This window comes from Symbiobacterium turbinis (genome assembly GCF_055383075.1).
On sequence record NZ_AP042433.1, the window covers coordinates 1,652,599 to 2,575,344 of the forward strand.

835 protein-coding genes, 23 tRNA genes, 3 rRNA genes, 1 other RNA gene, 9 pseudogenes and 6 riboswitches (2 of these 877 cut by a window edge) are annotated in these 922,746 nt (G+C 67.1%); of the genes and pseudogenes, 211 read left to right on the forward strand and 660 right to left on the reverse strand.

From position 1 onward, the window contains the following. The 6 genes in view from ACZ45O_RS07955 to ACZ45O_RS07980 are tightly spaced (at most 46 nt apart) and all read right to left on the reverse strand, a layout consistent with a single transcriptional unit that may run on beyond the window. A protein-coding gene (locus tag ACZ45O_RS07955; protein WP_464857233.1) for an ABC transporter ATP-binding protein crosses the window boundary here: on the reverse strand, positions 1-378 show its start. The gene continues 621 nt to the left of window position 1, outside the view; only the first 378 of its 999 coding nucleotides appear in the window; it begins with the start codon at positions 376-378; its stop codon lies off the left edge, out of view. Further along, positions 375-1,388 carry an ABC transporter ATP-binding protein gene (locus tag ACZ45O_RS07960; protein WP_464857235.1) on the reverse strand — a complete coding sequence of 338 codons (1,014 nt, stop codon included), beginning with the start codon at positions 1,386-1,388 and terminating at the stop codon, positions 375-377. The genes ACZ45O_RS07955 and ACZ45O_RS07960 overlap by 4 nt, the downstream gene beginning before the upstream one ends. Positions 1,389-1,391: 3 nt before the next feature. After that, complete coding sequence (locus tag ACZ45O_RS07965) at positions 1,392-2,246, reverse strand: ABC transporter permease (protein WP_464857237.1); 855 nt, start codon at positions 2,244-2,246, stop codon at positions 1,392-1,394. Between the two features lie 11 nt (positions 2,247-2,257). After that, complete coding sequence (locus ACZ45O_RS07970) at positions 2,258-3,232, reverse strand: ABC transporter permease (protein WP_464857239.1); 975 nt, start codon at positions 3,230-3,232, stop codon at positions 2,258-2,260. A 6-nt stretch (positions 3,233-3,238) separates the two neighbouring features. Beyond that, a complete protein-coding gene (locus tag ACZ45O_RS07975; RefSeq protein WP_464857241.1) occupies positions 3,239-4,915 on the reverse strand; it encodes an ABC transporter substrate-binding protein in 1,677 nt (558 codons plus the stop codon). A gap of 46 nt (positions 4,916-4,961) precedes the next feature. Beyond that, complete coding sequence (locus ACZ45O_RS07980) at positions 4,962-6,185, reverse strand: M20 family metallopeptidase (RefSeq protein ID WP_464857243.1); 1,224 nt, start codon at positions 6,183-6,185, stop codon at positions 4,962-4,964. Positions 6,186-6,348: 163 nt separating this feature from the next. On the opposite strand from ACZ45O_RS07980, the gene ACZ45O_RS07985 reads away from it, so the two are divergent. Both ACZ45O_RS07985 and ACZ45O_RS07990 read left to right on the forward strand, forming a co-directional pair. Beyond that, positions 6,349-7,278, forward strand: a complete 930-nt coding sequence (locus tag ACZ45O_RS07985; protein WP_464857245.1) for a LysR substrate-binding domain-containing protein — start codon at positions 6,349-6,351, stop codon at positions 7,276-7,278. Positions 7,279-7,479: 201 nt separating this feature from the next. Then, positions 7,480-7,830 carry a DUF5694 domain-containing protein gene (locus ACZ45O_RS07990; RefSeq protein ID WP_464857246.1) on the forward strand — a complete coding sequence of 117 codons (351 nt, stop codon included), beginning with the start codon at positions 7,480-7,482 and terminating at the stop codon, positions 7,828-7,830. 102 nt (positions 7,831-7,932) lie between these two features. On the opposite strand, the gene ACZ45O_RS07995 is transcribed toward ACZ45O_RS07990, so the two are convergent. The 3 genes from ACZ45O_RS07995 to ACZ45O_RS08005 all read right to left on the reverse strand — a co-directional run bounded on the left by ACZ45O_RS07995 (position 7,933) and on the right by ACZ45O_RS08005 (position 13,149). Beyond that, positions 7,933-9,315 (reverse strand): hypothetical protein, encoded by a 1,383-nt coding sequence (locus ACZ45O_RS07995; RefSeq protein ID WP_464857248.1) that lies wholly within the window; start codon positions 9,313-9,315, stop codon positions 7,933-7,935. A gap of 108 nt (positions 9,316-9,423) precedes the next feature. Then, positions 9,424-11,943 (reverse strand): hypothetical protein, encoded by a 2,520-nt coding sequence (locus tag ACZ45O_RS08000; RefSeq protein ID WP_464857250.1) that lies wholly within the window; start codon positions 11,941-11,943, stop codon positions 9,424-9,426. A gap of 15 nt (positions 11,944-11,958) precedes the next feature. Further along, entirely contained in the window at positions 11,959-13,149 is a 1,191-nt protein-coding gene (locus ACZ45O_RS08005; protein ID WP_464857252.1) for a copper amine oxidase N-terminal domain-containing protein, read from the reverse strand. A 143-nt stretch (positions 13,150-13,292) separates the two neighbouring features. Here ACZ45O_RS08005 and ACZ45O_RS08010 point away from each other — a divergent pair, with 143 nt between their 5' ends. Next, the gene (locus tag ACZ45O_RS08010; protein ID WP_464857253.1) at positions 13,293-13,529 is read left to right on the forward strand and encodes a hypothetical protein; all 237 of its coding nucleotides are present in this window, start codon (positions 13,293-13,295) and stop codon (positions 13,527-13,529) included. Between the two features lie 76 nt (positions 13,530-13,605). On the opposite strand, the gene ACZ45O_RS08015 is transcribed toward ACZ45O_RS08010, so the two are convergent. The 12 genes from ACZ45O_RS08015 to ACZ45O_RS08070 all read right to left on the reverse strand — a co-directional run bounded on the left by ACZ45O_RS08015 (position 13,606) and on the right by ACZ45O_RS08070 (position 27,953). Next, positions 13,606-14,343, reverse strand: coding sequence for an ABC transporter ATP-binding protein (locus ACZ45O_RS08015; RefSeq protein WP_464857255.1), 738 nt, complete (start codon positions 14,341-14,343; stop codon positions 13,606-13,608). Continuing rightward, entirely contained in the window at positions 14,340-15,236 is an 897-nt protein-coding gene (locus tag ACZ45O_RS08020; RefSeq protein ID WP_464857257.1) for an ABC transporter ATP-binding protein, read from the reverse strand. Before ACZ45O_RS08020 ends, ACZ45O_RS08015 begins: the two co-directional genes overlap by 4 nt. A gap of 12 nt (positions 15,237-15,248) precedes the next feature. Further along, a complete protein-coding gene (locus tag ACZ45O_RS08025; RefSeq protein WP_464857259.1) occupies positions 15,249-16,508 on the reverse strand; it encodes an ABC transporter permease in 1,260 nt (419 codons plus the stop codon). 14 nt (positions 16,509-16,522) lie between these two features. Continuing rightward, positions 16,523-17,152: a TetR/AcrR family transcriptional regulator gene (locus ACZ45O_RS08030; RefSeq protein WP_464857261.1), complete on the reverse strand. Its 630-nt coding sequence runs from the start codon at positions 17,150-17,152 to the stop codon at positions 16,523-16,525. A gap of 93 nt (positions 17,153-17,245) precedes the next feature. Continuing rightward, entirely contained in the window at positions 17,246-18,643 is a 1,398-nt protein-coding gene (locus tag ACZ45O_RS08035) for a hypothetical protein (RefSeq protein ID WP_464857263.1), read from the reverse strand. Beyond that, entirely contained in the window at positions 18,627-19,259 is a 633-nt protein-coding gene (locus tag ACZ45O_RS08040; protein ID WP_464857265.1) for a hypothetical protein, read from the reverse strand. The genes ACZ45O_RS08035 and ACZ45O_RS08040 overlap by 17 nt, the downstream gene beginning before the upstream one ends. 12 nt (positions 19,260-19,271) lie before the next feature. Then, entirely contained in the window at positions 19,272-19,694 is a 423-nt protein-coding gene (locus ACZ45O_RS08045) for a hypothetical protein (RefSeq protein ID WP_464857267.1), read from the reverse strand. Between the two features lie 169 nt (positions 19,695-19,863). Next, a complete protein-coding gene (locus ACZ45O_RS08050) occupies positions 19,864-20,919 on the reverse strand; it encodes a copper amine oxidase N-terminal domain-containing protein (RefSeq protein WP_464857269.1) in 1,056 nt (351 codons plus the stop codon). A gap of 254 nt (positions 20,920-21,173) precedes the next feature. Continuing rightward, a complete protein-coding gene (locus tag ACZ45O_RS08055) occupies positions 21,174-22,913 on the reverse strand; it encodes a DEAD/DEAH box helicase (RefSeq protein WP_464857271.1) in 1,740 nt (579 codons plus the stop codon). Between the two features lie 802 nt (positions 22,914-23,715). Then, positions 23,716-24,471 (reverse strand): IS21-like element helper ATPase IstB, encoded by a 756-nt coding sequence (istB, locus tag ACZ45O_RS08060; RefSeq protein ID WP_273381641.1) that lies wholly within the window; start codon positions 24,469-24,471, stop codon positions 23,716-23,718. Between the two features lie 3 nt (positions 24,472-24,474). Further along, the gene (gene istA / locus ACZ45O_RS08065) at positions 24,475-26,001 is read right to left on the reverse strand and encodes an IS21 family transposase (RefSeq protein ID WP_464857697.1); all 1,527 of its coding nucleotides are present in this window, start codon (positions 25,999-26,001) and stop codon (positions 24,475-24,477) included. 299 nt (positions 26,002-26,300) lie between these two features. Next, a complete protein-coding gene (locus ACZ45O_RS08070) occupies positions 26,301-27,953 on the reverse strand; it encodes an ISL3 family transposase (RefSeq protein WP_464857698.1) in 1,653 nt (550 codons plus the stop codon). 398 nt (positions 27,954-28,351) lie between these two features. On the opposite strand from ACZ45O_RS08070, the gene ACZ45O_RS08075 reads away from it, so the two are divergent. After that, positions 28,352-28,579, forward strand: a complete 228-nt coding sequence (locus ACZ45O_RS08075) for a hypothetical protein (RefSeq protein ID WP_464857273.1) — start codon at positions 28,352-28,354, stop codon at positions 28,577-28,579. A gap of 641 nt (positions 28,580-29,220) precedes the next feature. On the opposite strand, the gene istB (ACZ45O_RS08080) is transcribed toward ACZ45O_RS08075, so the two are convergent. Both istB (ACZ45O_RS08080) and ACZ45O_RS08085 read right to left on the reverse strand, forming a co-directional pair. Next, positions 29,221-29,994 (reverse strand): IS21-like element helper ATPase IstB, encoded by a 774-nt coding sequence (istB, locus tag ACZ45O_RS08080; RefSeq protein ID WP_464857275.1) that lies wholly within the window; start codon positions 29,992-29,994, stop codon positions 29,221-29,223. Between the two features lie 2 nt (positions 29,995-29,996). After that, positions 29,997-30,536 (reverse strand): Mu transposase domain-containing protein, encoded by a 540-nt coding sequence (locus ACZ45O_RS08085; protein WP_464857277.1) that lies wholly within the window; start codon positions 30,534-30,536, stop codon positions 29,997-29,999. A gap of 326 nt (positions 30,537-30,862) precedes the next feature. On the opposite strand from ACZ45O_RS08085, the gene ACZ45O_RS08090 reads away from it, so the two are divergent. From ACZ45O_RS08090 to ACZ45O_RS08115, 6 genes are all read left to right on the forward strand, one after another. After that, positions 30,863-31,477, forward strand: a complete 615-nt coding sequence (locus ACZ45O_RS08090) for a DUF6431 domain-containing protein (protein ID WP_464857279.1) — start codon at positions 30,863-30,865, stop codon at positions 31,475-31,477. Between the two features lie 80 nt (positions 31,478-31,557). Further along, positions 31,558-32,946 (forward strand): transposase, encoded by a 1,389-nt coding sequence (locus ACZ45O_RS08095; protein WP_464857280.1) that lies wholly within the window; start codon positions 31,558-31,560, stop codon positions 32,944-32,946. Next, complete coding sequence (locus ACZ45O_RS08100) at positions 32,947-33,783, forward strand: ExeA family protein (RefSeq protein ID WP_464857282.1); 837 nt, start codon at positions 32,947-32,949, stop codon at positions 33,781-33,783. An 835-nt stretch (positions 33,784-34,618) separates the two neighbouring features. Next, entirely contained in the window at positions 34,619-36,208 is a 1,590-nt protein-coding gene (locus tag ACZ45O_RS08105; protein ID WP_464857284.1) for a DUF6119 family protein, read from the forward strand. 179 nt (positions 36,209-36,387) lie between these two features. Beyond that, entirely contained in the window at positions 36,388-36,951 is a 564-nt protein-coding gene (locus ACZ45O_RS08110) for a hypothetical protein (RefSeq protein ID WP_464857286.1), read from the forward strand. Between the two features lie 38 nt (positions 36,952-36,989). Further along, positions 36,990-39,500, forward strand: a complete 2,511-nt coding sequence (locus ACZ45O_RS08115; RefSeq protein WP_464857288.1) for a tetratricopeptide repeat protein — start codon at positions 36,990-36,992, stop codon at positions 39,498-39,500. Positions 39,501-39,538: 38 nt separating this feature from the next. Here ACZ45O_RS08115 and ACZ45O_RS08120 read toward each other — a convergent pair whose 3' ends face one another. The 8 genes from ACZ45O_RS08120 to ACZ45O_RS08155 form a co-directional block, all read right to left on the reverse strand. Next, the gene (locus tag ACZ45O_RS08120; RefSeq protein ID WP_464857290.1) at positions 39,539-40,759 is read right to left on the reverse strand and encodes a hypothetical protein; all 1,221 of its coding nucleotides are present in this window, start codon (positions 40,757-40,759) and stop codon (positions 39,539-39,541) included. Positions 40,760-40,871: 112 nt separating this feature from the next. Then, positions 40,872-43,391, reverse strand: coding sequence for a hypothetical protein (locus tag ACZ45O_RS08125; protein ID WP_464857292.1), 2,520 nt, complete (start codon positions 43,389-43,391; stop codon positions 40,872-40,874). 15 nt (positions 43,392-43,406) lie between these two features. Continuing rightward, on the reverse strand, positions 43,407-44,552 hold the full coding sequence (locus ACZ45O_RS08130) for a copper amine oxidase N-terminal domain-containing protein (protein ID WP_464857294.1): 1,146 nt from the start codon (positions 44,550-44,552) through the stop codon (positions 43,407-43,409). A gap of 575 nt (positions 44,553-45,127) precedes the next feature. After that, positions 45,128-47,644 (reverse strand): hypothetical protein, encoded by a 2,517-nt coding sequence (locus tag ACZ45O_RS08135; RefSeq protein WP_464857296.1) that lies wholly within the window; start codon positions 47,642-47,644, stop codon positions 45,128-45,130. Between the two features lie 17 nt (positions 47,645-47,661). Beyond that, positions 47,662-48,807 carry a copper amine oxidase N-terminal domain-containing protein gene (locus tag ACZ45O_RS08140; RefSeq protein ID WP_464857298.1) on the reverse strand — a complete coding sequence of 382 codons (1,146 nt, stop codon included), beginning with the start codon at positions 48,805-48,807 and terminating at the stop codon, positions 47,662-47,664. A gap of 575 nt (positions 48,808-49,382) precedes the next feature. Next, complete coding sequence (locus tag ACZ45O_RS08145) at positions 49,383-51,905, reverse strand: hypothetical protein (RefSeq protein ID WP_464857300.1); 2,523 nt, start codon at positions 51,903-51,905, stop codon at positions 49,383-49,385. A gap of 14 nt (positions 51,906-51,919) precedes the next feature. Next, the gene (locus tag ACZ45O_RS08150; protein ID WP_464857302.1) at positions 51,920-53,065 is read right to left on the reverse strand and encodes a copper amine oxidase N-terminal domain-containing protein; all 1,146 of its coding nucleotides are present in this window, start codon (positions 53,063-53,065) and stop codon (positions 51,920-51,922) included. Positions 53,066-53,478: 413 nt separating this feature from the next. Next, entirely contained in the window at positions 53,479-54,096 is a 618-nt protein-coding gene (locus tag ACZ45O_RS08155; protein ID WP_464857304.1) for a 50S ribosomal protein L25, read from the reverse strand. A 508-nt stretch (positions 54,097-54,604) separates the two neighbouring features. On the opposite strand from ACZ45O_RS08155, the gene ACZ45O_RS08160 reads away from it, so the two are divergent. Beyond that, a complete protein-coding gene (locus tag ACZ45O_RS08160; protein WP_464857306.1) occupies positions 54,605-54,880 on the forward strand; it encodes a hypothetical protein in 276 nt (91 codons plus the stop codon). Further along, on the forward strand, positions 54,877-56,745 hold the full coding sequence (locus ACZ45O_RS08165) for a tetratricopeptide repeat protein (protein ID WP_464857308.1): 1,869 nt from the start codon (positions 54,877-54,879) through the stop codon (positions 56,743-56,745). The genes ACZ45O_RS08160 and ACZ45O_RS08165 overlap by 4 nt, the downstream gene beginning before the upstream one ends. A 317-nt stretch (positions 56,746-57,062) precedes the next feature. Here the strand turns inward: ACZ45O_RS08165 and ACZ45O_RS08170 are convergent, their stop codons facing one another. The 11 genes and pseudogenes from ACZ45O_RS08170 to ACZ45O_RS08220 all read right to left on the reverse strand — a co-directional run. Beyond that, complete coding sequence (locus ACZ45O_RS08170) at positions 57,063-59,585, reverse strand: hypothetical protein (RefSeq protein ID WP_464857310.1); 2,523 nt, start codon at positions 59,583-59,585, stop codon at positions 57,063-57,065. Between the two features lie 15 nt (positions 59,586-59,600). After that, a complete protein-coding gene (locus ACZ45O_RS08175) occupies positions 59,601-60,785 on the reverse strand; it encodes a copper amine oxidase N-terminal domain-containing protein (protein WP_464857311.1) in 1,185 nt (394 codons plus the stop codon). Between the two features lie 88 nt (positions 60,786-60,873). Next, positions 60,874-61,413, reverse strand: a complete 540-nt coding sequence (locus ACZ45O_RS08180) for an ABC transporter permease (protein ID WP_464857313.1) — start codon at positions 61,411-61,413, stop codon at positions 60,874-60,876. Between the two features lie 17 nt (positions 61,414-61,430). After that, on the reverse strand, positions 61,431-62,054 hold the full coding sequence (locus ACZ45O_RS08185) for a TetR/AcrR family transcriptional regulator (protein ID WP_464857315.1): 624 nt from the start codon (positions 62,052-62,054) through the stop codon (positions 61,431-61,433). An 83-nt stretch (positions 62,055-62,137) separates the two neighbouring features. After that, a complete protein-coding gene (gene ltrA / locus ACZ45O_RS08190; protein WP_464857317.1) occupies positions 62,138-63,427 on the reverse strand; it encodes a group II intron reverse transcriptase/maturase in 1,290 nt (429 codons plus the stop codon). Between the two features lie 585 nt (positions 63,428-64,012). Then, positions 64,013-65,308, reverse strand: a complete 1,296-nt coding sequence (locus tag ACZ45O_RS08195; protein WP_464857319.1) for an IS110 family RNA-guided transposase — start codon at positions 65,306-65,308, stop codon at positions 64,013-64,015. A gap of 411 nt (positions 65,309-65,719) precedes the next feature. Then, complete coding sequence (locus ACZ45O_RS08200) at positions 65,720-66,208, reverse strand: hypothetical protein (RefSeq protein ID WP_464857321.1); 489 nt, start codon at positions 66,206-66,208, stop codon at positions 65,720-65,722. A 199-nt stretch (positions 66,209-66,407) separates the two neighbouring features. Continuing rightward, positions 66,408-66,644, reverse strand: a complete 237-nt coding sequence (locus ACZ45O_RS08205) for a hypothetical protein (protein WP_464857323.1) — start codon at positions 66,642-66,644, stop codon at positions 66,408-66,410. 178 nt (positions 66,645-66,822) lie between these two features. After that, the gene (locus tag ACZ45O_RS08210) at positions 66,823-67,077 is read right to left on the reverse strand and encodes a hypothetical protein (RefSeq protein ID WP_464857325.1); all 255 of its coding nucleotides are present in this window, start codon (positions 67,075-67,077) and stop codon (positions 66,823-66,825) included. Positions 67,078-67,085: 8 nt separating this feature from the next. Further along, entirely contained in the window at positions 67,086-67,400 is a 315-nt protein-coding gene (locus ACZ45O_RS08215) for a hypothetical protein (RefSeq protein ID WP_464857327.1), read from the reverse strand. Between the two features lie 11 nt (positions 67,401-67,411). After that, positions 67,412-67,537 (reverse strand): annotated as a pseudogene (locus ACZ45O_RS08220) (IS256 family transposase); the annotation flags it as partial. Between the two features lie 184 nt (positions 67,538-67,721). Here ACZ45O_RS08220 and ACZ45O_RS08225 point away from each other — a divergent pair. After that, complete coding sequence (locus tag ACZ45O_RS08225) at positions 67,722-68,573, forward strand: GIY-YIG nuclease family protein (protein ID WP_464857329.1); 852 nt, start codon at positions 67,722-67,724, stop codon at positions 68,571-68,573. A gap of 259 nt (positions 68,574-68,832) precedes the next feature. Here the strand turns inward: ACZ45O_RS08225 and ACZ45O_RS08230 are convergent, their stop codons facing one another. Next, positions 68,833-69,951 (reverse strand): DNA cytosine methyltransferase, encoded by a 1,119-nt coding sequence (locus ACZ45O_RS08230; protein ID WP_464857331.1) that lies wholly within the window; start codon positions 69,949-69,951, stop codon positions 68,833-68,835. Between the two features lie 269 nt (positions 69,952-70,220). Between ACZ45O_RS08230 and ACZ45O_RS08235 the strand changes: the two genes are divergently transcribed. Beyond that, the gene (locus tag ACZ45O_RS08235) at positions 70,221-70,655 is read left to right on the forward strand and encodes a very short patch repair endonuclease (RefSeq protein ID WP_464857333.1); all 435 of its coding nucleotides are present in this window, start codon (positions 70,221-70,223) and stop codon (positions 70,653-70,655) included. 186 nt (positions 70,656-70,841) lie between these two features. Here ACZ45O_RS08235 and ACZ45O_RS08240 read toward each other — a convergent pair whose 3' ends face one another. Then, positions 70,842-72,686 carry a DNA glycosylase family protein gene (locus ACZ45O_RS08240; RefSeq protein ID WP_464857335.1) on the reverse strand — a complete coding sequence of 615 codons (1,845 nt, stop codon included), beginning with the start codon at positions 72,684-72,686 and terminating at the stop codon, positions 70,842-70,844. Between the two features lie 207 nt (positions 72,687-72,893). Here ACZ45O_RS08240 and ACZ45O_RS08245 point away from each other — a divergent pair, with 207 nt between their 5' ends. Together ACZ45O_RS08245 and ACZ45O_RS08250 are read left to right on the forward strand one after the other, a co-directional pair. After that, the gene (locus ACZ45O_RS08245) at positions 72,894-74,576 is read left to right on the forward strand and encodes a DUF2357 domain-containing protein (protein WP_464857337.1); all 1,683 of its coding nucleotides are present in this window, start codon (positions 72,894-72,896) and stop codon (positions 74,574-74,576) included. Further along, positions 74,573-77,035, forward strand: coding sequence for a hypothetical protein (locus ACZ45O_RS08250; RefSeq protein WP_464857339.1), 2,463 nt, complete (start codon positions 74,573-74,575; stop codon positions 77,033-77,035). The genes ACZ45O_RS08245 and ACZ45O_RS08250 overlap by 4 nt, the downstream gene beginning before the upstream one ends. Before the next feature lie 133 nt (positions 77,036-77,168). Here the strand turns inward: ACZ45O_RS08250 and ACZ45O_RS08255 are convergent, their stop codons facing one another. Next, a complete protein-coding gene (locus ACZ45O_RS08255) occupies positions 77,169-77,786 on the reverse strand; it encodes a 50S ribosomal protein L25 (protein ID WP_464857341.1) in 618 nt (205 codons plus the stop codon). 517 nt (positions 77,787-78,303) lie between these two features. Here ACZ45O_RS08255 and ACZ45O_RS08260 point away from each other — a divergent pair. From ACZ45O_RS08260 to ACZ45O_RS08270, 3 genes are all read left to right on the forward strand, one after another. Continuing rightward, entirely contained in the window at positions 78,304-78,570 is a 267-nt protein-coding gene (locus ACZ45O_RS08260; protein WP_464857343.1) for a hypothetical protein, read from the forward strand. Further along, positions 78,567-80,435, forward strand: a complete 1,869-nt coding sequence (locus ACZ45O_RS08265) for a tetratricopeptide repeat protein (RefSeq protein ID WP_464857345.1) — start codon at positions 78,567-78,569, stop codon at positions 80,433-80,435. Before ACZ45O_RS08260 ends, ACZ45O_RS08265 begins: the two co-directional genes overlap by 4 nt. A gap of 298 nt (positions 80,436-80,733) precedes the next feature. Further along, positions 80,734-80,916, forward strand: coding sequence for a hypothetical protein (locus ACZ45O_RS08270; RefSeq protein ID WP_464857347.1), 183 nt, complete (start codon positions 80,734-80,736; stop codon positions 80,914-80,916). A 246-nt stretch (positions 80,917-81,162) separates the two neighbouring features. Here the strand turns inward: ACZ45O_RS08270 and ACZ45O_RS08275 are convergent, their stop codons facing one another. From ACZ45O_RS08275 to ACZ45O_RS08310, 8 genes are all read right to left on the reverse strand, one after another. Next, positions 81,163-82,029, reverse strand: coding sequence for a hypothetical protein (locus ACZ45O_RS08275; protein ID WP_464857349.1), 867 nt, complete (start codon positions 82,027-82,029; stop codon positions 81,163-81,165). 15 nt (positions 82,030-82,044) lie between these two features. Next, positions 82,045-83,229, reverse strand: coding sequence for a copper amine oxidase N-terminal domain-containing protein (locus tag ACZ45O_RS08280; protein WP_464857351.1), 1,185 nt, complete (start codon positions 83,227-83,229; stop codon positions 82,045-82,047). Positions 83,230-83,317: 88 nt separating this feature from the next. After that, positions 83,318-83,857, reverse strand: coding sequence for an ABC transporter permease (locus tag ACZ45O_RS08285; RefSeq protein WP_464857353.1), 540 nt, complete (start codon positions 83,855-83,857; stop codon positions 83,318-83,320). Positions 83,858-83,874: 17 nt separating this feature from the next. Further along, the gene (locus tag ACZ45O_RS08290; protein ID WP_464857315.1) at positions 83,875-84,498 is read right to left on the reverse strand and encodes a TetR/AcrR family transcriptional regulator; all 624 of its coding nucleotides are present in this window, start codon (positions 84,496-84,498) and stop codon (positions 83,875-83,877) included. A gap of 130 nt (positions 84,499-84,628) precedes the next feature. Beyond that, on the reverse strand, positions 84,629-85,777 hold the full coding sequence (locus tag ACZ45O_RS08295; RefSeq protein WP_464857355.1) for a stalk domain-containing protein: 1,149 nt from the start codon (positions 85,775-85,777) through the stop codon (positions 84,629-84,631). Between the two features lie 855 nt (positions 85,778-86,632). Continuing rightward, entirely contained in the window at positions 86,633-86,956 is a 324-nt protein-coding gene (locus ACZ45O_RS08300; protein ID WP_273380841.1) for a hypothetical protein, read from the reverse strand. 180 nt (positions 86,957-87,136) lie between these two features. Further along, complete coding sequence (locus ACZ45O_RS08305) at positions 87,137-89,098, reverse strand: GmrSD restriction endonuclease domain-containing protein (protein ID WP_464857357.1); 1,962 nt, start codon at positions 89,096-89,098, stop codon at positions 87,137-87,139. Between the two features lie 144 nt (positions 89,099-89,242). Continuing rightward, positions 89,243-90,952, reverse strand: coding sequence for an RNaseH domain-containing protein (locus ACZ45O_RS08310; protein ID WP_464857359.1), 1,710 nt, complete (start codon positions 90,950-90,952; stop codon positions 89,243-89,245). Between the two features lie 28 nt (positions 90,953-90,980). Between ACZ45O_RS08310 and ACZ45O_RS08315 the strand changes: the two genes are divergently transcribed. From ACZ45O_RS08315 to ACZ45O_RS08325, 3 genes are all read left to right on the forward strand, one after another. Then, complete coding sequence (locus ACZ45O_RS08315) at positions 90,981-91,379, forward strand: hypothetical protein (RefSeq protein WP_464857361.1); 399 nt, start codon at positions 90,981-90,983, stop codon at positions 91,377-91,379. Between the two features lie 80 nt (positions 91,380-91,459). Continuing rightward, entirely contained in the window at positions 91,460-92,848 is a 1,389-nt protein-coding gene (locus ACZ45O_RS08320) for a DDE-type integrase/transposase/recombinase (protein ID WP_464857363.1), read from the forward strand. After that, positions 92,849-93,685, forward strand: coding sequence for an ExeA family protein (locus ACZ45O_RS08325; protein WP_464857365.1), 837 nt, complete (start codon positions 92,849-92,851; stop codon positions 93,683-93,685). Positions 93,686-93,724: 39 nt separating this feature from the next. Here ACZ45O_RS08325 and ACZ45O_RS08330 read toward each other — a convergent pair whose 3' ends face one another. From ACZ45O_RS08330 to ACZ45O_RS08370, 9 genes are all read right to left on the reverse strand, one after another. Beyond that, positions 93,725-94,312, reverse strand: a complete 588-nt coding sequence (locus tag ACZ45O_RS08330; RefSeq protein ID WP_464857367.1) for a hypothetical protein — start codon at positions 94,310-94,312, stop codon at positions 93,725-93,727. Positions 94,313-94,891: 579 nt separating this feature from the next. Continuing rightward, positions 94,892-97,411 carry a hypothetical protein gene (locus tag ACZ45O_RS08335; RefSeq protein WP_464857369.1) on the reverse strand — a complete coding sequence of 840 codons (2,520 nt, stop codon included), beginning with the start codon at positions 97,409-97,411 and terminating at the stop codon, positions 94,892-94,894. Positions 97,412-97,426: 15 nt separating this feature from the next. Beyond that, positions 97,427-98,623, reverse strand: coding sequence for a copper amine oxidase N-terminal domain-containing protein (locus ACZ45O_RS08340; protein WP_464857371.1), 1,197 nt, complete (start codon positions 98,621-98,623; stop codon positions 97,427-97,429). 239 nt (positions 98,624-98,862) lie between these two features. After that, complete coding sequence (locus tag ACZ45O_RS08345) at positions 98,863-100,548, reverse strand: ImmA/IrrE family metallo-endopeptidase (protein ID WP_464857372.1); 1,686 nt, start codon at positions 100,546-100,548, stop codon at positions 98,863-98,865. Between the two features lie 1,004 nt (positions 100,549-101,552). Then, positions 101,553-102,776, reverse strand: coding sequence for an IS256 family transposase (locus ACZ45O_RS08350; protein WP_043713963.1), 1,224 nt, complete (start codon positions 102,774-102,776; stop codon positions 101,553-101,555). Between the two features lie 589 nt (positions 102,777-103,365). Further along, the gene (locus tag ACZ45O_RS08355; protein ID WP_464857374.1) at positions 103,366-103,710 is read right to left on the reverse strand and encodes a DUF3024 domain-containing protein; all 345 of its coding nucleotides are present in this window, start codon (positions 103,708-103,710) and stop codon (positions 103,366-103,368) included. A 27-nt stretch (positions 103,711-103,737) separates the two neighbouring features. After that, positions 103,738-105,354: an ISL3 family transposase gene (locus ACZ45O_RS08360; protein WP_464857376.1), complete on the reverse strand. Its 1,617-nt coding sequence runs from the start codon at positions 105,352-105,354 to the stop codon at positions 103,738-103,740. A gap of 154 nt (positions 105,355-105,508) precedes the next feature. Then, positions 105,509-106,630 (reverse strand): hypothetical protein, encoded by a 1,122-nt coding sequence (locus ACZ45O_RS08365; RefSeq protein ID WP_148205508.1) that lies wholly within the window; start codon positions 106,628-106,630, stop codon positions 105,509-105,511. Positions 106,631-106,962: 332 nt separating this feature from the next. After that, positions 106,963-107,115, reverse strand: coding sequence for a hypothetical protein (locus ACZ45O_RS08370; RefSeq protein WP_464857378.1), 153 nt, complete (start codon positions 107,113-107,115; stop codon positions 106,963-106,965). A 274-nt stretch (positions 107,116-107,389) separates the two neighbouring features. Between ACZ45O_RS08370 and istA (ACZ45O_RS08375) the strand changes: the two genes are divergently transcribed. Continuing rightward, the gene (gene istA, locus ACZ45O_RS08375) at positions 107,390-108,916 is read left to right on the forward strand and encodes an IS21 family transposase (RefSeq protein ID WP_011194407.1); all 1,527 of its coding nucleotides are present in this window, start codon (positions 107,390-107,392) and stop codon (positions 108,914-108,916) included. Between the two features lie 3 nt (positions 108,917-108,919). Further along, entirely contained in the window at positions 108,920-109,675 is a 756-nt protein-coding gene (gene istB / locus ACZ45O_RS08380) for an IS21-like element helper ATPase IstB (RefSeq protein WP_464857380.1), read from the forward strand. A 237-nt stretch (positions 109,676-109,912) separates the two neighbouring features. Here the strand turns inward: istB (ACZ45O_RS08380) and ACZ45O_RS08385 are convergent, their stop codons facing one another. From ACZ45O_RS08385 to ACZ45O_RS08400, 4 genes are all read right to left on the reverse strand, one after another. Next, positions 109,913-114,553 (reverse strand): FtsK/SpoIIIE domain-containing protein, encoded by a 4,641-nt coding sequence (locus ACZ45O_RS08385; protein ID WP_464857382.1) that lies wholly within the window; start codon positions 114,551-114,553, stop codon positions 109,913-109,915. Beyond that, positions 114,543-115,994, reverse strand: a complete 1,452-nt coding sequence (locus tag ACZ45O_RS08390) for a hypothetical protein (RefSeq protein ID WP_464857384.1) — start codon at positions 115,992-115,994, stop codon at positions 114,543-114,545. Before ACZ45O_RS08390 ends, ACZ45O_RS08385 begins: the two co-directional genes overlap by 11 nt. 6 nt (positions 115,995-116,000) lie before the next feature. Next, entirely contained in the window at positions 116,001-119,498 is a 3,498-nt protein-coding gene (locus tag ACZ45O_RS08395; protein ID WP_464857386.1) for a Druantia anti-phage system protein DruA, read from the reverse strand. Between the two features lie 528 nt (positions 119,499-120,026). Continuing rightward, a complete protein-coding gene (locus tag ACZ45O_RS08400; protein WP_464857388.1) occupies positions 120,027-121,250 on the reverse strand; it encodes an IS256 family transposase in 1,224 nt (407 codons plus the stop codon). A gap of 250 nt (positions 121,251-121,500) precedes the next feature. On the opposite strand from ACZ45O_RS08400, the pseudogene ACZ45O_RS08405 reads away from it, so the two are divergent. From ACZ45O_RS08405 to ACZ45O_RS08425, 5 genes and pseudogenes are all read left to right on the forward strand, one after another. Beyond that, positions 121,501-122,274, forward strand: a pseudogene (locus tag ACZ45O_RS08405) (transposase); the annotation flags it as partial. Between the two features lie 298 nt (positions 122,275-122,572). Then, complete coding sequence (locus tag ACZ45O_RS08410; RefSeq protein WP_083765873.1) at positions 122,573-123,187, forward strand: DUF6431 domain-containing protein; 615 nt, start codon at positions 122,573-122,575, stop codon at positions 123,185-123,187. Between the two features lie 80 nt (positions 123,188-123,267). Beyond that, entirely contained in the window at positions 123,268-124,656 is a 1,389-nt protein-coding gene (locus ACZ45O_RS08415; RefSeq protein ID WP_464857390.1) for a transposase, read from the forward strand. After that, a complete protein-coding gene (locus tag ACZ45O_RS08420) occupies positions 124,657-125,493 on the forward strand; it encodes an ExeA family protein (RefSeq protein WP_464855543.1) in 837 nt (278 codons plus the stop codon). A gap of 870 nt (positions 125,494-126,363) precedes the next feature. Next, positions 126,364-126,873, forward strand: a complete 510-nt coding sequence (locus ACZ45O_RS08425; protein WP_209468312.1) for a hypothetical protein — start codon at positions 126,364-126,366, stop codon at positions 126,871-126,873. Between the two features lie 187 nt (positions 126,874-127,060). On the opposite strand, the gene ACZ45O_RS08430 is transcribed toward ACZ45O_RS08425, so the two are convergent. The 3 genes and pseudogenes from ACZ45O_RS08430 to istA (ACZ45O_RS08440) all read right to left on the reverse strand — a co-directional run bounded on the left by ACZ45O_RS08430 (position 127,061) and on the right by istA (ACZ45O_RS08440) (position 129,733). After that, on the reverse strand, positions 127,061-127,429 hold the full coding sequence (locus ACZ45O_RS08430; RefSeq protein ID WP_464857700.1) for a DUF3024 domain-containing protein: 369 nt from the start codon (positions 127,427-127,429) through the stop codon (positions 127,061-127,063). Between the two features lie 10 nt (positions 127,430-127,439). Further along, complete coding sequence (locus ACZ45O_RS08435; protein WP_464857391.1) at positions 127,440-127,961, reverse strand: ISL3 family transposase; 522 nt, start codon at positions 127,959-127,961, stop codon at positions 127,440-127,442. A gap of 244 nt (positions 127,962-128,205) precedes the next feature. After that, positions 128,206-129,733: pseudogene (gene istA / locus ACZ45O_RS08440) on the reverse strand (IS21 family transposase). Positions 129,734-129,902: 169 nt separating this feature from the next. Between istA (ACZ45O_RS08440) and ACZ45O_RS08445 the strand changes: the two are divergent. Then, the gene (locus ACZ45O_RS08445) at positions 129,903-130,298 is read left to right on the forward strand and encodes a hypothetical protein (protein ID WP_464857393.1); all 396 of its coding nucleotides are present in this window, start codon (positions 129,903-129,905) and stop codon (positions 130,296-130,298) included. Here ACZ45O_RS08445 and ACZ45O_RS08450 read toward each other — a convergent pair. Continuing rightward, positions 130,237-131,061: a 50S ribosomal protein L25 gene (locus ACZ45O_RS08450; RefSeq protein ID WP_464857395.1), complete on the reverse strand. Its 825-nt coding sequence runs from the start codon at positions 131,059-131,061 to the stop codon at positions 130,237-130,239. The two genes, ACZ45O_RS08445 and ACZ45O_RS08450, sit on opposite strands and share 62 nt — an antisense overlap. Before the next feature lie 517 nt (positions 131,062-131,578). On the opposite strand from ACZ45O_RS08450, the gene ACZ45O_RS08455 reads away from it, so the two are divergent. Further along, complete coding sequence (locus ACZ45O_RS08455) at positions 131,579-131,845, forward strand: hypothetical protein (protein ID WP_464857397.1); 267 nt, start codon at positions 131,579-131,581, stop codon at positions 131,843-131,845. Then, a complete protein-coding gene (locus ACZ45O_RS08460; RefSeq protein WP_464857399.1) occupies positions 131,842-133,710 on the forward strand; it encodes a tetratricopeptide repeat protein in 1,869 nt (622 codons plus the stop codon). The genes ACZ45O_RS08455 and ACZ45O_RS08460 overlap by 4 nt, the downstream gene beginning before the upstream one ends. A gap of 317 nt (positions 133,711-134,027) precedes the next feature. Here the strand turns inward: ACZ45O_RS08460 and ACZ45O_RS08465 are convergent, their stop codons facing one another. Both ACZ45O_RS08465 and ACZ45O_RS08470 read right to left on the reverse strand, forming a co-directional pair. Beyond that, positions 134,028-135,812 (reverse strand): hypothetical protein, encoded by a 1,785-nt coding sequence (locus ACZ45O_RS08465; RefSeq protein ID WP_464857401.1) that lies wholly within the window; start codon positions 135,810-135,812, stop codon positions 134,028-134,030. Between the two features lie 753 nt (positions 135,813-136,565). Next, positions 136,566-137,705 carry a copper amine oxidase N-terminal domain-containing protein gene (locus ACZ45O_RS08470; RefSeq protein ID WP_464857403.1) on the reverse strand — a complete coding sequence of 380 codons (1,140 nt, stop codon included), beginning with the start codon at positions 137,703-137,705 and terminating at the stop codon, positions 136,566-136,568. Positions 137,706-137,928: 223 nt separating this feature from the next. Here ACZ45O_RS08470 and ACZ45O_RS08475 point away from each other — a divergent pair, with 223 nt between their 5' ends. The 6 genes from ACZ45O_RS08475 to ACZ45O_RS08500 all read left to right on the forward strand — a co-directional run bounded on the left by ACZ45O_RS08475 (position 137,929) and on the right by ACZ45O_RS08500 (position 143,939). Further along, positions 137,929-138,417, forward strand: a complete 489-nt coding sequence (locus ACZ45O_RS08475) for a YeeE/YedE thiosulfate transporter family protein (RefSeq protein WP_464857405.1) — start codon at positions 137,929-137,931, stop codon at positions 138,415-138,417. Next, complete coding sequence (locus ACZ45O_RS08480) at positions 138,418-138,987, forward strand: YeeE/YedE thiosulfate transporter family protein (RefSeq protein ID WP_464857407.1); 570 nt, start codon at positions 138,418-138,420, stop codon at positions 138,985-138,987. Positions 138,988-139,300: 313 nt separating this feature from the next. Further along, a complete protein-coding gene (locus ACZ45O_RS08485; protein WP_464857409.1) occupies positions 139,301-140,062 on the forward strand; it encodes a DeoR/GlpR family DNA-binding transcription regulator in 762 nt (253 codons plus the stop codon). After that, on the forward strand, positions 140,049-141,302 hold the full coding sequence (locus ACZ45O_RS08490) for a four-carbon acid sugar kinase family protein (RefSeq protein WP_464857411.1): 1,254 nt from the start codon (positions 140,049-140,051) through the stop codon (positions 141,300-141,302). Before ACZ45O_RS08485 ends, ACZ45O_RS08490 begins: the two co-directional genes overlap by 14 nt. Before the next feature lie 195 nt (positions 141,303-141,497). Then, a complete protein-coding gene (pdxA, locus tag ACZ45O_RS08495; RefSeq protein ID WP_464857413.1) occupies positions 141,498-142,505 on the forward strand; it encodes a 4-hydroxythreonine-4-phosphate dehydrogenase PdxA in 1,008 nt (335 codons plus the stop codon). A gap of 63 nt (positions 142,506-142,568) precedes the next feature. Next, positions 142,569-143,939, forward strand: coding sequence for a GntP family permease (locus ACZ45O_RS08500; RefSeq protein ID WP_464857415.1), 1,371 nt, complete (start codon positions 142,569-142,571; stop codon positions 143,937-143,939). Between the two features lie 99 nt (positions 143,940-144,038). Here the strand turns inward: ACZ45O_RS08500 and ACZ45O_RS08505 are convergent, their stop codons facing one another. From ACZ45O_RS08505 to ACZ45O_RS08550, 10 genes are all read right to left on the reverse strand, one after another. Beyond that, the gene (locus tag ACZ45O_RS08505; RefSeq protein ID WP_464857417.1) at positions 144,039-144,569 is read right to left on the reverse strand and encodes an N-acetyltransferase family protein; all 531 of its coding nucleotides are present in this window, start codon (positions 144,567-144,569) and stop codon (positions 144,039-144,041) included. A 164-nt stretch (positions 144,570-144,733) separates the two neighbouring features. Next, positions 144,734-145,588, reverse strand: a complete 855-nt coding sequence (locus ACZ45O_RS08510) for an alpha/beta fold hydrolase (protein ID WP_464857419.1) — start codon at positions 145,586-145,588, stop codon at positions 144,734-144,736. Between the two features lie 67 nt (positions 145,589-145,655). Continuing rightward, positions 145,656-146,414 carry an SDR family NAD(P)-dependent oxidoreductase gene (locus ACZ45O_RS08515; RefSeq protein ID WP_464857702.1) on the reverse strand — a complete coding sequence of 253 codons (759 nt, stop codon included), beginning with the start codon at positions 146,412-146,414 and terminating at the stop codon, positions 145,656-145,658. Positions 146,415-146,911: 497 nt separating this feature from the next. Continuing rightward, complete coding sequence (locus ACZ45O_RS08520) at positions 146,912-150,571, reverse strand: AAA family ATPase (protein WP_464857421.1); 3,660 nt, start codon at positions 150,569-150,571, stop codon at positions 146,912-146,914. A gap of 6 nt (positions 150,572-150,577) precedes the next feature. Next, positions 150,578-151,753 carry a metallophosphoesterase family protein gene (locus ACZ45O_RS08525; RefSeq protein ID WP_464857423.1) on the reverse strand — a complete coding sequence of 392 codons (1,176 nt, stop codon included), beginning with the start codon at positions 151,751-151,753 and terminating at the stop codon, positions 150,578-150,580. 230 nt (positions 151,754-151,983) lie between these two features. Continuing rightward, positions 151,984-152,916, reverse strand: a complete 933-nt coding sequence (gene nikC, locus ACZ45O_RS08530; RefSeq protein ID WP_464857425.1) for a nickel transporter permease — start codon at positions 152,914-152,916, stop codon at positions 151,984-151,986. A 14-nt stretch (positions 152,917-152,930) separates the two neighbouring features. Continuing rightward, positions 152,931-153,935, reverse strand: a complete 1,005-nt coding sequence (locus ACZ45O_RS08535) for an ABC transporter permease (RefSeq protein ID WP_464857704.1) — start codon at positions 153,933-153,935, stop codon at positions 152,931-152,933. A 75-nt stretch (positions 153,936-154,010) separates the two neighbouring features. Beyond that, complete coding sequence (locus tag ACZ45O_RS08540) at positions 154,011-155,717, reverse strand: ABC transporter substrate-binding protein (RefSeq protein ID WP_464857427.1); 1,707 nt, start codon at positions 155,715-155,717, stop codon at positions 154,011-154,013. Positions 155,718-156,065: 348 nt separating this feature from the next. Further along, positions 156,066-157,406, reverse strand: a complete 1,341-nt coding sequence (locus tag ACZ45O_RS08545) for a trypsin-like peptidase domain-containing protein (protein WP_464857429.1) — start codon at positions 157,404-157,406, stop codon at positions 156,066-156,068. Positions 157,407-157,440: 34 nt separating this feature from the next. Continuing rightward, positions 157,441-158,409 carry a helix-turn-helix transcriptional regulator gene (locus ACZ45O_RS08550; RefSeq protein ID WP_464857431.1) on the reverse strand — a complete coding sequence of 323 codons (969 nt, stop codon included), beginning with the start codon at positions 158,407-158,409 and terminating at the stop codon, positions 157,441-157,443. A 148-nt stretch (positions 158,410-158,557) separates the two neighbouring features. Between ACZ45O_RS08550 and ACZ45O_RS08555 the strand changes: the two genes are divergently transcribed. After that, positions 158,558-158,755 carry a hypothetical protein gene (locus ACZ45O_RS08555; RefSeq protein ID WP_464857433.1) on the forward strand — a complete coding sequence of 66 codons (198 nt, stop codon included), beginning with the start codon at positions 158,558-158,560 and terminating at the stop codon, positions 158,753-158,755. Positions 158,756-159,085: 330 nt separating this feature from the next. Here the strand turns inward: ACZ45O_RS08555 and ACZ45O_RS08560 are convergent, their stop codons facing one another. Both ACZ45O_RS08560 and ACZ45O_RS08565 read right to left on the reverse strand, forming a co-directional pair. Continuing rightward, complete coding sequence (locus tag ACZ45O_RS08560) at positions 159,086-160,330, reverse strand: vWA domain-containing protein (RefSeq protein WP_464857435.1); 1,245 nt, start codon at positions 160,328-160,330, stop codon at positions 159,086-159,088. 136 nt (positions 160,331-160,466) lie between these two features. Further along, positions 160,467-162,035, reverse strand: coding sequence for a DNA glycosylase AlkZ-like family protein (locus tag ACZ45O_RS08565; RefSeq protein ID WP_464857437.1), 1,569 nt, complete (start codon positions 162,033-162,035; stop codon positions 160,467-160,469). Positions 162,036-162,200: 165 nt separating this feature from the next. Here ACZ45O_RS08565 and ACZ45O_RS08570 point away from each other — a divergent pair, with 165 nt between their 5' ends. Continuing rightward, complete coding sequence (locus tag ACZ45O_RS08570) at positions 162,201-163,346, forward strand: DUF2087 domain-containing protein (RefSeq protein ID WP_464857439.1); 1,146 nt, start codon at positions 162,201-162,203, stop codon at positions 163,344-163,346. Between the two features lie 1,596 nt (positions 163,347-164,942). Here ACZ45O_RS08570 and ACZ45O_RS08575 read toward each other — a convergent pair. The 26 genes from ACZ45O_RS08575 to ACZ45O_RS08700 form a co-directional block, all read right to left on the reverse strand. Continuing rightward, positions 164,943-165,947, reverse strand: coding sequence for an electron transfer flavoprotein subunit alpha/FixB family protein (locus tag ACZ45O_RS08575; RefSeq protein ID WP_464857440.1), 1,005 nt, complete (start codon positions 165,945-165,947; stop codon positions 164,943-164,945). A gap of 14 nt (positions 165,948-165,961) precedes the next feature. Then, positions 165,962-166,765 (reverse strand): electron transfer flavoprotein subunit beta/FixA family protein, encoded by an 804-nt coding sequence (locus ACZ45O_RS08580; protein WP_464857442.1) that lies wholly within the window; start codon positions 166,763-166,765, stop codon positions 165,962-165,964. Next, a complete protein-coding gene (locus ACZ45O_RS08585) occupies positions 166,762-167,172 on the reverse strand; it encodes a MaoC family dehydratase (protein WP_464857444.1) in 411 nt (136 codons plus the stop codon). Before ACZ45O_RS08585 ends, ACZ45O_RS08580 begins: the two co-directional genes overlap by 4 nt. A gap of 32 nt (positions 167,173-167,204) precedes the next feature. Further along, the gene (locus ACZ45O_RS08590) at positions 167,205-168,341 is read right to left on the reverse strand and encodes an acyl-CoA dehydrogenase (RefSeq protein ID WP_464857446.1); all 1,137 of its coding nucleotides are present in this window, start codon (positions 168,339-168,341) and stop codon (positions 167,205-167,207) included. A 235-nt stretch (positions 168,342-168,576) separates the two neighbouring features. Continuing rightward, positions 168,577-169,755, reverse strand: coding sequence for an acetyl-CoA C-acetyltransferase (locus ACZ45O_RS08595; protein ID WP_464857448.1), 1,179 nt, complete (start codon positions 169,753-169,755; stop codon positions 168,577-168,579). Between the two features lie 31 nt (positions 169,756-169,786). Then, a complete protein-coding gene (locus ACZ45O_RS08600) occupies positions 169,787-170,527 on the reverse strand; it encodes a 3-oxoacyl-ACP reductase family protein (RefSeq protein ID WP_464857450.1) in 741 nt (246 codons plus the stop codon). A gap of 276 nt (positions 170,528-170,803) precedes the next feature. Beyond that, on the reverse strand, positions 170,804-171,607 hold the full coding sequence (locus tag ACZ45O_RS08605) for an alpha/beta fold hydrolase (protein WP_464857452.1): 804 nt from the start codon (positions 171,605-171,607) through the stop codon (positions 170,804-170,806). Between the two features lie 24 nt (positions 171,608-171,631). Continuing rightward, positions 171,632-172,336 carry an ABC transporter ATP-binding protein gene (locus ACZ45O_RS08610; protein ID WP_464857454.1) on the reverse strand — a complete coding sequence of 235 codons (705 nt, stop codon included), beginning with the start codon at positions 172,334-172,336 and terminating at the stop codon, positions 171,632-171,634. Continuing rightward, positions 172,329-173,117, reverse strand: a complete 789-nt coding sequence (locus ACZ45O_RS08615) for an ABC transporter ATP-binding protein (protein ID WP_464857456.1) — start codon at positions 173,115-173,117, stop codon at positions 172,329-172,331. The genes ACZ45O_RS08610 and ACZ45O_RS08615 overlap by 8 nt, the downstream gene beginning before the upstream one ends. Continuing rightward, the gene (locus ACZ45O_RS08620) at positions 173,118-174,161 is read right to left on the reverse strand and encodes a branched-chain amino acid ABC transporter permease (RefSeq protein WP_464857458.1); all 1,044 of its coding nucleotides are present in this window, start codon (positions 174,159-174,161) and stop codon (positions 173,118-173,120) included. A 3-nt stretch (positions 174,162-174,164) separates the two neighbouring features. Further along, positions 174,165-175,034 carry a branched-chain amino acid ABC transporter permease gene (locus ACZ45O_RS08625; protein WP_464857460.1) on the reverse strand — a complete coding sequence of 290 codons (870 nt, stop codon included), beginning with the start codon at positions 175,032-175,034 and terminating at the stop codon, positions 174,165-174,167. Between the two features lie 79 nt (positions 175,035-175,113). Then, entirely contained in the window at positions 175,114-176,436 is a 1,323-nt protein-coding gene (locus ACZ45O_RS08630) for an ABC transporter substrate-binding protein (RefSeq protein ID WP_464857462.1), read from the reverse strand. Positions 176,437-176,485: 49 nt separating this feature from the next. Further along, entirely contained in the window at positions 176,486-176,650 is a 165-nt protein-coding gene (locus ACZ45O_RS08635) for a hypothetical protein (RefSeq protein WP_464857464.1), read from the reverse strand. A 39-nt stretch (positions 176,651-176,689) separates the two neighbouring features. Further along, entirely contained in the window at positions 176,690-178,015 is a 1,326-nt protein-coding gene (locus tag ACZ45O_RS08640) for an acetyl-CoA hydrolase/transferase family protein (RefSeq protein WP_464857466.1), read from the reverse strand. Between the two features lie 32 nt (positions 178,016-178,047). Beyond that, positions 178,048-179,070 (reverse strand): 3-oxoacyl-ACP synthase, encoded by a 1,023-nt coding sequence (locus ACZ45O_RS08645; RefSeq protein WP_464857468.1) that lies wholly within the window; start codon positions 179,068-179,070, stop codon positions 178,048-178,050. A gap of 281 nt (positions 179,071-179,351) precedes the next feature. Then, a complete protein-coding gene (locus tag ACZ45O_RS08650) occupies positions 179,352-180,125 on the reverse strand; it encodes an alpha/beta fold hydrolase (RefSeq protein WP_464857470.1) in 774 nt (257 codons plus the stop codon). Positions 180,126-180,295: 170 nt separating this feature from the next. After that, complete coding sequence (locus ACZ45O_RS08655) at positions 180,296-180,601, reverse strand: 2Fe-2S iron-sulfur cluster-binding protein (RefSeq protein ID WP_464857471.1); 306 nt, start codon at positions 180,599-180,601, stop codon at positions 180,296-180,298. 5 nt (positions 180,602-180,606) lie between these two features. Beyond that, positions 180,607-181,518 carry a catechol 2,3-dioxygenase gene (locus tag ACZ45O_RS08660; protein ID WP_464857473.1) on the reverse strand — a complete coding sequence of 304 codons (912 nt, stop codon included), beginning with the start codon at positions 181,516-181,518 and terminating at the stop codon, positions 180,607-180,609. Between the two features lie 45 nt (positions 181,519-181,563). Further along, positions 181,564-181,758: a 4-oxalocrotonate tautomerase gene (locus tag ACZ45O_RS08665; protein WP_464857475.1), complete on the reverse strand. Its 195-nt coding sequence runs from the start codon at positions 181,756-181,758 to the stop codon at positions 181,564-181,566. Positions 181,759-181,835: 77 nt separating this feature from the next. Continuing rightward, positions 181,836-182,621 carry a 2-keto-4-pentenoate hydratase gene (locus tag ACZ45O_RS08670; protein ID WP_464857477.1) on the reverse strand — a complete coding sequence of 262 codons (786 nt, stop codon included), beginning with the start codon at positions 182,619-182,621 and terminating at the stop codon, positions 181,836-181,838. A gap of 93 nt (positions 182,622-182,714) precedes the next feature. After that, positions 182,715-184,217 (reverse strand): aldehyde dehydrogenase, encoded by a 1,503-nt coding sequence (locus ACZ45O_RS08675; protein ID WP_464857479.1) that lies wholly within the window; start codon positions 184,215-184,217, stop codon positions 182,715-182,717. After that, a complete protein-coding gene (gene dmpG, locus ACZ45O_RS08680; RefSeq protein ID WP_464857481.1) occupies positions 184,218-185,234 on the reverse strand; it encodes a 4-hydroxy-2-oxovalerate aldolase in 1,017 nt (338 codons plus the stop codon). A gap of 6 nt (positions 185,235-185,240) precedes the next feature. After that, positions 185,241-186,128, reverse strand: a complete 888-nt coding sequence (locus ACZ45O_RS08685) for an acetaldehyde dehydrogenase (acetylating) (protein ID WP_464857483.1) — start codon at positions 186,126-186,128, stop codon at positions 185,241-185,243. Positions 186,129-186,142: 14 nt separating this feature from the next. Next, positions 186,143-186,931, reverse strand: a complete 789-nt coding sequence (locus tag ACZ45O_RS08690) for a 2-keto-4-pentenoate hydratase (protein WP_464857485.1) — start codon at positions 186,929-186,931, stop codon at positions 186,143-186,145. 465 nt (positions 186,932-187,396) lie between these two features. Beyond that, the gene (locus tag ACZ45O_RS08695) at positions 187,397-187,753 is read right to left on the reverse strand and encodes a DUF3870 domain-containing protein (protein ID WP_464857487.1); all 357 of its coding nucleotides are present in this window, start codon (positions 187,751-187,753) and stop codon (positions 187,397-187,399) included. A 35-nt stretch (positions 187,754-187,788) separates the two neighbouring features. Continuing rightward, on the reverse strand, positions 187,789-189,774 hold the full coding sequence (locus tag ACZ45O_RS08700; protein WP_464857489.1) for a helix-turn-helix domain-containing protein: 1,986 nt from the start codon (positions 189,772-189,774) through the stop codon (positions 187,789-187,791). A gap of 959 nt (positions 189,775-190,733) precedes the next feature. Here ACZ45O_RS08700 and ACZ45O_RS08705 point away from each other — a divergent pair. Then, positions 190,734-191,468 carry an MBL fold metallo-hydrolase gene (locus ACZ45O_RS08705; protein ID WP_464857491.1) on the forward strand — a complete coding sequence of 245 codons (735 nt, stop codon included), beginning with the start codon at positions 190,734-190,736 and terminating at the stop codon, positions 191,466-191,468. 109 nt (positions 191,469-191,577) lie between these two features. Here ACZ45O_RS08705 and acs read toward each other — a convergent pair whose 3' ends face one another. From acs to ACZ45O_RS08720, 3 genes are read right to left on the reverse strand one after another with little or no spacing between them, the layout of a single operon-like run. Next, a complete protein-coding gene (acs, locus tag ACZ45O_RS08710) occupies positions 191,578-193,470 on the reverse strand; it encodes an acetate--CoA ligase (protein ID WP_464857493.1) in 1,893 nt (630 codons plus the stop codon). 12 nt (positions 193,471-193,482) lie between these two features. Next, on the reverse strand, positions 193,483-195,234 hold the full coding sequence (locus tag ACZ45O_RS08715; protein WP_464857495.1) for a sodium:solute symporter family protein: 1,752 nt from the start codon (positions 195,232-195,234) through the stop codon (positions 193,483-193,485). 13 nt (positions 195,235-195,247) lie between these two features. Next, a complete protein-coding gene (locus ACZ45O_RS08720) occupies positions 195,248-195,511 on the reverse strand; it encodes a DUF4212 domain-containing protein (protein WP_464857496.1) in 264 nt (87 codons plus the stop codon). 243 nt (positions 195,512-195,754) lie between these two features. On the opposite strand from ACZ45O_RS08720, the gene ACZ45O_RS08725 reads away from it, so the two are divergent. From ACZ45O_RS08725 to ACZ45O_RS08745, 5 genes and pseudogenes are all read left to right on the forward strand, one after another. After that, positions 195,755-196,576, forward strand: a complete 822-nt coding sequence (locus tag ACZ45O_RS08725; RefSeq protein ID WP_464857498.1) for a gamma-glutamyl-gamma-aminobutyrate hydrolase family protein — start codon at positions 195,755-195,757, stop codon at positions 196,574-196,576. Between the two features lie 178 nt (positions 196,577-196,754). Beyond that, on the forward strand, positions 196,755-197,090 hold the full coding sequence (locus ACZ45O_RS08730) for a NifB/NifX family molybdenum-iron cluster-binding protein (protein ID WP_464857500.1): 336 nt from the start codon (positions 196,755-196,757) through the stop codon (positions 197,088-197,090). A 161-nt stretch (positions 197,091-197,251) separates the two neighbouring features. Continuing rightward, positions 197,252-197,488 (forward strand): annotated as a pseudogene (locus ACZ45O_RS08735) (NifB/NifX family molybdenum-iron cluster-binding protein); the annotation flags it as partial. A gap of 112 nt (positions 197,489-197,600) precedes the next feature. Then, positions 197,601-197,771, forward strand: coding sequence for a hypothetical protein (locus ACZ45O_RS08740; protein WP_464857841.1), 171 nt, complete (start codon positions 197,601-197,603; stop codon positions 197,769-197,771). Positions 197,772-197,835: 64 nt separating this feature from the next. Then, on the forward strand, positions 197,836-198,159 hold the full coding sequence (locus ACZ45O_RS08745) for a PadR family transcriptional regulator (protein WP_464857502.1): 324 nt from the start codon (positions 197,836-197,838) through the stop codon (positions 198,157-198,159). A 64-nt stretch (positions 198,160-198,223) separates the two neighbouring features. Here the strand turns inward: ACZ45O_RS08745 and rbr are convergent, their stop codons facing one another. The 9 genes and pseudogenes from rbr to ACZ45O_RS08790 all read right to left on the reverse strand — a co-directional run bounded on the left by rbr (position 198,224) and on the right by ACZ45O_RS08790 (position 208,227). Beyond that, entirely contained in the window at positions 198,224-198,814 is a 591-nt protein-coding gene (gene rbr / locus ACZ45O_RS08750) for a rubrerythrin (protein WP_464857504.1), read from the reverse strand. Between the two features lie 141 nt (positions 198,815-198,955). Then, complete coding sequence (locus ACZ45O_RS08755; RefSeq protein WP_464857506.1) at positions 198,956-200,068, reverse strand: coiled-coil domain-containing protein; 1,113 nt, start codon at positions 200,066-200,068, stop codon at positions 198,956-198,958. 143 nt (positions 200,069-200,211) lie between these two features. Then, positions 200,212-201,594, reverse strand: a complete 1,383-nt coding sequence (locus tag ACZ45O_RS08760; protein WP_464857508.1) for a radical SAM/SPASM domain-containing protein — start codon at positions 201,592-201,594, stop codon at positions 200,212-200,214. Between the two features lie 46 nt (positions 201,595-201,640). Further along, positions 201,641-202,387, reverse strand: coding sequence for a TetR/AcrR family transcriptional regulator (locus ACZ45O_RS08765; RefSeq protein ID WP_464857510.1), 747 nt, complete (start codon positions 202,385-202,387; stop codon positions 201,641-201,643). 213 nt (positions 202,388-202,600) lie between these two features. Then, a complete protein-coding gene (locus tag ACZ45O_RS08770; RefSeq protein WP_464857512.1) occupies positions 202,601-203,455 on the reverse strand; it encodes a dimethyl sulfoxide reductase anchor subunit family protein in 855 nt (284 codons plus the stop codon). Next, positions 203,452-204,048: a DMSO/selenate family reductase complex B subunit gene (locus ACZ45O_RS08775; RefSeq protein WP_464857514.1), complete on the reverse strand. Its 597-nt coding sequence runs from the start codon at positions 204,046-204,048 to the stop codon at positions 203,452-203,454. The genes ACZ45O_RS08770 and ACZ45O_RS08775 overlap by 4 nt, the downstream gene beginning before the upstream one ends. Positions 204,049-204,062: 14 nt before the next feature. Then, a pseudogene (locus ACZ45O_RS08780) lies at positions 204,063-206,426 on the reverse strand (DMSO/selenate family reductase complex A subunit); the annotation flags it as partial. A gap of 98 nt (positions 206,427-206,524) precedes the next feature. Continuing rightward, entirely contained in the window at positions 206,525-207,178 is a 654-nt protein-coding gene (locus tag ACZ45O_RS08785; protein WP_464857516.1) for a TorD/DmsD family molecular chaperone, read from the reverse strand. A 278-nt stretch (positions 207,179-207,456) separates the two neighbouring features. Next, the gene (locus ACZ45O_RS08790) at positions 207,457-208,227 is read right to left on the reverse strand and encodes a thermonuclease family protein (protein ID WP_464857517.1); all 771 of its coding nucleotides are present in this window, start codon (positions 208,225-208,227) and stop codon (positions 207,457-207,459) included. A 164-nt stretch (positions 208,228-208,391) separates the two neighbouring features. On the opposite strand from ACZ45O_RS08790, the gene ACZ45O_RS08795 reads away from it, so the two are divergent. From ACZ45O_RS08795 to ACZ45O_RS08815, 5 genes are all read left to right on the forward strand, one after another. Further along, positions 208,392-209,747: an acyclic terpene utilization AtuA family protein gene (locus ACZ45O_RS08795; RefSeq protein WP_464857519.1), complete on the forward strand. Its 1,356-nt coding sequence runs from the start codon at positions 208,392-208,394 to the stop codon at positions 209,745-209,747. A gap of 11 nt (positions 209,748-209,758) precedes the next feature. Further along, entirely contained in the window at positions 209,759-210,073 is a 315-nt protein-coding gene (locus ACZ45O_RS08800; RefSeq protein WP_464857521.1) for a DUF4387 domain-containing protein, read from the forward strand. Between the two features lie 2 nt (positions 210,074-210,075). Further along, complete coding sequence (locus ACZ45O_RS08805) at positions 210,076-210,846, forward strand: GntR family transcriptional regulator (RefSeq protein ID WP_464857523.1); 771 nt, start codon at positions 210,076-210,078, stop codon at positions 210,844-210,846. A gap of 139 nt (positions 210,847-210,985) precedes the next feature. After that, a complete protein-coding gene (aroF, locus tag ACZ45O_RS08810) occupies positions 210,986-211,807 on the forward strand; it encodes a 3-deoxy-7-phosphoheptulonate synthase (RefSeq protein WP_464857525.1) in 822 nt (273 codons plus the stop codon). Between the two features lie 313 nt (positions 211,808-212,120). Next, the gene (locus ACZ45O_RS08815; protein ID WP_464857527.1) at positions 212,121-212,531 is read left to right on the forward strand and encodes a hypothetical protein; all 411 of its coding nucleotides are present in this window, start codon (positions 212,121-212,123) and stop codon (positions 212,529-212,531) included. Between the two features lie 156 nt (positions 212,532-212,687). On the opposite strand, the gene ACZ45O_RS08820 is transcribed toward ACZ45O_RS08815, so the two are convergent. Further along, positions 212,688-213,098: a GlcG/HbpS family heme-binding protein gene (locus ACZ45O_RS08820; protein WP_464857529.1), complete on the reverse strand. Its 411-nt coding sequence runs from the start codon at positions 213,096-213,098 to the stop codon at positions 212,688-212,690. Positions 213,099-213,330: 232 nt separating this feature from the next. Here ACZ45O_RS08820 and ACZ45O_RS08825 point away from each other — a divergent pair, with 232 nt between their 5' ends. Both ACZ45O_RS08825 and ACZ45O_RS08830 read left to right on the forward strand, forming a co-directional pair. After that, positions 213,331-213,834 (forward strand): hypothetical protein, encoded by a 504-nt coding sequence (locus ACZ45O_RS08825; RefSeq protein WP_464857530.1) that lies wholly within the window; start codon positions 213,331-213,333, stop codon positions 213,832-213,834. A 675-nt stretch (positions 213,835-214,509) separates the two neighbouring features. Continuing rightward, positions 214,510-215,208 carry a polysaccharide deacetylase family protein gene (locus ACZ45O_RS08830; protein ID WP_464857531.1) on the forward strand — a complete coding sequence of 233 codons (699 nt, stop codon included), beginning with the start codon at positions 214,510-214,512 and terminating at the stop codon, positions 215,206-215,208. Positions 215,209-215,249: 41 nt separating this feature from the next. Here ACZ45O_RS08830 and ACZ45O_RS08835 read toward each other — a convergent pair whose 3' ends face one another. The 8 genes from ACZ45O_RS08835 to ACZ45O_RS08870 form a co-directional block, all read right to left on the reverse strand. Further along, entirely contained in the window at positions 215,250-216,869 is a 1,620-nt protein-coding gene (locus tag ACZ45O_RS08835; RefSeq protein WP_464857533.1) for a flagellar assembly protein A, read from the reverse strand. 106 nt (positions 216,870-216,975) lie between these two features. Beyond that, complete coding sequence (locus tag ACZ45O_RS08840; protein ID WP_464857535.1) at positions 216,976-217,590, reverse strand: HD-GYP domain-containing protein; 615 nt, start codon at positions 217,588-217,590, stop codon at positions 216,976-216,978. Between the two features lie 189 nt (positions 217,591-217,779). Continuing rightward, on the reverse strand, positions 217,780-219,552 hold the full coding sequence (locus ACZ45O_RS08845; protein ID WP_464857537.1) for a LuxR C-terminal-related transcriptional regulator: 1,773 nt from the start codon (positions 219,550-219,552) through the stop codon (positions 217,780-217,782). 6 nt (positions 219,553-219,558) lie between these two features. Further along, positions 219,559-219,795 carry a hypothetical protein gene (locus ACZ45O_RS08850; RefSeq protein WP_464857539.1) on the reverse strand — a complete coding sequence of 79 codons (237 nt, stop codon included), beginning with the start codon at positions 219,793-219,795 and terminating at the stop codon, positions 219,559-219,561. Continuing rightward, a complete protein-coding gene (locus tag ACZ45O_RS08855) occupies positions 219,792-221,222 on the reverse strand; it encodes a DUF7125 family protein (protein WP_464857541.1) in 1,431 nt (476 codons plus the stop codon). The genes ACZ45O_RS08850 and ACZ45O_RS08855 overlap by 4 nt, the downstream gene beginning before the upstream one ends. 247 nt (positions 221,223-221,469) lie before the next feature. After that, positions 221,470-221,754, reverse strand: coding sequence for a MoaD/ThiS family protein (locus ACZ45O_RS08860; protein WP_464857543.1), 285 nt, complete (start codon positions 221,752-221,754; stop codon positions 221,470-221,472). Then, positions 221,751-223,613 (reverse strand): aldehyde ferredoxin oxidoreductase family protein, encoded by a 1,863-nt coding sequence (locus ACZ45O_RS08865; protein WP_464857545.1) that lies wholly within the window; start codon positions 223,611-223,613, stop codon positions 221,751-221,753. The genes ACZ45O_RS08860 and ACZ45O_RS08865 overlap by 4 nt, the downstream gene beginning before the upstream one ends. A gap of 598 nt (positions 223,614-224,211) precedes the next feature. Further along, the gene (locus ACZ45O_RS08870) at positions 224,212-225,324 is read right to left on the reverse strand and encodes a winged helix DNA-binding domain-containing protein (protein WP_464857547.1); all 1,113 of its coding nucleotides are present in this window, start codon (positions 225,322-225,324) and stop codon (positions 224,212-224,214) included. Positions 225,325-225,590: 266 nt separating this feature from the next. On the opposite strand from ACZ45O_RS08870, the gene ACZ45O_RS08875 reads away from it, so the two are divergent. Both ACZ45O_RS08875 and ACZ45O_RS08880 read left to right on the forward strand, forming a co-directional pair. Then, positions 225,591-226,826: an MFS transporter gene (locus ACZ45O_RS08875; protein WP_464857549.1), complete on the forward strand. Its 1,236-nt coding sequence runs from the start codon at positions 225,591-225,593 to the stop codon at positions 226,824-226,826. 247 nt (positions 226,827-227,073) lie between these two features. Further along, entirely contained in the window at positions 227,074-227,715 is a 642-nt protein-coding gene (locus ACZ45O_RS08880; RefSeq protein ID WP_464857551.1) for a hypothetical protein, read from the forward strand. A 564-nt stretch (positions 227,716-228,279) separates the two neighbouring features. Here the strand turns inward: ACZ45O_RS08880 and ACZ45O_RS08885 are convergent. The 4 genes from ACZ45O_RS08885 to ACZ45O_RS08900 all read right to left on the reverse strand — a co-directional run bounded on the left by ACZ45O_RS08885 (position 228,280) and on the right by ACZ45O_RS08900 (position 230,289). Then, the gene (locus ACZ45O_RS08885; protein WP_464857553.1) at positions 228,280-228,492 is read right to left on the reverse strand and encodes a YgaP family membrane protein; all 213 of its coding nucleotides are present in this window, start codon (positions 228,490-228,492) and stop codon (positions 228,280-228,282) included. 233 nt (positions 228,493-228,725) lie between these two features. Continuing rightward, positions 228,726-229,016, reverse strand: a complete 291-nt coding sequence (locus ACZ45O_RS08890; protein ID WP_464857706.1) for an ATP-binding protein — start codon at positions 229,014-229,016, stop codon at positions 228,726-228,728. A 201-nt stretch (positions 229,017-229,217) separates the two neighbouring features. Next, on the reverse strand, positions 229,218-229,649 hold the full coding sequence (locus ACZ45O_RS08895) for a DUF340 domain-containing protein (protein WP_464857555.1): 432 nt from the start codon (positions 229,647-229,649) through the stop codon (positions 229,218-229,220). Positions 229,650-229,671: 22 nt separating this feature from the next. Next, positions 229,672-230,289 (reverse strand): DUF3100 domain-containing protein, encoded by a 618-nt coding sequence (locus ACZ45O_RS08900; protein WP_464857557.1) that lies wholly within the window; start codon positions 230,287-230,289, stop codon positions 229,672-229,674. Between the two features lie 11 nt (positions 230,290-230,300). Here ACZ45O_RS08900 and ACZ45O_RS08905 point away from each other — a divergent pair, with 11 nt between their 5' ends. Then, positions 230,301-230,582, forward strand: a complete 282-nt coding sequence (locus tag ACZ45O_RS08905) for a cupin domain-containing protein (RefSeq protein WP_464857559.1) — start codon at positions 230,301-230,303, stop codon at positions 230,580-230,582. A gap of 1,152 nt (positions 230,583-231,734) precedes the next feature. Here ACZ45O_RS08905 and ACZ45O_RS08910 read toward each other — a convergent pair. The 4 genes from ACZ45O_RS08910 to ACZ45O_RS08925 all read right to left on the reverse strand — a co-directional run bounded on the left by ACZ45O_RS08910 (position 231,735) and on the right by ACZ45O_RS08925 (position 232,344). Next, positions 231,735-231,811 (reverse strand) — tRNA-Ile (locus tag ACZ45O_RS08910). A 39-nt stretch (positions 231,812-231,850) separates the two neighbouring features. Next, a tRNA-Thr gene (locus tag ACZ45O_RS08915) sits at positions 231,851-231,926 on the reverse strand. 7 nt (positions 231,927-231,933) lie between these two features. Continuing rightward, a tRNA-Lys gene (locus ACZ45O_RS08920) sits at positions 231,934-232,009 on the reverse strand. Between the two features lie 47 nt (positions 232,010-232,056). Then, the gene (locus ACZ45O_RS08925) at positions 232,057-232,344 is read right to left on the reverse strand and encodes a hypothetical protein (protein ID WP_464857561.1); all 288 of its coding nucleotides are present in this window, start codon (positions 232,342-232,344) and stop codon (positions 232,057-232,059) included. Positions 232,345-232,533: 189 nt separating this feature from the next. Between ACZ45O_RS08925 and ACZ45O_RS08930 the strand changes: the two genes are divergently transcribed. Continuing rightward, on the forward strand, positions 232,534-232,797 hold the full coding sequence (locus ACZ45O_RS08930) for a hypothetical protein (RefSeq protein ID WP_464857563.1): 264 nt from the start codon (positions 232,534-232,536) through the stop codon (positions 232,795-232,797). 10 nt (positions 232,798-232,807) lie between these two features. Here the strand turns inward: ACZ45O_RS08930 and ACZ45O_RS08935 are convergent, their stop codons facing one another. The 9 genes from ACZ45O_RS08935 to ACZ45O_RS08975 all read right to left on the reverse strand — a co-directional run bounded on the left by ACZ45O_RS08935 (position 232,808) and on the right by ACZ45O_RS08975 (position 241,076). Next, positions 232,808-233,953, reverse strand: a complete 1,146-nt coding sequence (locus ACZ45O_RS08935) for an AI-2E family transporter (RefSeq protein WP_464857565.1) — start codon at positions 233,951-233,953, stop codon at positions 232,808-232,810. Positions 233,954-233,956: 3 nt separating this feature from the next. Then, entirely contained in the window at positions 233,957-234,151 is a 195-nt protein-coding gene (locus ACZ45O_RS08940) for a hypothetical protein (protein WP_464857567.1), read from the reverse strand. Positions 234,152-234,176: 25 nt separating this feature from the next. Further along, positions 234,177-234,383 (reverse strand): hypothetical protein, encoded by a 207-nt coding sequence (locus tag ACZ45O_RS08945; protein WP_464857569.1) that lies wholly within the window; start codon positions 234,381-234,383, stop codon positions 234,177-234,179. Continuing rightward, complete coding sequence (locus tag ACZ45O_RS08950) at positions 234,380-234,862, reverse strand: PRC-barrel domain-containing protein (protein ID WP_464857571.1); 483 nt, start codon at positions 234,860-234,862, stop codon at positions 234,380-234,382. The genes ACZ45O_RS08945 and ACZ45O_RS08950 overlap by 4 nt, the downstream gene beginning before the upstream one ends. A 430-nt stretch (positions 234,863-235,292) precedes the next feature. Next, positions 235,293-236,390: a tRNA 2-thiouridine(34) synthase MnmA gene (gene mnmA, locus ACZ45O_RS08955; protein WP_464857573.1), complete on the reverse strand. Its 1,098-nt coding sequence runs from the start codon at positions 236,388-236,390 to the stop codon at positions 235,293-235,295. 90 nt (positions 236,391-236,480) lie between these two features. Next, on the reverse strand, positions 236,481-237,659 hold the full coding sequence (locus ACZ45O_RS08960) for a cysteine desulfurase family protein (RefSeq protein WP_464857575.1): 1,179 nt from the start codon (positions 237,657-237,659) through the stop codon (positions 236,481-236,483). Positions 237,660-237,736: 77 nt separating this feature from the next. Continuing rightward, positions 237,737-238,177: an RrF2 family transcriptional regulator gene (locus ACZ45O_RS08965; protein WP_464857577.1), complete on the reverse strand. Its 441-nt coding sequence runs from the start codon at positions 238,175-238,177 to the stop codon at positions 237,737-237,739. A gap of 94 nt (positions 238,178-238,271) precedes the next feature. After that, the gene (locus ACZ45O_RS08970; RefSeq protein WP_464857579.1) at positions 238,272-240,431 is read right to left on the reverse strand and encodes a penicillin-binding transpeptidase domain-containing protein; all 2,160 of its coding nucleotides are present in this window, start codon (positions 240,429-240,431) and stop codon (positions 238,272-238,274) included. A gap of 15 nt (positions 240,432-240,446) precedes the next feature. Beyond that, a complete protein-coding gene (locus ACZ45O_RS08975) occupies positions 240,447-241,076 on the reverse strand; it encodes a hypothetical protein (protein WP_464857581.1) in 630 nt (209 codons plus the stop codon). Positions 241,077-241,230: 154 nt separating this feature from the next. Between ACZ45O_RS08975 and ACZ45O_RS08980 the strand changes: the two genes are divergently transcribed. Then, entirely contained in the window at positions 241,231-241,668 is a 438-nt protein-coding gene (locus ACZ45O_RS08980; protein WP_464857583.1) for a universal stress protein, read from the forward strand. Positions 241,669-241,674: 6 nt separating this feature from the next. Here the strand turns inward: ACZ45O_RS08980 and ACZ45O_RS08985 are convergent, their stop codons facing one another. The 3 genes from ACZ45O_RS08985 to ACZ45O_RS08995 form a co-directional block, all read right to left on the reverse strand. Continuing rightward, positions 241,675-241,866, reverse strand: coding sequence for a pentapeptide repeat-containing protein (locus ACZ45O_RS08985; protein ID WP_464857585.1), 192 nt, complete (start codon positions 241,864-241,866; stop codon positions 241,675-241,677). Further along, positions 241,833-242,291, reverse strand: coding sequence for a pentapeptide repeat-containing protein (locus tag ACZ45O_RS08990; protein WP_464857586.1), 459 nt, complete (start codon positions 242,289-242,291; stop codon positions 241,833-241,835). The genes ACZ45O_RS08985 and ACZ45O_RS08990 overlap by 34 nt, the downstream gene beginning before the upstream one ends. 167 nt (positions 242,292-242,458) lie before the next feature. Continuing rightward, positions 242,459-242,881, reverse strand: a complete 423-nt coding sequence (locus tag ACZ45O_RS08995; RefSeq protein WP_464857588.1) for a BrxA/BrxB family bacilliredoxin — start codon at positions 242,879-242,881, stop codon at positions 242,459-242,461. A gap of 343 nt (positions 242,882-243,224) precedes the next feature. Between ACZ45O_RS08995 and ACZ45O_RS09000 the strand changes: the two genes are divergently transcribed. Next, a complete protein-coding gene (locus ACZ45O_RS09000) occupies positions 243,225-244,217 on the forward strand; it encodes an IS1/IS1595 family N-terminal zinc-binding domain-containing protein (protein WP_464857590.1) in 993 nt (330 codons plus the stop codon). Positions 244,218-244,778: 561 nt separating this feature from the next. Here ACZ45O_RS09000 and ACZ45O_RS09005 read toward each other — a convergent pair. Further along, positions 244,779-245,579 (reverse strand): YwiC-like family protein, encoded by an 801-nt coding sequence (locus ACZ45O_RS09005; RefSeq protein WP_464857592.1) that lies wholly within the window; start codon positions 245,577-245,579, stop codon positions 244,779-244,781. Between the two features lie 94 nt (positions 245,580-245,673). Between ACZ45O_RS09005 and ACZ45O_RS09010 the strand changes: the two genes are divergently transcribed. Next, the gene (locus tag ACZ45O_RS09010; protein ID WP_464852358.1) at positions 245,674-245,988 is read left to right on the forward strand and encodes an Hpt domain-containing protein; all 315 of its coding nucleotides are present in this window, start codon (positions 245,674-245,676) and stop codon (positions 245,986-245,988) included. A gap of 68 nt (positions 245,989-246,056) precedes the next feature. On the opposite strand, the gene ACZ45O_RS09015 is transcribed toward ACZ45O_RS09010, so the two are convergent. Further along, a complete protein-coding gene (locus tag ACZ45O_RS09015; RefSeq protein WP_464852359.1) occupies positions 246,057-248,324 on the reverse strand; it encodes a response regulator in 2,268 nt (755 codons plus the stop codon). 36 nt (positions 248,325-248,360) lie between these two features. Then, positions 248,361-248,732, reverse strand: a complete 372-nt coding sequence (locus ACZ45O_RS09020) for a response regulator (protein ID WP_464852361.1) — start codon at positions 248,730-248,732, stop codon at positions 248,361-248,363. 286 nt (positions 248,733-249,018) lie between these two features. Between ACZ45O_RS09020 and ACZ45O_RS09025 the strand changes: the two genes are divergently transcribed. Continuing rightward, a complete protein-coding gene (locus ACZ45O_RS09025) occupies positions 249,019-250,449 on the forward strand; it encodes an acetate--CoA ligase family protein (protein WP_464852363.1) in 1,431 nt (476 codons plus the stop codon). A gap of 702 nt (positions 250,450-251,151) precedes the next feature. Here the strand turns inward: ACZ45O_RS09025 and ACZ45O_RS09030 are convergent. The 8 genes from ACZ45O_RS09030 to ACZ45O_RS09065 form a co-directional block, all read right to left on the reverse strand. Then, positions 251,152-252,189 (reverse strand): LexA family transcriptional regulator, encoded by a 1,038-nt coding sequence (locus tag ACZ45O_RS09030; protein WP_464852365.1) that lies wholly within the window; start codon positions 252,187-252,189, stop codon positions 251,152-251,154. A gap of 100 nt (positions 252,190-252,289) precedes the next feature. Beyond that, entirely contained in the window at positions 252,290-252,631 is a 342-nt protein-coding gene (locus ACZ45O_RS09035) for a nuclear transport factor 2 family protein (protein ID WP_464852366.1), read from the reverse strand. 354 nt (positions 252,632-252,985) lie between these two features. Next, the gene (locus ACZ45O_RS09040; RefSeq protein ID WP_464852367.1) at positions 252,986-254,302 is read right to left on the reverse strand and encodes a replication-associated recombination protein A; all 1,317 of its coding nucleotides are present in this window, start codon (positions 254,300-254,302) and stop codon (positions 252,986-252,988) included. Between the two features lie 23 nt (positions 254,303-254,325). Next, entirely contained in the window at positions 254,326-255,525 is a 1,200-nt protein-coding gene (locus ACZ45O_RS09045; protein WP_464852369.1) for a THUMP domain-containing class I SAM-dependent RNA methyltransferase, read from the reverse strand. 122 nt (positions 255,526-255,647) lie between these two features. Further along, positions 255,648-256,688: a low-specificity L-threonine aldolase gene (gene ltaE, locus ACZ45O_RS09050; RefSeq protein WP_464857708.1), complete on the reverse strand. Its 1,041-nt coding sequence runs from the start codon at positions 256,686-256,688 to the stop codon at positions 255,648-255,650. A gap of 68 nt (positions 256,689-256,756) precedes the next feature. Then, positions 256,757-257,089 carry a thioredoxin gene (gene trxA / locus ACZ45O_RS09055; RefSeq protein ID WP_464852371.1) on the reverse strand — a complete coding sequence of 111 codons (333 nt, stop codon included), beginning with the start codon at positions 257,087-257,089 and terminating at the stop codon, positions 256,757-256,759. A 160-nt stretch (positions 257,090-257,249) separates the two neighbouring features. Further along, a non-coding RNA gene (ssrS, locus tag ACZ45O_RS09060) (6S RNA) lies at positions 257,250-257,445 on the reverse strand. A gap of 95 nt (positions 257,446-257,540) precedes the next feature. Further along, the gene (locus tag ACZ45O_RS09065; RefSeq protein WP_464852372.1) at positions 257,541-257,891 is read right to left on the reverse strand and encodes an Hsp20/alpha crystallin family protein; all 351 of its coding nucleotides are present in this window, start codon (positions 257,889-257,891) and stop codon (positions 257,541-257,543) included. A 141-nt stretch (positions 257,892-258,032) separates the two neighbouring features. On the opposite strand from ACZ45O_RS09065, the gene ACZ45O_RS09070 reads away from it, so the two are divergent. After that, positions 258,033-258,629 carry a DoxX family membrane protein gene (locus tag ACZ45O_RS09070; protein WP_464852374.1) on the forward strand — a complete coding sequence of 199 codons (597 nt, stop codon included), beginning with the start codon at positions 258,033-258,035 and terminating at the stop codon, positions 258,627-258,629. Between the two features lie 27 nt (positions 258,630-258,656). Here the strand turns inward: ACZ45O_RS09070 and ACZ45O_RS09075 are convergent, their stop codons facing one another. The 4 genes from ACZ45O_RS09075 to katG all read right to left on the reverse strand — a co-directional run bounded on the left by ACZ45O_RS09075 (position 258,657) and on the right by katG (position 262,907). Beyond that, positions 258,657-259,115, reverse strand: coding sequence for a VOC family protein (locus tag ACZ45O_RS09075; protein WP_464852376.1), 459 nt, complete (start codon positions 259,113-259,115; stop codon positions 258,657-258,659). A 15-nt stretch (positions 259,116-259,130) separates the two neighbouring features. After that, positions 259,131-260,105: a hypothetical protein gene (locus ACZ45O_RS09080; RefSeq protein ID WP_464852378.1), complete on the reverse strand. Its 975-nt coding sequence runs from the start codon at positions 260,103-260,105 to the stop codon at positions 259,131-259,133. A 32-nt stretch (positions 260,106-260,137) separates the two neighbouring features. Next, positions 260,138-260,491 carry a glycosyltransferase gene (locus tag ACZ45O_RS09085; RefSeq protein ID WP_464852380.1) on the reverse strand — a complete coding sequence of 118 codons (354 nt, stop codon included), beginning with the start codon at positions 260,489-260,491 and terminating at the stop codon, positions 260,138-260,140. A gap of 244 nt (positions 260,492-260,735) precedes the next feature. Beyond that, a complete protein-coding gene (gene katG, locus ACZ45O_RS09090) occupies positions 260,736-262,907 on the reverse strand; it encodes a catalase/peroxidase HPI (RefSeq protein WP_464852382.1) in 2,172 nt (723 codons plus the stop codon). A gap of 323 nt (positions 262,908-263,230) precedes the next feature. On the opposite strand from katG, the gene ACZ45O_RS09095 reads away from it, so the two are divergent. Further along, positions 263,231-263,890, forward strand: a complete 660-nt coding sequence (locus ACZ45O_RS09095) for a GNAT family N-acetyltransferase (RefSeq protein WP_464852384.1) — start codon at positions 263,231-263,233, stop codon at positions 263,888-263,890. Between the two features lie 63 nt (positions 263,891-263,953). Here ACZ45O_RS09095 and ACZ45O_RS09100 read toward each other — a convergent pair whose 3' ends face one another. The 11 genes from ACZ45O_RS09100 to dtd all read right to left on the reverse strand — a co-directional run bounded on the left by ACZ45O_RS09100 (position 263,954) and on the right by dtd (position 274,158). Further along, positions 263,954-264,451, reverse strand: coding sequence for a GNAT family N-acetyltransferase (locus ACZ45O_RS09100; protein ID WP_464852386.1), 498 nt, complete (start codon positions 264,449-264,451; stop codon positions 263,954-263,956). 358 nt (positions 264,452-264,809) lie between these two features. Then, positions 264,810-266,612 (reverse strand): aspartate--tRNA ligase, encoded by a 1,803-nt coding sequence (aspS, locus tag ACZ45O_RS09105; protein WP_464852387.1) that lies wholly within the window; start codon positions 266,610-266,612, stop codon positions 264,810-264,812. Beyond that, the gene (hisS, locus tag ACZ45O_RS09110) at positions 266,609-267,907 is read right to left on the reverse strand and encodes a histidine--tRNA ligase (protein ID WP_464852389.1); all 1,299 of its coding nucleotides are present in this window, start codon (positions 267,905-267,907) and stop codon (positions 266,609-266,611) included. The genes aspS and hisS overlap by 4 nt, the downstream gene beginning before the upstream one ends. Then, the gene (locus ACZ45O_RS09115; protein ID WP_464852391.1) at positions 267,904-268,644 is read right to left on the reverse strand and encodes a Type 1 glutamine amidotransferase-like domain-containing protein; all 741 of its coding nucleotides are present in this window, start codon (positions 268,642-268,644) and stop codon (positions 267,904-267,906) included. Before ACZ45O_RS09115 ends, hisS begins: the two co-directional genes overlap by 4 nt. A gap of 391 nt (positions 268,645-269,035) precedes the next feature. Beyond that, positions 269,036-269,920 (reverse strand): diacylglycerol/lipid kinase family protein, encoded by an 885-nt coding sequence (locus ACZ45O_RS09120; protein WP_464852392.1) that lies wholly within the window; start codon positions 269,918-269,920, stop codon positions 269,036-269,038. 12 nt (positions 269,921-269,932) lie between these two features. Next, a complete protein-coding gene (gene hemZ, locus ACZ45O_RS09125; RefSeq protein ID WP_464852394.1) occupies positions 269,933-271,486 on the reverse strand; it encodes a coproporphyrinogen dehydrogenase HemZ in 1,554 nt (517 codons plus the stop codon). Between the two features lie 63 nt (positions 271,487-271,549). After that, on the reverse strand, positions 271,550-271,921 hold the full coding sequence (locus tag ACZ45O_RS09130) for a hypothetical protein (protein WP_464852396.1): 372 nt from the start codon (positions 271,919-271,921) through the stop codon (positions 271,550-271,552). A 71-nt stretch (positions 271,922-271,992) separates the two neighbouring features. Next, on the reverse strand, positions 271,993-272,427 hold the full coding sequence (locus ACZ45O_RS09135) for a MarR family winged helix-turn-helix transcriptional regulator (protein ID WP_464852397.1): 435 nt from the start codon (positions 272,425-272,427) through the stop codon (positions 271,993-271,995). A gap of 98 nt (positions 272,428-272,525) precedes the next feature. Then, on the reverse strand, positions 272,526-273,146 hold the full coding sequence (locus ACZ45O_RS09140; protein WP_464852399.1) for an MBL fold metallo-hydrolase: 621 nt from the start codon (positions 273,144-273,146) through the stop codon (positions 272,526-272,528). A 106-nt stretch (positions 273,147-273,252) separates the two neighbouring features. Further along, positions 273,253-273,576, reverse strand: a complete 324-nt coding sequence (locus ACZ45O_RS09145) for a hypothetical protein (RefSeq protein ID WP_464852401.1) — start codon at positions 273,574-273,576, stop codon at positions 273,253-273,255. Positions 273,577-273,708: 132 nt separating this feature from the next. Then, a complete protein-coding gene (dtd, locus tag ACZ45O_RS09150) occupies positions 273,709-274,158 on the reverse strand; it encodes a D-aminoacyl-tRNA deacylase (RefSeq protein ID WP_464852403.1) in 450 nt (149 codons plus the stop codon). 264 nt (positions 274,159-274,422) lie between these two features. Here dtd and ACZ45O_RS09155 point away from each other — a divergent pair, with 264 nt between their 5' ends. Continuing rightward, positions 274,423-274,947 carry a DoxX family membrane protein gene (locus ACZ45O_RS09155; protein ID WP_464852405.1) on the forward strand — a complete coding sequence of 175 codons (525 nt, stop codon included), beginning with the start codon at positions 274,423-274,425 and terminating at the stop codon, positions 274,945-274,947. A gap of 315 nt (positions 274,948-275,262) precedes the next feature. Here ACZ45O_RS09155 and ACZ45O_RS09160 read toward each other — a convergent pair whose 3' ends face one another. The 4 genes and pseudogenes from ACZ45O_RS09160 to pepF form a co-directional block, all read right to left on the reverse strand. Further along, positions 275,263-276,135, reverse strand: a complete 873-nt coding sequence (locus tag ACZ45O_RS09160; protein WP_464852406.1) for a serine hydrolase — start codon at positions 276,133-276,135, stop codon at positions 275,263-275,265. 84 nt (positions 276,136-276,219) lie between these two features. Beyond that, entirely contained in the window at positions 276,220-277,635 is a 1,416-nt protein-coding gene (scfB, locus tag ACZ45O_RS09165) for a thioether cross-link-forming SCIFF peptide maturase (protein ID WP_464852408.1), read from the reverse strand. 117 nt (positions 277,636-277,752) lie between these two features. Beyond that, a pseudogene (gene scfA / locus ACZ45O_RS09170) lies at positions 277,753-277,884 on the reverse strand (six-cysteine ranthipeptide SCIFF); the annotation flags it as partial. Positions 277,885-278,037: 153 nt separating this feature from the next. Beyond that, the gene (gene pepF / locus ACZ45O_RS09175; RefSeq protein ID WP_464852410.1) at positions 278,038-279,831 is read right to left on the reverse strand and encodes an oligoendopeptidase F; all 1,794 of its coding nucleotides are present in this window, start codon (positions 279,829-279,831) and stop codon (positions 278,038-278,040) included. Between the two features lie 52 nt (positions 279,832-279,883). Here pepF and ACZ45O_RS09180 point away from each other — a divergent pair, with 52 nt between their 5' ends. Then, complete coding sequence (locus ACZ45O_RS09180) at positions 279,884-281,080, forward strand: DoxX family membrane protein (RefSeq protein WP_464852412.1); 1,197 nt, start codon at positions 279,884-279,886, stop codon at positions 281,078-281,080. 447 nt (positions 281,081-281,527) lie between these two features. Next, positions 281,528-281,938, forward strand: coding sequence for a diadenylate cyclase (locus ACZ45O_RS09185; protein ID WP_464852414.1), 411 nt, complete (start codon positions 281,528-281,530; stop codon positions 281,936-281,938). 56 nt (positions 281,939-281,994) lie between these two features. Here the strand turns inward: ACZ45O_RS09185 and wrbA are convergent, their stop codons facing one another. The 17 genes from wrbA to ACZ45O_RS09270 all read right to left on the reverse strand — a co-directional run bounded on the left by wrbA (position 281,995) and on the right by ACZ45O_RS09270 (position 302,437). Then, positions 281,995-282,612 carry an NAD(P)H:quinone oxidoreductase gene (gene wrbA, locus ACZ45O_RS09190; RefSeq protein ID WP_464852416.1) on the reverse strand — a complete coding sequence of 206 codons (618 nt, stop codon included), beginning with the start codon at positions 282,610-282,612 and terminating at the stop codon, positions 281,995-281,997. Between the two features lie 326 nt (positions 282,613-282,938). Further along, positions 282,939-285,146, reverse strand: a complete 2,208-nt coding sequence (locus tag ACZ45O_RS09195; protein ID WP_464852417.1) for a RelA/SpoT family protein — start codon at positions 285,144-285,146, stop codon at positions 282,939-282,941. A 35-nt stretch (positions 285,147-285,181) separates the two neighbouring features. Next, positions 285,182-285,694, reverse strand: a complete 513-nt coding sequence (locus ACZ45O_RS09200; protein WP_464852418.1) for an adenine phosphoribosyltransferase — start codon at positions 285,692-285,694, stop codon at positions 285,182-285,184. Between the two features lie 62 nt (positions 285,695-285,756). Next, complete coding sequence (recJ, locus tag ACZ45O_RS09205; RefSeq protein WP_464852419.1) at positions 285,757-288,336, reverse strand: single-stranded-DNA-specific exonuclease RecJ; 2,580 nt, start codon at positions 288,334-288,336, stop codon at positions 285,757-285,759. Positions 288,337-288,508: 172 nt separating this feature from the next. Further along, the gene (locus ACZ45O_RS09210) at positions 288,509-290,722 is read right to left on the reverse strand and encodes a VWA domain-containing protein (RefSeq protein ID WP_464852420.1); all 2,214 of its coding nucleotides are present in this window, start codon (positions 290,720-290,722) and stop codon (positions 288,509-288,511) included. Then, positions 290,719-292,443: an ATP-binding protein gene (locus tag ACZ45O_RS09215; RefSeq protein WP_464852421.1), complete on the reverse strand. Its 1,725-nt coding sequence runs from the start codon at positions 292,441-292,443 to the stop codon at positions 290,719-290,721. Before ACZ45O_RS09215 ends, ACZ45O_RS09210 begins: the two co-directional genes overlap by 4 nt. Positions 292,444-292,653: 210 nt before the next feature. Then, positions 292,654-293,163 carry an NUDIX hydrolase gene (locus tag ACZ45O_RS09220; RefSeq protein ID WP_464852423.1) on the reverse strand — a complete coding sequence of 170 codons (510 nt, stop codon included), beginning with the start codon at positions 293,161-293,163 and terminating at the stop codon, positions 292,654-292,656. A gap of 411 nt (positions 293,164-293,574) precedes the next feature. Further along, positions 293,575-294,501: a protein translocase subunit SecF gene (gene secF, locus ACZ45O_RS09225; protein ID WP_464852424.1), complete on the reverse strand. Its 927-nt coding sequence runs from the start codon at positions 294,499-294,501 to the stop codon at positions 293,575-293,577. Beyond that, positions 294,502-295,752 carry a protein translocase subunit SecD gene (gene secD / locus ACZ45O_RS09230; protein ID WP_464852425.1) on the reverse strand — a complete coding sequence of 417 codons (1,251 nt, stop codon included), beginning with the start codon at positions 295,750-295,752 and terminating at the stop codon, positions 294,502-294,504. It lies immediately after the preceding gene. Positions 295,753-295,880: 128 nt separating this feature from the next. Beyond that, positions 295,881-296,546, reverse strand: a complete 666-nt coding sequence (locus ACZ45O_RS09235) for an HD domain-containing protein (protein ID WP_464852426.1) — start codon at positions 296,544-296,546, stop codon at positions 295,881-295,883. Between the two features lie 61 nt (positions 296,547-296,607). Then, positions 296,608-297,180, reverse strand: a complete 573-nt coding sequence (gene lepB / locus ACZ45O_RS09240) for a signal peptidase I (protein ID WP_464852427.1) — start codon at positions 297,178-297,180, stop codon at positions 296,608-296,610. Next, on the reverse strand, positions 297,180-297,551 hold the full coding sequence (locus tag ACZ45O_RS09245; protein WP_464852428.1) for a hypothetical protein: 372 nt from the start codon (positions 297,549-297,551) through the stop codon (positions 297,180-297,182). Before ACZ45O_RS09245 ends, lepB (ACZ45O_RS09240) begins: the two co-directional genes overlap by 1 nt. 22 nt (positions 297,552-297,573) lie before the next feature. After that, entirely contained in the window at positions 297,574-298,278 is a 705-nt protein-coding gene (locus ACZ45O_RS09250) for a PP2C family protein-serine/threonine phosphatase (RefSeq protein ID WP_464852429.1), read from the reverse strand. 12 nt (positions 298,279-298,290) lie between these two features. Further along, positions 298,291-299,820: a PTS transporter subunit EIIC gene (locus tag ACZ45O_RS09255; RefSeq protein ID WP_464852431.1), complete on the reverse strand. Its 1,530-nt coding sequence runs from the start codon at positions 299,818-299,820 to the stop codon at positions 298,291-298,293. A 24-nt stretch (positions 299,821-299,844) separates the two neighbouring features. Beyond that, positions 299,845-300,657: a carbohydrate deacetylase gene (locus tag ACZ45O_RS09260; protein ID WP_464852433.1), complete on the reverse strand. Its 813-nt coding sequence runs from the start codon at positions 300,655-300,657 to the stop codon at positions 299,845-299,847. A 7-nt stretch (positions 300,658-300,664) separates the two neighbouring features. Next, positions 300,665-301,951 (reverse strand): 6-phospho-beta-glucosidase, encoded by a 1,287-nt coding sequence (locus ACZ45O_RS09265; RefSeq protein WP_464852435.1) that lies wholly within the window; start codon positions 301,949-301,951, stop codon positions 300,665-300,667. A gap of 174 nt (positions 301,952-302,125) precedes the next feature. Then, entirely contained in the window at positions 302,126-302,437 is a 312-nt protein-coding gene (locus ACZ45O_RS09270) for a hypothetical protein (RefSeq protein ID WP_464852437.1), read from the reverse strand. A 141-nt stretch (positions 302,438-302,578) separates the two neighbouring features. On the opposite strand from ACZ45O_RS09270, the gene ACZ45O_RS09275 reads away from it, so the two are divergent. The 4 genes from ACZ45O_RS09275 to ACZ45O_RS09290 are packed head-to-tail and all read left to right on the forward strand — an operon-like array spanning position 302,579 to position 306,826. Next, positions 302,579-304,330, forward strand: a complete 1,752-nt coding sequence (locus ACZ45O_RS09275; protein ID WP_464852439.1) for a spore germination protein — start codon at positions 302,579-302,581, stop codon at positions 304,328-304,330. Between the two features lie 3 nt (positions 304,331-304,333). After that, positions 304,334-305,434 carry a GerAB/ArcD/ProY family transporter gene (locus ACZ45O_RS09280; RefSeq protein WP_464852440.1) on the forward strand — a complete coding sequence of 367 codons (1,101 nt, stop codon included), beginning with the start codon at positions 304,334-304,336 and terminating at the stop codon, positions 305,432-305,434. Further along, a complete protein-coding gene (locus tag ACZ45O_RS09285; protein ID WP_464852441.1) occupies positions 305,424-306,662 on the forward strand; it encodes a Ger(x)C family spore germination protein in 1,239 nt (412 codons plus the stop codon). The genes ACZ45O_RS09280 and ACZ45O_RS09285 overlap by 11 nt, the downstream gene beginning before the upstream one ends. After that, a complete protein-coding gene (locus ACZ45O_RS09290; RefSeq protein ID WP_464852442.1) occupies positions 306,659-306,826 on the forward strand; it encodes a hypothetical protein in 168 nt (55 codons plus the stop codon). Before ACZ45O_RS09285 ends, ACZ45O_RS09290 begins: the two co-directional genes overlap by 4 nt. A 34-nt stretch (positions 306,827-306,860) precedes the next feature. Here ACZ45O_RS09290 and ACZ45O_RS09295 read toward each other — a convergent pair whose 3' ends face one another. The 3 genes from ACZ45O_RS09295 to ACZ45O_RS09305 all read right to left on the reverse strand — a co-directional run bounded on the left by ACZ45O_RS09295 (position 306,861) and on the right by ACZ45O_RS09305 (position 308,893). Next, positions 306,861-307,694 (reverse strand): YitT family protein, encoded by an 834-nt coding sequence (locus ACZ45O_RS09295; protein WP_464852444.1) that lies wholly within the window; start codon positions 307,692-307,694, stop codon positions 306,861-306,863. A gap of 203 nt (positions 307,695-307,897) precedes the next feature. After that, a complete protein-coding gene (gene tatA / locus ACZ45O_RS09300) occupies positions 307,898-308,101 on the reverse strand; it encodes a twin-arginine translocase TatA/TatE family subunit (protein ID WP_464852446.1) in 204 nt (67 codons plus the stop codon). A gap of 81 nt (positions 308,102-308,182) precedes the next feature. Beyond that, the gene (locus ACZ45O_RS09305; RefSeq protein ID WP_464852448.1) at positions 308,183-308,893 is read right to left on the reverse strand and encodes a glycerophosphodiester phosphodiesterase; all 711 of its coding nucleotides are present in this window, start codon (positions 308,891-308,893) and stop codon (positions 308,183-308,185) included. Between the two features lie 96 nt (positions 308,894-308,989). On the opposite strand from ACZ45O_RS09305, the gene ACZ45O_RS09310 reads away from it, so the two are divergent. Next, entirely contained in the window at positions 308,990-309,889 is a 900-nt protein-coding gene (locus tag ACZ45O_RS09310; RefSeq protein WP_464852450.1) for a LysR family transcriptional regulator, read from the forward strand. Positions 309,890-311,037: 1,148 nt separating this feature from the next. Here ACZ45O_RS09310 and ACZ45O_RS09315 read toward each other — a convergent pair. From ACZ45O_RS09315 to ACZ45O_RS09355, 9 genes are all read right to left on the reverse strand, one after another. Continuing rightward, positions 311,038-311,517, reverse strand: coding sequence for a hypothetical protein (locus tag ACZ45O_RS09315; protein WP_464852452.1), 480 nt, complete (start codon positions 311,515-311,517; stop codon positions 311,038-311,040). Positions 311,518-311,639: 122 nt separating this feature from the next. Continuing rightward, complete coding sequence (locus tag ACZ45O_RS09320; RefSeq protein ID WP_464852454.1) at positions 311,640-312,785, reverse strand: acyl-CoA dehydrogenase; 1,146 nt, start codon at positions 312,783-312,785, stop codon at positions 311,640-311,642. A 25-nt stretch (positions 312,786-312,810) separates the two neighbouring features. Then, positions 312,811-313,992, reverse strand: coding sequence for a methylmalonyl Co-A mutase-associated GTPase MeaB (meaB, locus tag ACZ45O_RS09325; RefSeq protein WP_464852456.1), 1,182 nt, complete (start codon positions 313,990-313,992; stop codon positions 312,811-312,813). Then, positions 313,989-314,366 carry a cobalamin B12-binding domain-containing protein gene (locus tag ACZ45O_RS09330; RefSeq protein ID WP_464852458.1) on the reverse strand — a complete coding sequence of 126 codons (378 nt, stop codon included), beginning with the start codon at positions 314,364-314,366 and terminating at the stop codon, positions 313,989-313,991. The genes meaB and ACZ45O_RS09330 overlap by 4 nt, the downstream gene beginning before the upstream one ends. A 57-nt stretch (positions 314,367-314,423) precedes the next feature. After that, positions 314,424-316,028: an acyl-CoA mutase large subunit family protein gene (locus ACZ45O_RS09335; RefSeq protein WP_464852460.1), complete on the reverse strand. Its 1,605-nt coding sequence runs from the start codon at positions 316,026-316,028 to the stop codon at positions 314,424-314,426. A 74-nt stretch (positions 316,029-316,102) separates the two neighbouring features. Beyond that, positions 316,103-316,672, reverse strand: coding sequence for a hypothetical protein (locus tag ACZ45O_RS09340; RefSeq protein WP_464852461.1), 570 nt, complete (start codon positions 316,670-316,672; stop codon positions 316,103-316,105). 94 nt (positions 316,673-316,766) lie between these two features. Next, on the reverse strand, positions 316,767-317,072 hold the full coding sequence (locus ACZ45O_RS09345; RefSeq protein ID WP_464852462.1) for a hypothetical protein: 306 nt from the start codon (positions 317,070-317,072) through the stop codon (positions 316,767-316,769). A 66-nt stretch (positions 317,073-317,138) separates the two neighbouring features. After that, positions 317,139-317,561 carry a hypothetical protein gene (locus ACZ45O_RS09350; protein WP_464852463.1) on the reverse strand — a complete coding sequence of 141 codons (423 nt, stop codon included), beginning with the start codon at positions 317,559-317,561 and terminating at the stop codon, positions 317,139-317,141. A 92-nt stretch (positions 317,562-317,653) separates the two neighbouring features. Further along, entirely contained in the window at positions 317,654-318,118 is a 465-nt protein-coding gene (locus tag ACZ45O_RS09355; RefSeq protein ID WP_464852464.1) for a GNAT family N-acetyltransferase, read from the reverse strand. Positions 318,119-318,268: 150 nt separating this feature from the next. Here ACZ45O_RS09355 and ACZ45O_RS09360 point away from each other — a divergent pair, with 150 nt between their 5' ends. After that, positions 318,269-318,739 (forward strand): N-acetyltransferase family protein, encoded by a 471-nt coding sequence (locus ACZ45O_RS09360; protein WP_464852466.1) that lies wholly within the window; start codon positions 318,269-318,271, stop codon positions 318,737-318,739. Between the two features lie 58 nt (positions 318,740-318,797). After that, positions 318,798-319,562 carry a DUF5995 family protein gene (locus ACZ45O_RS09365; RefSeq protein WP_464852468.1) on the forward strand — a complete coding sequence of 255 codons (765 nt, stop codon included), beginning with the start codon at positions 318,798-318,800 and terminating at the stop codon, positions 319,560-319,562. 67 nt (positions 319,563-319,629) lie between these two features. Here ACZ45O_RS09365 and ACZ45O_RS09370 read toward each other — a convergent pair whose 3' ends face one another. Both ACZ45O_RS09370 and ACZ45O_RS09375 read right to left on the reverse strand, forming a co-directional pair. Continuing rightward, the gene (locus ACZ45O_RS09370; protein ID WP_464852470.1) at positions 319,630-320,985 is read right to left on the reverse strand and encodes a hypothetical protein; all 1,356 of its coding nucleotides are present in this window, start codon (positions 320,983-320,985) and stop codon (positions 319,630-319,632) included. Positions 320,986-321,201: 216 nt separating this feature from the next. Then, positions 321,202-321,924 carry a CPBP family intramembrane glutamic endopeptidase gene (locus ACZ45O_RS09375; RefSeq protein ID WP_464852472.1) on the reverse strand — a complete coding sequence of 241 codons (723 nt, stop codon included), beginning with the start codon at positions 321,922-321,924 and terminating at the stop codon, positions 321,202-321,204. A 319-nt stretch (positions 321,925-322,243) separates the two neighbouring features. On the opposite strand from ACZ45O_RS09375, the gene ACZ45O_RS09380 reads away from it, so the two are divergent. Together ACZ45O_RS09380 and ACZ45O_RS09385 are read left to right on the forward strand one after the other, a co-directional pair. Further along, a complete protein-coding gene (locus ACZ45O_RS09380; RefSeq protein WP_464852474.1) occupies positions 322,244-322,819 on the forward strand; it encodes an NUDIX domain-containing protein in 576 nt (191 codons plus the stop codon). A gap of 225 nt (positions 322,820-323,044) precedes the next feature. Beyond that, entirely contained in the window at positions 323,045-323,902 is an 858-nt protein-coding gene (locus ACZ45O_RS09385) for an MBL fold metallo-hydrolase (RefSeq protein ID WP_464852476.1), read from the forward strand. Positions 323,903-324,502: 600 nt separating this feature from the next. On the opposite strand, the gene ACZ45O_RS09390 is transcribed toward ACZ45O_RS09385, so the two are convergent. The 3 genes from ACZ45O_RS09390 to ACZ45O_RS09400 all read right to left on the reverse strand — a co-directional run bounded on the left by ACZ45O_RS09390 (position 324,503) and on the right by ACZ45O_RS09400 (position 324,809). Next, positions 324,503-324,586 (reverse strand) — tRNA-Leu (locus ACZ45O_RS09390). A gap of 57 nt (positions 324,587-324,643) precedes the next feature. After that, positions 324,644-324,718: transfer RNA gene (locus ACZ45O_RS09395), tRNA-Val, on the reverse strand. Positions 324,719-324,724: 6 nt separating this feature from the next. Next, a tRNA-Tyr gene (locus ACZ45O_RS09400) sits at positions 324,725-324,809 on the reverse strand. A 130-nt stretch (positions 324,810-324,939) separates the two neighbouring features. Here ACZ45O_RS09400 and ACZ45O_RS09405 point away from each other — a divergent pair. Further along, the gene (locus tag ACZ45O_RS09405) at positions 324,940-326,178 is read left to right on the forward strand and encodes an acyl-CoA dehydrogenase family protein (RefSeq protein ID WP_464852478.1); all 1,239 of its coding nucleotides are present in this window, start codon (positions 324,940-324,942) and stop codon (positions 326,176-326,178) included. A 65-nt stretch (positions 326,179-326,243) separates the two neighbouring features. Here ACZ45O_RS09405 and phoU read toward each other — a convergent pair whose 3' ends face one another. From phoU to ACZ45O_RS09455, 10 genes are all read right to left on the reverse strand, one after another. Next, positions 326,244-326,897 carry a phosphate signaling complex protein PhoU gene (gene phoU, locus ACZ45O_RS09410; protein ID WP_464852480.1) on the reverse strand — a complete coding sequence of 218 codons (654 nt, stop codon included), beginning with the start codon at positions 326,895-326,897 and terminating at the stop codon, positions 326,244-326,246. Positions 326,898-326,930: 33 nt separating this feature from the next. Then, entirely contained in the window at positions 326,931-327,062 is a 132-nt protein-coding gene (locus tag ACZ45O_RS09415; protein ID WP_464852482.1) for a hypothetical protein, read from the reverse strand. 203 nt (positions 327,063-327,265) lie between these two features. Next, a complete protein-coding gene (locus tag ACZ45O_RS09420; RefSeq protein ID WP_464852484.1) occupies positions 327,266-327,391 on the reverse strand; it encodes a hypothetical protein in 126 nt (41 codons plus the stop codon). Between the two features lie 77 nt (positions 327,392-327,468). After that, on the reverse strand, positions 327,469-328,116 hold the full coding sequence (locus ACZ45O_RS09425; RefSeq protein ID WP_464852485.1) for a hypothetical protein: 648 nt from the start codon (positions 328,114-328,116) through the stop codon (positions 327,469-327,471). Positions 328,117-328,357: 241 nt separating this feature from the next. After that, entirely contained in the window at positions 328,358-330,160 is a 1,803-nt protein-coding gene (locus ACZ45O_RS09430) for a hypothetical protein (RefSeq protein ID WP_464852487.1), read from the reverse strand. A 48-nt stretch (positions 330,161-330,208) separates the two neighbouring features. Next, positions 330,209-330,706, reverse strand: coding sequence for a 1,2-phenylacetyl-CoA epoxidase subunit PaaD (gene paaD / locus ACZ45O_RS09435; RefSeq protein WP_464852489.1), 498 nt, complete (start codon positions 330,704-330,706; stop codon positions 330,209-330,211). Then, entirely contained in the window at positions 330,700-331,482 is a 783-nt protein-coding gene (gene paaC, locus ACZ45O_RS09440) for a 1,2-phenylacetyl-CoA epoxidase subunit PaaC (RefSeq protein ID WP_464852491.1), read from the reverse strand. Before paaC ends, paaD begins: the two co-directional genes overlap by 7 nt. 26 nt (positions 331,483-331,508) lie before the next feature. Next, positions 331,509-331,850, reverse strand: a complete 342-nt coding sequence (locus ACZ45O_RS09445; protein WP_464852493.1) for a phenylacetic acid degradation protein — start codon at positions 331,848-331,850, stop codon at positions 331,509-331,511. Between the two features lie 16 nt (positions 331,851-331,866). Then, on the reverse strand, positions 331,867-332,805 hold the full coding sequence (gene paaA / locus ACZ45O_RS09450; RefSeq protein WP_464852495.1) for a 1,2-phenylacetyl-CoA epoxidase subunit PaaA: 939 nt from the start codon (positions 332,803-332,805) through the stop codon (positions 331,867-331,869). Between the two features lie 160 nt (positions 332,806-332,965). Then, positions 332,966-333,547, reverse strand: a complete 582-nt coding sequence (locus tag ACZ45O_RS09455; RefSeq protein WP_464852497.1) for a TetR/AcrR family transcriptional regulator — start codon at positions 333,545-333,547, stop codon at positions 332,966-332,968. A 206-nt stretch (positions 333,548-333,753) separates the two neighbouring features. On the opposite strand from ACZ45O_RS09455, the gene ACZ45O_RS09460 reads away from it, so the two are divergent. From ACZ45O_RS09460 to garR, 12 genes are all read left to right on the forward strand, one after another. Continuing rightward, on the forward strand, positions 333,754-334,191 hold the full coding sequence (locus ACZ45O_RS09460) for a hypothetical protein (RefSeq protein ID WP_464852499.1): 438 nt from the start codon (positions 333,754-333,756) through the stop codon (positions 334,189-334,191). Positions 334,192-334,439: 248 nt separating this feature from the next. Further along, positions 334,440-335,159: a FadR/GntR family transcriptional regulator gene (locus ACZ45O_RS09465; RefSeq protein WP_464852500.1), complete on the forward strand. Its 720-nt coding sequence runs from the start codon at positions 334,440-334,442 to the stop codon at positions 335,157-335,159. A gap of 61 nt (positions 335,160-335,220) precedes the next feature. Further along, the gene (locus tag ACZ45O_RS09470) at positions 335,221-336,282 is read left to right on the forward strand and encodes an Ldh family oxidoreductase (RefSeq protein ID WP_464852501.1); all 1,062 of its coding nucleotides are present in this window, start codon (positions 335,221-335,223) and stop codon (positions 336,280-336,282) included. A 24-nt stretch (positions 336,283-336,306) separates the two neighbouring features. Further along, positions 336,307-337,074: an HpcH/HpaI aldolase family protein gene (locus ACZ45O_RS09475; protein WP_464852502.1), complete on the forward strand. Its 768-nt coding sequence runs from the start codon at positions 336,307-336,309 to the stop codon at positions 337,072-337,074. A 25-nt stretch (positions 337,075-337,099) separates the two neighbouring features. After that, positions 337,100-338,248, forward strand: coding sequence for a glycerate kinase (locus ACZ45O_RS09480; protein ID WP_464852504.1), 1,149 nt, complete (start codon positions 337,100-337,102; stop codon positions 338,246-338,248). A 23-nt stretch (positions 338,249-338,271) separates the two neighbouring features. Then, the gene (locus ACZ45O_RS09485) at positions 338,272-339,054 is read left to right on the forward strand and encodes an HpcH/HpaI aldolase family protein (RefSeq protein WP_464852506.1); all 783 of its coding nucleotides are present in this window, start codon (positions 338,272-338,274) and stop codon (positions 339,052-339,054) included. Positions 339,055-339,067: 13 nt separating this feature from the next. Further along, complete coding sequence (locus ACZ45O_RS09490; protein ID WP_464852508.1) at positions 339,068-340,060, forward strand: hydroxyacid dehydrogenase; 993 nt, start codon at positions 339,068-339,070, stop codon at positions 340,058-340,060. 4 nt (positions 340,061-340,064) lie between these two features. Further along, complete coding sequence (locus tag ACZ45O_RS09495) at positions 340,065-340,517, forward strand: tripartite tricarboxylate transporter TctB family protein (RefSeq protein ID WP_464852510.1); 453 nt, start codon at positions 340,065-340,067, stop codon at positions 340,515-340,517. Positions 340,518-340,533: 16 nt separating this feature from the next. Beyond that, positions 340,534-342,039 (forward strand): tripartite tricarboxylate transporter permease, encoded by a 1,506-nt coding sequence (locus ACZ45O_RS09500; RefSeq protein WP_464852512.1) that lies wholly within the window; start codon positions 340,534-340,536, stop codon positions 342,037-342,039. Between the two features lie 93 nt (positions 342,040-342,132). After that, positions 342,133-343,224 (forward strand): tripartite tricarboxylate transporter substrate binding protein, encoded by a 1,092-nt coding sequence (locus tag ACZ45O_RS09505; RefSeq protein ID WP_464852514.1) that lies wholly within the window; start codon positions 342,133-342,135, stop codon positions 343,222-343,224. Positions 343,225-343,247: 23 nt separating this feature from the next. Next, positions 343,248-344,042: a hydroxypyruvate isomerase gene (gene hyi / locus ACZ45O_RS09510; RefSeq protein ID WP_464852516.1), complete on the forward strand. Its 795-nt coding sequence runs from the start codon at positions 343,248-343,250 to the stop codon at positions 344,040-344,042. Between the two features lie 18 nt (positions 344,043-344,060). Continuing rightward, positions 344,061-344,951, forward strand: a complete 891-nt coding sequence (gene garR / locus ACZ45O_RS09515) for a 2-hydroxy-3-oxopropionate reductase (RefSeq protein WP_464852517.1) — start codon at positions 344,061-344,063, stop codon at positions 344,949-344,951. Between the two features lie 205 nt (positions 344,952-345,156). Here garR and ACZ45O_RS09520 read toward each other — a convergent pair whose 3' ends face one another. The 12 genes from ACZ45O_RS09520 to ACZ45O_RS09575 all read right to left on the reverse strand — a co-directional run bounded on the left by ACZ45O_RS09520 (position 345,157) and on the right by ACZ45O_RS09575 (position 361,549). Next, the gene (locus ACZ45O_RS09520) at positions 345,157-346,356 is read right to left on the reverse strand and encodes an S-layer homology domain-containing protein (RefSeq protein ID WP_464852519.1); all 1,200 of its coding nucleotides are present in this window, start codon (positions 346,354-346,356) and stop codon (positions 345,157-345,159) included. A 113-nt stretch (positions 346,357-346,469) separates the two neighbouring features. Further along, a complete protein-coding gene (locus ACZ45O_RS09525; RefSeq protein ID WP_464852521.1) occupies positions 346,470-347,012 on the reverse strand; it encodes a histidine phosphatase family protein in 543 nt (180 codons plus the stop codon). Further along, a complete protein-coding gene (locus ACZ45O_RS09530) occupies positions 346,987-347,883 on the reverse strand; it encodes an amidoligase family protein (RefSeq protein WP_464852522.1) in 897 nt (298 codons plus the stop codon). The genes ACZ45O_RS09525 and ACZ45O_RS09530 overlap by 26 nt, the downstream gene beginning before the upstream one ends. Before the next feature lie 487 nt (positions 347,884-348,370). Then, positions 348,371-349,168 carry an undecaprenyl-diphosphate phosphatase gene (locus tag ACZ45O_RS09535; protein WP_464852523.1) on the reverse strand — a complete coding sequence of 266 codons (798 nt, stop codon included), beginning with the start codon at positions 349,166-349,168 and terminating at the stop codon, positions 348,371-348,373. Between the two features lie 111 nt (positions 349,169-349,279). Continuing rightward, entirely contained in the window at positions 349,280-351,295 is a 2,016-nt protein-coding gene (locus tag ACZ45O_RS09540; RefSeq protein ID WP_464852525.1) for an ATP-dependent helicase, read from the reverse strand. A gap of 73 nt (positions 351,296-351,368) precedes the next feature. Further along, complete coding sequence (locus ACZ45O_RS09545) at positions 351,369-351,725, reverse strand: ribonuclease E inhibitor RraB (protein WP_464852527.1); 357 nt, start codon at positions 351,723-351,725, stop codon at positions 351,369-351,371. 80 nt (positions 351,726-351,805) lie between these two features. Beyond that, the gene (nagZ, locus tag ACZ45O_RS09550; RefSeq protein WP_464852528.1) at positions 351,806-353,737 is read right to left on the reverse strand and encodes a beta-N-acetylhexosaminidase; all 1,932 of its coding nucleotides are present in this window, start codon (positions 353,735-353,737) and stop codon (positions 351,806-351,808) included. 78 nt (positions 353,738-353,815) lie between these two features. Further along, positions 353,816-355,525 carry an ASKHA domain-containing protein gene (locus tag ACZ45O_RS09555; RefSeq protein ID WP_464852530.1) on the reverse strand — a complete coding sequence of 570 codons (1,710 nt, stop codon included), beginning with the start codon at positions 355,523-355,525 and terminating at the stop codon, positions 353,816-353,818. 43 nt (positions 355,526-355,568) lie between these two features. Then, on the reverse strand, positions 355,569-358,235 hold the full coding sequence (locus tag ACZ45O_RS09560) for a homocysteine S-methyltransferase family protein (protein WP_464852532.1): 2,667 nt from the start codon (positions 358,233-358,235) through the stop codon (positions 355,569-355,571). Positions 358,236-359,124: 889 nt separating this feature from the next. Then, positions 359,125-359,817, reverse strand: a complete 693-nt coding sequence (locus tag ACZ45O_RS09565; protein WP_464852534.1) for a hypothetical protein — start codon at positions 359,815-359,817, stop codon at positions 359,125-359,127. 32 nt (positions 359,818-359,849) lie between these two features. Beyond that, positions 359,850-360,752, reverse strand: coding sequence for a methylenetetrahydrofolate reductase (locus tag ACZ45O_RS09570; protein ID WP_464852536.1), 903 nt, complete (start codon positions 360,750-360,752; stop codon positions 359,850-359,852). Positions 360,753-360,830: 78 nt separating this feature from the next. Further along, positions 360,831-360,936: riboswitch (SAM riboswitch) on the reverse strand. Positions 360,937-360,982: 46 nt separating this feature from the next. Next, positions 360,983-361,549: a M23 family metallopeptidase gene (locus tag ACZ45O_RS09575; RefSeq protein WP_464852538.1), complete on the reverse strand. Its 567-nt coding sequence runs from the start codon at positions 361,547-361,549 to the stop codon at positions 360,983-360,985. A 260-nt stretch (positions 361,550-361,809) separates the two neighbouring features. Between ACZ45O_RS09575 and ACZ45O_RS09580 the strand changes: the two genes are divergently transcribed. Beyond that, positions 361,810-362,445: a CPBP family glutamic-type intramembrane protease gene (locus ACZ45O_RS09580; RefSeq protein ID WP_464852539.1), complete on the forward strand. Its 636-nt coding sequence runs from the start codon at positions 361,810-361,812 to the stop codon at positions 362,443-362,445. Here the strand turns inward: ACZ45O_RS09580 and ACZ45O_RS09585 are convergent. The 4 genes from ACZ45O_RS09585 to ACZ45O_RS09600 form a co-directional block, all read right to left on the reverse strand. Beyond that, positions 362,442-363,563, reverse strand: a complete 1,122-nt coding sequence (locus ACZ45O_RS09585; RefSeq protein ID WP_464852541.1) for a HAMP domain-containing sensor histidine kinase — start codon at positions 363,561-363,563, stop codon at positions 362,442-362,444. The genes ACZ45O_RS09580 and ACZ45O_RS09585 overlap by 4 nt on opposite strands. Continuing rightward, positions 363,553-364,254 carry a response regulator gene (locus ACZ45O_RS09590; protein WP_464852543.1) on the reverse strand — a complete coding sequence of 234 codons (702 nt, stop codon included), beginning with the start codon at positions 364,252-364,254 and terminating at the stop codon, positions 363,553-363,555. Before ACZ45O_RS09590 ends, ACZ45O_RS09585 begins: the two co-directional genes overlap by 11 nt. A 64-nt stretch (positions 364,255-364,318) precedes the next feature. Further along, positions 364,319-365,536, reverse strand: coding sequence for a GTPase family protein (locus ACZ45O_RS09595; RefSeq protein ID WP_464852544.1), 1,218 nt, complete (start codon positions 365,534-365,536; stop codon positions 364,319-364,321). 239 nt (positions 365,537-365,775) lie between these two features. Further along, entirely contained in the window at positions 365,776-366,744 is a 969-nt protein-coding gene (locus tag ACZ45O_RS09600) for an aldo/keto reductase family protein (protein ID WP_464852545.1), read from the reverse strand. Between the two features lie 206 nt (positions 366,745-366,950). Here ACZ45O_RS09600 and ACZ45O_RS09605 point away from each other — a divergent pair, with 206 nt between their 5' ends. Further along, complete coding sequence (locus ACZ45O_RS09605; protein WP_464852546.1) at positions 366,951-367,643, forward strand: helix-turn-helix domain-containing protein; 693 nt, start codon at positions 366,951-366,953, stop codon at positions 367,641-367,643. A 144-nt stretch (positions 367,644-367,787) separates the two neighbouring features. On the opposite strand, the gene ACZ45O_RS09610 is transcribed toward ACZ45O_RS09605, so the two are convergent. Then, a complete protein-coding gene (locus tag ACZ45O_RS09610; RefSeq protein ID WP_464852548.1) occupies positions 367,788-369,719 on the reverse strand; it encodes a hypothetical protein in 1,932 nt (643 codons plus the stop codon). Between the two features lie 89 nt (positions 369,720-369,808). Between ACZ45O_RS09610 and ACZ45O_RS09615 the strand changes: the two genes are divergently transcribed. The 3 genes from ACZ45O_RS09615 to ACZ45O_RS09625 all read left to right on the forward strand — a co-directional run bounded on the left by ACZ45O_RS09615 (position 369,809) and on the right by ACZ45O_RS09625 (position 372,418). After that, the gene (locus ACZ45O_RS09615; protein WP_464852550.1) at positions 369,809-370,699 is read left to right on the forward strand and encodes a hypothetical protein; all 891 of its coding nucleotides are present in this window, start codon (positions 369,809-369,811) and stop codon (positions 370,697-370,699) included. 222 nt (positions 370,700-370,921) lie between these two features. Then, positions 370,922-371,188: a hypothetical protein gene (locus ACZ45O_RS09620; RefSeq protein ID WP_464852552.1), complete on the forward strand. Its 267-nt coding sequence runs from the start codon at positions 370,922-370,924 to the stop codon at positions 371,186-371,188. Between the two features lie 33 nt (positions 371,189-371,221). Beyond that, complete coding sequence (locus ACZ45O_RS09625) at positions 371,222-372,418, forward strand: MFS transporter (RefSeq protein ID WP_464852553.1); 1,197 nt, start codon at positions 371,222-371,224, stop codon at positions 372,416-372,418. Positions 372,419-372,479: 61 nt separating this feature from the next. Here ACZ45O_RS09625 and ACZ45O_RS09630 read toward each other — a convergent pair whose 3' ends face one another. The 21 genes from ACZ45O_RS09630 to ACZ45O_RS09730 all read right to left on the reverse strand — a co-directional run bounded on the left by ACZ45O_RS09630 (position 372,480) and on the right by ACZ45O_RS09730 (position 390,564). Continuing rightward, positions 372,480-373,052 carry an NAD(P)/FAD-dependent oxidoreductase gene (locus ACZ45O_RS09630; protein ID WP_464852554.1) on the reverse strand — a complete coding sequence of 191 codons (573 nt, stop codon included), beginning with the start codon at positions 373,050-373,052 and terminating at the stop codon, positions 372,480-372,482. A 115-nt stretch (positions 373,053-373,167) separates the two neighbouring features. After that, positions 373,168-373,674 (reverse strand): N-acetyltransferase family protein, encoded by a 507-nt coding sequence (locus ACZ45O_RS09635; RefSeq protein WP_464852556.1) that lies wholly within the window; start codon positions 373,672-373,674, stop codon positions 373,168-373,170. After that, positions 373,646-374,401, reverse strand: a complete 756-nt coding sequence (gene ubiE / locus ACZ45O_RS09640; protein ID WP_464852558.1) for a bifunctional demethylmenaquinone methyltransferase/2-methoxy-6-polyprenyl-1,4-benzoquinol methylase UbiE — start codon at positions 374,399-374,401, stop codon at positions 373,646-373,648. Before ubiE ends, ACZ45O_RS09635 begins: the two co-directional genes overlap by 29 nt. Positions 374,402-374,599: 198 nt before the next feature. Then, on the reverse strand, positions 374,600-375,349 hold the full coding sequence (locus ACZ45O_RS09645) for an ABC transporter permease (protein ID WP_464852559.1): 750 nt from the start codon (positions 375,347-375,349) through the stop codon (positions 374,600-374,602). Next, a complete protein-coding gene (locus ACZ45O_RS09650; RefSeq protein WP_464852561.1) occupies positions 375,342-376,067 on the reverse strand; it encodes an ABC transporter ATP-binding protein in 726 nt (241 codons plus the stop codon). Before ACZ45O_RS09650 ends, ACZ45O_RS09645 begins: the two co-directional genes overlap by 8 nt. 175 nt (positions 376,068-376,242) lie before the next feature. Continuing rightward, a complete protein-coding gene (locus ACZ45O_RS09655; protein ID WP_464852563.1) occupies positions 376,243-377,247 on the reverse strand; it encodes a MetQ/NlpA family ABC transporter substrate-binding protein in 1,005 nt (334 codons plus the stop codon). 229 nt (positions 377,248-377,476) lie between these two features. Continuing rightward, a complete protein-coding gene (locus ACZ45O_RS09660; RefSeq protein WP_464852565.1) occupies positions 377,477-378,493 on the reverse strand; it encodes a hypothetical protein in 1,017 nt (338 codons plus the stop codon). Positions 378,494-379,509: 1,016 nt separating this feature from the next. Beyond that, the gene (locus ACZ45O_RS09665) at positions 379,510-379,902 is read right to left on the reverse strand and encodes a hypothetical protein (protein ID WP_464852567.1); all 393 of its coding nucleotides are present in this window, start codon (positions 379,900-379,902) and stop codon (positions 379,510-379,512) included. Positions 379,903-379,990: 88 nt separating this feature from the next. Then, on the reverse strand, positions 379,991-380,341 hold the full coding sequence (locus ACZ45O_RS09670) for a NifB/NifX family molybdenum-iron cluster-binding protein (protein WP_464852568.1): 351 nt from the start codon (positions 380,339-380,341) through the stop codon (positions 379,991-379,993). Between the two features lie 130 nt (positions 380,342-380,471). Beyond that, positions 380,472-381,257 (reverse strand): LamB/YcsF family protein, encoded by a 786-nt coding sequence (locus tag ACZ45O_RS09675; RefSeq protein ID WP_464852570.1) that lies wholly within the window; start codon positions 381,255-381,257, stop codon positions 380,472-380,474. A 164-nt stretch (positions 381,258-381,421) separates the two neighbouring features. Continuing rightward, positions 381,422-381,808 carry a DUF2500 domain-containing protein gene (locus tag ACZ45O_RS09680; protein ID WP_464852571.1) on the reverse strand — a complete coding sequence of 129 codons (387 nt, stop codon included), beginning with the start codon at positions 381,806-381,808 and terminating at the stop codon, positions 381,422-381,424. Between the two features lie 102 nt (positions 381,809-381,910). Further along, positions 381,911-383,065 carry an NAD(P)/FAD-dependent oxidoreductase gene (locus tag ACZ45O_RS09685; RefSeq protein ID WP_464852573.1) on the reverse strand — a complete coding sequence of 385 codons (1,155 nt, stop codon included), beginning with the start codon at positions 383,063-383,065 and terminating at the stop codon, positions 381,911-381,913. Continuing rightward, a complete protein-coding gene (locus ACZ45O_RS09690) occupies positions 383,058-383,195 on the reverse strand; it encodes a hypothetical protein (RefSeq protein ID WP_464852575.1) in 138 nt (45 codons plus the stop codon). Before ACZ45O_RS09690 ends, ACZ45O_RS09685 begins: the two co-directional genes overlap by 8 nt. A gap of 58 nt (positions 383,196-383,253) precedes the next feature. After that, complete coding sequence (locus ACZ45O_RS09695) at positions 383,254-384,348, reverse strand: phospholipase D-like domain-containing protein (RefSeq protein ID WP_464852577.1); 1,095 nt, start codon at positions 384,346-384,348, stop codon at positions 383,254-383,256. A gap of 21 nt (positions 384,349-384,369) precedes the next feature. After that, complete coding sequence (locus ACZ45O_RS09700) at positions 384,370-384,645, reverse strand: DNA methyltransferase (RefSeq protein WP_464852579.1); 276 nt, start codon at positions 384,643-384,645, stop codon at positions 384,370-384,372. A 61-nt stretch (positions 384,646-384,706) separates the two neighbouring features. Next, the gene (locus ACZ45O_RS09705) at positions 384,707-386,104 is read right to left on the reverse strand and encodes an ISLre2-like element ISSyth3 family transposase (protein ID WP_464852581.1); all 1,398 of its coding nucleotides are present in this window, start codon (positions 386,102-386,104) and stop codon (positions 384,707-384,709) included. 111 nt (positions 386,105-386,215) lie between these two features. Further along, on the reverse strand, positions 386,216-386,776 hold the full coding sequence (locus ACZ45O_RS09710; RefSeq protein ID WP_464852583.1) for a DNA-methyltransferase: 561 nt from the start codon (positions 386,774-386,776) through the stop codon (positions 386,216-386,218). A gap of 234 nt (positions 386,777-387,010) precedes the next feature. After that, complete coding sequence (gene pduL, locus ACZ45O_RS09715) at positions 387,011-387,589, reverse strand: phosphate propanoyltransferase (RefSeq protein ID WP_464852585.1); 579 nt, start codon at positions 387,587-387,589, stop codon at positions 387,011-387,013. Between the two features lie 207 nt (positions 387,590-387,796). Further along, a complete protein-coding gene (locus ACZ45O_RS09720) occupies positions 387,797-388,924 on the reverse strand; it encodes a hypothetical protein (protein ID WP_464852587.1) in 1,128 nt (375 codons plus the stop codon). Next, positions 388,921-389,472 (reverse strand): sigma-70 family RNA polymerase sigma factor, encoded by a 552-nt coding sequence (locus ACZ45O_RS09725; RefSeq protein WP_464852589.1) that lies wholly within the window; start codon positions 389,470-389,472, stop codon positions 388,921-388,923. Before ACZ45O_RS09725 ends, ACZ45O_RS09720 begins: the two co-directional genes overlap by 4 nt. A gap of 132 nt (positions 389,473-389,604) precedes the next feature. Continuing rightward, entirely contained in the window at positions 389,605-390,564 is a 960-nt protein-coding gene (locus ACZ45O_RS09730) for an SIR2 family protein (protein ID WP_464852591.1), read from the reverse strand. A gap of 51 nt (positions 390,565-390,615) precedes the next feature. Between ACZ45O_RS09730 and ACZ45O_RS09735 the strand changes: the two genes are divergently transcribed. Next, the gene (locus tag ACZ45O_RS09735) at positions 390,616-391,086 is read left to right on the forward strand and encodes a hypothetical protein (RefSeq protein ID WP_464852592.1); all 471 of its coding nucleotides are present in this window, start codon (positions 390,616-390,618) and stop codon (positions 391,084-391,086) included. On the opposite strand, the gene ACZ45O_RS09740 is transcribed toward ACZ45O_RS09735, so the two are convergent. From ACZ45O_RS09740 to ACZ45O_RS09810, 15 genes are all read right to left on the reverse strand, one after another. Further along, positions 391,030-391,245: a hypothetical protein gene (locus ACZ45O_RS09740; RefSeq protein WP_464852594.1), complete on the reverse strand. Its 216-nt coding sequence runs from the start codon at positions 391,243-391,245 to the stop codon at positions 391,030-391,032. The genes ACZ45O_RS09735 and ACZ45O_RS09740 overlap by 57 nt on opposite strands. A 170-nt stretch (positions 391,246-391,415) precedes the next feature. Then, positions 391,416-392,288 (reverse strand): succinate--CoA ligase subunit alpha, encoded by an 873-nt coding sequence (gene sucD / locus ACZ45O_RS09745; protein ID WP_464852595.1) that lies wholly within the window; start codon positions 392,286-392,288, stop codon positions 391,416-391,418. A 7-nt stretch (positions 392,289-392,295) separates the two neighbouring features. Beyond that, positions 392,296-393,417, reverse strand: coding sequence for an ADP-forming succinate--CoA ligase subunit beta (gene sucC, locus ACZ45O_RS09750; protein ID WP_464852597.1), 1,122 nt, complete (start codon positions 393,415-393,417; stop codon positions 392,296-392,298). A 111-nt stretch (positions 393,418-393,528) separates the two neighbouring features. Then, entirely contained in the window at positions 393,529-394,761 is a 1,233-nt protein-coding gene (locus ACZ45O_RS09755; protein ID WP_464852599.1) for an NAD(P)-dependent malic enzyme, read from the reverse strand. A gap of 267 nt (positions 394,762-395,028) precedes the next feature. Continuing rightward, the gene (locus tag ACZ45O_RS09760; RefSeq protein ID WP_464852601.1) at positions 395,029-395,622 is read right to left on the reverse strand and encodes a Fe-S-containing hydro-lyase; all 594 of its coding nucleotides are present in this window, start codon (positions 395,620-395,622) and stop codon (positions 395,029-395,031) included. Further along, a complete protein-coding gene (locus ACZ45O_RS09765) occupies positions 395,622-396,464 on the reverse strand; it encodes a fumarate hydratase (RefSeq protein WP_464852602.1) in 843 nt (280 codons plus the stop codon). Before ACZ45O_RS09765 ends, ACZ45O_RS09760 begins: the two co-directional genes overlap by 1 nt. Before the next feature lie 150 nt (positions 396,465-396,614). Further along, complete coding sequence (locus ACZ45O_RS09770) at positions 396,615-397,088, reverse strand: MaoC/PaaZ C-terminal domain-containing protein (RefSeq protein ID WP_464852604.1); 474 nt, start codon at positions 397,086-397,088, stop codon at positions 396,615-396,617. Positions 397,089-397,247: 159 nt separating this feature from the next. Beyond that, the gene (locus ACZ45O_RS09775; protein WP_464852606.1) at positions 397,248-398,030 is read right to left on the reverse strand and encodes an IclR family transcriptional regulator; all 783 of its coding nucleotides are present in this window, start codon (positions 398,028-398,030) and stop codon (positions 397,248-397,250) included. 195 nt (positions 398,031-398,225) lie between these two features. Further along, positions 398,226-399,560, reverse strand: coding sequence for a glutamate-5-semialdehyde dehydrogenase (locus ACZ45O_RS09780; RefSeq protein ID WP_464857710.1), 1,335 nt, complete (start codon positions 399,558-399,560; stop codon positions 398,226-398,228). A 10-nt stretch (positions 399,561-399,570) separates the two neighbouring features. Continuing rightward, positions 399,571-400,359, reverse strand: a complete 789-nt coding sequence (gene proB / locus ACZ45O_RS09785) for a glutamate 5-kinase (RefSeq protein ID WP_464852607.1) — start codon at positions 400,357-400,359, stop codon at positions 399,571-399,573. A gap of 269 nt (positions 400,360-400,628) precedes the next feature. After that, entirely contained in the window at positions 400,629-402,425 is a 1,797-nt protein-coding gene (gene ftsH, locus ACZ45O_RS09790) for an ATP-dependent zinc metalloprotease FtsH (RefSeq protein WP_464852608.1), read from the reverse strand. A 194-nt stretch (positions 402,426-402,619) separates the two neighbouring features. Beyond that, the gene (locus ACZ45O_RS09795; protein WP_464852609.1) at positions 402,620-403,939 is read right to left on the reverse strand and encodes a citrate (Si)-synthase; all 1,320 of its coding nucleotides are present in this window, start codon (positions 403,937-403,939) and stop codon (positions 402,620-402,622) included. A gap of 37 nt (positions 403,940-403,976) precedes the next feature. Further along, positions 403,977-404,924 (reverse strand): malate dehydrogenase, encoded by a 948-nt coding sequence (gene mdh, locus ACZ45O_RS09800; protein WP_464852611.1) that lies wholly within the window; start codon positions 404,922-404,924, stop codon positions 403,977-403,979. A 34-nt stretch (positions 404,925-404,958) separates the two neighbouring features. Then, positions 404,959-406,224, reverse strand: a complete 1,266-nt coding sequence (gene icd, locus ACZ45O_RS09805) for an isocitrate dehydrogenase (NADP(+)) (protein ID WP_464852613.1) — start codon at positions 406,222-406,224, stop codon at positions 404,959-404,961. A 379-nt stretch (positions 406,225-406,603) separates the two neighbouring features. Further along, entirely contained in the window at positions 406,604-407,059 is a 456-nt protein-coding gene (locus ACZ45O_RS09810; protein ID WP_464852615.1) for a hypothetical protein, read from the reverse strand. Positions 407,060-407,672: 613 nt separating this feature from the next. Between ACZ45O_RS09810 and ACZ45O_RS09815 the strand changes: the two genes are divergently transcribed. The 3 genes from ACZ45O_RS09815 to ACZ45O_RS09825 all read left to right on the forward strand — a co-directional run bounded on the left by ACZ45O_RS09815 (position 407,673) and on the right by ACZ45O_RS09825 (position 409,470). Continuing rightward, positions 407,673-408,479, forward strand: a complete 807-nt coding sequence (locus ACZ45O_RS09815) for a class I SAM-dependent methyltransferase (protein WP_464852617.1) — start codon at positions 407,673-407,675, stop codon at positions 408,477-408,479. An 83-nt stretch (positions 408,480-408,562) separates the two neighbouring features. After that, a complete protein-coding gene (locus tag ACZ45O_RS09820) occupies positions 408,563-409,132 on the forward strand; it encodes an ArsR/SmtB family transcription factor (protein ID WP_464852619.1) in 570 nt (189 codons plus the stop codon). Positions 409,133-409,227: 95 nt separating this feature from the next. Then, a complete protein-coding gene (locus tag ACZ45O_RS09825) occupies positions 409,228-409,470 on the forward strand; it encodes a hypothetical protein (protein ID WP_464852621.1) in 243 nt (80 codons plus the stop codon). 119 nt (positions 409,471-409,589) lie between these two features. Here ACZ45O_RS09825 and ACZ45O_RS09830 read toward each other — a convergent pair whose 3' ends face one another. The 4 genes from ACZ45O_RS09830 to ACZ45O_RS09845 are packed head-to-tail and all read right to left on the reverse strand — an operon-like array spanning position 409,590 to position 411,646. Next, positions 409,590-409,982: a hypothetical protein gene (locus tag ACZ45O_RS09830; protein WP_464852623.1), complete on the reverse strand. Its 393-nt coding sequence runs from the start codon at positions 409,980-409,982 to the stop codon at positions 409,590-409,592. Then, positions 409,979-410,275, reverse strand: a complete 297-nt coding sequence (locus tag ACZ45O_RS09835) for a metal-sensitive transcriptional regulator (RefSeq protein WP_464852625.1) — start codon at positions 410,273-410,275, stop codon at positions 409,979-409,981. Before ACZ45O_RS09835 ends, ACZ45O_RS09830 begins: the two co-directional genes overlap by 4 nt. Before the next feature lie 23 nt (positions 410,276-410,298). Next, positions 410,299-410,910, reverse strand: coding sequence for a DUF1405 domain-containing protein (locus ACZ45O_RS09840; RefSeq protein WP_464852626.1), 612 nt, complete (start codon positions 410,908-410,910; stop codon positions 410,299-410,301). A gap of 28 nt (positions 410,911-410,938) precedes the next feature. Then, positions 410,939-411,646 carry a TlpA disulfide reductase family protein gene (locus ACZ45O_RS09845; protein ID WP_464852627.1) on the reverse strand — a complete coding sequence of 236 codons (708 nt, stop codon included), beginning with the start codon at positions 411,644-411,646 and terminating at the stop codon, positions 410,939-410,941. 235 nt (positions 411,647-411,881) lie between these two features. On the opposite strand from ACZ45O_RS09845, the gene ACZ45O_RS09850 reads away from it, so the two are divergent. From ACZ45O_RS09850 to ACZ45O_RS09860, 3 genes are read left to right on the forward strand one after another with little or no spacing between them, the layout of a single operon-like run. Next, positions 411,882-412,841 (forward strand): AAA family ATPase, encoded by a 960-nt coding sequence (locus ACZ45O_RS09850; RefSeq protein WP_464852628.1) that lies wholly within the window; start codon positions 411,882-411,884, stop codon positions 412,839-412,841. Next, positions 412,822-414,117, forward strand: a complete 1,296-nt coding sequence (locus ACZ45O_RS09855) for a DUF58 domain-containing protein (protein ID WP_464852629.1) — start codon at positions 412,822-412,824, stop codon at positions 414,115-414,117. Before ACZ45O_RS09850 ends, ACZ45O_RS09855 begins: the two co-directional genes overlap by 20 nt. Then, the gene (locus ACZ45O_RS09860) at positions 414,081-416,393 is read left to right on the forward strand and encodes a transglutaminase TgpA family protein (protein ID WP_464852631.1); all 2,313 of its coding nucleotides are present in this window, start codon (positions 414,081-414,083) and stop codon (positions 416,391-416,393) included. The genes ACZ45O_RS09855 and ACZ45O_RS09860 overlap by 37 nt, the downstream gene beginning before the upstream one ends. A gap of 168 nt (positions 416,394-416,561) precedes the next feature. On the opposite strand, the gene thrB is transcribed toward ACZ45O_RS09860, so the two are convergent. From thrB to ACZ45O_RS09915, 11 genes are all read right to left on the reverse strand, one after another. Then, positions 416,562-417,536, reverse strand: coding sequence for a homoserine kinase (thrB, locus tag ACZ45O_RS09865; protein ID WP_464852633.1), 975 nt, complete (start codon positions 417,534-417,536; stop codon positions 416,562-416,564). Positions 417,537-417,543: 7 nt separating this feature from the next. Next, positions 417,544-418,713 carry a threonine synthase gene (gene thrC / locus ACZ45O_RS09870; RefSeq protein WP_464852635.1) on the reverse strand — a complete coding sequence of 390 codons (1,170 nt, stop codon included), beginning with the start codon at positions 418,711-418,713 and terminating at the stop codon, positions 417,544-417,546. A 167-nt stretch (positions 418,714-418,880) separates the two neighbouring features. Beyond that, the gene (thrS, locus tag ACZ45O_RS09875; RefSeq protein ID WP_464852637.1) at positions 418,881-420,836 is read right to left on the reverse strand and encodes a threonine--tRNA ligase; all 1,956 of its coding nucleotides are present in this window, start codon (positions 420,834-420,836) and stop codon (positions 418,881-418,883) included. 386 nt (positions 420,837-421,222) lie between these two features. Continuing rightward, on the reverse strand, positions 421,223-421,678 hold the full coding sequence (locus ACZ45O_RS09880) for a PaaI family thioesterase (protein WP_464852639.1): 456 nt from the start codon (positions 421,676-421,678) through the stop codon (positions 421,223-421,225). 42 nt (positions 421,679-421,720) lie between these two features. After that, the gene (locus ACZ45O_RS09885) at positions 421,721-421,960 is read right to left on the reverse strand and encodes a thioredoxin domain-containing protein (RefSeq protein ID WP_464852641.1); all 240 of its coding nucleotides are present in this window, start codon (positions 421,958-421,960) and stop codon (positions 421,721-421,723) included. An 18-nt stretch (positions 421,961-421,978) separates the two neighbouring features. After that, on the reverse strand, positions 421,979-422,347 hold the full coding sequence (locus ACZ45O_RS09890) for a hypothetical protein (protein ID WP_464852643.1): 369 nt from the start codon (positions 422,345-422,347) through the stop codon (positions 421,979-421,981). A 161-nt stretch (positions 422,348-422,508) separates the two neighbouring features. Further along, positions 422,509-424,524, reverse strand: coding sequence for a sodium-translocating pyrophosphatase (locus ACZ45O_RS09895; RefSeq protein WP_464857712.1), 2,016 nt, complete (start codon positions 424,522-424,524; stop codon positions 422,509-422,511). Positions 424,525-424,726: 202 nt separating this feature from the next. Next, positions 424,727-425,650: a putative sporulation protein YtxC gene (gene ytxC, locus ACZ45O_RS09900; protein ID WP_464852645.1), complete on the reverse strand. Its 924-nt coding sequence runs from the start codon at positions 425,648-425,650 to the stop codon at positions 424,727-424,729. A gap of 105 nt (positions 425,651-425,755) precedes the next feature. Then, the gene (locus ACZ45O_RS09905; RefSeq protein WP_464852647.1) at positions 425,756-426,190 is read right to left on the reverse strand and encodes a vitamin K epoxide reductase family protein; all 435 of its coding nucleotides are present in this window, start codon (positions 426,188-426,190) and stop codon (positions 425,756-425,758) included. Beyond that, complete coding sequence (locus ACZ45O_RS09910; protein ID WP_464852649.1) at positions 426,187-426,831, reverse strand: DsbA family protein; 645 nt, start codon at positions 426,829-426,831, stop codon at positions 426,187-426,189. The genes ACZ45O_RS09905 and ACZ45O_RS09910 overlap by 4 nt, the downstream gene beginning before the upstream one ends. Before the next feature lie 406 nt (positions 426,832-427,237). Further along, positions 427,238-427,312: transfer RNA gene (locus tag ACZ45O_RS09915), tRNA-Cys, on the reverse strand. A 183-nt stretch (positions 427,313-427,495) separates the two neighbouring features. Between ACZ45O_RS09915 and ACZ45O_RS09920 the strand changes: the two genes are divergently transcribed. From ACZ45O_RS09920 to ACZ45O_RS09930, 3 genes are all read left to right on the forward strand, one after another. Next, positions 427,496-427,717, forward strand: a complete 222-nt coding sequence (locus ACZ45O_RS09920; RefSeq protein WP_464852651.1) for a hypothetical protein — start codon at positions 427,496-427,498, stop codon at positions 427,715-427,717. Positions 427,718-427,808: 91 nt separating this feature from the next. Then, the gene (locus tag ACZ45O_RS09925) at positions 427,809-428,276 is read left to right on the forward strand and encodes a DUF2103 domain-containing protein (RefSeq protein WP_464852653.1); all 468 of its coding nucleotides are present in this window, start codon (positions 427,809-427,811) and stop codon (positions 428,274-428,276) included. A gap of 98 nt (positions 428,277-428,374) precedes the next feature. Further along, entirely contained in the window at positions 428,375-428,653 is a 279-nt protein-coding gene (locus ACZ45O_RS09930; RefSeq protein ID WP_464852655.1) for a DUF3243 family protein, read from the forward strand. 98 nt (positions 428,654-428,751) lie between these two features. On the opposite strand, the gene ACZ45O_RS09935 is transcribed toward ACZ45O_RS09930, so the two are convergent. Beyond that, the gene (locus tag ACZ45O_RS09935; RefSeq protein ID WP_464852657.1) at positions 428,752-429,714 is read right to left on the reverse strand and encodes an NAD(P)H-dependent flavin oxidoreductase; all 963 of its coding nucleotides are present in this window, start codon (positions 429,712-429,714) and stop codon (positions 428,752-428,754) included. Positions 429,715-429,807: 93 nt separating this feature from the next. Here ACZ45O_RS09935 and ACZ45O_RS09940 point away from each other — a divergent pair, with 93 nt between their 5' ends. The 3 genes from ACZ45O_RS09940 to ACZ45O_RS09950 all read left to right on the forward strand — a co-directional run bounded on the left by ACZ45O_RS09940 (position 429,808) and on the right by ACZ45O_RS09950 (position 430,573). Further along, positions 429,808-430,002: a hypothetical protein gene (locus ACZ45O_RS09940; protein WP_464852658.1), complete on the forward strand. Its 195-nt coding sequence runs from the start codon at positions 429,808-429,810 to the stop codon at positions 430,000-430,002. A gap of 72 nt (positions 430,003-430,074) precedes the next feature. Then, positions 430,075-430,254, forward strand: coding sequence for a hypothetical protein (locus tag ACZ45O_RS09945; protein WP_464852659.1), 180 nt, complete (start codon positions 430,075-430,077; stop codon positions 430,252-430,254). Positions 430,255-430,327: 73 nt separating this feature from the next. Next, the gene (locus ACZ45O_RS09950) at positions 430,328-430,573 is read left to right on the forward strand and encodes a hypothetical protein (RefSeq protein WP_011196695.1); all 246 of its coding nucleotides are present in this window, start codon (positions 430,328-430,330) and stop codon (positions 430,571-430,573) included. A gap of 106 nt (positions 430,574-430,679) precedes the next feature. Here the strand turns inward: ACZ45O_RS09950 and ACZ45O_RS09955 are convergent, their stop codons facing one another. After that, a complete protein-coding gene (locus ACZ45O_RS09955) occupies positions 430,680-431,495 on the reverse strand; it encodes a histidinol-phosphatase HisJ family protein (RefSeq protein WP_464852661.1) in 816 nt (271 codons plus the stop codon). A 144-nt stretch (positions 431,496-431,639) separates the two neighbouring features. On the opposite strand from ACZ45O_RS09955, the gene map reads away from it, so the two are divergent. After that, positions 431,640-432,386, forward strand: coding sequence for a type I methionyl aminopeptidase (map, locus tag ACZ45O_RS09960; protein WP_464852663.1), 747 nt, complete (start codon positions 431,640-431,642; stop codon positions 432,384-432,386). Positions 432,387-432,503: 117 nt separating this feature from the next. Here map and ACZ45O_RS09965 read toward each other — a convergent pair whose 3' ends face one another. Then, the gene (locus ACZ45O_RS09965) at positions 432,504-432,710 is read right to left on the reverse strand and encodes a hypothetical protein (RefSeq protein ID WP_464852665.1); all 207 of its coding nucleotides are present in this window, start codon (positions 432,708-432,710) and stop codon (positions 432,504-432,506) included. Continuing rightward, positions 432,694-433,482 carry a GAF domain-containing protein gene (locus ACZ45O_RS09970; RefSeq protein ID WP_464852667.1) on the reverse strand — a complete coding sequence of 263 codons (789 nt, stop codon included), beginning with the start codon at positions 433,480-433,482 and terminating at the stop codon, positions 432,694-432,696. Before ACZ45O_RS09970 ends, ACZ45O_RS09965 begins: the two co-directional genes overlap by 17 nt. 2,149 nt (positions 433,483-435,631) lie before the next feature. Here ACZ45O_RS09970 and ACZ45O_RS09975 point away from each other — a divergent pair. Together ACZ45O_RS09975 and ACZ45O_RS09980 are read left to right on the forward strand one after the other, a co-directional pair. Further along, positions 435,632-435,901: a hypothetical protein gene (locus tag ACZ45O_RS09975; protein WP_464852669.1), complete on the forward strand. Its 270-nt coding sequence runs from the start codon at positions 435,632-435,634 to the stop codon at positions 435,899-435,901. Positions 435,902-436,048: 147 nt separating this feature from the next. Next, positions 436,049-436,330, forward strand: a complete 282-nt coding sequence (locus tag ACZ45O_RS09980) for a tyrosine-type recombinase/integrase (protein WP_464852670.1) — start codon at positions 436,049-436,051, stop codon at positions 436,328-436,330. A 128-nt stretch (positions 436,331-436,458) separates the two neighbouring features. Here ACZ45O_RS09980 and ACZ45O_RS09985 read toward each other — a convergent pair. Next, a tRNA-Val gene (locus ACZ45O_RS09985) sits at positions 436,459-436,534 on the reverse strand. Positions 436,535-436,652: 118 nt separating this feature from the next. Next, positions 436,653-438,275: a DUF3794 domain-containing protein gene (locus tag ACZ45O_RS09990; protein WP_464852671.1), complete on the reverse strand. Its 1,623-nt coding sequence runs from the start codon at positions 438,273-438,275 to the stop codon at positions 436,653-436,655. A gap of 207 nt (positions 438,276-438,482) precedes the next feature. On the opposite strand from ACZ45O_RS09990, the gene ACZ45O_RS09995 reads away from it, so the two are divergent. After that, on the forward strand, positions 438,483-439,097 hold the full coding sequence (locus tag ACZ45O_RS09995; protein ID WP_464852673.1) for a hypothetical protein: 615 nt from the start codon (positions 438,483-438,485) through the stop codon (positions 439,095-439,097). Between the two features lie 111 nt (positions 439,098-439,208). On the opposite strand, the gene ACZ45O_RS10000 is transcribed toward ACZ45O_RS09995, so the two are convergent. After that, positions 439,209-440,552: a DUF3794 domain-containing protein gene (locus ACZ45O_RS10000; RefSeq protein ID WP_464852675.1), complete on the reverse strand. Its 1,344-nt coding sequence runs from the start codon at positions 440,550-440,552 to the stop codon at positions 439,209-439,211. A gap of 338 nt (positions 440,553-440,890) precedes the next feature. Here ACZ45O_RS10000 and ACZ45O_RS10005 point away from each other — a divergent pair, with 338 nt between their 5' ends. Further along, the gene (locus ACZ45O_RS10005; protein ID WP_464852677.1) at positions 440,891-441,781 is read left to right on the forward strand and encodes a 3-hydroxyacyl-CoA dehydrogenase family protein; all 891 of its coding nucleotides are present in this window, start codon (positions 440,891-440,893) and stop codon (positions 441,779-441,781) included. Beyond that, positions 441,778-442,977 carry an acetate/propionate family kinase gene (locus tag ACZ45O_RS10010; protein WP_464852679.1) on the forward strand — a complete coding sequence of 400 codons (1,200 nt, stop codon included), beginning with the start codon at positions 441,778-441,780 and terminating at the stop codon, positions 442,975-442,977. The genes ACZ45O_RS10005 and ACZ45O_RS10010 overlap by 4 nt, the downstream gene beginning before the upstream one ends. Before the next feature lie 193 nt (positions 442,978-443,170). On the opposite strand, the gene ACZ45O_RS10015 is transcribed toward ACZ45O_RS10010, so the two are convergent. From ACZ45O_RS10015 to selA, 5 genes are all read right to left on the reverse strand, one after another. Next, entirely contained in the window at positions 443,171-444,424 is a 1,254-nt protein-coding gene (locus ACZ45O_RS10015) for a D-alanyl-D-alanine carboxypeptidase family protein (RefSeq protein ID WP_464852681.1), read from the reverse strand. Positions 444,425-444,438: 14 nt separating this feature from the next. Next, entirely contained in the window at positions 444,439-445,137 is a 699-nt protein-coding gene (locus tag ACZ45O_RS10020) for a pyrroline-5-carboxylate reductase family protein (protein ID WP_464852683.1), read from the reverse strand. A 269-nt stretch (positions 445,138-445,406) separates the two neighbouring features. Next, entirely contained in the window at positions 445,407-447,077 is a 1,671-nt protein-coding gene (gene bshC, locus ACZ45O_RS10025; protein ID WP_464852684.1) for a bacillithiol biosynthesis cysteine-adding enzyme BshC, read from the reverse strand. Continuing rightward, positions 447,077-448,144: a selenide, water dikinase SelD gene (selD, locus tag ACZ45O_RS10030; protein ID WP_464852685.1), complete on the reverse strand. Its 1,068-nt coding sequence runs from the start codon at positions 448,142-448,144 to the stop codon at positions 447,077-447,079. Before selD ends, bshC begins: the two co-directional genes overlap by 1 nt. Before the next feature lie 21 nt (positions 448,145-448,165). After that, on the reverse strand, positions 448,166-449,566 hold the full coding sequence (selA, locus tag ACZ45O_RS10035) for an L-seryl-tRNA(Sec) selenium transferase (RefSeq protein WP_464852687.1): 1,401 nt from the start codon (positions 449,564-449,566) through the stop codon (positions 448,166-448,168). Positions 449,567-449,719: 153 nt separating this feature from the next. Here selA and ACZ45O_RS10040 point away from each other — a divergent pair, with 153 nt between their 5' ends. Next, positions 449,720-452,743: a hypothetical protein gene (locus ACZ45O_RS10040; protein WP_464852689.1), complete on the forward strand. Its 3,024-nt coding sequence runs from the start codon at positions 449,720-449,722 to the stop codon at positions 452,741-452,743. Between the two features lie 233 nt (positions 452,744-452,976). On the opposite strand, the gene ACZ45O_RS10045 is transcribed toward ACZ45O_RS10040, so the two are convergent. The 4 genes from ACZ45O_RS10045 to lepB (ACZ45O_RS10060) form a co-directional block, all read right to left on the reverse strand. Beyond that, positions 452,977-453,654: a peptidoglycan recognition protein family protein gene (locus ACZ45O_RS10045; RefSeq protein WP_464852691.1), complete on the reverse strand. Its 678-nt coding sequence runs from the start codon at positions 453,652-453,654 to the stop codon at positions 452,977-452,979. Positions 453,655-454,732: 1,078 nt separating this feature from the next. Further along, positions 454,733-455,560 (reverse strand): hypothetical protein, encoded by an 828-nt coding sequence (locus ACZ45O_RS10050; RefSeq protein ID WP_464852692.1) that lies wholly within the window; start codon positions 455,558-455,560, stop codon positions 454,733-454,735. Between the two features lie 137 nt (positions 455,561-455,697). Further along, positions 455,698-456,009 carry a phosphoribosyl-ATP pyrophosphohydrolase gene (locus tag ACZ45O_RS10055; RefSeq protein WP_464852694.1) on the reverse strand — a complete coding sequence of 104 codons (312 nt, stop codon included), beginning with the start codon at positions 456,007-456,009 and terminating at the stop codon, positions 455,698-455,700. A 16-nt stretch (positions 456,010-456,025) separates the two neighbouring features. Beyond that, a complete protein-coding gene (lepB, locus tag ACZ45O_RS10060; RefSeq protein WP_464852695.1) occupies positions 456,026-456,586 on the reverse strand; it encodes a signal peptidase I in 561 nt (186 codons plus the stop codon). 182 nt (positions 456,587-456,768) lie between these two features. Here lepB (ACZ45O_RS10060) and ACZ45O_RS10065 point away from each other — a divergent pair, with 182 nt between their 5' ends. Continuing rightward, positions 456,769-457,362 (forward strand): hypothetical protein, encoded by a 594-nt coding sequence (locus ACZ45O_RS10065; protein ID WP_464852697.1) that lies wholly within the window; start codon positions 456,769-456,771, stop codon positions 457,360-457,362. Between the two features lie 98 nt (positions 457,363-457,460). Here the strand turns inward: ACZ45O_RS10065 and ACZ45O_RS10070 are convergent, their stop codons facing one another. The 3 genes from ACZ45O_RS10070 to ACZ45O_RS10080 form a co-directional block, all read right to left on the reverse strand. Next, on the reverse strand, positions 457,461-458,198 hold the full coding sequence (locus ACZ45O_RS10070; protein ID WP_464852699.1) for a copper amine oxidase N-terminal domain-containing protein: 738 nt from the start codon (positions 458,196-458,198) through the stop codon (positions 457,461-457,463). 169 nt (positions 458,199-458,367) lie between these two features. Further along, positions 458,368-458,466: transfer RNA gene (locus ACZ45O_RS10075), tRNA-Sec, on the reverse strand. Between the two features lie 49 nt (positions 458,467-458,515). After that, positions 458,516-459,697, reverse strand: coding sequence for an MFS transporter (locus ACZ45O_RS10080; protein ID WP_464852700.1), 1,182 nt, complete (start codon positions 459,695-459,697; stop codon positions 458,516-458,518). A 176-nt stretch (positions 459,698-459,873) separates the two neighbouring features. Between ACZ45O_RS10080 and ACZ45O_RS10085 the strand changes: the two genes are divergently transcribed. Then, positions 459,874-460,563, forward strand: coding sequence for a DUF881 domain-containing protein (locus ACZ45O_RS10085; protein ID WP_464852702.1), 690 nt, complete (start codon positions 459,874-459,876; stop codon positions 460,561-460,563). A gap of 9 nt (positions 460,564-460,572) precedes the next feature. On the opposite strand, the gene fdhD is transcribed toward ACZ45O_RS10085, so the two are convergent. The 5 genes and pseudogenes from fdhD to fdnG all read right to left on the reverse strand — a co-directional run bounded on the left by fdhD (position 460,573) and on the right by fdnG (position 467,430). Beyond that, positions 460,573-461,319, reverse strand: a complete 747-nt coding sequence (fdhD, locus tag ACZ45O_RS10090; RefSeq protein WP_464852704.1) for a formate dehydrogenase accessory sulfurtransferase FdhD — start codon at positions 461,317-461,319, stop codon at positions 460,573-460,575. 16 nt (positions 461,320-461,335) lie between these two features. Next, positions 461,336-462,349: an aldehyde ferredoxin oxidoreductase N-terminal domain-containing protein gene (locus tag ACZ45O_RS10095; protein ID WP_464852706.1), complete on the reverse strand. Its 1,014-nt coding sequence runs from the start codon at positions 462,347-462,349 to the stop codon at positions 461,336-461,338. A gap of 30 nt (positions 462,350-462,379) precedes the next feature. Next, positions 462,380-463,588 (reverse strand): polysulfide reductase NrfD family protein, encoded by a 1,209-nt coding sequence (locus tag ACZ45O_RS10100; RefSeq protein ID WP_464852708.1) that lies wholly within the window; start codon positions 463,586-463,588, stop codon positions 462,380-462,382. After that, positions 463,585-464,376, reverse strand: a complete 792-nt coding sequence (locus ACZ45O_RS10105; RefSeq protein ID WP_464852710.1) for a 4Fe-4S dicluster domain-containing protein — start codon at positions 464,374-464,376, stop codon at positions 463,585-463,587. The genes ACZ45O_RS10100 and ACZ45O_RS10105 overlap by 4 nt, the downstream gene beginning before the upstream one ends. A 4-nt stretch (positions 464,377-464,380) precedes the next feature. Beyond that, a pseudogene (gene fdnG / locus ACZ45O_RS10110) lies at positions 464,381-467,430 on the reverse strand (formate dehydrogenase-N subunit alpha). Positions 467,431-468,114: 684 nt separating this feature from the next. On the opposite strand from fdnG, the gene ACZ45O_RS10115 reads away from it, so the two are divergent. From ACZ45O_RS10115 to ACZ45O_RS10130, 4 genes are all read left to right on the forward strand, one after another. Then, positions 468,115-469,509 carry a hypothetical protein gene (locus ACZ45O_RS10115; RefSeq protein WP_464852712.1) on the forward strand — a complete coding sequence of 465 codons (1,395 nt, stop codon included), beginning with the start codon at positions 468,115-468,117 and terminating at the stop codon, positions 469,507-469,509. A 134-nt stretch (positions 469,510-469,643) separates the two neighbouring features. Then, a complete protein-coding gene (locus ACZ45O_RS10120; RefSeq protein WP_464852714.1) occupies positions 469,644-470,519 on the forward strand; it encodes a LysR family transcriptional regulator in 876 nt (291 codons plus the stop codon). 103 nt (positions 470,520-470,622) lie between these two features. After that, positions 470,623-472,083, forward strand: coding sequence for a nicotinate phosphoribosyltransferase (locus tag ACZ45O_RS10125; protein ID WP_464852716.1), 1,461 nt, complete (start codon positions 470,623-470,625; stop codon positions 472,081-472,083). A 63-nt stretch (positions 472,084-472,146) separates the two neighbouring features. Further along, positions 472,147-473,187: a GNAT family N-acetyltransferase gene (locus ACZ45O_RS10130; RefSeq protein WP_464852718.1), complete on the forward strand. Its 1,041-nt coding sequence runs from the start codon at positions 472,147-472,149 to the stop codon at positions 473,185-473,187. Positions 473,188-473,300: 113 nt separating this feature from the next. Here the strand turns inward: ACZ45O_RS10130 and ACZ45O_RS10135 are convergent, their stop codons facing one another. The 3 genes from ACZ45O_RS10135 to ACZ45O_RS10145 form a co-directional block, all read right to left on the reverse strand. Next, positions 473,301-473,981, reverse strand: a complete 681-nt coding sequence (locus tag ACZ45O_RS10135) for an SIMPL domain-containing protein (RefSeq protein ID WP_464852720.1) — start codon at positions 473,979-473,981, stop codon at positions 473,301-473,303. A gap of 463 nt (positions 473,982-474,444) precedes the next feature. Beyond that, a complete protein-coding gene (locus ACZ45O_RS10140; RefSeq protein ID WP_464852722.1) occupies positions 474,445-475,668 on the reverse strand; it encodes an ABC transporter permease in 1,224 nt (407 codons plus the stop codon). Beyond that, positions 475,661-476,548 carry an ABC transporter ATP-binding protein gene (locus ACZ45O_RS10145; protein WP_464852724.1) on the reverse strand — a complete coding sequence of 296 codons (888 nt, stop codon included), beginning with the start codon at positions 476,546-476,548 and terminating at the stop codon, positions 475,661-475,663. Before ACZ45O_RS10145 ends, ACZ45O_RS10140 begins: the two co-directional genes overlap by 8 nt. 201 nt (positions 476,549-476,749) lie before the next feature. Between ACZ45O_RS10145 and ACZ45O_RS10150 the strand changes: the two genes are divergently transcribed. The 6 genes from ACZ45O_RS10150 (at position 476,750) to ACZ45O_RS10175 (ending at position 484,763) form a co-directional block, all read left to right on the forward strand. After that, a complete protein-coding gene (locus tag ACZ45O_RS10150; protein WP_464852726.1) occupies positions 476,750-477,706 on the forward strand; it encodes an ArsR/SmtB family transcription factor in 957 nt (318 codons plus the stop codon). Next, a complete protein-coding gene (locus ACZ45O_RS10155; protein WP_464852727.1) occupies positions 477,648-478,199 on the forward strand; it encodes a hypothetical protein in 552 nt (183 codons plus the stop codon). Before ACZ45O_RS10150 ends, ACZ45O_RS10155 begins: the two co-directional genes overlap by 59 nt. A 16-nt stretch (positions 478,200-478,215) precedes the next feature. Beyond that, positions 478,216-479,730, forward strand: a complete 1,515-nt coding sequence (locus tag ACZ45O_RS10160; protein WP_464852729.1) for a DUF4153 domain-containing protein — start codon at positions 478,216-478,218, stop codon at positions 479,728-479,730. 159 nt (positions 479,731-479,889) lie between these two features. Continuing rightward, positions 479,890-482,544 (forward strand): cation-translocating P-type ATPase, encoded by a 2,655-nt coding sequence (locus ACZ45O_RS10165; RefSeq protein WP_464852731.1) that lies wholly within the window; start codon positions 479,890-479,892, stop codon positions 482,542-482,544. 151 nt (positions 482,545-482,695) lie between these two features. Beyond that, positions 482,696-483,307 (forward strand): RNA polymerase sigma factor, encoded by a 612-nt coding sequence (locus ACZ45O_RS10170; protein ID WP_464852733.1) that lies wholly within the window; start codon positions 482,696-482,698, stop codon positions 483,305-483,307. Continuing rightward, positions 483,297-484,763, forward strand: a complete 1,467-nt coding sequence (locus tag ACZ45O_RS10175) for a hypothetical protein (protein WP_464852734.1) — start codon at positions 483,297-483,299, stop codon at positions 484,761-484,763. Before ACZ45O_RS10170 ends, ACZ45O_RS10175 begins: the two co-directional genes overlap by 11 nt. Positions 484,764-484,837: 74 nt before the next feature. Here the strand turns inward: ACZ45O_RS10175 and ACZ45O_RS10180 are convergent, their stop codons facing one another. Continuing rightward, positions 484,838-487,708, reverse strand: coding sequence for a heavy metal translocating P-type ATPase (locus ACZ45O_RS10180; RefSeq protein ID WP_464852735.1), 2,871 nt, complete (start codon positions 487,706-487,708; stop codon positions 484,838-484,840). 115 nt (positions 487,709-487,823) lie between these two features. Beyond that, complete coding sequence (locus ACZ45O_RS10185; RefSeq protein ID WP_464852736.1) at positions 487,824-488,405, reverse strand: GNAT family N-acetyltransferase; 582 nt, start codon at positions 488,403-488,405, stop codon at positions 487,824-487,826. A 110-nt stretch (positions 488,406-488,515) separates the two neighbouring features. On the opposite strand from ACZ45O_RS10185, the gene ACZ45O_RS10190 reads away from it, so the two are divergent. Next, complete coding sequence (locus ACZ45O_RS10190; RefSeq protein WP_464852737.1) at positions 488,516-489,469, forward strand: COX15/CtaA family protein; 954 nt, start codon at positions 488,516-488,518, stop codon at positions 489,467-489,469. Between the two features lie 407 nt (positions 489,470-489,876). Here the strand turns inward: ACZ45O_RS10190 and ACZ45O_RS10195 are convergent, their stop codons facing one another. The 14 genes from ACZ45O_RS10195 to ACZ45O_RS10260 all read right to left on the reverse strand — a co-directional run bounded on the left by ACZ45O_RS10195 (position 489,877) and on the right by ACZ45O_RS10260 (position 504,655). Continuing rightward, complete coding sequence (locus ACZ45O_RS10195; RefSeq protein ID WP_464852738.1) at positions 489,877-490,842, reverse strand: NAD(P)/FAD-dependent oxidoreductase; 966 nt, start codon at positions 490,840-490,842, stop codon at positions 489,877-489,879. 163 nt (positions 490,843-491,005) lie between these two features. Continuing rightward, positions 491,006-491,728 carry an amino acid ABC transporter ATP-binding protein gene (locus tag ACZ45O_RS10200; protein ID WP_464852739.1) on the reverse strand — a complete coding sequence of 241 codons (723 nt, stop codon included), beginning with the start codon at positions 491,726-491,728 and terminating at the stop codon, positions 491,006-491,008. Further along, on the reverse strand, positions 491,715-492,389 hold the full coding sequence (locus ACZ45O_RS10205; RefSeq protein ID WP_464852740.1) for an amino acid ABC transporter permease: 675 nt from the start codon (positions 492,387-492,389) through the stop codon (positions 491,715-491,717). The genes ACZ45O_RS10200 and ACZ45O_RS10205 overlap by 14 nt, the downstream gene beginning before the upstream one ends. An 80-nt stretch (positions 492,390-492,469) precedes the next feature. Then, positions 492,470-493,321 (reverse strand): basic amino acid ABC transporter substrate-binding protein, encoded by an 852-nt coding sequence (locus ACZ45O_RS10210; protein WP_464852741.1) that lies wholly within the window; start codon positions 493,319-493,321, stop codon positions 492,470-492,472. 752 nt (positions 493,322-494,073) lie between these two features. Next, positions 494,074-494,580 (reverse strand): peptidylprolyl isomerase, encoded by a 507-nt coding sequence (locus tag ACZ45O_RS10215; RefSeq protein ID WP_464852742.1) that lies wholly within the window; start codon positions 494,578-494,580, stop codon positions 494,074-494,076. Continuing rightward, positions 494,525-495,712, reverse strand: coding sequence for a mechanosensitive ion channel family protein (locus ACZ45O_RS10220; protein WP_464852743.1), 1,188 nt, complete (start codon positions 495,710-495,712; stop codon positions 494,525-494,527). Before ACZ45O_RS10220 ends, ACZ45O_RS10215 begins: the two co-directional genes overlap by 56 nt. A gap of 150 nt (positions 495,713-495,862) precedes the next feature. Next, the gene (locus ACZ45O_RS10225; RefSeq protein WP_464852744.1) at positions 495,863-496,783 is read right to left on the reverse strand and encodes a glycine betaine ABC transporter substrate-binding protein; all 921 of its coding nucleotides are present in this window, start codon (positions 496,781-496,783) and stop codon (positions 495,863-495,865) included. Between the two features lie 50 nt (positions 496,784-496,833). Continuing rightward, on the reverse strand, positions 496,834-497,487 hold the full coding sequence (locus tag ACZ45O_RS10230; protein WP_464852745.1) for an ABC transporter permease: 654 nt from the start codon (positions 497,485-497,487) through the stop codon (positions 496,834-496,836). Between the two features lie 18 nt (positions 497,488-497,505). After that, positions 497,506-498,120: an ABC transporter permease gene (locus tag ACZ45O_RS10235; protein ID WP_464852746.1), complete on the reverse strand. Its 615-nt coding sequence runs from the start codon at positions 498,118-498,120 to the stop codon at positions 497,506-497,508. After that, the gene (locus ACZ45O_RS10240) at positions 498,117-499,247 is read right to left on the reverse strand and encodes an ABC transporter ATP-binding protein (RefSeq protein ID WP_464852747.1); all 1,131 of its coding nucleotides are present in this window, start codon (positions 499,245-499,247) and stop codon (positions 498,117-498,119) included. The genes ACZ45O_RS10235 and ACZ45O_RS10240 overlap by 4 nt, the downstream gene beginning before the upstream one ends. Positions 499,248-499,455: 208 nt before the next feature. Next, the gene (locus ACZ45O_RS10245) at positions 499,456-500,097 is read right to left on the reverse strand and encodes a GntR family transcriptional regulator (protein ID WP_464852748.1); all 642 of its coding nucleotides are present in this window, start codon (positions 500,095-500,097) and stop codon (positions 499,456-499,458) included. A gap of 76 nt (positions 500,098-500,173) precedes the next feature. Then, the gene (locus ACZ45O_RS10250; RefSeq protein ID WP_464852749.1) at positions 500,174-502,261 is read right to left on the reverse strand and encodes an FtsX-like permease family protein; all 2,088 of its coding nucleotides are present in this window, start codon (positions 502,259-502,261) and stop codon (positions 500,174-500,176) included. Next, complete coding sequence (locus ACZ45O_RS10255) at positions 502,251-503,027, reverse strand: ABC transporter ATP-binding protein (protein ID WP_464852750.1); 777 nt, start codon at positions 503,025-503,027, stop codon at positions 502,251-502,253. Before ACZ45O_RS10255 ends, ACZ45O_RS10250 begins: the two co-directional genes overlap by 11 nt. 209 nt (positions 503,028-503,236) lie before the next feature. Beyond that, the gene (locus ACZ45O_RS10260) at positions 503,237-504,655 is read right to left on the reverse strand and encodes an anion permease (protein ID WP_464852751.1); all 1,419 of its coding nucleotides are present in this window, start codon (positions 504,653-504,655) and stop codon (positions 503,237-503,239) included. A 365-nt stretch (positions 504,656-505,020) separates the two neighbouring features. Here ACZ45O_RS10260 and sdhC point away from each other — a divergent pair, with 365 nt between their 5' ends. From sdhC to ACZ45O_RS10280, 4 genes are read left to right on the forward strand one after another with little or no spacing between them, the layout of a single operon-like run. Continuing rightward, on the forward strand, positions 505,021-505,443 hold the full coding sequence (gene sdhC, locus ACZ45O_RS10265) for a succinate dehydrogenase, cytochrome b556 subunit (protein WP_464852753.1): 423 nt from the start codon (positions 505,021-505,023) through the stop codon (positions 505,441-505,443). A gap of 26 nt (positions 505,444-505,469) precedes the next feature. Beyond that, positions 505,470-505,805, forward strand: a complete 336-nt coding sequence (locus ACZ45O_RS10270) for a succinate dehydrogenase hydrophobic membrane anchor subunit (protein WP_464852754.1) — start codon at positions 505,470-505,472, stop codon at positions 505,803-505,805. A gap of 25 nt (positions 505,806-505,830) precedes the next feature. Continuing rightward, a complete protein-coding gene (locus ACZ45O_RS10275; RefSeq protein ID WP_464852756.1) occupies positions 505,831-507,552 on the forward strand; it encodes an FAD-binding protein in 1,722 nt (573 codons plus the stop codon). A 20-nt stretch (positions 507,553-507,572) separates the two neighbouring features. Then, on the forward strand, positions 507,573-508,292 hold the full coding sequence (locus ACZ45O_RS10280) for a succinate dehydrogenase/fumarate reductase iron-sulfur subunit (RefSeq protein ID WP_464852758.1): 720 nt from the start codon (positions 507,573-507,575) through the stop codon (positions 508,290-508,292). Positions 508,293-508,585: 293 nt separating this feature from the next. Here the strand turns inward: ACZ45O_RS10280 and ACZ45O_RS10285 are convergent, their stop codons facing one another. The 6 genes from ACZ45O_RS10285 to ACZ45O_RS10310 all read right to left on the reverse strand — a co-directional run bounded on the left by ACZ45O_RS10285 (position 508,586) and on the right by ACZ45O_RS10310 (position 513,789). Further along, entirely contained in the window at positions 508,586-508,987 is a 402-nt protein-coding gene (locus ACZ45O_RS10285) for a hypothetical protein (protein ID WP_464852760.1), read from the reverse strand. 102 nt (positions 508,988-509,089) lie between these two features. Next, the gene (gene comA / locus ACZ45O_RS10290) at positions 509,090-509,923 is read right to left on the reverse strand and encodes a phosphosulfolactate synthase (protein WP_464852761.1); all 834 of its coding nucleotides are present in this window, start codon (positions 509,921-509,923) and stop codon (positions 509,090-509,092) included. A 157-nt stretch (positions 509,924-510,080) separates the two neighbouring features. Beyond that, complete coding sequence (locus ACZ45O_RS10295) at positions 510,081-510,569, reverse strand: DinB family protein (RefSeq protein WP_464852763.1); 489 nt, start codon at positions 510,567-510,569, stop codon at positions 510,081-510,083. Between the two features lie 42 nt (positions 510,570-510,611). Beyond that, positions 510,612-511,493, reverse strand: coding sequence for a PH domain-containing protein (locus ACZ45O_RS10300; RefSeq protein ID WP_464852765.1), 882 nt, complete (start codon positions 511,491-511,493; stop codon positions 510,612-510,614). After that, a complete protein-coding gene (locus ACZ45O_RS10305; RefSeq protein ID WP_464852766.1) occupies positions 511,493-512,320 on the reverse strand; it encodes a GNAT family N-acetyltransferase in 828 nt (275 codons plus the stop codon). The genes ACZ45O_RS10300 and ACZ45O_RS10305 overlap by 1 nt, the downstream gene beginning before the upstream one ends. 83 nt (positions 512,321-512,403) lie before the next feature. Further along, on the reverse strand, positions 512,404-513,789 hold the full coding sequence (locus tag ACZ45O_RS10310) for an MFS transporter (protein ID WP_464852767.1): 1,386 nt from the start codon (positions 513,787-513,789) through the stop codon (positions 512,404-512,406). Between the two features lie 115 nt (positions 513,790-513,904). Between ACZ45O_RS10310 and ACZ45O_RS10315 the strand changes: the two genes are divergently transcribed. From ACZ45O_RS10315 to ACZ45O_RS10325, 3 genes are all read left to right on the forward strand, one after another. After that, positions 513,905-514,357 carry a DUF441 domain-containing protein gene (locus tag ACZ45O_RS10315; protein ID WP_464852768.1) on the forward strand — a complete coding sequence of 151 codons (453 nt, stop codon included), beginning with the start codon at positions 513,905-513,907 and terminating at the stop codon, positions 514,355-514,357. A gap of 12 nt (positions 514,358-514,369) precedes the next feature. Further along, positions 514,370-514,630 (forward strand): YqhV family protein, encoded by a 261-nt coding sequence (locus ACZ45O_RS10320; RefSeq protein WP_464852770.1) that lies wholly within the window; start codon positions 514,370-514,372, stop codon positions 514,628-514,630. Between the two features lie 86 nt (positions 514,631-514,716). Next, on the forward strand, positions 514,717-515,892 hold the full coding sequence (locus tag ACZ45O_RS10325) for a DUF4097 family beta strand repeat-containing protein (RefSeq protein WP_464852772.1): 1,176 nt from the start codon (positions 514,717-514,719) through the stop codon (positions 515,890-515,892). A 23-nt stretch (positions 515,893-515,915) separates the two neighbouring features. On the opposite strand, the gene ACZ45O_RS10330 is transcribed toward ACZ45O_RS10325, so the two are convergent. Then, complete coding sequence (locus tag ACZ45O_RS10330; RefSeq protein WP_464852773.1) at positions 515,916-517,244, reverse strand: NAD(P)/FAD-dependent oxidoreductase; 1,329 nt, start codon at positions 517,242-517,244, stop codon at positions 515,916-515,918. A gap of 327 nt (positions 517,245-517,571) precedes the next feature. On the opposite strand from ACZ45O_RS10330, the gene ACZ45O_RS10335 reads away from it, so the two are divergent. The 5 genes from ACZ45O_RS10335 to ACZ45O_RS10355 all read left to right on the forward strand — a co-directional run bounded on the left by ACZ45O_RS10335 (position 517,572) and on the right by ACZ45O_RS10355 (position 522,638). Further along, positions 517,572-519,125 (forward strand): glutathione ABC transporter substrate-binding protein, encoded by a 1,554-nt coding sequence (locus ACZ45O_RS10335; RefSeq protein ID WP_464852774.1) that lies wholly within the window; start codon positions 517,572-517,574, stop codon positions 519,123-519,125. 5 nt (positions 519,126-519,130) lie between these two features. Then, positions 519,131-520,060 (forward strand): nickel ABC transporter permease, encoded by a 930-nt coding sequence (gene nikB / locus ACZ45O_RS10340; protein WP_464852776.1) that lies wholly within the window; start codon positions 519,131-519,133, stop codon positions 520,058-520,060. Continuing rightward, complete coding sequence (gene nikC, locus ACZ45O_RS10345) at positions 520,053-520,886, forward strand: nickel transporter permease (protein WP_464852778.1); 834 nt, start codon at positions 520,053-520,055, stop codon at positions 520,884-520,886. The genes nikB and nikC (ACZ45O_RS10345) overlap by 8 nt, the downstream gene beginning before the upstream one ends. Positions 520,887-521,114: 228 nt before the next feature. Next, positions 521,115-521,816 carry an SDR family oxidoreductase gene (locus ACZ45O_RS10350; protein ID WP_464852780.1) on the forward strand — a complete coding sequence of 234 codons (702 nt, stop codon included), beginning with the start codon at positions 521,115-521,117 and terminating at the stop codon, positions 521,814-521,816. 228 nt (positions 521,817-522,044) lie between these two features. Beyond that, positions 522,045-522,638 (forward strand): DNA-3-methyladenine glycosylase I, encoded by a 594-nt coding sequence (locus ACZ45O_RS10355; RefSeq protein WP_464852782.1) that lies wholly within the window; start codon positions 522,045-522,047, stop codon positions 522,636-522,638. 165 nt (positions 522,639-522,803) lie between these two features. On the opposite strand, the gene ACZ45O_RS10360 is transcribed toward ACZ45O_RS10355, so the two are convergent. Then, complete coding sequence (locus ACZ45O_RS10360; protein ID WP_464852784.1) at positions 522,804-523,055, reverse strand: small, acid-soluble spore protein, alpha/beta type; 252 nt, start codon at positions 523,053-523,055, stop codon at positions 522,804-522,806. 144 nt (positions 523,056-523,199) lie between these two features. On the opposite strand from ACZ45O_RS10360, the gene ACZ45O_RS10365 reads away from it, so the two are divergent. Further along, entirely contained in the window at positions 523,200-524,141 is a 942-nt protein-coding gene (locus ACZ45O_RS10365) for an arginase (RefSeq protein ID WP_464852786.1), read from the forward strand. Here ACZ45O_RS10365 and ACZ45O_RS10370 read toward each other — a convergent pair. Together ACZ45O_RS10370 and ACZ45O_RS10375 are read right to left on the reverse strand one after the other, a co-directional pair. After that, complete coding sequence (locus ACZ45O_RS10370) at positions 524,039-524,287, reverse strand: hypothetical protein (protein ID WP_464852788.1); 249 nt, start codon at positions 524,285-524,287, stop codon at positions 524,039-524,041. The genes ACZ45O_RS10365 and ACZ45O_RS10370 overlap by 103 nt on opposite strands. 102 nt (positions 524,288-524,389) lie before the next feature. Further along, the gene (locus ACZ45O_RS10375) at positions 524,390-525,550 is read right to left on the reverse strand and encodes a CapA family protein (RefSeq protein WP_464852790.1); all 1,161 of its coding nucleotides are present in this window, start codon (positions 525,548-525,550) and stop codon (positions 524,390-524,392) included. A gap of 590 nt (positions 525,551-526,140) precedes the next feature. On the opposite strand from ACZ45O_RS10375, the gene ACZ45O_RS10380 reads away from it, so the two are divergent. After that, positions 526,141-526,542 carry a GIY-YIG nuclease family protein gene (locus ACZ45O_RS10380; protein ID WP_464852792.1) on the forward strand — a complete coding sequence of 134 codons (402 nt, stop codon included), beginning with the start codon at positions 526,141-526,143 and terminating at the stop codon, positions 526,540-526,542. Positions 526,543-526,599: 57 nt separating this feature from the next. Here the strand turns inward: ACZ45O_RS10380 and ACZ45O_RS10385 are convergent, their stop codons facing one another. The 5 genes from ACZ45O_RS10385 to ACZ45O_RS10405 form a co-directional block, all read right to left on the reverse strand. Continuing rightward, the gene (locus ACZ45O_RS10385; RefSeq protein ID WP_464852793.1) at positions 526,600-527,589 is read right to left on the reverse strand and encodes an ABC transporter ATP-binding protein; all 990 of its coding nucleotides are present in this window, start codon (positions 527,587-527,589) and stop codon (positions 526,600-526,602) included. A gap of 25 nt (positions 527,590-527,614) precedes the next feature. Then, positions 527,615-528,184: a M48 metallopeptidase family protein gene (locus tag ACZ45O_RS10390; protein WP_464852795.1), complete on the reverse strand. Its 570-nt coding sequence runs from the start codon at positions 528,182-528,184 to the stop codon at positions 527,615-527,617. 28 nt (positions 528,185-528,212) lie between these two features. Continuing rightward, positions 528,213-528,980 carry an endonuclease III domain-containing protein gene (locus tag ACZ45O_RS10395; RefSeq protein ID WP_464852797.1) on the reverse strand — a complete coding sequence of 256 codons (768 nt, stop codon included), beginning with the start codon at positions 528,978-528,980 and terminating at the stop codon, positions 528,213-528,215. Then, a complete protein-coding gene (locus ACZ45O_RS10400; RefSeq protein ID WP_464852799.1) occupies positions 528,967-529,686 on the reverse strand; it encodes a peptidylprolyl isomerase in 720 nt (239 codons plus the stop codon). The genes ACZ45O_RS10395 and ACZ45O_RS10400 overlap by 14 nt, the downstream gene beginning before the upstream one ends. A 100-nt stretch (positions 529,687-529,786) precedes the next feature. After that, positions 529,787-530,026, reverse strand: a complete 240-nt coding sequence (locus ACZ45O_RS10405) for a hypothetical protein (protein ID WP_464852801.1) — start codon at positions 530,024-530,026, stop codon at positions 529,787-529,789. 114 nt (positions 530,027-530,140) lie between these two features. On the opposite strand from ACZ45O_RS10405, the gene ACZ45O_RS10410 reads away from it, so the two are divergent. After that, complete coding sequence (locus tag ACZ45O_RS10410; protein ID WP_464852803.1) at positions 530,141-531,655, forward strand: DEAD/DEAH box helicase; 1,515 nt, start codon at positions 530,141-530,143, stop codon at positions 531,653-531,655. A gap of 44 nt (positions 531,656-531,699) precedes the next feature. Here the strand turns inward: ACZ45O_RS10410 and ACZ45O_RS10415 are convergent, their stop codons facing one another. Together ACZ45O_RS10415 and ACZ45O_RS10420 are read right to left on the reverse strand one after the other, a co-directional pair. Next, complete coding sequence (locus ACZ45O_RS10415; RefSeq protein ID WP_464852805.1) at positions 531,700-531,948, reverse strand: hypothetical protein; 249 nt, start codon at positions 531,946-531,948, stop codon at positions 531,700-531,702. 124 nt (positions 531,949-532,072) lie between these two features. After that, positions 532,073-532,354, reverse strand: coding sequence for a hypothetical protein (locus ACZ45O_RS10420; protein WP_464852807.1), 282 nt, complete (start codon positions 532,352-532,354; stop codon positions 532,073-532,075). 151 nt (positions 532,355-532,505) lie between these two features. Here ACZ45O_RS10420 and ACZ45O_RS10425 point away from each other — a divergent pair, with 151 nt between their 5' ends. Continuing rightward, positions 532,506-533,459, forward strand: a complete 954-nt coding sequence (locus tag ACZ45O_RS10425) for a GntR family transcriptional regulator (protein WP_464852809.1) — start codon at positions 532,506-532,508, stop codon at positions 533,457-533,459. A gap of 156 nt (positions 533,460-533,615) precedes the next feature. After that, positions 533,616-533,831, forward strand: coding sequence for a hypothetical protein (locus tag ACZ45O_RS10430; RefSeq protein ID WP_464852811.1), 216 nt, complete (start codon positions 533,616-533,618; stop codon positions 533,829-533,831). A 76-nt stretch (positions 533,832-533,907) separates the two neighbouring features. Here ACZ45O_RS10430 and ACZ45O_RS10435 read toward each other — a convergent pair whose 3' ends face one another. After that, positions 533,908-534,987 (reverse strand): M42 family metallopeptidase, encoded by a 1,080-nt coding sequence (locus ACZ45O_RS10435; protein WP_464852813.1) that lies wholly within the window; start codon positions 534,985-534,987, stop codon positions 533,908-533,910. Between the two features lie 195 nt (positions 534,988-535,182). Between ACZ45O_RS10435 and ACZ45O_RS10440 the strand changes: the two genes are divergently transcribed. Further along, positions 535,183-536,079 carry a LysR family transcriptional regulator gene (locus ACZ45O_RS10440; RefSeq protein ID WP_464852814.1) on the forward strand — a complete coding sequence of 299 codons (897 nt, stop codon included), beginning with the start codon at positions 535,183-535,185 and terminating at the stop codon, positions 536,077-536,079. A gap of 285 nt (positions 536,080-536,364) precedes the next feature. Next, on the forward strand, positions 536,365-536,961 hold the full coding sequence (locus ACZ45O_RS10445; protein ID WP_464852815.1) for a sigma-70 family RNA polymerase sigma factor: 597 nt from the start codon (positions 536,365-536,367) through the stop codon (positions 536,959-536,961). Positions 536,962-537,426: 465 nt separating this feature from the next. Here ACZ45O_RS10445 and ACZ45O_RS10450 read toward each other — a convergent pair whose 3' ends face one another. Then, positions 537,427-537,822: a hypothetical protein gene (locus tag ACZ45O_RS10450; protein ID WP_464852816.1), complete on the reverse strand. Its 396-nt coding sequence runs from the start codon at positions 537,820-537,822 to the stop codon at positions 537,427-537,429. Between the two features lie 80 nt (positions 537,823-537,902). Here ACZ45O_RS10450 and ACZ45O_RS10455 point away from each other — a divergent pair, with 80 nt between their 5' ends. Next, positions 537,903-538,754 carry a 5'-3' exonuclease gene (locus tag ACZ45O_RS10455; protein ID WP_464852817.1) on the forward strand — a complete coding sequence of 284 codons (852 nt, stop codon included), beginning with the start codon at positions 537,903-537,905 and terminating at the stop codon, positions 538,752-538,754. Between the two features lie 491 nt (positions 538,755-539,245). On the opposite strand, the gene ACZ45O_RS10460 is transcribed toward ACZ45O_RS10455, so the two are convergent. The 14 genes from ACZ45O_RS10460 to pheA all read right to left on the reverse strand — a co-directional run bounded on the left by ACZ45O_RS10460 (position 539,246) and on the right by pheA (position 555,527). Beyond that, positions 539,246-540,103, reverse strand: a complete 858-nt coding sequence (locus tag ACZ45O_RS10460) for a hypothetical protein (RefSeq protein WP_464852818.1) — start codon at positions 540,101-540,103, stop codon at positions 539,246-539,248. 622 nt (positions 540,104-540,725) lie between these two features. Next, positions 540,726-541,142 (reverse strand): CoA-binding protein, encoded by a 417-nt coding sequence (locus ACZ45O_RS10465; RefSeq protein WP_464852819.1) that lies wholly within the window; start codon positions 541,140-541,142, stop codon positions 540,726-540,728. Between the two features lie 84 nt (positions 541,143-541,226). Beyond that, positions 541,227-542,519 carry an O-acetylhomoserine aminocarboxypropyltransferase/cysteine synthase family protein gene (locus ACZ45O_RS10470; protein WP_464852821.1) on the reverse strand — a complete coding sequence of 431 codons (1,293 nt, stop codon included), beginning with the start codon at positions 542,517-542,519 and terminating at the stop codon, positions 541,227-541,229. Next, positions 542,512-543,534 (reverse strand): carbohydrate kinase family protein, encoded by a 1,023-nt coding sequence (locus ACZ45O_RS10475; protein WP_464852823.1) that lies wholly within the window; start codon positions 543,532-543,534, stop codon positions 542,512-542,514. The genes ACZ45O_RS10470 and ACZ45O_RS10475 overlap by 8 nt, the downstream gene beginning before the upstream one ends. A 113-nt stretch (positions 543,535-543,647) precedes the next feature. Further along, positions 543,648-544,502: a class II fructose-1,6-bisphosphate aldolase gene (locus ACZ45O_RS10480; RefSeq protein WP_464852825.1), complete on the reverse strand. Its 855-nt coding sequence runs from the start codon at positions 544,500-544,502 to the stop codon at positions 543,648-543,650. Positions 544,503-544,651: 149 nt separating this feature from the next. Further along, positions 544,652-546,367 carry a biosynthetic-type acetolactate synthase large subunit gene (gene ilvB, locus ACZ45O_RS10485; protein WP_464852827.1) on the reverse strand — a complete coding sequence of 572 codons (1,716 nt, stop codon included), beginning with the start codon at positions 546,365-546,367 and terminating at the stop codon, positions 544,652-544,654. Positions 546,368-546,385: 18 nt separating this feature from the next. Beyond that, positions 546,386-548,068, reverse strand: coding sequence for a dihydroxy-acid dehydratase (ilvD, locus tag ACZ45O_RS10490; protein ID WP_464852829.1), 1,683 nt, complete (start codon positions 548,066-548,068; stop codon positions 546,386-546,388). Positions 548,069-548,142: 74 nt separating this feature from the next. Further along, positions 548,143-549,018, reverse strand: coding sequence for a branched-chain-amino-acid transaminase (ilvE, locus tag ACZ45O_RS10495; RefSeq protein WP_464852830.1), 876 nt, complete (start codon positions 549,016-549,018; stop codon positions 548,143-548,145). 123 nt (positions 549,019-549,141) lie between these two features. Continuing rightward, complete coding sequence (locus ACZ45O_RS10500) at positions 549,142-550,713, reverse strand: 2-isopropylmalate synthase (protein ID WP_464852832.1); 1,572 nt, start codon at positions 550,711-550,713, stop codon at positions 549,142-549,144. A gap of 675 nt (positions 550,714-551,388) precedes the next feature. Further along, positions 551,389-552,405: a ketol-acid reductoisomerase gene (gene ilvC / locus ACZ45O_RS10505; RefSeq protein WP_464852834.1), complete on the reverse strand. Its 1,017-nt coding sequence runs from the start codon at positions 552,403-552,405 to the stop codon at positions 551,389-551,391. Then, positions 552,380-552,913 (reverse strand): acetolactate synthase small subunit, encoded by a 534-nt coding sequence (gene ilvN / locus ACZ45O_RS10510; RefSeq protein WP_464852836.1) that lies wholly within the window; start codon positions 552,911-552,913, stop codon positions 552,380-552,382. Before ilvN ends, ilvC begins: the two co-directional genes overlap by 26 nt. Before the next feature lie 516 nt (positions 552,914-553,429). After that, positions 553,430-554,260, reverse strand: a complete 831-nt coding sequence (locus ACZ45O_RS10515) for an HD-GYP domain-containing protein (protein WP_464852838.1) — start codon at positions 554,258-554,260, stop codon at positions 553,430-553,432. Between the two features lie 4 nt (positions 554,261-554,264). Beyond that, positions 554,265-554,633: a response regulator gene (locus tag ACZ45O_RS10520; protein WP_464852840.1), complete on the reverse strand. Its 369-nt coding sequence runs from the start codon at positions 554,631-554,633 to the stop codon at positions 554,265-554,267. A gap of 72 nt (positions 554,634-554,705) precedes the next feature. Then, a complete protein-coding gene (gene pheA / locus ACZ45O_RS10525; protein ID WP_464852842.1) occupies positions 554,706-555,527 on the reverse strand; it encodes a prephenate dehydratase in 822 nt (273 codons plus the stop codon). 400 nt (positions 555,528-555,927) lie between these two features. On the opposite strand from pheA, the gene ACZ45O_RS10530 reads away from it, so the two are divergent. Continuing rightward, a complete protein-coding gene (locus tag ACZ45O_RS10530) occupies positions 555,928-556,344 on the forward strand; it encodes a MarR family winged helix-turn-helix transcriptional regulator (protein ID WP_464852844.1) in 417 nt (138 codons plus the stop codon). 39 nt (positions 556,345-556,383) lie between these two features. On the opposite strand, the gene ACZ45O_RS10535 is transcribed toward ACZ45O_RS10530, so the two are convergent. Further along, positions 556,384-557,976 carry a putative polysaccharide biosynthesis protein gene (locus tag ACZ45O_RS10535; RefSeq protein ID WP_464852846.1) on the reverse strand — a complete coding sequence of 531 codons (1,593 nt, stop codon included), beginning with the start codon at positions 557,974-557,976 and terminating at the stop codon, positions 556,384-556,386. Between the two features lie 147 nt (positions 557,977-558,123). On the opposite strand from ACZ45O_RS10535, the gene ACZ45O_RS10540 reads away from it, so the two are divergent. Then, positions 558,124-559,371, forward strand: coding sequence for an MFS transporter (locus ACZ45O_RS10540; RefSeq protein ID WP_464852848.1), 1,248 nt, complete (start codon positions 558,124-558,126; stop codon positions 559,369-559,371). Between the two features lie 6 nt (positions 559,372-559,377). Further along, complete coding sequence (locus tag ACZ45O_RS10545; RefSeq protein ID WP_464852850.1) at positions 559,378-559,947, forward strand: TIGR00725 family protein; 570 nt, start codon at positions 559,378-559,380, stop codon at positions 559,945-559,947. 395 nt (positions 559,948-560,342) lie between these two features. On the opposite strand, the gene ACZ45O_RS10550 is transcribed toward ACZ45O_RS10545, so the two are convergent. The 3 genes from ACZ45O_RS10550 to ACZ45O_RS10560 all read right to left on the reverse strand — a co-directional run bounded on the left by ACZ45O_RS10550 (position 560,343) and on the right by ACZ45O_RS10560 (position 563,546). Continuing rightward, entirely contained in the window at positions 560,343-561,428 is a 1,086-nt protein-coding gene (locus ACZ45O_RS10550) for a Gfo/Idh/MocA family protein (protein ID WP_464852852.1), read from the reverse strand. A 230-nt stretch (positions 561,429-561,658) separates the two neighbouring features. Further along, positions 561,659-562,102, reverse strand: a complete 444-nt coding sequence (locus tag ACZ45O_RS10555; RefSeq protein WP_464852854.1) for a hypothetical protein — start codon at positions 562,100-562,102, stop codon at positions 561,659-561,661. A 154-nt stretch (positions 562,103-562,256) separates the two neighbouring features. After that, positions 562,257-563,546 (reverse strand): GumC family protein, encoded by a 1,290-nt coding sequence (locus ACZ45O_RS10560; protein WP_464852856.1) that lies wholly within the window; start codon positions 563,544-563,546, stop codon positions 562,257-562,259. 203 nt (positions 563,547-563,749) lie between these two features. On the opposite strand from ACZ45O_RS10560, the gene ACZ45O_RS10565 reads away from it, so the two are divergent. Continuing rightward, a complete protein-coding gene (locus ACZ45O_RS10565) occupies positions 563,750-565,948 on the forward strand; it encodes an O-antigen ligase family protein (protein WP_464852857.1) in 2,199 nt (732 codons plus the stop codon). A gap of 326 nt (positions 565,949-566,274) precedes the next feature. Here the strand turns inward: ACZ45O_RS10565 and ACZ45O_RS10570 are convergent, their stop codons facing one another. From ACZ45O_RS10570 to ACZ45O_RS10625, 12 genes are all read right to left on the reverse strand, one after another. Beyond that, complete coding sequence (locus ACZ45O_RS10570) at positions 566,275-566,952, reverse strand: acetyltransferase (protein ID WP_464852858.1); 678 nt, start codon at positions 566,950-566,952, stop codon at positions 566,275-566,277. Beyond that, a complete protein-coding gene (locus ACZ45O_RS10575; protein ID WP_464852859.1) occupies positions 566,949-567,584 on the reverse strand; it encodes a sugar transferase in 636 nt (211 codons plus the stop codon). The genes ACZ45O_RS10570 and ACZ45O_RS10575 overlap by 4 nt, the downstream gene beginning before the upstream one ends. Before the next feature lie 3 nt (positions 567,585-567,587). After that, positions 567,588-568,685 carry a DegT/DnrJ/EryC1/StrS family aminotransferase gene (locus ACZ45O_RS10580; protein WP_464857714.1) on the reverse strand — a complete coding sequence of 366 codons (1,098 nt, stop codon included), beginning with the start codon at positions 568,683-568,685 and terminating at the stop codon, positions 567,588-567,590. Positions 568,686-568,785: 100 nt separating this feature from the next. Further along, a complete protein-coding gene (locus ACZ45O_RS10585) occupies positions 568,786-570,006 on the reverse strand; it encodes a glycosyltransferase family 4 protein (protein ID WP_464852860.1) in 1,221 nt (406 codons plus the stop codon). After that, the gene (locus ACZ45O_RS10590; protein ID WP_464852862.1) at positions 569,999-571,312 is read right to left on the reverse strand and encodes a nucleotide sugar dehydrogenase; all 1,314 of its coding nucleotides are present in this window, start codon (positions 571,310-571,312) and stop codon (positions 569,999-570,001) included. The genes ACZ45O_RS10585 and ACZ45O_RS10590 overlap by 8 nt, the downstream gene beginning before the upstream one ends. 1 nt (position 571,313) lies before the next feature. Then, a complete protein-coding gene (locus ACZ45O_RS10595; protein ID WP_464857716.1) occupies positions 571,314-573,269 on the reverse strand; it encodes an alginate lyase family protein in 1,956 nt (651 codons plus the stop codon). 143 nt (positions 573,270-573,412) lie between these two features. Further along, complete coding sequence (locus ACZ45O_RS10600) at positions 573,413-575,563, reverse strand: bi-domain-containing oxidoreductase (protein ID WP_464852864.1); 2,151 nt, start codon at positions 575,561-575,563, stop codon at positions 573,413-573,415. Between the two features lie 131 nt (positions 575,564-575,694). Beyond that, complete coding sequence (locus tag ACZ45O_RS10605; RefSeq protein WP_464852866.1) at positions 575,695-576,927, reverse strand: O-antigen ligase family protein; 1,233 nt, start codon at positions 576,925-576,927, stop codon at positions 575,695-575,697. After that, complete coding sequence (locus ACZ45O_RS10610) at positions 576,924-577,985, reverse strand: hypothetical protein (RefSeq protein ID WP_464852867.1); 1,062 nt, start codon at positions 577,983-577,985, stop codon at positions 576,924-576,926. The genes ACZ45O_RS10605 and ACZ45O_RS10610 overlap by 4 nt, the downstream gene beginning before the upstream one ends. 215 nt (positions 577,986-578,200) lie before the next feature. Next, complete coding sequence (locus tag ACZ45O_RS10615; protein ID WP_464852869.1) at positions 578,201-580,087, reverse strand: polysaccharide biosynthesis protein; 1,887 nt, start codon at positions 580,085-580,087, stop codon at positions 578,201-578,203. Between the two features lie 486 nt (positions 580,088-580,573). Continuing rightward, positions 580,574-582,370 carry an ABC transporter ATP-binding protein gene (locus ACZ45O_RS10620; protein WP_464857718.1) on the reverse strand — a complete coding sequence of 599 codons (1,797 nt, stop codon included), beginning with the start codon at positions 582,368-582,370 and terminating at the stop codon, positions 580,574-580,576. Between the two features lie 6 nt (positions 582,371-582,376). Then, positions 582,377-584,176, reverse strand: a complete 1,800-nt coding sequence (locus ACZ45O_RS10625) for an ABC transporter ATP-binding protein (protein ID WP_464852871.1) — start codon at positions 584,174-584,176, stop codon at positions 582,377-582,379. A gap of 341 nt (positions 584,177-584,517) precedes the next feature. Next, positions 584,518-584,693: riboswitch (FMN riboswitch) on the forward strand. 145 nt (positions 584,694-584,838) lie between these two features. On the opposite strand from ACZ45O_RS10625, the gene ACZ45O_RS10630 reads away from it, so the two are divergent. Continuing rightward, the gene (locus tag ACZ45O_RS10630; protein WP_464852873.1) at positions 584,839-585,414 is read left to right on the forward strand and encodes an ECF transporter S component; all 576 of its coding nucleotides are present in this window, start codon (positions 584,839-584,841) and stop codon (positions 585,412-585,414) included. A gap of 1,014 nt (positions 585,415-586,428) precedes the next feature. Beyond that, complete coding sequence (locus ACZ45O_RS10635; RefSeq protein WP_464852875.1) at positions 586,429-587,430, forward strand: ArsR family transcriptional regulator; 1,002 nt, start codon at positions 586,429-586,431, stop codon at positions 587,428-587,430. An 18-nt stretch (positions 587,431-587,448) separates the two neighbouring features. Here the strand turns inward: ACZ45O_RS10635 and ACZ45O_RS10640 are convergent, their stop codons facing one another. From ACZ45O_RS10640 to ACZ45O_RS10675, 8 genes are all read right to left on the reverse strand, one after another. After that, positions 587,449-588,081, reverse strand: a complete 633-nt coding sequence (locus tag ACZ45O_RS10640; RefSeq protein ID WP_464852876.1) for a response regulator — start codon at positions 588,079-588,081, stop codon at positions 587,449-587,451. Then, positions 588,056-589,276 (reverse strand): sensor histidine kinase, encoded by a 1,221-nt coding sequence (locus ACZ45O_RS10645; RefSeq protein ID WP_464852878.1) that lies wholly within the window; start codon positions 589,274-589,276, stop codon positions 588,056-588,058. The genes ACZ45O_RS10640 and ACZ45O_RS10645 overlap by 26 nt, the downstream gene beginning before the upstream one ends. A 25-nt stretch (positions 589,277-589,301) precedes the next feature. Further along, entirely contained in the window at positions 589,302-590,042 is a 741-nt protein-coding gene (locus ACZ45O_RS10650; RefSeq protein ID WP_464852880.1) for a LiaF domain-containing protein, read from the reverse strand. Between the two features lie 301 nt (positions 590,043-590,343). After that, positions 590,344-591,849 carry a UDP-N-acetylmuramoyl-L-alanyl-D-glutamate--2,6-diaminopimelate ligase gene (locus ACZ45O_RS10655; protein ID WP_464852882.1) on the reverse strand — a complete coding sequence of 502 codons (1,506 nt, stop codon included), beginning with the start codon at positions 591,847-591,849 and terminating at the stop codon, positions 590,344-590,346. A 192-nt stretch (positions 591,850-592,041) separates the two neighbouring features. Further along, the gene (locus ACZ45O_RS10660) at positions 592,042-592,488 is read right to left on the reverse strand and encodes a DUF4870 domain-containing protein (protein WP_464852884.1); all 447 of its coding nucleotides are present in this window, start codon (positions 592,486-592,488) and stop codon (positions 592,042-592,044) included. Positions 592,489-592,588: 100 nt separating this feature from the next. Beyond that, positions 592,589-594,337 (reverse strand): phospho-sugar mutase, encoded by a 1,749-nt coding sequence (locus ACZ45O_RS10665; RefSeq protein ID WP_464852886.1) that lies wholly within the window; start codon positions 594,335-594,337, stop codon positions 592,589-592,591. Between the two features lie 80 nt (positions 594,338-594,417). After that, positions 594,418-597,570 carry a BTAD domain-containing putative transcriptional regulator gene (locus ACZ45O_RS10670; RefSeq protein WP_464852888.1) on the reverse strand — a complete coding sequence of 1,051 codons (3,153 nt, stop codon included), beginning with the start codon at positions 597,568-597,570 and terminating at the stop codon, positions 594,418-594,420. 159 nt (positions 597,571-597,729) lie between these two features. Then, positions 597,730-598,218 (reverse strand): hypothetical protein, encoded by a 489-nt coding sequence (locus ACZ45O_RS10675; RefSeq protein ID WP_464852890.1) that lies wholly within the window; start codon positions 598,216-598,218, stop codon positions 597,730-597,732. A 191-nt stretch (positions 598,219-598,409) separates the two neighbouring features. On the opposite strand from ACZ45O_RS10675, the gene ACZ45O_RS10680 reads away from it, so the two are divergent. Further along, on the forward strand, positions 598,410-600,443 hold the full coding sequence (locus ACZ45O_RS10680; RefSeq protein ID WP_464852892.1) for a stalk domain-containing protein: 2,034 nt from the start codon (positions 598,410-598,412) through the stop codon (positions 600,441-600,443). A gap of 70 nt (positions 600,444-600,513) precedes the next feature. Here the strand turns inward: ACZ45O_RS10680 and ACZ45O_RS10685 are convergent, their stop codons facing one another. From ACZ45O_RS10685 to ACZ45O_RS10705, 5 genes and pseudogenes are all read right to left on the reverse strand, one after another. Then, positions 600,514-600,936: a hypothetical protein gene (locus ACZ45O_RS10685; RefSeq protein ID WP_464852894.1), complete on the reverse strand. Its 423-nt coding sequence runs from the start codon at positions 600,934-600,936 to the stop codon at positions 600,514-600,516. 137 nt (positions 600,937-601,073) lie between these two features. Then, positions 601,074-602,015, reverse strand: coding sequence for a glycerophosphodiester phosphodiesterase (locus tag ACZ45O_RS10690; RefSeq protein ID WP_464852895.1), 942 nt, complete (start codon positions 602,013-602,015; stop codon positions 601,074-601,076). Between the two features lie 18 nt (positions 602,016-602,033). After that, positions 602,034-602,189: a hypothetical protein gene (locus tag ACZ45O_RS10695; protein WP_464852897.1), complete on the reverse strand. Its 156-nt coding sequence runs from the start codon at positions 602,187-602,189 to the stop codon at positions 602,034-602,036. Between the two features lie 232 nt (positions 602,190-602,421). Further along, positions 602,422-602,637, reverse strand: a pseudogene (locus ACZ45O_RS10700) (LysE family transporter); the annotation flags it as partial. A gap of 27 nt (positions 602,638-602,664) precedes the next feature. Continuing rightward, positions 602,665-603,975 carry a homoserine dehydrogenase gene (locus ACZ45O_RS10705; RefSeq protein WP_464852898.1) on the reverse strand — a complete coding sequence of 437 codons (1,311 nt, stop codon included), beginning with the start codon at positions 603,973-603,975 and terminating at the stop codon, positions 602,665-602,667. A gap of 252 nt (positions 603,976-604,227) precedes the next feature. On the opposite strand from ACZ45O_RS10705, the gene ACZ45O_RS10710 reads away from it, so the two are divergent. Then, positions 604,228-604,875, forward strand: coding sequence for a hypothetical protein (locus tag ACZ45O_RS10710; RefSeq protein WP_464852900.1), 648 nt, complete (start codon positions 604,228-604,230; stop codon positions 604,873-604,875). A 1-nt stretch (position 604,876) separates the two neighbouring features. Here ACZ45O_RS10710 and ACZ45O_RS10715 read toward each other — a convergent pair whose 3' ends face one another. From ACZ45O_RS10715 to ACZ45O_RS10845, 27 genes are all read right to left on the reverse strand, one after another. Next, the gene (locus ACZ45O_RS10715; protein ID WP_464852902.1) at positions 604,877-606,823 is read right to left on the reverse strand and encodes an ATP-dependent DNA helicase; all 1,947 of its coding nucleotides are present in this window, start codon (positions 606,821-606,823) and stop codon (positions 604,877-604,879) included. A 527-nt stretch (positions 606,824-607,350) separates the two neighbouring features. Beyond that, on the reverse strand, positions 607,351-608,559 hold the full coding sequence (locus tag ACZ45O_RS10720) for an IS1/IS1595 family N-terminal zinc-binding domain-containing protein (protein ID WP_464852904.1): 1,209 nt from the start codon (positions 608,557-608,559) through the stop codon (positions 607,351-607,353). A gap of 205 nt (positions 608,560-608,764) precedes the next feature. Beyond that, on the reverse strand, positions 608,765-610,327 hold the full coding sequence (pruA, locus tag ACZ45O_RS10725) for an L-glutamate gamma-semialdehyde dehydrogenase (protein ID WP_464852906.1): 1,563 nt from the start codon (positions 610,325-610,327) through the stop codon (positions 608,765-608,767). Between the two features lie 108 nt (positions 610,328-610,435). Then, positions 610,436-611,656, reverse strand: coding sequence for an MFS transporter (locus tag ACZ45O_RS10730; protein ID WP_464852907.1), 1,221 nt, complete (start codon positions 611,654-611,656; stop codon positions 610,436-610,438). Positions 611,657-611,740: 84 nt separating this feature from the next. Next, entirely contained in the window at positions 611,741-613,543 is a 1,803-nt protein-coding gene (locus ACZ45O_RS10735; RefSeq protein WP_464852909.1) for an iron-containing alcohol dehydrogenase, read from the reverse strand. Further along, the gene (locus tag ACZ45O_RS10740) at positions 613,456-613,995 is read right to left on the reverse strand and encodes an aldehyde dehydrogenase family protein (protein WP_464852911.1); all 540 of its coding nucleotides are present in this window, start codon (positions 613,993-613,995) and stop codon (positions 613,456-613,458) included. Before ACZ45O_RS10740 ends, ACZ45O_RS10735 begins: the two co-directional genes overlap by 88 nt. Positions 613,996-614,323: 328 nt before the next feature. After that, positions 614,324-614,400: transfer RNA gene (locus tag ACZ45O_RS10745), tRNA-Pro, on the reverse strand. Positions 614,401-614,506: 106 nt separating this feature from the next. Further along, positions 614,507-614,583, reverse strand: a tRNA-Pro gene (locus ACZ45O_RS10750). 7 nt (positions 614,584-614,590) lie between these two features. Further along, positions 614,591-614,666 (reverse strand) — tRNA-Ala (locus ACZ45O_RS10755). 6 nt (positions 614,667-614,672) lie between these two features. Further along, positions 614,673-614,749 (reverse strand) — tRNA-His (locus tag ACZ45O_RS10760). Between the two features lie 8 nt (positions 614,750-614,757). After that, positions 614,758-614,833 (reverse strand) — tRNA-Trp (locus ACZ45O_RS10765). 7 nt (positions 614,834-614,840) lie between these two features. Continuing rightward, a tRNA-Arg gene (locus tag ACZ45O_RS10770) sits at positions 614,841-614,916 on the reverse strand. A gap of 5 nt (positions 614,917-614,921) precedes the next feature. Continuing rightward, positions 614,922-614,998 (reverse strand) — tRNA-Arg (locus tag ACZ45O_RS10775). Between the two features lie 34 nt (positions 614,999-615,032). Next, a tRNA-Thr gene (locus ACZ45O_RS10780) sits at positions 615,033-615,108 on the reverse strand. A gap of 12 nt (positions 615,109-615,120) precedes the next feature. Then, positions 615,121-615,211, reverse strand: a tRNA-Leu gene (locus ACZ45O_RS10785). 40 nt (positions 615,212-615,251) lie between these two features. Next, positions 615,252-615,335: transfer RNA gene (locus tag ACZ45O_RS10790), tRNA-Leu, on the reverse strand. A gap of 10 nt (positions 615,336-615,345) precedes the next feature. Further along, positions 615,346-615,421: transfer RNA gene (locus ACZ45O_RS10795), tRNA-Glu, on the reverse strand. Positions 615,422-615,425: 4 nt separating this feature from the next. Next, positions 615,426-615,499 (reverse strand) — tRNA-Gln (locus ACZ45O_RS10800). Positions 615,500-615,620: 121 nt separating this feature from the next. Then, positions 615,621-615,728, reverse strand: a 5S ribosomal RNA gene (rrf, locus tag ACZ45O_RS10805). Between the two features lie 124 nt (positions 615,729-615,852). Continuing rightward, positions 615,853-619,206: ribosomal RNA gene (locus ACZ45O_RS10810) — 23S ribosomal RNA — on the reverse strand. Positions 619,207-619,649: 443 nt separating this feature from the next. Then, positions 619,650-621,213, reverse strand: a 16S ribosomal RNA gene (locus ACZ45O_RS10815). Together the 16S, 23S and 5S rRNA genes with 12 tRNA genes alongside form the textbook arrangement of a ribosomal RNA operon. Positions 621,214-621,622: 409 nt before the next feature. Beyond that, a complete protein-coding gene (opp4C, locus tag ACZ45O_RS10820; protein ID WP_464852913.1) occupies positions 621,623-622,543 on the reverse strand; it encodes an oligopeptide ABC transporter permease in 921 nt (306 codons plus the stop codon). Continuing rightward, positions 622,500-623,465 carry an ABC transporter permease gene (locus tag ACZ45O_RS10825; protein ID WP_464852915.1) on the reverse strand — a complete coding sequence of 322 codons (966 nt, stop codon included), beginning with the start codon at positions 623,463-623,465 and terminating at the stop codon, positions 622,500-622,502. The genes opp4C and ACZ45O_RS10825 overlap by 44 nt, the downstream gene beginning before the upstream one ends. 31 nt (positions 623,466-623,496) lie before the next feature. After that, positions 623,497-625,215 carry a peptide-binding protein gene (locus tag ACZ45O_RS10830; RefSeq protein ID WP_464852916.1) on the reverse strand — a complete coding sequence of 573 codons (1,719 nt, stop codon included), beginning with the start codon at positions 625,213-625,215 and terminating at the stop codon, positions 623,497-623,499. 269 nt (positions 625,216-625,484) lie between these two features. Then, positions 625,485-626,954 carry a MocR-like pyridoxine biosynthesis transcription factor PdxR gene (pdxR, locus tag ACZ45O_RS10835; RefSeq protein WP_464852917.1) on the reverse strand — a complete coding sequence of 490 codons (1,470 nt, stop codon included), beginning with the start codon at positions 626,952-626,954 and terminating at the stop codon, positions 625,485-625,487. Between the two features lie 102 nt (positions 626,955-627,056). Beyond that, positions 627,057-627,758, reverse strand: coding sequence for a 2Fe-2S iron-sulfur cluster-binding protein (locus tag ACZ45O_RS10840; RefSeq protein ID WP_464852918.1), 702 nt, complete (start codon positions 627,756-627,758; stop codon positions 627,057-627,059). 212 nt (positions 627,759-627,970) lie between these two features. Beyond that, the gene (locus ACZ45O_RS10845) at positions 627,971-628,774 is read right to left on the reverse strand and encodes a DUF2797 domain-containing protein (protein WP_464852919.1); all 804 of its coding nucleotides are present in this window, start codon (positions 628,772-628,774) and stop codon (positions 627,971-627,973) included. Positions 628,775-628,940: 166 nt separating this feature from the next. Between ACZ45O_RS10845 and ACZ45O_RS10850 the strand changes: the two genes are divergently transcribed. From ACZ45O_RS10850 to ACZ45O_RS10865, 4 genes are all read left to right on the forward strand, one after another. Further along, the gene (locus ACZ45O_RS10850; protein ID WP_464852920.1) at positions 628,941-630,062 is read left to right on the forward strand and encodes an ABC transporter ATP-binding protein; all 1,122 of its coding nucleotides are present in this window, start codon (positions 628,941-628,943) and stop codon (positions 630,060-630,062) included. Beyond that, the gene (locus ACZ45O_RS10855; protein ID WP_464846490.1) at positions 630,059-630,700 is read left to right on the forward strand and encodes an ABC transporter permease; all 642 of its coding nucleotides are present in this window, start codon (positions 630,059-630,061) and stop codon (positions 630,698-630,700) included. The genes ACZ45O_RS10850 and ACZ45O_RS10855 overlap by 4 nt, the downstream gene beginning before the upstream one ends. Before the next feature lie 131 nt (positions 630,701-630,831). Continuing rightward, positions 630,832-632,409, forward strand: a complete 1,578-nt coding sequence (locus tag ACZ45O_RS10860) for a glycine betaine ABC transporter substrate-binding protein (RefSeq protein ID WP_464852921.1) — start codon at positions 630,832-630,834, stop codon at positions 632,407-632,409. 915 nt (positions 632,410-633,324) lie between these two features. Continuing rightward, positions 633,325-633,555: a hypothetical protein gene (locus ACZ45O_RS10865; protein ID WP_464852922.1), complete on the forward strand. Its 231-nt coding sequence runs from the start codon at positions 633,325-633,327 to the stop codon at positions 633,553-633,555. 313 nt (positions 633,556-633,868) lie between these two features. Here ACZ45O_RS10865 and ACZ45O_RS10870 read toward each other — a convergent pair whose 3' ends face one another. Together ACZ45O_RS10870 and ACZ45O_RS10875 are read right to left on the reverse strand one after the other, a co-directional pair. Further along, positions 633,869-634,312, reverse strand: a complete 444-nt coding sequence (locus ACZ45O_RS10870; protein ID WP_464846496.1) for a hypothetical protein — start codon at positions 634,310-634,312, stop codon at positions 633,869-633,871. Positions 634,313-634,473: 161 nt separating this feature from the next. Beyond that, a complete protein-coding gene (locus ACZ45O_RS10875) occupies positions 634,474-635,583 on the reverse strand; it encodes a hypothetical protein (protein ID WP_464852923.1) in 1,110 nt (369 codons plus the stop codon). Positions 635,584-635,893: 310 nt separating this feature from the next. Between ACZ45O_RS10875 and ACZ45O_RS10880 the strand changes: the two genes are divergently transcribed. From ACZ45O_RS10880 to ACZ45O_RS10910, 7 genes are read left to right on the forward strand one after another with little or no spacing between them, the layout of a single operon-like run. After that, entirely contained in the window at positions 635,894-636,895 is a 1,002-nt protein-coding gene (locus ACZ45O_RS10880; protein WP_464846500.1) for a FecCD family ABC transporter permease, read from the forward strand. Then, a complete protein-coding gene (locus ACZ45O_RS10885) occupies positions 636,892-637,704 on the forward strand; it encodes an ABC transporter ATP-binding protein (RefSeq protein WP_464852924.1) in 813 nt (270 codons plus the stop codon). The genes ACZ45O_RS10880 and ACZ45O_RS10885 overlap by 4 nt, the downstream gene beginning before the upstream one ends. Continuing rightward, the gene (locus ACZ45O_RS10890) at positions 637,701-638,780 is read left to right on the forward strand and encodes an ABC transporter substrate-binding protein (protein WP_464852926.1); all 1,080 of its coding nucleotides are present in this window, start codon (positions 637,701-637,703) and stop codon (positions 638,778-638,780) included. Before ACZ45O_RS10885 ends, ACZ45O_RS10890 begins: the two co-directional genes overlap by 4 nt. 14 nt (positions 638,781-638,794) lie before the next feature. Then, complete coding sequence (locus tag ACZ45O_RS10895) at positions 638,795-639,532, forward strand: hypothetical protein (RefSeq protein WP_464852927.1); 738 nt, start codon at positions 638,795-638,797, stop codon at positions 639,530-639,532. An 11-nt stretch (positions 639,533-639,543) separates the two neighbouring features. After that, the gene (locus tag ACZ45O_RS10900) at positions 639,544-639,750 is read left to right on the forward strand and encodes a hypothetical protein (RefSeq protein ID WP_464852929.1); all 207 of its coding nucleotides are present in this window, start codon (positions 639,544-639,546) and stop codon (positions 639,748-639,750) included. Positions 639,751-639,752: 2 nt separating this feature from the next. After that, on the forward strand, positions 639,753-640,604 hold the full coding sequence (locus ACZ45O_RS10905; RefSeq protein ID WP_464852931.1) for a hypothetical protein: 852 nt from the start codon (positions 639,753-639,755) through the stop codon (positions 640,602-640,604). A gap of 54 nt (positions 640,605-640,658) precedes the next feature. Then, entirely contained in the window at positions 640,659-641,753 is a 1,095-nt protein-coding gene (locus ACZ45O_RS10910) for an Ig-like domain-containing protein (protein WP_464852933.1), read from the forward strand. A 122-nt stretch (positions 641,754-641,875) separates the two neighbouring features. On the opposite strand, the gene ACZ45O_RS10915 is transcribed toward ACZ45O_RS10910, so the two are convergent. The 5 genes from ACZ45O_RS10915 to ACZ45O_RS10935 form a co-directional block, all read right to left on the reverse strand. After that, a complete protein-coding gene (locus ACZ45O_RS10915; protein ID WP_464846516.1) occupies positions 641,876-642,346 on the reverse strand; it encodes a hypothetical protein in 471 nt (156 codons plus the stop codon). Between the two features lie 326 nt (positions 642,347-642,672). Further along, complete coding sequence (locus tag ACZ45O_RS10920; protein ID WP_464852935.1) at positions 642,673-645,006, reverse strand: vitamin B12-dependent ribonucleotide reductase; 2,334 nt, start codon at positions 645,004-645,006, stop codon at positions 642,673-642,675. Positions 645,007-645,073: 67 nt separating this feature from the next. Next, positions 645,074-645,526 carry a transcriptional regulator NrdR gene (gene nrdR / locus ACZ45O_RS10925; RefSeq protein ID WP_464852937.1) on the reverse strand — a complete coding sequence of 151 codons (453 nt, stop codon included), beginning with the start codon at positions 645,524-645,526 and terminating at the stop codon, positions 645,074-645,076. A gap of 138 nt (positions 645,527-645,664) precedes the next feature. Continuing rightward, entirely contained in the window at positions 645,665-646,420 is a 756-nt protein-coding gene (locus tag ACZ45O_RS10930) for an SIR2 family NAD-dependent protein deacylase (RefSeq protein ID WP_464852938.1), read from the reverse strand. Positions 646,421-646,508: 88 nt separating this feature from the next. Beyond that, positions 646,509-646,961, reverse strand: a complete 453-nt coding sequence (locus ACZ45O_RS10935; RefSeq protein WP_464852939.1) for a hypothetical protein — start codon at positions 646,959-646,961, stop codon at positions 646,509-646,511. A gap of 203 nt (positions 646,962-647,164) precedes the next feature. Here ACZ45O_RS10935 and ACZ45O_RS10940 point away from each other — a divergent pair, with 203 nt between their 5' ends. Then, a complete protein-coding gene (locus ACZ45O_RS10940; protein ID WP_464852941.1) occupies positions 647,165-647,509 on the forward strand; it encodes a hypothetical protein in 345 nt (114 codons plus the stop codon). Between the two features lie 8 nt (positions 647,510-647,517). Here the strand turns inward: ACZ45O_RS10940 and ACZ45O_RS10945 are convergent, their stop codons facing one another. Together ACZ45O_RS10945 and ACZ45O_RS10950 are read right to left on the reverse strand one after the other, a co-directional pair. Next, entirely contained in the window at positions 647,518-647,832 is a 315-nt protein-coding gene (locus ACZ45O_RS10945; RefSeq protein WP_464852943.1) for a hypothetical protein, read from the reverse strand. Positions 647,833-647,846: 14 nt separating this feature from the next. Continuing rightward, positions 647,847-649,061, reverse strand: a complete 1,215-nt coding sequence (locus tag ACZ45O_RS10950; RefSeq protein ID WP_464852945.1) for a methyl-accepting chemotaxis protein — start codon at positions 649,059-649,061, stop codon at positions 647,847-647,849. Positions 649,062-649,211: 150 nt separating this feature from the next. On the opposite strand from ACZ45O_RS10950, the gene ACZ45O_RS10955 reads away from it, so the two are divergent. Beyond that, a complete protein-coding gene (locus ACZ45O_RS10955) occupies positions 649,212-650,414 on the forward strand; it encodes an alanyl-tRNA editing protein (protein ID WP_464852947.1) in 1,203 nt (400 codons plus the stop codon). A gap of 142 nt (positions 650,415-650,556) precedes the next feature. Here the strand turns inward: ACZ45O_RS10955 and ACZ45O_RS10960 are convergent, their stop codons facing one another. From ACZ45O_RS10960 to ACZ45O_RS11015, 12 genes are all read right to left on the reverse strand, one after another. Beyond that, entirely contained in the window at positions 650,557-652,083 is a 1,527-nt protein-coding gene (locus tag ACZ45O_RS10960) for an NADH-quinone oxidoreductase subunit N (protein ID WP_464852948.1), read from the reverse strand. Between the two features lies 1 nt (position 652,084). Beyond that, on the reverse strand, positions 652,085-653,608 hold the full coding sequence (locus ACZ45O_RS10965) for a complex I subunit 4 family protein (protein WP_464852949.1): 1,524 nt from the start codon (positions 653,606-653,608) through the stop codon (positions 652,085-652,087). A 13-nt stretch (positions 653,609-653,621) separates the two neighbouring features. Continuing rightward, a complete protein-coding gene (nuoL, locus tag ACZ45O_RS10970) occupies positions 653,622-655,673 on the reverse strand; it encodes an NADH-quinone oxidoreductase subunit L (RefSeq protein WP_464852950.1) in 2,052 nt (683 codons plus the stop codon). Between the two features lie 13 nt (positions 655,674-655,686). Then, entirely contained in the window at positions 655,687-656,010 is a 324-nt protein-coding gene (gene nuoK / locus ACZ45O_RS10975) for an NADH-quinone oxidoreductase subunit NuoK (protein ID WP_464852951.1), read from the reverse strand. Next, positions 656,010-656,540, reverse strand: a complete 531-nt coding sequence (locus tag ACZ45O_RS10980) for an NADH-quinone oxidoreductase subunit J (RefSeq protein WP_464852952.1) — start codon at positions 656,538-656,540, stop codon at positions 656,010-656,012. The genes nuoK and ACZ45O_RS10980 overlap by 1 nt, the downstream gene beginning before the upstream one ends. Beyond that, complete coding sequence (locus ACZ45O_RS10985; protein ID WP_464852953.1) at positions 656,537-657,295, reverse strand: NuoI/complex I 23 kDa subunit family protein; 759 nt, start codon at positions 657,293-657,295, stop codon at positions 656,537-656,539. The genes ACZ45O_RS10980 and ACZ45O_RS10985 overlap by 4 nt, the downstream gene beginning before the upstream one ends. An 18-nt stretch (positions 657,296-657,313) precedes the next feature. Then, positions 657,314-658,495: an NADH-quinone oxidoreductase subunit NuoH gene (gene nuoH, locus ACZ45O_RS10990; RefSeq protein ID WP_464857720.1), complete on the reverse strand. Its 1,182-nt coding sequence runs from the start codon at positions 658,493-658,495 to the stop codon at positions 657,314-657,316. A gap of 2 nt (positions 658,496-658,497) precedes the next feature. Then, entirely contained in the window at positions 658,498-659,649 is a 1,152-nt protein-coding gene (locus ACZ45O_RS10995; protein ID WP_464852954.1) for an NADH-quinone oxidoreductase subunit D, read from the reverse strand. 14 nt (positions 659,650-659,663) lie between these two features. Continuing rightward, complete coding sequence (locus ACZ45O_RS11000) at positions 659,664-660,134, reverse strand: NADH-quinone oxidoreductase subunit C (protein ID WP_464852955.1); 471 nt, start codon at positions 660,132-660,134, stop codon at positions 659,664-659,666. Positions 660,135-660,199: 65 nt separating this feature from the next. After that, positions 660,200-660,559, reverse strand: coding sequence for an NADH-quinone oxidoreductase subunit A (locus ACZ45O_RS11005; RefSeq protein WP_464852956.1), 360 nt, complete (start codon positions 660,557-660,559; stop codon positions 660,200-660,202). A 104-nt stretch (positions 660,560-660,663) separates the two neighbouring features. Then, the gene (locus ACZ45O_RS11010) at positions 660,664-661,167 is read right to left on the reverse strand and encodes an NADH-quinone oxidoreductase subunit B (RefSeq protein ID WP_464857722.1); all 504 of its coding nucleotides are present in this window, start codon (positions 661,165-661,167) and stop codon (positions 660,664-660,666) included. Positions 661,168-661,426: 259 nt separating this feature from the next. Then, complete coding sequence (locus ACZ45O_RS11015) at positions 661,427-662,137, reverse strand: HAD family hydrolase (RefSeq protein WP_464852957.1); 711 nt, start codon at positions 662,135-662,137, stop codon at positions 661,427-661,429. Positions 662,138-662,358: 221 nt separating this feature from the next. On the opposite strand from ACZ45O_RS11015, the gene ACZ45O_RS11020 reads away from it, so the two are divergent. Beyond that, the gene (locus ACZ45O_RS11020; RefSeq protein WP_464852960.1) at positions 662,359-663,246 is read left to right on the forward strand and encodes a tetratricopeptide repeat protein; all 888 of its coding nucleotides are present in this window, start codon (positions 662,359-662,361) and stop codon (positions 663,244-663,246) included. A 273-nt stretch (positions 663,247-663,519) separates the two neighbouring features. Here the strand turns inward: ACZ45O_RS11020 and ACZ45O_RS11025 are convergent, their stop codons facing one another. From ACZ45O_RS11025 to nth, 6 genes are all read right to left on the reverse strand, one after another. Further along, positions 663,520-664,200: a helix-turn-helix domain-containing protein gene (locus tag ACZ45O_RS11025; RefSeq protein WP_464852962.1), complete on the reverse strand. Its 681-nt coding sequence runs from the start codon at positions 664,198-664,200 to the stop codon at positions 663,520-663,522. Positions 664,201-664,378: 178 nt separating this feature from the next. Then, the gene (locus ACZ45O_RS11030) at positions 664,379-665,659 is read right to left on the reverse strand and encodes a homocysteine synthase (protein ID WP_464852964.1); all 1,281 of its coding nucleotides are present in this window, start codon (positions 665,657-665,659) and stop codon (positions 664,379-664,381) included. A 146-nt stretch (positions 665,660-665,805) separates the two neighbouring features. After that, positions 665,806-666,255, reverse strand: a complete 450-nt coding sequence (locus ACZ45O_RS11035; protein ID WP_464852966.1) for a YaaR family protein — start codon at positions 666,253-666,255, stop codon at positions 665,806-665,808. Positions 666,256-666,268: 13 nt separating this feature from the next. Further along, positions 666,269-666,712 carry a peroxiredoxin family protein gene (locus ACZ45O_RS11040; RefSeq protein WP_464852968.1) on the reverse strand — a complete coding sequence of 148 codons (444 nt, stop codon included), beginning with the start codon at positions 666,710-666,712 and terminating at the stop codon, positions 666,269-666,271. 71 nt (positions 666,713-666,783) lie between these two features. Beyond that, the gene (locus ACZ45O_RS11045; protein ID WP_464852969.1) at positions 666,784-667,863 is read right to left on the reverse strand and encodes a homoserine O-acetyltransferase family protein; all 1,080 of its coding nucleotides are present in this window, start codon (positions 667,861-667,863) and stop codon (positions 666,784-666,786) included. 134 nt (positions 667,864-667,997) lie between these two features. Beyond that, positions 667,998-668,714 carry an endonuclease III gene (gene nth / locus ACZ45O_RS11050; protein WP_464852971.1) on the reverse strand — a complete coding sequence of 239 codons (717 nt, stop codon included), beginning with the start codon at positions 668,712-668,714 and terminating at the stop codon, positions 667,998-668,000. Positions 668,715-668,825: 111 nt separating this feature from the next. Here nth and ACZ45O_RS11055 point away from each other — a divergent pair, with 111 nt between their 5' ends. After that, positions 668,826-669,584 carry a HEAT repeat domain-containing protein gene (locus ACZ45O_RS11055; protein WP_464852973.1) on the forward strand — a complete coding sequence of 253 codons (759 nt, stop codon included), beginning with the start codon at positions 668,826-668,828 and terminating at the stop codon, positions 669,582-669,584. Here ACZ45O_RS11055 and ACZ45O_RS11060 read toward each other — a convergent pair. Next, positions 669,532-669,897: a hypothetical protein gene (locus ACZ45O_RS11060; RefSeq protein WP_464852975.1), complete on the reverse strand. Its 366-nt coding sequence runs from the start codon at positions 669,895-669,897 to the stop codon at positions 669,532-669,534. The genes ACZ45O_RS11055 and ACZ45O_RS11060 overlap by 53 nt on opposite strands. 97 nt (positions 669,898-669,994) lie before the next feature. Between ACZ45O_RS11060 and ACZ45O_RS11065 the strand changes: the two genes are divergently transcribed. Then, positions 669,995-671,287, forward strand: coding sequence for a glutamate-1-semialdehyde 2,1-aminomutase (locus tag ACZ45O_RS11065; RefSeq protein WP_464852976.1), 1,293 nt, complete (start codon positions 669,995-669,997; stop codon positions 671,285-671,287). A 66-nt stretch (positions 671,288-671,353) separates the two neighbouring features. On the opposite strand, the gene ACZ45O_RS11070 is transcribed toward ACZ45O_RS11065, so the two are convergent. The 7 genes from ACZ45O_RS11070 to ACZ45O_RS11100 form a co-directional block, all read right to left on the reverse strand. Next, a complete protein-coding gene (locus tag ACZ45O_RS11070) occupies positions 671,354-672,046 on the reverse strand; it encodes a Yip1 family protein (protein WP_464852978.1) in 693 nt (230 codons plus the stop codon). A 20-nt stretch (positions 672,047-672,066) separates the two neighbouring features. Beyond that, positions 672,067-672,993, reverse strand: coding sequence for a signal peptide peptidase SppA (gene sppA / locus ACZ45O_RS11075; protein ID WP_464852980.1), 927 nt, complete (start codon positions 672,991-672,993; stop codon positions 672,067-672,069). 41 nt (positions 672,994-673,034) lie between these two features. Next, positions 673,035-674,213 (reverse strand): bactofilin family protein, encoded by a 1,179-nt coding sequence (locus tag ACZ45O_RS11080; protein WP_464852982.1) that lies wholly within the window; start codon positions 674,211-674,213, stop codon positions 673,035-673,037. Between the two features lie 15 nt (positions 674,214-674,228). Further along, positions 674,229-674,771, reverse strand: coding sequence for an anti-sigma factor family protein (locus ACZ45O_RS11085; protein WP_464852984.1), 543 nt, complete (start codon positions 674,769-674,771; stop codon positions 674,229-674,231). Further along, the gene (locus ACZ45O_RS11090) at positions 674,768-675,316 is read right to left on the reverse strand and encodes an RNA polymerase sigma factor (RefSeq protein ID WP_464852986.1); all 549 of its coding nucleotides are present in this window, start codon (positions 675,314-675,316) and stop codon (positions 674,768-674,770) included. The genes ACZ45O_RS11085 and ACZ45O_RS11090 overlap by 4 nt, the downstream gene beginning before the upstream one ends. Positions 675,317-675,437: 121 nt before the next feature. After that, complete coding sequence (locus ACZ45O_RS11095) at positions 675,438-675,812, reverse strand: MazG nucleotide pyrophosphohydrolase domain-containing protein (protein WP_464852987.1); 375 nt, start codon at positions 675,810-675,812, stop codon at positions 675,438-675,440. Positions 675,813-675,879: 67 nt separating this feature from the next. Then, entirely contained in the window at positions 675,880-676,725 is an 846-nt protein-coding gene (locus ACZ45O_RS11100) for an alpha/beta hydrolase (protein WP_464852988.1), read from the reverse strand. A gap of 128 nt (positions 676,726-676,853) precedes the next feature. Here ACZ45O_RS11100 and ACZ45O_RS11105 point away from each other — a divergent pair, with 128 nt between their 5' ends. Continuing rightward, a complete protein-coding gene (locus ACZ45O_RS11105; RefSeq protein WP_464852989.1) occupies positions 676,854-678,068 on the forward strand; it encodes an MFS transporter in 1,215 nt (404 codons plus the stop codon). On the opposite strand, the gene ACZ45O_RS11110 is transcribed toward ACZ45O_RS11105, so the two are convergent. The 11 genes from ACZ45O_RS11110 to ACZ45O_RS11160 all read right to left on the reverse strand — a co-directional run bounded on the left by ACZ45O_RS11110 (position 678,065) and on the right by ACZ45O_RS11160 (position 685,689). Then, positions 678,065-678,985, reverse strand: coding sequence for a Gfo/Idh/MocA family protein (locus tag ACZ45O_RS11110; RefSeq protein WP_464852990.1), 921 nt, complete (start codon positions 678,983-678,985; stop codon positions 678,065-678,067). The two genes, ACZ45O_RS11105 and ACZ45O_RS11110, sit on opposite strands and share 4 nt — an antisense overlap. Before the next feature lie 61 nt (positions 678,986-679,046). Beyond that, the gene (locus ACZ45O_RS11115; protein WP_464852992.1) at positions 679,047-679,472 is read right to left on the reverse strand and encodes a spore coat protein; all 426 of its coding nucleotides are present in this window, start codon (positions 679,470-679,472) and stop codon (positions 679,047-679,049) included. Between the two features lie 12 nt (positions 679,473-679,484). Beyond that, entirely contained in the window at positions 679,485-679,754 is a 270-nt protein-coding gene (locus ACZ45O_RS11120) for a hypothetical protein (protein WP_464852993.1), read from the reverse strand. 97 nt (positions 679,755-679,851) lie between these two features. Beyond that, positions 679,852-680,127 carry a hypothetical protein gene (locus ACZ45O_RS11125; protein ID WP_464852994.1) on the reverse strand — a complete coding sequence of 92 codons (276 nt, stop codon included), beginning with the start codon at positions 680,125-680,127 and terminating at the stop codon, positions 679,852-679,854. Positions 680,128-680,129: 2 nt separating this feature from the next. Then, positions 680,130-680,486, reverse strand: a complete 357-nt coding sequence (locus ACZ45O_RS11130; protein WP_464852995.1) for a hypothetical protein — start codon at positions 680,484-680,486, stop codon at positions 680,130-680,132. Positions 680,487-680,539: 53 nt separating this feature from the next. Then, positions 680,540-681,415: an SPFH domain-containing protein gene (locus ACZ45O_RS11135; protein ID WP_464857724.1), complete on the reverse strand. Its 876-nt coding sequence runs from the start codon at positions 681,413-681,415 to the stop codon at positions 680,540-680,542. A gap of 56 nt (positions 681,416-681,471) precedes the next feature. Next, the gene (locus ACZ45O_RS11140) at positions 681,472-682,152 is read right to left on the reverse strand and encodes a Crp/Fnr family transcriptional regulator (RefSeq protein ID WP_464852997.1); all 681 of its coding nucleotides are present in this window, start codon (positions 682,150-682,152) and stop codon (positions 681,472-681,474) included. Positions 682,153-682,305: 153 nt separating this feature from the next. Continuing rightward, entirely contained in the window at positions 682,306-683,592 is a 1,287-nt protein-coding gene (locus tag ACZ45O_RS11145; RefSeq protein ID WP_464852999.1) for a Glu/Leu/Phe/Val family dehydrogenase, read from the reverse strand. 161 nt (positions 683,593-683,753) lie between these two features. Then, on the reverse strand, positions 683,754-683,966 hold the full coding sequence (locus ACZ45O_RS11150) for a hypothetical protein (protein WP_464853001.1): 213 nt from the start codon (positions 683,964-683,966) through the stop codon (positions 683,754-683,756). Positions 683,967-684,454: 488 nt separating this feature from the next. Continuing rightward, positions 684,455-685,273 (reverse strand): nucleotidyltransferase domain-containing protein, encoded by an 819-nt coding sequence (locus tag ACZ45O_RS11155; protein WP_464853002.1) that lies wholly within the window; start codon positions 685,271-685,273, stop codon positions 684,455-684,457. Positions 685,274-685,509: 236 nt separating this feature from the next. Then, on the reverse strand, positions 685,510-685,689 hold the full coding sequence (locus ACZ45O_RS11160; RefSeq protein ID WP_464853003.1) for a hypothetical protein: 180 nt from the start codon (positions 685,687-685,689) through the stop codon (positions 685,510-685,512). A 269-nt stretch (positions 685,690-685,958) separates the two neighbouring features. Between ACZ45O_RS11160 and ACZ45O_RS11165 the strand changes: the two genes are divergently transcribed. The 3 genes from ACZ45O_RS11165 to ACZ45O_RS11175 are packed head-to-tail and all read left to right on the forward strand — an operon-like array spanning position 685,959 to position 689,748. Further along, positions 685,959-686,471 (forward strand): PadR family transcriptional regulator, encoded by a 513-nt coding sequence (locus ACZ45O_RS11165; protein WP_464848255.1) that lies wholly within the window; start codon positions 685,959-685,961, stop codon positions 686,469-686,471. Beyond that, complete coding sequence (locus tag ACZ45O_RS11170) at positions 686,468-687,169, forward strand: ABC transporter ATP-binding protein (protein ID WP_464846616.1); 702 nt, start codon at positions 686,468-686,470, stop codon at positions 687,167-687,169. The genes ACZ45O_RS11165 and ACZ45O_RS11170 overlap by 4 nt, the downstream gene beginning before the upstream one ends. Then, positions 687,169-689,748: an ABC transporter permease gene (locus ACZ45O_RS11175; protein WP_464853005.1), complete on the forward strand. Its 2,580-nt coding sequence runs from the start codon at positions 687,169-687,171 to the stop codon at positions 689,746-689,748. Before ACZ45O_RS11170 ends, ACZ45O_RS11175 begins: the two co-directional genes overlap by 1 nt. Positions 689,749-689,761: 13 nt before the next feature. On the opposite strand, the gene ACZ45O_RS11180 is transcribed toward ACZ45O_RS11175, so the two are convergent. The 4 genes from ACZ45O_RS11180 to ACZ45O_RS11195 all read right to left on the reverse strand — a co-directional run bounded on the left by ACZ45O_RS11180 (position 689,762) and on the right by ACZ45O_RS11195 (position 692,906). Beyond that, entirely contained in the window at positions 689,762-690,901 is a 1,140-nt protein-coding gene (locus ACZ45O_RS11180; RefSeq protein ID WP_464853007.1) for an S-layer homology domain-containing protein, read from the reverse strand. 185 nt (positions 690,902-691,086) lie between these two features. After that, complete coding sequence (locus ACZ45O_RS11185) at positions 691,087-691,626, reverse strand: cupin domain-containing protein (protein ID WP_464853008.1); 540 nt, start codon at positions 691,624-691,626, stop codon at positions 691,087-691,089. Between the two features lie 78 nt (positions 691,627-691,704). Beyond that, a complete protein-coding gene (locus tag ACZ45O_RS11190) occupies positions 691,705-692,352 on the reverse strand; it encodes a S66 peptidase family protein (RefSeq protein ID WP_464853010.1) in 648 nt (215 codons plus the stop codon). A 35-nt stretch (positions 692,353-692,387) separates the two neighbouring features. Then, positions 692,388-692,906 carry a hypothetical protein gene (locus ACZ45O_RS11195; RefSeq protein ID WP_464853012.1) on the reverse strand — a complete coding sequence of 173 codons (519 nt, stop codon included), beginning with the start codon at positions 692,904-692,906 and terminating at the stop codon, positions 692,388-692,390. A gap of 270 nt (positions 692,907-693,176) precedes the next feature. On the opposite strand from ACZ45O_RS11195, the gene ACZ45O_RS11200 reads away from it, so the two are divergent. Next, entirely contained in the window at positions 693,177-693,800 is a 624-nt protein-coding gene (locus ACZ45O_RS11200) for a class I SAM-dependent methyltransferase (RefSeq protein ID WP_464853013.1), read from the forward strand. Here ACZ45O_RS11200 and ACZ45O_RS11205 read toward each other — a convergent pair. Together ACZ45O_RS11205 and ACZ45O_RS11210 are read right to left on the reverse strand one after the other, a co-directional pair. Further along, positions 693,776-694,603, reverse strand: coding sequence for a VOC family protein (locus tag ACZ45O_RS11205; protein ID WP_464853015.1), 828 nt, complete (start codon positions 694,601-694,603; stop codon positions 693,776-693,778). The two genes, ACZ45O_RS11200 and ACZ45O_RS11205, sit on opposite strands and share 25 nt — an antisense overlap. Positions 694,604-694,723: 120 nt before the next feature. Next, positions 694,724-695,011: a hypothetical protein gene (locus tag ACZ45O_RS11210; RefSeq protein ID WP_464853016.1), complete on the reverse strand. Its 288-nt coding sequence runs from the start codon at positions 695,009-695,011 to the stop codon at positions 694,724-694,726. Positions 695,012-695,436: 425 nt separating this feature from the next. Here ACZ45O_RS11210 and ACZ45O_RS11215 point away from each other — a divergent pair, with 425 nt between their 5' ends. After that, positions 695,437-696,177 (forward strand): 5-formyltetrahydrofolate cyclo-ligase, encoded by a 741-nt coding sequence (locus ACZ45O_RS11215; protein ID WP_464853017.1) that lies wholly within the window; start codon positions 695,437-695,439, stop codon positions 696,175-696,177. Between the two features lie 19 nt (positions 696,178-696,196). Next, positions 696,197-696,475, forward strand: a pseudogene (locus tag ACZ45O_RS11220) (glycosyltransferase family 2 protein); the annotation flags it as partial. Positions 696,476-696,492: 17 nt separating this feature from the next. On the opposite strand, the gene rlmD reads toward ACZ45O_RS11220, so the two are convergent. The 5 genes from rlmD to gatC form a co-directional block, all read right to left on the reverse strand. After that, complete coding sequence (rlmD, locus tag ACZ45O_RS11225) at positions 696,493-697,878, reverse strand: 23S rRNA (uracil(1939)-C(5))-methyltransferase RlmD (protein ID WP_464853018.1); 1,386 nt, start codon at positions 697,876-697,878, stop codon at positions 696,493-696,495. Between the two features lie 105 nt (positions 697,879-697,983). Then, entirely contained in the window at positions 697,984-699,015 is a 1,032-nt protein-coding gene (locus tag ACZ45O_RS11230; RefSeq protein ID WP_464853019.1) for an SDR family oxidoreductase, read from the reverse strand. Positions 699,016-699,091: 76 nt separating this feature from the next. Further along, positions 699,092-700,561: an Asp-tRNA(Asn)/Glu-tRNA(Gln) amidotransferase subunit GatB gene (gatB, locus tag ACZ45O_RS11235; RefSeq protein ID WP_464853020.1), complete on the reverse strand. Its 1,470-nt coding sequence runs from the start codon at positions 700,559-700,561 to the stop codon at positions 699,092-699,094. A 2-nt stretch (positions 700,562-700,563) separates the two neighbouring features. Further along, positions 700,564-702,039: an Asp-tRNA(Asn)/Glu-tRNA(Gln) amidotransferase subunit GatA gene (gene gatA, locus ACZ45O_RS11240; protein ID WP_464857726.1), complete on the reverse strand. Its 1,476-nt coding sequence runs from the start codon at positions 702,037-702,039 to the stop codon at positions 700,564-700,566. Between the two features lie 12 nt (positions 702,040-702,051). Continuing rightward, positions 702,052-702,342 carry an Asp-tRNA(Asn)/Glu-tRNA(Gln) amidotransferase subunit GatC gene (gatC, locus tag ACZ45O_RS11245; protein ID WP_464853022.1) on the reverse strand — a complete coding sequence of 97 codons (291 nt, stop codon included), beginning with the start codon at positions 702,340-702,342 and terminating at the stop codon, positions 702,052-702,054. 163 nt (positions 702,343-702,505) lie between these two features. Between gatC and ACZ45O_RS11250 the strand changes: the two genes are divergently transcribed. Then, entirely contained in the window at positions 702,506-702,838 is a 333-nt protein-coding gene (locus tag ACZ45O_RS11250; RefSeq protein WP_464853023.1) for a hypothetical protein, read from the forward strand. A 48-nt stretch (positions 702,839-702,886) separates the two neighbouring features. Here the strand turns inward: ACZ45O_RS11250 and ACZ45O_RS11255 are convergent, their stop codons facing one another. The 4 genes from ACZ45O_RS11255 to ACZ45O_RS11270 form a co-directional block, all read right to left on the reverse strand. Further along, positions 702,887-703,900 carry an ABC transporter ATP-binding protein gene (locus ACZ45O_RS11255; RefSeq protein WP_464853025.1) on the reverse strand — a complete coding sequence of 338 codons (1,014 nt, stop codon included), beginning with the start codon at positions 703,898-703,900 and terminating at the stop codon, positions 702,887-702,889. Continuing rightward, a complete protein-coding gene (locus ACZ45O_RS11260; RefSeq protein ID WP_464853027.1) occupies positions 703,900-704,919 on the reverse strand; it encodes an ABC transporter ATP-binding protein in 1,020 nt (339 codons plus the stop codon). Before ACZ45O_RS11260 ends, ACZ45O_RS11255 begins: the two co-directional genes overlap by 1 nt. A 296-nt stretch (positions 704,920-705,215) precedes the next feature. Continuing rightward, positions 705,216-707,237 (reverse strand): NAD-dependent DNA ligase LigA, encoded by a 2,022-nt coding sequence (ligA, locus tag ACZ45O_RS11265; RefSeq protein WP_464853029.1) that lies wholly within the window; start codon positions 707,235-707,237, stop codon positions 705,216-705,218. Positions 707,238-707,255: 18 nt separating this feature from the next. Next, positions 707,256-709,847 carry an ATP-dependent helicase gene (locus tag ACZ45O_RS11270; RefSeq protein WP_464853030.1) on the reverse strand — a complete coding sequence of 864 codons (2,592 nt, stop codon included), beginning with the start codon at positions 709,845-709,847 and terminating at the stop codon, positions 707,256-707,258. Positions 709,848-710,082: 235 nt separating this feature from the next. On the opposite strand from ACZ45O_RS11270, the gene ACZ45O_RS11275 reads away from it, so the two are divergent. Then, positions 710,083-710,721 carry a lytic transglycosylase domain-containing protein gene (locus ACZ45O_RS11275; RefSeq protein ID WP_464853031.1) on the forward strand — a complete coding sequence of 213 codons (639 nt, stop codon included), beginning with the start codon at positions 710,083-710,085 and terminating at the stop codon, positions 710,719-710,721. An 84-nt stretch (positions 710,722-710,805) separates the two neighbouring features. Here ACZ45O_RS11275 and ACZ45O_RS11280 read toward each other — a convergent pair whose 3' ends face one another. Continuing rightward, the gene (locus ACZ45O_RS11280; protein WP_464853032.1) at positions 710,806-711,294 is read right to left on the reverse strand and encodes a hypothetical protein; all 489 of its coding nucleotides are present in this window, start codon (positions 711,292-711,294) and stop codon (positions 710,806-710,808) included. Positions 711,295-711,546: 252 nt separating this feature from the next. Between ACZ45O_RS11280 and ACZ45O_RS11285 the strand changes: the two genes are divergently transcribed. Beyond that, positions 711,547-712,956, forward strand: coding sequence for an amidohydrolase family protein (locus ACZ45O_RS11285; RefSeq protein ID WP_464853034.1), 1,410 nt, complete (start codon positions 711,547-711,549; stop codon positions 712,954-712,956). 231 nt (positions 712,957-713,187) lie between these two features. Here ACZ45O_RS11285 and cuyB read toward each other — a convergent pair whose 3' ends face one another. From cuyB to ACZ45O_RS11300, 3 genes are all read right to left on the reverse strand, one after another. Next, positions 713,188-713,892 carry a cysteate racemase gene (gene cuyB / locus ACZ45O_RS11290; protein WP_464853035.1) on the reverse strand — a complete coding sequence of 235 codons (705 nt, stop codon included), beginning with the start codon at positions 713,890-713,892 and terminating at the stop codon, positions 713,188-713,190. 214 nt (positions 713,893-714,106) lie between these two features. After that, a tRNA-Ser gene (locus tag ACZ45O_RS11295) sits at positions 714,107-714,197 on the reverse strand. 155 nt (positions 714,198-714,352) lie between these two features. Then, positions 714,353-714,443, reverse strand: a tRNA-Ser gene (locus ACZ45O_RS11300). A gap of 397 nt (positions 714,444-714,840) precedes the next feature. Between ACZ45O_RS11300 and ACZ45O_RS11305 the strand changes: the two genes are divergently transcribed. Beyond that, positions 714,841-716,034 carry a transposase gene (locus ACZ45O_RS11305; protein WP_464857728.1) on the forward strand — a complete coding sequence of 398 codons (1,194 nt, stop codon included), beginning with the start codon at positions 714,841-714,843 and terminating at the stop codon, positions 716,032-716,034. 452 nt (positions 716,035-716,486) lie between these two features. On the opposite strand, the gene amrB is transcribed toward ACZ45O_RS11305, so the two are convergent. From amrB to ACZ45O_RS11360, 11 genes are all read right to left on the reverse strand, one after another. Beyond that, positions 716,487-717,497 carry an AmmeMemoRadiSam system protein B gene (gene amrB, locus ACZ45O_RS11310; RefSeq protein WP_464853036.1) on the reverse strand — a complete coding sequence of 337 codons (1,011 nt, stop codon included), beginning with the start codon at positions 717,495-717,497 and terminating at the stop codon, positions 716,487-716,489. Further along, positions 717,491-722,338 carry an Ig-like domain-containing protein gene (locus ACZ45O_RS11315; RefSeq protein WP_464853037.1) on the reverse strand — a complete coding sequence of 1,616 codons (4,848 nt, stop codon included), beginning with the start codon at positions 722,336-722,338 and terminating at the stop codon, positions 717,491-717,493. Before ACZ45O_RS11315 ends, amrB begins: the two co-directional genes overlap by 7 nt. A gap of 178 nt (positions 722,339-722,516) precedes the next feature. After that, the gene (gene hisC, locus ACZ45O_RS11320) at positions 722,517-723,605 is read right to left on the reverse strand and encodes a histidinol-phosphate transaminase (protein WP_464853038.1); all 1,089 of its coding nucleotides are present in this window, start codon (positions 723,603-723,605) and stop codon (positions 722,517-722,519) included. A gap of 3 nt (positions 723,606-723,608) precedes the next feature. After that, complete coding sequence (hisIE, locus tag ACZ45O_RS11325) at positions 723,609-724,304, reverse strand: bifunctional phosphoribosyl-AMP cyclohydrolase/phosphoribosyl-ATP diphosphatase HisIE (protein ID WP_464853040.1); 696 nt, start codon at positions 724,302-724,304, stop codon at positions 723,609-723,611. Then, a complete protein-coding gene (hisF, locus tag ACZ45O_RS11330) occupies positions 724,301-725,065 on the reverse strand; it encodes an imidazole glycerol phosphate synthase subunit HisF (protein ID WP_464853042.1) in 765 nt (254 codons plus the stop codon). Before hisF ends, hisIE begins: the two co-directional genes overlap by 4 nt. Continuing rightward, positions 725,053-725,784 carry a 1-(5-phosphoribosyl)-5-[(5-phosphoribosylamino)methylideneamino]imidazole-4-carboxamide isomerase gene (gene hisA, locus ACZ45O_RS11335; protein ID WP_464853044.1) on the reverse strand — a complete coding sequence of 244 codons (732 nt, stop codon included), beginning with the start codon at positions 725,782-725,784 and terminating at the stop codon, positions 725,053-725,055. Before hisA ends, hisF begins: the two co-directional genes overlap by 13 nt. Beyond that, the gene (hisB, locus tag ACZ45O_RS11340) at positions 725,784-726,377 is read right to left on the reverse strand and encodes an imidazoleglycerol-phosphate dehydratase HisB (protein WP_464853045.1); all 594 of its coding nucleotides are present in this window, start codon (positions 726,375-726,377) and stop codon (positions 725,784-725,786) included. The genes hisA and hisB overlap by 1 nt, the downstream gene beginning before the upstream one ends. A 5-nt stretch (positions 726,378-726,382) precedes the next feature. After that, complete coding sequence (gene hisD / locus ACZ45O_RS11345) at positions 726,383-727,717, reverse strand: histidinol dehydrogenase (RefSeq protein WP_464853047.1); 1,335 nt, start codon at positions 727,715-727,717, stop codon at positions 726,383-726,385. A gap of 13 nt (positions 727,718-727,730) precedes the next feature. Continuing rightward, complete coding sequence (gene hisG, locus ACZ45O_RS11350; protein WP_464853049.1) at positions 727,731-728,417, reverse strand: ATP phosphoribosyltransferase; 687 nt, start codon at positions 728,415-728,417, stop codon at positions 727,731-727,733. Positions 728,418-728,460: 43 nt separating this feature from the next. After that, positions 728,461-729,660 (reverse strand): ATP phosphoribosyltransferase regulatory subunit, encoded by a 1,200-nt coding sequence (gene hisZ, locus ACZ45O_RS11355; protein WP_464853051.1) that lies wholly within the window; start codon positions 729,658-729,660, stop codon positions 728,461-728,463. Between the two features lie 128 nt (positions 729,661-729,788). Further along, complete coding sequence (locus ACZ45O_RS11360) at positions 729,789-730,049, reverse strand: RNA recognition motif domain-containing protein (protein WP_464853053.1); 261 nt, start codon at positions 730,047-730,049, stop codon at positions 729,789-729,791. A gap of 254 nt (positions 730,050-730,303) precedes the next feature. Here ACZ45O_RS11360 and ACZ45O_RS11365 point away from each other — a divergent pair, with 254 nt between their 5' ends. From ACZ45O_RS11365 to ACZ45O_RS11385, 5 genes are all read left to right on the forward strand, one after another. Then, positions 730,304-732,172, forward strand: a complete 1,869-nt coding sequence (locus tag ACZ45O_RS11365) for a monovalent cation:proton antiporter family protein (RefSeq protein WP_464853055.1) — start codon at positions 730,304-730,306, stop codon at positions 732,170-732,172. A 99-nt stretch (positions 732,173-732,271) separates the two neighbouring features. Next, positions 732,272-732,964: a response regulator transcription factor gene (locus ACZ45O_RS11370; RefSeq protein WP_464853057.1), complete on the forward strand. Its 693-nt coding sequence runs from the start codon at positions 732,272-732,274 to the stop codon at positions 732,962-732,964. Continuing rightward, the gene (locus ACZ45O_RS11375) at positions 732,961-734,754 is read left to right on the forward strand and encodes an ATP-binding protein (protein WP_464853059.1); all 1,794 of its coding nucleotides are present in this window, start codon (positions 732,961-732,963) and stop codon (positions 734,752-734,754) included. The genes ACZ45O_RS11370 and ACZ45O_RS11375 overlap by 4 nt, the downstream gene beginning before the upstream one ends. 359 nt (positions 734,755-735,113) lie before the next feature. After that, positions 735,114-736,490: a tyrosine phenol-lyase gene (locus tag ACZ45O_RS11380; RefSeq protein ID WP_464853061.1), complete on the forward strand. Its 1,377-nt coding sequence runs from the start codon at positions 735,114-735,116 to the stop codon at positions 736,488-736,490. Positions 736,491-736,636: 146 nt separating this feature from the next. After that, the gene (locus tag ACZ45O_RS11385) at positions 736,637-737,245 is read left to right on the forward strand and encodes a hypothetical protein (protein ID WP_464853063.1); all 609 of its coding nucleotides are present in this window, start codon (positions 736,637-736,639) and stop codon (positions 737,243-737,245) included. A gap of 57 nt (positions 737,246-737,302) precedes the next feature. Here the strand turns inward: ACZ45O_RS11385 and ACZ45O_RS11390 are convergent, their stop codons facing one another. The 32 genes from ACZ45O_RS11390 to ACZ45O_RS11545 all read right to left on the reverse strand — a co-directional run bounded on the left by ACZ45O_RS11390 (position 737,303) and on the right by ACZ45O_RS11545 (position 768,450). Next, positions 737,303-737,608, reverse strand: coding sequence for a YerC/YecD family TrpR-related protein (locus ACZ45O_RS11390; protein WP_464853065.1), 306 nt, complete (start codon positions 737,606-737,608; stop codon positions 737,303-737,305). 102 nt (positions 737,609-737,710) lie between these two features. Next, positions 737,711-738,076: a cupredoxin domain-containing protein gene (locus ACZ45O_RS11395; protein WP_464853067.1), complete on the reverse strand. Its 366-nt coding sequence runs from the start codon at positions 738,074-738,076 to the stop codon at positions 737,711-737,713. A gap of 21 nt (positions 738,077-738,097) precedes the next feature. Then, a complete protein-coding gene (locus tag ACZ45O_RS11400) occupies positions 738,098-739,573 on the reverse strand; it encodes a 4Fe-4S binding protein (protein ID WP_464853069.1) in 1,476 nt (491 codons plus the stop codon). Beyond that, positions 739,570-740,055, reverse strand: a complete 486-nt coding sequence (locus tag ACZ45O_RS11405) for a cupredoxin domain-containing protein (RefSeq protein WP_464857729.1) — start codon at positions 740,053-740,055, stop codon at positions 739,570-739,572. The genes ACZ45O_RS11400 and ACZ45O_RS11405 overlap by 4 nt, the downstream gene beginning before the upstream one ends. Before the next feature lie 55 nt (positions 740,056-740,110). Next, positions 740,111-740,611, reverse strand: coding sequence for a copper chaperone PCu(A)C (locus ACZ45O_RS11410; protein WP_464853071.1), 501 nt, complete (start codon positions 740,609-740,611; stop codon positions 740,111-740,113). A 19-nt stretch (positions 740,612-740,630) separates the two neighbouring features. Continuing rightward, positions 740,631-741,248, reverse strand: coding sequence for an SCO family protein (locus ACZ45O_RS11415; protein ID WP_464853073.1), 618 nt, complete (start codon positions 741,246-741,248; stop codon positions 740,631-740,633). A 46-nt stretch (positions 741,249-741,294) separates the two neighbouring features. Continuing rightward, a complete protein-coding gene (locus ACZ45O_RS11420; RefSeq protein WP_464853075.1) occupies positions 741,295-741,753 on the reverse strand; it encodes a c-type cytochrome in 459 nt (152 codons plus the stop codon). 44 nt (positions 741,754-741,797) lie between these two features. Next, positions 741,798-742,283, reverse strand: coding sequence for a nitrous oxide reductase accessory protein NosL (locus ACZ45O_RS11425; protein ID WP_464853077.1), 486 nt, complete (start codon positions 742,281-742,283; stop codon positions 741,798-741,800). Continuing rightward, positions 742,280-743,134, reverse strand: coding sequence for an ABC transporter permease (locus ACZ45O_RS11430; protein WP_464853079.1), 855 nt, complete (start codon positions 743,132-743,134; stop codon positions 742,280-742,282). Before ACZ45O_RS11430 ends, ACZ45O_RS11425 begins: the two co-directional genes overlap by 4 nt. 1 nt (position 743,135) lies before the next feature. Continuing rightward, a complete protein-coding gene (locus ACZ45O_RS11435; RefSeq protein WP_464853080.1) occupies positions 743,136-743,828 on the reverse strand; it encodes an ABC transporter ATP-binding protein in 693 nt (230 codons plus the stop codon). Further along, positions 743,825-745,261: a nitrous oxide reductase family maturation protein NosD gene (nosD, locus tag ACZ45O_RS11440; protein WP_464853082.1), complete on the reverse strand. Its 1,437-nt coding sequence runs from the start codon at positions 745,259-745,261 to the stop codon at positions 743,825-743,827. The genes ACZ45O_RS11435 and nosD overlap by 4 nt, the downstream gene beginning before the upstream one ends. Next, on the reverse strand, positions 745,258-745,800 hold the full coding sequence (locus ACZ45O_RS11445; RefSeq protein WP_464853083.1) for a hypothetical protein: 543 nt from the start codon (positions 745,798-745,800) through the stop codon (positions 745,258-745,260). Before ACZ45O_RS11445 ends, nosD begins: the two co-directional genes overlap by 4 nt. Before the next feature lie 187 nt (positions 745,801-745,987). Further along, on the reverse strand, positions 745,988-747,982 hold the full coding sequence (gene nosZ, locus ACZ45O_RS11450; protein ID WP_464853085.1) for a Sec-dependent nitrous-oxide reductase: 1,995 nt from the start codon (positions 747,980-747,982) through the stop codon (positions 745,988-745,990). Positions 747,983-748,094: 112 nt separating this feature from the next. Further along, complete coding sequence (locus ACZ45O_RS11455; RefSeq protein WP_464853087.1) at positions 748,095-749,009, reverse strand: ABC transporter permease; 915 nt, start codon at positions 749,007-749,009, stop codon at positions 748,095-748,097. Further along, complete coding sequence (locus tag ACZ45O_RS11460) at positions 748,999-749,667, reverse strand: ABC transporter ATP-binding protein (protein ID WP_464853089.1); 669 nt, start codon at positions 749,665-749,667, stop codon at positions 748,999-749,001. Before ACZ45O_RS11460 ends, ACZ45O_RS11455 begins: the two co-directional genes overlap by 11 nt. Beyond that, complete coding sequence (locus ACZ45O_RS11465; protein WP_464853091.1) at positions 749,664-750,881, reverse strand: ABC transporter permease; 1,218 nt, start codon at positions 750,879-750,881, stop codon at positions 749,664-749,666. Before ACZ45O_RS11465 ends, ACZ45O_RS11460 begins: the two co-directional genes overlap by 4 nt. Further along, entirely contained in the window at positions 750,878-751,312 is a 435-nt protein-coding gene (locus ACZ45O_RS11470) for a DUF4418 family protein (RefSeq protein WP_464853093.1), read from the reverse strand. Before ACZ45O_RS11470 ends, ACZ45O_RS11465 begins: the two co-directional genes overlap by 4 nt. Positions 751,313-751,579: 267 nt before the next feature. Next, on the reverse strand, positions 751,580-751,768 hold the full coding sequence (locus ACZ45O_RS11475) for a hypothetical protein (RefSeq protein WP_464853094.1): 189 nt from the start codon (positions 751,766-751,768) through the stop codon (positions 751,580-751,582). A gap of 196 nt (positions 751,769-751,964) precedes the next feature. Continuing rightward, on the reverse strand, positions 751,965-752,711 hold the full coding sequence (locus tag ACZ45O_RS11480) for an SIMPL domain-containing protein (protein ID WP_464853095.1): 747 nt from the start codon (positions 752,709-752,711) through the stop codon (positions 751,965-751,967). A gap of 148 nt (positions 752,712-752,859) precedes the next feature. Next, entirely contained in the window at positions 752,860-754,968 is a 2,109-nt protein-coding gene (locus ACZ45O_RS11485; protein ID WP_464853096.1) for a putative bifunctional diguanylate cyclase/phosphodiesterase, read from the reverse strand. 74 nt (positions 754,969-755,042) lie between these two features. Beyond that, positions 755,043-756,311 (reverse strand): phosphoribosylamine--glycine ligase, encoded by a 1,269-nt coding sequence (gene purD / locus ACZ45O_RS11490; protein WP_464853097.1) that lies wholly within the window; start codon positions 756,309-756,311, stop codon positions 755,043-755,045. Positions 756,312-756,415: 104 nt separating this feature from the next. Next, complete coding sequence (gene purH, locus ACZ45O_RS11495) at positions 756,416-758,008, reverse strand: bifunctional phosphoribosylaminoimidazolecarboxamide formyltransferase/IMP cyclohydrolase (RefSeq protein ID WP_464853098.1); 1,593 nt, start codon at positions 758,006-758,008, stop codon at positions 756,416-756,418. Between the two features lie 2 nt (positions 758,009-758,010). Continuing rightward, positions 758,011-758,493, reverse strand: coding sequence for an NUDIX domain-containing protein (locus tag ACZ45O_RS11500; RefSeq protein ID WP_464853100.1), 483 nt, complete (start codon positions 758,491-758,493; stop codon positions 758,011-758,013). Then, the gene (purN, locus tag ACZ45O_RS11505; RefSeq protein ID WP_464853102.1) at positions 758,494-759,117 is read right to left on the reverse strand and encodes a phosphoribosylglycinamide formyltransferase; all 624 of its coding nucleotides are present in this window, start codon (positions 759,115-759,117) and stop codon (positions 758,494-758,496) included. Continuing rightward, entirely contained in the window at positions 759,114-760,175 is a 1,062-nt protein-coding gene (purM, locus tag ACZ45O_RS11510) for a phosphoribosylformylglycinamidine cyclo-ligase (RefSeq protein ID WP_464853104.1), read from the reverse strand. The genes purN and purM overlap by 4 nt, the downstream gene beginning before the upstream one ends. Beyond that, entirely contained in the window at positions 760,172-761,674 is a 1,503-nt protein-coding gene (gene purF / locus ACZ45O_RS11515; RefSeq protein WP_464853106.1) for an amidophosphoribosyltransferase, read from the reverse strand. Before purF ends, purM begins: the two co-directional genes overlap by 4 nt. After that, the gene (gene purL, locus ACZ45O_RS11520) at positions 761,659-763,917 is read right to left on the reverse strand and encodes a phosphoribosylformylglycinamidine synthase subunit PurL (protein WP_464853108.1); all 2,259 of its coding nucleotides are present in this window, start codon (positions 763,915-763,917) and stop codon (positions 761,659-761,661) included. Before purL ends, purF begins: the two co-directional genes overlap by 16 nt. Before the next feature lie 117 nt (positions 763,918-764,034). Next, complete coding sequence (locus tag ACZ45O_RS11525) at positions 764,035-764,925, reverse strand: phosphoribosylaminoimidazolesuccinocarboxamide synthase (protein WP_464853110.1); 891 nt, start codon at positions 764,923-764,925, stop codon at positions 764,035-764,037. Between the two features lie 2 nt (positions 764,926-764,927). Then, positions 764,928-765,467, reverse strand: a complete 540-nt coding sequence (locus ACZ45O_RS11530; RefSeq protein WP_464853112.1) for a hypothetical protein — start codon at positions 765,465-765,467, stop codon at positions 764,928-764,930. 16 nt (positions 765,468-765,483) lie between these two features. Continuing rightward, positions 765,484-765,648 carry a hypothetical protein gene (locus tag ACZ45O_RS11535; RefSeq protein WP_464853114.1) on the reverse strand — a complete coding sequence of 55 codons (165 nt, stop codon included), beginning with the start codon at positions 765,646-765,648 and terminating at the stop codon, positions 765,484-765,486. Then, positions 765,648-766,961, reverse strand: coding sequence for an adenylosuccinate lyase (purB, locus tag ACZ45O_RS11540; protein WP_464853116.1), 1,314 nt, complete (start codon positions 766,959-766,961; stop codon positions 765,648-765,650). The genes ACZ45O_RS11535 and purB overlap by 1 nt, the downstream gene beginning before the upstream one ends. A gap of 136 nt (positions 766,962-767,097) precedes the next feature. Beyond that, the gene (locus ACZ45O_RS11545) at positions 767,098-768,450 is read right to left on the reverse strand and encodes an NCS2 family permease (protein WP_464853118.1); all 1,353 of its coding nucleotides are present in this window, start codon (positions 768,448-768,450) and stop codon (positions 767,098-767,100) included. A gap of 521 nt (positions 768,451-768,971) precedes the next feature. On the opposite strand from ACZ45O_RS11545, the gene pdxK reads away from it, so the two are divergent. Then, positions 768,972-769,781, forward strand: coding sequence for a pyridoxine/pyridoxal/pyridoxamine kinase (gene pdxK / locus ACZ45O_RS11550; RefSeq protein ID WP_464853120.1), 810 nt, complete (start codon positions 768,972-768,974; stop codon positions 769,779-769,781). 213 nt (positions 769,782-769,994) lie between these two features. On the opposite strand, the gene ACZ45O_RS11555 is transcribed toward pdxK, so the two are convergent. From ACZ45O_RS11555 to ACZ45O_RS11580, 6 genes are all read right to left on the reverse strand, one after another. Continuing rightward, a complete protein-coding gene (locus tag ACZ45O_RS11555; RefSeq protein ID WP_464853122.1) occupies positions 769,995-770,447 on the reverse strand; it encodes a DMT family transporter in 453 nt (150 codons plus the stop codon). A 76-nt stretch (positions 770,448-770,523) separates the two neighbouring features. Continuing rightward, positions 770,524-771,756 (reverse strand): FAD-dependent oxidoreductase, encoded by a 1,233-nt coding sequence (locus ACZ45O_RS11560; protein WP_464853124.1) that lies wholly within the window; start codon positions 771,754-771,756, stop codon positions 770,524-770,526. A gap of 283 nt (positions 771,757-772,039) precedes the next feature. Further along, positions 772,040-772,612: a hypothetical protein gene (locus ACZ45O_RS11565; RefSeq protein ID WP_464853126.1), complete on the reverse strand. Its 573-nt coding sequence runs from the start codon at positions 772,610-772,612 to the stop codon at positions 772,040-772,042. 138 nt (positions 772,613-772,750) lie between these two features. Then, positions 772,751-773,953 (reverse strand): argininosuccinate synthase, encoded by a 1,203-nt coding sequence (locus ACZ45O_RS11570; RefSeq protein ID WP_464853127.1) that lies wholly within the window; start codon positions 773,951-773,953, stop codon positions 772,751-772,753. 162 nt (positions 773,954-774,115) lie between these two features. Continuing rightward, on the reverse strand, positions 774,116-776,074 hold the full coding sequence (locus ACZ45O_RS11575; protein ID WP_464853128.1) for a heavy metal translocating P-type ATPase: 1,959 nt from the start codon (positions 776,072-776,074) through the stop codon (positions 774,116-774,118). 991 nt (positions 776,075-777,065) lie between these two features. Then, positions 777,066-777,536 carry a Fur family transcriptional regulator gene (locus ACZ45O_RS11580; RefSeq protein WP_464857731.1) on the reverse strand — a complete coding sequence of 157 codons (471 nt, stop codon included), beginning with the start codon at positions 777,534-777,536 and terminating at the stop codon, positions 777,066-777,068. A gap of 171 nt (positions 777,537-777,707) precedes the next feature. Between ACZ45O_RS11580 and ACZ45O_RS11585 the strand changes: the two genes are divergently transcribed. The 3 genes from ACZ45O_RS11585 to ACZ45O_RS11595 all read left to right on the forward strand — a co-directional run bounded on the left by ACZ45O_RS11585 (position 777,708) and on the right by ACZ45O_RS11595 (position 780,862). Continuing rightward, positions 777,708-778,556, forward strand: a complete 849-nt coding sequence (locus ACZ45O_RS11585) for a DinB family protein (protein ID WP_464853129.1) — start codon at positions 777,708-777,710, stop codon at positions 778,554-778,556. A gap of 94 nt (positions 778,557-778,650) precedes the next feature. Then, a complete protein-coding gene (locus tag ACZ45O_RS11590; protein WP_464853131.1) occupies positions 778,651-779,313 on the forward strand; it encodes an NfeD family protein in 663 nt (220 codons plus the stop codon). Between the two features lie 7 nt (positions 779,314-779,320). Next, positions 779,321-780,862, forward strand: coding sequence for a flotillin family protein (locus ACZ45O_RS11595; protein ID WP_464853133.1), 1,542 nt, complete (start codon positions 779,321-779,323; stop codon positions 780,860-780,862). Positions 780,863-781,229: 367 nt separating this feature from the next. On the opposite strand, the gene ACZ45O_RS11600 is transcribed toward ACZ45O_RS11595, so the two are convergent. The 4 genes from ACZ45O_RS11600 to ACZ45O_RS11615 all read right to left on the reverse strand — a co-directional run bounded on the left by ACZ45O_RS11600 (position 781,230) and on the right by ACZ45O_RS11615 (position 784,940). Then, positions 781,230-782,453 (reverse strand): acetylornithine transaminase, encoded by a 1,224-nt coding sequence (locus ACZ45O_RS11600; RefSeq protein WP_464853134.1) that lies wholly within the window; start codon positions 782,451-782,453, stop codon positions 781,230-781,232. Positions 782,454-782,467: 14 nt separating this feature from the next. After that, positions 782,468-783,349 (reverse strand): acetylglutamate kinase, encoded by an 882-nt coding sequence (gene argB / locus ACZ45O_RS11605; RefSeq protein WP_464853135.1) that lies wholly within the window; start codon positions 783,347-783,349, stop codon positions 782,468-782,470. Between the two features lie 127 nt (positions 783,350-783,476). After that, complete coding sequence (locus tag ACZ45O_RS11610; protein WP_464853136.1) at positions 783,477-784,445, reverse strand: hypothetical protein; 969 nt, start codon at positions 784,443-784,445, stop codon at positions 783,477-783,479. 33 nt (positions 784,446-784,478) lie between these two features. Beyond that, positions 784,479-784,940 (reverse strand): NUDIX domain-containing protein, encoded by a 462-nt coding sequence (locus ACZ45O_RS11615; protein ID WP_464853137.1) that lies wholly within the window; start codon positions 784,938-784,940, stop codon positions 784,479-784,481. 300 nt (positions 784,941-785,240) lie between these two features. Between ACZ45O_RS11615 and ACZ45O_RS11620 the strand changes: the two genes are divergently transcribed. The 4 genes from ACZ45O_RS11620 to ACZ45O_RS11635 all read left to right on the forward strand — a co-directional run bounded on the left by ACZ45O_RS11620 (position 785,241) and on the right by ACZ45O_RS11635 (position 788,690). Next, positions 785,241-786,206 carry a sigma-54 interaction domain-containing protein gene (locus ACZ45O_RS11620; protein ID WP_464853138.1) on the forward strand — a complete coding sequence of 322 codons (966 nt, stop codon included), beginning with the start codon at positions 785,241-785,243 and terminating at the stop codon, positions 786,204-786,206. Between the two features lie 143 nt (positions 786,207-786,349). Continuing rightward, on the forward strand, positions 786,350-788,161 hold the full coding sequence (locus tag ACZ45O_RS11625; RefSeq protein ID WP_464853139.1) for an aldehyde ferredoxin oxidoreductase family protein: 1,812 nt from the start codon (positions 786,350-786,352) through the stop codon (positions 788,159-788,161). Further along, positions 788,162-788,440, forward strand: coding sequence for a ubiquitin-like small modifier protein 1 (locus ACZ45O_RS11630; RefSeq protein ID WP_464853140.1), 279 nt, complete (start codon positions 788,162-788,164; stop codon positions 788,438-788,440). 4 nt (positions 788,441-788,444) lie between these two features. Then, positions 788,445-788,690: a MoaD-like domain-containing protein gene (locus ACZ45O_RS11635; protein ID WP_464853141.1), complete on the forward strand. Its 246-nt coding sequence runs from the start codon at positions 788,445-788,447 to the stop codon at positions 788,688-788,690. A gap of 110 nt (positions 788,691-788,800) precedes the next feature. Here ACZ45O_RS11635 and ACZ45O_RS11640 read toward each other — a convergent pair whose 3' ends face one another. Both ACZ45O_RS11640 and ACZ45O_RS11645 read right to left on the reverse strand, forming a co-directional pair. Then, positions 788,801-789,802, reverse strand: a complete 1,002-nt coding sequence (locus tag ACZ45O_RS11640; RefSeq protein ID WP_464853142.1) for a C45 family autoproteolytic acyltransferase/hydolase — start codon at positions 789,800-789,802, stop codon at positions 788,801-788,803. Between the two features lie 5 nt (positions 789,803-789,807). Next, positions 789,808-790,572, reverse strand: a complete 765-nt coding sequence (locus tag ACZ45O_RS11645) for a MerR family DNA-binding transcriptional regulator (protein ID WP_464853143.1) — start codon at positions 790,570-790,572, stop codon at positions 789,808-789,810. A 325-nt stretch (positions 790,573-790,897) separates the two neighbouring features. Here ACZ45O_RS11645 and ACZ45O_RS11650 point away from each other — a divergent pair, with 325 nt between their 5' ends. Further along, positions 790,898-791,092: a ribbon-helix-helix domain-containing protein gene (locus ACZ45O_RS11650; RefSeq protein WP_464853144.1), complete on the forward strand. Its 195-nt coding sequence runs from the start codon at positions 790,898-790,900 to the stop codon at positions 791,090-791,092. Between the two features lie 131 nt (positions 791,093-791,223). Here the strand turns inward: ACZ45O_RS11650 and argJ are convergent, their stop codons facing one another. The 4 genes from argJ to ACZ45O_RS11670 all read right to left on the reverse strand — a co-directional run bounded on the left by argJ (position 791,224) and on the right by ACZ45O_RS11670 (position 795,512). Beyond that, positions 791,224-792,432: a bifunctional glutamate N-acetyltransferase/amino-acid acetyltransferase ArgJ gene (gene argJ / locus ACZ45O_RS11655; protein WP_464853146.1), complete on the reverse strand. Its 1,209-nt coding sequence runs from the start codon at positions 792,430-792,432 to the stop codon at positions 791,224-791,226. A gap of 8 nt (positions 792,433-792,440) precedes the next feature. Next, positions 792,441-792,968: an N-acetyltransferase gene (locus ACZ45O_RS11660; protein ID WP_464853148.1), complete on the reverse strand. Its 528-nt coding sequence runs from the start codon at positions 792,966-792,968 to the stop codon at positions 792,441-792,443. A gap of 41 nt (positions 792,969-793,009) precedes the next feature. Then, positions 793,010-794,056: an N-acetyl-gamma-glutamyl-phosphate reductase gene (gene argC / locus ACZ45O_RS11665; protein ID WP_464853150.1), complete on the reverse strand. Its 1,047-nt coding sequence runs from the start codon at positions 794,054-794,056 to the stop codon at positions 793,010-793,012. Between the two features lie 166 nt (positions 794,057-794,222). Then, positions 794,223-795,512, reverse strand: coding sequence for a hypothetical protein (locus tag ACZ45O_RS11670; RefSeq protein WP_464853151.1), 1,290 nt, complete (start codon positions 795,510-795,512; stop codon positions 794,223-794,225). Between the two features lie 242 nt (positions 795,513-795,754). On the opposite strand from ACZ45O_RS11670, the gene ACZ45O_RS11675 reads away from it, so the two are divergent. Further along, positions 795,755-796,924, forward strand: coding sequence for a hypothetical protein (locus ACZ45O_RS11675; RefSeq protein ID WP_464853152.1), 1,170 nt, complete (start codon positions 795,755-795,757; stop codon positions 796,922-796,924). Between the two features lie 7 nt (positions 796,925-796,931). On the opposite strand, the gene ACZ45O_RS11680 is transcribed toward ACZ45O_RS11675, so the two are convergent. The 3 genes from ACZ45O_RS11680 to groES all read right to left on the reverse strand — a co-directional run bounded on the left by ACZ45O_RS11680 (position 796,932) and on the right by groES (position 799,750). Further along, the gene (locus ACZ45O_RS11680) at positions 796,932-797,714 is read right to left on the reverse strand and encodes an HAD family hydrolase (protein ID WP_464853154.1); all 783 of its coding nucleotides are present in this window, start codon (positions 797,712-797,714) and stop codon (positions 796,932-796,934) included. Positions 797,715-797,812: 98 nt separating this feature from the next. Next, a complete protein-coding gene (groL, locus tag ACZ45O_RS11685; RefSeq protein ID WP_464853155.1) occupies positions 797,813-799,438 on the reverse strand; it encodes a chaperonin GroEL in 1,626 nt (541 codons plus the stop codon). Between the two features lie 18 nt (positions 799,439-799,456). Then, positions 799,457-799,750 carry a co-chaperone GroES gene (gene groES / locus ACZ45O_RS11690; protein ID WP_464853156.1) on the reverse strand — a complete coding sequence of 98 codons (294 nt, stop codon included), beginning with the start codon at positions 799,748-799,750 and terminating at the stop codon, positions 799,457-799,459. Positions 799,751-799,997: 247 nt separating this feature from the next. Here groES and ACZ45O_RS11695 point away from each other — a divergent pair, with 247 nt between their 5' ends. After that, on the forward strand, positions 799,998-801,695 hold the full coding sequence (locus tag ACZ45O_RS11695; protein ID WP_464853158.1) for a PHP domain-containing protein: 1,698 nt from the start codon (positions 799,998-800,000) through the stop codon (positions 801,693-801,695). Positions 801,696-801,698: 3 nt separating this feature from the next. On the opposite strand, the gene ACZ45O_RS11700 is transcribed toward ACZ45O_RS11695, so the two are convergent. The 8 genes from ACZ45O_RS11700 to ACZ45O_RS11735 form a co-directional block, all read right to left on the reverse strand. Continuing rightward, the gene (locus ACZ45O_RS11700) at positions 801,699-802,385 is read right to left on the reverse strand and encodes a hypothetical protein (protein ID WP_464853160.1); all 687 of its coding nucleotides are present in this window, start codon (positions 802,383-802,385) and stop codon (positions 801,699-801,701) included. Between the two features lie 178 nt (positions 802,386-802,563). Further along, positions 802,564-803,088 (reverse strand): hypothetical protein, encoded by a 525-nt coding sequence (locus tag ACZ45O_RS11705; protein ID WP_464853162.1) that lies wholly within the window; start codon positions 803,086-803,088, stop codon positions 802,564-802,566. A gap of 172 nt (positions 803,089-803,260) precedes the next feature. Then, positions 803,261-804,643 (reverse strand): DUF4179 domain-containing protein, encoded by a 1,383-nt coding sequence (locus ACZ45O_RS11710; protein ID WP_464853163.1) that lies wholly within the window; start codon positions 804,641-804,643, stop codon positions 803,261-803,263. Then, positions 804,640-805,122: an RNA polymerase sigma factor gene (locus tag ACZ45O_RS11715; RefSeq protein WP_464846750.1), complete on the reverse strand. Its 483-nt coding sequence runs from the start codon at positions 805,120-805,122 to the stop codon at positions 804,640-804,642. Before ACZ45O_RS11715 ends, ACZ45O_RS11710 begins: the two co-directional genes overlap by 4 nt. 128 nt (positions 805,123-805,250) lie before the next feature. Continuing rightward, positions 805,251-805,742 (reverse strand): cyclic pyranopterin monophosphate synthase MoaC, encoded by a 492-nt coding sequence (gene moaC / locus ACZ45O_RS11720; RefSeq protein WP_464853165.1) that lies wholly within the window; start codon positions 805,740-805,742, stop codon positions 805,251-805,253. Positions 805,743-805,768: 26 nt separating this feature from the next. Next, positions 805,769-806,758 carry a GTP 3',8-cyclase MoaA gene (moaA, locus tag ACZ45O_RS11725; protein WP_464853167.1) on the reverse strand — a complete coding sequence of 330 codons (990 nt, stop codon included), beginning with the start codon at positions 806,756-806,758 and terminating at the stop codon, positions 805,769-805,771. Between the two features lie 54 nt (positions 806,759-806,812). Next, a complete protein-coding gene (locus ACZ45O_RS11730; protein WP_464853169.1) occupies positions 806,813-808,738 on the reverse strand; it encodes a molybdopterin biosynthesis protein in 1,926 nt (641 codons plus the stop codon). Continuing rightward, complete coding sequence (locus tag ACZ45O_RS11735) at positions 808,735-809,967, reverse strand: molybdopterin molybdotransferase MoeA (protein WP_464853170.1); 1,233 nt, start codon at positions 809,965-809,967, stop codon at positions 808,735-808,737. Before ACZ45O_RS11735 ends, ACZ45O_RS11730 begins: the two co-directional genes overlap by 4 nt. A 78-nt stretch (positions 809,968-810,045) precedes the next feature. Next, a riboswitch (molybdenum cofactor riboswitch) is annotated at positions 810,046-810,175 on the reverse strand. Between the two features lie 215 nt (positions 810,176-810,390). Between ACZ45O_RS11735 and ACZ45O_RS11740 the strand changes: the two genes are divergently transcribed. Then, positions 810,391-811,446, forward strand: coding sequence for a YkvI family membrane protein (locus ACZ45O_RS11740; RefSeq protein WP_464853171.1), 1,056 nt, complete (start codon positions 810,391-810,393; stop codon positions 811,444-811,446). Between the two features lie 949 nt (positions 811,447-812,395). Then, on the forward strand, positions 812,396-813,475 hold the full coding sequence (locus ACZ45O_RS11745; RefSeq protein WP_464853172.1) for a PDDEXK family nuclease: 1,080 nt from the start codon (positions 812,396-812,398) through the stop codon (positions 813,473-813,475). 151 nt (positions 813,476-813,626) lie between these two features. Here ACZ45O_RS11745 and ACZ45O_RS11750 read toward each other — a convergent pair whose 3' ends face one another. Next, positions 813,627-814,181 carry a hypothetical protein gene (locus ACZ45O_RS11750; protein WP_464853173.1) on the reverse strand — a complete coding sequence of 185 codons (555 nt, stop codon included), beginning with the start codon at positions 814,179-814,181 and terminating at the stop codon, positions 813,627-813,629. A gap of 93 nt (positions 814,182-814,274) precedes the next feature. Between ACZ45O_RS11750 and ACZ45O_RS11755 the strand changes: the two genes are divergently transcribed. Further along, on the forward strand, positions 814,275-814,868 hold the full coding sequence (locus ACZ45O_RS11755) for a TetR/AcrR family transcriptional regulator (protein WP_464853175.1): 594 nt from the start codon (positions 814,275-814,277) through the stop codon (positions 814,866-814,868). Positions 814,869-814,973: 105 nt separating this feature from the next. On the opposite strand, the gene ACZ45O_RS11760 is transcribed toward ACZ45O_RS11755, so the two are convergent. From ACZ45O_RS11760 to guaB, 5 genes are all read right to left on the reverse strand, one after another. Continuing rightward, the gene (locus ACZ45O_RS11760; protein ID WP_464853176.1) at positions 814,974-815,852 is read right to left on the reverse strand and encodes a 3-hydroxybutyryl-CoA dehydrogenase; all 879 of its coding nucleotides are present in this window, start codon (positions 815,850-815,852) and stop codon (positions 814,974-814,976) included. 34 nt (positions 815,853-815,886) lie between these two features. Beyond that, positions 815,887-817,074, reverse strand: coding sequence for an acetyl-CoA C-acetyltransferase (locus ACZ45O_RS11765; protein WP_464853177.1), 1,188 nt, complete (start codon positions 817,072-817,074; stop codon positions 815,887-815,889). A 116-nt stretch (positions 817,075-817,190) separates the two neighbouring features. Continuing rightward, positions 817,191-818,423 (reverse strand): FtsW/RodA/SpoVE family cell cycle protein, encoded by a 1,233-nt coding sequence (locus ACZ45O_RS11770; protein WP_464853179.1) that lies wholly within the window; start codon positions 818,421-818,423, stop codon positions 817,191-817,193. Between the two features lie 175 nt (positions 818,424-818,598). Continuing rightward, on the reverse strand, positions 818,599-819,870 hold the full coding sequence (gene murA, locus ACZ45O_RS11775) for a UDP-N-acetylglucosamine 1-carboxyvinyltransferase (RefSeq protein ID WP_464853180.1): 1,272 nt from the start codon (positions 819,868-819,870) through the stop codon (positions 818,599-818,601). A gap of 199 nt (positions 819,871-820,069) precedes the next feature. Continuing rightward, positions 820,070-821,530 (reverse strand): IMP dehydrogenase, encoded by a 1,461-nt coding sequence (guaB, locus tag ACZ45O_RS11780; protein ID WP_464853182.1) that lies wholly within the window; start codon positions 821,528-821,530, stop codon positions 820,070-820,072. A gap of 153 nt (positions 821,531-821,683) precedes the next feature. Here guaB and ACZ45O_RS11785 point away from each other — a divergent pair, with 153 nt between their 5' ends. Next, positions 821,684-822,304, forward strand: a complete 621-nt coding sequence (locus tag ACZ45O_RS11785; RefSeq protein ID WP_464853184.1) for a uracil-DNA glycosylase — start codon at positions 821,684-821,686, stop codon at positions 822,302-822,304. On the opposite strand, the gene murC is transcribed toward ACZ45O_RS11785, so the two are convergent. The 12 genes from murC to ACZ45O_RS11845 all read right to left on the reverse strand — a co-directional run bounded on the left by murC (position 822,249) and on the right by ACZ45O_RS11845 (position 833,804). Further along, on the reverse strand, positions 822,249-823,697 hold the full coding sequence (gene murC / locus ACZ45O_RS11790; RefSeq protein WP_464853186.1) for a UDP-N-acetylmuramate--L-alanine ligase: 1,449 nt from the start codon (positions 823,695-823,697) through the stop codon (positions 822,249-822,251). The genes ACZ45O_RS11785 and murC overlap by 56 nt on opposite strands. 30 nt (positions 823,698-823,727) lie before the next feature. Beyond that, the gene (locus tag ACZ45O_RS11795; protein WP_464857733.1) at positions 823,728-824,627 is read right to left on the reverse strand and encodes a phosphatase PAP2 family protein; all 900 of its coding nucleotides are present in this window, start codon (positions 824,625-824,627) and stop codon (positions 823,728-823,730) included. A gap of 53 nt (positions 824,628-824,680) precedes the next feature. Continuing rightward, a complete protein-coding gene (locus tag ACZ45O_RS11800; RefSeq protein WP_464853187.1) occupies positions 824,681-825,169 on the reverse strand; it encodes an acyltransferase in 489 nt (162 codons plus the stop codon). Between the two features lie 7 nt (positions 825,170-825,176). Continuing rightward, entirely contained in the window at positions 825,177-826,202 is a 1,026-nt protein-coding gene (gene tsaD, locus ACZ45O_RS11805; protein WP_464853189.1) for a tRNA (adenosine(37)-N6)-threonylcarbamoyltransferase complex transferase subunit TsaD, read from the reverse strand. After that, positions 826,199-826,678, reverse strand: a complete 480-nt coding sequence (gene rnhA, locus ACZ45O_RS11810; RefSeq protein WP_464853190.1) for a ribonuclease HI — start codon at positions 826,676-826,678, stop codon at positions 826,199-826,201. The genes tsaD and rnhA overlap by 4 nt, the downstream gene beginning before the upstream one ends. Positions 826,679-826,680: 2 nt before the next feature. After that, positions 826,681-827,124, reverse strand: coding sequence for a ribosomal protein S18-alanine N-acetyltransferase (gene rimI / locus ACZ45O_RS11815; RefSeq protein ID WP_464853192.1), 444 nt, complete (start codon positions 827,122-827,124; stop codon positions 826,681-826,683). Continuing rightward, positions 827,121-827,897, reverse strand: a complete 777-nt coding sequence (tsaB, locus tag ACZ45O_RS11820; RefSeq protein ID WP_464853194.1) for a tRNA (adenosine(37)-N6)-threonylcarbamoyltransferase complex dimerization subunit type 1 TsaB — start codon at positions 827,895-827,897, stop codon at positions 827,121-827,123. Before tsaB ends, rimI begins: the two co-directional genes overlap by 4 nt. Then, positions 827,878-828,351 carry a tRNA (adenosine(37)-N6)-threonylcarbamoyltransferase complex ATPase subunit type 1 TsaE gene (gene tsaE, locus ACZ45O_RS11825; protein ID WP_464853195.1) on the reverse strand — a complete coding sequence of 158 codons (474 nt, stop codon included), beginning with the start codon at positions 828,349-828,351 and terminating at the stop codon, positions 827,878-827,880. The genes tsaB and tsaE overlap by 20 nt, the downstream gene beginning before the upstream one ends. A 115-nt stretch (positions 828,352-828,466) precedes the next feature. Then, positions 828,467-829,240 (reverse strand): enoyl-ACP reductase FabI, encoded by a 774-nt coding sequence (locus tag ACZ45O_RS11830; RefSeq protein WP_464857735.1) that lies wholly within the window; start codon positions 829,238-829,240, stop codon positions 828,467-828,469. A gap of 1,379 nt (positions 829,241-830,619) precedes the next feature. After that, a complete protein-coding gene (locus ACZ45O_RS11835; protein WP_464853196.1) occupies positions 830,620-832,938 on the reverse strand; it encodes a Tex family protein in 2,319 nt (772 codons plus the stop codon). Position 832,939: 1 nt separating this feature from the next. Then, on the reverse strand, positions 832,940-833,245 hold the full coding sequence (locus ACZ45O_RS11840) for a hypothetical protein (protein ID WP_464853197.1): 306 nt from the start codon (positions 833,243-833,245) through the stop codon (positions 832,940-832,942). Continuing rightward, complete coding sequence (locus tag ACZ45O_RS11845) at positions 833,232-833,804, reverse strand: DUF1444 family protein (RefSeq protein WP_464853198.1); 573 nt, start codon at positions 833,802-833,804, stop codon at positions 833,232-833,234. Before ACZ45O_RS11845 ends, ACZ45O_RS11840 begins: the two co-directional genes overlap by 14 nt. A gap of 101 nt (positions 833,805-833,905) precedes the next feature. Here ACZ45O_RS11845 and ACZ45O_RS11850 point away from each other — a divergent pair, with 101 nt between their 5' ends. Then, the gene (locus ACZ45O_RS11850) at positions 833,906-834,100 is read left to right on the forward strand and encodes a hypothetical protein (RefSeq protein ID WP_464853200.1); all 195 of its coding nucleotides are present in this window, start codon (positions 833,906-833,908) and stop codon (positions 834,098-834,100) included. 117 nt (positions 834,101-834,217) lie between these two features. Here ACZ45O_RS11850 and ACZ45O_RS11855 read toward each other — a convergent pair whose 3' ends face one another. The 17 genes from ACZ45O_RS11855 to ACZ45O_RS11935 form a co-directional block, all read right to left on the reverse strand. After that, positions 834,218-835,615 carry an ISLre2-like element ISSyth3 family transposase gene (locus tag ACZ45O_RS11855; protein WP_464852581.1) on the reverse strand — a complete coding sequence of 466 codons (1,398 nt, stop codon included), beginning with the start codon at positions 835,613-835,615 and terminating at the stop codon, positions 834,218-834,220. 184 nt (positions 835,616-835,799) lie between these two features. Next, positions 835,800-836,021: a small, acid-soluble spore protein, alpha/beta type gene (locus ACZ45O_RS11860; RefSeq protein WP_464853201.1), complete on the reverse strand. Its 222-nt coding sequence runs from the start codon at positions 836,019-836,021 to the stop codon at positions 835,800-835,802. A gap of 73 nt (positions 836,022-836,094) precedes the next feature. Continuing rightward, on the reverse strand, positions 836,095-836,829 hold the full coding sequence (locus ACZ45O_RS11865) for a gamma-glutamyl-gamma-aminobutyrate hydrolase family protein (protein WP_464853203.1): 735 nt from the start codon (positions 836,827-836,829) through the stop codon (positions 836,095-836,097). Between the two features lie 88 nt (positions 836,830-836,917). Continuing rightward, positions 836,918-837,280 (reverse strand): type II toxin-antitoxin system PemK/MazF family toxin, encoded by a 363-nt coding sequence (locus ACZ45O_RS11870; RefSeq protein WP_464853205.1) that lies wholly within the window; start codon positions 837,278-837,280, stop codon positions 836,918-836,920. A gap of 14 nt (positions 837,281-837,294) precedes the next feature. Further along, on the reverse strand, positions 837,295-837,543 hold the full coding sequence (locus ACZ45O_RS11875; protein ID WP_464853206.1) for a CopG family ribbon-helix-helix protein: 249 nt from the start codon (positions 837,541-837,543) through the stop codon (positions 837,295-837,297). 51 nt (positions 837,544-837,594) lie between these two features. Continuing rightward, positions 837,595-838,728, reverse strand: a complete 1,134-nt coding sequence (gene alr / locus ACZ45O_RS11880; protein WP_464853207.1) for an alanine racemase — start codon at positions 838,726-838,728, stop codon at positions 837,595-837,597. Positions 838,729-838,755: 27 nt separating this feature from the next. Next, positions 838,756-840,318, reverse strand: a complete 1,563-nt coding sequence (locus ACZ45O_RS11885) for an NAD(P)H-hydrate dehydratase (protein ID WP_464853209.1) — start codon at positions 840,316-840,318, stop codon at positions 838,756-838,758. Beyond that, on the reverse strand, positions 840,315-840,701 hold the full coding sequence (locus ACZ45O_RS11890; RefSeq protein WP_464853211.1) for a holo-[acyl-carrier-protein] synthase: 387 nt from the start codon (positions 840,699-840,701) through the stop codon (positions 840,315-840,317). The genes ACZ45O_RS11885 and ACZ45O_RS11890 overlap by 4 nt, the downstream gene beginning before the upstream one ends. A 45-nt stretch (positions 840,702-840,746) precedes the next feature. Next, entirely contained in the window at positions 840,747-840,974 is a 228-nt protein-coding gene (locus ACZ45O_RS11895) for a hypothetical protein (RefSeq protein WP_464853212.1), read from the reverse strand. A 78-nt stretch (positions 840,975-841,052) separates the two neighbouring features. Then, complete coding sequence (locus ACZ45O_RS11900) at positions 841,053-841,604, reverse strand: hypothetical protein (RefSeq protein WP_464853213.1); 552 nt, start codon at positions 841,602-841,604, stop codon at positions 841,053-841,055. A gap of 92 nt (positions 841,605-841,696) precedes the next feature. After that, the gene (locus ACZ45O_RS11905; protein WP_464853214.1) at positions 841,697-842,680 is read right to left on the reverse strand and encodes a hypothetical protein; all 984 of its coding nucleotides are present in this window, start codon (positions 842,678-842,680) and stop codon (positions 841,697-841,699) included. Between the two features lie 222 nt (positions 842,681-842,902). Beyond that, positions 842,903-844,741 (reverse strand): P1 family peptidase, encoded by a 1,839-nt coding sequence (locus ACZ45O_RS11910; RefSeq protein WP_464853216.1) that lies wholly within the window; start codon positions 844,739-844,741, stop codon positions 842,903-842,905. Positions 844,742-844,805: 64 nt separating this feature from the next. Beyond that, a complete protein-coding gene (locus tag ACZ45O_RS11915) occupies positions 844,806-845,690 on the reverse strand; it encodes a peptidylprolyl isomerase (RefSeq protein WP_464853218.1) in 885 nt (294 codons plus the stop codon). An 89-nt stretch (positions 845,691-845,779) separates the two neighbouring features. Continuing rightward, positions 845,780-846,109, reverse strand: coding sequence for a metal-sulfur cluster assembly factor (locus ACZ45O_RS11920; protein ID WP_464853220.1), 330 nt, complete (start codon positions 846,107-846,109; stop codon positions 845,780-845,782). A 15-nt stretch (positions 846,110-846,124) separates the two neighbouring features. Continuing rightward, positions 846,125-847,459: a hypothetical protein gene (locus ACZ45O_RS11925; RefSeq protein WP_464853222.1), complete on the reverse strand. Its 1,335-nt coding sequence runs from the start codon at positions 847,457-847,459 to the stop codon at positions 846,125-846,127. Then, positions 847,456-847,764 (reverse strand): cupin domain-containing protein, encoded by a 309-nt coding sequence (locus ACZ45O_RS11930; protein WP_464853223.1) that lies wholly within the window; start codon positions 847,762-847,764, stop codon positions 847,456-847,458. Before ACZ45O_RS11930 ends, ACZ45O_RS11925 begins: the two co-directional genes overlap by 4 nt. 272 nt (positions 847,765-848,036) lie before the next feature. Beyond that, the gene (locus tag ACZ45O_RS11935; protein ID WP_464853225.1) at positions 848,037-848,708 is read right to left on the reverse strand and encodes a Crp/Fnr family transcriptional regulator; all 672 of its coding nucleotides are present in this window, start codon (positions 848,706-848,708) and stop codon (positions 848,037-848,039) included. 136 nt (positions 848,709-848,844) lie between these two features. On the opposite strand from ACZ45O_RS11935, the gene ychF reads away from it, so the two are divergent. Then, positions 848,845-849,948 (forward strand): redox-regulated ATPase YchF, encoded by a 1,104-nt coding sequence (gene ychF, locus ACZ45O_RS11940; RefSeq protein ID WP_464853227.1) that lies wholly within the window; start codon positions 848,845-848,847, stop codon positions 849,946-849,948. A gap of 166 nt (positions 849,949-850,114) precedes the next feature. Here ychF and ACZ45O_RS11945 read toward each other — a convergent pair whose 3' ends face one another. Further along, on the reverse strand, positions 850,115-850,645 hold the full coding sequence (locus ACZ45O_RS11945; protein ID WP_464853229.1) for a YceI family protein: 531 nt from the start codon (positions 850,643-850,645) through the stop codon (positions 850,115-850,117). 191 nt (positions 850,646-850,836) lie between these two features. Between ACZ45O_RS11945 and ACZ45O_RS11950 the strand changes: the two genes are divergently transcribed. Beyond that, a complete protein-coding gene (locus ACZ45O_RS11950; RefSeq protein ID WP_464853231.1) occupies positions 850,837-851,601 on the forward strand; it encodes a fumarylacetoacetate hydrolase family protein in 765 nt (254 codons plus the stop codon). A gap of 347 nt (positions 851,602-851,948) precedes the next feature. Beyond that, a complete protein-coding gene (locus ACZ45O_RS11955) occupies positions 851,949-852,254 on the forward strand; it encodes a hypothetical protein (RefSeq protein ID WP_464853232.1) in 306 nt (101 codons plus the stop codon). A gap of 432 nt (positions 852,255-852,686) precedes the next feature. On the opposite strand, the gene ACZ45O_RS11960 is transcribed toward ACZ45O_RS11955, so the two are convergent. The 5 genes from ACZ45O_RS11960 to thiT all read right to left on the reverse strand — a co-directional run bounded on the left by ACZ45O_RS11960 (position 852,687) and on the right by thiT (position 856,534). Next, complete coding sequence (locus tag ACZ45O_RS11960) at positions 852,687-853,988, reverse strand: IS1/IS1595 family N-terminal zinc-binding domain-containing protein (protein WP_464853234.1); 1,302 nt, start codon at positions 853,986-853,988, stop codon at positions 852,687-852,689. A 326-nt stretch (positions 853,989-854,314) separates the two neighbouring features. Beyond that, positions 854,315-855,241, reverse strand: a complete 927-nt coding sequence (locus tag ACZ45O_RS11965) for an aminopeptidase (protein WP_464853235.1) — start codon at positions 855,239-855,241, stop codon at positions 854,315-854,317. Position 855,242: 1 nt separating this feature from the next. Further along, positions 855,243-855,668 carry a hypothetical protein gene (locus ACZ45O_RS11970; protein ID WP_464853237.1) on the reverse strand — a complete coding sequence of 142 codons (426 nt, stop codon included), beginning with the start codon at positions 855,666-855,668 and terminating at the stop codon, positions 855,243-855,245. Between the two features lie 38 nt (positions 855,669-855,706). Continuing rightward, the gene (locus tag ACZ45O_RS11975; protein WP_464853239.1) at positions 855,707-855,832 is read right to left on the reverse strand and encodes a hypothetical protein; all 126 of its coding nucleotides are present in this window, start codon (positions 855,830-855,832) and stop codon (positions 855,707-855,709) included. A gap of 153 nt (positions 855,833-855,985) precedes the next feature. Beyond that, positions 855,986-856,534, reverse strand: a complete 549-nt coding sequence (gene thiT / locus ACZ45O_RS11980; RefSeq protein ID WP_464853241.1) for an energy-coupled thiamine transporter ThiT — start codon at positions 856,532-856,534, stop codon at positions 855,986-855,988. Positions 856,535-856,613: 79 nt separating this feature from the next. Beyond that, a riboswitch (TPP riboswitch) is annotated at positions 856,614-856,720 on the reverse strand. A gap of 125 nt (positions 856,721-856,845) precedes the next feature. On the opposite strand from thiT, the gene sleB reads away from it, so the two are divergent. Then, positions 856,846-857,535 (forward strand): spore cortex-lytic enzyme, encoded by a 690-nt coding sequence (gene sleB / locus ACZ45O_RS11985; RefSeq protein ID WP_464853242.1) that lies wholly within the window; start codon positions 856,846-856,848, stop codon positions 857,533-857,535. 13 nt (positions 857,536-857,548) lie between these two features. Beyond that, entirely contained in the window at positions 857,549-858,958 is a 1,410-nt protein-coding gene (ypeB, locus tag ACZ45O_RS11990; RefSeq protein WP_464853243.1) for a germination protein YpeB, read from the forward strand. Positions 858,959-859,085: 127 nt separating this feature from the next. Here the strand turns inward: ypeB and ACZ45O_RS11995 are convergent, their stop codons facing one another. After that, positions 859,086-859,298, reverse strand: coding sequence for a hypothetical protein (locus ACZ45O_RS11995; protein ID WP_464853245.1), 213 nt, complete (start codon positions 859,296-859,298; stop codon positions 859,086-859,088). 67 nt (positions 859,299-859,365) lie between these two features. Beyond that, complete coding sequence (locus tag ACZ45O_RS12000) at positions 859,366-859,521, reverse strand: hypothetical protein (protein ID WP_464853247.1); 156 nt, start codon at positions 859,519-859,521, stop codon at positions 859,366-859,368. 222 nt (positions 859,522-859,743) lie between these two features. On the opposite strand from ACZ45O_RS12000, the gene ACZ45O_RS12005 reads away from it, so the two are divergent. The 3 genes from ACZ45O_RS12005 to ACZ45O_RS12015 all read left to right on the forward strand — a co-directional run bounded on the left by ACZ45O_RS12005 (position 859,744) and on the right by ACZ45O_RS12015 (position 862,122). Next, positions 859,744-860,430, forward strand: a complete 687-nt coding sequence (locus tag ACZ45O_RS12005; RefSeq protein ID WP_464853249.1) for an RNA polymerase sigma factor — start codon at positions 859,744-859,746, stop codon at positions 860,428-860,430. A 20-nt stretch (positions 860,431-860,450) separates the two neighbouring features. Further along, a complete protein-coding gene (locus ACZ45O_RS12010) occupies positions 860,451-861,020 on the forward strand; it encodes a cupin domain-containing protein (RefSeq protein ID WP_464853250.1) in 570 nt (189 codons plus the stop codon). A 214-nt stretch (positions 861,021-861,234) separates the two neighbouring features. Further along, positions 861,235-862,122, forward strand: coding sequence for a cation diffusion facilitator family transporter (locus ACZ45O_RS12015; RefSeq protein ID WP_464853252.1), 888 nt, complete (start codon positions 861,235-861,237; stop codon positions 862,120-862,122). A gap of 70 nt (positions 862,123-862,192) precedes the next feature. On the opposite strand, the gene tpx is transcribed toward ACZ45O_RS12015, so the two are convergent. After that, positions 862,193-862,702, reverse strand: coding sequence for a thiol peroxidase (gene tpx / locus ACZ45O_RS12020; protein WP_464853254.1), 510 nt, complete (start codon positions 862,700-862,702; stop codon positions 862,193-862,195). A 230-nt stretch (positions 862,703-862,932) separates the two neighbouring features. Between tpx and ACZ45O_RS12025 the strand changes: the two genes are divergently transcribed. Beyond that, on the forward strand, positions 862,933-864,921 hold the full coding sequence (locus ACZ45O_RS12025; protein WP_464853256.1) for a methyl-accepting chemotaxis protein: 1,989 nt from the start codon (positions 862,933-862,935) through the stop codon (positions 864,919-864,921). Positions 864,922-865,056: 135 nt separating this feature from the next. On the opposite strand, the gene ACZ45O_RS12030 is transcribed toward ACZ45O_RS12025, so the two are convergent. From ACZ45O_RS12030 to ACZ45O_RS12305, 56 genes are all read right to left on the reverse strand, one after another. After that, on the reverse strand, positions 865,057-867,951 hold the full coding sequence (locus ACZ45O_RS12030; RefSeq protein ID WP_464853258.1) for a glycosyltransferase: 2,895 nt from the start codon (positions 867,949-867,951) through the stop codon (positions 865,057-865,059). 505 nt (positions 867,952-868,456) lie between these two features. Next, positions 868,457-869,350: a PD-(D/E)XK nuclease family protein gene (locus ACZ45O_RS12035; RefSeq protein WP_464853260.1), complete on the reverse strand. Its 894-nt coding sequence runs from the start codon at positions 869,348-869,350 to the stop codon at positions 868,457-868,459. A 7-nt stretch (positions 869,351-869,357) separates the two neighbouring features. Beyond that, on the reverse strand, positions 869,358-871,379 hold the full coding sequence (locus ACZ45O_RS12040) for an ATP-dependent helicase (protein ID WP_464853261.1): 2,022 nt from the start codon (positions 871,377-871,379) through the stop codon (positions 869,358-869,360). After that, the gene (locus ACZ45O_RS12045) at positions 871,376-873,298 is read right to left on the reverse strand and encodes a UvrD-helicase domain-containing protein (protein ID WP_464853263.1); all 1,923 of its coding nucleotides are present in this window, start codon (positions 873,296-873,298) and stop codon (positions 871,376-871,378) included. The genes ACZ45O_RS12040 and ACZ45O_RS12045 overlap by 4 nt, the downstream gene beginning before the upstream one ends. 1 nt (position 873,299) lies before the next feature. After that, entirely contained in the window at positions 873,300-873,449 is a 150-nt protein-coding gene (locus ACZ45O_RS12050) for a YjfB family protein (protein WP_464853265.1), read from the reverse strand. A gap of 11 nt (positions 873,450-873,460) precedes the next feature. Continuing rightward, positions 873,461-873,754, reverse strand: coding sequence for a hypothetical protein (locus ACZ45O_RS12055; RefSeq protein WP_464853267.1), 294 nt, complete (start codon positions 873,752-873,754; stop codon positions 873,461-873,463). Between the two features lie 117 nt (positions 873,755-873,871). Beyond that, positions 873,872-874,987 carry a glycosyltransferase gene (locus ACZ45O_RS12060; RefSeq protein WP_464857737.1) on the reverse strand — a complete coding sequence of 372 codons (1,116 nt, stop codon included), beginning with the start codon at positions 874,985-874,987 and terminating at the stop codon, positions 873,872-873,874. Positions 874,988-875,027: 40 nt separating this feature from the next. Continuing rightward, a complete protein-coding gene (locus tag ACZ45O_RS12065) occupies positions 875,028-876,014 on the reverse strand; it encodes a glycosyltransferase family 4 protein (RefSeq protein WP_464853269.1) in 987 nt (328 codons plus the stop codon). A 263-nt stretch (positions 876,015-876,277) separates the two neighbouring features. Next, positions 876,278-878,092, reverse strand: a complete 1,815-nt coding sequence (locus ACZ45O_RS12070) for a glycosyltransferase (RefSeq protein ID WP_464853270.1) — start codon at positions 878,090-878,092, stop codon at positions 876,278-876,280. A 153-nt stretch (positions 878,093-878,245) separates the two neighbouring features. Continuing rightward, on the reverse strand, positions 878,246-881,929 hold the full coding sequence (locus ACZ45O_RS12075; protein WP_464853272.1) for an IPT/TIG domain-containing protein: 3,684 nt from the start codon (positions 881,927-881,929) through the stop codon (positions 878,246-878,248). 58 nt (positions 881,930-881,987) lie between these two features. Continuing rightward, positions 881,988-882,076, reverse strand: a riboswitch (cyclic di-GMP riboswitch). A 95-nt stretch (positions 882,077-882,171) separates the two neighbouring features. Next, on the reverse strand, positions 882,172-882,447 hold the full coding sequence (locus ACZ45O_RS12080) for a TMEM165/GDT1 family protein (RefSeq protein WP_464853273.1): 276 nt from the start codon (positions 882,445-882,447) through the stop codon (positions 882,172-882,174). Between the two features lie 96 nt (positions 882,448-882,543). Continuing rightward, positions 882,544-883,431 carry a flagellar motor protein MotB gene (locus ACZ45O_RS12085; RefSeq protein WP_464853274.1) on the reverse strand — a complete coding sequence of 296 codons (888 nt, stop codon included), beginning with the start codon at positions 883,429-883,431 and terminating at the stop codon, positions 882,544-882,546. 4 nt (positions 883,432-883,435) lie between these two features. Beyond that, on the reverse strand, positions 883,436-884,254 hold the full coding sequence (locus tag ACZ45O_RS12090; protein ID WP_464853276.1) for a flagellar motor protein: 819 nt from the start codon (positions 884,252-884,254) through the stop codon (positions 883,436-883,438). A gap of 131 nt (positions 884,255-884,385) precedes the next feature. Further along, entirely contained in the window at positions 884,386-885,219 is an 834-nt protein-coding gene (locus ACZ45O_RS12095; RefSeq protein WP_464853278.1) for a flagellin N-terminal helical domain-containing protein, read from the reverse strand. 228 nt (positions 885,220-885,447) lie between these two features. Continuing rightward, positions 885,448-885,810 (reverse strand): hypothetical protein, encoded by a 363-nt coding sequence (locus ACZ45O_RS12100; protein ID WP_464853280.1) that lies wholly within the window; start codon positions 885,808-885,810, stop codon positions 885,448-885,450. Further along, on the reverse strand, positions 885,803-886,192 hold the full coding sequence (gene fliS, locus ACZ45O_RS12105; protein WP_464853282.1) for a flagellar export chaperone FliS: 390 nt from the start codon (positions 886,190-886,192) through the stop codon (positions 885,803-885,805). The genes ACZ45O_RS12100 and fliS overlap by 8 nt, the downstream gene beginning before the upstream one ends. A gap of 25 nt (positions 886,193-886,217) precedes the next feature. Continuing rightward, positions 886,218-888,050 (reverse strand): flagellar filament capping protein FliD, encoded by a 1,833-nt coding sequence (fliD, locus tag ACZ45O_RS12110; protein WP_464853283.1) that lies wholly within the window; start codon positions 888,048-888,050, stop codon positions 886,218-886,220. Between the two features lie 13 nt (positions 888,051-888,063). After that, entirely contained in the window at positions 888,064-888,423 is a 360-nt protein-coding gene (locus ACZ45O_RS12115) for a flagellar protein FlaG (protein ID WP_464853284.1), read from the reverse strand. Between the two features lie 27 nt (positions 888,424-888,450). Next, positions 888,451-889,338, reverse strand: coding sequence for a flagellin (locus ACZ45O_RS12120; protein ID WP_464853285.1), 888 nt, complete (start codon positions 889,336-889,338; stop codon positions 888,451-888,453). 16 nt (positions 889,339-889,354) lie between these two features. After that, complete coding sequence (gene flgK, locus ACZ45O_RS12125) at positions 889,355-890,701, reverse strand: flagellar hook-associated protein FlgK (RefSeq protein ID WP_464853286.1); 1,347 nt, start codon at positions 890,699-890,701, stop codon at positions 889,355-889,357. 13 nt (positions 890,702-890,714) lie between these two features. Beyond that, positions 890,715-891,056, reverse strand: a complete 342-nt coding sequence (locus ACZ45O_RS12130) for a hypothetical protein (RefSeq protein ID WP_464853287.1) — start codon at positions 891,054-891,056, stop codon at positions 890,715-890,717. Then, entirely contained in the window at positions 891,053-891,352 is a 300-nt protein-coding gene (gene flgM / locus ACZ45O_RS12135; protein ID WP_464853289.1) for a flagellar biosynthesis anti-sigma factor FlgM, read from the reverse strand. The genes ACZ45O_RS12130 and flgM overlap by 4 nt, the downstream gene beginning before the upstream one ends. Before the next feature lie 133 nt (positions 891,353-891,485). Further along, positions 891,486-892,139 (reverse strand): hypothetical protein, encoded by a 654-nt coding sequence (locus ACZ45O_RS12140; RefSeq protein ID WP_464853290.1) that lies wholly within the window; start codon positions 892,137-892,139, stop codon positions 891,486-891,488. 205 nt (positions 892,140-892,344) lie between these two features. Continuing rightward, positions 892,345-893,112, reverse strand: coding sequence for a FliA/WhiG family RNA polymerase sigma factor (locus ACZ45O_RS12145; protein WP_464853291.1), 768 nt, complete (start codon positions 893,110-893,112; stop codon positions 892,345-892,347). Between the two features lie 13 nt (positions 893,113-893,125). Continuing rightward, entirely contained in the window at positions 893,126-894,016 is an 891-nt protein-coding gene (locus ACZ45O_RS12150) for a MinD/ParA family protein (protein ID WP_464853292.1), read from the reverse strand. 4 nt (positions 894,017-894,020) lie between these two features. Next, the gene (flhF, locus tag ACZ45O_RS12155) at positions 894,021-895,283 is read right to left on the reverse strand and encodes a flagellar biosynthesis protein FlhF (RefSeq protein WP_464853293.1); all 1,263 of its coding nucleotides are present in this window, start codon (positions 895,281-895,283) and stop codon (positions 894,021-894,023) included. Continuing rightward, complete coding sequence (gene flhA / locus ACZ45O_RS12160; protein ID WP_464853294.1) at positions 895,280-897,331, reverse strand: flagellar biosynthesis protein FlhA; 2,052 nt, start codon at positions 897,329-897,331, stop codon at positions 895,280-895,282. The genes flhF and flhA overlap by 4 nt, the downstream gene beginning before the upstream one ends. Before the next feature lie 27 nt (positions 897,332-897,358). Then, positions 897,359-898,444 (reverse strand): flagellar biosynthesis protein FlhB, encoded by a 1,086-nt coding sequence (flhB, locus tag ACZ45O_RS12165; RefSeq protein ID WP_464853295.1) that lies wholly within the window; start codon positions 898,442-898,444, stop codon positions 897,359-897,361. Positions 898,445-898,447: 3 nt separating this feature from the next. Continuing rightward, on the reverse strand, positions 898,448-899,227 hold the full coding sequence (locus ACZ45O_RS12170) for a flagellar biosynthetic protein FliR (protein WP_464853296.1): 780 nt from the start codon (positions 899,225-899,227) through the stop codon (positions 898,448-898,450). Positions 899,228-899,233: 6 nt separating this feature from the next. Next, entirely contained in the window at positions 899,234-899,503 is a 270-nt protein-coding gene (gene fliQ / locus ACZ45O_RS12175) for a flagellar biosynthesis protein FliQ (RefSeq protein ID WP_464853298.1), read from the reverse strand. Positions 899,504-899,518: 15 nt separating this feature from the next. Continuing rightward, positions 899,519-900,280 (reverse strand): flagellar type III secretion system pore protein FliP, encoded by a 762-nt coding sequence (fliP, locus tag ACZ45O_RS12180; protein WP_464853300.1) that lies wholly within the window; start codon positions 900,278-900,280, stop codon positions 899,519-899,521. After that, positions 900,273-900,704, reverse strand: a complete 432-nt coding sequence (gene fliO, locus ACZ45O_RS12185) for a flagellar biosynthetic protein FliO (RefSeq protein ID WP_464853301.1) — start codon at positions 900,702-900,704, stop codon at positions 900,273-900,275. The genes fliP and fliO overlap by 8 nt, the downstream gene beginning before the upstream one ends. Continuing rightward, positions 900,701-901,081, reverse strand: a complete 381-nt coding sequence (gene fliN / locus ACZ45O_RS12190) for a flagellar motor switch protein FliN (RefSeq protein WP_464853303.1) — start codon at positions 901,079-901,081, stop codon at positions 900,701-900,703. The genes fliO and fliN overlap by 4 nt, the downstream gene beginning before the upstream one ends. A gap of 13 nt (positions 901,082-901,094) precedes the next feature. Next, positions 901,095-901,559 (reverse strand): flagellar basal body-associated FliL family protein, encoded by a 465-nt coding sequence (locus ACZ45O_RS12195; protein WP_464853304.1) that lies wholly within the window; start codon positions 901,557-901,559, stop codon positions 901,095-901,097. A 40-nt stretch (positions 901,560-901,599) separates the two neighbouring features. Continuing rightward, the gene (locus tag ACZ45O_RS12200; RefSeq protein ID WP_464853305.1) at positions 901,600-902,901 is read right to left on the reverse strand and encodes a flagellar hook protein FlgE; all 1,302 of its coding nucleotides are present in this window, start codon (positions 902,899-902,901) and stop codon (positions 901,600-901,602) included. Positions 902,902-902,917: 16 nt separating this feature from the next. Continuing rightward, a complete protein-coding gene (locus ACZ45O_RS12205; protein WP_464853306.1) occupies positions 902,918-903,334 on the reverse strand; it encodes a flagellar hook capping FlgD N-terminal domain-containing protein in 417 nt (138 codons plus the stop codon). Positions 903,335-903,347: 13 nt separating this feature from the next. After that, positions 903,348-904,640: a flagellar hook-length control protein FliK gene (locus ACZ45O_RS12210; protein ID WP_464853308.1), complete on the reverse strand. Its 1,293-nt coding sequence runs from the start codon at positions 904,638-904,640 to the stop codon at positions 903,348-903,350. After that, on the reverse strand, positions 904,637-905,317 hold the full coding sequence (locus ACZ45O_RS12215) for a magnesium transporter MgtE N-terminal domain-containing protein (RefSeq protein WP_464853310.1): 681 nt from the start codon (positions 905,315-905,317) through the stop codon (positions 904,637-904,639). The genes ACZ45O_RS12210 and ACZ45O_RS12215 overlap by 4 nt, the downstream gene beginning before the upstream one ends. Continuing rightward, on the reverse strand, positions 905,314-905,766 hold the full coding sequence (fliJ, locus tag ACZ45O_RS12220) for a flagellar export protein FliJ (RefSeq protein ID WP_464853312.1): 453 nt from the start codon (positions 905,764-905,766) through the stop codon (positions 905,314-905,316). Before fliJ ends, ACZ45O_RS12215 begins: the two co-directional genes overlap by 4 nt. A gap of 3 nt (positions 905,767-905,769) precedes the next feature. Beyond that, complete coding sequence (locus ACZ45O_RS12225) at positions 905,770-907,092, reverse strand: FliI/YscN family ATPase (protein WP_464853314.1); 1,323 nt, start codon at positions 907,090-907,092, stop codon at positions 905,770-905,772. Further along, on the reverse strand, positions 907,089-907,979 hold the full coding sequence (locus tag ACZ45O_RS12230; protein WP_464853316.1) for a FliH/SctL family protein: 891 nt from the start codon (positions 907,977-907,979) through the stop codon (positions 907,089-907,091). The genes ACZ45O_RS12225 and ACZ45O_RS12230 overlap by 4 nt, the downstream gene beginning before the upstream one ends. Next, positions 907,966-908,979 carry a flagellar motor switch protein FliG gene (gene fliG / locus ACZ45O_RS12235; protein ID WP_464853318.1) on the reverse strand — a complete coding sequence of 338 codons (1,014 nt, stop codon included), beginning with the start codon at positions 908,977-908,979 and terminating at the stop codon, positions 907,966-907,968. The genes ACZ45O_RS12230 and fliG overlap by 14 nt, the downstream gene beginning before the upstream one ends. Positions 908,980-908,982: 3 nt before the next feature. Continuing rightward, complete coding sequence (fliF, locus tag ACZ45O_RS12240; protein WP_464853320.1) at positions 908,983-910,668, reverse strand: flagellar basal-body MS-ring/collar protein FliF; 1,686 nt, start codon at positions 910,666-910,668, stop codon at positions 908,983-908,985. Between the two features lie 71 nt (positions 910,669-910,739). After that, a complete protein-coding gene (gene fliE, locus ACZ45O_RS12245; RefSeq protein ID WP_464853322.1) occupies positions 910,740-911,039 on the reverse strand; it encodes a flagellar hook-basal body complex protein FliE in 300 nt (99 codons plus the stop codon). Between the two features lie 22 nt (positions 911,040-911,061). Further along, a complete protein-coding gene (flgC, locus tag ACZ45O_RS12250; protein WP_464853323.1) occupies positions 911,062-911,505 on the reverse strand; it encodes a flagellar basal body rod protein FlgC in 444 nt (147 codons plus the stop codon). A 4-nt stretch (positions 911,506-911,509) separates the two neighbouring features. Continuing rightward, positions 911,510-911,869: a flagellar basal body rod protein FlgB gene (locus tag ACZ45O_RS12255; protein ID WP_464853324.1), complete on the reverse strand. Its 360-nt coding sequence runs from the start codon at positions 911,867-911,869 to the stop codon at positions 911,510-911,512. A 25-nt stretch (positions 911,870-911,894) separates the two neighbouring features. Beyond that, positions 911,895-912,590, reverse strand: coding sequence for a flagellar hook-basal body protein (locus ACZ45O_RS12260; RefSeq protein WP_464853326.1), 696 nt, complete (start codon positions 912,588-912,590; stop codon positions 911,895-911,897). Then, on the reverse strand, positions 912,587-913,108 hold the full coding sequence (locus ACZ45O_RS12265; protein ID WP_464853327.1) for a chemotaxis protein CheX: 522 nt from the start codon (positions 913,106-913,108) through the stop codon (positions 912,587-912,589). Before ACZ45O_RS12265 ends, ACZ45O_RS12260 begins: the two co-directional genes overlap by 4 nt. Positions 913,109-913,130: 22 nt before the next feature. Next, on the reverse strand, positions 913,131-914,057 hold the full coding sequence (gene fliM, locus ACZ45O_RS12270) for a flagellar motor switch protein FliM (protein WP_464853329.1): 927 nt from the start codon (positions 914,055-914,057) through the stop codon (positions 913,131-913,133). Positions 914,058-914,315: 258 nt separating this feature from the next. Further along, positions 914,316-914,406: riboswitch (cyclic di-GMP riboswitch) on the reverse strand. Between the two features lie 232 nt (positions 914,407-914,638). Beyond that, a complete protein-coding gene (locus ACZ45O_RS12275) occupies positions 914,639-916,408 on the reverse strand; it encodes an acyl-CoA dehydrogenase family protein (RefSeq protein ID WP_464853331.1) in 1,770 nt (589 codons plus the stop codon). 56 nt (positions 916,409-916,464) lie between these two features. After that, complete coding sequence (locus ACZ45O_RS12280) at positions 916,465-917,643, reverse strand: acetyl-CoA C-acyltransferase (protein WP_464853333.1); 1,179 nt, start codon at positions 917,641-917,643, stop codon at positions 916,465-916,467. A 15-nt stretch (positions 917,644-917,658) separates the two neighbouring features. After that, a complete protein-coding gene (locus ACZ45O_RS12285; protein WP_464853334.1) occupies positions 917,659-920,043 on the reverse strand; it encodes a 3-hydroxyacyl-CoA dehydrogenase/enoyl-CoA hydratase family protein in 2,385 nt (794 codons plus the stop codon). 64 nt (positions 920,044-920,107) lie between these two features. Continuing rightward, the gene (locus ACZ45O_RS12290) at positions 920,108-921,076 is read right to left on the reverse strand and encodes an electron transfer flavoprotein subunit alpha/FixB family protein (protein ID WP_464853335.1); all 969 of its coding nucleotides are present in this window, start codon (positions 921,074-921,076) and stop codon (positions 920,108-920,110) included. A 17-nt stretch (positions 921,077-921,093) separates the two neighbouring features. Further along, a complete protein-coding gene (locus ACZ45O_RS12295) occupies positions 921,094-921,849 on the reverse strand; it encodes an electron transfer flavoprotein subunit beta/FixA family protein (RefSeq protein WP_464853336.1) in 756 nt (251 codons plus the stop codon). Continuing rightward, complete coding sequence (locus tag ACZ45O_RS12300) at positions 921,815-922,453, reverse strand: TetR/AcrR family transcriptional regulator (protein WP_464853337.1); 639 nt, start codon at positions 922,451-922,453, stop codon at positions 921,815-921,817. Before ACZ45O_RS12300 ends, ACZ45O_RS12295 begins: the two co-directional genes overlap by 35 nt. Further along, a protein-coding gene (locus tag ACZ45O_RS12305) for a long-chain-fatty-acid--CoA ligase (protein WP_464853339.1) crosses the window boundary here: on the reverse strand, positions 922,453-922,746 show its end. Its footprint extends 1,374 nt past the window's final position; only the last 294 of its 1,668 coding nucleotides appear in the window; its start codon lies off the right edge, out of view; it ends in the stop codon at positions 922,453-922,455. Before ACZ45O_RS12305 ends, ACZ45O_RS12300 begins: the two co-directional genes overlap by 1 nt.

Sequence of the window (922,746 nt, forward strand, 5' to 3'; positions counted from 1 at the left end):
CAGCAAGGGCTCGGCGACCGTCGCGCCCACCGTGTAGCGCGGGTTGAGCGTGCCGAAAGGATCCTGGAAAATCATCTGCACCTGGCGCCGGAACTGGCGCAGCGCCCCGCCCCGCAGGCGGGCGATGTCGACGCCGTCCAGGCGGAGGCTGCCCCCGGTGGGCGTCTGCAGGCGCACGATCAGCTCTCCGGTGGTGGACTTGCCCGAGCCCGACTCCCCGGCCAGCCCCAGGATCTCCCCCCGGTGCACGGTGAGGTCGATGCCGTCCACGGCGCGCACCACGCGCCGGCCCGATCGGCTCAGCCCCCGCCCCACGGGAAAGTGCTTGGTCAGGTTCGCGATCTCCAGCACCGGCGGCGCAGACGAACGGTGGCTCACGGCTCTCCCCCCTCCCAGGTGGCCCGTCGGGCAGACAGCTCCCGCATGTGCTCAACCGGTACCGGGTAGTGGCAGGCCGCCAGGTGGCCCGGCTCGAGCTCGCGCACCGGCGGATCGGCCCGGCGGCACTGCTCATCCGCAAAGGGACAGCGGGCCGCGAAGCGGCAGCCGGCGGGCGGGTTCCTCAGGTCGGGCGGGTAGCCGGGGATCGCGATCAGCTGCGCCGCCCGCTCCAGCACCGTGGGGGAGGCGGCCAGCAGCCCCATGGTGTAGGGGTGCGCCGGGCTCTTGAAGATCTGCCGGGTGGTCCCGATCTCCGCCAGCTTGCCGGCGTACATCACCATCGCGCGCTGGCAGAGGCCGGCGACCACCGCGATGTCGTGGGTGACGAACAGCATCGCCATCTTCCGCTGCGTCTGCAGCTCGGCCAGCTGCTGCAGGATCCGGTCCTGCACGACGACATCCAGCGCCGTGGTCGGCTCGTCGGCGATGACCAGGGACGGTTCCAGCGCCAGCGCCATGGCGATCATGCTCCGCTGGCGCATGCCGCCCGAGAGCTGGTGCGGGTAGTCGTGGAGCCGCTTCGCCTCCAGACCGACCATGCGGTACAGCTCCGCCGCCCGCTCCCAGGCCTCCCGGCGGCCCATGCCGCCCTTCACGGTCAGCACCTCAACGATCTGGTCCCCCACCCGGTACACCGGGTTCAGGGCGTTCATCGACGACTGGGTGATCACAGCGATCTCATTCCAGCGCAGCCGGGCCAGGGCTGCCGGCTCCATGCTGCCCACGTCCTGCCCCCGGTAGCGGATCGTACCCCCGCTGATCCGCCCGTTGTCCGGCAGCAGCCGGATCAGCGCCTTCATCAGGGTCGACTTGCCGCAACCGCTCTCCCCGATCACCCCGAGGGCCTCCCCCTCCCGCAGGTCGAAGGTGATCCCGTCCAGGGCCTGCATCTTCCCGTCCGGCAGGCGGTACTCCACCTGCAGCCCATCCACCGCCAGCAGGGGCATGCCTCACTCGCCTCCCTTCAGACGGGGGTTGATCACCGTCTCCAGACTGCGGGTGATGAAGAAGACGGCCAACACCAGCAGCACGATGGCGCAGCCGGGGAAGGCCACCCACCACGGGGCGAAGCGCACCGCGCCGGCCACGAAGGCGCCGTTGAGCAGCTTCCCCCAGGAAGGCACGGTGGGGTCGCCGAAGCCGATGAAGCTGACGCTGGCCTCGGAGACGATCGCCCAGGAGATCACGAACGACATCTCCAGGAGGGCGATGGGCAGCACGTTGGGCAGGATGTGCCGGTAGATGATGCGCAGGTCGGAGGCGCCGGCCACCCGGGCGGCCTTGACGAAGGGCCGCTGAGCCAGGCTGAGCACCTGCGAGCGCACGATGCGGGCCACCGAGCGCCAGGTGAGCACCGAGACCGCGATGATGATGTTGGTGACCGAGGGCTTCATGAGCGAGACGAGCACGATGACGAAAGGGATGAAGGGAATCCCGTAAAGTAGGTCCACCAACCGCATGAGCACCGTGTCGACGATGCCCCCGTAGTAGCCCGCGATCAGCCCGACGTTGGTGCCGATGAAGGTGACCAGCAGGGCGGCCAGAAGACCCACCTTCAGGGCGATCCGGCTGCCCAGGACCACGCCCGAGAAGATGTCGCGCCCCATGTTGGTGGTGCCGAACCAGAACTCCCGCGACGGCGGGTGCAGGCGGGCGATCTCGCCGTCCAGCCGCAGGATCGCCTCCGGATCGTACGGCGCGATGAGCGGCGCGAACAGGGCCAGCAGGATGAAGAAGCTGAGCAGGATCACGCCGGTCATGCCGAGGGGATCGCGCCGGAGATGTCTCCAGATCTGCTGTGGCACGGTCGCACCCCCTACTTGTACACGATCCGCGGGTCCAGGTAGCCGTAGAGCACGTCGGCCAGAATGTTCATCGCCATGATGAGCGCGGCGATCATCAGGAAGGCCGCCTGCGCCACCGGAAAGTCGTACCGGGTGGCGGCCAGCACGATCTCGCGCCCCAGGCCCGGCCACGAGAAGACGTACTCCACCAGCACCATGCCCCCCACCGAGCGCCCGATCGCCGTGGCCAGCGAGGTGACCACCGGCAGCAGGGCGTTTCGGGCCGCATGCCGGAAGATGATGCGGCGAAGCGGCAGCCCTTTGGCGTAGGCCAGCTCCACGAACTCCTCCTTCCGCACCTCCAGCATGGCGTTGCGCAAGAGGAGCATCGGCGTCGAGAGCATGTGCAGCGCGGCCACCGTCGCCGGCAGCACCAGGTGGCGCAGGAAGTCGAGGCTCAGGTACTTGGCGGCCAGGGTGTCCGCGACGTAGCCCGCCTCCCGCATGCCCGAGTGGGGCAGCCACCCCAGGCCGTAGGCGAAGATCATCACGAAGACCATGCCCACCCAGAACTCGGGCGCCGCCCGGAAGACCAGCCCGCCCACGATCCCCACCGCCTCGCCGAGGCTGCCCCTGTACCACGCCATCAGGGCGCCCAGCAGCGACCCGACGGTGTAGGCGATCAGGATCGCCGCGAGCGAGAGGATCACGGTATTGAGGATCTTGTCACCCAGGATCTTCAGCGCAGGCTGCTTGTAGAAGAAGGACGTGCCGAAGTCGCCCTTCAGCAGGATGTTCTTCAGGTAGAGTCCGTACTGCACCGCCAGGGGCTTGTCGAGGCCGAACTCCGCCTTCAGCGCGGCGATCTGCTCCGGTGAGAGGGCCGCGTCCACCATCGCCGCGGTGGGGTCGGCCGGCAGCAGACGGAACATGAAGAAGACGATGGCGCTCAGGAGGAGCAGGGTGAGCAGCGCCTGCCCACAGCGACGAAGTACGAAGCGCAGCATGGCCCATCACTGCTTCGGGAAGTAGAGCCGCCCGTTCTCATCCCACTCGTAGCCCGCCTCCTGCAGGATCTGCCGGGCCTTAGCGGGATCGTACGTGTAGATCAGGGCGTTTTCGTTGTAGTAGTACTTGTTGGTGGGGGAAATGACCATCCCGGGAGCGGCCGCCCGGGCCGTGCCCTGCTTGACCACCTCGGCCAGTTCGGACCAGTTGATCGCGTAGGCCATCGCCCGCCGGAAGTTCACGTCGCTCCACGGCGCGCGGCGCATGTTGACCGCCACGTACCCGTACCCGATGCCGACGGTCCGCACGATCTCCATGTCCGGGTTCTTCTCCAGGGCCGCGCGCTGCTCCGGGCTGATGCCGGGGTTGATCATGTCCGCCTGGCCCAGCTCCATGGCGCCCAGCAGGGCGTCGGGGTTGGCGTAGACGATCTGGATCAGGGCGTCGATCTTCGGCTGCAGGTAGTGGTCCTTCACCGCGTCCAGGCGGATCTCCTCACCCCGGCGCCAGTAGGCCAGCTTGAAGGGGCCCGACCCGATGGGCTGCTCGTTGGTGATGCTGCGCGGATCCTCGATGTTCTCCCAGATGTGCTTGGGCAGGATCGGCACGGCGGTGAAGCCGGAGGAGGCGATGGAGCTGTCCGGCTGGATCAGCTTGAAGCGCACGGTCAGCTCATCCAGCACTTCCACCTGCTCGACGCCCTGCACATACGGGTCCTCGGTGCCGAACCCCACCTGCTTGCCCCAGTTCCACGTGAAGGCCACGTCCTCAGCTGTGAGCGGGTGGCCGTCGTGGAACTTCTGGCCCGGCCGCAGCCTGAACTCCACCGTCGTGTCGTCGATGATCGTCCAGCTCTCGGCGGCTCCCGGAATCAGCTGGTTGTTCTCGTCCCACTTCAGGAGCGAGTCGTAGATGAACCGGAGGATCTGCCGGTCGGTGGCCTGCACGGTGGCCAGCGGGTTCAGGTGGTCCAGGTCCTGACGGTGGGCCACGCGCAGGATGTTCTCGCCGGTCTTCACCTGCACCCGGGTCATGGTGAGCCAGTTGATGAGCCCCACGCCGCCCTGCGACACCACGCCCTCCAGGCGCCGCTTGTTGTAGACCTGGTCCAGGTCGTTGTACCAGAGCGGGAACATGGCCGCGTCGCGGGCCAGAATCTCCTGGGCCTGGAACACCAGCGCCCGCCGCTCCTCCTGGTCCATCGCGCGCTTCTGCGCATCGGCGATGCGGTCATACTCGGGGTTGTTGTACCCCACCCGGTTGTTCCCCTGGTCCTTGATGTTGCTGGAGTGGAACTGGTCCCAGATGTAGAAGCCGGGATCCACCCGATCGGCGTTGTTGCCCCACGAGAAGGCGGCGATGTCCCAGTCCCACGGGGCGGTGCGCGAGGTGTCGGTCACCACCTTCTGGTCGGTGGGCCGCACGTCCAGGTCGACGCCCAGCTCGGCCATGGCCCGCTTGATGTACAGCGCCGCCTCATAGCGCGGCGGATCGTACTCGGGCGTTGTGGTGAGGAATGTGAGTGTGGGAATCATCCGGGCCGGATCCGGCGGTTCGGCGGAAACGGGCAGCGGTTCCGGAACCCGCTGCTCTGGCTGATCCTGGGTCACGCGGCCCGGGCTGGCACAGCCCGAGGCGAACACAGCTGCCAACAAGGCCCAGGCGAACAGACGCTTCACCATTCCCCATAACCCCCTCAGTTCGCACTCTTGTCCTGAATGACCGCACTCAGCACTGCTCCTGCGGTGCCCTTCCCGGCGGGGCGGTCTGCCCCGCCTTGAAGGCCCGGAACTCGCTGCGCACCCGGCGCAGCCGCTCCGGATCGTAGCAGAGGTCCACGGCCGTCATGGCCAGGGCGCTGGCGGCGAGGCGCATCCCGCGCAGTCCGGTCTCAGACCCCGCCGCGTCCCGGAACTCGGGCGAATGGCTTCCCACCTCCTCGTCCGCGATCTTGATATAGGGGTGAATGGTTGCCGTCTTGTGCGTGACCACGGCGATGTCGGAGGAGCCGATGCCGGTCGTGATGGGTGGCTGGATCTCAACCCCCAGGGACTCCAGGTTGGCGCCGAAGAGGGCGGCCAGCGCCAGGTTGTTCACGCGCTCCGGGTAGGTGAAGCCCTCTTCGATCTCGACGCGCGCGCCCACCGACTCGGCCGCGCCCCGCACGGCGCGGTAGACCTTCTCCTTCAGCGCCTGCACGCCCGCCGTGGTCTCGGCGCGAATGGAAAAGCGCGCCTCGGCGTAGGCCGGAATGACGTTGACCGCCTCGCCGCCGTGGGTGATGATGCCGTGGATCCGCGCGCCGTCCGGCATCATCTGGCGCAGCGCGTTGATGGCGTTGAACGCCTGAATGCACGCATCGAGCGCGCTGACCCCCTTCTCCGGGGAGACGGCCGCGTGGGTGGGCTGTCCGTAGAACTTGAACGTGACCGGCACCGCCGAGAGCGCGCCCCGCACCACCATGGTCCGGCGGCCGGGATGGCAGAGCATGGCCACATCCAGGTGGTCGAAGACGCCGTGCCGGTCCAGGTGGACCTTGCCCTGGCCTTTCTCCTCCATCGGGCAGCCGATGACCTCGATGCGCCCGGGCAGATCCGGCAGCGCGGTCCGCAGGGCCAGCGCCGCCCCCACCGCCGCCGTGCCGATCAGGTTGTGGCCGCAGGCGTGCCCCACGCCCGGCAGCGCGTCGTACTCCGCCAGGAGCCCGATGACGGGCCCGTCGGCCGTCCCCCTCCATACGGCCCGAAAGGCGGTCGGCAGGCTGCCGATCCCCAGCTCCACCTCGAACCCCGCCTCGATCAGGGGCTCCGTGAGCCAGCGCTGCGCCTGGAACTCCTGGCCGCTCACCTCCGGGTGCGCGTGGATGCGCAGGGCCAGGGCGCGCAGGTCGGCATCCAGTCGGTCCACCGCTTCCAGAACCCGGGCCTTGGCCGCCTCCACTTGACTGGCCATCCTGGTTCCTCCCCTCGCCATTCGGTCTGGAATCGGATGCAGGATTCCACTCGGGTTGGCTCGAAGTATAACACGTACTTTGGGTTAAATCAAACATTTCTTTTGACACCGACTCCACTGACTTGAGCGACTGGTGGAGGGCGGTGGCGACAGGGGGATTCACGTGCGCTTTGAGGACATCGAGCTGTTCATCGCGGTCGTCGAAGAGGGCAACTTCTCCTCGGCGGCCCGGCGGCTCCATCTGACCCAGCCCGCGGTCAGTGCGCGCATCAACCACCTCGAAAAGGAGCTGGGCGTGGAACTGGTGGTGCGGGAACCCCGGCGGATGCTGCCCACGCCGGCCGGTCACGTGCTGTACCGCCAGGGTCTGGAGATGCTCCGGGAGCTGGAGTCGCTCCATCAGCGCATCCAGCGCGAGGCCCGCCACCCGGTCGGCCCGCTGGCGCTGGCCGCGGGCGAGGCCTCCGGGGTGTACATGGCACCGGTGCTGCTGGGCGCCTTCCGCCAGCGGTACCCCTCGGTGCAGCCCGTGCTTCACATCAACCGGATCGCCCGGACGACCGCCGACCTGCTGGAGCAACGGGTGCGGCTGGGCATCATGCCGGCGGCCGAGGTGGAATCGCGCCTCGAGGGCGTGCCGCTCTGCCAGGACGACGTGATCCTCATCGTGCCCCCCGGCCACAGGCTGGCCGACCGGGGCGAGGTGGAGGCCCACGAGATTGCGGCCGAGCCGTTTCTCACCCGGGAAGGCGAATCCCGCATGAACGCGCACCTGAGCCGGGTGCTGGAACCGCTGGGGGTGCGGTTTCAGGATCTGAACGTGGTGATGCAGCTCGGGAACAACGAGGCCATCAAGGTGGCGGTGGCGGCCGGCCTGGGCGTCGCGTTCGTCTCCACGTTCTGCCTGCGCTCGGGAGCCAACGGCCTCCGGCGCGTGCGGGTGCGGGGGCTGAAGGGCCGGCGCACCTTCCACCTGGTGCGCAAGGCCGGTCACCCCATGACCTTCGCGGAGCAGCTTTTCTGGGAGTTCTGCCAGTCGGAAGCCGTGCAGGCCATGCTGAAGCGTGAGTTCGGGGCGGAGAGCCCGGAGTGAGATCCGATCGCCGCACGCGCCCTTGAAGAAAAAAAGTCCGGCCTGCTTCGGGCAGGCCGCATGCCGGAACCGCCGGGAGCTGATGAGCCGGGTCCCGGAGCGGATGGCGCGTCTGTAGGGAGGGAAGCCAGCGATGGCCCAGGAGCGCCCACTGGTCATGGTTCCGGGGACCTATCACATGGCGAACCCCAACTCGACTACGTGAAGACCAACCATCGCGATGTGCTGGAAGAACCGTACCATCGGCAGATGGAAGAGGTGGTGGCGCGGCTCCTGCGCTACCGGCCCACGCACGTGGCCGTGGAGGTCGAGCCCGGCCAGGTGCAGGTCTGGCAGGAGCGCTACGCGCAGTACCGGGACGGCCGGCTGGAACTGGGACGAAACGAGATCTACCAGCTGGGCTTTCGCGTGGCCGGCGGGATGGGCCATTCCCGCATCTACGGCATCGACTGCCGGATGGACCTGGAGGTGGAGGGTGTCCTCTCGGCCGCCCGGAACCTGGGCATGACCGGATCCTGGTGCTGGTCGGGGCCGGCCACCGCCCCCTGCTGAGGCAGTTCATCATGGACTCGCCCGACCTGTTCCACGTGGACCCCCTCCCCTATCTGGACTAGGAACGCAGGAGGCAGGAGGCAGGAGGCAGGAGGCGGGCGGTCAGGGCGTGGAGCCCGACCGCCGGGGGCCTGCGCCGTAGGGGTTCGGCCGGGTGCCATCCTGGTACAGCACCTCCCAGGCGTCCCGAAGGTCCCCGAGCAGCTCGTCCGTCTGCTCGACCGGGTAGACCCTGCCGTCCACGTAGCGGTAGAGGGGCACGGCCCCCTCGCAGACCGGGAAGGCCTCCCCGGCCCCGATGAAGCCTCCCAGCTCCCGGAAGCAGGCGAGGAGCGGGTCCCGCTGCGTCCGGCCGCCGGTGCGCTCCCGGAACGTGGGAGTCAGGATGAGGGACGCCCCTTCCGCACACCCGCCTGTCACGGCTCCCGGGGCGAGCCACAGGGTGAAGGGGCCCTGCCGGATGAGCTTGCTGCGGTCCCGGGCCAGCCGCTCCAGGGCCGCCACGACCTCCGGCCTCACCCCGCCGTCCGCCAGCAGGGCCCCGGGCTCGAAGCGGTAGGCAGTGCCCCCGCAGAAGACCTCGTCCACCGGGACCTCCCCGGGCGGCGGCGCCTCCAGGGGCAGCCCGAGCGCCCTCCGGCAGTGGTTGCGGAAGGTCCGCCTGGCGCCCTCGGAGTGGGTCACACGGCGGCAGCGGGCGACGGTGGTCCCGCCGGCCTCCGCCGCGATGGCGAACACCCGCAGCTCCCGCTGCTCGCAGAAGGCGGCGGCCTCGTAGCGACCCCGGGCGGTGGCCATGTCGAAGAAGTAAGTGTAGAAACGCGGGTGACCTGGCCGCACGTGGACGGCCAGGTCCACCTCGAACACGCCCTCCTCCTGCTGGGGTCCGCAGGCGAAGTCCCACTTCACGTCCCGGATCCGCTCCGGCGAGTCGGTGAGGAAGTAGATCTCCAGTTCCCCGCGGTTGTTGAGCGCCTTGAAGGCGACCCCGCCCCGGGCGATGGCGTGCTCCAGCAGGTCCCCCAGGGGGAAACGGCGCAAGGGGGCCGGCCACCCCTCGGGCGCGGGGTCGGGCAGGTCGCTGATCGCCACCGCCACGGCCCGAAACTCCGGGAAGGTCTCCGGGCGGCCCCAGCGGCTGCCGTCCTCGGCCGTCTTGCCCGGCGTCTGGCCCGCGAGCCGCCGGGCCTCGGCGAGGATGGCCTGCTTCGCCGCGCCCAGGGCCGCCAGGCTCTCGAAGCGGGCGGACGCGAACCACTGAATGAGCGCCCTGAGGTCGGACTGCGTCACGCCTGGACCGCCGGCCTCTTCGCTGCGCCGGCTCAGATCAGAGAGGACCTCGGCCCAGACAGCGCCGAGGGCTTCCAGCCTGGCGGACCGCAGCCGGCGCACCTGCGCCGCAGCGTCCGGGTCAGGGGTGGTCATGGCCCAGGCGATCACCCGGGCCGCCTGCAGTGCGTACGGGGGCAGGATCATGCCGATCACTCCTTTCATCTGGCCTCCTGCCTAATGATGTACACCAGCCACCAGAACCTGTGACATGGCGATCCGGCGGTGTGACGCCGCATGCTGCCCCCGGCGGCAGGGCCACCTTCAATCCGTGATCGCGCCGCCCTCCGCCCCGCCTTCCCCGCCCGACCGGATGTCCAGCACCTCCACCCGGCGCATCACCCGGTTGTTCTCCGGCCGGGTGTCGGCCGGGTAATCAATCTCGGCGATGATCTCCCAGATCCCGGCGGTCAGTCCGGGTATCGTGCCCGCACGGAAGCTGCAGCAGGGCATCTGGTCGATGGTCATCGTCTGCCATCCCGCAGCCGGCGCCGGACCGCCCGCCTCGGGCCGCGCCCAGAGCCGGAGCGGGACCCGGATCTCGCTGCGGCCCAGGTTATTCTGGTAGCCCAGGTAGATGCCCACTTCAAACGGCCGGCCTGCCTCGGCGAACTCGGGCACGGCCAACTCCACCACCGAGGGGTCGTCGATGACCTCTTCCTCGTGCGCGCCCTCTTCCGTATCCTCTGGCTCGCGGGCCGGCTGCGGGCTGCTGTACGGCACGATGAGCACGTTGTTGGCCATGCCGCCCTCCGGTCCGGGCTCCCCCTCCCGCTCCACCACCTCGGCCACCGACCCGGCGCAGCTCTTCTCCGCCGGAAGCCCCAGGGCCGCCGCGATGGAGCGGGCCACGGCCAGCCTGGGGTTCGCCGTGTGCGGTGCGCTGAGCGCGTAGACGGAGGGCAGGTCGATCACGCCGACGATCTGCCCCTCAGCCGGGTCGCCCTCGGTGAGGGTCACCGCCAGCGGGACGGGGTAGGGCTGCTCCGGGGCCAGATCGCCGGGCAGCGGCGCCTCACCGAGCGATCGGATGAGCTGGCCGCCTGCGTCCGTGAGGAACCACCGCACGGACAGGGGGCTCGGGCAGAGCGTGGCAAGGGTCCGGGATGTCAGCTCGAGCTGGAGCCGCGGCTGCAGGTCCGCCGGTTGCTCGTGAGTAAGTACCAGGGGCTCCGGCGCGTCGAGCCACCGTAGGTCATAGGTCTCACCGGTCCGATAGGCGACGAGCCGCCCGGAGGGCTCGCCGTTCACCTCGTAGTTGACGCCGACGAGCAGAAGCCCGTGGGCAAAGGCCGGGTCGACGCCGACGCCCGACACCTGGGAGAAGTTGTAGGGGCCGGTGTTGGGGTTCTCGTCGTTCTTCAGCAGGAACAGGCGGTCCGTGGGCGCCCGTCCCTCCGGTGCGATCAGGGCGGGCCGGCCATCGCCGCCCGCCGGGTTGCCGGTGTCCAGCGCGAGGCTGTAGAAGAAGCCGTTCACGTCGCCGAACAGGAGCGCCCCCCGGCTGACCAGGGCCAGCGGTGCGGTGTTGAGGGAGGCCATCCGCTGGCTCAGCCGCTCCTCGGGGCCCAATTTGCGGAACCACTTCAGCTCGCCGCCGGGGCCGATGGCCACCACGGCGCCGTCGCTGCCGGTGGGGCCGTCACGGAGACCCGCGCCGGTGTCGGTGTAGTTTCGGAGGGTGATGTAGAGGTGGGTCTCGGGGCCGTCGGGGGTCTGGTGGACCACGACGGCGGGTTCGGTGTTGGTGAAGGCGTTCTTGGCGCCGATGAGGGCGGGGAGGTTGATGGAGTAGCTGGACCAGCCTTCGGGTTCCCGGCCCTGCTCTAGATTGGCCGCCCACAGACGGCCGCCGGTGTCCAGCCAATACGCGTTGGTGCCGTCTGATGTAAAGTTGCCGGCAAACCCTGCGGAGCCGTCAACGGTCCACACCCGATAAGGCCGGTAATCGTTGTTGCGATCCAGGGCCAGCCGTATCGCCCGCCCGCCCTCGAAGCCATCGGTCCCGATTACGAAGCTGGGGTTCACACCATGGGGTAACGCCACCACCGCGGAGGGCGTGATGAACCCACCGAATCCCTCCTCGTCCTGCTTGGTGGTTGCAGCCTCATAGTGCTGCACATGAGGAGTACGGTTAGGATCGTCAAGGTTCCGTACGACCCAGACTTTCCCATGGACACGAGGGCAGAGCGGCCGCCCTTCAGGACGGTTCTCCTCACCGGGATAGTTTGGCCGGTCTGCAACCACCACGACGTCTCGCCCCTGGTCGTGGATGACGAGGGGCGAGCCTACGATGGGACAGCCGATTTCCAACTCAGCCGGACGGAACCATTTTTCCGTTGTGTGATACGCCCAAAGCCAACCGTAGCCAGTGCCGAAATAGATTATGCCGGTCTCCGGACTGTAGCTGGGGCTGGACTGCGGGGGGATTACTGGTCCGTCGGGCGCGCGGTTGAATTCAACCTCGTGTTCCTTTATCGGATCGGGTATGGCGGTCGGTACTCCAATCGGTCGATGAAGTTCATCCAATTCTAACTGCCACAGGTAGGCACCCGCCACATGGTAGATGATCCCGTCAATCACCACCGGCTGCGCCGCACTCTCGCCCAACGAGTTTGTCTCCCAATACGGTGTTAACTCGATCAACCCCCGGGGGTCGAGTATAGTCGATGTGCGGTGCGGCGTACCCCCCTTGGTAATCCAGTCCCCTGCTACAACCGTAGGTCGGTATGCCAGGGCCAGCAGTACCGCAGCCGCACCCGCAACCCATCGTCGCCACCTCATCAGCCGGTCACCCCCTCAATACCGCACTGCACGGTTCTCCAGGTACCAGCTCGGGTACTCATACAGGGGGAAGAACGGTGTGAAGATGTGGACCTGGTAGGTGCCAGACATGCTTCCATCGTCGCGGCGGAAGATCGGCTCAGCTCCTACCCAATAGACCTTGGCCCCCATCTGTTCGGCAATGAACCTCACCGGCACCATCGTGCGGTCGTTCCGGATCACCGGTGGCGCATCCAGCGGCACCTCCCGACCGTCCACCACCGCCACCGGGTGATCGATCGTCAGCACGATCGTCCGTTCCGGCGTGCTGACGGTCTGCTTTTCAAGGAGGAAGCGGTGGCCGTTGGGAAGGTATGCTTCAGGATCAAACAGGTCGGGGTAATCGTATCCGGGAGCCGGAACCGCCTTCATCACCTCACGGGTCACGGCCGGGAAGTAGATCGTCACGCGCCGGTTGGCCTCGTCCCACGAGACCTCGGCGCCCATCATCTCGCTGACAAAGCGGATTGGCACCCGCACTCTGTTGACTGTCGTGTCGAGGTAAGCCGGCGTGTCAAAACGCTTCGCCGCATCACCTTGGTTGAGATAGACGTAAATGTAGTCTGGACTTCCGTTGCTCTCCCTGCCATCGTCTCGCCCAAGTCCAGGGTGCGACTTGTCCATCCAGTACTCGTATTCGATACCCCGACCCTCAGCTAACTTCTCCTCTTCACTCAGCTCCCGCACCTCGACGATATACTGCATAGGCTCGTACCTACACGGCTTCAAGTGCAGTCGGCCCACAACGTATGAGCGGCCAAAGACCTGACTGATCAGTTGGGTGTCCGGCTTCGGATAGGCGTAAACGTGCATCGTCGTGCCGCAGACCATCCAGTCCTCTTCCCAGAAATATGGATACTCCTGGGTCCAGGCGGGCAGCGGATCCCAGACCCACCAATCGTACCCGTCATACCTCTCCGGACGCTCTCGGAGCACCCGCTCCACCTCGGCCCGCATCCGTTCTGACATCTCCGCAGGAGCGGGCGGCGGCGTCCAGCCATCAGGCCACCCTGGGCCAGGCTCGTAAAATTCCGGCGGGTACTCCGATATCTCGATTTCAGCCTTCTCGTCCGCCGCCGCCCCTACCCCAACAGGGGCCTGCAGCAACAAGAATGCGAGCATCAGCCAAGCCAGTCGACCTGCTCGCCGAGTGTGCTCCCTCTTCATCCCGTGCCCTCCCCCACCAAGAGTAGTTCTCACATAACCAATACGAAAACCCCTGGGCCCAGGTTCTCCCAGGGGTCAACTGGAGGGAGAGCATACTGAGGGCACGAATACCGTAACCCGAGAACGGCAGGGGAGGGAGCGCCATGACCGGCGACCAGGGCTGGGGCATCCTGCTCACCGTTGTCGGCCTGCTCGTCATCAGCTTTCGGCATCTCTTCCGCCTCACCAGCGAGGAGCACATGCACCGGGGCGTGAGCAAGCGGATAACTGCCAGCCGGGACTCAACCCCGGCCGAGGGGCAGCGGCTCGTCCTGGTGGCCGGCGTCATTATCGTGATCATCGGCGTCCTGGCCATGCTGAGGCTGCCGCCGTTTTCCTGAGCGCCGCTGACCACCCGGCAAATCCCATAGGAAAACCCCTGGGCGCACCTGAGCCCAGGGGTTACATTCTGTCGTCTCACGCCTCCGCGCTCATTCGGGCGAGCTTCACAAACACCTGCTCCAGCCCGCCCCCGTCCCCGTGGGCGGCCTGCAGCTCCCGCGGGGTCCCCACCGCCACCAGCCGCCCGGCGTTCATCATCGCCAGCCGGTCGCAGTGGGCCGCCTCGTCCATGTAGTGCGTGGTCACCAGCACCGTGGTGCCGCCGTCCGCCAGCCCGTAGATCAGGTCCCAGAACCGGCGGCGCGACATGGGATCCACGCCGGAGGTCGCCTCATCCAGCAGCAGGAGCGAGGGGCGGTGCAGGATGGCGCAGGCGAAGGCCAGCCGCTGACGCATGCCGCCGCCCAGGTCCCCGGCGATGGTCCGGCGCTGGTCCAGAAGGCCGGCCCAGGCGAGCAGCTCCTCCTGCCGCCGGGCAAGCTCGTCGCCCCGCAGCCCGTAGACCCGGCCGAAGAAGGCCAGGTTCTCCGCCACCGTGAGGTCGCGGTAGAGGCTGAACCGCTGCGACATGTAGCCCACCCGCTGTCGGATCGCCTCCGCGCCGGTGCGCAGGTCGTGGCCCAGCACCCGCCCCGTCCCTGCCGTGGGGGCCAGCGCTCCCAGCAACATCCGGATCAGCGTGGTCTTGCCGGCGCCGTTGGGGCCCAGGAGCCCCATCACCGTCCCTTCCGGAACGGTCAGTGAGACCGAATCCACGGCCGTGAAACGGCCAAACCGCCGGGTCAGTCCCTGCGTCTCGATGGCGTAGGTCATCGGGCCGGCACCTCCTCCGCCCCGGCGCCCGTCAGCCAGAGGAAGACGTCTTCCAGGGCAGCAGGCACCTCACGCAGTTCGCACCCCGCGGGCGGATCCAGGGGAGCGGAGCGCTCCAGCGCGATCCGCACCCCCTCGCCCAGGGGGACGGTCCACCTGCACCCGGGCAGACCCGCCGCGACCTCGGCCAGGGCCGTCCGGCTCGGGCGCTGCCCCCCGGCGGGCGTAAGCTCGGCCATCCGGTAGGGCAGCCGCTGCTTCAGCTCCGACACCCTGCCCCCGGCCACCGCGCGCCCCTCGTGCAGAAGCACCACCCGGTCGCAGTGCTCGGCCTCATCCATGTACGGGGTGGTGACCAGCACGGCGCAGCCCTGCCGGGCCTTCTCCTTCAGGAGCCGCCAGAACTCGACCCGGGCCACCGGGTCCACTGCGGTGGTCGGCTCGTCGAGGATGAGCAGGGGCGGGCGGTGGATGACGGCGCAGACGAGGGCCAGCTTCTGCCGCATCCCGCCGGACAGGGCCCCGGCCCGCCGCCCGGTGAAGGGGAGCAGCCCCACCCAGCCCAGCAGCCGCTCGGCCTCTCTCTCGATCTCGGCACCCTTCATCCCGTGGAGGCGGGCGAAGAACCGCAGGTTCTCCAGCACCGTCAGCTCCGGGTAGAGGCTGAACCGGCCTGTCAGGTAGCCCGCCCGGCCGCGGGACTCGGGCTCCACCGTCCCGGAGGTCGGGGCGATCACCCCGGCCGCCAGCCGGGCGAGGGTGGTCTTGCCGGACCCGTCGGGTCCCACCAGCCCCACCAGTTCGCCGGGGGCGACCGTGAGGCTGATCCCCTCCACCCCAACCCGGCTGCCGAACCGCCGGGTCACGTCACTCAGCCTGAGGGCGAACTCCACCGGTTCCACCTCCTAGGCGATCCGCTTGCGGAACCGCGCCGTCGCCAGGCCGACGACGACCACGGCGTAGGCGGCCAGCACCGTGACCTGCGGCCAGAGCAGGTCGAGCCCCTGCCCCTTGATGAACATGCCCTGGGCGATGGGAACGAAGTGCGTAAACGGCAGGAGATAGGCGATGGCCTTGATGGCCCTGGGCATGGCGTCCAGCGGGAAGATGAAGCCCGACAGCAGGATCTGCGGCACCATGGCGAACAACGCCAGCTGCATGGCCTGCTGCTGGTTCTGCGACACGGTGGAGATGAGCAGGCCGAGGCCCAGGGTGGTGAGCACCAGCAGGAGGCTGAGCAGGAGAAAGAGCGGCAGGTTGCCCGCGAAGGTCAGGTCGAACAGATAGAGCCCCGCCGCGAAGACCAGCGCGAAGTCCACGGCGCCCACCAGCAGGTAGGGGAGGATCTTGCCCAGCATCAGCTCCAGCGGCCGGAGGGGGGTCACCACCAGTTGCTCCATGGTGCCCAGCTCCCGCTCCCGCACCACGCCCAGGGCGGTCATGAGGGTGGTCATGAACATCACCACGAGCCCGAGCAGGCCCGGAATCATGACGTTGGCGGTCCTCAGGTCCGGGTTGTAGAGCGTGGTGATGGCGGGGATGAAGGAGGGCGGGTCCGGTGCGGCGATCGTCACCTCATCCGGGGAGGGGCCGTGGGCCTGGGCGAGCATCTCCTCCACCTGCGCCCGCATGATGGGCGGCACCTGGGCCAGCAGCTCCGCCCTGCGGGCCTCGGCCAGCTCCTGGATGCGCGCCTCCACCTCCACCCGGGTCCGGGCCTCCAGGTCGGCCCGCAGCTCGGCCTGCGCCGGCTCCAGGGCGCCGGGCAGCAGGCGGGCCGCCGTCTGGGCCTCGAACAGGCTCGTCCCGTCGAGCAGCACCTGCAGCTGCGTGTCCGGCTGCTCGCCGTAGCCGGGCGGGATCACGATGCCCATGGTGACCTCGCCCCGGAAGATGGCCTCCCGGATGGCGGTTTCGGACGGGGCGGCCAGATCGACCAGGGTGAACCGCTCGTAGCTGCGGACCGCCCGCGCCAAGGCGGCGCCTGCAGCCGTGCCGCTCTCGTCGACGAGGGCGACCGCCACCTCCTGCACGTCGAAGCTGAAGGCGTAGCCGAAGAGGATGAGCCAGAGGATGGGCAGGGCCACCATCATCGCGAGGGTCCGCCTGTCCCGCCGGATCTGGATGAACTCCTTCTGCGCCAGGGCCAGAATGCGCTGAACCACAGCAGTCCCCTCCTCTACCGTCCGTCTGTCAGCAAACCGGGAAGCGTGACCTCCAATACCGCATCCACGAGGGCCTCGTCGGTGAGCTCCTGCAGGGCCGGGACCTGCAGCAGGTCCCGCAGGACGATGGACAACATGAGCGGTCCCTGGAGCAGGACGAAGACCAGCCGGGGGTCGACGGGCCGGATGCGCCCGTCCGCGATGGCGCCGGCCAGGTACGGCATGAGCGACGCGAAGGCGGCGGCCGTCTGCTCGTTCCAGATCTGCCGGATCTCCGGCCGCCGGGGGCCCTCGGCCAGGATGATCTTCAGCACCAGCTGCGACTTCTCCCCGGTGAAGAAGGCCAGGGCACGCTGGAGGAGCGACCGGAAGGGCTCCTGGCTCCCGCCGTCCGGCGGGCCCCCCTGCCTGGTCAGGTTCGTGAGGGTGGGCAGGAACTGCGCGAGGTGCTCGCTCACCGCGGCCCGGAACAGCTCTTCCTTGCTGGGGAAGTAGTAGTAGAGCGCCGCTGCGGTGATCCCCGCCGCCCGGGCGATCTCGGCGTTGGTGGCGGCGTCATACCCCTTCTCGGCGAACAGCCGGAGGGCGGCGTCCAGGATGTCGCCGCGGCGGTCCGGCGGCGGGTTCTTCGGGCGGGCGGCCATGGGCGTCGCCTCCTTACTTACTGATCGGTCAATTAATATATACACCGGGCAGGAGGGCGGTGTCAACCGGGTATGGGCCGCCCCCCGCTGCGGTCAGATCTCGATTGGCCCGGGCCTGCGCATCGTCCGGTCGAAGTCGCCGAAGGCGCCGTACTCCAGCTCGCGCCCGAACAGCAGGGCCAGGTCGGCCAGCGCATCGGTGGTCTCGTCGAACCGGTTGCCCCGCATGCCCCGGTCGATGGCGGCGAAGCAGCGCGCAAATGCCCGCCTGCGCTCCGCCATCCGCTCGTCAAAGAGGCGCTCGAACTCCGCCTGCTGCTCCTTCAGGGCGCGCTCGGCCGCGGCGCAGAGCGCCTCGACCCGGTCGGCCTCCGCCTTCGCCAGCTCGGCCTCCTGCTGAATCGCGCGGCAGGCCTGGTAGATGGAGGATGCCAGCCAGTACCCGGCGACGGAGGCCGCCGCGGCCGCCGGGTTGGAGGCGACGAGGAGCCGGGCCAGGTAGCCGCTGTACATGCCGCCCATGGTGGCGACGCCGGTGGTGACCATGCGGTCGCGGGCCACCTCCCCGGAGATCTCGCCCCGCACGTACGCCATGGTGGTCACGCCGATGTCGATCACCCCGGCCGCCATGGCGGTGGCAACGTTGGACTTGGCCAGTCCGGTGAGCCCCGCTTTCGCCGCCCCGTACCGGATCACGGCGCCGCCCGCGCCGGCGCCCGCACCCTTCACGGCGGCCCGGGCCGAGTCCTTCGCCGTTGTGGCCGCCCACTGCCGGCCGTCGATCTCGCCGCGGGCGTAGGCGATCCAGTTGCGGACCCCGGAGACGGCGCCCCCCACAATGGCGCCGCCGGCCGCTCCGTAGGCCGCTGCGGTGCCCGCCTCCTGCGCCACGGCCCTGAGCTCAGTCGCCATCCGGAAGGCCGTGGGGTGCCGGTCGGCACGGTGGACATCGATCAGGGTGGTGTCGTGGTCCTTGATGTGCGCCAGCGCATCCCGGTACTCGGCGGCCCGCTGCGGGTCGGTGGCCGACTCGGCCAGCCGGCGCAGCTCCTCCCGGACGGCATCGGCCCTGTCGGCCGGGACGTAGCGGTCCATGCCGTGATACTTGGGATCCGAGACCATCTCGGCCAGCCTCTTCGGGCCCAGGGCGCTGAACTTCGCCTGTGCGGCGCCCACCTGCTCGCCGCCGACGCGGCGGACCAGGTCCGCCTCCGCGGTGTGGTCGCCCTCCAGGTGGGTGACGTGGAGCCGCTCCGCGCTGCCGGCGGCAGCGGCGGCGGCGTTCTCCCGCGCGGCCACGATCGCCTCGAACAGATGACCCCGGCGGGTGGCCGGCAGCTTGGCCTGCACCCGCTGCCACATCTCGGCAAACCCGCGCATCCCCTCCAGGATGGCGTCCGTGGCCTCCGCCTGAGGCGCCGCCCCCAGGGCGCCCGCCTGTCCGGCGGCCACGTCCACGGTCTGGTCAGTCCGCCTATCCCTCCGGCGCATGCTCCACCTCCTCCGGCAGGGCAGACCCCGCCAGCTCCTCCAGCAGCGCCTCGCTCCGCTCATCCACCGCGCCCTCCGGGGTGAGCAGGGGCGTCTCCAGCAACCGCTTCAGGGTCTGGGCGAACAGCATCGCGACGTGCACCGTCCGCTGCTCACCGGGGGTGAAGCGGCGGTAATCCAGCACTCGCCAGTTGCCGAGCTTCTTCCGCCACCACGGGGCGGTCCGCAGCCCGTGGTCGATGAGCGCCTCCAGGTCGTCGAGGGCCCCGGTCATGCGCTGCTCCACCTCGGTGATCACCTGGGTGTAGGCCGCCGCGACCTCACCGATGCGGCTGACGACCGCGGTGGCGGCGTCCATCTCGGCCGCGGCCCGCCTGGCCTCGGCCATGCTCCGGCGCGCCTCGGCCAGGTTCTTCTCGGCCTTCTTGGACAGCATGAAGCCGCCCACCGCCAGGACCGGCGCGGCCACCAGGCCGCCCAGCACCGCCGCGCCGCCGGCCATCCCGAGCCCGCCGGCCGCCAGCGAGCCCCCGCCGAACCAGGCCAGGGTGGCATTCTTGGCCGCCGCGCCCGTCAGCGCGCTGATGGCCGTGCCGGTGGACGCATGCGCGACCATCACCGCGCCGCCCTACGACGCCACGCCCACCAGGGCGCCCGTCCCCAGGGCCGCTGCGCCGCCGGTCAGGACCTCCTTCGCGCTCAGGGAGATCTGCTTCATCTCCGCCAGCTCTGCGGGGGTGATCTCCTTCAGCTCGAACTCGGCCGCCGCGGCGCCGGTCACGTTCACCTCCTTGATCTGCTGAAAGAGCGCGGCAAACCGGCCCAGCTGGCGCTCCCACGCCTCCAGCTTGACGCGACCCAGCTCCTCCAGGAGGCCCGCCGTCCGCTCCCGCGCGGCTTCCAGTTCGGCCCGGGCTGCGTCGTAGAGGTCCTCGGCCCGGTCGTACAGCTCCCGCGCACGCCGGTTGTCGCGAATCGCTCCGGCTCCCTTTGAGGCGCCCCATAGTCCAGCAACCGCTGCGGCTCCTAGTAAGATGAAGGGTACCGGCACGTGCATCCTCCTTTCCGGTGTCCGTGCAAGGAATGGCTCTGGAAGACTTCTCCATGATCATGCCGGGGGTCCTGCCGCTGCCTGGCAAACGGATGCAGCAGGGCGGCGGGAATAGCGCTCCCGCAGCCCTGCTGCCTGGCAACTCGGTTCTTCATATGGAAGGCGGCCGCTATTCGGCTGCGCCGGTGATCTCGGGCGGGAACTCGACGGGCCCCTCCAGCGGCTCCCAGAACATGCTGCCCGTCATGGTCACGCGGACCGGTTCCGGGCCGGCAACGGCGACCTCCAAGAGGAGATCCGCATGGTGCAGGGTCTCGTCGGCGGTGAACCAGTACACCAGCTCCATCCTGCCCTCGCCGATCACCATTCCCTCATCGCCCAGCAGCTCGGCAAACCCGGCCTCGTCCACGATCATGGTGACGACCTGCATCTCGGTCCCCTCATAGGTCTGCTGCGACAGGGTGACGCTGGCCCACGACACATCCGCGGGGTTCAGGCTGGCGAGGCTCGTCGGGTCGCTGATGGGATCGACAGGGACGACATCCTCCAGGGACATGGCGACCCATGTCCCGGTCTCGTCCTTCATCCACATCTTCTCCCCGTAAACGGCAACCGCGCTGGAGAACTCCTCGCCCAGCATCCGCACCGTGAAGTAGGTGATCGACTCGTCGGGGCTGGCCTGGTAGATATCCATGCTCATCTCGGACGTCAGGACGATCATCCCGGCATCCATGGTCATGGTGAAGCCGCCGGTGCCCCGCACGTTCTCGGCCTCCTGCGCCCGCTGGACCAGGGCGAGCGCGGCCGGGTCAACCGTGGGAGCAGCGGGCGCCGCCGACCCGATCAACACCGTCAGGGTCGCCTGATCCCAGCCGACCTCCAGGCCGATCTGCTCGGCAACGAAGCGGACCGGGACCATCATGCGGTCGGACCGGATGGCTGGGGCCACATCCAGCGTGACCGGCTCACCGTTGACCAGCACTTCCGGGTTGTCAGCCGTCAGCACGATCGTCGTTTCGCCCCTGGTCAGGGTCGCGGTCCTGGTGTCGGGATCCCACGCGACCTCGAACCCCAGCGCCTCCGTCACCGCACGGATGGGAACCAGGGTCCGATTCTCCTCCAGGACGGGGGCCACATCGGTCTCGATCTCCACCCCGTCCACGACCAGGCGGACCGCAGTCTCCGCCTGGGCGAGGGCGGGCATCAGGAGCAGGGACAGTACCATCATCCAAGCCAACAGACGACGCACGGGCTCTGCAACTCCCTTCGAAAGATGCTGAATGAGTGTTCCATTCGCACTGGCGAAGGGAAATTCCTCTGTGCGGGGGGTTGTTCTGGGGAAGAAGGAAGGCCAGGTGGGAACGAAACCCACGCTGGCCTTGAGTGACGAATCAGCGTCGGCCTGCAACGTAGCGTCGATCACGAAATGGGCGAGTCTTCGGTAGGTCAACATCGGGTGGATGCGAGGGCAGGAGCAGACTACGATACAACCTCCGAGAAACTCTCATCCTGCCAGAACTGCTCAAACCGCACGTAGGCCAGAGGTGCACCCAATCGCTTGATGTTGTCGGCGAAATCGATAATCGTGCATGTCTCGGTTCCGCCAAACCGAGGACCCCGAAGGCCTCGACCGATAATCTGCTCATACAACACCGGGCTCTGAGTGGGCCTGCAGAGCACGATACACTCAGTCTTGGGAGCGTCGAAACCCGTGGTGAGGACACCATAATTGACGAGGAACTGAATCTTGCCGTCCTTGAACTGTTCAATAAAGCCTCGGCGGAGCGTCATGGGAGTGTCGCCCGAGATTGCCGCCGCTGTGCGTCCCAACTTCCGCAACATCATCGCGAGCAGGTAGGCGTGTTCTACAGTACAAGCGTAAACCAGTGTGGGTATGTTTGGCTCAATATCCAACAGGCAATCGATGATCAGCCGGTTGCGGTCCGTATCATCAGCCAGCCGCTTCCGGAAAGCTGCCGGAAAGTCGCCTTCCGAATCAAGGTCCTCAATCTCATCCGGCGTCAGCTCATACTCCCTGCCTTGCAGCGGTTTGTGCACCGGCGTAGCCAAATAGCCCTGCTCTCGGAAATACCGCAAGGGATCAGCGGCGTATTCCGGTCCCAGGTCAGGGGTTAAGAGGTGCGCTTCAAATCGACCTACCAGCCGCAGCGTCTCAGAGACCGGATCCGCGCCCGAGCGCCCCGGGGTGGCCGTCAGCCCGCATATGGGAAAGAGTTCGGGACCAACCAGTTCTTCGGCACGGTCCAGGAGCACGTCGTACATCTCCGTGACTGCCCGGTGTGCCTCGTCAATCACCATGACGCCAGTGTTCGCCAAGATCCGGTCCAGCGCGGGATCCTCGCTATTTATGCGATTGTACAACTGGTTGATGCTGGCCACCACAGCACCGCCCTGCAAGACCTCGACGGGTACGTCCCGGCCACCGAAGTAGCGGTAGACCCGGAGGGGAAACCGGTACTCGCGAGAACCCCACATCTGCTCCAGGGTAGCGATAGCCTGTTCGCACAACTCCTCACTCTGGGCAATCCAGATGAGATACTGACCGTTTGCGAAGCGCGGCTGCATCCAGTCGATGAAGGCTTCGACCGCAACGCGAGTTTTTCCCCCACCTGTCGGCAACGAAAGGACGCAGCGAGTGCGTTCCTGTTCTCTCTCCATTACGGCCAGAAGCTTGGCTTTCAAATCTTTCTGGAACTCCTGTAACGGAGGAACCGGCGTCAAGGGAGGAATCTCCTGTACGGTCGGGCGATGAACCCGCTCGCGCACACCGGCAAAAATCTCCGGGAAACCTGCCGCAGTCACGAAAGCCCGCGGCCATGGTCCGTCCGCAAACCACTTTTTCTCTGACAGTGGCCTATACATCCGGGCTACCTGAGTGATCTCGGAATCCTTGTCCTTAAACTCATCGAACAGCTGTCGAATCTTATGGTCGGGTAGCTGGGATAGAATTCGCAGTCGAAGGGTACGTACTTCTCTTGATGAACCGCCAAACAGGTTAGCGCCCCTGTGCATGACCACCAAACGGGCCACATCTTCCTTAGTCAGCCGGCCCATGCCCACCGCCTGCAGCAGCCGATTTGCACGATCCCGCTGTGTGCGTCCCAAGAGTTCGCCGAGCAATTGTGGCGAGATGTTGTAACGAGAAACCAACAACTCTGCGGCCAGTTCAATCTCACTGTCGGAAGGATAAATCCGCAAGTATGATCACCTCTAACTCTCAGGAGATTCATCGATCACGCTGCCCTTTTACACCACTGCGTGGTGGTACCAGCAGACAACGGGGAGGTATGTATAGTGCGACAATTCGGCTGATGCAACTGAAATACCTGCCAACTTGAAAATCCCGCCGGAGGCGGGGAAGTCTCGATATCCGGAGTTCCGGCGCGCTTTACTCATCCGTCCGGTTGCGAACGTAAGCCCAGGTGACGTTGCGTCGGCCGTCCCGTGTGAGCCGCTTTTCGGTGTCCCAGTTCCCCTCCCCGAACGTTTCATTAGAGAAAGGGCCGGACGCTCTGGTACGCCCAGTCTTCCAGGTCGTGCCACTCAACGGGCAGTTGGTCCTTGATCTTCGCCACGATGACTCCCTAGGGCACCCCGGTCATTCAAAGACACGAGACAGGGGCACCAGGAACGGTCGGGATGTCCTTTGAAAAGGGACGACTTGCCTTCGCGAAAGGGTCAACGGAGTGACAGAAGGCTGTCACCGCGTTGTGTTAGGTTGATTATTGACGGGGTGACCGAGCTAACGCAGGCGGGTACGACCCAAGCTACCACGGGGCAAGCTCGCTGTTGCGGAACCTCCAATACGTGGTGTAATCCACCGAGAAGTGTAATGGTATGGTCCGAGGAAAGGGCTGCTGCGTATTCCGGTCAAATCGACCAGTGATTCCGGTTCAAGCCGACCACCGGTTCTGATCCAAGTCGACCGCCGTTTCCGATTTCATCCGGCCAGCGCGGTGGCACTGAGGGGATGGAGCGAAGTGGCGATGGCTGGGCAGCGCTAGCCCATGGTTAACTCGGATGTCTGGAGGTTCGCTATCTTCCGCATGGATTCCCCCTTCAGGTTCAGTTTGTGCGCACCATGTACCAGGCGGTCCAGGATCGCATCGGCTACGGTAGCGTCGCCGATCACACTGTGCCACGTTTCGATCGGCAACTGCGAGGCAATCACTGTCGACCGTGCCTGTGTACGATCATCGATGACTTCGAGAAGGTCTCGGGATTCCGCCACAGAGATGGGAGCGAGACCCCAGTCGTCCAGAATTAACACATCCGTCCGGGACAGGGTGTTGAGGATGCGGCGAAGGGAGCCGTCAACCCGCGCGGTAGCCAGCTCGGCAAGGAGTCGCGGCACCCGGTAGTAGCGAACGGTGTAGCCGTGCCGGCAGGCGGCGTTGCCCAGAGCGCACGCGAGAAACGTTTTCCCCACACCGGTGGGTCCAGCAATCAGGATGTGCTGGCCGTACTCGACCCACTGGCATGCGGCGAGGCTCCGCATGACGGTTCGGTCCAGGCCGCGCGGATGCTGGTAGTCAACATCTTCCATGCATGCGGCCACGCGGAATTTCGCCTCTTTGAGAAGCCGAGCCAGGCGCCGGTTTTGCCGGTCGAGCCATTCCTGATCCACGAGGAGTTCCAGACGTTCCTCGAACGACAGGGACTGGAGTTCAGGTTGCTGCTGTTGGCGCACCAGGGCGTCAGCCATGCCGCGAAGCCGCATTTCCCGAAGCCTTTCAATCGTCGTCTGCAAGGGCATTCGTTACGGCCCTCCCCCTGCGTAATAGTCGGGGCCCCGCAGATTGGGATGCACCGGAGTGGCTTGGTTGTCCGGCGGGCCAGGCAGCGGCGCTTGATCGAGGTTATGGGCCAGGATGGACTTCACACTGCTGTAGCTGAACGTCCGGGCCGCACATGCCCGAGCGGCGGCCGCTTCGAGACGGTCGGAGCCATACTTCCTGGCCAGGTGGATGATGCCAAGGCACGACCGGAAGCCCTGCTCCGGATGCGGCTTCTCCTCCAGGATCGTCACCACCAACTGCGCCGTGTGGGGTCCGACCGATTCCGCCCAACGCCGCAACTTGGACGGGGTCCATTCCCGATGCCGGCGGTGGGAGGCTGGCATGTGCTGAATCTGGGTGACGGACCGTCCACGGCCGGTCGCCCGTGGATGGCAGGCTACTCGTTTTCCCCGGTGCAAGATTTCCACCAGGCCGTCCGTGAGGCGGATATCCACCGTCTCCCCAACCAACGGGTACGGGACACTGTAGTAGTTGCGGTCGACCTCGACATGGTAGTCGAGATTGACCTTGGCTTTCCGCCACTCAGCAAACTCATAACGCTGCGGCGGTAAAGGGCGCAACGCCGGCTTGTCCAGCGTTTCGTACAGGCTCCGGCGCGTTCCTTCGAGTTTTTGGAACGGTCGGTCGTTGAGTCTGGCCACGGCCTCTCGAATTGCCCGGTTCGCGTCGTGAAGACTGAAAAAGGTGTGGTTCCGCAGGGCGGCAAGAATCCAGCGCTCCACCACCAGGACCGCGTTTTCGACTTTCGCCTTATCCCTGGGGCTGCGGGGTCTTGCCGGAATGACCGCAGCGCCGTAATGGGCCGCCATTTCCTGATAAGCCGGGTTGAGATCCGGTTCGTAGCGGCAAGCGCGGGTGACGCCGGCCTTCGGATTGTCCGGCACGATGATCTCTGGAACGCCACCGAAGAACTCCAGGGCGTCGCAGTGGGCTTTGATCCAGGAACGCAGGTCCTGAGCCGGATAGGCCTTGGCAAAGGTGTAATTGCTGGCCGGCAGAACGGCAACAAAGATCGGAGCCTGCCAAACCTCTCCCGTCTCGCGGTCATGAATGGGCACGGTATCGCCGGCGAAATCCACCTGCATCTGCTCACCTGCCCGATGCGGTTGCCGGAGAACGACATCGAGCTTGGAACGCCACTGCCGGTATCGCTGGCAGAACTGGCTGTACTGCAGCCCATCTGGATGATTCTGCTTATATTCCCACCACAGGAACTGCAGGGTAACCCCTTTTCGGGCCAGTTCCCGGTGGATGTAGGCCATGTCTGGCAAGGGCCGCTCTACTAGCCCTTGGGGGTTTCCTGGGTAAAGCTTGGCCTCAAGTTCTGCGTCGTCGATGTTCGGCAGCGGCCAGGAAAGGCCGGAGCATTCAAACCGCCGAAGCATGTCCAGCACGGTGCTGTGCGAGATCGAGAGGCTCCGGGCAATCTGCCGGGCGGAGAGCCCGACCTCCCACTTCAAGCGAAGGATCTCTCTGATCTTGCGCATCGACAACCTCCGATTTGCCAAGGCTTGCCCACGTCCTCTCGTGTGGAGATGTTATCCACAATTCGGGAGGAGCCGGCAAAACCCTGTAATGGTCGACCATGCCGCTTCGCTCTAGGATTCGAGCCGGTCGATTTGGGCCGGAATGGGCGGTCGACTATCCCCGCAAACGGTGGTCGATTTCATCCGTAATAAGTGGACGGATTCGACCGGAATGAGTGGTCGAATCCGTCCGGAATACGCACTCCGCGCGGAGAATCTCGTCAGGCACTGACATGTGGCCTCCCACCATGCTCGACCAGTTACCGGACACCGAGAACTCTGGCCCGGAGAAGCGCAAGGCTTGCGCGACCGTAGCCGAGCCGCTTCATGAACTTGATTCGCGTGATGATCCCTTCTACAGGGCCGGTACTCCAAGGCAATTCGATCGACGCAAGAATCGCGTCTTTATCGGCCGTAAACGTCCTGGCGAGGCGCGCAAATGGGGATAAGCCGCTACCCGCTGCGTCCGCCAGCCACTGATCGAGTTCATCAGCCTGGTGCTCCCGGAGCATATGGCGAAAGCGTTGCAACAGCGAGTGAGCGAGGTCGAGTTCAGGATTCAGTGTCAGCACCTGTTCGACAATTTGTTGCTGCTTGTTGGTCCGGTGCTCGGGTGGGCAAAGGAGAGCCCACCGTACGTCTTTCCACGCGTAAGGCTGCCCGGCGGAACCCGTTTCGGGACCAGAAGCGGGCCCGCCATGGGCGCGCCAGCGAGTAAGTTCGTGGCGAACCATTGAGTATGATCCGCTGTATCCCTGTTCGCGGATCTCTTCGTAGAGCTTCCGGGAATTCCGGCAACCCGATTGCCAGCGTTCAGCCAAATGAGAAAGATAGGGATCGATTTTTCTACGAACTTTGGGCCGCGGCGCTCGCTGGGGAATATCAGAGGACCTCACGTATTTCGCAACGGTCTTCCGGTCCAGCCCCGTGGCCCGGCTAATCGCCCGGATCGACTCCCCATTCGCATACCGCCGGTGAACTTCTTCGTACCGCCTTCGCAGTCGCTCGGCCGCTGCTTGTCGTGCCTGCTGAGCCTTCGTAGGCGGCTTGGATTTGCGTGCAGTCTCCTGCGCTGGCGGATGAGCCGGATGCTTTGCCGCAACCGCCCTTTCTGGGAGAACCCATACCCTGCGGTCCACGACTTCCTGGAACGCCTCGCTGACGTTTCGTACTAGGTGAAAACGGTCTGCCACCTGGACGGCGTTCGGAGCGGCTCGTCGCACGGCTTCCGCATAAGCAGTCGCCCGGTCCCGGGCGACAATCTCCACGCCCGGATGTTTCTTGAGCCAATCGTACACTGTTTCCGCGTTTCGTCCAAACAGAATATCGACGGGTTGTCCGGATTCAAGATCGCACAGTACGGTACCATATGTCCGGCCCCGCCGTAGAGCGAAATCGTCAATTCCAAGGACTCGAGGGGCACTTACCGACCGTTCCTTGCGATTAACCGTTCGCAGGAGGGTACGAGGACTAGTTTGAATGCCCATCTGCTCCGCCAGGCGAGCAGCGGTCCTGCTGCTTGTCGTGAGGACCAGCGACAGCAATGGCATTGTTAAACGCTCCGTGCGTTGGGCATGCGGTCGAGCAAAGAGCCCAAGCGACTCAGCAAATGTCTTCCGGGGGCAACGCGGATTCTTACACCGAAACCTCCGCACCTGGACCAACACGACTACAGGTCGACCAAGGATTGGCAAGTCGCGAAGCTTGCGCTCATAGGTGCTGTGAACGCTCCGGCTCTCGAACGCGCAATCAGGGCAAGAGCCTCCGCCACTTTCTAACCTGATTGTTATTTGGGTACCCGTTTCAGTCGCAACAACACGGAACACGTCAAAGCCGGGGAAATAAGCTGCCAACACTTCGCAGGCAATCCCTTCCATTGCAGGGCTTGCCCTAAGTATAGCAATGACTGCCATTGTCTTCAATGGAACCGTCGAGTGTTGCACGAAACCTGGCGAAGACCCACTTTTGGATGATCAAAGTGGCTCCCAATCTCTTGATCAAACACAGCTTCAGGTAGTCCTCCACAACAGATATCACCCCAGGCGCCAGCGGACCATATGTCCGGCCTTCGTCCGCCTGGCGAATTGCCAGCCTCCTGTTCCTAGCCCTTGTGTCTCCGATATGTACAGACCTTGTAAGCAGGACAGGCTTGACAGTCAGGGTCGCGGGCAAAGCAGTATCCCTTCCCGATCCAGTACAGGGGAGCGTCAAGCAGCCACGGATTTTCCGGAAGGATCATACGAGTGAGATCAGTCGCTTCCTGAGGGGAAAGGACTTCTCCCCGGATGATTCTGCCCAGAACCCTTCTGACATGGATGTCAGCCTTGACATCACCCACGCCGGCTATCTGTTCGGTGTCGATCAGCGCACCGACGATCATGCGGGAGATCTGCTCACCTACTCGAAGGCTATCCAGACGTTGAAGGACGGTTGCGGGAGACTGACCTTCCCAGATCTTACGAGCATCACCCTCGAAGTGGTCAACGACGCCGTTGGCTATCCGCCAGATACGATTATGGGCCTGGGGGAAGCGGTGTAGACGGTATTCGGGAAACCGTTTTTCCCACTCCTTCTGTGGTACGGCAGCAATGACATTCCAAAGGTCGGGGGGATCGCCCAAAATGTCCTCGGCTAGCCTACGAGCGTTCTCCCAAGCTAACTCGGCTGGAATCTGGTAGTCCAATATGCAGGCCAGAAGGAATTTGTTAGCGCTTCGCTTGTCTGGACGACGGCCCTTGTAATCGCTGAGCCACCACCAGTCAGCCTCGCCTTCCTCTTCCCGATACTCTAAGAGTACTCGGCGTACTTGAACTAGCTGCTTGGACGGGGTTCCGCTATCCATGCCGCGGGACACCGCTGTCCTGTATGACATGAAACCGAGTCTCTCTAAGAATCGCACTCCGGACCGGCCTCCCTCACGTCAACGTCAAGAAATCAATGGCTCAACACCAAGTACGGGTGGGGGGATTATGTATGTCGCTCAAGCATACGATTCTCCGTAATGGCTGAACATTCCTCGGTTGGCGGATTGCCTTTCGCTCTTCTGGATCAACACGCCAAGTCTCCTAGCTATGGCCGACCGTAAGACCCCGATATGGAAATCTGGGGTGTCAATGGCCATCTACGTTTCCGCAGTTTTGGCCAACAAAATCCCGCAGTTGGACTGGAAATGCTTCGCCTTCACTCCCTCGTGCTGGTCTCAGGAAGCTCTGTAACCAGGTGCCCTTTAAGCCGATAGCTATCGCCCTGAAGATTGAGGACGTGTGCATGGTGCAGTAAGCGATCAAGTGTCGCCGTGGCAATCGTGGCGGAGGCAAATACGCTGCCCCACTCTTGAAACGGCCGGTTCGAAGTCACGATCAGCGATCGCCGTTCGTAGGCCTGCGCCACAACTTGAAAGAGGTGGTTGGACGCTGTGCTGTCCATCGGAAGAAAGCCCAACTCATCCAGGATGATCAGGTCGTTGGTCAGCAGGCTGCGCATGCGACTGCGGAAACTGTTGTCGGCGAGGGTGGCATAAAGGTCATCAATCAGATCCTGTACTGACGTGAAGTAAACCCGGAAGCCGGCCTCAATCGCTTTCATGCCCAGAGCAATCGCAAGATGCGTCTTGCCCACACCAGGAGGTCCGACCAGGATACAGTTCTCGTGCTCCGCGATGAACCGGAGCCTAGCCAGTTCCAGCACTTCCTGGCGGCTGACAGACGTCTGGAACCCAAAGTCAAAGTCCTCGATGATCTTGTGTGCAGGCAGCCTGGCCGCTTTCAGCCGCTTGCTGTACTGCGACTCGTTCCGGGCCTGAATCTCTTCCTGGACAAGCCCAGCCAGGAAGTCCAGATACGATAGCTGCTTCGTGACCGCCAATCGGTTGTAGTCCTCCAGGACCTCCCGGATTCGGCGGAGCTTTAAGCGCCGCAGACCCTGGTTCAGTTCTTCAATCCGGCCCGCATCCATGTTCACGGCCTCCCCACCCGTTCATAGTAGCTGAGCGATCGTTGCTGCACCGTTACCGTGGGAACGGGGACAGTCACGGGCAGTGGCTCCGCAGGGGGGTGGGGAAGGGCCTGGGGGTTCCGTTCCTGCTGCTCCAGGATGCGCTTAATCGCCTTATAGCTGTAGTTGTGGTACTGGTTGGCCCGCTCCATGGCGGCGTAGACGGCGTCAGCACCATGGGTGTCGCAAAGGGCCAGAATGGACTCGACTTGATCACGTAATCTGCCTGAACCCTTCTGGGCAAGACCCTGCAGGTATTCGCGGGCGGCAGGTCCGAGGGCTTCGAACCGCTGCTGTAGGGTAACCCGTTTCCTGCCGCTGCCCCTGTGCCGACCGACATAGTGCTCGTCCTGGATGATCCGCTGGCCTTTCCCCCAACACCGGGCCAGGGTGGCCGCCAACTCGCCGCCGGCATACACCTCGATTTGATCCTCAAACAGCCTCAACGTCACGGTCTGTCGGGCAAGCCGGTGGGGAATCGAATACTGATCAAGTCCCGTCAAGTGGTGTAAATCGGGTTCCAGCATTGTAGTTGCTCTAGTCGGCACTCAGCGGCAAAAGTTCAGGACGGCCGAGGCTCGGGTCATGGGCGTACAGTTTCGCCATGGACGCCTGGCTGAAGTATCTGTTGTTGCCCGGATTATTTGTCAACATGTGCTGAGCATCGTGCGCTTGTGTAGGACAGAGAATATTGAAGATAGAATTATCAGGAGAGGGGCTGTCCTCTCCGTTTTCGTACGACAGGGGACAAATATGAGAGCCTGCCCAGGCCTGTGACTTGGCGGTCCACCTGGGCAGGCTCTCCCCACAGGGCGGAGTGCACCTGTGTATGTGTATCTTACTTCCCCTGGGTCAGAACGTCCAGACCTATCTTCGCAAATATGGCACTTGCGGGCCGGACCTGCCCCTGCACTGCCCAGGTTGCGGTGGTCGAATGCGGCGGCATGGGCGGTACTGGCGCTGGGTCTTTACTGCGCACCAGAAGGCGTACATCCCGATCTACCGCTGGTGGTGTCCAGGGTGCCGTAAGACGTGCGCCATCTTGCCTGACTTTCTGAAACCGTACGCCCGATTCATCACGCTGGTGCGAGAAGCCGTGGTTCGCGGGCGGGTGCGGCGGGGGCTGCCCTGGAGCACCCTGGCCCGGCGACTGAGCAGCCCGACGGTCAGCTGGCTCTCGGAGAAGACGCTCAGACGCTGGCTTGTCAGGGCGAGAGCGCTGGCCGGAGAGTGGAGCCAGTACCTTGCCGAACGGGTTCTGCGCTTCTGGCCGGACACAGACCTCGATGCCCTCCCCCCCCGGCGGGAAGGTCCGGACGCCACGCTCCACTTCCTGCTGGATGTGGGGGACTGGTACCGCCGTCAGATGGGGCGGCGGCCGGAGGAACACGGCGGAGTGTTTGCTGCGCTGAACCGGCTGGGTGAAGGCACGGCTTCCCTCTAGCACACCACAGAGTCTGTCCGTCGCCTTCCCGCAGGCTGGCGTGCCACAATGGCGCCAACTTGGCAAGGGAGGGACTCACCATGGACGAACAGCAGCGCGACGAGATTGCCGCTTTTCGGTGGCAGCTCATCGCACCGGTAGTGGCGGAGGATGTGACCCGGCTCGAACGGCGGCGGATTCTGCAGCAAATCGCCCGCCAGCACCACCAGATTCCGCACAGCGACAAGACCCGGGTCAGCGTTCGCACCTTGGAGCGTTGGATCGCCGCCTACCGGCAGGCCGGCTTCGACGGGCTGAAACCCAAGGTGCGGGACGACGCCCGCAAGGGCCGTGTCATCACACCGGAGATTCTGGAGCACGCCATCGCTGCCAGGCGGGAAGTGCCGGAGCGCAGCGTGCAGCAGATCATTGACACCCTGGAGAAGGCCGGCGTAGTTCCACCGGGGCTGCTCCGGCGATCCACCCTGTCGCAGCATCTGGTGCGGGCGGGCTACAGCCGCAAGGCTATGCTCAGCCGCAAGCGCAGGGCGACCTTCCGGCGCTTTGAAGCGGCCCACCGCAACGACTGCTGGCAGGGCGACGTGTGTCATCTCCTGAACCTGCCGCATCCGGACAGGCCCGACAAGACCCGCAAGGTCTACCTCATCGCCTTCATCGACGACTACAGCCGCATCGTCTACGGGCAGATGTACTGGGAGGAGAAACTGCCCCGCCTGGAGGACTGCCTGAAACGCACCATCCTGCGCTACGGTCTCCCCCGTCGTATCTACGTGGACAACGGGGCGATCTATTCCGCCCGGCACTTGGCGCGCATCTGCGGCCGGCTGGGCATCCGCCTCACCCATTCCCGGCCCTATCGACCGCAGGGGCGAGGGAAGATCGAGCGTTTCTTCCTTACCGTACAGAAGAGCTTTCTGCCGGAGGCACAGCAACTCATCGCCGCCGGCCAGCTTGCGACCCTGGAGCAGCTCAACGAGCTGTTCTGGGCCTGGCTGGAGGTGGCGTACCACAACCGGGTGCACGGCGTGACCAAGCAGACGCCGCGGCAGCGGTTTGAGAGCGACACGGAGCCGCTGCGGCGAATTGACCCCAGTGCACTCCGTGAGGTCTTCCTCTGGGAGGAGGAGCGCGTGGTGGACCAGACGGGCTGCTTTTCGCTCTACCGCAACCAATACGAGGTCGATTCGGCCCTGGCCCGCCGGAAGGTCACGCTTCGCTACGACCCGTACGACCTCAGCCAGATCCAGGTCTGGCACGAGGGGAAGCGCTTTGCCGACGCGGTCCCGCTAAAGCTGCACCGTACCCGGCACCGGTCGGTATCCCCCGCACCCGAACCAGCTGCGGCAGCACCCAAGACCGGCCTGAACTTCCTCACGCTGGCCAAGAAGCAGCATGACACCGAAAGGCGGAGGCGGCTGGGTGAGACCGCTTACACCCGGCTGACGCAGCCGAAGGGGGGCCAGAACTGAGTGCTGGCCGCGTTCTTTGGCTTTCGCGTCCTGCCCTTCAGCAAGGAGATCCCGACCGCCGACCTGTTTCCGTGTGCACAGCACCAGGAGCTGCTGGCCAGGCTCCAGTACTGCGTGCGCCACCGGGCGTTCGGCCTCATCACCGGTGAGGTGGGATCCGGCAAGACCACTGCGATCCGTACCCTCTACGACCTGCTGGATCGCAGCCGGAATCCGTTTGCCTACATTGCCGACTCCAAGCTCACGCCCACGGCCTTTTACCGCGACGTGCTCACCCAGCTCGGTGTCGCCGCACCCCACCACTTCCTGAGCCGAGAGGCCCGCCGGCTGTTTGAGCAGACCATCCTGGACGGCTACCGGCTGCACGGGCTGCAGCCCGTCATCGTCTTGGACGAGGCCCATCTGCTGCCGCAGGCCATGCTGCAGGAAGTGCGGTTCCTGCTCAACTTCCACCTGGATTCGGCCTGTCCCATGACCTTTCTGCTGGTGGGCCAGTCCGAACTGCGCGGCATGCTCCGCCTGCGCACCTTCGAAGCCATCGCCCAGCGCGTTCAGGTGCGGTACCATCTGGGGCCGCTGAGCGAGGAAGAAAGCGTCGCGTACATCCGGCACCATCTGCGCCGGACGGGCGTCGACCACGACATCTTCTCGGAACAGGCGCTGCAGAAGATCGCCGCCGAGTCCCGCGGGCTTCCCCGGGTCATTAACACACTCTGCACCAACTGCCTGCTGGACGCCTGCTCCCGTGAACAGCGCTTTGTGGACGAGGCCAATGTCGACCGGGTTCTGTTTGAGCTGCAGGATCTGCAGACCGCCAAGGGCAGCAGCCCGTGGTAATGGGGGGATGACTCGTGCTGGCCTCACTGCGAGTGACCGTGCTGCCTCAGTTTACGGTTGAGGTCTACTTCGATTGTGAGCCGGACTGCCGGACGCACCCACGTTACGTACTCGTGCTCCGGGATGGAACGACTGGTGCCGTCGAGCTGGAGTTCCCCAGCGCCCGAGATCTTCGTGCATTCCTCGCCAGGAGCCGCCAGGCACTCACGGAGTGCCGGAGGACGGCACGGATTCACCGCAGCCCAAGCAAACGGGTCGCATCCGGAACTGCACAAGCTACACTGTTCTAAGCTCAGCAGGGGCGGCCGGCTGGCCGGCCGCCCCCGACCCTGGCGACAAACCAACGCGTCAGTTGACGAACGACACTGTCGCCCGTCAAGTCACTGCCAAATAGCGCGGGCAACAACCCCAGCGACAACAAGGTGTAACTGGGGTATGACAATCTCGAAGACCCGTACTCCCTCACGGACTGATCCATTCCCGGCGAAAGGACTCGGTCAGCTTGTCTTCCTCAACAGACCCGCGTTGTGGTTAACCAACTGTACCCCGAGCACGAATCTTGGGTACTGCTCAGGATGGGCATGAGTTAGACTCGGGCATCTACTCCCTTAACGGATCAGTCCCCTCGCCTTGGTGGGCAACATCTCACAACCTGGTGCATCGCTGAATCCCCAGCGATGGCACGCCAGTACCGAGAAAGAGCATGTATGAACCTTGCAAACAGAAATGTTCTGGCGTATGCTGAATATTAAGCTGAATACACAATATTACGTGATACAACGCCCAAGCAATAACCGTCGCGAGCTTTGTGTGCCTCGGTGGAGGTGACGCCCAGGTGAGAGTTGAGAAGCTCTCGATACGATTGCTCAGGGAAGGCGTCAAGCCGGAAGACGCAGTGCGAGAGAACGTGACGTTACAAGATTGGGACACGATCGACGGAGCCAAGATAGCCACTGGCACGGTGGGAGGGCGGCCACCAAAGTGGGTCGATTTCCTAGAACTAGAGCCAGAGAGAGCGCAAGCCCTGGAAAACATTAGCCCATATGGTGTGGTTTTCGTGCATACCAGTAACCGCTGGTTTGCCGTTTCTTTCGGCATGGGCCACGCAAAACTTGATCCGGCCAAGTGCGAACAAGACTTTGGCCTACGAGTGGTCCTGAACTCGGTCGACCCCAAGCAACTTCGGAGCGCAGACATCCGAACGCCGGATGAGAACACGTTGTCTCGCCGCGCTCAGACCAGTAGGGGGTCAGATCCAACCGCCTTCTCGATCGATGTAGAGAGGGACATCGTGCGGGGCCTCGCTGGGACGCCAAGGGACACCGGATTCGCATCGAGGGTTTCCGGTGCTGATGCTCTGTGCATACACCGGCGACTTGCAGTACGGGAGTTAACCCAGGTATGCGACCAGGCATACGCTCTGTTCCAACGGACGGACTATCGACAGGACTTCTCATGGATTGACGACATTCGTCACATCCGTGATAGCAGTCTCATCGGCAGACTAGATAATGCTCTAGTCGAAGCAATGAACCAGGCACTGGCGGGCAACGTTGACGACCGACTGCATCTGGCGTATCCGTATGTGTTCGACCCAGACCAACTTAACAACATCAAGTACCGGGGATTCGGGGCTCAGGACATTTTTCCTGATCTTGAATTAGCCGACTACCTCCACGCAATGCGCTCCAGGGGGATCATCTCATTCACACTCGAAAACCTGAGCAAGCATACAGTGCAGGAAGTGGATGACGAAGGCAAACCGCGCGGCCAAAGGCTGCGTATTCGTGACTTTATCTGCTTCGAAACGGTCGTCGAAGATGAGACGTATGTCCTGTCCGGAGGGCGTTGGTATCGGATATCCCAGGAACTTGCTGCTGAGGTAACCCAGTTCTTTGACCGTATCCCTAGGTACCCCATGCCAGACGCCAATCCGGGCGAGACCGAGGAGGACTATTATGCGAGGATCTCGCAGCAACCAAGCCTTCTTGGCATGGACAGTAAGCTTGTTCGCCCGAGTCGGGCCCATTCAAGCGTTGAGTTCTGCGACCTTCTTTCGACCGAACGACACTTGATTCATGTTAAGGATAAGAACTCCTCATCGCGACTGAGCCACTTGTTCAACCAAGGTACTGTATCGGCTCGATTGCTTGTGACAGACGCCCAGTTCCGAGACCGCGTGCGTGCAGCAATCCGCGAGGCCGAGAACCACACCGGCAAGCAAGGGTACCAGGAGCTAATACCAGCATCCGACGAACAGATGAAACCTGGGCAGTTCACAGTGGTCTATGCTGTCCTGACCACCAGTCAGCGGTTGAGGTTGCCGTTCTTTAGCTTGATTACCTTCCGTCAAGCAGTACGTGAGCTTCGAGCAATGGGGTTTGAAACAGCTTTCGCCTGGATTCGCAAGCCGGCTCACGCATGAGATGCACCACAGGCAGGTCCAATACTGGCCCGAAGCGAAAACGGTTCCATGAGCGCAACGACCTTGCTGAACTGCGAAGCCGCAACGGCTTCGCTTTCCTTGTAATATGCCATCCAGTCCTCCTTGCCGGTAGGAATAGGCCACACACCTGAGAATACACACAAGGGGAGGTGACCCCCGTGACCGGCTGGCAGTACCGCCCAGGTGCCGTCGTCTATTCCTCCCCCCACATCACCATCACCATCGACCAGCACGCCGGTCCCGCGGCCGCGAGGCCGGCACACCGGCCCAACCTGGCAGAAGCCCTGCCCGGCCTCTCTCCCTTCATCCTCTGGGAGTGGGCCCCGTACCGGATTACGGTGGAGCCGCCCCTTCCCGACATCGCCCTCTCCATCGGCGACCAGCCCGTCCCGGACGTGGCGCCCGGGGTCTACCTCTTCCGCTACGAGAACGCCGTCGGCGCCTCCCGCATCCGGCTATGCGGCACCCTGGTGCCCGACCTGCCGGTCGAGGTCCTCAGCTCCAGGCGCTCCTCCCCCACCACCTGGGCTTCGGCTACCGGGTGGTGGACGAGACCCTATGCAGCCCCCGCTCGAGGCGGTGATGGAATGGGCCGGCGACCGGTTCGAGCCCACGCACGGGAAGGCAGCGCAGGTGCTGGAGCGGGCCAGGCTGGTGGGGCATACGAGGTCTGCATGAGAGGCGAAATTGAGGTGAAACAATGCCTGAGGCCCGCATTGTAACGCTTCGCGGCTGGAAGGGTCATCGTTCCCTCCGCGGGGTGTACAGCCAGAGTGACGTACTGCGGTTCGAGCGGTTTGACGCCCAGCTGTTCCGGGTCGCGGGCATCGTCTGGCCGCCGGCCCCGATTGTGCAGAAGCTCATCAAGAGCAATCACACCCCGCATGAGCACGACTCCCTGCTCACTCACCAACTCGGCTACTACTGCGACCTACAATCCATCAACAGCGAGGATGCGCTGACCTGGAACTATTTTGGCCCCCTCATGTATGCCCAACCGCACGAGCGCGTGCAGTTTGCCTGGTGGCTCATGCAGCTCCTCGACCCTGAAGCTGAGCCTGATGAAGTCTGTGAAATCGATCTCTGGCGGCGTATACCCCACCCCCAAAAGCCCGGCTCCACAAACGGCCCCGAACTCGACTTTCTACTAATCGGGAACCGCACGGTTGTGTTGGGCGAGGCGAAGTGGAAGTCGGACGAGCCGCAACATCAAGGAGAAGGTCAGGACATGTCGCAGACTCAGCTCCGGGCTCTCTTCGTCGAGCAGTTCGGGAATAAGGTCTTCGGCGAAACCCGCCGACTCCTGGTCCTGATGGTCACGCTCGACCCCTCCTCCCCAATCGAAGGGCAGGAATGTTATAGTAATCAACAACAGCATATCCGCCACAATCTGCCCCCCGGGAGGGAAACGCCAGTGACGAACTCGCCCCGCGAACAGAAGGCCATGGAGCTCGATGACCAGGGTCGCCGGCTCCTGCAGGAGGGTCGCCTCGAGGAGGCCATCGCCTGTTTCAGGCAGGCCTGGGAGGAAGCAGGTCTAACGGCCGCCCGCAACAACTGGGCGACCGCGCTCTACTTCCACGGCAAGCCCGACGAGGCACTGCACGTGCTGGAACCGCTCCTTGACGCCGCCCTCATCCACCCGTTCTCGCATGCGCTGGCCAGCCGCTGTCACTCCGCCCTGGGTGACACGAAGAAGGCCAGAGAACACCTGCGCAAGGCGATCCGCGACTTCGACGCCGGCCGCTTCCGCCTCCACACCCAACCCGACGGGGGACAGGCCTGGATCGAATACACCATGATCATCAAAGACGCGGCGGCCGACCTGGGGGAGTACAGACTCATCCTGGAACTCCACAACCGCTGGCCGGGGAGAGACCTGGCACATGGCGCCTTCGTCGCAGGGGTGGCGGCGTTCAACCTGGGCAAGTACACCCAGGCCATCCGTATCTGGCAGCGGGTCCGCGATCCGCAGTGGGTGCGCCCTCTGCAGGGGTACACCATCGTGGCCGGGTGGGCCGAACGGGGCGTGATCCCGCCGTTCCGGCTGGAGGCCCGCATGCCCGACACGGATCGCCTCCGCAAGCTGACCCCCGACGAGCTGGCCGAACTGCCCATGGATGCATCCCTGCGCCTACTCATGCTGGTCGCGGCTTTTGACGCGGCTGCGGAGCATCCCGATGAAGACGTCCCGGTGCTGGCGGAGCTCATCCGCCACACCGGCGACTGGGGCATCGACCTGGGCCGCAGGATCCTGGAGGCCGCAACCGTGCCCAGGGGCCTGAAGCTCAGCGCAGCCCGTGCCCTGACGGAGGCGGGCGTGTTCCAACCGGGCGAGCCCATCCCCATGGTGATTGACGGGCGCCGCACTGAGGTCGTCGTTCAGATGAAGCGGCTGGCCGACGGGCCGATTCCGGAGCTGGACGAGGTTCTGGCGGAGGCCCGCAGCCTGTGGCAGAAAGGAAAGCGCAAGGCCGCCATGAAGCTTTTGACCGATCTGCACGACAACCCCGTCGTCTACCCCCCGGCTGTGATGCAGGAAGCGGACTTCCTCCGGCAGCAGGGGAAGCTGGATGAGGCCCTGATCCTGCTGGAAATGATGGATAACCTCATGCCCAACCACCCCTACGTGCTGTTCAACATGGCCGCGGTCTACCTGGAGAAGGGCGACGCCGACACCGTGCGGCAGCTCCTCGACGCGATCGATCCGGAGGACTTGCCGCCCGTTTTCCAGGAGGATCTGGCGTCCATGAAAGACGCGATCGGCGAGGAGGACGATTTCATCGAGGACGTCGATGCTTACATCGCTTCCTTCCTGGATTCCATGCGGGAAGAGGAAGACGAGCGGCCCATCCGACCGGATGTCAAGCTGACCACGGCGCTCCGGCGCATCCCGGTCCAGTGGCTGAACGCCGCGGCCCAGCGGCTGGCGATCGAGCCCCAGCGCCGCCGGCCCGAACGGGAGAAGGCCGTGGCCGCCGCGCTGCTCGATTCCGGCCGCGTGCGGGCGGCGCTGGCCGAGGAGCCGCCGGCGGTGCGGGAGGCCCTCGACTTCGTGCTGGCGGAGGGCGGCTGGGTCAAGCTGCACCGGCTCACCCACCGCTTCGGCGACCAGACCGGCGACGGCTTCCACTGGGATGAGCAGCCGCCGGCCTCCACCATCGGGCGCCTGCGGATGCTGGGCATCCTGCACGTGGGCCGGGCGCCGATCAATGGGCGGAACCATAAGGTTGCCGTGGTGCCGGTGGAGCTGCGGGAACTGCTTGGTTGACAACGCGGACGGGCGGGATTCCCGTGGAATCCCGCCCGTCACTCGTTCAGATACCGGAGCATATCGCGCAGGACCGCGTGAAGGAGCAGCTTGTCCTCGGGCGACATCTTCGCCACATCCATCCCGCCATACAGTGCGGGGGAACCGAGCGCGCCGATGCAGTGCACCTCCCAGAGGATCCGCACATCCCTGGCCAGCAGGTCCACGTAGCGGAGGTCGAACGGCTCCAGCCCGAGCGCCTTTACGATCTGCCGGCTGCGATTCCCCACGGTGGCTGGCGAAACGCAGCACTGCTCCGCCACTTCGGCCTGCGTCACGGTGGGGTCGCCCAGCACGTAGCGCCGGAAGGCATAGACGACCGCCGCCGTCCAGGATGCCGCCGTGCGCTCCTGCTTCGGCCTGAGGGTCAGGGCGGCATCCCACCAGAGCCGCTCGATCCCATCGCCCGGCTCTTCGTGGACAGGCACACTCGTTTCAGCCAACCCGCGCGCCCACTCGGCGGTCCGCTCCCACCATGGCGGGGCGTCCGGCACAGGCCGGCCATCCCACAGCACGGACGGACCCGGCGGCGCGTGGATGCGGAACACATCCGCATCGTTGGCCAGCACACCGACAGCCCACACGATCCGCGGCCAGGAGGTGCGGTAGAGGTCATCCCAGGTGGCACGGGGCTGCTGCCGCCGGAGCAACTCCATCTCCACCTGAAGGATGTGGCGCAGGCCATCTGTCAGCTCCCCGTCCACGAACGCCGTTTCGATGCCGAGGTAGTAAGCCGGTCCCGTGGGCAGCAGCCAGGTCACGAGCAGGTCTCCCGGCGTCAGCACCCCGCCCCGCACCCCTCTCACCGCGAAGGGCGCATCATCGGGGAGGCGGACCAGCCTGGCCTGCCGGCCGGAGACCGACTCCACGCGGAAGAAGCCCGGCGCCGCCCTGTCGGCCCAGGCGTTCAGGGTCGCGCGCTCCTCCTGCGACAGCGACGCATCATCCTCCGCCAACTGCCGGGCCAGGGGAATCCTCCATTCCCCCGGGAACACGAAGGCCAGCCAGTCCACCGCCAGGCTCCGTGCCTCAGGTTCCACCTCGTCAAACAGCTCCGGGGGGAAGAAGCGTACCATCCCCCAGCCCACCGAGATCTCCGTCTCGTCGTCGCGGAGATAAGCCATCAGCTTCGACCGCAACCGGCGGACGAGGTGGTCCGTTCGGGCCGCCTCCAGCGAGCGGACCTGCCCCCGGCGCGGATCGGGCGGGTCTGTGTTCATCGACCTCAACTCCCTGGTCAGGTGTGTGTCCTGTTAAGACTTTAACACGGGGACTGGAGATACCTTCAGCGTCGGTCTGATGGCAGCGCCTCAGTCGCCGATGGCACCGCCGTCAGTCCGTGATGGCGCCGCCCTCCGCACCGCCTTTCCCGCCCGATTGCAGATCGATCACCTCCACCCGGCGGATCGCCCGGTTGTTCTCCAGCCGGGTATCTGCCGGGTAATCAATCTCGGCGATGATCTCCCAAATCCCGGCGGTCAGCCCCGGTATCGTGCCCGCACGGAAGCTGCAGCAGGGCATCTGGTCGATGGTCACCGTCTGCCATCCCCCGGCCGGCGCCCGACCGCCCGCCTCAGGCCGCGCCCAGAGCCGGAGCGGGACCCGGATCTCGCTGCGGCCCAGGTTGTTCTGATACCCCAGATAGATGCCCACCTCGAACGGCCGACCTGCCTCGGCCACCTGCGGCACGGCCAGATCCATCACCGACGGGTCGTCGATGATCTCGTTCCCGTTCCCGTCGTCCCCGCCAGGATGGCCAGGCTCGGTGGGCGGCTGCGGGCTGCTGTACGGCACGATGAGCACGTTGTTGGCGAGGCCGCCCTCCGGACCGGGCTCCCCCTCCCGTTCCACCACCTCGGCCACCGACCCGGCACAGCTCTTCTCCGCCGGAAGCCCCAGCGCGGACGCGATGGACCGGGCCACCGCCAGCTTCGGGTTCGCCGTGTGCGGCGCGCTGAGCGCGTAGACCGAGGGCAGGTCGATCACGCCGACGATCTGGCCCTCAGCCGGATCGCCCTCGGCGAGGGTGACCGTCAGCGGCACCGGATAGGGCTGCTCCGGCGCCAGATTGCCGGGCAGCGGCGCCTCTCCCAGGGCGCGGATTAGCTGCCCGCCTTCATCTGTGAGAAACCACCGTACAGCCAGCGGGCTCGGGCAGAGCGTGGCCAGGACCCGGGACGTCAGCTCTAACTGAAGCCGCGGATGCAGATCCGCCGACTCATCCCGGGCGAGCACCAGGGGCTCCGGCGCATCCAGCCAGCGCAGGTCGTAGGTCTCGCCGGTCCGATAGGCCACCAGCCGGCCGGAAGCCTCACCGTTCACCTCGTAGTTGACGCCCACCAGCATGAGCCCGTGGGCGAAGGCGGGATCGACGCCCACGCCCGAGACCTGGGAGAAGCTGTACGGTCCCACGTTGGGCGCCTCGCCTGGCTTCAGCAGAAACAGCCGGTCCGTGGGCGCCCGCTCCTCCGGTGGAATCAGCGCAGGCCTGGCGTCGCCCCCGGCCGGGTTCCCGGTGTCCAGCGCGAGGCTGTAGAAGAAGCCGTTCACGTCGCCGAACAGGAGCGCCCCACGGCTGACCAGCGCCAGCGGTGCGGTGTTCATGGAGGCCATCCGCTCACCCAGCCGCTCCTCCGGGCCGAACTTGCGGAACCACTTCAACTCGCCGCCGGGGCCGATGGCGACCACGGCGCCATCGCTGCCGGTGGGGCCGTCACGAAGGCCCACGCCGGTGTCGGTGTAGTTGCGCAGGGTGACGTAGAGGTGGGTCTCGGGGCCGTCGGGGGTCTGCTGGACCACGACGGCGGGTTCGGTGTTGGTGAACGCGTTCTTGGCGCCGATGAGGGCGGGGAGGTTGATGGAGTAGCTGGACCAGGCTTCGGGTTCGCGGCCCTCCTCTAAGCTTGTAGCCCACAGGCGGCCACTGGTGTCCATCCAGTAAGCGTTGGTGCCATCTGACGTGAAGTTCCCGGCGAAGCCCGCTGATCCGTCGACAGTCCACACCCGGTAAGGTTGGTAGTCGTTGTTGCGATCCAGGGCGAGTCGTATTGCCCGCCCTCCCTCGAAGCCGTCTGTGCCGATGACGAAGCTGGGGTTCTCGCCATGAGGCGGTGCCATCACTGCAGAAGGAGTGATGAAGCCGCCGAAACCTCCCTCATCCTGCTTGCTAGTTATAGCCTCGTAGACCTGCCGGCGGACGGATCCATCGAGCCGGTCCAGTCCCTGGACCACCCAGACCTTACCGTGATGGCGGGAACAGAGCGGTCGCCCTTCGGGCCGGCTCTCCTCCCCCGGGTAGTTGGGCCGGTCTGCTACCACCACGATGTCCCGACGTTGATCATGGATGACCACTGGTGAACCCACGATGGGACAACCGAAACCCAACTCTGCCGGCTGAGCCCAGCCCTCTTTGGTGTGATAGGCCCATAGCCAGCCGTAGCCCGTACCGAAATACAGTACACCGGTCTCGGGACTATAAGTGGGACTGGACTGTGGAGCGATGAAGGCGCCTCCCGCTGCGACGTTGAACTCGATTGCCTTGCCCTTTATTGGATCGTGAACCTCCGCAGGGTCTCCGACCAGCCGCTTGAGTCCATCCAACTCCAACTGCCACAGGTAAGCACCCGCCAAGTGGTAAATGACCCTGTCGATCACCACGGGCTGTGCCGCGCTCTCACCTAATGGTCTGGTCTGCCAGTATTCCGTCATCTCGATCAGGCCGTGGGATCCGTACACGGCTGACGTACGGTGCGGCGAGCCTCCCTTGGTTATCCAGTCTTCAGCCTCCGCCACCGATTGCGGCGTCAGGGCCAACAGCGTCGCCATCGCCGCAACCCACCGTCGCCACCTCATGTTTCGACCACCCCCTTAGTACCGCACAGCCCGGTTCTCCAGGTACCAGCTGGGGTACTCGTACAGGGGGAAGAAAGGCGTGAAGATGTGGACCTGATAGGTACCCGACAGGCTCCCATCGTCACGACGGAAGATCGGCTCCGCTCCCACCCAGTAGACCTTGGCCCCCATCTGCTCGGCAATGAACCGGACGGGCACCATCGTCCGGTCATTCCGGATCACCGGCGGTGCATCCAATGGGAACTCGCGGCCATCCACTACGGCCACGGGGTGATCAATAGTCAGCACGATGATCCGTTCCGGAGTACTGACAGTCTGCTCCTCCAACACAAAGCGATGACCGTTGGGAAGATACGCTTCAGGATCGAAAAGGTCAGGGTAGTCGTATCCAGGCGCTGGGACAGCTTTCATCACCTGACGAGAGATGGCAGGAAAGTAAATGGTTACCCGCCGATTGGCCTCGTCCCACGAAACCTCGGCGCCCATCATCTCGCTGACGAAACGAATCGGCACTCGTACTCGGTTGACGGTCGTATCCAGGTAGGCAGGAGTGTCGAACCGCTTGGCCGCGTCGCCTTGATTCAAATAGACGTAAATATAGTCGGGGCTGCCGTTGCTTTGCCTGCCGTCATCGCGACCCAACCCTGGGTGAGACTTGTCCATCCAGTACTCATACTCGATGCCCCTGCCCTCAGCCAGCTTCTCTTCCTCACTGAGTTCGATGGTCTCCGTAATCGACTTGATGGGCTCATACCGACACGGCTTCAGGAGCAGCCGTGACCACCCATAATCTCGGCCGAAGACCTGCCAGATCAACTGCGTATCTGGCTTTGGATAGGCGAAGACGTGAATCGTCGTCCCGCAGCGCATCCAGTCCTCTTCCCAGTACCAGGGATACTCCTGCGTCCAGGCAGGCAACGGCTCCCAGACCCACCATTCGTACCCATCGTACCTGTCCGGATGCTCCCTGAGTTCCTGCTCCACCACAGCACGCATCCGATCAGACATCTCCTCCGGAGCCGGCGGCGGTGACCAGCCCTCCGGCCAGCCAGGGCCCGGGTCGTAATTCTCAGCCGGGTACTCCGCTATCTCGATTTCCAGTTCCGCTTCCTCCGAAGCCCCCGCCCCCACGGGAGCCTGAATCAGCAGAACGACGAGCACCAGCCCGGCCAGCCACAAGGACCGGCGCGTAAGTCCCCACTGCATCTTCGTTGACTCTCCCCCACGAAGTGGTTCTCACATATCCAATACGAAAACCCCTGGGTTCGGGTTCTCCCAGGGGCACAGGCTCCCACACAGCGACTCAGGGGGAGGCGGGCAGCGCCTATACCGTGATAAGACTGGACCACCTCACCCAAACTAACAACGGACGCTCACGAATGTGAGCGCCCGGGAGCCTGCAGACGCCGCCCCAAGATCGGAACGACGGCTGCCGCATCTCAAACGTCAGCAACCGCTAGTACTTAGCGGCAAGTGCTAGACGGAGAAGGATGATGGCCCAGAGCACCACTGCTGGATCGAGCTCAACATACATCTTCATCCGTTAGCACCCCCTTTCGAGGGCACCGGCCGATCAGGCTCCTCTTCCAGTATATCCCACCCCGGATCCACTTCCAACCCCTGGGAGTCGGTCCGGGATTCTTACTGTCGCATCACATTCTCTGCCAGCTTACAGCCGCTCCCGACACGCCGTTACCCCATCGGCTGTAAAGGCACCGGACGGCATGGCACCGCCGTCAGTCCGTGATGGCGCCGCCCTCCGCACCGCCCTTCCCGCCCGACTGCAGATCGAGCACCTCCACCCGGCGGACCGCCCGGTTGTTCTCCAGCCGGGTATCTGCCGGGTAATCAATCTCGGCGATGATCTCCCAGATCCCGGCGGTCAGCCCGGGTATCGTGCCCGCACGGAAGCTGCAGCAGGGCATCTGGTCGATGGTCACCGTCTGCCATCCCCCGGCCGGCGCCGGACCGCCCGCCTCAGGCCGCGCCCAGAGCCGGAGCGGGACCCGGATCTCGCTGCGGCCCAGGTTGTTCTGATACCCCAGGTAGATGCCCACCTCGAACGGCCGACCCGCCTCGGCCACCTGCGGCACGGCCAGATCCACCACCGACGGGTCGTCGATGATCGCTTGCTCGTCGTCCTCGCCAGGATGGTCGGGCTCGCCGGGCGGCTGCGGGCTGCTGTACGGCACGATGAGCACGTTGTTGGCGAGGCCGCCCTCCGGACCCGGCTCCCCCTCCCGTTCCACCACCTCGGCCACCGACCCGGCACAGCTCTTCTCCGCCGGAAGCCCCAGCGCGGACGCGATGGACCGGGCCACCGCCAGCTTCGGGTTCGCCGTGTGCGGCGCGCTGAGCGCGTAGACCGAGGGCAGGTCGATCACGCCGACGATCTGGCCCTCAGCCGGATCGCCCTCGGCGAGGGTGACCGTCAGCGGCACCGGGTGGGGCTGCTGCGGCGCCAGATTGCCGGGTAGCGGCGCCTCTCCCAGGGCGCGGATTAGCTGCCCGCCTTCATCTGTGAGAAACCACCGTACAGCCAGCGGGCTCGGGCAGAGCGTGGCCAGGGTCCGGGACGTCAGCTCTAACTGAAGCCGCGGATGCAGATCCGCCGACTCATCCCGGGCGAGCACCAGGGGCTCCGGCGCATCCAGCCAGCGCAGGTCGTAGGTCTCGCCGGTCCGATAGGCCACCAGCCGGCCGGAAGCCTCACCGTTCACCTCGTAGTTGACGCCCACCAGCATGAGCCCGTGGGCGAAGGCGGGATCGACGCCCACGCCCGAGACCTGGGAGAAGCTGTACGGTCCCACGTTGGGCGCCTCGCCTGGCTTCAGCAGAAACAGCCGGTCCGTGGGCGCCCGCTCCTCCGGTGGAATCAGCGCAGGCCTGGCGTCGCCCCCGGCCGGGTTCCCAGTGTCCAGCGCGAGGCTGTAGAAGAAGCCGTTCACGTCGCCGAACAGGAGCGCCCCACGGCTGACCAGCGCCAGCGGTGCGGTGTTCATGGAGGCCATCCGCTCGCCCAGCCGCTCCTCCGGGCCGAACTTGCGGAACCACTTCAGCTCGCCGCCGGGACCGATGGCGACCACGGCGCCATCGCTGCCGGTGGGGCCGTCACGAAGGCCCACGCCGGTGTCGGTGTAGTTGCGCAGGGTGATGTAGAGGTGGGTCTCGGGGCCGTCGGGGGTCTGCTGGACCACGACGGCGGGTTCGGTGTTGGTGAACGCGTTCTTGGCGCCGATGAGGGCGGGGAGGTTGATGGAGTAGCTGGACCAGGCTTCGGGTTCGCGGCCCTTGGCCAGTGAGGCTCCCCAAAGATGCCCCCTAGTGTCAAGCCAATACGCGTTGGTTCCGTCTGACGTGAAGTTCCCGGCGAAGCCCGCTGATCCGTTGACCGTCCAAACTAGGTATGGCTGGTAGTCGTTGTTGCGATCCAGGGCGAGCCGTATCGCCCGCCCGCCCTCGAAGCCATCGGTACCGATGACGAAGCTAGGGTTCTCGCCGTGTGGAGGTGCCACCACAGCGGAGGGAGTCACAAAACCTCCGAAACCGCTTTCGTCACTCTTAGTGGTACTGGCCTCATACCACCTTGCAGTCGGATTGCCGCCCGGATTATCCAGACCCTGTACCACCCAGACCTTACCGTGGCTCCGCGGGCAGAGCGGCCGCCCTTCTGGTCTGCTCTCCTCTCCCGGGTAGTTGGGTCGATCCGCCACCACCACGATGTCCCGCCCCCGGTCATGAATGACCAGCGGAGAACCCACGATAGGGCATCCGAAGTCCAATCGGGCCGGCTGATACCATTTTTCCTTCGTATGGTATGCCCATAACCAACCGTACCCGGTGCCGAAATACAGAAGGCCGCTTTCAGGACTGTAGGTCGGGCTGGATTGCGGGGCGATGAACGGCCCATCTGGGCCGCGATTGAAGGCAACTGGCAGTCCGGAAACAGACTCCAGGATCGGCGTTGGCTCCGCGCCAGGGGGGTGAATTTCGTCCAAGTTCAACGTCCAGAGGTAGTCGCCCGCTAGATGGTAGACCACCCCGTCAACCACGGCGGGCTGGGCAGCACTTTCTCCGAGCGGCTCAGTCTCCCAGTACGGCGTTAACTCGATGAGACCTTGAGGTTCAGATACGACCGACATACGCTGTGGTGAACCGCCCTTGGTAATCCAGTCTCGGGCAAGGGCTGCAGGCCCGGGAACCAAAGCCAGCTGGACGGCGATCGCAACCGCAACCCACTGTCGCCATCTCATGACCCGCGCACCCTCCCTCAGTACCGCACCGCCCGGTTCTCTAGATACCAACTCGGGTACTCGTACAGGGGGAAGAAGGGCGTAAAGATGTGGACCTGGTAGGTGCCCGAAGCACTCCCATCGTCAAGACGGAAGATAGGCTCAGCCCCAACCCAGTAGACCTTGGCCCCCATCTGCTCGGCGATGAACCGAACTGGCACCATGGTCCGATCGTTGCGGATCACGGGCGGCGCATCCAGAGACACCTCCCGCCCATCCACCACCGCCACGGGGTGATCGATGGTCAGTACGATGGTCCGTTCCGGCGTGCTCACCGTCTGTTCCTCCAGCAGGAAGCGATGGCCGTTCGGAAGGTACTCTTCGGGGTCGAATAGGTCGGTGTACTCGTAGCCTGGAGTCGGAACGACCTTAACCACGTCCCGGGTGACGGCAGGGAAATGAATCGTCACCCGCCGGCTAGCTTCGTCCCATGAGACCTCAGCTCCCATCATCTCGCTGACAAACCGGATGGGCACCCGCACCCGATTCACTGTCGTATCCAGATAGGCTGGCGTGTCAAAGCGCTTCGCCGCGTCACCCTGGTTCAGGTAGACGTAAATATAGTCGGGACTGCCGTTGCTTTCGCTTCCGTCGTCCCGCCCCAGGCCTGGGTGCGACTTATCCACCCAGTATAGGTATTCAGCGCGGCGCCCTTCGGCCAGTTTCTCTTCCTCACTGAGTTCGATGGTCTCTGTAATCGACTTGATGGGCTCATACCGACACGGTTCCAGGTACAGTCGACTCACAACAAATGAACGGCCAAAAACCCGATAAATAAGCTGCGTATCAGGAGCCGGATATGCATAGACGTGCAGCGTTGTGCCGCAACCCATCCAGCCCTCCTCCCAGTAATAGGGATACTCTTGCGTCCACGCCGGCAACGGCTCCCAGACCCACCAGTCGTATCGCTCGTACATTTCCGGATGCTCTTCGAGCACCTTTTCCACCCTAGCCCGCATCCGATCAGACATCTCCTCCGGCGCCGGCGGCGGCGACCAGCCCTCCGGCCAGCCAGGACCCGGGTCGTAATTCTCAGCCGGGTACTCCGCTATCTCGATGTCCAGTTCCGCTTCCTCCGAAGCCCCCACACCCACGGAAGCCTGAAGCAGCAGAACGGCGACCACCAGCCAAGCCAGCCAGATAGACCGGTGCCTAAGTCCCCACTGCATCTTCGTTGACTCTCCCCCACGAAGTGGTTCTCACATATCCAATACGAAAACCCCTGGGTTCGGGTTCTCCCAGGGGCACAGGCTCCCACACAGCGACTCAGGGGGAGGCGGGCAGCGCCTATACCGTGATAAGACTGGACCGCCTCACCCAAACTAACAACGGGCACTCACGAATGTGAGCGCCCGGGAGCCTGCAGACGCCGCCCCAAGATCGGAACGACGGCTGCCACATCTCAAACGTCAGCAACCGCTAGTACTTAGCGGCAAGTGCTAGACGGAGAAGGATGATGGCCCAGAGCACCACTGCTGGATCGAGCTCAACATACATCTTCATCCGTTAGCACCCCCTTTCGAGGGCACCGGCCGATCAGGCTCCTCTTCCAGTATATCCCACCCCGGATCCACTTCCAACCCCTGGGAGTCGGTCCGGGATTCTTACTGTCGCATCACATTCTCTGCCAGCTTACAGCCGCTCCCGACACGCCGTTACCCCATCGGCTGTAAAGGCACCGGACGGCATGGCACCGCCGTCAGTCCGTGATGGCGCCACCCTCCGCACCGCCCTTCCCGCCCGACTGCAGATCGAGCACCTCCACCCGGCGGATCGCCCGGTTGTTCTCCAGCCGGGTATCTGCCGGGTAATCAATCTCGGCGATGATCTCCCAGATCCCGGCGGTCAGCCCCGGTATCGTGCCCGCCTTGAAGCTGCAGCAGGGCATCTGGTCGATGGTCACCTTCTGCCATCCTCCGGCCGGCGCCCGACCGCCCGCCTCAGGCCGCGCCCAGAGCCGGAGCGGGACCCGGATCTCGCTGCGGCCCAAGTTGTTCTGATACCCCAGGTAGATGCCCACCTCGAACGGCCGACCCGCCTCGGCCACCTGCGGCACGGCCAGATCCACCACCGACGGGTCGTCGATGATCTCGTTCCCGTTCCCGTCGTCCCCGCCAGGATGGTCGGGCTCACCAGGCGGCTGCGGGCTGCTGTACGGCACGATGAGCACGTTGTTGGCGAGGCCGCCCTCCGGACCGGGCTCCCCCTCCCGCTCCACCACCTCGGCCACCGACCCGGCACAGCTCTTCTCCGCCGGAAGCCCCAGCGCGGACGCGATGGACCGGGCCACCGCAAGTCTCGGGTTCGCCGTGTGCGGCGCGCTGAGCGCGTAGACCGAGGGCAGGTCGATCACGCCGACGATCTGGCCCTCAGCCGGATCGCCCTCGGCGAGGGTGACCGTCAGCGGCACCGGGTGGGGCTGCTCCGGCGCCAGATCGCCGGGCAGCGGCGCCTCTCCCAGGGCGCGGATTAGCTGCCCGCCTTCATCTGTGAGAAACCACCGTACAGCCAGCGGGCTCGGGCAGAGCGCGGCCAAGGTCCGGGACGTCAGCTCTAACTGAAGCCGCGGATGCAGATCCGCCGGCTCACCCTCCGCAAGCACCAGGGGCCCCGGGGCATCCAGCCACCGCAGGTCGTAGGTCTCGCCGGTCCGATAGGCCACCAGCCGGCCGGAAGCCTCACCGTTCACCTCGTAGTTGACGCCCACCAGCATGAGCCCGTGGGCGAAGGCGGGATCGACGCCCACGCCCGAGACCTGGGAGAAGCTGTACGGTCCCACGTTGGGCGCCTCGCCTGGCTTCAGCAGAAACAGCCGGTCCGTGGGCGCCCGCTCCTCCGGTGGGATCAGCGCAGGCCTGGCGTCGCCCCCGGCCGGGTTCCCAGTGTCCAGCGCGAGGCTGTAGAAGAAGCCGTTCACGTCGCCGAACAGGAGCGCCCCACGGCTGACCAGCGCCAGCGGTGCGGTGTTCATGGAGGCCATCCGCTCGCCCAGCCGCTCCTCCGGGCCGAACTTGCGGAACCACTTCAGCTCGCCGCCGGGGCCGATGGCGACCACCGCGCCATCGCTGCCGGTGGGGCCGTCACGAAGGCCCACGCCGGTGTCGGTGTAGTTGCGCAGGGTGATGTAGAGGTGGGTCTCGGGGCCGTCGGGGGTCTGCTGGACCACGACGGCGGGTTCGGTGTTGGTGAACGCGTTCTTGGCGCCGATGAGGGCAGGGAGGTTGATGGAGTAGCTGGACCAGGCTTCGGGTTCGCGGCCCTTGGCCAGCGAGGCTCCCCAAAGATGCCCCCTAGTGTCAAGCCAATACGCGTTGGTTCCGTCTGACGTGAAGTTCCCAGCGAAGCCCGCTGATCCGTCGACGGTCCAGACCCTGTACGGTCTATAGTCGTTGTTCCGATCCAGGGCGAGTCGTATTGCCCGACCGCCCTCGAAGCCATCGGTACCGATGACGAAGCTAGGATTCTCGCCGTGTGAGGGAGCAGCCACCGCCGAGGGAGTGATAAAGCCACCGAAGCCTCCCTCATCGTGCTTACTGGTTACTGCCTCATAATGATGCCAACGGATCGCCGCACCGGGCAGGTCCAGTCCCTGCACTACCCAGACCTTCCCGTGACTACGAGGGCATAGCGGTCGCCCTTCGGGCAAGCTTTCCTCTCCAGGGTAGTTGGGCCGATCGGCCACGACCACGATGTCCCGTCCCTGGTCGTGGATCACAAGCGGAGAGCCAGCGATGGGGCAACCCAAGTCCAGTTCAGCGGGGCGAAACCATCTCTCCTTCGTGTGGTACGCCCACAGCCAGCCGTAGCCGGTGCCGAAATACAGGATGCCGGTCTCGGGGCTATAACTGGGGCTGGACTGCGGTGCGATAAAAGGACCTCCAGGCGCCCGGTTGAACTCAACTTTATTTCCCTTTACCTGATCCTCAACCTCGGTAGGAGTTCCAATCAGCCGGTGCAGTTCGTCCAGCTCCAACCGCCAAAGGTAGAGACCCGCGAGGTGGTAGATAACTCCGTCGACGATCACCGGCTGCGCCGCACTCTCACCCAGCGCCGGTGTCTCCCAGTACGGCGTCAACTCGATCAGGCCATGGGGATCCGATATGGCCGACATACGCTGCTGCGAACCGCCTTTTGTAATCCAGTCTTGGGCAACTGCCTCGGATCCGAATCCCAGAACCAGCAACGGTATAACGACACTGGCGATCCAGCGTCGCCACCTCATGGTCCGCCACCCCCTCAGTACCGCACCGCCCGGTTTTCCAGGTACCAGCTCGGATACTCGTATAGGGGGAAGAACGGTGTGAAGATATGGACCTGATACGTACCCGACATTGTGCCATCGTCAAGGCGGAAAATGGGCTCGGCCCCCACCCAATACACCTTGGCCCCCATCTGCTCGGCGATGAAGCGGACGGGCACCATCGTACGGTCGTTGCGGATCACTGGTGGTGCATCCAAGGGTACCTCAACGCCATCCACCACGGCGATCGGCTGATCGATGGTCAGTACAATAGTTCGCTCTGGAGTGCTGACGGTCCGCTTTTCGAGCAAGAAGCGGTGACCGTTTGGAAGGTATGCTTCAGGATCGAACAGGTCTGGGTAGTCGTACCCAGGAGCGGGAACGGCTTTGACCACTTCACGTGTCACCGGAGGGAAATGAATCGTCACCCGTCGACCAGCCTCGTCCCAAGAAACGCCCGCACCCATCATTTCACTAATAAACCGAATTGGCACGCGCACCCGGTTCACAGTCGTATCTAGGTAGGCGGGTGTGTCAAACCGCTTTGCTGCGTCTCCCTGGTTCAGGTAAACGTAGATGTAATCTGGACTACCGTTACTCTCGCTCCCGTCGTCCCGCCCTAGTCCGGGGTGCGACTTGTCCATCCAATACTCGTACTCAATTCCGCGCCCCTCAGCCAACTTCTCCTCCTCACTAAGCCCCCGTGCCTCAGTGATGGAGTTGATGGGCTCGTATCGGCACGGTTTCCAGTACAAGCGCGACCACCCAAAGGAGCGGCCGAAGACTTGCCTGATCAGCTGAGTATCCGGCTTTGGATACGCGTAGACGTGCATCGTCGTCCCGCAGCGCATCCAGTCCTCCTCCCAATACCAGGGATACTCCTGCGTCCACGCCGGCAACGGCTCCCAGACCCACCAGTCGTATCGCTCGTACATTTCCGGATGCTCTTCGAGCACCTTTTCCACCCTAGCCCGCATCCGATCAGACATCTCCTCCGGCGCCGGCGGCGGCGACCAGCCCTCCGGCCAGCCAGGACCCGGGTCGTAATTCTCAGCCGGGTACTCCGCTATCTCGATGTCCAGTTCCGCTTCCTCCGAAGCCCCCACACCCACGGAAGCCTGAAGCAGCAGAACGGCGACCACCAGCCAAGCCAGCCAGATAGACCGGTGCCTAAGTCCCCACTGCATCTTCGTTGACTCTCCCCCACGAAGTGGTTCTCACATATCCAATACGAAAACCCCAGGGTTCGAGTTCTCCCAGGGGCACAGGCTCCCACACAGCGACTCAGGGGGAGGCGGGCAGCGCCTATACCGTGATAAGACTGGACCGCCTCACCCAAACTAACAACGGACGCTCACGAATGTGAGCGCCCGCAGGAGTTTTCGTCGGGCAGGTCTAGGCCGGTCCATCCGCAGGCTAACGTTTGGAGGGCGCGCCATCCTTCCCTGGTCCGGCGGAGTCCGCCCGAGGTGAGAGCGCCCCGATCGGCCACGGGATGGGAAGAAAAACCGGGGCACTCCCGTCCAGGGGGTGCCCCGGTACATGCTTCTCCCGCTCACGCCGCGGGACCGGAAGAAGTCCCTTCTTCTCCTTCCGCTTCTGTCTCCGCCACGCCCCCGAAACCCAGGGTGCAGGAGAGGACGACGGTGTCTTGATCCTCCAGCACCTCGACGCCGGGAGGAGCGGCAAGGCTGGCAACCGTCACGGGCCCGGGCTCGGTCACGCCGGAGATGTCCAGCGTAATCACCTCCGGAATCTCCGTGGGCCGGCACTTGATCTCCACCTCGGCCAGCTCGTGGGTCACGATCAGACCCCGGCGCTTCGCCTGGTCCTCCCCCACAACGGCGATGGGCACCGTAAGGGTGATGGTCCGGTGGATATCGACCTGCAGGAAGTCGACGTGTGTAACCTGAGTGGTCAGGACGTCCCGCTGAAGCTGTTTGATCACCACCTGCCGGGGATTGGCTTCCCCCTCCACGTGGACGTTGATGAGATGCCCGCGGCCGTGCCGGTCGACCAACCGCTCCAGTTGGATGGTGGGAACGCTTATGGCCAGCGGCTCCACACCGGGACCGTAGATGATACCCGGTACGAACCCGGCCTGCCGCAGCCGCCGGCTTGCCCGGGAACCGGTCTCCCGGGTTCTGGCCTCCAACTGCAACACTGCATTCATCGACGATCCCCCCTGTCAAGAAAGTCTGGCAGGTGCTCCGGCCACCCGGAACACCCCCTATATATAAAATACCGCTTCCCGCAACACTCTGGGAAGCATATTCTCCCACCCCCAGCCACGGCCTATCCATGAATCCGCCACCACGGTGCCGGGCTTCCTGTCGGGCCCGCCTCTTCATGGACTTCATCTTCGCCTGCTCGGCCTCGCACCCGCGGTGGTTCTGGATGCTCCTCCTTACCAAGTCCGTTTGCCGGTTGAAGCCGTCGTCCAGGGCCCAGCTGATGCCCATACCCACTGCCGGCACGGCCACCGAGCCGGCGAGGCCGACGCCCGGGAAGGCAGCGCCCGCACCCCCGAAAATGCCCGTTCCGAATTGGAACATGTCGAGGGTCTTGCGAACGCTCCGAGCCTGAGGTGGGCGAGGTTCACTCTCGATTGCAGGGCTTTGGTCAAGGCGTGCGGTAATTGACTCATTCATTGGCCAGTCGTTCTTACACGGGGATCTGGGGTGATTCAGGTGAGCCAGTGGCTCTACCTGTTGCGGCCCGTCCGTCCGGAGATAGTCACCGACCCGACGCGTGGGGAAAACGATGCGGTGGAGCGGCATTTCCGGCGGCTGCAGGCCATGCTGGCCGACGGCCGCCTCATCCTGGCCGGCCGCACGCAGGAGGGAAACGCCGGGGATGAGCTGCGACCGGGCTTCCCCGCAACGGTGACCAGATGTTACAGTGGTCTCAGGAAATCGTGTTACGCGAATCCACCTCCGGGAGGTCCAGACGAATGACAAACCCGCCCAGCGCAGAAAAGGCGATCGCGTTGACCGCACAGGGGAGCGAACTCATGCAGCAGGGACAGCTTGACGAGGCCATCGCCTGCTTCCGGCAAGCGTGGCAGGAGGCGGGGCTCGTGGCTGCCCTCAACAACTGGGCGACCGCCCTCTACTACCAGGACACGCCGGCCGAGGCGCTCCAGGTGCTGGACCAATTGCAGGACCCCGCGCTGATCCACCCGTACCGCCACGCCCTGGCCAGCCGCTGTTATACCGCCCTGGGCGACCTGCAGCGGGCCCGGGAGTGCCTGCAGCGGGCGGTCCGCGACTTCGAGGCCGGCCGGTTCCGCCTTCGCGCGTTCGCTGGCACGGAGCAGGAGTGGAACCAGTACACGACGATCATCAAGGAAGCTGCTACGGAGCTGGGCGATTACCGGCTCGTCCTGGATCTCCACAACCGCTGGCCCGGGCGGGAACTTGCCCGGGGCGCCTTCCTCGCGGGGGTGGCCGCCTTCAACCTGGGCAAGTACAGGCAGGCCATCCGCATCTGGGAGCGGGTGCGCGACCCCGCCTGGATCGGCCCTCTGTCGGGGTACGTCCTCGTCGCGCAGTGGACGGACAGGGGCGTGATCCCGCCGTTCCAGCTGGACAGCGACCCCCCTGACGCCGAGTTGCTGCGGAACCTGACGCCCGAGCAGGCCGACAAGCTGCCGGTGGAAGGCTCGCTCCGCCTGTACATGCTGGCGACGGTGTTCGCCATGGCCGATGAGGAACCGGACGAAGAGGTCACGCTCGTGGCGGAGATCATCCGCCGCACCGGCGACTGGGGGATGGACCTGGGCCGGCGGATCCTGGAGAGCGCCTCCCTGCCCATCGGCCTCAAGTTCGGCGCGGCCCGTGCGCTGGTGGAGGCGGGCGTGTTCGAGCCGGGCCAGCCCATCCCGGTCGTGCACCAGGGCCGCCGGACGGAGATCGTCGTGCAGATGAAGCAGGTGCCCGACGGGCCCATTCCGGAGCTGGAGGACGCCGTGGCCGAGGCGCTCCGCCTGTGGCGGGAGGGAAAGCGGGAGGCCGCCATGAAGCGAGTGGTCGAACTGCGGGAGGGGCCGGTCCTCTATCCCCCCGCCGCGGTGCTGGAGGCGGATTTCCTCCGGGAACAGGGGAAGCTGGATGAGGCGCTGGTGCTCCTGGGGATGCTGGATGATCTCATGCCGGAGCAGCCCGCGGTACTGTTCCGGTTGGCACTGATCCACCTGGACATGGGCGAAATCGAGACGGCCCGCCGCTTCGCCGATGAGATCGATGCCAGCCGCTTGTCCCCCGACTTCCTATGGGACCTCGAACGCCTGAAGGCTGCGATCCGGGCGGAAGTAGAGGGCGACCACGGCTTCATCGAAGACCACCAGGCCTACATCGCGGCATTCATGGACGCCATGCGGGAGGAGCAGGACGAGCGTCCCATCCGCCTCGATGTCAAGCTGGCCACCGCCCTGCGGCGCATCCCGGTCCCCTGGCTGAACGCGGCCGCACAGCGCTTCGCGATCGAGCCCCAGCGCCGCCGCCCCGAACGGGAGAAGGTCCTGGCCGCGGCGATGCTGGATGCCGACCGGCTGCAGGCTGTGCTGGCGGACGAACCGCCTGCGGTGCGGGAAGCCCTCAGCTTCGTTCTGGCGGAGGGCGGCTGGGTGAAGCTGCACCGGCTTACCCGCCGGTTCGGCGACCAGACCGGCGACGGCTTCTATTGGGAAGACAAGCCGCCCGCCTCCACCATCGGGCGGTTGCGGGCGCTCGGCATCCTGCACGTGGGCCGGGCCCAGGTGGATGGGCGCAATCATAAGGTCGCGGTGGTCCCGGTCGAGCTGCGGCCGCTGCTCCGGTGAGGAAAGGACCCGCACCCCATCGGGGAGTGCGGGTCCCTTTGCTCGTGCAGGTGGATCCTGTATTCGGTCAGAAGTCTTGCGTGCGTGGAGACCGTTCTGACGTGCATGTAGGCTCTGCAACCGTGTATGCAGGTCCTGCACCTGGTCAGGCCAGCTCCCATACCTGGTCATGTACGCCTTGCACCTGGTCATGCAGGTCCTGCAGCCGTGCACGCACGGTCCTTTGTCCAGGCGTGCAAGGTGTCCATCCATACGTGAGGGCCAATGTGGGGCCCGGCAAGGCCTGGGACGGGGCGCATTGGTCTGGTGTCCCGCGTTCAGTCCGTGATGGCCCCGCCCTCCGCGCCGCCGCTCTCGCCCGGCTTCACCTGCAGCACTTCCACCCTCCGGATGACCCGGTTGTTGTCCGGCCGGGTGTCAGCCGGGTAGTCGATCTCGGCGATGATCTCCCACATGCCTACGCTCAGCCCCGGGATCGTCCCCGGCTTCAGGCTGCAGCAGGGCACCTTGTCAATCGTCACCATCTGCCACACGTCCGGGGGCGGTGATGCGCCCCCCGCAGGCCGCGCCCACAGCCGGAGCGGCACCCGGATCTCGTCCTGACCCAGGTTGTTCTGGTAACCCAGGTAGATACCGACCTCAAACGGCCGGCCTGCCTCCGCCACCCCCGGCACCGCCAGCTCCGCCACCCACGGGTCGTCGATGATCATTTTCCCGCCTCCACCCTCCTCGCGCGGACGCTCAGGCTCGTCGGGCGGCTGCGGGTTGCGGTACGGCACGATCAGCACGTTGTTGGCCAGGCCGCCCTCCGGACCCGGCTCCCCCTCCCGCTCCACCACCTCGGCCGCCGCACCGAGGCAGCTCTTCTCGGCCGGAAGCCCCAGCGCCGCCGCGAGGCCCCGGGCCGCCGCCACCTTCGGGTTGGCCGTGTGCGGCGCGCTGAGGGCGTACACGGAGGGCAGGTCGATGATGCCCACGATCTGCCCTACCGCCGGGTCGGTCTCGGTCAGGGCGACGGCCAGCGGCACCGGGTGGGGCTGCTGCGGCGCCAGGTCGCCGGGCAGCGGCGCCGTCCCCAGGGACCGCACCAGCTTGCCGCTCTCGTCGGTGAGGAACCACTCGACGGACAGCGGGCCCGGGCAGAGCGCGGCCAGGGTCCGGGCCGTCAGCTCCAGCTGCAGCCGGGGCTGCAGGGCGACTGTCTTGCCCGGCTCCAGCTCCAGGGGCCCCGGTTCATCCAGCCACCGCAGGTCGTAGGCCTCGCCGGCCCGGTAGGCCACCAGCCGGCCGGAGGTCCCGGAAGCGTCGGCGTAGTTGACGCCGACGAGCAGCAGACCGTGGGCGAAGGCCGGATCGACGCCGACGCCCGAGACCTGCGAGAAGTTGTAGGGGCCGGTGTTCGGCTGCTCGTCGCCCTTCAGCAGGAACAGCCGGTCCGTGGGCGCCCGCCCTTCAGGCTGGATCAGCGCGGGCCGCCCGTCGCCCCCGGCCGGCTGGCCGGTGTCCAGCGCGTAGCTGTAGATGTGGCCGTTCACGTCGCCGAAGATGAGCGCGCCCCGGCTGGTCAGGGCCAGCGGTGCGGTGTTGAGGGAGGCCATCCGCTCGCCCAGCCGGTCCGCCGGGCCGAACTTGCGGTACCACTTCAGTTCGCCGCCGGGGCCCAGCGCAACGACGGCGCCGTCGCTGCCGGTCGGGCCGTCCCGGAGGCCTGCGCCGGTGTCGGTGTAGTTGCGGAGGGTGACGTAGAGGTGGGTCTTGGGGCCGTCGGGGGTCTGGCGGACCTCGACCGCGGGTTCGGTGTTGGTGAAGGCGTTCCTGGCGCCGATGAGGGCGGGCAGGGAAATGGAGTAGCTGGACCAACCCTCGGGTTCGCGCCCCTTGGCCAGCGACGCGCCCCACAGGTACCCGCGAGTGTCCAGCCAGTACGCGTTGGTTCCGTCAGAAGTGAAGTTGCCGGCAAAGCCAGCGGGACCGTCAACCGTCCATACCAAGTAGGGGCGGTAGTCGTTGTTCCGGTCAAGAGCCAGTCGCACCGCTCGTCCGCCCTCGAAGCCATCGGTACCGATGACGAAACTGGGGTTCTCGCCATGGGCTGGCGCCAGCACTGCGGAGGGAGTGATGAACCCGCCGAATCCACCATCATCCTGCTTGGTGGTTGCCGCTTCGTAATGCTGCACGTGGGGAATGCGACTGGGATCGTCCAGAGCCTGGATCACCCACACCTTTCCATGACTCCTGGGGCAAGGTGGTCGACCCTCTGGCCGCGACTCTTCCCCAGGGTAGTTGGGTCGATCGGCGACTACGACGATATCCCTTCCCTGGTGGTGGATGACGATCGGCGAGCCCACAATAGGGCAACCCAAGTCCAGTTCGGCGGGTCGAAACCAGCCTTCTGTGGTGTGGTACGCCCAGAGCCAACCATAGCCAGTTCCGAAATACAGAATACCAGTCTGCGGGCTATAGCTGGGGCTGGACTGCGGGGCGATGAACGCGCCCCCAGGTGCCACGTTGAACTCGACTCTCTTCCGCTTCACCGGATCACTGACTGCGACGGCTTCACCAACCGGTCGTTGAAGATCATCCAGATCCAGCCGCCAGAGGTAAGAGCCTGCCAGATGGTAGATCACTCCATTCACAACAACTGGCTGGGACGCACTCTCCCCCAACGGCTCTGTCTCCCAATACGGTCTTAGCTCGATCAAGCCCTGCGGATCAGAGATCGTCGACATGCGCTGCGGCGAACCGCCCTTGGTGATCCAGTCCTCGGCCAGCGCCGCGGGTCCGGGTAACAGGAAAAGAGAGAACACAAGACCCCCCGCAACCCAACGTCGCCAGTTCATGATTCGCCCACCCCCTTAGTACCTCACAGCCCGGTTTTCCAGGTACCAGCTGGGGTACTCGTACAGGGGGAAGAACGGCGTGAAGATGTGAACCTGGTACCTGCCCGACATGCTCCCATCGTCGAGCCGGAAGATGGGTTCAGCACCAACCCAGTAGACTTTGGCACCCAACTGTTCTGCGATGAACCGAACGGGCACCATCGTCCTGTCGTTCCGAATCACCGGCGGGGCGTCCAAAAACACCTCCCGGCCATCTACCATGGCGACCGGGTGATCGATGGTCAGTACGATGGTACGTTCCGGTGTGCTGACGGTTTGCTTCTCCAACGAGAATCGGTGGCCGTTTGGAAGGTACTCTTCAGGATCAAACAGATCAGCGTAATCATATCCAGGAACAGGAACCACCATCGTGGTCTCACGGGTAATGGCTGGAAAACGGATCGTTACCCGTCGGTTATCCTGATCCCAGGACACCTCACCACCCATCATCTCGCTGACAAACCGAATCGGCACCCGCACACGGTTGACCGCGGTGTCCAGGTACGCAGGCGTGTCAAACCGCTTCGCCGCGTCCCCCTGGTTCAGGTAGACGTAGATGTAGTCGGGGCTGCCGTTGCTCTCACTACCATCGTCTCGCCCCAATCCAGGGTGGGACTTGTCCACCCAATACAGGTACTCTGCGCGCCTTCCCTCGGCCAGCTTCTCCTCCTCACTCAACTCCCGTACGGCCACGATGTACTGCATGGGCTCATACCTGCACGGCTTCAGGTGCAGCCGCCCCACGACGTACGACCGGTCGAAGACCTGCTGGATCAACCGCGTATCCGGCTTCGGATAGGCGTACACGTGGATCGTCGTCCCGCAGACCATCCAGTCCTCCTCCCAGTACCAGGGATACTCCTGGGTCCAGGTAGGAAGCGGATCCCACACCCACCAGTCGTACCGATCATACATATCCGGATTGTCCCGGAGCGCCTGTTCCACCTCCGCCCGCATCTGCTCCGACATGCCCTCGGGCGGGGGCGGCGGCGTCCAGCCCTCCGGCCACCCCGGACCGGGTTCGTAGTTCTCAGCCGGGTACTCCGCCACCTCCGGCTGCAGCGGCTCCTCCGCTCCTGCCCCCACCGGCCCGTGCACGAGCAGCGCCGCGAGCATCAGCCAGGCCAGCCACCTGGCACGGCGTGTGTGATCCCCCTTCATCGGTTCCCACTCCCCCATGTTGTTCGTTCTCCCATAACCAATACGAAAACCCCCGGGCAGAGGTTTGCCCGGGGGAACGGCAGGGGCGTCACGGCGGACTCGCCGCTCCCTCGAGCACCTCAGCCTTGCGCGCCTCGGCTGCCTCGGCGATCAGCTCCGCCACATGCGCCCGGGTGCGGGCCTGAAGCTCCGCCCGCACAACCTCCTGGGCGGGCTCCAGCGCGCTCGGGATCAGGCGGGCCGCGGTCTGGGCGGCGAAGAGGTTCGCCCCGTCCAGCAGGATGTGCAGCTCGGCATGCGCCTCGTCGCCGTAGCCGGGCGGGATGAGGACGCCCATCACCACCTCGCCCCGGAAGATCGCCTCCCGGATGCCGGCCTCAGACGGTTCCGGCAGGTCGGCGGGGACGAAGCGGTCGTAGCTGCGGAGCGCGTCGGCCACGGCGGCGCCGATGGTCGTGCCGCTCCGGTCGACGACGGCCACGGGGACTTCGCCCACGTCGAAGGTGAACGCATAGCCGAAGAGGATGAGCCAGAGGATCGGCAGGACCAGCATCATCGTCAGGTTCCGCCGGTCGCGCCGGATCTGGATGAACTCCTTCTGGGCCAGGGCCAGGATGCGCTGGAACACGGCGTGTTCCTCCTCTCTCAGCCGTCGGTCCGAAGGCCAGCCAGCGTGGTTTCCAGGACCGCGTCGACCACGGCGTCGTTGGTGAGCCCCTCCAGCGCGGGAACCTGCAGCAGGTCCCGGATGATCACGGTCGACAGCATGGGGCCCTGGAGCAGGATGAAGATCAGCCGGGGGTCGATGGGGCGGATCTGCCCCGAGGCGATGGCGTTCATCACGAAGGGGGCCAGCAACTCGAAGATCCCGGTGATCTGGTCGATCCAGATCTGGCGGATCTCGGGGCGCCGGGGCCCCTCGGCCAGGACGATCCGGAGCACCAGCTGCGTCTTCTCCTCCGTGAAGAAAGCCAGCGCGCTCCGGAGGATCATCCCGACGGCCTCCGGACCGGAGGCGTCCGCGGGCGCCTGCGCCGTCAGCGCCCGCAGCGTCGGGACAAACCGCCCGATGTGCTGGCGCACCGCGGCCCTGAACAGCTCCTCCTTGCTGGGGAAGTAGTAGTAGAGCGCCGCCGCGGTGACCCCGGCCTCCTTGGCGATCTCGGCGTTGGTGGCCTCGGCGTACCCCTTCTCGGCGAAGAGCCGCAGGGAGGCGTCGAGGATCTCCGCCCGCCGGTCCGGCGGCGGGTTCTTCGGACGGGGGGACATGGGCGATGCCGGGCCCGTTGTCAACGGGCGGATCGCGGGAGAGGGCGAAATCGAGTAGGAGGGGGCGGCTAACCCCCGTCCTCTCACACCACCGGACATGCGGGTCCGCATCCGGCGGTTCGCCAGGATTGACGAGTCGCTTCATAGCATTCGGTCAGGCTTATCAGCCCCTGGGCACGCCAGTAGGCGTTGCCCAGGGCGCTGTTTAGTGGGCCACCTGCCATCCGCCACGGGCCTTTGCGGCTGTTGGCGAGTTGGTAGACTGCCCATTCGGGCAAACCGAGGGCGCGCAACTCCCGAAAGCGCGTGCGTACACGCTTCCACTGCTTCCATACGCATGCTCGCAGCCGACGCTTCAGCCATCCTTCGAGTCTTTCAAAGGCTGACCTGGCATCGGAGAGCGCATAGTACCCAACCCAGCCCCGCAAGTAAGCATTCAGGCGCCGGATTCGGTCCTCCATGCTCTGGCTGCGGTTGCGGTCCGTCAGCGTGCGAAGCTTGTCCTTCACGCGCTTCAGGCTCTTCGGGGCCAGCCGGATGCGCACTCCCCGGTGCTTGTAGAAGCTAAACCCGAGGAACTGCCGCTTCCACGGCCGGTCTACTGCGCTCTTCTCCTCGTTGACCTTCAGCCGTAACCGCTCCTGCCGGAAGTGGCGCACGTTCCTGTAGACCCGTTCTCCCGCCCGCTTGCTGCGGACGTAGATGTTGCAGTCATCGGCGTACCGGACGAAGTGGTGCCCGCGGCGCTCCAGCTCCTTGTCGAGGTCATCCAGCAGGATGTTCGCCAGCAGCGGGCTCAGCGGACCGCCCTGCGGCGTCCCTTCCTCCGTCGCCACGACTACCCCGTTCAGCATGACCCCGGCCTGTAAGTACCGCCGGATCAGCCGCAGCCCTCGCTTGTCCGTTACCCGCCGGGCCACGCGGGCCATCAGCACGTCGTGGTTGACCCGGTCGAAGAACTTCTCCAGGTCCATGTCCACCACCCAGTCGTACCCTTCCTCCACGTACTGACGTGCCTTCCTGACCGCGTCATGACCCCGCCGCCCCGGCCGAAAGCCGTAGCTGGATTCGGAGAATGTCGGGTCAAAGATTGGCGTCAGTACTTGCAGGAGTGCCTGCTGGATCAGGCGGTCCATCACGGTGGGAATACCCAACATCCGCTTGCCGCCGCCCGGTTTCGGGATTTCGACCCGGCGGACTGGCTGCGGTCTGTAGGTCCCCCGGAGCAGTTCCTCACGGATGCGCTCCCACTCCGCGCGGATCTGGTCCCGCAGCCGTTCGGTGGGGACACCGTCCACGCCTGGGGCGCCTCCGTTCCGCTCCACCCGTTTCAGGGCGGCCAGCATGTTCTGCCTGGCCACCACCTGCTCCATCAGCTTGCCTTGCTCCCCGCGGGGTGACGCTCCGCCTTGTGCCGGCTGCCCACTCCGCCCTCCCGCCGTCCCTTGCGGCTTCACCGCTACCTCCGGCGAGCAGGCCCCGTGCGGGGTTTTCTGCGTTTGTCGCGGGCTGCTCGAACGCAACGGGTTCACCCCTCTCCTGACGTTCGGCCCTTCCCGGTCGGGGCGTCCCCCTGCCGGTACTATGGCCTATCTCGATGTTATGCACTCAAACTCTCTCAATCTCGCTGGTTCGCACCATTTCGCGTCCTGCCACTTGGCTCAGACACACCCATTGGGCGAAAGACTCAGACTTCTGGTACGAGACAAACGTGGGGTGGCAGAGAAGAGCCCCGTGCGACTCTTCAGACATGCCCTGTATGCTGCCGCCTGGACGGGTCCCACGTACTCCGCCCCCGGCCACCCTATCATGTCTCCCGGGGTCCTTGCCCTCAAAGTCCTTCGTCCTGCCTAAATGGGGGCGGGTGGGGCGCTAGTACTCTGCTGCAGGGTCATGCCCTTCCAGCCATAGTCGGCTTCCCCCACCCAAAGCGGCACATCTATCGGCACACCGCCCTCTCAGGCGGCGAGACCTAACTGCTCCGCCCGCCAGGCCCCCAAGGCCCTGGCCGGATCATAGCTACACTGCTTCCTGACCAGGGTGAACAGCACCCGCAACAGCTTGCACGCCAGCGCCACCAGGGCCTGCTTGCCCTTGAGCGGGTTCTGCTGGCGAGTCCTGAAGTGCTTGTACAGCGCTCGAAACTCCCGGTTCTTGGCGGCCGCCGTCATCGCCATCTGGTACAGCACGTGGCGCAGTCCAGGCCGGCCGCGCTTGCTGATGGGCGTCCGGCTGCGGTCCCGCTGCCCCGACGTGTTCTCTGTCAGGTTGTAGCCCGCCAGCTTGCGAAGTTGCCGCCAATCCGCATACCGGCGCAGGTCGCCTACCTCGCCTAGGAAGGCAGCAGCGGTCACCACACCGACCCCAGGCACGCTCAGCAGGTACTGGGCGAGGCCCGTCTTCTCCAACGCCTCGGCCATTGCCGCCTCCGTCTCCGCCAACCGTTCCTTCCAAAAGATCACTTCTTGGAGGATCTGCCGCAGCTGAAGCCGGGCGGCGTCCAGCCCGTACGGCACCCCTATAGACCGCCGAGCCGCTTCCTGCAGGTCCTGGGCCCGCCGGAGCCCGACCCGCCGGTTGCTGGCAGCCCGGAGTTCCGCCGCCAGCTGAGTCACCGGCACCGCCAGCACGTCCTGTGGAAACGGCCGGTACTGCAGCACATACAGCGACGCCTGACCGAGCGGGTCGGCAAACACCTCCGTGTACTCCGGGAAGTACTCGTCCAGGAGCGCCTGCAGCTGGTTCAGGGCCACGTTCAGCTTCCGCCGGTGTTGCTGCCGGGCCTGGGTTAGGATCCGCAGTTCTGCATAGACCCCGTCTGGCAGATACGGCACGGAGAACCGGCCTTGCAGGACCAACTGGGCGTTGAGCCAGGCGTCTTTACGGTCGTTCTTCGTGGGCGAGTTATCGTCCAGTTCCTTGCTCGCCTTGACATGGGCCGGGTTGACGATGACCACCGTGAAGCCCACCTGCTGGAGATACCACGCCAGCGGCTTCCAGTAGTGCCCGGTCGGTTCCATCCCCACCACCACGCGGGTAGCACCAGCCTTCTCCTTCGCTCGTGCGATCTTTCCCAGTAGACGGTCGAACCCTTCCCTGCTATTCTGGAAATGGAAGGGGCTGCCCACGGGCACCTCGGTCACTCCGTCGACCACCCAGGCCCAGTGCTTCCGCTTGGCGATGTCGATACCGACCACCACCGTGGGTTCACCTCGGACCAGGGCCAATTTCCTGGCTCGCTGCTTCAATTGCATTGCGTTCCGTGACCTCCTGTTACGAGTGGTGATTACCTTTCACACCCTACCGTATCAGGAGGCCTTTACTTTTCTCAACGCCGTCCTACATCATTACAGGACTGCTTTGCTGACTTCTGCCGGTTCAGCCGGGCCTCTCGGCCCGGGTTACCAGCGTTGCTGGCGTTCCCGGCAGACCTCCCCGGGTAAGGACGCTGACCTTCGCCCCGCACCCGCCCCATCTACTGCACCGCCCTTTGGCAGCCTCGGGTTTTGCTGTGGTTCGCCAGCTCACCCAGGCGGCACAGCCTCGTATGAGGTTCGTGTTCCTCGGGTCGTGGCTTTGCCTCCGGCTTCCTCCAGATTCCGCCTCGCGACGGACACCCTTGCCTTTGGCTAGCGGGCTCGTGCTGCCTCGCCCGCAGCGGACTCTCACCGCCAAGTCAGCGCCCATGCCGGGCGCACGAAGCGGACGGCCTCGGCGCAGAGCGCCTCGAGCCGCTCGGCCTCCTGCGCGATCGCCCGGCAGGACTGGTAGATGGAGGATGCCAGCCAGTACCCGGCCTTGGAGGCTACGGACACGGCGGGGTTGGAGGCGAGAAGCGCCCTGGCGAGGTAGGCGCTGTACATGCCGCCCACCGTGGAGACGCCGGTGCTGATCATGCGGTCGCGGGCTTCGTCACCGGAGATCTCGCCCTTCACGTACGCCAGGGTCGTGGCGCCGATGTCGATGACGCCGGCGGCGAGCGCGGTGGTGACGTTGGACTTCGCCAGCCCGGTGAGGCCCCCGTAGCGGATCAGGACGCCGCCGAAGCCAGCCCCCGCCCTCTTCGCGGCGGCCCGCAGCGCATCCTTCCCCGTCTCCGCCGCCCACTGCCGGCCGTCGATCTCGCCGCGACGGTAGGCGATCCAGTGGCGCACGCTCGCGATGGCTCCGCCCACCAGGGCCGCGCTGGCCGCACGCTCACGCGCGCATCGGCCCCCGGATCCGCACGGCGGAGTCGGGGGCCGACGGTGGAGTTGCGGCGATGGGTTAGCGCTCTTCGTCGGCGGCCTTTTCGGCGTCCAGCATCCGCTGGAAGATGGTGTCGACGGTGTCTCCTTCCCGCACCTCCACTTCTCAGAAGGCGCAGGTCGGGGGTCTGTCCATCCGCTCCCGGATGCAGTCGGCCACTTCGGGGTTGTCCCAGTTCACGCCGTCGAGGATCGTGAGCACTTCGCCCTGGTCCTCAACGGTCTTGAACTTGCAGTCGTAGTTGCCGTCGTCGTAGACCACCAGGACGCCCACGGCTTCGTTGCGGACGTGGAAGGGATCCCAGGAACGGTTCGGAGCGCAGATGAAGGCGCGGAAAGCCATGTGCGGGACCACCCTTCTGCAGTTGCGTGAGAGGACGTGCGACGTATGCTGGAACCTTTGCGGGCACGGGTGACGGGCCACGATCTCCGTCCGTCGCCCGTTCGCTCCCCGACCGAGTGAACGTTGCATGTCGACGCTTGGGCTGGATGATCCTGGTGAGAGCGTTGTACGTCCTGGCTTAGTCGGCCGCAGCCAGAATTTCCGATTCCACATAACGGCGGAAGTCTCCGGGTGTCGTGAAGCACCGGAAGCCTGCCTGGCTGGCGATGGCAAGCACCTCGCTGCTTTCGTTCAGGAGCACCGCCACCGGCTGACTGAGCCCCTCCTGGATGCCGTTGGGCCAGGCGAGGTCGAAGACCGCCTTCTGCTGCCCGGTCCCAGGATCGGCGAAGTCGTAGCCCACGATCCCGGCCGGCAGACCCTGCGCCTTCATCTAGGCGTTCAGTTCCGCCAGGACCTGCTCCTCATCCTCCGCCCCCCCCCGCTAAGAACCACGGGCGCAGGCGCCGCCAGAGCCACAGGCGCCGCTGGTGCCGGAACGCCCTCCAGCCACCGCGTCTCGCCGTGGAGCAGCTCGGCCATCCGCCGGTTCAGCTCCTCGGCCAGGAGCGCCCGGCGGACCTCCAGGAAGGCGGGGTAGTTCTCGATCTTCCACAGGTGGCGCTCCATGGAGATCCACTGGGACGCAAGCGCACCCGGGTGCCACACCTCGACCTCCTCGAAGTACGCCTCCGGCAGCCGATCCGAGATGTTCAAGTTGGTGTCCTCCGCTGGGAGACCTCCAGCTCCATGAGGCCCTGGGCGAGCCCCCGCAACCCTTCCCGAAGGAAGTCGAAGTCATCCACACCGGTCTTGCGCAGAAGCTCCTCCAATGCGATCCGAAAAGTGGTCACCTGCGGGAACCTCCTTTGCGATGTGTTTGCCCTACTTCGCATGGAACCCAAAGGTGACCACCTATGTCAAGTGATCCCTGCACCCCCTAGATGGTCGTCGGCAGTAACCATCTAGCCGGGGTGCTTGTTACACCACTACTGTGGACTGCAGCTCAGTCATGTATGATCACAGTGGCCCAGTCTCGTGATCAAACACAACAAGTTTTCCATGAATAGTAATAACGTTGACAGGAGACATGGCTATGAATGTAGAAGGTTCGAAAGCGACTTTGTCTCCTTCCGAGGTGGGAACATGCCAAGAGCGTCAGGGGCTAGACAAGCAACTCTAGGACTCAGCGCCCGTCCTAGCAAGACGACTCGCGAAGTGCGCCTCCTACGCAAAGGAATCGACGACTTCTTTAGGCAGACAAAAGATGACCTCAATCGCCGAGTGTGTGATTGCAAGTTCGGCGTATATGCGTTCTACGACTATGACGGAGAACCCATCTACGTGGGACAGACACGCGAATCGCTCCGCGTCCGCATCCGGCGACATCTGACCAACCAGAGGACGGATGCAGTAGCTATGAGCGTACTCGATCCTTTCGAAGTTCTTGAAATTGAGGTGTGGCCGTTCTTCGGCCTGCAGGAAAAATGGGAGAAGAACAGGAAGGACCCTTCGATCCAGGCCACACTGGATGCTGCTGAGTACGCCGTGTATACCATGTTACTCCAGAAGTCGCGGTTTGGAGCTGTGCTGAACGAGAAAGGCATCGCTCCGAAACCGGCCATCAAGTTGCCCAAGTCGTATAGGAAGCGTATTGTTCCCGATGAACTGTATGAATGGCGGACTGATCCAGACTTACGCATAGCCCGTCGCGCGGCCACCATCGCGAGGTTGGCCCAAGTGGTAAGCGAAAGAGAGGTATCGCAGGGCCTCCGCAGAACGTTGCTCACCCAGGCAAGAAGGCTGGAGTGGCTTGCCAGAACTCGATTTGAGGAACTTGGAGGAGAAGCCAAGGTCGAAATGCGAGCATCGGGTAGCGAAAACGACTAGCATCACGCAAGGACAGATCATCCCCTTCTCAGCTCTAGCAAGCGTTTCAGTTGGTCGAGCACATGTTATCTGACTTGGGGCCGTACCTCACTACATGGGCCGACGATAACGTACCGGACTTCCTCCAGGGAGTGCTTCCTACCAACATCCTATTGTAGCTCACATGTCCTTAGTTCTTGTTTGCAGAAATGAACCAGCCCCCCAGGCAAGTATCCTGTGGGGCTGGTTCCGTGGACTGAACAGGTCAGCGTAGACCAGATCAGGCCGACCTCATAGCCCGCATGATTTCCTCGGCGAGTGGATTCAGGCAGTTCTCCGCGATCCACACAACCGCGGGAACGCAGACAGCGTCGCCAAAGCCAAACCTCGCGTGATTCTCGGATATGCCGTCCAAACGGTACGAATCTCTGACACCTTGTAACCGACCATACTCTCTACCAGTAAGAACCCTGACCTTATATTGGCCCCGACCCGCCATAAAAAGAAACTGTCTGCTACTCCCACCCCTCGGCGTCCTCAAAGCACCCGCTACACCATCGGTACGCAACTCGGCGCGTGAGACGCCATCACGAACACGACGATAGACGGTCCCGTAGGAGAAGTCCTCGCCTCTAGCCATCTCCGCGGCCTTTCTTCGGTGCAGCTCACTCATCGAGTCAAGTAACTTCTTGACCTCCTCCGCGGGCCACCATAAGTCAGAGTCGTCTGGCACATCCTCCAGAATGTCTTTCAGATGTTGCTTCCGGCTCGGTAGTGGAGGGAGTGGCATCTCACCCCAATTAAGATGTAAGTTCTTAGCGATCAATCTCCTAAGGGCAGGGGGAAGGAACTGGGTAGGTCTTCCCCACATCGCCGTTCCGTACCGGGGCATTATTTCCCCCAGCGCTCCAACAACAAAGATGCGAGCTCTACTTTGAGGTACAAAATGGATGGCATCAACCTGGAAGGCATCGCACCGGTAACCCAAGTCGTTTAGCGCCTCAATCACTGCAATGAAGTCAGACCCGTTGTTGGAAGTTAGAAACCCGGGGACGTTCTCGAGCATCACTAGGGGCGGACGTTCCGGTCCCATTTCCTTCAAAATGCGCGCGAAAGCCCAGAATGTCCCTGAGTGCTTCCCAGCGAGTCCGCGTCTCGCACCTGCCAAACTCAGATCGATGCATGGAAACGAGGCGGTAGCCAACATCGAAGGTGGTACAACAGCAGGGTCAAGCTGATCGATATCGCCAAGCACAAAATGGTCGGTTCCAAAGTTCTTGGTATATAATTGCTCCTTCTTTGGGTCTATGTCATTGGCGAAGACGCACCGCCACCCCGCTTGCTCCAGCGCTTCGCGAACAAGTCCAATCCCAGCAAAGAACTCCACAAAGGTTTTCAATCGTACCTACACCCCTTACAGAGTAGGTCTCCTACACATATCCTGTGGAAGGGGGAAGACAGACCCTAGACTGTCTTCGCTGGACACCCAGGTCATTCCTGCCATAGCAGGGGAACAGATTTTCGGCTGCGTGTGGGGGCTGCCCAACAAGGTCTCGGACGACCATCGAATTCCAGTTCATATGGAAAAATCCATAGTCGTCAAGGCAGCCCCACCAAAGTGGTTCACAGTCAGGCAGCCAAACCATGGGTGCCCTCACGGCGAGTCGGATGGAGGTATGCAAGGTGGCAGACACAGTGACCAAAGCAGATCGCTCGCGGATTATGCGACAAATCAAATCAAAAAACACAGCGTGCGAAGTTCTCCTAAGAAGAGCACTGTGGACTTCAGGACTTCGTGGGTACAGAATTCACGTCGCCGATATCCCCGGAACACCAGACATAGTCTTTACTAAGCGCAGAGTTGCTGTATTTATCGACGGGTGTTTTTGGCATGGTTGTCCTACATGTTGCCGAATCCCTTCAACGAACCAAGACTACTGGCTTGCGAAAATCTCCAGTAATAAGACTCGTGCCGAGAAGGTAAACAAACAGTTGGCAGACGAAGGCTGGGTTGTTATCAGAGTATGGGAACACGAAGTCCACCAGGATCTGAAAGGTTGTCTGGATAAGATCGCAACGGCCGTCAAGGATGACTCCGGGTAATCGGATGGTCTGGGCAGCAGGTGCGGCACGGCAGGTAACACATCCTAAGGACACACAGTTGCTACTTATCTCCGGGGGCGACGTATGACGGATCCGGCGGAACCTAGGATTTCTTTCGTGCTTTACAGGCCCGCGCAGATGCCGTCGTGTGCGATATAGTGCCCAGGATGGATCTTGCCTCAACCATCAGCCGCCACCATCGTACGTGCAACAACCCCGTGCTCCAAGGCAAGGCTGAAGATGTGCTCGATGCCATGGTAGCCAACGCACCAGACTGGCTTGCGTGCGGGCAGGAAGGGCCTCTTCGGTGAATATCCCACCACAAGGTCCTGGTTTTCGAGCACCGCAGTTTCCTCGCCGGATGGTTCCTGTATCTCCGGGGTTACCATCACCTAAGTGTGTTACCCTATAGCTTCGACATAAAATAGCTCCCTTAGCAACTCCTCCACCGACGTCAACCGCTTGAAATACCGCTTCGGCACCACCCGCAACGCCGGGCGGTAGGCCTTGTATCCCTGCGCGTTCGCCTTCACGTGCCTCCAGCTCATCCACCGGCGGCAGCGGCTGCCCGGGTTCCCACAGCCAAAAGAATTCCTTCAGTTCAAGGGTATCCGTATCGAACAGCAAACAGATGACACAGGGTCTGGGGCGGTTCCACAAACTCGTATGCACGTTGACCGAACTCGTCCGGGCGCCGATCTTGGACGTCTTCAGCTGCACGGCCCGCGTCACGCCATTCCGCACGAGCAGCAGGTCAACGCCCACCGCATCGACCTGGGGCTTGTACACCTCCAGCGGAATCGGCCACGACTTGCGCATCAGCTCGCCGATAAGCAAGTGCTCCAGCATCGCCTCCCGATAGCTGGAGAGCAGATAATGGGCCGCCTCCACGTCATCCTCGACAGCGTCATCATTATCGACCACCTCGGCCGCAGGGCCGCTTCCCCGCCCTGATCGATCGGCCATATACCTCCAGATGCTGTAGTCCAGTACCGCTCGGTCGACGCCAAGCTCCTCGGCCGCGGCATCGATAATCGCCTTCCGTTCCCCGTACGTGTTGGCCGCCACCCGCGCCTGTTTCAGGAAGAGGGCCAGGTGGCGGTCAACCGCGCTTGTGTCCAGCCCGGCCAGAATCTGCAGGTAGTCCACTGTCTTCGGCCCGATCCCCGGGAGCTGCCGCAGCCGGGCCAGGTTGGCCTCATCCGAGAGCCACGCCCGCAGGTCCGCCTCCGTCTCCACCCGCTCGTCCGCGAAGAACCTGGTGAGCGCCTCCACCCGATCCAGCTTCTCGCCACTGAACTGCAGCAACTCACCCGCACCCACGGTGCGCAGCAAGTCCGCAAACGAACTGGTCGTCCGCGCCTGCGGGTAATCCCGGCGCAGCCGCTCGACGCGGGGCAGGACGACATTGCGGTAGTTGATGCCCGCCTGCAGGATCGCCTCCGTGATGATGGCACCCATGTGGTCGTACCCGGCCGCCGGCGAACGTTCCATGGTGAAGTCAGGCAGGCTCCGGACATAGTTCGCCAGCCGTTCAGGGGCGGACCCATCGCCCTCCCGTGGTGGCGCCGACCCGAGCGCGACCCGCTGGCTCACAGGCGCAACGTCCGCGTCCACCGGGCCGGACCCCTGCTGCCACGCCACCCACTTTCGCCAGAGCGGCCAGAACCGCTCGTCCACCTCGGCATGGTCCGGCCACAGGGGACGGCCGGCGCGAGAGGGATGCACAGGGTCCGTCACACGGCAGAGGCGGTGCGCCCCGGGCCCTGCCCTGAACAGATAGTTGTACACGACGGTCGCTCCCTTGGGTGCGGACGCGTTGGCATGGGCGGTGATGAACGTGAACACCCCAGGGCGCTCGTCGCCAAACAGGTGTCTTACCTCGTCTTGCAGTTGCTCAGTGGTCAGTACCTCGTGCCCCTTGTCGTGCAGGCTGGCAGCCGCAAGCCAGATTTCGACCCGGATCTGCATCGTCTTACCCCCCAGCACCCAGAGGTATGGCGGCAACTGCAGGCCGTTCTTGGAGACCATTTTGGAGACCATTTACATCTTTATTGGCCAAACATCCAAGGGAGTCCCTGCCAACACTCTACACGGACATGATCACCTAGCAACACAAGTATAGCTCCAGGTAGTGACAGCCTGCTGTCACCACCCACGGTTATGGTCAGCCCATGAAGGAATTCCCACCACGGTCTTGCGAAGATACCCCATGACGCCCCCCAGGAGGTGACCCCCGTGGTCGGATGGCAGTACCGCCCAGGCGCCTTCGTCTACTCCTCCCCCCACGCCACCGTCACCCTCGACCAGTACACCGGCCCGGCGACCGCCTCGCCGGCCTACCGGCCCGACCTGGCCGAAGCCCTGCCAGGCCTCTCCCCCTTCATCCTCTGGGAGTGGTCCCAGTACCGCGTTACGGTGGCGCCACCTCCCCAGGACGAGGTCACCCTCCTCATCGGCGACCAGCCCGTCCGGCCGGTCGCGCCGGGCGTCTACCTCTTCCGCTACGAAAACGCCCTCGGCGCCTCCCGCATCCGGCTCGCCGGCGCCCCGGTCCCGGACCTGCCGGTAGAGGTGGTCAGCCACAAGCTGAGCGGGCCCACCCTGGCAGACTACCCCCGCCTCTACCGGGCGATGGTGCAGGAGGTCACCGACGCCCTCCTCACCCTCCCCTTCAACGTCACCGGCCCCACCGCCCACGCCACCCGCGCCCACGGCGGGCCGCCGTCGCCGCTCTTCACCCTTCACTTCCTCCGCCACCACGGGCGGACCATTCGCCGGGCGCTGGCGGCCATCGAGCGCAGCCCCCACCGGGTCCTCGTCCGGGACGAGGTCGTGCTGCCCGTCGCCCGGGCCACCCGGCTGGACGGCGCCGCGGTCCGGTGGGTGCTCACCCACCCCGAGAGCTGGGCGACAGCCGCCGCAGCCGGGCGTGAGGGCGGCGTCGCCGGGGGGTACGGGTGGGCCGCCCCCCATACTGGCGGCTGGTTCCAGTACGGGGACCGGGCGGTCCTGCCTGTCCGGCTGCTGCAGGATCGGGCCGAGGAGACCTTCGACACCCACGAGAACCGCTTCGTCCGCCACTTCCTGGTCTCGCTCCTCCGGGCCGTGGACGGCGCCCTCGCGCTTCTGGCCCGTCCCGGCATGGGGCAGAGCGCGCTCCGACCTGAGCTGCGCGCGCTGGCCGCCCAGCTGGGCGAGGCGCTGGCCTGGCCCTGGTGGGATGAGGTGGGCGAGCTGGTTCACGTGCCCGAGACCTCCACGGTGCTTCACGGCAAGGACGGCTACCGGGAGCTGTGGGCGCTCTACCCCGAGTTTCTCGCCGGCCGGTCGCCCTTCGGCCGCGGGCTCGACCGGGCCATCGCCGCCCGGGACGTCGCCACCCTCTACGAGTACTGGTGCTTCTTCCGGCTCATCGCGGCCCTGGAAGCCGACCTGGGCCCCGCGGCCATGCACCTGCGCACCGACGAGACCGGCGGTCTCGACTGGAACGCCGCCGCCCGCTTCGGCGACGGCACGTGGCAGCTGGTCTTTAACCGGCCGGCGCGGGGCGGCCGGCAGAGCTACAGCCTCGGACTCCGTCCCGATTTCACCCTCATCGGCCCTGCCGGCGTCGAGCTGGTCCTGGACGCCAAGTTCCGGCTGGACGCTCCCCGGGCCGAGGCGGACGGGCCCGGCCTGGACGATCCCGACCGGGCAGAGGCCTCGCCCCAGGCGGCGGACCTGTACAAGATGCACACCTACCGTGACGCCCTGGGGGTGAGGGCGGCGGTCGCCCTCTACCCCGGCGACCGGGCCGTGTTCTACGACCGGCGCACCCGGCGGCGCCGGTCGGACCTGACGCTGCGCGATCTGATCCATGGAGACTTCGAAGGGGTCGGGGCGATCCCGCTCCGCCCGGAGGGAGGTCATGAGGCGTGAACGATTTCCTCTCGGTCTGGCAGTCGGGCACGGCGCTGGAGGCACCCGAGGCAATCGCCCTGGTCCGGCGCTTCACCCTGGCCTGCGTGCGGGCGTTCCTGCAGCGGCTGGGCGTCCCGGATGCGCAGTGGCCGGCCATCGAGCGCACGGCGCTCGGGCGGTTCCTGGTCAGTCTGGAGCGGGTCCGGTACTACGGCGAGACGCCGCAGGTCGAGATCCAGGGCATGGTCATCTACTTCAAGTCCTTCACCAGCGAGCGCTTCAGCCGTTTCGAGCGGGTGATGCTCTTCCGCCGCAACCAGGGGTCGGTCGGACTGGCCATCCGGATCCCGTTGGGGAGCGAGGATGACCGCCTCTTCCGGCCGGGGCCCGTTTTCGCCGGGCTGCTCTGGTGGAACGAGGGCCCGGGCTCCGACCGCGCCGCGGTGCAGGCCGCCCTCGCGGAGGCCTGGGGCCGGGAGCCCGCCTGGTTCGGCAGGCAGGAGTGCGGCGAGCGGGCCATGCTCGGCCGCCGTTTCGACCCCGGGGAGTGGATGGGCGGCGAAGCCGAGCTGGCCGGGGAGATCGCCGACCTCCTGGCGGCCGGCCTCGCCGCGCTGGAGCGGCTGCGCCTCAGTCGGCCCGCGGATCCCGGCTCCGCCCTCCCGCCGTTTGCGGCGGAACAGCCCGACCCCGCCCTGCGCCTGCACAAGCGGCTGCACCGCCGGGGCTACCGGTTCACCCTGGAGCAGGTGGCCACCTTCTACGCGGCGCTGAAGGCCAAGGGCTTCGTCATCCTCTCCGGCCTCTCCGGCACCGGCAAGACCAAGCTGGCCCAGGAGTTCGCGGCCGCCCTGGGCCTGGACGACGACCACTTCCTCCTGGAGCCGGTCAAGCCCGACTGGCGGGACAACACAGGGCTCCTGGGCTACTGGAACCCGGTGACGGGCGAGTACGCCGCACCCCCTTTTCTGCGCCTGCTGCTGGCGGCGGCCGAGGAGTACCGGGGCGGGAAAGCCCCGGCCCGCGGCCAGGACCTGCCCGACTACATCCGGCAGCGGCTGGGCGAGGCCGGGATCCGGACCCGGCTCCAGCGGCACCGGGAAGCTCTGGAGGCCGTCGGCGACGGGAACTGGACCGAGGACCAGCTTCGCCACCTGTGGCAGGACTGGTACAACGGCATCGGGCGGCTCCGCCCCGTGGGCCAGATGCGCGTGGACGCGGCCACCCTCCGCCGTGCCACCGAGCACCTGGCTGACCGCTCCCTGCCCCTGCCGGAGCGAGCGCTGGGCGCCATGCGGATCCTGCAGCTGGCCGGGGTGGACGTCCCCGTGCGCGTCCGGGTCATCCGGGCCCTGGCCACCCTGGAACCCGGCCGCGTGCCCGCCGTCAGCAAGCTAGGCATCCTACGGGCCGCCTGCCGTGCGCTGGGCCGGCCGAACGTGGCGATCAGCCGCCGGTCGGAAGGACTTGAATTCACCCACCTGGCGAACGCCTGGGAAGTTCTGGAGCAGCTCTGCGCCCCCCTGATGCGGGAGCTGGGCCTGGATCCGGCCGACGGCGCCGCCTTTACCCTAGTCGTGGAGCTGGCCGCCGAGTACGAACGGCGCCAGCGAAGGCCAGGTGGCGAGTGGGAGGACGATGCGGAGGACGACGAGGACGAGCCTCCGGAGGAGGCCGTCCGGCCCTACTTCGTCGTGCTGGATGAGATGAACCTGGCCCGGGTCGAGTACTACCTGGCCGACATCCTGAGCGTGCTGGAGACCGGCCGGCGGGAGGACGGCTTCACCAGGGGCGAGATCCTCCTGCACGGCCAGGCTGAGGACGTGCTGGCCTCCGGCGGGCTTCGGGTGCCGCCCCGGCTCCGGCTGCCGCCGAACGTGTACTTCATCGGCACGGTGAACACGGACGAGACCACCTTCGCTTTCAGCCCGAAGGTCCTGGACCGGGCGTTCACCATCGAGGTGCGCGATGTGGACCTGACGGACTACCCGCCCGCGGTGGAGCCTCCGGCCGCGGCCGCCGGGTTGGACGGCGCCGTCCTGCCAGATCAGGTCGGCGACGTGGAGGAGGCCCTGCTGGCCGATTTCACCCGGAGCGGCCGGTTCGCCCAGATCACCAAGGCCGACGTGGCGGGCTGGGGCCGGAGCCGGCGGGAGTACGTGGCGCTGCTGGACGACCTCAACCAAAGGCTGCTCCCCCACGACTTCGGTTTCGGCTACCGGGTCGTGGACGAGATCCTCGCCTTCATGGGCGCCCTGCGGGAGTCGCCCTTCGCCACCGCCCTCTCGGAGGACGAGGCGTTCGACGCCGCCGTGATGATGAAGGTCCTGCCCAAGTTCCACGGGCCGCTCAACCGGGTGAAGCCGCCGCTGGAGGCGGTCCTGGCATGGGCCGGGGACCGGTTCGAGCGCACAGCGGCCAAGGCCGCCCAGATGCTGGACCGGGCGGCGAAGGTCGGGCACACGCGCTTCGCCTAAGCGCGGTGACACGCCTTCTTCGCCGGTCCGGCGGAGTCCGTCCGGGGTGAGAGCGCGCCAATCGGCCCCCGGGATGGGACGAAAAACCGGGGCACTCCCGCCCAGGGGGTGCCCCGGTACATGCTTCTCCCGCTCACGCCGCGGGACCGGAAGAAGTCCCTTCTTCTCCTTCCGCTTCTGTCTCCGCCACGCCCCCGAAACCCAGGGTGCAGGAGAGGACGACGGTGTCGGGATCCTCCAGCACCTCGACGCCGGGAGGAGCGGCAAGGCTGGCAACCGTCACCGGCCCGGGCTCGGTCACGCCGGAGATGTCCAGCGTAATCGCCTCCGGAATCTCCGTGGGCCGGCACTTGATCTCCACCTCGGCCAGCTCGTGGGTCACGATCAGACCCCGGCGCTTCGCCTGCTCCTCCCCCACAACGGCGATGGGCACCGTAAGGGTGATGGTCCGGTGGATGTCGACCTGCAGGAAATCGACGTGTGTCACCTGAGCGGTCAGGACGTCCCGCTGAAGCTGTTTGATCACCACCTGCCGGGGATTGGCTTCCCCCTCCACGTGGACGTTGATGAGATGCCCGCGGCCGTGCCGGTCGACCAACCGCTCCAGTTGGATGGTGGGAACGCTTATGGCCAGCGGCTCCACACCGGGACCGTAGATGATACCCGGTACGAACCCGGCCTGCCGCAGCCGCCGGCTTGCCCGGGAACCGGTCTCCCGGGTTCTGGCCTCCAACTGCAACACTGCATTCATCGACGATCCCCCCTGTCAAGAAAGTCTGGCAGGTGCTCCGGCCACCCGGAACACCCCCTATATATAAAATACCGCTTCCCGCAACACTCTGGGAAGCATATTCTCCCACCCCCAGCCACGGCCTATCCATGAATCCGCCACCACGGTGCCGGGCTTCCTGTCGGGCCCGCCTCTTCATGGGCTTCATCTTCGCCTGCTCGGCCTCGCACCCGCGGTGGTTCTGGATGCTCCTCCTTACCAAGTCCGTTTGCCGGTTGAAGCCGTCGTCCAGGGCCCAGCTGATGCCCATACCCACTGCCGGCACGGCCACCGAGCCGGCGAGGCCGACGCCCGGGAAGGCAGCGCCCGCACCCCCGAAAATGCCCGTTCCGAATGGGAACATGTCGAGGGTCTTGCGAACGCTCCGAGCCTGAGGTGGGCGAGGTTCACTCTCGATTGCAGGGCTTTGGTCAAGGCGTGCGGTAATTGACTCATTCATTGGCCAGTCGTTCTTACCCGGGGATCTGGGGGTATTCAGGTGAGCCAGTGGCTCTACCTGTTGCGGCCCGTCCGTCCGGAGATAGTCACCGACCCGACGCGTGCGGAAACCGATGCGGTGGAGCGGCATTTCCGGCGGCTGCAGGCCATGCTGGCCGACGGCCGCCTCATCCTGGCCGGCTGCACGCAGGAGGGAAACGCCGGGGATGAGCTGCGACCGGGCTTCCCCGCAGCGGTGACCAGATGTTACAGTGGTCTCAGGAAATCGTGTTACGCGAATCCACCTCCGGGAGGTCCAGACGAATGACAAACCCGCCCATCGCAGAAAAGGCGATCGCGTTGACCGCACAGGGGAGCGAACTCATGCAGCAGGGGCAGCTTGACGAGGCCATCGCCTGCTTCCGGCAAGCGTGGCAGGAGGCGGGGCTCGTGGCTGCCCTCAACAACTGGGCGACCGCCCTCTACTACCAGGACAAGCCGGCCGAGGCGCTCCAGGTGCTGGACCAATTGCAGGACCCCGCGCTGATCCACCCGTACCGCCACGCCCTGGCCAGCCGCTGTTATACCGCCCTGGGCGACCTACAGCGGGCCCGGGAGTGCCTGCAGCGGGCGGTCCGCGACTTCGAGGCCGGCCGGTTCCGCCTTCGCGCGTTCGCTGGCACGGAGCAGGAGTGGAACCAGTACACGACGATCATCAAGGAAGCTGCTATGGAGCTGGGCGATTACCGGCTCGTCCTGGACCTCCACAACCGCTGGCCCGGGCGGGAACTTGCCCGGGGCGCCTTCCTCGCGGGGGTGGCCGCCTTCAACCTGGGCAAGTACAGGCAGGCCATCCGCATCTGGGAGCGGGTGCGCGACCCCGCCTGGGTCGGCCCTCTGTCGGGGTACGTCCTCGTCGCGCAGTGGACGGACAGGGGCGTGATCCCGCCGTTCCAGCTGGACAGCGACCCCCCTGACGCCGAGTTGCTGCGGAACCTGACGCCCGAGCAGGCCGAGAAGCTGCCGGTGGAAGGCTCGCTCCGCCTGTACATGCTGGCGACGGTGTTCGCCATGGCCGATGAGGAACCGGACGAAGAGGTCACGCTCGTGGCGGAGATCATCCGCCGCACCGGCGACTGGGGGATGGACCTCGGCCGGCGCATCCTGGAGAGCGCCTCCCTGCCCATCGGCCTCAAGTTCGGCGCGGCCCGTGCGCTGGTGGAGGCAGGCGTGTTCGAGCCGGGCCAGCCCATCCCGGTCGTGCACCAGGGCCGCCGGACGGAGATTGTCGTGCAGATGAAGCAGGTGCCCGACGGGCCCATTCCGGAGCTGGAGGACGCCGTGGCAGAGGCGCGCCGCCTGTGGCGGGAGGGAAAGCGGGAGGCCGCCATGAAGCGAGTGGTCGAACTGCGCGAGGGGCCGGTCCTCTATCCCCCCGCCGCGGTGCTGGAGGCGGATTTCCTCCGGGAACAGGGGAAGCTGGATGAGGCGCTGGTGCTCCTGGGGATGCTGCATGATCTCATGCCGGAGCAGCCCGCGGTGCTGTTCCGGTTGGCCCTGATCCACCTGGACATGGGCGAAATCGAGGCGGCCCGCCGGTTCGCCGATGAGATCGATGCCAGCCGCTTGTCCCCCGACTTCCGTCGGGACCTCGAACGCCTCAAGGCTGCGATCCGGGCGGAAGTAGAGGGCGACCACGGCTTTATCGAAGACCACCAGGCCTACATCGCGGCGTTCATGGACGCCATGCGGGAGGAGCAGGACGAGCGTCCCATCCGCCTCGATGTCAAGCTGGCCACCGCCCTGCGGCGCATCCCGGTCCCCTGGCTGAACGCGGCCGCACAGCGCTTCGCGATCGAGCCCCAGCGCCGCCGCCCCGAACGGGAGAAGGTCCTGGCCGCGGCGATGCTGGATGCCGACCGGCTGCAGGCTGTGCTGGCGGACGAACCGCCTGCGGTGCGGGAAGCCCTCAGCTTCGTGCTGGCGGAGGGCGGCTGGGTGAAGCTGCACCGGCTGACCCGCCGGTTCGGCGACCAGACCGGCGACGGCTTCTATTGGGAAGACAAGCCGCCCGCCTCCACCATCGGGCGGTTGCGGGCGCTCGGCATCCTGCACGTGGGCCGGGCCCAGGTGGATGGGCGCAATCATAAGGTCGCGGTGGTCCCGGTCGAGCTGCGGCCGCTGCTCCAGTGAGGAAAGGACCCGCACCCCATCGGGGAGTGCGGGTCCCTTTGCTCGTGTCCCGGAAGCGTCGGTGTAGTTGACGCCGACGAGCAGCAGGCCGTGGGCGAAGGCGGGATCGACGCCGACGCCTGAGACCTGGGAGAAGTTGTAGGGGCCGGTGTTCGGCTGCTCGTCGCCCTTCAGCAGGAACAGCCGGTCCGTGGGCGCCCGCCCTTCCGGCTGGATGAGCGCGGGCCGCCCGTCGCCGCCGGCCGGCTGGCCGGTGTCCAGGGCGTAGCTGTAGATGTGGCCGTTCACGTCGCCGAAGATGAGCGCGCCCCGGCTGGTCAGGGCCAGCGGTGCGGTGTTGAGGGAGGCCATCCGCTCGCCCAGCCGGTCCGCCGGGCCGAACTTGCGGTACCACTTCAGTTCGCCGCCGGGGCCCAGGGCGACGACGGCGCCGTCGCTGCCGGTCGGGCCGTCCCGGAGGCCCGCGCCGGTGTCGGTGTAGTTGCGGAGGGTGACGTAGAGGTGGGTCTCGGGGCCGTCCGGGGTCTGGCGGACCTCGACCGCGGGTTCGGTGTTGGTGAAGGCGTTCCTGGCGCCGATGAGGGCGGGCAGGGAAATGGAGTAGCCAGACCAACCCTCGGGTTCGCGGCCCCTGGCCAGCGACGCGCCCCATAGGTACCCGCGAGTGTCCAGCCAGTATGCGTTGGTTCCGTCAGAAGTGAAGTTGCCGGCAAAACCGGCGGGACCGTCAACCGTCCATACCAGGTAGGGGCGGTAATCGTTGTCCTGAGTCAAGAGCCAGTCGCACGGCTCGTCCGCCCTCGAAGCCATCGGTACCGATGACGAAACTGGGGTTCTCGCCATGGGCTGGCGCCAGCACTGCGGAGGGAGTGATGAACCCGCCGAATCCACCATCATCCTGCTTGGTGGTTGCCGCTTCGTAATGCTGCACGTGGGGAATGCGACTGGGATCGTCCAGAGCCTGGATCACCCACACCTTTCCATGACTCCTGGGGCAAGGTGGTCGACCCTCTGGCCGCGACTCTTCCCCAGGGTAGTTGGGTCGATCGGCGACTACGACGATATCCCTTCCCTGGTGGTGGATGACGATCGGCGAGCCCACAATAGGGCAACCCAAGTCCAGTTCGGCGGGTCGAAACCAGCCTTCTGTGGTGTGGTACGCCCAGAGCCAACTATAGCCAGTTCCGAAATACAGAATACCAGTCTGCGGGCTATAGCTGGGGCTGGACTGCGGGGCGATGAACGCGCCCCCAGGTGCCACGTTGAACTCGACTCTCTTCCGCTTCACCGGATCACTGACTGCGACGGCTTCACCAACCGGTCGTTGAAGATCATCCAGATCCAGCCGCCAGAGGTAAGAGCCTGCCAGATGGTAGATCACTCCATTCACAACAACTGGCTGGGACGCACTCTCCCCCAACGGCTCTGTCTCCCAATACGGTCTTAGCTCGATCAAGCCCTGCGGATCAGAGATCGTCGACATGCGCTGCGGCGAACCGCCCTTGGTGATCCAGTCCTCGGCCAGCGCCGCGGGTCCGGGTAACAGGAAAAGAGAGAACACAAGACCCCCCGCAACCCAACGTCGCCAGTTCATGATTCGCCCACCCCCTTAGTGCCTCACAGCCCGGTTTTCCAGGTACCAGCTGGGGTACTCGTACAGGGGGAAGAACGGCGTGAAGATGTGAACCTGGTATCTGCCCGACATGCTCCCATCGTCGAGCCGGAAGATGGGTTCAGCACCAACCCAGTAGACTTTGGCACCCAACTGTTCTGCGATGAACCGAACGGGCACCATCGTCCTGTCGTTCCGAATCACCGGCGGGGCGTCCAAAAACACTTCCCGGCCATCTACCATGGCGACCGGGTGATCGATGGTGAGTACGATGGTACGTTCCGGTGTGCTGACGGTTCGCTTCTCCAACGAGAATCGGTGGCCGTTTGGAAGGTACTCTTCAGGATCAAACAGATCAGCGTAATCATATCCAGGAACAGGAACCACCTTCGTGGTCTCACGGGTAACGGCTGGAAAACGGATCGTTACCCGTCGGTTATCCTGATCCCAGGACACCTCACCACCCATCATCTCGCTGACAAACCGAATCGGCACCCGCACACGGTTGACCGCGGTGTCCAGGTACGCAGGCGTGTCAAACCGCTTCGCCGCGTCCCCCTGGTTCAGGTAGACGTAGATGTAGTCGGGGCTGCCGTTGCTCTCACTACCATCGTCTCGCCCCAATCCAGGGTGGGACTTGTCCACCCAATACAGGTACTCTGCGCGCCTTCCCTCGGCCAGCTTCTCCTCCTCACTCAACTCCCGTACGGCCACGATGTACTGCATGGGCTCATACCTGCACGGCTTCAGGTGCAGCCGCCCCACGACGTACGACCGGTCGAAGACCTGCTGGATCAACCGCGTATCCGGCTTCGGATAGGCGTACACGTGGATCGTCGTCCCGCAGACCATCCAGTCCTCCTCCCAGTACCAGGGATACTCCTGGGTCCAGGCAGGAAGCGGATCCCACACCCACCAGTCGTACCGATCATACATATCCGGATTGTCCCGGAGCGCCTGTTCCACCTCCGCCCGCATCTGCTCCGACATGCCCTCGGGCGGGGGCGGCGGCGTCCAGCCCTCCGGCCATCCCGGACCGGGTTCGTAGTTCTCAGCCGGGTACTCCGCCACCTCCGGCTGCAGCGGCTCCTCCGCTCCCGCCCCCACCGGCCCGTGCACGAGCAGCGCCGCGAGCATTAGCCAGGCCAGCCACCTGGCACGGCGTGTGTGATCCCCCTTCATCGGTTCCCACTCCCCCATGTTGTTCGTTCTCCCATAACCAATACGAAAACCCCCGGGCAGAGGTTTGCCCGGGGGAACGGCAGGGGCGTCACGGCGGACTCGCCGCTCCCTCGAGCACCTCAGCCTTGCGCGCCTCGGCCGCCTCGGCGATCAGCTCCGCCACATGCGCCCGGGTGCGGGCCTGAAGCTCCGCCCGCACAACCTCCTGGGCGGGCTCGAGCGCACCCGGGATCAGGCGGGCCGCGCTCTGGGCGGCGAAGAGGTTCGCCCCGTCCAGCAGGATGTGCAGCTCGGCATCCGCCTCGTCGCCGTAGCCGGGCGGGATGAGGACGCCCATCACCACCTCGCCCCGGAAGATCGCCTCCCGGATGCCGGCCTCAGAGGGTTCGGGCAGGTCGGCGGGGACGAAGCGGTCGTAGCTGCGGAGCGCGTCGGCCACGGCGGCGCCGATGGTCGTGCCGCTCCGGTCGACGACGGCCACGGGGACTTCGCCCACGTCGAAGGTGAACGCATAGCCGAAGAGGATGAGCCAGAGGATCGGCAGGACCAGCATCATCGTCAGGTTCCGCCGGTCGCGCCGGATCTGGATGAACTCCTTCTGGGCCAGGGCCAGGATGCGCTGGAACACGGCGTGTTCCTCCTCTCTCAGCCGTCGGTCCGAAGGCCAGCCAGCGTGGTTTCCAGGACCGCGTCGACCACGGCGTCGTTGGTGAGCCCCTCCAGCGCGGGAACCTGCAGCAGGTCCCGGATGATCACGGTCGACAGCATGGGGCCCTGGAGCAGGATGAAGATCAGCCGGGGGTCGATGGGGCGGATCTGCCCCGAGGCGATGGCGTTCATCACGAAGGGGGCCAGCAACTCGAAGATCCCGGTGATCTGGTCGATCCAGATCTGGCGGATCTCGGGGCGCCGGGGCCCCTCGGCCAGGACGATCCGGAGCACCAGCTGCGTCTTCTCCTCCGTGAAGAAAGCCAGCGCGCTCCGGAGGATCATCCCGACGGCCTCCGGACCGGAGGCGTCCGCGGGCGCCTGCGCCGTCAGCGCCCGCAGCGTCGGGACAAACCGCCCGATGTGCTGGCGCACCGCGGCCCTGAACAGCTCCTCCTTGCTGGGGAAGTAGTAGTAGAGCGCCGCCGCGGTGACCCCGGCCTCCTTGGCGATCTCGGCGTTGGTGGCCTCGGCGTACCCCTTCTCGGCGAAGAGCCGCAGGGAGGCGTCGAGGATCTCCGCCCGCCGGTCCGGCGGCGGGTTCTTCGGACGGGGGGACATGGGAGATGCCGGGCCCGTTGTCAACGGGCGGATCGCGGGAGAAGGCGGAAAAGCTCAGGGGCTGCGGGAATCCCGCTCCCGCAGCCCCACACCTTGCTCGATCCGGGGAAAAGCCCGCTCCGGCCGCCGACTACTCGGCAGCACCGGTGATCTCGGGCGGGAACTCGATGGTCCCGTCCCAGGGCTCGAAGAACACGGTGCCCTGCATGACCACCCGCATGGGCACCGGCTCGTCGGCGATGGTCTCGACATACACATCGATGTGATGCAGCGTGCCGTCGTCGTTGAGCCAGTACCGGGCCTCCATCCGAACGTCGGTGATCAGCTCGGACGCCTCACCGATCAGAGCGGCCAGTCCCGCCTTGTCCATGACCACCGTCACGACCTGCAGTTCGGTCTCCTCGTAGGCCTCGCGGGTAACGGTGGCGCTGGACCAGTCGTATTCCGCGGGGTTCAGGTTGACCAGGGCGGACGGGTCAGACAGGCGATCCGTCGGCGCCATCTCCTCCAGCGCCATCTGAGCCCATGCGCCCGTCTCGTCCTGCATCCAGTACTGGCCGTCCAGTACGGCAACCCCGATCGTCTGCTCCATCCCGAAGGCCCGCACCGTGTTGTAGCCGAGGGCCCGCTCCGGCGTCTCCTGGTACATTTCGAGGAACATCTCGGAATCGACGGGAATCAGCCCGCCCTCGATGGTCACGGTGAAGTGGCCCGTCTGCCGGACGTTCACCTCGGAAGCGGCATGAGCCTGCGCGAGCAATTCCAGGGCGGCCGGGTCCACCGCACCGGCGGGCTCGCCGGCCTCATCCGCCTCGCCATTCTCGTCGGACTCACCGGTCTCCGCAGCCTCATCCGCTGGCGGCTGCGAAGTGATGAGCACCGTGCGGGTCTCGTGCTCCCAGTCGACCAGCAGGCCGATCTCCTCGGCGACGAAACGAACAGGGACCATCATGCGGTCGGAGACGATGAAGGGGGCCACGTCGAGCGCCACCTTCTCCCCGTTGACCACGGCTTCCGGACTGCCCACGGTGAGCTGGATCGTCGTCTCGCCCTTGGTCAGGGTCGCCGTGCGGGTCTCCTGGTCCCACTCCACCTCAAACCCGAGGGCTTCAGTCACTGCACGGATGGGCACCAGCGTACGGTCGTTCTCCAGGACAGGAGCCACGTCGGTCTGTACCTCGACCCCGTCCACCACCAGGCGGACCGTGGTCTCCGCCTGGGCCAGAGCGGGAACGAGCATAACGGTCAGCATCATGAGTAGGGCTAGCACGCGCCGCATGGGTTTGGACTCCCTCCCACAACAGAATGACTATAACATTCGAACTTTGATCGCGGGACTCCTCCTGTGAACGAGATCACATGCACATTCGCTGGCTGGTGCAACGCTAGACAACAGGACTGCTGGAGCCTGGCACCCCGCAGCCCTGATCATCGGTCGTGGAACTGCTCCGAGTTCCAGCGGCCCCGGGCTCCGCATCGCCCGGTCGAACGCCGCGAAGGTGCCGTACGCCAGCTCATGCCCGAACAGGAGGGCCAGGTCGGCCAGGGCTTCGGCGGTCTCCTCAGACCGGTTGGCCGTCATGCCACGGTCGATGGCCGCGAAGCAGCGGGCGAACTCCCGCTTGCGCTCCGCCATGGGCTCGTCACACAGTCGCTCGAACTCCGCCTGCCGCGCCTTCAGGAAGCGGACGGCCTCGGCGCAGAGCGCCTCGACCCGCTCGGCCTCCTCCCTGGCGAGCGCGGCCTCCTGCGCGATCGCCCGGCAGGACTGGTAGATGGAGGACGCCAGCCAGTACCCGCCATGGAGGCTGCGGCCACGGCGGCGCCGGAGGCGAGAAGCGCCTCGGCGAGGTAGGCGCTGTACATGCCGCCCACCGTGGAAACGCCGGTGCCGATCATGCGGTCGCGGGCTTCGTCACCGGAGATCTCGCCCTTCACGTACGCCAGGGTCGTGGCGCCGATATCGATAACGCCGGCGGCGAACGTCGATCTCGCCCCGGCGGTAGGCGATCCAGTGACTCACGCTCGAGATGGCTCCGCCCACCAGGGCCGCGCTGGCCGCACGCTCACGCGCGCATCGGCCCCCGGATCCGCACGGCGGAGTCGGGGCCGACGGTGGAGTTGCGGCGATGGGTTAGCGCCCTTCGTCGGCGGCCTTCTCGGCGTCCAGCATCCGCTGGAAGATGGTGTCGACGGTGTCTCCTTCCCGCACCTCCACTTCCCAGAAGGCGCAGGTCGGAGGCCGGTCCATCCGCTCCCGGATGTAGTCGGCCACTTCGGGGTTGTCCCAGTTCACGCCGTCGAGGATCGTGAGCACTTCGCCCTGGTCCTCGACGGTCTTGAACTTGCAGTCGTAGTTGCCGTCGTCGTAGACCAACAGGACGCCTACGGCTTCGTTGCGGACGTGGAAGGGATCCCAGGAGCGGTTCGGGGCGCAGATGAAGGCGCGGAAAGCCATGTGTGCGGCCACCTTTCTGTAGTTGCGTGAGGGGACGTGCGACGAGTGCTGGATCATCTGCGGGCGCACGGGTGACGGACCACGATCTCCGTCCACCGTCCGGTCGCTCCTCGACCAAGGAGTCGTTGCAATTCGGCGATCAGGCTGAATGATCAGGCTAAAAACGTTGTAGATCCTGGCTCAGTCGGCCGCAGCCAGAATTTCCGATTCCACATAACGGCGGAAGTCTCCGGGTGTCGTGAAGCACCGGAAGCCGGCCTGGCTGGCAATGGCAAGCACCTCGCTGCTTTCGTTCAGGAGCACCGCCACCGGCTGACTGAGCCCCTCCTGGATGCCGTTGGGCCAGGCGAGGTCGAAGACCGCCTTCTGCTGCCCGGTCCCAGGATCGGCGAAGTCATAGCCCACGATCCCCGTCGGCAGCCCCTGCGCCTTCATCCAGGCGTTCAGTTCCGCCAGGACCTGCTCCTCATCCTCCGCCACCTGGCCCAGAACCACGGGCGCAGGCGCCGCCAGAGCCACAGGCGCCGCTGGCGCCGGGACGCCCTCCAGCCACCGCGTCTCGCCGTGGAGCAGCTCGGCCATCCGCCGGTTCAGCTCCTCGGCCAGGAGCGCCCGGCGGACCTCCAGGAAGGCGGGGTAGTTATCGATCTTCCACAGGTGGCGGTCCATGGGGATCCACTGGGACGCAAGCGCACCCGGGTGCCGCGCCTCGACCTCCTCGAAGTACGCCTCCGGCAGCCGATCCGAGATGTTCAGGTTGGTGTCCTTGGTGAGGAAGCAGAAGTTGGCCAGCGCGTTGACCTCCGGCCGCTGGTATCCGCGCTTGTACAGCTGCGCCTTGGGAAAGATGTGGTGGACCTCCAGCCGGCTCATCTTGCCCAGCAGGTTTGCCCTAAGCGGCAGGCCCGTGCCCCAGTCCCGCGCCTCCCCCATGCGGGCGAGCATGTACAGGACCGGGTAGAACCGGGCGCCCAGGCTCCAGCCGGTGAAGTGGTCCGGCTCCACCCGCAGGCTGCCGTGCCAGAGCCGCAGCTGCTCCAGCAGCCTGTCGAGGCCGCCGCCCGGCCCCTCCAGTGCAGCCAGGTCCTGGTCGATGGTCGTCTCGGTGGATACCGAGAAGCGGCCCCACATACCGGCCTGCAGGAACCAGAAGAGCAGCTTGTCCCGCTCCCGCTCGTTCAGGGGCAGTGGGTGCGTGTCCAGGTAGCGGACCATCACCGGGATGCCGAACCGGCCGAAGAGCACCCGGTCGTGGTCCAGCCCCAGTCGGCCGCTGATCATGTTCAGGCAGGTGTCGATGTGCCGGCACGCCCGCTCCAGCGCATCCTGCACCTCCGTAGCGCTCTTGTCGTGGAGGAACTGGAACTTCGCCTCCCCGGTGAGCACCGTGTTGACGCAGCGCAGCAGCCAGTCCAGGTCGAAGTGGTAGCCCGCGGCCTCCCACTTCGCAAGCCTGGCCTTCATCTCTTCCCGGGCCTCGGGCCACTCGGCGCAGATCTTGGCCAGGGCCAGGTCGCCCTTGGAGAGTTTCGTGCCCCCGCTGTTGACCCGGTTGAAAATGTCGACCACCACGTCGATGGTCTTGTCCTCACCGGCGACCTCCTCGACGTGCAGGTCCACGTCGAGGATGCCCAGCAGCCGGCTGAGGCGGCCGAAGTAGGTCGAGAGTTTCGGCATCAGATCCGGCCGGGCGCTCAGCCGCTGGATGAACTCGCCGATCCCGTCGTTCCCCTTCTGCATCAGCTCGGTCACGTCGATCCAGAGGGGATCGTCCTTCATCTTCACGGGCTGGTAGAACTCGAACGTCTCGGTCTCCAGGTGAAACTGGAGGCCGGTGAACGCCTGCGGGTTGCCCTCGAAGAACCGCGGCGGCCTGCCCCGAACGACTCCATAGAGCGAGGTGATGCGCTGCTGGCCGTCCAGCAGGAGCTTCACCACGCCGGGGGCCAGAGGACCCTCGCCTCGGTGCACCGCCGACTTGGACTCGGTTACCCAGACGAGCAGCCCGCCGATGGGGTGGCGGCGGTACAGCGAATCGAAGAGGCCGCGCACCTGATCGCGGTTCCAGACGTAGCCGCGCTGAAACTCGGGCAAGGCGATGTGGCCCGTGTCGATGTGGGAAAGGATGATCGAGATCTTCACGCCGTGCTCCACCTCCCTGGAGCGGCGGGGCCAGCCGCTCCTGACGTTGGCATGTGTATTGGTTAGGCACCTCGGTCGGTGGTTCCTCTCCCCGGCTAGGAAAAGCGGCCGAAGGGCCTTCCGCCGACCAGGCAACCTTCGCGATCAGTCTTGGTCCTCCTCCGGCAGCGGCAACACGTATTCCTCGAGACATGTCGCCAAGTGGAGAGGCAGCGGCAGCATGAGCGCCTCCCGGTGGTGAGAGGCCATAATCCGCAGGTGATGCGCAACCGCCGCCCACTGTGCAGGGTCCTCACCCGGCGCGTTGAGAAGAACCACCGCCTCCATCAACCGCGGGAGCCACCCCTGCTTTCCTGGCTTGTCCAGCTTACTGTCACTCGGTCGCAAGAACTTCTTGGTCGCCCCCGGTATCTCCTGTGCACTGAGGAACGTTCGCTCCGACAGCCGGAACAGACCGTGCGGCACTCCGACCCTCTCCTCGTCGTCCGTGCCAAACCACTGGGCCGTCTCTTCGCTGTCGCCCGACAAGATACGCACGATGCGCAGGTTCTCCCAGAGCGGGTCGTTCACCGGCGCCCACAGCTGTTTCCGGTCGCCGAACTTCAAGTCATCTACGGTCACGGCGGTGTTGGTCATCCAACCCCACCAGTTCCGGGTCCGGTACCCGTCCACCAACAGAAGCGTCCGCCCCTCGGGCAGGATGTCCTGCAAGAGGCGCTCTTGGAGCCAGTGGTGCACAGCGGCTTGATTGTCATACCAATCGGTCTCCGCCGCAACCGCCAGTTGAGTGGCCGCCTCCCGATAGGTCGCCCATCCGGAAGCACCGGGGTAGTGCACCCGAATCCGCGAGTCTGTGGTGCTCATCCAGACCATGACCGGCAGATACGCGGTGTCATACCGCCGCCTCCCCCTTCGACCGGTGCTCTTCCGAATTGTCATCAGGCCGACCAGCGAGGTTCCCGCCACTGCCTCACCGCGAAGCACCGGCCTGGGCCAGTCTAGCAGAATCCCCAGCTGCCGCATCAGGTCACGTACCGCTCCGGTCACCCGGTGGTTCTCAGCGGTGACCAGTTCCTTCTGCTCCTCGTCAGGCGGCTGCAGGAACTGACTGACCATGCCAACTCTGGCCAGGCCCAGGCGAATCGCCGCCTTGGGATCCGCAGGGCTGGTGTGCCCGCCCTGACGGTCCCACTGAAGCTCCACCACTGCTCCGTGTGCTTCGCCCGTTACTGCAGCGGCAACCTCTTCGGCCCGCCGCTTCACCGCAGCCCACTGGGCACTCCGCGAGCCGTCCTGGAGTTCCAGACGGCGGCCCAACTCCCCGAACTGCACCGGGGTGACGACTATGGCTCCGCCGAACTCCCGGTTGAGGGCTTCGGTAACGGCGTCCCGCATGGCCTCGGTCTGCCAGAAGAGCCGAATGGTCGGCGGCTCCGCGCAGGTTGCCAGCACAGCTTTATGGCGCTCGTCGACGCCGATGTCCGTCCACTTGCGGAGCCGGTTCTTCCGGGTTGCGTTTCCCAGCTTGTTCCTCGGGCTGGGTTCGACAGGGACGAGAAACGGCACCGCCTTGCTTATCGAGTCAAACAGCTGGGCGAGATCCGCCACACCGAGGCCTGGGCGAACCCTGTGACCGTTCTCCTGTGGCGGGTGGACCAGAGCCGCAACAAAACCGTCGATGCCCTCCTGGCGGGCGCGCTCCAAGTTCCGCAGGATGTCACCAACGTCAGGTAAGGGGCTCAGGCTCAAATCCGAAAGTACCGCCGCCATCAGCGCGTCACCCCAGCCTGTCTCGGCCTGCCATCCGGCAGGACCGGGGGTCCAACGGTGCTGGATCGTGATCGGAACGAACACGGGAAGGCGAGCCTCGCCGTCCAGCCAGGTGGCGTTTCAGAAACCGTACGCCCGATTCATCACGCTGGTGCGAGAAGCCGTGGTTCGCGGGCGGGTGCGGCGAGGGCTGCCCTGGAGCACCCTGGCCCGGCGACTGAGCAGCCCGACGGTCAGCTGGCTCTCGGAGAAGACGCTCAGACGCTGGCTTGTCAGGGCGAGAGCGCTGGCCGGAGAGTGGAGCCAGTACCTTGCCGAACGGGTTCTGCGCTTCTGGCCGGACACAGACCTCGATGCCCTCACCCCCCGGCGGGAAGGTCCGGACGCCACGCTCCACTTCCTGCTGGATGTGGGGGACTGGTACCGCCGTCAGATGGGGCGGCGACCGGAGGAACACGGCGGAGTGTTTGCTGCGCTGAACCGGCTGGGTGAAGGCACGGCTTCCCTCTAGCACACCACAGAGTCTGTCCGTCGCCTTCCCGCAGGTTGGCGTGCCACAATGACGCCAACCTGGCAAGGGAGGGACTCACCATGGACGAACAGCAGCGCGACGAGATTGCCGCTTTTCGGTGGCAGCTCATCGCACCGGTTGTGGCAGAGGATGTGACCCGGCTCGAACGGCGGCGGATTCTGCTGCAAATCACCCGCCAGCACCACCAGATTCCGCACAGCGACAAGACCCGGGTCAGCGTTCGCACCCTGGAGCGTTGGATCGCCGCCTACCGGCAGGCCGGCTTCGACGGGCTGAAACCCAAGGTGCGGGACGACGCCCGCAAGGGCCGTGTCATCACACCGGAGATTCTGGAGCACGCCATCGCTGCCAGGCGGGAAGTGCCGGAGCGCAGCGTGCAGCAGATCATTGACACCCTGGAGAAAGCCGGCGTAGTTCCGCCGGGGCTGCTCCGGCGATCCACCCTGTCGCAGCATCTGGTGCGGGCGGGCTACAGCCGCAAGGCCATGCTCAGCCGCAAGCGCAGGGCGACCTTCCGGCGCTTTGAAGCGGCCCACCGCAACGACTGCTGGCAGGGCGACGTGTGTCATCTCCTGAACCTGCCGCATCCGGACAGGCCCGGCAAGACCCGCAAGGTCTACCTCATCGCCTTCATCGACGACTACAGCCGCATCGTCTACGGGCAGATGTACTGGGAGGAGAAACTGCCCCGCCTGGAGGACTGCCTGAAACGCACCATCCTGCGCTACGGTCTCCCCCGGCGTATCTACGTGGACAACGGGGCGATCTATTCCGCCCGGCACCTGGCGCGCATCTGCGGCCGGCTGGGCATCCGCCTCACCCATTCCCGGCCCTATCGACCGCAGGGGCGAGGGAAGATCGAGCGTTTCTTCCTTACCGTACAGAAGAGCTTTCTGCCGGAGGCACAGCAACTCATCGCCGCCGGCCAGCTTGCGACCCTGGAGCAGCTCAACGAGCTGTTCTGGGCCTGGCTGGAGGTGGCGTACCACAACCGGGTGCACGGCGTGACCAAGCAGACGCCGCGGCAGCGGTTTGAGGGCGACACGGAGCCGCTGCGGCGAATTGACCCCAGTGCACTCCGTGAGGTCTTCCTCTGGGAGGAGGAGCGCGTGGTGGACCAGACGGGCTGCTTTTCGCTCTACCGCAACCAATACGAGGTCGACCCGGCCCTGGCCCGCCGGAAGGTCACGCTTCGCTACGACCCGTACGACCTCAGCCAGATCCAGGTCTGGCACGAGGGGAAGCGCTTTGCCGACGCCGTCCCGCTAAAGCTGCACCGTACCCGGCACCGGTCGGTATCCCCCGCACCCGAACCAGCTGCAGCAGCACCGAAGACCGGCCTGAACTTCCTCACGCTGGCCAAGAAGCAGCATGACACCGAACGGCGGAGGCGGCTGGGTGAGACCGCTTACACCCGGCTGACGCAACCGAAGGGGGGCCAGAACTGAGTGCTGGCCGCGTTCTTTGGCTTTCGCGTCCTGCCCTTCAGCAAGGAGATCCCGACCGCCGACCTGTTTCCGTGTGCACAGCACCAGGAACTGCTGGCCAGGCTCCAGTACTGCGTGCGCCACCGGGCGTTCGGCCTCATCACCGGTGAGGTGGGATCCGGCAAGACCACTGCGATCCGTACCCTGTACGACCTGCTGGATCGCAGCCGGAATCCGTTTGTCTACATTGCCGACTCCAAGCTCACGCCCACGGCCTTTTACCGCGACGTGCTCACCCAGCTCGGTGTCGCCGCACCCTACCACTTCCTGAGCCGAGAGGCCCGCCGGCTGTTTGAGCAGACCATCCTGGACGGCTACCGGCTGCACGGGCTGCAGCCCGTCATCGTCTTGGACGAAGCCCATCTGCTGCCGCACGCCATGCTGCAGGAAGTGCGGTTCCTGCTCAACTTCCACCTGGATTCGGCCTGTCCCATGACCTTTCTGCTGGTGGGCCAGTCCGAACTGCGCGGCATGCTCCGCCTGCGCACCTTCGAAGCCATCGCCCAGCGCGTTCAGGTGCGGTACCATCTGGGGCCGCTGAGCGAGGAAGAAACCGTCGCGTACATCCGGCACCATCTGCGCCGGACGGGTGTCGACCACGACATCTTCTCGGAACAGGCGCTGCAGAAGATCGCCGCCGAGTCCCGCGGGCTTCCCCGGGTCATTAACACACTCTGCACCAACTGCCTGCTGGACGCCTGCTCCCGTGAACAGCGCTTTGTGGACGAGGCCAATGTCGACCGGGTTCTGTTTGAGCTGCAGGATCTGCAGACCGCCAAGGGCAGCAGCCCGTGGTAAGCGGCCCGAGGAAACGGGTCGCACCCAGAATGGTACAAGCTACGCTGTGTAAAGCTCAACAGGGGCGGCCGGCCGGCCGCCCCCAATTCTGGCGACAAGACAACGCGTCAGTTGACGGACGACACTGTCGTCGATCAAGTTACTGCCAAATAGCGCGGGCAACAACATCTCTTCCTCACTGAGCTCAACCGTTTCGGTTATAGACTTGATGGGCTCATACCGACACGGTTTCAAGAGCAGGCGCGACCACCCAAAATCCCGACCGAACTCCCGCAGAATGAGCTGGGTGTCAGGTACTGGGTAAGCGTAAACGTGCAGCGTTGTTCCACACCCCATCTTGTCCTCCCGCCAGAACCAGGGATACTCCTGCGTCCAGGCAGGCAACGGCTCCCAGACCCACCATTCGTACCGGTCGTACATATCCGCATGCTCCCGGAGTATCCGCTCCACCTCAGCCCGCATCCGATCAGACATCTCCTCCGGCGCCGGCGGCGGCGACCAGCCCTCCGGCCAGCCAGGGCCCGGATCGTAATTCTCAGCCGGGTACTCCGCTATCTCGATTTCCAGTTCCGCTTCCTCCGAAGCCCCCGCCCCCACGGGAGCCTGAATCAGCAGAACGACGAGCACCAGCCCAGCCAGCCACAAGGGCCGGCGCGTAAGTCCCCACTGCATCTTCGTTGACTCTCCCCCACGAAGTGGTTCTCACATATCCAATACGAAAACCCCTGGGTTCGGGTTCTCCCAGGGGCCACAGGCTCCTGCACAGCGACTCAGGGGGAGGCGGGCAGCGCCTATGCCGGGATAAGACCGGATCACCTCACCCAAACTAACAACGGGCACTCACGAATGTGAGCGCCCGGGAGCCTGCAGACGCCGCCCCAAGATCGGAACGACGGCTGCCGCATCTCAAACGTCAGCAACCGCTAGTACTTAGCGGCAAGTGCTAGACGGATGAGAAGGATGATGGCCCAGAGAACCACTGCTGGATCGAGCTCAACATACATCTTCATCCGTTAGCACCCCCTTTCGAGGGCACCGGCCGATCAGGCTCCTCTTCCAGTATATCCCACCCCGGATCCACTTCCAACCCCTGGGCGTCGGTCCGGGATTCTTACTGTCGCATCACATTCTCTGCCAGCTTACAGCCGCTCCCGACACGCCGTTACCCCATCGGCTGTAAAGGCACCGGACGGCATGGCACAGCCGTCAGTCCGTGATGGCGCCGCCCTCCGCACCGCCTTTCCCGCCCGACTGCAGATCGAGCACCTCCACCCGGCGGATCGCCCGGTTGTTCTCCAGCCGGGTATCTGCCGGGTAATCAATCTCGGCGATGATCTCCCAGATCCCGGCGGTCAGCCCCGGTATCGTGCCCGCCTTGAAGCTGCAGCAGGGCATCTGGTCGATGGTCACCTTCTGCCATCCTCCGGCCGGCGCCCGACCGCCCGCCTCAGGCCGCGCCCAGAGCCGGAGCGGGACCCGGATCTCGCTGCGGCCCAAGTTGTTCTGATACCCCAGGTAGATGCCCACCTCGAACGGCCGACCCGCCTCGGCCACCTGCGGCACGGCCAGATCCACCACCGACGGGTCGTCGATGATCTCGTTCCCGTTCCCGTCGTCCCCGCCAGGATGGTCGGGCTCACCAGGCGGCTGCGGGCTGCTGTACGGCACGATGAGCACGTTGTTGGCGAGGCCGCCCTCCGGACCGGGCTCCCCCTCCCGCTCCACCACCTCGGCCACCGACCCGGCACAGCTCTTCTCCGCCGGAAGCCCCAGCGCGGACGCGATGGACCGGGCCACCGCAAGTCTCGGGTTCGCCGTGTGCGGCGCGCTGAGCGCGTAGACCGAGGGCAGGTCGATCACGCCGACGATCTGGCCCTCAGCCGGATCGCCCTCGGCGAGGGTGACCGTCAGCGGCACCGGGTGGGGCTGCTCCGGCGCCAGATCGCCGGGCAGCGGCGCCTCTCCCAGGGCGCGGATTAGCTGCCCGCCTTCATCTGTGAGAAACCACCGCACGGCCATCGGGCTCGGGCAGAGCGCGGCCAAGGTCCGGGACGTCAGCTCTAACTGAAGCCGCGGATGCAGATCCGCCGGCTCACCCTCCGCAAGCACCAGGGGCCCCGGGGCATCCAGCCACCGCAGGTCGTAGGTCTCGCCGGTCCGATAGGCCACCAGCCGGCCGGAAGCCTCACCGTTCACCTCGTAGTTGACGCCCACCAGCATGAGCCCGTGGGCGAAGGCGGGATCGACGCCCACGCCCGAGACCTGGGAGAAGCTGTACGGTCCCACGTTGGGCGCCTCGCCTGGCTTCAGCAGAAACAGCCGGTCCGTGGGCGCCCGCTCCTCCGGTGGAATCAGCGCAGGCCTGGCGTCGCCCCCGGCCGGGTTCCCAGTGTCCAGCGCGAGGCTGTAGAAGAAGCCGTTCACGTCGCCGAACAGGAGCGCCCCACGGCTGACCAGCGCCAGCGGTGCGGTGTTCATGGAGGCCATCCGCTCGCCCAGCCGCTCCTCCGGGCCGAACTTGCGGAACCACTTCAGCTCGCCGCCGGGGCCGATGGCGACCACCGCGCCATCGCTGCCGGTGGGGCCGTCACGAAGGCCCACGCCGGTGTCGGTGTAGTTGCGCAGGGTGATGTAGAGGTGGGTCTCGGGGCCGTCGGGGGTCTGCTGGACCACGACGGCGGGTTCGGTGTTGGTGAACGCGTTCTTGGCGCCGATGAGGGCAGGGAGGTCCACCATGTGCCCTTTCCATCCCGCCGGCTCGAGACCATCGCTCAGGTTGGCTCCCCAGAGTCGCCCCTGTGTATCCAGCCAATAGGCATGGGTTCCGTCAGATGTGAAGTTGCCTGCAAACCCTGCGGAGCCGTCCACCGTCCAGACTCGGTAGGGGCGATAGTCGTCGTTGCGGTCCAGGGCCAGCCGGATCGCCCGACCGCCTTCAAAGCCGTCTGTACCGATGACGAAGCTGGGGTTCTGGCCGTGGAGCGGCGCTGCCACTGCAGACGGGGTGATGAAGCCACCGAAGCCGTCCTCGTCGCGCTTGGTGGGGGCAGCTTCGTAGACCTGCCGCCGAACAAATCCGTTGAGTTGATCCAAACCCTGAACCACCCAGACCTTACCGTGATTACGGGGGCATAGCGGCCGCCCTTCGGGCAGGCTCTCCTCCCCGGGGTAGTTGGGCCGGTCCGCTACCACCACGATGTCCCGCCCCTGATCGTGGATCACCACCGGGGAGCCCACGATGGGACAACCGATACCCAACTCTGCCGGCTGAGCCCATCCCTCTCTGGTGTGATACGCCCAGAGCCAGCCGTAGCCGGTGCCGAAATAGAGGACACCGGTCGCGGGACTGTAGCTGGGACTGGACTGCGGAGCGATGAAAGCGCCTCCGGGTGCCACGTTGAACTCAATTGCCTTGCCCTTTATCGGATCGTGGACCTCAACAGGGTCTCCGATCAGCCAATTAAGTCCATCCAACTCCAACTGCCACAGGTAAGCACCCGCCAAGTGGTAAATGACCCTATCGATCACCACGGGCTGTGCCGCACTCTCGCCCAAGGGGCTTGTCGCCCAGTGTTCCGTCAACTCAATTAATCCGTGTGAGTCGAATATGGCTGACGTACGCTGCGGCGAGCCACCCTTGGTAATCCAGTCTCCGGCCGCCGCCACCGATTGCGGCGTCAGGGCCAACAGCATCGCCATCGCCGCAACCCACCGTTGCCACCTCATGTTTTGCCCACCCCCTCAGTACCGCACAGCCCGGTTCTCCAGATACCAGCTCGGGTACTCGTACAGGGGGAAGAACGGCGTGAAGATGTGAACTTGATAGCTGCCCGACAGGCTTCCGTCCTCCCGACGGTAAATTGGCTCGGCGCCAACCCAGTAGACTTTCGCTCCCATCTGCTCAGCGATGAACCGAACGGGCACCATTGTGCGGTCGTTCCGTATCACCGGCGGAGCATCCAGCGGAACCTCAAGGCCATCAACCACCGCTACCGGTTGGTCGATTGTCAACACGATCGTTCGCTCCGGTGTACTGACGGTCCGCTCCTCCAGCAGGAAGCGGTACGGATCGGGCAGATGCGTCTCCGGATGGATCAGGTCGGGGTAGTCATATCCAGGCGCCGGGATCGCCTTCATTACCACACGGGTAACGGCAGGGAAGTGGATCGTTACCTGCCGGTTCGCCTCATCCCACGCAACATCAGCGCCCATCATCTCGCTGATAAAGCGGATCGGCACCCTCACCCGATTGACGGTGGTGTCCAAATACGCAGGCGTGTCGAAATGGCTGCTGGCGTTACCGAAGTTGAGGAAGACGTAGATCTCATCGGGATTGCCCTCGTGCCGATACCCATAATCCCGACCCAACCCTGGGTGAGACTTGTCCATCCAGTATTCGTACTCGATGCCCCTGCCCTCAGCCAGCTTCTCTTCCTCACTGAGCTCGATGGTCTCCGTAATCGACTTGATGGGCTCATACCGACACGGCTTCAGGAGCAGCCGTGACCACCCATAATCTCGGCCAAAGACCTCCCAGATCAACTGCGTGTCCGGCTTTGGATAGGCGAAGACGTGTATCGTCGTCCCGCAGCGCATCCAGTCCTCCTCCCAGTACCAGGGATACTCCTGCGTCCAGGCAGGCAAAGGCTCCCAGACCCACCATTCGTACCCATCGTACCTGTCTGGATGCTCCCTGAGTTCCTGCTCCACCACAGCCCGCATCCGCTCCGACATCTCCTCCGGAGCCGGCGGCGGCGACCAGCCCTCCGGCCAGCCAGGGCCCGGATCGTAATTCCCAGCCGGGTACTCCGCTATCTCGATTTCAAGTCCCGCTTCCTCCGAAGCCCCCGCACCGACTGGAGCCTGAAGCAGCAGAACGGCGAGCGCCAGCCAGGCCAGCCAGATGGACCGGCGTGTAAGTCCCCACTGCATCTCCATTGACACTCCCCCACGAAGTGGTTCTCACATATCCAATACGAAAACCCCTGGGTCCAAGTTCTCCCAGGGATTCAAGTCGAGGCTCTCGGAACCGTGTTCCTTCAGTATCGTAGCGCCCCAGTTTCTGCCTTCACACACCAGGGGTCGTGGTCTGCCTGTAAAGGGAGACCACGGCCCCGCTCCGGTCACCACCCAGGGCGTCCTGTTTCCGTAGCCCGCAATACTGCAACCACTGGTCATCAGTCCTCTTCAACGGGCGTGAGCAAGGTCAGCACATGATCCGGGTGGGTCACCATTGACTGCTCATGGACCTCCGCCACTTGCGGCCGATCTAACCAGGCAGACGCGGGCACAGTGCCCTTGCGGACCATGCCGACCTCTTTAGTGTGGCGCAGTCTGGAAGCGATAGCAGCATCACCGATCCATTCCAAGATCGCAGTTGCTGGCCCAACCGTTTCGCGGAAATCATCGGTCATTCTCTGAAAACGCACCACACCGTGCACCATGTACACGACAGCCACGGCTTCGTGGGTCAGTCGAATCGCCTGAAAAGCAGCCGCTGTTACAGAAACCCCAAACTGGGCGGCTAAGTTGAGTAACCCTTCCAAAGTCATCGGCGTGCGCCAAACGGCTTTTCCAAACCATTTCGGCGGCATCAGCAGCGCAGCTGCATATCGATCTGCCTCTGTTTCCCACTCCGAGCCAACTCGGGTCGAGCGTTCGGCAGCAGCGGCCACTTCCCTCTCACTCGAGTCCTGTCTTCGGGGTTCAGCTGGTTCGGAGACAACTGAAGCGTGAACTGTATATCCCGTGTGGCCAGGCAGCACCGCATGGCCCAATTCGTGCGCAATCGTAAACCGCTTGCGCGTATCGCTCTTCGCACTATTGTACAGAATGATAGGGCCCGGCAATCCTGGCCGCTGGATAATCAGTCCGTCGATCTCCTCAGGTAGACGGGTCCCGTGGAGAAAGCACCCCAAGGCGGTACACAACCGCCTGATGTCTACCGGGAAGGTTTGGTGCGGTCCGAGCAACTGCAAGGCCGCGTGTGCGTAATCCTCTGGGTCCCATCGAGGGTTATGCGGGATCGATTCAATCTGCATCACATCTAGCTCACGAAACCACTTCTGTGCTGCCTTCACAGCCTCGGTTACACTGGGATGGCCAACTACTTCAACCAGTTCGATGCAGCCGCGGGCCGCCACATCAATAACGCTCGTGGCACTGACTTCCCACTGTGTGAGCAAGGTTGCCGCGTAGCTGCGAATTCGCGCAGACGGCGAGGAGTACTCCAGACGGCGCAATTGCCGTTCAAGGCGGTACCCCAACTGCTGTCTGGCAGTTTCAAGAAATGGCGGATATTGAAGCAAGTCAAGGGCGAACAACTGGAAAAGCTCAGACCGGTTTTCCAGGTTGGCAAGCAGAAGCCGGACAAGTGCACCCTGTTCTTTGGGTGGCATGCCATCAAACACGTCCAGCAGACCATTTCGGAGATCAAAGTGGAGCTCAGACCGACTTTCGACCTGCAGCAGCACTACGTTGAAATTTGGACTTTCGGGATTGGCAGCGACTTCCCTAACCAGGGCCTGCCATACCGCCATACTTGATTGTACATCCCTCTGCTCGCGCACCATTTCCGAGAGCTCTGGGACCGCTGCCAGATCTGTTAGCGCGTTGGAACGCGTTCGGGGAGTCGCCAAGAGGTACGCCCCAACCATGCGCTTGACCTCAGCCGACCCAGCTTCAGATGCCAAGTGAAAGAGTAGTCGGTCATCGAAATCTGGCGTATTATCGGCCCAAGCAAGAAGTAGGAGCGTGGCACCCCGGGCCGCATCCGGCATGGCATCTTGTGCACTGATGTCAGTTAGGTGCTTAAGAACACGCCGCTGAACTGCTGGCGGCTGATTATTCAGCCATACCAGCATGCCTCTTGTCCAAGGCAAGCGTCCCCAGTCTCTATCCACGCGGTGTGCGACTTCACGAAGTAATTGGAGGAAGCTCGATGCACTAGGGTCCAAAGTGCGTTGCAATAGTTCAAGCACCCTATCGTATGATCCTGGACCCATCGGAATACTCGCGCGATTGATCTGCACCGCTTTCACCCTTCTTAAGCGACACTCGCCTCCAAACTCCATGTGAATAGGCCTCGATCCACAGGAGCCGCGCCTCTCCAGTAGCATCTCCTATTTTAATCAGTTCATCCTTTCTTAGGAACTCCTGATTAGGAATGCTGCGCATGACCCCACCAGTCGATGAAAATTTCCGAAACTGTTCTTGCCGTTCGATGGCCAGGACCGCACGGTATGTACACAAATGAGGGTCCAAACCGTGTGCATACTGCACCGCTTCGCAGGCGCTAACAAAGTTGGCATGGAGTGTACAGTAGGCCCCGTCCCCGTAGTGCGGTCGATGCTCGGCCGAGGCATTCGACACGCTCATGGCAATCTCGGTCTCGGTCATGCACCTCGCCCTGGATCCAATCGCTTTCTCTACGTATATGATCTTCCACAAGGGTTCTCCACCCTCGGCTTTGGCAGGAAAGTAGTGATACACGATCGTACCGTTGAGCGGCTGTGTCGTTTCGGCTACAGCGGCATAGGAGTCCCGCTCAAAATCCGCGGGCTGTACATTGCCACGAAGATTACTTATGATCGGACCTTCCTGGGGATGGCAGCGAGTGCAGTCACTCAAGCGCATTCCCTCCAATTAGTTCTTGTATTCCATTTTCTCCATCGACTAGTTTGACTCCTGTAGATACCCTATTTCGATGATCTCACCGCTGTCGATGTCCTGCTCGACTTCGAACCAGCCCCGGTGGAGACGTCGTTTGAACCAGCACGATGATCACCAAACAGGTTGGACACGCTTGGGCAACTCCGGATCAAGTCCCGTCAAGTGGTGTAAATCGGGTTCCAGCATTGTAGTTGCTCTAGTCGGCACTCAGCGGCAAAAGTTCAGGACGGCCGAGGCTCGGGTCATGGGCGTACAGTTTCGCCATGGACGCCTGGCTGAAGTATCTTCGTGGGGCGGTCATCCACTCTTCCTGTTGCTCGATCATGACGGCTCCGGCCAGGCGGATCAGAGCTTCTCTGTTGGGGAAGATGCCCACGATCTCCGTCCGCCGGCCGATCTCTCTGTTGAGCCGTTCCAGGGGGTTCGTGGAGTGCAGTCGCCGCCAGTGCTCAGTCGGGAAGGCCATGTAAGCCAGAATGTCCTCCTCGGCATCTTCCAGCAGTTGGGCCGCCCGGGGGAACTGTTTCCGCAGGTTCTCGACCACAACGGCTAGCTGAGACTTCGCTGCCTGCTGGTCCGGCTGTGCGAAGATGGTCCTCACAGCAGCCGACACCATGGACTGCAGGTTCTTGGGCACATAGCCGAGCAGATTCCGCATGAAGTGAACCCGGCAGCGCTGCCAGCTGGCGCCACTGAACACGGTTCGGATCGCTTCACGCAGACCGACGTGGTTATCACTGATCACCAGAAGCACGCCCTTGAGGCCCCGAGCGACCAGCTGCCGCAAAAACGCGGTCCAGAAGGCCCCATCTTCGCTGGGACCCACGTCTAGCCCCAGAATCTCCCGTTCGCCATCCTCTCGTACACCCATGGCGATCACCAGGGCCATGCTGGAGACCCTGCCGTTCTCCCGAACCTTCTCGTACTTGGCATCCAGCCAAACGTAAGGGTAGCGCCCTTCCAACGGTCGGTTGCGAAAGGCCTCAACCACCTCGTCCAACTCGGCGCAAAGCCGGGAGACCTGGCTCTTGCTCACGCCGGTCATCCCCAGGGCCTGCACCAACTCATCTACCTTCCGGGTGCTGACCCCCTGAATGTAAGCCTCCTGAACCACAGCCACCAAGGCCTTCTCGGCCCGTCGGCGAGGTTCGAGCCAGCTTGGCATGTAGGACCCCTTCCGGAGTTTGGGGATCTGCAGATCGATCGTCCCGACCCGCGTATCCCACTGACGTTCCCGATAGCCGTTGCGGTAGTTGCTGCGCTCAGACGACCGTTCGTACCGCTCAGCGCCAATCTGCTGCGATACTTCCAGTTCCATGAGACCCTGAGCCAGCACCCGAACTCCTTCCCGGAGGAAATCCACGTCGTCCACACCGGACTTGCGCAGAAGCTCCTCCAATGCGATCCTAAAGTTGGTCACCTGCGGGTTCCCCCTTTGCGATGTATTGCTCCTACTTCGCATGGAACCCAAAGGTGGCCACTTATGTCAAGCAGCCCCTCCCACCGGAAGGTCCGGGGAATTTACACCACTACTTTGGACTCTAACTTTGCGAAAGATAGGTCTGGACGTTCTGACCCAGGGGAAGTAAGGTACACATACACAGGTGCACTCCGCCCTGTGGGGAGAGCCTGCCCAGGTGGACAGCCAAGTCACAGGCCTGGGCAGGCTCTCATATTTGTCCCCTGTCGTACGAAAACGGAGAGGACAGCCCCTCTCCTGATAATTCTATCTTCAATATTCTCTGTCCTACACAAGCGCACGATGCTCAGCACATGTTGACAAATAATCCGGGCAACAACATTCCCTTCCACATGAAGGAGCCATCTGATACGCTCAACATGAGCCATCTCGATCTTCAATCCTTTCACCCCTGCAAACTGGAAATGCGGTACATCCCAGTTTACAGGTTTGGAAGATTGAGGTGGCTCACTTTTACGTGATCAAATGGCCCCCAAATGGCTCCCTTTTAGGGGTCTTCGTCAGCTTTCGTGCAACCGACGATGCCGCATTATCGGAAGAAGATGCCCGATGGTCCTAAATGGAGGCGATTTAGTAACTCACTGACGTCTGGGGATGGGGGAATCTCCTCCAAAACAAACCATCGACCGGCTCTGTCTGCTCGGTACAGAGTCCAGGTTTTCCGGTGTGGATCCAGGCGAAACTGGGCGACAGGTGTTCGCAACCAGCGGTGTATGGTTGGAATCCAGGATGGCCGGCTCTCATAAACCGTGATGGTCTGACCGCGCGTTCGGAATTCGAGGCGATAGTGATTTCGCATGTCTGGTGGCACCGCGAGCTGGCAGAAGTTGTAGATTACTTGCTCCGCGCGGAGAATCTCGTCAGGCACTGACATGTGGACTCCCCCACCATGCTCGACCAGTTACCGGACACCGAGAACTCTGGCCCGGAGAAGCGCAAGGCTTGCGCGACCGTAGCCGAGCCGCTTCATGAACTTGATTCGCGTGATGATCCCTTCTACAGGTCCGGTACTCCAAGGCAATTCGATCGCCGCAAGAATCGCGTCTTTATCGGCCGTAAACGTCCTGGCGAGGCGCGCAAATGGGGATAAGCCGCTACCCGCTGCGTCCGCCAGCCACTGATCGAGTTCATCAGCCTGGTGCTCCCGGAGCATATGGCGAAAGCGTTGCAACAGCGAGTGAGCGAGGTCGAGTTCAGGATTCAGTGTCAGCACCTGTTCGACAATTTGTTGCTGCTTGTTGGTCCGGTGCTCGGGTGGGCAAAGGAGAGCCCACCGTACGTCTTTCCACGCGTAAGGCTGCCCGGCGGAACCCGTTTCGGGACCAGAAGCGGGCCCGCCATGGGCGCGCCAGCGAGTAAGTTCGTGGCGAACCATTGAGTATGATCCGCTGTATCCCTGTTCGCGGATCTCTTCGTAGAGCTTCCGGGAATTCCGGCAACCCGATTGCCAGCGTTCAGCCAAATGAGAAAGATAGGGATCGATTTTTCTACGAACTTTGGGCCGCGGCGCTCGCTGGGGAATATCAGAGGACCTCACGTATTTCGCAACGGTCTTCCGGTCCAGCCCCGTGGCCCGGCTAATCGCCCGGATCGACTCCCCATTCGCATACCGCCGGTGAACTTCTTCGTACCGCCTTCGCAGTCGCTCGGCCGCTGCTTGTCGTGCCTGCTGAGCCTTCGTAGGCGGCTTGGATTTGCGTGCAGTCTCCTGCGCTGGCGGATGAGCCGGATGCTTTGCCGCAACCGCCCTTTCTGGGAGAACCCATACCCTGCGGTCCACGACTTCCTGGAACGCCTCGCTGACGTTTCGTACTAGGTGAAAACGGTCTGCCACCTGGACGGCGTTCGGAGCGGCTCGTCGCACGGCTTCCGCATAAGCAGTCGCCCGGTCCCGGGCGACAATCTCCACGCCCGGATGTTTCTTGAGCCAATCGTACACTGTTTCCGCGTTTCGTCCAAACAGAATATCGACGGGTTGTCCGGATTCAAGATCGCACAGTACGGTACCATATGTCCGGCCCCGCCGTAGAGCGAAATCGTCAATTCCAAGGACTCGAGGGGCACTTACCGACCGTTCCTTGCGATTAACCGTTCGCAGGAGGGTACGAGGACTAGTTTGAATGCCCATCTGCTCCGCCAGGCGAGCAGCGGTCCTGCTGCTTGTCGTGAGGACCAGCGACAGCAATTGCATTGTTAAACGCTCCGTGCGTTGGGCATGCGGTCGAGCAAAGAGCCCAAGCGACTCAGCAAATGTCTTCCGGGGGCAACGCGGATTCTTACACCGAAACCTCCGCACCTGGACCAACACGACTACAGGTCGACCAAGGATTGGCAAGTCGCGAAGCTTGCGCTCATAGGTGCTGTGAACGCTCCGGCTCTCGAACGCGCAATCAGGGCAAGAGCCTCCGCCACTTTCTAACCTGATTGTTATCTGGGTACCCGTTTCAGTCGCAACAACACTGACCACGTCAAAGCCGGGGAAATAAGCTGCCAACACTTCGCAGGCAATCCCTTCCATTGCAGGGCTTGCCCTAAGTATAGCAATGACTGCCTCCTCTCGGGGTGTTTGTTGATGGTGACACCACTAGGAGTTTCCAAATGGCCACTGCTAATGCAGTCGCTGCTTTAGCACCACGAGGTTGGACTCCAACCTTTGAGCCGGGGATGATTATTCACTCCTCGGTTCTAAGTGCACGCAGTTCTTCCTGAAGCTCCGCCAAGTCCGCTTCCAGGTCTGCTAACCACTCTGCCTTGTAATCGGGAAACTCGGCATCTAACAGGACCTGATCGTTTGGCCCGTCAAGCCTTGTGACTTCGACCTCCAGGATCAAGTCGTCCCGATCTCTTGGAGCCGAACCCCAAGTGCTGAAAGAGTTCGCAACCAACTTCCACGTCTGGATTTCACCGGGTTCAATACCTCCGGGAATGGCGTAGTTGAAATCTTCCTCGACCCACGGGACGGATCTACCCGGGGACACGAGGCGGCCATGGAAATAGGCTCGCGCTACTGGGAACTCGGTGTTGTTCTGGACAGTGAGTTCGATGACAGGTTCCTCCCACCACCCGTCAACTGCCCAGTAGAACTTGGCGTTGGACACGACGAACTTACTCAACTTAGACCGAGACTGTTCGGCAAACTCCCTGTCCCGCCGCAGCTCTGTGAGCTGCTCCTCGATTGCTGCGATGCGCCTACGCAAACTCTCGGCCCGGCGGGCCCTGCTTTCCTCGGCATAACTGTTCGCCAGAAAACCGTCATCGAAAATGTCCAAGAGGCCGCTTTCGGCGAACACCGGCGTGGTGACCTTCCACTGCCCGTCGATTCTTTCCACCATGACTGTGCGCTCGACGGTAATGGTTGACGCATCTGATCTGGTGATCTCTGCGGTTAGGGAATCGACCAGGCGTTGTGTCATAGTTTTCTCATCCAAAGGTGTAAGCATGAACGCACTGGCAAATGCCTCGCCGAGAAGATTCGCCAAGACACGGCCCACAATCGGCCTTAGGTCTGGTGCGATTAGTTCTACCGGCACACGATAGCGGTCGTCGTCCTCTTTTTGCGCCTCACGCACAGTAAAACGAACCTGCGCCAAATAGGTCTGGACAAACCGGGCTTCAGCACTGTCATCGCCGTTCAGTTCAACCAACGCCTCCGTGCTGAGTTGAGCAGCCCGGTCAAAGTCGCCGATGGTGAGGGCTGTCAGGTACTCCTCCACAAGCCCAGCAGCATCTACCTGACCACATCCGCCGATCAGTAGTAGCAGCGCCAACATTCCTGAAACGAGCCTCGCTCGCACTCCCATCTCCCTCCATTCGCCAAAGCATTAGACCCGCAATTTCATGCTAGCGGACAAAACCATCAATTGCAACTCATCGGCGGAGGGCAAGCCCTCTTGGGGTCGACCCGTCTTCGAAGAAAATCGAGGACTGGAAGATCTTGGGTGTCCCATGACACATGAACTAACCCGTTCAAACGGGCATCGAACACCCATGAACGTGGTTTGGTGTTTCGATTTATACAGTAGCATTTTGCGCAGACCCTAGTAAGGCGGGGCGGCGTTCGGTGATCATGGGGGAGGTGTCTTGATGGTGCGGCGACGTGGTTGCAAGTTGGGCGGAGCGGAAGTGGTCACAAGTGCTGGGCCGCCTCTTTCGCCTCGCCGATGTCCTGCTGCATGGCAGCGTCGGTGGCCTCGGTGGTCGTCTGCAGTCTGTCCAGTGTGCCGATCCGTTTGTCGTGCTGGGTCACCGTTCGTTCCAGGGCGGACACCCTGGCCTCCATGACGGATGAAGCAACAAATGTGCGGCCCGCCCTTGCGTATTCCGGACGGATTCGACCACTCATTCCGGTCGAATCCGTCCACTTATTACGGATGAAATCGACCACCGTTTGCGGGGATAGTCGACCGCCCATTCCGGCCCAAATCGACCGGCTCGAATCCTAGAGCGAAGCGGCATGGTCGACCATTACAGGGTTTTGCCGGCTCCTCCCGAATTGTGGATAACATCTCCACACGAGAGGACGTGGGCAAGCCTTGGCAAATCGGAGGTTGTCGATGCGCAAGATCAGAGAGATCCTTCGCTTGAAGTGGGAGGTCGGGCTCTCCGCCCGGCAGATTGCCCGGAGCCTCTCGATCTCGCACAGCACCGTGCTGGACATGCTTCGGCGGTTTGAATGCTCCGGCCTTTCCTGGCCGCTGCCGAACATCGACGACGCAGAACTTGAGGCCAAGCTTTACCCAGGAAACCCCCAAGGGCTAGTAGAGCGGCCCTTGCCAGACATGGCCTACATCCACCGGGAACTGGCCCGAAAAGGGGTTACCCTGCAGCTCCTGTGGTGGGAATATAAGCAGAATCATCCAGATGGGCTGCAGTACAGCCAGTTCTGCCAGCGATACCGGCAGTGGCGTTCCAAGCTCGATGTCGTTCTCCGGCAACCGCATCGGGCAGGTGAGCAGATGCAGGTGGATTTCGCCGGCGATACCGTGCCCATTCATGACCGCGAGACGGGAGAGGTTTGGCAGGCTCCGATCTTTGTTGCCGTTCTGCCGGCCAGCAATTACACCTTTGCCAAGGCCTATCCGGCTCAGGACCTGCGTTCCTGGATCAAAGCCCACTGCGACGCCCTGGAGTTCTTCGGTGGCGTTCCAGAGATCATCGTGCCGGACAATCCGAAGGCCGGCGTCACCCGCGCTTGCCGCTACGAACCGGATCTCAACCCGGCTTATCAGGAAATGGCGGCCCATTACGGCGCTGCGGTCATTCCGGCAAGACCCCGCAGCCCCAGGGATAAGGCGAAAGTCGAAAACGCGGTCCTGGTGGTGGAGCGCTGGATTCTTGCCGCCCTGCGGAACCACACCTTTTTCAGTCTTCACGACGCGAACCGGGCAATTCGAGAGGCCGTGGCCAGACTCAACGACCGACCGTTCCAAAAACTCGAAGGAACGCGCCGGAGCCTGTACGAAACGCTGGACAAGCCGGCGTTGCGCCCTTTACCGCCGCAGCGTTATGAGTTTGCTGAGTGGCGGAAAGCCAAGGTCAATCTCGACTACCATGTCGAGGTCGACCGCAACTACTACAGTGTCCCGTACCCGTTGGTTGGGGAGACGGTGGATATCCGCCTCACGGACGGCCTGGTGGAAATCTTGCACCGGGGAAAACGAGTAGCCTGCCATCCACGGGCGACCGGCCGTGGACGGTCCGTCACCCAGATTCAGCACATGCCAGCCTCCCACCGCCGGCATCGGGAATGGACCCCGTCCAAGTTGCGGCGTTGGGCGGAATCGGTCGGACCCCACACGGCGCAGTTGGTGGTGACGATCCTGGAGGAGAAGCCGCATCCGGAGCAGGGCTTCCGGTCGTGCCTTGGCATCATCCACCTGGCCAGGAAGTATGGCTCCGACCGTCTCGAAGCGGCCGCCGCTCGGGCATGTGCGGCCCGGACGTTCAGCTACAGCAGTGTGAAGTCCATCCTGGCCCATAACCTCGATCAAGCGCCGCTGCCTGGCCCGCCGGACAACCAGGCCACTCCGGTGCATCCCAATCTGCGGGGCCCCGACTATTACGCAGGGGGAGGGCCGTAACGAATGCCCTTGCAGACGACGATTGAAAGGCTTCGGGAAATGCGGCTTCGCGGCATGGCTGACGCCCTGGTGCGCCAACAGCGGCAACCTGAACTCCAGTCCCTGTCGTTCGAGGAACGTCTGGAACTCCTCGTGGATCAGGAATGGCTCGACCGGCAAAACCGGCGCCTGGCTCGGCTTCTCAAAGAGGCGAAATTCCGCGTGGCCGCATGCATGGAAGATGTTGACTACCAGCATCCGCGCGGCCTGGACCGAACCGTCATGCGGAGCCTCGCCGCATGCCAGTGGGTCGAGTACGGCCAGCACATCCTGATTGTTGGACCCACCGGTGTGGGGAAAACGTTTCTCGCGTGCGCTCTGGGCAACGCCGCCTGCCGGCACGGCTACACCGTTCGCTACTACCGGGTGCCGCGACTCCTTGCCGAGCTGGCTACCGCGTGGGTTGACGGCTCCCTTCGCCGCATCCTCAACACCCTGTCCCGGACGGATGTGTTAATTCTGGACGACTGGGGTCTCGCTCCCATCTCTGTGGCGGAATCCCGAGACCTTCTCGAAGTCATCGATGATCGTACACAGGCACGGTCGACAGTGATTGCCTCGCAGTTGCCGATCGAAACGTGGCACAGTGTGATCGGCGACGCTACCGTAGCCGATGCGATCCTGGACCGCCTGGTACATGGTGCGCACAAACTGAACCTGAAGGGGGAATCCATGCGGAAGATAGCGAACCTCCAGACATCCGAGTTAACCATGGGCTAGCGCTGCCCAGCCATCGCCACTTCGCTCCATCCCCTCAGTGCCACCGCGCTGGCCGGATGAAATCGGAAACGGCGGTCGACTTGGATCAGAACCGGTGGTCGGCTTGAACCGGAATCACTGGTCGATTTGACCGGAATACGCATCAGGTCCTGGGCACGACCTGCTCTTGTGCCCAGGACCTGATACGTGTAGACGGTACGCGAGGGGACGATCCGCGACGCCCCCACATTTAACGGTCTACCGGATTGGGGAAATTCGCTGTAGTTCCTCAATCAACTCCTCTGGCTCGATCGTATATCCCTGTGCGCGGACAAGACGGTCATGCTCTTTAAGGAGAAGGTCCCCGTGGAACTGTAATTGCTCGGCTCCGGGCGCTTCCAGAATCATGCGTGACGCTGTTACGTCGTTGACGCGCAGGGCCACACGAACGTTCATCAGGTTCCGAATATTGGTAGGCACGAGGTCAGCGCTGGGTCGCTGGGTGCACAGAACCAAGTGTATTCCTCTGCTCCGCCCCAGTTGCGCAACTCGACGAATGTTCTTGTAGAACTCTTCACGGGCGTTGCGCTGGCGACCAAGCTGATCAACGAGATCTGCGAACTCATCAACCACCACCACAAGCGGGGGGAGCGGGTTGTCAGGATACTTTCGATTGTAGTCTTGGATCTTGGTGCAGTGGTGCTGAGTGAGGAATGGCCCCCTCTCATCAAGAATTTGGGTTACGTGCTTAGTAAGAACTTCAATCGCTTCGTCAGCATCGTAGATAACGCTGCCGCCTTCCAAATGAGGCAAGCCATCAAAGAAGCTAAAGTCTTCCGGTTTCGAGCTGGAGAGGAACAACCTAAGCTGCTTCGGCTCTGGGTGCGTCCTCAATAGACCGAGCAATACCCCCCATAGGAAGCGAGTCTTGCCCGCTCCAGTGGTGCCGCCTACCAGCATATGTGGCATGGCGCCCAAGTCGCGGATGACGTCTTCACCTTCGGGAGTAACCCCGATCGGAATGGGCATTTCTTCGGGAGAATTGATGCTGGGAATTGTTTGCAACGCTCTTGTGAGGGGTACCCGCTCGCGGTCGAGTCTAGGTACATCGAGGGCGATCAAGTCCGTGTGAGGCAGCACGGTTACAATCAGGCCGGTTCGCTGCATTTCCCGTCCGATGTCAGGCAGTACTTCCCGCAGTGGATCGAGCCGTTGCCCTCTCGCTAGTTTGACGTAGAGTCTGATCACGGACGGCCCGACTACTGCCTGATTGGGATCGCAGTCGGCCACCTGAATGCGATAAGACTGGCATGCTCGCCGGAAGGATCTCACCAGGTCTTCGATTTCCAAGTTCCTGTTTGAGGAATTCGCACTGTCGCTAACTTCGACAGCATAAGGGGCGTGGGGATCTCCAGTGAGCGGGGGTGGAGGCGTATTACCATCTTGATTCACAGTGTGTGAACCGTATTCTGAGTCATGCTCAGCGGCAGTGCGAGTTGCCGAGGGCTCCGTTACCCCCGCGCTTTCGCCTCCGTCGGCAGCATGGGCACGATTCACATGAGGCTCCGGGACTGCACTCTCGAGTGACTGGCTAGACAGCAAAGCCTGGACTTCTTGGGCTCCCAGAGTGACCAGCCTAAGGGGAGAGACCGAATCCTGAACCTCTGGCCTCGAGGTGTTCTCCTCAGGCTGAACATGGATGACCAAGCCCGCGAAACGAATGCTTATGGTGCAAGGGCGAGCAAAGACGCTCTGAAGACGGTGGTACCAGTCCCGCTTCCACATGGGATCGTGTACGTCTCTGAAGCATTCTCTGTAGAGTTGGTACTTCAGGACTTCGCGCTTTGCTGGGACAAACAGGGATTGGTGGTCTTCGTTAGCAAAGATTGGTTCCAGCGCGTCTATGGTCGCGCGCAGCTGATCGATAGCCCGTCCAACCAGAGTCAGGCCAAGTTCGGTCCGCTCAATTCGGACCTCTGCTCCATCAGCGTGAGTCTTGACTTCGATGGGTTCAATCACTATCGCACCATCGTGGTCTACGCGCAGTCCGATCAGATCGGCGCGTTGACCACTCTCGGTCCTACTCCCGAGCCATATCCGGGCCAGATTGGAGTCGAGTGAGGCGATTAGCGAGTCGGGGTACCGCGCTCGGTACCAGGCGGCCGCGAGCACAGTGCCCATGAAGGCCTTCTCCTGGCGTTCACGAGTCTGAGACGGAGTGCCTTGGCCCGGAAGTGAGAGCATCCCCCCGGCTGCTATGTGCCCGAAACGTTGGATCAGCTGCGCAACTATGGTTACATTGGGTCGCAAGTTGTAACGGCGCAGAAGTTCCACGAGTTGGCCCACTGTACGACTTGAGGGAGGAGCCCATACGCCGATTTCGCGTTGCCCAACTCGTCGCTCACCGAGTGGCACAGCCGAGTCCGGACTGTACGGCGTTAGGTCCCGGTCAGCTATGACCAACCACGACGCTGCTTTTGATGATAGGAGACCGTTGATGGGTCGAAGGTCTGCTGTCTGGTCGTGCTGTAGGCGAAGTTGTTGCCCTGCAGGCAGCAAGGCAGCTCGTTCGATGACAAAATGGTAGTCCGAGAAGATTCCCTCGTCAGCTTCAGACGAAGGGGAGATTGTACCTTTGTGGAACGTCTCGCTGAACTCGTAGTGGTAGGTTACCACTAAGGGGCTCACCAGCAGTTTGCGGGCCCTGGGGGCTTGGCCTATGTGGTACTGTGCTTGGTCAAAGAATACGGCGACGTGTACCGGCCGTTTCTGAAGCTCTGAAACTGCTTCCTCTACACTCTTGCAGCTATGCGCTCGAGTTACGATTTGGCCTGCGCGTAGTAACTGAGCCAGCTCGTGATCCCGGTCTTCGAAATCCAACTGGCCCAAGTCGGCGTTAGCATTTTGACCTCTTGTGAAGTAGACATCCGCAAGGATCTGGAGGCACTTGCTCTCTTCGAAGAACTGTGCCAGAAGAGTGAGCGTTGCCTTGAGATCCGGTACATCCACGAGTCCTAGTCTGAGCTGAGGTCTGGCGAATGGATTGGCGATCAAGAAACGCTTCAGGATATCCGGCAACAACTCGATTCCGTCTGCCCCAAGGTACCGATTAGTGTGGTTTTCGAATGTCGGAAGTGATTCGATGGTACCGGCTTGGGGTAAGATGACTGGTTGCCCCCCTGTCACCTGGGGGGTAACGACCAGGAAGTGAACGAGATGTGGCAGATTGGGGAGTGCTTGAGCCAGTTGCTTCCGTTCTTCTTCTGTAAGATCCCGATCCTCGCTACTGACTTCGCGCAGAATCTCCCGGTACTTCCAAAGGTGGAAGGGATGGAGTGGAGTTAGAACGGCTTTCCACTCGGACGGAGTACGTACGTAAATTACGTCAAGGCGCAGGAGCTCGGTCATTACGTATCGTAGAGCCTCAGCATCTCTCTCATGGAGGCGTCCTTCATGCTGCCTAAGGCCTCTGAGAAGCATCTCATAGGCGGATAGGTATTCGTCAAGGGCCTTTCGGACCTCTCGGTTTCCACCCAGGACTACGAATGGATAGGACAAGAGGAGGTCAGTGTGTGCTATGAGTTCTTCGCGCGCTCGAGTAAGCTTGTCTATTGCGTCAGAAAAGACCGTGTCCCCCACGTACTGGTCGAAGTTACGCAGAAGCGCGAAGAGGCACTGACCGAGTAGTCCCTGACCGGGATCTGTCGGACTATAGCTCTTCAGGTCAGCGAGCGAAGCGTGGAGGAGGGCGTCTTTCAAGGTGGACCGGGAAGTCCGAAGTACACCACCCCAACGTCCTTCAGAACACGCGCCGGAGAACAACGCAGTAAGATCGGTTGGAGGCAGTTCGAGTGCAATCGTTCTACCGCCGAAACCCGGGCCTATCTCTGCTGTTGTTGGGCCTTCTTCTGGGTTGGCCAACTTGCGCCGGAGTGCCTCGGCTAATTCGCGGAGGCCACTCTCGCTGTCGTCGGTAAACTCAGACACGCACTCCGCAATCGCTTCGGCCAGCTTCTTTCCCCTCAACGGGGCAGATGGCTCGGTACCGCTGGTTCCTGCATCGGTGTCTGATGAGTCATGATCAGGGCGGGACGCCTTTTTCGGCAGGGGCTTTCCTGCCCTAATCAACTCTTCAACCGTCTCCAAGTCCAGTTGCTGGAGGGACTCTTTGCTCCTCCTGCGATAGAAGGCGTTAAGGTGAGCAAAGGCCTCACGTAGACGACTACGCTGGGGTTCCTGGGCGTTGGCCAGGACCATGGCTATGCGCTTTCTGCTCCGTTCGGACAACAGGGCCATTTCGACTAGAAGTTCGCGATTGCGGATAAGACGCTGCTTTGGATCCTTCTTGTGATCAAGTACCTGGTAATCACGTAGGAGCCCCAACCGCCACAGATTAGTAGGGATGGCGTCGACCCGTGATCTATTCGCATGGACAGCATCAACAAACTGTTCGATCAACTCGAGTGGGAAGGTCGCGGAAACCTCGGACAAAGCTCTCCAGAACCGTTTCTGTGGTTCATTCTCGAAGAGTTCCTGTTCAGCGCGCTTGATAAGGTACTTGGCAATATCCCTTTCGCCAAGAGTGTCAAGGTCTCCAAGAGAGTGCAGTTTCGGGGCATCGTCAGCAACGAAGACGACAATTCGGCCGGCAAGATCCGGCGTACTTCTCCAGCTCACAGCGTCCTCGATGTTTGTACTGACAGTGACCGAGTCTGGATATGCGCCACCGGACGGATACCCCACAATAGCGACATGGAGATCCTGGGTTGAGGTGGAAAGTCGACTTGCTATTTGCAGAGGACGAATTCCACTGATACCTTTTGCAACTACCCCGATCTTGGCGTTTTGTAGTGCCTCTGCAAGTGCACCCGCTACTAATTCGTCGCGATCAAGAAACATGGCTTGCCTCCAGTTCTACCTGCAAGACTCCGTCAGCTAGCAGTCGAGCGAACCCGAGACCGTCAAGTCTAGCTGCAAAGCGGTCGCGATTAGCTCGGAGCGAGTCGGCATCTGCTTGATAGACACCCGCTTGTACTAGCTTGTCGATATCCTCGGTCCGACCACCTACTAGGAAGCCGAAGCGATCCCACAGTCGTGCTTGTAGTGTAGGCATGTCTAGTACTTCGCCGGGTTCTACCGTACACGTGATTAGGACTTCCAACAGATCTTGCTGGACGGCGAATCGCTTCGCTGGTCGTAGGTTTTCTGGCGGCCACAGAAGGCCGCTTCGAAGACCGAGTTGCCTCATATACCTTACTGGGTCAGCTTCAGCCTCAATGGCCAAGATATCGTACAACGCTTGCCCCGCCACGCTGTATGGTTGGTCCGAACCCTGTAGATCTCTGATGGCCAGGCTCCAAATCTCGCCGCCGTCTTTAGTTGCTTTCCCTTTCTTATACGTCGGAGGGTCCAGTCTAGCGAGTTCTTGTGGCGAATACAAGGTCTTGAGATATTCGCCAAAGGCCCAAGAATAGAATCGAACTAGAGATTGACAGGCGTAGGTGTATGTCATCGTTGAAGCCCGTGCAACCGGGTCGTTCGCGTCGTTGGAGAAGTCCAACAGCAACGGGAGCACGTGGTCGGCGCCTGCAACGTAATACCCCTCGAGTGATGTGAGGTGGCGCACTAGTACGACGCAGGCAAAGAGCGTGATCAATCTCAAGCGAAGAAGCTTATTGGGGTGAGATCTAAGGTGATGCGATAGGGTAGTCGCTGCTTCAGCCAAACCTGCCCACAAATCGCGGAATTCTCTGGGGACATTCCTGTTCAGGAACGGTAACTGATCCCAGTCCACTTCCTCTTGAACAGGAGCTTCAGCATCTTCCAGTATGGGCAGACAAAGCAACGATATGGGATCACTTGGATCCAAAACGGAATCCAAAGCGCACTCCTTCAGCTCTGCACCGATCTTCCGTAGCCACGCCCCGACAAGTTCACCACCGCTTTGAGCTATGCGATCTCGTGACAAGAATTGGCAATATCCCGCGGTGTAAGACTCCATCCTGTCCTTATGGAGGTAGACTCCTTCATCCGCATTAACGACTTTCCTCAGCAGCGGTCGAAGTTTCTTGATTTCCTCTCTCGTAACTTCGTTCGGAAGAATCCTGTTGTTATCAAGTAACCACTGATAAACCGTTTCCAGGTCGTGCCCTCTGGGAATGGTGCCGTCGTTTTTCTGAAGCACTACAAATGCATTCAGCATTCGCGTTTCTGCGGTCCGACCGACGAGCGTCCGTAAGAGCCCGTTCGCAATGTGAACAGGCTTCACACTCGTTGTGTCTGGCTTCAGGCCAACATATTTATTGTCGACCTCTCCCCGAATATCACTAATAACCAACAAGCGTTGTCACTCCTTAACCTCGATAGATACATATTGCCGAGCTATGGGATCGACTGTCACACGAATCTGCTCCCCACCTACCGGGTCGAATATTAGTACGGGAACGTCGTCTCTTGTATCGATTGGCTCCGAGAGAAGTTCCATGAATTGCCACAACCGCCTGTTGGCATCCCCTTCCAAGTACTGTACCGGTACACCACGATCAGCTTGCGCAAGTAGGTGGAAAATAGGATAGTCCACTCTTAAGCGTGCACTCGGATTGGACCGCAACCGTAGGACGACATGATCCTTCTTTAGCTCAAAGGCTTGTGCCATCGAGGATGCTAGTTTGGGACGCACTAGCTCAAACTCCCGACGTTGACGCGTAAGGTTGGAATAGAAGATCCTTCGTGGAGCCTGGTTGTACCGATGGCTTTGCCACACTCTTAACTCGTCCGGGCCACTCTCTACGCCGAAGAACTTGTTGATCCGCCGGAACAGGAGTCTGATGGCATCACGATCTGGTGCAGCAAGGAAACTCAGAAACTCATTTTCGTCGTTGCCGCTAATATCGAGCAAGGATGCTCCGTGCGCGTGAAAGAAGTAGAACGCACGTTTCCTTGCAGCGAACTTCTCCGAATCATCGGGGCTTATTGGACCGACTTCGTGAGTCCATCCACTATCCCAATCCTCGAGCTTGGTTTCTCCAAACGCCAGTAGTTCGTCCCAGATAGGGTGCGTTACTCGAGCTGGATCGAAAGTTTCTCTTACTACGTCGAACAAGCGACCAGTCCCGGTAAAGGGGAGTTGTGGTAACGCCAGATCCCTATCTCCTGACGTCGCTATTAGATCAGCGCAAGACCTACCGGCAAAGAGCAGGTAGGAAATGAACCCCTCAAGCTCGCGTAGCGTTGCATGATAGCCGCGACTGCTGACGCGATCGAAAATGGCCTGGAGGCGTTCTATGAATCTGGGACTGCGAAGCAATGTGCGATTACGAACAAAATCGCACCCTTCTGCAGGGCATGATTCGCAGCCCCTGATGAAATCAGGAGCAGTCATCTTTTCAATGACAGCCTTGACGATGCTCGGCGAGAGCACATTTCTCCTGTTGAGATCGAAAACCGTGACGCTTCGGTTCTCGAATTCCGGAGTACTATCGCATGATACAGCTTCGATTACTTGTTTGCGAGCTTCTTGGATCGGTTGGAAATCTGAATAGCGATCGGCGAGACTGAACAGTACGGCTTGGTTGATGGCCAGACAGAATGGTCGTCTCTGTTGCCGCGCCCGCTCCCAGCGCTCCTTCAGTTCCTGGTCAGTGAGGGCACTAGCATCCAGCTCGACTATGGGTTGTACAGGTAGGCTACTCATGGTAGGCGCCAAGACGCGCTGAAGGTGTGTCTTTCCGTCTCCAGGATTTCCTGTTAGCAACACGTCCCTACCAGCTGATAGTTCGGTGATAATGCTACGATCCAGGTCAGTTTCGATGTGAATCGACTGAAGAAGGCGTAGCTCGATATGATCTGCAAAGGAGCTGGAACCCCTGTATAAGTTTCGAACATAGTCTCTTATCTGAGCATCGCCATCAACAGTCACGCCGATCATCCTTTCCGCATCTGAGCGAATCGGTTGATACGCTGGCTCATATTGATTGCCGGGCATACCCGCCGCAAACACGAGGCTCTTGCCCGGACGAAAGGCTTTCATTTGGTCCAGGGCAGGTTGATAGGACAAGCGGCTCGCCAGCCAGCGACGGCGCCAATACTCTGCAATCGCCTCGGTCCCTTCAGCTCCAGAAATTTGCTCATCGAAGTAGTATTTCGGGCGACTTGCCTTCCCCAGTAGGTAGTCACGTCCGTTTACTGCCAGCCAAGCGCCGTAAACGAGCCGGCCCATCGAGTGCCTGGTAAACTCGTTTGTTACATACCGTTGACCTGAGTCAAACGCAGCGTCTAGGCCTTGGCGAATAATCCTGAGCTTGGGACTGGGCCCTTCACCAAACACATGATTTACTTCGGTAACACCGTCTGGTGAGGTAATCTCTTCAAGACACTGAAGGGTCAAACGACTAATATGTAGAGTTCCATATCCACTTGTTTCGCCGAGTTTCTCCCATTTGACTTCCGGCGAATTGTCTCCCATCAAACCGGCGGGCAGCTTGAGACGATTGTATTGGCTCGACCCAACGCGATATAGCGATGTCGTGCCAACATACACAAGGTCTGCCGGTCGGATAACTTCTTGTCCCTTGAGCCTTGACGCAATATCACTAGCCCTGGATCCATAACGTTTGCGATAATCCTGTACCACTTGAGGAGATAGAGCGAGCAGTGCGACTAATTTGCCTCCTAGGATGTAGTTGTAGGGCGGAACTGCACCACATACGTTAAGTTCAAGGATGCTGGTTCCTATGTGTCGGCTCTTCTGAGCCTGCAACGCTGTGCGAATTGCTGTTCTAACTTGGTCTTTTTCAACCAACTCCGGCCACTTGCGGCCGAATTCGGGGTGACTCACCACTTCCTGGAGGACTCTGCGGGCAGTGAGTAGCGAAGCCAGTTGTTCCGCCCGCTTCCGACGATACAGCGCTTCCTCTGCAGCGAGACTAATGCTGCCCAGTTCACTCCGTTCTACGCTAGGGTCCGTGTTCCACTCCCGAAGTGCAGCCGCCCGTTCTTGCTTGGCGGTCTCAGCAATTGTGTACAGGCGTTCGATCAGGTGCTCGGTAGGTGCCTGACATTCTTCGGGTGTGCAAAGCCCCTCCATGTTAATGTCCGCGATGCCGTTGTCAATATAGGACAACAGTCGGTCAAAATGCGCTCGTACCCCTTCGGAGGACTGTTCTGAGGTTACTGTAGAAAGAAAGCCTTGCAGACTCCAACCGATGTACGTGTCGCGGCTTTCAATTAGTATCGGAGCGTTCTCCAGGGACGCGATGCCGATAACGGGATGGTTGGGTCTCGCCGCATCCCGCACCAAATACTGCAGCGTCCTTCCGGGGGTATTCTCGGCAGGTGAAGCCCACGTGAACCGAAAGTAGCGCCAGATGTCACCGAGGCGGTGGCCAGAGAACTGGCAGACTTGGTCCTCCTCAACCAACTGGAGATAGGGGCGCACGACCCTACGCAAGGCGTCCGCTTGCTGTTCCTTCGGGAGGTTTGCAATTGCCTCGAGTTCTCTAGCGAGTTCTCGACCATCGGCAATTAGTGCAGTGATGGGGAGCTTCACCTTCCCTCCGGTGGGCGGGTGTTCCATGCGATCGATAAACTCTTTTGCCTCGAGGATCTTGCTCATGCGGGCTTCTGCCATCGCATCCCGGACGGCCTGTTTTCTTTCGGCTAGTCCCTCCTTGTCCATGTGAACCGATGCTTCAGACGGGGGACTGACCTGCAGTTCCCCCTCGTACCAGCGACAGGACCAGCCTGCAACGAGCAGGTCACGTAAAAGCAACCAACAGGCGCGATAGATACGCCGCTGATTTGGATTGACTGTGACCTCGTGCGTTGCCCACTCGTATTCTTCCAAAGCGATCCTCTTGACTTCAGACAGAGGACTCGCAGACTTGCACAGCTCTTGAGCCTTGTTATGAAATCGCTCAAGGAAGAGCCCAGTAAGCCTAGGCCGGTAGGGGTAGAATGAAATCATGGTCGAAGTCCACCTCGATAGAATAATCCTGAAACAGCGGAGAAACAGCTGGCGCTTTCTCCACTGAGAAGCGCTCTGTTCTTATCTGGTCTTTATTCCTCAAGACCGACCTTTACTCCTTGTAGCAAATGAGACGTCCGTTGCATCCCTGAGATCCGAGTCTCCGATGAACCCACCGATTTCCACCAAATTGAACTGATGAAGCCGCTCTCGGTGAGCGGCTTCTCTCACGCCAAACCGCACAAAACGGCCGGCGGCACCTACCGTCGGCCATTCACCATGCACCTACCCCCTCCAGAACCAGACCACCCCTTACCCCTACCGTCCATGCATCACAATCCAAATGAATTCACAACCGGATCAAGTCCCGTCAAGTGGTGTAAATCGGGTTCCAGCATTGTAGTTGCTCTAGTCGGCACTCAGCGGCAAAAGTTCAGAACGGCCGAGGCTCGGGTCATGGGCGTACAGTTTCGCCATGGACGCCTGGCTGAAGTATCTTCGTGGGGCGGTCATCCACTCTTCCTGCTGCTCGATCATGACGGCTCCGGCCAGGCGGATCAGAGCTTCTCTGTTGGGGAAGATGCCCACGATCTCCGTCCGCCGGCCGATCTCTCTGTTGAGCCGTTCCAGGGGGTTCGTGGAGTGCAGTCGCCGCCAGTGCTCAGTCGGGAAGGCCATGTAAGCCAGAATGTCCTCCTCGGCATCTTCCAGCAGTTGGGCCGCCCGGGGGAACTGTTTCCGCAGGTTCTCGACCACAACGGCTAGCTGAGACTTCGCTGCCTGCTGGTCCGGCTGTGCGAAGATGGTCCTCACAGCAGCCGACACCATGGACTGCAGGTTCTTGGGCACATAGCCGAGCAGATTCCGCATGAAGTGAACCCGGCAGCGCTGCCAGCTGGCGCCACTGAACACGGTTCGGATCGCTTCACGCAGACCGACGTGGTTATCACTGATCACCAGAAGCACGCCCTTGAGGCCCCGAGCGACCAGCTGCCGCAAAAACGCGGTCCAGAAGGCCCCATCTTCGCTGGGACCCACGTCTAGCCCCAGAATCTCCCGTTCGCCATCCTCTCGTACACCCATGGCGATCACCAGGGCCATGCTGGAGACCCTGCCGTTCTCCCGAACCTTCTCGTACTTGGCATCCAGCCAAACGTAAGGGTAGCGCCCTTCCAACGGTCGGTTGCGAAAGGCCTCAACCACCTCGTCCAACTCGGCGCAAAGCCGGGAGACCTGGCTCTTGCTCACGCCGGTCATCCCCAGGGCCTGCACCAACTCATCTACCTTCCGGGTGCTGACCCCCTGAATGTAAGCCTCCTGAACCACAGCCACCAAGGCCTTCTCGGCCCGTCGGCGAGGTTCGAGCCAGCTTGGCATGTAGGACCCCTTCCGGAGTTTGGGGATCTGCAGATCGATCGTCCCGACCCGCGTATCCCACTGACGTTCCCGATAGCCGTTGCGGTAGTTGCTGCGCTCAGACGACCGTTCGTACCGCTCAGCGCCAATCTGCTGCGATACTTCCAGTTCCATGAGACCCTGAGCCAGCACCCGAACTCCTTCCCGGAGGAAATCCACGTCGTCCACACCGGACTTGCGCAGAAGCTCCTCCAATGCGATCCTAAAGTTGGTCACCTGCGGGTTCCCCCTTTGCGATGTATTGCTCCTACTTCGCATGGAACCCAAAGGTGGCCACTTATGTCAAGCAGCCCCTCCCACCGGAAGGTCCGGGGAATTTACACCACTACTTTGGACTCTAACCACAACCGCAGGAGGGAATGGTTAGAATGAGTAGAATTAGAACGCACGGCACAATCGGCTAGGAGCCTGTCTGAGTAAGCCAGTTCTGTAGGAGCAAAAGGGTTGGGTGTCCAATGTCTTCATCATGAGCAAGAAGACGTATCGACCGTATCAGCCCAATCAGCTGTTGCTGCTGCCCCCTGCCCTGCAGGACTGGCTTCCGCATGACCATTTCGCTTATTTCCTGAGTGATGTCGTGGACTCACTCGATCTAAGCCAAATCGAACGGACATACGAGCGAGAGCTGCGAGGTTACCCACCGTACCATCCGCGGATGATGGTCAAGGTGCTGCTGTACGCCTACTGCAACGGCGTCTACTCCTCTCGCAAGATCGAACGCCGGCTGCAGGAGGACGTAGCCTTCCGCGTCCTTGCGGCCAACAATCAGCCAGATTTCCGGACGATCAGCGATTTCCGGAAGCGGCATCTAAAGGCCCTCTCCGACCTGTTCCTGCAAGTGGTCAAGATCTGCAAGAAGGCCGGGCTGGTTCGCCTGGGTCATGTGGCCCTGGACGGCACCAAGATCAAGGCCAACGCCTCCAAGCACAAGGCGATGAGCTACAGCCGGATGGTGGAGGAAGAACAACGCCTGAAGGCGGAGATCGCAGAGCTGCTCCAGAAAGCCGAGGAAGCTGACCAGGCCGAGGATGATCGCTTCGGCCCGCATCGTCGTGGGGATGAACTGCCCGAAGAACTCCGCTTCCGTGAGCAGCGGCTGGCCAAGATTCAAGAGGCCAAGGCTGCACTGGAAGGCGAAGCGCGTCTGAGGGCCGGAGTTGACGAACATGAGCCTCCCGAAGGGCCCGAGCCCAAGGGGTCCAAGGGGGGCCGTCGGCGGAAGCAGCGGAAGGCAGAACCTTATAGTGGACCCAGAAAACTAGACACGAAAAAGGCGATTGATAAGCTACAATCCAACCATGAGAAAGAGACACTCACCCGACCTTAAGACACAGATGTTGTTGCCCGGATTATTTGTCAACATGTGCTGAGCATCGTGCGCTTGTGTAGGACAGAGAATATTGAAGATAGAATTATCAGGAGAGGGGCTGTCCTCTCCGTTTTCGTACGACAGGGGACAAATATGAGAGCCTGCCCAGGCCTGTGACTTGGCCGTCCACCTGGGCAGGCTCTCCCCACAGGGCGGAGTGCACCTGTGTATGTGTATCTTACTTCCCCTGGGCCAGAACGTCCAGACCTATCTTCGCAAATATGGCACTTGCGGGCCGGACCTGCCCCTGCACTGCCCAGGTTGCGGTGGTCGAATGCGGCGGCATGGGCGGTACTGGCGCTGGGTCTTTACTGCGCACCAGAAGGCGTACATCCCGATCTACCGCTGGTGGTGTCCAGGGTGCCGTAAGACGTGCGCCATCTTGCCTGACTTTCTGAAACCGTACGCCCGATTCATCACGCTGGTGCGAGAAGCCGTGGTTCGCGGGCGGGTGCGGCGGGGGCTGCCCTGGAGCACCCTGGCCCGGCGACTGAGCAGCCCGACGGTCAGCTGGCTCTCGGAGAAGACGCTCAGACGTTGGCTTGTCAGGGCGAGAGCGCTGGCCGGAGAGTGGAGCCAGTACCTTGCCGAACGGGTTCTGCGCTTCTGGCCGGACACAGACCTCGATGCCCTCACCCCCCGGCGGGAAGGTCCGGACGCCGCGCTCCACTTCCTGCTGGATGTGGGGGACTGGTACCGCCGTCAGATGGGGCGGCGACCGGAGGAACACGGCGGAGTGTTTGCTGCGCTGAACCGGCTGGGTGAAGGCACGGCTTCCCTCTAGCACACCACAGAGTCTGTCCGTCGCCTTCCCGCAGGCTGGCGTGCCACAATGGCGCCAACCTGGCAAGGGAGGGACTCACCATGGACGAACAGCAGCGCGACGAGATTGCCGCTTTTCGGTGGCAGCTCATCGCACCGGTTGTGGCGGAGGATGCGACCCGGCTCGAACGGCGGCGGATTCTGCAGCAAATCGCCCGCCAGCACCACCAGATTCCGCACAGCGACAAGACCCGGGTCAGCGTTCGCACCTTGGAGCGTTGGATCGCCGCCTACCGGCAGGCCGGCTTCGACGGGCTGAAACCCAAGGTGCGGGACGACGCCCGCAAGGGCCGTGTCATCACACCGGAGATTCTGGAGCACGCCATCGCTGCCAGGCGGGAAGTGCCGGAGCGCAGCGTGCAGCAGATCATTGACACCCTGGAGAAAGCCGGCGTAGTTCCGCCGGGGCTGCTCCGGCGATCCACCCTGTCGCAGCATCTGGTGCGGGCGGGCTACAGCCGCAAGGCTATGCTTAGCCGCAAGCGCAGGGCGACCTTCCGGCGCTTTGAAGCGGCCCACCGCAACGACTGCTGGCAGGGCGACGTGTGTCATCTCCTGAACCTGCCGCATCCGGACAGGCCCGGCAAGACCCGTAAGGTCTACCTCATCGCCTTCATCGACGACTACAGCCGCATCGTCTACGGGCAGATGTACTGGGAGGAGAAACTGCCCCGCCTGGAGGACTGCCTGAAACGCACCATCCTGCGCTACGGTCTCCCCCGGCGTATCTATGTGGACAACGGGGCGATCTATTCCGCCCGGCACCTGGCGCGCATCTGCGGCCGGCTGGGCATCCGCCTCACCCATTCCCGGCCATATCGACCGCAGGGGCGAGGGAAGATCGAGCGTTTCTTCCTTACCGTACAGAAGAGCTTTCTGCCGGAGGCACAGCAACTCATCGCCGCCGGCCAGCTTGCGACCCTGGAGCAGCTCAACGAGCTGTTCTGGGCCTGGCTGGAGGTGGCGTACCACAACCGGGTGCACGGCGTGACCAAGCAGACGCCGCGGCAGCGGTTTGAGGGCGACACGGAGCCGCTGCGGCGAATTGACCCCAGTGCACTCCGTGAGGTCTTCCTCTGGGAGGAGGAGCGCGTGGTGGACCAGACGGGCTGCTTTTCGCTCTACCGCAACCAATACGAGGTCGATTCGGCCCTGGCCCGCCGGAAGGTCACGCTTCGCTACGACCCGTACGACCTCAGCCAGATCCAGGTCTGGCACGAGGGGAAGCGCTTTGCCGACGCCGTCCCGCTAAAGCTGCACCGTACCCGGCACCGGTCGGTATCCCCCGCACCCGAACCAGCTGCAGCAGCACCGAAGACCGGCCTGAACTTCCTCACGCTGGCCAAGAAGCAGCATGACACCGAACGGCGGAGGCGGCTGGGTGAGACCGCCTACACCCGGCTGACGCAGCCGAAGGGGGGCCAGAACTGAGTGCTGGCCGAGTTCTTTGGCTTTCGCGTCCTGCCCTTCAGCAAGGAGATCCCGACCGCCGACCTGTTTCCGTGTGCACAGCACCAGGAGCTGCTGGCCAGGCTCCAGTACTGCGTGCGCCACCGGGCGTTCGGCCTCATCACCGGTGAGGTGGGATCCGGCAAGACCACTGCGATCCGTACCCTGTACGACCTGCTGGATCGCAGCCGGAATCCGTTTGTCTACATCGCCGACTCCAAGCTCACGCCCACGGCCTTTTACCGCGACGTGCTCACCCAGCTCGGTGTCGCCGCACCCTACCACTTCCTGAGCCGAGAGGCCCGCCGGCTGTTTGAGCAGACCATCCTGGACGGCTACCGGCTGCACGGGCTGCAGCCCGTCATCGTCTTGGACGAGGCCCATCTGCTGCCGCAGGCCATGCTGCAGGAGGTGCGGTTCCTGCTCAACTTCCACCTGGATTCGGCCTGTCCCATGACCTTTCTGCTGGTGGGCCAGTCCGAACTGCGCGGCATGCTCCGCCTGCGCACCTTCGAAGCCATCGCCCAGCGCGTTCAGGTGCGGTACCATCTGGGGCCGTTGAGCGAGGAAGAAAGCGTCGCGTACATCCGGCACCATCTGCGCCGGACGGGCGTCGACCACGACATCTTCTCGGAACAGGCGCTGCAGAAGATCGCCGCCGAGTCCCGCGGGCTTCCCCGGGTCATTAACACACTCTGCACCAACTGCCTGCTGGACGCCTGCTCCCGTGAACAGCGCTTTGTGGACGAGGCCAATGTCGACCGGGTTCTGTTTGAGCTGCAGGATCTGCAGACCGCCAAGGGCAGCAGCCCGTGGTAATGGAGGGATGACTCGTGCTGGCCTCACTGCGAGCGACCGTGCTGCCTCAGTTTACGGTTGAGGTCTACTTCGATTGTGAGCCGGACTGCCGGACGCACCCACGTTACGTACTCGTGCTCCGGGATGGAACGACTGGTGCCGTCGAGCTGGAGTTCGCCAGCGCCCGAGATCTTCGTGCATTCCTCGCCAGGAGCCGCCAGGCACTCACGGAGTGCCGGAGGACGGCACGGATTCACCGCAGCCCAAGCAAACGGGTCGCATCCGGAACTGTACAAGCTACACTGTTCTAAGCTCAGCAGGGGCGGCCGGCTGGCCGGCCGCCCCCGACCCTGGCGACAAACCAACGCGTCAGTTGACGAACGACACTGTCGCCAGTCAAGTCACTGCCAAATAGCGCGGGCAACAACATGAGTCCACGACATCACTCAGGAAGTAAGCGAAATGGTCATGCGGAAGCCAGTCCTGCAGGGCAGGGGGCAGCAGCAACAGCTGATTGGGCTCATACGGTCGATACGTCTTCTTGCTCATGCTGAAGACATTGGACACCGAACCCTTTTGCTCCTACAGAACTGGCTTACTCAGACAGGCTCCTAGGAGATCGCCAGTGGCATCGAGGACTGCAACCGGACGACGCAGTACGTGGAACCATACAACGGGAGCCTGGCGAAGTGTTCCTCCGCCTCGCGGACGGGGACCGTGCAACTCCCACTGAAGTCCGGGTGGGCCTGAACCATGTCGGCCGCGGTCAAGTCCCTCTACGGCGTGAGAGCGAGTACGCCATCGATACCGGGTTGCGGAAATGAGCGAAAATGGTATACTAACCTGACGATAGAGTTCCTACGAAGATGGGCAGGGTGGTTGATGTCCAGCATGAGGCGAACGATTCTGTTGTTGGTGGTATCTGCTCTCTTGGTGGGCTGCAGCGCTCGGGCCAACCTAACGCAACTTCCGGACGCGGTCACATTTACACCGATTACGGAGGCAACCGACTTCAACATAGATGCGGAACTGGTCCTGCAGCCTCATCCTGAACTGCCCAATAGTTGGCAGGGAAGCATGACCTTCAGGTTCGTATCCTTAGTAGATGAAGATCTCCACAACGTGAGGGTCGCCATTTTCTATCCCGAACAGATGGTCGAAGTGTTGCTCATTCCGGAGGAGACTTTGGTCCTTCCTCCCAGTGGCCGCCGCTTTGATGTGACTCCGGAACGACCCGAGTGGCGGTTCACACATACTGTAGCTGCATTCGACTGGGAGCAGCTAGGCGAAGTGAAGGCTGCCATCTTGAACCCAATCCGGCTACGCATCGTCTGGGACGGCGCCGAGCGGTTCCTTGAGATCCCGCCGTCGGAGATTGCAGTTCGCGAACCAAACGGGTGAGAGACTGATCAGAAAGCCCCCTGAGGGAGTGTAGAGTCGACGAGGTAGGGAGCTAGGCCCCCTACCTCGTCGCTTGTGTGCAAATAGCCTAGACGCCAACGGTGCTCCCACCTACCGTGTCAACGGCAACGTGGATTTGGGTCTTCGCCAAGTTTGGTGCAGGCAACGGTGACAAGGCGTCGTAGGATCAACCGACGATAATCCCTGCGGCGCTGACATGCACGTGCCTAAGAAGCTCGGCCAGGTCTGGTGAGGGTTGGACCAGATCCCATGCAAACCAGCGTCGGTTAGGATCTGCCTTGTACAGCGTCCAGTTGCCCTGCTCTGGGTCGAATCGGAACTGCACCACGGGAATCCGTAGCCATCGTCCGATTGACGGTACCCAGGAGGGGCGGCTTTCGTAGAGCGTGATTGAACTGCCGCGGGTGCGAAACTCCAGCCGGTAGCAAGGTTGCATACCAGGAGGTACGGCAGTCTGACAGAACCAGTAGATCAGTTGCTCCGCGTGGAGCCTGACTCCATCGGGTAGGGGCACTTCGATCCCTCCGCAGCGCACGACGATCGCGCTAGACTCCAAGACTGCCTATAACCCTGGCCCGCAGAAGCGGCAGGCTTGCCCGGCCGTACCCGAGCCGCTTCATGAACTTGATCCTGGTGATTATCCCCTCTACGGGCCCCGTGCTCCACGGCAACTCGATGGCGGCTAGAACCGCAGCCTTGTCGGCCGTCAGGGTCCTGGCAAGTCGCGTGAACGGGGGTAAACCACTGGCCATTGCATCATCCAGCCAACGGTTCAACTCGCCCACTTGGTGCTCACGGAGCATCTGGCGAAAACGCTGCAGGAGGGAGTGCGCCAGGGCAAGATCCGGGTGCAGCGCGAGGATCTGCTCCACCATCTGCCGTTGCACTTCTGTTTGATGCTCCGGCGGGCAGAGAAGTGCCCACCGCACATCTCTCCAGACAAGGGATGGCCTAGAAGAGCCAGGTCCCGCCCCGGCCCCGGGGCCTTTTAGCTGTTCGCCAGGAAACCAGAGCGTGACGAAGGTTGGAGTAGGACCCTGAGTAACCTCGATCACGTATCTCCTCATACAGCTTTCGAACGTTGTGGCACCCCGACAGCCATCGCTCCTTCAAATAGGGAACGGATCATGTCCCGTCAAGTGGTGTAAATCGGGTTCCATCCGTCGGTGACGTTAGTCGGCACTCAACGGCAAGAACCTCGAACGACAGGGACTGGAGTTCAGGTTGCTGCTGTTGGCGCACCAGGGCGTCAGCCATGCCGCGAAGCCGCATTTCCCGAAGCCTTTCAATCGTCGTCTGCAAGGGCATTCGTTACGGCCCTCCCCCTGCGTAATAGTCGGGGCCCCGCAGATTGGGATGCACCGGAGTGGCTTGGTTGTCCGGCGGGCCAGGTAGCGGCGCTTGATCGAGGTTATGGGCCAGGATGGACTTCACACTGCTGTAGCTGAACGTCCGGGCCGCACATGCCCGAGCGGCGGCCGCTTCGAGACGGTCGGAGCCATACTTCCTGGCCAGGTGGATGATGCCAAGGCACGACCGGAAGCCCTGCTCCGGATGCGGCTTCTCCTCCAGGATCGTCACCACCAACTGCGCCGTGTGGGGTCCGACCGATTCCGTCCAACGCCGCAACTTGGACGGGGTCCATTCCCGATGCCGGCGGTGGGAGGCCGGCATGTGCTGAATCTGGGTGACGGACCGTCCACGGCCGGTCGCCCGTGAATGGCAGGCCACTCGTTTTCCCCGGTGCAAGATTTCCACCAGGCCGTCCGTGAGGCGGATATCCACCGTCTCCCCAACCAACGGGTACGGGACACTGTAGTAGTTGCGGTCGACCTCGACATGGTAGTCGAGATTGACCTTGGCTTTCCGCCACTCAGCAAACTCATAACGCTGCGGCGGTAAAGGGCGCAACGCCGGCTTGTCCAGCGTTTCGTACAGGCTCCGGCGCGTTCCTTCGACTTTTTTGGAACGGTCGGTCGTTGAGTCTGGCCACGGCCTCTCGAATTGCCCGGTTCGCGTCGTGAAGACTGAAAAAGGTGTGGTTCCGCAGGGCGGCAAGAATCCAGCGCTCCACCACCAGGACCGCGTTTTCGACTTTCGCCTTATCCCTGGGGCTGCGGGGTCTTGCCGGAATGACCGCAGCGCCGTAATGGACCGCCATTTCCTGATAAGCTGGGTTGAGATCCGGTTCGTAGCGGCAAGCGCGGGTGACGCCGGCCTTCGGATTGTCCGGCACGATGATCTCTGGAACGCCACCGAAGAACTCCAGGGCCTCGCAGTGGGCTTTGATCCAGGAACGCAGGTCCTGAGCCGGGTAGGCCTTGGCAAAGGTATAATTGCTGGCCGGCAGAACGGCAACAAAGATCGGAGCCTGCCAAACCTCTCCCGTCTCGCGGTCATGAATGGGCACGGTATCGCCGGCGAAATCCACCTGCATCTGCTCACCTGCCCGATGCGGTTGCCGGAGAACGACATCGAGCTTGGAACGCCACTGCCGGTATCGCTGGCAGAACTGGCTGTACTGCAGCCCATCTGGATGATTCTGCTTATATTCCCACCACAGGAGCTGCAGGGTAACCCCTTTTCGGGCCAGTTCCCGGTGGATGTAGGCCATGTCTGGCAAGGGCCGCTCTACTAGCCCTTGGGGGTTTCCTGGGTAAAGCTTGGCCTCAAGTTCTGCGTCGTCGATGTTCGGCAGCGGCCAGGAAAGACCGGAGCATTCAAACCGCCGAAGCATGTCCAGCACGGTGCTGTGCGAGATCGAGAGGCTCCGGGCAATCTGCCGGGCGGAGAGCCCGACCTCCCACTTCAAGCGAAGGATCTCTCTGATCTTGCGCATCGACAACCTCCGATTTGCCAAGGCTTGCCCACGTCCTCTCGTGTGGAGATGTTATCCACAATTCGGGAGGAGCCGGCAAAACCCTGTAATGGTCGACCATGCCGCTTCGCTCTAGGATTCGAGCCGGTCGATTTGGGCCGGAATGGGCGGTCGACTATCCCCGCAAACGGTGGTCGATTTCATCCGTAATAAGTGGACGGATTCGACCGGAATGAGTGGTCGAATCCGTCCGGAATACGCAGACGGACGGCTCATCATCAAGGGGCAACTGCTGCCCTATCCCAACGGGGAGTGGTGGTTCCGCACCGTGGAGGGAACGACCCCCGAAGGTCAGCGTGTCCTGATCATCTGGCGCAAGTTGACCGGGGATCCTGAAAAGGACAACGTTGTTCTCGATTACTGGTTTGGAAAACAGTGCCTTTCCACGAGCGACAGCGAGTTCGACGTGGTCTACGTGAACGGAGGGCACAACCTTGGCAACCATTACGGCGAAGGTGCTGAGTTCAAGATAAGGCTGCTTGAAGAGGAGTTCCGTCGACTGATGTTTGGGACAGAAGACTTCTGAGTTGGACATTCCGCTCGAGGCAGAGCCGGCTGGCGTGCCGGAGCGGAGTCCATCCGGGGTGACAACACCCGATCAGCCCCCGGAATGGGACGAAAAACCGGGGCACTCCCGTCCAGGGGGTGCCCCGGTACATTTCTATGCCGCTCACGCCGCCGGACCGGTGGAGCTCCCCGGCTTCCGCTTCCGCTTCTGTCTCCGCCACGCCCCCGAAACCCAGGGTGCAGGAGAGGACGACGGTGTCGGGATCCTCCAGCACCTCGACGCCGGGAGGAGCGGCAAGGCTGGCAACCGTCACCGGCCCGGGCTCGGTCACGCCGGAGATGTCCAGCGTAATCGCCTCCGGAATCTCCGTGGGCCGGCACTTGATCTCCACCTCGGCCAGCTCGTGGGTCACGATCAGACCCCGGCGCTTCGCCTGCTCCTCCCCCACGACGGCGATGGGCACCGTAAGGGTGATGGTCCGGTGGATGTCGACCTGCAGGAAATCGACGTGTGTCACCTGAGCGGTCAGGACGTCCCGCTGAAGCTGTTTGATCACCACCTGCCGGGGATTGGCTTCCCCCTCCACGTGGACGTTGATGAGATGCCCGCGGCCGTGCCGGTCGACCAACCGCTCCAGTTGGATGGTGGGAACGCTTATGGCCAGCGGCTCCACACCGGGACCGTAGATGATACCCGGTACGAACCCGGCCTGCCGCAGCCGCCGGCTTGCCCGGGAACCGGTCTCCCGGGTTCTGGCCTCCAACTGCAACACTGCATTCATCGACGATCCCCCCTGTCAAGAAAGTCTGGCAGGTGCTCCGGCCACCCGGAACACCCCCTATATATAAAATACCGCTTCCCGCAACACTCTTGGAAGCATATTCTCCCACCCCCAGCCACGGCCTACCCATGAATCCGCCACCACGGTGCCGGGCTTCCTGTCGGGTCCGCCTCTTCATGGGCTTCATCTTCGCCTGCTCGGCCTCGCACCCGCGGTGGTTCTGGATGCTCCTCCTTACCAAGTCCGTTTGCCGGTTGAAGCCGTCGTCCAGGGCCCAGCTGATGCCCATACCCACTGCCGGCACGGCCACCGAGCCGGCGAGGCCGACGCCCGGGAAGGCAGCGCCCGCACCCCCGAATATGCCCGTTCCGAATGGGAACATGTCGAGGGTCTTGCGAACGCTCCGAGCCTGAGGTGGGCGAGGTTCACTCTCGATTGCAGGGCTTTGGTCAAGGCGTGCGGTAATTGACTCATTCATTGGCCATTCGTTCTTACCCGGGGATCTGGGGGTATTCAGGTGAGACAGTGGCTCTACCTGTTGCGGCCCGTCCGTCCGGAGATGGGCACCGACCCGACGCGTGCGGAAACCGATGCGGTAGACCGGCACTTCCGGCGGTGGCAGGCCATGCTCGCCGACGGCCGGCTCATCCTGGCCGGCCGCGCGCAGGAGGGAAACGCCAGGGATGTGCTGCGACCGGACTTCCCCGCAGCGGTGACCAGATGTTACAGTGGTCTTCGGAAACCGTGTCACGCGAATCCACCTCCGGGAGGTCCAGACGAATGACAAACCCGCCCAGCGCAGAAAAGGCGATCGCGTTGACCGCACAGGGGAGCGAACTCATGCAGCAGGGGAAGCTTGACGAAGCCATCGCCTGCTTCCGGCAAGCGTGGCAGGAGGCGGGGCTCGTGGCTGCCCTCAACAACTGGGCGACTGCCCTCTACTACCAGGACAAGCCGGCCGAAGCGCTCCAGGTGCTGGACCAATTGCAGGACCCCGCGCTGATCCACCCGTACCGCCACGCCCTGGCCAGCCGCTGTTATACCGCCCTGGGCGGCCTGCAGCGGGCCCGGGAGTGCCTGCAGCGGGCGGTCCGCGACTTCGAGGCCGGCCGGTTCCGCATCCGCGCGTTCGCTGGCACGGAGCAGGAGTGGATCCAGTACACGACGATCATCAAGGAAGCTGCTACGGAGCTGGGCGATTACCGGCTCGTCCTGGATCTCCACAACCGCTGGCCCGGGCGGGAACTTGCCCGGGGCGCCTTCCTCGCGGGGGTGGCCGCCTTCAACCTGGGCAAGTACAGGCAGGCCATCCGCATCTGGGAGCGGGTGCGCGACCCCGCCTGGATCGGCCCTCTGTCGGGGTACGTCCTCGTCGCGCAGTGGACGGACAGGGGCGTGATCCCGCCGTTCCAGCTGGACAGCGACCCCCCTGACGCCGAGTTGCTGCGGAACCTGACGCCCGAGCAGGCCGACAAGCTGCCGGTGGAAGGCTCGCTCCGCCTGTACATGCTGGCGACGGTGTTCGCCATGGCCGATGAGGAACCGGACGAAGAGGTCACGCTCGTGGCGGAGATCATCCGCCGCACCGGCGACTGGGGGATGGACCTGGGCCGGCGGATCCTGGAGAGCGCCTCCCTGCCCATCGGCCTCAAGTTCGGCGCGGCCCGTGCGCTGGTGGAGGCGGGCGTGTTCGAGCCGGGCCAGCCCATCCCGGTCGTGCACCAGGGCCGCCGGACGGAGATCGTCGTGCAGATGAAGCAGGTGCCCGACGGGCCCATTCCGGAGCTGGAGGACGCCGTGGCCGAGGCGCGCCGCCTGTGGCGGGAGGGGAAGCGGGAGGCCGCCATGAAGCGAGTGGTCGAACTGCGGGAGGGGCCGGTCCTCTATCCCCCCGCCGTGTTGCTGGAGGCGGATTTCCTCCGCGAACGGGGGAAGCTGGATGAGGCGCTGGTGCTCCTGGGGATGCTGGATGATCTCATGCCGGAGCAGCCCGCGGTACTGTTCCGGTTGGCACTGATCCACCTGGACATGGGCGAAATCGAGACGGCCCGCCGCTTCGCCGATGAGATCGATGCCAGCCGCTTGTCCCCCGACTTCCTATGGGACCTCGAACGCCTGAAGGCTGCGATCCGGGCGGAAGTAGAGGGCGACCACGGCTTCATCGAAGACCACCAGGCCTACATCGCGGCATTCATGGACGCCATGCGGGAGGAGCAGGACGAGCGTCCCATCCGCCTCGATGTCAAGCTGGCCACCGCCCTGCGGCGCATCCCGGTCCCCTGGCTGAACGCGGCCGCACAGCGCTTCGCGATCGAGCCCCAGCGCCGCCGCCCCGAACGGGAGAAGGTCCTGGCCGCGGCGATGCTGGATGCCGACCGGCTGCAGGCTGTGCTGGCGGACGAACCGCCTGCGGTGCGGGAAGCCCTCAGCTTCGTTCTGGCGGAGGGCGGCTGGGTGAAGCTGCACCGGCTTACCCGCCGGTTCGGCGACCAGACCGGCGACGGCTTCTATTGGGAAGACAAGCCGCCCGCCTCCACCATCGGGCGGTTGCGGGCGCTCGGCATCCTGCACGTGGGCCGGGCCCAGGTGGATGGGCGCAATCATAAGGTCGCGGTGGTCCCGGTCGAGCTGCGGCCGCTGCTCCGGTGAGGAAAGGACCCGCACCCCATCGGGGAGTGCGGGTCCCTTTGCTCGTGCAGGTGGATCCTGTATTCGGTCAGAAGTCTTGCGTGCGTGGAGACCGTTCTGACGTGCATGTAGGCTCTGCAACCGTGCATGCAGGTCCTGCACCTGGTCAGGCCAGCTCCCATACCTGGTCATGTACGCCTTGCACCTGGTCATGCAGGTCCTGCAGCCGTGCACGCACGGTCCTTTGTCCAGGCGTGCAAGGTGTCCATCCATACGTGAGGGCCAATGTGGGGCCCGGCAAGGCCTGGGACGGGGCGCATTGGTCTGGTGTCCCGCGTTCAGTCCGTGATGGCCCCGCCCTCCGCGCCGCCGCTCTCGCCCGGCTTCACCTGCAGCACTTCCACCCTCCGGATGACCCGGTTGTTGTCCGGCCGGGTGTCAGCCGGGTAGTCGATCTCGGCGATGATCTCCCACATGCCTACGCTCAGCCCCGGGATCGTCCCCGGCTTCAGGCTGCAGCAGGGCACCTTGTCAATCGTCACCATCTGCCACACGTCCGGGGGCGGTGATGCGCCCCCCGCAGGCCGCGCCCACAGCCGGAGCGGCACCCGGATCTCGTCCTGACCCAGGTTGTTCTGGTAACCCAGGTAGATACCGACCTCAAACGGCCGGCCTGCCTCCGCCACCCCCGGCACCGCCAGCTCCGCCACCCACGGGTCGTCGATGATCATTTTCCCGCCTCCACCCTCCTCGCGCGGACGCTCAGGCTCGTCGGGCGGCTGCGGGTTGCGGTACGGCACGATCAGCACGTTGTTGGCCAGGCCGCCCTCCGGACCCGGCTCCCCCTCCCGCTCCACCACCTCGGCCGCCGCACCGAGGCAGCTCTTCTCGGCCGGAAGCCCCAGCGCCGCCGCGAGGCCCCGGGCCGCCGCCACCTTCGGGTTGGCCGTGTGCGGCGCGCTGAGGGCGTACACGGAGGGCAGGTCGATGACGCCGATGATCTGCCCCGCCGCCGGGTCGGTCTCTGTCAGGGCGACGGTGAGCGGTACCGAGTGGGGCTGCTGCGGCGCCAGGTCGCCGGGCAGCGGCGCCGTCCCCAGGGACCGCACCAGCTTGCCGCTCTCGTCGGTGAGGAACCACTCGACGGACAGCGGGCCCGGGCAGAGCGCGGCCAGGGTCCGGGCCGTCAGCTCCAGCTGGAGCCGGGGCTGCAGGGCGACTGTCTTGCCCGGCTCCAGCTCCAGGGGCCCCGGTTCATCCAGCCACCGCAGGTCGTAGGCCTCGCCGGCCCGGTAGGCCACCAGCCGGCCGGAGGTCCCGGAAGCGTCGGTGTAGTTGACGCCGACGAGCAGCAGGCCGTAGGCGAAGGCGGGATCGACGCCGACGCCTGAGACCTGGGAGAAGTTGTAGGGGCCGGTGTTCGGCTGCTCGTCGTCCTTCAGCAGGAACAGCCGGTCCGTGGGCGCCCGCCCTTCCGGCTGGATGAGCGCGGGCCGCCCGTCGCCGCCCATCGGCTGGCCGGTGTCCAGGGCGTAGCTGTAGATGTGGCCGTTGACGTCGCCGAAGATGAGTGCGCCCCGGCTGATCAGGGCCAGCGGTGCGGTGTTGAGGGAGGCCATCCGCTCGCCCAGCCGGTCCGCCGGGCCGAACTTGCGGTACCACTTCAGTTCGCCGCCGGGGCCCAGCGCCACGACGGCGCCGTCGCTGCCGGTCGGGCCGTCCCGGAGGCCCGCGCCGATGTCGGTGTAGTTGCGGAGGGTGACGTAGAGGTGGGTTTCTGCGCCGTCGGGGGTCTGGCGCACCTCGACCGCGGGTTCGGTGTTGGTGAAGGCGTTCCTGGCGCCGATGAGGGCGGGGACGTCGACCATGTGCCCTTTCCAGCCGGCGGGCTCCAGCCCGTCATGCAGATTGGCGCCCCAGAGACGCCCCCGGGTGTCCAACCAGTACGCGTGGGTACCGTCTGAGGTGAAGTTGCCGGCGAATCCCGCAGTGCTGTCAACAGTCCAGACACGATAGGGCCTGTAATTGTTGTTCCGGTCCAGGGCAAGCCGCAGTGCGCGCCCTCCCTCAAAGCCATCGGTGCCGATGACAAAGCTGGGGTCTTCTCCATGGAACGGGGCCATCACGGCAGACGGAGTGATAAAGCCTCCGAACCCTGCTACATCTTGCTTGTTCGTTACGCTCTCGTAGACCTGTCTGTGTATGGAACCGTTCAGTTGATCCAGTCCCTGGACCACCCAAACCTTCCCATGGGAGCGGGGACACAGCGGTCGTCCTTCTGGCCGGTTTTCCTCGCCGGGGTAGTTGGGCCGGTCTGCCACCACCACCACATCTCTCCCCCGGTCGTGAACGACCAGGGGAGACCCGATGATGGGGCAGCCCAGTTCAAGTTCTGCCGGCCTTGCCCAACCTTCTATGGTGTGGTACGCCCAGAGCCAGCCGTACCCGGTGCCGAAGTAGAGAACTCCGGTCTCAGGACTGTAGGTAGGGCTGGACTGCGGGGCGATGAACTGACCGTCGGGCGTCCGGTTGAAAGGGATCTTGAGCCTAGAGACCGGCTCCACAATCGCGGACGCATTCGCGTCCGGTGGCTGAACTGTAGCCAGGTCCAAGCGCCAGAGGTAATCGCCTGCCAGATGATACACAACCCCGTCGACGACAGCAGGCTGCGTAGCACTCTCACCGAGTGGCTGCGTCTCCCAGTAGGTCGCCAATTCGATCAGACCATGAGGCTCGGAATCCACCGACATACGCTGGGGTGAGCCACCCTTGGTGATCCAATCGGCAGCGACCGCGTCAGGACTAGGTACCAAGACGAGCACGCCGGTAAGTACACCCGCGACCCATCGTGGACAGCGCACCGAACGTTCCTCCCCTCAGTACCGGACTGCTCGGTTTTCCAGATACCAGCTCGGGTACTCGTACAGGGGAAAGAACGGCGTGAAAATATGGACCTGATAAGAACCCGAAAGAGTCCCATCGGCAAGGCGGAATATGGGGTGCGCGCCAACCCAGTACACCTTGGCCCCCAGCTGCTCGGCGACAAACCGCACGGGGACCATGGTCCGGTCGTTCCGGATTACGGGCGGGGCATCAAGCGGGACTTCGCGCCCGTCCACGATGGCTGTCGGGTGATCAACGGTCAGCACGATGGTCCGCTCCGGCATGCTGACCGTCCGCTTTTCGAGGCGGAAACGGTATGGATCCGGCAAGTGCGTTTCCGGATGGATCAGGTCTGGATAGTCGTACCCCGGAGCGGGAACAGCCTTCATCACCTCGCGGCTGACTGCAGGGAAGTAAATCGTGACCCGTCGATTGTCCTGGTCCCAGGAGACCTGGGCACCCATCATCTCGCTGACAAACCGGATGGGCACCCGAACCCGGTTCACCGTGGTATCTAAGTAGGCCGGCGTGTCGAAATGGCTGCTCGCGTTGCCGAAATTGAGAAATACAAAGATCTCGTCAGGGCTGCCGTTGTGCCGGTAGCCGTAATCGCGGCCCAAACCGTCGTGTGACTTGTCCATCCAGTACTCGTACTCGATACCTCGACCCTCAGCCAGTTTCTCCTCCTCACTGAGTTCGCGTGTCTCCGTAATCGACTGGATGGGCTCATACCGACACGGTTTCCAGTAGATCCGTGACCAGCCGAAGGATCGACCAAACTCCCGTGTAATCAGCTGCGTATCCGGGACCGGGTATGCGTACACGTGCAGCGTGGTGCCGCACCCCATCTTGTCTTCCCGCCAGAACCAAGGGTATTCGTTCGTCCAGGACGGCAGCGGATCCCACACCCACCAGTGGTAACGGTCATACAGATCTGGGTGCTCCCGGAGGATTAGCTCCACCTCTGCCCGCATCCGCTCCGACATCCCCTCCGGAGGCGGTGGGGGCGTCCACCCCTCGGGCCAGCCCGGGCCGGGCTCGTAGTTCTCCGCCGGGTACTCCGCCACCTCCGGCGTCAGCTCCTCCTCGGCGCCCGCCCCCACCGGCGCCGCCGACAGCAGCGCCGCCAGCACCAATACCGCCAAAGAACGACGCACATGTCCCCTTCGCATTGCCGCATACGCTCCCCCACACAATGCTTCTCACATACCCAATACGAAAAGCCCCGGGAGCAGGTTCTGCCCGGGGATAATCGTCACCCGATCTCACCTTCCAGCGAAAACACCCCGCATCGCCCCTATTGCCAAACTCCCGACTCCTCCGTATACTATACCCCGTACCGTAACTGCGCAAGGAGTGATGCATGTGCGGAACTGGACCTGGTGGCAGGGGGGCATCGCGCTTGGCCTCCTCTCCACCCTGGCGATGGTGCTCCTGAAACCGCTGGGCGTCTCGACCTTCTTCCCCTCCAGCCTGGCCATCGTCCTGAAGCCCCTGTTCCCCGGCTTCGTCGAGGCGAACGCGTACTTCCAGACGGTACCCCTGACCATCGGGCCGGAGCACCTGCTGGTGCTGGGCATCCCGCTCGGCGGCTATCTCGCCTACAAGCTCTCCGGTGAGAAGCCGGCCGAAGGAACGGGCACCGGCCTGGCCACGACCAGCCCGCTGCTGGCCTTCACCGGCGGCTTCCTGGTGCTCTTCGGCGCCCGGATGGCCGGCGGCTGCACGACCGGCCACGTGCTGGCCGGCATGTCGCAGCTCTCCGTCGCAGGCTTCCTGTTCGCCGCCGCCGTGTTCGCGGGCGGCATCCCGGCGGCCCTGCTGCTGAAGCGGAGGTGGAGCTAGATGGACCTGCTGCTGGGTCTCCTGATCGGGACGGCCTTCGGCTTCATCCTGCGTCGGTCCCGGGTCGCGTCCAACGCCTGCATCCGGGGGGCGCTGACCCTCACGGACTTCCACATGCTGAAGCTGCTCCTGACCGCGGTGGGGGTCACGCTGATCCTGGCCTTCCCCCTCAGCACCCTCGGTATCGTCAATTTCTCCATCAAGACGACCTACGTGGTCGGTATCGTCGTCGGCGGGCTGTTCTTCGGCATCGGGATGGCCGTGGCAGGATTCTGCCCCGGCACGATCCTGGCCGCGGTGCCCGGGGGCGACAGGCGCTTCTGGTGGGCCGTGGTCGGCGGGTTCGCGGGCTCCTTCGCCTACGCCCTGGTCTACGAGCCGCTGAAGCCCCTCCTGATCACGCCGCTCAACTTCGGCAAGCTCACGCTGTACGAACTGCTCGGCCTCAATCCGATCGTGACGGGCGTCGGCGTCGGCGTCCTGCTGCTGGCCGGCGTGATCCTGCTCGACCGGCTGACGGCGCGGAGGCAACCGCAGATCCCGGACCTGGCCCGGATGGGCGACGACTAGCCGTCGGGCAGTCCCCCGGCCCAAACTGGCGGCGAAAACCGCCTGCGCCAGACTCTGGGCCCTGTTTGCACTGCGGGGAGAATCCAGCCCTCTGGATTCTCCCCGCAGTGCTTCTTTCTGTCCAACCGGCCCCCCGGCATCCCCCACCGCTTCCCCAACGGACTAGTCCGATAGAGACACGCCCTACGATCGTGTAGAACTTTTGCGCCGATCTGACAACATTGCAGCAGGAGCCGAATACGTTCACATAGAACACCCAATGTGTGCGAACCGATCATGAATATCCCAAACTCAGACGATGGAGATGTTCAATATGAACATTCGCGACCGGCTAAATAAGATCTTGGAGAACCTGCAGCAGCACGGTCAGGTACAGGTGCGGGAGCTGGCCCAGGAGTTCGGCGTGTCCGAGATGACCATCCGCCGGGACCTCGAACGGCTGGCGAAAGAGGGTCACCTCGTGCGCACCTACGGCGGGGCCACCGTCGCGGCCGGGCTCATCGGCGAGCAGCCGTTTGCGGCCAAGGCCGTCTCCCACATCGAAGAGAAGCAGCGCATCGGCCGGGCCGCCGCGGACCTGGTGCAGGAGGGCGACGTGGTGCTGCTGGACGCCGGCTCCACCACCCTCGCCATCGCCCGCTGCCTGAAGGGGCGCAAGGGGCTCACGGTGATCACCGTGGACCTGCGCATTGCCCTCGAGCTCTGCGACGGGCCCGGGATCGAGGTCATCGTCACCGGCGGCACCGCCATGCCGGAGGTCTACAACCTGCTGGGGCCGCTGGCCGAGCAGTTCGTGCGCAGCCTCACGGTGAACATCGGCTTCGTCGGCACTTCCTCTGCGGATGTCGAGCACGGCCTCACCACCCCCACCCTCGCCAAGGTGACGCTGAAGCGGGCGATCATCCAGGCCGCGCAGCACGCGGTGCTGGTTACGGATTCCTCCAAGTTCAACCGCAGGGCGACCTACCAGATCTGCCACTTCTCCGCGTTCGACCGGGTGATCACCGACCACGGACTGCCCCCAGAGGCAGAGAAGGCGATCCGCGAAGGAGGGATACCCCTTGACCTCGTCTGAGAACCGTCCCGCAGTCGGCGTCATCGCAGACGACCTCACCGGCGCCAACGCCACCGGAGTCCTGCTCACCCGCACCGGCTATCCCACCGCGTCGCTGACCGAGCTCCGCTGGCCAGAAGGCGGGCTGGACGACTACCCCTGCATCGTCATCGCCACGGAATCCCGGGCTGCGCCGGCCGACGAGGCGCGCCGCCGCGTGGATGCCGCCTCCCGGCTCCTGCTGGACCACGGCCGCCGGCCCATGGCCAAGCGCATCGACTCCACCCTCAGGGGCAACGTCGGCCCGGAGGTGGAGGCGGTGCTGGCGGCCCTGGGCCCGGGCTCCGTCGCCGTGGTCACCGGCGCCTTCCCCGCCAGCGGCCGGACGGCGCGCGACGGCATCCACTACGTGCACGGCGTGCCCCTGGCCGAAACGGAGGTGCGGAACGACCCGCTCTGCCCCGTCACCGAATCGCACGTGCCCACCCTGGTCCGCAGCCAGACCAGCCTGCCCGTGGAACTGCTGCCGCTCGCGCGCGTGCGGGCGGGGGCCGGGGCGGTGGCCGAGACGATCGCCGAGATGGCCGGGCAGGGCGTGCGCATCGTCTGCGCCGATGCCGAGACCGATGAGGACATCCGGACGCTGGGCCTCGGCATGGCCCGCAGCGGCGTCACCTGCGTCGCCGCCGACCCCGGACCGCTCACGGCGGCCTTCGTCACGGCGTCCGTTCCGCCCGTGCGGCGGCGGGTGCTGGTGGTGGCCGGCAGCGTCACCGACCTCACGCGGAAGCAGCTGGACCACCTGGAGGCCGAGACCGGCACCCGGCTGATCCGCGCGGATGCCCGGCGCCTGGGCCAGGGCGGCGAGGCCGCGGAGGCCGAGATCGACCGGGTCGTCGGGGAGCTGGCCGCAATGCCCGCCGAACAGCCAGTGATCGGCATTCGCAGCTCAGAGATCCTGACCGTCGACTCGGAGACGGCCGGGCGCATCGCCGCCGGGTTTGCCGAGATCGCCGCCCGCGCCCTCCACCGGCTGCCCGGCATAGCGGGCATCTACACCACCGGTGGCGACATCACGCTGGGCGTCTGCCGCCGCCTGCAGGCGGGAGCGATCGAGCTGAGGGCCGAGGTCCTGCCGCTGGCCGTGCAGGGCCACCTGCTGGGCGGCCTGCGCCCCGACCTGGCCATCGTCACCAAGGGCGGCCTCATCGGCGACCACACCGCGGCGGTCACCTGCGTCCGCCACCTGCTGAACCTGTGAGCACGACCCACGAAACTGAGGCCCTTCCCCTGCGAGCGGTGGGCAGACCCCGCCAACTGGAGCCCTACCCCGCGAGCGGGGGGCAGACCCCGCCAACTGAAGCCCTACCCCGCGAGCGGCGGGCACACCCCGCCAACTGAAGCCCTACCCCGCGAGCGGCGGGCACACCCCAACAGACTTGAGGAGGACACCCTGATGCAAACACGGCCCCTGATCGGCATCACCATGGGCGACCCGGCCTCCATCGGGCCGGAGATCGCCGCGAAAGCGCTGAACAACCCGGAGATGTACGAGCTGTGCCGCCCCCTCCTGTTCGGCGACAGCCGGGTGATGGCCCGCGCCTACGAGACCACAGGCGTGCGGCTCGACCTGCACCCGGTGGCTTCCCCGGCAGAGGGCAAGTACCGGCATGGGACCATCGACCTGGTGGACATCCAGCTCGTGGACATGAACAGCCTGAAGTGGGGCGAGGTGCAGGCTCCGGCCGGCGCGGCCTCCTTCGCCTACATCAAGCGCGCGATCGAACTGGCCCGGGAAGGGGCCATCGATGCCGTGACGACGGGTCCGATCAATAAGGAAGCGCTGAGGGCGGCCGACATCGATTTCATCGGCCACACCGAGATGTTCGGGGCGTTCACCGGCAGCCACGACCCCCTCACCATGTTCGAGACCCGGGGGCTGCGGATCTTCTTCCTCACCCGCCACGTGGCGCTGGCCGAGGCCATCCGCATGATCACCCGGGAGCGGGTGCTGGATTACATCCGCAGGTGCACGGCCGCGCTCCGGCAGCTCGGCCTGGAGCGGCCGAAGCTCGCGGTGGCCGGACTGAACCCCCACGGCGGCGAGCACGGCCTGTTCGGAGATGAGGAGGTCCGGGAGATCGAGCCGGCCATTCAGGCCGCGCAGGCGGAAGGGTACGACGTGAGCGGCCCGTACCCGGCCGACTCCGTCTTCTGGCACGCCGCGCAGGGCCGCTTCGACGCGGTGCTGAGCCTCTACCACGATCAGGGGCACATCGCGGCCAAGATGTACGACTTCGAGCGCACCGTCTCCATCACCCTCGGCCTGCCCTTCCTCCGCTCCTCCGTCGACCACGGCACGGCGTTCGACATCGCCGGCACGGGGAAGGCCAGCTCCGTCAGCCTGGAAGAGGCGATCCGGGTCGCAGCCAAATACGCATCGGCGTTTCGCCGCGCGGGGTGAGGTCTGCCGGGGCCTCACCTCCGCGCGCCTCCATCCATTACGAGTGTCGAAGGAGGTTTAGGTATGGCAGTCTCAGGTACCCAGATGCTCCTGGCCCTGGTCATCGGCATCGTCGTCCTCGTCCTGCTGATCCTGAAGACCAAGATCCACGCTTTCCCGGCACTGATCATCGCGGCCGCGCTCATCGGCCTGATCGGCGGCATGGATCCGGTCGATGTCAGTTCGGCCATCACCGGCGGGTTCGGCAGTACCCTGGGCAGCATCGGTATCGTCATCGGCTTCGGCGTGATGATGGGCCGCATCCTGGAGGTCTCCGGCGCCGCGGAACGCATGGCGATCTTCTTCCTGAAACGCCTGAGCCGGAACCGCCCGGAGTGGGCCCTGGCCGCCACCGGCTACTTCACCTCCATCCCGATCTTCTGTGATTCCGGTTACGTCATCCTGGCGCCGCTCGCCAAGGCGCTCTCCCGGCAGAGCGGCAAGTCCGTCGTCACCCTGGGCATCTCGCTGGCCGTGGGTCTGGTGGCCACGCACCACCTGGTGCCGCCGACCCCGGGCCCGCTGGGAACCGCCGGCATCTTCGGGGCGGACGTCGGCAAGATGGTCCTGTGGGGCATCGTGTTCGCGATCCCCGTCGTGGCCGTGGGCATCGCCTACGCCACCTGGCTGGGCCGGAAGATCTACCAGGTGCCCACCGAGGACGGCGAGGGCTGGGAGCGCAAAGAATGGAAGGCCGAATACGAGCAGGCGGTCGAGGTTGAGGAGCGGGAGGACCTGCCCAGCACGGCGCTCTCCTTCGCGCCCATCCTGGTGCCCATCATCCTGATCCTCCTCAACACCACCCTCTCCGCCGTCGGCGCCAGCAGCGCATTCGCCCGCTTCCTCATCTTCATGGGCCAGCCGATCATCGCCGTGCTGTTCGGCCTGCTCATCGCCATCTACGGCCTGGGCGCGAAGATCACCCGGCCCGACATCCTGAAGGAGCTGGAGAAGGGCGTCCAGTCGGCCGGCATCATCATCCTGGTGACCGGTGCGGGCGGCGCGCTGGGCAACGTCATCCGGGCCAGCGGCGTAGGCGACTACCTGGCGCAGACCCTGGCCGACAGTGCGCTGCCGGCCATCCTGCTGCCGTTCATCATCGCCACCGCCCTGCGGCTGATCCAGGGCTCCGGCACCGTCGCCATGCTGACGGCCGCCTCGATCACCGCGCCGATCCTGGGCCCGCTGGGCGTCAATCCCGTCTTTGCCGCCATGTCCGCCTCGATGGGCGCCTTCGTCTTCAGCTACTTCAACGACTCCTTCTACTGGGTCGTCAACCGCTTCATCGGCATCGAGGACGTGCGGGAGCAGATCCGGGTCTGGTCGGTGCCCACCACCCTGGCCTGGCTCACATCCGGCATCTGCTTGGTGATCGTGAACGCCATATTCGGGTAGCGTGCGGGCGCGCGAGCGGCCCGGGAGGCAGGGCATCTGCCTCCCGGGCCGTTGTCGTGTCTCTATGCTAGCGCAAGCCTGCGCCAGCACACGGCCATGCTAGCGCAAGGCCGCGGGGCAGGCGAGCTCCAGCGTTACGCAGAGCTCGCCGCAGCCGCCCTCCCACGTGCGGGAGAAGGGCAGCTTGGCGATGACCCGGCGCATGGCCCGGTTGTCGGCCAGCATGTACGCCTGCAGCCGGGTGAAACCCCGCTCCCGGGCGGCGGCCACCAACTCGTGGCCCATGGCGGTGCCGATGCCCTCGCCCTGGCAGTCGTCGCGCACGACGATGGCGATCTCGGCGCAGTCCTCCGACACGCGGCCCAGCTCGCCGACGCCGATGACCTCACCTTCGCTCAGAGCCAGCAGCACAGTCCGCTCGTCCGGATCGCCCCCGCAGAGGCGCGCCGCCTCGACCTCCCCCGAGATGCGCAGGCCCGAGCAGTAGCGGAAGCGCAGCGTCCGGGGAGACAGGCGCTCGTACATCTCGACGATGAGGGGGGCATCTGCCGGCGTGCAGGGCCGGATGGTGACCAGGCGCCCCGTCCGGGATTCAAAGGAGACCGTCTCGTGCTGCAGAATGGCGGGCATAGGCAGCCCTCACTTTCTGAATGCGGCCGCGAATATTGTTACCATTTTCACTTATAGTGTATCCCGGCGGGCGCCTTTCATACAATGACACTTCCGGCCCTACCTCCCCCCCTCCGTTCGGCCCTGATACGCGATACGCCGCCTACTGTCCAGATGGCACCTGGCTAGATCGCGCCGGTGAAGAAATCCTCCAGCAGCCGGTGAAAGGTGTCCCGGTACTCGATCTGCGTCCAGTGGCTGCACTGGCCGATCACATGGAGCTGGACGCGGGGCAGGCGGGCGAGCAGGTGCAGGCTGCTCTCCAGCGGCACCACCTTGTCATCTCGCCCGTGGATCAGCAGGACCGGATTCTGGATGCGCCGCAGCGCGGAGTCGGGCAGGACCAGCTGATCCAGGATCTCCTGGCGGGGCCGGGGGAACATGGCCTCGTAGGAGGCCCGCACCCGGGGCTCCATGGCCAGGGCGAAGCGCATCTCGGCGATGGCATCGATATTGCCGCCGACCGCCGAGTCGTCGTAGGCAAACCAGCGGAAGGCCTGCGCGAGCGTCCGGGGCGACGGATCCTCGTAGAAGCCCCAGACCCGGTCCAGTTCGGGGCTGAGGCGGATCGGTCCGCCGGCGGGACCCATCAGCACGGCGCGGTCGAACCGCTCCGGCGCCTCGGCCAGCAGGTGAAGGGCGATCGCGCCGCCCATGGAGTTGCCCACCAGGTGGACCCGGCCGAGCTTCAGCTCGTCCAGCAGGGCCAGGATCTGGTCGATCCACAGCCGCATCCAGCGGCGGATCCCCTGCGGCGCCGGGTCGGGATGCAGGCTCTGCCCGAAGCCGGCCAGGTCGGGCGCGATGGTGTGGTAGCGCTCACCCAGCGTGGGCACGGCGTACTGCCAGTTGGCCCACGCGGACGCCCCCGGGCCGGAGCCGTGCAGGAACAGGATCGCCTGCTCATGCTCGGTTCCGGCCTGGTGGACGAAGGTGTCGCCCACGCGCGTCTTCAAGAGCGTCTGAGTCACCTGTGTCATCGTTCCACTCCTCTTTGCGAGTTGCGCATACCTAAATATTTGGCGTCCGGGACAAGAAGCCTGCCGGTCAGAACCCGTAGATCGTCATGCCGCCGTCCACCATAAGGGCCTGGCCGGTGACGTAACTGGACGCCGCGGACGCCAGGAAGACCACCGGCCCGACGAGCTCGCTGAGGTCGCCGATGCGCCGCATGGGCGTGCGGGCCAGGATCTCGGCCACGTACTGCTCATCCTGCAGCAGCTGCTCGGTCAGCGGCGTGCGGAAGTACCAGGGGCCGACGGCGTTCACCGTCACGCCGTACCGGGCCCATTCCATCGCCAGGATGCGGGTCATGTGAAGGAGCCCCGCCTTGCTGGCGCCGTAGGCGACCCCCGTGCGCAGAGCCACCGCGCCGCCCACGGAAGCGACGTTGATGATCCGGCCGTAGCCCCGCTCGCACATGTGCCGGCCCACCGTCTGGGCGACCAGGAAGGGACCCTTCAGGTTGGTCTCCACCACCCGGTCCCAGTCATCCTCCGCGACCTCCAGGGCCGGCTTGCGCATGTTGATACCCGCGTTGTTCACCAGGATGTCGATCTTGCCGAACCGCTCGAGGACCGCCTCCACCGCCGCCGTCACCTGCTGCTGGCAGGTCACGTCCGCCGTCACCGCCAGCGCGCGGCGGCCCTTTGCCCGGATCTCTTCGGCAGCGGTCTCCACCTCGCATGCGGTCCGCGCCAGGCAGACCACATCTGCCCCGGCATCCGCCAGGCCCAGGGCCAGGGCCCGGCCGATGCCGCGCCCCGCGCCGGTGACCAGCGCCACCCGGCCTTGCAGTGAGAACATCTGCACCGTTAGCTCCATCCTTTCGCCGTGGGAGTTTTCTCCCGAACCATTCGCTGCCAGCCCGGGGCTTCCCCTGCCATGGGCGGATCGGTTCACCACTGTTGGACTTTCGCGGGTTCAACTTTCGCGCCCAGATGCACCCTCCTGTCCCGCACCATATCGTCTGTTCGCACTTGCTGTTGGCTGCTCCGTTCAGCCTGGGGGTGCTAATCGGTCCACTGCCCACGGCGTCCCCCGTTCTCCCGCTCCGGCCACCAGCAACAGCCAATCCGAACAGAACGCAATGCGGCGGAGCCCCGTTCCCGCCCCCCTGCGACACCAACATACCTTAACCATTCGCGCCCCAACGGTTGTTTCCGCGACCATCGCAGCCAGAACCAAGCCACCCACCGACGTCCCCGCTCTCCCGCTCCGTCCCCCAGCAAGACCCTGCGGGCGCCCGCACACGCGAGCGCCCGCACTTGCATCCCGTCGGCGGCAGGGCCGCCAAACCCCGTTCACACCACCGGCGAACCCCACGCCGCGAAGTCCTCCCGGTGGCTCAGCAGCAGCACCTGCCGCTCCTCAGCCAGCCTGGCCAGCGCCCCCCGGATGTGCGCCAGCCGCTCCTCGTCGCAGTTGAGGAACGGGTCGTCGAAGACGAAGGGCAGGCGCACCTCCTCGGCGATCAGGTCGCCGATGGCCAGCCGCAGGGCAAGGTAGAGCTGGTCCTGCGCGCCCTTGCTGAGCTGGGGCGGCGTGAGCACCACCCCGTCGGGCTCGACCACGCTCACGGTGAACTCGTCGCTCAGCCGCACCCGGCGCCCGCTGCGCCCGGTGAGGCCCGCCCAGTACTCGGTCGCGGCGGCCTCCAGCCGCTCCCGGTAGGTCGTCCGGTAGATCCGCACCGCCTCCCCCAGCTCCTGGTAGGCGATCCCGAGCGCCCGGACCTTCCGCACCAGCTTCTGCTCCTCCTCACGCATCTCCGCCAGCCGCATCTCGGCCTCGGCCAGGTTGATGGTCTCCCGGCCCAGGTCCTGGAGCTGGTCCCGCAGGGCGCGGCGCTGGGCCTCCAGCTGCTCCAGGCGCGTCTCGGTGCGCTGCTGCTCCTCCCGCAGCTCCTGAATCCGGCCCTGCACCGCCAGCGGGTCGTCCGCCTCATCCGCCGGGGGCAGCCCCGGGTGCTCGCGCACCAGCGCCTCCAGCCGCTCGACGGTGCGCCGCCACTCCAGTTCCGCGTCGGTCAGCCGGCCGTCCAGGTCGTCCAGGTCGGACGCGCCCGAAGCGGTGAGGATGCCGCCCAGCTCTTTCTCCCCCTCCTGCACCTGGCGCAGGGCCTGCTCCCGGGCCCGCCACCGCTCCAGCGCAGCCCGGGGGTCGCCTCCGGCCGCAGACAGCGCCGGCTCCAGCAAGCGGCGCAGGGCCTCCGCCTGCTCAGCCAGGGCCGACTGCTGCTCGGCGACCTGCCGCTCCCGCTCCTGCAGCGTCTTCGCCGCCGCCCGGTCCCGCTCGGCCTGGGCGCGCACCGCGTCCGCCGCGGCCACCCGGGCCTCCAGCTCGTCCGGGTCAGCCTGCTCATCGAAGGGGGCCACCTGCGCCCGCAAGGCTGAGACCTCCTGCTTCAGCCGCTCGACCCGGGAGCGCCCGTCCGGCCCGGCCTCCTCAATGCGCCGGCGCTCTGCCCGCACCTCGGCGAGGCGCTGGTCGTCAGCCGACCACTCGCTGGCTTCGGCGATGACCCGCTCCCACCAGGACGGCGTCGCGGCCCTGAGCCACCGAACCAGCTCCGCCAGCCGCGCAGGCGGATCCTCCGGCGACAGTCCCGCACGGTCCGCGAGCCGCGCCAGCTTCGCCAGCTCGGCCCAGCGGCCCGGCGCGGCGGAAAGCGCCAGCTCCTCCACCTGGTCGGCGGGCACCCCCCACTCCGCCTGGCAGAGCTCGTCCAGGTCCGCCCGGTCCCGCTCCAGGTCCCGCTGCAGCGTCTCCCACTCGGCCAGGGCGGCGGCCGGGTCGGCGAAGCGCTCCGTGAAGGGCCGAAGCCGCTCCGCCAGTTGGTCCAGCTCCCGCCGGGCCCGTTCGGCCGCCTCCCGCAGCGCGGCCTTCTCAGGGGAATCGGTGAGGGCGCGGCGCTCCTCCTCCAGCGCCGCCCAGCGCCGGCGCCAGTCCTCCCACTGCTGCACCAGCAGGTTCAGCCTGAGCGGCGGCTCCGCCGAGAGCGGCCCCAGGTGGAGGGCCGCGATCTGCGCCGCCAGCTCCCGCTGCCGCCGCTCCAGGGCCCGGGCCTCCTCGGCCGCCGCGCCGCCCGCCATCCGGCCGCCCAGGAAGTAGCCCAGGCCTCCGCCCAGCAGCGCGAGAACCGCCGCGGCCGCCATGGCCGCACCGGGCAGCGCTGCCCCGCCCGCCGGGGACCCGGGCAGCAGCGCGCGCCCCGCCAGCCAGCCCAGGCCGAAGCCCAGCAGCAGGCCGACGGCCGCGCCGAGGCCCTGTATCCGCTTCCGCCCCGCCTTCGCCGCCTCTCGGACCGCGGCGAGCCGCTCCTGCACCTGGTCTGTCTGCTGCAGGAGGGCCGCCTTCTCCCGGGCGGCGGCGATCACGGCTTCATCCAGGCCGGCGACGTCGGCGTAGTCCTGCCGGAGCCGCTCCGCCTCCGCCTCCAGCCGGCGCAGCTGCCGGTCGAGGTCCTCGGCCCGGGCCGCCGCCACCTCCGCCTGCCGCCTCGCCTCGGCCTCCAGCACGTGGAAGCGGCGCACCTGCTCCAGCACCTCCGGGGGCTGCCCGGCGAAGACCGCGTACCGCTGCAGGGCCGCCCCGGCCTGCTCCACCTTCTCCCGCAGCCGCTCGTACCGCTCCCACCGGTGCAGGGCCTCGTCCTTCGCCGTGCGCAGGCGGCGCACCGCCTCGCCGGCCGGCCGGCCCAGTTCACCCCAGTCCGGCCCCGCCGAGAGCCGCTCCGTCAGCCGGGCCTCCTCGGCGGCCAGGTCCGCCAGCAGCTCCTCCAGCCGCTTCAGCTCGGCCAGCCTGGCCCGCAGCTCCCGCACGTCCCGGGGGAGCGCGGCGCGCCCGGCCACGTCGCCGAACTCCGACTGCAGCCGGGCCTCGGCCTCCTCCGCCGCCCGCTCGCTCTCCCTGCGCTGCCGCTCCAGGTCGGCGGCCTCCCCGGCCCGCTGGGCCAGGTCCTCCTCCAGCCCGATCAGCGCCTGAAGACGATCACCCGTGTCGGCCGACAGCGCCGCCAGCTCGGGCCACTCCCGGGCCAGGCGGCCCCGCAGCTCGTCCACCTGCCTGGCGGCGTCGCGGGCGCTCTCCAGCGCCCGGCGCAGGCTGCCCACCTGCCGCCGGTGCTGCCGCCGCCGCTCAGCCAGCCGCTGCCACTCCTGCAGGGCGTCCAGCACCTTCCTCCGCTGGCCGGCCTCCCGGCGCGCCTCCTCGTACTCCGCCTCCACCTCCTGCAGGTGCCCGGCGGACCGGTGGTAGAGGTCCACGGCCGACCGGGCCTGCTCAATCTGGGCCGCGAGCGCCCGGATCTTCCCCTGCAGCTCCTCCAGTTCCCGGTCCTTCCGCATGTTCGTGGGGAAGCCGTACTCGGCCGGGTAGCGGGTCCACTTCGCGGCCTCCTCCGCCAGCCTGGACAGGGCCTGCTGCGGCCGCCCGCCACCCGCGCCGGCCAGGAGCTCCTGCACCGAATGGTCCACCTGCTCCATCTCGGGCAGCGGCTGGGTCACACAGAAGATGGCCGCCAGCAGCTCCCGGGAGGTGAGGCCCACCAGCCCGGTGATCAGCTGCTCGTACTGCTCCCTGCCGGTCCGCGCCCCGGGGTTGTGCGTGCCCCGGTAGATGCGCTCGGGGCCCTCCGGCCCGTGCCGGGTCACGACCACCTGGTGGCGCTCGAAGTCGCGCCAGACGTGGTAGCGCAGGCCATCGGCGGCGGTGAACTCCACCTCCCCCTCAAAGCCGGGGGCCCGCCCCAGGTGGCGGTAGCGGGTCTGCCCGAAGTCTGAGGGCGAGCCGCCGGTGGGCAGCCCGTAGAGCGTGGCCATCAGCCCGGCCACCAGGGTGGACTTGCCGGACTCATTCGGGGCCACCAGCACGCCGAAGTCGGCGGGGAATGTGTAGGTCGTCTTTTCCGCGTAGGGCCCGAAGCCCGTGAGCGACACCGAATGCCAGATCACCCCTGCCACGGTCGGTCACCTCCTCAGCATGGCCTGCACGCCCCGGCGCAGGGCCTCCTCCAGGACGGCCCGCTCGCCCTCGTCCTGCTCCTCGTCCAGCCGCCGGCGCATGCGCCGGATGAACTCGCCCAGGATGGTCCGCTCCCCCGCCCACCGGTCCAGCAGCTGCGGGGAGAGGGAATCGGTCTCGTCGACGACCTCCAGGTAGAAGAACCGGTGGGCGCAGGCAGCCGCGATGGCCTCCGGGTCCAGCAGCTCCGGGGCGGTGCCGGTCAGGCGCACCCGGACGACGGCATCGGCGCCGGCCAGTCCGGGGATAACCTCGCGGTCGGCCAGACCGGCGATGACCTCCCGGTCAGCCAGGGCAGCGACCGCCTCGGCCACCTGCGCCGCATCCGCCATGGCGGAGACGTCCAGGTCGTGCACCACCACGGGCTGCACCCCGGCCGGGACCCGTTCCAGGGTCACGCCGCCCGGCTCCAGCGCGGCGATGGTGAACTGCCCGGTTCCCGGATCGTCGAACCCCTTCCCCTCCACCGCGCCGGGGTACACGGCCAGCCCCCGCCCCATGCGCACCTCGCCGGGCTTGTGGATGTGGCCCAGGGCGACATAGTGGTAACCCGCCTGCCCGAGCGCCGCGGGGTCCAGCGGCAGCGACCTCTCCCCGAGCGAGTCGCCCAGGGTACCGTGGAAGGCCGCCAGGTGGATGCCGGGCTCGTCCAGCCGCGGAAACTGGCTGATGGCCGGCTGGGTCTGGGTGATGCCGCCGGTGTAGGCCAGGCTGTAGAGGTGCACCGTCTCGCCCTGCGCCTCCAGGCTCGCCACGTGGGCCGGGTGCGGATTGGTGACCAGGATGCCCGGCCAGTCGTCCCGGTGCGTCTGGTAGACCGAGTTGGGATAGGTGATCTCGTCGTGGTTGCCGGGCACCGTCACCACCGGGACGCCGGCCTGCTCCAGCCGGCGCAGCTGGGCCATGGCCGCGGCCACCAGCGACTCTTCGGGGCAGTGGGTCTCGAACAGGTCGCCGACGATCAGCACGAGGCCGATCTGCCGGGCGGGGTCCAGGGCCAGGTCCACGGCCCGGCTGAGCAGGCCGTCCCGCCGGCGGCGGCGCTCCTCCGCCTGCTCCCGGGGCATGAAGGACGGCTGCCAGCCCAGGTGCAGGTCGGCGAGGTGCAGGATGCGCAGCACTGTACGCAGCCTCCTTTCGCGATCGCTTCGCGGCCCGCCCCGGGGCCGCGCCAAACCATCTGCTCCACAAATTGGCCGGGAGGCGAAGGAATTCCTTTCTGTGCGCGAAGCGCCGTGCGCCGCATTCCCGTCGGCAGGGGTGAAGCAGGTGCAGGCCAGTGCATGATCATGCACCGGCCTGCCGTCTCCCTTTACGCGATCGGACCACGCCCCCGTGCTGTGCGCCGGCCCTACCGCCTCAGCCGCGGGTCCAGCACGTCCCGCAGCCCGTCGCCCAGCAGGTTGAAGCCCAGCACCGCCACCATGATCGCCAGCCCCGGGAAGGTGACCACCCACGGGGCGAGCTGGATGTAGACCTGCGCCCCCGAGAGCATGGCTCCCCACTCCGGCGCCGGCGGCTGCGCGCCCAGCCCCAGGAACGAAAGGCCCGCGGCGTCCAGCATCGCCGTGCCGATGGAGAGCGTGGACTGCACGATAAGCGGCGCCAGGGCGTTGGGCAGGATGTGCCGCCAGAGGATGCGCCCGTGCCCGCCGCCGGCCGCCCGGGCGGCCTGCACGAAGTCCTGCTCCCGCAGCGAGAGCACCGAGGCCCGCACCAGGCGGGCGTAGACCGGCATGCCGACGATGCCCACGGCGATCATCGCGTTGGTGAGGCTCGGCCCCAGGATCGCCGTGATGGCGATGGCCAGCAGGATCGACGGGAAGGCCAGCAGGATGTCGATGATGCGCATGACCAGCAGGTCAAACCAGCCGCCGAAGTAGGCGGACACGGCGCCGATGAGGGTGCCCGTCGTCAGCGAGATGCCCACCGCCACCAGCCCCACCTGCAGCGAGATGCGGCTGCCGTGGATGATGCGGCTCAGGATGTCGCGCCCCTGCTCGTCGGTGCCCATCCAGTGCTCCGGCGAAGGCGGCTGGAGCATGTCGGCCAGCCGACCCCGGATCGGGTCGTACGGGGCGATGACGTCCGCGAGCAGCGCCGTGAGCACGATGATCAGCACGATCGTGCCGCCGAGGACCGCCGCCCGGTGGCGGAGCAGCCGGCGGAGGACGCCCGGTCCCCGGTAGGCCGCCCCGGGGTCGCCGGCAGGGGGCGGCGTGGCGCCCGCGGCCGGGTTCGGCGGGCCCCCGGGCGCCGGGGCCTTTGGTGTGACCGTCGCCATCTGTTCGCCCTCCCTCACTGGTAGCGGATGCGCGGGTCGATCAGCGTGTAGATCAGGTCGACCAGCAGGTTGACCAGGATCATCCCCAGGGTGATCAGCAGGATGCCCCCCTGCACCACCGGGTAGTCCCGGGCGCCAATGGCCACCACGATGTAGCGGCCGATGCCCGGCCAGGAGAAGATGGTCTCCGTCAGCACGGCGCCGCCCAGCAGCAGCCCCACCTGCAGGCCGATGATGGTGACCACCGGCAGCAGGGCGTTCTTCAGGGCGTGCCGGAAGTTGACCCGCCAGTTGGGGAGCCCCTTGGCCCGGGCGGTGCGGATGTAGTCCAGGTTCAGCACCTCCAGCATGGAGGAGCGGGTGATGCGGGCGATGATCGAAAGCGGGATCGTGGCCAGGGCGATCCCCGGGAGGATGAGGTGGCGCAGGCCGGTGACGAAGGTTGTCCACTGGCCCCGGAGGAGGCTCTCCAGCACCACGAACTGCGTGGCGCCGTCCCACATCATCCGGGCGTCGAGCCGCCCGCCGGCCGGCAGCCACTGCAGCCGCACGGAGAAGAACATCATGAGGATGAGGCCCAGCCAGAAGATGGGCATGGAGACTCCCACCAGGGCCCCGGCCATCACGCCGTAATCCAGCAGCGAATTTCGCCAGACGGCGGAGACCACCCCGGCCAGGATGCCCAGCGCCGAGGCCAGGAGCATGGCGAATATGGCCAGCTCCACCGTGGCCGGGTAGCGGGCCATGAGCTCGGCCGTCACCGGCTGGCGGCTCTGCAGCGACGTGCCCAGGTCGCCCCGCAGCACGTCGCCCAGGAAGGCGGCAAACTGTACGTGAAGCGGATCGTTCAGCCCCATCTGCTCCCGCAGGGCCTCCACCTGCTCCGGCGAGGCCCGCTCGCCCAGCATGAGCCGGGCCGGGTCGCCGGGGATGGCGCGCATCAGGAGGAAGATGACCACCAGCACGCCCAGGGCGGTGGGAATGGCGAGGCCGATCCGCTTGGCGAGATAACCGACGATGAGAAATCCCTCCCCGATGGGCGTTTGGGGCGCCCGAACGGGGGGCGGCCGGCGCCGCCCCCCGCATCGGTCCCGCTACGGCATGGTGACCTTGCCCAGCGACTCGGAGCCGGTCGGGTTGGGCACGTACCCGGTGATGCCCTTGCGGACGGCGATCGGCACGCGGGTGTGCATGAGCGGCACCCACGGCGCGTCCTCCATGATCTTCACCTGCGCCTGCTCGTACAGCCGGGTGCGCTCCGCCTGGTCGGTGGTCTGGCGGGCGCGGATCAGGAGGTCGTGCACCTCGTCGCTCATGTAGAAGGCGATGTTGCCGGCGTCAGGCGTGACGGCGTTGTCCTTGTCCAGCAGCACGTAGAGGAAGTTGTCGGGGTCGCCGTTGTCGCCGGTCCAGCCCAGCAGGGCCATGGTGTGCTCGCCCATGCCGGTCTTCTCCAGGTAGGTGCCCCACTCGTAGGTCACGATCTCGGCCTCGATGCCCACTTCCCGCAGGTAGTTCTGCAGGGCGACCCCGATGCGCTCCGGCTGCGGCATGTAGGGCCTCGGCACCGGCATGGCCCAGAGTTCGGTGCGCAGCGGGTTGTCAGGCCCGTAGCCGGCCTGGGCCAGCAGCTCCTTCGCCTTCTCCGGGTCGTACTCGTACTTGGGCACGTTGGGGTTGTGGCCCCAGACCGAAGGCGGCAGCGGCGAGACGGCCGGGATGCCCATGCCGCCGTAGAAGGCGGTGTTCAGCTCTTCCTTGTTGACGGCGTGGTTGATCGCCCGGCGGATGAGCACGTTGTCGAACGGCGGCTTCTGGGTGTTGAAGGCCAGGTAGCCGATGTTCATCGGCGGCCGCTCGATGATGTCGAACTGGCCCGTCGCCTGAATGGTCGGCAGGAAGGCGGGCTCCACGCCGTCCATCACGTCGAGTTCGCCGGCCTGCAGGGCGACGAGACGGGCGTTGTTGTCGGGAATCGAGCGGTAGATCAGCCGGTCAATCGCCGGCCGGCCGCCCCAGTAGTCGGGGTTGGCCTCCAGCACGATGCGGTCTTCCTTGGTCCAGGAGACGAACTTGAAGGGGCCGGTGCCCACCGGATGGTCGTTCAGCCCCTGGGGGTTCTCCTGGAGGGCCTTCGGGCTGGCGATGCCAAACGGCACCATGGCGATGTCCTGCAGGAACGACGCCTGCACCTGCTTCAGCACGAACTTGACCGTGTACGGGTCGACGACTACCACGTCCTGGATGACCGAATCCTCGTCGAACCCGCCGAACATGTAGCTGTAGTACGGGAAATCGCCGCCGACGTGCAGCGGGTCAGAGGTGTTGCGCCACCGGTCGAAGTTGATCTTCACGGCCTCGGCGTTGAATTCGGTGCCGTCGTGGAACTTCACGCCCTGGCGGAGCCGGAAGGTCCACTCCAGGCCGTCCTGGCTGGGCTCCCACTCGGTCGCCAGCACCGGAACGACCCCGGTGCCGCCCGGTTCGTAGTCCAGGAGGCCCTCGTAGATCTGGTGCGTGACCTTCAGCGACTCACCGTCGGTCACCTGAATCGGGTCCAGCGAGATCGAGTCGCCGCCGCGGCCCCAGACCAGCACCTTCTCCTGCGCGGCCGGCGGCTCCGGCGACGTTGCCTGAGTACCGTTCTGCTGCGGGGCTTGCGGGGCGCCCGAGTCCCCGGTCTGCGGGCCGCCGTCAGGTCCCTGGGATGTGGAGCCGCCGCCGCTGCAGGCGGAAAGCGCCACCAGGGCCGCCAGAGCCAGACCGACCGCCCACCGGAACCGCTTGGTGCGAACCCCCATGAACCGAATCCCTCCCTCTGTGTGTACCGGGCCGTGCGCCCGGGGTTAAGGCAATGAAATTGGACGTGGGAGCCCGCAGGTCCTCTTTGAAAAGTATGTTCTCTCGTAATCTTCAATGAAGTCGTTCCTATCACACCTCGTGGCGACATGAAGGGCTCGGTCCGGCGGCACCCCGACGCCCCGTGAGGGCACAGCCTGGGAGCCGGCCCGGGGCCCCGCCCGGCGGCGGCGCTTCTGCGCGGCAGGGGCCAGGTCTGGCCTCATGCTCCTGCTGCGCGCCGGGGGCCAGGTCCTGCGGCGATACACCGCCGCCGGACCCGGCCCCCGTTCTTCCCGCTCTGTCCGCGCTCAGTCGATCCACGTGCAGTTCCATTCGCCCAGCCACTGCCAGTACATTAACACCGGGTGTACGACCAGCCACGAGTCGGATTCCGGATTATAGTCCACGTGCTTGAAGCCATGCGGGTAGTTCGAGAACTCGCCGAAGTACGTCAGGAACACCGTCGCGTCCAGGTCGGGATAGGCCTTGCCGACCAGGAAAGCCACATCCCCCACGAACGCCTGCACCACGGCGCGGTAGCGCCCCACGTCGCCGCCCAGCACCATGGCCGTGAGGTAGTTGTAATACGCCTCGTCGTCCATCACGATCCACAGGATGTCCGGGGCTTCCCCGTAGACCCCCGTCGAATCGGGAACCAGCACGTAATCCACAGCCACTTCATATTCGCCCAGGTAGAACCCGGGGTGAGATTGATACAGCACCGCAACCAGGTTCTCGGGGGTGATGCGGTTCGCGCCGGGCAGATCCCGGGGCGGCCCCGCCTGCGCCAGCACCTGCCGCACGTACTGCATGGGAATGGCGAAGTTCAGGTTCTGCCCGTCCTTCAGGTAGGCGAAGGTGATCCCGATGAGCTGGCCCTGCCGGTCGAATAGCCCGCCGCCGCTGCTGCCCTGGGAGATCGGCGCGCTCACCTGGATCACGTCGAACCCGTCCATGCTGCGGCGGGCGCTGACGATCCCCGTCGAGACCGTGTTGGTCAGGCCGATGGGGCTGCCGATGGCCACCACGTCCTCGCCGATGCGGGCGGGGCTGGTGCGGATCGTCACCGGCTCCAGCCGGCCGCTCACCTGCAGCACCGCCAGATCCCACGCCTCATTGAACGCCGTCATGCCCACGACCGGGATGCGGCCGCCCGACTCGGTGACCAGCTCCGCGGACCAGGCCTCGTTCACCACGTGATAGTTGGTGACGACCTCGTCCTCCGTCACCGCCACCGCGCTGCCCGTGCTGATCAGCCGGCCGCCGTAGTCAAACACGTCCACACGGAAGACACGTGTGCGCAGCTCCGCCGCGAGCCCCTCCACCGTCGGAACCTGGCCCGCCGAGTCCTCCAGCTCCTGCAGCCGGCGCAGGGCCGCATCCAGCTGGCTGCGCAGCACCTCGTTCTCCTGCTTCAGGGCTTCGTTCTCGGCCTGAAGCACCGCGTTCAGGGTCCTGAGACTCTCATTTTCCGACTTCAGCGATTCATTCAGATCGACCAGGAGGCCCGTCATGGACGATTCCGCGTCCGTGCCGGCCGTCTGCTGACCGACATCCGGGGCCGCCAGCGCCGCCGGTCCGCCCGGCGGGGTCAGGAGGAGAGAGAGGACGAGCACCGGCAGCAGAAGAAGGTTACGCCGCATGCGCATCGGAACACCACCTCGCCTCACAACAGCCCGAAGCCTACGTCGCTGCATACCTCCCCACGATGCCCTTGCCCAGTTCGATGACGGCCGCCCGCAGCTCGGGCGGCTCCAGCACCTCCGCGCTGCCGCCGAAGCCGGCCAGCCAGCGCGCGAGCTCGCCCGTCCCCCGCGCCTCCATGCGCAGGATCACCGACCCGCCTTCCTCCTCCTCCACCCGCTGCGAGGGGTGCCAGACGGTCTCCCGCACCAGCCTGGCCACCGACCGGTCGAACCTGACCCGCACGTGCATGAGCGGCCCGAACTCAATGCCCCACACGTCGCTGAGGTACTGCTCCAGGTCAAAGTCCGCCGGCCGCTCGAAGGTGCTGCTCAGCACCTGCGCCTCCAGGATGCGGTTTGCGCGGAAGATGCGGATCTCCTCGCGCAGCTCGCAGAAGCCGATGAGGTAGAGCGCCGTGCCCCGGTAGGCCATGCCGTAGGGGCGGACGACCCGCGGAACGGGCTGCTCGGCATGGAGCGCCTGGTAGAGGATGCGCAGGGGATGCGGCCCCTCCACCGCCGCGCGGCAGGCGGCCTCCACATCCGGAGATGGAGGCAGGGAGTACGCCTGGATGGGGTCCACCACCAGGGTCTGGTTCAGGCCGCTGGCCATCTCCTGCTGCTTGGCGGGGAGCACGGCGAGCAGCTTCTCCCGGGCGCTGTGGGCGGCCGTGCCTGCCAAGGGCCGCTTCCGCAGGCCAAAGTCCAGCGCGGCCATCAGGGCCAGCACCTCATCGGGCTCGAACTGAACCGGCCGCACCTTGAAGGTGTCAAGCACCGCGTAGCGGCCGCCGTCTCGCACCACGGGCACCCCCATCTGCTCCAGGAAGGCCAGGTCGCGGTAGACCGACCGGCGCGTCACCCCGAAGCGCCGGGCCAGGTCATCGGCCCGCGGCCTGCCGCCCCCCATCAGCAGCGTCAGCAGTTGGAAGCGGCGCTCCAGTGCGCGTGCGGATCCGGCGGTCATGGGGCATCCCTCCACCCGTGAGGCATCGAAGTTCCGTCAGCGGATGCCTTCCCCAGATCGAGCGGAATATCCTGCCTTTACCCGGCGTTCTGCGGCGTTATGTAACCCTGGAGCAACAGCCGCATATGCTGTGGTGGAGGGATCACCCATGACGATGCCTTTCGGCTGGGGCCGCGACGACGACTGGTGGGACGACGACTGGGACGACTGGGGCGGAAGCTGGGGCAACCCGTGGCAGCGCCGCCGCCGCCGCAGGCGTTTCCCGCGCTTCGGCAAGTTCCCGTTCCAGAAGTTCGATAAGTTTAGTAAGTTCGGCAAGTCCCCCTGGGGAAAGCGCTTCTGGTAAGCAGCCGCGCTGTATGACTTACCGCAGGGCCTGCCGCCTGCCATCGGCGCAGGCCCTGCGCCGCGCCTTCGCCGCCCGGCTTGCAACGTCTCGCCCCCTCGGCCCTGCCTGCAACGTCTCGCCCCCTCGGCCCTGCCTGCAACGCCTCGCGCCCCCGGCCCCTGCCTGCAGCGTCTCGCCCCCTCGGCCCCTGCCTGCAGCGTCTCGCCCCCTCGGCCCCTGCCTGCAGCGTCTCGCCCCCTCGGCCCCTGCCTGCAACGCCTCGCGCCCCAGCCCCGGCCCCCGGCCCGCATCGCCTCGCCCCCTCGGCCCGGGCGCTGCTGCGCCGGGCTACCGCCCCCGGCGGCTGCGGAAGCCCTCCCGGCGCATGCGCTTGCGGGTTGTGGCGTCGTACGGCGCCGACGTGATGGCCTCCGCCTGCGCCCGCAGCGCCGCCGCCTGCTCGCGCGCGCCGCTGTCGCCCGCGGCGGACTGCGCCTCCAGCTCCTCAGCCGCCCGGAAGAGACGGATGGCCGCCCCCCGCAGGTCGCCCCGGTCGGCCAGATCCACGGCCTCATCCCAGGCAGCGCTGGCCTCGCTGAGCCGCACCTGGCGCATGACCGCCTCGTTGGGCGGCTCGCTGAGGCGCGCCGGGTCGTCGGTGACCGCCAGGGACACCTCGGCCTCGATGGTGCCCGGCTGGCCGCCCGCCACGGCCGGCAGGTAGTGGAGCACCACCCGGGCCAGCTTCCCGTTTGCAGGCGGCGCCGCCACCGCCAGGCGCACTAGCACGTGCTTCACCTCGGCTGCATACAGGTCGGGCAGCGTCACCACCGCCCGGTGCGGGGTCCCCTCCGGCCGGTAGCCCAGCATCCCGCTCACTGCGACGCCCGGCTCCGCCTCGATGGTCAGCTGCAGCCCCTGCGCCGCCACCTGGAGCAGCCCCTGAAGCTCTTCCTCAAAGATCTTCGGGATCTGGTCGGGGTCTTCGATGAAGTGGAAGTTTCCGCCCCCGGCCTCCGCCAGGGCGACCAGCAGGTCTTCGTTGAAGCCGGGCCCGACGCCCATGGTGCTGAGGCCGAGCCCCTGTTCCCGCCAGGCCCTGGCCCAGCCCACCAGCACGTCGGGATCGGTGACGCCGGCGTTGGCCAGGCCGTCGGTCATCAGCAGCACGCGGCTCACCCGGTCCGCGCCGGCGTGCGGGCGGATCTGCTGCATGCCCGTCGCCAGGCCGCCACTGAGGTTGGTGGTACCGCCGGCGGTGATGCCGTCCACCATGAGCTTCACGGCATCCTTGTGCACCACCGGTTGGCTGGCAAAGGGCACCCGCACCTCGTGGTCGTACGTGACGATGGCCAGACGATCGGCCTCGGCCATCTGATCCACCAGAAAGCGCAGGGCCTGCTTGGTGAAGAACAGCTCGGCCCCGGCCATGGAGCCTGACCGGTCCACCACGGCGGCCAGGTTGAGCGGTGGGCGGCCGCCCGGGGCCTTCATCTCCGGCGCCGCGAGCGTGACCAGAAGGTACAGCTCACCCCCCGAGGGGCTGATGCAGGTGCGGTCCAGTTGGGTGCAGAGTGTAAGTGCGTGGGTCATCGGATCGACCTCCCTCCGCCCCCAGCATAGCCCGGGGCGGTGACAGCGTACTGTCACCGGTCCGGCCGGACTTGCCAGCCAAACAACCGGATGGACAGGCCACTGCCGGGGATCGCGCCGGGCCACCTGGTGGAGCTCATGGGGCAGGATCCAGCTGCAGGATCCGCACCTCCCCGGCCCCGTGCCAGCGGGCGAACTCGTGGAGCGCCCGTTCCACCCGCCGGCGCACCCGGACGTCGCCCGCCGCCTCGGGCTCCAGCTGCAGGCGGTTCACCAGCAGCACGCCGCGCTGCCGGTCCAGCCTGGGGTCCATGCGGCCGATCAGGCGGTCACCGTGCAGGATGGGCATGGCGTAGTAGCCGTACCGCCGCTTCGCCGCAGGGGTGTACACCTCCCAGGTGTAGTCGAAGTCGAACAGGTCCTGCAGGCGGGGGCGGCGCCACAGCAGGTTGTCCAGCGGAGCGATGAACCGGACGGCGGGCCGCGGCTCCCATCCCTCCGCCGCCTCCAGCAGCGGCCGGTCCGCGGCCAGGGCGTAGTACCGCCGCCGCACCCCCTCGATGGCCACCTCCACCCACTCGCCCGCGGCCACCTTCTCTTCCGCGAGCTCCCGCCGCCTGGCGGCGGTGTAGGTCTGCCAGCCGAACCGGAAGTCGCCCAGGTCGGTGAGCCGGTAGGCCCGCATGTACTTGTCCAGCAGGAAGCCCTGCCACCCGGCCTCGCCCTCGGTTACCTGCGGCGCGGACCACGGGCGCGAGACGTCCACCTCGGTGAGCACCTGCGCGGCCCCGCCGTCCCGGGCCGGGCCGGATCCAGGCTCATCGACCGATCCCGGCGGGCCCAGGCCCGCCTGCTCCTCGGCCGGCTTGCTCGCCTGCCCCTCAGCCGGCAAGCTCGCCTGCCCCTCAGCCGGCTTGCTCTCCCGCCCCTCAGTCGGCAGGCTCTCCCGCTCCTCGGCCGAGAGGCGCCCCTGCTCCGCGGCCGGCAGGCGCCCCTGCTCCGCGGCCGGCAGTCTCTCCTGCTCCGCGGCCCGCACCCTCTCCTGCTCATCCCGCAGCAGCGGTGAGCGCAACGTCTCCGGTCCCTCCGGCAGGCCGGCCGCGACGCGCCGGGGCAGAAACCGCTCCCCCAGGTCGTACCACTTCTCGTTGCCCTCCCGCCGTGCGACGAAGACCTCGCCGCCCAGCCAGAGCAGGTCCAGGGCACGCCCCGAGGCCTTGGATGGCTTGTCCGGCGGGTTGTAACCGATGCCCATCAGGCGCGGGCCGTCGTTGCCCAGATCCCGGGGCTGGAGCGGCCCCGCCTCGCGCAGGCGCCGCAGCACGTCGACCATACTGCCGGCCAGGGCCTCTCTGGCCGGCAGCTCGCGCGCGGCGAGCATGATCGGCCAGAATGCGGGCAGGTCTCGCATGGGCAGCACGCAGCGGGCGTTGGCCAGGTACTCGAACACCTCCCCGGCGGCGAAGAGGCCGTCCAGGTGCTCAGGGCGGTAGCCCGCCACCCGGTTGCGCAGGACGAGGTGGTGGTTCCGCTCGACCACGGCGATGGGGTCCAGCTGCACCGCCTCCAGCCGTTCCAGGGCCCGGATCACGCCGGCGCGCCCCCTGAGCTCGCTTCTCCACGGCCGGATGCCCGGCGCCTCCAGGAGTCCCTGCACATACAGCAGGTAGCGGCGTGCAGCCATCTTTGATACTCGCAGAACCACGGGCCCTCCCTCCTTCGTGCCGGAATGTTCGCCCTGCCGGAGCAGCGCTCCTTCCCTTCCATTCCCAAGCCCCGCGCAGCGGGCTGCGAGCGCCTGCGCTTGACTGTCGTATGGACGAAGTGATAGACTGCCTATGTATCTCTAGACGAAATGAGTTGAAGTCCATTGTCACGAGCGAATCACTTCACCGATGCGTCGCTGGCGGAGATCAAGCAGGGCTACGCCGAAAGCGCCGAGTATTACACCTGCCTCTGCTGCGGGGAGCAGATCGAGAAGGGCGTCATCTACCCGGTCGGCGACCGGCTGTACGACGCCGGGCGCTACATCCGGCACCACATCGCCGAGGCGCACGGCTCCGTCTTCGCCCATCTGGTCAGGCTGGACAAGTCTGCCCACGGGTTGACCGACCTGCAGCGGCGGCTGCTGGCCCTGTTCTATGAGGGCAAGAGCGACGAGGAAATCCGGCAGGCGATCGGCGCCGGCTCCACCTCCACTGTGCGGAACCATCGCTTCATCCTGAAGGAGAAGGAGCGCCAGGCCCGGCTCTTCCTGGCGATCATGGAGCTGCTGCACGAGCGCCGGCGCGCCGAGGCGGACGGATCCGGCGGGCCCGTACGGCGGCGCAGGCGCGGACCACGCCCGGCGGACGAGCGGGAGCGGATCCTGGCGCGGTACTTCCCCCACGGGCTGGAGGGACCGCTGCAGGGGTTCAGCGGCGCCACGCCGGAGAAGCACCGGCGCATCATCGCCGCCGCGGTCGCAGAGCGGTTCGTCCCCGGCCGCCGCTACAGCGAGCGGGAGGTCAACGCTATCCTGGAGCCCATCGCAGAGGACTATGTACTGCTCCGTCGCTGCCTGGTCGACTTCGGCCACCTGAGCCGGCTGCCCGACGGCAGCGAGTACTGGCGCAGCGACGGGAGCGAAGAGAGGGTGAACCCCATGGATCGCAGGAAAGAACTGAAGCGGCTCGCCCGGGAGATGAAGACCGAGGGCGGCGTCTTCCAGGTGCGCAACGTGAAGAACGGCATGGTCTGGGTGGGGGTCACGCCCAACTTCCGGTCCCTGAACGGCCAGCGGTTCCAGCTGGAGAACGGCTCGCACGTCAGCCGCGAGCTGCAGCAGGCCTGGAACGAGTTCGGCTCCGACGCCTTCGTGTTCGAACCGCTTGAAACCCTGGAGGAGCCCGAGACCGGCTACTTCGACCGGGACAGGGCGCTGAAGAAGCTGAAGCAGAAGTGGCTGGAGAAGCTGCAGCCCTTCGGCGAGCGGGGCTACAACCTGCCCCGGGAGCTGGAGGAAGAGGAGAACTGAAAACCGTTTGGTACAGGCCCGCCCGCCCCACCCGGGGCGGGCGGTGTCTTTCCCGCTGTGATTCCCCTTCAGCCGCTACGGCGTCGTATCCGCAAGTGGTCCGAGTGCGCCGGTACGGCAGCCGACTCCATCAGCCCTCAATTACCAGCACCCTATTCCTTCAACCTACAACGTCTCGTGAAGTGGCCCCGGCGCCCCTCAACCCCGGCCGATTTCCACGTCGCTCCGCCTCCAAGTTGAAATCCGCCGCACTTCCCGCCCCGCAGCCAATCCCTTCAGCCCTCAACCACCCGGCAACCGGTCCCGGCGCCCACCAACCCCGGCCGATTTCCACTTTGCTCCGCCTCCAAGTTGAAATCCGCCGCACTTCCCGCCCCGCAGCCAATCCCTTCAACCTTCAACCACCCGCCAGCTGGTCCCGGCGCCCACCAACCCCGGCCGATTTCCACTTCGCTTCCACACCAAGTCGTTCCGCCGCACTTCCCGCCCCGCAGCCAATCCCTTCAGCCCCCAACCACCCGCCAGCTGGTCCCGGCGCCCACCAACCCCGGCCGATTTCCACTTCGCTTCCACACCAAGTCGAAATCCGCCGCACTTCCCGCCCCGCAGCCAATCCCTTCAGCCCTCAACCACCCGGCAACCGGTCCCGGCGCCCACCAACCCCGGCCGATTTCCACTTCGCTCACAGCTAAAGTCGAAATCCGCCGCACTTCCCGCCCCGCAGCCCACTCCTTCAATCCTCAACCACCCGGCAACCGGCCCCGGCGCCCACCAACCCCGGCTGTCTTCCACTTCCCTCCCAGGCAAAGTCGAAATCCGCCGCACTTCCCGCCCTGCAGCCAATCCCTTCAACCCTCCACCACCCGGCAACCGGCCCCGGCGCCAACCAACCCCGGCCGTTTTCCACTTTGCTCACAGCTAAAGTCGAAATCCGCCGCACTTCCCGCCCCGCAGCCAATCCCTTCAGCCCTCAACCACCCGGCAACCGGTCCCGGCGCCCACCAACCCCGGCCGATTTCCACTTCGCTCACAGCTAAAGTCGAAATCCGCCGCACTCCCCGCCCCGCAGCCCACTCCTTCAACCCTCCACCACCCGGCAACCGGCCCCGGCGCCCACCAACCCCGGCCGTTTTCCACTTTGCTCCCGCTCCAAGCCGAAATCCGCCGCACTTCCCGCCCCGCAGCCCACTCCTTCAATCCTCAACCACCCAGCAACCGGCCCCGGCGCCACTCAACCCCGGCCGATCTCCACTTCCCTCCCAGGCAAAGTCGAAATCCGCCGCACTCCCCGCCCCGCAGCCCACTCCTTCAATCCTCAACCACCCGGCAACCGGCCCCGGCAGCGCGCACGAACTGAAGCCAGCTGCGACCGCCGCAGACCCACAGAGCCCACACGTACAGGCTCACGCAGGGGGTATCCCCCGCAACCCCACCGGCGAAGGTCCCCCGCCAACCCGCCCCGAAGCCGCCAACAGCACACCGAGAAGGCAAGAAATGCACCCGACTCCCCCGCCCGGGTGCATTTCTCAATCGCAACCACGCCCCCACCACTCACGCACTCCCCCAAAGCCAGGAACGCGCAGCCCCCAGGCACCCTTACCCCCGCAAATGCCTGATCTCCTCGGTCAGCGCCGGCAGCACCTCGTGCAGGTCGCCCACCACGCCGTAGTCCGCCACGCCGAAGATCGGCGCCTCGGGGTCCGAGTTAATCGCCACGATGCAGCCCGCGGGCGTGATGCCGGCGACGTGCTGGATGGCGCCCGAGATGCCGCACGCAATATAGAGCTTCGGCCGCACCGACTTGCCCGTCTGGCCCACCTGGTGGTCGGCGGAGATCCAGCCCTCGTCCACAGCGGCCCGCGATGCGCCCACCGCGCCGCCCAGCGCATCGGCGAGCTCCTGCAGCAGCCTGAAGCCCTCCTTGCCGCCAACGCCCCGGCCGCCGGCGACGATGATCTCCGCCGACTCCAGGTCGACGCCGCCGTTGACGGCCTCCTTGATCACCTGCAGCACCTGCACCCGGATCCGCTCCCCGGGCACACGGATCTCCTCCCGAATGATCTCCGCGTGGCCCACCCCGGGCTGCGGCTTCGGGAAGACCCCGGGGCGCACCGTGCCCATCTGCGGGCGGTGGTCCGGGCACATGATGGTGGCCATCAGGTTCCCGCCGAACGCGGGGCGGGTCCAGGCGACCAGGCCGGTCCTCTCGTCGATGTCCAGCGAGGTGCAGTCCGCGGTCAGGCCGGTGCCCAGGCGGCAGGCGAGCCGCGGCGCCAGGTCGCGGCCGTTCTGCGTGGCCCCGATCAGCATGGTGGTGGGGCCGTACTTCCGCACCAGGCGGTCAAGCGCCTCGGTATAGGCGTCCGTGGAGTACTCCCGGTACTCCTCGCCCTCCACCACGATCACCGTGTCCGCCCCGTGGGCCGAGGCGGCCTGCACGGCTCCCTGCACGTTGTGGCCGATCACCACCGCCACCAGCGCCCCGCCCTGCTTGTCCGCCAGGGTCCGGCCGGGATTCAGGAGCTCCAGCCCCACGTTCCGGGCCGAGCCGTCGGCATAGGTCTCAATCAGTACCCATACATCCTTGCTCCTGGTCTCCATCCGCTCACCTCCCGTCAGATGTAGTTGGCTTCGCTCAGCAGTTCGATCAGCCGCATGGCCGACGCCTGGCAGCAGTCCTCACGGACGATCACGGTCCCCTGCTTCCGGGGCGGGACGAAGGAGCGCTTCACCTTGGTCGGCGACCCCTTGAGGCCGATGCGGGTCTCGTCGATATCCGGGAGATCCTCCAGCCCGATGACGGGGATCTCCGCCCGCAGCGCCGCCAGACGCCGCTTCAGCGGCGCAAGCCGCGGGTCCCACGGGGGCCTGGAGAAGGTGACGAGGCACGGCAGGGCCACCCGGACCACCATCTTGCCCTCGTCCGCCTCCCGCACCACCTTCAGACTCTCCCCCTCCACCTCCGCCTGCAGGGCGTACGTCACCTGGGGCAGGCCCAGGTGCTCGGCGATTTGCGGGCCCACCTGGGCCGTGTCGCCGTCGATCGCCTGCTTGCCGCAGAAGATGGCGTCGAACGGCCCCTCCCGCTCCGCCACCTTCCGGATGGCGGTGCTGAGGATGTAGCTGGTGGCCATGGTGTCGGAACCGCCGAAGCGCCGGCCAGAGACCAGGTAGGCTCTGTCCGCCGCCATGGCCAGGCAATCCTGCAGCGCGGCCTTCGCCTGCTCGGGGCCCATCGAGATCACCACGATCTCCGTCTCCGGGTGCCGGTCCTTGATGCGGGCGGCGGCCTCCAGCGCGCACCGGTCGTAGGGGTTGACGATGCTCGGCACGCCCGAGCGGATCAACGTGTGAGTGACCGGATCGATCTTGATCTCCGCCGTATCCGGCACCTGCTTCACACAGACCAGGATCTTCACCGCTCGCTTCCCTCCTTCGGCGGCAGCACCATGGCCTCGCCCTCCAGCACGGTCTCGCCCCGCTGGTTGGCGCAGGTGGTGCGCAGCCGCAGCCGCTTGCCGTTCACGATCTCGGCGACCTCCACCGTCGCCGTGATGGTGTCGCCGATCTTCACCGGCGCCGTGAAGTTCAGGGTCTGGCTCACGTAGATGGTGCCGGGGCCGGGCAACTTCATCCCGATCGCGGCCGAGATGAGCCCGGCGGTGAGGATGCCGTGAGCGATGCGCCCGCCGAACCGGGTCTCCCGGGCCCACTCCTCGTTGACGTGGGCCGGGTTCAGGTCGCCGGTGATGCCGGCGAAGAGGTAGACGTCGGTCTCCGTGATGGTCTTGGTCACAGAAGCCTTGTCGCCGATCTGATACCGCACTGCGATCCCTCCTCCTTGCGTGACCGCTCCCGCTACCGCAGCTGGTGGCCGGCGATCACCATGCGCATCACTTCGGAAGTGCCTTCGTAGATCTCGGTGATCTTGGCGTCGCGCATCAGCCGCTCGACGGTGGTGCCCTTGATGTAGCCGATGCCGCCGTGGATCTGCACCGCCTTCACCGTCTGCTGCATGGCGGTCTCGGAGGCGAAGAGCTTGGCCATGGCGGCCTCTCTGGAGTGGGGCTGGCCCTGGTCCTTCAGCCAGGCGGCGTGGTAGACCAGGTGACGCGCCGCCTGCACCTGCGTGGCCATGTCGGCGATCATCCACTGGATCGCCTGGTTGGCGGCGATGGGCCTGCCGAACTGCTTGCGCTCCCTGGCCCACTTCACCGACTCCTCCAGCGCCGCCTGGGCGATGCCCAGGGCCTGCGCGGCGATGCCGATCCGCCCGCCGTCCAGCGTCATCATCGCGATCTTGAAGCCCTGGCCCTCCTTGCCCAGCAGGTTGCCTGCCGGCACCCGCACGTCCTTCAGCAGGATCTCGGTGGTGTTGGAGCCCCGGATGCCCATCTTGGACTCCTCGTTGCCGACGGAGACGCCGGGGTAGCTCTTCTCGACCACGAAGGCGGAGATGCCCCGGGTGCCCTGCGACTTGTCGGTCATGGCGAAGACGATCAGCACGTCGGCCTTCCCGCCGTTGGTGATGAAGACCTTGGTGCCGTTCAGCACGTAGTGGTCGCCGTCCCGGACGGCGGTGGTCGTCTGCGCCGCGGCGTCGGTGCCGGCCCCGGCCTCGGTCAGGCAGAAGGCCCCCAGCCACTCGCCGGAGCAGAGCTTCGGCAGGTAGCGCCGCTTCACGTCCTCGGAGCCGAACTGGTAGATCGGCCACGTCGCCAGCGAGGTGTGGGCCGACAGGATCACGCCGGTGGAGGCGCAGACCCGGGAGATCTCCTCCACGGCGAGGATGTAGCTGAGGGTGTCGGCCCCCGCGCCGCCGTACTCCTCGGGAAACGGGATGCCCATCAGGTCCAGCTGCGCCATCGCGGCCACCGACTCCGCCGGCCACCGGGCCGCTTCGTCGATCTCCGCCGCGATGGGCGCGCAGTACCGCTCGGCGAATTCCCGGGCGGCCTGGCGAACCAGCTTCTGTTCCTCGGTCAGTCTGAACATGCGGTGTCCTCCTCGATGGGTGGGTTCGGCTGTGGCCGCTGCATGTGAACGTTATATTTTTCACAAATCCGCCCGCACAGGGGCCGTCGTTGATGAACTCGGGTCCCCGATCACAGGCGGCCCCTGACGGACGGGGCCACGTCAACAGTCGGCAGTCGGGTCCCCAGAGGCGGGGCCCTTTCCGCAGCCCGGTCCCGGGGCGGCGGCGCGGCCGCCGCCCCGGGCCGCAGAATGCTTACGGCCGCTCCACGATCATGGCGATGCCCTGACCGCCGCCTATGCAGAGAGTCGCAAGCCCGTAGCGGGTCTCCCGCTTCTGCATCTCGTGCAGCAACGTGACCAGGATGCGTGTTCCCGATGCGCCGATGGGGTGACCCAGGGCGATGGCGCCGCCGTTGACGTTGACCTTCGCAAAATCGAACTGGAGCTCCCGGGCCACGCCCAGCGCCTGGGCAGCGAAGGCCTCGTTGGCCTCGATCAGGTCGATCTGATCGAGCGTCAGGCCCGCCCTGGCCAGGGCCTTGCGGGTCGCCGGGACGGGGCCCATGCCCATGATGCGGGGCTCCACGCCGGCGGAGGCGTAGGCGCGGATGACCGCCAGGGGCGTGAGGCCCAGCTCCTTCGCCTTGTCGGCGGACATGACCAGCACCGCGGCCGCGCCGTCGTTGATGCCCGAGGCGTTGCCGGCCGTCACGGTGCCGTCCTTCTTGAAGGCCGGCCGCAGCTTCGCCAGCCCGTCCAGGGTGCTGCCGAAGCGCGGGAACTCGTCGGTGTCGAAGACGACCTCGCTCTTGCGGGTGCGGACCGTGACCGGCACGATCTCGTCCTTGAACCGGCCCGCCTTGATCGCCGCCTCGGCCTTGTTCTGGGAGGCCAGGGCGAACTCGTCCTGCTCCTCACGGGTGATGCCGTACTGCTCGGCGATGTTCTCGGCCGTGATGCCCATGTGGCAGTCCTCGAAGGCGCACCAGAGGCCGTCCTTGATCATCGTGTCGATGACCTGGCCGTGGCCCATGCGGTAGCCCGAGCGGGCCTGGGTCAGGGCGTACGGGGCCAGCGACATGTTCTCCTGGCCGCCGGCGACGACGATGTCGGCGTCGCCCGCCATGATGGCCTGTGCGGCCAGGGCGACGGTCTTCAGGCCGGAGCCGCAGACCTTGTTGATGGTGGTCGCCGGCACGGTCGCCGGGATCCCGGCCTTCAGGGCCGCCTGGCGGGCCGGGTTCTGGCCCTGCGCCGCGGTCAGGATCTGGCCCATCAGCACCTCTTCCACCATCTCCGGCTTCACGCCGGCCCGCTCCAGCGCCGCCCGGATGACGATGGCGCCGAGTTCGTGGGCCGGCACGGTGCTGAGCGAGCCTCCGAAGGAGCCGATCGCCGTGCGGGCCGCCGAAACGATTACCGCTTCACGCACTTGGGCTGTACCTCCTTATCGGTCCACCCGCCTACATGTACCAGCCGCCGTTGCAGTCGATGACCGCCCCGGTCATGTACCAGGCCCGCGGCGAGGCGACCACGCCCACCCAGTAGGCGATGTCCTCGGGCTCGGCCCACTTCTGCACGGGGATCTTCGACGTGATCTCGTCCAGGTACTCCTTGGGATACTGCTTCATCATATCGGTGAGGATGTACCCCGGCGCCAGGGCGTTGACGGTGATGCCCTTCCGGGCCATCTCGATGGCCACTTCCTTGGTGAAGGCGATCAGCCCGCCCTTCGAGGCCGCGTAGTACGGGGTGCCGAAGACGCCGGTCCGGCCCACGTACGAGGCGATGTTGATGATGCGGCCCCAGCCCTTCTGCACCATGCCGGGGATGAACGCCCGGGTGCAGAGGAACGGGCCGGTCAGGTTGACGTCGATGACGGCGTCCCAGTCTTCCTTCTTCGACTTGCGCATGTGGCCGTCGCGGTTGATGCCCGCGTTGTTCACCAGGATGTCGACGGGGCCGATCTCCTCGGCCATCTTGTTCACCTGCGCCTCGTCGTTGACGAAGGCCGGGTAGAACCGGGCGTTCACGCCCAGCGCCTTCACCTCTTCCACCGTCTTCAGCGCCGTCTCCTCCATCTGCGGGACGTCGTTGACCACGATGTCGGCGCCCTTGCCGGCAAGTTCGAGCGCGATGGCGCGGCCCAGACCGCGGGCGGAACCGGTGACGAGCGCAAGCTTACCCTGGAGCTCCTTAACCATTACGCAATACCCCCTAGATGAGATTGAGGCTATGTGAGATCAAAGGTCGTTCGAAGCCGTGCGAGGCAGCTCTGCGGCCCTGGCCAGGTCTTCCACGTAAGCCCAGGCCTCTGCCAGCGTGCGGAACTGCCTTTCCTGCCCGGTCTGCACATGGCGGACCACCACCCGCCAGCAAGGGTCGGGGTTCCCTCCCCCATCCTGATCGCAGTAAAGGCGAACCACGAAAGAGGCGATGAGTGACGGGTTCAGGCCGTTCAACCCCCTGTTCTTCCGCCGTCAGCCCCGCAGCGCTTCACGCAGGAACGCGGAGGCCACCGCCTTGAAGCGGTCCGCCCGCTCCAGGAACATGCAGTGACCGGCCCGCTCCAGCATGGCCACGCGGCTGCCGGCAATGCGGCTTTGAATTTCGTGAATGTATGGCAGCGGTGTCAGCACGTCCTCATCCCCCGTCATGAGCAACGTGGGGCAGGTGATGTTGGACAGCTGCTCCAGCATGTCGAAGTGCGCAGCGCCCTCGATGAGGTTGGCCGCGGCGTGCACCGGAATGGCGGAACCCTTCTCCCGCCAGGGGCGCAGGGCCTCCCAGTGTTCATTCACGAAGGAGCGCCCCCAGATCCAGACCATGGAGACGTCGAACCGCACCGGGCCGCCGCCCGCCCGCATGGCGGACTGCCACGACTCGAGCTTGGCCTGCATGAAGGTGTCCGCCCGGCCGTAGGTGTTGGCCAGCACCAGCGCCGTCACCCGGTGCGGGTACAGCGCCGCGAAGCTCATGGCGATGAGCCCGCCGTTGGAGACCCCCAGCAGGGCCGCCTTCTCCACGCCCAGGGCGTCCAGCAGTGCGGCGAGGTCTGCGGTGTGCTGCGAAGGCAGGTAGGGACCGTCATCGGGCTTCGAGGAGCCCCCCTGACCCCGGCAGTCGTAGGTGAGCACGCGGAAGTGGTCGGTGTACGCGTCCAGATGGCCGCTCCAGCTGGAGAGGTCGGTGAGCAGGCCGTTGATCAGCACCAGCACCTGGCCGTCTTCCCTGCCCTGCCACTCGTAGCGGATATCGATCCCGTTGACATGCACCACGGGCATTCCGGTTCCCTCCCATCCGGCGGCTCAGCCGCCCAGGTAGATGCGCTTCACCTCGGGGTTCCGGCGCAGTTCGGCGGCCGGGCCGTGCATCGCCAGCTTGCCGGTCTCCAGGATGTAGGCGTAATCCGCCGTGCGCAGGGCGAGGTTGGCGTTCTGCTCCACCAGGAGCACCGCGGTCCCCTCGCTGTTGACCTTCCGGATGATGGCGAAGATGTCGCGCACGATCATGGGCGCCAAACCCAGCGACGGCTCGTCCAGGAGCAGCAGCCGGGGCCTCGCCATGAGCGCACGGGCGATGGCCAGCATCTGCTGCTCGCCGCCCGAGAGCGTCGCCCCCACCTGGTTCAGCCGCTCCTTCAGCCGGGGGAAGAGCGAGAGCACCCACTCCAGGTCCCGCTCAACGCCCGCCTTGTCCTTGCGGGTGTAGGAACCCATCCGCAGGTTCTCCGCCACCGTGAGGCCGGTGAAGATCTGGCGGCCCTCCGGGCTCATGGCGATGCCCAGCGGCACGATCTCCTCGGTCTCCATCCGGCTGATGTCCCGGCCGTCGAAGGTGACGCTGCCCCGGGTGGGGTGGAGAATGCCCGCGATGACGCGGAGGGTCGTCGTCTTGCCGGCGCCGTTGGCCCCGAGCAGCGCGACGATCTTCCCGTCGGGCACCTCCAGCGAGATGCCGTGCAGGGCCTCGATGCGGCCGTACGAGGCAGAGACGTTGGTGAGTTTAAGCATACTCCGCCTCCACCTCCTCCTCGCCGAGATAGGCCTTGATGACGGCCGGGTTGGTCTGGACCTCGGCCGGCGTGCCGTCGGCGATCTTCCGGCCGAACTCCATGACGGTGATGCGCTCGCAGATGGACATGACCAGACTCATGTCGTGCTCCACCAGGAGCACGGTGGTCTCGTACTTGTCGCGCATGATCTTGATGAGCTGGGCCAGCTCCTCCGTCTCGCTGGGGTTCATGCCGGCGGCCGGCTCGTCCAGCAGGATCAGGCGGGGCCGGCTCACCAGCGCCCGGGCGAACTCCACCCGCTTCTGGATGCCGTAGGGCAGGAACTGCGGGTAGGCGTCCCGGTGCGCGGCAATCCCCAGGAACTCCAGCACCTCCATGGCCCGGTCACGGGCCTCCTGCTCGGCCTGGCGCACCCTGGGCAGCAGGCCGCCCAGGGCCGCGGCAAACATCCCGTAGCGGATGTTGTGATGCTGGCCGACCATCAGGTTCTCCCAGACGGTGAGGCCCCGGAAGAGCTCCACGTTCTGGAAGGTGCGGGCGATGCCCAGCCCCACCACCTGCGACGGCTGGTACTGCAGGAGGTTCCTGCCGTCGAAGGTGACCGTGCCCTCGGCCGGCTCGTAGTACCGGGACAGCACGTTGAACACGGTGGACTTGCCGGCCCCGTTGGGGCCGATCAGGCCGTGGATCGTGCCCTCCTCCACCTTCATATCGAGCTGGTTGACGGCCACGATGCCGCCGAAGCGGACGGTGACCCCCGAAAGTTCCAGGATGGCCATCTACTTCACCCCCCTGGGAACAACCTGCCGCCGGCCGGCCAGCCGCTTCCGGGCGCCCATCCAGCCCCCGAACTTGCGCCACAGGTCCACCAGGCCCATCGGCAGGTAGAGCACCACCAGGATGAGGATGACGCCCGTGAGCACCTGGTTGGAGTTCTTGAACACGTTCTGCATGAAGAACGAGTCGGCGAAGGCGCCGGACCGCTGCAGCGACAGGGAGATGATCTCCGTGAGCTTCGGCAGCAGCCCCATGAAGAGCGCGCCCACGATGGCGCCGCTCACCGTGCCGAGCCCGCCCAGCACGATGATGGTGAAGAGCTCAATCGAAATGCCGAAGCCGAAGTTGTTGGGCGAGATGTAGTTGAGCCAGTGGGCGTAGAGCCCGCCGGCCACGCCGGCGTAGAAGGCCGAGATGGCAAACGCCATCGTCTTGTACCTGGCCAGCGAGATGCCCATGGCCTGGGCCGCCACCTCGGAGTCCCGGAGGGCGATGAATGCCCGGCCGACCGCGCTCCGCTGGATGTTCCGGGCGACCCACACCAGCACCGCCAGCGTGAGGAGGATGAGGTAGAAGTACGCCCGGTCGCTGCCGAAGGTGTACCCGAAGAGGGAGGGCGGCGAGGGCTTCACGCCGGTCCAGCCGCCGGTCCAGCCCTCAAACAGGTTGAGGATCTGCGGGATGGCGAAGCCGAACCCCAGGGTGGCGATGGCCAGGTAGTGACCGGAAAGCCGCAGGGCCGGAAAGCCCAGCCCCCAGCCGAGGATGGCCGTGACGAAGCCCGCGATGGGCACCGAGAACCAGAACGGAATCCCAATCATATCGGTCAGGCCGTAGCAGACGAAGGCGCCGAACCCCATGAAGGCCGCGTGGCCCAGGGAGATCTGGCCGGCGTTGCCGGTGAGGATGTTGAGCCCGATGGCCACGATGGCGATCATCAGGGCCCGGTCCAGCAGCATGATGAGCCAGTTCAGCTCGCCGGGAAGAACCTGAGGCAGGGCCAGGACCACGGCGAAGCCGATCGCGTACAGCAGCTTCCTGGTCATGGCTTACACCTTCTTCTTCTGCATCGTCCCGAGCAAGCCGGCCGGGCGGAAGATCAGCACGAGCACAATCAGGGCGAAGGCAAACGGCGTCTTCAGCTGCGGGACGTACTGGCCGACGATGTTCTCCAGCACCCCGAGCAGGAGCCCGCCGACCACCGCGCCGGGCAGGGAGGTGAAGCCCCCCAGCACGCCGGCGGTGAACGCCTTCACCTGCATGTCGGCCATCATGTTGACGTTCAGGGTGGTCACCGGGGCGATCAGGATGCCCGCGGTGGCCGCCAGGATGCCCCCCAGCCCCCAGGTGATCGCCAGCACCCGGTTGGTGTGAACGCCCACCAGCCGCGCCGCCAGCCGGTTCTCGGCCACCGCCCGCATGGCGATGCCCATCAGCGAGTACTTGAACAGCGCAAAGAAGGCGAGCATGAGCGCGAGGGCGATGGCCAGGTTGAGCAGGGTGGGCAGCGTGAACACCAGCCCGCCCAGCCGGATGGGGGCGCCGCTCAGCCCGGTGGGGAACGGCTTCGGGTCGTAGCCCCAGATCCAGCCGGCCACGCCGTTGATGATGTTCAGCAGCCCCAGCGTCGCGATCAGGATGGAGATCAGCGGCGCTGCGCTGAGGGGCCGGATGACGACCCGCTCGATGACGATGCCGAACACCGCAGCGAAAACCAGTGCGAGGACGAATGCGCCCCAGTACGGAACCCCGCCCTTCATCATCAGGGTGAAGGCGATGAACGTGCCGAACATCGCCATCTCGCCCTGGGCGAAGTTCACCACATCTGACGTCTTGAAGATGAGCACCAGACCCAGTGCGGCCAGGGCATAGAGCGAACCGGTGGCCAGGCCGCTGATAATCTGCTGGGCTAGGATCACAGGTGTGACCTCCTTTGGAGGGCGCCGGGGGGGAGGCTCAGCCTCTCCCCCCCCGGACGGCGGCTGCCGCTCAGCCGGACTACCGCTCCAGTCGGTACGGCTCCTCGTTGATGGGCACCATCACGATATTGCCGTTCTCGTCCTTGATGACCTGGTTCAGGTAGAAGTTCAGCACGCCCGCCCGCTCGCCCGGGCCGTAGGTGATGCCCTTGGCCATGATGCCATTGAAGTCCTTCAGGTTCTCCAGCGCCTGGATGAACCCCTCGCGGGTCAGGTCGCGGCCGGCATCCTCCAGCCCCTTCACCAGCAGTTCGGCGGCGATGAAGCCGGCGGTGTGGTAGGCGTTGGGGACCTTCGGGTTGCCGTCGGGATCCTTGATGTAGGTGCCGACGATCTCCCAGAACTTCTGGATGTCCGGATCCTCGGGATCGGCCACGGGCACCCAGCCGCCGGCGATCAGGCCGACGGCCGCCTCACCGGCCAGCTTGGGCACGTTCTCGGGGTCGGCGTTGACGTACGAGGTGATGGGCACCGCGTCGTAGCCCAGCTCGTACATCGCCTTCAGGGCGGCGATCGTCTCACCCAGGGTGGTGTAGAGGATGACCGCCTCGGCGCCGCGGGCCTGGGCGTTCAGCACGGGAGTGGTGAAGTCGACGGCTGCGGCCTCATGCGGCGCATCGTACACGACCTCGGCGCCCAGCTTGGCGGCATGATCCTGGATGCCCTTCAGGCCCTGCTTGCCCATGTCGGAGTTCTGCCAGAAGACGGCCAGCTTGGTCTTGCCCAGCTCCTTCACCACGTACTGGGCCAGGACGGCGGCCTCGTCGGGGTTGTTGGGCTGGACGGCGAAGACGTTCTTCTTGGGCGGGTGGGCGGTCTGCTCCACGCCGGTCATCGGGTAGACCACCGGCACGCCCGTCTCCACCCAGTAGTCCATGGAGGCCAGCACGCCCGGGGTGCCCAGGACCGGCGCCAGGGCGAAGACCTTGTCGGACTCGACCAGCTGCTTGGAGGCCGCGAGCCCCTTGGCCGCGTCGAACTGCTCGTCGATGACGTTGACGATCTCGATCTTGCGGCCGTGCACGCCGCCGTTGTCGTTGACGTACCGGATGTACGCCTCGAAGCCCTCACGCACCGAGATGCCGATGGGGGCCACGGCGCCCGACTGGGCCGCGAAGCCGCCGACGCGGACGGTGGTGTCGGTCACCCCGGTGGTGTCGCCGGCGGACGCGGCGGGCTCAGGAGTCGCAGGCTCGGGGGTCTGGGCCGAAGGGGTCTCGGTCGCAGGGGCCGAGGGTGCGGGGTTCTGCGGGTTCTGGTCCGCGCTCTGCGTTCCGCCGCAGCCGGCGAGGAGCGAGGCGACCATGGCCACGCTCAGGACCATCGTCAGGAATCGCTTCACGGTACTACCTCCCCACTCTCTGTGGCATGCTGAGATCTTCACTGCCGACCTACCTGCCCAGGCAGGCCCTGGCCGTGCGCGGGTCGTCCTTGACCCAGGCCGTGCGCGGGTCGCCCTTGACCCTGGCGACGGGCCCTGCAGGCATTAGCTGCCCGTGCTCCAGCACGCAGGCGTTCTGGCTCGCCTGGAAGGCGTAGGCGGCAAACTGCTCCACACTGCATGTAGCCAGGGGCACGGAAAGCCTGTCCGGGAATCAGCTCTTGACGACGATCGGCCGCCGGGGCAGCCAGCCGTACTTCAGCGCCGCCTCCGTGAGCTCGTCCCGGAACTTGGGGTGGGCGATGTCGATGAGCTGCCTGGCCCGCTCGTGCACCGACTTGCCCCGCAGGTGCGCCACGCCGTACTCGGTGACGACGTAGTCAATGTCGTTGCGGGTCATGGTCACGATCGACCCCTCGGTCAGCATCGGGACGATGGTCGAAATGGTCCCCTTCTTCGCCGTGGAGCGCAGGGCGATGATGCCCTTGCCGCCCTCGCTCATCCAGGCGCCGACGTGGGTGTCGCGCTGGCCGCCGGTGCCGGAGTACTGCACCGGCCCGATCGACTCGGAGCAGACCTGGCCCGTGAGGTCGATGGAGATCGCGGTGTTGATGGAGGTCATCTTCGGCTGCTGGGCCAGGATGTAGGGGTTGTTGGTGTAGTGGCCGTCGCGGATCTCGACGGAGGGGTTGTCGTCCAGCCAGTCGTACAGCCGGCGGGAGCCGCAGGCGAAGCAGCCCACGAACTTGTAGCGGTCCAGCTTCTTCTTGCTGTTGTTGATGGCGCCCGCCTCGTAGAGGTCGAGCATGGAGTCGACGATCATCTCGGTGTGGACGCCCAGGTCCTTCTTGTGCCGCAGGAACTGCGCCACGGCGTTGGGGATGCCGCCGATGCCCAGCTGGATCGTCGCGCCGTCCGGCACCATGTCGGCGATGTAGCCGGCGATGGCCTCCTCCTCGGGCCCCGGGGTGATGTTGGGCATCTCGAAGACCGGGGCGTCGCACTCCAGGATCCAGTCCACCTGCGAGACGTGCAGCAGGGTGTCGCCGAAGGTCCGGGGCATGTTCGGGTTGACCTCGACGATGACCAGGTCGGCCATCTCCAGCACCCAGCGCTCGTACACGGTGGAGAGCGACATGGAGAAGTAGCCGTGCTTGTCCATGGGTGCGACGCTGTGCACCAGCACGTTGATCGGGGCGCACTCGTACCGGTCGGGGCCCGCCCGGTGCAGGTTGTTGGGGATCACGGTGCAGTTGCCCTGCTTGTGCATCTCCCGGGCGGTCTTGCCGTAGAACCAGGCCTCCTGCGTGAAGGCGTGGGCGTACTCGGGCTTCGTCCACTCGTACTCGCCCATCATCAGGGAGAAGAAGAGCGAGACGTTCTCCACCTTGTCGGCGACGGTGTGGAGCTGCCGCAGGAAGGCCTGCGGCTCCGCGCCGCACATGCCGAAGGCGACCCGGTCGCCGCTGCGGATCTTCGTCACGGCCTCCTCTGCCGTAAGCAGCTTCTGACGGTACATCTCCTGCCAGCGATTGGTCATGGTGCAAGCCTCCTATCCTCTCGCAGCGCGTGCTACTCCACCGGACCCCACTGGATGGCCGTGGCGCCCCAGGCCCAGCCCACGCCGGCGCTGGCGCCCACCACCAGGTCGCCGTCCTTGATGAGGCCCCGCTCCAGGGCAAGGTGGATCGAGATGATCTGGTCCATCTGGCCCATGTGGCCGTACTCTTCCAGGTAGATGCAGCGCTCCAGGGGCACGCCCAGCCGGTTCAGCAGGTCGATGTGCGCCGAGCGCTTGAAGTGGAGCATCGCCAGATACCCGATGTCCTTGGTCTCCTTGCCGGCCATGGCGCAGACGTCCTGAATCACCTTGATGAAGTTGGGCAGCGAGACCTCGCCCAGCCGCTGGTTCATGAACTCCCGGTCGAACACGTCCAGGTAGTAGAGGCTCGGGTCGAAGTTGCGCAGGCCCGCCTTGGTGCCGCCGCCCTTCACGCCGACCACGCCTGAGAGCGAACCGTCGGTGACGAAGGAGGAACCGATCACCCGGTTGCGGCCGTAGTTCTTCTTCAGGATCATCGCGGCGCCCGCCGCGCCCAGGTCGTACATGAAGGAGACCCGCTTGTTCTTGTAATCGATGTAGTCGCCGTTGCGGTAGCCGCCGACCAGCATGATGGTGTTGATGTTGTCGTCGGAGACCGCCATGGCCTCGGCCAGCTTCATGCCCAGGCTCCAGGTGCCGCAGCGCAGCTGGCAGTCGAAGGCCCAGGCGTTCTCGGCGCCCAGGGCGTGCGCGCTGTAGATGCCGGCGGTCCAGAGATGCATCTCCTTGTACTCTTCACCGATGTAGATGACCAGGTCGATCTCGCCGGGGTCGATGCCCGCCCGCTCGATGGCCATGCGGCCCGCCCGCACGCCCATCTCGGCGGTGTGGTCGTCGGGCCCGGGAACGGGCTTCTTGTAAAAGCCGAACTTCTGCTCGATCACGTCCTGGGGGATGCCGGTTTCCTTCGCGATGTACTCCGCCGTGTGCCAGTGTTCGGGGATGTAGATCCCTGTGCTGACCACGCCAACGTAAGGCCGATCCTTCGTCATACGAAGCACCTCTCTTGCCAGATTCTTTCGGGCCGCCGGAGCCGCGCACGCGCGGTCGATCTGCACAGATCTTGCAATTCCATGCTAGAGGCAGGGAGTTGCGCGGCAGTTACACACGGGTTACCCAAAAGACCTCATCCACCGGAATGAGCCCAAGTTGATCCCTTCGTCCATACGTAGGACCTGCTGTACTAGACTTTAGTCGCAGAGCGCGCGCCGGGGGCCCCGGTCTTCCGACCGGGGCCCCCGGAAATGTACCTTATAGTTTACCGACCCGCGCTCTACAGCCCCATGAACGCCACCAGGCGGCGAGCCAGCCGCTCGGGATCCTCCACCGGCGCGGAGTGGCCCACCTCCGGCCACACCTCCAGGATCGAGCCCGGAATCTGTTCATTCGCCCGCTGCATCATCTCCAGCGTGATCAGGGCGTCCTGCTGGCCGTAGAGGATCAGCACCGGGACGGCGATGTTCTTCACCTGCTCCACCAGGTTCATCGTGTCCAGCGCCCGCCCGTTGGGGATGAGCGCGCCGGCCGACTTGGCGACCGACTCCTCCATCACCCGGTGGTAGAACTCGTCCTTCTCGGCGGTGGGCATCATGGCCGCCAGGGCCATCTTCAGCAGTTCGGGCTGCTTGATGGCCACCTCCAGCTGGGCGTAGCGCTCAGGCGGCGTGACCAGGCCGGCCGGCTCCGCCGAGTTCACCAGCACCAGGCGCTCCACCAGCTCCGGGTGGTCCACCGTGAGCTGCTGGGCCACGGCCCCGCCCAGCGAATGCCCGACGACGGTCGCCCGCTGGATGCCGACGGCCTGACAGAACTGGAAGACGTCGTCCCCCAGATCGGCCATGGTCCAGCCGCCCTCGGGCTTGTCGCTGTCGCCGCAGCCCCTGAGGTCCGGCGCCCACGCGGTGACGCCGTCGGGGAGCAGGTCCATCACCTTCTCCCACCAGAGGGATGAGGCGGTGTTCCCGTGGATGAGCAGGAGGTGCCGGTCGCCGGAGCCACGCTTCCGGTAATGCAGGTTCAGGCCCTTTGCGATTCTGACATTCGGCATGCGCGATTCCTCCCTACCTATGTATACGATCCGCGGGTATATACGATCGGCGGGACCGCAACCAGTTCTTACGATAATTGTTGAGGATGCCAGTTGCAAATGAGTTACAAAGACGCTGCGGACCGGCCGCCCCCCGGGGGCAGGCCGGTCCGCAGCGCACGCCGTCAACATCACGGGAGGAAAGGGTTGACGGGCCGGGGCAGGAGTTCGACCGCGACGTCGCTCCGGGGCGTCGCCTTGCAGGCCAGGACCATCCCCTGCGCCCGCTCCGCCGGCGGCAGCACCGCCTCAGAGCTGGGCCCGGTTTCCACCTGGCCGGCCGCGATCCGCAGCTTGCAGACGCCGCAGCCGCCGTTCCGGCAGCCCCGCATGATCAGGCTGGTGTCCAGCCGGCGCAGGGCGTCGAACAGGGTCTCCCCCGGCCGTGCGTCTACTTCTCTGCCGTCAGCCTGCACGTGAACCTTCCAGGTGCTCATGGGCATCAGGTGAACACGGTGGTGAAGGCCTCGTTCAGCTCACGCTGGAAGAAGAAGATACCCCTGCCGATCTCGTCCTCCGTCCAGGTGATCACCGGGCTGTCGGGGAACGGCATGTAGCCGCCGGCGAAGGTCTCGTTCCGGTTGCCGGACGGGTCGAAGAAGTAGATGGTCAGGCCGCGGCTGATGCCGTGGCGGGTCGGGCCGATGTCGATCTTCACGTCGTTCATCGCGATGACGTCGGCCGCCTTGCGGATCTCGTTCCAGTCGTCCAGCAGGAACGAGAAGTGGTGCATCTTGCCCTGCGGGCCGGCGATGATCGCGATGTCGTGCACCGTGTTGGTGCGGAAGAGCCAGGCCGCGATCAGGTCGCCGTTCTTCGTGACCAGCCGCTCGGACATCCAGAAGTCAAGCAGGTGCATGTAGAAGTCGGTGGACTTCTGCGCGTCCTCGGCCGCCAGCAGGATGTGGTCGAGCCGCGGGGCGCCGATGCCCTGCAGACCGGGCGGCCAGGGATCGGGGTTCAGGGCGCCGACCTTGGTGCCGACCTGCTCCATCTCCGCGTACATCTTCACCCAGTGGCCGCCGGGATCCTCGAACCAGAGCGCCTCGCCCATGCCCATCTCGGAGCCCGCGGGCAGGGTCTCGACCTTCACGCCGGCCCCCTCCAGCTTGTTGCGGTAGAAGACCAGGTCGTCGGGCGACTGCACCTTGAGCGAGATGTGCTCCAGACCGGCCCGGTTGCTCGGCGTCAGGGTGAGGCTGTGGTGATCGAACTCGTCCCAGCCCTTCAGGTAGACGTTGCCGTCCTTGTCCTGGCCGGTGACCTCGAAGCCGATGACCTTGGTGTAGTAATCCACCGAGGCCTGCAGGTCAAGACAGCGAATCTTGACGCCGCCAAGTCGCATGATCCCCATTGCTCGGTCCTCCCACATGTGAGATTTCTGCCGGTCAGTTCCGGCCTAGCGCCCGGGAATCTCGCTCACCGGCGTTCCACCGATGCCCCAGTGCGTCTTGGGCACCTCGTAGATCACCACGCGAACGCGCTCCCGCGGCGTATTAAGCACACGCGACGTCGTCTCCGTCAGCTCACGGATGAGCTCCCGCTTCTGCTCGGGGGTGCGGCCCTCCAGCATATCCACCCGAATCAGCGGCATCCCTCTCCCCCCTTTCCGTCCTTGCTTTCTGCGCCGCCACCGGCGCCGGGTCCCGGCCGGCTCACGGCGTCCCGGGGCTAGACCACCCGCAGGCTCACCGAGCCCAGGCTGGCGAACCGGGCTTCGACCACGTCGCCCGGCGCCACGAAGGCGGCGGCCGTGAGGGCCCCTGTGAAGACCAGTTGCCCGGCCTTCAGCTTCTGGCCGCGGCGGCTGAGGTGATTGGCCAGGCGGGCCAGGGCGATTGCGGGATCGCCCAGGACCGCCGCGCCCGCGGCCGTGGTGATGATCTCACCGTTCTTCACGAAGACGACGCCGACGGTTGCCAGGTCCAGGCCCTCGGCGGGGACGGGCCGGGCGCCCGTCACCGCCCGGGCGGTGGAAGTGTTGTCAGCCACCACGTCAGGCAGGGTGAACTTGAAGTCCTGGTAGCGGCTGTCGATGACCTCCAGTGCGGGAAGCACCCAGCGCACGGCGGCAAGCGCCCGGGCCGGCGTGACGTCCGGGCCCTCCAGGTCCTCCCCCATCACCACCGCGATCTCGGGCTCCACGCGGGGGTGGATCAGCTCGCCCGTCTTCACCTCGCACTCCGGCAGCAGGGTGGAGGCGAAGAGGGCGCCGTACACCGGCTCGAAGACGCCCATCGCCTTCTGCTTCTCCCGGCTGGTGAGGCCGAGCTTCCAGCCGATCAGCCGGTCGCCGGCCTCCAGCTTGCGGGCGATGATCTCGTCCTGCACCTGGTAGCCTTCATCTAACGTGAGCTCACCGTGGGTCTTGGCCAGCGACGGCACCTCCCGCCGCTCGGCCTCCGCCGTGAGCAGGTGTTCCGCAATCGCCTCCAGTTCGTCACGGGAAAGGGGCATGTGCGCAATCCTCCTTCCAGCTCCTGCGGGCCACGCCCCCTGAGCGCACGCCTCGCTCCGGGTCAGTCGGGCCAGGCCCTCCGCGCCTGCTCCTCACGCGGTGGGGATGCCGATGGTCTGCAGCTCCGTGTAGAAGTCCAGGCTGTGCATGCCGCCCTCGCGGCCGATGCCCGACTCCTTCATGCCGCCGAAGGGCACCCGCAGATCCCGCACGAACCAGGAGTTGATCCAGACGTTGCCGCTCTGCAGCCGCTGGGCCATCCGGTGCAGGCGGGAGATGTCCTTGCCCTGCACGACCGAGCTGAGGCCGTACCGGCCGGCGTTGATGATCTCGAGCACCCACTCGTCATCCGTAAACGGGGTGACGCTGACCACGGGGCCGAAGACCTCTTCCTGCACGATCTCCACGCTGGGATCGGGGGCGGCGAAGACCGTGGGGGCGATGAAGTAACCGCCATCAAACGGCGCCGGCAGCCCCTCGGCGCGGCCGCCGCCGGTGAGGCACTGCACGCCCTGCGCCTTCGCCCGGTCGATGAAGCCCATCACCCGGTCGAAGTGCTCCTGGGCGATGACCGGCCCCAGGGTGGTGTTCATATCCAGCGGGTCGCCGGGCCGCAGGGCCTTCACCCGCGCCAGCAGGGCCTCCAGGAACTGGTCGTAGAGGGGCTGCTCCACGAAGATGCGGGAGCCCGCCAGGCAGACCTCGCCCTGGTTGTAGAAGGCCGCCCGCATGGTGACGTCCAGGGCCTTCTCCAGGTCGGCGTCGGCGAAGATGATGTTGTTGCCCTTGCCGCCCAGCTCGAAGGAGACCCGCTTCAGGGTGGGCGCGCCGGCCGCCATGATGACCTTGCCGGTCGTGGTCTCGCCGGTGAAGGAGATGAGCTTCACGTCGGGGTGCATGGTGAGGTACGCCCCGGCGCTGTCGGGACCGAAGCCGTGCACCACGTTGAAGACGCCGTCGGGGATGCCCGCCTCCCGGGCCAGCTCCGCCAGCCGGGTGCAGCCCACCGGGGTCAGCTCGGCCGGCTTCAGGATGACCGTGTTGCCCGCCGCCAGGGCCGGGCCGATCTTCCAGGTGGAAAGCATCTGCGGCATGTTCCACGGGGTGATGAGCCCCGCCACGCCCACCGGCTGCCGGTTAGTGTAGAAGGTGTAGCCGGGAAGCACGAAGGCCTCGTCGTAGTACTTCTCAGCCAGGTCGGCGAAGAAGGTGATGTTGTGGGCCATGCGCTCGACGTACCCGGCGATGCCCTCGCGGATGGGCCGGCCGACGTCCATGCACTCCAGGTAGTTCAGCTCGTCCTTGTGCTCGATCATGAGCTGGGCCCAGCGCCGGAGCAGCTTGCCCCGCTCGGCCGGCGCCATGCGGCCCCAGGTCTTGAAGGCCCGCGCCGCGGCCTTCGCGGCCAGGTCGATCTCTTCCTTGCCGCCGAGGGCGCACCGGGTCAGCTCCTGGCCGGTGGCCGGGTTGGGCACCGAGAAGGTCTCGCCGTTTGCGCTGTCGACGAACTTGCCATCGATGAAGTGCTTCAGTCCCTGGCGCATCCAGGCATCCATGCGCTCACGCACCGCGTTGGGAATGACCGCCTCTGCCATCTACTTCCCGCTCCTTTCTGCCGCCAGCTCCTGGGCGACGATGAGAATCAGGTCCTCCTGGCCGCCCACCGCCTTCCGCCGGCCCATCTCCATGAGGATATCGCGGGCGTCAACCCCGAACCGCTCCGCCGCCCGCCGGGCGTGCAGCAGGAAGCTGGAGTAGACCCCGGCGTAGCCGACGGTGAGCGTGTCCTTGTCGATGATGATCGGCCGCGGCAGGATGGGCCGCACCGCCTCCTCGGCCGCGTCCTGCAGCTTGTACAGGTCGATGCCGGTCGCATAGCCGGCCTTGTCGAGCACGGCCGCCAGCACCTCGGTCTGGGCGTTGCCGGCGCCGGCGCCCAGGCCGCACGTGGAGCCGTCCACCTGGTTGGCGCCTTCCTCCAGGGCGGCCAGGGTGTTGCCGATGGCCAGCCCCAGGTTGTTGTGGGCGTGGAAGCCCACCTGGCACTCCAGCCCCTCCACCAGCGCGGAGACCCGGGCCCGCACGTCATCGGGCAGCATGGCGCCGGCGGAGTCGACCACGTAGACGCAGTCGGCCCCGTACGACTCCATCTTGCGGGCCTCTTCCAGCAGGTACTTGGGCTCGATCATGTGGGACATCATCAGGAAAGTGACCACTTCCATGCCATTCTGCTTTGCCCAGTGGATGTGCTCCTCCGAGATGTCGGCCTCGGTGCAGTGGGTGGCCACCCGGGCCACCTCGGCGCCGGCATCCCGGGCCATCTTCAGGTCCTCCACGGTGCCGACCCCGGGCAGGAGCAGCACGGCCAGCTTGGCCCGGGTCATCTCCGCCTTTGCGGCCCGCAGCAGCTTCTCCTCAGGCACGAGGCTGAAGCCGTAGTTCTGGGAGCTGCCCCCCAGCCCGTCGCCGTGGGCGACCTCGATCACAGGCACGCCGGCCCGGTCCAGGCCGCGCACGACGGCGCGCACCTGCTCCTCGGTGAACTGGTGGGAGACCGCGTGGCTGCCGTCGCGCAGGGTGGTATCCGTAATGCGCACGAACCGCTTCTCCATGCTTCCTTACCCCCTCTCCCCGACGCCGAGCAGGTGCCGGGCGGTGACCTCCGCCGCCTGCACGGCCGCGGCGGTCATGATGTCCAGGTTGCCGGCGTACTTGGGGAAGTAATCGCCCCGGCCCTCCACCTCCACGAAGATGGAGACCCTGCGGTCCTCGAAGATCGGCTCGGCGCGCAGCCGGTAGCCCGGCACGTAGGTCTGCACCGTCTGGACCATCTCGTCGATGGAGGCCCGCATCCGGGCGGGATCGTAGGGCTCTGCCGTGTGGCAGAAGATGGTGTCGCGCATCATGATGGGCGGCGACGCCGGGTTCAGGATGATGATCGCCTTGCCCCGCTTCGCCCCGCCGACGACCTCGAGCCCCCGGGCGGTGGTCTGGGTGAACTCGTCGATGTTGGCCCGGGTGCCGGGGCCGGCCGAGAGGCTGGCGATGGTGGCGACGATCTCGGCGTACTCCACGGGCACCACCCGGCTGACGGCCCTGACCATGGGAATTGTGGCCTGGCCGCCGCAGGTGATCATGTTGATGTTCATGGCGTCGGCATGCTCACCCAGGTTGACCGCCGGGCAGACGTAGGGGCCGACGGCCGCCGGGGTCAGGTCAATGGCCCGGATCCCCCTCTCCTGAAGCGCCTTGTAGTTGGCCAGGTGGGCCTTGGCCGACGTGGCGTCGAACACGATGGCCGGCGGGTTCGGATGGTTCAGGATGTACTGGTAGCTCTCGGCGCTGGTCTCGTAGCCCAGCCTTGCCGCCCGCTTCAGGCCTTCCGAATTGGGGTCGATGCCGACCATCATGGCCAGCTCGAGGACCTCGCTCCGTTGAATCTTGTACATCAGGTCGGTGCCGATGTTGCCGGACCCGACGATACCCACGCGCACCTTCTGGGGCACAAGCATCCTCCTTCCTACTCAAACCGGGCGCTGACGCTGCCCAGCCCGCAGCCGAAGCGGGCCGTGAACAGGTCGCCGGGTCTGGCCTCCACGGCGGCGGTCACCGCCCCGGAGAGAATCGCCTCGCCCGCCTTCAACTGGATGTCGAACTGCGCCAGCTTGTTGGCGAGCCACGCCACCGCGGCGGCGGGGTTGCCCAGCACCGCCGCGCCGGCGCCGGACGAGAGCATCTCCCCGTTGCGCTCGAAGACCATGCCCACGAGCGTGAGGTCCAGCTGGTCGGGCCGCACGCCCCGCTCCGCCAGCACCACCCGGCCCGAGGAGGCGTTGTCGGCCACCGTGTCGGGAAGCTTGATCTTCCAGTCGGCGATGCGGCTGTCCACGATCTCCAGAGCGGGCACGACCAGACGGGTGGCCTGCAGCACGTCCAGCACCGTGCACGGCGTGGGCAGGTCCCGATCGAGGATGAAGGCCAGTTCGCCCTCCACCTTGGGCTGGAGCAGCTCGCTCAGCCTCACCGGCTCGCCGGGGGGAACCACCATCGTATCCAGTACATGCCCGTAGTCCGGCTCGAAGACGCCCAACATCGCCTGCATGGCGTGCGACGTGAGGCCGATCTTCTTGCCCACCACCCGCTCGCCGCGCTCCCGGCGCATCGCCATCCAGGCCAGCTGAATCCGGTAGGCGTCATCCGCGCTCAGGTCCGGCTCGCGCTCGGTCAGGGGGCCGATGGGAGCGCGGGTGCGCTCAGCCTGATCCAGCTCAGCGGCGTACGCCGCGATGCGGTCACTCGCCAGGGCCATAAAAACTCCTCCTCTCCGATGGGGGCACAGAAAAAATCAAAGCCCTACCGAGACGCGGGCAGGCAGCGCGGTACGCGGCTACCGCCTGGCGTCTGGTGGGCTGGGTTCCGCCCGCTTCCCCCCGGCGCCTGTGCGGGCGCCGAGGCACAGGCAGACTGCACCTCCATCCATATATGCGGTTTACGGTGTCATATGACGGACAAATCCCCGTACGACTGACAAGCCTGGAATTGCTGGTCTACCAGCCTGTTACGAACCCCGGCGCACCTGCAGCGTCGCGATGCCGGAGCTGTCCCGCTACCACGCCGGCGTTGCCCCGCTGCGATGCCGGAGCTACCCCGCTGCCGTGCCGGAGCTGCCCCGCTGCGATGCCGAAGCTACCCGGCTGCCATGCCGGAGTTGCCCCGCTGCCATGCCGGAGTTGCCCCGCTGCCATGCCGGAGTTGCCCCGCTGCGATGCCGGAGCTACCCCGCCGTGCCCGTGGAGACGCGGGCCGGTCGGCCGTAGCGCTCCCAGTACCGCTGCACGGCAGAACGCATGGCCATGATGAACGCCTGCTGAGATGGGATTACCAGCGACCGGGCCATTTCGCGCAGCAGCGGGTCCAGGCCCTGGGCGAGACAGTACCCCACCACGCGCTCCCGGCAGAAGCGCCGGGCGAGGTCGGTGGTCAGCATGAACTCCGCATCGACAATGGTGTGGGTTGACGTGTCGATCTCGAGAACTACCCCTGCGGTTCCGCCCCGCTCGAAGAGGCACGTTCCGCGCGGGGCCTGTGCATACCCGCTGGTGAGCACCCTCAGCTCCCGCCGGCTATTCACGGACCACACCCCCCAACCGTGCCCTAGTCAAAATGTTAAGTTTGGGTAGCCAATTTGTGCACTGTTGGAAAAGACGGAGAGTAGCCTTTGGATCTATCCGAATCCGCGGGGGCCCCCCAGTCGGTCAGACTCAGGAGGCGCAGGCTGACCTGGGCGTCGAACCGGACCTCCGGATCGTCCAGATCCAGCCCGCCTACCTCGCGGATGCGCTGCAGCCGGTACTTCAGCCCGCTGACCGAGATGTTCAGCTGCTCGGCGGCCGTTTGCAGGCTGCAGGCGTTCTCCAGGTAGACGCGCAGGGTCGGCAGCAACTCCGTCTGGTTCTCCCGGTCATAGGCCATCAGGGAGCCCAGCCGCGCCGCGGCATGGCGGCGCAGCGTCTCGGGCGGGCCGGCCCGGAGCAGGAGCTGCATGGCGCCGAGGTTGTCCACCCGTACCACCTGTCCCGCCGGCCCGTTCTTCTTCATCGCCGCCAGCAGCGTTCGGCACTCCTGGTAGGCCGGCGCGGCCTCGGCAGCGCCCTGGAACTCGCGGCTCACGCCCACGCGCACAGGCTGCCGCTCGGCGGCTGCCCACTCCGACAGGTCGTCGGCCAGCGCGCTCGCCGCCGGAGACGTGCACGCCACAAGCCCCACCAGATGGTCGCTCCGGGTAACGATGAGGCCCCGGATACCGCCGGCGTCGAGCAACTCGTGCAACCGCCAGTGCAGCGCTGCGAGGCGGCCCTGGGGCATGCTCACCGGCCGCCCGACGGGCTCCACCACGAGGATACGGTGCGGCTCCCCCGCCAGGTTCAGCCCCAGGTGGTGTGCCCACCGCTCCAGGAAGCCGGCGTCGCATGCAGACGACAGCAGGTGGTCGACGAAGTCGCCCCGGGCCTGGATGGCGCCCTCCACGGCACACCGAGCCCGCAACAGCTCCAGGCCGCAGGTGAGCGCAGCCCGCTCGGCCACCAGCGCGACCAGGTCGATGGCGAGCCCCCTCACCGCGCTCATGGTGAGGAAGCCCAGCATCTCCTCCCCCAGGATGATGGGGGCCACGATGAGCCCGTCGCTGCGGTCGCCCCATGGCTCACCCGCCGCCTCCCCGGGCAGGCTTTGGCCCGGCACGTCGCCGCCCGACAGGCTGCGGTCGGGCGGGTTGCGGACCGACAGGTTGGGGCCCGGCACGTTGCCGCTCTGCAGGTTGCCGGCGCACGCAGGGAGCACCAGCGCCCTGCGGTCGCGCTGCAGCCGGGCGAGCTGCCGGCGCAGGTCCGGGCGCCGCTCCGCAAGCTCCGCCAGCGACGCAATCCGGCCGAAGCGGGCCAGCGGGCGCAGGTACCGGTCGTCCACGGCCACCCCGCAGCCCAGCAGCCGACCCAGGGCCTCGGCGATGCCGGCCGGCCCGACCCCCCGTGCCACCACGTGGGTGAGCTGTTCGTGCACCGCGAGCACGTGCTGCAGCTGGCCGTGCTCGCTGCGCAGCCGCCGCAGCGCGTGCTCAACCTCCTCGCACAGCGGCGCCAGGTCCCACAGCGGCGCATCCGAAGCGGCCTGCAGCCCCCACTCTTCCGCGGGCAGGCCGACGAACTCGCAGGACTCGTCGCCCATGCCCACGCAGGCGACCTCCCGGAAAAGGATGCGCCTGCCCATCACCGTGGAGGCGTAGCCGCCGGCATAGCCGGTAAGCACCCAGCAGGTGGGCTCTTCCGCAACGCCGAAATGGCGCAGGTGCTCCCGGGCTTCCACGGAGTCCAGCCAACGGCCCTCCATGTGGAACGTGCCCGCCTCCGGGTCCAGCCGCAGCAGGTGCACCTCCACCCCGGCCATGCGGGTGGCGGTGTGCAGGCGCGGGCCGTCGTGAAGCCAGTCCAGCGCAGGCGCGCCTGCGGCGCCTTCCACGCCGCGGGCGGTCGCGGCTTCCTGACCCCATGCCCAGCCAAAGCGCAAAAGGAGCCCCCTGGCCCGGGCCTGGCCCAGCGTGCGAATCAGGTCACGCCGAAACGCTCCTAAAGCCTGTGTGCTCAGTCCCCTGATCACCCCGCCGTCACCGCGATCACCCCTTATGTGCGCGCTGCGCGACTCGCCCCCCTACTCTCTGTACCCCGAACTTCTTTCCCAGCGCGACCGTTCCCTGCCAACAAGTTGCCTGTTTGTACTGAATTCAGTGTATAAAAGTAGCAGGTGTGGGAGCGAGCAAGTAGCAGCAGCCTACTCCGCAATGGTGCTTTTGTGCCATATTCCATCGGGCGCTCGCTCGAAAGGAGTTAGGGGTGGGCGGTGGGTGGCGGGCTGTGGGGACTCTTATACCCTGGCTGTGGGTGAGACCGCGCACCCCTCCCGTCGCCCGCATCCGTTCTGTTCGGATTGACTGTGGGTGAGGCCGCGAGCCCTTCTCATCGCCAGCATCCGTTTCGTTCGGGTCTGCTGTGGGCCGGTGGACAGCGGCTGAGGCAGCCGGCCGGGTCGGGCAACCACTCACCCGCACTGGCGACGCCGGCGCGGTGGTGGCGACGGGCGGATACCGAACGATCCGCTCGATATCCAAAACCGGCGGGGTGATGCGCCAGTTGCCGTGTGGCGATACCCCGAACTGCGAAGGCACCACCGCCGTCGGGACCCGGCTATAGGCGTCCGATGCGGAAGACATGCGCTTCCCCATGGCCAACACCAACAGCATCAGTGAACAGATCGAATACGGCGGACAGGCAGTGGTGGGCCCTGCAACAACAGCCACGGCGAACAGAAAGGATAGGTCAGACAGGCGTGGGGCAGGCACCGGTAACAACAGCCACGGCGAACAGAGTGGATAGGTTGGACAGGCATGGGGCAGGCCCTGCAACAACAGCCACGGCGAACAGAACGGATAGGTCAGACAGGCATGGGGCAGGCCCCTGCAACCAGGCAAGTGGCGGGTAGAAGTGGCTGCTCCCCAGTGCGTTTGTGCTACAGTAGTGGCGACGCCTCAGTCGCAATTCCTCATCCGGGAGTGAACGCGTATGCTCGTGACCGTACTGGGCCGGTATTCCCCGTACGCGCCCGTGGGAGGCGCGGGTCCTGGCTTCGTGGTGCAGACCGGCGGCGTCACGCTCATGCTGGACGGCGGCCAGGGCACCGTCGCCCGCCTGCAGATGCAGGTGCGCACGGCAGACCTGACCGCCGTGCTGGTATCGCACCTGCACCCCGACCACATCGCGGATCTGCACAGCCTGCAGTACCTGATCGCCGACCAGGCGCCTGGGCGGGACCCCCTTCCGGTCTACGCGCCCGACGTCGCCAACCCCGATCGTCACTGGCTGGAGCCCACTACCTTCTGCGCCAGGTTCATGCGGCTGCTCCCCCTTCCGGTGGATGAGGGCATCTCCTTCGGCCCGGTGCGCGTCACCTTCGCCCGGACCGACCACCCGGAGCCGTGCTGGGCCATGCGCATCTGTGACGGCAGCCGCACGCTGGTCTACACCGCGGACACCGGCGCCGGCGTCGACCTCGCCCCGTTTGCCCGGAGCGCGGATCTGCTGATCGCCGAATCCACCTTCGTCGCCGCCAACGGGCAGAACCGGAAGGGGCACATGACCGCCGGCGAGGCCGCCGACCTCGCGCGGCGAGCCGGCGTCAGGCGGCTGCTGCTCACCCACTTCATGCCCTCGACCCCCATCGCCGATGCCGAAGCAGAAGCGCGGGCCGTCTTCCCCGCTTCGGAGGCAGCAGCGGAGATGCGGACGTACCGGGTTTGAGGAATCGGGCCAGTCGTGTCCGCAAGGGTTGAAACACCGCATCAGACGGGCCGGCGCCCACCCGAGCCGCCTACCCGAGGCGGCCTCCCGAGGCGCCGGCCCCAATACGTCACTCCTCGATGGTCGTCAGATCTCCCGGGTCAAGCCCCAGTTCCTGCGCCTTCAGCACCCGGCGCAGGATTTTGCCCGAGCGGGTCTTCGGAAGCGAGGGCACGAAGGCGATCTCCGCCGGTGCGGCAATCGGCCCCAGCTGGTGGCGCACGTGGGAGATGAGGGCGTGGGCCAGCTGGTCGCTGGGCTCCTGCCCCCTGCGGAGGATGACGAAGGCCTTGATCGCCTCGCCCTTCACAGGGTCGGGCTTGCCGATCACCGCCGCTTCACCCACGGCGGGGTGGCTGACCAGGGCCGACTCCACGTCGGCCGTGCCGACTCGGTGGCCGGCCACGTTGAGCACGTCGTCCGCCCTGCCCAGCACGGCGATGTAACCCTCCTCGTCCACGGTGGCCACGTCGCCCGAGGCGTACACCCCGGGGATCGACTGCCAGTAGGCCTCGTATCGCGCCGGGTCGCCCCAGATCGTGCGGAACATGTGGGGCCAGACCCCCCGCAGGCAGAGCAGCCCGCCCTGGTTGGGCGCCACCGGCCGCCCCTCCGGGTCCAGCACCTCGGCCCGGATGCCCGGGAAGGGCCGTCCCGCCCGGCCCGGCTTCACGTCCATGCACGGCAGCGTGCCGATGGTGGGCGCCGCCGTCTCGGTCTGCCACCAGTTGTCCAGCACCGGCCCCCGCCGCTGCATGATGTGCTCGTACGCCCAGAGCTGCGCCTCGGGGTTGAGCGGTTCGCCGGCGCAAACCATCAGCTTCAGGCTGGAGAGGTCGTACCGGCGGGGGTACTCCGCGCCCATCCGCATGAACATGCGCACGGCAGTAGGGGCGGTATAGAGCTTGCTCACCTGCAGCCGCTCCACGACCTCCCAGACGATGCCCGGGTGCGGGTGGTCAGGCGCCCCCTCCCGCACGACGATGGTGGAGCCGTTCACCATCGGCCCGTAGACCATGATGGAATGGCCGACGATCCAGCCGATGTCCGACGTGCACCAGTAAATGTCATTCTCCTGGATGTCGCACGCGATGCGCCAGAGGTGCGTGGCGCCCACCATGTAGCCGCCGTGGGTGTACGCGGTGCCCTTGGGCTTCCCCGTGGAGCCCGAGGTGTAGAGGATGAAGAGCCAGTCCTCGCTCTCCATCACCTCGCAGGGCGTGTCGGGCGAGCCCTGCGCCATCAGGTCGGCGAAGTCGATCTCCCCCTCGGCCAGCTCCACCGCCGGGGTCGTGCGGCGGTGGACCACCACGTGCTCCACCAGCGGGTTCCCCTCCACGGCCTCGTCCACGATGGACTTCAGATCGATCCGCCGGCCCCGCCGGAAGCCGGCGTCGGAGCAGAGCACCACCCGGGCGCCCGCGTCCTCGATGCGCTGCCTCAGGGCCCCGGCGCCCAGGCCGGCGTAGACGACGCTGTGGATCGCCCCGATGCGGGCGCAGGCCAGCATCGCCATGATGCCCTCCGGCGTCAGCGGCATGTAGATGATCACCCGGTCGCCCTTCCGGACACCCAGCCGCTTCAGGCCCCCCGCCAGCCGGGCCACCTCACGGCGGAGCATCCGGTAGGTGAAGATGCGCTCCGCCCCGTCCTCCCCAAGCCAGATCAGAGCCGCCTTGTTCTGGCGGGGACCGTCGGCGTGCCGGTCCAGGGCGTTGTGGCAGATGTTGGTCTGTCCGCCCAGGAACCAGCGGGCGCCGGGGCCGTCCCCCTCCACCACCCGGTCGAAGGGGCGGAACCAGTCCACCTCCTCCCGGGCCACCCGGCCCCAGTAGCCCGCGGGGTCCGCCATCACCGCCTCGTAGTAGGCCTCGTAGTCGGTCACCAGGGCCGACCGGGCCAGCTCAGCGGGAGGGGCGATGCGCCCAACTCCCTGGAGCAGTTGCTCAAACCGTTCGTCCACCGGTCACACCCCCTAGTCGCCCGTGGCCGGGGCGGCCGCGTCGTACGCATGCTTCGGGAAGCGGAGCCGGTCCACCATGTTCTGGATCTCCTGCGTCGGCGGGGCGGTGAGCAGCGAGATGACGATGGTGAGCAGGAAGTTGATGGGCATGCCGAAGATGCCGGCGGCGTTGGGCAGGATGCCGCCGATGTTCCCGCCGGTGACGGAGGACCAGATGATGTAGCCGAGGGTGGTGAGGAGGCCCACGGTCATGCCGGTGATAGCTCCGGCGGTGTTGATGCGCTTCCAGAAGATGCCCAGCACCAGGATCGGGAAGAAGGAGGCAGCCGCCAGGGAGAAGGCCCACGCAACGATGTCCGCGATGATGCTGAGCCGCAGGCTGGCGATCCAGGCGGCGATGGCGGCCACCGTGACCAGCATCACCCGGGAGATGTTCAGCCGGGTCCGGTCGCTCGCATTCTTGTTGATCAGCTTGAAGTAGATGTCGTGGGAGATGGCCGTGGCCACCACCATCAGCAGGCCGTCGGCCGTGGAGAGGGCCGCAGCCAGGCCGCCCGCGGCCACCAGGCCCGCCACCACGTAAGGCAGCCCGGCCATCTCGGGCATGGCCAGCACCACCAGGTCGGCGTCCAGCCCCAGCTCGGCGTACTCCACGAGGCCGTTCAGGTTCGCGTCGTTGATGGTAAGCAGGCCGGTCTTGGTCCAGGCGGCAACCCAGCCGGGCAGCGAGTCGATCGCCTGGCCGACGACGTTGTGCAGCACCTCCCAGCGGGCGAAGGCGGCGTAGGCCGGGATGGTGATGTACATCAGGCCGATGAAGAACAGCGCCCAGCCCACCGAGAAGCGGGTCTCGCGCACACTCGGGGTGGTGTAGAAGCGTACGATGACGTGCGGGAGGCCCGCGGTTCCGCACATCAGACAGACGATGAGCGCCAGGAACTGCGCCTGGGTCCAGTCGTTAAAGGGTGTGAGATATCCCTTGGTGATGCCCAGCGCGGTTTCGGTCGCGGCCACGTCGGTGAGCGCCCGGCCGTACATCAGCTGCGGGAACGGGACGCCCGTGATCATCTTGGACACGAAGATGGTCGGCAGGATGAAGGCGACGATCAGGATGATGTACTGGGCCACCTGGGTCCAGGTAACCGCCTTCATGCCGCCCAGCATGGAACAGACCAGGATGCCGAGCAGGCCGACGAAGCAGGCAATGCGGAAGTCGAGCCCCAGGAAGCGGGACATGATGATGCCCACGCCGGACACCTGCGCGACCAGGTACGTGCCCGACACGATGATGGCTGCGATCACCGCGATGATCCGCGGCAGCCCGCCGGGATAGCGCACGCCGACGAAGTCGGGGATGGTGTAGGCGCCGAGTTTGCGGATGTACGGTGCCATGAACATGGCCAGCAGCACGTAGCCCCCGGTCCAGCCGACGGTGTAAGAGAGCCCCTCCTGGCCCAGCACGTAGAGCGTGCCCGCCAGGGAGATGTAGGAGGCGGCGCTCATCCAGTCGGACGCCGTGGCCATGCCGTTGAAGATGCCCGGCACGGTGCGGCCCGCCACGTAATACTCGTCGAGGTTGCCCGTGCGGGACATGATGCCGATGGTGGCGTAGATGCCCACCGTCAGGACCATGAAGGTCCAGGCGATGCCCCGCTGCCCGATCCAGCCGGCGGCCTCCGCCAGCCAGAGGAAGACCACGAACACGGCGAACGCCAGGGTGTACATGCCCCAGATTCGGCCCAACCGATCTATCTGACTGAACAAGCTCGCTCACCCCCTACTCGTCCACGCCGTACTTCTGGTCGATGGCCCGCATGCGGAAGGCATAGATGAAGATGATGATCACGAAGGTGATCTGCGCCCCCTGGGCTCCCATGTAGTACCCCAGCGGGAAGCCCGTGAGGATCCGGAACTGATCCAGCCACTCAATCGCAGCTGCCGCCCCCACGGAAACCAGGGCCCACACCGCCAGCAGCTTCACCGCAAGCCCGAGGTTCGCCCGGAAGTGTTGTTGATACCGCTCGGCATCTTTGGGACTCATACCCTGTTACCCTCCCCCAAACTTGGTCTTCAGGGTGGTCGCCCCCACCCCAAGACAGATTTTATCCACTATTACGATTCTTTCCTCCATTGATTCACCTTTGTATACAAGTTAATTCATGAACATGCATCAGAGGTCTGGGCGCGGTCAGCCCGCCCCCAACCCCCCGGGATGCATCTTTCGGCGGGGTGCGGCATTCCATGATATCAACCGGTTACAACCAGTGCTGACCTGTTCTTGGAGGTGGCACCGTTGACGGTGAGCCTCTGTGCGGTGAGTCCTGCGGACCGCCGCCCTGCCCGCAAGCCCATCATCGGCATCACGCCCAGCTTCGACCGGGAGAGCGAGCGGCCCCTGCTGAGCGGCAGGCCCCTGCTCTACGTGACCCAGGAGAACGTGCGGGCCATCCGAACCGCTGGCGGGCATGCCGTGATCCTGCCCATGTGCCTGGAGGACGAGGCTGAACTGCTGGACCGGCTGGACGGCCTTCTGGTGACCGGCACCGAGACGCCCCTGCCCCGCCGCCTGCGGGTGCGCGAGCAGCTTCCAGGCCTCCGGGAGCAGAACCCTGAGCGCTACGACTCCGACAGCCGCTGGCTGCACGGGGCGCTGGAACGGAAGATGCCCGTCCTCGCCATCTGTCACGGCATGCAGATGCTGAACGAGATCCTCGGCGGTTCCCTTTGGCCCAGGATTTTCCCCAAAGCCGAGAGCGAGCGCCACGCCCAGACGGCCCCGCCTGACCAGCCCTGGCATCCCCTGCAGGTCCTGCCGGGCTCGCTGCTGGCGGCGTCCCTGGGGGTCACGGAAACCGCGGTCAACAGCTTCCACGTGCAGGCAGTGCGGCGACCGGGCGACGGCGTACAGATCACCGGGTACTCGGCAGACGGCGTGGTCGAGGCGATCGAATGCCCCGCGTATCCCTTCGTGATCGGCGTGCAGTTTCACCCGGAGCGGCTCCTGCGCAGTAATCCCCATATGCTGAACCTGTTCAGGGCGTTTGTCTCCGCCGCTGCCGCATATGCTGAGGATCGAAGCGCAGATGCGGCAGCCTGTAAAGGTTGATAGAGCGGCCGGCACCCCGCCAGGGATGCCGGCCATGTCCGTTTCGTCGGCGACACTGCAGACGATTGATCCTTTCGTGCTATCCCGCATACCTTGACAGATCCAACTCGGAGAATCCATACTATAGGTGATACTTTCACCTAGATGAGCTTACTGCTCTATCAGGGGGGTGCATCCAGTGCGCATCGCGGTCACAGCCACGCAGCCCAGTCCCGACAGCTCCGTCGATCCGCTGCTGGAAAGAGCGCACTACCTGGTAGTGTTCGACACGGCAACCGCCGCCTGGGAGGTGTTGGACAACCGGCAGAATCTGAAGACTCCAGTCTGCCCCGCCGGCGCAGCGGCCGAACTGCTTGCGCAGCACTGGGTCGATGTGGTGCTGACCGGCCGGTACGGTCCCACGGCCTACCAGGCGCTCCAGGAACGGTTCATCCGGGTGCGCGACGGAGCTGCCGGTACGGTGCGCCAGGCAGTCAACCGCTTCCTGCAGCCCGCCCAGTCAGTCAGCTGGTAAGGCCAGCCAAACGGTAAGGGTCAGTCAAACGGTAAGGTCAGTCAAACGATAAGGCCAGCCAAACGGTAAGGGTCAGTCAAACGATAAGGTCAGTCAAACGGTAAGGTCAGCCAAACGGAAAAGCCGGGTCAACCAGTGAGATTCTTGAGAGGGGTATCACCATGCGATTTGCCATCCCCGTACGTGACGGCCGCTTCAGCCCGCACTTCGGCCGCTCACCCGCCTTCGCGTTCGTCGACGTCGATCCGGAAACGCAAGAGGTCACCAACCAGCAGACGTTCGATGTGCCCGCGCACGACCACGAGGCGCTCGTGGAGTTCATCAAGGAAAACGGCGCGAGCGTCGTCATCGCCGGCCACATGGGGCCAGCCATGCGGAAGGCCCTTGACGGCGAGGGGATCGAGGTCGTCCTGGGCTCGCCCGGCATCGCTCCTGCCGAAGTGGTCAGCCAGTACCTGAACGACATCCTGGTCACCGCGGAAGAGCCTCGCGGGTGCGGTCACCACGGTCATGGGCATGACCACGGCCGAGGGCATCACGGGGACAGCCGCTGCCACGACCACGACCATGGGCGCCGCGGGCACCGCCGGGGCCACTGCGGCTGCCACGACCACGACCATGGGCGCCGCGGGCACCGCCGGGGCCACTGCGGCTGCCATCATGACTAGGAAAGCCGGGTGATGCTCTCATGCCCCGCGGACATTGCCGCCACCATGGCCGGGGCCGCAGATGCGGCATGGGCCACATGTACCGATTCGTCGAGCCCGTCGTGCTCTACGCCCTGAAGCTCAAAGGCGAGAGCCACGGGTACGACCTCGCCGGCGTCGTGCAGGAGTGCGCGCTGACGGACGCCGAGATCGAGCGCGCGTCGCTCTACCGCACCCTGAAGCAGCTGGAGGCCCACGGGCATGTGACGTCCCGCTGGGAGGCCGACGAGAGCGGCCCGGCCCGCCGCCTCTACCGGCTCACCCCCAGCGGCGAGCAGTACCTGCGGGACTGGGTGGACATGCTGGAAAGGCTCTCGCAGTCCATGGCGCGCTTTGTGGCCGACGCGCGGAACCTGAAGTAGAAGGCGCGTGAAAGCGCTGCCCCTGTGCCCGAGGTCGGGCGCAGGGGCAGCGCCTGTTCTTGCCCTAGTAGTTCTCCACGAAGATCTCGAAGTAGCTCTGCGGGTACAGGCACGCCGGGCACTTCTGCGGTGCGGCGGTGCCTTCGTGGAGGTAGCCGCAGTTGCGGCACTTCCAGATGTACTTGCCTTCCCGCTTGAAGACCATGCCCTTCTCCAGGTTCTCCACCAGCTTGCGGAAGCGGGTCTCGTGCGAGGTCTCGGCCTTGGCGATCATCCGGAAGGCCGTGGCGATCTCCGGGAACCCTTCCTGCTCCGCGACATCGGCGAACTCCGGGTACATCTCGCTCCACTCATGGTGTTCGCCGGCGGCGGCCGCCTTCAGGTTATCCATGGTGTTCCCGATGGCGATGGGGTAGGAAGCCTGGATCTCGACATCGGCCGGCATCTCGCCCTCCAGGCCGGCCGCGGCCAGCTGGAAGAACCGCTTGCCGTGCTGGACCTCGTGCTCGGCGGTCTCCTCGAAGATCGCCGCGATCTGCTCGAGGCCCTCCTCGCGGGCCTTCTGCGCGTACATCACATACCGGGCCCGGGCCTGGCTCTCTCCAGCGAAGGCCTTCAGGAGATTCTCCAGCGTCTTGGTGCCTTTCAGCTTCATGGGCTCTTCTCCTTTCCACAGCGCGGACGTCGACAGTTGCCGATGCTACCATATTATACCGGACATTGTTCCTAGTTTCACGTGCCGGAAGGAGAATCATCCCAAAGGCCCAGTCCGTGTAGCCATTCCGGCGCCCCGTCATCACCTCAAGCCCGCACGAATGGTCATCCGCCCGTCGGCCAGTTCAACCCCCGTCAGGGTCAGCGGCGAGACCATGGCGCTCAGATCGATGTCCAGCCAGCCTTCCGCCACGATCTCGCGGATGATCCGCTCGGGAACCCGGAACTCGCGCACTTGCAGCCGAGACGGCTCAAATCGCAGCCGGCCGTCGGGGAGCACGAGGAACCCGCCGCTGATCTCCAGCGGCACATCCTCGAACAAGCCCGACAGCACGAAGGCCTCCTCCTCCCCCACCAGGTCGACCCGCAGGTCTGCCAGCTCTTCGTAGTCCCCGAGGAAGTCGTTGAGCCGTTCCTCCGAAATGGTGGCAACCGCCCCCGGCGGGAACAGCGAGTAGCGGATGTCATCGGGCTCGAACCCCGCGGGGCCGATCTCCTGCAGCGCCAGCCCGAGGGCAGCCAGCACCGGCAGGGCGCTCTCCTGCCAGTCCGCCTCCACCGCCGCCAGGGCCTCTTCCACCTGGTCCCGCTCATCGCCCAGGCCCGCCAGGATGGCCTCGCGCTCCGCGATGGCCTCCTCCAGCTCCGCCACCCGCGCCAGCTGTTCGGCGCGCAGCCGGTCGGCCTCGGCCCGGGCCTCGGCCAGCCGCTCGGCCTGGGCCGCCACCGCTCTCTGGGTCTCGCTCAGCTCGCGGGCCAGCCGGGCATCGTGGGCCATGATCTGCTTCAAGGCGTCCAGACGCCACAGGAAGTCGGCCAGCGACCCGGCGCTGAAGAGCAGCACCCAGGGGCCGCGGTTGCCCTGCTCCCGGTAGTACCGCAGGCGGCGGCCGTACTGCTGCCGGCGCCCGGCCAGCTCCGCCTCGAGCCGGTCCAGATCCGCCAGGGCCGTCTCCTCCTGGGCCGCCACCTCAGCCAGGCGGGCCTCCACCGCGGCCAGGGACTCACGCGCCTCCTCCAGCCGGCGGTTGAGCACGAACAGTTCCTGAAGCACCGCCTCGCGGTCGGGGAGTTCGGCAGCGGCGGCCCACGGCCGCAGGCCCGGGACGGAGACCGCGCCCCGCGGCCACGGCCCCGGAGCCGCCACGACCAGTGCGATGAGGCAGAGCAGACCCAGAAGACGCGCCCTCCTCATACACACCCTCCTCTCGCCGCGACGACTTGCGCTCCCCATGTCATTACTACGGCGGGTCTGCCCTCTCCTGCACCTGGCCCCCGCGCGAAAGGGGGCGCCGCGCCCTGCGCAGCGCCCCCGACGGAGTCGACGTGGTCGCCTTATCAGTCATCGCCGGCCTGCGAGCCCGCAGCCACGGGTGCGGCGGGATGCCTCCTCTCCCAGATCTCATCCGCCAGCTTCCCCCAGGCGGCCGCGTAACCGGCCATCTTGTCGGCGAACTGGTCGACCGTCTCGTCGTCGCTCATCTGGGTTCCGCGGGCCCCGGACTCCTTCACCATCTCACGCAACATCTCGGGATGGTCGATGATCGGGCACGGACGGCGCAGGTTCGCCGAGAAGGGCTGCCGCTTCTGGTAGGCCTTGAAGAGCGGGTTCTGCAGGGCCTCGGCCACCGAGACGTCGTGGATGTTGCAGGTGGCGTAGTGTACGAAGGCGCACGGCTCCACGTCGCCGGCCGCGTTGATGTGGAAGTACTTGCGCCCGCCGGCGATGCAGCCCACCGCCGCCTCGCCGTCGTTCCAGAAGTCCACCAGGAAGATGGGTTTGGTGCGGCGGAACTCGGTGATGCGGTCGAACATGTACGCCCGCTGCTCCGGGGTGGCCATGAACTCCAGGTCCACGTCACGCCCGATGGGGATGTAGGTGAAGAACCAGCCGAAGGCGGCTCCCTTCTCCACCATCTTGTCGATGAACGCCTCGCTGCCGAGCTCCTCGGTGTTCTGCCGGGTGTAGGTGGCCGAGAAGCCGAAGATGAGCCCTTCTTCGCGCAGGATGTCCATGGCCGCCATGATCTTCTGGAAGACGCCCCTGCCCCGCCTGGCGTCCGTGGACTCCTCCAGCCCCTCCAGGCTGAGGGCGAAGACCATATTGCCCCGCTCCGCCGCCGCCCGGGCGAACTCCCGGGTCATCAGGGTGCCGTTGGTGTAGATGTGGAACATCTTGTCCGGATGGCGCCTGGCCAGCTCCAGCAGGTCATCCTTGCGGATCAGCGGCTCGCCGCCCGAGATCACGTAGAAATGAATGCCCAGCTCGCCGCCCTCGCGGCAGATGCGGTTCATGGTCTCGAGGCTGAGCTCGGGGCGCAGCTCGTAGTCGCCGGCCCAGCAGCCGGTGCAGCGCAGGTTGCACTTCGCGGTGGGATCCATCAGGATCGCCCACGGCACCTTCACACCCAGCCGCTTTTCCGCCTCCCGCTGCTTCGGGATCCCCAGCAGGCTGGAGTTAATGAAGAAATTGACCGCGGTGCGCCGCCGAACCGTGGGATGCGTCTCGGTGAGCAGGCGCATGGCCAGCTTGTGCCAGTTGCTCTCCTCATCGTCGAGGAACGCCTTGATCTTCCCGGCAATCTCGCGGTGGCTCTCCAGGGGGGCGTTGTCCGTCACCCAGTCCGTCAGGCGCGGCAGGTTCTCCTTCGGGTTCTTCATGACCATCCCGACCACGTGCTCCAGGACTTGGCGGCCCAAATAGGTCTCGGCCAGGTTCATGAACAATCCCTCCTTCAGATCCACGGACGCACCGGTGAGGGCCCGGCTACAGCAACTCCTCCTCGAACGCGGCCTCCTCCCGGGCGACCAGTTCCTCCAACTGCTTCAGCACGTCCTCCGCCGCCTCCGCCACCTCCCCGGGCGCTGCCGCCGCTCCAAGACCCAGCGCAGCCACCACGGTGTCGGCCATGAGCCCGGCGATCTGCTCGTCGGGCATCGCCGCGTGCTCCGGCAGCCACGACGCCGTGACGAAGAAGCCGAGGAAGACCGCGCTCACCAGGAACCCCTGGGCCTGCGGCGTCAGGTCGCGCCGGGCCAGGTTGTGCCGGGTGAGGAAGTCCAGCAGATGGTGAAACAGCTCCTTCCGCTCGGGGGCGGCGTCCTGCACACGCCTGAGCAGGTTGCCCACCACCTCGACGTCGCGGGTGAAGACCGCCCGCACCAGGGGGCGGCGCAGCAGCCCCAGCGCGGCCTGCTTGAAGAGCGCATGCAAGGTGAGCGGCCCCTTGTCGGCGCGGATGCGGTCCAGAAAGCTGCGCGAGAGCAGGATCTGCTCCCGGCGCAGCACCGCGCCGAACAGCTCCTCGCGCGTGTTCCAGTGCAGGTAGAGCGTGCCCTTGGCCACCCCCGCCTCCCGGGCGACGTCGTCCAGGGTGGTCTTGCTGTACCCGTACCGCTCGACCAGGGCCGCGGCCGCATCCAGGATGCGGTGGGCCCGTTCGGCCCGCCTGGATCTGCCGCTCACCTTCCCCGTCCGGCCCGCATCGCCCGCGCCGCCCGCCGTGTGTGTCATTCCCCGGAGACCCCCATTTCAGGTTTTTGACCAGATAAGCTTATTTGGTCACACGTTCATTGATCATCATATCCAATTGCGCTCGATTTCACAAGACCGCAGACGCGTCCGTTTTGGCGGGATTAAGCAGCCATCGGCGCGCAGAAAAAGAGACCCAGTCCATTCGCCCTCGAATGGACTGGATCTCCGCAATCAAGCATCCACAGCGGCAGCCTACAGGCCGATCTTCACCCGGGTGGCGTAGAAGACCACGCGCCCGGCCAGCTCGCCCAGGGCCACCAGCGCCACCAGTGCGCCGGCGAACTGCGGCGTCTGCGCCCACTGCTGCTGCGCGGCCCGGCGCCAGACCAGCGGCATCAGGATGCCCGCCCCGGCGGCCAGGCAGACGATCTGGCCCCAGTAGAGCACCGACCAGTTCTTCATGATCAGCGTGGCGGTCGCCTGCGCCTCGGGTCCGGCCGTGCCCAGGTAGACCCCGTGCAGCGCCAGGGCCACCACCTGCAGGGCCAGCATCGACATGGCCCCCACGACCAGGCCGGTGAGCGCCCGGGGCTCCTCGCCCTCCTTGCGGCAGCAGAGGCCGGCGAAGACCACTGTCGTGCCGATCAGGCCGGCGGTCGCAAAGAAGACCAGGGTGGTCGAAACGTGCGCCCAGGCGGGGAAGGCCGTGGTGCGGTAGATCATCGACATCACGAAGATCAGCCCGACGCCCACGAGGCTCGTCAGCACCGCCCAGCCGTTGCGGGTCTGGACGCTGCCCACCTCCTGCCGCTCCAGAATCACGCTGGCGATGCCGGTCACGCCGAACAGCACGGTCAGCAGGATCTCACGGCTCAGCCACGACGTGCCCAGGTTGTTCATGGTCTTCAGGGCGTTCAGCGGGTAGCCCAGGTGGGTCACCGAGGCCAGCACGCCCACGATGCCCAGGCCCAGGGCCAGGTACAGAAAGCGCATCCGCGCCTCCTTCGACTCCTCATTCCACAGCGCCAGCCGGCTCGCCACGTAGATGCCCACGGCCGACTGCAGGCAGAGCGTGTAGAGAATCAGCGACCAGTCGTGCACGTTCACTTGCCATTCCCTCCATTCGGCGAGCTGATGGCACCGGCCGGCGGGTTGATGACCAGGGACGGGCTCGTGATGCCCGGGTCGGCCAGCCCCTTCACCCGGTCGGTGCCGCCGTGCTTCGCCCGGAGTTCCTCGATATCGCCGAACTCGATGAGCTGGTACGGGCAGGCGTCCACGCAGACGGGGCGCAGGCCGGCCTCCACCCGGTCGATGCAGCCGTCGCACTTGTGCACCCTGCCCGTTTCAGGGTTGTACTGCGGGGCGTCGTACGGGCAGGCCCACACGCAGCTCTGGCAGCCCACACAGTCCTCCGCGTCGTGCAGCACCAGGCCGTTGTCGGTGCGCTTGTACATCGCCCCGGTGGGGCAGGCCTTCACACAGGCCGGGTTGGCGCAGTGGTTGCAGCTGACCGAGAGCCAGTAGGAGGTCACGTTGTTGATCCAGGCGTTCCCCCGCTTCACCCAGCCGCCGTCCTCGTAGTCGTGGACCTTGCGGAACAGCTGGCCAACCTCGAGGTTGCTCCGGTCCTTGCAGGCAACCTGGCAGGTCTTGCACCCCAGGCAGTACTTGGCGTCGATGAAAAATCCGTATTGCATTCCAGGTCACCTCCTCAGAGCTTGGCCACCTGAACCAGGTTGGTGTGCTGCGGGTTGCCCTTGGCACCCGGGGTCGGATGGTACTTGGTCAGCACGTTGATGCAGCCGCGGGTGTCGATGCCCTTCTCGTTGGGCGTGTACCAGGCGCCCTGGGGCAGGTCGACCACGCCGGGCATGATGGCCTTGGAGACCCGGCAGCGCACGTGCACCTCGCCCCGGTCGTTCCAGACCCGCACCATGTCGCCGTCCTGAATGCCCCGCTCAGCGGCGTCGAGCTCGTTGATGGTGAGCACCTGCGGCTCCACCTCGTCCAGCCACGGGTTGTTGTCGTGGGTGGAGTGCACCCGCCGCTTGGTGTGGTGGCCAATGAGCTGCAGCGGGTACTTCTCCGTCAGGGGCGACTCGGGCCCTTCCCAGGCGGGGATGTACTTGGGGATCGGCGGCAGCTCGTCCGCCACGCCCCAGTCCTGCCCCATCGTGGCCAGCCGGTCGGAGTAGATCTCGATCTTGCCGGACGGGGTGGGCAGGGGGTTGTTCTCGGGGTCGGCGATGAAGTCCGCACAGGCCACCACGGGCGGCGTGTCCTTCGACTTGATGAGCGGGTTCTTCTTCAGCTCCTCGAAGGTGGGGAAGTCCGGGTGCTTCTTGCGCAGCTCCTCCACCAGGTACTCCTGCCACTCCTCCATGGTGCGGCCCTCGCTGAACTCCTCCAGCACCCCGAGGCGCTCCGCGAGCCCGAGGCAGATCTCGTAGGCGTCCTTCGTGTCGTAGAGCGGCTCGATGGCGGCGGGGGCGTAGTAGAGCCTGTCGCCCATCGTGGTGCCGTCGCGGCCCATCTCGGTCCGCTCAAAGGAGGACTTGTCGGGCAGCACGATGTCGGAGAACCGGGCGCTGGGCGTCATGAAGATGTCGTGGGTCACGATGAACTCGATCAGCGACTCGTCCTGCAGCAGCTTCGCCGTGCCGTTCACGTCGGAGTGCTGGTTGATCAGGGCGTTGCCCGCGTAGTTCCAGATGAACTTGATGTTGGCGTTCAGCCGCTCGGCGCCGCGCAGGCCGTCCTTCGCGGTCATCTCGGTGCCCCGCACCGCGGCGTCCGGCCAGGTGTAGAAGGAGATGGTGGCCTTCACCGGGTTCTCGCCCAGCGGGAAGTTGAAGCCGGGCACCGACTTGGAGCCCGGGCGGGTGCCGGTGGAGCCGCCGGGGATGCCGATGTTGCCGGTCATCGCGCACAGCGTCGGCAGGGCGCGCACCGCCTGCTCACCATAGGCGTGCCGCTGCCAGCCCAACCCCTGGAACATGGCGCAGGGCTTGGTGGTGGCGATCTCCCGGGCCAGCCGCACGATGGTCTCGCGGGGCACGCCGGTGATGGCCTCGGCCCACTCGGGGGTCTTGGGCACGCCGTCCGACTCGCCCAGGATGTAGCTCTTGTAGTCGGACTTGGGCGGAGCGCCCTCGGGCAGGGTCTTCTCGTCAAAGCCGACGCAGTACTTGTCCAGGAAGGCCTGGTCGTGCAGGTTCTCGGTGATCATCACGTAGGCCAGGGCGCTGATCAGGGCCACGTCGGTGGTGGGCCGGATGGGGATCCACTCGTCGGCGATGGCCTTGGCGGTGTCGGAGAGCCGCGGGTCGACGACGATCACCTTGGCGCCGGCCTTCTTGGCCCGCAGCACCCAGGCGTAGGCGCCGTTGCCGCCGGGCCGGGTCTCGCCCGGGTTGCCTGCGAAGATGACGATCAGCCGGGAGTTGACCAGATCGTCGCCGGTGTTGTTGGCGGTGCTGCCCAGGATGTAGGGCGAGGCAAAGGAGTAGCAGGCCGAGCTGTAGGTGCCGTAGTAGTTGAGGTAGCCGCCCAGGCAGTTGAACAGCCGGTTGACGATGCCCGTGGGCCACGACTTGTAAACCGGGTTCATGATGCCCGTGCCGTAGAGGTAGAAGAGCGCCTCGTTGCCGTAGGTCTTGATGACGTGATCCAGCTTCTCGGCGATGATGTCGAGCGCCTCATCCCACGAGATGGGCTCGAACTTGCCCTCGCCGCGCTTGCCCACCCGCTTCAGCGGCTGCTTCAGCCGGTCGGGATGGTAGAGCTGCTTGCGCATGGCGCGGCCCCGCTGGCAGCCCCGCTGCGCGGGCGACCAGGGCAGGTCGTTCTGGTCGGTGTCGATGCGGGTGACGACGCCGTCCTGCACCTCCAGGTGCAGCACACAGGTGCCGCCGCCGCAGTTCATGGAACAGACGTGGGGCGTGATCTTCACCGGCGCGGGCGTCCCCTCGGCCGACGCCGTCGGCACCAGGAGCCGGCCCGCCCCCTTCGCGCCCACGCCCGCCGCCGCGCCTGCGCCCATGACGGCAGACCACTTCAGGAAACTCCGGCGCGAGCGCTGGCAGTTTCACACGTATCCCTCTCCTTCATAATTGTGAACTCTGTCACGTTTCGCTGCGCACCGCCGTCCGTCTGCGTACGGTACAGGGGGTATCAGACGGGCTGGCAGACCTGCGAGCGGGCGTGGTGCCGCAGCAGCCCCAGCGTCAGCCGGGCCAGTCCGCCGTAGAAGCCGGTCTCCGAGGCCTCCTCCGCCAGCTCGGCGAAGCGGTCCACCCAGCGGAGCAGGTGCTCTTCCAGGCACTCCCGCTGCCCCTCCAGCAGGTGGGCCACGCTGCCCTCATCCCCGGCCTCCAGCAGGGACGCCGTGCGCCGCGCCAGTTCGGCGAGGAACTGAAGCTGCACGCCGATGTGGTCATCGGTGACGGCCAGGGCCGGCCGGGCCGCCAGGTCGTAGCGGTTCATGAGCGCCCGGAACCGGAGCGTCTCCTCGCCCATCAACACCCGCTCCCGGTCCAGGTAGACCGACTGCCACGACGGCGCTGCTGCGGGGCCCAACGTGCCGAACAGGTGCCAGAACTCCCGGCGCAGGGCCTCCACCGACACCTCAGGCAGACAGGCGGCCAGGCGGGCCAGCCCCTGCTCCACCTCCGCCTCGCCTCGGCCCAGGGGCCAGTCGGCCACGAACTCCGGCTGTCGCAGGGCGTGAAGCTGCTGCTCGTCCGGCGGGTTCAGGTACAGGCCTGCCAGCAGGTCGTAAACCTGGGCCCGAACGGTAAAGAGCAGCGGCAAGTCGGTGCTGCTCATCGTCGCAATCCCTCCTTTGCAGACTGGCTGTCGAACATTCGACAGCCAGGGTAACGCTGGTCCCCATCATGAAAGAAACTCATTCCATCCGGAACGCACGTCCGGACAGAGTTCGAGGGGCGATTCAGGACTGTATGAGTCGCGCAGTTTCTAGTAGCGACGCCTGAGTCAGGGTCCAGGCTGCCCGCGAAGGTCTATAGGGCACACGCCCGATCACGCGACGGCGGGCCTGCGTCTGGTCAGACGCAGGCCCGCCTCAGCTGGCGCCGCCCCGGCAGCTATCGTTTCGACCTCCTGTAGCCGGCGGCCTCCGCCTCCTCCGGCGTGGCGAAACAGGCCTCGGCAGAGGTGCGGTCGTAGAACTGTCCGCCGGGCACGTGGTAGATCTTCTCCCCGCCGGAGGAGATGTTGCCCTTGATCAGCCCGCCGCAGTCGCCGTTCACCGGGGCAATCGCCCCGCCGCCTGCTGCCGCCCCGCCGGCCGCCGCGCCGTCGGTCGTCCCGTCGCCATCGCCCTCATCATGCAGGCCCCACAGCCCCACCTCGGCTTCGCGCGCCTCCTGCTGCAGGGCCACGAAGCGCTCGGCGTACTTCACGTTGGGGGGAATGGTCAGCACCTGCGCGTAGCCCTCGCGCACCAGGGTCTCGTTGAACAGCTCGTCGCCGACCCAGACGTAGGCCAGCAGCCGGCCGTACCGGTCCCGCTCCTCCACGTCCAGCTCCAGGCGCACGTCGAGGCCTGTGAGCCGGCTCTTTGTGAAGGCGGAGGCCTCCGCGCCGTAGGGCTCCACCCCGCCGTGGACCTCGGGCGTGTCGACGCCGATCAGGCGCACCCGCTCCTCACGGCCCTCCATCAGCACGTCCAGGGTGTCGCCATCCACCACCCGCCGCACGGTCGCCGCAAGGATTCGTTCCGTTTCCACAACAGCCGCCGGCGCCGGATTCCCTTCCCCGCCGTCCGGCCGGATGCCGAACGCGGCCGCCACCACCACCACTGCCGCCAGGGCCACCGAGCCCCGGGTGCGCCGGCCTTCACGCTTCCGCTTCATCCTCCGCGACCTCCGTGCTGCATCGATTTCCTCATGGCTCAATGTTACGCTGACCGAACCGGTCCGTAAACCGGAACGGGCCATGCATATTCAGGCCTGGTGGCTCATCACCTGTACTACAGGTTACGACCAGTGATGACCTGTACGACCAGGAGGTGGCTCAGGTGACGGAGATTCGTCTGCTCACTCCGACCGGTCATCTCGGCTTCACCATGCTGGAGGCGGAGAGCTTCCGGAGGGGCATGGCGCAGGGCCCCGACTTCGTGGTGGCCGACTCGGGCAGTTCGGACATCGGTCCGCACCCGCTCGGGGCCGACGAGCAGTGCAGCCCGGTGGAGTGGCAGACCCACGACCTCGAGATCATGCTGCTGGCCTGCCGGAAGCAGGGCGTGCCGATGATCATCGGCAGCGCATCCGACACCGGCACGGACCGGGGCGTCGACAGCTACGTGCAGATCATCCGCGATGTGGCCCGCCGTCACGGCCTCCCCCCGTTCCGGCTGGCCTGCATCTACGCACAGGTGAGCCCGGACGAGGTGCGCCGCCGGCTGCGGGCGGGCGCGCGGTGCGAGGGGCTGGACGGCCGGCCCGACCTCACGGAGGCCGACCTGGACCGCACCGACCGCATCGTGGCGGTGATGGGCGCAGAGCCCATCGTCGCGGCACTGGAGGCCGGCGCAGACGTCATCATCTGCGGCCGCTCCTCCGACCCGGCGATCTTCGCCGCCCCGCTGCTCTGGAAGGGGATGGACCCGGCCACGGCCTACTACGCCGGCAAGGTGCTGGAGTGCGCCTCGTTCTGCGCCGAGCCCTTCATGGGCAAGGAGTCCGTCCTCGGGACGGTGCGGCCCGGCGAGGTGGTCGTGGAGCCCATGCACCCGGACCAGCGCTGCACGCCCCTCTCGGTGGCCAGCCACGCCATGTACGAGCGCGCCACCCCGTTCTTCGAGCACGTGCCCGGCGGTGTGCTGGACATGCGGCACTGCCGCTACGAGGCAGTCGACGAGCGCCGCTGCCGTGTAACCGGCTTCGCCTTCCGGCCGGAAACGGCCCCCCGGGTGAAGCTGGAGGGCGCCGGAAAGCGGGGCGAGCGGTGCCTCGCCATCGTCGGCTTCCGGGACCCCGACACGGTGGCCCGCATCGACGAGGTGCTGGACTGGGCCCGCCGGAAGGTGGAGGCGCGCTTCGGCCGGGAGGGGTACGAGCTGCACTACCACGTGTACGGCCGCGACGGCGTGATGCGGGACCTGGAGGTGGCGGACCGGCTGGCGCACGAGCTCTGCGTGATCGTGGAAGGCGTGGCCCCTGACCGGCGGGCGGCCGCTGAGATCACGGCCATGGGCGCCCGGCAGATGTTCTACGCCCGGCTGCCCGGGGTGAAGGGGACCGCAGGGACGGCGGCGCTCATGTCCGATGAGGTCCTGCACGCCCGGCCGGCGTACGAGTGGACCGTCAACCACGCGCTGTCGGTTCAGGATCCTTCTGAACTGTTCCGGCTCCACCTGACCACCGTGCCGTAGAAAGGAGGCAGATGAACGTGAAGCTGCGGGACCTGGCCAGCACCATCCGCAGCAAGAACGCGGGGGTCGATCTGATCACGTTCGACATCCTCTTCCCGTCCCAGGAAGCGTACGAGCGGGCGAAGGCCTGCCCGGCGCTCTCACGGGAGGGCATCGCCCGGCTGTTCCGGATCCCTGAGGAGCGCATCTACAGCTACGTCACCTTCGACCCGGCCCGGGCGATCAAGTTCACCCTGAGGCGGCGGAGGCCCAGCGGCAGCGCCGGCGAGCACGACCTCTTCGGCGCGCAGCAGTACGCCCCGCTCTTCGACGTCGAGGTGACGTAACCGTGCCGGGGGGCGCAGCCACGCACGCCCGGCCCGCGCCGCTGTGGCAGCAGGTGGTCGAGATGATCCAGCGCAACGTGGAAGAGGGCCGCTGGCCCGTCGGCCACCGCATCCCGTCCGAGCGGGAGCTGTGCCAGCAGCACGGCGTCAGCCGGACCACCGTGCGCATCGCGATCGCCGAGGCCGTCAACCGGGGGCTCCTCCACCGGGTGCACGGCAAGGGCACCTTCGTCGCCCGGCCCAAGATCCACCAGCCGCTGGTGCAGGTGACCCCCTTCGCCGCGGCGCTGCGGGCCCAGGGGCTCGTCCCCCGGACCCGGCTGCTGCAGGTGATGACCCAGCCGGCCGACCCGGCCACCGCGCACATGCTGGGCCTGCCCACCGGCCGGGAGGTGATGCGCTTCCGGCTGCTGGGGCTGGGCAGCGGTGAGCCGATGGCCGCCTACCACAGCGTCGTGCCCGCGCCGCTGGGGGCGGCGGTGCGGGAGATGCTTGAGGCCGACGTGGACTCGGACCGGTTCCGCCTGGTGGTGGACGTGCTGGCCGAGACCTTCGCCTGGCCCCACCTCACCGCAGAGCAGACCTTTGAGGCCGCCGGCGCCTCCCCCGAGGAGGCCCGGTTGCTCGGGCTCCCCCGCGGCGCGCCGGTGCTGGTGGTCTCGTCGCTGGTGCGCAACCCGGCGGGCCGCGCGGTGGAGTTCTCCCGGGCGGTGTACCGCGCGGACCAGTACCGGTTCCACCTGACCCGGCAGATTGAGGGGCATGAATCGTGACCCGGCCCCACCGGCCCCATACGGACCGTTACGGCCCGCCCCCCTGCCTGTCCCGAACCTCTGCCGCCTCTGCGACATAGGATGCTGGAGTGACAGCGCGCACAGGCGCAGACGAAGATGCAGGCAGGGGGACTTACCTATGGGCAGACCACTCCGGGTGATGGCAGAGCCGGGCCGAACACGCCCCGTGGTGATCCGGCCGGGACTGGCGGTGGGCGGCGGCACGCCGGTGGTCATCGCCGGGCCCTGCTCCGTGGAGACGCCCGAGCAGATCCGCACCGCCGCGCAGGCCGTTCGCAGGGCGGGCGCTCACCTCTTGCGCGGCGGCGCCTTCAAGCCGCGCACCTCGCCCTACTCGTTCCAGGGGCTGGGCGCAGAGGGGCTGCGGCTCCTGGCCGGGGCAGGGGAGCTGACCGGCCTGCCGGTGGTCACCGAGGTGATGGATCCCGCGGACATCGAGCTGGTTGCCCAGTACGCCGACGTGCTTCAGGTGGGCGCCCGCAACATGCAGAACTTCCGGCTGCTCACGGCGCTGGGCGAGACCCGCAAGCCCATCCTGCTGAAGCGAGGCCCGGGAGCCACCCTGGAGGAATGGCTGAACGCCGCGGAGTACGTCGCCAGCCGGGGGAATGAGCGCATCATCCTGTGCGAGCGGGGCATCCGCACGTTTGAAACCTACACGCGCTATACCTTGGATCTGGCCTCCGCGGTGGCGGCGAAGCAGCTCACCCACCTGCCGGTCATCGCGGACCCCAGCCACGGCTGCGGCCGCCCCGAGCTGGTGCCGCCCATGGCCCTGGCCGCGCTGGCCGCCGGCCTGGACGGCGTGATGCTGGAGGTGCACCCCGACCCCGCCCGGGCCCTGAGCGACGGCCAGCAGGCGCTGACGCCCGCTGAACTGGAACGCTTCATGGCCGCTGCGGGGCTGGCCCCGCACACGAGCGCAGCCGACGGCCCCTGACTGCGGGGCTGTCGGCTCTCGCATGCTGGAAGTGCTCGCCGCCGGTATCCGGTCTGTTCGTGGAGGCTGTGGGTGCCCAGGGGGGAGGCTGTGGGTCTCCATGGGATACTCGCCGACGGTCTCGTGTTGGTGATGCTGCGAAGCAGGATTGCGGGGGGCGCTGTCGCCCGTGTACGCGACGGTGAAGCGAGTCTGAACAGTGGCGACGCTGCCGGCTCGGATACCAGACCGGAGCAGGCAATCGCTATGTTGACCAATACGTTGAAATAGTTACACGCCTCGGTTAGGCTGGGTGACGGGGGAGGGATGAAACATGCAGAGAATCCGTCATCCGCGCTGTTTCCTGGTGTACGCGCTCGCTCCCGACGGGGTTTCACCGTCGGAGGCAAACCGGCTGCTCAACGCGTACGTCGCGGACGAGCGGCGGGGCCTGGCGGTTTTTCATGACCACTTCATCGGTCAACCGGGTGGAGTGGCCGTCGTCTTTGCCGAAACAGCAGAGCAGCGGGCGGCTCTGGGAGACCCCGGGCCGCTGCAGGGGTGGCGGCTGGAGGTGCGGCCACTGATCTACTCCCGCAGCCCCTCCGGGTTCGATGAACAGGCGGCGTACACCCTGCGCGCGTACCGCAGGGCCGACTGGGAACAGCTCCGTCTGGAGCAGCGCCCCCGTTATGGCGACCCGGCCAGGGAAGTCGAGACGGCCGAAGAGGATGTGGACTTATAATTACGGAAGACGCTACAAACAACCGCAGCCGACAGCCCCTTACTCACCGGGACCGTCGGCTGCTTACTGTCTGCTGGCGGTTAACTGATAGCTGGTCAGCCGGGTGTTGGGTGTTGGGTGTTGCCTGCCCTCTGCTGGCTGCTCACTACGAATTGCTCACTGCGCCAGGACCGCCATGCCGGCCTGCGCGACATCCTCGTCCTGCTCGCAGCTGCCGCCGCTTACGCCGATGCCGCCCACGACCTCACCATCCTTGACCAGCGGGAACCCGCCGCCGAAGCTGATGATGCGGCCCACATCGGCAAACTGCATCCCGTAGATATCGGCGCCGGGCTGGGTGCGCTCGCCCACCTCGCGGGTGGTCATCCGCAGGGCGGCCGCGGTGTACGCCTTGCCCTGAGCCACCTTCACGCTGATCAGGAGCGAGCCGTCCATCCGCTTGAACGCCTTCAGCACGCCGCTCTCGTCGACGATGGCGATCACCATCGGCACGCCGATCTCCTCCGCCCTGGCCTCAGCCGCGGCCAGAATCCGGTCACAGTCCTTGGTGGTCAGTTTGCACGACACCGGATACTCCCCCCATTCCGCTTTCTCCCACTTGATTTATTATTGGTCCTTCTATTCGTACATCGCAATATCCTGCCAACGAATCGACCGGGTCTGCGGATGGGAGGGCTGTCGCTTGTTGTCAGGGCGTTTTTTACGGTATACTAAATATAGACGTGCAAAACAATTGTATGCCATGACGGCCTGTGTTGCGCGCGTCGGCTCACCGGAGAAAGAGAAGGGAGAGACCAACGTGCGTGGTAGAGCATCGAACGTGATCGTGAATATGGGCGACGTCCAGACAATTTGGAGGCCTGAAGGCTGGCCGCTCCGCAGGGTCGCCACCGCGCTGGCCCGGGAGTGGCTGCCGCATTTCCGGCCTGACCTCGAGCAGAAGAAGGACCCCTGGTCCGTGCAGCCCGTGGTGGAACGGCCTGCGGATGGCCGGCCGCTGTGGGAGGCCGGCATCTCCACCGAGGAGTACGAGCGCAGACTGGAGGCGCCGGACCTGGCATGGTCGGTGCGGGCGAGATCCGGCCGGGTCAGCGGCATCCTTCTCGCGCACATGACTCCGGTGGAAGACCGGCCGGAGATCTTTCACCTGACCTGTTCCAGGGAAAAGCTGCCGCCCACGCTGTTTGACCCGCAAAAGATGGACCCCTTCCTGGAGACGCACGGCCTGAAGGGGATCGAAGGGCTCATCACGGGCCTGCTGCTGGACCACGGGTTCCGGGTGCTGCCTGAGCCGGAGGCGTAGCCGGAGCTTCAGCCCCTGCCAGAGCCCTGGTCCCCGCCCTGGCCAAAGCAGAACCCGCCCCCGCCTTTCCGCAGGTCGCGGTAAGGCCGGGGGCGGGTTCTCGCGTCTGCCGCATTCGTTTCGTGTAGAGATTTTATGGGGGTAGCTCGATCTCTGGAACAATTCACCATACAGGGCGTCTACTTAATGTAAGTCTTTCCGCCGCCTCCCGTGGCGGCCAGTGCACCGATATGGGGGCGTGTCGTCTTGTCCAAGCCTACTGTGCGCACAGCGGCTGCGCTGTCGACCGGCCTGGTGATCCTGCTGGTCGCCGTATTGTCTTCCGCGTACACACCCGTTGCGGCCCCGTCTGCCGTGCAGCCCTCGGCGGAGCCACCGTCCGCTGCCGAAGCCCGGGCCGCGGCGCAGGGATCGCCGGCCGCCAACGGGTCGTCAGCCACTCAGGGGCCCACCGCAGACGCCAGTTGGGGCGATCCGGATGAGCACGATCCGGCAGCGCACCCTCGCGCCGACGCCCCCGGGCATGCCGCGGAGGGGTCAGCCGATGGGTCGGCCGACGGGGCAGCCGAGGACCCAGCGAACGAGCCAGCGGGTAAGCCAACGCATGAGCCAACGCATGAGCCAACGGATGAGCCGGCGGATGAGCCGGCGCCTGAGACCCCGCTCACCGTCCCGGTGCTCCTCTACCACCACCTCGAGCCCGGGGCCGACGGCTCCAACGGCGCCGTGATCAGCACCGAGGAGTTCGCGGCGCAGATGGCCTGGCTGGCGGACAACGGGTACACAAGCGTCACCACGGCCGATCTCCTGGACTGGCTGAACGGTGCACAGCCCCTGCCCGACCGGCCGGTGATGATCACGTTCGACGACGGCTACCGCTCCAACTACGCCTACGCCTACCCGGTGCTGCAGCAGCACGGCTTCACCGGGGTCGTCTTCATGGTGACCAGCCTCGCCGGGCAGAAGTTCGGCAGCCTGGAGTACCTGGGGTGGGAAGACATGCGCGCGCTGACGGCATCCGGGGTGATCGAGATTCAGGCCCACTCCCACGACGGCCACCGGCTGATCGGCGGCGAGCCCGCGCTCATCGCCTGGTCAGAGGAAGGGATTCTGGAGGACTGGCGGAAGCTGACCGAGGCCATGGCTGCCGAGGGGCTACCGCCCGTGGTGGCGTACGCCTATCCCTTCGGCGCCCATGACGAGGAAGCCGTGAACGCCCTCCGGGCCGCCGGGGTGAGGCTGGGCTTCACGGTCGCAGGGGGCCGAGTGGGCCAGGGGGACGATCCGCTGCTGCTGAACCGGCTGGTGGTCTTCCCGGGGATCGGCGAGTGCGGGTTCGCACGCCTGGTCACCGGCACCGCCGCCTGCGACTGATGTTCGCCGGCGGCGTCCGGTTGCGCTTCTCCGTGCCGGCCTCAGCCCGCTTCACCCGCTTCATTCGTGTACCCCTTCCGCACAAGGAAGACGGGCGCCAGGCCCTGGGACCCGCGGGCGTGGGACGAGATGTGCACGTGGCCCGCGGCGTCTGACCTGATCAGGAGGTTGCGGGTTTCGGGGGTCGCCATCCCCCGCCAAGTTCCGACCCGCAGGTGCGCCTGCTGCAGGGCGAGACCGATCCACAGATGGCCGCCCGACTCCACCTCCAGGGCGAGCGAATCGGGACTCAGGGCCGCGACCGCTTCTGTTTCAATGGCCTCGGCAGACACCGCGCGCACGGCCCGGAGGCTGGTCGCCTGAATCCGGCCCCGCGCCCGGATGACCGATTGCTCTGCCCCCGACCCGTGGATGATCACGTCGCCGTCCGCCCGGACCTCCGACCCGATGAGGACGCGCGCGTGCACCGGCGCATCGACGCCCCCGGCGCCGAGAATGTCCAGGGCGCGCTGCGCGGCCGTGCTCAGGGTGTCGATGAACTCCGTGAACTCGTCCACCGATCGCAGGTTGCCCGCGAAAACCCGGTACTTCAGCACGTTCAGGATGGCCTGGAGGTCGACGTGCGCCTGCAGTTCGGGAAGCTCCGCCAGCATCTGCCCGGCGCGGCAGAGTCGTTCGTGCACTTCAGCGAACTGCTGCCTGGTCAGGAACAGGATGACCTCGCCGAAGGTGCGGACCCTGGCCAATTCCGGGTAGCGCGGGTGGTCGGCGATGAGCCCGGCGTACTCCTTCATCTGCCGCAGGTCCGACTCCACGCTGCTGAACTTCCGCTGAAACTCGGCCAGCCGCCTGCGCGTCGCGTGCGTGGTCAGATGGCTCCACTCGGCCGAGCGCTCCACCCAGATGCCCTGGCCGGCCGTCAGCCTGGCGTGTTCCACCCTGCCGCGCACCCAGATCCAGCCGCCTGCAGAGATGGTCACGCCCCCGCCCAGATTCCCGTTGATCACCACGTCGCCTTCAAAGCGGTATGTATCACCCGGGCCCGCCGGCGGCTCATCCCACTCGGCCACCGGCACCACCGCGGCGCGGTAGGCACCATCGTCCACCTCCAGAAATACCGGCCGCCCGTAAATGGTCGCCACCGCCTCGGTGCCATCTGCCGAAAGCTGTACGCCACTGCCGGCCGTGAGCAGGCAGGTCGGCGGCGGTTCGGGCTCCAGCCGGTTGCCCGACACGTCGTAGCCCGCTTCGCCAGGCTGCGCAGGGGTCAGGCGGGCCAGCGGCTGGCCGGGCTCCACCCGGAGGCGGAGGCTCCTCAGGGTATCCGCCGCCTCCTCGGGCAGCAGCGACTCCACCCGGCCCGGCCTCCCGCCCGAAGCGGGCCTGCCGGCGGCCACCTGCACCGTGCGCGCGACGGGGGAAGCCAGGGCCCGCGCGATAGCCCCCTGGTTCACGCCCATCACGACGCCGGCCTTCCTGAGGGCCTGCTGCACCTCAGCCTCGCCGGGGCTGGCCTGCAGGCCGGGCAGCGGCTCTGCCGCCAGGGTGATGGCATGGGCCGGGCCGGCGTCTGCGATGCGGTACCCCGGCGGCCCCTGCTCCTCCACCTCCAGGTAGGCCGACATGCGGTCACTGGCCACCTCCACCCGGAAACCGCGCACCGGCCTGGCCGGGCGGACTGCCGCCCGAACGCCCGGCCGCTCAGGCCCCTCCAGGCGTGGATGAGCCGCCGGCCCAGGCCGCGCACCCAGACAGGAAACCTGGGCATCACGACCACCTCCCGTACCGGTCGCCGCGGGCTCCGGCGGCGCGCGGGAGGCGCTCAACAGCGCTCACCTGCCGCAGGGCAGCCACCACGTCAGCGTCCAGCCGGCCGCACCGGACCTCCTCAGCGAGCACTTCGAGGGCTTCCTCCCGGCTCAGGGCCCGCCGGTACGGGCGGTCGCTGACCAGCGCATCGTAGACGTCTGCGACGGCGATGATCCTGGCGGCCTGCGAGACGTCCGGTCCCCGCAGCCCGTCGGGGTACCCGCTGCCGTCGAGTCTTTCGTGGTGGTGGCGCACGACGTCGACGACGTCCGGCGTGATCTCGGGCACGACCTGAAGCAGGATCGACTCTCCGGCGGCGGGATGCGCCTCCACCAACCGCCGCTCCTCGGGCAGCAGTCGTCCCGGCTTCCCCAGCACCTCGGCGGGAATCGCACCCTTGCCGATGTCGTGCAGCAGGCCACCGATGTACAGTGTGCGGGTCATCTCCCGCGTCAGACCCAGGGCCTCGCCCAGCGCCGCGCCCAGGCAGGCAACCCGGCCGCAGTGGGCCAGAGTCTCCGCATCCACCAGTCCGCGCAGCCGGCGCGCCAGGGTCGTCAGCAATTCTCGCATGAACTCTCCTCCGTATCGAACGTTGAAACGTGAATTCTGCATTAGCCTAACAATTGTGCCGACCGCCATGCGTCCGACCGGAGGATGATCACGCGGTGTAATTCTGCTTGGGTGTATACAACTTTGGATGTACAAGAATGCCCACGGGCCCGGACAACATCCGGGCCCGTGGGCATGTCATATGTGCGATCAATCCTGCGCCTTCAGCATGAACACGGCCGCCTTGGTGCGGTCCGGCAGACCCAGCTTCTGCAGAATGCGGCTCACATGGGTCTTCACCGTCGCCTCGCTCAGGAACAGGCGATCGGCGATCTCCCGGTTGCTGAGCCCCTGGGCCACGTGCGCCAGCACCTCCCGCTCCCGCTGCGTCAGGAGGCTGAGGTCCGGACCGGGCCCGGCCTCCGGCGCAAGATCGCCGGGCGGCGTCTCAGGTGGGGGCGGCGTCTGAGGAGCGGGCGCCGCCGCAGGGGGCTGCGGCTGCCGGGGAGCACTTGCAGTGTCCGGTACGCCGGCAACGGGCGGAACGAAGGTCATGGTGCTCCAGAACTGGCTCTCCAGGGCAGAGAGCACCAGGGGGTCAAACCGCACGCCCTTCCCCTCTTTCACCCGCTCCAGGGCCGCCGCGGGCGAGGGCAGCCCGTCCCGCGTCCCGGCCTCCAGGGCCGCCGTGAACGCCCTGACCACCGCCAGAATGCGGGCGCTCAGCGGGATCTCGCCCCCGCGCAGACCCAGGGGGCCGCTGCCGTCCCAGCGCTCGTCGAGGGCCTCCAGCACACGGCGCACTCTTTGGAGCCGCGGCGACTCGGCGCCGGCCAGGATGCACCGGTCGGGGCGGCCGTCCTCCGCGTGCGCCAGCAGCGCGGCCAGATAGAGATCCCGCACCTCCTGCTCCGAGAGCCCCATGTTCCCCGCCAGCGCCGCCGCGTAGGCGGCGCAGGTCTGAAGCGGCACCGCCCGCTGACCCTCCCGGCTCTCCAGCACGGCCACCAGGGCTTCCACGGTGTCCTGCCGGGCGGCCTCGATCTCCGTCATCCAGCGGCTGTTCTCCAGGGCCACGCCGGCCAGGCTCGCCCAGGTCGCCAGCGGCGACCGCTCCGAAGCGTCCAGGGGGCTGGCCGCCCGGGTGCCTGCCACCAAGTAGCCCAGAAGCTGCCGGTTTCCGGGCACCCGGTGCAGCACGACGGAGACAAGTCCCAGTCTCCGGAAGCGCTCAGCATCCGGCGTTACGCCGGCGGGAAAGACCAGGCCCGCCGCCACCTCCGCCGTCAGCCCGCGCGCGGCTCTCACCCGCAGGTCGCCTTTGCCGTCGTACATGAGCAGGCAGCAGAGGTCCAGGCGGAACAGGCTCACGGCCGTGTCGATGATCAGCGTCAGCACCGCCTCGGTGTCGAACTCCGCGGTCAGCAGCCGGCTGACCTGCCCGAGGGCGAGCAGCTGCCGCACCTGCTCCCCGGCCGACTCCTGCAGCCGCTCCTTTTCCAGCGCCAGGCCCAGCATGTCCGCCACCGCCTGCAGACCGGCCAGATCCGCGGGGGACAGCGCCTCCTGCCGGGGCCGCACCACCGCGAGGATGCCTGAGGCGCTGCCGCCGCTCATGATGGTCAGCACCGTCGCGGTGCCGGAGGTCAGCCCCCACCGGCGCATCGGCTCCGCCGAGGGGTCCGCGGCCAGGTCCAGACTCACCACAGGGTCCCCCGACGGCAGCAGCAGTTGAGGAATCAACAGGAGATCGCTTGGGGGCCGCGACCGGAGTTCGGCCGCCAGCGGCCCTTCGGCGGCCAGCAGGATGGCGGGCGCACCGCCTCCGTACGCCAGGACGAAGGCGCTGGCGGCCGGTTCCAGACGGGCGGCCTCGGCAGCCGCTTCAGCCGCCTGCCGGACGTCGCTGCTCTCGCGCAGAAGGGCGGCCAGCTGGATCAGCCGCGCGGCCCAGTCCCGGTCAGTTCCCGGAGCCGCAGCCATGCCGCATCACCTCGCCGACGGGGTTTCATCCCAGGCCGGGGCGACGTACGGCTTGCAGTAACGGTACAGCCGCCCCCGGCGCTCCAGGACCTGCAGCTCCACCAGTTGCCCCAGCGCCGGCTCCACCAGGGCCTCGGGCCGGCCCAGGCGCAGCGCCAGGCTCTCGGGCGTCTCCCGCGCGAAAGGATTGCGCTGGAAGTAGAGGGCGGCTTCCAGTCGAATGGCGTTCAGATCTGCCGTCATCTTGCCGAACCCCCTCCCCAGAGCGCCAGATACGGCGGCGTGTCGGTGTACTCGATGACCATCGGCTCCGACACGCGCCCGTTCGGCGCTTTCTGCGCCTGCAGGTATTGATAGCGGCCGTCGAACCAGGTTCGCAGAATGCCCTCCGCGTTGCGCTGGACGAAGGCAGACATGGCAGCGCCCATCTCCTCGAAGTTGCAGATGCCGATGATCGTGTCGCCCCGGTGCCGGGCGTGCGCGATGGCCTCGGCCCACCCCTTCACCACGGCGTCCTGCTTCAGCGTGTGCAGGGCCGTGTTCAGATCGATCGACCAGAGCCAGTGCTCCGGACTGCCCGGACCGCCGATGCCGTGGATCGCGGCGGTCTGGTTCCCGGGGGCCAGGAACAGGTCAAACTCGTTGGGGAGCCGGATGACGTAGGGCTCCAGTTCGGGCGGGACCGGCCGGCCCACGTGCTCGACGTACCGCCATCGGCCCTCGGCCCCCAGCTTCGCGGCGTCGAAGCCGTAGAGCCCCAGCACCATGGCCACCACAGCCGGCGGGCGCACCGCCGAGCGTCCGGCCACGTAGCCGTCGCCCTGCCGCAGGTGCGCGGCGGCGATCGCGCCGAGGAGGTAGCGGTAGTTGCACATGCTGTTCACGTTCAGGACGAAAGTGCTGCCGCGGGGGATGCCGCCTCCCAGGCACTCGTCCAGCCGGTCCAGGCCGATGGGCACCACCTCGCCCACCGTCAGGTCGGGCACGCGGTCCAGCGCCGGCAGCACCCGGATGCCCTGCTGGCTGATGACGAACACGTGCTGGCCGGCCCGGAAGGGCGAACCCCGGTGCTTGCGCACCTCCAGGTGGCGGAGCCGGTTGCCCTCGAAGTCGTCGTAGGTCAGGTGCAGCACGGTGTCCACCATGTACTCCGCCATGGAGGACCCGGCCGCGGGCGCGCTTTCCTCGATGAGGATGGTGGAGAGACCCAGCCTGTGCAGCGCGTTCCGCAGCAGGTAGAGCGTGCGCCGGCTGTCGCCGCGGCCGGCCAGGGCGATCTCCAGCAGGGTGATACTGTCGACGACGACCCGTTGCAGGCCGATGTCGCGCCTCAGCTCCTCCAGCAGCCCGCCCGGGTTCACCGCCTCGTCCAGGAAGGCGGCGGGCTCCATGGTGATCACCTGGAGCTTGCCCGCCTGCTCCAGGGCCGGCAGGTCGAATCCCAGTTCGCGCGCGTCGCGGTAGATCTGCTCGGGAAACTCCTCGAACGAGAAGTAGGCGCCCCCCTCGCCCCGGCGGGCGCCCTCGCAGAGAAACTGAAGCCCCAGCGTCGTCTTGCCCGTCCCCGGCGCGCCGCGCACCAGGGTGGCGCTTCCCGGGAACAGCCCGCCGCAGAGAACACTGTCAAGCCCGTCGACTCCGGTGGAAAGTTTGGCGTGCAGATCGCTCACTGGCTATCCCCACCATTCGTGTGCAGTTCTTGCGGATGCACCTTCTGCCGGCTCCGGGCAGCAGATGCCGCTGGCCAGGGTCACCACAATCATCCCGCCTGCGGCATCCTGAGCAAGAGTTTCGGCGCGCAATAGTTAAATCCTTCGGTTAATCGGTCCGGGTACGGAGGTAAAGAGCACGCCGGACCCACACGACCGCACAGCCGTGTGAGTCCGGCGTTGCCCATTTCGCTCACGTCCGGTGTGATCAGCCTCCGGCCATGGGCGGCAGCAGCATCACCTGGTCGCCGTCCCGGAGCACGGTGTCCAGGTGCTGCAGTGTGAAGTGGTCACGCCCGTTGATGAAGATGCGGGCGCGCAGATCCGGCCAGTCTCCGCCCACGTTCACCTGCCGGTCGAACTCCGGGCCGTACTGCTGGGAGAGCCGCTCCAGGAGATCGGCCAGCCGCGCTCCGGCAGGCATCTCGACCTCAATCTCGCGGCGGCCTATCAACGCCTTGATCGCTCCCAGCGACTGGACCCTGATGATCACGGGCGATCACTCACCGCGAATTCGAGATCGAGTTTCTGCAGCGTCTCGGCGGTGGGAATGCCGCGGCTGTCCCAGCCCCGCACCGCGTAGTACTCATCCAGCATCGTGTCGAGCTCCTCCCGGGTGATCCGCTGCCCGGCGCTGTTGCCCCCCTTCACTTCTTCCTCCATGAACCGCGCCGGCAGGGTGTCATCCTTCCGGTCAAAGCCGCGGCGCACGTTGAACATGCGGGCCAGGGTGTAGAGCCGCTCGCCGGCCTGCCAGATCATCTCGCCTGTGAACGCATAGCCCGTCGCGCCGGTGAGGAGCTTGGCCGTGATCTCGCCGGCCACATGCGGAGTGCCCATCTGGAACGGGAACTCGCAGAAGGTCGCCGTATCGTAGATGCCCGCCAGGTCCTGGTTGAACTTCGTCAGGTCGCCCTTCCCCTCCACGGCGAAGCGGTCCACCCGGCGCGGCACGGGAATGTCGAAGACCTCCTGGATGGCGTAGCCGCGGTTGTGGTCGGCGCCGTTGTACGAGGTCGCGAAGTTCAGGCCGTGCGACTTCAGCCCCCGGGGGTCGTAAGCCGGAATTTCCAGGCCCTTGACCTCCATCGCGTACCTCTCCGAGCCCTTTCCGAGCCGCTGTGCAGCCTTGCGGGTGCCGTCGGCCAGAAGGTCTCCCAGATGCCCCTCTCGGTAGGCTATCCGGCGGAGCAGGGTCAGCACCGTGTCGTCGTTGCCCCAGGAGAGGTCGAGGCCGTCGGTCTCCTCCAGCAGCCCGTTCTCGTGGCACTCCATAGCCCAGGCGATCGTCACGCCCGCAGAGATGGTGTCGAGACCGAGATCGTCGCACAGCTTGTCACCGTAGATGACCGCCTCCTGCGACGTGACTCCGACAACCGATCCCAGCGAGAAGGTGGTCTCGTACTCGGGTCCCTCTGTGGTGGCGCCGCGGTACTTCCCCGACCGCACGATGCGCACCTGGCTGCAGCCGACCGGACAGCGGTAGCACGGGTTGCGGCTGATATTGTAGGCCGCTGTGGCCTCCGTACCCAGGGTCGGCGTGAGGTCAACGGTCCCGGTGTCCCTGAAGTTGTTGATCGGGAAGATTCCCAGCGCAGAGGCGCCGTCTACGGCGAGGTTGGAGCCCGTCTTGCTGAAGACAGGATAGAGCAGGGCGTTCGCCTTCCAGTGCCGGTTGATCTCGGACACGGCCTGGCGGAAGCGCGCTTCGTCGGCAATGGGCACGGGCTGGGTTCCCCTGACGGCAATGGCCTTCAGGTTCTTTGCGCCCATCACGGCCCCGAGCCCCTTCCGGCCACATGCGCGCGCCTCGTTGATGATGCTGGCCAGCAGCGATCCGTTCTCGCCCGCCGGTCCGATGCACGCAATGCGGAAGTTGTGCTCGTGAAGCATCTCCTTCAGGAAGAACTGGGTGTCGAACGTACCCATTCCCCAGAGCCGGGTAGCATCGTGGAACGAAACCTTATCGTCGCGGATCGCCACGAACGTCGGACGCTCCGCCCGGCCCTCGACGATGATGGCATCGTACCCGGCGAACTTCAACTCAGCCGGGAAGAACCCACCTGAGAAGGAGTTGGCGATGGTGTTTGTAAGCGGAGAAAGGGAGGTGACCGACATCCGGCTCGTCGCCGGCGCCGCAGTGCCGGTGAGGGGGCCAACCGCGAAGATCAACTTGTTCTCGGGCCCCAGGGGATCAGCATCGGCCGGGATCTCCTTGTAGGCGATGTAGGTACCCAGCCCCGCTCCCCCCAGGTGCCTGATGGCAACCTCGTCGGGAAGCGGTTCCACTGTGCTGGTCAGGGTGCTCAGATTCAGCCGCAGAATCTTGCCAGTGAAGCCACCGCGAATCACGGGCATGCCCCCCTCGAAAGAATATGTGTCCAACTTATAGATTACAGCGATCTGGGGTTATTCCGATATCCGTAATATGTCCATCGTTTAATAGCCCCTAAGCAGGGGGGTTGATGCACAGGTCTATATTCAAACTGCTGCTGTGCCCAAAAAGTGCGGATTCCAACCCGAGCCTCAACAGCGGGCGCACCCTCCGCTGGAAAGAATGTGCACTTTCCCCAACCCCGCGTCCCACAAGCGTTTCCGAGGCCGCACCCCCTGTACGCCGTCTGCCGCAAGGATTCACGAAAGTGCACATTGTTACCAACGCCAGGGGGTGCCAGCTGCCTTCCTCCGTCGGCGTCCGCGTCCACCCCCTGCGCCGACGGCTGCCCCCAACCCGCGCCTCAACACCGGGCGCACCCTCCCTTGGAACCAATGTGCACTTTCCCCAACCCCGCGTCTCACAAGCGTTTCCAGGGCCGCGACCCGTGCACCCCGTATGCCACAAGGACTTCACGAAAGTGCACATTGTTACCAAGGGTTCACATACAGACCACAACAATGCGGGGGCGTGCGCCCCCGCTGATTGCTGCTCAAACCATGCGAGCCCCCGCTGCTACCGCAGCCAGGCGGAAACCTCCTCCACCTCTCGCGCCAGCTGCGCGGCAACCCCGTCGCTGACCGGAGCGAACAGTTCAGGGCGGACCCGCTCGCCCACGGCCCGCCAGGTGCCGATGACGCGCCCGCCGCTGAGGATCACCGCGGCGACATCGGCTGCGGGACGGAAAACCGCCTTGTAATGCGCCTCATCCAGGTAGAACTTCTCCGCATGCGCAAGGAGGTAGGCGTCGAACTTGGGGAGCAGGCGCACAACCCCCGCATCGGCGGGAGGCTGATCCCCATCCTGAGACTGCCCCTGCTCCCGGGGCTCGGCCTCCTCATCCTCCCGCACCAGCCAGCCGTCGCGCACGATCACCCGCCCGCCCAGGCGGGCCAGGGCCTCCCGGGCGCGCCGGACGGTGACGCCGCTCCAGTGGGCGAAATCCTGAAGCCGCGCGGGGCTGTAGGCCCTGAGGTACCGCTCCAGCAGGACGGCCAGGGCGTCGTCGGGCTCCAGGCCGGAGGCGGGCCGGTCCGCCAAACCCGGCAGGTCCAGCCAGTCCGCCGTCCGCACAAACTGAACCTCCCCCTCCCGCTCGGGGCCGTACACGACCAGGCCGGCGTACGCCAGGTCTTTGAGGACGCCGCCCCACGAGGAGAAAAGGTACGCGACCCACTCATCCCGGCAGCGGAGGATCTCCTGCACGCCGGCCAGGAGTTCAGACCGGGTGGCCGGCCCCTGCGAGAGCACCTCCAGGCAGGCCTCTGCCGCGTCCGCCCGCTGCCGCTGGGTGACGTGCTTGTCCAGGTATTTGCTCCACCGGGATTCCCACTCGGGCCGGAGCGCCTGCCAGAGCAGGGGCAGGTCCTCCGCGGCCACGACGTGCAGCGTGCCCCGCAGGGTCCAGGTCCGCACCAGCCGGCGTGACTGCTCCAGCTCCTGCCGCACATCATCCGGGCCGACGCCCGCGAGCCGCGCCCGCGCGGCAAGCCCGGGCGTCGTGCGGAGCTGGCTCTGGATCCCGACCAGATGGCGGGCGAGCTCCACCACGCCGCCGGTCCGCCGCTCCCTCCCCAGCCACTGGTTGGCCGCGTAGACGGCGCATCGATCTGCTCGGGCGCCCTGCATCCCGAACCAACCTCCTTCTCGACCACTTCCGCCCCACAAGCTGCCTGTGTCCCGCCAACAAGAGAAGCCCCTCGCCGCACTGGCAAGGGGCTGCCGTCTATCCAGAATACGCATCGAGGACAATGGCATGTCGCGAACGTGTCCAGTAGCAAAGCTGGGCCCCTTAAGGTCCCGCCCGCATGATAATAGCTTACCACACAGGTAATTTGCAGTCTAGTCTTTCTCATGCAATTTCTGTACCCTCCCACTGAAAGGGAGGGTGCCGCATGGAGTCGTCTGTTTCCGTCGATCCGCAGCATCAACCGGGGCTGCTCCGCAATCGGGCGTTCCTCCTGGTGCTCGGCGGGATGGCCGTGTCGCAGCTGGGCACATCGCTCTATCAGATGGTGGCCCCGGTCTGGGTCATCCAGACCACGGGCTCGGCAGGCAGCATCGCCGCCATGACCGGCATCAGCACAGTCATCCGTCTCCTGGCGGCGCCGGTTGCGGGCACCGTTGCGGACCGGTCCGACCGCCGCCTGGTGATGGCCTCCGCCAGCCTGGCCCAAGCCCTCATCGTCTCGTCCCTGGCAGCGGCCTTCTGGTCGGGGTTCGACCCGTTCCGGCTGCTGCTGATCGGAAGCGCTTCGCTGGCCCTGGCCGGCGCCTTCTTCTCCCCCGCCTACGCGGCGGCGCAGACCGGCCTCGTCCACCCGCAGGACCTCACCCGGGCGCTGACGATCTGGCAGATGGTGCGCCAGACCATCGCACTCGTCGGGCCGGCCGCTGCCGGCGTGGTGGTGACCGCGTTCGGCCCCGCCTGGGCCCTGGCCGCCAACGGGGTCACCTACCTGGTGTCGGCCCTCTGCGTCCTGGTGATCCGGCTGCACTGGGCCCCCGCTCCTGTGAGGGACCGCCGCCCCTTCTGGCGGGACTTTGCCGACGGCCTCACGGTCATCACGGGCAGCCCGATCGTCCGCAGGACGGTGATCCTGGGGGCGGGCGTCAACCTCGCCGGTTCGGCCTTTGCCGTCCTGCTGCCGGTGATCGCCCTGAGGGAGATGGGGCTGAGCCCCGCCGTGTACGGCCTGTTCCAGGTGGTGAACCCGTCCGGCATCATGGCCGGCATGGTCGCGCTGACCGCCTTCGCCCACCGCATCACCCGCCGGGGCCGGTTCATGCTTCACACCCTGCTGCTGATGGGGCTTTCCAACGTCGCAATGGGATGGACAACCCGGCCTGCGTTCTTCCTCATGCTGCTCTTCGCCGGCGGGGTGCTGTTCGGACTGCAGAACGTGCTGTTTGCGGACCTGTGGCGCCGGCTGGTTCCGCAGGAGCAGCAGGGGCGCTTCTTCGGCATGCAGGGCTCGCTGAACCAGGCGCTGGCCCCGGTTGGGATGGCGGCAGCGGGGTTCCTGGCGGACCGGTTCTCGCCGTACCACATCGCCGGTGGCGCTGGCCTGCTCGTGGTGGCCCTGGCCGTCTGGGGCCTCATGGGGCCGGGGCTGCGGAGCATTCGGTAGCGACTGCGACGATGGCCTCCGCGTGGCGGCTCGCCGCCGTCTGGTCCCCCACGGGCTGCCGCACGCAGACCTTGTCAAACAGTCTAACCTTTGACGTAATAAGCATTAAGGTGTACAGACGCAATAAGCATTTGGGTATACGATGATGTCGGGAGGCAATAACAAGCCGTAAGAGTCCTGATCCCACTGCAGCCCCCAGTCCTGCCCAACACCGTGCCTGAGATCGGCAGTGAGGAGGGCAAATCCGATGTTGGGGTTCTTGATGTCCTGGTCATGGTGGCTCTTGTCCGGGTTTCTCTCCTATTCGGCCTGCCTGGGCGCTCTTGGAACTATCTCGGACGGACCAAACCGCAACCGGCTTGTCCTCCGTGACGTGCTGCTGAGCACCGTCTTGTTGGGTCTTCAGTGGTATGCGCATGGCCACTGGGCGTTCATGGTGACCGCACTGTTGTGCCTCTCCGTCATCCGGCCTGCTGCGCACCAGTTGATGGTCCTTCAGCTGGGCGGACGGGCCCCTGTTGACCCGGATCCCGACATCACACCAGGCGCCGGATGGGCGGCAGCCATCAGGACACAGCGCCCGGAGGAGTGGATGCCGCATCAACCTCGTCGCCTGGCCGGCACACTCCGGAACGAGGCGCTCTTGCAGCGCACCGGTCTCTCACCGGAACAACTCATTCATCTGACAAAGGTTGTCGAGAAGGTTCTGGGCCCGGTCCGGCCCGAGACCATCATCGAGATTGCCCAGCGAGATGAGGTGTTGGAATCCTACAAGCGCTGGGTGCAGAAAAGCGGTTACGGGAATAGGAGCGGATACGAAATCCTGAACTGTGACGGCGGGCCCGAAGCCATACGCCTCGTTGCGGCGATTACGGGGTTCCATTCGTAGACCTACTTACTGATCATGAAGCGCCTCCGCCGGAGAGACGGCAGGGGCGCTTTGCTGAGCCCCGCCTACGGCACTCACCGGAGCCGCAACCAGGCCGCCCACTCACGTTCTACGTCCTTTTCGGTGCTCAGACCGGCAGGACAGAACTCCCGGATACCTTGAAAACGGGCTTGAGAATATGGTCCAGCCCAGAGCATAAGCGAAGAGCTGGAATCCGATCGCTGAGCCGCGTCAGCACACATCCGGCCTGGTGCCCGCCCCGGCTGCCCCGATCGCCTTCTTCACCGTCGTGCTGCGTGCGGAGGCGCATTAACCCGCCCCCCTTTGGCGCTGAGGGTGATCATCGGCCTACCTGTCCGGCACGAGCGGGTCCGCACCAAGGCTGGCGGTTTGGGCCGCCAGCCCTACTGGTTCAACGAATGCCTGAGACCCTCACATCGCAACGGATGGAGGGTCTGCTCATGTTGGATTCAATGCTATGAGGACTCACTATTCAAGAAGCGGTTGCCCCAGCGCACCTGCGCGTCGGCGACAGGAGGCAGGGCCCGTGTTCGGTCTATGGCTCTACGAGGAGGCCGAGTTTCGCACCTTGCACGTACTGAACCCCAGAAGCGCATACAGCCCGCACCAGCCCAGGGCACCAGTCACCAGCATCAGCGCCGCCACCACGTAGAGCACGTAGCTAATCGTCCCGCCAAGCATGTACCCTGCCACAGCCGCCACAACACCTGCTCCAATCCGCAGAATCCGATCGAGACCACCAACGTTTGCTTTCAACTGATTCGGACCTCCTCTACCAGGTGCTCTACACGATTATACCCCTACCCGTACCGGAATGGCATCCGGCGGCCAGGGTATGGTGAGCGCCGTCGAATAGAGCTCGCGCCCTATTTACAACTTTGGGGCAATATAGACGCGGGCGTCCTCTCGTGGCGCTTCCCCGCGCCACCAGGGTAATGCGTGGGCAACGAAAAGCCCGAGCCGCACATAACTACACGACCGGATTCTTACTACTGATCAGCGACCCAGTACCATTCGGAGAGCAGCAGCCGCACATCGTTCACCAGGTCGTGTGCGGCGACGAAGTAGGCTCCTATACCCCGTGATACGGCTCCCAGGGCCAGCGACACGGCCAGGTGGGTCTTGCCGGCGCCTGGAGGGCCCAAGAAGATCACGTTCTCGCCGTTGCTGATGAACCGAAGCGTAACGAGATCACGAACTTGTCGCTTGTCGAGAGTGGGCTGTGCGGTGAGCGCTACTCCGTCGCACTGCCCTGCGAGTCGTGGAGGACAAGAGTGAATACGTACCGGGGGAAACCCCGCGCCGCCTCATTATGGCACTCACCGCTTACCAAGATGTGTACTACCAGAAATGTATGGTTCGCGAAGTTCCAGTGCTGCCTGTCTCTCTACTCCCGTTCGGCGACCTCCTCCCTGCAGTGGGGCGCGCACAAGAAGGCTGCGGGCGCAACGGCGCCCGCAGCCTGCGTTCGGGGGCGCATCTCACGGAGGCATGCCCTGAATGCGCAGCGTGACCTCGGCGATCAGCGCGGCCACGACGATCTTCCAACCGATCTGCTTGAAGTCGTCCAAGTCCTTCCCCATGCCGATACTGGCGAAAGCGATGATGGGGGTGGCGAGGGCCAGGAAGTTCACCTTGCTCACGTAAGCCCCGATCTGCCCGGAAAAGGGTACGCCGGGCATGGTGGAGACCAGGGCGATCGTGGCGATGTACGCGATAGTCGGCACGTAGATGGGAATGATCTTCGTCAGGATGAGGCCGATCAGGACAAACCCCAACAGAATCAACATGCCGGGGAGGGCTTCCAGGGGCGAAACCTTGTACCCTACCCAGTTTCCGATCAGGGTGATCACAGCGATGATCGCCACCAGCGGTAGGGTCTTGACCAGGTTCACATCCTGCCTCTTCTGCATACGACGTCTCCTCCTTACCGAGCTATGTCCGGTCCCTGCTCAACTTCCGGTATACCCAGTTGGCGAAGGGAAGTCCCACCAGCCATGACATGTATAGCCCGGTGACTCCGGTGATGAGGTTGCTCGCCGCGGCGAAGGCGAGGATTTCGTCCTCGAACTGGGGCAGGGCTTGCCCGATCGTGGCCGCGACGGCCGTCATCATACTGGCGCTGCCCACACCGGCAGCCATCGCCAGGGAGTATGGATGGAAGATCGCCGGAGAGAGGGACGCCATCAGGCTGCCAAGGATGCTGTAGAACGCGGCGCCGAGGACCGTCCCCGTGATGTACGTCCCCATCGCCCCTCGTCCCTCGGGGGTGTCCAACCCGTAGACTTCGCTGATCAGGCTGAGGTTGGGCTCACGGCCGACCGAATAGCAGGCGCCGATCACCTCCCGGCGCAGGCCCAGCATCATGGCAATCGGCAGGGCGACGGCAATGGAACCCCAGTTGTTTCCAATCTCCTGCAGAAGCAGCGCTACGCCCGCTTCCAGGATCTTAGGAACGTTGGGCCCCACCAGCGTGCCATACCGGGCCATCAGGGCATACGTAGCCACGACGATCAGGCTCGAGGCGAACTCCATGTCCTTGGTGTTGACCACGCGGCGGAAAGGTGCTGTACGAGCTGATCACCCCGCCCGGGGAGAAGCGAATCGAGGGGATGCTGCTGGTGGTGCAGCCCGGCGCAGGGTCTGGTCCGATGCCCCACGCCCACCGCGGGGTTGAAGTGGGCTATATGCTGCGCGGCCGGCTGCGGTACTGGCTGGGCGATGAGGTCTACGACCTGGAGGAAGGCGACAGCATCACGTACGAGGCCACGATCCCTCACCGCTATGCCAACGCGGGCGATGAAACGTGCGTGAGTCTCTGGGTGGTGGCTCATCAGCCGTTCTGAGTGCAGGAAGATCGCAGAAGGGGGCATGAACACTGTGGCTTCGGAGACAGCGGGAACGCAAAAGGAAAATGGCCCCACACGTGAGGGTGTGGAGCGCTCTTCACGTCGGATTCGGTGACGCCTCAAGTAAGGTTATGGTTTTGGCGGTGTGCTGGCCCTTCGGTTCAGTTCCTCAAATGCCCGCGCTCATGTTGGGCATGACCAGTCTGCGGCGGAGTGAGCGGCTGGCGCTCAGATGGCGAACGAGAAGTGGCGCGAGGAGGCCGGGCCAGCCTGAATTGATCGGGACTTGCTGGTCGATTTCTGGATGCCAAACACCTTCCGCAATGCACCGACAGAAGCCGCGAAGCTCGCTGGCATTCCGAACCTCACGCCGCCTACACGCACGTGGTCGAAGTGAAGAAGCGCCCGGCCGCCAAACTCATCGAGGACATCTTCAACCCGCCGGACACGGAGAAAACCGGATCCGCCGCAGCTGCCGGCGCTGAGGTCCTGACGTGCTAACATTTCTGAGGGGCAAAAGCGGGGTATCCAGCCGTTTGGTTTGCGAATCTGTTAGCAAATCCCGGTCCTAGACAACAGAAAACCCGCACAGCCCTAGAGCCATGCGGGTTCCTGGTGAGAGTCCGGCTATACCCCTGGTTCTGTCCGCCTGCCTTGCGGCAGGCGTGATGATCATTTATCTCACGGCCCGACCAGACCGTGGTCCCGGCTTACGCCAAGGACTGCGTCCTACCCGCGCTCAAAGGCGCCTACTTGGACTTGCACCGTGGCGGAGATTGCCCGTGCCACTCCCCCGTCGCCGGGGGACCTGCGTCTCTCTAGCTCGTTACAGGTACAAGCGACTCGCACACAGACGAGACCGCCTTCCCCATCGTCGGCTCGCGCCGCCAGAGCTTGCGCTCTGCGCCAACTTTCTTCCGGCTACAGGTCCTGATTGCGTCTGCCGGAGGCAGACTCGGACTTCACCGAAAGCGGTGCCAGGAAGTTCCTCACCGGGCCATCCGGGTAATGCGGCATCTGCCTCCCCATCTGCCCGGCGCGATCATCCACCGAACTCTCACGATATGAAGCTGTGGTCGGAAAGCTTAGATTTTCATTGTAACAGAAGACGGTTGTGCCGTCCACCGGAAAAGGTTGGACGGCACAGCATGGTGCGAGAGCCGAGATTCGAACTCGGGACCTCACGGTTATCAGCCGTGTGCTCTGGCCAACTGAGCTACCCTCGCATGATACGACCGCTTCCGGATGCGGAAGCGGCCAGAACATGGAGCTGATGACCGGGCTCGAACCGGTGACCTCGTCCTTACCAAGGACGTGCTCTACCTACTGAGCTACATCAGCATGGATCTGGTGGACCGCGTAGGACTCGAACCTACAACCTGCCGATTAAGAGTCGGATGCTCTACCAATTGAGCTAGCGGTCCATGCTGTGTCGTCGTGCTGTATTTCGTTCGCTGAGCGCAAAGTTATTCTATCCGGTCGACAGCTTCCTGTCAACACCCCGAATCGCGTCGATCGCAGCCCGCGATCGGAAGCAATACGGCGCAGCCTGCCGCAACATCGCATAGCAGGCGCGGATCGCTTCCTCCAAGTTCCAGTGCACCTGCGCCCGGTACAGATAAGGATCCATCTCGCTCTCGTGGCCCAGCCACACCCGGCTGCGGTAAGCCACCTTCCCCGCGAAGCCGCTCACCGGCTCAGCCATCACCATGACCTGCGCCTGATATCCATCCGGCAGATCCAGGAACTGCTCGAACACCTTTCCCGCCTCCACCGGCTGATCCCCCCGGGTCAAGTCTCGTATATCCCTACGTACCGCCTCAGGGTAAAGTTCACATTGGAGCGAAATAAGTACAGCGCCTTTCATCTCTGGAGCATTCAGGTGCTTGTCCCCTAACATTGGATATGCTTATAATGGTGTTATCGTAAACGATGAGGAGGACGAATCGTGGAAGAGATCCTGCGGGGCTATCGCGATCGCGCTTATACGCTGTTGGCCGAGAACCGGGCACAATCCCGCGAGGGAATCGAGGTTCTGGTCCGCGAGAGGCTGCCTCATGTGGCCGCAGCCATGCAGGCCGGCGGAAAGCCGCTGACGACGGCGCAGCTTGACGCCCTTTACCACGAACTGCTGGAGATCTCGTTCACGATGTTCTCCCTGGGCTACACCATGGCCCACACGGTGGATCGTCCCGCCAACACACGTGTATAGCTGACCCGGCCTAACCGGCCGGGTCTTTCTCTTCTTCCGGTCGTTCCCATCGTTCCGGTCCTTCCGGTCCTACCGGTTCCGGGCGGGCCGCCGGCGCGGGCAGGACGGGCAGCGGGTGCACCTCGGTCAGGCGGGCCACCACAAACGCCCAAAGCACCCGCAGCAGCCCGGCGGCGGGCACGGCCAGGATCATCCCCCACGGGCCCGCCAGGTAGCCGCCGGCCAACACGACGAACAGCACCCCGATGGGATGCAGCCCCACGGAGTGGCCCATGATCTTGGGCGAGAGCACCGCGCTCTCCACCTGCTGGATGAGCAGGAACACCAGGGCCACCTGCATGCCCCGCCAGGGCGACTGGGCGAGTCCAGAGAGCACCGCCGGCACTGCGCCCAGCACGGGCCCCACGTAGGGGATAAACTCCGTCAGCCCCGCCCAGATGCCCAGCAGGACGGCAAACCGCAGCCCCAGCAGCGACGAGGCGACCGCCGCCAGGGCGCCCACGGAGAGGCCCAGCAGCACCTGCCCCCGGACGAAGCCGGAGATCACCCGGTCGAGTTCCCGCAGCAGCTGGATGATATCCTGCCGCCACCGGCGGGGCAGCGCCCGCAGGAAGCGGTCCCGGAAGTAGTCCAGATCCTTCAGCAGGTAGAACGCCAGGAACGGGGACAGCAGCAGACTGACCAGGAAGCCGGCGGCCGCCTCCAGCGTCTGGATGTCCAGGAGCCTGCGCAGGGCCGCCACCGAGCGCACCTCGATGTTGGTGATCGACCGGTCCAGGCTCTCCCGGAGCTCCGGCGGCAGCCCCGCGTCCCTGGCCCACCGCTGCAGCCCGTCGGCCAGATCCCGGGCCCGGGCGGAGTAGAGCGGGATGGTCTCGGTCAGCCGGCGCACCTCCGTCAGGGCCGAGGGCACCAGCTTCACCACCACCAGGATCCCGGCGGCGGCCAGGGCGGCGTAGACCGCGAGGATCGCCCAGCCCCTTGGCAGGCCCAGCCCGACCAGCCCGTTGACCAGCGGCGCCAGCAGGTAGGCCAGGACCACCGCCAGGAGAAAGGGCGCCAGCACCGGGCGGATGGTCCAGAGCCCCCAGGCCAGGGCGAGGACCAGTCCGCTCAGCACCAGCGCCGTCAACAGCCGCCGTCCGAGACGCGTCACGGGTCAGTCATCGTCCCCCGGCATGGCGGCCGCCATCGCGTCGACCCCGTCGTTCCACATCCGCCGCATCCCCCTGCCCATCCGGCTCATCCCCTGCATCACCGGCTGGCGGGTCTGAGGCGTGAGGGCGACCACCAGGATGGCCCCCAGGGCCACGCCGGCCAGCACACCGGAAACGAAAGCGCCATTGTACCGCATCGTGTTCATCTCCTATCGACATCTCCTATCGACGACGTTCGTTGGTCGGCCCGCAGGACACGGACGCCTCCGCCTGGTGCTCGGCGGCCGCTATCAGCTCGCCGTCCGAATCCAGGTGGTAGATGCGCACCGCCCCCCGGGCCGTGTTGAACTCCACGCAGCAGTCCCAGCAGTAGTATTGCTCTGTCCCGACCCGGCCGATACTGCGGCTGTCGCAGTTCGGGCACCTCATGTCCACAGCCCCCCTTCGCTCTCGGCTGCGGCATCCAGCAGGATCGCCCCCTCGCCGGTCAGGGCCGGCCCGTCCAGGGGCAGGATCGCCTTCCCGCTCAACAGGTCGTCCACAAAGCCGCGGGAGAGCTGGAGGGCGCGAATCTCACCCGTGCTGGGCTCAAAGTACAGGTCGTCCAGCGTTCCCAGTTCCTCGCCGGAGCCATCCAGCACCGGCAGCCCGGTCAGGGCCGAGCCGCACCGAGTCTCGGCCTCGTCCTCCAGGTAGCGCTCGTCGGCCAGAACGTACGTCGAACCCACGGCCCTCACTGCCTGATAGTCCAGCACCCGGCGGCGGCTCAGCAGCCCGCCGGTCTCCAACACCAGGCCGCAGAGGCGCAGGCCGTCCTGGCTGATCAGCACCTCCTGCACCCGCCCCACCGGCCGCATGTCCGGGCCTGCCAGCACCGGCAGCCCGATGAGATCCCTGGCCCTGGACACTTCCGCATCGATCCCCCGCTCGCGTACTTCAGGATCATCCTGTTGCTACTGCCAGTCTTCCCCGATCGCGGCAACGACAAACGGGTATTTTCGCGGCGGCTTCAGGGCAGAGTCCGGGCTGGTCCCTTTCCGGCCCTGCTGGTCCCTTTCCGGCCCTTACGTTAGCCCGTACTGTTCCCTGGGGGGCCTTTACGGCGGGCCCTTACGGCCGGCCCTTACGTTCTGTTCGCCTGTACTGTTGGATACCGCCGGGCCCGACCACGCCAGTGGAGGGGCGGGCAAGGCGCGGAAGCGGATCGCCGCGGGCCCACGCCCCACTCACCAACAGCCAACCCGAACAGAACGGATACGTGGTTCACGCACCCCACTCACCAACAACACAGACCCCCGGGCCCGCTTCATGCGGACCCGGGGGCAACTATGCGCATCTTCAATTCACCGCACGGTCGATCGTCCCGCCGCCCAGGACCCAGTTGCCGTCGTAGAAAACCACGGCCTGACCCGGGGTGATCGCCCGCTGGGGCCGGTCGAACTCCACCCGGACGGCATCCTCCCCGATGGGATAGATCGTGCAGTCCGCCTCCGGCGCCATGCGTCGGATCTTCGCGCGGCACCGCCGCGGGAAGGTGAGGCCTGTGATGGCGATCCAGTTCAGATCCGAGGCGATGAGCCCGCCCCGGTAGGTCTCCTCGTCCTCCCCCACGATCACGGCGTTGCGCTCCACGTCCAGCTCCGTCACGTAGACCGGGCGGGGGGTCGTGAGCCCCAGACCCTTGCGCTGCCCCACGGTGTAGAGCGGCAGCCCCTTGTGCTGCCCGATCACCTCGCCGCGGGTGTTCAGGATCGGCCCGGGCACGATCGCCTCGGGCACCCGCTCCTTCAGGAACCGGCCGTAGTCGTTGTCGTAGACGAAACAGATCTCCTGCGAGTCGGGCTTGTCGGCGGTGACGAAGCCGTACTTGGCCGCCAGGGCCCGCACCTCCGACTTCTCCATCCCCCCGATGGGGAAGAGCGTGTGGGCCAGGGCGTCCTGCGTCAGGTTGTGCAGCACGTACGTCTGGTCCTTGCGGGCGTCAACCGACTTGCCCAGGAGCCAGCGGCCCGGGAAGCGGTCATCCTTCCCGATCACGGCGTAGTGGCCGGTGGCGACATAGTCGCACTCCAGCTGACGCGCCTTCTCCAGGAAGGCCGAGAACTTCACGTACCGGTTGCAGGCGATGCACGGGTTCGGTGTGCGGCCGCGGACGTACTCCTGAATGAAGTAGTCGATCACGGTGCCGGCGAACTGCCCCTGGAAGTTCATCACGTAGTACGGGATGCCCAGCTTGTGGGCCACGGAGCGGGCGTCCTCCACCGCGGCCAGGGAGCAGCAGCCCGAGTGCTGGTTCATCTGAATCTCTTCCGGAATATCGTCGGTCCAGGTGTTCATGGTGACGCCGATCACCTCGTAGCCCTGCTCCACCAGGAGCGCAGCCGCCACAGAGGAATCGACGCCGCCCGACATGGCCATGAGCACGCGCCCCGCCATCCGTCGCCCACCCCCTTCCTCGTTTCTGCATAGTGTAGCCCGATCGACGCCGTGCCCGGTCACCGGGAGCCCGACCGGCGCCGCGCCCTGTCACCGGGGCGCCGTCAGCCGCCTCAGGAACTCCACCGACTTCGCAAACTGCTCGACTGCGTACTCAATATCCTCGGCCGTATTCTCGTCGCCGAACGAGAACCGCAGCGATGACTGCGCCGCGTCACGGCTGCAGCCCACGGCCAGCAGCACGTGGCTGGGCTCCAGGGCCCCCGACGTGCAGGCCGAGCCCGACGAGGCGTAGACGCCGGCCATGTCCAGCCGGAGCAGCATCGCCTCGCCCTCGACCCCCTCCACCGACACGTTGGCGTTGCCCGGGTGGCGCAGTTCCGGGTGCGCAAACGGGTCGACGCCGTTCAGCTTCACGCCCTCAATGGCCAGGACCCCGCGCAGGAACAGATCCCGCATCTCCCGGGCGTGGGCAGCCCGGCGCTCCAGTTCCCGCGCGGCGATCTCCGCCGCCAGGCCGAAGCCCACGATGCCGGGCACGTTCTCCGTGCCCGCCCGCATCTTCCGCTCCTGGCCGCCGCCGGTGGTCAGTCCCGGGGCGAACCGGAAGCCCTTCCGCACGTACAGGGCCCCCACGCCCTTGGGCCCGTAGATCTTGTGGCTGGAGATCGAGAGCAGGTCCACCCCCAGCGCCTTCACGTCCAGCGGGATGTAGCCGGCCGCCTGCACGGCGTCGGTGTGGAAGATGACCGAAGGATCCTTCTCCTTGGCAGCGGCGCAGAGCCCGGCGATGTCGAGCACGGTGCCGATCTCGTTGTTCACCGCCATGATCGAGATGAGCACGGTGGTGGGGCGCATCGCCGCCAGCAGGGCGTCCGGCGTGATGATGCCGGTATTCGGCTCCACGTCCAGCATCGTCACCTCGTATCCCTCGCGCTCCAGGGCCCGGGCGGTGTCCAGCACCGCGTGGTGCTCGTACGGCGAGATGATCAGGTGATTGCCCTTCGCCCGGTTGGCGGCCATGGCGCCGCGCAGCGCCCAGTTGCCGGCCTCTGTGCCGCCGCTGGTGAAGAAGATCTCGGCAGGCTGGGCTCCGAGCAGGGCGGCCACCTGGGCGCGGGCCTCCTCAACGCCCTTGCGGGCCCGGCGGCCAACTGCGTGGATGGACGAGGGGTTGCCGTAGGTCTCCGTCAGGAACTCATAGACGCGCCGGGCCACCTCCGGGTGACAGCGGGTGGTCGCGGCGTGATCACAGTACACCGTCCGCATGGCTCTCGCGCTCTCCTTCTATAGGGACCTCTTCCTCCTACAAGGACCTCTGCCTCTGCCGCAAGGCCGGCTGCGGGTCAGATGTGGTACATGGGGTTGCCACGGTCGGCCAGGGCCTGCTCCACCAGGTCCTGCAGCGTGATGGAGTCGATCACCTTGATGATCTCCTGCGTCACCCGCTCCCACACCCCGTGAACCGGGCAGGTGCTGGCGCATTCCGGGTCGGGCTCGCCCTCGGTCGAGCAGTCCGTGTAGCCCACCGGTCCCTCAAGCACGCGGATGACATCGCCTACCGTGATCTGGCTCGCCGGGCGGGCCAGCATGTAGCCGCCCTGCGCACCGCGCACCGCGGTGATGATCCCTGCCCTGCGCAGGGGCGCGGCCAGCTGCTCCAGGTAGTGTTCCGAAAGCCCCTGCCGCTCGGCGATGGTCCTGAGCGAGATCGGGCCCGCCCCCTCGTTCATCGCCAGTTCGAACAGGGCCTTGACGCCGTATTTGCCCTTGGTCGAGAGCTTCACGCAACCGCCCCCCAATTCCGAGTAACAATATCGGGATCGCCACCATAAAGTCTATTCGCCGGCAATCCCGACTGTCAAGAGCGGATTTTGGGGTTCAGGGCCGCACGGTGGAGAGCCGTACGGTGGAGAGCCGCACCGTGACCACGCTGCCGGGCGGCACCGCGGTCCCCGGGGCCGGGCTCTGTTCGACCACGAATCCGGCGCCGCCGCCCTGTTTCAGCAGGAGGCCCAGCTCCGCGGAGAGCCGGCCGGCGTCCGCCAGGGTGAGGCCGCTGAAGTCCGGCAAGGCCACCGTGTCCGCGCCCAGCGGGCCGAGCACCAGTTCAACCTCGCTGCCCGGCTCGGCCTCGGCCCCGGGCGCCGGCGACTGCGCCACCACCACCGCGCCCTCTCCGGAGGGCCGGGGCTGCAGCCCCGCGTCGCTCAGCCGCTGCACGGCCCAATCCACCGGCAGGAACCGCGCGTCGGGCAGCACCACCCGCACCGGCTCCTCATCCTCCTCCCCCGACGCCCCTTCCGCCGGGTCGGCCCCCGTCTCCGGGGCCGTGGCCGGGTTGTCGGGCGGCACGCCCAGGGCGCGCAGCACCTCGGGCATCAGCTTGGCGAAGAGCGGCGCGGCGATGGTGCCGCCGTACCCGGGGGGCTTCGGCTCGTCGATCAGGATGAACATCGCCACCCGGGGGTCGCTGGCCGGGGCGAAGCCCAGGAAGTCGCCCAGGCCCCGCTCCTTCTCGCGGCCGCCCTCGTACTTCTGGGCCGTGCCCGTCTTGCCGCCGGCGGTGTAGCCGGGCACCCGGGCCTGGGTGTACGCCTCCTCGATGATGTCCACCATGAGCTGCCGCATCTCGGCCGCCGTCTGCTCGCTGATCACCGTGCGCAGGGGCTCGGTCGGGGCCTTCCACACCGTCTCGCCCGCGGCGTTCTGAATCTCCCGCACCAGGTGCGGCCGCACCAGCTTGCCGCCGTTGGCGAACACGGCCCCTGCCCGCACCATCTGAAGGGGCGTCACCTCCAGGTGCTGGCCGATGTACATGTTGGCCCAGTCCACCGGCCGCTTCTCCTCCCAGCCCGTGAGGCCGTTGGCCGCGGACTCATGGGGGAAGTCCAGCCCGGTGGGCTCGGTGAACCCGAAGGCCTGCAGGTAGCGCTGGAAGGTCTCGTGGGGGATGCGCTGGCCCACGTGGATCAGCCCGACGTTGCTGGAGGTCTGCAGCAGCTGGCCGATGGTCCGCATCTGCGGCTCCACGTGGACCACCCGGTCCCAGTTCCAGATGGTCCAGCCGTCGATCTCGATCTGCCCCGAATCGGGTATCAACGTGCTCAGGTCGAGCAATCCTTCTTCCAGGGCGATGGCCGTGGTCACCGTCTTGAAGCTGGAACCCGGCGGCAGGGGCATCACCGCCCAGTTGGTCAGCCGCTCCACGTCCAGCGTGCCGTCCTCCTTCACCCAGGAGGAACGGTCGCCCAGGTCCGCGCCGGGGCGCATGGCCAGGGCGAGGATCTCGCCGGTGTGCACGTCCAGCGCCACGGCCATGGCCCGCCGGGCGTCTTCCCGCTCGATCACCCCATCCAGCGCCTCTTCGAAGGCGCGCTGCAGGTAGATGTCGATGGTGGAAACGACCGTGAGGCCGTCCTCCGCGGGCATGCTGCTCCGTACCGTGCCCAGGATTGGCGCGTTGTCGTAGGTCAGCTCCGCCCGCACGAAACCGTCCCGCCCGCGCAGCGCCTCCTCGTACTGCGCCTCCAGCCCGTAGGCGCCCTCTCCCTCGCTGTTCAGGTAGCCGATGATCTGGTTGGCGGCGTCCCCCTGGGGGTAGACCCGCTGGCTGGTCTCCTGCAGCGAGATGCCCGGCAGCACCAGCGCGGCGATCTGGTCCGCCGTCGCCAGGTCCACGTTCCGGGCCAGCACCAGGTACTGAGAGTCCTGGTTCTCGTGCAGAAGCTGTTCCAGCTCCGCCGCGTCCTGCCCCAGCAGGGGCGCGAGGCTGGCGGCCACCCGGGCGAAGTTGCGGGCCTCCATGTGGAAGGGCGAGGCGACCACGTTTCGCTGGGGGATGGAGACCGCCAGCGGGCGTCCGTTCCGGTCCAGCAGGGGACCGCGCACGGGCCTGAGGGATGCCTCCTGCAGCCGCCGGGCCTCCTCCCGCGCCAGCACCTCCTCGGCCTGCGTCGCCTGGAACCAGCCGAGGCGGCCGATCATCAACAGCAGCGCCGCCGTCAGCACCAACCGCAGAATCTTGGCGCGTCGCCGCATTGCCGTCACCTCCGCCTAGTGGGACCAGCCGAGCAGGCTGACCAGGAGGCGCGCCCCCTGCTCGAACCGGTGGCGCTGCTCCTGAATCCAGAGGCCGGTCTGCAGCTCGGGCAGGGTCATGTAGCCCTCGCGGGCCTTGAAGCTCAGCATCAGCTCCCGGTCCTCGAGGGCGCTGGCGTGAAACGAGTAGCCGGTGGTCGCCGTGGCCCAGTCCCAGGTCATGGCGAAGCGCCGGTCCAGCATCTCGGCCGGCTCGACGCCCCAGCCCGGGGAGAAGGCCTGCGCCACCAGGTTCAGGGGCCGCCCGTCGCCGGCCTTCAGCCAAGCGGTGAAGCCCACCTCCACGGTGTTCAGCCGGAAGACCTCCGCCTGGGCGAGAATCAGGGCCGCCAGGTTGTGCAGCAGCAGTTCGGGCCTGGCGCCGACGATCTCCAGCCGGAAGCTGTTCAGGCGGATCAGCAGGTTGGACTTGTCCACCCCGCGCAGTTCCAGTTCGTGGTCGAAGATCTCTGCCTCCAGACGCTCCCGCAGGCCGGCGGCCACCAGCTGGGCGCGCACCTGGTCAGCCAGGGGGCGCAGCCGCTCCCGCAGTGCGAAGAGTTCGTCGAACTCGACGTAAAGGCTCTGTTCCTGATCAGACAGCAACCGTTATCGCCTCCATTCCCCTATTCTACCAGAGGCAGACAGGCAGTGACTACGGCTGCCGCACGCCGGGTCCCGAAGGAATTCTTCACACGAGTACCGAAATAATTAATAGATACCCGGATCTGGATACCCGAATTCGAGGGGGTGACGGGTAATGACGAAGGTGCTGCTCGCAACTGACGGTTCCGCCCACAGCGTCCGCGCTGCCCAGACCCTGCGGAAGATGGCCGAACGCGACCCCTGCATCGAGGTCACCGTGTTCCACGTGGCACCGCTTCCCGACCTGACCACCCCTGCCGCGGCCGGCGCACCCATGCCCAATCCGATGCTGCCCGACACCTATGCGCAGGCCCAGGCAGACCGGGCTCTTTCGGTCACGATGGCGGCGCTCGGCCTGCCGCCCGAACGCGCCCGGGGGACGCACGTCATCGGCGTGCCCGGCGAGGCGATTCTGACCGAGGCCCGTGAAGGCGGCTACGACCTGATCGTGCTGGGCCGGCGCGGCCTCTCGCCGCTGAAGGAGCTCTTCCTCGGCAGCGTCAGCCAGGCGGTGCTCCACCGCGCTCCCTGCCCCGTGCTGATCGTGCCCTGATCCGGCCTACTCCACCCGCGCGCCCAGCGAGCGCGCGAGCAGGACAGCCTGACCCACGTCGATGATGGCTCCGCGCACGTCGAGCCCCTTCCAGTCCACGCCTTCCATGATCGCACCCCGCAGGTCGGCCCCGAACAGCCGCGCCTGACCCAGCTGCGCCCGGGTCAGGTCGCTGCTTCGGAGGTCGGCCTTTTCCATGTTGCAGCGGTACAGATCGGCCTCGGCCAGCCGCACCCCCCCAGATCCTGGCCCTTCAGCGACTGCTCCCGCAGGTTGACGTACGACCAGTCCCCTCCCGTGATGCGCCACCCGGCAGTCGCCGCCTCCTCGAAGGTAACGCCGGTCATCTTGCAGTCGGTGAAGTGGGCGGCGAACAGGTGGGCATAGGTGAAACGGCTGCCGACGAAGCTGGTGCGCGCGTGCGTCGACCCGGCGAGGTTGGCCCCCGTGAAGTCGCAGCGCTCGAACAGGCAGCCCGCGGTATCGATGTCGTTCAGCCTGGCGCCGCGAAACGAGCACTCCACAAAGCGGCAGCGCCTCATCACGACATCGGCCAGATCCGCCTGATCGAACGATTCGCCCTTGTGCACCCGCTCGATCCATACCGGCCGCTCAACGTCCACGTTGCCCCCTCCTCCTCGTTGCGCCTCCGCCTGGCGTATCGCTTGGCACGTCCCATCTGCGCCTCGCCGTGCGCACCGCCCCGAGCGCGCAAGCGGACGGCGCCGCGCCACGGGCCGTCCGCTGAATCCGGTTCCGTTCCCCCCGGGTTCCGTTCCCGCCGATCCGGCTACCCCTGGGCCTCCTTCACCGCCTGCACGATCCGCCGGGCCACCGTCTGCGGGTCAGAGCCCTCGATCTGGCTGCGGGGGATCATCGCCACGGCCTTGCCGTCCCTGAGCACGGCGAAGGAAGGCGACGAGGGCGGGTACTCCGGGAACAGGGCGCGCGCCGCGGCAGTCGCCTCCTTATCCTGCCCGGCAAAGACCGTCATCAGGTGATCAGGCCGCACCTCCCGGAGGGCCAGCGCGGCCGCCGGCCGCGCGATGCCGCCGGCACACCCGCACATCGAGTTGATGGCCAGAAGCGTAACGCCCTCAGCAGTCGGCAGCCGCTCCTGCACCTCCTCGGCCGTGCGCAGTTCGGCAAAGCCCAGCCGGGTCAGCTCGTCCCGCATCGCTTGAAAGTCGGGCATGAACATATGGATATCCATGCTGCCCCTCCCCTTTCCCGCTACATTGCTGTTACCTTTGTGCCCTTTGTGACGGTTGCGGAGGGCTGGAAGTTACGGCTATATGGGCGATGGCTGAGACTGCGCCCTCCCTTCCGAACGTTATGCGTTCTGTTCGAGCTGGCTGTTGGTGAGGCCGTACACCGATTCGTGTTCGCCGGTATCGGCTCTGTTCGTGTTGACTGTGGGCCTGTGGGGGAGCGGCGGAGGTTGCCGGCAGGGTCAGGTGAAAAATCACCCTCACGGGTGACCTCTTCGGACTGGACAACGAACCGGTGTTTGGGTAAAATGGCAATACCATCCATTTGTGTGAGGTGGTGCCATTATGGCGCCTGAGTCCCTCGGTCTATCCCACGTTAATTGTTGCCCCGCGTGCGGGGGAGATTCTGTGATCAGGCACGGCAGTTTCCGCATGGCCTCCGGGCGGCGGGTGCAGCGGTATCTCTGTAAGGCCTGCCGGCGAACCTTCAGCCCCAACACCGGCACTCCGGCGTATCGCATCCGCAAGCAGGAGCAGTGGCGCGAGATGATCGAACTGCTGGCAGGCAGCCTGCCGCTGCGCCGGGTCGCATCCCGCCTGGGCATCGCCCTGTCCACGGCCTTCCACTGGCGCCACCGGGCCCTCGCGGTGCTGAGCGCCCAGCCCCGTGAAAAGCTGAGCGGTGACGTCAGGGTTGAAACCTTCCATGTGAAGTACTCCGAAAAGGGCAGCCGGACCACCAACGGCCCGGGCAGCTGGGGCTACTGGAATATCGTGCGCAGGGGAATCGGACCGGGAGGGCCAATCCGCCCAGGCCTGGCCCCCGCCGGCCGGAACCGGTTCCAGTTGCTGATCGACGGCCGGCCGGTGAACGTCATGGTGGCCGAGACCGAAAGCGGATACGAGCTGGGCATCCTGGGGCAGGGCAGGCGTACCCCGGACCTGGTGGGGACAGGCCTCTCCCGGATGGTCCGGCCCGGCTCCCGCGTGTTCGCCTTCGGCGGGCACGAATACCAGAAAGCCTGTGAGACATTGGGATATGTACACCGCGATGGGTTCGCGGCTGTCAGCAGGGGCCGCGGATCCACCGCCGGGGAAGAGCAGGGGGAGACCGGTTTACTGCAGGCGGCGACCGGTGCTGAGGGTGAGGTGAACGCCGGTCCGATCCGCTTCCCGAACCTGCCCGCGTGGTGGCTCCGGCAGTTCCGGGGGGTCGCCACGAAATATCTGGACCATTACCTGGCCTGGTTCCGGGATATCGTGCGGGTCGTGGAGTATCCGGACGGCAACAACATCGCGCCGGTGGATGGCCGCGCCCTGCTACGCAACCCTGCCTAAGACGCCGTGCCCCGTCCTGAGCGCTGAATGTCCGGGACCCCGCTGGCGTTACCCGTGGGCAGGCGTTGACACGCCGACACTGTGCCGCCTCTAAGTACGAAGGACGCGAGGTCACCTGCGGAGACTCTCAAACGCCAGGAGCCAGCGTGGCTACATATGCTGCCGCCACCTGCTTCTGACGCGCCTTCAGCCACACCTGGCCGTCGGCGTGGTTCTGCGCCTTATCGCGGCTGGCTGCCGGCGTGGTCCTGTGCCTTCAGCCACGGCTGGCCGCCGGCTCCGTCCTGCGCCATCACCCGCGGCTGGCTGCCGGCATGGTCCTGCGCCTTCGGCGCGGCTAGCCGCTGGCGTGGTCCTGCGCCTTCAGCCACGGCTTGCTACCTGCGTGATTCGTCGCCTCACCCACAGTCAGCTGCCCTCAGCCCGCCGGGTTCTGGGCACGTTAGCTTTTGCAACGAATGGGGCGCCCCGCCACCAACACCGACGGCGAACAGAACGGATAGGCTGGGCAGGCTGGATGGGCTGGATAGGTCGAACAGCCCCTGCCGGGGAACGGCCCCCCTACAGGGGAACCCGCATGGCCAGCACCGTCAGGGCGGCAAACAGCACGGTCAGGTAAACTTCCGACCAGCCGACCCGGTCGAGCCGGGCCGCCCCCTGGTAGCGGGCCCGCCAGGCGCAGACGATGGCCCAGATGAGCGGCGGCACCAGGGCCAGAGGCAGCAGCGAAGGCGCCCAGCCCAGCGCGGCGGCAGCCACGGCTGCGGCCAGGAAGACCAGATGCACCACCACCGAGACCCGGTGGAAGGCGCGATGCCGGCGCTCCCTGGACATGGTCTTCACACGGAAGATCGAGCCGGCGAAGAAGGCAAAGCAGGCGTAGGTGAGGGCCCATCCTCGCGGGGTCATCGTGCCCGCCGCCGCCAGTTCGTAAAGCGGCGCCCCGGCCATGAGGCCGGTCACGGACAGGAAGCCGGAGAGCAACGAACGGGTCCGGCCCTGCTGCGCCAGCCAGAACACCACAAGAACCAGGAGGAGCGCGCCGCCCAGCAGGTAGAGCACGGCGGGACGGCGAACCACAACCGGCAGCAGGAAAGCTGCGGCCACGGCGGCCAGGGCCAGAAGCCAGAAACGGGCGACCTCAGGCGCCGCGCTGGCCATGCCGGCCCGGCCCGATGCGCCCCTGCCGAGCAGCACCTCCAGGGAGCCGCGCGCGGCGTACGCCGTGAGCCAGCCCACGAGGGCGATGAGGCCCAGCGGATGCGGACCGAGAGCCACAAGTGCGACCAGAGCTGGAGTGAGGAGCATGGCCCACGCGCCGTGCTCCCGGGGCAGCGGTAGAGGTCCAGGTCGAAGTTGCATGCGCGATTGCACCCCCGTTTGAACAGAGTATAACATGAAGAACGGGGCGCGCCGTGTGCGCAATGTCACGTGGAAAGGAGCGGTCCTGACCCAGATGTTCGATTCAGCTGACTTCGCCGCATTGCGGGAGGAGTACCTCCAGGGAGTCGTTGAGCGGTCCGGGCGCCTGCGGGAGGCGGTGGCCGCCCTGCGCCAGGGCAGCCCCGTCGACCTGAAGCAGCTCCGGCAGGAGGTGCACAAGCTGCGGGGCTCGGGGGGCTTCTACGGCTTCAAGGCGCTCTCCGCAGCGGCCGCCCGTGCAGAGGATGCGCTGCTCATGGTCATCGACGGCGAGCAGGACCGGGATGACGCGGCCCTGGCCGACCTGGTGGACCAGGTGCTGGAAGAGATCGACGCCGCGACGCGGTAAGCGCGCGAGGCCGGCCCTGAGGCGCACGGTGCGCTTCAGGGCCGGCCTGTTTTTCGCGTTGTGCGGGATCAGTGCGAGTCCAGCAACTCCCGCACCCGCGCGACGATCTCCTCCTGAATCAGCGGGCCCTTGGTCACGTGGCAGGTCGGGCCCAGCTGCAGCAGGGTCTTCTCACCCTCGGTGAGGTCCAGGGCGGTGAGCACCAGCAGCGGAATCTGCTGCGTCCAGCGCCGCTGCCGGAGCAGCCGGACCAGCTGGAAACCGTCCAGGTTCGGCATCATTAGGTCGAGGATCAGGAGATCGGGCCGTTCGGCCATGATCATGCGGAACGCCTCCTGCCCGTCGTGGGCCGTGCGCACGGCATAGCCGGCCTGCTCCAGCATGACGGTGATGATGCGCCGCACGTCCGGGTCGTCATCCACCACCAGGATCGAGGGCTGAGGCCGCTCCCCGCGCCAGGTGCCCAGGACGCTGCGGATCGTGCTCAGGAGCTCGTTGTCGTCGATGGGCTTGGAGACGATGCCCGAGACCCCCGTCGCCACCAGCTCCATCTCCTTGCCGGCGGAATACGCCGACACCACCACCACAGGGATGTCGCGGGTGGCCGGATCCTGCTTCAGCTGCCGGAGCACGTGGGTGCCGTCGGCGCCGGGCATCCTCAGATCCAGCGTGATCACGTCGACGTGCCGGCTGCGGGCGATCTCCAGGGCCTGCCCACCCGAGGTCGCTCCGACGGCGTGGAACCCCTCCCGCTCCAGCGAGAGCATGATGAGCCGCACGATGTCCGGATCGTCGTCCACCACCAGCACCGTCCGGCTGCTGACGTGGAGCGGAACTGACTGAGACGGCCCGCTGGGCTCCGCCGGCAGCGTGAAGGAGAAGGTGGAGCCCTCGCCCACCGTGGACTCGACCCAGATCTGGCCGCCGTGCTCCTCCACGATCGCCCGGCAGATGGTTAGACCGAGGCCGGTGCCGCCCGTCTTGCGCGCGGCGGCGTTGTCCACCCGGTAGAAGCGGTCGAAGATCGCGGTCTGCTGGTCGGCCGGGATGCCCGGGCCGTGGTCGATGACGTCGAAGCGCACCATGTCGCCGGCCGGGACCGCCCGGATGAGCACCTCACTCCCCTGCGGCGAGAACTTGATCGCGTTGGAGAGCAGGTTGTCCAGCACCTGGTGCACCCGGTCGCCGTCGGCCATCACCCGCGGCAGGCCGTCCGGCAGGTCCGTCTTCAAGGTGATGCTGCGCTGCCGGGCAAAGGCCTGCATCTCCTGCACGGCCCTTCGCACCGCCTCCGCGGCGTTCAGCGGCACCCGCCGGATCTCCATCTTGCCGGCCTCGATGCGGGAGATGTCCAGGATGTCGTTGATCAGCCGGATGAGCCGGTCGGTGTTGTTACGGGCGATCGTGAGCAACTCCCGGGCCTCCTCCGGCAGCTCGCCCGCCACGCCGCCCAGCACCAGCCCCAGCGATCCCTTGATGGAGGTCATCGGCGTCCGCAGCTCGTGGGAGACGGTGGCGATGAACTCCGTCTTCATGCGGTCCAGCTCGGTCTCCTTGGTGATGTCGCGGTAGACGTAGATGCGGCCGATGACCCGGCCCCCGGGATCGGGCACCGGGGCCGCGAACTCGTGGAAGACGCGGGGGCGCTCCTCCCGGGTCTCGATGACGTTGGTCTCCAGCTCGATGGGCGGCCCGCCGTCCGGGCCGGGCTGCCACTCGAAGGCGCGGACGCCCAGGGCCTGCAGGGCCAGCGCGTGGAGCTCGTGCACCGACTTGCCCAGGATCTGCTCGGCCGGCAGCCCCAGCATGCCGCCCACCTGGTGGTTGGCGACCACGCAGATGCCCAGGGTGTCGAACATGATGATGGCCTCGCCCACCGAGTCGAGCAAGGCCCTGAGCCGCGTGGCCTGCGCCTGGGCGAGCTCACGCGCGGACTGGATCTCGACGAGGTTCTGCCGGAGCTGCTGCTCCAGGGCCTTCCGCTGCGTGATGTCCCGGGCAATGCCGACGTAGGCAACCACCGATCCCCCTTCGTCCACGATGCGGGTGATGGACAGGAAGGAGTACCAGAGGTTGCCGTTCTTGTGCCGGTTGATGACTTCGCCGACCCACTTGCCCCGCCGGCCCAGCTGCGTCCACATGTCGCGGAAGACCTCAGGCGGGGTGAGCCCCGAGCGCACGATGTTGGTTTTCTGGCCGATCAGCTCGTCGCGGCTGTAACCAGTCACCGCCTCGTACGCCGGGTTGACGTCGAGGATCACCGTGTCCTTATCGGCGACGACGATGCCGTCCAGGCTGTGCCAGTACACTTCCCGCAGAATATGGGTGACATCCAAACAGAACCGCTCCCTTTCGGCTGGCCGACGGCGGAACTAGGACCGGAGCATCTCCTCCAGCTGGCTGGACAGGGTCATCGGGTCGAACGGCTTCACCAGGTAGCCGATGGCGCCGAGATCCCGTCCCTTCTGGATCTCCGACTGCTGCGCCCGGGCGCTGAGGAAGACGATTGGGATGGAGGCAGTGGCGGGGTTGGCCTTCAGCCGTCGGCAGGTCTCGTAGCCGTCCATCTCCGGCATCATCACATCCAGCAGGATCAGGTCCGGGCGCTCCTGCTCCGCCTTCGCGATCCCCTCCTGCCCCCCGGAGGCGACCATCACTTCGTGCCCTCCTTGAAACTTCAGGGAGAGCTGCACCATACGCTGAATGTCGGGATCGTCCTCAATCAGCAGGATACGAAGTGCCATTCGCCTCCTCCTTTCGCCTATCGAATATCCCTGCTCATATTGTAGGCCCCGGCATCACTTGTGTCTACTCTCTCCAAAGTAGGGGAGGCGCAATCCGCTCGCCCGATCGCGTTTAAGCGTCATTAGACGCCCGAAATCGGCATGTGAATATTGTAACATGACCTTTCCGCCAGGCCAACTTCTCTGACCGATTATGGCCCTTCAGGGGGATATGCCTTCCAAAGCCAGAACAGTACGCTGATTACACGAGGACTCTGTGCGGGAGCAGCGAAAGGAGGGCAGCACTGTGATCGATTCCCTGTTCCGTCCGCGCGGCATCGCCGTCGCCGGCGCATCTCGGCACCCGACCAAGCCCGGTCACCAGGTGCTGCACAACCTTCTGGCCGCGGGATACCCCGGCCAGATCGCTCTGGTCCATCCGGCGGCGCAGTCCATTCTCGGCGTTCCGGCCTACCCCGACCTCGAACAGGTGCCCACCCTGGTGGAGATGCTGATCCTCGCCGTCCCCGCAGCCACCACCCCGGCGATGGCGGAGGCGATCGTCCGCCGCAAGCGGGCGAGAGGCGACCTGGCCGTGGTCGTCAGCCTCGCCGGCGGCTTCGCCGAGGCCGACACGGAAGAGGGCCGTGAGATGCAGGAGATGCTGGCGGCCGCCTGCCGGGAAGCCGGGGTCCGCCTGCTGGGCCCCAACTGTCTGGGCGTGTTGGACGCCCGCAATCGGCTGGACACCACCTTCCTCACCGGGAACCGCCGCGATGCCAGCGGCGTTTCACTGCTTTCCCAGTCCGGCTCCATCGTCTCGTGGATCACGCGGGAGTGCCAGGCACTCCCCTTTCCCATCGGACTCAACAAGTTCGTCTCCGTGGGCAACATGGCCGACCTCTCGCTGGCGGAGCTGGTGGACTGCCTGGGACGCGACCCCTCCACCCGGACCATCGGGCTCTACCTGGAGGCGGTGCCCGCCGCGCAGCCGCTGCTGGAGGCCGCCCGGCGGGTGGCCATCCGCAAACCGGTGGTGGTGCTGAAGTCCGGCCGAACCGCTCCCGGGGCCAGGGCGGCCTTCCGGCACACCGGCGCCGTGAACGACGACTCGCCCCTGGATGATGACGTGGCCCGACAATACGGGATGCTGCCGGTCAGCAGGGTGGACGAGTTCGTCACGACCCTCGCCACCTTCGACCGCCTGCCGCTGCCGCTGGGCAACCGGGTGGCCGTGCTGACCAACTCAGGCGGCGCCGGGGTCTACACGCTAGACGCCCTGGTGAGCCGCGACATCGCGCCGGCCCAGCTCAGCCCGTCGACCGCCGCGGCTCTGCGGTCGCTGCTGCCGCCCTTTGCGGTGGTCGGCGACCCCGACGGCTACGTGGACTCGGGCGGCGGCGTCGGCCCCCGCCAGACCGCACAGGCCGTCGCGGCCCTGCTCCGGGACCCCGGCGTGGACGCGGTGGTGCAGCTCTTCGTCCCCACCCCGTTCAACAGCGCGGAGGACATGGCCCGGGACCTCCTGCGCCTGCTCCCCGGCATCCGGCGCAACAGCCTGGCCAAGCCGCTCTTCCCGGTCTTCCTGGGCGGCCGGGAAGTCCTGCCCGCCCGCCGTTTGCTGGAGGAGAACGGCATGATGACCTTCGCCTCTCCCGAAGGGGTGGCCGCCGCCCTTGCGGCCATGCTGCGATACGCCTGGGCAAGACAGCGCCTTGCGCATGCGCTGATGCGGTGATGCGCCGTGCTTGGTCAAGCCCCCGCTGCCGACGTGCAGCGGGGGCTTCTGGTTGCCCGCCCTACCCTGCAGACTTCCCCTTCCCCTGCTCCTGGCGTTGCACTGGCCCCTGTACCTGTCCCTGACTCCACCGATACTCCAGCGCATAGGGAACCGGTACTTTTTCGCTTCCGTCTTCTGGCCGAAGCGTAAAACTTGCGGTTCCCAACCCGGGGGACCGCCGAGAATCCCAAGTTCCCCGGCTCACCGCATCGTTATGTTAACTAGATAGTCCTCTTATGTTACCTTGGCTGCGCTTGACGTCGGCCAGCTCGCCCTGCTGCCTGCTGCGTTCCGGCCCGGACCCGCCGTCGCCAGCTCGGAACCGCCACTTTTACGCTTCCGTCTTCTGTCCAAAGCGTAAAACTTGCGGTTCCCAACCCGGGGGACCGACCGGAATCCCGTAGTTCCCCGGCTCACCGCATCGTTATGTTAACTAGATAGTCCCCTTATGTTACCTTGGCTGCACTTGACGTCGGCCAGCTCGCCCTGCTGCCTGCTGCGTTCCGACCCGGACCCGCCGTCGCCAGCTCGGAACCGCCACTTTTACGCTTCCGTCTTCTGTCCAAAGCGTAAAACCTGCGGTTCCCGCCGCCGTCGCTGGACAGACGCACAACGAAGCCCCGGCCTCAACCGAGGCCGGGGCAGGCAGAATGTTCACTGTTAGCCCCTGCTGTTCCCATACGGCGCCTTGCCAGCCGCACGCCGGTACTGCGCGGCCTTGCGGTCCAGGAACTCGATGATGTGCCACTGCTCCTCCACATCGTCACGGAAGGGCAAGCGGTGTCCGAGGAGCCGACGAATCCCATCACGGCTCAGGTTCTGTGGCCATACCACAACAAGCTCCAACCCCATCTCCTGACACAGGCCCCGTTTCAGCAAATCACGCCTGCGGAGCGCCTGAAACTCCTCAACATCAGGATACAGTTCCGTCGGCCCGGCATGCTGATACCCATGGAACTCTACGACCAAGTTGTGGTCGGGAAACAACAGGTCACAGTGCATTCGGCCCCCGGTTTCAGCGTTGTCAAGGCCAGTCAACTCAGCATTCTCGATCATGCGGATGCCCGGGGACATCGCCCGAATCATTCGGGCAAGGATGAACTGACCTGCCGAGTACCCGGGCGTTTCCCTGGCCACCCGCAGGCCACGTTCGAGTTCACGCAGCTCGGCCGCCCGCTTCACTGCGTGAGGATTAGCACCTCGAAACACATAGACGGTCTTGTTGGCCCTTCGCTGTGGTCCGCCTACCAGCCAGCGGTGGGCGGTCAGATGCTGAATGTGTCTCCGCAGTTTGTCCGAGCTGTACCCCGTCGCGGTGCGCAGGTCTTGATGCGTAAACTGGCCGCCCAGGCGAAAGATGACTCCCCAGGTCCAGCACGCTCCACGCGGAATCCGGAGGTCGAAAATGACGTCCGAGGGCAGGATGAGGTAGCCGCCGTCTCGCGGAGTATGCAGCGCAACACGAATCGTCCTGAGGGCTGGGCGGTCAAAGGTTAGCCATCCGGCAGCCTGCAGGATGTCCAGGTAGTGATGCAGGCTGTGTCGACTGATGCCCACCATTCTGTAAATTTCCTTCGGCGTGAAGATCGTCCGTGTATGTATTGATGCACAAAGATAGCACCAAACCATTTTGGCGCCCTCGGGTAACGTGTGGTCGGCCCACAGCCGGTCCGGAACGTGAATCAGTCTCAATCGCATGTTCGTTATATTCGCCGCCATCGCCGCGGTTTCCTTTTATTTCCACACAGCAAAATAAGAACCCCGCTGCCGATTGGCTGCGGGGTCCCTTTGCATCGGACTAATACCACCTCATCCGCCTGATCAGCCCGTCCCGGAACTGGAACACGACACACCGGGAGCGGCGCTCACCCTGCGACTCCGCCGTCACTTCGGCGGCGGCCAGGTGCCCGTCCACCAGCACATGTTCAACCCGGAAAATGAGATCCGGATAGCGCTGCCACAGCCAGACCAGGTAGGTGTGCACATCCTCGTGGCCCCTCACCTCGCTCCGGTCGATCAGCTCCACATCGGCGGTCAGCAGGGGGGCGACGTTCCCCGGGCAGTGGGAGTTGCACATATGGAAGAAGCGGGTCACGGCCTCCTCGACGCGCACGCGGTCCATCATGACGCTCTGTGACACGGGGGAGTCCTCCTTTCGCGGGCGCTGGTCGGCGGTTGTACCTGTATTCAGCCTATCATAAACCGCCGCACACCCATATCCGCCGTTGGTGCCATCACCCGTGCCATTCACGTTCGGGCCTTCATCACCAGCCGACGGCCCATGCCCGCTCCGGAGCCACCCCGGCCTCACGCCGAGCGGTTCACGCCAGCGCCTGAACTGCAACTCAGCGCCAGCACCCCAACTGCCGCTCAGTACCACCGCCCCAACTGCCGCTCAGTACCACCGCCCCAACTGCCGCTCAGTACCACCGCCCCAACTGCCGCTCAGCGCCACCGCCCAACTGCCGCTCAGCGCCGCCACCCGAACTGCCGCTCAGCGCCCCCGCCGCTCCCGCAGGGCCCGGGCGATCTCCGCCTCGCGGCCGTGCGCCTTCGGCTCCCAGAACGGGCCGTCCACGCCTTCGGGCAGGTAGCGCTGCTCCACCCAGGCGCCGGGGAAATCGTGGGGGTACTGGTAGCCCTTGCCGTAGCCCAGCCGCTCGTCCGAGCCGTAGCCGGTGTCCTTCAGGTGGTTGGGCACAGGCGGCGTCTTCTCCCGCTCCACCACCGCCAGGGCCCGGTCGATGGCGAGATACGCGCTGTTGGACTTGGGCGCGCAAGCCAGGTAGACCACCGCCTCGGCCAGGGGGATGCGCCCCTCCGGCATGCCGATGAACGCCACGGCGTCGGCGGCCGCCTGGGCGATGACCAGGGCCTGCGGATCGGCGAGGCCGATGTCCTCCGCCGCCGAGATGACCAGCCGCCGGGCGATGAACCGGGGGTCCTCGCCGGCGTAGATCATCCGCGCCAGCCAGTAGAGCGCGGCGTCGGGGTCGGAGCCCCGGATCGACTTGATCAGGGCCGATGCCACGTGATAGTGCTCGTCCCCGTCGCGGTCGTAGACCACCGCCCGCTTCAGCAGGGCCTCCTCGGCCGTCTCCAGGGTCACGACCCGGCGCCCCTCCTCGTCGGGCTGCGTGAGCAGCACAGCCAGCTCCAGGGCGTTGAGCGCCACCCGGGCGTCGCCGCCGGCAGTGCGCACCAGGTGCTCCATCGCCTCGGGCGCCACCGTCGCGTTGTAGTTGCCCAGGCCCCGCCCCGGCGTGCGCAGGGCCCGGTCCAGGAGGTGGGCAACGGCCTCGTCGCTGAGGGGCTTCAGCTCGAAAATGCGGGTACGGCTCACCAGCGGCGCGTTCACCGAGACCAGGGGGTTCTGGGTCGTCGCGCCCACCAGGGTGATCAGCCCCTCCTCCACGTGCGGGAGCAGGGCGTCCTGCTGGTCCTTGCGCCAGCGGTGGATTTCGTCGATGAACACCACGGTCTTCTGGCCGTACTGCCCCATGCGGGCGCGGGCCTCGTCCACCAGGCGGCGGATATCCTGCACCCCCGAGGTCACGGCGTTCAGCTGCTCGAAGTGGGCCTTCACGTAGCCGGCGGCCAGCCGGGCGAGGGTCGTCTTGCCGGTGCCCGGCGGGCCGAAGAGGATGCAGGAGGGCAGATAGCCCGCCTCCAGGGCCCGGCGCAGGAACCGGCCGGGTCCCACCAGGTGCTCCTGGCCCACGTACTCATCCAGGGTCTGCGGGCGCATGCGGGCGGCCAGCGGCGCGCTCTGCGCGGCCTCCTGCGCCGCGGCCCACGAAAACAGATCCACGGGACCACCTCCTGGGGCCCGGCTCAGCCGTCCTCCCCCGTCCCGGGGGCGCGGCGGCCGTGGTACGGCCCCTGGTACTGGTACAGGTCGCACTCGATGCGGCCGTTGTAGAGCTTGCGCTTCCGGTCGGCCCGGCGGCCGAAGAACCGCTCGAACCCCTTGTGCGCGGTGATCACGAAGACCGACCAGTCCTGCAGCCTGCGGGCCAGGCGGCCGATGTCCCGGTAGAGATCCTCCACCGCCTCCCGCTCCCCCATCCGCTCCCCGTAGGGCGGATTGGTGATCAGGTAGCCGTAGGCCGCCTCCCGCTCGATCTCCTGCAGGGGCCGCTGCTCCAGCCGGACCGAGCGGGAGAGGCCCACGGCCCGCAGGTGCTGCTGCGCCAGCTCCAGCGCGGCGCCGTCGATGTCGGAGCCGCAGATGTCCAGCTTCCGGTCGTAGTCGGCCAGGTCGAAGCCCTCCTCCCGGGCCTCCTCCCACAGGCGCGCGGGGATGCACCCCCACGCCTCCGCGTCGAAGGACCGGTGCAGGCCGGGGGCCAGGTTGTGGCCGATGAGCGCGGCCTCGATGGGGATCGTGCCCGAGCCGCAGCAGGGGTCCAGGAAGGGGCGGTCGGGGTGCCAGCGGGAGAGCAGCACCATGGCGGCCGCCAGGGTCTCCTTGATGGGCGCCTCGGTCACCAGCTTCCGGTAGCCCCGCTTGTGCAGCCCCGGCCCGGTGGTGTCGAGGGTGATGGTTGCCACGTCCTTCAGCAGGGAGACCTCAACGCTGTACCGCGCCCCGCTCTTGGGGAACCACTGGAGGGGATGGCGCTGCCGGAGCCGCTCCACCAGCGCCTTCTCGGCCACCTTCTGGCAGGCGGGCACGCTGGAGAGCTGCGACTGGTGGGACCGGCCGTTCACGATGAAGTGGCCGTCCGCCGGAATCCACTCCTCCCAGGGGATGGCCCGCACGCCCTGGAACAGCTCCTCGAAGGTGGTGGCCGGAAACACCGCCATCTCCACCAGCACACGGTCGGCCGTGCGCAGCCACAGGTTGGCCCGGCAGATCGCCCGCTCGTCGGCGCGGAACCTGACCCGGCCGTTCTCCACGGTCTGCTGGTCGTAGCCCAGGCCCCTGAGCTCGCGGGCCACCACCGCCTCCAGCCCCATCGGGGCCGTGGCGATGAGCGTCAGTCTCCCTTCCGTCGCCGGCCCGGCGGCCGGCTCGTGTGTGTCGGACATGCGCTGCGTCCCTTCCTATCTGTCGTGAATCTGCTCCGCCATTATAGCAGAGCGGCCGCGCGGCACGAAACGCGCGGCCCGGGCGGGCGCCGTCCCGCAGGCGACCGGGCAATCCGCCCGGGTCACGGCCCCGCCTTCACCGCGCGGGCCATGGCGTCCAGGGCCAGTTCCACGTCCGCCGCGGTCACGTCCTTGTGGGTCACCAGCCGGATGCGCCGCGGACCGACGTCGTTGCAGCGCACCCCCCACCGCTCAAACGCCTGCACCAGGGTGCGACCCGTAAAGCGAGGGTCGACGATGTCCACCATCACCATGTTGGTCTGCACCGTCGCCATGTCCACCGCCAGACCGGGGATCTCCGCGATCCCCTCCGCCAGGCGGCGGGCGTTGGCGTGGTCGTCGGCCAGCCGGTCGACCATCAGCTCCAGGGCCACCAGCCCGGCGGCCGCCAGCACGCCGGCCTGGCGCATGCCGCCGCCCAGCAGCTTCCGGTAGCGGCGGGCCTCGTCGATGAACTCGCGGCTGCCCACCAGCAGCGAGCCCACAGGGGCCGCGAGCCCCTTGGAGAGACAGAACATGACCGAGTCGACCGGGGCGACCAGTTCGGCGACGGGGCGGCCCAGGGCGACGGCCGCGTTGAAGATGCGGGCGCCGTCCATGTGCACCGGGATCCCGTGCCGGTGGGCGACTTCCGCCACGGCGGCCACGTTCTCCTGGGGCAGCACGCAGCCGCCGGAGCGGTTGTGGGTGTTCTCGATGCAGACAAGCCCGCTGCGGGGGAAGTGCACGTTGACCGGCCGGATGGCCGCCTCCACCGCGGCGGGGTCCATGGCCCCGCGCACGCCGGGCAGCGTCTTCACCTGGCAGCCGGAGAGGGCGGCGATCCCGCCGACCTCGTACAGGTACACGTGGCTCTCTGCCTCCACGATGACCTCCTCGCCCCGTCGGGTATGGGTGAGAACGGCCACCTGGTTGCCCATCGTGCCTGTGGGGACGAAGAGCGCGGCCTCCTTGCCCAGCAGTTCGGCGGCCCGCTCCTCCAGCCGGTTCACCGTGGGATCCTCGCGGTAGACGTCGTCGCCCACTTCAGCCTCGTACATGGCCCGGCGCATCTCAGGCGTCGGCAGCGTCACCGTATCTGAGCGCAAGTCGATTGACTTCATGGTCATCAACTCATCCCTTCATGTGAAACGAGCGACCCGCCAGGGGTCGCCCGCTCTCTCTTCCCGGCCTAGCCCAGGGCCCGGTCGATCTTGGCGGCCAGCTCCTTCTTGGGCTGGAAACCGACGATGCGCTCCACCGGCTCCCCGTTCTTGAACAGCAGCAGCGTCGGGATGGACATGACGCCGAACCGGGCGGCCAGCTCGTTGTTCTCGTCAACGTTCAGCTTTCCAACCTTCAGGCGGCCTTCATAGTCTGCCGCGATCTCCTCCACCACCGGCGCGATCATCCGGCAAGGGCCGCACCAGACGGCCCAGAAATCCACAAGCACCGGCAGATCAGACTGCTCCACCTCGGCAGCCCAGTTGCTGGCAGACAGCGTCAAGACCTTATCGCTGGCCACTTTTGCATCCTCCTTTACGTATGCACCCAACTGACAGTCCCTATTCTAACCAATAGCAAAGTGAGATGTAAAGGCGAGGGTGATTCAGGTTCCCCCGCGCGGGCGCCCGCGGACATGCCAAGAAGGGCGACGTTCCGTCCGGAACGCCGCCCCCTGGTCAGCAAACCCCACCATGCCGTGTGACCGGTAGAGAAATGAACCTGCTCCCAGCAGGTGGGTGCCCGCTCCGATGCTTTCTGAGTCCCCTGACCACGGCCGATGCCGGGGGGGCTTTCAGGCCACAATCGGATAAAGGCTCCCTTACGATTGTGTGTTAGGTCATTTCGTACCGGTGATCACGCACATGGTCGGGAGCGCCAAAGCTTGTGTGCTCTCTTCGTTTCCCATGATACCGTTGCGCAGTCGCAAACACAAGTCTTGACAGCAGAAAACCCCGGCAAACGGCCGGGGTTCACGCCTTCTGCAGCCGCACCTCCAGTTCATCCTCCGCAAGCCACCGCACCTCCGCGACGCCCGGCACCACGGCGCGGGGCAGTGGGAAGGTGCGCCGCACGGCGCGCAGCGAGGAGCTGGCGTGGAAGTAGCCCTCAGCCTCCACCCGCTCTGTGCGGGTCTGGTGGCCGGCCACCGCAACGGCCGTCGGGCCCACGTAGACCTGGATGGACCCGGGGTCCAGGCCGGTGGTGCGCAAGCGGAGCGTGAGGGAGCGCGGGTCCTCCTCCCACTGCGGGGTGAGCTGCAGGCTGTCGTCCAGCGCGGGCCAGGGCTGGCGCAGCATGAGGTCCAGCAGCGAACGATACATGCCGTTCACCCCCATCGATCCATCCTATGCGGGAGGAAATGCGGCTGAACGTCGCCGGCAGGAACTGCGCGCTCGTATAATGAATGGAGCTTTATCGACTTTTGTTTTGAGAAAGACGAATTAATGTGGGGAGGGTGTTCCATGTCTGCACGGACGATCCAGGATCCGCCCTTTGCCCGGTTCCTCTTCGACAACACGGCTTCAGCCTGGATCTGGCTGCTGGCCCGCCTCTACCTGGGGTGGCAGTGGCTGCAGGCGGGCTGGCACAAGGTGACGGACCCGGCCTGGATGAACGGGGGCACGGCCCTGCAGGGCTACTGGACCCGTGCTGTGGCGATCCCGGATCCGCCCGCCAAGCCGGTCATCACCTACGGCTGGTACCGGGACTTCCTCAGCGCCTTGCTGGAAGGCGGCCACTACACCTGGTTCGCCAAACTGGTCGCGGTGGGCGAGGTCGTTGTGGGCGTGGCCCTCCTGCTCGGGCTGCTCACCGGGTTCGCCGCCTTCGCCGGCGCCTTCATGAACTTCAACTTCATGCTGGCCGGCACCGCCAGCACCAACCCCGTGCTCTTCACCCTGGCCATCCTGCTGCTCATGGCCTGGAAGGTCGCCGGCTACTGGGGCCTCGACCGCTACCTGCTGCCCGCCCTGGGCACCCCGTGGGACCGGCCCCCCGCACGGCCGGAGCAGTACGAGCCGGAACCGGTGCCGCGACCGGAGGAGCGGCCACAGGTATAGCCGCTGCCAGGTCCTCTGAACAGGACCTCAATCGACCTCTCTCCTCCGTCGGGGCCAGGTCGCTTCCAGGATGATGCCGTGAGGATCGATGAAGAGCATATTCTCAATCGGCCCGATCGACCCGGTCGGGGTCGCCTGCACGCCGTGCTGTTCCAATCGGGCGCGCAGGGCCGCGGCCGCATCGGCATCCGGGAGGGCGAACGCGATGTGCTGCAGGGCTCCGGGGATGAACCCGCCGTGCCGCAACTCTTCCAGGGTTACCCGGGGGATCTGCGCAGAGGGGTCCTCAAAGAAATGCAGCCCCCAGGTCGCCGCGTCCGCACCGGGGCGGATGAAGCAGTGCCGGCGCGGGATCACGCCTCCGCCGGCGCGGACCTCGCCGACCTGCATGCCGAGCACGTTGCCGTAGAAGTGGATGGTGGTGTCGAGATCCGGCGTGACGAGGGCGATGTGGTGAAAGCCCTCCCAGGGAACCGTGCGGTCCATGCGCCCGCCTCCTCCTCATTCGGATGTCCGCAGGTACTGCGCGACCCGTGCCACCGTCTCCGCCTCGCTCTCCTTCGCCTCCCGGAGCAGCGGGATCAGCGCGGCGGCCTGCTCCGCGGTCACCGGCGTGTCCAGGACGGAGGGGTCAGCCAGGTCCTGCCCCAGCACCTCCATCATGCGCCCGTAGATGGCCGCCGTGCGGCGGAAGGCCTCCGCCGCAGGGGCCAGCGCGCGCTCGGCCTCGGCGAGGTGCTCCACGTACCGGGCGGCGCAGGCCCGGGCTTCGGCGTAGACGAAGGTGGCATAGCGGCAGCCGAACTGGTCGAACCCCTCGCGCTCAAGCCCCCGCATCCAGTTGTCGTAGGCCGAAAGGCCCGCCCGGTAGCCGGGCTCCATGTGGCCCTGCCGCTCCATCAGGTCCACGTAGTACCGCAGGCTGCTGCGGGCCGTCTGCCGCTCGTCGGCAGGCACCCGCTCCAGCACGATCTGGTAGTGCAGTTCGGGCGCGCCCGGGAACGACATGCCCAGGTTCTCGTACGGAATCGGATTCCCCCTGGGGCCGTGGCAGCCGCTGGTGAGCAGCACCCCATCCTCTTCGTCGTAGCCCCACACCACGCCGAACTCCCCGGAATCCACGCCCCAGAGCACGACGCCGATTCCCCTGTCGATCGATTCCCGGATGTGCACCAGCGCCCGCCTGCGGGCGGCGTCGAAAGTGGGCATTTCCGGGTGCGCACCGTAGACCTCGGAGTGGACGCCGATCCGGTTCAGCGCCGCCAGGTGGGTGTTCATCCAGTCGTACGCCGTCACCGAGCTGACGCAGCAGGTCTCGTGCATCACCAGGTGAAACGCCATGCCGGTGTCGCCCATCAGCCGCCAGTACTCCCACGGTCCCATGCCCGCGGCGTTCAGAACGCCCTGCACCGCCCCGATGTAGCTCATCCAGCCCTCAACGAACCGGGCGTCCACCGCCCTGCGCCTCGCTTCCATCTTCCTGCTCCTCTCTGATGTGCTGCCCGGGTTCACCCCGAGCATCGGAGGATCTCCGCCACCGCCCGCCCGACCCCGTCCTCCGCCCGGATAGCCTCACCGAGCGCGGCGGCACGGCGCTGAATATCTTCATCCGTCGTGAGCGTCCCAATCGCCGCCGCCAGCCGCTCGGCCGTCAGCCGCCGGCGGGGAATCGGCGCGGGCCCCACGCCCAGCCGGTGCACCACCCGGCCCCAGAAGGGCTGGTCCGTGGTCGCGGGGCAGACCAGCGTCGGCTTGCCTGCCGCCAGCACCGCCTCGTGGCCGGCTGCGCGGAGCCCCTGGGCCAGGGCCACGAAGGGCTGGACGTCGCCCCGGGTGCCTGTGGCGAGAATGACGAATTTCATGAGCCGTGCCCCCTCGGTTGGTGCGCATCAGGCAAGACCGGTGCCGCGATCAGGATTGCCCCGTAATCACGCACAACAATAGCTTACCATAATGCACCACCCCCATCGGGCCGGTCTCGCCCGGAAGCGTCCAGTCTGTTTGCATTTGCTATGAGTCTCCCGGCCGGTAAGAGACGCGGGCCCAGGCGCCAACCGGCCGCCCGAGCCTTCCGGGCGCTCGGGCGGCCGGCGTCAGCAGCCCTTGCTATTTCTTCACCAGCAGGTCGAAGCGGTCGAGGTTCATCACCTTGGTCCAGGCCTTCACGAAGTCGTTCACGAACTTCTCCTGCCCGTCGTCCGAGGCGTAGACCTCCGCGATGGCCCGGAGCTGGGAGTTCGAGCCGAAGATCAGGTCGACGCGGGTGGCGGTCCACTTCAGCTCGCCCGTGGCCCGATCGCGCCCCTCGAAGACGTTCTCGTCATCGGTGGCGTTCCACTGGTAGCGCATGTCGAGCAGGTTGACGAAGAAGTCGTTGGTGAGCGCCCCCGGACGGTCGGTGAGCACGCCGTGGCGGGAGTTGCCGTGGTTGATCTCCAGCACCCGCAGGCCGCCGATGAGCACCGTCATCTCCGGCGCCGTCAGCGTGAGCAGCTGTGCGCGGTCCACCAGCAGGTGCTCCGCCGGCACCGAGAACTTGCGCTTCAGGTAGTTGCGGAACCCGTCGGCCTCCGGCTCCAGGTAGGCGAACGACTCCACGTCGGTCTGCTCCTGGGTGGCGTCGGTCCGGCCCGGGGTGAAGGGCACGGTGATCTCGAAGCCGGCGTTGCGTGCCGCCTGCTCGATGCCGACGCAGCCGGCGAGCACGATCAGGTCGGCCAGCGAGACCCGCTTGCCGTCCGTCCGCGACCGGTTGAACTCCTGCTGGATGCCCTCCAGCGTCTCCAGCACCGGCCGAAGCTGCTCGGGCTCGTTCACCTCCCAGTCCTTCTGCGGCGCCAGCCGGATGCGCGCGCCGTTGGCGCCGCCGCGCTTGTCGGAGCCGCGGAAGGTGGAGGCCGACGCCCAGGCCGTGGCGACCATCTCCCTGATCGACATCCCCGAGGCCAGGATCCGCTGCTTCAGGGCGGCGATGTCCTCCTCGTCGATGAGTTCGTGGTCGACGGGGGGAACGGGATCCTGCCAGATGAACTCCTCCTCCGGCACCTCCGGCCCCAGGTAGCGCGAGCGGGGACCCAGGTCGCGGTGGGTCAGCTTGAACCAGGCGCGGGCGAAGGCCTTGGCGAACTCATCCGGGTTCTCCAGGAAGCGCCGGGCGATCTTCTCGTAGACCGGGTCGACCTTCAGCGCGATGTCGGTGGTCAGCATGGCCGGCGCGTGCCGCTTGTTGGGGTCGTGCGCGTCCGGAATGGTACCGGCCCCGGCGCCGTGCTTCGGCCGCCACTGCCAGGCGCCGGCCGGGCTCTTGGTCAGCTCCCAGTCATAGCCGAACAGGTTCCAGAGGAAGTTGCTGGTCCACTTGGTGGGGGTCGAGGTCCAGGTAACCTCCAGCCCGCTGCCGATGGTGTCTGCGCCCTTGCCCGTGCCGTAGGTGCTGAACCAGCCCAGGCCCATCTGCTCGATGGGCGCCGCCTCCGGCTCAGGACCCACGTGCGAGGTGGGGCCGGCGCCGTGGGTCTTGCCGAAGGTGTGGCCGCCGGCGATCAGGGCGACCGTCTCCTCGTCGTTCATGCTCATCCGCTTGAAGGTCTCCCGGATCTGCTCGGCTGCCTTCAGCGGATCGGGCTCGCCGCCGGGGCCCTCCGGGTTGACGTAGATCAGGCCCATCTGGGTGGCCGCCAGGGGCTTCTCCAGCTCGCCGTCGCTGTGGCGGGCGTCGCCCAGCCACTCCTGCTCCATGCCCCAGTAGATGTCCTCCTCCGGCTCCCAGACGTCCTCCCGGCCGCCGGCGAAACCGAGCGTCTTGAAGCCCATCGACTCGAGGGCGACGTTGCCGGCAAGGATCATCAGGTCAGCCCACGAGATGCGCTTCCCGTACTTCTGCTTGATGGGCCACAGCAGCCGGCGGGCCTTGTCCAGGTTGACGTTGTCGGGCCAGCTGTTCAGCGGCGCAAAGCGCTGGCTGCCCGACTCCGCGCCGCCCCGGCCGTCCGCGACCCGGTAGGTGCCGGCGCTGTGCCAGGCCATCCGGATGAAGAGCGGCCCGTAGTGCCCGAAGTCCGCCGGCCACCAATCCTGCGAGTCGGTCATCAGCTTGCGCAGGTCCTCCTTCAGGGCCCAGTAGTCCAGCTTCTGGAACTCCTCCCGGTAGTTGAACTCCGGGCCCATCGGGTTGGACAGATCCGAGTGCTGGTGCAGGATCCTGAGGTTGAGCTGGTTGGGCCACCAATCCCGGTTGGTCGGGCCCTGGCCGGCGATGATGCGCTTCTCCTCGTTCATGACGGCTCCTCCTCCCCTTCGGCTCTATTCGTAACTGAGCCACTATCAAGTAAATTCTCCGCTCCGTTGTCGAATCCTGCTGAGATTTATTCTCATTCTAAATAGAAAATGCGCCCCTCACTGCCGCCGGCCGGACGGGCGGCTGAGAAGGGCGCGCTGCACGGCAAACCGATCCGCTCCGCCCGTCGTCTACAGGATGGAAGACGAGGGGCGCGGCACGGGAAGGGGAGCCAGCGGAAGGAATGCCATCGGTGAGAAGGGCGAGCGGTGGGAGGAGGCATCTGCCCTCGGTGCGAGGGCCATCTCATAAGGAGGCGGACGGCTTGCAGATCTATCTGGAGACGGAGCGGCTGTACCTGCGTCGGTTTACCTCTGATGATGTCGACAACCTGGTGGATCTGGACGCCGACCCCGCGGTGATGCGCTACCTCACCGGCGGCAAGCCGACGCCCCGCGGACAGGTGGAGCAGGTGATCCTGCCACGGATCCTGGGCGACTACGACCGCTTCCCCGGCTTCGGCTGCTGGGCAGCCGTCGAGAAGGCGACCGGCGCCTTCGTGGGCTGGTTCCTCCTGCGGCCGCGGGACGCAGGGGCCCACCCGGGCGGGGCAGGCTCGGGCGAAGCTGGCTCAGGTGAAGCCAGCCCTGGCGACGCTGGCTCAGGTGAGGCCAGCTCTGACGGTGTCTGTGCCGTCGAGGCGGAACTGGGCTACCGGCTGCGCCGCTCCGCCTGGGGCAAGGGCTACGCGACGGAAGGGGCCCGTGCGCTCATCCGCAAGGGCTTCACCGAGCTCGGCGTGAGCCGCATCTTCGCGCAGACCATGGCGGTCAACCGGGCCTCCCGCCGGGTGATGGAGAAGTGCGGCCTGAAGCTGGAGCGGGTCTTCTTCCCGGACTGGGACGACCCGATCGCCGGCGCCGACGAGGGCGAGGTCGAGTACGCCCTGACCCGGGAGGAGTGGGAGCGGCTGGGCGCCTTGTGACTCGGGCGCGGGACGCCCGGGCTGCAGACCGGGGCGGCTTGATGGTGGACAGGGGCCTGCCGCTTACGAACGGATCCTCCCCATGACCAGGATGTCTACATACTGACCGTCGCGGAAGACGGCCATCCGCTTGCGCCCCTCCACGACGAAGCCGAAAGACTCGTAAAGCCTGATGGCCCGTTCGTTGTCGGGGTAGACCTCGAGCTCGATGCGCAGGATGTTGAGCCAGCGGTCGGCGGCGTCGACGGCGGCCGCCATCAGCGCTCGGCCGATGCCCCGCCCCTGGTAGGCGTCGTGCACCGCCATGCCCAGGGTGGCGACGTGCAGAATCCGCGGGGCCCGGCTGCGGTGCAGCCCGAGGTTCCCCACCACTTTCCCGTCCACCTGAGCTACCAGCACATAGTCATACCTGGGGTCGTTGCTCTCCAGCCGCTTCCGCCACGGCTCGGGCGTGGTGTGGGGGAGCTGCAGCGTTCCGTGGTACACCTTCGGCTGGGTCATGATCTCCGCGAACGCGTCCGCGTCCGACGGTCTGGCCATTCGGATTTGGATCTGATCCATGGATACCCCTCCATCATGGTCCCCCCGGGCAACCGCCAGGGCCGGACCCGCACGCCCGCTCTGGGGGTCGCCGCGCACGCTGTGTCAGGCCGGGGTAGGGGTACACCATCGCCCCCATCCGTTCTGTTCTCACTGAGTGTGGGTAGTGCCGGCCCGAGAAGTAACGCGGGCGTCCCGTGATACAGCCGCTCGGCGTCACCGGACTGAACGGACCGGCCCACACTGAATGCGAACAGACGATATGTCCGCCCGGGTGGGGAGGTGCCTCCGGGTCCTCCGGTGCGCCCCGACCAGTGAGCTGTGCTGGAACCGGGATATGCAAAGGGGCGGCTTCGCCGGGCGAAGCCGCCCCTTTGTGCTACACCGTCGTCCGGATGTGCAGCTCCTGCAGCTGCTTCGGCGCCACCTCGCTGGGGGCGTCGGTCATCAGGTCCGTGGCCTTGGCCGTCTTCGGGAAGGCGATCACGTCCCGGATCGACTGCCGGCCGGCCAGCAGCATGACGAACCGGTCGAGGCCGAAGGCGATGCCGCCGTGGGGCGGGGCGCCGTACTCGAAGGCGTCCAGCAGGAAGCCGAACTTGGTCTGCGCCTCCTCGGGCGTGAAGCCCAGCAGCTCGAACATCCGGTTCTGCAGCGGCCGCTGGTGAATTCGGATCGACCCGCCGCCCAGCTCGACGCCGTTCAGGACCAGGTCGTAGGCGTTGGCCCGGATGGCCGCCAGCTCCTCCCGGGTGGCCCCTTCCTTGAAGACCTTGTCCAGGTCCTCGGGGTGGGGCGACGTGAACGGGTGGTGCACCGCCACAAAGCGGTTCTCCTCGTCGTCCCACTCCAGCAGCGGGAAGTCGACGACCCACAGCAGGTTGAACTCGCCGGGCTTGCGCAGCCCCAGCCGGTTGCCCATCTCGATCCGCAGGGCGCCGAGCGCGGCGGCCACCACGTCTGGCTGGTCGGCGACGAAGAGCAGCAGGTCGCCGGGCTCGCCCTCCAGTAGGCGGATGATCTCCGCCGTCTCCGCCTCGGTGAGGAACTTGGTGAAGGAGGAGCGCACCTCGCCGTCCTCGCCCAGCGCGATGTAGGCGAGCCCCTTCGCCTTGTATGCCTTCACGAAGCTCGTCAGCTCATCGATCTGCTTGCGGGAGTACCCGCCGCAGCCCTTGGCGTTGATGCCCTTCACCTGACCGCCGGCCTCCACGGCACCCTTGAAGACGCCGAAGCCGCAGCCGGCCGCCACATCGCTCACGTCCACCAGCTCCATGCCGAAGCGCAGGTCGGGCTTGTCGGAGCCGTACCGGGCCATGGCCTCGGCCCAGGTGATCCGCCGGAAGGGGGTTGGCACCTCCACGCCGAGGGCGTCCCGGAAGACCCGGGCCACCATCTGCTCCATCATGGCCAGCACGTCGTCCCGCTCCACGAACGACATCTCCACGTCGATCTGGGTGAACTCCGGCTGCCGGTCGGCCCGCAGGTCCTCGTCCCGGAAACAGCGCACGATCTGCACGTACCGCTCCAGGCCGCTCACCATGCAGAGCTGCTTGAAGATCTGGGGCGACTGGGGCAGGGCGTAAAACTTGCCGGGATTCACCCGGGAGGGCACCAGGTAGTCGCGGGCCCCCTCGGGGGTCGACTTGGTGAGCATCGGCGTCTCGATTTCCAGGAAGCCGTTCTCGTCGAAGAAGTCCCGCACCGCCTTGGTGACCCGGTGCCGGAGGATGAGGTTGCGCTGCATCTCCGGCCGGCGCAGGTCGAGGTAGCGGTACTTCAGCCGCACCGTCTCGTCGACGTCAATGTCATCCTGAATATAGAAGGGCGGCGTCTTGGCCGGGTTGAGGATGCGCATGTCCCGGGCCCGGATCTCGAACCGGCCCGTCGCGATGTTGGGGTTCACCGCCTCCGGCGCCCGGTGGGTCAGCTGGCCCCGCACGGCCAGCACGTACTCGGAGCGCACCTGCTCGGCCTTGCTGAAGACCTCGCCGCCGCACTCCTCCGCGTCGAAGACCACCTGGACCAGGCCCGTGCGGTCGCGCAGGTCCACGAAGATCAGCCCGCCGTGGTCACGGCGCCGCTGCACCCAGCCGTTCACGATGACCTCCTGGTCCACCAGGTGCTCGGCCACCTCGCCGCAGAAGAACGTCCGTTTCATGCCGTGAATCGATTCGCTCATACTTCAGCCCTCCGCACGTGCGAGATAATCTGGTCGAGCGGCACGCTCTCCTGCGTTCCCTCGTCCATGTTCTTCACCGATGCCTCGCCACGCTGGACCTCGTCCTCGCCCAGGATGACGACGTACCGGCTGTTCTGCTTGCCCGCGTACTTCATCTGCGCCTTCAGGCTGCGACCCAGGTAGTCGATGTCCGCGGAGATCCCCGCGTCCCTGAGCTCGTACAGCAGCTTCAGCCCGACGGGCCGGGCGGCCTCGCCCAGGGTGACGACGAAGACATCCAGCCGGGGCCGGTCGGCGAAGGGGGCCGTCAGCCCCTCCTCCTCCAGCACCATCAGCACCCGCTCCATGCCCATGCCGAAGCCGACGCCGGGCGTGGGCTTGCCGCCGACCACCTCGATGAGGCCGTCGTAGCGGCCGCCGCCCCACAGGGCGGACTGCGCGCCCAGCTTGGGGTGCAGCACCTCGAAGACGGTCTTGGTGTAGTAGTCGAGCCCCCGCACGATGCGGGTGTCGATCTGGTACGGAATCCCCATCGCCTCCAGGTGGCTGAGGAGCCCCTCCCAGTGGGTGCGGCAGTCGTCGCAGAGGTAGTCCAGCGTCACCGGGGCGCTCTGCTGCGCCGGGTGGCCGGCGTCCCGCTTGCAGTCGATCAGCCGCAGGGGGTTTCGCTCGAACCGGGTGTTGCAGTCCTCGCAGAGCTCGCCCAGGTGCGGCCGGAAGTGGTTCTGCAGCGCCTCCCGGTACCGCGGCCGGCAGTTCGGGCAGCCGATGGAGTTGACCGAGACCACGAGCCCGGTCAGCCCCAGGCGGGCCACCACGTCAAGCCCCAGCTTGATCACCTCGGCGTCCACCGCCGGGTCCTGCGCGCCGAAGACCTCCACGTCCAGCTGGTGGAAGCCCCGGAACCGGCCCTTCTGCACGTTCTCATACCGGAACGCCGGTCCGTAGGCGAAGATCTTGGTGGGCTGCGGGTTGTTGGGCATGCCGTTCTCCAGGTAGGCCCGCACCAGGCCCGCCGTGAACTCGGGCCGCATCGCCATGCGGCGGGCGTCGGGGTCGTCGCCCCGGGGCGTGATGTTGAACATCTCCTTCGTGACGATATCCGTGGTGGCGCCGACGCCGTGGACGAAGAGGTCCACGTACTCCACCATCGGCGGCCGGAGCTCCTGGTACCCGTAGAGGCGGGCGACCTCCCGGAAGATCTCCTCCAGCCGCTGCCAGCGGTAGGAATCGCGCCACCCGTACTGTTCACCGGGCAGGATGTCGTTGAATCCCCGCGGTGCCTGTATACTCACGCGCCATCCTCTCCTCGCATTGTTCCTATGAGGGGGGCGGGTTCCCCCAGGTAGACCGGATCGATCGGCTCTTCCCGCACGGTCCCGTCCAGGACGTAGACCCAGTAGGCCCGGGCATCGGGCCGGGAACTGACCACCTTCACCAGGTGGTCGCCCACGTAATGCAGGGCCACGCCGTCGTCCGCCGCGATGCCGTCGGCCAGCACCCCCGCCTTCCTGAGCCGGTGGTAGGCCGGGCGGCGCTCGGACTCGCCGTCGTAGTGCGGGCAGTGGCTCCCCTTCAGGAAGCCCAGGCCCGGCAGGGCGGTCAGCTCGCCGGGCACCGAGTCGGTCACCCCCTGCTCAAACCAGCAGATGGCGCCGGCGCTCAGCCCCGCCAGGATGATGCCCTGCTCCCAGGCGGTCCGCAGCACCTGGTCCAGCTCCCACTCCCGCCACAGGGCCAGCATGTTCTTGGTGTTCCCGCCGCCCACGTAGATCACGTCCTGCACCAGCAGGAAAGCGGCCATGTCGCGCACCGTCGGGCGCAGCAGCGAGAGGTGCGTCGGCTCGGCCCCCAGCTGCGTCATCGCGCGGTAGAAGTCGACGATGTAGCCCTCCGCGTCGCCGCTGGCCGTGGGCAGGAAGCAGACCTTGGGCCGCGTCTTGCCGGTGAGGCTCAGCACGTACCGGTCCAGAAGCGGATTGTCGGGTTCCATGGAAAAGCCGCCGCCGCCCATCGCCACAATCTGCTTCATCTCCGCACACCCTCCTTCATCCTGATACAAAAACAGCGCCCGTCCCCCCATGGGACGAGCGCGCCGGCTCGCGTTGCCACCCACGTTGATGCCCACCGGAGGCAGGCATCCCCTCTGCAGGGCCGCACGGGCGTGAGGCCCCCTCCCTCTGCTAACGGCGGGAGTCTCCGGCGCAGCCTACGCAGCCAGGCGGCATCTCGCCGCCCCGGCGGCCCGCCGCCGCCTGCACGGCCTTCGACTGCGCAGCTCGAGGGCTGTCCGGCTCCGCCGCCTTCCCGCCGGCCTTTCAGCCCGAGGGCCGGCTCTCTGCAGGGGGCGCTGCGGAACCCCGTTCCCTGTCATCGCCTTTGAAATTGCATTCTACTGCTAGTTCCACGACCTGTCAATACCCCTAAACCAAAAGCCGCAGGGCCCGGGGGACGGCCGTCAGGGTCACCGGCAGGCTGCCGATCACCTCGCCGTCCACCTGGGTGAGCGGCCTGTGCTCCCCGGCCGCGGTAATGGACACGGTGCGCACCTTGCGGTAGATCACCCCGGGCATGTTCCGGTGCAGCCCCACCAGGGCGGCCGAGACGTACGCCAGGTAGTCTCCCACCGTCTCGGCGGTGAAGATGCAGATATCGAGGCAGGGATCGGTGAGGGCGGCATCCGGCGTGAACTGGAAGCCCCCGCCGTAGGAGCGGGCGTTGCCCGCCACCACGAACCGGCCCTCCACCGGCGGCTCGCCCTCCAGGTGCACCAGGAAGGGCGCCAGGTCCCAGCGCCAGATGAACTGCATGGCCGCCACGAAGAAGGCAGCCTTGCCGAACCGGCGCTTCAGGTCGGGGTCCACCGAGCCGGCCACGGCGGCATCGAGGCCCACACCCGCCATCAGCAGGAACCAGCGGTCGTTGGCCCGGCCCACCGTCACCTCCTCCGTCCGGCCGGCCAGGATGCGCCGGGCCATCTCCTCGGGCCGCTGGGGCAGGTGCAGCTCGGCCGCCAGCACGTTCGCGGTGCCGCCGGGCCAGAAGCCCAGCGCGGCCCCGGTGCCCATCACCCCCTGCAGCGCCTCGTTCATGGTGCCGTCGCCGCCGTGGGCGAGGATCAGGTCATACCCCTCGCCGGCCTTCGCCCGGGCGATGTCGGCCGCGTGGCCCGGCCGCTCGGTGGGGCAGACATGCACCGTGCAGCCCGCCGCCCGCAGGGGCGCCGCCAGCCGCGCCAGCAGGCTCTCCCGCTCGCGGGGCCGGCCGGAGGCGGAGTTGTAGATGACCGCGATGCGCCGAAAGGCCATGCGCGACACCCCCTACTCGCCGTAGAGCAGCCGCAGGTGAGCGACCTTGCGCCGGGCCAGCTCCTCCACCCGTTCCACGTAGGTCTGCGGGTCGTTGGGGTTGGCCGGCGCCTTCAGGAGCCAGCCCCGGTTCTGCCCCAGGGGCTTGAACCACTTGGAGGTGGCGCCGCCGCCCAGGCCGATCACGGTCTGCCGCTCCTCCATCATCTGGATGTTGTAGACCGACTCCTTGCCCGGCAGGGCGTAGCCCACGTTCTCCAGGGCCCCGACCATGAACTTCTGCCGGTAGAGGTAGTAGGGCCGCTGGCCCATCGCCCGGGCCGTCTCCGCCGCGTCCTGCACCAGCGCCTCGGCCTCGGCGGGGGTAAGCGCCCGCAGCACCTGCCCGGCCTCGCCCCCGCCGTGGATACGGGAGCCCCGCTTGACCGCCAGGGTATGCACGGTGAGGTTGTCCGGCGCCAGGCGCCGCATGTCCGCCAGGGTGTGGTGCACCTCGGCGGGCCCCTCGCCCGGCAGCCCGATGATGATGTCGGTGTTGACGGTGAAGCCGGCCGGGTGCGCCCGCACCAGCTCGTAGGCCCGGTAGAACTTCTCCACCGTGTGGATGCGCCCCAGGTGCATGAGGGTGGCCTGCACGGTGGTCTGGGGATTCACGCTCACCCGGTTCACGCCGGCGGCCGCCATCGCGTCCAGCTTCGCCCGGTTGAAGGTCTCGGGCCGGCCCCCCTCCATCGTGTACTCCGCCGGGGCCTGGCCTTTGAGCAGGTGCTCCTCGGCCATGCGGAGCATGTGGGCGAAGTCGTCGTCCCGCGGGCTGGTCGGGGTGCCGCCGCCGAAGTAGATCGACTCCACCCTGAGGCCGAGCGCGCGGATCGCCTCGCCGATGATCGTCATCTCCCGCCCCAGCGCCTGCAGGAAGGGGGAGACCTGCCCCCGGTACTGGTTGATGGGGTAGATGGAGAAGGAGCAGAAGGAGCAGATGGACGGGCAGAACGGGATGCCGATGTAGAGCGACACCGCACGGGGGTCCCGCCCGAGGAACGGCCGCTGCAGCCGGGCCACGCCGGTTAGCAGTTCCGCCTTCTCCGGGGCCAGCCGGTACTCCCCGGTGAGGCGGGTCACGGGGTCGGGCTCGCCCTCGTCCAGCATCTGGTGGACAAGCTTGGTGGGCCGCACGCCGGTGAGGATGCCCCACTTCGGCCGGAAGCCCGCCAGCGGCGCCAGGGCGTCGATCAGGAGCCCCTTGGCCAGCCGGCGCAGCCGGTGCTCGAAGGTGCGGGGGCTCTCCGCGGCATCCTGCAGCAGCCCGCCCTCCGCCCGGCGCTCTCCGCAGGGTCCCCGGGCCGTGACCTCGACCCGCCAGGGGCGGGTGGCTGCTGAAGCGCAGCCTGAAACCGGATCCGGGGTTGCGGTCAGATCCACCTGCCACTCCACGGCGCCCGCCGGGGACGGGGAACTTCCCGGCACCCACACGGCAAAGGCCTCACCGGGGAAGAAGACGTGGCCCATCTGAGTCAGGTCGCCGGCGAAAACGGGGCTGTTGCCCCGAAGTAGGATCGCAGTCATGCTGTACCACCTCAAAGGGGGCCGTGGCTCTCGCCCGGCCCCCGCCCGCAGTTGGAACCCCTATTAACGCTTACCCGCATGGCCGGGCACGTATTCGTCCCAGCCCCACAGCCCCAGGAGCAGGTTGACGAGCCCCAGGGCCATCAGGACATAGCCGGCCGTGCCGCCCACCGCGATGCCGAACATTACGGAGAGGGCGAACACCAGCGGGCTGAGAGCCTTCCACAGGTAGCCCCTGCGTAGCAGCCGCGGCGCCGGGATGCGCAGCCGCACCCTCGGGCCGGCCGGCCTGCCGCCCGTGCGGGCCGCGCTGCGGGCCCGGGCCCTGGAGGCCTCCCGCTCGGCGGCGTCCGCAAACGCCAGCCGGAGGGCCAGCACATTGGGAATGGCCAGGGACACCCCGAGAAGGGCGAGCCCGATCACCGTCAAGACCATATGTGAACCCCCCACAGTTCAGACGATGGTCCCTATATATTCTACTTACTATAGTTCAAGTCCTCCAAAACCTACCCCATGCGGTCGAGGATGTTGCAGAGCTGCTCCAGGTCCGCCTCCGACAGGTTCTTCACCATCTCGCGGAAGGCGGCCCGCCGGCGCTGGACCGCCGCCTCCAGGGCCCGCTCGCCCTCCGGGGTGATCTTCACCCACACCACCCGGCGGTCCCGCTGGTCGCGCTCCCGCTCGGCGAGCCCCGCCTTCACCAGCCGATCCACGAGGCCGGTCGCCGCGCTCAGCGTGACCGTCAGCTCGTTGGCCACCTCGGTCACCTGTAGCGGTCCCCGGCTCCGCAAGGCCCTGAGGACGATCATCTGGCTCATGGACATCTTCGGTCCCGGGGCTACCTCCTGGTAGGCCGTCGTCGCCGCCGTCATGACCCGCACCATGTTGTCGAACGAGGCCTCCAACCGCGGGAGATAGGCCTCGATGCGGGCAGATTCCATTCCACTCACCTCCGGGCCCGAAGTTCACGACGTAAACAGTTAATCGACCAGATTATACCCAAGATAGGAAAGGAATGTCAAGGACAGGCTCCCGGCCGCTACGCCAGGAAGGGGTTGTACGCCTTTTCGTCCCCGATGGTGGTGGCCGGGCCGTGCCCCGGGTAGACGGCGGTGTCCGGCGGCAGGGTGAGCAGCCGCGCCTTGATGGCCGTGATCAGCGTGTGGAAGTCGCCCCCGGGCAGGTCGGTGCGGCCGATGGAGCCGGCGAAGAGGGTGTCGCCGACGAACAGGTGGCCCTGGCGGTACAGGCAGATGCCGCCGGGGCTGTGGCCCGGAGTGTGGATCACCTGGAAGCGCAGGTGGCCGGCCTGCACCTCATCGCCGTCCCGCAGGAGCCGGTCGGCCGGGGCGGCCTTCACCTGCACGCCGAAGTAAAGGCTGCCGTTGAGCGACGGGCTGGTGAGGCAGGCGGCGTCGGCCTCGTGGATGGCCACCGGCGCGCCGCTCCATCCCTTCACCCAGTCCACCCCGCCGATGTGATCGAGGTGGCCGTGCGTGAGGATGATGCCGGCGACCGTCAGGTCGTTTTCCGCAACGCAGGACTGGATCCACGGATCGGGAACGCCGGGGTCAATCACGAGCGCCTGGCGGGTCTCGCTGCAGGCGACGATGTAGCAGTTGGCCCCGAAATCGCCGAGGGCACGGTACCACATGCGCATGGGATTTCCTCCATAAAGAGGCCGGGACGACGAGGTCCCGGCAGATGATCTTGCCGTCTCTACTTCCCAGTATAGGCAGATTGGCCCCCGGCGCAAGTCGCCGGATTCAACCCGGCCCGTGCAGGCTCAGGATGCCCAGCAGGGCCGATACGAGGACGGCCACGGCCGAGAGGAAGGCGCTGATCAGGAGGGTGGCGGTCTCCTTCTTTCCGTCCAGCCGCCCCTCGACGAAGCCCATCCGGGACTTCAGGGGCAGCAGTGCGCTGCGGAGCTCGGCCACCACCTCCCGATGCTCCGCCCAGAGGCGTGCGCTGTCGGCGCGCTGGCGCTCGAGGCCGGCCTCCACGTGGGTCAGTCGGGCGTGGAGGTCGTCAGTCAGCTCGGCCAGGGCCTGAACACGGGACACCAGTTCGTCGGTCCAGGATGCCATACCGATCCACCTCCGCTGTACCCTTTTCCCAATGGTACCGGAGGCGAACCGGACAGGCCAGAGATTTGTAAGGTTTTATCTGACAGTGAGCGGGAGGTTCGGATCGGGCAGATCGGCGCCTCCTCCCCGGCGTCAGAAGGTCTTCTCCGAGTCGATCAGAATCGTCACCGGCCCGTCGTTGACCAGCTCCACCTCCATGTGGGTCTGAAACCGGCCGGTCTCGACCTGGAGCCCCATCTCCCGCAGCCGCCGGACGAACCGCTCATACAGCGGCTCGGCCTGCTCCGGCCGGGCCGCCCGGTCGAAGCCGGGCCGCCGGCCCCTCTTCACGTCACCGTACAGCGTGAACTGGCTGACCGCCAGAATGGCCCCCCCGGCCTCCTGAATCGACCGGTTCATCTTCCCCGCCTCGTCCTCGAACACCCGGAGGCCCGCGATCTTCTCGGCCATGAAGTCGGCGGCGGCCTCGTCGTCCTCCTTTGACACCCCGAGCAGCACCACATACCCCTGGCCGATCTGGCCCACCACCTCACCTGCCACGGTTACCCGAGCGCGGCTCACCCGCTGTACGACAGCCCGCAAGACAACTGCCTCCTCACTTGCTTCATGTCCCGGGGGATACGCCCCCGGCCCGAAGAACTCCTCCACGGGCGCATACTGCACCCTACCACGGCGCACGGTGCAGGCCCGGTCAGTAGACCGTTCAGACTACTCCTCCAATGGTGCGTGCGCCGGATTGGATGAGAATCATTCTCGTTGTACTATCAAGCCAGAAACAGCCGACGCACTCCTGACGGTGCAGACGCCACGCCACCCCACGCCAGAGATAACAGGAGGGATGGCCAGATGACGAACTTCTTCCAGAGCCCTAAGAGCAGCTGGATTTGGCTCGTGATTCGCCTGTACGTCGGTTACCAGTGGATGGTCGCAGGATGGCACAAGATCGTCGACGGATTCGACGCCACCGGCTTCCTGAAGGGGGCCATCGCCAAGTCGATCCCGGCCGCCGAGGGCGCCAAGCCCGTCGTCCAGCCCTGGTGGGGAAGCTTTCTCGAAGGGTTCGCACTCCCCAACGTCGGTCTCTTCAACTTCTTGATTCCCTGGGGCGAGTTCCTCGTCGGCCTGGCGCTGATCTTCGGCTTCGCCACCATCTTCGCAGCAACGATGGGCATGGTCATGAACTTCGCTTTCCTGCTCAGCGGCACCATCAGCAGCAACCCCAACTACCTGATCCTGCAGTTCATCCTCGTCAGCCTTGGCGGCGCCTATGCCGGCTACCTCGGAATCGACTACTACTTCCGGCCCATCTACCGCAAGGCACTTGCACGGATCCTGCCCGGTGAGAGCGGCGCAGCAGCGCAGAGAGCCTGACCCCGCAGCATTCGGACCTGAGCTGAACCTCACGAGCACGCACGCCACACGGAGCATTTCATCAGACTCGATCGCACCAGCACGTACGGCACACGCAGCAGTTCATGCAGCTCAATCTCGCCAGCGAGCACACCGCACGCAGCAGTTCATCCGGCCAAATCTCGCCAGCACGCACGCCGCACGCAGCAGTTCATCCGGCTCAATCTCGCCAGCACGCACGCCGCACGCAGCAGTTCATCAAGCCCGCTCTCGCCCGCCCCTTGGATACCCTGAAAGCCCGCCTCCCCGGCGGGCTTTCAGGCGCGATGGGGCAGGTCAGGGCCGACGGGCCGCCCGCCGATCATGCCATTCCCACACCTCCCGGGAGACGGCGGCGATGTAATAGCTGGCCTCCCGCGCCGTCATCCCGTGCGTCATCACCACCAGCACGTAGGGTCGCCGGGCCAGCACGATGGCCGCATCGTGAAATGACGTCCCCTTGGACCCCGTCTTGTTGGCCACCGGCACATGCGGAGGCAGGCCGCCGGGGATCCGGCTCTTGGAGCGAGACTCCTGCATGAAGGTCAGCAGCTCCGCCCAGGGCTCGGGCGAACGCTGGGCCGCCTCCCAGATGTTGCGCAGGACGATCCCCAGGTCTTCGGGGGCGATGCGGTTGTCCTGCCAGACTTGCTGCGGCGTGTGCAGGCGGGGGCCGCCGTAACGGATGCCCAGGCTGCGGTAGTACCGGACCATCGGCCGGACCCCCAGCGTGCGCATCAGCGCGTTGGCCGCCGTGTTGTCGCTGTGCACCAGCATGATATGGGCAAGCTCCCGCAGCGTAAACCGGGTTCCCTCCGGGGCGCCGTTGAGGATCCCCGACCCGTCCATCCAGTCCACCGCGCGCAGGGCCACCGGCTCGTCCAGCGACAGCTGACCCGTCGCAGCGAGGTGGTAAAGGTACGCGGCGATCAGCACCTTTACCGTGCTGGCCGCCGCATGCACCTCGTCCGCGTTCAGACCGAAGTACTCGTGGGCGGAGAGGTCATAGTACCAGACGCTGATCAAGCCGGGCGCCCACCGCGTCACCTGCTCGATCCGGCGCACCACGTCAGCCGCGCTCTCCGGTGTCCGCAGCTGCGACGGCAACCCCGGGTCTGCCCCTGCGGTGACCGGGGCCAGCGCAAGCAGACCCGCCAGCGCCAGGCACAACCATGCCCGCCGCCGGTGCAATGCCCGCCGTGCCATCTGTCATCACCGCAAGATAGGTTGCCCGTACGAACGGGGCCCCTCTCGTCAGTCGCCGGCCTCGTCCAGCAGCGCCTGCGCCCTGAGCCAGAGCGCGCACTCCACCCGCTTCTTCGTGAGCTCGCACCCGATGGACTCGGGCTTGAAGATGTCGCCGTTCAGCAGGTCCGCGTTGGCGTGGCATCCGCCGCTGCAGTAGTACCGGGCCCAGCAGGTGGGACACGATTCCTTCGTGTAAATGTGGCACCCGGCCAGGCGGGCCTGCAGCTCCTTCTCCACGACGCCTTTTGCCACGTTGCCCAGCCGGAACTGCTCCCGCCCGACGAACTGGTGGCACGGGTAGAGGTCGCCCTCGGGCGTAACCGCCAGGTACTGCACGCCGGCGCCGCAGCCCTGCACCCGGCGGGGCAGGCAGGGGCCGGTCTCCGCCTCCACCGCGAAGTGGTGGAAGGTGATCGGCCGCCCCTCCCGGCGCCGCCGGTCCACCTCCACCGCCAGCCGCTCGTACTCGGCCAGGAGCTGCGGCAGGTGCTCCTGCCGGAGCGCATACGGCTCATCGGGCGTCGCGATGACCGGCTCCAGCGAGAAGTGGGGCGACTTCATCTCGTCCACCATGTAGCGGGCGTCCTCCGCGAAGTCCAGGTTGTCCGCGGTGTAGGTGCCCCGCAGCACCGCGTAGGCTCCCCGGCCCGTCGCGCCCTGGGCCGCGCCGTACTCCCACGCCGGCCGGCCGCCCGGCGCCCTGCGGTCCAGCACCATGCGGATCGCCTGCTCCACCTTCCGGCTGGAGCCCGAACGCTTGGCGTCGTGGACCTCGGGCCGGCCGTCGAGGCTCAGAATCAGGCTGACTTCCTCCCGGTCCAGCTCATCCAGGATCTCCGGCGTCAGCAAGGTCCCGTTGGTGGTCAGCGTGAAGGTGAAGGTCTTGCCGGCCTTTCGCCCGGCCTCCCGGGCGTAGGCAATCGTCTGCCTGACCACGTCCCAGTTCATCAGCGGCTCGCCGCCGAAGAAGTCCACCTCGCAGACGGGCCGGGGCCCGCTCAGCCGGATGAGCAGGTCCACCGCCTGCCGGGCCACCTCAAACGGCATCAGCTTCGCCCGGCCGCCGTAGGTGCCGTCGTCGGCGAAGCAGTAGGTGCACTTCAGATTGCAGGCGTGGGCAATGTTAAGGCAGATCGCCCGCAGCGGGTCGCCGGGCTTGGGCATCACCGGCTCCCAGTCGGGCGGCGGGGCGAACAAGAGCCCCTGGGCCCGGAGCTGAGCGATCTCCGCCATCGCCTCGTCCACCTGGTCGGCGCCGTAGCGCGCCCGCAGCCCCTCCAGGTCAGCCTCGGTGGGGCCCTCCGCCCCGAACTCCAGCAGGTCCCACACCAGGTCGTCCACCTGGTGCAGGCTGCCGCTATGAACATCGAGCACCAGCCTGGTGCCCTGCATCTCAAACCTATGGATTTCACCGTGCTGCACGGCCGATTCCCTCCCAGAAGAAGGGCCGGGCGCTCTGCCCGGCCCCTTTGGCTACCGCCTGGTCGCCTCGTGGATCCGAACCTGCTCGGCCGCAGGGCTCGTCAGGCTGCTGACGGAGCAGACGATATTGCCCACGGTACAGGACGTCTTGCAGGCCGACTGGCAGGAGACCGCGCAGTCCGTGCAACCCGCGAACTGCACCGTCGTCTGCAGGCGCGGCGCCGTCAGGGTGCGGATGTGCCTCGCCACTGAAAACCCTCCAATCGCTTGGATTACACCATTATAGTATAACCCTTCCAGGCGCAAACCTGTGTAGTACTAAAGCGCTATTCTCGTCTAGCGCCGATGTGCCATGCGCGGGCGGGGCGGCGGCCCCGCCCGCGGAGACCGCCGCCCTGGCGCTCAGAACGATGCCTCCAGTTCGTCGATCAGGGAGCCCACGTAGGCGACGGCCTTGCGAATGGCTTCGGGCTTCGTCATGTCGACCCCCGCCCGGGCCATCAGCTCCATGGGCGGCAGGCTGCCGCCGAGCTTCAGGACCTCCAGCCACTGCTCCGCCGCCGGCTGCCCCTCTTCCCGGATCCGCTGCGCCACCGCGGTGCCGCAGGTGAGCCCGGCGGAGTAGGTGTACGGATAGAGCCCCATGTAGTAGTGGGGCTGGCGCATCCAGGTGAGCCGGGCGCCCTCGTCGATGACCACCTCGCCGCCCCAGAACCGCTCCAGGATGGCCCCCTTCGTCTCGGAAAGCAGCTTCGCCGTGATCGGGGTGCCCTGCTCGGCCTGCTCGTAGATGCGGCGCTGCAGCTCCGCCTCCAGCAGGTGGCGGACGAAGTTGTGATGGTAGGTCATCAGGAGCTGCATGATGACCCAGCGGCGCATGCGCCTGTCTTCGGCGCCCTTCAGGATGTGGTCCGCCAGAAGGAGCTCGTTCAACGTGGACGGAGCCTCCACGAAGAACAGGCTGGGCTCGGTGTTGAGCAGCCGCTGGTGCCGGTTCGCGAGCTCGAAGTGGCCGGCGTGGCCCAGCTCGTGGGCCAGGGTGAACGCCGAGCGCAACTGGCCCGTGAAGGTCAGCAGGATGTAGGAGTGCGCGCCGTAAGGCGAGGTGCAGAAGGCGCCGGCCTGCTTGCCCACGTTGTCGGCCCAGTCGATCCAGCGCTCGTTCAGCGCCCGCCCGACGATCGCCCGGTACTCCGGCCCCAGCACGCTGAGGGCCTCCAGCACGAGCCTGCCGGCCTCCTCCCTGGTGACCGGGGGATTGTACTCGGGATCCAGCGGCGCCTCGATGTCGCAGTAGCGCATCTCATCGAGCCCGAGCACCCGCTTGCGCAGCCTGGCGTACCGGCGCATGTGCGGCGCCAGCTCGGACTGGATCACATCCAGCAGGTTGTAGTAGACCGCGTGGTCGATGCGGTGCGGGGCCAGCAGCATGTGCGTGACCGACTCGTAGCCCCGCAGCCGGGCCATGACGACGTTCTTCTTGACCTCGGTCGCGAACGTGGCGGCGAGGGTGTTCTGGTAGGCTGCCAGGCCCCGGGTGAAGGAGTCGAAGGCCGCCCGCCGCACCGCCGTGTCTGCCGAGAGCTCCAGCTCATCCTCGTACAGCGCGCAGGATACGGGCAGTTCCCGCCCGTCGGGGGCCTTGACCGGATCGAAAGTCATGTCGGAGGAGCGGGCCCGCTCGTAGGTGATGAACGGCGCTTCCATGACCTCGCCCAGGGCGGCCAGGGCCTCCTCGGTCTGGGGGTGCAGCATGTACGGCCGCTCGATCAGGATCTGCTCCAGATGGGGCCGGTACACGGCCAGCTCGGGCTCCTCAGCCATCCACGCCTCGACCTGCCCCTCCGGCAGGGCGAGGATCTCGGACTTCAGAAAGGCCGTCGCCGCCATGAACTGGGCCGTCAGGGCGTGGGCCCTGGCCGCCATCGCCTGGTTCTCGGGGTCCGATCCGTCTCCGGTCAGCCGCAGCTCGGCATAGATGGCCCAGCGTTCGCCCCGCTCCAGCAGCGCTTCAAACGCCTTCACCGCAGCGGCGAGCGTGGCCGCCCCCTCGGCCAGGCGGCCCTTGTACTGGGTCACGGTCGGCAGGTCGTTCTCGATCGCCTTCCCCTCGGCCTCCCAGTCGGCGGGCGACGCGAACAGGTCCTCCAGGTTCCAGGTCTGCTCCACGGGCACCTCGTTCCGGCGGAGTCGCATGAGACACTACTCCTTCCTTCGCCGTTGGCGTCGGTTGAAACTGTATTCGACAATGGGGCCCTCCTACCTGCACCGGCTTCCCGGCGTTCCGCGCCACGCGCCCGGGCAGGCTCCCGCCGGGCTTGGGTCCGCCGGCGGGGCGTTTTCGTGGATCCTGCGCCTGGGCATCGGCATCATCTTCATCTACCACGGGGCGGCCAAGCTGTTCCTGACGCCGACCGCCATGGCCGCGTTCTTCGCGTCCATCGGGCTCCCCGGCCCCTTCTCGCTGGTGGTCGGCGCGGTGGAACTGCTCGGCGGCCTGGCGTTGATCACGGGCATAGGGATGCGCATCGCGGCCATCGCCCTCTCCGTCATCCTCCTGGGTGCCACATTCACGGCCAAGTGGGCGCTGGGCTTCGTCACCCCGGAGGGCATGCCCGGCTGGGAGTTCGACTTTGCGCTGCTGGCCGGGACGCTTTCGCTGGCGTTCAGCGGCGTGGGCGCGGTCGAAAGGGCTCCGGCCAATGCTTCCACGGCGCCCGGGGGTGAGGCGGCAGCGCCCGGGGGTGTGACCACCGCAGCCTGGGATGAAGCGGCAGCGCCCGGAAGTGCGACCCCCGCAGCCCGGGATGAGGCCGCCGCGCCCGGGAGTGCGACCACCGCAGCCCGGGATGAGGCCACACCGCCGATGGGTGAGGCCCCTTCGGCCGCGGCTGCCGCGGTGCGCTCAGGGGTCTCGGGCGCGAATCTGCCCAACGCGCCGCGCATCGCCGAGCTGGCGCCCGAGGAGGCCATCGCACAAAACCCGGCATGGAAGGCCTTCCACGAGCAGACGAAGGATGTCCCGACGGCGCAGTTCAGCGACCTGGAGTGGGCAGACGGCATCATCCTGGGAAGCCCGACCCGCTTCGGCACGATTGCTTCGCAGATGAAACAGTTCATCGATACCGCCGGTGGGCTCTGGGCGCAGGGCAAGCTGGCCAACAAGGTGGCAGCGGGCTTTGTGACGGCCTCCAACCCGCACGGCGGCCAGGAAGCGACGATCCTGGCCCTGTACACCACCCTCTACCACTGGGGATCCATCGTGGTGGCGCCGGGGTACACCCACGATGTCGTCTTCCAAGCCGGCGGCAATCCGTACGGCGCCAGCGCCCTGGGCACGGATACCGGCCCGGTCGAGGCGGAGCTGGCCGGGGCCCGCCACCTGGGCAGCCGGGTCGCCGCCATCGCGTCCCGGGTCCTCGCGGGCCGGGCCGTTCCGGTCTAGAGGAAGGGGGACCGGCGCCGCGCGCCGATCCCCCCGTTCAAACTACCGACACTGGAAGAATACGTGTAAGAGTGCGCGCCCCTGGCGAAGGCCGATGCTCTGACTGACGAAGAATGTCGCCTTGCTGCCGGGCGATGCCTCGGGAAGAACCTGGCGGGCGTCTACCGTCTTGAGAACGAGCCACTCCCGCATATACTTGACCTGATCTTCACATGTGGGCTCCGATGGCGTCACGATGTACCCGAGCACCCCGGGTCTGACCTCGACCAATCGCTCACCCCACTTCTCCGCAGATCCTTATGCCTATCCTATCATTAAGCGCTCAACCTGTACGGTGGGATTGATGTCCGCGCTGTGAGGGGAGCTGTCCGATGGCCAGTGGACGGTATGTCTTTCTGTCGGACTGGGCCCGCGTCCGCATCCGCAAGCACCTGGACGAGATCGCCGATGCCGTTCAGCAGACAATCGGGGCGTTTGACTCGGGCGAGACCTGTGACGTCATCCTGGCCAGGGCGACGGATCTGCGGCGCCAGGCACAGAAGGCCGAGGAGGTCATCCTGGAGCACCACCTTCAGACCTGTCTCCCGCCGGAAATGCACGGGCTGGCAGAGATCGGCGCGGGCGTGGCCCGGCTGCGCCTGCGTGTTCCCGCTGGCCGCATCCATGGCCGGCACGTCCCGGAAGTTCGGCACCCGCCACCGCGCGGCGGTGGGGCTCAGCGAGCGCAGCGATGCGCTGGTCATCGTCGTATCCGAAGAGACGGGCACCGTCTCGATCGCCATCCGCGGTCAGCTGTACGCCGTTCAGGACACGCGGCGCCTGGTCGATCAGATCATCACACTGTCGGGCAAGTCCTAGCGGATCTCCGCACAAAGAGAATAACCCCGGGCGCAAGGCCTGGGGTGATCGCCGTGTCAGACCCGGGCTTCCGAGCCGGACTTGACCCAACCCGCCACAGTGGCTACCCGTCTTCCCATGTACCGGGCTCCCGCCAACTCCTGTTCCGTGACGCCGTTGTCCGTTCCGGTCGCACTCGCACCGTAGGGGTTGCCGCCTGCCGCGAACATCACCTGGTCGGTGTAGCCGGGCGCGGCGACGATGCACCCCCAGTGGTAGAACGTGTGGTACATCGACAGGATGGTGGCCTCCTGGCCGCCGTGGGCGTTCGAAGCGGTCACAAACCCTGCGGCGACCTTGTTGGCCAGCTTCCCCTGGAACCAGAGGCCGCCGGTCGTGTCGATGAACTGTTTCAGCTGCGATGCCATCGTGCCAAAGCGGGAGGGCGTTCCGAGGATGATCGCATCCGCCCACTCCAGATCATCCAGCGAAGCCACCGGCACGTTCCTGGTCTGCTCGATGTGGGCCTTCCAGGCAGGGTTCTGGGCGATGGCGGACTCCGGCGCCAGCTCCTGCACCTTGCCGACGCGCACCTCCGCCCCCGCCTCCCGGGCCCCGGCTGCAACCGCCTCCGCCATCTGGTACGTGTTTCCCGTGGAACTGTAGTAGATCACTGCGACTTTGACAGCAGCCATCTCCCTCCTCCTCAGGGGCATGTCTCGAGAAGCAAACTCGCCCGCCAGAGCGGCATCAGATAGTATCCCTCAGGGCCGCGGCGGGATGCACCCTCTCCGCCGGCAGAGCGCGCGGCTTCCGTCATACCCCCGCCGAGACGCGCAACGGGCAGCCCGCGGTCCTCAACCGCCAGCTGCCCCAACACTCATCACGCCCGACGATCCCCATGCCCCGCTGCGCAAGGCCGACTGCGCAAGGCCCACCGCTCACAGCCCACTGCTCACTGCCCACTGCTCACAGCCAGTCTCACAGCTCACCGCTCACCGCCAACCGCTCACAGCCAGCCTCACTTTCCTCCGCCTGCCGCCTTCGACGCACGTTTCCTGCGCCGTTCACGCACCACGCGCTCCACGTGCATGACGTCGCGCACCTTCTGAATCTTATTCATGACGTACTGCAGCTGCTGGGCATCCTTGATCTCCAGCACCAGGTCCAGCGTGGCAATCTTCGACTTGTTGGCCCGGCTGGCCGTGGACAGCATGTTGATCCGGGCGTCGGCAATAATCGACACCACGTCGGCCAGCAGGCCTGCCCGATCCAGCGCGATGACCTGCACCGCAACCGGGCTCGAGGTCTGGTAGTTCTCCTCCCAGGCCACCTCGATCAGCCGGTCGGGGTCCTTGGTCAGATCCTCCATATTCGGGCAGTCCAGCCGGTGCACGGTGACCCCGCGGCCCCGGGTGACGTAGCCGATGATCGGGTCGCCGGGAACCGGCGTGCAGCACCGGGAGAGCCGCACCACCAGGTTGGAGACGCCCTTGACCCGGATCCCGTTGGAGGCCTTCCCGTAGCCGGCCCAGTCCTTCTTCTCGATCTCGACGGGCGGGGCAGGCTCCTTCGCGCGCCGCTCCTTCTCGTACATCTCCCGCAGCCGGGAGACGACGGAACCGGCGTTGAGCGAACCGATGCCGATGGCCACGTACAGGTCGTCGAGGTCCTTCACGCTCACGCGCCGGCAGACCTCGGCCAGCCAGTCGTCCCGCATCAGTTCGTGCGCCTCGATGCCGGTCTTCTGCACCTCGCCCTTCAGGATCTCCTTGCCGCGGGCCAGGTTTTCCTCCCGGCGCTCCCGCCGGAAAAACTGGCGGATCTTGTTCTTGGCCGATGCGGTCTTGACGATCTTCAGCCAGTCGATGGAGGGGCCCGGCGACTGCTTGGAGGTGAGGATCTCCACCACGTCGCCGTTCTTCAGCGGTGTGTCGAGCGGCGTGATCTTGCCGTTCACCTTGGCCCCGACGCACTGGTAGCCGATGTCGGAGTGCACGGCGAAGGCGAAATCGAGCGGGGTGCCTCCCGCCGGCAGGCTGAACACATGCCCCTTCGGCGAGAAGACGAAGACCTGGTCGGAGAAGATGTCGACCTTGACCGACTCGACGAACTCCCGGGCATCGCGGATCTCCTGGTGCCACTCAAGGAGCGACCGCAGCCATTGTAGCTTTCTGTCGAACTCCTTGTCGGTCTTGCCTTCCTTGTACGACCAGTGCGCCGCCACGCCGAACTCGGCGGTGCGGTGCATCTCGTAGGTGCGGATCTGAATCTCGAAGGGCTCGCCGTGCGGACCGATCACCGTCGTGTGCAGCGACTGGTACATGTTGGGCTTCGGCGTCGCGATATAGTCCTTGAACCGTAGCGGCAGGGGTTTCCAGTGGCTGTGGATGATGCCCAGCACGGCGTAGCAGTCCTTGACCTCTTCGACGATGATGCGGATCGCGATGAGGTCGTAGATCTGCGAGATGTCCTTGCCCTGCCGATACATCTTCTTGTAAATGGAGTAAAAGTGCTTTGGACGGCCGGAGATGTCGGCCTTGATGCCCTCCTTCTCCAGCACCTCCTGGAGCTGATCCATCAGGTCCTGGGTGATCGCCATCCGCTCCTGCCGCCGGCGGGCCACCAGGTAGGCCATCTCCTGGTAGCGGTCGGGCTCCAGGATGCGGAAGGAGAGATCCTCCAGCTCCCACTTGATCTCGCTGAGGCCCAGCCGGTGGGCCAGGGGCGCGTAGATGTCCATCGTCTCCTGCGCGATGCGCACCTGCGCGTCCGAAGGCTGGTGCTTCAGGGTGCGCATGTTGTGGAGACGGTCAGACAGCTTGATCAGGATGACGCGCAGGTCCTTGGCCATCGCCAGAAACATCTTGCGCAGGTTTTCCACCTGCGCCTCGTCCCGCGATGTGAACTGGAGCCGGTCCAGCTTGGAGACGCCGTCCACCAGCGTGGCAACCTCCTTGCCGAACCGTTGCTCCAGTTCCGCGAACGTCACCCCGCAGTCCTCCAGCACATCGTGCAGGAGCGCGGCGGCAATGGACTCGGCATCCAGTTCCAGCGAGGCCACGATCTCCGCCACGGCCACCGGGTGCGTGATGTACGGCTCACCCGAGCGGCGGCACTGCCCGTCATGGGCCATGTGTGCAAACTCGAAGGCGTCCTGGATCAGGGCGACATCCGCGGTCGGATGGTAGGCAAGCACCTTGTCGATGAGCGGCTGAATATCGATCACGGCTGTCACCCTCCTTTCCCGCCTTTCGACAAGTTTCAGAACTGCACCAGCGAAATGACTTCGTGGCCCTCCAGCCGCTTCCTCCCGCCGAGCTCCGTCAGTTCGACCAGGAAGGCGACGCCCTCCACCTTGGCGCCCAGCGACTCCACCAGGTCAATCGTGGCCCGGATCGTGCCGCCCGTCGCCAGCAGGTCGTCGACCACCAGCACCTTCTGCCCGGGCTGGAACGCATCCTCGTGTACCTCCAGCGTATCCTCGCCGTACTCCAGTTGATACGAGATGCTGCGAGTCTTCCAGGGCAGCTTGCCCGGCTTGCGGATGGGCACGAACCCGGCCCGGAGCCGGTAGGCCAGCGCCGAGGCAAAAATGTATCCGCGGGCCTCAGGGCCCGTCACCATGTCAATTCCCCTCGGCTCAAAGTGGGCGGCCATGGTCTCGATCGCCGCGTGGAAGGCCTCTCCGTCCTGGAGCAGGGTCGTGATGTCCTTAAAAGAGATCCCGGGCTTCGGGAAATCTTCGACCGTGCGGATCTTGGATTTGAAATCCATGAATCATAGCCCCCTCACATCTCATTATATTGCCTGTTCCGCCATCGGCCAACATTTGCGAATCAGGCACCGGCAAAACCGGGGAACGTGCTCCTGGCCGCGAGCTGCGCCCGGATCTCCTGCCCGCGCCGGTAGCGCGGGCTCGCCTCCAGATCAAACCGGACGCCCCGCGCCGCGCAGATCCGCCCGGCTCCATCCAGCAGTCCGATTTCCCGGAAGACCGCCATCCCGCTCTCGTACCGCAGCCGGTTCCAGGGACCGGGCACCTCGCCCAGCCGCCGCGCCAGGGCCTCGGAACTGGCCTCGCCCGCCTGCAGCAGCCGGTAGAGGTGAACCAGGACATCCCGGTCGGGACAGGGCCAGCCCAGAGCCTCCGCCGCGAGCTCCCAGTCCTCGTCTTCCCAGAGCAGGTGCAGCCGCTCCCCCGGATAGCCCTGGCTCCTGTACGGCGGGTGCCAGAGCACGGCATCGCTGTACGCCCCCCGGGCCACCAGACCGTGGACGGCCACCACCAGCCGCCCCGCCGCCGGCTCCGGCTCCCCCGGCAGCCAGAGGACCGCCGCCCGCCGCATCTCCGGGCCGAACCGCTCCAGCCGCTCGGCCAGCGCCGCCGCCGCCCACGGGCTCCCCGCCAGGACCAGGACCCGGGCGTCCTCCGGCCGGCAGAGCGCCGCCAGGTAAACGAGGCGCGGATCCGCCTCCTCGTCGGCGCTGCCCAGCTCGTCGTCTATTGTCCCTGCGCCCGGAGCCGCGAGGCCCTCACCGGTGGAAGCGACCTCATGCACCGGCGCGGCCGTCGCCGCCAGCAGCTCCGCCAGCCGCCCGCCCCGCCCGTCCACGACCTGCCCGGGCAGGGAGGCCGGCGCCCCGTCTTCCGCGGGCGACGCCGGATCCCACGCCAGGCAGTGGTCCTCGGTCAGGCGGAAGGGGCTGTGGCCGACGGCTGCCTTCATATCCTTCAGCACCAGCTGGATCCGGCTGCGGCCCATGTACGTGTTGATCTCGGGCTGGTAGGCCACCGCGATCTGCTGCCCCCGCTCGGGCATGACCGCGGCCATGTTCCAGCCCACCGCCTCCACAGGGGCCGACGCCCCGCCGTCCTCCGCCCGCAGGAACAGCTTCAGGTGCTGCCCCTCCCGGCCGATCGGACGGCCATCCACCACCTGGAGCATGTCCGTCGCCAGCACCGGCGCGGGGTTCCCCAGGCCGAAGGGCTCCAGGGCCGACAGCTCCGCGATCAGCCGCTCGTCGATGTGGTCCAGCGGCACGAAGGCGTCCACCCGCTGCTCGGGGACCAGGTCCTCCGGCTCCAGCCACTCCGCCGCCAGCCGGTTCAGCCGCCGGCGGAGCTCGGGCACCAGGTCGGGGCTGCGCAGGCTCAGGCCGGCGGCCATCGCGTGCCCGCCGAACCGGCTGAACAGATCGGACATCTGCAGGAGCGCCCGCTGCATGTGAAAGCCCGGAATCGACCGGGCGGAGCCCCGCACCTCATCCCCCTCGATGGAGAGCAGGATCGTCGGCCGGTGGTAGACCTCCAGCACCCGTGAGGCGCAGATGCCGACCACGCCGTGGTGCCAGCCCTCGCCGGCCAGGACCAGTGCGTACTCACGCTCCTCCGGCGGCAGCGCGGCCGCCTGCGCCAGGGCCTCCTCCAGAATCGCCGCCTCGATCTCCTGCCGCGCCCGGTTCTCGTCGTCCAGGCGGCGGGCCAGCTCCTCCGCCCGGGCCGGGTCCTCCGTCAGCAGCAGCTCGACCCCGGCCTCAGCCGTGCTCATGCGCCCCAGCGCGTTGATGCGGGGGCCCAGGGCGAAGCCGACGTGCCCCGCGGTGACCGGCGCCTTGACACCGGCCACCTGCATGAGCGCCCTGAGGCCGGGCCTGTGCGTGGCGCCCAGGCGGGAGAGCCCCTCCCGGGCGATGGCCCGGTTCTCCTCCACCAGCGGCATCAGGTCGGCGATGGTGCCGAGGGTCACGATATCCAGCAGGTCCCAGACGTTGGGCGCCCCGAGGGCGAGCGCCAGCTTGAACGCGACCCCGACCCCGGCGAGCCCCTTGAAGGGATACGTGCAGTCCGGCCGCCTGGGGTTGATCAGGGCCGGCACGTCGGGCAGCGCGGGCCCCGGCTCGTGATGGTCGGTGACGATCAGCGTCATGCCCAGCTCCCGGGCGAGCTGCGCCTCGGCCACCGCCGTCACCCCGGTGTCCACCGTCACCACGAAGTCGTAGCCGCGCTCGCGGATGGCCCGCAGGGCCTGGGCGTGAAGGCCGTAGCCCTCGCTGAACCGGTCGGGAATGTAATACGCGACCTCCGCCCCCAGGGCGCGCAGGGCCAGCACCAGCGTGGCCGTCGCGGTCACCCCGTCGGCGTCGTAGTCGCCGTAGATCATGATCGGACCGCCGTGTGCCAGGCGCGCGCGGATCAGGTCGACGGCCTCGCGCATGCCCTTCAGCCGGAAGGGGTCGTGAATCTGGCCGCGCCCCGGGGTCAGGAAGGCCTGCGCCGCCTCGGGCGTGCGCAGGCCGCGGTTGATCAGTACCTGCGCGGTGACGGGTGAGATCGAGAGCTGCCGGGACAGGAGGCGGGAGCCGGCTGGGTCGGCCAGCTCCGGCCGCCATCGTTTGGGTCGGTAGGGTCGCGCCACCCCGTGCTCACTCCCCGTAAACCATGTACTGCCCCCCGCAGCGAGCGGCTGCCGGGGGGCTCGTCATTGCTTAAGACACTTCTCTTTTCGAGACACCGGTGTGCGATCCCTGCCCCTGTGCGTGAGTTTGCCACCTTCTGCGGCCGCCAGCCTCCCGGCACATCAGCCAGCCTCAGTGCGCGTGCGGGGCCAACCGCTGCCGCTCGTGATGCGCAATGCGGATCAGCGACTCCTCCGAGAGCTCGTCCACCACGTGCAGGGTTCCGCCCGCCTGCTTCGTCAGCTGCTCCAGGTAGCGGCGCGAGGGCTGCAGCCCGATGCAGCTGAACGGAATCCGCTGGGCGCGCAGCCGCCTGGCGGCCTCGATGGCGTCGGCCAGGGGATCCACCGTCCACTTGGGCACGGTGGGAATGCCATCGGTGATGAGCAACAGCAGCGGCCGGCGCACCCGGGCGCTGGCGATCAGCTCCATGGACTGGGTGAGCCCGTGCGCCAGCGGCGTCAGCCCCATCGGCTGGATGCGCGCGAGCCCTTCCTCCACCACCCCGTAGTTGCGGGTGAACGGCACGTACACCCGCACATCGCGCTCCTGGAACGCGATGACGGCGATGCGGTCCCGCGTGGAGACCAGCAGGTGGCGGGCCAGGTGCTTGGCCGCCATGATGCGCCGGCCGGCCATGGAAGCGCTGGCGTCGATGAGCAAGCAGAGGTGCAGCGCCTGCTCCGCCGACCGGAGATGGAGGTGGATGTCCCGGCGCTCCAGCCTGACGCGCACCGGCCCGTCCGCCGGCAGCCCGGCTTCCCGCTGCCGGACCCGCTCCAGGTGGGCCCGCCGGATGGCGGCGGTGACGGTCTCGGGCACCGCCACGTCGTTCAGCCAGGCGCCGGGCTCGGCCGGCGCGGCCCCGCGCACCACGCCGTAACGCACCTCGGGAGAAGGGGCGCCCTGGCCCGGGCGCCGGCGGCGCAGCCCGGCGCTGCGGCCGGGAACCCGGCGGATCAGCTTGCGGAAGCGCAGCTTCACATCCCGCAGCCGGCGCCGCAGGAAGGCCAGGAGCTCCTTCCCCTCCGGCGTCAGCCGCATGCCCCGGATCTCCTTGCGGACCAGGCCGGCCTCCTCCAGCTGCCGCAGGATGAAGGGGGCCTGGTTGCCCCCGCCCTGGTAGAGCGCCGACCAGCCCTGCTCCCGGTTCAGGTCTTCCAGGATGCGCGCCAGGTCGTCCGGCGAGCCCAGCTTGCGGGCGAGCGTCAGGGCCTGCAGCATCCGCTCGGCCTCCCGCGCTTCCTGCAGCGCACGGGCCGCCTGCTCACGGGGGCCCTCCGCCCAGCCGCTGCCCGGGCTCCCGCCGGGGCCGCCGCTCCCCGGTCCCCCGCCGCCTCCGGGTCCTATGCCACCTCCGGATCCTCTGCCACCTCCGGATCCTCTGCCACCTCCGGATCCTCTGCCACCTCCGGGTCCTCCGCCGCCCCCCGGACCACGGCCGCCTGCCGGTTCGGCGGCCGCCCCCGCCTGACCGCTCCACAGGCTGCCGGCGTCGAGCCCTCCGGCGCCCAGCTCGTCAGCGCCGAGCGCGCCGCTCCCCACGCCGCCGCTCCTCAGGCTGCCGGGCCCCAGGTTGCCGGCGCCTCCGTCGTCGCCGAGCCCGCCGCGCCCCAGGCCGCCGTTCCCCAGGCCACCGGTCCCCAGGCGGGCGCCCAGGCTCCCCGCCGGCTGCCCGGTGCGCCCGGACCGGTTTCGATTGATGTAGGAGTCCAGGTTGTCCCCGTAGTAGCGGCTCAGGTCCGAATCCTCGCCGGAGCGGACGCCGCCCCACCGGTGCGCGAGCCGGTCCACGCGCCGGAGCTCCACGCCCTGCGCGAGGATGGCGGCCTCCACCGCCGCCACGATCCGCCAGACCAGCGCCAGGTCCTCGTCGGGCAGCAGCCCCGCCAGGTGGACGTGGTTCCGGTGCGCGGCCTTGGCGGAGCGGTTGACCATGCGGTCCATCCCGCTGGTCACCCGGCCGCCGCCGGTGGCGGTGCCCAGGTCGAAGTAGTCGGCCAGGAGCCGGCCGGGCCCCGCGCCGGGCGGGGCCGGCAGCGCCTCCAGCGCGCGCCGCACCGCCGCGGCCACGGCGCGGTGGTCCACGTCGGCAACGGCATGGAACACGTCGATGTGGACCACCTGCCCCGGATCGGCCAGCCCGTACGCCGCCTGCCCGAAGTCGACCCCGCGCATGATGACCACGCGGCCCGGCTCGCGCAGCTCCACCACGTGCAGCCCCCGGCTCACCACCGCCGCCTCGCCCAGGCGGACGCCCCTGCCCTCCCGCAGGGCGCGGGCGAGCTTTGCCTGCCACCCGTACGCCGGCCCCCCCTGGCTCGGCCGCTGCCCCGGGCCCGTCACGAGCGGCTCAGCTCCTCTTCGGTCCGCACCCACTCCTCGGGCGCCAGGGCGCTGAGCGGCCTGGCCGGGTGGGGCGGCGCCTGCGGCGGCAGCTCAGCCGGATCAGGCAGGGCCGGGGCCAGCCCCAGCTGGGACAGCGCCCGCCGCAGCCACGAGGTCCCGCCTCTGCCCCGCGGCCGCGCCTGGGTTGCGTCGGCGCGGGGCGGAGCCGGAGTTCCGTTACCCGGTCCGCTCCCCTCTCCCACCTGCGATGCGGCCGGATCACTCGCACGGGATCCCGCGCCCGCCCCGGCCTGCACTCCGCCTGCGCCGCCCTGAGGCCCCGCTGCACCAGCCGCCCGGGTCTGGGTAGACCCCGGGACGCCGGCACCGGAGCCGGGCCTCCGCTCACCCCCGCCGGATGCGGCCTGCGCCGGTTCGGCCAGCACACCGCCGAAGGAGAGGCCGGGGAAACGGGGGCGGGGGGCGGCGCCGGCGTGAGCGTGTCCGGCGTTGCCGACGTTAGGAGCACGCGCGGCGTTGTCAGCCTGCGCAGCGTTAGCAGCGTGGGCGGCGGCGGCAGCATGAGCAACGTTGGCAGCATGAGCGACGCTGGCAGAATGAGCAACGTTAGCAGCATGGGCGGCGCCGGCAGCATGGGTCGCCTGAGCGGCTCCGGCGGCTGGCGCCGCCTCCGGCTGGGCCGCCGCCTCGGCCAGATAGCTGGTCACCCGCCGCAGCAGCTCAGGATCCACCCGATGCCGCAGGGCCAGCGGCGCCACCCGCAGCAGGTCCGCCAGCTGCACCTCGGTGCGGCCCTCCAGGCAGGCAGAGAGCCGGACCCCGGCCTGAATCGCCTCCACCGCCCGCAGCGATTCCAGGTCGAACTGGCTGTACAGCCCCGCGACCTGCCGGCGCAGCCCGGACGGCACCGCCACCTTGCGCAACTCGGCCGTGCGCAGGGTGAGCCGGGTGCGCCAGAGTTCCGCCTTCGTCTCGGCGATGCTGCGCCGGGCCGGTTCACCTGCTTCGGCGGCAGCGAGGATCTGCTCCACCACCCCCGGATCGCCCGGCCGGTCGGTGTAAATGGCAAAATCGAAGCGGTCGCTCAGCTGCCGGCGAATCTCTTCCAGCGGCCCCGGCTCCTCGTCGGGATTGGAGGCCGCCCAGACCGAGACCAGCACGGGCAGCTCCACCGGCGGCAGGCCGGTCTCCTCGATCTGCACCCGTCCCGGCCGGGTTCCCATCACGTCCAGGAGCACGTCGGCCAGTTCAGGCGAGGTCTCAGCCAGCCGGTTGATCTCGTCCACGAAGATGATGCCCCGGTGGGCCTGCGGAATGGTTCCGGGCAGCAGGGCGGCCTCGGGGTTGGTGGCGCTCACCAGCCGGCTCAGGTCGATGGAGCCCACCACCGTGCCGATCTTGGCCGCGTGGGAGATCTCCAGGAACGGCATCGGCACCCGCTCCTCGCCCAGCGCGGCCACCTCCTCCGGGCTCAGGTGCCGGTGGACGGGGCAGTGGGGAGCAGACGGGTCGCAGTTGTAGAGGCACCCCCGTATGCGCGGGATGCGGGGCAGCACTCGCCGCACCCGCCGCATGATGGTCGTCTTGCCGGTGCCCCGCAGCCCCTCGGCGTGGATGTGGAGGGGCCTTCCGGCCAGCGTGGAGACCAGCGACATCTCCACGGCCCGGAAGAGCGCATCATTGCCGGGATGCCGCACCAGGCCGAGAACAGATTCCATGTCATACCCCCCGAACGTCGCAGCGATCATGCCTAGTGTAACCAAACCCTGGGAAAAAACTCCCTCGCGGCTTGTCATTGACGCCAGAATATCGCTCGACAACGTGTCGACGTGGGGGCGAACGCACACCGCAGTGCACACACCGGCCATGTCGAAAGGGCGCCCCGGTCAGGGCGCCCTGTGTCTTAATGGTTGTCGGATCCTGTCGGCTCACTCGCCGAGGGGTGCGGGCTGCAGCCGGCCGAAAAGGGGTTCGCCCCAGAGCATGAGGGCGATGAGCGACCGTGCATCCTGAATCTCGCCCGTGCGCACCGCGTCGAGCGCCTCGGCGTAGGAGAGGAACTCCACGGAGAGTTCCTCGGACTCGTCATAGCTCATCGTTCCCGGCACCAGCTGGTCAGAGACGAAGCAGTAGGCCTCTTCGGACGAGTAGCCCGGCGCGGGGAAGAAGCGGCCGATCAACTCCAGGCTCCTGGGCCGGAAGCCGGTCTCGGCCTCCATCTCCCGCCGGGCCGCCTCCTCGGGGCTCTCGCCGGGCCGGATGCGGCCGCCGGGCAGCTCCAGGCTGTCCCGGCCCATGCCCGGCCGGAACTGCCGGACGAAGATCACCCTGTCCTCGGTGGTGAGCCCCAGTACGCAGACCGAGCCCGGGTGCTGCACCACATCCCGCGCAAACTCCTTCCCCCGCACCCTCACCGTCACCGGACGGATCTCATACATCGCCCTCACCCCGGTTCCCGTCGCTGTCGCGTATTTTCCCCACTCGATGACCGTTCGCCGACAGCGTCCGGCATCCTTCCGCCGGCGTTGTGAAAGACGCAGTTTTCAGGCGAACCCTGGTGTTGTGTGCGCTCGCCTTGGGTGTGGTCGGAGCCCGCCAGGCACATGGCCGGGCCGTATCGGCTCTGTTCGCCCTGAGTGTGGGCTACGGCCAGTCTGCTCGCATCACCCTGCCAGCAGACCTACCCGCAGATTCGAATTGCTCGGATCGTGTGGGACCCACCTGCCCACCAGCGGCAACCCACAGCGAAGGCGAACAGAACGCATACCTCGCGAGACATACGCCCACCGGCGGCATCCCACATGCAAGAAGCGGCACCCCGCCGCCGTGGGGGGGTGCCGCCGCCTGCACTATGCCTTCGCCGGCCTGACGCCGGCCGGCCCGGCCGGGCTGCCGTCCCGGGTGCGCTCCCACAGGAACCAGAGCGCGGCCGCGACGGTCACCGAGGAGTAGGTGCCGGCCAGGATGCCCACGAAGAGCGTGGAGGCCAGATCCAGGATGGTCGATCCGCCCAGGAAGATCATCACCAGCAGCATGATCTGCACCGAGACGCCGGTGTAGATGGACCGGGTGATGACCTCCTGAATCGAGCGGGTGGCCATCGCCTCCAGCGACTCGCCCTTCTGCCGGTTCTGCAGGTTCTCCCGCAGCCTGTCCATGACCACGACGGTGTCGTTCATCGAGTAGCCCAGCACCGTCAGAATCGCCGCCACGAAGGTGGAGTTAACCTCCACCTGGAAGATCGCCAGCACCCCCATGGTGATGACGACGTCGTGCAGCAGGGCGATGACCGCGGCCACACCCATGCGGAACTGGAACCGGATCGAGATGTAGATCACCTGCAGCACCGCGGCGATGCCCACGGCCAGCAGGGCCTTGTTCGTCAGCTCCGAGGAGACCGTGCCCGAGACCGCATCCTCACTGATGAGGGTGTACGGCCCCAGATGGTTCAGGCTGTCGTAGAGCGTGGCCTTCTGCTCCTCGCTCAGCTCGGGGGTGCGCACGAGGAATTCGGTGGCCTCGGGGCTCGGCGCCCCCTTGGGCTCCACCTGCTGGATCTGCGCGTCCATTCCCAGGACGCTGCTGATCACGGTGCGCACCTGCTCGATCGAGACCGTCCGCTCGAACTGGAGGTCCAGCAGCAGGCCGCCGGTGAAGTCGATGCCCAGGTTCAGCCCCCGGAAGAGCAGCGCGCCGACGGCGATCAGCACGGTGACCAGGGCGAAGGCCAGGTAATGCTTGGCGTAACGCATGTAGCGAACTCGGGTGAGGCCCATTTACCCGGTCACCTCCTTCACGCCGAACAGGGTGCGCTTGTTGAACCAGCCGGTGTTCACCGCAAGCTTCACCAGCCAGCGGGTGAAGGTGATCGCCGTGAACATCGAGAGCACCGTGCCGACGAACAGCGTAACGGCGAAGCCCTTCACCGGGCCGGTCCCCAGATACCAGAGGATCGCCGCCGCGATCGCCGTGGTCACCTGCGAGTCGAGCACCGTCACGTACGCCCGGTGGAAGCCCGCGTCAATGCCGGAGCGGAGCCCCTTGCCCTTGCGCAGCTCCTCCTTAATCCGCTCGAAGATGATCACGTTGCCGTCCACCGCCATCGCGATGCCCAGCAAGAGCCCCGCGATGCCCGGCAGGGTGAAGACGGCGTCGATGGCCAGGAGGACGATCATGTTCAGGATGGCGTAGACCCCCAGCGCGACGTCGGCCAGGAAGCCAGGAATGCGGAACAGGACGATCATGAAGAGCAGCACCCCGACCATGCCGATCCAGCCCGCCCGCATCGACTTGGCGATGGAGTCCGCGCCCAGGGTCGCGCTGACCATGCGGGCCTCCACCTCCACCAGCTTGATGGGCAGGGCGCCGCCGTTGATCAGGTTGGCGAGCTGGGCGGCCTCCTCCGCCGTGAAGTCGCCGATGATGGTCGCCTCGCCGGTGGGAATCGGCTCCTCGACGATGGGCCACGAGATGACCTCATCGTCCAGCATGATGTAGATCGGCTGCTTGATGAACTTGGAGGTCGCCTCGTAGAACTTCCGCGGCCCCTCGCCCTTCAGCTTCAGGGTGACCAAGAAGCCGCGCCCTGCGGGGTCCTGCGCCACGCCCGCCTCGGCGACGTCGCGCCCGTCCAGCACCACGTTGCCCTCGGGATCGATGAACTGGAGCACCGCCGTCCGCCCGATGACCTCACGGGCCTCGTCGATGTCCGCCGCGCCGGCGATCTCCACGATGATCCGGTTTTGGTTGTCTACCTGAACCACCGGCTCAGAAACGCCCAGGGCGTCGATGCGGTTCTCGATGACCGCCCGGGCCGCCTGAATCGTCTCCGGCGTCACCGGGCCGAGCTCCGAGTCGACTCCCTGAAGCACAATGTGCGCGCCGCCCTGCAGGTCGAGGCCCAGCTTCATGTGATGCAGAATCCGCGCCGACCCCGTCTCCGGGTGCGGCGACAGGAAGAAGCCAATCACGCCTGCGACCAACACCACGATCAAGGCCAGAACCAGGCCGTTCCAGCCGCCCTTCATGGCCTGTCCTCCTCACAAGTGGAATCGCTGCTTCGCAAAGGAAAAGGAGGCCGTGCCTCCCCATTCCCTCGCCTCCACACTCCCTTTGGAATACGCCAGCAATCCAACTGTTCCTGCTTGAAACGGGCCTACAGCAGCCGATTGTCGTTCATCACCAGCTGGAACTGGCAGCCCAGGTAGTCCGCCGCCCGCCGGCACATGATCATGCGGGTGAGGAAGATCTCGAAGTACTCCATGATCGCAATGATAGAGGTGTCAACGGTCAGGCTCAGCCGGATCACCTTCTCGTCCCGGCAGGCGTGGAGGTCGCTGTGGGTCACCGAGTAGTTGACCCGGTCGTGGATGTCGAACGTCGCCACGTCCCGGTTGTAGACACGGGTGCGGTGCACGTCGGACTTGTCGGCCAGGATCAGCGCGGCGGAGACATCGTGCACCGGGTTGCCGATCTCCTCCTCGTGGTTGCCGATGGCCGACATGATGATGGCGATCTCGTCCGGCTCCATCCCCATCCGAGTGAGGATCTGGTGGGCCAGCAGGGCGCTGGTCTGCCCGTGGCCCTGCCGGTTCACGATGTTGCCGATGTCGTGCAGCAGCGACGCGATCCCCGCCAGCTCCTGCACCCGCTCAGGCCGCCCCAGCTCCCGCAGCAGGCCCATCGCCCGGTCGGCCACCAGCCCCACGTGCCGGAGCCCGTGCTCGGTAAAGCCGATGGCCGACAGCATCTCGTTGGCCTTCACGATATAGGCGCGCACCTCTGGATCCTGCTTCACCTGTTCGAAGGTTACCCGAGCCAAGCTGGTTCCTCCCGTTTCACTCGTACTCCCGGGCCGCCGCCGGCGTCTGTTTGCCCCCGTCTCACTCGTACTCCCGGGCCGCCGCCAGCGGCCCGTTCTCCCCGATCCGCCCCGGGGGCCAGAACAGGGCGACCGCGCGCCCCTCCACCCGCTGCACCGGGAGCGGCCCGATAAGCCGCGAATCCAGCGACGCGCCGCGGTTGTCGCCCATCACCCACACGTATCCTTCCGGCACGGTCAGCGGGCCCGCGCTGTAGGTGCCAGGGCTGTCGGGGTGGGTGTAGGGCTCGTCCAGCAGCCGGCCGTTCACCCACACCGCGTCCCCCTGCACCTCCACCTCCTCCCCCGCCACGGCGATCACCCGCTTCACCAGGTGGCGCCCGGGGTGGGCGGGATCGGCCACCACCACCACCTCGCCGGGGACAGGCTGCCGGAACCGGTAGACCAGCTTGTTCACCAGCAGCCGGTCGCCGTGGGCCAGGGTCGGCAGCATCGACTCGCCGTCGACCCGGTAGATCTGCACCCCGAACGTGCGCACCAGCAGCGCGAGCACCAATGCCAGCGCCACGGTCTCCAGAATCTCCCGCACCAGCCCCTTGCCGGCCCGCCGCGGGCCCTCCTGCGGAGGCGCCATCACGCTCGCTCCTTCTCCTTCCACGCTTCAATAAACTGCAGCACCCGCGCCCGCACCTCTTCAATGGTGAGGTCGTCGGTGGGCAGGTACAGGTCGCATTCCTCCCGCGCGTAGCGCAGCCGGTTCCGCTGCTCCTCCAGCCGCTCCGGCCCGTAGGTGATCTCGGGCCGCCGGCGGCGGGTCGTCTCCCACCTGGCGTCCAGCATCACCAGGATGTTGGCGTCCGGGCGGGTGTGCCGCCAGAGCCGCCGCACATACGAGTGCTCCTGCGGCACGCTGTACGCCTTCACGCCGGCCTCGTTCAGGCCGGCTGCCAGCGTAGTCTTCCCTGATGCGCATACACCCACAATCGCCACGACCGGTTCTCGCAATCGCACTCCTCCCCGATCGGGTTCACCACTCCATCGTCACGCTCATGCGGCGGATGCGGTCCTCGCCGCCCTCCGTCACCCCTACGGCGAGCACGGCCATGTCGTCCGCGGGCCGCTGCTCGTCCAGCCGCATCGCCTCGGCCAGGACCCAGTCGGCCAGGGCCTGCATCTCCTCCGGGTCGGCCCCCTGCAGCATGGCCTCCAGCTGCTCGACCGGCCACTGCCGCCCGTGCCGCCGGCCGGCGGAGAAGACGCCGTCCGTCACCGCCAGGGCCACCATCCCCGCCTCCAGCGGGATCTCGGCAATCACCGGCCGCAGGGTCTCCCGGATGCCGATGGGCTCCACCGGCTCGTCCAGCCGCAGGACGCCGCCGTCGGCCCGCCGCACCAGCACCGGCACATGGGTGTTCCGGGTGACCACCAGGGTGCGGGTCCGGGTGTCCACCGAGAGCAGCACCAGTTCGGTGGACACCTTGCCATCGCGCACCGCGTACAGGTAATCGTGCACGCCACGGGCCACCGCGCCGTCGCGCACGCCGTCCGCCACCAGCTGCATCGCCTTGGCCACCACCAACTGGCTCAGCCGCTTCGCCGACCGACCGTGCATCTGCCCGTCGGCCAGGATGGCGGTCACACCCCCGCGGGGCCGCTCCACCAGTTCTACAGAATCCCCACTTTCAATCAGTCCAAACTTCGGCACCTTGGCGACCGCCATCGTCACCTGCACGGCCCATGCCTCCTACGCCTCGTCCCGGTCCGAATCGCCTTCTGCCGCCTTCGCCAGCTCCTGCTGCAGCGCCCGCTCGATGTCGCCCGCCCGGGGGCCGAAGACCACCTGGATCGACGCACCGGCGCGCACCACACCCGCTGCGCCCAGGGCGCGCAGGGCTGCATCGTCCACCGCGTCGGGGGTCTGGACCTCCAGCCGCAGGCGGGTCATACAGGCCGTGAGGCTGCGCACGTTGGCCGGGCCGCCCAGCGCCTCCAGGATGGCCGCGGCCTCGCTGTCGGCGCTCGCAACCCCGGCGCCCGCAGCCGATCCGGACCCGGCAGCGCCAGGTCCCGCCGCACGATGCCCCGCCGCAGCCCCGGCCCTGGCCCCGGCGCCTGCTCCGGCGCCTGCTCCGGCGCCTGCTCCGGCGCCCGCCACGCCGACGGCCACCTCACCGGCCTGCCCGAGGACCGGCGGCCGCCGCCAGCGGATGATCAGCCGGAAGGTGACGTAGTAGAGCAGGGTCCAGACCGCCCCCAGGGGGAGCAGCAGCCAGCCGTTCTGCTGCCGGTGCCAGTTGATCAGCGCCATGGGCAGGGCGTAGCCGCCCAGGTGGATGTCCAGCACGTACCCCAGCAGCGAGGCCACCGCCGAGAAGAGCACGTGCAGCAGGAACAGCAGGGGTGAGGCGAAGATGAACGCAAACTCCACGGGTTCGGTGATGCCGAGCACCATCGCCGTGAGCACGCCGGTCAGCATCATGCCGCTCACCCGCCGGCGCTGCTCGGGCCGGGCCTCGTGCACCATCGCCAGCGCCGCGCCCAGGGGGCCGAAGGCCAGCGTCAGGAAGAAGCCCGAGAGCAGCCGGCCCGCATTGGGATCGCCGTGCAGGAAGCGGATGTACTCGCCCACCACCACCTGGCCGGTGGCCGGGTCGGTCCACGCGCCCATCTGGTAGTCCACCAGCTGCATCAGGATGTGGTGCAGGCCGGTGGGGATGAGGGCCCGGATGGTGCCGCCGTAAACGAAGGCGCCGACGCCGCCGGCGGCGTAGATCCACTCGCCCAGCGCGACGATGCCCCGGTGGAAGCCCGGCCACATGAGGCCGAGGAGCCACCCCAGCACCACCCCGGCCAGGGCCGCGAAGATCGGCCCCATCCGCCTGCCCGAGAAGAGCGCCAGGAACTCGGGCAGCCTGACCCGCTCCGCCGCGTAACCGTACAGCCAGGTGGAGACGGCGCCGATCGCCACGCCGCCCAGCACCCCGAAGTTCACGGAGGGGTCGCCGGCCACACCCGCGGCCACCGCCATCATCGTCAGGTAGCCCGCAGCGGCGGAGAGCACGGCCATTCCCTCGCCCTGGGCAAACCCGACGGCGATGCCCATGGCGAAGAAGAGCGGCAGCCAGGTGCGCAGGAGCTCCAGCCCGGCCGCCTCCAGCGGCCCCAGTCCCAGCACCGTGCCCAGGGCCACCAGCACCGCCGGGAAGGGCAGGAAGGTCAGGGGAATCATCAGGCTCGCCGAGGCCCGCTGGAAAAAAGCAGCCTTGTTTCGCACCACACTTACCCCCTTTTGCGCGCCTTACAGGTCGCCGAAGTGCATCAGCCTGAGCCCCCGCTCCCTCACCCTGTCCCTGGCGGCGGGCGAGGTGAGCGCGGCCAGCTCCACCTCCCGCTGGCCCTGGAGCGAGCTCAGGCCCCGCAGCTGGTCGTCGACCTCGCCGGGGTGCGCGACCAGCTCCGTCACCCCGTCGCCGACCCGGTCCAGCCGGGCCAGCAGGCCGGGAAGGTCGAAGTCGCCTGCCAGGGTGCGGTCGGGTGCGGCCAGGCCGCTCTGCCGGATCATGGCCGTGGTGCGGCGCAGGGCCGCGCCCAGGATGGGACCGGCCGGGCTCCACGGAGCAAAGGTCCCCGGGGGGAAGAAGCCGGGCGGCAGCACCCGCACCGCCCGCACCCCGTACCGGCGGGCCACGTTCAGCATCGCGCGGCAAAGGGGCGGCCAGGCCTGCAGGTACCGGTGCGTGTCCAGATGCGTCGGCGCCCGGCCCAACAGCGCGACGAACCGCTCCACCTGCGCCGACCACTCGGCTTCCGCCTCCGCGGGCCGCAGCCGGCGCAGGAGGCGCAGCAGGTTGCGCCCGAAGCGGCCGTCCGGCCCCACCAGGCTGGGCACATCAGACGGCGGCAGCACCGGCGCGCCGGTGGTCAGGTTCAGGTGGAGCCCCACCCCCAGGTTGGGGGCGTCCCCAAGCAGGGCGGCCATCTCGGCGGCCCAGGGAAAGTTGACCATGAACGTGGTGGAGGTGAGGATGCCCTCCCGGTGGGCCCGCAGGATGCCCCGGCTCACGCCCGGGCTGAGGCCGAAGTCGTCCGCGTTGATGATGAGTCCCCGCATGGCCGCCTCACGCGAACTGCGGCAGGTACTCGCGGTGCGCGGCCAGCAGTTCGTCGACCACCTTTCCAGCCAGGGGCTCCGGCGCCCCCAGGGGGTTGAGTTCTGCTGCCTGCACCGCCAGGCTCCGGTCGCCCTCCAGGGCGGCGCGCACGTTCAGCGTCTCAGACGCCTTGATGCGGGCGATGAGCTCGGCCTCCTTGTGGGGCAGGGCGGGCTGGGGAATGGGCTTCCAGCCGCTGCCGTCCACGATGGCGGGGAACTGGGCCGCCTCGTCCGGCGGGAGGTGGCGCACGGCGCCGCCGCCGCGCTGCTGGATGACGAACCGGGTCGGCCGGTTCGCCGCCATGGCGGCGATCACCTGCGAGGCCAGGTCGGAGTGCGCCGGGTGGCCCCGGTGCTCCCGCAGCACGGGGTGCTCCTGCCCGGCCACCTCCGCGTAATGCCGGTAGAGCCGCTCCAGCCGCTCCATCAGGACCTCGGCGCGGGTCTGTTTCGCCCGCCGCAGCTGCGCGAGGATCCGATCCTTATAGTAGTAATACCGCAGGTAGGGATCGGGCACCATGCCGTGCTCCCGGAAGAGCCGCACCGTGCCCGTCTCTTCGCCCAGCGGCAGCAGCGCCGCCACGGGCCCCAGCACTGCGGCCCAGCGGCGCAGCCGCGGGGTCACGTCGGCGTCGTCCAGCAGCACCCGCGTCACCCAGCCGGCGTGGTTGATGCCGGCGTAGTCCAGGCCAACGCGGTGGACGTCCACCCGCAGCAGCCGGCCGATGGTCCACTGCACGCCGGTGGGCATGTCGCAGAGGCCGATGAACCGGGCATCCGGAAAGCGCCGAATCACCGCCTCGGTCACCATGCCGGCGGGGTTGGCGTAGTTGATGATCCACGCCTCGGGCGCGAGCTTCTGCACCTCCTCCACGATCTCCAGCATCAGCGGGATGGTGCGCCAGGCAAAGGCGAAGCCGCCGAGGCCCAGGGTCTCCTGGCCGATGAGCCCGTGCTTCAGCGGAATCCGCTCGTCCAGCGCGCGGTGCCGAAGGCCGCCGACCCGGGGCTGGGTGAGGATGAACCGGGCGCCGCTGATGGCCTCCGCGCGGTCCTGCGTGGCGGTGACGCGCAGGTCGGCCTTCGCCGCGCGCACCAGCCCGCGGGCGAGCCGCTCGATCAGCCGCAGGTTCTCGGCGTCGATGTCGTGCAGGCAGAGTTCGCCGCCGGCGTACAGGTTGTGGTTCTGCAGGAGTCCCAGAACGATGTCTGGCGTGTACGCACTCGCACCGCCAATGATGGTCAGTTTCATCCGGTCACCTTCCCCTCGTCTGAAGAGTCACGTGCCAACCCTTTCCTGATACTTCGCCTGTGCGCCACCAACTCCCTGTTTCCGGAGGCAAAAGATCAGGGAGGCCCAGCCTCCCCGCAGAGCCTCCCTGACTGCCCTCCTCCAGCCAACCCGCCGGCCGTCTCTCGGGCGCCATTACTGGCCGCTGCCGCCCGAGCCGCCTCCCTTCCCGTTGTCCTTGCCGCCGCTTCCGCCCTTCTGTTCGCCACCGCCACTCTCCTCGCCGGAGCCGCCGCCGGACTTCTCCTCGTCCCCCTTCTCGTCCTCGTCGTCCTTATCCTTCTTCCCTTCCTCCTTCTCGCCATCCTCACCCCCGCCACTTCCCTGCTCTTTCTGCTGCTGCTCCTGCTCGGGCTGCTGCTGCGGGGCGCAGCCAGCCGCCGTCACGAGGCCGAAGACCAGGGCGAGGGCCAGCATCTGCCGCAGCAGCCGCTGCCACGTACGCACGTGCGAATCCCTCCCTCAAATTCATGAACCCGCAGGTTAACGACCATAGCTTGCCCGGGGCCCGCCGCGGGCACGCGCCCGCCCGGGTATAGCGGGGAGGCGTGCGCGGGCACCTTAGACCTGGAAACGGGAGGGGTGCGCGTGAACTTCTGGGACTTGCTGAAACGCTGGCTGAATCCGGGCGCCGCCCTGCCAGACGACGTCTTCACCCTGGCAGGCCAGGACCAGCCGCCGGCCAGCGCGGAGCAGACCGCAGAGATGACGGCCGACGCCCGCATCCACACCTCCGCCCTGATCACGCGCCTCGACCGGCTGGCGCAGGCAGTCCCGCAAGGCAAGGAAGCGCTGGAGAAGGTGGGCGACCTCTCCACGAACCTGGACGAGAACGTGAGCCACCTGAAAGAGCTCTTCCGGCAGCCCCGGAACAAGGACTTCATCGCCCGCGAGATCACCATCGCCACCAAGCCGCCGATCCGGGCGGTGCTCCTCTTCATGGAGGGCATCTCGGACAAGCAGGTCATCAACGGGAACATCATGGAGCCCCTCATGCTGCTCAGCCACGAGCTGCGCCTCCGCCCGGAGCAGGGCCCCTACGCCGTGGACCTGGTGGAGCAGCGGCTGCTCACCGGCAACCAGGTGAGCCGGCACTACGACATGGCCTCCATCGCCGAGGCGCTGCTGGCCGGCGACACCGTGCTGCTGATGGACGGGGTCGCCGTGGGGCTGGCGGTGGAGACGAAAGATCCGCCCGCGCGCAGCGTCAGCGAACCCAAGGCCGAGCAGGTCATCTGGGGTCCGCACGACGCCTTCACCGAGGCGTGGCGGGTCAACGTGGCCCTGGTGCGCCGCCGCCTGAAGGATCCGCGGCTGGTCACCGAGATCCTCACCGTCGGCAGCGTGAGCCGGACCTACGTGGGTATGCTGTACATCGACACCATCGCCCCGCCGCTGCTGGTGGCCGAGGTGAGGCGGCGGGTCGAGGCGATCAAGGTCGACGTGGTGAGCGGCTCGGGCACGCTGCAGCAGTACATCGACGACAGGCCCCGCTCGCTCCTGCCGACCACCATGATCACCGAGCGGCCCGACCGGGCCGCCGCCTACCTCTCGGAGGGGCACGTGGTGCTCTTCGTCGACACCGCCCCCCACGCCATCATCTGCCCGACCACCTTCTGGTCGCTCATGCAGACGGCGGAAGACTACTACCTCCGCTGGCCGTTCGGCTCCATCCTCCGCTACATCCGGCTCGGAGCCCTCATCATCTCGCTGGTGCTGCCCGCCTTCTACATCGGCGCGGTGAACTACCACCCCGAGATGATCCCGACCGAGCTGATGCTCTTCCTCGCCCAGAGCCGCGAGCCGGTGCCGATGCCGGCTGTGGTGGAGCTGCTGGCGATGGACGTGGTCTTCGAGCTCATCCGGGAGGCCGGCGCCCGCATCCCCGGGGTCATCGGTCCCACGGTAGGCCTCGTCGCCTCCCTCGTGCTGGGGCAGGCCGCAGTGGAGGCCCGCATCGTGAGCCCGATCATGATCCTGGTGGTGGCCGTGACCGGGCTGGCCTCCTTCGCCCTGCCCAACTACCTGATGGGCTGGGGGATCCGCACCTTCCGCTTCCTGCTGCTGCTGGCCACCACCGTGCTGGGCTTCCTGGGGCTGGCGGCCGGCCTCTACGCCCTGGTGCTCTACGCCGCCAGCCTGCGCTCCTTCGGCGTCTCCTACCTCGCCCCCGTGGTCGCGTACAAGGGCCGGGCGACGGACGTGGTGTACACGCCCCCGCTCTACCAGCAGGAGGAGCGGCCCGGCTACCTGCATCCCCTGAACCGGCGGCGGCAGCGGGAGATTGTGCGCACCTGGGACCCCAACTCCCCGCAGACCGACTCGCCCGAGGGAGGCTGAACCATGCAACAGGTTGAGGGCCATATCGGCGCCCGCGAGGGCGGCGTGCTCCTGTTCACCATCCTGGGGAGCATGCTCTTCCTCCAGTATCCGCAGTACCTGGTGCGGGTGGGAGGGCCCGCGGCCTGGCAGGTCTGCATACTGATCACCCTCTTCGGCATGATCGCGGTCCTGCCGATGGTGGCCCTGGCCCGGCGCTTTCCCGGCCAGAAGCTGGCGGATATCAGCCAGCAGGCGGCCGGCCCCTTTCTCGGTCCCCTGCTGACCCTCGCCGTCTCCGCCTGGCTCCTGGCCGCGGCCACGGTCACCCTGCGCAACTTCACCGAGACGTTCATCATCACGATCCTGCCCCATACCCCGCCCAGCGTCCTCATCGCGGCGGGGATGATCCTCGCCGTTTTCTCCTCTTACCAGGGGCCCGAGGCGATCGCCCGCACAGCGTACCTGCTGCTGCCCCTGATTGCGGCGGGCGTGCTGCTGGTGCTGCTGTTCAGCCTGCCCCGGATGGATGTGACCCTGCTCTTTCCGCTGTGGGGCTTCGGGGTCGACCGGACCCTGGTGGGCAGCCTCTACTTCACCAGCATGGCGGCGGACGCCATCGCGCTCCTGGCCATCGGCAACGTCTTCCGGGACGCTAGCGACCTGCAGCACAGCAGCCTGCACGGCATCCTGCTGTTCGGCATCTCGGCCACGCTCACGGTCACGGTGCTGGTGGCCACGGCCGGCCCGCCCTTCGCCCGGGAGGATCCCTTCCCCCTTTTCTACCTCGCGCGCCTCATCTACCTCGGCCGCTTCCTGCAGCGAGCGGAGGCGCTCATCGTGATGTTCTGGATCTTCGCGGCGGCCATCCGGCTGTCGGCCCTGTTTCACGCGGGGGTATCCTCCCTGGCGGGAGCCCTGCGCCTGCCGGAGTACCGTCCGCTCGTGCTGCCCATGGCCATCATCATCGCGGCGCTCTCCCTGCTGCCGAAGGATTACGTGGCGGCGCTCCACCTGGATCGGGAGTGGATCCGGCCGATGGGGTTCGGCGCCCTGGCCGTTCCGCTCCTCCTCTGGATGCTGGCGGCGCTGCGCGGCAGGGGGGCGGCAGACCATGCCTCGTAAACTGCTGGCCCTCATCGTGCTGCTGCCCCTGCTGGCCGGCTGCTGGAACAAGATGGAGATCGAGGAGGGGGCCTACGTCCTGGCCGTGGGCATCGACGAGGGGTGGTCCAGCCCCTATGCCATCACGGTGGTCATCGCCAAGCCCCGGGCCCTGGCGGGGAAGGAGGGCGGCGGGGGAGACGAGCCCCCCGTGCTGATCACCACGGTGGAGGCCCCGAGCCTCGCGGCGACCACGACGATTCTGCACGGGTACGTCGGCCGACAGGTGCAGTTTCACCACACGCAGGCCATCTTCGTGCACGAGCGGCTGGCACGGGAGCAGGGACTGCCGTTCTTCGACGGGCTGGCGCGCTTCCGCCAGCTGCGGGAGACGGCCTTCCTGGTCGTCACCCGGGACCGGGCCGCACAATTTCTGCGAGCGTTGAAGCCGGAACTGGACAACAACCCGGCCAAGTTCATCGAGCAGCTCACCTACCACTCCCGCACCAGCGGCACGCTTCCGGCCGCGAGCCAGCTCAGTTCCGTGATGGCCCTGCTGAACGCGCGCTACCAGGAGCCGATCGCCTACTACGCCGCCCTCACCGGCGAGGCAGACGGGGCCGACGCCCGGGCCCCCGAACGGGAAGCGCACGTTGTGGCCGGCGAGCTCCCGCGGCGGGGCGGCCCGCCGGTTGAGATGATGGGCGCCGCCGTCTTCCGGGGCAGCCGGATGGTCGGTGTGCTGAGCGGCGAGGAGGTGCGGGCGCTGCTGGGCCTGCAGAACCGCTTCCAGGGGGCGTACATCGCCTTTGAGGACCCCGGCGAGCCCGACCAGTTCATCACGCTGCACATCAGCCGGGGCCGGCCTTCCCGCATCGTGGTGGAGCGGCTGGGCGAAAAGCCCGCCATCCGGGCCTACCTCACGCTGGAGGCGGAGGTGGTGGCCATGCCCTCGGGCATCGACTACGCCCGGCCCGGCAAGCAGGCGGATCTGGAGCGGGCCATCGAAAAGCACTTCCAGGAGACTGTGACCCGGCTGATCGAGAAGACGCAGCGGTGGGGAAGCGACGTGGCCGGCTTCGGCCGCCACGCGGTGGCCGCCTTCCCCACGGTACAGGCCTGGGAGGCGTACGACTGGCAGAACAAGTATGCCGAAGCCGAAATCACCGCCACCGTGGACGTCAGCCTGCGGCGGTACGGACTCACCCTCGCCCCGACCCACGCCTCTGAGGAGGGGATGCGCAGGTGATCACCGTCCTGATCCTGCTGGGCGCCCTGCTGGTGGCTGTCTCCACCTTCAACTACGCCCGCTGGGCCTGGCAGCGGGGCCTGCGCCTCGGCGCCGTGGGGCTGGCCTTGATCGCCGTGGCCACGGTTGCAGTGCCCGGCTGGGTCATCTGGTACCTGTCATGAAGAAGGGCCAGGCGGTTTCGCCTGGCCCCGTTCATCACTGTATGTCCTTGGCCGGGTCGCGGAACCCTTCGCCGAGCACCTCGTGGACCTCGGCGACCACCACAAACGCCTTGGGATCCTCCGCGTAGACGATCTGCTTGACCTGCGTCAGCTCGGTCCGCTGGGCTACGGTGTACAGGATGGACCGGGGTTCGCCGGTGAAGGCCCCGGTGCCGTTCACGATCGTCACGCCCCGCTCGACCTCCGTCATGATGCGGCGGGCGATCGGGTCGGGGCGGTTGGTGATGATGGTGACGCCGCGGGCGGAATAGAGCCCCACCTGCACGATGTCGACCACCTTGGACGAGATGAACAAGGTGATGACGGCCCACATCGCCGCCTCGGGCGAGAAGGCGATCGCCGCCATGGCGAGGACGACGGCATCCACCGCCAGGACCATGGACCCGACGGAAAAACCCAGCCGCTGCTGCAGCACCAGGGCCAGCACCTCGGTTCCCCCCGTGGTGCCGCCCGACCGCAGCACCAGGCCGAGGCCTACGCCCATGGTCAGGCCGCCGTAGACGATGGCCAGCACCACCTGATCGGTGATGGGCGGGATGTTGGCCGTGACCGCGAGGAAGAACGAGTACGCGGCCACGCCGATCAGCGATCGCCTGAGAAGCCGCCAGCCCTTCACCCTCAGCCCAAGCGCCAGGATGGGGATGTTCACGACCACCTGGGTCACCCACATGGGCACCCCGAGGAGGTGGTAGAGGATGATGCCGATTCCGGTCACGCCGCCCTCGGCCAGCTTCAGGGGCACGAGAAAGACGTTGGCCGAGAGAGACATGAGCAGCGCGCCGGCCAACAGTTGCAAGATCCAGAGCACAGTGGGGCCTCCTCAGGCAGGCAGGCGGTACGAGCAGTTAGTCATCGGTAGTCTGCCCGTTCCTGGTCCTCCTCCTTCTGCCCGTCCATTTTCGCGTATTACGTCCGGTTTCTGCGTCTCGTTTCTGCGTGCGTTGCTATTCCTCGTCCTGCGTCTCGTGCTACGTCACGTGCTGCGTATCGTAGCTGCGTCTCGTGTGGTTCCTACTTCTCGTCCTTGCTCTCTTCCTTGTCCTTGTCTTCGGCCTCGTTTTCGTCCTTCTCATCGTCCTGCTTGACCGCCTTGCGGAACTCCTTGATCGAGTCACCCACTCCGCGCGCCAGCTGCGGCAGCTTGGCGCCGCCAAAGAGCAGGAGGATGACCAATACGATAAGCAGGATCTCCATCGTGCCGAGGCGCCCGAACATTCGCAATTCCTCCCTGCTGCGTGATTTACTGCGTACTCAGCGATGCTTCGGGGCACGGAGCCATTTCTCCTGCAGCGCCCGTCAGCCGTTCTTCACCCGTTCCGGATAGTCCGTGATAATGCCGTCGACGCCGGCGTTGCGCATCATCGCGATGGCCAGGGGTTCATTGGCGGTCCAGCAGTTCACCTTCAGCCCGGCCGCATGCGCCGCCTCCACGTACTCGGGGGTCACCCACGGCCAGGCGGGGTGAATCGCCTCGCAGCCGATCTCCCTGGCCATGCGGACGGGGTCCACCAGGTTGCTCGAGGTGAGCATGCCCAGCGGCAGTTCCGGACAGATCTCCTTCAGCTTGACCAGGGCACGGTGGTCGAAGGAGGAGACTTGCGTGCGCTCCAGCGCCCCCTCCGCCTTCAGCAGATCCACCAGCTCCTGCTCGATCCCCGGGTAGTGGACCGAGCCGGCCTTCAGCTCGAGGTAGAGCCGGACGCCAGGCGGCGTGGCCCGCACCAGCTCCTGCAGGGTGGGCACCCGCTCGCCGGCAAAGCGCGGGTCCTTCCACGAACCGGCGTCGAGGGCCCGAATCTGCTCCAGGGTCATCATCATGATCAGGCCTGAACCATCGGTCGTGCGATCAACCGCCGGGTCGTGGATGACGACCAGGTGCCCGTCGGCCGTGCGGTGCACGTCGAACTCGATCCCATCGACGCCCAGCTCGAAGGCCCTCTGGAACGAAACCATCGTGTTCTCCGGGTGGGTGCCCGCTGCACCCCGATGACCGATCACCTGCGGCATGCGATCTCTCCTCTGCTCGTGACATTAGAGGAAAACAGTTGAAAGGTCTCGAAATGTGCAACCCAATTCCAGCCGGGGGAGAAGGGAGCACCTCGCATGGACCTCAAACTACTGCACACCTTTGTGACGGCAGCGGAGCTGGAGAACTTCCACCAGACCGCCGAGCGGCTCTACCTCGCCCAGCCCACGGTCACGACGCACATCCGCCAGCTGGAGCAGCTGCTGGGATTCCAGCTCTTCGACCGCGTCGGCAAGCGGGTCCGGCTCACGGCGGCCGGGCACCGGTTCCTTCCCCACGCCCGCAGGGTGCTGGCCACGTACGAGCAGGCCGTCAACGACATGACCGCATGGTGGCAGGGTTATGATACCCGGCTGCAGCTTGTCACCTCGCCCCTGGTGGCCACCTCGGTTCTGCCGGGCCGGTTGAAGCAGTTCACCCAGGAGAACCCCCGGGTGGAGGTGATCATCACCACCGAGGTCTCCTCCGCCGTCGGGCAGGTCGTGGCCTCCGGCGCCGCGCACGTGGGGCTGGCCCGGGCGCCCTCCGTCCACCCTGACACGATTTCGACAGTGCTGTACACGGATCCTGTCGTGCTGGTCGCCGCTCCGGAAAATGCTTCCGGCGCCAGCTGGGTCGACCTGGTGGGCCGCCACCTGCTGCTGACCGGCAACCACCCGATCTACTGGGACGCCCTGCTCATGGCGGTCAGCAAGCGGCAGCCCCACCTCCGCACCCTGGCCGTGGACCGGGTCGACATCACCAAGCGGATGCTGGAGGAGGGGCTGGGGGTCTCGTTCCTGCCGCACTCCTCCGTGGTGCGGGAGCTGGCCGAAGGGCGGCTGGTCACCGTGCCGGTGGACATGGAGCTGCCCACGGCCGCCACTTACCTGATCCTGCCCCAGCACCGGGAGCTGCCCGAGGCTGCCCGGCGGTTCGTGGAGCTGCTGCAGCGGTCGTTCCCCGACGGGGTCGTGCCAGGGCTGCAAGGGCGGTGACGGGAAGCTGCCCGATCTCCCCGGGGGCGTGGAGTTCGCCGAATCGCCCGTGGCAGCCGTGGCCAGGGAATTCCTGGAAGAGACGGGGGCAGCGGCCGCGGTCAAAGAGCTGGTCGGCTCGTTCAGCCTCGTTTCTGTCCTTCCTGCGGACACCGGCTCGCACCTGGTGTTACGGCCGGTTGTAGAATCCTCCACGGGGGCCGCATGAAAATTCCCCCGCCCCACCGAATGTGAGACACCAATTCCCTGGCAAGGAGGCGGTGTCTACATCATGGTTGGAGCGAGGGAAATGTTCTATCTCAGGGAGCTGTATGCTAAGGGTTACAGCATTCGAGCTTTCGCCCGCATCACGGGCCACACCGCAAAACGGTCAGCAAGTATATTAAGGCACAATTGTATCCCCGTGACAAGCGTCGGCCCCAGAAACCCTCCAAACTCGAACCCTACAAGGGGTACATCCTGTCCCGCCTGCGGGAAGGCATGTTCAACTGCAACGTGCTGCTGGAGGAGATCCGGGCCCAGGGCTACGCCGGTGGAAAAAGCATCCTCAAGGACTTTGTCGCCCGGCACCGGCCGCTTCAGCGAGCACAGGCCGTGCAGCGCTTCGAGCCCCCTCTGGCTCGCGAGCGACTTGTATGCATTTCCAGCAGGTGATCGCGTATAGCTCTCCGTCAGCGCACACAATAAAGGTGGCAGTGGGGAGAGCGGCTCGAATCGACTCCCACAAACCTTTCCGGAGCCGTTCCCCATCCTCTCGGATGGGCCTCCGCCACTGCCTTCATCGCGTCAGTGGGCAACCAGGCCCCGGCCCCTGCGGCCGGGGTCTTCTCCGCGGCGTGCGGTGGCACGAATGTGCACTTCCACCAGACCCGCGCCCCGTGCGGGTTTCCCAGTTCGCGAACCCGGACACGCTTGCTACGCAAGGACTCGACAGAAGTGCACATTCCTTCCCGCGGTGCCCGTCCCGCAGCAGTGACGCCAGACCGAGAGCCTCGCCTCCGCTTGCCCGGTCCGCGTCACCCACCCCCACGCAGCGCTGCGCCGGCAGACCGTGCGGCCCAAGAGAACGAGAAAACCAGGACGCCAATCCAATGGCTTCCTGGCTGCGCATCGTTCGGGTGTCCTCCTGAGCCGAACACCCCGCACCGTCATCTCCAGGGCGTGATATCGTACCTCATTGGCAGCCCGAGGTAGCGGTAGTGAACGATGATCTTCCGAAACTCCGCGGGAAAGCCCGACGTATCCAGCCTGATTGCATAGCGAGAACGCCCCACGCGCCGCGCCGGCTGCATCTTCCAGCCGTAAACCGGGCCTTTCGTGAGCTTGTGGCCCTCCCTCTCCATGGTGATCGCCGCACTTCCCGCCAACTCGCCATCCGTGAAATTCGCGACTGCGATGGCGTGCGGGGGCAGGATCTCCTGCCCGTCGACCGTCACCGCGACCAGCGTAAGGGGCCAGCGTCCATTGTTGATCAGATCCACGCCGTGGGCCAGCGGCGTGCCCTCGCCATCGTGGCGCGTACTGTAACCGGAACTGCTCAGCGGCGGGTGCGTGTACACCCACCCGATCGCCGTGCCCACAGCCGCCACAATCAAGCATGCCGCGACAACCAGCCGTCGCCTCTGCACGTCGTCACCCTCCAGCCGTCTTCCCCAGTCCTCTTCCGCCGAAACTCCCGATCCCCCGGGACGCAGCGTCCCGGGGGATCGAGCGCTCATCGCTCACGACCCACCGCCCACGGCCACGCTGCTTAGTCCCGCAGCAGAGCCCGCGAGATCACCAGCCGCTGAATCTCGCTGGTGCCCTCGTAGAGCTGCGTGATCTTCGCCTCACGCATCAGCCGCTCCACCCGGTACTCCTGCATGTAGCCGTAACCGCCGTGGATCTGCACGGCCTCCACCGTGTGCTTCATCGCCATCTCCGAGGCAAAGAGCTTGGCCATCGAGATCTCCTTCGTCGCCCGGACCCCCTGCTGCATCAGGAAGGCGGCACGATAGAGCAGCAGGCGGGCGGCCTCCAGGTCCGTGGCCATGTCGGCGATCTTCCAGGCGATGGCCTGGTGCTCCGCGATGGGCTTGCCGAAGGTGTGCCGCTCCTTCGCGAACTTGATCGAGTCCTCCAAAGCCGCCTGCGTGATGCCCACCGCCTGCGCCGCGATGCCGATGCGGCCCCGGTCCAGAATCGCCATGGCGATCTTGAAGCCCTCGCCCTCCCGGCCCAGCAGCTGCGAGGCGGGGATGCGGCAGTCCTCGAAGTGCAGGGTAGTGGTATGCGAGGCGTGCAGCCCCATCTTCTCCATGGGCTTGCCCACGCTGAAGCCGGGGGTGCCGGCCTCCACCAGGAAGGCAGAGATGCCCCGGTGGCCCACCTCCGGGTCGGGATTGGTCCGGGCAAAGACCACGTAGAGCCCGGCCTGGCCGCCGTTAGTGATGAAGGTCTTCTCGCCGTTGAGGATGTACGAGTCGCCATCCTTCACCGCGGAGGTGCGCAGGGCGGCGGCGTCGGAGCCCGCGCCCGGCTCCGTGAGGGCGTAGGCGCCCAGGATCTCGCCCCGGGTCAGCTTGGGCAGGTACTTCTGCTTCTGCTCCTCGCTGCCGAAGTGGAAGATCGCCTCGGAGTGAAGCGAGCAGTGGACCTCGAAGATGACGGAGGTGACGGCGCACGCGCGGGCCAGCTCCTCGATGACGATCGCGTAGCTCACCCAGTCCATGCCGCCCCCGTAAGGCTCGGGCAGGTGCATGTTCAGATAGCCGTTCTCCGCCAGGAGCTTGAAGTTCGGCCAGGGGAACTCGTGGTTCCGGTTGAACTCGGCTGCCCGCGGTGCGATCTCCTTTTCCGCCAGTTCCCGAATCGCCTGCCGTACCATGTTCTGCTCTTCGGTCAGATTGAAGTTCACGGATTCCGCCTCCTCGTGCAGTAGCTCATCGGCCCCAGTGATTGCGCAGAATCTCATCCGCCGCGGTGTACGGATCCAGCCGCCGCTCGGCCACCTGCCGGACCAGCAGCTCCAGATCGCCGGCGGCCCGGGCCCGGTCCAGGGTGGCGCGGGCCGCGCGCTGGCCCACCAGCTCCTGCAGCCGCAGCGCCGCATCCTTTTCCCGGCGGGCCTCCCAGCGGCCGGTCTCCCTCAGGAAGGTCAGGTGCTCGTCCAGCCGGTCCACCACGGCCTCCACGCCCTGCCCGTCCTTGGCGACCGTCTTCAGCACCGGCGGTCGCCACGAGATATCGCCGGGGTTGGCCGTGCCGTGCCGCTCGGCCGCATGCACCGCCGCGCGGGTCATGTAGCCGGCAGCCCGCGCGAGGTCCGCCGCGCTGTGATGCCCGGTGCGGTCCAGCCGGCGCAGGGCCGCATCGGCGCCCGGCGGCAGCGCAGCTCCCGCAGCCGGCGACTGCGCCCCGCCGCCCTCGGCGGGCTCCGCCGGCCAGCGATTGATCCCCGGCTGGCCCATGTGGCCCAGGTCGAGCATCATCTCGATCTCGTTGACCGTCCGGTCGGCGCCGTCCCGGTCCGCCTTGTTGCAGACGAAGACGTCGCCGATCTCGAGAATACCGGCCTTGATCGCCTGGATCTCGTCGCCCAGGCCCGGGACCACCACCACGCAGGTGGTGTGCGCCAGGGCCATGATCTCCACCTCGGACTGGCCGGTCCCCACCGTCTCGACCAGGATCACGTCGAAGCCGAAGGCGTCGAGGACAGACACGACCTCGCCCGTGGCCGGCGAGAGGCCGCCCAGGTGCCCCCGGGCCGCCAGCGAGCGCATGAAGACGCCGGGATCGGTGAGCGTCCGCTGCATGCGGATCCGGTCGCCCAGAATCGCGCCTCCCGAGAAGGGGCTGGTGGGGTCCACCGCCACGATGGCGACAGTCCGGCCGCGGGCGCGCTGCTCGCTGGCCAGCCTGTCCACCAGCGTGGACTTGCCGGCGCCCGGCGGACCGGTGATGCCCACCACGTGGGCCCGGCCCGTGAGCGGGTAGACCAGGCGAAGCAGCGCCGTCGCCTCCTCGGCGCCGTTCTCGATCCAGGTGATCGCCCGCGCCAGGGCCCGCCGGTCACCGGACCTGAGGCGGGCGAAGAGCTCAGCAGCCCGATCTTCCGGCCTCATCGCTTCACGTTCTCCCTCGTGTATTCAATAATCTCCTCCAGGTCCGAGCCCGGCCCGAAGACCCGGGAGACGCCGGCCTCCAGCAGGGCAGGCACCTCATCCTCGGGGATGATGCCGCCGGCCAGAATCAGCACGTCGTCCACCCCCTGCTCCCGGAGCAGCTGGATGAGCTGCGGGATCAGCACCCCGTGCGCCCCGGCCAGCGAGGAAACCGCCACCACGTCCACGTCCTCCTGGATCGCGGCCGCGGCCACGGCCTCCGGCCGCTGGTAGAGGCCGGTGTAGATCACCTCGAACCCCGCATCCCGGTAGGCCCGGGCGACCACCTTCGCCCCCCGGTCGTGGGCGTCGAGCCCCAGCTTGGCCACAAGCACCCTGATCCTGCGTCCCGATGCCGCTTCCACTTCCGCTTCCCCTCCATCGCCCCGTGACTAGTAGACCGACTCCTCCCGGTACTCGCCCCACAGCTCGCGCCAGGCCCCGCAGATCTCCCCCACGGTGCAGTAGCTCCTGACGCACTCGATGATGTAGGGCATCAGGTTCTCATCGGTCTGTGACGCCCGGCGCAGCTCGGCCAGTGCGGCCTCGGCCGCCTTCTGGTCCCGGGTCGCGCGCACCTCCCGGACCCGCTCGATCTGCCGGCGCTGCACCTCCGGGTTCACCTTGAGGATGTTGGTGTGGGGCTTCTCGTCGGGGTCGACGTAGGCGTTGACCCCCACCACCCTGTAGTCGCCGTTCATCACCCGCCGCTGGAATCGGTAGGCCGAATCGGCGATCTGCTGCTGGAACCAGCCCTTCTCGATCGCCGCGACCACGCCGCCCTGAGCCTCGATCTGCTCGAAGTAGGCCCAGGCCTCCTCTTCCAGCTTGTTGGTCAGGTGCTCCACGTAGTAGGAACCCGCCAGCGGGTCGACCACGTTGGCGACGCCGCTCTCCTCGGCGATGATCTGCTGGGTGCGCAGGGCGATGCGCACCGCCTCCTCGCTGGGCAGCGCGAGCGCCTCGTCGTAGGAGTTGGTGTGCAGGGACTGCGTGCCGCCCAGCACCGCGGCCAGGGCCTGCAGGGTCACCCGCACGATGTTGTTCTCCGGCTGCTGCGCCGTCAGGCTGACGCCCGCGGTCTGGGCGTGGGTGCGCAGCATCCAGGAGCGGGGATTCTTGGCGCCGAAGCGCTCCCGCATCACGCGCGCCCAGATCCGCCGGGCCGCGCGGAACTTGGCGATCTCCTCGAAGAAGTCGTTGTGCACATCAAAGAAGAAGGAGAGGCGCGGGGCGAACTCGTCCACGTCGAGCCCCGCCTGAATCCCCGCCTCCACGTAGGCCATGCCGTCGGCCAGGGTAAAGGCCAGCTCCTGCGCGGCCGTGGCCCCGGCTTCCCGGATGTGGTAACCCGAGATGGAGATGGTGTTCCACCGGGGCACGTGCCGGGCGCAGAAGGCCATGACGTCGGTGATCAGCCGCATCGAGGGGGCCGGCGGGTAGATATAGGTCTTCTGGGCGATATAGTCCTTCAGGATGTCGTTCTGGATGGTGCCGCTCACCTGGTCCCAGGAGACGCCCTGCTTCTCGGCCACCACCAGGTACATGGCCAGCATGACGGAAGCCGGCGGGTTGATGGTCATCGAGGTCGAGACCTTGTCCAGGGGAATGCCCTCGAACAGGATCTCGAAGTCCCGCAGCGAGTCGATGGCCACCCCCAGCTTGCCGACCTCGCCGTTGGCGTACGGGTGGTCGGAGTCGTAGCCCAGCAGCGTCGGCATGTCGAAGGCCGTCGAGAGGCCCGTCTGCCCCTGCTCCAGCAGGTAGCGGAACCGGGCGTTGGTTTCCTCCGCCGTGCCGAAGCCCGCGAACTGCCGCATGGTCCAGAGTTTGCCGCGATACATGGTCGGGTGCACGCCCCGGGTGAAGGGGTACTCACCGGGATCCCCCAGGTCCCGGTCGTAGTCAAAGCCGGCAATGTCGTCGGGGCCATAGAACCGCTTCACCGGCCGGTCTGAGACCCCGGCGAACCGCTCCTTTCGCTCTGCTGTGGCCACGGGCCACCCTCCCTCCCAATTCGGTGTCGCTTCACACCCATTCGCCTTTTCTGCCTATTCCTCCTGCTTTCAACCTACGCTCGCCGTTTGTCGCCGAACACCCACCTGCCCTTCCCGGCCCGAACCGCCCCGCCGCCTGTGCCGTCCGGGCGTGCCACCACGCCATCGGGGCCGCCCGAGCGCACCACCACGCCATCCGGTCCGCCTGGACGCACCACCGCACTGCCCGTGCCAGCCGGACGCACCACCACGCCATCCGGTCCGCCCGGGCGCACCACCGCACCGCCCGTGCCGGCCGGGCGCACCGTCAGGCCATCCGCACCGTCGGAGCGCACTGCCACGCCATCCGTGCCGTACGGGCGCAGCACCACATCATCCCTGCCGCCGTGGCGTACCGCCGGGCCACCCCGGCGGCCGAACCGGCGCGGGCTGCGGCGCGAGTAAAGCGGATCCGCGACAAAGGCGACCACCGCCGCCACCGGGTTGATCGCCGGATTGAACAGCACCAGCCCCGGCGCCAGCGCGGCGATGGCGGCCTCCGGGCGCAGAGCGGCCAGCGCGCAGATGGGGCAGAGCGCCGCAAGCTGCACGACCGGATCGAAGAACACGTCGGCCGGTGTCGAGAAATCAAGCCTGCGCCGCATCTGCTTTGCGACCTCCTCCCCGGCGCAGCAAACGGGGGCGGCTCGCCCCCGTCTCTCGCGTTATGGGTGTACATGCCGGCCTGCCCCTCCGGCATCAGCAGCAGCCCTTGAAGGACGGCTTCCCAGAGCCCTTGCCGAACGGCTTGGCGAACGGCTTGCCAAAGAACTTCCCGTCCAGGCCTCCCGTCAGCGCGAGGGTGGGCGCCGCGGCCGGGTTGAAGGCCAGAAGCGCCGCCCGCGGGTTGATGGCCGGGTTGAAGATGGCCAGGGTCGGGCTCTTGGCCGCGAGCGCCGCCGCGGGGCTGAAAGCGGCCAGCGACCCCAGCGGCGTGAACGGAGCCAGCTGCACCGCCGGATTGAAGAAGACCTGATCGGGCGCGTCGAACCCGCCGAAGTTCATGTGGGGTTTTCCCTCCTGACCGGAAGCGGGGGAGCCCTTCGACTCCCCTGCCTGCCGTCCGGTTGGTTATATGCCAAACTTGCCGAAGGGCTTGCCCTTGCCGGTGAGCGCCAGGGTCGGTGCTGCGCCCGGGTTGAATTGCAGGAACGCAGCGGCGGGGTTGATGGCGGGGTTGAAGATGGCCAGGGTCGGGCTCTTCGCCGCCAGCGCCGCGGCCGGGCTGAACGCGGCCAGCGAGGCCAGCTTGTTGAACGGGGCCAGGTCCACGGCCGGGTTGTTGAACACCTGCCCGGGGACGCTCTTGCCGCCAAAGCCGGCGAACGGGAACGGGAAGAACTCCTTCTTGTCGAAGAAGTCCTTCTTATCCAGCTTGTCGGTCACCCCGGCGGTGGCAGTGGGTAACGTCTTCGGGCAGCTTACCGATACCACCGGCCGCGAGACGTCAACGGGGCAGGCGGTCGATGTGACGACCCGCGTTTTCTTGGACACGAAGGGACCTCCTTCCGATCTGTACCGGGATGAGCACCACCGCGAGGGTGGAACGTCTCCACTCTCAGCTTATGTAACCGTTTCCGCGGCGGTTACAGGTCCTTGACGCCAATCAGCCCGGCCGGTTCAAAGCCCCGGCTGAGGGCGAACTCCACCACCGGCCGGTGGTGCAGCCCCGTCCACAGCTTCAGCTTGCGCAGGCCCAGGGCGGCCACCCCGGCTGCCGCGGCGGCCAGCAGCGCGCTGCCCACCCCGCGGCGCCGGTGGGCGGGGTGCACCCAGAGGTCGATCAAGAGGGCCGTGGGCTCCTCTGTGCTGCCGTCCCGCGCCAGCGTGAGCAGCAGGTAGCCCACCGGCTGCGTCCCGTGCTGGGCGATCAGGAAGGCGCTGCCCGGCGCAGAGAGCACCTGCTGGCACTGAATCGCCGCCCGCTGCGCCGCCTGCGCCGGGTGCAGGCGGGCGCGCTCGTCGGGCGCGAGCGACTCCCAGGCCGCGGCAGCCGCTGCCTGCATCAGCCACGGCAGGTCGCCGGCGTGGCCGTGCCGGTACTGGTACATGCGGCTCCCTCCTCCCCTCGTGAGGGCTCCTTCATCTTATGGAAGGCTCCGCTCTCTGGTACCCGCGACCCGGCTGCGGAGGGCCGCGGCCCCTGGTACCTCCCGCCCGGGGTCGGCGTACCGTAATGGGGAGAAAGGGGGGACCACAACGTGGCAGAGGTGCGCTTCTGGCAACCGGGCGACCTGCCCTGGCTCCTGCAGATGGCTGCAGTGACCGACTGGGAGATCATGAACCCCTCGGACCGGGCGGTGGCCAGGCCCGAGGTCGTGCGGGCCAACTCCCACCGCAACCTGCTGGCCACCCTGGCCTCCCCCGGCGGGACGGCGATCGTGACCGCCGACGGCGGCAGGCCGGTGGGCTTCCTGCTCATCGGCATCCGGCCGGACGACCGCACCGGCGAACCCCAGGGATACATGGCCGACATCTACCTGGAGCCCCAGTACCGCGGCAGGGGCCTGGCGAAGCAGATGCACGAGCTGGGCGAGGCGTACTTACGATGGCTGGGCATCCGGCGGGTCACCAACTGGGTCCACGCCTCCAACCCGCTGGGGCAGAAGACCTCCGAGGCCCGGGGCTTCCAGCTTTGGGGCGTGATGATGGAAAAGCTGCTGACCGGTTAGGCGCAGACTAGGCAGGGAGAGCCAGGTGAGGGGCACCGGGCGAAGGGAGGTAGCCCGCATGCGGATGGGCGGGGCGGAGGTGAGGAGCATCGACGAGCTGGCGGCCGTCATGGACGCGCACCTGCGCCGGTTTGAGCGGGACGGCGACCACCGGGCCGCCTTTCTGCGGGTCTACCGGCACATGACCCTGGCCGCGCGCGAGCGCCTCCGCCAGCCCTTCTTCCTCGACCCCTCGTGGGTCGAGCGGGTCGCCATCCGCTTCGGCTGGTACTACTTCGACGCCCTGGAGCGGTTCGAGCAGGGCGAGGAGCCGCCGCCGGCCTGGGCCTACGCCTTCGAGATCGCCGCGCGAAAGCGGGCGTTCCTCCTCCAGGACATCCTCCTGGGGATGAACGCCCACATCAACAACGACCTGCCGCTGGTTGTGGCGGAGATCCTGCGCGCCGAGGGGGATGACCAAGCGCTCTTCAAGACCGTGCGGCGCCGCTTCGACCACGACCAGATCAACCGGGTGCTGCACGATGTCATCCCGGCCGTGCAGGACGAGATCGCCCACCACTACGGCCGGCTGATCCGCCCCCTGGGCCGGCTGCTGGGCGACCTGGACCGGAACCTCACCACCTATGGCCTGAAGACCTGGCGCGACCGGGTCTGGCGCAACGCCCGCTTCCTGCTGGCCGCGGAGGGCGACCGGGAGCAGGAGCTGGTGGTTCACTTCATCGAGCAGGACGCCCTGGCCCTGGCCCGGGAGATCTACCAGTTCGCGCCCCTGCGCCTCCTCCGCCCCCTGGCCCGATGGATGCGCCGGTGGCGGCTCTGCTGAGAAAATCGCGTTATCCACTGTTCAAACATTGCCTAAAGTGAACATGGGGATATCCCGGCCTGGATGATCACCGCGCCAGCCACGCGTGCCGCTGCGGCCGGGAGGCCCAGGTCAGCAGGAGCAGCTCGACCGCGGCGCCGCAGAGCAGCGCGACGATGCCCAGCACGGCGCCGGGCAGCCGCCAGATGAGTGCCCCGGCGTAGACCGCTGCCAGGGTCACCGTGCCGCCGACGATGGCGCCGGCGTTCACGATCAGCGTGCGGCCGTCCTTCATCAGCAGGGCCTGCAGCCAGTTCTGCAGGGCGACGTAGAGCGGAAAGAGCACGCCGAAGCCCAGCGCGGGCAGCGCGGCGTCGGCCACGGTGGAGAGGCCGCCCTTCAGCCCCAGCACCCACTCCATGTACAGCCGGCCCAGCGGGGTGACCGCGAGCAGGGCCATGATGCCGCATGCCGCCACGCCAACGGTCAGGGTGAAGCGGCGCAGCATCAGGTAGGAGCGCCGGTCCTGCAGGAGCGTCAGGGCCACCTGCTGCACCATGCGCACGGAGTTGGCCACCATCAGGATGGTCGACCAGGCCACCGGCCAAGCCGCCAGCCCCAGCTCCGGGTTCACGCTGCGCGCGATGCCGCCGTTGATCAGCGGCCGCACCACCGTGACCAGGATCTGCGTCATGGCCAGGGGCCAGTACCAGCGGGCGATCTGGGCGATGGTGCGCGGGGCCCAGTCGGGAACCTCCGCGTTCGGGTCCGTCACGCCGCCCTTCAGGACAGGCCTGGCCAGCCAGGTGACCGCCACGGCCTCGACGATGACGCTGATCACCAGGGCCACGCCGGCCAGCGTCGCGCCGTGGGCGTTTCCCGCGACCCCCAGGGCCGTCACGGCGGCCAGCGACCCGATGCGGCCGAAGCCCGCATAAGCCACCACGCTGGAGCGCTTGTGCTGGATGAGGATGCCCTGGTAGAAGCGGCGCCACCCGATGGCCGCCGGCCAGAGCAGGAGCGCCTGGAAGGCGGGCCGGGCCGCGTCGGCGATGGCGTCGGGCTGGCCGAGCAAGGTGCGGAAGATGACGTCATACGCCGGGGTGAACGCCAGCAGAGCGTAGAGCACGGTGAGCAGGGCATTCGCCCAGAGCATGAAGTGGCGCAGCGGCTGGTAGGTCTCCCGGTAGCGGCTGAGCAGGTTCGAGGCGTGCAGCAGCATGATGATGGGGCTCTCCAGCAGGATCGCCACGTTCAGGGCCACCGAGTAGGCGGCCAGCGAGGTCTCGGGGTGGGCCAGTTTGGTGAGGCCGATGGTCAGGATCGGCCCGGCGAGCACCATGATGACATCGGAGAGCGACAGCGGCAGGAACAAGCGCAGGATCGTGGTGTAGGTCAGGGCCCCGGCTCCGCCGCGGCCCCTGGCATCGGTTGTATTGGTCAAGACTGCGACATCTCCTCCGGTAGTTCAGATCGACAATCAAGATTGTACCCTGCAGGGCGAAAACATCAAGGCAGCGCCGCCTCAATGGCGGCGCTGAGCCATATCACGCCTGCGATGCAGCGCCGGCAGCGTTCCTTTGCATGACGCTTTCGATGCGGCGTCTGCCGCATTCCGGTGCATCACCCTGCGATGCAGCGCCGGCAGCGTTCCAGTGCATCACGCCTGAGACTTGGGGGGCTGAAGCGGCAGTGCCAGCACCCGCAGGTCCAGGAGCGCGTGGGCCACGATCGGCCAGAGCAGGGACCCGGTGTAGAAGTAGAACAGGCCCAGCACGACGCCCAGCACGCCCGTGGTCACCACCCCGGTCCAGCCCTGGTACAGGTGCGCCATCCCGAAGATGACGCCGGTGATCAGGAGTGCTCCCACGTCCGGCAGCCCGGCCACCAGGGTGGTAAGGTAGGCGATCAGGAACCCGCGGAACAGGATCTCCTCGCATACCCCGGCGGTGACGGAGACGAGGGCGAACCACCACCGCTCATCCCTCCGCTCGGGGAGCATTCCCCGCAGCGGCTCAGTCTGCTGCTGCAGGCCCTTGCGGTAACCGGGCGAAACGGCCCCCAGCACCAGCGGCGCGGCGATCCCCATCAACAGGGCGATGAGCAGCACCAGGGACTGCGAGTCGAACCTGGGCGCACCCAGTCCGATGCTGGCCATCGGCTCGCCGGCCATCCGCAGGGTCAGGAGGACCAGGAAGACCAGGGCCCACTCCAGGATGATGATCTTGCGGTAGAAGCGGACGCGCGCGAACGGGTCCTGACCCAGCGTGGCGAGCAGTCGTTGGTACGCCCGCTTTCCGTACAGCGGCTCGCCGATCACCAGGTACAGCACGATCGCGCTCTGAATCGCCAGTGCCACCCCGGCCAGGGCCTGGTCAGACATGGTTAAGCCCCCTTCTTTTCAAACCCTACGCAGGACTCCGCGCAACTTTCGTCGATTCTGAGTGGCATTCCTGCACCCGAACCGCATAGATTATAGCGAGACCCCCGACAGGCACAGGTCGCACTGGCTGCAAAGCCGACCGACCGCCGCCACCAGGGGGTCTCGTCTTGTATACGCCGGTGTGCCCCCCGTAACGCTGTCCTCCCCCTCCCCGTTGTATGCGGTAAAGGTACGACTTTGCAGGAGGCAACACGACAAGTTTGGGTGAGGTCGTGCGATGACGCTCGACGCGGCAAGGCCACACCACCGGGGTACGAGCATGCAGGATGACCAGGTCGTCACCGCAGGCGCATTCCTTCTCTACGAGGGCCTGTTCGCGTTCGCAGTCGGCCCGACCCCCGCGGGGGATGGGCTGGCCGTGTTCCGCCTGGGGGGCCACCGGGAACCGGGGGAGACCGCTGCCCAGTGCGCCGTGAGAGAAGTGTGGGAAGAGGCGGCGGTTCCGTGCACGCTGGTCGAACCGCCCGCGACCTATCTGATGACCTCCAGCACAGGCGGAGGCCACGACCTGCGGCCTCTGAACACCCGCGGCGAGGACTCGCCCGCGCCGCTGCTGGTCGCACCCAGGAGCGCCGGCCGCTCGGTGACCTACCTCGCCGTCACCGAGCAGCTGCCCGCTCCCTCGGCAGAGGTGGCGGGCATCCTGCTGCTGGACGTGCCCGCGATCCGCCGCCTGACCCAGGCGCCGGTCACGCTGGGCGAGTACTGCGCCTCGGGCGGCCGCGCTGTCCTGCGTCGGCCCCTGGACCCTGCGCTGCCGCTCAAACCCCTCGCCCAGTTGCAGATCCTGCCGCTCCTCCTGGCCCTGCACCCAAACCTCACGAGTCGGGCCTGAGCAAAGCGTTTCACCATATTTTGGCATACAGTCTCCTGCACACCCCGCACTCCGCTGCATAGTAATGTATCGAGACCCCCGAAAGGCACAGGTCGCCCTGGCTGCACAGCCGACTGACCACCGCCACCAGGGGGTCTCGGCGCGTTTGCGGCCGGATTTGCTATACTCATGAAGCATGGTTCCCCAGTGCCTGCGCATCACGCACCGAATCAGGAGGCTTCCGCGATGCACAGTCAGCCCGCCGGCCTGAAGGTTGAACAGCTCCTTCCGTCCGTCACCCTCGTCAGCCGCCAGCTTCCCGGCGGGTATGGCTTTTCCGTGGCCGCCGCGCTTGTGCGGGGAACCCGGCATCGGGTCGTGGTCGACACCCTCATCCAGCCGGCGGACATGGCCCCTTTCACCGGTGCCACCCTGGTCGTCTACACCCACGCCGACTGGGACCACTGCTGGGGAACCGGCGCCTTTCCGGGCGTGCCCGTCATCGCACACCACCTCACCCGGGTGCGGCTGAAGGCCCCTGAGGCGCTGGCGGAGTTGGAGAAAACGCGGGCGGACGAGCCCGCCGACTTCGCAGGAAGCCAGGTCATCCCGCCCGATCTCACCTTCTACGACCGCTTCACCATCGACGCCGGCGGCCTGACCGTCGACCTGCACCACCTGCCAGGGCACACCGCCGACTCTGCGGTGGCGCACGTGCCGGAGCTGGAGCTCCTGCTGGCTGGCGATGCGGTGGAGACGCCCCTGCCGACCCTGAGCGAAGCCGGGCACATCCGGTCCTGGGCCAGTGCGCTGCGTCGGTGGAGTCGCGCCGGGCTGCAGCACGTCGTGCCCAGCCACGGCCGTCCCGGCGGGCCCGAACTGCTGGCGGAGAACGCCGCGTACATCGAGCGGGTCCTCGAAGCCGTCGAGATCGGTCTGGCAAAGGGACAAACGCCTGACGAGATCGCCGCCAGCCTGCCCCTGAACGACGTGGTGCCGGCCCTGGGAACGACCCATATGCCCTCGTATTACCTGGAGCAGCACCAGGCCAATATCGCCGCCGCCTTCGCCGAAGTGCAACAGGCCGCCGAGAGCGCCCCTTAGTGCCAGGCGCCTCCACTCCCATGCTGGGAGCAGGCGCTTTTACGCTTCCGTCTTCGGCCCAAAGCGAAAAACTTGCGGTTCCCACTTCGGGGTGGGCCCCCGGAAACCAGCAACTCCCGTCCCAGCTGCGCGTTACGTCAACTCAGCAGCCACGTTATGTCACATGAACCCGGCTCGGCGGCGACGATCCGGGAGCAGGGGCGACCATACAGCCCCGCCGACCAGCCGCTGCCACCTCGGAACCGGCACTTTTCCGCTTCCGTCTTCGGCCCAAAGCGAAAAACTTGCGGTTCCCACTTCGGGGTGGGCCCCCGGAAACCCGCAACTCCCGTCCCAGCTGCGCGTTACGTCAACTCAGCAGCCATGTTATGTCGCCTGAACCCGGCTCGGCGGCGGCGATCCGGAGGCAGGTGCGGCCACACAGCCCGCCGACCCCGCCGCAGCCATCTCGGAACCGGCACTTTTCCGCTTCCGGCTTCGGCCCAAAGCGAAAAACTTGCGGTTCCCACCGCCGGCCACAAGCATCCAGTACACATGACCCACGCCGACGCGCCAAAGCACAGGCGGAGCCCCATTCGGCTCCGCCTGCGTTGTTCGATCTGGTGTCGGAGGCGGGACTTGAACCCGCACGGTTATCCCATACGCCCCTCAAACGTACGCGTCTGCCAATTCCGCCACTCCGACAACGGGTTTCATGACCGGCGCCCTAGGAAACTCCGGCGGAGTTTCCTACAGGCGCCGTGGTGGGCGGTACTGGGATCGAACCAGTGACCCCTTGCGTGTGAAGCAAGTGCTCTCCCGCTGAGCTAACCGCCCGTATGTTGGTGGGGAGAGGTGGATTCGAACCACCGAAGCGTTACGCAACTGATTTACAGTCAGCCCCCTTTGGCCACTTGGGTATCTCCCCGCTGACAGGATTTTATGATACACGAAGATCGGTCTCGGTTCAAGTGTGAAACTCATGCAGGTGCGGATGAAAAATCCAGACCGGGCTGCAAGAGTTTTGCCCTGCCGCGGCGAAGATTGCGACATCGGAGGTGAATCCGGTGACACTGGGCCCCTGGTTTTTCGGTCAGAGCGATGTGGACTGGCAGGCCTACGAGATGGCCGACGAACTGGCTGACCGGTTCGCACAGACCGCAGCAGAATACGACCGCACCGGAACCTTTCCCTTCGCCCACTTCGAGGCCATGCGGGAGCGCGGCTACCTCGCCCTGACCGTGCCCCGCGAGGACGGCGGCCTCGGCGCCGGCGTGCACGCCATGGTGTTCGCCCAGGAGCGGCTCGCCCGGGGCGATGGCTCGACGGCGCTGGCGGTGGGCTGGCACCTCTACGTGGTGGGAAAGCAGGCGACCAGCCGCACGTGGCCCGAGCCCGTGCGCCGGCGGCTGTTCGGCGAGGTGGTGGCCGACGGCGCGCTGCTGAACGCGTGCGCCTCGGAGCCCGAAACCGGCAGCCCCAGCCGCGGTGGCCTCCCGCGCACCACCGCGCGCCGGCTGCCCGACGGCTCCTGGGTGCTGACCGGCCGCAAGAACTTCACCACCCTGGCCCCGGTCCTGCGCTACTTCCTGGTCTCGGCCACCCTGGCCGGCACCGAGGAGGCCGCGTGGTTCCTGGTGCCGCGGGAATCGCCGGGGCTCCGCGTCGAAGAGACGTGGGATTCGCTGGCCATGCGGGCGACCGGCAGCCACGACCTCTGGCTGGATGAGGTGCACCTGCCCGCCGATGCCCTGCTGGAGTCGGGCCAGGACCGGAGCGGCGCCCGCACCGAGGGCTGGCTGCTCCACGTGCCCGCCGTTTACCTGGGCGTGGCCCAGGCCGCCCGGGACTTCGCCGTACAGTATGCGGTGGCGCGGCGCACGGTCAACCCGCCCGGCCACCCCGAGCCGACGGCCCGGCTGGCCGACAGGCCCCACGTGCAGCGGCTTATCGGCGAGATGGATCTCGCGCTGCTGCCGGCCCGCCACCTGCTGATGGGCCTGGCCCGCCAATGGGACGAACGGCCCGACTGGCGGCCGCACCTGGTGGACGCGGTGGCCGCGTGCAAACCCTTCGTCGTCGAGACGGCGCTCGGCGTGGTGGACCGGGCCATGCGTGCAGCCGGCGGCGCCAGCCTCTCCCGCTCGCTTCCCCTCGAGCGCTTCTACCGGGATGCGCGGGCAGGCCTGCACAACCCGCCAATGGAAGACGTGGTCCTCAGCGCGCTGGCCAGATCTGCGATCGCGCGGGCCCAAGCAGACGGGAACACGCACCCAAAGACCGACCACCAGCCGTAGAGAGGCGTCGCCCGTGGCGCCGACCATCCGGAACCGCAGAGAGGGGGCCTGCGCCCCCTCTCAAACTACGTATTCAGGTCGCTCAGCTCGCCGGTGAGCTGGTAGATCGTCCACTCGCCCAGGTTCGTCGCATGATCGCCGATCCGCTCCAGCCATCCGGCGACGTGCAGCAGGTAAGTCGCCTGCCGCACTACCTGGGGGTTCTGCTCCATCATCTCGACAAGTTCATCAAAGACCGCCTTGTACAGGCCATCCATCTCATGATCCCGGGCGATCATGGCGCGCGCAGCGGCTTCGTCCTGCTGCACGAACGCCTCCAGGGCATCCCGCACCATCTCCTGGGCCAGGGATGCCATACGGGGAATGTCGATCAACGGTTTGATCAGCGGCTCGCCGTTCAGCCTGAGGGTCACCTCGGCGATGTCGGTGGCGTGGTCGGCCACCCGCTCCAGATCGGTGACGACCTTCAGGCTGGTGCCCACGGCGCGCAGGTCGCGGGCCATCGGCTGCTGCAGAGCCATCACCTGCAGGCAACGCATCTCGATGGCTATCAGCAGCCGGTCGATCTCATCATCACTGTCGATCACCTGCTGCGCCAGGGCCAGGTCCTGCTGGGCCAGGGAGCGCACCGCCTTCTCGACCATGTCGCTCACCAGCTGCCCCATACGCAGGACCTCCCGGTTGAGGTCCTTCAGCTGCGTCTCCAAAGTGCTGCGCACGCCAGGATCTCCCCTTTCCGACCGCCCAAACCCTCAGTCCAACTGCTCCAGCCCTGCTGCTTGCAGGATCTCCTCAATGATGTGCTCCTCTGCGTGCACCTGCGTGCACTTGCCGGCAGGACGCTCCGCCTCGGGCGCTGCCGGTCGCTGCTTCTTTGTCTGCATTTCGCTCGCCTCCTATCCAGTTGGAGACAGCCCCCACCAGAGCGGAAAAAAGAATCCCCGGAACGCACCGGGGTCGCTGCAATCATGCTTTACCTGCCCGAACGTCCTCAGATTGCTCTGTCCTGCTTCTGTGCGGCCTCGCCGCTCCTAGTCATATCATTATATGCGGGCGAGGCCCAGACCGCAAGTCTTATTTTCGCCACTTACGGCAACATCCATTCGCTGATCAGCCAGAACGCCAGCGTGAACAGCCCGAAGCCGAGCAGGGTGATGATCAGCCCAACGATACCGGGCGATTGGTACCACTTGTTCCCCTTGGTTCCTGCCACAGCGGCGCCCCCCTAAGCGGTGTCCCACTTCTCTATGATAATAGACGCCGCGCGCCGCCCCAGGGGTATCGCAGGGGCTAGTAGACCAGATCGGAAACTGCCAGACGCGGCCCGGGCCGGAGCTTGGCTTCCATGCGCCCCGCGACGTTCCGGTAGAAGAGCCGGTTGACGACACCGACGGCCATGGCCTCGCGGGCCAGGTCCAGCTGGGCCACCTCGGGGCCGTAGAGGGTGCACATCACGGTGCTCTGGCAGTCGGCCGCGCTGCTCTCCAGGTCTGCGCCCAGGGACCAGTCGAACTCGCCGGCCACCACCGGCTCCCGGCCGGGCATCCGCCGCCACCGGGCCCGGTTGACCAGCCAGGCGGTCAGGGCCCGTCTGGCCGGCGACGGCTCAGTGAGCCGCCGGACGATGCCCTGCCTGAGCCGCTCGCCCACCGGACCGTTGAGCACGGTGACGATGGTCCGCTGGAGTTCCTGAATCGACGCCCGCCCGGCCAGCCTGCGGCACTCCTCGTTGACGGACATCACCAGGTCGACGGCGGGCTCACCATAGCGCAGCATGAGGTTGGTTGCGATGAAGCCGGCGTTCTCCTCCAGCGCGTAGCCGGCCGAGGGCGGGGTCGGATTAGAGGCCCACTGCCAGAAGGCGTCTAGCACCCGCTCGTCGTCCGCATACCGCTCCAGCGACCGCTGCACCAGCTCTCTGACCTCCGCATTCTGCATGGGAAACCCCCCTCGGCCCCCAAGTATTGACCAGATTGCCACACCCCATACCCCGGAGGTGCGGACGGGGTTCTCGCTCTGTCTGTGCGCCATGCTATGCGGGGCGGCCGGCGAGTGTCCCCGCGCGCAGGCCGGAAATCCCTGGGCGGCGGGCGCATCGGGCAGCAGACGCACCGGGCGGCACACACAGAAGAGACCCCGCCGGCGCTCTCCCCCGGCGGGGTCTTTCACTGCGGTCACGTCAGGGCGCGGGCGGCACGTAGCGGGCGTGTGCCCCGGGCCAGCGGATCACGTAAACGGCATCGCCGCCCCAGCCGGCAGGGAGCCCGTCCCCCAGATCCACCCGGCTGCCGTCGGCAAGGGTGTAGACAAAGACCCCCTCCCAGGGCTCCCGGGCACCCAGCACCCGGCCCCCGGTCTCATCCCAGAAAGCCTGGCCGTGCCAGGCATCCTCCAGCGAGATGGCGGGCCCGCCTTCCGCCGGGATGATCCAGGGCGGGCGCCCGCCGCCGTATGCCAGCACGTGGTCGCCGTCCGCGCTCCAGGCCAGGCGGGTGCCCCACGCCAGTACGGGCAGCTCGTCGCTGACCACCTGTCGTTCTCCCTGCGTGAGGTCGTAGACCACCAGGGCGCTCTCGCCCGAGCGGGCCAGAGAATCCAGGGCCGCGATGCGGCTGCCGTCGGGGCTCCAGGCCAGCCACCGGCGGGCGTCCCCCTTGCCCCTGTACCAGTTGCGCACAAAGCCCTCGACAGTCCGCGCCTCGCCCGTCTGCAGATCCACCAGAACCAGCGGCGCCCACGCGGGCTCCGCCTGCTCCGGGTCATCCAGTCCCTCCGCCCCCAGGTAGGCGGCCATCTCCCCGTCGGGCGAGAAGGCCACCGCTCCCGGAACCGGCTCGGCCAGCGGTACGGCCAGCGACGTCGCCGCCTCCCCGGCGGAGAGGTCCCAGACCTGCCAGGCCTGCTCCTCAGCCCACCACGGGGGGCGGTTCACGAGCCTGTCCGCAGCCCAGTGCAGCGTGCCGGCCTGAAACGGCGCCGGCTCCACGCGGTGCGCAGCCAGATCGACGACGTAAGCCCGGTCCTCCCACATCGCCTTGCCGTGGTTCTGCCAGCTCCGCAGGGCGATCCGGGCGCCGTCGGCGGACGGCCAGGCCTCGCTGATCTCCGGCGGAAGCTGGAGCAGCCGCTCGGTCGCTCCCGTCGCCAGATCGACCCGCTCCAGGTAGGGCAGGCCGGCCTCATTCCAGATCGTCAGGGGATAGCGGGCCACGGGCAGCCCGCTGTCGGCGGCGACCACGTTCCGCACGTCGAGGTCGAGGCGAGCCGGCACCTCGTCCATCGTGACGAACCAGCGGCCGCTCTCCACCTGGTCCACCGTCACCGACTGGCCCACGGTCTGCTCCAGGCCGGCCAGCCATCCGGCCAGGCTGCGCGCGTCCACCAGCTGGTCGAAATCCAGCTGCAGCCGCAGCGGGCCCGCGGGCAGAATCGCCTCGTACACCTCCAGCGGGATCATGGCGCCGTCCGCGCCCTGGTAGCTGATGGCCACCGTCGGCTCCGGTTTTCGGATCAGCGTCGTGCGCGAACCGGCGACCCCTTCCAGCCAGGCCGTCCACTGGTCCGGCAGGGGAGGCTCAAACCGGGCCTGAATTACCCCGAGCACGGTGCGCACCTGTACCGGCTCCGCCCCCTCCGTGCGCAGCAGCCCCCGGTAAGAGCTGGCGTCGTGGGTGTCCAGCTGCCAGGTGAGCATGACGTCCCCCGAGCCCACGGCCACCTCGGCCTGCCACGGCTCCAGGTGGATGGCGGTGATGCCGTCCACCACCCTGTCCAGCACCGGCGTGCCCCGGTAGAGAAGTCGGTCGATCAGGCGCGGCGGCGCGCCGACACTCTCGTGGGAGAGGGCTGAGGCGCCGGACGGGCCCGCGAGTTCAGGGGCATCTTCCGCCTCCGGCACCACCGGCGCGGGAGACGGCGCACAGCCCGCCAGCAGCGGCAGGCAGAGGCCCGCGCACAGGATGGCCCACTTCACGCTCCTCATCGCCATCATCCTTCCGTACAAGTCTGACGACGAAAGGCGCTGAGAAGTTCACAGCCGCTTCATCTGCTCAAAGGGCTGCCGGCAGCCGTCGCAGTAGTAGATGGACCGGCAGGCGGTGGGTCCGAACAGGTTCTCCAGGTGCGTGTCGGTGGAGCCGCAGTAGGGGCAGGCGGGCGCCTCCTCCGGCATCAGCAGCCTCCCGGCGCCCGCCGGATCCCGGCCCGACGGCGGCGGCGGGGCGATGCCAAAGCTGCGCAGCCGCTCCCGCCCCTCGGCGGTGATGCGGTCGCTGCTCCAGCGCGGGTCGAAGACGAAGGCAACCTCTACCTCGCCCACGCCGGGGACGGCCCGGAGCCGGTTCACCACGTCGCGCCGGATGATGTCCAGGGCCGGGCACCCCACGAAGGTGGGCATGATCTCCACCCGCACCTGCGACCCTTCCGCCGTCACCCGGTGGACCATCCCCATGTCGACGATGGAGACCGGCGGGATCTCCGGATCCCGCACATCCGCCAGCGCGGCCCAGATGGCCGCCTCGGTCACCATGCTGCGCCGGGGGCGGTCCGGTAGACCTCCCCCATGGTCTCCAGCAGCCCGTCCAGCTCAGGCGTGTGCTGACCCAGCCGGCCGTCCGCACCGGGGGCGGCTGCGGGCGCCGGCCGGCCGGGCCAGGCGAACCCGACCTCGGCGAACAGCGGCTCCAGTTCGGCCGTCCACCGGTCGACCAGCTCCTCCGGGCTGGCGGGGAAGTGCGGCCCCGGGGCCACCTCCCCCAGGGAGAAGAGGCCGCCCAGGTCGGGCCACACCGCGGCCACGCCGGCCTCCAGCCGCCGGCGCGATTCCGCGGTGCCGGTGGCCAGCCGCCGGAACCAGGTGGTGTGGTGAAGGAGGTGGTACCGCTCCTCCCGCAGGATCTTGGCCGCCGCCCGGGCCAGCGGGGCATGGGCCGAGGCGGTGAGCACCTCCAGCCTGATGGCGTCGAACAGGTCGTAGGCCAGCCGGCGGACGATGGTGTAGCCCCAGTCGAACCGGGGCTCTGCCAGGTAGGTTCCCGGACCGTTCGGCCGCTCCAGGAGGACGGCGTTGCGCCGCTGACCGGCCGGACGCAGGAAGGCCAGGTCGTCGGCCCGCCCCTCGCCCAGCTCCTCCAGCAGGCGGTAATAGAGCGCCGCGTGCCCCACCTCATCCTGCGCGATGGACGAGAAGGCGACGTCCTCCTCGATGTGCGGCGCCAGCCCCAGCCATTCCGAATCCCGGTGCCCGACGACCAGCTCGTCGTCGGCCAGTTGATACAGAAGCGCGATCACGCCTCTGGTGTCCACGGCTCACCCCTCCCCGCCGTCGAGGTTCAATCCCGCACGAAATCCCGCTCCAGGTCCAGCAGTTCCCGCCGGTATTTGCGCCAGCGCTCGGCGTTGGCCGCCCGGTACCCGGCCAGGGTGCGGTACCGCTTGTCGGTCTCCCGGGCGAAGAAGTCCCGGTCGGCGTAATCGGTCCGGTGAATCGCTGACTGTTCCACGGCCCAGATCGACACGGCCGGATCCCGACGCAGGAAGGATTCCCGGGCCAACAAGATGGCGTCCTCCGCCGATCCGGCGTCCACCGAGCCCACCCACACGTGCGGGCTCTGGTGATCCTTCTGCACGAAGATCTCGTAGACCCGGAACCGGGGGTGTGCGCCCAGTGCCACGGAACACCACCCCCTCCTATACCGCCTGCGCCGCCGGTGCGAGCAGCGCCTCCCGCACCCAGCGCCCCTGCTCGTAGGAGAGCCGCCGCAGCCCCAGGCGGTACTGCGAAAGCGGACCCTGGTTCCGGGCGATGGCCTTCAGCTTTGACCAGTCGGGCGGGGTGTAGACCCACCGACCGGCTTCCTCGTTGAACCGCAGCTGGGGGTCGGGAATGGTGAGCCCCAGGGCCCAGATGCGGGGCACGTACTTGGTGAGGAACTTCTGCCTCAGCTCCTCGTTGGTCTTGGTCCGGAACCGGTACTTGAAGAGCACGGCGGCCGAAGGCGAGTTGGACTCAGGGGGGCCGAAGAAGAGCAGCAGGGCCTCCCACCAGCGATTCAGGGCGTCCTGCAGCATCCGCCGCTGCGCCGGCGTTCCCTCGGCAAGCGCGAGGCAGATCGACTCGCCGTGCTGAATGTGGAACCCCTCTTCCGCGCACACCCGCTGCAGCACGCGGGCGTAAGGGGCGTACGAGGAGGTCAGCAAGGCCGCCTGCGAGACCACCGCCGCGCCGTCGACCAGCCACCCGATGATCCCGGCATCGGCCCACGTGGGCGCAGGCATGTGGAACACGTTGTGGAACTTGGCCTCGCCGGTGAACAGCTCGGCCACCAACTCCTCCCGGCCCTTGCCCAGCGGGGCCGCCAGGTCCTCCGCCACCCGCAAAATAAGCTGGGCGTGCCCCACCTCGTCCTGCACCTTGGCCATCAGGCTCAGCTTGCGCGCCAGCGTCGGCGCCCGGGGCACCCACTCCTTCTCGGGCAGAGCCCCCATCAACTCGGACAGGGCGTGCATCTGCAGAAACTTGACCATGGCGATGCGGTACTCGTCGGGCATCCAGTCGGTCGCCTCGATCTTCTCCCCGCGCTGCACGCGGTCCAGGAACGCCGCGTGCCGGTCGTCATGGTTAGGCACGGTACTCCCCCTTTCTGGCAGTGAGCGGTGGGTTGCGCGCGGCAGACTGTTGAACATCCGATTCCCGGCAGACCAGGCGCCCGGTGAACGGATCCGGCCGGCACGCCAACGAACAAACAGCTCACCGCTCACGGCCTACCGCTCACTGCTACTCCCCCGCTTACGCACCACCGCTCCGAATCCCCTGACTGATGACCTCATAGAACCGGTCCGCCACCTGCTCGGGGCTGAGCGGGCCGTCCGGCCGGTACCACTGATACGCCCAGTTCACTGCGCTCAAGACCAGCAGCCGGATGAACCGCTGGTCCAGCGGGCGGAACACACCGGACTCCACGCCGTCGCGGATGATCCGGGCCAGAAGCTCTTCATACGCCTCGCGGTGAGCCACCGCCCGGGCCCGGCGGTCGGGCGACAGGGCCTTCCACTCGTGCAGGAAGACGGTGGCTGCGGCCGGCGACTCGGCCACCACCCGGATGTGCGCGGCCATCGCGCGCCGGAGCCGCTCGCCGGCGTGGCCCTTCGACTCCGCGATGGGCGCCACGGCCTTCCGGAAGCGCTCCCACGCCTGCACCACCGCTTCGTAGAGCAGGTCTTCCTTTGCCGCCATGTGCGCGTACAGCGACCCGGGAAGTATGCCTACCGCCTGGGCGATCTCCCGCACCGTGGTCGCGTGGTACCCCTTTTCGCTGAAGAGGGCTATGGCCGCTTCCAGCATGGCCTCCTTGCGCCGGGACCGGGCCATCTCATCCCCCCTAGCAAGCGCTTGATTGGTTCTCAGTATATTCGTCCTAGTCAGAATCCGTCAAGCGAGGACAACCTGGCAGGGCCTCTCAGCAGCGGAGGCAGGAAACCCCGCTGCGGGAGGAGAATCGTATGGAGACTTTCTCCCAGGCAAGTGTAGCTCCAGCCAAATTCGGGAAGTATGTGATAGACGGAGGGATACGCACCATGGCCGACACGGCACCCAAGACCCAGGGTAACGAGGCGTACTACGCAACCGCCCGCACCCTCGGCACGGGCACCACCAGTTCACCGGCGATGATGATCTGGCGTGTTCTGGACGATTACCTTATTAAATACGAACGCGCGGTCAGCGCCTCCGAACTCTCTGCGGAGACGGGGCTTTCCATCGAGGAGATCGAGCAGATCTTCGCCCAGGAATACTACCAGAAGCACTACGGCTTCCGCCGCTTCGACAGCCTGGAGGCCTGGCGCGCCTGGGCGCTGGAGAACGGCGTCCTGTACAACCCCGAACTGCATCGCCCGGATCCCGAGGAGACCGACGCAGAAGGTGCCGAAGGCGAGGACCGGCAGGACGCCGCGGACGGCGCGGGAGCTGCCCAGGCGGCTGGGACCGAGCAGACCCCCGAAACTCCGGAAGCCTGACCGCGCCTGCTGAGCAAACCGCACGCCCAAGTCCCGGAGGGTCAAAAAGGCCCCGGGGGGCCAAAAAGGTCCCGGAGGGCCACCCCCCGGGACCTTTTGTGCTGCCTGGATCCACAGAATGATCCCTATTGACCCTATGCATGCTCCATTCTGTCTATTATCGGCTACCCTTACTAGGAAAATCAAAACATATCGAGAACAGGTAAAGTGGTATTACCAGTTCTCCAGTTGGGAGGCTGCGCCGTTTCATGGTCATCAAACCCGTTAAACATACACGTGCTTACGAGCAGATCGTCGACCAGCTGGCTGAGTTGATTCGGAAGGGTGCGCTGAAACCCGGCGACCGCCTGCCCTCCGAGCGCGACCTCGCCCGCCGCTTCGGCGTCGGCCGTCCCACCCTGCGGCAGGCCATCACGCTTCTCGCGGGCGCAGGCGTCCTGGAGGTGAAGCCGGGATCCGGCATCTACCTGCGCCAGCCGGTTGACGCCTGGGGCAGCCCGAGCAACCCGATGGCGATGATGCTCATCACGGCGGATCCGAACTTCGAGCACATCCTGGAGTTGCGAATCGCCATCGAGTGCGAGGCTGCCTATCTTGCCGCGCAGAGGCGCAAACCGCAGCACATCGAGCAGCTGCGCACGGCCTTCGAAAACCTGGAGAAGGCGTTCCGGGAGCGGCAGGAGGCCGCTCGGGAAGACTTCCTTTTCCACTGGGCGGTGGCTGAAGCCACCTGCAACCCCGTCTTCGTGAAAGTCATGGTGTCGGTGGCCGACCTCTTTCTGCAGGGCTTCGTGGAGTCCAACCGCACCTTTTACCGGGAGCCGGGCCGCATCGAGGCCAACATCCGCGAGCACCGGGCCATCATGGAAGCCATCATCGCGCAGAACCCTGTCGCCGCACGGGAGGCGATGTCCCACCACCTGCGGCGCATCTTCGCGCGGCTGGAACAGGTGCAGCAGACGCAATAGCAGCCAACAGCAGGGCAGGAGTCGCAGAAAGCGTGATTGCAGCAAAGGAGGTTCTCACGCGATGACCGAGCACGCGCGCGTTCCACCGGATCGACTGGAAGCGTGGGCCTTGGAGCTCCTGAAGGCCGCGGGCCTGCCGGAGGACGAGGCCGCCGAAGTGGCCCGGCACCTGGTTTTTGCCGATCTCCGCGGCATCGACACCCATGGCACCAGCCGCCTGAAGATTTACCTGACCCGCCTGGAGGCCGGGGTCATGGCCCCCACCGCCCGGATCCAGGTGCTGCGGGAAACCCCCGTGAGCGCCCTGCTGGACGGCGGGAACGGCTTCGGTCACGTGATCTCCCGGCGAGCCACCGACCTCGCGATTGAGAAGGCCCGCGCGCAGGGCGTGGGCCTGGTCGGCGTGCGCAACTCCAACCACAACGGCTGTATGGCCTACTACACCCTGCTCATGGCCGAGGCGGGCCTGATCGGCTTCGCCTGCACCAACTCGGTGGCCAACATGCCGCCCTGGGGCGGCCGCCAGATGTTCTTCGGCACCAACCCCATGTCGATGGCGGCCCCGGCCGGCGAGAACCCGCCCTTCGTGTATGACATGGCGACCAGCCAGGTCGCCCGCGGCAAGATCATCAACGCCGCCAGGGAGGGCAGGCCCATCCCCGAGGGCTGGGCCATGACCCGGGAAGGCCTGCCCACCACCGACGCGCAGGAGGCCATGAAGGGCTTCCTCCTGCCGATGGCCGGTCCCAAGGGTTCGGCGCTGGCCTACGCGGTGGAGATCCTCGCCGGTGTTCTGACCGGCGCCCTGATCGGCCCGGAGCTGCCCCGCATGTACGAGCAGCTGGACCAGCCCCAGCAGGTCGGCCACTTCTTCATGGCCTTCCGGCCTGACCTCTTCCGGCCGCAAGAGGAGTTCGCCAGGCGGATGGACGAGACGATGGCCGGCGTGCGTGCGGTGGAACCGGTCCCCGGCGTCGACCGGGTGCTGGTGCCCGGCGACCTGGAGCGCATGCAGGAGGCGGAGCGCCGCCGGTCGGGCATTCCGGTCCCGCCCGGTGTGAGAAAAGAGTTCCATGAGCTGTCCGAGCGCTACGGCGTCCCGCTGCCGGCGGAGCTGCGCTGACCACCCCGGAAAGGAGCGTACGGCATGCCTGTCTTCGATGATCGCTTCTCAGACCTGCTGAAGGAGAACCGGCCCCTGCTCGGCATGTTCATCGGCTTCAACTGCCCCGCGCTGGTGGAGATGGCCGGTTTCGCCGGCTTCGACTTCATCATCATCGACAACGAGCACGGCCCCTGCTCCATCGAGACCACCGAGAACCTGGTCCGGGCCGCGCGGGCGGCGGGCATCCCGCCCATCGTGCGGGTCTCGGGGGCCAACCCCAAGGAGATCCTGCGCACCCTGGACATTGGCGCCGCGGGCATTCAGGTCCCGCAGATCAACACCGCCGACGAGGCCCGCGTGGCGGTGGACGCCGCCAAGTACCCGCCCGTGGGCAGCCGGGGCGTCGCCTTCTCCAACCGCGCCGCCGGATTCGGCTTCTTCGGCGGGGCGGAGCACCTGAAGGCTTCCAATGAGAAGACGGTCGTGGTCACGCATATCGAAACTGCGGAGGCGGTGAAGAACCTGGACGAGATGCTGGCCGTCCCGGGCATCGACGTGATGTTCATCGGGCCCAACGACCTTTCGGTCTCCATGGGCTACGAGGGCAACTACAACCACCCGGACATGCAGAAGGTCATCGTCGACTGCATCCGGCGCATCGCCGCGGCCGGCGTCACGCCCGGCGTTCTCGCCACCAACCCCGAAGACTTCCACAAGTACGCGGCCCTGGGGGCGCGCTACATGCCGTGCGTCGCCAGCGGCCTCATCGCCGGCGCCATGAAGCGCATGGTTGCCGGCTGCAAGCAGTAGCACAACCTGTGCGGGAGGTTCTGCCGTGAAGATCGTGATTGCCCCCGACTCCTACAAGGGCTCCCTGACCGCAGCCGAGGTGGCTGAGGCAATGGCCGCCGGGGTCCGGCGCGTGTGGCCTGACGCCGAAGTGGCACTGGTTCCCATGGCCGACGGCGGCGAGGGTACGGTTCAGGCGCTCGTGGACGCCACGGGCGGCCGGCTGATCACGGCCACCGTGCGGGGCCCGCTGGGCGATCCCGTGGAGGCCACCTTCGGCATGATGGGCGACGGGGAAACCGCCGTCATCGAGATGGCCCAGGCCTCCGGCCTTCCCCTGGTTCCCAGAGACCGGCGGAACCCCCTGGTCACCACCACGTACGGCACAGGCGAACTGATCCTCCGGGCCCTGGATGAAGGCGCCAGGCGGCTCATCATCGGCATCGGCGGCAGCGCCACCAATGACGGCGGCGCGGGGATGGCCCAGGCCCTGGGCGCCCGGCTGCTGGACGCCGAAGGCCGGGAGCTGGAACCCGGCGGTGCGGCGCTCGCCAGGCTCGAGCGCATCGACCTCTCCGGCCTCGACCCCCGGGTGCGGTCCCTGCAAATCACGGTCGCCTGCGACGTCGACAACCCCCTGACCGGTCCCCGCGGGGCCTCGGCGGTCTTCGGGCCGCAAAAGGGCGCCACGCCCGAGATGGTGGCCCAGCTCGATGCCGCCCTGAAGCGGTGGGCTGAGGTCATCAAGCGGGACCTCGGCAAGGATGTGGACGCGATTCCCGGCGCCGGGGCCGCCGGCGGCCTGGGCGCGGGCCTGATGGCGCTGCTGGACGCGCAGCTCCGGCGCGGCGTAGAGATCGTCGTGGAGGCCACCGGCCTCGAGCGCCACCTGGACGGCGCCGACCTGTGCCTCACCGGAGAGGGAAACACCGACTTCCAGACCGCACATGGCAAGACCCCCATGGGTGTGGCCGCCGCGGCGCGCCGACGCGGCGTGCCGGTCATCTGCCTGTCGGGGGGCCTGGGACGGGATTACCAGCAGATCTACGACGTTGGCATCGATGCAGCTCTCCCCATCGTGCCGGGTCCGGTGGACCTGGACACCGCCATCCAGGAAGCCGCGCGCTTCGTGGCGGACGCGGCCGAGCGCGCCCTGCGGCTCGTGGCCCTGGGGCAGCGGATGGGGAGGGCCTGATCATGTAAGGGAGGATGTGCCAGATGCGGGAGAACCGGATCAAGCGCGCCCTGAAGCGCGGAGAAGTGGTCATCGGCACGATGGTCTCCGAGCTGCGGGGACCGGGCCTCATGACCATGCTGGACACGGCCGGGTTCGACTTCGTCCTGATCGACATGGAGCACTCCACGTACAGTCTCGAAACCGTAGGCGACATGATCACCGCTGCCAAGTCGACCAACCTGCACACCGTCGTCCGCACCCCCGGGCTCTCCCGCCTGGCCCTCCAGCAACCGCTCGACGCCGGGGCCGACGGCATCCTTGTGCCGCAGGTGGACACGGTGGACGAGGTCAGGCAGATCGTCGCCTGGACCAAGTACCACCCCCTGGGCGAGCGGGGCATGGCCATGCGCCGCGGACACTCCAACTTCGCTCCGGTCAAGGCCGCCGAGTACACCCAGCACGCGAACGAGGAGACCCTCGTGGTCGTGCAGATTGAGTCGAAGCAGGCCATCGAGGACATCGACAACATGGTCAGCGTTCCCGGCGTAGACGCCGCCTTCATCGGGCCGGCGGACCTCTCGCAGTCCTACGGCATGCCGGGCCGGTCGGAGGATCCGGTGATCATGGAAGGGCTCATGAAGTTCATCGCCGCCTGCAACAAGCACGGCGTCGCACCGGGCATTCACGTTTACAACATGGAGAAGGCCAAGTGGTGGATCGATCAGGGGATGCGCTTCATCGCCTTCGGCAACGACATCTCCATGATCGTCGACACCGGCCGCGCCCACACCGCTGAACTGAAGGAGTATCTGGCCAGCCGCTAGAGGAGTGGAAGAGATGCGCAGGGTCCTGATCGTCCAGCCGATTCACGAAAGCGGCGTCGCCCTCCTGCAGGAGTACTTTGACGTCGCGGTGGCGTCCGATCCCTCTGTGGAAACCGTGATTCGCGAGATCCAGGGGGTCGAGGGCGTGGTGGTCCGCACAGCGCCCTTCACCCGGGAGATCATGGAGGCGGCCCCTGAGCTGAAGGTGATCGCCCGGCACGGGGTCGGCGTCGACAACATCGACGTGAAAGCTGCCACAGAACGCGGCATCGTCGTCTGTTACACGCCTGAGGCCAACGCCGTATCGGTCGCCGAACACACCCTGATCGCCATGGGAGCCCTGGCCAAGCGGGTTCTGCAGCACGACCGCGCCACGCGCGAGGGCCGGTGGGAGGTGCGCAACGAGTACAGGGCCTTCGACCTCAGCGGCAAGACGCTGGGGCTGGTCGGCATCGGCCGCATCGGCTCCCAGGTGGCCCGCAAGGCCCAGGCGGCCTTCGACATGGAGGTCATCGCCTACGATCCGTACGCCAGGCCCGAGGCGGCGGAAGCGCTGGGCATCGCGCTGGAGGACGACCTCGATCGCCTCCTGAGCCGGGCCGATGTGCTCTCGCTGCACACGCCGCTGACGCCGGAGACGCGCGGTCTCATCGACCAGCGGCGGCTGTCGCTCATGAAACCGTCGGCGCTGCTGATCAACTTCGCCCGCGGCGGCATCGTGGACGAGCAGGCGCTGTACGAGGCCCTGAAGCAGGGCACCATCGCCGGCGCGGCCCTGGACGTCTTCGAGCAGGAGCCGCCCCCGGCCGACCATCCGCTCTACGCGCTGGACAACGTGCTGCTCTCGCCTCACAGCGCGGCGCTGACCGCCGAATGCGTGGTGCGAATGGCCACCGGCGCCGCGGAGGGCGTGCGCGACGTCCTGCTGGGCCGTACCCCGCGGTGGGTGGTCAATCCGGAAGTACTCACGCCGCAGGGGGAAGCCTTGAAGCCCGGAACGAGGTGAGACCATGAAGCGCCACAATCGCCTCGCGGCCGTGGTCATCATCGCGATCGGTCTTGCCTGCGTGTACTACGGGATCTTCTGCCTGCGCCTGGGCACCATGGCCAATCCGGACTGCGGCTTCATGCCCGCCCTCGCCGGCTTCTGCATGGCCGTCTTCGGCGCCGGGTTGTTCATCACCAACCTGGGGCCGGACGAGAAGCCGCAGCCGTTCTGGAAAGGGAAGGAGTGGAAGGGCCCGGTCTTCAGCCTGATCCTGATGATCCTGTACGCCGTGACCATGGAGCGGATCGGCTACATCCTCTCCACCCTGCTCTTCATGCTGGGCTGGCAGTTTCTCGTCGTACACGAGAAGTGGTGGAAGGGCACGATCATCTCGGTGCTCTCCACCGTGGGAGTCTACATCATCTTCGTCTACCTGCTGCGGGTGCCTGTACCTGTAGGCAGCCTGTTCCGGTGAGGGGAGGCAGGCGCAGATGGAAATTTTCCAGGGATTGCTCTCCGGCTTCGCGATCACGCTCACTCCCGTCAATCTCCTCTTCGCCTTCCTGGGCTGCCTGCTCGGCACCATGGTGGGCGTGCTGCCGGGCCTGGGGCCGGCGGCCACCATCTCGCTGCTGCTGCCGGTGGTGTACCGGATGGGCTCGCCTGCCACCGCGATCATCTTCCTGGCCGGCATCTACTACGGCGCCATGTACGGCGGCTCCACCACCTCCATCCTCCTGAACCTGCCCGGTGAGGCCGCCTCGGTGGTGACCGCCATCGACGGCTACAAGATGGCGCAGAAGGGCCGCGCGGGCGCGGCGCTGGCCATCGCCGCCATCGGGTCGTTCATCGCCGGCACGCTGGCCGTGGTGGGCCTCACCCTGGTGGCGCCTCCCATCGCCGAGTTCGCCCTCAGGTTCGGCCCGCCGGAGTACTTCTCGCTCTGCCTGGTCGGCCTGCTGCTGGCGGTCTTCCTGTCGGGCAGTTCGCCCCTGAAGGGCCTGATCGTGCTCTGCCTCGGCCTCCTGCTGGCCAGCGTGGGCATGGATCCGGTCACGGGAAAGCTGCGCTTCACGTTCGGAACCATCGGCCTCATGGGCGGCTTCGACTTCGTGACGCTGGCGATGGGCGTCTTCGGCCTGGGTGAGATCTTCTACAACCTGGAGCAGACGGAAGAAGCGCAGCTTGTCACGACCAAGATCGGGCGCATTTGGCCCACCGCCGCTGACTGGGCCCGCTCCAAGTGGGCCATCCTGCGGGGCACGGTGCTGGGCTTCTTCATCGGCGTGCTCCCCGGCGGTGGCGCGGTCGTCTCCTCGCTGGCCTCGTACGCCGTGGAGAAGCGCATGACCAAGTACCCGGAGGAGTTCGGCAAGGGCGCCATCGAGGCCGTGGCGGGACCGGAATCGGCCAACAACGCCGCTTCCAGCGCCTCCTTCATCCCGCTGCTCACGCTGGGCATTCCGGCCAACGCCTCGATCGCGGTGATCTTCGCCGCCCTGCTCATTCAGGGGGTCACCCCGGGCCCGTTCCTGCTGGTGGAGCACCCCGACGTCTTCTGGGGCGTCACCGCCTCCATGTACGTCGGCAACGTCATGCTCCTGGCCCTGAACCTGCCGCTGGTGGGCCTCTGGGTCCAACTCCTGCGGGTGCCGTTCTCCATTCTCGGGCCGATCGTGGCGCTGTTCACGGTGATCGGCGTGTACAGCACCACCAACAGCATCTTCCAGGTCTACACTCTGATCTTCTTCGGGATTCTGGGCTATCTGCTGCGCAAGTTCGACTTCGAGGTGGGTCCGCTGCCGCTGGCCTTCGTGCTGGCGCCACTGATTGAGAACGCGGCCCGTCAGTCGCTGCTGATGTCGGGCGGGAGCCTCGCGATCTTCGTCACCCGTCCCATCTCGGCGGCGCTGCTCGGCATCTTCGCCCTGCTGGTGCTCAGCCAGGCCGTCCGTTCCCTGCGGTCCGCCAGACAGGCCCGGCGCCAGAGCGCATAGCAACGGTGTCCCTCCCGCCGCTTTGCCTGACGCGACGGGGCGGGGCGGCGGGTCAACCCAAAGCGTGGTCACACACTGAAAGGGGGATCCCGAATGCGTCGCAGCCGCACCGTAGTTGCACTGGCCCTGACTCTGCTGCTCATGATCGTGGCCGGATGCGGAGGAACCCAGTCAACCGACCAGACCCCACCGACGCAGACCCCGCAGACAGAGACCCCGTCAACCCCCGAACCCACGCCGGAACCCGATCCGCAACCCGAACCCGACCCTGAACCCGCCGCCTGGAAGCCCACGAAGCAGATTGAGATGGTCGTGCCGTACTCGGCCGGCGGCTCCACCGACCTGCTGGCCCGCGCCATCGAGAAGGTATGGCACAAGTACGTTGACCAGCCCATCGTCATCGTCAACAAGACCGGCGCCGGCGCCATGGAAGGCCGGCAGTACGTCATCAACAGCCCGGCTGACGGCCACATCCTCATGATGGGCTACGGCTCGGGCGAGGACCTGGTGACGCCGCACATCCGCAACCTGCCCATCAAGACCTTCGAGGACCTCATCCCCGTCTGCCGGCTCTCGATCCACTCGGTGATCGTGGCGGTTCCGGCCGATTCGCCGCACGACAGCATCGCCGACCTGGTCAACTGGTCCAGGGAGACCGGTCAGCCGATCACCGCGGCCGTCTCCACCGCGGCGGGCTCGGTCGACCTGGTGATGCGGGGCATCGGCGCCGCGGCCGGCGTTGAGGTCACCCCGATTCCGCACGCCGGCGGTTCGCAGGCGGTCACCACGCTCGTCGGCGGCCAGACCCACATGGGCGGCGGCCACCCGTCCGAGATCATGCCGCACGTGAAGGCCGGCCGGCTGAAGGCGATCGCCGTGGCCACCCCCGAGCGCGACCCGGTCCTGCCCGACACCCCGACCCTCATCGAGGAAGGCATCGACTTCTACACCTGGGGCTCGGTGAAGGGCATCGCCGTGGCCAAGGGTACCCCGCCTGAGGCCATCGCGTACTGGGAGGAGATCTTCCGGCAGATCTCCGAGGACGAGGAGTTCAAGGCCGCCATGGCCGAGCTGCTCCAGCCGATTCAGTACCTGAACAGCGCGGACTACGCCAAGTTCATGCAGGAGGCCCACGCCGACTACGGCAAGATCATCGAGCGGCTGGGGATTGAGACCGAGAAGTAGCGCCAACACCTGATCCAGGAGGGATGGTAAACGTGCCCAAGTTCGCCGCGAACCTGACCATGCTCTTCACGGAAGTGCCGTTCCTGGAGCGGTTTGCCGCCGCGGAGAAGGCGGGCTTCCGCAGCGTTGAGTTCCTGTTCCCCTATCCCTATTCCATCAGCGAACTCAAGTCGTTGATCGATAAGCACAACCTGGAGATTGTCCTGTTCAACCTGCCCGCCGGCAACTGGTCTGCCGGAGACCGCGGCATCGCGATCGATCCCAACCGGGTGGAGGAGTTCCGGGCCGGCGTGAAGCGGGCAATCACGTATGCCAAGGCCCTGGGCGTTTCCCGCCTGAACTGCCTGGCCGGCAAGCGGGTGTCGGGAGTCTCGCACGAGGAGCACTGGAAGACGCTGGTCGCGAACGTCAGGTTCGCGGCGAACGCTCTGGGCGAGGAGGGCATCAACCTGACCGTGGAGGCCCTCAACCACTTCGACACCCCCGGCTTCTTCCTCACCAGGACCGAGCAGGTGGTTGCCCTGTTGGCCGAGGTCGACCTGCCGAACGTCTTCGTGCAGTACGACGTCTACCACGCCCAGCGGACGGAGGGCAACATCGTTCCCACGCTGCGGGAGCACCTGGCCAAGATCGGCCACATCCAGATCGCGGACAACCCCGGACGTCATCAGCCGGGGACGGGTGAGCTCAATTACCCGTTCGTGCTGAGCGAACTGGACCGGCTGGGCTACCAGGGGTACGTGTCGCTGGAGTACATCCCCGAGCCGGACACGGTGGGCTCGCTGGGCTGGATTAAGGAGTATGGCTATCAACTCTGAGCAGGAGGGATCACGGATATGGCCAAGATCGGTTTCATCGGTCTCGGCATTATGGGCAAGCCCATGAGCAAGAACCTGTTGAAGGCCGGCCACGAGCTGGTGGTTCACGACATCGTGCCTGAGGCGGTGCAGGAGGTGGTCGCCGCCGGCGCCACCGCCGCCCAGAGTGCGAAGGAAGTGGCCGCCCAGTGCAGGACCATCATCACGATGCTGCCCAACTCCCCCCACGTCAAGGCCGTGGTCCTGGGTGAGAACGGCATCATCGAGGGGGCCGAAGCGGGCAGCCTCGTCATCGACATGTCCTCCATCGACCCGATGGTCTCCCGTGAGGTCGCGGCGGAGCTGGCCAAGAAGGGCATCCGCTTCCTCGACGCCCCGGTGAGCGGCGGCGAGCCCAAGGCGATCGACGGCACGCTGTCGGTCATGGTGGGCGGCAAGCAGGAGGACTTCGATGAGGCGCTGCCGATCCTGAAGTGCATGGCCGCCTCCGTGGTGCGCACGGGCGACGTGGGCGCCGGCAACGTGACCAAGCTGGCCAACCAGGTCATCGTCGCCCTCAACATCGCCGCCATGAGCGAGGCGCTGGTGCTGGCCACCAAGGCCGGCGTCGACCCCGAGCTGGTCTACCAGGCGATCCGCGGCGGCCTGGCGGGCTCGACCGTGCTGGATGCCAAGGCGCCGCTGGCCCTGGCCCGCAAGTTCGACCCGGGCTTCCGCATCAACCTGCACATCAAGGACCTGAACAACGCCCTCAGCGCCGCCCACGAGGCCGGGGTGCCCCTGCCCCTGACGGCGGCGGTGATGGAGATCCTGCAGGCCCTGAAGGTGGACGGGATGGGCGACCTGGACCACGGGGCGATCATCCGGTTCTACGAGAAGCTGGCTCAGGTGGAGGTCAAGAAGGCCTGATCTCCTCCTGGCTGACTATGCCGAAGGCGCCGCGAGGCTCTGGCCCCCGCGGCGCCTTCGTATTGCCCGCTAACCGCCCTCGGGCATCATCCCTGCCCACCTTCAGGCATCGTCCCTGCCCGCCCCGTGGGAGGCTCGACCGGAAGAGCTTGTCTGCTGCCTGAGTCACGGCGGCGGGTGTTTCGACTGCGGCCCAGCGGCCCTCTCACCTGCTCCCGATAAACATCTGCGTCCAGCCGTACTCGTAGAAACCGACGCCGATGGTGTCGAAGTCCGGGTTCAGGATGTTCCGTCGATGACCCGGGCTGTTCATCCAGGACTCGTGCACCTCATCCGGCGTCCGCTGGCCCATGGCGATGTTCTCCCCGGCGCTCCGGTAGCTGAACCCGTACTGCTTCATCATCTCAAAGGGGCTCCCGTAGGTGGGGCTCTGGTGGCTGAAGTAGCCGCCGGTCACGAAGTCCTGCGACTTCAGTCGGGCGACCCGGCTGAGCTCGGGGTCCAGGCGGAGAGGCTGCAGACCCGCCGCCGCCCGCGCGGCGTTGACCAGCTCGGCCACCCGGAGCTCGAACTCGTGAAGCCCCGCCTCCTCCGTCTGCGGCTGCTCGGGCGGCAGCCCCGGCTGTTCATCCGGCCCGCCTGGCTCCTGGGGCGCGGGGCCATCCTGCGTCAGACGCACCGCACGGGCGATCATCACCGCGGCCTGCGCCCGCGTGGCAGTGTGCTCGGGCGCAAAGCTGCCGTCGCCCATGCCGAGGATGATCCCGCAGCCCGCAGCCTGCGCGATGTGCGGCCCACACGGAAGCTGCTCCGGATCCACGTCCCAGAACGAGACATTCGATGCACCGCCAGGGCAGGGCCCGACCGCCCGGGCGACCATCCGGGCCAGTTCTGCACGGGTGATCGGCCGGTTGGGGTGGAATCGGCTGCCGAAGTCGCCGGAGCGGATCACGCCCGCCCGAACGGCCTGGGTGACCGGCTCCTCGTACCACGCCCCCCAGATGTCGCTGAAGGGCACCCGCACGGTGGGGTCGGCCTCCAGCGGGAAGGCACGCATGATCACGGCGGCCACCTCGGCCCGGGTAATCTGATCGTTGGGCCGGAAGGCGCCGGTGTCGGCATCGCCCCTGAAGATGCCGGCCTCAGTGGTGAAGGCCACATCGGCCGCGGCCCACGCCGGAATTTCCGCCTGGTCGGCATAGGTTACGGAGGCGGCCAGGGCGCCGGGTGCACTCATCGTGAGCCCCATCACGGTGGCAATTGTAACGACGGCGGTTCTGGTGGCTGGCGTGGCTGCAACGTCGCTCGCTGCGGCGAAAACGGCCCGGCTCACTGCGGTGGCTGAGGCGCGCACGGCCAGCGCGACAGCGGCGGCGAAGCTGCGCAGGGTGATGTGCTGCGGCATCGTACTCCTCCTGCCATATCGGAATGTGTAAGTTTCTGTATTTCATACCTTCAACTTACCACAAGCGTATAAGCGCCCACAACCGGTGGATCAAGTTCCCAGCCGCAGTTTTTCTAAGACCCGTCCCAGGCACGGCTTACATGCCAATCCAGCCCGCTGCCCGTCACCCGGTACACATCGGGCGTGGTCATGCGTGCCCAGTCGCCGAAACCGATCGCGGGATCCAACTCCCGCAGCACGAGCGTGATCAGGCACCCGTGCGAGACCAGGGCGAACGGGCGACCCCCGGCCGCAGCCAGGGCTTCCTCCAGCACGGCCATCCCCCGGGCCGCGGCCTGACGGCTCGACTCGCCGCCGGGGTAGCAAAGATCCGGATCGCGGAACGTCTGCTCCAGCTTCTCACGCCAGTCCGGCAGGTTCTCCCCGGCCAGAACCCGTTCGATGAGGCGCTCGTCCGTCTCCAGCGGCAGCCCCAGGCGGCGGGCCAGCGGGGCGGCGGAGTCGACCGCCCGGCGAAACGGGCTGGCGATGATCCGCCGGATTCCCAGCCCTGCCAGCCGCTCCGCGAGCTGCACCGCCTGCGCCCGCCCAGTCTCGGTCAGCGGAGCATCCGCCGCCTGCCCTGCAGCTTCACAGTGCCGAATCAGATAGAACACACCCATAGCGCTCCCCCTCGCGCCGGAGCGGGGCCAGGGCCCCGCTCCGGTTATGGTTCCGGTTCCAGCAACCACCCTCCCGGACCGGGCCGGGAACGGAAGGTCGTAAGACGGCCGTTGGGCTCCTCGGCCGTGACCCGCAGGCCGCCGGCGGCGGGTAGCCGTCCACCGGTGCACCCAGCGCCGCTGCAAGCGCAGTGGCGTCGGCAGATGCAGCCGCGCGCCCTTCCCCCCCGACCGACTTCCGGAGACGGCCCGCGCCGACCGCTGCCACGAATCGCAGGCAGAGTTCCACCGTGTTCATAACCTCACTGTACTCCAGAGAGCCGTTGGGATAGCGAATCTCCACGGTCCCGAAGTCGAACCAGGCCGCGACGTTGATGCCGCAGCGGTGCGACTGGGGCCGCCCCCGGTGAACCAGCGCCGAACGCTCTGGATGCGTCAGGTAGCGGCTGCGCATCGCCGGCACCACGGGCGGGCAGTAAATCATCCGGTCTTCGGCTGTCCGCAGGAGTCGGCGCAACGCGTCCTGGTGCGCCAGGGCGGCGTCGACCAGCGGAAGCACCATATCCTGCCCCCAGGGCTGCAGCCCCACGTGCACATGCAGGCCGCAGCTCCAGTTCGCCCGGGCGTCGGTGGCCCTCAAGCGCTGCAGCATCTCCCGGACCAGCTCGCGATCGCGCCACAGCATGGGCGGGGGCTTCAGCTCAGCGCCCGAATCCTCGCCGGCGTCGTCCACCTGCCGCTCGTCCAGGGACATGACCCACCCGGGGAGCAGTTCCACGCCCTCTGGATCGCCCTCCACGAACTCAATCTCAACCCCGAACCTGAGTTCCTGCCAGTCAACCGACTTCGGCCACATCCAGACCATCCCTCTCCTTCCCGGTGCTGGTCAGAACGGCATCCGAGAAGGCGGACCCCTGGCCTAAAGGGGCACCTGCGCGAGCGCCATATTGTGCTTCACCCCGTCTTTCTTAATTGTATAGACGTTATTGCGAACAGAGGTGGCTCCTTCGCACAGACTGCGCCCGAACGGCGGCCCTGCTGGGGACCCCTGCGTGGTGAGTGCCCCTCACGGGCAGAAGCGCCCGCGCCCGGCCTGGGAACCGCAACTTTTTCACTTCGCCGTCTGCGCCGAAGTGAAAAAATGTCTGCTCCCACCGCTGCGGTCGGACGGCGTGAAGGCGCTTGACCCGAGGCGAAGCACCACGCCGCTCCCGGGAAGCAAAAAAAAACAGGACGCCGCACGAGAGGCGTCCTGGATTCGCATGATGAACGCTGACTGGCCGTCATCGCTTCGGCAATCACCGCTCACCGCTCACCGCCCACAGCTTACAGCCCACGACACAGCCCGCCGTTCAAAGCATCCCCCGCGCCAGCAGCAAGATGATCATCAGTGCCGCCACCAGCCCCCGGTACCAGGCGAAGACCAGGTAGGTCCCCCGCTGCAGGTACTGCAACAGCACGGCGATCACCGCGTACCCGCTCACCGCCGCAGCCGCGACGCCGGCGAAGAACGACCCGTTCAGCATGGCCGGATCCATGTCGGGAATCACCAGCACCGCACCGCCCAGGATGATCGGCCAGCCCAGCAGGAACGAGACCTTCGCCGCCGTCTCCCGCTTCAGCCCCAGGGCCAGGGCGGCGGTGATGGTCGCACCCGACCGGGAGACGCCGGGGATCACCGCCAGAGCCTGCGCCAGGCCGATCCAGATCACATCGACGACCCGGATCTCCTCCAGCGACCGCCGCTTCGGCCCGAACCGGTCGGCCAGGTACAGGATGACGCCCACCACCGCCAGCAGGATGGCGATGGTGAGGATCGACTGGCGGACGACCGCCTCCACCACGTCCTCCATCAACAGGCCGAAGATCGCCCCGGGCACCGTGCCCAGCACGATCCCCCAGGCCAGCTTGCCCGTCGGGGTCTTCGTCCCCTTCGTCAGCCCCTCCACCGCCAGCTGCAGCAGGTCGCGCCAGAAGTAGACGGTGACGGCGATCAGGGTGCCCACGTGCAGGGCCACGTCGAAGGCCAGCCCCGAGGGCGGCCAGCCCAGGACCCACGGGACCAGGATCAGGTGCGCCGAACTGGAGATGGGCAGGAACTCCGCGAGCCCCTGCACGATGCCGAGGATGATGGCCTGAAGGACGGTCACGGGGGATCCCTCCGTTATCTTTCCAGTAAACAGCAACAGTGTACCACATGCGGTGCCGGTGGGCCACGTCAGGTGTGCCGTGGCGGGCAGGCGGCGCAGCGGCCGCAGCCCTCAGTCCGCCGACGCGGGCGCCCACGCCGGCAGGCCCGGCCGGTCGCCCAGTGCCTCGGCCAGGAACTGCGAGGGGGTGGTGATCACCATCCCGCCCCGCTGCCACCGCACGCGGGCGCCGGTGAGGCAGAGTTCCTCCCGGGCCCGGGTGATGGCGACGTAACAGAGCCGCCGCTCCTCCTCCAGGTTGCCCTCGTCCAGGGCCCGCTGGTTGGGCAACAGCCCCTGCTCCATGCCCACCACGAAGACCACCGGGTACTCCAGCCCCTTCGCCGAGTGGATCGTCTGGAGCTTCACCACGTCGCCGCCATCCTCGTCCTCCTGCCCTTCCAGCAGGGCCAGGTGGTCCAGGTAGCCGCCCAGGCCGCCGCCGGGCGAGCGCCGCTCAAAGTCGTACATGGCGGCGATGAGGCTCTCCACCACCTCCGACCGGCGCTCCTCCTTGCGCCGGTCCTCATCCCTGAGGTACGCCAGGTAGCCCGACTCCTCCAGCAGCCGCTCCATCGCCGCGGCGAAGCGGCCCGGCTGCCGGGCGAGGGCTTCCCGGGCCCGCCTGAGGTGCTCGTGGAGCTGCCGGGCCCCCTCCGCCGCCTCCTCCTGCAGCAGCCCCTCGGCCGCCGCCAGATCCAGCGCCGCGATCAGATCCACCTCACGCTGCGCGGCCAGGGCCAGGATCCGCTGCAGCCCCCGCTCCCCGATGCCCCGGCGCGGGGCGTTCAGCGCACGCTCCAGGCTGACCGAGTCCCGGGGGTTGTGCAGGAGGCGCAGGTAGGCCAGCGACTCCTGCACCTCCCGCCGGTCGTAGAAACGGGGGCCTCCCACCACCTGGTAGGGGATGGACGCCTCCCGCAGCTCCTCCTCGAAGGGGCGCCCCTGGATGCTGGTGCGGTACAGGATGGCGAAGTCGCCGAAGCGCCGGCCGGCCGCCACGCCCTCCTGGATGCGCCGGACGACCCACTGCGCCTCCGCCACCTCGGTTTCGGCGTCGAACGCGACCACCGGCCGGCCCTCCGCGGCTGCGGTGAAGAGCCGCTTGGGCCGCTGGCCGGTGTTGTGGGCGATCAGGCGGTTGGCGGCCCGGATGATGGCCCCGGTGGAGCGGTAGTTCTGCTCCAGCAGGATGGTCTTCGCCCCGGGGAAGTGCCGCTCGAACTCCAGGATGCAGCGGATGTCAGCCGAGCGCCACGAGTAGATGGACTGCGCGTCGTCGCCCACCGCCATCACGTTCTGCCCGTCCCCCGCCAGCAGCTTGACCATGTGCAGCTGGGCGATGTTGGTATCCTGGAACTCGTCCACCTGCAGGAAGGCGAAGCGCCGCTGCACCTCGGCGCGGATATCCGGCTTCTCCCGCAGCATCTGTGTAAACAGGTTGATCAGGTCGTCGAAGTCGACCATGTCGTTGCGCCGCAGCTTCTCCTCGTAGCGCTTCCAGATCTCCGCCGTGAGCCGGTTGACGTACCGGTCGGTGCTGCGGATCATCTGCAGCACCCGGGGCCAGTCCATCAGGTCGTTGGACGGCTGTCGCGCGAGCAGCGACTCGGGATCCGCCATCTCGTTCTTGTAGCGCCCGATGCGCCAGAGGAACGATTCGGGCCGGTTGGCCTTCAGGTCGAAGTTGCGCTCGGCGATGGCCTCCTTCAGGAGCGCCAGCTGGACCGTGGGATCGGCGATGGAAAAGGCCGGTGTCCGGCCGCTTTCGGGAAAGTCGCCGATGTACTGCCTGAGAAGCACCATGGCGGCGGAGTGGAAGGTGCGGATCATCACCCGGCGGGCATCCGCCCCCACCAGAGCGATGGCCCGGTCCCGCATCTCCCGGGCCGCCTTGTTGGTGAACGTGATGCACATGATCGCCTCCGGCGGCACGCCCCTGGCCAGCAGGCAGGCCAGGCGGTGGGTCGCCGTGCGGGTCTTGCCGGCGCCGGCGCCGGCGATAACGAGAAGGGGGCCGTCCTGATGCAGGGCGGCCGCCCGCTGTGCCGGATTGAGACCGTGTACGATCGCTTCGAGCTTGGACAAGTCGGGTCTGCCCCCCTATCTGACACGGGGCATTGTAACAACTCCCGGCAGACAGAGGTAGACTTGACATTTCTCACCCCGCCACATGGGTCAGCCAGCCGTCGTACATCACGTCGTGCGCCCGGGCCAGCGCGTCCAGTTCGTCCGAGACCGCCAGCAGCCGCCTCTCCTCCAGGAGCTCGAGCCGAACCGCGACCAGCCGCCAGGCCCGGTCGCGGCTCTCGGGATCGTAGACCAGGCTCTCCACCTTGAACCCCCGTTCCTCCAGGGCTGCCGCCAGGCCATCGATGTCGCCGCCTTCCCCGGCGAAGAAGTGCTGCTCCAGCACGAACGGCTCCCGCGGGGGATGGGCAGGGTCCACCAGAGCGCGGAACGCGCGGATCGTCGCGGCGTGGCGCGCCGCCCGCTCGGCCTCGGTCTCAGGTCTCACGGCACGCTCCTCCTTTCGTGCTCACGCCCGCTTCGGTTTCGCCGCTCACGGCAGGTCAAGGCCGTGCCCCGCCGGGGCGCTCACGGCAGGCTGAGGCCATGCCCCGCCGGGTAGTGGCCGGGGATGGCCACCGGCAGCCGCCCCCGGGCCTGCGCCCGTCCGAACAGCAGCGGCCCGATGCCCTTCAGGTTGGCATCCCGGAAGCCGTAGGCGGCGACGTAGGTTTCGATCTCCGGCACCGCCGTCAGCTCGTAGGGCATGCCCAGCCCGACCACGATGACCGGTTTGCCCGCGGCGATGAGTTCGGCCATCAGGGCCCGGTGCGCCGGCGCGTCGTGGCCGTCGCTCACGGCGTAGACAACCACCGCGGCCCCCTCCGCCAGCGACCGGGCGCGGCCCACGGCCTCCGGGTCGGGGTCCCAGCCCAGCGCCACCTCTGCAGTGTTGGCGTGCAGATCCCTGATACTGGCGCCCAGGGCGGTGACGACGCCCTCTGGCCCGTCCAGCGGGCGGGCGTAGGCGGGGCCGATCACCACGATCTGCTCATCGGGGGTGAGCGACAGTGGCAGGTGCGCATTGCGCACCAGGGTGAGGGCGTCTGCGCCGATCTGCTCCGCCAGGGCCTGGTGCGCCGGGGCTCCGATCTGCTCCGCCAGGGTCTGGTGCGCCGGAACCCCGATCTGCTCCGCCAGGGCCTGATGCGCAGGTGCAACAAGAGCAGCGCCGGGATCCCCGTCTCCCGCCGCCGTATGCGCCCCACCGGCGCCGGCGGCCCCCGGCAGCGGTGGCAGGAGCCCCCGCCGCTCCTTCAGGGCGAGCACCCGCCCGGCGGCGTCGTCGATCCGGCTCTCCGGAATCCGCCCCTCTTGCACCGCCTGCAGGAGGTGCTCGTACAGGGCCTGCTGCCCGCCGAAGGACTCGGTGACCATCACCACGTCGGCGCCGGCCTGCACGGCCAGCACCAGCCCCTCGTCCACACCATAGTAATCCGTGATCGCCGCCATGCCGTTCATGGCGTCGGTCATCGCCACCCCGGCGAAGCCAAGCTCCTCCTTCAGGAGGCCGGTGAGCACGTCGGGCGACAGGCTGCCGGGCCGGCCGTCCTGCGCCACAGCGGGGAAGACGATGTGCGCGGCCATGATGGCATCGATGCCGGCGTCGATGGCCGCCCGGAAGGGAACCAGCTCCACCCGGTCCAGCCGCTCGCGGTCATGGGAGATGACGGGCAGGTCCAGGTGGCTGTCCACCGCCGTGTCGCCGTGGCCGGGGAAGTGCTTGGCGACCGCGCTGACCCCCTCCTCCTGCATGCCCGCCGCCAGGGCAGCGGCCATCTCCGCGACGAGCCCCGGCTCCTCGCCGAAGGAGCGGGTGCCGATCACGGGGTTCGCCGGGTTGTTGTTGACATCGGCTACAGGGGCCAGGTTCATATTTACCCCCACCGCCCTGAGCTCCCGGGCCATGGCCCGGCCCATCGCCTCGGCGTAGGCGGCCGATCCGGCGGCGCCCAGCGTCATGGCCCCGGGCCACTGGGTGAACGGGGGACCGAAGCGCTGCACCAGGCCGCCCTCATGGTCCACTGCAATGACGAGCCCGGGGGCCGCCCGGTCGCGGGCCGCGGCCGCCGCCTGTAGCTCTCCGGTCAGCCGGCGCAGCACCTCGGGGTCGCTCCCCTGCCGGCCGAAAAAGATGAAGCCCCCCACCTTCCCCTCAGCCAGAAGCTGCCGGCTCTCCTCCGTTAGTTCGGTGCCCGGCAGCCCCACCCAGAAGAGCTGGCCGAGCTTCTCCTCCAGGGTCAGGTACGCCAGCCAGCCGGGCACGGCCGACGCCGGCGGCGGCTCAGTGGGATCCGGCCTATCGCCCGGTTCGGTCCCGACGCCCGGGGGCTCACCGCCAGGCGCCGCGTCGTCGGGCGGCCCGCCCCGGCCGCAGGCTGTCAGGAGACTCAGCACGAGCGAACAGATGAGCAGTGCGGCGAGCCGCCGGGCGGCCGCCGGAACCGGAGACGCGGACATGTGGCTTTCCCTCCCAGGTGTGCTGGATCCTGCTGCAGACCTGGTATTTGCCTGCAGCCGGGGCGCTATGCGCCGATCCTACCGCCTCGGGAAGTTCAGCGCCTCCATGAAGATCTCCTCGAAGTCCGGATGCGTGGCCAGCTCCACGAACCGGACGCCCCGCGCCAGGGCCTCCGCCCGCGCCCGGGCCCCGCGGGAGAGCAGAACCAGCTTGGCGCCTGCGGCTGCTGCGTTGCCGACGGGCTGGATGCGCGCCGGGTCCACCGGGGGCAGCAGGCCGGTGGCGACTGCGCTCTCCCGGCGCAGGTAGTTGCCGAACGCGCCCGCCAGCAGCACCGCATCCAGGGCCTCCGGGCCGATCCCCGCGGTGCGCAGCAGCACCTCCACCCCCGACCGGATGGCTCCCTTGGCCAGCTGGAACGCCCGGAGGTCCTTCTGGGTCAGCGCCACCCCCGGGGCCAGGGCCACGGCCCGGCCGCCGTCCACCACACGGTGTGCGGCGGGGCCGGTTGCCTTCAGCCTGCCCGTCCAGTCCAGCAGCCCGGCGTCCAGCAGGGCGGCGGCGGCATCCAGCAGTCCGGAGCCGCAGATCCCCCGGGCCGCCGTCCGACCGCCCGTGGTACCATCGCCCGTAGTCCCACCGCCCGTGGTCCCATCGCCCGTAGTCCCATCGCCCGTAGTCCCATCGCCCGTAGTCCCATCGCCCGCCGTCTCATCGCCGGTCGTGCGGTCGCCCCCCCTGCGCCCCGGGCCGCCGGGAATCACCGTCACCGACAGTTCGGTCCCGTCGAACCGCACCGCCTCGATGGCGCCGGGACCTGCCCGCATCCCCTGGCTGATCTCGCCCCCCTCAAAGGCGGGACCCGCGGGCGCCGAGCAGGCGTAGACCTGCCCTCGGTGCCTGAGCAGCGCCTCACCGTTGGTGCCGACGTCAACCAGCAGCGCCGTCTCCTCTCCCTGGTCGAGCCCGGCGGCCACGGCCGCGGCCACCGCGTCCGCGCCGACGAAGCCGGCGATGTTGGGCAGGGCGTACAGCGTCGGAAACCCGGGGATGTCAAAGATCCGCCCCTCCAGCACCGCCGGGGTGTAGGGAGCGACCGCCAGATCCCGGACGGGCAGCCCCAGGAACAGATGATGCATGGCCGTGTTGCCCACCAGCGTGGCGGCCGCCACCTCGTCGTACCGGGCCCCGGCCTTGCTGAGCAGCCGCTTCAGGAGTGCCTGAGCAGCCTCACGCACCGCCCGGGTCAGCTCCGCCTGCTGCTCGCCACCCCGGATGGCGTGGGCCAGGCGGCTCATCAGATCGGCGCCGTAGGCGGCCTGTGGGTTCGCGACCGCGTGCACCGCCAGCTCCTCGCCGGTGCGCAGGTCCAGCAGGGCGCCGGCCATGCCCGTCGTGCCGACGTCGAGGGCGAAACCCAGCGAGCGGCCCGACGGGTTCAGCGGCGCCCAGGGATCCACCTCCACCGGCCCGGTCAGGGCGCCCAGGCGCGCCTTGCGGGGATCCAGGGCCGCCGCGGGCACCACGGCCACCTCCAGGTCCTGCGCCACCCGGAGCTGGCACGACAGGCGGAAGCCCTGCTCCAGCTCGGCCCGGGTGAGCTGCTCCCGGTCGGCGGGGGTCGGCGCGGGGGCCTCCCCCAGCACCCGCACCAGGCACGTGCGGCACTGTCCCCGTCCGCCGCAGGGGGTCTCCACGAAGGGCTCATGCTGGTTCAGGGCGTGCGAAAGCACCGATCCCGCGGGCACTGAGAACTCCCGGCCCGCAGCCGTCACCCGATACTGCACCGTAGCCCCCCTTTTCAGCCCGCTCCCGGGGGCTGGGCTGCGACTAAGCATCCGGTCTCGCGCCCCGCCGCTCCTTCAACACCTCCAGGGCGAGGGCCACGGCCTCCTGCGCGTCCCGCCCGTGCCCCCGGGCGCCGATCTGCTCGGCGAACGCCTTCGTTGTGGCCGCGCCGCCCACCAGCACCGGGCAGTCGAAGCCCTCCCGGGCGAAGAGGTCGATCACCCGCTTCATCTGGGGCATGGTGGTGGTCATCAGGGCAGAGAGGCCGACCATGTCCGCCCCGACCCGGCAGGCCTCCTCCAGCACCACCTCGTTCTTCACATCGCGCCCCAGGTCGACGACCTTGAAGCCGTAGTTCTCCAGCAGCACGGCGACGATGTTCTTGCCGATGTCGTGGATGTCGCCCTGCACCGTGGCCAGCACCACCGTGCCGATCTCGCTCTGGCCCACCTTCGCCTTCTGGATCTCGGGCTTCAGCCGGGAGAAGGCCTTCTTCATCGCCTGGGCGGAGAGCATAAGCTGGGGCAGGAAGTAGACGCCCTCGCCGAACAGCCGGCCAACCTCCTCGATCGCCGGGATGAGGTGCCGGTTGAGCATGGCCATGGGATCGCGCCCCTCGGCAAGCCCCTGCTCCACGAGGGGCAGGATGGCGTCCCGGTCGCCCTCCAGGATGGCGTCGTAGAGCCGGCGGCCGAGCGCATCGGTTTCCGCCGTCCTGGCTTCCGTTGCGATACCTTCCGCTGAGGTGCTTTCCGCTGGGGTACCATCCGTTGTGGCACCTTCCGTTGCGGAACCTTCTGTTGCCGCACCGCCCGCTTTGGCGCCTACCGCCGGGGCGGACCCGGCAGCTGCAGGCGCCTTTGCCTGCGGCACAGCGCCCGCCGCCGCCTCCTGCACGGGCGTGGCTGGCGCGATCGCCCCCGCTTTCGCGGCGACCTTCAGCGCCTCCTCCACCGTGTGGGCCAGCCGCTTCGGCCCCACCACCTGCATGTAGACCGCAGCGTTGCGGTCCCGGTTGAGGAAGAGCCGCAGGGCCCGCACGGTGTCCATCATCCGCTCGTCCAGGGGGTTCATGATCGCCATGGCGAGCCCCTGGGTCACCGCCATGTTCAGATAGACGGCGTTGAGGAAGTGCCGGTTGGGCAGCCCGAACGAGATGTTGGACACCCCCAGGGAGGTCTGCACCCCCAGCTCCTCCGTAATCCAGCGGATCGCCTTCAGCGTCTCCTTCGCCTCCGCCTGCTGGGCGCCGGCGGTGAGCGCCAGGGGATCGATGACCACGTCGTGGCGTGGAATGCCGTGCGCCTCGGCTGCCGCCACCAGCCGCCGGGCGATCGCCAGCCGCTGCTCGGCGGAGGCGGGAATGCCCTGCTCGTCGATGGTCAGGCCCAGCACCGCGGCGCCGTAGCGCTTCGCCAGCGGCAGCACCGCCTCGGCCCGCCCCTCCTCCAGGCTGAAGGAGTTGAGCAGGGGCTTGCCCACACAGGCCTTCAGCCCCGCCTCCAGGGCGGCGGGGTCTGGCGAGTCGAGGCAGAGGGGCACATCCACGGCATCCTGGATCACCCGCACGGCCTGGGCCATGGCCGCCGCCTCGTCGATGAGCGGCACACCCACGTTCACGTCCAGCACCGCGGAGCCGGCGGCCACCTGCCGCTTCGCCTCGGTTCTTACACGCGCGAAGATGCCTTCCTTAATATCCTTGGTCAGTAGCTTCCGGCCTGTGGGATTGATGCGCTCGCCGATCACCACCGGCAGGTTCTGCTCGACGAAGAAGAGCGACCGGGTGCGGGAGGCCAGGCCCAGGGTATGGGCGAGGGGGCCCTGGCGGCCCGGCGGCTTCAGCCCGTCCACCGCGGCCCGCAGCTGCCGGATGTGCTCCGGCGTCGTGCCGCAGCACCCGCCCACCAGCGATGCCCCGGCCGCGACCAGCTTCGGCCCGTACGCCGCGAACTCCTCAGGCCCCATCGGGAACCGGGTGGAGCCGTCCGGCTGGAGCAGCGGCAGCCCGGCGTTGGGCAGCACCGAGATCGGCACCCGGGCGACCCGGGCCATGCGGGCCACGGCGTCCACCAGCACGTCGGGTCCCACCGAACAGTTGAAGCCGATGACATCGGCCCCCAGCGACTGCAGCACCAGCGCGGCGGTCTCGGGGTCGGTGCCGGTGAACGCCCGGCCGCTGGGGTCGACGGTGATCTGCGCGATGATCCGGATGCCCGGGGCGTGATCCTTACAGGCCAGCACCGCCGCCCGCAGTTCGTTCAGGTCGGCGATGGTCTCGATGATGATGAAGTCCGGCTGCGCCTCGGCGAACGCCCGGGCCTGGGCGGCGAACTGGGCGTAGGCCTCGTCGAAGGGCAGCTCGCCGAGGGGCTCCACCAGGGCCCCCAGCGGCCCCATCGAACCGGCGACCCAGGCGCGCCCGGCGGCGGCCTCCCGGGCGCAGCGCACCCCGGCGACCGTGATCTCATGGCACCGGTCCTGCAGGCCGTAGTGGCTGAGCCGCAACGGGGTGGCGCCGAAGGTGTTGGTCTCGATGATCTGCGCCCCGGCCTCGACGTATTCCCGGTGCACGGCGATCACTTCATCCGGGCGCTCGATGTTCCACAGGTCCGGGCACGCCCCTGCGGGCAGCCCCCGGGCCTGGAGCATCGTGCCCATGGCGCCGTCGAAAACCAGGATCTCGCGGCCCAGCATCTCGTCCAGCTTCATTGTCTTGCTCCTCCTCCTGGCTCGTTCCCCGACGCCGGCGATCGCCCCGGTTTCTGACTGTGCCGCCAGTAGCAGCGTTCCCCTCGCCACTCCGGCGCCTCGTCGCAACCGCCGCTTTTTCGCTTCCGCCTTCGGACCAAAGCGTAAAACTTGCGGTTCCCACTCGGGAGCGGCCCCCAGAAACCTGTGGCCCACGCCCCAACGACGCATTACGTCAACCTAGCAGCCATCTTATGTCGCCTAGCGGTCGATCCGCAGCGGCGCACTGGAGCCACGAACGAGTACGCAGGCATCCAACCCCGCCGGGGCCATCCCGGAACCGCCACTTTTTCGCTTCCGCCTTCGGACCAAAGCGTAAAACTTGCGGTTCCCACTCGGGGGAGCCTCCAGAAGCACCTTGCCCGCCGCTACACTGGTGCCTTCCGCCATCGGCGAGCCCTGGGCCGGGTCGCCGACCCGTTTAGAAGTCGAGCGACGCGTGCGAAGTGCGACGGATTTCCACTTGGCCAGCGGGCGAAGTCGAAATTGGACGCACTTGGTCCGCAACGACGAGCCATGGCCCGAGTCGCTGGCCCGTGTAGAAGTCGAGCGACGCGTGCGAAGTGCGACGGATTTCCACTTGGCCAGCGGGCGAAGTCGAGATTGGACGCACTTGGTCCGCAACGACGAGCCATGGCCCGAGTCGCTAGCCCGTGTAGAAGTCGGGCGAAGCGTGCGAACTGCGGTGGATTTCCACTTGGCCGGCGGGCGAAGTCGCAACTCGCCGCAGTTCGTCCGCGGCACGGCCGAGGGTAGTTACGGCGTGCATGCTAAGTCCGGAGTCCGATTCAACGAGCAGCGCCACCCCCGGGGCACGGGCAGCCGGAACGGCGGCAAACCCGAGGTGGATCTACCGTCTCCCCACCCGGTACGCACAGTCCACCAGCGTGCAGCGGGTGCAGCCCACCGGCGACCAGTCCCGCCCTTCCGGAGGCAGCCACCCGATCAGACCCACCAGCGACTTCTGCGGCACCAGGTAACACGTCGGCGTGCAACTAAGGCCGATCTGCGGGCCGCCCGCCAGGGTCACCAGCCCGATCTGCTCCTCCACCGGCCAGTCGCCGTAGCCGGGGCCGTACAGCGGCGTCAGCTTCACGCCGACCTGACCGGCGCCGGCGTGTGCAAGACCAGCCCGGTGCAGCAGCGCCTCCCGCACCCACTCCGCGAGCCCCTGCACCAGGACCGAGCCCGCCGCATCCACCACCGCGGCGAGGGCGTACTCGTCCCGTGCGAACAGATCCCGAGTCAGTTCGTCCACGCCCGGACCCAGGGTGGCCGCCACCAGCGAGACGCCGTCGGCCCCGGCCAGCAGCCGGGCCAGGCTGCGGGAGCGCCACCCGATCCCCGGCACGCCGGCGCGGACCCCATCCCCCTCCACGGTGACGGCGCAGTAGGCCACACTGGCGGCCGGCGTCGCCGCCTCCCGCGCCAGGGCGAGGCCTCGCTCCACCAGGGCCAGATCACGCTGGGAAAGCCGCGTGCGCCCTTGCCGGTAGCCCAGCAGGCGGAGCACCTCGGGAAGCGGAGCCGCAAGCTCGTCCACGGCCGGGCGCAGAATCGTGTGCTGCAGCTTGCCTACACCCCCGCGCGGGCCGACTGGCGCAGTCCCAGTTCGTCGATGATATCCAGGACCGCCACGACCCGCTTTGCGCTGTTCATCGGGAAGATGTGCACCCCGTGAACGTGGGGCCCGATCTCCCGCAGCAGCTCGGCGACGAGCCGCAGCCCCTCCTCCTCGCCCTTGCCCCGCATCCGCTCCAGGGCCCAGTCGGGGATGACGATGCCCGGCACGGTCCGGTTCAGCCGGTCGGCAAACTCATAGCTCTTCAGCGGCAGGATGCCGTAGAGGATCGGGATCTTCACCCGGCCCGCCAGCTTCGCCTGGAACCGCTCCAGCTGACGGGGGTCGTAAATGGGCTGGGTCTGCGCAAAGTGTGCCCCGGCCTCCACCTTCTGCTCGAGCCGGGAGACCTCGGCCTCCAGGTCCTCCGCCGCCGGATTGCAGGCGCAGCCGATGGCGAAGTCGGTGCCCTGCTCCAGGGCGCCACCCGCGAGCGTCTGCCCCCGGTTCAGCGTGGCCGCCAGCCGGATCAGCCCGATGGTGTCCACCTCGAACACGCCCCGGGCGCCGGGGTGGTCGCCCTGCTCCGGGTTGTCGCCGCGCAGGGCCAGGATGTTGCGGACCCCCAGCCCCGCCGCGCCCAGCAGTTCGGCCTGCAGGCCGATGACGTTGCGGTCCCGGGTGGTCAGGTGGAAGATGGCCTCCACCTGGCCGTCCCGCTGCAGCAGGTGGGCCAGGGTGATGGGGCTCATCCGCACGTTGGCCATCGGGCAGTCCGCCACGTTCACCGCATCGACCCGGTCGCCGAAGCGCCGTACCCGCTCCAATGTCTTCGTGACGCTCGCCCCCTTGGGCGGGTCGATCTCCACCGTGACGCAGAACGCGCCCTGCTGCAGCCTGTGCATCAAGCGGGCCATGGCGCTCCCTCCTTATCTCTTTAGACATAAAGAACCCTTCGAGAACGAAGGGTTCGCAGACAGCCGACTGCTGCGCACGCTTCATCTCTCGGACCTGACGTCCGCTGGACTTGGCACCGTTCTCCAGACCGGAGCGGTTGCCGTGGCATCATGGGGCCAGTCCCTCCGCCACTCTCGATGAATCGAGCGGGTATTGAATTGTTTGGGGACAGTATAGCAACCCCCACTCCCTAGGGCAAGCCCGCCAGGTTCGCGAGGCGCAGGGGATCCACCGGCTCGCCGCCCTGCCACAGCTCAAAGTGCAGGTGCGGGCCCGTCACCTGACCGGTCGCGCCGATGCGCCCCACCTCGTCGCCGCGCTGCAGCCGGTCGCCCTCCTCCACGGCGATCGCCGACAGGTGGGCGTAGACGCTGGCCAGCCCCCCACCGTGGTCCAGCACGACGACCTGCCCGTAAGCCGGGAGCTCTGCTGCGGCGATCACGACGCCGTCGAAGCACGCGACCGCAGCCGCCCCCTCGGGTGCGCCGATGTCGACGCCTGCGTGCAGCCGGAGCCGCTTCAGCACCGGGTGCAGCCGGAAGCCGTAGTCCGACGTGATCTCGGTGTGCCCGGGAGCCGGCCAGGCGAAAGGAGACTGCGGGGCGGGCGCCGCCGGATCCTGCCGGTCCCGGATCCAGCGGCCGATCGCCTGCACGTCCCGCCCAGGATCCACCGCCGCGGTCGGCAGCGCACCCCAGACGGTGAGTGGGAGAGCAAGCAACAGGAGCAGCGGAAGCAGCCATCTGCGACTGTACACCAGGGGTATCCTCCATCCAGCTTGATACCCCTACCGTACCGCAGGGACCTTGCTTCCTGTTCACCTATATCTTACGAGTTCCTTAAGGTTACAGAAGCCGGCATACCGCGGCGCCGCAGCCCGCCCCGCATCCCGCGCCAGGCGAACCCGCCGCCGTACGGGCGGGCGCACGCCAGAGACCTGGTATTGCCAATTCCGCCTCGTAACAATATTATGCTGTTATGTCACGCGGGTGCCACCGCCACGAAGGAGGTGCCACGATGAACCGCCGGTACCTGATCCTCTCCCCGATCCTCATCATCGCCGCCTGCCACGTCGCCGCCCGGGTTGCGCTGCGCGCGCTGGGCCCCTGGGGCTGGGCGCCGACGGTCCTGCTCTACTGGGGCCTCCTTGGGGGCGCCATCGCCCTGGGCCGTGAGCCCGGATCCCTGAGACGCTGGACCGCCCTCGCCCGCGGGGCCCGGGGCTGGACGGCGCTGGCCCTGCTCGTCGGCCTCATCCCCCTGCCGATCCTGCTGCAGAACCTGCACCTGCTGGCGGATCCCACCATCCTGGTCGCCTGGCTGCTGTTCGCCCTCATGAACCCGTGGTTCGAGGAGTTCTACTGGCGGGGGCTCCTGCTGGACGCGACCGCCCACTGGCCCGCGTGGGCCGGGGCGGCTTACTCCACTGCGCTCTTCGTGGCGTTTCACCCGCTGGTGGCCGGCGTCTTCTCGGTTGCCAACCGCGACGGGGCGGCCCTGGCCGCCCTCCTGCTCATGGGCGCCGCCTGGGCCGCCGCCTACCGCCGGACCGGGACGCTCCGGTGGGCCCTGGCGTCCCACGTCCTCGTCGACCTGGGCAACCTGGCGGTGCCGGTCTTCCTGGGGCTCTATATCCCTCCGCACCTGGGCTAGCCGGGCCCTGCAAGCCCCGCCGGCGCCCCCATCGGCAGCCGCACCTCGAAAACCGTGCGGTCAGTCTCGTTAATCGCCCGCACGGTGCCGCCATGCAGCGTGACGATGTTCTTCACGATGGCCAGCCCCAGCCCGGCGCCGCCGGTGCGGCCCGAGCGGGAGCGCTCGCCCCGGTAGAAGCTGTCGAAGATGTGCTCCAGCTGGTGCGCCGGAATCGGACTGCCCCGGTTTGCCACGCGCAGGAGCGCCGCCCGCTCGGCCCGGCGCACCTCCAGCTCCAGCTCCACCACCTTGCCCTCCCGCCCGTAGCGGATGGCGTTGGAGATCAGGTTCTCCAACACCCGCACCAGCAGGTCGGGGTCGGCGTGGATCGTCGCCCGCTCCTCCGGCAGCCGGAGCCGGTACTCCATGTCCGCCTCACGCAGCGCGGGCACGAACTCCTCCGCCACCTGCTCCAGCAGCTCCGCCGGGTTGATGGCCACCGGGCGGAGCACGATGCCCCCGTGGCTGGTGCGGGTGAACTCGAAGAGCTGGTCGATCAGCCGCTTGAGCTGCTTGGACTTCTCGTAGGCCATGTCCACGTAGTAGCGCAGCTCCACCTCATCGCGGTAGCGGTCCTCGTCGATGAGCTGCAGGTAGCCCAGCACCGAGGTGAGCGGCGTCCGCAAGTCGTGGGAGACGGCGGTGATGAGCTCGTACCGGGCCTGGTTCGCCTGCCGCTCCCGGACGAGGGAGAGCTTCACCTGTTCCGCCATGGCCGTCAGGTTCTGCCCCAGGATGCCCAGCTCATCAGCGCCCCGGGGCGGCAGCGTTACATCGTACTTGCCCTGCGCGACCTCGTTCGTCGCCCGGCTCAATGCCTCGATGTAGCGGATCATCGGCTGGCTGAGCAGCAGGTACCAGACGAAGAGCAGCACGACGGTGACCGCGAAGATTACCGGCCAGACGCCCACCGTGCTCGCCAGGAAATTCAACATGAAGTTGAGCGGCTGGAGCATGCTGCCCACCGTCGCCGCCATGAAGAGCAGCACGACGGTCGTGCCGACCGCCAGGACGCCGCTGGCCAAAAACGTCAGGACGATCTGCCAGCGAAGGCTCAGGGCGTTTCTAGCTCTCAATCTTGTAGCCAACCCCCCAGACGGTCCGGATGAGGGTGGGATGGCTGGGGTCGTCCTCGACCTTCTCCCGGAGCCGGCGGATGTGGACCATCACCGTGTTGTTGGACTGAAAGTAGCGCTCCTTCCAGACCCGCTCGAAGATCTCCTCCGAGCTGAAGACCCGCCCCGGGTGCGACGCCAGCAGCACCAGGATGTCGTACTCCGTGGGCGTGAGGGCGATCTCGCGCCCGTCTTTCGTAACGGACCGGCCCCGCTGGTCAATGCGAAGGCCGCCGACGGCGATGACCCCCGCCTCCCTGGCCATGGCTGACGCCGGGTTCAGGGCGAGGTACCGCCTGAGCTGCGCCTTCACCCGGGCCGTCAGCTCCAGCGGGTTGAACGGCTTGGTCAGGTAGTCGTCGGCGCCGGTCTTCAGGCCGAGGATCTTGTCCACGTCCTCCGACTTGGCGCTCAGCATCAGGATCGGCACGTTGCGCTCCCGCCGAATCGCCCGGCAGACCTCCAGGCCGTCCATGCCGGGCATCATGATGTCCAGCACCACCAGGTCGGGATCCTCCTCGGCCACGATGCGCAGGGCATCTGCGCCATTGTCGGCCTTGCGCACCCGGTAGCCCTCAGCGAGCAGGTGGATCTCAATCAGGTCGGCAATCGCCTGCTCGTCGTCCACCACCAGAATCAGCGGATCCGCCATCGACCGTCACCCCATCCTGCCTCCAGCCTACCGCCTGGTTCTTACAGCGGGCGCAACGTAAATCTTACGGCTTCCTTAAGATTTTCTCCCTGCCCTGCTCCAGCAGCTTCCGGGCGGCCTCGATCGGCTGGTTCTCAACGTAGTAGGCCACCGCGGCCTGCCCGAGGGCGTAGGTGCCCCAGTAGGCCACGCCGGCCGAGATCAGGGAGCCGCCGCCGGGCAGCAGCCACTTGGAGAGCCCCCGGGCCAGCTCGCGCAGGGCGAAGCCCGCGCCCACGTTCACCCCCAGGGCGCCGATGAACTCCAGGGCCGCCTCCCGCGAGAGCCGCCGCCCCGCCAGGTAGGCGATGCCGGTGACCATCAGCACCTGCATGCCCGTGAGGATGGGCATGTCTGCCAGGGGAATCGGCGTCGCCGCCAGGGCGCCGGCCGCCGAGGCGGTGGACTGGATGAGGGCCGCGGCGATCTTGGTCTGGGCCTGCCTGACCCCGGCCACCCGCCCCATGGTGAGCTGCGCCTCGCCGGGCAGGGTCTCCACCAGGTAGGTCACCAGCTCGTCGATCCCCCACCGGCGGTCCACCACCAGCTCGCCGTCCCGGTAGCGCATGTACGCGGAGGTGGCGAAGACCCGGATCGGCCGGTCCAACGCCCGCGCCATCCGCTCCGCCAGCTTCTCCCGGGCCAGCGCGATGTTGGCCTGCTTCTCCGGATCGTCGTACGGAGGCTCCGCCACGTCGGCCGGGGCCAGCAGGTCCACCTGGGTCAGCACGCCGATCACCGGCGGCTCGAACCCGTGCCGCCGGGAGATGGCCCCCCGCAGGGCGGCCACCCGCTCCAGGTCCTCGTTGATCCATACGTCGACGTCGGCCGCCTTGATCAGGAAGAGGATCGCGTCGGGGCAGCGGTCGCGCACCGCCTTCAGGTTCTCGGCCACCGCGTCTTCCTCGGTGGCGCCCTCCGGGCGTTCCCCCTCGCCCAGGCCGCGGGTGTCCAGCACCTCCAGCGACCCGTTCGGCCCCTCGTACTGGTACCAGGTGCCCGCCGTCGTGGTGGAGAGGACCGCACCGGTCTCGGCCAGGGGCTCGCCGAAGACGGCGTTGACCAGGCTGGACTTGCCCGAGCCCCGCCTGCCCACAAGGGCAATCCGGGGCGCTCTGGCATTGACGATGTATTGCTCAATGATGGCCAGTTCCGCCTCCAGGCTGTTCAGCACGGCCCGGGGCACGTGGCTGCGGATGAACTGCAGCACTTCTTTCAGTCGTTCGCGGTCGATCTGGTCCATCGGGGGCCTCCTTCTGCGACGGAATCTGTGTCGTCCCCGAAATTTCTTGGTTGAAACCCACGATCCCTGCCCGGATGCGGAAAGCCCGCCCGCAGCTGCACATGAAACGCATGCGAAACGCCCGGCCACAGCTGCACGTGGACGGTATGCGGAACGCCCGGCCCGCGACTGTACGCGGACCGGGCGCAGAGACGGCCCGAGCGGCAGCGCATGCAGGGGCGACGCGTGCCGGGACTGCGCTACTCGGCAAACCCCAGCAGCGCGTCGATCTCCTTCAGGTCCTCCTCCGGCAGCTTCACGCCGGCGGCCTTCACGTTCTCCACCACCTGCTCCGGGCGGCTGGCGCCGATCAGGGCCGAGGTCACCTCGGGCCGGCGCAGCACCCAGGCCAGGGCCAGCTGCGCCATGGTCAGCCCGTTCCGCTCGGCGATGGGTCGAAGCTGCTGGATGCGCTCCAGCAGTTCATTGTCCGAGAGGTAGCGGCGCTGCATGCCCTTGCCGAGCTCGGGATCGGCGCCCCGGCTGCCCTCAGGCAGCGGCATGCCCGGCTTGTACTTGCCGGTCAGCACGCCCTGGGCCAGGGGGGAGTACACGACCTGCCCGATGCCCTCCCGGGCGCAGATCGGCATGATCTCCTTCTCGATGCTCCGGTCCAGCATGTTGTACAGCGGCTGGCTCACCACCGGACGCCGCAGGTTCCGCTTGTCCACGATGGCGGCCGCGCGCTCGATCTGGGCCGCCGACCACATCGAGAAGCCGTAGTAGAGGATCTTCCCCTGGGCCACCAAGTCGTCAAAGGCCCGCAGGGTCTCCTCCAGGTCGGTGTCCGGATCGAAACGGTGTGCATAGTATATGTCGATATAGTCCAGCTTCATCGCCTTCAGGCTCATCTCGACCCGCTCGATGAGATGCTTGCGGGAGAGCCCCTGGTCGTAAGTGGAAGGGCCGACCTTCCAGAACACCTTGGAGGTCACGGTGTAGGTATGACGCGGAAATTCGCGGAGGGCCTCGCCCACGACCTCCTCGGCCTGGTGCGGCTCTGCTCCGTAGACCACGGCGCAGTCGAAGTGGTTGATGCCATGCTCGTAAGCTGTTCGGATGCAGGCCTTGGCGGCCTCCGCCTCCACCCGGGTGCCGTAGGTCAGCCAGCTGCCCAGGGAGATCTCGCTCAGCTTCAGGCCGCTCGATCCCAGTCGGCGGTACTCCATAGCTCGCACCACACCTTTCCCGTGGGATTTGTTTACAGGGCCATGCTCAGTATAACACAAGCCGGCCTATTCAATCTCCGGATCAGACGCGCATTTGGCCGGCCCTGGCTTGACGTTTTTCTCTTTATATCTTCAATATTGTTTAAGAGGGGTGAACGCGCGGCGGCACACCGGGGGGACAAGCAGTTGCGAAGGATGGGTGATGTATGAGCAAGAGCAACCCTTGGCAGATCGGTCGGCGCATCGCCGCCCTGCGGGCGGCGCACGGCGACTCGCTGCGTCAGGCCGCTGCCCGCACCGGCGTCAGCCACACGACCATCGGCCGGCTGGAATCCGGGCAAGCCAGCGCCAGCCTGAACTCAACCCTGCGCAAGATCGCGGACGGGTACGGTGTCACCGTGGAGTACCTGCTCACCGGCCGCGACCCGCACCGCGAGTTCGAGGGGGCCCTGCGCAGGCTTCCGCCCGAAGATCGGGGCCGCCTCTACTTCGCCTCACCGCTCACCCGCCTTCGCCTGGTGCTCCAATTTCTGATGTCCGAGTACCCCGCGGAGTTCCCCCCGGAAACCCTGGCCGACCGGCTCTCGCTCTCCGTCGAGGAGCTGCGCCGGCTGGCGGGCCCGGGCGACCTGGCGCTGACCGATGACCAGGTGGCGGCCATGGCCGAGCGGCTGGAGCAGCTCACCGCCATCCCCGCCCACTGGTTCATGGCCGGCTACGTCGGTCAGCTGACGGCCAGCATCCCGCCGGCGCGCCTGGCCGCCTACGCCCGGATCATCGAAAAGGCCGCCGCCGCCGGCATCCGGCCCGACGTGCTGGAGATGGCCATCGACCTGCTCATCCTGCAGCACGGCGAGCTGGCGGCAGATGGCCCGGCCGCCGCCAAACGTGACGGCTGAGGTGCGCAGAGGCCCCCGCATCCAAACACCACGGCTGAGGGGCGGACAGGCCCCCGCATCCAAACACCACGGCTGAGGGGCGGACAGACCGCCCGCATTCAAACGGAACATCTGCAGAACGGTGCGCCGCCCCAGTGCGGCGCATCAGCGCGCCAGCACGGCGGCAAAGCGCTCACGGGCCTCGGCGAAGACCGGCCGGTCCACGTCCATCCCCCGCCGGGGCGCGCCGGCGGGCTCCCGGGCCTTCTGCCGCTCCATCGCCGCGAGCAGCCGCTGGCCGCTCTCGGCCAGCAGGACCGCGGCCTCGCGATCGCCGGCCCCTTCGGCCGCGTCCATATAGGTGAGGTGAGCAGCGATCGCCTCAGCGTACGCCTCCGCCTCCCACGGCCAGAGCCGCACGTATTCGGCCCACGCCGCGGCCGCCTCGGCCCACCGTCCCTGCTTCCCCAGCTCCAGCGCGGCCAGCTGCGCGTACCAGGGCTCGTTGGGACCGAGCTCACGGGCCCGTGCCAGCGCGGCGAGCGCCTCGTGGCCCCGGCCCAGCTGCGAGAGGGCCGCTCCCCGCCAGGCGTGAGCCGCGTCATTCCACGGCGTGAGGGCAGCGGCCGCGCCCGCGTGCCGAAGGGCCGCCCCCGGCGCCCCCTGCCGGAGGCTGCGGGCAGCCAGCTCCGTCAGCCCGTCGCCGGCCCCCAGCAGGACCGCCCCGGCCAGGACAATGCCCGCCAGAAACACGGTCAGCGCCCGGGGCCAGGGAAGCCGGGGTTGCGCCCGCTGCCCACCGGACGGTTGGCCTGCCTGGCCCGGCGGGATGCCCTGCAGTCCCGTCCCCCCGGACGGATCGCCCGCAAGACCGAAGCCGAACCACAGCGGGAAGGCAAAGAGGGCGTAGCTCAGATCCCAGTCCACCAGCGCGTGTACGACCAGCGCCCCCAGGCCCCCGTGCAGAGCGGTTTGCGCCCAGCTCCAGCGCCGGGCGAAGCGCAGTCCCAGGAGAAAGCGCGCCGCGAGCAGCGCAAAGCCCGCCGCGCCGGCCCAGCCGAAAGAGAGTGCGATGTCCAGCAGGGCCGAGTGGACCTCGGCCGAGTAGTAACCGTAGCTGGCCGCCTGCAGGTGCAGGGCCGCCCACGCCCGGTAGCCCGCGCCCCAGGGCAGGTCCGCGGCCAGCGAGAGGCCGTCCCGCAGAAACGCCATCCGCTCGGCCGACGACGTGTCGGTCAGCGGCACGGTGGAGGCGCGGCCCCAGAGCCAGCCCCAGCCGGGGGCGGTCAGCAGGGCCGCCGCAACGGCCACCGCGAATCCCCGGCGCACGGCCCGCACATGTTGAAACTGTTCGCTCACAAGGACCGTCAATAGGGCGGGCAGAACCACGAGCCACAATCGGACTGCGTCGTGCGCCTCCACCTCCGGGACCGCCCAGACCGTTGCCGCCAGCGCCGCGCCAAGCACCCGTCCGGTCCGGGGCAGCGAGGCGAGCACAAGCGGCCGGGCCGCCCACCAGAGGAAGGCGGCCAGCAGCAGCGCGGCCAGCCAGACTCCCCGGGACCCCGAAAGCAGCAGCCCCAGGCCACATCCCAGGGCAAGCGCCGCGGCCCAGGTGCGGCCGGCGGCCAGATCGGGCAGCGATCCGGCCAGCCCCAGCAGCCCCAGCATGCCCACGGCGATGGGATATCCCAGGAACGAGGCCAGCCGGCCCGAGTGGTGCGGCGGGGTGAAGGAGATGAGCAGCAGGCCGCCGAAAGCCATGAGGGCGCCTGTCACCGCCCAGAAGCGGCTGAGCGCCGCCTCGGCTTCACCGGGCCGGCGCATCCGGCAGGCCCGGCCGGCCACCAGCGCGAGGATCCAGCCCAGGGCCACGACGGGCCCGTGCGCCGCGGCCCCGGCGGCCGCCGGGCGCGCGAGGCTGCCGGCGGCCCCGGCCAGCATCAGCAGCAGGGCCGCCCACTCGGTCCGCTCCAGCGCGACGGCCGGGGCAGCCAGGGCGAACAGCGCAGCCAGGGCCGCGGCCAGCATCTGCTGGCCGGGGGCGTAGAGGCCGTCCCAGAACGCGCCCGCCCCCAGGCCGATCAGAACGACCAACCCAAGAACGTCTCTTCTCACCATGCATTCTCCATTCGCCGCGGCGGCCCGCAACGCCTACGGCTCTACAAGAAACGGAGGGAGCGGTTTTGTACCAGCACGCTCATCGCCCCGAACCGCCCGCGCCCCGGAGCCTGCCTCGGTGGGCGGTGTGGGCCTTCGCGCCGGCCGCGCTGGCGCTGGGGCTGGTCGTCGGGGTCGCTGCCTCCGCCTACGGGCCGTGGGCCGCCCCCGCTGAGGAGATCGTGGTCCCCGCCCCACCGGAGCAGGAGCCCTCGGCGCCCGCCGACGCCCCGTCGCAGCCGTCCCCCTGGCAGGGTCCGGGCCCGGGCGACCCGTCCGATCCGGACGCGTCAACCGTCGCCGAAACCGCGGTCCTGCTGCCGCCTCCGGTGGACGACGCCACCTACACGGTGCCCGCCCCTTCAGCGGCCGGCCCGGCGGTGGCGGAGGTCAGGACCCTGGTCGAGGCCCGCACGGTGCTGGCGAGCGAGTTCAGCACGTTCACGGCCGGCGGGCGCGAGTGGTTTCACGTGGACTATCAGCTGGCCCGCGACATCAACTACGACACCATGCTGGTGGGCATCATCAAGATCGCCGAGTACAACAACTGGCTCACCGCGGCGCAGGACTACGAGGACGAGCTGACCCGCTGGCTCACCGCCGCAGCCCGGCGGGTGCGCGACGCCGCTGCCAGCGAGGGCTTCAAGCTGAGCTGGGCGCTGTTCGAGGTGGTGCCGGACAGGCCGTTCGGCTTCCTGGCCAGCGAGGTGACCCCGCTGCCCCGTGGGGAGGGCTACCTGGTCACCCGGCCGCTGGCCGCCGTCTCGGACTTCGCCGGCCCCAGCGTCACCATCGCCGCGTTCGTCGGCACCGGGACCGGCCCGGTCACGAACCCGAGCCCCGCCATGGTCTATGGCCCCGTGCTGCGGTTCGATCCCACCGACCTGTACCGTCCCCCGATGGCCCCGTCCCGCTGAGGCGGAGCTGCCCCGACCACAACGCCCCGGCACCCGGCAACCCGGGTCCGGGGCGTTCGACTTCCCGTCGGCCGCAGGTGCGCCGCGGCCGCGTGCGAACCTGCCGTCGCACCCTCCTCGTCCTAAGCATAGGGGCAGGGCACCGCCCCCCGCTTCCGGCAGGACCGGGCGGCCACAGCTGCAAGAGTACCCGCAACGAAGCGGCGAGGTGAAGCAAGAGAGATGACTAGGGATCAGAAGGGGGAGCAGTCTCCCGCGCAGGAGCGGGCGCGCCGCTTCCGCGTGGTGCGCCGCGTGCCGCGAAAGCGCATCGAGACGTGGTCGGAGCGGGAGCTCCGGGAACTGGAGGAGATGGGGGACGACGCCGACCGGGGCACGCCTGAACAGGACGCGGCGCTGCGCTCCGGCTGTATGTCCATGGTCTGGGTGGTGGGCTTCTTTTTTGTGGTGATGATCTTCTCCATCATCGCGACGATGATGATGCGCTGACGGACGCCCGCCAGCGCTCCAGGGAGGGGTTTCGTGCGAGGGGGACGGCGCGCGCAGCACATTCTTCTGTTCACACTGTTCCAGGTGATGCTGGGCTTCGGCATCATGGTCCCGATTCTGCCCTTCTTCGCGCGGGACCTGGGCGCCAGCTCCGTGCACATGGGGCTGCTGGTCACGGTGTGGGCAGGGGCCCAGTTCCTGTTTGCGCCGCTGTGGGGCACGCTCAGCGACCGGATCGGGCGGCGGCCCGTCCTGCTTTTGGGCCTCTTGGGCAACGCCCTGCACTTCGGCATGATCGCGCTCGCGCAGAACATCTGGCTGGCCCTGGGGGCCCGCTTTCTGGGCGGGGTGCTGTCAGCGGCCACCATCCCCACTGCCCAGGCGTACATCGCCGACACCACCCCCGCCGAGGAGCGGACCGGGCGCATGGCGCTGGTGGGCGTGGCCATCAACCTGGGGTTCATCGGCGGCCCCACGGCCGGCGGCATGCTGGCCGCGGCCGGTCTGAACTACCGGGAGGCGATTCTGGTGGCGGCGGCGGTGGCCGGCTTCAACTGGATCGTCGCACTCCTGGCGCTGCCCGAGCCGCCGCACCGCAGCCGCCGCGAGGGCCGCGAAAAGGGCTTTTCGGGCGTCCAGGCCGTGCGCATGGCCCTGGGCGGCCCCCACGCGCTGCTCTTCCTGCTGGCCTTCGCAGGCACTTTCGGCGGCTCCACCATGTTCTCGATGCTCGGCTACTTCCTGATGGACCGGCTCGGGGTCGACTCCGAGGCGGTCACCTCGCTGGCGTTCACCGTCCAGGGCCTCGCGGGCATCCTCTTTCAGGGGCTGCTGGTGAACTGGGCCAGCCGGCGCTTCGGCGATGAGCGGCCGGTGCGGTGGGCGCTCATCGCCGGCATGGCGGGCATGGCCGCCTTCATCGTGGCCCGCTCGCTGGGCGCCGTCTTCCTGGGCATGATCCTGATCACCCTGGCGATCTCGTTGATCCGCCCGTTGATCACGGCGCTCCTCTCCCGGCGCACCCGCATGGAGCAGGGCATCACCATGGGCATCCAGAGCGCGTTTGACGCCCTGGGGCGCACCGTCGCCCCGGCGTGGGCGGGCCTGGTCTACCTGTGGCAGGACTGGGCCCCCTTCGCCTCGGCCCTGGCGGTCTACCTGCTGTTCTACCTCTGGACCCGCCGGGCCTGGGGCGAGCCATCGCCGCACCCCAGCGCGGAGACGGCGTAACCGCGCGGCGGGCGGCTCCCAGCCCTCACAGGCAGGAGCCGCCCGCTGTCTCGTTTCTGCTTCAGTTGGAAGCGATGACCTCGTGGTCCACGTGCCGGGCGCCCTTGACCGCGCTGACCAGGTTGATGGCCACCCGCGCCCCGTCGCCGGCGGTGATGATGGTGTGCACGCTGACGCCGGCGCAGGTGCCGGCGGCCCAGAGGCCCTCGACCCTGGTCCGGCCCTCCCGGTCCACGGCGACGACCTCCTTGATGCGGGGCTCCGGCCCCTCGACGATCTCCGCCCCCGCCTGCCGGGCCAGCTCGCAGTTGGCGCCCAGGCAGAGGATCACCTGACGGGCCTCATAGGTCTCCCCGCCCTCGGTCTCCAGGCGGAACCCCTCGCCCTCGCGGCGGACGGCCGTCACCTTGGCCTTCACCAGGTTGGCCCCGGCGGTCTGGGCCTGCTGCTTGCCCAGGTCCACCAGATCGGGGCCCGACACCCCATCGGGGAAGCCCAGGTGGTTGGGAATCCAGGCACGGCGGGTCATGGACTGGTCGGCATCCAGGAGCAGCGTCTGCAGCCCGGCCCGGGCGGTGAACGTCGCAGCGCTCGCACCGGCGGGCCCTCCACCCACAATCGCGACATCGTACACTTCTGCATCCTCCTTTAGACCAATGTTCCATTTGTATGGACGATCATCGCCCCGCGATGGGAGCGGTTCAACCGACCAAAAGTTCGCCCGCCGTTGCCCGGCCACGAACCCCGCATCACCTGGACTTGCGGGGAAGCGGCTTCTCCATCTGATAGCGGGTGGTCTCGTAGCCCAGCGACCTGTAGAGCGACAGCGCGGCCTGGTTGGTGGCGGTCACCATGAGCATCACGGACTGGCACCCGCAGGACCGCAGGTGCTCCTCGCCGGCCTCCATCAACTGGCGGCCGACGCCCCGGCCCCGCGCCCGGGGGTGCACGTAAATGGCGCTCACCTCGCCCCGGCGGCGCCGGCTGAACTCCTGCTCCATGACCAGCCAGATGAAGCCGCACACACCGAGGCTGTCCTCGGCCACCAGCACCTTCTGGGAAGGGTCGCGGACCGCCGCCCGCAGCTGGCTGCGCCTGCGGGCCATGAACTCGACGTCCACGACGCACCCGGGGAAGTTCGTCTCGTAGAGTTCGGGCATGAAGGAGAGGAGCGCTCCGGTGTCCGTCACGTAGTCGAACGGGCGGATGCGGACCGCTGCCCCTTCGCTACCCTTCGCGGGGTTTGGTTCCCACATGAATCGCCACCGTCCCCAGCATCAGGAGCTGGTAATCCGTTTCCACGAAGCCGGCCTCCCGGAAGAGATCCTCCAGCTGGTCCGGGAAGGGGTAGTTGTCCAGCGACCGGGAGAGGTAGGTGTACGGGCGCATTTTGGCCTGGCGGCCCGCCTTCACCACGAACCAGTCGATGAGGGGCAGGAACGTCTTCCAGTACACAAAGAAGCCGAAGCGGATGACCCGGCTGAAGGGCTTGGCGGCCTCCAGGCAGATGAAGCGGCCGCCGGGCTTCAGGACGCGGTGGATCTCCGCCAGGGTCCGGGGAATCGATGCGACGTTGCGCATCGCCCAGCCCATGGTCACCCCGTCGAAGGTGTTGTCGGGAAACGGCAGGTCCATGGCGTTGCCGAGCTGCAGGGTGATGATGTCTTTATACGGCGAGGCCGCCACCCGGCGCCGGCCCACCTCCAGCATCCCCTCGGAGATGTCCACCCCGACGACCTTGCCGTCGGGGGCAACCTGCGCGGCGTCAAGAAGGGTCAGATCGCCGGTGCCGCAGGCCACGTCCAGGATGGTGTCGCCGGGCCGGAACTGGGTGTGGCCGACGAACTCCCGGTGCCACCGCTCCCACTGGCCGGCCGACATCACCTGGTTCATCGCGTCGTAGTTCTCCGCGATCTTGTCGAAGAGCTCGCGGACGTATTGCTCCTTCTCCTCCGGGGCCGGAGGCTGGTAGCCTGGGGCCATCAAAACGCCTCCTCAACTTGTGTACGTGGAACCTGTCTGCATCAACCTATCTGCATCAACGGTGCGGCTGCGCACCGCCGTTAGCGAACACCACCGCTGCTGCGGCTGCACAGCAGCAGGCGAACATCACCCCTGTTGCGGCTGCACAGCCGTAGGCGAACATTGCCGCCGTTGCGGCCGCACATCAGCAGGTGAACATTACCGCTGCTTCTCCGCCCACGGGCAGAGGAGTCGCTCCGCGACATCCAGCAGCACGTAGAAGCCAAAACCCATCAGCGCCATCGCCATGACGCCGGCGAACATCTTACCGTACGCGTGCATCGACCAGGTATCCCACACGAACGAACCCAGCCCCACCCGGGTGGCGTAGGTCTCGGCGAAGAACAGGACGGCCACGGCCGTGCCCGTGCTCAACCGGAGAGCGGTGAAGATCGCGGGCAGCGCGGCCGGCAGGATGACGTGCCGGTAGATCTGCCACTCGCTGCCGCCCAGCGACTGCACCGAGCGGATCAGCCCGCGCGGGACGTTGGCGGCGGCATCCTTCACCGTCACGAGGATCTGGAAGAAGATCACCAGCGTGATCAGGAAGATCTTCGATGTATCACCGATCCCCAGCACGACCATGATCACCGGCAGGAAGACCACCTTGGGCACCGGATAGGTCAGGTAGAGCAGCACCGACCCGATGGGGCCGCCCGCGCGGCCCAGATAGAGCCCAAGCGGCACCCCGACGGCCAGGGAGATCAGGGTTGAGGCGGCCACGCGGTAGGCCGAGATGAGGAAGTGCTCCACCAGCTCCCCGCCGGGCCCGACCCCCTTGATGAAGGCGCTGAGCGCCGCTCCCAGCCTGGGGAAGGCGGCGATGTCGAGCCAGATGGCCAGACCCTCCCACAGCAGGGCGAGGATCGCCAGGGAGATGGCGTAGTGATACCAGCGGTACTTAGGCACCGCCGTTCACCCCCTTCTCCAGGGCGTCGCGCACCTGGTTGACCATGCTGTGGAAGGCGGCGGCCCGCCGGTCGCCCACAGCGGGGTTTTCGAACAGGCCGACAACGCGCCCGGGGCGGGGCGAAAGCACCATGATCTGCTGGCCCAGGTAGACCGCCTCGGTGATGGAGTGGGTGACGAGCACCAGGCTGGTCTTCCGCTTGCGCCAGATAGCCAGCAGCAGGTCCTGCATCTCCTCCCGCGTGAGGGCGTCCAGCGCGGAGAAGGGCTCGTCCATGAGCAGGAGGTCGGGCCCCAGCGCCAGCGAGCGGGCGATGGCCACCCGCTGCTGCTGGCCGCCCGAGAGCTGGTGCGGCCAGCGGCTGGCCAGGTCGGCGATGCCCACCTCCCGCAGGGCCTGGTCCGCCCCGTCCGGCGGCAGCCGGCGGATGCGCAGGCCCAGCGCGGCGTTCTCACGAACGGTTTTCCAGGGAAGCAGCCCATAATCCTGCAGGATCAGCGCAGTTCCCGGGCGGCGGGGCTGTACCGGCGCCCCGTCCACCAGGAGCTCCCCGCCGGTGATGGGCATGAGCCCGGCGATGAGCCCCAGCAGAGTGGTCTTGCCGCAGCCGGAGGGCCCTACCACCGCCAGTGTTTCTCCCTGAGGCAGGTCAAAGGAGACGTCGCGTAACGCGACCGTCTCCCCATAAGCATAACTCACGTTGCGTGCTTTGATCATATTTGGCTCCTCCAACCGGGCGTCGGTGTCGCACACCGCGCCCGGCTCTCCTCGACGTTCCGTGCCTCCGCCCGGGGGTCGCCGGCACACGCCGTCCGGTGCTCCTGTAGGCGCCTCCACACAGGCGTCGCCCGCTCACATTCACGTCTGGAGGCTATGTCCGTCGTGCAGGGCGTTACTGCCCCTGAGGATAGAGCGTGGTGTTGACGATCTCCTCGTACGACACCGGCTTGGAGATGAACCCCTTCTCCAGCAGCCAGTCCACGACGTCCTCGACCTCAGCCCGGCCCGGAGCCTGTGCGGGCGAGAAGGTGATCACCTTCCAGGAGTCCTTGATCTCGGGCGGCAGGTTGGCCTCGGTGGCCAGCAGCTCCTTGTACGCCTCGGGATCCTCCTTGATGTCGATCACCGCCATGTTGTAGGCCACGAAAAAGCGCTTGATCGCGTCGGCCTTCTCCCGCACCGCGTCCTCCCGGAACACGATGACGGACTGCGAGTAGTTCCGCTTGGCCTCGGCGTCGTTCAGCACCACGGTGCCGCCCTTGGCCACCGCCAGGGAGAGCAGCGGTTCGGGAAGAGTGGCTGCCTTGATGGTGCCGTTGATCAGGTTTTCAAACCGCAGCGGGATCTGCGGGATGGAAATGGTCTTGATCTCCTCCGGGGCGAAGCCGTTCTCCAGCAGCAGCTTCTCGGTGACGTAGTGGATGATGGTGTTGGTCGCGATCGCGATCTCGACATCCTTCAGCTGCTCGGCCTTGGTGATGCCCGATCCGGGGGCGGAGATGATGGCGAACGGCCCCTCCTCGATGGTGGCCCCCAGGTTGATGGAGGTGATCTGCACCGGCGTGCCGTTGTCGTGCAGGGTCACGGCGCCCATGATGTCGGTGAGCGTGCCGTCGATCTGCCCGCTGGCCAGGGCGGCGTCACGCTCGGTGGCCGACTTGAACCGGACCAGTTCGACCTCGACGCCCTGCTGCCGGTAGTAGTCCTTGCTCTGAGCTACCCAGAAGGGCAGGCCGTCGATCGTCGGGATCTGCCCGATCTTCAGCGTGGCCACGGGCTCCGGCGCAGACGGCGTGGCAGGTTCTTTCTGGTATGCATCCTGCGGTCTCCCGCCGCAGCCCGCCAGTAGACCGATGGTGAGCACTGCGGCCAGAACCCGCACGAGGTTGGTTTTCATAGAGCTGTCGTCCTCCAATCGCCGCTGTAGGCAGTCTATCTTTGGATCCCTCAATATGGCTATAGCCAAAATCCTTACCCAATGTAGCAATGGGCTATACACGTGTCAACAAACGGCCCAGACGGTGTCCGAATCCGGACAGGCCTTTGCCGTGTAGACCCCTCTTGCTTCGTCTAGGCTTGGGCGGCGGCACATGCCTGGGCCCGACACACGCCTGGGTGTGCACTGCTCACCGAAAGGACCGCTTGCCAAGCCGCTCCGCCCACCGGCGATACTTTGCCGCTTCGGCCTCAATGGCATCCACCAGGTGCCTCTGATCGTCCAGATGGGCTCTGAGCGGGACGTTGTGTCGCCGCAGCAGGGCGGCGATGCTCTCAATACTCAGGTCGGCGGCTGTAACCTCAATATGGGCGATTCCGCGGGTCTGGCTGAACCCCCGCTTGACTTCGTCGCGCATCTGCTGCTCCCGCAAGTCCTTTTCCGACGGGTACCGCTCCGTGGTCCGATAGTGCTGCGGCCCCTGGAATTCCAAGGCCACTCGGGAGGCGGGAAGGAGCAGGTCGTAATGCAACCGGCCACCCGTGAAGGGATTGACAAGCCCGAGCAACTCCCCGTGCTCAATCAGCAGTTCGTCTACCACAAGGGTGGCCACGATGCACTTCAGGATGTACTGGCCAACCGAGTACCGTTCCTTACTCCTGGCGATGCGCAAGCCCTCATAGAAATCCTGGACGTCTGCGTGGCGGTTTTCCTCGACGATGTTCAGGGTCTCGAACTTGAATACTTTCCTGGGACCGGATCGACGCACCTCTCCCACCAGCCATCCGCACTGGATCAGGCACTGAATGTACTTGGTCAGGCTCTTTCTGGAGCACCTCATCACTTGCTGGACCTTGGGGTAATCGAACTCGCCCAGCTCCCGAATTTGAACCCAAAGCCACTTGGCGCCATGGGGAACACGCCGGTCCAGGACCAGGTCCACCGGGATCGTAAAGGCGCGGGTGCCACGCCAAGAAGCGTGGCACTCGAACTCTCTGACTCCCAGGGGGTCGAACTGGATCCAACGGAGTTCATCCAGGTTGATCATGTGCTGCTTCAGGCGGTATTGCGGCATGCCGGTCGCTCGTCGCAGTTCCGCCCAGGTCGGGCGCGGCTGATGTTTCCTGATCGCTCTCAGGTAGCACCATAGCATCCTGGCGCTGTCCGTCAACTCTTTGTCATTCAGGAGTTGGAAGGGCACGGCCACCTCAGTGAGCCTCACCATCCATCACCTCACCGGGGTCTGTTTTCCTGTTCCTCCCAGTTCGCTCCGCTTCGATGAAATCCTGTTTGGCCCGGTTCCCGGACACCAGCTGCCGTCCCACTCGGCCGCCCAGCCCCAACGTCATCGCCTGTCCATCCGCCCCCACCCGCCGGCGTAGTCCCCATCGTCGTCGCCTGCCCATCCACCCACGCCCACCGGTGCTGCCCCAACACCACCGGCGCCACTGGAAAGAATGTGCACTTTCCTCAAATCCCCGCACCGCAAGCATTTCCGGGTGCTCGGCCGCTGTATCCCGCAGGCCGCAAGGACTTCACGAAAGTGCACATTGTTACCAACGCCTGGGCCACGGGGCACCCCCCAGGGTCATCGCCAGCCCTGCACCCCCACCCATCGACGCGTCCCCATCGTCGGTCGCCTGCCCATCCACCCACGCCCACCGGTGCTGCCCCAACACCACCGGCGCCACTGGAAAGAATGTGCACTTTCCTCAAATCCCCGCACCGCAAGCATTAGCGGGTGCGCGACCGCTGTATCCCGCAGGCCGCAAGGACTTCACGAAAGTGCACATTGTTACCAACGCCTGGGCCACGGGGCATCCCCCAGGGTCATCGCCAGCCCTGCACCCCCACCCATCGACGCGTCCCCATCGTCGTCGCCTGCCCATCCACCCACGCCCACCGGTGCTGCCCCAACACCACCGGCGCCACTGGAAAGAATGTGCACTTTCCTCAAGTCCCCGCACCGCAAGCATTTCCGAGCGCGCGACCGCTGCACCCCCTCTGCCGCAAGGACTTCACGAAAGTGCACAATGTTACCAACGCCTTGGACCCGGGGCATCCCCCCAGGTCAGCGCCGGCCCTACACCCCCGCCCCGCGGCGCCGCCCCCGGCAGCGCCGGGAGCCCGAAGCAGTTCCCCAACGTGCCCCCGCCCACCGGACCCAGATCGCCCAAACAAGGGCCCCGCCGTCCCGGCAGGGGCGGCGGGGGTAAGATTCACTCACTGCACCGGCGTGCGCATGATGCTGGCGAAGTGCTCGACTCCCGCCCGAATCACCCGCAGCGCACGGCTGAACACCGGCTTGAACGCATCAGGGGGATCGAACAGCATCTCCACCGAGGCCCAGACATTATCGGCCACCGGGTAAACCTTCACCACCTTGATCTCGGCGTTCACCCGGCAGGCAGCGACCAGCGCCCGCTGCCTCTCCTCATCGCTCTCGATCTTCCAGAAGTTAGGCAGACTCAGCCGGAAGTACTCGTCGTCATCTTCGGAGGGGAAGAGCACATATGACATTCCCTCGACCTTGAACACAATGTCACCGTCGGCGTCGTAGCGGGGTACGTAACCCTCTTCCTTCAAGAACTCGTAATACATCTGCGCCTTGTTCAACAGGATACCTCCTCGGGGCTCTGCGGGCTCGACCTTGTGTTACAGGTCTGCCCTTCGACCCCCGAGGAGGTATCTCCTGCCAGAACGATCAATGACAGCAGCTGCCGTCGCCCTCCAGCCCTTCATCCGTCAGCTTCAGGGTGCCGGCCAGGTAGTCCTGCAGAACCTGACTGGCCTCACCCGTGCAGCCGGCGATGAACTCCACGCCGTGCTGCTGGAACAGCTGGCGGGCGTGCTGGGGTATGCCCCAGGCCAGAACCATCTTCACGCCCTGGTTGGCGAGAAAGACGGGCGGCGGACCGCCGGGGCCGTGACCCGGATTCGCCACCTCTTCCGTGCGGACGACCTTTCCATCCTCCACGTCTGCGATGAGGTAGCTCTTGCAGTGGCCCACGTGCGGCGCGACGTTTCCGTCAGCCAGCGGAATGGCAATACGCATAAACTCGTCCTCCTTGCCGATAGTGTGTCGGGTGTGACCTGACTTCCTTCCACCCCTGCGAAGGTGGATCCCCGGTAATTTTACCCGATCCTCGTTCCAACAGAGGTGACGCAGGTCACCATTCAGCCGTTCACCCCGCATGGGGTGCAGCCACCGACACCCCGGCCGCCGCCAGCTCCTCCCTGATCCGGCGCAGCAGCAGAACCGCTTTCGGGTGATCGCCGTGCACACAGATCGTGCCGGCGGGCACCGGCACAGCCTCGCCCGTGTGCGCCGTCACCGTGCGGGCACACGCGAGCTGGCGGGCCTGGGCGGCGGCCACCTCCGGATCAAACAGCACCGACCCCGGGTGCGACCGCGGCAGCAGCGTCCCGTCCGCTGCGTAACCCCGGTCCGCGAAGCCCTCCCGCACGACGCGCAGCCCGGCCTCAAGGCCCGCCCGCTCCAGGGCCGAGCCCGGCGGGGCGTAGAGCGCCAGCGACCGGTCGAAGGCCGCCACCGCCCCCGCAATGGCCCCCGCCGTTGCGGGGTCCGACGCAGCCGTATTGTACAGGGCCCCGTGCGGCTTCACGTGCCGCAGCTGAACCCCCTCCGCCCGGCAGAAGGCAGCGAGCGCCCCGATCTGATAGAGCACGTCAGCAAAGACCTCGTCGGGGGCGCAGACCAACGGCCGCCGGCCAAAGCCCGCCAGGTCCCGGTACCCGGGGTGCGCCCCGACCGCCACCCCGTGCTTGCGGGCCAGCCGCACCGTGCGCCGCATCACCTGCGGGTCGCCCCCGTGAAAACCACAGGCGATGTTGGCCGACGTGATCAGGGGCATGATCTCCTCATCCGCCCCCAGCCTGTACACCCCAAAGGATTCCCCCATGTCACAGTTCAGGTCGATCTGCCTGACCGACCCACGGGTCTCGCCCACGCCGCCGCCCCTCCCCACATTACAGCCCGGGCCGCAACCGCCGCCCGGCGGGAACAGTCACCGGACCGCAATCTCCATCCGGCTAGAACCACCGCCTGGCCAGAACCGCGCCCAGCCGCAACCGCCACTCAGCCAGAACCGCCGCCGCGGCAACAGGCGGGCCATCACAGATCCCGGTCAAACCCCTTGAACCAGGTCCCCTGCGACTGCAGGGTGCCGATGTCACCCTCGGCCAGGAGGCCGTACTGATCGCCCCTCACCGAGAACTCCTCCCGGCTGCCGTCATCGAACTCGAAAGTGACGAAGTACGCCGTGTGCACCGAGCTGTGGTGGTGGTCGCCGTGGTGATGATGGTGCGTGGAATGGCGCATGCGCTTTGCGACTACCCGCGCACGCCGGGTGAGGAGCGGTTGTTGGACGTTGGTTACCGCCCTGTAGATGATGGAGCCGAAAACGAAGATAACGCCGCCGATCACGATAATGGGCACGATCGTAAACAATACGTTGAACAGTCCGCCGCCAAATGGCCCGAAGACGGGATCACTGTACACCTGCGGAACCCCCCCTTCCCCTGCATCGTGTCTCCGGCATGCAAGACGCGGATGTGCACGCCGGAAGTTCACCCCCGCCTGCACAGCCCCGCCGCAGCCCCCCTACTTCAGCGCCTCCTGCGTCGTAAACGTACGGTTCAGCGCCAGGGCCCCCAGCACCTCCTGGTCCCCGGGCGCCAGGCTCCCAGTCACCATGCGTGCGAGCAGTTCCCCCAGGCCGGGGCTGAGCATGAAGCCCTGGCCGCACATCCCCACGGCGTGGAGCAGCCCCTCCACCTCCGGCGCCCAGTCCACGATGGGGGAGCCGTCCGGCGTCATCGGGTACATGCCCCGCCAGGTGCGGCGGACCCGCAGCGAGGCCAGCCGGGGCATCAGGCCCAGCAGACGCGGCGCCGCCAGCGGCAGGAAGCTGCTGGTCTCGCCCCGGTCGTCGCCCCAGATGGGCGGGTCGGGCGTGATGCAGAAGATCACCTGGCCGGTCTTGTGCTGGCAAAAGTAGACGCTGGCCGAGCCCGGGCCCGGGCGGATGTCCACCACCATCGGCCGCAGGAACGGGGCCACCGGTTCGGTGATCGCCGCCTCGTGCAGATCCGGCCTCACCGGCACATCGCTGCCGGCGAGTCGGGCCACCTGCCGGGCCAGGGCGCCGGCCGCATTCACCACCACCGGGGCGAAGTACTCGCCGCCGTCCGTGCGGACCCCCGTCACCCGGCCGCCGGCCTGCAGGATCGCCAACGGCCGCTCCCGGAAGCGGAAGTCGGCCCCCAGGCGCGCCGCCTCCCTCCAGAAGGCGTGTGCGCTGAGCAGGGGCGAGGCCGAGCCGTCCTCAGGCGAGAAGGTGCCGCCGATCAGGCCGTCGGCCCGGAGGTCGGGGACGATCTCCAGCACGGCGTCCCGGCCATACCAGTCGACGCTCAGCCCGTGTGCCTTCTGCGTGGCGAGCAACTCTTTCAGCAGCGCCTCCTCCCGGGGCGTGTACGCCACGAAGAGGTAGCCCCCCTGCTGCCAGCCGATGTCCTGGCCGTGCTGCTCTTCCCAGGTCGCGAAGATCTCCAGGCTGCGCCGGCAGAGCCGGATCTTGGCCGGGTCGGAGTGGGTGGCCCGGATGCCGCCAATGGCCGCCTTGTTGGAGCCCTGCCCCGGACTGGGGACCGGGTCGATCACCAGGGTCCGCAGCCCCTGCCGGGCCATGGCCCACGCCGCCGGGGTGCCCACGCTGCCCGCGCCCAGGATGATCACATCGTAGGACTTACGCATCGCCATCCCCCTCCCGCGCCCCGGCGAACCGGGCCAGCTCGACCTCGACGAACAGCGGCCGCAGGGTCGGGGGCGCCACCTCTTCGGGCGCCACGCCCTCTTCCCGGTTCACCGCCAAGTCAGCGCCCATGCCGGGCGCACATGAAAACCCTGCGGCCTGGGCCGCAGGGCAGTCGTCTCAGCTTCACTCAAATTGGCAGCGTCATCTGCACGGACCGGAGGCGCGGGTCTTTGAGCAGCTGATCCAGCTCGGCGATGGAGCGGGCGTCCTCGGGCAGGATGGTGAGCACCCGGTACTGCAGCCCCGCCTCCGCGCAGACCGCGGCGGCCATCCCCTCGGGCACCAGCCGCTCGACCTGCTGCGCCACCCACGCATCCGCCGGCGCGCCGTCCGCGTCGACAAACGGATAGAGGTCGCCCAGGTAAGAAGCGATGGCGTTCCTGGCCTCCGCCAGCTGGGCCGCGACCGCCGCCTGCTGCTCGGGCGAGCGCAGGTCCGCCGCCAGCTGCCGCTCCCGGGCCGCGAAGATGCCCGGCCACTCCTGCTCCAGGAAGTAGCGGGGAACCAGGTACTGGCCGTTCCACTCCAGCCCCCGCTCGGCCAGGATCGCGTCCAGCTCCTCCTTGGCCCGGCTGACCGGGTCCAGCCGGAAGAGCGTCACGTCCATCGGGCGCAGGCGGACGTTGCCCAGCGACAGCGCACCAAAGTCCCGGGGATCCAGCCTGCGGCTCCGCCGGGTGCCGTGCGCGCTCACCCGCACGAACGCGCCGAGCCGGGCGATCTCCGACCCGACCCGCAGCGCGCTCCGCCGCAGCCCCACCCGCTCCTCCAGCGCCTCCCACTCCTGCGGCGAGAGCCGGCGGGCCGACTCCCACCACATCTCGAGGTCGGCGATCACCGGAGCGGCTTCGGGCAGATGCACGCCGTACTGGTGCGGGCCATCCAGCCCGGCGACGGTCAGGGGGCCGCTGCCCACCAGGGCGCCGCCCTCGTCGGCGGCGTAGACGCAGGCGCCCAGGTCCGGCTGCCACCGCACCTCACAGCCCTCCAGCCGGCGCAGGCGCTGCAGCGCGGTCAGCTCGACCCGACCCTCGCCGATGGCCTGATACGACAGGTCGGTCAGCACCCGGATCTTTGCCCCTTCCCGCTCCAGCTCCGGGAGCAGCCCCTGAAGGGCCGAAAAGTGCAGACCGGGGGAGACGAGCCAGAGTTGCCGCCACGGGCCGCGCACCAGCGCGTGCAAGGCCGTGCGCAGAATCGGGACCGGTTGCCCTGCCATCATCTCCACCCCTCCTGACGTTCCTTATGCGCCCGCCACGCCCGAGGCGCTCTCGGCCCCGGCGCCGCCGCCGACCTCGAGCAGGGCGCGCATGTTCTTCTCCGCCAGGGCGCAGTAGCCAGGGTCGATGTCGACGCCGATCCAGCGCCGCCCCAGGAGCGCAGCCGCCTGGCAGGTGGTGCCGCTGCCGTTGAAGGGATCGAGCACCACGTCACCCTTATAAGTGTAGAGCTTGATGAGACGACTTGGCAACTCCAGCGGGAACGGCGGGCCTGTCAAGCCAAAGTGGGTACGTCTCACTTCCAAAAGTGTTCTGTATAAAGCTGGTTCTTGAACGGACGCTGACTACCGTTCTCGTTTTTTACCTGGTCACCAGACCCGCAAACCCCCTGAACGTCTTGGAGTATCCTCCGCTGTTGTTGCGACCGGCGTTCAGGATCGGCATGCGTGCATGCCGGGCAGCATCGACTCCCCGGCCTACGGTCTCACGAACCCGATGGCGCACTTTCTCCGCAGCCGCGTTCACAGATTCAAGCCCCAACGCACGCTCAACGTACTGTACGGCCCCCCGTAAAGCGCCGCGATAATATGCTGCCATCACCTGCAGCATTGCCATCAGGCCACTTTCCGACCAGCTCCGCCCCACCTTCCGCAGCCGTGCCGAATACCGCTCCACCGCCCCTTCCGCGGCGCCCACGCCGCGTAACCCCTCAACGTTGACGCCCCGCTCTTGCAGCCGAATACGGTAATCTCGAATTGACTCCGGCATCGTCCTGAGGTCGGCCAGCAGCCGGCGCATCTTCCCACGACGATCCGTGTCGGTCTCGGCTTTATGCGCTTCATCCAGCACCGCCAGCAACCGTCCAGCATCGTTTGCTTCAAGTGCAGCGTGTGCCTGCTCTAAGCGCTGGGGCCGGTGGCGCAGCACATGGTTTAACTCCCGCTTCAGGTGGAACCGATCGATCTGGTACAGCGCCTTGGGAAACCACGTCACGCCCTCCCGGATCCACAACGCCCGGTCCCCGTTGATGATCACCCAGGTCTCGCTTAGGTCGTACTCGCTCTCCAGAAGCTCGCTCAACTGCTCCCAGCTATCCCTGCCCGGTTCGGGCACGAAATCGCGCCGGTTCACCAGGCTGTACTCCTTACTACCTGGGCCTCGCTGGATCCAACCCTCATGAATCACAAACAGCCGGACTTCTGCCTTCTTGCCACGCTGACGAGCTGGCCAGAACCCGTCTGCCTCGATGAACAAGACCCGCACACGTCGGGTACCGGCCAACGTCATCTGCTGCTGTTTTTCCGCCGCTGCAAGCGCCCTTCCGGTCTGCAGGTTCCACTGCCGAATCGCTTCATGGCTGACAAACACCTGGCAATCCCGCCGCTCCAGCTCTGCCGCAGCACCCCGGTACGATCCAGCTGTCACAGACGCTTCAACCGCATCTGCCCTTACCGAGTCACTCACCCGCTGCCGTTTCGCTATTCCCAACACCTCATCCAGCAGGAACACGAAACGCTCTTCCTCGCGGTCCCAGTAGTAGCGGCGCTGGAACGTGATCGGCCCGAACTTGGTGACGACGTTTCGGGACCGCATTTCCTTGTACACATACCGACTCGGGTCTCGGCTCTCGTACAGCGCCGTGTCAATCGCAGAGAGCGCCTCGACCAAAGCCTCGCGGAAGCAGTCGAGTGTCTGTTGCCAAGCCAAACGTTCAATCTCCTGAAAGGAGAAATCCACCGCAGCACGAATTTGTTCCATGACGAGAGATGACCCTCCTCGTGTTGTTGTTGGCCAATCTCAACACTTTGGAAGGGCACATCTCTCGTCCTGCTATTTCAGGAGAAAAAATGTGTTGTACCCACGAAAACTTTACTCACACGGGAACGGCGCCGGGTGGCCCACCTTCTTGGCCGAGACCGTGGGGAACTCCCAGATCGACTTGGTGTACGTCACGAACTCATCGGGCACCAGGTCGGTCTCGCCCTTGTGCCTGAGACGCCAGTCCTCCTTGGAGAAGACCAGGATGTACTCGTGCAGGTCGCGCAGGGTCGGGTTGGAAGGGCTGCACCACGAGCCCCAGGCGGTGGAAACGCCCACCGACGCCCCCTTGTTCCAGATGATCTCGCCCCGCATGTGGAACCCCAGCCGGTTCATCTGCAGGGTGATGTACGCATGCAGGGGCAGGTAGGGCTTGCGGTCGACCCCCGCCACGTTGATGGCGATGCGGCCCCCTGGCGCCATGACCCGGTAGCACTCCCGCCACACCTGCTCCAGCAGGTCCAGGTACTCCTCCATCGACAGGCAGTCGTCGTGGGTGGCGTACTTCTTTCCGACGTTGTAGGGTGGTGAGGTCACCACCAGGTCCACCACCCCGTCGGGGATGAAGCTCATGTCTCGGGCGTCAGCGTTGTAGATGCGATTGGCGAACATTCACCGGCCTCCCGTCATCCTCCGACCGGCGGGTCGGGGCTCGATGGCAATGATCACGTCTGCAATGGTTCTGTCTGGTATTATTTCGCGCCGGGGCGCGAAATTCCTCCTAATCATTGGCGCGTTTTCCTTAGGATATGCAGACATACATCCCACAGAGCCGAGCCCCGCCACCCCTCAGCCAAGAAAAAAGACCGGGGGATCGCTCCCCCGGTCCCGTGCCGGATACAGAGGTTACACCAGGATCTCGCCGATGTCGCCGTCCTTCAGGCCGGCGGCGTTGGCCTCGTCGGTGTCGATGTGCATCTCCAGGGCCATATCGTCCCGCACCCGGATGACGACGTCGTCAAAGGTGAGCGGGCGGGTGCCGCGGGTCTTCACCCGGACCACCTGGCCGTCGGTCACGCCGTACTTCTCGGCGTCGGCCGGGGTCATGTGGATGTGCCGCTGGGCGATGATCACGCCTTCCTCGAGCTCCACCCGGCCCTTCGGCCCTTCCAGGATGACCCCCGGCGTGCCGGCGACGTTCCCGCTCAGCCGCACCATTGCGGGCACCCCGAGGGTGCGCGCGTCGGTGGCCGAGACCTCCACCTGGGACTTGCCCCGCGCGGGGCCAAGCACCCGGACGCGCGGGAACGAGCCCTTCGGCCCGATAACGGCAACGGTCTCCTCCGCCGCAAACTGCCCGGGCTGCATCAGTTCCTTCCTCACCGTCAACTGGTAGCCCGGCCCGAAGAGGGCCTCGAGGTGCTCGGGGCTGAGGTGAACGTGCCGGGCGCTGACGTTGATGACCGTTGTGCGTGCTTCAGACATGAATGAATCTCTACCTCCTACGTTACCTCGATCCGTGCTCGGGGTCGGATGGTCATTGGTTCGCCACTCGCCCCCACTCTCCTGCCCCACTCAGGTTCCCCGGCAACACGCGCTTCCACCCGTGCGGCGCCCTGCGTCCCCTGCGCAACAGAAAGGGCGGCCCCTCGCGCCTTCGGCGAGGGGACCGCCCTGCTCAGCTCTGCTCCGTCACTGACCCGACGAGTCCTCGTGCACCAGCGCGCCCACGTAGCGTGCGACCGGCGCGCCCTGCGCGTTGGTGCCGAGCACCCGCCAGGCCGGCTGCAGGTAGACCGTGCCGTCGCCCACGCTGCGCACCCAGACCAGTTCGGCCCCCTGGAAGCTGCCGCCCCGCTCCGCGGCCAGCTGCACAGCCTCCTGCTCGCTGACGAACTCCGTATAGGTGGCGTGCAGGGTGACGCCCGACGGCACGAACGCCCGCGCCCGCACCACCGTGCCGGCCTGGTTCACGGCGATCTCCGTGCGGGCGTTGACCACCGGCCGCCCGTCCACGTGCTCCGTGTAGACGACCATGAAGCCGTCTTCCCGGGGCGAGATGTCGGGCTGGCTGTGCACCGGCAGCGCCGCCTGATCCAGGAACCGTTGCGCAGCCTGGCCGGCCGCCTGCGCGTCCACCGGCGCGGCGTCGGCGTCCGGCTCAGACAGGTCGGCGTACTGCACCGTCCCGTCCGTCGTCATGGTCAGAGACCGGTCCTCGTCGGCCACCACCCAGCCCCGGTCGGTGCGGCGGCTCTCGCCGCGGAAGCCCAGCCGGCTGGCCATCGCCCGGAAGTCGGCCTCGCCCGGGCGGGCGGTCAGCCGCATGAGCTGCACGCTCCCGACCACCGCGGTGCTCGCAGGCGCCAGCAGCTGCCTGTCCAGGCGGGTGCGCTCGTCGGCCAGGCGCACCTCCGGCAGATCCGCCGGCAGGTGGACCAGGTACGAGGTAGGTTCATCGCCGGTCACCGAGGGCGGCGCCGGGGCCTCGGGTGCCGCGGGCTGCTCCTCCGCGACCTGCTCAGGCCCCTGCGCGGCGGGCGGCCGGGCCATCTGCAGGCCGATTGCCAGAGCCACGGCGGCGGCCACCGCCGCCAGGCCGGGGCCGACCACGGCCGGTCGGCCGTACCAGGGGCGCAGGCGCCGGCGGGCCGCGCGCAGCAGCTCCTGTCGCAGTTCCGCCTTGAACTTGGGCCGGTAGGGCACCGGCCGCTCCAGTTCGTGCGCAACCCGGCGGGCCACCGCCTCCAGCGCTTTCTGCTCGGTGGAATCAGCAGCCTGCTCTGCAATCAGTTCCGTGACGTCGGCGTAGCGCCTCACGGCTGCACCCCGCTTTCGCTCAGCTTCCTGCGCAGCGTGCCCAGGGCCCGGAACAGGAGCGCCTTCACCGCTCCCTCGGTCTTGCCCAGGGCCGCTGCGATCTCCTTCAACTTCATATCTCCACCGAACCGCATGATGATGACATCCTGCTGGTCGGGTGAGAGCGCCTGCATCGCCAGGCTGACCGCCTGCCGGTCGTCGAGGGCCAGCGCGGCCTCCTCGGGCTCAGGGCCCCCGAACGCCGCCGACAGCCCTTCGTCGAGCTGCACGGTGGGCCGGCGCACCCGGTAGTAGTCGATGACGACGTTGGCGGCGATGCGGTAGAGCCAGGCGGCGAACGGCTGCCCTGTGTAACGATAGCTCTGGATGTGAGCGAGTGCCTTCAGGAAGGTGTCGGCGGTGAGGTCCTCCGCCACCTGGCGATCCCCGGTCTTCCGATGTATATACGCATAGATACGATCAAAATGCATATCGTACAGCTCTCCAAAGGCTTCGGGATCGCGCTGCGCCCGCTGGACCAGGCGCTGCTCATCGCTGTACGTCTCCACTATCTCTGGGCGATGCGTAGGCGGTCCCTCCCGTCGGTACCGCACCTCCCGGTACTCGCTCCACACCGATTAACGGAGCGGGCATGCAAAAGGTTACGCGGTCCTGTCAATTTTTCGGCACGGGCCCGGGCGTCAGGCCTGACCCCGGAACCCACTAAAGTCGAATTCCACATCCGGGCCGAAGAGCCGGCGGAACCGGTCCACCACCGTCTCGGACGGGCGCCGGGTGATCACCGCCACCTTCGGCGGCTCCGGCTGCGGGCGGGTGAGCAGGCCCCGGCGCAGCAGGTGGTGCACCGCGACGTCGGCGGGGGGCATCGAGTAGCCGATGATGACGATGCGCCGGGCCCGTCGCACCGCCTCCAGGGCGTGCTCGAAGACCCGGGTGAGCCGGCCGGGCGAGTAGCGCTTCAGCCACGTCGGTGAGATCACCACCCCGGCCAGCCGCCGGCTGCCGCACCGGCCGCAGGCGAGGCCCGCGGACCGGGGCAGCAGGTGGGCCACCTGCTCCCGGAGGACGGCGATCTGATCGCAGGCCGGGCAGTGAACCCAGTTCAAGGAGCCGTGCAGCTTCAGCAGCAGGGGGCCCGCCGGGCTCTCCCCCGGCTCCAGCCCGTAGTCGGGGGAGAGCCCGGCGGCCCGCAGTGCGTCATCCAGCAGCGTGTCGTAGTTGAGTGAGAGCAGGGCGTAACTCCCCGGGGACCTGGCTGCCAGGGCGCGCGCAAACCGGGCGTGCGGGCCATCGGCGGGCCGCCGGCGGTCGCGCACCGCGTCCAGCACGCTGCACACCAGGTGCTCCAGGGCCTGCCGGATGCGGTAGAGCCGGTGCGGGTCGTACTCCGGCCCCAGCCCCTGGTCCACGTGGAGGGACCAGTCAACGAGGCTGATCACCTCATCGAGGGAGGGCAGGTGCTGAAACGCGTCCGGCCCGTCCACCGGCCGCTGGAAGACGGCCTCGAGGAACTCCCAGACCTCCGCTACGCGCGGGTCGAACCGGGGCCCCAGGTCCCGGTAGGCCATGGGGAAGAGATCGCGCGTGGCCGGCGCGCCCTCGGCGGCGGAGGCGCCGGCGCCGAAAAGATAGAGATCCATGGGGCATAGTCTGCCCCGCGCGGGGTAATCCTGCCAGTGGAGGTGCTTGCGATGCCGCGTCCATTCGAACGCGCCCTCGCGGTTCTGCCTTACACCGGGGCCATCAGGCTTCCCCTCACGCTCTGGGTGGTGCCGGACTGGCTCTACACGGTGCCTGCGGGGCTCCTGCTGGCCGGTCTGCTCTGGCTCGCCGCCCGGGGCCGTTCGCCGTTCGTGGCTGCCCACGCGCGCACCGGCCTGCTCTGGGCCGTGCAGGTAAACGGACTGCTGCTGGCGCTCTCCCTGCTGGCAGAAGTGTGGTACAGGGCCTGGTACCACACCGGCATCCCCCTGCTGAACCAGGCCTGGCACCTGAACGCCGAACTCTTCCGCTGGGCCGCCCTGCTGGGCACCCTGCTCACCGTTCTGGCCATGGTGCGTGCGGTCAAAGGGCAGACCGGCGATCCGCTCGGCCTGCCCCACCCGTCACTCCTCCGCGGGCACGATGTGCATCTGGAAGGCCCTGAAGAAAGCCGGTGTTGACATGCCCTCCAGGTAGATGAGGTCCTTCTCCTCCTCGATCTTCCTGACCTTCACAACCTCGCCGGCGCGGATCAGATGCCGCAGCGTCCCGGTCTCCTGATCGTGGATCTCGAAATTGCGCACGAGCCTGTACTGACGTCCGACCTCGGGTTTGAGCATCTGACACTGGTCCCTCCTCGTCGTACGCGTCACATGCACCATTTCACGTTATAAATTCTACCGCATCAGCCCAATCTCCTGGCAACCGGCCCGGCCGCCCTTCGGAACGCAAAAAGGGCAGCAGCCAGAGCGCTGCTGCCCCGCAGGTGCACGATCGGCGAACTCCTCCACTACTTCAGCGCATCGCGCACCAGGTCGGGGATCTCCCACGGAAGGGCGGCCACCTTCACGCCGGCGGCGGTGAGGGCCTCCACCTTGGACTCGTAGGTGCCCCGGTTCCCCTCGATGATGGCGCCGGCGTGGCCCATGCGCTTCCCGGGCGGTGCGGACTTGCCGGCCAGGTAGGCCACCACCGGCTTGCGCACGTGCTCCTTGATGTACTCGGCGGCCAGTTCCTCCTGAATGCCGCCGATCTCGCCCACCATGACGATAGCCTCGGTCGCGGGATCGGCGTTGAAGAGTTCGAGCGCGTCGACGAAGTTCGTGCCGATCACCCGGTCGCCGCCCATGCCGATGACCGTGGTCTGGCCCAGGCCGCTGTTGGACAGGTTATAGGCGATCTCGTAGGAGAGGGTGCCCGAGCGGGCGACGATGCCCACCGGCCCGGGCTTGTAGATGTGGTTGGGCATGATGCCCATCTTCACCTTCTCGCCCGGCGAGATGATGCCGAAGGTGTTGGGCCCGATGACCCTCACGCCGTGCCGCTCGGCGTAGGCCATGATCTCCATGGTCTCCTGGGTCGGCACGTGCTCGGGGATGAGCACCAGCACCTTGATGCCCGCGTGGATGGCCTCGAAGGCGGCGTCCTTGACCCCGGGCGCGGGGACGAACATGACGGACGCGTTGGCGCCGGTCTTCTCGACGGCCTCGTGCACGGTGGCGAAGACCGGCACGCCGTGGACCTCCTGCCCGGCCTTCCGAAAGTTGACCCCACCGACGATGTTGGTGCCGAAGGCCAGCATCTGGCCGGTGTGGAACTGCCCCTGCGAACCTGTAATGCCCTGTACAATAACGCGCGTGTTCCGATCGATGATGACAGCCATATTGTTCTTACGCCCCCTTGCCGTAAGCGGCCTCGACCGCGGCCTTCGCCGCCTCGCCCATGTCGGTGTACGCCTGAATGCCCGCCTCGGCCAGGATCTCCCGGCCGCGCACGTCATTGGTGCCCACCATGCGGACGACCAGCGGGACGTCGATCCCCTTGGCCTTCTTCACCTGCACGATGGCCTCTGCCACCAGATCGCAGCGGGTGATGCCGCCGAAAATGTTGACGAAGATGGCCTTGGGCCGCGTGCCCAGGAGCGCGTCGAAGGCCTGGGCCGTGGGCTCCACGCCGGAGCCGCCGCCGGCATCCAGGAAGTTGGCCGGCCGGCCGCCGTAGTAGGCCAGGGTATCGAGGGTGCCCATCGCCATGCCGGCGCCGTTGGCCATGACGGCGATGTCGCCGTCCAGCTGGACGAAGGCGAGGCCGATGGCGCGCACCTTCTTCTCCAGCTCGGTCCCCTCCTCCACGCGCGGGAACTCGGGGTGGCGGAAGAGCGCGTCATCCTCCACGTTGAAGCGGCCGTCGGCGGCGATGAGCCGCGTGCCGTTGTCCGTAAGCGCCAGCGGGTTGATCTCCACCAGCTCGGCGTCGTACTTGCGGAACGCCCTGTACAGCCCGACCAGGATCTTGGTGAACTGGTCGGCCAGGTCGCCCGTGAGGCCGATCTTGCGGGCGATCTCGCGGGCCTGGAACGGCATGAGCCCCGTGGCGATGTCGACGTGTTCGAAGACGATCTTGTCGTGCGGGACCGACTCAATCTCCACGCCGCCGTACGCGGAAGCCATGATCAGCGGCTTCTTGGCCATGCCATCGAGGGTGATCGAGACGTAGTACTCCTTCTCGATCTTGATCTGGGGGTCCACCAGGACCTTGTCCACGATGTACCCCTTCAGGTTCATGCCCAGGATCTCCTCAGCCCGCGCCCTGGCCTCCTCGGGCGTGTCGGCCAGCTTGATGCCGCCGGCCTTGCCGCGGCCCCCCACGAGAACCTGCGCCTTGACGGCGCACGGGCCAATCTTGCGCGCGGCCTCCTCCACCTCCTCCGGCGTGGTGCAGACGATGCCGTTCCCCGTGGGAACCCCATGCTCGGCGAACATCTGCTTGGCCAGGTACTCGTACAGCTTCATCCGTCCACCTCCACGTGATTGCGGTCCGTCGATGGCGTGCCGGAACCGGGAACGCTCCAACGAATTCTACCACACATAATATCTCTTTGGAAATCATTTGGAGCGTCGAATCTATGGGTAAAATGTGTGTTTACGCAGGCATCTGGCAGCGACCTCCTCGGGCGGGCGCGGGCTGCGGACGACGCCGCTCCGGACGGCGGCCTCGGCCACCGCTGCGGCCACGGCCGGCGCCACGCGGGAATCGAGGGGCGCGGGGATGATGTACTCCGCCGACAGCTCGCCCGGCGCGACCAGATCGGCGATGGCGGAGACCGCGGCGCGCTTCATCGCTTCATTAATTATCCGTGCCCGTACGTCCAGGGCGCCGCGGAAGAGGCCGGGGAACGCGAGGACGTTGTTGAGCTGGTTGGGATAGTCGGAGCGGCCCGTGGCGACCACCGCCGCGCCGGCCGCCTTCGCGTCCTCCGGCCAGATGGCCGGGTCGGGGTTGGCCAGGGCGAGGATGACCGGGTCGGCGGCCATGGCGCGCACCATCCCCCGGGTCATGCTGCCGCCCCGGGCCAGCCCGATGGCCACGTCGGCGCCGGCCAGGGCCTCCGCCAGCCCGCCCCGCACCCGGCGGGGGTTGGTGCGCCGGGCCAGCTCGGCCTTGAAGGGGTTCATCCCCTCCTGGCGTTCGGGGTAGAGGGTCCCCCGGGAGTCCACCAGCGTCAGATCGGTGACGCCCAGGTCCAGGAGCAGCGCGGCCGTGGCCAGGCCGCCGGCCCCCGCCCCCTCCACCACCACGCGGACATCCTCCAGCCGCTTGCCGACCACCTTCAGGGCGTTCTGCAGCCCGGCCGCCACCACGATGGCCGTGCCGTGCTGGTCGTCGTGGAAGACCGGAATGTCGACCGCAGCCTGCAGCTGCCGCTCCACGGCGAAGCAGCGCGGGGCCGCGATGTCCTCCAGGTTGATCCCGCCGAAGGTGGGGGCGAGGCGCGCCACCGTGCGGACGAGCTCATCCACGTCCCGCTCCGCCAGCACCAGCGGCACCGCGTCAATGTCGGCGAACGCCTTGAACAGCAGGGCCTTGCCCTCCATGACCGGCAGGGCGGCCTCCGGACCGATGTCGCCCAGCCCCAGGACCGCGCTGCCGTCCGAGACCACCGCCACCAGATTGCCCCGGGCGGTGTACCGGAAGACGGCCTCGCGGTCGGCGGCGATCGCCCGGCAGGGCTCGGCAACCCCCGGCGAGTAGGCCAGGGAGAGGTCATCCTGGGTGGCCAGCGGCACCTTGGACACCGTCGCCCACTTGCCCTGGTTGTCTGCGTGCAGGCGCAGGGCGGCATCCTTCATATCCATCGCACCAGGCCTCCTGACGTAGGTGGTTTCCTCCCGGTAGCATGCCCGCGCGCCCGCCTCTTCGCACGCCCGCGGCCCGGACGCCTGCTCCCTGGCACGCCTGCCCCTCACACACCCGCCCCTTCGTTCGCCTGCCGCTCCGCACGCCAGCTCCCTGGCACGCCCGCTCCTCCGCACGCACAGGCCCCGGCGGCTCCGACTGCTGCCGGGGCCTGGCTGTTGGCGCCTGCGCACGGCGGCCGTTCGCCGGACTGCTTTCTGCGTCCCTTACTCGCTGGCGACCGGCGGCTTCGGCTTCACCATGGCGTCCGGCTTCACCCACTGCGACTGCCCGGCGAAGTACTGGTCGCCGCCGTGGACATCGTTGATGCAGATGGTGGGGAACTCCCGCACCCGCAGGCGGCGGATCGCCTCCGCGCCCAGGTCCTCGTATGCGATGACCTCTGCCTCCTCGATCCTGCGGGCCAGCAGGGCCCCCGCCCCGCCGGTGGCGACCAGGTAGGCGCCGCCGTACTCCTGCAGCGCGGCCTTCACCTCATCGCTGCGGTAGCCCTTGCCGATCACGAGCCGCACCCCGTGGCGCAGCATCGTCGGCGTGTACTTGTCCATGCGGTAGGACGTCGTGGGACCGGCCGAGCCGATCACCTGGCCCGGCTTGGGCGGGGTCGGTCCGACGTAGTAGATGACCGCCCCCTCCGGGTCGAAGGGCAGCGGCCGCCCGGCCGCCAGGTCCTCCACCATGCGCTTGTGCGCGGCATCGCGGGCCGTGTAGATCTCGCCGGTGATGAGCACCTCGTCTCCCGCCCTGATCTGGCGCACCTGCTCGGGGGTGATGGGCGTGGTCACGTGGATCCGGGCCATCAGAGCGTCACCTCCTTGTGCCGGTGGCTGTGGCATTCGATGTTGACGGCAACTGGCAGTGCGGTGATGTGGCAGCCCATGACCTCGATGTGCACGGCGAGCGCGGTGACGACCCCGCCGAGCCCCATCGGGCCGACGCCCAGCTTGTTGATCTCCTCCAGCAGCTCCTGCTCCCGGGCGGCCCACTCAGGATCGGGATGAGGCGAGCCCACCTCGCGCAGCAGGGCCTTCTTCGCAAGCAGGGCGCACTTGTCGAAGTTTCCGCCAATGCCCACGCCGACAAGCAGCGGCGGGCAGGCGTTGGGGCCGGCCGCGGCCACGGTCTCCACGATGAACTGCTTCGCGCCCTCCCACCCGGCCGACGGCGGCAGCATCTTCAGCTGGCTCATGTTCTCCGAGCCGCCGCCCTTGGTGTCGACCTTGATCTTCAGGCGGTCGCCGGGCACGATGTCGACATAGATCATCGCCGGGGTATTGTCCCGGGTGTTCACCCGCTGAATCGGATCGTTCAGCATCGACATGCGCAGGCGGCCCTCGGTGTAACCCCTGGCGACGCCCCGGTTGATGGCCTCGTACAGGTCGCCGCCCACCAGATGCACGTCCTGCCCGATCTCCAGGAAGACCAGCGCGACGCCGGTATCCTGGCACATCGGCACCTGTTCGGTCTCTGCGATGGTGTAGTTCTCCACGATCTGCATGAGCACCGTCTGCCCCACCGGGGCCTCCTCCAGCGACTGCGCCTGCGACAGGGCCCGGACCACGTCGTCCGACAGCTTGAAGTTCGCCTCCTGCACCAGGCGGGCGACGGCGTCGGCCACCTGGTCCACGTGAATCTCCCGCACAGCTTTCGCCTCCTCGAGCGCCCGGGTCTACCCCAGCATATACAGGGGTGAATTTCACCTATCTCCACTGTAGCAAATCAGGTGACACAAGTCAGCCCTAAAGTACCATATCCCTAGTTATTTTGGTATAGAAAGACGCTCTGCGTTAGGTCAAAAGGTCTCGTAATCGTGGCGGAGCATCGGCCTCAGCTGCTGCGGGGGCTCCACCTCCATGGTGCCGTGCTGCAGCTCCCGCCCGTTCTGGTCCCGGATCAGGTACTTGATGACCACTCGCTGCGTATCCGGGTGCAGCTCCACGATCTCCATCTCGGCGGTAACCTCGTCGCCGATGCGGGGCGGGTGCAGGAGCCGGTAGCTGTGCGCGTGGGTAACCGACCCCAGCCCCGGCAGCACGGCGGCCACGGCCCCCATCGCAAAGCCCGCCAGCATGTTTGCGGGAACGATCGGGTGGCCGTAGGTGGTGCGCCCGGCGTAGGTGGCATCGCCGTACAGCGGGTTGAGGTCCCCCGACAGGCTCATATACTGCAGCACGTCCTGCTTGCTCACCTTGCGGCTGTACGTGGCCTTCTGCCCGACGTAGAGTTCGCTGAAGCTCATCCCCAGCTCGTCCCAGAACAGGCTCATGCCATCACCCCTTTGCCAACTTCATGACTAATCATACCACGGCGAATTGCCCCATGCAGCCTATGTTGGATCCCGGCGTGTGTCACAGCGCTTCGCCCGGCAGCGCGCAGAAAAGCGGGGCCATGCCTCCACGGCATGGCCCCGCTTTCACTGATCCAGCTACAACTTCATCCCGATGGCCCGGGCCGTCGCCTGCACGGCGCGGCTGAACAGGGCCACCCGCTCCTCGTCGAACCGGCTCACCGGACCCGAGATGGCCAGCGCAGCCGCGCAGCGGCCTGCGCGGTCGATGATCGGCGCCGCCACAGAGGCCACGCCCTCCTCCCGCTCCTCCAGGCTCAGGGCCCAGCCCTGCTCCCGGGCTTCTTCCAGCCGGGCCTCCAGCCCGGCCCGGTCGAACCCTGGAGGAAGCTGCTCATCGAGGATGCGCGCCCGCTCCTCCGGCGGGCACCAGGCCAGCAGGATCTTGCCCGACGCGCCCAGGTAGAGCGGCAGCCGCTCGCCCAGTCCGACCACCCGGCGCACCGTCAGCGGGCCCTCCGCCCGCTGCACGCGCACGCGCTCGGCGCCGTCGCGCACGTAGAGGCTCACGGTCTCCTGGGCCAGGTCCCGCAGCTGCAGCATCTCGCCCAGGGCGATCGTCGGCAGGTCGCCGGAGGAGAGGTAGACCTGGGCCAGTTCCAGCGCCTTCAGCCCCAGGTGGTACCGGCCCGTCTCCGGCTCACGCCGCACGAAGCCGCGCGACTCCAGGGCCGCCAGAATCCGGTGCACGGTCGACTTGTACAGTCCGACCTTCTCCGCAATTTGGGTCACGCCCAGGCCGCCCCGCTCGCCGGCGAAGCAGAGCAGGACGTCCAGGGCGCGCTCGACAGACCGGATCGTTTGTCCTTCTTCCTTCAGCCATCTCCCTCCCCTCTGAGGGAGTCGCCCCGGCTGCGGCACAGGGCCAGCCCACCCCGGCCGCTTCCGGGTCCGACTGAATGCCTCCGGCGGGCGCGGGTCTCCAGCCTCCCGCCCCCGCCCCATTGGGACAGTGACCTCGGCCCCATTCTACCACAGGCCGTTCCGCCAGAGGGAACGGCGTTCTGCAACATTTGATTGAATAATCGTTGGGTGTTGATCGCGGTTCGCGATCAATCACCGCACCTGCCCTGACCCGAGCACCACGTACTTGTACGTCGTCAGTTCAGCCAGCCCCATGGGACCCCGGGCGTGCAGCTTCTGGGTGGAGATGCCGATCTCCGCGCCGAAGCCGAACTCTCCGCCGTCGGTGAAGCGCGTGGAGGCGTTGTGGTAGACGGTCGCGGCGTCCACGGAGCGCAGGAAGCGGTCGGCCACCGCGGCGTCGGCGGTGACGATCGCCTCCGAGTGGCCGGTGCCGTAGCGGGCGATGTGCGCCAGGGCCTCGTCCAGGCCGGCCACCACCTTCACCGCCAGGGTGAGGCCCAGGTACTCCGCCGCCCAGTCATCCTCCCGGGCCGGCTCCACCGCAGCGCCGGCGGCTGCACCTTCGCCAGCGCCCACACCCGCGCGAACCCCAACGCCGGCACCAGCCCCAGCACCAGCACTTGCGCCAACGCCCGCCTCCGCCAGCAGCGCCAGGGCCTCCGGGCATGCCCGGAGGCGCACCCCCGCGGCCAGGAGCGCCGGGCCCACGTCGGCCAGGAAGCGACCGGCCACCTCCCGGTCCACCAGCAAGGTCTCAGCCGCGTTGCAGACCGCCGGGTTGGAGAGCTTGGCGTTGAGGACGATCTCCCGGGCCATGCCCAGGTCCGCCGCGGCGTGCACGTACACGTGGCACACCCCCGTGCCCGTCTCGATCACCGGCACCCGCGACTGCTCCACCGTGGCCCGGATGAGCCCCGCCCCGCCGCGGGGGATCAACACGTCCACCAGCCCGTGGGCCGCCATCAGCTCCGCCGCCGCCTCCCGGGAGGAGGGCAGCACCTGCGCCAGCTCCACCGGCAGCCCCGCGTCCCGCAGCCCCGCCGCCATCGCCTCGCCCAGGGCCGCGTTGGAACGGGCCGCCTCCTTGCCGCCCTTCAGCAGCACGGCGTTGCCCGCCTTCAGACACAGGACGGCGGCGTCCACCGTGACGCCGGGGCGCGACTCGTAGATGATGCCGATGACCCCCAGGGGCACCCGCACCCGCTGGATGCGCAGCCCGTTGGGACGCACCCAGGCCTCGGGCTCCGCCGCCAGCGGGTCGGGCAGCTCGGCCACCGCCCGCACGCCGCGGATCACCCCCGCCAGCTTCGCCTCATCCAGCCTGAGCCGGGCGATCATCGGGCCGGAGAGGCCGGCCTCCTCCGCAGCGGCCAGGTCAGCCGCGTTGGCCGCCACGATTCTCTCCGCGTGCGCCTCCAGCGCCCGGGCGATCGCCTCCAGGGCCGCGTTCCGCTCCTCCGTCGTCGTCAGCTCCAGCCGCCGCTGGGCCGCCCGGGCCTGCCGGGCCATGCTCCGCACATCCATCGCCATGGCGTTACCCCTCCCGAATAAACAGTGTGCCGATCTCCTCGCCGGCCATGATCTGCCTGAGCACATCCTGCCGCTCGCCCCTGGCCAGGACCATCGGGATGCCGTGCTCCGCGCAGATGCGGGCGGCCGCCACCTTGGTCACCATCCCCCCCGTGCCGTTGGCGCTGCCGGCCCCGCCGGCCATGCTGTCGAGGTCGTCGTCGGGCGAGACCACCGAGAGCGGCGAGAGCCCCGGGTGCAGTTGCGGATCGGCGGGGTAGAGCCCCTCCACATCCGAGAGCAGGATCAGCAGATCGGCGCCCACCAGCGCGGCCACCCGGGCGGACAGCGTGTCGTTGTCGCCCACCCGGATCTCCTCGCTGGTCACCGTGTCGTTCTCGTTGACGATGGGGACGACCCCCCATTCGAGCAGCCGCTCCATCACCTGGGCCGAGGACTCCCGCCGGCCGGGATCCTCCAGGTCCTCCCGGGTAAGCAGCACCTGCCCCACCACCAGCCCGTACTCGCCGAAGAGCCCTTCGTACCGCTGCATCAGGAGCCCCTGGCCCACCGCCGCCAGGGCCTGCTTGGCGGCCACCTCCGCCGGCCGCTCGGTGAGGCCCAGCTTGCCCAGGCCGGCGCCCACCGCCCCCGAGGTCACCAGGATCACCTGGCGCCCCTCGAAGTGCAGGTCGGCGATCTGCCGGACCAGCGCCTCCATGCGGCCCAGGTGCAGGTGGCCGCCGGGATGGGTCAGCGTCGATGTACCCACCTTAATAATGATCCGCTTACATTGCCGTAGACGCGCACGCAAACCCGCCGCCTCCCTCGTCGTTGATCCGAAAAATAATAACCCCGTCCATGCCGGACGGGGTTTTCTCCCGTGGTACCACCAGCCTGAGCCGCGGACCTCTGCCCGCGCGCCCACTCATTGCGCAGCGCCCAACCAAGGCGCCCCCGGGGATAACGGGCCGGGCTTCCCGGGACGACTCTTCGCCGCCAGCTCCGGGATGGGTTCAAAGGCCAGCGCCCAGCCGGGCTTGCACCACAAGGCCCGGCTCTCTGTGTAGGGCTGGTGCCCTTCTACTGGTTCCCTTCATCGCGTGAAGTATTAGCCACGATTATAGAAGGGTTTGCGCCGGGTGTCAACTCCAGCAGGGCCTCCGCCTCTTCGCCTTCCAGCCGTTCCCGCTCCAGCAGGGCCGCGGCCAGCCGCTCCAGGGCCGGCATGCGGGCCTCCAGCAGCGCCCGGGCGGCGCGCCCGGCCTCCTCCACCAGGGCCCGCATCGCCCGGTCCGCCTGCCTTTGGCTCTCCTCCCCCTCCACCTCGTGCCGGAGTCGCACCGGGCCGATCTCCGGGTCCATGCCCCAGCGCGTCACCATCGCGCGGGCGAGCCGGGTGGCCCGCTCCAGGTCGTCGGCCGCTCCGGCGCTGGGCTCGCCCAGGGCCAGCTCCTCCGCCGCCCGGCCGGCCATGAGCTCGGTCAGGCGATCGAGCGCGTGGCGCCGGCTGTGCAGGTACCGCTCCTCATCGTCGTCCCGGAAGAGCGTGTGGCCCAGGGCGCGCCCGTGGGGCAGCACCGACACCCTGACCAGGCGGCCGGGGCCCCGCAGGCAGACGCCCGCCAGCGCGTGGCCGGCCTCGTGGTAGGCGGCCCGCACCCGGTCGGCCGCGGCGCCGCGCACCCGGCGCGGCGGCCCGCCGCTCACCACCCGCTCCAGCGCCATCGCCACCTGGGACCAGCCGATCTCCCGCTCCCCTGCCCGCACAGCCAGCAGGGCCGCCTCGTTGAGCAGGTTGGCCAGATCGGCGCCGGTGAAGCCCGGGGTGAGCCGGGCCACCTCTGCCAGGGCCACCGTCTGGCTCAGCCGCTTCGCGCGGGCGTGCACCGCCAGGATCTGCTCCCGCCCCTTCCGGTCAGGCGGATCCACGGTCAGGTGCCGGTCAAAGCGGCCGGGGCGGAGGATCGCCGGGTCCAGCACGTCTGGCCGGTTGGTCGCGGCCACCACCAGGACGCCGTCGCCGCCCTCGAAGCCATCCATCTCCACCAGCAGCTGGTTGATGGTCTGCTCCCGCTCCTCGGCGCCGCCGCCCACGCTGACCCCGCGCCGGCGGGCCAGGGCGTCGATCTCGTCGATGAACACGATGCAGGGGGCCGACTCCCGGGCCCGGGCAAAGAGCGCCCGCACCCGGGCAGCGCCGGTGCCGGCGAACATCTCCACGAAGTCGGAGCCGGAGGCCGAGAAGAAGGGCACGTCCGCCTCGCCGGCCAGGGCCCGGGCCAGCAGCGTCTTCCCCGTGCCCGGCGGGCCCGAGAGCAGGATGCCCCGGGGGATGCGGGCGCCCAGGGCCGCGTAGCGCTCCGGCTCGCGCAGGAAGTCGACGACCTCCTGCAGCTCCGCCTTCACCTCGTCGAGTCCGGCCACGTCCGCCAGCGTCACGCTGCCCTCCCCGGCCCGGAAGAGGCGCGCCGGGCTCTGCTCCATGGTCAGCAGCCCGCCGCTGCCGCCCGCGGAACGGCGGCTCAGCCACAGGATCGCGCCCAGGATGAGGAGCGGGGGCACCAGGCGCAGCAGGGTTCGGAACGCGACCGGATCCGCCTGCCGGATGTACTCCACCCGCACCCCGTACTGCATCAGCAGGCCCGGCAGGCGCACGTCGCCGGGCGGCAGGATGACGACCTTCGCGGCGCCGTCCCGGTAGGCCGCCTCCAGCCGCTGTCCCGATATGCGGGCGTGGGCCACCCGGCGCGCCTGCACGTCCTGGACGAACTGGCTGTACGGCACCTCCTGAACCTCCTGTGCCGCGGCCGGCCGACCAAGCAGCATGGCCGCGATGAGCAGGACCGCGCCCGCCCACCACCGCACAACCGCCGGCATCGACACACCTCCTGCACGGCTCCATCCCATCTATACACGCAAAAAGCCGCCCTCAGGTTCGGTCTGCAGCCCATCTGCTCTCCGAATCCTATTCCGCCGGCCCGTCCGGGGTGCCTGCGCACGCCTGAAACAAGAAAAGCCGGGAGGAAACGCACCGTGCATCTCCTCCCGGAGCTTGGGCACACTAACCCTCGCTACTTGCGGCCTCCGGCCGCCCCCCACTCCTCCAGCATGTCGGTGGTGACCGACTTCGGCCGTTCGATCGGGTAACCCAGGGCCCGGTCCCACGTGATGTTGGCCATGACCCCCAGGGCCCGGCCCACGCCGAACAGAACGGTGTAGAAGTCCCACTCCCGCACGCCGTAGTGCCACTGGATGACGCCGGACTGGGCGTCGACGTTCGGCCAGGGGTTCTTGGCCTTGCCGTGCTCCATCAGCACGCCCGGGGCGACCTCGTAGATCATGCTGACCAGCTTGAACAGCGGGTCGTCGGGCAGGTGCTTCAGGCAGAACTCCCGCTGTGCGGTGTAGCGCGGGTCGGTCTTGCGCAGCACGGCGTGGCCGTAGCCCGGAATGACCTGGCCGGCGTTGAGCGTATCCCACAGCGCCTGCGTGACGTTCTCCCGGGTCGGCTCCACGCCCTCGCCCAGCTTCTGCTGGAACTGCATGATCCAGCGCAGGACCTCCTGGTTGGCCAGCCCGTGCAGGGGGCCGGCCAGCCCGTTCAGGGCCGCCGAGTACGCATAGTACGCGTCCGACAGCGCCGAGGCCACCAGGTGGCCGGTGTGGGCGGAGACGTTGCCCGACTCGTGGTCGGAGTGCAGGATGAAGTACATGCGGGAGACATCGTCGTACGGTTTCGGCACGCCCATCATGTGGGCGAAGTTGGCGCCCATGTCCAGATCGCGGTCGGGCGGAATATGGACGTCATCCTTGTACTTGTAGCGGTAGATATAGGCGGCGATCATCGGGATGCGGGCCACCAGGTCGCTCGCGTCCTCGTACATGTACTCCCAGGCCCGTTGCTTGTTGTACTCGCCCGAGTGGTAGTACTGCGCGAACTTGGACTCCCGCTGCATCGCGAGGATGCCCGCGGAGAGCATGGTCATCGGGTGGCTGTCCTTGGGCAGGGCCCGGATCACGTCGTAGACGTACGCAGGCACCACCCGCCGCTGCTTCCACTCGGCGACGACCTCATCCGCCTGCTCCGGGGTCGGCACCTCGCCGGTGAGCAGGAAGTACCAGAACGCCTCCACCGTCGGGTACTCGCCGCCCGGCGCCTTGGGCAGCGCCTCGAACGTCTCGGCGATGGTCTTGCCGCGGAACCGGATCCCCTCCAGCGGATCCAGGTAGGAGATGTCGGTGACCAGGCAGCGGACATCCCGCGCCCCGCCGATGGCCTGCGCGATCGTCACCTCATCGATGACCACGTGGCCGTACTCTTTCAGCAGGCGCTGTGTCCGAACGCGATGCTCTTCGACCTTCCGCGCCAGGGTCGCCTTCAACTGTGACACGATCTCCTTCCCTCCCCGGTTCGATGTCCTCGGCCGGCTACTGCGCCAGGACGCCCGCCTTCAGCATCTCGATGAGCTGCTTCACGCCCCGGGCGCCCTTGTCCAGCGCAGCCTTCTCCTCATCCGTCAGGTCGATCTCGATCACCCGCTCCAAACCGTTGCCGCCGAGCAGGGTCATCACGCCCAGGCACATGTCGTTGTACCCGTACTCGCCCTCCAGGTAGGCGATGGAGGGCAGAATGCGCTTGCGGTCCTTCAGGATCGCCTCGATCATCTCGACCAGGGCCATGCCCGGGGCGTAGCCGGCGGAGGTGCCCATGAGGTTGACGATCTCGCCGCCGCCCTTGCGGGTGCGCTCGACGATGGCGTCGATGGTCTCCTTCGGCAGCAGCTTCTCCACCGGGATGCCGCCGGCAGAGGTGTACCGCACCAGGGGCACCATATCGTCGCCGTGGCCGCCGAGGACGCAGCCGACGACGTCCTGGAAGGAGCAGCCGATGGCCTCAGCCAGGAAGGTCCGGAAGCGCGCGGTGTCCAGCACGCCGGACTGGCCGATCACCCGGTTCTTGGGGAAGCCCGAGGCCTTCAGGGCCACGTAGGTCATGGAGTCGACGGGGTTCGAGAGGACGATGATCACCGAGTTGGGCGCATATTTCGCCACCTTCTCGGCTACATCCTTCACGATGGCGGCGTTGGTGTTGACCAGGTCCTCGCGGCTCATGCCGGGCTTGCGCGGCACGCCGGCGGTGATCACGACCACGTCTGCCCCGGCGATGTCAGCGTAGTCGGCGGTGCCCGTCAGGCGGGTGTCGCTGCCGTAGACGGGCATGGCCTCCATCAGGTCCAGGGCGACGCCCTTGGCAAAGTTCTCCTTGACCGGCAGGTCGACCAGCACGATGTCCCCCAGGTCGCGGGCAGCCGCGAACAGGGCAGTTCCCTGACCGGTGAAGCCAGAGCCAATAATCGCGATCTTGTTCCGCTTCATCAAAATCCCTGCCCCTTTCCCTGCTGCAGTTGAACTACATATTTTCGATGATCAGCCTGCCGAACTCCGAGCACTTCACCTCAGTGGCGCCTTCGGTGAGCCGGGCGAAGTCGTAGGTCACCGTCTTCTGGGCGATCGTGGCGCTCAGCCCCTTGATGATGAGGTCAGCGGCCTCGTGCCAGCCCATGTAGCGGAGCATCATCTCGCCGGAGAGGATCACCGAGCCGGGGTTGACCTTGTCGAGCCCGGCGTACTTGGGCGCGGTGCCGTGGGTGGCCTCGAACAGGCCGTAGCCCTCGCTGTAGGAGATGTTGGCGCCGGGGGCGATGCCGATGCCGCCCACCATGGCCGCGACGTGGTCCGAGAGGTAGTCGCCGTTCAGGTTGAGCGTGGCGATGACGTCCCACTCGTCGGGCCGCAGCAGGAGCTGCTGGAAGGTGATGTCGGCAATGCGGTCGCGGATCAGGATCTTGCCCTCGGGCATCTTGCCCTTGTACTCGTCGGACCAGAGCTCGTCCTCGGTGATGACGTACGGGCGGAACTCCTCGACGGCCACCTGGTAGCCCCAGTCACGGAAGGCGCCCTCGGTGAACTTCTGGATGTTGCCCTTGTGAACAAGCGTAACGGACTTACGCCGATTGTCGATAGCGTATTGAATGGCAGCGCGGATGAGCCGCTTGGAGCCGAACTCCGAGACGGGCTTGATGCCCACGCCGATCATGTCGGACCGGTCGCTGTTGGGGAACTTCACGCCCATCTCCTCGGCCAGCAGGGCCTGGACCTTGCGGGCCTCGGCGGTGCCGGCCTTCCACTCGATGCCGGCGTAGATATCCTCGGTGTTCTCCCGGAAGATGACCACGTCGGTCTTGTGCGGCTCCTTCACGGGGCTGGGCACGCCGGGGAACCAGCGCACGGGCCGGACGCACGCGTACAGGTCCAGCATCTGCCGCAGGGTGACGTTGAGGGACCGGATGCCGCCGCCCACCGGCGTCGTCAGGGGACCCTTGATGGCGACGCGGTACTCGCGGATGGCCTCCACCGTGTCGTCGATCAGCCACTCACCGAACTTGTTCAGGCACTTCTCGCCGGCGTAGACCTCGAACCAGACGATCTTGCGCTTGCCTCCGTACGCCTTTTCCACAGCGGCGTCGAGCACCGGCTGCGCGGCCGCCCAGATGTCGGGGCCCGTGCCGTCGCCCTCGATGAACGGGATGATGGGGTTGTCCGGAACGACCAACCGGCCGTCTACCATGGTGATCTTCTGGCCTTCGGGCGGGGTCAGCTTGGTAAACTTCGCCACATCAGCACCTCCATCGTCCTTTACGGCCTTCAGGGCCGCGTGGAGGGCGCAGGCAGCCTGCTGGAGACGGCCCCGGTGAGGCGCGGGGCAAGGGAAGCCTGATCCCTCCGATTATCGCCATTTGGCCAGAGGGCGGTGGGCTGCCCGCCCTGGCCAAAGCTCGTGAAAACTATCACAGAATGAGCACAGGGGAGGATGGCCTGTGCACATCGGTACTATTAGGATGGTCGTCCTCATGCACTATAGTACCAACTCTTCAGCCTGTGTGGAAGTGTCATTGACGTTTCGAAGATAAAAATGTCGGATTTGGCTCCACCGCGCGAACAGCCCGGGGGCTCCGCGCCTGCGGAGCCCCCGGGTATGTGCCAGATGGACCCGTTCAGCCCCGGGTCGAATAACCGCCCCCGAGGCCTCTGGTCGAGTAGGCACCGGCTCTCAGCCGACGCTGTGTGGAAGGGGCAGGGGCCGGCGCGTCGGGCTCCGGCGCGGCTGTCTCAGATGCCCCAAAGGCCTGGTCCGCCATACCGGGCAGCATCGCCGCCAAGGCCGCCTGCTGCTGAACCGCCTGCTGCGCCAGGAGTTGCTGGGCCAGCGCCTGCCGCTGCGCCCAGAACGGATCGGCGCCCGGGAATGCGCCTGCGGGAGCCGGCGCAGTGCCCGCAGCAGTGGAGGTCGTGCCCGCAGCAGTCGAGGCCGTGCCCGCATCAGTCGAGGCCGTGCCGGCCGAGGCCGCTTCAGCCGCGAAGGCCTCGGCGGAGGACGCCGGAAGGCCGAAGAGGTCCTGCGAGCCGGGTGCAGCCTGCTGCGAAAGACCCGGGAAGCCTTGCGCCATCATGCCGGGAACGCCTTGCGGCGCCATGCCCCCAAAGCCCGGCGGCATCGGGAAGCCCTGCGCGCCCGGGCTCGGAATGCCTTGGGGAGCCGTGCCGGCAAGCGGGGTCGGAAGCGCCTGGACGGGTAAACCCGGGAGGCCCTGCGCCGGCGCACCCGGGAGCCCATTCGGCGCCGGCCCGGAGACACCCTGAACCGGCACGCCCGGCACACCCTGCAGCGCCAACCCCGGAACGCCCGACGCCGGCATGCCCGGGAAGCCCTGCGCCGTCAGCGGCGGAAACCCCTGGGTCGGATCTGCGGGAGCCCCCGGTGAAACCGATCCGGCCGGCCCGGGCTGTGCAGCAGAGGGCCCGGCGAGCTGGGAGGACTGCGAGGCGGCGGGGGGCAGGGGCATGTGGACGGGCAAAGGAGGCATCGCGGGCGGGGGACCGGGTATTCGCATTCCGCCCGGCGGGATGAAGGGCGGCGCGGCGATGAAACCGTGTCGCATCGGTCAACCACCTCTCAGGGCGCATTTCGCATGACTGACGCCATCTTATGGAGGTGCGGCCGAATCGGTCCCTGGGACGGATCTGCCCCGTGTGAATATGCTGAGGTCCGGGGGGTGCAGTCCTGTGGATGGCGAAAAGGCGCGGCTGGCCATGGGGTACTCGCGCACGTCGGCGCTGTATGACCTGCTGGCCGGACAGAGTTACCTGGCCGCGATCCGCCGAGTGCTGCCCTATGTGCGGGTGGGGCCGCGGCCGGCCATCCTCGACGTCGGCTGCGGCACTGGACTCAACCTCTTCGAAGCCGCCCGCTGGTTCGCTCCCACAGGCCCTCTGGTCGGCATCGACATCTCCCCGGGCATGGTCGCGGTGGCCACCGCGAAGGCCCGGCAGCTGGGAATCCCCGCGACCATCCTCCTGGGCGACGCGGAGCAGCTGCCATTCCCCGATGCCGCCTTTGATCTGGTGATCTGCAATTCCGTCTTCCACTGGTTCCGGGACCGGCCGTCCGCCATGCGCGGACTGGCCCGCGTGCTGAAGCCAGGCGGGCAGTTGGTGCTCATCACCGCCACCGCTCCGGGCTTCCGCGAGTGGTTTCTGCTCATCGACGCCGTCATCCGCGCCGTGCTGGGCCCGGACCGTGCGCCGCCGATCCCCGAACTGCCCACCCCCGGCGAGCTGGCCGGCCTGATGCAGCAGGCCGGGTTCGTCGTCGAACGGCTGCAGAACCGTATACAGCGCGAGCAGATCACCGAACCGGTCCCCTTCGTGCAGCTCATGTCGGTCATCGCCCCCACCTGGCCCGGCGACCTCACCGAGGCCGAGGTCAGCCGGGTGCAAAGCGCCGCGGCGCAGCTCATGGCCATGGCCTGGCCCACGGGCTTTCCCTTCACCTGGTCGGCCGTGGAGGCCGTCGCCACGAAGATACTTTAGGGACTTGATATCTCACCCTCGCATGTTAAACTTGATGTGCAAAATGACGGTGCACAGGAAATGTATGAAGGGGCGACGACTTGGTGCTGGAGTCCTATACCATTCGTGACATCCGCCAACTGAAAGCGCTCAGCCACGCGACGCGCGTGCGCATCCTCGCCACGCTGACCGAGAAGCCCATGACCGCCAAGCAGCTGGCTGACCTGTTCGGCGAGGAGCCGGCCAAGACCAGCTACCACGTGAAGCAGCTGCTGAAGGTCGGCCTGGTGGAACTGAAGTTCACCCGCGAGACCCAGAACGGCATCGTGGAGAAGTACTACCAGGCCATCGCGAAGGAGTTCCAGACGGACCCCCTGCTGGCGGCCCAGTCCGGGGGCCGCAGCCAGCTGGAGGCCGGCCTGGTGCGCGAGCTGAACCAGATTCAGTCGGACTTCCTGCGGGCCTGCCAAACCAGCCGGGATCAAACCGGAAAGGACGGCGAGGGCGCCGGCACGACCCATCACGGGCTGTACCGCCTGAGGCTCGGCGCCGTACGGCGCGAGGCGTTCCTGAAGGAGCTTCGGGCGCTCGTCGCCCGCTACGAAGATGCCGAGGGCGACTACGCCTTCCACTTCCTGGCGTACCCGCATCCGGGCGGGTCCGGGGCAGGCTAGCGCTGTCACCTCGACCCGTGGCCTCACATAGTGTGGGAGCAAGGCCCCTCTCCATGAGGACCCCGCAGGTCACGAGTCGAAAGGAGCGCAAGCGGATGAACTTTGGTGGATTCGGCACCGACATCGCCGCCTTCTCCCCGTTCATTGGCGCCCAGGCCGGCGCCAATGACCTGGCGATCTGGCCGGGGGCGGCCACCTACCCCGCCGCCAACGCAACGGTCTACCGCGTCTACGAGTACGCCGTCCCGGTCACCACCGTGGCCACGGTACCATCCGCGTACCCCACCACTGCGGGCATCCCGGGCATTGCCGGGTACCCGGGCTGGTTCGGCATCTGATCCTTCCCTACATTGCGAGACCAAATGGGTCCGGCAGGACCCAGCCGCCTGCGCTGAAATCGCGCAAGGGCCGTGGGAGACACCCACGGCCCTTTGATCTTTATCGGGTTCGGCGCGGATCACTCGATGTGGCTGTCACGCACATCCAGCAGGTAGCCTGCCAGCAGCGTCCAGCCTGCGGCGAGGAAGTAGAGATTTGCCTGCCGGTTGAGCGCTGCGACGTACAGCCCCATGGCGTAAATCAGGGTGGAAAGCAGGGTCAACAGCACCGCCTGTGAGACGCGGCGGCCCGCCACCTGCCGCAGCGCGTGCACGTAGACGGACCCGCCGCCAACGACCTGGACCAGGGTTCCCCACACGGCCTGCAGTTTCGGATCGGCCAGGTAGAACACCTCGTAGCCCAGGCCCTGCGCCACCAGGTCGGCCAGGAGCGGCAGGGAGAAGAGCGCGGTGATCACCACGGGGGCCCATCGCTGTGCCCGCCCCCGCCTTCGCGCCTCCTTCCCGCTCATTTCACAAACCGCCTCAGCACTTCCATGAGTTCGGCCACCGCCTCATCGCCCTCGCCACGCCGCACGGCGGCCGCCATGCAGCCCTTCACATGCCCCTCCAGCAGCATCAGGCCCACCCGGTTCAGGGCCGCCTCCACCGCCGCCACCTGGTTGAGGATGTCGACGCAGTACCGGTCCTCCTCCACCATGCGCTGCAGGCCCCGCACCTGGCCCTCGATCTTCTTCAGCCGGGAGAGGATCCCATCCTTGTCCCGCACCAGCGGCACGCGCACGCTGGGCCGCTTCTCCGCCATGGGGATGACCTCCTCCTCCTTCCTCACCCGTGGACCCGCCGCCCGTGAGATAGGGACTGCGCCACCAGGAACAGCCCCCAGATGAGCGACAGCGTGCCCGCCACACCCCGGGCAAACCCGAACTCCGCCTGGTACGGCAGCGTCGGGTGCGTCATCCACAGGCGGTAGTCCACCGCATCCTGCACGATCATCCACACCAGGGCCAGCGCGGCCGCGGGCGGCCCGGGCCGGTAGTGGCGCGCGAACAACATCCCCTGCGCCCACATGGCCAGGTGTGACAGGGTCAGGTGGACAAACTCGAACTCCCACCCATACTTGATGCCGGCCTGGGGCAGCACGATGGCGGTCCACAGGCCATACTTCATATTCGAGACGAAGGCCACCGCTCCCAGGAGCTGCATGCCGGGCCTGCGCCAGTCTGCACCGGCGAGCAGGAGCCCCAGCCAGATGGTGAAGAGGAAGGTCGCGCCCGGGCTGTCGGGCACGATGAACCACCGGGCCGGCGGCGTCTGCGAGAGCTGTGGCCAGTACCAGTAGAAACCGTAGAGCGAACCCAGGAAGTTTACGGTGAGGAGCGCCCACCACCATCGCCGGTCGTGGGCGACGCTCCGCAGAAAGCCCAGTAACCAGGTCATTCCCCGATATTAGCCCCTCGCGGTGGGATTACGGATCTGCCGATTCTTCAGGCTCTGCCGACCCGGCCGGCTCCGCTGCCTCTGCCGGATCTGCCGGTTCGGCCGGTTCGTCCGCATCTGCCGGTTCCTCTGAATCAGCTTGATCCTCTGCTGGGTTCGAGGCCAGTTCCGCGTACTCCTTCATCTGCTCCAGGGAGAGCTGGCCCATGTACCGCACCTGAATCACGCCGTCGGCGTCGATGAAGAAGGAGGTCGGCAGCCCCGTGACCCGGTAGGCCCTGGCCGCGCTCCCGCCGTCGTGCGCCACGCTGAACGTGAGGCCCATCGCCTCCGCAAAGGCGGCGATCTTCTGCGGCGAGTCGGAGGGATCGCCGCTCACCGCCACCACGCGGACCTCATCGCCCATCTGCTGGTGGAACTCCTCCATCTCGGGCATCTCGTCCTTGCACGGGGGGCACCAGGTCGCCCAGAAGTTCAGAAAGACCGGTGTGCCCTTCAGGTCGGAGAGGGTGATGACCTCGCCGGTGAACACGTCCTTCACCCGGAAGTCCGCCGCCAGGTAGCCGGGCAGCGGCTTCACCTCCAGGACCTCAGCGGGCGCCTGCTCAGCCGCCGGGTCGCCGCCGGCGCCGGCGGGCTGTGCTGGAGAATCCCCAACCTCCACATTCGCCCGCACCCCGCCGCAGCCCGCGAGCAGCAGCACGAGGGCCAGCAGGGAAAGGGCACTCCGTCGCACGGCACGCAACTCCGCCAGTCTGAACATGATGAGCACACCCCATTCCTCACACACATCACATTATCGCCAGTATACCACAGCAGTTTGGGTCACAACTCCCCCCTGACATTCTTCTTGTTCACACCGAACATTACTTGCTCTTCTGACGTATTGACATTGTGAGCATCTTGCGCGGCACGCCGTCCCCTCGGGGCCGGCCGTCCGGTATCGGATTCCACCGAAGGAGAGGTTGTCCTTGAAGGCCAGCGAGGCGCTGTCCCGAGTCACCCAGAACATCGAGCGGGCGGTCGTCGGGAAGCGGCGCGAGATCCAGTACGTCCTGGTCGCCCTCCTTTGCCAGGGGCACGTGCTGATCGAGGACGTGCCCGGCGTGGGCAAGACCACCCTGGTCCGCAGCCTGGCCCGGTCGCTGGGCTGCGACTTCCGCCGCATCCAGTTTACCCCCGACCTGCTTCCCTCCGATGTCACGGGGGTTTCCGTCTACAACCAGAAGACCGGCGAGTTCGAGTTCCGGCCCGGTCCCATCATGAGCCAGATCGTCCTGGCGGATGAGATCAACCGCACGTCGCCCAAGACCCAGTCCGCGCTCCTGGAGTGCATGGAGGAGGGGCAGCTGACCGTCGACGGCGTCACCCGGCGCCTGCCGCGCCCCTTCCTGGTGCTGGCCACCCAGAACCCCATCGAGTACGAGGGCACCTTCCCCCTGCCCGAGGCGCAGCTCGACCGCTTCCTGATCAAGCTGCGGCTGGGCTACCCCTCGCTCCGGGAGGAGATAACCGTCGTCGAGCGCTCCCGGCGGCCGCCGCTGGAGGAGCTGGGCCAGGTGCTCACGGCCGACGAGGTGCTCCACCTGCAACAGGTGGTGAAGGACGTGCACGTGGATGAATCGGTTCTGGAGTACATCGTGCGGCTCGTGCAGGCCACGCGCGAGCACCCGGACGTCTACCTGGGCGCCTCGCCCCGCGGCTCCATCGCGCTGTACCGCACCAGCCAGGCGATCGCCCTGACCCGGGGCCGCAATTACGTCACGCCCGACGACGTGAAGGAGATGGCGCCGCTGGTGCTGGCGCACCGGATCATCCTGCGGCCCGAAGCGCAGCTGCGGGGCGGCGGCGCGGAGGCGCTGGTGGAGGACCTGCTGGCCCAGGTGCCCGTGCCTGCGGGACTGAGGAGCCATGCGGCGCGGCGGGCGTGAGTGGCGGCTGCCGGCCCTGATCGCGGTCGCCTATCTGGTGGCCCGGCTCAGCGGCGGCAGCCTCCCGTACTTCGTCCTCTACCTGCTGCTCCTGCTGTGGGCCGGCGCCTGGGCGTATACGCAGTACGCCTCGCGCCGCATCGCCGGATCCGTGGCCGTCGACCGGCGGCGGATCGAGGTGGGCGAGGCGATCCAGGTCAAACTCCGGCTGGAGAACGAGGGCTGGGTGCCGGTTCCCTGGGTGGAGGTTGAGGACGGAACGCCGCCGCACCTGCTCGCCGGCGACCGGCCCCGTCTGGCCACCTCCCTGCCGCTGGTGGGCAGCCACGTCGTGCAGCTCACCCTCACCGCCCGCCGCCGGGGGCAGTGCCTGGTGGGGCCCTACCGCATCCGCACCGGGGACGCGCTGGGGCTCTTCACGCGCGAAACGGTCCTGCGCCCAGACGCGCAGATCACCATCTACCCCCGGGTGCATCCCATCGAGGACCTGCCCGTGCCGCTGGCCCAGCCCTTCGGCCCGGTGCGCACCCAGGAGCGCGCGTTCGAGGACCCCTCCAACCACGCCGAGATCCGCCGCTACGTGCCCGGCGACAACCCCCGCCACATCCACTGGCGGACCTCCGCCCGCATGGGCACCCTCATGACCCGCCAGCACGAGTTGAACGCGACCACGCAGCTCATCCTCCTCGCGGACTTCCACCGGGAGGTGCACGTGGACGGAACGGCCGCCGGGGGCCACTCCACCGCGGAGATGGCCGCGGAGATCGCAGCCTCTCTGGCCGCCCTGGGCATCCGCCGCAAGATGGAAACCGGGCTCTTATGCACGGGACAGGCCCGCTTCGCCGTGGGCCCCGGCAGGGGCGAGCGGGCCTTCCGGGAGATCATGGAGGCCCTGGCGCAGGTGGAGCCTGCCGGCGACGTCATGCTGGAGCAGCTCCTCGAAACCGAGACCGGCCACCTGGCCCACAGGGCGACGCTGGTCATCATCACCCCGCGGCTGACGCCGCGCCTCTGCGACCGGCTCGCGGCCCTGCGGGCCCGGCACCGGGTGGCCCTGATCCTGCTGGATGCCGCCACCTTCGCACCGCAGGGCCTCGCGCGGCGGCAGATCGGCGCCGCGGACCCGCGGCTGATCGACCTGCTGGCCCGGAGGGGGCTGTGGGTCTACGTGGTGCCGGCCGGCGCGGACCTGCGCCGGCTGGCCGACCTGCGCGTGCACGTGGGAGAGGGGGTGCGCCCATGGCGACCGCGCGCCCATCCGTCGGCTACCAGCTAGCCCTGGCGCTGGTCTCGGCCGGGCTGGTGGCCCTGGTGCTGCAGTCGCTCAACCAGTTCTGGCACATGGATCTGCCCCTGGAGCAGGCGCTGCTTCTGGCTCTGGTCAGCGTGCTCTGGGGCTGGCTCTGGTGGCAGAGCCGCAGGCTGGGGCTCCTCAGCACGGCGGCGGTCGGGCTCGCCGCGCTGGTGGCGGTCCGCCGGCTGCCGGAGTTCTCCCGCTGGGCGCTGCGCGCCGCAGTCGAGGGGGCCGATCTGGCCCGGGAGCTGGCCGGCGGCAACCTGGGCGCTTCCTTCGGCCCCAACCTGGGCGCCGTGCTGATCGCCCTGGCCGGGCTCGGCAGCGCACTCGTCGTCACGGGCGAGGCCTTTCGCCGCGGCCGGACCGTCTGGACCCTCGCGCTGGGCTTCCTGCTTTTCGGCACCCAGTGGGGCTGGTACTTCGAACCCGCGGCGGGCTACTTTCAGGCCTACGCCGTGCTGGCGCTGCTGCTCTGGGTGCTGGGCCAGGCCGCCCTGCGGGAGGCCCGCTGGCGGGCCGAGGGGCGCCACCTGGGCCGCCGCTCCCCGCTGACCCCGGCGGTCGCCGCCATCCTGGGCATCGTGCTGGTGGCCGCCGTGCTGCCCTCCGACTTCCGGCCGGTCAGCCTGGGCGAGCTGGGCCGCCGGTTGCAGACTGCGATCCCCGCCCTGCAGGACTTCCGCGGGGGCGGCGTCCGAACCATCGCGGACTTCTCGCTGGCCTCCACCGGTTTCACGCCGGACCTCGGCCGGCTCGGCGGCGCCGTGTCCCTGGACGACCGGGTCGCCCTGCGCATCGCCGTGAACGGGCCGGTTTCGCAGGCCCTGTACGTGCGGGGAGCCGCCTTCCTCACGTACACCGGCTCCACCTGGGAACCGGGCGAGTCGCCCGAGGTCAGAATGGAGGGCGGCATGCTGCCCTCGCAGATGGGTGAGGAGACCCTGAGGCGCAACCTGGTGGCAGAGGTCACGCCCGTGCTCGGCTTCGGGCGGACGGTTTTCCACATGCTGGAGCCGGTCCGCATCGACGGGCTGCCCGGGTACAGCGCGGACGCGGAGGCCAACCTGCGCGCGGCCCGGCCCATCGCCCCGGGCGAGACCTACGCCGTCACCGCCCGCATCCCGCTGTACAGCGCCGTCCAGATCCGCGAGTCACCCGCCTACAGCCCCGGTCCGGAGGGGCAGATGCCGTCGCCGGATGAGTCCGTCCCCGACCTGGAGCGGTATCTGCAGCTCCCCAGGGTTCCGCCCCGGGTGGGCGCGCTGGCCAGGCGCATCACTGCGGACTGGGAGCACCCCTTCGACCAGGCGGTGGCCATCGAATCCTACCTGCGGACGATGCACTACACGCTGACCCCGCCGCCCACCCCGCGGGGGCGCGATTTCGTGGACTTCTTCCTTTTTGACCTGCAGGAGGGCTACTGCACCTACTACGCCTCGGCCATGGTGGTGATGCTGCGCGAGCTGGGCATTCCCGCCCGCTTCGTGGAGGGATTCGCCATTCCGTCATCGGCGCCGTTCACCCTCGACTCCCGCGGCTGGTACGTGTACGAGGCCCGCAACTCGCAGGCCCACGCCTGGGTGGAGGCCTACTTCCCCGGCTACGGCTGGGTGACCTTCGACCCCACACCTCGGGCCGACCTGCCCGTCATCTCCCGCAGCGCCTCCCCCACCCCCCCGGCAGCCGACGAGCCGCCTGTGCCCGAGGCGCCCGATGAGCCCGGCGCCGAAGCCGCTTCAGACCTGCCGCTCCCCCCGTCCGAGGAACAGGAGAGGCCGGAGCCCATGGACTTCAGCGGGCTGACGCCGGCCGGGGCAGGGCGCGACTGGACCTGGCTCGCCGCCCCGCTGGCCGTGCTGATCGCCATCGTGCTGCTGGTCGCCCGGGTGCTCCGTGGACAGGAGCGCTTCCGCTACCGCGACCCCCGCTCGGTGGTGCAGGAGGCGTGGGAGAAGGCCGCCTGGCTGCTGGCCCGGTTCGGCCTGCGCCGCCAGCCCCACCAGACGGCCCACGAGTACGCGGCGCGCGTGGCAGAGAGTCTGCCCTCGCTGCGGGAAGAGGTCCTGCAGGCCGCGTCCGACTACAGTGCCGCCCGCTACGGCCCGCCGGGCCGGCCGGTGCCCGCGGAGCACGCGCAGCGGGCCCGCGCCTTCTGGCAGCGGGCCAAGGATGCGCTGTTTGACCGGTACGGCTGGCGCACGTACCTCCTGCGCCGGCTCGGGCTGCGGCGGGGGCCACGCACGAGGCCCGGCTGACATCGTCACCGTTCAACCCTCAAGAAGTGCCCGCCGTCGATCCGTCATTAACGCCCGCGACTCCGACAGCCCTGCCGCCTGCGACCCGGAGCCCCCGCCGTAACGGCGCATAAGAGAAAGAGCCCGCGCCTGCTGGCGACGGGCCTTGCAAACAGACCAGGAACGCCATCATCCCCAGTGTGGCGGGCGATCGAGCATGTCCCGCTCGCGGCCGGGCCCCGCCAGCACGCGGGCCCCGTCCCGGGCCAGGTCCATCGTGAGCGAACGGGCGTCGCTGCCCGACCACTGGAACGCGGCCTCCATGGCCAGCGCCACCGGTTCTGCGGACTCGGCCACCAGTGCCAGGACGCTGGGCCCGGCGCCCGAGAGCGCCACGCCCAGGGCCCCGGCGCTGAGGGCCGCCTGGAAGACCGACCGCATCCCGGGAACTAGGGCCGCCCGGTAAGGCTGGTGGAGCCGGTCCTGCATCGCCACGGTCAGCAGGTCGGTGCGCCCCTGCGCCAGCGCCGCTACCAGGAGGGCGGCGCGGTTCAGGTTGTAGACCGCGTCCTGCAGGCTCACCTCCCCGGGCAGCACGCCCCGGGACTGCTCGGTTTTCTTTCCCTTAATCTGCACCTCGGGCATCACCACCACCGCACGCAGCCCCCGGGGCGGCGGGAAGCGCAGGTAGAGCGGCCCCCGCTCGGGATCCATGCACGACACGGTGAAGCCGCCGACCATGGCCGGGGTCACGTTGTCGGGGTGGCCCTCGATCGCCACCGCCATGCGCAGGAGCTCATCACGGCTGAGGCCCGGCCGTCCGGTGCGCTTTTCCACCAGGGCATTGGCGGCCACCAGCCCGCCGACGATCGCGGCGGCAGAGGAGCCCATCCCCCGCGCCACGGGAATGTGGACCTGTTCACGAATCAGCAGACCGTTGGGCTCGAACCCCAGCCGCTCGAAGACCCGGCGGGCGGCCTGGTAGACCATGTTCTGCTCCGGATCCTCCAGGGCGCCGGCGCCGGCCCCCTCCACCTCGATGACCACGTCGTCGATGCCGGTCTCGTCCATCTCGATCACGTTGCGAAGCTCCAGGGCCACGCCCAGGGTGTCGAAGCCCGGGCCCAGGTTGGCGCTGGTCGCCGGCACACTGACCCTGACCATGGCGGGCTCAGCTCCCCAGGATCAGCCGCTCCAGCCGCCCGTAATCGGCAGGCAGCTTCTCAGGCGGAGACGAGACCTGAATGGCGGTGTCGGGATCCTTCAGCCCGTTCCCGGTGAGCACGGCCACGACCTTCGGCCGGCCGCCCCGGCCGGTGAAGGGCCGGTGCTGCGGCGGGGGAGCCGGCTGGCCGTCGATGAAGCCGCCGGCCTGCCCCTCGAAGTAGCCGCTTTCGCTCAGCTTGATCAGCCCGGCCACCGAGGCACAGGATGCCGGCTCCGCGAAGATGCCCTCGGTCGCGGCCAGCCGCCGGTAGGCCGCCAGCATCTCCTCGTCGGTCACGGCCCAGAAGGCCCCGCCCGACTCCCGGGCCGCATTCAGCGCGCCTTCCCGGGTGGCCGGGCGCCCGATCTTGATGGCCGTTCCCACCGTCTGCGGGTCGTCCACCTCGCCTCCGTTGACCAGCGGCGCCGCCCCCGCAGCCTGGATGCCCAGCATGCGGGGCAGCACCGCCCCGGCCGGCGCCCCGCTGCAGCTGCAGGACTCGACGACGCCGACGCCGGCCGCGGCGTACTCCTTGAAGCCCATCCAGTAGGCCGTGATGTTGCCCGCGTTCCCCACGGGAATCGCCAGGAAGTCGGGATAGCCGCCCAGGGCGTCCACCACCTCGAACGCGGCGGTCTTCTGCCCCTGCAGCCGGTACGGGTTGACCGAGTTGACCAGGGCGATCTCAGGGTGCTCCTGGGCGAGCCGGCGCACCAGCCGGAGGCCGTCGTCGAAGTTGCCCTCGATCTGGATCGTGCGGGCGCCGTACATCAGGGCCTGGGCCAGCTTGCCCATGGCCACCGCGCCGTCGGGGATGACCACGTAACAGGGCAGCCCCGCCCGGGCGGCGTAGGCCGCCGCCGAGGCGCTCGTGTTGCCGGTGGAGGCGCAGATCACCGCCTTCGCCCCCGCCTCGACCGCCTTGGACATCGCCATGGTCATGCCCCGGTCCTTGAAGGAACCGGTGGGGTTGAGCCCCTCAAACTTCAGGTAGAGATCGAGCCCCAGTTCCGCCCCCAGCCGGGGAGCGGGGATCAGCGGGGTGTTGCCCTCCAGCAGCGTCACCACGGGGGTCGCTTCACTGACTGGCAGAAACCGCTGATACTGCCGGATGACACCTTGCCAGCGGGCCATGCTCACACCTCCAAGATGAAACGCTCCGTGCCCGACAAGTACACTTCGCAGCCTCTGCCGCGCTTACGCCCAGTCCCGCCGCAGCAGCGCGCACACGATGTGATCCGTGAGGCCCGGGCCGGGCCGCAGCGCCCGGCCCGGGCCCATTCGCACGCACCCTCCGTGCGCTACTCCTTCTTCCCAGAGGCAGCCTTCCGGCAGGCCTCGTCCATCGCCTTCGCTGCCACCTCGCCCACAGCCAGCTCGATAAACTCCGCCAGCGGCATGGGCCCCAGGTCCTTCATGCCCCGGCGGCGCACCGCCACGGCGCCGGCGGCGGCCTCCTTGTCGCCGACCACCAGGATGAACGGGATCTTCTGCAGCTCCGCCTCGCGGATCTTGTAGCCGACCTTCTCGTTGCGCAGGTCGCTCTCCACCCGCAGGCCGGCCTCCTGCAGCTTCGCCACCACCTCGCCCGCGTAGTCGTGGTGCCGGTCGGTGATGGGCAGTACCCGCACCTGCACAGGGGCCATCCAGACCGGGAAGTTGCCGGCGTAGTGCTCGGTCAGGATTCCGATGAACCGCTCCAGGGTGCCCATGATCGCCCGGTGGATCATCACCGGCCGGTGCTCCTTGCCGTCCTCGCCGATGTAGGTGAGGTCGAACTTGATGGGCAGCTGGAAGTCGAGCTGCACCGTGGCGCACTGCCACTTCCGGCCCAGGGCGTCGGTCACGTCGAAATCCAGCTTCGGGCCGTAGAAGGCGCCGTCGCCGGGGTTCAGCTTGTAACTGCGGCCCATCCCCTCCAGGGCCCGGGCCAGGGCGGCCTCGGCCTCATCCCACAGCTCGATCTCGCCCATGAAGTCCTCGGGCCGGGTGGAGAGCTTGATCTCGTACTCCAGGCCCAGGGTGCCGTAGATGGTGTCGACCAGGCTGATGACGTCGCGGATCTGCTCCTCGATCTGGTCGGGCCGCACGAAGAGGTGGGCGTCGTCCTGATGGAAGCCCCGCACCCGGAGCAGGCCGTGGAGCGTGCCGGAGGCCTCGTAGCGGGAGAGCGGGCCGTACTCGGCGATCTTCAGGGGCAGGTCCCGGTAGGAGCGCAGCTCGGCCTTGTACAGCACGCAGTGGCAGGGACAGTTCATCGGCTTAGTGGCGAAGTCCTGATCCTCGGACCTGATCTCGAACATGTTGTGCCGGTAATGCTGCCAGTGGCCCGAGGTCTCATACAGCCGGGACGAGACGATCCAGGGCGTGCTGACCTCCTCGTAGCCCTGCGCCTCCTGCAGGCTGCGGCTCCAGTTCTCCAGCTCCCGGTAGAGCCGGTAGCCCTTGTCGAGCCAGAAGGCGAAGCCCGGCGCCACGTCCTCGAAGCGGAACAGCCCCAGCTCCGGGCCCAGCTTGCGGTGGTCCCGCCGCTTGGCCTCCTCCAGCTGGAACAGGTACTGCTCCAGGTCTTTCTTCGACTCGAAGGAGGTGCCGTACACCCGCTGCAGCTGCTTGTTGGCCTGGTTCCCCTCCCAGTAGGCGCCGGCGACGCTCAGCAGCTTGAACGCCTTCACTCGGCCGGTGGAGGGCAGGTGGGGACCCATGCAGAGGTCAATGAACTCCCCCTGGCTGTAGACCGAGACGACCTCGTCCTCGGGGATCTTGTCGACCAGAAGCGGCTTGTAGTCCTCGCCCCGCTCGGCGAAGAACTTCTTGGCCTCCTCCCGGTCCATCTCCCGGCGCTCGATCGGGTAGTCGGCCTTGACGATCTCAGCCATCTCCGCCTCGATCTTCTCGAGATCGTCGGGCGTGAGCGGCCGTGGAAGGTCGAAGTCGTAGAAGAAGCCGTTCTCCAGCGGCGGGCCGACGGTCAGCTTGGCCTCGGGGAAGAGCCGCTTCACCGCCTGGGCCATGATGTGGGTGGAGGTGTGGCGGAAGACCTCCCGGCCCTCCTCGTCCTTGAAGGTCAGCACCTGCAAGGTGCAGTCCCTCTCCAGTTTGGCGGAGAGGTCGACGACCTTGCCGTCCACCTTGGCGGCCAGGGCGGCCTTGGCCAGCCCCCGGCCGATCTGCGCCACCGCCTCAGCGATGGTAATCCCCTGCGGGTACTCCCGCACGCTGCCGTCAGGCAGCGTCACGTGCACGACGCTGGACATGGTGTTGAGCCCCTTTCGCGAAAATTGGTCGGAAAATGAAAAACCTCCCGTCCCGCAAGGGACGAGAGGCATGGCTCCCGTGGTTCCACCCTTATTGCCGGCTACTTCACGCCGGCGCTCGTGTGCGCTGTAGAGGGCGCTCCCTCCCCCCTTATCCGGACTTCGCCGGCTTCGGCGGGCAGCTCTGGGGTGGTTTCCCACGCACAGGGCCCCGGGGCGCTCTCAGCCTGCGGCGCTCCCTCTCTGCAGGGGATGAACGTGGTCTTGTCCCCGGTCATCGCTGTTCGGATTTGTGCTTTAACATACCACGGGGGCAGAAAGGTGTCAAGCGCGTTCGGACCAACCCCCCGCCCGGTACGGGCGAGGGGTTGTCTGCACGTCGTACGCTAGTCCTTGTCGAGGAACTTGGCCACCCGCTCCTCATCCATCGGGGCGAAGATGCCCCGGGCCCGGGCCACCTGGTTCCCCTCGGCATCCCGGGCTTCGGCCCTGGCCGCGATGATGCGGGTGTTCTGCTTCACGATCCACGCGCTGAAGTAGTAGGTCTGCCCCACGCGAAGCGGGCGGCGGTAGGTGACCTCGATCTTGCGGGTAACCGCAAGCTGGAGCTGCGCGTAGATGAGCTGGCTCATCACCTCGTCGAGCACCGTCGCGATGATCCCGCTGTGGGTCACCCCCGGCGGGCCCTGAAACTCGGGGATCGGCGTGAAGGTGCACTCGGTCCTGTCGCCGACCAGCCGTATGTTGAGGCGCAGTCCCAGCCGGTTCTCCTGACCGCAGCCGAAGCACTGCCAATGTAAACCCTGTAGGTGATCACGTTCCGAAACAAACGATTCGCTCATAGACACCGGCCCCTTTCGGCAGGAGATCCTCGCGGTCATATTCTACCACGGATCCGCGGGCGGCGGCGATGCCGGGGTGGACGGGCCGGCGTTGTCCGCCACCCACTGCAGCAGGTGCAGCTCGGCCACCGGACCCGGCAGCCCGATTTCATCGTTCAGGATGAAATACGGGACAGTGCTCACCCCGAACTGCTCCACCAAATCCGGGTGCTGAAGCAGGTCGACGGCGATGGCCGTCACGCGCCCCCGGCTCTCCAGGGCGACCTCGTGGGCCAGGCGCACGGCCTGGACGCACCGCGGTCAGGCCGGGGTGGTCAGCACCTGGAGGCGTGTGCCCGCCGGCAGCCCGGCGGCCTGATGCCGCCCGAGCGGGGAGAGCACGGATCCACCCCGGGAGGCCGCCAGAATCGCCTCGACCAGGGCGACCAGCTCCTGCCCCACCGGCAGGTCGCGGAAGACCATGCCCGTCTCCCGCCCGTACCCGTCCAGCAGCGTGAGCCCCTCGCCGGACCACGCCTCCGCCGTCAGCAGTTCGCCGTCGGCCAAAGCCTCTGCGAGGGCCCGCATCTCTGCATCACCCTCCGGCACCCGCAGCGCCACGGGGCCCACCATCCGGGTCAGCCGGGCGCGCGCCTGCGCCAGCGCCGCCTGAGAAATTTTCCTCTCCATACACTTTCACCCTCGGTCAGGAACCTTTCGCCATCGTGGGCCGCGATACCTGTCTGGGAAATCCCAGATCCGCCCCCCCGGCGCGCGCCCCTGTCCGGCACGGGAGTCCTGCCTGGAAAAACAGACGGCCGCCCCGATGGGGCGGCCTGTCGGTATCGGGTTTAGAAGGGCAGGAGCCCGCTGCCGAACGTGGCGGCGAAGACCAGCGACACGATGGTCATCAGCTTGATCAGGATGTTCATGGACGGGCCGGAGGTGTCCTTGAACGGGTCGCCGACGGTGTCGCCGACGACGGCCGCCTTATGCGGCTCGGAGCCCTTGCCGCCGTGGGCGCCGCCCTCGATGTACTTCTTGGCGTTGTCCCAGGCGCCGCCGGCGTTGGCCATCATGATGGCCATCATGACGCCGGTGACCAGCGCGCCCGCCAGCAGGCCCGCCAGGGCGGTGACGCCCAGCAGCCAGCCCATGAGCAGCGGCGCGGCGACGGCCATCAGCCCGGGGATGATCATCTCCTTGAGCGCGGCGCCGGTGGAGATGTCCACGCAGCGGGCGTAGTCGGGCTTGGCCTTCTCCTCCATGATGCCCGGAATCTCCCGGAACTGCCGGCGGACCTCCTCCACCATCTGCATGGCGGCCCGACCGACGGCGTTCATGGTCAGGGCGCCGAACAGGAAGGGCAGCATGCCACCGATGAAGAGGCCGACGATCAGCTTCGGATCGGTCATCGAGACGTCGCCCAGGCCCGCCGCGGTGGCGAAGGCGCCGAAGAGCGACAGGGCGGTCAGCGCGGCGGAGCCGATCGCGAAGCCCTTGCCGATGGCGGCGGTGGTGTTGCCCACAGAGTCAAGGGTGTCGGTGGTCTGGCGCACCTTCGGATCGAGGTGGCTCATCTCGGCGATGCCGCCGGCGTTGTCGGCGATGGGGCCGTACGCGTCAACCGCGACGGTCATGCCGGTGGTGGAGAGCATGCCCACGGCCGCCAGGGCGATGGTGAAGAGCCCCTGACCGCTGGGCTGACCCACCAGGTAGCCGACCAGGGTGGCAATGCCGATGACCACGATCGGCAGGGCGGTGGACATCATGCCCACGCCCAGGCCTGCGATGATGTTGGTGGCCGGACCGGTCTGCGAAGCCTCGGCGATGGACTTGACGGGGTTGTAGTCACCGGAGGTGTAGTACTCGGTCAGCTGGCCGATGACGATACCGGCGATCAGGCCGGCGACCACGGCGGTGAAGTACACGTGGGTGCCGTAGCCCAGGAACGAGATGAGGCCGGCGATGATCAGGGTGATGATGCCCGATGCATAAGTGCCCGCGTTGAGGGCCTTGGCCGGGTTGGCGCCCTCCTTGCCGCGCACGAACTGCGTGCCGATGATGGAGGCGATGATGCCGCCCGCGGCGATGAGGAGCGGCAGCGCGGCCAGGTTGGGGTCGATGTCCTGGTCGACGACGGCGATCGCCATCGCCGCGATGACCGCACCCACGTAGGACTCAAACAGGTCGGCGCCCATGCCGGCCACGTCGCCCACGTTGTCACCGACGTTGTCGGCGATGACGGCCGGGTTGCGGGGGTCGTCCTCCGGAATGCCGGCCTCCACCTTGCCCACCAGATCGGCGCCGACGTCCGCGGCCTTCGTGTAGATGCCGCCGCCGACGCGGGCGAACAGGGCGATGGAGGAGGCGCCCAGGGCGAAGCCGTTCACGATGTCAGGGTCACGGAAGATCAAGTAGACCACACCTACGCCCAGCATACCCAGGCCGACGACGGAAAGGCCCATCACGGCGCCGCCGGAGAAGGCGATGTCGAGCGCCTTGTTCAGGCCGTGCTGCGCGGCGTTGGCCGTGCGCACGTTGGCCAGGGTGGCCACGCGCATGCCGAAGTTGCCGGCGAGCACCGAGCAGAGTGCGCCCGCCACGAAGGCGATGGCGGTCTGCCACTGCATGGCGTCGGTGGTGAAGCCCGCGATCAGGATAATGATAGCGAGGGCAATCACAAAGACAACGAGGGTCCGATATTCCCGGTTGAGGAACGCCATGGCGCCGTCGTGAATGGCGGCGGCAATTTCCTGCATGCGCGGGGTGCCCGGATCCTGCCGGCGGATCTTGTTGGCGAGCAGCACAGCCACGACGAGAGCCAGCGCGCCGGCCACCGGGGCAGTCCAGGCCAGACTTGCCATGTTCACTGGGATCCGATCTCCTTTCCAAACGCTAGCATAGACTGACCCAATGCTAGTTATCCAGAGGAGGGGGTAATTCCTCCTATGTCACACGCAACAAATGTACGCTGCAATCGGGCAACGAGTCAATCCCAACGGACTAGTCGGCAAAAACCAGGAGGAGGGCATTTCGCCCTCCTCATGCGCAACGTGGGTACCGCACCTAGTGGTGCAGCGTAGCCTGGGAAGGTTCGCAGGCCTGAGCCTGAGATGGACTGCAGAGCTGGCAGCCCTCGCACCGCACAGTGCGGTCGCCGAACACGCCGAGGATGGTTTCCAGGGCCTCATCCCGGCCCGGCGGCCGGTCGGACACGTGGACCGTGAGGGCGCGGGGCGCCAGCGTGATCAGCGCCGAAATGAGCAGGTCTTCATAGCTGACCTCGCTCTCCACCATCTCCACGACGAACTCCTCCAGGGCCTCGCTGCGGATGGCGCCCCCGTCGTCATCGAGCAGCCGGAAGGAGTTGCCGGGGCCCAACAACACGTGGACATGCTGAATGCGGGGTTCCTGGATCTCGACAAAGTGCCTGAGGAGCCTGATGAACTCCCGGTGTTCCCGCTCCATCAGAAACTCGTCAACCGCCCGATCCACGGCGTCTTCCAGCTCCTCGATGTAATCGCGCAGCCGGAAGTTCACAAAGCCCTCCAGCACCAGCTCGTCAGCGGTATCGAAGTAATCCCGCAACCGGTGCAGGATCTGGCTCTTGCGGTTGACCTTGTATCCGTGGGGGGAGTCACTGCCGCCGCTGAGGGTGCGTCCGGTGTAATCGGCGATGAGATCCTGCTCGTCCCGAGAAAAGTAGGAGTACGAGCCGCGGATGATCTTCCGGATGAGATCGCTCTCCCACTTCTCCACGATCACGTCGGACAGGGCGTTGGCGACATAGTGGCGCAAGAGGGCATCCATCTGAGACGACCGGTCCGCCGCGTCGCCGTCGACCTTGCAGTCGAGAAAGGCGAAGGCGCCCCTGTGCGACTGGCCAATGCGGACCTTCACGCCCTCCTCCTGGAGGAACCGGAACTCGTCGTCCAGACGCTGGCGAATCTCGTCGATTCCTGCCGCAGTCCCTATCGTGATCGCTTGCACGGCCGTTTCACCCCTCTTTGCAGGAAATCGGCTCCGAGGGATCGCATGAAGCGTCTCGAAGCCGAGGGTATCTGCCGTAGTAGTATATGACCGGCCGCGAAAAAGCTATACAGCCTCCTGATAGCGCCGCCACGTCATGACGGCAAGGATAAACAGGAAAACCTGAATCACCGCCGAGACTGCGCACCAGAGACAGATCGCGTGGATGACGAACAGCTCCAGGTAGGTCAGGTATGCCGAGAACAGCAGCCCGACCAGGGCCGTGCCGAACAAGGCCAGCACGGTCCACTCGGCCGGCTGCAGGCCGCGCAGTCCCAGCGCCGCCAGCGCCAGCACCAACAGGTACGCGCCGGCGCCCAGCGTGGGAATCGGGATCCCCATGATCCAGGCGTAGGGACTGTGCTGCACGGTCTCACAGCCGCCGCTGCCCAGGCAGACCGCCACCTGATCCGTCGTATAGACCCAGGTCAGGTAGAGCGATATGGCCAGCCCGAGCAGGGCGAGCACGCCGATGGCCTGAAGCAGCCGTCGCAGATTCACTCGCGGTTCAACTCCTCTCGCACCGCCTTCAGGAGGTCGTTCCAGGAATCGAGCGCAAGCGGCTCGCCGTTGACGACGAACGTCGGCGTCCCCCGGATTCCCAGGGCCTCCGACGCCGCGATCTGTTCGTTCACCCGGTCGATGTAGCCCTGCAGCTTATCCTCCGAGGCCAGGCACTGGCGGAACGCGTCCATATCCAGCCCGAGATCGGCCGCGTACCCCGTCAGCAGCGCGCCCAGATCTTCGAAGGTCTTCTGCGCGCGGATCCCGTTCGTCTGATTCTCCAGGATAAGGCTGTGCATCGCCCACCAGAAGCCCTGCTCGCCGGCGCACTCCACCGCAAAGATCGCCGGGCCGGTGACGTCGAAGATCGGCAGGAAGTGCACCTCGAAGCGCACGTCGCCCGCCGCGGCCATCTCCGCCAGCTCCGGAACCACGACCGAATGCGCGGTGGCGCAGGCCGGACAGGCGTAGTCCATGTACTCGATAACCGTGACCGGCGCATCCGCCGGGCCGATGGCGTTGCGCACCGCCCCCAGCTCGGCGTCGCTCAACGCAGCGCCGCCGGCGGTGCCCTGCCCCCCGCCCCGGGCCGACCACACGCTGGCCCCGATCAGCCCGGCCACAACGATGACGGCCACCGCAGAGACCACCCAGATCGCAGAGGAACGTCCCTTGCCGCGCTTTTTCGCGTTCACTGCTGTAGCACACCCTTTGACTCGTGGTTGATGCCTGCGCTCGTAACCTCATATTTTAGCCGCGTCGACCGCTTCTCCTCCCGCCGTGCGCCAGAATCACCCGCGCAGCGGGCGGGCCAGTCTGCAGGCCCGCCCTTCATTAGTTTATATGCCCCAGGGAGACTTGAAGAACTTCCAGTAAGGCGTCTTGAAGAAGGGCTTGCCAAACTTGCCAAAGGGCTTGCCAAACATGCCGAACAGCACACGCCCCACCTCCGGTCCATGGTATGTGGCCGCGTGCAGTTATGTTAACCAGTCGCCACAAAGACGAAGCGCCCGGCGGGTTTCGACCAGCCGGGCGCAGCGCACCTGGAGGTGGGTGTGGGATTTGAACCCACGGATAACGGTTTTGCAGACCGCCGCGTTACCACTTCGCCAACCCACCGTTCGGAGGCACCGCTCATTCTATCACAGACCGCTCGGCAGCGTCAACCGTTGGAACGGAAGGCCCAAAGAGCCCGCCTCGTTCCCCCTTTCGGACTAGACCATACCGAAACTTTCGTCTATAATTAGGCAGCGGCAACCATCTCTTGTCATGATTTCACCTTTCGACGGGGGAGGCGCTCCGATGAGTGTCAGCGAGCTCATCCTGTGGTGGGTCCTGTTCTTGATCGCCAACGGCATCCTGGCCGTGGCCACCGGTCTGCTGGCCCGGGTGGGACCTTTTGCCCGGACGCGGGTCCCGGCGCTCTTCAGCACGTTCCTGTTCATCTGCGGCATGACCCTCTTCCTGGTCGCCGGCAAGCAGAATCTGCTGCAGGCAACGCTCGGCGCAATCTTCGGCAATTAGCCCCGGCGCGGCCCGCCGGGGGAGCAGGGGTGGCAAAGCGGGCCCGGCCTGGGTTACAGTAGAGGAAAAGAGGCCATTCGTCGAGGACTGATTGCAGTTGAAGTATCGGGCCGGCAAGATCAAGCGGGAGCACAGCGTGATCGAGAACCTGTGGCCGGTGCTGGAGCAGATCGCCGAGTGCGACCTGGTCACCAGCATCATTCCCGGGCCGATCCGCCCGCTGAGCACCCAGAACCCGGAAGTCACCTTCCAACGGTTTACCGACACAGGCCTCCGGCTGCTGGCGAAGAACGGCACGGCAGTTCAGGAGGTCTACATCGTTGCGCCCGAAAAGCAGGCGGCCCTGGAATGGCTGGCCGCCGAGGGCATCGTCGACTGGAAGCCCAAGTGCAAGGCCGCGCCCGCACGGCGGCAGGCGCCGGAGCCGCTGAAAACGGTCACGCTGCCTTCCGACATGACCTGCTCCGTCTGCGGGCGGGTGATGCGCGCCGGCACCCGGGCCGCGCAGCTGGGCCGGAAGCGCTTTGTCTACGCCCACACGCGCTGTGCGCGCAAGTGATCGGCTGCGACAGGGATGATCGGGGGAGCGAGTGCGCAGACTACCGCTGAGACCACGGTCTAAATCCGATGGATTCGGCACAGGAGGTCAGCGTGAACATGGATAACATCTCCCCGAACACCCCGATCCTGGAGTCATTCGACCAGTGGAAACAGTTCCTCTCGGAACGCGTGAAGGAGGCAAAGCGCACCGGGGCCTCGCAGGAGACCATCGCCAACGCCGCGGCCGGCATCGGCGCCTTCCTGGCGGAGAAGGTCGACCCCCGCAACCGGGAGCAGCGGCTGCTGAAGGAGTTGTGGGACGTCGGCACGGAGGAAGAGCAGAAGGCCCTGGCAAGCATGCTCACGAAGATGGTGTCAGACGGAAAGGTACACTAGAATTTCGAAGGGGCTGTGCCCGAGTCATCCCGGATTCATCCCGGATGACCCGCGGAACAGCCCCTTCTGATGCTTCCGGAGAATCGCGCCGGCGCCGCTCAAACCCCCAGGCCCCGCAGCCGCTGCCCGATGGTCCTGGCCTCCGCCAGCATCCGGTCGAAGAGTTCGGCCACGGTGGGGATGTCGTGGATGAGGCCCACCCCCTGGCCGGCGTAGACGAACCCCTCCTCCATGTCCCCCTCCAGCGCGGCCCTGGCGTTGACCCTGCCGGAGATGAGGGGCAGCAGCTCCTCCAGGGTGGCGCCCCGGGCCTCGGCCTCGAGCACCCGCTGCGCCCCGCCGGTCTTCAGCACCCGGGCCGGGCGGCCGATGGAGCGCTCCATAATGACGGTCTCGTTCTCCCGGGTCTCCAGCAGCAGCTTCTTGTAGTTCTCGTGAGCCGGGCACTCCCTCACCGCGACGAAGCGGGTGCCCATCTCGATGCCATCGGCGCCCAGGGCCAGGGCGGCCACGAGCCCGCGGCCGTCGACAATGCCGCCGCTGGCCGCCACGGGAATCTTCACCGAGTCCACGATCCGGGGGATCAGGGCCATGGTGCCCACGTCGTCGCGCCCCAGGTGGCCGCCGCCATCGTACCCGACGGCGATGACCGCATCTGCCCCCAGGGACTCCGCCTTCAGCGCGGCCCGCACCCCGGCCACCAGGATGATCTTCTTCACGCCGGGCACGCGGGCGTCAATATACTTCATATAAGGCTCGGGGTTGCCGCCGGTGATGGTGACGATGCGCACCCCTTCCTCCAGGGCCGCGTCGATGTAGGGCTCCAGCGACCGGTAGCCCATCGCGAAGTTGACGCCGAAGGGCTTGGCGGTGCGGGCCTTCACCTGGCGGATCTCCTCCCGGAGCGCCTCTGGATCCGGGAGCGTCGCGGCGGTAATCTGTCCCAGGCCGCCGGCCTCCGACACCGCCGCGCACAGTTCGGCCCGGGCGAGGTACGCCAGGCCGCCCTGGATGATCGGGTACTCAATCGAAAGCAGCTCGCACAGTCGGGTACGCAACATGTCCGCTCAACCTCCTCCCCCCAAGTATTAACCCGGTGCGGAAGGGAATCCTTCTGACAGGATCGCCTATCTTCAGGGAGAGGAGGCAACCGCATGCCCTCGTACCGTCTAGCCCAGCTTACAGACCAGCAGTTCCGGCAGATCGAGGCCCTCGAGAACAACCTCGGCCTGACGCTGATCGCCTGGGAGCCGGTACCGGGTTCCGAGTCCGGGCCCACCAGCAGCACAGCCGGTCAGACGCAGTCCTTCACAGGGGCCACCGGGGATTCCTTCCGGAACCAGCGGTAACCCATTTGGCGCCGCCAGCACGCCCGTGCGCGCAAAACCCTCCTCCCGTTGCGGAGGAGGGCGATTTTTTGGGTGCAGGGAACCGTCACCCGGTACGCACAGCAGAGCGGCTTCCACCGGGTGATTACAGCGACGCAGGAGGCCAACGCGGCCATGCGCGCGGTGAACCGCCGCCTCGACTTTGCGGTGGCATATAACCACCTGCGCCTGGAGCTCCGCCCTGGGCACTCCCTCCACCTGACGGACGTATGATGGGCTGAGCGCGGCCCCTTTCACCAGCCGCCTCCCGCATCCATAGACTGTGTGGGAGAGGAGGTGCACCGCTTTGCATTACGGTGGCTTTGGCAAGATCCCGGCTTTCTCTCCGTTTATTGGCGCGCAGGCCGGCGCCGACGACCTGTTCATCGCCCCGGGCGCAGCCGCGTACCCGGCCGCGAACGCGACGGTCTACCGCGTCTACGAGTACGCCGTTCCGGTGACGACCGTCGCGACCGTTCCCTCCGCGTACCCAACCACTGCCGGCATCCCGGGAATCGCAGCCTACCCGGCGGGCAAGGGCTTCGGCATCTAGACCTCCTGCGCCGCACAGCAGCGAGACGAGCGGGGCTCCCGTCAGGGAGGACCCGCTCGCTCTGCATCTTGGATCATCTCAGGCCAGGCCCTGGGCCCCGCCCATCTCAGGCCAGGGGCTCGGGCCGCCGACGCCGCCCCTCGAACCGCACGGTGTGGGTGAAACCGGTCCGCAGGGCGAGGTCACGGGCCTGCTCAAAGCCCCAGCCCACCTCGCCCGGCGCGTGGGCGTCCGACGAGATGACCAGGGGCACCCCCCGGTCACAGCAGGCCTTCAGCAGGGCCGGTGCGGGGTAGGGCTCGCCCACCGGCTTGCGCAGCCCGGCGGTCGACAGCTCGATGGCCGCGCCGGCCCCGGCGATGGCGTCCGCCAGTGCCGCGTAGGCCTGGCTCAGATCCTTATCGGGGCGGTGGCCGAACTTCTTGATCAGGTCGATATGGGCTAGAATGTCAAACAGGCCGCTCTCGGCCGCCATCCGCTCCAGGGCGAAGAACCGGTCGTACAGCTCGCCGATATCCCACTCGGCATAGCGGTGCACCAGATCCGGGTGGTCAAAGTTCCAGTCGCCCAGGAAGTGGACCGAACCGATGACGTAGTCCCAGGGGTACGGCTCCAGCAGCCTGACCAGCGCCTCCTCATGCCCCGGGATGAAATCGGCTTCGATCCCGAGCCGGATGGGAATCTCGGGGTAGCGCTCCCTGAGGCGCAGAACGTCGGACACGTACGCCTCCATCTCCCCCATGGACATGGCCCCGGTGGGATCGCGCTGCTCCTCCGGCAGCCAGTACATGGGCACGTGCTCCGAAAAGCCGATCTCGGCCAGGCCCCGGGCAATGGCGGTCTCGACGTACTCCTCCATGGTGCCCACGGCATGGCCGCAGCGCACCGTGTGCATGTGGTAATCCGCGAGCCGGTTCAACACGGCGGACTCTCCCTCCTCCCGCCGTGGTGTTCGCCTCCGGCGCCGCGGTCTCCTTCCGGCCCGAAGTTTTCATCACACGGCTTCCGATAAGGGCCGAGATGCGCTAGGATGGAGGGAGAATGAGATCCAGTAGGGGGCTTCATATTGATCAAACTGAAGTCGCAGCGGGAGATTGCGATTATGCGGGATGCGGGCCGCATCGTGGCCGAGTGCCACGCCGCCCTGGCGGAGAAGATCGAGCCCGGCATCACCACGCGGGAGCTGGACGAGTTCGTCGAACAGTTCCTGCTCCGGCACAACGCCACACCGAGCTTCAAGGGATACAACGGCTTCCCGGCGTCCATCTGCGCGTCGGTCGACGACGTCATCTGCCACGGATTCCCCAGCCGGAAGCGGCTGAAGGCCGGCCAGGTGGTCACCATCGACATCGGCGCGTACTACAAGGGGTACCACGGCGACTCGGCGTGGACGTACGCGGTGGGTGAGGTCTCGCCCTCGGTCCAGGAGCTGATGAGGGTGACCGAGGAGGCGCTGTACGCCGCGATTGCGGTCGCGCTGCCGGGGAACCGCATGGGCGACATCGGGCATGCGATCCAGAGCCTGGCCGAGAGCCACGGCTTCGGCGTGGTCCGCGACTACATCGGCCACGGTGTGGGCCAGGACCTGCACGAGCCCCCGGAGGTGCCCCACTACGGCCAGCCGGACACGGGCCTCGTGCTGCGATCGGGTATGACCATCGCCATCGAGCCGATGATCACCCTGGGGGACTGGCGGGCGAAGCTGGACCCCGACGGCTGGACGGCCCGGACGGTGGACGGTTCGATCTGCGTGCAGTATGAGCACACCATCGCGATCACGGACGATGGGCCGGAGATTCTGACGAAGTTGTAATACATGGGAGGCCCGCAGGCGCTGATCACCTGCGGGCCTTTTCTTCCGCCGGCGCACCGGGCGCCGGTGGGTTCTCTTGTCAAGCCCTCCGCCATGAGAGGTCAATGTGTAGATCGTTCAAGGGACCAGGGCCGGGTGCCGTTCGGTATTCTTGCTGCCCCTGTCCTTCTCAAGGAGTCGGTTGACTTGCCGGAACAGATCGCCCCGCTCGGAGCCTGCCGCCCCGGCACGGATGACCTGTTTCACAACGTGGAGTTCGTTGGATTTTCCGTACCGGAACTCCCTCCGGGCGCGCTCGATCAGACGCTCACTCTTCGTCACCATGGCGCGCCACCTCCTCTGTGGAGTATTTTACCAGAAGTTCGACTTGACGTAAAACGGCTGTGTATCGTGCCAATACGTGCAGCAGGTTGATGTCGTCGTTGGAGAAGGCATCGGGGGGAACCGCGTCGACCTGCAAGATTCCGAGAGTCTTTCCCCGGGCACGAATCGGGACGCACACGAATGAGCGGTATGTATGCGTGCTGTGCGGGTTCCGCTGGAAATGGCGGTCTTTCTCGGTGTCCCGGCAGTAGTACAGCTCTCCCGAGCTGAAAACCCTGCCGGGGATCGAGTTGCCGTCGAACTTCAAGTTCTGCCGGGCCGAGGCCGAGAAGTGGAGCGACCACGTGAGTCCCAGCGGGGGCGTTCCGCCCTGTCCTTCCGGAAAGAGAATCGCGACACGGTGGTAGCCCGGTGACCGCAGGACCTGCGTCGCGCCGGCCAGGACGGCGTTGTAGAGTTTCGTGATCTGCCCGCTGGTGGAGTCGGGGCGGTCACCCAGATCGGCGATCAGGTCGGCCAGCTCGGCGTTGAAGAAGCTGAACAGGGGGACGAGAGCCGACAGCGCAACGGCTTCCTGGTTGACCTTCTCCAGGAGGGTGCGCAGGCGCTGGTCTCGCCTGGTCTTGACGACGCCCCAGAAGAACTCGCTCTGCTCAGACCGGAGGATCTGCACGAAGGAGAGAACCGTGTAGCCCATCACGATGCCCGCAACAAAGGTGAGGATCACGACAACCGGAATCGTGGCCAGCGAACTGAGGAACAGGTCCTTCATCGCATCCTCGACAGGTTGGATCATCCGCTCTGCCGCCCCCGTGAGGTGGATCTACCGTATCGTCTATATTATCATAAGAATCGGACAGAGACTAACGGAGATTGGCAGCCGCCGTAGCCCGGGCTGTGGGCGGGCCGTGGCCGCGGGGATTGGCCTGGGCGGCGCAGCCACAGGCGCCATTCTGCTCGGCCTCGGTACCGTGATTGACCGGCTGGATCTCCTTACAGGCCAAACCCGCCAGCGTGTGGTAGAGCCCGAACCGCCACCCGTCGTGGCCGTGACCTGCCCGTCCTGCGGGGAACGGCAGGACGCCCCGGCGGACAAGCCGCACTACGACTGCGCGAGGTGCGGTGCGCCGGTCATCCGCGATTGGGTACAGCTCGATCGAGAAATATGAGCCGCCCCAGGCTGACAGCACTTGCGGGCGCGGGGAACATCCCCGTGCCCGCTCGCTTATTCCTGCTCAGGAAGCCGGCCAGGATTGATCTCCGGCTCCACGCCGGGCGGCAGCCGCTCCCCCGTCCTGGGGTCGTACCGAGTGCGGCGACGACCCTTGGTCCGGCTCAGGGCGTCCTTCCATGGTCAGTCACAGCCTGCTCGGATTCTCCGGCGCATATGCGCATGCGGGGGCATCGTTGAGGGGAACGAATGTGCAGTTTGTCCAGGAGCTTGTGTCACAGGCATTTCCATCCGGACAGCGCCGGCGAAACAGCCCTGGGGGGGCTGGCGGGTGGCTCACTTTCGCTGATCACAGTGGTTCACGATCCCTTGCACGAACGGGTCTGCATCGGTTTGAACCTCCTCCTGCACGATAGGATGCCATCTACAGAAACAATTGCGAGCAATGCCATTGAGAGATGAATTGTGTTAAATCCGCGACACATTACTCGGGTTGGGATCGTCCAAATGAATGGATCTTGGAAGCAGGTCCTCTATGTGAACAAGCAGTTGTGCCTATGTCTGGTCTTGTGCATGGGGCTTCTTCTTTCCGGTTGCGCAAGGACAGAGCCGGTTGACAGTCGGGCTACGTTCGCTCCGCTTCCCTAACGGACACTCGACCGGCCTGCACTGCCTAAGCAGGAGGAGGTGAGGACGTTGCCACAGGATGCCAGGACTCTCGGAAGTCTCGCGGTTCAGCTGGCCTCTGAGGGCCGTTGGCGGGAGGCCCTGCAGGCAGCCCATGCATGCCTGCGCATGGCCGAACCTGACAGCGTCCTCTACCTCTGGGCCCTGCACATGCTGGCATGTACCTACGTGGATGCGGGGCTACCGCGCCGAGCTCGGCCCTACGCTCGTGCCTATCTGCGCCAGGCGGCCGCCCACCCGCAGCTGGAACCCTACACGCCATATGTCGTTCGTGCTATGGGCCACATTGCCTACCAGGAGCGCCGTTTCCATGATGCGTTCCGGTGGTTCAGGAAGGCACATACGCTCTTCTGCCGTCTGGAGAACTCCGTCCAGGCTGTGGTCACGAGCCACAACATGGCTTGGGCCCTGATACGGGCTGGGCGCCCACAAAGGGCCCGGGCGGTTCTGTCGCCTCGGGAAGCCTTCCCTGTAGAGTTGGCTTACCTGTTCGATGGCGCAATGGCCGGCGTTCTGATTGCAGAGGGCCGGCTCAACGATGCCATCCAGTTCGGTCGTGCAGCCTTATCAGCTCCCGGCCGCCGGACCCATGACTTCGTAGACGCAGCAGAGGTAGCTCTGCTCTTGGCCAGCGCTTACCAGCGCCTCCAACAGGACGGGGCTGCCTCGGCTCTAATCAGCTACGCCGCAGGTTTTGCAGCCCTCCAAGAGTGGGAACTTCTCGACATCCTGCTCCTGAGTGAACGGGCAGGAGGAGGTGATCCTCCTGAACGTGCGGCGTCTTCTCGTGGCAGCGCTAATCTGCTTCACCGCGGCTGCTTCACTACTGGCGTTGCCTAGCCAGGTAAGTGCATGCAACGGCGGTAACGGCAACGGCGGACCGCCTCCAAGCGAGTCCGGCTGCTAGATTAGCCACCGTCCAAACGCCAAAGGCCGGGGGGCTCGCACACCCCCGGCCCAGGCGGGACGGCACCACGAGGAGCCGCCCTGGCGAAGTATCCCGACTGCGCATCTAGATACTATCACCCTTCGTCGGGGCCTCCCACAAAGGAGGTCTCAAACCGTGACCCAGAAAGCGTCCGAATCCACCGCTGAGGAGAGAGAGCAGTTTCTCCTTGCCTTCGCTTTGAAGTTCGCGGAATTAAGCCTTAAGGATCGAATTGCCGTGGCTTTGGCGGTAGCGGACCGTTTCATAGCCAAAGGGGATCTGGACTTGGCCAGAAGGTGGGTCGCCTGGGCCTTGGAAATGGAGCGGGAACTGAAGGCGGGAAGCATGCCACCACCCTCAAGGCGGCCGGCGGAATCAGACCGCGGATCAAACTGCGGTTCCTGATGCCACGTTTACCCGGTCCGCTCTACGTGTTTCGTAGAGCAAGGCGCCAACTCTACGAAATTCGTGTACTTGGAGGTGGGGGTATCAGTCTAACTGAACCCCCTCCTCTACCATTTTCTCGGCTATGGGAAATTGGTTCAACGCAGGATGTCGGGGAAGCCGACACCATTCAACGGCAGATCCGCGCGGTCCCAGGAGGGACGCGAGGCCGCCGGCCTACCCCGCATCCGCTTCGACGATCTGCGCCACTCCTGCGCCACCTTCCTGGCCTTCGAAGGCGTCTCGGATACGGTGATGCAGAAGGTCCCGGGTCACTCGACCGTCACGATCACGAAGAGTTTGTATGTCCACGTGCTGGAAAGACAAAAAGAAAAAGCCGCCCAGAAGGTCGATGCCTTCTTCCAGGCGGCCAACAGAGAGGACCGGTGAAGGGCCCGCAGACACCGAAACCGGTCGGGGCGCAAGCCCCGGCCTAAACATTTGTGGCCGGTTCCCCGCACGTTCCCCACATTCAGGGTGTTGTGTGGGGAGCCAATCCCGCCAACCCTTGTGACAGTTGGTGGTCGCTGAGGGACTCGAACCCCCGACCCCATGCGTGTAAAGCACGTGCTCTACCAACTGAGCTAAGCGACCGATATGCAAGCAAGAGGTATTTTAGCATGCCGCCGGAACGGTGTCCAGTGCCGCAAAGTGCCATGAGGCCCGCACAGCAACCCTGCGCAGCCAAAGCGCACACACGCATCCCGCCCCCTCATCCCTCTCCCACCTCCACCCACAGCCGATCCATCCCCACACCCCGCACCGCCGTGCCCGCGACCGTCCATGCCGTCGGCGCGCCCCCGTCCGCAGCCGCCGACTCACAGGCCTCCTGCCGCACAGGCAGCACGATGTTGGAAAGCCCGTCGGCCTTCCGCACCAGACAACGCAGGCCACCCACACAGGGCACCGCATCCAGCACCCAGCGCGCCGGCTCCCCCAGCGCGTGCCACTGGCCAGAGGCCGCCATCCGGGGAAGCCGCACCTCCACGCCACCATCCGGGCCGCCATGCGCCAGCCGCCTGACCAGCAGCTCGGCCTGAGCCCCCAAGCCGGCCAGGCTCACCTGCGCATCCATGCCGCCGGGCAGTTCCAGCCGGGCTGCCGCAGGGCCTGAGCCCGCTGCCGCAGCCCCGGCGCCCCCCGCACCGTAGGGCTCCCCGCGCACCTCCAGCACAGCCCGGCCACCGGCGCGGCGGATGCGGGCCTGCAAGGCCGTCCAGGGTCCCGCCAGCCCGTGGTCCGGCCGAACCTCCCGCCACGGATCCGCCGGCGCAGGCGGCTCCCCCCGGGGAAACAGCGGCTCGTCCACCTCCGCCGTCGCCACCGCCTGCCCTACCACCTGCGCCATCCGGTACCAGGCGCCGCCGATCTCCCGGTGCACCGGCCGCAGGGCGGTCAGTCCGACCCCCAGCAGCAGAAAGGCCCACTCGTCCGCGCCTGCTCCCACCCGGTTCACCCGCTCCACCTGCGCCACCGGCTTCAGCCTGTCCCCCTCGCTGAGCCCGGGGATCTCCATCAGGGCGCTGAAGGGCACCTCCCGGGATGTCCAGCGACCCCTGCCGGACCGGTCCGCCCAGGCGACGTCCAGCTCCACGGCGCCGGAGACCAGGGCCAGCCCATCGCGGATGACCTCTGCATCGAGCCGGGCGACCGCGGCGTCCACCCGGCGCACCGCCGCCGGATCCCTCAGCGCCGCTCCGGAAGCACCCCCGTCGTCGCGGCCGGGCTCCCCCTGGCACACCACCGCCACGTGCAGCCAGCCCTCCACCGCGCCGCCCGGACCCACCCTCACGTCGAGCCCCTCCACCGCCGCGCGGGCGCGCCAGCGCAGGTGGAGGTTCAGGTCAACGGCCAGCCGCCGGCAGAAGGAGACGACCCGCACCAGCCGGTCCGCCGGCGTCTCCAGGACCACCACGGCACGGCCGCGCAGCAGCAGGACCCCGGGCCGGACGGACGGAACGCAGAACAGCTCAACCCGCACGCCCGCCACCGCCTCGACGCCCCAGGCCGTAAGCCGGAAGGGCAGGCGGAAGCGGTCCGTGAGCCGCTCCCGCCCGGCCCGCATGGGTACGGCCCCAAGCGAGAGCAGCAGGGCGTCTCCATCAGACTGGCAACCCGCCAGCCGCAACCGCCGGCCCGGCGGCAGGTCGGTGTGGAGCCAGCCCCGGTGCACCCCCACAGGTCCCGACGCGGGGCCGTACCGCGCCACCACCCGCACCCGCCCCCCGAGGCCGGCCGCCGCCGCAGGGGAGGCAGGACGGACCGGGCTCAGCGATACCTGCAGGGCCGCTGCGGGCCTGTCCAGGCGTGCGCGGTAGAAGAGCACCTGTCCCACCTCAGGCCACCTATACGACTGAGCGCCTGGCCCTAGAACTGCCTTTCCGCCGCAACGCCCCTATCCTGCCAACCGCACTTGCGCCCCAGCGCTGGCCGCCAGAACCGCGTTCGCCCCACTGCATTTCATCATTCCTCCTGAAGAGGAAAAAGAAGGAAGTCAGTAGAATTACTCTCCATCCGAAACCCGACGATCGAGGTGAACGGGATGGAGCCGTTCGCAGAACACCTCTTTCAGCGCCTGGCGGAGGGGCTCCTGCTGGCCGAGTGCCCCCGGCTGGAGGAGGCCTACGTCCTCTCCCTCTACGTGGATTTCGACGACGGCCCCCACCGCATGAAGCTCTGGCTCTACTACAACACCCCCTGGCACCTGCGGCAGGCCATCAGCCAGGGCGAGGCGCCCGGCGAGGCCCGGTGGTACTTTGCCCTGTGGGAGCCGGAGTTCATCACCGCCGTGGGCCTTTCCGCTCAGGAGTGCGACCGGCTGGCCGACGTCCGCACCCACCGGATGCTGGCCCGCTGGCTCGCCCGGAAGGGGCTCTACCGCAGCCCGGGCGAGATCGCCGCCCTGCTGGAGGACCCGGGCCTGTACGACGCCTGGGAGAGCGCCGCCCGACAGGCGCTGATGGAGCTGGTGGTCCGGGTGGCCCGGCGGCTGCACGACGCCGGGGTGATCCTGAGCCGGTTCGGCCGGGTGATTCCGCTCCTGGTGCACCAGTGGGAATACGACCACTGGTGCCTGGAGGCCACCCGCAGGGTCAACCCGCCCGGGCTCGTTGCCGAGTTCGAGCGCTGGTGGTGGCTGGAGTGGTCCTGCGGCTGAGCGCGCGGAGGGAGGCGCCCCACTGCGGGGTGCCTCCCTCCTTCCGCCCCCGGCGCCAGGACTGCTGTACAGCCCACCCGGCGCCCTGGCCCCGGTGAGCGGGGCCGGGCCTCAGCCGGCGGCCAGCGGCAGACCGCTCAGGGGCGCCTGTGCGATGCGGATGGGGTGCTCCTGGCTGCCGATGACGCAGAGCAGAATCACCGTGCGCTGCAGCAGCCGCCTGAAGACCGGGCGCCCCTCGTCGTCGTCGCAGTCGTCGCCGTGGGGGCCCACCCAAACCTTGTCGAGCAGGTCGAAGCCCACGTGCTCCACCACCGGGGTGACGGAGATCTCGTCGCCGGGGCTCACCCCGGGCAGGTCGACGAAGGTGGTGAACGGGATGTCCTCGCCCTGGTGGCGCACGATGTCGTCCTCGCCGACGAAGAAGATCTGCTTGTGGAGCGTGCCGGTGATGATCACCTTGTTGGGGATGACCTCCACGGCCACGTCCTCCACCCGGGCCTGGATCTCCTGGATCTTCTGTGCCGGCTTGTTGAGGTCGGCCACGTTCTCCACCAGCACCTGCCGCTCGCCGGTGGCGATGACCCGGGAGGCCATCACCTGCGGGCCGGTGGGGTCCTCGGCGACGTTGAGCTCGCAGGTGCGGGTAACCTTGATGAACAGCGAGAGCACCACCCGCTGCCTGAGCTCCACGCCGTCTGAGAGCACTTTGTCAACCCGGACGATCTGCGCCTGCAGGGTGACGTTGTCGCCCGGCTCGGCGCCGCAGACGTCGGCGATGCCCGAGAAGGGGATGCGCTCCTCCTGGAAGAGCTCGACATCCTCGTCCGAGATGTAGAAGATATTCTTCACCAGGGTACCCTGGAACATCACCTGGTCGCTGGTGGCCTCAGCCTTCACATCCTCCAGCATAACCTGGAGGTCACGGATCTTGATGGCCCGCCGGTCCAGCTCCACGCAGTTCTCGATGGTGACCGCCTTCGTGGCCTCGCCCACCACGCATTCCGCCTTGACCAGCGGCCCCCGGGGGTTCAGGCGCACGTTGACCTGGCAGTCCTCCGAGACCCTGACGACGAACTGGACGATCACCCGCTGTACAACTTCCTGACCCCACTCCAGGTTAAAGCTCACCTTGGCGATGTTCGCCTTGACCTCCGCAATGTCGCCCGCCTTCGCCCCCGGGCAGTTCACGAAGGTGGTGAACGGCACGTCCTCAGGAACGTGATGTACATGGTGATCCTCGCCGACAAAGAAGATCTGCTTGTGGACCACGCCCGAGATGCAGACCTGGTCGTCGATCACGTCGGCTTCCAGGTCGACGATGCGGGCCTGGATCTCGGCGATCTTCTTCGCCTTGCGCGGCAGCTTGAAACGCGACTCGATGCAGGCCTCGCCGGTATTCTCGCACACCAGACACTGAAGCTTCAGAAGCTGGGTGCTGAGCAAGTCGGCCACGCTCGACTTCCCCCTTCCATAGCGTTGACCCCAGGGGCGGCGCCGCGAAGGGAAGCTATGTGGCGGACCGCACTCGGGGGTGGAATGGCGGGAACGCGCCCGCCTCCTGCTGGTTATGATATGAACCCTCGCGGCAACCGGTGCGAACGGCCGCGAAAAAGCGCCCGCGCCGCCCTGCATGCCCGGGTCCTCCGGCAAGCAGACTGTGTATGAGGCGCCCGCCCTACCTCTGCCTGGTGCACACTTTATGCCAAAGAGCCTCTAGGAATCTTTATCGTTTCCCGCTATGATTGAGAACGGACGAACAAAGTTCTTGTCGGTGGGTAAGGAGTGTGACTATGTCGGTTCGAACATGGGGAATCGTCGGCACCGGCGCCAGCGGCCGCGGCATCGCGCAGCTGGTGGCCACGCAGGGCCTGGAAGTGATCATGCTTGGGCAGTCGCCCGAGGATCTGGAGCAGGCCCGCCGGCAGATTGAGCTTTCGCTGCAGCACGAGATCGAGCGTTGGGCGCTCACCGAGTCCGAGAAGCGGGCGATCCTGGCCCGCATCAGCATGACCACCGATATGACGGAGATGTCCAAGGCGGACTTCGTCATCGCCACGCTGGTGGTGGACATCGAGGAGGACAAGGAGATCTTCCGCACGCTGGACCAGGTCTGCCGGCGCGAGGTCATCCTGGCCTCCAACACCTCGACCCTCTCCATCACCGAGATGGCGTCGGCCACCAACCGGCCCGACCGCGTCATCGGCTGCCACTTCCTGCAGCCGATCCCCCGCACCAAGGTGGTGCAGGTGGTGCGCGGCCTGAAGACCAGCGACGAGACCGTCGCCGAGGTCATGGCGCTCATGGAGCGGCTCGGCCGCACCGGCGTGGAGGTCTTCGAGTCGCCGGGTTACATCACCACCCGGCTCATCGTGCCGCTCATCAACGAAGCCTGCCAGGTGCTGATGGAGGGCGTCGCCTCGGCCGAGGACATCGACACCGCCATGCGCCTGGGCTTCGAGATGCCCCGGGGCCCCCTGGAGATCGCAGACCGCATCGGTCTGGACACGGTGTTGGTCATGGCCGAGCGGCTCTGGCGCGAGTACGGCGACATGAAGTACCGGCCGGCCCCCATCCTGAAGAAGCTGGTGCGCGCCGGTAACCTGGGCGTGGAGACCGGCGAGGGCTTCTTCAAGTACGACGCCGACGGCGACCGGATCAAGAACGGGGGGGCTGTCCGATGAAAATCCTGGTGCTCAACTGCGGCTCGTCATCGATCAAGTACCAGCTGCTGGACATGGAGACCGAGTCCGTCCTGGCCATCGGCAAGGTCGAGCGGGTCGGCATGGAGGACGCGATCTTCGAGTACAAGGGCAGCGGCGAGAAGATCAAGGAGATCGGCACCATCCTCGACCACACCGCCGGCGTGCGCAAGGTGCTGAAGGCGCTGACGGACCCCGCCCACGGCGTCATCAAGGCGCCTGAGGAGATCGCGGCGGTGGGCCACCGGGTGGTCCACGGCGGCGAGGCCTTCGTGCAGTCGGTGATCATCGACGACGAGGTGAAGCGCACCCTGCGGGACCTCTTCGACCTGGCCCCGCTGCACAACCCGGCCAACCTCACGGGCATCCTGGCGGCCGAGGCCGCCCTGCCCCACGCCCCCGGCGTCGCGGTCTTCGACACCGCCTTCCACGCCACCATGCCCCGCAAGGCGTTCCTGTACGCCCTGCCGTACGTCATGTACAAGCGGCACAAGGTGCGCCGCTACGGCTTCCACGGCACCTCCCACAAGTACGTGTCGCAGCGGGCCGCGGCCATGCTGGGCCGGCCGCTGGAGGAGGTCAACATCATCACCTGCCACCTGGGCAACGGCTCCTCCGTCGCGGCCGTGCAGGGCGGCAAGTCGGTGGACACCTCCATGGGCTTCACGCCGCTTGCGGGCCTGATCATGGGCACCCGCTCCGGCGACCTCGATCCCGGCGTCATTCCCTACATCATGGCCCGGGAGGAGATCGGCATCTCCGAGGTCAACTCCATGCTCAACAAGCACAGCGGCATGCTGGGCATCTCCGGCATCTCCAGCGACATGCGGCAGATCGAGGAGGAGATGGAGAAGGGCGACCAGCGGGCCATCGAGACCTTCGAGATGATGGAGTACCGGCTGCGCAAGTACATCGGCGCCTACACCGCGGCCCTGGGCCGGGTGGACGCCATCGTGTTCACCGGCGGCATCGGCGAGAACTCCCCGATCTTCCGCAAGGCGGTCTGCGAAAACCTGGGCTTCCTGGGCGTCACGTTCGACGAGGAGGCCAACAACTGCCGGGGCGAGGAGAAGATCATCTCCGGGCCCGACTCGAAGGTGGCGGTCATGGTCATCCCCACCAACGAGGAGCTGATGATCGCCCGGGAGACGGCGGAGCTGGTGGCAGCGGCCAAGTAGCGCCCGTCAGGCAGCGATGCCCTGCCAGGCAACCCGGCAACATACATTCCGGCGGTGCACCTCGGTGCACCGCCTTTCCTCATGCCTTCACACCCAGGTTCAGCAGCACCGGCCCGGGAAACACGCATCTCGTTCAGACGCATGGGAAAAGGCCAGGGTGTGCGCCCTGGCCTCCATGATCTCGATTTAGCCACTACCGGTTAAAGAACCCGTGTATCCACAGCCGCAGCGAGTCCCAGAGCCGCTTGAACAGGCCGCCCTGCGCCACGTCCTCGGCGGCCACCAGGTCCAGCCGGGCGACCTCCTGGCCGTCCGCGGCGAAGATCACCTCGCCCAGCTTCTGCCCCTTCGCCACCGGGGCGGTGACCGACTCCTCCTGGCGCACCGAGGCCGTCAGCGACGTCTCCAGCCCCTTCTCCAGCACCAGGGTCGGCGCGCCGCCGGCGGGTTCCAGGGTGAGCTCGTTGGCGGCGCCCTTCCAGACCCGCACCGGCTTCAGCTCGGGCATCTGCGGCTTCACGGTGACGAAGTTGTTGAAGCCCCAGCTCAGGAGCGCCGCCCCTTCCGCCTCCCGCTTGGCCGAGCCCTCGGGAATCGAATCGGCCTGGATGCCCAGCAGCACACCGATCAAACGCATGCCGCCGCGCTGGGCGGTCACCGCCAGGTTGAAGCCGGCCTCGTCCACGAAGCCGGTCTTCAGGCCGTCCACGCCCTCGTAGGTCCAGAGCAGGCCGTTGCGGTTCTCCTGCGTAATCGGCACGTGCGCCTCCGGCGAGGTCACGGCCTTGCGGGCCTCCGAAAGGTTCTCATATTGAGGATAGGCATAGGATTTCTGGCTGTGCAGCGTCTCCAGCGACTCCGGGTGAAGCTGAATGTACAGCCGGGCAAACTCAGCGAACTCGCCGGCCGTCACCTGGTTCTCGGGCGAGAGGCCGTGCGGGTCGACGAAGCGGAACGTCTTGAACCCCAGGGCCTGCGCCTCGGCGTTCATCATCTCCACGAAGGAGCCGACCGTGCCGCCGATATGCTCCGCCAGAGCCACCGCGGCGTCGTTGCCCGACAGGATGGCGATGCCCTTCATGAGCTCGCCCACCGTCACGTTGTCGCCGGGCTCCAGGAACATCAGCGACGAGTCGGGGAAGTTGGCCGCCCAGGCGTTCTCGCTCACCTGCACCGGATCGTCGGGGCTCAGCTGGCCCGCCTCGATCCGCTTGAAGGCCAGGTGGAGCGTCATCAGCTTGGTCAGCGAGGCCGGGGAGATGACCTCATCCGGGTTCTTCTCGTACAGCACCTGGCCCGTGGCAAAGTCCAGCAGCACCGCGGCCCGCGCCTCCAGGTCCAGGGCGGGTGCTGCCTGCGCGGGTGCGGTGAGCGTTCCGGTCAGCAGCACGGCCAGCAGGGCCACCAGCGCGATGGCCCATGCCGGGCGAAGTCGCTTGCGATCCAACAATGGGCACCCTCCTAGTGCGAGACTCGCGAAGCAGCGGTCTCGCCGGCCCCTGCGTGTCGCCAGACCCCCTCGCCAGTGGTATTCTCCTCACCCATCGCCAGCGCCCGCAGCACCCCGGGCCCCGCCGCGGCGATTGCCGCCGGCACCACGTGGGCGGGCAGCCCCGCGTCCGCCAGGCGCCGGTGGAGCTCGTCGCGCGCCTCGGCCAGCACCTCGGAGACCGCGCGCACCGCAGCCTCCACGGTCCGCTCGTCGCCCTGCACCACCGGGCCCATGTCGGCCAGCAGCCCGGCCAGCAGGTCGGCCTCGGCAGGCTCGACCTTGTCGAGGACGACGACGCCCGGCGCGCCCAGCTCCAGCTCCCGGGGATGGCCGATGACCTTGGCGGCGGCCACGCGCAGCCCGTCATCCTCCAGATCCGCCGTCGGCAGGTCGGCGGCCATGTTGACCACCAGGCCGTCGGCCGAGAGGTGCGGCCGGATGTCCGCCACCGTCTGCGCCACCTCGGGGGTAGGCACGGCCAGGAAGACCACCCGGCAGCCGCGCACGGCGCTGACCTGGTCAGAGGCGACGCCGCCGACCTCATCGGCCAGGGCAACCGCGGACGCCTTCGGGCGCCCAATGATCACCTTGCGGGCGGAGGTGGGAATGCGATGCGCCAGAATCGACGCCAGCGGTCCGGCGCCGATGATCGCGATCTTGTCGTTCACCGCGCTGCCTCCTCGCAGAATGGGTACAAGACACTTAAAGTCTGCCCATCCTTTCCCGGAGGCAACCGCAGCGCCGCGCGAGGACGCGGTCGGGTGAGGAGCCGTCTGACCTGTGGGTCGGCGTCCGCAACGGACCGGACAGACAGCACACCTGCTTCAACGGCTATCATTATACACGAGTAAGACGACCGCAGGTGCAGGGAGGTCGCGGAAAACGGGAGCGGACGCGGCCGCTCCCGCCGATTCCCATCCAGACCGGCGCCCGGGTCCTACAGGTAGATGGCCCGGTGCACCCAGCCCTCCTCCAGCGGCACCTCATCCACCAGCCGGCGGACCAGGTCGGGCCCGTACTTCACCAGGTACGGGAAGATGCTGAAGGCCCGCTCCTGCAGCCCCTGGGGCGTGATGTTGGCCCGCAGCCGGTCGAACTGCCTGAGGGACGTCTCGCAGTTCTTCCGGTGCTGCTGCCTCGCCTTCTCCTCCAGCCGGTTGATCTGGTGCTCGATCTGCCGCCGGTTCTCTTCCACCATCTGGCTGAGCCCCGGGTCCAGCTGCAACACCAGGCCGGCCAGGTCGGCATGCCGACGGGCGAACTCTGCCCGGAAGGCCGCAAACGCCCCCGCGATCCCCAGCCGGTCCTCCCGCTCCAGCAGTTCCTGCTTGCGCTCTTCCAGCCTGTGGAAGACATCGTCCAGCGTGAGCCCCTGCTTCTGCAGGATGCGGGCGATGGGCGGCTCCACCAGGGTGAACCCCTCCCGCGGCACCACGATGGGCATCTGCTGGCCCATCGCCCGGTATACGTCGCGCAGGAGGCCGAAGTAGCTGATCTCGCCCGGCCCGCCCACGTAGAACAGGTCGGGCAGGAGGAACGACTGAATCACCGGCCTGAGCACTACATTGGTGGAGAACCGCTCCGGGCTCTGCCACGCCAGCTCCACCAGCTCAGCCCGGCTCCAGGAGAGTTCAGGATTGCCCCGCACCCAGACCCGGTCCCTCTCCCCCACCAGGGGCAGCCGGTCGCCGTCCATATAGATGAAGAGGTTGAGGCTGTCGGCCGACTGTTCGACCGTACACGCAAACCCCAGCTGCCGCTCCCAGCGGGCCATGCCCGCGCTGCAGGCCGCCTGCACCTCCGCCTGCCGCTCCAGGGCGCGGGCGAAGAACGGGGCCTCAATGCGCCTGAGGGCCGGGTCGGCCGAGTTGAGGAACACCAGGCCGGTGCCCCGGAAGAGCCAGGCCATGAGCCGGCCGAACCAGTCGGCCAGCGACGGCGCGCCGCCTGTGACCGCCGGCTCGAGCGCGGGTCCCGCAGCCGCCGCCTCCCGGAGGCGCGCCATGACCTCCTCCTTGAACTCGGTGTCCGGCATCAGCGCCGCAAACTCGTCGATCACGTCGGCCACGGAGGGCGGCATCGGCGCCAGGGCGACCGAGCGCCGCTCGCCGTCGAACCGCTCGGCCAGGGCGAGCCTGCGGACCTCGGCCCCCGCGGGCACCATCACCCAGCTCACCTCTTGCCAGTCGTGGTCCTCGCCGGCGATCCAGAACACGGGCACGACCGGCCTTCCCAGCCGCTCGCTCTGCTGCCGGGCCAGCCGGATGGTGGTCATGGCCTTGTAGATGCTGTAGGCCGGGCCGGTGAGAATCCCGGCCTGCTGGCCGGTCACCGCCGCCAGGGTGCCCGGCTGCCCCAGAAGCCGGGCACCCTCCAGCGCCGCCTCGTCGGCGCCCAGGGCCCGGTTGTACCGCTCCAGGGCCGCGGCCACCGCGGCCCGGTCGCCTGTGTATCCGCCGCCAATCAGGTGCGCGGCCCGCCGTTCAAAGCTCTCCTGCCGGCTCCAGTCATACTCGTACGCAGGCGCCACGCGCGCCCAGTCGCTCAGGTACGCCGAGACGGCGCCGCCAGTGCTCAGGGCGATGCCCGGCACCCGTTCGATCTGCATCAGTCTATCACCATAATCTTCCCGGGATGCTCCGTCACCGCCTCGCCAATGAGGGCGGCGGTCAGCGTCCCGTGTGCTGTGAGGGCCGCGGCCAGCTCGTCTGCCCGCTCCGCCTCCACGGCGATCAGGAGACCGCCGGAGGTAACCGCGTCGCAGAGCACCAGCCGCTGGAGTTCAGGCACCGACTCGGCGAACTCCACGTGCCCCTCGCCGGTCAGGAACCGGAAGTTGGCCTTGGAGCCGCCGGGGAAGGCGCCCTGTTCCGCATAGTCGTAGGTGGAGGCCAGCACCGGCACAGCCCCGGCCGAGATCCGGATGCCCACGCCACTGGTGCGGGCCATCTCGGAGGCGTGGCCGAGGAGGCCGAAGCCGGTGATATCCGTCATGCCGCGGACGTCGAAGGGGGCCAGCACATCCACGACGTTGTTCAGCTTCGCCATCACCTGCGTCACTTCATCAATGTCTGCCGGCCGTGCGAGACCCCGCTTGATGGCCGTGGTGACGACGCCGACCCCAATGGGCTTGGTGAGGATCAGCCGGTCGCCCGGCCGCACGCCGGCCTTGGCCCCCACCCGGTCCGGATGGACCAGCCCCGTTACCGCCAGCCCGTAGGTGGGCTCGGGGCCGTCGATGGAGTGGCCGCCGATGAGCACCGCACCGGCCTCGGCCACCTTCTCGGCGCCGCCCCGCAGGATCTCGGCGAGGATGCGCTTATCCAGTTTGCTGACGGGGAAGCTGACCAGGTTGAGCGCCGTGATCGGCCGGCCGCCCATCGCGTAGATGTCGGAGAGGCTGTTGGCCGCTGCGATGGCGCCGAACCAGTACGGGTCGTCGACGATGGGCGTGAAGAAGTCCGCCGTCTGCACCAGGGCCAGGTCGTCGGTGATGCGGTAGACCCCGGCGTCATCCGGCGTGTCGAGCCCGACGATGACGTCGGCGTGAGGAAGCGAGGGAGGTAGGTGCCGGAGCACCTCGGATAGGTCCGCCGGACCTATCTTGCACCCTCAGCCGGACTTGGCGGTGTACTGGGTCAGCCGGACTGCGTCTTCAGGACCGGAGAGCCTCATCGCGTTCACCTCCTCAGCAAGTTAGACGATGGCAGACCTGAGGGCAGATACCACCAGATCGAACTCGTCGTCCCAGAGCGTGCGGGGGTCGAGCAGGAGCAGCCCCGCCTGAATGCGCACCATCACCGGCGGATCGCAGCCCCTGAGCCGCTCCTCCGCCTCCTGCGGCGCAGGATGCGGGACCGCCACCAGCCGCGTGGGCAGATCCACCCCGGGCAGGGCGCCGCCCCCGGCCCGGGAGACGCCGTCGATCACCTCGCACGCGATGCCGGCGGCCCGCAGCTTCCCGGCCAGGGCCTCGGCCCGGGGGGCGATCTGCTCCCGGGAGGCCGTCAGCATGCGCACCGCCGGGATCCGCTCCGCGGCCCGCTCCGGCTCCAGGTAGAGCTTCAGCGTGGCCTCGATGCCCGCGAGCGTCAGCTTGTCCACCCGCACGGCCCGGGTCAGCGGGTGGCGCCGACACTGCTCCACCAGCTCCCGCCGCCCGACGATGAAGCCGCCCTGGGGCGCCCCGAGCAGCTTGTCCCCCGAGAAGGTGACCAGGTCGGCGCCATCCGCGATGAGCTCCGGCATGGTCGCCTCGTGGGGCAGGCCGAAGCGGGAGAGGTCCAGCATGACCCCCGAGCCCCAGTCCACCAGGCAGGGCAGCCCGTGCCGGTGGGCAATCTCCGCGAGCTCGGCCACCGAGACCTCGGCGGTGAACCCCTCCAGCCGGAAGTTGGACCGGTGCACCTTCAGCAGCGCCCCGGTCTCCGGCCCGATGGCCTGCTCGTAGTCCCGGGGGTGGGTCTTGTTGGTGGTGCCCACCTCCACCAGCCGGGCGCCGCCCTGCTTCATCACGTCCGGCACCCGGAAGGAGCCGCCGATCTCCACCAGCTCGCCCCGGGAGACCACGACCTCCTTGCCCGCGGCCAGGGCCGAGAGCATCAGCAGGACCGCGGCGGCGTTGTTGTTCACCACCAGGGCAGCCTCGGCGCCGGTGAGCTCGGCCAGGAGCCCCTCCACGTGGGCGTAGCGGGAGCCCCGCTCGCCGGTGGAGAGATCCAGCTCCAGGTTGTTGTAGCGCCCGGCGATCTGGGCGATGGCCGCCACCGCCTCCTCCGCCAGGGGCGCCCGGCCCATGTTGGTGTGAATCACCACGCCGGTCGCGTTGATCACCCGGCGCAGCCGGGGCCGGAGCCGGCGCGTGAGCAGCGCCGCGGCCTGGGCGGCCAGCCCTTCGGGGGAGCGGTCCAGGGCGGCCAGCTCCTCCTCGCTGACAGCGGCTGCGATCCTGCGGCGCAGGGCGTCCAGCGCTTCGCCCACCGCATCCACCACCAGCGGACGGGCGCGCTCGGCGAGCAGCCGCCGCCCCGCGGGCGTATCCAGAATCTCGTTGACCGGCGGGATCGCTCTGAGCGCCGCCTGCTGCCACGATTTCATATTTCGTTCCTCCGATCGCCCGGAATCTGAACTTCAAATCGCTCTTATTATAAGCCTCCTGGATTCGCCGGGCCAAGTCCGGGATGGAAAGAGGAAGTAAGCCGCATGATCAGGAATATCCAATACTAGATGATTCAGGGGGAGGTAGGCTCCATGTCCACCCTCAGACCACGGCGCCCGACCACGCCGTTCTGGACCAGCCTGGTCAAATACTACCGCAGTTGCCTCGGTCGAGAGCAGGAGCTGGGCATTCAGGTCCCTGCCGACCCGAACGCGCGGGTGATCCTACAAGGGCTGCAGGAGCACCTGATCACCCGCAAGGCCACCACCACCATCATCAGCGAGCCGGAGCACACGCGCCCCATTCTGGCCTACCTGAACCGGCGGGGGCGGGGCATCGGGGGCACCTTCTACTACGGCTACCCGCTCGCCCGCGACGGCGAGCAACTCGTTCCCATCTGCTGTACAGAGGTCACCCTGGGGCCCGGTTCCGCGCCGCAGACGGTGGTACTGACACGGGGCGTGAGCGAACTGCTCTTCAACCGCCGCTTCCTGCGGCTGGCCGCCGGCCTCACCGACGCGGAGATCGCCGAGCTGCAGCGGCTCTGGCTGAGCAGCCGCGGCCCCGAACCGGCGGAGCTTCTGGAGCAGTACCTGGCCGGCGTCGACCTGCAGTACGATGCGGTTCTCTTCGGGTCAGAGGGCATCGTCCAGGTCCGGGGGCCGGCCCGGGAGCTGCAGCTCATGGAGCAGCTGCGCCGGGACCGGCTGCCCGACACCATCCGCATCTTCACCGGGGAGCAGGGGCTGCCGGCGGCTCGTGAGGCCGACGACTACCTCTCCATCCTGCCCGCCGACGCCCACCAGGTGCAGGTCCTCAAGCGATGGCGGGCGCCGTTCATGGCCGTGGCCGGCCCCGCCGGCTCCGGCAGGAGCCGCACCGCGGCCAACCTCATCGCCTGCGCGGCCGCGGCGGGACAGCGGGTTCTCTTCGTAACCCCTGACGGCCGGCTGCCTGAGGAGTTCCTCCAGGCCTTCCCCGGAGTGATCCACATCGGCAGCCAGGAGGCGTGGCTCTCGTCGCTCCGCCGCGCCCTGGAGGTGCTGCAGTCGCTGAAGGAACAGGGTGAGCAGGGGCAGCGTGACCAGGAGCAGGGCGGCGCCTCCCAGCGCGATGATGCCGCCCTGCGCGATGGTACCGCCCTAGCCGATAACGCGGCCCTGGTTGATGACGCCGCCCTGGCGGCCGAGAGCCGGGCGCTCGCCCAGGAGCTGGACCGGCTCCAGGCCGAGCACCTGGAGGCCGCCTCCCTGGCCGAGCTGGGCGAGGCGATGGAGCCCGTCGCGGCCCGGGTGGAGGCGGGCCTCACCCACCACCCGCGCCGGGCGTGGATGGATTCGCTAGCGCAGCGCATCACCCCCGCCAACGCCCCGCAGTTCCGGCCCGAGCAGCTCGTCGCGCTGCGGGAGCTGCACGTGCGCGCCCTGGCCTGGGAGGACGAGGGCGGCCTCGCCGGCCGGCTGGCCCAGATGCGCCGCACCGGCCAGATCAAGAACGCCCTCCGGCAGGCGGGGATCCCGGAGTTCTGCCACCCCGAGGGCGACCTGCGGGAGCAGGTCGAGGGCCTGGGGCTGCTGATACAGGCCTACCCCCTGCTGCTGGCCCGCGCCCGCCGGCTGCTGGCGGCCAGCGCCACCGCCGACCGCCGGCAGGAGACCGCCGCCCGGGCTTCCGCCGCGGCCGAAAAGAAGGCCCAGGCGGACCGCCGGCGGCTCCGCGCCGCCTGGCTGCGGAAGGCCGCAGAGATCCGGCCCGACCTGGACAAGATCATCGAGTCGGTCACCGGCGAGATCGAGTCGCTGGAGAAGGGCGGCCCGCGCCGGTCCGTCCTCAGCCGGCAGCGGTTCACCGACCTGCTCCGGGCCTTCCCGGTGGTGGTCAGCCCCACCCTGGCGGTCGCGGGCATCGTGCCCAACGAGCCGGAGTTGTTCGACCTCTTCGTGCTCGACGACGCCGAGCGGGTCCCGATTCCGCACTTCCTGCCGGTCCTCTACCGGGCGAAGCGGGCGGTGCTGCTGGGCGATGAGGAAGGCGTCATGCCGCCCTCGAGCCTGGGGCCCGACGAGGACTCGCGCCTGCTCGGCCAGGTGGAGGAACACAACCTGGCCGCGTTCGCCTACACCGAGGTATCGCCGCTGCACCGGGCCCTGGCCGTGAGCGGCGCCCAGACCCGGCGGCTGCACGGGGCGTATTACGCCCGGGAGGCTGTGCAGTTCATCAACGTGGACGACGGGCAGACGCTGTTCCCGTCGCCGGCCGCGATCAGCCAGGCCCAGAACCCGCTGGAGGCGCGCTCCGCCGTGCTGCAGGCCACGCGGCTGCTCGACGCGGGCCTCGGCGACATCGCGCTCTGCAGCCCGTTCAGCGGGCAGGCCCGCCTGCTCCGCCAGCTCCTGACCCGGCTGGCCGATGCCGAGCGCGACCCCGGGCGGTCGTCCGCCCTGCGGCGCATCCCGGTCTACACGCTGGAGGCGCCCCTGCGCCGGCACGAGGCGGTGGTGCTCTCGCTCGTGCTGGGCACCGGCGCCACGCTCGAGAGCCTGCAGTGGCTGGGCGAGCGGCGCCGCGCCGTCCTGCGGTCTTTGGCCTGCGCCGCCCGGCGGGCCGTCGTTGTGGGGCGCCGGGCGACGCTGGCGGAGGTCGCCGGGCTGGGCGATCTGCTGAACGGCGACCAGGCGGACGACGCGGCGCAAGCCGCGGGCCTCCGGCCCGAGGCGCTGGGTCTCCTGGCGTCAGAACGGCCGGAGCACCAGGCCTGTCTCACCGTTCGCGACGCCATCGCCGAGGGGCTGGCGGGCGAGGGGCGCGAGCTCTACAACCGGCTGTCGGCCCTGCTGCGGCAGCAGCAGCCGCTGCTGGCACCGCGCCTGCCCCTCACCTGGACGCTGGGTCCGGAGCGGCTCGCCGCCCTTCCGGGGCATCTGCAGCAGGAGGCCGCCTCCGCCTACCCGCTCATCACCGTGCTCGACGGCGACAGCTTCCGGCCGCTGGCCGTGGTCGAGCTGGAGTCGGCCGAGCCGGGCCCGGCGGCGGAGATCTGCGTGCAGGCCGGCCTCAGGTACCTGGCCGTGCCGCCCGGCGACTGGGAGCAGTTGCGGGAGTTGCTGACGGGATAGCTGCGGGTCTATAGTCCCGGCGGCTCTGCATGCCGCCTGGCGCTGCATGTCTCTCGGCGCTTCACACTTCTTGGCGACGCACGCCTCTTGGCGACGCACGCCTCTTGGCGACGCACGCCTCTTGGCGACGCACGCCTCTTGGCGACGCACGCCTCTTGGCGACGCATGCCTCTTGGCGACGCATGCCTCTTGGCGACGCATGCCTCCTGGCGGTGCATTCCTCCTGGCCTGCCTTATGCTCCCCCAGGCCAGCGCAGACGGGCCTCCGCGGTCGCCTGCTCCCACTCCACCACCAGTCCCAGGGCCTCGGCCAGGGCTCGCAGGGGAACGACGGTGGTGTTCTCCTCCAGCCAGCCGGAGCAGAGCAGCCGGCCGGCCGGATCACGCACCGGAACCTGGCGCCGCGACTCGGAAAGCTGCGCCGCCACGGCGCTGAGAAACGCTTCCCACCCCCCGGGTCTGCCCCGCAGCACCCGGGGGCAGTCTTTTCCGGACCAGCGGTTGTGCTGCACAACGCACTCGGGGAAAGGCAGCAGGCTCGGTTGGGTGCGGATGAGGTGGGCCACCAGGGCGGCGGCGTTGCTCTCAGCCTTGGCCCGATCGCCGTCGGCGTTCTCGCAGATCTCGATGGCGATGGACTGCCTGTTGCCGGTGCCGTACCAGCCGTCTCCGGCGTGCCAGCCGTTGCGGTTCAGCGGGAGGTGCTGCCGGATCTCCCGGTCGTCGACGGTGAAGTGCCACATCACTTCGCGGTCGATGGCCGCCTGGCTGCGCATATAGCGGCCATGCATCTCGGCATTGGCACCGGGCGCAGGGTTGGCGGTGTCGTGGATGGTGATATAGCGCGGGGTCATGGGCAGGCTCTCCAGCGGGTGATTCTCCGGCAGCATGTCGGGGATGATGGTGATCACCTGGCCTCGCCTCCTCTCAGCGCCGTCCGGATCACGACAGAATATGTAAACTTCGGACGCGTTGTGACCTGAGGGTGAGGCTGTTGGATGGCTGGGAGGGCGCTTCCACCCCCTCACCTGGCCAAACACTGGCCTTCAAGTTGACGTAACGCCCGAGCGAAGCGGGGCTCTGCGGTTACCCGCGGCGCACCCCGGGTGGGAACCGCAAGTTTTGCGCTTTGGCATCCAGGCCGAAGCGGAAAAGTGACGGTTCCCAGTTCACCTCGGAGGGGTTGAGAGCGGTTGCGCTGCGGATTCGCCCCCGCCGGATGCGGCCAGGGCAACATAACGCGGCCTTCAAGTTGACGTAATGCCCGAGCGAAGCAGGGGTCTGCGGTTTCCCGGCCCTCGCCCCGGGTGGGAACCGCAAGTTTTTCGCTTTGGCGTCCAAGCCGAAGCGGAAAAGTGACGGTTCCCAGTTCACCTCGGAGGGGTTGAGAGCGGTTGCGCTGCGGATTCGCCGCCGCCGGATGCGGCCAGGGCAACATAACGCGCCCTTCAAGTTGACGTAATGCCCGAGCGAAGCAGGGGTCTGCGGTTTCCTCCGGCGCACCCGGAGTGGGAACCGCAAGTTTTACGCTTTGGCATCCAAGCCGAAGCGGAAAAGTGACGGTTCCCAGTTCGCCTCGGAGGGGTTGAGAGCGGTTGCGCTGCGGATTCGCCGCCGCCGGATGCGGCCAGGGCAACATAACGCGGCCTTCAAGTTGACGTAATGCCCGAGCGCAGCGGGGGTCTGAGGCTTCCCGGCCCTCGCCCCGGGTGGGAACCGCAAGTTTTTCGCTTTGGCGTCCACGCCGAAGCGAAAAAGTGCCGGGGCCGAGGCCCGGGGACCGGCTTGAAGCAGCAGGCCATCCAGAGCCGGGGGAACGACGCCTTCGTGTCTTGCTTTCCACACCATCGCAGCGTCCGGCCTGGCGTGGTCGCATACCGGATGCGCCGGAACGGCGGTGGGAACCGCGTGTTCTCGACTTGTCGGGGAAAACGGAAGCAAAAAAGGCGCCGGCTCCCGGCGCTGGTGTGGAGACCCGGGAGCCGTGCGTCAGCCAGAATGCGAACTGGTCAGCTTCATGTGCACCCAGGCAAGGGCGGGCGCGAGCTCAGGGGGCATCTCGGCGACCGGCATTCCCAGCTGCTCCGCCACCCTGCCCAGGAACTCATGGGCGCCACGCTGAACCAGCCCGGCGACTCGAACCACTTCGGCATCGGGGGCACTGCCGAGCTCGCGCCAGCCCAGGATGAGGGTCAACGCTTCGGCCAGCGGGCCGCCGCCGAAGCGCTCGATGTACCACGCAGCCGCGTCCTCCTTCGACAGCATGTCGCCCGCCATCACAGAGTACAGATGCCGGGCGCACCAGAGCGGTTCCGTCATGATCCCTTCTGCGCCCCATTCCCGGGCGGCTTTTGCGACATCCGGGCCATACGGACCCACCTGCGCCGAAACGGCACGGATGAGTTGCTCCAGACGTTCGCGCAGGTAAACGACCGGCCAGTCGTCCGGAACCTCCGGCAAATCCGACCGCACGTCCCGCCCGGCCAGAACCGCCCCGTAGCGCCGCAGGCTCACGGTATCCGGGAGCGAGAGCGGGTAGCCCTCCATCCAGCGCGCCTTGTGCCGGTACACACGCAAGGACGACGGCTGACCCGGAACGCCCCCGCCGGCAACGTTCATCGGGCCGCCCAGCACCGTCATGGGCGCTACATACAGATAGAGGAGGGTCCCCAGCGGCCTCTCCGCCAGGTGGTTCCAAAGATACAGCGCCCGCTCCCGCAGGTGTGGCGTCACCTCGCCCGGGTTGACCCAGACGATCAGGTCCACGTCGCTCCAGTTTGGGGAAAACGCGCCCAGGGTGATCCCGCCGAAGAGCACGGCCGACTCCGACTCCGGGATCTAATTCGGCAGCTCGGCGCAAAAGGTGTCCAGGAGCCGGGCCAGGGCAGGGAACTCGCGAAGGACCCGATCAACGCTCATGGTGCTGCACCTCACCATCGTGCCAGAACACACAGCTAATCCGACACGTGAAGCAGGAAGAGACGCCTGCTGAAGCCGCCCCGGGCCTCCCGCTTCTCCCGCCGGATCTGTTCAAACTGCTCCAGGGTGATCCCCTTGAACTCCAGAATCGCGTGCACCACCTCAACCAGGTCCGCCAGCTCCTCGACGCCCGGGTTCGCGCGGTACTCCTCCACCTCCTCCCCCAGCTTCTGGTTGAGGCTAAGCAGGTACTCCTCGTCACCCAGCACCCTGACCGCACACCGCTTGCCGGAAGCGGCGATGATGTCCGGAATCCGGTCTCTGACCAGCTTGTTGTAGACCCTCATCGGTTGTCCCAACTCCTCACTGCAGGAATCCGAGGCGGTCCAGCGGCCACAGCCGGACGACCGGAAAGCCCCTGACGCTGTCAGCGGGGATGGGGCCAAACCCACGGCTGTCCAGACTGTTCGGCCGGTTGTCTCCGATCACGTAGAGGTGTCCCGGCGGCACGGCCACAGGCCCGAGGTCTTCAGGGTGCGGCTGAACGGTGGGGGCCTCGGGCAAGGGCACTTCGTTGACCAGCACCACGCCGCGGCGGATCTCCACGGTATCCCCCGGCAGGCCCACCACCCGCTTCACGAGAAGGCCTTCCACACCCCTGGGATCGGTGAAGACGACGATCTCCCCCCGCTCGGGCAGGCGGTACCTGGGCGACAGAACGTTGATCAGGATGCGCTCTCCGGGAGCCAGAGTCGGGGACATCGAACTCTGGTGGACATAGCCGAACTGGAGGAGATAGTGGAAGATCAGCCACGCCAGGATGGCCGCAACCGCCAGGGTCATGATGTTCTCCCACAGGCTCTCTCTGACCCAGTCCGGTCTCGGAAGCGGCCAGCCCTTCTTGGGGGGCGTCGTGAAGTTCAAGGTGACATGTCCCCTCTGCACGCGAGCACGAATGGTATATTCCAAAATATCACGACTTGTGTCCAAAAGCGAGGGCCCGTTCCCTCCGACAACCCTGACGGCCAGGCCGCCAGGGTTTTTCTGTTTCCATACGCCCCAAACGCCCTGCGCGTGGATTATCATGAAAGAAGGAGGTTGCTGCTGTGGATGATTTCTGCATCGTGGATATCCCGCTGACGGAAGCTGTACGCCAATTGGAGGAGATGGGCTACATCTACCTCCTCACGCCGGTGAGCTGCCGCCGGACGGCCGATTTCCTGGCTGACGTTCAGGGCAGCGGCGAGGAGACCAGCGTCGCCGCCTTCCCCACCGGAGAGGACACGGCTGCGATCTGGGCCTGGGAGGAGGGCGGCTGCTGCGTTTCCGACCCGCCCATGCTCGGGCTGTCCAAGACCGAGCCGGAGTTCGGCCTGGGCAACCTGGGCTACGGTGAGGTCTGCATGCCGGACTTCGGCCCGGCCTCCCACTTCATCGCGTGCACGGTCTACGCCGTGGCCGGCGAGGAGCGCACTCCCGTCATCACGGTTTTCGATCCGATCCCGCGCGTCGGGGCCGATGTCCTGGGCGAGGACTCGTGGACGTTTGGAGAGGAGTTGGAGTTCACCGAAGCCATACACACCATCGCCGCCGGGTGGGTGGACGGCGACTACGCGGTCGTGTGGTGTCCCGACACAGATGGTCCGGTGGAGGAGTTGGTGCGGAAGCCGCCGCGCGACCGCACACCTCCCGGCCAGTGAGGGGTCGTCACTGCAGCCGCTCCGGCCATCCGGCCGGAGCGGCTTTCGCGCAGGCAAGCAGGAACCGGAGGACGTCGCCTCCGGTTCCCCTGCGGTGTTTACTTGGCCCTCAGGTTCCAGTTGCTCGCCTCGAACCTGTCGCCGAGGCTGTAATTCCCCCAGTAGCCCCAATCGACCCAGATCCAGATCTGGTACTTTGCGGGCCAGTCGCGGGGGACGCGGGGATCCTCCGGACCGTCTGCCCCCACCCAGTCCACCTTCGCGCCGAAGGCCTCGGCGATGAACCGCAGAGGCACCAGCGTCCGGTTATCCTTCAGGATGGTGGGCTGGTCCATTTCCACGACCCGTCCGTTGACCGTCGCCGTGTCCTCGCCAATCAGGAAGTGGATCCTGAGACCTTCGCGCTCGATCAGCACATCCCGCGGCTTATCCGGCGTCCAGGTCACCTTCGCACCCAGCGCCTCCGCCACAAAGCGGATCGGCACCAGTGTGCGTCCGGTTTCAGGGTTAATCCAGGGTTTCACATCGTCGAACACGACCTGCTTCCGGTCCACCGCCACCACGGGATGCAGCGGCGTTCCGCTGGTTGTCCGCGGCATATCCGCCCGCGTCTGATCAACCAGTTCTGTATCGTGGAGCCAGCCACTGCTGTCGTCCGTCCCGTGGTCGATACCATCTGTGATGATCTCGCCGCAGTACTCCGGCGCCTCGTCACAGATGTTCAGGGCGACAGCGGAAGCAGGATTCAGCATCCCTACGCTTGCCAGCGTCAGTACTGCCACCAGGACGGCGGCGACTTTGGTCAGGCTCTTCCGATGCCACCCTTTCACCGTCACTTCGTCCCTCCTGCTCTTCGTTTACACTATAATAGTTTCACTCATAGACGCATTCCCCTGCCGGCCTCTCCGCTCTGCAGCCTCAAACCGTGGCAGCAGACACGGAAGGCCCGGTCACGCGCAGAAAGCCGCCCCGGCCCAACGGCCGGAGCGGCTCACTTCATGGCTCTGGCGGGAGTATGTGGGAATCGAACCCACCAGCCGCAGGATCACTACGGCTCAAGCGGTTTTGAAGACCGTGCGGGCCACCAGGACCCGATCTACTCCCATCCGCACCATGACTATACCACAGCCGAAGCAACCCTGCAACGGCTCCCTCAGCCCCGGTTCAGCCGCACCGGAGGCAGCACCAGGGTGAGCAGCAGGGCCGGCACGACCAGCGCCGCGATGGACCGCATCACCACGAGCACCCCGAAGTGGTCGGCCACCACCCCGAGCACGGAGGTGCCCACGCCGCCCATGCCGAAGGCCAGGCCCAGGTTCAGTCCCGAGGCCAGCCCCAGGCTGCGGGGCATGTACTCCTGGGTCATCACCAGGGTGGTCGTGAAGGTGGAGACCACCAGGAAACCGGCGCCGAAGAGGCACAGCAGGAGCGGCCAGCCCTCCAGGCTGGAGAGAATAGCCTGCAGAGGCAGAAGCAGGCCGAAGGAGGCGACCAGCACCGGCTTCGTGCCGAAGCGGTCCGCGAGCGGCGCGCCCAGCAGCGTGCCCAGGACCCCGGCCAGCAGGTAGGTCATCTGCACCAGGCCGGCCGTCGCCCGGTCGTTGCCCAGCACATCGATCCAGAAGAAGGGCACGTAGGTCGTCATGCCCAGGTGGATGACCGACCGCAGAATCACCACCAGCGTGATCAGCACCGTGCCCCGCCAGTTGGTCTCGCCGGGCTCCGCCTCCTCCCGACTCCGGGCGACGGCCTCCTGCTCGTGCGCCCGCCAGCGGGGCAGCAGCCGGACCAGCACGGCGGCGAGCAGGACCGGCAGCAAGGCGGCCAGCCCCGTCCCCCTGAGGCCGAAGGCAGCCAGCAGCCCGGCGGCGAAGGCCGGCCCCAGGGCGTAGCCCAGGTTGCCGCCCACGCTGTAGATCGCCATGCCCAGCGCCCGGCGGTCTCCGGCCAGGTTGTGGGCCGCGTGCGCCCCCTCGGGATGGAACGCCGCGTTGCCCAGGGCGCTGATCACCACCGCGGCCAGCACCAGCCAGTAGTTGGTGAGGTAGCCCACCGCCGCCAGCCCCAGGCCGGCCAGGACCAGGCTGAAGGGCAGCAGCCACCGCATCTCCGAACGGTCGCTGATGATGCCGAAGATCGGCTGGGTGAAGGTCGAGGTCAGATTGGCGAACAGCGGAATGAGGCCGACCATGGCGTACGAGAGCGAGTAGGCCTCGCGCATGGCCGGCAGGAGCGCGATGATGGCGCCGGAGGTCAGGTCAATCACGGCGTGCGTCAGGCTCAGCACCAGCAGAAAAGAAAAGACCGGCCGGCCTGCCGACATCGTCTGATTCAAGAGCGCAGTTCCCCCTCGCACGACGGTTATCCAATGAGTTACCGCTGACTGGCTTTCGCCCCACGGCCCCGCAGATCCTTCCCGGGGCCGGTGGAGGAGTCTGCACCGATGAGTCGAAACAGAGCGGAATGGAACCCCTGACACGCAGCAATCGCTACGACGGAAGTGGTGAACCGGTGAAGAAGACGTATTGGGCACTGGGGCTGGTGATGCTGTTTCTTGGCCTCATGTTGACCACGCAGTTCCGCATCACCAGCGAACAGAATATCGACCCGACCCGGCTCCGGGTCGACGAGCTGATCGCCGCCCTCACGGACCGCGAGGCGGAGCTGGCGACCGCGGAGGAGCGCATCCGCGCCCTGGAGCGGGAGGTCGCCGAGCTGCGCCGGTCGCTGGAATCGCCCTCGCAGGCGGCGGAGATGGAGCGGCTGCGGCTGCTGGCCGGCACCACCGCGGTCACGGGGCCCGGCGTGGTCGTCACCCTGTCGGAAACGCCGGAGGCGGTCACCGCGGCGAACCGGGTGGCGGATGAAGACATCTGGCGGGTGGTCAACGAACTGTTCACCGCCGGCGCGGAGGCCATCGCCGTGGGCGGCGTGCGGCTCACGTCGGTGAGCGGCATCCGCAACGTCGGCGAGCGCATCCTCGTCAACGAGACGATGATCGCCCCGCCGGTGGAGATTCACGCGATCGGCGACCCGGCGGTGCTGGACGCCTCCCTGAAGCTGCGCGGGGGCGTCATCGATCTGCTCGCCCGGTGGGGCATCAAGGTCACAGTCGTAAAGAGCGACAGCCTGACGCTGCCGCCCCTGAAGATGTCGCCTTCGTTCATGTACGCCAAGCCGGCCGAGTCGCCGGGAACCTGAGGTCCGCCGCTAAGGCAGCAGCCGGCCGCTGCGGGTGTAGACCACCATGTGCTTCGGGCTGCGGGCGTAGCCCACCAGATCCATGCCCAGGTGGGTCGCGAGCCGCACCGCCTGGTCGGTGGCGGCCGTGAGCGTCGCGCCCACGGCGATCTGGGCCCGGCCCAGCTTGGTGGCCGCCTCGTAGCTGATGCGGCCGGAGCTCACCGCCACCACCTGCGTGAAGTCCCAGCCGGCCCGGAAGGCGGCGCCGATGGCCTTGTCCAGGGCGTTGTGCCGGCCGATGTCCTCGCGCACGATCATCTCGCCGGTCGCCAGGTTCTTCAGCCCCGCGCCGTGCACGCCTCCGGTCGCCGCGTAGAGCGGCGTGTTCCGCTGCATCTCCTTCACCCAGTCCAGCAGGTCGGCCACCCGCACCTTCAGCGGGTGGTCCACCTTTTTCAGCATCAGCGCGTCCTTCAGGGAGCTGAACGTCACCCCCTTGCCGCAGCCCGCGGTGAGGTAGCGCTTGCGGGTGCTGGCGTCCGGCAGGTCGGCAAGGCCGGGCAGGTCGGCCCAGATCATGCCCCGGTCCTCGTCCACCGAGAGCCGGGCCACCTCGCCCAGGTCCCGGATGATCCCTTCCCCAAAAAGAAAACCGATCGCCCAGTCATCGAGATGGCTGGGCGTCGTCTGCAATGTCACGACCTCCTGGTCGTTGATGTACAGGGTGGCCGGCCGCTCCACCGGCATGGGCGGCATTTGGTCGAGTGCGATCATGCAACCCCCTCCTCCGTCAGCTCGCGTCAGCCAGCAGCCCCTTCGTGGCCACCAGCGCGGAGCGCAGGATCTCCCCGGGGCGTTCGCGCCAGACCCGCTGGCAGGTGCCCAGGAGGTCCGCGATCCCGATGCCGCCCCGCCGCCTGCGCGGCGGCAGGTCAGCCAGGAACCGGGCCGCCTCGGGCCCCAGCCGGCGGAGCGCGGCCTCCTCGCCGTCCGAGAAGATCGCCCCCACGCCGCGGCGGTACGCGATCTCCGTGAGAAGTTCGATGGGCTCGGGCAGCATCCCTGCCTGGATCAGCGCCTCGGCCAGGGCGACCAGCCGCTCCGCCGTCGGGGCGTCCAGCCCCAGGTCGCCGGCCCGCCCGGCGTTGGGGGAAAGCTTCGCCGCGCAGGCAATGTTGCAGCCCGTGCAGCGGGAGGGGATGGCCATCGTGTCCCGCACCATCACCGCCTTGACCCGCTTGCGCCCCAGCGCGGCCGCGACGCCGCTGCCGCCGGCGAAGTGGCCCTCGTGCACCATCGTGGAGAAGGGCACGTTGTAGTCCGCCGCCGGCCCCAGCACCATGTTCGCCCAGTAGGGACCCGCCTCCAGGTAGAGCTCCCGGGCCACGTCGGGCACCTCCAGGCCCCACAGGTGGCCGGCATCCAGGAGTCGCACCCCGTCCGGCTCCAGCACCAGCACGCCGGGCCGGTCCAGCCTGCCGTCGATCACGACGGCGTCGTAGCCCGATCCCTTCAGGGCCGCCGCCATCCGGCCGCCCATGGAAGAGAAGACCGTCCGCCCGCCGGCGGCCGCGCCCATGGCCAGCCGCCCGGCCATGGCGTCGGAGAGGGGACCGGTGGCCAGGGCGACCCGCGTGGCCGCCCCGGCCTCCCGCGCCGACGGGGCCTCTGCGAGCAGACTCGCGACGAACCCCGCGCCGCCGATATAGCCCCGCTTCAGGGCGGTCGGCGTGCTCTCCACTCGGGCGGTGCGCCGCGTGAGGTCCACGTACAGGATCTGCTCCGCATAGGCCCACGTCGTCACGGGCGTTCCCTCCTCCGTTGCCGCAGCAGCCTAGTCCCCCACTGCCTCCAGCCCCTCGGTCTCCTGCTTGCGCGGCCCGAGGATGGAGGGCAAGGTCTCCACGAACCAGGTGTAGATGACCACCGTGCCTGCGGTCGCGCCGACGGTGAACAGGATCTCCGGAATGGTCGGCGTGTACTGGGCGTTCAGGGCACCCATCAGGGCGGTGAAGCCGACGTTCAGCCGCAGGGCGATCATGCCCAGCACGGTCAGCAGGCCGCCGGCCATCAGGCCCTTCTGGGTGAACCGCGCCCTCGAGAAGAGGATCGCGATCGGGGCCACGTAGCCCAGCAGGATCTCACCCCACCAGAGCGCCGTCTCAACCCGGGGCACGAAGATCTGGTGGATCTGCCCCTCGGCCGCCATCGCGCCCAGCCGCCAGATGAGCACCACGCTCAGGATGCCGGCGACCCAGGGCGCCAGCCGGGCCAGCAGGCCGGTCTCGAACTTGAGCTTGTAGTACCGGCTGGTCAGCGTCTCCAGGACCATCATCATGGCCATGCCGGTGGCGATCGAGGTCAGCAGGTAGACGTAGTTGAGCCAGGGGTGGTACCACAGCGGATCCATGCGCTTGCCGGTGATCATGAACAGGGTGCCCAGCGAGGAGTGGTGCATCGTCGAGAGCAGCACGCCCACCAGCACGAACCCCGGCAGGATCTTGTGGAGAAGGTGGTCGGCCCGCTTCACCCAGGGCCGCTTCTGCTCTTCGGCCACCCGGCTGATGTTTTCAAAGAACAGCACGATCAGGTAGAGCGCCACGCACCAGGCGATCTCGAACAGCGGCGAGTGCAGGTTGCCGCCGAAGACGATCGGGTTGATGATGCGCCACGGAATGCCGATGTCAAAGGCCAGCCGGACGCCCATGGAGAGGTACATGATGGCCGCCCAGATCACCGCCCGGCGGTTCAGGTACTCGTACCGCTCACCGCCCGGGGTGAAGTAGCGGATGAAGGCCATCACGAACCCGGTGGCGCCCAGGGGCACCACGACGACGACGTCGAAGATCTTCCACAGACCCCACGGCATCGAGTCGTTCAGCCCCGTGGTGGCCCCCAGGCCCAGGAAGAGCCGGATCACGGCGACGACCGCCGCTGCGGCGAAGAGGGCGAGCAGCAGCCCCTTGCCCGGCGTCATCCGCCAGCGCCACCACTCCATCCTGAGGAGCTTGGTCGGCTTCGGGGTCGCGTTCATCGTGCTCATGCCTCACCGCCCCCCTTCTGCTCCGCCTCCAGCCTGGCCCGCCGGTTCGAGTAGGCCATGAGCCCCAGCGAGAGCACCGCCGCGCCGCCCACCAGGGCCGGCAGCTGCCGCATGGCCTTCCAGGTGAAGCCGGGCACCGACTCGGTGGTGACGCCGGTGTTCAGGGTGGTCAGGTCCAGCGGCACGGAGGAGATGTACATGACGGCGGTTCCGCCGGCCTCGTGCTCGCCGTAGACGTGGTCGACGTACCTGCCGTTGCCCTCGGCGATGCGCTGCTTGGCCAGGGCCAGGAGCTCCTCCCGCTCGCCGAAGAGGATGGCGCCGCTGGGGCAGGTGGCCGCGCACGCCGGCTCCAGCCCCTCCGAGATGCGGTCGTAGCAGAGGGTGCACTTCTGCATGCGGGGCACCGGCTTGTCGTACTCGTACTTGGGCACGCCGAAGGGGCAGCCCAGCTGGCAGTAGCGGCAGCCGATGCACTTGTCGTGATCGATGGTGACCGCGCCGTTCTCCTGCCGCTTGATGGCCCCCGCGATGCAGACCGACTCGCAGGCGGGCTCCAGGCAGTGCATGCAGCCCGACTTGGTGAAGGTGGCCACGGTGCGGCCGTTCACCTCGGCGGTCAGGAAGTCGATGGTGGTCCAGGTGTAGGCCGAGCGCTTCTGGGGGTTGGTGAAGTCGGTCCCCAGGCTCGTCTCCTCTCCGGGCAGGTCGTTCCACTGCTTGCAGGCCACCTGGCAGCCCCGGCAGCCCATGCACTTGGAGAGGTCGATCAGCATCCCGTACGTCATGAGCTTACCCCCTTACCGGGCCGGAGCCGCCGGCCTTCTTCACATTGCACAGGAACGCCTTGTACTCGGGGATCTGGGTGTTGGCGTCGCCCACGTGCGGCGTGAGCACGTTGGCCGAGGCGCCGGTGAACTGGCCCATGAAGCCCCAGTGCCAGGGCATGCCGACGATCTCGACCTCCCGGCCGTGCACCCGCACGGGCCGCATGCGGGGCGTGACCATCGCCGGGGCGACCAGGGAGCCGCGTACGGTGGTCACTTCCACCCGGTCGCCGGGCTGCACGCCCAGCTTGGCGGCCAGGCTCGGCGAGATCTCCACGAACATATCGGGCATCATCTCGCCCAGCCACGGCAGCGAGCGGGTCATCGCGCCGGACTGCCAGTGCTCGGTCACCCGGTAGGTGGTGCAGATGTACGGGAAGTTGGGGTCCTCGGCCCGGGTCAGCTGTCCGAATTCGCCCTTCCCGGAGATGATGGTGACGGGGTTGAACTGCCGCTTGTTCAGCCGGTTCGTCACGGGCGACTCCACCGGCTCGTAGTGCTCGGGGATGGGGCCGTCCTTCATGCCGGACGGGGACCACAGTGCGCCCACGCCCTCCTGCATCATGATGAACGGGTTCTGCGCCGAGACCTCCGGCGGGTTGGTGGCGACGAAGTCGGGCACGTCCTGCGCGATGAACTTCTCGCCGTCCCACCGGAAGAGCGGCCGCTCCGGATCCCACGGCTGCCCGTGCTCGTCCACCGAGCAGCGGTTGTAGAGGATGCGCCGGTTGACCGGCCAGGCCCAGGCCCAGCCCAGGTGGGTGCCCAGGGTGCCCGGCTCGTCCTTCACCCGGCTGCGGCACTTCGGGGTCTCGAAGTTGTCGAAGTAGCCGGAGTAGATCCAGCAGCCGCAGGCGGTGGAGCCGTCGTCCTGCAGGTTGCCGAAGGTGGTGAGCCCGACGCGGTCGTCCCAGGTGTAGCCGTTGATCTCGAAGGCCACCTTCTCCGCCGACGGGTGGTCGCCGTCGTCGTAGTCCCAGTGCAGCTTCAGGATGGGATCGGGGAAGGCGCCGCCCTCGGTGGCGTAGAGCTCACGCAGTTTCTTGTAGAGCCGGTCCGCGATCCAGAGGTCGTCGTGCGCGTCGCCCATGGGCTCCACGGCCTTGTCGCGCCACTGGATCCAGCGGCCGGAGTTGGTGACGGTGCCGCACTTCTCGTAGGAGGCTGCGGCAGGCAGCAGGAAGACCTCGGTCTGAATCTCTTCCGGGTTCATGCCCGGGCCCTTCCAGAAGGCCGCCGTCTCCGTCTCGAAGAGGTCCACCACCACCAGCCAGTCCAGGTTGGCCAGGGCCGAACGCTCCCTGGTGACGTTGGGCCCGCCCACGGCGAAGTTCTGGCCCCAGGCGAAGAGGCCCTTCAGTTCGCCGCGGCCCATGGCCTCGAAGATGGACATGTGGGAATGATCCCGGTGGTCCAGCTTCGGCAGGTAGTCGTAGGCGAAGTCGTTCTCGGCCGTCGCGTTCTCGCCCCACCAGGCCTTCAGCAGCGACACCATGAACTTGCGCCGGTTCGACCAGTAGCCCGACTTCGGGGTGGTCGCCTGGTACGCCTCCAGGGTCGGATGCGCCGCCGCGGACGGCATGGGCAGGTAGCCGGGCAGGTTGTTCCAGAGCATGGCCATGTCGGTGGAGCCCTGTACGTTGGACTCGCCCCGGTGGGCGTTCACGCCGCCGCCCGGAATGCCGATGTTGCCCAGGAGCAGCTGCAACATGGCCACCGCCCGCACGTTCTGCGAGCCGTGGGACGACTGGGTGATGCCCATGGCGTACATGATGTTGCCCGCCTTGTCGGGCCGGCCGGTGGAGGTGAAGAGCTCCGCGACTTCGATGAACTCCTCGACCGACATGCCGCAGGTCTCGGCGACCATCTCGGGCGTGTACCGCGCGTAGTGCTTCTTCATGAGCTGGAAGACGCACTGCGGGTGCGTGAGGGTCGGGTCCTTCCTGACGTTGCCCTCCTCATCCCGCTGGTACTGCCAGGTGGTGGTGTCGTACTTCACCTGGCCGTCCTCGCCCACCTGGGCGCCGGAGAAGAGGCCGTCCTCGAACTTGAAGTCAGGGTGGATGAGGTAGCTGGCGTTGGTGTACTTGGCCACGTACTCGTGGAAGTAGCGGCCGTGGGTCATGGCGTAGTTCATCAGCCCGCCCAGGAAGGCGATGTCGGTGCCCGGGCGGATCTGCACGTACAGGTCGGCCTTGGCGGCCGTGCGGTTGAACTTGGGGTCAACCACAATGAGCTTGGCACCCCGGGTCTCCCGCGCCTTGTCGATCCAGCGCATCGAGATGGGGTGGTTCTCCGCCGGGTTGGTGCCCAGCACCATGAACACGTCGGTGTTCTGGTAGTCGTTCCAGTGGTTCGTCATCGCGCCGCGTCCAAACGTAGGGGCCAGACCGGCCACCGTGGAGCTGTGTCAGAGACGGGCGTGATGTTCGAGGCGGACAATACCCAGGCCGCGCATCAGCTTGGCCAGGACGTAGTTCTCCTCGTTGTCGAGCGCCGCCGACCCGATGTGGGCCATGGCGAACGTGCGGTTGACGGTGACGCCGTTTTCGTCCACCCGCTCGAACGTGGCGTCGCGGGCCGCCTTCACGTTGCGGGCAATGCGCTCAATCGCCCAGTCCCAGTCCTTCTCCTCCCAGTCGGTGGCGCCAGGGGCCCGGTAGAGCACCTTGGTCAGCCGGCGCGGGTTGGGCTTGTACTGGTTGTTCTTGTCGGCGATCACGCGCAGGTTCGCGATGGACGCGCCCTTGGGGCACAGCGTGCCCTCGTTGATCGGGTGGTCGGGGTCGCCGTTGACGTGGACGACCTCGCCGTCCTTCACCCAGACCTGGATGCCGCAGCCCACCGAGCAGTAGCAACAGATCGTACGGTAATCCTTCGCGCCCTCGATCTTCAGCTCGCCCCGCGGTTTGGCCTCCGCGGCGTTGCCGAGCTCCAGCAGAGAGAGGGCGCCCCTACCGCCAACGAGCTCTTCAAGAGATCGCGTCGGGTTAGGGTCAAGCTTTCCACCCCCATATGCGACGTCCGTCACGTCCACGACTTAGGTGCCATATCGCGCCATCCGGTGAGACGTACGGTTTAGTTCTCATCATACCTTTGGCTACAGCGGCGGGAAATAGCGCAGGAAGGAGGTTTCGCAATAGCACAGTTGGCCCCTGGGTCTAATTGTTAGGAAGATAACAAACCCCCGCAGGGGATGTGACATCCTTCACAAGTCGGTTGTGCGAATCTTGTGCATCACTTTCGGACTAGTGCTTTGGTCTATCTCGGTCATTGTCAAGTATCTTTTCGGCTCTGATATCTTACGTTTTGGCAACGATGCGCCGGCGGCGGGCGGCAGGGCTCCGCCGACAGGCCGCCGCCCACCAGCCATATGGCCGTGTCCGTTCGGGGCATGCGTCAGCGCGTGTATAGCACGTCGGTACTGGTCCCCATGTGTCACTCTCGGGCTAGACTCTGTTTGTGAAGACTATCACGAACGTGGTACCAGTTTCCCATAACGATCCGTCCCTTTGCAGTTTACACGTCCGAACACCCCGCCGCGGGACCCGGCGGAAGACAGGCGCTGCCTTCCGGTGCGTGAATCTTGCAGGAATGTAAGATAGATCCGCGTTTCTGTAAGGCAATTTGCGGGCAGGCCGGAGCCGCAGTTGCTACGCTGAAGGCAGGAACAACCACATCTGAGGAGGTTCATGCCTGATGCGCACCTTCCTGAAACGCGCAGCCCGGCTGCTGACACGCGCCGCCTGGCTGCTGGTCACGTGCGCGACCCTGACCGGGCTGGCCGTGCCGACGGCAACCGCCGCTTCGCCCGCAACCGCTTCTTCATCCGCACCCGCTTCTTCGTCCGCAGCGGCCGCTTCTCCGGCCAGCGCCGAGCCCGTCCCCATCGATCTCCCCCGTTTCCCGACCAAGCCCACAGAGGTCGTGATCATCGGCACCATGCACTCGGCCCAGCTGGAGTTCGAGGCGCACAGCCCGGCGCGGATCCGGGCACTGCTGAACCGCATCGACCCCGCGGCCGTGGGCGTGGAGACGCCCCCCGAGTGGTACGCGGAAGGCATCTACTTCGAAATCGCCTACGAGTCGTACGGAGTGGCCGTGCCCTGGGCCATGGAGAAGGGGAAAGAGGTCCGGCCCATCGACTGGATGGCTCCGGCGCTGGAGCAGATCGGAGCCCTCGCGTGGCCGTCCGTGCAGCCGGAGCCGGCGGCCGCCGATGAGGACGAGCGGCTCCCCACCTATACCGAGCTCCTCGAGTCCTGGGATGTGCCGCCCCTGCTCTTCGCCGACACGCCCGAGTGGCACGGGGCAGTCAACCGGGCCTACGCCAACGCCGACGCCAGCCCCAACCCGTACAGCGAGGCCGGACGGCGCTACATGCTTTACCGCAACCTGATCATCGCGCGGCACATCGTCAACATGGCGGCCGACCACGAAGGACAGCGGGTGGCCGTCCTGATCGGCGCCGCGCACAAGCCGGACCTGGATCTCTTCCTGTCCGCGGTGCCCAACATCGTCGTCCGCCAGGCCTCCGAATGGGCCGGTCCGACCGCGGCGGAGGTGGCCGCGGAGGAGCGGCGGGCGGACCACCTGGCCATCCTCTGGTACAACCTGGCCGGCAGCCGGGTGCAGCCTGAGGACGTCGATCTCGCCCGCATGGACCGGCTGCTGGCCGGATTGGAGCGGGAAACGCCCCTCGATCCCGAGGTGCGCTTCCTGCGGGCCCGCTGGCACCATCTCCGGGGCGACACGGTGCGTGCGGTGGCCCTGTACACCGCCCTGGCCTGGGGTGCGCAGTGGGAGGACCGCCCCTTCACCTTCCCTGACCGCAGCCTGTACCAGCGCATGATCGACTGGGGGAACGCCGCCGACCCGTGGGGCCCGCCGGTGGAATACGGCCTCGACAACGTCTTCTCGTCGGTGGGCAACCTGACCGTCCGGCAGCGGGTGCTCTACGAACTGGCCCTGCAGCAGCAGAATCCGGCGGCCCGCGAGCGGGCCCGGTCCGAGCTGGTCAAGGAGCAACTGACCGACAGGCAGCGCGGGCAGCTCCAGGCGCTGCTGGACCCCCCGGCTGCGGAATCGCCCTGATCCCCCACCGCGGGTGGCATCGAAACCGCCGGGCGCCTGCAGGTCTCACCTCGCAGGCGCCCGGCGCGCGGGTAGGGACTGGCCCGGCGTATGCAGAAGCTATTACGTGCACGAACGGTGGGAGGGACCCCGACTTGCTGCATCTGCTGGAAAGCTTCTGTGCCGCGGCCGAGACCGGCAGCCTGAACAAGGCCGCCGAGATGCTGCACCTGTCTCAGCCCGCCATCACGCGGCAGATCAAGTCTCTGGAGGCCCAGCTCGGGGCCGTGCTGCTGAACCGCACGCCCCGGGGGGTGGAACTGACGCCGGCCGGACAGGCCGTGCTGCCCCACGCCCGCGCGGCCCTGGCCGCCGTGGCCGCGTGCCGCCACGCGGCCGCCCAGGCCTCCGGCGTCGGCCCGGGCCGGCTCCGCATCGCCGCGGGGCTGATCATCACCCTCTACACCCTGCCCCCGGTCATCACCGCCTTCCGCGAGGCCTACCCCGCCATCCCCGTCGACCTGCGGCCCGGGCACAACCGGGACGTGCTCAACCAGCTCCTCGAATACGAGGTCGACGTCGCCTTCCTCCTCTCCCGCGTGTCAGCGCCGGGGGTCAAGGCGATCAAGCTCTTCTCCGATCCCATGCTGCTGGTCAGCCATCCGGAGGCCGAGCCGCTCCACCGGCTGCGCGACCTGGCCGGCCGGACCCTGCTGGTGCTGCAGCCGGGCGCGGGCATGCGCGGCGAGGTGGAGCAGGCCCTGGCGGAGCAGGGCGTTTCTTGCCGGCTGGTGGAGCACCCTACCGTGGAGACCATCAAGACCGCGGTGATGCTCCAGATGGGCGTCACCGTTCTGCCGGCCTCCGCGGTACGGGAGGAAGTGCGCGACGGGCGCCTGGCCGCCCGGCCCATCGCGGACTGGCCGGGGCCCGGCCGCACCGTGCGCGCCTACGTGCGCGCCGAGGGCGTGCTGCCCGAGCAGGTGCGGACCTTCATTCACATGGTGAAGCAGCACTACCGCGACGGCTGACCGCCCTTTGACGGCGGGATGCCGGTGCGTTATTCTTTCGTTTGGTAACAGATATTTTTCGGCTGTTGACCTCGGCCGACAGCCCGGGAAAGCAGGTGGATCCATGCGCTCCCCAACACCGTCTGAAGGACTGCTGGCAGACGAGTACGCCCTCGAAATGATGCGCGCTTACTGGCTGGCGGGCCAGCACCGACGCCAGGTCGTGAAGGAGGTCTTCTTCCGCAAAGCCCCCTTCGGCGGTCGGCTGGCCCTCGCGGTGGGCATCAACCAGGTGGCTGAGTACCTGTCGCAGCTGAAGCTCAGCGAGGAGGACCTGGCCTACATCGCCAGCCTGGGGTTCGAACCGGAGTTCGTCGAGCACCTGCGCGGCCTGCGCTTCACCGGCACCATGCGGGCCGTGGCCGAGGGCACTTTCGTCTTCCCCGGCGAACCGATCATCACCCTGGTGGGCCCCATCGAGGAACTGACCTACGTGGAGGCCCGCATCCTGAACATCGTCAACCCGCAGACCCTGGTGGCCACGAAGGCGTTCCGGGTGGTGGAGGCCGCCCAGGGCGACACGGTCATCGAGATGGGCCTGCGCCGGGCCCAGGGCGGCGACGCCTCCATCTACCACAGCCGGGCCTCCTACATCGCCGGAGTGGCCTCCACCTCGAACCTGGAGGCAGGCCGCCTCTTCGGCATCCCCGCCCGGGGCACCCACGCCCACGCGCTGGTTATGCTGGGCGGCGACGAGAAGGAGGCCTTCCGACTCTGGGCGCAGTCGCAGATCAAGCTGGGCCGCAACCCGACCTTCCTGGTCGACACCTACGACTCGCTCCGGTCCGGGCTGCCCAACGCCATCGCCGTCGCGCAGGAGATGGGCATCCGCATCGGCGCCATCCGGCTGGACTCCGGCGACCTGGCCTACCTCTCCAAGAAGTGCCGCAGGATGCTGGACGAGGCGGGGTTCAAGGACGCCAAGATCGTCGCCTCGGGCGACCTGGACGAGTACGTGATCCGCGACCTGAAGCTGCAGAAGGCCCCCATCGATATGTGGGGCGTGGGCACCAACATGGTGGTGGCCGCGGACCAGCCCGCCCTGGGCGGCGTCTACAAGCTGTCCGCGGTGGAGGAGAACGGGGCCTGGTCGCCCCGCATCAAGGTCTCGGAGAACCCCGAGAAGGTGACCCACCCGGGCGGCCCCAAGCAGCTCATCCGCTTCCGGTGCAGGGAGACGGGCTATTACCTGGCCGACCTGCTGATGCTGCCCGACGAGCCGCTGCCCAAGCCCGATGAGCCCTTCCTCATCTTCGACCCGGTGCACACCTGGAAGCGCACCTGCCTGCGCAACTTCACCGTGGAGGACCTGCTGCTCACCTATATCCAGGACGGCAAGCCGCTCCTGCCCAACCAGCCGCCCGACCGGGTGACGGCGGAGGCCAGGGAGCGGGTCGCGGTGCAGCGGCAGCGCTTCTACGAGGAGATCCAACGGCTGACCAACCCGGCCGCCTATAAGGTGGACCTCTCCGAGCCCCTGTGGAAGCTGAAGATGCAGATGCTCGAGAGCACGACCCGGCACTGATGCTGAGGCCCCCCGCAGCCTGAGCGGCAGCGGGGGACACACTTCTTTCTATGGAGGGTGACCATGCAGAACCAACCGCTCACACTTGACCTGCTTCCCCAGGCCGTGGACCTGTGGAACCGCGCTCTGGGCGATCGGTTCCCCATGCGCCCGGAGCTGATGGCGGCCAACCTGTGGAACGAGCCCAACTTCGACCCTGAGGGCAGCCGGGCGATGATGGCCGGGGACCGCATGGTGGCCCTGGTGGCCGTGAAGCGGCGGCAGCACCCCATGGACAACGTGCCCGCCGACCAGAAGGGCTGGATTTCCGTCCTGGTCGTGGATCCCGCCTTCCAGGGCCGGGGCCTCGGCAGCGCGCTGCTCCGGGACGCCCTCACGCACCTGCGGCGGTACTCCGCCGAGCCCGTGGCCCTGGGGTCCGACACCGGCCACTTCTTCCCCGGCATCCCCCTGGACTGCCGCCACGCCCTGGACTGGTTCGCCCGCAGGGGGGCCGCCCTGGGCGCGATGGAATGCGACCTGGCGAACACCGAAATGGCCACATACGAGCACCCCGAGGCGGCCCGGCGAGCGTTCGCCCGGGAACCGGGCATCGTCTACCGGCCCATGGCCCCGGGCGAGGAGGAGGCCGCCCTCGCCTTCATGCGCCGGGCTTTCCCCGGCCGCTGGGCGTGGGAGCTGGAGCAGCACCTGGCCGGGGGCGGCCTCCGGGAGGACGTGATGCTGGCCCTGGAAGGCGGCGCGGTCGTGGGCTTCGCCCGCATCGCCGGGCCCTGGTCGCGCCATTTCGCCCCGGGCACCTACTGGGCGCAGCGCTTCCCCGGCCCCCACGGCAGCCTGGGGCCCATCGGGGTGGCGGAAGAGGCCCGGGGCCGCGGCATCGGCCTCGCCCTGCTCTCCGCCTCCCTGGCCGAACTGCGGGACCGGGGGGTGCAGAGCGCGGTCATCGACTGGACCCAGTTGGTGCGCTTCTACGGGATGGTGGGCTTCCGGCCGTGGATATGGTACCTGCGGGCTGCGATGCCTGCGGCCCCCGTCCGTTCTGGCCCCGGAACGAGCGAGATCTGGTTGAGGGTCCCGGGGCGACGTCAGGTGATGAAATGAGCCAGGCCCACCCGAGGTGGTGGCTCAGATGTTCACCATTCCCACCGGCTTGCCCGCATGACGCAGCGCATCCAAAGAGGCCGGGGCATCGCAGGCCCCGGCCTCTGCGCGCCTCACACCGGCTTCGGCTGGTAAATCTGATACGCCACCCGCACACTGCGCACGACCGTCAGTTGTCCCGGCAGCACCGGCAGCCCCTCAGCGGCCATGCGGGTCACGAAGGGCGCAGGCCCCGGCACCCCTTCTGCCTCCACCTCCCGTACGGGTCCCAGGGCCACCCCCAGCGACTGCGCCAGCACCGCCGCCTGCCGCTGCGCATCCTGCACCGCCTGCGCCAGGGCGGCCGCCTCCGCCCGCGCCCGATCCTGCACCATGAACTGCACCCCGTCGACCCGGTTGGCCCCGGCGGAGACCGCCAGGTCGATCACCGCCCCCACCCGCGCCAGATCCCGCAAGGTGACGGCGAGGGTCGCCGTTGCCTCGTAGCCCAAGAGCTTGCTCTCCCCCTCCTCGCGGAGCCGCTCGTACACCGGATTCAGCGCGACCTCCTGCGTCTGCATCTGCTCGGCGCCAAGCCCCGCCTGCATCAGCGCCTGCACCACCCGGTTCAGCGCAGCCGCGGTCTGCTCGTACGCCGCGGCCGCCTGCGGCGCCCGCGTCGTGAAGCCCAGGGTGATGCGGGCGGTGTCCGGCGCCACCTCCGCCTCGCCCACCCCCGTCACCCGGAGCGTCGGCGGCTCCGCCGCCCCCGGCGCGGCGCCAAAGCCTGCGGGATATCCCATGAACGTGCCCATGGTGCCCTCTCCCCTTCCCAGGCGCGTCTGTACCAACAGTTTATCGCGCCACGAGCCGCGGTAGGTGGCCCACCGCCGCTTCGAGCCAATCGTACGATAGACGAAGGGTCCATGCCGTCACCCGATCGGGTAGCTCGGCGGCGCCGCGGCCGCCGGGGCAAATCCGCCCGATCGGGTAACTTCGTCGCCCGGAAGGTTCCGGTATTGTGAATGCAGACACAAAGCGGGAGGGGTGAACGGTCGATGATCACCCTGGAGCAGGTGGCTGATGCCCTGTCGGAGATACGGGCCGTCCACATCGATGCCCGCCGCTGCCTGCCCTGCCGCTCGCCCCGGGTGCGCTGCACAGCCTGCGCCGACGTCTGCCCGGAGCGCGCGATCTCGCTGGGCCGTGCGGGAAGGGCTGATCCGCCCCTGACGGGGCGCGATCCGATGCAGGGCGGGGTCCGCCGACAAGGCGGAGTTACCCCGCCCTCAAATATTGCCAGAGCTGCTTCAGGGTCGGCCGGGTGCCGAAGCTCAGCAGGGCGGCGCGATAAATGCGGCCGCTGGCCCACCAGAGCAGCGCGGTGGTGCCCGCGAGCAGCGCCAGCGAGACGGCCACCTGCACGGTCGGCACGTCGGCCATCATCACCCGCAGCAGCATGACGATGGGCGTCCAGATCGGGATAAAGGAGAGCACCGTCGCCAGTGTTCCGTTGGGGTCGGTCAGCACAGGCGTGATGAGGAACATCGGCAGCATCATGAGGATCATCACCGGCGAGACCACGGTCTGGCTGTCCTCCATCCGGCTGATGGTGGCGCCCAGGGCCGCCAGCACCGAGGCGTTCATCGCGTAGCTGAGCACCACGAAGGCCGCAAGCAGGAGCGCGACCCCCGGCGTGATGCCGCCCATCGGCACGCCCATCGCCTGCACGGTGAGGATGCTCCCGCCCAACCAGGCGGCCATCATGGCGACGTACTGGATGACGCCCAGAAGCCCCAGGCCGAGGATCTTGCCCAGCATCATCTCGGAGGGCCGGACGGCGGCGGCCATCACCTCCACCACCCGCGAGACCTTCTCCTCCAGCACCCCCTGGAAGACAAACTGGCTGTTGATCATGCTGATCATGTAGACCGACATGATGGCGCCCATGGCCAGGAAGAGGGTGCCGACGAACTGGTCGGAGGTGCCCTCCTCGGCCGACTTCAGCTGCAGCGTTTCCAGGGTGAGGGGCTGCAGCACCTCCAGGGCCACCTCCGGCGGCAGCCCCCGCTGGTCGAGCCGGGCGGCCCGGACCAGCTGCGTGAGGGGATCGGTGACCAGGGATGAACTGGTGAGGTCGCCCATGCTGTTGTAGAGCAGGCGCGCCTGCACATCATCGGGATACGTGCCGTCGATGATCAAGAGGACCGCGCCCTCCGCGCGGGCCTCGGCGATCAGGTCCCGCTCATCGCCCTCGACGGGCGCCAGCGTCACCTGCCGGCCGCCCTCGGCGGCGGCCACCGCCTCCTGCAGGGGCGCCAGAAGCTGGCCGGTGCGGTCCAGCACCATGACCGACAGCGGGTCGCTGGTGCGGCCCATGAGGAGCGGGAGCGCAGAGGCCGCCACCACGACGATCATCATGATCAGGGTGGAGGCGATGAAGGCCCCTGACTTGATGCGGCTGAGAAACTCGCGCCGGGTGACCAGCCAGAGGTTACGCATCGGCCCCACCCACCTTCTCAATGTAGATCTCCCGCAGGGAGGGATCCCCCAGCGAGTACTCGGTCACCGTGCCGGCCGCCATCGCCCGGGCAAGCAGCCGGTTCGGGTCCAGCGTGTCGGGCACGGCGATTTCGATGGCGCCGCCCGGGGCCGACTGGGTGCGGATGCCGGGGAACTCCCGCAGGAAGCCGTAGTCGCCCGACTCCACCCGGAGCCGCACCGTCTGCCGGCGGGCGGCCCGTTTCACTTCCCGCAGGCTGCCGGCGAGGACTACCCGGGACCGGTGGATCAGCACCACGTCATCGCAGAGGGCCTCCACCTGGTCCATGTTGTGGGACGAGAAGAGGATGGTCGTCCCCTCCCGGGCCAGCGTGCGGAAGGCCTGCTCCATCACGAGGGTGTTCATCGGGTCCAGCCCCGTAAACGGCTCGTCGAGGATGCACAGCTCCGGCCGGCTGGCGGCGGCCGCCGCGAACTGCACCTTCTGCTGGTTGCCCTTGGAGAGCTGCTCCACCCTGCGCAGGGCGTACTCGCCCAGCTCGAGCCGGTCGATCCAGAGATCCACCTGCCGGGCCGCCTCCGCGCGGTCCAGCCCCTTCAGCTGGGTGAGGTAGATGAGCTGCTCCCGCACCTGCATCTTGGGGTAAAGCCCCCGTTCCTCGGGCAGATAGCCGAACGTCGCGCGCACCGCGTCGGTCACCGGCTCGCCCTTCCAGCGAATCTCGCCCCGGTCGGGCAGGAAGATGCGCACGATCATGCGCATGGTCGTCGTCTTGCCCGCGCCGTTGGAGCCCAGGAGGCCGCATACCCGCCCGGCCGGCACCTCAAAGCTGACGCCCTGAACCGCTCTCACCGGGCCGAAGGACTTATAAACGTCCATCACCTGAAGCGTCACATAACCCCTCCGTACTGCGCAAGATCCAACACCGTATAGACGCCCCCGACAGCCAATTCGTTCACCTTCAAGCCCGGTGGGTTTCCGCGCCTACCCGCGCCAGAGTGTGCAAACTATACTTGACTGCACACGCAAGCGATGGTACATTTGATTTGCATGGCAACGCAATTGAAGGAGTGAGACCGCTTGACCGACCACGACCGGCTCAGGCAGTTGATTCAGTTCCGCTATTCGCCCCTGCTGGACCTGGCGCTCTCCCTCCTGGTGATCCACAACCCCGAGCGGTTCGGCACCGCCGCTCCCTGGGAGCAGCGGGTGCTGGACCGGATGGCCCCGGGCCTGCTGGAGCGTTTGCATGAACACGCCCAGCGGACCGACCTCTTTGCCCTGGCCCTGGAGCTGGAGGAGACGGAACCGCTGCCCACGCCCGAGGCCCTGCGCCGGCTGGAGGAGCGGGACCCCGAGCTTGCCGCCGACCTGCTGGCGTACTGGGAGGCCATCTCGCCGGAGATCGGCGCCCGGGTGGGGCTGCTCACCGAGTCGATCCAGCGGGAGGCGGCCCTGCTGGCGCAGGTGGACCCCGTCTCCTTCATCTCCCGGTTCTCAGACCGGGTCGGCGTGGCCGGCGACGGCGACGCCCTGATCCTCCACTGGGGCAAGGGCATGCGGGTGCCGCTGGGCGACCTCAGCCGCATCCTCTTCGTCCCCTCCGCCTTCAGCCCCCGCCGCCTGATGTTCTACCGGCTGGACCGGACGCAGATCTTCTTCTACAGCCCGCACGTTGAGGCGGCCAGCCAGCCGGAGGAAGCCCCCGAGAGCCTGCTCCTGGGCTTCTCCGCGCTGGCGGACCCGACCCGCTTCAAACTGCTCCGGCTCATCGCGCAGGAGCGGCTTCCGGCGCAGGAGATGGCCAGGCGCCTCGGGCTCAACCAGTCCACCGTCTCCCGCCACCTGCGGCTCCTGGTCGAGGCCGGGCTGGTGGGCCGGGCCGGCCAGGAGGGCAAGTTCATCCTCTACGACCTCAACCTGGAGCGCATCGACCAGCTGGCCGCGCAGGCCAAAGCGTACCTCGGGAGGGATTCCGATGACCGCGACGACGGTGATCTGGCCTTCAAGAGCCGCAAGCGAACCCTGGAGCCGTGACCGCAGCCTGGCGGACCTGGCCGCCCGCACCCTCTCGCTGGGAGGCCGCGCCGCCCTCGGGGAGCGGGATGGCGCATACGTTCACGGCGAGCGGCACGACCTCTGGTGGGAGTTCACCCTCGAGGCCTCGTTCCGGTGGCAGGCCCACCTCTGCCGGCTCCGCCCGGACGTCTACCAGCGCCGGCTGCGCCACCTGACCCGCGCGCTGGGGCTGGACGGGGTGCTCCAGCGGGAGGTGGCCTCCCTCACCCACGGAACCCGGGCCCTCGCGGACCTGGCGGTGGCCCTGCTGCCGGAGCCCCGGCTCCTGCTCTGGGAGGAGCCCTTCTACTATATGAGCCACGACGAGGCGGCGCGCGCCGTGCGGCTGGTGGAGGACGAGTGGCTGTCCGGGATGGCCCTCGTGGCGGTGGCCCGTGAGACGCCTGGCCTCGCCGACCTGCCCGACGCGCCCCGGCGGCTCCAGCTCCGCCCGCGGCTCGCCGCGCAGTGAGGGGGGAGTGTCGCCCGTGAAGCCTGAAAGCCGCCTGGCCCTCGCCGCGCTGGGCGCGTCCCTGGTGATCGGGATTCTAGGCGATGTGCTCATCCTGCGCGCTGCATATTTCGGCCTCGGCGCCTTCCTGTGGGTGGCGGCGCTCGCGGCGGCCACGGTGGCCCTGGCCCGCCGGCTGCAGGAGGAAGGGGCCTTGCAGGGCGAGGGGCGCTGGCTGCTGGCCGGCGCGGTGGTGTTCGCCGCCTGCCTCGCCTGGCGGGCCTCGCCGCTCCTCCAGTTCCTCGACATCCTCGCCATCGGCCTCTGCCTGGGGCTGGCCGCCCTCACCCTGCGCAAGGGCAGCATCAGCCGGGCCGGGGTTCTCAGCTATCCCCTGGGGCTGGCCGTCTCCGGAGCGCACCATGCGATTGGCCCGTTCAGCCTGCTCTTCGCCGACGTCGAGTGGAAGGAGCTTTCCCGGGCCGCCGGCACCCTCCACGCCGCCGCAGCAGCGCGCGGGCTCATCATCGCCATCCCCCTGCTGCTGCTCTTCGGCAGCCTGCTGGCCGCTGCCGACGCCGTGTTCGCGGAGCTGCTGGGCCGGATCTTCGTCTGGGAGTTCACCGAGTGGATCGGCCGGGTTTTCGGCACCCTGTTCTTCGGGTTCCTGGCCGCGGGCTTCCTGCGCACCGTGCTGATCCGCGAGCCCGAAGGGCTGCCCCGGTTGAACCGTCCCGGCGGGTCGCCCCGAGACGCCGCCGGCCCCGAATCCAGCGCCGGCGGCGGATTCGCCCTGGGCCCGATCGAGACCGGCGTGGTGCTGGGCCTGCTCAACCTGCTCTTCCTGGCCTTCGTGCTGGTGCAGGTGCGGTATCTGTTCGGCGGCGCGGAGCTGGTCATGGGCACGGCCGACCTCACCTACGCCGAGTATGCCCGCAGCGGCTTCTTCGAACTGCTGCAGGTGACCGCCCTGGTGCTGCCGGTCATGCTGGCCCTGCACTGGGCCCTGCCTGAGGCGGACCCCACCGCCCACCGGCTCTACCGCCTTCTCGGCACCCCGCTGGTCGGCCTGCTCTTCATCGTGATGGCCTCCGCCGCGCAGCGGATGTACCTCTACGTGCTGGAGTTCGGCCTGACCGAGCTGCGGTTGTACAGCACGGCCTTCATGCTCTGGATGGCCTGGCTCTTCGGCTGGTTCCTGGCCACGGTCATGCGGGGGGCGCGCGACCGCTTCGCGGTCGGCGCCCTGGCCGGCGGGCTGGCCGTGCTGCTCCTCCTGCACGGCGTGAATCCCGATGCCCTCATCGTCCGCACCAACGTGGCGCGGGCCCTCACCACCGGCCGGTTCGACGCCGAATACGCCGCCTCGCTGGGGCCCGACGCCCTGCCGGCGCTGGCGGCGGCCCTGGACCGGCTTCCCGGCCCGGCACGGGACGAACTGGCCGAGAGCCTGCGCGAGCGGTTCGACCGGCCGCCGTCGGCCGACTGGCGGGCCTGGAACTGGGGGCGGGCGCGGGCAGAACAGACCATGTCAGCGCTGGGAACTAAATAGGAGAGACTAAGGGGGCGCCGCCGGGCGCCCCATTCTATCTATTTTCCCCTGTGCGCGAACCTTTGCCCGGCACCGACGACTCTACAATTGAAATTGCAACCCGGAGGGCCCTATTGGCGGAAACATCCCTGCAGTCCCTGCAACAGAGGAGGCGGAATGATGGAACGAACCGACTGGCACACACTTGCAACTGCTGAAGTGATCGAACAGTTGAAGGTCGTTCCCGCGCAGGGCCTGACTGCGGCAGAGGCCGCAGAGCGGCTCGCCCGGCACGGCCCGAACCAGCTGGCCGAAGAGAAGAAGCGCAGTATGCTGTCTGCATTCATCGATCAGTTCCGGGATCCTCTGGTCATCATCCTCCTCGTGGCGGCGCTTCTCGCCCTGCTCCTGAGGGAGTTTCTGGACGGCGGCGCCATTCTCGCCATCGTCATCCTCAACGCCGTGCTCGGCCTCATACAGGAGTTCAAGGCCGACCAGGCCCTGGAGGCGCTGAAGGAGCTGAGCGCTCCCCACTGCAAGGTGCGGCGGGAGGGCCGTGTCATGGAGATCGACACCCGGGAGCTGGTGCCGGGCGACGTCGTGATCCTGGAGGCCGGCGACCCCGTGCCCGCCGACCTGCGCCTCACCCGGTCGGTCATGCTGCAGATCGACGAGTCGCTGCTGACCGGGGAATCGGTGCCGGTGGACAAGGACGCGTCCAAGACCCCGGAGGCCAACGCCCCGCTGGGCGACCGGATGAACATGGCCTTCATGTCGACGGCGGTCACCTACGGCCACGGCGAGGGCGTGGTCGTCAGCACCGGCATGAACACCGAGGTGGGCCGCATCGCCGGCAAGCTGCAGGAGGAGACCGAAGAGGCGACCCCCCTGCAGAAGCGGCTCTCGCACTTCGCCCGGCTGCTCGGCGCCGCGATGCTGGTCATCGTCGTGCTGCTCGGCGCCCTCGGCCTGTGGCGGGGCATGCCCTGGCTGGAGGTGCTGATGGTCGCGGTCTCCCTGGCAGTGGCCACGATTCCGGAGGGGCTGCCGGCGGTCACCACCATCGTGCTCGCCCTGGGCATGCAGCGCATGGCCAAGCGCAACGCCGTCATCCGGCGGCTCTCGGCCGTGGAGACCCTGGGCTCCGCCACCTTCATCTGCTCCGACAAGACCGGTACGCTCACGCAGAACAAGATGACCGTCACCCGGCTCTGGCTGCCTGACGAGTGGGTGGAGCCGGATCGGCCCCATCCCCTGGAGAGCCGCGCCGGCCTGCTGCTGGCCGCAGGCGCGCTCTGCACCGACGCGAGCCTCTCCGAGGAGAACGGCGAGTACCGGTCCATCGGCGACCCCACGGAGACCGCCCTGGTCCTGGGCGCGGCGAAGGCCGGGCTCGACAAGCGGGAGCTGGAGGCGGCGCACCCGCGGGTCGCGGAGGTGCCCTTCTCGTCGGCCCGGAAGCGGATGACCACCTTCCACGCGCTCGGAGAGCCTGACGAGGGCTACACCGGCATCGTCAAGGGCGGGCCGGACGTGGTGCTCGCCCGCTGCGCGCGCATCCGCACGGCGGAAGGCACCGCAGAGCTGACTCCCGAGCGCCGCCGTGCGGTCGAGGAGGCCAACCGGGCGATGGCCGAGGAGGGCATCCGGGTCCTGGCGGTGGCGTTCACGGCCCCGCAGACCGAGCTTCCCGAGGACCCCGCGTCCCTGGAGGAGAACCTGGAGCTGATCGGCCTGATCGGCATGACCGACCCGCCGCGCCCCGAGAGCGCCGACGCGGTGCTGGAGGCGCAGGAGGCCGGCATCCGCACGATGATGATCACCGGCGACCACGCCACCACCGCCCTGGCCATCGCCAGGCAGGTGAACATCGCGGACGACAGCAGCCGGGTCCTCAGCGGTCCTGAACTGGAGGAGATGGACGACGCCGCCCTGGAAAAGGCCGTGCTCGAGGTGCCGGTGTACGCCCGGGTCTCGCCGGAGCACAAGCTGCGCATCGTCGAGGCGCTTCGGCGGCAGGGCCACGTGGTGGCCATGACCGGCGACGGCGTCAACGACGCCCCGGCCCTGAAGCGGGCCGACATCGGCGTCGCCATGGGCGTGGTGGGCACCGGCGTGGCCCGCGGCGCCTCCGACATGGTCCTGATGGACGACAACTTCGCCACCATCGTCTCGGCCGTGGAAGAGGGGCGCACCATCTACGCCAACATCCAGAAGGCGACCTTCTTCCTGCTCTCGGCCAACGTCGCCGAGCTGCTGATCATGACCGTGGCCATGCTGGCCGACTGGCCGGTGCCGCTGCAGCCGATCCACCTGCTCTGGATCAACCTGGTCACCGACTCGCTGCCGGCCATCGCCCTGGGCATCGAGCCCGCCGAGCCCGGAATTATGAGGCAGAAGCCCCGCGATCCCGCGGAGCCGGTGCTGACCTCCCACCTCATCACCCTGATGAGCATCCAGTCGGTCCTCCTGACCATCGCGGTGCTGTCCGCCCTGTTCCTGGGCATGCGGGCCGGGTCCGCCAACCCGGTCGCGATGGGCTCCACCTACGCCTTTGCCACGCTGGCGATCGGCGAGCTCTGGTGGGCCCACAGCTGCCGGAGCATCACCAAGGCCCCGTGGAGCATCGGCCTCTTCCGCAACCGGGTGGCCTGGGTAGCCACCGCGGTGGGCCTGATCCTGATGATCGGGGTCATGACCGTGCCCTTCCTGCAGCCGCTGTTCAAGGTGACGCCCATCAGCCTGCAGGGCTGGCTGACGATCCTGGTCCTGTCGTTCCTCCCGACCTTGCTGATGGAGCCGGTGAAGGCGATCCTCGCCCGCCGGAAGAAGTAAGGCTGCTGAGCCCCGGGCCCGGTGCGGGCCCGGGGTTTCTTGTTGTTGCGCAGGAGATTCCCGTGAGAAATGCCAACCTGACGACGTAGTACCAGGTGAAGAACGCAACACGGCCATCTTGGACCGTGAGGCCATCTGAAGGAGGGTGCCCATGCCGGAGTGGGATGAGCAGACGATACACAGGCAGCTCCTGGCCCGGGATCCGACCGGGCTGGATGCCTTGGCAGACGGACTCGCGCACAAACTCTACCGGCTGGCGGAGCTGGCCCTGGGCGGGCTGGGAACTGCGCAGGACGTGGAAGAGGTGGTCAGCGACGCCCTGGCTGCCGCCTGGGAGCGGGCCGCCGAGTTCGATCCGGAGCGGTCCACCCTCGCCAACTGGGTCCTGATGCTCGCCAAATACGCCGCGCTGGACCGGCGCCGGTCGCTGCGCCGTCGCACCCTGGACGATATGGGCCGGGCGAAGGTCATCCCCCTCACCGCCGCGCCTGAAGCGACAGCGCCGGAGGCAACCGCCCCGCCCAGCGATGCGGCGGTGCTGGCCCAGGAGCAGCGGGCCGCCGTGCACGCCGCCCTGCGCCGCCTGCCGCCGGCGGAGCGGGAGTTGCTGATCCGTCGGTATTTCTTCGAAGAATCCGTGGCCGAAATGGCCCGGGATCTGGGCCTCAGCCGCGGCGCTCTGGACACCCGCCTCTGGCGGGCCAGGCAGAACCTCAGGCGGCTGCTGAGCGACGAAAGCGAGGTGCGCACCCATGACCGATAGGCAGTTCACGCCGGATGAGCAGGCGTTTCTGGCAGAGACCGGGCTGAAGGCCGACGACCTCGCCCCCCTGGTGGCGGACGCACCGCCGCTCCCGGCTGACACGCTCGAGCGCATCCGCAGCCGGGCGCGTGAGAAGGCAGGGCTTGCGCCGGCCGCTGCGGCCGCTGCCCCGGCTGCGGCGACCCCTGCGCTGCCCAGCCGCCGGCCCGACCGTCGGCCCCGCCGCTGGCTGGCCGCTGCCGCCGCGGCTCTCCTGCTGGTGGGCGGAACGGTGGTGCTGAGCAACCCCGAAGGGGCCCTGGCCGCCATCCAGCGGCTGGTGCGCCTCGTGCCGGGCATCGGGTTGACCGAGACCGACGGCGAGACGTGGATCCTGCCCGAGCCCGTGTCGGTGGAGCAGGACGGCGTGCGGGTGACCGTAACCGGTGCCATCAGCAACCTCGACGGGACGCAGGTGCGGTACCGCGTGGACTGGCCCGCAGATGAGCCCCTCGACAAGGTCGAGTTCGCGTCTGCCCGCGAGAGTGCGTTTCCTGAACTACGTCTTCCGGATGGAACCGTGATCCGGAGGTGGGGCGGTTCCCTGGCCGGGGGCACGCGGGACATGGTCGGCCAGTACAACTTCGGTCCGCTGCCGCCCGGAACCAGCGAGGTCACCCTGGTGTTGCCTTACCTCTCCGGGGTCGCCGAACCGGTGGAGATTCCCGTCACCCTGGTCAACGCGGAAGAGGCCGGGCTGGCCGGGGCACACCCCGGAAACTGGTCGGAGGAGCGGCTGGGTGTGCAGGTCGGCGTGCCGTACTGGACGGCGGTGGATGATCGCATCGTCGTCTCCCTTGACACCCGACTGCCTGACGGCACCCGGGTCATCGACTACCGTGACTGGATCGAGCCGCACGGCTTCGTGGAGCCCGTCCTCATCGACGACCAGGGGCACACCTATCCCCTCATTATCGATGAGGCCGACCGCTCGGGGCCCTGGAGGCGCGCCGTCTTCCAGGGGCCGCTGGCGCCGGACGCCCGACAGCTGACGCTCACGGTTCCCTACCTGATACTGGCGGATTACACCGCCGAAGCCCGACTCACCGTACCCCTGGAGCAACTCGCCGAAGGAAAGCCGCTCCGGCTGAACGAGGAACTGCAGATCGGCAGCCACCGCTTCACCGTCGAGACGGTAACCCGGATCGATGCCGACACCTTCGGCTTCACTCTGGACCTCGGGCCGGAGGAGGGCGGCGTCCTCCTTCAGAAAGTGGGGATCCGTCACCGCATGTTCGGTGGACCGCGCGCCTGGAGCGCCCATGGGGAAAACGGCCAGTTCACGAGCATGGAGGTCGACTTCCGCAGCGCGCCGCGGCGGAACCTGGTGATCGTCTTCGCTGACCCGGGGTACCGCGTGCACGGCGAATGGCAGGTGGAGTTGCCGGTGCCGGCCGGCCGGTCTGATGCGGAGTAGAGAGGCAGGGTGCCGCCCAACTGGCGGCACCCTGCCTCGCACGTATGGGGGCTCCGTGGTGAAGTAACAGCGCATCACTCCTCCACCACGAGCCAGCCCCTCACCCCGAACTTGCCCGGATCGCCGATCGCGTAGCGCCCCGGCACGGTCGGGGTGAACTCCACGACCGCCGTGCGGCCCGGCGAGACGTAGATCGCCACATCCGCGCCGGCCCCGTGCATGTGCAGCTCAGGGTCGAAGCGCACCATCTTCAGGAACCGGTGCGGCACCTCCTGAATGGTGAAGTTGTGGATCACGTCCGGATGCTCGTTGGTGAGCGAAACCCGCACCTGCTGGCCCGCCTTCACCGTCAGCTCCACCGGCAGTTCCATCTCCCGGATGGTGAGGTCGTACCGCACCGTGTTGAAGGGCTGGGTGTAGAAGAAGGCCAGCCAGATGGCAAAGGCCATGACCCCGGCCGCGGCCGCCTTCACCAGGGCGTCGCCCCGGATGCCGCCGCGGCTGCGGGGGTTGTACCGCTTCAGCAGCAGCGAGTTGGAGACCACCGAGACCGACGAGAAGGCCATCGCCCCGCCTGCGATCATCGGGTTCAGCAGCCCGAAGGCCGCCATGGGGATGCCGATCACGTTGTAGATGAACGCCCAGAACAGGTTCTCCTTGATGGTCCGCATCGTCTGCCGGCTCAGCCGCAGGGCCTGGGCGATGCCCTTGAGGTCGCCGTTCATCAGTGTAACCGAGGCGGTCTCAATGGCCACATCGGTGCCAGTGCCGATGGCGATCCCCAGATCGGCGGTGGCCAGGGCCGGCGCGTCGTTGATGCCGTCGCCCACCATCGCGACGACCTTCCGCCCGCCCTCCTTCAGCTGCTCCACGTGCTGCGCCTTGTCCCCGGGCAGCACCTCGGCCAGGACCCGGTCCACCCCGACCTGCCGGCCGATGGCCCCCGCCGTCCGCCGGTTGTCGCCGGTGATCATCACGACCTCCAGCCCCAGTTCGTGCAGCTCGGCGATGGCCTCCGCCGACGTGGGCTTCACCGTGTCCGCCACGGCGATGATCCCGGCCAGGGCGCCGTCCACCGCTACGAGCATGGCGGTCTTGCCCATCGCCTCCAGCGCCGCCATCCGCTCCTCCGCCTGCGCCGTGTCGATCCCACGCTCGGCCATCAGCCGCCGGGTGCCCACCAGCACCTCACGCCCGGCCACCCGGGCCACCAGGCCGGCGCCGGGGATGGCCTCAAAGGACTCCACCTCGGGCAGGGCGATGTCCCGCTCCTTCGCGCCCGACACGATGGCCTGGCCCAGCGGGTGCTCCGACCGGGACTCCGCCGCGGCCACCAGGGCGAGGAGCTCCTCCGCCGCGGCCTCCTCCACCGCGCCCTCCTCGGCCATGGCGGTCAGCGGGATGACGTCCGTCAGCTCGGGCCGGCCCCAGGTGATGGTGCCGGTCTTGTCCAGCACCACCACGTCCACCTTGTGGGCCCGCTCCAGGTGCTCGCCGCCCTTGAAGAGGATGCCCACCTCCGCCCCCTTGCCGGTGCCCACCATCACCGCTGTCGGCGTGGCCAGGCCGAGGGCGCACGGGCAGGCGATGACCAGCACGGAGATGGCCGCGTGCAGGGCGCTGTTCCAGTCGCCGGCGATGAGCCCCCACGCCACCAGGGTGACGGCGGCAATGCCGACCACCACGGGCACGAAGATGCCCGAGATCTGGTCCGCCAGCTTCTGAATGGGCGCCTTGGAGCCCTGGGCGTCCTCCACCATCTTCACGATCTGCGCAAGCACGGTGTCCTTGCCCACCCGGGTCGCACGCATCGTGAGCGAGCCGTTCTTGTTCAGGGTGGCGCCGGTGACGGTGTCGCCCGGCTTCTTGTCCACCGGGATCGGCTCGCCGGTCAGCATCGACTCGTCCACGGCCGACTCGCCGGAGAGGACCACCCCATCCACCGGGATCTTCTCGCCCGGGCGGACGATGATGGTGTCGCCCACCAGCACGTCCTCGATGGGTACGTTGCGCTCCACGCCGTCGCGGACCACCCGCGCGGTCCGGGCCTGCAGCGAGAGGAGCTTGCGGATCGCATCGGACGTCCGCCCCTTGGCGATGGCCTCGAAGGTCTTGCCCAGCAGGATCAGGGTCAGGATCGTCGCGCTGGACTCGTAGTAGTTCTCGCCGCCCAGGAAGAAGGAGAGGGCGACGGAGTACACGTAGGCCGCCGTGGTGCCCAGGGCCACCAGCACGTCCATGTTGGCCGAGCCATGGCGCAGGTTCAGCCAGGCGCCGCGATAGAAGCGCCAGCCGACCACCACCTGGATGATGGTCGCCAGGACGAACTGGAACCACTTGTTCATCAGGATGGGGTGGTCGATGCGCAGCGGCATCAGGATCATGTTGGCGATGAAGAGCGGCAGCGTGAGGACCGCCGAGAAGATCAGGAGGGCGATCTGCTTCCGCATCTCCTTCTGCCGCCGCTCCCGGTCGGCGTCGGCTGCGTCGGCGGCCAGCCGGGCATCGTAGCCCAGGTCCTTGATCAGGCGGATCAGGTCCTCCGCCTGCACGCCGGTGGCCTCCACCGTCGCCTTTTCGCTGCTCAGGTTGACGCTGGCCTGGAGCACGCCGGGGACCCTGGCCAGCTTCCGCTCGATCTTCGTCGAGCACGCCGCGCAGGTCATGCCCGAGATATCAAAGGTGAACTTATCCTTCACCACCCCGTAGCCCAGGTCCGTCACCAAGTCAAAGAGCTTGTCGGGGGTGACGACGGCGGGGTCGTAGTAGACCGTGGCCTTCTCGGTGGTCAGGTTGACGTTGGCCTCCTGCACGCCCTCCGCCTTCCCCAACCGGCGCTGGACGCGGCTGGAGCAGGCGGCGCAGGTCATGCCCGTCACGCCGAACTCCAGCTTGACGCCGGTTCGGGACTCAGCGCCCTCTGCGATGTTCATGGCTTCGCTCATAGTCGTGCCCTCCAGACGAGTTGAGCTGTATCGTATCCCGTCGGAGCGCTCGCAATGAGTACCCCTACGGGGTATGGGTTTCTCCTTCTATCGTAGTGCGGGAACGACCGCTTCGTCAAGGGTCCAGATCGCGTTTGGCGTCTGCTCGCCCGGTCCGGGCATCGCCTTCCAGCAGGTCATCCGGCGTCAGGCGCATCAGGTACTCAGGCGTAGGCTCCCCCGGAACCATGGCCTCCTTCCAGAAGCGGAACCCGGCCTTTTCGTACGCACGGATGGCCGCCCCGTTGGCCACCTCCGGACCGATCACGCACTCCCGCGCGCCGAACGAGCCGAAGACCACCTGCCGCATGAAGGCGCGGATGGCGGCCGGCCCCAGCCCCCGGCCGATCAGCTCCGGCTCGCCGATGAACAGGTCCACGCCGGCGGTATCGTCGTCGACGCCGATGTGGCGCGCGTAGTCTGGCCAGTCGTTGATCCGGTAGGTCTGGATGTACCCGATGGGGGTATCCCCGCACATGATCAGGTAGGGTTCGGTGGGCTTCTCCCCGCGGATGTAGGGAAGGTATTCCTCCGCCACCCTCGCCCGCGTGCGTCCGCCGGGGCTGTACCAGCGCATCACGTGGGGGGTGTTGAGCCAGCGGTGCATCAGATCCAGGTCGTCCTCCGTCAGTCGGCGGAAGCGGATCTCGTGCGGCACAGTGTGCGTCCTCCTCTCGCGCGTGCGTCAAATCGCGGGAACTGGGAAAGGGAATGGTCACCCTCCGTTGAACTATTATCCAGAATTATGTGTTATGGAGGAATTGCACGATGAAGGCGCTGCGCGCGGTTTCGCTGGCCAATGCGGTGGTGATGCTCCTGGCGGTGCTCTGGGGCGCGTGGGTGACGTCCAGCGATTCCGGCGACGGCTGCGGGGCCTCCTGGCCCCTGTGCAAGGGGACCTTCATGCCCGAGTGGGACTACGCCGCCATCGTCGAGTTCGGCCACCGGGTCGTCTCCGCCCTGGCCGGGCTGCTCTCGGTGATCGTGCTGGTCTGGATCTTCCGGGCCCTGCCGGCCCAACTCCGCCTGAAGCGTCTCGCGTTCGGCACCTTCTTTTTCGTCGTCCTGCAGGGGGCGCTGGGCGCGGCCGCGGTCCTGTGGCCGCAGCCTGACCTGGTGATGGCCCTCCACTTCGGCTTCTCGCTGCTCTGCTTCACCTTCGCCCTGTTGGTGACGGTGGCGCTCGGGCGGCTCGACGAGGCCGCCCGGCCGGCGCCTGGCCCTGTCTCCGGCCCGTCGGGGCTCTCAGCCGGCGGCGCTCCCCTGCCGGCTGCCCCGGGTCTGCGCGCGCAGATCTGGGGCCTGGCCGTCTACACCTACCTCGTCATCTACCTGGGCGCCTACGTGCGCCATCTCGGTGCCTCCCTGGCCTGCACGGGCTGGCCGCTGTGCAACGGCGAGCTGATCCCGACGCTCTACGGCCCGGTGGGGGCGAACTTCGCGCACCGCCTCGGCGCCGCTCTGGCCGTAATCCTGATCGTGCGACTGTGGTGGACCGCCCGGCAGGCGGCCGATCGCCCCGACCTGCGGCGCGGCGCTGCGTGGGCCCTGGTGCTGATGCTGGCCCAGGTGGCCAGCGGCGCCCTCTTCCCCCTGGGTTACCTCAACCTGCTGACGCAACTCCTGCACACCGGCGTGATCGCCGGCTTCTGGGGCGTGCTCAGCTACCTCTGCTACCTGACGCTGCCGGAGGAAAGGGAGGCCGTGGCCGTGAGCGCGTGAGCGGCTCCGGCCGCGGAAAGCAAAGCCCCTGCCCGCCGCATCGTCCTCCCGTACGAGTCGGTCGACCGGAAGGCCGACCCCTGAAGCGTCCGCAAGAACGCCCCGTATACCGCCCGCGGCCGATCCGGCATCACCCCCGGGGTCGACCTGTGCCATTCCCCAAAGGCGGCCCCCAAGACTTCCCCGCGAACCGATTTCGCCGCCGCCCTTTCCGGGTACGCTGAAACCGTAAGGCAACGGAGCGACCCGGAAGGAGGACCGGACCATGGCGCTTCTGATTATCCTTGGCCTCCTCGCCTGCGCCCTCTTCCCCCCGACCCCGGCGGAGGTGCACCGGTGGGAAAGGCAGCATAACTCCCCCTTCATGCAGTAAGCCCACCCGGGTTCCTCCGGGTGGGCTGCCACCGTCACTTCCAGTCGCTGCGGGCCTGCTTGCGCCCCCGCAGCCGCTTCTCCGCCTGCACCGCCGCCAGGGCGCCGTCGGCCGCGGCGATCACCGCCTGCTTCACCTCGCCGCCCAGCAGGTCGCCGACGGCGAAGACCATCGGCACCCGGGTCTCGTAGGTCCGGCGGTCGACGATCACGGTGCCGTCCTCGTTGGTGGGCACGGTGCCCATCAGGTAGTCCGTCACCGGCTTGTTGCCCTGCATGAAGATGAAGACGCCCGGCACCTCGATCACCCGCTCCCCCTCGGGCCCGGTGATCCTGATGCCCTCCACCTTCTGCTCGCCCAGCACCTCCAAGAGCCGGCCAGAGACCCGCTCGATCTTCGGGTTCTTCTCCAGCTCTTCCATGAGGTGCGGTGACGCCTTGGGCTGCCTGCCCGTATGGACCAGGATGACCTGCGAGGCGAAGCTGCTCAGGTAGAGCGACTCCTCCACCGCCTCCTCGCCGCTGCCCACAACGGCCACGGGCTGGTCCCGGAAGAAGGCGGCGTCACACGTGGCGCAGTAGCTCACGCCCCGCCCCACCAGCCGCTCCTCGCCGGGCACGTAATTCGAGCGGCCCATGGCGCCGGTGGCCAGGATCACCGCCCGGCCCCTGTAGGTGCCGTTGCCGGTGTAGACCTCCTTCACCTCGCCGTCGAGGCTGGCGCCGATCACCTGGTCCTGCACGAACTCGGCCCCGAATGACTCCGCCTGCCTGCGAATGGTCCGGACGATCTCGGGCCCCGTCGCGTTCGGCATGCCCGGATAGTTGTCCACCTTCTGCGTCATCCCCAGCGCGCCGGCGCCCAGGCTCTTATCGATGACGAGGGTCTTCAGGTCCGCCCGCGCCCCGTAGAGCGCCGCCGTCGCGCCCGCGGGCCCCCCGCCGATGATCAGGAGGTCGTACACTTGCTCAGTCTGCGTGCTGCCCATAATCGCTGCCATGTCTGCAACTTCCCCTTTCACGACTCGGTTTCGGCAAAGAACGCCGCCCGGCCAACGCCTGCGGCCGCCGTCACTTCCTTAGACTCCGGAAAGGGGCCGAGAGATACCCCATAGGGTATATCAAACCCCCGCCCCGATCTGCCGCCCGGGGCGGGGGTTGGCGCTAAAGAATCGCGTTCAGGAACGCCGCCGTGCGGGGATGCTGCGGGTTGCTGAAAAGCTGCTTCGGCGCGCCCTGCTCCACGAGCTGGCCCTCGTCCATGAAGAGCACACGGTCGCATACCTCCCGGGCGAAGCCCATCTCGTGGGTGACCACCATCATCGTCATGCCGTCGAGCGCCAGCCGCTTCATCACCTCCAGCACCTCCTTGACCATCTCCGGGTCCAGGGCGGAGGTGGGCTCGTCGAAAAGCATGACCTCGGGGTTCATGGCCAGGGCCCGGGCGATGGCCACCCGCTGCTTCTGCCCGCCGGAGAGGCTGTCGGGGTAGGCGGCGGCCTTGTCCCGGAGCCCGACGCGGGCCAGAAGCTCCAGGGCGCGGTCCTCGGCGTCCTTCGCCGAAAGGCGGCCGGTCAGCACGGGCGCCAGCGTCACGTTGCGGAGCACCGTCATGTGCGGGAAGAGGTTGAAGTGCTGAAAGACCATCCCCACGCGCTGCCGAAGGCGGTTGACGTCGAAGCCCGGCGCCGTGATCTCCTCCCCGTCCACCACGATGGAGCCCGCGGTGGGCTGCTCCAGCAGGTTGACGCAACGCAGCAGGGTCGACTTGCCCGAGCCGGACGGGCCGATGAGCGCGACCACCTCGCCCCGGGCCACCTCCAGGTCGATGCCCCGCAGCACTTCCAGCTTGCCGAAGGACTTCTGCAGGTTGCTAATGCGAATCACTGTGGCCCAGCCTCCTCTCCATCAGCCGGACGAGCTGCGAGGTGATGCCGGTGAGCACCAGGTAGTACACGGCCGCCACCAGCAGCGCGGGGAAGACGGCGAAGTGCGCCGTGCCCACCGTCTTCGCCTTGAACATGATGTCGGCGATGCCCAGCACCGAGATGACCGACGACTCCTTGATGAGCGACGCGAACTCATTCGCCAGCGGCGGCAGGGCGCGGCGGAAGGCCTGGGGCAGGATGATGTGGCGCATGGTCTGCACGAAGGTGAGCCCCAGGGAGCGGCCCGCCTCCATCTGCCCCCGGTCGATGGACTCGATGGCGCCGCGGGCGATCTCGGCCACGTACGCGCCGCTGTTCAGCGAGAGCGCGATGATGCCGGCGGTCATGGCAGGCAGGTCGAGGCGGAAGAGGTAGATGGGCCCGTAGTACATGAGGTAAAGCTGCACCAGGAACGGCGTGCCGCGGATGACCTCCACGTAGAGGGTGGCCAGGCCGTAGAGCAGGCGCAGCACAGGGTTCGCCGGTTTCTGGCTGCGCACCAGCCCCACGACCAGGCCGATCATGGTGCCGAAGAGAATGCCCAGGGCCGAGATCTGGAGGGTGATCTTGACCCCCTGGAAGATGATCGGAACGAACACGGGTATGATGTCCCAGCGCATCGCGGATCTCCCTTCAAAAGGCCCCCAGACCGCCGTTCCCCTGGCGGCCCGGGGGCCCCGTTCGTCTTCGGAGCAGGCCTCTACTCCTCTGCCTTGGCCTCAGGCGGCGGCGCCACCTCGTACTTCTCAATCAGCTGATCGATGGTACCGTTCGCCTGCAGCTTGGCGAGGATATCATTGACGGCTTCCCGGAGTTCGTCGTCGCCCTTCTTGAAGGCCACGGCGTTCTCTTCCTTGGTGAGTTCGAAGGCCACGGTCAGCTCCGGCCGGGAGGCAGCGTAGTTCTTGACCACGGCGTAATCGCCCACCACGGCATCGACGCGGCCCGCGACCAGGTCGAGCACGGCGGCCTCAAAGAGTTCATAGGAGCGCACCTCGGCCCCCTCGATCTCCTTCGCCGCGATCTCGCCGGTAGTGCCCAGCTGCACGCCGATGGTCTTTCCGCTCAGGTCCTCCGCGGCCGCGATGCTCCCCTCGCTGCCGGCGGGGACCATCACCGACTGGGCGGTCATCCAGTACGGGTCGGAGAAGTCCACCGACTCCAGCCGGTCAGGCGTGATGGTCATGGCGGAGATCACCATGTCCGCCTTGCCGGCGTCCAGGTCGAGCAGCAGCGTGTCGAAGATGCCCTCCTTGATCTCCAGCTTTACGCCCAGTTCGGTGGCGATGGCCTCGGCCAGCTCCATCTCCCAGCCGACAATCTTATCTTGACCGTCGATGATGGCGTGGTACTCAAACGGCGGGTAATCCGCGCTGGTGGCCACGACGATCTTGCCGCTCTGCTTGATCTGCTCGAGGCGGCTCGCCGGGGCCTCGGCCTGCTGGCCGTTGTCAGGAGGGGCGGCCTGCTGATCGCCGGGCTGCGCGCCGCCGCAGGCGGCCAGGATCAGGGTAAGCAGGGTTCCCAGGGCAAGGGTGCGGATCTTCTTCATGATCATCTTCTCCTTAAAGGCATGTCCTCAACAGTGTTGAGAGAGAATATACACCCCGCCGCATAAATATGCAAGGGCGAAGCCCGAACACGCACACTTCCGAATTGACGCGTCTGCGGACAAAATGGCGCAGGGGGCGAGACTCGTGTCTCGCCCCCTGCATGTGCGACGGAGGGCCACCACTCCTCCGCCTGGCAAAACCATGCTGGATCGGGGGCCGCCACTCCCCCTACCAGCGCCGGCCGGGTCACCACTCCGGCCGGGAATCGTGGCCGTCTCAGGCTCACCGCACCGCTACAGTCAGCCCGCTACGACCACAGGTCGCCTACAGTGGCGACTACCAGAGATTATACCATGTCCACCTTCACAGCGCGAGAATCATTTTTCGCTATGTATTCTTTATCAACAGTCCCATCTAAGGATAGCTATGGATAAGCGCGCATCTCACCGATAAACGGCATAAATCGCAGCGATAGAGAGTTCCCCTTGGACACCGGCAGCGCCGATCGGTTACTTTATTGCTAGAAAGGGGTGTCAATTCCATGAACCGACCGCGCGTCTGCGTCTGGTGTGGCTCGGCCATCGCAGATGAGCAGGACGAACACCGCAGACTGTGCCCGGAGTGCAGCCAGGTAGACGAGTTGGAGTCCGCGACTCCACTGTATCCCGTCGGTGAAAGACAACCCTTCCAGGACTAAATCCAAAGGCCCCCGACGGCGCCGGTGCGCCGCGGGGGCCTGGCTCATTCCGCGTCAAGACTCAGCGATGGTCACCGACTCGATCCGGATCTCCTCCTGCGGCTTCGACCGCTCACCGCCAAAGCTGGGGCCCACCGGCACCGAAGCCAGGGCCTCCACCACGTCCATCCCCTCCACCACCCGGCCGAACTGGGTGTAGTGGGGGTACTGGTTCAGGCCGGCCGCCTGCGGACCGGAGCAGATGAAGAACTGGCTGCCGTTGGTGTTGGGGCCGGCGTTGGCCATGGCCACGATACCCGGTTCGTAGGGATGCTTCGGCGGAAGCTCGTCCGGGAACTGGTAGCCGGGGCCGCCGCGCCCGGTGCCCGTCGGGTCGCCGGTCTGGATCATGAAGGGCTTGATGACCCGGTGAAACTTCACCCCGTCGTAGAAGCCCTGCCGGGCCAGGAAGACGAAGTTGTTGACGGTGAGGGGCGCCTCATCCGCCCACAGCTCGATGACGATCTCACCTTTCGTGGTCTTCAGGGTCGCGCGGTACTCCTTCTCCGGGTCGATCTGCATCGGGGGAGGGGAGCTCCACTGCTTGGCCAAGGGAATCCTCCTTTTGCTGGATATGGATATCCTGTGCGGGAATGGCGATCTTGATGCCATTCTCCCGGAAGGCCTTCAGAATCTGCATGTTCAGCTCATCCGTCGTGCGGAACCGGTTCGTATAGGAATCGACCCAGCAACTCATGAAGAGGTCCAGGGAGTAGGTATTGAAGGCGCTGAGCCAGACCCCCGGGGCCGGGTCCTTCAAGACCGCCGGATGGCTCTCGAGCACTTCCCGCAGCACCCGCTTGGCCTTCTCGATGTCGGTGTCGTAGGTCACGCGGATGGTCTGCCGAATCGCCGCCTCGGGCGTGGGCAGCGCGTAGTTGATCACGCGCGTGTTGGCCATGTCCCGGTTGGGCACGACGATGGCGGTGCCGTCAAACTGCCGGATGCGGGTGGTGCGCAGACCGATCTCCACCACCACGCCCACCTTGCCGTCGCTCAGTTCGATCCAGTCGTTCACACGGAACGGCCGGTCGATCAGGATGGCCAGGCCTCCCAGCAGGTTGGAGAGCGTCTCCTGCGACGCGAGGGCGATGGCCGCCGTGGCGACGCCGGCGGTCGCAACCAGGGCCGAGATGGAGACGCCGAACAGCTCCAGCACGATGGAGAGCGCGAAGAAGTAGATGACGATCGCCACCAGCTTCCTCACCATCGGCCCCAGTTCCTGGTCCCACGTGCCGCCGCTGCGCCCGGCCAGCTCGTGCAGGTACCAGTCGATCGCGGCCATCAGCAGGGCGTTGACCAGCACAGCCACCGCCAGCACCACCAGCGCCTCGACCAGATTGCCGACGACCGCGAACTGCGCGGCGTACCGTCCCCCCGCCCCGAACGCAGGGATGGCGCTGCCAAGGGACATCAGCGCGAGGCGGAAACCCAGCGCGAGGATGACCCAGCGCACCGCCGGCGCGCCGGCCTCCACCAGGCGGTCGTCCAGGGTGTTGTTGGAGCGGCTGACCACCCGTTCCGCGATCCAGCGCAGGATCCGCTTCGCCAGCCCGGCCACGAACCAGGTCACCACCAGATGGAGGGCGAAGACGGCCCAGGCCAGCCAGTACTGCTCAAACGCTGCACGCACGTTCTGTAGCCATAGTTCCACGATGATTCCCCCGCATGTCAACGTCGTCGTTTACATATTAGGTGTAAGCGGCGGCAGGAAGCAAGGGCTCGCCGTGAGCTGTGGGACGTAAGCAGATGCCACCTGACCCGGCGGGTCAGGTGGCAGTCCTGTTGTCGGCGATACGGCTGGCTATTCCACGATGCCCACGCTCTTCAGGAAGTCGCGGGCCACCTGATCAACGGGCTCCTCGAGAGAGTCCACCCGGTAGTTCAGCTCCTGCATCGTCTCGTCCGTCAAGGTTCCGGCCAGTTCGTTGAGGGCCTCCATGAGCTCGGGGTGGGCCTCCACGGCGTCCATGCGCACCAGGTAGCCGCCGTTGTAGGGCGGGAAGAACTGCTTGTCGTCCTCCAGGATCACCATGTCGAACTCCTTCAGCTTGCCGTCGGTTGCGTACGCATCGATGATGTCGACGTCGCCGTTCTCCACAGCCTTGTAACGCAGCCCGATCTGCATGGTGGCCACATCCTTGAACTGGAACCCATAGGTCGCCACGAGGGGCTCGTAACCGTCCACCGTACGGGCCATGAACTCATTGCTGGTGCCGAAGACCAGCTGGTCATCGACCTCCAGCAGGTCGGAGAAGGTCTTCAGGCTGTACTGCTCCGCGATCTCGCGGGGAACGGCCAGGGTATAGGTGTTGTTCATGCCCAGGGGCTCCGACCAGGTCAGCCCGAACTTCTCCTCGGTCTCCTTCTTCACCAGCTCGTACAGACCGGCGGGGTCGGTAATCGGGTCCGTCTTCTGCAGGTGGGCGCTGTATGCCGTACCGTCATATTCGGCGTAGAGCGTCAGGTCGCCGGTCTTCAGGCCATTGAAGGTCACCGTGGTGCCGCCGAGGTTGAGCTTGCGCTCCACCTGCAGGTCGGTCTTGGCCTCGATCACCTGTGCGGCGATCTCGCCCAGGAGAATGGACTCGGTAAAGTCCTTCGAACCCACGATCACCTTGCCGCTGCCCGCGGCATTGGACCCGCCGGAGCCGCCGCACCCGGCGAGCAGCGTCACGGAGAGCAGAAGACCGGTAAGCATATAAACTATTCGACGCTTAGACATATCTGAAGCGGATCCTCCTTAACTCTGATTGGTATGCGGGACCAGGGTTGTCAACCGGCCTGTCGCAGGCCTCGCGGCGTCAGCCGCCGCTCCAGGGCGCTCATGCCCAGATCGGCGATCACCGCCAGAAGCGCCGCCGGCAGGGCGCCGGCCAGGATCATCTTGTCCTGCACCCGGTCAATGCCCGCAAAGATCTCGGAACCCAGACCGCCCGCACCGGCCAGCGACATGATGGACGCCGTGCCGATGGCGATAACGGTGGCCAGCCGCACCCCCACCGCCGCGATCGGCAGGGCCAGCGGCAGCTGCACCATGCGCAGAATCTGCCAGCGGGTCATGCCCATTCCGGTAGCCGCCTCGATGAGCGCCGGATCGATGGAGATGATGGCCGTATAGGTCGACCGGATGATCGGCATCAGCGTGTACAAGAACAGGCAGAAGATGCCGGTCGCGGGGCTGAGGCCGAGAAACAGCATCACGAAGCCGATCATGGCCAGCGCAGGGATGGTCTGCAGCGCGTTGGCCACCCAGAGCACCGGCTCGGCCAGCCTCCGGAAGCGGGTGATGAGATAGCCAGCGGGCACGCCGACCAGTACGCCGTAGAACACGGCCAGCAGAGCCAGCTTCAGGTGCTGCCCCGTCAGGCTCAGCAGGCGCGGCCACTGTGCCTCCACATACAATATCAAGTCATGAAGCAGTTCCATTGCTCGTCTGCCCCCTCCCTAAACCCGGAGTCCACGCGGGATCACCCTGCGCTCCAGGCGTCCCAGAAGGAAGTCAGCCAGCAGCGCCATGATCGTGACCGGAAGGGCGCCGGCGAGGATCAGCTTGGGCGAGACCATGGCAAAACCGCTCAGAATAGGCTCTCCCAGGCCGCCGGCCCCCACGAACGCGGCGAGGGTCGCCCAGCCGATAATGAGCACAGTCGAGGTGCGGATGCCGCTCATGATAACCCGGAAGGCGAGGGGCAGTTCGACCATGAACAGCATCTGCCGGGCCGTCATCCCCATTCCCCGGGCGGCCTCCTTGACGGACGGATCCACACCCATCAGGCCCTTGTAGGTGTTGCTCAGAATCGGCAGCAGCGCGTAGAGAAACAGCGCCGTCAGCGCAGGCCTCGCGCCGATGCCGAGAACCGGAATCATGAAGGCCAGCAGCGCCACGGCCGGCAGCGTCTGAAACAGACCCACCACGGTGATGACCGGGTCGGCCACGCGCCGGTTCCGGCTCAGCAGAATGCCCAGGGGCACCGCCACCGCGATCGCCAGCAGAACAGCCGAGAGGGAAAGCGACAGGTGCTCGCCGGTGAGGCGGAGCAGCTTCTCCCACGTGATCATGCCGTCGCCCCCCCGGCCCCTGCGGTGCGGGAGAGGGTGCCGACCAGCGACGTGTTGGTCACCAGCCCCTGCAGCCGGCCCTGCTCATCCACCACCGGCAGCAACTCCAGCCGCTCCAGCAGCATCCGCTGCACCGCGTGGGTGACCGGCTGGTGCGGCTGAACCGTGGTCAGCCGGGTCGCCATGACCTCGCCCAGGGTACGGTGCAAGGCCATGCCCTGCTCGATGGCCCGGGCGGTGACGATGCCCAGCAGCTTGCCGTCCTCGTCCACCACCAGCACCGAGTTGACCCGCCGCTTCCGCATGGTGGCCACCGCCTCCGCGAGGCCGTACCCCGGCGGGGCCGAGACCGGATCCTTGATCATGATGTCGCCCACGGTGAGGGACTCCGCCGACGCCACCATCCGGTCGCGGCCGACGAACTGCGCCACGAACTCGTCCTTGGGGTTCCGCAGCAGCTCCTCGGGGGTGGCCACCTGGTGGATCCGGCCGTCCTTCATCACCACGATCCGGTCGGCCAGCTTCAGGGCCTCGTCCATGTCGTGGGTGACGAAGACCACCGTCTTCTTCAGCTTCGCCTGGAGCCGCTTCAGCTCGTCCTGCAGCGTCTCCCGGGTGATCGGGTCGAGCGCGCCGAAGGGCTCGTCCATCAGGATCAGGTCGGGCTCGGCGGCCAGGGCCCTGAGCACGCCCACCCGCTGCTGCTGCCCGCCGGAGAGCTCCCGCGGGTAGCGGTCGCGGTAAGTGGCGGGGTCGAGGCCCACCATCTCCAGCAGTTCATCGACCCGCGCCGCCCGCCGGGCCGCGTCCCAGCCCAGCAGCCTGGGCACCAGCTCGATGTTCTGGGCGATGGTGAGATGCGGAAAGAGGCCGACCTGCTGAATCACGTAGCCGATGTTGCGCCTGAGCTCCACGGGGTTGACCGTGGCGATGTCGCGCCCGTCCACATAAATCGTGCCGGACGTCGGCTCGTGCAGCCGGTTGATCATCTTCATCGTGGTCGTCTTGCCGCAGCCGGAGGGGCCGATCAGGCAGACGAACTCACCGCGCGCAACGTGCAGGTTCAGCTCCTGGACCGCCTTCGTGCCGTCGGGGTAGACCTTGGATACGTTCTCAAAGCGAACCATGTACGCAATTACCCCCTTCTGTCACTACAGCGCAGAGCTGGCAGCAAACCAACAACCCTACCATAGCGGATGGGTTGGCAGTTGTCAACCCCGTTAACTATTTGCGCGTGCATATCCGCCGCGCAGGAAGGACAAAAAACAGGGAAGCCCATCCGCCAGGCGCCTGGCGATGGGCTTCGCCGATTAATGCGGGACCGCAGGATAGAGCTTAGGACTCCAGCGCGGGAACCGCGGTAGCGGACAGCAGTTCACGACAGCGGGCGCGGGCTGCATCGGAGCCCACGATGGTCAGCACGTCGCCGGCCTTCAGCTCCATGTCAGCCAGGGGCGAGAAGTACTCCTCATCGCCGCGGATGATGGCCACGGCGGTCACCCCCGTCGAGGTGCGCAGCCGGATCTCGCCCAGCGAGCGGCCGACGGCCCAGGAATCGCCCGAGAGCACGAGCTCCTCCACGTGGCGGGTGCCCACGGCTCCGGCCGTGTGCTTCAGCAGGCGGTCAAGGGCCATCTCGATCTGCTCGTCGAGGCGTCTGCGCTCACGCAGCAGTTTGCGGAGCTCCCGGATCTCCTGCTCCACCCGGAACTGGATGCCCACGGAGTCCACATACTCCTGCGCAGCCACCTGGGAGAGGATGCGAATGCCGGAGCCGGCCACCGCCTTCACCACACCGCGCTCGTGCAGGATCGCCACAGCCCGGCGGATGGTCTCGGGCGATACCTGATAGGTGCCGGCCAGGGTGGAACGCCCCAGGAGCCGGCTGCCCTCCGCCAGCTCTCCGCACGCGATGCGCCGCGCCAGGTCCAGTGCAATGGCCTCGTACCTCGGCAGACCGGTCTGCTCCCGCTTCACATACGTCAGCTCCCCTGTTACTTGTCACATTTCTATCGTATCACAGGTCTGAAAAGGTGCAAGGGGAGCCCCATCCTCAGGCCGCTTCCTGCGGGCGGTAGAGCGCCCTGCAGGTCCGCACGCTCAGCAGGTAATACGCGCCGTAAACGACCCCGAAGATGGCCAGGGTGAGCAGGGCCGCTGGGCCCACCGTGTCGTACATGGCCTCCCTGAGCAGCGCCCGGTTCAGCGCGGTCAGGGCTACGCCCGAGTGGAGCAGGGCCACCGCGACCGGCGTCAGGAACCAGAGCCCCACCTGCCGGATGATGAGGCCCCGCATCATGGCGTCATCCACGCCCAGCTTGTGCAGCACCGTGAACCGCTGTCGGTGCTCCAGGGCGTCGGTCACCTGTTGAAGGGCCAGCAGCGTGGCGGAGATGAGGATGAACATGATGCCCACGTAGAAGGAGAAGAACACCAGGATGCCCTCGATCATGTAGACGCTCCCCATCGTCTCGGCCCGGGAGGCAAACGAGATCCACCCGTCCTCCGGCCAGTGCTGCCTCACCCAGATCCTGGCCGCCTCCTCCAGGTCGGGGGGCGCCACGCCCGGCGCCTCGGCCACCAGGTGCCGTTCGAACAGGTGCAGATCGTCCTCGGGCGCCGCGTCCAGCAGGGCCTCCAGCACCGCATCCGGCACCACCAGCAGCGGGCCGGCGAAGACCAGTTGGGCGCCCAGGGGCTCGGTGAAGACCTGCGGGGCGGCAGGCCGCAGCGTGACCCCGGCCAGCTCCACGGGCTGTCCCGCCGCCACCGCCCGCTCCCAGGCGTCGAGGCTGGTGGCCGCAGCCGGGTGGCCGCTGCTGAACGCGTGCACCAGGTAGCCGTCCCCGGCCGGGGGCGCACCCGTGCCGCCGTCCCCTGTCGGGAGCACGTCCGGGTAGCCCTTCAGGGCCCGCAGGGCCCGGTAGGCGGAGTAGGGTATCGCCCGGGCGTGCACAAAGGCCGGGTAGCCCCCCTCCTCGTCCGCCCGGAACCGCTCTGCGTCATCCGGCAGCATCAGGTCGGCCCCCTGCACCTCAGTGTAGGCCGCCACGAACTCGGCCACCTGCCCATCCGCAACGCCGTGCTCAGCCAGAATCGCCCGCAGCCCGCTGTAGTCCTGGTCGAGTTCGGTGCTGACCACCATGTAGCTGAAGGGCACTTCGCCCTCCACCCCCTGGCGGATCGCCGCGCCGATGCCCAGGCCGGTGGACATGGCGCAGATCGTGAAGGTGAGCATGAGGGAGATGGTGGCCAGCATCGCCGCGTGGGTATTGATCTTGCTGGTCACCTGCCGGTAGAGGAAGAGGTTGAACCCCCGGGCCAGCCAGCCCGAGGCGGCCCGGCGGACGCCGGTCAGGAGCCCCGCCAGCGCCGCGAAGAGCAGGTACGTGCCCACCACCCCGAGCACGATCCCCAGCGAGACGCGCGGGTCGGTGGGGTCGAGCCCGGTGGTGCGGCTCACCCGGTCGGCCAGCCAGTAGGCCGTCCCCAGGGTCCCGGCGCCGAGCAGCCCGGCGGTGATGGCCAGCGGCCGGCTCCGCAGCCGGATCTCCTCGTTCTTCCGCACGCCGTTGATCAGCTCGATCAGCCGCTGCCGGTAGACCGCCGCCGCCTGCCAGAGCGCCACGGCCAGGAACATGGCGCCGTAGAGGATGAGGGTACGGAGGGCGGCCCCGGCCGAGTAGACGACGCCCCGCTCCGCAACCTGCGCGTGCAGCACCTGCTCCACGATGAGGCCGAAGCCCTGCGACAGCGCCACACCCAGGGCCAGGCCCACCCCCAGGGCCGCCGCGCCGATGGCGGCGACCTCGGCCAGGAGCAGCAGCGCCAGCCGCCCCTGCTCCATGCCCAGCAGCATGTAGGTGCCCAGCTCCCGGCTCCGCTTCCGTACGATGACCCGGTTGGCGTAGAGCACCAGCAGGGCCACCACCCCGGTCATGATGGTGGTCATCCACTCCAGGGCCGCCACCGCGCCCCGGGCCATGCGCCGCTGGCTCTCGGAGAGACTCAGGAAGGCGGGCTGATCCGGCACAGAATTGAACACGTAGAAAATAGCGACTGCGAACACGAGGGTCATGAAGTAGATGGCGTAGTCCCGGAGGCTGCGCCGCAGGTTCCGCCAGGCAAGCCTAAAGTACATCCGTCCCGCCTCCCCCCAGCTCGGCCAGCACGCCGAGGATCCGGTCGAAGAAGCGCTTCCTGGGCGCGTCGCCCCGCACCAGCTCGGTGAAGAGCCTGCCGTCCTTGATGAAGAGGATGCGCCTGCAGTAGCTCGCGGCCACGGGGTCGTGGGTGACCAGCAGGATGGTGGCCTGCAGCTCGCCGTTCAGGTCGGCGAGCGCCTCCAGCAGGTCCCGGGCCGCACGGGAGTCCAGGTTGCCGGTGGGCTCGTCCGCCAGCACCAGGTCCGGCTCGGTGATGAGCGCGCGGGCGGCCGCGGCCCGCTGCTTCTGGCCGCCCGAGACCTGGTACGGGAACCGGTCCAGGGCCTCTTCCAGCCCCAGCCGCCGCGCCATGGCGTCCACCCGGCGGTCGATCTCCCGGGCCGGCGCCCCGGCGATGGAGAGGGCGAGGCCGATGTTCTCACGGAGGGTCAGGGTGTCCAGCAGGTTGAAGTCCTGGAAGATGAAGCCCAGCCGCTCCCTGCGGAAGCGGGCCAGCTCCCGGCGCCCCAGGGCGGTCACCTCCCGGCCGCCGATCCAGACCCGGCCGGACGTGGGCGTGTCAATCGTGGAGATCACGTTCAGCAGCGTCGTCTTCCCGGAGCCGGAGGGGCCCATCACCCCCACGAACTCCCCCCGGTCGACGGCCAGGCTGACGCCGCGCAGGGCATGGGTGACGCTCCCGCGCGTCCCGTACTGCTTGGTGAGGTCGACGACCTCCAGAGTCCTTTCTGCACCAGGCACAGCCGTATCCCTCCATGCACTGAGTTCCTGCGCACAAGCATAGACGGCGCGGCTTGCGAACCCCGGTGCAGAGGGCTTAAGGTTGGCATGCGAAAACCTTACGGTTTCTTTAGGAGGTGCGGCACCCGCCTTTCGGTCTATGATGCCCGCTACTCAAGGTGATCGGCCCGGTCGGGGTGTCCGACCGGGCCTGATCTCTGCCGGCTGCATTACCACAGACCGATGATCTTCCACCAGACGCTGCCGGCGCCCAGCCAGACCACCAGGTTGATCAGGCTGGTGATGAAGCCGTTCTTCCACCACGTGGCCTGGTCGATGTACCCGGCGCCGAAGTAGATGGGCGCAGGGCCGGTGCCGTAGTGGGTCATGGAGGCGTTCAGCGAGTTGAAGAAACCCAGCACCAGGATGACCAGCTCCAGCGGCGCGCCTGCGCTGATGGCGACCAGGGCCAGCGGCACGAAGAAGGCCGTGGCGTGCGCCGTCATGGAGGCGATGAAGTAGTGCGCGTACTTGTAGGCGATGACCACCAGGATGAAGGCCAGGAACCAGGAGCCGATGCTGCCCAGGGCGGACTCCAGGGCGGTGGCCAGCCAGCCGATGAGGCCGACCTTGGAGAGACCGGCGGCCAGGCCGACCAGGCCGCCGAACCAGATCAGCGCATCCCAGCCGCCCTTCTCGGCCAGCACGTCCTGCCAGTCTATGACCCCCAGGATGAGCAGGATGGCCACGCCGAGCAGGGCGATCGCGGTGGCGTTGAGCCCCGTCCACTGGGCGGTCGCCCACAGCAGCAGGACCAGGATGAAGACGGTCAGCATCCCCTTCTCCGCCGTGGTCATCGGGCCCATCTTCGCCAGCTCCCTCTCCGCCAGGACCGGCGCCTCGGGCGAGTGCTTCAGTTCGGGGTTGAACAGCTTGTAGAAGATGTATGGCAGGATGGCGATGGAGATAATACCAGGTACCAGGGAGGCCCACAGCCAGCCCAGCCAGGTGACCTCGTAGCCGAAGTTCTCCTTGGCCAGGGTGGCGATCAGGGAATTGGGGGCCACGCCCGTCAGGAAGATGGCAGAGGTGACGACGCAGATCTGGAAGGAATTGAACATCAGGTACTGGCCGATCCGCCTCGCCGTGGGGCCGGGTTCCGAATCCATGGACGAGCAGAGCGACCGCACGATCGGGAAGAGAATGCCCCCGGCCCGGGCCGTATTGGACGGCGTCGCCGGCGCCAGCACCGTGTCAGAGAGCGCCAGGGCATAGCCCAGACCCAGCGTGGACTTCCCGAACGCCTTCACCAGCATGAAGGAGATGCGGCGGCCCAGCCCCGTCTTGATCAGACCCCGGGCGAAGAGGAACGCCGAGACGATCAGCCACACGGTGGAATCCTTGAATCCGTTCAGCGCATCGCCGATGGGGAGCGTCTTCGTGATCGCGGTGATCGCCACAGCCGTGATGACGACGGCGCCCTGGGGCATCGGCTGCAGAATCAGTCCGAGGATGGTCGCGATGAAGATGCCCAGCAGGTGCATGGCCACAGGTTCCAGGTCTCCGGGGGGCGGCAGCAGCCAGATGATCAGGCCCACTGCAACACAGATCAGACCACGGACGAGCTTGGAGCGGCTCTCGTTGCTCACACGAATCCCTCCTGTGCATCACGAGTGCATGCCGTTGTCCCGTGGTGGCACGTGGCCTGCCTTATGCGCTGCAAGATGGACGTCCAGTCGCCACACTTGCCTGTTAACTGCACGAATGCAAAGACCCAGGTCCTTGTGACTAATATCACACAATGGATTTGGTTGAGTCGTGCGATCATCAAATTATAACTATAAATTGCCTCAATGGTTCATTCGGGTAGTCGTTAGTGTCGGGTCCGAACTCGGTACGAAAGTCGACCATGTAGCCGTAATGATCATTTCATGGCTATATGCCTTGCAACCAATTGCAACCCGGCCTGCGACCGGGTTCCATTGAAGTTGAGATTCTCGAAAGGGGTGAGAGCATGGCGAAGGTTGATTCCGCGTCGAACCGGCCCGTGCGCAACTACGGGGACCTGAACCCGCGGTACTTCCGCACCGGCATGTGGTCGTTCGTCCTTCATCGGATCAGCGGCATTGCGATTTCCGTGTTCCTCCTGCTGCACATCTGGGAGATTACCTCGGTAGTGCGGGGCGGCGCGGAGGGCTTCACCAGTCAGATGGCCAGCATGGCCGCGAAACTCTGGGTCGTCGGCGAGTGGCTCCTGTTCCTGGCGCTTACCTTCCACGGCATCAACGGCATCCGGCTGATCCTCCTCGACCTGGGTTGGGGCGTACGCGAACACAAGCGCGGCTTCTGGACGGTCTTCGTGATCTCGGCAATCATCATCGCCGTTGGAAGCTACTTCTTCGTGATGCGCTTCCTGGCGTACCCGTGGGCCCGGTAAGCGGCGCCTGGTAGGAGGTGATTCAGGTGAAAGGAAGCCTGTGGGCTTGGATCTTCCACCGCATCACCGCCATTCTGTTGGTGGTGCTGGTGGCGATTCATTTTGGCATCATGCACTTCGTGGACCCCACTGCCGTGATTACCTTCGCCGACAGCCAGGTGCGGCTCCAGTCGGCGCTCTACATGCTGGTGGACGTGGGGCTGCTCGTCCTGGGCCTGTACCACGGCCTCAACGGCATCCGCAACGTCGTGCTGGACTACTGGCCGCGCGCCGGCAAGGCCGTCGGGTGGATCCTGACGCTCGTGGGCATCGTCGCCGTCGGCTACGGGTCCCTGGCCCTGAAAGCGTTTCTGACCCAGTAGTGACGCACCGGGAGGTGTACCTGTTATGAAAATGAGACATCGCGTCGCCATCGTCGGCGGTGGCCTGGCCGGTCTGCGGGCGGCCATCGCGGTCCACGACGGCGGCGTTGAAGATGTGGCGATCATCTCCCAGTTGCCTCCGGTCCGGTCGCATTCGGTGGCTGCCGCGGGCGGCATCAACGGCTCGCTGGCCAACCACCCCGACGGGAAGGACGACAATTGGGAGAAGCACGCCTTTGACACGATCAAGGGCTCCGACTACCTGGCCGACCAGGACGCCGCGGAGATGCTGGCGAAGGAAGCGGTGAACGTGATCGTCGAGACGGAGCACTGGGGCTGCCCGTACTCCCGCAACCCCGACGGCACCATCGCCCAGCGGCCCTTCGGCGGCGCCGGCTTCCCCCGCACCTGTTTCGCGGCCGACAAGACCGGCCACGCCCTGCTGCACACCCTGTACCAGCAGGTGCTGAAGCGGGGCATCAAGATCTACCAGGAGTACCTGGTGCTCTCGCTCGCGGTGCAGGACGGCCGGGCCGTGGGCGCCGTCGTGATGGACATCGTCAGCGGCGAGGTCGGCACCGTGCAGGCCGACGCCCTGCTGTTTGCCACGGGCGGGGCCGGGAAGATCTACGCGCACTCCACCAACAATCTCCTCAACACCGGCCTGGGCATGGCCATCGCCTTCTGGGCCGGGGTGCCGCTGAAGGACATGGAGTTCATCCAGTTCCATCCCACCGGCCTCTGGGGAACCAACATCCTCATGACCGAGGGCTGCCGGGGTGAGGGCGGCTACCTGATCAACAACCAGGGCGAGCGGTTCATGTCCAAGTACGCGCCGAAGGCGATGGAGCTGGGCCCCCGCGACATCGTCGCCCGCTCGATCCTCACCGAGATCCTGGAGGGTCGCGGCTTCAACCAAGGCGGCCCCGGAGGCGGCTACGTCCACCTCGACCTGCGCCACCTGGGCGAGGCCAAGATCAACGAGCGGCTGCCTGAGGTGCGGGAGATCTGTAAGAACTTCGCCGGCATCGACCCGGTCTACGATCCCATCCCCGTGCAGCCCAGCCAGCACTACACCATGGGCGGCATCGACGTCAACATCCACGGCGCCTCCCGGCTGAAGGGGCTCTACGCTGCCGGCGAGTGCTGCTGCGTCAGCGTGCACGGCGCCAACCGGCTGGGCGGCAACTCGCTCCTGGACACCATCGTCTGGGGCAAGCTGGCCGGCAACCACATGGCCCAGTTCGTGCAGGACGAGCCGGTGAAGGGCTCCGTCGATGCCGCGCTCGCTGAGGCGCAGGCCAAGGTGGAGAAGCGGTTCCGGGAGCTGTTCGACGCCCCGGGCACCGAGAGCGAGGCCGTCCTGCGGGTCGAGCTGCAGGAGAACATGTTCAACAACATCGGCATCTTCCGCGAGGAAGAGTCGATGAAGGCCGGTCTGGAGAAGGTGCGGGAGCTGCGGCAGCGCTACCGCAACGTGAAGGTGCGGAACACAGGCCGCGTCTACAACATGGAGCTGATTCGGGCCTACGAGCTGGCCGGCATGATCGACGTGGCCGAGGCCATCGCGGCGGGGGCGCTCGCCCGGAAGGAGAGCCGCGGCTCGCATGCCCGGCGCGACTACCCCGAGCGCGACGACGAAAACTTCCTGAAGCACACCCTGGCCTACTACTCGCCGGAGGGCGTGCGGCTGGATTACAGCCCGGTCACCATCACCCGCTACCAGCCGCAGGCGCGGAAGTACTAGAGGGGGGTGTGACAAGAGTCATGAAAGAGTTCAAGCTGCGGGTCTTCCGCTATGACCCTGAAAAGGATGCGCAGCATCACTATCAGACCTGGACGGTGGACTACCGCGAGGGCATGACCGTGCTCGAAGCCCTGCTCTGGGTCTTCGAGAAGAAGGACCCCTCGCTGGCCTTCCGTTACAGCTGCCGCGAGGCGATCTGCGGCTCCTGCGCCATGTACATCTCGGGCCGGTACGCGCTGGCCTGCAAGGTGCAGGTGAAGGACGCCCTCGAGGGCGACACGGTCACGGTCTCACCCCTGCCCCACATGCGGGTGATCAAGGACCTGGTGGTGGACCAGACCAAGTTCTGGGAGAACTACGCCCGGGTGAAGCCCTGGCTGATCAACGACGACCCGGCGCCCGAGCGTGAGCGGCTGCAGAGCCCGGAGGATCGGGCCCGGTACAACATGGAGATCGACTGCATCCTCTGCGGTTCCTGCTTCGCCTCGTGCCCCAGCGGCGTCACCAACGAGGAGTACCTGGGGCCCCACGCCCTGGTCTGGGCAGCCCGGTTCTTCCGGGACAGCCGCGACAAGGGGGACCGGGAGCGGCTGGAGATCGTCGCCAACGAGTACGGCGTGTTCCGCTGCCATACCGTCTTCAACTGCGTCGAGGCCTGCCCCAAGCATCTGAACCCCACCGAGTCGATTCAGGAACTGAAGAAGGCCGCGATGGCTTACAAGCTGGGCCTGATCAAGTAACACGTCTACACCGCCCGCGACGCCGCGCACAAGCGCCCGGCAGAGGGCCAGGAACCAGGCCCACCGCTGCCCCGTTGGCAGTTGGCTGTGGGTCGTGAGCAGTGAGCGGTGAAGCAAGTATTGCGCGGTGAACGGTCGGTAGTGTGTCGTGCGAAAATAGGTGAGGACCGCCGGCGACTTGCTGGCGGTCCTTGTCGCGCGCTCCCCTCGCGGACCCCACGCAGCCCTCCTGACTACAACAGCACCGCCGGCGCCGGCCGGCGGTGCTTGTGTTGATCAACAGGTTCGAGGATTCATCCCCCGTCCATTTCCATACGTACGAGCCTCTCCGCGATGCGCAGGGCCCGGAGCCGGTTGCGCTGCAGGCTGTGTTGCGCGGTTCCGGGGGCGAACCCCGCCTGCGCCTTCTCGGCCTTGCCGATCATCGATGCCAGTGCGCGGAGGGCGTCCTGCAAATCGTCCCGTGTAAGCTGGTTCAGGTCTTGCACGGGAACCCCCTGCATGCCTTCACGTGCGTCCTCGGTCTCCCTGATCATGAGCGCAACCGCAAGGCGGAGCGCTTTGAGGTTGTCACGCAGCATCGTGTCCTGCCAGGATCCCGGCTTCAGCTTCTGCTGCGCTTTCTCCGACTTGCTGATGAGCGAAACGATCGGTCGCAGCGCCTCGTGCAAGTCTTCAGGTGTATATTCGCCCACAGCATCCATCTCCCAGAGGGGGCGTGGGTCCCGCCATCCTGCCGGCCGGCCCCGCCGCCGAAATGAAGTCCCAGTGCAGCCCGATCCTCCGAAACCCGGTAATCAGTCGGCTGCGCCACCTGCCCCGCCGGTCTGCGCACCCTCCAGCGCCAGCCGCAGGGTGTCGCCCCGCAACCCGCAGCGCAGCGCCTCCAGGGCGATCACCTCATCCGGGGCGACGTTCCCCAGGTTCACGTTGGGTCCGAAGCGGGCGATCAGCTCCTGCTGCTGCGCCTTCAGCGGCGCCTCCCACATGACCGCGCCGGGATCCGGCAGTCCAGCGACCAGTTCTTCCAAGATCCCCGGCCTCAGCCGGCCCTCGCCGTCGTAGACGCCGGCGCCCTTCCCCGACTCGCGCCCCTCCAGGATGACCTTGGCGGCCCCCGCTGCCAGGTCCGCCTCGACCTGAGCCCGGGCCGCGGCGGGGTCCAGCTCCCGGGCGCCGTCTTTCTTCCCCACCTCGGTGATCACGGTGAAGCCGAGGGCCCGGGCCGTGCGAATCGCCTGCTCCCGCTCCCGGGGGCAGAGGTCGATGGTGCCGTCGCTCACCTCCACCGTGCGGAAGCCCAGCTCCCACGTGGCCACCAGGAAGGCTTCCAGCCGGCCCTGGAGCACGGCCACCTCGAAAAACGTCCCGCCGGGATAGGGTTCCACGCCCCGGCCGCGAATGAGGGCCACCTTCTCCCGGAGGAGCCGCTCCGGGTAGAGGGCGGCCGTGCCGAAACCCAGCTTGATGAAGTCGATGTACTCACCTGCCAGCTCCAGCAGGGCGCGGGTCTGGCTGAGGCCCAGCCCCTTGTCGATGACCATGGTCTGCCCCGTGCTCCGGGGCTTCCGCGCCCGCTCCTGCAGCGGGGGACGGATCACGCCCGCGTACGCGCGCACCTCCCGACTCACATGCGGCCTCCTCTCCCTGCACGATACGGCCGCGCCGGCAGCCGGCCTGATCCAGTGCAGGGTATGTGCAAGGCGGACCGGGTGTGAGTATGCAGCAGGCAGCGGCCCGGGCCGGGTGCGGACACGCAGCGGGCGGCGGACCGCCGCGGGGCCGGCGCTACCGCCCTGGCGGCCAGGAGCCCTGCATCCTGCGGATCAGGACGATCTGCCCCGTGTGGTAGGCGTCGTGCATCGCCCACGCGGTCAGCGACGCCGCCACCGAACCGATGTCCTTGAGCGGCCGGTCCAGGTCCGCCTCAGACAGGTTCGCAACGGCAGCCTGCAGGTCCTCGGCCACCTGCCGCGCCCTGGCGACGGCGGCCCGCCACCCTTCCTCGTCGTTCGGATCGCCTGCAGGGCCGAAGGTCGCGTCGTTCGCCACAGGCGGCCCGTCCGCCGGAACGCCCGTGATGCGGCCCAGCATGAACGCATTCCAGTAGTTGAGATGGTTCAGGGTCTGCCAGATCGTGTTCCCACCGCCCGGCGGCTGCCAGGCCGCCTCCCTGGCCGTCAGCCCCTGCAGCGCCTGCTCCAGCGGCACGAACCAGGCCTCCCGGTTCCAGCCAAACTCCCGCATCAGCCCCAGCAGTTCCACGCGCCCCTGCATCCCGAACCACTCCCCCCATCAAGGCGACGACGCAGAACGCCGTCACCGCATGCGCCTCTTGAACTCCGCCACGAACCGCTCATCCTCCTCCGGCGTGATGCCGATCGTCCGGCCATCCCGCAGGTGCAGCAGGACAAGCGGCTTCATTCTCGTGCAGTAAAGATGAAGGTTGGGTCCCGCGGCCGGCCAGCGGAAGCGGCCCCAGAGCAGGCTGCCCACCGCGGTGCCGTACAGCCGGATCGGGTAGCCGCTCGGCGAGGCCACCTCCACCCGCTCCACCTCGGAATAGGCGACGTGCACCGGCCGGAAACCGGTGCGGATCGCCAGCCCCTCGGGCCCCAGCTCATAGCGCAGCTTCTGCGGAAAGCCGCCCGCGATACCCGTGGCATACAGCGTCACCACCGCGGCGACCACGACCACCAGAATCGGGATCAGCATGGAGGCGGAGGCCCGTCCCGTGCCGCCCAGGGGCTCGAAGGTGGCCGGCGCCCGCGCCTCCAGCGCGGCGATGAACGCCTCGGGGTCCTCAGGGGTCACGCCGTAGCGGCGGCCGCCGGCGTCAATGACCACCAGCGTGTCCAGCCGGGTCGCGAAGAGCGTGATATCCCCGGTCTCCCTGAAGCTCCAGCGCCCGGTGCGCAGGTTCGACGTGGCCGTGCCGAACTTGCGCACGGCGCCGGAGAGCGTCTCTGGCCTCCAGACCGCGGTGACCGCGTCCAGCGCGATCTCCTCCGTGCTGAAGCCGCTGCGGATCCGCAGGGCATCTGGGGTCACCTGGTACTGCATGTTCATGGCCGACAGCATGCTGCTGCCCACCGCCAGAACGGCCAGCAGCAGCGCCGCCAGGGTGACGAAGTTGATCCCTTTCAGGCCGTGCGAGCGTGCGGGGCGGGGCGGGTAGAACGTCTCGTGCTCCATCATCATCATCCTGCCTCTTCGTGAGTTGACATCGGCTGCCGACGGCTCCGGGACCAGGGAGGCGCAAGACGCTGAAAGAGGTAGCGCTCCAGGTACACATCCCGGAAGCCCAGGCGCAGGTAGAGCCTGCGGCCCATGGCCGTGGGCGTCAGCCCCACGTGGTCGCAGCCCAGCGCCAGCGCGTCGGCGATGCACGACCGCACCACCGCGGTGGCCACGCCCCGGCGCTGAAACGCCGGAAGCGTGCAGAGGTTATAGATGCCGCCCATCTTCCCGCGCGGGTAGAGGGTGCCTCCCCCCACCGGCTGCTGCCCCAGGAAGGCCACGTAGTGCCAGGCCCCCAGGGCGTCGGCCACCTCCACGCCCTTCCGGCCGGCTGCCAGGTAGTCGCCGTCGGTGCCCGGAAAGAAGACCTGGCGCATCACCTGCCAGAACAGCTCGTACTGGCCAGGCAGCAGGCGCACCACCCGCAGGTCCGGACTCTGCGGGGCGGGCAGCGGCGTGCCGTCCCAGACCATCACCGGCACCGTCTCCATGCGGTAGCCCTGTTGCAGCAGGCGATCGGCCAGATCGGCGGGCCGGGTGGCCGGGGTGATCAGGAAGGCCACCTGGGGCAGGCCGTGCTCCTGGAAGAAGGCGCGGGCCGCGGCGACCAGGTCGTCCACCTGGTCGCCGCCCACACGGATGCAGCCGACGTGATTGAAGCGCGGGTAGGGCGCGGAGGGCATGAGGACCCAGCGGGCGCCGAACTGCTCAGAGGTCGACTCCCCCAGGTGCTGCTTCAGGTGCTCCTGGTTCTCCTCCCAGAGTTCGGCCAGAAGGGCGACGTCCATGCGGCTCCCCCCACGGTTGGCACTTTCCGTAAGCAATTCGCCCTCCGCCGCCCGGTTCCCTGGTAGCCCGGACCAACTGCGGATCAGTGCAGGGGTGCGCGGGTTCCCAGCGGCACGTCAGCCGGCGGCTCCCAGGCCGGAATCGTCGCCCCGGTCCGGCCGCCGCCCCCCTCCCGCCGGTCGGGGCCGCGCCCGGCAGCCCCCGCCTCACCCTCCTCCTCGATCAGCCGGTCCGGCCGGATGAGGATGAGCGTCGCCGCCAGCGATGAGGCCAGCATGCCGGCGGAGAACCAGAAGGGCAGGGCCTCGCCGCCCCGCATCAGCGCGCCGTAAAGCGGCGGGCCGAAGGCCACGCCGATGAAGCGCACGGCGCCGTACACCGAGGTGATCATCGCCCGCTGCTCCGACCGCGCTGCCGAGGTGATCAGGTTGTTGAGGCCCGGCAGCTGCAGGCCGGTGCCGATGCCGGCAACGACCAGGCCGGTGTAGAAGGCCCAGTCCACCTGGATAAAGGCGATGAGCACCGTTCCGGCGATGCCCATGATCAGCCCGGTGACCACCGCCGGCTTCAGCAGGGCCTCGTGATTCTGCAGGTAGAGGCCGGCCGAGAAGGACGTGACCGACATGGCCAGCACCGGCCACATGATGCGAACGCCCTTGGGCACGCCGTCGATGCCGTGCACGGTCTCCAGGTGCTCCGACAGGAAGAAGAGGACGCCGAAGAGGACGAACAGGGCCACGGTGCCCGCCCAGAAGCATGCCACCAGGGGCACCCCCTTCCGCCGGAAGATGCCGAGCACCTGCCTGAAGTACTCCCGGGCCGGCGGCGCCTTCTCCCGCCCCGGCTCCCGGGTCAGAAACCAGACTGCGAGGGCGAAGGGGATGGCGAGGACGGCGTAGGCGAAGAAGACAGCCCACCAGACGAAGACCTGGCCGATCAGCGCCCCGATGATCGGCGAGATGACCTTCCCCAGGCCGTTGGAGGCCTCGAAGATTCCCAGGGCCGTCACCCGGCTGCCGCCCCGGAACAGATCGCCGACGAAGGCCATGGCCACCGGGGCCGTTCCGGCCGCGCCGATGCCCTGGATCACCCGGCCGGCCATCACCACCGCAAACCCGCCCGGCCCGAGCAACCAGCCGGCCAGGCCGGAGACGACGCCCCCGATCCCGTAGATGATGAGGCTGGGCACCACCACCAGCTTCCGCCCGTACCGGTCGGCCAGGAAGCCGGCCACGGCGATGGCGATACCCGCCGAAAGCGAGAAAGCGGTGACCGCCAGCCCCGTGGTCGCCTTGCTGAGGCCCATCACCCTGCCCATGTCGGGCAGCACCGGGATGAGCATGGAGTTGCCCAGAACCATGATCAGCGGAACGGTGCAGAGCGCCGCCAGCTGGAGCCAGCGGTTCGGCCCGGCTGGCACGCTCTGCTGCGGGCGGTTCGGCCCCGCCGGCGCGTTCGACTGCCCCACCGCAAAATCCCTCCCTGTGCCGTTCAGGCTTAGCGTCCCCGAACCGCCTGCGTGTGACACCCCCCAGGCATTTTTGGCCCGGGCGGTCGATAGAATCGCAACGGGAGGGATGTCCATGCCGGGCGATCGGGTAATCCTCCTCAGCCTGATGGCCCTGGGGGTGGCGGCGCGCAACTCGCTCATCGTCACCTCGGCGGGCGTCGTGCTCATCATGCGCGTCCTGGGCCTCGACCGCTTCTTCCCGCTGCTGGAGCGGCGCGGCCTCGAGGCGGGGCTGATCTTTCTCCTGATCGCCGTCCTCGTGCCCTTTGCCACCGGCGAGGTAGGCTGGGCCGAGATCCGGCAATCCTTCACGTCGTGGAGCGGGCTGGCGGCCATTCTGGGCGGCATCATCGCCGCGGTGCTCAGCGGCTACGGCGTGACCCTGCTGCAGGTGAAGCCCGAGATCATCGTCGGCATGGTGGTGGGCACGATTTTGGGCGTCGTGCTTTTCAAGGGCATCCCGGTCGGGCCCTTGGCGGCCGCGGGCTTCACCGCCATCCTGCTGGCGCTGGTGCGCTGGCACTGAGGGGGCGCGGAGGTGGAAGAAAGGCTCATCTGGGGGATGCGGCTGGCCCGGATGCTCTCGGCCTGCATCGAGGTCTTCGCCGCGCTGATGCTGCTCCGCATGGCCGACCCCAGGGCGATGCTCCGGCTCAACTCGCTACTGGGGCTGGTAGGGCCCGCCATCTTCATCACCGTCAGCGCGCTGGGGCTGGCCGCCAGCCTCGGCCGGCTGCAGCCCGGCCGCGTGCTGGTGGTGCTTCTGGGCATCGCGCTGGTGGTCTGGGGGACGCGGTGAGGAGTCGGTGAAGGAATCCGCCCGCGGGCGACGTCAAACCGGGTGAACGGTCCGGGCTGAGACGCACGCGAAGGAGGATTCCCCGCATGAACACACAGCCCCGCAGGGTCGGCCGCATCACCGTGGCCATCGGCTTCGTGGCCGTCGGCTCTGCCCTTCTCGTAGATAACCTGGGGGCCGCAGGCCCCGTTTACACGAACCTGCTCCTGCGGCTCTGGCCTCTGTTCCTGGTTGGCTTCGGCCTGGAGTTCCTGATCACCGCGCTGCTGGACCGGGCTGGCGAAGGCCGGCCCGTGCGGTTTGAGGCCGGCGGCGCCCTACTCCTGGGCGGCGCCCTCGCCCTGGCATCGGTGGTCAGCGCGTTCTCCGGGTTCGGCCCCGGCGGCGGGCAGCCCAGCAACGTGCCGCCCGAGACGGCGGTCCGGTCGGTGCCGGCGGCGGGCGCCCGGGCCCTCACCGTCAACGTCGACGTGGGGCGGGTGCACCTCACCGCGCACGACGCTCCTGAAGTGCGGGTGGAGGCCGAGTACGGGTTCCTCGGCGTGGTGCCGCCCGCCTGGGCCGGGCTCGCAGGCGAGTTCGATCTCACCGTTGAGGGCGGCGAAACGATCCGGGTCATCGGCCGGGCGCCGGCGGAGAACCCGCCCATGGGGCTCAGCCTCGGCACGCTGCAGGCCGGCTACCGGATCTACGCCCCGGCCGGGCTTGCTGTGCACGTGCGCTCGGGCGTGGGTTCCATCAACGTCGAGAACTACGACGGCGACCTGGAGCTCAGCACCAACGCCGGCGGCATCGTCGTGGAGGACAGCGCCGGCACCCTGAAGGCCGAGACCGGCTCAGGCAGCGTTCATATCGCCCGCTTCACCGGCGCTGTCACGGCCGCCACCAACGCCGGACCCGTCACCGCGAAGGCGGTGGCCGGCGACCTGACGATCCGCAGCGGCACCGGCGTCATCACGGTGGAGGAGCACCTGGGCCCCGGCCTCACCGCCGAGACCCGCACCGGCTCCATCCACGCCCGGGTGGAGGAGCCCCCGCAGGGGCCCATCGTCATGCGCACGGGCGCGGGCTCCGTGACCCTCTCGCTGCCCGATGAGTCCGACGTCACCATCACCGCCACCACCCGCTCGGGCTCGATCACCGGCCTGGGCGCGAGCGACAGGCCGGGACCGGCCCGCACGGCCTCGCGCACCCTCGGCGCCGGCACCCACCCAGTCAGGCTGGAGGCCAGCACCGGCTCCATTCATGTAAGTACGCACTAGGTTTCCGCCGCCCCGCCAGAGGGTCAACGGCCCCGCGCACCCCGCTCGTGCCAGCGGTCCTGCAGCCGCATCCCGGTGAGCAGGGTCCCGGCCACGGCGAAGCGCAGCGGCTCCGGCGGCGCCGGCACGGCCCGCCGGTCCACGAAGAAGACGTCGGTCAGGTCCGTCTGCCGCCCGAGGGCCAGGTCGGCCAGGGTCGCCCCGTTCAGGTTGGCGAGCGAGACGCCGTGGCCCATGCAGCCCACGCTGAAGAGCATGTTGGGGCCGACCCGGCCGATCAGCGGCGCCAGATCCAGGGTCGCGGAGATCGGCCCGCCCCAGTGGTGTGTGAAGCGGATCCCCGCGAGCGCCGGGAAGATCCGCTTCACGGCTTCCTGCAGGCGCTGCTGCACGGCTGTGTTCCGGTCGCGGCCGTCCTGGCTGCCCCAGTAGTAGAGCGCGTCGTGGCCGCCCATGAGCAGCCGGTTGTCGCGGGTGAGCCGGAAGTAGTGGATGAGGTTCCGGCCGTCCTCGAGTCCCTGCCGCCGCTGCCAGCCGATGGCGGCGATCTGCTCCGGCGAGAGGGGCTCGGTGAGGACGATGTACGTGTGGACGGGCAGCTGCCTGCTGCGCAGGGGTCGGAGCCGGGCCGAGTAGGCGTTGGTGGCGAAGATGACCTTCTCGGCGGCGACCGCGCCGCCGGGGGTGCGGACCCGCACCCGGGGGCCGGGCACGACCTCCAAGACCGGCGACCGCTCGTAGATCTCGGCCCCGGCCTGCTGAGCCGCCCGGGCGAGCCCCCGCACCAGCTTGGCCGGGTTCAGCAGCGCGCAATGCCGGTCCAGCCGGCCGCCGCAGAACAGCGGCGAGTTCACCTGCGCCCGCACCTCGTCGGCCTCCAGCCACTCGGTCTCGTGGAGGCCGGCCCTGCGGGCCAGTTCCATCTCCCGGAGCAGCCGGCGCCGCTGGGCCGGATTTGTCGCCACGGTGAGGAGGCCGTTCTCCTCGTAGTCGCAGTCGATCTGGTGCTCGGCCACCCTGCGCCGGACCAGGTCCACCGCCCGCACCATGTACTCGTCCGCCTCCCTGAGCCGGGCCGCGCCGAACCGCCACAGGGTCACCTCCGGCGCAAGGCCGAACAGCGTCATGCTGAACCCCGCGTTGCGGCCGCTGGCGCCGAAACCCACGACCTCAGACTCCAGCACCAGCGCCCGCAGGCCGGGTGCCTTTTCCTTTAAGTGGAGCGCGGCCGAAACGCCGGTGAAGCCGCCGCCGACGATGCAGACATCCGCCGTATGCTCGCCCTCCAGGGGCGGCCGCTCCTGGTACTCCCCGGCCGTCTCCAGCCAGAAGCTCTTCTCCCGGTAGCCCACGGCCCCGCCTCCCTGCAGCCAGATTAGTATGAAGATATTATAAACCACCGCAGCTTATTTGCGGTGTTCAGTTGATCAGGGCCGCATGCGGGACCGGGGCGCAGAAGATGGGCGCGCCACGGAGAAACTGAGAGGTAGCCGTCGGGGAACGCGCGCCGTATCGCTGTCCAAATGGTTGCAGCGGATATTTGGGTATAGAAATTTGCCGGGTTCTACGGCATAATAACCCACTGATGGGTGGCTGCATTCCCGAGTTACCCGATCAGGCTATCGGGAATCGGCCGCCTGAGATCCCAAAACCCGGAACGCAAGCGAGGTGCCATGACGTTGAAGAAGAGAGTGCTTCCGCTCCTGCTGGCGCTCAGCCTGGCCGTGCTCTCCGCCTGCGGCGGCGGCGCCAACAATCAGAACCAGAATCAGAACCAGCAGAACGGCGGGCAGACGGCGGCGCCTGAGCAGGTGATCACCATCGCCCACAGCGGCGACCCCACCACCCTCGACCCCCACAAGAGCTTCAACGGGTACGTCTTCACCGTGACCAACCAGATCTACGAGACGCTGCTCTACCGCGCGGCCGACGGCTCCCTGCAGCCGCGGCTCGCCACCGAGTGGACCCCCGTGGACGAGACGACCTGGGAGTTCAAGCTCCGGGAGGGCGTCAAGTTCAGCGACGGCACCCCGTTCAATGCTGAGGCGGTCAAGTTCAGCCTGGAGCGGCTGGCCGACCCCGAGACCAAGGGCCCCGGTGCGTTCATCGTCAACATGATCGAGGAGATCACCGTGGTCGATGACCACACCGTGCACATCCGCACCGAGGTGCCCTTCACCCCGCTCCTGGCCCACCTCTCGCACCCCGTCACCGCCATCGTGAGCCCGACGGCGGCGGCCGGCGACCTCGCCAAGGAGCCCGCGGGCACCGGCCCCTTCCTCCTGGAGGACTGGAAGGCCGGCGACTCCGTGACCCTGAAGGCCAACCCCGATTACTGGGGCGGCAAGCCCAGGCTGGAGCGGGTCGTCCTGCGGGTGATCCCCGAGGCCGGCACCCAGCTCACCGAACTGAAGGCCGGCACCGTCGACCTGATCACCGGCGTGCAGCCCGAGCGCTTCGACGAGATCGAGAGCGACCCGCAGCTCTCGGCCACCAAGTTCCTGGGCTGGGGCTCCATGTTCCTGGGCTTCAACATGAAGGAGGGCCCGCTCGCCACGCCTGAGGTGCGGCAGGCCATCGCCATGGCCATCGACCGGCAGGGCATCGTCGACACCCTGCGGCAGGGCATGGCCCAGTTCGGCAACTCCCTGGTGCCCCCCACCGTCTTCGGCTCGGTCGAGAACCTGAATGGTCCGGAGTACGACCCCGAAGGCGCGAAGGCCCTCCTGGCCGAGGCCGGCGTGACCACCCCGCTGAAGCTGACCCTGAACACCTTCGAGGGGGCGGAGACCCAGCAGATCGCCCAGGCGATTCAGGCGCAGCTCAGCCAGATCGGCATCGACCTTGAGGTGGTCGTCACCGACTACGGCGCGTTCGCGGAGGCCATCGCGCAGGACGACCACGGGCTGTGGCTCTCCTCCTGGGGCACCGTCACCATGGACGCCGACTACACCCTGTGGGCCCTGCTGCACTCGCAGCAGCACGGGGCCGACAACAAGGCCTTCTACGCCAACCCGCAGGTGGACCAGTGGCTGGAGGAGGCCCGCCTGACCCCGGACGACGCCCAGCGGCAGGCGCTCTACCGGCAGATTCAGGAGCAGGTGATGGCGGACCTGCCCTACCTGAACCTGTACTACCCGCTCTCCTCCTACGCCAAGAATGACCGCCTGCAGGGCGAGGTCTTCCCCTTCGCCGCCATCAACCTCGATCTGCGCCAGGCCGAGGTGAAGTAGCGCCCATGCTGCGCTATGCGGCACGCCGGCTCCTGCTGGTGCTGCCCGTGCTGCTGGGGGTGACCCTGCTGGTCTTCCTCCTCTTCTACCTGACCCCCGGCGACCCGACCCGCGCGATTCTGGGCCAGGAGGCGCAGGGGCTCTCGGTGGAAGACATCGAGCAGCTGCGGCACCAGCTGGGGCTCGACCGCCCCTGGTATGAGCAGTACCTGGACTTCCTGGGCAACGCGGTGCGGGGCGACCTGGGCCGCACGTTCCGGGGCGACCGGCCGGTGGCCGGCGAGATCGCGGCCCGCTTTCCCACCACCCTGCGGCTCACGGTGATCTCCCTCACCGTGGCCGCGGTGGTGGGCATTCCGCTGGGCGTCGTCGGGGCGGTCCGGCGGAACCGGTGGGCCGACCACCTGGTCATGCTCATCGCCCTGCTGGGGGTCAGCATGCCCACCTTCTGGGTGGGCATCATGCTGATGCAGCTCTTCGCCCTGGAGCTCCGGCTCCTGCCCCCCTCGGGCACCGGCACCTGGCGGCACATGGTGCTGCCGGCGGCCACGGTGGCGCTGGCCTCCATCGCCTTCATCGCCCGCATGACCCGCTCATCGCTCATCGAGGCCCTGCGGGAGGACTACATCCGCACGGCCCGCGCCAAGGGCGTGGCAGAGCGGATGGTGGTGTTCCGCCACGCCCTGCGCAACGCCTTCATCCCGGTGCTCACCACCCTGGGGCTGGAGTTCGGCAGCCTGCTGGGCGGCGCCGTGGTGGTGGAGTCGGTCTTCAGCCTGCCCGGCCTCGGCCGGCTGACGGTGGACGCCATCAAGGGGCGGGACCTGCCGCTGATCCAGGGGTCCATCCTGTTCGTGGCGGTGGTCTTCAGCCTGGTGAACCTGATCGTCGACTTGGGGTACGCGGGGCTGGACCCGCGGATACGCTATGACTAGTTGGCGGCGCTTCGCGCGCAACCGGCTGGCCGTGGCCGGGCTGGCGGTTTTCCTCCTGCTCGTGCTCTCGGCCCTGTTGGCTCCCTACCTGGCCCCCCACGACCCGAACCTGCAGGACTGGAAGATTCGCCTGCAGCCGCCCTCCGCCGAGCACCCCTTCGGCACCGACGAGTTCGGCCGCGACCTGCTCTCCCGCACGCTCTACGGCGGCCGGGTGAGCCTGGTGGCGGGCATCGTGCCGGTGGTCATCGGCGCCAGCGCCGGCACCCTGATCGGCCTGGTGGCCGGCTACATGGGCGGCCGGTGGGACCAGGTCCTGATGCGGCTCCTGGACGTACTGCTGGCCTTCCCGATGATCTTCCTGGCCCTGGCCATCGTGGGCACCCTGGGCCCCGGCCTGCTCAACGCCATGCTGGCCGTGGCGGTGGTCTCGCTGCCAGGCTACGCCCGGCTGGTGCGGGGGCAGGTGCTCACCTTGCGGGAGCGGGACTACGTGGTGGCCGCGCAGGCGGCCGGCGCCACGCACGGGCGCGTGCTGCTGCGCCACCTGCTGCCCAACATCCTGAGCCCCCTGCTGGTGCAGGCGACGCTGTCGGTGGGCTCGGCGATCCTCACCACGGCCTCGCTCTCCTTCCTGGGCCTCGGCACCCAGCCGCCCACGTCGGACTGGGGCGAGATGCTCGCCTCGGGCCGGCAGTACCTGCCGGAGGCCTGGTGGCTGGGGGTCTTCCCCGGCCTCTTCGTGATGCTGGCGGTGCTCTCGGTGAACCTGCTGGGCGACGGGCTCCGGGACTACTTTGATCCGAAGGCGAAGAACGAACGATAGGCCAGATATGTCGAGCGGGGCTGTCCACCGGTGAACCCGGGGCAGCCCCGCCGAATTCTGCCCTGACCGCGCTCCGCTGCGCGTCAACACTGCTGGGCGCTACGTCGAATGGTACGGGAGTTCGTCGCCCGGGGCGCTCCTCCTGCACCGCCGGCCGGAAAGAGCCCGCGGCCACGAAGCTGGCAGGGCAGGCCCCCGGGTATCTGTGTCAGGAAAGGAAAGATGTCCATGCGCTTTGATGGAAGGGTCGTCGCCGTGACCGGCGCAGCCCGTGGCATCGGCCGGGCCATCGCCCGGGCCTTCGCCGCTGAAGGGGCCCGGGTGCTGGGGGCCGACGTGGATCCGTCGCCCGTGGAGGGCGTCGAAATGCACCGCTGCGACGTGTCGGACGAGGGGCAGGTGCGGCGCTTCTTGGATCACGTGGGCCCCGTGCTGCACGTGCTGGTGAACAACGCCGGCATCTCGGAGTTCGGCGACCTGGAATCCACCCCGGTGGCCCTCTTCGACCGGGTGATCGCAGTCAACTTACGGGGAACCTACCTCATGTCCCGGTTCGCCGCGCCCCTCCTCCGCGCGGCCGGCCAGGGGGCGATCATCAACATCGCCTCCACCCGCGCCCTCATGTCCGAGCCCAACACCGAGGCCTACTCTGCCAGCAAGGGCGGCATCCTGGCCCTCACCCACGCCCTGGCGATCACGCTGGGGCCCGCGGTGCGGGTGAACGCCATCCTGCCGGGCTGGATCGACGTCGACGGCGAGGAACTCCGGCCGGAAGATCCCGCCCAACACCCGGTGGGGCGGGTGGGGCGGCCCGAGGACGTCGCCCAGGCGGCGCTCTTCCTGGCCGACCCGGCCCGGTCGGGGTTCATGACCGGGCAGCAGCTGGTGCTGGACGGGGGCATGACGCGGAAGATGATCTACGTGGACTAGAGCGGCCGGCGGCTCACCGGCGCCGGCGCAGGTGCAGGACGCCGGGTTTGGCGGGGAAGGGAACAAATTTTCTCCATTGGCGAGCAGGAGTTCGCCTCTGCCTGGAGAATATACCCAGCGACTCCAGACGATGGTCGGTCCCGACACAGCCCGAGCCGTCCCGCCGGGGAACGAGGCCGTGCCCGCCGACCACCCCGCCACCCATGAGGAAAGGGAGGAGTGTCCCCGATGACCAGACACCGGTGCACCTGGGCCACCACCCCGCTGCTGGTCGCCTACCACGACGCCGAGTGGGGCGTGCCCGCCCGCGATGACCGGACCCTGTTTGAGTTCCTGGTGCTGGAGACCGCTCAGGCCGGCCTGAGCTGGTCCACCATCCTGCAGCGGCGTGAGGGCTATCGCCGGGCCTTCGCCGGGTTTGACCCGGAGCGGGTGGCCCGCTTCGGCCCCCGGGAGATCGCGGCCCTTCTGGAGGACGCGTCCATCATCCGCAACCGGCGCAAGATTGAGGCGGCGGTCCAGAACGCCCGGGCCTTCCTCCAGGTTCAGGCTGAGTTTGGCACCTTTGCCGCGTACATCTGGGGTTTCGTGGACGGGGAACCCCGGGTCAACCACTGGCGCTCGCCGGCGGACGTCCCGTCCAGCAGCCCCGAGTCGGTGGCGATGAGCCGCGACCTGCGGCAGCGGGGCTTCACCTTCGTGGGCCCCACGATCTGCTACGCCTACATGCAGGCCGTCGGCATGGTCAACGACCACCTGGTGGACTGCTTCCGGCACGCGGAACTGGCAGGGTCCCTGACCGGAGCGGCCCCCCGCCCGTGAGGCAATAGAAAATCCCCCTGGACACACGTCGCCAGGGGGCACAGTTCCCTTTGCACGTCGCCAGGGGGCACAGTTCCCTTTGCACGTCGCCAGGGGGCACAGTTCCCTTTACACGTCGCCAGGGGGCACAGTTCCCTTTACACGTCGCCAGGGGGCGCAGTTCCCTTACGATTTCGCCGTGGGGATCAGGGTGCCCTTCGGCCCGATGGCCAGCTTCAGCTCCTTCAGCCGTCGGTTCAGGATGCCACCGACCCTGCCTGACTCGGCGGCGGTCAGTTCGGCCCAGCCGGCCCGGGCGATCTTCTCGGCCAGCCCCAGCTCCTGCGCGATCTCCAGTTTCAACCTGTCCAGCGGGGTCAGCTCCTTCGGCTTCTTCTGCCGGCCCTTGCCCGCCGGGGCCTTCGCTTTCTTCTGCATGTCGCTCCCTCCCGCCCCTAGCTTGAGCGCAGATGGCTTTTCATAAACGAACGAGAAGGAATCTCAGCAGGCGAACCCGAATATGCACAGATGCATATACCGAAATGAATAGACTTTCGTGAGCATTGGGGGCAGAATGACGCGATGACCATACATCTGCTTGGCTTCCCCACCACGCTGGGGCTGCCGCGCAACGCCGTCCGACACGCACCGGAAGCCCTGCGCGCGTCGGGGCTGCTGGCCTACCTCAGGCAGCTGGACAGCCAGGTGATCGACCACGGCGACATGGCCTTGCCGCCCGGACTCCAGTCTGATCCCGTTCCCGCGCGCATCGCGAAAGTGGTGGACGCCGCCCGCCGTCAGCAGGCGCACTGGCAGCGCGTCGCCCGCCCGGGCGATCTGCTGCTGACCATCGGGGGCGACCACTCCACCTCCCTTGGAACCATCATGGCCCTCGCCGCGATGGGCCACGACTTCGATGTGGTCTGGGTCGACGCCCACGGCGACTTCAACACCATCGCCACATCGCCCTCGGGCAACCCGCACGGCATGGTGCTTTCCCTGGCTGCCGGCCTCCTGCCCGAGGCGCTCCCCCGGATCATCCGGCCGGAGCAGCTCCGCCTGTGGGGCATCCGCGACCTGGATCCCGGCGAGCGGCGGCTGCTCACCGAGGCGCGGGTCGAGGTGCTCTCTCCCGCCGAGGTCCGCGCGCGGCGCGCGGAACTCCTCGCCGGCCTGAAGCCCAACCTGTTCCTCTCGTTTGACATTGACTCGGTGGACCCCGCGGAGGCCCCCGGCACCATGACGCCCGTTCCCGGCGGCTTCAGCCGGGATGAGGCCGTCGCGCTGGTGGCCGACATCGTGCGGGGGCGCAACCTGCTGGCCCTGGACGTGGTGGAGTATCACCCCGACCGCGACGCGGGCGGCGTAACCGAGCGGCTGGCCCACGCGGTGCTGCGGGCGGCGCTGGACGCGTGGCGCTGTCAGCCCTCGAACTGCTCAGGCAGCCCGTATTCCTCCAGGTCGGCGGCGGACAGCAGCCCTTCGGCCTGCGCCTCCCGCACCAGCCGGTTGTACTCCCCCTGAAAGCGGCTCAGGTCCCTGTCGTAGTTGAGGGACTGGGGCTCGATCTCCATCGGCAGCCGCTCAGGCAGGTGCGCCATCCGCTCCGCGGTCTGGTGCACCTGGTCGTGGAGCATCTGCAACCGCGCCAGGATCTCCTTCCGTCTCACGTGCATCGCCTCCTTGCCTTGGAGGCTATTCTGCCCACCGAAGACCAACGGGCTGCGGTCGCCGCGAAGGCGACTGCAGCCCGTTCATCTCTGCGAGCAGACTCAGGGAGCGCACAGGTAGCCGTCTTCCGGGACGCCATCGCTGCACGGGGAAGCCACGCCCTCGAGCCACTGCGGAAAGCCCCGGTCGTCGGTCCGGGCCACCCGGGTCTCCCAGCGCTTGATCCCGTCCTCCCCGATCGTCACCGTCAGGACCCAGCTGGTGCGCGACGGCTCATCCAGCTCCGGGCCCACGTCCACAAAGTCGTCGAAGACGAAGTTGCCGAGGCTGTACGCGATCAGCCGGTCGTTGTAAATTTCCACCGGCTGGGTGACGTGCGGGTGCGTGCCCACCACCAAGTCGGCGCCGTTGTCGATGGCCACCCGGGCGATCTCGGCCTGGTCCTCCGCGTGCCAGAACGCGTAGTCGTAGCCCCAGTGCGGGTAGACCACCACGATGTCCGCCTGCTCCCGGGCCGCCCGCACATCCGCGGCCAGCTGGTCCAGCTCGATCCAGGCCAACCCCGGCGTGTCGGGCCCGGCCTCGTAGCTGCGCAGCTCGACGTTGTTGTAGCCGAGGATGGCGATCTTCAGGCCGTTCCGCTCCAGGATCAGCGGCTGGTGGGCTTCGGCGAAGTTCATGCCGCCCCCGAAGTAGGGCACACCGTGCTCCTTCAGGATCTGAAGCTGCTCGGCGAAGGCCTCCTTACCGAAGTCGCCGGAGTGGTTGTTGGCCACCGAGACGGCATCGATGTACCGGGCCAGCACGGGCACCACCTGGGGATCGCAGCGGAAATTCCACCACTTGGGAACCGGTTCGCCCACCGTCGACACAACGCACTCCAGGTTGCCGATGGTCAGGTCGGCCGCGGTCAGCACGTCGGCCACGCCGGCGAACGGATCCTCCCCTCTGGCCAGGTGCTCACCCGGCAGCCGGGTCAGCATGATGTCGCCGACGAAGGTGATCGTCACCTCCCGGGGCTCCTGCTCCACGGCGCCGCCGTTGGCGCCGCCCGGCCCGGTCCCGGGCTCCGCTCCCGGCAGTTGGCCGGGTTCCTCCCCCGGCTGTTCAGGTGCGCCCCCGCCCCCGCTCCCCTGCGGCACCTCCAAACCCGTTTCGTCCGCGGGCGCGGGCCCGGGAACCGGCGCGTCGGGGCCGGCCGAAAGTGCGGTGCAGCCGGCCAGGAGGAGTATCAGCAAGGGGATGAACAGAAAACGCTTCACCATCATATCTCCTTATCTTAAACATAAGAATACTTTACGTGAGGTCACATCCGCTCTAGCCCTGTTTCGGCGGCCCGACACTTGCTTCCTGCCGCAATTCCTTTCCACTGCCTGGGACGGGCCGTTCAACGCGTGTTGGCGAGATCAGCAGCGCGTGTCCCGCGGCCGCATCCGGTCTGTTCGGGTTGCATGTGGGCGAGACCCGGCGCACCTCTCTCGCAGCCCGCATCTGTTCTATTAGACCGTATACCTTCCATTCGTCGTCGCGGTTAAATGGGAATCGAGTGGCCGGGGTTGCATACCCCTGCCTCTCAGCTTCGCTGCCCGTTCGCTATCACCGCTCCTTAGATATCACCACCGCCCCTTGGCTACCGCTGCCCCGGAGCCATCGCTGCCCCTTAGCTACCGCCGCCCCTGAGCCATCGCTGCCCACAGCGCCTGCGAATAGAGCGAATGGGCGGACAGGGATGGGGCCCCGGCATCCCGTCCGCCCATTCGGACGCTGGACGGCATGAAGCCAATGTGCTACGATACTGACCGATGGTACATAATACCGCTACACTTTAGTACTACTGAAAGGGGAGCGACCCGTGGCTTGGATGACCATCCTCGGCCTTGACTGGAAGGGCGGTCGGTTCGCCCACCCCCTGGACATTGTGGATGTGCCGCAGAAGCCCGGTGTGTTCAAGCTGCACGCCCGCCGCGAGAGCGGTGAATGGGAGGTCTTCTACGTGGGCCAGGCCGAGAACCTGTACAGCATGCTGCTGGCCTACCTGGGCACCATCGTGGAGGGCGATGCGCAGGCCGCGGGGATCAACGCGTGTGCCAAGGCCCGGATCGAGACGGATGAGGTGGCCTACTCCTACGCCGTGGTTGCCAACGAGACCGACCGGCAGGGATGCCTCCGCAGCCTGTACGAGTACTACCGGCCCGCCTGCAATTCCCCGGAGCAGATCCCGGCCGTCGACAACGTGGCGTGCAACCCGTACTGAAGCAACACGTCCAGCAAGACCCGAAAGGCCGCCGGCAGCGCTGCCGGCGGCCCAGCTTTATATCCCTTCCTGGTAAATTCGGGCAATGATGCCCTCGATCTCCGGCTCCTCCACCGTCAGGTCCCTGATCGCGCAGCGGGCCGAAACCCGGGCGATCAGCTCGCTGGCCGAGAGTTCGTCCCGGTTGAACCGGAGCCAGATGCGGCGGCCCTCCCGGCGCACCAGCTCGGCCCCCTCCACCGCGATATCCCCCTCGCACCCGTTGGGCTCCAGGTCCACCACCAGGGTCCGGTGCTTGCCAAAGCGCTCCTTGATCTGCGCGACCGGCCCGTCGTAGATCACCCGGCCGTGGTCGATGAGGATCATGCGGGCACAGATCTTCTCGATGTCCTGCATGTCGTGGGTGGTCAGGATCACCGTCACACCCCGCTCGCGGTTGATGGTCCGGATGAACTCCCGGATTCGCTCCTTCGCCACCACGTCCAGGCCGATGGTCGGTTCATCCAGGTAGACGATCTCCGGATCGTGCAGCAGGGCCGCCGCCAGGTCGGCGCGCATCCGCTGCCCCAGCGAAAGCTGGCGGACGGGGGTGTTCAAAAACTCATCCAGCCCCAGCAGGTCCCGGAAGAGCGCCATGTTCTGCTCGTACCGCTCCCTGGGCACCTTATAGATGTGCCGGAGGAGCTCAAACGACTCGATGGTGGGCAGGTCCCACCAGAGCTGCGTCCGCTGGCCGAAGACCACGCCGATCTGCCGGGCGTTCTCCACCCGCCGCTGATACGGCACGAGCCCCCGCACCCGCACCTCGCCGGCTGTGGGCACCAGAATGCCGGTCAGCATCTTGATGGTCGTCGACTTGCCCGCGCCGTTGGGCCCGATGTAGCCCACCAGCTCGCCCCGCTCGATGGTGAAGGAGACATCGTCGACGGCCACCCGGGTGTCGAACTCACGGGAGAAGAGCGTGCGCAACGCGGCAAACGGGCCTTCCTTGCGCCGGGCCACCTTGAACTCCTTGCGCAGTTCACTGACCTCGATCACTGCACCCACGTCAGATGCCACCTCTCCAGGATGGTTACCACACAAGTTTCGACGTTTCAGATGCAGCAGCAGATTCACGCGCGCGGAGGTACTCGCCGTACTGCCTGAGCAGCCGGCGCCGCTCCCGCCAGTCAGGACAGGCCCGCTCCACCAGGGCCCAGAACCGGGGGCTGTGGTTCAGCTCCCCCAGGTGGGCGATCTCGTGGATCAGCACGTACTCCAGCAGCTCGTGCGGGCCGCCCCGCAGCCGGTGGCTGATATTGATGTTGCGCGTGCGGCCGCTGCAGGAGCCCCAGCGGGACTCCTGTTTGCGAAACCGCACCTGGCCCATGGCGAAGCCGTAGTGGCGCTCGTTGATCTCCCGCGCCCAGCGGGCCAGCGCGGCGTCGTCCGCCACGGGGGAGGGGGTGAGCCCCATGAGCGGATCCGCGCCGACCAGGTGGAGCTGGCGCGCCCGCTCCAGGCGGGGCGTCAGCCGCCGGGTCAGCTCCTCGATGTGCCGGAGCTGCTCCGCCCGGGAGAGCCGGCTGGAGATGTAGAGCACGATCTCGCCGTCCTTGATGGTGCCCGACGAGTGCTTCTTATCCTTAAAGACGATCCGCACGGACACCCCTCCTGATGCGGGTTCGCGGCTAAGCAACATCCACCCGCGCGCAGAGATCCGCAAGCGGGCACTCGCCGCAGCGCGGCGCCCGCTTGCGGCAGAGCCGGCTGCCCAGCGTGTCGATCAGGGCGTGGTACTCGCCCCGCAGGGCGGCGTCTGCCGGTGTATGCGCGTGGAAAAAGGCCTGCATGTCGTGGTACCGAATGTCCGGGGAGAACAGCCCCAGGCGGGCGAAGATGCGGCGGGTGTAGGCGTCCATCGCCATCACCGGCCGGTCGGCGGCGTAGCACAGAATGCAGTCAGCCGTCTCCGGCCCGATGCCGCTGAGGGAGAGCAGTTCCGCCCGCAGATCGGGGGTCGGCCGGGCCAGCATCGCCGCCAGGTCGCCCCCGTACCGCTCCGAGACGTAAGCGGCAAAACCCTTCAGCCGCCCGGTCTTCTGCCGGAAGTAGCCGGCCGGGCGGATCAGCCGCTCCACCGCCTCCGCAGGCGCCGCGGCCATCGCCGCCACATCCAGCAGCCCGGCCTCCGCCAGCGCCCGCACCGCCTTCGCCGCGTTGCTCCAGGCCACGTTCTGCACCAGGATGGCGCCGGCGATCATCTCGAAAGGCTCCGCCCGGGCGGGCGCCGGCGCCAGGGCCGAGGGCCACCAGTGGCGCGGCCCGAACGCGCTCAGCAGCCGCCGGAAGAGCCCATCCAGCCAGGCGGCCCAGCCCTCAGCAGGCTCAGGTATCAGGAGCCGCGGGGGCCCCGCCCGATCCTGGCCGGGAGCGCGCCGCTCCTCACTCCGCGTCATGCTCTTCGATGGTCACCCGCTGGATGACCGGCGGATCGACCGGAGTCGAGGGGACGGGATCGATGGCGTTGCCCCGCTTCACCTCCACCGACTCCAGCTCGCTCAGCACGTCGCCGCCCTCGATCAGCTGGCCGAAGATCACGTAGTGCGGCTGCTGGTCGAGGCCGCCACAGGTCTCGCCGGTGCAGATGAAAAACTGGCTGCCGGCCGAGTTGGGCGCAGCGGTGCGGGCCATGGCCAGGGTGCCCCGCGTGTAGGCGCGGGTGACCGGATACTCATCCGGGATCGTGTACCCGGGCCCGCCCGTGCCGGTGCCCGTCGGGTCGCCGCCCTGAATCATGAAGTCCTTGATGATCCGGTGGAAGGTGACCCCGTCGTAGAAGCCCTCGCGGGACAGGAACACGAAGTTGTTGACCGTCTGCGGCACCTCGTCGGCGAAGAGCTCGAACTTCATGGTGCCCAGGCTGGTCTCCATCGTGGCGGTGTAGCGCCTGGCGGGATCGATGACCATCTCGGGAGGCTTGTCCCACTGCTTGAAGCCGTCCTGCCCGGCGTCGTCCTGCCCGGTATTGTCCTTCCCGGCCCCGTCCTGCTGACCCGCCGGGTTCTTGTACACATCCTGCGGCCCGCCTGCGCCGCCGCATCCCGCCAGCATGGTCAGGAGCAGGAGCGCCGCCGCGGCCGCCTTCCAGCCTCTGCTGTGCATCCGTCGTTCCCTCCAGTAGTCAGTGCGGTGTGCTCCCGAACAGGATAACCCGTCCCGCCGGGGCCGGGCAAGCCGGACTTGGTCCGCCCGGGGTCCACGCCTACTCCGGCCGCCAGCCGGGCAGGAAGACCCACTGAAACTCCTTCGCCCGGGTCCGCTTCGTCAGCTTCGACATGCAGTTCTCGCAGGCCGTGGCCGCGGTGCGGTAGCCCGGCATCCGCTCCTTTGACTGTACGATCAGCACCGGCTGACCGCACCAGGAGCACGCGCTCGATTCGTACGTGTAGCGGTCGAAGTCAGGCTCCACGCCGAACTTGCGGATCTCCGCGGCATCCATCATGCAGTTCACACCTCCGCAAAGCTTCTCCCCTGCCCAGAACATCCCTGTTATGTAGACTCCTCCAGCGCGCAGACTATCGCGGACCAGACTGCGCGATTGGGGGGAGTCTGCGCCGTGAGTCTGTCAACGGTGACCCACAGCCTCGGGCTTCCACCGGCCCCCAGCATCTTCGCCGGCAACGAGTGGGGCGCACAGAGCCCGGACGCACCCCTCCAGTTTTTTGACCTGCCGGCGCCGCCTGAGGGTGCGGCGCCCGACCCCGATGCCCTCTACGCCCCGCCGGGCGAGGAGCTCTATGACTACCAGGTGGACGGCGCCAACTTCCTGCTGGAGCATCCCGTGGCGCTGCTGGGGGATGAGATGGGGCTCGGCAAGTCGATTCAGGCCATCGCCGCCCTCCGGCTGCTCATCCGCCGGGGCGAGGTGGCGAGGGCCCTCATCCTCTGCCCCAAGACGCTCATCTTCGACTGGTATTACAAGCTGCGCCGGTGGGCCCCGGACCTGCGGGTGGTGCCGGTGGAGGGCCCCCGCCGGCGGCGGCAGTGGTACTGGCGCTGCCAGGTGCACGTGCACCTGGTCGGATACGAGAGCTGGCGCGAGGACCTGAAGGCCGGCCTGGCCGCTCCCGACGCCTACGACCTGATCGTGCTGGACGAGGTCCAGCGCATCAAGAACCCCAATACCGCCATCCACCGGGCCGTGGCCCAGGTGGCGGCCCAGCGGCGCTGGGGGCTCTCGGGCACGCCGCTGGAAAACCGGGTGGAGGAGCTTCTGGCCATCTTCGCCTACCTGAAGCCGGGCCTGCTGCCTGACCGGAAGGGCTGCCCGGTCGAGGAGATTCACCGGCGCATCGCGCCTTACGTCCTCCGCCGCCGCAAGGCGGACGTGCTCTGTCACCTGCCGCCCAAGGAGCACCGCACGGTCTGGCTGGAGCTGACCCCGGCCCAGCGCATGGCCTACGAGGCGGCTGAGCGCGCGGGCGTGATGGCCATCCGGCAGGCCGGCCACGCCGCCGCCCCCATGATCGCCCTGACCCTGCTCAACAAGCTGAAGCAGCTCTGCAACCTGGATCCCGCCACCGGGTCCTCCTGCAAGATGGCCTTCCTGGAGCAGGAGCTGGCTGCGCTCATCGAGCGCGGGGAGAAGGTGCTGATCTTCTCCCAGTACCCCAAGGTCACCCTGGAGCCGCTCCTTCCCCGGCTGGAGCCCTTCGGGGCCGTCCTGTTCGACGGGTCGCTCAGCGACTGGAACCGGCAGCTGATCGTCCACCACTTCCAGCACAAGGAGATGCCCCGGGTGCTGGCGATGTCGCTGAAAGCCGGGGGCGTGGGCATCACCCTCACCCGGGCCAACCACGTCTACCACCTGGACCACTGGTGGAACCCCACGGTTGCCCAGCAGGCCGAGGACCGCACCCACCGCATCGGCCAGCGGCGGCCGGTCTACGTCACCACCCTGCTCACCCGGGGCACCGTAGAGGAGCGCGTTGCCGAGCTGGTGGAGCAGAAGCGGGCCCTGTTCCACCAGGTGATGGATCCCCTGACGGAGATGAGCGAAGACCAGGAGCAGCAGTTCCTCCTGCAGCGGCTCACCCGCGAGGAGATCCTCTCGCTGTTCGGCGTGCACTGAAAGAGTCCGGAGCCACCGCGCGGCTCCGGACTCCGTTGCGCAGGCTAGGCGGGCTCGGCGGCCTCGCCGGCCTCAGGCTCCTCGTCCCCCGGCGGGAACTTGGCCAGCTCGGCCTCGGCCTGGTCCCGGTAGAGGAAGACAGCATCCCCCGTGCTGCCCACCCGGTGGACGGCCTTCTTCAGCCCCTCCCGCTCGAAGGGTTCCCGCTCGATGAGGTAGTAATACTTGGTACCGTTGGGATGGTTCATGACCCAGATCATCAAGTCTTTCTGGGTCAGTCCGCCCTTTGCCATGTCCCCGACCTCCTAATCTACGCTCATGGCAGACTATTCGGCGGGCAGGCGGCGAACCCCTCCTGCCGGGCCGGCGCACGGCGAAGGGTCAGGGCGCTCCCCTCCCGCCCTGACCCCCGGATCGCTACGGCGTCGCCATGTCGTCCAGCTGGTCGATCTCCATCTGGCCCCGGATCAGGTCGACCCTGGGCGGAGGGGCCTCCGGCCCGGTCACGGCGCCCTCCACCGGCACCTGGCGGGCCCTGGGGATGTTCATGGTGGACTCCCTCCTGCGGGTCGAGCCGCTGGGGCGGTCATCGCCGACGGGGGCCGCGCGGCCCAGCGGCCCTTCGATCCGCGCCCCGTAGAACACGCCTGGGCGAATCAGCCCAGGCCCCTCCTGGAACTGCTCCTCCTCCCGATCCATCCGCCTTCACCTCCCTCGATAGGATGCCCCTTCCAGCGAACGGCCTATGCGCATCCAGGGGCGGTGCGAAGCGATGCATCGACATCCGCAGGCTCCAGCGCGGCGCCGAGTCTGTGGGCCACCACCGAGCCCGTTCAGGGGAGGTGACCGAGTGCAGGCCTTCCGGCTGAACCGTGACAGTTGTGTTCCCGTCAAGCAGCAGCTGCAGGCCCAGATCCGGTACCAGATCGCCGCAGGGCTCCTCCATCCCGGCGACCAGCTGCCCTCGCTCCGGGACCTGGCTGCCGGGCTGGCCATCAACGTCAACACCGTGGCCCGGGCGGTGGAGGAGCTGGTCCGTGAGGGATACCTGACATCGCACCAGGGCAAGGGGATCTTCGTGGCCGATGACCCCCCGGGGCCGGCGCCGGGGGCCGCCCTGCGCTCCCTTCTGGCCGGCGTGCTGGCCACCGCTGATGACTGGGGCATGGACGCCGAGGAGCTGGCCCTGGATCTGCTCTCGCAGGCGCTGCTCGCCCGCGGTCCGCAGGCCGCCTCGGGCCGCGTGATCCTGGTGGGCACCGCCCGGGCGGACCTGCGGCGGCTGCAGCGGCAGCTGGAGTCGCAGCTGCCCGGCGCGCAGGTGGCCCCTGCCCTGCCGGAAGAGCTGGGCCAGATCCCGCCCTCCGCCCCCGTCGCCGCCACCCTGTTCCACGCGCCCGCCCTGCGGGACCGGCAGCCGGTGGTCCTGGCCGGACCCGATGCCCGGGCCGCGCTGCAGCGGCTCCAGGGCCTGCCTGCCGGATCCTGCGTTGCGGTGGCCGCAGCGGACCGGGTGCAGGCGGCGCGCGTCCAGCAGAGCCTGGAGCAGGGCGGCCTCGGCCACCTGCGCTTCCGCGCGGCCACGGACCCCGAGGGGCTCCTCCCCCTCCTGAGCGAGGCCGCCTGCCTGCTGGCGGCGCCCAGCGGCTACCCCCTGGCGGACGCCGCCCGGGCGGCCAGGCCGGACATCCCCTGCATCCGCGAGCCTCTGGTCACGCCCCCAGAGGCCGTGGCCAGCCTGCGCCGGGTCCTGGGCAGCCCGGCCCGCCCGCCACGCGTGGCGGTGCGCTCCTCCTGGGTGTAGATGCCGTTCGCAGGCGGCGTTCATCGGCCGCGTCCTGCATTTCACCACGTTTCTGCACTTCATCGGCTGCGTCCCGCATTTCATCACGTTTCGTACTACTCCGACCCCCTGTGCGGTATAATAGGCGGTAACGACAGCCGGTGGGGGTGATTGCGGGTGAGCCAGGCGACGATGAGCCCGGCGAAGATGCGCCAGGTCTACCTGGACATCCTCGAGCGGGCGGAAGATCCGATGGCCTTGCGTGTGGCCATCATCTGCTCCGATCAGTTTCCGGAGGCGCTGAAGGAGCAGGCGCGGCTGGCCCCCTCGCTGGAGGCCCTGCGGAGCTTGCTGGCCGAGCACCGCCGCCGGTTCGTTGCGGCAACACGCTGAGCCGGGCGAGGGGGAATCCCCGCCCGGCTCGGTCGTCCGTGCCCGGCCCGCGCTGGCGGCCGGCTTCCGGCGGTCGCTAGCTCAGGTTGTTCTTCAGCCGCGCCACCGTCTCTGCGTCCAGCTTCTTGATGACCGCCGCCAGCAGCTTGGCGGCGTTCTCCATGTCGTCCCGGTGGATCAGCCCCGCGTGGCTGTGGATGTACCGGGTGGCGAAGCCCACCACCAGGGAAGGTACGCCCCGGCCCTGGATGTGGATCCGCCCTGCGTCGGTGCCGCCCCCGGCCATGGCCTGGAACTGGATGGGGATCTCGAGCTCCTCGGCCGTGTCGATCACCAGGTCCCTCAGCCCCCGGTGAGGCACCATGGAGGCGTCGTAGACCATGATCAGCGGCCCCTCGCCCAGCTTGCCCTCGACCTGCCCGTCGCCGCCGGGAACGTCCGTCGCCAGGCCGACGTCCAGCGCAAACGCGATGTCGGGCTCGATGGTGTTGGCCATGGTGGTCGCGCCCCGCAGGCCGACCTCCTCCTGCACCGTACCCACCGCGTAGACCTCGTTGGGATGGTCCTGGCCCTTCAGCTCCTCCAGCACCATGATCGCCACGGCGCAGCCGGCCCGGTTGTCCCAGGCCTTGTTCATCAGGATCTTCGGGTTCGGCATCACGTGGAAGTCGCAGTGCGGCACAATCGGGTCGCCCGGCCGCACGCCCCACTCCTTGGCCTCATCCCGGGAGCTGGCGCCGATGTCGATGAACATATCCTTGATCTGGACGACCTTGTTCCGCTCTTCCTGGGTCAGGATGTGGGGCGGCTTCGAGCCGACCACACCCATCAGTTCGCCCTTGCGGGTCAGCACCTTCACCCGCTGGGCCAGCAGCACCTGGCTCCACCAACCGCCCACGGGCTGGAACTTCAGGAACCCCTTTTCCGTGATCTGGGTGACCATCCAGCCAACCTCGTCCAGGTGGCCGGCCAGCATGATGCGGGGGCCGCCCGCCTGTCCCTTCTTGATGCCGGCGATGGATCCCAGATTGTCGCTGATGATCTCGTCGCACAGCGGCTCCAGGTACTTGCGCATCACCTGCCGCACGGGCTCCTCAAAACCGGAGATCCCGCTCACGCTGGTGAGCTCCTCATACATTTTCAGACGTTGATCCACCAGTTGGGCCTCCCTCTTCATCGATATACTTGACGAGGCTTGTGGTTAATTCAACCATCTGTTGCGAATCCCCTGCCAACTCCCTAGGTCGAATAGGACTTTGGTCTATTGCCCCTCCCCTTCAGTACGCCTAATCTGGTCATAAGCAGGCCTTCTGGCCCTGCCACAGCTTAACACCGAGGGGGACCCGCCACCATGCTGTTGTCGTACCTCCGGGTATACTGCGACATCATCGAAACCCGCAGCTTCTCCAAGGCTGCTGCGCGCAATTTCATCTCGCAGCCCGCCGTGAGCCAGCAGGTGAAGGCCATGGAGGAGCACTTTCAGCAGCGGCTGATCGAGCGGTCGCCCCAGGGCATCTATCCGACGGAGGCCGGACGGATCTTCTACGAGGGCGCCCGCGAGATCGTGGAACGCTACGAGGCACTGGAGCAACAGATGGCGAACCTCAGCAAGACCGTCTCCGGGACCATCCGGGTGGCCACCGTCTATACTGTGGGCCTGCACGACCTGCCGCCATACATCAAGAAATTCATCCAGGCGTACCCCCAGGCCCGGATACACCTGGAGTACAGCCGTACCAACAAGATTTACGAGGCCGTGCGGCAGAACCAGGTGGACATCGGCATCGTCGCCTACCCCCAGGAAGGGCGGCAGATGGGCGTGATCCCGCTGCCCTCCGATGAGCTGGTGGTCATCGTCAGCCCCAACCATCCGCTGGCCCGGGAAGGCAAGCCGGTTGCGCTGCAGCAGTTGCACCGCATGCCCTTCATCGCCTTCGATCCCGACATCCCCACCCGGAAGGCCACCGACCGGGTGCTGAACGACCACGGTGTGGATGTGGATGTGATCCACGAGTTCGACAACGTCGAGACGATCAAGCGGTCGGTGGAGGCCGAACTGGGCGTTTCGATCATCCCCCGGCGGTGTGCCCGCTGGGAGGTCAAGTCCGGCTCGCTGGTCGCCCTGCCCATCGCCGACATGCGCATCGAGCGGCCGGTCGGGGTGATCTACAAGCGGGGCAAGAACTTCAGCAATACCCTGCAGAAGTTCATCGCCATCCTCACAGGGCGCGATGAGGAGGAAGACTGATCCGCAGCCAACGCCGAGCGCCGTTCTGAGCGATCAGCAACGGCGGCCAACAGCGACTAGAGGTGCCAAATTCAGCGGTGCTGCCCAATTGGGCGGCACCGCTGCGGTCATATATGCGCTTACACCTGCGAAGCTTTATACCATGAGAAAGTGAAAAACTCGAAGGGTAGCCCGTAACCTTCAGCGTCCAATCTCGTTAGTAAGGGCGAAAGCAGATAAAACGAAGCACAAGTCGACGCAGCTCGGGGCGGCTCTGGACAGTGTTGACGGGAGGGACTCTCTGGAATGCAATTGTTGACGGATGAGCAATTGGTGGAACGGGCACAGGAAGGCGATCGCTGCGCGCTGGGCGAGTTGATCGGCCGTTACGAGCAGCGCACCTATAATCTGGCCTATCGGTTAATGGGAAATCATGCCGATGCGTGCGACGCGGCCCAGGAGGCCCTGGTGCGCGTCTGCGTGCGGTTGCACAATTTCCGAGGCGACTCCCAGTTCTCCACCTGGCTCTACCGGGTGGTGACCAATACCTGCCTGGACGAACTGCGGCGCAGGGGGCGCACCCGCTGTACATCGCTGGACGAGGCGCTTCCCCTGGATGAGGGCTCCGTCCCCCGCCAGGCGGCAGACGACGCCGACGGCCCCGTGGAGTACGCGGAGCGCCACGAGGTGCAGGCCGCCGTGCAGCGGGCCATCATGCGGCTGCCGTACGACTACCGCGTCGTCGTGATCCTCCGCGATCTCCACGACCTGAGCTACCAGGAGATCGCCACCGCCCTGGGCACCACCCTGGGCACCATCAAGTCGCGGCTGCACAGGGCCCGGCAGGCGCTGCGCGGCATCATCGAGGATACCGAGGGCAAGCGGCTCGACATCGCCGGATAAGCGAAACTTTTGTTCGTATGATTCTTTCAGAAAAGTAACCCCTCGTTCGCTGTTCGTGGGGCAAATGAACATGTTAAACTGAAATTGCAAGGGGCGCAGGGGATGGCTCAGATTCCGAAGCCCGCCGATTCGAGATCGTTGGATCCCAGAATGGCGACCCGGCCCGGTAGAACCCGTTGTTCCGAAATCCTCTGGCGCTCCTTTTAGGTGCCCGGATGGTTGTTTAGGCAGGAACAGAGCAGGAGAGCCGGGCACCGCAACCCCCTGAAGGCGGAAGCCTCCAGGGGGTTGTTCGCGCGGGCAGGGATCGCGCCGACGCAACTCGAAGAGACTGGGGACTGCTCCCCGGCGGCGCAAAACGCCCGGGCTTTCGGCCCCAGGCGGGTTGTCCCACTCCCAGGCGGGTTATCCCGCTCCCAGGCGGGTTATCCCGCTCCCAGGCGGGTTATCCGGCTCCCACGCGGGCTATTCAAAGGTCCCAGGCTGATCGTAGGTCCCGGGCTGGTCGTACTTCTCGGCCTCGAAGTTCTCGGGCAGCCAGCCCGGCCCCTCGGTCCGGGGCCTGGTTCCCGTCGCATGTGCCGATACCTGAGGCGCCCCGTCCGCACTGGCGGTGCCGTCGGCGTCCGCGGTAGCGGCCGCGTTTGCGGTCGCGCCAGCATTCGCGGTGGCATCGACATCCGCGATGGCGGTGGCGTCGGCATCCGCGGTGGCGTCGACGTTGGCGGTGGTGGTGGCGTCGGCATCCGCAGCTGGGCGGTCGCCATCCAGCGGCAGCGCGGTTTCGTTCTCGCCGGCCCGGGGTACGAAGAGGAACCAGGCAATCCCGAGTACAGCTAGGAAGAGCAAGAACCAGACCATCCTGACTTCCCCCCTGTCCCGCGTAGTCTGCCCCGCCCTGCCGAAATCCTTTCCGGAAAGGGTCGATCACCATTCATTCCATGCTTCTTGTTGACGGCGGTCTCCTGTTCCGTGCATTCTTTGCGCTTCCGCCCATGACGGACCCACGCGGACGTCCCGTGGGCGGCGTGTACGGCTTCATGAGCATGCTCCTGAGGCTGCTCGCGGCGGTGCGGCCCAGCCACCTGGCGGTGGCCACCGACGTTCCGATCGCAGAAAACCGGCGCACCGCTCTCTATCCGGAGTACAAAGCCAACCGGCCCGAATGCCCGCCCGACCTGGCGCCCCAGTTCGACCTGCTGCGCGAGGTCCTCACGGCGCTGAACATCACCGTTCTGGAAGCGCCGGGCTACGAGGCCGATGATCTTATGGGCACCATGGCCCGCAAGGCGGAAGAGTCAGGGATGGAGGTCACCCTGCTCACAGGCGACCGCGACGCCTTCCAGCTGCTCTCCGGTCGAACGACGGTGGAGTACGTGAAGCGGCTGAACCAGACCGTCACCTACGACGTCCCTCGCTTCGTCGAGGAATGGGGCATCCTCCCGTCCCAGGTGGCCGACCTGAAGGGCCTGGCAGGCGACGCCTCCGACAACATCCCCGGAATCCGTGGCATCGGGCCCAAGACGGCCATCAAGCTGCTGCAGCAGTACGACACACTGGAAGCGGTCCTCGCCCACGCCCACACCCAGTGCGGACGGCTCAGGGAAAGGCTGGAGGAAGGCCGGGAGATCGCCCTCCTCTCCAAGCAACTCGCCACCATCGACAGGCACGCCCCGGTCTCGTGCACCCCGGAGGACTGCGCTTTGCGACTGGACCCGGGCACCTGCGCTGCCGTCTTCGAGGAACTGCGCTTCCGCTCGCTGCTGGGCGCCCTTCAGCAGGCGCTGGCCTAAGGCCGGGGCACCCGGCGCCCCACCATCGCCGGCCCTTAAGCGCTGTTCTTGTTGCGTGTGGGTACCGCCCACGGCCATGCGGGAGAAGCAGAGCAGGACGAGCTCGCATGCCCACAAACTCCCCGGGGCAGGCAAACCTGTGCTCGGTCGCGGGCGCGCGGGAACAGACCGGTGCCGGCGGTGCCCCATCCGGTCAGCCAGCGCCAGGCGGCCATCGGCAGCATGCCTGCGCCTACCGGACCGACAGCATCACAGCGCCACAGGGCCAGGCCCACGTCGGCGCATCAGCACCCGTGGCCAGGCGCGGGCAGGCCTGCTTCACGGAGCACGTGGCAGCAGAGAGCAAGCGGCAGCAGGCCACCATCCCCGGCCGGCGCGACCTGGGCCGCTTCACTGCTCATGCGTCGGCACGCCAGGATCGGATCATATGTCGTGGACGCATCATGCGTGGGAGTCATGAGGGAATCGGGCGTGAGCATCGTGTATGAGCATCATGCGGTCGCCTTCAGCAGCTCCAGTTCCGGCAGATCGCGGTGGGTCCGCTGATTGCGGATCACCTTGCGCACAATGTCGCAATACCAGGCCATATAGTGCTCCAAGTATCGGGTGGCGATGCCGTTGAACTGGCGGAACCACCCGTACGCATATTCAGGCACAGCCGGGAGACCCGCCCAGTAGTCCTCCGCCTCCGTGTTCCCTTCATAGAGCAGGCCGAGGGCCCGGGATGCGTCCCGAAACCGGAGGTTGCTCTGCTGGCAGGCGACTTTGAAGTGCCGCTGTTCGTATGCGTAGACCACCGAATCCGGCCGGACCAGGGCTTTCAGCCCCATCGCCAGCCGCTCCGGGGTGACGCGCCCCTGCCCGAGATCGAACAGCCGATATCCGTCTTCATTCTGGGCCACCATGATGACGCTGGGCCGCCCGTCGGTCAGCAGGCGGAATCGCTGACCCGTTCGAGTAGGATCCAGAACCCTCCTGCGCAGCCAGTTGAAATAGCCCCAGCTTCCCGGCCCGTTGCAGGTGCGACTGCCCTTTTCGGAATAACGAATGACGAAGTAACCCACGCAGACACGGCCTTCCAGTTGGGGGCGCGGCTGCTGAGCCAGCGCGGCCAGGGCGCGGTGGCGCCATCGGAAGGCGGTAGATAAGCTCACCTTCAGCCGAGCCGCCATCTTGCGCAGCGGCAGGTAATCGGTTAGCAGGTGCACCATCTCGTTCCATTCCTTCCGCTTGCGCAGCCGGCAGGCCGGAGTCCCCGTAGCCTCACTGAACGTCCGGCCACATGCACGGCACAGGTATCGTTTCAGGCAGGTGCCGTCCCGGCGCTTGTAGGAACCGTGCCCCTGCACGGCGGTAGCCTGACAGTGATGACAGGTTGCAGGCCGAGTCACGCTGCCGCTCATGGGTTTCCACGACCCCTCCCGCGTTCGGTTTCTGTTCCCATCTTACCCGAACTTAGGTTTGCTGTCAATCTTTTCCGTTAACTCGGCAGGTGCAGCTGGGCCGGCTGCCCTGGAAAACTGTCAGTCAGCCCAGGGGTCCCGTGGTCCGGCACGGCCCGTGGTCTCGGCGATCCCGCCACGCCCCTTCGTCCCACCGTCACCCACACATAATGCGAACAGCGCGCGTAAGGTCCGGCCGTGCCCCCCCATGGGCCTCCCTGGTCCTCTCGCCAGCAGGCCCCGCGGCCCCGGCGGCCACCCACACATAATGCGAACAGCACGTAAGGTCCGGCCGTTCCCCCCCATGGGCCTCCCCGGTCCCCTCGCCCGCAGGCCCGCGGCCCCGGCGGACCCACACATAATGCGAACAGCACGTAAGGTCCGGCCGTTCCCCCCCATGGGCCTCCCCGGTCCCCTCACCGACAGGCCTCTCGGCCCCGGCGGTCACCCACACATCATGCGAACAGCGCGCAAGGACCGGAGCCCTCCCCCCCATGGGTGGCTCCGGTCCTCCCATATCTAAGCAACTTTATACGTTAGCTTTCACGGCTTCCTTATACAGGCACCGGTCCTGCACCGTCAGCAGGCCCATCCTCTCTGCCTCGGCGACCGCCTGGTCGTTGACCACGCCTTCCTGCATCCACAGCACCTTCGGCTTCACGGTCATCTCGGCGATCTCCCGCACTACATCCAGGGCGTACTGCGGCGCGCGGAAGACCTGCACCACGTCGACCGGGAACGGGATCTCCGTCAGCGAGGCGTACACCTTCTCGCCCAGAATCTCGCCGCCCTTGGGGTTGACCGGCACGATGCGGTAGCCGCGGCGCTGCATCTCCTGGCTCACGTGGTAGCTCGGGCGCGCGGGGTTGTCGGAAAGCCCCACCACCGCCAGCACCTTCGGGCCGTTCAGCACCCACGCGATCGTATTCGGATCATTCGCCGCCACGCCAATCGCCCTCCCTTTCATACATCTCACATTTGAGACGTACACACAGCGGTGAAAGGGATGGTTCCTGGCGGCCGAGCAAGCTCACGCACCCGCCATGGCCCGCTCCAGCGCCTGCTCCAGGTCGGCGATCAGATCCGACACCGCCTCGAAGCCCACCGAAACCCGAATCAGATCATCACCCACGCCTGCGGCCTCCCGCTGGGCCGGCGTCAGCTGGCTGTGGGTCGTGGAGGCAGGGTGAATCACCAGCGACCGGGCGTCCCCGACGTTGGCCACGTGGGAGAAGAGCCGCACCGAGTCGATGAAGCGCGCGCCCGCCTGCAGGCCGCCCTTCAGCCCGAAGACCAGCATGCCACCGTAGCCCCCGCTCAGGTAGCGCCGCGCCAGGGCATGGTCCGGATGGCTGGGCAGGCCGGGGTACCGCACCCAGGCCACCGCCGGGTGCTCCGCGAGGTACCGGGCGATCTCCATGGCGTTCTCGCTGATGGCCCGCATGCGCAGGGCAAGGGTGTCGAGGCCCAGGAGCAGCAGGAAGGAGTTGAACGGCGACTGGCAGCCGCCCAGATCGCGCAGCATCTGGGCGCGCACCTTGGTGATGAAGCCGGCGCGGCCGAAGTCGACGGCGTAGCGCACGCCGTGGTAGGACGGGTCCGGCTCGGTGAACCCGGGGAAGCGGGGCGAGTTCCAGTCGAAGTTGCCTGAATCCACCACCACACCGCCCATCGCCACGCCGTGGCCCCCGAGCCACTTGGTGGCCGAATGGATGACCAGGTCGGCCCCGTGCTCGAAGGGCCGACAGAGGATCGGCGTCGCGAAGGTGTTGTCGATGACCAGCGGCAGCCCGTGCTCGTGCGCGATCGCGGCCACCCCGGCGATGTCGAACAAGTCCAGCCGGGGGTTGCCGATCACCTCGCCGAAGATCAGGCGGGTCCGGGGGGTGATGGCCCGCCGGAATCCCTCCAGGTCGCCCGCCTCCACAAACCGGGCGGTGATGCCCCACTTGGGGAGGGTGGTCGCGAACAGGTTGTACGTGCCCCCGTAGAGGCTGGAGGAGGTGACGATCTCATCGCCGGCGTTGCAGATCGCCATCACGGTGGCCACCAGCGCGGCGTGACCGGAGGCGAAGGCCACGGCGCCCACCCCGCCCTCCAGCGCCGCGATGCGCGCCTCGAACGCCGCGGTGGTGGGGTTGTTGATGCGGGTGTAGATGTTGCCCTCCGCCTCCAGCGAGAAGAGCTGCCGCGCATGCTCGGTCGACTGGAAGGCATAGGCAGTGGTCTGGTAGATGGGCACCGCCTGGGCACCCGTCACGGGATCGGCCTCGCAGCCGGCGTGAATCGCCAGGGTCTCCGGCCGGTACCTGCGGTCAGACATCGTCGTCAACCTCCATCTCCTGCATGATCTCCGGCGGCAGCACCGGGCGTGCGCCCACCCGGGTCACCACCTCAGCCCCCAGCCGGTTCGCCCGCAGCGCCGCCCGGTACGGATCGAGCCCCCGGCGGAGGCCGTCGATCAGGGCGGCGCCCCAGGCATCGCCGCTGCCTGTGCCGTCCACCGGCGGGGCCGAAGGCGCCACCGGGGGGACATAGGTTAGCTCCACCGCCGTGCCGGCGGTGCCTGCAGCCCCTGCACCCGTCTGAGCGGCCCCAGCACCCATCTGAGCGGCCCCGGCGCGCATCTGGGCCGGCCCGGCGCCATCGGGTACGGCCTGCGCCAGCAGCGCCCCCTCGGGCCCCAGTTTCACCGCCACCAACTCGGCACGGCGGGCCAGCTCGCGGGCGGCCGCCTCCACGTCGGCGCAGCCCGTGAGCGCCCGGGCCTCGTCCCGGTTGGGCATGAGCACCTTGATGCCCTCTGGCAGGTCCAGCCCGTGCCTGCGGATGAACCCGGCCGAGGAAGGGTCGAACGAGGTGGGCACCCCGGCCTCACGGGCCACCGTGAGAGCCCGGTCCAGGGCCCGGCGGGTCGCCTCCCAGAAGAAGGCGTAGCCGGTGGCGTGCAGCCAGCCGGCCGTGCGGATGCGCTCCTCGGGCAGGTCGCCGGGTCCGAAGAAGTGGTTCGCCCCCCGGGGCACCATCATGTGCCGCTGCACGCCATCGCTGAACAACACCAGGACCGCGGTGGGGTGGACCGGATCCGCCGCCGCGTGCACCTCGACGCCCTCCTCCCGCATGTCTGCCACCAGGGCCCGGCCCAGCAGGTCGTCGCCGACCCGGGTGGCAAAGCAGACGGGACTGCCGAGGCGGCGCGTCCAGACCGCAAAGTTGGCCGCCGACCCGCCGGGGGCGGAGCGCACCTCTCCCGGCGTGTCCGTGTCGGCTTCCAGGCCCGATTCCGCCGTGGCCACCACGTCCAGGACCAGGTCGCCGAAGGTGAACAGATGCCGCATGCCGTGTGTCCTCCTCGAAAAGAACGATCGCCGTTGGGTAGGTTTCCCCAGCGGCGATCGTTTTTCCTGGCAGAACCCCTCACGCCCTGCCCGCGCAGCAGGCGGGCCGGATCTCACGCCTTCCCGGCGCACCCGAAAAGCTTCATCTTCTCCTTGATGTGCTCCTTCAGCACGTCCCGGGCCGGGGCGAAGATCTTGCGGGGGTCGATCTCGTTGGGCTTCTCTGCCAGCTGCCGGCGCACCTCGCCCAGGAAGGCCTGGCGCAGCTCCGTATCGATGTTCACCTTGCGGATGCCCAGAGCGATGCCCTTCTTCACATCCTCCTCGGGCACGCCGGAGCCGCCGTGCATCACCAGGTAGGCGCCGGTCTTCTCGTGCACCGCGGCGATGCGGTCCAGGTCCAGCTTGGGCGGCAGCTTGTACGGGCCGTGGGCGGTGCCGAAGGACATGGCCAGGGCATCCACCCCGGTGGCCTCGTAGAACTCGATGGCGTCGGGAACGGGCGTGAGCATCGCGTCCCGCTCGTCGACGACGATGTCGTCCTCCACGCCACCGATCTTGCCGATCTCGCCCTCGACCGAGACGCCCACCGCATGGGCGATCTTGACGACCTCCCGGGTGCGGGCGATGTTCTCTTCCTTCTCGTACTGCGACCCGTCGAACATCACCGACGTGAAGCCCGCCCGGATGCAGGCGACGATGGTGTTGAAGTCGGTACCGTGGTCCAGGTGCAGGGCAATGGGCACCGTGGCCTTCTCGGCCGCGGCCTTCACCATGGCGACGATGTAATCGAGGCCGGCGTACTTGATCGCCCCCTGGCTCGCCTGCAGAACCACCGGAGAACGGGCCTCCTCCGCGGCCGCGGCGATGGCCTGGACGATCTCCAGGTTATTACAATTGAACGCACCGACCGCGTACTTGCCCTCCTGTGCTGCATCCAAGATCGTCCTCAGTGAGACCAGAGTCATCGTGTTGCCTCCCACCGCGCCCCCGGGGCGCCTTTGCTTCTAAGTGGAGTGTTATGCCAGCCGGACGGTTGCTTCCTATCGGACGAGGTATCGATTCTTTCAATAACACTTATAGGGTTCGTCTATAGGCGCGGCGGTTATACATCGCACTACTTTCCGGGCCGGCTCAGCAGGGCTTCCGTATTGGCCCCGCCGGGCGGCACGATGGGGAAGACGTTCTCCTCCTCGTGCACCACGACCTCCAGGAGCACCGGGCCGTCGTGCGCCCGGGTCTCGGCCATGGCGTCGGCCAGCTCGCCGAGCTGCCGCACCCTGAGGCCCCTGATGCCGTAAGCCTCAGCCAGCTTCACGAAGTCCGGCATGCCCGGCCGCAGGTCGACCTCCTTGTACCGGCCCTTGTAGAACATCTCCTGCCACTGGCGCACCATGCCCAGGTAGCCGTTGTTGATCAGCACGATCTTGACGGGCAGGTTTTCCTGCACCACGGTGGCCAGCTCCTGGATGCACATCTGGATCGAGCCGTCGCCGGTAATGACCACCACATCCCGGTCCGGCCGGCCGATGGCGGCGCCGATGGCTGCGGGCAGGCCGAAGCCCATGGTGCCGAGCCCGCTGGACGAGAGCCAGGTGCGGGGCTCCGTGCGGGTGCAGTAATGCGCGGCCCACATCTGGTGCTGGCCGACGTCGGTGGCTACGATGGCCTTCGGCCCGAAGGCCTCCTGCACCGCCTGGATCACCTGCTGCGGCTTCGGCACCCCGGCCGGATCGGTCGGGATCTCCTCGCCGCGGCGCACGCCCCAGAGCGGATGCTGCTCGTGCCAGGCCTGCACCTGCGCCCGCCACTCGGGCAGGGTCTGCGACCAGTCGCCCAGGGCCTCGTTGATCTGGGCCAGCACCAGGCCGCAGTCGCCCACCAGCTGGATGTGCGAGTGCAGGTTCTTGGACATCTCCGCCGGGTCGATGTCGATGTGGATCACCCGCGCCTTGGGCGCAAACCGGGAGGCCATGCCGGTCACCCGGTCGTCGAACCGCATGCCGCAGGCGATCAGGAGGTCGGAGTTGGCCACGGCCCGGTTGGCGGCGAAGGTGCCGTGCATGCCGACCAGGCCCAGGCACAGCGGGTGGTCCATCGGGAAGCCGCCGAGGCCCATCAGCGTCTCCACCACCGGGGCGTCCATCCGCTCCGCCAGCTCCCGGAAGGGTCGCGCGGCGTCCTCGGACGAGACGACGCCCCCGCCGCAGATCAGCACCGGCCGCTGCGCAGAGCGGATCGCCTCCACGGCCTCCGCCACCGCCTCCGGGCGGGCCTCACGGGGGATCCGATACCCAGGCAGGTGGATCGCGGGCGGGTACTCCCAGCGGATCTGCGCGTTGGTCACATCCTTCGGGATGTCGATCAGGACGGGACCCGGACGGCCGGTGCTGGCGATGTGGAAGGCCTCACGGACGATTCGCAGCAGGTCGTCGGGGTCGGTCACCAGGTAGTTGTGCTTCGTCACCGGCATGGTGATGCCCGTGACGTCGGCCTCCTGAAAGGCGTCCCGCCCGATGAGCGAGCGGACCACCTGCCCGGTGATCGCCACGATGGGCGTCGAGTCCATCATGGCGTCGCAGAGGCCGGTCACCAGGTTGGTCGCGCCGGGGCCGGAGGTGGCCAGCACCACCCCCACCTTGCCCGTCGCCCGGGCGTAACCCTCGGCCGCGTGGATGGCCCCCTGCTCGTGACGGGTCAGCACGTGGTGAATGGGGCTGTCGTAGAGGGCGTCGTAGATGTACAGACTCGCCCCACCGGGGTAGCCGAAGATGACCTCGACCCCCTCCGCCTCCAACGCCCTCAGCAGGGCGCGAGCCGCCTGCATCTCCATCTCAACGTCCTCCTTTGCTCACTCCTCCGGCGTGCGCAGCACCGCACCCGTGTTGGCCGATGTCACCATGGCGGCGTAGCGCCCCAGCCAGCCCCGCCGCACCTTCGGCGCCGGCTTCACCCAGGCCGCCCGGCGCCGCTCCAGCTCCTCCTCGGGCACATCCAGCCAGAGCCGGCGGCCGGGGATGTCGATCGTGATCGGGTCGCCGTCCTGAACCAGGGCGATGGGACCGCCCTCGGCAGCCTCGGGGGAAATGTGGCCCAGGCAGATGCCCCGGGTGCCGCCCGAGAAGCGCCCGTCGGTGATCAGGGCGACCTCCGTGCCGAGCCCCATCCCCACGATGGCCGACGTCGGGGCCAGCATCTCCGGCATGCCGGGACCGCCCCTGGGCCCCTCGTAGCGGATCACCACCACGTGGCCCGGCTGCACCTTGCCGCCGAAGATCCCCTGCAGGGCCTCGTCCTGCGAATCGAAGCAGATCGCCCGGCCGGTGAAGGTGGTAATGGACGGATCTACCGCCCCCACCTTCAGGGCCGCTCCGTTGGGCGCCAGGTTGCCGAAAAGCATGGCCAGGCCGCCGGTCTCGGCGTACGGGTCCTCCACCGGGCGGATGACCTCGCGGTTGCGGTTCTCGGCCTCCGCCCAGAGCTCGCCGATGGTCTTGCCCGTCACCGTGAGGCAGTCGGGGTGCAGCGTCCCCTCCTTGCGGGAGAGCTCCTTAAGGATGGCCATCACGCCGCCGGCCGCGTGCACGTCCTCGATGTGCACCTCGTAGGTGGCCGGCGAGACCTTGCAGAGATAAGGTACCCGGGCGGAGAGCTCGTTGATCCGTTCCAGCGGGTAGTCGATCCCCGCCTCGGTGGCGATGGCCAGGGTGTGCAGCACGGTGTTGGTGGAGCCGCCCATGGCGATGTCCAGCGCGAAGGCGTTGTCGATGGCCTCCAGGGTGACGATCTCCCGGGGCTTTGGCCCGCCGGCGATCGCCATCTCCACGATGCGCCGGGCCGCCGCCCGGGCCAGCTCCTCCCGCTCCGCCGACTTGGCCAGGGCAGTGCCGTTGCCCGGCAGGGCCAGCCCCAGGGCCTCGCAGAGGCAGTTCATCGAGTTGGCGGTGAACATGCCCGAGCAGGAGCCGCAGGTGGGGCAGGCCAGGTCCTCGAGCTCCTTCAGCTCCTCATCGCTGATCATGCCCCGGCTGTGGGCGCCGACCCCCTCGAAGATGTTGATGAGGTCCGCCTTGCGGCCGTCCTTCAGCCGCCCGGCCGCCATGGGGCCGCCGGAGATGAAGATCGTGGGCACGTTCACCCGCATGGCCGCCATGAGCATGCCCGGGGTGATCTTGTCGCAGTTGGGGATGCAGATCATCGCATCCAGCTGGTGCGCCTCGATCACCGTCTCCACCGCGTCGGCAATCAGCTCCCGGCTGGGCAGGCTGTAGCGCATGCCGATGTGGCCCATGGCGATGCCGTCGTCCACGCCGATGGTGTTGAAGATGAAGGGCACGCCGCCGGCCTCCCGCACGGCTTCCTTCACCAGGTCGCCGAACTCCTTCAGGTGGACGTGCCCCGGCACAATATCAATGTAGCTGTTCGCAATGCCGATGAAGGGCTTTCCCATGTCGGCGTCGGTCACACCGGTCGCCTTCAGCAGCGCTCGATGCGGAGCCCGGTCGGGCCCTTTCTTGATCATGTCGCTGCGCACCGTCTATCCCTCCATCGTTGAGTAATACAGTGGTTCCCCGGGCAACCGGCGCTGGCCGGCGCCTGCGCTCGCCTCTACCAGATGGGCGTGCCCTCCTCCTGCACCCGCCGGCGGAACTCGTCGATGAGCTGCCGGGTGATCTCGCCGGGCTCGCCGGTGCCAATCTTGCGGGCGTCGCACTCAACCACCGGCACGATCTCGGCGGCGGTGCCTGTCAGGAAGCACTCGTCCGCGGTGTACAGGTCGTAGAGGGTGAAGGTCCCCTCCTCCACCTCGTAGCCCAGCTCCCGGGCGTACTCCATCACCGCCGCCCGGGTAATGCCGGGCAGGATGCCCAGGTGGACCGCCGGCGTGATCAGCCGGCCCTTCTTCACGATGAAGATGTTGTCGCCGGTGCCCTCGCAGACGTAACCTTCCTTGTTCAGCATGACCACCTCGGGGTAGCCCTGGGTGGCCGCGCTGATCTTCGCGGTGATGCTGGTCAGGTAGTTGAGGCTCTTCACCTGCGGCCAGACGGTATCCGGCGGATTCCGCCGGGTGGAGACCGAGATCACCTGCATCCCCCGGGTGTAGACCTCCTCGGGGTAGAGCTGGATGGAGTCGGCGATGCAGACCACCGTCGGCCGGGGGCACTTGCGGGGGTCAAGCCCCAGGTCGCCCTTGCCCCGGGAGACCACCAGCCGGATGTACCCATCCCGCAGATTCGACCGGCGCAGGGTCTCCAGCACGACCTCCTCCATCTCCCGCCAGGTGAGCGGGATCTCCAGCCAGATCGCCTTGGCGGAGTCGTAGAGCCGTTCCAGGTGCTCCGTCAGCCGGAAGACCCGGCCCCCGTAGGCCCGAATGCCCTCGAAGACGCCGTCGCCGTAAAGGAAGCCGTGGTCGAATACAGACACCTTGGCCTCTTCCCGCGGATACCACTCACCATCCACATAAACCTGGATCGACACGTTAACCCCTCCCCAACGTGTGATCAGTCTCCGCCACCAGTCCCCAGGGTTGGTCCCCGCAGGCCCGCACTTGCCGGCCTGGTCGGCTCGTCGCCGTACGGCCGCACTTGCCGGCCTGGTCGGCTAGTCGCCGTAGGCCCGCATCTGCCAGCCGGGCGCGGGATCGTCCGATACGGCCAGCGCGGCCCCGGAGAGGATCTTGTTCATGGCGTTCATGTAGGCCCGGGCCGAGGCCTCGATGACGTCCGTGGAGGTGCCCCGGCCGGAGGCCACCCGGTCGCCGGCCCGCACCCGCACCGTGACCTCGCCCAGGGCGTCCTGCCCCTCGGTCACGGCGTTGAGCCGGTAGTCCAGCAGCTGCCCCTCGAAGCGGGCCGCCCGGTCAATGGCGTGGTAGAGCGCGTTGATGGGTCCATCGCCCGAAGCGGCCTCCTGGACCACCTGGCCGTCACGCACCAGCCGGACCGACGCGGTGGCAATCTGCTCGTTCCCCGACACCACCTGGAAGGACTCCAGACGGCAGACCTCCGCCACCGTGCGATGCGCCTGCTCGTCGCCGACGATGGCCACCAGGTCGTGGTCGCTGATGGTGCGCTTGCGGTCGGCCAGCTCCTTGAACCGCTGGAAGGCGGAGTCGATCTCGGCGTCGGTGAGCTGATAGCCCAGGTGCTCCAGCCGGGCACGGAAGGCGGCCCGCCCGGAGTGCTTGCCGAGCACCAGGGCCGACTCCGGCACGCCCACATCCTCGGGCTTCATGATCTCGTAGGTGTCCCGGTGCTTCAGCATGCCGTCCTGGTGGATGCCGGACTCGTGGGCGAAGGCGTTGGCCCCGACGATCGCCTTGTTGGGCTGAACCGGGACGCCGGTGACGCTCTGCAGCAGCCGGGAGGTGCGGTAGATCTCGCGGGCATTGATGCCGGTGGAGACACCCCACTGGTCCCGCCGGACCTGCAGGGCCATCACGATCTCCTCCAGGGCCGCGTTGCCCGCCCGCTCGCCGATGCCGTTGATGGTGCACTCCACCTGCGTGGCGCCGGCCTCGATGGCGGCCAGGGTGTTGGCCACCGCCAGACCCAGGTCGTCGTGGCAGTGTACCGAGAACTGGACCCCCTCAGGGGCGTCCACGTGCTCGATGAGGTGGCGGATGAGGTCGTAGTACTCCTTCGGCGTGGTGTAGCCGACGGTGTCGGGCACGTTGAGGATCGTCGCGCCCGCCCGGGCGGCCACGGTGAAAATCTGGACGAGGAAGTTCCAGTCGGAGCGGGTCGCGTCCTCGGCCGAGAACTCGACCTCCGGCCCCAGCGACCGGGCCAGGGCGACGGCCTCCCGTGCGGCCCGCACCACCTCTTCCGGCTTCTTGCGGAGCTTGTATTGCATGTGAATCGGCGAAGTGGCGATGAAGGTGTGGATGCGGGGCTTCTCCGCGTGCTTCACGGCCTCGTAACAGCGCCGGATGTCCGCTTCGTTGGCCCGGGCCAGGCCGGCAATCGTGGGTCCCTTGATGGTCTCGGCGATCGTGCGCACGGCCTCAAAGTCGCCGGGCGAGGCGGCGGGAAAACCGGCCTCCATCACGTCGACGCCCAGCCTGCTAAGCTGGCGGGCCACCTCCAGCTTGGCCTCCGCCGTCATGCCGAACCCAGGAGCCTGCTCACCATCCCGCAGGGTGGTGTCGAAGATCCGAATCCGCCGCGTCATCGCCGTCACCATCCTTTTCCTTTATGTTCGTACTGTCTGTGTCCATAGGGGGGTGTGATCCACACCGCTTCCACGCTGTTCGCATCCGCTGTGGGTCCACACCCGTGGGGGCCTATCACCGGAGCATCCGCTCTGTTCGCCTTCGCTGTGGGGCCGCCCCCGTGGGGGCCCATCCCCGGAGCATCCGCTCTGTTCGCATCCGCTGTGGGTCCCCCTGGTGGGGGTCAGTCCCCGGAGCTTCCGCTCTGTTCGCCTTCGCTGTGGGTTCGCCCCCTGTGGGGGCCCATCCCCGGAGCATCCGCTCTGTTCGCTTTCGCTGTGGGTCCACACCCGTGGGGGCCCATCCCCGAAGCATCCGGTCTGTTCGCCTTCGCTGTGGGTTCGCCCCCTGTGGGGCCTATCCACGGCGCATCCGCTGTGTTGGCATTCAGTGCGGGGCCATCACTCCCCGAGGGCTACCCACACGCAACGAGAACAAAGCTTAAGGTTTGGGGCAAGCCCTCCACCAAGTCCGGATAGGGACCCACCACACCCGCGGCTACCCACCACACCCGCAGGGTACCGGCCACACCCGCAAGGCACCCACACGGAGCGAGAACAGACCTTAAGGTCCGGGCGGACACCCAGCCGGGTCCGGATGGGACCCCCCTGGCGGGGCCACCCACAACAGCCCGGCTACTCCTTGCCCACGGAGCCGACCGGCTTCGGCAGCCAGGGCATCATCGCCCGCAGGCGGGCGCCGACCTGCTCCACCGCATGCTCGGCGTTCTGCCGCCGGAGGGCGGTAAACTTCGGCCGGCCGACCTGGTTCTCCAGGATCCAGTCCTTGGCGAAGGAGCCATCCTGAATCTCGGCCAGAATCTGCTTCATCCGCTCCTTCACCTCGGGGCCGATGACCCGGGGGCCGCTGACGTAGTCGCCGTACTCAGCGGTGTCGCTGATGGAGTAGCGCATGGCCGCCATGCCGCCCTCGTACATCAGGTCGACGATCAGCTTCAGCTCGTGCAGGCACTCGAAGTAGGCGATCTCGGGAGCGTAGCCCGCCTCGGTGAGCACCTCGAAGCCGTACTTCACCAGCTGGGTCATGCCGCCGCACAGCACGGCCTGCTCGCCGAAGAGGTCGGACTCGCACTCCTCCCTGAAGGTGGTCTCGATGACGCCGGCCCGGGTGCCGCCGATGCCCTTCGCCCAGGCAAGGGCCACATCCTTACAGCGACCGGTGGCGTCCTGGTGAATCGCCATCAGACAGGGCACGCCCCGCCCCTCCTGGTACTGCCGCCGGACCAGATGGCCGGGGCCCTTGGGAGCGATCATGAAGACGTCCACGTCTGCCGGCGGCCGCACCTGGCCGAAGTGGATCGCGAACCCGTGGCCGAAACCGAGGGCCTTGCCCGCCTTCAGGTGGGGCTTGATCTGCTCCTCGTAAACCCGCCCCTGGTGCTCGTCGTTGATCAGCAGCATGATCACGTCGGCCATCTCAGCCGCCGCCGACACGGTGGCCACCTTCAGGCCCGCCTCTTCGGCCCGGGCCCAGCTGGGGCTGCCCTCCCGCAGGCCTACGGTCACGTCAAGGCCCGAATCGTGCAGGTTGAGGGCGTGAGCGTGGCCCTGGCTGCCAAAACCGATGACCGCGATCCTCTTCCCCTGAAGGGCCGCCAGACTCGCATCAGACTCGTAGTACAGCCGCGTCATCGTACCGATCCTCCCTGTATGCCGTCATCGACTGCGCTCCCCGCGCCAGGGCGATGATCCCCGTGCGGGCCACCTCCTGGACCCCGAACTCCCGGGCCAGGCTGATCAGGGCGTCCACCTTGTCCTGGGTGCCCGTGACTTCGAGAATGACCGCCTCGTGGCCCACATCCACCACGTTGGCCCGGAAGACCGAAGCAAGCTGCAGGACCTGGGGCCGGCGCTCCGGGTCGACGCTGACCTTGATCAGGGCCAGCTCGCGGGCCACGCTGTGATCCGCGTCCAGGTCGGTTACCTGGATCACCTCGATCAGCTTGTCGAGCTGCTTCGAGACCTGGTTCAGCGTGGGCTCGTCGCCCTCCACCACCAACGTCATCCGGGAGATGGCCGGGTTGTCTGTCACCCCGACAGCCAGGCTCTCAATATTAAACCCCCGCCGCCGAATGAGCCCCGCCACCCGGGCCAGCACGCCCGGATGATTCTCCACCAACACCGCCAGGATGCGCTTCACCCGATCACACCTCCTCAATCTTGCCTCTCCGGAAAAGAGAAAATCCCCATCGCTCAGGTCTTGCACCTTCGCGATAGGGACGATCTGACCGTCGTGGTACCACCCTACTTCGCCCTCCCCCGCGGAGAGAAGGGCCTCAACTCATCATAACGGCCTTGCGGCCGGCGCCCGCCTACTGACTGTGCACCGCACGCTGTGCGCCGCACAGAGGTTCAGCGGGGCAGCTACGGGGTGAGGTTCAGACCGGGACGAGTACGGCCTTCCCAGCGCCGGCCGCTCTCTGGAACCCGTGGCTCCGGTCCTACTGGCCCCGTCATTGCTTTGTGCGCTATTCCCGACGCTGGCCGAGCACACTTTACTGTACTAACGTACCAGCGTATTGATTGCGATTGTACCCACGCCTTCACGCCGTGTCAACACCCCTTGCACACTTTTTCACATTTTCCCGGACCGGGCGGCGCCCCCGCCCGCGAAAAAGGCACAAAAAAAGGCAGCGGCCACCGGGCGAACCGCGCGCTAGATCGCGTACAGCTCCCGTGTGACCTCTTCCTCCAGGGCCTGGTGGATCAGCCCGTCCTCGTACAGCCGGACGAACTCGGGCACAAGGGCGGGGTCAAACTGCGTGCCGGCGCAGCGGCGGATCTCGGCGATGGCCGCATCCATGCTCATCGGCGCGCGGTAGACGCGTGCGGTGGTCATGGCGTCGAAGGCGTCTACGATCGCGAGAAGGCGCCCCTCAACGGGAATCGCCTCGCCGGCCAGCTGGTGCGGGTAGCCCTTGCCGTCCCACCGCTCGTGGTGGTTCAACACGAACGGAATCGCCGGCACCAGGGCGTCGATGCCCTGCAGGATCTGCGCCCCGATGATGGTGTGCTGCTTCATCAGCTCGTACTCCTCGGCGTTGAGCCGCCCCGGCTTGCGCAGGATGGCGTCGGGCACGCCGATCTTCCCGATGTCGTGGAGCAAGGCCCCCATGCGGGCGATGGAGAGCCGCTCCCGCTCCCATCCCAGTCGGTCGCAGAAGGCCAGGGTGATGCGGGCCACCCGGTCGGTGTGACCCCGCGTGTACGGATCCCGGGCTTCAATGGAGTTCGCCAGCGCGCCCACAGTGGCCACGAGCAGCCGCTCCAGCTCGATGGTCCGCTGCCGCACCAGCTGGTACTCCCGGTTCAGGTCCTCCGCGTAAGAGAGCAGCTGGGCGCGGAGCAGCTCCACCTCTGCGACATGGCGTGACAGCTCCGACCGCACCCCGCCGAAATCCTCGGCGAGAAGCAGGCTCTGGGCACGCCAGTAGCGGACCTCCCGTTCCAGCTCTTCCCGTGTCAGCCCGGAGATCTCGTCATACATGTGCTCAGTCCTCCGCCCGGGTGAGCAGCTTCTCGACGGCGCCCAGCAGGCGCAGCGGGCTGTAAGGCTTGGGCAGGAAGACGTCGGGCCCGGCCTCGCCGACCTCCGGCTGCCGATCCTGCTCGGTCAGCAGGATGACCGGGGTGCTGCCGGATCCCAGATCCTGCTTGATCGCTCGGCAAACCTCCACACCGCTGACACCCGGCATCGACTCGTCGAGGATGACCAAGTCTGGCTTGTGCTTCTCGCGCAGTGCGAGAGCCTGGACGCCGCCTGAAGCTTCGATGATCTGGTAGCGTGGATCCTGAAGGGTGGCACGAAGCAAGTCACGTCGCGAATGGTCTGCGTCGGCGATGAGGATTTTCTTGATCAATCGGCTTTCCTCCTTGCCGGGGTTGCGCCACCTGTGCTCATTCGCTCCTGTGACTACGAACTCCTGCTAGGCTCAGGCGGTCGCCCGCCTGAAAGAGCCCAACACCTTGCAATAGTTTGCGTACTTCGCCAGTTCTGCAAGCGCCGCCCGCACGTGCGGATCGTCGCGATGGCCCTCGAAGTCCAGGTAGAAGACGTACTCCCAGGGCTGGTTGCGCGAGGGCCGCGACTCCAGCTTCAGCAGGTTGATGTTCCGCCTGGCCAGGGCCGAGAGCGCCATGTAGAGCGAGCCCGGCTGGTGGGCCAGCGCGAGGAAGAGCATCGTCTTCTGCGGCCCCTCCTCCCGCGGGGCCGGATCCCGCTGGAGCTGGACGAACCGGGTGACGTTGTCCTTGATGGTCTGGATCGACTCGGCCAGCACCGTCAGCCCGTACCGCTCCGCGGCGCCCAGGCCCGCCACCGCCGCTACGCCCGTGAGTTCCTGCTCCCGGATCATCTTGGCCGACCCGGCGGTGTCGTATGTGGCCACCACCTCCACCCCCAGCTCACGCAGGAAGCGGTCGCACTGTGCGAGCGCCTGGGGATGCGAGATGACCCGGCGGATGTCCTCCAGGCTCTGCCCCGGCAGCGCCAGCAGGGCGTGGTTCACCGGATGCAGCACCTCACCGGCCACGTACAGGTCGTACTGGCGCAGCAGGTCGTACACGTCGTTGATGGACCCGGCCTGGGAGTTCTCCACCGGCGCGAGCCCGTAGTCCACCGTGCCGCTGGCCACCGCCTCGAAGAGATCGGCGAAGGACTTGCACGGATACGGCTCCGCCGACGGGCCGAACCGGGCGCGCACCGCCTCGTCCCCGTAGGCCCCCAACTCCCCCTGAAAGGCGACGACCGGCATGCTCGTTCACTCCCGAACACGATTTGCGGTCATTCTACCATACATCCGCATTTTGGGCGAGCAGGCGCGGTATCGGAATTGGCGCGGGAGAATATGTATGAGTATACGGTAAATGGGAACCATAGTGATGACAGAGCGAAGAGTCCCATGTGAACCTGCCCTGCGGGAAATGAGGAAAAGAGAGCAGTTTCACGTTCTCCCTTTATTGATAATATTTGGGTTACATGGGATAATTGGTTCTGCAGATGCGATGGACCGGCCGGCGGCCTCCTGGTCAAGGCCGTGCCACCGACAAAGGGAAAGGCTGGTGAAAGGCTTGAAACAACAGGCCGATACGGCCCCGGCGGATCGTTTTACGCCTGAGAACATTCTTCCCCTTCTTCAGACCATCGCCGACCTGGTGGAGAAGCGGTGCCACCGGTTCCTCAGCCGCAACTACGGGCTCACCATGCCCCAGTACCAACTGCTCCTCGCGGCGATGTACGGCGGTGCGACCACCCTGGGCAGCCTGGCGGATCAGCTGAACTGCTCGCGGGGCAACCTGACCGGAGTGGCCGACCGGCTGGAGCGGGACGGCTGGCTGGTGCGTGAGCGCAGCACCGAGGACCGGCGGGTGGTGAACATCCGCCTGACTGAGAAGGGCAAGAAGGTGTGGGAGATCAGGAACGCGCTGGCCGAGGAGATGGCCGAGATCGCGAAGATCTGGTCCCCCGACGAGATGGCCATCATGCTGCGTGCCCTCGAACGGCTGTATGGCGAGTTGAAGGGAGAAGCGCCGAGGCCCGCCGGCGAGAAGCCGGCAACCGAAGCGATGTAGACAGGGACCACCTGGTGGCGGCCAGGTGGTCTCTGCGCGTCAGCTCCACGGCCAGAGGATCGCCAGCCACCGCTCCAGGCGCGGAGCGAAGGGGCCCGCCATCGCCAGCAGCTCCGTCCGGGTGATGCTGCGGGTGGCGATCAGGGTGCCGCCGTACAAAACCGGCGCCACCACCATCGCTGCGGCCAGCGCCTCCGTCCGGCTCGCGGTGCCCCAGAAGGAGGCGATGAGCCCCGCCAGGCCCAGGCCCATCACCAGCGAGGCGACCATCGGGCCCATCAGGATGCGCCCCCAGGGCACCGGCTCCTCCAGCAGCCGCTCCAGCTCCCGGGCGTTGAACCAGAGGGCGGTGAAGAACATGACCACCGAGGCCGTGGCGACGCCGTTGACGTCGATGCCCCGGATCGGCGCCAGCAAGAAGTCCAGGGCCAGCTTCAGCACCATGGCCAGGGTGAGGTTGCGCATCGGCGCGCCGGTCTCCCCCAGGGCCTGGAGCTGCGCAACGGTCATCCAGGTGAGCGGCCCGAGCAAAGCCACGGGCCCCAGGTGGCGGAGCGGGTCGGCAGCCAGCGGCTCCCCGAAGAGCAGCGCGATGGGGGCCGAGAGCACCATGGCGCCAATCGCCACCGGCAGGCAGATCAGGCTGGCGGTCCTGAGGCCCAGCACCACCCGCTGCCGCACCGCCTCCATGTCGCCCCGGGCCTTGGCGGCGGTGAGGGTCGGGACCGTGGCGTTGGCCACCGCGTTGGTGAGCACGAAGGGGAACCAGACCACCTGCACGGCGATGCCGGCGAACGCGCCGTAGAGCGCGGTGGCCGCGGCGGGCGGGTAGCCCGCCTTCAGAAAGCCCCGCTGGACGATGGAGACATCCAGCACGTTGAGCAGGGGCATGGTGACCGAGCCCAGGGTGACGGGCCACGCCAGCCGCAGCATGCGCAGGCCGAGCCCCCTTGGCATGGGGCGCTCTGCTGCGAGCTCCTCCTGCTCGGCTTCGAGCTCCGCCTGCTCCCGGCGCACCCGCCAGAGCATGAAGAGCACCGAGGCCAGGGCCCCGACCGTGATCCCCAGGGCGGCCCCCGCCGCGGCGTACTCCAAGCCCAGGGGCAGGAGCAGGACGGCGGCGCCCATCGTGACGGCGATCTTCGTCCCCTGCTCCAGCACCGAGGCGACGGCGCTGGGGGTCATCTGCTTCTGCCCCTGCATGTAGTGCCGGAAGACAGAGTCCAGGCCGTTGAGGATGACCGCCGGGGCCAGGGCCACCAGCGGCCAGTAGGAGCGGGCGTCGCCCAGGGCCCGTGCCAGGAACGGGGCGCCGATGAGGAGCAGGCAGGCGGCCGCGCCGCCGGCGAGGAGGCCGTAGGTGAGGGCCAGGCGCAGGACCCGGTGCATCACATCCCGCCGGCCCCGCTCGTTGTACTCGGCCACCAGGTTCTGGACGGCCACCGGCACGCCGCCCACGGCCAGGTGCAGCAGCGCGTTGTAGGCCGGCAGGGCCATCTGGTAGATCCCCAGGCCCTCCGAGCCCACCATGCGGGTGAGGGGAAGCCGGACCAGCAGGTTGCCCACCTTGATGATGAGCCCCGCCAGCGCAAGGGCAGCCGCGCCCCTGAGCAAGGACTCTCTCCGGCTCATGCTCGTCCCCCCTCCGAAGCAAGTTATGCACGGGGCGGGGGGGACATGCCAGGCCCGTCCGGCAGGACACGCCGGGCCTGGCCGGCGGCAGGAGATCGCCTCCCCGTGACTAATTCAGTCACTATTCGGGGAGGCGAATTAGTTGCTATGGATCAAGCGCAGCGGAACCTTTACGTACTCTGGCTGGGCAACTTTCTCACGGCGTGCAGCTTCTCGCTCGTGATGCCGTTTCTGCCCCGATTCATCGCCGAGCTGGGTGTGACGAAGAACCTCTACACCTGGTCCGGCCTGATCTTCTCGATCACCTTTCTCTCCAGCTCCATCATGGCGCCCATCTGGGGCAACCTGGCCGACCGGTACGGGCGCAAGCCGATGCTGATCCGCGCGGGGGTCGCGATCAGCACCGTCTACCTGCTGATGAGCTTCGTGACCACCCACGTGCAGCTCTTCTGGCTGCGGCTCCTCAACGGCGCCTTCTCCGGGTTCATCCCGTCGGCCATCGCCCTGGTGGCCACCAACACGCCCGAGGACCGGGTGGGCCGCTACCTGGCCATCCTGCAGACGGGCATGGCCACCGGCACGATCCTGGGGCCACTGCTGGGCGGCACCCTGGCGGAGTTCGTGGGCATCCGCTGGACGATGCGGGTCGCCTCCGTGCTGGTCTCCGTCTCCGTCCTGCTGGTGATCTTCCTGGTCAGGGAGCGGATCATCGGCGCCGGCAAGGCCCGCACCAGCGTGATCTCGGACCTGAAGATCGCCGTCTCCAACCGGCGGCTCCTGGCGCTCATGGTCTCGGCCCTGCTCATCCAGGCGTCGCTGCAGTCGCTGCAGCCGATTCTCTCCAACTTCATCCCCACCCTGGCCCGCGAGGGCTGGATCGCCGCCGCCACGGGCCTGCTCTTCGGCGAGGGCGAGGCGGCCGACTTCATCGTGGGCTTCGTCTTCTCGCTGCCGGCCGTTGCGACGGTGCTCACGGCCCCCCGTCTGGCCCGGGTAGGCGAACGGGTCGGCTTCGCGAGGCTGCTCTCCGCGGGCCTGCTGGCCGCCGGCCTGCTGGTGCTGCCGCAGTCGCTGGTGCAGACCGTGGGCTGGCTGATCCTGCTGCGCTTCGTGTTCGGCATCGCCACCGCGGCGGTGCAGCCGTCGGTCCACGCCGCCCTGGCCGAGGTGGTGCACCCCTCGTTCCGGGGCCGGGCGTACGGCATCAACACCAGCGCGACCAACCTGGGGTCAGTGGTGGGACCGTCGCTAGGTGGCTGGGTGGCCGACGCCTTCGGCCCCCGGGCGGTCTTCGTGGTGACGGGGCTGGTGATGCTGGCCGCCTCGGCCTGGGTGCAGCGGATGCTGGTGGGCCGGGTGACGGACGAGCCCCTGGTGGGCGCGCCGGAGGAGTGATACGGCATGGTTCTGCGGCTCGGCGTGATCGGCCAGTCCGGGCCGATCGGCGAGGATCTTCGTGCGGCCGCCTTCGCGGTGGGGAAGGCCGTAGGCGCCAGGGGCGCGCTGCTCTTCACCGGCGGGCGGGACGGCGTGATGGCCGCCGCCTGCCACGGCGCGCAGTCCGCTGGCGGGGTGACGGTGGGCATCCTGCCCGGCGACGACCTGTCGCAGGCGAACCCGCACGTGACGGTGCCCGTCACCACCGGCCTGACGATGGTGGGACGCAGCGAGGTGCTGGTGCACGCGGTGGACGCCTGCATCATCGTGGGCGGCGGCGCGGGCACCCTGGCGGAAATCGCCGTCGCCTATCTCTACCGCAAGCCGCTGGTGGCCCTGCGCGGCACGGGCGGCTGGGGCGACGAGCTGGCGCCGGCCCTGGTGGACGGGCGCTTCCTGGACCACCGGCGGCTGGTGCCGATCCACTACGTGGATGACCCCGAGGCTGCCGTCGCGCTGGCCGTGCAGCTGGCGGAGCCGGCGCGGGGCCTGCCGAAGCGGCCCGTGCAGGGGCTGGGGGATGTGCCGGGGTAGGGGGTTCCCGAGGCTTGTGAGGGCTGGGCCCGGTGGCACCCGGTTGCACCCGGTTGCACCAGGCGATTGTGAAGGTCGACGGCCTGATAGTTTAGGTTAGGGCCGGGGGTACACTGTCACCCCCGGCACATGCGCGCTGTTCTTATTGAGTGTGGGTGACCGGGTTTCCCCTGCTCTCCCCGGCGCATGCACGTTGTTCTCGTTGCGTGTGGGCGGAAGGGCTCATCTATGCTCTCGCCCTGCAGGTATGCTCTGTTCTAGAAGCGTGTGGGCGGCGCTCAGGGAGCGGAAGCAGGCCTTGCGCCGGTTAACATTGCCAGGCCGCCCCACACTGAATGCGAACAGCGCAGAAGGGCGGGGCGGAACGCACGAGTGCGTCCCCCCCGCCTATCGCTTCACCCTACCTCTACCCACTCACCCGTCCGCACCGACTCCTGCACCGCGGCCAGCACCCGTTGCACCTGCAGTCCCGTGCCGAAGTTGGGCTCGGCCTCCGTCCGCCCGTCCCGGATGGCCATGAGGAACGCCGCCTGTGCGGCCACGCTCAGCGGCACCGGGTTCCGGCCGCCGGTGTTGATCGTCTCCCACCCGCCGAGGCCGGGCACCTTCTCCTGCTTCAGGTAGAGGTTCAGCTCGTTGTGGTTGGTGAACCCGTTGAACGCCACGGATCCGCGGGTGCCGTAGATCGTCAGGTCAGGCCCCCGGCGCACGCCGGTGGCGAGGCGGGTCGCCTCCAGGACTCCGACGCATCCTGCCTCCATCTCCATCGTCACCAGGGCCACGTCGTCCACCTTGACCGGCACCCGCTGGTCGCTGCCCTTCGCCACCGGGCGCTCCTTGATGAAGGTCCGGGTCAGCCCCACCAGCCGGCGGGGGCGGCCCAGCAGGAAGGTCAGCAGGTCGATGGCATGGGAGCCCAGGTCGTACAGCACACCGCCGCCGGTGCGGGTATGGTCCAGCCGCCAGGTGAGGGGACGGTCGGGATCCTCGTAGCCCGAGTGCAGGTAGGTCAGCCGGAAGCTGGTGATCTCGCCCAGGGTGCCGTCCCGGATCAGCCGCCGGGCCGCCTGGACGGCCGAGCCGTATCGCATCTGGAAGGCGATCTGCGCCACCCTGCCCGATGCCCGGGCCCGGGCGTGGAGGTCCTCGGCCTCGGCCACTGTGCGGGCCAGGGGCTTCTCGCAGTAGACGTGCTTGCCCGCCGCCAGGGCTGCGCTGGCGATGGGGTGGTGCAGGTCGTCCGGCGTGCACACGTGGATGATGTCAACCCCGGGTGAGGCCACAAGTTCGCGCCAGTCGGTAGTGGCCAGGGCGAAGCCGGCCTCGGCCTGCGCCTGCCGTGCGGTCTCGGAGCGGCTGGTCGCCACCCCTGCCAGTTCGATCGGTGCTCCGACATCCGTGTAGAACGGGATCTGGCGATAGGCCTCTGCATGCACGCGCCCGAATCCGTAGCCGACGATACCGATGCGGTAGGGTTTCACGGAGCATCCTCCCTTCTCGGCGCACCACCGCGATGACCCGTCGAATCATCCCCCTCGCGGTCCGGCGGGTGACCGGGGCGATCCGCAGTCGAAATGAGCAAACCGTCTTTCCAGGCAGAGTCTCCCTCTTGTATTCCGTACTTATCAGGGCATGTCCTGTGCCATACTTCGCCAGGGGGCGCAGGCCCCCCGGCCGTGTGGGTGGGACGTCAGGCCGTAGCTGGAGCGCATCAGGTCCGGACCCAAGCCCGGCGTCCACGTGGCCGCTGAAGCCTGGGCGCAACGACCCGTGCCTCTGCGGCAGCGGGAAGTAGTACAAGAAGTGCTGCGGCCGGCCGTAAGACCAAAACGCGGCCCAACATATGGCAGGAGCCCCGCCACTTACGGCGGGACTCCTTGTGGAGCGAGGCCCTCAGCGCCGCTGGGCTTCTTGCGCCGGGAAACTCATTCCGGCGGGGAGCCTCAAACCTCAGCTCCCCCAGTCCCTCCAGCAGCCGCTTCAGCGCCACGACCGCCTCCAGCCGGGTGGCGTCGGCCAGCGGCTCGTAGGCGGAATCGCTCCTGCCCTTCAGCATCCCCAGGTGGTAGGCCAGGGCCACGTCGGCCTCCGCCCAGGGGGCGATGTCCGTCCGGTCGGACAGGCGGGACAGCATCGCCTCAACTGTCTCGGGCACCAGGCCGGTGCGCAGCGCCTCGGCGGTCTCAGCAGGCCTCCTGCACGTGCGTGCTGTTCGGCAGCCGGTCTCTGTACCTGTACCTCATGGAACGCGAAAACCCCCATCCGGGGCGAATCTACCCGGATGGGGGCTATTCGAGGCTTAGTACGGATCAACCAGCCGCACCAGCACGGCCATCGGCGCCTGGGGCCCCGGTGCCGCTGCTGCGCCAGTAGTCCGCGAACAGCACGACTCCTACGCCCACCATGAGCCCCAGTACGGCGGCTACGGCTACATTCATTTTCGTCCGGGGCGCCACCGGCCGGGAGGGCACTGAGGCCGAATTCACCGTCGTGATCTTGGTTTCGAATATCCGGGCGGCCTCGCTCACGCTGACCTCCCGGTACTTCTCCGAGAGGGTGCGCATCGCGGCAGCAGCCTGGTCCACCTGGTACTGCAGCTCCCGCTGCACCGTCTGCTTCTCCAGAAGGGCAACGCGAATCGGGCCCAGCTCCTGCTCCACAGAAGCGATGGCCCCATCGAGAGCCTCCAGCTCGGCCTCCACCCGAGAGAGCTCCACCTGCTTCAGCGTCAGCAGCTTCGTGGCCTCCACCCAGGCCTCGTTGACCGCTTCGGATTCCACCCGAAGTCCTGCGGCTCCGGAGTCGCCGGACCTCTCCTCGGCCAACTCATGCAGGGCAGCGTCATCTGCGACCACACGGGTCGTGGTCAGCTTGGCGGGCAGGCTGTTCACAAGCTGTTCTGCCTGTGCCACCTCGGCCCGAATCGCGTCTCGCTCCACCTGCAGGTTTGTCTTTCGGGCCGCATACTCGCTGAGCAGGGTTAGCTTGGCCGACAGCTCCCGCTCCAGTTCATCGATGCCGCCAGGCTGCTGGAGGAAGTCCTTCAACTCCGCCGTCGCCTGCGCGAGCCGCTGCTGCTCGACGGCCATCTGCTCCTCCAGGAATTGCGTGACCCCCTGGGCCTGCTCCTCATTCAGGCGATCGACCTGCTCGACGAATACGTCGATCAGCGTGTTGGCGACCTCAGCCGCCATCACCGGATCGCTGTCTTTCACGGTAATCTGCAGGGAGGTCGTGTCCTTCGGCACCTGCGCAGTCACCTTGCCAGCCAGCCGCCCCGGCGTCATGTCCAGCTGCAGCCTTTCGACGACGGCAGACAGCACATCCGTACTGGTCGCCAGGACCCGCAGGGTCTCCATGCTCGTCTCCGGCCTGGCAGTGGCCTGTTCCACCACGGCGTTCCATCCGGTGCCGCCGGCCTCCCGGGCGCGCTGCGGCAGAGTGACCACCACCGTGGCTCTGGCTTCGTATGTGGGCTCGATCACAACGAAGCTCACCACGCCGGCCACCAGCATGGCGACGATGGTGATGCCCGCGATAACCCATTTCCCGCGCAGGAGCGCCTCGATTAACTGCCTAAGATCAATCGTGTCGTCCATGATGTGCCGCTATCCACCCTTCGTGATTGCCGGCCATTCTATCGGTACCAAAAGGTTTAGGGCTTATTGTCTGGTGGGGTATATTCTTCAAGGTGCGAATTAGTTCCTGCCCTTCGGGGGCTGCGCCTTCAGTTCCCGGCAGGGGAGAGCCCATCCAACCAAGAATCTCCTTATGAATGAACAGATGAGCGTTGGAGGACGTTATGCATAAGTCGTTTACCCTCTCCCGGCTAGGGCTCGCCGTAGTCATGTTAACAATCGTGATCGGACCGTTCTTCCAGGGTTACTTCTTCCCAAACCCCACCCTGGTGGCCATGGCCGCCGTGGCGGGCGGGTTCATCCTCTGGGCCGTCGGCCGGCGCCAACAGGGTCATGGTCTGAACCTTACCGGCGATTGGACCGGAAGGCTGCTCATCGGCCTCACGGTGTGGATCCTGCTGGCCACCGCCTGGGCGGTGTACGCGCGGGATAATCTGGCGCTACTGCTTCAGACTTTCACCGCTTTCCTGGCGTTTACCCTCGTGCGAGCGGAGAACTCGGAGGGTGTACGGCGCGCCTTCGTTGGGCTCCTGAGCCTGAGCGCCGTCGTCGTGGCCGTTCTCGGCCTGCTGGAGTATGCCGGCTTTTTCATGGAACACATGGCCCTCGGCGAACTGCTCCGGATTGAGCCGCAACAAGGCCGACTGTTTACCGTCTTCCAGTACCCCAACTCCGCAGCCATCTTCTTCCTCGCCGCCATTCTATTGCAGAACGCCAGGTTGATCATTTCGGAGTCGTGGGTGGAGAAGATCGCTCTCGCCACCGGTTCGGCGGTCATCGCTACAGCTCTAGTCCTGACTCTTTCCCGCGGCGCCGTCATCATCGCGCCGGTAGCTGTCGTGCTACTCTGGGTGGGACTTCCCATTCGTCAAGTCGTTCCTTCACTACTGCATTTCATCGCTGCTGTCGTGCTGCCCGCCGCCCTTTCTGTGTTCCCAATCACGCAGGCCGCGTCAGCAGATGACTGGCAGCGGGTGTTGTTATGGGCACTGGCCGCGGCTCTGGTGGGCGCCCTCGTCACCGGGCTTGTGCACACGCTGCACCGGCTTCCTGGACGCGCACAGACCGCCGTCGCGGCAGGGCTGTTGGTGATATTACTGGCAGCCGGCATCGCTGCTGCCCCACGAGCGGCAGATCAACTGCCCAGGGTTTTCGCTCGCATTACACAGATGAACCCACAAACGCTTACCGAGAGTGCCCGGTTTGAGTACCTGCGGGACGCCGGCCGCCTCGCCGCCCGGCGCCCCTGGGGTTACGGCGGCGGCGGGTGGCTACGTACCTATGCCCAGGTACAACAGCTAAACTACGTTGCACGCGACCCCCACAGCCACTACGCCCTCACCCTGGTGGAGGCGGGCGTACCGGGTGTGATTCTCCTGTTAGGCGCCATCGCCACTGCCTCCTGGTCCGCATTCCGAGTCCGTAGGGGAGACCCCCTTCGCTGGGCCATGTCCGCGGCGGCCTTGGCGGTGGCTGGGCATGCCTCCATGGATATCGACCTGTCGTACTACGCGCTTTGGCTGCTAGTCTGGCTGCTACTCGCGCTGGCACAACCAGTTGAGAAGCCGCTTCCACTCAAGAAGGAACCCCGTTTCATCTTCCCGGGGGCAATCTCGGCGGCCTTGGTGGCACTCCTTATGGCCAGCAGTTTCGCTGCAGCGGGGTTCTCCTACGATCGGGCCACGGTGGCCGTCCTCCTTGGCGACAACGAGACTGCCATCCAGCTGGGGGAACGGGCCATAACCCTTGACCCATGGAACAGTCAATTCCGGACCCTGATTCCCACAACGGCCAACATCAATAGAGCCTTGCAACTGGATCCGCAGAACGAGGAACTTTGGCGCTTTGTCGCCCAGCTCAGCCGGGAGAATGGCGACCACCCCGGAGCCATCGCTGCCCTGAAGAAAGCTCTCGATCTCCGCCCGATGTCCGTAACCCGCTATGAGGAACTGGCCAGCTTGCTGTCGGATCAGATGACCGCAGCGTTAGAGAATGGTGCCCAAGATGAGGCCGTGGAATATGCACAAGATCTGCTTGCCTTGGGAGAGGCTGTCATGGAGCTCGGCCCCCCCACTCTGGAACGGCAGAAACAGCTATTCCGATATTACCCGTCGCTCACCATGACCCCGCCACTCAATCTGGCGGTGGGCCAAGCAGAGCTAATCCTGGGAGACACAGAGGCCGCGGTGGCGAAGCTGTCCATTGCGTTGCAGAACCCTGCGTCGGCCAGCGAAGCCGCTCTCTGGCTGCACGCCCTGTACACCCGTACTGATAATACTGAAGCACTGGCTTCGTTGGAACCGCAGCCCGACCAAGATAGCCTGAAATCCGCTCTATATCGAACCCTGCTTAATATACAGTAACCTACGCCGGGCCGCTTTGGTCTGGCGCCACGGCCGCTGAAACAGAATGGGAGGGAGGTTCCTGGGAAATCAGGGAACCTCCCTCTGTTTCGGAAAGGAGTGAAGAACGGCCGTCTGCACGACACTGGATGCATGCCAGCCAAGGGAAACCTGACGTATCTTCAGGATGGTGTGCATAGAGGACGAGGCGGTTAGTACCATCCACGAGTTGCATTTCGACGAGAACAGACCAATCTGTTTAGCCATAGTAATATTTTTGAGAAATCGGCCTAGACCCGAATCAGATGGCTCGTCTATTACTGATGCCGGGCACCCTTAGGCACTGATTACAGGTCGACCAAATGCCAACCCGAACTGCGCTCGGCAACCACCCTGGCCGGCACCCCTACTGCCGTGGTGTTCGGTGGAACATCATTTATCGCAACTGCTCCAGCCCCCAGTATGCACCAGGAGCCAACGTTTCTGCCCGGGATCACTGCGGCGTTCACGCCCAGTTCCGCGCCGACACCGACGCGGACATTACCCGGGATCCGCACGCCCGGAGCTAAAGTAGCGTAGTCCTCGAGCACTGAGTCATGGCTCACTGAACAGCCCACGTTAACGATCACGTGGCGGCCGATCCGAACGTCCGTAGTGACCACTGTCCCAGCACAGATCATTGTTCCCGGACCAATCTCTACCCGATTCCCCACCCAGGCCGCAGGATGAATCAGTGTTGCGAACAACTCGTGGCCGAAAGCGGTCAGACGTTCGACAATCCTCATACGAGATGCAGGGTTACCCACCGCGATCACCAGGGCCGTCTGTGGATGCTTAGACAGCCAGCATTCGTCCCCGAGCACTGGAAATCCATGTACGCTCTCGCCATGCACATCTCTATTACTGTCCAGGAAACCAACGAAGTTCCAGCGCAGCTTATCTCGATTGATATCTTCTACTAATTGGTGAACCTCTCGGGCATGTCCGCCGGACCCAAAGATGGCCAGATCACGCAAGCTGTTCACCTCACGCTACCTTCACCACTAGACCCAGTGTGGCGTGTCCCCACAAAACGCGGCATGGTGGCATGCCCCTCGGCGCTGACGCCGCGTCGGGTGAACACAGCTAACACCGTCAGACATAGGATCTTCACATCTAGCCAGAGCGACCAGTTGTCAACGTACCATGTATCCAGCGCAAACTTCTCCTCCCACGTCAAGGCGTTTCTCCCGTTGACCTGAGCCCATCCTGTAATTCCGGGCGGCACCAAATGACGCCGAGCCTGTTCAGGTGTGTAAAGATCAAGATACTCCATGAGTAGCGGCCGCGGACCCACCAGGCTCATCTCGCCCCTCAGCACATTCCAGAGCTCCGGTAACTCGTCCAGGCTGGTACTTCGGAGAAAGCGCCCTAGCGGCGTCAGGCGCTCGTGGTCGGGTAGTGGGGTTCCACTACTGTCATAGGCTTCTCTCATGGTGCGAAACTTGTACATACGGAAGGGTTTGCCGTGAAGCCCGGGGCGCTCCTGAATGAACAACACCGGTCGACCAAGCGATAGGGCCACAGCCACTGCTATGATCACCATCAGGGGTGAGAGGAGGATCAGGCCGGGAATCGTCAGTGCCAGGTCCATCAGCCTTTTTGCGGCCAGCTTCATGGTTCATCTCCCCGCGCAACTTCGAATCACTTCGACGACTCGTTGCAAGTCTCCCTCGGTCAGGTTTGTCCCCGAGGGCAGACAGAGCCCCCGGTCGAAGAGATCCTCCGCTACCTCTCCACCGACACGCTCGTATTCACGAAACACGGGCTGTAGATGCATCGGCTTCCAGACTGGGCGAGACTCTATGTTCTCAGCCTCAAGAGCAAGCCTCACCGTCTCCCGGTCTGCCCCGAACTCCTCAGGATCGATAAGAATACAGGTCAGCCAGCGCGTGTGGCGACCCCACGGGGCTTCTGGCTGAAACTCTATGCCGGCGACGTCGCTGAGCGCCTGTCTATAGAACTCGAAGTTCCTGCGCCGGGCTTGGACCCGTTCCTCTAACACCTCAAGTTGAGCCCGACCTATACCGGCCACGACATTACTCATTCGGTAATTGTAACCGATCTCAGAGTGCTGATAGTGGGGTGCAGGATCGCGAGCCTGCGTTGCAAGCTTTCGAGCATGGGCAACTAGAGCGCCATCGTGAGACACGAGCATGCCGCCGCCGGACGTAGTAATGATCTTATTGCCGTTAAATGAGTAAATTCCGGCAAAGCCAAACGTACCCGGCACACGTCCCTTATAGGTCGCACCAAGAGCCTCTGCGGCGTCTTCTATCAGGGGCACGTCGAAGTACTCGCACGCGGCCAGTATGGGGTCCAAGTCAGCACTTTGCCCATACAAATGTACAACAACAACGGCCTTGGGTAACTGGCGCCACCGGGCTCGCCTCTCGAGCTCCTCAGCCAACAACAGGGGATCCATGTTCCACGAGATGCGTTCACTATCAACGAATACTGGTCTTGCTCCCTGGTACACGATGGGGTTGACCGATGCGGCAAAGGTAAGGGTCGACACCAGCACCTCATCGCCCGGGCCGACGCCGGCTTCGATCAAAGCGAGGTGGAGCGCGGCGGTGCCGGAGCTGACTGCAAGAGCATACTTCGCCCCCACAACATCGGCAAACTCCTGCTCGAAGGCATCCACATTGGGCCCCAGCGGCGCGATCCAATTGCTTTCAAATGCGTCCTGGACATACTTGATCTCCCGGCCTGACATGTGCGGAGCTGAAAGATAAACCCGTGTCCGGTTTGCCTTGACCTTCACTGGGTTCCCACCACCCTTAGGTAAAGAAAAATGGACGGGCACACTCGCTCCATCAGCGAAGGACCTCAACCAAACGGTCCACCAGTCGTTCGCGGCTGAAACGCTCCGCCAAGTACGCTCTTCCCTGCTCCCCGAACGACTGGCGCACATCCGCGGGCAAGGAAACCAGATCCCGCACAGCGCGCGCCAGTGCTTCAGGGTCCTCAGGAGGCACCGCAATTCCTGCCCCCGCCTCCTGGACCATCCGAGCCATATCCCCAGGAACAGCACATACGATCGGTCGCGCCGCAGCCATGTAGTCAAACAGCTTGTTCGGGCTGATACCGTAAGCGAAGGCCGCCGCGTTTTTCAAGGTGATGATGGCCGCATCAGCTGCTGACAGCAAGTCCGGAATGTCGCCCTTCGCCACAGGCGGCAGGAAACGGACGTTGCTGGTACCGACATCAATGGCTCGCCGCTCCAGTTCTTGTTTTGCAGGACCATCTCCCACCAAGACAAACTCAATCGGCAGATCCTTAACCAATCGCGCCGCCGCTATGATCGTCCCCAACGCATTCGCCGGACCATGCGCTCCGGCATACACTATGGTGAACTGCGTGAACCCAAATCGCTTCCTGCTCGCATTGCGATCCTCTCTCGGGGAAAAGTGCCCGAGATGCACCCCGTTGGGCACGAACACGATTCGAGATGCTTCAACACCTCGGTCCCGCAGGTAGCGCTCGGAGCCTTGTGCCAGTATGATGAACTTCTCCGCTTGTGCATATAGGTACTGTTCAATGCCCCTCATCAATCGCACAGCAGGATGGCTTTCCCGCAGGCCACCCATATCCACGAGGGCCTGCGGCCACAAGTCGCGCAGTTCGAGGTAAAATCGAGCCCCCGTGTTGCGGGCGATTCGCGTTGCCGCGAGGGCACCGAAAGGGTGGGGAGAAGATCCGATGATCACATCAGGCCGGGCATCCACGGCGAGCGTGCGGGCAACCCTCAGTAGGTTCAGTGAGAAGCTGAGCATGTTCCAAGCCCGTCGCCAATCGTTTCTCTGGTACTCGGCCGACGCAATCCACACAAACTGTACGCCGTCGCGTTCCTCAATAGAAAACAGTTGATCCGGCCGCAGCTTAGTTCGCTTGCGAAGCGACAGACTGAGATCGGATGCGAAGATCTTGACGCGATGGCCCCGCTTTGCCAGTTCAACACCAAAATCGTAGTGCCTGGTGCCTCCTGGAAGATCTGGGGTGATCGCGTATTGATTTACCCACCAAATCTCACTCACGGTCGACCACCCTCGCAGCAGCCTCAGGGCCGCCAAGCTGGCGCACGGTAAACCCAGCCGCCTGCCAACGCGCAGGATCCAGTTGACCTCGTGTATCAAGGAGCAGCGGACTTGACATTAAGTCTCTAATCCGGACGGGGTCGAGATCGTTGTACACCCGATGATCAGTCAGCAACAAGAGGGCACCTGCATCAGACACCACGTCTTCGAGCGGGTTGTTGAATTCCTCGATATAGGGATCGTGTATTGTCACGACAAACCCCTTCGCCCGAAGGAGGCGAGCAACTTCCAAGGCAGGGCTCTCCCGAATATCACCAACATCGGCCTTGTAGGAAGCCCCCAGAATTGCTAACTTGGTCGTGTTTGTCCCGGCAACAAGCTGCTCAACCAATCTGACGGTGTGAACCGGCATGTCTGAGTTAACCTTACGAGCCGTCTGAATCAAGGGGGTAAGGTTCGGAGCAGCTTGAATTAAGAAGTATGGGTCGACGCTGATACAGTGACCACCCACACCCGGTCCTGGGCGCAAAATGTTCACTCTGGGATGCAGGTTCGCCAGTTGGATAGCTTCCCATATGCTCACACCCAGGTGCTCGCTCACAAGAGCAAACTCGTTGGCCAACGCGATGTTAACATCTCGAAACGTATTCTCCATTAGCTTCACAAGTTCGGCTGTCGTAGCATCGGTGGCGACTACATCACCCTTGACGAAGGATCGGTAAAAATCACACGCGGCTTCTGTCGCTTCTGCTGTCAACCCACCAACAATCCTGTTGTTGTGAATCAGCTCATAGACGATGTTACCCGGCAATACACGCTCTGGTGCGTGGGCCATCAGGATCTTGGCAGTATCTACGCCCTGACGTTCGAGAATCTCAGCCAAGACAGTGCGGGTAGTACCGGGAGGCACGGTGGATTCCAGGATGACAAGATTCCCTGGACGGAGGTGGGGGGCGATCGACCTTGCCGCGGCTTCGACATAACTGAGGTCAGCGGTGGGAAGACCGGGCTCGGCACAGCCGGCACGGCTCTCCCGAAACGGGGTCGGCACTGCGATAACGTACACATCTGCTTGACTCGGTGTCGTGGCGACCTCCAGAGAACCGTTTGAAAGAACTTCTCGCACGATATCAACAAGCCCATCCTCGTTTACAATCGAAACGACGCCTCGTTGGAGCCGCTGGATCAGTTGAACATCGACATCAACACCAACAACGCTATGCCCAGCTCTTGCAATCAAGGCCGCCGTCGGCAGGCCGATGTACCCCAATCCTATGACACACACTCTCACAATGTAGGCCTCCACGCTAATTGGCCAGGTTGGCGAGTTGACTGAACTCACCAGAGCCAACTAGTTGTATGACAGATTCTGCGTTCCAGGAACAGTGCTCGAGAAAGGCCCGGACTGTCGCAACGGGACCGATGCACGTCACGAACCGCACTGTCTTGCCGCTAACCGTACTTGCCAGCGACCAGACCGGGCTCCGTTGGCCATAGTACAGTGAATGCCAGCCGCGGGGCGACTCTTCATCTCCATAGGCCCAGTCGAGTTCGTGATCTCCGGTACATAAAACCTCTATCCTGATCTGGTGGGCGATCGCACCTGGCAAGGTCACGGTCGCGCCAGATTGGTCCCGCTCCATCGGAAGATCGCCGAGGAGCCAGTGAAGCCGATATGTGTGTTCCGTATTTCCTTCGTTATTCAGGTGGTCGATCACAACGTATAAGTCGTCCACCAAGACGACCTGCCGTCGGTGCACGACCGGCCTATAGCCGTAATGCTCACCCACAAACCTAGCGTGGCCCGGTCCGCTCGTGAACTCGAGACACCTGGCCTTCGTCCACCCCATCCACATGAAGCGGGGCCCCTTCTGCATCTGATCCTTGCCGTCCACGGAAACAGTGTTGTGCGCTTGCGTTCCGACGAAATAGCCAGCCCATGGTGGACGAAGGTTGTAGGAGAACGTGCCGGGGTCAAGCAGCAGGTTCTGTCCGTGGTACCAGACATCCAGATGAAGCATGTCTGCCTGCGCCGGTCGATGTTTGTGTGTGGTGCAACGGACAAAGGCATGGGTGGATGTGCCCCGCATGGTGTAATAGCCCCCGTCGGGAAACGCCTTTCCCTCAACCCAGGCATCTCGTAATGGCGAATACGGCTGTTCGAGAGCAGCCGTTCCCAACAGCCACATCGCCTCTTCATCCCAGGGTCCTGGTTCGTACAGGCGTCCCTCCCCCAGCGCCAGGCTCAACGCCTGAAGTGCTGGGCGATAATCGAGGTAATCACAAGATGACAACGGCAGAATCAGAGCACCGTCGTTGGGTCCATAGTTAGGTAACCTTCCTGTCGAAGGGTCTTGAAGGGCAACCAGGAGCCCCAATAGTCTGCGGGCCCGGTCCATAACCACGACAGGCAGGGTAAGCTTGTTCGCCCGGGCGACGGCAATCGTCCAGGTGAGCAATTGAACGACAAGCCTGGCATAATTCGTTGAGTTCTGGACATAGGCCCCGTCGTCGTATACCTGCCAACGGAGTTCGTGTTCAAGCCAACGAAGCCCGAGTTTCTGCCACCGTTTGGAATGGGGAAGATACGGAAACAGAGTACCTACCGTAAACAGAGCAACGGCTTCGCTGATCGCATGATTGTTGCGGACGCACTCCGCAGCATACCAGTGGACTTTCTCTACATGGTAAGCGTGGTACCACAGTTGGGTGATCAAACGCGCAATACGTTCGGGGGTTGTCACCGAGCTGTTCCGAAAGGAATAGAGTCCAAAGATCCAGGCCAGGCAGCGCAGAGACATCTCCTGCGCGCAGCGCCAATTGGGCCCGAGTTCTGGGGGATTGCAGTTGACCCAATCGTCAACTTGACTCCAGAACGTCTCGCCAAAAACATCGTCGCCGGTGATGGCGTAGGCTCGACACAAAGTAAATGCATGTCCGAAACGAGACGGTTCCCAAACCTCTTTGACGTCTCCCATATGGGGCGAAAGGTCTGGAATGGCGGACCAGTGCCGATCCGCTGGCCATCTTACTCCATCCTGCCCGTGTAGCCAATCTGGCGGATGTCCTACGTGTACCCACCTGGCGTTGAAGAACCGTATCTCGCCGCGTAGAATCCGCTGCGCATCTTCCAGAATCGATTCCCGGCTGTTGAGAAGACACACATCCTTTGCTTCTGGAAAGCGTCCGCTCTCGGCATTCCACTTCTCCACCAACCACTCCTGAAGCAGTCCAGTATCCAGCCCACACGACTTGGCCAGCATCTCCTGCAAGTCAACAACGGGAGGTAGACTGCGCCGGAATCCATACCGGAGTTGAACTTCATACCAGAAGCGGTAGGCTGCCCAACGCAAACCGCTTTCGCCAAGGATGGACACAATATCTCGGACTCGCAAGGCCATCCCACCTATTGACTTCGAATGGCGTCCACGACATCAAAGCTAACCCGTGTCACTTCGACAATCTGTTCAAAAGGAATGGGAGACTCTTGGCCTTCCTGGATTGCTCTAGTAAAAGCAGCAACCCCCGCGACATGCCCCTTATCCTGCGTCCACAAGGTCATCTTCCGAAAGCCGGGCCAGCCGTATCCCGTCATTCGGCGGAAATTGTCGAGTTGAAGTACCCGGCTGGCACAGAAGACCTCCAGACGCTCCTTGGGGTATGACTTGTGGCCGTTAGCGAGGTAATGCACTGTCCCAAAGGAACCGTCGGCAAACTGCAACGTAAAGCTCACTTTATCCTCCGGGTTGCTCACACCAGGGGCCCGGCCCATCATGGTCGCCTGCACACCCGTGATGGGATGCCCGACCAGGAAGCGCAAGAGGTCTATGAAATGACATCCCTCTCCGATGATCCTGCCGCCACCCACTGTTGGATCCTGAGTCCAGTGTTCCGGTGGTATGTAGCCTGCATTCACCGTCATGATGAGAGTTTTCGGTTCGCTTACGGCTGAGAGCAGGGCTTTCATCTTCAATACGTGAGGCGCAAAGCGACGGTTAAACCCAATACTCAATATGGGAGGGTTCTTCATACTTCGCGTCATCTCATGAACGCGCACAACTTGCTCAAGTTGTTCCCGGTTAATTGCCAACGGCTTCTCAACAAACACATGCTTCCCAGCTTCAAGCGCCTTGCAGACAAGATGAGCGTGACTATCATGCCGGGTGGTGATCACGATGGTGTTTATGTCCGGATTCGTGAACAGGCTATCGGTATCGGTAGTGGTCTCACGGAAGCCGGCCTTGCGGCCAAGATGGAATCCGCTCACACCTCCGGTTGAGGCAATCGTGTGGAGATCAGCAGAGGTCTTCTGAAAAGCGGGGACAAGAATCTGGCTGGCAAAGTTACCAGCCCCGATGAATCCGACGACCGGCTGAGAGGATTTCGCTCGTGGTCGGACAGAGAGTTGTACATGAGTCTGCCGAAGCACTGACTCGGGCCTTTCCGCCGCGGTCGGATATTGCAGCAATACCCCCAGAGAAGGCTCATTGCTGGTGATCAACGCATAGGCTTCTGCAGCTTGCTCAAAGGGAAAGCGATGTGTAATCAGGGGTTTAACATCAAGCCGGCCAGAGGCCAGCATATCCAACACAGCTTCAAAATTACGCTGCTCTGTCCACCGCACGAAGCCGATGGGATAGTCCTGCCCTCCTTCTTCGTAGGTTGGATCGTAACGACCCGGACCATAAGAACACGAAACTTGGAAGGAAAGCTCTTTTTCATAGAAGTCCGCACGGGAAAGTTCTAGTCCGGTGACGCCGACGAGAACGATGCGGCCGCGCTTTCGGCACATTACCGCAGCCTGGTGAACGGGCTCGCTGCTCTTGGTGGCGGCCGTAATAATCACACCATCTACACCGCGACCACGGGAAAATGTACGGGCGCGCTCAATCGGGTCTTCACCCGCTGATAGGTCAACTGTCTCGACGCCGAAGCGCTGAGCCAGGGCTAGCTTCTGGGAGTCGAAGTCAATCCCAAGTACCCGACAGCCGTGAGCGCGCAACAGTTGAGCGGTAATCAGGCCGATTAGGCCCATACCAGTGACTACGAAAGCTTCGCCTAGCGTGGGTTCTGCCAGGCGGATGCCCTGCAAGCCAACGGCTGCTACTACGGTAAATGCAGCCTCCTCGGGATCAACTCCGCTGGGAACCTTGGCACAGAGATTCTTGGGCACAGAAACAACTTCGGCATGACCACCATTCGATACCACAAGGTCTCCCACTGTGAACTCGGTTACACCGGGTCCAACGTCAAGAACCGTTCCGACGTTGGAGTAACCCATCGGAATCGGTTGGTCAAGTTTGTTGAAAACTGCATTGACGGTCGGTATTACTCCATCGGTCTTAATCTTGTCTATTACCTGTCGCACCTTGTCTGGTTGCTGTGCGGCCTTTGAGAGATAGTTCGATCTACCGAACTCCACCAACATCCGCTCTGTGCCAGCTGAAATGAGGCTGGTTATCGAGCGAACTTGGATATAGCCAGGCCTAGTCCTGGGAATCGGAACCTCGGCGATTTCGGTTTTCCCTGTTCTAAGAGATTGCAGCAGTTGGCGCACGAGTCATCCCCCTTATCTCACGGAGTCGACTGGAGGAGTTCGATACAGTTAAGATCCTCAACAGCCCAACACAGACACGATTCAGACTTCACACACTCGCCAGCACTTCCGGTAAATCTACAGGCAAACACCTATGGCTCAGGGACGATCGTAGTTCTTCGCGGAACCGCGGGCAAACTCAACACTACCGCCACCATAATAAAGAGGAGTAGGTTGTATGAAAGTACTTTGTGTACAGCAAAGAAGAGGCTATACACAAACAAGCTGACTAGTAAACTGGCGTACGCGTTATACAGATCATTCCCCGTCATGTCGGAGTAGCGCAAGAACCCCCTGAACAGGGAATAGTACAGAGCGCCGGAAACCCCAACGCCCAGGATCCCGGTATATACCAGCAGATAGACCACGACGTTATGTATGTACGTTCTCAGATCTCCTGCCGCTGTCACAAACGGATAGCCCGATCCTATCCCGAATATGAAGTCAAACACTCCTCCATCTAGCCACTGATGTATGGCCGGAACCCACTCGCTAAGTATACGGCCGTTATCTGCGGACAAGCGTGTCCGCACAATCATAGCCTGAGACAAAGCTCTAACGTGAGGAATAGAAAAAAGGAGGCAGAGTAACGTGGTTAGAGGCACCACAACTTGCTTAACAATCCTACCGGTCTCGAAACGCCCGTGAACCCGAGACCGCAGAATCAAGTACGTAGTTATGCCAACAAAGATAGCCAACACCTGCGCTCGTGTTTGTGTGCTAAAAGCTGCTACTATCGAAACGAGTGAAGCCGCCGCGCCAAAGACACGCAGCATCAACCTCTCGCGCGAAAACACGATGGGTAGGGGCAACACTGCGGACGCCAGGAACAACGGAAGAACAAGTCTTAGGTCATTCCACGTCGTTCTATTCATAAGCAGGGCATCTACTCTTGCAATCGGCGTTTTTGCAAGAAACAGGTATAACATATAGGCCGCCTGCAACAGCCCTATAATCATCAAGATTATGGAACACTGTTTTGCTTTGCCGCGAAAAGCCAATCCCACTGAGACTAGTGGTAAGAAAACTAGGTATGGTATGATCGACCTGAAAACGCTTTGAGGGCTTGCTCCTTTGACTAGCCCTACAAGGGCGGAAATGATCCAAACTATTGCATACAACCAAACTAATATCAGGACGTGAGACGTGTTGTCGTTCCGGGTAATCTTTCCCTTACGGAGAATTACCACCACTGACAACCCTGTAATTGCGGCAACGACAAGAACCATAGTCATTTCGATAGGTCCTATGCCGTCCGGAGCAGGCTGCCCCACGAGTGTGAGCCCACCTAGTAGCGTCAACAGGCCCGTGATCAAGAAATTCACGATGACTCCTCCTGGGTAAACTGATTGCAAGCCATCGCCAGTATGCGACTTTGCACCAGGGGACGTAGAACCATCCATATCCATAAGCCCAGCAATACTCTTAGTCGTACCGTGACAAACAACACAATCGCAAACACCAAGTCCGTCAACCCGAAAAGGAATACTGTTCGAGTAGGTTGAGACAAAGTGTTAAGTCTGTAATACAATACTCTAACTCGAGACTCAACGGCAAAGCCGACAAGAAACATAGCTGCAAATTGTCCAAGAACCACCTTCTGATCTTTAACTTCAAGAAGGCACATAAAGAACCCGATCAACGCTATAACTGGAACGAAACCACTGGACACCAACGATTGCTTGGGGCCCCAGCCTTCTTTGGCCCATTTTTCCAACTGAGACCCAATATATGTATCTACGAAGATCCCCTTCAGAGATCTAAACACGCGCGTCAATAACGCAAACGCCGACAGGTATCCCTCTCCAAGCGCGAGAAATGCCGATCGCAATATAATTTCGGCTAGTTGCACACCGAGAGTGGACATCAAGTGTCTCAAGAGCATAAGCACGTTAGTATGAGATTCCGAATACCCAGGTGGTCTTGCCGTTTCGGTTTGATCCTTGATCCAGAGAAGAGACACCAACTGTAAACCTGGGACAGCGGAAAACATCAAGACAATAATTCTAATCGGATCTGATGGTGCGAATAAATTAATGAGCATAATCCCCGGGATATAGATTATGTTCGGAAGCACACCAACAAGATGGGCAGGCAGGAATCTGCCAGCCCTCTGCTTATAAGTGATCACAAATGACAATAGGACCTGGCAGATCCCCCCTGCCAGCGACAGAATAAATAAATGTAAGTCAACAACCTCAAATGCCCACCACAACACTCCACCAACTACCAGGGAAAAGGCCGCTGATGCGCTCGCCAAAAAGATGAGAACCTGTTTGAAACTCGCATGTCGGACCAGGCTGAGTCCAGTTAGTCGGGCGGTTTCACTCAACAGCGACACAGTAAAGATGGTTGACAGGTACACTTGCAGTCGATCGTTCACCGCAGTTAGTCCAAAGAGGCCGACTAGGAGAAACTCCCTAAGAACTCCCAATATCACACTGGCACTTGATAGGATAACTGCCAGCGAATATACGCGACTGATTCCTCTCGACTTTCTCACAAATAGCTTGCCTCGCTTAGCGCACGCTGGTTTCAGAATACGACCACTATCATATCACACTGCAGGAATTTCCCGGTTCAATCCTCCAGTGTGATTCACACTCGGTGAATCGGTGCTGACACTGCAGTTCGGTCACCTACACGTGATGTCGCCTCGTTGACGAAATGCCGTACCCTGCGCCTGAGCTCATCGGCACTAATCGTCCGGCACGTCACATCACATTCGAGTCTTCGGACGACCTCTGACACTTCGTCATACGGCAACACATCGGGGCGTACGACGTAAATCCGCTCATGCCGAGTCGCCTCTGCCCCTTCCTCTGCCGTCAGGAGTTCCTCCAACAGCTTTTCCCCGGGCCGAATCCCTGTAAACACGATCGGAATGTCCACATCAGGTTCGAACCCGGATAGGCGAATTAGGTCTCTTGCCAGATCGACAATCCTCACAGGCTCCCCCATGTCCAGCACAAATACCTCCCCACCCTCGCCCATGGAGGCCGCCTGAATCACGAGTTGGACTGCCTCAGGAATGGTCATAAAATATCGCATCATCTCCGGGTGTGTCACGGTCACCGGCCCACCGGCAGCGATCTGTCGCCGGAACAGTGGAATCACGCTCCCACGGCTACCTAGCACGTTACCAAAACGCACCGCAACAAAAGCTGTTTCGCTTTGCGCATTGAGCGACTGAATGATACACTCCGCCGCCCGCTTGGTCGCGCCCATCACCGACGTGGGATTGACGGCTTTATCCGTCGATATGAGGACGAAGCGCTTCGCACCGAACTCATCAGCTGACTTGGCTACGTGCAAAGTGCCAAAGATGTTATTCTTGATTGCCTCCGCTGGGTTCTCCTCCATCAGCGGCACATGCTTATGCGCCGCCGCGTGGAAGACGACCCCCGGACGGAACTGCTCGAACACCTGGCGAATACGGGTCTCATCCTGAATATCAGCGATGATCGGCCTCAACTCTAACTCCGGATGCGTCTCCCGCAACTCCAGGTGAATGTCATATATCGAGTTCTCCCCGTGCCCCAACAGTAAGAGTTGCCGGGGTTGAAAGCGCGCAACTTGCCGACACAGTTCGGACCCAATAGAACCTCCGGCTCCCGTAACAAGAACGACCTCGTTCGTCAGGTAAGCCGCAATGGCCTCCAGGTCGAGCTTCACCTCTTCGCGTCCTAGCAGATCCTCAATTTGCACGTCCCGGATCTGGCTCACCGACACTGAGCCGCTTACCAGTTCGTAGATACCCGGCACTGTCTTCACATGCAGGCCAAGCTTCCGTCCAGCTTCTACCAGCTCTCGTACAACGCGACCACCAGCGCTGGGCATGGCGATAACCATATGGGTCACCCTATAGCGCCTTACCACCCAGTCCAAGTCCCCCCGAGTGCCCAGCACCGGTTTCCCGGCCACCCGCAGATTCTGCTTAGCGAGGTCGTCATCAAGAAAACCTACCAGGGTTGCATCCAGCTCAGGGTGCTTGGCATATTCCTTAGCCAGCAGCACGCCCGCATCTCCAGCGCCCACGATCAGGGTACGCCGCCTCGCCTGCTCAGCCCGCCGGGCGAGCACAAGCAAATCATGCCGTAACCGGACAGCCAGCCGCACCATACCGAGCCCGGCCACGTTTAGGAACCAACTGATGACAAAGACACTACGAGGAAATCCCTGGTTCGGCAGCAGATAGATAATTGTAGCCCACGCGACGGAGTCCAGGGATACGGCTCCCAGCAGGCGACCCAACTCCGGAATCGAGGCATAACGCCAGAGTTGGCTGTAGAGACCACAGGCCCAATAAATCAAGAGGCGCGCCGAAATGATCAAGGGCAGCGCGCGGACCAGCGTCGCCACATACTGCGCTGGCACTTCGCGCCCATCCAGGGCAAAGCGAATTACGAACGCAATAAACGGCGTGCCCACGGTAATGATCACATCGATGACCCGTAGCAATACGGTGCGCCAATAACTCTTCATAATCTCATCTCCTGCGGTCTGCGGCCAGCAACTCGCCCCTCAACCCGCCTCGCCTTCCTCGTAAGCATGCCAACAGCGCCGCAGCCGGCCTCAAACTTGTCTAGGAGAGGCGGAAACTGTGCACTTAACAGCATTCAACATTTTGGCTCTCCTTTGCCGGCGCGGGCCAGTGCTGGCCGCGCAAGTCTGAAGGAGAGCGTTCCGGTTGACATTATGGGAACAGTCACGACCGAGCTTGGTGACGGCGCTTGGCTGCTGGAAGGTAGTAATGACTCATGCTTGTACCATAGCTTTAGTATTACGCCGAGCCGTTATCTTTGTCCTGCCGTAGTAGCAACGCTGCGCCATCAACGCTTGGACAATTAACTGGATCTCGAAACCGTTTGAGCCTCTTGCATCGGCTACACCCTGGCAAACGATGCGGCCCCCCGATGGAAGAGCAGTTCCTCGGGGGGCAGTTCCATATTCGTAAGGCGTGCAAGCGACCTAGCCAACCCCCTCCCACTGCCCCCGATACATCCTCGCATACCTCCCCCCCAGGGCCAGCAGCTCCGCGTGCCGCCCCTCCTCCACCACCTGCCCGTCCTCGATGTAGTAGATCCGGTCCGCCGACCGAATCGTCGACAGCCGGTGCGCGATTACAAACGCCGTCCGCCCCCGCAGCAAGGTCTGCAGGGCCTCCTGAATCACCGACTCCGTGTGCGTGTCAATGTTCGACGTGGCCTCATCCAGAATGAGCACCGCCGGGTTGGCGCAGAGCGCCCGGGCGAAGGCGATCAGTTGCCGCTGCCCCACCGAGAGCTTCGCCCCCCGCTCGTGCACCTCCGTGTCGTAGCCCCGCTCCATCCGCACGATGAAGTCGTGGGCCCCCACCGCCCGGGCGGCGGCCTCCACCTCTTCATCGGTGGCGTCCGGTCGGCCGTAGCGGATGTTCTCCCTGATGGTGCCCGAGAACAGGAAGGTGTCCTGCAGCACGATGCCCAGCTGCGACCGCCAGGAGCGCTGGGTCACGGTGCTCAGGTCCACCCCGTCCACCAGCACCTGCCCCTCCTGCGGCTCGTAGAACCGGGCCAGCAGGTTGATGATGGACGACTTCCCCGCGCCGGTCGGTCCCACCAAGGCGACCGTCTCACCGGGCTCCGCCCGCAGATTGATGCCCTTCAGCACCACCTGACCGGGCTCGTAGCCGAAGACCACGTTCCGGAACTCCACCCTGCCGGCGACCCGGGGCAGGTCCCGGGCGCCGGGCCGGTCGGCGATCTCCGGCTGCTGGTCCAGGAGCTCGGCCACTCGCTCGGCCGAGACCACCGCCGCCTGGAACACGTTGAACACCTGCGACAGGTCGCGGATGGGCATGAAGAAACGGTTCAGGTAGAGGATGAAGGCTGCCACCTGGCCCACCGTCACGTCGGCCGTGCCGCCCCGCAGCAGGACGCCGCCGTACCAGAGCACCAGGGTCACGCCGAAGGCCGAGACCACCTCGATCGATGGCATCATGCTCGCCCAGACCCGCACGGCCCCCAGGTTGGCCTGGCGGAACCGTTCGTTGATATCGTCGAACTCCTGCTGGTTGCGGGCCTCCCGCCCGTAGGCCTGGGTGACCCGGATGCCGGCGATGGCCTCCGCCAGGTGGGCGTTCAGGTCCGCCGCCCGGCGGCGCATGGTCATGAAGGCGTCCCGCATCCAGCCCCGGAAGATCCGCAGCACGACGAGCAGGGTCGGGATGGTGATGAAGGAGACCAGGGCCAGCCGCCAGTTCATCCAGAGCATCGTGCCCATGATGGTCACCAGCACCAGCGAGTCGGCGAACAGGCTCACCAGGCCCGAGGAGACCAGCTGGTTGATGGCATCCACGTCGGACATGAGCCGCGACATGATGCGGCCGGTGGCCATGCTGTCGAAAAACCGGAAGGAGAGCCGCTGCAGGTGGCGGAACATGCGGTCCCGCAGGTCGTAGATGATGGACTGTCCCACGAAGGAGACGATGTAGGTCTGCCCGTAGCTGGACCACCAGTTGAGCAGGGCGGTGGCCAGAAAGGCCAGGGCGACCAGGTCGAGCCCGGCGGGATCGCCGTCGGCGACGAAGCGGTCGATGGCCACCTGCGTGAGGTAGGGCCCCACCAGCCCGGTGAGGGCGGTGATCACCATGAGCAGGACGCCCAGGCCGAGCTTGGGGAGATAGGGCCGGATAAGGGAGCCGAGCATCCGGTAGACCCGGGGGTCCACCTCGCTCAGCTTCACATCGTAGTCGTCGAGCCGGAAAGCGCCGGGGCCGCCGCGCATCGCCACCTAGACCACCTCCTCCACGGGCCGGAGCTGCAGCTCGTAGATGCGCCGGTAGAGCCCGTCCCGCCGGATCAGCTCATCGTGGGTGCCCCTGGCCGCGATGCGGCCGTCCTCCAGCACCAGCACCAGGTCGGCCTTCATCACGGTGGAGAGGCGCGAGGCGATGATGAAGGTGGTCCGGCCCGCCATCAGCCGGTCCAGGGCCTGCTGGATCAGCCGCTCGGTGGCCACGTCCACGGCTGAGGTGGACTCGTCCAGGAGCAGGATCGGAGCATCGGTGAGCAGGGCCCTGGCGATGGCGATGCGCTGCTTCTGCCCGCCGGAGAGCCCCACGCCCCGCTCCCCCACCACGGTCTCGTAGCCCTCGGGCAGGCTCTGGATGAAGTCGTGGATCTGCGCCGCCCGGGCCGCCGCCTCGATCTCCTCCCGGCTGGCGTCGGGCCGGCCGTAGGCGATGTTCTCCCGCAGCGTGGTGGAGAAGAGGAAGGTCTCCTGCGGCACGATGGCGACCTGCCGCCTGAGGGAGGCGAGGGTCACGGCGCGCACGTCCACGCCGTCGATGAGCACCCGCCCGGCCGTGGGGTCGTAGAAGCGGGGGATCAGGCGCAGTAGGGTGGATTTGCCGGATCCGGTCAGCCCCAGCACCGCCACCTTCGTGCCGGGGGAGACGTCCAGGTCGATGTCCTGCAACACGGTCACGCCGCCGGCGTAGCGGAAGGAAACGCCCTCGAAGGTGACCCGTCCTGCCACGCGGCCGGGGCGGGCTCCCGCCGCCGCGCTGCCGGCGCAGTCCCCCTCGGTTGAGGCCGCCGCCTCGGCGATGTCCACCGCCCCGGGCCGGTCCGCGATCTCGACCGGCGTGTCCAGCAGGGCGAAGATCCGCTGCAGCGCCGCCGCCGCCCGGGTGAAGTGCGAGATGGCCATCCCCAGCATCCGCACCGGGCCAACGAGCTGCGTCACGTAGGCGTTGAAGGCCACGAGCGTGCCCACCGAGATCGCGCCGTCAATCGCCCGCCGGCCCCCGTACCAGAGCACCGCCACGGCGCCGACGGCGGTGAGGAAGTTCATGTAGTTGGTCCAGAAAGCGCTCAGCCGGATCGCCCGCAGGTTGGCCGCCTGGAAGGACTCGTTGGCTTCCCGGAAGCGGGCGATCTCCCCCTCCTCCCGGGCGAAGGCCTTCACGACCCTCACGCCGGAGATGTTCTCCTGCAGGGTGGCCGAGAGGTGGGCGGTCTTGGCCTGCACCTCGCCCCAGGCCGCCCGCGATCCCGCCTGGAACCGGGCGATGGCGTGGACCAGCAGGGGCAGGAAGAGCAGCGACACGACGGCCAGCCGCCAGTCCATGAGGAACATGGCGACCACCACCGCGGTGATGGAGCCCAGGTGCGTCAGCCCGTTGACCAGGGCCATCCCGGCGGCCATGCGCACCGCGTCCACATCGGCCGTGGCCCGGGACATCAGCTCACCGGTCTGCGCCTGGTCGTAGAAGGCGAAGGAGAGCCGCTGCAGGTGGCTGTACACCTGCGCCCGCAGCCGGGCGACGACCCGCGTGGAGACGAGCTCCATGGTGTAGCGCTGGCCGAAGCGCAGCCCCCCCTGCACCACGGCCACGCCGATCACGGCCAGGGCCCCGGGCACCAGGTACTGCCACTGCCCGTCCTCCAGCACAAGGTCGGTGACGAACCGGATGATCTGCGGCTGCGCCGTGCTGAGGAACGAGACCAGCGCGATCTGGACCAGGCTCAGCACAACCAGGGGCAGACCGGGCCGGTACAGGGGCCAGAGCCGCTTGAACAAGTGCATGCCCGCTCACCTCTAATGAGAGTTAACAGCACTTAGGAGAAACTATCACCTAAGGCGGAATCCCACCTAAGCCGCACAGTCTTAGTATAGCCGCGGCGGAGAATGATGGGCAATATCAATAACACACACCACTGACTGTTTTTTGCGTGAAGTGCTGAGGCGCCCGCAGCGACACGATCTGGCGCTGCGCAGCCAGGACCTTCCCGGCAACTGCCCGGCCCGATCACCTGGTCGCGCTCGGAACCTCGTGGCGCTAAGAAGTTTCTGTATAGTGATATTTCACCCATATCCAGTCTCACAGGTTGCATCTGGCTCGTGACCGTGGTATCATACTAACCAAAGAGCGCCTTCAGGGCAGGGTGAGGCGGCAGTGCCGCCAATTCCCGACCGGCGGTGATGCTCCCCGCAACGCGGAGGAGACGAGCGCCGCGAGCACCGCGCTGCCGCAGGCGGTGCGGATGCAGACTCCGGTGAGATCCCGGGGCCGACGGTATAGTCCGGATGGGAGAAGGCGAGAGAGGCAGCCCTGCGTCCGCAGGGGGGCTCTTTCTTGCTGTGCCCGCAACCAACACCCCGGAAGGCCTCCGGGGTGTTTCTGTTTGCCCCGGGGAGGGGTGGGTTGCGGCTCTCCAGGGCGCAGATCAAGAAGGAGTGGATGGGAGATGCGCAACGAACGTCTGCACCGGCTCGTGATGATCGGCATGTTGGGCGCCATGGCTTTCCTGCTGATGTTCTTCGGCCAGATCTACGTCCCGCCATTTGCGGAGTTCCTCCGCTACGACCCCGGCGACGTCCCGGCCGTGGTGGCGACCTACACGCTCGGTCCCGGCGCCGGTGTAGCCATCCAGGGGATCAAGATCGCCCTGTTCATGCTGTCCGGCAAGAGCAGCGCCGGCTGGGTCGGCGGGCTGGCCAACTTCGTGGCCGGCGCGTCCCTGGTCATCGCCGCCGGGATCTCGCACCGGCTGTTCGACCGGGCGGGACTGAAGCACTGGGGCTGGACCTTCCTCTCCGCCGTCATCGGCACGGTGATCATGGCGGCCATCTTGATTCCGGCCAACGCACTCTTCATCTACCCGCTGTGGGGGATGCAGGGCGCCGCTGCCTGGGCCGGTGCGCTCACGCTGTCTACCCCATTTAACCTGTTCAAGGGCATGCTGTCTACGAGCATCAGCCTGGTCTTCTACCGGCGTCTGGAGCCCTTCCTCCTGGGCCGTGCGGCAGATCGAGTGGCATAGTGAAACAGGGGGCTGTCCCAAGCAGAATCATCTGCTTTTGGGACAGCCCCTTTTTTGGCGCCCTTGCGGGCGCCGGCCCGCCCCCACCGGCCCCGAGCGGGCCGGTGGAGGCGGTTGACTGTTTTCCTTACTAGATCGACCTGGCACCAGCTCCGCCTTTCCGGCCATGACCACACCTCTGCCTCGTTCCCTGGTCCAACCCGTTGCCATCCAGTTCCGGGCAAAATGTGCACCCACCGCCCGCAGTCTACTGCACATTCTGCCTCCTCACCGCTCCCCACGACCTCCCAACCGAACCCCGCACCGGCTCAACCGCCCGTCTCAGACTGCCCCCGGACCAGTTCCGGGCAAAATGTGCACCCACCGCCCGCAGTCTACTGCACATTCCGCCTCCTCACCGCCCCCCACGACCTCCCAACCCAACCCCGCACCGGCTCAACCGCCCGTCTCAGACTGCCCCCAGACCAGTTCCGGGCAAAATGTGCACCCACCGCCCGCAGTCTACTGCACATTCTGCCTCCTCACCGCCCCCCACGACCTCCCAACCCAACCCCGCACCGGCTCAACCGCCCGTCTCAGACTGCCCCCAGACCAGTTCCGGGCAAAATGTGCACCCACCGCCCGCGGCCTACTGCACATTCCGCCTCCTCATCGCCCCCCACGACCTCCCAGCCAAACCCCGCACCGGCTCAACCGCCCGTCTCAGACTGCCCCCGGACCAGTTCCGGGCAAAATGTGCACCCACCGCCCGCGGTCTACTGCACATTCTGCCTCTCGCCGCCCCCCCACGACCTCCCAGCCGAACCCCGCGCCGGCTCAACCGCCCGTCTCAGCCTGCCCCCAGACCAGTTCCGGGCAAAATGTGCACCGATCGCCCACGGCCTGCTGCACATTCTGCCTCCTCGCCGCTCCCGGAGACCTGCCAACCGGCCCCTCGAACGGAATGAGGGGATTCTAGTCAGGGATGGCAGGAATTCCCAGGAAAAGGGTCGAACTCGTATTCGGGTGATGTGAATGGGTATGCTGTATCGCCCGAGCCAGATCAAGGTGCCGGGTCTCATCCTCCTTCACGACCAGTTGTCTGCGTCGGCCAAGGTGTTATGGGCAGCGCTCCAGTTGCACCCGAACAGTCAGCAGGAACTCCAGGACCTGTCCGGTCTTTCCCGCAACAGCATCAAGCCTGGTCGAGATCAGCTTCAGCGACTCTCCCTGCTCAAGCCCCTGGTATGGACCAAAGGCGGGTATGCCTTCCTCCCGGTCGACCTTCTCAGCAGTCGTGGGGTTAACGCCCAGGCGAAGATAACGTACGGCGCCATCCAACTCTGCCCCGTTTTCTTCGACAATCGAGTGGAGACCACGGTTGACCAACTGGCTCAACTGACAGGCCGGGACCACAAGACGATTCGAAGAGCCCTGCGAAGTCTGGTCGAAGGGGGCTGGATCGAGATCCACCGCCCCAGGAGGACGGGCCCGTTTCGCATCATCGTCCGCAACCCCCACCTCGAAGCCCAGCGGCATGCCATCGCCGCGATCAACCGCCGGCTGCAGAAGGCCCGCCATCGCGGCGAGGCCCTCATGCGAGAGTGGCTCACCCTGCTTATCGACCTCGACAACTTCGAAGACGACGCCTCTCCGGGTTTTCTCGTCAACCCCTACACGGCCGAAGAGCTGCAGATCGACCGCCTCTACCCGCCCAACGTCGGCTTCGAGTTCAACGGCCCGCAGCATTACGGCCCCACGGCGCTCTACCCCGATGAAGAAGAGGCACGCAAGCAAATGGGCCGGGACCTGATCAAGCAGGCCATCTGCATGAATCGGGGCATTCACCTGGTTATTGTGCACGCCGCAGATCTGTCGCTGGAGGGCATCCTTCGGCTGATCCCCGACTGCCTGCCCCTCCGCAACCTCAACGGCCAGGAACTGGTCATCGCCCACTTAGAATCCCTGAGCAGGCCCTACAGGCAAAGAGCCCTCCTTCCCTTGCCCATGCCCAAGAAGAACTCCCCCGGGGCCTGAAACCCCGAGGGATCCCCGCTACACCAACTTATTCTGCAGCGCATATATCGCCAGCTGCGTCCGGTCCTGCAGGTGCAGCTTTTCCAGCAGGTGCGACACGTGCGTTTTCACCGTGCGCTCACCGATGAAAAGCCGCTCCCCGATCTCCTTGTTCGACAGCCCCTGCGCGATCAGCCGGAGGACCTCCATCTCCCGCGGCGTGATCTCATCCACCCCCGGCTTGGGCCTGGGCGGCGCCGTCAGTTCCTGCATCATCCGCTGGGCGGCGACCGGGTGCAGCGTGGGCTGGCCCGAAACCGCCTTCTTAATGGTCTCCGCCAGCTCCTCCGCGGCGATGTCCTTCAGCACGTAGGAGAGCGCCCCGGCCCGGATCGCCGGCACCACCAGCTCATCGTCGGGCATCGAGGTCAGGACGATCACCTTCGCCTCCGGATGCGCCGCCAGGCAGCGCTTCGTTCCCTCGATGCCGTCCACCCCCGGCATGATCAGGTCCATCAGGATCACGTCCGGCTTCAACTCGGCCGTGAGCCGTGCCGCCTCCTCGCCGTTCTCCGCCTCGCCGACGATCACGATCTCCGGCTCCGTCGAGAGGTAGATCTTCAGCCCCTCGCGCACCATCTTATGATCATCCACGATCAACAGGCGAATCACCCGGTGCCACCTCCTGACCGTCCTGCGCCTGTCGCTGCTCTTCCGTGCCGCCCTCACCCTCAGGCCGCGCCGGCGGCAGGATTGCCAGCACTTCCGTTCCCTCCCCCGGCGCGCTGCGCACCTGAAGCCGGCCGCCCAGGGCGCTCATTCGCTCTCTCATCCCCAGGAGCCCCACCGCCGTGGGTCGGATGCCCGCGCGCTTGTCGAACCCGACCCCGTCGTCGGCCAGCAGCAGCCGCACCTCGCCGTCGTCCCCCCGCTCCAGCACCACCCGGACCCGCTTCGCCCGGGCGTGCTTGGCGATGTTGTTCAGGGCCTCCTGGGCCACCCGGAAGAGCGCCTCGCCCTGCGGGCCACGCAGCCGGAGGGCCTGGTCGATCTCGTCCTCCACTGCCCACGACTCCCGCTCCGCCACCCTCTTCACGTACTCCGCCAGGGCCGGCCCCAGCCCCTGCTGCTCCAGGGTCGTAGGCCGCAGCTGCAGGATCAGCTCCCGGATCTGGCTGTGGGCCGTACGGGCCAGCTCCTCCAGTGCGGCGAGCTCGCTGGCCAGCGCCGGATCCACCCCGGCGGCCCCGCCAGAACCACCGCCACCGCTGCCTGCACCGGCGCCACCGCCACCCGCAGCGTCACCACCGCTGCCCGCACCGGCGCCACTGCCACCCACAGCGTCACCCCGCACCGTTGCAGCCACCGCCCGCTTCCGCGCTGCCGCCGCACGCAGCGACAGCACGAAGAGCTGCTGATTCACCGTATCGTGCAGGTCCCGCGCAATCCGGGCCCGCTCCTCCAGCGCGGCGCCCCGGCCCGCCTCCTCGGCCAGCAGCCGGTTCTGCTCCGCCAGGCGGGAGAGCTGGCCCACCGCCTGCTCCAGGTAGGCGGCCATCTGGTTGAGCTGCGCCTCCAGCTCGCCCAGCTCGTCCAGTTCGACCACGGGCAGCCGGGCCGAAAGGTCCCCGCGGCTGATCCGCATGGCCAGGTCGCCGGCGTTCCAGAGCCGGTGCTTGATCTCCCGGGCCAGCCGGAACCCCCAGACCGACGCGATCAGCCCGCCCACCAGCCCCGTGCCCACGCCCGCGAGCAAGGCCCGCTGCAGGGGCAGACCGTAGGCCGTGGCGGCCCAGACGCCCGTGGCGGCAAGTATGCTGCTGAGGAGCCCTGCGGCGAGGTTGATGGCAGACAACCGCCACTGCATCCCGATCGATCGCCGCTCTTCCATGTCAGAAAACCTCGAAGTCCGATGTCGGCACCCGCTCGATGGTCACGGAGCCGATGCGCACCGACGCGTCGATGATCAGCTCCGCGTGCGAACCGGGCACGTATGCCTCCCGCTCCAGGTGGATGAAGCCCACCCCGCCTCGCTCTTCGCCCAGCACCTCCACGGTCCCGATGGTCGCCCCCGCCCGTGCGCGCACCGTCACCGTATCGGGCACCTTCACCACCGTATCCCCGATGCCCTGGCTCACCTCGATGCGGTGCGTGCCCGGCGCGATGACCGCGGTGGTGAGGTCAATCTTCAGGTCGCCCACGAAGGTGTGCAGGGTGATGTCCCCCTCCAGGCTCCAGGGGTCCCGGCCATAAGAAAGGTCGCCGACCATGTGGGACTCCATCCGCCGCCTGGTCGACCCCGTGTGCACCTTCACGCCGCGCCCCACCAGCATGGAGAGGCCCAGCGCCACCAGCAGGAGGGGCCAGCCCTTCCCGGCGATGTCGCCGCCGGTGACGGTGGTGACGCCCGACCGCGAGAGGATGGAGAAGGCGCCGATCGCCGCCAGCCAGAGCCCCAGGGCCAGGTTGAAGAGATCGGGCCTCCGGCGCGACAGGCCGTCGCCGGCAATGGTCAGCCCGCCCAGCACCGCCACCACCGACCAGAACGAGAAGCCGGTGGCCACGCCCAACGACTGCAGCAGAAACAGCGTCCCCAGCCCGACAAGCAGCAGTCCCCATCCGTACTGCCGCATGTGCATCCACTCCTTCCGCTTACCCTGGCTCCATCCTACCGCAGACGGCAGAAGGCGGGCAGGTACGGGAGTGCGAAAAAGGGCATCGTACCTGAGTACGATCTGCACTCAGGCCCAATGCCCCTGCGCGCATGGTCCCGCACATACGCACAACGCCCCTGCGCGGATGGCCCCGCACACACGCACAACGCCCCTGTGCGGATGGTCTCGCACGTACGCACGACGCCCGTGCGCGGATGGTCCCGCACGCACGCTCCTGCAGCAAAACGCCCGCACGCCGCTGCCCGAATGTGCCCCATCGCTACGCCCGCACGCCCCGGGCCTCCTCCCGGGCCCGGCTCTGCAGGGCGGCCACGGCCTCGGCAACGTCGCCCCGCCAGGTGGTCGGGTGCTGCACCTCCAGCTCGGTCTCCTGCCCCTTGCCGGCGATGAGCACGATGTCGCCGGTGCGGGCCATGCGAATCGCCTCGTGAATGGCCTCCACCCTGTCCTCGATCAGGAGGATCTCCACCTCGTCCCGCGTCACGCCCGAGGCGATCTGCCGGGCGATCTCCAGGGCGTCCTCGGTGCGGGGGTCCTCCTCGGTCAGCACCAGGACGTCGCAGTATTCGCCGGCGATCCGCCCCATGTCGGGCCGCTTGGTCGGATCCCGGTGGCCTGCCGAGCCGAACACCATGATGATCCGGGAGCCCGGCTCCTTCACCCTGACCACGTCGGAGAGCAGCTTCTCGAAGCCGTCCGGTGTGTGGGCGTAGTCCACCACCACCGTGAAGTCCTGCCCCTCGTCAATCCGCTCGAAGCGGCCGGGGGCCCCCTTGGCGGTGCGCAGGGCCTCCGTGGCGGCCTTCAGGCCGAAGCCCAGGGCCAGCCCGGCGCCCACGGCCGCCATGGCGTTGGCGATGTTGTAAGTACCGAAGAGATGCGGCGCCTCCACGTCGGCCTGGCCGAAGGGCGTGATCAGCCGGTAGCGGGAGCCGCCGGGGGTGAGCTGCACATCCACCGCCCGGACGTCTGCCCCCTCGCTGAATCCGTACGTATAGAGGCGGACGCCGGCGGGCAGATCCTCGATCAGCCGGCGGCCGTAGGGGTCATCGATGTTGACCACGGCGGTCGCGCCGGGCCGCAGCTGGCGGAAGAGCCGGGCCTTGGCCGCGTAGTAGCCCTCCATGTCGCCGTGGTAGTCCAGGTGCTCGTGGGTGAGGTTGGTGAAGACGGCCACGTCGAACCGGCAGTGGTCGGTCCGCCGCTGCTCCAGGGCGTGGCTCGAGACCTCCAGCACCGCGCCGTGGGCCCCGCGCCGCAGCATCGCGGCCAGCAGCCGGTGAATCGTGTGCGGCTCGGGGGTGGTGTAGCCCGCCTTGTCCTCCAGCAGCTCCCCGCCCAGCATCGTGCCTGCGGTGCCCATCACGCCCATGGTCCGGCCGGCCGCCCGTGCGATGGCCTCCACCAGGAAGGCGGTGGTCGTCTTGCCGTTGGTGCCGGTGATGCCCACCATCTTCAGGGTGCAGGAGGGGTAATCGTAGAAGCGGTCCGCCAGGGCGCTGAGGGCCCGCCGGGCGTCGGGCACCACGGCCGCGCCGATGCCGTCCGGCACCGGACAGGGGCGCTGGGTGACCACGGCGACCGCCCCGCGCCGGATGGCATCGGGGATGAACTGGTGCGCATCCACCTGCGCGCCGGGAATGGAGACGAACAGGTCGCCGGGCTTCACCTCGCGCGAATCCGCGGTGATGCCGGTAACGGTGACGTCGGGGGCCGCCAGGACCTGGGCCGAATCCAGGGCCGACAGCAAATTGACGAGTTTCAACGGTAGTCCCTCCTGCACATTGAAGCCCTGATTATCTAAGCCTCTTTCGACATAACGACGGCGCATCCTGTCGATCGAGGCCGGCAAATGGGGGACGTACCGGGATTGTATCCAGCGGCAACATAAAACATACCGCCGAAAACGCCCGCCCGGCATCTGCCGGACGGGCGCCTCGGCGGTTTCTTGCACCTGCTAGACGTTGAGCCGATCGACGAACGCGCCGATCACCGGGTAGGTGTACTCCTCCCCCTTCTGTGCCCGCAGCAGGCCCATCACGGCGCAGACGATCGCGCCGATGCCGACCACGAGGCCGATGAGGCCGAACAGTCCGGCGATGGCCACCGCACCCCCCAGGGCCCCGAGAGAGCCGGTCGCCGCCGCGCCTACGGTGAACATCGCCGTAATGAGGAACAGCACGAAGGAAAAGGCAAAGAGGAAGACCTGCAGCCCCGCCGCCTGCTTGGCGTGGCGCACCACGAACGGACTCTTCGATTTCCAGACGAAGTAGAGCACCACCGACGCAATGGCCGCCACCCACCCCAGGTAGCTCAGCGGCCCCAGAAACGCCGAGAGGCCGGTAAACAGCACGAGGCCGTGGGCGATCATGCCGTAGGTGCGGTCCTCCGAACCCGAACTCATCCCGATCCCCCCTGCCGACTGTTAGCGAGAACGCACCCGCCAGAGTCCATCATCCGACCCCGCCGGCCCGCGCTCAAGCTCATTTTTCTATCATTATTCTTTAGTCAGCAGATTCACCACTCCTGCCACCGAGCCCCATTTGCGCCAGCGCATCGGCCATCACCCGGTCCCGCAGGGCGGCGGCCTCGGCCTCGCCCGACCCCACCACCGAGACGTAGACCTTCAGCTTCGGCTCGGTGCCCGACGGGCGGACCATCACGAAGCCGCCGTCGGCGAAGCGGTAGTGCAGCACGTCCGCCCGCCCCAGGCGGAGCGGGTAGGTGCGGCCGGTGGCCACCTCGACACCCGTGCCCGCGGCGTAATCGTCCCGACAGGCCACGGGCACGCCGCCGAACGCCGTGGGCGGATCGGCCCGCAGGGCCGCCATCAGGGCCGCGATCCGGGCCTGGCCGTCCCGGCCCGGCAGCGTCACGTTGTGGAGCCCTTCCTGGAAATAGCCGTACCGGCGCCAGATCTCCTCCAGCGCCTCGAACAGGGTGCGGCCCCCGGCCTTGTGGCGGGCGGCGGCGTCCGCCACCAGCAGGGCGGCCATCACCGCGTCCTTGTCCCGCACGAAGGTCGCGCCCAGGTAGCCGTAGCTCTCCTCGAAGCCGAAGAGGAACTCGTGGCTGCCGGTCTCCTCGAACTCCCTGATCTTGTCGCCGATGAACTTGAACCCGATGTGCGTCTCCAGCAGGGTCACCCCGTACGCCCGGCAGAGCGGCGCGACCAGGTTGGTGGTGGCCAGGCTCTTGATCACGGCGCCGTTCTCCGGCAGGGTGCCGGATTCCGCCCGTGACCGCAGGATCTGGTCGACCAGAATCGCCCCGATCTGGTTGCCGGTGAGGGCCCGGTAGCCGCCGGCCCGGTCCCGGACCAGCACACCGAGCCGGTCGGCATCGGGGTCGGTGGCCAGGATCAGATCGGGCTTGCCGGCCGCGGCGTGGCGCAGCGCGATCTCGTAGACCTGCGGCTCCTCCGGGTTGGGCTGCGCCACGGTGGAGAAGTCGGGATCCGGCGCCGCCTGCTCCGCCACCACCTCCGCCGGGAAGCCGGCCCGCTCCAGCACGGTCCGCACCGGCCGGAGCCCCGTGCCGTGCAGCGGCGTGAACAGGACGCGCAGGGCCTGCCGCTCGGCCGGCCCTTCTGCCACCAGGTCCAGGAGCCGCCTGTAATACGCCTCGTCCACCTCCGGCGGCACGGGCAGCAGGAGCCCCCGGGACCGGGCCGCGGCCTCCGCCATCGGCCGGATCGCGCGGATGTCGCCCACCGCCTGCATGGCGGCCCGGATCTTCTCCGCCCGCTCGGGCGGGACCTGGCCGCCGTCCTCCCAGTAGACCTTGTAGCCGTTGTATTGGGGCGGGTTGTGGCTCGCCGTGATGACGATGCCGGCGATCGCCCCCAGCTCCCGCACGGCGAAGGAGAGCATCGGGGTGGGCCGCAGTTCGTCCCACAGCCGGGCGACGATGCCGTTGGCCGCCAGGGTGAGGGCCGCCTCCCGCGCGAACTCGGCGGAGCCGCGGCGCGAGTCGTAAGCGATGACCACCCCCCGGGCCTGCGCCCCGGGGCCCGACGCGCGGATAAGGTCCGCCAGCCCCTGCGTGGCCAGGCGGACCGTGTAGCGGTTGATGCGGTTGGTCCCGGCCCCGATGACCCCCCGCAGCCCGGCGGTGCCGAACGACAGCATGCTGCCGAACCGGTCCTCGATCTCCCCGGAGTCGCCCGCGATGGAGGCCAGTTCCCGGCGAGTCTCCTCATCGAAGTAAGGATCCTGACTCCAAAGCTCGTAGCGTTCGCTGGCGGTGGACATGAGAGAAGTCCTCCCTGTTCCATAAGTTGCCCCGTTTGCCGGGTGCGCCCGCTCTAGCAGACTACGCCCGTGAGCGGCGCCTAGTCACGCTGGCTCGTCCGGATCCGCTCGTAAAGCTGCCGGGTGGCCGGCATCGGCTCGATGCCCAGCTCCTCCTGCAGGTTCTGCACGCAGCGGTCGTAGACCCGCAGGGCCATCGAGCGGTTGCCCAGCCGGTAGTAGCTGAACATGAGCAGCCGGTAGGCCTCCTCCCAGCCCCGGTCGCGGGAGATGATGCGGTCGCACAGGTGGATGGCGGCCTCGTAGTCGCCCTGCTCCACGGCGTGGTGCGCCAGGGCCTCGGACGCGCGCAGGTAGAGCACCTGCAGCCGCTCCCGCTCCTCCGTGCACCAGTCCTCGTAGCGCAGCGCCTCCAGGTAGTCGCCCCGGTACAGGTCGAGGCCCCTGCGGAGGGCGCGGGCGCCGTCCTCGTGCTGGCCCCGGGCCATCAGGCTGAGGCCGCGGTTGACCTGATTCGCGAACTCGTCGGCATCCAGCCAGAAGCCGGACGTGAGGTTGAGCCCGTAGGCCGAGCCCTGCCGGAGCACGAAGAACGAGCCTGACCGGGCCGCCCGGTTCGGCTCCAGGGCGGACCACAGGGCGTTCATCGCCACCTTGAAGTCGCGGTACGCGGTGGCCGGTTCGGCCCCGGGCCAGAGCATCTCGACGATCTGCTCCCGCTGCAGGAGCTGCGTGCGATGCGTGACCAGCAGCTGGAAGAGCTGCTTCGCCTTCTCCCGCTGCCACTCCTTCGCGGTGATCTCGTGCCGCCCCCGGTACACCGTGAACGTGCCCAGGGTGCGGATGCGCAGGGTGTAGCCCGGGTGGAGCTCGGGGTTGGCAATTCCCATCTCCGAGAGGAGCCAGCCTGCGTAGTCGGCCTGCACCCCCCGCTGCCGCGCCTCGGCCAGCAGGGGGATCAGCGCCTGCTGGTCCCGCACGCCCCACAGCGTCGCCCGCTGGAACAGGAAGCCGTAGCCGTTGCCCTCGGCGGCCGAGAGGGCCAGCCCGAAGTGCCGGTCGAAGGCGTCCCAGTCGCCCTGGCGCCGGGCCAGCACGGCCCGCCAGATGCGCGCGGTCGAGAGGCCGCAGGCGTCGCCCGCCTGCTGCAGGGTCTCCTCCGCCTTGGTCAGGTAGCGGTCCGCCTCGCCCGGGTGATCGGTGACCAGGGCGGAACTGCCCAGGGCGAGCAGCAGGTAGCCGTAAAGCCACTGATCGCCGGCCGCGTGGGCGATCTCGGCCCCTTCCTGGCCGTACCGCCGGGACTGGGCCCAGTCGCCCGCCCGGTGGCCCATGAGCAGGGAGAGCCCCGCCAGCGATTCGGCCTTGCCCCGCACCACGTTCAGCCGGTCCATCATCGCGATGGAGGTGCGGTAGGACTCCGCCGCCTCCTCCACCGGGGCGATCGGGTTGAGCTGCAGCGCGTGCCCCCGCCGGATGTAGCCCACGGCTTCCACGAAGGGGGAGCGCTTTGCCCGACCCAGCGCGATGCCCTCCTCGGCGGTGGAAAGCGCCCGCTCGTGGTCGCCCATGATGGCCGCGTAGAGGGAGAGCAGGAGCGGCGCCTCCCGGTGGCTGCGGGCCGGGCTGCCGGGGTCGCCCCTGGCCACCCGCTCCAGGATCCCGAGCCCGGCCGCGAGCCGGCCGGTGCGCAGGTGGGCCCGGATCTCGAACTCATCCCGCAGGGGCCGCTGCTGCGCCGCCATCTGCGCGAACCGGGCCGCGTGCTCGGGCCGGCCCAGGTTGGTCTCGTTCTCGGCAATGAGCACCATGAGCGTCGCCCGCTCGGCGTCGCTGACGCCATCGGCCAGCGCCAGGGCCTGGCGGAGCAGCCCGTCCGCCTTGCCCGGCTGGATCGTATCCAGGTAGACCTGCCCCTGGCCGGCCAGGGCGCGGCAGAGCCCCACTCGGTCGCCCTGCTGCCGGAAGGCCTCGGCCGCCCGCTCGTAGTAGGCCAGGGCCTCGTCGAACCGGCTGGTGAGCCGCAGGCCGTCGCCCCAGTAGAGCAGCAGGGTGGGGCGTTCGGCGACGGCGGCCTCCGGCAGCCGGCTCAGGAGGCCCAGCAGCTGCTCGATGCGGCCCGAGTCCAGCAGCCCCCGCGCGGCCGCCAGCAGGGCCTCCGCCGCCGCGTCGGCGTCTCCCGCCGCCAGGTAGTGGACGGCGGCGTCCTCGCGCGCGCCGGCCGCCTGGAAGTGGGCGGCCGCCTTCAGGTGGTTGTCCCGCCAGCCTGCCTCGTCCTTCCGGGCCTGCTCCTGCAGGAACTGGTGGAAGAGCTGGTGGTAGCGGTAGCCGCGCTCCGGCACCTGGGCGATAAAGAGCCCGTTCTCCTCCAGCTCGGCCAGCACCTGGGCGCTGTTCTCCACCTCCATCAGGGCGTTGCAGGCCTCCGGGGTGAGCCGCTCCAGCACCGAGGTGGTCAGGAGGAACCGGCGCACGAAGGGCTTCTGCCGGTCGAGCACCTCCTTCGCCAGGTAGCCGAACAGGGCGTCCTGCGAGCCGCCCTGTTCGCTCCAGACCTCCCCCAGCGGGGAGCCCTTCTTCAGGCCCTGCCAGACCAGCTGCAGCGCGATGATCCAGCCCTCCGTCCGCCGCGTCAAGGCCTCCACCTGGTCGGCAGTCAGGTCCCAGCCGTAGTGGTCGCGGAAGAGCTCCTCCACCTCGCTGGGCGTGAAGAGCAGGTCGTCCTGGGTGATCTCCAAAAGGTCCGCCCGGGCCCGCCACCGGGCCAGCCCCGGCAGCGGCGGGCGGCGGCGGCTGGAGATGATGACGTGCACCTGCGGCGGCAGGTGGTCCACCATGTGCTCCACCATGGAGCAGATCTGGGACACCTGGTCGACCAGGTGAAAGTCGTCCAGCACCACCAGCGTCTCGGGTTGGGCGGAGAAGACCATGTCGTTGATCAGGGCCTCGACGGCCAGGTCCCACGGCCGGCTGGGGCCCTCGCCCTCCTGCAGGATGCTCAGGGCCTTCTCGCCGATCAGCGGGTTGACCCTGCGCAGGGCGTGGACAAGGTGAAGCAGGAAGGGCAGCGGATCGGCGTCCTCCTCGCCGATGCTGTACCATGCCTGGGCGTGGGGCTGCTCTGCGAGAAACGAGGCCAGCGCGGTGGTCTTCCCGTAGCCGGGACCTGCCTGAATGATCGTCAGCGGCACCTCCCACACCTCGCGCAGGCGTTCCTGCAGCCGCCGGCGCACGAGCGTGTGCCGGCGGGCACGGGGCGGGAGCAGTTTCGCGGTCAGGACACGGTCGGCGGCATGCACGGATTTATCACCGTCCTCACACAAAAGGCACCAGGGAGAGGTTCAACACCTCTCCCGGCCTTTCCTCCGTATGTGCGGACGGCCCCCGCCGCGCTACGGGACCTCCACCTTCACCGGCCCCACCGTGCGCGGCTCGATGAGGGTGGGCTGGCTCTTGCCCGGCTCCTGCACCACCGTCACCGCCTCCAGCCGGACGGTGACCTCGTAGGTGCCGGGCTCGACCCGGTTTCCCTCCTCGTCCCGGTAAGTCCACGCCACCACGTACTCCTTCGAGACGCCAGGCGACAGGTTCAGGATCGAAGGATCGCCCTCCTGCCGGATGTCAAACGGCTGGACGAACACCTCCTCGCCGCCCTTCGTGACGATCAGGGTGTAGCGGGCGTCGGCGATGTACTCTATGACCTGCACCTTGTCGGTGGGGTTGGTGAGCACCATCCGGGCCGTCCAGTGCTTCTCGTTCTGCTGCACGTTCTCCAGGGTGAGCTTCAGGTTGCCCCACTCGGGCCCCTGCGCCCGGCCGCAGCCGGCCAGCACGAGCACGAGCGAGAAGACGATCAGTACGGGAAACAGGACACGCCGCATCTCTGCACCTCTTCTGCGATGGTCTCGCGTTTAGTCTTGCCCTAAGCAAGACGCATACGACACACGCAAGGTTCCTCCTTCCGGGCCTGGGAAACGGAAATCCGGATATTGGCGTGAAACATCGCGGGGTTAAACTGCGTCGAAGTTGACAGAGCCTCTGTATCCTGTTCACTCACGGAGGTATGTCAACGATGCGAACCCGAAACTGGCTGGCCGCGGCAGCCGGCCTGGCCCTGCTCACGTCCTTGCTGCCTGCGCCTGCGGTCCTGGCTGCGCCGCCCGTTCACGTGGTGCTGGACGGCCGTCAGCTGAACCTGAGTCCGGCCGCCTTCATCGAGGGCGACCGCACCCTGGCCCCGGTGCGGGGCATCGTGGAGGCGCTGGGCGCCGAGCCCGTCTGGAATGCGCAGGAGCGCACGGTCGTCGTGCAGCGCGGCGACCGCTACCTGAAGCTGACCATAGATGACCACGTGGCGTGCCTCAACCCGGCCTGCACCGAGACCATGGAGCTGGACGTGCCGGCTCGGATCGTCGGCGGCGGCCGCACCTTCATCCCCGTGCGCGCCCTGGCGGATGCCATGGGGCTCCACATCGAGTGGGACAACGCCGCCCGCACCGTCTACCTGGGCTCCGCGCCTTCCACCTCCCCGGTGGTGCTGGAGGGCGTGGCGCAGGGGCAGGTGATCACCGGACCCGTCTCGCTGCAGGCCCGGGGCATGAGCGGTACCTACGCGTACTTCTACCTGGTGGACCCGGTCACGCGCAGGGGCAGGATCGTCGCCGCCGGCGCGGACGTCGGGAAGGCCTACACCTTCACCCCCGACCCGGCGCAGGCCGGCGAGCAGCAGCTCATGGCGGCGGTGCGCCGGGCGGACGGCACCCTGGTCTACTCCGCCCCGGTCACCGTGAAGGTGGCGCCGGACACCACCGTCCGGCCGGTGGGCATCGACTACGGCGGGGTCATCGACGGGCCGTTCACGTTCAGGCACGAGCTGAACTTCGCGGCGACCCACGTCATCTACCAGCTGGTCGACCTGACCGACGGCTCCTGGCACAACCTGGCCACGGTGGGCCCGGGCGAGAGCTATACCTGGTACCCGCCGACCACGTTCAACGGCCCGAAGGAGCTCTACATCTACGCCTACGACCGGGCGGGGAACTGGTACGTCTCCGATCCGGTGCGGGTGACCGTGAACACCGGCCCCCGCACGGCCTTCTCCTCGGTGCAGGAGGGCGAGACCGTCACCGGCCGGGCCCGCACCCTCTCGGTCTCGGCCAACTATCCCATCCAGTCGGTGCGCTTCTTCCTGGACGGCCGCCTGCTGGCCTCGGAGAACAACTACTGGTGGACCTACGGCCCGGACGATAACGGCACCCACACCCTGCGGGTGGAGGTGACGGACACGGACGGGAGGGTGCACACGGTCGGGCCGATCACCTTCCGGATCGACACCCGGCCCGGCCTCTGGCTCTACGGGGTCGGCCCCGGGCAGGTGATCACGGGCGAGGTCGAGCTGATGGCGATGCCCAACGTGCCCGCCGATGAGATCCGCTTCTACGCCGTGCAGGGCGGGGAGCGCACCACCATCGGCACCGCCAGGCCCGGCCAGAAGGTGCCCTGGACCCCGCCGCGCTCCGGCGAGCTGATGATCTACGCCGACGCCTTCAACCAGGGCCGGCTCACCGTCTCCACGGAGCCCATCTACCTGCGGGCCTACATGGAGCCCACCTACGGGCCGCAGCCCATCGTGGAGAAGTCGCGCTTCAAGGACTTCGCCGCCGAGATGGCGGTGCGGTCGTACCGCGAGACCGGCATGTCCGCCGCGCTGCAGGTCGCACAGGCGATCCTGGAGACCGGCTGGGGCCAGTACGTGCCGGTGGACAAGTACACCGGCCAGCGCTCCAACAACCTCTTCGGCATCAAGGGCGAGGGCCGCGCCGGCTCCATCATCTCCACCACGTGGGAAGTGTACAACGGCCAGAGCTACACCGTGGATGACTACTTCCGGGCCTACCACGATGTGGAGGAGAGCTGGCAGGACCACAAGGACCTGCTGCTCACCAGACCGTGGTACGACGTCTTCCGGGAAGTGATGAGCGACCCGGTGCTCGGGGCCTGGGGCCTGCGCAAGGGCGGCTACGCCACCGACCCCCAGTACCCGGTGAAGCTGATCAACATCATGAAGGAGAACAACCTGTTCGAGCTGGACGAGATCCAGTTCTAGCGTGCAAGGCGGTCCCGCCGTGTGTCGGCGGGACCGCCTTGTTGGCGGGACTGCCTTGTTCCCGTTCGGGTCACCTGACGCGTCCGGGACTCCCAACGCGTGAGGCCCAGAAGACCAGCAACTCTCCGCCTCCGGCCGCCATCAGGCCCACGACATGAAGGAAAGTGTGCTCCGGCCAGGCGAGCGCAACGCCCCAGTACCCCAGCGCCATGGAAAGCAGGAGCGCTGCCACCGTGAACGCGCCGGGTGGAAGGACGCGCCTCATCGCTTCCCGAAACAGCGTCATGGCGGCGGAGCCGGTGATGGCCATCGGCAGGCTTAACAGCAGCGTCACCACCAACGTCCCGCCAATCTGGGCGAGGGGCGAGTCCCGGGGGTTCCACGGGAATCCCGCGGACATCACCCAGACCGTCCACAGCACCGACCCGAGGAGCCAGGTTCCCAGGAGCCAGACCAGAAATGACCTGAAGGCCGTTTTCAGCGTGACGGACATGCTACCCCCCCTGGGCTCTTATGTCGCCCCGGCCAGTTTCCTCCCACAGCAGCAGGAGAAGCCATCGAGATAAGGAGTACGACTCCACAGCCTCGATGGCTTCTTCATTCCAGGATCTTGGCCGATTCCGGACACGACTAGTCCCGCAGCCCCAGCTCACGCAGCACCTTCACCGCCCGGTCGGGGTAGTCGGTGATGATGCCGTGGGCGCCCAGGGCGTACAGCCGCCGCATCTCGTCCTCGTCGTTGATGGTCCAGTAGTGGACCGCGATGTTCAGCCGATCCGCCATGGCCAGGAACCGCTCGGTGTCGAAGCGCACGGTGATCGGCCCGGCGCTCTCGGCCACCGGCAGCTGGAAGGCGTCGTAGACGGGAGCGTAGAGCCGGTCCAGGTGGGTCAGGTAGTGCGCCGCCACCACGTACATGTGCTGCACGGGTGCCGAGGTGGCCACCCGGTCGCCGGCCAGCTCCCGCCACCGCTTCGCCACGGTTCCGTGGAACGACGCGACCAGCACCCGGTCCTCCGCCTCATAGCGCTGAATCAGCTCCCACACCTGCGCCTCCATGGGCGGGTCCGCCTGCTTGATCTCGATGTTGACGGGCACGTCGGGGAAAGCCAGGAAGACCTCTTCCAGGGTGGGGATCGTCACCCCCTGCCCGCGGTAAGGATTGGTCAGCCCGCCGTCGGGTGTGAACCGGTAGCCGAAGTCGTACTGGCGCAGCTCGGCCAGGGTCATCTCCTTGATGAGCCCCGACCCGTCGGTCATGCGGTCGATGGTCTCGTCGTGGCTCACCACCACCACGCCGTCCCGGGTCATGTGCACGTCCAGCTCCAGGATGTCCGCCCCCTGCTCCAGGGCGAGCCGGAAGGCCTCCATGGTGTTGGACGGCGCGTGGCCCGACGCCCCCTGGTGGGCGAGCACCACCGGTCTGCGGGCCGTGTACGGCCGCTCGGGCAGCGGCTGGATGGTGAAGGCCCGGATGACGCCGAGCACGACGAGCGCCAGGGCAAGGCCCAGGAGCACGCGTGGCCACCGGCGGGGGCGCCGGCGGGTCCTGCGAAGCAGCACAGCGGACATGTCCATGCCTCCCGTCCGTCACGCTGAGAGCAGCGCGAACAGTAGTTGCAGAGCCACTCCCCACATGATCACCGCCGAGGCCCGGATCAGCCACCGCTGCAGGTTGGCCCCCGCCGCGAAGACGCCCATCAGGTGGCCGGCCAGCGAGAGGCCGAAGAACCAGATCCAGGACACCCCGATGCTGGGGGTTGAGCAGCGAGGCCGATGCGGCAAAGGCGATCTGCCGCCGTGCGGGCCACGCCTCGTCCGCCACGCCCCGAGCCGCATCCGACCCGGTCGTGCCCGTACCCGCCCCTGCTGCCATCCCCGCCGCCCCTCCCCTGGCCGAGTCCGTTCCCGCCCCGGCGCTGTGTCCCGCGTCACCGGCGGACCGCCAGGTGGACCAGCCCATGTAGACGAGGAAGAGCACGCCGGCCCACTGCAGGGTCGACTGGAGCCACGGAACGGTGAGCAGCACCAGAGAGAGTCCTGAGACGGCGAGGGTGATGAGCAGCGTGTCGCTGAGCGCGGCGGTCAGCACCGCCGGGAAGGCCCCGGACCAGCGCCGGTGCAGCGCGCCCTGCGTAAGCACGAAGGTGTTCTGCGCGCCCAGCGGGAGGATGAGGCCGAAGGCGAGCAACATTCCGTGCAGCAACGCCGCTGCCAATGACTACCCCTCCACGCGGATGACGTTGTCCACGCTGAGCACCGTGTCCGGCATCGCCTTCAGGTCCCGGACCACCGCCTGCAGGTTGGCGTCCTGCACGGTGTGGGTCACCAGCACCAGCTCGGCGTTGCCGGCGCCGTTGGGCTTGTCCGGACCGCCCGAAACCTGCACCACCTCGGCCAGGGAGACACCGTGGTCGCCGAACCGCTCGGCGATGCGGGCGAGGCTGCCGGGGGCGTCCACGGCGTGCAGCCGCAGATAGTACCGGCTTCGGGTCTCCGAGATGGGCAGGACCCGCTTCTCGAAGTAGACGGTGTGGGCGTCGCCCGCCCGCCGGCCCGGGGTGCGCTTGGAGAGGGCGGCGGCGATGAGGTCGGACACCACGGCCGAGGCGGTCGGGCCCGCGCCGGCGCCCCGCCCGTAGAACATGGTCTCGCCCACGGGCTCGCCCACGGTAAAGATGGCGTTCAGCGACCCGGCCACGCTGGCGAGGGGATGGTCCTGTGGGATGAAGGTCGGGTGCACCCGCGCCTCGATCTCCCCGTCGACCTCCTTGCCGATGGCCAGCAGCTTCAGCACCCAGCCGAACCGGCGCCCGTACTCGATGTCCCGCGGCGTGACCCGCGTGATGCCCTCGGTGTAGATCATGCCCGGCTTCACCCGGGAGAGGAAGCAGATGGTGCAGAGGATGGCCAGCTTGCGGGCGGCGTCGTACCCCTGCACGTCATTGGTGGGGTCGGGCTCGGCGTAGCCCAGCGCCTGCGCCTCCCGCAGGGCCTCCTCGTAGCTCTTGCCGTACTGGCTCATCTGGGTGAGGATATAGTTGGTCGTGCCGTTGACGATGCCCATCACCTGGTGCATCGTGTTAGCCGCCAGCGACTCTTTGAGCGGCCGGATGATGGGAATCCCGCCGCCGACGGACGCCTCGAAGTAGATCTCGGCGTCGCCGATTTCGCCGGCGTCGTAAAGGTCCTTGTCGTAGTCCGCCATCACGTCCTTGTTGGCGGTCACGATGGTCTTGCCGCGCTTCAGCGCTTCGACCAGGTAGGTACGGGCCGGCTCGATGCCGCCCATCAGCTCCACCACGATGCGGATGGAGGGATCGTCGAGGATCTCGTTCACGTCCTCCGTCAGCGGAAGTCCCTCGAAGCCGGGCCGCGGTTTGGAGGCGTCGCGCACCAGCACCTTCGCCAGCTCCAGGTTGAGGCCGGTCTTCAGGTGCAGCATCTCGCGGCTCTCCTGCAGGAGCTTCACCACGCCGCTCCCCACAGTGCCGAGCCCCAAAATGGCAATCCGCATGGTCTGTTTCTCCAACCACAGCCCCTCCTTTAACGCTGTACCGTAACACTGAATTCGAGTTCCGCCGACGACCCTCCTGCTCCTCCACGGCGGCGGCGCCTGCGGCCGTGTGCACCTGCGGCCGTGTGCACCTGCGGCTGTGTACACCTGCGGCTGTGTACACCTGCGGCTGTGCGGCGCCTCCGGCTGCGCGGCCCCATCGTCGACCCGGCAACGCCGTCGGCAGTTCGGCGGCATTCCGCATCTTTGACCCGAGGAGGCTGCTCCATGAACTACGCCGCGCTATACGAGCACGCTCTGGACCACCTCCGGGCGACGGACCCCGACCCCGAAGCCCGGCTGCACGAGTGGCGGTCGGAACGGCCCGAGAACCGGACAGACAGCGACCTGCTGGCCGAGTACGCCTGGGTCGTCGTCTCGTGCGGCATGACCGCGCACGTGACCGGGCGGCTCTGGCCGCGGCTGACCTCCGCCTTCCGGGGCTGGAACCCCGCCGCCGTCGCCGCATCCCCGCTGGACGTGCAGGTGGAGGCGCTTTCGGTCCTGAAGCATCCCCGCAAGATCGGGGCCATCCTCTCACTGGCCGACTCGCTGGACCGCCAGCCCGGCCAGATGCAGCGCCTGGCGGGCATGCCGACCAGCGAGGCCCTGGCCTGGATGCAGACCCTGCCCTGGGTGGGACCGGTCAGCCGGTACCACCTGGCCCGCAACCTGGGCTGGGACGTGGTGGTAAGAAGCGGCCCCGTGGTCAGGCTGGCCGCCTGCCTGGGTTGCACCCCGGATGAGCTTGTCCACGAGACGGCCGCCCGGGTCGGCGAGCGGATCAGGGTGGTGGACCTGGTGCTCTGGAACTGGGCCCACCAGGTGGGCGACCGGCGGATGAAGGAGATGGCCTCGCTGTTCCGCCTGATGTAGGTCACGCACCGGCGCCGCCGGCCAGGAACGCCTCCACCGCCGCCAGGTCCGTGACCCGCTCCGCGTCTTCGGGGCAGGCGGCCTCCACCTCATCGGCCCAGTCGGTGCCCCGGTAGGAGAGGTCCAGCAGGGCGATGACCCCCCGGTCCTCGGCGGTCCGGATCAGCCGGCCCACCCCCTGCTTCAGCTTGATCAGCATCTCGGGCAGGTCGACGGCCCGGAAGGGATCCTGCCCGGCCGCCTGCGCCTGCTCCCGCCGCTCCCGGATGAGCGGGTCGTGCTCGGGGAAGGGCAGATACGGGATCAGGACGCACGAGAGCGCCTCGCCGCGCACGTCGACGCCCTCCCAGAAGCTTGCGCCGATCAGGACCGAATCCACCTCCGCCCGGAACCGCTCCAGCTGCGCCCCCCGGTCACCGTCGCCCTCGTAGATCAGCGGCCAGGGGAGGTCGTAAGCCGCCAACGCCTCCCGCCAGCGGCGGACCTCCGCCAGCGAGCGCAGCAGGATCAGGGTGCGACCCCGGGTGGCGCGCATGACGCGGACTGCCTCGGCCACGACGTCCTCAACGCGGTGGGCGCCGTCGCCCACCGGCAGGTAGACCAGCGACTGCCGGCCCAGGTCGAAGGGCACCCCGACGCGGCTCTGGTCGAACCGGCTGAGCCCCAGCACCCGGGCCTGGTACTCCGGCTCCAGGGTGGCGGAGGAGAAGATCACTGGCGTGCCGGGCTGCAGGTGATCACGGCCGAAGAGCGGCTTCGGCTTGTCGGGCACCACCCAGAGTTCGTCCCCTTCGCGCCAGACCACCGCTTCGGGCCTGCGGAAGAGCCGCAGCGCGGCCCGGATCTCGTCGATGCGGTTCTGGTAGGCGTTCAGCTCGGCCTCGCCGGACTGCCCCTCGCTCATGGCCTCTTCGGTGACCAGTTCGGTCTGAAGTAGGTCCAGCGCCCGGTCGAGCCGGGACGCGGCCTGCAGGAGCATATCGGTGCGGTCGACGTCCCGCTTGCCCTCGCCGGGTTTGGTGTGCATGTCGAGCGCCCGCATGAAGTTCTCCGCCGCGACCAGGGCCGCCTCCAGCCGCCAGGCCAGCTGCTCCCGGGCGTGCCAGAGCTCCAGCCGCTCCAGGGTGCGCTGCAGCCGGTGCTGGCTCAGGGCCCAGCCCTGTGCGCGCTGCCACGTCTCGGGGAAGTAGTGCCCCTCGTCGAAGATGACGGCGGAGTAACTTGGCAGAATCGGGATCAGGCCGCCCTCCAGCAGATCTGCCCGGGTGAGCAGATCCTGCGCGAAGAGCCGTTGATCGCAGACCACCAGATCGGCGGCTTCCCGGTGATGCCTGCGGGCGGCCACCATGAGGCAGTGGCCGCGCCGGGGGCAGGTATCGCAGCTCAGCGACGGATCCCAGCCCACGAGCTCCCAGAGGTCGTCGGGCACGCCGGGCACCTCGGAGCGGGCCCCGGTGGCCGTGCGCCTGGCCCAGTGGATCAGGTCGGACCACCCTTCGGGCTCCTCACCGGGGCCGAAGTCGCCGGCCTCGACCTTCAGTTCGCACAGATAGTCGGCGGGATTGCCGGCCACCCGCACGTCGATGTTCAGGTTCAGCAGCCGGGAGAGCGTCTGGATGTCGCCGCCTGGGCCGGTGAGCTGCGCCTTGAGCACGCTGGAGGCGCTGGCCACGACCACCGGCTTGCCGCGCATGCGGGCGTGGCAGACGGCGGGCAGCAGGTAGGCGAAGGTCTTGCCGGTGCCCGGCCCGGCCTCCGCCATCAGGGTGGCCCCCTCGTTCAGGGCCCGGGCGATGCGGAAGGCGGTGTAGATCTGCTCCTCCCGCACTTCGAAGCCGTGCTCCGGAAGTACATCGTAGAAGACCTGCCCCAGCCAGTCGTTCAACCCCTGCCGGTACGCGGACTCGTTTTGTGCAGCAAACGGCAGCTTGGTCCAGCGAATCTGCAAACAGGACCCCTCCTGGCGGTGCTCTGATAGCCTAAGGATACCCGAGAAGACAGGCATTGGAAAGGGGAGGGGCCGCCACCCCCTCCTCCTGTGTGCGACCTATCTCGTCTGTTCGTGCTGGGTGTTGGTGCCAGTCAGCCAATACGGTCTCTGCCTGACCTGCACCTCTTGTTTGGTCACGATTGTTGCTGCCCATGCGCCGCAGTTCTTCGGGAACGACCGCTCCTGGATCCGTACGGCTGTCCTGCGGTCGAGGGCGCCAGGTTCCGAGGGCAGCAAGTCGCGACTGATGACACGCCAGAAGCCGACCGATGGCAGCTAGTCGCGACTGATGCCACGCCAGAAGGCGACCGATGGCAGCTAGTCGCGACTGATGCCACGCCAGAAGGCGACCGACAGCAGGCCGTGCCGCCAGATCGCTGGTGGCGCTCGCTGGTTCGTGACAGCGGCTCCCAAGAGACGCGGGCTCGGGACCTCAGCATGTGGGACGGCTCGGGTCCTCAGCAAGTGGGACCGCACGCGGGGCGTTATGCGGGACTACGCAGGAGGGCGCGGCCATCCACCGGCGCGATGTTGGCGCCGTCCGGATACTGCACGATCCGCACGATGTCCCGGAACCAGGCCAGGTAATGGTCCAGATATTTCGTGGCGACACCCCGGAACCGGCGGAGCCACCAGGTCGGCAGGTTGGGAAACCGGATCGGACCGGCGCTCTCCTCGCTCCCGGCACCGATCTCCGCGGCATCGGTCACCCCGAGCCCGGTCACCTCGGCCCCGGTCTCCCCGGCCGCGGTCTCCCCTGCGATGGAGCCGGCGCGCTTGCTCACAGCAGCGATCCCATCGCGGTGTTCATATCCCAGCATCTCGCAGGCTTTTTCGTATTCCTTCCCGCCGAAGGCAAACACGCGGGAACCCGGCCGGACCGTCCGGGCGAGGCCCGAGCCGATCAGTTCCGCGGTGCGCCTGCCCTGCCCCAGGATGTCCAGCTCGTACCCGTTGTCGGTCTCGGCCACCATGACGTTCACCGGCCGGCCGTCGATCAGCAGCCGGAACCCATTTCGGCCGGCGGGGGCCAGGCCGGGGCGAATGGGCCCTCCCGGTCCGATTCCCCGGCGCACGATGTTCCAGTAGCCCCAGCTACCGGGGCCGTTGGTGGTCCTGCTTCCTTTCTCTGAGTACTTCACGTGGAAGGTCTCGACCCTGACGTCACCGCTCAGCTTTCCCCGGGCCTGGGCGCTCAGCGGCGCCAGGGCGCGATGGCGCCAGTGGAAGGCCGTGGACAGGGCGATGCCCAGGCGGGAAGCGACCTGGCGCAGCGGCAGGTTGTCCGCAAGCAGTTCGATCATATCGCGCCACTGCTCCTGCTTGCGGATCCGGTACGCCGGGGTGCCGGTGTTGGGGCTGAAGGTCCGCCGGCAGGTCTTGCACAGATACCGCTGCACCCGCTGCCCGGAGGCCATGCGAAAACTGCCGTGCCTGATCACCTGCGCTCCTCCGCAGCCGGGACAGCGCCTGGGACAGCGCCTGTGCTCTGCCCGAACTGCACCCGGGGTAGCCTCCTGGACCGCCCCCTGCACCACTCCCGGGGCCGCACCCTCCACACAGGGCTCACACGAACAAGTGCGCGCCTCCGGTGTGGCGACATCCTTCGCAATAGGACCGGGCGGTGCGATGGGAGCGGAAACCGCGTGGGTCAGGCAGATGGGCTCCGGCTGCATGATGGCAGCACCTCTCATGTCTGGCTGATGCTGCCATTTTACACGAACGTCGGTTCGTTGTCCAGCCCTGCGCGGTCACCCGCGCGGGTGATTTTGGCGCCTGATCCGGCGGGCACCCGTCCCCTACCCACAGCGAGCACGAACAGAGCGGATATGTGCGACCAAGGGGGTCTCCCCGGCTCCCCCGGCCCGGGTGCCACCTGGCTCAAGTAACTACGGCCGCCTACAGTTTCTCGCTCACCGCCTTGGCCTGCGTCAGAAGCAGCAGGTAGTCCCGCCCGCCGGTCTTGGAGTCGGTGCCGCTCATGTTGAAGCCGCCGAATGGGTGCACCCCTACCAGCGCGCCGGTGGACTTCCGGTTGAGGTAGAGGTTGCCCACGAAGAAGTGGCGCCGGGCGTACTCCAGGTTGGCCCGGTTGCGGGAGTAAACCGACCCCGTGAGGCCGTACTCGGTGTCGTTGGCGATCCGGATCGCGTCCTTGAAGTCCCTGGCCTTCATGATCGCCAGCACCGGTCCGAAGATCTCCTCCTGCCCGATGCGGGCCCGGGACTCGACGTCCGCGAAGATCGTCGGCTCGATGAAGTAGCCGCCGGTCTCCTTCGCCAGCGGAGACGGGCCTCCGCCCAGCACCAGCCTGCCCTCGGTCTTGCCGATCTCGATGTAGTTCAGGATCGACTCGAAGGCCGCCTTATCGGCCACGGGACCCTGGTGGACCTCCGGGTTGCGGGGATCGCCCTGCAGCAGCTTCTGGGTCCGCTCCACGATGCGCTCGATCATGACATCGTAGACATCCTGGTGGATGATCGCCCGGGAGCACGCAGAGCACTTCTGCCCCTGGAACCCGTAGGCCGACGTCACAATGCCGTCCGCGGCCTCATCCAGGTCGGCATCCCTGTCGACCACGATGGCATCCTTGCCGCCCATCTCCGCGATGACCCGCTTGATCCACTTCTGGCCCGGCGCGATCTCGGCCGCGACCTTGTTGATGCGCAGGCCGACCTCCTTGGAGCCGGTGAAGCTGATGAACCGGGTCTGCGGGTGGCCCACCAGGTAGTCGCCCACCGAGCCGCCGGGGCCGGGCAGGTAGTTGAGCACACCGGGCGGCAGGCCGGCCTCCTCCATTACCTCCGCGAACATCGCGGCCACCACCGGGGTGAGCGAGGCGGGCTTCAGGACGACGGTGTTGCCGGCGACGATGGCCGATGAGGTCATGCCCACCATGATGGCGCACGGGAAGTTCCAGGGCGGGATGATCAGCCCGACGCCCAGCGGCACGTAGTACAGCTCGTTGTCCTCGCCGGGAATCCGGGTCAGGGGCTGGGGTTCGCTGAGCCGGTACATCTCACGGGCGTAGTACTCGAGGAAGTCGATGGCCTCGGCGGTGTCGGCGTCGGCCTCGACCCAGCTCTTGCCGATCTCCACCACCATGGTCGCCGAGAACTCGTGCTTACGGCGGCGCATGATGGCGGCGGCCTTCATGAGCACCCGGGCCCGCGCCTTCGGGCTCACCCGGCTCCAGTCCTCGAAGGCCGCAAGGGCCGCGGCCATGGCCTTGTCTGCCAGCTCCCTGTCAGCCTTGGCCACGGAACCGATGACCTCGCTGGGATTGGCCGGATTGGTCGAGAGGATCCGCTCCCGGGTCATGATCCGTTCCCCGCCGATGATCAGCGGGTACTCCCGGCCGAAGCGGCTCTGTACCAGCTCCAGCGCCTGACGGAATGCATCGCGGTTCTGGGGGAGGGAGAAGTCGGTCAGCGGCTCATTCTGGAACGGCACCACAGCCATGCGCTGCAACCTCCTTCGCACCAAGGGTATTCAATAATGCATATTCCCTGGCAAAGACAAAGCTTCCTGCAAGCGCAGGAAGCCCGTTTGCCGGAGAGGTGGTGCTCACTAGGGAAGCGCACGGATCTGCTTTACGCGGAAGAGCCCCATGTAGACGATCCAGGCCAGTGAAATCACGGCGTTCAACGTCAGGGCCAGCGACGGTCCGAGCCGGTCGAACGCCATCCCCAGCGGCCCCTGGCCCAGCGGCATCATCGCCAGTGCCGTCATGGTGTACGCCGACATGACCCGCCCGCGCATGTCGTCCTCCACGTTCGTCTGCAGCAGGGTGTTCAGGGTCGTCTGCCAGGTCATGTTCAGTCCCCCGACGACCACCAGCAGCGCCAGCGACAGGTAGAGGTTGGACGACCAGCTGAAGGCGATGAGCCCGATCGAAAAGAGGATGCCGGAGCCCAGGAGCAGTTTCCCCTTCCACTGGATGTTGGTCGCCGAGGCGATCACCAGCATGAAGATAACGGTGCCGAGCGCCGGCGCGGCCTGCATGAGGCCGGCGGTGCCCACATCGCCCTGCACCACATCGCGGGCGAAGACCGTGATGAACTGCTGATAGGGCCGGGCAAAGAATGAGGTGACCGCGGCCATGGAGATGAGCGCCAGGATCACCGGGCTGTGCCGGATGAAGGAGAGCCCCGCCATGAGGTCCTGCAGCATCGAGGTCTTGCCCCCGCCGGGGTTATGGGGCGGAAACTCCATGAGGGCCAGTGCGATGAAGACGGCGGCAAAGCTGATCGCATTCACGTAGAAGCAGCCGGCAAAGTCGATGAGCGGCACCAGCACGCCGGTCAGCGACGGACCGAACAGTGCGGCGCCGTTGAAGGCAATGGAGTTGAAGGAGATGGCCGCGTGCAGGTTGTATTTCGGCACCAGCTGCGGAACCAGCGAGTGGCGGGCCGGCTGGTCAAACGCCTGTGCACAGGCGGACACAGCGGACACCAGCACCACATGCCACACCTCAATATGGCCCATCAGCGTCAGCGTGCCCAGAATCGCCGCGCTGAGCATCTGAACCGTCTGGGTGACGTAGAGGATGCGCCGCTTCGGGAGCCGGTCAGCCACCGTGCCGCCGATCAGGGACAGGATGATGAGCGGAAACGCCCGCACGAATCCCACGGTGCCCAGCCAGGCTGCGCTGTTGGAGATGTCGTAGACCAGCCAGCCCTGGGCGACCGCCTGAATCCAGGCCCCGGCGTTGGAAACAAGGAAGCCGAACCAGTAAAGCATGTAGTTCCGATTGCGCAGCAGGGCGATGACCCCGCGTTCTGCATTCATAAATCAAACCTCCAGCAGGGCCGCCGCGTTTGCAGAGGAGCCAGCCGTACGCGTCGGCTGGCTCACATGGTCAATCTTTTCGACTCAGTCCGCCGCGCCCCCGCCATCCTGGGCCCCGTAGGCCGCCCGGAGGATCGCCTCCAGGTCGCTCACCCGCGGGAGCCGCGGGTTGGTGAGCGTGCACTGATCGGCGAAGGCGATTTCGGCCATGGCCGGCACCTCACGCTCGAAGGCGGCCCGGTCGATGCCGCATTCGGCAAAGCTGCGCGGCAGGTTCAGCCGGTCCATCAGGACCCGAATGGCCTCAATCAGGCTCGCCACGCCCTGTTCGGGGGTCTCTGCCGGCAGGCCCAGCAGGCGCGCAATCTCGGCATAGCGCTCCGGCGCCCGGTACCTGTCGTACTCCGGGTGGGCGCCCGGATTTGCGGGCTCGGTCGCGTTGTAGGCGATGACATGAGGCATCAGCACGGCGTTGGCCCGGCCGTGCGGCACCCCGAACTTGGCGCCAATGACGTGGGCCAGGGAGTGGTTGATGCCCAGGAAGGCGTTGGTGAACGCCAGGCCGGCGATGGTCGAGGCGTTGTGCATCTTCTCACGCGCCAGCTTGTCGCTGCCGTTCTCGTAGGCGGCCGGCAGGTACTTGAAGACCAGCTCGATGGCCTTGGCGGCGAGCGCATCGGTGTAGTCGGAGGCCATCGCGCTCACGTAGGCCTCGATGGCGTGGGTCAGCACGTCGATGCCGGTGTCGGCCGTCACACCCTTTGGCAGGGTGTAAACCAGTTCGGGATCGACGATGGCGATGTCGGGCGTGAGCTCGTAGTCGGCCAGCGGGTACTTGATGTCCCGCCTCTTGTCGGTGATGACGGCGAAGGCGCTGACCTCCGAGCCGGTGCCGGATGTGGTGGGTATCGCCACGAAGGTCGCCTTCATGCCGAGCCGGGGGAACTTGAAGATCCGCTTGCGGTGGTCCATGAACTTCAGCCGGAGCCCGTCGAAGCTGACCTCGGGGTGCTCGTACATCAGCCACATGGCCTTCGCCGCGTCGATCGGCGAACCCCCGCCCAGGGCGATGATCACATCGGGCTGGAAGCGGTTCATCGCCTCGACGCCCTTCATCACCGTGTCCACCGACGGATCGGGTTCGACCTCGCTGAAAACCTCAGCCTTGATGCCCCGCCGCTCCAGGTGGTACATCGCGGTAGCCACGTACCCGAGCTTCACCATCGTCCCTTCGGTAACGATGAACGCCCGGGTGCCGTGCAGCTTGCCCAGGTAGCCGAGGCTGCCGGGCTCAAAGTAGATGCGGGAGGGCACCCTGAACCACTTCATCGGGTCCTGTCGCACGTTGATCCGCCGGATGTTCAGGAGGTTCAGCACCGAGGCGGCGGGCCGGTAGGGAGTGTCACCCCGGGACCTGTCCGCTTCGTCATGATCCACGACGTGCAGGCAGAGGACAGACGCCAGCCTCGCCCGGCAAAGCGGGTACTCCGGGCCCACTCCCTCCAGCCGGGCGACCAGCAGCTTCGTCTCAGGCGGCACGGTGATGCCCGCCATCGCCGCGACCTTGGCGGCCGGCTGGCCCACCGCATCGGGATGGGCCGCCCGGCGGGATGCGTCCGTGACCGCAGCCTCCAGCCTGACCGTCTCCTCGGGGCTCAGGATGTAGGCGCCCTGGGCCTGCAGCGTCGCGAGCACCTGGTCGAGGTTGGCGCGGCGGCAGACGATCGCATGGTCGGATACGCGGATCAGCCCGTGGTCCGCGGTCTCAGACAGGATGAGCGCCACGTCGGGGTGGGTCATCAGGGCGTTCGTGGCCTCCGCGGTCGGCGTCTCAATCCAGCCGATGCAGCCCGCGGGGGCGCCGGCGCTGACCGCCGCGTCGTGCATGACCTTGGCCGCCGCGGCCAGCTCCGCTGCGCCCTCGGGTGGAAGCTGAAGACGATGGCGTTGCGCGTCTTCAGCGCGGTCAGCGACTTGATCATGACCGCGGCCGTCGGGTTGGCGATCGGCGAAATGCAGGCAATGATGCCCAACGGCTCGGCCACCTCAATGTAGCCGTCCTCGTAATTCTCGTTTACGATGCCGACCGTCTTGACGTACTTGATGTCGTGGTAGAGATGCTCCGTCGCCAGCAGGTTCTGGATCGCCAGATCTTCATACCCGCCCGTCTGCGTCTCCTCTGCGGCCATACGGGCGAGTTCCATATGCTTATCGATGCCGGCCAGGGCCATGGCTCTGACGATAGCGTCGACCTGTTCCTGACTCAGTTCGGCGAGGCGGGCCTGAGCCTGCTTGGCAGCCTCGATCAGGCGGTTGATCTCCGCTCCTGACTCGGGCACAAATCTCTGGGTGCTTATGGCAAGCCCCTCCTTACCTTGTTAACCACTTCTTGTACGTTTACATGATATCAAGTTAACGGGTATGTGAACAGCCTCATCGCCTAAGTTGGGAGATAGGGATTGTGGCAAGTTCGTACGGACGGAGGAGGGCGGCTCCTCCATCGGTAGGAGAAGCCCTGGACGGCTGACGGTGATCGTGGGGGGCCGACAGGACACGCCGGGTCAATATGAACCTTTCATCCCCTTATGTATAGGGACGTTCCGAAGCAGGCTTTCGTTCAGGGTATGAAAAAAGGACGTGCGGTACACGTCCCTTCTCCTTAGGTATTGGTCGGGGTGACAGGATTTGAACCTGCGACCTCACGGTCCCGAACCGTGCGCTCTACCAAGCTGAGCCACACCCCGATTCAGTTGCGAGCAGTGAGTGGTTGGGCGGCGAGTCTGCTTCGCAAAGCCGTGCCGGGTTTCCCGTCTGAATAGCAGACGTGCTGGCGCACGTCTGCTATTCAAATGGTCGGGCTGACAGGATTTGAACCTGCGACCTCTTCCACCCCAAGGAAGCGCGCTACCAAGCTGCGCCACAGCCCGATGAAACTGGTGGAGCTGAGGGGAATCGAACCCCTGACCTCTTGAATGCCATTCAAGCGCTCTCCCAACTGAGCTACAGCCCCATCCTCTGGGCAGACCGACCGGAGTCGAACCGGCGACCTCCAGAGCCACAATCTGGCGCTCTAACCAACTGAGCTACGGTCTGCGTGTGGATGGCAGGGGCAGTAGGACTCGAACCCACAACCTACGGTTTTGGAGACCGTTGCTCTACCAATTGAGCTATGCCCCTAAAAAACTGGCGCGCCCGGCAGGACTCGAACCTACGACCTCTTGCTCCGGAGGCAAGCGCTCTATCCACTGAGCTACGGGCGCAGTATTGGCGCGCCGGGCAGGATTCGAACCTGCGACCGCCTGATTCGTAGTCAGGTACTCTATCCAGCTGAGCTACCGGCGCAAAGGCTGTGCGGCGAGCGGTGACTCGCCGCTGCTGGAGCTGATGACCGGACTCGAACCGGTGACCTCGTCCTTACCAAGGACGCGCTCTACCTCCTGAGCTACATCAGCGGGGAACAGGAGTGGTGCAGATGGGGAGACTCGAACTCCCACCGGGAGTGGTTACCCGACACGGTCCTGAGCCGTGCGCGTCTGCCAATTCCGCCACATCTGCATTAGCAGCCTCAGGAGGGAGAACCCTCCGTGAGGCGCCCTGGTGTCGGAGGCGGGACTTGAACCCGCACGGTTATCCCATACGCCCCTCAAACGTACGCGTCTGCCAATTCCGCCACTCCGACACTAACAATATGGTGACCCCAACGGGATTCGAACCCGTGTCTCCGCCGTGAGAGGGCGGTATCCTAGGCCGCTAGACGATGGGGCCAGCTTGGTTGGGGATCCTGGATTCGAACCAGGACTACCTGATCCAGAGTCAGGCGGGCTACCGTTACCCCAATCCCCAGTATACACGCAAATGGCCTTCTCGTGAAGTCCGCACTTGCAGGCACGTCCCCGTGCCGGTCTGCCGGTCGACCTTCCCCCGGCGACTTGCCATCGCCGGGGGAGGCTTTCCGTCAAACTAGTTTGGGCAGCGACCTATTCTCCCCCTTGTGGAGTACCTTCGGCCCTGGAGGGCTTAACTTCCGTGTTCGGTATGGGAACGGGTGATCCCCTCCGGTATCGCCACCCAAAAACGCTGAGGTCTTACCCTCAAAACTGTACAGTGAGGCGTCTGCAGGGGGCGCAGCCCCCGAAGACGCCCGGCGCCAGCAGGTGCTGCGCAGCAGCGCCCCTGTATACGCCGACATGCTTTGCGAAATCAAGCCCTCGGCCGATTAGTACCGGTCTGCTCCACGACTTACGCCGCTTCCACTCCCGGCCTATCTACCTGGTCATCTTCCAGGGGCCTTACTCCCTTCACGGGATGGGAGATCTCATCTTCGGGTCGGCTTCGCACTTAGATGCTTTCAGCGCTTATCCGTTCCGGCCTTGGCTACCCAGCGGTGCCCCTGGCGGGACAACTGGTACACCAGCGGGCCGTCCACCCCGGTCCTCTCGTACTAGGGGCAGATCCCGTCAAATCTCCTGCGCCTGCGATGGATAGGGACCGAACTGTCTCACGACGTTCTGAACCCAGCTCGCGTACCGCTTTAATCGGCGAACAGCCGAACCCTTCGGACCGACTTCAGCCCGAGGATGCGATGAGCCGACATCGAGGTGCCAAACCTCCCCGTCGATGTGGACTCTTGGGGGAGATCAGCCTGTTATCCCCAGGGTAGCTTTTATCCGTTGAGCGACGGCCCTTCCACTCGGTACCGCCGGATCACTAAGCCCGTCTTTCGACCCTGCTCGACCTGTCTGTCTCGCAGTCAAGCCCGCTTCTGCCTTTACACTCCCCGGATGATTTCCAACCATCCTGAGCGGACCTTTGGGCGCCTCCGTTACCTTTTGGGAGGCGACCGCCCCAGTCAAACTGCCCACCTGGCACGGTCCACTACCCCGATCCAGGGGTCCGTGTTAGAACTCCGATGCTGCGAGGGTGGTATCCCAACGGCGCCTCCACTGAATCTGGCGACCCAGTTTCCAAGGCTCCCACCTATCCTGTACACGCACCACCAAAGTCCAATGCCAAGCTACAGTAAAGCTCCATGGGGTCTTTCTGTCCAATCGCAGGTAACCTGCATCTTCACAGGTATTTCAATTTCACCGGGTCCCTCGCTGAGACAGTGCCCAAGTCGTTACGCCATTCGTGCGGGTCGGAACTTACCCGACAAGGAATTTCGCTACCTTAGGACCGTTATAGTTACGGCCGCCGTTTACTGGGGCTTCGGTTCAAAGCTTCGGCCTTGCGGCCTGACCTCTCCCCTTAACCTTCCAGCACCGGGCAGGCGTCAGCCAGTATACGTCGCCTTCCGGCTTAGCACTGACCTGTGTTTGTGGTAAACAGTCGCTTGGGCCTCTCCTCTGCAACCTCCCCCAGCTTTGAGGCGTCTCTCCTCTCACCAGGGAAGGCCATCCTTCTCCCGAAGTTACGGATGCATTTTGCCGAGTTCCTTAGCGAGGGTTCTCCCGCGCACCTGAGGATTCTCTCCCCGCCTACCTGTGTCGGTTTGCGGTACGGGCACCCCGGGTCTCCCTAGCGGCTTTTCTCGGCAGTGTGGCGTCAGGGGCTTCCCTACTTCAATTCGGTCGGCGTCACGGCTCACGTTTAGTCCGACGGACTTCCCTGCCGGACCACGCTTCCCGCTTACCCCGGCACGACCAACGGCCGGGTCCCCCTAGCCTCCTGCGTCCCCGCATCGGTCAAGCGACCCGTAGGTGGTACAGGAATGTCGACCTGTTTCCCATCGCCTACGCCATTCGGCCTCGGCTTAGGTCCCGACTGACCCTGAGCGGACGAGCCTTGCTCAGGAATCCTTAGGCTTTCGGTGGACAGGATTCTCACCTGTCTTTTCGCTACTCATACCGGCATTCTCACTTCCATGCAGTCCACATGTCCTTCCGGTCATGCTTCTGCCCGCATGGAACGCTCCCCTACCGCGTGAGCAGTGAGATGTGAGTAGTGAGTAGTGGGTCACTGCAGTCTTTGCATCAACGTGTAGATCTGCTTCCCGAGCTGTTCGTACCCGGATATGACTTTGTCCATCGCAGCGATCTCGTAACCGAGATCCCTGGCCAGACTCAGAAGGACGTACATCTCGTTGGCAGACCCCAACGCAATCCGCAAAAAGTGTCGGAAGTCAGCGGCTGAATCGCGCCGACCGAATCCCTCGGCGATGTTCGCCGGGATGGACACGGCCGCTCGACGCAACTGCTGTCCCAACTCAAACTGTTCGTGGGCCGGAAATCTACGGGTCAGCCGGTGCACCGTCAGCGCCAGTTCGTAGCCCTGCTGGTACACCCGCAGATCCTGAAAACTCCGGACCCCACTCACTGCTCACCACTCACCTCTCACCGCTCACACCCGCAGCTTCGGTGTCCTGCTTAGCCCCGAGTATTTATGGCGCAGCGTCATTCGACCAGTGAGCTATTACGCACTCTTTCAATGATGGCTGCTTCTAAGCCAACATCCTGGTTGTCTCTACAACGCCACATCCTTGACCACTTAGCAGGAACTTGGGGACCTTAGCTGGCGGTCTGGGCTCTTTCCCTCTCGACGACGGACCTTAGCGCTCGCCGTCTGACTGCCGGCCATACTTGCTGGCATTCGGAGTTTGACTGAGTTCGGTAACCGGTGTAGGCCCCTAGCCCAATCAGTGCTCTACCTCCAGCAAGCTCACATGCCGACGCTAGCCCTAAAGCTATTTCGGGGAGAACCAGCTATCTCCCGGTTCGTTTGGCTTTTCACCCCTATCCACAGCTCATCCGGTAGCTTTTCAACGCTAATCGGTTCGGGCCTCCACGGGGTCTTACCCCCGCTTCACCCTGGCCATGGATAGATCACCGGGTTTCGGGTCTACAGCCACTGACTACGCCCTCTTCAGACTCGCTTTCGCTTCGGCTCCGGGCCTGAGGCCCTTAACCATGCCAGTGACCGTAACTCGCCGGTTCATTCTGCAAAAGGCACGCACTCACGCTCTTATGGCGCTCGTACTGCTTGTAGGCACACGGTTTCAGGGTCTCTTTCACTCCGCTCCCGCGGTGCTTTTCACCTTTCCCTCACGGTACTGGTTCACTATCGGTCGCCAGGCGTATTTAGCCTTGGAGGGTGGTCCCCCCGGATTCCCACGGGATTCCTCGTGTCCCGTGGTACTTGGGATCCGCCTTGCGGCCCCTCGCCTTTCGCCTACAGGGCTTTTACCTTCTGTGGCCGGCCTTTCCAGACCGGTTCGGCTAGACTCCGGGCATCGCATTCTCGGCGTCCCGCAACCCCAGCGCCGATTGCTCGGCGCTGGTTTAGGCTCCTCCCCGTTCGCTCGCCGCTACTGAGGGAATCTCGGTTGATTTCTTTTCCTCGTCCTACTGAGATGTTTCAGTTCGGACGGTGCCCTCCACACAGCCTATGGATTCAGCTGTGGGTGACTGGCCATTACGCCAGCCGGGTTGCCCCATTCGGAGATCCCCGGATCTACGCCTGCTTGCGGCTCCCCGAGGCTTATCGCAGCTTTCCACGTCCTTCATCGGCACCTGGCGCCAAGGCATCCACCGTGTGCCCTTCCTAGCTTGATTTCGCTAAGAATCGCATGTTCACTGTGCAGTTTTCAAGGTACGACCCCGCTGCAGGGAACCACAGGCTCCCGCAGGCACGGGTGTTTTCCCGTGACCAGGAGTTATGAGTATAACGGCTCCGCCGCCTACCCACAACCCACAAGTCCTGGAAATTGAGGCGTTCATAGAAGTAGCCGCCGTTGAGTCTGCAAATCGTGGGCCACAGCCATTCAGCCAGCAGCCCACTGCTCACCGCTCAACGAGCAGCTTACCGATCAGCGAGCCTGATCTGTTGCAGCTCTCACTGCCCACAGCTCACAGCCCACCGCTCATCTTCTCGAACCCTCAAAACTAAACAGTGCAGAATCGGTCCGCCAAACGGCCGTCAGTTCCCCTCAGCCCGTTTTGATGGGCTGAGTATCGACCTGGGAGTCTTCCCCCTGCTCAGGAGGAAAGCTCCTTAGAAAGGAGGTGATCCAGCCGCACCTTCCGATACGGCTACCTTGTTACGACTTCACCCCAGTCACCAGCCCCACCTTCGGCGGCTGCCTCCCCTTGCGGGGTTAGCTCACCGACTTCGGGTGTTGCCAGCTCCCATGGTGTGACGGGCGGTGTGTACAAGGCCCGGGAACGCATTCACCGCGGCATGCTGATCCGCGATTACTAGCAACTCCGACTTCACGCAGGCGAGTTGCAGCCTGCGATCCGAACTGAGACCGCCTTTCAGCGATTGCCTCCCCCTCGCGGGTTCGGGGCGCTCTGTGACGGCCATTGTAGCACGTGTGTAGCCCAGGACATAAGGGGCATGATGATTTGACGTCATCCCCACCTTCCTCCGGTTTGTCACCGGCAGTCTCGCATGAGTCCCCACCTTTACGTGCTGGCAACATGCGACAGGGGTTGCGCTCGTTGCGGGACTTAACCCAACATCTCACGACACGAGCTGACGACAACCATGCACCACCTGTCTCGCCGTTCTCCCGAAGGAGCACTCCCGCATTTCTGCAGGATTCGGCGGATGTCAAGCCCTGGTAAGGTTCTACGCGTTGCTTCGAATTAAACCACATGCTCCGCTGCTTGTGCGGGCCCCCGTCAATTCCTTTGAGTTTCAGCCTTGCGGCCGTACTCCCCAGGCGGAGTGCTTATTGCGTTAACTACTGCACGAGGGGGGTCGATACCCCTCACACATAGCACTCATCGTTTACGGCTAGGACTACCAGGGTATCTAATCCTGTTTGCTCCCCTAGCTTTCGCGCCTCAGCGTCAGTTACTCCCCAGGCAGCCGCCTTCGCCACTGGTGTTCCTCCCGATCTCTACGCATTTCACTGCTACACCGGGAATTCCACTGCCCTCTAGAGCACTCAAGCCCATCAGTTTCAGAGGCACGCCCGGGGTTGAGCCCCGGAGTTTCACCCCTGACTTAACAGGCCGCCTACACGCCCTTTACGCCCAGTAATTCCGGACAACGCTCGCCCCCTACGTATTACCGCGGCTGCTGGCACGTAGTTAGCCGGGGCTTCCTCGCCTGCTACCGTCAAACCCTGCCCATTTCCTGACAGGGCCCTTCTTCGCAGGCAACAGAGCTTTACAACCCGAAGGCCTTCCTCGCTCACGCGGCGTTGCTGCATCAGCCTTTCGGCCATTGTGCAAAATTCCCGACTGCTGCCTCCCGTAGGAGTCTGGGCCGTGTCTCAGTCCCAGTGTGGCCGGTCGCCCTCTCAGGCCGGCTACCCATCGTCGCCTTGGTGAGCCGTTACCTCACCAACTAGCTAATGGGCCGCGGACCCCTCCTCTGCCAGCGCCAATCGCTCTAGCGCCTTTTCTCCCAGCCCCATGCGAGGCCGTGAGCTTATCCGGTATTAGCAGGCCTTTCGGCCTGTTATCCCAGAGCAAAGGGCAGGTTATCCACGTGTTACTCACCCGTCCGCCGCTAGGCTTTGAGGCCGAAGCCTCAAAGCCCCGCTCGACTTGCATGTCTTAGGCACGCCGCCAGCGTTCGTCCTGAGCCAGGATCAAACTCTCCGTGGAAAAGTTCGATTGGCTCGTTTGAAGTACTCGGCTCGCTTGGCTTTTCCTCTTCTGCACTGTCTAGTTTTCAAGGTTCGAGACCGCCGCCGCCGTCAGGCGACAGCTTTATCAGTTTAACAAGCTCTCGGCTTCGTGTCAACCGGCCAGTTCGTTCCAGCCGTTCGTTTCCACCGGCCGCTTCCGGCCCGGCCGCTCCAGCCGAGCCCGCCGCCATCCGGCGGCAAGAAGTCATTCTATCAGGCAGACCGATCGGCGTCAACCGACCAAATCCGTCCAATCGAATGGCCGCATCCTGAAGTGGCGGCCTGTGCATCTTAACACGCGACGCCGCCCGCGGGCAAGCCCTGACCCCGGACCGACAATTTCTACTTCAGCCGGAAACATCACATCAATCGCGACCCGCCCGATCTCAAGGTCCTGACCGAGTGCAGGCCGACCCCCGTTGCAGCCGCGGATCCAGGGCCTCCCGCAACCCCTCGCCCACCAGGTTGACCGCCAGGATCGCCACGAAGATGAGCAGCCCCGGCGGCAGCCAGATCCACGGCTGCAGGAGCAGCACCTTCAATGATATCGCCGCGGACAGCATGTTTCCCCAGGAGGGCGTCGGTTGCTGCACCCCAAAGCCCAGGAACGAGAGGCCGGCCTCGCTGAGGATCGCTGACCCGACCCCAAGCGTCGCGGCCACCATCACCGGGGCCATGGCGTTGGGCAGGATGTGGCGGAAGATGATCTGCCCGTCCGGCACGCCGATCGCCCGGGCGGCCTCCACGTACTCCCGGCTGCGCAAGGTAAGGAACTGTCCCCGCACCAGGCGGCAGATCCCGGTCCAGCCCAGAAGGCCGATCACGACCATCGTATTGTATACCGACGGCCGCAGGACCGCGGCCATCGTGAGCGCCAGGGGGAAGAACGGCACGATCATCACCACGTCCGTGATTCGCATGATCACGCTGTCCACCGCGCCGCCGTAATACCCGGCGATGGCCCCCAGGGTCACGCCGATCACCATATAGATCGAAACGGCGACCAGCCCCACCGTCAGCGAGACCCGCCCGCCGTAGAGCAGCCTGGTGTAGACGTCGCGTCCCAGCTCGTCCGTGCCCAGCCAGTGCTCCCGGGAGGGCGGCTGTTCCGCGCGCCGGATGTCCGGCAGATCCCGGTCGTGCCGGGCGAGCTGCGGCGCGAACACCGAGGCGAGGACGAGCACGATGAGCACGTACAGCCCCAGCATCGCCCGCCGGTTGGCGCGAAAGCGGCGCCAGGCCACCGTCACTCCCCCCAACTGCTCAGTCGTAACGCACCCGGGGATCGACCACGGCGTAGCCCACATCCGCCAGCAGACTGCCCAGCAGCGTCAGCCCCGCGAACAGCAGGTTCAGGGCCATCAGCACCGGGTAGTCCCGCTCCAGCAGGGCGGTATACATCAGCCGGCCGATCCCCGGCCACTGGAAGACCGACTCGGTGATGATCGCCCCGCCCAACAGGGCCGGCAGGTTGAGGCCCAGCAGCGTGATCACCGGCATGAGGGCGTTGCGCAGAGCGTGCCGGTAGAGCACCACCCGCTCCGGCAGCCCTTTGGCCCGGGCGGTGCGCAGGTAGTCCTGCCCGAGCACCTCCAGCATCGCAGAGCGCACATGGCTCATCAGCCCGGCGATGCCGGTCACCCCCAGGGCCGTCGCCGGCAGGATGAGGTGGCGGGCGGCATCCAGGAAGAGCGCGGCGCCGGTGAACTGGGCGCCCGGGGTCGTGAAGCCCGCCGACGGCAGGATCTGCAGGCCGCCCAGCGAGAGCCAGCGCAGGAGCAGGAGGCCGAGGAAAAAGGCCGGGATGGCCAGGCCGGCCAGCGAGCAGGTTGTCACCACCGTGTCGACCCAGGTGCCCCGCCGCACCGCGGCCAGGATGCCGAACGGGATGCCCGCCAGCAGCACGATGGACTCGGCCGCCACGCCCAGGGCGATGCTGGGCCCCAGCCGGTCGCCGATCAGCTCGGTGACGGGAATGCGGAACCGGATGGAGGTGCCCAGGTCGCCCCGCACGGCGCCCGTCAGCCAGCGCAAGTACTGCTGCGGCATGGGGCAGTTCAGGCAGTGGCGCCGGCGCAGCTCGGCCACCTTCGCCGGGTCGGCCCGGGGATCGATGAGCCCGCTGTACGGATCGCCCGGAGCCAGCCGGATCACGGCGAAGATCAGGAGAGAGGCGCCCAGCAGCATCGGCAGGAGCTGAGCCAGGCGCCGCAGGATGAACCCGGTCACCGCCCTTCCCTCCTTGATGCGGTTGCCGCATTCAACGCCGTTCCGGGGGAATCCAGAGCTCCCAGATGTTCCAGAGGATGCCCCGGGCGTCCGGCCGCAGGCCCCGCACCCGGTCCAGCCGCACCGCCTCGATCTGATCCTGGCTGTAGAGGAAGATCACCGGCAGTTCGTCGGCCAGCAGCCGGGCCCACTCCCGGTAGAACGGCCGCCGCGCCTCCGGATCCAGCCGACCCGCCCCGAGGCGCAGCAGCATCTGGCTGCGGGCGCTCTGCCAGCCCGTCGCCCGCCCCCAGCGGCTGTCGGGGTCGAAGACGGGCCCCGGGTCAGGATCCAGCCCCACGCCCCAGCCCATCAGCCAGGCGTCCACCTGCCCCCCGCCGAAGACCATCGCCGCGAGAGTGGAGAACTCCATCATCTGCAGGTCGACCTGGATGCCCACCGCCTTCAAGTCGGCCTGGATCAGCGGGGCCGACGCAGCCCGCACGGCGTTGCCGGAAGGATAGAGCAGAGTGAACCGGAAGCGGCGCCCGTCCCGGACCAGATAGCCCTCCGCGTCCCGCTCGGTCCAGCCCGCCTCGGCCAGCAGGCGGGTGGCGGTGGCCACGTCGCGGCTGCGGGCCGGGACCGCCTCCGGATCGTGGTACGGGTGGCCATGGGGCAGATGGCTCTCCGCGAGATGACCATACCCCTTCAGCAGGTGGTCGACCATGGCCGGCCGGTCGATGGCCAGCAGGATGGCCTGCCGCACCCGCCGGTCGGCAAAGAGCGGGTTGCGGTGGTTGAGCCCCAGGTACTGGTAGCCCAGGTCGGGCCGTGCAAAGACGCCGATGTTCGGGTCGCCCTCCACCAGCGCCACGTCCCCCGGTTTGAGCGGAACGTAGTCCAGCTCGCCGGCCTTCAGCTGGCCGGTGGCCACGTCCTGGTTGGCGATGCGGTAGATGATCCGCTCGATGTGGGGCCGGCCGCGGTGGTAGGCGTCGTGGCGCACCAGCTCGACGTACTGGTCCGGCACGTACCGCACGAACCGGTACGGCCCGGTGCCCACCGGCGCCCGCGTGGCGGGGTGCTCGGCCAGGTCGCCCGGCGGCGTGCCGGCGAAGACGTGCGCCGGGATCAGCGGGATGGCCAGGTTCTGCAGGAGCGGGGCGTGCGGCCGGTCGGCGGTGAAGACGACGGTGTGGTCATCGACCACCCGGATCGCCTCCCGCCCCTCTCCCTCCAGCCAGGCCTGCCATCCCGCCCGCTTCCGGTCGGCCGCCTCACGGGCGGTGATGCGCCCGGCGGCCTGCTCCCGGTCCGCCGCCGCACGCTCGGCCAGCATGGACCCGACGCCGCGCAGGGCCGCGTATTCCCCGGTGAGCACGCCGGGGTAGTCGGGGTGCAGGATGGCCCGGAAGGTGTACGCCACGTCGTGGGCGGTGAAGGGGCGGCCGTCGTGCCAGGTGACATCCCGCCTCAGCCGGAAGGTGAACTGCCGGTGATCAGGCGAGACGGAGAAGCTCTCGCACAGGTCGCACACCAGCGCCAGCCGCTCGTCCCGGGTCAGCAGGCCGGCAAAGACCAGGCCGACGACGTTGGCGTCGTAGCCGTCCTCCATCAGGATCGGGTTGAAGACGCCCCTGGGCGCGGAGAACATGGAGAGGTACAGCGTGCCGCCGTCCACGGGCTCCTCGGCGTGCGCCGCCCGGGTGCATCCGATTGCGAGAAGCACGATGACGACGGCGCTAATGAAGCGCTTGAAACCAGGCATTCCCAGCCTCCAGGACACAGCGCCCGGGACAGCCCCTCTCAAGCAGATGCGCGGACAGGCGCGAATATGCCTGGGGCGGCCCCGGGCGCGGTGAGTTCTGGGGATAGTATGCCGCTCGCGCCCTCAGCCCATTTCGGTGATGTTTTCGGCCTATCCATCTCGTCCGGCCTATACGTTCTGTTCGTCCTGGCTGTGGGTCCCAGGCCTCACCCACAGCCAGGACGAACAAAAACGGCGGGCATCCTGCCCGCCGCTTCGGTCCCGGGCCTTCACACCACCGGCCCGCTGATGGGCGCCGCCTCGCCGCCCGCCGCCGCCTCCTCCCGGAGCAGTCGCTCGACGGCCCGGGCCAGCCGCTGAATGCCGGGCCCGATTTCCTCAGGCCGGGGGTACGAGAAGCTGAGCCTGAGGCCCCGCCGGGCCATCTGGCCAGCCCCGTAGAAGTCCCCCGGCACGAACGCCACCCCCTCGCGGCCCGCCTCGGCCAGGAGGCGCCGGGCCGTCAGCGGCCGGGGGAGGCGGCACCAGATGTGGTAGCCGCCCTCGGGCACATACCAGCTCACCCCGGCGGGCATGTGCTCGGCGAGCGCCTCCAGCATCAGGTCGCGCCGCTCCTTCAACGCCGGTCTGAGCGCTGCCAGGTGCTCGGCCAGGCGTCCCTCCCGCAGGAAGGCCTCCATCACCCGCTGGTTGAGCAGGGCCGCGCGAAAGTCGAGATTGCCCCTGGCGCGGGCAATGCGCTCCACCACCGGCGGGGCGGCCACGATCCAGGCCAGCCGCAGTGCCGGGCTGACCGCCTTGCTCGCGCTGCTGATGTAGATGACGTAGCCGCCGGGGTCCAGCGACTTTAGCGTGGGCACCGGCTGTTCGCTGAAGTGGAGCGGCCCGTAGGGGTCGTCCTCCACGATGCCCACCTGGTGGCGTGCGGCCAGCTGAATCAGCCGCCGCCGGCGATCCAGGGTGAGCGTCACGCCGAGCGGGTTGTGGAACGTGGGCAGGGTGAACAGCAGCTTCGGCTGATAGCGCAGCATCAACTCCTCCAGCCCCTCCACCACCAAGCCGTGCTGATCCACCGAAACGGGGACCACCCGGACACCGGCGGAGTCGAAGATACCCAGGCTGTTGATGTAGGAGGGCATCTCGACCAGCACCGTGTCGCCCGGCTGCAGGAGCACCCTGCTGATCAGGTAGAGCGCGATCTGCGACCCCGCGAGGATGAGCACCTCGTCGGCTGCGACGCCCATGGTGCCGGCGATCGCCTGCCGGAGCGGCGCGTAGCCGGCGATGGGCCCGTAGCCCAGGGCGGCGCTGTCCTGCAGGGCCTGCTGCATGAGCCCGGCCAGGGCGGCGGCCGGATAGAGTTCGGGCGACATCTCGCCGTGCGCGAAGGAGATGGCCCCGGGCCGCCGGATGATGGCGTTGATATCCGCCACCAGGGGCTCCTCGGCCTCGGTGGGGCCGGCCCAGGGCATCGGGCGGATGACGTCCTCCCCCGGCGCCTCGGGCGGCCCGATCACCACCGTGCCGTGACCGACCCGCCCCTCCACCAGCCCCTCCGCCGCCAGCTCGCGATAGGCGTTGACGACGGTGGTGCGGTTGACACCGAGCCGGCGGGCCAGGGTGCGCTCCGGCGGAAGCCGGGTCCCGGGGGGCAGCGCGCCGGTGAGGATGCGCTCCCGTGCCTGTTCGTAGATCTGACGGTAGAGCGGTGTGGCGCTGTTGCGATCCACCTTGAACACGCCCGGTTCCCCCTTCCCATGCTCAACCCACCGTACTGCTGATTTTAACACATGGAAAGGGAAGCGCCGACCCCGCAGCATGCAGGATCGGCGGTGCCGCCGTCAGTGTGCGATTTCGCAGGGACCGTGGGCGATCACCTGGCAGCAGAGGCGGTAGCCCTGGTCCACCTTGTCGCCCAGCATCTCCCGCTCGGCGTCGTTCACCGGGCTCAGGTTCTCCATGCCCTTCAGCACCTTGATCTGACAGGTGTCGCAGACGCCGCTCTTGCAGTCCCACTTCACGTCGACGCCCTTGTCGTTGACGCCGTCCAGCAGGTTCTCGTCCTTGGGGATCTCGACCTCGTACTCCTGCCCCCCCAGGAGCACCTTGACCCGGATCATCTCCTTCGGCTTCTCCTCCGCCGGAGCCGCCTCCACCTGCGGCTCCTCCTCGAAGGGGAAGACCTGGCGGGTGATCTCCACCCGGCTGGAGGTGTGGTGCACCAGCCCGTGGTTCAGGTGGCAGGTGGTCTGGAAGGTATCGCGCAGGATGGCCCGCCAGGCGTCCAGATGGTTTCTGGCCCCGTCGCGCGTGAGGTCGTGAGGCACGACCGCCTTCAGCGTGGCCCAGCACTCGAACACGCCGGGATCCTCCTTGCGCGGCGCCGGCTCCTCCAGCTCCAGCCGCAGATCCTTCACGCCTGGGGCAGCCCGGCGCAGGCGGCCGACGAAGTCCTGGTAAACCCGGGCAGCCGTCGGGCCGGCCGTCTCGGCCTCGGCCAGCACGCCCAGGTAGATCCGCGATCCATACTTGGTCTCAGGCACTGCCGGACCCTCCTCCTCCCACGGAAGCTCAAACATGAATCACATGCCTCTTATTATACGGAAGTTTCGGTGATGACTCAATCAAAAAAAGCGGCGGCTCTTCACGCGCCGCCGTAAGTCTGAAACACACAGAGGGGGTCAACACACTTTCATGTTACCCCACTCGCGTTACAATTCCGTGACACGAATGTAACGATTTGACCACAGGTGTGCTAGCCGCTGCTCGCACCAGCCGCGGCCAGGGCCTCGAAGGTGACCAGGTAGCCGGCGAACTTGGGCACGTTGAGCACCCCGGTGTCGAGCACCAGGTAGCTGCCCTTCATCCCGAGCAGCACGCCCTCCGCATCGCCCTTCTCCAGGTCGTGCGACTTGATCTTCTCGGGCGGCGCCTCCAGGGGGTAGGCAAAGCTGCGCAGGTCTTCATCGGGCAGGACGTAGGGCCGGTACTCCTCCGGGATCAGCTCCAGGATGCGCGCCCGCTCGGCCAGCAGGTCGGTGTCGGCCACCTCCCCCTTCAGCATGCGGCGCCAGTTGGTCTTGTCCCCCACGAACCGGGTCAGGTACGCCTCCAGCTCGCCCGCCATCTTGCGGTTCGGCACCCGGGCGATGGGCACCGCCTCCACGGCCCCCTGGTCCAGCCACCGGCCGGGCAGGTTGCGGGTGATGCCCACCTTCACGTCGCTGGACTTGGCCAGGTAGACGTAGGTGGGAATCATGCAGTGGGCGTCGCCCCACTCGGGCTCCCGGCAGGTCTCGTAGTGGCAGAGCGTGGGCTTCACCTGGCAGAGGTCGTTCACGGCCAGCCGCCTGAAGCAAGGCCAGCAGGAGCCGTTGTTGAACAGCTTGTTCGACTTGCGGCCACAGTAGATGCAGCGGCGCTCTCCGGTAAAGCGTATGGCCACCCGCTCGCCGATGAGCGGGTTCAGCGCGATCTCCTGCTCGTCCAGCAGCAGGTGGTAGTCCACCACCGCATCGCCGATGCGCAGCAGCAGGTCGCGGATCATCCCTGTGTACACGATTCCACCCCGATTCTGAGAGGGTTGCGAAACCTCCCTCCCTCGGTTCGGGGCGCGCGGTCCTTTCTCCTCCCCAGGGCGCACGGCGCGACAGGCGCGCCGCAGTGCGGTGCCGCGGCGGCGCATACGCGCATACTACAGCGGGAGCGGAGAGGAGGGATGCGGCATGGTGCGCTTCGAGCACGTGAGCAAGGTCTACCCCGGCGGGCAAAAGGCCGTGGACGACCTGAACCTGGAGGCGAGGAAGGGCGAGTTCGTCTGCCTCATCGGCCCGTCGGGCTGCGGCAAGACCACGACGATGAAGATGATCAACCGGCTGCACGAGCCCACCTCCGGCCGCATCTACGTGAACGGCCGGGACATCATGCAGATGAATCCGGTCACCCTGCGGCGTCAGATCGGGTACGTCATCCAGCAGATCGGCCTCATGCCCCACATGACCATCGCGGAGAACGTTGCCCTGGTGCCCAGGCTGCTGGGCTGGGACCGGGCGCGGCAGGAGAAGCGGGTGAACGAGCTGCTGCCGCTGGTGGGGCTCGACCCGGCCACCTACCGCGACCGCTACCCCAGCGAGCTCTCGGGGGGTCAGCAGCAGCGGGTCGGGATTGCGCGGGCCATGGCGGCCATGCCGGAGCTGATCCTGATGGACGAGCCCTTCAGCGCGCTGGACCCCATCACCCGGGAGACGCTGCAGGACGAGATGAAGCGGCTGCAGCACAAGTACAAGCTCACGGTGGTCTTCGTGACCCACGACATGGACGAGGCGCTGAAGCTCGGCGACACCATCGTGGTGATGCGGAGCGGGAAGATCGTCCAGGCGGCCTCGCCCGATGAGCTGCTGCGCAACCCGAAGGATGACTTCGTGGCCCAGTTCGTGGGCCGGGACCGGACGCGGGATGTCAGCCTGCTGAAGGTGGCCGACGTCATGATCCGGCCCGTCACCATCGGCCCCGAGCACGGCCTGGCCGAGGCGCTGGTGCTGATGAAGAAGCGGAGGGTCAGTTCGCTCATGGTGGTGGACGAGGACGACCGGCTGCTGGGGTTCGTCACCCCTCGCATGATCGAGAAGGTGCGGCGGGGCCGGGTGGCCGACGTGATGCGGCCGGACATCATCACCGCATCGCCGGAGACCCCGCTGCAGGAGGCCTTCGAGCGGATGTTCCTGGCGCACCTGGACTACCTGCCGGCGGTGGACGAGGAAGGCCGGCTGGTGGGGCTGATCACCAGCACGACCATGGTCGACGCGCTCTCGCAGGCGCTCTGGTCTGACGAGGGGGAGTCGGAATGAACGACCTCTTCGCGGTGCTGGGCGATCCGGCCCTCCAGCAGAACCTGCTCCGCCAGACGGGCGAGCACATCACCCTCTCGCTGGCGGCGGTGGGGCTGGCCATCCTGGCGGCCGTTCCGCTGGGCATCGTGCTGACCCGGCTGGAGCGCTTCGCCGAACCGGTGATGGCGGCGGTGAGCGTGCTGCAGACCCTGCCCTCGCTGGCCCTGCTGGCCTTCATGATCCCGCTCCTGGGCATCGGCCGCACGCCCGCCCTGGTGGCGCTCTTCCTCTACGCCCTGCTGCCGATCCTGCGCAACACCTACACCGGCCTGCGCGAGGTGCCCGCGAACCTGCGGGAGGCAGGCCGGGGCATGGGGATGAGCAACCTCCAGCTCCTCAGGATGGTCGAGCTGCCGGTGGCGTTTCCGGTAATCCTCACCGGCATCCGCACCAGCGCCGTCATGGTCATCGGATGGGCCACCCTGGCGGCCTTCGTGGGCGGCGGGGGTCTGGGCGACACCATCCTCACCGGGTTCGCCATGGTCTCCACGCCGCACATCCTGGCCGGCGGCATCCCCGTGACGCTGCTGGCCCTGCTCACCGACTTCCTGCTGGGCCGGCTGGAGCGGGCGGGGACCCGCCAGGCCCGCACCTGACGCGGCGGGCGCCCGGCGGTGCCGCCACCGGCACCGCCTGTGCCTGACTCTGTGCCTGACCCTGTGCCCGATCCTGTGCCTGACCCTGCGCCTGTGCCCGACCCTTCCCGACCCTTCCCGACCCTTGATGTTTGGAGGCGACCGCCATCGAGACCCTGCGCTACATGGCCGAGAACTGGCGCCACCTGCTGGAACTCACGGGCCAGCATCTGCAGATCGCCCTGATCGCGGTGCTGGGGGCCCTGGTGGTGGGCGTCGTCCTGGGCATCCTCGCCAGCCGGTACCCCGCCGTGGCCGGTCCGCTGGTCGGTACCACCGCAGTCTTCCAGACCATCCCGGCGCTGGCCTTCATCGGCTTCGTCATGATCTTCCTGGGGCTCACCCGCTGGACGGGCATCACGGTGCTCTTCTTCTACTGCCTGCTGCCCATCGTGCGGGGCACCTACACGGGCATCTCCCAGGTGCAGCCCGGGGTAATCGAGGCCGCCCGCGGCATGGGCATGACCGGGTGGCAGATCCTGACCCGGGTGGAGATCCCCCTGGCCCTGCCGGTAATCCTGGTCGGGGTGCGCCTGGCCACGGTGGTCGCGGTGGGCACGGCCACGATGATGTCGCTGGCCGGGGCCGGCGGACTGGGGCAGGAGATCTTCGCGGGCATCGACCGGGTCCAGAACAAGATGATCCTGGCCGGCGCGGTCCCGGCGGCGGTGCTGGCGGTCCTGGCCGACCGGGCCATCGGCGCGCTGGAGGTGCTGCTCACCCCCGCCGGGCTCATGCCCGGCGGAGCCCGGCGGGGCGGCCGGCGGTTGCGCCAGTGGGCGACCATCGGCGCCTTCGCGGCAGTGTCGCTGGTGGCCATGTCGGCCGCCGGCGGCGCCGGCCCACGGGAGGGCGTGGTTACGATCGGCTCAAAGGACTTCACGGAGTCGATCCTGCTGAGCGAGATGGTCGCGCAGACCATCGAGGCCCGCACCGACATCCGGGTGGTGCGGAAGCTGAACCTGGGCGGCACGAAGGTGAACTTCGACGGGCTGCGCAGCGGCAGCCTCGACATGTACCCGGAGTACGACGGCACCGCCTACGCCATCCACCTGGGCCACACCGAGCCCGTCACCGACCCGGCGGCGGTGTACGACCAGGTCAGGCGGGAGTTTGAGGAGAAGTTCGGGCTCACCTGGTCTGAGCCGTTCGGTTTCAACAACACCTACGCCCTGGCCATGCCCGAGGACCTGGCGGCGCAGTACGGCATCCGCACCGCGTCCGACCTTGCCCCGCACAGCCCCCGGTTCGTCTTCGGCACCACCAACGAGTTCATGGGCCGGGCGGTGGACGGCTACCAGCCGATGGTGGAGACCTACGGGTACCAGTTCAAGAGCGTCAGCACCATGACCGCCGGGCTGCGCTACACCGCGATTCAGTCGGGCGAGATCCACGTGATGGACGCCTACGCGACCGACGGAAAGCTGCGCGCGTTCGGCCTGGTGATCTTGGAGGACGACAAGCGCTTCTTCCCGCCCTACAACGGCGGGATGATCATCCGGCAGGACACCGTGGCGAAGAACCCGGGGCTCATGGAGGCGGTGAACCTGCTCGCCGGCACGCTCTCGGACGAGGCGATGCGGGAGCTGAACTACCGGGTGGAGGTGCTGGGGGAGAGCGTGCAGGAGGTGGCGCGGGACTTCTTGCGGAGTCAAGGGATCGTGCAGTGAGTTTTGGGATATGGGTGGTGGTGGCAGGACGGGTGCTGTGGCGACATGGCATCAGGCAGCGTGCGGGGCGGCTAATACGATGGACCTCACGACAATGTCACCGGCAGGGGCTGCGGTCACGGAACGGGCAAAATGTGCGCTGGGGCGGGGGCTGAGGGTGCACATTCTGCCCGGAACGGGACCCGAGACGCGCCAGATCGGCGGGTAGGGCGGCGCCAAGGGCCCCGCGGCGAGACTGGCAACTGCCCTCGGGACCGGTGAGCGGGCAAGATGTGCACCGAGGGGGCAGGAGCGAGTGCACATTCTTCCCGGAGGCGTGACGGAATCGGGCACAGGGCGCGAAGTGCGGCCGAATTCCACTTGCTCTCGGGGCGAAATCGAAATCCGCCGCAACTCGCCGGCGCCGCGGACCGCTGCCGTGTGGTTGAAGGCTGAGGGAGTCGGCTGTGGGGCACGAAGTGCGGCCGATTTCCACTTGGTACGCAAGCGAAGTCGAAACCCGCCGCAGTTCGCCGGCGCCGCGGACCGCTGCCGTGTGGTTGAAGGCTGGGGGAGTCGGCCGCGGGGCGCGAAGTGCGGCCGAATTCCACTTGGTACGCAAGCGAAATCGAAATCCGCCGCAACTCGCCGGCGCCGCGGACCGCTGCCGTGTGGTTGAAGGCTGAGGGAGTCGGCTGTGGGGCACGAAGTGCGGCCGATTTCCACTTGGTACGCAAGCGAAGTCGAAATCCGCCGCAACTCGCCGGCGCCGCGGACCGCTGCCATGTGGTTGAGGTCTGAAGGAGACGGCCGCGGGACACGAAGTGCGGCCGATTTCCACTTCGCCCGATAGCGAAGTCGAAATCGGCCGTAGTTGGCGGACGCCACGCCTCTGCGCGGGGTGGTTGAAGCGTTGAAAGAGCGCACCATCCGCCCTTGCAGGCATTCATGCGGCAGCACGAGGTGAGGCGCCGCATGGTCTTCACGGTCATCAACATCACGATCCTGCTCTTCAACCTGTGTGCTGCCATATGGGTGTGGCGGGACGGCCACCGGAGACGGGATCCCTGGGCGCCGACCTGGGCCCTGGCGACTTACCTGTTCTCCTTCCTGGGCCTTCTGGCATACCTGCTGCACCGGCGCGGACGCCCGGCGCCGTCATCGTAACCCCGCGTGTACAGTCGTTGCTCCGAACAAGCTGTGGAGCAGTTCCAACTGCCGCTGGAGCTGCTCCACCTTTGCTTCGCCTACTCCCACGCGAAGGGATTCAGTGACCAGCCGCGTGTTCCAGACTTCAAACTCACCCCTGTACTCGGATTCACCGAGGTGGGACACCGCCTCACGGATGACCTCCTCCGTGACCACCGCTGGATCGATTGGATGCGGTTCCCACAGAGCGACGCCGGAATCGTGGTCGGCCCTGGGCGATGCATCTCGCCCAGGGCCGACATGCAGCAACGAACCTTCCGATTGGCCCCCTTCACCGCTCGGCGGGATTCTCGTTGGGCCTCGGCTGCGAGCCAAACGCATGGAGCACCCCAACAGCGATGAGGAACGCGCCGAACATGCGAAGGGCGGCTCCCGAGGCCAGCGGGCTCAGCCAGTGCCCTGCCGCCGACAGTCCCGCCCTGTACAGCGCCACCTGAAGGGGCAGTGCGCTCACCAGCAGGAGCCCAGCGGCCAGGTACAGGATGGTCAGCCCCCACTGCGGCCGAGCGAAGTCCTGTCTCCGCAGCCGCGCCCAGAGGATCGGCGCCAGGACCAGGAGGCCGGCCAGCACCTGGAGGGCGCCTGCCAGGAAGAAGTAGCCCCACGAGTGTGTGAGGGTGCGCGGATTGACGACCAGCTGCTGGAGCGACCCCGCCACGCAAACCAGGGCCACCCCGCCACAGATGACGAGGAGATGAAGTCCCCACGAACGCATTCCCTTCGCCTCCCTTCCCCTTACGGGTCTGTGCAGCCATCCCTCTCACACTCTTAGACCGCCCAGAGGCGCCGGAAGGTTCGATCAATTACGGCCATGGCGACAGACTTCGCCCCGCCTGCCGCTTCCAGGCCGCCACACAAGGCAAGCAGCGCGGGCGATTACCGGCCAACCCGAGGCGGGGCGATCGGTTCGTAATGGTCGGCAGGCATATCCAGCGGCGCGCCGCAGCCCATCCAGAGCTGCAGGATCCGGCCATCCTCGTTCAGAACGGCTGCCTTGGCTCCATGATCGTGGCGGTACTCCGCAAACTGCACGAAATAGGCCCAGTCGCCGATGCCGTGCACCCGGTAGGCGGCGTAAAGCCACCGGGATCCCCCCACCCAGTTCTCCGCGAGGCTGCGGACGGTATCCCGGCCCGTCCAGGTGTTGTTGACCTGGCACGATCCCCACGTCACACGCGGTGCCAGCGCGCCTTCTGCGTCTTCTTCACATTCCAGCATATCGCAGGACACCAGGCGGTCGACATCCTTCGCCAGGAACGCATCGATGACGGCGTCGACTTCGGCGATCTGCGTGCGAAAATCGGGCGGGTAGACGTCGGGAGGAGTCGATGCCGCCTCGTCCTCCCCGCCGGGGCCGCTCAGCAGCGCAGTCGGCGACATGGATTCGGCGATGGCGAACAGGTCCTCCTGGGTCAAGTGCGGCCCGGACAGCGCGATGTAGGCCCCGTCCTCGTTCCACCACACGATGTTCCCCCCGAACTCCGGCTGGTTGGGGATGAAGCGCGCCTCACGGCCGTCGCGGATGGGCGTGCCACCGCCGACCATCTTGCGCGGATCGGCATCGATGCAGCACCCTGCCGGGCCGGCGGCAACGCTCAACTCCGCCTGAAGGTCATCGTCGACGTAGACGATCCTCACCAGCCGGTCCTGGTGAGTCGGCATGAGCGGATGTAGTCCTTCCGGAACCTGCGTGGGGACAAAGATGGGGTAGCTCAGCTCCTGGCGCAGCTCGGCCAGCCGCTCGTCCGCCCTGCGCGCCCGTTCATCCCAGTCGCGCCCCGGCGCGGCACCGGCGGCCCCCCCGGGCGAGTCCGGCCCATCCGCGTCAGCGACCCCGGCCGGGGGTTCCGGCGTCCGTTCACCGATCGGGCCAGCGGGTTGATTCACCGCCGCAGACTCGTCTGCAACTTCCCCACCGGGCAAGCGGCTGGGCGAACTGCAGCCCACCAGCACGACCAGCGCAAGCAAGAGCGCTGCGATTCTCATGGGAGGCCCCCTCCTCTGTTCAAACCTGCATCTGGACACCTTCACCTGCCATAACGCCGGCCAACGCACCGAAGTTGCGGGCAGTAAGGACCAGCAGCCGGTGTTGAGTAGTACTCGGGTAGCCCTATCGGTGGGTTCGCACAACTGCACCCGCCATGTTACAATCAGAGAGGCAATGCTTTTGATGCGAACAATTCATACCCTGAGATACTGAGCCGGTGCGCCTGTGTGACCGTTCTCGGAAAACACGACCACCTTTTTATATTTCTGGCGTGATGCTGAACGGAGCATCGCGGCAGAGGAGGCGCGTATGATCATCCGTCAGACATCTCCCAGGATAGCCGGTAAGCTGCTGCTCATTCTGGGCCCCCTGCTGTGCATCCTCCTCACGCTGTTCGTCGGGCGCTACGCGGTCAGCTTCAGCGGGGTGTGGGGCGCCCTGCTGGGCCGCGGATCCATCGAGGTGCTCACCGTCATCTGGTACCTGCGCCTCCCCCGCGCCGTCGCGGCGGCCTTTGTGGGCGCGTCGCTGGCCGTAGCCGGCACCGCGTTCCAGGGGGTTTTCCGGAACCCGCTGGTCAACTCCGGCATCCTGGGCGTCAACAACGGCGCGGCCTTCGGCGCCGCGCTGGCCATCGTGCTGATGGGCGGCGGGGTTTACAGCTACATCTTTGCCTTCGCCTTCGCCATCCTGGCTGTGGTGATGAGCGCCCTGGCCGGGCGGGTGTACGGCTCATCGCCCACGGTGACGCTCGTGCTCGGCGGCGTGATCATCTCCTCGCTCTTCGGGTCCCTGACCTCGCTGCTGAAGTACCTCGCCAACCCCTACACCCAGTTGCCGGCCATCACCTTCTGGATGATGGGCTCCCTGGCCTCGGTGGGCTACACCCACCTGGTCGCCGTGCTCCCCATGGCGGCAGGTATGTTCCTGGTCTGGCTCTGCCGTTGGAAGATCAACGCCCTGTCCATGGGTGAGCGCGAGGCGCTGGCCCTGGGCGTGGACACCAGGCTCTACAAGTTCCTGATCATCGGCGGCGCCACGCTGAGCACCGCGTCAGCGGTGTGCATCAGCGGCTCGATCGGCTGGATCGGCCTGGTGATTCCCCACATCGGCCGCATGCTCGTGGGCAACAACAACACCCGACTGGTGCCCGTGAGCATGTCGCTCGGGGCCTGCTTCCTGGTCCTCACTGACCTGATCTCGCGCAACATCACGACGTCCGAGGTCCCGCTGAGCATCCTGACGTCGCTGGTGGGCACGCCCTTCTTCATCTACTTGCTGAAGAAGACGAAGGGGGGCGCCTGGCGATGAGCGAGCTCCTGCGAGTGGAAAACCTGGCGTTCTCCTACGGCAGGCGGCAGGTCTTCCGGGACGTGAGCTTTTCGGTTCCGGCAGGACAGATCGTCTGCCTGATGGGGCCCAACGGCTGCGGCAAGACCACGCTGCTGGACAACATCATGGCGATTCACAGGCCGGACCAGGGCTCGATCACCCTGCTGGGCAAGCCGCTGCACGCCTACAAGCGGCACGAGATCGCGTCCGAGATCGCTTACGTCCCGCAGATCCACGACGTCCACTTCCCCTACACGGTCCGCGAGGTGGTCATGCTGGGGCGCACGGCCTACACCGGCCTGTTCGGCGAGCCTGACGAGGAGGACGAAGCGGTCTGCCTGGCCGCGATGCGGCGGGTGGGCGTCGATCGCTTCGCCGACCAGCCCTACTCCCGCCTGTCCGGCGGCGAGATCAAGCTGGTGCTGCTGGCCCGGGCGCTCGGGCAGCAGACCCGGCTCATCCTCATGGACGAGCCCACCGCACACCTGGACTACCGGAACGAACTGCTCTTCCTGGAGACCATCGCCTCGCTGGTGGCCAAGGAGCGGATCTCGGTGCTGATGGCGACCCACTCGCCGGAACACGCTTTCTACTTCGCCGGCCTGGGCACCGAGACCCGGGCAGCCATGTTCAAGGACGGAACCATCTTCGCCTACGGCGATCCGGAGGAGGTGATTACCGAGGCCGCGCTGGAGCAGGTGTACGGGGTGAAGGCACGCATCGTGACCGACATCGATGAACAGGGGCGGGCCATCCGCTCCATCTCGCTGCGGAGGACGATAAAGTGAGAAAGAAACTGATTGCTCTGCTGCTGCTCTGCTGCCTGGCGGTCCCGCTCGCCGCCTGCGGCGGAAAGTCCCCCGCCGGCAGCGACACGCGCACCGTCGTGGACACGCTCGGCCGCAGCGTGGAGGTTCCGGCCGAACCGAAGGCCGTGGCCACCCTGAGCCCCTTCGCCGGGCCCATGGTGGTGCTCTACGGATGGGGCGACCGGATGCCGGCCACCACCAACGCGGTCAAGCGCGACCTCTTGATCCATGCCATGGAGCCCGCGCTGGAGAACTCCGTGAGTGTGAAGAGCAGCGGCTCCATGAACGCGGAGGAAATCCTGCGGCTGAACGTGGACCTCATCTTCGTCGACCCGGAGATCTACCACAATCCTGACGAACGGGCCAAGCTGGAAGCGCTGGACATCCCCTACGTGGTCATCGCCTTCACGGACATGGCCGGCCAGATGGCGGCCGCCCGCGTGATCGGCGAGGCCCTGGGTGAGACAGAGGAAGCCGAGGCCTATGTCGCCTGGTATCAGGAGGCTATTGACCGGGTGGCCGGGGGCGTGGCCGACATCCCCGGGGACGAGCTGCCCCGTCTCTACCATTCCGTGAACGAGGCGGTGCGCACCGACTATCCCGGCAGCGTGCCGGCGGACTGGATCGCCGTCACCCGCGCCATCAACGTCTCGCTGGATGCAGAGTTGGAGATGAAAGGCGACCACGCCTACACCACGCTGGAGCAGATCTACGTGTGGGATCCCGACGTGATCATCGCCAACGAGCCGGGGGTCGACGACTACATCCTGACCGACGAGAAGTGGGCCGGACTGCGCGCCGTGCGGGACGGCCGGGTGTACCAGATTCCCGTGGGCGTGACCCGGTGGGGCCACCCCAACAGCGTCGAAACGCCGCTGGCCATCCTCTGGCTGGCCGAGCTGCTGTACCCGGACCGGTTCGACATCGACATCGTGGCGGAGATGAAGCACTTCTACGAGACGTTCTTCGACTACGACATGGATGACGCGACCGCCCGGGCCGTGCTGCAGGGCGACGGCATCCGCACGCCCAAGAAGAACCGCCCCGATAAGTAAGGAGCGACGTACAGATGAGGGCCTATCTCTGTATTGACGACACGGACAATCTGGAAAGCATCGGCACGGGAAAGCTCCTGGAGAACCTGTGCGCCGCGCTGAAGGCGGCGGGGCTGGGCACGGGGAGCTTCGTCACGCGGCACCAGCTCTTCGTTCACGAGGACATCCCCTATACCTCGCACAACAGCGCCATGTGCACCGAGGTCGCGCTAGATGACCCCGAGGCCGTCGCCCGCTTTGCCGGCGACTACCTGAGCCACCATGCCGCCCAGGGCTCCGATCCGGGCCTGTGCCTGCTGCTGCCCGATGAGCTCCAGGACGCCGGCCCACTGATGGAGTACGGCCGCCGGGCGAAGGCGGAGGTCCTGACGAAGGAGGCCGCCTGGCAGACAGCCGCCCGCTATCCCGGCAAGGTCTGGCTTTCAGAACACGGTGGGACGGGCATCGGCATCATCGGCGCCCTGGCCGGGGCGGCCCTGCGCCTGGACGGCAGCGACGGCCGGGTAAAGGGCAAGATCCACCCCGAGACGCCGGGCGAGCGGCTGACGGTGGGCGAGTTCTGCCGCAAGTACGGCTTCGGCCAGGCGGTGCGGGAGGCGGACGGCGAGCCCGTGGCCGACGACGAGCCGCTGATCTTCCGGGAGCAGACCAAGGCGGTGTACCGGAACCACAAGGTCACGGCGCTGCTCATCTGGCACGGGGACCACTGGGAGCCGAAGCCGAAGCTGCGCCGGGAGAAGACGAAGAAGTGAGGTTAGACCCCATGTGGGAAAACATGGCGGACGGCACGAGGCATTTCCGGCACGGCGATGAGGCGCCGGAGCTGGCCGCCCGGGCGGCCCTGGCCTGCGGCCGGTTTCAGCGTGATGACGAGGAGGAGTGCTTCTTCGACGAGCCGGTGACCTGCTACAACTGCCGCTGGCGCCGGTGGACGGCGGACAGCTTTACATGCCTCCGAAGGGATGGATGAACGTGAACAGATGGCTCTCGGTGATCATCGCACTGGCCCTGATGCTGGGAGGCTCCGCCCTCGCCATGGCCGGAAACGGCTCCGGTGGCGGCTCGGGTTCCGGCGAAAACCGCAGTGACCCGATTACCGTGGTGAACAGTTCGCTGGCGGACGGGGCGGTGATCGAAGGTGATACGCTCACCGTCCACCTCGAGTTCAACAAGAACGTGGTCCATTTCTCCGTGCGTCAGAACAACATGGGCCGCTTCTCCCTGTACGACGAGAGCGGCGAGCGCCATCCCCTGGAGGTCCACATGGGGGACGACCAGGTGGATCCGACCTGCAAGCGGCTGGTCGACCTGACAGCGTCCGGCCTGCAGCCGGGGGACTACACGCTGGTGATCGAAAGCGGCCTCACGGCCAAGAACGGCACCTCCCTGGACCGGGACATCGCCATTCGCTTCACCGTGGCCGGCGAGGCATCTGCGGCTGGGGCGGATGAACCTCCCGAGGATGAGGCTGCGACGGAACAGCAGCCAGCCGGGGAGACCCCTGCGGATGAGGCCGCGATGAACGAACCGCGTGGGGAAGAGGGTGAGGAAGGGGCTTCTGCGGAAGAACCGGCTACGGATGCATCTCCGGCGGAGACGCCCGCAGGTGAGCCGGCAGATGAGCCCGAGCCCGGTTCCGACGCGTCCCCGTTCGAGTCGGCCTCAGCCGGCGCGGCGCCGCCGGCTCTGAGCGCGAGTGAGGCCGCAGGCGTGGCAGGTAACGCTGTGAGCCGGCAGAACCGCGTTGCCGTGTATGCGGTCGTCGGCGCCGCAGTGGTGGGTGTGGCCGCGATCGCTTTGATACGCAAAAAGGATAGGGCTTGATGAGTTTTCCCTGCTATAATTAGTCCGTAGACTATATTCAAAGGAGTGGTACGGTTGAGGAAGAGCAGACTGTCGTTCCGGTTTCTGCTGTCGCTGTTGATGGTTCTGGCCCTTTCCACCACGGCGTTCGCCGCCGGCGAAGGTGGCGGCGGCGGTGGTGGCGGTGGCAAGAGCCCGCTCAGCGTCGTGTCGGTTCAGGTGGACGGCATGGATCTGGACGGCGCCACGGTGGCCCCCGAGGCTGTTATCGAGATCACCTTCGACCGCGGCATGACGGACAACTTCGAAGCCAACGCGGCGCTGATCAAGCTGTACGCGGGTGAGACCGAAGTCGACGCCGCCGTGGCGCAGGCCGACAAGTCGGTCTACACCGTCACGCCGAGCGAAGCGCTGGCCGAGGGCGACTATGAACTCGTCATCGGCGCCGACGTCACGGCCAACAACGGCAGCACCCTGGGGGACGAGGTCCGGGTCAGTTTCGCCGTAGCGGCCCCTGCTGCTGAGGAGGAGGCTGTCGAGGAGGAGCCTGCTGCTGAGGAGGAGGCCGCCGAGGACGAGGTCATCCAGCCTGCCGACACTCCCGAGTTTGAGTACTGCGTCCTCTCCGACTGGGTCCTGATCGTCAACGGCAAGCAGGTGGACGCCCAGGCGTACAACGTGGATGGGTACAACTACTACAAGCTGCGGGATATCGCGATGGCCCTGAACGGCACGGCGAACCAGTTCTCCGTGGCCTGGGACGAGGAGAAGGGTCTGGTCACGGCCGTTGCCGGCGAGCCGTATGAGCCGGTGGGCGGCGAGCTGGAGAAGAGCGATGAGGACCTGAGCGACACTTGCGTGCCGTCCCCCCATCCGGCCCTGTTCAACGGCACTCCCTCCACCGCCTACACCTACAACATCGGCGGCTACAACTACTTCAAGCTGCGCGACCTGGCCGATGTGTTCGGCTTCGCTGTTGACTTCGACGCCGAATCCCGCACGGTTCTGGTGACCACCTCCGATTACGTGGCCCCTGCCGACGAGGAGGCTGCTGTTGACGAGGAGGCCGCCGAGAAGGAGCCTGCTGCTGACGAGGAGGCCGACGCTGAGGAGGAGGCTGCTGCTGACGAGGAGGCACCTGCTGAGGACGAGGTCCCCGGCGAGGAGTAGGATAGGCAGTGCAGAAGGGCTGTCCCGGGAGCTGATCGCTCCGGCGGGACAGCCCTTTGTCCGTTCCGGATGTGCCGCCGCACCCGGCAGGGCCGAATGGTCTCGGCGGGGTTCGCGTCCGGTCAGGGTATTGCCCATATCGACGTTACAGCGTGTCGCAAGGGCAGACCAAGGTATCGGTAGTAGATGATGACTTCGGTCTGTTCCGAAGGCATACCCTCCCAGTCCAGACGAAGTCCGTAGCTTCCTTCTCCTTTTTCCAGAACGCGCTGCCGGGGCTCTATCTCCCATCCCCTTACCGGCCCTGTCTTCAGCTTGTGGCCGTTCGCATCGAGATCGATCGCCGCGTTTCCGGCGAGGTGGGTATCGGTGAAATTGGCCACAGCCATCGCTCGGGGGTACTCCCAGTTTTCACCGTTGACGCGAACTCCGGTCAGCCGGAGAGACCACCGCCCCGTGTTCTGCAGGTCGATGCCGTAGGCCAGCGTCTTGTCTCCTGTGTATCGCTCCGACAAGCCGGTGCTGCGCAGGGGCGGATGTGTATAGATCCATCCTATCCCCGTTCCAACGGCGACCGCGATCAAGACGACCATCCAGAATCGCAATCCTAACCGCACGCGTCATCCCCCTCAACGGTTCTCGCCAGAACCCGCCCAAGTTTGCAGAAGGGCGAGGCACCGCTAACCCTCCCAGTCGCAACAGTATTGCGATCTTTTCACGAAAAGGACGATCCGGGGCCGGCTCAGGTTCCATGAAGTCCATGCGAGCCATAGGACGCGACTCTGAACGGATCGGTGAGCGGCAGCAACTCCGGTCCCAGTACCGACCAGGCGTCGGGTAATGCGTCACCAGTGCTTGCGACCAAACAGACGGCCCGGCACCAGCGCCGGGCCGTTGTTCCCACATACGTCCTATGAGACTAGCTGCACTTGGAATACCCGCAGTTGTGGCAGGTGGCGCAGCCCTCCCCGATGGCCAGGGCGAAGGAGCCGCACTCCGGGCACGGATCGACCGGGGTATCTACCTGGGCGCCCATCATCTGCGCCTGAGGCGGCGGAGCCTGCTCGGCGGGGACCTGTGCGAGCTTGCCGTTGGCGTCCTTCCAGGCCAGGAAGCGCTGCAGCCCCTTGGCGATGGCGGAGGCCAGGGAAGTGACCCGGTTCGGGCCGAACCCGTACGAGCCGGAGCCGCCGATGTTCTTCAGCGTGTCAATGACGATCTCGATGCGCTCCCGCACCGGCACGTCAGATCGCAGGCGGAGCATCTTGGAGACCAGCATGCCCATGCCGACGGCGTCGGCCATCAGGTCGGAGCCCACGGCGCCCACGTTCACGATGATCTCGAAGGGCTCGCCCTCGTCGTCCATGTGCACGTCGAGCGTCATCTTGCCGAAGTGCGTGGGCACGACAAACATCTTGCCCACCGCCTCGGTCGGACGGGGCCGGATCGACGGACCCTGCGGGGCGGCCTGGGCCTGCCCGGCCTCCTGCTGCTTGCCGGTCTTGTCGCCGGTGGTGAGCACCTGCGACGCCCGGGAGCCGTCGCGGTAGACGGTGAGCCCCTTCAGCCCCAGCTTCCAGGCCAGGTCGTACGCCTTGGCCACGTCCTCCACGGTGGCGTGGTGCGGGAAGTTGATCGTCTTCGACACCGCCGCGTCCACCGGCTGCCGGTGCACCGGGACGTCGTCGCCTCCCTGGAAGGCCGCCTGCATGCGCACGTGCCACTCCGGGGCGATGTCGTGGGAGGTGGCGAAGATCCGCTGCCACTTCTCCGGCACCCCGGCAACGCCCCGGGCGGTGCCCCGCTCCGCCACCTGCTGCATCAGCTCATCGGAGTACCAGCCCTCCTGACGGGCGATCGAGGCGAACTGGCCGTCGACGTCCAGCATCAGGGCGCCCGCCTGGTTGCGGGTGAACACCAGCGCGTACTTCGGCTCGATGCCGCCGGAGCAGGGCAGGTCCGGCCGGGCGGCCATAAGCGAGGTCGTGCCGGTGGGGGCCACCGTGGTCAGCGTGGCGTTGCGCACCTTCAGCCCGGCCTTGTGCCACTGGCTGCCCTCCCACTCCGGGTAGGCGCCCCGCTTCTCGGCCAGCGCCATGGACTCCTCCAGCGCCTTCTGCTTGACGAAGGTCATCACCTGGTTGCCCAGGGCCACCGCCTCTTCGGAATCGTAGGGCAGGCCCATCTGCACCAGCATCTCCGCCCAGCCCATCACCCCCAGGCCGATGCGCCGGTCGCGCTGGGCCTTGTCGGCGATCTCGGGCAGCGGGTACTTGTTGGCGTCGATGACGTTGTCCAGGAAGTGGGTGGCGGCGCGGACGACCTCGCCCAGCCGCTCCCAGTCCACCTCCGGCTCGGCGGTATACGGGTTCTTCACGAAGTTGGCCAGGTTGACGTGGCCCAGATTGCAGGAGCCGTAGGGCGGAAGCGGCTGTTCGCCGCACGGGTTAGTTGCTTCTATAACTTCCACATGATTGTTGGGATTACGCCTGTTAATTCTATCGATGAACACGATGCCGGGCTCGCCCGTCTTCCACGCGTTCTCCACCAGCTTGTCCCAGACCAGCTTGGCGGAGAGCTTCCCGGTAACCTCGCCGTTGCGCGGGTTGATCAGCTCGTACTCGGTGCCGGCCTCCAGGGCGGCCATGAAGGCATCGGTGATGCCCACCGAGATGTTGAAGTTGGTGATCTGGCTGGTATCGGCCTTCGACTCGATGAACTCCAGGATGTCCGGGTGGTCCACCCGCAGGATGCCCATGTTGGCGCCGCGGCGGGTGCCGCCCTGCTTGATCGCCTCGGTGGAGGCGTTGTAGACCCGCAGGAAGGACACAGGCCCCGAGGCGACGCCCTGGCTGGAGCGCACCTTGTCGCCGGCCGGGCGCAGGCGGGAGAAGGCAAAGCCAGTGCCCCCACCTGTCTGGTGGATCAGGGCGGCGTGTTTCATCGTCTCGTAGATCTCCGGCAGGGAGTCCCCCACAGGCAGGACAAAACAGGCCGACAGCTGGCCCAGGGCCGTCCCGGCGCCGGTGAACGTCGGGCTGTTGGGCATGAAGTCCTGGCGGTCCATCAGCTCATAGAACCGCTGCTCAACCGCCCGAACCTCTTTCTTGCTCGCACCGTACTTTGCCTCGATAGCGGCGATGACGCCGGCCACACGGCGCAGCATCTCATCCGGCGTCTCCCGGGTGCCGTCTTCCTTCATCCGCAGGTACCGCTTTTCCAGTACGGTCTTCGCAATATGAGTCAGTTCCAAGTCGGGGCCCCCCCTAGGTAGATTGCCGCGGGCCGCGCGCGAACCCTCGGCGCGGCGCAGGCCCGCCTCAGCGGGACGTCAACAGCTGTTCCAGCTGCTCCCGGAACTCGTTGATGTCCTTGAACTCCCTGTAGACCGAGGCAAACCTCACATAGGCAACGCCATCGATGTGGCGCAGCTTCTCCATCACCCGCTCGCCGATGACCACCGAAGGGACCTCCTGGTCCAGCGAGGAGCGCAGATCCCGCTCGATGTCGTCGGCCAGCTTCTCGATCACTTCCAGCGGCACCGGCCGCTTCTCGCAGGCTTTCAGGACGCCGGTGAGCAGCTTGTCCCGGTTGAAGCGCTCTCGGCGGCCGTCCTTCTTCACCACGATCAGCGGCGGCACTTCCACCCGCTCCATGGTGGTAAAGCGCCGCCCGCAGGCAAGGCACTCCCTGCGCCTTCGCACGGCCTCCTCATCGGCAGCGGGGCGTGATTCGATGACGCGTGACTCACCTCCGCAGAACGGACACTTCATGGTGCAACCCCCATATCTAGTGATTGCACGTCATACTTTACCACCATATCTGGTGTCTGACAACTATGTTGGGCTGCCAAAATTGCACCTTTGCCGCGCGCTGCTCCCGCTACTTCCCTCTTGCTTTGAATTTCGACCTCATACCGAGATCCCCAACTCCTCCGCGAGCGCGGTCAATGCCTGCCCCGCCTTCTCCCGGAAGATCCAGCGCGCCCGCGAGTCCAGGAAGGTGGGCGTGAGGTTGAAGATCGCGAGATCCCCGCCCTGCTGCACGGCCACCGCCGGAAGCTGGTTGGCCGGCCCCACCTCCAGCGAGGAGCCCACCACCAGGAACAGGTCGGCCTTCATGGCGGCGTCAAACGCCTCTTCAATCGCATCCGGGGGCAGGGCCTCCTCGAACAGGACCACGCCGGGCTTCAGGATGCCGCCACATTCCGGACAGCGGGGAATGTCTTCCGCCGTCTCCACCGGTACGTCGATCAGCTGGCTGGGGAACGTGCGGCCGCAGCTCAGGCACGCACACTCCCGGAGCGAGCCGTGCAGTTCGATGACGTCCGGCGAACCTGCAGCCTGGTGCAGGCCGTCCACGTTTTGCGTGATCAGCCGCTTCAGCAGCCCCTCCCGCTGCAGCGCGGCCAGAACCTTGTGAACGGGGTTGGGCTGGGCGCCCCACAGGTGCGAAAAGCGCATCCGGTAGAACTGGTAGAACTCCACCGGCCGCTGCCTGAGGGCGCTCATCGAGATGAGCGACACCGGGTCGATTCCCTTCCAGAGCCCGGTCTTGGACCGGAAGTCCGGCAGTCCGGACTCGGTGGAGGCGCCGGCCCCGGTCAGGGCCACCGCATAGCGCGACGCCTTCAGTGCGCGAGCGAACTCCCGAATCCCTTCCAACATATGCTTCACCCCTTCACCTTTCTTTTCTTCGCCATGAAGAAACGGCCACCTTTTCCGGTGGCCGTCTGCAAAGGATGCCGGCAACGGTTCAGGCGTGGGTGAAGTTGTACGTCGGGCACACGTCGATGTCAGGCCCGTGGACATCCTCCGCTGGCCAGCAGCCGGCAGCGAGGAAGTCGACGGTCACGCCCAGGAGGGCGCTGTTCACCCGCATCATGTAGGGCGAGATGGGGTACTCTCCCGCCACCATCTCGTCGATCTCTGCGTCGGTATGCTCCAGGTACCGCAGCCACAGCCGCCACACCTCCGACGACCAGGCCGACCGCAGCGTGTCGATCACGAGTGCAAACCGGTCGACCGTGCCGGCCTCCGCCAGGCGGCGCCGCTCGTGCGGGGGCGTGCGCATCCAGCGCTCCTGAAACGCCCGCCGCGCCCTGCGCAGATTCACCTCATCCAGCCCGCTGCGGTCCATCAGCTTGCCGTCCATCAGGGTGCGCCTCAGGCGCAGGCCCCTCCCCCACGTCACCGGGCTCTGCAACACCTGCTTGGTCCCCCTTCCGCTTCCCTGTGACTCATTGCCTTAAACGGACAAAAGTCGCGGCGGGTTCTCCGTCCGCGACATTTCGTTGTCGGGAAAGCGCGGTGGCTTTGGCGAATCTTGCGGACCGGGATCCGCCCGGCCGCTGGACAGCCCCGATGCGGCGGGCTACGATGTTTGCGAAAGCCCGCGAGGAGGTGAGGGGCATGCTGCCCGCCCTGCTGCTGCACGGAGTGCAGTGGTTCCTGGCGTACCTCTCCCTGGACCTCCTGTTTCGCACAGCCGACGTTCGCCCTGCCTCACTCGCCCGGAGCCGGGTCCGGTACATGCTGCTCTACGGCCTGCAGACTGCAGCCGCGACCCTGCTGATCGGTGCGCTGCAGCTGCGGCTGGTCCAGGCAGCCTCGGCGCCCGGCGGAGGCCCGGCGGCGTCCGCGCCGGGCGCGGTTCTGGCCGTCCTGGGCGTGCTGCCCTGGTGGCTCCTGTGGCGCTTCGGCTGGCGCAAGCAGTTTCCGCACCTTTACCAAAGGCCGCCCCGCGGGCGCGCTTGAGGCCCGACTCACACGGTCGGGCCCCCGTATCCGCTCTCGCCGATGATGAAGGTGTTCCGGTAGTAGTAGTCGCGCCCGTCGTCCTCCTCGACCTCCAGCTGCCTGCCGTCATAGCGGAGCTTCGTGGTGCCGGTGGGCGTAGTGGTGTGCCATTCGCCTGTTGCCTGCAGATAGTCGAAGGCGTCGGCGGCCAGGCTGACCAGCTCCTCCTCGTCCGCGTGGCGGCAGGACGGGGCAAAGGTGAGCACCTGCCAGATCTGGTCGAAGAGGGGATAGTCCTCCGGGTCCCGGTTCAGGCTGCTGTAGAGCTGCTTCAGGTCCAAACGGCTCTCTCCTCTCAGCGCCGCTTTTCCGGTAGTATACCCAGATTTTGCTGTACGCCTGCGACCAGCGCGTCGGCCCGCTGTTCGGCTTCCCGGATGGCGCGTGAGAACCAGTCTGCCTCGGCGAGCTCGCCCGCGGTGCCAGTATTCTGGTGAGCGAGGCGCGTCGCCTCTTCCACCGCCTTCACCAGCTCCGCCATCTCGCCGGCCGTGGCCTCTGCCTGCTCGCCGAAACCCTCCACCGTCAGGGTCAGCCCCTCGAACGACTGGAGGACCTGCACGATCGCCTCGCGGGTCGACTCCACCGTGGAGGCGCCCCGGTTCACCTCGTCCTGCGACTCCTGCATGGCCGTCATCGCCGCGGCAGTGCCGACCTGAATCTTGGCCACCAGCTCCTGGATCTGCCGTGTGGCGTTCCTGGAGCGGTCGGCCAGAGCACGCACCTCAGAGGCCACCACGGCAAAGCCGCGCCCGGCCTCGCCGGCCCTGGCCGCCTCAATGGCCGCATTGAGGGAGAGCAGGTTGGTCTGGTCGGCCACGTCCTGAATCAGCTTCACGATATCGCCGATCTCGCCGGACTGCCCGTCCAGATCCCGCAGCGCCCGGGCAGAAGCGTCCGTGGCCGCCCGAATGCCCTCCATTCCCTCACCGATCTGGCCCAGGGCCCGCTGCACCTCTTCCGCCGCCTGCCTGTGGCGCGCCGCCTCCTCCCGGGCCGCGCGGGCCGCCGAGGTCATCTGCTCGAACACCGTGACCACCTGGTGGGCCAGTCCCCTGGTGCGGTCCAGGTCGTCCAGCTGGTCGCGTGAGGCCTGGTGCAGCTGCTGGAGCAGGTCGTTGACCCGGCCGGTGAGGCGGTAGATCTCGTGCACCGCCTCCTGGGTGCGCCGCGCCTCGGTCACCAGGTACTCGCAGGCGCGGGCCAGGTCCGGCTGCGCAGACTCGCCCTCCTCCGCGGCGGCGTCTGCCCCGACGCGGGTGTCTGCCGAAGCGGCTTCGCCCGCCCCACGGTCTGCTTCCGCCTCGGCATCGGCGGACGCCGCAACCGGTGCGTCCGTCCGGGCCGGAGTCATCGCGGCCGCCGTGCGCCGCACCCACAGCCCGCCCAGCACGGAGGCGATCAGTGCGGCGGCCAGCAGGGAATAGAGGCCGAAGGGTGTGTTGCTGAGAAACGCTGCTGCCACGATGCCGCCGGTGACCAGGCTGCTGGCCCAGGCCCGCCAGAACACACGAACCCCTCCTCATATAATGCCGTTGATATTGCGCGAGATGAATGTTTATTGATTCAGCACGGTGCAGGGATGTTCCTGCACCCACTCTTGTTTCATCTGTTGTGTTAAAATGGTGCCGGATCAGTGAGATCTGAAGGGTGATGCCTGGTGCGCACGGTAAAGCTGTTTCAGGCAGATGCATACCGCACTGAGTTCGAAGGACGCGTCGTCTCCTGTACACCCGTCGGTGACGCCTGGGCAGTGGTACTGAACCAGACCTGTTTCTACCCCGCGTCGGGAGGACAGCCAAGCGACGCCGGGACGCTGGGCGGAGCGCCCGTGCTGGATGTGCGCGCAGAGCCGGACGGCGCCATCGTCCACGTGGTGGGCGCGCCGATCTCCGGCACCGTTGTCGGCCAGGTGGACTGGAACCGCCGGCTCGACCACATGGAGCAGCACACCGGCCAGCACCTCCTCTCCGCCGCCTTCATGCACCTGTTCGAGGCGGAGACCATCAGCTGGCACCTGGGAGCCGAGGCAAGCACGGTGGATGTGTCCATGGACAGCCTGAGCGCAGATCAGGCGGAGGAGCTGGAGCTGACCTGCAACCAGATGATCCGCTCCGGGCTGCCGGTTCACGCCCACCTGGTCGCGCCGGAGGATGTGCAGCGGTATCCCCTGCGCAAGCCGCCGACCGTGGAAGGACCCATCCGCATCATCGAGATCGAGGGCTACGACTGGTCCCCCTGCGGCGGCACGCACGTGCGGAACATCGGAGAGCTCGGCCTCATCAAGATCAAGAACTGGGAGAGGTACAAGCGCGGCGTGCGGGTCACCTTCCTGGCCGGCCAGCGGGCGCTGCGCGACTATCTCGCGCTGGACCGGATGACCCGCGAGCTGAGTCGCCGCCTCTCCATCGGGGTGGCCGATCTGCCCCGGTGGACCGACCGCACGCAGGAGGAGCTGAACAGCCTGCGGAAGCGGGTCCGGACCCAGCAGGAGGCCCTGCTGACCGAGGAAGCCGAGCGGTTGCTGGCCGACGCCCGCCGGGTCGGCCCGGCCCGGGTGGTCCGCCAGAGCTTCGGCGGCCGGCCGGTGGACGAGCTCAGGCTGCTCGCGGCCAAGGTCGCGGCGGCGCCGGGCTGCGTGGCCGTGTTCGGCACCCGCGGCGCCCTGCCGCAGCTCATCCTGCACCGTGCCACCGATCTGCGCCTGGACGTGGGCCAGATCCTGAAGGAGGTCCTGCCTATCCTCGACGGCAAGGGCGGCGGCTCGCCCATCCAGGCCCAGGGCGGCGGCAGCCGGCCCGACCGGCTGGAGGAGGCGCTGGATGCGGCCGTGGCGCGCATCGCTGAGGCGTTGCGGCAGTAGTTGATTGCGCCTCGACCGGCAGCTTGCTGACATGTGGCCGCAGTTTGCCGGGGCCCAGCCTCCGCTCCGGGGGCGGCCCACAGCGCCAACGACGTCAAGAGGGGCCGGGAGCACACGCTCCCGGCCCCTCTTGCACCTCGATCTACTGCAGCAGCGCGGCCGACTGGGCGGTCCACTGCACGAACGGGTTGGCGAAGATGGTGAACGCCACGACGCCGATCAGGGAGAGCACCACGGTGGCGGAGATGCCGCTGCTGCGCTGCAGGGACGGGTAATCGGACGGGTCGAGGAACATGACCTTGACCACCCGGTAGTAGTAGCCGACAGAGATGACGGAGTTGACCGCCATGAGCACCGCCAGCCACAGGTAGCCCGCCGCGGACGCGGCCCGGAACAGGAAGACCTTGCCCAGGAAGCCCACCGTCGGCGGGATGCCGATCAGCGAGACGAAGAACAGCAGCATGGCCCACGCGTACAGGGGGTTCCGCTTGGCCAGGCCGGCGTAGTTCTCCACGTCCACCCAGCCGCCCTCCTGGTCCATGTGGGTGAGGACGGCGAAGATGCCGAGGTTGGTCACGGCGTAGGCCATCACGTAGAAGAGCACCGAGGAGATGCCTTCTGCCGTCTGCAGCCCCGAAGCCGCCACGCCCACGAGGATGTAGCCGGCCTGGGCGATGGAGGAGTACGCCATCATCCGCTTGATGTTCGTCTGCTGCAGGGCCACCAGGTTGCCGATGGTCATGGAGAGCGCCGCGGCCGCGGCCCACATCAGGGTCCACTTGTCGGTGAACGGGGCCACGCCCAGCCCGCCCACGAAGACCCGCAGGATGGCGGCCATGGCGGCGCCCTTGGGGCCGGCCGAGAAGAAGGCCGTCACCGGGGTCGGCGCGCCCTCGTACACGTCGGGCGCCCACAGGTGCATCGGCACCGCCGCCACCTTGAAGGCAAAGCCCACGATCATGAAGGCCATTCCCGCCACCAGGAGGGGCGTCAGCGCCGGACCGGCCGCCGCCACCACGTGGCTGCCGCCGGCGAGGGCGGCCGCGATCTCGGGCAGACGGGTCGTGCCCGTCGCGCCGAAGATCAGCGAAAGGCCGAAGAGCAGCACTGCGGACGCGACGGCGCCGGTGAGGAAGTACTTCAGACCCGCCTCGTTGGACCTGGCGTCCTTGCGGAGGACGCCCGCCAGCACATACGAGGAGATCGACGTGAGCTCGAGCCCGATGTAGATGGTCAGCAGATCGCGAGAGGAGACCATGAACATCATGCCCAGCGTGGTGGCCAGGATGATCTCATAGAACTCCATGTGCGCCCCGCGCAGGAACTTCGCGACGTAGTCGGTCGACAGCAAGATGATCAGGGCGGCTATGCCCAGCAGCACCCCGTTCATGAAGAACGTGAAGCCGTCGGCGATGATCATATCGCCCCAGAACTCCAGCGGCTGCCCGCCGGCGATGGCCGCCTGAATCTTCGGGTCGCTGGCGGTGTACCAGATGGAGAGCATCGCCAGCACCACGCCGGCCAGCGTCACCCAGACCAGGCTCCGCTTTTCCTTGAAGTAGACGTCGAGGACGATGACGACCAGGAGGGTTGCGGTGATGATCAGGTGCGGAAGAATGGCCACGTAACTCGGGTTGACGAGCTGGCTCCAACTGAGGACACCCGGCAACCTACATCCCTCCCAGCCCCATCACCTGCGTCAGCACTTCAACAGAGCTCCTGAGAACCTCCATGACCGGCCTGGGATAGACGCCGAAGAACACGATGAGCACGGCCAGCGGGGCGAAGATGATCTTCTCCTTCAGGGTGATGTCCGCCAGGCCGCTGTACTCAGGCTTGGCCTCACCCAGCAGCACATTCCGCATGGTGACCAGGTGCCAGGCGGCGGTGATGACCATGCCAAGACCGGCCACCAGCACCCACAGGCCAAACGCCGGGTAGGAGCCGGTGAGCGAGATGAACTCGCCGATGAAGCCGGCCAGGCCCGGGAGCCCCAGGTTGGCGAACGCGACGAAGGCGGTGGCGAAGGAGATGACGGGAACCGTCAGGAACATGCCGCCCAGCTTGGTGAGGTCACGGGTGTGCGTGCGCTCGTAGAACATGCCGACGGCGAAGAAGAACAGGGGCGAGATCAGCCCGTGGGCAATGGTGACGAAGTACCCGCCCTGCAGGGCCACCTGCGCCAGCTCGGGGCTCTGGGGAGCCAGCTTGCTGGCGGCGGCCAGGGCCATGATGAAGAAGCCCATGTGGTTGACCGACGAGTAGGCCACCTGCTTCTTGAAGTCCTTCTGGGCCATGGCGGCCAGGGCCGCGTAGAGAATGCCGATGACGCCGAAGACGAAGATGAGGTTGGCGTACTGCTCCGCCACCTGCGGCAGCAGCGGGTGGCTGATGCGCACCATGGCGTAGGAGCCCAGCTTCAGCAGGATGCCGGCCAGCAGCATCGAGATCGGCGTGGGCGCCTCGACGTGGGCGTCAGGCAGCCAGGTGTGGAACGGGAACATCGGCACCTTCACCGCGAAGCCGATCAGCAGGGCGAAGAACGCAAACGTGGTGAGCGGGGTGATCGGCAGCAGGGTGGTCTCGGCGGCCATCTGCAGCAGGTTGAACGTGCCGACGCCGGTGACGACGTACAGGTAGATGGCGCCGACCAGCATGATGGTCGAACCGATCAGGGTGTAGAGGAAGAACTTGATCGCCGCGTACTCGCGCCGCTCGCCGCCCCAGATGCCGATCAGGAAGTACATCGGCAGCAGGACGATCTCCCAGAACACGTAGAACAGCATGAAGTCCAGCGTGGCGAAAACGCCGTTGGTGCCGGTAGCCAGGATGAGGAGCAGGATCAGGTAGTCCTTCACCCGATCGTTGATGTACTTGTAGGAGGCCAGAACAGCGAGTGGAAAGAGCAGCGTGGAGAGCAGGATCATGGTGAAGCCGAAGCCGTCGACGCCCAGCGTGTAGTGAACGCCGATGGCCTCAATCCACGGCACATGGGTAACGAAGCGCATACCTTCGGCGTAGGGGGCCGTGGAGACCTCCGCGGTGGGCCACTGCGCGGCAAGCACCAGGGCCAGCGCGAACGGAATGAGGGTACCGATTCCCGCGAGCCAGTACAGGAGCCGCTCCTGAGTCTTCGGCACAAAAAGCATCACGAGGGCGAAGACCAGGGGTACAAAGATGATGAGCGACAGCATCCCCGACAGCCTCCTATCTAATCACCTGGACGAGGACCACACTGGCCACCAGCATCACCAGGAACGTAAACATGTACTGCTGCACGTACCCGGTGGAGAGCCGGCGGAAGAAGGCGCCCAAGCCGCGGGCGATGTCAGCCCACATGGTCACCAGCGCGTCCACGACATGCTTGTCGAACCAGGCTGCAGCTTCCGACGCGTACACAGAGATGGTTCCCGTCAGATTGACCAGGCCATCCACGACATTGATGTCGAACCAGTTGACCGCGCGGGACACCGCCTGCGTGGTCCTGATCGCCACCAAGTCATAGAACTCATCGACATAATACTTGTTCCGGATCAAAGTGTAAACCGGCTTCAGACGAGCAATCCAGGAAGCGCGGGTCTCCGGACGGACCACCGCGTACATGTACCAGCCCAGGAAGATGCCGAGCAGCCCTGCGGCCGTGGCCATTCCGGTGATCATGACCTCGGTGCTGAAGTCAACGTGGTGGTCCAGCCCCGGCAGGTGCAGGAAGTTCTGGATGAAGACCATCCAGTCTGCGCTCGGGGCGAAGTGGTGGAAGAGCGGCGTGCCCAGCCAGCCGAAGAGCGCGGCCGGCACCGCCAGGATCACCAGCGGAATCGTCATCGCCCGCGGCGACTCGTGGGCCTGCTCGTAGAGCTCAGCATCCCGGGGCTGCCCGAAGAACGCCAGGTAGGTGGCCCGGGTCATGTAGTAGGCGGTGAGGAACGCCGTCGTCAGGGCCATGATGAACGGCAGCTTCAGGGCCCATGCGGGCACGGCGGGGTTGGACCACACCCAGGCGTCGGCCAGCAGCCCGTCCTTGGAGAAGAAGCCGGAGAAGCCCGGTACGCCGGCCAGCGCCGCGTAGCCCACCATCCAGGTCCAGAAGGTGATGGGGATCTTCTTGCGCAGGCCGCCCATCTTGTGCAGCAGCTGGTTGTGATGATGGGCGTGGATCACCGAGCCCGCCGCCAGGAAGAGCAGCGCCTTGAAGAAGGCGTGGGTCAGCAGGTGGAAGTTGCCGGACGTCCAGCCGCCCAGGCCGATCGCCATGATCATGTAGCCCAGCTGGGAGATGGTGGAGTACGCGAGGACCTCCTTGATGTCCCAGCGGAGCGTGGCAATGGAGGCGGCAAAGAGCGACGTGAAGGCGCCGACGAAGGCCACCACCGCCAGCACCCAGGCGGGCACGTTGCCGTAGATCATGAAGGCGCGGCCCACCAGGTAGACGCCTGCGGCGACCATCGTCGCGGCGTGGATGATGGCGGAGCCCGGCGTGGGGCCGGCCATCGCGTCGGGCAGCCAGGTGTGCAGCGGGAACTGCGCCGACTTGCCGATGGCGCCGGTGAAGATCAGGAACGCGCCCAGGGCCAGAAGGCCGGCCATGGCCGGATCCTGCACCAGCGCCGGCACCTTCTCCGCCAGGCCCGCCCAGGTCAGGTCGCGGGCGGCGAAGAAGACGATGAAGATACCGACCATCATGCCGATATCGCCGACGCGGGTCGTGAGGAAGGCCTTGATCTGGCCGTAGCGGGGCCAGGCCTGCTCATACCAGTGACCGATCAGCAGGTAGGAGCAGAGGCCCATGATCTCCCAGGCCACCAGCAGCAGGAAGAGGTTGTCGGCGAGGACCAGCACCAGCATGCCCATGGTGAACAGGTTAAGGGCGCTGTAGAAGCGGGGGATCCGCTTGTCGCCGTGCATGTAGGCGCTGGAGTACAGCTGGACGGCGAAGGAGACCAGGGTGATCATCGGCAGCATGAGGGCCGTCAGGTTGTCAACCTGGAAGCCCATGTGCATCTCGTAGGGCCCGAAGTCGGCCCAGTGGAACGAGGCCTTCCAGGCCGGCACCGTGTTGAACATCACGTCGCCGGCGGCAGACGGCTGCGCGATCACCGCTGCAAGGACGCCCACCGACCACAGGAACGTGATCAGCATGCCGATGGTGCCCGGGATCCAGGCCCGGTCGCGCAGAACGCCGGCGAACATGGCGATCAGTGCGGAGACGGCCAGGGGGAGCGCAGCGATGACCCAGGCTGTGTTCAGAAAGAAGTCCACGCTGTCAACCCTCCTAACCCTTCAACAGTGTCGCCTTGTCGACCTCGACAACGCCGCGGTTGCGCACCATCGAGAGGATGATGGCGAGGCCGACCGACGCCTCCGCAGCCGCCACGGTCATCACGAAGAGCGTGAGAATGGGTGCGCGGGCTGCCGTCTCCGGATTGGTCTGCCAGTAGTAGCGGCTGAAGGTGATGAGGTTCAGATTGACCCCGTTCAGCATGATCTCGATGAACATCAGGATCCGGACGGCGTTCTTCTGGGTCAGTGCGCCCCACAGGCCCAGGCCGAACAGGAGGGCGCCGAGACCGAGTGGATAGTAAATTGGCAGCTCCACTACGACTCCGCCTCCTTCGCCGTCAGGATGATGGCGCCGATCATGGCGATCAGCAGCAGAACCGAAGCGATCTCAAACGGAATCACGTACGTCGTGAACAGGTCCGTTCCGATCGCCCTGACCGTGATCACCTGCCGCTCGCCGCCGCCGGCCGGCAGGTTGGCGGCGTAGTACAGGTACAGCATGAAGGCGGCGAAGACGGCGCCTACCACCAGCACGGCGGGGTTGGAGCGCCACAGCTTCACCCGCTCCTTCTGCTGCTGCTTGATGTCACGCAGCCCTGAAAGCATGATGGCGAAGATGATCATCGTCGTGATGGCGCCGGCGTAGACCAGCACCTGAATGGCGGCGATGAACTCCGCCTGCATCAGCAGGAAGATGCCGGCCACGGCTGTGAACGAGAGTGCCATGAACAGAGCGGCGTGCGTGATGAGCGGTGTGGTAACCATGCGGTAGGTCGAGACCAGGGTGACCACCGCCAGGATGATGAAGGTCCAGAACTGGCCGCTCATGAGCAGATCTGTTGTCACGGCTGCCCGGCCTCCTCCCTGTCTGTGCTGCCCGCTTGCGCTGCCGGAGCGGCTGCAGGCTTGGCCTCAGCCGCAGGCTTGGCAGCCGGCTCGGGTTCAACGGTCGCAGCCGTCTCATCCTCTGCCTGCTTCTGCTGGAACTGCGGCTTCAGCTCGGGCTCATAGCCCTTCGGCAGGGGCGGGCGCCCCAGGTATCCCCTGACGTCCTGAATATCGTCTTCCGTGGCGTTGGTCAGGCCGTGGAACACCCATGGCGGCGTCTCAGAGCGCTTGGCCTTGGGGCCGGGCTCCTCGGCACTGGAGTACTTCAGCCCGAGCCGCAGGAGATCCTCGAACTCGAAGACGAGGTTCTCGGGATCGACCTTGCAGAGCTCGTAGTCGTAGCCCATCACCAGGGAGTCAAACGGACACGCCTCCACGCAGAAGTTGCACAGCATGCAGCGTGACATGTCGATGGCGAACCGGTCGCAGACCTTCTTTCTGGTCTCCGGATCCTGGTGCCACTCGATCGTAATCACGTTAACCGGGCAGGCCTGCGCACACTGCATGCAGGACGTGCACTTGTACTCGCCGGTGCGCAGGTCGGTCTTCAGCACCGGTATGCCCCGGAACCAGGGCGGCACCTCGTCCCGCTGGTCGGGGTAGAACACGGTGATGGCCGGGCGGAACATCATCTCCCGGAATGTGATCTTCAATCCGGTGGCGATGGACTTCCCGGTGCGCCAGGCCTCCCCGACGAAGTTGGTAACGCCCATGCAGGTCACACCTCCCTACTAGAGCCACCAGCCCAGGAGCCGCATGGTGAAGGATCCGATGGAGATCGGCAGGCCGTCGAAGGTGACGGCAACATACCGGAGCGTTCCCGTCAGGAAGATGTTGAACAGCGAGACCGGCAGCAGGAACTTCCAGCCGAGGTCCATGAGCTGGTCGATGCGCACCCGGGGCAGGGTCCACCGGATCCACATCGCCAGGAAGATGAAGAAGTAGGTCTTCAGGACCAGCCAGAAGACGCCGGCGATCCAGTTCAGCACGGTGCTGCCCATGATCGACATGCCCCAGTCGGCGACGGCGGTGCCCACCGGGTTGACGAACGCGCCGAAGCCGTTGAGCACGTTGCCGAGACCGGCCGCCACCTGGCCCAGGGTCGGGCCGCTCCAGCCGCCCAGGAAGAGCGTCGCGGCGATGGCCGACCAGGCCGCGAGGTGGATGTACTCGGCCAGCATGAACATGGCCCAGCGCATACCCGAGTACTCGGTGTGGTGACCGGCGACGAGCTCCTGCTCGGCCTCCGCCAGGTCGAACGGGGCGCGGTTCAGCTCCGCCAGCGAGGCGATCAGGTAGACGATGAAGCCGATCGCCTGCGGGAAGAGGAACCAGCCCAGGAAGCCCCGCTCCTGCTGCGCCAGGACGATGTCCGACAGCCGCAGCGAGCCGGCCATCATGACCACGCCGATGAGCGACATGACCATGGTGATCTCGTAAGAGATCAGCTGCGCGGCGCCGCGCATGGCCCCGAGCAGGGAGTACTTGTTGTTGGACCCCCAGCCGGCCATGAACGTGGCGATCACGTCGTAACCGGTGACCGCGGCGATGAAGATGATGCCGATTTCCAGATCGGTGGCGATGAACTTGTCGCCAAAGGGAACAATGAGCCAGACGAGATTGGCGGTGACAAAGCCGATGAATGGCGCGATGAGGTAGAGCCACTTGTCGACGTTGTTGGGGTGAATATACTCCTTGACCCAGAGCTTGATCAGGTCGGCGATCGGCTGAATCCAGCCCCACAGGCCGACCCGCCAGGGCCCGACGCGGTTCTGAATCCAGGCGGAGATCTTGCGCTCGAGCATGAGGCAGATTGCGAAGTTGAGCAGGCCCCACACCAGGATCAGGCTGCCCTTCAGAATGCCGCCGAGCCACACCTGCGCGGTGGGCGGGAGGCTGTTCCACCACTCCATCACTACCGGTCCACCTCCCCGAGCACAACGTCGATGGAGCCCAGGATTGCGATGATGTCGGCGACCTTATGGCCGGGGCACAGGAGGGGCATCAGCTGCAGATGGGTGAACGCCGGCGACCGCCACTTCACCTTGTAGGGGTTGGTGCCGCCGTCCGAGACCACGTAGCACGCGACCTCGCCCCGGGCCCCCTCGATGCGGTGGTAGATCTCGCCCTTCGGGGGCTTCAGGACGCGGGGGACCTTGGCCATGACCGGGCCGGGGTTCTCGGCCAGCCAGGCCAGGCACTGCTTGACGATGCGCGACGACTGGAACATCTCCTCCTGCCGGACCCACCAGCGGTCGAAGCAGTCGCCGTTCTTGCCGACGGGGATGTCGAACTCGAGCCGGTCGTAGATGGAGTACGGCAGGTTCTTGCGCAGATCCCACTTCACGCCCGAGCCCCGCAGCACCGCGCCGGAAGCCGCGTACGCGATGGCCTGTTCGGCCGTGAGCACGCCGATCTTCTGCGTGCGGTACTGGAAGATGCGGTTGCCCGTCACCAGTTCCTTCCACTGCGGGTAGACGTAGGCGTCAAAATAATTGATGAAGCCCCAGATGGTCTTGTCGGCCTTGTCCTCGCCGTCCTGCGGGGTGCCGATGATGCCCTCCGGCAGGTCATTGCGGACGCCGCCGATGCGCAGGTAGTTGTAGAGCATGCGCCCGCCGGTGATGCGCTCGAAGAGGGAGTAGATCTTCTCGCGGTCCCGCCAGCAATACAGGAACGGCGTGACCGCCCCGAGGTCCATCGCCATCGAGCCCAGGGCGAGCAGGTGAGAGGTGATCCGCTGCAGCTCCGCCATCATCACCCGGATGTACTGCGCCCGCTCCGGCACCACGATGGCATCGCCGAACAGTTTCTCGACCGCCTCCACGTAGCACATCTCGTTGAGCAGCGCGGCCAGGTAATCCGTCCGGTCGGTGAACGGAATGACCTGCGGGTAGGTCTTCTGCTCCGAGAGCTTCTCAAAGCAGCGGTGCAGGTAGCCAATGTCGGGCTCGCACCAGGTCACCTGCTCCCCGTCCAGCTTCACCATGAGGCGGAGCACGCCGTGGGTCGAGGGGTGCTGCGGGCCCATGTTGACCAGTAGCTCTTGCGTCCGTTCCACGTTCACACCTCCGCACCGGGCTATTCAGCGAAGCGGTGCCGCACAAGCCGCGGGCGCTTGGGTCGCCGATCGGTGAAGTCCTTCAGCAGCGGGTGGCCGCCCTGCCAGTTGTCGGGAAGCAGGATGCGGCGATGGTTCGGATGCCCGTCAAACCGAATGCCGTACATGTCGTACGTCTCCCGCTCGTGCCAGTTGGCGCCGGGGTACAGGTTGGCGATCGACCAGATGCGCGCGCCCTGCCGGGGCAGGTCGACCTTGATGTGCAGGTTGGGGACCCCCACCTCTTCCGGGTTGATGCGCGCGAGGCTGGTCACGAGGGTCAGGCGATCCTGCCAGTCGATCGCCGTAACGCAGCTACAATAAGTAAAACCCGCGTCATAGCAGGCACGGACCGCCTCCTCGTACCGCTCGGCCGGCACGAGGACCTCCGTGTCGCCATTGACGTGGGTTTCAAACTGGGCTTCCGGAAAACGCTCCTTCAAGAAGTCCAAGCGGACTCACCCCCTGGAGTACTCTAGACGGCGAATGCTGGGCAACGCGAGATCGCGTCCGGACATCAGACCCAGTGCAGCACGCCCTTCTTGTACGCGTAGAAAAGCCCAGTCGCCAAAACCCAGAGGAAGAGGAACATCTCGAGCAGGGCTCCGGCACCGAGCGTGTCAAAGACGAGGGCCCAGGGGTAAAGGAAGATGGCTTCCATATCAAACACAAAAAAGGTGAGTGCGAAGACGTAGTAGCGGATGTTGAAGTTGACCAGTGCATCGTCGAAGGGCAGTTCACCGCACTCGTAGGTCTCGAGCTTTTCACCCTGTTTCGGGTTCCGCGGCGCGAAGAGCGCTACGATGCCGTAATTCATGAAGACGAAGCCGACGGCGACGATGATGACCGCCACCAGGTCCACGTAGGAATAGCTCACCGGGCAATATCCCCTTTCCGAGAGCGACGTCGGAGGCCGCATGGGACCGGCCTCCGGTCAAAGGGCAGGGCAATCCGGCCCTGCCCCTACAGCCGCACAGATCGCTAACCCTTCGTGATCAGGCCGCGCTTGCCGGTCTTGAGCATCTCCTGGATCTCCATGAGTCCCTGCAGCAAGGCCTCCGGCCGGGGCGGGCACCCCGGCACATAAACATCGACCGGCACGACCTTATGCACACCATCGACGACGTTATACGTATCCCAGTACGGACCGCCGTTGGATGCGCAGGCGCCCATGGCAATCACAAATTTAGGCTCCGACATCTGGTCGTAGAGCCGCCTCACAACGACTGCCATCTTCTCGTTCACCGTGCCGGCCACGATCATCACGTCGGCCTGGCGCGGCGACATGCGCATCGCCTCGGAGCCAAAGCGGGCGATATCGTACTTGGAGCTGGAAGCCGCCATCATCTCGATAGCACAACAGGCGATGCCGAAGCCCAGGGGCCAGGTCGAGTTGCCGTAACCCCAGCCCAACACCTTCTTGATGACGTTGGGCAGCTTGCCGGCAATGACGTTCTCGTTGACGACGTCGACCTCCGAGACCACTACCTCGTCGTTGAGCCAATCCAACTCATGGCGGGCCTGGCTCAAGGTGTCACCCCCCCTACTTTGGGAAGAGTCTCTTCGTACTAGGCGACCCCATGCACCATCCGTCACACACTACTGCTCATTATACTGTCAGGTTTCTTTAAGAGTCAACGTGGGCAGGGTGCGAAAGGGCTAGACGCAAGAGCCTTCAGTATGAAAAAGAGTTATAGACCAGATGCAGGGGAGGCATGTTGCCGGGCGGGAGCGCCGCGCTCGGCTACAGCCCGTCAGCCAGGCGCTCCCGGAACGAGGCCAGCGAGCCCGACCGGTCGGGCGGCAGCTTGCGCCCCTCCCGGTCGATCAGGAAGTCCGTGACGAAGAAGACATCGATCCCCACCCGGGCGGCCGCTCCGTCCTCCTGGATGTCGTTGCCGACCATGAGGCACTCCTCAGGCCGCCGCCCGATGCGCGCCAGCACCTCCTCGTAGTACTGGGGCCGGGGCTTGCAGGCGTGCATGTCCTCATAGGCCGTCACCAGCAGCCAGGGCAGGTCGTCCACCTCGATCCAGCGCATGCGCTCCTCGATGGCAAGGCGCGGGAAGAGCGGGTTGGTGGCGAGCACGACCTCGTACCCCTTCTCCAGCGCGGTCTCCACCACCGAGCGGGCGATGCCCGGCAGCCCCGAACACGCCGAGCGCAGCGCAGGGAACCGGGTGCGGTAGAACTCGTCAAACACGGGCATCAAGTCAGCCTCATCCCGTCCCACGGCGGGGAAGAAGGCGCGGGCGAAGACCTCGGCGTTGGTGAGCTGAGGATCGGTGTTGCGGATCATCTCGCCGGTGGCGGCCCACACCTCCTTCACCAACTGCTCCGGGGGTACGATGTGGCCGGCGTACTCGGCCAGCGCCTGAAAGTAGCCCCTGACAAAAGCGTCGGTGTCGATGGGGAGAAGTGTGCCGTCCAGATCAAACAGAATCGTCCTGATCAACAGATCACCCCGTCCATAATGCTTACGTCGTGCAGTATTGGGCATTGCAGGGCCAACTCCCTGCTGCCATTCGCTGCCGCAAGGGCGGTTGTCGAATTCGTGTCGAACGATTCTGTCTAATTCGGCACATATTCCTCTTGCACTCGACGCCCTCAATCGCTAACATAGGGATAGACAGAATGAACTGATGTTTCTGTAAAACGTTCCGGGGGGGAATGCCGTTGCCGCTGTCACGCCTGGGTCGCCTTCTCGAACAGGAACGCTACCGCGAGGCGCAGTTTGAAGGAGAGCGGCTCATCCACGCGGGCACGCTGACGGCCGAGGAGCTCGCGCACGCCTACAAGGGCACCGCGATGGCCAGCTATTTCCGGCGGGAGGTCTACGCCGCCATCAAGCTGGGCGAGTACGCGGTCGCGGTCGCCGAGCGCACGACAAACTGGGAGCTGATCAACAAGTGCCGCTACGACCTCGGCGAGTACTACCTGACCCTCGGCGACTACCCCCGGGCATTTGATCACCTCCTGCAGTGCCTGAACGACCTGCACCGAACGCCGCACCTGGTGGACGTGGAGGCCGGCACGCACCATAAGCTGGCCCTGCTCTTCCGCTATCGCCGGCAGTACGCAGACGCGATCGGCTCGCACCACCTGTCCCTGGACCTGCTCCGGCGGTGCGGCAACTGGCCTCTCCTCATGGAGGCGCTGCGGGGCCTGGTCTACTGCCATCTGGCCCTGGACCAGCCCGACGAGGCCCTCCCTTACCTCCAGCAACTGGAGCACCTCCTGGACGAACACCCCAACGAGCAGATCGCCGCCAGCCTGCTCACCGACTGGGCCTACTACTATCAGAAGATCGGCGACATCCGTCAGTCGATGGCCTTCTGCACCCGGGCGATGGCCCCCGGCCTGCCCGGCCAGGACGAGAACGTCCTCTCCACCGCGTCGGTCATCGCGGGCGAGAACGCCCTGGCCCTGGGGCGTTACGACGAGGCCCAGCTATTCTCTAACCTGGCGATGCAGTACGCTCTGGAGTCCCGGCAGTCGGCACTGATGAACCGCGCGGCGGCGCTCCGGCGAAAGTTATATGAGCTGGGCCAAATCCGCCCCTGAGAGCGACTGCGAGGTTCGGGCAAAGATAAAAAACCGGTACCGCGTACCGGGAGCCCGACTGGTTACTGATACCATGCTGCGGAAAGGGGAGAGTAGAATGCGCCGGATCCTCATCAGCCTGTTCGTGATGGCCAGCATGCTCGCCATCGCGGCCACCGCTTTGGCCGAGCCGCGCAGCGGCGGTCCTTCCTCCTTCTAGTCGCAGACTGAACCGGGATAATCAGCCGCTCCAACATAATCAGCGGGCCCGTCCTCGTCAAACGAGGACGGGCCTCACTCTTGCTGCCCCTGTGAGGCGCCCCGGATGAGCAGCACCAGCTCTTCCGGCGTGATCTGCGCCTCCGCGGCCATCGAGATGGCCTCCGCATACTGAATCATCTGGGCCGGCGAGATGTCCACCGGCGCCGTCTCCATCCGGCCCCGGGCGTAGAACGAGAGCGGGATGCCGGTGATGGAGACCATCTGGCTCAGCACCATCGGCCCCACCTCGCAGTGCCGGTCCATGATGTCATTCAGGGCCCGCACGGAGAGGCCGAGCTGATACGCCACCACCGGCCGGGTGAAGGTCTCGGGAAACTGCTGGCACAGGAAGTCCACCACCCGGGCGAAGCGCTGCTCCACCGTCTCCAGCTCGATCTGCCGCCGCTCCGCGTCGGAGAGCTGCTCGTAGTAGCGGGCAAACCGCTGGCCCACCGTCCAGGCCTGACCGCCGATCAGCAGGGAGGCCCGGTCATCGTACGGCGGCGCGTGCACCTCCCCCAGGATGAACGCGATGCTCACCCCCAGAGCCTTGGCCAGGCGACCCAGGGCATCGATGGTCGGGTTGGCCTTGGCCCCCTTCTCCAGTTGTGAGATGTACCCGACCGCGAGGCCGCTTTTCTCGCTCACCTGCTGAAGAATCAACCCCTGCTGGTTGCGTGCCCAGGCCAGCCTCTCACCCATGGAACTGTGCATGGTCGCCCCCCCTTCGCCACACACGCTCGCCACATCGGGAGTTTGGGACCTTCATTTTACCAGCCCGTGAGATTCCCAGTCAACCGTTTACAGATTATTTTGCGTTCACATACAGAGACGACGGGAGGGGCGTGCCGGTTTCACACCGGCACCCTTCCCCTCCCGTTCAGACCGCTGTCTAGGCGGTCGCCCGCTCCAGCGCCCGGGCCACATCCGCGATGATGTCGTCGACGTGCTCCGTGCCCACCGAGAGCCGCACCATCTCAGGCGTGACGCCGGCCGCCCGCCGCTCCTCGTCCGTGAGCTGCTCGTGGGTCGTGGAGGCCGGGTGAATCGCCAGCGACTTGGAATCGCCCACGTTGGCCAGGTGAGAGAAGAGCCTGAGCGACTCGATGAATCGCCGCCCGGCCTCCAGGCCGCCGCGGATGCCAAAGGCGAGGATGGCCCCCTGCCCGCGGGGCAGGTACCGCCTGGCCAGCTCGTAGTAAGGGCTCGACTCCAGCCCGGGGTAGGTCACCCACTCCACCTGCGGGTGCGCCTCCAGGAACCGGGCCACCGCCAGGGCGTTCTCCGAGTGGCGCTCCATGCGCAGGTGCAGGGTCTCCAGCCCCTGCAGGAACAGGAAGGCGTTGAACGGCGACAGCGCACCGCCCAGGTCCCGCAGCAGGCTGACCCTCGCCCGCAGGATGTAGGCCTGCTCGCCCAGGTCGGCATAACGCAGGCCGTGGTAGGCCGGGTCGGGCTCCGTGAACAGGGGGTGCTTCCCGGCGCTCCAGTCGAACCGGCCGCTGTCGACGATGACGCCGCCGATCGCCGTGCCGTGGCCACCGATGAACTTGGTGGCCGAGTGGATCACGATGTCCGCGCCGTGCTCGATGGGCCGGCACAGGTACGGCGATGCGAAGGTATTGTCGACGATCAGCGGCAGCCCGTTCTCGTGGGCGACGGCGGCAATCGCCGCGATGTCCGGCACGTCGCACCGCGGGTTCCCGATGGTCTCGATGTAGAGGGCCCGCGTGCGGTCGGTGATGGCCCTCCGGAAGTTCTCCGGGTCGGAGGGCTCCACGAACTTCACCGTAATGCCCATGCGGGGCAGGTTGTGGGCGAACAGGGCATACGTTCCCCCGTACAGGCTCGTGGCCGCGACGATCTCGTCGCCCGCCCGGGCCAGGTTGAGAATGGCGTAGAGCTCCGCATTCTGCCCCGAGGCCACCGCCAGGGCCCCCACGCCCCCCTCCAGGGCGGCTATCCGCTTCTCAAACACGTCGGTGGTCGGATTCATGATGCGGGTATAAATGTTGCCCGGCTCCTGCAGGCTGAACAGCCGGGCGGCATGCCCGGTGTCCCGGAACACGTAGGAGGTCGTCATGTAGAGCGGGACCGCCCGCGCCCCCGTCGGATCCACCTCATGACCGGCATGAATGGCCAGGGTCTCCAGCCGGTACCCCTGTTCTGCCAACGCCACCACTCCCCCATTTCCCGTAGTCGTGATGGCTGTATCCTAGCACGGCCCGCCCGGGGGATTCCAGCAACTGTACTCCTCAATGCGTACAGTTGCTACCAAACTGTCAGGGCCCCTCCCCCGAAGGGAAGGGGCCCGCATCCCTACATCCGCACATCCAGGAGCATGCCCCGGATCTCGTCGACGGCGGCCAGGATGGCCAGCCGGTCCTGCTCCTGCTCTAGCACCAGGCGGGCGAGCTCCTCCAGCCGCTGGTCCACCCGCTGGATGGTGATCATCGTCCGCTGCTCCCAGGCGTAGGAGTCCCACTCCAGGTTCTGCCGGACCTCCATCATGTGGTGGGTCAGGTCGCGGAAGAGCCGGCCGATGGCCTCCCGGTACAGGCGCAGGTCGTGCTGGCTCAGCGACTCCGTCAGCCGGCGGCCCAGTTCGTCGATCTCTGCCAGCGCGCGGTCGATCCGCTCGTTGAAGTGCAGGGCGTGGGTGCGCGCCAGCTGCTCCCGGAAAGGCACCCGGGTCGCGGGCACGGCCCGCTCGCCGTTTCCCGTGGTCGCAATGCGGGTCAGGCCGGTGGTCAGCCGTACCCTGTCCATCGGCATCCCCCTTTCAGGCCTGCTCCTCCAGCGCGTCCACGGCGGCCAGGATCTCCTCGGTGGAGGGCATCCCCTGCTGCGCCCAGCGGACCACGCCGCTCCGGTCCACCAGGAAGACCGTCCGCTGAATGCCTCCGCTGGGCTTCAGCGCGCCGTAGGCCGTCGCCACCCGCTTCCCCTCATCCACGCAGATCGGGAAGTTGAACTGGTTCTTCTCCGCCCACCGCTGGTGCGAGGCCAGGCTGCCGGGGTTCACGGCCACCACCTGAACGTCGCGGGCGGCGTACCGGTCGAGTGCGTCGCGCGCGGCCGCAAGCTGCCGGTTGCAGCCCGGGGTGTTGTCCCTCGGGTAGAAGATGATGAGCGCGCGCTTCAGACCCCGCAGCGCAGAGAGCGTAAACGGCCCCTCCGTGGACTCCAGGGTGAAATCCGGTGCCATCTCGCCGGGTTGAATCATCGGCGCCTTCACTCCCGTTCCCTTTTGAACGGCTATTCGCCCGCAGCCTGCCTCATTCCTCCAACGGGGGCTCAGTGCCGCACCGGATGGCCGAGGAAGGCGGCAATGGGTTCGGCCAGACGGTGGGCCTCCAGCAGCGCCGCGCGGTGCCCGGCCAGGGAGTCCAGCACGCGGACCTCTGCGCGGCCGCCGTAGGCGCGGACCAGGTCCGCAAACTCGTGGCTGCCCGAGGGCGGAAACAGGATGTCGCTGGAGACGGGGATCAGGAGCAGCTCCGCGGCAATCTTCTGCACCGCCACGTGCAGGTCCCGGTTGCCGTGGGCGATGTTGTGCAGGAGGGCCATGCGGGCGGTCGCAGCGAAGTGCTCGGGGTCGAGGATCGCCGCGAGCCGCTCAGCCTCGGCCTCCACCTCGGCCTGAAAGGCATAGCGCCCCTCGGGGCCCATCCAGGGATGCGGCGAGGCCGGCGCCGTGCGCCTCCCCCAGACGACGTCCAGCCAGTCGTTGGAGGAGGAGAGCGTCAGAAACAGCCGCAGGGCGTGCAGCAGCCCCCCGGCCGGGTCGCTGCGGATGGCGTCGATGGCCGCCTGGCAGACTGCCAGCGCAAAGAGCGGGCTCGCCTGGTGACCGCTGGCCACCGCGATCACCTGCCGCACCCGCCGGGGGTAGGTCACGGCCCATTCCAGGGCCTGAAAGCCCCCCGTCGACGGGCCTGCCACGCAGGCCAGCCGCTCGATGCCCAGCGAGGCCAGGAGCTGCCGCTGCAGCCTGACGTTGTCGCGCACCGTGATCTGCGGAAACGCCTCGCCGTAGCGGGCGCCCGTCGCCGGATCCACCGTCCGGGGACCCGTGGTCTCCGCGCTGGCGTCCCTCACGTTGGGGCTGCACAGGGTGTCGGCCGCCACCACGAAGTACTGATCGGTATCAAACGCCTTGCCGGGCCCGACCAGCGGCTCCCACCATCCGGGGCGGGGATCGGCCGGGCTGCTGGCCGCGTGGCTGCTCTCCGCCAGGGGGTGGCAGAGCAGCACCGCGTTGTCCCGCTGAGCGTTGAGCCGCCCGTAGGTCTCGTAGCCCACGGCGGCCGAAATGGTCTCCCCCACCTCCAGCTTCAACTGGTCGGTGAAGAAGAGCTGTTTGGTGTTGGTCACGCGCTTTGTCGCCTCCTGAGCGCGCAGGAAGGGAACGCAGGCATGCCCCCTACTGCGCCGGTCCTCAGGATTTCGTCGAACACAAGCGGATTCTCCTGTCGGAACGCCTCGGGGAATGCTGGAATCCGGCCCGGTCACCGGTCGGCCGCACGCCGGGCCGTCTCCGCCGACTTCGCACGCCGCCCCGCCGGCCTCGTTCCCCGCCCGGCGGGCTTGTCGCCCTGCTGCCCGAACTTGCAGTGGGGCAGCAGCGGGCACTGGCTGCACTGGGGATTGCGGGCGTGGCACACCTGGCGGCCGTGGTGAATGAGCCAGTGGTGGGCCGGCGACCAGAGTTCCCGCGGGATGCGCGCCATCAGCTGCCGCTCGGTCTCCTCCGGCGTCTTGGCGTCCGCCAGCCCGAGCCGGTTGGCCACGCGGAGCACGTGGGTGTCCACCGCGATCGCCGGGATCCCGAAAGCGTTGGAGAGCACCACGTTGGCCGTCTTGCGGCCGACGCCGGGCAGCTGGGTCAGCTCCTCCATCGTCGACGGCACCTGACCGCCGTGCTTCTCCAGCAGCATGCGGCTGAGCCCCTGAATGCTCCTGGCCTTGCTGCGCCACAGCCCGCAGTCGCGGATCATCTCGCCGATCTCCTCCACCGACAACTCGGCGAAGTGCTCGGGCCGGTTGTAGCGCGGGAAGATGCGCGCGGTGACGATGTTGACCCGGGCATCGGTGCACTGGGCCGAGAGCACGGTCGCGACCAGGAGCTCGAACGCATTGCTGTGGTTCAGCGCGCACTTGGCGTCGGGGTACATCTCCTGCAGCTTCTCCAGGATCGCCTCGGTTTCCACGGGCCTGGGTGCCATACTGTCACTCCTGTCTCGGTCTCATCGGTTTCGACGGCGCACGCGTTCCGCGGCGCCGCCGGGCGACGTCGAAAACAAAGGAACGCCAATGTTCCCAAAGGGGGTCGGGTGATGAACGCCTCGGTGGCACAGATCCGCGCCGGGCTGGCGTCGCCGGACGGACCGGAGCGGCTGCAGGCCGCCCGGCAGTTGGAGGCCTGGCTCGCGGCCCGGTTGGAGGCAGGCGGGAGCGACTGGACCCCGGTGGTCGGGGCCCTGCTGCCCCACATGGTCGCGGGGCTGGGCGACGCCGAGAAGGGGGTGCAGGTGCACTGCGCCGAATGCCTGCAATTCCTCGCCTACCAGTCGGAGGCGGTGATTCCGGCGCTCAGGGCGGCGCTCACGCCGCCGGGTCAGCGGCGCGCCTGGGGGGCCGCCTTCGTGTTGGCCCGGCTCGGCCTCTGGTCGGAGAAGGTGGGCGAGGCCCTGGCATCGGCCATGGGCGCCCCGGACCGGGACATCCGGTGGGCGGCCGCCGGCTTCGCCCTGGCCCTGGGCCGGTCGCACCCCGAATGCGTGCAAATGGTGAAGCGGGCCTTGCATGCGCCCGAGCCCCGCGCCCGCAAGATGGCCGCGTACTGCCTCGGCGCCATGGGAGAGTACGCCGACGTGGCCGAGGCGCTGGCCGGCCGCCTGGCGGATCCCGATCGGGATGTCCGCCGGGCCGCCATCCTCGCCCTGAACCGGCTGCCCCGCGTGGACGCCGGGGTGCAGCAGGCCGTCGCCAGGCTGCGGCACGATCCGGACAAGTTCGTGCGCCGGGCAGCCGACGCCGTGGTCAGTCGCTGGAGCCGAGCATACCGGCCACCAGATCCGCAAACGACCGGGTGAGCTGCGACTTGGTCACCACCCGGGCGCCGGCGGCCTCGGCGGCCCGCCGCGCCTCCACAGCCACGTGGGGTCCGAAGGCCAGGACGGGGATGCCCCGCTGCCGGGCGGCCCGGATGGCAGAGAGGGCCGCCGCGCCGGCCTCCAGGTCGATGATCGCCAGGCCGGCGCCCGGGTCAGGCGCCGCCTCCCCGGCCGCGCCCTCCCCGCCCGCACTCAGGTCCACCACCAACGGCGTGTGTCCGAGCTCGCGCAAAGCGCGCTCCAGCCGCTCCGCGAAGAAGAGATCCGCCGCCACCGCGTAGACGGTTGCCATGTACCGTTCCCCCTCGATGAACCTTACGTTATTTGGTCGCCGGAGGCCTGCCAGGCGGCGCGCCGGCGGAAGAAGCCATTACCCAGGAGGATGCCCGATGACAGCAAGGTATGAACAGTCCGCGGCCCTGTACGAACGAGCCCTGGCCCGCATCGTCGGCGGCGTGAACTCGCCCGCCCGGTCCTTCAAGTCGGTGGGCGGAGGACCGCCGGTCTTCATGATGCGCGGACAGGGCCCTTACCTGTATGATGCGGACGGAAACCGGTACATCGACTACATCGGGGCGTTCGGGGCGGGGATGTTCGGCCACGGCCACCCCGAGATCGCCGCAGCCATCGCCCGGGCCGCGGAGAGGGGCACCATCTACGGCACCCCCAACCCCTGGGAGGTCGAACTGGCGGAGCGGATTCACGCGGCGCTCCCCTCCATGGAGCGGGTCCGCTTCGTCACCACGGGCACCGAGGCCGTCATGTCGGCCGTGCGGGTCGCCCGCGCCTTCACGGGGCGGCCGAAGATCATCAAGATGGAGGGCTGCTACCACGGCCACTCCGACTTCGCCCTGATCGCCGCCGGCTCCGGCCCGTCACAGCTGGGCACCCCCGATTCCGCCGGGGTCACCGAGGGGGTCGCGCGGGACGTCATCACCGTTCCCTACAACGACCTCAGGAGCCTGGAAGAGGCCCTGGACGCCTGGGGGCCGCAGGTGGCGGCGGTGCTGTTGGAGCCCATCGTCGGCAACTTCGGCGTGGCGCACCCCCGGCCGGGCTACCTGGACGGGGTCAGGCGGCTGGCGCACCAGCACGGCGCCCTGCTGATCTTCGACGAGATCATCACCGGCTTCCGGGTGGCCTACGGCGGCGCGCAGACCCTGCTGGGGGTCGAGCCCGACCTGACCACCCTGGGCAAGATCATCGGCGGCGGCCTGCCACTGGCGGCCTACGGCGGCCGGGCGGAGATCATGGACTGGGTGGCCCCCCTGGGGCCCGCCTACCAGGCCGGCACCCTCGCCGGCAACCCGCTCTCCATGCAGGCGGCCCTGGCCGCCCTGGAGGTGCTGGCCCGCCCCGGCGTCTACGAGCAGCTGGAGGCCGACGCGGCCTACCTGGCCGACGGGCTGGTCGCCTCGGCCCGCAGGCACGGCCACGCGGTGCAGCTGGGCCGCGCCGGCTCCATGTTCACCCTCTTTTTCTGCGATGAGCCCGTGGTCGACTACAGGACGGCCCAGCGGTCGGACCCCGAGAGGTTCGCCGCCATGTTCCGGGGGCTGCTGGACCGGGGCATCGCGCTGGCCCCGAGCCGGTTCGAGGCCTGGATGCTCTCGGTGCAGCACACCCGGGCCGACCTGGAGGAGACGCTTCAGATCGCAGATGAGGTCTTTGCGGAGATGTAAATGGCATGGCAGAAGAGGCAGCGACCCGCTCGCTGCCTCTTCTTCTTTCCGGTCACAAGGGCCGGGCTAGGGCATCGGGATCTGGCTCGCCATGCTGATGATGGCGATGAACAAGCCCACGCCCACGAGCACCGCCATCGCAATGCCCACGCCCACGGGGATCAGGAAGACCACGATGGCCCGCCCGGTCTCCACGCGCAGGGCGGCCCGAATGGCCAGCACCGTCAGGATCAGCATCCAGACCCAGAACACGAGCCCCACGAAGGACGCCAGCCAGGGCAGGCCGAGCCGGCTCAGCATGAGGTTCACCGGAGCCTGGAGCAGGGCCGGCAGTCCGGCAAACCCCAGAGTGGCCAGCATCGCCCGGCCGTCGCGCTCGGCACCCATCAACTCGCCGATCAGCCCGTAGATCGCGGCCCGGGCAAACCACCACAGTACGCTGCCCACGATCCCGAAAATGGCGCCGAACACCGCGGCCGACCCCATCACCGCGCTGACCGCATCGACGAGCTCCGGGGGGATTTCGGCAAGGAACAGGTCGGGATCCAGCACCATGGCGTCCCGCGTGATGGCCAGCCCCAGGATGCCGGTGAAGACCGCAAGCCCGGTCACCAGCAGCGCGGCAGGCCCCACGGGCCGCTCGTCGGCGATCCTGGCCATCGCCTTGCCCGGCGCGATGAAAACGTCCAGAATCAGGTCCCATACCGAGGTCCGGCCGTTCTGCGAGGGCCGGTCGTTCTGCACAAACTGGTCCGTCATATGCTTACCCTCCACCAGCGTTAACGTACACTTACCGCCCCCGGCTCAAGCGCGTACAGGCCGCTGGGCAGCCCCAGGGAAGCCGGCGGCGTGAACACCCGGCCCAACAGGCCGCCGAACGGCCAAGCCGACCTGTTCATCTCCCGCACGCCGGGCTCCCCGGGCAGCCCGGCCAGCTCGGCGGCCACCTCAATCGCCCGCTTCAGGTCGCCCAGCTCATCCACAAGCCCCAGCGCCAGGGCCTTCCGGCCGGTCAGGATCCGCCCGTCGGCAACCTCCAGCACCTCGGCCCGCGTCATACCGCGGCCCTCCGCCACCACCTGGACGAACGCCTCGAAGGTCTCCTCGACCAGCTGCTGCAGGAGGACCCCCTCCGCATCCGTCATTTCCCGGGCTGGGTTGCCGATGTCCTTGTAGGGCCCGCTCGTGAAAGTGTACGTCTTGACGCCGATCTTCTCGTAAGTCTCCGTCAGATTCGTAACCTGGTAAATAACCCCGATGGAGCCGGTCAGCGTATCAGGGCTGGCGATGATCCGGTCAGCCCCGGCCGAGATCCAGTACCCGCCCGAGGCGGCGGCCTCGCCCATCGAGACCACGACCGGCTTCCCGGCCGCCTGCACCCGCCTGATGGCCTCTGCGATCTCCCAGGAGGCAACCACGCTCCCGCCCGGGCTGTTGACCCGGAGGACGACGGCCTTCAGCGTCGGGTCCTCCGCCGCCCTGTCCAGGTGCTTCACGATGGTCTCCGAACCCGCACCGGAGCCGCTGAACAGGCTGCCGCTGCCCTCACCCGACACAATGGCCCCTTCTACACGCACCACGGCCACCTGCCCGCCCGCAGTCCCCTTCGACCTGCCGGCGTCCCGGTTCGGTCCCTGCCAAAAGGCCACGGCGAGCGACAGCACCGTGATGGCGATGATCACGCCGGCCGCAATCCAACGCTTCATAGTGTTTATTCACTCCTTCTGATTGGTGTGCAAGCCTCCGCCTAGTCTTCTCTCGCGATGCGCTTTATCCACGGACCCATGGTCAGGCCCAGGCCGCCGAGGGCCAGGCTGACCGAGAGGAACGAGCCCACATACCGCACGTAGGGAAGGCGGGTGAGCAGGGTGAGGCAGACCAGCCCCAGCAGGAAGGCCCCCAACCGGGGGACCCGCCCGTCGCCCCGCACCCGGGCCAGAATCCCGTAGCCCAGCCAGCCGGCAACGAAGATCTGCCCCAGGTAGATGGCCGCCGTATACAGCGGCAGCAGGACCATGAGCGCGGCGGGGATTCCGCCCACGGTGAGCATCAACACCAACGCCAGCAGCGGGATGCCGGCCAGCAGCCCCACGCCGGCGCCCAGGGTGGCCCAGAAGTGGCCGGTGAGCCGGCGGTGGAACGAGCTCAGGAGCCCCGGCGCCAGCCACGTGACCAGCAGTCCGACCGCTGCAAAGCCGGCCAGCCGCCCCAGCGCAAAGCCATCCATGCTCAGCCGGGGGCGCACCTCCGCCTGCGACGGCGTGAAGCGCACCTCGCCGACGCTCGCCCCGTCGTCGATGACCGGCGGCTCGGCGCCCGTGGCCACGACGTCCCCGCGCACCACGGCGCCCGGGAGCACCCGGGCCTTCTCGTAAGCATGGATGCTGAGGTCGCCCCCCACCTCACCCGCGACCGTGAAGGTGGTGGCCGCGGCGAACAGGCTCCGGCGGACCGTGCCGCTCAGCTCCGCGTGGCCGCTCAGGGCAATCCACGTCGTCCCGATCTCCGCCCCCGGGCTCAGGACCGCCCGCTGACTCACCGTGAGGGCGCTGCGGCCGACCCGGCCCTCGATGACCACCGAGTCCAGGGACAGCACGCGCACGTCTCCCAGGACCTGACCCGAGATCCGCACACGCTCGCTGATGCCGATCACGTCGCCCTCCACCGTGCCGGTAATCACCGCCTCGGGGCCCAGGAGGATGAGGTCGCCGGCCAGGGTGCCGTGCACCGCCACCTCCTGGTCCGTGGTGACGATCAGGTCATCCTCCAGCGTCTCGCCCGCCGGGATGATGACCGGTTCCGGGCCCGCGGCGATGGGAGGTCGGCCCGCCCCGGGCCGACCGGCGGAGGCGGCCGCCCAGGCGCCCGACGCAGCGACGGCGAGCAAGGCCGCGGTCAGTACAACCAGGATTCTCCATCGGCGCATACCATTCACCTGCCTTCAGTGGTGGAAAGGAGACAGCCCGCGCCGGCGCTGCCACAGATTGAGGAGGATGATGACCAGGCCGGCCGCCAGCAGGGGGACGAGGATATCAAGCTGCGACTCCGGGGGCGACCAGAGAAGCGAACGGGCCCACCGGAAGAGGCGGCTGGTGAGCTGGGGCGCCCAGTGGCCGGCGCTCATCCACCCTCCCAGAGGTAAGCCCTGCAGCCACGGGAGCACCGCCCCCTGCAGCCCGGCCGCGGCCGCGAGGCCCAGGCCCACCAGGCCCGAAGCCAGCCCCCAGGCCCCGCGCCGGCCGCCGCTGACCTGGGCGGCCAGCCGATCCGGCAGGTCCGCGGCCATCAGGACGTCCGCCTCCTCCCGCGTCAGTGCGAGGGCGGCCTCCAGGCGCAGGTCCTCCAGATCGAGCGCGCCCAGGCGGGCCTGACAGGTCGGGCAGCCCTGCACATGGCTGCGCACCGCCTCGGCCTCTGCTGCCTCCAGGAGCCCCATGCGGAAGAAGTCCAGCGTCATGTCGTCCCAGCAGCCCTTTCCGTTCACGTGGCCACCTCCTGTTCCACCAGACGTTTCCGGAGGAGCCGCTTGGCACGGTACAGGTGCGTGCCGACAGTTCCCACCGGGATGTTCAGGGCCTCGCTGATCTCCTGGTACGAAAGCTGGTTGAAGTAGTGCAGGGTTACGGTGGTTCGGTAGGGCTCGGGCAGCTCGGCCACCGCCTGCCGCACGGCGGCCCGGTCGTGCGCCGCGAGCACCTGGCCGGGCGGCGGGGGGTCAGAATCCGGCAGGTCGGCCAGCACCGCGTCTTCAACGGGGGTGGGACGCTTCTGCCTGGCCTGCAGGTGGTCGCGGCAGAGGTTGGCGGCGATGCGCAGGAGCCAGGGGCGGAAGGGCTGGGTGACGTCGAATCCGGCCAGCGAACGGTAGGCCCGGAGGAAGGCTTCGCTGGTGAGGTCCAGCGCGTCTTCCCGCCTGCCCGTCATCCGCAGGCAGAATCCGTAGACGCCGTTCTGGTGCAGCCGGACCAGCGCACCGAAGGCTTCGGCATCGCCGCCCTGGGCCCGCCGGATCCACTCCCGTTCGGTCACCCCGCTCCCCCCTTCCACTCTTATCTACCGGCGTCAACGCGCTTTTCTTTCACCGTACCGAACAATTTTATATATACAACAAGAAGCCGCCCCGACTGCCCCGGGCAGGGAGCGGCTCGTCCTATTTTTGGTTCGCATTGTGATTCGCAGGTGGCGGCGCTGTCCACTGGCGCTGGACGTTCTTCGCCATCTTGGTCTTGTACGCCGCCTCCAGGTCGATCCCCGCGTTGTTGGCCAGCTTAAATATGTAGGCGAGGCAGTCGGCCAACTCGAAGCCCAGGTCCTGCCGGTATTCGGCCAGGGCGGCCTCCCAGGCGGCAGCCTCCCCCAGCTCGGGCTCCAGCAGGCTCTGCCGCCAGAAGATGTTGCGCAGCTCGTTGGCCACCTCGCCCACCTCACCGGCCAGCAGGACCATGTTCAGCTTCAGATCAGGGCCCCAACCTTTCTGCTCGTCCAGCCACCGGTGGAAGGCCTGGAAATCGGAAATCGTACGCATCGCATTCGGGAACATGGTTGGCCTCCTCTTCGGTGGTTCTGCAAAGCTTATCGGACGGCCGCCCCGGTCAGCCGGCCGCCGGCGCCAGCCCGTGCTCACTCAGCCAGGCCAGAATCTCCGCAAAAACCTCCTCGTAGCCCGGGTCGTTGAAGATCTCGTGATACTTCTCCGGGTACAGCCGGAACCGCTTGTCCGCGTGCCCGATGCGGTCGAACACTGCCCGGGTGGCGTCCGGGTCCACCAGCTGGTCCGCGCCGGCCACCAGGAAGAGCGCCGGCAGCCCGTCGGGGAAGGTGACGGTGGTGCGGCACTCTGCTGCCGCGCGGGTGCACTCCACGAACCAGCGGGGCGTGGCCGTCTGGCAGCGGAGGGGATCCTGCCTGTCCAGCGCGATGCGCTCAGTGTTCCGGGTGCAGACCTCAGGCGGAATGCCGGACTTCACCTGCAGCCGCGGGGCGATGACGGCCAGGAGCGGCGCCAGGGCCTGCTCCACCCGGCTCACCTTCGCCCGGCTCAGGAACCAGGGCGACGAGAGCACGAGGGCCGAGATCGTATCGGGGTGAACCGCCGCATACCGGTAGGCGATGAGCCCGCCCATGGAGTGGCCGATCATCACCGGCCGGCCGTGGGCCCCGGCCGCCAGCTTCACGAACTCCGCCAGGTCCACCAGGTAGTCGGCGAACCGGTCCACATGCATCCGGGTGCCCTCAGAGCGGCCGTGCCCCCGGTGGTCCATCGCCCAGACGGCGAAGCCCCGGGACGCGAACCACGACGCGACGTGCTCGTACCGCCCGGCGTGCTCCCCCGCGCCGTGTACCAGCACCAGGCTGCCCTCTGCACGCTCGGGCTCCCAGCAGCGCCAGTGGAGCTTCAGGCCGCCGAGGCCCGACAGGGTGCCGCTTCTCTCCCTCATGGCTTCTCCTCCGTTCGGCTCTGTATGGAACCAAAATTCGTTAACCTGTCGCACATTTCCTCTTGGCAGGGATTCTCTGACAGCGGAACGAATCTTTGAGACAATAGCGAACGGAGGCGAGCACGGCGATGACACAACTGAGACTGAACTGGAAGAATACCTTCATCATCGGACTCGGCTTCTTCGGTGTGGGTTTGGTCTGGCCTCTTTACAATGCGTACATGCCCATTCTCTACTCCAAGTTCATCGAGTCCAAGACCGTCATCGGTTACCTCATGACCATCGACAACTGGCTCGCGCTCACCCTCACGCCGCTGATCGGCTTCCTCAGCGACCGCACGCGCACCCGCTTCGGGCGCCGGATTCCTTACCTGCTGGTCTTCGCCCCCCTCTCCGCCCTCTTCCTCATGCTGATCCCCGTCGGGTGGGAGACCAGCCTCTGGCTCCTGCTCGGGGCGGCCATCATGATGAACCTCGCCATGGCCTCGTGGCGCTCGCCGATCGTGGCGCTCATGCCCGACGTCACCCCGCCGCCCCTGCGCTCCAAGGCCAACGGCATCATCAACTTCATGGGCGGCCTGGCCTACATCGTGGCCATGTTCGGCGGGGCGATCCTCTACCGCATCTACCCCGGCCTGCCCTTCGTCGGCTCGGCCCTGCTCCTGCTGGTGATCACGGCAATCTTCTACTTCTGGATCCGCGAGCCCGAGCACAGCACGGAGAAGTCCGAACGGTTCCAGTTGGCCTTCATCAAGGACCGCAGTGCCATCTTCATGCTCCTGGCCATCTTCTGCTGGTTTGTGGCTTACAACTCCCTGGAAACCTGGGTGACCACCTACGGGCGGGACTTCCTCGGCCTGCACGAGGCCGACGTCGCCAAGCAGCTCACCTTCTCGGGCGGCGCATTCCTCCTGTTCGCCATCCCGTCGGGCTTCCTGGCCGACGGTTTCAGCCGCTTCAAGGGGCTCGGCCGGAAGCGGACCATCATCGGCGGCCTCCTCATGATGATCCTGGCCTTCTTCCTGCTGGACATGCAGTCTGACCTCACTTCGGTCTGGTACCTGTTCGCCTTCGTCGGCTTCGCCTGGGCGTGGGTGAACATCAACTCCTACCCGATGATCACCCAGATGGCCGGGCCCGGGCAGATCGGCGCCTACACCGGCATGTACTACCTGTTCTCCTCGCTGGCGAACATCGCCGGGCCGCCCCTATTCGGCTGGGTCTTCGACAACTTCGGCTACCGCTTCTTCTTCCCGCTGGGCATCCTCTTCATGGCCCTGGCCGTCCTGTGCATGCTCATGGTGACCAAGGGGGAGAAGGACTCCCGGCCGGCGGCGGCTTAGGCGCCCGCGAGGATCTCCTCCGCCAGCCGCTGCGTGGCCAGGGCCTCGGCCGCAGAGGTCTCGGGTGCGCGCCCCTCCCGCAGGCAGGCGAGGAAGTGTTCCAGCTCGGGCGCGATGCCCCGCTTCTCCAGGGTCGAGGTCCACGAGCCGAAGAGCGGCTCCACCCGCTCGCGGCCGTCCTCCCGCACGATGACCCGCTCCATCTCCTCCACGATCACCGTCAGCCCGCCCCCCTGCAGCTCGACCCGCTCGGTCACGGCACCGGCGCTGAAGCACTGGGCCAGCTGCACCAGGGTGCCGGACGCCGACTCCATCTGCGCGGCCACCAGCCCGGTGCGGGCGCAGACCGTGCGCAGCTGCAGGTCGCCGGCGAAGAAGCGGGCGAGGTCGATGATGTGGATCACGTCATCGGTCACGTAATGGCGGAGCGGCCATTTCGCGCCGCCGCCGGTGCGGTGCTTCTGGACCAGGATGTACTCGATCTTCTTCCCCGCCTCGGCAAACAGGGCCTTCGCCCTGCGGTAGGCGGGGGCGTAGCGGCGGTTGAAGCCGACCATCAGCAGCCGGCCCGTGCGGCCGGCTGCTTCCGCGATCGCCTCCGCCTCGGGCAGCGTCTGGGCGAGCGGCTTCTCCATGAACACGTCGATGCCGGCCGTGAGCAGCGCCACCGCCTGTTCCCTGTGCGCCGCCGTGGCGCTGAGCAGGTACGCCGCACGGGGCCGCACGGCCAGGACCTCCTCGAAGGTGCGGGCGCGGAGGCGCAGCCGGTACTGGGCGGCCAGTTCGTCCACTTTCCGCCCGGTGCGGCTGGCCAGGCCGATGATCTCCACCTCCGGGTGGCTGGTGAGCACCGGCAGATGGGCCTTGCGGGCGATGTTTCCCAGCCCGACCACGGCCAGGGTGATGGGAGCCTGCATGAAATCCCTCCTCAAAAACCGGCGGCGGAGATCACTCCGCCGCCGTCGTGCTTCCGGTCCGCTACTGGCTGGTCTGCGCTCCGCCCGTCTGACCGCCCATCTGCGCGATCTGCGGGCTCGGGGGGAACGGGAACTGCGTCTGGTACTGCACGAACTGCTGGAACGTGTGCTGCACCATCTGCGCGTCGGCCACGGGCAGCTTGTACCAGCCTTTCTTGAACATGAGGTTGAAAATCTGCCGCTGCATCTGGTAGCTGGCGTCGCAGTTCTGCTTGATCACGTCGAAGAGCGCGTCGTGGCTGGCCTCGATGAGGGCCATGTTGTACCCGCTGGTCAGGTACTTCTCCTGTGCCAGCAGATCCTGCAGGCGGTCGCGGTCGTTCATGGACGCGTCCTTCACCTTCGGCAGGTTGGTCTGCGCCTGGTGCGTCATGATCAGGTGGCCGCCCTGCATCTTGAACTGGGGCTGAATCCCCTGCTGCTGCATGGCTCACCCTCCTCACATGACGGTGGTCGGGTTCTGAGCACCCGACACGGTGATCTGCGTGGCCTGGTTCACGTGCTCCTGAAGGTGCATGAGCAGCCGCTCCAGATTGCGCTGGTGCTGCTCGGCGATCTGGAACATCGCCTGCCGGCACTCCGCGTCCTGGGTCTCGTTGGCGTAGTGATAGGCCTTCTTGGCCGCCAGCAACTCCCAGGACATCATGTCCTTCATGTACGCCAGGTCTTTCTCGGTGAGCGGCGTCATTCCGCCTGTCTGATACTGCACTCTGGCCATCCTCCTCTCGACAGGGCGCGTACATATGTTGCCCCTGTGCCGGGAGGTGCATGCCGCGGCGGCCACACCGCAACCTGCTGATAATTCCCTAGATGCCAAGGTAATGGTTGGCCAGCCAGCCGATGCCAAGCAGGATCACAATGGCCAGCAGTTCCACGCCGGCGCGCTCCCCCAGTTCCAGCCGGTCCCTGCTGCGATCGCGCCCGCGCATGATGGCCAGGGTCGGCCCGATGGTCAGCACGCTCAGCATGTAGGTCACCGTAATCGGCCACTTCAGGAGGAGCGCGGCGACGACGCCGATCGCCACCGAGCCCAGAAAACTCCAGCCGACGATGGCCAGGGTCTCGTGCAGAATTGGGTTCATGATCAAGCCTCCAGGTCAACCCCGAGTCGTCTGAGGGCGGCCTTGCCCGCCGGGGTGAGCGCCAGCCCGTCCGGCGTGCGCGCCAGCCAGCCCGCCTCCAGCAGGTGCCGGTGCAGGAGGAAGCCCAGGTGGGCGCCGATGTGCCCCCCGCACATCGCCACGGGCTTGCGGCGACCCGCCGTCAGCGGGGAGAGGTCCAGGCCGAGCTCTGCAAGGCCCGTCCAGCCCTGCGGCGTCACTCCCGGGGCAGGCTCCCCCGTCACCCAGCCCAGCTCCAGCAGCCGCCGGGCCAGCCGCTCGCCCAGGAGACCGCCGAGATGATCATAACATGAGGATGCGATCGCGGGGCCTTCGTTCAAACCAAGCTCACCTCGCGCCTTAGTGTGGCCCGTTTGATGTGTGCGCGCAGGCTCTACCTGCCCATCGGCAGGGTCGGCTGGGCCGCGCGGTCGCTGGTGAGCACGACCAGCAGATTGGCGACGAGGTCGGCCTTGCGCTCCGGGGTCAGTTCCACCTTCTGCTGCTGGTCCAGCATGTCCAGCGCCATCTCCACCATGGAGACCGCACCCTCCACGATCTTCTGCCGGGCTGCGATGATCGCCGCCGCCTGCTGCCTCTGCAGCATCGCCCCTGCGATCTCGGGGCTGTAGGCCAGGTGCGAGATGCGGGCCTCGATGACCTCGATGCCGGCCATATCCAGCCGCTCCTGCAGCTCCTTTTGCAGGGCCAGGGCGACCTCCTCGGCCGAACCTCGCAGCGAGGGTTCCCCCTCGTTCTGGCCGTCGTCGTACGGATACTGGCTGGCCAGGTGGCGAATGGCCGTCTCTGACTGCACCTCGACAAAGGCGTTGTAATCCTCAACGCTGAAGATCGCCTTCGCCGTGTCGACCACCCGCCAGACCACCACGGCGGCGATCTCGATGGGGTTGCCGTTGGCATCGTTCACCTTCAGCTGGGGCGAGGTGAAGTTGTGCACCCGCAGGCTGATCTGCTTCTTGGAGGCCAGCGGGTTGACGAAGTACCACCCGTCCGACTTCACCGTGCCCAGGTAGCGGCCGAAGAGGATCAGCACCCGCGCCTGGTTGGGCTGCACGACGAAGAGGCCGTTCAACAAGATCAGGGATGCGACAAAGAGAACCGACCCGGTAACCAGAAGAAACGGCGACGGCTCTTCCCAGACATCAAGGGGAAGCCCCGCTACGAAGAGCCAGATGGAAAGCCCCATCAGCACCAGTGCGATCATCAGACCCAGCCAGCCCGGCAGCGCGCGCACGCTGCGCTCCGGGATGGCGGTTACAGGTTCATGCTGACGCTCTGCCAATCCCGATACCCCCTTTCAGTTCTTCACGCATCCGCCACACGGCGCAGCCGGTCCAGGTCGAGGAGACGCACGGTGCGGCTGCCCACCTGCTCCACCAGCCCCTGCTGCACCAGGGCCTTCAGGCGGCGGCTCAGGCTCTCCGGCGTCGTGCCCAGCTGCACGGCGAGCTCCGCCCAGGGCACCGGCAGTTGCAACTCCACCATGTCCTCCGCCTCCGGCCCGGCCAGCCGCAGGAGCTCGGCGGCGAGCCGCTGGCCCACGTCCCGCAGGCCCAGGTCGCCGATCAGCCGCTCGGCCTCGGCCAGTCGCCAGGCCAGGGCCTCGACGACGGCCACCGCCACGGCGGGGTGGTTCCGCAAAATCGCCTGCACGCCCTCACGGGCGATCATGCAGGCGTGGGTCTCCTCCATGGCAATCAGGTCGCCTTCGTGGTGCGCCTCGGTGAAGAGCGCCATCTCGCCGAGGAACTCGCCCGGTCCGAGCTGGCGCACCACCTGCTCGCGGCCCCTGCTCGTGGTGTGCACCAGCTTCAGCCGGCCGCTGGCCACCACGATCAGGTGGGTGACCGGGTCGCCGGCGGAGACCACCAGCTCGCCCCGCTCAAAAGCGCGGTGGTGCATCGCCCTGCCCAGCTCCTCCATCCCCGCGGCCGACAGGGCCTGGAAGATCGGCACGCCTGCTGCGCAGGCCGGGATGTTCGGCACGTGCGCTCACCTTCCTCACGGTAAGTTGGCCTATCCTTTCATTCTCCACCAGATCGCCAAATCCCGTCACGGTCCGGGCAAAAAAAGCGAGGGCCGCCCCTGCGGCAGGAGGCGCCGCAGGAGCAGCCCTTTATTCTGCACCAATCCGACCGTCTACCCGGCGGCTGCCCGCCGCAGGGTGCGGGCCGGCGCCCGCAGCAGCCCCCGCATCCTGAGGGCCTCGGCGATGCGGTGGATGGCGTGCATATAGGCGGCCGTCCGGGTGTGGGCGCCGTGCCGCTCGGCCGTGGCCACCACCTGGCGGAACGAGGCCACCAGGCGCTGCTCCAGCCGGGCGGCCACCTCCTCCTCGGTCCAGTAGTACTGGTTCCGGTTCTGCACCCACTCAAAATAGGAGACGGTCACCCCGCCGGCGTTGGCCAGGATGTCGGGGATGACGAAGATCTTGCGCTGCGCCAGCACGTGGTCGCCGTCGGGCGTCGTCGGGCCGTTGGCCGCCTCGGCAATCACCCGCGCCCGCACCGACCGGGCCACCTCGCCGTCGATCTGGTTCTCCAGGGCCGCGGGCACCAGGATATCGCAGTCGGCCGTCAGCACCCCGAACTGGTCCGTGGTCCGGCTCCCCGGGAATCCCACGACGCTGCCGGTGGCCTGCTTGTAGGCGATCAGGTCGGCCACCCGGGCGCCGCCGGGACAGAGGATGCCGCCGCGGCTGTCGCTGACGGCCACCACCACGGCCCCGTGCTCCTCCAGCAGGCGCGCGGCGTGCTGCCCCGCGTTGCCGAAGCCCTGGATCGCCACCCGGGCGCCGGCCAACGGCAGGCCCAGGTACGCCATCGCCTCGCGGACGGCGATGACCGTGCCCCGGCCGGTGGCCTCGCTGCGGCCCAGCGACCCGCCCAGCGCGACCGGCTTTCCGGTGAACACGGCGGGGCAGCTGGCGCCCACGATGGTCTCGTACTCGTCGACCATCCAGCCCATGACCTGCGCGTTGGTGTTCACGTCTGGGGCGGGAATGTCCTTGTCGGGCCCCAGGAAGGGCCAGATCGCACGGACGTAGCCGCGGGAGAGCCGCTCCAGCTCACCCGGGCTGAGCTTGCGCGGGTCGACGGCGACGCCGCCCTTGCCGCCGCCGTAAGGCAGGCCCACCACGGATGTCTTGAAGGTCATCCACATGGAGAGGGCCTTCACCTCGTCGGCCGTGACCGCCGGGTGGAACCGGATGCCGCCCTTCGCCGGCCCGAGGGTGGTGAGGTGCTGGCTGCGGTACCCGGTGAAGACGCGCAGACTGCCGTCATCCATGCGCACCGGGATCTGCACCTCGACGAAATGGGCCGGCGCCTTGAGGAGCTCGTACAGCTCCTCGCTCTCACCCAACGCCACCACCGCGTTCCGAACCTGCTGCTGCGCAATAACAAACGGATTCTGAGCGCCGCCCATCTCTTCTCCCCCCATTCGTGACCTTGCTCTCTTTACGCCTTTAGGCAGTTAGTATAAGGCGGTGGGCCGGCGGGTGCCAAGACAAAAATCAGAATCAAACCGATATGGACGATGAATAAGGAGAACAAGTCCAGCCCCCGCTGCGGGGGCTGGACTTGTCATCAGGATCGGATCGCTCTCGACTTCAGGTACGTCCAGATCCCGGCCGCCAGGATGAGCAGGCCGGAGAGCACAGCGAAGACGCCGAAGCCTGAGGGCGGAAGCAGTCCGGAGGCCGCCAGGGTCAAACCGATGCCGACGAACGACAGGGTGATCATTCCCAGCCGGTCGCGGCTGCCTCCCCACACGCCCAGCAGCAGCGAGGAGCCCAGCATGCCGCCGGCAAAGGCAAACTCAACCAGACTGGCCTGCCACGCAGGCCTGACCTGTCCAGATGGTCAGGAATACAAGCTTCCAACGGTTAGGGCCAATCACAATAAACGCTCCTCTTCACGTTGAGTTAGGGCAACACAAAGAGACCCGTCCAGCTGCGGGTCTGTTTCAGTGTGCAGCGCCTACCTCAAGCGAAGAGAAGCAGTTGGCATCGCAAAGCCTCCCTGCGAGAACGTATGCAGAGACGACGTCAATTCTGCTATGGGCTACACGTATGTGCAAGGGCATATACGGCAGGCCGTCAGGCGAGCGCCCCGCAGTTGTCGCCTGACCCGGGCGGATGCCGCACCGGCTGGCAGGCCGGGGGCCGATGCCCCGGTTCTGGTGCTCCGGAGGGTGACCCACGCGCTCGCCGTTCAGTTCTGCCACCAGCGACAGCTCCCGGTCCGCCTGGGCCTCGGCGCGTATCACGAGCATGGTCGTAATCCCCTCAGCGGATCTCGGTCTGCACGGTCCCGAACCCCTGCGCCAGGGCCTGAATCTCCCCATGCAGGGCGTCCAGAATCGCATAGGCCTCGGCCGCCTTTCCGTCGGCGATCAGCCGGTACGCCTCCCGCACCCGGGCCTCCATCTCGTCGGGCCGGAGCGCCAGCTCCCGTACCCGGGCCAGGGCGCCCTTTTCGTTCATCAGGTAGCGGCCGTTGAGGGCGAACAGCACCTGCACCCAGGCGCAGACCGTCCGGAAGAGCGACCCTTCGGCGTAGTGGAAGTCGCCCTTGTGGGCCGCCGTGCGGGCGCACGCCAGGGAGAACCAGGCCTCCCAGAGGAAGCGCCCCACCGTGGTCTCCCGCATGCGGGGCGGGTACGGGCCATCAGAATGGAGCAGGGACTTCAGCCGGTCCAGAGGCGCCGCGGTCGACTGCCACAGCGGCCGGCAGTAGTGCGTCTCGGCGGCGTAGATGGTGTTGACGAACCCGAAGGGATGGCCCGACTGAAAGTCGATCGTCACCTTTCCGGCCAGGCAGTCGCGAATCGTCTGCTCCACCTTCCCGATCTCCCGGAGCAGGATGTCGACCGGCACGCCGCCCACCGTAAGCCAGGCCCCGCCGTTGATCCAGGGACCCCAGGCCCCCGGCGGGTGGAGCAGCCCGGTGCGGTGGTCATCGTCCAGGGCGGTGAGGGCCTGCTCGAGCGCGGTAAGGTCGAGATCTGCTTCGTCGTAATAGATGCCGAAGTCGTAATCGGAGTGAGGGCCCGCCTCGCCACGGCTGTGGGAGCCGCCGAGCGCGATGGCCTGAACGCCCCTCACGGCAGAAAGGGCTTCGGTAACTCTGGCCTGCGGCATGGGAGTGATCGGCTCCTTCCTCGTGTACGCTGTGTCTCTTCGGCGCCGCATCCCGTGTGACCTGCCGATCCTGCAGTCACGGGGTGCGTACCTGCAGTCCTGGCAGCCGCTGTGATGTTGTGCTGGAGACCGAAGCCGCCGGCAAGGGTTCGCGGCTGAATAATGGGCCCCCGCTCCAGCGCGGAGCGGGGGTTTCGGTGTCAATCCTCAGACCGCCCGAAGAGAAAGTAGGCGATGATCGCAATCGGCCCCAGAGCCAGCACCGCGAGGGCCCAGAGACAGCCGATGTTCTTCCCGTGCCTTCGCGTGGCATCGTCCCAAATCCACAGGAAAATCAGGATGGAGGCGATCCAAAGCGCCACCACGATGAGCCCGCCCAATCCGTCACCCCCCGGTGGGCCCGGGAGCCCAGCCCAGGCCACCCATGAACACACCTGACTACGATAATGGAATAGCACAACTTAATCTGTCAAGGTTAGCTAGTCCAAAAATAGAGACACACACCGGGGGCATTCGTGCCATTCTTCAATGGAATCGTTGACCTGCCACGCCCCCGTTTACCCCGTATATACTCGTATACTATACTCGTATTGCGGGGCGATGAAAGGGGGGAACCAGCCTGGCGGTCAAACACGGCATCCTCGGCATCCTGGCCGAGCAGCCCTGCCACGGCTACGAACTGAAGACCCGGTTCGAGAGCCTGACGGGCGGACTCTGGGAGCTGAACGTGGGGCAGATCTACTCAACCCTGGACCGCATGCTGAAAGACGGCCTGGTGGAGCTGGCCGGGGCGGAAGGGGCCGATGAAGAGCGCAAGACGTACCGGATCACGGAAGCCGGGCTGGCCGAACTGGAGCGCTGGCTGGCACGCCCGCCCCTGAAGGCCCGCCCCATGCGCAACGAGATCTACGTCCGGCTCGGCCTGCTGGTGGAGAAGGACCTGCGCCGGGCCCTGGACCTCCTGGAGTCGCAGCGCCGGGTCTACCACCTGCAGATGGCGGAACTGACCCGGGCCAAGATCCAGCTGGCAAAGGAGCGGGGCCCGGAGCGCCTCCGGCAGGAGATGATGCTGGACGCGGCGCTGCTCCACGTGGAGGCGGAGCTCAAGTGGCTGGACAACTGTGAGGCCCGTCTGCGGGCGAGGGGAGGCATGGAAGCGTGACCAGAGAGATGATCCGTCTGGACCAGGTTGTCAAGGAGTTCCGGCGGGGCGGCGCCACCGTCCGGGCGGTGGACGGGGTGAGCCTCAGCGTTGCCCAGGGCGAGTTCGTGGCCGTCATGGGCAAGTCGGGCTCCGGCAAATCGACCCTGCTCCACCTCATGAGCGGGCTCCAGCAGCCCTCCTCCGGGAAGGTACACCTTCTGGGCCGCGACCTCTCCCGACTTTCGGATGACGAGCTGACCCTGCTCCGCCGGGAGCAGGTGGGCTTTGTCTTTCAGTTCTTCAACCTGCTGCCGACCCTGACCGCGCTGGAGAACGTGGCCCTGCCGCTTCTGCTGGCCAGGGTGAAGCGCAGCGCGGCCGAGGCGCGGGCCCGGGAGGCCCTGGCGACTGTCGGTCTCAGCGACCGGGAAGGCCACAAGCCCGAGGAGCTGTCAGGCGGCCAGATGCAGCGGGTGGCCCTCGCCCGGGCGCTGGTCACCGACCCGCCCCTCCTCTTCGCGGACGAACCTACCGGCAACCTGGACTCCCATTCGGGCGAGGAGGTGCTGCTCCTCCTGAAGCAGATGCAGGCGGAGCGGGGCCAGACCATCGTCATGGTGACCCACGACCCCAAGGCTGCGGCCTACGGGGACCGGCTCATCCGGATGCAGGACGGCCGGGTGATCGACGACCAGGTGACAGGGGAGGGAGCCTGATGCGCACCCCACTCGGCTCTGTGTCCCAGCCCCTCCAGATGGCCCGCCACTACCTGTGGGGCCGGAAGGGCCGCGCCTTCATGACCCTCGCGGGCATCGCGCTGGGCGTGACCATGGTGGTGGCCGTCCTCCTCCTCAACAAGGCGATCCTGGGCAGCTACGAGAACCTGCTCACCGCCGCGGCCGGGCGGGCCGACCTGCAGGTGTCGGCCACCACCGGCTTCGGCTTCGACGAGCGGCTGCTGGCCGCGGTCCGGGAGACCGCCGGCGTCGGCGCGGCGGCCCCGGTCATCTCCTCCGGCGCGCCGGTCTTCGCCGGCGATCGGCAGGCGGGGGCCACCTTCTACGGCATCGATGTGGAGCTGGACCAGAAGGTGCGGGACTACCGGCTCACCGCCGGGCGGCTGCCGGCCGCGGACGGCGAGGCCGCCGTCACCACGGACCTGGCCGAGGGCCTGGGCCTCGCCGAGGGCGACAGCTTCCGCCTCCTGACGACGCAAGGGTTGAAGGAATTCCGGGTGGTGGGCGTATTCGACGCGCGGGGCACGGTGCGCGGCGCGCTGGGCCCCTTCGGCGTGCTCACGCTGGAGGCGGCGCAGGAGGCGTTCGGCAAGGCGGGGAGGCTCGACGTCATCGACGTGATCGCGGCCCCGGGCGAATCGTTGGCCGCCCTGCGCGAGCGGCTGGCGGACGCCCTGGACCCCCAGGTGCGGGTGACCACCCCTGCGGAGCGCTCCCGCGACATGGAGAAGCTGCTGGACGCCGTCGTCTTCCTGCTCACCGTGGCCGGCTCGGTCTCGCTCTTCGCGGGCACCTTCATCATCTACACCAACGTCTCGATGAGCGTGGCCGAGCGGCGGCGCGAGCTTTCGATCCTGCGGGCCCTGGGCATGAGGCGGGGCGAGGTCATGGCCGTCGTGCTGACCGAGGCGGGTCTCCTCGGCTGCCTGGGCGCGCTCGCGGGCCTCGCCAACGGCTTCGGCATGGCCTGGGTGATGGCAGAGCAGATGACCGATCAGTTCCTGAACGCCTACGGCGTGCAGCGGGCCGCCGTCACCATGGACCCCGCCGCCCTGGCCGCGGCGCTGGCGGTCGGGATCGGGGCTGCCCTGGTTGCGGCGTTCGGCCCCGCGCGGGAGACGGTGATGGTCAGCCCCATGGAGGCGATGCGCCCGGCGGAGAGTCCCGGAATTGACCGCGCCCGGCTCGACTGGCGCCGCGGGGCCGCCGGGCTGGCGCTCATGCTGGCAGGAAGCCTGACCATCTGGCTCACCTGGCCGCAGAACGAGATGGTCTCGCCGCCGGTGCTCCGCCTCTGGGGACTGATGCTGGCGGTGCTGCTGCTCGGGGCTGTGCTCCTGTTGCCGCTCCTGCTGAACCTGCTCACCCGGGCGGTGCTTCGGCCCCTGCTCACGGGCGTGCTGGGGGTGACGGGCCGCCTGGCCGCCGACAATCTGATTCGCATGCCCCGGCGCACCGCGGCCACCGTCAGCGCGCTGATGGTCGCCCTCACCTACATGGTCGCCATGGGCGGTGTGGAGGCCAGCCAGATGGCCGCCTTCAACCGGTGGTTCGAGAAGAACATCGGGTGGGATATGAACGTCTCCAGTTCCTACTCGGGCATCGGCGCACTGGTGGAGATGGACGACGGCTTCGTGCAGCAGCTGGCGGAGGTGGAAGGCGTCCGGCTGGTCAGCCCCCAGAAGATGATGCGGGTGATCCTCAGCGACGGCGAGCAGGCCTTCATGCAGGTCTTCGACCATCGCCTGCTGCGCCAGTACTCCGAGACGCCGCTGGAGGAAGGCAGCTGGCCCGAGGCCGCGGACCTCATGGAGCAGGGAGGCCACGTGATCATCTCCCCGGCCGTCGCCGCGCGCCTGGGGCTGGACCTGGGCGACACGCTGGAGCTGCCCTCTCCCGGCGGCACGCTCACGCTCACGGTCGCCGGCATCATGACCGACATCACCCCGTACGGCGGCACGCTCAACATCGACCGGCGGGACTACCTGCGCTACTGGAACGACGCGACCAGTTCCAACGTGGCGGTGCTGGTGGAGCCGGGCCACTCGCCGGAGGCAGTCAGGCAGCGCATCCTGGACCGGTGGGGCGACACGATGCCGCTCGCCATCAGGCTGAACCACGAGTTCTGGCAGGAACTGAAGGTCTCATACGACAGCTTCTACGGGCTGAACGAGGCGCTGACCTGGATCGCCGTCCTGGTCTCGGGCCTGGCCATCGCCAACACGCTTTTCGCCGCGATTCTGGAGCGCAAGCGGGAGATCGGCGTGCTGCGGGCCGTGGGCACCCGTCGCGGCGAGGTGCTGCAGGTGGTGCTGGGCGAGGCCCTGAGCATCGGCCTGGTGGGCGGCCTGATCGGCTCTGTGGCCGGGCTCACGCTCCAGCGGGTGATGGTGGCGGCCAGCCAGTATATCAACGGCGCCGCCACCGAGTGGGTGGTGGACTGGGGCTCGCTGGCCATGGCCGCCGCGGTGGCCCTGCTGCTGGCGCCGCTGGCCGGGCTGCTGCCGGCCCGCTGGGCCGCACGGCTGGATGTGGTGGATGCGCTGCGGTACGAGTGACTTGCGACACCGCCTAAATCGTCCACTGATCACCGATCACGCCGACCAGGTACCACTGGCCGCCGACCTCTTCGAACACCAGGCGCAGGCTGGACCAGTCCATCCCGTCCATCTCCGGCGTCCCCGGGAAGTGGTACTCGACAAAGTGTCCCTCGGGGTACGCTTCACGGATGTTGTTGATCGTGTTGCCCCTGCCCAGCACCTGGTCGAAGGCCACCTCGGGCGCGTTCATGTAGTCCCGGCCGTACACGAACTCGCTTCGCAGGTACTCCGGAAAAGTCATCTCGATCGGGTGCCCGCTGCCGTCGTAGTACCCCCACAGGAAGACCTGCGCGGGGTCCAGTTCCCGCAACTGCTCCGGCAGGAGGACCTGGTCGCGGTCCACGTCCACGAACGCGTACGGGGAGAAGCGCACCCCCTTCTCCGGGTGCACCAGGTCTGCCAGACGCACCGGGTCGGCCTGCTCCAGGGCGTGGAGCACGGCGGCGGCACGCGGCCCGATCGCCCTTTCCATCCGGGCCCCTTCGTCCAGATGGGTCAGCGCCCGGTAGAGCATCTGGACGGCCATCTCGCGGGTCATCTCCAGGCTGCCTGCGAAAGTGTTGTCGCCCATGCCGACGATGAGCCCTTTCGCCTGCGCCAGGGCCACGTAGCCCCTGGCCCAGGGCGAAAACTGGTGGGCATCGGCAAAGCTGGGCGCGGCCTGGGGATCCACCAGCGGCTCCAGGCCGGCGACCCGCACGATGGTGGCGACGGCCTGCTCCCGGCTGATGGGCCGGCCCACCCCGAAGGTGCTGTCGTCGAGTCCAATCATGAGGCCGTGCGCCCATGCGGTGTTCACGGCGCCGTAGTACCACGCGGCCGGGTCGGCGTTGTCCGTGAACGGCCCGACTTGGGTGGCCTCTTCGAGGCCCATGACCCGCACCAGAATCGCCGCAAACTGCTCACGGGTCATCTGTGCCCGGGGCGCGAACAGGCCGTCGCCCACCCCCTGCACCTTGCCCTCTGCGTGGAGGGCCAGGATCGCCTCGCGGGCGTAGCTGTCTGCGATGTCGGTGAAGGGATCTGCGGCCAGGGCCGCCGGCATCGCACAAAGGCAGACGAGGAGGACGCTCAGCATGCCCGCGGTCAGGCGGGCAGCCAATCTCAGCATTCGTCATCCCACCTTTTCGAGGTGACTCTCGCCATCTCGGTTGCTACCTCAACCTTAGCATGAAACAGACCTGGTGCGGTGGGTCGACTTCCGGTCGGCGCCGCAGGGCTGCGCGAAGCAGGAGTACCTCCCTTGCCGGAAGGTACTCCTGTTCCCATCGCAGCACGACTGTGGGCCTCTCCCCGCTACTCGGCATCGGCCTTCGTCCTGTGGACGGTGCCGCGCGGGTGCTCCGGCGGCGCGTAGATCACGTACACCTTCAGCGGCCGGTTGCCCGTGTTGGTAACGTTGTGCCACATCCCCGCCGGAATCATGACGGCGGAACCGGGGTACGCCATCTGCTCAAACTCCAGGCGGTCCCGGCCGGGCCCCATCTGCACGAGCCCCTGCCCCTCTTCGATCCGGATGAACTGGTCCGTCGTCGGGTGGACCTCTAGGCCGATGTCCTCGCCCGCCGGGATGCTCATCAAGGTGACCTGGAAGTGCTCGCCGGTCCAGAGCGCGGTGCGGAAGTTGCGGTTCTGCCTGGCCGCCTGTGCGATGTTCACGACATACGGCCGGGGTCCGTGATCCCGGATCGCGGGCCCGGGGCCGGGCGCACTCCACGGGCTGCCGTACTGAGGCGTGCCGCTCCACGGGCTGCCGGTCCCGCGGCCGCCCGGCCACCCGTACTGCGGTGTCACATACCAGGGATAGGGGTATGGCGCCTGACTGTACACACCCATACTCCTTTCAGCGCTTTCCCCCATCTTATGTTCACCGGGCCGCCGACGGTCTCCCGTCCGCCGCCGGACGGGCCCGGCCTATGCTTCCACCGCCGGCTCCAGGATCGTCAGCGCGGGGGCCTCCGCATCCAGCCGGGCCCGCACGCCCAGCGGCAGCGTCGCCCGGTGGGACCCGTGTCCGCAGGGGAAGCCGTACAGGACGGGGATGCCCAGCGGGCCCAGGAGCTCGGCCAGGACCTCCGGCAGCGTCAGCGAGGGCCGGTTCGGCGGCCCCTGCAGGCAGGTGGGCGAGTCGCCGATGAGGATGCCTGCCGCCCGCTGCAGCTTCCCCGCCAGCAGCAGCTGGACCAGCATCCGGTCGATCCGGTACGGGGCCTCGTCCACATCCTCCAGGAGCACGATCCGCCCGGTGAAGTCCGGCTCCCACGGGGTGCCCAGCAGCGCGACGATCATCGCGCCGTAGCCGCCCCGGGCGCAGATGACCGCGTTCACCGCCGGATCGGCCCACACCCGGTTGAAGTCCGCGGCCCGCTCAGCGTCGGTTCCGGCGAGGTAGCCCCGCCGCGACAGCACCGCATCGCCTACAACCGCACGATACCCCCACGATTGCAGCCGCTGCAGCCCCGCCTCAAGCTCCTCCGGCGGCACCGGGCCCGCAGGGGCCACGACGCCGATGGTGGCGCCGGGCCACACGGGCCGGGGCCTCAGCACCGCTCTGACGGTCATCCCGCCTCTCCTCCCCGTGCCGCTGCATCCAGGCGTCAGCCTGCCTTCAGGCCGTCGATCGCAAACCGGCCCATGCGGCCGTAGGTGCCGCGATGCACGTTCTCAACGTACCGCACCAGCAGGTAACTGAGCACGACGCTCTCGGCCAGCGCCGTCGGCGCCACGCCCAGCAGAAGCCCCGCGGGCCCCGCGACGATCCGTGTCAGCAGCCACGCGACGACCTCCCCAAGCACGGAGATCAGGATGAACATCCCGTTGGCCGCCAGGGCCTCCTGCCAGCGCTCCGTCAGCACCCCGACGCTGTCGCCCACCGCCTCCATCGCCGTGCCGTCCTCCACCACCAAGGCAAAATCGGCGTACAGAACGGCGCTGGTGGCAGCGAAGAACACGGCCAGGGCAGCAACGGAGGTCAGCCACCCCGCCAGCGCGAACCCGGCCAGCACATGCGCCAGGAGTGCGACCAGCCCGCCCGCGGCCAGCACCAGACTGCACAGCACCCGGACCACGAGCAGACGGCCGGTGTACCGTCTTATGCCCTCGATGAAGTCCGCCATTTTCGGCGGTCGCCCGTCGGGCAGGCCAGAAAGAGCCCCCGCCAGTGCCGCCGCCAGAGCGCAATTCCGCGTTCCATGAGGCTCCCCAAGCCGCTCCCACCTTTCAGGTCGTGTCGATGCGGTTTCTGATAGCGGTAAGGATGAATTCTGTGAAAAGCCGCAAGGGTCCTTCCGACTGCGAAAGGACCCTTGCGCGGTCTGCCCCGGCAGGAAGGATACCCCTCGGGGTAGAATTGCCGTACGTATCTGCCACAGGAGGAGGAGCTGGGGATGATCCGAGAGCGGGAAACCGAGGCGGTGCGGCAGAAGTTCGACCGGAACGCCCGCTGGTTCGATGTGGGGGAGCGGGCCGGAAAGGCCCCGTGGCGGGAGAGGCTGATCCGCCAGGCGAGGGGCCATGTGCTGGAGATCGGGGTCGGAACAGGCAGGAACCTGCCGCTCTACGACCCGGCGATCACCACGGAACTGGTGGGGATTGATCTCAGCCCCCGGATGCTGGACCGCGCCCGCTCCAGGCCCTGCCGGGTGCCCGTCACACTGCTGGAGATGGACGCCCAGAAACTGGCGTTCCCCGACGCCACCTTCGACACGGTCGTGGCCAGCTACGTCTTCTGCACCATCCCCGATCCGATCGCGGCGCTGCGGGAGGCCGCACGGGTCTGCCGCCCCGGCGGGCGCATCCTGCTCCTGGAGCACGTGCGCATCGACCGGCCCGTTGTCGGGACCCTCATGGACCTGGCGGCCCCCGTGATCGCGGGTTTGGTCGGCTGCAACATCAACCGCCGGACGGTGGAGAACGTCCGCCTGGCCGGCCTGACGGTAGAGCGGGTGGAGTCGGTGAAGGGCGACCTGCTGAAGCTGATCACCGCCTATCCCGGCACGAGCCCCACGTAGACGCCCACCGGATCCTGAATGACCGCATACACGTGCGCGCCTTCCTTATCCCTCACTTCCTTGATCACCTTGCCGCCCTCCGCCTCCACCCGGCGGAGGCTTTCCGCGATGTCGCCAACAGTGAGGTAGAGCAGCCAGACCGGCGGCAGGTCCGCGTTCACGCCGCGGGCGTGACAGATGCCCGCCGCGGCGTTCCCGTCGCCGCCCAGCATGGCGTAGTCGGCGTAGCGCTCGTCGCCGTCCTCCATCGGGACCTCCTGCACCGACCAGCCGATGACCTGCTGGTAGAAGTCGCGGGTCGCTGCCGCGTCGGGAACCGTCAGGTCGAGCCAGGCGATGCGGCCGACCGGATCCGCAGCGGCCCCGCCCGGAGCAGCACCGCCGCCGGAAGCGGCCTCGCCTTCCGGGGGAACCGGGGGGATCGCCTCCTGCGGAATGACCGGGATGATCCCGAAGGCCGCCCCGTTCGGATCCATCAGCACGGCCCACTGGCTGTTGCCGTTTTCGTCCTTCTGGTGCATGATCTCGCGCCCGCCCAGCTCCACGGCGCGCCGGGCGCTGGCCCCTACGTCCGCAACCTGGATGTGGGGCATCCACTGGAGCGGCAGATTGGCGAATTCCGGGGTTCGCTGTCCCAGGCCGATGATGGGTAAGCCGAGGTTGTTCGTCCCGTCTTCGCGCCAGAGCGGCGGGTCGCCTGTGCGGAGCACCTGCGAGTAGAACCGTAGCTCTCGTTCGTGTTCGGGAACCGCGATGTCTGCGCTGACGACTCCGCCGATGCGTGGGGCAAACAGTTCGTTCATCATTTTCCTCCGGATGGCTGGTGATGGGGCCAGTATAGCACAGCATACCACCGCTGGCCGAGCCTCAGTAGGCCTGCAGCGGGTGTGGGCGATCAGGACGGGGATGTGCCCCGCCGTGCGTCAGGTATTCCCCCCGAACCGGGCCTTCAGCCGCTCCACTTCCGCGGCGTCCATGCGACGGAACAGCGGGGGAATGGGTTCGAACGGGCGCCCGGGAGCCAGCGCAGACAGATTGACGGCTCTGCTCAGCGGAACCTTCCGTTCCTCCGGCGCCATCTTCAGCGCATCGAACACGCGCTGTGCCGTGAAGGGAAGGATCGGCTCCGCGGCCAGCGCATAGAGCCGGATCAGGTTGACGGCCCTGCCCCGGAACGCAAATAGCCTCGTCCCCGGAAAGGGACGAGGCATGCACCCCGTGGTACCACCCTTTTTCGCCCGGCGCGCGCCGGGCCTCTCGCGGATACGGGCCTGTGGCCGATATCCTGGCCCTGTAACGGGAGCCCCCCGTCCCAGCCTACGCAGTCCGGACGGACCTTCAGCCGGCCGCTCCAGAGCCATGTTCAGGCCGTCTCGGTCGCCGCCGGCTCGCACCGCACCCGGCTCGCTGTGGGGACCTCAGGCCCTACTCATCTCTTTCATCGCGTTTGATTGGAACACAGTATAGGCAACTCGGAAATCGGCGTCAAGAGGTGGCGGCGCGGGCCGGTCCCGCTCGAAGCCGCCCCGTCAAGCCCGCCGTCGCGATTTGGGCGGGAGGAAAGTGGCCGGCAAAGCGGAACACTCTTCACGATCGGGCCGCAGGGGGCGGCGGTCGACAGAAGGGAGGAAAGGGGATGGAAAAAGGACAGGTCCGTCAGTGGGTGTGGGATGAACTGACCCAGCGGGGCCAGGCAGCCTTCCCGAAGCCGGTCCACGGGCGGATCCCGAACTTCGTAGGCAGCGCCGCGGCCGCGGCGCGGCTGCGGGAGCTGGAGGTCTACCGGAAGGCCAGGGTGGTCAAGGTCGGGCCGGACTCCCCCCTCCACCCCATCCGGGCGATGGTCCTGCGGGACGGCAAGAGGCTCTACATGCCGACGCCGCGGCTGACGGCGGGCTTCGTCGTGCTGGAGAACGTGGAACCGGGACGGGAGCGGGAGGCGACCAGCCTGGCCAACTTCCGGCGGTTCGGCCGGGAGGTGCGGCTGGAGGAGATCGACCCGATCGATCTCGTCGTCGCCGGGACGGTGGCCGTCAGCCAGTCTACGGGGGTGCGGATCGGCAAGGGGGCCGGGTATGGCGACATGGAGTTCGCCCTGCTCTGCCGGCTGGGCAAGCTCCAGCCCGACACCCCGGTGGTGACCGCCGTCCACGACCTCCAGGTGGTGGATGCGCCGGATCACCCGCTGGGGGTGGCGCTTCCGTGGGACCCGCACGACATCTCGGTGGACTACATCGTCACCCCCACCCGGACCATCGCCGTGCGCAGGGCTCACCCGCAGCCGACCGAAATCGACTGGTCGCTGTTGGAGCCGGAGCGGCTGCGCGCGCTTCAGCCCTTGCTGGAGTTTCGGCGGATGCAGGGCGGCAACCCATAACCGGGAGGTAACCTCACAGATGCAGTCGCTGCTCTTCTTCTGGCTGGCCGTCCTCATCGTCGGAGCCAGCCTGGCCAAGCTTCTGGAAGGGCTCTACGCCATCCGAGCGGTGCCCAGCCTGGCCCGCGCCGTGCCCATCGACGCCTCTCCCGGACCCAACCCGCCCAAGGTTTCTGCGATCGTTCCGGCATGCAACAAGGCCCGATCCATCGAGGGCGCCGTCCGCTCCCTGCTCCGGCAGGACTACCCGAATCTGGAGGTGGTGCTGGTCAACGACCGCTCCACCGATGAGACCGGCGAGATCATGGAGGGGGGCTATCCCTCCCGCTCCACCCGCGCCACGCACTCCACGTGCGCCGTGTGCGGGAACATGTCCACCGGTTGCACTTCCACGGTGCGGTACCCCATCCCGGCCAGCCGGCCCAGGTCCCGGGCCAGGCTGGCCGGGTTGCACGACACGTAGACCACCCGCCGCGGCGCCACCTGTGCGATCGCCTCCAGCACCTGCTCGTCGCAGCCCTTGCGGGGCGGGTCCAGCACGATCACGTCAGCCCGCACCCCCTCGTCCACCAGCCGGGGCATCTCCACCGCCGCGTCGCCGGCGATGAAGCGCGCGTTCCCGATGCCGTTGCGGGCCGCGTTCTCCCGGGCGTCCGCCACCGCCTCCTCCACCCACTCGATGCCGATGACCTCCCGGCACTGGCGCGCCAGGAACAGCGAGATCGTGCCGATGCCGCAGTAGAGGTCGATCACCGTCTCCGAACCGGTGAGGCCGGCGTACTCCAGGGCCTTGCCGTACAGCACCTCGGTCTGCGCCGGGTTCACCTGGAAGAAGGAGACCGGCGAGATGCTGAACTGCAGGTCGCCGATGTAGTCGGTGATCGCATCCCGCCCCGCGAGCACGCGGCTCTCCCGGCCCAGCACCACGTTGGTGCGGGCCGGGTTGATGTTCTGCACCACGCTGACCAGCTCAGGGATGCGGGCCATCAGCTCCCGGGCGATCTCCTTGCCGTGGGGAAAGCGGGGCCCGTTGGTCACCAGCACCGCCATCGCCTCGCCGGTACCCCGCCCCACCCGGGCCAGCACGTGGCGCAGCACCCCCGTGTGGCTGCGCTCGTCGTAGATGCGCACGCCGTAGCGCCGGGCGAGCTCCTTCACCTCGGCCATGATCCGGTTGGCCAGCGGATGCTGGATAGCGCACCGCTCGATATCGATGATCCGGTGGGTCCCCGGGGCGAAGAAGCCGGCGATCACCCGGCCCGAGCGCCAGCCCACCGGAAACTGCGCCTTGTTCCGGTAGCCCCAGGGCTCCGCCATCCCCAGGGTCGGATGGACCGTCACCCCGGTCAGCTTCCCCAGCCGCTCCAGGGCGTCGACCACCTGCTGCCGCTTCAGCCTGAGCTGCGCCTCGTAGGCGATGTGCTGCAGCTGGCAGCCGCCGCACTCCCCCGCCGCGGGGCAGGCAGGCTCCACGCGGTCCGGGGATGGGGCCTCCACCGCCACGACGGCAGCCCGGGCGTAGTTCCGCTTCACCTCCTGCACGCGCGCCAACAGGCGGTCGCCGGGGGCGCCGCCGGGTACGAATATGGTCAGTCCCTCATAACGGGCCACGCCCTCGCCGCTGCTGCCGAGGCCGTGCACCGTCACCGAAATCTCCTGCCCCGGGCGAACCGGGGGCTTCACCATCTCCTGCGTGCTCATAGGCAGAGTGTACCACACACGGGCCAGGGGCGCACAAGTCCGCGCCCAGGCAGGACGGCGTTCAGCCGCAGCCGCGGCGGCCGGCATCACGCCACCGGCGCCGCCTCACGCTTCGCGCGCGGCCCCCGCTTCCGCCTGGCCCGCCTTGTACGCCTGCAGCCACTGCAGGGTCTCGCGGAAGGCGGCGGCGGTGTCGGTAGGCACCAGCCCCAGCTCCCGCCGGGCCTTGTCGTCGCTGACGATCCACGGCGCGGTCCAGTTGCGGATCTGGTTGGGGTGCACCAGCGAGCGCCGCCGGAGCGCCAGCCGCGCGCCGGCCGTGACGAGGCGCGCGGCGCCTATCAGCACCGGCACCGGCATCCCCCAGCGGGGAGAGCGACCGCCGCTCACGTGCGCCAGCAGGCCGATGAGCTGCTCCTGGGTCAGGTTCGGCCCCACCAGGTTGTAGATCTCGCCCGACCGCCCCCGCTCCATGGCTGCGACGGTGCCGCGCACCACGTCCTTCACGAAGACCAGGTTGGCCACCGTCTGGGCGGAGCCCAGGTAGAAGGGCAGCCGGCCCGTCTTCACCATCCAGATCAGGGTGTTCATGCCGTCGGGGTCGCCCGGGCCGAAGACCGCGCTGGGGCGCACCGCCACCACCTCCAGCCCCCTGTCCCGATAGGAAAGCGCCAGCCGCTCCTGCTCCAGCTTGGTGATGCCGTATGCGTCGGGCAGCGGCGCCGGCTCGTCCTCCTCCGTGCGGGCGCGGTAGCGGCCGTTCTCGTCCATGACCGCCGGCCCACCAGCCGCGATGGAGGACATGTGCACCACCCGCTTCACGCCGGCTGCGACGCAGGCGTCCAGCAGCCGGCGGGTGCCCTCCACGTTGATCGCGCGCATCCGCTTCAGCGACCCCTGGAAGTTGATCCGCGAGGCCAGGTGGTATACCCGCTCCACCCCGGCAGCCGCCCGCGCCAGGGAGGCCGCGTCGCCCAGGTCGCCCTCGGCTACATCCAGCGATTCGCAGAGCGTGCCGAACACCGCCTCTGCCTTCTGCGGGGAACGAACCAGGATGCGCACCTTCTGGCCCGACTCCAGAAGGTGGCGCACCAGCTGCGCGCCGATGAAGCCGGTGGCGCCGGTTACCAGGTCCACGGACCACGCCTCCCTTCATGCTTTAACCCAATAAATTAGACGCCCCCGCCGCAGTTCCTACGGCGGGGGACAGGTTTTACTTCTGGGCCTGCTCTTCGAGCGCCTGGGTCACCAGCTTCAGGGCCAGCTGCGGGTTGGCCCGGCCGCGGGTCCGCTTCATGATCTGGCCCACGAACCACTGGGCGGCCGACTGCTTGCCGGACTTCCAGTCCTCGAAGACCTTCGGGTTGGCGGCCACCACTTCCCGGGCGATGGCCAGCAGTTCGCCCTCGTCGGCCACCTGGGTGAGCCCCTCGTCCTTCACGATGGTCTCGGCGTCCTTGCCGGTCTCCACCATCTTGTCGAAGACGGTCTTGGCGATCTTGCCGGTGATGGTGCCCTTCTCCATCAGCTTCAGCATGCCCACCAGCTGCTCGGGGGTGAGGGGGATCTGGTCCGGGCCCAGCTCCTTCTCGTTCATCACCCGGTAGAGCTCGTTGATCTGCCAGTTGGCGACGGCCTTCGCCTGGTCCGCGCCGGCCAGCTCCACGGCCTGCAGGAACCACTGGGCGAACTCCCGCTCGGCGACGATGACCGAGGCGTCGTAGGCCGAGAGGCCGTACTCGGTCATGAGCCGCTGCATGAGGGCGTCGGGCAGCTCGGGCAGCGTGGCCCGGATCCGCTCGATCTCCTCCGTCGTCACCTCGACCGGCGGCAGGTCGGGCTCGGGGAAGTAGCGGTAGTCCTCCGCGTCCTCCTTCGAGCGCAGCAGGACCGAAATGCCCTGGGCATCGCGCCAGGAGCGGGTCTCCTGCTCGACCTGGCCCCCCTCCTCCAGGATGCGGATGTGCCGCTTCTGCTCGTACTCGATGCCCCGCACGGCAGCCGAGAAGGAGTTGACGTTCTTCAGTTCCGACCGCACGCCGAACTCGGTGGAGCCCGCAGGCCGCACCGATACGTTGACGTCGCAGCGCATGGAGCCCTCTTCCATCTTCACGTCGCTCACACCGGAGTACTTCAGGATGGAGCGCAGCTTCTCCAGGAAGAGGCCGGCCTCCTCGGCCGAGCGCAGGTCGGGCTCGGTGACGATCTCAATCAGCGGCACCCCGGCCCGGTTGAAGTCGACCAGGGAGAAGTCCGCCGCGGCCACGTCGTCGCCCGCGTGGACCAGCTTGCCCGCGTCGGTCTCCAGGTGGATCCGCTGGATGCGGATGCGCCGCGTGGTGCCGTCCTTCAGGGTGATGTCCACGTAGCCGTCGTAGCAGAGGGGCAGGTCGAACTGGCTGATCTGGTAGCCCGACGGCAGGTCCGCGTAGAAGTAGTTTTTGCGGTCGAACTTGGAGCGGCGCTGGATCTTGCAGTTGAGGGCCAGCCCCGCCTTGATGGTGTACTCCAGGGCCCTGGCGTTCAGCACCGGCAGCGAGCCGGGCAGGGCCAGGCAGACCGGGCAGACGTTGGTGTTCGGCTCGGCCCCGAACTCATTCTTGCAGGAGCACCAGACCTTCGTCTCGGTGGCCAGCTCCACGTGCACCTCGAGGCCGATAACGGTTTCCCACTTGGTGGACACGGCTACCGACCTCCTTCCTCAGTCAGGACCGGACGGGACTCATGATGCTTGGTCACCTTCTGGTAGGCCCAGGCCATCTGCAGCAGCTGGGCGTCCGCGAAGTGCTTCCCGATGAGCTGCATCCCCACCGGCAGCCCGTCCACGAACCCACAGGGCACGGAGATCGCCGGCAGGCCGGCCAGGTTGACCGGGATGGTGCAGATGTCGCCCAGGTACATGGCCATAGGGTCGTCGATCTTCTCCCCGATCCGCCAGGCGGTGAACGGCGTGGTGGGGGTGACCAGGGCGTCGAACCGCTCGAAGGCCCGCTCGAAGTCCCGCACGACCAGGGTGCGCACCTGCTGGGCCTTGCGGTAGTAAGCATCATAGTGCCCGCTGGAGAGCACATAGGTACCCAACATGATGCGGCGCTTCACCTCGGCGCCGAAGCCCTCGCCGCGAGTCTTGCTGTACATCTCCGTCAGACCGCCGGTCTGCGCGGCGCGGAATCCGTAGCGCACGCCGTCGTACCGCGCGAGGTTGGACGAGGCCTCAGCCAGGGCGATGACGTAGTAGGCGGACAGGGCGTACTCGGTGGAGGGCAGCGAGCACTCCTCCACGGTCGCCCCCAGGTCCTCCAGCTGCCTGATCGCCTCCTCGACCCGGGCCTTCACCCCGGAATCGATGCCCTGGCCGAACAGCTCCCGCGGAACCCCGAGGCGCACGCCGGCCAGCGACGGGTCGCCGCCGAACTTCAGCTCAGGCGGGGTGCGGCCGGCGTTGGTTGCGTCGCGCCGATCGGGCCCGGCGATCACCTCGAAGAGGCGAGCCACGTCTTCCACGTCGTGACCCAGGGGGCCCACCTGATCCAGCGATGAGGCGAAGGAGACCACCCCGTAACGGCTGACGTAGCCGTAGGTGGGCTTCAGCCCGACGACGCCGGTGAACGCGGCCGGCTGCCGGATGGACCCGCCGGTGTCCGTGCCCAGGGCCAGGGGAACCTCACCGGCAGCCACGGCCGCGGCCGAACCGGAGGAGGAGCCGCCGGGCACGCGCTCCAGGTCCCACGGATTGCGGGTCGTCTGGAAGGCAGAGGCCTCGCCTGAGGAGCCCATGGCGAACTCGTCCATGTTGGTCTTGCCGATGATCATGGCGCCCGAGGCCCGCAGCCGCTCCACCACCGTCGCGTCGTACGGCGACACATAGCCCTTCAGCATGCGGGACGCGCAGGTGGTCTCCATCCCGCAGGTGCAGATGTTGTCCTTCACCGCGATGGGCACGCCGGCCAGCGGGCCGAACTCGTTGTCGCCGGCCCTGCGCCGGGCGTCCAGCTTCTTTGCCCGGTCCAGGACGTGCTCCGCCGCCACGTGAAGGAACGCGCCCACCTGGGGCTCCACCTTTGCGATGCGGCTCAGCGCAGACTCGGCAATCTCCACCGCCGACAGCTCACCGGCCAGAAAGAGTCTGTTCAGCCGGGCGGCGCTCAGTATATGCGTCATCCCTGACATCACTTAGCCCTCCGTGATCTTCGGTACCTTGTAGCAGCCGGCCTCCGACTCCGGGGCCAGGGCCAGAACCGTCTCCCGCTCCAGCGAGGGCTGAGGCTCGTCCTCGCGGAGCACATTCTGCAAGGTGACCGCGTGATAGGTTGGAGGCACATCCGTCACGTCTACCTGGTTGATGCGCTCCACATGTTCCAGAATGCGGCTGAGTTGTTCCGCGAAGCCCTCGATCTCCTCCTCGGAGAGGCTCAGACGCGCCATGTGGGCCACGCGCGCAATCTCATCCCGCGTCAGTGCCACTGTCGATCACCACCATCCGTAATTTGGCATAGCCAATTGGACCAGAGCGTAACTACCTGATTCTAACACATGGCGTCCCAGCCCGGCAATGTCGCTGGCAGGGCAGCGAACAAATGGCAGGCCCTCATGGTCTTATTAGTGATGTTGCATGAGGAGGAGTTCCATGGCACAGACGATGGTAAAGATACTGTTCCACAACTCCCACCGCTCGCTCCAGGACCAGTTGAACGCGTGGCTGACGGAGATTGCGGGGACGGCGACCATCACCGGGGTCACGATGGATTCGAACAACTACGGCCACTGCATCGCGATTCTGTACCAGCAGGACGGCCAGGGGCGACTCTACCGCGGGCACGTGTTCTTCCACAACTCGCACAGCAGCCTGGAGCAGGCGGCCAACGCCGGGCTGGAGGCCGCACAGGCGGAATGGGGGCGCTTCGTCGCCATCGGATCCAACGAGTACGGGCACTGCCTCTGCATCATTGAGGAGCAGTAAGGGGCGCGAAAACCCCGCCCTGAGGTGGGCGGGGCGTTTCTCTCGCCTTTACTTGGTGCGCATGTGGCAGGCGACCCAGTGGTCGTTGCCCACGTCCACCAGCGGCGGCTCCTCCTCCTTGCAGATGTCACCGACCTGGGCCTGGTAGCGGCAGCGGGTGTGGAACCGGCAGCCCGAGGGCGGGTTGACCGGAGAGGGCACGTCGCCCTCCAGCACGATGCGCTCCCGCTTCAGGGTCGGATCGGGAATCGGGATGGCCGACATTAGCGCCTCGGTATACGGGTGCAGCGGGTTGCTGTACAGCTCGTTGGCGGGCGAGATCTCCATCATCTTGCCCAGGTACATCACGCCGACCCGGTCGGAGACGTGCTTCACCACGGAAAGGCCGTGGGCGATGAAGAGGTACGTCAGACCGAACTCCTTCTGCAGGTCCTCCAGCAGGTTGAGCACCTGCGACTGAATCGACACGTCCAGGGCCGAGACCGGCTCGTCGCAGACGATCAGCTTCGGATTCAGCGCCAGGGCGCGGGCGATGCCGATGCGCTGCCGCTGACCGCCGGAGAACTCGTGGGGGTACCGCCGGGCGTGGAACGACGCGAGCCCCACCACATCCAGCAGTTCGTGCACCTTCTTGGTCTTGGCCTGACCCCGGGCGACGCCGTGAATCTCCAGCGGCTCGCCGATGATGTCGCCCACCGTCATGCGGGGGTTGAGCGACGCGTAGGGGTCCTGGAAGATGATCTGCATCTCACGCCGGAGACGGCGCATCTCCTCGCGGTTGAGATCGTAGATGTTTTTACCTTCGAAGTAGACCTGGCCTTCCGTGGGCTCCTGCAGCCGCAGCAGGACCTTGCCCATGGTGGTCTTGCCGCAGCCGGACTCGCCCACCAGACCCATGGTCTCGCCGCGGCGAATCTGGAAGGAAACGCCGTCCACGGCCTTGACGTAGCCCACCGTGCGGGCGATGATGCCACCGCCCGAGACGGGGAAGTACTTCTTCAAGTTGCGCACATCGACCAGGACGTCGCCCTGCCGGGCCTCGGTGCCAACCGCAGTGCTCATCAGGCCGTAACCCCCTTCGTGAGGCGTTCTTCAGCGAGGAAGCAGGCAACGTACCGCCCGGGAGCCACCTGCTTCAGGGCCGGCTGTTCGGCCCGGCACCGGTCCACGGCCACGGGGCAGCGCGGGGCGAACCGGCAGCCCTCGGGCAGGTTCAGCGGGTTCGGCACCACGCCCTCGATCACATGCAGCTTCTCGACCTCCTGATCGAGGCGCGGAATCGACTTCAGAAGCCCCTCCGTGTACGGGTGGATGGGGTGCTTGAAGAGCGAGACCGCATCGGCCTCCTCCACCACCTTGCCCGCGTACATCACGACCACGCGCTCGCACATCTCGGCCACAACGCCCAGGTCGTGGGTGATCAGCATGATCGCCATGCCCAGCTCCTTCTTCAGCTTCTTCATCAGCTCGAGGATCTGGGCCTGAATCGTCACGTCCAGGGCGGTGGTGGGCTCGTCGGCGATGAGCAGCTTCGGGTTGCAGGAGAGCGCCATCGCGATCATGACGCGCTGCCGCATGCCGCCGGAGAGCTGGTGCGGATACTCCTTCACCCGCTGTTCCGGCAGCGGAATGCCGACCAACCGGAGCATCTCGATGGCCTTTTCAATCGCTTCCTTGTGCGACAGGCCCTGGTGGAGCTCGATGGCCTCCGCGATCTGGTCGCCGATGGTATAGACCGGGTTCAGCGAGGTCATGGGCTCCTGGAAGATCATCGAAATATCGTTGCCCCGGATCTTGCGCATTTCGGCCTCGGACTTCTTCAGGAGATCCTCGCCCTCGAAGAGGATCTCACCGGCCACAATCTTGCCCGGGGGGTTGGGAATGAGCCGCATGATGGAGAGAGAGGTCACACTCTTGCCGCAGCCGGATTCACCCACTACGCCCAGGGTTTCACCGCGCTTGATGTAAAGATCCACCCCGTCAACGGCCCTGACGACGCCGTCTTCGGTAAAATAGTGGGTCTGAAGGTTTCGGATTTCGACCAGCTTCTCGCTCACAGGCTCACTCCTCTTCTCCTTCACTACGCATGTTGCAGCAGGGCGCTTCACACCCGCCTCACGAGAGCAGCCCTTTGTGCTCATGAGACGCAGAATCGCGCGTGTTGGTTTGGACTTTTTCGCTCAGAAAGCGCGGTATTCCTTCCGGCTCGATACGCATCTTTCTGAAAACGGAGCGGTTGGGGGGCACGCACCTCGCCCGCGGTGAGGTGCACACCCCCCCGAAAACCGTTCACTGATGGCTTGATGATACCACACGCGCCACCACGATCCAACGTTAAAGCTTTCCGCTTTGGCCACATCGCGCCAGCGCTGCCGCGCTAACCCTGCACGTAGCGCACGTAGAACTCGTCTTCGGTGAGCACGGGGATGCCCAGCTCCTGGGCCTTCTTCAGCTTGGAGCCCGCAGCCTCCCCCGCGACGACGAAGCTGGTCTTCCGGCTGACCGAGCCGGCGGCCTTTCCGCCCAGCTCCTGAATCAGGGCCTCGATCTCCTTGCGCCCCCAGCGGGCAAGCGTGCCGGTGACCACCACGGTCATGCCGGCCAGCGGCCCTTCCGCCGGCCCTGTCTTCTTCTCGCCGACCATGTTCACCCCGGCCGCCCTCAGCTTGGCCAGCAACTGGTGCGAGCGCGGCGAGGCAAAGTAGGACCGCACAGACTCGGCGATCTTCGGCCCCAGGCCGGGGATCGCCGTCAGTTCGTCCAGGCCCGCCTGCTCGATGGCCTCCATCGAGCCGAAGTGGTCGGCCAGCAGCCGGGCGGCCCGCTCGCCGACATGGCGGATGCCCAGCGCGAAGATCAGCCGGTGCAGCGGGTTCTGCCGGGTGGCGTCGATGGCCGCCAGCAGGTTCTCCACCGACTTCTCGCCCATGCGCTCCAGGCTGAGCAGGGCGTCACGCTTCTCACGGAGCCGGTAGAGGTCGGCCGCGTCCTCGATGAGCCCGTGCTCCAGCAAGGACTGGACCAGGGCCTCGCCCAGGCCTTCGATGTTCATGGCGTCGCGCGAGGCGAAGTGCAGGATGGCCCGGTACTGTTGGGCCGGGCAGAGGCTGTTGGTGCAGCGCACCGCCGCCTCGCCCTCAGGCCGAACCAGCTCGGCGCCACAGGCCGGGCACTCCGCAGGGAAGCTCCAGGGCTGCGCGTCGGGCGGGCGCTTCTCCAGCACGACCCGGACCACCTCGGGGATGATCTCGCCGGCCTTGCGGACGATGACCGTGTCGCCGATGCGGATGTCCTTCTCGCGGATGTAGTCCTCGTTGTGCAGGGTGGCCCGCTTCACCGTCGTGCCGGCAATGCGCACGGGAGCCAGTTCCGCCGCCGGCGTGACCACGCCGGTGCGCCCCACTTCTAGGCTGATGCCCACCACCGTCGTCTCCCGCTCCTCCGCGGGGAACTTGTAGGCAATGGCCCAACGGGGGAACTTCGAGGTGAAGCCCAGCCGCCGCTGCTGGCTGAGGTCGTTCACCTTGATCACCAGGCCGTCGATCTCATACGGCAGGTCGTGCCGCCGCTCCTGCCAGCCCTTGATCCAGTCGATGACCTCGTCGATGGACCCGGCCAGGCGCCTGTGCGGGTTTACCTTGAAGCGCCAGGCCGCGAGCCGCTCCAGCGCGGACCAGTGATCGCTGAAGCCCAGCTGGTCGGCCTCCGCCACCTGGTAGAGGAAGGCGTCGAGACGGCGCTCCCGGGTCTTGCGGGGATCCTTCTGCCTGAGGCCGCCCGCGGCGGCGTTGCGGGGGTTCTGCAGCAGCGGCTTCCCCTCCGCGGCCAGGGCGGCGTTGAGCTCCTCCAGCACCTGCTTGGTCATGAAGACCTCGCCCCGCACGATGAGCCGGGGCGGGACCGGGGCCTCCGACCCGTCCAGCCGGAGCGGAATCGAGCCGATGGTGCGCAAGTTCTCCGTGACATCCTCGCCGATCTCGCCGTCGCCCCGGGTCGCGCCCTGCACGAACAGACCATCCTCGTACCGCAGCGAGATCGAGAGCCCGTCAATCTTCAGTTCGCACACGTAGGCCACCGGCTCGCCGCCCAGCCCCTCCCGCACCCGCCGGTCGAAGTCCCGCAGGTCCGCCTCGCTGAAGGCGTTGTCCAGCGAGTACATGGGCGGCTGGTGGGGCACCTTGGCAAAGTCGGGCGCGGCGGCGCCGCCCACCCGCTGCGTGGGCGAGTCCGGCCGCCGGAGGTCCGGGAAGGCCGCCTCCAGCCGCTTCAGCTCCTCCATGAGCCCGTCGAAGGCGGCATCGCTGATTTCCGGTTCATTTCTTACATAATAAAGGTACTCATGATGGCGTATGGTCGCGGTCAGCTCCGCAATCCGACGCTCCGCCCAGGACCGATCCATCCAACTCCCCTCCACCTGTCACTCCGCGTCAGCCGCGGCCGGCCGCAGGTAGCTGGCCACCAGCACCCGCTGCCCGGCCGCCCCGGCGAACTGAACGGTGACCGTATCGCCAATGACGGTCTTTACCACGCCCTCGCCGAACCGGTCATGGCGCACCCGGTCGCCGGGCGCGAACCGGGGCGTCTCCTCCGCAGGCGGTTCCAGCGCCGCCTGCAGCCGGCGCGCCTGCACCGTCCTGCCCCAGCCCGCCGCTCCGATGGCCGGCGAGAAGTCATCGTCATCCGGTGCGGCCGTTCCCCGGGCGGACCGGCGGGTCCCTTCGTATCCGCCGGGGCGCTCGTAGCCGCGTCCGCGGTCATACCCGCCGGAACCCGGGCCGCGGCCAAAACTGCTGCCCGCCGACCAGTTGCCCGCCGACCAGTTGCCCGCCGACCGGCTGCCAGCCGACCCGCGGCCTGCCGACCAGCCGCCCGCCGGCAGCACCGTCTCCACCAGCTCCGCGGGGATCTCCCGCAGGAACCGGCTCGGCGTGTTGTAGTTCTGCTGGCCCCAGAGGTTGCGGCTCACGGCGTTGGTAAGGTAGAGCCGGTAGCGGGCGCGGGTCATGCCCACGTAGCAGAGCCGGCGCTCCTCCTCCATCTGCCCCTCATCCGCCAGGGCCCGGTTGTGGGGGAAGACCCCCTCCTCCAAACCGACCAGGAAGACCACCGGGAACTCCAGCCCCTTGGCCGAGTGGAGCGTCATCAGGGTCACCTTGTTCTGCCCCTCGCCCACCTGGTCGGCATCGGTCAGCAGGGCCACCGTGGCCAGGAAGCTGTCCAGGTCCCTCAGGCCGTCCAGCTCCTCGCCGGCCGGCGGCTCGAACTCGGCGGCCATCGAGCGCAGCTCCTGCACGTTCTCCACCCGGGCCGCCGCCTCCAGCGAGGTGTCGGCACGCAGCTCCTCCAGGATCCCCGTGCGCTCCAGCACCGCGTCGATCAGCTCGCCCACCGTGCAGCGCCCGCTCAGATTGGTCAGCTCCTCAATGAGCGCGCCGAACTCCTCCATGCGCCGCTGGTAGACGCCCGAGAGGCCCGGAACCATGGAGCAGTCGAGCGCGGCCATGGCCACAGGCACCTGCCACTGCTCGGCGTGGTCCACCAGCTTGTCCACCGAGGCGGGGCCGATGCCCCGCTTGGGCACCCCCACCGCGCGGCGGAACGAGACGGTGTCGGACGGGTTGGCGATGATGCGCAGGTAGGCCAGCACGTCCTTGATCTCCTTGCGCTCGAAGAACCGCAGGCCGCCGTAGATGCCGTAGGGAATGGAGCGGCGCACCATGGCCTCCTCCAGCGCACGGGACTGGGCGTGGGTGCGGTAGAGGACGGCGAAGTCCTGGTAGTCCAGCCGGGTGCCGTCGGGCAGCCCCTCGGCCACCAGCCTCTCCACCTCCCGCGCCACGAAGGCGGCCTCGTCCCGCTCGTCGGCGCCGGTGAAGTGGTACACCGGGTCGCCGTCGCCCGCCGCTGTCCAGAGCCGCTTCTCCTTGCGGCCGGTGTTGTGCCGCACCACCGCGTGGGCAGCCGAGAGGATGTTCTGCGTGGAGCGGTAGTTCTGCTCCAGCTTGATCGACCGGCAGTGCGGGAACTGCGCCTCGAACTCGAGGATGTTGCTGATGTCCGCCCCCCGCCACGAGTAGATGCCCTGGTCGTCGTCGCCGACGACGGCCAGGTTCTGCCGCTCTCCGGCCAGCAGGAAGACCCAGCGGTTCTGCACGTGGTTGGTGTCCTGGTACTCATCCACCAGGATGAACTCGAACTTCCGCTGGTAGTACTCCCGCACGTCGTCGAACCGCTCCAGGAGTTCCACGGCCTTCAGCAGGAGGTCGTCGAAGTCCAGGGCGTTGTTGATCTTCAGCTGCTCCTGGTAGAGGCTGTAGACCTTCGCGACCTGCTGGCGCCAGTAGTCGCCGGCCCTGGCGGCAAACTGCCGGGGATCCAGCATCGCGTTCTTGGCGCCCGAGATGGTGCCCACCACCGCCCCCGGCTGGAACTGCCGGTCGGAGAGGCCCAGCCGCTTCAGGCAGTCCTTCACGACCGCCTGCTGGTCCTCGGCATCGAGGATGACGAAGTTGCGGCCGTAGCCCAGCCGCTCGATGTCCCGCCGGAGCATGCGGACGCAGGTGGAATGGAACGTGGCGGCCCACACATCGCGGGCCTTCGGACCCACCAGCTGCTCCACCCGCTCCCGCATCTCGGCGGCGGCCTTGTTGGTAAAGGTGATGGCCAGGATGCGCCAGGGGGGAACCCCCCCGCCCAGCAGGTGGGCGATCGCGGCGGTATCGATGGGCCCCGGGCCCTCGACCGCGGCCCGCAGGGCCGTGAGGTCGTCCGCCGTCATGTCGGGGGGCGGCGGCGCATCGGGGTCGTACTCCGGCCCGAAGAGGATGAGGTGGGCGATGCGGTGGGCGATCACGCGGGTCTTGCCGCTGCCCGCCCCGGCCAGGATGAGCAGCGGCCCCTCGCCGTGCAGCACCGCCTGCCGCTGCTGCTCGTTGAGGCCGGAAAGCAAGGCGCTGCGCACCGCTTCGCGCAGACGCTGGTATTCACGAACCGACGAAGGGTCAAGCATGACTCTCGGTCACCTTCCTCACGTCAGGGGGATTCTCGCCCGTCTGCCGCTCCTCCTTCCTCCCGTCTTTTTCGTAACTTGCGACAATGGGTCCCTGCCTGCCAATACATGGCAGCAAGTGTTGACAGCCGCCTTCCAGTCCTGATAAAGTGGGTTCCGTTGCCAGGGGAGAACATACGATAGTTCTCGCTATTCAGATATATCTATGGTGTTACGTCCAAAGGAGGAACCCAAAGTGTTCGCACGTATCCGCCGGCGCCGCTCCATCTGGGCGGCTCTGGCGCTGGGTGTGGCAGCTGTGCCCACCATGTTCGCCGGAACGGCGGCCGCCCCTGCGGAAGGCCCGGAACCGGCGCTGCCCGAACCCGAACTGGACCCGGTGGCGGAGCTGCCGCCGGATCCTGCAGAGCTGGAGCGGGCCCGCCTGCAGGCGTTAACTGAGTCGATCGCCGACCTCGCCCCTGAGCCGTACCGCCCCTTGGTGGCGGAGGTCGCGGACCGGTACGGGGTCGATCCCCGGCTGATCGCGGCCGTCATCACCGTCGAGACCCGCTGGGATCCGGATGCGGTCGGCGCCCATGGCGAGCGCGGCCTCATGCAGATCCTGCCCTCCACCGGCGAGTGGCTGGCCGGCGTGATGGGGCTGGAGACCTACGATCTGAGCGATCCCGCCACCTCGGTGGAGATGGGCACCTTCTACCTCTCCGCCCTGATTGACGAGTACGGCTCCGAGGACATCGCACTGGCCGTCTACAACGGCGGCCCCCGCGCGGCCGCCGGCTGGGAGACCAACCCCTACCGGCAGCGGGTTCTGGCTGCCTACGGCGAGCCCCCCGCGCGACGGTACCCCGATCTGCTGGAGAAAGCGTCCTGATGCAGGCGCGCCCTGGCCCCCGGCCGCACAGTCGGCCGGGGGCCTCCGTTTTGACCCGGCTGCGGCTACTCGACCCGGCTGCGGCTACTCGCCCCCACCGCCGCCGCTGCCGCCACCACCACCGCTGCCGCCCTGCTGGCCGCCACCTTGCTGGCCTCCGCCCTGGCCGCCGCCACCCTGGCCGCCCTGGGTCCCCTTCGACAGGATGTCCTGCAACGTCTCGCGGATGGCCTGCTGCAGTTGCTGCTGGATCATCGGGTCTTTCAGCATCTCGGCAAACTTCTTCTGAATCGCCTGCTCACCCACAGGCGAACTGATGGCGCTCTTCACGGCATCGTTGAGCGCATCCTTCCCCTCCTGCGTGTCCAGGGCCATCTCCAGCATCTCCACCCCGGCCTGCTCCTTGACCTGGGTGCGGATGTAGTCCTTCATCTCCTGCTGGCTCAGGCTCTCCCTGACCGCCTTCTTCACCTGCTCTGAACTGGGTTCCGGCGACTGCTGCGGCTGCGGCTGCGCCATACAGCCGTGCAGGAGCAGGGCGCAGAGCACCATGGCTGCCCACCGTGCGCGCACCGTACCAATTCCCCCTCCAACTGCCCTTTACACGCGTTTGCCCCTAGCGTTCGCCAGGCGGGGGGTGTTGATTCGGCGTGACGCCCTTTTGGATGGCTATGCGGCATGCGCGCGTGGATCAAAGGCACTATGCGGCTCTCCCGTGGGACTGGTTTCCCGGCACCTTGGGGCCGTTTCCAGCCAGCGGGCGGGAATCCACCGGCCAACTCCCGAATGTGTGAAGCAGAATGGTCAGATTGGGGGTTGGATTCAGTGTACGATCTCCTGCTCAAAGGCGGACACGTCGTCGACCCCGCCAACAACCGCAACGGACGCTTTGACATCGCCATCCGCGACGGTCGCATCGCGCGGATTTCCCCCGACATCGCCCGTTCCGAGGCAGCCGAGGTGCTGGATGTCTCCGGCCTCCTGGTGCTGCCCGGACTGGTGGACATCCATGTACACGCTTCCTCCGAGTTTCAGGGGCCCGTGGCCCACCGCATGCTGGCTCTGGCGGGCGTGACCACCGCCATGGATATGGCCGGCCCCATCGACGACGTGCTGGCCATCGCACGGGAGCACGGCGCCGGCATCAACCTCGCCTGCCTCAACCGGGTGAAGCCCGGTGAGATGGTGGACTCCGCAGACCCCTCGGCCAAGGAGCTGCGGGACGGGATCGCCGCCGCGCTGGACCGGGGCGCCCTGGGCGTCAAGATCATGGGCGGTCACTTCCCCCTCACGCCCGAGGCCAACGGGCGCGTCTTCGAGATCGCCAACGAGCTGGGCGCGTGGGCCGCGATCCACTGCGGCAGCACCGAGAACCGCAGCGATCTGACGGGCCTCAGGGAGGCCCTGGACCTGAAGGGCCGGAACCACGTCCACATCGCCCACATCAACAGCTACTGCCGCGGCGCCGTGAAGGATCCCCAGCTCGAGGCCATCCAGGCCATCGAGTGGCTCACGGAGGCCGAGAACCTCGTCACCGAGTCGTACCTGGCGGTGATCAACGGCACCTCCGGCATCTGCATCGATGGCATCCCGGAGAGCGACCGCACCCGGGCCTGCCTGCAGCAGGGCGGCTATCCTGCGACCGAGGAGGGGCTGCGCCGGGCAATTCTTGAGGGCTTCGGCCGGGTCAACGTGATCGAGGGCGACCGGGCCGTGCTCCGCACCGGTCCCGAGGCCGTTGCCGTCTGGGAGGCCGCGGGCACCAACGTGGGCATCAGCTTCCCGGTCAACCCCCCGATGCCGCGGCTCATGCTGGCCGCAGCCCGCGACCGCGCCGGCCGCTTCGTCGTGGACGCACTGGCCACCGACGGCGGCGGCATCCCGCGCAACTTCACCATCTCCGCCGGCCTCCGCCTGGTCGAGCTCGAGGTGCTCACGATGGCGGACTTCGTGCTGAAGGCATGCACCGTGCCGGCGCGCCTCCTGGGGCTCACCGCAAAGGGCCACCTGGGCGAGGGCGCCGACGCCGACGTAGCCGTCGTCGACGCCGCCGCTGCGGAGGTGCGCACGACGATCGCGGCGGGGCAGGTCGTCGCGCACCACGGGGTCGTGACGGGCCGTTCCACCCGCATCATCACGCTGGAGCGGGGACGGAAGGCCGTGGAGGCCGCCGGCCTCCAGCCGATCGTCACGGATCTCGCGGAGAGCGGTTTCTACAAGCCCCACACCGCCTAGCCGCCGGGCGGAAGTGGGCCTCTGGCCGAGCTCCGGGCCAAAGCACCGCCCGGGCGTGCCGCTCCAGCGCTGAGCCAGGGTGGAAAGAAGGGCCCCCTGGGTGGAAAGAAGGGCCCTCGGGGCGGACCGATCCCGGTCTGCCCCGAGGGCTCAGCATTTGTGCGGGGCGATTCATCCAAAGTGGTTCGCCGGGGCCTCTTCGTCCGAATCTGTCGGCTCCGGCTCGCGCGCTCAGTCGAGAGCTGCCCGTACAGCGGCCTCCGCCAGGATGCGGGTCGGGTCGATCACCGGGACCGGCAGGTCGCCGTCACGGAGCACCAGCGGCAGCTCGGTGCAGCCGGCGATGACCGCCCCGGCGCCGCGGGCGATCAAGGTCTCGGCCACCTTGACGAGCCGCGCCGTCACCTCGGGTCCCGTGTGGCCGGCCTTCACCCCGCGCTCGCCGTAGATGCAGTCCATGACCACCTCCTGGCCCCCGTCGTCGGGAAGCAAGGTGCGCAGCGACTGCGCCTCGAGGAAGCGCTGGTAGAGCCCGGTGCGCACGGTGCCGGTGGTGGCGAGCAGGCCCACGTCGCGCAGTTCGGGATACCGCTCCCGCAGGTACGCGGCGGTCTCCTTCATGATGTGCAGCACCGGCACCTGCACGCTTGCCTGCACCTCGTCGCAGAAGTAATGCGCGGTGTTGCAGGGGATGACGATCAGGTCGGCGCCCCAGCGCTCCAGAAGCTGTGCCGTGCGGGTGAGCAGGGGCACGGGATCGGGACCTTCGCCCAGGATGGCGGCTGTGCGGTCGGGGATGGCGGGGTTGCTGTCGATCAGTACTCTGAGGTGTTCCTGGTCGGTGTGGGCGGGCGTGGACCGGATGATCTTCAAAAACAGGTCTGCCGTGGCCTCCGGCCCCATCCCGCCGAGGATTCCGATGGTTTTGCCTGGCATGGCTCCATCGCCTCCCGTAAGCGCAGCGTCAATTTTTGAACTACTTCCGCTCCGGAGAGGCGCATCCCTGTAAACCGTGTATAGCTCAAATGTATCGAATCCCGACGACCCGGAACTGGTCACAGTGCACCAGTTGAGGTGCAAAGGGGCTAAAAGTGGCTATAAGAAATCGACGGTGGGCCGTGCGCTTGCACTTCCCACCGTCGATTCTTGCTGGCGGAGAGAGTGGGATTTGAACCCACGCGGGGCTTGCGCCCCCTACAGCTTTAGCAAAGCCGCCCCTTCAGCCACTTGGGTATCTCTCCACAGCTGTGTGGCTCCACCGCCTTCGGGCGGTGCACAAGATAATATACCATGTCCGATCCCGTCGTGCAACAGGGTCGGACGAAGCGGAAGGCGGACGCGGCGCCCGCGGCTGCAGAGACACAATAAAATGCCGTGCTCGTATGAGCACGGCTTCTGGCGGAGAGAGTGGGATTTGAACCCACGCGGGGCTTGCGCCCCCTACAGCTTTAGCAAAGCCGCCCCTTCAGCCACTTGGGTATCTCTCCACGACTGCATGGCTTGGCCGCCTCAGCAGCGGCGCATGAGTTACTATACCACGTTCACGACTTCAGCGCAACAGGAATTCCTTGCACTTGGTGGCGGGGCACATGGTGCCGGGCCCGCACAACTGGGCAGGGCCATTGTTGGCGAGATCGGACCCTTACGCGTGACCCGCATTCTTTCTGTTCGGCTTGACTGTGGGCTCGTGGCGAGCAACTGAGACTGCCATCCCGTTTCCTCATCATAATCGTTGCTCAGCACACCGCCCCAGCTCATCACATCGCAACGCCGGCGGTTACAGGCGCAAAAAATCACCCGCGCGGGTGACCACATCCGACTGGACAACGAACCAACGTTCGGCTAGACTTCCATTAGACTCCAGATGTGCGAGGTGCTTCCATCGTGGCGCCCGAGTCCATCTCCGTATCCGACGTTTCGGAAGGGCAAAGGCGGTGCCCCACCTGCGAAGGCGCGCAGGTGGTCAGGCACGGCTCTTTCCGCATGGCCTCCGGGCAGCGGGTGCAGCGATATCTGTGCAAGACCTGCCGGCGGACCTTCAGCCCCAACACCGGCAGCCCGGCGTATCGCATCCGAAAGCAGGAGCAGTGGCGCGAGATGATCGAGCTGCTTGCGGACAACCTGCCGCTGCGCCAGGTCGCATCCCGCCTGGGCATCGCCCTGTCCACGGCCTTCCACTGGCGCCACCGGGCCCTGGCGGCGCTCAGTGCCCAGCCCCGGGGGAAGCTGAGCGGTGACGTCAGGGTTGAAACCTTCCGTGTGAAGTACTCAGAGAAGGGGAGCAGGACCACCAACGGCCCCGGCAGCTGGGGCTATTGGAACATCGTGCGCCGGGGAATCGGACCGGGAGGGCCCACCCGCCCCGGCCTGGCCCCCGCCGGCCGCAACCGGTTCCAGCTGCTGATCGACGGCCGGCCGGTGAACGTCATGGTGGCCGAGACCGACAGCGGATACGACCTCGCCGTCCTTGGGCAGGGCAGGCGCACCCCGGAACTGATCGGCCCGGGCCTTTCGCAGATGGTCCGGCCGGGTTCCCGCGTGTATGCCTTCGGCGGGAGCGAATACAAGAAGGCCTGCGAGATGTTGGGATATGAACACCACGATGGGATCGCCGCTGTGAGCAGGCGCGCCGGATCCGCCGCCGGGGAACCGCAGGTTGGGGAATTGCAGGCCGGGAAAGCGTTGCACGCGGAAGCGCCCCACGGGCCAAGGCAGGGGGCGGCCGATGCCAGGGAGGCCGATGCCAGGGAGGCCGATGCCAGGGAGGCCGTTGTCCGGGAGATCGGTGCCAGAGAGACCGATACCGGGGCGACCGGTGCCGAAGAGACCAATGCCGGGGCAATCGCCGGGGCAATCGGTGCTGGGGAGACCGGTGCCGGGGGCGAGGCGAGCGGCGGCCCGATCCGGTTTCCCAATCTGCCGACGTGGTGGCTCCGCCGGTTCCGGGGCGTCGCCACGAAATATCTGGACCATTACCTGGCCTGGTTCCGGGACATCGTGCGGATCGCGCAGTATCCGGACGGTTCCAACATCGCGCCGGTGGATGCCCGCTCCCTGCTGCGCAGTCCCGCATGCTGAGGTCCCAGGTGCCAGGGATCCTGAAGCTCACGCACTCGCGGGTGTTGCCCGTGGGGCGGCTTTAGCGCGCCGGCGGGAGCCGCCTTTCGCCAACTGGCCATGCCGGTACGCCATCACCCTCGGGAACTGGCGCATGTTAGAAGGCGGTGTGCCCGCAAGTACTGCTTCCCGTATATTCTTGGCGCTCTTCCGGCCACGCCTCGCTGGCCGCACCGGCGTGCTAGTCTGGCTGCGGATTGCTGCACCTTGCCCGTCGGGACCGCACCATGCCCGTCGGGATTGCACCCCGCCCGTCGGGCTCAGGAATCGGCGAAGTGGGAGGCACCCTGCGGACCAGGTCAGACAGGTAGGGGGTGCCCCCTCGACATCAACAGCCAAGGCGAACAGAACGGATAAGGTCGGAGAGGTAGCGATGCCCCCTGGCATCAACAGCCTATGCTGTGCCAGCCGCGTTATCTGCGTGTGAAAGCGAACGTGAAGTAGCTGGTCGTTTCGATCAGATCGTCCCGCAGGATCTCGCCGGAGTTGGTGTGGCCCAGCACGGTCGGCCCCTCGGCGCCCACGGCGTCCATCGCCATCAGCAGCACGGACACGGCCTCCGGCGAATCCAGGTGATCGGGCCCCATCCGCAGGAGCCGGTCGAGGTCGCCCGCCATGACGGCGGCCAGGGTCTCTGCATCTCGGGCTTCGGCCTCTGCACGGGTGAGGTAGTGGGAGAAGTCCACGGATGCCACCAGGATCCGGCCGGGTCCAAGCAACTGGGCAAGGGCGCCCGCGAGCCGCTCAAGTTCCGGCAGGGTGAGCCCGCGATGGAGCACGAGCGGCACGACCCGCGCCTCCGGCGCGTGATATTTGATGTAAGGCATCAGCGTGCCCATCGCGTGCTCCCGCGACAGCACCTCTTCCTCCACCTCGGCGATGCCGGCGGCCAGCAGGGCGTCCACCGCGTCCAGGTCCGCCTCCACCTGGCCGAAGTCGGTCTGCCAGGCGCGCCGGCCGGTGACGACCGGCGGCCCCGCGGCCTCGTGGTTCGGCCCCACCAGGAAGATGACCTCAGGCGGCTGCGCCTCCAGCACCAAGAAGAAGCCCGACAGTAGTTCCGCCGCCAGGTCGTGGTGCGGCACCAGCCCGCCGGCCAGGGGCGGGGCAGCCGTCAACGCCGACCGGCCGGCCGCTTCCAGACCGCCGTAGAACAAGCGGGCGTTGAAGAAGGCGTTGGGCTGTGCAGGCCGGGGCCTGGGACGAGGCGGCGCTGCCTCGCGCGGGGCCTTCCCGCCGGACACGGCACCGCCCGACACGGCACCGCCCGACACGGCACCGCCCGACACGGCACCGCCCGGTGCTTCCCCGCCCGACACAACCCCACCCTGCGCCGCCCCGCCCGGCGGGCCCCAGGCCAGCCCCAGCAGCCACGCCACTGCCACCACGGCCGCTGCTGCCGCCAGCCACCGCCGCGCTACCATCCGATGCTCACCGCCTCCGCCGCGCTCATGCCGTAGACCAGGCCGCTGCCCTGATGCTGCAGCACGGCCTCCTCAGCCCGGTACTGGCCGGCCGAAACCACCCGGGCGTGATACTGAATCGGCTTCCCCTTCTTCTCCGCCCAGAAGGTCACCCGCTGTCCGTCCACGTGCAGGGTCCAGCTGCTGTACACCGACCAGTCGACGCGCTGGCCGTAGGCCCAGGGCCGCTCCAGGTAGCGCAGGCCGGAGGGCAGGGTGTCGGTCAGTTCGTAGGCCCCTTCGGGCGCGTCGTTCGGCAGGCTGTAGGTCAGGGTGACGGTGACGATGTCGCCCGGCTTCCAGGTCTCAGGCGCCGGCGAATAGCTGCGCACCACCGAGCCCCCGGCCATCGTCACCGTGGGGCGCCCCGGCGCGGTGTAGGTAACCACCGCGGCCACGCTCCCCTCTACGTCCGTAATCTGCAGCGAGGCCAGCTCATCGGGCAGCAGGGCCATGGCCAGCCGCTCTCCGGGCTGCAGGGTCTTCTCGAACACCTCACCCTTCAGCCGGTAGGTGAGGCCCACCGGCGCGCCTTTCAGGCCCTCCAGCCCGCTGCGGGCAGCCAGGACCAGTTCCAGGTTGATCAGGCTCTCCCCGGGCTGATTCTGCGCCAGGTAGCCGAGCATGGGGAGCGCCTCCGGCTCGCCCAGCCTGGCGGCGAGAACGGCCGTCAGCGCCGTCGCCTGCAGCTGCTCGTCCCGGTCCCCGTCCACTGCGATCCGCAGATCCAGGGCGACCTCCTCGCCGTAAGCCGCCACGAAGCTCCGGTAGTGCGGACGCACCGCCTCCAGATCGCCCAGTGCGGCGGCGGCCAGCATGGCATAGAGCTGCTCCGAAGGCGTCAGTTCCGGCTCGGCCAGCAACTGATGGGCGGCCAGGAGCACCGGCTCACCCAGGCCGGCCAGGCCGTAGATGGCCATGGCCTTCCGCTCCCGGCTCTCCCCCTCGTCCTCCAGCACCCGGCGGAAGTGCAGGGCCAGGGCCGCCCGGTCGAACCGCTCCGGCGCCAGATCTGCGACCAGGGCAGAGAGCTTCAGGTCGCCGTCGCTGTACGGCAGGATGGCGATGGAGCCGTCGGCGGTCTGATAGCGGAACGTCTCCAGCTCCGGCTCGGGCCAGGGATCCTCCCACCCGGCGTGCTCCTGCAGCAGCTCCGCGGCCAGCGCCCGCGCCAGCTTCTTCTCGAAGCGGCTGCCCGAGGCCCAGCGGCTGCGGTGGAGCAGGTCCAGGTACCGGCCCCGCTCCCAGTCCACGAAGGTGACGTGAGTAAGCCCCTCATCGGCCCCATCCAGCCTGGCCCCGGGCTCCAGCAGCCGGAAGTCGACCCGGTTCTGCACCAGATGGGTCTCCCGAACCGCAATGGTGCGCTCCAGCGCATCCGACAGGCCGCCGGCCGTGGCCGTCACCTTGACGGTATATGTCCCCTCAGCCGCCAGCGGCGCCAGCGGCACCGAAACGGGGTCGAAGGGGCGGCCGGTCAGCTCCAGCCGGTGCCGGTAATCCGACGGGCCCTCCACCTCAACCCGGAAGCTCACCCGGGCGTCCGGCTCCAGGGCGTCGCCGTAGGCGCGCACCTGGAACACGGGCCTCTCGCCCAACAGGAAGGTCTCGCCCATCACCAGGTCGGCGAAGAAGGGCAGCCTGACCGGGATCTTGATCGCGCCGCTCCCCGCCTCCATCGTGTCGGGCAGGACCGCCTGGTAGGTCAGCCGCCAGCTGGTCAGGTTGTCGGGCACGCGGAAGCGTACGCTGGCCTCGCCGGCGCCGTCGGTCGTGACGCGGGTGAAGAGGACGGCATCCTTGAAATCGCGCCGGACGCCGCCGCCCTCGCCGCCCTTCTCCGCGCCCCCGCTCAGGGGCGGCGGCTCGTGGGAGCTGCGGCTCCGCAGGACGCCGGAGCTGACGTAGTCGCCGTAGAGATCGCCCAGGGTGTCGACGTACTGCTCCCGCACCGCAAAGACCGCCTCATCCACCAGGTTCAGGTTGACCACCGCCCCGGGTGCGGGCCGTCCCGCGGCATCCCGCACCGCGACCTGCACCTGCACCTGATCGCCGGGGCGGTACGCCTCCCGGTCGGGGGCAACCGTCACCTGGAGGCGCCGCTCCTCCGGGTCCACGGCCACGTACCGCGCGGCTTCGAGGTATCTGCGGCCGTCGAAGGCGACGCCGTACAGCATGATGTTGGGCAGGTCCGCGGCCTGCAGCGCCACGGTGCGCCCGGGCGAATCCTGCACGATGTGCTCCCGGATTCCCCTGCGCGCGGTGAAGAAGAGGAAGCCGTCCGGCCGGTCATCCAGCCTGCTTTCTCCCTTGTGGAACACGTACTCCACCGGCTCGCCGACGGCCACCCGGTAGCGGTCCTGATCGGTCGGCACCAGCTGCGGCCAGCCCCAGTCTTCACGGTATCCGTACCGCTGGCCCGAGACCCAGGCGCTGCCGTACATCCACAGGCCGCGGGAATCCTGGACCCCGTAGCGCACCTCGTACTGCTTCTCGGGATCGACGGTGAGCACAAAGGTCGCGCGCCCATCGGCATCGGTCTCCGCCGTCGCCCGGCCGACCTCGCGGGACGCCTGCTCATACCGGTACCGCTTCCGCACCACCTTTTCAATGAAGTCGTAGTACTCCCCCACCTCAATGCGGTTCCACGTGTACTCGAACAGGGTGAACTCCACCGCCCGGTCCGCCAGCGCAGGACCCTTCACGTCCGTCCCCGTGCCGGCGAGAAGCTCATCCAGCACCACCTGGTTGACCTGGACGGTCACGGTGGCCTGGTCGCCGCTCCAGGCCGTATCGGTCTCGGCCATCACGTCCCGGTGGAAGAGCGGGATCCACCGCTCCTCGGTCACCTCCCCCAACTCGGGTTCGCCGCCGGTGACGTACAGGGGGAGGGAACCCCCCCAGCCCCAGCTCTCCGGGACGTGGGGCGGCGTGTAGGAGATGACGGCCTCACCGTTCACATCGGTGGTCACGCTGCCCGCTTCGCCGTAGATGCGGTAGTTGAGCTTCATGCCGGGCACCGGCGTTCCCTCGAAGAAGGTCGCCCGCACCCGGAAGTTCACCGTCTCGCCGGTGAACAGGGCCTCTCGGTCCGCCGTCACCGCAATCTCATAGGCGGGCTTGGCGTAAGTCGCCACCTCGAACCACCGGCTGGCGAAAACCTCGCCGTCCACCAGGAGGTTGACCTGGTAGTATCCGGGGGTGAGGTTGGGCAGCGGCAGGCTGCCGATGAAGCTGGAGCGCTCCACCGGAAGCGTGGCGCTGGCCAGGATCACCGGCCCGCCTTCCCCGCTCCAGTAGTACCCGCGGGTCAGCTCCACCCGCACCGCATCCACCGGCCCTGCCTCAGGCTCACGCGGGTGAAGAATGCCCCAGATGTGCACCGTGTCCGCGGGCTTGTAGACGGCCCGGTCGATGTAGAGGTAGCGCCAGTAAAGCTGCGACCGTGTTTCCTCCCCGCTCAGGTACCCATAGCGGCCGATTGTGTGCACCACGGCCTCCTTCTCCCCGTGCCGGGCGATCCAGAAACCAGCCGGGGCAGAGCCCTCTCCGTCCGGGCTCCCAGGGGCATCCACCCGTGCCACGCCATCCGGGCCGGCGGTGGCCGCGGGCGAGCCGTCCGCCAGGTAGAGCGCCGCGCCTGCGGCCGGGCTGCCGGTCTCCAGGTCGTTCAGCCAGATCAGGCCGCCCGTCCGGCTCTCGGCGATGTAGTACGAGAGGTCGTTCACCTGGAAACGCACCTGCCGCACCTGCTCGCCGCGCTGCACCTCGGCGAGGTAGTATCCCGGCGGCAGGGGCTCGGGAAACACCAGGTAGCGATCGTACTCCTGATCCACCGGCGTGGCGGAGAACGTCGCGACCGAGGCCAGGTCGTCGGTGGCCTCCCTGTAGCGATCGCGCGCCGCGCTGCTCCACGCAGGCAGCGCAAGGGCGTCGCGCAGGGCCGCGATGTAGGCGGCGGCGCCGGGGTAGCGGTAGACCGAAATCGTATAGGCGTCGCCTCCGCCGGAATCCCAGATGCGGATGTAGGGCGTCGTGTCGGTCGGGAACTCCGCGGCCTCATCGTACACGTGGAACGCCCTGTGCGGGCCCGGCGCACCGGGATCGGCGGTCTCGAACGAGAAGGTGTGCGCGCCCAGCCGCCCCTCACCCCGGGTACGGCCCAGCCCCTCCTTCAGGGTGACGGTGTAGATGGTGCCCGGCTCCAGCGGATCGGCAGGCACGAAGACCGCCGTCTTCTTGTGCCGCTCCCACCGCCCCTTCACCGGGGGGCTGATGCTGAAGTAATTGGCCGGGTCGGCGTAGTCCTCGTGGCTGAAAGTGAGCTCGATCCCCGTGTTCACCGGCACCCCGGTCGACTGGTTGGCCGGCAGGGTGCCCAGCAACCGGAATTCGGCGCGGGTCTGGAAGGACCACTGGTAGTCGCGGCCGAGCCCGGCTGCCTGACTGAGCCGGAAGCGGTAGATCCGGTCAGGCTCCAGCGCGGCGGCGGGAGCGATGATGAAGCGCGTCCCCGCATCGTCGGCCTGCTCGACCCGCAGGTCCACGGCGGGCTCCGCGGCGAGAGCCGCCTGTACCATGGCCAGCGTGAGCGGCCTGCTGCTGGACAGGAGCAGCGGGCCAGCGGGGTCGATCCCCGCCGGGTCAAACTCCGCCGGGGCGAGCGTCACCTCGGCTACGTCCTCCTCCGGCGTCGGCGGTGTGGACGGCGACGGGCCCCGCCCGGGGCGCATCACCGCGACCACCGCCACCATCAATGCAAGCACGGCCACCATAGCGATGACTCTCTGTCGGGTGCGCATGGGGCATCACTCCCGGTGCAGAATTCTGCCAACTCGCACGTTGGACGAAATCGCGGGACCAGAAGTTTCGGGCGGCAGCTGTCTGCCGGCGCCGTTTCGCGGCGCGCACAAGGGGCGGGAGACGCCTGCCGGCATCTCCCGCCCCTTTACGGGTATCTCCCACCCGGGTTCCACCGCATCAATCGCCCTTCAGCACCGCCTCCAGGGCCTCCACAAACCGCCGGTTCTCCTCCGCCGTCCCCACCGTCACGCGCAGGTGGTTCGGCAGGCCGAAGGAGGCGCAGGGGCGCACCAGCACCCCGCGCCGGAGGAGCCGGTCGAAGACCTCGGCCGCGGGCCGCCCCGCGTCAAACAGGATGAAGTTGGCCTCGCTGGGCACGCACGCCAGCCCCAGCCGCTCAAAGGCCGCATAGAGGTACGCCTTCCCCTCCCGGGTGACGGCCAGGGTCCGCGCCAGGTGCTCCGTGTCGTCCAGGGCGGCCAGACCGGCCGCCACGGCGAGGCCGTTCACGCTGAAAGGATCCCGGGCCGTCCAGATCGGCGCCAGCAGCTCCGGCCGCATGATGCCGTAGCCCAGCCGGAAGCCGGCCATGCCGTAGATCTTGCTGAACGTCCGGGTGACGACGACGTTGGGGTAGTCCCGCACCAGCGCCCGGCTGTCGAACGGGGTGGCGTCGAACTCCCGGTAGGCCTCGTCCACCACCACGAGGGTCGACGGCGGCACGCGCTCCATCGCCGCCCGCAGGTCGGCCTCGGCGAAGACCGCGCCCGTGGGGTTGTTGGGCCGGCAGAGGAAGAGCAGCTTCGCGCCGCTCTCGGCCGCCGCGTCCGCCATCGCCGGGAGGTCCATGGTCCAGCCCGCGAGGGGCACATCGACGACCTCCGCGCCCATCAGCTCCGCCACGAACCGGTACGCGGCGAACGAGGGCACGGGCACCACCACGCGGTCGCCGGGCTCCAGGTAGACCTCCGCCAGCAGCCGGAAGACCTCGTCGGAACCGTTGCCGACCAGGAACCAGTCCACCGGCAGGTCCCACATCTCTGCGAGCCGGTTCCTGAGCCTGCGGGCGGTCCCCTCCGGATAGGTGTGAACCTCGGCCATGGCCGCCTGGGCGGCCGCGACCGCCCGCGGAGACGGACCCAGCGGGTTCTCGTTCTGATTGAGCTTCACCAGGTCGCTGAGCCCCAGCTCCCGCTGCACATCCTCCACGGGCTTGCCCGGAACATACGGTTTCATCGACTGGACTGCTGCACGCACACCGGGCATGCCCTACTCCTCCTTACGCTGCTCCCGCCGCCTCCCCCGCCGGCTGGCCAGTTGATCCGCCACGTCGGCGGGGTCCAGCCCCTGGTCCACCAGTGCGACCAGGGTGTGGAACCAGAGGTCGGCCACCTCAAAGGCCAGGTTCTCCCGATCCCGGTTCTTCACGGCGAGCACCACCTCGGTGGCCTCCTCGCCGATCTTCTTGCAGTAGGCGTCAGGTCCCTTGCGAAACAGCTTGCTCGTATAGCTGTCCGGATCGGGATGGGCCCGCCGCTCCAGCAGGACGGCGGTCACCTCCCTGAGGATCGATCCGATGTCGTAGGGCACCGTCTCGTCGGGCTGGACGGGCCAGAAGGCAGTGCCGATCAGCGCCTTGGGCGAGCCGTCGACCCGGCGGGTGAAGCAGGAGTAGCTGCCCTCGTGGCAGGCCACCCCCTCCTGCTCCACCAGGAGCAGCAGCGAGTCGCCGTCGCAGTCGGTGCGGATCTCGCGGACCCGCTGCACGTGGCCCGAGGTCGCCCCCTTCTGCCACAGCTCCTGCCGGCTGCGGGACCAGTACCACGCCACGCCGGTCTCCAGGGTGAGCCTGAGCGAGTCGGCGTTCATGTAGGCCTGCATCAGCACCTGGCCGGTCCGCACATCCTGCACGATGGCCGGAATCAGCCCGTCGGGGCCCCACTTCAGCTTCAGGGTCTCCGTCATGACCGTACCTGCACCCCTCTCTCCCGGAGGAAGGCCTTCACCCCTCCCACCGTCTGCTCGCCGCTGTGGAAGATCGAGGCGGCCAGGGCGGCGTCCGCCCGGCCCACGGTCAGAACTTCGAGGATATCGTCCACGCTCCCTGCCCCGCCGGAGGCGATGACCGGTATGGTCACCGCGTCGGCCAGGGCCTGGTGCAGGGGGATGTCGTACCCCTCCCGGGTGCCGTCGGCGTCCATCGAGGTTACCAGCAGCTCGCCCGCGCCGCGCCGCTCGGCCTCCTGCGCCCAGGCGACGGCGTCCAGCCCGGTCGGCGTCCGGCCGCCGTGCAGGTAGACCTCCCAGCCGCCTTCCGGCCGCCGCTTGCAGTCGATGGCCACCACCAGCGCACCGGGGCCGAACTCCGCGGCCACTTCATTAATGAAGTCGGGGCGCCGCACGGCCGCGGTGTTCACCGAGACCTTGTCCGCGCCGGCCGCGAGGCAGGCCCGCACGTGCTCGACGGCGCTCACCCCGCCGCCGACGGTCACCGGCGCCGAGACCTGCTCCGCCGCCCGCCGGAGCACCTCCAGCGTGGCCGAGCGCCCCTCATACGAGGCGTTGATGTCCAGGAAGACGATCTCGTCCGCCCCCTGCCGGTCGTATTCGGCCGCCAGCGCGGCCGGGTCGCCGACCACCCGGGGGCTGAGGTGGAACTTGACGTTCTTCACCACCTGCCCGCCCTTGATGTCGAGGCAGGGGATGATGCGCTTCACCCCAGGCATGCCGCCACCGCCTCCTTCAGGTCGACGGCGCCGGTGTAGAGGGCCCTGCCCACGATGGCCCCGACCACCCCGGGGATCTCCCGGAGCCGCAGAATGTCCTCCAGCGAGGAGACCCCGCCGCTGGCGATCACGTCCAGGCCGGTCCGGCCCATCGCCGCCATCTCGGCGAAGTTGGGGCCCTGCAGCATGCCGTCGGTGGCGATGTCGGTGTAGATGATGGTCCGCACCCCGGCCGCCTTCACCCGCCCGGCCAGGTCCACCGCCCGGACCTCGGTCACCTCCACCCAGCCCCTGGTGGCCACCATGCCCCCCCGGGCGTCGATGCCCACCGCCACCCGCTCGGGGCCGAAGCGCTCCACCGCGCGGGCCACCAGATCGCCCTCCAGGGCTGCGGTGCCGATGATGGCGCGGGCCACCCCCAGCTCCAGCGCGGCCGCGACCGCGTCCAGGCTGCGCAGCCCGCCGCCCAGCTGAACCCGGACTCCGGGGGCAGCCTCCAGGATGGCCCGCACCGCCCCGGTGTTCTGGCCCCGGCCGGCGAAGGCGCCGTCCAGGTCGACCACGTGGATCCAGCGGGCGCCGGCTTCCGCCCAGCAGGCCGCCACCCGGGCCGGGTCGGTCTCGTAGACCGTCGCCTCGTCCAGGCGGCCCTGCCGCAGCCGCACCACCTGGCCCGCTTTCAGATCGATCGCCGGGTAGAGTTCGAAACTCGCCTTCATCAGAGCAGCGCCCCCTTCGTCGAGGGGATGTCCGTCACCCGCGGATCGAGGGCCACCGCCTCGCCCAGCGCCCGGGCGAAGGCCTTGAACAGCGCCTCGATCATGTGGTGGGTGTTCTGGCCGTAGTGCACCTTCAGGTGCAGGGTGATGCCGGCGTTGAAGGCCAGCGCCCGGAAGAACTCCTGCACCAGTTCACTGTCGAAGTTGCCCACCTTCTGGGCCGGCAGCGCGGCGTCGAAGACCAGGTAGGGCCGGCCGCTGATGTCGATGGCCGCAAACGCCAGCGTCTCATCGAAGGGGACGAAGGCCGAGCCGTAGCGGCGGATGGACCGGCCGTCGCCCAGCGCCAGGCGCAGGGCCTGCCCCAGGGCGATGCCGGTGTCCTCCACCGTGTGGTGCGCATCGATGTGCAGGTCGCCCACCGTCCTCACCGTCAGGTCGGTCAGCCCGTGGCGGGCGATCTGGTCCAGCATGTGGTCGAAAAACGGAACCCCCGTGTCGATCTCCGCCCGACCGGCGCCGTCCAGCCGCCAGGTGACGGCGACGTCGGTCTCGCGGGTCTTCCGGGTCACCTGGCCGATTCGCGCTGCCATTCCGATTACCTCCCTCGTTCGCCGCCGGCGCGCGCCCCCGAACCCGGCGCCGGCCCGTCCTGCGCCTTCAGCCGGATCTGCATCGACGCGGCGTGGGCCTGCAGCTCCTCCGTCAGGGCCAGCCTGACGGCGTGGGGCGCCTGGGCCCGGAACGCCGCCTCGCTGTAGCAGGTGACCGCGGACCGCTTGATGAACGTCTCGACGTTCACCGGCGAGGCATACCGGGCGGTGCCCTCGGTGGGGATCACGTTGGACGGCCCGGCGATATAGTCGCCGATGGCCTCCGGGGTCCACCGGCCCATGAAGATGGAGCCGGCGTGCCGCACCATCGGCAGGAAGGCCCAGGGGTCTGCGAGGTTGACTTCCAGATGCTCGGGGCCGACGGCGTTGACCAGGTCGGCCGCCTCCTCCAGCGAACCGACCACCAGCGCCGCGCCCAGCTCCGCCACCGACTGGCGGATGGTCTCCGCCCGGGGCAGGGCCTCCGTCTGCCGCTCCATCGCGGTCCCGATGGCCGCGACCCGCTGCTCGCCGGCCACCGTCACCAGGATCACCATCCCGTTGGGGTGCTCGGCCTGGCTAAGCAGGTCAGCCGCCAGCCACTCGGGGTCGGCGCTGCCGTCGTCCACGGCCAGCACCTCGGTCGGCCCGGCCAGCATGTCGATGCCGACGGGGCCGAAGACCAGCTTCTTGGCCAGAGTCACGTAGTAGTTGCCCGGCCCGGCGATCGTATCGACCCGGGGCACGGTGGCGGTGCCGTAGGCCATCGCCCCGATGGCCTGGGCGCCGCCTACCTTATATACGTCCTTCACGCCCGCGGCCCGGGCGGCCACCAGCATGTGCGGGTCGATCTTCCCGCTCCGGTCGGGCGGCGTGCAGACGATCACTTCCCGCACCCCCGCCACGACGGCGGGGATCGCGGTCATGAGCAGGCATGAGAAGAGCGGCGCAGACCCGCCGGGCACGTACACCCCCGCCCGGTCCACCGCGGTGACCTGCTGGCCCATGATCGTGCCGTCCGGCCGGGTCATGAACCACGACGCGGGCACCTGCGGCCGGTGGAAGGCGGTGATGTTGTCGACGGCGACCTGCAGGGCCGCCCGGAACTCGTCCGTCACGGCGGCCTCGGCCTCCCGGTACTCCGCCTCGGTCACCCGCAGGCCGGTCGCCTCCAGGTCCGCGCCGTCGAACTGGCGGGTCAGGGCATACAGCGCCGCGTCGCCTTCCCGGCGCACCCGCTCCAGAATGGCACGCACCTGCGCCTCGATATCCGGGTAGAACTCGGTGCGGCGTCGGCTCAGAAACTCCAGGAACGCCTGCGGCTCCCATACTTTCAACATGGCGTACTCCTCCTCAGCGTTCTGCGACCGCAGGCTGCGGCTTCCCGGCCAGGTCCCGCCCGGCAACCATCTCCCGGAGGCGCTGGACGATGGGCCCGATGCGCTCGGCCTGGAGCCGGTAGGCAGCGCGGTTGGCGATCAGCCGCATGGATGAGGTCCACAGATCCTCAATCACGACCAGGTTGTTCTCCCGCAGGGTGCGGCCGGTCTCCACGATGTCGACGATCAGGTCCGCCAGCCCCACCTTCGGCGCCACCTCAATGGAACCGTGCAGGTAGATGGTCTCCACCTGAAGCCCCCGGCTGTTGAAGTAGGCTTCGGTCATGCGGGGGTACTTCGTGGCCACCCGCTGCGTGGAGCGACCGTTCAGGAACTGCCGGGGGTCCACCCCCGCCGGGGCTGCCAGCACGAAGCGGCACTTGCTGTAACCCAGGTCCAGCAGCTCGTACACCTGGGGCTCGGCCTCCATGAGCACGTTCTTGCCCACGATGCCCAGGTCCGCGGCCCCGTACTCCACGTAGGTGGGCACGTCGGAATCGCGGGCGATGATGAAGCGCGTGCCCTGCTCCGGGCACTCCACGTACAGGCTGCGCCCCTCCTCGGGCTCCAGCTCCGGCCCGGCCAGGCCGGCCTCCCGCAGGAAGCGGACCGTTGCCGCGTATGGCCGGCCCTTGGGTATGGCGATGGTGAGTGGTGACATGCGATATGGCTCCTTCCCGGAACGCGTGGTGGACTTCACTGCGCTAATGAATCGACGGCAACCCGGGGCTCAGCACCCGTGCGGCGCCCCGGGAGCGGGCGTAGGCCGCCAGCTCCTCCCCCGTCCGGCCCAGGAGGTCCACCTCCACGGCCAGCCCCTGCGCCCGGAGCCGCGCCGCCCAGGCCATGGCCTTCGCCTCCTGCCCGGGCGGACACGCGATCACGGCGTCCAGCCCCGCCTCCCCGGTCGGCACGCCCTGCTGTTCCTGGGCCATCAGCAGCCGGTCCACCTCCAGGGCGAAGCCGGTGGCCGCCAGCGGCCGGCCGAACTCCGCCACCAGGTTGTCGTACCGCCCGCCGCCCATGACGGGCAGCCCGACCCCCGGCAGGTAGCCCTCGAAGACGACGCCCGTGTAGTAGCCCAGGGAACGCACCAGCCCCAGGTCCAGGCTCACCTGTTCGGCCACACCCAGGGCCTCCAGCACCTCCAGCACCCGGCCCAGGTGCTCCAGGGCTTCGGCCACCCGGCCGCCGACGCGGCCGAACCGCGCCTTGGCCTCGGTGAAGCCGCCGTGGAAGTGGACGAGCCCCAGCAGCAGTTCAGCCCGCTCGCCTGAGAGGCCGGCCTGGGCGACCCCGTACTCGAAGGCCACCAGATCCCGGGCGACCATGGCCTCCTTGAGCCCAGCGGCCGCGTCGGGGGACACACCGGCGCTCTCAAACAGCCCCTCCACGATGCCCACGTGGCCCAGGCCAATCCGGAAGCCCTCCAGCTCCGCCGCCTTCACCGCGGCGCAGGCCAGGCTGATCACCTCGGCATCCGCCACCTCCCCCGGCGCGCCCACCAGCTCCACCCCGGCCTGCCAGATCTCGCTGGTTGCGCCGGCCCTGAGCTCGCGGTGCCGGAAAACCGGGGAAAAATAAGAAAGCCGGAGCGGCAGGGGCTCGTCGGCCAGGCGGGTGGCCACCAGGCGGGCGATCGGGGTGGTCATGTCCGGCCGCAGGGCCAGGGTGCGCCCTTTCCGGTCAAAGAGCTGGTACAGGTCCTCCCGGCGTCCCCAGCTGGCCGCCCCGACGGAAACCGCCTCCAGGTACTCGATAACCGGCGGGGAGACCTCCCGGTAACCCCAGGCCCGGAAGACGCCGTCCAGCCGTGCGGAGAGGCGGCGCATCGCGGCGGCCTCGGCGGGCAGGCGGTCGCGCGCCCCGTCTGGCACCTGTGTGCGAGTTACCGGTGTGTTCAAGGCCATCGCCTCCGTGCTTTAGTCGGCTAATGTGGTAAACAACTAAAACGAAGCTACCATAACTGCCGGGTTTGGTCAAGAGGGCGCGAAAAACCCGACCGGAAATTCGGTCGGGTCAGTCGAAGGGGCTACATACCGCCCTGGCGTGCCTGCGCCTCGTTGACCGTGAGGGGCCGGCCTCCGTACTCGTAGTTGTGCAGTTCGGCGATGGCTCTCCGTGCGGCCTCTTCCTCCGTCATGTCCACGAAGCCGAAACCGCGGGAGCGGCCGGTCTCACGGTCGGTGATGATGCGGGCGTTCTCCACCTCGCCGTAGGGCTCGAAGAGTGCCCGCAGGTCCTCGGGTGTGGTACTCCAGGGCAGGTTTCCCACGTAGATGCTGAATGGCACGATCCGTTGCCTCCTCCTGTTGGGGCGCCGATCCGATCGGATAGTCAGGGCCCTGTTGCCGGTGTAGCCTCATTGTGCGCGACCCTGCCCGGTTCACGCGGGAGAAAATCTGGCGCGTCCGCCGCCCGCAATCTGCCTGATGGTCATGCAAAATGCGCATGAAACGATTACAGGTGGTTGTGGCGTATCTGGCACGCATGGTATCGTCGTGATATACTGCGAAGATCCTACGTATTTACGAAAGGGTGGACTGCATGCCCCATCACGGTCCCGCGCTGGGCAGCCTGGTCCTGGTCGCGGTCCTCGCCTTCGTGGTGCCGCTCCTGCTCAACCGGCTGAAGGGCGTTCGCATTCCCATCGCCGCCGGCGAGATCCTGGCCGGCATGCTGGTCGGCAAGAGCGGCCTCGGCCTGGTCCAGAGCGACGAGCTGCTCTCGATCTTCAACTTCCTGGGCATTGGCGCCCTGATGTTCCTCGCCGGCCTGGAAATCGACCTGGCCGCGCTCGTGGGCGGAGGGGCCCGGCCGAAAGGGAGGCCGGCCTGGCTCGCGCGCCTGCACCACCCGCTGGGCCTGGGCGTGGTGCTCTTCTTGCTGACGACCTACGGCGCCTGGTGGTTTGCCGGCCTGCTGCAGCGGCGCGGCCTGGTGGAGGAGCCGCTCTTCCTCACCCTCATCATCGCCACGTGCGGGCTTTCCATCATCATGCCTGTGCTGAAGGACCGCCAGATGCTCACGGACCCCTTCGGCCAGGTGCTGTTCTCCACCGCGGTGATCGCCGACTTCCTGCCGATGCTGGGTCTGTCGGTGCTCGCGGCGGTGAAGGTGAGCGGCTCCGCGCTGGAGGCGCTCTGGATCGTGGCCCTGATCGCCTTCGGCGCCGTCGTCTACCTGGCCTCCCGGTGGCTCGGGCGGTTCAACCTGCTGGAGGGGCTGACCGGAGGCACGGCGCAGATCGGGGTGCGGGCGGCCTGGGCCCTCATGCTGGTCTTTCTGGCCCTGGCGCAGACCGTGGGGGTTGAGGCCATCCTCGGCTCCTTCCTGGCAGGCCTCCTGCTCTCGATGCTGGCCGGCTCCCACCGGGAGGAGATCACCCACAAGCTGGACGCCCTGGGCTTCGGCTTCCTGATCCCCATCTTCTTCGTCATGGTGGGCGTGGAGTTCGATCTGCGCGCCCTGCTGGGAGACCCCGGCGCCCTGGCCCTGGTGCCGCTGCTTCTGGCCGGCACCCTGGTGGTCAAGGCGCTGCCCGGCGTGCTGCTGGCCCTGTGGCATCCCCCCCGCAAGACCGTGGCGGGCATGGTGCTGCTGACGACGCAGATGTCGGTGACCATCGCCGCCTCGGCCGTGGCCTACACGGTGGGAGCGTACGGCGCATCCACCCACGCCGCGGTGGTGCTGGTGGCCATCGCCACCGCCATCCTGGGCCCCATCCTCTTCAACCGCATCCTGGGCGATCCGGAAGAAGGTCCGGCGCGCCAGTCGGTGGTGCTGGCCGGCATGAACCGGCTGTCGCTGCATCTCGGCCGCCGGCTGCTGGCGCAGGGGGTGCCGGTCTTCGCGGTGGACGAGCACCCCGACCGCGTGGAGGAGTTTCAGGCCGCCGGCATTCAGGCGGTGCTGGCCGACCCTTCCTCCGCGGAAGGGCTGCGGCAGGCCGAGGCCGAGAGCGCCCGCGCGCTGGTCGCGCTCACCGGGGACGAGCGCTCCAACCTGGCCGCCGCACGCCTGGGGCGCAGCGAGTTCGGCATTCCCCGCGCCATCCTCTTCGCCACCACCCAGTCCGCGCTCGCCGAGGCCCGGCAGGAGGGGCTGGAGGCGGTGAACCCCGACCTCGCGTCCGCCCTGCTGGTGGAGAGCCTGCTGACCAACCCGGCCGCGACCGCGCTCTTTACCGGCGAGGATCAGGATCTGCAGATCCAGGACTTCCCCCTCCTAGGCGGCCCGCTGGTGGGTACGGCCCTGCGGGAGGCGCCGCTGCCTGCCGGCGTGCTGGTGGTGTCGGTGAAGCGCGGGGCCGAGAAGATCGTGCCCCACGGCCACACCGTGCTGCAGCAGGGCGACCTGCTCACCGTCGTCGGTCCGCCGGAGGCCTGGGAGGACATGCGGAGCCTCACCAGCTGAGGCGCCGCCGGTGCGCGCCTTGACCCTCAATGTGTGCCATCGTTACAATGTACGTGAGTTCACTTGTGGCAACGGCACTTGATCGGAGGGGGGGCGTGCATGTCCGTCCGTATCCTGGTCGCAGACGATGAGGACCACATCCGCCAGCTGATCCGCATGTATCTGACCCGTGAGGGCTGGACGGTCGACGAGGCCGCGGACGGGCGGGCGGCCCTGGACCTCCTCGACCGTGAGAAGTACGATGCCATCATTCTCGACCTGATGCTGCCCGAGGTGGACGGGTGGACGGTGTGCCAGGAGGTCCGACGCCGGGGAAACACCCCCGTCATCATGCTGTCCGCCCGCAATGAGGAGTACGACCGCATTCTGGGCTTTCAGCTCGGCGCGGATGATTACGTGGGCAAGCCCTTCAGCCCGCGCGAGCTGGTGCTGCGCATCAAGTCGGTGCTGCGGCGCACCAACGCCGCCGCCGCGCAGCCGCAACAGACCGTCTCCGTCGGAAACCTGGTCCTGGACGAGGCCGCCTGCCGCATTGCGGTGGGAGACCGGGACCTGAACCTCACGCCCAAGGAATACCAGTTGCTGGCGCTGATGATGCGGCGGCCGGGGCAGGTCTTCACCCGCGAGGCGCTGCTGGAGCAGGTCTGGGGGTACGAATTCACAGGCGGGCGGCGCACGGTTGACAGCCACGTGCAGCACCTGCGTGAGAAGATGAGTGCCGCCGGCGCCGACGTCCAGATTGAAACGGTCTGGGGCTTCGGCTACAAGCTGCTGCCGCCGCAGTCGCCATGAAGGGCAGCGTCGTCCTCCGGCTCTGGCTGTCGATCTCCCTGCTCTCGGTAGCCGGCCTGCTCGTGATGGGCGTGGTCGTGCCGCGCCAGATGGAGAGCATCTACGACTCGCACCTCTCCGCCCTGCTGCTGGAGCAGGCGAGGGGGCTCGTCGTACAGTACAGCCCCGATCCCCATAATCCCGGCACCCGCCCCTGGAAATCGCAGGAGCGGGTGATTGGCGCGCAAATCGACACGCTGACGGCCGGCGAGCTGGCGACCATGGCCGACACCGACCTCTGCCCGGCGCCGGTCTACCTGCCCCCGCACGCGGCCAACCGGGTGCTGGCCGGGGAGGCCGTCTATTTCCGCGCCACCCACGCGCAGCGTTTCCCGGAAGAGCAGGGCGACCGCATCGCCGCCCTGGCCCCGGAGTACTTCATCGTCGCCGTGCCCCTGTACAGCCACAACGTGGTGAACGGCGCCCTGGTGCTGACGCAGCCGGTCACGGCAGTGCTGGAGACCATCAGCCAGTTCCGCAGGCTGCTGGGCGTCACCGCGCTGGTCATGCTGGGCGGCGTGAGCCTCATCGCGCTTTACCTGTCGGGGCGGCTGGCCCTGCCGCTCCGCAAGATGGAGGGCATGGCGAGAGCGATGGCAGCCGGCAACTTCCAGCAGCGGGTGGCCGTGATCGGCAACGATGAGGTCGCGCGGCTCGGGCGCTCCATCAACCGGCTGGCGGACGAGCTGGACTCCACCATCGCACAGCTCAGGGAGCGGAACGCCCGGCTTTCGGGAATCCTCTGCAGCATGAGCGACGCCGTGATGCTGGCGGAGGCGGGCGGTCACTTCGCACTACTGAACCGGCCTGCCGCGGTGCTGCTGGAGGAGGCAGGCCTGAAGCCCGCCGGCGAGGACGAGCCGCTGGACTGGGGCGTACTGGAGTCCCTGGGCGTTGCAGACCAGGTGCGGCAGGTGCTGCACGAGGGAACCAGCCGCGCCGAGAGGGTGAGCCTGGGGGAGAAGATCTACACGGTGTATTTCTCACCGGTTCCCGGCGTGCACGGCGAGGACCAGGTCGACGGCGTGGTGATGGTGTGGCAGGACATCACCCAGGGGGAGCGGCTGGAGGAGATGCGGCGCGCCTTCGTCGCCAACGTCTCCCACGAGCTGCGCACGCCCATCGGCCTGGTGCGGGGCTACGCAGAGGCGCTTCTGGACGGGCTGGCCGAGTCGCCCGAGGAGCGGGAAGAGGCCCTGCGGATCATGCAGCACGAGCTGGACCGCATGGCGGCCCTGGTGCAGGACCTGCTGCAGCTTGCCCGCATGGACGCCGGCCAGCTGCCCGTGGACCTGACGCCGGTGAACCTGCGCCACCAGATCTCGCACGTGCTGAAGCGGGTGAGCCGCATGGCCCGGGAGGCGGGGGTCGACATCGAGACGGCCATGCCTCACGGGCTGCCCATCGTGATGGCGGATGCCGACCGGCTGGAGCAGGTGCTCCTGAACCTGCTGGACAACGCCCTGCAGTACAGCCCTGAGGGCGGCAGGGTGACCATCGGCGCCCACCGCCAGGGCGGCTGGGTGACCGTGTTCGTCGAGGACCAGGGGCCCGGCATTCCCGTGAAGGAGCGCAGCCTGGTGTGGGAGCGGTTCTACCGGCGCGATCCGGCGCACTCCCGCAAGAAGGGCGGCACGGGCCTTGGCCTTGCCATCGTGCGGGGCATCGTCGCCGCGCACGGCGGCGAAACCTGGGTGGAAGACGGCACAAACGGGGGCAGCCGCTTCTGCTTCACGCTGCCCGTCGCGTGAGCCGCACCCGAAAAAGGGCAAAAAAAGACCTACCCGTTCCACATGGAGGTGCGGCAACATGTGGAACGAGTAGTGAACCCGTTTCTGACGAGACATGGCCTGAGAGTGGAGTGGAGGCCCTGCCGAGTCAGGTCATATGTGGTTCTGGCTGCATGATACACCACGGCCTACGAGAAACGATCGCAAATGTGTTAAGGTTTCACGGAAAAAGTGTGGAGAATTTGTGGAGGAGGCAAATCCTTTCCCTCTGTTTAGCGTTGCTGTTTTATTTAATTAAAGTTGCTTGTTCTGCCCGTTCGCTGACTCCTATACTGGTCTTGGAGCAGAGTACGCACCGAGCCGGACAGGAGGTATGATCCATGCAGCGACCGGTGGCGGAACCGTATAAGATCAAGGCGGTGGAGCCCCTCCGCATGACGACCCGCGAGGAGCGTGAGCGGGCCATCCGGGAGGCCGGGTACAACACCTTCCTTCTGAGGAGCGAGGACGTCTACATCGACCTGCTGACGGACTCGGGGACCAACGCGATGTCTGACCGGCAGTGGAGCGCCCTGATGATGGGCGACGAGGCCTACGCCGGCGCCCGCTCCTTCTACCGCCTGGAGGAAGCGGTGCGGGAGATCTACGGGTTCAAGTACGTAGTGCCCACACACCAGGGGCGCGGCGCCGAGCACCTGATCTCCCGCATCCTCATCAAGCCCGGCCACTACGTGCCCGGCAACATGTACTTCACCACCACGCGGGCCCACCAGGAGATGCAGGGGGCCACGTTCGTCGACGTGATCATCGACGAGGCCCACGACCCCCACTCCACCCACCCCTTCAAGGGGAACGTGGATATTGCCAAGTTCGAGGCGCTCATCGACCGGGTCGGGGCCGAGAACATTCCCTACATCAATGTAGCCCTCACGGTGAACATGGCCGGCGGGCAGCCCGTCTCCATGGCCAACCTGCGGGCGGTGCGGGAGGTCTGCGACCGGCACGGCATCCGCATGTGGTGCGACGCGACCCGTGCCGTGGAGAACGCCTACTTCATCAAGGAGCGGGAGGAGGGCTACCAGCACAAGCCGGTTCGGGAGATCCTGAAGGAGATGATGTCCTACTACGACGGCTGCACAATGTCGGGGAAGAAGGACTGCCTGGTCAACATCGGCGGGTTCCTGGCCATGAACGAGGAGTGGATCCTGCAGAAGGCCCGTGAGCAGGTGGTCATCTTCGAAGGCATGCCGACCTACGGCGGCCTGGCCGGCCGCGACATGGAGGCCATCGCGCAGGGCATCTACGAGATGGTGGACGACGCCTACATCGCCCACCGCATCCACCAGGTGCGCTACCTGGGCGAGCAGCTCCTGGCGGCGGGCATCCCCATCGTGCAGCCCATCGGCGGCCACGCGGTCTTCCTGGACGCGAAGGCCTTCCTGCCCCACCTCACGCAGGACCAGTTCCCGGCCCAGGCCCTGGCGGCCGCGCTCTACGTGGACTCCGGGGTGCGGGCCATGGAGCGGGGCATCGTCAGCGCCGGGCGGGACCCCAAGACCGGGGAGAACATCTACCCGAAGCTGGAGCTGGTGCGCCTCACGATCCCGCGGCGGGTCTACACCGACCGGCACATGGACGTGGTCGCCTGGTCGGTGAAGCAGCTGTGGCAGCACCGGGAGTCGATTCCGGGGCTGCGCATGGTCTACGAGCCTCCCACCCTGCGCTTCTTCACCGCGCGGTTCGAGCCGATCCGGTGACCGCGGGCAGGCGCCGGCAGCGCCCCGGGAACAAGCCAACAGATGAGGCCCGGCAGCACACCTGCTGGGCCTGATCGCGTAACCAAATGGGCCGCTCATACATACGCTGGACCTGAACTCGTGTGCGCGAAAGGAGAGGAAAGAACATGCAACAGCCCGGCATGGCCACCTACGGCCCGCAGGCGCCGGTTCAGGCCCAGCCGCAGGCAGCGATGGCAGCGCCTGTCCCCTTCTCGGCCGGCCCGTTCGGCGGCGCGCCGTCCCACCCCCAGGCCGGTCTGCCGGCGCAGGCCCAGCAGCCGCCCAATCCGGCCCAGTTGCTCACCCAGCAGCTGGTGCAGACGGCCCGTTCGCTGGAGCAGCTGTTCCCCGGCTACCAGGCCCTGCTCTCGCTCCTCATGGAGGCCAGCAGCACCGCCCCCTCGCCGGCCCTGCAAGAGGCCATCCGCAACGTGGAAGAGGGGCTCTACTACCACGGTGCCACGCTGGGAGCGATCCGGCGGATCCTCTGCGGCGAGGCCACCCCAAGCGTACTTATGAATCTGGCCGCCGGCTTCCACGGGCTCAGCCGCACGCAGCCCCGGGTGCGGGCGGCGGCGGAGCAGGTGCTCGCCCTGATGCCCTCCGCCCGGCAGAGCCTGACCGGCAGCCTGGTTCAGTCCATCGCCGCGGCGGACGGCGTGCTCGGACCGGTGGGCAACTCCATCCAGACCCTCGTGGGACCCCAGGCGTGGGAAGCGGCCAGGGCCACCTGAGGCGAGCCATGGCAAAACGGCACAGGGGGAACGCCCCTGTGCCGTTTTCGCCGCTTCTCACCGCTTGTGCTCGTTCTTGGTCCGCTCCAGCACGATGCGGTATCCGTCAGCCCCGTAGTTGAGGCACTTCTTCACACGACTGATGGTGGCCGTGCTGGCGCCCGTTGCCGCAACGATGTCCTCATAGGTCATGCCCGCATCCAGCATCTTGGCCACCTCGAGCCGTTGTGCCAGAGCCTTGATTTCCCCGATGGTTGCGATGTCTTCAAAGAAGCGGTAGAACTCCTCCACGGTTTTCAGGGTGAGCATCGCCTCAAACAGCTTGTCAGTCAGTTCATCGCGCAGCTTTTCGTTGACCGGCATGCACGGGTTCCCTCCCAGCACAGCGCATCTAGAATAAGCTATTCGCTTTCGCAGGCGAAAACCCCTTTTGTCCGGCGATGGGCTGCCGCGATAAACCCGAGGCTACTCCTCCACGACGATCTGGCCGACCATCGCGGCGTGGCCCAGCCCGCAGAACATGCTGCAGCGGAAGCGGTACACCCCGGCGTCCTGCGCCCAGATGATCACTTCCTCCGGCTTGCCCGGCCGCACCTCCACGTTGGCGATGCCGTCCACCTGGAACCCGTGGACCACGTCCTTGGCGATCAGCTGCAGCCGCAGCTGCTCGCCCTTCTTCACACGAATCTCCGCGGGACGGTACTCCCACTGCATCATCTCGAGCGTGACGACGCGCGTCTCGCGATGATTCTGGTACGCCAGGGCGGCTGCCGGGAGCCCGATCAGGCAGGCCGCCACGAGAATTCCTGCTACGATCTCCTGCCAGCGCATGCGCCATTCCCCCCTGTCGGTCTAGCCAACCAGCAGCCAGGTAAACAGTCCGGTCACGCCAGCGAGGAAGATCACTGGCGGGATGGTGGCCAGCGAGGCCTTCCGGTCGTCGCCCAGCGTCTGCCTGGCGATCTTCCAGGCCACGTCGATGCTGAAGGCGAGTCCGAACAGCAGCGCCGCCACCTGCAGGATCGGCATCACCCGCATGCCGACCGGGTTCCACTCCACGCCCGCGGTGCCGAACAGGTCCCAGCCCCAGCCGAAGGGGTCGGAGATGACCCTGGGGATGTAGGCCCAGTTGGGGAGGATGATCGCGAAGCTGAAGGCGATCCAGGCGAGCATCCCGATCGGCACCAGGCTGTAGGACAGGTTGGTGAAGAGCCTGACGAACGGAACGTCGGCGCCGCTGAGCTTACGGCCCAGCCAGACGAAGGCGCCCCACACCGCCGGAACCACGACCATGACCGTGAGCGCCAGGCTGGAGGCGTAGACCAGGTAGCCGCCCACGCTGGTCATGTTGGCCCAGTCCTTCAGGGTGCCCCAGGGGCCCATCATCACGGCCGCGTAGATGGCGGCCGCCCCGAGCATGATGAACGCCTTCCAGGCCTCGTCGAGCCCGCGGTTCTTGTTCACCAGCAGGTCGGTGCCCGGGGGGCGCAGCCGGACGGACATGTTGTCCTTGGAGCACGTGCGGAAGCACTCGAAGCAGAACCCGCAGTAGGTGTTGCGGGCCATGGTGGTCGGCGCCTCCATCCACGGACAGGCGTACGCCTCGTTGGTGCCCACCACGCACTCCTTGTGCTTGTGGTCCCGGCAGACCGAGTAGACGTTGTGGCGGATCTCCATGGTGGCCATGTTGCTGTACAGCCCCAGGAACCCGCCCACCGGGCACAGGTACCGGCAGAAGGTGCGCCGCTCGAAGATCAGCGAGATCACGATCGCCCCGAGGACCATGCCCAGCAGGAGCCACGCGGTCACCGTCGTCCGGGTGGTCAGGATGCCGGAGAACAGGGCCATGCCCAGGAAGATCAGGTTGACGGGCCACATGTTGCGAAGGGCGGCCGGCCACCGCTTGCCCAGGGTGAGCCCCTTGCCCTGCCGCTTCTTCACGAAGGCGCGCCGCTGCAGCCATTCGCCCGCGCTGGGCAGCGGGCAGAGCGCACACCAGATGCGGGAGAAGAACGGCACCATGATCAGCATCAGGGCCGACCACCAGAAAATCCAGACCAGTACGACCAGCAGGTTGGCGTTGCCCACCGGCGTGCCGATGAAGCCGGCCACCAGGGCCACGGCGAACACCGACGCCGTGATCAGCTGAAGCAGGAAGGAGGTCCAGCGGCTGCGGAGCACGCGCCGCAGACCCGGGAACCGCTCAGTCAGGTCGTAACGCCAGTCCACGGGAATGAACCCCAGGAACTTGGATCCCTCCGGAATGCCGGTCATGCCGCGCACTGCACGCTCCGCGCGGTCCTGCCGGGGCTTCTGCACTGCACTCATGACTTCACCACCTTCAGAAGGAATCCGCCGATGGTACCGGCAGCCAGCAGCGCCACGCCGATCAGCGAGGACCGGGCGTACCAGTTGGGGCTCACCCGCAGCCAGCCGATCATGTACGGGTGGAAGGGGCCGCAGACCTCGGAGCAGCGGAACATCCAGCGGCCCGGCTTGTCCGCGACAAACTCGATGGTAACAGGCTGGCCCGCCACCAGGGCCTCGTCAATGCCGTAGCCGTCCAGATAAAAGCCGTGAACCACATCAAGAGACATCAGGTTGAGCCGCACCAGGTCCCCCTGGTTCACCTCAATCACACCCGGCTCCCATGCCCACTGCCGGGCCGCAACGTTGACCTCGACAACGTTGGGCTCCCGGCCGGACGCCGAGGCGACTCCGGTGAGGGCCAGTGCGGCGTACACACCCAGGGCCAGGAGCGCTCCGACCGCCAATAGGGCGGTGCCATAGCGCCGCTTGTTCTGTCTCATCTCCACTCTCTTCCTTTCTCCTGCGGGGCTGATCCGCACCTCAGGCGGCGCCGATTCAGCCCGCCCGCACCTCTACCTCGATGGGGATCTCTCCAGCCTTCTCCAGTATCAGCACAGCCTGGAAGCGATCTCCGGGAACCAGATGCCGGGTGACGCCCAGCAGCATCACGTGGAGGCCGCCCCGCTTCAGCTCAACCGTTTCGCCGGCGGGCAGGTCGATGCGGTCGATCGGCAGCATCCGCGCCACCTCGCCCTCCACGACGGTCTCGTGCAGCTTGCAGCTCATGGCCACATCCGTCTGCACGCCCACCAGGGCATCCGGCTCCGCACCTGTGTTCTCCAGCCGGAAGTAGATGACGCTGTTGGTGCCGCTGGCCAGGCGCTGGCCCTCCCGCAGGGCCGTATGCTGCGCCCAGGCCCCCTCCACCCGGATCGGCAGGTTCCCGGCGGGCTCCTGTGCCGTGCCCGGTTCCTCCGGGGCCGATCCGCACCCGGCGGCCAGCAGGCTGCACAGAAGCGCCCCGATCACAGCCAGGGCGAGAGTTCGTCTGGGCACGACGACACTCCCCTCGCGTTTATCTGCTTTCATGCAGCAACACCCGCACGTCGTTGGCCACGACCTCCGGGGCTGTGCCCGTCGCGAACTTCACCCGGATGAACCCCTGCGAATCAATCAGGAACGAGGTCGCCGTGTGGCCGATCAGGTACCCCTCCTCGCTCCCGGGCACCGGGGTCTTCTCGATGTAGATGCGGTAGGCGTCTGCCACCGCCGCGATCTCTTCCGGGGTGCCGGTCAGGCCGATGATCCCGGGGTCGTACAGGGCCAGGTAGTCCTTCAGCCGTTCGGGTGTATCGCGTTCCGGATCAACTGATACGTACACAAACCGAACCCGGTCCCGGTACCGCCTGAGGCCGCTCATCGCCTCGCGCCAGGTCACCATGGTCGCGGGGCAGACGTCGGGACAGTAGGTGTAGCCGAAGAAGAGCACGGTGGCCTCCGCATCGCTCGCACGAAACGTATACGGCTGGCCGTCCTGATCCGTCAGGGTAAAGTCGGGCGCGTAGCGCAGGGTGGTCATCACCTGACCCCGGAACTCCAGGGGCTGCTGGTTCAGCATCATCAGGCCCACGACACCCACGCCTGCGGTGAGCAGAATGGCGAGAGCGATCAGTACGATCATGCGTGTCTTCACAGCGGCTCCCCCTCGTCATGGGTTCGGTTTGCGACTGCTGCCTCGATCACTGCTCCTCCTGAAGCGACCGCAGGTAGAGGACGATCGCCATCAGGTCGTCATCGTTCAGGGACGGGTTGCCGCCCCTGGGGGGCATGTCCACCTTGGTGGTGTTCAGCGGATCCGCCGCCGTCCGGCCCACCTTCAGGAACTGCACCAGTGACTCGTCATCCTGCTCCAGGAACCACTCTGACGGTGTCACCAGATCCTTGCCCAGACCCGGGAGACCGTGACCGTCCATGCCGTGGCAGGCAGCGCAGACCTCCTCGTACGCCCGCTGCCCCCTGGCGATGCTGACGTCGCCCTCGGATGCCCCGGGTTCAGGCACGGCCGATGCGGAGATGCCGCCCCCGGCCAGGATGATCACCTGCGGTTCCTTCACTGCGCCGCAGGCGACCAGCAGCGCCGCCAGAACGGCCCCGGCCAGGGCGTAACGCCACCTGTGAAACGGAAATCCAGGCCGCATAGCTAGAGCCTCCTCAACGTTGCTCTCTCACCTGCGCGAGGCGGTCAGGGATCGGGATACGGCTGGAGGGTCGGCTCCAGGTCCAGCTCCTTCACCTGATCCCACCGCAGCACCTCACCGGGGCCCGCCCGGGACCTCGCCTCCTCCTCGCCGGCGAAGGCGACGAGGTCAAAGTGGATGCCGCCAAGCCCTCCGCCGTAGACGAACCAGGCCTCGTCCGCGCGAATCCACTCCCTGGTCTCGCGGTCGTGCACCCAGGCCACCGGTTCGATGCCGTACCTGCGCAGGTAACGCACCATGTCGCCGATGTCGTCAAACAGCACGGGTTCACCTGTATCCGGATCCATGTAGCCCGCGGCGAAGCGGACTTCCACAATCGCCATGCCGCACTCCGGGCAGACGTCGAGCCGCGGGCGCAGCTCAGGCGGTCCCTCGGGGTCCGCCCTCTCCCCCCCGCACCCGGCCAGGAGCGTCAGCAGGGCTGCGGCGAGCAGGCCGACGACCGCCCGCCAGGGCCACCGACGACTCATGCCATGTCCCCCCTTCGGAAGATCCAGAAGGCCAGAACCAGGGGAACGATCACCCAGGCGACCAGCAGGGCGACGAGCAGCGGCACCAGGGCGCTGCCCAGCACGGCCATCACGTACAGCCCTGCCGGCCCCAGCACCTCAAGCCTGGGAGACAGCACGGCAATGGTCGCGAGACGGTACACCTGTAAAGGGTTGATCAGGGACCAGAACAGCAGGCTCTCCACCCGCATGCGGGTCACCAGCATGGAGCCCATCACGCCCAGGTCGCCCAGAAACACCAGGACGAACCACACGAACAGGGAGACTCCCTGGGCCTGCGCGACCCGGCTGGCGGCGCTGGAGATGAGGACGCCGAAGCCGAGTCCCACCAGGGCCAGCAGGATGGTCAGGCCGGAGAAGCCGGCAAAGTCCGCTGCGTTCATCGGCGCGCCCCGGGTGCCGAGCAACACGCCCACCACGCCGAAGCTGAGGAGCAGGCTGGTCGCCATGGCGGCCGCAAGCCCGGCCACCTTGCCGAGGAAGAGCTCCCCGGCCGAGATGGGCTGCGACATCATGTAGCCCAGCGTCTTCCGCTCCCGCTCGCCCGCCAGGGTCAGGGCCCCGGCAATCAGCCCCATGAGGGGCACTACCAGCAGCATCAGGTTGACCAGTCCGGCAGAGGCCCGGCTGAACCCCTGCAGGCCCGCGTAGCCCGAGTACACCGTGTTGATGTAGGTCAGGCCCCCGGCCAGCACCATGAGGGCCAGGGAGTAGAGGGCGAACCAGCGGGTGCGGAGGGCGTCCCGCAGTTCCCGCACGGCCAGCGCACCGATCACCACCAGGCGGGACTGGCTCTTCACCACTGCCTGCACGTCACTCCGCCTCCCTCATCTGCGATCGTTCCAGCCCGGCCCGCTGTCGGCGTACGAACTCCTGTACGCCCAGGCGGGCGGCGACGCGCCCCTGGTCGAGGATGACCACCTCATCGGCCAGGGCCGCGACCTCCTCGGGCCGGTGAGAGGCGAACAGCAGGGTCTTGCCCGACGACCGGCAGCGGTTGAGCAGATCCACCAGTTCGGCGCGCGCCTGCTCGTCCAGGTTGGCGGTGGGTTCGTCGAGGAGCAGAACCGGCGGGTCGGCCAGGAGTGCCAGAGCCAGCGACAGGCGCTGGCGCATGCCGCCGGAGAGGGCCCCTACCTGCTTGCCTGTCTCCCCCTCCAGCCCCACGCTTTCCAGGGCCGTAAGGGCCTGGTCCCTGCCCACCCCCTTCAAGGTGGCGAAAAACCTGAGAGTCGCTCCCACCGTCATGTCGTAGTAGGCGAGATCCTGCGGCACGTACCCCATGCGGCTGCGGACTGCCCGGGGGTTGCGCCTCACATCCACGCCGTCTACCTGAATGCGGCCCGTGTAGCGCACGAGCCCCAGGATGCACTTCAGCGTCGTGCTCTTGCCGGCGCCGTTGTGCCCCCAGAGGGCCACGGAGCGGCCTGCGGGAATGTGCAGCGTGACGTCGTCGAGTGCGATCATGCGTCCGTAGCGCTTACCGACAGATTCCAGGTTGATCACGTCGTATCCCCTCCCCGCCTGAGCTTGGGGCCCAGCGAGGCCTGCGGAAGCAGGAGCCGTCCGGCCAGCAGCAGGGCGCCGGCCAGGTAGCCCAATCCCACGCCCACCAACCCCCGGGGCTGATCGCCGGCGTCGGGAACGGGTGCGTGCAGCTGCGGCGCCATTCGCGGCGCCTCATCCTCCACCAGCGGCTGCGGCGCCACCGCCGGAAACGCCCGGGCGGCGAAGTCCACGGCCGAGGCCGCCGGCGTGAAACGGAACCAGCGCAGCTTCGGCTCCCGATCCATCAGCCGTTCGAACAGCCCTTCCTCCCGGTGCGGCCAGTCGCCGACGCCGTCGGCATCGGCATCGAAGCCGCTGTAGTTGCTCCAGTAGTTGCCGTTGCCGTCCGGGGTCCAGTCGTTCTGGCCGAGGCGGCCGCCCCCGGTCAGGCTGACCTGCGTGAAGTTGTCGATCAGGTCGTTTTCACCGATGAAGTTGCCGTTGGTCACGGGTGTGAAGAGCATGCCGGTCTCGTTGTTCAGGATCACGTTGCGGCGGATGTAGTTGGGCACCTCGCGGTACATGGGGGAGTTGTCGAAGTAGATGCCCACGCGGTTGCGGGCGATCCAGTTCTCCTCCAGCACCACGTCGTTCATCTCCTTGAGGCCGATGCCGTAGCCGGAGGGGCCCCCGTTGTCAACGGAGATGTTGTGGCGTGCAATCGCTCCGGTGCCGAACATCAGGTAGATCCCCACGGAGTTCTCGTAGGTGTAGTTGCTCTCCACGACCACGTCCCAGGTGCGCATCACGTGGAGGCCGATGAGGCCGTGGTGCACCACGTTGTTGCGGATGACCGCTTCCTTCGTGAAGTCGATCAGGCAGTCCCGAAAGTAGCCGACTTCGTTGTTCAGCACCTGGGCGCCGTCGCTGTACCAGACCCGGATGCCGTCGCCGACCTCCCCTTCCGGAAGGTCGCGCTTGGCCTCGATCCGGTTGCCGGTGATGACAACGTCCCGCGCATGCTTGGCCACGATGCCGAACAGCACGTCCGAGACGTCGTTGTGGGCCACCGTAATGCCTTCGCCCTCTACCCAGATGCCGGCATCCTCGGTGTTCATGCTCCGGCCGCTGTTCGTCACCTTGAAGCCGGCGATGCTGGCGCCCGGCGCGAGGATGCGCACCACCGTGCCGGACCCGTTGCCCGTGATCTCGGGCCAGCCGCGGCCGACCAGGTTGACGGATTTCTCCACCACCACGGGGCCCTGGTAGAGGCCCCCGTCGACAAAGATGGTGTCTCCGTCCCGGGCGGCCGCGAGGGCAGCCTCCAGCGAGGGGTACTCCCCTTCCGGCCCGACGGTGAGCGTGCGGCTGGCCGCTGCCGCCCACGTCTGCCCCCCTGCCAGCACGAGGGCCGCCGTCACCAGGGCCATCGCCCACCGCAAGAGCTTCATGCGGCCTTTCCCTTCCGGCGCAGCGGAATCAGGGTGAGGAGGGTCAGCACCGCCGCGGCCAGAGCCAGCCAGAAGCCCGCCTGCAGCCACCCGTAGGTGTGGAACTGCGCGACCTTGCCCCAGCCGAGCGCGGTGGGCGTGAACGCGCTGATGGTGCTGCTCAGGGCGGCTGAGGGGTCCAGGTTATTTCCGGCGTACCAGAGCCAGAACTTCAGGTCGGCCAGGAAGAACACCGGGAAGATCACGGCGGGCAGGCGCAGGACCCACCTCAGCCAGTTCCGCGGCCAGATGGAGATGACCAGCGCCGCCGCCATCGCGATCACCATGGGAATCGAGATGGAACGCTCAAACTGCGCCGCCTCGTTGAGGGGCATCATGCCGATGTAGTGGTTCAGTTCGTCGATCTCGGGTACGTCCTCGCCGACGATGGCCGTCAGCGTCGCCGTGGCGGTGAGACCCTGGGGGTACTGCGGCGCCCACATGGTGATGCTCCACCAGGGCAGCCGCATCGACGCGATCAGGAGTGCGGCCGAGGCCACGAGCAGAACGACGATCAGAGGCGAAACCCGACGCGTAGTAGCCTGCTGGACCGTTTCAGAAGCAGAGGGAGCGTTGGCTGTCTCAGTCATATTATCGAACTCCTTTGATAGCCGAAGGAATGGCCGGGAAAGGCGGTGGAGCGCCCTTTCGGGCACTCCACCCGCCCTCCACAAGGGGCCGCGGTAACTACGGCTCCACGTGCAGGTAGCCCATCATCTCGAGGTGCAGTGCCGAGCAGAACTCGGTGCAGTAGAACGGGAAGACGCCTTCCTTGTCTGCGACGAAGGTGAAGTCGGCGTGCTCACCCGGCTCGAGGGAGAGGGCCACGTTGTACGCTGCCAGTCCGAAGCCGTGGACGGCGTCCTTGGCCCGGTCGATATTGGTGATGTGCCAGTGGACCTTGTCGCCCTTCTTCACGACGATGTTCTCAGGCGTGAAGTGGCTGCGGATGGCGGTCATGTAGATGTGGACCTCGTTGCCGTTCCGCTCGATGCGCTCCTCGCCCGCGGCAACGGCGTACGGGCTCACGCTGTGGGTCATGGGATCCCAGCCGTTCTCCGGGTAGACGCTCCAGCTCTGCAGGCGGTCGGCCTTGATGATCTGGGCGTAGTGCGGCTCACCGATGCCCATCGGCATGTCGTAGATGACCTGCATGGTGTCGCCGGAGATGTCGATCAGCTGCAGGTTCTGCGGCAGCAGCGGGCCGGTGCCCGGGAACTCGCCCTTCTCGGCGTCGCCGGAGAACCGGTCGAGCGACCACTTGTTCAGCGCCACGAGATACTTGCCGCCGGGCTTCACCGTGTCGCCCTCCAGGGCCGCCAGGTGGCCGACGTTGTACTGCACCGGGACCTTCTCGATCAGCTTCCAGCCGTCCTCGGGCCGCTCGCTGCCGATGCTCCACTTGGCCACGGCGCTGTCGATGAACAGCGAGGTGTAAGCGTAGCCCCGGTCGTCAAACACGGTGTGCAGCGGTCCGATGCCGAGCTCGATCTGCGCCTCCAGGGCGACGTCGAACGGGATGATCGGCACGCCGTAGGGGTCGGTGCCCTCGAAGTTGCCGCTGGCAATCGCTTCCTCGATCTTCTTGATGCTGTAGATCGACACGTGCGGGTCGAGCTTGCCGCCGACGACGATGTGCTCGCCCTTCGGGGTCACGTCGACGCCGTGCGGGCTCTTGGGCTCAGGCGTGAAGAACAGGATGCCTTCCTTCACGGCCGTTTCGATCGGGATCACGGGGAAGTCGTTGATCCGCACGAAGTTGCCCGCCTTGAAGACCTCCTCGGCCTTCCTCCAGTTGACGATGTGGAGGTAGTCCTTGTCCCGGGCCGCCGTGCTGGTCTCGAAGTACGGATCGTCCTCGGTCAGCTTACCGGTGGCCATCTCGGTGTTGATCGAGTTACAGAACACCCACCCGTCCGACGGGCCCTTGCCGGCGTCGCACAGGTCCTGCCAGTACGGGGGCAGCTCGATCGCAAAGGACTGTTCCACATCGATGCGGCCCTTGGCGCGGTCGAACTTCCATGCCGTCAGCGAACCGCGGAACTTCTCCTGGTACTCGTCCATCCAGGCGTACTCGCCGGTCCACGGCATGGCGTACTGGGAAGCCTCAAAGATGTAGTTGGTGTTCGGATCGATGAAGGTCGCACCGTGGTTGCTCAGGGTCAGCGGGTTCTTGACGATCTGCTTGGTCTCCCAGTCCTTCAGGTCGACGACCGCAATACGGGCGTTGGCCTTGTCGTTGATGAACAGGTACTCGCCGTCGTACTCACCGTTGGTCTCAGAGATGTTCGGATGGTGCGTGTCGCCCCAGGTGAGCAGCTGCCCCTCCACGGAGCCCTCTTCCAGAACCGCCCGCGTTTCATCGCTGTAGCCCCAGCCCTGCCAGGACTCCGGCGTGAAGACGCCGATGTTCTTCAGGATCCGCATAGAGGGGATGCCGATGGCGATCACCTGGCCGCTGTGCCCGCCGGAGGCGAACATGACGGCCTCGTCCAGCTTGCCGCTGGGGACGTAGGTCTTCAGGGCAGCCGCGACATCCGCCGGGCTCAGGCCGCGCTCGGAGGCAATCGCGGCGGCGTCGGCGCTCAGTCCGGTGACCGTTCCGCTTGCCGGCGAAGGCGACTCGAAGCTCGGCGGTGAGGTGGGCTTGCTACAGGCCGACAGAACCAATGCCGCGGACAACAGGAAACACAGCAATCTGGGTCCTCTACGCATTCTCCGCACCTCCATGTGATCTATCTCGACGGGCGGATGGCAGGGCCACCGCCCGACGAGTGCGTAGATGAACGGCCGCCTATCGCCCCCGGCGGGCTGCTTCCAGGGGATCCATGCGCGCTGCCCGGATGGCCGGGCCTAGCGTGGCCAGGAGGGCCATCGCCACGGTGGCCACCAGAGACCCGACCCCGTACCGCAGCCACTCCCCCTGCGGCACGTGGGTCAAGGTGTCACCGGCGAGCAGCAGCATCAGAAACAGCCCTGCCACGACGCCCAGGAGGGCGCCGCCGATCGACAGGAGACCGGATTCAGCAAGTGTCAGACGAAGAAGGAACGACTGCGACGCGCCCATGGCCCGCATCATGCCGAGTACGGTCCGCCGCTCCGCCACCCGGACGGAGGTGATCAGGCCCGTCAACAGCACCGTCGCCAGCATGGCCACGCCGGCGCCGATGAAGAGGTAACGCAGGATGGGCTCGAGCTGCCGTGCGACCTGGCGCACCGTCTGCTCGGCCACCACCACTTCGGCCTCGGGAATCAGCAGCTCGATCTCAGCCACCGCGAACGCGGGGGTAGCCCACTGCTCCAGGTGCACCAGCAGCACCGAGGCCCGCTCGGCCGCCGGGGCGCCCGCGCCGCCCTCGCTCAGGTCGAGCCCCTCCACCGCCACGACGCCGACCACCCCGCCCTCCCGCATGCGCCGCTCCCAGTCGGCGACGGGGATGGTGGGCTCCAGCGGCGGGGCCGACCCCGTGGTCAGGAGCTGCGCAGCAGCCGCAGCGCCGCCCCTCTGGGTGAGCAGCAGCTCCGCCCGCAGCTTGCTGAGGCTGGCGTCGAGGGCGGTCTGCATCCCCGAGAAGAGCATGAGGGCGCTGAAGAGCGTTCCGGCAGCGATCAGCGAAACCAGGGCGCCTGCGGCGCTCCGCCACCTGGACCGGCGGATCCCTGCCCGGAGCAGGGTCGCCATGGTCAGCCTTCCGCGCTCACGGGGCACTTTGCACCCGCCCCCCCGAGAGAATGAGGTGCCGACTGCCCAGACTGGCAAGCTCCGCGGAGTGCGTGACCATCACGATGGTCATCCCGTCCCGGTTGAGGGACTGGAACAGCGCCATGAGCTCCTGCTCGGTCTGCTCGTCCAGGTCTGCGGTCGGCTCGTCGGCCAGCAGGATCCGCGGCCGGTTGAGCAGCGCCCTGGCCACCGCCACGCGCTTCTGCTGACCGCCCGAAAGCTGCCACGGCATGCGGTCGCCATATCCCGCCAGCCCCACCTGCTCCAGGAGTTCCAGGGCCCGCTGCTTCGGCGGCGCTTCGCCCGCCGGCAGGAAGGCCGTCGGCAGCATGACGTTCTCAGCGACGGTCAGGGTGGGAATCAGGCTGGCAAACTGGAAGACGAAGCCCGTGGTGCGGCAGCGCATCAGGGAGCGTTCGGCGTCGGAAAGCTGCCAGATGTCCTGGCCATCGATGAGCACCCTTCCGGAATCGGGCCGAATCAGCCCGCCGATGAGCGAGAGGAAGGTGGACTTTCCGGCTCCGGAGCGCCCGGTCACCACCACAAACTCACCATCTTCCACCGTGCCGGTGTACTCGGCGAGCGCTTCGACGACCTGGCCCCCGGCCTGGTAACGTTTGGCGACCCCTTCCAGTTGAATCATGTGTTGCCTCCGTGAATGCTGTAGTGTGGCTCCAGCCTGGCCAGGCGCCATGCCGGCCACGCGGCCGCCAGGGCGCCGAGAGCGCCGGCCCCCAGCACCACCAGGACGGCGAAGAGGGCCTGCTGTACCAGGGATGGCCAGAGGAACGGCAGGGTGAAACTGTAGAGGATGAGGTCCTGGAACAGGCCGTACACGCCCACGCCGATCGCCACGCCCAGCAGGGCGCCGATCAGACACAGCAGGATCGCCTCGCCCGCCAGGGTCAGCACCGTCTGACGGGCAGTGGCGCCCATCGCCCGGAGGATGCCGATCTCCCTCGCCCGCTCCATCGTGGCGGCGGAGAAGAGCACCAAGAGGAGGATCAGCGAGACGAGGAAGACGCCAACCGAGATGGGGATCAGGCCCGCCATCAGGCTGCTCACGTTGCGGGTGACGCCCTGGGTCACCTGACCGGCGGTGAGCACGGAGACCCCGGGAATGGTCTCCTCGATCGCACGGGCCACCTCCTCGACTTTGTCGGGCCCTGCCGTGCGCACCATCACCGTCGAGACGCTGCCCGGGGGAATCTCCAGGGGCTTCTCGGCCAGGGTGCGCGACCGCTCCACCATGTCGGGCACCGACGTCAGGGGGATGAAGACCGTCTCGTCCATCCCCATGCCCGTCGGGTCCAGCCGGCCGACGACGGTGTACTCCGACCCGTAGAGCCGGAGGGGCTCAGACGGGGTCATGAGCACGTGGTTGCCCGCCACCACCTCGTTGGGCCCCAGATCCCGGTTCAGGGCCTCGTAGAGCCACGGCCGCACCGTGAAATCGGTCTCGGGATCGAAGCCGACCACCAGCAGCCGGCCGGTGCAGCAGGCCGCCGAGGCGAGCGTCTCCACAAATACCTGCGGGGAAGCGGCCTCTACGCCGGGGATGGCGCGCACCCGATCGACGACGCTGCCGTCCATGTAGAACGCAATCGGCTCGCCCATCACCAGGGCCGTATGCGTTCCGTCCACCGCGCCCCGGGGCACGACCATCAGGTCGGCGCCCAGGCGGGCCATGCCCACGCCCACCGCGTGGTTCACGCCCATTGTGATCAGGCCGCCGGCGAAGGTGATGCCCGCAGCCAACAACACGGAGAGGATGGCCACAGCGCTTCGGCCCGGATTGCGCATCAGGTTGAAGATCGAAAGTCGCAGCAGTGCGCCTGCAGCCCTCCCCGTCCTCATACCGATTGCTCCACCCGCTTCCACTGGATCATGCCCAGGACCCCGGCGATTACGACCAGGGCGCCCAGCAGAATCGCCCCGGGCTTGAAGCTCAGGTTGCAGATCATGGAAGGCATCATACAGGTTGGCAGCAGCCAGAGGGGCTGGAGAATCATGAGCAGCCCCGCGAGGGCGGCCACCGCGCTCAGGGCCCGCTGCGCTTCAGCTCTTGCGAGCAGCATGACCACGCCGATCCCGGCCACCAGCCCGCCTACGCCCTTCAGGGCCTGCTCAGACCAGTGGCACCGCATGGGCACCATCGTCCCCTTGGTGGTCTCCAGCATGTGGCCCGCGTCAGTGCACACCTGCAGGAGGAACTGCGCAGCCAAGATCGTGACGAGGCCCAGGACCAGCACGAGGAGGCCACGCCAGTTCCGCGAGAGAAATGTCACTTGGCACCCTCCTTCACCATGCCACGCTCGCAAGTATGCGTCCTATGTTAAGGGTATTCAGTCCACTCTCGAATGTATATAGACATATCGTACAAGTCCTTTGGTCCTTGTAGTCTAAGGAACCATTCCTGCAACTTATTTCCAGCCGAATTGGTCTGGCAACAAAGAGCAGGATCCTCACCCTAGTACAGGGAGAGGATCCTGCTCGTTTCAAAGACCAGTACTTTCTGTCCATCACGCAGAACGCCTTCGCCGAGCACGCCCCTTTCACCGTGCGAGCGCCAGCAGCCCCGCGACGATCACGAGCCCCATGCCCACCGCCGAACAGACCTGAAATGAAAGGAGAAATGCGTCGGAAAGGTAACGGTTGCGGCGCACCACCGCCACCGACAGCGGCGCCATGACCAGAATGCCCAGAGCCAGGTCGACCATGCCCAGTCCCAGAACCGAACCCACCGTATCCGCCCCCCATTTGTACTACTTTTTCGTCTTATTTGTTATTTGTCTGTCGCCCTGCGATTCCCCTGCCGATCTGCCCCAACCGCCATAGCCCAAAGTGCCCACGCGCGGCAAAAGCGCCCCCTCCAAATGGGACCAGCGCCGGGGCGCGGCAAGGCCGGGGGCCTGGCCCCCGGCCTTGCCTCCGGCTGCACTACTGCAGCTCAAACGTCACCGAAACCGTCGCCGTGAAGGTGCTGGTGCCGCTGTACACGGGCACGGGCGCCGCGGCGGCCATCCCGTCCATCGCCATCTCGGCCTCGGCCCTCACTCTGACCAGGGAGGAACCCTGATCCTGCACGCTGACAGACTGAACCCGGGCCACCTTGGCGCCGAACTCGCCGGCCACCAGCTCAGCCTTGGCCTTGGCGTCCGCGACCGCCAGCTTCAGGGCCTCCTCAAGCAGCTTGTCGGAGTTCTTCACCGAGAAGTTGATGCCCCTGAGATCGTTGACACCGGCCTCCACCGCCTTCTGGATCAGCTCCGGCACCTTGTCCAGATCCTGTGTGGTGATGGAAAGGGTGTTGGTTGCCCGGTAGCCGACCAGCTCCTGGCCGCGGTCCTGCGTCCAGTTGTACTCGGGGGAGAGGTGGAAGACGCTGGTCTGAATGTCGTCCTCCTTCACGCCCATGGCCTTCATGGCCTCGGCCACCTTGTTGATGCTCTCGCTGAGCGCGTTGTACGCCTCGTTCGGCGTCGGCTTCACCTCGCTCACGCCCAGCGTGATGACAGCGGTGTCGGGTTTCACCTCAAGCTGTCCCCTGCCCACCACCGAAAGCGTTCGCGCGGGGGAATCGTCCTCCGCCGCGTGGACCGGGGCAGCCTGCGGCGCGAATGCGGCAAGTCCGAGGACCAGGAGGCCGGCGAGGATAACCGAAAAAAGACCGCCTCTGAGCTTCATACGGGTCCCTCCTAATCATGATCTCCGCCAGTTAGACGGGAGGAGACCGCGTTTTGGATTCATCCTTTGCCAACATCTGCAGGAAATCCTCGCACTTAAAGGCGGCAGGTATAAGGGGGCATGATCGCGTACGCCGGCCACTCACCTCTCACTGAACAACCGGCGGCGCTCCTGAACCACTTCCTGCGCCGCCCGGGGCAGCCGCGAACCCGGGCCTGGCGGAACCCGGGCGGAGCCACTCGATGCCCGGCCGGCCGACCAGGTAGCCCTGCGCGTAATCCACGCCGAACTCCCCCAAGAGCCTCAGGGTCTCCGCGCGGTCCACGAACTCGGCGATGGTCTCCTGCCCCTGCGACCGGGCCATGGCCACCATGGCCCGGACCAGGTGCTGGTCGGCCGATTCGGTGGGCAGATTGCGGATGAACGCCCCATCGATCTTCAGGTAGTCCACGGGCAGATGCTTCAGGAGGTGCAGGCTGGAAAAGCCCGAGCCCACGTCGTCGAGCGCGAAGCGGCAGCCAAGCCTGCGCATGGCGGTGATGAACCGGCGGGCCTGCTCCAGGTCGCCGATGGCCGCGGTCTCGGTGATCTCCAGCACCAGCCTGGCCGGGTCCGCCCCGTGGGCTTCCAGCTCCTCCTGAATCATGCGTGCCAGACCGGGATCGGAGATGGTCTTGCCCGAAAGGTTCACCTCGAACGCCTCGATCTCGCTGTCCGGTTCCTGGGCCGCGATCAGCCGGATGGCCTCCCGCAGCACCCAGCGGTCGATCTCCTGAATGAGACCGAAGCGCTCCGCCCCGGCCAGGAACTCGCCCGGCAGGATCAGGGTCCCGTCCTCTTCCACCAGGCGGAGCAGCAGCTCCACCCGGGTGATCTTGCCCAGCTTCAGGTCCAGGATGGGCTGGGCGTGCAGCACGAACCGGTTGTCCCGCAGGGCCTCGCGCAGCCGCCGGTCCCACGAGAGCTTGGCGGCCATTTCGTCGCGCCGCGCGTCGGTCTCGTCGAAAACCGCCACCGCATTGCGCCCGGACTCCTTCGCCTTGTACATGGCCATGTCGGCCTGGGCCAGCAGCGCCTCCACGGTCAGCCCGTGGTCGGGGAAGAACGTAACGCCGATGGAGGCGCTCATTGTGACGCTGCGGCCCTTCACGGCGAAGTCTGTCTGGTGCACAGCCCTGAGGATCGCTTCGGCGACGGAGACGGCCTCCCGCCCCGTGTACGGCATGAGGATCGCAAACTCGTCGCCGCCGTGGCGCGCCGCGATGTCGGTGGGCCGCAGGTGCGCCTGGATGATCTCCGCGACGCGCACCAGCACCTGGTCGCCGGCCTGGTGGCCGAGCGTGTCGTTCACGTACTTGAACAGGTCGAGATCCATGAACAGCAGGGCCCCGCGCACCCGGTGGTTGCGCGCCAGTTCCAGGTGGCGCGCCAGCTCGGCCTGGAAGGTGCGGCGGTTATACAACCCGGTCAGGGCGTCGCGGCGGGCGAGCTTCCTGAGCACGGCCTGGACCCGCTTGCGGCCGGCAATGTCCTGCACGGTGGCGATGCGGAACTGTTCGGATCCGGCGCGGGCGACGGCGACGGACACCTCGACCGGGAACGCCTCGCCGTCCTTGCGCCGGGCCATCAGCTCGAACGCCTCGGCCCCGCCGCGGGCCTCCCCCCTGCCGGCGGCCGGACGGCCCGCCGTCTCTCCCGGGCCGCTCGCCCGCTCTTCACGGCCGCACTCCGGCAGGTCGGAAAAGAGCATGCTGAGGGGCCTTCCCAGCACCTCCTGCTCGGTATACCCGAAGATCTCCGCCGCGCGGTGGTTGAACAGGACGATGCGCTGCTTCCCGTCGGTCGCAATCAGGGCGCTGGGGGCCATGCCCACAATAGTCGACAACCACTGCTCCGACGGGCGGAGCAGTGGCCGCAACAACCAGGGCATGGCGAACAGATAGAGGTTGGCGCTGCCGAAGAAGAGCGCACCCACCCACCAGCGCGTCCAGACCGCCAGCGCGGCGCAGAACCCGCCGGGCAGCGCGGCCAGCACGGCGAGCAGCGTCCGCCAGGGGCGGGAGCGCGGCGTGCGCTCCAGCGTGAGCAGCGCTGCCCCGCTCATGGCAAAGGCCAGGGCAATGAGCGCCGTGTAGGGCAGCCCGACCTCGCGCAGCGGAACCGCGAAGTGTTCGGGAGCGGACAAGATCAGCAGACCCTGCAGCAGCTGGGCACCGACCGCAAACCGGGTCAGGCGCCTGGCATCATAGCTTAGCATCGGTAGTCCCCCATGCACCCCTGCGTACATCCCGTATCATCGACCTTTCCCTCAGGCCGGGACCGCCCGCCGCGTCACAGCGCCTGCCAGCCGATGTCCCTCCTGAAGGTCTTCCCTTCAAACTCTATCCGGGCCACCCCGGCGTAGGCGAGGTCCAGCGCTTCCCGCAAGGTGGGCCCCATCGCCATCACCCCGAGCACCCGGCCGCCGGCGGTGACCACCTGACCTTCGTCGTCGAAGGCCGTGCCGGCGTGGAAGACGGTGACGCCGACCTGGTCGGCCTCCACCAGCCCGCTGATCGGCAGTCCCTTCGTGTACGGCCCCGGATAGCCTGCCGAGGCGAGCACGACGTTGGCGGCCGCGCCGGGGCGGAACCGCAGTTCCACCTCGTGCAGGCGCCCCTCCAGGCAGGCCTGGATCACTTCGAGCAGGTCGTTCTCCAGCAAGGGCAGCACCACCTGCGTCTCCGGGTCGCCGAACCGGGCGTTGAACTCGATCACCCTTGGTCCCTCGGCGGTGAGCATCAGGCCGGCGAAGAGGCAGCCCACGAAGGGCGTGCCCCGCCGGGCCAGTTCGGCGATGGTCGGCTCCAGGATGCGCCGCTGCACCTCATCGGCCACGGCAGGGGTGTAGGCCGGCACCGGCGCGTAGGCACCCATCCCCCCGGTGTTGGGTCCGGTGTCGCCCTCGCCGATGCGCTTGTGGTCCTGCGCGGCCACCATCTGCCTCACCGTGCGGCCGTCGCTGAAGGCCAGCACCGAGACCTCCTGCCCCTCCAGGACCTCCTCGATCACCACCCGGCTGCCCGCCTGGGCGAAGGCGCCCTCCACCATGCCCGCCCGCAGGGCCAACCGGGCCTCATCCAGGCTGGAGCACACCTGCACACCCTTGCCCGCCGCCAGCCCGTCGGCCTTGATGACGATGGGCCCGGGATGGGCCTCCAGGTAGGCCAGGGCGCGCTCGTAATCACTGAAGTCGGCGTAGGCGGCCGTCGGCACGCCGGCCGCGGTCATGACCTCCTTCGCGAACGCCTTGGAGGCCTCGATGCGGGCCGCCGCCGCCGTGGGGCCGAAGGCGCGGATGCCCGCGTCGGCCAGCGCATCCACCAGCCCCGCCGCCAGCGGGGCCTCGGGACCCACGATCACCAGATCGATCCCCAGCCGGCGGGCCAGATCCACCTGTCCGTCGACATCGGTGGCCTCCACGTCGGGATGGCACCACGCGAACCGGCCGATGCCCGGGTTGCCCGGCGCCGCATGGAGCTCGTCGATGTGCCGGCTCTGAATCGCCTTCCAGGCGAGGGCGTGCTCCCGCCCTCCCCCGCCGACGATTAGGACCTTCATTTCACAGCCTCCTCCCGGATCCCTGCCTGGACGGTTGTTCCTGGCATATCCGGCATTTTTCCCATAGTTGCCACCCGGCCTGATCGCCAGGTTCCACGAAGGGCCTAGTGCCGGAAATGCCGCACCCCCGTGAACACCATCGCGATCCCCAGCTCGTCCGCCTTCGCAATCGACTCGTCGTCCCGAACAGACCCGCCGGGCTGCACGATGGCGGCGATGCCCGCCTCTCCGGCCGCCTCGACCACGTCGGGGAAGGGGAAGAAGGCGTCGGAGGCCAGCACGGCCCCGCGGGCCTCGTCCCCGGCCTGCTTGATGGCGAACCGGGCGGCGTCGATGCGGTTCATCTGGCCCGCCCCCACGCCCAGGGTCTGCCCGTTCTTCGCCACCACGATGGCGTTGGACTTCACGTGCTTGCACACCTTCATGGCGAAGGCCAGGTCCCGCAGCTGCTCAGGCGTGGGCTCGGCCTTCGTCACCGGCTTCCACGCGGCCGGGTCCTCCGCGATCGCATCCCAGCCCTGCAGGAGCAGCCCGCCACCGACCCGCTTCATATCAAACCCGGCCGGCGGGTTCCGGTCGATGGGGCCCACCTCCAGGAGGCGCAGGTTCTTCTTCTTCGTGAGCACCTTCAGGGCGTCGGGCTCAAACTCCGGGGCGATCACGATCTCCAGGAAGATCTTGCTGAGCGCCTCGGCCGTCTCCCGGTCGCAGGGCCGGTTCAGGGCGACGATGCCGCCGAAGATCGAGACGGTGTCGGCCTCGTAGGCCTTGCGGTAGGCCTCGGCGATGGTCGGGGCCACGGCCACGCCGCAGGGGTTGGCGTGCTTGATCGCCACCGCGGCCGGCTCCTCGAACTCCTTCACCAGCTCCAAGGCCGCGTGGGCGTCGTTGATGTTGTTGAACGAGAGCCCCTTGCCGTGGAGCTGCTTCGCCCGGGCGATGACCGTGCCCGAGGCGGAGCCGTCGCTGTAGAACGCGGCCACCTGGTGCGGGTTCTCGCCGTAGCGCAGCTCCTGCACCTTGGTGAAGGAGAGGGTAAGCGCAGCGGGGAACTCTGATGCCCTGGCGGCCGGCGGCTCCTCGCCCGCGACCCGGGCCGCGACGATCTCCTTGCCCCGAGTGGCGAGCCAGCCGGCGATGGCGTTGTCGTACGCCGCCGTGTGCTGGAACGCCTCCAGCATCAGACTGAACCGGGTCTGAAGCGACAGGTCGCCCGTCTCCCGCAGCTCGGCCAGCACGGAGGCGTACCGCCCGGGGTTGACGATGACGCCCACGTCCTGGTAGTTCTTCGCCGCCGCCCGCACCATCGTGGGGCCGCCGATGTCGATCTTCTCGATGGCGTCCTCCAGGCTCACGCCGGGGTTGGCCACCGTCTCCTGGAAGGGGTAGAGGTTGACGACCACCAGGTCGATGGGCGCCACCCCGTGCTCGGCCAGCTGGGCCATGTGGGCCGGGTTGGACCGGATCGCCAGGATGCCCGCGTGGATCTGCGGCTGCAGGGTCTTCACCCGCCCGTCCAGGATCTCGGGGAAACCGGCCACCTCGGCCACCTCACGGACGGGCACCCCCGCGGCCTCCAGCGTCCTGTATGTACCGCCTGTGGAGATGATCTCCACCCCCAGGGCCGCCAGCCCCTGCGCGAACTCCACGATCCCCTGCTTGTCGTAGACGCTGATCAAGGCACGCTTCACTGCCATCTCTACTCCTCCTTCAATCTCGGGTCCGGCCCCTTCCCCTGCTCCGGGCGGTACCCGTCGCGATCCAGCCAGTAGCGCCGCTCGTGGCCGGCCAGGTAGGCCAGCAGCGGGTCCCGGTAGGTGGGCCAGGTGATGTACCGGGCCACCTCGTCCCGCTTCACCCAGCGGGCGTCCACCACATACTCGTCCTCCTCCGGCACCCGGAGCGGACCGGCCACGAGGCGGCAGGAGAAAACGTGGACCAGGAAGTGCTGGTCGTGCACCAGGTTGTGCGTGTCGAGCACGTAGGCCAGCTCCACGGGGGCCACCAGCAGCCCGGTCTCCTCCTGCACCTCCCGCACCACGCAGTCGGTGAGCGACTCGCCCACCTCCAGCTGGCCGCCGGGCAGCGACCAGACCTCGCCGATGGGCCAGCGGTTGCGCACCACCACCAGCCGGTCCTCCTCCTCCACCAGCCCCAGGCCCAGGACGAACTGACGCGCCACCTAAGACTCCCCCCGCACCGGATCCAGAATCCGCACCCGCCGCCCCTCAACGGCCAGGCGCCCCTCCGCGAACAGACGCACCGCCTCCGGGTAGATGCGGTGCTCCTCGGCCTGAATGCGGGCCCGCAGGTCCTCCACCGTGTCCCCCTCCAGCACCGGAACGGCGGCCTGCAGCACGATCGGCCCCTCGTCCACCCCCGCGGTGACGAAGTGGACCGTGCAGCCCGCCACCTTCACCCCGTACTCCAGGGCCTGCCGCTGGGCGTCGAGCCCCGGGAAGGCTGGCAGCAGCGAGGGGTGGATGTTGAGGATGCGGTTCGGGAAGGCCGTGAGCATCGGCCTGCGCACCAGCCGCATGTAGCCGGCCAGGCAGACCAGGTCGACCGCGTGCGCCTGCAGCCGCTCCACGAGGGCCTCGTCGAAGGCCGTGCGGGTGGGGTAGGCGGCCGGATCGATGTGCACCGCCTCCACCCCGGCCCGGCGGGCCCGCTCCAGCCCGAAGGCGTCGGCCCGGTCGGAGATCACCACCGCCACCTGGCCGGGAATGCGCCCTTCCCTGCAGGCGTCCAGGATCGCCTGCAGGTTGGTGCCGGCGCCCGATATCAGCACGCCGATGCGAATCATCGCCGCACCACCACCCTCGGCTTGCCGGCCTCCGCCGCGACCACCTCGCCCACGACCCAGGCCTCATCGCCCAGCTCCCGCGCGGCGGCCGCCACCGCCTCGGCCTCGTCCGCCGGCACCGCCAGCACCATCCCGAGGCCCAGGTTGAAGGTGGCCTCCATCTCCGCCGGCTCCACCGGCCCGAGCCGCTGGATCAGGTCGAAGATCGGCGGCACCTTCCAGGCGTCCCACAGCAGCACCGCGGCGGTGCCGTCGGGGAGCATGCGGGGCAGATTCTCGTGCAGCCCCCCGCCGGTGATGTTGGCGATGCCGTGCACCTCAAACCGCTCCAGCAGGTTGAGCACCGTGCGCACGTAGATGCGGGTCGGGGCGAGCATGGCCTCAACGACCGTCTGCCCGTTCAGCTCCGGCGGCCGGTCCTCCAGCTCGAAGGCGCCGCCGTCCACCCTCAGCAGCACCCGGCGGGCCAGCGAGTACCCGTTGGAGTGCAGCCCACTGGAGGCCAGGCCCACCAGCACGTCCCCAGGCGCCACCTTCTCTCCGGTGAGGATCCGGTCGCGGTTGACAACGCCCACGGCGAAACCCGCCAGGTCGTACTCGCCCGGGGCGTACATGCCCGGCAGCTCGGCGGTCTCGCCGCCGATGAGCGCGCAGCCCGCCTGCAGGCAGCCGTCCGCGATGCCCTTCACCACCTGCTCCAGCACCGCCAGGTCCTTCTGCCCGGTGCCGATGTAGTCCAGGAAGAAGAGCGGCTCCGCCCCCTGGCAGAGGATGTCGTTCACCGACATGGCCACCAGGTCGATGCCCACCGTCTCGTGCCGGCCGCTCAGAAACGCCAGCCGGAGCTTCGTGCCCACCCCGTCGGTGCCGCTCACCAGCACCGGGTCGGGGTACCTGGCCAGGTCAAGCTGAAACAGGCCGCCGAACGCCCCGATGTTCCCCAGCACCCCGGGGCGCTGCAGGGTGCGGGCCGTGTGGGCGGCGATCCGCTCCACCAGCTGGTAATGCCGCTCCCGGTTGACCCCCGCGTCGGCGTACGTCAGCCCCTTCTCCGTCATCGCCCCTTTCCCCCCTCCAGCATGTACTTGTCGAGATCCTCCGGAATGGGAACCGGGTAGTCGCCGGTGAAGCAGGCCACGCAGAAGCCGCCGGGCCCGTCCACCGGCAGGCCGGTGGCCTTCACCATACCTTCGAGCGAGAGGTAGGCCAGGGAGTCGGCGCCGATGGCGTCGCGGACCTCATCCACCTCCCGCCCCCGGGCGATCAGCTCGCCGGACTGGGCGGTGTCGATGCCGTAGGGGCAGCTGTACCGGTAGGGCGGCGAGGCGATGCGCATGTGCACCTCGCGCGCCCCGGCCTCCCGGAGCAGCTTCACCAGGTGGCGGGACGTGGTGCCCCGCACGATCGAATCGTCCACCAGCACCACCCGCTTGCCCTCCATCACCTTGCGCAGGGGGTTCAGCTTCAGCTTCAGGGCCGACTCGCGCCCGGTCTGCGTCGGCATGATGAAGGTGCGGGCGATGTACCGGTTCTTGATCAGCCCCATCTCGTAGGGGATGCCCGACTCCTCGGCGTAGCCGGTGGCCGCCGAGATGGAGGAGTCCGGCACGCCGATGACGATGTCCGCGTCGGCCGGCGCCTCCCGCGCGAGCTCACGTCCCATCGCCTTGCGCACGCTGTGCACGTTCACCCCGGCCAGGTTCGAGTCGGGCCGGGCGAAGTAGATGAACTCGAAGATGCACGGGCGGGGGCGCGCCGGCTCCTTCACCACAGACTGCGACCGCAGCTTGCCGTGCTCGCTGATGGTGATCATCTCGCCGGGGGCGACCTCACGGACGAACTCCGCGCCGATGGTGTCGAAGGCGCAGGTCTCGGAGGCCAGCACCCAGCTCCCATTCAGCCGGCCCAGCTGCAGCGGCCGGATGCCGTGAGGGTCGCGGATGCCGACGAGCCGGTCCTCGGTCAGGATGAGCAGGGCGTAGCCGCCGTGCACCTGGTTGATGGCGTCGACGATGGCCTCCTCGATGCTGGCGGCCCGGGAGCGCACGATCAGGTGGGCCAGCACCTCTGTGTCGATGGCGGTGGTGAAGATCGCCCCCCCCTCCTCCAGCCGGTGCCGGATGACCGGGGCGTCCACCAGGTTGCCGTTGTGGGCCAGGGCCAGCCCGCCGCGCCGGGTGTTCACCACCACCGGCTGGGCGTTCCCCAGCCGGGAGGCGCCGTAAGTGGCGTACCGCACGTGGCCGATGCCGATCTCGCCCACCAGCCGGGCCATTGACTCGGGCTTCTCGAAGACGTCGCTCACCAGGCCCAGGCCCCGGTGCGTGTACAGGTTGGCGCCGTCCGCGGTCACGATGCCCGCAGACTCCTGCCCCCGGTGCTGCAGCGCGATCAGGGCGTGGTAGACCACCCGGGCGGCCTCGGGGTGGCCGTAGATGCCGAAGACGCCGCACTCGTCCACCGGCCCCTTGGCCGGATGGGTGGCCCACCCTTCCCGGTAGGGGTGCACGGCGAGCCGCAGGGTCGGGTCGCCGGAACGAGTCATGCGCCCATCCACCGGGGAATCGCCTCCTCAAACGCCTTCTGCAGCTCGTCCACGGAGAGGTCGATCAGCTCCTGCCGCCGGAAGACGTCGTCAGACCCCGCACCGGGGGCCAGCGCCGCCAGCCGGAAGCGCCCGTCGCCGGTCACGTCCCCCAGCAGCTTGAACGGCACGTCTTCCACCATGAGCAGCGCCTGCAGCCGGGCCACGTCCTCCCGCCGGGCGGTGAGCACGATGCGCGACTGCGACTCGCCGAAGACCTGCCCATCTACACGGCCACGCCCCAGGAACAGGCTCACCTGGCAGCCCCGGGCCTCGGGCTCCGCCGCGATGGCCATCTCGGCCAGGGCGACGGCCACGCCGCCCTCGGCCACGTCATGGGCCGCAGTCACCAGCCCCTCGTGAATCGCCCGCAGCACCACCTGCTGCAGCTTCCTCTCAAAGGCCAGGTCCAGGGCCGGGGCGTCGCCGGCCAGCACCCCGTGCACCAGGCGGGCGTACTCCGACCCGCCCAGCTCGTCCCGGGTCTCCCCCAGGAGCAAGATCACGTCGCCGGCCTGCTTGAAGCCGGGGGTGGTCAGCCGCTCCAGGTTCTCGTGGACGGCGACCATGCCGATGGTGGGCGTGGGGTGGATGGCCTCGCCGCTGGTCTCGTTGTAGAAGGAGACGTTCCCGCCGGTCACCGGTGTGCCCAGGGCCTCGCAGGCCTCGACCATGCCGCTGATCGCCTCGTCGAAGGTCCAGAAGATCTCCGGCTTTTCCGGGTTGCCGAAGTTGCAGTTGTTGGTGATGGCCACCGGCTGCGCGCCGATCACGACACAGTTGCGCGCCGCCTCGGCCACGGCGATGGCGGTGCCCCGCCGGGGGTTCAGGTAGACGTAGCGGCCGTTGCAGTCGACGCTGGCTGCGATGCCCTTCCGGCCGTCTGGGCCCAGCCGGATGACCCCCGCGTCGCCGCCGGGACCCAGGGCCGTGCGGTCACCCGCTGCGTGGTCGAACTGCCGGAAGATCCACGCCTTCGAGCCGATGTTGGGCGAGCGGAGCAACTGCAGCAGGGTCGCGTTCCAGTCCTCGGGCTCGGGGAGCCGCGACCAGTCAAAGGCCCGCAGCTCCGCCAGGTAGGCCGGCTCCGCCTTCGCGGGGTGGTAGACCGGCGCGTCCGCCAGAGCCCGGGCCGGCACCTCGGCCACCACCTGGCCGCCGTCCAGCACCCGCACCATGCCGTCGTCGGTCACCCGGCCGATCACCGCCGCGAGCACGTCCCACTTCCGGCAGATCGCCGCCACCTCGTCCTCCCGGCCCTGCTTCACACAGACCAGCATGCGCTCCTGCGACTCGGAGAGCAGGAACTCCCAGGCCTCCATGCCCTCCTCCTTCGCCGGCACCTTCCGGACGTCGATCTCGACGCCCACGCCGCCCCGGGCGGCCATCTCCGAGGACGAGGAGATGAGGCCGGCCGCGCCCATGTCCTGAATGCCGACCACCGCGTCGGTCTCAAACAGCTCCAGGCAGGCCTCCATCAGCCGCCTCTCCAGCTCCGGGTCGCCCACGGGCACGGTGGACGGCGGCTCCGCCTCCTCATCGGTAAACTCGGCCGAGGCCAGGAGCGACGCGGCGTGAATGCCGTCGCGCCCGGTGAGGCCCCCCACCAGCATGAGCGCGTTGCCCGGGCCGGCGGCGACGCCCTTGTGGATCCGGTCAGGCCGCACAACGCCGAGCACCATCGCGTTCACGAGGCAGTTGCCCCGGTACGACTCGTCGAAGTAGACCTCTCCGCCGATGGCGGGCACGCCCATGGTGTTGCCGTAGTGGGCGATGCCCTCCACCGCGCCCTTCAGGAGCTCGCGCTGCTTCGGGTCGTCCAGCGGGCCGAAGCGCAGCGAGTTCAGGCTGGCCACCGGCCGTGCGCCCATCGTGAAGACGTCCCGCAGGATGCCGCCCACTCCCGTGGCCGCGCCGTTGAAGGGATCCACGAAGGAAGGATGGTTGTGCGATTCGATCTTGAAGGCAACGGCCAGGTCCTCGTCGATCCGGACGACGCCCGCGTTCTCACCCGGCCCCTGGAGCACCCGCTCCCCTTTCGTGGGGAGTCGCTTCAGGGCCGCCTTCGAGTGCTTGTAGGAGCAGTGTTCGGACCACATGACCCCGAACATGTGCAGCTCCACATGGTTGGGCGCCCGGCCCAGAATCTCCACCACCCGGCGGTACTCCGCCTCCGTCAGCCCCACCTCGCTCCAGGGCTCGCGTGCATCAGACATGGCTGGTCCTCCCCGTCACGTAGTCGACCGCTTGAGGCGCATCTTGGGGTTAGCTTTTCCATCCGGCGGTAACCGGCGAAACGCCTTCCACGCACGCGCAGCATGCGGGGAAGGCCCTCACCCGGCATGCAGCACCTGCCTCAGCCGCTCCAGCACGTCCGCATAGCGGCGGGCGGTCTCCTGAATCAGCTCCTCAGGCAGCTCAGGCGCCGGCGGCTGCTTGTTCCACCCGATCCGCTCCACGTAGTCCCGCACCGGCTGCTTATCCAGGCTGTCCACCGGCTCGCCTTCCCGGTGCCGGTCCGCCGGCCAGTAGCGGCTGGAATCGGGGGTGAACACCTCGTCGATCAGCACGATCCGGTCGCCGTCGAAGCCGAACTCGAACTTGGTGTCGGCCAGGATGATGCCCGCCTTCTCCGCCTGCTCGGCCGCAAAGCCGTACAGCGCCAGCGACCGCTCCTTGATGAAGTCGGTCACCTCGTCGCCGAACCGCCTGCGCACCTCCGCCTCCGGCACGTTCTCGTCGTGGCCGAGGTCGTTCTTCAGAGCCGGCGTAAAGATCGGCTCCGGCAGCCGGCTGGAAAGCTTCAGCCCCTGCGGCAGCGGCACACCGCAGACCGTGCCGCCTGCCTGGTACTCCTTCCAGCCCGATCCGGCGAGGTACCCCCGCACCACGCACTCCACGTCGATGCGCCGCGCCCGGCGCACCACCATCGACCGCCCAGCAAGGAGCGGCCGGGCCTCCTCCGGCAGGTCCAGGCCGCTGAGATCGGTGGTGATCAGGTGGTTGGGCACGAGGTGCCGGGTCGCGGCAAACCAGAGCGCGCTCATCTGGGTGAGCACCCGCCCCTTGCCGGGGATGCCCTGGGGAAACACGACGTCGAAGGCGGAAAGCCGGTCCGTGGCCACCATCAGGAGCCGGTCGTCGTCGATCTCGAACATCTCCCGCACCTTGCCCCTGTGCAGCCGCCGGAGTCCCAGATCCGGCACCGTCAGCAAGACATCCATACTCAATCGCCTCCCAGGAGCGCTGCTACCTCGTTCATGTCATCGGATCCCAGGCGGCACTCCAGCGGGTTGATCACCTGCATCAGGCAGGCGCCCTCGTCCGTCAGGCCGAAGCGCATCCGGAGCGCCAGGCGCTGCACGCCGCGCAGGCTGAGGTGCGCCCTGAGGGACCGGGCCGCATGCAAAGCGGCGTCCTCCACCCGGTCCATCCGCTGTGGCGTCAGGCTGGCCTCGGCCTCCGCCCGGCTGATCTCCCGCCCGCCCTCCAGGAAGGTCAGGTTTACCTCGCCGGGCGCCGCCTCGGCCGCCACCTCCACCGTGAGGGGCGTCACCTTTTGAATGAGGAAGCAACGACCCGTGAGGCGCTCCTCGAAGCTGGTGGCCAGGGCGTGCCGCCGGAGCAACTCCTGAATGCGGAAGGCCGCCTCGCCCGCGGTCTCGTCGGCAAACTCCAGAATCAGCCGGTCGGCCCGGTCAGTGGCGTAGACCGCCACCCCCTCGCCCGCCCAGAGCCGCTCTCCTTTCAGAACCGGATCCGTCATCGCGCCCGCGCCCCCGCTAGATCTCGATCTGGGTCATGACCACCAGGGCCACGGCGAAGCCCAGGAGGGCCGCGACCATGGCGCCCAGGTGCCGGTTTCGGCTCCGGGGCCAGAGGTACATGACCAGTACGGTGATGACCAGGCCACCCAGGGCCCCCAGGATGATGCTGCCCGCGCTCATCATTCGATCAGCCCCAGTCGCTTCATGATGGTGTCGACGTGGCGGAGGTGGTGCCGAAGGTCGAAGGCGGCGTCCAGTTCCGCAGGCGTGAGCAGGGCCTGCACCGTCGCGTCCTGCTCCAGCAGCCGGCGCAGGTGCGTGCCCTCGGCCCAGGCCTGCATGGCCTTCTCCTGCACGATGGCGTAGGCCTGCTCCCGCGAGAGCCCCTTCTCCACCAGGGCCAGGAGCACCGACCCCGAGGAGGTGAGCCCGTAGGAGGCCTGCATGGAGCGGCGCATGTTCTCAGGGTAGACGTGCAGGTTCTCGATCACCCAGGTCATCTTGGCCAGCAGGTAGTCGGCCAGCGTGGTCGAGTCGGGCAGGATCACCCGCTCCACCGAGGAGTGCGAGATGTCCCGCTCGTGCCAGAGCGGCACGTTCTCCAGCGCCGCGATGGCGTTGGCCCGCAGGATCCGGCTGAGGCCAGAGATCTGCTCCAGGGTCACGGGGTTCCGCTTGTGGGGCATGGCGCTGGAGCCCTTCTGACCCCTGGCAAAGGGCTCCTCCACCTCGCGGGTCTCGGTCTTCTGCAGGAGCCTGAGCTCGGTGGCCAGGGCGTCCAGCGAGGACCCGAGGATGGCGAGCGTCGTGAGCAGGTGCGCGTGCCGATCGCGCTGCAGCACCTGCGTGGAGATGTCGGCCACCTCGAGCCCCAGTTTCTCACAGACGTACTGCTCCACGAAGGGGTCGATGTTGCCGTAATTTCCCACGGCGCCGGAGAGCTTGCCGACGGCGATGGACCGGCGCGCCTGCTCCAGCCGGGCGGCGTCCCGTTTGAACTGGGCGTAGAAGACGGCCAGCTTCAGCCCGAACGAGGTGGGCTCGGCGTGCACCCCGTGGGTGCGCCCCATGATGGGCGTGTCCTTGTACCGCACCGCCTGGCGGCCCAGCGCGGCGATGAGGCCGTCGAGCCCCTTCTGCACCTCCTGCACCGCCTCGTTGAGCACCGCCGACAGCGCGGTGTCCACCACGTCGGTGGAGGTGAGTCCGTAGTGGATGTACCGGGCCGACGGGTGGTCGATGCGCTCGGCGCAGGCGGTGGTGAAGGCGATCACGTCGTGCCGGGTCGTCTCCTCGATCTCGGCGACGCGGCGGACGAAGGCATCGTCCACGGTGAACGCGCGGGCCCGCAGCTCCGCTGCGGCCTCCGCCGGGATGACCCCCAGCTTCGCCCAGGCCTCGCAGGCGAGCAGTTCCACCTCCAGCCACTTCTGAAACCGGTTGTTTGCAGACCAGAGCTGCGCCATGCGCGGCCGGGTATAGCGTTCAATCATGGGCATCATCTCCCTTTTGCGACAGGTCTTCCCGCCCCCAGCGTAGCTTTCCCGCGGTCAGGGCGCAAGAGCAGGCAAAAAGGGGGCCCGGGGTCTGACCCGAGCCCCGCTGAGTCGTCTGCGAGGTTGTGCAGGGTTATCCCTGTAAGGTTTGTGCGATGAAGTGGACGACGAAGAAGACGGAGAGCACCCACATCATCCAGTGGACCTTCCTGGCCCTGCCGGTGAACAGGGCGATCACGGCGTAGGCGACGAAGCCCATAGCCAGGCCTTCGGCGATGGAGTAGGCGAAGGGCATCATCAGGGCCGTGATGATGGCCGGGAGGGCGATGCCGAAGTCGTTCAGGTCGATCTCCGTGATGGAGGAGGCCATCATGACGCCCACGATGATGAGGGCCGGGGCCGTCGCGGCGCTGGGGATGGCCAGGAACAGGCCGGAGAAGAAGGAGGACAGCAGGAACAGGACGGCTACCGTGACGGCGGTGAGGCCCGTGCGGCCGCCCACCGACACGCCCGCGGCGGACTCGACGTAGGTGGTGGTGTTCGAGGTGCCCAGCAGCGAGCCGATGATGGTGCCGAGGGAGTCCATGATCAGGGCCTTGCTGCCGCCCTTCATGTTGCCCTGCTCATCCATCAGTTCCGCCTTGGAGGCGACGCCGACGAAGGTGCCGATGGTGTCGAAGAGGTCGGTGAAGAACATCGCGAAGATCACCGTGATCATGCCGACGCTGAACAGGCCGTCAAAGGTGAACTTGAACAAGGTGGGCGCCAGCGACGGCGGGGCGGAGACCACGGAGGCGGGCAGCTGCGTCACGCCCATGGGGATGCCGATGATCGTCGTGATGAGGATGCCCAGCAGGATGCCGCCGGTGACCTTGCGCGCGACCAGCACGCCGGTGATCACCAGGCCGATAAGCGCGAGCAGCGTGGCGGGATTGCTGAAGTCGCCCAGCGCAATCGTGGTTGCCTCGCTGGCCACCACCACGCCGGCATTCATCAGGCCGATCAGCATGATGAAGAAGCCGATGCCTGCTGAAACCGCGTGCCGGAGCGACATCGGGATGGCCCTGATCATCAGCTCACGCAGGCCGGTCAGGGTAACGATGAGCGCCAGGAAGCCCGAGATGAGGACCGCCCCCAGGGCCTGCTGCCACGTAAGGCCCAGGGCTCCACAGAGTGTGAAGGCGAAGAACGCGTTGAGGCCCATACCCGGCGCCAGCGCCACCGGCCAGTTGGCCACCAGGCCCATCACCAGGGTCGAGAGCGCAGCCGCCAGGATGGTGGCCATGAAGATGGCCGATTCATCCATGCCCGTACCTGTGGACAGGATGTCGGGGTTGACCGCGATGATGTACGACATGGTCACAAAGGTGGTCAGGCCGGCCAGGATCTCCGTCTTGACGTTGGTGCCGTTCTCCGTGAGCTTGAACACACGGTCGAGCACCCCCTGCGACGCTTCGTTCGGACGAACCGCCTCACGCGCAGCCACAGCCAAACGCCTCCCCAGAACAAATGATGGAATCGATGATGCCTGCCTCGGATCCGGAACGATGGGCGGGCAGGTGCACTCCCGCCTGGAGTGAAACCTGCCCGCCCGGGTTTTTCGCCCACCGGTGTAGCCGGACCCCGTCCGGCCTGTGCCGCTCGGTCGCAGGCCGGCGCCTGCTGAGGCGCCGCGGAACCCTAGGCACACTTTCCTCCGTCGCCGGCCGTGAGGCCGGCCTCTACTTTCACTCTACGGATCGGGCAGGCCGGTGTCAACCATGAACCCGAACTTTTTTTGGTTCGAGACGTAAAACGTTCGGGCTTTTCGCCGCGCGCCAGTCCGTTCAGTCTGCCCGTGAGGCTGCCGGACGATTCCCCGCCCGAACACCCGGGCCTCCAATCGACGCCACCGGCCATCTGCTGCCCAATTGGCCCCATCCAATTCCCGCATTCAGTGGATGTTGACGAATTGGCTGGGTCGGGGCACCATAGCCAGCAGAACACAGAAGGTGGGAGGGAGCGGGATTGTACAAGGCACTCACCATCGCCGGGTCTGACACCAGCGGCGGCGCGGGGATTCAGGCGGACCTGAAGACCTTCCAGGAGCTGGGCGTGTACGGCATGTCGGCCCTGAACGTTATTGTGGCCATGGATCCCAACGGCTGGAGCCACCAGGTCTTTCCGCTGGATCTGGAGCTTCTCGAGCGGCAGCTCACCACCGTCTTCGAAGGCGTCGGCGTGGACGCCCTGAAGACCGGCATGCTGGCCTCGGCCGCCGTGGTGGAGCTGGTCGCGCGCAAGCTTGACCAGTACGGCGCCGAGCGGGTGGTCATCGATCCGGTCATGGTCTGCAAGGGGACCGACGAGGTGCTGATGCCCGACCACGCGGCTGCCATCCGGGAGCTCCTGGTCCCGCGGGCCCTGGTCGTCACCCCGAACCTCTTCGAGGCGGCGCAGCTGGCGCAGCGGCCGCCCATCCGCACCCTCGACGACATGCGGGAGGCGGCGGCGCGCATCGCCGAGGCCGGGGCGAAGAACGTGCTGATCAAGGGCGGCGGCAAGCTGGAGGGCGTTGAGAAAGCAGTGGACCTGTTCTACGACGGACGGGAGTTCACGCTGCTGGAGTCCGAGAAGATCACCCACGGCTACACCCACGGCGCAGGCTGCACCACCGCGGCCGCAATCACGGCCGAGCTGGCCAAGGGCGCCCAGGTGGCCGATGCCGTCCGCACCGCCAAGCGCTTCGTCAGCGCGGCCATCCGGCACGGCTTCCGCCTCAACCAGTACGTGGGTTCCGTCAAGCACGGCGCCCTGCGGCTGCACGGCGACGCGTAAGCGCCGGACCAGGAGAAGCGTCACAGGCCCCACCCTGCTGTAACAGGGTGGGGCCTTGCTGCAACACGGTGGGGCCTTACCGCAACACGGTGGGGCCTTACCGCAACACGGTGGGGCCTTACCGCAACACGGTGGGGCTTACCGCAACACGGTGGGGCTTACCGCAACACGGTGGGGCCTTTACGGCAACTGCGTGGCGCTGGTGCATCGCGCTCAGCGCGTGAGCACCAGCTTCATCCCGCCGATGATCAGGAGCACGCCGACCACCTGCGGCCAGCGAATCGGAATCTGCCCGGCCGTTCCCAGTCCCGCGGCGTCGATCAACAGGGCCGCAATAAGCTGTACGCCGGTCAGCAGGCTGAGCGTGGCATTGGCGCCGTGGGAGCCGGTGCCCACGATCACCGCGGTGACCACCACCGCACCGCACAGGCCGCCCAGCAGGCTCCAGGGGGGCGCGCCGGCCAGGCCCGCGCCGAGGCCGGAAAGTCCCTGCCCCCGCAGTGTGACCACCGTCAGCACCAGCAAGGCAAGCCCGCCGACGATGAACGAGACCAGCGACGCCGGAATGGGCCGGATATGCTGGGCCAGCGTCGCGTTGATCGGCGCCTGCAGCGCGCCGGCCACGCCGCCCAGGACCACGAGCAGCCAGATCAGCCAGGGAGCCATCCCGCCGCCTCCTTAAGCAACCAAGTTCCGAACCCGGTAGCCCTTCTTCTGTTCGGCGGCGGCGGGAGAACCTCCTTTAGGCTTTGACCGGCATGTGCCCCGTAACCCAGTCTTCCAGGTGGTTGAAGTCCTCGGTCAAGGTGGCCAGTGGGATGCCCCTGTGGAAGATCTGCACGGCCGGCACGTCGAAGATGCCCAGCCGGGTGGCCGTGCGGGACGACTTGTAGCAGTCGATGCGGGCCAGCCGCACCTGGCCGCCCAGGCGGGCGACGATCTTCTCGGCCTCCTGGAGCACGTGCAGCGACAGCTGGTTGAGCGGGCTCCAGAACACCACCAGCACGGGCTCCTCCGGCGACAGGATCTCCCGGTGGACCTGCTCCTCCTCGGCCAGGAACTTGGCGGCGGCCGAAGCGGCGATGGCGCCGTCGGCGGCGGCCGTCACGATCTGCCTCAGCCACTTGCGGCGGGCGTCGCCTGCGGCGAAGACGCCGGGGAGGCTGGTCTCCATCGTGTCAGGGTCAGCGATGATGTAGCCCCTGCCGTCCAGGTCAATGCCGGCGCCCCGGAGGAAATCGGTCCGGGGGGTGGTGCCCACAAAGATGAAGATGCCGTCGGCGGGCAGTTCTGACCGCTCCCCGGTGCCCAGGTGGCGGAGCATGACCCGCTCCACCCGCCCGTCGCCCTGAATCTCCTCCACCACGGTCTGCCAGACGACCTCGATGTTGGGGGTGGCGAAGAGCCGCTCCTGGCTGGCCTTGTTGGCGTCCATGATGCCTTCGGGGTGGATGCAGATGAGGGTCACCTTCCGGGCGAAGCGGGCCAGGTAGATGGCCTCCTCCACGGCGGTGTCGCTGTTGCCCACCACCACGGCGTCCCGGCCGGTACAGATGTCGACATCGGAGGTGGCGCAATATGAAACGCCCCTGCCGTGAAGCCGGCCCTCGCCCTTCACCCCGAGCCTGCGAGGCTCGGCGCCGGGGCAGAGGATGACCGCGCGCGCCTCGTACACCTCGCCCTTCTTCGTGCGGATCGTCTTGATGGGCCCTTCCAGATCCACGGCGCAGACCTCGCCGCAGACGAGTCTCGCCCCGAGGGATTCGGCGTGGTCGCGGAACTCGCTCATCAGCTTCGATCCGGTGGTGCGGCCGGCGCCAGGGTAGTTCTCAATCTCCTCAGTGGTTGCCGCCTGGCCTCCCGGCCCTCCCTGCGCAATGACGAGGGTCGACAGCCGGTAGCGCGCTCCGTAAACCGCAGCCGTGAGCCCAGCAGGGCCACCGCCTATGATGACGAGATCCCAGCGCTCAGCCATGGTTTCCCCTCCCAGAACGGTGTTGGTGTGCCATGTGAAAAAAGGAACGAACCGGCGAGCGGATCGTTCCGGTTTCTCCCGGCTTTCCACAAATCTGGGGCGCGGGTGTGCGCCTCGGGGGCGGCGCCGTGCCAATTCCGCGCCTTTGGCCCATGAATTCGCAATTCAGTTATCTACATTCAGGTTATCCGGTCTGAAATTGTCGGTCAACTGCCCAGTATGCCCCATTCGCATGATCTGAATTGTTATGGTCTGATCGTCTGAGTCGCCTGACACCGAAAGGCTACCCGGATCTATCGCGGCGGCCTGGGCGGAACTTGAAGCCCAGCCCATCCAGCACCAGGAACATCACGCCGGTGAAGAGGAAGAGCCAGCGGAACTGCTTGGGCAGGTGGAGCCAGCGGGGAATCAGGCTGAGGAAGCCCAGCGGCACCGAGAAGCGGAAGAGGGCGGAGGCCAGGGCGGGCAGGAAGGGCCGGCCGGCAATGCGGAGGGCGACGGCCGCTGCAGGCACGCTGAGCGGCGAGAGCCCGCCCAGGATCCAGATGGGATCGAAAGTGTCGAGCAGCCGCCGGGCCCGGAGCACCTGCGGAATGATGGTGAGCAGGGCCACCATCGAAATGTGCGCCCACGAGACGACGGCGAACCCGGCGCCGACGATGAACTGGATCCCCGGCTTCACCTCGGGCTCCAGCAGGATGGCCATCTGGAGAAAGGCCCAGGCCAGGAGCGCCGCCACCAGCCCACCCGTGAAGTAGGGCAGGTGGTAGGGATACTGAAGCGTGTAGACCGGGGTGACATAGGCCGCCAGCGCGCAGAGCACGGTCAGCAAGAGCCGGTAGTAGACCCGGGCCAACGGCGTCACCCCCTGTCGGAACCTTACGGTTTCCAGAACTTCACACTTCCATGTTCGCCTCCCGAAGCGGCTTTCCTGCCCTGAACGCGCCACGCCGCCCCTCCCCCGGGGCGGCGTGGCAGGCGATTATCCAGCGGTTTATGCCTTCTTCTGTACGGCGGCGTAGACCTTGGTGGGCAAGCCGAAGATATCGATGAAGCCCTTGGCCGCCTTGTGGTCGAACTTATCCGCCTTGTCGTAGGTGGCGAGGTCGTAGGAGTACAAGGTGTACGGCGAGGTGCGGCCCACGCAGAAGGCCGATCCCTTGAAGAGCTTCACCCGCACCTTTCCGGTCACGGTCTCCTGCGACTTCTTAATGAAGGCATCCAGGGCCTCCTTCAGGGGGTGGAACCACAGGCCGTTGTAGACCAGTTCGGCGTACTTCTGCTCCAGGCCCAGCTTGAAATGGTGCAGTTCCCGGGGCAGGGTGATGGTCTCCAGCTCCTTGTGTGCGAGGGTGAGCACCACCGCGGCCGGCATCTCGTAGACCTCCCGGGACTTGATGCCGACCAGCCGGTTCTCCACGTGGTCGATGCGGCCCACGCCGTGGGCCCCGGCGATGGTGTGCAGCCGCTCGATCAGCGCCACCAGATCGAGCTGCTCGCCGTTGAGCGAGACGGGCACGCCCTGCTCGAAGCCGATCTCCACGTACTCGGGCTCGTCTGGGGCATCCTTCGGGTTCACGGTCCACTCGAAGGCCTCTTCGGGGGCCTCCACCCAGGGATCCTCCAGGACCCCCGCCTCACAGGAGCGGCCCCACAGGTTCACGTCGATGGAGAAGGGGTTCTCCTTGCCCACCGGCACCGGGATGTCGTGCTTCAGGGCGTAGTCGATCTCCTCCTCCCGGCTCCAGCCCCACTCCCGCACCGGGGCCAGCACCTCCAGGTTCGGGTTGAGGGCGGCGACCGAGACCTCGAACCGCACCTGATCGTTGCCCTTGCCCGTGCACCCGTGTGCGACGAAGTCGGCCCCCTCCTGCTCGGCCACCTGCACCAGCAGCTTGGAGATCAGCGGCCGGGAGAGCGCGGCCGAGAGGAAGTACTTGGACTCGTAGCAGGCGTTGGCCTGCAGGGTCGGCAGGATAAAGTCGTAGGCGAACTCCTTCCTGGCGTCGTAGACGTAGCTCTTCACGGCGCCGATGGAGAGCGCCTTCTGCCGGATGAAGTCGAGGTCCTTGTCATTGGCCCCCACGTCCACCGCCAGCGCGATGACGTCCGCGTCGTAGTTCTCCTTGATCCAGTGGATCGCAACCGAGGTATCCAGCCCGCCTGAGTAGGCCAGCACGCACTTCTTCTTCGCCATTGCATCGGCGCCTCCCCCGAAACTCTCTTGGTGCATGATTATACCCGTAGGTGAATAAGTATGCAATAGGGGTTGAAAAGATTTCGGGAGGCGCCGCCCCCAGCAGCGCCTCCCGCTCCGCGTCGGTTCTGCAGCCCCCGCATCGGTTGTGCACCCGTCGCCTCAGTACTGGTACCCCCGGGCCGCCTGCTGCAGCCCGCGCACCGGCGCCGGCAGGGGCCGACGCCGTCCGGCCAGAAGAAGCCGCAGGCCGTTGACGGCGACCAGAATCGTGGACCCCTCGTGCCCCACCACCGCCAGCGGCAGGGTCAGGCTGCCCATCAGGCTGAGCGTCGCCAGCATGGCGATGACGCTGACGGCGAATGCCAGGTTCTGGGCCACCACTTTCCGGGCCAGGCGGCCCAGCCGGAAGGCATCGGTCAGACGGGCGAGGTCGTCGGACATGAGCACCACGTCCGCGCTCTCCAGCGCCGCGTCGTTGCCTGCGCCGCCCATGGCCACGCCCAGGCTCGCCCGGGCCAGGGCGGGCGCGTCGTTGATGCCGTCTCCCACCATCGCCACGGGGCCGTAGGCCCGCTCCAGCTCTTCGATTGCCTTCAGCTTGTCTGCGGGCAGCAGGTTCGCCCGGAACTCGTCCACCCCGGCCTCTGCCGCCACGGCGGCCGCCACCCGCTCGTTGTCGCCGGTCAGCATCACGATCCGCCGGATGCCCTGCGCCCGCAGGGCCTCGACCACCGCGCGGGCCTGGGGCCGGATCCGGTCCGCGACGCCCAGCACGCCCAGGGGCCGCCCGTCGGCCATCACCAGCACGGCAGTCTCACCCTGATCTTCCACCCGCTCGGCCTGCCGGTTCATCCAGCCGTCCAGCTCCTCTTCCAGCAGGCGCCGGCTGCCCACCAGCACCCGCCTTCCCTCCACCAGCGCCGAAACGCCCAATCCGGGCTGCTCCTCCACCTCAACGGGCTGCGGCAGCCCTCCCACCCGCCTCCGGGCGGCGGCGACGATGGCCTGGCCCAGCGGGTGGCCGGAGCGGAGCTCAGCCGAAGCCGCCAGCCGCAGCAGCTCCTCCTCTGAGACACCCTCCGCGGGGATGACGGACGCGAGCTCCGGCCGGCCCTCGGTCAGGGTGCCTGTCTTATCGAAGGCGACCACGCGGATGGTCCCCGCCTGCTCCAGGTGGATGCCACCCTTGAACAGGATGCCCTGCCGGGCGCCGGCGGCGATGCCCGAGAGCAGCGCCGCAGGCGTGGCGATCACCAGGGCGCAGGGGGACATGACCACCAGGAGCTGCATGGCCAGATAGAAGCTGTCTGACCAGGACCACCCGGCCAGGAGCGGCGGCAGCGTCCAGGTGAGCACGGCCACCGCCACCACGATCAGCGTATAGTAGCGGTCGATCCAGTCGACGACCCGCTGGGAGCGGGCCTTCTGCTCCTGCGCCTCCTCCACCAGCCGGATCACCCGGGCCAGGGTGGAGTCGGTCGCGGGCCTCGTCACCCGCACCAGCAGGCTGCCGGTAGTGTTCAGGCTGCCGGCGTAGACCTGCGAACCGGGCGCTTTGGCCACGGGCACCGATTCCCCGGTGATGGCCGCCTGATCGACAGCCGACCGGCCTTCCACCACGACGCCGTCCACGCCCAGCCGCTCCGCCGGCCGGACCACCACCAGGTCGCCCACCTGCACCTGCCCGAGGGGCACAACGCGCTCCTCGCCGTCGGCTGAGCGCACCAGCGCCTCGTCAGGCCGCAGCGTGACCAACGCCTCAATCGCCCGCCGGGTGCGGCCCGAGGCGAACTCCTCCAGCGCGTTGGAGAGGGCGAAGAGGAAGATCAGCACGGCACCCTCGCCCCAGCGACCCAGGGCCGCTGCGCCCATGGCGCCGAGAGCCATCAGCATGTCGATGTTCAGGCTGCCCCGCCGCAGCGCGGCCAACCCGTCCCTGACCCGCAGATAGCCGCCGAAGACATACGCAGCCGCATACGCCGCAGCCGCCCAATTGTGCAGGCCCGGTGCCAGCCGCTCCCACATCCAGCCGAGCGCCAGGAACAAACCGCTCAGCACGGTCGCCCTGACCAGCGGCCGCAGCTCTTCGTCCATCAGGCCCATGCGCACCTGTAACACCGAGCCACCTCCTAGTTTAGAACGGTTCTAATCTAGAACCATTCTAACTTAGGTGGCTGGGGTTGGCAAGGGGGTGCGAGCGGATTTCTTCGTGAGTTGAGTCGACGCCGGGCAAGGAACGCTTGCCCCGGCCACAAGTGTCCCGGGCAAGCGTCCTCCCGCTCAACCTCGCCTCCCCGGCTAAGCTGCGGGAACGAATGTGCACTTTTCCCAACTGCTTGTGCCACAAGCGTTTCCGGGGCCGCGGTCCCTGTACCTCTTGCCGCGCCTGGACTTCACGAAAGTGCACATTTTTTCCAACGCCCGGGGCGAGCCCTCCAGGGACCCCCAACTGGCCAAAACTCGCCGGCAAGGTGCCCGCCCAACGCCACCAAAGCCCCGGCACTTCTTCTATTGGAACCAATGTGCACTTTCCCCAAGTGCTTGCGCGGCAAGCGTTCCAGGAATCGTATCCTCCAGATCCCGCTTGGCACAAGGACTTCACGAAAGTGCACATTTTTACCAACATGGCCGCCCCCATTGGGCGTCGCCTCGATGGCTTCCCCGGCCGCTGCCCTCACAGCTGCCCTGGACCTGCAAGACCCACCGATGCGTCATTCCGCACGGCCAGCTGACCAGGTCACCCTCCTGCTTGCCGTCGTACCGGTCCGCCCCGGGGCCCCGGTCCGACTTCCGCGGGAACGAATGTTCACTTTCCGCGAGCGCTTGTTCCACCAGCGTTACCCGGGCCGCGACCCCTGTAGCCCTTGTGGCGCCTGGACATCAGGAAAGTGCACATGCTTACCAGCGTCGACGTCTCATTCGGGCACAACCCCCACGTCTGTCCCTGCCCTGCGGCACCCACGACGGCGGGTATCCGCATCGGCTACCCAGGCCAAAGCAACCCACCGCAAGCCCTCCTGCAGACACACCAACAGGCGCCTCATGTTGCCGCTGTGCGGCCACACGAGGCGCCTGTGTGCGCAAACTGCAAGTTGACCAGACGGGACGATCAATCTGCGCCGCCGTTGCGGGCGCAGGCGGGGCAGACGCCGTAGTAGAGCATCTGCGCGCCGACCAGCTGGAAGCCGGTCTCGGCCTCCACCACTTCCTCCAGGCCGGTGGAGATGTGGTGCAGGTCGATCACCTGCTTGCAGCGGATGCAGACCACGTTGACGTGTGTATCAACGTCCAGCTCGTAGTGGACGGCGCCGGCCGAGTCGGGGCCCAGCTCGTAGAGGAGCCCGCGCTCCTTCAGGACGGTGAGGGTGTTGTACACAGTGGCCAGACTGACGCCGGGGTGATGCTCTCGCGCGGCCTCAAAGATCTCCTGCACGGTAGGGTGCTTCTTCCCCGCCATGCCGGCCAGGGCGGTGCAGATGGCGGCGCGCTGTGCCGTGACCTTCAGCCCCGCGGCGCGCAGGCCCGCCGTGAACGGATCTTCGTGGCGCTGTTCAGCAGCTTGATGCCCGGTCGGGGTCATGGCGTTCACCTCCGGCAGTAAGAATCATTCCAGATAACAGTATATCAGATCAGATGTTACTGCAATAGCCTTTTGGCCAAAACCGCCGAAATCTAGTTTGCGCCATCCCGGCCCTGATCATGGCAGGACTTGTCCTCCGGCAGGAGAAGCGAACAACGAGGTGATTTTCCGATGACCGAGATGAACAGCCGACCGCCCCAGGCGCTCCTGCGCGTGCAGGATCTTGCACGGGCCACCGCCTACTACAACCGGCTTCCCGGGTTCCGCACCGCCGCCGCCGGACCGAAGACGGCCCTGGTCACCGCTCCGGAGGGGGAAACGCTGGTGCTGCAGCAGGCCGGAACGTCTCCCCCGCCATCGCTCACCGCGCCGCAAGCAGGTCCCGGCGCGTGGGTCTACCTGCACCGCGCGAACCTGCCCGAACTGGCCGCGCGCCTGCGCGCTTCCGGCCTCACCCCCGATGGCCCCACCGTCACCTACCCCGGATGGAGGCAGTTGCTGCTCACCGATCCCGACGGCTACGTGCTGGCCTTCTGGGAGGAGCAGCCCGTCACCGACGCACAGATCCTCGAACTCTACCAGTCCGCGCCGGCCCGCCTGGCAGACGTGGTCGCGCGCCTGGGTGAGGACGGGCTTGATGTGGAGCGCGCCCCGGGTAAGTGGACGGCCCGGCAGATCGTGCACCACATAGCTGACTCGAACGTGGAGACCTTCCACGTCGTGCGCATCGCGCTTGCGTTGCCGGGCAAGCGCATACACACCACCGTCTGGGACAACGACGACTGGATGCGGGGGCTGGCCTGCCACCGGCGGGCGGTGGAGCCCGCGATCGCCCTGTTCGCCGCCTCGCGCGCCTGGGTGCTGGAGGCCCTTTCGCACCTGCCGGACGGCCTGGAGCACACGGTCACCTGGCCCAGCGGCTATACGGCCAGCGTGCGCGACCTGCTCAGGCAGCAGGGGGGCCATGCAATCCACCACATCCTGCAGCTTGAGGAAATCGCGCAGCGTTTGGGGAAGTAGTTCCACGAAAGCTTCCGGATTCAGAACCAAACGATGCCCGTGGCGGGTCATATAGTCGAAACCAGCACCCGTCCCCGCAAGGAGGTGTGCCCCCATGACATCGCTATTCCTTTATACCTTTTGGGTTGGTTTCGGACTGACGCTGATCTCCGTCATCCTCGGCTTTGTGGATCTGGGCGGCGACGCCGGCGACCTCTCCCACGGGGGCGATCTGTCGCACGGGGGGGACCTCAGCGCAGACCTGAGCGGTGACCTGGGCGGCGACCTGGGCACGGATCTGGTCCCGGCCGGCGACGCCTCTGGCGCCATAGAGGCGGGAAAGGCGGCGGCCGTCTCGCCCGTCAACTTCCAGACCCTGGTCGCCGCGCTGATGGGCTTCGGCGGCATCGGCTACCTGACCTCGGCCTACGGCCCCCCGATCGCGGCCGTGGCCCTGGCCGGAGCGGCCGGCGGCGCCTTCGCCACCGGCTGGCTGATCTACCGGTTCCAGCGCTTCCTGATCCGCGGGGAACGGCCGCTCCCGCCCACCAGCTATACCGGCCTCGTCGGCCGGCTGACCGTGCCCATCCGGGAAGGGGGCACCGGCGAGGTGGTCTACCGGCAGCACGGCTCCCGCATGGTGTCGGCGGCCCGCTCGCTGGACGGGCGCCCGATCCCGAAGGGCGAGGAGGTCGTCATCCTTCGCTACGAGCGGGGCATCGCGTACGTCCAGCCGTGGCGTGAATTCATGAGTGAAGAAAACGAGAAGGGGGTTTGAAACTCGGATGGGTCCTTTGATTTATGCCGCGCTCACGATACTGGGCATCCTGCTCCTGCTGGGCCTGCTGGCCTCCATGTACCGGAAGGTTCCGCCCAACCGCGCGCTGATCGTCTACGGCTTCGGCGGCCCGCGCGTCACCAAGGGCGGCGGCCTGGTCGTATGGCCGCTGATCCAGTCGGCGCAGGAGCTCTCACTCGAACTGATGTCGTTTGACGTCGTTCCGCAGCAGGACTTCTACACCGTACAGGGCGTGTCCGTCACCGTGGAGGCGGTCACCCAGATCAAGGTAAAGTCTGACACCGAGTCGATCCTGACCGCAGCCGAGCAGTTCCTCTCGAAGTCCATCAAGGAGCAGCACGAGATCCTGAAGCTGGTCATGGAGGGCCACCTGCGGGGCATCATCGGCCAGCTCACCGTGGAGCAGATCGTGAAGGAGCCCGAGATGGTGGCCGACCGCATGCGGGCCAACGTCGCCGACGATATGGCGAAGATGGGCCTGGAGGTCATCTCTTTCACGGTCAAGGAAATCAAGGATAAGAATGATTACATCAACAACATGGGCCGGCCGGACACCGAGCGCATCAAGCGGGCGGCGGAGATCGCCGCAGCCGAGGCCCTGCGCGACACCGAGATCAAGCGGGCCGAGGCCATGCGCGAGGCGGCCATCGCCAAGGCGCAGGCCGAGCAGGAGACGGTGCTGGCCCAGTCCGCCTCGCTGGCCAAGCAGGCCGAGGCGCAGCGCGACCTCGAGCTGAAGCGGGCGGCGTTCGACGCCGAGGTCAAGCGGGCGCAGGCCCAGGCTGACAAGGCCTACGATATCGAGGCCAACGTCATGCAGCAGAAGGTCATCGCGGAGCAGGTCCGCGTGCAGCAGGTCGAGCGCCAGGAGCAGGTGAAGGTCCAGGAGGCCGAGATCCTGCGGCGCGAGAAGGAACTGATCGCGACCGTGCTGAAGGCCGCCGAGATCGAGCGGCAGAAGCAGGAGGCCCTGGCCGCAGCCCAGGCCCGCAAGGTGGAGATCGAGGCCGAGGGTCAGGCCAAGGCTATCCGGATGTCCGGTGAGGCCGAGGCCGATGTCGTCCGGCAGAAGGGTCTCGCGGAGGCCGAGGTCATCCTGGCCAAGGGCCGGGCCGAGGCCGAGGCCATGCGCATCAAGGCCGAGGCGTACAAGGAGTACGGCCAGGCGGCCATCCTCGACAAGCTCATGCCGGTGCTGCCCGAGCTGATGCGGGCCGCCGCCGAGCCGCTCTCCCGCATCGACAAGGTCACCATCCTCTCCCAGGGCCAGGGGGCCGAGGTGGGCGTCAATAAGTTCATGAGCGACGTCGCCAAGCTGGTGGCCACCGCCCCCACGGTGCTGGAGGGGCTGACCGGGCTCTCGATTCAGGACATGATGAAGCAGATTCCGGGCCTCGACGCCAAGGTCAGGGAGATCACGGCAGAGGTAACGAAGGTCGAGACTGAGCCGGAGCCGGCGCCCGTCGCGGCGGCTGCCGAGCCAGAGGCGGAGGCGGAGGCCGAGGCGAAGAGCGAGGCAGAGGCGTAGACGTAGCCTAGACGTAGCGTAGACGTAGCGTAGGCGTAGGCGCAGCGTACCCGTTGGCGTTGCCGTATCCGCAGTCGTCTATGCACAAGCCGCAGACAGAATCGCAAGGGGACCTGCGAGCAAACCCGCAGGTCCCCTTGTGTTACGTCTTGGCGGCCGCCTTGTTGATCAAAACGGAAGGAAGGCATGCGCACACTTGAAGAGTTGTGCCTCTGGCTCCAACTCATTGTGCTCATACTGAAACTCCTATCCCTCTACTTGTAAGGGGTAGGTGCGTGATCCTACCCTGTGTCGCAGCCAGATAGCGGCAGCCGCCGGCCCGGTGTGCATCACCGGGCCTCAACTATTCTGCCCAACCGCACCGCACCTATGCGTCCTTCGCCACCGCCCTCAGCGCCTGATCCAGGATCTCCAGCGCCCGGTCGCAGTCCGCCTCGGTGATGATGTACGGCGGCAGGAGCCGCACCACGGTATCGGCCGTCACGTTGACCAGCAGCCCCAGTTCGTGGCACTTCTCCAGCACCGGCCTGGCCGGCCGGGTCAGCTCCATCCCCAGCATCAGCCCCATTCCCCGAACCTCCTTCACCAGGCCCGGGTGCTTCGCCTGCAGCCGCCTGAGCCCCGCCAGCAGGTACTCGCCCATCGTTCCGGCGCGGGCCGGAAGCTCCTCCGCCAACAGCGTCTTCACCGTGGCCAGCGCCGCGGCGCACGCCAGGGGGTTTCCGCCGAAGGTGGTGCCGTGGTCGCCCGGCGCGAAGCCCCGGGCGGCCTCCTCCGTGGCGCACACGGCCCCGATGGGCACGCCGCCGCCCAGCCCCTTCGCCAGGGTGATGATGTCGGGCTTCACCCCGAAGGCCTGGTAGGCGAACAGGTGTCCCACCCGGCCCATGCCGCACTGGATCTCGTCGAAGATCAGCAGGGCGCCGTACTCGTCGCAGAGGGCCCGGGCAGCCTCCAGATACTCCCGGGACAGAGGATGCACACCGCCCTCTCCCTGCACCGGCTCCAGGATCACGGCGGCGGTCCGCTCGGTCACTGCGGCCTTCAGGGCCGCGACGTCGCCTGCCTCCGCGTAGTCGAATCCCTCCGGCAGCGGGCCGAAGCCCTCCTGAATCGCCGGCTTCGCCGTGGCCGTCACCGTGGCCAGGGTGCGGCCGTGGAAGGAGTGCGTGAGGGAGACGATGCGGTTCTTCTCCTTCAGCCCCTTGCGCCACTGGTACTTCCGGGCCAGCTTGATGGCGCCCTCGTTGGCCTCGGCCCCCGAGTTGCAGAAGAACACCCGGTCGAGCCCGCCGTTCTGCGTCAGCAGCTCGGCCAACTCGGCCATCGGGGCGCTGTAGTAAAGATTGGAGCAGTGGATCAGGGTGGCCGCCTGGGCGGCGATCGCCGACACCAACTCGGGGTGGGCGTGGCCCAGCACGTTGACGGCGATGCCCCCGAGGAAGTCCAGGTACTCCTTTCCGTCGGCATCCCAGCAGCGCACCCCCTCCCCCCGCACCAGGACGATCGGATACCGCCCGTAGGTCTGCATCGTGTGCCGGTCTGCCCGGGCCATCAGGGCCGCGCTCTCGGTTCCGGTCTTGCCCGCCATCGCCATCCCCTCCGCTACTTGATCACCATGGTGCCAACGCCCTCGTCGGTGAAGATTTCCAGGAGCAGGCTGTGAGGCACCCGTCCGTCGATGATGTGCACGCGGTTGACGCCGCCCTCCAGCGCGGTGAGGCAGCACTGGAGCTTGGGGATCATCCCGCCCTCCAGTTTGCCCCTGGCCATCCAGGCCTGCACCTCCTGCGCCGTCACCCGGCTCAGCAGGCTGGAGGGGTCGTCCTTGTCGGCCCGGACCCCCTCCACGTCGGTCAACAGCACCAGCTTCTCCGCCTTCATGGCGGCGGCGATGGCGCCGGCCACCGTGTCCGCGTTGATATTGTACGGCTGCCCCCCGGGCCCCACGCCGATGGGAGCGATGACCGGCACGAAGCCCGCGGCGGTGAGGGCGGAGAGCACCTCGGTGTCCACCGCCGCGACGTCGCCCACGAAGCCCAGGTCCACCATCTCGCCGGTCTGGGCCGAGCGGTGCAGGTGGCGCACGGCCCGGATCAGACCGGCATCCTGCCCCGAGAGGCCCACCGCCTTCACGCCCTGGGCGCACAGGTGGGTGACGATCTCCCGGTTGGTCTTGCCCACCAGCACCATCTGCGCGATCTCCATGGTGGCCGCGTCGGTCACCCGCAGCCCGTCCACGAACTGGGACTCGATGCCCATCTTCCGGGCCATCTGCGAGACCTCGGGCCCGCCGCCGTGCACCACGATGGGGTGCATGCCCACGTATTTCATCAGGGCGATATCCTGCATGACGGCAGCCTTCAGGTCGGCGGCCGCCATCGCCGCGCCGCCGTACTTGATGACCACCGTCTTGCCCGAAAACTGCCGGATGTACGGCAGCGCCTCCGCGAGCACCGCCGCCTTGTCGAGCGCCTGCTGATCCACGGATCCCGCCTCCTGCGGTGTGATTGCATAATTATACTTCAACATGCATTCATATGCAAGGGGAGCCGCCCGCCCTCACATGGGCAGCGGCTCCCTTCCCTGCAGGCCGTGGCCCGCTTCCTGCGCCTCATAGCGCGCTCTGTGCTGGCACCGGTCGCAGATGTGTACGGCTCCCGGCCCCGGACTTCCCCGCGCAGGCCGGCCGCAGAGGGCACAACGGAGGTACCCCTCCGGAACGACCAGGTCGGCCGTCGTGTCGCCGGCTGCCTGCACGCCGGTCGCCTGTGCGGCGGTCGCTGCACCGGCCGCCCGTGCGCCGGTCGCACGTGCCGCAGCGGAAACTGCGGCGCCGGACCAGCTTCAGGGCGGGATACCGGGGGTCATCCAGGTGGAGCAGGACCTGCCTCCGCCCGATCGGCTCAACCGACCGGATGCGATCCAGCGGAACCTGATACATCGGACCCTGGTTGCTCAGGAACCAGAGGGTGCGGTCGCAAAGCACGAGGGTCGTGCCGGCGAAAATGCGATCGTGAAACCAGTAGAGCACCGGAACCCCGAACAGCAACCCCGGGTGATCCAGCCATACGCTGAGGAGAACCAGGAGCACGATGACGAGCACAAAGCCCGCCGCACGGGTCCGTGCCGCCGTGCGGAGCAGGCATGGCACGGCCTGCACGGCCTCCCGGGGCGTGCGCGGCACTTCGCCGGGAAGAGCCGCCCCGGCCTGCTCCGCTGCCCGCTCCACGGCCTCCTGGAACGCACGCGGGGTGACCACGGACAGCCGCCTGACGGCGCGGCCGTCATTCCACCGGATCTGCCAGCCTGTCGTGAGCGGCTTCACCTCGGCGGCGGCCAGCGGAATCACGTCCTCACCCAGCCAGCGCCCCAGGCGGAGCACCGGACCCGTCAGCACCGTGAGGCGGCTCCGCCGCTCCACCACCAGGCCAAGAAAACCAAGGAATATCAGGATATTGATGTAGTCGACTTCCCTCGCATTCGCTGCCCACAGCACGTACTGCTGCAGGACCGGCACTGCAGCCAGCGCCGCCAGCACCCACCTCTCCCACCAGCGGGCGCGCAGAACCTGAACCGGCACCCCAGTTGCCCTCCTCTGCGAGGCGATCCGCCGCTACTTCTGCGCCGCCCGGCGGGGAATGGGCGGCGGCAGCCGGCGCCGCCGGCGGGGCTCGAAGCCCAGCACCCGCGCCACCTGCGGCAGGTTCCGGCGCCCCCAGCCGCCGCAGCGGCCCGGATCGGTCAGGTCCACCCACTCCAGGGCCCCGATGGAATCGTTGGTTGCCGGGTCTGACCCCACCCGCGGGCGGCCGTTCTTGATGCGGCACCGGAAGAAGTAGCGGACGTAGTCCCGGCCGGGCGGGGCCTCCTTCAGGACCATCGGTCCCACCTCAACCTCTACCGAGCACTCCTCCATCAGCTCCCGCCGCAGGGCCTCCTCCAGGGTCTCCCCCGGCTCCAGGGTGCCCCCCGGGAAGTTCCAGTACCAGGCGTCCTCGTCGGGGTAGTAGTACCGGACCAGCAGCAGGCGGCCATTTTCCACGATGAGGGCGTACGCTTTCTGACGCTTGGTCACGCTCTCTCCCTCCCGCTCAGCCGATTCTCTATGATTTCTGCCTTTGGTCATGCCTTCCTGCCCGCGCCGTAGTCTTACATAGATAAAAAGTATAGATCGGATCAACTCGGACCATTTTTGGGCATTAGGCACAGGGAGACGGGAAAGGAGGGCGAAGGATGTAGGTGAGAGCGTGCGCTCCGCCTGCACGTGATGCGCCTGCCTGAGGCGCAGGCTCTTCTCCCTGCACCCCGGGAGCGTTTGCGCTTCCGGGGTTACGCATCGGAGTGGACGGGGCGGACTTCTTGGGGAGGTGGGGAGATGCGCTCGTCGATCCAGGACGCCGAAGCCCCGGTGGACACGGGCCCCGGTCCCGACCCGTTCGCCGAAATGGTCGGACGCGACCCGGCCTGGCTGCGGGTGCTGGAGATCGCCCGGCGGGGGGCCCGGACCTCGGCCCCCGTGCTGATCACCGGCGAGACGGGCACCGGCAAGGAGCTGGTGGCCCGCGCCATCCACGCGGCCAGCAACCGCGCGAAGGGCCCCTTCGTCGCGATCAACTCCGGCACGCTGCTGCCCCATCTCCTGACCAGCGAGCTGTTCGGATACGAGCCCGGCATGTTCACGGGCGGCAACCCGAAGGGCCGCACCGGGCTGATCCAGTCGGCCGACGGCGGCACCCTGTTCTTCGATGAGGTCAGCGAACTGCCCTACGAGGCGCAGGTGGCCCTGCTGCGCACCCTGCAGGAGGGCGAGGTGGTGCGCGTGGGCGGGCACAAGCCGATTCCCGTCGACGTGCGGATCGTGGCCGCGACCAACCGCGACCTCCGGGAGATGGTGCGTCAGGGCAAGTTCCGGCAGGACCTGTTCTACCGGCTGAGCGTCATCCCGGTCCACCTGCCGCCTCTCAGGGAGCGGCCCCGCGACATCATTCCGCTGATCGTGCACGGCTACCGGCACCTGGGCCGTCCGGTGCCGCGCCTGCCCCTCAGCTCCTGGAGGCAGCTGTTCCGGTACGACTGGCCGGGGAACGTGCGGGAGCTGCTCAACCTGGTGCAGCTGGCCGTCACCCTCGACGAGGACCCGGCCGAACTCCTGCCCCTCCCGCCGCTGCCCAAGTCCAAGGCCGAACCCGGGCCGGCGGGCGAGGAGACCGCCATCCGGGACGCGCTGGACGCCTGCGGCGGCAACGTCTCGGCCGCGGCCCGCACCCTGGGGATGGGCCGGTCGACCCTGTACCGGAAGCTCGAGCTGTACGGCATCCGGCTCAAGCGGCAGGTGGAGTGAGACAGGTGTCTCATACAGGTGTCCCGCGCGGGACACCTTTCTTGCCCCCAGGCACGCCGCAAACTCCGCATCTTCGTTGGCACCGAACTTGCATTTACCCCATGGATGGATCGCAAAAATGCTCGGAGATGGAGGGACTGCCTATGACCTTAGGTGGATACGCACACCGCATCGCACGCATCGACCTGACCAGCGGCAACATCGAGTACGGTCCCGTGGAGAAGGAACAGCTCCGCAAGTACATCGGCGGCCGCGGCCTCGGCGTGAAGTTCGTGTTTGACAACGGGCCCAAAGTCGACCCCCTCTCCCCCGACAACCTCATGGCGATCATGATCGGCCCCGTCACCGGCTCCGCCGTTCCCATGTCGGGCCGCCTGGCCATTGTGACCAAGTCGCCGCTCACCGGCACCATCACCGACTCGCACATGGGCGGCTTCACCGCGGCGCGCCTGCGCTGGGCGGGCTTTGACGGCCTCTTGATCAAGGGCCGCGCCTGGAAGCCGGTCTACCTGGTGGTGAAGGACGGCACCGTCACCATCGAGGATGCCACCCACCTGTGGGGGCTGGGCGTCCGGGCCACTGTGCGCGCCCTGCAGGAGAAGTACGGCAAGGAGAACACCTCCGTCATGGCCATCGGCCCCGCGGGCGAGCGGCTGGTGCGCTTCGCGGGCTGGCTGAACGAGCACGACCGGGCCTCGGGCCGCGGCGGCACCGGCGCCGTGGGCGGCTCGAAGAACCTGAAGGCCATCGTCATCATCGGCGACCGCTCCGGTCAGCCGCAGCCGGCGCCCGAGCGGAAGGAGGCCTTCCAGGAGGCCGTGCGCGCCGGTCAGAAGGCGATCAACGCGGGCGCGCTCACGGCGCCCAACAAGGGCGGCCTCTCGATCTACGGCACCAACGTGCTGATGAACATCCTCAACGAGGCCGGCTCCCTGCCCACCCGCAACGCGAAGGAGAGCCACTTCGAGCACGGTGAGGCCATCAGCGGTGAGGCCTTCCGCGAGTTCAACCACGTGTCCGACCCCGTCTGCCACGCCTGCCCGGTTCACTGCAAGAAGGAGGTCGAGGTCAAGGAGGGCCGCTGGAAGGCCAAGACCGAGTCGATGGAGTACGAGACCGCCTGGGCCCTGGGCGCGCAGTGCGGGCTGGGCGACCGCGAGCCGCTGATCTACATGCTCGACCAGTGCAACGACTACGGTCTCGACACCATCGAGATGGGCGTGACCCTCGGCATGGCCATGGAGGCCTCCGAGAAGGGGCTGACGCCGGAGGTCATCAACTGGGGCGACGCCGAGAAGATGTCGGAGCTGATCCGCAAGACCGCCTACCGCGAGGGCTTCGGCGACATCCTGGCCAACGGCGCGGCAAAGGCTGCGGAAATCCTGGGCGACCCCGACATGGCGCTGTCGGTCAAGGGCCAGGCCATGCCGGCCTACGACCCGCGCGGCGTGCAGGGCATCGGCCTGGGCTACGCGACCTCCAACCGCGGCGCCTGCCACCTGCGGGGCTACACCATCGCCTCGGAGATCGCCGGCATTCCGTTCGCCACCGACCGCACGGTCACCGAGGGCAAGGCCGAGCTGCTGAAGACGTTCCAGGATCTGTTCGGCTTCATGGATTCCATGGACGTCTGCAAGTTCGCCAGCTTCGCGCAGGGCGCCGAGGAGTTCTCCGCCCAGGTGCGTGAGCTCACGGGCATGGACGACATCACGCCTGAGGAGGCCATGCGCATCGGCGAGCGGGTCTATAACCTGGAGCGCTACTACAACAACCTGAACGGGTTCACCGGCGAGGACGACACGCTGCCCAAGCGGTTCTTCACCGAGCCCGCCACCCACAACTCGGCCGGCATGCTGTCGCAGCTGCCCGTCATGCTGGAGGAGTACTACAAGCTGCGGGGCTGGAAGGACGGCGTGGTGACCGAGGAGAAGCTGAAGGAACTGGAGATCATCTAAGTGATCGTGAAGCTGTTCGGTAACCTGCGCCAGTACGGCGGAGGCAGCCGGGTCGAGGTGGACCTGGGCGAGGGGCGCACGATCGCCGACCTGCTGGAGCGGCTCTTCGCGCTTCGCCCTGCCCTCAGGCCCCACGTGGTAACGCCGGAGGGGGACGCGCTCCTCCCCCACGTGAACATTATGCTGAACGGCCGGCTGATCCGCGACCTGCAGGACCTGCAGACGCCGGTAACCGAGCAGGACAGCGTCGCCATCTTCCCGCCGTCTGCAGGGGGGTAGGCCAATGGTCCTGGACCTGCGGGGCAGTACGCCTGAGCAGGTGCGGGCGTACTTGGTGAGCCTGGGCGGCACGCCCAGGCCGGACGGCACGGTGGCCGGCCCGGGCTGGACGGCCCGGCTGGAGGCCGGCGAGCACCACGCCCTGGGGGCGGTGTGGCCCCGGGTGGTGGTGACCTTCACCGGCGACGCCGCCGCGGTGGCGGCGGTGGAGAAAGGCCTCCGCCTGCGTGCCATGCGGGCGGGCGGATAGTGGGGATCGCGTGTGGAAAGGCCCCGGAAGCGCATGCCGCTTCCGGGGCCTGTGTGTTGCTGCGCGCCGATCGCCCGGAATGCCCGCCCCTTGGTGAGCCCGCGGGCCGGTCAGCCCGGCATCGCCGGCCCGGCCGGGGCCGCCTGGGTGTAGGTCACCGAAAAGCGGGTCGGCTCCGACTCCGGCGTGAGCGCCAGCTCCCGCCCGGGCCACGCCAGGCGCAGCCTACCGGCCGCGGGGTCGTACTCCGCCGAGTAGAGCGTGCCGAAGTGTTCCAGGTACCGCTGCTGATACAGCGGCGGCCGCAGGAAGTCGGCCAGGGTGAGGGCGCCGTCGTGCGCCTGCAGGTAGGCCAGCCGCTCCTCCGTGCGGGTGAAGGCCCCGTGCTGGGGGACCTCAACCCGGCCCTGGTGGTTCGTGCAGCCCACGAGCCCCCGCTCCACCACCATCTCCCGATCGGGCGAGAGGTAGACCACCGCATGCGCGCCGGAGCGGTCGAGCAGGACGAGATTCTGCGCCATGCGGTGCGGAATCGCCGCTTCGGCCAGCCGCAGGAGCGCCTCGTCCACCGAGGCGCACGCCTGCAGGAGCCAGCGGATGACCAGGATAACCGTGAAGCCGGGACCGGTGACGAACCGGCCGCCGAAGGTCAGGGCCACGGCGAGCCCACGGTCGTTCATCCCGTCCAGATAGCCCCAGCCCCCCTCGGCGGAACCGAGGATCCAGCCGCCCCCGGCCAGTTCCTCGAAGCGGAAGGCGCAGGGGCAGTCATCCACCCCGAGGTCGTAGTTCCGCAGCAGGGTGCTGCCTTCGGAACGGCGGTCCACCTGCACCGAGCAGCCCGACCAGAAGGGCCGCTGGTTGTAGAGCGCCAGCCCCTGGGCGGCGCCCGGCTGATCGTCGTAAAGGGGCAGCAGGGCATCGAAGTCCGGGAGCAGCTCAGGCATGTGGCGGCCCAGCAACGCGCGCACTTCGGCGGTTCCCAGGAAGGGCGGTTCGGACCGGTTGATCCGCAGCGACCAGTGGCGGGAGATGTGGGGTTGCCAGGCCCCGGGGCTGCGCTGCGGCGAGGGCAGACGCTCAAACGAGACCTCTTTGGTAAACCGCTGCACGTACATCACCTTTCCAATCGCAGGATGGGGATCAGGATCTCGACGTAGAGGTCGGGCGGACCGACCGGGTAGCGCTCCAGGGCCGGCCCCGCGGCCTGCCAGCCGTGCTCCGCCATGAACGCGTGGATCCTGCTGTAGCTGCCCTCGACCTCGGTTATGGGGCCGCGGTGCTCCAGCGACAGCGCGAGGAGCGAGGGCCGTTCTTCGAGCTCGCCGCCCTCAGGCAGGCGGGCGCCCAGGCCGCTGACGCTGAAGCCGACCTTGCCCCTTACGCGCCCCGGTGCCACGTCGGCCACGTACTGGAAGTAGGCGCTGTGCAGCGTGAAGCCGGCCGCGGTCAGCTCGCGCTGGCGGCGGTCGTAATGCGGCGCAAAGCCGCCCACCGGCCCGTCATGGAGGAACCAGGCGACCTGCTCGCGCGGGATGACCTGCAGGGTCACGACCTCGGAGCCGCCGCGCCTCAGGCTCTCGATATACCTGCGGGCCAGTTCCAGCCAGGCGATGCGCTCGCCCAGCTCGTCGTACCAGCGGGAGAGCGCCGCCTGCTGCTGCTGCGCATCCCCCTGCCGGAAGGCGCGCACCTCCTCCACCGGCACCGCGGCCAGCCGGAGGCTGTAGAGAAACTTGGCGGGCAGCACCTGGTCGGCCCCGTACAGCCGGTAGCCGTTCTCGCCCCGCTGCTCGGGCCGCAGGACGGCCTGCGCATCGTAGTAGCGCAGGGTGGACTCCGGAATGCCGGTGATCCGGCTGAACTGCTTGATCGTCAGCACCTGCCGCTCGACCTCCTGGCCACCATGATAAACCTTCAAGTAACTTTAGGGTCAACCCTCCGCGGCGGCTCATCGCTCGCTACTTCCGTGAGCGACGCGGTGTCCGGGATCCTCGCCCGCGAGCCGTTTCGGGAGGCCCTCCGAAGCGCCCTGGAGCAGGACGAGATCGGCTCGCCGGCCTCGCTGGATCTGGATGGAGTTGGGGAGATCAACGCCAGGGCGGGCCGGGAGGTCGGCGACCAGCTGATCGCGATGCTTGCGGAGGGGCGGAGCGAGCGCGCCGCTCGCGCCGACTTCGCCGCGAGGGCCGCGGCGGCCTCAGGCCATGTTTCAGGCCAAGGAGGCCGGGCAAAACAGCGTCGGGCTGCCCGGCCGGGAGGAGATGGTCCTGCGCTCCTGCTACTACACCACCTCCCAGGTGGCCCGTCTGAAGAAGCTGGCGGAAAAACTGAAGAAGAAGGAGTCGGTGCTGCTGCGGGAGGCGCTGGACGACCTGCTGCGGAAGTACGATATCATGTAAGTCTGGGAAGACGGTTCGACCGCCGGGGAGGCGGCTGGCGGGCGGTGGGCTTCCATCACAGAAAGCCCCGGAAGCAGCGTCGGCTTCCGGGGCTCGGTTGTTGCTTTGGATGGGGCATCCTTGTTGCGCGGTCACGTCCTGTAACTGCCGTTGATCTTCACGTAGTCGTACGTCAGGTCGCAGCCCCAGGCCGTGGCTTCGGCCTCGCCGGCGTGCAGATCGGCGGTGAGGACGACTTCCTTCCCGCTCAGCACCCGCGCCGCGGCCGCCTCGTCGAAGGACAGCGGTTCGCCGGCGCGCATCATCTGCACGTCGCCCAGCCACAGGTCCACCTTCCCGGGGTCGAACTGCGCCCCCGAATAGCCCAGGGCGGCCAAGACCCGGCCCCAGTTGGCGTCCTCGCCGAACACCGCGGCCTTCACCAGGCTGGAGCCGCACACCGCCCGGGCCGCCATCCGGGCGTCGGCCGTGCTGCGGGCCCCCCTCACCCGCACCTCGATCAGCTTGGTCGCGCCCTCGCCGTCCCGGGCAATTTCCTTCGCCAGGTGGGTGAGCACGGCGGTCAGCGCTTCGGCAAACGCCCGGTAGAGATCGGTTCCCGGCGTGACCCGCGGGTTGCCCGCGAGGCCGTTGGCCAGCACCAGGACCATGTCGTTGGTCGAGGTGTCGCCGTCGACCGTGATCATGTTGAACGAGGCTTCCGTGGCTTCCTTCAAAGCGGCGCGCAGGGCCGCGGCGTCCACGTCGGCGTCGGTGGTGACGAAGCCGAGCATCGTCGCCATGTTGGGGTGGATCATGCCGGAGCCCTTGGCCATCGCCCCGATGGTGACGTCCGCCCCGCCCAGGCGCAGCCGCACTGCGGTCTGCTTCGGATAGGTGTCGGTGGTCATGATGGCGAGGGCCGCGTCGTCGCCGCCCGCCTCCGAGAGCGCAGCCGCCGCGGCGGCGATGCCCGCCGCCACCCGGTCCATCGGCAGCGGCACGCCGATCACGCCGGTGGAGGCCACGCCCACCAGCTCGGGGCGGATGTCCAGGGCCTCCGCGGCCAGCCGAGCCATCTCGGCCGCGTCCTTCAACCCCCGCTCACCCGTGCAGGCGTTCGCGTTGCCCGAGTTGATCACAACGGCCTGCAGCCGGCCCGTCTCCGTGCGCTCCCGCGTCAGCGCCACCGGCGCCGCCTTCACCAGATTGGTGGTGTAGACGCCGGCTGCCGTGCAGGGCACCCGCGAGGCGAGCAGGGCCACGTCCTTCTTGTCGCCGCCGTTCCCCTTGATGTCCGCGCGCACGCCGGCGGCCACAAAGCCGGCCGGCGCCGTCACGCCGCCCGCCACGTTCCGCATCTCCTCACCTACCCCTTCACCCAGTTGGGCCGGGCCACCAGCGGGATCTCGAACGTCTCCTCGTCCAGCTCCTCCGGCGGCACCAGCAGCCGCATCATCGCGATCTCATCGCAGTTGTGGAACTTGTCGCAGTACACACATTCCTTCCAGACTTTCTGCGGGAGCCGCTCTTTCGGCACGACCTCGAAGCCGCACTTCGCGAAGAAGCCCGGCTGGTAGGTGAGCGCGAAGATCCGCTTCAGCCCCAGCTGGCGCGCCTCTTCCAGCAGGTGCTCCACCAGGCCGCGGCCCACCCCCTGCCCGGTGAGGCCCGGCCGCACGGCGAGGGAGCGGATCTCGGCCAGATCACGCCACATGATGTGCAGGCCGGCCACGCCCAGCACGCGCCCGTCGTCGTCCACCGCCACCGTGAAGTCGCGCACAGATTCGTAGAGCATCATCAGCGGCCGCCGGAGCATGAGCCCCTGTGCCGCGTAGCCGTTGATGATCTCGTGGGCCGCGGGAATGTCGGCCATGACGGCCTTCCGAAACTGCATGAGAACCCCTCCCCGGGGGAGATGGATGGGAGCCTTCCGGCTCAGGGATAGACCGGCCCGGTAGGCTGCAGACCGGCGGTCTCGGGAAGACCGAACAGCAGGTTCATGTTCTGGACGGCCTGACCGGCCGCACCCTTCACCAGGTTGTCGATGACGCTGATGACCAGCACCCGACCCGTGCGCGGGTCCACCCGCAGGCCGATGTCGCAGTAGTTGGAGCCCCAGACCTGCTTGGTGGTCGGCAGCTCTCCCGCCGGGCGCACCCGCACGAAGGGCTCGCCGGCGTAGAACTCCCGGAACAGGTCCACCAGCTGCTCGGTGGTGCGGTCGGCCTTCAGCGTGAAGTAGCCGGTGGCCATGATGCCCCGGGTCATGGGCACCAGATGCGGCGTGAAGCTGACCACCACCGGCTCGCCGGCCAGATCGGTGAGGGTCTGCTCGATCTCGGGCGTATGCCGGTGGGTGCCGGCGATGTTGTAGGCCTTGAAGTTCTCGTTGACCTCGGAGAAATGCACGCCGAGGCTCACCCCGCGCCCGGCGCCGGAGACGCCGGACTTGGCGTCGAAGATGATGCCCGAGGACTCCACCACACCAGCCTTCAGCAGCGGCGCCGCCGCCAGCGCGCACGCCGTGGGGTAGCAGCCGGGGTTGCCCACCAGCCGTGCGCCCCGAATCTGCCCCCGGTAGAGTTCCGGCAGGCCGTAGACCGCCTCGGCCATGAGGTCAGGGGCCGTGTGCGCCTTCCTGTACCACTGCTCGTAAATGGCCACGTCCCGCAGCCGGAAGTCGGCCCCCAGGTCGATCAGGCGCTGGCCGGCCGCCAGCACCGCCTGTGCCAGGCCCATGGTGAGGCCGTGGGGCAACGAGGTGAAGACCACGTCGCACGCCGCCAGGGCCTCAGGCGTCGCCTCCTGCCCGACCAGGTCCGCACGCCCGGCAAGGTGGGGGTAGACCTCGGCCAGGCGCTGCCCCTGGTAGCTCTCGGTGCCGGCCAGCACCACCTCGACCTCGGGGTGCAAGGTCAGCAGCCGGATCAGCTCGACGCCGGCGTACCCCGTGGCTCCGGCGACTCCCACACGTATCGTCATCGTTCCGGCCTCCCTGCCCCTGTTCTTGTTGCATAATCATAACTCTATGTGTATAAAGATGCAATCCCCGGAATGCGCCGCCGGCGCGCGGCAGACCCCTTCATCTTAAACCAATCCCGGGCTCTGGTGGACAGAGCCCGGGAGCAATCTTGCTGGAAACCGGCCGTCACGCGCGATCGGGCGCGTCCCGCTTCATCCGGATGACCAGCTCGACCTCATCGCCGACCCGCACGCCCGGCATCACCTCAGCGGGGTGATCCTCCAGGGCAGCGCGCAGCCGGTCGGCCAGCTGGGCAGCCTCCGCGGGGCTGCAGCGGATGGAGATCGCCTCCTCATCGCGGCTGCCGTCTTCGCGGGTCGCGTAAGGCAGGGCCCGGCGCCGGCTGGCCGCCTCCACCAGGCCCGCCACCCGGTCCGGCACCGGCCGGCGGACGAGCGGCGCGGCCGAGGGGTCCCCCTCGGCCGCAGTGGGGAACGCCAGGCGGACCAGCCCACGGGCGAAGAAGTATATCGTGCCGCACTGCATCGCCAGGCTGAGCACGGCCTCGCCGGAGCCGGCCAGGGGGACCAGCAGCCAGCGCACCGCCAGCAGCGGTACGGCGTAGGCGTACAGGCTTGCGCCCGCGCCCCGTCCCAGCGCACGGCCGAGCAGCGCGAGCAGGATCCCCGCCGCGAGGCTAACCCAGGCGCCCGGACCACCCGGGCCGATCTGGATGAGACCCAGGGCCAGCAGGCCTACAATCAGCAGAGCCGGCTCCGGCAGGCGCCGTGCGGCCAGGTTGGCCAGGGCATAAAGCGCGACGAAGGCCAGGGCCATCAGGAAGCCGATGCTGAGAAGCGGCCATGCGGGGGGCCGGCCTGAGAGCCAGGGAAACCCCACGGCCGCGAAGAGCGCAGTCAGCACCAGAAGCAGCAGTTCAGCGATCAGCAGCCTCGCCATCTTCTTCCCCCACCTGGGCGCCGCCCACTCCCGCAGCAGGGCCAGCAGCCGCGGCGACGGCCGCAGGGCAACCGCACGCGGCCGGCCGGTCTGGTCGCAACCCATCACGACCCAGAACCCGGTGCGCACCAGCGCAAGCGGCGGGTACCACTCCACCTCCGGGACGCCCAGATCGGCGGCCGCCGAGCCGCTCCCTTCCCAGCGGTGGAGCCAGCGGTGCAGCCGGATGGGCTGCAGGAGGTCGAACACCACCATCCGGCGCCCCTGCGCCACCCTGAGCTGCTGCTCGCCGAGCACATAGTGTACGGTGAGCAGTTCGTAAGCGAGCAGCCCGAGGTATGCCGCCAGGGCCAGCAGCAGGAAGAGGCCGGTGAACTCCAGCGGATGCGCTGCGCCGGGGGTGGCCCGGATGCGCGCGACCAGCCAGCCGGCGGTCAGGAAGACGGCCAGCAGCAGGGCACCGACCAGGTACCGCTCCACACGAGTCTCAGGCTGCTCCTGGTAGTGACCGTCCACCCGAATCCCTCCCGCCCGGGAATGGTTTAGCATTAAACGTTCGGCCATTCGCTCATCATTTCCTCTCTCGTGGCGGTCACCCGCCCCCGCAGCCGGTACGTAAGGCGTGCGGAAAATCACGACGAATGTGCTATTAGAATTGTCCAAGAATGGTTCTGAACTGGCATTTTCGGACACCCGACCCAATGGTAAGGTGAAGGTGAGGGAGGAAACCGCTTCTCCACGGAAGGGGGGCTGATCGTATGACGAACATCGTCCGTCCGCGCCCTGCGGCAACCCCGCACGAACCGTTTGCGCAGCGCACCGCCGACGGCCTGTTCGCCGCTCCCTGGACCGGCAGGCCGCCTGCGGACGACATCGGCAATGTCGAAGACCTGTCGGCCCGCCTGAAGGAGGAACCCGCACACCGGGAGGACATCACCTTGGCGCTCGGTCACCTGCTGGCCGTGCGCGCCCACTGCCAGCGAGCGGCCACAGCCCGGGACTACCTGACCTGCCGGCGGCACTACGCGGATGCCCTGAAGGAGTGTGAGTCGGCCCTGTTCCGGCTGCACAGCTGCGAGGGCGCCGAGGCCGCAGCCCTCACGGGATGGGCCCTGGGGGTGCATGCCCTGATCCGCGCCCAGATGGTCATCGCGGAAGACCCGGCGGAAGCCCGGGGCCTGGCTTCCGAGGCCCTGGGGAGGCTGAGCGGCCCGCAGTCTGCCCTGACCCTGGGCGCCGAGGCCGACGCCCTGTCCGCCCTGAAGCTCCAGCGGGAGACGGCGGAGTTGGAGAACCGACTCCTGCGTCTGCCCGATGAGGTGCGCGCAGTGACCGATTCGGCAGAGCAGGCCGCGGAGAGCCAGCTGAAGACGCTCAACCTCGCGGTGGCGGCCCTGCGGCAGCGGTACACGCAGGCGTTTGCCTGGGTGGTGGGCTGGGGCGTCCTGAACCTGCTGCTCATGGCGGCAGCGCCGCTCAACGCCCTCTGGCTGTCCAGCGTTCCCTGGTCGATCCCCTTCATCGTGCTGCTCCCCGTAATCTGGTGGGCGACGTGGGCCCTGCCCTTCCGCGACGGGCTGCCGTTCTTCGGCTACGTGCGCCGGCTGCGGCTCGAGGCCATCGCCGACCTGCGTGAGGCCGCTGGAGACCTGAAGGCCCCCGGCGAGCGGCTCGCGGCAGAGCTGGAGCCGCTGCTCGTTGCAGGCGAGGCGGCCGAGCGGCGCCTGCGCCAGTTCTACCTCTACCGGCTGCCTGAGCAGTACGAGACCGTCTGGAAGGCCCGGGCCATCGGCGAGGGCGCGCGCGAGCGGCTGCGGGGCGCCTGGATGGCCGACATGATCGACGCCCCGCCGGCTCCCCTGGCCGAGGTGCTGCAGACCACGGAGCGGGTTGCGGCGATCATCGGCGTGCGCCTGGCGGAGTCCTGAAGGCCCTTTACTGTAACTCCGAGAGCCACGGCAGCAGAACCGACAGATCTGTACATTCGAGGTCGGCCGGGTAACGTTCATCGCGCGCCCGGCCGCCCCGCTGCACCCATACGGTGCGCAGGCCGGCGGCCCGCCCGCCGGCCACGTCGCGCCCGGGGTTGTCGCCCACCATGACCGCCTCCTGCGGCTTCACGCCCAGTTCGCGGCAGATGTGGTGGAAGATCCCCGGATCGGGCTTGCCGCAGTCGATCTCCCCCGAAATCACCACGGCGTCGAACTCGGCCTCCAGGCCGGAGCCGGCCAGCTTGGTGCGCTGCAGGTCGGGCACGCCGTTGGTCACGATGCCCAGCAGGTAGCCCCGCTCCCGCAGGGCGGCCAGCAGCGGGTCGACCTCGGGGTAGCGCGGATACCGCCGGCGCGCCGCCGCGAAGCGCTCGGCCATCGCCTCGGCCAGGGCGTCGTCCCGCACCCCCTGCTCCGCCAGCGCATTCCACCAGACGGCCACGCGGTAGCCCGGCGCCCACGCCCTGAGCCCCAGGATCTCCGGGTGCTCTCCCCGGTCGTACCGGGCCCAGAGCCCCTCCCCCGCGCTGTGGCCGATGCGCTCACAGTAGGCGGCGTGCGGCCCCTCAGCCCACAGGCGACGGGCCTCTTCCCAGGCCCGGGCCGCCAGCCGGTCGGCATCCGCGCGCGGCCCGGCCAGCGCTGCGGCAGCCGCCAGGGCCTCCCGTGTGACGGGTTCGTCGAGGATCAGCGTCTCGTCCAGATCGAAGACGACAGCCCTGACCAAATGTTCCACCTCCTGCTATTTGCGTCATCTTACCATACTACGAGCGAAAAAAGACCCCCCGGCCTCATGCCAGGGGGTCGATCTGCCGCTCGGTGGAACTACATCATGTCCATGGCCGGGTTCGGAGCGTTGTTCTCCTTCTTCTCCGGCTTCTCGGTGACCAGGGCCTCGGTGGTCAGGATGAGCGCAGCGATGGACGCGGCGTTCTGGAGGGCAGTACGGGCCACCTTGACCGGGTCGATGATGCCGGCGGCGATCATGTCCACGTACTCCTCGTTCAGGGCGTCGAAGCCGTGGCCGGAGGGCAGGTTGCGCACCTTCTCGACGACGACGGAACCCTCGAGGCCGCCGTTCTCGACAATGCAGCGCAGCGGCTCCTCCACCGCACGCCGGACGATCTGGGCGCCGACCTTCTCGTCGCCCTCGAGCGTCTGGATGAGCTCGTCGATGGCCTTCTGGGTCTGGAGCAGAGCCACGCCGCCACCGGCGACGATGCCCTCCTCAACGGCCGCCCGGGTGGCGTTCAGGGCGTCCTCGATGCGCAGCTTCTTCTCCTTCAGCTCGACCTCGGTCGCCGCGCCGACCTTGATGACGGCCACGCCGCCGGCCAGCTTGGCGAGCCGCTCCTGCAGCTTCTCGCGGTCGAAGTCAGAGGTGGTCTCCTCGATCTGCCGCTTGATAGAGGCAACCCGGTTCTTGATCGCCTCGGCGGAGCCGGCGCCGTCGATGATGGTGGTCTGCTCCTTCTCGACGCGGACCTGGCGGGCCTGGCCGAGCATCTCGACGGTGGCGTTCTCCAGCTTGCGGCCCAGCTCCTCGGAGATGACCTCGCCGCCGGTCAGGATGGCGATGTCCTCCAGCATGGCCTTGCGGCGATCGCCGAAGCCCGGAGCCTTGACGGCCGCGACCTGCAGGGTGCCGCGCAGCTTGTTGACGACCAGGGTGGCCAGGGCCTCGCCCTCGACGTCCTCAGCGATGATCAGCAGGGGCTTGCCACGCTGCACGACCTTCTCCAGCACCGGCAGCAGGTCCTGAACCGCGGAGATCTTCTTATCAGTGATGAGGATGTACGGCTCGTTCAGAACGGCCTCCATCTTCTCGGTGTCGGTGACCATGTAGGCCGAGACGTAGCCCCGGTCGAACTGCATGCCCTCGACGGTCTCCAGCTCGGTCTGGATGGTCTTGGACTCCTCGACCGTGATCACGCCGTCCTTGCCGACGGTGTCCATGGCCTTGGCGACCAGGTCGCCGATCTCCTTATCGTTATTGGCGGAGATGGCCGCGACCTCGGCGATGGCCTTGTTGGTCTCGACCGGGATGGCCTGCTTGCGCAGCTCCTCAACCGCCACCTCGACGGCCTTCTCGATGCCCCGCTTCAGGATCATCGGGTTGGCGCCGCCGGTGACGTTCTTCAGGCCCTCCTTCACGATGGCCTGGGCCAGCACAGTGGAGGTGGTGGTGCCGTCGCCCGCGACGTCGTTGGTCTTGGTGGCGACCTCCTTCACAAGCTGGGCGCCCATGTTCTCGTAGGGATCCTCCAGTTCGATCTCACGAGCGATCGTCACACCGTCGTTCGCGACGGCAGGGGCGCCGAACTTCTTGTCGAGCACGACGTTCCGGCCGCGGGGACCGAGGGTGACCTTCACGGTATTGGCCAGCGCATCCACACCGGTCTGCAGCTTACGCCGGGCGGACTCGTCGAAGATAATCTGCTTCGCAGTCATCTATTTACAGACCTCCCCTTAGCCCTGAACGATCGCGAGAATGTCGCGCTCGCCGTCCAGGATGATGTACTCCTCGCCGTCGATCTTGACCTCGGTTCCCGCGTACTTGGAGAAGATAACGGTGTCGCCCTCCTTGACCTCGAGCTCCACCTTCGTCCCGGACTCCAGGGTGCGGCCGGGGCCCACGGCGACGACCTTACCCTGCTGGGGCTTCTCCTTCGCGGTGTCGGGCAGCACAATGCCGCTCTTGGTACGCTCTTCCTTCTCGAGCGCCTTGATGACGACCCGAGCGCCCAACGGCTTGATGTTCATCTTGAAGGTCCCTCCTCAGTGCTGAATCTGTTAGCACTCATTCCGCCCGAGTGCTAACACCATGACCTATGATAGAAAAGGAACCGGAGGGAGTCAAGTCCCTCCGAACGCTTTTTTTGCCCTCGCCGCTGCCGCTGCGAACCAGCCCTGGGGCGCGCCTGGATCCTGCCGGCTGTCCGGGCCGGCTCTTCTCTGCCGCTGTTCCTCCGGGCGCCGCTTCGGGTAGAATGAGCGGGGAGGTGGGACGGTGGACAACCTGACCGTGGCAGAAGCCCTCTACGAGATCGCAGACCTGCTGGAATTCACCGGCGGCGACCCGTTCAAGGTCCGCGCCTACCGCAGGGCGGCAGAGGCCCTGGGCCTCCTGCCCGAACAGGTGGCCGACCTGGTGCGGGAGGGCCGGCTCACGCGCGTCCCCGGCGTCGGCAAGGCCATCGCCGCGAAGGTCGCGGAGATGGTGGAGACGGGCCGAATCGGCTACCTGGAGGAGCTGCGCCAGGCGGTTCCCCCCGGCGTGCTGGACCTCACCCGGGTGCCCGGCCTCGGCGCCCGGACCGCCATGCTGCTCTACCGGCGGCTCGGCATCGACAGCCTCGAGGCCCTGGAACTGGCCGCTCGGGAGGGCCGGTTGCGGGACCTGCCGGGATTCGGGCCCCGCAAGGAGTCTGCGCTCCTCGCGGCCGTAGCCCAGGCGCGCCGCCGGCCGGACCGGCTCTCCATCGGCGCCGCCGTGCCCATCGCGGAGGCAGTGGCTGCTCGGCTCCGGGCACACCCCGCCGTGCAGCAGGTCGCCGTGGCGGGCTCCATCCGCCGGCGTGCGGAGACCGTCGCGGACATCGACCTCGTCATCGCCACGCGGGACCCCGCTGCGGTCAGCGCCTTCCTGGACGGCCTGCCCCCGCTGCCCCTGCCCCTGGATCCGCTGGTGGTGGCGCCGGAGGATTTCGCCGCGGCGCTGTTCGAGCGGACGGGATCGGCGGCCCACGTGGCCGAGGTCGCCAGGATGGCAACAGCGCCCGTGACCCTGACGGAATCCGGTGCGGACGTTCCGGCAGATCCCGGTGCGAGCGTTCCGGCGGATCGCGGCCCGGGCGAATCCGACGAGGCCGACGCCGAGGTCTATCGCGCCCGGGGGCTCCTCTTCATCCCGCCGGAGCTGCGGGAGGGACGCGGCGAGATCGCCGCCGCCCTGGCCCGCCGCCTCCCCCGCCTGATTGCACGCGCCGACCTGAAGGGCGACCTGCACGTGCACACCTCCGCCTCTGACGGCACGGCGACCCTGGCCGAGATGGCCGAGGCGGCCCGGGCGATGGGCCACCAGTACCTGGCCATCTGCGATCACTCCCAGTCGCTGCGCATCGCCCGCGGCCTGAGCCCAGAGAGGCTGCGGGAGCACGTGGCGGCGATCCGCCGCCTGGACCAGTGGTCGGACTTCCGGCTGCTGGCGGGAGCCGAGGTGGACATCCTGCGGGACGGCACGCTCGACTACCCCGATGAGATCCTGGCCGAACTGGACGTGGTGGTGGCCTCCATCCACAGCCACATGGGCCTTTCCGAGGCAGAGCAGACCGAGCGGCTGCTCCGGGCCATCGAAAATCCCCACGTCGACATCATCGGCCACCCCTTCGGCCGGGTCATCGGTCGCCGGGAGCCCATGGCCCTGGACTTCCCGCGCATCCTGGAGGCCTGCGCCCGCACCGGCACCGCCCTGGAGATCTCGGCCAGCCCCTCACGGCTCGACCTCTCCGCCGAGCATGCCCGCATGGCGAAGGAGGCGGGGGTGAAGCTGGTCATCAACACCGACGCCCACTCGGTGCGGGAGCTGGAGCTGCTCCCCTACGGCGTAGGCCAGGCCCGCCGGGGCTGGATCGAGCCGGGGGACGTGGTCAACGCCTGGGATCTGCCCGAACTGCTCGAGTGGCTGGGGCGGTCCAGCCCGGCCTGACCGTCACGCCGTCACCCGGGTCAGCAGGCCGCTCCTAGGCGGCGCCCCCCGGGGGCCCACGCCCAGCGTCATCCGGTTGTTGTCCACTACCGTGAGGTCGAAGAGCATCCGGAGGCTGCCCTCCACCTCCATCCAGTAGAACCGGTGCCCCTGGGGCTTCATGACGCGGTCACACCGGGGAAACCGGGCGCCCTCCTGGAACAATTTCAGCCGGAAGAGCCCCTGGGGCGCAGGGCGGATCTCGACCCGCACGTCCCCGTCGGGCAGTCTCCCGGCGTATGTGCCGACCCACGCGTAGTTCATCTGGCCCACGTGCCGGTCGGCCAGGGCATCGAAGGGCCGCGAGACCGGATCGAGCTCAGGGTGGAAGGTCATGACCACCAGGACGTCGGCCTGCCGGTGCAGCCAGACCTCGGAGCAGCTGACCGTCACCGCCTGGCCGGGGCCGATGATCGCCGGATTGCCCGTGCCCACCAGGCGCGCATTCTCGGCCGTGACCGGAAGGCCGGCGGGCACGCTGTAGAACTCGGTGGTGGCCACGACCTCCCGGGAGCCCAGGTTGCACACGACCGCCCGCGGGCGCCCGTCCGGCCCCACCGTGATGTCGGGTGAGGCAAAGGGCGCCGCGAGGGGCCGGACCCCGGCGTCCCCCGGCCGGGACCGCAGCAACAGGAACGCTGGACGGTTCACTCTTCTCTCCCTGCGCAGCACACGAATCCCCCCCATCTGAACATGGAGGGGAATTCTCCGGAGCCAAAGGTCCATCCTTTTCCCTTACAGATTATTCGCACAAAATTTCGGCCGTTTGACAACCTGTGCGCACATTCGACATCCAGGATCTGTGCCGATGTCGCTCCGCCCGCTGCGATCAGCGGACCTTTACGCCTCGCTTCTGCACGTCCGCCAGCCGACGCGCCGGCACCCACTCCCCGGGCCTGGCGGGCGCGGCCGGAGCCGGCGGAGGTCCCTCGGCCTTCGCAGCGCGGGCGAACAGCAGGATGATGAGGGCGGCAGACGCCCAGAGCCAGGGGGCGACCGCCTGGCCGACCCCGGGCCAGTACCGCTCCAGCAAGGCCGATATGGGCAGGAAGGCCCCCTGCCAGAGCGAGTGAATCCAGTCCGGCGCCCAGTAATGCAACAGGAGCAGGCCCGGAAGCTGTGAGAGCAGCGCGGTCCACGCCGCCATCGACGTGCGGTACCGCCGGGTGCGCCGCTCGGCCTCCTCCCGGAAGACGATGCCCAGTCTCCAGACGAACCAGAGGAGCACCAGGGCCGCGGGCAGCCCGACCCAGGGGAACCGGCCGGAGAAGAACCAGCCCAGGCCTCCCAGCAGGATCTGTCCCAGGAACAGCAGGAGCGCCGTCTGAAGCCGCAGCTGCAGCATGATGATCACCTCAAAGGGGTTTCACCTCTACAGTACGCGGCCTGACTACGGTTTTCCTGCTGGTGAATTATCGAGCGGTTAGAGGAACTGGATCGCGCCACCGTCCCGCCACCCGGATCAACCCTGCCCACGCCGCCTACACCCGCTCACTCGCCGCGAAGGGTGAATATCCGGCCGGTGGTCAGCCGTTGGGCTCCGGGCCGGGCAGCTCAAACACCCACGGCCCCTCCACCGCCACCGCCGCCCGCGTGGCCCGGACGGCCACGGGCTCCACCCCCTCGGAGAGACCGGAAGCGTACCGCTGATGGCGCACGCCCTCGCTCACGAAATTGGCCGTGCTTGCCCACGACGCCTGTCCCTGCGGCCCCAGCGGATGCGCCTGCCCCTCTGCATCGATGACCTCGAACCCGGCGATCCCCCGGAGCGGCTCAACGTCCGGCATTTCCCAGCGGAAGCCAACGCCATCGGGGGTCTGCTCAAACGCCACCAGCGTGATCGGCACGCCCATCACCTCAGCCACGGCACCCTCCTCCAGGGGCCAGACGGCCTCAATCGGAACACCCTTGACCCGGGGCCTCAGGACAAGCCTGGACGGCCCCTCCATCGGCGGAAAGGCGATGTGGTAGACATCGTCGACCCCGATGCTGCTCTTGCTCGACTCAGGATACCGCCGGCCGTCCACCTCCAGGTAGTTGTACTCCACCTCAGGATCCCATCTCAGCGAACCCTGGAAATGCTCCTTCTCCTCCCGGTACCGGACCACGGTCTCGGCCGGGGTGTAGATCACGCTCTCCACCGTCACCCGCACGCCGTCGTGCTCCAGCGTCTGGTTCACGGCCACCTCCCGGGAGAACTTGTCGGTCTCCTGGCGAGAGGCAGGTACGGTCAGCCGGATCTCCTCATCGCCCACCCGGAACGTCAAACCGAGTTCGGCTTCCTCCGTCTCCAGCGGCAGCGTGGACAGGACGCCGAAATGGCCGAGAGGCGTCTCCTCCGGGTACATGAAGCTGCTGGTGGCACCCTGGCCGTTCACGGTGTCGATAAACCCAACCACAGGCTCCACCGTCCGCGGAGGGATCACGAGCGAATCCACCGGCCGCGGAGGGGTGATGAGTGAATCCACCGGCACGGGCGCCCCATCCCGGTGCGGGCTGCCAGGCGCGCCCAACACCCGGTAGAGCACCGTCGTGCGCCGGGCGTCCGCCACCACGCCCAGGATGCGTACCGTGACGCCGTTCTGCGTGACCTCGGCCACGTTTCCGTCGATCAGCCCCCTGTCGTACGCCCACTTCAGCCCGGCGTCCTCGAGGATGATCCGGGTGATGACGGGGCCCACCAGCGGCAGCTCGGCCGCCGCCCCTGCCCAGCGGGGGAAGGTGAGACCCAGTGCCAGGGCGACTGCCGCCGCGGCGGCCGCGCCTCCCAGCCATGACCACCGCCGGCGGGTGCGGCGCACCGCATCCCCCCGAACATAAGCCTCGAGGTCCATGCTCGGCTCACCGGCCTGCGCCCAGCGCTTCAGCCCCTGGCTCAGGCGGTGCTCAAAGTCGTCGCGGCCCGTCATCGCGCCGCCCTCCTCTCCGCTTCCTCCATCTCCCGCAGCAGGGCCAGCGCCTTGCCCAGGCGCGATTTCACCGTGCCCACGGGGATGCCCAGGGCCTCGGCCACCTCCTGCTGCGACATGTCCAGCATGTAGCGCAACACCACCACCGGGCGCAGGTGGTCGCTGAGGCGCGCGACCATCTCCCAGATCGCCGTCGCCTCGGCATCCGGCCCCGGGGCCGTATCGGGCAAGTATGCCGCCAGGTCCTCCACCGGGAAGGATCGCCGGCGGCGCTCCAGGATCTGCCGGCACTGCCGGATCAGGATCCGCCGCATCCAGGCGCCGAAGGCGTGCTCGTCCCGCAGCTGGCCGAAGTGCCGGTAGCCGGCCAGCGCCGCCTCCTGCAGGGCGTCCTCGGCGTCGGCGCGGTTCCCCAGCATCGCCAGCGCGATCCGCTCCAGGTAGCCCTGGTGGGCGCGCAGCAGCTGAAAGTAGTCCATGGTGCAGTCCTTCCCTGAGTGATCTCACACAGATAGAGGGCGGAAGAGCAACTTCCGTTCGCGGCCCTCGCACCGTCGCCGGTACATCAAAACCCCCGCGCCGAAACTCGGCGCGGGGGCGTCTGCACTCATTCCACATCCTCACCGGGGCGGATGTACGTCCCGCTCTTGCCGCCGCTCTTCTTCACCAGCCGGACGGCCCCGATCACCATGTCTTTGTCCACGGCCTTGGCCATGTCATAGATGGTGAGCGCCGCCATCGAGCAGGCGGTGAGCGCCTCCATCTCCACGCCGGTCTTGCCGACGGTGGAGACCCGGGCCTCAATCAGCACCCGGCTGCCAGCCTCGTCGAAGGCGAAGTCGACGCTGGCCTGCGTGATGGGCAGCGGGTGGCAGAGGGGGATCAGTTCCCCGGTGCGCTTGGCGGCCATGATGCCCGCCACCCGGGCCACGCCGATCACGTCGCCCTTGGGCACCCCGCCCGACTGAATCAGGGCCAGGGTCCCGGGGCGCATCTTCACCTCCGCCCGGGCGACGGCCACCCGCTCGGTCTCCGGCTTCGCGCCGACGTCGACCATGCGGGCGCGGCCGTGCTCGTCCAGATGGGTCAGTTCAGCCATGTTCTCCGTTCCCTCCAGCCGCCCGGCTACCCGCCGATGCCGTGCATCACCCGCAGGGTGTGGTCAGACTCCGCGTCGTCGAAGTTGTGCTCCCGCGGCTTCCTGAGGATGGCATCGGCCAGGGCGTTCTTCAGGTCCTCGTCCGTCTTCGCAGGATCGCGGATGACCGACTTCAGGTCCACCTCGTGCACGTGGCCCAGGCAGGGGTTGATCTTGCCGTCGGCCGAGAGGCGGATCCGGTTGCAGTCGGCGCAGAAGCACTCGGTCACGGCCGAGATGAAGCCCACCGTGCCCTTCGCGCCGGGCAGCCGCCAGTACTTGGCCGGGCCGTTGCCCTTCACGCCCTCACGTACCGGCTCCAGGTCGCCGAAAGCATCCATCAGCCGCTCCCGCATCTCGGCGGCGGGCACCAGGTTGTCCCAGGTGAACGTGTATGCCTCCGAGAACGGCATGACCTCGATGTAGCGCATGTGAATCGGCCGGTCGATGGTCAGCCGGGCCATGTCGGCGATCTCGTCGTCGTTCCAGCCGCGGATGACCACCATGTTCAGCTTCACCGGCTCCATGCCCAGATCGAGGGCCGTCTCCACCGCCTCCAGCACCTGCGCGGGGCTGCCGTTCAGCCGGGCGATCTTCGTGAACCGGTCCGGACGCAGGGTGTCCAGCGAGATGTTCAGCCGGTCGACCCCCGCGGCCTTCAGTTCCTTCGCCATGGGGGTGAAGAGCAGACCGTTGGTCGAGAGCGAAAGGTCGGTCACGCCCAGCGGCTTCAGCTGCGCCAGGAACTCGACGATATTCTTGCGCACCAGCGGCTCGCCGCCGGTCACACGGATGCGGTCGATTCCCAGGCTCACCGCGGCCTTCACGACCCGCAGAAGCTCCTCGTACGTGAGGTACTCGCTGTGCGGTCCCAGCTTCACACCGGTCAGGGGCATGCAGTACACGCAGCGAAGGTTGCAGCGGTCGGTCACAGAGATGCGCATGTAGTTGATCTTTCGGCCCCACTGGTCAATCACGGGCAACGCCCCCTTTCTGTTCGGTCAGACCTGGCAGACGCGGGCCCGAATCGGTCAGACCCGACGGATCCGGCCCGAGTCGGAGCAGTCGTACCCGCCCAGCGACTCCACGGCCGCGAGGAACTCGGGATCGCGCAGCAGGCTCAGCACCGCCTGAACGCCCGGGTGCTCCTCCAGTTCGGCCGGAATGCAGAGCTCGTACTCCTCCCAGGCCACGGGTACGAAGTCCAGATCCAGCGCCTGCGCGGCGGAGCGGATGCCCAGCCCCGCGTCGGCGTCGCCCGCCTTCACGGCGGCGGCCACATTCAGGTGCGTGAACAGCTCCCAGCGGTAGCCCTGCACCTGCGCCGGCGAGATGCCCTCCTGCTTCAGGTGGTAGTCCAGCAGGAGCCGGGTGCCGGCCCCGCGCTGCCGGTTGACGAAGCGCACATCGGGCCGGGCCAGGTCGCGGAACGACGTGATCCCCTTCGGGTTGCCCTTGGGCACGATGAAGCCCTGCTCCCGCCGGGCCAGCAGCACCAGGAGCGCCGACTTGCCCAGATACTTGTGTACGTATGAGGTATTGTAGTCGCCAGTCGCCTCATCCAGCAGGTGGACGCCGGCCATGTGCGCCTCGCCGCGCCTGAGGGCCAGCAGTCCGCCCTGGGAGCCGACATGGGCGCTGGAGAGGTAGTATCCGCCCTTGCGCCGCAGATAAGAGCCCATCAGATCCAGCGAGGTGTCGTGGGAGCCAATGGTCACCACCGTCTCCTGGATGTCGCTGAACGGCCGCAGCAGCTCCACCGTCACCTCGGTGCCCTCGCCGATGCCCTCGCGGTCGGCGGGGACCGTCAGCAGCCCGTCGGCCCGCACCAGCGAGGTGATCACCGCGGCCCCGCGGCTGATCGGCGTGGCTACCAGCCGGTCGCCCACCCGGCCCAGCTTCACCCGCACGTACTCCTCCACCCCCATGGGCGAGGTGATCCGGCGGGCGAGCGACGCCTGCACGGTCTCACGCTGGGGCACGGGCTGGCCCAGGGCCCGGTAGACCAGCGGCTTGACGAAGAGGTCCGCCGTCAGCCAGGTGGAGACCGGGTACCCGGGCAGTCCGACGAAAGGCTTGCCGTCAATGAGGCCCAGCATGACGGGCTTGCCTGGCCGGATGGCGACGCCGTGGGCGAGCACCTGCCCCAGCTCCTTCAGCACGTGAACGGTATAGTCCTCGCTGCCGGCGGAGGAACCGGCGTTGACGATGACGATGTCGGACTGGGCGACGGCCTCCTGCACCGCCCGGCGGATCAGGTCGTAGTCGTCGCGCACGATCGGGCTCCGCCGCGGCCGGCCGCCCCACTCCCGCACCATGGAGAGGATGACCCGGGAGTTGAACTCGATGATCTCGCCCAGAGCCGGATCAGGGGTGGGCTCCACGATCTCCGAGCCCGTCGGAATGAACGTGACCACGGGCTTCCGCACAACGGGCACCTCCAGGATGCCCGCCGCCAGCAGGGCCCCGAGGTCCTGCGGGCGGATGACGTGCCCCTCGGGCAGCAGGATCTCCGTGGCCACCACATCCTCGCCGATCTGGCGCACGTCCTGCCACGGGGCCACCGGCGCCAGGATCTCGCAGCGGGCGCCGCTGTGGTGGCCGTCGTCCAGCAGGTTCACGTGCTCCACCATGATCACCGCGTCGCACCCGGGCGGCAGCGGGTCGCCGGTGTCGACCCAGAAGGCCTGCTCGCCGATGGTCAGCACCCGCGGCGAGGTCTCCGTGGCGCCGAAGGTGTCGCTGGCCTTCACGGCCACGCCGTCGACGGCCGAGGCGTTGTAGTGGGGGGCCGAGATGCGGGCCCGCACAGGTTCGAAGGTGATGCGGCCCAGGGCCTCGTCGGTGGGGATGACCTCCCGCTGCGGCCTCCATCCGGCCTGGTCGAGCGCCTGGAGCAGCCGGTTCAGCGCCTCATCGCGGGGCAGCGATTCCAGGTAGATCTTGCGCGTGCTCATGCCAGGACCTCCACTTCCACCATGTCGCCCGCCAGCAGCCCCTCTCGGGCTGAAGGGATGATCACGATGCCGTCGGCCCGCACCAGGGTCGAGATCAGACCGGACTTGCCGTGCACCGGCTCTGCCCGGACTTCGCCGTCCTGCCGGAAGAGCCGCACCCGCACGACGTCGGTGCGCCCGGCGGTCGACGCGATGTTCTTGGTAAGCCTCGCCCGCACCGTCGGTCGGAACTCCGGCTCGGGCGTGAGCCCCTGCATCTGCCGGAGCAGCGGGGCGACGAACAGGCCGTAGACCACCTGGGCCGACACGGGGTGGCCGGGCAGTCCGACAACCGGCACGCCGTCGGCCACCGCCAGGATGGTGGGCTTTCCGGGCTTCAGCTTCACGCCGTGCACCAGCACGCCGGGGCTGCCCAGCCGTTCGATGAGCTCGGACGTGAGGTCCCGGGTGCCGACGCTGGACCCGCCGGAGATCAAGATCAAATCGTAGGTCATGCCCTGCTGCAGCAGCGAGAGGATCTGCCGCTCATCGTCGCCGGCAATGCCCAGATATGTAGGCTCGCCGCCGTCCCGCAGCACCAGGGCTTGGAGGGCCTGGCCGTTGGACTCGCGGATCTGGCCCGGCGCCGGGGACGCTTCCGGCGGCACGAGCTCGTCGCCCGTGGAGATGATGGCGACCCGCGGCCGCCGCACCACCTCCACCTCCCGCACGCCGGCGTGCGCAAGCAGGGCCGCCTCCTGCGCCCGGATCAGCCGTCCCGCCGGCAGCAGCGGCTCGCCGGCGAGGCAGTCCTCGCCCCGCTGCATTACGTTCTCGCCGGGCGAGACGGGGCGGAGCGCCGCGATCTCATCCGGCGCCGACTGCTCGGTGTGCTCGACCATGATGACGGCATCGGCCCTCTCGGGCAGGGCGCCGCCGGTGGAGATCTTCTGCGCCTCGCCGGGATTCAGCGGCACCGACGGGACCTGGCCCATGGGAATCTCGGCGGTGACGGTGAGGTAGGCCGGCAGCCCCTCGGACGCGCCGAAAGTGTCGGCCGATGCAACGGCGTACCCGTCCACCGTGCTGCGGGGAAAGGGCGGCAGATCCTCAGGCGAGAGCACCGGTGCGGCGGTGATGCGCCCCAGGGCCGCCTCCCGGGCCACTCGCTCTGCGGCCATGCGGCGTGTGACCGCTTCCAGGAACTCAGCTCGGGCCTCCTCCACAGACTTCAGCGCAAAAAAATCCATATACTCACCCGCTTCGCCGATATCTGCCTAGAGCGAAAAAGCTATCTTCCCGAAGGAAGATAGCAGAACGACGCGGGCACAGCCCGCAGTTCCGCCCCTTTCCAACGGGAGGCCGCCGGGTTTCCCCGACAACCCTTGCCCGGCAGCGCCGGGACCGGTCAGGCGACCATTCAGGTGCAGGTCGCAAGACTCGGGACGCCGTCATGCAGTTGCTGGATCCATTATACGGCCTACCACAGGGACAGAGCAAGCAAACTCCGTCCCATTTCGACATATGCTTGGTTGACCGAGGACAAACCTGAGTTTTCTGCACGCGGCGGGACCTCGTGTTACCGGGCCGCGGGCGGTGCTGTCTGCGAACCCCGCGGGGGTGGAACGGCGGCGGAGGCCCGGCGGAGAGCGGCGGAGAGAGGAGTGGTCCAGATGGCGACTGGGCGCGGCGCACAGATCTTCCGCGTGGCCACCACGTATATCGGCACGGTCGTGGGCGCGGGTTTTGCGTCGGGCCAGGAGACCCTGCGCTTCTTCGCCGCGTACGGCCCGGCGGGGCTGGCCGGCATTGTTCTTTCCACGGTGCTCTTCTGCGCGCTCGGCATCATCGCGATGAACCTGGGCACGAGGCTGCGGGCCGAGACCCACCGGGAAATCCTCCATCACGTCCTGGGCGTGCCCCTCGGCCGCGTCATGGACGGCGCCATCACCCTCTTCCTCGGCATCACCCTCACCGTGATGGTCGCCGGGGGCGGCGCCATCTTCGCCCAGCAGTTCGCGGCGCCGTTCTCGCTGGGCACCCTGTTCACCGCGGTGGTGGCCGGCGCGACCATCCTCGCCGGCATGCGCGGGGTCATGGCCGCCAACACCGTCGTGGTGCCGCTGCTCACCATCGCCGTCCTGGGGCTCGTCGGCGCCTCGCTGCAGCACCACGGCTTCGGCGCGGCCCTGAGCTCCCTGGCCCCGGATTCGGCCCTGGCCCCTGTGCGCTCCTGGTGGATGTCAGCCCTGCTTTACGTCAGCTACAACCTGGTGCTCTCGCTTTCGGTGCTGGGCCCGCTGGGGGCGGAGGTGAACGATCGCGCCACGCTCATGTGGGGCGGCCTCCTGGGCGGGCTTGCGCTCGGCCTCATGGCGGCGGGGATGACGCTGGCGATCAGCGCGCACCTGCCCGAGGCCGCCGTGGAGATCCCCATGCTCTACCTGACCCGCTTCCACGGCCGCTTCGTGCAGTGGTTCTACGCGCTGGTCCTCTGGGCCGAGATCTACACAACGGCCGTGGCCTGCGCGTACGGCTTCGCCGGACGGCTGGGCCAGGTCTGGCGGTACCGGGAGGCCGTCGTCGCCAGCATCTGCCTCGCGCTGGTGGGCAGCAGCTTCGGGTTCAGCCAGCTGCTGGCCCTGTTCTATCCGCTGTTCGGCCTCGTGGCCCTGGTGGTGCTGGCCGGGCTGGTGCGGGAGCCGATCCGGGGTACGCCGCGGGGGTAATACCCGGGGCAGTTCTCGCGCTCCGCCCGACGACTTCGCACGACCCGGCAGCGGGCCTCTGCGCACCTCCACCACCCCGCAGCGGGCCCCCTGAGCCCCTCAACCACCCCGCATCGGGCCCCGCGCGCCGCTGAACTCCGGCCGATTTCCACTTCGCCACCCGGGCCGAGTCGAAATCCGCCGCACTTCACGCCCGGCACCCCATTCCTTCGCACCTCCGCCACCCCGCAGCTGACCCCGGCGCCGCTCAACTACGGCCGATTTCCACTTCGCTCCCGGGCCAAGTCGAAATCCGCCGCACTTCACGCACGGCACCCCACTCCTTCGCACCTCAACCACCCCGCAGCTGACCCCGGCGCCGCTCAACTACGGCCGATTTCCACTTCGCTCCCGGGCCAAGTCGAAATCCGCCGCACTTCACGCCCGACACCCCATTCCTTCGCACCTCCGCCACCCCGCAGCTGACCCCGGCGCCGCTCAACTACGGCCGATTTCCACTTCGCTCCCGGGCCAAGTCGAAATCCGCCGCACTTCACGCCCGGCACCCCATTCCTTCGCACCTCCGCCACCCCGCAGCTGACCCCGGCGCCGCTGAACTCCGGCCGATTTCCACTTCGCTCCCGGGCCAAGTCGAAATCCGCCGCACTTCACGCACGGCACCCCACTCCTTCGCACCTCAACCACCCCGCAGCTGACCCCTGCGCCGCTCAACTACGGCCGATTTCCACTTCGCTCCCGGGCCAAGTCGAAATCCGCCGCACTTCACGCCCGGCACCCCACTCCTTCGCACCTCAACCACCCCGCAGCTGACCCCTGCGCCGCTCAACTACGGCCGATTTCCACTTCGCTCCCGGGCCAAGTCGAAATCCGCCGCACTCCGCGGCCTGCGTGCGCTCCCCAAGCGCCACAAGCCGACCCTCAACTCCCCAGCCCGGCGTGGTCGTGCCTCGTGAACATCGCAATCCCAACGCCGGTTAGGAAGGAATTCCCATTCTTTCCTAGAATTCTCTACCTGGTGAGCAGTATGAAACCGGTCGAATTCAGCGTGCCTGATGCGCTCTGGAAAGACAGGGCGATTACCGAGACGGCCAAGACCCTCTGGTGTTTCCTGCGTGCCTTTCAGCCGGAATCAACGTTTACTCTGGGCAAGCTTCACAAGCTGACTGGCCTCTCCCACCACACATTGCACAACTCGTTCCGCCAACTTCAGCAAAACGGCTGGATTGCGTACCGCAGGCTGGGGCTGCGGACGGTCTGGTGCCAGGTAAGAACCGACGACGGCCTGCGGCTGCCATCTGACATCCTGCTGCAGCCACTGCCGCGTCCTGCGAAATGGGTCTGGGCTGTGCTTCGCACGCTGGACAGGCCTGTCACATATCGGGAGCTGCAGGCGCTTACCGGGTACGGCCCGGATGCCGTTCGCGAGTCCATACGAAGGCTGCTGGATGCGGACTGGTTAATCATGGAGGGAACTGCAAGCCGCCCGGTCATCCTCAGGGCCGTCAATCCCGTCGAGGCCCGGCGCCAGGCCGAAATCAGACAGTGGGAACAGCAACTGGCCGAGGGACTCAGGAGCGGCCTCTCACGGGGCCAGTGCATCCTGTATCTCATGGTCCGGATGGCCCTGCCCGATGCCAAGATCCTCGTGAATGCCAGGTTGCCCGCACTCACCAACCCGCTGACCGACGCAGAGTTGGAGATCGACATCTACCTGCCCGATTATCGGCTGGGGCTCGAGTTCAACGGGCCCCAGCACTACACACCGACCGAGTGGTTCTCGGAAGAGGAGCAGTTCCGGTCACAGCGGGCCCGTGATCTGATGAAGCTGGGACTCTGCCAGGAGAAGGACATCGACCTGCTCGTGGTGACGGTGGCGGACCTGTGGCCCAGTCGGATCTGGCGGAAGCTCGCCGAAAAAACCCCCGTTCGAGAGATTCCCGATGAGGAGTGGCATCTGGTTCGGTGGCTGTACAAGCAGGCGCGCCGGTACCGGGAGGCCGTGAATCGTGAACATGGCGCAGTATGGTGATGCCAGTCAGAGGATCGCAAAACCGGGCGGCACCCCAGGCGGCGCCGTCCTCCGACTCCTATCTCCGTCCGCCGACGGCCTCCCCCTCGCGGCGCTCCCGTCAAGCGCCTCCTACACCTGTCGCCCCGCCGACCGCCCCGACTCGTACTCCTCAGTCTGCAGCCTGCGACTCGGGCCGCCTGGGCCAGATGAAGTACGAGACGGAAATCAGCAGATCGATGATCACGGACAGCGTCCAGATCCCCAGAACCCGCACCAACGCCTGGGTGCGGTCAAAGTCGCCTACCAGGTAGATGAGCAGCGCCAGGTAGCCGCCGCCGAGGAGATACGCCAGCAGGTAGAGCATGCTGCCGCCGAAGTTGTAACGGGCGTGCTCGCGGCCGTACAGCTGACGGGGACGGGGGCCCCGCTTCAGGACGTAGTACCGGAACCGCTCATCGGCCCAGCGGATGAGGCGCTTGCCGAACGTAACCGATACGGCGAGGTAGACCGCGGCGACGCCGTGCGCAAGGGTCGCCGTCGCGCCGCTCACCAGCACATCTCGCGTGGTGACCACCAGCAGGACGAGGTCCAGGACGGGGGTCATGGCCAGCAGCGCCAGGCCCAGGCGCGGACGATTCAGCAGGTAGCGAGCGGCCAGGCCCGCGACCACAAAGAGCCAGAAACCAATCTCAACACCGATGATGAGATAGGCAATGGGACTCAACGGCTTGCCTCCTTTTTCGCACAAGTGTATTGCCAAACGGGAGTCTACCACGGCCCGGTGGTTTTTGCAATACACTTGTGCTATAATACGGCCATGCCAAAGATTGTCGATCATGAGGAGCAGCGGAAGCACATTGCGGAGGCGATGTGGCGGGTCATCCTGCGAGACGGCATGGAAGGGGCGACAGTGCGCAGAGTCGCCGCGGAGGCGGGCATGTCGGCCGGCGCCCTGCGGCACTACTTCAAACGCCAGGATGACCTGCTGGTCTACGCCATGCGTCTCGTGAACGAGCGGGTGGAACAGCGCATCATGGGGCTCGTCCGGGAGAGCCTCCCGCCGGTCGAAAAGGCGGTCCGGCTGCTGCTGGAGGTCATTCCCCTGGATGAGGAACGCCGGGCGGAGATGGACGTCTGGTTCTCCTTCATGGAGCACGTCCGCCACCGCCCGGATCTGGAAGGAGTCCCCGAGAACCGGCTCCATTTCTTCATCTCGCAGGTCGTTGCCTACCTCCACCACGAAGGGCTGCTGCAGGAGGGGCTGGACCTGCAGCTGGAGGCCGAGCGGCTCTACGCCCTCATCGACGGCCTGGCCGTCCACGCGCTCCTGGAGTCTGAGCGCCTCGGGCCGGAGACGGTGGAGCGGGTCGTGCGCACCTCCGTGGAGCGGCTGTGCCGCCACGCCCAGTAGAGCGCATCGCGCTACGACGGAACGGCCTCCCAGGTTGAAACCCACAACAAAGACGGCCGCCCCCGCCGCGCTCGTCGCGGCAGGGGCGGCCCCGTCGTATTCATGTTACCGCTTCATCGGCGTGGCGTTCCCGTTCTGATCGTAGATGTAGAACCCGCGCCCGCTCTTGCGGCCCAGGTAGCCCGCCTGCACCATCTGCACCAGGAGCGGGCAGGGCCGGTACTTGGGATCCTTGAAGCCCTCGTAGAGCACGTTCAGAATGGACAGGCAGGTGTCCAGCCCGATGAAGTCCGCCAGGGTGAGGGGGCCCATCGGGTGGTTCATGCCCAGCTTCATCACCGTGTCGACCTCTTCGACCCCGGCGATGCCCTCGTAAACGCAGAACATGGCCTCGTTCAGCATGGGCAGCAGGACCCGGTTGGAGACGAAACCCGGGAAGTCGTTGACCTCCACCGGCGTCTTGCCCATGGCCACGGCCAGGTCACGGATCGTCGCGAACGTCTCATCCGACGTCGCGATGCCCCGGATGACCTCCACCAGCTTCATGACCGGCACCGGGTTCATGAAGTGCATGCCGATGAAACGGTCCGGCCGGCGGGTCACCGCTGCCAGCTGTGTGATGGGCAGGCTGGAGGTGTTGGAGGCGAAGAGGGTGGCCTCCGGGCAGATCTCGTCCAGCTCCTTGAAGAGCGCCAGCTTGGCGTCCAGATTCTCCACGATCGCCTCGATCACCAGGTCGCATTCGGCGGCGGGCCTCAGCTCCGTGGTGCCGGTGATGCGGCCCAGAATGGCCGCCTTCTCGTCCTCGGTGCGCCGGCCCTTCGCCACGTCGCGCGCCAGGTTCTTCTCGATCACCCCGAGGCCCCGGTCGACGAAGCGCTGCTCGATGTCCCGCAGCCAGACCTGCAGCCCCGCCTGCGCCGCCACCTGGGCGATGCCCGAGCCCATCTGGCCTGCGCCCACCACCATGACCCGCTGGATCATCGGCATTCCCTCCTGGCAAGCTCGTCAGACTCCTCTAGTCCACCCGAATCAGGGTCGCCTCGCCCTGGCCGCCGCCGGAGCAGATGGCCGCCAGGCCGTAGCCGCCGCCCCGCCGGCGCAGCTCGTAGACCAGGTGCATCAGGATGCGGCCGCCGCTGGCCCCGATGGGATGCCCCAGGGCGATGGCACCGCCGTTGACGTTGACGATCTCGGGGTCGACCTCCAGCAGCCGGGTCGAGACCAGGGTCACCGCGGCGAACGCCTCGTTGATCTCCACCAGGTGCAGGTCCTTCGCGGTGAGGCCGGCCCGCTTCAGCGCCATCTGCCCGGCACGGGCCGGCACAGTGTGCAGGGTGTGGGGCTCATCCGAGTACTGCCCCTGCGCCACGATGGTGGCCAGGACCTCCAGCCCCAGGGCCTCGGCCTTCTCCCGCGACATGACCACCAGCGCCGAGGCGCCGTCGGAGAGGCCGGGGGCGTTGCCGGCGGTAATGGGACCGTCGGGCTCGAAAGCCGGCCGCAGGGCCGCCAGCTTCTCCAGCGAGGTGTCCCGCCGGATGGGCTCGTCCTCCAGCACCACCGTCTCGCCCTTCTTCTGCGGGATCACCACCTGCACGACCTCCTCCGCGAAGAAGCCCCGGTCCCAGGCGGACGCCGCCCGCATGTGGCTGCGGTAGGCCCACGCATCCTGCTCCTCGCGGGAAATGCCGTACTCGCGCGCGCCGCGCCCGCCGTACGTGCCCATGTGCACGTCGCCGAAGGCGCACCACAGGCCGTCGTGGATGACGCCGTCGATCAGCCGGCCGTGGCCCATCCGGTAGCCCCGGCGCACCTCGGGCAGCATGTACGGCGCGTTGCTCATCGACTCCATGCCGCCCGCCACCACGACCTGGGCGTCGCCGGCCCGGATCAACGTGTCGGCCAGGTTTACCGCCCAGAGGCTCGATGCGCAGACCTTGTTCACCGTCGCCGACACGACCCCGAACGGCAGCCCGGCCTTGTGCGCGGCCTGCCGAGAGGGAATCTGCCCCGCGCCGGCCTGCACCACCTGGCCCATCAACACCTGGTCCACCTCTTCCGGCTGCTCCAGCAGCTCCGCCCGGCGCACGGCCTCACGTATGGCCACGGCGCCCAGGTCGGTCGCCGACAGTTCCCGCAAGGCCCCCTGAAACGCGCCGAACGGCGTGCGAGCGGCGCTTACGATGACGGCTTCCCGGCCCATCCGCGCTCCTCCCTCTCGATTTGCAATGGTGTAATTCTTCTTACGGCCATCATTATAGCAGATGAGGACCCAGAACGGATGCGCAAACAGAAAAAAGCCCCTGCACATGCAGGGGCTCAGACGCGCCGCGGCACTCGCTTCCGGGGGCCGGGCGTATACTTCCGGTGTCCAGGCGTTTCCTTCGGGGGTCCGGGCGGCGTCTGCGCCCGCGGCTCCGCCGCCGGCAGCCGGCTGACGGAGAGCAGCAGGCCGGCGCCGATCATCAGCGCCAGCAGCGAGGAGCCCCCCGAGGAGAGGAAGGGCAGCGGGATGCCGGTGTTGGGCAGGGTGCCGGTGACCACGCCCAGGTTAAGCACCGCCTGGCCGGCCACCCAGGTGGTCACACCCCCGGCCAGGAGCATGCTGTAGCGGTCGCGGGCCCGCAGGGCGATGGAGAATCCGCGCCACGTGAAGAGCAGGAAGAGCAGGATGACGAAGATGCCGCCGGCCAGGCCCAGCTCTTCCACGATGACGGCGAAGATGAAGTCGGTCTCCGCCTCGGGCAGCCGGTTGCCCAGCTTCTGCAGCGACTCGCCCAGGCCCACGCCCCACAGCCCGCCACGTGCCATCGCCGTCCACGACTGGATGACCTGGTGGCCGATGGTGTCCTGGTAGGCCCAGGGGTTGCGCCAGGAGAGCAGCCGCTCCATCTGGTGCTCCTTGCGCGTGGCGAGGTAGAATCCGGCGCTGACTGCCCCGAAGCCCAGCAGGCCGACCCCGAACCAGTGGGCGCGCGCCAGCCAGAGCATGCAGATCGCAATGCCGCCGATGACGGCGGCCGTGCCCAGGTCGGGCTCTTTGTAGATGAGGTACGCCAAGCCGCCTACCACGCCCAGGTAGACGGCCCAGTGGTCAAGGCGCAGGCGCCTTCCGTTGCGTTCCAGAAAGCTGGCGGCGAACAGGATGAACGCCAGCTTGGCGAACTCAGACGGCTGTATGCTGGCTGGCCCCACGTCGAGCCAGCGGGTAGCCCCCAGCCGGCTGATGGCCAGGGGGTTGCCCGGTATCAGCAGCGAGAGCAGCGCCGCGGCGGCCGCAAGCAGGATCAACGGCGTCAGCCTGCGCCACCACGAAAGGGGTATCACCATGCCGGCAAGCAGGCCCGCCAGGCCCACGCCGAACTGCACGGACAGCTCCCGCACCACCTCGGCGGGAGTGCCCTCGTGAACGGTGGCGCTGTAGATCATCACCATGCCCAGGCTGACGAGACCGATCAGGGCGACGATCAGCAGGCCGTCGGGCAGACCCGGGGCAGGCGGCCGCTCAGCAGGCGCAGGCGGGCGCCGGGCAGAGGGAACCGTTCGTGCCACCAGCCTCCCCCCTCTTCCTTACACAAATTAGGCGGGGAGCCGCCATTCCCTGCCGCGTTCGCCCAGCTCACCGCCCAACATCGGCACCCTTTCGCTCACGGCCCACCGCCCACTGCCACTCTCACCGCTCACAACCCACAGCTCACCGCCCACACCCCACAGCCTACCGCCACTCTCACTTCTCACAGCCATTGTCCACGCGCCGGATGTCGGCCCCCAGCGCGGACAGCTTCTCCTCCATGCGCGTGTAGCCCCGGTCGATGTAGCGCACCCCTGAGACCTCGGTGACTCCCTCGGCCGCCAGGGCCGCGGTGACCAGCGCGGCGCCGCCCCGGATGTCCCGGGCCTCCACCGGCGCGCCGGTGTACCGCGGAACGCCGCGGATGATGCCGGTGTTCCGGTCCACCTTGATCTTGGCGCCCATGCGGATCAGCTCGTTGGTAAAGCCGAACCGGTTCTCGAAGATCGTCTCTTGCACCACCGAGATGCCGTCGGCCAGGCCCATCAGCGCGACCCAGGGCGACTGCAGGTCGGTGGGGAAGCCCGGGTAGACCTGCGTCTCCACATCCACCGCCCGAATGGGGCGCGCCTTCACGCGGATGGTGTCGCCGTGCTCCTCCACCTCCTGTCCGGCCTCCACCAGCTTGGCGATGACCGTGCCCAGGTGCTCGGGAATCACGTTCTCCAGCACGACCTCGCCGCCGGCGGCGGCGGTCATCAGCATGTACGTGCCGGCCTCGATGCGGTCGGGGATGATCTCGTGACGCGCCCCGCAGAGCCGGTCGACCCCCTCGATGCGCACCGTGTTGGTGCCGGCGCCCCGCACCCGGCCGCCCATGGCGTTGATGAAATTGGCCAGGTCCACGATCTCGGGCTCGCAGGCCGCATTCTCCAGCACCGTGACGCCCGGCGTCAGCGCGGCGGTGATGATCATGTTCACCGTCGTGCCCACGCTGGCCCGGTCCACGTAAAAGCGGCCCCCGCGCAGGTTCACCTTCTGGCTCACCATCGCGCCGTGCTCCACCACCACGTCGGCCCCGAGCGCCCTGAAGCCTTTCAGGTGAAAGTCCACCGGGCGGGCCCCGATCTCGCACCCTCCGGGGCAGGCGACCTCGCCCCTGCCCAGGCGCGCGAGCAGGAGCCCCATCACGTAGGTGGAGCCCCTGAGCCGGCGGGCCAGGTGGTATGGCGCCACGTGGTTCTCCAGGTGCTGAGCCTGGATGCGCAGGGTGGTCTCGGCGACCCGCTCCACGCGGCACCCCAGCGCTTCCAGTATCTTACAGAGATGTTGTATGTCAGAGTTATCAGGTACGTTCTCAAGGATGGATTCGCCCTCGGCTGCCAGTGCGGCAGCTGTCACGATGGGCAGGGCGCTGTTCTTGGCACCGCCGATGGTGACGGTGCCGGAGAGCCGGTTGCCGCCGCGGACGACGAACTTCGCTGCCAATATCGGTCTCCCCTCATACTTCGCGCGTTGCAATCTAGTATGCGCTGATTGAGCACTCAGCCGGTCATACGTAGTCACTTTAACAGAAAGCCGAACCCTCGTCCATAAAGGCGGCGAAAATGCCAACGAAAGGGCCCGGGCGGCGCTGCCCGGGCCTCGGCTTTCCTTTGTGACTTCCTTGCGGTCTTTCTTTATGAAACTATGAGACGCTGTAGTTGGGCGCCTCCTTGGTGATCATCACGTCGTGCGGGTGGCTCTCCCGCAGCCCCGCGGCGGTGATGCGGCGGAACTTGCCGTTCTTCCGCAGGTCCTCGATGGTCGGCGTGCCGCAGTAGCCCATGCCGGCCCGCAGGCCGCCCACCAGCTGGAACACCATCTCCGCCAGCGGCCCCCGGTAGGGCACCCGGCCCTCGATGCCTTCCGGCACCAGCTTGGGCGCACCCTGCTGGAAGTACCGGTCGCCGGAGCCGTGCTTCATGGCGCCGAGGGAGCCCATCCCGCGGTAGACCTTGAAGGAGCGGCCCTGGTAGATCTCCATCTCGCCGGGGGACTCGTCGGTGCCGGCGAACAGCGAGCCGATCATCACCGCCGAGGCGCCGGCTGCGATGGCCTTGGTGATGTCGCCCGAGTACTTGATGCCGCCGTCGGCGATGATGGGCACGCCCAGCTCATCGGCGGCTCTGGCCGACTCGTAGATGGCCGTCACCTGCGGAACGCCGATGCCGGCCACCACCCGGGTGGTGCAGATGGACCCCGGCCCGATGCCGACCTTGACGGCGTCGGCCCCCGCCTCGATCAGATCGCGGGTGCCCTCATAGGTGGCCACATTGCCCGCGATTACCTCAACGCCCGGGAAGTTCGCCTTCACCTTCCGCAGCGCTTCCATGATGCCCGCCGAGTGGCCGTGTGCCGAGTCGAGCACCAGCACGTCCACGCCCGCGTCCACCAGGGCGCCGGCCCGCTCCAGCAGGTCGTCGGACACGCCAATGGCCGCGCCGCAGAGCAGCCGGCCGCGCTCGTCCTTCGCGGAGTTGGGGTACTTCTTGGCCTTCTCGATGTCCTTGATGGTGATGAGCCCCTTCAGCACCCCGTGGTCGTCCACCAGCGGCAGCTTCTCCACCTTGGCGTGCCGCAGGATCTCCTTGGCCTGCTCCAGGGTGGTGCCCACCGGCGCGGTGATCAGGTTCTCCCTGGTCATCACGTTGGCGACGGGCTGGTCCCAGTTGTCCTCGAAGCGCAGGTCGCGGTTGGTGAGGATGCCCACCAGCTTGTGCGTGCCCCGCTCCACAACCGGCGTGCCGGAGATGCGGTAGCGGGCCATGAGCTGCAGGGCCACGTCGATCATGTCGTCCGGGTGGACGAAGACCGGGTCGACAATGATGCCGTGTTCGGAGCGCTTGACCTTGTCGACCTCCTCGGCCTGCTGCTCGATGGACATCGACTTGTGTACGATGCCGATGCCGCCCTCCCGGGCCATCGCAATCGCCATGCGAGCTTCCGTCACCGTGTCCATCGCTGCCGACAACAGGGGGATGTTGAGCCGTATCTTGCGAGTAAGCCGGGTTGAGACGTCGACGTCGCGCGGGAGCACCTCGGAGCGCCCCGGAACCAGCAGCACGTCATCGAAAGTCAAAGCCTCCGGCCCGAACTTGGCGTTCATGATCTGACCTCCGACTGAGCCTCTTGCTCGGAATTTGAAGCATTATACCATAGCGCATAACCCGCGGCAACCGCCGATCGGAGGAGGTTGGAGGTATTGGCCGCTCCGTCACCGAAGCATAGGGGCAAACAACCGCAGCGAAGGTGGACGGAGATGATCTACACAGGCGAACCCACGGAACTGGACCGCATCCCCACCATGGAGGCCCTGGCCGAAACCGTGCGCAGCTGCAACCGCTGCGGCCTCAGGGCGGGCTGCACGCAGGTCGTCTTCGGCGAGGGCGTGTGGCCCTCTGCCCTGATGTGCATCGGCGAGGGGCCGGGCTTCGACGAGGACCGGCTCGGCCGTCCCTTCGTCGGCAGGGCCGGCCAGCTCCTCGACCGCATCCTCGAAGTCTCCGGCTTCGACCGGAAGCGGAACTGCTACATCGCCAACGTGGTGAAGTGCCGGCCGCCGGGCAACCGGGCGCCGGATCCCGCCGAGCGCCAGGCCTGCTGGCCCAACCTGCGGGCGCAGATCCGGCTGGTGCAGCCCAAGATCATCGTTCTCCTGGGCGCCACGGCGCTGCAGGGGCTGATCGACCCGCAGGGGCGCATCACCCGCATGCGCGGGCAGTGGATCGAGCGGGAGGGCATCCACTTCATGCCCACTTACCACCCGGCCGCCCTCCTCAGGGATCCCTCGAAGAAGCGGGACGTGTGGAACGACATGAAACAGGTCATCGCCCGCTACCGGGAGCTGGTGGACCCGAATCACTACTCGCCGTACGCGTAGGCACCCGCGCCTTCAGGGCCGTCGCCAGCTCGCGGGCAACCTTCCAGATGTCGCCGGCGCCCATGGTGAGCACCGTATCGCCGGGGCGGACCTCCTCCTGCAGGAACCGCAGGATCTCCCGGTGGTCGGAGAGCACCGTCACCGGGCGCCCGGTGTTGGCCTCGATGCGGGCGGCCAGGGCCTCGGCCGAGACGCCGGGGATCGGCCGCTCGCCCGGCGGGCTGTAGATGCGGGTGAGCACCAGGACGTCGGCGTCCTGAAAGGCCGTGGCAAACTGGTCCATCAGCCAGTGGGTGCGGGAGTACCGCTGGGGCTGGAAGACCGCCACCACCCGGCCCCCGCCGTGCTCCCGGGCAGCGGCCAGCGTGGCGCGGATCTCGGTGGGGTGGTGGGCGTAGTCGTCCACCACCCGAATGCCGTCCACGTCCGCCCACACCTCGTAGCGGCGCCTGGCGTTGCCGAAGCCGAGCAGGCTCTCCCGCATCTGGGCGAAGGAGAGGCCGGCGTACGTCCCGGCCACCAGCGCGCCCAGTGAGTTCAGGGCGTTGTGCCGCCCCGGGACCGGCAGCCGCACCTCGCCCAGGGGCTGGCCGTCCCGGTAGCAGTCGTAGGCGACGCCCTTCTCCCACGGGCGGATGTTCTGCGCGCGCCAGTCGGCCTCCGGGCCGGTTCCGTAGAAGACCACCTGCGCCGCCCCGGGCTGCGCCCTGAGCTCCCGCCCCATGCTGAGGAGCGTCGGGTCATCGGCGCAGAGCGCTGCGAGGCCGCCGGGCTGCACCTGGCGCAGAAACTGGCGGAAGCCCTCCTTGATGCGCTCGAACGACCCTTCCCAGAACTCCAGGTGCTCCGGCTCCACGTTGGTCACCACCGCCACCCGCGGGTGGTAGCGCAGGAAGGAGCGGTCCGATTCGTCGGCCTCAGCCACGACCCAGGGCCCGCGGCCGGCCTTGCCGGTGCCGCCGATGGCCTCCATCTCGCCGCCCAGCAGGATGGTGGGGTCGAGGCCGCCCTTCTCCAGCAGGAAGGCCACCATCGACGAGGTGGTGGTCTTGCCGTGCGTCCCCGCCACCGCGATGGACTGCCCGTTGACGAACTGGGCCAGCAGCTCCGAGCGGTGCAGCACCCGGAGTCCCCGGGCCCGGGCGGCCGCCAATTCGGGATTGTCTTCGGGAACCTGTGTCGAGTAGACGACGACGTCCGCCCCCTCAATGTAGGCGGCGTCGTGGGCGCCGATGTGGATCTCCACCCCCGCCTCCGCCAGCCACCGCGTGCGGTCAGAGGCGGCCACGTCGGAGCCTGAAACCTGCGTTCCGCGTTGCTTCAGCACCATGGCCAGCGCGCTCATGCCGTAGCCGCCGACTCCGATGAAATGCACCTTCCGGGCCTCTAGCACCCAGGCTTCCCCCTCGTGGGACGACGTTTTCTACAGGTGATGCGCCTTCTCCGCCTGCACCGCAGGTGGGCGGGCGATGAACCGTTTGAAGACCCACGGCGCCGCGAGCGTCGCGGTGAGCGCCACCAGCCAGTACCGCACCATGTCGCCGACGCCGCTGTCGGGCAGCACCAGCTTCATGCCCTCCTTCACCGCCAGCACCAGGACCAGCCCGACGGCGATCTTCAGGAGGTGCTGAATCGGCGTGCCGGCGCGCGGGTCGAACCGCACCCACTCCTCCTCCACGGCCGAACCCAGGAGCAGGCCGCCGTACGCGCCGACGATGACCCAGGCGATCGCGTCTACGGGACCGAACAGCGCCAGGATGCCGAGCGCCGCGCCGGGCAGCAGGAAGGAAAGGAGGACCCGGAGGGCGAGCCCCTGCCGCTCGCCGGTCCAGAACGCCCGGCTGCGCACCAGGAGATAGAGGACGACCAGGCCGATCGCCCAGCCGCCGATGACGTCAAGCGGCCAGTGGACGCCGATGTAGAGCCGTGAGAATCCGATCAGGAAGACGAGGACCACGACGAACCAGGTGAACCAGCGCCGCTGCAGGTGGTGGGCAATGGCCCCCCAGAAGACCAGGGGCGTCTGCGAGTGGCCGCTGGGAAAGGCGTAGCCGCCTCCCGTCTCGGCCAGGATCACCCGCACCTGGCTCGGGTCGGGGCGAGGTGTGCGGAAGACTTCCTTCAACACGCCATTCGACCAGAATCCGATGACGAACACCGAGAACATGTAACGACCGAAACGTTTATCATAGAGCCAGTAAATGAGTGGAAGGATCAGGATGTAGACTGTTTCGTGGTGCAGGTTGGTGATGAACCCGAAGATCCGATCCAACAGCGGGGACTGGATGGTCTGAATCGCCTGCAGGATCTCCACGCCCGACATGTCACCCACCCTTTCACCTGTCCTGTCATTCTATGGGATCGCGAAAGCCGCGATTACTCCGCCGCGCGCAGTACCCTGGCGGGGACGCCGCCCGCCATCGCCCCCGGGGGGATATCCCGGTTCACCAGGCTCATGGCGGAGACGGTCGCGCCGTCGCCGATGTGCACCCCGGGCAGGATGGTGGAGTTGGCCCCCACCAGCACGTCGCGCCCGATGTGCACCGGGCCGGTGTAGGCCTCCTTCACGCGGAAATCGTGGCAGAGGATCACCGAGTTGTAGCCGATGACGCTGTTGTCGTCGATGCGGATGAGGTGCGGGTAGAAGATATCAAACACCACGGCCAGGCCGATGGAAACGTTGCGGCCGATCTTCGCCCCCGTGAGCCGGTAGAGCCAGCACTTCAGCGCGAGCGAAGGGGTGTACTTGGCGAGGTAGATGCAGACGAAGTTCCAGACCACCCGCAGGGGGTTCACATGCCGGTACCAGTACTGGAGCGGATTGTGCGGTCCGTAGTCGGGCAGGCGGGTCAGCCGGCGCTGCACGGCGGCATCACCCCCCGAGTCCGAGCCCCAGGCCGGGCACGGCGTTCAGGTCAAGATCGTGGCGCACTCCGGCGCGCCACAGGTGGTACCCGGCGGCGGCGATCATGGCGGCGTTGTCGGTGCAGAGCACAGGCGGCGGATAGCCCAGGGCGATGCCGTGGGGCTCCAGGGCCGCGCGCATCTCCTGCCGCAGCGCGCCGTTGGCGGCCACGCCGCCGGCCAGGATGACCTGCCGCACGCCCTTCTCCTGCGCCGCCTTCACCGTCCGCTCCACCAGGACTGATGTCACCGCCCGCTGGAACGACGCGGCCAGGTCGGCCCGCTGCTGGTCGTTCAGGGGGCCCGTCCGCTGGACGTACTGCAGCACCGCCGTCTTCAGCCCGGAGAAGGAGAAGTCGTACGGCCCCTCCGTCTGGGCCCGGGGCAGCGGCACCGCCTCCGGATCGCCGGACCGGGCCAGCCGCTCCACCTGCGGGCCGCCGGGGTAGCCCAGCCCCACGGAGCGGGCCACCTTGTCGAAGGCCTCGCCGGCCGCATCGTCGAGAGTCCGGCCCAGCAGCTCCATCCGGCCATGGCCGGCCATGTAAATGAGGTCGGTGTGGCCGCCCGAGACCACCAGGCAGACCAGCGGAAACTCGGGCTCGGGCTCCGCCAGAAAGTTCGCGTAGATGTGCCCCTGCAGGTGGTTGACGCCGATCAGGGGCTTGTCCAGCCCGAAGGCCAGCGCCTTGGCCGCCGACAGCCCCACGAGCAGCGTGCCCACCAGGCCGGGGCCGTAGGTGACGGCGATGGCGTCGATCTGCTGGAGCGTGACGCCGGCGGTCTGCAGCGCCTCACGGATGACGGGCAGGATCAGCTCCAGATGCCTGCGCGAGGCAATCTCCGGAACGACGCCTCCGTACTTCTCAAAGAGGTCCACCTGGCTCGCGATCGTGTTCGACAGCACCCGGCGCCCGCCCGCGACCACCGCCGCGGCCGTCTCGTCGCATGACGACTCAACGCCCAGAATAAGCCCCTCCGACACCCATTTCACCTCCCAGGGCCCTCGGCCCTGCCTGCCGGCTTCGATGGCTGTGTGCCGGCCTCGATGGCCGCGCGCGCCAGCTCGTCACAGCGGTTGTTCTCCACATTGTCGGCGTGCCCCTTCACCTTCATCCACTCCACCCGGTGGGGTCGGGCCGCCTCCAGCAACTCCTGCCAGAGGTCCTGGTTCTCCACCGGCTGCTTCTTGCTGTTCACCCAGCCGTTCCGCTGCCAGTTCTCCAGCCAGTTCTGCCGGAAGGCGTTGACCAGGTAGGCGCTGTCGGAGTAGAGCGTGACCTTGCACGGGTACTTCAGGGCCCGCAGGGCCTCGATCGCCGCCTGGATTTCCATGCGGTTGTTGGTGGTGTGGGGGTGGAAACCCGACAGCTCTTTGCGGTGCGGCCCGGCGATCAGCACCGCGCCCCAGCCCCCCGGGCCCGGGTTGCCGGAACAGGCGCCGTCGGTGTAGATGATCACTTCCCGCACGGTCAGATCGCCTCCTCGACCAGCGGATCCTTCCACATGATGATGGCGTCCTCGCCGGTGTCCGTGTAGTAGCCCTTGCGCACCGCCCCGGGCTCCGTGACGAAGCCCAGCTTCCGGTACAGCGCCTGGGCCGGCGCGTTGCCGACGCGCACCTCGAGGGTCATCCGCACGGCGCCGCGCCGCCTGGCGATGCGGATCAGCTCCCGCATGAGCCGCTCGCCGATGCCCCGGCCCCGGCACTGCGGGTGTACGGCAATGTTGGTGACGTGCGCAAGCTCCCACATCACGTGCATGCCGGCGTAGCCCACCACCCGGTCGTCCGCGCGCGCCACCAGGTAGACGGTGTAGCGCTGCAGCAGCTCCGACGCGAAGGCCTCGCGCGACCAGGGGGTGAGGTAGGAAAGCCGCTCCACCTCCATCACCTGGTCGAGGTCTGCCGGGGTCATGGGGTGGATCGTGATCTCCGGGACTCCCATAGGGTCTCCGCCTCGCTTTTCCGCAGATAGAGGGGCGTCAGGGCGTCCGGGCTCACCGCGCCCCCCCGCTCCAGCAGGCTCAGCCCGAGCGCCGCCACGCTGGCGGCCCGGGGCAGCAGGCTCCCGGCAGGGGCCAGCCGCACCACGTCACCCAGGCCGGACCGGGACGCGTGCGCCTCTGCGCCGCCGCTCAGGCCGAACCGGGGTGCGTGCTGTTCGGCCGCGTCGCCGCACAGGGTGACGAACTGCCAGGTGTGCTGCAGCCCGGTCCTGAGCTCGCGCACCCGTTCGACCAGCTCGTCGATGTGCACGTTCACGGGGCCCAGCACCTCGACCCAGGTGGCGGGGTCCCGGTCCCCGGCGGCGTAGATCCCGGCGAAGACCCGGTCCCGCTTGGCGTCCAGCAGCGGCACCACCAGCCCGATCTGCGCGCCGGTGCCGTAGGCGGTGGCCGCCAGCGTGGAGACCGGAACCACAGGCTTCTCCAGAGCGAACGCCAGCCCCTTGGCCGTGGCCAGGCCGATCCGCAGGCCGGTGAAGGAGCCCGGTCCCACCCCGACGGCGATCGCATCGATCTCCCGTCTGTCCACCCCGGCTTCCTCGAGGGCCTGGGCGATCAGCGGCATCAGCCGGGTAGAATGCGCCCGGGGCACCTGCAAGGTCAGTTCGGAACGCACCCGCCCCTCCGCCATCACCGCGACGGTGCAGGCGGAGGTGGCGGTGTCAAAGGCCAAAACCCGCATGCGCCAACTCCTCCAGGAGCGGCCGGTAGCGTCCGGTGCCGGTCAGCGCCAGCACCCGCTCCTGCTCGCCGCTCCCATAACTCAGAGCGATCTCCAGGACCTCGTCGGGCCAGAGCGGCCGCACCCGGTCGGCCCACTCGACGAGGTTCACGCCATGGTCGCTGAAGAAGTACTCCTCGAAGCCCAGGTCCTCCAGCTCCCCGGGGTCCTCCAGCCGGTAGACGTCCCAGTGGAACACCGGGATGCGCCCCTCGTACTCCCACAGCAGGGTGAAGGTGGGGCTCCCGCCGGTGCGGGTGACCCCGAGGCCGGCCAGGATCCCGGTGGAGAGGGCGGTCTTGCCGGTGCCCAGGTCGCCCACCAGCGCGACGAAGTCGCCGGGCTGCAGCCGCTCGCCCAGCCACCGGCCCAGCGCGTGCGTTTCGGCGGGGCTCCTGCTGATCATGCGAACCATGCGTTCATCCTCCCAAGACCGATCAAGACCTATTCTGGGCGTCTCTTTCCATCAGGTCAAGGAAAAAGCCCCGGGCACACCTGGCGCCCGGGGCCTGTGGCCGGCCGCCGGCCGGTCACACGCCCATGATGTGAAAGCCGTTGTCGGCGTAGATTGTCTCGCCGGTGATGCACCGGGACAGCGGCGAGGCCAGGAACAGGCCGACGTCGCCCACCTCTTCCACGGTCACGTTGCGCCGAAGCGGCGCCCGCTCCTCCACGATGTCCCGGATGGTGCTGAGCCCCTTCACGGCGCTGGCGGCCAGGGTCTTCAGGGGCCCGGCCGAGATCGCGTTGACCCGGATGTTGCTGGAGCCCAGCTCGTGGGCCAGGTACCGCACGTTGCACTCCAGGGCCGCCTTGGCCGGCGCCATGATGTTGTACCGGTCCACCACCCGCTCGGCGGCCAGGTAGGTGAGTGTCATGATCGACCCGCCCCCGGCGGCCTCCATGAGGGGCTTGGCCCCGCGGGCGGCGGCGATCAGCGACCAGGCGGAGACCTCCTGGGCGATGCGCCAGCCCTCCCGGGTGGTCTCCACGAAGTCGCGCTGCAGATCCTCGGTCCGGGCGAAGGCGATGGAGTGCACCAGCACATCCAGCTTCCCCCAGCGCTGGGCCAGCTCCGCGAACACCGCCTCCATCTGCCCCTCCTGCATGACGTCGCAGGGCAGGATCGGCATCCGCTCGTGCCCCTCAAGGGTCTGGACCAGTTCCACCAGGTTCTCCTTCAGCCGGTCGTTCACGTAGGTAAACGCCAGCTCCGCTCCCTCCCGGTGCAGGGCCCGGGCAATCCCCCAGGCGATGGAGCGCTTGTTGGCCACGCCCATCACCAGGCACTTCTTCCCCGTCATCAGTCCCACGGCACACGTCTCCCCCTTACCCGCCGGGTTAATACCTGGTACTAATAATAGCCTATCAGACGGAAGTTTACCATCCCCTATGCGTGGGGATTGGGCGCGACACGGAACCTGACGGTTCGACGGCGGTTGGTGGGGACCTGCATGGCTGGTGGGCCGGGCGTTGTTCGGCGCATCGCAGCTGCTGGCCTGAAGTGCGGCGGATTGCGACTTCGTCTGTGAGTGAAGTGGAAAATGGCCGCAGTTGGGCTGCGCCCACGCCCGCTGCCCGGCGGCGCCCCGGCCCGCTATCCGGTGGTTGAAGCATGAAGCAACAGGCTGCGCGGCCTGAAGTGCGGCGGATTGCGACTCCGTCTCCGAGCAAAGTGGAACACGGCCGCAGGTCAGACGCGCCCAGGCCCACTGCCCGGTGGCGTAGTAGCCCGCTGCCCGGTGGCGTAGTAGCCCGCTGCCCGGTGGCGTAGTAGCCCGCTACCCGGCGGTTGAAGCCTATAACAGCCGGCTGCGGGGCCTGAGGTGCGGTGGATTGCGACTTCGCCTCCGAGGGAAGTGGAAATCGGCCGCAGTTGGGCGGCGCCCACGCCCGCTGTCCGGTAGTCGAACCCTAAGACAGCCGGCTGGGGGGCCTCAAGTACGACAGATTGCGACTTCGCCTCCGAGCAAAGTGGAAATCTGCCGCAGCTCAGTGGCGCCCCGGCCCGCTGTCCGGCGGTTGAAGCCTGAAGCAGTCGGCTGCGGGGCCTCAAGTGCGCCGGATTGCAACTTCCCCTCCGAGCAAAGTGGAAATCGGCCGCAGTTGGGCGGCGCCCACGCCCGCTGCCCGGCGGCGTAGCAGCCCACTGCCCGGTGGTTGAACCCTGGAGTAGCGGCTGCGGGGCATGAAGTGCGGCCGATTGCGACTTCGCCTCCGAGCAAAGTGGAAATCTGCCGCAGGTCAGGTGCGCCCACGCCCGCTGCTCGGCTGCGCCTAGGCCCGCTGTCCGGTAGTCGAAGCCTAAAGCAGCCGGCTGGGGGACACGAAGTGCGGCCGATTGCGACTTCGCCTCCGAGCAAAGTGGAAATCTGCCGCAGGTCAGGTGCGCCCACGCCCGCTGCTCGGCTGCGCCTAGGCCCGCTGTCCGGTAGTCGAAGCCTAAAGCAGCCGGCTGGGGGACACGAAGTGCGGCGGATTGCGACTTTGCCTCCGAGCAAAGTGGAAATCGACCGCAGTTGGGCGGCGCCCACGCCCGCCGCCCGGCGGCGTAGCAGCCCACTTAGGCTGCGGAGCACCAAGGAGCCCGAAGAAGAAGCCGGGTGCAGGGCTGCGCGGCGGCCCGCCGCCAGGATCTGAAGGAGACACACAAGCAGGGGCGGGATCACCCGCCCCCATGATCTCACAGCCGCTTGAACTTCTCCTGCAGCAGCTTCAGCTGCTCCTCCAGGCTGGTCGCCCGCTCCTGCAGCTTCCCCTGCAGGTCGCCGGGCCGGCCGCGGCCCTGGCCGCGGCTGCGCCGGGCGCCCCGGGGCTTCTCCTCCGCGGGCGGGTCCCCCAGCTTCATGGTAAGGCCGATGCGCTGCCGCTTCAGGTCCACCTCAATGACCCTCACCCGGACGACGTCGCCGACTGCTACAACGTCGGAAGGGTGCTTGACGTACTTGTGAGAGAGCTGGGAGACGTGGACCAGCCCGTCCTCGTGCACGCCGATGTCGACGAAGGCGCCGAAGTCCACCACGTTGCGCACGGTGCCCATCAGCTCCATGCCCACCTTCAGGTCCTCCAGCTTCAGCACCTCGGTGTGGAAGATGGGCTTCGGCAGCTCGTCGCGGGGGTCGCGCCCCGGCTTCCCCAGGGCCTCGATGATGTCCCGCACCGTGGGCACGCCGGCCCCCAGCTCCGCCGCCACCTGCTCGGGCGAGAGCTTCTTCAGCGCATCCCTGAGCCCCGCCGACCCGTGGCCGATGAGCTGCTCCCGGGTGGCGCCCACGGCTTTCAGGATCGCCTCGGCCACGGCATACGACTCGGGGTGCACCGCCGTGTTGTCAAGCGGCTCCACGCCGTCGGTTACCCGGAGAAAGCCCGCGCACTGCTCGAAGGCCTTGGGGCCCAGGCCCGAGACCTTCAGCAGCTCCTGCCGGCTCCGGAACTTGCCGTTCTTCTCACGGTACTCCACGATCGCCCGGGCGACGGAGGCCTTGATGCCGGCCACGTACTGCAGCAGCGACGGCGAGGCCGTGTTCAGGTCGACGCCGACGGCGTTGACCACCGATTCCACCACGGCCCCCAGCTGCTCGGCCAGCCGCTTCTGGTTGACGTCGTGCTGGTAGAGGCCGACGCCGATGGACTTGGGGTCGATCTTGACCAGTTCGGCCAGCGGGTCCTGGGCGCGCCGGGCGATGGAGACCGCCGAGCGCTGCGTCACGTCGAAGTCGGGGAACTCCTCCTGGGCGACCTTCGACGCAGAGTAAACCGAGGCGCCGGCCTCGTTGACGATCATGTACGCTGTGGGGTGGCTGCAGCGGGGGATGATGCCCGCCACCACCTGCTCGGTCTCCCGGGAGGCCGTACCGTTGCCGATGGCGATGAGGTCCACCTTGTGCTTGTCGACCAGCCGCACCAGGACCTCCTCGCCCTGCTGCCGCTGCCGCTCGCCCAGGGTCACGTAGATCACGTCGGTCTCCAGCACCCGGCCGGTCTCATCGACCACCGCCAGCTTACACCCGGTGCGGTAGCCGGGGTCGATGCCCATCACCGTCATCCCCTTGATCGGGGGCTGGAGCAGCAGGTTGCGCAGGTTCACGGCGAAGAGGCGGATGGCGTGCTCCTCCGCCTTCTCGGTCAGCTCATTGTGGATCTCCGTTTCAATAGAAGGCGCGATCAGGCGCTTGTAGGCGTCGGCGATCGCCTCCCGCAGGTGGTCTGCCCAGATGGAGCGGCCGGTGATGTACTGCCGCTCGATGCGCGCGACGATCTCCTCCGCCGGCGCCTCCAAGGTCACCTTCAAGCACTCGAGCCGGCGGCCCCGGTTAAGGGCCAGGATGCGGTGCGGCGGCAGGGTGCGCACGGGCTCCTGGAAGTCGAAGTACATCTCGAACTCCCGGGCCTTCTCGGGATCGCCCTTCTCGTTCTCCGTCGACCGGATCACGCCGCGGGCGGCCGTCAGCTCGCGGACCATCTTCCGCACCGCCGCGTCATCCGAGACGATTTCCGCCACGATGTCCCGGGCGCCAGCCAGGGCATCCGCCGCCGTCTCGACCTGCAGTTCCGCATTCACGTAGGCGGCTGCAATCTCCTCGGGCGAGCCGGCGGTCTCCGCCTGCGCGAGCATCTGCTGTGCGAGCGGCTCCAGCCCCCGCTCCCGGGCGATCATGGCCCGGGTGCGCCGCTTGGGCCTGTAGGGCCGGTAGAGGTCCTCCACCTCCTGCAGCTTCTCCGCCTGGCGGATGGCCTGCTCCAGCTCCGGCGTCAGCTTGCCCTGCTCGGCGATGACCCGCAGCACCTTCTCCTTTTCGGCCTCGAGGTTGCGCAGGTAGGCCAGCCGCTCCTGCAGGGTGCGGATCTGCGTCTCATCCATCTCGCCCGTGGCCTCTTTCCGGTACCGGGCGATGAAGGGCACGGTGTTCCCTTCATCCAGGAGCGCGATGCAGCGCTCCACCTGACCTGCCGACAGCCCCAGTTCCCGGGCCAGCCTGGCCTGAATCACATCGTGGCTCATCTCATTCACCTTCCTGCGCGGGCGGCCCCCCGGGCAGCGCGAGCCGCTCCATATCGCGCCACATCTCTCCGTCCCAGAGCATCACGGTCATGATCGGCGGCTCTTCGTCCCACTGCCAGACGAAGCGTAGGTCGCCGTCCTGCACCATGTGCGGGAAGTCGTCGGGTCCGCTGGATTCCAGCTCGCCCCAGACCGACTGGGCGAGCGCCGCGGCCCGCCCGTCGTCGTAGGCGGGGCCGCCGTGGTGGCGGATGGCCTCCGCCAGCCGCCGAAGGAAGCCGGCCTGGCCGGCGCTAGCTGCGGACATAGCGCACGATCCTCTCGCCGTCGAAGGTGTACAGGTACGGGCTCACCGGAAAGCCCGCCTCCCGGTGCTCCAGCGCCACCCGGCGCGCCACCACCTTCAGCAGTTCCTCGTCGGCGTCGCCCACCGCCACCAGCCAGTTGCGGTGAGGCACGCCGAGCACCAGATTGCCCGGCACCGCCTCCGCGAAGTCGTGCAGCCACTCGGGCAGCAGGATCCGGGCCGCATCATAGCCGTCCTGCAGGGCCCAGATGAACATGGGCCTGCCGCCCTCCGGGGCGTCGAGCTTCGTCACCCGCTTCCCCTCGGTCAGCCGCTTCAGGTTCTGCACCGCGGTGACGTGCACGGTGGTGTGGCTCACGCCCCAGTCGCGCAGGTCCTGGTAGGTGACATACCGGATCTTGTCGCCCGGCTCCTCGATGCCGTAGATGACAAACAGCCCGTCGGCGATCTGGCCGCTCACCATCTGCCCCTGGCCCTTCGCCTGAATCTGCACCGGATCCATCATGAGCGGGTAGAGCCGACTGCGCACGTCGGCAAACTCCTGCTCCATCAGCTTCATCGTACATCCCTCCCGGGGCTCTGCGGGCCCGCCGCCGGACGGCGTTTAGACCGCCCGGTCCTGGTCGATACTCTCCGGTAGTGCGATGGAGGTGACCCCCGATGAAGGCCCGCGAGGCCATCGACCTGTATGCCACCCTTGCCGACATGAAGGCGGTCGACTACCGGTCCGTCCTGGCCCTGAGCGCCCTGATCGATCTCCTGGTGGCGAAGGGGATCATCACCCGGGAAGAGGTGGCAGAGCGGGCCGGTCAGCTTGACGCCGCAGGCGAGAAGAGTTTACCAATCGGCGGGTAGTACGTCAAGAAAAGCCGGGAAGGGGGGCCTGTCAAGCCAAAGTGGGTACGTCTCACTTCCAAAAGTGTTCTGTATAAAGCTGGTTCTTGAACGGACGCTGACTACCGTTCTCGTTTTTTACCTGGTCACCAGACCCGCAAACCCCCTGAACGTCTTGGAGTATCCTCCGCTGTTGTTGCGACCGGCGTTCAGGATCGGCATGCGTGCATGCCGGGCAGCATCGACTCCCCGGCCTACGGTCTCACGAACCCGATGGCGCACTTTCTCCGCAGCCGCGTTCACAGATTCAAGCCCCAACGCACGCTCAACGTACTGTACGGCCCCCCGTAAAGCGCCGCGATAATATGCTGCCATCACCTGCAGCATTGCCATCAGGCCACTTTCCGACCAGCTCCGCCCCACCTTCCGCAGCCGTGCCGAATACCGCTCCACCGCCCCTTCCGCGGCGCCCACGCCGCGTAACCCCTCAACGTTGACGCCCCGCTCTTGCAGCCGAATACGGTAATCTCGAATTGACTCCGGCATCGTCCTGAGGTCGGCCAGCAGCCGGCGCATCTTCCCACGACGATCCGTGTCGGTCTCGGCTTTATGCGCTTCATCCAGCACCGCCAGCAACCGTCCAGCATCGTTTGCTTCAAGTGCAGCGTGTGCCTGCTCTAAGCGCTGGGGCCGGTGGCGCAGCACATGGTTTAACTCCCGCTTCAGGTGGAACCGATCGATCTGGTACAGCGCCTTGGGAAACCACGTCACGCCCTCCCGGATCCACAACGCCCGGTCCCCGTTGATGATCACCCAGGTCTCGCTTAGGTCGTACTCGCTCTCCAGAAGCTCGCTCAACTGCTCCCAGCTATCCCTGCCCGGTTCGGGCACGAAATCGCGCCGGTTCACCAGGCTGTACTCCTTACTACCTGGGCCTCGCTGGATCCAACCCTCATGAATCACAAACAGCCGGACTTCTGCCTTCTTGCCACGCTGACGAGCTGGCCAGAACCCGTCTGCCTCGATGAACAAGACCCGCACACGTCGGGTACCGGCCAACGTCATCTGCTGCTGTTTTTCCGCCGCTGCAAGCGCCCTTCCGGTCTGCAGGTTCCACTGCCGAATCGCTTCATGGCTGACAAACACCTGGCAATCCCGCCGCTCCAGCTCTGCCGCAGCACCCCGGTACGATCCAGCTGTCACAGACGCTTCAACCGCATCTGCCCTTACCGAGTCACTCACCCGCTGCCGTTTCGCTATTCCCAACACCTCATCCAGCAGGAACACGAAACGCTCTTCCTCGCGGTCCCAGTAGTAGCGGCGCTGGAACGTGATCGGCCCGAACTTGGTGACGACGTTTCGGGACCGCATTTCCTTGTACACATACCGACTCGGGTCTCGGCTCTCGTACAGCGCCGTGTCAATCGCAGAGAGCGCCTCGACCAAAGCCTCGCGGAAGCAGTCGAGTGTCTGTTGCCAAGCCAAACGTTCAATCTCCTGAAAGGAGAAATCCACCGCAGCACGAATTTGTTCCATGACGAGAGATGACCCTCCTCGTGTTGTTGTTGGCCAATCTCAACACTTTGGAAGGGCACATCTCTCGTCCTGCTATTTCAGGAGAAAAAATGTGTTGTACCCACGAAAACTTTACTCACACCGGGAAGGGGGCCGGAGCCCCCTTCCCGCATTTCCCGGAGGAGTCAGTCAGCCATGAGGCCAGTTACCGCACGGTACCGCCGTTCAGCTGCTGCTCGGCCAGGGCGATCATCTTCTTCACCATGTACCCGCCGACGGAGCCGTTCACACGGCTGGGCAGGTCGCCCTTGTACTGCTGGGCGTAGTTCGGGATGCCGAGCTCGGCGGCCGTCTCGAACTTCAGCTGCTCCAGGGCGTTGCGAGCCGAGGAAACCACGAGTTCGTTGTTATTGTTGTTGTTCGCCATTTCGTCTCTCACCTCCTGACGGTCTTATGTTTCCGCCGGAGGTGCCGCGTTATGTGACCAGTTGTTGGCGCGTTTATGATGACCGGTTGTCGATGCGGCGGCGCGCCGCGTCGACAAACGCGTCGAAGAGGGGATCGAAATTGCAGGGCCGCCCCTGGTGGTTCTCGGGGTGCCACTGCACCGAGAGGACGAAGCGCCTACCCGGATGCTCCATCGCCTCGATGACGCCGTCGGGCGCGTGCGCGCTGGCCACCCAGCCCTCCGGCACCTTCTTCACCGCCTGATGGTGCCGGCTGTTGACCAGCCGCTCCGTGCCAAGCAGGCGGCTCAGTCGCGTGCCCGGCGCAATGGCCACCGGATGGGTGGGGTAGTCCGCAGGCGCCTGCTGCCGGTGCTTGATGGCGCCGCTCACCTGCGAGGGGATGTCCTGCCAGAGCGTGCCGCCGAAGGCCACCGCCAGCACCTGGTGGCCCCGGCAGATTCCCAGGGTGGGCACGTCGCGGCCCACCGCCAGCCGCGCGTAGGCCAGCTCCGCGGCGTCCCGCTCCGGGTCGATGCGGCCGGTGGCGGGCAGCGGCAGCTCGCCGTAGAGCATGGGATCCAGGTCGTCGCCGCCGGAGAGCAACAGGCCGTCCAGCCGCTCCAGCACCTGCGCCGCCTCTTCCTCATCCGCGACGAAGGGCAGCATGACGGGCAGCCCGCCCGCCCGCCAGATGGCGCGGAAGTAGTCGTGCGGAGTGTAGAGCCAGTCGCGCCCCGGCTCCTCGCTCGCCCGGTTGCATGCGGTCACGCCGATCACAGGCCTCATGGCATCCCACTCCTCCTTATGTAAGTGAACCCGGGGTCCGCACTAGTTTGGACTCCCGGGTTCGCCGCGGAGGTGCCCCGGCGGCGCCTCAAAACTCTTTCAGTCCAAGGCTGATCATCAGGGCATCGTCCACCTGGCGCATGATGTCGCGCCCCAGGTGCGTCACCCGCTCGCGCAGCCGCCGCTTGTCGATCGTGCGAACCTGCTCCAGCAGGATGACAGAATCCCGCTCGAGACCGTAGGTTTCCCCGTCAAGTTCCACGTGAATCGGCAGCTTGGCCTTCTCGATCTGGCTGGTGATCGCCGAGACGATGACCGTGGGACTGTACTTATTGCCGACGTCATTCTGGAGGATCAGAACGGGCCGCACGCCCCCCTGCTCCGAGCCGATGACCGGGCTCAGGTCAGCGTAGAAGACGTCGCCCCGCCGAATCTGAAGTGGTTTGCTCATACGCCCGGGACCGCTCAGGGCAAACTGCCGATCCGCTCGAAGATCGGCCCTTCCTCCGCAAGAGTCAGGTTGATGCGGGACATCTCGCGATAGCCCCGCCTCATCTGCTCCCGCATGTCCCGTTTCTTCCTTTCTTCCACATAGATTCGCACGGCCTCTCGGATCAGGGCGTCCCGGTCGGTCCGCTCCAGGGCCGCGAGGCCGTCCACCTGCTCGAGCAGCGATGCAGGCACGGTGACCACAATGCGCCTGACGGCGGCCATGGAGCACCTCCTCCCGATACGACCCTCTTTCCAGTCTATACGCGGCCGGGTTCAGACGTTCTCCGGCGGGTAGAAGCGGGGCACCCGCCGGGAGATGCCGCAGACGATCTCGTAGTTGATCGTCTCGGCGAGCCCGGCCAGTTCCGTCGCCGTGACCTCCTCGTCTCCCTGGCGCCCGATCAGCACCACCTCGTCGCCCACCTGGACCGGGACGTCGTCCGGCACCCGGACCATTGTCTGGTCCATGGTCACCACCCCGACCACGGGGCAGCGCCGCCCGCGAATCAGGACCTCCGCCCGGTTGGAAAGCTTCCGGGAAAACCCGTCCGCGTAACCCACGGGAAGGGTCGCGATCTGCTCCCGGGCGGCCGTGGTGTAGGTGCAGTTGTAGGAGACCGACCGCCCGGCCTCCAGCCACTTCACCAGCCCCACGCGGGTCTTCCAGGTGAGCGCGGGCGTCAGCTTCACGGGCCAGTCCACGCCCGGCGCCGGGGGGAGCCCGACGACGGCGATGCCGCTGCGCACCATGTCGTAGTGCGCCTCAGGGTGGAGCATGAGCCCCGCGCTGTTGGCCACGTGCCGGATGGCGGGCCGCACGCCCACCGCCTCCAGCTCGGCCAGGGCCGCCTCGAAACGGTCCAGCTGCGCCCGGGTGTACGGGTTCTCCGGTTCGTCCGCCGTCGCCAGGTGGGTGAAGACCCCCTCCACCTCCACGTGGCTCAGTCCGGCGAGCGTGCGGCCGACGGCGGCCACCTCGGCCGGCTGCAGGCCGATGCGGCCCATGCCGGTGTCCACCTTCAGGTGGACCCGCGCCTTCCGCCCCAGCCTGCGCCCCGCGCGGTGCAGGGCCAGCCCCAGCTCGCCGTCGAACAGGGCGACCCGCAGCCCCTCGGTCAGCACCGCGTCGGCCTGGCCGGGCGACACATAGCCCAGCACCAGGATCGGGGCCGTGATGCCGTGGCGGCGCAGGGTCACGCCCTCCTCCACCGTGGCCACGCCCAGCCAGTCGGCCCCGCTTTCTATCGCCGCGGTGGCCACGGGCACGGCGCCGTGCCCGTACGCGTTGGCCTTCACCACCGCCATCAGCCGAGGAGCCCGTATGATCTGCTTCAGTGCTGCGATGTTGGCCTGAACTGCTCGTAGATTGATCTCCGCCCAGGTCGGGCGCATTCGGTCTAGATCCATCCCGGCTCCTCCCGTCGCTGGACTCTGTTAGCCCTGGAACTCCTCAATCAGGTCCGGCAGCCCGTGCCGCAGGGCGTGCTGGGCCGCCGGCAGCTCGGCCGCGATCTCGCCGGCCAGGATGCCGTCGTGCCCCGTCCGCGCCGCGAGCCGGTCGCCGGCCAGGCCGTGCAGGAAGGCCCCCGCCGCGGCCGCCTCCGGCGCCCCCAGCCCCTGGGCCATCAGCGCGGCGATAATGCCGGTCAGCACGTCGCCGGATCCCGCCGTGCCCAGGGCCCGGCTGCCGGTGGGATTGATGAAGACCTGGCCGCCCGGCTCCGCGATCAGGGTGTAGGCGCCCTTCAGGAGCACCACCGCCTTCGTCAGGCTTGCCGCCCGGCGGACGGCGGCGAACCGGTCGGCCTGCACGGACTCCACCGACACCCCGAGCAGGTGAGCCATCTCCCCCGGGTGCGGGGTGATCACCAGGGGCATCGGGCACTCGGCCAGCAGCTCGGGCCGGCCGGCAAACGCCTTGATGGCGTCCGCGTCCAGCACCAGCGGCGCCGTGGCCTCGGCCACCACCCGGCGGGTGAAGAGCTGCGCCTCGGCGTCGGTGCCCAGGCCGGGGCCCACGGCCAGGGCGTCCGCCCGGGCGGCCCGCTGCAGGAACAGCTCGGCGCCGTCGGCCAGGAAGCCGCCGGCCGCCGACTCCGGCAAGGCCAGGGTCATGAGCTCGGGCCGCATCGACGCGAGGATCGGCTGCGAGTGCTCCGGCGCCGCCACGGTGACCAGCCCGGCCCCCGTGCGCAGGGCAGCCACGGCCGCCAGGGCGCCGGCCCCGACCATGCCGTGGGAGCCCGCCGCCACGAAGACCCGGCCGCGGGTGCCCTTGTGGGCGTCGCGGCTGTAGGTGGGCAGCCACTCCCGCACCATCGCGGACCGGGTCAGCTCCACCTGGATGTTCTCGGCCTCCACCGCCTTTTCGTCCAGGCCGATGTCCACCACCACCACCCGGCCGACCAGGTCGGCCCCCGGGTAGAGGAAGAGGCCCAGCTTGGGGAGGCCGAAGGTGACGGTGACGTCGGCCCGCACGGCCGGCCCGTCCACCCTCCCGGTGTTGGTGCCGATGCCCGAGGGGATGTCCACCGCCAGCACCATCCGGCTGGCCCCGTTGATAAGCTTGATCGCCTCGGCGGCCTGACCCCTGGCGGAGCCGACCGCGCCGGTGCCCAGCACGGCGTCAATGATCAGGTCGGCGCCCTGCAGCGCGTCGTGCGCCTGCGCCGGCATGAGGATCGGGACCCCGGCCATGCGGGCGGAGTAGAGCGCCGCCGCGGCGTCAGCCGGCAGGTCGTCCAGCGACGCCCAGACCACCGCCGAGACCTGGAACCCCCAGTGGCGCAGCCAGCGGGCGGCCACCAGGCCATCGCCGCCATTGTTCCCCTTTCCGCAGACCGCGACGATGGGTCCCGACCGCCCCTCCATCATCCGCCGGGCAATCAGGGCGACCTGGCGCCCGGCCAGTTCCATCAGGATCGCGGAGGTGAAGCCGTACTGATCGAAGAGGCGCGCCTCGATGTTCCGCATCTGCTCGCCCGAAACCACCTTCATCCTTCGATCACCACCTGTGCAACGGCGTACTCCTGTGTATGAGACAGCGACAGATGAATCCGAGTTGCACCCCGCGCGGCGGCGATCTCGGCGAGCCGGCCGGAAAGGCGCATCGTCGGGCGGCCGAGTTCGTCACGGCAGACCTCCGCGTCGGTCCAGCGCACCTGGCGCAGCCCGATCCCCAGGGCCTTCAGCACGGCCTCCTTCGCGGCGAACCGGGCCGCAAGGCGCGCAGCCCGGTGAGCTTCGCTGGACTCGCAATAGGCGATCTCCGCAGGGGTGAAGAGCCGCCGGAGGAGCCGCTCGCCGTGGCGGTCGACCGCGCGGGCCAGCCGCTCCACCGCCACGATGTCAACGCCGGTGCCCACAATCACGCCGAGCACCTCCTTTCCACCTGCCTGCAGCGCGCCATGCGCCTCGTCCCGGGCTTAGAGCAGGCGGTCAAGCCCGGCGTCGTCCTCCGCCAGCCTGAGCACCACACTGCCGTCGGCCCCGCGCTCCACCCGTAGGACCACCCGCTGGCCTTCCTGCAGAGGCGCCCGAGCCGCGACCTCGAGCCGCACGCCCTCGCCGAAGGCGAGGATGGCGCGGCCCCGGTAGACCGAGACCACCTCAGCCACCAGCCGCCGGCCTGTTGAAAAGAGGCGGGAGCGCATGGCCACCCCTCCTGCCGCGCACAACTTGCAGGTAGGTTTCTCCAGCGCGCCGCCGATCCCCTTCAGAACGCCCCTTCGTCATTCCCCGATGGGGGTGATGAGCTCCGCCAGGTCCAGGTACTCGTATACGTCCACCCCCTGCGCGGCCAGGGCCCTGGCCAGTTCACTGACCGCTGTCCAGCCGCCGGCCTGAAGGTGCAAGGCCAACAGGTCCGCCGCCCGGCGCTCCAGGCGGCCCATGCCGCCTGCCGCCGCGGTGGTCCGGGCGGCCAGGGCGAAGGCCAGCGCCTCCACCAGGCGGCCGGTCGCCGCCGCCACCCGGCTCAGAAACAGCTGAGCCCGCACCTGAAGGGGGCTCAGGGGTTCCGCATGTTGCAAGGCTCGAAATGCCTCGTCGGCCGCCTGCTGGGGGCGGCCCGCCGCCCGGAGCATGCCGGCGCTGATCAGCCGGAGCCGACAGCTGGACACCTGGCGCACGGACCCTGTGGCCAGTCTGCAGCGCTGCACCAGCACCAGCACCCGCAGCCGCTCGCCGGGGGTGAGCCCGCCGGCCCTGAGCAGCCTGCGCCCGTGAAGCAGGCAGCGCCGATACTCGCCTTTCCGGAAGAGGCGTTCCAACCATGAGGTCATCCCTTCACCGCCTCTCTCCCAGATTTGGGCATAGTCTACCCACCCGGGTGCGGAAAGGAAACAGCCCCGGGCGAGGGGCTGTCTGATGGACACTACTGCAGATCCCGCCTGAGCAGCGGCACGGTCGGCATCTCCTCGGGGAAGTGGGCGGTCGCTTGGTAGGCGGCGTCGAGGTAGCGCAGGATCTGCACCCCTTCCCGCTCCACCAGCTCTTCGAGCGCTTCGGCGGCCAGGTGCTCCAGTTCCGGCAGGCCGGCCGTCACCGCCTCGCTCAGGGCCGCCAGGACGAAGCTGAGCGCCTGGCGGCCTTCGCCCCGCTCCTGCTCGCATCGCGCCAGCAGCAGGTAGCAGTGACAGGCGTGGGCCGGATCGCCGCGGTACACGTTCAGGGCGCGCGCGGCCGCCACCGCGGCCCGTCCGGGGTACCCGCCCCCCAACAGCCAGGCCGCGAGATCCAAAAGGTAGGTGCCCGCGTAGTAGGGTTCGGCGGGATGCCGCGCCGCGACGGCCCGCTGCTCCAGGAGCAGCCGGCGGGCCGGGCGCCGCTGGCGGTCGTCCTCCCGGGCCAGGTAGAGGTAGACGTTGATCAGGTCATGGGTGGTGGTGAAGACGCCGTGCTCCATCTGGTGGCCGGCGAACCAGGCCCGCGCCGCTTCCAGCGCGTGCACGGCCTGCTCCGGCTGCAGCAGCCGCTGGTAGGTGATGCCGAGCGACTTCCACGCCGCTCCCTCCAGCCGGCCGGCCTCGCGGTAATAGGCCCGGTACGTGAAGTAACCGTGGAAGCAGTTCAGAGCCTGTTCGTGCTGGTGCAGCGCGGCGTGGGCGGCCCCGAGCGCAAGCAGGGCCCGGCCCAGCAGGTCGAATTCCTGCCCCTGCTCGGCCAGCCTTACGGCAGTCAGCGCGGACCGCACCGCGCCGGGTGCGTCCTGGAGGAGCAGCCGGCAGCGGCTGCTGATCAGGTGAATGCCGGCCAGCTCGGCGGGCGGCAGGCCGCCCTGTTCCAGGATCTGCTCCGCCGCGAAGAGACAGCGGGCGTACCTGCCCTCCTCCAGGAGGCGTACTAACGCGTCGACCATGAAGACCCATCCCCTTCTTTCCTGGGGTGATTCTACAGGATGCGACTACGTCTGCACATTTTCGCCTGCAGCTAAAAGGCCGCCCCTTTTGCTGACTTCATGCTTCAACCTGTTCGATCTGATTGGATTTCGTTTTCAACCTGATTGGATCCCGTTTTTCACTCTCTTATACGTACACCGTGCTGAAAAGGTTCACACCATAACGGATAGATTTGTGATAAGTTACTGATCGTTTCGCTTCAGCCACAACAATACCTGCTCCACCGGCAGCGCGTGCGCCACGTGCCCGTCGCGCCCGGTCACCGTGCTGGCGGTGAACAGCGCGTTGATCACGGCCTCCTCCACCGTCTCGACGGCGGCGCGGAAGAGGTCGTTCATGATCGCGCTGTCGTCCCGGAGCAGGGTCTCCGCCCTCACGGGGTAGTTGGCCTGATGCGGCACGCGGTTCGCGGTGGAGAAGGCCAGCACGAAGTCGCCGCTGCCGTTCATCGCGCTGCCGCCCACCCGGGCGAGCCCCAGCGCGCCCCGCTTGGCGAGCCGGGTCAGCTGGCGCGCGTCCAGCGGCGCATCAGTGGCCAGCACGATCATCACCGAGCCAGGCGGCGGCTCGTCGGGTGTGAACTCGGATCCCGAATCCGCTGCGGGCTGCTGCGGCGCCGACTCCTGTTCAGGCTGCGGCGCCGGCGCAGTTTCTGACACGGGCGCCGCCTTCTCCGGGTAGTCCAGGAGCCGGCGGCCCACCGGCACCCCGTGAATCAGCAGGTCGGGGCGGCGGCCGAAATTGGCGAGGACCAGAGCGCCAAGCACGTATCGGTCCACCCGGCGAGACGAGGAACCGATGCCGCCCTTGAAGCCGAAGCAGACCATGCCGGTGCCCGCGCCCACGGCCCCCTGGGCGACCGGCCCGCCCGAGGCGCCGTCCAGCGCGGCCCGCACCATCTCCGCGGTGACGTGTCTTCCCTGCACATCATTGAGGAAGCTGTCGTTGCACTCCCCCACCACGGGGTTGACCGTGCCGGTGGTCACGCCGATCTCCGGGTTCTGCTCCAGCATGTAGCTCACCAGCGCGTCGGCTGCGCGGAAGGCGCTGAGGGTGTTGGTCAGGAGAATGGGCGTCTCGATGGTGCCCAGTTCGGCTACCTGGGCAAGCCCCGTCGCCTTGCCGAAGCCGTTGAGCACGAAGAGGCCCGCCGGCACCTTCTGCTTGAACAGGTTGCCGCCGTGGGGCAGGATGGCCGTCACGCCGGTGCGGACCGGCCCCCGGCCGGGCACCAGCGGCCCCTCGCCCTCCACCCGGGTCGCGTGGCCGACGCGCACCCCCGGCACGTCACAGATGTCATTCTGCGGCCCCGGCGGCAGGTGGCCGGTGATCAGGCCCAGGGCACGGGCCGTGGGACGGGACGGATACGGGCTCGTGAAGGACATGGGCGCTACCTCCTCACTGGTTGCATCGGGCGGCTCATCCGGCACCAGGCGGATCACCGGCACCGGGCCGCGCCACTCGACCTCGATGTGGCGGCCCAGCAGCAGCGTCGACAGGATGTTGTGGATGCTGTGGCCGATCGCCGGCGCCCACAAGTCGCCGGTCAGAGCGTAGGCGCCGCCGAAGATGGCCCCCGAGGCCGCGGCGACGGCCGCATAGGCCCAGTTGTCCCGCATCCAGCCGCCGTGGCTGAATCCGAACAGAAAGGCTGCGGGCAGCAGGCCCACCAGCGGCTGCAGGCCGCCGCGGAACAGCAGTTCCTCGCCGAGCGCCGAGGTCGTGACGAGGACCAGCATCATCGGATACCCGGCGGACCGCAGCGCCTCCTCGCCCGCGCGGGTGGCCGTCTTCCGCAGGGCATCCTCCAGCGGGCCCCACCGGGAGAGCAGCCCGATCAGGCCCAGGGAGGTCCCGCCCGCGACCAGGCCGGCCAGCACGGCCTGCCCGGACGGCAGCCGCAGCAGGTCGGGGAACTGCCCCGTGGCCAGCCGGGCCAGGAGCAGCCCGACCGCCCCCATCGCCGCCGGCGCCAGCACGCCGATCAGCAGGAACAGCCGCCAGCGCGTCCGCCGATCCACCCCACCACCCCCCGCGTCATGAACAAGCAGGCCAGGAGGCTGCCCCCTGGCCCGATCTCGGCGCTCACTCCGAGAGCGTGTTGGTGATCTGGGCGTTCTGCCGCAGCTCGCTGAGCCAGCCGCTCATCCGCTCGTTCACCTTCTCGCTCAGGTACTGCTCCCGAATGGTCTCCTTCTCCTGCTCGAAGTCGAGCGCGTTGACCTGGATGATGTGCCAGCCGAACTGGCTCTGCACCGGCTCCGAGATCTCGCCGTCGCCCAGGGCGAAGGCCGCCGCCTCAAACTCGGGTACGGTGTCGCCCCTGGCGATCAGCCCCAGGTCGCCGCCCCGTGCGCCGCTCACCGTGTCGGCCGACTCCGCCTGGGCCAGCTGGGCGAAATCGGCACCGGCGTCCAGCTGGGCCCGGATGTCGTTGGCCTTCTCCTCGGTATCTACGAGGATGTGGCGGGCCTTGATCCGCCGGGTCTCGTCGGAGCCCTGCATCGCGTCAAAGTACTCCCGCAGCGTGGCATCGTCGGGCTCGAGCTCCTGCCTGAGCACCCGGGTGGCGTTCATGTTGCGCCGCAGAAAATCGCGGAACTGCGCCTCCGTCATGCCGTACTGCTGAAGGGTAAGGCTGAAGAGCAGATCGCCCCCGGAGGCGGCCTTGAAGGCCTCGACCTCCGACTCGAGCTCGGCATCGGTCACGGTAACGCCGGCCTTCGCGGCTTCCTGCTCCACCAGGCGGGTCAGGATCATGTCGTCAACGGTCACCGTACCGTAATACTCCATCAACTTCTCGTGCACTTCCATACGGGTGATCTGATCGCCGTTGACCGTCGCCACCACATCGCTGTCCGCGCCGGGGCGCTGCGTGCTGCTGCCCACGAAGTAGCCGCCGAGCCCGGCCACCACCAGGGTGGCCACCACAAACAGGACGATCGTCGCCCGGTTACTCTCGCTTGCCAACGTGCCACGCTCCTTCAGTGCATGCTTCAAACAGAGCCACCATTCGTATGGTAACGCAGTTCACGCCCGCTGCCAACCGCGGATGCGGCTCACTGCCAGCCGAGCTGCCGCTTGGCCTCGGACGACATGTGGTGCGGCGTCCAGGGCGGATCGAAGGTGACGTCGACCTTGACGTCTGCGAAATCGAGCACGCTCAGGGCCTCGTAGACCTCGTTCACCAGGTGGCCCCCGACAGGGCAGCCGGCGGTGGTGAAGGTCATGAGCACGCGGCACCGGTTCTGCTCATCCACCTTTATTTCGTAAACGAGGCCCAGGTCCACGATGTTGATGCCGATCTCGGGGTCGAAGACGTTGCGCAGCAGGGTCCGTGCGAGTGCGGCCTTGTCGGCTTCGTTGTTGGCTCCGTTCAGGTTTCCCATCCCGAATCGCTCCCTTCAGTCCAGCGGCCTGGCCCGGAGCACCTGGAGGATGGTGCCGGTGAACAGCAGGCTGCCGATCAGGTTTAGTATGGCGCTCCCCCGCGCCAGATACCGGGCCTCCCACCAGCCCGGGGCGTCCCACCATCCCAGGGCGCCGCCCAGCAGCACGAGCCCGGTGAGCAGCACCCCGGCCGTCCATGAGAGGTATCCGGCTTTCGCGGCCCCCTGCGAGAACATCTCGTCCAGCTTGGGCAGCCGCTGGGTCTTCGTGCGCCGGTGTTTCATCAGGAAGTGCCAGACGAGGAACGGCACGATCTTGTAGAGCATGCCCAGGATCATCGTGGCCACGAAGCCCATCAGGAACAGCCAGGCCCCGGGCACGGCGAGGGGACGGTGCCAGACGCTGAGGAGCAGCAGGGCTGCGGCCGGCGCCAGAAAGGCCAGGGCCGTCACCCCGTAGCGCATGGAGAGGTCGAGTTCCGGGCGCCGGCGCTGCCGCATCATGCCGAAGAAGTCGGCGGCGTAGCGCACCGTACCGGCTGCGGCGACCAGCAGGCAGGCGGCGGTCACCGGCGCCGGCAGGTGCAGGAGCAGGGCCAGGAACGCGCTCCAGAGCCCGGCAGCCAGTAGCCCCAGCACGATGTGGCCCGAGGCGCCCCCGGGCCGGTTGGTCAGCGCGAACATGGGGAACAACTGGTAGGAGACGCCGAAGATCGTCAGCATAAACCAGCCGCCCAGGCCGACCAGCACGTGCGCCCCCAGCGGCGAGTAGTCGAGGCTGTTGGGCAGGAAGCCGAACCGCAGGTTGAAGGCCAGAACCAGGCCCCAGATCGCCGTGCCCAGCACGAACGACAGAGCCATCGCCATAAAGCGGCCAGCGACGGTCCACTGTGTGGCAGACCGCATTGCCCTGACGACCAGCAAGGCGAAGACGAGCAGGGCGAGCACCACCAGCGTGCCGCCCGCTGTGATCCACGGCCCCGCGGAGTGGTAGAACCCCCACACCAGTGACCAGCTGCCGGCCAGGTAAGCGGCGCCCTGCAGCAGGGCCCACCGGCCCTCCACCGGACGCCCCAGCAGCATTACCGGGGTGATCTGGTGGAAGGCGCCGACCATCACGCTGGTGGCAAAGCCCAGGGTGAACAGGTGCACGGCCGCCAGCGCCGCAGGGTTGAACCGGAAGGGCCCGAAGATCATGGGCGCCTTGTAGATGATCAGCGCCTGAAGTGCGAGCAGCCCCACAAGCCCGGCGAGCACCATGCCGATGGGCACATAGAGCGGCGGCGACTTGGCAGGATCTATGATCTGGGGCGCGCCCGGGCTGGCCGCGCGCTTCCGGGGCCCGCTCATGGCCGCGGCGCGTAGGTGGCCAGCACGGTGGCCGGCTCATCGGTGGCCCGCACGCCGAACGGCTCGCCCGGCGGGTAGAACCAGATGGTGCCGGCCCCGGCCTTGACCCACTCGCAACCGGCGACCAGCTCGCAGCGGCCGCTCACCACTTGCAGGCTGACGCTGGATGAACTGGTGGCGGCGGGCACCTCGCCGCCCGGGCACAACTGAAGCAGCATGACCCGCATATCCTGGCAGCTGTGAATCATCTCCACGGAAACCCCGCCGGCCGTCGGCTTCCGGGGCCGGATCAGCTGCACCTGCATGCCCGATCCCTCCTCTTGGTGGTTTCCTCTAGTCTACCCGCGCCCGCGCGGGCGCGCCCGTGCCGCATCGCGCTCGTTCGGTGTGACATCCGTCACCAAAGCGGGAGCGGGCGGCGCATCCACGCCGCCCGCTCGCTCAGTCGCACCGCTCACTCCGTCGCGCCGCTCCCTCTGTCACGCCATTCACTCTGACACGCCATTCACTCTGTCACGCCGTTCAGTCTGACACGCCGTTCACTCAGTGGCGCCGCTCGCCTGTCTGCGGCGCTCACTTATGTTTCGCCCATCCACTCCCGCAACTTGCGCTCATCCTGGATGATCACCGACTCCCCATGCACCACGATGCACCGGGTGCGCCGGAAGTCCCCCAGCACCCGGGTGACGGTCTCGCGGCTCGTGCCGATCATCCCGGCGATCTCCTGATGGGTCATGCCGAGGGTGATGACGTTGCTGCCCTGCTCCTCCGCCATGCGGAGCAGCAGGTTAGCCAGCCGCCCGTGGGTGTTGTGCACGGCCAGGTCGTGGGCCGTGTCGCGGGCCAGCCGGAGCCGCCGCCCCACCAGACAAAAGGCATTGGAAGCCAGCTTGCGGCTCTCGGGCATGATCCGGACCAGGTCGTCCACCCTGAAGACGATCAGCACCGAGTCCTCGGTGACCTGCGCGGTGGCCGGGTACGGCGCCTTGTCGGCCAGGACCACCAGGCCGACCTCGTGGCCCGGCCCCCAGATCCGGAGCACCTGCTCCTGGCCGTTGGCCGCCAGCCGCGACACCCGGACGCGGCCTTTCTTGATGAAGTAAATGGCCTCACCGGGATCGCCCTCGTTGAACAGGATGGTTCCCTTGCGGTAGTGGCGCTCGCGTGCGATCGCGGCGATCCGGGCCAGCTCCTCGTCCGACAATCCTTCGAAGAGCGCAAGGCTCCGCAGGAAGTCCAGATCGGTCACGCAGGGATCACCTCCTGAGGAAAGGGCCAGATTGACGAAGTACGACAGCGGGCGGACTTTCCCCTTCCACCCGCAATTGCAGCCTCAATCCCCATCCATTATAATCGTTAAGGTGTCTGCAAGAGGAGGGCTTTCCATGGGACTCTCGATCGGCATTGTGGGCCTGCCCAACGTCGGCAAATCGACGTTGTTTAATGCAATTACCCGGGCTGGCGCGGAGGCTGCCAACTACCCATTCTGCACCATTGAACCCAACGTGGGCGTTGTCGAGGTGCCGGACGCCCGCCTGCCCGTGCTGGCGAAGATGTTCAACTCGGCACGCATCGTGCCCACCAACATCAAGTTCATCGACATTGCCGGCATCGTGAAGGGCGCGTCCAAGGGCGAGGGGCTGGGCAACAAGTTCCTGCATCACATCCGCGAGGTCGACGCCATCGCGCATGTGGTGCGCTGCTTCGAGGATCCCAACGTCACCCACGTCAGCGGCCGGGTCGACCCGATCTCCGATATTGAGGTGATCAACCTGGAGCTGATTCTGGCCGACCTGGAGACGGTGGACAGGCGGTACGAGCGCGCCGGAAAGGCGGCGAAGGCCGGCGAAAAGGAGGCCCGGGTGGAGTACGGCCTGCTGACCCGGCTGAAGGAGGCCCTGGAGGCCGGCCGGCCGGCCCGCAGCGTGGCCATCGAAAACGACGAGGAGGCGAAGGTGCTGCGCGAGCTGCACCTCATCACCGCCAAGCCGGTGATGTACATCGCCAACGTGGCGGAGGAGCAAGTGGCAGATCCCTTCGTCGTGCCGGCCGTGGCGCGGGTAAAGGAGCTCGCCGACCGGGAGGGCAGCGAGGTCGTGCCGATCTCCGCCAAGATCGAGGCGGAGCTGGCCGAGATGCCCGACGAGGAGCGGGACGCTTTCCTCGCCGATCTGGGCCTTGCGGAGTCCGGGCTTGACCGGGTCATCAAGCACGGTTACCACCTGCTCAACCTGATCTCGTTCCTCACCGCCGGCGAGACGGAGGCGCGGGCCTGGACCATCCGCCGCGGCACCAAGGCGCCGCAGGCGGCCGGGGAGATCCACTCCGACATGGAGCGGGGGTTCATCCGCGCCGAGGTGGTCTCCTACGAGGACCTGGTCGCCGCCGGCTCCATGGCCGCGGCCCGGGAGGCGGGCAAGGTGCGCCTGGAGGGCAAGGAGTACGTGATGCAGGACGGCGACGTGGTCAACTTCCGCTTTAACGTGTAGGCTTGCTTGGGGCCAGGTGCAGTCACGTCATCGGTGTCGTGCGTGTTTTCATAACGGCGTATAGGAAGGGGCTGCCACGGAGTCAACTCTTGACTCTCTGGGCAGCCCCGATAGCGTTGCCGTCACGAAATCGGCCGCCGGACCGCTCTTCGGCAACGGCCGCCGTTTAGGACTGCTTGGTGGCCTCCAGGTGCAGCTCGATCTTCACCTGCTCACCCACGAGAACGCCGCCCGTCTCCAGCGCCGCGTTCCACGTGAGGCCGAAGTCCTTGCGGTTGATCTTCGCGGTTGCCGAGAAGCCGATGCGCTCGTTGCCCCACGGGTCCTTGCCGGTGCCCTCGAACTCCAGGTCGAAGGTGACCGGCTTGGTGACGCCGCGGATGGTCATGTCGCCGGTCATCTTATAGCCGTCACCGTCCCGCTCCACCTTCGTGCTCTTGAAGGTCAGGGTCGGGTGATTCTCGGCATCGAAGAAGTCGGCCGAACGCAGGTGGTCGTCGCGGGCCGAGTCGGCGGTGTTGATGGATGCGACCGCCACGCTGCCCTCAAAGACGGCGCCGGTGATGTCCTCCGGGTCGACCTCAATGCGGCCCTCCACCTGCGTGAAGCGGCCCTTCACCGTCGCGATCATCATGTGCTTCACCGAAAACTCAGCCAGGCTGTGCGAATTGTCAATTACCCAGACGCTCTTTCCCATAAGCTGTCTCCTCCCCAAAAATTCGGCCGGTGTGCGCCCGTGCCTTTTATATTGTTAGTTGGTGACGAAGGGTAAGTAGGTACGGGTAAGTTGGCGAATCTGGTCGGAGGATTTGCAGGCGGCGCGCAGAAGAACCCGCTGGGGGTTTCGCGACGGCCCACATTCCTGCCAGGAGAGGAGCACAGAGTTCAATGCGCTACATTCGCTTTGTGACTGACGATGCCGCGCCCCGCTGGGGCCGCCAGGTGGATGAGGTCGTTCACGAACTGGACGGCGCCCCGTACGAGGGCGGCCGGCCCACCGGCCGGACAGTGCCTATGGGATCGGTCCAGCTCCTGGCGCCGGTGGCGCCCTCCAAGATCGTCTGCATCGGCCGCAACTACCACGAGCACGCCGCCGAACTGGGCAACGCCGCCCCGGAGCGCCCCATGTTCTTCCTGAAGGCGCCCTCGGCGCTCATCGGACCCGGTGAGGCGATTCAGGTCCCGGACCGGGAGGCCACCGTCCACTGGGAGGCCGAACTGGCCGTGGTGATCGGGAAGCGGATGAAAAACGCCGCCGAGGAAGAGGCTCTTTCCTATGTATTCGGCTATACCATCGCCAACGACGTATCCAACCGCGACGCGCAGAAGGCGGACGGCGCCTTCGGGTTCGGCCGGGGCAAATCATACGACACCTTCTGCCCCTGCGGGCCGGCCCTGGTGACGGAAGGCATCGATCCGTCCGACGTGCACATCACCCTCACCTGCAACGACGAGGTCCGCCAATCAGACTCCACCCGGCTGATGATCCACCCGGTGCCCAAGCTGCTCAGCTACCTCTCGCAGATCATGACGCTCATGCCCGGCGACATGGTGCTGACCGGCACCCCGAAGGGCGTCGGCGCCATGAAGCCCGGCGACCTCATCGAAATCCACATCCCGGGCATCGGGACCCTCGCCAACCCCGTGATCTGAACCCACGCCCCTCCGGGCCTGATCTCGCACCACCTGGCGTGAGCCCACACCCCTACGGGTCTGAGCTCGCACCACCCCGCGTGAGCCCACACCCCTGCGGCGGGTCGCTCCATAGTATGAGGCAGACCCCCGAGGAAGGTGTGAAGCCGATGTCCCATTTCTATCCACCGCCGATGGGCCGCCCCGCCTGGCATCCCCCTGCCGGCATGCCGCCAGGCCTGACTTGGCAGCTCCCTGCCGGTCCCCCGCCAGGCCCGGCTTGGCAGCCACCCTCTCCGGTCCTGCACCCCTCCGCGCCGCACGGCCTGTACGTATCGCCTGGCTGGGGTCCAGCCCCCGAACCGGTCGTGGTGGAATGGATGGCGGTCATCGAGCCCGCCCTGAACAGCGTGGTGCCTGCCATCCAAGGCCTCCTGCAGATCTCCGGGATGCTCCTTCGGGAGCTGCCCATCGCCATCGACCTGCCGGGACCCGAGCCCGCTGAGGCCCACCCGGCGGAACCCTCGTCGATGAGATCCGGGCTCGGCCACGCGGGGATGTTCGGCCCCGCCGAGCCCAGGGCGGAAGTGCTCGACGTGGCAGAGCAATCCGGCGCGTCGGAGGCCGGCACCGCCGAAGCCGACGCAGGTGAAGCCGGTGAAGAGCGCGCCTGAACGTGTGACTGCAAGGCACAGCCGAGGGCCTGCCCCTGGACGGGCGGGCCCTCGGCCTTTCCGCGGCACCGCCGGGGCCGTGAGCATGTTTCTGTTTGCCCTATTCGCTCTGTTCGCAGTGGCTGTTGCTGCCGGGGGACCGCCCTCACCTGTCCGATCTTATCGGTTATGATCGCAGAGAGTGTTAGTGGTGGGACACCATCGTTCTGCGAAAACTGACGCTCCCAAGATCCCGCCGGGCTGGGAGCAACAAGTCGCGTGTGAACCCGCGCTGCAAACGGATCGATAGCAGCACGTGCAGCCACATCTGCTTTTTTGGCTCGTCACTTCCCCGAGGCGACGTAGTGCCGGCGCGTCAGTGCCCACCCACGGGCAACAGCCGTGAGTCTGCGAGTTCCGCGGACCTCAGTACGTGGGACCGTACGTGGGGCGTTATACGGGATTACGCAGGAGGACGCGGCCATCCACCGGCGCGATGTTGGCGCCGTCCGGATACTCCACGATCCTCACGATGTCCCGGAACCAAGCCAGGTAACGGTCCAGATATTTCGTGGCGACGCCCCGGAACCGGCGGAGCCACCAGGTCGGTAGATTGGGGAACCGGATCGGGCCGACGCTCGCCTCGCCCCCGGCACCGGTCTCCCCGGCATCGGGCTCGCCGGCATCGGTCTCCCCGGCACCGGGCTCCCCGGTACCGGTCCGCCGGGCATGGGCCTCCCCCAACTCTGGCCCGTGCAGCGCTTCCCCGGCCCACGCTTCCCCGGCCCACGCTTCCCCAGGTTGCGCTTCCGTGGCGGTGAATTTCCTCACAGCGGCGAACCCATCGCAGTGTGCATATCCCAACATCGCGCAGGCTTTTTCGTACTCCTTCCCGCCGAAGGCGAACACGCGAGAACCCGGCCGGACCATCCCGGAAAGACCCGGGCCGATCAGTTCCGGGGTGCGCCTGCCCTGCCCCAAGATGCCCAACTCGTATCCGCTGTCGGTCTCGGCCACCATGACGTTCACCGGCCTGCCGTCGATCAGCAACTGGAACCGGTTGCGGCCGGCAGGGGCCAGGCCAGGGCGGGTGGGCCCTCCCGGGCCAATTCCCCTGCGCACAATGTTCCAGTAACCCCAACTGCCGGGGCCGTTGGTGGTCCTGCTGCCCTTTTCGGAGTACTTTACGTGAAAGGTCTCAACCCTGACGTCGCCGCTCAGCTTCTCACGTGGCCGAGCGCCCAGAACCGCCAGCGCGCGGTGACGCCAGTGGAAGGCCGTGGACAGGGCGATGCCCAGGCGGGATGCGACCTGGCGCAGCGGCAGGCTGTGTGCCAGCAGCTCGATCATCTCGCGCCACTGCTCCTGCTTGCGGATGCGATACGCCGGGGTGCCCGTGTTGGGACTGAAGGTGCGCCGGCAGATCTTACAGAGATACCGCTGCACCCGCTGCCCGGAGGCCATGCGGAAACTGCCGTGCCTGACCACATGGTCTCCCCCGCACGCAGGGCAACGCCTCTGCTCCGTCGGGGCTGCGCCATGGACCTCCACCGGACCCGTGACCGAAGCCGTCCCCTGATTCGCATCCCCGCGTGTGGCGGGCTTCACGGTTACGGGCCCCTTGCATGCTTCAGGCGTACCGGCGGGCGCCTCTATGAAGCCATCCTGCGCACTGAAGGGCGGCGGGGGAAGCTGCGCTGCGCCAGTGCCGGACAGGCTGAAGGACTCCGCCGACATGATGGCAGCACCTCTCATGTCTGGATTCTATTACCATTATATCCGAACAGCGGTTCGTCGTCCAGCCCGACGGGTTCATCCACAGGGGTGATTGATTTTGGCAGGCTGAGTCGGCAGCTCTGCTGACAAGTGCGCCGGTGTTACAACGAGAGCGGTGAGGCAGCTTCAGGCGCTGCTCACCGCCCCAACAGTCCACACGAACAGAACAGATACTGACCGCGAGAGGGATGCAAATCGACCCCACCCACAGCCACCACGAACAGACCGGATGCTGGCCGCCAGAGGGGGCACACCGACCCTGCCCACAGCCACGGCCCGCCCCCGAAGGGGCGGGCCGCTGCACGCTACAGAAACTCCACTGTAGGCGAGGCGATCACGCAGTCATAGTGCGTGGGAGCCGGGTTCCGCCCGCCGAAGGCGAGGTTGCCGCCCAGGGCGACGTGGGCTGTGCCCAGCGCCTTCTCCGCCAGGGCGACCCGGCCGCTGGGCGTGATGTGCGGGTTGACCCCCAGGCCCAGTTCGCCCACGGTCCACGCCCACCGATCGTCCCCCAGCCGGCGGCGCAGTTCGGCTGCCGCCTCTCCGCCGGTGGCCTCCATCACCCGGCCGCGCCGGAAGGTGAGCGTGACCGGCTGGTCCAGCGGGATGTCGCCCAGTGCCACGTCCACCACCAGCTGGCCGTCGACGCCTGTCTCGTGCGGGGCCACGTAAGCCTCGCCTGCCGGCAGGTTGCCCACGGCGCCGGCCTCCCTCACCTGCCCCGTGTCGACCAGGACGGGCCTGCCCTCGTAAGAGACCCGCAGGTCGGTGCCGCCGGGGGCAGTCAGCCGCACCCCCGCTGCGGCGCGCATCCGCCCGGCGAGGGCAGATGCACGGGCCGCGACCTCCTCCAGCCCCGGGGAAAGCGCCGCCTCCAGCGTCTCCACCTCCACCTGGGCCAGCGAAACCCACCGGCCGCGCCCGGCCCGGCGGAAGGCATCCATGGCGGCGCGTATCGCCGCGTCCTCCACGGAGAGCCGCAGCTCTGCCCGCAGGGAGATGACCACATCAGCCGCCGCCACCGCGGCTGCAAGCGACCGCGGCACCACCTGCAGCCGGCCGGGCTCGGGCAGCGCACAATGCACCACTTCCCCGGCCTGCATCCTGCGGGCCGCCTCGGTCAGCGCCTCGGCCGCCGGCTGCAGCTGCCGATCCGCCAGGATCAGCACCCGCTCGCCGGGCCTCAGTCCCAGGCTGTGCCCCAGCACCGTCTCAGTCCACCGGAGAGTCACGTCACTCCCAGCCCTCCGGCTTGAACTTCACGTCGGGCAGGTGGACCGTCACGCCGAAGCGGAGTTCGTCGATGACCTCCGGAGTGACCCGCCCGCTGAGCCGCTCACCAACAGGCTCCGCGGTAATATAGAGGTCGCTGGTGCCCAGCATGAAGTTGAGGATGCCGTCACCCACGCCCTCCGGGATCGCCAGCCCGGCGCCGTGGCCCGTGGGCCAGCCGAAGAGCAGCACGTGCAGCCGCTCCCCCGGATGATACCCCCAGCGGTAAGAGTACTCTTTGGGCTGGGCGGCCAGGACCTGTTTGATCATCAACTCCAGCGGCGGCACCGTGAAGAAGACCAGCTTGCGGCCGTCGGGCCCGATGGCCGTTCCCGCCTCCGTGGGCAGGTAGACCACGGGTTCTGCGAAGCGCTCCTGTCCTTCCACGAATCAACCTTCTTTCCGTGTTCTCCGCACCCCGGTACCTAGGGGGCCAGGAACGTCTCGGGCTCACCCGAGAACCCGGCCAGGTACCCCACCAGCCATACGCCCGCCCACACGACCGCGATGGCCACGGCCACCACCCAACCGGGATTGAGCCGTACCCGCATTCTGCATGCGACCTCCCCTGACGTACGCCTCTCATTATGATTATGACGTAGCGGGGAGCGTCCGGGAATCGGGGGTGCCGCCCGCGCCGGGTGCCAGAACCCCGCCGCCAAGCCGGCGCCGGGCACCGGAGCGCCGCCGCCTCCGGCCCGGCGCTACTGCGCGGAGCCCACCCGGGCCGGCAGGGCCCGCTCCAGGGCCGGAAGCAGGGCCATCAGCAGCAGCCCGCTCAGCACGACCTCAGGCAGCAGGTAGGACCCGTTGTAGATCAGCGAGTAGACCAGAGGGCTCTGGCCCTCGGGCGCGAACTGGCCGAAGAAGACCACCCCCGCGACGGTGTGCGCCACGAACCGCCCGGCGATGGCCAGGCTGCCCAGCCAGGCGGCCGCCCAGCGGGAGTGGCCGCGGGCCAGCCCGGCGAGGCCCAGGGCGCCGAAGGCGATCGGGTAGTCCAGGAGCACCTGCACCGGATGGTAGAAGTACGGGTCAAGCCAGAACTGAATCAGGCCGTTCAGCACACCGGCGGTCACGCCCCAGCCCAGGCCGTGGCGCAGCCCCACCAGCAGGATCGGCACCATGGAACCCAGGGTGACGGAGCCGCTCTGCGGCATCTCCCACACCTTCACGTACGACAGCGCCACCGCGGCGGCGATCATCATCGCGGTTTCCACCAGCCGCCGAAGACGAAGACGGGTATCAGACATTCCGGACACCTCCGCGCACGCTCAGTATTCGCAATCTCGTGGCACGAAAAAACCGCAGCCAAGCGAGCTGCGGCGCAAGTGTCCGCGAGGCTCGCTTCCCTACGCCGGTATTACCCGGATCAGGTTGGAGGGTCCCGGGGTTCACCCCGGTTCTCAGCCGTTGCAACGGCTCCCCTAGCGGCTCTCGGCCAGTATGATGCTGCCTTAAGTATACTGCCGCCCTCCTCAGGTGGCAATCCCCAAGCATACTCCGGCCCAACGGGTGGCAAGTTAGGATGGCACAGGAAGATCGTCACGGGAGGCTGCACCGGATGGGTAAGCGGACGGGAAAGCGCACGCTGGCAGCGCTCATGCTCGCCGTGCTCCTGTTCCTCTCCTTCCCCTGGAGGGCGGGCGCTCAGACCAGGGCTACCCTGCGCTGGGGCAGCAGGGGCAACGACGTCTGCCTCGCCCAGCGCCGGCTCAAAGCCTGGGGGTACTACCAGGGCGCGGTGGACTGCATCTACGGCCGGCTCACCTATGAGGCCGTCACGCTCTTTCAGCGCCGCAACGGGCTGGCGGCGGACGGCATCGTCGGCCCGGACACCTGGGTGGCCCTGGGCTACTGGGGTGGCCCCCCCACCACGGCGGCGGCCGCCGCTGGAACCCGGGCAGGCGACCGCGACCTGCTGGCCCGGGTCGTGTCGGCCGAGGCCAGGGGCGAACCCTACGAGGGACAGGTGGCCGTGGCCGCGGTCATCCTTAACCGCATGCGGGACTCGCGATTCCCCAACACCCTTGCCGGCGTGGTCTACCAGACCCACGCCTTCGAATCGGTGACCAACGGCACGGTGTACACCCCGCCCACCGAGAGCGCCGTCCGGGCTGCGCAGGACGCCCTGAACGGATGGGACCCCACCGGAGGCGCCCTCTTCTTCTGGAACCCGGCCAAGGCCACCAGCCAGTGGATCTGGTCGCGGCCCATCATCAAACAGATCGGCAACCATGTCTTCGCCAAGTGAGAGGGGCATGCCCATGCGTCGTGTCGTTACCTGGCTGAGCGTCAGCGTGTTCGCCGCACTGGCCGTCGCCGTGTGGTCGGCCTGGACCGCGCACCTGAACGAGCACAACCGGCTGCTGGCCAACGCCCTGGAGGCAGAGCGGCAGCGCAGCTTCGTCGACATGGTCCACCACGTCGAGCAGATTCAGGCCCTGCTGGGCAAGGGGCTGGCCACCGGCAGCGAGCGGCAGAACATGCGCTACATGGCCGACGTCCACCGGCATGCGGCGGCCGCGGTGACCGCCCTCTCCTCCCTCCCGCTCCCTACCGAGGTCTCGTCCACCACCGGTAAGTTCCTGCAGCAGGTGGGCGACTTCTCCTACTCGCTCCTGCGGGACGAGGCCGCCGGCCGGCCGATGACGGAGGCTGAACGGGCTGAGCTGGCGCGGCTGCGAGAGGCGTCCACGGCTCTGCGGGAGCAGCTGGGCACCATGCTGACCCACTACAACCGGGGCGGCTTCCGCTGGCACCAGCCCGCGCAGCTCTCCCTGCGCACCCTGTTCCGATTGCCGGAGCGCAACCTGCTGCACCCGGCGGCCGCAGAGGGCGCGGCCATGGCCGCCCTGCTCGACGGCGGCTGGGCCCAGCTGGCCACCAGTGTGGAGCAGATGCCGACCTTCATCTATAACGGCCCGTTCTCGGATCACGTCAGCGAGATGCCGCCGGCCCTGACCGGCCCGCCCGTGACCCGGGAGGAGGCCGGGCAGCGGCTGGCCGCCATCCTGCCGGATTCGTCGGCGTATCGCGTCGTGGACGTGGTGGAGAGCGGCGGCAACCTGCCGGCCTACTCCTTCCGCCTCGCCCCGGCGAACAGCCGCGGTCAGGCCTACACGGCCACCGTGTCCCTCACCCAACGGGGCGGCCACCTGCTGGAGGTGCTGAACGGGCGGGCGCTGGGCAGGCCCGCGCTGGACCTGGAACGGGCCCGCGCCATCGGGCAGGAATACCTGGCCCGGGTGGGCTACGCGGACATGGTGCCTACCTTCGCGCAGATCCAGGATGGCGTCGCCTTCGTCGCCTACGCCTACAGGCAGGGCGACGTGATCATCTATCCCGACCAGGCCAAGGTGAAGGTGGCCCTGGACAACGGCGAGGTGCTGGGGCTGGACGCCCGCCAATTCCTGACCCATCACCGCCACCGCAGCCTGCCACGGCCGCGCCTCACGGCCGAGGAGGCGCGGGGCCGGCTGAACCCCCAACTGGAAGTCAGCCGGGTGCAGCTGGCCCTGATCCCCGACCTTGCGGGCACCGGCGAGGTGCTCACCTACGAGTTCCAGGGCCGGATGGGCGAGGACATCTTCCTGGTCTACGTCAATGCGGAAACGGGAGCGGAGGAGCAGATTCTCCAGCTCATCGAGACTGACGGCGGGACCTTCACGCTGTAAGAGGCGCCGGCGCCCCACGGGCGGTGCGGCAGCGCCCCGCGAACGGAGTGCAGATGCCCCGCTGCCGGCACCCCCGTGCCCTGCGAACCCTGCGGCGCTGCCCCGATCAAGGGGCAGCGCCGCAGCCTCAGGGGTTCTTGCGCGACTTGGGGCTGTGCGTCCCGGCCTCATGCTGCCGAAGGGTCGGATCCTGGTTCAGCCCGAAGGCGGCGATGCCGTGGGGATCAATCCCCAGCTCGGTCGCCACCTCCATGCCCAGCCGGTCAATGGTGAGCCGGCCCATGGCCGGGTTGTCGGGGGCAAGATCGCCGGTGGGCGTCACGCGCGGGTCGGGACTCATGTGTGATCACCTCCCGCGCGTAGTCTCCCCCGGAGTCCCGCCCGGTATCGGGCGGTCGCCCCTCGGCTCAGGTCACGCGCACCCAGCGGGTCTCCTTTCCGGTCTGGGGGCAGGGGCCGAAAGCGTCGCCTTCGTTGTAATACTGCTTGACGCCGGCGGTGCAGCTGTACGTACCCGGAACCTTGCACCGCTCGCCGGTGCAGCCCTGTGGCTGATCGCTCATGCGCATGCACCTCCCGCACCTAGTCTGCCCCTGAAAGCCGGCGGGATATCGGCGTGGTCAATAGGTATTCATAGTTCTTATACTTGAGCCTTGAAAAAGTCAGGTTTTCTTCTAGCAAACCCTGTTGACTCGGAGCAAACTCCTGTGGTAAAGTTTAATCACAACAAACGATGTTTACCAGCCTTACATAGAGGTCTCGTGATGAGGGGAGGCTTTTTCAGAATGGCTGTATCCAACGCAGCACTGTCTGAGGTGCCGGTCGCCCGGATGCCCGATCAGCGGCCGCAGCCTGTTGCCGTACCCACCGACGAAGAGTTGGTTGCCGCCTACCTGGCGGGGGATCAGGAGGCGTTTGAGGAGATCGTCCGGCGTTACGAGGACCGGCTGTACCGCCTGTCCTACCGGATGCTGGGGAACCATCACGATGCGCTGGACGCCGTCCAGGAGATCCTGGTCAAGCTGATGGCCGCCCTGCCCAAGTTCGAGGGGCGCTCCCGCTTCGGCACCTGGGTCTACCGGCTGGCCGCCAACACGTGCCTGGATATCCGGCGCAAGCGGGGTCGGACCGCCGCCGAGTCGCTGGAGGCAACCCTGGAGTTCTCGCCGGCGGCCTCGCTGGCCATCCTGGACGACGAGCCCGCCGACAACCCCGACCTCTACCTGGAGCAGCAGTACCGGGAGAACGTGGTGCGAGCCGCACTCGACAAGCTGCCCGAGAACCAGCGGCGGCTCCTGGAGCTGCGCGACCTCGAGGACTTCACCAACAGCCAGGTGGCAGATATGCTGGGCATTGAGGTGGGCGCGCTGAAGGCCAGGCTCCACCGGGCCCGCCAGGCCCTGAAGCGGGTGCTGGACGCCGGTGTCTACGTGCCCGGGTACACCTCCCCGGCTGCCACCGACCTGGCCTGATCTACCGAGGGGGTGCTTTGATGTCCCTGGGCCACCGCATCCGACAGACGCGCACGCAGAAGGGCATCACCCTCCAGGAGCTCTCGGAGCGCAGCGGCCTGTCCAAGGGCTTCATCTGCCAGCTGGAGAATGACAAGGCCTCGCCCTCGCTGCAGGCCCTCGACCGGCTGTCGGCCGGGCTCGGGGTACCGGTGGCGCTGCTGCTCATCTCCCAGGAAGAGCGGGCGCACGTGGTGCGGGCCAATGCGCGGCAGGGATACTCCATGGGCAGCGACGGGCTGAGCGTGCAGCTGCTCTCGGCCCCGGGCCGCAACCTCAAGATGATGCTGCTGGAGCTGGCGCCGGGCGCCGCCACCGGCGGCGAGAACCACGCCCACGAAGGTGAGGAGTGCCACCTGGTGCTGCAGGGTACGGTGCTGTACCAGCAGGGGGATGAGGAGCTGGTCCTGAACGAGGGAGACTCGCTGCACTGGAACGGCTACATCCCGCACCGGGTGCAGAACTGCAGCGACAGGCCGGCGCGGATCCTCTGCGTCACCACCGGCGCCATGGAGCACATGCTGGAGAGCGAGTGCGACGAGCTGTCGTAGGCCTTTCGGGCCAGGAGCAGTAGGCTCCTGGCCTTATTTCGCGCTATTTCGATTGCAGAAGCCGGACGGGCATGTTACGATTTCCACAAAGGATGGCAGGACCTGTGCCGCGCTGCGGTGCGGGTCTTGCGTCGTCTTGGAAAAGTTTCCTTAGGGCAACTTTCTTGCGTCCATGAAACCCCGCCCGGCCGGGAAAGAACGGAGGTGCGCGGCGGTGGATCCCACACCCTCTCCGCAGGCGCAGAGCGTGAAGGGGGCCTGGCTCAGCATCGCCACCTACTGTCTGCTCGCTGCCGTCAAGCTGGTCGTCGGCTGGCTGTCGGGCTCGCAGGCCATCGCCGCCGACGGCGTGAACAACGCCACCGACGTGCTGGGCTCCGTCGCCGTCCTGCTGGGGCTGAAAATCGCGCAGCGGCCGGCCGACGCGGAGCACCGGTACGGCCACGAGCGCGCCGAGGGCGTCGCCTCGCTGGTGGTGGCGACCATTATGGGAATCGCCAGCCTGGAAGTCGGCCGCGGGGCGGTTCTCTCGCTGATCGCGCCCGACCGTGCGGCGCCTGCTGCCTGGTCGCTCTGGGTGGCCCTGGGCTCCGCCGGGGTCCTGCTGGCCATCTACGCCTACAACCTGCGGCTGGCCCGCCGCTGTCGCAGCACAGCCCTGGAAGCCGCGGCCTACGACCACCTTTCCGACGTCTTCATCAGCCTGGGCGCCGCGGCCGGCATCGCCGGCAGCCACCTGGGCTGGCACTGGGCCGACCCGCTGGCGGGGCTGGTGGTCGCGGTGCTGATCGCCCGCACGGCCTGGTCCATCGGCTCGGAAGCCGCACACATGCTGATGGACGGCTTCACCGACCGGGAGCGCATCGCCGCGCTGCACGAGGTCGTCACGGGCGTCGCCGGCGTGACCGGGGTGCAGAGCCTGAGGGCCCGCCTGCTCGGGAGCCGGGTGCACGTGGACGTGACCGTGCTGGTTCCCTGCCACCTGAGCATCGTGGAGGCCCACGCCGTGGCCGACCGGGTGGAAGCCGCCTTGATCCAGCTGGACGACGTGCGGGAGGTGCACGTCCACGTGGAGCCGGACGTCGCCGCGCAGGCCAGGTGAACCTGCGAAGGAGGAATAGTGGATAGATGATCAGGGCCGACCCCTCACCGGGGGTCGGCCCTGAATCGACCTACAGCGCCGCCCGGGCAGCCTCCAGCGCCGCGTCGTAGTTGGGCTCCTGCCCGGCCGCCGGCACGTACTCCACGTGGACGATGCGGTCGTTCCGGTCGACGACGAAGACCGCCCGGGAGCAGAGCGCCCACTCCTTGATGTACGTGCCGTAGGCCTTGCCGAAGGCGTGGTCGCGGTAGTCCGAGAGGGTGATCACCCGGTCGACGCCCGCGCTGCCGCACCACCGCTTCTGGGCGAAGGGCAGGTCCGCCGAGATGGTGAGGACGACGGCGTCCTCGCCGAGGCCGGCGGCCGCCTCGTTGAACTTGCGGGTCTGGGTGTCGCAGACGCCGGTATCCAGAGACGGGACGGACGAGATAATGCGCACCTTGCCGGCGAAGGACCGCGAATCCACCGTGGACAGATCGTTGCCCACCGCGGTGAAAGCCGGGGCCTGATCGCCCACCTTCAGCTCCGGACCGACCAGGGTCACCTCACCCTTGAACTGAAAAGCACCAGCACGCTCCAAGGCGGTTCCCTCCAAATTTACGTTTTTCGTTGCCTATGTTTACGACGCACGCAGCAGACGAGCCGTAACGGATTCACACGCCGGTGTCAATACCTTGAAGTGGTCATCCTTTATCATTATACTGGTTTTACTTGAAATGCCACGACAAATCATGACCGGCGTTCTTGGTGGGGGAAAGGGGCTACTTCTTGATGAAATGGACGGTCCAACGCCGCCTGTTCGCACTGTCCGTGCTATTGATCGCGCTTGCCGGACTCGTCGCCGCCGCGGCGAACTGGGGACTGCAGAACGTTCAGACCGCCAGCGCGGAGAAGGAGGCAGCTCTGGCCCGGATGCTGAAGGCCCAGCAGCTGGAGCGCGACCTCGCCGAACTCGCCTATGCCGCGTCGGCCTATACCGCGACCGCACAGGCCGATCACAGGGCCGAGTATCTGAAGATCGAGGACCGGGTCGCCGCGGGGCTGCAGGAGCTTGCGGAAGCGGCAGGGAACGAGCGGGAGTCTGAGCTGGTCGGTGTCGTTCAGAGGCGCTTCAACGAGTTCACGGGTTTCGTGGGCCGGGTAATCGACCGCGAGCGCTTCAGTGAGGCGGAGATCAGGTGGATGGCCCGGTCGCTCCAGAACGAGCGGAGCAGCATCAGCCTCGCGCTGGACAGCCTGGTGGCCCACCTCCAGGAGCAGGTGGACACGACGACGGTCGCCGCGGAGGACGCGGTGGATCTCACCCGCATGCTCACTACCGGCACGACGGGGCTCGCCGTGCTGTCGGGCTTCGCGATCTCCTACCTGATCGCCCGGAACATCACCCGCCCGGTGCAGGCCCTGGCCCGGGCGGCCCAGCGCCTGGCCGCCGGAGATCTCAGCCAGGACGTCACCGCCGGGCTGGCCGGGCTGAAGGGGCGGGACGAACTGGCGGAGATGGCCCGGAGTTTCCACCAGATGGTCGGCTACCTGCGGGGCCTGGTGGTGGGTATGCAGGGCACCGTGCAGGCGGGACTGCAGGTTTCGGGAGACCTCGCCTCCACGGCAGATCAGGCCGCGGCCTCCACCCAGGATGCGGCCCGCGCGGTGAGCGTGGTGGCCGAGGGCACGTCGCAGCAGGCCGCATCCGCCCGCGAGATCAACACGATGCTGGAGGAGCTGCGCCATTCCGTGCAGCAGATCGCGGCAGGGGCCAATCGCTCCTCAGCCGACCTGGATAACGCCTCCGCGCTACTGCACAGGGCTGCGCAGGACCTGACCCGCATGACCGAGCAGACCGACCTGGTCGCCAGGGGGGCCCAAGAGGCGGCGCGGATGGCCGAGGAAGGCACCAGCGCCGTGGACGAAATGGTGCAGGGCATGATGCGCATTCAGCATGTGGTGGGCGAGTCGGCATCCCGCATGAACGAGCTGGAGGAAGCCTCTGCCCAGATCGGACAGATCACCGCCGTCATCTCGGAGATTGCGGATCAGACCAACCTGCTGGCCCTGAACGCCGCCATCGAGGCGGCCCGGGCGGGCGAGCACGGGCGCGGTTTCGCGGTAGTCGCCGACGAGGTCAGGCAGCTTGCGGAACGTTCCGCCTCCTCGGCCCGCGAGATCAGCGAGCTGATCGCCCGGATCCAGACCCGCACCGCCCAGGTCGTGGAGTCGATGGCCGTGGGCTCCGCGGAGGTGGAGCAGGGCAGCCAGCTGGCGGCGCGGTCTGGCGCCCGGCTGGAGCAGATCCTGCAGACGGTCACCCGGGCCGCCGAGGATGTCAGCCAGGTCGCCGAAGCGGCCCGCACGCTGCAGCGGCAGGTGGACGAGGCCATGCACGCCTTCGAGGGCGTCGCCGCCGTGACGGCGGAGAACAACGCGGCCACGGAGGAGATGGCCGCGAGCACAGAGCGGGCGCTCACCTCGATCGGTTCTATTGTGGATGCGGCACAGCAGAACGCCGCAGCGGCGGAGCAGGTCTCGGCGGCCATCGAGGAGTTGACCGCGATCGCCGACGGGGTGGCCAGCCACGCGCAGAATCTGAACCAGATCGCGCTCTGGCTGAACGAGCAGGTGGGGAACTTCAACGTGGGCGGCGAGGAGGCCGGGGCTGCCGCGGAGGATGGCGGGGCGCTGCAGGAGGAGGGCGAGGCCCCGCAGGAGGCTGGCGAGGATGCCCCAGAAGGTGGCGAGACAGTCCCGGAAGGCGGCCAGGAGCAGATCGTGGGCGGTGAGAAACGCGGCCCAGGCCTGTGTTGATCAATACAGCATGAAACGTCACCAGGACGCCATCTCGAAGGCGTCCTGGTTTGATTCTTCCTGTAGATCTAGGCTACCACAGTGACGACTGCCCATGGGAACGGCAACCTTTTCACTGAGGGCGATCTGTGGTCTTCAGTTGCCCTTGGCCATGCGAATGGCTTCGTGATATGTAGCAACTGTTTGATCCACCATGCGGTCCAGTCCAAAGTGCTCCTTCGCATAGGCGGCACTCCACTCCTGAACCTCTCGGGTCCAGGAATGGTCGTCTAACAGCCGCTTGCAGAGTGCGACAACTGAGCGCGCATTGGGAAGAGGCTCTCCGCGTCCGGAGAAATTTGCTCTACGAAGAGCCTCTACATTGTCAGGAGTAACAAGTCCACCGTAGCCGACATGGTTGCAGACAACAGCAGCACAACCGCTGGCCATTGCCTCCCTGATTCCGCGGCCTGTTGCCAGGACTGCGTCCGTCTGGCGCAACAACTGCGGCACATCCCACCTGGCACCGAGAAATTCGGGCATGTGTTCACATCCGGGTGGAACCGGGGAGCCCGCCACAAGGAGTCGTAGCCCCTCATTACGGGCCTCCTCTACCAAACGTCGCACAAAAACTGTACGCTCAGGTTCGTCCAGTCGGCCAAGCCAGAGGACCTGCCGCAGCGAGGGGCCACGCTCTGCGGCTGAGAAAGCAGACAGATCGATACCGTTCTCGATTACGCGCGCTTGAACGCCCGTTTTTCCCCGAATAAAATCCGCACCTTCTCGTGAAACGGCAATCACAGGCCCTGATCGAACGGCAAGTCCTATATAGTCATCGTACACTCCATGATAAGTGGTAACTACGGGTCTGCGGTGTTTCTGAGCGAACACGCACCCTTGAGCGATTGCCTCGAAAGGATGTAAATGCAGGACATCGATGGAGTACGGTATATCTGACGCAATCTGTACACGCAGGTCGGAGAGCTGCTTGACCATGTGGTCACTAACCCTGGTACAAACCACAGTGACCCTGTGCTTGCGCTCCACGAGCCCCTGACAGAGCCCTAAGATGTGCGTCTCAAGTCCGCCCATCTCCAGTCTGTCTACGGAGATGGCGATATTGAGGGAGCGTTCTGGGTTGGTTCCAGGTGAATCGTTTGTGATGTGAGCGTTAACCGCCGGGTGGGGCTCTGGCCGCGGTCCTGGACCTGTCTGCGGCTCTCTGACGCCCTTCACCGCAGCCTGCAGGTACAGGTCAGCCAGAGATCTTTCGGCTTGATTAGCCAATTCAGGTATGCTCATTAACGAGAGAAGTGCCTTCTCCGCCAAATCGGGATGCCGCAGCTTGCGGGACAAAACCAACAGGTTCATGCAACACTCTGCGCTCACCCAGGGGTCATCCAATAGTGCATACGTGTCTACTGCCAGATCAAAATACCCGAGTGTGAACAAAAGGTGAGCTCTTTCCAGTATTACCGCGGAAGTCGCAGGCAAACTATTCAGGATATCCAGCGCGTCCCGGTATAGACGCAATCGGCGGAGCAGAACCGCCTGTAGCAGCTCGGGCGGGTGCTCAGTGGATGCGATACCGTTACAGAGTTGCCGGAGATCGTATGCACGCACCTGATTCTCCTCTTGGCACAGGTCAGCGTAGCGTCGCACATCGTCCAAGGCCGCATGACTAGCTCCGGCTGAGAGGTGTCCCAGCGCCCGAAACAGGATCGCTTCTTGGCCCACATCATCCAGTCCTACGGCCTGGTCAGCATAGTCGAATACTCGTTCATGCTCTCCCAGAGTCCACAGGAGACGGCACAACTCCACGACCGCGACCGAATCCGACTCTGAATGGACCACTGATTCGTACCGGCTACGCAAATCTGTGAGTTGGTGGCACATGTCTATATTTTCGCGGCAACCAGCATGCTGATCTACGATACTCACGACTTGATTGGCCCTAGACTGCCATGTTTGGGTACCTGCTGCGCGTCGCAGGTATTCCCTGGATGGTGGATCTCTGAGGAGATCTCCAACCAGTTCTACAAACTCACGGTTGGTGCGTGCGATACAGGCGATTTCCTTGTAGGGGTATATTTCGGGCAAATTGGTGGTTACCGTAGGCAATCCGGCAGCCAAATATTCGTATAGCTTCAGCGGGCTGACGCTTAGGGTTAACTCGTTAACTTTGAAAGGAATGATCCCAACATCAAAGTTGGTGAGGTACCGGTATACCTGATTATACGGCCTGGAGCCAAGTAGATGGACGTTGGGCAATCGGGTCAAACGTTGGTAGACCTGAGAATCAACTGGCCCGATCAGCACAACTGAGCAGTCAGGATAGGTACGAGCTAAGTGTGCGACCAAATCGAGATCAACCCACTCGCTCACTCCGCCCACAAAGCCGATAACGGGACGCGGAATGTCCGCCAGGTCGGTTGGTGGAAAGGCGTCTCCACTGAAATAGTCCGGGTCGACAGCGTTAGGCAGATAATAGACCCGCTCGTTGAGCTGAAGCTTGTTAACCATCAATCGGGCCGCACTGCAGATGACCAAATCGGCAGAGGCAACTAACCTGTTCTCGTTAGCCAAATCAAGCAGACCCGCGTATGAAAAGGCGGAGTGTTCGTCGGCACAGTCATAGATTACGGGCACTTCGCGAGGAATAACGTCCAACTCATCCACCCAGTGAAATGGCGTGGAATAATAAACAATCGGATTCTCTTCCGCCATAAGACTGAGCAACTCTTTAAGGAACACCTTGCGGATGCCAGGGTGGTCTGGGGAGTCGGGGGGGCTGATAACGCGTAGGTTGGGTAACACAGCCGGTTCCCTCAGGCGTTCTTCGATGTACGATCGAACTGCCGCTGAAACTGCATCTGGTCCCGCCTCAACTACTTCCGATATTGCCTTGTCAGCTACGCCCAGTCCGTTGACAAAAATGCCTGGATGTCCCATGCGCGCCAATTCCCTGGCGATATTCTGGACGCGCTGCCGAAAAGTAGACCACGTAGGTTCCCACGATATGGAGTTCAGATAGATGAACGCATGAGTCACGAAAGGCCCTCCCAACCTCGAGACGATTTGCCGCAGCCCATGACCTGCTCCGGATCACACCCTCTGGCGAACAAGAAGAGATCCGGGGTTACCCCTCCCTTCGTGCGTCCGCATGGCTTTCCTCTTTCAGTGTCACACCACATACCGTTGAGGACAACAAAGGTCCATTACGCTCCTATACTCCTTATGTCCAAGAGTTTCGAGAATGGAAGCTTTGATGCCTGCCTTTGTCTGCCCCTGCAACGTAATTCGTACTCGTTGATCCCTATCCCTGAGGCTTGGGAGGTGGCTCATGGTTCAGCGTCGGCTACAGATCCACCGGTCGTACTCCTGGAACCGGGCTTCGACATGGCCGTGGGCACAGCCGGACAGCGACCCACGAGCCAAGCCAGACCACCAGGCCCGTAGGGAAACTGTGGCTGCGAGACGACAAGACATGCTGAGGGGAGATCGAGTCAACACCGCTCCGATCTCCCCTCTGGCGGATGCATAAGATCCCATTCATTCACGGCAACGGCAAATCAGCCGCGCCGTCTGTTACGACACCAGGCTCGTCCGCCGGCCCCTCCTCCTCCACGGTCACCTCCCTGTCGGCCCACTCCTCCACCGCCCACTCGGTCAGCGGACCGTGGCAGAACTGCCGGTACTCGCACCGGGCGCAGATGCGCTCGTCGCCGGTGGGCAGAAAGCCGTCCCTGGGCGTCGCCAGGATCTGCGCGACCAACCGCCTCAGCCGCTGCCGATCTTCGGCGAACTGGGCGGCGCTGTATTGCAGGCGCACCTCCTGGCTGCCCTGCAGCGGGTTCCAGTAGACCATCGCCACGCGGTCGGGATCGAAAGCGCCGCTGGGTGCATACGCGCTGCCCGCTGCGCAGAGCACGTAGCGGTAGACCATCGTCTGAAAGGCCTCCTCCAGCCTGGCCCGGGAGGGCATGTACCGCAGGGTCTTCCAGTCGTAAATCGTCGCCTGCCCGTCGGGCGCCACGACCAGGAGGTCGAACTTGGCCACGAGCCTCAGAATTCGGGGGCTGTCGGTGCGTTCGGGTGGATCTCCCGGGCTGGACGTGGCTGCCTCGTTGAGCCGCAGCTCCAGCTCGGGATGATAGGTGTACTCCGGATTCCGGGGCAGGTAGCGCCGGAGCAGGTGCACCCAGCCCATCAGTTCGGCCCGATCCGCAGCGTCGCCGAGGGTACCGGGCTCCAGGCCGCTGTAGTAGCGGCGGGCCATCAGGTGAAAGCGCTCTCCCTGAAGCAAGGCCCGCAGTTCGTCGGGATCATCCGGCGCGCCGGTGAGATAAAGGCCATCGATATATCGGCGCCGAAAGCGCAGCGGGCACTCGGTATAAAGCCGAAGGGCGAGCGCGCTGAAAGGCCGCTCGTGCAGGGGCAAACGCGCCACGGACCGGTCACCTCCTCGCGTGCACAAACTGCCGGAGCCGCTCCAGCGCAAGCGTGGGCCTGGCCCCCCGCCCCCACTGGTCTTCCATATGGTAGGAAAGAAGCAAGTTGGAGCGCGCCCGGGTGATGACCACATAGAGCAACCGGAGCCGCTCTGCAATCTGCTCCCGTTTCTTCGCCGCGGCGGAATCATCAGGGACCCCGGGCGCGCCCGTGAGCCGGTCGAGTGACGCCAGCGCCGCCGCTATGGGATTGTTCTGGCCCGACACCATGAACCATCGCTCCGAAGGCACCCGGTCGCCCGACAGGCTGGTGAAGTAGCCGCGGGTGAGGCCGACGGCGTACACCGTATCCCACTCCAGCCCCTTGGCTGCATGACAGGTGGAAACGTACACCACACCGCATTCCGGCTCGAATCCCTGCCGGTCGTAGAGCGCATCGGCGAGCCAGCCCGATCGGCCCAGTGCGTCTGCCAGTTCCCTGGCCACGTCGCCGGGGCCGTAGAGCGGCTGCTCCTCCAAGAGCCGCCGCGCCCGGAGGGCCAGATACTGCGCCAGGGCCAGATCCTCGCCCGCGAGCCCCAGATCCGCCGCCATGTGCAACAGCAGGACATCGGCCGGCGCTGGAAGGTGTGCCAGCCATCCGTCAAGGTAGGGCTCGAGCCGCTCGGCCGCGGCGCGCCGTTCGGGCAAATGGGGCGCCGCGAGAAAGGCGAGGGCAGCCAGCAGGTCCGAACCCAGCCGCAGCCGCTCCAGCGGGGCCGTCTTGCCCACCGGAATCACCTGGGCACCCTCCCGCCGCAACCCGGCCACCATGTCAGCCACCATCGTGTTGGTGGGCACGAGCACGCCCACGGTCGCCTCGGGATACAACCGCACCGAGCGGGCGGCCCAGCGGGCGATGTCCGCCATCTCCTCCTCATAAGTGGCGTACTCCTTGAACAGCACCCGCCGGCCTCCGGGCTCCGGGTTGGCCGTCCCCATCCCCGGTGGCACCGGCCTGATGAACTGCGGCTCCAGCGCATCCCGGCACCCGGGATCCGGGTAATCCTCCCTGGTCCAGCGGACCAGTTCGTTGGCTACATCGATGATCTCCCGGCTCGAGCGGCCTGCCATCGTCAGGGGGCGGACCTCCACCCCGGGCTCCCGCGCGAACGCCCGGAAGAGCGCCGGTTCGGCGGTGGTGAAGCTGCCCATGATCGCCTGGTTGGCGTCGCCCACCCGGACGAAGTTGCCGCCGGGGCCGGCCAGCAGTCGGAGCACCTGCTCCTGCAGGCGGTACGAGTCCTGCGCCTCGTCCTCGAAGACGTAGGTCCAGCGCTGCCGCAGCCGCTCCAGCAGGTCGGGCTGCTCGGTCAGGAGCCGGTAGGCCCCGAGCATCATGTCGTCGAAGTCCACCAGCCCCTCCCGGGCCAGGGCCCGCTGGTACTCCTGGTAGACCTCGGCCGCCCAGCGCAGGGGCTCCCTGTTGGGCAGAGACCGAGTCCTTGACACGGCCTCGTCAGGCGACAACTGCCGGGCCTTGAAGGACTGGATCAGCCGGTTCATTAGTTCCCGGGTTTCCTTGGCCCACCACTGCAGGGCCCACTCGCGCTGGTCGAGGTCCTCCCGGACCAGCGACTCCCAGGTGTCGCGGTGCGCGGCGATCCACCGGTCGGTGAGGGAACCGATGAGGGACTGCCTGCGCACCTCGTCCAGCACGGCGAAGGTGTCTGTCCAGCCGATGGCCTCCGGCCGCTCCCGGATGATTTGCACGGCCAGGGAGTGAATGGTGCGCACCTCAAAGCCCGTCCGGGGCAGGCCGCGGGCCTCCAGGAACTGGCCTATGCGGTTCTTGAAGTTGCCCACCGCGGAGTTGGTGTAGGTGACGACCAGGATGCGGCCAGGATGGTGGCGCCCCTCGGCGATGAGGTCGGCCGCCAGGTAGGCCAGCACGGTGGTCTTGCCGGCGCCGGGCACGGCCGGGACCGCCATGTACCCGCCCCGGTACTTGGCCACCTCCTCCTGATCCGGCCTCAGGCGAAAGCTCATGCCCAGAGCCCCCCTTCCTGCTCCTGCGCCCACGGGCTGAGCGCCGCAGCCGCGGTAATCACCCGGCCGGTGCAGCGGCGCAGCAGGGCGCGCACGGTGCGGTCCCGCGCGGCTTCCCGGACCCGGCGGGCGTCGTCGTCCGTCCAGGCTGCGCCCGCCGGCCAGTCCGGCGCCAGCACGTGGGGGTTGGCCAGCTCGGATACCCAGGTGGGCTGCCAGCCCGGAGCGCTGATATCCAGCCAGATCTGCACCGTCGAGGTTAGCCGGCGGCCGAGGTACGCCTGGGGCGTGGCCAGGAGGACGCGGGCGTCCTCAGGCTCGCCCGCGGCAGGCCACGGCGGCCAAAGCGTCGCGGTGGCCTCGGTGACCAGCGGCCGGTAGGCGGGGCCGAAGGGACCCTGGTCGTCGGGATGGAACCCTGCAGCCAGCCGTTCGCCGGCCAGGCGGAAGTCCGCCGCGGACCGGAGCAGCTGGCGGCAGGCGTCGATGGCCTCAGGCGGCAGGTCGGGCCGCAGGGGGAGCAGCAGTTCCAGCAGGGCGGCGCGGACGAACCCATCGGTCTGCCATGTGCGTTGACGGGCCGCGCGCAGCCAGGCGTGCAGCCGCCGGTACGGGGCCGGATGCTCAGCGGGGTCGGGCAGGTCGTCCTGCGCGTCCCAGAGCGCCTCACCGAGGTGGGCCGCGGCGATGGGATCCAGGCCGAGCAGCACGCGGACCGCGTCGATGTACGGGCTCGGCGAGGGCCACGGCGGCCGCCAAGCCGGAACCGCCAGACCGACCAGGGCGACGATGGCCCGGACGGCGGGCTCATCCAGGAGGCGCCGGGTCGGGACGAGGGGCTCTATGTAGATTCCCCGGGGCTCCAGCGCCTGCCCCAGCGCGGTGGCCAGCAGGTGGTCGACCCGGGGAGCGATCACGGCGATCTCGCCAGGGGGCACGCCCCCGGCCACCAGGTCGGCGACCACGCCCGCGGCCTGGTTCACCATGTCTCCCCAGAACTCGGCCGTCAGGTGAGACTGTCCGGCCGCCTGCCCGTGCGCCGCCCCGGCGTGGCGGAGCGCAGTCAGCCGGGCATCCAGGTCGGGCGCAGGGTCCGGCAGATGGACCCGATCCGCCCCGGCGAACCGGGCCAGGGCACCCGCAGGATCCGCGCTGCGGAGGATCCCGTGTCCTCCGTCGGGATCGAGGGCAACGGCAGCCTCCTCCACCGCCCCGGCCATGGCCGCCACGAACTCCTGCTCCACCGGCATGGCCTCGTCCAGGTCATCCACCAGAAGCCGGCGGAACCTCCCCAGCAGGTAGGCGCGGTAGGCGGGATCGGGCAGGAGGGCGTCGGTGAAGAGCGTGAGGGCGAGTCCGTAATCCAGCAGGCCGGCCTCCAGCAGGCGCGTCCGATGCTGGTCCAGCAGGGCCGCGACCTGCCCGTAGAGCAGCCGCTTCTCAGGACGGTCTGCCTCTGCCAGCCGGAGTGCCGCCTGCTCAGGCCCCAGCCCGGCCCCGGCCGCGACCCGGTCGACCCGGGTGAGCAGCTGCAGGGCCAGCCGCTCGGGCGTGGCTTTCACCACATCGCCGAAGAGCGCGTAGTGGGGCTCCAGGAGCGCCTGCAGCAGGTGGCGCTCGACCGTGAGGGGCAGGAACGTGGGCGCGAGCCAGCGGCGGGCGGCGGGGACCACCGCCTGCACCGTGGGCCAGTGCAGGGTCAGCTCCTGCCGGATGAAACCGTAGAAGTCGTAGGCCTCAATGGAGCCGCTGGCGGCCAGGTCGAGACCGCGACGCCACGGGGCGGTCTGCGCCGCCCCGTGGGTGAGGATGAGGATCTGATCGGTGCGCACCCCGTGCTGCACCGAGTGAAGGTAACGCTCACGGAGCGCCGTCGTCTTCCCGGACCGGGCCGGCCCGGTGATGAGCGTGACCGCCATGCTACACCCGCACGTCGATCCGGGTGCCCTTGTGGGGCTCCAGGTTGATGGGTGCGGCCTTCAGGATCTGCTCCACATGGCTCTGGGCGGCCTGCATGGGCTTCTTCATCGCCCAGATGTTCACCGATTGTTGGACCTGCGCCACCTTCACACAGACACCCCCTACCGGATGAATGCCTTGTACACGTAGTAGATGCCCAGGGCCAGCAGGATAAGCGGGGCCAGCCGGAACAGCATGGCTACGCCGAAAACGACGGTGCGGGCGGCCAGTCCCGCAAAGGCAAGCAGGACGAAGATGACGGCTGCGACGTACCCGCCCCGCCCCAGCCACCCGGACTTGACCGCGAAGGCCAGCCCGGCTGCGATGATGAGAAACAGCCAGGCGCTGTGCATGGTGAAGCGGAACACGGCCAGGAGGCCGACCAGGAGAAGGACGATGCCGATGAGCTTGTTCATGAGCGCGATCAACCCCTTCTTAAGGGAGACGCCGGGGATGGGGAAGAAGTTCGCGGGGCGGAAGAAGTGAAAGGGCCGTCCCGCCAGGACGGCCGTCGTCTAACGCATGCGAAACCCTTACCTAGCAAGATACTTCGTCCATATAGGGTCAATATCGTGAACCCCTAACATACCACCCAAGGCTCGAAGGTTATCGTATGGCTCTTGATAATCCGGCTTGTACTGCAACGCACCATAGAAATAATCCCAAGCGGCCTGAACATCTCCTAAATACGCATAGGCCTCCCCCAAATAGTTAAGAGCTATATGGGGCTCAATTTCGCATCTTTCCAAGACAACGGTGGCTCGGATATAGTTCCCGGTCATAAGATGGCCCAGCGCCTCAGCGAACCAACGATCCTGAGGCGTTCTCACCATGTCAACTGCCTGTGCGAACCACTGTTCAGCGTGCGGTCCCAAACCGCGGCGCATGAGCAGGAGCGCAATAATGACACGTGCTCGTACTTCTGGAGAGCACAGCGTGTCGCTCCAGGTCACCTCGGGAACAAGGTCTTGCAGACTGTGCTGGCACAGAAATTTCTCCACGTGCTGGGCCAGAAGCTTATAGTTCACCGTTCTTGTAGTGTTCCCCGGGTGACGACGGTACAACAAGAGTGGCTTCGCGATGTGGATGGACTCACATCTCTGGGCCAAGCGCAGTACGAAGTCAGTATCCTCGCCTATCCAAAGCGACGGGTCCTGGCGCTCTAGGCCCAAAACATTCCGGCGTATCATCATAGTCCCGTTGTTGTACGGAGTCCCGTAACGCAACATGGACCTTAGAATACGGGAACTCGTGATCTGTCCGGATCGCCAGTAGCCCAACGGCCGGTCATTTTCATCAATCAACAGCATATCGGAATGAACGAACCCTACCGTCGGGCTGGAAAAATGGGCCAACAGCTCGGCGAATCGGTTGGGAAGCGACACATCGTCTGCGTCCTGCCACACGATAAACTCGCCCCGGGCGGCGTCCAGAGCAAGATTCCGCGCCGCAGCAGTCCCAGAATGTTCTTGCCGAAAGTACCGGATGCGGGGATCATTCACGGAACGGACAATGTCCTCAGTTCGATCAGTCGACCCGTCGTTTACAACGATTACTTCAATATCTGATACCGTTTGATTAAGGATGCTATGGAGGCTCTTGGACAGATATGGTTCGGCGTTATGCACAGGCATGATAACCGTAATCATCAGGTTCACCTACTTGAACGGCTGATATCGCACCTCACGCTCAGTCTACGAGCGCCCGGACCCGGTATAGGGCGTCCTCCAACTGATCGATGGCAGCCGCCCAAGACAGTGCCTCTGCCGTGCGTCTCCCCTCGCGCGCCAAGTGCGCGGCGATCGCCTCATCACGGAGCACTGTCACTACCCCCCACGCGAGAGAATCGACATCACCGGGGTCTGCAATCAGGCAATTCTCCCCCGGCCGCCCGTAAGCGTGGATACCGCCGTTGTCCGTAGACACAACCGGTACGCCAGAGGCCATGGCTTCCAGGTGAGGAAGGCCGAACGCCTCGTACCACGATGCCGACAGAAAGACATCATGCGCACGGATGAGATCAGGTAGGCGCTCTTGGGGCGGATTCACCACCATCTTAATGGGAAACTTGTTCCCCGAAATCTTCACGGGAACTTGCGAAATCCACGTCACTTCCAGGTTGCCTACAACGCGGTACACCTTTTCCAGCACCCGCATGGCCACGTCGAATCCTTTAAAGGCCAACCTCGGATTGCCAATCAACAACACGCGATTCCGATGGGGGCGAGTACCAGGGTGGAACCGGACAGTATCGATGCCATTGAGTACGAGCCCACTACGGCGGCCATAGCGGTGCGCCAGAATCTCCTGAACTACAGGAGAAACGCCGGCCAAAGCGACTGGATAGGCCATGGCCTCATCGAAGCGTTTTTTCCAATGGCGGACCGCTTCGTTGGGTACGTCTCCGAATAAGAACTCGTGCCCCTGCTCCCAATACAAGACGGGAACCGGCCCGCCTGCCAGTTCGGGAATCTGATGGAACCAGCCTGGAACCACGACATCAATATTCTGTAGAGCATCCCAGATGGGCTGCCCCGCGTGTAAGACTATCTCCTCATCGGCTCTCACATCGGTCCAGTCGGGCATCACTCCGCCCCGGCGGTCGTCGACAGCAACGGCCCGAACGTGGTGCCCCCGCGCGCGGAGATGTCGAATGTGCTCCATCAGCATCTTCATGCCGCCCGTCACAGTTCGCCCCGGAATTGTGTAGGCAACCCGAAGCGGTCCGTGATGGTCCGGTGGCTGTCGGGCCCATATTGTATCGACCTGTGCACACATGGCTTTGAGCACAAGGCTACTCAGGTCACGCGTTCTCTTGTGGCGTCGTCGTGCAACGGGCAACACTTTCCCCGGTACAGCAAGCATGTCGTCTTCTCGAATCGTATGGGAGTCTTTCGGTGGACGCTTGGCCAATGTGTTGACCCCCTGTCCGGCTATATTTAGTTCGCCAGCAACCGTGACCAGGGATGAATGTTGCGGCCCTGCTTCAGTATGGCGGTAGCCTCGTGACTCTCACGAGTCCTGCGCAGGGCAACTGCCGCCTTGGCGTAGATTTCCACCTTGGCTGGGCCCAACTCAACACGTGTCCGCAAGAAATGTGCTGCGGCCGCGTAATCTCCATGGTCAAAGGCGATCAGACCCAACACTTCTAGCGACTCCGGCTGGTCAGGCGCTTCAAGAGCCCATTGCAGTGCAGCGTCCGCCATTCCGGACTGAAGGAGAAGCCAGGCCGCCCGCCCCAGGCCTCCGTGGTCCCGTATGCCCTCAGCACCCGCGCGCAGCAACTCCAAACAGCCAACATCAGCCCAGTGGACCATGAGCATGTCGGCTGCCCACACCAGGCCAGTCGGAACGATCCGAGACTCCAGAATCGCGTTCAGCGCAGAGCGCCAACTTTCCGGGAGTTCTTCCGTTGCGCTTGGCAGCAGGTCTAATCGTCCAAACCAGACCGCAGCCGTAGCCAGGCAGAGCGCCGCGTATATGCCGCCGTTTTTCGCCAGATCCTGCGCAGCAGACCATTCCCCGGCGTGCGCTAACCCATACAGACTGTAAGCAGATGCGTGGCCGCGGCCACGGTTCACCCGCGCCAGCGCAGCGGCCAGGTCCAATTGGCGCGCCCTCAGAAGCGCCCCCACCGCAGCGTTCAGGACGCTGGGCATCTGCACCCGCGTACGGGCGTCTGACACCACGGAAACGATGCCCTCATACAGCGCCTTGTGCCGAATCCACTCGCGGGCCAGAGTGAAATCCTCCGGATAACGGTCTGCCCCTTCGCCCCAGGTGGCAATCGCCTCTTTCTTCCTTCCGGATACCCATAACGCAGTCGCTTCGTGATGAATAAACCAGGCAGGTGTTGGCGTCAGATAACCAAAAGCCGTGACGGGCTGCTTACGCAGAGTCCGCAATAGCGTTCGCGCGGTGACGGCATCGCCTTCAAACAGGGCGGTCCTGATCATGCACACCAGGCTGTCTCTCTGCGTAATCGGGTCCTTTCGTCCCATCTGGGCGATCTGCCAGCCGTTCTCGAGCCGCTTCCTGCGTAAACCGATATCGAGCAGGCGGTGCGCAGACAGCGCGCTTACGCGATGTTCCGGCGCAAGTTGCATGCACTTGCAAAAGCATGAAGAGGCCATTCCAAGCTCATTTTCAATAAGGTATTCCATGCCTAAAAAGTGCCAGTTCGTAGCAGATTCCGGCTGGTCCTGTAGCGCCTTCTTCAGGAGCCTTATGTTGCGTTGGCGTCGACCCTTTCGCTCGTTTTCCGCAGTAGTGTAGCCGTAATGTTCAATGCCCGACTCAATAGTCTTGATAACTCCACCCGCCGCCTGTATAGAGTCGGCGATCCGCTCGTGAACTCTTCCGGTAAACCTGTAGGCCGGCTTGTTGCGAAAAAGCCGGACGATTGGCACGCGGTCCACGCGTCGCCCGTCGACTACATTCATAACGGGCAACAGGTAAGCGTCCACCTTCGAATCCTTAAGTAACCGGTCGATATCTCGCGCCAGTTCCGGACTAACCGCCTCGTCTGCGTCCAGTATCAGGACCCAGTCACCTGTGGTGTGCGCGAGCGCGGCATTTCTCGCTTCCGCGAAGTCGTCGTTCCAAGGAATGCTGACCACTCGTGCACCTAGGGACTCTGCCGTCCTCACCGTTCCATCCACAGATCCCGTATCGGCAACCACAATCTCGGTGGCGATAGAACTCACACTGGCCAGGGCCCGGGTGATGTTCTTTTCCTCGTCGCGTACGATCATACAGACGGAAAGGGTTTCTTTGGCTTCCAAACGACATCAGCCCTTAGCAATTTCTCGGTGGTGTAGTGTTTCGGGGTGCCAATAAGGAAACCCTGCAGCCAGAAAACAGGCAACCAGGCCAGGGACTGACCCCGACCTGGTTGCATCCATCACTCATGGAAGGTCTACAAATATCGTATTGCTCTCTTGACCATCCGGGTTGACCACCTTCAGTGCATAGGTGCCAGGCTGAACAGTGGCTCTGATCCGGAAGCGGGTGGGACCGTAGAAGTTGAGCGCATAGAACTGTGTACCGTTCAACTCAGCATAAACACCGGACAGGAAGTGCTCGCCATCGATGTAGAGCAGGTAATTGCCCTTCGATCCAGTGACGTAGTAGCCGGTGACCACAGGTGCCGGAGTGGGTGGTGGCGCCTCATACGTGTAGCCCTGTTCCAGAGTGAACTCCGACCCGTCAGCGTTGACAACCTGCACATCCACAGCCCCTGCAACCGGTGACTCTGGCGCGCGCACCCGTACCCTGTTGGGGTTGTAGTAGTTCAACAGCTGCGCCTCGAAACCGCCGAAGAAGAATCGTGAATCCGGTGCAAAGTACACGCCCTCGATGTAGACGAGCGTTCCCCCTTCCATGGGGCCCGAGCTCGGCGATACGCTCGTGATCTCCACCTGCGGCAACTTATACGTATACGCCTGCGGAAGCACAGCTTCCTCGCCGCCCGGATTCACCACGCGCACGTCTACCGTGCCCGGCTGGGCCGCGGCGGGTGTGCGTACACGGATGCGCTCCGGACCATAGTAGTTCAGAACCGTCGCCTGGGCTGAGCCGAAGTAAACCGCCAGGCCGTCAGCCAAGTTTGCTCCATCGATGTAGACGATCTCATTCCCGGAGGTTAGCCCGGCATCAGGCGAGACACTGAACAGTTCGGGAGCGGGCGGAGGAGGTGGCTCCAGATAGGTAAACCCATCGCGTGCCACCGCTTCCTTTCCGGACGGGTTGACTACCCTGACATCGACGGGGCCATAGGTTGCAGACGCCGGTGTCCTGACCCGTAAACGCTCCGGACCATAGTAATTGAGGAGCACAGCAGGGTTCTCCCCGAACCACACCGTCAGCCCAGCCTCAAACCCAGTGCCGTCGATGTAGACGATAGTGCCGCCGTCGGCCTCACCTTCACTGGGCGAGACACTGGTGATTGTGGGATCTGGCTGAGGAGGCGGGGCGATGTAGCTGTAGCCTGCCGGTACCACGGCCTCCTGACCGTCCGGGTTCACCACCTTAACATCCACAGCCCCAGGGGTAGCCGCAGCCGGCGTCCGCACGCGAATCCGATCGGGCCCGTAGTGATTGACGACGACTGCCTCCGTACTTCCGAAGAATACACGTAAGCCGGGCTCCAGGTTGGCTCCATGGAGATAAACCAGTTCCCCACCGGCCTGCGGACCGCTGCTGGGACTAACCAGGGATAACTCAGGCGCTGGCGGTGGAGGCGGGAGAAGGTACGTGTAGCCGTCTGCGACCACAACCTCCTGCCCCCAGGGGTCTACGATCTTCACATCGACTGGCCCCTCCACCGGCGACGGCGGCGTCACGATCGTAATCTGGGTTGACGTGAGCCCGACTACGGTCGCCGACTGCTCACCGAAGAAGACCTGGGTACCGGCCTGGAAGTTGGCCCCTGAGATCGTGACGGCCTCACCACCATCCACCGATCCCTCGGCAGGCGTCACGGCGGTTACCGACGGGGCAGGTGGCAACAGGTACTCGAAGAGTCCATCCCACACCGCCTCCTGGTTGTCAGGGTTCACCAGCCTGACCGGTACCAAACCTGCCTGGGCAGAGGCAGGCGTACGTACCCGAATGCGTTCCTTGCTGTAGTAGTTTAGCAGCGTCGCTGCCTGGTTGCCAAAGTAGACCGTTACACCGGGGGAGATGTGTGCGCCATCAATGTATACGATATCCCCACCGAGGACCGAGCCAGAGGCAGGACTCACGTTGGTAACCACTGGGGCAGGGATGAAGTACGTATACCCAGCTGGCACCACCGCTGACTGCCCGTTGGGGTTCTCCAGGGTCACGTCCACCGGGCCGGGTACATCGGCCGCAGGCACGATCACAGCAATATGATCTGGCCCGTGATAGGCAGACACCTGGGCCTCCCTGGTGCCGAACCAAACCCGGGCGTCGGCTGCGAAGTTGCGTCCCCTGAGGTCCACCACGTCGCCACCTTCGAGTTTACCCGCGTTAGGCGTGACTGAGTGGATCTCAGGTTGAGTCTCTTCCAGAGACAGGTAGATGAACCCTCCTGGAAGGGTCAGGCTTGATCCATCGGGTTTCGTGAGCACCACGTCGACGGGTCCCGGGGATGTTCCGGGCGGGGATACTGCCTGGACCCTAGCGCCATCGATATAGGTCATGCTGGTAGCGGGAACACCGTCAAACGTAATGACCATCTCTCGATCGAAATACTTTCCGGTAAAGCTGATCAGAGTACCACCCGAGAGGGGGCCCTCCCCAGGGGTCATCTCTTCAACTTCGGGAGCAGCCCAGTACCGGTAGGTTGCCTCGGCTGTTTGCCCATCGTCGTTGATTACCTTAACGGTCACGGTCTCTGCGCGACCGGGCGGAGCGGTCACCGTAATCTCGGTCGGCGTCACCACGATGTCAGTGGCGTCCTTCCTGCCAAACTGCACCCGGGCGCCCGGGCGGAAGTGCTGACCGGTGATAACCACCGTCTCGCCGCCATACACGGACCCGTTGTCAGGCTGAATCTCCGTGATGACGGGCGCAGGATAACTCACTGTTATGACCGCGCCGGGAACTTGGTCCCAGTGTACTCGGCCTGTGTAGTCCTTGTACGTGATCTGAGACCCCGAAAACGCGGGAATCGTCCCGGTCCGAGCGCCCTCGCGATGCCGGATCCGGTAGGTGAACGTCAACAACTCATCCTTCAATTCCAGGAAGGTCCAGGTAATCTTGTTTCCTTCAACTACAGGCTGCGGGATATTGTGGGAGTATGAGCCCGGGACGATCTCGAACTCCGGCGCGACGGTATCGGAGACCACAACATCGTAAGCACTGGCGATGCCGATCTCATGAACGATGTGCGCATAGATCTCAGGCAACCCGACAGAGCCCAGAACGAAGTGGTGGTGGTGCGCCGTTGTGGCCATCTCCTTCAAGAGGAGATTGGGCGCACTGGTGTCGGGGTCATCGTTGACACTCAGGAGAGCGATCGTATAAAAAACGATTCCGGCATTCTTCGCTTCGGTGGCCTTGGCCTTGGCGTACTCATACCCGTTAGGACTGCCGACATTGGCCTCGCCATCAGTCATGAGGACAATCACGGGCTGTGCTTCAGGCCGGTGCTCAGCCAGCAATTCCATCGCCAACTGGATCGCGTCACCCGTTGCTGTGTTTCCGCTGGCATTCAGGGTGTCAACGTAGGCCTTCGCAGCAGAACCGTCTGTCGTCAGAGGAAACCCGTTCGCTGAGGTGCTGTAATCGACAATACCCACCCGATGCTTGGAAAAGTCCATGAGATCGATGAAACCTTTGGCCGCCTCTCTGGCATGGTACATCCGGTTCTCCGATCCCATGGAACCCGACCGGTCAATGACCAGAATGACATCGTTGGGCCTGACCACGTCTACCGGCGGAGTTCCCTGGATGGACAGGATGACCTCGGCCTCGCCGCCGACCAGGATCGCGTCCGGGTTCACCGCCTTCGACACAGTCACTGGAGCCGTTGCTGCGGCAGCGACCGGCACCGAAGCAAAACTGCCCAGGGCCAGGACCGCGGCCAGAGCCACAGACAAGAGCCTCATGACTCGCTTCATCTTCGAGCCCCCTTCCCTGACGAAAAAAGCAACAGCCGGTTGCTGTTGCCAAGAGTAACTGTGCAACCTGGCAATCTTTCCGGTTCGTACCGGCGAAGACCCATGGCTTTGCGTCCCTGCATTTCTGCAGGTTTGCCCAACATTATGCAGTTTGTGTAGGATCGGAATGCCATGAATTAGTAATCCAATATTAACATCTACACCATCATTGTCAATACCCCTACAGGTCAAATCATTGGCTCTCACTGGGATGACCTGAGCAGCAGTGCTGCGCCTAGCGCGAGAAAAAAGCCCCCTGTCACCACGCGAAGGTAACGGATTGGAATGTGTTTGAGCAGACTCTCACCGGCCAGCACCGCGATCAAGGAGGAAGCGACCAGCGCGACTGCAGCTCCGAAGAAGACCATGTGCGGAGACTTGGAGCGCGCAGAGAGCGTCATCACCATCAACTGCGTCTTGTCACCCAACTCGGCCAGAAAGACCACACTGAAGGCAATCAACGCCGACTTCCAGTCCAACCCAGGTCGCCCCCCGGCTCTCAGGTGGAGCGCAGCATGACCGCACTCAGGCTATGGGTATGACCCAGCCTGTCCGACCATGCCAGGATCGGGGGATTACAGGGGTTGCTTACGGGCAACCACGATGGTTACATGATCTCCGTTCGGGCTGTTGTCACCGTAGCCGAAGTAGACAAACCGCTCGGCCGGTATCCCGTACTCGTCACTGAGGAAACGCACCACGGCGCCGGCCCGCAGAGCCGCGAGTTCAAATCCCGCAGCACCATCTCCGGGTCCGTCGGCTGTGCCGTTGACCATAATGGGCAGTTCCACGCCCTGCAGTTTCGCCGCCACTTCGGCCAGGTAGGGTGCGGCGTCGGGCTTCAGCGTGTATTCCCCCGGATCGAAGAGCAGGCTGCCGGCCACGCTGAGCACGATGCCCCGTTCCTCCAGCGCAACCGCCATCAGCCCGCTGCGAACGCCGGGCAGATCACGAAAGACGTCCGCCACCTCAGCCAGCGGGTCGACAGGCTCAACCGGTGTAACAGGCTCCTCCACGACCACGACCGGCTCCGGTGCGGTGACAATGTCCACAGGTTCCGGAGCGGGCTCGAGGTCAGCAGGCGGCGGCTCGACAGGTGGAATTGGGATGGGGTCGACTTCCTCACTCGGCGGTGCGATGAGGTGCGCAGGCCAGTCCGGAACGTCCGGAAGGTTCCCGGGGCGTTCCGGCGGAATGACAGGCATGGCCGTGCCCACCTGGCCCCGCGCCGGCAGGGGAGCAATATCGGGCCCCACCGGTCCCAGCGCCGCCGCCAGCGAGCGGGCCAGGCTGGTGTACTTGGCGGTATCGACGCGCGCGAAGGAAAACATGACCACAAAGACGATGAACATCAGGGTCATGAAATCCGCATAAGAGACCATCCAACGGTGGACATTCGAGCCGCCTTGTCCCCCGCCTTCCCTACGGTGCTGTCCCATCGTTCCCTTTCTCGTCCGGGCCATTCAGCTATGCCCCCTCCTGAACAGGAGCGCCCGCAGCAGAGCGCGCTCTCCCGCCTGTGCTGGAGGGCAGGTAGATGGAAAGCTTCTCACGCAAGTTCCGCGGGTTCTCGCCGGCCTGTATGCCTTCGATTCCCACGATGATCATCTCGTTGAAGTGCCTCTGCTGCCCGGCGATGCCCTTGATCTTGTTGCCCACCGGCAGGAAAAACAGATTGGCCGACCCAAGGCCGTAGAGCGTAGCCAGGAAGGCGACGGCAATGGCCGGGCCCAGCGTGTCGGGATCGCTCAGGTTGCCCATGATGGTGATGAGCCCCATTACCGTGCCCATGATGCCGAGCGTCGGAGCGAAGCCACCGGCGGTTTCAAAGACGGCCGCACCGCGCAGAAGCTCGTTCGCGTGTTGCTCACTCATCGCCTGCATGACTTCGACCACCGCTTCCGGGTCGGCGCCGTCCACCGCCATGGTAAGCCCTCGCTGCACCACCGGGTTGGTGGCCTCGTCGGCATCCTCCTGAAGCGACAGCAGGCCGTTGCGCCGTGCCTTCTCGCTCAGCCCGACCAGCAGGTCGATCATGCCATGGTAGTCCAGTCTGGGCGGAACGAACGAGAGCTTCAGCCCCCTGGGGACCATTTTCAGGTCCTCGACCGTATGCGAAACGATGGTTGCGCCGATGGTGCCGCCGATGACAATCAGGAAGGCGCTGGGGCCCAACAGCGATGACAGCGTCACATGCTCCAGGGCTGCGCCGGCGACAAGCGCTACCAGCGCGAAGATCAACCCACCTACAGTTGCGAGATCCAAGAGATTCCCTCCTCCGAACATGAACCCTGCGGATCTGCCTCTGACAGCCGCGACTCAGGACTGTCACCGGCCCCATCCAGCGCCCGGTGAAAAGACACCGTCCCCCCGTCCGGGGGGGACGGTGTCCCCGGGATACACTATGAGCTTGCAGCCTACCGCAGCAGCGACAGGATCGCCTGCGGGGCCACGTTGGCCTGCGCCAGCATGGCCGTGGAGGCCTGCTGCAGGATCTGGTACTTGATGAAGTTCGCCATCTCGTATGCCATGTCGGCGTCGCGGATGCGGCTCTCCGCGGCGGTCAGGTTCTCGGACTGAATCTGCAGGGACTCGATGGCCATCTCGAGACGGTTCTGCAACGCACCGAAGTTCGCGCGGGCGGTGGAGACCGAATCGATGGCAGTGTCGATGGCATCGATGGCACCCTGGGCTGCCGTGGTGTTGTTGATGTTGACATCAGTGCTGGACACGCCAAGGGTAGCGGTATCGAGAGCCTGCAGTTCGATGGTGATATGGTCCGAATCCGGATCCGTGCCCGGGCCCACCTGAATCGTCAGGCTGGTGCCTGCGACAGAGCTGTCGATCAGCTCCTTGGTGTTGAACTTGGTGCTCAGGGCAGTACGGTCAATTTCCTCGATGAGGTTGTTGAACTCTTCCTGAAGCAGGGCGCGGTCTTCGTCGGTGAGCGTATCGCTGGAAGCCTGAACCGCCAGCTCGCGCATGCGCTGGAGCATGTCCTGAATCTTCTGGGCTCCGCCCTCAGCGGTCTGCACCAGCGAGACGCCGTCCTGGGCGTTCCGCACGGCCATGTTCAGGCCGCGGATCTGCGCCCGCATCTTCTCGGAGACCGCCAGGCCGGCGGCGTCGTCGGCAGCCCGGTTGACCCGGTAGCCGGAGGAGAGCTTCTCCAGGGACTTGCTCATGTTGTTGTTGTTGACACTCATGTTCCGCCAGGCGTTCAAAGCAGCCATGTTCGTGTTGATACGCACGTCGGTAGCCTCCTTGCTCGCTTTGTGCGATCTGTAATCTGTGGGCATGGGCGCGTCCTCCCTGCCGGCCGGGCCGGTGCCCCTACCCACTGACTATCTCATGTATGAACGGGTTACGCCGGGAAGTTAATCGCTTCTTACCCCCGTTGGTGTTGATTACGTTACCCTTCCTTTTATATCCTCGCCTATGCTCCCGAATTTGGCCCTACTTGAAAACGATGCCTCATCCTAGCGGCGCACATCGATCTGGCGGGCCGGCGGGGTCGAGCCCAGGACCTTTCGTACCCCGTCTGTCGTAGCCCGGGACTGCCGAGTGGCATCGGCTGCCGCGCGAAACTGGGAGAGCCACTGTTTCATCCGCCCGTCCAGGGCGCGCTGCTGCTCCAACAGCTGCTCCAGTACATCGCGAAAGCGCTCCCGGTCTTCTGCCCTGAACAGCTCCTGCGCGCGTTGCACCGCCTCGCCCCGCTCACGTACGAGCCGTTCCACGGCCGCCAGGCCCGCCTCAGTCGGCTGCCCCTGGAGTTCCGCCAGCAGTTGTTCGCCCAGCGCGAAGGCAGCCGCAAGCGCCCGGCGCAGCTCCTCAGTCACGGCCGTGCGCGCGCTCAATCCGGACCTGGCGCGCCGCCTCGGCCCAGGCGCTGGCCATGTCGCCCACGGTGGCGGAAACCTCGCGGAGAGCAGACACATCCTTGCGAATGAGCCCCTGGCTGAGCCGCCAGTTCCAGTACTCGTAGAGCCGTGCGAGGTTCGCCGCGATCTCCCCTGCCTCGGGATTGAGGGCCGAAGAGAGCTCGGCGAAGATGCGCTGGGCCTTGCCCACGTTCTCGCTGACCTCGGTGTAGCGCTCCTGCTCCAGCGCGGCTGCCGCCTTGTCGATGAAGCGCTGCGCCCCTTCGTACAGCAGCGAGATCTGGTCTTCCGGGGCGACCGTCTCTGCCTGGTACGTCCGATATTGGTTTAGCCCGTTCACGTTGGTCCTCCCCCGACGTCGTGATTTAGAAGTAGGAGCCAAACAGCATGGCGGCAAACGCGGCACCCTGCGCCTGCAGCCTGGCCATGGCCTCCTCCATTCGGGCGAACTGGGCTTCCAGTTGCAGCTGCCGCGCGGTCAGCCGCTCCTCCAGTCGGCTGATCGTGTCCTTGATCCGCTTGATCTGATCCGCCAGCGTCTTCTCCCGATGCTCGACCACACCGGTCTCCACATCGAGGAGCCCACGCAAATACCTGTGCATCTCCGCGGCCGCGCCGCGGTTGTACTGCCCCACCTGAATCTCGGTCAGCCTCACGGGGCCGTCGCCGTGGGTGGCCGTCACTGAGAGCCGGATGCGGGTGGTCGTCTTCGGATCGAAGCTGGCACCGTAGATGCTCCCGGTGTGATCTGTCTCCGTCGCCAGCACCTGCCAGCTACCCAGCGTTTCGTCCCAGTACTCCAGCGTAAACGCCTTGAGGGTGGCAAGATTGGCCGGTTGGTACAAGGTGATCTGATCGATAGTCTTGGCCGTGGCAAACGTGATCTCGATCTGATGAGGATCGTCGGGCGTCGGAGCGCCCACGCCTTCCCAGCCACCGCCGGTGGAGCCGAACCGGTCGCTGTCGGTCACGCCGTTGATCAGGTCGGTGAGGCGGCCCACTCCATCCGTCGTGCCGGTGACCGTGATCGTGGTACCCGGCTCCAGGGCCGGATTGGTCCGCATCGCGCCGAAGAGGGTGGCGACCCCCTCGGCGTCTTTGACCAGCGCCTCCTTGAACTTCTCCTCGTCAATGACAAACTTGCCGTAATCCGCCGAGCCGTACGCGCCGGTGGAGATGCCGATGTCCATCAGCGTGCGCCAGCCGTGCGGAAGGCCGCTGACCTGGTTGGTGATCATGGACCGCAAGCTGCTCTGCAGCCGCCGAACCTGGCTTTCCCCGCTCAGTGGGCCCGCCTCGCCGGTCTCGGTATCGTACCGGGTCAACTTCGCCATCAGGTCGAGGGCGGAGTTGACGGCGTTGATCCAGCCCTTCACGCTCTCCAGCACCTTGTCCGGATCCAGCTCCACCGTCAACTGCACGGGGTTCTCGGCGCCCGTCACCTTCTTCAGGGTGATGGTGAGGCCCGGGACGGCATCGTCCACGGTGTTGGTCGCGCGCACGTACTCGATGCCATTGAGCGTGAACACCGCATCCTTCGCCATCGAAAGCTCGTTGGCGAAGGCGCCGTCCGACGTGGTAAAGCCCAGCGCCTGCAGCGGTGTGCCGGCCACCTCCTCCAGCCGGATCGCATTGGCCGTACCGGAGGCGTCAGAGGTGAGTACGATGCGGTAACTGTCCGCGCCCATCTTCATGACGTTCGCGCGGACACCGGCGTTGGCGGCGTTGATCTTGTCCGCCAGGGAGTGCAGGGTGTCCTCCGCTTCCACATTGATCTCCTTGAGATCCGCGGGATCATTGCCGATCCGGAACGTTCCGCTGACCCCCAGCTGCGCGTTCGGATTGGCCACCGCCCGGTCCTCGCTCTGGCTGATCACATGGGTCTGTGCGAGGCTGGTGACCGCCAGCGAGTAGCTGGTGAGCGCCGACCCCTGGGCGGCGCTGATGTTGGCGACGGAGTCATCGGTCAGGGTAACCTTGCGTGAACGATAGACGAACGGAAGCCGCAGGCTGTCCAGCTTGGACTGGATGCTGGTCAGGGCCGACCGCAGATCCCGCCAGGCCTGCTGCTTCTTCTCCAGCTTCTGCTGATCCCGTTCCCGGTTCGCGATGCGCTCCAGTTCCAGCTCCAGGATCTTTTCAATCAGGGCGCTGGTATTTCCGCCGGAAATGAGACCGCTCAGGCCGAGCCGGCTCATGCGCTCTCACCTCCTACACCTTCTCGTCGACCAACAACCCCAGCAGTTCGCGCATCTCGCGGAAGGCCTCCACGAGGCGCTCGGGGGGGAACTCGCTCAGCACCTCGCCCGAGACGCTGTTCACCACCCGGATGATCACCCGGTTGCCGTAGACAACCTTGAACTGCAGCGCCGTCTGGAGCGACTCTGCGGCCGAGGACATGCGATCGGCGATGCGCTCCAGGACGTCGCGTTCCAGCACCGCCGCCTTTTCCTGTTCCGCGCCCACAGCCACCTGATCCGCACCGCGGACGGCGTCGGCGGGGCGCTGCTGAGGCGCGCCGATCCGGACAGACCGGTCCGCCATGATTTCCGTGGAACCTGTCACACGCATGCCTTACCCTCCTCCAGGGGCTTCCCCTTACCGCAACATGTAGTCCAGCAGACTAACCGGCAGCGCCTTCGCGAAGGCGGCGATGGCCGTCTGATACGCCGATTGGGCCTCTGTCATCTGCAGGACCGCCTCGGCCAGGTCCCCACCGCTCACCTTCCCCAGCCGGTCCTGCACGTTCACGAGACCATCGCGGGCGTAGTTCTCATACTGCTCTGCCTGCTGATAGCTCAGCCCCAGTTCAGAACGGAGCGCGACAAGCCGGTCCGAGGCGGCAATGACCTTGTCCAGGTACGTGGTCGTAACAGCCTCGACATCGCCTGCCCGCATGGCGTTGGCCATATCGGTCAGGTCCTTGATGATCGTGCCCGGCAGCCGGTTCCCGGCCACGGTGATCTTGATGCGGTAGCCCGGTGCGATTTCCCGCTCCAGGACCTGGTCCACGCCGCCGGCGTAGGTAACGCCGCCGGCCCCGTCGTCGGGATAGGGCTGGACGTCCGTCGACCACCCGGAGAACAGGTAGTAATCGCGGTGCCGGGCGTTCAACTCCTTTTTCAGTCCATCCCGCAGTGCCTCGATCTGCTTTGCCAGGTTCTCTGCAGCAGCGGGCTCCAGGCTGGCCGGAGAGCCGAACTGGACGGCGGTCTCATGTGCAGACTGGAGCAAATCAAGCATTGTCGAAATGCTCGTCTCCGCGGCCGCCAGCCACTCCTTCGACTGGCTGATGGCCTCCTGCGCCCGCTCGAACCGCACCTTGGCACCCATGAGGTCGATGGCCTCCACCACCGCCCGGGGGTTGTCAGAGGGGCGCTCCAGGGTGCGACCGTTCACCTTCTTCTGGGCCACCATATACTTCTCGCGGAGGGCTCCCAGGTCGTAGACCGCCGCGTTGAGCAGCATCCAGTTGGTCACTCGCACCGTGCATCCCCCCTTACTAGACCATGTTGATCAACACGTCAAGCATTTCGTCGATCATCTGAATGACCCGGGCCGCAGCGGCGAAGGCCTTCTGCTGCTGCGTCAGGCCCGCTACCTCTTCATCCACCGAGACGCCCCACTTGGAGGAGCGCGTCTCCTTGATGGTGCGCAGGTGGGACGCCGCCACAGTCTCCTCGCGGTCCGCCTGCGCCGTCTTCGAGCCGATCAGGCCCACCAGGTTGCGGTAGCGGACGATCGGGCTGGTGCTCCTGTCGCCCGCCACCAGCCCCTCGGAGAGCTGGTAGATGGCGTCGGCGATCCGCCCATCCATCTGGAGCGCCGGACTGGCCGCCGCCGCGCGGATGCGCATGGGTGTCACGGCTGGGTTGACGACGACGGAGCCGATGACATCGTCCTGCACCAGGAAGAAGTCCAGGTCGGAGCCGTCGCCGGCCTCCTCAAAGCCGTAGCCGGTGCGGTGCAGCTCATTCACCGCCTTGGCCAGGTCCTTCACAAACGTGTCCAGTTCGGCGATGGCAGCGTCCAGTTCGGTGTCGCGCATGAAGAGCAGGCCCCGCAGTTTGCCCCCGCCATCGTACTGGGGCACGTCCTTGCCAACCCAGACAGGCGTGAGGCCGTCGGGCCCCTCGACCAGCTCCAGCTGGTTCAGGTAAAGACCATCCACGGCCGGCACTGCGCCGATCATGACCCGCACCGTACCGTCAGACAGGAAGGTGGGCACGGCGCCGGTCTGGGCGGCGAGTTCGTCGAGGAGCTTGTCCCGCTGGTCCTGCAGGTCGGCGTCGGTCTCACCGGAGTGCTGGAGCACTGCGATCCGCGCGTTCAGGTCCCGCACAGCCCGCAGATTGGTGTTGATGTCGGCGACCAGCGCCGTCATCTCCTCATCGATGAGGTCGCGCACCTGGTTCAGGTGCGAAATAATCAACTTGTAGTTCTGCGTAAAATCGTTGGCAGCCGCCAGTACCTCGAGCCGCACGGTCACGTCCGACGGGTTCTCCGAAAGCGCCTTGAAGCTGTCGAAGAGCCGGTCGATGGCTTGGCCCATGCCGCCCTCAATCGGATCGCCGAAGATCTCTTCCACCCTCCGCCACATCTCGAGAATCGTCTCGGCCTCGCCGGCGGCGGCCGCAACGATGCGGTATTGATGGTCGACGAAGATGTCCCGCACGCGCGCCACATGGGGCAGGCGGCCTGTGGGATCGACCGGATTCTCCAGCGTCTGCCGCGTATAGCTTTCATTATTGTGATTCGTGATGTTCTTGGTATGAAGCATCATCGCCCACTGGGCAGACTGCATCGCCCTTGTGGCAATGTTGAAGCCCGTGTTCAGCCCCTTGATCATCTATCCAGCCTCCTCATGCCCGCCGGTTCAGGAGGGATCCGCCGCGCCCCTTGCCGGACGGGTACCCGGGATTCCTGGTCTCGTTGCCGCCCAGGAGCAGCCGCAGCAGGAAGTCGACCCGTCCGCTCTCCATGTGGAGCAGGGCGGTGAGCCGCTCCGTCTCGGCCCGCAGCTCATCGTGCAGACGGCGGATCTCTGCCGGCTCGGCGTCGATCTCGGCGGTCTCCAGTTCCCGGAGCAGCCGCTCCTGCTCAGCCGCCCCCTCCGTGATGGCCCTGACGTCGCCGGCAATCACGTGGTCGATTTGCGCACGGGTCAGTGCGATCATTTCCTGCAACAGTGCCGTCGCGCTCATGGCTCCACCACCCGCATGCGCAAGAGGAGGTCGGCCAGCTTCTCAGGGTCGACCTGATACTCTCCCCTCTGAATCTGTGCCCGGAGCTGATTGACCCGGTCAACCCGCACCGCCGGCAAGACGTTGAGCGCGGGCTTCATGTCGCGCACCTGAAGCGCGCGCGACGAAAGAGAGAGGCTGTCCTCGCGCAGCGCTCCCGCGGCCTCCCTCGCGCGGGCCCGTGCTTCATTCGCTTTCTGCCGGTTCGCGCGGTTGAGCCCCACCGCACCGGTAATTCTTGGTCCGTCGATTCGCATGCAGGCCACAACCTCTCGTGGGTCTTCACTATTACATGGCACGCAGACGCCGCAAAGTTAAGTCAATCATCTTCGCATTAAGCGCGCTCTCGGCCGAATATCGCGGCCATGCGCACGGTTTCACCCGAATTCGTCACGCCCGCGGAACCCTGCCCCGCAGGTTCAGCATGAGCTGGACCTCGCCCCTGGGCAGCTGCAGGGCCTCGGCAATCTCCAGCACACCCTTCCCCTCGTCAGCCAGCCGATACACGGCGTCCCGCACCGAGCCGTACCGGTCGCCGGCGTCCTGAGGCGGCGCCTCCTGAGTCTCCTGCGAATCGGGGCTCGGCTGGCCTGCGGCCGCCCGGCTCCTGGACCCAGCCCCGGCCCTGCGCGCCCGTTTCGGTTTCTGCGGGGCCGGCGTGGCCTCCGGCTCGGGCTCGGCTCCAGGCTCGGGTTCGGTCTTACTACCGGGCTGCGTCATGCGTTCATGCTCAAGTGCGCGCCCGGATACCTCCTGCGCAACGGCCCTGTCCTCCGGCTGCGCCTTTACCTGCGCCTGGGCCTCAGCCTGCAGGTCGGCGACCATCCGAATCTCCATCTGCGCAGCCAGCTCGTTCAGTCGCGCCATCCGCTGGTCGATCTCATCCAGCAGCGCCTCAGCGCTCATCGTCACCTCGGCCGTCAGCCGCTCCAGGCGGGTGATCTCCGCGAGCATGCGCTGCTGCCGAACCGTCACCTGGTAGAAGGCGTAGGCCAGCGCGCCAATCGCCACCAGCGCCAGGAGCACGTAGAGAACAGTCTGCATGGGCTACCCCCTCAGGCACAAAGCAACCTGCTACATTCTGTATTCTGTCGAAACCGCCTCGGGCAGCAGGCTCGCGGGACCTCCAGGCTCAGGACGAACAGCCAGAGGGAGTCGCGTCACGTATCCGCCATGGGTGCTGGACCCACGACAACACAGCAAACGCCTCCCGATCCGGTCTCACAGCCCACGACCCGCCGCTCACAGCTCACGAAACAAGGTCCTTCTTCATCCGCGACAGCTTCCCCCGCAGCCGCAGGATCGCCTTGCTGTGCACCTGCGAGATCCGGGCCTGCGAGAGCCCCAGGACCTCGCTGACCTCCTTCGCGATCAGCCCCTCCTGGTAGATCAGCGCGATCACCAGCTGCTCCTGCTCCGACAGCGAGGCAATCGCCCGGGCCAGCACCTCGCGCCGCTCCGCCCGCTGGCTCTCCAGCTCCGGGTCCACCGCCTCGTCGTCGGCCACCCGGTCGGCGAGCGCCGTGGTCTCGCCGTCGTCGAACGCCAGCGCCTCGTCCAGCGAGAGCACGGCGAGCGTTCCTGCCTCCTGCAGCCGCCTCTCCGCCTCCTCCACCGAGATCCCCATCTGCTCGGCCAGCTCGGCGGCGGAGGGCTCGCGGCCCAGGATGCCCATCAGCTCGTCCCGCACCCTCTCGAGCTGCCGCACCCGCCGGCGCAGGGCCGGGGCCCACTGCATCGCCCGGAGCCCCTCCAGGCAGGCGCCGCGGATCCACGGGATGGCGAAGGTCTCAAACCGCACCCCCCGGTCGGGGTCGTAGCGCTGAATTGCCTCCAGCAGCCCGAAGCACCCGTGACCCTCCACATCGGCCTGGTCCACGTGGGCCGGCAGGCCCACCATCAGCCGGCCCGCCACGTAGCGGACCAGCCACAGGTAGTGCTGGGCCAGGGCGTCGCGTGCAGCCGTGTCGTGATTCTGCCGCCAGCGCCGCCACAGCTCCAGGTGCTGCACGGTCACGGTGATCCCTCCTCTACAGGCTGCTGCTGCGCCGGGCGAAAAGGCCGGCCAGCCGGCTGAAGAACGAACCCGGCGTGGGAACCGCCGGGGCCGGCTCCCCCAACAGCCTGGCCGCCATGGCCTCCATCGCCCGGGCCGCCGGCGAGGCCGGGTAGCCCAGCACGTAGGGCACCTTGCGGCGTACAGACTGCCACACGTGGGGGTCCCGGGGAATCGTGCCGACGTGCGCCACCTCCACGCCCAGGAAGTTCCGGGCCGTGGTGGCGATGCGCTCGGCCACCCGCTGCGCGTCCTCCGGCCGCTCTGCCTGGTTGACCACGAGCCGGATGCGCGCCCGGTCATCCCGGGAGACCAGGGCCTTGATCATCGTGTAGGCATCGGCCATGGCGGTGGGCTCCGGCGTGGTCACCACCAGCACCTGGTTCGATGCCAGGGCGAACTCCAGCACCGCGTCGCCCACCCCGGCGCCGGTGTCCAGAATCAGGTATTCGGCCTCACCCTCCAGCCGCTCCAGCGACCGGAGGATCGGGCGCAGCTGGCCTGCCGTCAGGTTTCCGAGCTCCACCAGGCCCGAGCCGCCGGCGATGAGCTTCAGGCCCGTGCTCGTGCGGTGGATCACCTGCAGGATGTCCACCTCACCGCGCAGGAAGTGGCCCAGGTGGTACGGGGGAACCGTGCCCAGCAGGATGTCTGCGTTGGCCAGGCCGAGGTCCACGTCCATCAGCAGCACCTCATGGCCGGCCTGTGCCAACACCTGCGCGAGGTTCACGGCCACGTTGGTCTTGCCGACGCCGCCCTTGCCGCTGGTGACCGCGATGGCCTCGAAGCGGCGGGAAGCCAGGCCGGCGGCCTGTCTCCGGTAGGCAGCGGCCAGTTCACGCAGACGGCTGGCTTGATCGAACATCGGGCTACGCCCCCATGAAGAGTTTGGAGTAATCGACGGCATCTGCGGGCATCAGGTCGTCGGGCACCGACTGGCCGTCGGTCACGTAGGAGACCGGTACATCAAACTGTGCCCGGATGTTCAGCATGAGCCCCGGAGCAGAGGTCTCATCAGCCTTGGTGAAGATGAAGCGGTTCACGCCCAGGGGGAGGTAGCGCTCCAGCATGCGGCGGACGTCCCGCGGGTTGGTGTTGAGCGACACCACCAGGTGGACCTCGTCAGGCTGCGCCTCGCCCAGGAGTTCCTGCAGCTCCGCCATCCGCTCGTGGTCCTTGTGGCTCCGGCCACCGGTGTCCACCAGCACCAGGTCGGCATCCGCGTTGTGGGCCAGGGCGTGGCGCACGTCGGTGGGCCGCTCCACCGTGTAGAGGGGAACGGAGAGGATATCCGCGTAGGTGCGCAGCTGGTCCACGGCGGCGATGCGGAAGGTGTCGGACGTGATCAGCCCCACCTTCAGCCCCTGCTCCAGGGCAAAGTGCGCAGCCAGCTTGGCCAGCGTGGTGGTCTTGCCCACGCCGGTGGGGCCGATAAGCGCCACCACCCGGCGCAGGCCCGGCGCGACCTTGATCGGCGCGCCCGGACCCATGATCTGGCTGAGCTCTGCCCGCAGCAACGCCCGGCCCTTCGTGCCGTGGGTGCCCACCTTCCTGGCGATGGCCAGCGCCAGTCCCTCCGCCACGCCCGCGTCCAGCAGCCGATCGTAGACCTTGCGGCCGTAGCCCTTCAGCTCCAGCAGGGCCGCGGGGTCGGGCCGCGCCTCCACCAGCCGGGCCACGGCCTGCTTCAATTCGGCCATCTCCCGGCGCAGGCCGGCCAGGTCGGCGCTGCCAGGCGACGCCGCGCCGGACGGCCCCGGGGCGGGCGCACCGGAAGCCGGAGGCCACGCAGAGGCCGCACCGGGAGCCGCGGCCCACGCGTTTGCCGCCGTGCCGGAAGCGGGTGCCTGGCCGTCTGCAGGCGCAACCCCTGCTGACGGCGCCGGGCGGACGGGGGACGCCGGGCGGGGCGCCGCCGCACCGCGGGCCGCGGGGCGGTTCCCCCGATAGGGCTGCGGCCGCTCGTCGGCCGCGACGGTGAGCTCGGTCATCTCGCGGCCGAACAGGCCGAAAATGCCTCCCACCCGTACCTTGCGGCTCTCGACGATGACGGCGTCGGTGCCGAGTTCGTTCTTGGCCAGAATGAGGGCCTCCGCATACGTGGGGGCCATGTACTTCTTCACTTGCATCATGCACGGATCACCCCCACCGACTCGATCTCAAGCTTGGGATCCAGCTCCGCATAGGAGAGCACGATCAACCGCGGGTAGGTGTGCTGGGCGATGCGCCGGATCACCGGCCGCAGGGCCGGCGAGCAGACCAGCACGGGGGTGTGGCCCGCCTGCGCCATCTTCTGCGCCTCCCGCCCGATGCCCTCGATGACGGCCTGGGCGAGCTGCGGGTCGAGGCCGGGCGCGGGGCCCCGCTTCTCGGCGGCGGCGGTGAGCCGCTGCTCCACGTCCGGCGCGAGGGTGATGGCCTTGATGACCGGCCCCAGCTCGAAGTGGTGGACGATGGTCCGCCCCAGGGCCACACGCACCTTCTCGGTGAGCTGGTCGGGGTCTTTGGTGACCGGCGCCCAGTCGGCCAGTGCCTCGAAGATCAGCACCAGATCGCGGATGGGCACGCTCTCGGCCAGCAGGTTCTGCAGGACCTTCTGGATCTCGCCCAGGCTCAGCAGGCGGGGTGTCAGCTCCTCCACCAGGGCCGGGTGGGTCTCCTTCACCATGTCCACCATGCCCTTGACCTCCTGCCGGCCCAGGAGCTGGTGCGCGTTCTCCTTGATGACCTCGGTGAGGTGCGCCACCAGCACCGAGGCCGGGTCGACCACGGTGTAGCCGATCAGCTCAGCCCGCTGCTTGTCCGCGGGCGAGATCCAGAGCCCCGGGAGGCCGAAGGCCGGCTCTACCGTGGGCTGGCCGGGCACGGTCTCATCGAGGCCGCCCGGGTCCATCGCGAGGTAGCGGTCGGGCTGCAGCTCGTAGGAGCCCACCTCGATGCCCCGCAGTTTGATGACATACTGATACGGGTCCAGCGCGAGGTTGTCCCGCACCCGGATGTAGGGCAGGAGGAGCCCCAGGTTGGCCGCCACCTGCTTGCGCACGGCCACCACCCGGTCCAGCAGGTCGCCGCCCCGGCCCGGCTCGGCCATGGGCACCAGGGCGTAGCCCAGCTCCACCTCCAGCGGGTCGACCGGGGTGAGCTGCACCCTGGTCTCGGGCAGCATGTCGTTGGTGATGGGCAGCGGCTCGGGCTCGGGCACCTCGGCCGCGAGCTGCCTCCGCTGGTAGCGGGAGCCGATGGCCCCGATGCCCAGGATCAGGCTACCGATGACGAAGAAAGGCACAGTGGGCAGCCCGGGGATGACGCCCAGGGCCATCATGAGGCCGCCCGCCAGCATGAGCAGCTTCGGGTCGCCGCCCAGTTGGCGGGTGAGCTCGATACCGAGGCTGGACTCGTCGGCCGCGCGGGTCACCACGATGCCGGCGGCGGTGGAGATCAAGAGGGCCGGGATCTGGGTCACCAGGCCGTCGCCCACGGTGCGCAGCGAGAAGTGGCCCCAGGCCTCCTGGAAAGTCATGCCGTGCTGGAGCATGCCGATGATGAAGCCGCCCAGCAGGTTGATGAAGACGATGAGCAGGCCGGCGATGGCGTCGCCCTTGATGAACTTGGTAGCGCCGTCCATGGCGCCGTAGAAGTCGGCCTCCCGCTCGATCTGCCGTCGCCGGGCCCGGGCCTCGGCCTCGGTGATGAGGCCGGCGTTCAGGTCGGCGTCGATGGACATCTGCTTGCCCGGCATGGCATCGAGCGTGAAGCGGGCCGCCACTTCGGAGACCCGCTCGGCACCCTTAGTGATCACGATGAACTGCACAATGATCAGGATGAGGAAGACGATGAGTCCGACCACCGTGTTGCCGCCGATGACGTACTGGCCGAAGCGGCGGATGACCTCGCCCGCCTCGCCGGTGGTGAGCAGGAGGCGGGTGGTGGAGATGTTGAGCGTGATACGGAACAGGGTGGTGATGAGCAGCAGGGTCGGCAGGGACGAGAACTGGAGGACCTCGTTGCTGAAGATAGAGACCAGCACGATCACCACCGCCGCCGCGATGTTGAACGTGAGCAGAAGGTCCACCACGAACTCGGGCAGGGGCACGATGAGCAGGGTGACCATGGCCACCATGGCGCCGGCCACGGCGACGTCTGAGACCCGGATCGACGGGGCGCCGCTTGGGTTGGTCACAGCTCTCTCACCTCGGTGTCAGCGGATTTATTCCTGACCGGCCTGCCGGTTCTGCCGCCGGAGGTTGTAGACAAAGGCCAGCACCTCGGCTACGGCCTGGTAGTATTCGGGGGGTATGAGCCGCCCGACCTCGACGTCGTAGTAGAGCCCCCGGGCCAGGGCCCGGTTCTCCACCAGGGGCACGTCGTGCGCCCGGGCGATCTTCTTGATCTCCTGCGCCAGCAGGTCGGCGCCCTTCGCGACGACCCGGGGCGCTGCGTCCTTGGCCGCCTCGTACTTCAGGGCGACGGCGAAGTGGGTCGGGTTAGTGACGACCACGTCGGCCTTGGGCACTTCCACCAGGGCCCGGCGCCGCATGGCCATCTCCCGCATGCGCTGCCGCTGCCGGGACTTCAGTTCCGGCGCCCCCTCCTGCTCCCGGTGCTCCTGCTTGACCTCCTGCTTGGTCATGCGCAGCGACCGGCGGAACTCCCAGTACTGGTACCCGTAGTCGAGCACGCCAATGGCAAGGAAGGCCAGGCCCACGGCCAGCATCACGTCGAGCACCATGTCGGCAATGGCGCTGAGCCCCGCCGGAACGGTCTGTGCCATCAGGTTGGGAAACTTCGGCACCAGATCGCGGACGCTCCGGTAGGCGATGTAGCCGATCGCCGTGAGCTTGATCAGCCCTTTGAGGAGTTCGGTGAGGGTCCTGAGAGAGAACATGCGGCTGAGCCCGGTGATGGGGTTAAGCGTGGAAAACCTGGGCACCAGGGTCCGCAGGGTGAAGTTGAAGCGGGTTTGCAGGGTGCCGACGACGACGCCGATGGCCAGCACCACCAGGGCGATGGGCAGCACCGCGCGCAGGAGGAGCAGCACCCAGTCCTGCATGATGACGGCGATGGTCTCGGGGGTCAGCTCCACCGGCCGCAGCGTCTCGAACGTGGTGACCATACCGCCGGTGAGCTGCGCCACGCTGAAGGACCCGATCCCCCGCAGGGCCAGGGTGGCGGCCACCAGCCCCATGCCCGCCACCAGGTCGGTGGAACGGGCGACGCGGCCTTCCTCCCTCGCCTTGCGCAGCCTTCGGGGTGTTGGCTCCTCGGTGCGCTCCGCGAAGAGCTGCAGTTCCATGGCTTACCCCCCCGGTACGGCCCGCATGAGCTCGAGCATCCGCAGGGCCTCCCGGAAGCCGGCCTCAAACAGGGCCGTCAGCGGCCGGCCGTAGAACGGCAGCAGCAGCACCAGCATCAGGAGCCCCACGAAGGTCTTGGTGCCGAGACCGATGGCGAAGATGTTGAGCTGCGCCACGGCCCGGTTCAGCACCGCGAACGCGACCATGGTGAGCAGCATGACCGCCACAAAGGGCAGGATGAGCTGAATGGCCAGGGCCAGCAGGTCGCCGAAGAGGCGGGCGACGTAGAGCGCGCTGACGGCTCCCTCCACCGGTCCGCCGGCCGGCACCAGGGCGTAGCTCTGCGCAAACGTGCGGATCAGCCAGTGGTGGCCGTCGAGCCCGAGGAAGAAGAGCAGGGCCGTCGTCTGAAACAGGTTTCCCAGCAAAGTGGCGCCCTGGCCGGTGAGCGGGTCGAAGAGGCCGGCCAGCGCAAAGCCCATCTCGAGGTCGATCACCGCCCCGGCGATCTGCATGACGCTGACGAACAGCAGGCAGAGGAAGCCGATGACCAGGCCGACCACCAGCTCCACCAGCGCGGCGAGCAGCAGGTTTACCCCCTCGGTCCGGCCCGGGGCCACTTCGATGACCGGGCTGAGGAAGAAGCCCAGCAGCAAGCTGAGGGCCACCCGCACCTGAAACGGCACGAACCGGGTGGAGAAGATAGGCGCTGCGGTGAAGATGCCCATGGCCCGTGAGGCGCCCAGCAGGAGTGCGGCGAGCTGCGCGTAGAGCTGTTCCATTGGGCGTCATCGCACCATCGCGGGCAGCAGGGCTATCATGCGCCGGGCGAAATCCATGAGGTTGGTGAGCATCCAGGGCCCGAACACGATGAGGCCGGCCACCGCCGCGAGAATCTTGGGCACGAACTGGAGCGACGGCTCGTTCACCTGGGTGGTGGCCTGGAAGAGCGAGATCAGGAGGCCCACCAGGAGACCGAGCCCGATGACGGGGGCCGCCACGTACAGGGCGGTCCGCACCGCCTCCTGCGCGAGGTCCAGGGCGAACTCCGGAGTCAACTGCGGTCGCCCCCTTTATCCCGTAAAGCTTCGGATCAGCGACTCCACCACGAGGTGCCAGCCGTCCACCAGCACGAAGAGCAGCACCTTGAAGGGCAGCGAGATCAGGGTGGGCGGCACCATCATCATGCCCAGCGACATCATGAGGCTGGCCGTGATGAGGTCGATGATGATGAAGGGCAGGTAGATCAGGAAGCCCATGGTGAACGCGGTCTTGAGCTCGCTGATGGCGAAAGCGGGCACGACGGTGAAGAAGCTGACATCCTCGGGCCCGTCGGGCGCCGGCTGACCGCTCACCTCCAGCATCAGCCCCAGATCCGCCTCCCGGGTCTGCCTGAGCATGAACTCCTTCAGGGGCAGGGCGCCCCGCTCGATGGCCTCCACCTGGTCGATCTCCCCGGCCAGATAGGGCTGAATGGCCGTCTCGTTGATCTCGCCGAATGTCGGCATCATCACCGCCGCGGTGAGGAAGAGCGCCAGGCCGATGAGCACCTGGTTCGGCGGCGTCTGCTGCAGCCCCAGCGCGGTGCGGATGAAGCCGAAGACGACGATGATGCGTGTGAAGGAGGTGCACAGGATCACGATGGCCGGCGCCAGCGTGAGCACCGTGAGCAGCAGGAGCAGCTGCATCGTCTGCAGCCCCTCCTGGGGGGTCTCGGCCGGCCGGATGAAGTCGAAGGTGGGGATCTCCAGCGGCTGGGCCTGCGCCACCGGCGCCGCCAGCGCCAGAAGGGCCGCGACGATCAGCAGCCGGCGGAGGATCCGCCCGCTACTCATGGCGCCCCCCTCCCTTCCGCGCCAGAAGGGCGCGCATGCGCTCCAGGTTGGCCCGCACCGCGCCCTCCGCACCCGCGAAGCTGGTGGGGCCCCAGTCCCGCTCAGGCCGGGACTCCGCCAGCCACTCCGCCACCAGCTCCGGATCGTCGATGCGGTGGATGAGCCGAATGGAGCCCTCGGTGGAGCCCAAGAGCAGGATCTCCTGCCCCACCTGCACCAGCAGCAGGTGCCGGTCGCGGCCCACGGCCAGCCCCTCCAGCACCCGCATCCGCCGGCCGCGGGTGAACTGAAACTGCCACCGGGCCAGCCAGCGCACCGTCACGAAGGCCAGCGCGATCACCAGAAGCGAGGCGAGCAGGTAGACGAGGAGGCTCCCCGTGCCGCTCACCGGCGATGACTGGAGCAGCTCCTCCGTGCCGTTCATCGGCCGGGGCTCCCCTCGGGGTTGATCAGTTCGGTGATGCGGACGCCATAGTTCTCGCCGATCACCACGACCTCCCCGCGGGCCACGAGCTGGCCGTTGACCAGCAGATCGACCGCCTCACCGGCGTGCTTGTCCAGCTCCAGCACCGAGCCCGGGCCCATCGCAAGGATCTCCCGCAGGCTGCGCCGGCTCTGGCCGAGCTCCACCGTGAGCTCCAGCTCCACGTCGGCGAGCAGCCCCAGCGGCGACGGATCCCCCTCGGCCGACCCTTCCGGGTTCAGGGAGGGGAAGGCGGCCGCCTGCGGCTCCTGCTCACCCTGGCGTGCCTGGGCGAAGAGGGCGGCGATCTCCTCCTGGGTCAGTCCTTGTTTGGCCATCGATCGCCCCTCCTTACTGGATCACCATGTCGGTCACGTACACCCGGGTCACGTGGCCGGGCAGGATGGCGTCAAGCCCTTCCTTGATGGCCTCGGCCAGCCGCTCCTTCCCGTCGGCCCCGCTCAGGTCCTGCGCGGTCAGCTCCCGGACCTGGCTCAGCACGACGTCCCTCACCTGGGGGGAGGCTTCCTTGGCAAGCTCTTCCGACCGCGCGCTACGCAGCCCCAGGGCCACGCTGAACTGAATGTAGCGCAGGCGATCCTTGTCCGCGAGGTTGGTCACAAACTGGTCGAGTTCGTAATACGCCGCTTCGAGCACAGGGTCGCCTGCCGCTACGGTCGTCCTGCTGCCCCCGCCGGCGGCCACGGCCCCTCCGGGCTGCGGCATGAAGAAGAAGACATAGGTGGTGAGACCTGCCACGCCGACCGCCAGGATGACCACGGCGGCGACGAGCGCGGTAATCAGCCCTCGGTTCATGCGAAGTCTCCTCTTGTCGTTAGTCGGCAGGAACCCGCGCCTACCGCTTCAGGTTGATGATCTCGTGCAGCATGTCGTCGGCCGTGCTGACCAGCTTCGCCGAGGCCTGGTAGCCCCGCTGGGTCAGGATCATCTCGGTGAACTGCGCAGCCAGGTCGACGTTGGAGCCTTCCAGGTTGCCCGGCACCAGGGTTCCACGGCCACCCGAGCCCGGAGCGCCGATCTGCGCGACGCCCGAGGCCGGCGACTCGGCAAAGGTGGAACTGCCTTCCTTGATCAGGCCGCCGGGGTTGTTGAAGTTGGCCAGGGCGATCTGCGCCAGGACCTTGGTGGCGCCGTTGGTGTAGCGCCCGGTGATGACGCCGAACTCGTTGACGTAAACGGCAGCCAGGGTACCCATGCCCCGCCCGTCGACGGTGTTGATCTCCACCGACGACTTGGACTCCCCGGGGCCCGTGCTGGCGTCGTAGGCCTGGGTGACCTTGCTGAAGTCCACCTCGATGCGGAGCGGCGCGGCGTTACCGTCGGGATCGGTGATGATCAGTTCCGCAAGGTAGGTCTCCGGATTGTCAGGGTCGATCGCCAGCGTGCCGTCCGTGTTGAACGCAAGGAGCACGGGCGCGCTCTCGTACATGGCCTCCGTCCACTCCTTGCCCTGGGTCGGATCGTCGGGGTCCACGGGATCACTGTAGTCGTGCTGGTATTCCACGGTCCAGCCCTGGTCGGTCTTCGTGAAGCGCAGGGCGATACTGATGGGCCGGCCCAGGCTGTCGTACGCCGTCATGGCAGTGATGTAGGAGTCGTTGACGTTCGCCGCGGCGTCCAGGTTGCCCTTGAACGTGGCATTCTGCGTCGCCGCTGGCAGGGAGATGTCGCCACGGACGATCTGGATGTCGGTCATGGTGGCCCGGTCGGTCCGGCCGATCTGGCCGTCGGCATCGGCCATCCAGCCCTGAACCCGCATCCCCAGGGCCGGGATGAACAGGTAGCCGTCAGCGCTCCAGTCGAACGCACCCAGCCGGGTGTACAGGATCTCATCGTTTGCGCCCTTCACGACGAAGAGCCCGTCGCCAGAAATGGCCAGATCCAGCGACCGACCGGTCATCTGGAGGGGGCCGTTGTCGGTGATGAGGTCCGTGGAGCCCACGGCCACGCCCAGACCGATCTGCTGCGGGTTGGTCAGGACCGAACCCGAGGAGAGCGTCTGGTTGAACACATCGGTAAAGGTCACCCGGCTGGCCTTGAAGCCGGTGGTGTTGACGTTGGCGATGTTGTTGCCGATCACGTCCATTCGGGTCTGATGACTCCGGATACCCGACACGCCAGAGTAAAGCGAACGCATTCCAGACTACCTCCCCTTATTCGTGGTCCGTGCTGACCGGTGCGACCTCGATCACCTGGTCCAGCTTGATCTCCCGGTTCCCCAGGTTCAGCAGCGGCTCGCCGCTGTCAATGCGCACGGCGTGCACGATGCCGACCTCGGGCTTCCCCTCGTAGCCCCAGTACTTCACGGCAGCGCCGACCAGGCTGAGGCCGTAGCTCATCCGCGCCCAGCGCACGTTCTCGGTCATCTGCTCCAGGGCGGAGAACTGGGCGAGCTGCGCCATGAACTCCCGGTCGTCGATGGGGTTGAGCGGATCCTGGTAGCGAAGCTGGGTCACCAGCAGATTAAGAAAGTCCATCTTGCCGAGCTGGTCGGCCTTTCTCTGCTGAGCCGCCTCTGCGGCGCCGGAGGCCGTGCTCGCCTGAGTCCCGTTGATGCCGTCCACACTCATCGCTTACCGCCTCCTACGCCAAGGTGTCCAGCCGCCCGCTCCTGGGGCCGGGAGCCGGCCTGACGCCCGCCGCCGGCGCCGCCGCGGCCTCGGGCCGCCCGCGGCTCCGGCCGGTGGGACGGGACCACCCCGCCGGCTCTTCCGCGCCGCCGTGGCGGGCCTGCCGACCCTCGCCGGTGGCGACGTCAAACCCGGCCAGGTTGTACCCGGCATCGCTCAGGCCCTGCCGGAGCTGCTCGCCCCGGCTCTCCAGGGCCTGGCGGGCGTCGCTGCTCACGACCTCCATGGCGGCGTAAACGTCGCGTCCGTTCAGGTGAAGCTCCAGCCGGACCTCGCCCAGGTGTTCGGGATGCAGCCGCAGGGTCAGCCGGTACTGGCCGTCCGGCAGTTCGGGCACTGTGCGGGCGAGCTCCGCCATCACCTGCTCTGCCTGCAGCCGGCCGGCTGTGAGCCGCTCCAGCCCCCTGGCAACCGCGGCCCCGGCAACCGGTTGTGCCCCGCCCGCGGGGTCAGGCGCAGGGGCCGGCGCCACGTCCTGGACCGGCCGGGACACCGCCTCAGGTTGGCGCCCCTCCCCGGCCAAGCCTCCGTCGTCTGCGGGCGCTCCCTCACCGGCAGGGGCCGCCTCTCCGACGGGGATCCCGGGCCGGGCGGTGAGCCCCGGCTGAGCGGAAACCACCTCGCCGGCCCCCGCTTGCCCACCGGGAACCTCGACCGGCCGGGCCGCCGGCGCCGCCTCATCGCCCGAGGCTGCCGCCCCGTCTGCCACGGGGCCCTCCTGAATCAGCGTCGTCGCATCACCTTGGCCCGGTCCGCCTGTGCCGGGGGGACCGGCCTTGCCGCCGAAGGGCTCCGGCCCCTGCATGCGCAGCAGGTCTCTGATTGGATCCTGCTCCGCGGGCTGGTCCGTCACGATCTGGTCCACCACGGCCTGCCACTCGATGACCGGTTCGCCTGGCCATCCGCTCTGGGCCGCCGGGGCCGTCCCGCCCTGGCCGTCCGCGGAGGCGGCGTCCGCCGCCAGCGCCGGCGGCAAGGCCGCCTGACCGCCCCCCTCACGCGGGAGGCCCAGCAGCGCCTGCACCGAACCCGAAAGTCCGGCCCCGGTCACGTGCGGCTGGCCCTCGAAGGCGACCGGCGCCTCCCCCGCGGCAGCATCAGGATGCGTCGCCGCGGGCGCCAGCGCAGCCAGCAGCGCCGCGAAGGTGCCTTCGGCCTGGGAAGCCTCGTCTCTGCGCCCACTTTCCCTCGGGGCGCCCACCGGCGGCTGGGGCGCTCCGCCCGGACTCACAACAGGTAGAGTCACGGTCCAACCTCCTCTGCATAGGCCTGCAGCAGCGCGGCTGCCCGGTTCTCCTCCATCGCCGCCAGAATCGCCGCCGCGTCGTCGGTGGTCATCAGCCGCAGGATCTCCACGGCGGTGCCGTTGCCCATCTCACCCAGCAGGGCTGCTGCCCGGTAAGGGGGCATCTCGCTCAGGAGGCGGGCGGTGCGCACGGCCGTGTCGCTCCGCCGGCCGGTCACCCCCAGGTCCCTGAGGAGCTCGTCCACCTGCGCCTCCCGCTCTGCAAGCGCCGCTTCCCGCTCGGCCAGGTCGGCCTCCCGGGTCGTCAGCTCGGCCTGCTTCCGGGCCAGGTCCACCGCCCGCTGCAGTTCCTCGGCGGAGGCTGCCGCATCCGCCGGCGCGGGTTCCGGGGCCGTCGCCGCCGGCTCCAGGCCGGGGATCAGGCCGGGGTAAAGGTGGAGCGCAATCGCCGCCGCTCCCGTGAGCAGGGCGAACAGGGTGAGATACGCTGCGATGGACGGTGGCTGCCGGCGGCGGCGGGGCCGCCTTCTCGGCTCAGGCGGGGCTTCTGCTTCTGCTTCTGCATCCGCACCGCCCTCCTCACGGCGCCGTCGCAGCCGGGGAAAGCGCAGCCTCCGCCGCTTCGGCGCCTCCTCCTCCTCGGGGGCGCCGCTCAGCTCCGGTGCCACAGCGCTCATCGTCGGCCACCTCCCTCCCGGTAGACAGTCTGCGCCATCTCGTCAATGGCCGCCTGCTCTGCGGCCGCCATGGCCTGCCGCCACTCGGCCGCCCGGCGATCACGCAGCCGCTCCAGGACCTTCTCGCGCCGCTCGGCCTCAGTCAGTTCCCGCCGCCGGCGCTCCTCCTCCTGCTGCGCGGCCGCCAGCCGCTCCGCCGCCAGCCACTCGGCGGCTACCAGCGCCTCGTGCATCTCGGCCGACTGGCGCCACTGCTGCACCGTCATGCGCCCCTGGCGCCGGGCTGCCAGCCGCTCCGCCGAGGCCGCCCGCTGGGCGGCGGCCACTTCCAGCCGCTTCGCAGCCGCCTGGGTCGCCAGGCGGGCCTGGGCGAAGTTGTTCAGCGCGACCTTGGTCTCCTGCTGCCGGATCTCCAGCAGCCGCTGCAGCCGAAAGCGAAACCGCTTCATCGGTTATGCATCCTCCCCGCACAGCGCCGCGAGCCCCTGCAGGGCTTCCTCCATCGTGCTGGGCTGGTCCGCGGGCTGAATCAGGAAGTGCTTGATCTGGTCCATCTTGGCCAGGGCCTCATCCACCAGCGGGTTGGTCCCGCGCTGGTAGGCGCCGATCTGAATCAAGTCCTCAGCCTCCTGGTAGGCCGCCAGGAGCGCACGCAGCCGCTGGGCCTGCGCCCGGTGCTCCGGCGTCGTGACGTCGGGCATGACCCGGCTCACCGACTGGAGCGGATCGATCGCCGGGTAGTGGCCGGCGTGCGCCAGTTTCCGCGAGAGCACCACGTGCCCGTCGAGGATCGACCGGACCGCATCGGCCACCGGCTCGTTCATGTCGTCGCCGTCCACCAGCACGGTGTAAACGCCGGTCACGCTGCCGGTGGGGCCGGTGCCCGAGCGCTCCAGCACCCGGGGCAGCATGGCGAAGACCGACGGGGTGTAGCCCCGGGTCGCCGGCGGCTCCCCGATGGCCAGGCCCACCTCCCGCTGGGCGTGGGCCAGGCGCGTGACCGAGTCCATCATCAGGATCACGTTCAGCCCGTGCACGTCCCGGAAGTACTCCGCGATGGCCGTCGCCATGAGCGCGGCCCGTATGCGCACCAGCGAGGGCTGCTCCGAAGTGGCCACCACCACCACGGACCGCCTGAGCCCCTCCTCGCCGAGGTCCTTCTCGATGAACTCCCGCACCTCGCGCCCGCGCTCGCCCACCAGGGCGATCACGTTGCAGTCGGCCGCGGTGGCCCGGGCGACCATGCCCAGCAAGGTCGACTTGCCGACGCCCGACCCGGCGAAGATGCCGATGCGCTGGCCCATGCCCACGGTGATCAGGGCGTCGAGGGCCCGCACGCCCAGGCTGACCGGCCGGTGAATGCGCTGCCGGGCCAGGGGGTCGGGGGCCGGGCCGATGACCGGGCGGGTGCCGCAACCTTCCAGGGGCCCTTTGTCGTCAATGGGGTTGCCGAGTCCGTCGATGACCCGGCCCAGCAGCCCGGGTCCCACCGGCGCCTGCAGGGGGCCGCCGGTAGCCACCACTTCCCAGCCGGGGCGGAGCCCGTCGGTCTCGCCCAGCGGCATCAGGAGCAGCCGGTCTTCCCGGAAGCCGACCACCTCGGCCGCCACCTTGCGGCCATCGCCCTGCAGCCAGCAGAGCTCGTTCATCTTGGCTCTGGGGCCGGCCGACTCGATGATGAGCCCGGCGGCGCCGGTCACCCTGCCCACAACGGAGAGCAACTCCACCTGCTCCACCGCCCGCTGCACATCGGCCCAGGGCAGCGCGGCCGTCATTGCTCAGACCCTCCCAGGGCCGCCCTCACGGCGGCCTCCAGCCGGTCGGTCTGTTGCTTCAGGGTGCCGTCCACCTGGCCGACCGGCGTCTGCACCGTGTAACTGCCGCGTTCCATGCCGGGGTCCGGGGTGAGCGTGAGGGCTCCCGCCCCCAGCTCCCGCTCCAGGGTGGAGCGCTGGGCCTCCAGCAGGGGCAGGTCTTCCGGGTTTACCCGCACGGTGGCCGGGGCATCCTTCACCAGGCGCAGTCCGGCGGCGACCATCCGCACCACGGACTGGGGCTCGACGGCCAGGTGGCCCTGCACCAGCCGGGTGGCCGCGGCCACCGCCAGCGCCACCAGGGCCTCCTGCGACTGCTCCAGCCGCTCCTGCACCAGCCGCTCGGCCCGCTGGCGGGCCTCGTCGATGATGCGGTGCGCCTCTTCCCTGGCGTCGGCCAGCAGCTTCTCCGCCGCCGACTCCGCCTCCAGGCGGGTCACGGCGGCCTCCTTCTCGGCCTCCTGTCGGATGGTCTCGCCCTGCAGCCGGGCGTTCTCCAGGGCCAGCTCAGCCTCCCGCCGCAGGGACTCCGCCTCGGCCCTGCCGGCGGCCAGACCCTCCCGGCGGCCTTGCTCGAAGCCCTCCTCCCGGGCGGCGGCCTGCGCGGCTTCGGCCTCCTCGGCCGCGGACTGCAGGATGCGGGCGGCCTCCAGCCGCGCGTTGTCCAGCACCCTCTCTGCCTCTTCGGCCTGGGCCCTGGCCACCTCAGTGGGGGGCGCCGGGGGCCGCACCGGCTTCGGCGGGCTGGGAGGCGTCGGCGGGGGCGGCGGGGGCGGCGTGAGCTGCGGCCACGAGGGGGCCCGCACCTCCACCCCGGGCGGGAGCTTTCCCGACTTAAATGTACTCATCTGCACCACCCCTGGCGATCTGGATCTCGCCGGACTCCTCAAGCCGCCTGATCAGGGCGACGATGCGGGCCTGCGCCTCCTCCACATCGCGGATGCGCACGGGGCCCAGGTACTCCACCGCCTCCCTGAGGGCTTCGCCCGCCCGCTTCGAGATGTTGTTCATGATCTTGCGCCACACCTCTTCCTTGGCGGCCTTCAGGGCAAGCGGCAGATCCTTGTTCATGTCCACCTCGCGCAGCACCCGCTGTACGGTGCGGTCGTCGAGGTTGACGATGTCGTCGAAGAGGAACATGCGCTGGGCGATCTCGCTGGCCAGGTCGGGGTCGTCGGCCGAGAGCAGCCCCATGATGGACTTCTCGGTCGTCCGGTCGACCCGGTTGAGCACCTCCACCGCCCAGTTGATGCCGCCGGCCGCGGTCGACTCCTGGCTCACGATGGCCGAGGCCTTCCGCTCCAGGACCTTCTCCGCCTCGCGCAGCATCTCGGGGGAGGTGCGGTCGAGGGTGGCCACCCGGCGGAGGATGTCGGCCTGCCGCTCGGGCGGGAGCCCCAGGAGAACCTGCGCCGCCTTGTCGGCGTCGAGGTGGGCCATGATGACGGCGACGGTCTGCGGGTGCTCGTTCTGCAGGAAGGAGGCCAGGTGGATCGGGTCGGTGTGCCGTACGGCGTCAAAGGGACGGCGCCGGAGGTGGGAGGTGAGCCGGGTCAGGATCTCGCGCGCCCGCTCCTGCCCCAGGGCCTTCTCCAGCATCTCACGGGCATAATCGATGCCGCCCGTGCGAATGTGTTTGTCAGCAGTGGCTACCATGATGAACTCGGTCAGAACCTCGTCGCGCACCTCGGGCGTGACCTTGCGGGACTGTGCGATCTCCACGGTGAGCATCTCGATCTCGTCGTCCCGGAGGTGCTTCAGGATTTTGGCCGAGCGCTCGGCCCCGATGTTGATGCAGAAGATCGCCGCCTTCTGCCGGCTGGTCAGCTTCTGGTCACGGTCTGCCAAGCGCTAGATCCCTCCCTTCAGCCACTGCCGAATGACCTCGGCGCAGGCCTCGGGCGCCTGCTCCAGCAGCACGTCGATGTCGGCCAGGATGTCGTCGTCCATGAAATCCTCCGGATCCAGCGGCTGCCGCGGGGGCCGCCGCCGCTTCATGACCTCCTCGAACTTCTCCGCGGCTGTCATCTCCTCCATATCCTTCTCTTCGCCCGGCTCGGCGGCTGCTGCCTCGGGCGCCTCGGCCGCGGCTGCGGCCTCCTCGACGGGCAGCGGCCGGTCGAGCCCCAGCGCCACGTCGAGGGCCGTGCCCACCGCCGGGTGGCCCGGCAGCGCGAACTCGGGCTCGGGCTCGCGCCGGCGCGTGAGCAGTGCGGCCAGAATCAGCAGGAACGACGCAATGGCGAGGCCGACAGCCAGGGTCTTCGCGTCTAACAGCCGGGTGCCGGAAGCGGCCTCGGGCGCCGGCGGCGTGACCTCCGCCTGGGCCGTGGGCCGGAAGGACATGGCCAGGACGGTCACGTCAGAAAGCTGCGCCCCGATGGCGCTGGCCGCGTGCTGGCGGATCAGGTCGATCTCGGACTGGGTGAGGGTGTCCTGGTTGATGGTGACCGCCGCGGTGACCCGCTTGACCGAGCCGGCCGGCGACACGGTGATCTGGTTCCGCTCTCCGACGTCGTAATGGGTCTCGGTGCGGCTCTGGTAGGACTCGCCGGACTCCGTGGAGACGCTGGGCTCCTGGTAGATGGGCACCGCGGGCGCCGTGGTCCCGGTCTGGTCCTGCCCGGTCGCCGGCGGCACGGCCGGCGGGGTCTCGGTGCTCGTGCCCTGCGTCTGGGAGCCGGACCGCTCCGACAGGGTGGCAACGGGCACGCCCTGCCCGACGATGCGCTCCTCGGTGCGGGATGACTGGTGGTCAAGCTCCACGGTCACCGTGGCGGCCACGTTGCCCGGGCCGAAGATCGGCTCCAGCACCGAGAGCAGCCGCTGCGTGAGCTGCTGCTCGCGCTGCCGCTGGAAGGCCAGCGCCTCGGCATCGAGCCGCTCCGTGTCCTCGCTGGCGGGCCGCAGCTCCCGGCCCTGGCTGTCCACCACCGTCACCCGGTCTGGCGTCAGCCCCTCGACGGAACTCGCTACAAAATTTATGATTGCCGTGACGTTGTCGCTGTCGAGGGTGCGACCCGGCCGGACCTGCACGAGGACGGCAGCCGACGGCTGCTCCTGATCGCGCACGAAGACGGATTTTTCGGGTATGTTAAGATTTACTTTCGCGTATTCGATGTCGGCAATGCGCATCAGGGAGCGCGAAAGCTCTCCCTCGGTAGCCCGTTTGTAGTTCACCTGGCGGTCGAATTCGGTCGCGCCGAACTGGGGCTGGGCGAAGATCTCAAGACCCACGTGTCCGGCGCTGGGCAGGCCGGCCTGCGCCTTCGCCAAGTTGGCCGCGCTGCGCTCCTTGGCGGGCACCTCGATAACCAGGCCGTTGCCGGTGATGCGGCTGGGGACGCCCAGGGCGTCCAGGTGCTCCACCAGCGTGGTGACTTCCGCCGGATCGCTGGCCTTGTAGAAGATCTCCCACCGTGGCCGGTTCAGGTAGGCGGCCACAGCGAGAGAGACGACCAGTGCGACAAGCAGGCCAACGGTGAGCCAGCGCACGGGCCGGCTCATCGCGCCCCAGTATTGCTTGATGCGCCCCATGACATCGGAGCCCGCATTAGCCAAGTGGTCTCCCCCCGCTGAGGTTGGTGCAGGAACGGTCTAGGCTTTGGTTAGAAGGTCATGCGCATGATCTCCTGGTAGGCCTCGATGACCTTGTTCCGGACCTGGATGGCGAGGTTCAGGCTGAGGCTCGCGCGTTCAGAGGCGATCATGACCTGTGCGATGTCCTCGACCTCTCCGGCGGCCAGCCTGACGGCCATCTCGTTCGCGTGGCGCTGGTCCTGCTCCACCTGCCGGATGGCGTTGGCCAGCACGTCGCCGAAGGAGGCGCCCTCCCGGACCTCATTCCGGCTCTCGCGCGCAAGCGTCGGCTCCAGCGAGAGCATGGCGTTCAGCCGTTGAATATCCATGGCGGTTCTCCTCTCCTAGCGGCTATCGGCCGATCTCCAGGGCCCTGAGGGCCATGCTCTTGGCAGCGTTGAAAGCCGTGAGGTTGGCGTCGTACATGCGCTGCGCCAGCATGAGATCGGTGATCTCCTGCAGCAGGTCCACGTTGGGCAGCCGGACGATGCCGGTGACCGGGTCGGCGTCGGGATGCGTGGGGTCGTGGACCTCCTTGAAGGGGCTCGGATCCTCCACGATCTGCGCCACCCGCACCCCGAGCCCGGGCTCGGCGGGGCGGCCCGCCTGCCGGGCCAGCTCGCTGGCAAAGGTATTGGGCCGCTCTTCCACCACGACGGTGCGGCGGCGGTACGGCCCGCCCTCGGCCGTGCGCGTCGTGCGGAAGTTGGCCAGGTTGTTGGCGATGACGTCCATCCGCACGCGCTCGGTGGTCAGGGCCGAGGCGCTGGCCTCCATGGCCTGAAACATCCGCATTTAACTAGCCCCTCCCATCCGTGATCACCAGGCGCAGCCGGTGGAAGTGGTCAGAGATCTGGCGCGTCAGGGCGCTGTACCAGATCTGGTTGAGGGCCATCTTCACCGACTCCGCCTCCACGTCCACGTTGTTGCCGTCCGGCCGGCCGATGGAGTCGGTCTCCTTCACGACCGCGGGCCGCACCTGGTCGGGGTTGGTCCCCGCAGCCAGGGCCCGCGCCAGCTCGGTTTCAAAATCGACCCGCGAGCGCTTGAAGCCGGGGGTCATGGCGTTGGCCAGGTTGTTGGCCAGCACCCGCTGCCGGAGCGACGCCGCGTCGATGGCCTGCTCCACGATGCGGGCCGGCAGGTCACGACCGATCATCTGCGATCAACCTCCTCGCCGTCCATCAGACCTTGCCGATCTCGGTGACCGCCCGGGCCAGGGTCTCATCCTGCACCCGCAGGGCCCGCTGGTTCACCTGGTAGGCCCTGAGGGTCACGATCAGATCGGACATCTCCCTGGCCAGATCCACGTTGGAGGCCTCCAGCCGGCGGCTGTGCAGCCGGGTCTGGTCGGTCGCGCCGTCGATGGCCAGCCGGCCCACGGGCTGCTCGCCGGCCAGGATCGTGCCGTCAGGCCCGAAGGCGGGCTCCACACCCGGCAGCACCAGGGGGACCAGGCCCCCGGGGCCCTCTATCAGCACCCGGTAGCCCTCGACCGTCGTAATGGTCCCGTCGGCCATCTGACGGAAGGCGCCGTTGCGGGTGCGGTAGAGGCTGCCGTCCGGCCGCTCCGCCAGGAACCAGCCGGGCCCCTCGATCGCCAGGTCCAGGGGGCGGCCCGTCTCGTAAATGTCGCCCTGCCGCTCGTCGAGCACCACCTGATTCACCCGGGTGCCGTTGCCCAGCGGCCCGACCTCCTGCGGCCGGGGGTCGGTGGGGTCGTCCATGCGGTGAACCAGCATTCTGCCGAACTCCGTGGACGTCGCGGTGGAACGCTTGAAGCCGTTGGTGTTCATGTTGGCGATGTTGTCGGCCAGCACGTCGGTGCGAAGCTGCTCCACCGCCATACCCGATCTGGAGGCTTCGATACCCCGAATCAACCTGCCATCCCTCCCATGGGACCATCGCCGCTAGCGGGCCCTGCAGTTGCGGGGCTGACCTCCCGCAGGGCCAGGTAGATCGTGATCTGCCCGAGTTCCGTAATGATAGGTACCGTCAGCATGTTGATCACCGCGTTCGCGAACCGGACCCCGGTGCCCCTGACGATGCGCGGGGGCGAGATGCGGCTCGGCCAGCCGGCCTGCTCCAGGGAGCCCGAAGCGTAGCCGGTGATCAGGTTGGCGAGCTCGCCCAGGGCCGACTCGGCCATGGGGTCGGTAATGGGGAAGTCCTGACCGGTCATGGCCCGGACGATGCCCTTGGCCATGGCCAGCTCCATCCCGTAGATGACGATGCCCTGAACCGAACCCACCACGCCGATGACCACGTTCACGGCGTGCAGCGTGGCGATCGCCTTGCGCATCTGGGGTTTGTCGGAGACGACGCTCTTCAGCCCCGCCTCCGAGGCCAGAACCTTGAGCCCGGCGTAAACAAAGGGGTTCAGGAATTCAACTTTCATGTTGCCACCACTTCACCGGTTCTCAGGTCACCCGACGGGTGATCTGCACGGCCATGCGGTCACCCACCACGCCGGGCTTCGCCTGGAAGGCGAGCTTGTTCCCCACAAAGACGGGCAGTTCGTCGCCCACGCGGGCATCAAGCTTGATGACGTCACCAACCCCCAAAGTGAGAAACTCGCCGAGCCGGATGCGGGTCTTGCCAAGCTGGGCCGTCACGGGGAGGGGAGCCCCCTGCACGGCACGCCGCAGGCTCTCCTCATCGGAAGGACTCATGTGCTTGGTCTCGGCCAGCCACGACTGCGGCGAGAGGCGAGACAGAACTGGCTCCACCGTGGAATAGGGGAACGCAAAGGTCATGTGGCCCAGGTGTTCGCCGATCTCCACCGCCAGGGTGATCGCAGCCACCACCTCGGTGGGGTTCTCGACCTGGATGAAGACGGGGTTCGTCTCCACCGCCACGATGGCCGGGTCGATCTCCGCCACGTTCCGCCAGGCTTCCTTCATCGGGCCGAAGGTGTCCTTCACCACCCGCTGGATGATGCCCAGCTCGATCTCGGTCAGCTCCCGCTGGGGCTGCGCATCGCTCCCGGGACCCCCAAAAACCCGCTCCACGATGGCGAATGCAATGTTGTGGCTGATCTCCAGCAGGCACATGCCGGGAAGGGGGTTGAGGCGGAACGAGAGCGCGATGGTGGGGTTGGGCAGAAGCTGGGTGAACTCCGAGAAGGTGTACTGGTTGGTGGAACGCACGTTGATCTGGACCCAGGAGCGCAGCCCCGCGGAAAGGTACGACTGCAGCAGCCGGGCCAGGTTCTCGTGCACCAGTACCAAGGTCCGGATCAAGTCCTTGTTGAACTTGCTCGGCCTTCGGAAATCGTACGTACGGACGTTGGTGCCCGTGGCCATTACAAGGGCATCAATTTCCGCTTGGCTCAGTGGGTTCTCCATGCGCACTACCCTCCGTTGACCTGAGGGACTTTAGCTATGGTTAAAAGGTACGACTAGTAACACATCATTCTCCGACTAATTCGCGACGGGTGAGAGAATTCCTTCACGAAAGAGTAGGAAATCGGTATTCCACGTGTGGGAACTTCTATGCCTTAACGCGAGAAACCTTCTGGATCCGCACAAACCGCGGGTTTCCGAGAATCAGAACATGCAAAAAGCACCCTCCAGACGCCGTAGGCGAACGCCCACGGCGTCCCGAGCGGCAACCCGGCTGGCATGGGAAGAGCTGGCTTCCTGTAGCCCCGTGGCTTTGCGACCCCGCCTTTCGACGAGTGTGCCTTTTTCGCTGGGGGAAGAGTGCAGCGAGTACACCAATTAATTAGGACAGGTGTTCAATGGGGTTTACATCGACGGTTGACTTATGAACTAGGAACGATTTGCTAGTTCGCTACAGGTCCATGAAATACCTGCATATATTGAGCACAATTTGCACCGGATCTCAAACGCAGACATTTGAGCCAGCCAATGGCAAGGGGAGCGGCAGCCGCCGCTCCCCGTTTGCCAGTTCACCTGTACGCTGCTCAGCAGACGTAGTCGCCCTTCTCCAGCAGCCGCTCGGCAATCTTCCGCTTCAGGGCCACGGTGTTCACCGGCGTGTACCGGCTCAGCCGGCGGAGCACGGAGAGTTGCGTGCGCAGGGTGTCGCCCTCCTCCTCCACCGCCGGCAGCAGGGTGCGGGCGATGGCGCCGATGCGCTCGAAGGCCTCCTGGCAGTAGATCTGGGCCATGTCGACCTTCAGGCCCGGCTGCCCGCGCTTCACCGCCTTCAGCGCCCGGAGCACCGCGGACTCCATGGCGTAGAGCTCGATGGCGATGTCGGCCACGCCCATCAGCAGCTCCTGCTCGTGCTCCAGCGCCATCTGGTACTTCTGCACGCCCAGCCCGGCCAGCATCAGGAAGATCTTCCGGGCCCGGTCGATCATGAAGAGCTCCTGGGCGAGGGGCTCGTCGGACTCCTCGAACGGCGTGAGGTTCATCAGCTCATCCTGCAGCCCCGCCAGGGCCTGCATGATCGGCAGCTGGCCCTTCATGGCCCGGCGGACCAGGGTGCCCGGAATGAGCAGCCGGTTGATCTCGTTGGTGCCCTCGAAGATGCGGTTGATGCGGCTGTCCCGGTACGCCATGCTGACCGAGTACTCATCCATATAGCCGTAGCCGCCGTGAATCTGCACGCCCTCGTCCGCGACGAAGTCGAAGGCCTCGGTGCCGAATACCTTCATGATGGAGCACTCCATCGCGTACTCCTCGATGCGGCGGGCGGCCTCCCGGCCGTCGGCGTTGGCGTCGAGGCCGGCGAGGTTGGCGTCGAAGAGGCCGGCGGTGCGGTAGCCCATGGATTCGGTCACGTAGGTGCGCACCGCCATGTCGGCCAGCTTCTGCTGGATGGCCCGGAACTCGGCGATGGGCTTGCCGAACTGCTTGCGGGTCTTGGCGTACTCGATGGAGGTGGCCAGGACCATTTTGCTGGAGCCCACGGTGCCGGCACCCAGCTTCCAGCGGCCGATGTTCAGGATGTTGAAGGCGATGACGTGCCCCTTGCCGATCTCGCCGAGCAGGTTTTCCACGGGCACCTTGGCGTCCTCCAGGATGAGCGAGCAGGTGGAGGAAGCGTGCAGCCCCATCTTCTGCTCCTCCGGGCCGATGGAGACCCCCGGGAAGTTGCGCTCGACGATGAAGGCCGAGAACTTCTCGCCGTCGACCTTGGCGTAGACCACGAACACGTCGGCGAAGCCCGCGTTGGTGATCCACTGCTTCGTGCCATTGAGGATCCAGTACTTCCCGTCTTCGGAGAGCTTCGCAGTGGTGCGGGCGCCCAGGGCGTCAGAGCCCGAGTTCGGCTCCGTGAGGGCGTAGGCCGCCACCCACTCGCCCGAGGCCAGCTTCGGCAGGTACTTGGCCTTCTGCTCGGGGGTGCCGAAGTAGACGATGGGCAGGCTGCCGATGCCCGTGTGGGCCCCGATCGTGATGGCGAAGGATCCGGCCCGGGAGTACTCCTCCGTCGCCACGGTAGCAGTCACCTTGTCGAGCCCCATCCCGCCATATTCCTCGGGAATTTCCAGACCCAGGAGGCCCAGTTCGCCCAGCTCCCGCAGCAGCGGCCGGGAGTGGAACGGCTTATCCTGTTCGATTTCAGCCAGCCGCGCGAACACCTTCTCGGAAAAGTCGCGGGCGGTGCTGCCGATCATCCGCTGCTCCTCGGACAGGTCCTCAGGGGTGAAGACCTGGTCAGGGCTTGCCGGGGAGAGCAGGAAGGAGCCTCCCTTCAACACGTTGGAAGTCATCTCGGACATGCGCGGTACCTCCTTCTTTGGCTGTGGGCCGTGAGTGGTAAGCGGTGGGGGGCACGCTAGTGCACGAACTCCAGCACCCCGGCCGCGCCCATCCCGCCGCCGACGCACATCGTCACAAGCCCGTACTTGGCCTTGCGGCGCCGGGCCTCGTGCATAATCGTGACGGTGAGCCTCGCGCCCGAGCAGCCCAGCGGGTGGCCCAGTGCGATGGCGCCGCCGTTGACGTTCACCTTGGCCGGATCCATCTCGAGCTGCCGGATGACGGCCACGGACTGTGAGGCAAACGCCTCGTTCAGTTCGATCAGATCGACGTCCGCCAGGGTGATGCCTGCCTGCCGCAGGGCCTTGGGCACCGCGACCACGGGGCCGATGCCCATGACTTCCGGGTCGACGCCGCCCACGGCAAACGAGCGGAAGATCGCCATAGGCTTCAGGCCCATCTCCTGCGCCTTCTCAGCCGACATCACCACCACGGCGGCGGCGCCGTCGGTCGTCTGGCTGGAGTTGCCGGCCGTCACGTTGCCATTGGCCGAGAACGCCGGGCGCAGCTTGGCGAGGGCCTCCATCGAGGTGTCCCGGCGGACCCCCTCGTCGGTGTCGAAAACGAACTCCCTCTCCACGGCCCGCTTGCCGTCGAAGGTCCGTTCCTTCACGGTGATCGGCACAATCTCGTCCTTGAACCTGCCCGCGTCGATGGCCGCGGCCGCCTTCTGGTGGGAGGCCAGGGCGAAGGCGTCCATGTCCTCCCGGGTGATGTCATACCGCGCGCAGACGACCTCTGCCGTGTGGCCCATCGACATGTAGAGCTGGGGGTAGGTCTGCACGATTTCGGGGTGCGGCCGGGGCGTGTGGCCGCCCATGGGCACCCGGCTCATGGACTCGACGCCCCCGGCGATCGCGATATCCATATTCCCGGCCATGATGGCATTGGCCGCGATGGCGATCGCATTCAGGCCCGAGGAGCAGAACCGGTTGATGGTGAAGCCGGGGACCGAGGTGGGCAGCCCCGCCCGAATGGCGGCGTTGCGGGCGATGTTCAGGCCCTGTTCCCCCTCGGGGAACGCGCAGCCCATCACCACGTCCTCCACGGCCGCGGGCTCCAGCCCGGGCGTGCGTGCAATCGCTTCCTTTATAACTGTCGCGGCCATGTCCTCCGGTCGCACATGGCGGAGCGAGCCCCTCGGCGCCTTCCCCTGAGCCAGACGGACGCCGGTTACAATCACTGCCTCGCGCAACTCGTCGCCACCTCCTTAGTTCCGCAGCGGCTTGCCGGTCTTCAGGACATGGGCCATGCGTGCCTGGGTCTTCTTCTCGCCCAGCAGGCTGAGGAAGGTCTCCCGTTCGAGGTCGAGCATGTACTGCTCGGTCACCTGAGTGCCTGCCGGGACGTTGCCGCCCGTGAGCACATAGGCCAGCTTGCGTGCGATGAGCAGGTCGTGCTCGGTGGCCCAGCCGCCCAGGAACATGCCGTAGGCGCCCATTTCCAGCACGGCCCGGCCCTCAGGCCCGGCCACCGGGATCAGCGCCGGCTCCGGCGGCCGGTAACCGGCAGCCTCCATGGCCAGCACCGCCTGCTTGGCCTCGTAGAGCTGGTGGTCCTTGTTGACCACGATCACGTCGGTGGGCCGCAGGTACCCCATTTCCTGCGCCTCCCGGGCCGAGGTGGCCACCTTGGCCGTGGCGATGATCTCGAAGATGCGGTTGAGGATCGGCTGGGTGTCGACCTGGGCACCCTTCGGGAGGCCTTCCAGCCCGCGGATCAGCATCTCCTTGTTGCCGCCCGCGCCCGGGATCACGCCCACACCCACCTCGACGAGGCCGATGTAAGACTCCGCCGCCGCGACGACCCGGTCTCCGACGGCGCACAGCTCGTATCCGCCGCCCAGGGTCAGGCCGTAGGGGGCCACCACCACCGGCTTCGGCGCGAACTTCAGGCCCATGAAGGCGTTCTGGAACTCACGGGCCATCAGCTCGAGCTCATCCCACTCCTCCTCCTGCGCCTCCAGCAGCATGATCGCCACGTTGGCGCCGACGCAGAAGTTCTCGGTCCTGGCGCCGATGACCAGCCCCTTCCACTTGCCGCTGGCCAGCTCTTCCGCCGCGGCACGGCACATGTAGATGATGTCGTTGCCGATGGCTGACTTGGGCGAGTGCGTCTCCATGAACAGCACGCCGTCACCCATATCCAGCAGGGTCGCGCCCTTCTTCTCGCGCACTACCCGGCCGGCCTCCCGCAGGGCGCCGATGTCGATGATGCGCTCGCTGCCGGGCACGGGGGTGTACTCGCCCCTGCTGATGAAGAAGCTGCGGCCGGACTCCCGCTTGTAGAAGCCGCCCTGCCGGGCCGCCTCCTTCACCCACTCGGGAACCGCGTGCCCCTCGGCCTCCATGCGGGCGATGGACGGCTCCAGGCCGATGGCATCCCACATCTCGAAGGGGCCGAGCTCCCAGTTGTAGCCCCACTTCATCGCGTTGTCGATGGCGACCACGTCGTCGGCGATCTCGCCCACCTTCTCCGCCGCGTACAGAAGTGTCCGCTTGGTGACGGCCCAGAGGAACTCGCCCGCCTTGTCCTTGGCGAAGACCAGCGCGCGCACGCGGCTGCGGAGGTCGGGATTGGCCTTGGCGGCCTCCAGCGACGGGAAGCTGGCCTTCTTGCGCGGCCGGTACTCCATCGTCTCCAGGTCGAGGGTCAGAATCTGGTCGCCTTCCTTCCTAAAGAAGCCCTGCCTGGCCTTCTGGCCGATCCAGCCCCGCTTCACCATGTCGCGGATCGGCTCGGGAATCGTGAAGATCCTGGCCTCTTCCGGGTCGGGGATGGTGGCCCGGCAGTTGTCGGCCACGTGGCAGAAGGTGTCGATGCCGACCACGTCGAGGGTGCGGAAGGTGGCCGACTTGGGCCGGCCGATGGCCTTGCCCGTCAGGGCGTCCACCTCGTCGGGGGTCAGGCCGAGCCGCGTCATCTCCTCGAGCGTGACCATCATGCCGTAGACCCCAATGCGGTTGCCGATGAAGTTCGGGGTGTCCTTCGCCATCACGACGCCCTTGCCCAGCACCCGCTCGGCGAAGTCTGCCATGAAGGCCACCACGTCGGGATCGGTGTCCGGCGTGGGAATCAGCTCCAGCAGCTTCATGTAGCGGGGCGGGTTGAAGAAGTGGGTGCCCAGGAAGTGACGGCGGAAGGTCTCCGGCGTTCCCTCCACCATGGCCTGAATCGAGATGCCGGAGGTGTTCGAGGAGACGATCATCCCCGGGCGGTGGTAGGCGGCGACCCGCTGCCAGAGGTCCTTCTTGATTTCAAGGTTTTCGATGACGGCCTCGACCACCCAGTCGCACTCCGCGACCTTGGGCAGGTGGTCCTCCAGGTTGCCGGGGGTGATCAGCCGCAGCACGTCCTTGGAGTAGAGCGGCGAGGGCTTCAGCTTCTGCAGCGTCTGCAGCGCGCGGGTGGCCAGACGGTTGCGCACCGCCGGTGACTCCAGCGTCAGCCCCTTCGCAGCCTCCTCAGGTGCAAGCTCCCGAGGGACGATGTCCAGCAGCAGGGTCGGAATGCCCACATTGGCCAGGTGCGCCGCAATCTGGGCGCCCATGACGCCAGCTCCCAGCACCGCCGCCTTTCGGATCGCGTTGGGCACGAGTCTCTCCCTCCTCACAGTTCCGTTCAGTTGTGGACTCGCCAGGGCAACCAGGTCGAACGAACTACCCCAGCAGCGCCTTGAACTCCTTCGTCAGCAGCGGCACGACCTCGAACAGGTCCCCAACGATGCCGTAGTCAGCGACCTTGAAGATCGGCGCCTCGGGGTCCTTGTTAATGGCCACGATCACCTTCGAGGCGCTCATGCCGGCCAGGTGCTGAATCGCCCCGGAGATGCCGCAGGCGATATACAGGTCGGGCGTGACGGTCTTGCCCGTCTGGCCGATCTGCAGGGCGTAGTCGCAGTAGCCGGCGTCCGCCGCGGCCCGGCTGGCCCCCACGGCGCCCCCCAGCACCTCGGCCAGCTCGTACAGCGGCTTGAACCCGTCGGCCGACCGCACGCCGCGCCCGCCGGCGACGACCACCTTGGCGGCGGTCAGGTCAACGCCCGTGGTGGCCTGCCGCACGATCTCCTTGATGACGGTGCGCAGATCCGCCGGGGCGGCCTCGGTCTCCGCCACCTCGCCGCTGCGGGCGGCGTCGGCCTCCAGGGCCGCGACGTTGTTGGGACGGATGGTGGCCACGATCAGCCCCTCGGTCACCACCTGGGTGGCATAGGCCTTGCCTGCGTAGATGGGCCGGGTGAAGACCACCTGGCCGCCCTCCACCTTCACGGCGATGGCGTCGCTGATCATGCCGGCCGCGTTGCGCATGGCGAACCGGGGGGCCAGGTCGCGGCCGATCCCGGTGTGCCCCATCAGGACCACATCGGGCTTCTCCTGCTGGTAGACCTGCTGCAGGGCCGACAGCCAGCCGTCAGGGGTGTAGTCCTTCAGGTGGTCGCCCTTGACCACGACTACCCGGTCCGCGCCCCGCGCGATCAGGTCGGACGCGTCCACCCCCTGCGGCCCCAGCAGCACCGCAGTGATGCTGCCGCCCTCGGCGATCTCCTTGCCGGCGGCGATGCACTCGAACGAGACCGGGCGAATCGCCCCGTTGCGAACCTCAGCCAGGACGAGGATATTGCGCGCCATTTCTCTTCCGCCCTCCCCTATACAACCTTCGCTTCGCTGCGGAGCAGCTGCACCAGCTCCCGGGCCTGCTCCTCAGGCGTGCCGGCGAGCATCTTGTTGAGCCGGTTCTGCTCGGCCTGGTAGATCGAGGTGACGGCCGTCTTCGGCGCGGCGTCGACTCCCAGGTCCGCCGGGGAGAGCCGGGTGATCGGCTTGCGCTTCGCCTTCATGATCCCGGGCACAGACGGGTACCGCGGCTCGTTCAGGCCCTGCTGGGCGGTGATCAGGCACGGAAGCGGCACCGTCACCACCTCGGTGTCGCCCTCGGCGTCGCGGTGGACCGTAGCCGTGTCGCCCGCGATCTCCACCTTCAGGGCGGCGGCCACATGGGGCAGGCCCAGGGCCTCGGCCACCCGCAGGGCCGTCTGGCCGGCGCCGGTGTCCACCGAGACGTTGCCGGCCAGAATCAGGTCGAACTTGCGGTCCTTCGCCCAGGCGGCCAGCAGGCTGGCCACCACGTACTCGTCCGCCTCCGCCGGCGGGTCGATGGCCACCGCCTCGTCCGCCCCCATGGCCAGGGCGCGGCGCAGGGCCTCATCCACCCGGGAAGGGCCCACCGAGACCACCGTGACCGTGCCGCCCGCGGCCTCGCGGATCTTCAGGGCCTCCTCCACCGCGTACTCGTCGTAAGGGTTGATCACCAGCGTCACGTCGTCGTCGACCACCCGGCCGTCCTTCACGGTCACCTTTGCCTCTGTGTCAAAGGTCTGCTTCAGGAGAACCAGAATCTCCATTCCCCACGCCTCCTTCGCGGTGTTGCATGACGCCATGGGCGATGAGCCGATAGGTGGGCTCTGCCAGGGCCTGTATGTCGAATTTGTAACCCGACATCACCCATGCGGTCACGGTCTGATCCAGGGTGCCGAAGATCAGGTTGCGGATCTGCTTGGCCGGAACCTCACGGGTGAAGAGCCCGGACGCCTGCCCCTCGGCGATGATCTGGTCGATGACCCCGAACCAGCCCTTCATCAGGGCGCTGATCTGCTGCTGCACCTGTGTGTCGGCCTGGCGCATCTCGATCTGTGTCACGGCGGCCAGTTCGGGCCGGGTGCCCAGGGAGCGCAGGTGCTGGGCGATGGCCCGCCGCAGCTTCTCCCGGGGATCGGTCGCATCGCCGATCGCTTCCTTGATCTCGCTCACCAGCAGATTCAGCCGCTCCCGGAACAGGCAGATGAGCAGGTCGGGCTTGTTCTCGAAGTAGAGGTAGACGGTTCCGGCCGCGACGCCGGCCTCGGCTGCGATGCGCGAGATCTGTGCGTTGTGGTAGCCCTGCCGGGCGATGACGTGCTGAGCGGCATCCAGGATGGCGGCGTATTTCTCGCCGCTCCGCGTAGACACTACACAACCCCCTTCCGGCTCTCTTCCTCCTCGAGAAGCGCGCGCCTCAGCACCTTGCCGACCAGGGTCTTGGGCAACTCTTCCCGGAACTCGATGAGCCGCGGAATCTTGTACGCTGCCAGGTGTTGACGGCAGAACTGCTGGATCTCCTCCGGGTCGAGGGTCACGCCCTCCCGCGGTACGATGAAGGCCTTCACCGTCTCTCCGCGATAGGCGTCGGGCACGCCGACCACCGCCGCCTCCTTCACGCCCCGGTGCAGGTAGAGCACCTCCTCCACCTCGCGGGGGTAGAT

Coding starts and splice junctions, on each gene's coding strand:
- ACZ45O_RS08165 (WP_464857308.1), top strand. CDS start 54,877: ATGACAAACCCGCCCAGCGCAGAAAAGGCGATCGCGTTGACCGCACAG.
- ACZ45O_RS08760 (WP_464857508.1), bottom strand. CDS start 201,594: ATGAACCTGGCCGAGACCTATTTGGGCCGCCAAGTCCTGGAGCACGTG.
- ACZ45O_RS11405 (WP_464857729.1), bottom strand. CDS start 740,055: ATGAGACAGAACAAGCGGCGCTATGGCACCGCCCTATTGGCGGTCGGA.
- ACZ45O_RS10930 (WP_464852938.1), bottom strand. CDS start 646,420: ATGTTGGAAGGGATTCGGGAGTTCGCTCGCGCACTGAAGGCGTCGCGC.
- ACZ45O_RS10350 (WP_464852780.1), top strand. CDS start 521,115: ATGCGCTTTGATGGAAGGGTCGTCGCCGTGACCGGCGCAGCCCGTGGC.
- ACZ45O_RS09310 (WP_464852450.1), top strand. CDS start 308,990: ATGGACCTCAAACTACTGCACACCTTTGTGACGGCAGCGGAGCTGGAG.
- ACZ45O_RS12140 (WP_464853290.1), bottom strand. CDS start 892,139: ATGCAGACTGTTCTCTACGTGCTCCTGGCGCTGGTGGCGATTGGCGCG.
- ACZ45O_RS09650 (WP_464852561.1), bottom strand. CDS start 376,067: ATGATCAAAGCACGCAACGTGAGTTATGCTTATGGGGAGACGGTCGCG.
- ACZ45O_RS11210 (WP_464853016.1), bottom strand. CDS start 695,011: ATGCCTCGTCCCTTTCCGGGGACGAGGCTATTTGCGTTCCGGGGCAGG.
- ACZ45O_RS10040 (WP_464852689.1), top strand. CDS start 449,720: ATGTCCACCCTCAGACCACGGCGCCCGACCACGCCGTTCTGGACCAGC.
- ACZ45O_RS11555 (WP_464853122.1), bottom strand. CDS start 770,447: ATGGCTCCCTGGCTGATCTGGCTGCTCGTGGTCCTGGGCGGCGTGGCC.
- fliP (WP_464853300.1), bottom strand. CDS start 900,280: ATGAGTAGCGGGCGGATCCTCCGCCGGCTGCTGATCGTCGCGGCCCTT.
- fliJ (WP_464853312.1), bottom strand. CDS start 905,766: ATGAAGCGGTTTCGCTTTCGGCTGCAGCGGCTGCTGGAGATCCGGCAG.
- nikB (WP_464852776.1), top strand. CDS start 519,131: ATGCTGCGCTATGCGGCACGCCGGCTCCTGCTGGTGCTGCCCGTGCTG.
- ACZ45O_RS09130 (WP_464852396.1), bottom strand. CDS start 271,921: ATGGTCTTGACGGTGATCGGGCTCGCCCTTCTCGGGGTGTCCCTGGCC.
- ACZ45O_RS10165 (WP_464852731.1), top strand. CDS start 479,890: ATGGAACGAACCGACTGGCACACACTTGCAACTGCTGAAGTGATCGAA.
- ACZ45O_RS11995 (WP_464853245.1), bottom strand. CDS start 859,298: ATGAGTCCCGACCCGCGCGTGACGCCCACCGGCGATCTTGCCCCCGAC.
- ACZ45O_RS09935 (WP_464852657.1), bottom strand. CDS start 429,714: ATGTTGCGTACCCGACTGTGCGAGCTGCTTTCGATTGAGTACCCGATC.
- ACZ45O_RS10440 (WP_464852814.1), top strand. CDS start 535,183: ATGCTGTTGTCGTACCTCCGGGTATACTGCGACATCATCGAAACCCGC.
- ACZ45O_RS09345 (WP_464852462.1), bottom strand. CDS start 317,072: ATGAACTTCGGCGGGTTCGACGCGCCCGATCAGGTCTTCTTCAATCCG.
- ACZ45O_RS08605 (WP_464857452.1), bottom strand. CDS start 171,607: ATGCCCGTGGTGCATGTCAACGGGATCGATATCCGCTACGAGTGGCAG.
- ACZ45O_RS11730 (WP_464853169.1), bottom strand. CDS start 808,738: ATGAGCACGCGCAAGATCTACCTGGAATCGCTGCCCCGCGATGAGGCG.
- ACZ45O_RS10415 (WP_464852805.1), bottom strand. CDS start 531,948: ATGGCAAAGGGCGGACTGACCCAGAAAGACTTGATGATCTGGGTCATG.
- thrB (WP_464852633.1), bottom strand. CDS start 417,536: ATGGTCAGGGTCAGTGTGCCGGCGACCAGCGCCAACCTGGGCCCGGGC.
- ACZ45O_RS11425 (WP_464853077.1), bottom strand. CDS start 742,283: ATGAGTCGTCGGTGGCCCTGGCGGGCGGTCGTCGGCCTGCTCGCCGCA.
- ACZ45O_RS08255 (WP_464857341.1), bottom strand. CDS start 77,786: ATGAATGCAGTGTTGCAGTTGGAGGCCAGAACCCGGGAGACCGGTTCC.
- ACZ45O_RS09385 (WP_464852476.1), top strand. CDS start 323,045: ATGCACAGTCAGCCCGCCGGCCTGAAGGTTGAACAGCTCCTTCCGTCC.
- ACZ45O_RS10180 (WP_464852735.1), bottom strand. CDS start 487,708: ATGAGCGAAGCCATGAACATCGCAGAGGGCGCTGAGTCCCGAACCGGC.
- ACZ45O_RS10055 (WP_464852694.1), bottom strand. CDS start 456,009: ATGAGGGTCTACAACAAGCTGGTCAGAGACCGGATTCCGGACATCATC.
- selA (WP_464852687.1), bottom strand. CDS start 449,566: ATGAAATCGTGGCAGCAGGCGGCGCTCAGAGCGATCCCGCCGGTCAAC.
- ligA (WP_464853029.1), bottom strand. CDS start 707,237: ATGGATCGGTCCTGGGCGGAGCGTCGGATTGCGGAGCTGACCGCGACC.
- ACZ45O_RS09415 (WP_464852482.1), bottom strand. CDS start 327,062: ATGCAGACAAAGAAGCAGCGACCGGCAGCGCCCGAGGCGGAGCGTCCT.
- ACZ45O_RS09375 (WP_464852472.1), bottom strand. CDS start 321,924: ATGTCTGACCAGGCCCTGGCCGGGGTGGCACTGGCGATTCAGAGCGCG.
- ACZ45O_RS09425 (WP_464852485.1), bottom strand. CDS start 328,116: ATGCAGAATGCGGAGGTCAGAGAGCTGGTGCAGCGGTCGCTGGAGCGG.
- ACZ45O_RS09890 (WP_464852643.1), bottom strand. CDS start 422,347: ATGGAGAGGAAAATTTCTCAGGCGGCGCTGGCGCAGGCGCGCGCCCGG.
- aroF (WP_464857525.1), top strand. CDS start 210,986: ATGGGCAGACCACTCCGGGTGATGGCAGAGCCGGGCCGAACACGCCCC.
- amrB (WP_464853036.1), bottom strand. CDS start 717,497: ATGGTAGCGCGGCGGTGGCTGGCGGCAGCAGCGGCCGTGGTGGCAGTG.
- ACZ45O_RS09460 (WP_464852499.1), top strand. CDS start 333,754: ATGGCCGACACGGCACCCAAGACCCAGGGTAACGAGGCGTACTACGCA.
- ACZ45O_RS08295 (WP_464857355.1), bottom strand. CDS start 85,777: ATGCGGCGCGTGCTAGCCCTACTCATGATGCTGACCGTTATGCTCGTT.
- ACZ45O_RS09530 (WP_464852522.1), bottom strand. CDS start 347,883: ATGGTCTGGATGTGGCCGAAGTCGGTTGACTGGCAGGAACTCAGGTTC.
- ubiE (WP_464852558.1), bottom strand. CDS start 374,401: ATGGCCCCAGGCTACCAGCCTCCGGCCCCGGAGGAGAAGGAGCAATAC.
- pdxA (WP_464857413.1), top strand. CDS start 141,498: ATGCAAACACGGCCCCTGATCGGCATCACCATGGGCGACCCGGCCTCC.
- hisD (WP_464853047.1), bottom strand. CDS start 727,717: ATGTTGAAAGTATGGGAGCCGCAGGCGTTCCTGGAGTTTCTGAGCCGA.
- ACZ45O_RS10355 (WP_464852782.1), top strand. CDS start 522,045: ATGACCAGACACCGGTGCACCTGGGCCACCACCCCGCTGCTGGTCGCC.
- ACZ45O_RS08345 (WP_464857372.1), bottom strand. CDS start 100,548: ATGCTGGTATGGCTGAATAATCAGCCGCCAGCAGTTCAGCGGCGTGTT.
- ACZ45O_RS08075 (WP_464857273.1), top strand. CDS start 28,352: ATGGATGTCAGCCTTGACATCACCCACGCCGGCTATCTGTTCGGTGTC.
- ACZ45O_RS08450 (WP_464857395.1), bottom strand. CDS start 131,061: ATGAATGCAGTGTTGCAGTTGGAGGCCAGAACCCGGGAGACCGGTTCC.
- ACZ45O_RS10830 (WP_464852916.1), bottom strand. CDS start 625,215: ATGCCTGGTTTCAAGCGCTTCATTAGCGCCGTCGTCATCGTGCTTCTC.
- ACZ45O_RS11145 (WP_464852999.1), bottom strand. CDS start 683,592: ATGGGCGGCGCTCAGAATCCGTTTGTTATTGCGCAGCAGCAGGTTCGG.
- ACZ45O_RS08095 (WP_464857280.1), top strand. CDS start 31,558: ATGGACGAACAGCAGCGCGACGAGATTGCCGCTTTTCGGTGGCAGCTC.
- hisA (WP_464853044.1), bottom strand. CDS start 725,784: ATGAAGGCGAGTTTCGAACTCTACCCGGCGATCGATCTGAAAGCGGGC.
- ACZ45O_RS12075 (WP_464853272.1), bottom strand. CDS start 881,929: ATGAAGCGAGTCATGAGGCTCTTGTCTGTGGCTCTGGCCGCGGTCCTG.
- ACZ45O_RS11740 (WP_464853171.1), top strand. CDS start 810,391: ATGGCGACTGGGCGCGGCGCACAGATCTTCCGCGTGGCCACCACGTAT.
- nrdR (WP_464852937.1), bottom strand. CDS start 645,526: ATGAAGTGTCCGTTCTGCGGAGGTGAGTCACGCGTCATCGAATCACGC.
- ACZ45O_RS07960 (WP_464857235.1), bottom strand. CDS start 1,388: ATGCCCCTGCTGGCGGTGGATGGGCTGCAGGTGGAGTACCGCCTGCCG.
- ACZ45O_RS08600 (WP_464857450.1), bottom strand. CDS start 170,527: ATGGTTAAGGAGCTCCAGGGTAAGCTTGCGCTCGTCACCGGTTCCGCC.
- ACZ45O_RS09070 (WP_464852374.1), top strand. CDS start 258,033: ATGTCTGCACGGACGATCCAGGATCCGCCCTTTGCCCGGTTCCTCTTC.
- ACZ45O_RS12150 (WP_464853292.1), bottom strand. CDS start 894,016: ATGTTCGATCAAGCCAGCCGTCTGCGTGAACTGGCCGCTGCCTACCGG.
- ACZ45O_RS08550 (WP_464857431.1), bottom strand. CDS start 158,409: ATGACCGCCGGATCCGCACGCGCACTGGAGCGCCGCTTCCAACTGCTG.
- ACZ45O_RS12290 (WP_464853335.1), bottom strand. CDS start 921,076: ATGGCGCGCAATATCCTCGTCCTGGCTGAGGTTCGCAACGGGGCGATT.
- fdhD (WP_464852704.1), bottom strand. CDS start 461,319: ATGATCGCACTCGACCAAATGCCGCCCATGCCGGTGGAGCGGCCGGCC.
- ACZ45O_RS10580 (WP_464857714.1), bottom strand. CDS start 568,685: ATGTCAGGCCGGGAGATCAAGTATGTCCAGGACGCATTTGAAAGCAAT.
- ACZ45O_RS10105 (WP_464852710.1), bottom strand. CDS start 464,376: ATGACGTACGGGATGCTGATCGACCTCTCCAAGTGCATGGGCTGCCGG.
- ACZ45O_RS08300 (WP_273380841.1), bottom strand. CDS start 86,956: ATGGCTTTCCGCGCCTTCATCTGCGCCCCGAACCGCTCCTGGGATCCC.
- ACZ45O_RS10170 (WP_464852733.1), top strand. CDS start 482,696: ATGCCGGAGTGGGATGAGCAGACGATACACAGGCAGCTCCTGGCCCGG.
- ACZ45O_RS11460 (WP_464853089.1), bottom strand. CDS start 749,667: ATGATTCAACTGGAAGGGGTCGCCAAACGTTACCAGGCCGGGGGCCAG.
- ACZ45O_RS10875 (WP_464852923.1), bottom strand. CDS start 635,583: ATGAGAATCGCAGCGCTCTTGCTTGCGCTGGTCGTGCTGGTGGGCTGC.
- rbr (WP_464857504.1), bottom strand. CDS start 198,814: ATGAAGCTGAAAGGCACCAAGACGCTGGAGAATCTCCTGAAGGCCTTC.
- fliE (WP_464853322.1), bottom strand. CDS start 911,039: ATGGATATTCAACGGCTGAACGCCATGCTCTCGCTGGAGCCGACGCTT.
- rlmD (WP_464853018.1), bottom strand. CDS start 697,878: ATGAGCACGCAGGAGATGGTGAAGCCCCCGGTTCGCCCGGGGCAGGAG.
- ACZ45O_RS10445 (WP_464852815.1), top strand. CDS start 536,365: ATGCAATTGTTGACGGATGAGCAATTGGTGGAACGGGCACAGGAAGGC.
- ACZ45O_RS09200 (WP_464852418.1), bottom strand. CDS start 285,694: ATGGATTTCAAATCCAAGATCCGCACGGTCGAAGATTTCCCGAAGCCC.
- ACZ45O_RS10855 (WP_464846490.1), top strand. CDS start 630,059: ATGAACGACCTCTTCGCGGTGCTGGGCGATCCGGCCCTCCAGCAGAAC.
- ACZ45O_RS12170 (WP_464853296.1), bottom strand. CDS start 899,227: ATGGAACAGCTCTACGCGCAGCTCGCCGCACTCCTGCTGGGCGCCTCA.
- ACZ45O_RS10880 (WP_464846500.1), top strand. CDS start 635,894: ATGATCATCCGTCAGACATCTCCCAGGATAGCCGGTAAGCTGCTGCTC.
- meaB (WP_464852456.1), bottom strand. CDS start 313,992: ATGAGGCCGGAAGATCGGGCTGCTGAGCTCTTCGCCCGCCTCAGGTCC.
- ACZ45O_RS10145 (WP_464852724.1), bottom strand. CDS start 476,548: ATGGACGTTTATAAGTCCTTCGGCCCGGTGAGAGCGGTTCAGGGCGTC.
- ACZ45O_RS10175 (WP_464852734.1), top strand. CDS start 483,297: ATGACCGATAGGCAGTTCACGCCGGATGAGCAGGCGTTTCTGGCAGAG.
- sppA (WP_464852980.1), bottom strand. CDS start 672,993: ATGAAGCGTTGGATTGCGGCCGGCGTGATCATCGCCATCACGGTGCTG.
- ACZ45O_RS11390 (WP_464853065.1), bottom strand. CDS start 737,608: ATGCCGGTCAACGAAAAGCTGCGCGATGAACTGACTGACAAGCTGTTT.
- ACZ45O_RS08480 (WP_464857407.1), top strand. CDS start 138,418: ATGGACCTGCTGCTGGGTCTCCTGATCGGGACGGCCTTCGGCTTCATC.
- ACZ45O_RS11960 (WP_464853234.1), bottom strand. CDS start 853,988: ATGAGAGGTGCTGCCATCATGTCGGCGGAGTCCTTCAGCCTGTCCGGC.
- ACZ45O_RS08275 (WP_464857349.1), bottom strand. CDS start 82,029: ATGAACTGGCGACGTTGGGTTGCGGGGGGTCTTGTGTTCTCTCTTTTC.
- alr (WP_464853207.1), bottom strand. CDS start 838,728: ATGGATCTAGACCGAATGCGCCCGACCTGGGCGGAGATCAATCTACGA.
- ACZ45O_RS10915 (WP_464846516.1), bottom strand. CDS start 642,346: ATGGTCGTCTTGATCGCGGTCGCCGTTGGAACGGGGATAGGATGGATC.
- ACZ45O_RS08210 (WP_464857325.1), bottom strand. CDS start 67,077: ATGAAGGCGCAGGGTCTGCCGGCCGGGATCGTGGGCTACGACTTCGCC.
- hisG (WP_464853049.1), bottom strand. CDS start 728,417: ATGTCACCACTCACCATCGCCATACCCAAGGGCCGGCCATACGCGGCA.
- ACZ45O_RS09140 (WP_464852399.1), bottom strand. CDS start 273,146: ATGCGCATGTGGTACCGTGCCCTCGGCGATTTCGGGGCCAACTGCTAC.
- ACZ45O_RS12265 (WP_464853327.1), bottom strand. CDS start 913,108: ATGAAAGTTGAATTCCTGAACCCCTTTGTTTACGCCGGGCTCAAGGTT.
- ACZ45O_RS11710 (WP_464853163.1), bottom strand. CDS start 804,643: ATGACGGGCCGCGACGACTTTGAGCACCGCCTGAGCCAGGGGCTGAAG.
- ACZ45O_RS08740 (WP_464857841.1), top strand. CDS start 197,601: ATGGGCATGACCACGGCCGAGGGCATCACGGGGACAGCCGCTGCCACG.
- ACZ45O_RS11385 (WP_464853063.1), top strand. CDS start 736,637: ATGCAACAGCCCGGCATGGCCACCTACGGCCCGCAGGCGCCGGTTCAG.
- ACZ45O_RS11650 (WP_464853144.1), top strand. CDS start 790,898: ATGTTTCAGGCCAAGGAGGCCGGGCAAAACAGCGTCGGGCTGCCCGGC.
- ACZ45O_RS09690 (WP_464852575.1), bottom strand. CDS start 383,195: ATGGGCGCTGACTTGGCGGTGAACCGGGAAGAGGGCGTGGCGCCCGAA.
- purD (WP_464853097.1), bottom strand. CDS start 756,311: ATGAAGGTCCTAATCGTCGGCGGGGGAGGGCGGGAGCACGCCCTCGCC.
- ACZ45O_RS11835 (WP_464853196.1), bottom strand. CDS start 832,938: ATGAGCCACGATGTGATTCAGGCCAGGCTGGCCCGGGAACTGGGGCTG.
- moaC (WP_464853165.1), bottom strand. CDS start 805,742: ATGGCTGAACTGACCCATCTGGACGAGCACGGCCGCGCCCGCATGGTC.
- purB (WP_464853116.1), bottom strand. CDS start 766,961: ATGATTGAACGCTATACCCGGCCGCGCATGGCGCAGCTCTGGTCTGCA.
- hemZ (WP_464852394.1), bottom strand. CDS start 271,486: ATGACTGCGATCCTACTTCGGGGCAACAGCCCCGTTTTCGCCGGCGAC.
- ACZ45O_RS11975 (WP_464853239.1), bottom strand. CDS start 855,832: ATGCGGGTACGGCTCAATCCCGGTTGGGTGGTGGCCGTGGCCATCGCG.
- ACZ45O_RS09005 (WP_464857592.1), bottom strand. CDS start 245,579: ATGCAACTTCGACCTGGACCTCTACCGCTGCCCCGGGAGCACGGCGCG.
- ACZ45O_RS10010 (WP_464852679.1), top strand. CDS start 441,778: ATGAAAATCCTGGTGCTCAACTGCGGCTCGTCATCGATCAAGTACCAG.
- ACZ45O_RS10660 (WP_464852884.1), bottom strand. CDS start 592,488: ATGAGTTCGGGTTCGGAGGACCGCACCTACGGCATGATCGCCCACGGC.
- ACZ45O_RS08980 (WP_464857583.1), top strand. CDS start 241,231: ATGACGAAGGTGCTGCTCGCAACTGACGGTTCCGCCCACAGCGTCCGC.
- ACZ45O_RS09605 (WP_464852546.1), top strand. CDS start 366,951: ATGAGCAAGAGCAACCCTTGGCAGATCGGTCGGCGCATCGCCGCCCTG.
- ACZ45O_RS11525 (WP_464853110.1), bottom strand. CDS start 764,925: ATGGATGTCTTGCTGACGGTGCCGGATCTGGGACTCCGGCGGCTGCAC.
- fliF (WP_464853320.1), bottom strand. CDS start 910,668: ATGGGGCGCATCAAGCAATACTGGGGCGCGATGAGCCGGCCCGTGCGC.
- ACZ45O_RS09465 (WP_464852500.1), top strand. CDS start 334,440: ATGGTCATCAAACCCGTTAAACATACACGTGCTTACGAGCAGATCGTC.
- ACZ45O_RS11365 (WP_464853055.1), top strand. CDS start 730,304: ATGCCCCATCACGGTCCCGCGCTGGGCAGCCTGGTCCTGGTCGCGGTC.
- ACZ45O_RS11785 (WP_464853184.1), top strand. CDS start 821,684: ATGATCTACACAGGCGAACCCACGGAACTGGACCGCATCCCCACCATG.
- ACZ45O_RS11535 (WP_464853114.1), bottom strand. CDS start 765,648: ATGAGCGCGGGCAGCATCATCCTGGGGGCCCTGGGTGGCCTGGTCATC.
- purH (WP_464853098.1), bottom strand. CDS start 758,008: ATGGCAGTGAAGCGTGCCTTGATCAGCGTCTACGACAAGCAGGGGATC.
- ACZ45O_RS10535 (WP_464852846.1), bottom strand. CDS start 557,976: ATGAGCCGGAGAGAGTCCTTGCTCAGGGGCGCGGCTGCCCTTGCGCTG.
- secD (WP_464852425.1), bottom strand. CDS start 295,752: ATGAAGGGCGGCTGGAACGGCCTGGTTCTGGCCTTGATCGTGGTGTTG.
- ACZ45O_RS12065 (WP_464853269.1), bottom strand. CDS start 876,014: ATGAAGATGCTGATGGAGCACATTCGACATCTCCGCGCGCGGGGGCAC.
- ACZ45O_RS08290 (WP_464857315.1), bottom strand. CDS start 84,498: ATGTCCCCCCGTCCGAAGAACCCGCCGCCGGACCGGCGGGCGGAGATC.
- argC (WP_464853150.1), bottom strand. CDS start 794,056: ATGACGATACGTGTGGGAGTCGCCGGAGCCACGGGGTACGCCGGCGTC.
- sleB (WP_464853242.1), top strand. CDS start 856,846: ATGGGTAAGCGGACGGGAAAGCGCACGCTGGCAGCGCTCATGCTCGCC.
- ACZ45O_RS07970 (WP_464857239.1), bottom strand. CDS start 3,232: ATGCTGCGCTTCGTACTTCGTCGCTGTGGGCAGGCGCTGCTCACCCTG.
- ACZ45O_RS08670 (WP_464857477.1), bottom strand. CDS start 182,621: ATGCCCCTTTCCCGTGACGAACTGGAGGCGATTGCGGAACACCTGCTC.
- ACZ45O_RS09995 (WP_464852673.1), top strand. CDS start 438,483: ATGGAGCCGTTCGCAGAACACCTCTTTCAGCGCCTGGCGGAGGGGCTC.
- ACZ45O_RS09880 (WP_464852639.1), bottom strand. CDS start 421,678: ATGAGCGAATCGTTTGTTTCGGAACGTGATCACCTACAGGGTTTACAT.
- ACZ45O_RS10470 (WP_464852821.1), bottom strand. CDS start 542,519: ATGTCTGACCGCAGGTACCGGCCGGAGACCCTGGCGATTCACGCCGGC.
- paaD (WP_464852489.1), bottom strand. CDS start 330,706: ATGGTGACCGAGGCGGCCATCTGGGCCGCGCTGGCGGATGTGCGGGAT.
- ACZ45O_RS08690 (WP_464857485.1), bottom strand. CDS start 186,931: ATGGCCCTGGCGAGTGACCGCATCGCGGCGTACGCCGCTGAGCTGGAT.
- ACZ45O_RS08175 (WP_464857311.1), bottom strand. CDS start 60,785: ATGAAGGGGGATCACACACGCCGTGCCAGGTGGCTGGCCTGGCTGATG.
- ACZ45O_RS08320 (WP_464857363.1), top strand. CDS start 91,460: ATGGACGAACAGCAGCGCGACGAGATTGCCGCTTTTCGGTGGCAGCTC.
- ACZ45O_RS09860 (WP_464852631.1), top strand. CDS start 414,081: ATGGCGACCGCGCGCCCATCCGTCGGCTACCAGCTAGCCCTGGCGCTG.
- hisC (WP_464853038.1), bottom strand. CDS start 723,605: ATGCCCGGTGTGCGTGCAGCAGTCCAGTCGATGAAACCGTATGTTCCG.
- ACZ45O_RS11380 (WP_464853061.1), top strand. CDS start 735,114: ATGCAGCGACCGGTGGCGGAACCGTATAAGATCAAGGCGGTGGAGCCC.
- ACZ45O_RS08370 (WP_464857378.1), bottom strand. CDS start 107,115: ATGGAGGCCAGGGTGTCCGCCCTGGAACGAACGGTGACCCAGCACGAC.
- ACZ45O_RS08815 (WP_464857527.1), top strand. CDS start 212,121: ATGCAGAGAATCCGTCATCCGCGCTGTTTCCTGGTGTACGCGCTCGCT.
- ACZ45O_RS09455 (WP_464852497.1), bottom strand. CDS start 333,547: ATGGCCCGGTCCCGGCGCAAGGAGGCCATGCTGGAAGCGGCCATAGCC.
- ACZ45O_RS09185 (WP_464852414.1), top strand. CDS start 281,528: ATGCCGTTCAGCAGACAATCGGGGCGTTTGACTCGGGCGAGACCTGTG.
- ACZ45O_RS09595 (WP_464852544.1), bottom strand. CDS start 365,536: ATGGACCAGATCGACCGCGAACGACTGAAAGAAGTGCTGCAGTTCATC.
- ACZ45O_RS11205 (WP_464853015.1), bottom strand. CDS start 694,603: ATGAACGAACTGTTTGCCCCACGCATCGGCGGAGTCGTCAGCGCAGAC.
- mnmA (WP_464857573.1), bottom strand. CDS start 236,390: ATGGCGGGGCGCGTGCTCATGGCCATGTCGGGCGGCGTCGATTCCTCT.
- flhF (WP_464853293.1), bottom strand. CDS start 895,283: ATGATGCAAGTGAAGAAGTACATGGCCCCCACGTATGCGGAGGCCCTC.
- ACZ45O_RS09505 (WP_464852514.1), top strand. CDS start 342,133: ATGCGTCGCAGCCGCACCGTAGTTGCACTGGCCCTGACTCTGCTGCTC.
- ftsH (WP_464852608.1), bottom strand. CDS start 402,425: ATGCCGGCGGTTGTGCGGTGGTGGGCGGGCGCGGTCCTGCTCATCGCG.
- ypeB (WP_464853243.1), top strand. CDS start 857,549: ATGCGTCGTGTCGTTACCTGGCTGAGCGTCAGCGTGTTCGCCGCACTG.
- ACZ45O_RS08035 (WP_464857263.1), bottom strand. CDS start 18,643: ATGCGCCGGAGGGATAGGCGGACTGACCAGACCGTGGACGTGGCCGCC.
- ACZ45O_RS08280 (WP_464857351.1), bottom strand. CDS start 83,229: ATGAAGGGGGATCACACACGCCGTGCCAGGTGGCTGGCCTGGCTAATG.
- ACZ45O_RS11070 (WP_464852978.1), bottom strand. CDS start 672,046: ATGACGGACCAGTTTGTGCAGAACGACCGGCCCTCGCAGAACGGCCGG.
- sucD (WP_464852595.1), bottom strand. CDS start 392,288: ATGGCTGTCATCATCGATCGGAACACGCGCGTTATTGTACAGGGCATT.
- ACZ45O_RS08050 (WP_464857269.1), bottom strand. CDS start 20,919: ATGGTACTGTCCCTGCTCCTGATGCCCGCCCTCGCCCAGGCGGAGACT.
- ACZ45O_RS12200 (WP_464853305.1), bottom strand. CDS start 902,901: ATGCGTTCGCTTTACTCTGGCGTGTCGGGTATCCGGAGTCATCAGACC.
- ACZ45O_RS11865 (WP_464853203.1), bottom strand. CDS start 836,829: ATGAGGCCTGTGATCGGCGTGACCGCATGCAACCGGGCGAGCGAGGAG.
- ACZ45O_RS11945 (WP_464853229.1), bottom strand. CDS start 850,645: ATGGGAAAGAGCGTCTGGGTAATTGACAATTCGCACAGCCTGGCTGAG.
- garR (WP_464852517.1), top strand. CDS start 344,061: ATGGCCAAGATCGGTTTCATCGGTCTCGGCATTATGGGCAAGCCCATG.
- ACZ45O_RS08720 (WP_464857496.1), bottom strand. CDS start 195,511: ATGAGTCCCAAAGATGCCGAGCGGTATCAACAACACTTCCGGGCGAAC.
- tsaE (WP_464853195.1), bottom strand. CDS start 828,351: ATGGTTCGCATGATCAGCAGGAGCCCCGCCGAAACGCACGCGCTGGGC.
- ACZ45O_RS11920 (WP_464853220.1), bottom strand. CDS start 846,109: ATGGGAAACCTGAACGGAGCCAACAACGAAGCCGACAAGGCCGCACTC.
- ACZ45O_RS11025 (WP_464852962.1), bottom strand. CDS start 664,200: ATGCACAGTTCCATGGGTGAGAGGCTGGCCTGGGCACGCAACCAGCAG.
- istB (WP_464857275.1), bottom strand. CDS start 29,994: ATGGATGCGGGCCGGATTGAAGAACTGAACCAGGGTCTGCGGCGCTTA.
- ACZ45O_RS10965 (WP_464852949.1), bottom strand. CDS start 653,608: ATGCTGTCGCTCATCATCTTTGTACCCCTGGTCTTCGCCCTCGTGATG.
- ACZ45O_RS09580 (WP_464852539.1), top strand. CDS start 361,810: ATGAACCGCCGGTACCTGATCCTCTCCCCGATCCTCATCATCGCCGCC.
- ACZ45O_RS11795 (WP_464857733.1), bottom strand. CDS start 824,627: ATGTCGGGCGTGGAGATCCTGCAGGCGATTCAGACCATCCAGTCCCCG.
- ACZ45O_RS09500 (WP_464852512.1), top strand. CDS start 340,534: ATGGAAATTTTCCAGGGATTGCTCTCCGGCTTCGCGATCACGCTCACT.
- ACZ45O_RS10870 (WP_464846496.1), bottom strand. CDS start 634,312: ATGCGTTCGTGGGGACTTCATCTCCTCGTCATCTGTGGCGGGGTGGCC.
- ACZ45O_RS09740 (WP_464852594.1), bottom strand. CDS start 391,245: ATGCTCAAACCCGAGGTCGGACGTCAGTACAGGCTCGTGCGCAATTTC.
- ACZ45O_RS09655 (WP_464852563.1), bottom strand. CDS start 377,247: ATGAAAACCAACCTCGTGCGGGTTCTGGCCGCAGTGCTCACCATCGGT.
- ACZ45O_RS08590 (WP_464857446.1), bottom strand. CDS start 168,341: ATGTTCAGACTGACCGAGGAACAGAAGCTGGTTCGCCAGGCCGCCCGG.
- ACZ45O_RS11370 (WP_464853057.1), top strand. CDS start 732,272: ATGTCCGTCCGTATCCTGGTCGCAGACGATGAGGACCACATCCGCCAG.
- ACZ45O_RS12230 (WP_464853316.1), bottom strand. CDS start 907,979: ATGAGTACATTTAAGTCGGGAAAGCTCCCGCCCGGGGTGGAGGTGCGG.
- purN (WP_464853102.1), bottom strand. CDS start 759,117: ATGATTCGCATCGGCGTGCTGATATCGGGCGCCGGCACCAACCTGCAG.
- ACZ45O_RS09855 (WP_464852629.1), top strand. CDS start 412,822: ATGCGGCGCGGCGGGCGTGAGTGGCGGCTGCCGGCCCTGATCGCGGTC.
- ACZ45O_RS08850 (WP_464857539.1), bottom strand. CDS start 219,795: ATGACGGCAGATCTGAACGCCATTCGACTGGAAGCCGCCCTCTACTTC.
- ACZ45O_RS09760 (WP_464852601.1), bottom strand. CDS start 395,622: ATGGCCCGGATCCACGTGACCACGCCCATCACCCCCGAGCAGGTGCGC.
- ACZ45O_RS08790 (WP_464857517.1), bottom strand. CDS start 208,227: ATGAAGCGGAAGCGTGAAGGCCGGCGCACCCGGGGCTCGGTGGCCCTG.
- ACZ45O_RS08135 (WP_464857296.1), bottom strand. CDS start 47,644: ATGAGATGGCGACAGTGGGTTGCGGTTGCGATCGCCGTCCAGCTGGCT.
- ACZ45O_RS08435 (WP_464857391.1), bottom strand. CDS start 127,961: ATGAGGAGATACGTGATCGAGGTTACTCAGGGTCCTACTCCAACCTTC.
- ACZ45O_RS08265 (WP_464857345.1), top strand. CDS start 78,567: ATGACAAACCCGCCCATCGCAGAAAAGGCGATCGCGTTGACCGCACAG.
- hisF (WP_464853042.1), bottom strand. CDS start 725,065: ATGCCTGGGGTGAAGCGCATCATCCCCTGCCTCGACATCAAGGGCGGG.
- ACZ45O_RS11625 (WP_464853139.1), top strand. CDS start 786,350: ATGACCTTAGGTGGATACGCACACCGCATCGCACGCATCGACCTGACC.
- ACZ45O_RS11190 (WP_464853010.1), bottom strand. CDS start 692,352: ATGACCGTCAGAGCGGTGCTGAGGCCCCGGCCCGTGTGGCCCGGCGCC.
- ACZ45O_RS09145 (WP_464852401.1), bottom strand. CDS start 273,576: ATGGCATCCTGGACCGACGAACTGGTGTCCCGTGTTCAGGCCCTGGCC.
- ACZ45O_RS09710 (WP_464852583.1), bottom strand. CDS start 386,776: ATGTTCGCCAATCGCATCTACAACGCTGACGCCCGAGACATGAGCTTC.
- flgK (WP_464853286.1), bottom strand. CDS start 890,701: ATGATCAAGGGGCTGAACACGGGCTTCAACATTGCCACAAGGGCGATG.
- ACZ45O_RS08575 (WP_464857440.1), bottom strand. CDS start 165,947: ATGGAGACCAGGAGCAAGGATGTATGGGTACTGATTGAGACCTATGCC.
- fliO (WP_464853301.1), bottom strand. CDS start 900,704: ATGAACGGCACGGAGGAGCTGCTCCAGTCATCGCCGGTGAGCGGCACG.
- ACZ45O_RS11950 (WP_464853231.1), top strand. CDS start 850,837: ATGCGCTACATTCGCTTTGTGACTGACGATGCCGCGCCCCGCTGGGGC.
- ACZ45O_RS11620 (WP_464853138.1), top strand. CDS start 785,241: ATGCGCTCGTCGATCCAGGACGCCGAAGCCCCGGTGGACACGGGCCCC.
- ACZ45O_RS10560 (WP_464852856.1), bottom strand. CDS start 563,546: ATGGACGACACGATTGATCTTAGGCAGTTAATCGAGGCGCTCCTGCGC.
- ACZ45O_RS11570 (WP_464853127.1), bottom strand. CDS start 773,953: ATGGCGAAGAAGAAGTGCGTGCTGGCCTACTCAGGCGGGCTGGATACC.
- ACZ45O_RS08940 (WP_464857567.1), bottom strand. CDS start 234,151: ATGCGGTACAATGGCGCTTTCGTTTCCGGTGTGCTGGCCGGCGTGGCC.
- ACZ45O_RS10205 (WP_464852740.1), bottom strand. CDS start 492,389: ATGCGCTGGGACATCATACCCGTGTTCGTTCCGATCATCTTCCAGGGG.
- ACZ45O_RS10115 (WP_464852712.1), top strand. CDS start 468,115: ATGCGCACCTTCCTGAAACGCGCAGCCCGGCTGCTGACACGCGCCGCC.
- ACZ45O_RS11675 (WP_464853152.1), top strand. CDS start 795,755: ATGACGAACATCGTCCGTCCGCGCCCTGCGGCAACCCCGCACGAACCG.
- tsaB (WP_464853194.1), bottom strand. CDS start 827,897: ATGCGGGTTTTGGCCTTTGACACCGCCACCTCCGCCTGCACCGTCGCG.
- ACZ45O_RS09075 (WP_464852376.1), bottom strand. CDS start 259,115: ATGGACCGCACGGTTCCCTGGGAGGGCTTTCACCACATCGCCCTCGTC.
- ACZ45O_RS08070 (WP_464857698.1), bottom strand. CDS start 27,953: ATGGCAGTCATTGCTATACTTAGGGCAAGCCCTGCAATGGAAGGGATT.
- ACZ45O_RS11215 (WP_464853017.1), top strand. CDS start 695,437: ATGGAAAAAGGACAGGTCCGTCAGTGGGTGTGGGATGAACTGACCCAG.
- ACZ45O_RS11270 (WP_464853030.1), bottom strand. CDS start 709,847: ATGCTTGACCCTTCGTCGGTTCGTGAATACCAGCGTCTGCGCGAAGCG.
- ACZ45O_RS10565 (WP_464852857.1), top strand. CDS start 563,750: ATGCATAAGTCGTTTACCCTCTCCCGGCTAGGGCTCGCCGTAGTCATG.
- ACZ45O_RS12255 (WP_464853324.1), bottom strand. CDS start 911,869: ATGATCGGTCGTGACCTGCCGGCCCGCATCGTGGAGCAGGCCATCGAC.
- ACZ45O_RS09810 (WP_464852615.1), bottom strand. CDS start 407,059: ATGATGGCGCAAGGCTTCCCGGGTCTTTCGCAGCAGGCTGCACCCGGC.
- ACZ45O_RS10545 (WP_464852850.1), top strand. CDS start 559,378: ATGGTTCTGCGGCTCGGCGTGATCGGCCAGTCCGGGCCGATCGGCGAG.
- ACZ45O_RS08155 (WP_464857304.1), bottom strand. CDS start 54,096: ATGAATGCAGTGTTGCAGTTGGAGGCCAGAACCCGGGAGACCGGTTCC.
- ACZ45O_RS08335 (WP_464857369.1), bottom strand. CDS start 97,411: ATGAGGTGGCAACGGTGGGTTGCGGCGATGGCGATGCTGTTGGCCCTG.
- ACZ45O_RS10420 (WP_464852807.1), bottom strand. CDS start 532,354: ATGGATCGGGAGGAGGAGCAGTTCCAGGAGGGGCCTGGGCTGATTCGC.
- ACZ45O_RS11395 (WP_464853067.1), bottom strand. CDS start 738,076: ATGCGCTGGCAGGAGATCGTAGCAGGAATTCTCGTGGCGGCCTGCCTG.
- ACZ45O_RS10720 (WP_464852904.1), bottom strand. CDS start 608,559: ATGAGAGGTGCTGCCATCATGCAGCCGGAGCCCATCTGCCTGACCCAC.
- ACZ45O_RS09635 (WP_464852556.1), bottom strand. CDS start 373,674: ATGTGGGAACCAAACCCCGCGAAGGGTAGCGAAGGGGCAGCGGTCCGC.
- aspS (WP_464852387.1), bottom strand. CDS start 266,612: ATGAGCGAATCGATTCACGGCATGAAACGGACGTTCTTCTGCGGCGAG.
- ACZ45O_RS08775 (WP_464857514.1), bottom strand. CDS start 204,048: ATGCAATACGGATTTTTCATCGACGCCAAGTACTGCCTGGGGTGCAAG.
- ACZ45O_RS10235 (WP_464852746.1), bottom strand. CDS start 498,120: ATGATCACGTGGGAGAAGCTGCTCCGCCTCACCGGCGAGCACCTGTCG.
- ACZ45O_RS11465 (WP_464853091.1), bottom strand. CDS start 750,881: ATGAGGACGGGGAGGGCTGCAGGCGCACTGCTGCGACTTTCGATCTTC.
- ACZ45O_RS09705 (WP_464852581.1), bottom strand. CDS start 386,104: ATGGAACAAATTCGTGCTGCGGTGGATTTCTCCTTTCAGGAGATTGAA.
- sucC (WP_464852597.1), bottom strand. CDS start 393,417: ATGAAGCTGTACGAGTACCTGGCCAAGCAGATGTTCGCCGAGCATGGG.
- ACZ45O_RS11930 (WP_464853223.1), bottom strand. CDS start 847,764: ATGCAGGTGCAGCTGATCCGGCCCCGGAAGCCGACGGCCGGCGGGGTT.
- ACZ45O_RS08170 (WP_464857310.1), bottom strand. CDS start 59,585: ATGAACTGGCGACGTTGGGTTGCGGGGGGTCTTGTGTTCTCTCTTTTC.
- istA (WP_011194407.1), top strand. CDS start 107,390: ATGCGCAAGATCAGAGAGATCCTTCGCTTGAAGTGGGAGGTCGGGCTC.
- thrS (WP_464852637.1), bottom strand. CDS start 420,836: ATGTCCAGCGTCGTGCACGTGACGCTGCCTGACGGCAGCGTGCGGGAG.
- ACZ45O_RS10940 (WP_464852941.1), top strand. CDS start 647,165: ATGCTGCCCGCCCTGCTGCTGCACGGAGTGCAGTGGTTCCTGGCGTAC.
- ACZ45O_RS11150 (WP_464853001.1), bottom strand. CDS start 683,966: ATGCTGGGCTCCTCGCTGCTGCTGGGCGTGTGGGGAGGCAGCCGCGAC.
- ACZ45O_RS11715 (WP_464846750.1), bottom strand. CDS start 805,122: ATGGACTACTTTCAGCTGCTGCGCGCCCACCAGGGCTACCTGGAGCGG.
- ACZ45O_RS08410 (WP_083765873.1), top strand. CDS start 122,573: ATGTGTATCTTACTTCCCCTGGGCCAGAACGTCCAGACCTATCTTCGC.
- ACZ45O_RS10455 (WP_464852817.1), top strand. CDS start 537,903: ATGCTTCTTGTTGACGGCGGTCTCCTGTTCCGTGCATTCTTTGCGCTT.
- ACZ45O_RS10225 (WP_464852744.1), bottom strand. CDS start 496,783: ATGTCTAAGCGTCGAATAGTTTATATGCTTACCGGTCTTCTGCTCTCC.
- ACZ45O_RS10615 (WP_464852869.1), bottom strand. CDS start 580,087: ATGAAGAGTTATTGGCGCACCGTATTGCTACGGGTCATCGATGTGATC.
- ACZ45O_RS08970 (WP_464857579.1), bottom strand. CDS start 240,431: ATGCGGCGACGCGCCAAGATTCTGCGGTTGGTGCTGACGGCGGCGCTG.
- ACZ45O_RS11560 (WP_464853124.1), bottom strand. CDS start 771,756: ATGGCTGAGCGCTGGGATCTCGTCATCATAGGCGGTGGCCCTGCTGGG.
- ACZ45O_RS11105 (WP_464852989.1), top strand. CDS start 676,854: ATGACACAACTGAGACTGAACTGGAAGAATACCTTCATCATCGGACTC.
- ACZ45O_RS11065 (WP_464852976.1), top strand. CDS start 669,995: ATGACAGCAAGGTATGAACAGTCCGCGGCCCTGTACGAACGAGCCCTG.
- ACZ45O_RS11850 (WP_464853200.1), top strand. CDS start 833,906: ATGAAGGCCCGCGAGGCCATCGACCTGTATGCCACCCTTGCCGACATG.
- ACZ45O_RS08870 (WP_464857547.1), bottom strand. CDS start 225,324: ATGCAGGGCGCCCGAGCAGATCGATGCGCCGTCTACGCGGCCAACCAG.
- ltaE (WP_464857708.1), bottom strand. CDS start 256,688: ATGAAGTCAATCGACTTGCGCTCAGATACGGTGACGCTGCCGACGCCT.
- ACZ45O_RS07975 (WP_464857241.1), bottom strand. CDS start 4,915: ATGGTGAAGCGTCTGTTCGCCTGGGCCTTGTTGGCAGCTGTGTTCGCC.
- ACZ45O_RS10690 (WP_464852895.1), bottom strand. CDS start 602,015: ATGTCCGCTGTGCTGCTTCGCAGGACCCGCCGGCGCCCCCGCCGGTGG.
- ACZ45O_RS10400 (WP_464852799.1), bottom strand. CDS start 529,686: ATGCACAGCAGAGGCTGGAAGGCGGCCGCGGCGGCGCTCCTGCTCCTG.
- pepF (WP_464852410.1), bottom strand. CDS start 279,831: ATGCGACTCCGCCGGAACGAGGTGCCCGTGGAGCAGACCTGGAACCTG.
- ACZ45O_RS11875 (WP_464853206.1), bottom strand. CDS start 837,543: ATGGCCGCCGTCAGGCGCATTGTGGTCACCGTGCCTGCATCGCTGCTC.
- ilvB (WP_464852827.1), bottom strand. CDS start 546,367: ATGGAGATGCAGGCGGCTCGCGCCCTGCTGAGGGCGTTGGAGGCGGAG.
- purM (WP_464853104.1), bottom strand. CDS start 760,175: ATGACGGAGAAGGGGCTGACGTACGCCGACGCGGGGGTCAACCGGGAG.
- ACZ45O_RS09695 (WP_464852577.1), bottom strand. CDS start 384,348: ATGATGGCAGGGCAACCGGTCCCGATTCTGCGCACGGCCTTGCACGCG.
- ACZ45O_RS09840 (WP_464852626.1), bottom strand. CDS start 410,910: ATGACCTGGTTACTGGGCTTTCTGCGGAGCGTCGCCCACGACCGGCGA.
- ACZ45O_RS08945 (WP_464857569.1), bottom strand. CDS start 234,383: ATGAGGTGCCCGAACTGCGACAGCCGCAGTATCGGCCGGGTCGGGACA.
- ACZ45O_RS08385 (WP_464857382.1), bottom strand. CDS start 114,553: ATGTTTCTTGATCGCGACGAATTAGTAGCGGGTGCACTTGCAGAGGCA.
- ACZ45O_RS09285 (WP_464852441.1), top strand. CDS start 305,424: ATGCCTCGTAAACTGCTGGCCCTCATCGTGCTGCTGCCCCTGCTGGCC.
- ACZ45O_RS10850 (WP_464852920.1), top strand. CDS start 628,941: ATGGTGCGCTTCGAGCACGTGAGCAAGGTCTACCCCGGCGGGCAAAAG.
- ACZ45O_RS09970 (WP_464852667.1), bottom strand. CDS start 433,482: ATGAAGGACCTGTTCCTCAGTTCGCTGGCCACGATTCCGGTTGTCGTG.
- ACZ45O_RS08425 (WP_209468312.1), top strand. CDS start 126,364: ATGAGGCGAACGATTCTGTTGTTGGTGGTATCTGCTCTCTTGGTGGGC.
- ACZ45O_RS09135 (WP_464852397.1), bottom strand. CDS start 272,427: ATGGAATCTGCCCGCATCGAGGCCTATCTCCCGCGGTTGGAGGCCTCG.
- ACZ45O_RS10650 (WP_464852880.1), bottom strand. CDS start 590,042: ATGCGGCAGTACGGATGGGGACTGCTGCTTGTCGGGCTGGGGACGCTG.
- ACZ45O_RS09920 (WP_464852651.1), top strand. CDS start 427,496: ATGAGTGTCAGCGAGCTCATCCTGTGGTGGGTCCTGTTCTTGATCGCC.
- ACZ45O_RS11660 (WP_464853148.1), bottom strand. CDS start 792,968: ATGCAGTTTCGGAAGGCCGTCATGGCCGACATTCCCGCGGCCCACGAG.
- ACZ45O_RS10900 (WP_464852929.1), top strand. CDS start 639,544: ATGTGGGAAAACATGGCGGACGGCACGAGGCATTTCCGGCACGGCGAT.
- ACZ45O_RS11580 (WP_464857731.1), bottom strand. CDS start 777,536: ATGACCCCGACCGGGCATCAAGCTGCTGAACAGCGCCACGAAGATCCG.
- ACZ45O_RS08640 (WP_464857466.1), bottom strand. CDS start 178,015: ATGACCAATCGCTGGCAGGAGATGTACCGTCAGAAGCTGCTTACGGCA.
- ACZ45O_RS09340 (WP_464852461.1), bottom strand. CDS start 316,672: ATGCGGCGCAGGCTTGATTTCTCGACACCGGCCGACGTGTTCTTCGAT.
- ACZ45O_RS09280 (WP_464852440.1), top strand. CDS start 304,334: ATGCAACAGGTTGAGGGCCATATCGGCGCCCGCGAGGGCGGCGTGCTC.
- rimI (WP_464853192.1), bottom strand. CDS start 827,124: ATGACCCCGGCAGACCTCGACCAGGTGATGGAGGTGGAGCGGCTTTCC.
- ACZ45O_RS08755 (WP_464857506.1), bottom strand. CDS start 200,068: ATGAGGAGGGCGCGTCTTCTGGGTCTGCTCTGCCTCATCGCACTGGTC.
- ACZ45O_RS09115 (WP_464852391.1), bottom strand. CDS start 268,644: ATGAAGCAGATTGTGGCGATGGGCGGCGGCGGCTTTTCCATGGAACCC.
- ACZ45O_RS08660 (WP_464857473.1), bottom strand. CDS start 181,518: ATGGGGATCATGCGACTTGGCGGCGTCAAGATTCGCTGTCTTGACCTG.
- ACZ45O_RS09520 (WP_464852519.1), bottom strand. CDS start 346,356: ATGCCGCAGCACATCACCCTGCGCAGCTTCGCCGCCGCTGTCGCGCTG.
- lepB (WP_464852427.1), bottom strand. CDS start 297,180: ATGGCGCCTCCGCAGGAGGGCCCGCGGCGGGCCGGCAAGGGGCTGGTG.
- ACZ45O_RS10215 (WP_464852742.1), bottom strand. CDS start 494,580: ATGCAGATCGACCCGGAGAAGGAGTACCGCGCGACCCTGAAGACCACG.
- ACZ45O_RS08195 (WP_464857319.1), bottom strand. CDS start 65,308: ATGCAATTGAAGCAGCGAGCCAGGAAATTGGCCCTGGTCCGAGGTGAA.
- ACZ45O_RS08610 (WP_464857454.1), bottom strand. CDS start 172,336: ATGCTTAAACTCACCAACGTCTCTGCCTCGTACGGCCGCATCGAGGCC.
- ACZ45O_RS09475 (WP_464852502.1), top strand. CDS start 336,307: ATGCCTGTCTTCGATGATCGCTTCTCAGACCTGCTGAAGGAGAACCGG.
- ACZ45O_RS08360 (WP_464857376.1), bottom strand. CDS start 105,354: ATGGAAGGGATTGCCTGCGAAGTGTTGGCAGCTTATTTCCCCGGCTTT.
- ACZ45O_RS09065 (WP_464852372.1), bottom strand. CDS start 257,891: ATGTATCGTTCGCTGCTGGACCTCATGCTGCGCCAGCCCTGGCCCGCG.
- ACZ45O_RS10730 (WP_464852907.1), bottom strand. CDS start 611,656: ATGAATGCAGAACGCGGGGTCATCGCCCTGCTGCGCAATCGGAACTAC.
- guaB (WP_464853182.1), bottom strand. CDS start 821,530: ATGAACGCCAAGTTCGGGCCGGAGGCTTTGACTTTCGATGACGTGCTG.
- ACZ45O_RS12070 (WP_464853270.1), bottom strand. CDS start 878,092: ATGATCGTACGCGACGAGGAAAAGAACATCACCCGGGCCCTGGCCAGT.
- ACZ45O_RS08880 (WP_464857551.1), top strand. CDS start 227,074: ATGTTGGGGTTCTTGATGTCCTGGTCATGGTGGCTCTTGTCCGGGTTT.
- ACZ45O_RS09155 (WP_464852405.1), top strand. CDS start 274,423: ATGACGAACTTCTTCCAGAGCCCTAAGAGCAGCTGGATTTGGCTCGTG.
- flhB (WP_464853295.1), bottom strand. CDS start 898,444: ATGGAACTGCAGCTCTTCGCGGAGCGCACCGAGGAGCCAACACCCCGA.
- ACZ45O_RS08125 (WP_464857292.1), bottom strand. CDS start 43,391: ATGAGGTGGCGACGGTGGGTTGCGGCGATGGCGACGCTGTTGGCCCTG.
- secF (WP_464852424.1), bottom strand. CDS start 294,501: ATGGGCCTCACCCGAGTTCGCTACATGCGTTACGCCAAGCATTACCTG.
- ACZ45O_RS10395 (WP_464852797.1), bottom strand. CDS start 528,980: ATGACGCGGAGTGAGGAGCGGCGCGCTCCCGGCCAGGATCGGGCGGGG.
- ACZ45O_RS12010 (WP_464853250.1), top strand. CDS start 860,451: ATGTCCCTGGGCCACCGCATCCGACAGACGCGCACGCAGAAGGGCATC.
- ACZ45O_RS11100 (WP_464852988.1), bottom strand. CDS start 676,725: ATGAGGGAGAGAAGCGGCACCCTGTCGGGCCTCGGCGGCCTGAAGCTC.
- ACZ45O_RS11840 (WP_464853197.1), bottom strand. CDS start 833,245: ATGTCCGCAGCTAGCGCCGGCCAGGCCGGCTTCCTTCGGCGGCTGGCG.
- ACZ45O_RS11765 (WP_464853177.1), bottom strand. CDS start 817,074: ATGGGCCGGGAAGCCGTCATCGTAAGCGCCGCTCGCACGCCGTTCGGC.
- ACZ45O_RS10450 (WP_464852816.1), bottom strand. CDS start 537,822: ATGGTCTGGTTCTTGCTCTTCCTAGCTGTACTCGGGATTGCCTGGTTC.
- ACZ45O_RS08185 (WP_464857315.1), bottom strand. CDS start 62,054: ATGTCCCCCCGTCCGAAGAACCCGCCGCCGGACCGGCGGGCGGAGATC.
- ACZ45O_RS08985 (WP_464857585.1), bottom strand. CDS start 241,866: ATGGAAAAGGCCGACCTCCGAAGCAGCGACCTGACCCGGGCGCAGCTG.
- istB (WP_273381641.1), bottom strand. CDS start 24,471: ATGCCCTTGCAGACGACGATTGAAAGGCTTCGGGAAATGCGGCTTCGC.
- ACZ45O_RS09830 (WP_464852623.1), bottom strand. CDS start 409,982: ATGAGCGGGAAGGAGGCGCGAAGGCGGGGGCGGGCACAGCGATGGGCC.
- ACZ45O_RS11250 (WP_464853023.1), top strand. CDS start 702,506: ATGGCACAGACGATGGTAAAGATACTGTTCCACAACTCCCACCGCTCG.
- ACZ45O_RS11635 (WP_464853141.1), top strand. CDS start 788,445: ATGGTCCTGGACCTGCGGGGCAGTACGCCTGAGCAGGTGCGGGCGTAC.
- ACZ45O_RS09490 (WP_464852508.1), top strand. CDS start 339,068: ATGCGCAGGGTCCTGATCGTCCAGCCGATTCACGAAAGCGGCGTCGCC.
- ACZ45O_RS10620 (WP_464857718.1), bottom strand. CDS start 582,370: ATGCGCGGCGGCCCCGGCGCTTTCCGGCTCGACGACTACGATGTGAAG.
- ACZ45O_RS09835 (WP_464852625.1), bottom strand. CDS start 410,275: ATGGCGGAGAAGCGGCCCAGCGTGCGCGTGCCGCTGGTGCGGGACAAG.
- ACZ45O_RS12005 (WP_464853249.1), top strand. CDS start 859,744: ATGGCTGTATCCAACGCAGCACTGTCTGAGGTGCCGGTCGCCCGGATG.
- hisB (WP_464853045.1), bottom strand. CDS start 726,377: ATGGCAGCGCGAATCGGCCAGGTGACCCGGAAGACCCGCGAGACCGAC.
- ACZ45O_RS10325 (WP_464852772.1), top strand. CDS start 514,717: ATGAACACACAGCCCCGCAGGGTCGGCCGCATCACCGTGGCCATCGGC.
- nosD (WP_464853082.1), bottom strand. CDS start 745,261: ATGAAGCTCTTGCGGTGGGCGATGGCCCTGGTGACGGCGGCCCTCGTG.
- fliM (WP_464853329.1), bottom strand. CDS start 914,057: ATGGAGAACCCACTGAGCCAAGCGGAAATTGATGCCCTTGTAATGGCC.
- ACZ45O_RS11185 (WP_464853008.1), bottom strand. CDS start 691,626: ATGGGTGTGTACAGTCAGGCGCCATACCCCTATCCCTGGTATGTGACA.
- ACZ45O_RS08875 (WP_464857549.1), top strand. CDS start 225,591: ATGGAGTCGTCTGTTTCCGTCGATCCGCAGCATCAACCGGGGCTGCTC.
- ACZ45O_RS10100 (WP_464852708.1), bottom strand. CDS start 463,588: ATGAGCACGATGAACGCGACCCCGAAGCCGACCAAGCTCCTCAGGATG.
- ACZ45O_RS12115 (WP_464853284.1), bottom strand. CDS start 888,423: ATGCGTGTGACAGGTTCCACGGAAATCATGGCGGACCGGTCTGTCCGG.
- ACZ45O_RS10405 (WP_464852801.1), bottom strand. CDS start 530,026: ATGATGGATGCCGCGGAGATCCGCAAGTTCGGCGTGGAGCCTGACTTC.
- ACZ45O_RS11830 (WP_464857735.1), bottom strand. CDS start 829,240: ATGACGGGGAAGAAGTGCCTGGTGATGGGCGTGGCCAACAAGCGCTCC.
- ACZ45O_RS08650 (WP_464857470.1), bottom strand. CDS start 180,125: ATGCCGAATGTCAGAATCGCAAAGGGCCTGAACCTGCATTACCGGAAG.
- ACZ45O_RS08090 (WP_464857279.1), top strand. CDS start 30,863: ATGTGTATCTTACTTCCCCTGGGTCAGAACGTCCAGACCTATCTTCGC.
- hisIE (WP_464853040.1), bottom strand. CDS start 724,304: ATGACGGAGACCCTGAAGCTGAAGTGGGGCCCCGACGGGCTGATTCCG.
- istA (WP_464857697.1), bottom strand. CDS start 26,001: ATGCGCAAGATCAGAGAGATCCTTCGCTTGAAGTGGGAGGTCGGGCTC.
- ACZ45O_RS10625 (WP_464852871.1), bottom strand. CDS start 584,176: ATGCACTTGTTCAAGCGGCTCTGGCCCCTGTACCGGCCCGGTCTGCCC.
- ACZ45O_RS08840 (WP_464857535.1), bottom strand. CDS start 217,590: ATGCGAGAATTGCTGACGACCCTGGCGCGCCGGCTGCGCGGACTGGTG.
- ACZ45O_RS08845 (WP_464857537.1), bottom strand. CDS start 219,552: ATGGCTGCGGCTCCGGGAACTGACCGGGACTGGGCCGCGCGGCTGATC.
- ACZ45O_RS09260 (WP_464852433.1), bottom strand. CDS start 300,657: ATGCGGGGACTCATCATCAACGCGGACGACTTCGGCCTCAGCCCGGGC.
- cuyB (WP_464853035.1), bottom strand. CDS start 713,892: ATGCCAGGCAAAACCATCGGAATCCTCGGCGGGATGGGGCCGGAGGCC.
- ACZ45O_RS10665 (WP_464852886.1), bottom strand. CDS start 594,337: ATGTCCACCGCCAGCGAACGCTACGAGCTTTGGAGTCAGGATCCTTAC.
- ACZ45O_RS09495 (WP_464852510.1), top strand. CDS start 340,065: ATGAAGCGCCACAATCGCCTCGCGGCCGTGGTCATCATCGCGATCGGT.
- ACZ45O_RS09305 (WP_464852448.1), bottom strand. CDS start 308,893: ATGCCGCAGGTGATCGGTCATCGGGGTGCAGCGGGCACCCACCCGGAG.
- ACZ45O_RS09895 (WP_464857712.1), bottom strand. CDS start 424,524: ATGGCAAGTCTGGCCTGGACTGCCCCGGTGGCCGGCGCGCTGGCTCTC.
- ACZ45O_RS09570 (WP_464852536.1), bottom strand. CDS start 360,752: ATGGCCCGCTTGATGCACAGGCTGCAGCAGGGCGCGTTCTGCGTCACG.
- ACZ45O_RS10240 (WP_464852747.1), bottom strand. CDS start 499,247: ATGGTTCGCTTTGAGAACGTATCCAAGGTCTACCCCGACGGCACGAAG.
- purL (WP_464853108.1), bottom strand. CDS start 763,917: ATGTCTGATGCACGCGAGCCCTGGAGCGAGGTGGGGCTGACGGAGGCG.
- ACZ45O_RS08355 (WP_464857374.1), bottom strand. CDS start 103,710: ATGTCAGTGCCTGACGAGATTCTCCGCGCGGAGCAAGTAATCTACAAC.
- ACZ45O_RS09600 (WP_464852545.1), bottom strand. CDS start 366,744: ATGGAGTACCGCCGACTGGGATCGAGCGGCCTGAAGCTGAGCGAGATC.
- ACZ45O_RS11125 (WP_464852994.1), bottom strand. CDS start 680,127: ATGAACCCAATTCTGCACGAGACCCTGGCCATCGTCGGCTGGAGTTTT.
- ACZ45O_RS08540 (WP_464857427.1), bottom strand. CDS start 155,717: ATGGGGGTTCGCACCAAGCGGTTCCGGTGGGCGGTCGGTCTGGCTCTG.
- ACZ45O_RS10630 (WP_464852873.1), top strand. CDS start 584,839: ATGCGCAACGAACGTCTGCACCGGCTCGTGATGATCGGCATGTTGGGC.
- ychF (WP_464853227.1), top strand. CDS start 848,845: ATGGGACTCTCGATCGGCATTGTGGGCCTGCCCAACGTCGGCAAATCG.
- ACZ45O_RS11855 (WP_464852581.1), bottom strand. CDS start 835,615: ATGGAACAAATTCGTGCTGCGGTGGATTTCTCCTTTCAGGAGATTGAA.
- argJ (WP_464853146.1), bottom strand. CDS start 792,432: ATGCGGAACGTGGCGGGCGGCGTGACGGCGCCGGCCGGCTTTGTGGCC.
- ACZ45O_RS07980 (WP_464857243.1), bottom strand. CDS start 6,185: ATGGCCAGTCAAGTGGAGGCGGCCAAGGCCCGGGTTCTGGAAGCGGTG.
- ACZ45O_RS10305 (WP_464852766.1), bottom strand. CDS start 512,320: ATGGACGTCGCCCTTCTGGCCGAACTCTGGGAGGAGAACCAGGAGCAC.
- ACZ45O_RS08895 (WP_464857555.1), bottom strand. CDS start 229,649: ATGCAGAAGAGGCAGGATGTGAACCTGGTCAAGACCCTACCGCTGGTG.
- ACZ45O_RS10710 (WP_464852900.1), top strand. CDS start 604,228: ATGAACTACGCCGCGCTATACGAGCACGCTCTGGACCACCTCCGGGCG.
- gatA (WP_464857726.1), bottom strand. CDS start 702,039: ATGACGCATATACTGAGCGCCGCCCGGCTGAACAGACTCTTTCTGGCC.
- ACZ45O_RS09100 (WP_464852386.1), bottom strand. CDS start 264,451: ATGGATCAGATCCAAATCCGAATGGCCAGACCGTCGGACGCGGACGCG.
- ACZ45O_RS12000 (WP_464853247.1), bottom strand. CDS start 859,521: ATGAGCGATCAGCCACAGGGCTGCACCGGCGAGCGGTGCAAGGTTCCG.
- ACZ45O_RS11905 (WP_464853214.1), bottom strand. CDS start 842,680: ATGGTCGACGCGTTAGTACGCCTCCTGGAGGAGGGCAGGTACGCCCGC.
- fliN (WP_464853303.1), bottom strand. CDS start 901,081: ATGGCCAAACAAGGACTGACCCAGGAGGAGATCGCCGCCCTCTTCGCC.
- ACZ45O_RS09470 (WP_464852501.1), top strand. CDS start 335,221: ATGACCGAGCACGCGCGCGTTCCACCGGATCGACTGGAAGCGTGGGCC.
- ACZ45O_RS11900 (WP_464853213.1), bottom strand. CDS start 841,604: ATGACCTCATGGTTGGAACGCCTCTTCCGGAAAGGCGAGTATCGGCGC.
- ACZ45O_RS11590 (WP_464853131.1), top strand. CDS start 778,651: ATGACATCGCTATTCCTTTATACCTTTTGGGTTGGTTTCGGACTGACG.
- katG (WP_464852382.1), bottom strand. CDS start 262,907: ATGAACGAGGAGAAGCGCATCATCGCCGGCCAGGGCCCGACCAACCGG.
- ACZ45O_RS08000 (WP_464857250.1), bottom strand. CDS start 11,943: ATGAGGTGGCGACGATGGGTTGCGGGTGCGGCTGCGGTACTGCTGGCC.
- ACZ45O_RS11035 (WP_464852966.1), bottom strand. CDS start 666,255: ATGGACAGGGTACGGCTGACCACCGGCCTGACCCGCATTGCGACCACG.
- ACZ45O_RS12130 (WP_464853287.1), bottom strand. CDS start 891,056: ATGAGCGCGACGGCACTGTTGCAGGAAATGATCGCACTGACCCGTGCG.
- nth (WP_464852971.1), bottom strand. CDS start 668,714: ATGGCACCCAGGCCCGTGGAAACCGAGGCGATCCTGGAGAAGCTGCAG.
- ACZ45O_RS08655 (WP_464857471.1), bottom strand. CDS start 180,601: ATGAGCACCTGGAAGGTTCACGTGCAGGCTGACGGCAGAGAAGTAGAC.
- ACZ45O_RS12225 (WP_464853314.1), bottom strand. CDS start 907,092: ATGACGGCCGCGCTGCCCTGGGCCGATGTGCAGCGGGCGGTGGAGCAG.
- ACZ45O_RS08675 (WP_464857479.1), bottom strand. CDS start 184,217: ATGGCAGAGGCGGTCATTCCCAACGCGGTGCGTGAGCGCATGGATGCC.
- ACZ45O_RS10735 (WP_464852909.1), bottom strand. CDS start 613,543: ATGCACGACGCGGCGGTCAGCGCCGGCGCCCCCGCGGGCTGCATCGGC.
- ACZ45O_RS10300 (WP_464852765.1), bottom strand. CDS start 511,493: ATGATGATGGAGCACGAGACGTTCTACCCGCCCCGCCCCGCACGCTCG.
- ACZ45O_RS08505 (WP_464857417.1), bottom strand. CDS start 144,569: ATGCCCGCCATTCTGCAGCACGAGACGGTCTCCTTTGAATCCCGGACG.
- ACZ45O_RS11115 (WP_464852992.1), bottom strand. CDS start 679,472: ATGCAGCAGCAGGGGATTCAGCCCCAGTTCAAGATGCAGGGCGGCCAC.
- ACZ45O_RS11595 (WP_464853133.1), top strand. CDS start 779,321: ATGGGTCCTTTGATTTATGCCGCGCTCACGATACTGGGCATCCTGCTC.
- ACZ45O_RS12215 (WP_464853310.1), bottom strand. CDS start 905,317: ATGAGCGCTGTGGCACCGGAGCTGAGCGGCGCCCCCGAGGAGGAGGAG.
- ACZ45O_RS10575 (WP_464852859.1), bottom strand. CDS start 567,584: ATGAAGCTGGCCGCAAAAAGGCTGATGGACCTGGCACTGACGATTCCC.
- ACZ45O_RS10360 (WP_464852784.1), bottom strand. CDS start 523,055: ATGCAGAAGAAAGCGAAGGCCCCGGCGGGCAAGGGCCGGCAGAAGAAG.
- ACZ45O_RS10685 (WP_464852894.1), bottom strand. CDS start 600,936: ATGTCCGTCACGCTGAAAACGGCCTTCAGGTCATTTCTGGTCTGGCTC.
- ACZ45O_RS08415 (WP_464857390.1), top strand. CDS start 123,268: ATGGACGAACAGCAGCGCGACGAGATTGCCGCTTTTCGGTGGCAGCTC.
- ACZ45O_RS10295 (WP_464852763.1), bottom strand. CDS start 510,569: ATGCAGGGGCGCGTGGAACTGCTGGGGCTGATGCGGGAGTTTGGCTGG.
- nagZ (WP_464852528.1), bottom strand. CDS start 353,737: ATGTCCGCGTCTCCGGTTCCGGCGGCCGCCCGGCGGCTCGCCGCACTG.
- ACZ45O_RS09355 (WP_464852464.1), bottom strand. CDS start 318,118: ATGTACCAGTACCGGCACGGCCACGCCGGCGACCTGCCGTGGCTGATG.
- ACZ45O_RS11175 (WP_464853005.1), top strand. CDS start 687,169: ATGCGCACCCCACTCGGCTCTGTGTCCCAGCCCCTCCAGATGGCCCGC.
- ACZ45O_RS11375 (WP_464853059.1), top strand. CDS start 732,961: ATGAAGGGCAGCGTCGTCCTCCGGCTCTGGCTGTCGATCTCCCTGCTC.
- ACZ45O_RS11420 (WP_464853075.1), bottom strand. CDS start 741,753: ATGCGGCCTGGATTTCCGTTTCACAGGTGGCGTTACGCCCTGGCCGGG.
- ACZ45O_RS08995 (WP_464857588.1), bottom strand. CDS start 242,881: ATGGATATCCATATGTTCATGCCCGACTTTCAAGCGATGCGGGACGAG.
- ACZ45O_RS09735 (WP_464852592.1), top strand. CDS start 390,616: ATGCCGCGTCCATTCGAACGCGCCCTCGCGGTTCTGCCTTACACCGGG.
- ACZ45O_RS08960 (WP_464857575.1), bottom strand. CDS start 237,659: ATGCGGACGGTGTACTGTGATCACGCCGCGACCACCCGCTGTCACCCG.
- ACZ45O_RS12090 (WP_464853276.1), bottom strand. CDS start 884,254: ATGTTCGGAGGAGGGAATCTCTTGGATCTCGCAACTGTAGGTGGGTTG.
- ACZ45O_RS08560 (WP_464857435.1), bottom strand. CDS start 160,330: ATGACCCACGCACTTACACTCTGCACCCAACTGGACCGCACCTGCATC.
- ACZ45O_RS11735 (WP_464853170.1), bottom strand. CDS start 809,967: ATGGATTTTTTTGCGCTGAAGTCTGTGGAGGAGGCCCGAGCTGAGTTC.
- ACZ45O_RS12195 (WP_464853304.1), bottom strand. CDS start 901,559: ATGAACCGAGGGCTGATTACCGCGCTCGTCGCCGCCGTGGTCATCCTG.
- ACZ45O_RS10140 (WP_464852722.1), bottom strand. CDS start 475,668: ATGCGTAACCTCTGGCTGGTCACCCGGCGCGAGTTTCTCAGCCGCATC.
- ACZ45O_RS10540 (WP_464852848.1), top strand. CDS start 558,124: ATGGATCAAGCGCAGCGGAACCTTTACGTACTCTGGCTGGGCAACTTT.
- ACZ45O_RS08040 (WP_464857265.1), bottom strand. CDS start 19,259: ATGGTCGCGCATGCGTCCACCGGCACGGCCATCAGCGCGCTGACGGGC.
- ACZ45O_RS08545 (WP_464857429.1), bottom strand. CDS start 157,406: ATGCGCATGCGGCGTAACCTTCTTCTGCTGCCGGTGCTCGTCCTCTCT.
- ACZ45O_RS09965 (WP_464852665.1), bottom strand. CDS start 432,710: ATGGTGACGAAGAGTGAGCGTCTGATCGAGCGCGCCCGGAGGGAGTTC.
- ACZ45O_RS10280 (WP_464852758.1), top strand. CDS start 507,573: ATGAAAGAGTTCAAGCTGCGGGTCTTCCGCTATGACCCTGAAAAGGAT.
- ACZ45O_RS12295 (WP_464853336.1), bottom strand. CDS start 921,849: ATGGAGATTCTGGTTCTCCTGAAGCAGACCTTTGACACAGAGGCAAAG.
- ACZ45O_RS09085 (WP_464852380.1), bottom strand. CDS start 260,491: ATGAAATTCGTCATTCTCGCCACAGGCACCCGGGGCGACGTCCAGCCC.
- ACZ45O_RS12085 (WP_464853274.1), bottom strand. CDS start 883,431: ATGGCCCGGACGAGAAAGGGAACGATGGGACAGCACCGTAGGGAAGGC.
- ACZ45O_RS11255 (WP_464853025.1), bottom strand. CDS start 703,900: ATGAGCACTGCGGTTGGCACCGAGGCCCGGCAGGGCGACGTCCTGGTC.
- ACZ45O_RS09045 (WP_464852369.1), bottom strand. CDS start 255,525: ATGTCCGACACACACGAGCCGGCCGCCGGGCCGGCGACGGAAGGGAGA.
- ACZ45O_RS09590 (WP_464852543.1), bottom strand. CDS start 364,254: ATGGCGGATCCGCTGATTCTGGTGGTGGACGACGAGCAGGCGATTGCC.
- ACZ45O_RS08145 (WP_464857300.1), bottom strand. CDS start 51,905: ATGAGGTGGCGACGCTGGATCGCCAGTGTCGTTATACCGTTGCTGGTT.
- ACZ45O_RS10315 (WP_464852768.1), top strand. CDS start 513,905: ATGCCGGGCGATCGGGTAATCCTCCTCAGCCTGATGGCCCTGGGGGTG.
- ACZ45O_RS11040 (WP_464852968.1), bottom strand. CDS start 666,712: ATGATTCAACCCGGCGAGATGGCACCGGATTTCACCCTGGAGTCCACG.
- sdhC (WP_464852753.1), top strand. CDS start 505,021: ATGGCGAAGGTTGATTCCGCGTCGAACCGGCCCGTGCGCAACTACGGG.
- ACZ45O_RS11925 (WP_464853222.1), bottom strand. CDS start 847,459: ATGAGCGGGCCCCGGAAGCGCGCGGCCAGCCCGGGCGCGCCCCAGATC.
- ACZ45O_RS09560 (WP_464852532.1), bottom strand. CDS start 358,235: ATGAAGCTGGACGAGATGCTGGGCCGCGAGATCCTGGTTTTCGACGGC.
- ACZ45O_RS10125 (WP_464852716.1), top strand. CDS start 470,623: ATGCGCTCCCCAACACCGTCTGAAGGACTGCTGGCAGACGAGTACGCC.
- ACZ45O_RS12045 (WP_464853263.1), bottom strand. CDS start 873,298: ATGGCGGTCACGCTCATCACCGGGCCGGCCCGGTCCGGGAAGACGACG.
- fliD (WP_464853283.1), bottom strand. CDS start 888,050: ATGAGCCGGCTCGGCCTGAGCGGTCTCATTTCCGGCGGAAATACCAGC.
- ACZ45O_RS09365 (WP_464852468.1), top strand. CDS start 318,798: ATGCGGATGGGCGGGGCGGAGGTGAGGAGCATCGACGAGCTGGCGGCC.
- ACZ45O_RS11600 (WP_464853134.1), bottom strand. CDS start 782,453: ATGGCGGGCAAGACCGGAACCGAGAGCGCGGCCCTGATGGCCCGGGCA.
- ACZ45O_RS12060 (WP_464857737.1), bottom strand. CDS start 874,987: ATGATTACGGTTATCATGCCTGTGCATAACGCCGAACCATATCTGTCC.
- ACZ45O_RS08665 (WP_464857475.1), bottom strand. CDS start 181,758: ATGCCGCTGATTCGGGTGGATATGCTGGAGGGCCGCACCCCCGAGCAG.
- nuoH (WP_464857720.1), bottom strand. CDS start 658,495: ATGGAGTGGTGGAACAGCCTCCCGCCCACCGCGCAGGTGTGGCTCGGC.
- ACZ45O_RS11760 (WP_464853176.1), bottom strand. CDS start 815,852: ATGATCCAGCGGGTCATGGTGGTGGGCGCAGGCCAGATGGGCTCGGGC.
- ACZ45O_RS09770 (WP_464852604.1), bottom strand. CDS start 397,088: ATGAGCCTGTTCTGGGACGAGCTGGGGATGAGCTTCAGCGAACTCTAC.
- ACZ45O_RS10275 (WP_464852756.1), top strand. CDS start 505,831: ATGAAAATGAGACATCGCGTCGCCATCGTCGGCGGTGGCCTGGCCGGT.
- ltrA (WP_464857317.1), bottom strand. CDS start 63,427: ATGGAGCAGGTGGTGGCCAGGCAGAACATGCTGGCCGCCCTGAAACGG.
- flgM (WP_464853289.1), bottom strand. CDS start 891,352: ATGCGAATCGACGGACCAAGAATTACCGGTGCGGTGGGGCTCAACCGC.
- ACZ45O_RS11060 (WP_464852975.1), bottom strand. CDS start 669,897: ATGGCAACCGTCTACGCGGTGGCGGCGGATCTCTTCTTCGCGGAGCGG.
- ACZ45O_RS08235 (WP_464857333.1), top strand. CDS start 70,221: ATGGAGGTATGCAAGGTGGCAGACACAGTGACCAAAGCAGATCGCTCG.
- groL (WP_464853155.1), bottom strand. CDS start 799,438: ATGACTGCGAAGCAGATTATCTTCGACGAGTCCGCCCGGCGTAAGCTG.
- ACZ45O_RS11055 (WP_464852973.1), top strand. CDS start 668,826: ATGAACGCCTCGGTGGCACAGATCCGCGCCGGGCTGGCGTCGCCGGAC.
- ACZ45O_RS11755 (WP_464853175.1), top strand. CDS start 814,275: ATGCCAAAGATTGTCGATCATGAGGAGCAGCGGAAGCACATTGCGGAG.
- ACZ45O_RS10365 (WP_464852786.1), top strand. CDS start 523,200: ATGACCATACATCTGCTTGGCTTCCCCACCACGCTGGGGCTGCCGCGC.
- pduL (WP_464852585.1), bottom strand. CDS start 387,589: ATGTCTGAAGCACGCACAACGGTCATCAACGTCAGCGCCCGGCACGTT.
- ACZ45O_RS08485 (WP_464857409.1), top strand. CDS start 139,301: ATGAACATTCGCGACCGGCTAAATAAGATCTTGGAGAACCTGCAGCAG.
- ACZ45O_RS09080 (WP_464852378.1), bottom strand. CDS start 260,105: ATGGAAGCGAGGCGCAGGGCGGTGGACGCCCGGTTCGTTGAGGGCTGG.
- ilvC (WP_464852834.1), bottom strand. CDS start 552,405: ATGACGCGGCTGTACTACGAGTCTGATGCGAGTCTGGCGGCCCTTCAG.
- ACZ45O_RS11195 (WP_464853012.1), bottom strand. CDS start 692,906: ATGGCGGACTTCATCGAGGGCATAAGACGGTACACCGGCCGTCTGCTC.
- ACZ45O_RS08800 (WP_464857521.1), top strand. CDS start 209,759: ATGAACGTGAAGCTGCGGGACCTGGCCAGCACCATCCGCAGCAAGAAC.
- ACZ45O_RS11895 (WP_464853212.1), bottom strand. CDS start 840,974: ATGCGCTCCCGCCTCTTTTCAACAGGCCGGCGGCTGGTGGCTGAGGTG.
- ACZ45O_RS09620 (WP_464852552.1), top strand. CDS start 370,922: ATGACTAGGGATCAGAAGGGGGAGCAGTCTCCCGCGCAGGAGCGGGCG.
- ACZ45O_RS10135 (WP_464852720.1), bottom strand. CDS start 473,981: ATGGGCACGTTCATGGGATATCCCGCAGGCTTTGGCGCCGCGCCGGGG.
- ACZ45O_RS08500 (WP_464857415.1), top strand. CDS start 142,569: ATGGCAGTCTCAGGTACCCAGATGCTCCTGGCCCTGGTCATCGGCATC.
- thiT (WP_464853241.1), bottom strand. CDS start 856,534: ATGTCTGATACCCGTCTTCGTCTTCGGCGGCTGGTGGAAACCGCGATG.
- ACZ45O_RS10210 (WP_464852741.1), bottom strand. CDS start 493,321: ATGAAGAAGATCCGCACCCTTGCCCTGGGAACCCTGCTTACCCTGATC.
- ACZ45O_RS09020 (WP_464852361.1), bottom strand. CDS start 248,732: ATGGCACTTCGTATCCTGCTGATTGAGGACGATCCCGACATTCAGCGT.
- ACZ45O_RS09755 (WP_464852599.1), bottom strand. CDS start 394,761: ATGGATATGAAGGATGCCGCCCTGCGCCTGCACGCAGACAACCAGGGC.
- ACZ45O_RS11110 (WP_464852990.1), bottom strand. CDS start 678,985: ATGCAGGCTCCCATCACCCTGGCCGTGGTCGGGCTGGGAAACATCGCC.
- ACZ45O_RS09685 (WP_464852573.1), bottom strand. CDS start 383,065: ATGCGTAAGTCCTACGATGTGATCATCCTGGGCGCGGGCAGCGTGGGC.
- ACZ45O_RS12040 (WP_464853261.1), bottom strand. CDS start 871,379: ATGAGCTTTCGCCTGAGGCCGGATCAGGAGGAGGTGGCCAAGTACCGG.
- ACZ45O_RS11585 (WP_464853129.1), top strand. CDS start 777,708: ATGACCGAGATGAACAGCCGACCGCCCCAGGCGCTCCTGCGCGTGCAG.
- ACZ45O_RS10645 (WP_464852878.1), bottom strand. CDS start 589,276: ATGCAGTGGCGGTTGTCTGCCATCAACCTCGCCGCAGGGCTCCTCAGC.
- flgC (WP_464853323.1), bottom strand. CDS start 911,505: ATGCGGATGTTTCAGGCCATGGAGGCCAGCGCCTCGGCCCTGACCACC.
- pheA (WP_464852842.1), bottom strand. CDS start 555,527: ATGCCGGTCGTCGCCTTTCAGGGGGAGTTGGGGGCCTACGGGGACGAG.
- ACZ45O_RS08745 (WP_464857502.1), top strand. CDS start 197,836: ATGTACCGATTCGTCGAGCCCGTCGTGCTCTACGCCCTGAAGCTCAAA.
- opp4C (WP_464852913.1), bottom strand. CDS start 622,543: ATGTGGGCTACGCCGTGGTCGATCCCCGGGTGCGTTACGACTGAGCAG.
- ACZ45O_RS08240 (WP_464857335.1), bottom strand. CDS start 72,686: ATGGTCTCCAAGAACGGCCTGCAGTTGCCGCCATACCTCTGGGTGCTG.
- ACZ45O_RS10635 (WP_464852875.1), top strand. CDS start 586,429: ATGGGTATGCTGTATCGCCCGAGCCAGATCAAGGTGCCGGGTCTCATC.
- ACZ45O_RS10480 (WP_464852825.1), bottom strand. CDS start 544,502: ATGACTCTGGTCTCACTGAGGACGATCTTGGATGCAGCACAGGAGGGC.
- ACZ45O_RS10500 (WP_464852832.1), bottom strand. CDS start 550,713: ATGACGCGGCGGATTCGGATCTTCGACACCACCCTGCGGGATGGTGAG.
- ACZ45O_RS09940 (WP_464852658.1), top strand. CDS start 429,808: ATGCCCTCGTACCGTCTAGCCCAGCTTACAGACCAGCAGTTCCGGCAG.
- ACZ45O_RS10190 (WP_464852737.1), top strand. CDS start 488,516: ATGAAGGCGCTGCGCGCGGTTTCGCTGGCCAATGCGGTGGTGATGCTC.
- ACZ45O_RS11400 (WP_464853069.1), bottom strand. CDS start 739,573: ATGAGTGCAGTGCAGAAGCCCCGGCAGGACCGCGCGGAGCGTGCAGTG.
- ACZ45O_RS09180 (WP_464852412.1), top strand. CDS start 279,884: ATGGGGCCCTCCTACCTGCACCGGCTTCCCGGCGTTCCGCGCCACGCG.
- ACZ45O_RS12055 (WP_464853267.1), bottom strand. CDS start 873,754: ATGAACAAGCTCATCGGCATCGTCCTTCTCCTGGTCGGCCTCCTGGCC.
- ACZ45O_RS08015 (WP_464857255.1), bottom strand. CDS start 14,343: ATGACCTACGCCATCGAGACGCAGGGACTGACCCGGCGGTTTGGCCGT.
- ACZ45O_RS11315 (WP_464853037.1), bottom strand. CDS start 722,338: ATGCGCACCCGACAGAGAGTCATCGCTATGGTGGCCGTGCTTGCATTG.
- ACZ45O_RS10675 (WP_464852890.1), bottom strand. CDS start 598,218: ATGCGGCGTGTCCTGTTTCCCGTACTGATCGTCTTCTCGCTCGTGCTC.
- ACZ45O_RS10155 (WP_464852727.1), top strand. CDS start 477,648: ATGACCGCGACGACGGTGATCTGGCCTTCAAGAGCCGCAAGCGAACCC.
- ACZ45O_RS10475 (WP_464852823.1), bottom strand. CDS start 543,534: ATGCGGCATCTGTTCACCTTCGGCGACCTGGTCCTGGACGTGGTGGCC.
- ACZ45O_RS10985 (WP_464852953.1), bottom strand. CDS start 657,295: ATGGGCGTTACCAACTTCGTCGGGGAGGCCTGGCGCACCGGGAAGTCC.
- ACZ45O_RS10515 (WP_464852838.1), bottom strand. CDS start 554,260: ATGTATGACGAGATCTCCGGGCTGACACGGGAAGAGCTGGAACGGGAG.
- ACZ45O_RS08340 (WP_464857371.1), bottom strand. CDS start 98,623: ATGGAGATGCAGTGGGGACTTACACGCCGGTCCATCTGGCTGGCCTGG.
- ACZ45O_RS09670 (WP_464852568.1), bottom strand. CDS start 380,341: ATGCGTATTGCCATTCCGCTGGCTGACGGAAACGTCGCGCCGCACGTG.
- ACZ45O_RS08120 (WP_464857290.1), bottom strand. CDS start 40,759: ATGAACACAGACCCGCCCGATCCGCGCCGGGGGCAGGTCCGCTCGCTG.
- ACZ45O_RS09380 (WP_464852474.1), top strand. CDS start 322,244: ATGCAGGATGACCAGGTCGTCACCGCAGGCGCATTCCTTCTCTACGAG.
- ACZ45O_RS09485 (WP_464852506.1), top strand. CDS start 338,272: ATGCGGGAGAACCGGATCAAGCGCGCCCTGAAGCGCGGAGAAGTGGTC.
- ACZ45O_RS08765 (WP_464857510.1), bottom strand. CDS start 202,387: ATGACACACACGGCGGGCGGCGCGGGCGATGCGGGCCGGACGGGGAAG.
- ACZ45O_RS08030 (WP_464857261.1), bottom strand. CDS start 17,152: ATGGCCGCCCGCCCGAAGAACCCGCCGCCGGACCGCCGCGGCGACATC.
- ACZ45O_RS11095 (WP_464852987.1), bottom strand. CDS start 675,812: ATGCGTACGATTTCCGATTTCCAGGCCTTCCACCGGTGGCTGGACGAG.
- ACZ45O_RS10230 (WP_464852745.1), bottom strand. CDS start 497,487: ATGGAACTGCTTCATGACTTGATATTGTATGTGGAGGCACAGTGGCCG.
- ACZ45O_RS08010 (WP_464857253.1), top strand. CDS start 13,293: ATGACCGGCGACCAGGGCTGGGGCATCCTGCTCACCGTTGTCGGCCTG.
- ACZ45O_RS10595 (WP_464857716.1), bottom strand. CDS start 573,269: ATGCTGGCCAAGTCGTGTGGGCTGGATACTGGACTGCTTCAGGAGTGG.
- ACZ45O_RS12275 (WP_464853331.1), bottom strand. CDS start 916,408: ATGTCCGAGATGACTTCCAACGTGTTGAAGGGAGGCTCCTTCCTGCTC.
- ACZ45O_RS10130 (WP_464852718.1), top strand. CDS start 472,147: ATGCAGAACCAACCGCTCACACTTGACCTGCTTCCCCAGGCCGTGGAC.
- ACZ45O_RS09215 (WP_464852421.1), bottom strand. CDS start 292,443: ATGGAATCTGTTCTCGGCCTGGTGCGGCATCCCGGCAATGATGCGCTC.
- ACZ45O_RS11485 (WP_464853096.1), bottom strand. CDS start 754,968: ATGCTAAGCTATGATGCCAGGCGCCTGACCCGGTTTGCGGTCGGTGCC.
- ACZ45O_RS08515 (WP_464857702.1), bottom strand. CDS start 146,414: ATGTTCTCACTGCAAGGCCGGGTGGCGCTGGTCACCGGCGCGGGGCGC.
- ACZ45O_RS11200 (WP_464853013.1), top strand. CDS start 693,177: ATGATCCGAGAGCGGGAAACCGAGGCGGTGCGGCAGAAGTTCGACCGG.
- wrbA (WP_464852416.1), bottom strand. CDS start 282,612: ATGGCTGCTGTCAAAGTCGCAGTGATCTACTACAGTTCCACGGGAAAC.
- bshC (WP_464852684.1), bottom strand. CDS start 447,077: ATGCAGATCGAACGGGTGCCGGGCATCGCCCTGAGCACTGGCGGCGCC.
- tatA (WP_464852446.1), bottom strand. CDS start 308,101: ATGTTCGGGCGCCTCGGCACGATGGAGATCCTGCTTATCGTATTGGTC.
- ACZ45O_RS11885 (WP_464853209.1), bottom strand. CDS start 840,318: ATGAAGGTGGTTTCGGGCGAGCAGATGCGGAACATCGAGGCGCGCCTC.
- ACZ45O_RS12205 (WP_464853306.1), bottom strand. CDS start 903,334: ATGAGTGTGGACGGCATCAACGGGACTCAGGCGAGCACGGCCTCCGGC.
- ACZ45O_RS08510 (WP_464857419.1), bottom strand. CDS start 145,588: ATGACACAGGTGACTCAGACGCTCTTGAAGACGCGCGTGGGCGACACC.
- ACZ45O_RS11480 (WP_464853095.1), bottom strand. CDS start 752,711: ATGAAGCTCAGAGGCGGTCTTTTTTCGGTTATCCTCGCCGGCCTCCTG.
- ACZ45O_RS09780 (WP_464857710.1), bottom strand. CDS start 399,560: ATGGATGTGCGGAGCATGGCCCGGCAGGCCCGGGCGGCCCAGCGGCGG.
- ACZ45O_RS11870 (WP_464853205.1), bottom strand. CDS start 837,280: ATGAGCAAACCACTTCAGATTCGGCGGGGCGACGTCTTCTACGCTGAC.
- ACZ45O_RS10885 (WP_464852924.1), top strand. CDS start 636,892: ATGAGCGAGCTCCTGCGAGTGGAAAACCTGGCGTTCTCCTACGGCAGG.
- ACZ45O_RS08615 (WP_464857456.1), bottom strand. CDS start 173,117: ATGGCCATCCTGGAACTTTCGGGGGTCACCGTCCGCTTCGGCGGCATC.
- ACZ45O_RS09010 (WP_464852358.1), top strand. CDS start 245,674: ATGTTCGATTCAGCTGACTTCGCCGCATTGCGGGAGGAGTACCTCCAG.
- groES (WP_464853156.1), bottom strand. CDS start 799,750: ATGAACATCAAGCCGTTGGGCGCTCGGGTCGTCATCAAGGCGCTCGAG.
- ACZ45O_RS08005 (WP_464857252.1), bottom strand. CDS start 13,149: ATGAAGAGGGAGCACACTCGGCGAGCAGGTCGACTGGCTTGGCTGATG.
- ACZ45O_RS08270 (WP_464857347.1), top strand. CDS start 80,734: ATGAGCGCGCCCCGGCTGGTCAGGGCCAGCGGTGCGGTGTTGAGGGAG.
- ACZ45O_RS11080 (WP_464852982.1), bottom strand. CDS start 674,213: ATGCGCCGATGGAGAATCCTGGTTGTACTGACCGCGGCCTTGCTCGCC.
- ACZ45O_RS10005 (WP_464852677.1), top strand. CDS start 440,891: ATGTCGGTTCGAACATGGGGAATCGTCGGCACCGGCGCCAGCGGCCGC.
- ACZ45O_RS08620 (WP_464857458.1), bottom strand. CDS start 174,161: ATGACCAGGAAGCTGCTGTACGCGATCGGCTTCGCCGTGGTCCTGGCC.
- ACZ45O_RS09000 (WP_464857590.1), top strand. CDS start 243,225: ATGGCGCCTGAGTCCCTCGGTCTATCCCACGTTAATTGTTGCCCCGCG.
- ACZ45O_RS08645 (WP_464857468.1), bottom strand. CDS start 179,070: ATGACGAAGGATCGGCCTTACGTTGGCGTGGTCAGCACAGGGATCTAC.
- ACZ45O_RS09265 (WP_464852435.1), bottom strand. CDS start 301,951: ATGAAACTGACCATCATTGGCGGTGCGAGTGCGTACACGCCAGACATC.
- hyi (WP_464852516.1), top strand. CDS start 343,248: ATGGTAAACGTGCCCAAGTTCGCCGCGAACCTGACCATGCTCTTCACG.
- ACZ45O_RS09220 (WP_464852423.1), bottom strand. CDS start 293,163: ATGTATGAGATCCGTCCGGTGACGGTGAGGGTGCGGGGGAAGGAGTTT.
- ACZ45O_RS09825 (WP_464852621.1), top strand. CDS start 409,228: ATGAACTTTGGTGGATTCGGCACCGACATCGCCGCCTTCTCCCCGTTC.
- thrC (WP_464852635.1), bottom strand. CDS start 418,713: ATGGCCCGCTGGCAAGGTGTCATCCGGCAGTATCAGCGGTTTCTGCCA.
- ACZ45O_RS09980 (WP_464852670.1), top strand. CDS start 436,049: ATGTCGGGGAAGCCGACACCATTCAACGGCAGATCCGCGCGGTCCCAG.
- ACZ45O_RS11845 (WP_464853198.1), bottom strand. CDS start 833,804: ATGAAGCTGATGGAGCAGGAGTTTGCCGACGTGCGCAGTCGGCTCTAC.
- dmpG (WP_464857481.1), bottom strand. CDS start 185,234: ATGGAGAAGCGGTTCGTGCGCATTACGGATACCACCCTGCGCGACGGC.
- ACZ45O_RS11860 (WP_464853201.1), bottom strand. CDS start 836,021: ATGGCGAACAACAACAATAACAACGAACTCGTGGTTTCCTCGGCTCGC.
- ACZ45O_RS09930 (WP_464852655.1), top strand. CDS start 428,375: ATGGATAACATCTCCCCGAACACCCCGATCCTGGAGTCATTCGACCAG.
- ACZ45O_RS08205 (WP_464857323.1), bottom strand. CDS start 66,644: ATGGCTTTCCGCGCCTTCATCTGCGCTCCGAACCGTTCCTGGGATCCC.
- ACZ45O_RS08460 (WP_464857399.1), top strand. CDS start 131,842: ATGACAAACCCGCCCAGCGCAGAAAAGGCGATCGCGTTGACCGCACAG.
- nikC (WP_464852778.1), top strand. CDS start 520,053: ATGACTAGTTGGCGGCGCTTCGCGCGCAACCGGCTGGCCGTGGCCGGG.
- ACZ45O_RS10680 (WP_464852892.1), top strand. CDS start 598,410: ATGCGAACCCGAAACTGGCTGGCCGCGGCAGCCGGCCTGGCCCTGCTC.
- ACZ45O_RS08785 (WP_464857516.1), bottom strand. CDS start 207,178: ATGAGCAGCACCGACTTGCCGCTGCTCTTTACCGTTCGGGCCCAGGTT.
- ACZ45O_RS08555 (WP_464857433.1), top strand. CDS start 158,558: ATGACGATGCCTTTCGGCTGGGGCCGCGACGACGACTGGTGGGACGAC.
- mdh (WP_464852611.1), bottom strand. CDS start 404,924: ATGAAGCGGAACAAGATCGCGATTATTGGCTCTGGCTTCACCGGTCAG.
- nikC (WP_464857425.1), bottom strand. CDS start 152,916: ATGGCGACGGTCACACCAAAGGCCCCGGCGCCCGGGGGCCCGCCGAAC.
- ACZ45O_RS09730 (WP_464852591.1), bottom strand. CDS start 390,564: ATGGATCTCTATCTTTTCGGCGCCGGCGCCTCCGCCGCCGAGGGCGCG.
- ACZ45O_RS11180 (WP_464853007.1), bottom strand. CDS start 690,901: ATGCTGAGATTGGCTGCCCGCCTGACCGCGGGCATGCTGAGCGTCCTC.
- ACZ45O_RS09030 (WP_464852365.1), bottom strand. CDS start 252,189: ATGCGATTGAGACTGATTCACGTTCCGGACCGGCTGTGGGCCGACCAC.
- ACZ45O_RS08465 (WP_464857401.1), bottom strand. CDS start 135,812: ATGGCCCCGTTCCATGGAGAAGACCCCAGCTTTGTCATCGGCACCGAT.
- istB (WP_464857380.1), top strand. CDS start 108,920: ATGCCCTTGCAGACGACGATTGAAAGGCTTCGGGAAATGCGGCTTCGC.
- ACZ45O_RS10895 (WP_464852927.1), top strand. CDS start 638,795: ATGAGGGCCTATCTCTGTATTGACGACACGGACAATCTGGAAAGCATC.
- ACZ45O_RS10250 (WP_464852749.1), bottom strand. CDS start 502,261: ATGTACTTTAGGCTTGCCTGGCGGAACCTGCGGCGCAGCCTCCGGGAC.
- ACZ45O_RS09120 (WP_464852392.1), bottom strand. CDS start 269,920: ATGGCCTTTCGGCGCATCGCGGTCATCTACAACTCCGCCTCCGGCCGG.
- pruA (WP_464852906.1), bottom strand. CDS start 610,327: ATGGCTGTGGTGCCGTTCCAGAATGAGCCGCTGACCGACTTCTCCCTC.
- ACZ45O_RS08705 (WP_464857491.1), top strand. CDS start 190,734: ATGCTCGTGACCGTACTGGGCCGGTATTCCCCGTACGCGCCCGTGGGA.
- ACZ45O_RS09430 (WP_464852487.1), bottom strand. CDS start 330,160: ATGAGGAGCGTGAAGTGGGCCATCCTGTGCGCGGGCCTCTGCCTGCCG.
- ACZ45O_RS11530 (WP_464853112.1), bottom strand. CDS start 765,467: ATGACGGATCCGGTTCTGAAAGGAGAGCGGCTCTGGGCGGGCGAGGGG.
- ACZ45O_RS10195 (WP_464852738.1), bottom strand. CDS start 490,842: ATGGCAGCGATTATGGGCAGCACGCAGACTGAGCAAGTGTACGACCTC.